This window comes from Aureimonas sp. CAS (genome assembly GCF_059838215.1).
Window position 1 is genome coordinate 2013429 of the sequence record NZ_CM187563.1, and the last position, 896245, is coordinate 2909673.

Genomic DNA, 896245 nt, shown 5'->3' on the forward strand with positions numbered 1-896245 from the left:
CGAGGAGCAGCGGTTCGGGTCGCGTCACAAGGAGACGATCCGCAAGCTCGCGCCGGACCTGCACGTCCTGTCGATGACGGCGACGCCCATTCCCCGGACGTTGCAGGCCGGGTTCGTCGGCCTGCACGACATCTCGGTGATCGAGACGCCGCCCGTCCGGCGCAGGCCCATCCGCACGCGGACCGTGTCGATCGAGGATGAGGCCGTCCGCGACGCCCTCCTCGCGGAAAAGGCGCGCGGCGGGCAGAGCTATGTCGTCTGCCCCCGGATCGAGGACATCGCCCCCATGGCCGAGCGGCTCGCGGAGCTGGCGCCGAATCTGTCCGTCGCCACGCTGCACGGCGAGATGGCGCCCGCCGAGGTCGAGCAGACGATGATCGATTTCGCTGACGGGAAAGGCGACGTTCTGCTCGCAACGAACATCATCGAGAGCGGGCTCGACGTGACGGCGGCGAACACGATGATCGTCTATCGGCCCGACCGCTTCGGGCTCGCCCAGCTCCACCAGCTCCGGGGCCGGGTCGGGCGCGGGGTGCGGCGCGGGACCGTGCTCCTGGCCACCGAACCGGAGGCCGAACTGACCGACGCGGCCCGCCAGCGCCTCGAAACCCTGGAGCGTCTGACCGCGCTCGGCTCCGGCTTCGACATCAGCGCGCGCGACCTCGACATGCGCGGCGCGGGCGAGCTGCTGGGAGACGAGCAGGCCGGCCATCTCCAGCTGATCGGCCTGTCGCTCTACCGCCGGACGCTGGAGCGCGCGCTCAAGACCGCTCGCCGCGAGGACCCCGGCGACGACTGGCGTTGCGAGCTGAACACCGGCATCGCCGGCACGATCCCCGCCGATCACGTGCCCGAGCCGGAGCTGCGGCTGGAGCTCGCGGTCGCGCTGGACCGCGCCGAGGACGAAGCGGCGCTGACCCGCCTCCGGACGGAGATCACCGACCGTTTCGGCCCGATTCCGTCCGCGCTCGACCGGACCTTCCGGCTGGCGGCCCTGCGGCTTCGGGCGACGACGCTCGGAATTCGCCGGCTGGATGCGGGACCGAAAGCCGTGGCCGCGACCTTCTCCCTCGACGATTCGAAGGCCTTGAAGAAGCGCATCAAGCCTCGAAAGGGGAGCGCGCTTCGCTGGTCGGAGCTTCGGCTGATCAGCGAGGAGCCGAGCGACAGCGAGGACGAGCGCTGGGCGGCGATCGACGCGCTGCTCGACCGCATCGCCTGATCGCGGCGGCCGTCAGGCGCGAGGCGACGCGCGCTTGCGCGACGGCCCGGACGCCTTGCGCCCCGTAGCGTTCCGAGCCGCGCTGACCGCCACGAGCGCCCAGCGGGCCATCTCGTCGTCATCCTCCAGCGCTTCGTCGGGGAGACGGTAGTACGGCATGGCGACGGGCGCCCGGCCGGGGCGCGTGTAGCGCCAGCGGTCGCAGCCGGCCGCTTCGTAGGTTGCCTCGGTCTCGGGATCGCATTTCAGATAGAGCTCGCCGTCGAGGACCACGGCGATGATGATCCCGTCGCAGTAGATGCCCTGCCCGCCGAACATCCGCCGGATCGAGATCGCGGGAAGCGAGGCGAAGAGATCGCGCAGATGCTCCTCGTCCATCGGGGGCTCAGGCCTCGGCGGCCTCCAGACGGCTGCGCTCGGCCGGCTTCAGCTCGACCGATTCGCCGCAGCCGCAGGCCGAGGTCTGGTTCGGATTGCGGAAGGTGAAGCCGGACCGCAGCACCGTCTCCTCGTAGCCCATCTCGGTTCCGAGAAGGAACAGGACGGCCTCGGGCGCCACATAGACGCGCGCGCCGTCCTTCTCGACCATGTCCTCGCCGGGCCTGGCCTCGGTCACGAGGTCGATCGTGTACTCCATGCCCGCGCAGCCGCCCTTCTTGACCCCGACGCGAATGCCCAGCGCTTCATCGCCCTTCGCGGCCATGATGGAACGGACACGCTCGGCGGCGTCTTCGGTGAGGGTGAGGACGGAGAAGCGGCCCATGGTCCTGGCTCCCATATCGGAGTGCAAGCTGAAGATGGCTTCGGCGGCCGGGGCGCGCAAGGCGCCTCAGTACCAGCCGACGGCGACCTGCGCCTCTTCGCTCATCCGCTCGGGCGTCCACGGAGGATCGAAGACGAGCTCGACCTTCACCGCCTGGATGCCCTCGACGGAGGCGACGGCGTTCTCGACCCAGATCGGCATCTCGCCCGCGACGGGACAGCCCGGCGCGGTGAGCGTCATCTGCACGTCGACATTGCGGTCGTCGTCGATGTCGATCTTGTAGATGAGGCCGAGCTCGTAGATGTCGGCCGGAATTTCCGGGTCGTAGACCGTCTTCAGCGCCGAGACGATGTCGTCGGTCAGGCGCGTCAGCTCCTCCGCGGGAATGGCGGACTGGGCCGTGCCGCCCGCGAAGGCGACATTGGCGTCGGCGGTGTCGGTCGTCGCCACGGGCTCGGCCTTGGCGGCGCCGTCTGGATGTTCGGTCATCGTCTCGTCCTCAGGCGAAGAATCGCCGCGCCTTTTCGAGTGCGTCCGCAAGGCGATCGATCTCGGCCTTCGTGTTGTATAGCCCGAAGGATGCCCGGCATGTAGACGTCGCGCCGAAGCGCTTCAACAGGGGCTGCGCGCAATGGGTGCCCGCGCGCACCGCGACGCCCTCCCGATCGATGACCATCGAGACGTCATGGGCGTGGATGCCTTCGAGATCGAAGGAGACGATGGCGCCCTTGCCCGGCGCCTCGCCGTAGATGCGCAGCGCGTTGATCGCCTTCAGCCGCTCGTGGGCGTAATCGCGCAAGGATTCCTCGTGCGCGAGGATCGCCTCGCGGCCGATCCCGCGCATGTAGTCGAGCGCCGCGGCGAGGCCGATCGCCTGCACGATCGGAGGCGTGCCCGCCTCGAAACGGTGCGGCGGTGCGTTGTAGCTGACGCCCTCCTCCGACACCTCCACGATCATCTCGCCGCCGCCCTTGAAGGGGCGCGTGCGCTCCAGCATCTCGCGGCGGCCGTAGAGGACGCCGATGCCGGTCGGACCGTAGAGCTTGTGGCCGGTCATCACGTAGAAGTCGCAGCCCAGATCCTGCACGTCGACCGGCAGGTGGACCGCGCCCTGGCTGCCGTCGACGAGGGTCGCGATGCCCTTCCCGCGCGCCAGCGCCACGATCTCCTTCACCGGCGTGACGGTGCCGGTGACGTTCGACATGTGCGTGAACGCGATCAGCTTGGTGCGGGGCGTGATGGCGCGTTCGAAGGCCTCGACGGAGATCGAGCCGTCGTCCTCGACGGGCACGAAGACGAGCTTGGCGCCCTGCCGCTCACGCAGGAAGTGCCACGGCACGATGTTGGAGTGATGCTCCATCTGGGTCAGGACGATCTCGTCGCCCTCCCCGATCTCGGGCATCGCGTAGCCATAGGCGACGAGGTTGATCGCCTCGGTCGCCCCGCTCGTGAAGACGATCTCCTCGTGAGAGGCCGCGTTCAGGAAGACGCGCACGGTCTCGCGCGCGGCCTCGAAAGCGTCGGTCTGGGCGTTCGACAGGAAGTGAAGCCCGCGATGAACGTTGGAATAGGTGTGCGTGTAAGCGTACTGGATCGCGTCCAGCACCTGACGCGGCTTCTGCGCCGAGGCGCCGTTGTCGAGATAGACGAGCGGCTTGCCGTAGACCTCGCGCGACAGGATCGGGAAGTCGGCGCGGATGGCCTCGACGTCGTAGGTCGTCGAGGCTGTGGCGGTCTCAACCGTCATGGGACAGGAACTCCATCAAGAGGCCGCCGAACGGCAGAAGGCAGGCGGAGCCGATCCGGCTCGGCCGCCGATCGAGATCTCGACCGCGACCGTGCCGGAGCGCCGGTTCATCTCGGCACCGCCAGCCACTCGTCGATGCGCGCTTCCAGAACCTCGACCGCCGCTTCGTGCTCCAGCTCCTCGACGACCTCGTCGACGAAGGCCTTCACCAGAAGCGCGCGCGCCTGGGCCTCGGGAATGCCGCGGCTCATTAGGTAGAAGAGATGGTCGGCGTTGATCTCGCCCGCCGTCGCGCCGTGGCCGCAGACGACGTCGTCGGCGAAGATTTCCAGCTCGGGCTTGGCCGAGAAGTCGCCCTCGTCCGAGAGAAGCAGCGAGTTGCAGGCGAGCTTGGCGTCGGTCTTCTGCGCGCCCTTGGCGACGCGGATCATGCCTTGGAACACGCCGTGCCCGCCGGTCACCACGTTGCGGAACACCTCCGAGGCGGTGGTGTGCGGCACCATGTGGTTCAGCGAGGTCGTGACGTCGACGTGCTGGCCCGCCTTGAGCAGGTTCACGCCCCGGATCATCACGTGCGCGCCCTCGCCGAGGGTTTTGGCATGAACCTCCTGCCGCACGACGGCGCCGCCGGCGTTCAGCACGAAGACCTTGAGGACGGAATTGGCCCCGAGCGTCACGTTGAGCTGGCCGAGATGGCTTTCGCCCTCGCCCTTCTCCTGATCCACGATCCAAAGCACCTCGGCGTCGTCGCCGAGGGTCAGCGCGTTGACGGCGGTCGACAGAGCGCTCTGCGAGCCCGCCGAAAGGCGCTCCACGATCACCGCCTTCGAGCCCGAGCCGAGCGAGACGGACGAGAAGCCGTGGCTGCCGTCCGCGCGCGGCGCGGCGCGCAGCTCGATCGGACGCTCGACATTCGCGCCGTCAGCGACGGCGATCGAGGAGCCGGTGGCGCCGAGGGCGGTGTTCAGGAGCCGCACCGTGTCGAAGGCGCGGTCGAGATGGTTGACCGATTCCGCCCAGCCCAGCTGCTCGGAGGAGCGCTCGACATGGACGCCCGGCAGCGGATCGTTCGAACCCGCCTCGGCGCCGAGCTCGATGACCGCGCTGTTCGGGATGAGCGGCGCGAGGAAATCGCCTCCCGCGGACGGTCCGGCCTCCAGCGGACGGCGCCCGAGAAGCGCGCGCAGGTCCGTGTAGTGCCAGGCCTCGACGCGCCGGCTCGGCAGGCCTTCGGCCCGCAGCGCTTCGAGCGCCGCCTGGCGGTTCGAGTCGGCGACGGCGCCCGAACCCTCCGCGCGCTCGATCAGCGCGGCTTCGGCGGGCGTTCGGTTTGTCTTCAGAACGGCGGACATGGATCAGGCCGCCTCCCCGATCACCTGACTGTAGCCCTCGTTCTCCAGCTGGAGCGCGAGGTTCTTGTCGCCCGACTTGATGATGCGGCCCTTGTAGAGGACATGCACCGTGTCCGGCACGATGTAGTCGAGCAGGCGCTGGTAGTGGGTGATGACGAGGAAGGAGCGCTCCGGGCCGCGCAGCGCGTTGACGCCGTCCGCGACGATCTTCAGGGCGTCGATGTCGAGGCCGGAATCGGTCTCGTCCATGACGCAGAGCTTGGGCTCCAGGAGCGCCATCTGCAGGATTTCGGCGCGCTTCTTCTCGCCGCCCGAGAAGCCGACGTTCAGCGGCCGCTTGAGCATGTCCGCCTCGATCTTCAGATCGGCGGCGGACGCCTTCACGCGGCGCATGAAGTCCGGCGTCGTCAGCTCGGCCTCGCCGCGCGCCTTGCGCTGCGCGTTCAGCGCGGTCTTCAGGAACGTCATCGTGGCGACGCCCGGAATCTCCAACGGATACTGGAAGGCGAGGAAGACGCCCGACGCGGCGCGCTCGGCGGCGTCCATCTCCAGGATCGACTCGCCATTGTAGAGGATGTCGCCCTCGGTGACCTCGTAGTCCTCGCGCCCGGCGATGATGTAGGACAGCGTCGACTTGCCGGAGCCGTTCGGCCCCATGATCGCGGCGACTTCGCCGTCCTGCACCGTCAGATCGAGCCCGCGCAGGATCTCGGTGTCGGTGTCCGCGACGCGGGCGTGAAGGTTACGGATTTCGAGCATCGTGCGGTCTTCTTCGTTCGTGTCATCGATCGGCGGCCGCGAAGGCTGCCACTTCTGTCTCTCTCCGGCCGTCATCCTCGGGCTTGTCCCGAGGATCTGCCGACCCGTCAGTGATAGTCGCCCCGCATTAGCGAATTCGGATGCGGTCTGTATTCGTCGTCGATCTCGTCGATGCGTTCGAAGAGATCAAGCCAAGTCGGGTTCAGTCCCTCGGTCAGGCTCGTCTTCCATTCGCGCCGGTAGCGTTTCAGCGACTTTTCCCGCTGGATCGCCAGAACGATGTTCGGGTGGCGTTCGAACCATACTAGGTTCGTGGCACGATACCGTGACGTAAAACCTTCGACGCTTCCGCTTCTGTGTTCGAGGGTTCGCCGACGAATGTCGTTCGTTACCCCCGTGTAGATCACGCCCCGCGGCCGATCCGACATCATGTAGACGAAGCCGGTCAACGCGCGTCCATCGGCTTAGACCCTCGGGACGAGCCCGAGGATGACGGCGGTGGGAGTGGCCATCGCAGCGAAAATCCTCACCCGACGCTCCCCTCTAGCGAGATCCCGATCAGCTTCTGGGCTTCGACGGCGAACTCCATCGGCAGCTGCTGGATGACGTCCTTGACGAAGCCGTTGACGATGAGCGCCACGGCCTCCTCCTCCGGGATGCCGCGCTGCATGCAGTAGAACAGCTGGTCCTCGGAGATCTTGGACGTCGTCGCCTCGTGCTCGAACTGCGCGGTCGAGTTCTTCGACTCGATGTAGGGCACGGTGTGCGCGCCGCACTCCTCGCCGATGAGCAGCGAGTCACACTGCGTGAAGTTGCGCGCGTTCGCCGCCTTGCGGTGGGCCGAGACCTGTCCGCGATAGGTGTTGTTCGAATTGCCGGCCGAGATGCCCTTCGAGATGATGCGGCTCGACGTGTTCTTGCCGAGATGAATCATCTTGGTGCCCGAGTCGATCTGCTGACGGCCGTTGGAGACCGCGATCGAATAGAACTCGCCGCGCGAATTGTCGCCGCGCAGCAGGCAGGACGGGTACTTCCAGGTGATCGCCGAGCCGGTCTCGACCTGCGTCCAGGAGATGCGCGAGTTCGCGCCCCGGCAGTCGCCGCGCTTGGTCACGAAATTGTAGATGCCGCCCTTGCCCTCCTTGTCGCCCGGATACCAGTTCTGGACGGTGGAGTATTTGATCTCGGCATCGTCCAGAGCGACGAGCTCGACGACCGCCGCGTGCAGCTGGTTCTCGTCGCGCTGCGGCGCGGTGCAGCCTTCCAGATAGGAGACGTAGGAGCCCTTGTCGGCGATGATGAGCGTGCGCTCGAACTGGCCGGTGTTGCGCTCGTTGATCCGGAAGTAGGTCGACAGCTCCATCGGGCAGCGCACGCCGGGCGGCACGTAGACGAAGGAGCCGTCGGTGAAGACGGCCGAATTCAGCGTCGCGAAGAAATTGTCGGAGACCGGAACGACCGAGCCCAGATACTTCTTCACCAGCTCGGGGTGCTCGCGGATCGCCTCGGAGATCGGCATGAAGATCACGCCGGCCTTCTGGAGCTCCTTCTTGAAGGTCGTCGCGACCGAGACCGAATCGAAGACCGCGTCCACCGCGACCTTGCGCCCGTAGCCGTTTTCCGTCGCCTCGCCGTCCTCGTCGAGCTTGGAGGGCTCGTCGGCGCGGCGCACGCCCGCGAGGATCTCCTGCTCCTTGAGCGGGATGCCGAGCTTCTCGTACGTCCGCAGGATCTCGGGATCCACCTCGTCGAGCGAGGCCGGGCCGTCGGCCCAGTTCTTCGGCGCGGCGTAGTAGTGGATGTCCTGATAGTCGATCGGCGGATAGTCGAGGCGCGCCCAGTCGGGGCTCTGCATCGTCTTCCAGCGCTCCAGCGCCGCCAGACGCCATTCGAGCATCCATTCCGGCTCGTTCTTCTTGGCCGAGATGAGCCGCACCGTCTCTTCGTTCAGCCCCTTGGGGGCGACGTCCATCTCGATCTCGGTCTCGAAGCCGTATTTGTACTGATCGACGTCGATGCGCGCGACCTGATCGATGGTTTCCTGAACTGCCGGCATGCTCGATTTTCTCCATCCTCGCCGGATTCAAGGTCCGGTGGTCGGACAGGCACGCGGACGTGCCCGTTGGGTCTGGCTCAAATAGTCATTCCGGCCGCAAACTTGAAGCCGGTATTCTGGAATGATTGCAATCTTCGACGTCAGGCGACGCGACGATCCGGCGTGCGGTCGGCGGCACGTTCGACGAGCTCGCTCAAGGCCAGCGCGACCGCATCCACCTCGGCCTCGGCGGTCTCGTAGCCGAAACTGACGCGGATTGCACCGGCGGCGAGGTCGATCGGCAATCCGGCGCGGTGATGGGCCGCGAGGACCGGGCTCGCCGCGACCTTGCCGGACGCGCAGGCCGATCCGCCGGAGACCGCGAAGCCCTGCAGATCCAGCGCGATCTGGGCCGTCTCGCTGCGAAGGCCGGGACCTGCGACGAAGACGGTGTTCGGCAAACGCTCGACGCCGTCGCCGACGACGATCGCGCCGCTTCGCTTGAGCCTGTCCTCCAACCGCGTGCGCAGGGCGAGGAGCCGGGCGATGTCATCCGGCCCCCGCGCGGCCGCGATCCCGGCCGCCGCGCCGAAGCTGGCGATGGCGGGCACCGCTTCCGTTCCGGCGCGGTGGCGGCGCTCCTGCCCCCCGCCGACGATCAGCGGCGCGGGACAGACGAAGGGGTCGGCGAGCACCAGCGCACCGACGCCGATCGCCGCGCCGATCTTGTGCCCGGACAGGAGGATCGCGTCCGCCCCGAGGTCCGCGATGTCGAGCGGCATCCGCCCGGCAGCCTGGACGGCGTCCACGAGGAAGATGACGTCGCGCCCCGCCAGTGCCTCGCGGATCGGAGCGAGGGGCTGGATCACGCCGCTTTCGTTGTTGGCGAGCGTGATCGCGAGAAGCGGCGTGCCCTCGCCCGGCATGTCGAGCCAGTCGCCGAGGGCGTCGATCAGAAGGTGGCCGTTCACATCCACGGGCAGTTTGGTGACGCTCTCGGCGCCGAGGCGCCCGCCCTCGCGGAAGCATGGATGGTCGGTCTCGACCACGGCCATGCGCGTGACCCGCGCCGTCTCCTCGCCCCTCCGCCAGAGGGGCGAAAGGGCGGCGTTCGCCGCCTCGCTGGCGCCGCTGGTGAAGATGACGCCGTCCGGGTCCGCGCCCGCAAGCGAGGCCACGGAGCGGCGCGCGTCCTCGACGATCCCCCGTGCCCTGCGGCCTTCGCGGTGGACCGAGGAGGGGTTCCCCGCGTCCGAAAGCGCGCGCAGCATGGCGTCCCGGGCCTGCGGCAGGAGCGGAGCCGAGGCGTTGTGGTCGAAGTAGAGGCGGCGCGTCCCGTCCATCATCCAATCCCGTCGCTCGGCTCGGAGACGGCCTCGGCAGGCCGCAAATTTCTTGAATTCGCCGCGCTCGCCGGACTATAGAGCGCGGCAGCCAGACGTGACAGTTTCGAACTGTTCCAATCGAATTCGAGCGTATGGACCCGTCCGATCTGCGTCAAGGCGGGGACGCCCGCGTCCAACGGCAGGCCGCCCCGGCCCCGTGCGCCTCCCGATCCGTAGGATACGAGAATGCCCGAAGTCATCTTCAACGGCCCGGCCGGCCGCCTCGAGGGCCGTTATCAGGCCGCGAAGGAAAAGAACGCGCCGATCGCCATCGTGCTGCATCCGCACCCGCGCTTCGGCGGCACGATGAACAACCAGATCGTCTACCAGCTCTTCTACATGTTCCAGGAGCGCGGCTTCACGACGCTGCGCTTCAACTTCCGCGGCATCGGCCGCAGCCAGGGCGAGTTCGACCACGGCGCGGGCGAGCTGTCGGACGCCGCCTCGGCGCTGGACTGGGTGCAGAGCCTCCACCCCGATTCCAAGCATTGCTGGGTCGCCGGCTATTCCTTCGGCGCCTGGATCGGCATGCAGCTTCTGATGCGCCGGCCCGAGATCGAGGGCTTCATGTCCATCTCGCCGCAGCCGAACTCCTACGACTTCTCGTTCCTGGCGCCCTGCCCCTCCTCGGGCCTCATCATCCACGGCGACAAGGACCGCGTGGCGCCGCCCAAGGACGTCCAGACGCTCGTCGACAAGCTGAAGACGCAGAAGGGCATCCTGATCACGCAGAAGACGATCGAGGGCGCCAACCATTTCTACACCGAGCACACGCCCGAGCTGATGGCCGAGTGCGCCGACTATCTGGACCGGCGCCTGGCCGGCGAACTGACCGACGAGCGCCCCAAGCGCCTCAAGTGACCTGAGGCTGTCACGGACAGCCGAACGCCCGAGAAGACCCGATGAGCCGTTTCAAGTCCGACTTCCTGCGCGTCCTCGACGAGCGGGGCTTCATCCATCAGATCTCCGATCCGGAAGGATTGGACGCTCTGGCGTCGAAGGGTCCGATCACGGGCTATGTCGGCTACGACGCGACGGCGACGTCGATCCACATCGGCAATCTCATCACCGTCACCATGCTCTACTGGCTGCAGGAGACGGGCCACAAGGCGATCAGCCTGATGGGCGGCGGAACGTCGATGGTAGGCGACCCGTCCTTCCGCGACGACCAGCGCCAGCTCCTGACGACCGACCAGATCCAGACCAATATCGACGGCATCCAGCGCGTCTTCGGCAACATCCTGAACTATGGCGGCTCGAACCCCGCCATCATGGTGAACAACGCCGACTGGCTCCTGAAGCTGAACTATCTGGAGTTCCTGCGCGACGTCGGCCGGCATTTCTCCGTCAACCGGATGCTGTCCTTCGATTCGGTGAAGCTGCGGCTCGACCGGGAGCAGTCGCTCTCGTTCCTCGAGTTCAACTACATGATCATGCAGGGCTACGACTTCACCGAGCTCAACCGGCGCTACGGCACGGTCCTGCAGATGGGCGGCTCCGACCAGTGGGGCAACATCATCAACGGCGTCGACCTCTCGCACCGCATGGGCGGGCCGCAGCTCTACGCGCTCACGACGCCGCTCCTGACCAAGTCCTCCGGCGAGAAGATGGGCAAGTCGGCCTCCGGCGCGGTCTGGCTCAACGGCGACCTCTTCTCGCCCTACGATTTCTGGCAGTACTGGCGGAACACCGAGGACGCCGACGTCGGGCGTTTCCTGAAGATCTTCACGCGGCTGCCGCTGGACGAGATCGCGAGGCTCGCGAGCCTCGGCGGCTCGGAGATCAACGAGGCGAAGAAGGTGCTCGCGACGGAGGCGACCGCCATCGTCCACGGCCGCGAGGCCGCGACGAAGGCGGCGGAGACCGCGCGCATCGCCTTCGAGGAGGGCGCGCTCGCCTCCGACCTGCCGACGATCGAGGTTCCCGCTTCCGAGCTTTCCGCCGGCGTCGGCATCCTCGGCCTTCTGGTGCGCGCGGGTCTCGCCTCGTCCAACGGCGAGGCACGGCGCCACGTTCAGGGCGGCGGCGTTCGCCTGAACGACGCGTCCGTCTCCGACGAGCGTCAGAGCGTCGGCAGTGCCGATCTCGCGGAAGGCGTCGTGAAGCTCTCGGTCGGTCGCAAGAAGCACGTTCTCGTCCGCCCGGTCTGAGGAGGGCGAACGGTCGATCGGAACATCCGAAAGGGCGCTCTCGGGCGCCCTTCTTCGTATCAGTACTCGAAAATCTGCCGGAAGACGCCGGGCGCGATGATGGAGATCGGGTTCACCGTCAGCGTCGGCGAGGCGAAGGCCCCGGAGAGCTGATAGGTCAGGCCGAGCAGCCCGCCCTCGTTGCCGTTGCCGAGAATACGGCCGACGAGCGGGATCGAGCCGAAGATCCGGTTGACGCTGTAGGCCGGCATGAACGAGCCGACGATGTCGATGCGGCTTTCGCGGTCGTAGAGGATGCCGGCGAAGCTGGAGCCGAAGACCGGCCCCCTTATGATGCCGTTGGACACGCCGAGACGGCCGTCGCCGTAATGCAGGACGGCGGAGGCCTGATCGAAATAGGCGCGGCTGGTGCGCAGGTCCTGGCCGAGCGCCTGCGAGAGCGTCCCCTGTCCGGGAACGGGCTCCGAGCCGACGAAGCGCTCCAGCCGCGGCTCGTCGACGAGCGTGAAGTCCTGGATCGAGATGACCCCCTGGTAGGAGCCGTCCGGCGCGCCCTGAAGGTCGAGCGTCGCTGTGCCGGCCTCCATGTTGCCGTAGAGCCCGGCAAAGCCGATGAAGGCGCCGAGGTCCTGCGTGGAGACGCGCAGCGCCGGCCCGCTCTCGCGTGGCGAGAGATCGACCTGAACCGCGCCCTGGCCCGTCCGCCCGGCCACCGAAAGCGCCGCGAGACGCCCGTCCACGCTGGCGTAGTTCAGCTCGATGCCGCTCAAGGTCCGCTCGTCGAAGCCGCGCACCGTGTCGATGCTCGCGGCGATGTCGAAGGTCAGGCCCGAAGCGGTGCCTGAGCGGGGGCGACCGGCGCTCGCCTTCAGCTCCTGCAGCAGCGGTCGCGCGTCGAAGCGGCTCCCCTCGATGTCGAGCGAGAAGCCGTTGGGGCTGCGGTCCATCGAAAGCGAAATCCGGTCGCCGGGGTTCAGCGCCACGTCCCGCAGCCGCGCGGAGCGCAGGCCCTGCCCGTCAATGGTGGCAGAGCCCGCCGCCGAGAAGCCCGCGCCGGCCATGCGGATGTCGTTGAGGTCCATCGTTCCATCGCGGTTGACGATGGAAAGGTCGATCGTGGCGGGAACGCCGCCGCCCTTGCGCCATGCGATGGAGGGAACGGTCAGCGCCGTTCGGGTCAGGTCGAGATGGGCGCGCAGGCCCACCGAATCCTGCGTCAGCTCGGCCGCGATCGGCCCTTCGATCGCGCCGCGCATCGCCGGCACGAGCTCCATGGCCTTTGCGGCGGACACGTCGAGATCGATGGTGACGAGCCGTTCGACGGACGAGTTCGACCCGACCGGAACGCTCAACGCGATGTCGGCCGGCATGTCGTCCATGAGCCCCGCGAGCTGCGCGCGGGCGGCGTCCGGCTCGACGTCCAGCGTGCCGCTCAGATTGGCGAAGCGCCGTCCCTGGTAGGGAACCAGCAGGGAGGCGTCCATCAGATCGGCGGTCACGGACCAGCCGCGGAGAATCTGCGACGCTTCGATCTCGTCCCCGATGCGAAGCTGCGCGTGGGCCTTGGCCCGCGCCGTGCCCGCGACGTCCGCCGGGGTGAAGTCGAGCGTCCGCAAGGCCCGGATCGGCGGCGCGTCGGCAATGGCGAGGAGTTGCCCGGCATCGCCCGCCGCCTCCAGATGGAAGTCGAAGAGCGTGTCGCGACGGTTGCCGTCGTCCGGCTTCGTCAGGACCAGCCTCGAGGCGCCGATCGCGACCGCCGGGTGATCCTCGACCATGGCGTCCTGCAGCGCGATCCGGGTTCGGCTTCCGCGCACGGCGATGTCGCCATTGGCCTGAAAGAGGCGCGGCAGACCGCCGAAGGTGGAGAGATCCGCCCCCTCGATCTCCACGTCCACCCTGAGTTCGCCGGCGCGCAGCCGCCCCTCGCGCCCGAAGGCGCCTTCGAAGCGATCGCGGCGCACGGCGACGGCGATCTCGGCGCTCGCGGCCCGGCCCTCGTCGCCGAGATGGGAGACGATCCACCGCCGCGCGCCCCCCGCCAGATTGAAGGGCCAATACGCCTTCAGCGTCCGCGCGCCGATCTTCGTGCCGATCAGGTCGACGCGGGTCATTCCCTCCGGGCCGGACAGGTCGAGCTGGCCCGACCCCTCCAGCGTCTCCTCGCCCGAGGCGAAGGCGAGGCGCGTCAGCTCCGCGCGCGACGCCGGCAGGTCGAGCACGCCTTCGGCGCGAAGGGAGGCTTCCAGCGGTTCCTCCACCCCTTCGGGCAGGCCGACGCGGGACAGGATCCTCGGCGCCTCGATGCGGAAGCGCGTCTGCTTGGACCCGGCGTGAACGGGCTCGAACTCGCCCACGAGATCGAACGAGACTCCGGAGAACCGGACCGGGCTCTCTACGATCTCGATCCGCTCCTCGCCGCCGCGATGGCGGAAGCGAAGCTCGGCCTGCTCGATGCGCGTGCGGTTGCGCCCGAGCTGGACCGCACCCGGCCCCGACGTGACGATGAGGTCGGACACGAGAGTGCCCTCCTGCGGCTCGCGGCGGGCCCTCAGCGTGACGGCGAGATCGGCGTCGGTGGCGAACCTGCGCTCGTCCCGCAAATCCTCCGGCGGTCCGGGCGGGGCGACGAGACGCATTTCCGCCGGGCTGGAGCGAACGGAAAGGTCCTGGAGGCGCCCCCCTTCGAAGGCAGCCTCTCCCGTCAGAGACAAGGGCAGCGGGCCGAGCGACAGGGCGGCCGCGAGGTCGAGGCGCCCGGCGCCGTCACGGCGCAGCTCGGCGAAGTGCAGATGCAGCTTCTCGATCCCGCCGGGCATCTTCGGCAGGCCCTCGACCGCAATGTTGTTGAAGGCGACCGTCTCGAAACGGAAGGCGTTCAGCGCCGCCAGCTGGCGTTCCAGCGCGGCGAAGGCGTCGTCGGCGACCGCCGAGACGCTCGGCACCTCGTTCGGGCCGGCGCGCAGGCCGAGCGTTTCGAGGTCGATGCGAGCCCCGGAAATCTCCAGACGCCCGAATTCGAGCCCGCCCCCGACGAGCGGCAGGAGACGCACGGCGAAGGCGACACGATCGACAGCCGTCGCGGGACCGGCCTCGCCGACCTTGGAGAGGGTGACGCCCTCCCAGCCGATCGCCAGCGTTCCGTCGGGCCGCATCTCGAAAGTCTGCTCGCCGAGATCGCTGGCGTAGGTCGGGCCGAGCAGGCGGGCGATGGTCGCCTGCGTGCGGGTTCGCGCAAAGTCGCGTCCGGTCTCGGTGCCGAACAGGAACGCCACGGCGCCCGCCCCGAGGAAGACGAGCAGGACGGGCACGCAAAGCGCGACGATCAGGATGCGGCCAAGGAGCCTCATCCGAAAGAAACGCTCGTCCCGGCCCAGGCCATCGACGGCGGCGTGGCCTTTCGCAGGCGAAGGCCGGGGTGCGGGGCGCCGCGCTCCATCGTCTCGATCCTCTTGCCCGCGCCGATTCGTCCGCGACGCGAAGGAGCGCGCCGCACCTGCCAAAATCGTGGAGTTCGGTTTACGAATCCTTCCTCTCCATGTGACCGAAAGGAAGGCGATTCAATGAAACAGCTTCGTGAAGGCACGCCCTGCCCCGCATTCGAACTGCCGGACGCGGACGGCGCGACCGTCTCGCTCGACGATCTGAAAGGCAGGCCCTTCGTCCTCTACTTCTATCCCAAGGACGACACGTCGGGCTGCACGGTCGAGGCGAAGGACTTCTCGCAGGCCGGAGAGGAGTTCGCGGCGATCGGCGTGCCCGTGTTCGGGGTCTCGCCGGACGGGGTGAAGAGCCATGCCAAGTTCGCGACCAAGCACGAGCTGAGCGTCCGGCTTCTGGCGGACGAGGAGAAAAAACTGATCTCCGCGCTCGGGCTGTGGGTCGAGAAGTCGATGTATGGCCGGACTTATATGGGCGTGGAGCGCGCGACGATTCTCTTCGATGCGCAGGCGCGCGCCCACCGGGTCTGGCCGAAGGTGAAGGTCAAGGGCCATGTCGACGAGGTGCTGGCGGCCGCGAAGGCGCTGGCCGCCGGCTGAACGTCGCCCGCATGGAGCGCTCCGACGAAGGCCTCACCCTTCCTTAACCTTAATGGTTTCCAATCGGCCGGAGATTCAGTCCCCGGTCCGACATGAGCCGCCCAGCCCAGCCGATCTTCGCACCGCCCTCCCCGCGCCCGACGCTGACGCTCGCGCGCGGGGAAAAGGTGTGGCGGATGACGGTCCGGCCCGCGGCTGCGCTGGCGGCGGCTCTCGCGCTCACGACCATCGTCGTCGCGGGTGTCGGCTCGACCGCGCTCTTCCTCGCCAGCGACGACGTCGCGTCGGCCTTCCGCGCCCGCGAGGCGCGCACGGTCTCGGCCTACGAGAAGCGGATCGCCGATCTTCGCCGCGACCTCGACCGGGCGGTCAGCCGGGAGCATTCGGAACGGCGCGATTTCGAGGCCGGGCTCTCGCGGATGCTCGACCGCCAGCGGGTCATCGAGCAGCGATTCGAACAGATGCAGCCGCTGGTCGCCCAGGCTCGCAGCTCCGGCCTGATTCCCGCCGACATTCCTCTGCCCTCGGAGCGACCGGACGCGTTCGACGCGCCGATCAACGCCTATGCGCCGCGGGAAACCGCGAAGCCCGACTTCTTCTCCAGCTTCGACCTGCGCCCGAGCACCGACCGCTCGCCCTCGCGCAGCGGCCCGCAGCGGGGCGCGGCCCTGACGCCGAGCGGGCCGACCACCGCCGAGACGCTCGCGGGCGTCGCGGCGAAGGTCGAGGCGATCGAGGAAAACCAGGTCGAGCAGCTCGCGCTCCTCGCCGAGGCGGCAGAGATGCGCGCCGCGGAGATCGCCGGCATCCTCGTCGATGTCGGCGTGCGCGAGAACGAAGCGGCGGCTGCCATGGGCGGGCCGTTCGTGCCCGTTCCCTTCGTCGATCCGTTCACCAACGAGCTGACGCGCCTGGCGGACGCGCTTTCCAACCTGCGCGACGTGCAGCAGGCGACGACCGCGCTTCCCTTGCGAGCGCCCGTCGAGAACGCGGCGGCGAGCAGCAATTTCGGCGTCCGGCTCGACCCGTTCTTCCGCCGTCCGGCCATGCACGCCGGCATCGACTATCCCGCCCCGACGGGCACGCCGGTGCTCGCCTCCGCGCCCGGCAAGGTCTCGCGCGCCGGGCGTCGCGGCGGCTACGGCCTGATGGTGGAGATCGATCACGGCGCGGGCCACGTCACGCGCTACGCGCATCTCTCGGCGATCGACGTCGCTGCGGGGCAGACGGTTTCGGGCGGCGATCCGATCGGCCGCGTCGGTTCGACGGGGCGCTCCACCGGTCCGCATCTGCATTACGAGGTGCGGCGCTCGGGCAAGGCGATCGATCCGACCCGCTATCTACGGGCGGGCGAGGTGCTGAGCGCCCTTCGCTGATCGAAGGGCGCTCGAAGCGTCGTCAGTCCACGTCCTCCACGACCTTGTCCGAGCCGTGGACGCGGTGCGCGAGCGCCGCCTCGATGAACTCGTTCAGGTCGCCGTCGAGGACGTTCTGCGGCGTCGTGTGCTCCACGCCGGTCCGCAGATCCTTCACCAGCTGATAGGGCTGCAGGACGTAGGAGCGGATCTGATGGCCCCAGCCGATCTCGGTCTTGGAGGCCTCCTGCGCGTTTGCAATCGCCTCGCGCTTCTTCAGCTCTTCCTCGTACAGGCGCGCGCGCAGCATGTTCCAGGCGGTCGCCCGGTTCTTGTGCTGCGAGCGCTCCGACTGGCACTGCACCACGATCCCCGTCTTGAGATGCGTGATGCGCACCGCCGAGTCGGTCGTGTTGACGTGCTGCCCGCCCGCGCCCGAGGCGCGGTAGGTGTCGATGCGCACGTCGCTTTCCGAGACGTCGATCTCGATCGATTCGTCCACGACCGGATAGACCCAGACGGAGGCGAAGGAGGTGTGGCGCCGCGCGGCATTGTCGTACGGGCTGATGCGAACGAGCCGGTGGACCCCGGACTCGACCTTCATCCGCCCATAGGCGTTGTGCCCCTTGAGGAGGATCGTCGCGGACTTGATCCCGGCCTCTTCGCCCGAGTTCTCTTCCAGCACCTCGATCTTCATCTTGTTGCGCTCGCCCCAGCGCATGTACATGCGCAGAAGCATCGACGCCCAGTCCTGGCTCTCCGTGCCGCCGGCACCGGAGTGGACTTCCAGATAGGTATCGTTGGAATCAGCCTCGCCGGAGAGAAGCGCCTCGATCTGAAGCTGGGCGACCTCCTTCTGGAGCGCGCGCAGGGCGTTTTCCGCCTCCGCGATCACCGAAGCGTCGTCCTCCTCCTCGCCCATGGCGATGAGCTCGACATTGTCGGCGATGCCCTGCTCCAGGCGACGGATGCCGCTCACCGCCTCATCGAGGCGCTGGCGCTCCTTCATCACCTTCTGGGCCTCCTGCGGATCGTCCCAGATGGACGGATCCTCGGCCTTGGCGTTCAGCTTTTCGAGGTCCTTGACGGCGCGGTCCCAGTCAAAGATGCCTCCTCAGCAGGCTTACGGCCTGCTTGGTCTCATCGACGATCGTCTCGATCTCGGCACGCATGCCGCTACCCCGTTCATGTCATGAAAGTGTTTCGGAAGGTGGCGCGGACCATAGGGACGGCCCTGCGGCCTGTAAAGGCGAGAGCGATCGCACGCGTCCCGCGACGGCGCCAAAAGGCGCCGGCAGAGGCGGCGGCGATACGCCGTCCTCAGAACAGGCCGCCGGCCCCCGACATGATCGCGCGCTCGACCTGCTGCGAGGGCGCCGGCGCGGAAGCGACCGTGTCTCCGATCACCTCGTAGACGTTGGACGGTCCGGTGCCCGGCTTAAAGGCTTCGAGGATCGTCCCCTCGCCGCCCGCCGGCGCTTCCATGCCCGTGCGCCGGTCGACGAGGATCTGCGTCATGCCCTCGGGCATGCGGAAATCGACCGGATCGGTGCCTTCCAGCGCGGCGGCCATGAACTCGGTGAAGATCGGGGCGGCGAGCCCGCCGCCCGTCGCGCGCGGACCCAGCGGCGCCGGCTGGTCGTAGCCGATGAAGACGCCCGTCACGAGGTCCGGCGTATAGCCGACGAACCAGACGTCGCGCGCCTCGTTGGTCGTTCCGGTCTTCCCCGCCACCGGCACGCCGAGCGCGGCGACGCTCGTCGCCGTGCCGCGCTGGACGACCCCCTCCATCATGGAGGTGATCTGGTAGGCGGTCATCGGGTCGAGCACCTGCTCGCGATTGTCCACGAGCGTCGGTTCGCTCTGGTGGCTCCAGCCCTGCGCGTTGCAGCCGTCGCATTCGCGCTGGTCGTGTCGCAGCACCGTGCGCCCGTAGCGGTCCTGGATGCGGTCGATCAGCGAGGGCTGCATCGAGCGACCGCCATTGGCGAGCACCGCATAGGCGGAGACGAGTTTCAGGACCGTCGTCTCACCCGAACCGAGCGACATCGGCAGGTAGCGGCCCATGCGGTCGTAGATGCCGAAGCGCTCCGCGTATTCGCCGACGAGATCGATGCCGATCTCCTGCGCCAGCCGCACCGTCATGAGATTGCGCGACCGCTCGATGCCGGCGCGAAGCGTGGACGGGCCGGCGCCCGAGCCGTCCGAACCGTAGTTCGTCGGCGACCAGACGTTGCCGTTGCCGTCCGTGATCGAGATCGGCCCGTCCATGACGACGGAGGCCGGCGTGTAGCCGTTGTCGAGAGCGGCGGCGTAGACGAAGGGCTTGAAGGCCGAGCCCGGCTGGCGGAGCGCCTGGCTGGCGCGGTTGAACTCGGACTGCGCGTAGGAGAAGCCGCCGACCATGGCGCGAACGCGGCCGGTGTGCGGGTCCATCGCCACCAGTGCGCCCTGGACGCGCGGCGGCTGGCGCAGCAGATAGCCGCTCTCGTCGGGCTTCGCCTCGACATAGACGACGTCGCCGGGCGCCAGCACCTGATCGACGCGCGAGGCGTCCACCCGCTGGCCTTCGCGGCGAACGCGGAGCGCCCAGCGCATGTCGTCCGTCGACAGCGTGATCTCGTCGCGGTCTTCGCCGAGCGCGCCGGAAATCTGGCGCCGCGGCTGCAGACCGAGCGTCGCCGAACCGGACCCCGCTTCGAGAACCACCGCGAGACGCCATTCGGGAACGTCGGAGAGCGGCGTGACCGCGCCGACGGCCGCGCCCCAGTCGGAGCCGATCTCGACGGTGTCCACGGGGCCGCGATAGCCGTCGCCCTGGTCGAAGGCGATCAACCCGTTGTGCAGCGCCTCGCGGGCCTGCAGCTGCAATTCCGGGTCGAGGGTCGTGCGCACCGAAAGGCCGCCCTCGTAGAGCGCCTTCTCGCCGTAGCGCGCGACGATCTCGCGGCGCACGTCCTCGGTGAAGTATTCGGCGGAGGCAAGATAGGTGCCGCTCGGGCGCGGGTTGACGTCGAGCGGCCGGGCGGCCGCCTCCGCCGCCTGCTCGGACGTGATGACGCCGTTCTCCTGCATCCGGGCGATGACCCAGTTGCGGCGGCCGATCGCCTCGCCCGGCGAGCGGAAGGGGTTGTAGTTCTCCGGCGCCTTCGGAAGAGCCGCCAGATAGGCCACCTCGTGGATGTCGAGCTCGCCCACCGCCTTGTCGAAATAGGCAAGCGCGGCCGCCGCCACGCCGTAGGAGCCCATACCGAGATAGATCTCGTTCAGATAGAGCTCGAGGATCTTGTCCTTCGAATAGGCCCGTTCGATGCGCAGCGAGAGGATCGCCTCCTTCACCTTGCGGTCCATCGACCGCTCGTTGGTGAGGAGGAAGTTCTTCGCCACCTGCTGCGTGATGGTGGAGCCGCCCTGCATGGGGCCGCCGCGCGCCACGACCACGGCCGCGCGCGCGATGCCCTCGTAGTCGAGCCCGGCGTGATGGTAGAAGTTCTTGTCCTCGGCCGAGAGGAACGCGTCCTTCAGAAGCTGCGGCATCGCCTGGATCGGCAGGAACAGCCGGCGCTCGCGGGCGTACTCCGCCATCAGATCGCCGTCCGCGGCGTGAACGCGCGTCGTCACCGGCGGCTCGTAGTCGGCGAGCACCTCGTAGTCCGGCAGGTCGGCGCTCATCTCCGAGACGTACCAGCCGACGCCAGCAGCCGCGATCAGCGCGAAGGCGGAGCCGATACCGAAGAAATAGCCGAGCAGCTTGAGCATGCCGTCCCCATTCTGAGCGGCGGCGGCCATCCGCAGCGATCGCCGCCCCATGTCGTCGGCGCCAAGAGATGGGCGCACGAACCGACGAGTTGCAGGATAATTAAGGCGGCCCCATGTTTCGACGGGTGCCGGGGCGATTGTTGTTGCAATCGCGCCACCTTGGCGCGCAAACGGACGGTCGAGCGCTCAGCGCGCCTCGAGAAACGCCGCGATCGCCTGCGCGACGACGGCCGCCGTCTGCTTCTGCCATTCCGGGTCCGCCATCAGCTTCTCGTCCTCGACGTTGGAGAGGAAGCCCATCTCCAGGAGGACGGACGGGACGTCCGGCGCGGTCAGGACGCGAAAGCCGGCCGAGCGCTTCGGGTTGTTCATCAGCCGGACCCCCTCGCGCCGCATCGTGACGACCAGTTCGTCGGCGAAGCGGCGGGACAGGGTTTCGGTCTCGCGCTTCACCAGATCGACGAGGATGTCGTGAATCTCCGGCGTGTCCTGCGTCCATTCCGGGCCGACGAAGCGATCCGCCGCGTTCTCGCCCTCCGCGATCTCGCGCGACAGGGAATCGGAGGCGGTCGCCGAGAGCGTGTAGACGGTCGCGCCGCGCAGATCGCGATGCCGGATCGAATCGGCGTGGACCGAAACGAAGAGATCGGCGCCGGCCCGCCGGGCGATCGCGGAGCGCTCCGCGAGCGGCACCAGCGTGTCGTCCTCGCGCGTCAGGCTCACCTCGACCGGACGGGGGCCCTCCTCCAGCGCGGCCTTGAGAACGAGCGCGAAAGCGAGGTTCAGCTCCTTCTCCAGCGTGCCGCCCGCGCCCACCGCGCCGTAGTCGGCGCCGCCATGACCCGGATCGATCACGACGGTGTAGCGCCGTGCGGTCACGGCCTCGTCCGGCGCTCCCTCGGGCGCGACGCCGCGCCCGGCCCGCTCGGCGACGGCCGCGGCGAAGGCGCCGTCGTCGGCGTCCTCGAACTCGAGGCGCAGGACGGTGCGCCCTTCCGCGCTCTGCGAGGTGAAGCGCGGGATCGCCGGCTCGCGCAGCTGGAACAGGACGCGGTAGAGCTCGGGGGAGACGAGGCCATCGCGCATGGCCGAGATCGGGCCCGCCTCGTCCGCCTTTCCCGGCCGCGCCAGCGCCACGGTATCGGCGAGGTCGAGCGCGATCCGGTAGGGGTGCTGCAGGAGGATCAGCTCGCTCGCCGGCTGACCGTCGATCTCGATGGTGATCGTCGGACCGTCCTGCGAGAACCCCGTCACCACCGAGGTCTCCGCCCGGACGCTTACGATGCCCGCGATCGTGGTCAGGCAGAGCGCCGCGACGAAGAGGAGGACGGCGCGCGGGAGGAAGCCGGGGCTGAGCGTCTTCATGCGGAACTCGGGCGACGGTCGGCCGGAGGCGGCCGGCATGGGCGGGCGGCGCGGGCCGAACGAGCGGAAGGCCGGCAATTCGGCTTTACACTTGTTTCGAATCCTCACCCAGCATAAAAGCGGAAGTGAGACATAAAGGAGAGGCGCGGAGCCTCACGGAATCGTCTGGCGCTCCGATCCGCGAAGCGCCGATGCGGCGCGGTTCCGGCGGCCTCTTCCCTGGCCGTCTCAAGCCAATTTCCCGCCGGACGATCGCTTCCGGACGGATCATCCGCATATCGTCGGTCGGGTCTCTTCCCATCTTCGGACATGCGGCTTCATCGGTCGCCGTTCGGTGACCATCGAGTCATTTCAGGTCGCGAACGCGTGTCGGCAATCATAGAACGCCCCTCCCCGCCAGCCGGACCCGCAGCGATCGCGCTGCAGGCCGGATCGGCGTCCGGTCGGGCTCTTTGCGCACGTGCGGCCCAGACGGACCCTCCCGCTCATCCATCGCGATCGGCATTGCCGTCCCGCGCACGGGGGCCGGCGGTCCGGGAGCATCTTTCATATGCCGAACAAAATGCTGATCGACGCGTCTCATCCGGAAGAGACGCGGGTCGTCGTCGTCAAGGGTAGCCGGATCGAGGAATTCGACTTCGAATCCGAGCACAAGAAGCAGCTCAAGGGTAACATCTACCTGGCCAAGGTGACGCGGGTCGAACCCTCGCTTCAGGCCGCCTTCGTCGAATATGGCGGCAACCGCCACGGCTTCCTTGCCTTCGGCGAAATCCATCCGGACTACTACCAGATCCCGGTCGCCGACCGGCAGGCGCTGATCGAGGAAGAGCTCGCCCGCGTCGCCGAGGAGGACGACGAGGACGACCGCAAGGCCGCCAAGCCGCGCCGCCGCAGCCGCAAGTCCTCCAGCGAGACCGTCGCGGCCTCGGCCGAGGACGGCGAGAGCGTGTCGGAGGTCGTCGAGACCGAGGCCGGCGAAGCCTCCTCGGAGGGCGAGACCGAAGAGGGCGCGGCCGAACGGACGGCAGCCGAGGCCGAGGGCGACGAGAACGCCGAACCCTCCGAGGGTGGCGAGACCGAATCGCGCCCGACGCGCAGCCGCTCGCGCCGCCGTGGCCGCAAGAGCGAGGAGCCGGTCGATGCGGAAGCGGAGGCCGGCGAAGCCGAGGAGGTCGAGGATCTCGGCTCCGAGGACGCCATGGAGGAGGTGCCGGTCCGCAACCGCGCGCCCCGCAAGCAGTACAAGATCCAGGAGGTCATCAAGCGCCGCCAGATCCTGCTCGTGCAGGTCGTCAAGGAAGAGCGCGGCAACAAGGGCGCGGCGCTCACCACCTATCTGTCGCTCGCGGGCCGCTACTCGGTCCTGATGCCGAACACGGCGCGGGGCGGCGGCATCTCGCGCAAGATCACCAACGCGGCCGACCGCAAGCGGCTGAAGGAGGTCGCGCGCGACCTCGAAGTGCCGCGCGGCATGGGCATCATCCTTCGCACGGCGGGGGCCAACCGCACGCGCGCCGAGGTGAAGCGCGACTACGAGTACCTGATGCGCCTGTGGGAGATGGTGCGCCAGCTGACGCTCCAGTCCACCGCGCCCGCCCTCGTCTACGAGGAGGGATCGCTGATCAAGCGCTCGATCCGCGACCTCTACAACAAGGACATCGACCAGATCACCGTCGCCGGCGAAGCGGGATACCGCGAGGCGAAGGACTTCATGCGCATGCTCATGCCGAGCCAGGCGAAGGTGGTCCAGCCCTATCGCGACCCGACGCCGATCTTCGCGCGCAACGGCATCGAGGCGCAGCTCGACAAGATGCTGCAGCCGAACGTGACGCTGAAGTCCGGTGGCTACATCATCATCAACCAGACCGAGGCGCTGGTTGCCATCGACGTCAATTCCGGCCGCTCCACGCGTGAGCATTCGGTCGAGGACACCGCCTACCAGACCAATCTGGAAGCGGCCGAGGAGGTGGCGCGCCAGCTCCGCCTGCGCGACCTCGCCGGCCTGATCGTCATCGACTTCATCGACATGGAGGAGAAGCGGAACAACCGGAACGTCGAGAAGCGTTTGAAGGACTGCCTCAAGAACGACCGGGCCCGCATCCAGCTCGGCCGCATCTCGCATTTCGGCCTGATGGAGATGAGCCGTCAGCGCATCCGCGCCAGCGTCCTCGAATCCACGATGCAGCCCTGCCCGGTCTGCGCCGGCAACGGCTACATCCGCTCCGCCTCCTCGCTGGCGCTGCATGTCCTGCGCTCCATCGAGGAGCATCTGCAGAAGCACGGCACGCACGACCTCATCGTGCGCGTGCCGACCCAGACGGCGCTCTACGTCCTCAACGAGAAGCGCGCGACGATCACCGATCTGGAGCGCCATTACGGCCTGCACATCATGATCGAGGCGGCAGACGGCCACGGCCACCAGCACGTCTCGATCGAGCACGGCGCGGAAGCCGCCCGCAAGCGCGAGATCGATCCGGTCCAGCCGCTGCTCGCGGCCGACGCGCAGGACGCGGCGGTCGACGAGGCGCTGGCGGCCGAAGCCGCCGCCGAAGTCGCCGAGGGCGAAGGCGAACTCGTCGAGCGTCCCAAGACGCAGTCCCGCGAGACCGGCGAAGAAGGCGAGGACGACGGCCGCCGTCGTCGCCGCCGCCGTCGCGGGCGCGGTCGCCGCAACGGCGGCGATGCCAACGGCTCCGAGGAGAACGGTTCGGACGAGAACGGCGATGCCGAACGCTCCGCCGAGGAGTCGGGTGACGGCGAAGCGTCCGAGACGCGCGACGAGAACGGCGACAGCGACGGCGAGGGCCGCGAGCGCCGCCGTCGCCGCCGGGGCCGTCGCGGCGGCCGCCGCAACCGCGAGACCGAGAACGGGGCCGAAAACGGTTCGGACACGGGATCGGACGAGGATGCGGACGCCGATGGCGAGGTTCGCGATGTTCCGGTGATGGACGTCGCCGAGGGAACGGACGTCGCCGCCGACGAAGCGCAGCCCGACCTCGCCGATCGCTCGCCGGAGCCCGAGATGGTGCCCGAGGTGGCCGCCGTCATGGGCACGGGAGCGGACGACGGCGAGGAGCCGGAGACGGAAGCCTCGCAGGCCGTGATCCCGCCGGACGAGAACGAGGTGCAGGCCGCCGTCGCCGAAGCCGGTGCGAGCCTCGACGCCGAGACGCCGCTCGACGAGGTCTTCCCGGCTACGGACGAGACGATCGAAGCCGACGAGGACAATGTCGAGACCGAGATCGCGGCGGTTTCGGATCAGCCCGACAGCGTCACGCGCGGACCGCGCCTCATCTCCAACGGCACGGAAACGGGCGAGGAGGACCTCGCCGACCGTCCGAAGCGTCGCGGCTGGTGGTCGCGCGGCTGAGGTCGCACGCGCTTAGGATTGGAAAGGCCCGGTCGCGTCGAGCGGCCGGGCCTTTTCGTTTCAGGCGCCCGGTTCAGCGCATCCAGCGGTCCAGTCGCTCGATCGCCTCGGCGATGGCGGCCGGATCGCCGGCATAGGACAATCGCATGAAGCGCTCGCCGCGCGAGAGGTCGAAGTCGAGGCCCGGCGTCATCGCCACATGAGCCTCCGCCAGCGCCGCCGACGCCATGGCGCTCGCGGCGTCGAAGCGCTCGGGAATCCGGGCATAGGCGTAGAAGGCGCCGTCGATGGGCGCGATCTCGGAGAAGCCGAGGCGCGGCAGCGCCTCGGTGATAAGGTCGCGGCTCGCTTCGTACTGGCGTCGCACCCCGTCGAGTTCGTCCCGGCACTCGAAGGCGGCGAGCGCCGCCCCCTGGCTGAGGTCGGGCGCCGAGATGTAGAGATTCTGGCCGATGCGCTCGGCCGCGCGCGTCAGTTCCGGCGGCAGGACCAGCCAGCCGCAACGCCATCCGGTCATGCAATAGTATTTGGAGAAGGAGTTCACGACGATCGGACGATCGGAAAACTCCAGCGCCGAGGCCGTGTCCGCCCCGTAGGTCAGCCCGTGATAGATCTCGTCGGAGACGAAGCGGATCCCGGCCTGATCGCAGAAGCGCACCAGACGCTCCAGCTCGTCGCGCGGCGTGACGGTGCCCGTCGGGTTCGCCGGGCTGGCGATGAGGACGCCCTGGATCGGCGTGCTCGCATGTTCTTCGGCCAGCCTTTCGGCCGTCAGGATGTAGGCGTCGTCCGCGCCGACCTCGATCTCGACCGGAACGAGGCCCAGCGCCTTCATGATGTTGCGATAGGCCGGATAGCCGGGCGCCGCGATGGCCACCCGGTCGCCCGCGTCGAACGCGGCGAGGAAGGCGAGGTTGAAGCCGGCGGAGGAGCCGGTCGTCACCATGATGCGGTCCGGGCCGGGCGAGACGCCGTAGGTCTCCTCGTAATGCCGCGCGATCCGCGCACGCAGCGCCCCGCGGCCGAGCGCATCGGTGTAGCCGATGCGGCCGTGCTCGAGCATCGCCCGAGCTGCCGCCATCGCCCTGGCGGGCGCCGGCGCGCTCGGCTGGCCGACGGCGAGCGAGATGACGGGCGCGCCGGCCTCGATCATCCGGTTCGCCGCCGAGAGCACGTCCATCGCCCGGAACGGATCGACATTGGAGCGCATGGAGGGGCTCGGGGTTGATCCTGACGGCATGGGGGCCTCACAATCGCCGGAATGGAATGTCCGAACCCGAGCGGATGGAAAGCGTCGTCTTCGGCGCCTTCGTCGGGTTCGTGCGAATGCGAGGGGATAGCATGAAAAGGTGGTCTGCGAGCCTTCGGGCGAGATTCGTCGCGTTCCTCGCCGCATTCGCCACCCTCGTCACCTCGTTTCCCGCCGCCGCGCAGAGCGAGCGCGCGCGCCTGCCCGTCGTTCGCGACGCCGAGATCGAGGCGCTGGTGAAGGAGTATGCCGGGCAGATTCTCCAGGCGGCGGGACTGTCCGCGACCCGGGTCGAGATCGTCCTCGTCAACGACCTCGCCTTCAACGCCTTCGTCGCCGGGCGGCGCATCTTCATCAACACCGGCACCATTCTCGCCGCCCAGACCCCGAACCAGACGATCGGCGTCATCGCCCACGAGGTCGGGCATCTGGCGGGCGGGCATCTCGACCGCATGCGCGACGAAATCTCCCGCGCGCAGACGATCGCGGTCGTCGCCGGCCTTCTCGGCGCAGGTCTGGCGGCCGCCGGCGCCATGTCCGGCCAGGGCGAGATCGCCTCGGCGGGCGCGGCCGCCATGTCGAGCGGCGGCGGCATCGCGCGGCGCGGGCTCTTCGCCTATCAGCGCGGCGAGGAAATCACGGCCGACCGCTCCGCCGTCACCTATCTGAACAAGACCGGCCAGTCCCCGCGCGGCCTTCTGGAAGGCTTCCAGAACATGATGCGCACGAGCATGCTCTCGGGCGGCAACACCGCGCGCTACGTCTCCTCCCACCCCGCCCCGCAGGATCGACTCGGCCTCCTGCAGGCGCTCGCGCAGGAAAGCCCCTACTGGGACCGCCGCGACCCGCCGCAACTCCAGCTGCGGCATGATCTCGCCCGCGCCAAGATCGCGGCCTACAACGGCGGTGCCGGTCTCGTCCGCCAGACCTTCGGGCGCGATCTGCACTCGCTTCCCGCCCGCTACGGCGACGCCATCGCCACGCATCTAGCGGGCGCGCCCGCCCAGGCGCTGCAGAAGATCGACGCGCTGATCTCGGAAGTGCCCCGCAACGCCTATTTCCACGAGATCAAGGGCGAAATCCTCCAGCAGGCGGGCCGCGCGAACGAGGCCGCCAGCGCCTTCGCCAGAGCCGCCGAGCTCGATCCTTCCAATTCGGGTCTTCTGCGCGCCTCGGTCGGCCAGGCCCTGGTGACGGGCGGCAACCCCTCCCGCATGCAGGAGGCGATCACCCAGATCCGCCGCGGTCTCGAGGCCGAGCCGAACAACGCGACCGCCTATCGTTTCCTCGCCATGGCCTACGGCCAGATCGGCGACGTCGGAAGCGCCGAGCTTGCCACGGCCGAAGGTTACTGGCAGGCCGGGCGCTTCCGCGACGCCAAGGTCTTCGCGGCGCGCGCGCAAGGCAAGTTCCGGCCCGGCACACCGCAATGGCAGCGGGCCAACGACATCATCACGTCGCCCTGAACGATCCCTCGTCCCGACCGACCCGAAAGGCCCCGTCCTTGAAGAAGCACATCCTCGCCGCGAGCGCCCTCGCCCTCCTGGCGACCTCGCCGTCCGTCGCCTTCGAGCCGCAGGAGCGCGAGGAGATCGAGACCATCGTGCGCGAATACCTCCTGCGCGAGCCGGAGCTGCTCGTGGAAGTGCTCGACGCGCTGGAGGAACAGCGCTCGGCGCAGGCCGGCGAGATGCAGCGCGAAGCCATCGCCGCCGTCGGCGCGGAGCTGACGGCCTCGCCGGAGGGCACCGTCCTCGGCAATCCCGAGGGCGACGTCACGATCGTGGAGTTCTTCGACTACAATTGCGGCTTCTGCCGGCGCGCGCAGGCGGACATGGAGGCGCTGATCGAAGACGACCCGGAGCTGCGCGTCGTCCTGAAGGAAATCCCGGTCCTCGGCCCCGAATCGGAAGCGGCCAGCCGCGTGAGCCTCGCGATCCGCGACCTCGAGCCCGGGCGCTACGCCGAGTTCCAGCGCCGGCTTCTCACCAGCGGGACGACGGCGAACGAGGAGGCGGCCCTCGCCCTCGCCGAGGAGATGGGCCTCGACCGCGGTGCGATCGCGGAGGCGACGGATTCGCCGGCCGTCGTCTCGGCGCTGCAGGAGAGCGCTCGCCTTGCCGCGGCCTTGAACATCACCGGCACCCCGACCTATGTGGTCGGCAACGAGCTCGTCCCCGGCGCCGTCGGCGCGGATCAGCTCGCGTCGCGGATCGCGCAGGTCCGCGAATGCGGCGAGGCGGGCTGCTGAGACCGCCCCCGCGCCGTGCAGAACCCGCCCGCCCCTTTGCCTGAAGGCCATCCCACGCTATAGGGCGTCCCCAGCCACGGGGCGCCGCCACGGCGTCCGACGCTTTCCCAGCTCTCCCAAGGCGCATCGCGAGGCGAGCGGCCGCGCGACCCTCAAGGAACAACAAGAATGTCGAACGAAGACAACGCCATCGATCCGAAGCTGATCCGCGAGCTGGCCGATATCCTGAACGACACCGATCTGACCGAGATCGAGCTGAAGCAGGGCGAGCTGCGCATCCGCGTGTCGCGCCGCAAGGAAGCCCCCGCGACCTTCTCCTACGCAGCGCCGCAGCCGCAGCAGCACGCGCCCGCCGCACCGGCCGCCGCACCGGCTCCGTCCGCGCCCGCCGCTTCGACCGGACCCGAGGTCGGCTCGGTCCCCTCGCCCATGGTCGGAACGGTCTATCTGGCCTCGGCTCCCGGTGCGAAGTCCTTCATCGAGGTCGGTCAGCAGGTCTCCGAAGGCGACACGCTGCTGATCATCGAAGCCATGAAGACCATGAACCAGATCCCCGCGCCGCGCTCCGGCACGGTCAAGCGCATCTGCGTCGACAACGGCCAGCCGGTCGAATACGGCGAGGCGCTCGTCGTCATCGGTTGATCGAACGGGTCGTACAGCGACCGGTCCCGACCGGACCGGCGGAAGGATGCATATGTTCAACAAGGTCCTGATCGCCAATCGCGGCGAGATCGCGCTCCGTGTCCTTCGTGCCTGCAAGGAGCTCGGCATCTCGACGGTGGCCGTCCACTCCACCGCCGACAACGCGGCCATGCATGTGCGCCTCGCGGACGAGAGCGTGTGCGTCGGCCCGCCGCCCTCGCGCGATTCCTATCTGAACATCCCGCAGATCCTCGCGGCCTGCGAGATCTCGGGCGCCGACGCGGTGCATCCCGGCTACGGCTTCCTGTCGGAGAACGCCCGCTTCGCGGACATTCTCGAAGCGCACAACGTCACCTTCATCGGCCCGACGGCCGAGCACATCCGCATCATGGGCGACAAGATCGAGGCCAAGCGCACGGCAGAGCGCCTCGGCATCCCGGTCGTTCCCGGCTCGCCCGGCGCGGTGACCGAGGATGCGGAGGCCAAGCGCATCGCCGACGACATCGGCTACCCGGTCATCATCAAGGCGGCTGCCGGCGGCGGCGGTCGCGGCATGAAGGTCGCGATGACGGCCAAGGATCTGCCGATGGCGCTCGCGACCGCGCGCCAGGAGGCCGGCTCGGCCTTCGGCGATGATTCGGTCTATATCGAGAAGTATCTCGCCAAGCCGCGCCACATCGAGATCCAGGTCTTCGGCGACGGCAAGGGCAACGCCATCCATCTCGGCGAGCGCGACTGCTCGCTGCAGCGGCGCCACCAGAAGGTCTGGGAGGAGGCCCGCTCCCCCGCGCTCGACGACGCGCAGCGCCAGCGCATCGGCACGATCTGCGCCGAGGCCATGGCCAAGCTCCAGTATCGCGGCGCCGGCACCATCGAGTTCCTGTACGAGAACGGCGAGTTCTACTTCATCGAGATGAACACGCGCCTGCAGGTGGAGCATCCGGTGACGGAGGCGATCACCGGCATGGACCTCGTCCACGAGCAGATCCGCGTCGCCAGCGGCCAGGGTCTGTCGAAGCGTCAGGAGGACATCGTCTTCTCCGGACACGCGATCGAGTGCCGCATCAACGCCGAGGACCCGCGCACCTTCGTGCCCTCGCCCGGCACGATCAGCTACTATCACGCCCCCGGCGGGCTGGGCGTCCGCGTCGATTCGGCGGTCTATCAGGGCTACTCGATCCCGCCCTTCTACGATTCGCTGATCGGCAAGCTGATCGTCCACGGCGCCAACCGCACCGAATGCATGATGCGGCTTCGCCGCGCGCTCGACGAGATCATCGTGGACGGCGTGAAGACCACGCTGCCGCTGTTCCAGGACCTCATCGAGAACCCGGACATCCGCGAAGGCGCCTACGACATCCACTGGCTCGAAAAGTATCTGGCCGGCGACAAGCCCGCCTGAGACGAGACGAGCATGGCGCGCCGGGACGATTTCGAGATCACTCCCGAAATTCTCCTGCGCGCCTATGCCTGCGGCGTCTTTCCGATGGCGGAGGCAGCGAACGACCCGACGATCCACTGGGTCGATCCCGAGCGGCGCGGCGTCATCCTGCCCGGCCGCTTCCACGTCCCCAGAAGCCTCGCCAAGACCGTGCGTCGCGGCACGTTCGAGATGCGCGTCGACACCGCCTTCGCGCGCGTCCTCGATCTGTGCGCCGAGCCGGCACCGGGACGCCGCGACACCTGGATCAACGAGCCGATCCGCCGGCTCTATCTGCAGCTCTATCGGATGGGCTTCGCCCACAGCGTGGAAAGCTGGAAGGACGGCGAGCTCGTCGGCGGGCTCTATGGCGTCAGCCTCGGCGGCGCGTTCTTCGGCGAGTCGATGTTCTCGCGCGAGACGGACGCCTCGAAGGTCGCTCTCGTCCATCTCTGGGACCGGCTCATGGCCGGCGGCTACCGCCTGCTCGACACCCAGTTCCTCACCGGTCACCTGTCGCGGTTCGGCGCGATCGAGATCGACCGCGCCGAATATCATCGCCTTCTGGAGGACGCACTGGACGTCAGCGCCTCTCTGACGCCCTGACCCGGTCCGATCAGGCCGCCGAAAGCTTCGCCATGACCGCGTCGTCCACCTCGAAGTTCGCGTAGACGTTCTGCACGTCGTCGTCGTCTTCGAGATTGCCGATGAGGCGGAGCACCGACTGCGCCTTCTCCTCGTCCACCGGCGTGCCGGTCTGCGGACGCCAGATCGCCTTCACGCTCTCGGCTTCGCCGAGGCTCTTCTCCAGCGCCGCCGAAACCTCGCCCAGGTCCTCGAAGGCGGTGATGATGCGGTGTCCGTCCTCGGAGCTCTCCACGTCGTCCGCGCCGGCCTCGATCGCGGCCTCCATCACCTTGTCGGCGTCGCCGGCCTTGGCCGGAAAGACGATCTCGCCCACCCGGTCGAACATGAAGGCGACCGAGCCGGTTTCGCCCAGCGCGCCGCCGGACTTGGTGAAGTAGGAGCGCACGTTCGAGGCGGTGCGGTTGCGGTTGTCCGTCAGCGCCTCCACGATGACCGCGACGCCGCCCGGGCCGTAGCCCTCGTAGCGGACCTCGTCGTAGTTCTCGGTGTCGCCGCCGGCCGCCTTCTTCACGGCGCGCTCGATGTTGTCCTTGGGCATGGACTGCGCCTTGGCGTTGTTGATCGCCAGCCGCAGGCGCGGGTTCATGTCGGGGTCGGGCAGGCCGGCCTTGGCCGCCACCGTGATCTCGCGCGCGAGCTTGGAGAACATCTTGGAGCGCACCGCGTCCTGCCGGCCCTTGCGGTGCATGATGTTCTTGAATTGGGAATGACCGGCCATCGGATACCTTGCTGGCGAGGAATGAGAGTGTTTCGTCCGATATAAAAAATCGGCCCGCCGCCGTCCAGAACGGAAGGCGGATCGGGCCGCGGTCGGCGCTACCAGAAGTCGGGGACGCTTTCCGAAAGCCGCGCGCCGAGACGCACGGCGGCGACCTTCTCCGCCAGTCCGGTCCGCTCGGAGATTTCGACCGCCAGGCCGCAGATCGTCGCCGGACCGCTCGCCGCCTCGAAGCGGCCGCGCGGCACCTTGGTGACGAAGCGGTTCAGCGGCTCCTCCTTCTCCATGCCGAGGGAGGAATCGTAGTCGCCGCACATCCCCGCGTCCGACTGGTAGGCCGTGCCGTTGACGAGGATCTGATGGTCTGCGGTCGGCACGTGGGTGTGCGTGCCGACGACGACAGAGACGCGGCCGTCGAGATGATGGCCCATGGCCTGCTTCTCGCTCGTCGCCTCGGCGTGGAAGTCGATGACGATGGCGTCGGCCTGCTCCCCGAGCGGCGAGGCGCCGACGATCTCGGAGGCGGCGCGGAACGGATCGTCGAGATCGGGGTGCATGAAGGCCCGCCCCATCAGATTGGCGACGAGGACGCGGGCTCCGTTCCGGGCGACGAAGAGCCCGGAGCCGCGCCCCGGCGTGCCCGCCGGATAGTTCGCCGGCCGCAGGAAGGCGTCGTGCCGGTCCGCGAAGACCAGAGCCTCGCGCTGGTCCCAGACGTGGTTGCCGGTGGTCACGACGTCGGCGCCCGCGTCGATGGTCTCCTCGAAGATCGCCTCGGTGATGCCGAAGCCGCCGGCGGCGTTCTCGCCGTTCACGACCACGAAATCGAGCCGCCAGTCCGCGATCAGGCCCGGCAGGCGCTCCTGCACCGCCAGCCGACCCGACCGCCCTACCATGTCGCCCAGAAACAGAAATCTCACTCGAACGTCTCCATGCCGGAGGTCTCGTCGAAGGGCGGCACGCCGAAGGATCGTGCCCGCAAGGCCGTCCACGGCGACGACGACGGGCTTGGCTGCGACACCATGCCCCGCATCGAGGACAGGTTCACGGCATTTGCGGTCCGCAATTCAGCGGTTCTTCGACTTGCGTTTGCTATGCTTCATTCGATTCGGCGGGGCGCCCCGAGAGCGTGTCCCGGTCGTGTCGCGCTTATGACCCTCCCGCACGGGCGGGGCAAGGCGACACGTACCGGGCGTCATTGAGGCCGAAGAAGCCGATCGTCAAACGGCGCGGTGCCGCCCATGCATCGCTTGCCGAACCGGAGAGGAGTTCCCTCATGCGTTCCATGGTCCGCGCCGCGGCCGCTGCCGTCCTCTGCCTCGGGATCGCGGCCTGCTCGCCCGGCGGCAGCAATCTGTCTCCGTCCGGGCCGGTCTCGATCGACGGGCCGGGCGGCCTTGCGCCGGTGAACGCGTTCCGCGCCCGCAACGGCCTGCCGCCCCTCTCCATCGACTCCCGGCTGATGACGGCCGCGCAGCAGCACTCGCAGCGCATGGCGAGCCGCAACCAGATGAGCCACACGATCGGCGGCGCCCTACCCTCACGCGTCCAGAGCGTCGGATACGATTGGGCGGCGACGGCGGAGAATCTCGGCGGTGGCTATCCGTCCTACGATGCGGCCATGCGCGGCTGGACGAACTCGGCCGGTCATCGCCGCAATCTCCTGCGCCCGGACGTCACGCAGATGGGCGTGGCGGTCGCCCGTTCGCCCTCCGGCGTGCCCTACTGGACGCAGATCTTCGGGCGCGAACGCGGCCGCTGAGGTCAAGGTCTCAGGGAAAGCGATCGGCCCGGATCGCCTCGGCTTCCGTGACGATCAGATCGAGAGGCATGTCGAACGCTTCGTCCGGCACCGCCTCGATCTCCTGAACGGCGAAGGCGAGCCCGATCGTGAAGGGTCTCGCCCCGCCTTCGCTCAAGGAGGCGATGGCGCGGTCGTAGAAGCCGCCGCCATAGCCGATCCGATGGCCGCGCCGGTCGAAAGCGGCGAGCGGCACGAGGAGGATATCGGGCTTGAGGCGCGGCGCGGCCTCGCCCGGCGCCATCGTTCCATGGCCCTGCGGCTCCAGCGGCGCGTCGCGCTCCAGCATGCGGAAATCGAGCGCGCGGCCGACGATCGCGGGAACGGCGAGCTGGACGCGGCGGTCGGCCGCCATCGCCATCAGGGGGCGCGGATCGACTTCGGAGCGAATCGGAAGGTAACCGCCCAGGACCGAACGCTCCCCGGCCGGCCAGGCGCCCATCGCGCGGTCCGCGATGGCCATCGAGGCCTCGATGCGCTGCGCGACGTCCATCGCCTCGCGACGGGCGAGCGCATCCTTGCGCATCTGCGCCTTCAGTTCCGAACGGGTCTCGACCAACGGCACCGTCGCGCGTTCAAGAGAAAGAGTGGCGGGCCACCTCGGCCGGTGGGATAGTCGATCCCGGGAACCTACAGAGTAGGTGGGCGCCGTGTGCCCAAGCCCAGGGGCAAGGGCAGGGACAGCTCCCTAGGGGATGCGTAAGGCCCCGGGGAATAAGTCATCCCGTGTCGAACCGCGCAGCTCGCCGAGACCAGATATAGCGTGCCGCCACCCCGCCCGCCATAGCGCGCCGCAAGTTCCCCGGACGATCAGTCGGAAAGCCGGCCGCCGCGCCCCTCAAGCCGCGCCGTGATGCGCTCGATCGCTTCGGCGACGCCGTTCATCGTCTCGGTCAGCACCTCCCGGCCGGACACGACGCTGCGCGAGGCGGTCTCCTGCCGCTCGCGCAGTTCCTCGACCTCCGCCTCCAGTTCGGCGACCCGGTCGCGCGTTTCGGCCAGTTCGTCGCCGGTCATGATCGCGGCCATGACGAGGAGGCGCAGATCGCCGATCTCCCCGACGCCCTTGCGCAGTTCCGAAACGCGGCCGTCGAGGTCGGCGGCGAGGCCGACGAGGTGGTCCTCCTCGCCGTCCGCGCAGGCCATGCGGTAGGTCTTGCCATCGATGGTGACGACGATCTGCGGCATCGGTCCCCTTCCGTCAGCCGCGCGCGATCACGTCGCGGATCTGCTCCATCGCCCCGACGAGGCGGCGCGAGACCTCGCGGTTGGCCTCCTCCAGGCGTAGGCCGCGCGCCAGCGCCGCGTCGAGATCGCCCGCCAGACGCCCACGGTCGGCGGTCATGCGCTGGACCTCCTCCTCGACGGAAAGCACCTTGCCTTCCCGGTCGAGGCGCGCCTCCACGGCCGTCTCCAGGCGCTCCAGCGCCTTCTGCAGGCGATCGGACGCTTCGCCGAAGGCGTTGTCCTTGCTCAAGTCGCGTCCTCTTCCGTGCGCGTCCAAGACGGTGGGTCTACCTTTTACACGCCCGCGTGAGAAGACGGGCAGGGTCGAGCGGACGATCGCATCGTTTGAAATCTTCCTGAAGGCGCCCAAGCGCCCTTCCACCGCTTTACGCGCCGCCCAAACCGGCTAGAACCCCGTCCCGAAGCGGTATCGCGCGAACGCGGTGCCGACAGGACGGATCGACCCAGCAGGAGGGCAAGACATGGCAGTTCGCGTCGCAATCAACGGGTTCGGGCGCATCGGGCGCAACGTGCTTCGCGCCATCGTCGAATCCGGGCGCACCGACATCGAGGTGGTCGGCATCAACGATCTGGGCCCGGTCGAGACCAACGCCCACCTCATCCGCTACGATTCGGTCCACGGCCGCTTCCCCGGCGAGGTGAAGGTCGACGGCGAGACGATCGACGTCGGGCGCGGGCCGATCCGCGTGACGGCCGAGCGCGACCCGAAGAATCTGCCTTGGAGCGAACTGAACGTCGACGTCGCGCTGGAATGCACCGGCATCTTCACCGATCCGGCGAAGGCTTCGGCTCATCTGGACGCGGGCGCCAAAAAGGTGCTGATCTCCGGCCCGCTGACGAACGCCGTCAGCGAGAAGACGATCGTCTACGGCGTCAACCACGAGACGCTGAGCGCCGGCGACAAGATCGTCTCCAACGCCTCCTGCACGACCAACTGCCTCGCGCCCGTCGCCAAGGTCCTGAACGATGCCATCGGCATCGAGCACGGCTTCATGACGACGATCCACTCCTACACGGGCGACCAGCCGACGCTCGACACCATGCACAAGGACCTCTACCGCGCCCGCGCGGCGGCCCTGTCCATGATCCCGACCTCCACGGGCGCCGCCAAGGCCATCGGCCTCGTCCTGCCGGACCTGAAGGGCAAGCTCGACGGCTCGTCGATCCGCGTGCCGACCCCGAACGTCTCGGTGGTCGACCTCAAGTTCGTCGCCAAGCGCGCCACGAGCGTCGAGGAAATCCAGACGCTCGTCCGCGACGCCGCGAACGGTCCGCTGAAGGGCATTCTCGGCTTCACCGACGCGCCGCTCGTCTCCACCGACTTCAACCACGACCCGCACTCCTCCGTCTTCGCCATGGACCAGGTGAAGGTGATGGACGGCACGTTCGTGCGCATCCTGTCCTGGTACGACAACGAGTGGGGCTTCTCGAACCGCATGTCGGACACGGCGATCGCCCTCCACAACGCCGGCTGACGCCCCATGCTCTTCGGCCCCTCGCCTCGTCCCGCAGCGTCCGATGGCGCCCGCGGACCGGCGAGGGACTGGAGCATCTGACGATCGAGCCTGCCGAAGGCGGGTACCGCGTCCGATCGGTGGTCGTCGGATCGTCCGAAGGTCGGGACTTTGGCGCGTCCTACTCGGCGGTGATCGACTCCGGGTGGCGCGTCCTCTCCTTCCGCATCGAACCGAGCGACGGAGGACGGCTGGCGCTCTCCTCCCCCGAGCCCGGCCGCTGGGTCGACGAGGACGGGTTCGACCGGCCCGATCTGACGGGCTGCGTGGACATCGACCTGTCGGCTACCCCCTTCACCAACACCCTGCCGATCCGTCGCCTCGGTTTGACCCGCGCCGACGGCGAGGTGACGCTTCCCGTGCTCTACGTCCCCTTCGGGGATCTCGCGCCGAAGCCCGCCGTTCAGTTCTACCGGGCCCTGGACGACGGGCGCCGCTACCGTTTCGAGAACGGCGACCGCTCGTTCGCCGCCGACCTGCCGCTCGACGAGGACGGCCTGGTTCTCGACTATCCGAACCTTTTCAAACGCCTGTGAGGTTTTTCGCATGACGCTGTTCAAGACGCTCGACGACGCGGATCTTTCGGGCAAGCGCATCCTGACGCGGGTCGATCTCAACGTACCGATGAAGGACGGCAAGGTTTCCGACGCGACGCGCATCGACCGCGTCCTGCCCACCATCCGCGAGATCGCCGAGAAGGGCGGACGCGTCGTCCTGCTCGCCCATTTCGGCCGACCGAAGGGCAAGGTGGACAAGTCGCAGTCGCTGGAGCCGGTGGCCGAAGTCCTGTCGGAGAAGCTCGGCAAGCCCGTCGGCTTCGCCGAAGACTGCGTCGGGCCGGTCGCGGAAGGGATCGTCGCGAATCTGAGCGACGGTGACGTCGTCCTCCTGGAAAACACCCGCTTCCATGCGGGGGAGGAGAAGAACGAGGAGGCGTTCGTCGCCGCCCTCGCCTCTCTCGGCGACGTGTTCGTGAACGACGCCTTCTCCGCCGCCCACCGCGCCCATGCCTCGACCGAAGGCCTGACGCATCATCTGCCCTCCTATGCCGGCCGCGCCATGCAGGCCGAGTTGGAGGCGCTGGAGAAGGGCCTCGGCAACCCCGAGAAGCCCGTCGTCGCCATCGTCGGCGGCGCCAAGGTCTCGACCAAGATCGACCTTCTCCAGAACCTCGTGAAGCGCGTGGACTGCCTCGTCATCGGCGGCGGCATGGCGAACACCTTCCTGGCGGCCGAGGGCCGCGACGTCGGCAAGTCGCTCTGCGAGCACGATCTGGCCGACACCGCGCGCGCCATCCAGGCCGCCGCGCAGGAGGCCGGCTGCGTCATTCTCCTTCCGGCCGACGCGGTCGTCGCGAAGGAGTTCAAGGCGGGCGCCGAGAACGAAGTCCTGCCGGTGGACCGCGTTTCGCCGGACGGCATGATCCTCGACGTCGGACCGGCGACGGTCGGCATGATCGCGGAGTGGATCGACAAGGCGAAGACGCTCGTCTGGAACGGGCCGCTCGGCGCCTTCGAGATCGCGCCCTTCGACAAGGCGACCGTGCAGGCCGCCCGGCACGCAGCCAAGCGCACCCAGAGCGGCGATCTCGTCTCGGTGGCCGGCGGCGGCGACACGGTCGCCGCGCTCGCCCATGCGGGCGTGACGCAGGACTTCTCCTACGTCTCCACGGCGGGCGGCGCCTTCCTGGAGTGGATGGAGGGCAAGCCTCTGCCGGGCGTGGACGCGCTGAAGGCCTGAACGGCGAACGGCCTGTGACGAGAACGGCACAAGCGGCGCAGGAAGCTCGGGCGGGACGCTCCGCCCGTGGCCCGCCGCTTGCGCAGGCGCTTCTCCTCGCGTCATCTGACGGAAACGTAAGAGGCGTTTTCCGGGGGGAACACATGACGCACTCACTTCGCAGCATCCTGCTGGCCACGGTGGCCACCGCCATTCTGACGGCGCCCGCGAGCGCGCAGAGCGTCATCTCGTTCGGCGACAGCCTGAGCGACAACGGCAATCTCTTCGCCGTCACGGGGCGGTTCGATCCTCCCGCCGAGCCAGCGTCGCCGCCCTACTTCCAGGGCCGCTTCTCCAACGGTCCGGTCTTCACGGAAGTGCTCGCCGGCGGCGCGGACTCCATGCAGCGGGCGGGCGCCGCCAGCCTGGCCGCCGGCTTCGGCCTGCCGGCCCAGATCGACCCGAACCGCAGCCAGAACTATGCATTCGGCGGCGCACGAACGGACGATCTCGACTTCATCCCGCCCGGCATTCCCGACCAGATCGACTTCTTCGCCGCCCGCGACGGGCAGTTCGGCGCAGGCGATATCGTCACGCTCTACGGCGGCGCGAACGACATCTTCCGGGCCTTCGTCGCCGTCCAGTCCAATCAGGCGTCGCCCGCCATTCTCGCGCCGACCGGCGTGACTGCGGCCGGCAACATGTCCGCTTCGGCGGCTCGCCTGTCGGCCCTCGGCGCTCCCACGCTGGTCGTCCTGAACCTTCCCGACCTCGGCAGCACGCCCCAGTTCTCGGGCAATGGACTGACGGCCGGACTGGCGAGCCAGACGACGAACGCGTTCAACGCGGCGCTGGCGCAGGGCGTCGCGCAGGTCGCCGCGGCGAACCCCCAGACGAACACGCATTTCGTCGACGTTCAGCCGCTCTTCGCCGAGATCGCCGCCGATCCGGCACGGTTCGGTTTCCAGAACACGACGCAGGCCTGCCTCGCCGTCGCGTCCTGCGCGACCGGCTCGGCCGAGACGCAGAACGGGTTCCTCTTCTTCGACACCGTTCACCCGACCGCCCGCACCCATTCTCTGCTCGCCGGTCTCGTCACCGACCATCTGACCGCCGGTGCCCGTGCGGGCGACGCGGCTTCGATGTCGGAGGTCGCGCTGTCCGACCGCCTTGCGGGCGAGGACGCGCTGCGCGAGCGCGCCCGCCGGCACCTGGCCGCGACCAACGCGATCCCGCAGGGCGCGGACATCGTCGAGCCGGGCTTTGCGGCGCCGGCCTACGGCAACGCCTATGTCTCGCTGGAAGGCGCGGCCTTCGACCGCGAGAGTTCGAGCCGTCTTTCGGCCTACGACTACCGCTCCGGCACGGTGCGACTCGGCGCCGACTATCGCCTGTCGGACGGCTTCCTTCTCGGCGGCGCCGTCTCGGCCAGCCAGGGCGAGGTCCGCGACTCAGCGCTCACCTACGACACGCAGTCCTTCTCGGCCGACATCTACGGGACGGCCGTCTACGGCCCGGCCTTCGTGACGCTCACCGGCGGCGTCGCCCATTTCGACTTCGACGACTTCCAGCGCCGAACGGCGGTCGCCGGCCTCGTCCATCGCGCGCCCGCGACCAACGGCTTTGCGGCCAATGTCGGGGCCGAGGTCGGCACGAGCTTCGGCCTCGGCGCCTTCACCGCCACGCCGACGCTCGGGCTGACCTACGCCTATTTCGACGTGGACGGCTTCACCGAGACGGGCTCGGCCGCGCGGATCGTCTATGGCGGATACGATCGCGACATCCTGAACGGTGCCGCGAACCTGCATCTGGCCTATTCGACCGGCTTCGGCGAGATCACCGGCCGCATCGGCTACGAGGACGTTCTGTCGGACGGCGGCAACAGCGCGATCGTCTCCTCGATCGCCGGAAGCCCGGCCCGCGCGAGCCTTGCCGGCTTCGACGACCTGCCCGGACGCGGCCTGATCCTCGGCGCCGGCGCCAAGGTCTCGATGACGGAAAGCCTGACGCTCGACGCGAAATACTCGGTCGGCTTCGGCGACGAGATCGACGTCAGTCATATCGGCGCCGTAAGCCTCGGCTATCGCTTCTAGCGGCTCGTCGGGCTGGGTTTCGCACGGTCGATCCCCATCTGAGGAGCGCGAGGGCGTCTCATTCGAGGTCGCCCGCTTCCTCTTGGATGGAGTTCGCGTGAAGGACGCCTTTCTCTCCTGGCTGATGTTCCCGGTCTATGTCTGGCAGGGCATCGGCATCCGGCGGCGCATCGAGCGCATGCCGCCGCCCGCCGGCCCGTCATCGGGAACGGTGGGCGCCAGGCACGAGCAGGCGGAGATCCGGCTTCTCGTCCTGGGCGATTCCTCGGCGGCCGGCGTCGGGGTCGAGGACATCGGCGAGAGCCTCGCGCCGCGCCTGGCCGAGCGTCTCTACGCCCTCTCGGGCCGCGCCGTCGCGTGGCGCTCGATCGGCTCGAACTCGGCGGTCTCCTCCGACCTGCGCGATCACATCGTGCCCAATCTGGCGCGCGAGCCCTACACGCACATCGTCCTGACCACCGGCACCAACGATCTGAAGAACTTTCACGGCGCCCGGCATTTCAAGAAGTCCTTCGGCGGCCTCATCTACGCGCTGCGCGCTCGGTTCCCGGACGCGCGGATCGTCTGGTCGCCGCCGGTGGACATGCTGCGCGTGCCCGCTCTGCCGCGCGGCCTCGCCATGGTCCTGGAGCTGCGCGCCAGGATGATCCGCCGCATCGGCACGGCGCTGTGCGTCGAGCGCGGCGCGGTCGCGGCCGTCACCATTCCCCGCGTCGAGCCCGCCGGCTTCTCCCGCGACGGCTTCCATGCCTCGGCGGCCGGCTACACCTACGTCGCCGGGCATCTGGCGAGCTACGTTCTCGGCGACCATCTCGCCATCGAAGGCTCGATGAACCGAGGCGCTCAGTCGCTCTCGTCCTCGTAGCCGACGAGGTGGAGCGGGCGCGCCCGCACGCCCTTCAGCGAGCACCAGCGCACCAGCGCCTCTTCGCGCCCGTGCGTCACCCAGACCTCCTGCGGCGCGATCTCGTCGATCGTCTCGACCAGTTCGTCCCAGTCGCAATGGTCGGAGATGATGAGCGGCAGCTCCACGCCGCGCTGGCGCGCCCGCTGGCGCACGCGCATCCAGCCTGAGGCGAAGCAGGACACGGGGTCGGGGAAGCGCCGCGCCCAACGGTCGGCGAAGGCCGAGGGCGGCCCGACGACGATCGCGCCGGCGAAGTCGCCTTTGCCGCCCCGCTCCACCGTGGCGGGCCGCAATTCGCCGAGATGGATGCCCTCGCCCTCGTAGAAGTCGCAGAGCTTCTTGAGCGCACCGTGAATGTAGATCGGCCGGTCGTAGCCTTCGTCGCGAAGGAGCCGGATGACGCGCTGCGCCTTGCCGAGCGCGTAGGCGCCGACGAGATGCGCGCGCTCCGGGAACTGCCGCGTCGAGGCGATGAGCCGCCCCGCCTCTTCCCGTGCCTCGGGATGGCGGAAGACCGGCAGCGCGAAGGTCGCCTCAGTGATGAAGACGTCGCAGGCGACCGGCTCGAAGGGCTCGGCGGTCGGATCGACCCGGCGCTTGTAGTCGCCGCTCGCCACGATCCGCATGCCGTTCCATTCGACCAGGATCTGGGCCGAGCCCAGAACGTGGCCGGCCGGATGGAAGGACACCGCGACGTCGCCGATCCGCGTCACCTCGCCCCAATTCGCGGTCTGGCGCTCGGCGCAGAAGTCCTCGCCATAGCGCAGCGCCATGATGTCGAGCGTGCGGCGCGTCGCCAGAACCTTTGTGTTCCCCGGCCGCGCGTGGTCCGCATGGCCGTGGGTGACGAGCGCGCGCTCCACAGGCTTCACCGGGTCGATGAAGAAGCCGCCCGGCGGGCAGTAGAGGCCCTGCGGGGTGGGACGAAGGAGATCTTCGAAGCGCTGCATCCGCGACGATATAGGGCGGTCGGGGCCAGGGGGACGAGGCGACGAGCGATACCGCTTGCGCGCCGCCTGCGCCGGCTTCATATGCGCCTCGCCCCTCCCTTCGCGATCTCCAGCGTGTCAGACGATCCCAGCCGCTCCGGTCACCTCCTCGCTGACCGCCGCGCCGCCTATGCCGAGGACTGTTTTCGGGACGGCGACGCCATCGCCGCCGCCGATCTCATGCGGCAGGCGCTGGAGCTCACGCCGGACTGGACGCTCGGTCGAACCCGCCTCGCCGTCTTCCAGGAAGCGTCGGGCGAACGGGACGAGGCGATCGCCACGCTGAAGGACGCGAGCGAGGCCGACGAGGACGGGCGCTTCGGAACGCCCCTCGCCCTCGCGCGCCTCGGCGCAGCGCCGGTCCCCGATGCGGCGCCGCCCGCCTATGTGGAGGCGCTGTTCGATTCCTACGCCGAGCGCTTCGAGCGTTCGCTCGTCGAGAAGCTCGGCTATCGCGGACCGGACATCCTCGCCGAGGACCTCGCGGCCGTCCGTGCGCCGCTCGCCTTCGAGGCGGCGCTCGATCTCGGCTGCGGCACGGGCCTGATGGGAGAGCGGCTTCGCCCCTTCGTCGGCCGCCTCGACGGCGTCGATCTCTCCACTTCCATGCTCGCCAAGGCGGCGGCCAAGCGCGTCTACGACAGCTTGACGGCTGGCGACATCCTGGACGCGCGGCTCGAATGGGCGGGTGCCTACGATCTGGCGACAGCCGCCGACGTCCTGATCTATGTCGGCGATCTGCGTCCGCTGTTCGACAGCGTCGCGCGGCGTCTGCGAACCGGCGGGCTCTTCGCCTTCACGGTGGAGACGCACGAAGGAAAGGAGCCCTTCATGCTCCAGCCCTCGCTCCGCTTCGCCCATGCGCCCGAGCCGTTGCGGAAGACGCTGGCTGCCAGCGGCTTTGCCGTCGCGCGCGAGCGCCCCATCGTCATCCGCAAGGACCGGGGCGAAAGCCTGCCCGGCCTTTCGGTCATAGCAGCCCTGCGATCCTGAGCCTTCCGCCGGGTGCGCGATGAGACCAAAATCTTTCCGTATCCTGGGAAGACGAAGAATGGTCCAGAGCGTCGACATCGACGGCGAAGTCGGCAAGCCGCATCGCTTCGGGCGGTGGGCGGCGACCGCCACGCGCCATTCGCCGGCCGAGGACGCCTTCGGCATTCTGGCGGGCGCGGCGATGACCGCGCTCGGCATCGCCATTCTCGCCCATCTCGGCCTTCTGACCGGGGGTGTCGCGGGCCTCGCCTTCCTCGTCGTCTACGCTACCGGTTGGAACTACGGCCTCGCCTTCTTCCTCCTGAATCTCCCGTTCTTTCTCCTGGCCGCCAGCCGGATGGGGCGCGCCTTCACGATCAAGACCGCGGCGGCGATCGCCCTTCTCTCCGCCATGACGGCCTTCGACGACCGCGTCCTCCTGTTCGACCGGATCGAGCCGCTGTTCGGCTCCGTCCTCGCCGGCCTCCTGATGGGCTTCGGCCTTCTCGCCTTCTTCCGCCACCGCTCGTCGGCGGGCGGCGTGGGCATCCTCGCGGTCTATCTCCAAGACCGGTTCGGCTGGCGGGCGGGTCTGACCCAGCTCGCGGTCGATGTCGTGATCCTCGGCTGCGCCTTCGCGGTGACGACCCCGACGGCCGTCGCCTATTCGGTGCTCGGCGCGATGGTTCTGAACATCTTCCTCGCGATCAACCATCGAAACGACCGCTATCGCGCCATGTGACTTGGGCGCGCGGCTCGTCGCGCCTATCTGATCCCGCGTGAGCGCCCTAGAAGCAGACCCTCCTCGCGATCCCCTGCCCGCCCCGTTCCGCCGCTGGTTCGCGGAGAAGGGCTGGAGCCCGCGCGCCCATCAGCTCGATCTTCTGAACCGCGCCGAGGACGGCGCTTCGACGCTGCTCATCGCACCGACGGGCGCCGGCAAGACGCTGGCAGGCTTCCTGCCCTCGCTGGTCGATCTGTCGCGGCGCGCCAAGCGAAGGCCCGGCGAGGCGCCGCGCGGCGTCCACACGCTCTACATCTCGCCGCTGAAGGCGCTCGCGACCGACATCCACCGCAATCTGGAAAAGCCCGTCTCCGAGATGGGCCTGCCCATCGAGCTGGAGACGCGAACCGGCGACACCTCGCAGCACAAGCGCCAGCGCCAGAAGCTGAAGCCGCCGGACATCCTCCTGACGACGCCCGAGCAGCTCGCGCTCCTCATCGCCGCCAAGGACGCCGACCGCTTCTTCTCCGATCTGCGCTACGTCGTCTTCGACGAACTGCACTCGCTCGTCATCTCCAAGCGCGGCCACCTCCTGGCGCTCGGCCTCGCCCGGCTGCGCAAGCTGCGGCCCGAGCTCCAGACCATCGGCCTTTCGGCGACCGTCGCCGACCCGGACGAGCTGCGCGAATGGCTGGTCGCGCAAACGCCCGACAGCCGCCCGCTGGCCGACCTCATCACGGTGGAGGGCGGCGCGCCGCCGGACATCACCATCCTGAAGAGCTCCGAGCGCGTTCCCTGGCAGGGCCATCGCGGGCGGTATGCGCTGCCCGAGATCTACGAGATCATCAAAGAGCACGGCACGACGCTGCTCTTCGTCAACACGCGCTCGGGCGCCGAGCTCCTGTTCGCCGATCTCTGGCGCATCAACGAAGACACGCTGCCGATCGGGCTCCACCACGGCTCGCTCGACGTGCAGCAGCGCCGCCGCGTGGAGGCGGCGATGGCGGAGAACAGACTGCGGGCGGTGGTCGCGACCTCGACGCTCGATCTCGGCATCGACTGGGGCGACGTCGATCTCGTCATCCATGTCGGCGCGCCGAAGGGCGCCTCGCGCCTCGCCCAGCGCATTGGGCGAGCCAACCACCGGATGGACGAGCCGTCGAAGGCGATCCTGGTGCCGTCCAACCGGTTCGAGATCATGGAGTGCCAGGCCGCGCTCGACGCGAACTATCTGGGGTCTCAGGACACGCCGCCCTTGCGCGAAGGCGCGCTGGACGTGCTCGCCCAGCACGTCCTGGGCATGGCCGTGGCCGGCCCGTTCCGGGCGGACGACCTCTACGCGGAGGTGACCAGCGCCGCTCCCTATCGCGACCTCGACCGCGAGACCTTCGCAAAGGTGATCGAGTTCGTCGCGACCGGCGGCTACGCGCTGAAGGTCTACGACCGCTACGCCAAGATCCGCCTGACCGAAGACGGCACGTGGCGCCTGACGCACCCTTCGATCGGCCAGCAGTACCGGATGAACGCCGGCACGATCATCGAATCCGAAGCGCTGAACGTGCGCCTGATCCGGGCCAAGACGCGGGCGGCGATGACGCGCGGCGGCCCGGTGCTCGGCAAGGTCGAGGAGCATTTCCTCGAGACGCTGAGCGTCGGCGACACCTTCATGTTCGGCGGCAACGTCGTGCGCTTCCAGGGCATCCACGAGATGGAATGTCTCGTCACCAAGGCCGGTCCCGACGAGGAGGCCAAGATTCCCTATTACGGCGGCACCAAGTTTCCGCTGACGACCTTCCTCGCGGCGCGCGTGCGCGAAATGCTGGCCGATCCGAAGCGCTGGGGCGCCCTGCCCGCGCAGGTCGGCGACTGGCTGCGGATCCAGAAGCGCAAATCCATCATCCCGGGGCCGAACGACCTCCTCGTCGAGACCTTCCCGAACGGCTCGCGCTTCTTCATGATCGCCTATCCCTTCGAAGGGCGGCTCGCGCACCAGACGCTGGGCATGCTGCTGACCCGCCGCCTGGAGCGGGCACGCGCCAAGCCTCTCGGCTTCATGGCGAACGACTACGCGCTGTCGGTCTGGGGGCGCGGCGACATGGGCGCGATGATCGCCTCAGGTAAGCTCTCGCTGGACCAGCTCTTCGACGAGGACATGCTGGGCGACGACCTCGAAGCCTGGATGGCCGACTCCTGGATGCTGAAGCGCACCTTCCGCCAGTGCGCGGTGATCGCCGGGCTCGTGCAGAAGCGGCATCCGGGCCGCGAGAAGACCGGGCGGCAGATGACCGTCTCCTCCGACCTCGTCTACGACGTCTTGCGCGAGCACGAGCCGGACCACATCCTGCTCCGCGCCACATGGGCGGACGCTGCGACCGGGCTTCTCGACGTGCGCCGCGTCTCCGACCTTCTGGCGCGCATCAAGCGCCACATCGTCCACAAGGACCTCGACGAGCTGTCCCCTCTCGGCGTGCCGATCATGCTGGAAATGGGCCGCGAGCGCATCGACGGCGAGGCGCGCGACGAGCTGCTCCAGGAGGCGATGGAGCAGGAGATGATCGAGCGCGCCCTTCGCTGACGCCGTCAGCCTTGATTTCGGACCCTGCCAATGCAACGGGCCATGGGATCGTTCGAAAGGGGTGTTCGCCGTCGATGAATCGTCTGAAGTCGCTGATCGAATCGAAGCCGTTCGAGCTGTTCATCACCATCGTCATCATCGCCAACGCGGTCACGATCGGCCTCGAGACGTCGGCGAGCGCGATGGCGTCCTTCGGCCCGCTGCTCCTCGGCCTCGACCGGCTGTTCCTGACGATCTTCGTCGTCGAACTCGCGGCCCGCATGCTCGTCTACCGGGGCGCGTTCTTCCGCGACCCCTGGCGCGTCTTCGACTTCGTCATCGTGGGTATCGCGCTCATACCGGCCTCCGAGGGGCTGGCGGTCCTGCGCGCGCTCAGGATCCTGCGCGTGCTGCGGCTGATCTCGGTCGTGCCCTCGCTCAAGCGCGTGGTGGGCGGGCTTCTTGCGGCACTGCCCGGCATGGGTGCCGTCGTGCTCCTGCTCTCGCTCGTCTTCTACGTCTCCTCGGTCATCGCGACGAACCTCTTCGGCCCGAGCTTCCCCGAATGGTTCGGGTCGATCACCGCCAGCGCCTACACGCTGTTCCAGATCATGACGCTGGAAAGCTGGTCCATGGGGATCGTGCGGCCCGTGATGGACGTCTATCCCTTGTCCTGGATCTTCTTCATCCCCTTCATCATCGCCACCGCCTTCGCGGTGCTGAACCTCTTCATCGGTATCATCGTCTCGGCCATGCAGGAGGAGCACGACGCGGCGGCGAGCCTGGAGCGGCAGGACATGCGCTCCGAGCAGGATCTGATCCTGGAAGAGCTGCGGGCGCTGCGCTCCGAACTGCGGGCGCTCCGGGAAACGCCGCCGAGCCGCTGAACGAGGAAGGGCCGCCCTTTCGGACGGCCCTTCGATGCTGGCGGGGGCTGCGGCGACCGTCTCAGTGGCCGCCCTTGAGCTCCAGCGCGTCCTTCCGGTTCTGGATGGTCAGCTTGTCGACCAGGGTGGTCGAGGCCTCGTTCAGCCCGATCACATCGACCGGCACGCCCGCCCGGCGGAACTTCAGAACCACTTTGTCCAGCGCCGCGACGCCGGTGAGGTCCCAGATATGGGCTCGGCTGACGTCGATCTCGACCCGCGCCGGGCGCTCCTTCGTGTCGAAGGCGCCGACGAACTTTTCGGCCGAGGCGAAGAAGACCTGACCCTCCACGACATAGCGGCGCGTTCCGCCTTCCATCGCGCTCGTGACGCGGAAGATCTGGGCGATCTTCGAGGCGAAGAAGAGCCCGGACAGGAGCACGCCGAAGAAGACGCCGATCGCCAGATTGTGCGTCCAGACGACGAGGATCACGACCGAGAGCATGACGAAGGAGGAGCGTCGCGGATGCACGACGAGCGCCTTCAGGGAGCCCCAGTCGAAGGTCCCGATCGAGACCATGATCATGATGGCGACGAGGGCCGGCATCGGGATGATGGCGACGAGGTCGCCGAGCGCGACGATCATGACGAGAAGGTAGGTGCCGGCCAGGAAGCAGGAGAGACGCCCTCGCCCGCCCGAGGTCACGTTGATGACCGACTGGCCGATCATCGCGCAGCCCGCCATGCCGCCGAAGAAGCCGGTCACGGTGTTGGCGACGCCCTGGCCGACGCATTCGCGGTTCTTGTCCGATTCGGTCTCGGTCAGATCGTCGACGACGTTGGCCGTCATCAGCGATTCCAGCAGGCCGACCAGCGCGATCGCCACCGAATAGGGCAGGACGATCAACAGCGTGTCGAGGGTCAGCGGCACCTCCGGCAGGAGGAAGACGGGCAGCGTCGAGGGAAGCTGGCCCATGTCGCCGACGGTCCGCACGTCGATCCCGAAGAAGACGACGGCCGCCGTGAGGAGGACGATGGCGACCAGCGGCGACGGGACGGCGGTCGTCAGGCGCGGGAACAGGTAGATGATGGCGAGACTCGCGGCGACAAGAACGTAGGTCACGTTCGGAACGCCGACGAGCTCGGGGAGCTGCGCCATGAAGATGAGGATCGCCAGCGCGTTGACGAAGCCGGTCATCACCGAGCGCGAGACGAAGCGCATGAGGTTCCCGAGCCGGCACACGCCGGCCAGGATCTGGATGAGACCCGCCAGCACCGTGGCCGCGAGGAGATATTGCAGCCCGTGATCGCGCACGAGCGTGATCATCAGGACGGCCGTGGCGGCCGTCGCGGCCGAGATCATTCCCGGACGCCCGCCGAAGATCGCCGTCAGGACGGCGATCGAGAAGGAGGCGTAGAGCCCGACCTGCGGGTCCACCCCCGCGATGATGGAAAAGGCGATCGCCTCGGGAATGAGAGCGAGCGCGACGACGAGCCCCGACAGGAGATCGCCGCGGACATTGCCGAACCATTCGGTCCGGAGTTCGGATCGGTTGAACATCGTGAACTTGGCAGAAGGAGCGTCCGCCTCTGGCGGTGCATGGCCGCCGGCTGAGCCGGGCTGGACGCGAAATGAGCCGAGGGATAGGCGCCCGGCATAGCCACCCGCAGACGGCGGGTCCTTGTGCGGCTCCCTATTGCGATACGATAAGCCTCGATGCAAGCGACAACCGGTTGCGGGACGCGGCCGTGCCCTTCATCCGCCGCGATCGCCCTGCCATAACGGCACGAAACAGGAACGGACCGATTCGGCATTCATGAACTCGATCAGGCGCAGGATCGTCCAGACGAATTGCGAGGGCGTGGAGACGACCCTGAACGGGGCGACGCTCGTCTGCGACCCGTCCGGCGTCGTCTTCATGCCCGCCGAGCGCCTGCTCGTCGTCTCCGACCTACATCTGGAGAAGGGCGCCGCCTTCGCGCGCCGCGGCATGATGCTGCCGCCCTACGACACGGCCGCGACGCTGGCGCTTCTGGCTCAGGCCATCGAACGCTACGATCCCGCCCGCGTGATCTCCCTCGGGGACAGTTTTCACGACCGCCACGGCGCGGCCTTCATGCCGGCGGCGAACCGCGAGGCGCTGACCGCGCTGATGGCCGGTCGCGAATGGGTGTGGATCTCCGGCAATCATGATCCCGACCCCCCCGCCTTCGTGGGCGGCGAGACGCTGGAGGAGATGACGGTCGGTCCGCTGATCTTCCGGCACGAGCCGAGCCCGCGTCCGCGCCCCGGCGAGGTCGCGGGGCATCTTCATCCGATGGCGAAGGTGTCCGGCAACGGGCGCTCGGTGCGCGGTGCGTGCTTCGCCACGGACGGTACGCGCATGGTGATGCCCTCCTTCGGCGTGACGACGGGCGGACTGAACGTCCTCGATCGCGCCTTCGCCGGCCTGTTCTCCGCCGCCAGCGCGCGCGCCTACGTCATCGGCCTGACCGGCATCTATCCGATCGGCTTCGCCTCGCTCTGCCGCTGAACCTCAGTCCCGCTTGAAGAGGATGCGCCCGAGCCAGCCGACGGCGAAGGCGAGCAGCACGGCGACGATGCCGTAGGCGAGACCGTTGTTGGCCGCGTAGATCGAGATGCTGTTCTCGAAACCGGTCTTTCGAACCCACAGCGTCTCGGTCCGCCCGTGGATGAAGGTCCCTTCGCGAAACAGGAAGGCGCGGACCGTGTGGCGGCCGACCGGAATGTCGGGCGGCAGCACCAGCGAGGCCCGGAACAGGGTGCCCGAGACGAACTCGATCGAGCCGATCGAATCGGCATAGAGACCGGTTTCGCGACGCAGGCGCAGGAGAGCGGCGCCGTACTCCTGCCGTTCGGGATCGCCCTGCTCGCGCGAGAACGGCAGGTTGGCCGCGCCGAGCGAGAGCTGCTGCATGCGCTCGCGGGTGGCGATGTCGCGCAAGGGACGCGTCGCCGAGAGCGAATAGGATTCGGGCACAGCGTCGAAGCGCTCGGCGCCCCGGTTGATCCAGATGCCGAGAAAGCGTTCCCGTTCGCGGACAACGACCGGACGCAGCGGCCCTTCGAGGACGACCACGATGTCGTAGCGTCCCTGCCGCAGCGTGCGCTGGTCGGCGTTCTCCAGAACGCCGAAGACGACGAGCTGGGCGCCGGCGAAATTCGTGCCGACCGCCAGCGAATCCGTCGACAGGCCGATTTCGAACGTCTCGGTCTGCGCCCGGGCGGGCAGGACCGACAGGGCGAGCGCCAGACCCAGGAACACGCCGCGAAGAAGCCGGGCGCCCCTCACAGCAGCTCTCCCGAACCATAGGCGGTGATGGAGAAGAGCTCGTCCGGCGTGACCACGAGTTCGAAGAAGAGACGGCCGGCGACCGAGAGCACGAGCAGCGAAAGAAGCGCCCGCAGCTGGTCGCCGCGCAGCTTGCGACCCGCCTCGGCGCCGAGCTGCGCGCCGAGCACGCCGCCGATCATCAGGAGCAGCGCCAGAAGCACGTCGACGGTCTCGTTCGTCGCCGCCTGCAGGATCGTGGTGGCGGCGGCCGTGAACATGATCTGGACGAGCGACGTGCCGACGACGACCTGCGTCGGCACGCGCAGGAGGTAGATCATGGCCGGGACCATGATGAAGCCGCCGCCGACGCCCATCAGCGAGGCCAGGAGGCCGATGAAGAAGCCGAGCCCGAGAACCGGAATGGCCGAGACGTAGAGCTTGGACCGCTGGAAGCGGACCTTCAGCGGCAGGCGGTGGATCCAGTTGTGATGCCCGGGACGCCTCGGCTCGCCGGAGCCGCCCGCCCTCACCCGCCGCATGGCCCGGACGCTCTCGACCAGCATCAGCCCGCCGACGGTGCCCAGCATGAAGACGTAGAGCAGCGAGACGACCAGATCGAGCTGACCGAAGCGCCGCAGGATGGTGAAGAGCCAGACGCCGATGCCCGAACCGAAGACGCCGCCCGCCAGGAGCAGGAGCGCGAGCTTCATGTCCACGGTGCCGCGCTTGAAATGCGCCAGCGCGCCCGAGAAGGACGAGGCGATGACCTGGTTGGCGCCGGTGGCGACCGCGATGGCCGGCGGGATGTTGTAGAAGATGAGGAGCGGCGTGATCAGGAAGCCGCCCCCGACCCCGAAAAGGCCCGAGAGGAAGCCGACCGCCGCACCCATGCCGATCAGAACGAAGACGTTCACCGACATCTCGGCGATGGGCAGGTAAAGAAACACGGGCTCGGGTCCGCTGGTCGAGGCGCGAGACGGCGGTGGAAAGCCCTTCCGTCTTGGCCCGCCCCCCGGAGCAAGTCAAACGGGAAAGCGCCTTTCGCGGCGCTTTCCGATCCTCTGTGTCCGATGCGCTCCCGCGCCCCGCCGAACGGCGTTGCGAAAGCCTGTGCGGGGAAGCCTCAGACGTTGCGCTTCAGGAGTTCCCGGATCAGCGCCTCGTCGACCTTGCCCGTCACCGACAGGCCGTTTTCCTCCTGGAAGGCCCGCACGGCCTGCGTGGTCCGCTCTCCGATCACCCCGTCCGGCGCGCCGGGGTCGAAGCCGAGCTTGATGAGGATCGCCTGAACGTTGCGCACCGCGCGCTTCATGTCGACGGAGGCCGTCTGCTCGGCCTCCTCCGACCAGGAGGCCGGCACGTCGACGGAGTTCGCCGATTCGATGCGCGCGGTCGGCGTCCAGGCTTCGACCTCGGCGTCGAGCACGGCGATCTCGTCAGCGCTCAGCGTCTTGGCGACTTCGTCGCGCTTCTCGATGGCGTCGCTGTCGCCGCTCTGGCCGACGATGGAGAACCATTTGTAGGACTGGGCGAAATCCTGCGGCACGCCGGCCCCGCGCGCATGGAGGATGCCCAGATTGTACTGGGAATCGCGCATGCCGTGCTCGGCCGCGCGGGTGAACCATTCGGCCGCCGTCTCGGGCTGCGACACGCCCTCGATGCCGGTCGCGTAGAGAACCGCGAGATTGTGCATGGCGCGCACGTTCCCCTGGTTCGCCGCAAGCGTGTACCAGTCGCGTGCCGCCACGGTGTCGCGCTCGACGCCGTTGCCCTTCTCGAAGAGCGTCCCGAGGCTGTACTGCGCGGGCGCATAGCCGAGCTTGGCGGAGTGAGCGAACCAGACCAGCGCTTCGCCGGTTCGTCCTTCGCCGCCGCGCCCCTCCATCAGCCGCAGGCCGATCTCGAAGATGGCGCGCGGGTCGCCCGCATCCGACGCCGCGACGAGCGCGGTCGGCCCGATCGCGGAGGGCGTGGACGGCAAATCGCCCTGCGCGGCGACCGGAAGGCGCGACAAGGCCCTTTCGATCAGTTCCGGGTCGGACCGCCCTGCCGGAGCCGTCTCCTCGGCCATGCGAACGGCTTCGGCATCGGCCGCCGGGTCCTGCTCCGGCGAAGCCATGACGGCGGGCTGCGTCCGCGAGGCGAGGCTTGCGGTCTGGACCGAACTGTCCACCGAGCCGGACGCGCGTTCGGCCGCCAGCGCCGCGATGCTCGGCGGGTTCGCCGCATCGCTCGACCGGACCGCCGCGAGCGTTCTGGAAGAGCCGGTGGTCGGCGAAGGCAGCGCGGATCGCGTCGGCAGAGCGATGTCCGGGCCCTCCTTCACGATGGCAGCCTCGGCCTGTTCCGACGGCGAGGCCGCTTCCGGTTCGGCGGCCGCGATGGCGGTGGCCGAAACGGGCTCGGCCGCACCGGCTGCGACGCGCTCGGTCCCGGTCGAATCCTCCGCCGGAAGGTGGTCGATGACCATGCGGCCGAGCGGAATGGCCGTGAGGGCGAGAAGCACCGCGCCCACCGCCATCAGCACGGGCTTGCGGTGGCGGCCCCTGCGGGCGCTGTCGACGTCGCGCCCGGCGCCGTCCTCGGCGACGTCGCGGCGCAGGCTTTCCGCCTCGGCGGCGGCCGCCAGCGCGGCCTTGCGCGCCGCGGCTATGAAATCGGCCTTGGCCGCCGGATCGGTGGCGGCGCCCGCCCGCTGGTGCTGGGCGCGGACGCGCTCGATCAGCGAAGCGATGTCGGGTGCGCCCGATCCCGGCTCCAGAGGCCGGTTCGCCTCGCGGGACAGGATGCTGTCCTCAGCGTCCAGCGGCGGAGCGTCGGCGATCGAGGCGCGGGCGGTCTGGACCTCCGCCATCGGGGCGTCCGGGGCGACGGGATCGAGAACGGGCTCGGCCTTCACGGCCTCTTCGCGCGGCCCGCGCCCCAGATGGCGCGCGATGGCGGCGCGAAGGCCGCGGCGCGGCGCCTCCTCCACTTCGGGAACCGGCTCGCCGGACGCGACCGCTTCGAGCGCCGGCATCGGAGCGACCGGCGTCGCGGACGGCTCGGGAGCGGGAGCGGCTACGACGGCACGCTCCGCCCCGTCGCGGATCTCGCCCTCGATCGTCGTCAGGCGGTCGGCGATCTTCACCAGCGTCGCGTGAACCGCTTCGAAGACGCGGATGGAACGATCGTCGGTCTCGCGGCACAGGGCTTCGAGGCTGCGCAGATCCTCGGAAAGATCGCGCACATGCTCGCCGTCGCGGCTCTCGCCGTCCTCTCGCAACAGGCGGACGGCCTCGTCGGCCGCGGCCCGCGCCGCCGCCATCACGTCGGCCCGGTTCTCCTCGATCCGCCGTTCGATCGCGGACAGGCGCTCGGCGAGCTCGTCGTCGGCCGGCGCGCCACCGACCGGCGCCCGGCTCGACAGCTGCGCGCCGAGCCCTTCGATCTGCGCCTGAAGGGAGCGCAGGAGATCGTCGTCCACACGCGCGGTCGCCACCGCCTCCAGCCTTTCGGCGAGGGCCGAAAGGCGCTCCTCGAACTCGACGGCCGCGGCCTGCGGCGCCTCGATCCGCGACAGTGCCGTCTCGATCCGCACCGAGAAGTCTTCCAGACGTTCGTCCAGATCGTCGCCGCCCTGCGCCGAGGCCAGGGCCTCGATGCGGGCCGACAGCTCGGCGATCCGCTCGGACAGGGCGTCCGTGTCCCCGGAGACCGCCATGCGATCCAGGCGCGCGGCGAGATCGGCGACGCGTGCCTCGATGCGCTCCACCGGCCCCATGTCGATGGTCGGCTGCGCCTGGAGGGAAGATGCGACGATCGCGTCGGAAATCTCGTCGAGGCGCTCTTCTAGAATGAGGAAGTGGTCGAGCTCCGGGCCGCGCTGCTGTTCCAGCATCTGCGCCACGCCGTCCGAAAGGGACTGCAGCCGCTCCTCCAACCGGCTGACGCCGAGGATGGCGGGAAGGTCGAGGAACGCGTCCTCGAGCTCTTCGAAACGGACGGTCAGGCGGCTGAGGATTTCTGCGATGCGGGCATCGGCGGCTCCGCGCTCGTCGCGCTGCTGCGCCTCGCCCTCGCGTGTCGCGGCCTGCACCCGAGCCAGGGCCTCGATGCGCTCGCCGAGCCGATCCAGCTCGCCGCGCAGAACCTCCCCCAGTTCGCCGTCCTGCTGGGCGCGCAGCGTTTCGAAATGCCGGGCCTCGAACTCGTCCCAGCGCTTCTCGACCGCCCGGACCTGCTCTTCGGTCGCGAGCGAACGGACCACCTGCCGCAGCCGCTCCAGCTCGCCCTGAAGGTTGCGCCGCGCCGCGCCGTCCAGCTCGACATGCGCCTCGAGCCGTGCCTCGAAATCCTCCCAGCGCTTGGCCGCCGAAGCCACGGTCTCCTCGCGCGCCGCCTCGGCGGCCAGGGCCGAGATGCGCTCGAGATCGGAGCGAAGGGCCGCAAGGGCGCCCACATCGCTTCCGCCGGCCTGCATCTCGCTCAGGCGCCGCATGAGCGAAGCGAGCTGGTCGGCGACGGCGCCGCCCTGATCGGTGGTGCTGATCCTCTCGCCGAGATCCTCGATCGTGGCGCGGATGTCCCGGAAGCCGGCCTGACTGGAGGCGGAAATGGCCTGCGCGATCTCCGCCTTGAGGGACTGGATGTCGCCCGCGATGCCGGAGACGGCCTCCAGCGTCGTACCCTGCAGACGCAGCGCCTCGACTTCGCCCGCCAGCGTGCCGATGCGGCGCTCGGCGGCAGGCCGTCTGCGAGATGCGGCCTCGCCCGTGCCGGAGGCTCCCATCGCGATATCGGAGGCCTTGGACAAATGAGATTCGGAGCGTCGGCGCGCGGCGCTCTGCGCCGAGTCGTCCGACGGCTCACCTTCGCGGACAGGTTGCACCTGGGTCTCGCGCTTGACCTTCGACAGACGTCCAAGGCGCGCTTCGAGATCCTCCAGCGTCCGGGTGAGCGTGCTGATCGCCCTGTCGGACGACATGTCGGCTTCGGTCCTGACCGCCTTACCAGCCTGCTTCTCGGATGCGACCATGTGCCCCTCGCCATTGATGCGACCGTGCCAGGCGACAGGCCGACCGAGTTCGAGGTTAACGACGCCCTAAGCTCGAGTTCGGTTGTTTACGGTTAGGGACATAAGCCGGACCGAAGCTGGATTTGGCCCGATGTCGAACTTGTGCGGCGCCCTCAACGGCGGAATACTGGTACCAAGTTGGAAGCGCCGAAGGGGCGAGGTCGATTCTCGGCCATGCCCTTCGGCTGCCCGCAGAATGGACGAAGTTGCCTTGATGAAGCCATCGCTCGAAATCCGCGATCCCGAGCCCGACGACATCGCGAACGAGATCGATCGCCTTCTGGGGCTGGAGACCGGCGGGAACGACCAGAAGTCGTCCTACCGGATCAGCGACCTCGCCCGCGAGTTCGACTTGACGCTCCGGACCCTGCGCTTCTACGAGGATCGCGGCCTTCTGACGCCGGAGCGCCGCGGCACCACGCGGATCTACTCGCGCCGCGACCGGGCGCGCCTGCGCCTCATCCAGCTCGCGAAGGTGCTCGGCTTCTCGCTGACGGAAGCCAAGCAGATCATCGACGTCTACGATCAGCCGGGCGGCGAGCGGCGCCAGCTGGAAGTCGCGCTCGATCGCATGACCGAACAACGGAAGGTCCTCCTCGGCCAGCAGGAGGAGATCGAGCGGGCACTGCACGCGATGGACGTCTCGCTCGCCGTGGTGAAGCGTCAGCTCGAAGCCCTGAAGGACTGACGCCCGTCCTCGGTGTCCGCATTCGAGGCGTGAGTCCGGCGGCTTGAAGTCGTGGCGCGGTCGAGGTTCCTCGCCTGTCGCTCCCTTAAACGTCCGCGCTTCCGACAGCTCATTCGAGAATGGCGCCACAGCGTCTGCGCTACGGCTCGCCCCCGCTGAGCGACAGGCGGACGGCGACAGCGCCCGCCGCGCGCGTCGAGCGGTCGGCGAGACCGGCCTCACACCGTCGAAACGCTTTGGAGCGACACCCTCGCTTCGTCCCGATCCCGCCTTCCCCTCCGGCCCTCCGCATGCTTGCATCGACAGGAGACGGCTGGTAGGTCTGAGAAGTGACGTTTACGCAAACGTCAATTGATTGCATGTGGAGGAGCGATCGTGCCGACCTATCAGGCCCCCTTGGCGGACACCCTTTTCGTCCTGAACGACGTTCTGGGCTTGTCGCGATACTCGAATCTCCCCGGCTTCTCCGAGGCCTCCCCTGACGTGGTCGAGGCCATCCTGCAGGAGGGCGGCAAGTTCGCGTCCGAGGTCTTCCATCCGCTGAATCAGGTGGGCGACCGGGAGGGCTGCAAGCGCGCCGAGGACGGCTCTGTGACGACGCCGAAGGGCTTCAAGGCGGCCTACGACCAGTTCCGCGAGGCGGGCTGGGGCGGGCTGTCCTGCGAGGGGGAATATGGCGGCCAGGGCCTGCCGCATACGCTCTCTGCGGCCGTCAACGAGTTCATGTCCTCGGCCAACATGGCCTTCGCGATGTATCCCGGCCTGACGCGCGGCGCGATCGCGGCCATCCAGTTGCACGGCACGCCCGAGCAGAAGCAGACCTATCTGCCGAAGATGATCGAGGGATCGTGGACCGGCACGATGAACCTCACCGAGCCCCATTGCGGCACGGATCTCGGCCTCCTGCGCACCCGCGCGACGCCGCAGGGCGACGGCTCCTACCGCATCTCCGGCCAGAAGATCTTCATCTCGGCCGGCGAGCACGACCTGTCCGACAACATCATTCATCTGGTGCTGGCCCGCATCGACGGGGCGCCGGAGGGCGTGAAGGGCATCTCGCTCTTCATCGTGCCGAAGTTCGTTCTCGACGAGGCCGGCGAGCCGGGCGCGCGCAACGGCGTGAAGTGCGGTTCCATCGAAGAGAAGATGGGCATCCACGGCAACGCCACCTGCGTCATGAACTACGACGAGGCGACCGGCTACCTCATCGGAGAGGAGCACAAGGGCCTGCGTGCCATGTTCACGATGATGAACGAGGCGCGGCTCGGCGTCGGCATCCAGGGCCTCGCCATCTCCGAGATCGCCTATCAGAACGCCGTCACCTACGCGAAGGACCGCATCCAGGGCCGTTCGCTGTCCGGCCCGAAGGCCAAGGACAAGCCGGCCGACCCGCTGATCGTCCATCCGGACGTGCGCCGCATGCTGATGACGATCCGCGCGATCAACGAGGCCGGCCGCGCGCTCGTCCTCTACACGGCGATGAAGGGCGACCTCAGCCATGTGGCCGAGGACGAGAAGGAGCGCCAAGCCGCGGACGACTGGATGGGCCTGCTCACCCCCGTCATCAAGGGCGTTCTCACCGACAAGGGCTTCGAGAACGCCGTCATGGCGCAGCAGGTCTATGGCGGCCACGGCTACATCGCCGAATGGGGCATGGAGCAGTTCGTGCGCGACGCCCGCATCGCGCAGATCTACGAAGGCGCGAACGGCATCCAGGCGCTCGATCTCGTCGGCCGCAAGCTGGCGCTGAACGGCGGACGCGCGATCCAGGCCTTCTTCGCCGAGGTCGGCAAGTTCGCCGAGGAGAACCGCGCCGACGAGGCGATGGCGCCCTACACCAAGGGCCTGAAGAAGGGGCTGAACGACCTTCAGCAGGCGACGATGTGGCTGATGCAAAACGCGATGGCCAAGCCCGACAATGCCGGCGCGGCCTCCACCGACTACATGCACCTCTTCGGCCTCGTCGCGCTCGGCTACATGTCGGCCCTCTCCGCCAAGGCGGCCAACGCCAAGCTCGCCGAGGGCGGCGCGGACGAGGCCTTCTGCAAGGCCAAGCTCGTCACCGCGAAGTTCTTCATGGACCGCCTGATGCCCGAGACGGCGGCGCATCTCGCCCGGATTTCGTCGGGTGCCGAGTCCATGATGGCGCTGGACGCCGAAATCTTCTGATCGGCCGCAAGGCCTTGCGACCGGCCGGCGCGCGCGCACATCGAGGCGGGCGCGCTCCAGCATCGGCCCGGGATCGGTATCGATTTCGGAGAACCGGATGCGTAGATCCGAAATGGTGGAGCGACCTTTGGGCGTCCGCACGGCGCGCAAAGGTCGCTCTACCCCGCGAACCCATTCGAGGAGGACGAAATGACCGAAGCCTACATCTACGATCACGTCCGCACGCCGCGCGGCCGCGGCAAGAAGGACGGATCGCTGCACGAGGTGCCGGCCGTGCGGCTCGGCGCGAAGGTGCTGGAGGCTCTGCGCGAGCGCAACGGCTTCGACACGTCGCGCGTCGACGACATCATCTTCGGCTGCGTGGATCCCGTCGGCGAGGCCGGTTCGGTGATCCCGAAGGCGTCCGCCTTCGAGGCGGGCTACGACTTCGCCGCGCCGGGGATGCAGATCTCGCGCTTCTGCGCTTCCGGTCTCGACGCCGTGAACCTCGCCGCCGGCAAGATCGCCGCCGGGTCGGAGGATCTCGTGATCGCGGGCGGCGTGGAATCCATGTCGCGCGTCGGCCTCGGCATGTCGGGCGGCGCCTGGATCATGGACCCCTCCGTCGGCATTCCCGCCTACTTCATGCCGCAGGGTGTCTCGGCCGATCTCATCGCGACCAAGTACGGCTTCACCCGCGACGACTGCGACGCCTATGCGGTGCAGTCGCAGAAGCGTGCGGCCAAGGCCTGGGAGGAAGGGCGCTTCAAGAAGTCCGTGGTTCCCGTGAAGGACCAGAACGGCCTGACGATCCTCGCCCATGACGAGCACATGCGCCCGTCCACCGACATGCAGTCCCTGGGCTCGCTCAACGCCTCCTTCGCCATGATGGGCGAGATGGGCGGCTACGACGCGGTGGCCGTGCAGGCCCATCCCGAGCTCGAAGGCGTCGTCCACGTCCACCACGCCGGCAATTCGTCGGGCATCGTGGACGGGGCGGCGGCGGTCCTTCTCGGCTCCAAGGAAGGCGGCGCTCTCGTCGGTGCCAAGCCGCGGGCGCGCATCCGCGCCTTCGCCTCGATCGGCTCCGATCCGGCGCTGATGCTCACCGGCCCGGTGGACGTGACCGAGAAGCTCCTGAAGCGCTCGGGCATGCAGATGTCCGACATCGACCTGTTCGAGCTGAACGAGGCCTTCGCGGCCGTCGTGCTGCGCTACCAACAGGCCTTCGACATCGACCCGGAGGTGCTGAACGTCAACGGCGGCGCCATCGCAATGGGCCATCCGCTCGGCGCGACCGGGGCGATGGTGCTCGGCACGGTGCTCGACGAACTGGAGCGGCAGGACAAGCAGACCGCCCTCGTGACGCTCTGCATCGGCGCGGGCATGGGAACGGCGACGATCATCGAGCGGGTGTGATGCGTCGCGTCATCGATCGCGCGTCAGGCGACCAGTCCGCTTGCGGCGGACTGGATCTCGACCGGCGGCAGGGCCTGGAAGGCGGGGCGGGCGAACCAGTATCCCTGGAACAGCCGGATGCCGGCCGCCTTCAGGGTGATGAACTCGGCCTCGGTCTCGATGCCTTCGGCCAGAACCTGCACGTCCAGCTCGCGCGCCATGGTCACGATGGCCGCGACGATGATCTGTCGGGCGCGCTCGGTGTCGATGTTGCGCACCAGATGCATGTCGATCTTGATGAGGTCCGGCTGGAAGTCGGCCAGAAGGCCGAGACCGGCATAGCCGGCGCCGAAATCGTCCAGTGCGGTGATGAAGCCGCGCCGCCGGTACTCGGCCAGGATGCGCTTCAGATGGGGCGCATCGACGATCGCCTCGTTCTCGGTGAACTCGAACATCACGCGCCGCAGCGGGAACTTGTGTTCGGCGGCGGCCGAGAGGGTCGCCCTCAGGCAGGCCGCGGGCTCGTAGACCGCATTCGGCATGAAGTTGATCGAGAGCCGGAGGTCGCTGCCGCGCGGGAAGAGTCCGGAAGCCAGTTCCAGGGCCTTCACCCGGCAGGCCTGATCGAAGCGATACTTGGTCGTATCGGTCACGCGCGACAGGACCGCGGCGGCGCCCTCCCCGGCCATGCCGCGCACCAGGGCCTCGTAGCCCCAGACGCGCTCCTCGGCGATGTCGTAGATCGGCTGGAACGCCATCGAGAAATCGAAGTCCAGCCCTTCGTCGGACTGGCAACCCTGGCATTTCGTAACCACCGCAGGCCTCGCTCGAACTGGTCGATCCAGCCGACGCGTAGCATTGGGCAAGTTGAGTTCCTCTAAACAAATGAACCGCTCCGGTCGCGGCTACAAAATTCCGTGATCGAACGTGTAAATCGGGAGAAGACGAGATGGACCTTCGAAACTTCACCATCGAAACGGACACGGACGGCTTTGCGACCGTCCGCTGGGACATGCCGGGCCGGTCCATGAACGTCTTCACCGAGGAGGTGATGAACGAGATCGACCGGATGGCGGACGCCTTCTCCTCCGACGCCTCGGTGAAGGGGGTCGTGTTCACCTCCGGCAAGAGCGGCTCCTTCACCGGCGGCGCCGATCTGAAGATGCTGCGCGGCATGTTCGACGCCTACGAGGCGAAGCTCTCGGCCGACCGCGAGGCGGCGGTGAAGGAGCTGTTCGAGCGCTGCGGCGAGATGGGCCGCATCTGGCGCAAGATCGAGACCGGCGGCAAGCCGTGGGTCGCGGCGATCAACGGCACCTCCATGGGCGGCGGCTTCGAGCTGGCCCTTTCCTGCCATGCGCGCGTCGTCGCCAAGTCGGCCAAGATGGGCCTGCCGGAGGTGAAGGTCGGCATCTTCCCCGGCGCAGGCGGAACGCAGCGCGTGCCGCGCATGACGGACACGCAGTCCGCGCTTCAGATGCTGCTGCAGGGCCAGACGCTGTCCGCCGACAAGGCCAAGCGGATTAAGCTGATCGAGGAGATCGTCGAGACGGAGGACGAGCTCGTCGCCAAGGCCAAGGACATGCTGCGGGCGGGCGTGCCGGCCGTGAAGCCGTGGGACGAGAAGGGCTTCAAGCTTCCGTCCGGTCCGGTCTACTCGCCGGCCGGCGCGCAGGTGTGGCCGGCCGTCGCCTCGCTCTACCGCAAGGAGACGTTCGACAACTATCCGGGCGCCCGCGCCATCGTGAAGTGCGTGTACGAGGGCCTGCTGGTCCCGATGGACACCGCGCTCAAGATCGAGCAGCGCTACTTCGCCTCGGTCCTGCAGACGACGGAAGCGGCGATGATGATCCGCTCGCTCTTCGTCTCCAAGCAGGCGCTGGAGAAGGGCGCGCGTCGTCCGGCCGGCGTCGGCGCGACGAACCTGAAGAAGATCGCCGTTCTCGGCGCAGGCTTCATGGGCGCGGGCATCGCCTATGTCTCTGCCAGGGCCGGGCTCGAGGTGGTTCTGCTCGACCGCGATCAGGAGGCCGCCGACAAGGGCAAGGCGCATTCGGCCAAGCTGATGGAAGGCCTGATCAAGAAAGGCCGGGCGACCCAGGAGGATGCGGAGAAGCTCCTGTCTCGCATCACCGCCACGCCCGACTACGCGGCGCTGGGCGACGTCGATCTCGTGGTGGAGGCCGTCTTCGAGGACCGCAAGGTCAAGGCCGACGTCATCTCGCGCGCGGCCGGCTCGATGAAGGACGGGGCGATCTTCGCCTCCAACACCTCCACCATCCCGATCACGAGCTTGGCCGGCAATTTCCCGGACACGAAGCGCTTCATCGGCATCCACTTCTTCTCGCCCGTCGACAAGATGATGCTGACCGAGATCATCCTGGGCGAAGAGACCGGCGATCAGGCGCTCGCCACCGCGCTCGACTTCGTGCGCGCGATCAAGAAGACGCCGATCGTCGTCAACGACACGCGCGGCTTCTTCGCCAATCGCTGCGTGCTTCGCTACATGTCCGAATCCTACGACATGCTGACGGAGGGCGTGCCGGCGGCGATGATCGAGAACGCGGCGCGCGCGGCCGGAATGCCGGTCGGCCCGCTGGCGCTCAACGACGAGGTCGCGATCGACCTCTCGCAGAAGATCATGCGCGCCACGATCGCCGACATGGGCGAGGAGGCCGTCGACGCGCAGCATCTGAAGCTCGTCGACACGATGGTCGCGCAGGGTCGGGTCGGCCGCAAGGGCGGCAAGGGCTTCTACGAGTACCCGGACAGGCCGGCCAAGAAGCATCTGTGGTCGGGGCTCAAGGACCTGTTCCCGCAGAAGCGGCCCGAGGAGGTGGATTACGAGGAGCTCAAGCAGCGCTTCCTCGTGACCATGGCGCTGGAGGCGGCGCGCACGGTCGAGGAGGGCGTCGTCACCGACCCGCGCGAGGCGGATGTCGGCTCGATCCTCGGCTTCGGTTTCGCGCCCTACACCGGCGGCACCCTCTCCTATATCGACGGGATGGGCGCCAAGCGCTTCGTCGCGCTGGCAGAGAAGCTGGAGGCCAAGTACGGGGAGCGCTTCCGCCCGACGCCGCTTCTGCGCGAGATGGCCGAGAAGGGCGAGACCTTCTACGGGCGGTTCGCGCCGGCCGAAGCCGCCTGAGCCCATCGCGACAGATCATGAGAAAGGCCGGCGGATCGCTCCGCCGGCCTTTCTCATTCCCGCAACTCTTGGATCGACGGCGGCTCAGCCGAGGTGCTTCTTTCGCCTGCGACGGAAGAGGCCGCGCTTTTCGGACGTGACGGGCTCGGGGGGACGCGCGGGCTCCGGCGAACGGGCGGCGACCGTGGACTTGCCGATCGTGTCGGCCACCCGTGCACCCCGCGCGCCGAGCGGCTTGTTGCCCTCGTCCGTCGTATCGATGGCGGTCTGGTGCTCCATCTCCGCGTTGATCTCCGCCCCGATGATGAAGATGATCGAGGAGATCCAGACCCACATCATGAAGCCGACGACGCCGCCGATCGTGCCGTAGGTCGCCGTGTAATTCGCGAAGTTCTGCAGATACCAGGAGAAGGCGATCGACGCGGCCAGCCAGACGGCGGCCGTCAGCACCGCGCCGAACATCACCCAGCGCCACTGGGCCCGGCGGCGGCTCGCCCCGTAGCGGTAGATCAGCGCGATGCCGAAGACGATCACGGCGAAGACCGCCGGCCAGCGGCCGATCAGGATCAGCTCGTCGGTGAAGCTCTGGACCCCGAACAGCGCCATGACCGCCGGAATGACGCCGACGACGAGGATCATCACCGTGGCGAGCACGATGCCGCCGAGGGTGAAGGTGAAGGCCACGAGGTTGAGCTTGATGAAGGAGCGCTGCTCCTGCTCGCCATAGGCGACGTTCATCGCCTCGAAGAGGGTCTTGATCCCGTTGTTGGCGCTCCACCACGCGAAGAGGAAGCCGGTCACGAAGGTGACCGAAAGAGAGGCCGGATCGGCGGTGACGAGCGCTTCGAGCTGCGAGTTGATGAGATTCACGCCGTCCTGCGGCAGGAACTGACCGATGAAGGCGATGTGGTCGCCGAGCGTCACCGGGTCGGCCACGAGACCGTAAGCGGACACGAAGACGGCGAAGGTCGGGAAGAGCGCGAGCAGCAGATAGAAGGTCGCGCCTGCCGCGATCAGCATGATCCGGTCTTCCCAGAAGGAGACGTAGAGCCGCGCGGCAATGTCCTTCCAGCCCTGCCAGGGGATGTCGAACGGCCCCTTGGCGTCACGCCCCCGCCCCGGCTCGCTGGCGCGCCGCTTCATCTCCTCCGATGTGCTCGTGGTGAAGCGCAGGCTTTCGAAGCTCATCGACCGGACCCTGTGAACGCACGCAACTCGATCATATCGAGACGCGCGGAAAACGACTCGATGCAGGGAAATGCCACAATCCCGCCACGAGTTCCGGAGCCCCTCACGATTTAGAATCGGCGTGCGATCTCGCTTCCGTCGCGCCTGTTCCACCAATCTCGGGCCGCGACTTGCAGTAAGGTTTTTATTCCTCTAGGTTTCGAGCCACCGCACCGAAGGCGGCAGGAAGGCGCGCTGCATGCTGTCCCACGAACGCATCTGGAGTGCGATCGACGCGCTGGCCGCGCGGCACGGGCTTTCGCCCTCCGGGCTGGCGCGGCGCGCCGGGCTCGATCCGACGACCTTCAACAAGTCCAAGCGCAACGCGGCGGACGGCCGGCCGCGCTGGCCCTCGACAGAGTCGCTCTCCAAGATCCTCGACGCGACCAATACCGGGCTCGACGCCTTCACGGCGCTGGTCGGCGGTCCCTCTCCGCTCCGGGCCCGCGGCAGCGCGATGACGGCGCCGCTCGTCGGCTTCGCGGAAGCGGGATCGGACGGCTATTTCGACGACAGCGGCTTTCCGGTCGGCCAGGGCTGGGACGAGATCGCCCTTCCGGCCGGCAGCGAGGAAGGCGTCTATGCGCTCGAGGTCTCGGGCCGCTCGATGGAGCCGCTCTATCGCGAGGGCGACATCGTCATCGTCTCCCCCGGCTCGCCCATCCGGCGCGGCGACCGCGTGGTCGCGCGCACGCGGGCCGGCGAGGTGATGGTCAAGGTGCTGCAGCGTCGGACCGCCCGCACGATCGAGCTCGCCTCGATCAACGACGAGTTCCCGACGCGCCAGTTCACCGTCGACGAGATCGAGTGGATGGCCCGCATCCTCTGGGCGAGCCAGTGACGGCCGGCTTCTCGGCCTGCCCTCGCAACACCCTCGCCCTATTTTGCGTCCAATACGCCCTCGAAGGGCGATGAGACGACGAGCGGAACGATGGACGCGTTGAAGCAATCGCTGAAGATCGGCGTGGGACTGGCCGCTATGGTCGCCGTCTGCGTGGCCCTTCTGCCCGAACCGCCGAGCCTCTTTTCAGCCGAGACGGGCGTGGAGAGCGCGCAGGCCGGCGGCGACGACGAACTCCTGCTGGCGACGGCCGGCGCCATTCCGAGGGAGGGCGAAACCTCGCAGAGCTTCGAGGTCGCCCAGGCCGCTCCTTCGTCCGTGGGTTCGGGCACGGCAAACGAGAGCGACGGACTGACCCCGGGGCAGCGCCATCTTCAGCGCCTGCGCGAGCGCAATCAGAGCGTGCCGGCGGCGCAGCCCGCCGCCCCCTCTCCGGCTGCCCCGGCTCAGCCTGCCGCTTCGGCACCGCCCGCTCCGACACCCCCTGCCCCGCCGCCCGCGCCCCCTGCGCCGCAGGCGGGCGGCCAAGGCCTCGACAGCCTCACGCGGCCTTCGGCCCCTCCCCAGTTTCGGCTCTTCCGGGACGCGCAGGCCGTGGATTCCGCGACGCTGCGCTCCGGCGGCCAGACGGTCCGGGTCGCGGGAATCGTCGCCGTCGCACCGGACGAACGCTGCGCGGACGGATCGGCCTGCGGCGCGGCGGCGCGCTCGGCGCTGGACGAATGGCTCGCGGGCCAGGAGGTGGTGTGCGCCGTCTCCGAAGGCGCCGATGCCGCCCCCTGCGTGCGCGGCGAGGAGGACATCGCCGAATGGGTTGTGGAGAACGGCTGGGCGACGGCCGAGCCGGGCAGCGTCTACGCAGAAACCGAAGCGCGCGCTCGTGACGCGGGCCGCGGCATCTGGGCGTCAGGCGGGCGCTGATTCAGGGTTGGAGGCGACGAGCCGGCCGTCCAGCGCGGCATCGATGAGCGCGATGGTCTCGTCGATACCGTAGAGCGCCGCGAAGGAGCCGAAGCGCGGCCCTTTCTCCTGGCCGATCAGGATCTGATAGAGCGCGGAGAACCATTCGAGCGACACGCCGGGCCCGCCGTCCGGGCCCTTCTTCTTGGCGTCCTGGTAGCGCTCGATCGGACGCGCGACGTCGAGAACCGCGTCCTGGATCGCCCCGGCCAGATCGTTGATCTCGGCCCGTGCCGCCTTCTCGCGCACGCCTTCGAGCGCGGTGCGCAGGTCTTCCAGCGCCTTCCGCTCGGTCTCGTCCGGCGCGCGGAACCGCTTGGTCGGCCGCACGAAATCCTCGAAATAGCGGATCGCGTAGCCGACGAGGCTGTCGAGCTCCGGCTCGGTGACCGGCGTCACGCCCGGCGCATAGCGCGAGATGAATCCCCAGAGCGTCGCCTTGTTGGCCGCGTTCGAGGCCGAAACGAGGTTCAGGAGCATGGAGAAGGACACGGAGACGCCGCGCTCGGGCGGCTGTCCCGAATGGATGTGCCAGGCCGGGTTCTGCAGACGCTGCCGCTCGTCCTGCCGGCCATAGGCGGACAGGAAGGCGTTGTAGTCGTCCACCGCGCGCGGGATCACGTCGAAATGCAGGCGCTTGGCGGCGCGCGGCTTGTTGAACATGTAGAGGCTGAGGCTTTCCGGCGAAGCGTAAGTCAGCCATTCCTCGATCGACAGACCGTTGCCCTTCGACTTGGAAATCTTCGCGCCTTCCGCGTCGAGGAACAGCTCGTAGACGAAGTGCTCCGGCGCCGTGCCGCCGAGGATTTCGCAGATTCGGTCGTAGATCGCCGCGTTCGTCTGGTGGTCCTTGCCGAACATCTCGAAATCGACGCCGAGCGCGGCCCAGCGCATCCCGAAATCGGGCTTCCACTGCAGCTTCACCGACCCGCCCGTCACCGGCACGGTGGTCTCGGTCCCGTCCTCGTCCAGGAAGGTGATCGTGCCCTCCTTGGGATCGACATGGCGCATCGGGACGTAGAGGACGCGGCCGGACTTCGGCGAGATCGGCAGGAAGGGGCTGTAGGTGGCCTGCCGCTCCGCGCCGAGGGTCGGGAGCATCACGGCCATGATGTCGTCGTAGCGCTCGGTGGCGCGCAGAAGCGCCTCGTCGAACCGGCCCGAGCGATAGTAGTCGGTCGCGCTGGCGAACTCGTATTCGAAGCCGAACGTGTCCAGGAACCGGCGCAGCATGGCGTTGTTGTGCGCGGCAAAGCTCGGAAAGTCCCCGCCGAACGGGTTCGGTACGTCGGTCAGCGGCTTCTGGAGGTACGGCTCCAGCGCGGCACGGTCCGGCACGTTGTCCGGGATCTTGCGCATCCCGTCCATGTCGTCGGAGAAGCACAGGAGCCGCGTCGGCACCGCGTCGCCGGTCAGGACGCGGAAGGCGTGCCGAACCATGGTGGTGCGGGCCACCTCGCCGAACGTCCCGATATGCGGCAGGCCCGACGGCCCGTAGCCGGTCTCGAACAGGACCTCGTTCTTTCCCGACTTCTCGATCCGGGCGACGATCTTGCGCGCTTCCTCGAACGGCCAGGCGTTCGAACGCGTCGCTTCGTCGATCAGGCTGGACAAGCCGTCGGTCATGTCTCGTCTCGTCAAGGAGTTTCGTCGTGCGCGATGCGCGAGGAATTCCGTCTAAAGACTTTTGAAGTCCGAGGAAAGCGACGGCCCAAGGTGTGCCTCCACCGGAGGGGACCCTCCCTAGAAGGCACTGATCGGGAAGGAGCGCAGAAGAAGCTCGGAGAAGCGCCCTTTCGCGATGATCCGCGAGAGCGCGAAATCGAAAGCCCGCGCGAGCTCGGAATCCTGGGAACGGAGGGCGATGGCGAGCCCCTCGCCCAGGAACTCGTCCGAAAGATACGGACCGCCGGCAAAGGCGCAGCACCCCGCCGCATCCTCGCTCGCCAGCCAGAACGACAGGCCGACGCCGTCGCCGAACGCGGCCTCGACCGAGGCGTCCTTCACCGCGGCCAGAAGCTGCTCACGGTCCTCGAAGGGAACGGCTTCGGCCTGCGGAAAGAAGGCCTGCAGCATGGCCTGATGCGCGGTTTCGCGGACGACGCCGACGCGGCGGCCCCGCAGGCCTTCCCCCAGCGCACCGTCGAGCGCGGTTCCCTCCAGCGTCACGAACCGAGCCGGATATCGGAAGTAGGATCCGGTGAAGGCGAGGGTCTGGCGTGCCTCGGCCGTCACCGCGAGACCGGCGATGACCGCCTCCCCCTCGCCAGCCAGCAGGGCGGGCAGCAACTCCTCGAAGGGCCGCGCCTCGATCTGGCAGATGTCGATGAGATCGAGCTCCTCGCAGATCGTGCGCGCCAGCTCGACGTTGAAACCCGCCAGACGCCCCCGCGCGTCGAGGAAGTTGAACGGGGGGTAATCGACGCTCGTCAGGAAGCGCAGCCGCTGCAGATCCGGCGGCGGCGGCGGCGCGGTGATCGGCCCCCGATCCCAGAAGTTGGGGGTCGCCACCTCCTGCGCCGCCGCGGGAGCCGCAACGGCGGCCAATGCAATCCACGAATGCAGAAGCATGCGAGCGAACGCGGATCGGACCCGCTGTGGTTTCTTCAATCGGCGAGTCTGCGCGCGCAAGATGTGGCCTGCAAGGATCGTTTCGAAATGGGGGGTCCCATCCTGTGAACGTCGTAGCACCGTCGCCCACGGCGCTCAAAGCCTTGCCGTGGGACGACCCGTCCGACGCGGCCGAGGAGCCTTTCCCCGCGCGCGGGCTGGTCGAAGAGGTGATCACGCGAACCGGCGTTCCCGCGTCCGTTCTGGCCGCCGCGCTGGAGGACTGCCTTCGCAACGGGTCCGACCTCGGGGACGAACTCGTTTCGCACGGCGTCAGGGAAGACGTCCTCGCGAAGGCCATCGCCTCTTCGCTCGGCGTGACCTTCGCCGTTCCGCGAGCGGACGAACGTCAGATCTGGCGCCCGCCCGGACGCGATCCGCGGCTCTTGCGGACCTACAGCCCCGCGCTCCACACCCGCGTCTACATCGCGCCCCGGCTGGCGACGCTCCGGCGCACGGCCGAGTGGATCGCGGAGAACGGGGGCGACGCCGTCATCGTCACGACGCGCAGCGCGCTCCGCGCCCACATGGCGGAGGCGAGCGCGCCGTCCCGGCTTCACGCGGCGCGCTTCCGCCTGTTCACGGAACGTCCGGAATGGTCGGCACGGAACGTCCTGACCGCGCCGCAGGGCTACGCGCTCGGCATCGCCACGTCGATTCTGCTGCTTGCGGCCGCCTTCCTCGGCTGGCTCGTGGTCACCGCCCTTCATGCCGCGATCAGCCTGCTCTTCCTCTCGATCACCGGCCTTCGCCTGTTCATTCTTCTGGACCATCGCCGCGAGCGGCGCAGGCGCGCGCTGGAGCGAAGCCGCGCGGAGGACGAACTGCGCCTGCCCGCTTCGCCCCTGCCGATCTACACCATCCTCGTCGCGCTCCGGCACGAGGACCGGATGGTTCCCGCTCTCGTGGAGGCGCTCGGGCGGTTAAACTGGCCGCGCTCCCGCCTCGACATCAAGCTCGTCTGCGAGGCGGACGACCCCGCGACGCTCGAAGCGGTGCGCGCGGCGATCGAAGGCCGCGCGGGTTTCGAACTCTGCGTGGTGCAACCGGCGCTTCCGCGCACCAAGCCGAAGGCGCTGAACCATGCCTTGCCGGTCGCGCGCGGCGACTTCGTCGTTCTCTACGACGCGGAGGATCGGCCGGACCCCGACCAGCTTCTGGAGGCGTGGCTGGCCTTCGAGCGCGCGGGGCCGCGGCTCGCCTGCGTTCAGGCGCCGCTCGTCATCCGCAACGGGAGCGAGAACTGGCTGACGGCGATGTTCGCGCTGGAATACGCCGTGCTCTTTCGCGCCCAGCTTCCCTTCCTGGCGCGCCGCAACCTGCCCATCCCCCTCGGGGAACGTCGAACCATTTCCGTCGTTCGGCCCTCGACCGTGTCGGCGCATGGGACAGCCACAACGTCGCCGAGGACGCCGATCTCGGGATCCGCCTCGCCCGCCACGGCTATGTGACCGACGTCATCTCCGCGCCCACCAGCGAGATCGCGCCGACGCGATGGCGCGACTGGCGGAACCAGAGGGCGCGATGGGTGAAGGGGTGGATCCAGACCTATTGCGTGCACATGCGCCACCCGGTCCTCGCGGCACGGCAGCTCGGAGCGATGCGCATGTTCGCGTTCCAGATGCTGTTTCTGGCGATGGTCGCGGGCGCCGTGATGCACACGGCCTTCGTCGCCTTCGTGGCGCTCGTCATCCTCGACGTCGCTCTCACCGGCGAGACGACGTTCGACCTCGGATGGCTCATGGTGGTCGACGTTCTCAACATCGTGTCGGCGGCGCTCGTCTTCACGCTGCTCGCCTCGGAGGTCGCGACACGCCGCGAGCGCCCGCTCGTCCGCTACTGCTCGACGCTGTGGCTCTACTGGATCTTCGTGAGCCTTGCGAGCCTGCGAAGCCTTCGCAAGCTCTTCACCGACCCGCATGGGTGGGAAAAGACGCCGCACCACGAGCCCGCCGCGTTGCAGGAAGGTCGCTGAGATGGCCTGACAGCCACCAGACGCGCCGCACGTCCAATTGGACGCACGAAGGATGCTCTATCTCCTTGCGACCGCGCATCAGGCTTCCCGAAAATCGGTTCCGATTTTCGGGCCGACGCTGCAGCCCCGGAATGGCGTCAGTGCTTCGGATCGTCCTCGACGTCGGTCTCCGGCCGGTCGTCTCCGTGTGCGACCTCGCGATGCCAGCGCCCCTCCCCGTCCTGATAGGAAATGCCCTGGTCCTCGCCGCCCAGGCGCTGACGCTCGGCGGCGTCCTTGGCCGCGGCAAGCGCGTCGTCATGGGAGCGGAAGGTCTCGGAGTAGACGTCGCCGACCTTGTAGGCCCAGCCGCCGTCATGTTCGACGATCTGATAGGTCAAATGCGACATGGAGGGCTCCGCTCATCCGTTTCCGTGCAGCCCGAACGGGGGCGAGCCCCCGGCGGTTCCGCACGCCGAAACCGGCTTGACGGGAAAGGCGGCGCTTGCGAATGTCCGCCCGGCGCGGGCGTAGTTCAGTGGTAGAACGTCAGCTTCCCAAGCTGAATGTCGTCGGTTCGATCCCGATCGCCCGCTCCAGCCCCCCGGATACCGCTCTCGCGACCAAACGCGCTCTTCGGCGACGGTCGCGCATGGAAAAAGAGCCGCGCGGCGCCCGCACGGCTCTTTCCGATTCGTCGTCGCTCGCCGCAGCCGCGATCAGAAGATCGCGACCTCCGACCGCGCCGCCATCGGCATCGGGTCCGGCTGGTAGGGCTCGCTCAGGACCACGACGCGCGATCCGTTCGGCACGCGCTGCTCCAGATCGACGACATCCTGGTTGAACATGCGGATGCAGCCCGCCGAGACCGAGCGACCGATCGTCTGCGGCTCGTTGGTCCCGTGGATGCGGTACATGGTGTCCCGCCCGTTCCGGTAGAGGTAGAGGGCGCGTGCGCCGAGCGGGTTGCCGAGGCCGCCGGGAACGCCGCCTGCATAGGGGCCGTAGCGGTCGGGCTCCCGACGCAGCATGTTCTGTGTCGGCGTCCAGCCCGGCCAGGCCGCCTTGCGTTGGACCGTCGCCGTTCCCGAGAACGCGAAGCCCGCGCGACCGACGCCGATGCCGTAGCGCATCGCCTGCCCGCCTTCCATCACCAGATAGAGGTGGTGGCCGTAGGGATCGACGACGACGGTGCCGACGGGCTCGCTCGTGCGGAAATCGACGACCTGCCGGATGTTGCGCTCCTCGATGATGCGCGGATCGATCGCCGGGATGACGTGCTCGCCATCCTGCATCTCACCGTAGAAGGAGAGGATGCGCGGGTCGTACTGCGGAGCGGCGATCTGCGTCGGCGCCTGCTGCGCCGTCTGGCACGCGGCGAGCGCGAGGATCGGGAGGAGAGACAGGGAGCGGATAGCGGCGATCATGTCGTGCGAAGCATCCAGGATTCGTAAGGTTCACAACAGATACGCACGAAAGTCGATAAGATTCCGTCCTCGCGCAAACAATCGCGATGCGTGTCTTCGAAGACACAGTCGGAGAGCGGCACGGGAAGGAACGTCTCGGAGACGACTTGCCGAGATACGGCTTTCGGTAGGATCGATGGTAGCAGCGGGCAGATTTGAACTGCCGACCCCCGGGTTATGAGTCCGGTGCTCTAACCAACTGAGCTACGCTGCCATCCGACGAGCCGAAACCGCCCACGATCGGGACGGGCCGGTGCGGTGTCGCGGGTATACGGACTGTCGGCCGCTGCTGTCAAGAATCCTTGCCGCGATGGAGACACGACCCTAGACCTGCGTCCACACAGAGGATGGATGCGCATGACGAAGCCCAGGATCGCCGTGATCGGCTGCGGCCAGTGGGGCCAGAACCACGTGCGCACGCTGCATCAGCTCGGCGCGCTGGCCGCGATCGCAGACGGCAGCGGCGAACGGGCGGCCGAGCTCTCCTCCCGCTTCGACGTGCCGGCGCGAACCGCCGACGACATCTTCGCGGACGGCGACGTGGACGCCGTGATTCTCGCCCTGCCCGCCCGTCTGCATGGCGAGATGGGCCGCGCGGCTCTCGCGGCCGGCAAGGACGTCCTGATCGAAAAACCGATCGCGCTCTGCGTGGAGGACGCACGCCGGACCGCACAGGCGGCCAGCGACGTCGGGCGGCTCCTGATGGTCGGGCATGTCCTGCGCTTCCACCCCGTGTTCGAAGCGCTCGTCGAGGCGGTGAAGGCCGGGCGAATCGGAACGGTCCGGCACATGATCTCCACACGGCTCGGCTTCGGCCGCTTCCTCGGCATGGACGCGGTCTGGGACCTCGCGCCGCACGACCTGTCGCTGGTCCTGAAGGTGGCAGGCTCGGCCCCGGAGCGGATCGAGACGATCTCGCGCGCGATCCTGAGCGAGGAGACGGACACCGCCGACATCCGGATGGGCTTTGCCGAGGGCGTTTCGGCCGAGGTTCACGTCTCGCGCGTCTCTCCCTTCCGCGACCGCCGCTTCACCGTGGTCGGTACGGACGGCATGATCACCTTCGACGATCTGGCGCCGGAGGGTCAGAAGCTCGCCCTTTACGGACACCATGTGCGCCGCGAGGGCGCTTCGCTCGTCATGCACAGCGCGGACGCCGAATATCTGGAGACCGAGCCGGGCCTGCCGCTCGACCGCGAACTTCGCCACTTCATCCATTGCATCGAAACGCGACAGGCACCCGAGACGGGCGCGGAGGAGGCGGTCGAGACGGTGCGGATACTCGCCGAGGCTTCGCCCTTGAAGCGAGCCTGATCAGGCGGCGCGGGCCGCGAGCGGTCCGCTGGCGCGCTCGGTCCGGGCGATGACGCCGCCACCGAGAACGCGGGCGCCGACCCCTTCGCCGTCATAGAAGACACAGGCCTGACCGGGCGAGACGCCCTCGACGCCTTCGGCGAGCTCGACGCGCACGCCGGTCTCGTCAGCGACGAGGCGCGCCGGCGCGGGCGGGCGCGTCGAGCGCACCCTCACGAAGACGTCTGCCCCCTGCCCGGCCGTCGTTTCGATCGGCGCGTCGCCCAACCAGTTGATCGCCCGCAGCGTCACGCGCTTCACGTCCAGCGCCTCGCGCGGCCCGACCGTCACCACCGCGTTCGGGGCGTCGATCGAGACGACGTAGAGCGGCTCGCCGACCGACACGCCGAGCCCCTTGCGCTGGCCGACGGTGAAGCCGACGACGCCCTCGTGCGCCCCCAGATCGCGCCCGTCGATATGGAGGATTCGGCCCGGCCGCTGCGCATCCGGCCGCAGCTTGGCGATCACGTCCGAATAGCGGCCCTTGGCGACGAAGCAGATGTCCTGGCTGTCCGGTTTGGCCGCGACGGAAAGACCATGCGCCTCGGCGATCGCCCGCGCCTCCGGCTTGGTCATGCGGCCGAGGGGAAAGCGGAGGAAATCCACCTGGGCCTGCGTCGTCGCATAGAGGAAGTAGCTCTGGTCGCGGTCGAGATCGGCCGGGCGATGCAGCGCGCGATGCGCCCCATGGGCGCGCGACTCGATGTAGTGGCCGGTCGCCAGGGCGTCGGCCCCGAGGTCGCGCGCCGTCGCGAGGAGATCGGTGAACTTCACCGTCTGATTGCAGGAAACGCAGGGAATAGGCGTCTCGCCCTCCACATAGCTCGCGGCGAAGGGCTCGATCACCTGCTCGCGGAAGCGCTGCTCGTAGTCGAGGACGTAATGGGGAATGCCGAGCGTCTCGGCGGTGCGGCGCGCATCGTGAATGTCTTGCCCCGCGCAGCAGGCCCCGGCCCTGCGAGGCGTCGCGCCCCCGTCGTAGAGCTGCAGCGTGATGCCGACGACGTCGTAGCCCTCCGCCTTCAGGATCGCCGCCGTCACGGAGGAATCGACGCCGCCCGACATCGCCACGACGATGCGGGTCGCGGACGGCGGCTTGGGGAAGTCGAGGCTGTTCATCATCGGACGGTCGGGGGTTCGAGACGTCGGTTGGCTCGGCGGACACGGGCGTTTCGGCCGCGGGCCGCAGGCGTTTCCACAGATAGTCCATCGAGCCCAGGAATGCGACGGTTCGAAGGTCCAGCCGCCCTCCTTTCGACTTGTTATCGAATCCTTACGCGGAGCTTAGCGAAATTTTCAGTCGCGGAAGTCTAACCTCCGTCTCGTTGATTAGGTCCTTGCGTTGCGTAGAGAGTTAAATGACCGATCAGGCGAGAGCGAGAGTGAAGTACGTCATCGGCCCCGACGGGAGTCCGCTGACGATTGCCGACCTGCCACCCTCCAACACGAGGCGCTGGGTCATCCGTCGCAAGGCGGAAGTCGTCGCGGCCGTGCGTGGGGGTCTTCTGAGCCTCGACGAGGCCTGTTCGCGTTATACTCTGACGGTGGAGGAGTTCCTGTCCTGGCAGGTGTCGATCGACAGCCACGGGCTGGCCGGCCTGCGCACCACGCAGATCCAGGAGTACCGCAAGAAGGTCGATCTCCACCATTAAGAGACCGACCGGTTCGGGATTGGATTTTGAAAGGGGTCGGTGAACAACCGGCCCCTTTCTCGTTGCCCGACCTCTTCAGCATCAGGCCCGACATGCGCGGATCGGCCCGGTCTGAGCTGAGGCCACGGCCATGAACGCCCGAAACGAAAAAGCCGCCAGGAGAAGGCGGCTTTTCGATTCCATCGCGGTGAATTCTGACGACGGCGATGGTCGATCGACGCCCCCGCCCGCTTTCGCGGTCGGCCGGTCGCCCCCTTTCGGGATGCAGACCGCCCGAGCGCCGGTCAGCTCGCGGCGCGGCGCTCCTCGCCGAAGTCGCGGCTCTCGAGCTTCTCGGCGTGGGCGAGCTCGTCCTCGGCTTCCTGGAGCGCCAGATGGGCCGCACTCGCCTGCGTCTTCAGATCCCGGACCGAATCCATCAGATTGTCGCGGCGCGTGCGCGCCGCCTTCGCGAAGGTCGGGTAGGCGAAATGGTTCACGTCCGCGATTCCCGAACGCTTCTCTTCGGCGACGATCTGCGCGTCGAGCTCGCCGGCCATGCGCTCGAACTCGCGCATCATCATGTCGAGCTGCTCGACCTGACGACGCTTCTCGGCGACCTTGAAGCGGACGAGCCGAACCAGATTGTCGCGCTTGTTCATGGATGGGCTCCCGGTCCGGACGGCGGATGCGCGTCCTTCGCTCTGCGGTTTCGGGCAAGCCTGCGTCTCTACAGGCTTAACCTAGTGTTCATGTACGGCGTTAATCCTAGGAGAGCTCGGCTTAAGGCTCGGTAAATCGGCGGGATTCAATCCCGCGATCCACTGTCTTTCCTCGTGTTTCGAGGGTGCGGTGGCCCGATTTTCCGAAAGGCCGCGGCCGAAACGATCGGAACGCGGCGATGGTTACGGAAGCCTTCCTTAACCATTGCGTGCCAACATGGTCGGCGACTTGGGAAAAACGGTGATCCGGCGGGGCGAGATGTCGGCCGGATCGGGTAAGGGGATCTCGGATGCGCGTTCTTTTGATCGAGGATGACAGCGCCATCGCGCAGAGCATCGAACTGATGCTGAAATCCGAGAGCTTCAACGTCTACACGACGGACCTCGGAGAAGAGGGCGTCGATCTCGGCAAGCTCTACGACTACGACATCATCCTTCTGGACCTGAACCTTCCGGACATGTCCGGCTACGAGGTGCTGCGCACGCTCCGGCTGGCGAAGGTGAAGACGCCGATCCTGATTCTCTCCGGCATGGCCGGCATCGAGGACAAGGTCCGCGGCCTCGGCTTCGGCGCCGACGACTACATGACCAAGCCCTTCCACAAGGACGAGCTGGTCGCCCGCATTCACGCCATCGTCCGCCGCTCGAAGGGCCACGCCCAGTCGGTCATCAACACGGGCGACCTCACGGTCAATCTCGACGCCAAGACGGTCGAGGTGAACGGCACGCGGGTCCATCTGACCGGCAAGGAATACGCCATGCTGGAGCTGCTGTCGCTCCGCAAGGGCACGACGCTCACCAAGGAGATGTTCCTGAACCATCTCTACGGCGGCATGGACGAGCCCGAGCTGAAGATCATCGACGTCTTCATCTGCAAGCTGCGCAAGAAGCTCTCCACCGCCACGGACGGCAAGAACTACATTGAGACGGTCTGGGGTCGCGGCTATGTGCTGCGCGAGCCCGAAGAGGACACCCGCGCGGCCTGAGCTTCGCGCGCCCGGCGATCACCGGCATCGACTTCCAGGGGCCTTCGGGCCCCTTTGTCGTTCATGGGCCTCCTTGAACGACAAAGGCCGCCTCCCCGGCCCGTCGTGCCCCCCAAGGCGAGAGGTGCAGGCGTCGCTCGGACGGCGGGATGGCTCGAACCCGAGACCGGGACGACCGCCGCGCGGCCGGACGGCCACGCATGACGCCAGAGCGCCGTGCGTCCGTTCGGACGCACAGAGGTCGCTCAATCTCTTTGAATCTACGCATCCGGGAATCTACGCATCCGGCTTTCCGGAAATCGATTCTGATTTTCGGGCCGATGCTGTTGAGGACCGCTCCTCGCGAAGGCAATCTCTGCCCGCGCCTCAAACGAAAAAGACCTGCCCACCGCCGCACGAGGCGCTGGCGCGCCCGGCACGAGGATGGAACAGGTCTTGAAGGGCCTTCCTGCGTGTCGCGCCGCGTGCCGGAGGGCACACGCGCCGACGCTCGGGAAGCGGCCGATCCTTACTTGGCGTTGACCGAGTCCTTCAGGCCCTTGCCGGGCGTGAACTTGGCGACCTTGCGGGCCGGGATATCGACCTCGGCGCCCGTCGAGGGGTTGCGGCCCTTCGAGGCGGCGCGATGCGAGACCGAGAAGGTGCCGAAGCCGACCAGACGGATGTCGTCGCCGCCGGCGAGCGCCTCGCCGATGGAATCGAAGACGGCGTCGACCGCGCTCACCGCCTGCTGCTTCGAGAGACCGGCCTTTTCGGCCACCGTCGAGACGAGTTCGTTCTTGTTCATGAGACAGCTCCTGTCAGCGGTGCCACGGGCACCGAACCGGCGGTGACGATGGTAAAATCCTCGACATCATTCAAGCGCGGAAATGGCCGAAACCCCAGAAAAGCGGGCTTTCGACGCAAAAAGACCGCCCGGAGGCGGTCTTTTCTTTCGCAAACCCTGGGTTGCCTCAGTGCGCGACGGCCGTCGCGCCGTCCTGCGCGGGGTCGCCGGCGGGAATCGGATTGCGCTCCTCGTCCCACTCGACGGCCTCGGGCTGGCGCACGAGGGCATGCTTCAGAACCTCCCCGATGTGGGAGACCGGAACGATCTCCAGGGCGTTCTTGACGTTGTCCGGAATGTCCACGAGATCCTTCGCGTTCTCCTCCGGGATCATCACCTTCTTGATGCCGCCGCGAAGCGCCGCCAAGAGCTTCTCCTTCAGGCCGCCGATCGGAAGCACCCTGCCCCGCAGCGTGATCTCGCCCGTCATGGCGATGTCGCGCTTCACGGGGATGCCCGTCATCACCGAGATGATGGCGGTCGCCATGGCGGTCCCGGCGGACGGGCCGTCCTTCGGGGTCGCACCCTCCGGAACGTGGACGTGGATGTCCCGCTTCTCGAAGAGAGGCGGCTCGATGCCGAAATCGGTGGCCCGCGAGCGGACGTAGGACGCCGCCGCCGAGATCGATTCCTTCATCACGTCCTTCAGATTGCCCGTCACCGTCATCTTGCCCTTGCCGGGCATCATGACGCCTTCGATCGTCAGAAGTTCGCCGCCGACCTCGGTCCAGGCGAGGCCCGTGACGACGCCGACCTGATCGGCGCTGTCCACCTCGCCGAAGCGGTAGCGGGGCACGCCGAGATAGTCGGCGATATTCGCCGCCGTCACCGAGACCTTGGTCGCCTCGCCCTTGAGGATCGCCGTCACGGCCTTGCGGGCGAGCTTGGTCAGCTCACGCTCGTAGGAGCGCACGCCGGCCTCGCGGGTGTAGCGCTGTGCGATCGTGCGCAGCGCGTCCTCCGAGACCTCGAACTCCTCGGGCTTGAGGGCGTGGTCGCGGATGGCCTTCGGCAGGAGGTGCCGCTTGGCGATCTCGACCTTCTCGTCCTCGGTGTAGCCCGCGATCCGGATGATCTCCATCCGGTCCATGAGCGGCCCGGGGATGTTCAGCGTGTTCGCGGTCGTGACGAACATGATCGGCGAGAGGTCGTACTCGACCTCCAGATAGTGATCCATGAACGTCGCGTTCTGCTCGGGGTCGAGAACCTCCAGCAGCGCCGAGGACGGGTCGCCCCGATAGTCCTGTCCGAGCTTGTCGATCTCGTCCAGCAGGAACAGCGGGTTCGACTTCTTCGCCTTCTTCATCGACTGGATGACCTTGCCGGGCATCGAGCCGATATAGGTGCGCCGGTGACCGCGAATCTCGGCCTCGTCGCGGACGCCGCCGAGCGCCATGCGCACGTACTCACGGCCGGTCGCCTTGGCGATCGACTTGGCCAGCGAGGTCTTGCCGACGCCCGGAGGGCCGACGAGGCACAGGATCGGGCCCTTGAGCTTCGACTGCCGGCTCTGGACGGCCAGATACTCGACGATGCGCTCCTTCACCTTGTCGAGGCCGTAATGGTCCTCGTCGAGGATCTGCTCGGCCTTCTTGAGGTCGATCTTGACGCGCGAGGCCTTGCCCCAGGGCAGGCCCAGCAGCCAGTCGAGATAGTTGCGCACGACCGTCGCCTCGGCCGACATCGGGCTCATCTGCCGCAGCTTCTTCAGCTCGGCATTGGCCTTCTCCCGCGCCTCCTTCGAGAGCTTGGTCTTCTTGATGCGCTCCTCGATCTCGGAGGCTTCGTCGCGGCCTTCCTCGCCGTCGCCGAGCTCCTTCTGGATCGCCTTCATCTGCTCGTTCAGATAGTACTCGCGCTGGGTCTTCTCCATCTGGCGCTTGACGCGCGAGCGGATGCGCTTCTCCACCTGCAGGACGGAGATTTCGGCCTCCATGAAGGACAGGGCCTTCTCGAGCCGCTCGCGCACGGACGTGAGCGAGAGCATCTCCTGCTTCTCCGGGATCTTGATCGCCAGATGCGAGGCCACCGTGTCGGCGAGCTTGGAATAGTCGTCGATCTGCCCGGCCGCACCGACGACCTCCGGCGAGATCTTCTTGTTCAGCTTGACGTAGTTCTCGAACTCCGAGATCACCGAGCGGGCCAGCGCCTCGACCTCGACCGGGTCCTCGTCCTCGACCTCGACGAGCCGCGCCTCGGCCTCGTGCCACTCGCGGCGGTCGGTGAAGCGCTCGATGCGCGCGCGCGCGACGCCCTCGACGAGCACCTTCACCGTGCCGTCGGGCAGCTTCAGAAGCTGGAGAACGTTGGAGAGCGTGCCGAGCTCGTAGATGGCGCCCGGCTGCGGATCCTCGTCGCCTGCCTCCTTCTGGGTGGCGAGCAGGATCTGCTTGTCGGCGCCCATCACCTCTTCCAGCGCCTTGATCGACTTCTCCCGCCCGACGAAGAGCGGAACGATCATGTGCGGGAAGACGACGATGTCGCGAAGCGGCAGGACGGGATGGACGGAAGTCTGGTCCGCGCTCGTTTTCGTGGTCGACATGGGAAGTCCTTTCTGCGGCGAAGCCGCCTCAGGCGATCGTTCCGGACCCGTTGATACAGCCCCCGGCCAGACCCCTCATTGCCCGTCCAATGTGGTCCCGCCCGTCGGCTGCTTCAAGCCGGTCCTCAGTGCGGCGCAGCGCTCGCGCAACGCATTGTGACGGTTGTATCACGCCCGCCGCACCCTGGAATGAAAAAGCCCGCCGCGGGTGACCGTGGCGGGCTCGATTCGTGCTCGTCAGGAGAACGTCCGCCCGTCAGGCGCTGACGTTCTCCTTCTCCTCCTTGCGCTCGGCATAGATGTAGAGCGGCCGCGCATTGCCGTCGATGACCTCCTCGGAGATGACGACCTCCTGCACGCCTTCCAGCGTCGGCAGGTCGAACATCGTGTCGAGCAGCATCGCCTCCATGATGGAGCGAAGGCCGCGCGCGCCGGTCTTGCGCTCGATCGCCTTGCGGGCGATCGCCTTCAGCGCGTCCTCGTGGAACGACAGCTCGACGTTCTCCATCTCGAAGAGCCGCTGATACTGCTTCACCAGCGCGTTCTTCGGCGCGACGAGGATCTGCACCAGCGCGGCCTCGTCGAGGTCCTCCAGCGTCGCCAGGACCGGCAGACGGCCGACGAACTCGGGGATGAGGCCGAACTTCAGAAGGTCCTCCGGCTCCACCTGGCGGAAGAGATCGCCCGTGCGGCGGTCCTCCGGCGAGGAGACGTTGGCGGCGAAGCCGATCGAGGTCTTGCGGCCGCGGTCGGAGATGATCTTGTCCAGCCCGGCGAAGGCGCCGCCGCAGATGAACAGGATGTTCGCCGTGTCGACCTGCAGGAACTCCTGCTGGGGATGCTTGCGCCCGCCCTGCGGCGGCACGGAGGCGACGGTGCCTTCCATGATCTTCAGAAGCGCCTGCTGGACGCCCTCGCCCGACACGTCGCGCGTGATCGACGGGTTGTCGGACTTGCGCGAGATCTTGTCGATCTCGTCGATGTAGACGATGCCGCGCTGCGCCCGCTCGACATTGTAGTCGGCCGACTGGAGCAGCTTGAGGATGATGTTCTCGACGTCCTCGCCGACATAGCCGGCCTCGGTCAGCGTCGTCGCGTCGGCCATGGTGAACGGCACATCGAGGATGCGCGCCAGCGTCTGCGCCAGCAGCGTCTTGCCGCAGCCGGTCGGGCCCATCAGGAGGATGTTGGACTTCGCCAGCTCGACGTCGTTGTTCTTCGCCGCGTGCGCCAGGCGCTTGTAGTGGTTGTGGACCGCCACCGAGAGCACCTTCTTGGCGAAGGACTGCCCGATCACGTAGTCGTCCAGGACGGCGATGATCTCCTGCGGAGTCGGCACGCCCTCGCGCGACTTCACCATGGAGGATTTGTTCTCCTCCCGGATGATGTCCATGCACAGTTCGACGCACTCGTCGCAGATGAAGACCGTGGGTCCCGCGATCAGCTTGCGGACTTCGTGCTGGCTCTTTCCGCAGAAAGAGCAGTAGAGCGTGTTCTTGCTGTCGCCGCCGCTCGTTTTGCTCATTCTCTCTATCCTTCCAGTCCGAAGAGCCCCGGATGCCGGTCCGCTGTCAGGTCGGCCGACGATGGCCCCGTCCCTGCCCGGCTGAAGCGACGGACCCGGCGATGGCCCGCCACCCTATGACAAATCTGCGACCAAACCCTTGAGCGACGCTTGCCCGCCCCGATGGCCCTCGACGTTCCAACTTATGGGCCCGCCGGGGTGACATCAAGGCGGCTCGCGTCAGGCCTGCGGCGCCGTCGACTCCAGAGCCTCGCGCGACGAGTAGACCTTGTCGATGAGGCCGAAGGCCTGCGCCTCTTCCGACGTCATGAAGTGGTCGCGGTCGAGCGTCTTCTCGATGGTCTCGTAGTCCTGGCCCGTGTGCTGGACGTAGACCTCGTTGAGGCGGCGCTTCAGCTTGATGATGTCCTGCGCGTGGCGCTCGATGTCCGAGGCCTGGCCGGAGAACCCGCCCGAGGGCTGGTGCACCATGATGCGCGCGTTCGGCGTGGCGAAGCGCATGTCCTTGTGGCCGGCGCACAGGAGCAGCGAGCCCATGGACGCGGCCTGCCCGATGCACAGCGTCGAGACCGCCGGCTTGATGAACTGCATGGTGTCGTAGATCGCCATGCCGCTCGTCACCACGCCGCCCGGCGAGTTGATGTAGAGCGCGATCTCCTTCTTGGGGTTCTCGGCCTCCAGGAAGAGAAGCTGCGCGCAGATCAGCGTCGACATGTGGTCCTCGATCGGACCGGTGATGAAGATCACCCGCTCCTTCAGGAGGCGGGAGAAGATGTCGTAAGCCCGTTCGCCGCGATTGGTCTGCTCGACGACCATCGGGACGAGGTTCATCGCGGTCTCGAGGGGATGTTTCATGCTCGCGGACTTTCGTGTCTCCGGCGGATGCCGCAAGGGGCGTCACGGCCGAATCGTTGGCGGGGGATTTCAGGCCCACAGATAGGATGGCGGCGCCCGGCCATGCAAGGCGCATCGCCGGGCGGATCGGTCAGGGCCTTGCGGGCAGCGGATTCTCTTTCTCGATCGCAGCCTCCTCGGCCTTGTCGGCCGCCTCCTGCCGGTCGGCGCCTTCGGCGTCGTCCACGGAGGTGGTCGGCGCCGATGGTCCGTCCTTCGGCCTGGGGAGCGAGCGCGCGACCTCGGCGTGCTGCGAGTCGGCGCCCGCGCGCAGGATGCGCATGGGCGGTGCCGATCCGTCCTTGCCCGTTCCGAACCAGACCGTCGTCTGCGGGAACGGGATCTCGATGCGGCGCTCGTCGAGCACCTTCTTGATGAGCGACTTGTAGACGCGACCGACACCCCACTGCTTGCCGGGAAGTGTGCGAACCCGTCCGCGCAGCAGGACCGAGGACGAGCCCAGCATCTCGACGCCCAGGAACTCGAAGTCGCCAATGATGTTCTCGGCCTGATCCGTCTCGCGCAGGCGCTCGAAAGCCTCCTCCATGGCCGCGCGGACCTCGTCCGTGTCCTCGCGATAGGCGACCTCGACGTCGGCCACGAAGTTGGAGAAGTCCTTCGTCATGTTGGACACCTGATCGGCGGCCGAGAACGGGATCAGATGATAGGTTCCGTCGAGCGAGCGCAGCGAGACGGAGCGGATCGTCAGCTTCTCCACCACGCCCGAGATCGCGCCGATCTGCACGACGTCCCCTTCGTTCATGACGTTCTCGATCTGGATGAAGGCGCCGGTGATGATGTCCTGCACCAGCTTCTGCGCGCCGAAACCGATCGCGAGGCCGACGACGCCGGCACCAGCGAGAAGCGGCGCGATGTCCAGCCCGATCTGGGAGAGAACGAGCATCAGCGTGATGACCGCCAGCACCACCGTGAAGGCGTTGCGGAAGAGAGCCAGCAGCGTCTTCTCGCGCGGGCTCGGCACCGTGCCGTAGTTCGGGTTCAGCCGGTACTCCACCCAGGAGGACATCACGACATAGATGCAGAAGGCGACCGAAAGGATGATGAGCGCGCCGATGGCGCCGCCGACCAGCCGCTGACCCCACGCGGTCTGGGCCCAGGCGCTGAACTCCACGATCCGCCAGGATTCCAGGATCGTCCCGAAGACGAGGATGATGACGATCACCCGCGCCAGCGTCAGCAGCGTCGGCACGAAGGCGTTCAGCCGCCCTTCGAGCAGCGGCAGCCGATCCTTCGTCACGTCGGGCACCCTGATGCCGGACAGGATGACCTTCGACAGGATGGTGATGACCAGTCCGCCGACCGTGATCGCAGCCAGCGAGTAGAGGCTGGCGACCGCCATGAACTGGAAGCCGTCGCGCGGGCTGAGCAGCCAGAGGATCAGCAGCGCCGTCACGAAGACAAGCGCCAGCAGCCACCAGACATAGCCGAGGATGTAGTTCACGCGGGACTGGAAATCGCGCGCCCCGTGCATGGCGGCGCGCTGCAGCCTTTCGGCCACCGGATACCGGTTGTGCACGATGAGCCAGACCGTCGTCAGATAGGTGATGACGACGACGATGAAGCGCACCGCGTTGCCGGCCCGCACGTTGGAGTTCGCCTCCACGATGGGGGCGAGGAACAGGAAGGTGTAGCCGAGCGCCAGAATGATGAAGGCGAGCCGCTTGTACCAGTAGCGCGCCTGCCCGTCGGAAAAGGGCGTCATGCGCAGCGGCGGATGGTAGGGCGCGACGAAGGCCGACAGCGCGACCTGAATGAGGCCCGTGATGACGAAGGCGTTGAGGAACAGCGCCTGCGCGAAGTTCGGCGGGCCGGAATAGAAGACGATGGCCGCGATATGCCCGGCGACGCCGGACAGGAGGATCTTCAGCGCGCTGACCGCCATCGCTCCGGCCAAAAGGGCCAGCCGCAGGATCGGCGCCTTGGGCCGGGCGCGCGCCGCCAGCCAGTCGAGCGCCGGACGCAGGGCGAAGGACAGCGCGAAATAGGCCGCGAAGACCGCCACGGCGACCGCCAGCACCGGGAGGATGGCCGAGACCACGCCGGGGAAGTTGATGGCCTCGGTCCCGGCCATGAGATTGGTCGCCTGACCGACGATGGTCGCGATCGCGGTCGTCCCCATCTGCAACGCCTCGACGCCGCTGCGCGTATAGCCGGCGAGAGCGGCGGGCACCGAGGCGGCCTCGGGCTCGGCCTCCTCCGCCGCCGCCTCATCTGCTGCGGGAGGCTGGTAGGCCATGGCGCGCAACGATTCGATCAGCCGGGCGCGCGTCGCCTCGTCCTCCAGAATCGCGATCAGATCGTCGAGGCTGGCCCGCTGCGCCTCGCCGACGCCCTCGTCGGCCGTCTCCTGCGGCGCGGCCGGGGTCGTTCCCGGAATAGCCGGCAGCTGGGCGCTCGCGGGCCATGCGGAAAGGAAGGTGAGCAGGCAGACGAAGAGAAGGCGCGTAGCGAGCGTCTTGATCATGGCGGCCGTTCGGACAGTCATTCGGATCGGGCGGGCGCGACCCGCCCCGAAGGCTCGTCGCGTGGCGGGACATGAATCTGGCGTTTGGCGAAGTTTTGTCGAACGCCGAAACGAAAAAGCCCGGCGCGAGGCCGGGCTCTTTCATCCGCCGAAGGGTCGAGGATCACTCGGAAACGAGCGCGTCCTCCTCCTCGTCCTTCATCAGCTCTTCCTTCGTCACCGTCTTGTCGGTGACGTTCACCGTCGCGAGCAGATGGTCGACGACCTTCTCCTCGTAGATCGGCGCGCGCAGCGACTGGACCGCGTCCGGCGTGTTGCGGAAGTAGTCGTAGATCTGCTGCTCCTGGCCCGGGAACTGACGAACCTGGGCGATCACGGCGCGCTGGAGCTCCTCGTCGGAGATCGTCACACCGGCCTTCTCGCCGATCTGCGACAGGACGAGGCCGAGACGCACGCGACGCTCGGCGAGGCGGCGATACTCCTCGCGCGCCTTCTCCTCGGTCGTGTCCTCGTCCTCGAAGGTCTTGCCCGAGTTCTGCAGCTCGCGCGAGACCTGGTTCCAGATGTTGTTGAACTCGGCCTCGACCAGACGCTCGGGCAGGACGAAATCATAGTCCTTGTCGAGCTGGTCGAGGAGCTGACGCTTGACCTTCTGGCGGGTCTGCTGGCCGAACTGGCTCTCGATCTGCTCGCGAACGACGGTGCGCAGGCGCTCCATCGACTCCAGGCCCATCTTCTTGGCCAGTTCGTCGTCGAGCTCCAGCTCGCCGGGCGCGGCGACTTCCTTGACGGTCACGTCGAAGGTCGCGGCCTTGCCGGCCAGATGGGCCGCCCCGTAATCCTCGGGGAAGGTCAGCTCGACGGTCTTCTCGTCGCCCGCCTTCACGCCGACCAGCTGGTCCTCGAAGCCGGGGATGAACTGGCCGGAGCCGAGCACGAGGTTGGAGTCCGTCGCCGTGCCGCCCTGGAAGGCCTCACCGTCGACCTTGCCGACGAAATCCATCGTGACGCGGTCGCCGTTCTCGGCAGCCCCGTCCTTGGCCGTGTACTCGCGGGCGCTCTCGGCGATCCGCTTGACCTGCTCCTCGACCTCCTCGTCGGCGATCTCGACGACCGGACGCTCGATCTTGATCCCGTCCGTCTCCTTCAGCTCGAAGGTCGGCAGGGTCTCGTAGGACAGGGTGAACTTGAAGTCGCTCTCGCCGCGCAGGACCTTGTCGGCCTCCGCCTCGTCCTCGGTCATCGCGATCTCGGGCTGGGTGGCCGAACGCTCGCCGCGATCCGAGAGCACCGAGCGCGGCGTCTCGTTCAGGATCTGGTTGACGATCTCGGCCATGAACTGACGGCCGTACATCTTGCGCATGTGGGACATCGGCACCTTGCCGGCCCGGAAGCCCTTCAGGCGCACCTTGTCCTTGTTTTCGTAAAGGCGGGTCTGCAGCCGAGCCTCGAGATCCGAAGCGGGCACGACGACCTCGATCTCGCGCTTCAGTCCCTCGGACTTGGTTTCCGTCACCTGCATCCTGCAACCTCTATTCAATGGCCGGGGCCGCCGGCCCGCGATCGTCGTTTCGTTCGTTCAGTGAAATCGTCTCTGGTGCGGGTGGAGGGACTCGAACCCCCACGCCGTGAAGCGCTTGGACCTAAACCAAGTGCGTCTACCAATTCCGCCACACCCGCACTCGAAGGTTTGACGCCTCCGCGCGGCGCGTCTCTATAACATCGCTCCCAATGCCGTCAAACGAAGCGCTCGCGGCCCTGTCCCGTCCGGCCGCATGGAGCGGAACCGTCCCGACCATGCCCCCTTCTCCGTCCTGCATGCGCGCGAGCCATGCCGTCCACGAGCCGGGACACGCATTCTCGCACTTACGTAAGATGCGGAACCGCGTATTTTCCCGTTTAGAATCAGCGAGCGTCCGTGGCTATGCCGCAATGCGATCGCCGCAATGCTGCTATGCGACATTGGCGCTGGCGCCGTTCGGAGCGCCCGCCTATCTTCCACTCATCGAAGCGACGGGGCCACCGGGCTCCAGGGCTTCAATCGATTAGAACGCAAACAGGCTGAAGATGAACATCGTTCGCTCCTACACCAACTGGCGGCGCTACCGCGAGACCTGCGCGGAGCTGAACCGTCTTTCGCACCGCGAGCTGGCCGATCTCGGCATCTCTCGCTCCGACATCCCGACCATCGCGCGGCGCGCGGCGGTCTAAGTTTCAGGACTTCGCTTTCGGCCCATCCTCCTCCCAGGGCCGTGGCGGATAGAGCCTCTCGCATCCTCCTCCCAGCGAGAGGTTCCCTAACGGTGCCCGTCGGTCCTCCCCCGACGGGCACCGGCAAGATCACGGTTTCGCTCCAGGCCCATCCTCCTCCCAGGGCCCGAGCGGACTAGAGCCCTTCGCATCCTCCTCCCAGCGAAGGGTCTCCAAACGGTGCCTGTCGGTCCTCCCCCGACAGGCACCGGCAAGTTTGACGGTTTCGCTTCCGCCCATCCTCCTCCCAGGGCCGAAGCGGATAGGCGCCTCTCGCATCCTCCTCCCAGCGAGAGGCCATATACGACGCCCGCCGGTCCTCCCCCGGCGGGCGTTGTCGTTTGTGGGCAAGGCTTTGCCGGTCCCGAGGCGTTTGCGGTCCGAGGGTCGGATCGTCTATGAATGCGCCCATGTCCAACACACCCATTCATGTCGTCGGCGGCGGGCTCGCCGGATCCGAGGCTTCCTGGCAGATCGCGCAAAGCGGCGTGCCCGTCGTCCTGCACGAGATGCGCGGCGTCAGGGGAACGGACGCCCACCACACCGACCAGCTGGCCGAACTCGTCTGCTCGAACTCCTTCCGTTCGGACGACGCGACGGCCAACGCGGTCGGCGTGATCCACGCCGAGATGCGCCTCGCCGGCTCGCTCATCATGCGCTGCGCGGACGCTCATCAGGTGCCGGCGGGGGGCGCCCTCGCCGTCGACCGCGAGGGCTTCGCCAAGGCGGTGACGAGCGCGATCGAGAACCATCCCCTGATCGAGGTCCGGCGCGAGGAGGTCTCCGGCCTGCCGCCCGCCGAATGGGGCCGCACGATCGTCGCCACCGGCCCGCTCACCGCCCCGTCCTTGGCCGAGTCGATCAGGGCCGAGACCGGCGCCGACGCCCTCGCCTTCTTCGACGCGATCGCGCCGATCGTGCATTTCGACACGATCGATCTCGACGTCGCGTGGTTCCAGTCGCGCTACGACAAGGTCGGGCCGGGCGGCAACGGCAAGGACTACATCAACTGTCCGATGGACAAGGCGCAGTACGAGGCCTTCGTCGCCGCGCTCGTCGCGGGCGAGAAGACCGAGTTCCGCGAGTGGGAAGGCACGCCCTATTTCGACGGCTGCCTGCCGATCGAGATCATGGCCGAGCGCGGGCCGGAGACCCTGCGCCATGGCCCGATGAAGCCGATGGGCCTGACCAACGCCCACGATCCGGACGTGAAGGCCTATGCCGTCGTGCAGCTGCGGCAGGACAATGCGCTGGGCACGCTCTACAACATGGTCGGCTTTCAGACGAAGCTGAAATACGCCGAGCAGGTCCGCCTCTTCCGCACCATTCCGGGGCTCGAGAACGCCGAGTTCGCAAGGCTCGGGGGCCTGCATCGCAACACCTATCTCGACAGCCCGCGCCTCCTCGACGGAACGCTGCGGCTGAGGTCGCGCCCCGACATCCGCTTCGCGGGCCAGATCACGGGCTGCGAGGGCTATGTCGAATCGGCCGCCGTCGGCCTGATGGCCGGACGCTTCGCCAGCGCGGAAGCGCTGGGCGCAGCGCCGGTCGCCCCGCCGCCGACGACGGCGATGGGCGCCCTTCTCGCCCACATCACCGGCGGGCACATCGAGGCCGAGGAGGAAGGCGGCAAGCGCTCCTTCCAGCCGATGAACGTCAATTTCGGGCTCTTCCCGCCGGTCGTCGTGCCGAAGGAGGAAGGCAAGCGGCTGCGCGGCAAGGAGAAGACGGTCGCCAAGCGCCGGGCACTGGCGGCTCGGGCCCTTTCGGACTTTGCCCTCTGGGCGGACGCTCAGGCCGGGCGCTCAGAAGCCGCCTGAGACTTCCGGCCAGTCGGCCCGCCGCGCAAGCAGCGTCAGCGTCGCGAAGACGGGCTGCCCCTGCGGGTCGAGGCTCAGGCTCTCGATCCGCACCCGAAGCGGCCGATCCGACCGGGTCACGACATCGAAGACCGGCGCTTCCGGAAGATCTCGAACCGACGGTTCGAACCAGCCCGCGGGGATCGCGTCGAGCACGCCGCCGAGATCGGCCCGGTCTGCGTCCCCGCCGCGCTCGATGACGAGATCGCGACCCTCGAAACGCAGAACGAGCCCGTCCACCGTCGAAGGGGTCAGTTCGACCGTCCGGCTCGTGAAGGCGACATCGTACCCCGTGAGATCGAGCGGATCGGTCGCGACGGCCGAGAAGCCGCGAGTCGCGATGGGCGGGTCCGAACCGGCCACCTGCTGGAGCCCGAGCGCTGCGAGCATCGCCTGCCTGTTCGCTCGGCCGTCCGGCGCCCGCGCCAGCCGAAGCGCCTCTTCTCGCTGCGGCGGAATGTAGGCTTCCAGCCGCCAGAGCTGGTCGACCTCGGCGAGCTCGCGCACGCGCGAGCGCAGGCTGCGGCGGAAGGCCGGGTCCAGGCGATCGAGATCGAGTTCGCCGGCATCGTCGAGCGCGCTCGCCTCGATGAAGCCGACCTGGCTGCGCCCGACGACGTTCGCCGCGGACCAGGGTCCGGCAACCGTCAGGGCGAGGAGCGCCACCGGGATCGCCGCCATGATGCGGATGTCGCCCCGCGCCCTCGGGACGGCCTGGACGAGAATCACGAGCGCGCCCGAAAGAGCGGCCACCACCAGGAAGTAGCGCGAGATCGTCACCCCTTGCGCGTCGATCCTGAGCGCTGCGGCATAGACCAGGATGGCGAGCGGGAAGCAGAGGGCGCCCACCCATGTCCTTGCGAAGATCTGCGTGGGGAACGCACCGCTCGCGAGGAACGGGTCGAGCCCGATCCGCAAGGCGAGCGCCAGGACGGCGAAGAAGGTGACGATCCATCCGACCTCCTCCAGCGGCACCTCGCCGGTCAGGAGGATGCGCAGGCCGTAGACGTGCAGAACGAGCGCCGTCGCCAGCGCCAAGGGCGTCGCGACCCATTCCAGAAGCGAACGCACCGCGCGCACGAGGGCGTCCTCGGCCCTGAAATCGAGCTCGCGGCCCTCGGTCGGCGGGATGCGGGCGAGCGCGAAGAGCGGCCCGACCAAGGTCAGCGCCGTCGTCCAGATATGCGCATAGGCTCGCCAGTCGACGCCCGCCCGGAACAGGAAGCGGACCATTTCCAGGATCGCGTGCAGCCCGAGGCAGAAGAGCAGGACGGACAGGAAGGCGAGCACCACGCCGACGAAGGACCAGAGCGTGAAGCTCCAGAACTGGATCGCCGATCCGCGCCGCAGAAAGGGCGCGAGCGGCACGGCCAGCACGGACACGGCGATGAGCGCCGGCGCGTAGAGCGTCAGCGGGTCTCCGAACCAGATCGTCAGGCCGATGGCCGTCGCTCCGGTGAGCGGCAGGAGCGAGAGAAGGGCGGGCCGCGCCCCGAGCGCCTCCGCCCCGACGCGCAACGCGACCGAGACGGCCGCCGCGCCGCCGAGAGCCGACAGAAGCCGGGGCCAACGGCCGAGCGGCCAGAGATCGACTTCGGCAACCCGAAGGTTCGACGCCAGAGCGAAGGCGACGATCAGAGCCGCGGCGACCGGAAAGCGCGACGTCGCCAGACGAGCGGCCAGAGCCAGCGAGCGGGGAACGGCGGCGAACCATTCGCGCCCGGCTCGTAGACCCGTCACCGCGGCCCTTCGGGCGCGCGCATCCAACGCCAGTAGCGCCAGGTCCGGCCCAGCGGCCCGGACCGCGCCGCCCTGCCCCCGTCGTCGAGCGCCCGGCCGAGCAGCCGGACGGGAAGGAAGGCGGGACGAAGAGCGCGCGGGATCGTGCTCCAGCCCGCTTCGACCTTGGACAGATGTTCGCGGCCGAGCGCACGAAGCGCCTGCCGCGCAGGCTCCGCGCCTTCGCCGCCCTCGAGCCAGCGACGCTGGTCGAGGCCCGCGGCGCCGAGAAGGTCCGCCGGCACGAACACCTGCCCGCGCATGGCGTGCTGAGGCTCGCGCAGGAGCGCCGAGCGGCAGAGGGCCGCGACGCCCGCATGGCCCGCCAGCCCGGCGACGAAGGGCGCGGCCTCGCGGCCGAGCACCATCGCCGAAAGCGTCACGATGGTCGACATCGTCTCGCCGGCATAGGCTTCGAACGCCTCCCGCGAAGGCATCGGGTCGTCGTAGAGGTCGAAGATGCGCGCCTCCAGGAGGCGGTCGAAGGCCGGGACCGGCAGGTCGTGGCCTCGGATCGTCTCGGCCAGCGCCTCGGCCACCGGCGAAGTCTCCTCGCCGCCGGACGCCGCCGCCTCGATCCGCTCGCGCCACCATTGCAGGCGCATCTCGCCGGGGATGGGCTGGCTGACACGCTCGCGCACGCCTGACGTTTCCAGATCGAAGGCGTAGAGCGCGTAGAGGAAGCGCCGCTTCTCGGGCGCCGCGAAGAGGATCGCCGTCGCACGCTCCGGGTCCGCGTCCTCCACGAGCAAGGCGCAGTGAGCGAAGGCGTCCGCCAGCCGTGCGTCTTCGAGGTCTTCCGCCACGGTCCTCAGTCGACGGCGACGAGCGCCGCTCCGACCGGCCGCCCTTCGGCGAGCATGATGTTGTAGGTCCGCGCCGCCGCCCCCGTCGACATGGCGTCGCAGGAGATGCCGGCCTTGCGGAACCGGTCCAGGAGCGGTGTGGGCAGGCGGCGGATGTCCGTGCCCGTGCCGAACAGCATGAAGCGCAGCTCCGTCTCCGCCTCGTCGAAGGCGATCTGGAGCCGATCGCCCGAGAACGGCGCATCGAGCGTGGCCGCCCAGCCGTAGATGCCGGACGGCAGGCAGAGGAGCGAGCCGCGATGCGACATGTCGGCGAAGCGGAAGCCGCCATTGCCGTAGGAGTCGATCGGTGCGCGTCGCGGATAATGGGCGTCGCGCACCCTCGGGTCGATCGGATCCGACATCAGCTGCGGTTCGCGGAGGCGACGCCCGGAGGCGTCGGCTCCTCGTCCTCGATCACCTCCCCCTTCGCGTTCACCTTGCGAAGCTGGAAGAAGATCAGCATCGGCCCGGCGATGAAGACCGACGAGTAGACGCCGACGAGAACGCCCACGATCATCGGCAGGACGAAGACGCGGATGACGTCGCCGCCGAAGAAGTAGAGCGCGACCAGCGCCAGCATCATGGTGACGCCGGTCAGGATCGTGCGGCGCAGCGTCTCGTTCAGCGAGAGGTCGATCACCTCGGCGATCGGCATCTTCTTGTACTTGCGCAAGTTCTCGCGCATGCGGTCGTAGACGACGATCGTGTCGTTCAGCGAATAGCCGACGATGGTCAGGATCGCCGCGATCGAGGAGAGATTAAACTCCAGCCGCGTTATGACGAGGAAGCCGACCATCAGGATGATGTCGTGGAAGGTCGAGGCGATCGCGCCGATGGCGAACTGCCATTCGAAGCGCAGCCAGATATAGACCATGATGCAGAGCATGGCTCCGATCACGCCGAGAATGGCGGCGGCGGCGAGCTCGCCCGACACGGTCGGGCCGACCACTTCGACGCGCTGGAAATCGTAGTCCGCGCTGAGCGCCGCACGCACCGTGTTCGTGCTCGCCTGCGGCGTCTCCAGATCCATCGGCTGAACGGCGTAGCGGATCAGAACCTCGCGCGGTCCGCCGAACTCCTGGACCTGGACCTCGCCCTCGACGATCCCGGACAGATCCTGCCGGATCTGCCCGACATCCGCCGCTTCGCCGCGCGCCTGCGCCTCGATCACCGTGCCGCCGGTGAAGTCGATGCCGTAGTTCAGGCTGAAGAGGCCGAAGCCCGCGACCGAGCCGATCGAGGCCAGGATCGTGGCGGCGAAGGCGAAGTTGCGGACCGCCATGAAGCGGATCTTCGGCGTGTTCGGCAGGAACTTGGTCGCATAGCCGATGGGCACTTCCTTCGGCTTGGACCGCTTGACCCACATGGCGACCAGCCAACGCGTCAGCGTCGTCGCCGTGAAAAGCGTCGTCAGGATGCCGAGCGCGAAGGTCACGGCGAAGCCGCGGATCGGGCCCGAACCGAGGAAGAACAGGATGGCCGCCGCGATCAGCGACGTGATGTTCGCGTCGATGATCGTGCCGAACGCCTTCTGGAACCCGGCGTCGATCGACTGGAGCGCGGATCGCCCGGCGCGCCGTTCCTCCAGCATCCGCTCGTAGATGAGGACGTTGGAATCGACCGCCATGCCCATGGTCAGGACGATGCCCGCGATGCCCGGAAGCGTCAGCGTCGCGCCGAGGAAGGACAGGAGCGCCACGAGAAGGACGACGTTCACGACGAGCGCGACGTTGGCGATCAGGCCGAGGAACCCGTAGGCCGCGATCATGAAGACGACGACGAGGATCGCGGCGATGATGCCCGCGTTCTGGCCGGCGGCGATGGAGTCCGCGCCGAGGCCCGGCCCGACCGTGCGCTCTTCGATGATGTTCAGCGTCGCCGGGAGCGCGCCCGCCCGAAGGAGAACGGCGAGGTCGTTCGCGCTGTCGGTGGTGAAATTGCCGGAGATCTGTGCCGAACCGCCGAGGATCGGCTCGTTGATGTTCGGCGCAGAGAGCACCTGGTTGTCGAGGACGATGGCGAAGGGCCGGTTCACGTTCTGCTGCGTGACCGCGCCGAAGCGCTGGGCGCCGCGCGAATCGAAGCGGATGTTCACCACCGGCTGGTTGTTCTGGCTGAACCCCGCCTGCGCGTCGGTCAGCATTTCGCCGGACACCATCACCTGACGCTGGACGAGGATCGGGAACGGCGGCTCGTCGGTCGTGTAGAGCAGCTCCGTGCCTGCCGGCGCACGCTCCTGCCCGCTCGCCACGGCGTCCGGCGAAACGGTCTGGTCGACGAGGCGGAAGGTCAGCTGCGCGGTCTGGTCGAGCAGCGACTTCAGCCGGTCGGGATCGTCCAGACCCGGCACCTGCACCATGATGCGGTCGAGGCCCTGGCGCTGGATGATCGGCTCCGTCGTGCCGACCTCGTCGACGCGGCGGCGCACCACCTCGATCGACTGCGAGACGGCGGTCGAGAGGCGGTAGTCGATGCCTTGGTCCGTCAGCGACAGGCGGAAGACGCCCGGCTGGGGCTCGGCGAGCTGGAATTCGGTGACCGTCCCGCCGGTGAGCATGCCCGAGGAGATCGGGTCGAGCAGCGGCTGGAGCGCGGTGCGCGCCGCCTGAGCCTGCGACGGGTCGCGGAGGCGGAAATCGACGAGCTGGCCGCTCTCGGCAAGGCCCGAATAGGCGATGCCGGCGTTGCGCATGGCGAGGCGGACCTCGTCGCGCGCCGACTGCAGCCGGTCGTTGATCAGCGAGTTCCGGTCGACTTCGAGCAGGATGTAGGAGCCGCCCTGCAGGTCGAGCCCGAGCGTCATCGGGTTCGTCGGGAAGAAGTGCGGCAGCGCGTCACGCTGGCTCTGCGTCAGGACGTTCGGCAGCGCGGCTAGAATGCCGAGCGCCACGACCAGAAGGATCGTAATCGTCTTCCAACGCGGAAAGTGCAGCATGATCGGCCCGATGAACGGTCACGGCGCCGGGAAACGCCATCCCCCGGACAATCGTGAAAACGGCAATGAGGCCGACCCGCGATGCGGATCGGCCGATGTCTCAACCTTTCTCGAAGGTTGCGGCTATTTCGTGTTGGCGGCCTGCGGTTCGCCCTTCACGCGGACGTCCGCCACCATGGACTGGAGCACGCGGACCTTGACCTGCTCGGAGATCTGAACTTCGAGCTCGCCATTGTCCATGACCTTGGTCACCTTCGCGATGATGCCGCCGCCGGTGACGACCGTGTCGCCGCGACGGATGTTCTTCAGCATCTCCTCGCGGGTCTTCATCGCGCGGCGCTGCGGCCGGATGATGAGGAAGTACATGATCGCGAAGACGGCGACGAAAGGAAGGATCGAGATCAGAATGCTCTCCGCGCCCCCTCCAGCTGCAGTCTGCGCGTAGGCCGGCGTCACGAACATGATCTCTCCTCGGGGAATGATGCGCCCATGGGCGGTTTCGCCGGGGCTTTACGAGTCGCGCGCAATATACGAACGGTCCCCCCGAATGCAACATTTCGCGGGACGCGGCCTCGGGCGCCTCGCGCGAGCACCGGGAGGCCGAGCATGGAACGATGGGACGAGCTGTTGGGGACGCTGGAGCGGATCGCCTCGGCGCTGGAGCGCGCGGCCCCTCCCCCCGAAACGGCGCCCGACCTCTCCCTCGCGGACTGCTTCGTCTTCGAGCCGCCGATGGGGCTGCGTCCCGTCCCGAAGGTCGCGCGGGTTCCGATCGAGCTCCTCGCCGGGATCGACAGGGCGCGCGACATCCTTCTGGAGAACACGCGCCGCTTCGCCGCCGGCCTGCCCGCGAACAACGCGCTCCTCTGGGGTGCGCGCGGCATGGGCAAGTCCTCGCTGGTGAAGGCGGTCCAGGCAGCGGTCTCGACGCCGCAGACGCCGTTGAAGCTGATCGAGGTGCACCGCGAGGACATCGACCATCTCCCCGGCCTCATGGTGCACCTGCGTGCGGCGGGCGTGCCCGTCCTGATCTTCTGCGACGACCTCTCCTTCGATCACGACGACACGTCGTACAAGTCGCTAAAGGCGGCGCTGGAAGGCGGCGTCGAGGGGCGACCGTCGAACGTTCTCTTCTACGCCACCTCCAACCGGCGTCACCTCCTGCCGCGCGACATGATGGAGAACGAGCGGGCGACCGCGATCAGCCCCGGCGAGGCGGTGGAGGAGAAGGTGTCCCTGTCGGACCGCTTCGGTCTCTGGCTCGGCTTCCACGCCTGCTCCCAGGACGACTATCTGACCATGGTCTCGCGCTATCTCGACGCCTTCGCGGTCGAGGCCGATCCGGACGAGGTCCGGGCCAAGGCTCTGGAGTGGGCGACGACGCGCGGCAGCCGCTCGGGCCGCGTCGCCTTCCAGTTCGTCCAGGACTTCGCCGCCTCGAAGGGCCGGCGCATCGGCTGAAAAAGAAAAAGGGCCGGCGCCCCCCGGCACCGGCCCTCGCAAGCGGTCCCCCGCCTGTTCGATGATTTGTCCAGTCAGCTTCCCAGGAACTGGGTCGGATCGACCGGGGTCGAGTCCTTGCGAACCTCGAAGTGCAGCATGGGCACGTCCGTGTCGCCGGTCATACCCGCCTTGGCGATGTCCTGGCCGCGCCGAACCGTCGCGCCGCGCTCGACGAGGATCTCGTCGGCATGGCCGTAGACCGTGACGAGTCCGTTGTCGTGACGGATGAGGACGGTCTTGCCGAACTCCTTCAGGCCTTCGCCCGCGTAGATCACGACGCCGTTCTCGGCCGCCTTCACCGGCGAGCCCTGCGGCACGGAAATGTCGAGGCCGTCGGAGCGGCGCGAGCCGTTGCGGTCGCCGAAGCCGCGCACGACGCGGCCCTGCACCGGCCAGCGGAACTGGCTGATGCCGCTCGAGGCCGGCGCCACGGCAGCGACCTGCGACTGCGCCTCGACCGTGGAGGATGCAGCCGGTGCCGACGCGGCGGGTGCCGGAGCCGAAGCGGCAGGCGTCGCTGCTGGAGCCGCCGGAGCCGGAGCGGCGGGCGCAGGTGCGGGTTGCGCAGCAGCCGGCTGAGCCGGCGCCGGAGCGGGCGTCGCCGCCGCCTGAGCCTGCAGCGTGGAGGGCGGCGAGCCGAGGGCCGCGACCTGCGTGTTCTGCGAATTGCCCGGCAGGTTCAGCGTCTGGCCAATACGGATGTTGTCGGTGGCAAGCCCGTTCGCCGCGCGAAGGTCCGCGACGCTGACGCCGGTGCGGCGCGCGATGGCGTTCAGCGAATCGCCCGACTGGACGGTGACGGTGCGGCCGTTCGAAGCGGCGGCCGTCTGCTGCGGGGCGGGCTGCACGGGCGCGGGCGCGCTGGCGGTCTGCACCGGCGCGGTGGCGGGGCGCTGCTGGGGCACGGAGCCCGCGGTCTGCGTCGACGGGGCGGCCTGCGGGGGAGCAGACGCCGTCATCGGCTGCATGTCCGCCTGCCCGTTCACGCCCGGCTGGACGGACGGCTGGTAGGCGGCCTGCGAGGGCGGCGGCAGCTGCGAGCGCTCGACGGAGCCGGTCGCCGCTGGGAAGGTCTGGCCGATCGAGCCCGTCGAGGTCGAATCGACCGGCGTGCCCTGCCCGGCCTGCGCGCTCTGCAGCGGCGGCAGCGTCTGCGAGGACTGCGGCACGGCGCCGCTGTAGAAATTGTCGGTGAGCCGCGTCACGTCGCTGGAGCAGCCGGCTGCCGCCAGCGCCATCACGATCGCGGCGGCCGAGCGCGCGGAAGCGTTCTTCATGAGTTTGTGGATGCCCCTGGCCATCGACGACAACGCCCCCCGGATACGAACTTCGCTCCAGTGAACATTGTTAATCTTACCCGGCGGTTAAGCGGACGGCCGGATGAGGCGATTTTGTTAGAGAACGAGCGCAATTCCGGGTTTCAGCGCTTGCGTGCGGACCTTGTGCAACGGTTCGACCTCGAAGCGGCTGCCCGCCTTGTGGTGACGGGTCAGAATCTGCTCTCCGACGGAGGGCCCGATCGCGGTCAAGAGGATGCCCGGAGAGGCCATCTGCTCCAGGAACGCGCGCGGCGTCTCCTCCACCGCGCCGTGCAGGATGATACGGTCGTAGGGCGCGTTCTCGCGAAACCCCTCGCGCCCGTCTTCCAGATGCAGCGTGACGTTGGTGAGGCCCAGACGCTTCAGCCGCTCGGCCGCCGCGTCCTTCAGCGTGCGATAGCGCTCCAGCGAGGTCACGCGCGCACCGAGCCGGGCGAGGAGCGCGGTCACGTAACCGCTCCCCGTTCCGACCTCGAGGATGCGGCTGTCCGGCTGGACCTTCAGCGCGGCGATGGCGCGCATGACGTTCGCCACCGAATCGGCGGTCTCCCCGCAGGGGATGGGCAGCGTCTGGTCGGCGTAGAGATCGCGGGTGATGTCGGGGAAGAAGACTCGTCGCGGCAGTGCCTCGACGGCTTCCATCAGCTTGACCGGCAGGCTCTCGCGCGAGCGCAGGCGCAGGAAGAGCGCGGCAAGCTCCTCCCGGTCGCGCTCTGCGTCCCTCGAAGGCGTCTCAGGCAAACAGGCCGTCCATGCTGGTGCGCAGGGCGTGGTCGGTCAGGTCGAGCTGGAGCGGCGTCACGGAAATGCGTCCGCGTCCGAGCGCGCCGATGTCGGAGCGCTCCATCTCCTCGCCCGCCTGGCGCCCGAACTTCAGCCAGAAATACGGGAAGCCGCGCCCGTCCTTCCGCTCCTCGACGCCGAGCGCGTATTCGAGCTTGCCCTGGCGCGTGACCTCGACACCCTCGACCGCCTCCGGGGCGACCGCCGGGAAGTTGATGTTGAAGAGGGTCGAGACCGGAGCCTCCACGGTCAAGAGCCTCTCGATCACCTTCGGCGCATGGCGCTCGGCGGTCGCCCAGTTCACCTGGCGGTTGGTGTTCGGAAGATAGGCCTGGCTCAGCGCCATGGAGCGCAGGCCGAGCATGGTGCCTTCGATCGCACCCGCGACGGTTCCGGAATAGGAGACGTCGTCGCAGATGTTGGCGCCCGAGTTCACGCCGGACAGGACGAGGTCCGGCGGCCCGGGCATCACCTTCTTCAGCGCCATGATCACGCAGTCGGTCGGCGTTCCCGTCAGCGCGAAGCGCTGCTCCTCGATCTGGCGCAGTCGAAGGGGATGCGACAGCGTCAGCGAATGCGACAGGCCGCTCTGGTCGGTCTCGGGCGCGACGATCCAGACGTCGTCCGAGAGCTGCGCCGCGATGCGCGCGAGCGCGGCGAGGCCTTCGGCATGGATGCCGTCGTCGTTCGTCAGGAGAATGCGCATCAGTTCGTTCGGCCTCCGATCCGGTCCAGCCCGCCCATATAGGGCCGCAGCACCTCGGGAACCGTGATCGAGCCGTCCTCCTGCTGATAGTTCTCCATGACCGCGATCAGCGCGCGCCCGACGGCCGTGCCCGAGCCGTTCAGCGTGTGAACGAAGCGGGGCTGCTTCTCACCCTCGGGGCGGAAGCGCGCATTCATGCGCCGCGCCTGGAAGTCGCCGCAGACCGAGCAGGACGAGATTTCGCGGAACGTGTCCTGCCCCGGCAGCCACACCTCGATGTCGTAGGTCTTCTGCGCCGAGAAGCCGATGTCGCCGGTGCAGAGCACGACGACGCGGTAATGCAGCCCGAGCCGCTTCAGCACCTCCTCGGCCGCCGCCGTCATGCGCTCGTGCTCCTCGATGGAAGCCTCCGGCGTCGTGATGGAGACGAGCTCGCACTTCTGGAACTGGTGCTGGCGCAGCATGCCGCGCGTGTCGCGACCGGCCGAGCCGGCCTCCGAGCGGAAGCAGTGCGTCAAAGCGGCGAAGCGGAGCGGCAACGTCCCGCCGTCGAGGATGTCCTCGCGCACGAGATTGGTCAGCGGCACCTCGGCGGTCGGGATCAGCCAGTGCTCCTCCCCCGCCTTGAACAGGTCCTCGGCGAATTTCGGCAGCTGACCCGTTCCGAACAGCGCGTCGTCGCGCACCAGAAGCGGCGGCGAGACCTCCTCGTAGCCGAACTCGCGGGTGTGGATGTCGAGCATGAGCTGCCCCAGCGCGCGCTCCATCCGCGCCAGCTCGCCGCGAAGGATGGTGAAGCGCGAGCCGGAGATCTTCGCCGCCCGCTCGAACTCCATGAGCCCCAGCGCCTCGCCGAGATCGAAATGCTCCTTCGGCGCGAAGTCGAAGCTCGGCTTCTCTCCGACGCGGCGGATCTCGACATTGTCGGCCTCGTCCATGCCGGTCGGCACGTCCGGCAGCGTCACGTTCGGCAGGCTGGAGAGGATCGCGGCGATCTCGCCGTCGATGCGGCGCTCGGTCTCCTCGCCGGCCTGAATCCGGGCCTTCAGCTCGGCGACCTCGGCGATCAGCGCGACCGCGCGCGCCTCGTCCCTGGCGGCCTTGGCCTGCCCGACGAGCCGCGAGGCCTCGTTGCGGCGGGCCTGGTCTTCCTGATGGGTCTGGAGATGGGCGCGACGTTCGGCGTCGAGCGCCAGGATACGCCCGGAGGCCGCAGCGGCCCCGCGCTTGGCGAGCGCCTCATCCAGCGCTTCCGGGTTCTCGCGTATCCACTTGATGTCGTGCATGTTTCACCATCCCGCAGCTCGTGGCCCGAGCGGTGAGAACGCGTGTCACTCGGCCGCCGCCTCGGCTTGTGCCAAGCGCTCGGCGCGCTTCTTCTCGATCAGCCGGGCCGTGATGATCGAGACCTCGTAGAGAAGGATGGTCGGGATCGCAAGGCTGATCTGGGACAGCGGATCGGGTGGAGTGATCACCGCGGCGACGATGAAGGCCGAAACGATCGCGTATTTGCGCTTCGAGGCCAGACCGTCCGCGCTCACCATGCCGGCGCGCACGAGCAGCGTGGAGACGACGGGCAGCTGGAACACGAGACCGAAGGCGAAGATCAGCGTCATGATCAGCGACAGATATTCGGAGACCCGCGGCAGGAGCGCGATGGTCGCCTGTCCGCCGCCGCCGGCCTGCTGCATCGACAGGAAGAACCACATCACCATGGGGGTGAAGAAGAAGTAGACGAGCGCCGCCCCGATCAGGAACAGGACGGGCGTCGCGATCAGGAACGGCAGGAAGGCGCCGCGCTCGTTGTGGTAGAGGCCCGGCGCGACGAACTTGTAGATCTGGATGGCGATCAGCGGGAAGGCGAGGAAGAAGCCGCCGAAGGCCGCGATCTTCACCTGCGTGAAGAAGAACTCCTGCGGCGCGGTGTAGATGAGCTCGACATTCGCCGCGTCGAGCCCCGCCCAGGCGGTGCCGATCTGGTAGGGCACGACCAGAAGATTGAAGAGCTGCTTGGCGAAGGCGAAGCAGACGAGGAAGGCCAAGAAGAACCCGGCGAGCGACCAGATGAGCCGCCGCCGCAGCTCGATCAGATGCTCGATCAGAGGGGCCGACGAGGCTTCGATGTCGTCGACGACGGGCTTCTTGGTCTTCACGATGCGCCTCGCGCCGTTGCGCTGGTGGCCCCGTCCGGTAGCGGACCGGTGGGTGCGGGCTCTGCGGCGGGCGCCGCGTTCACCGCGCTCGATGACGAGGCGGACGCAGCCGGCTCACCCACGCCCGCGACCGGCGGAGCGGAGACCGGAACGGACGGCTCGGCCGCCGCATCGTTCGCCGCGACCTTCGGCTCGGGCGCCGAGGTCGCCGCCTTCAGCGAGGAGCGAATCTCGTCGCCCACCGCCTTCATCGGGTTCATGGCCTTGCGGATGTCGGAGGTGGGATCGAGCTTCTTGACCTCGGCCGCCGCCTTCCTGATCTCGTCGAGCTCGGCCTCGCGGAGCGCGTCGTCGAACTGCCGGCGGAAGTCTCCGGCCATGCGTCGCAGCTGCGAGGTGGTGCGCCCGAAGGTGCGCAGCATGCCCGGCAGGTCCTTCGGCCCCACCACGACGATCAGCACGACCGCTATGACGAGGAGTTCAACCCAGCCGATCTCGAACATGCTCGTGTCGTCGCCCTTGTCAGCCGCCTCGGCGGCCGCTTGATCGGGGCGCGCTCATGCGCCCCGGACCGAACCCATCATTGTCCGAACGCCGCGTCGAACGATCCCGTGCGTCCGACGCCGGACGCCGGGATCAGATGCGGGTCTTCTCGGCGTGCGTGTCGCGCGCAACGATGTCCGTGTCGCGATCCTCGAGGGCGCGACGCTCCTGGGCGGTCTGCGGCTCGTCGTCGCTCATGCCCTTCTTGAAGCTCTTGATGCCCTTGGCGACGTCGCCCATCAGCTCGGGAATCTTGCCGCGGCCGAAGAGAAGCAGAACCACCGCCAGGACGATGAGCCAATGCCAGATACTGAAGGCACCCATGTCGATACTCCCTTGTGCGAACGGCCGGCGGGCGAAGCCGCCCGCGCCCTTGCGCCATTCCATCCTGTCAAGCACGGAAAGGCCCGGCGGATCAATGGCAGACGCCGCCATTCGCGCGCCGTCGGACGTCGCCTGAGAGGCTCACCTAGAACCCAATCGTGGCGCTCTCGCGTTCGGCGCGGATCACGTTCGCAGGAGCGTCGGGCCGCTCAGGCGACCTTCGCGAGGAGGGAATCGAACTCCTCGGCGAGTTCCGGCCCCGTGGTCTCGCCGTCGTCGCTCCGCCCTGCGGTGATCACGGCCCGGGCCGCATCCGCCCGCTCCAGCGCCCGGCCCTCCAGAGGCGGAACGCCGGCCGCCACGGCCTGCATTTCGTCGAAGTCGCCGTTGCAGTGGAGGATGACGTCGCAGCCGGCCTCGATGGCGCGCCGCGAGCGGTCGGTAAAGCCGCCCTTGAGCGCCTTCATCGACAGGTCGTCGGTCATCAGGAGCCCGTCGAAGCCGATCGCGCCCCGGATGACCTCCTCGACGATTCGCGGCGATAGCGTCGCCGGGGCCTGCGGATCGAGCGCGGTGTAGAGGACATGCGCGGTCATGGCGGCCGGAAGGTCGCGGAGCGCGTGGAAGGGTGGCCAGTCGTGCGCCTCCAGTTCGCCTCGCGCGGCGGTCACGACCGGCAGTTCCTCATGGCTGTCGGCGTTGCCGCGCCCGTGGCCCGGCAGATGCTTCATCACCGGAAGCACGCCCTTCGACATGGTGCCGCTTGCGGCCGCGCGGCCCAGAAGCGCGACGATCTCCGGCTCGGACGAATAGGCCCGGTCCCCGATCACCGAATGCGCGCCCTCGACCGGCGCGTCGAGGCAGGGTACGCAATTGGCGTTGATGCCGTAGGCGAGGATGTCGGCGGCGAGGATCCGGCCCTGCAGGAAGGCCGCGCGGAGCCCGGCCTCCTCGTCCCGCCGGAAAAGACGCCCGATCTCCTCGGCGACCGGTCGGTTGGGCGCCATCGGCGGCCGCAGACGCTGCACGCGCCCGCCCTCCTGATCCACCAAGATCGGCGTCGCGTCGCCGCCGCCGAGTTCCTTCAGCTCCGCGACGAGGTCGGAGAGCTGGTTCGGCTCGGAGATGTTGCGGCGGAAGAGGATGAAGCCGAAGGGCCGCTCGTCGGCGAAGAAGAGCCGCTCGTCGCGGTTCACCGTCCGGCCGATGCAGCCGGAGATCCACGCCTTGCACGTGTTCATGCTCAGTCTTTCGTCGGGGCGGCGCGGGGCATAGGCGCTCGGCAACGGCAGACCGGAGAGCGCCAGGGCGCTCCCCAGCGTCAGCGCGTCACGAAGCAGCTGCCGCCGGCCGACTGGAGTTGTTCGCAAACGCTGTTGGCCTCGTCCCTCGATGCGGTCACGACGCGCACGCGGTAGAAGGTGCCGCGTCCCTCGATCTCGGCCGGCTGGATGGTCAGGCTCCGCCCGCCGATCACGCCCGCGTAACGGCTTTGCAGAGCCGCCATGGATTCGCGGGCCAGCGCCTCGGACGGCTGCGAGGAGATCTGGACGAAGAAGGCGTCCGAAGGAACGGTCGGCGTCGGCGCGGCCGCAGCGGCCTCCGGCGCGGGAGCGGCGGCCGGCGCGGGCGGAGCCGTCTCGGCCGGTGCCGGCGCGGGCGCTGCTTCCACCGGTGCGGCGGGCGCTTCCGCCGCCGGTGCAGGCGCCGGCAGATCCGTGCTGAAGGGCGCGACCGGCTGGCCGATGGCCTCCACGGGGTCCTGCGTCTGCGCCTGTGCGGGATCAGCCGCGGCCTCGCGCGGCACGAGCGTGCCGTCCGGTCGCACCTCGAAGGTGCGCACGCGGTGCGGCTGCAGGATCGAAGACACGGCGTCGGCCTCGGGCGAACTCGCGACCTGCGCCAGTTGCACCTCGCCCTCGACCGGCAGCTCGTCCACGCCGACCATCACGCCGGGCAGATTGCTGACCTGATCCTCGAAGGAGATGTCGATGGGCTCTTCGGCCGCGCTGATGAGCATGTCCTGGGCCGGCGGACCGGCGATGGCCCCGTTGCGCGCGACGCGCTCGTAGACCGCCTTGTTCTGGTTCGGGATCACCCGGCCGCCCGGCTCTTCCGGCGCCATCTTCACCGGCTCGGCGTCGGCGCGGATCAGGATCGGCTCGCCGCCGCCGACGATGCCGCCGCCCATGAAGGCGCTGGCCGCGAAGGCCCCGAACAGGCCGACCAGCGCGACCGCGGCGACGCCTCCGCCGAAGAACAGGACGCGCCTGCGACGGCTGCCGTCGATGACGGAGCGCTGCCAGGGCGTCTGGGCGCGGAAGCCGGCATGGGCCGGCGCGACGGCATCATGCGGCACCGGCGCGTAGCCATAGGCAGCCGGTTCGGCCTGCGGCTCGTAAGGGTGTTCCGAATGGATCTCGGCCGCGCGGGGCTCGTAAGCCTCCTCGTAGGCGGGCTGGGCCGGAACCTGCGCCCAGGCGCCCGGCTGCGGCCCTAGAGCCGCCATTTCGCTGGCGATCAGCTCGTCGAAATCGTCCAGCGCGGCGGCGCCGTAGGCAGGCTCGGGCTCTGGAACATGGCGCTCGGGTGCGAGAACCCCGGTCTCGACCGGGCCGGACAGGCGCGGAGCCGCCGGCTCGCACAGTCCCATGACCGCGATCTCAGACTGTTCGTCGTCGCCGTAGAAGGGTTTGCGGGAACCCGAGCGACCGGCGACGGGCGTCGCCAGATCGTAGCCGGCGCTCGGCCGGCGGCCGCTGTGGACGTCCTCGCCACCGCCGACGATGTCCGCCAGATCGGCGTAAGGATCGCCGTGGCCGTAGCCCGAGCCGTCGCCCCTCGTGTCGGTCATACCCCTACCCCCGCCGCTTGCCGTGGCCTCGTGCCCGGCCGTCACCGGAGCCGCCTCGACGTCGTCGCAGCTAGGCGAGGATCGTGGTCAAAGCGTGTTCCGTCACCGCATCTCGCTGGGTGCGGACGCCCCGACGAGCGACAGTCCCGACGCCACGACGGCGGCGACCGCCTCGACCAGGGCGAGACGTGCCCTCGTCAGTATCGGCTCGTCAACCTTAACGAACCGTAAAGACGGCTGGTCCTTGCCGCGGTTGTATTGTGCGTGGAAAGCCGAGGCCACGTCGTAGAGGTAGAAGGCGATCCGATGCGGCTCCTTCGCCTCCGCAGCGCCCTTCACGACGCGCGGATACTCCGCAAGCTTGCGGATCAGGCCGAGTTCGCCCTCGTCCGTCAGAAGCGCCAGCGCCTCGGCGTCCGCCCGGGCCGAGACGTCGATCCCCTCGCCCTCCGCCTGCCGGCGGATCGAGCAGGCGCGCGCGTGGGCGTACTGCACGTAGAAGACCGGATTGTCCTTCGACTGCTCGGTGACCTTGGCGAAGTCGAAGTCGAGCGGCGCGTCGCTCTTGCGGTAGAGCATCATGAAGCGCACCGCGTCCGCGCCGACCTCGTCGACGACGTCCTTGAGCGTCACGAACTCGCCCGCCCGCTTGGACATGCGGAACGGCTCGCCGTCGCGGTAGAGCTTCACGAGCTGGCAGAGGACGACCTCGGCGCGCGCGCGTCCGCCGGACACGGCCTTGGCCACCGCCTCCAGCCGCTTCACGTAGCCGCCATGGTCGGCGCCCAGGACGAAGACCATCTCCTCGAACCCGCGCGCGAGCTTGTCGGCGAAATAGGCGACGTCGGCGGCGAAGTATGTGTAGGAGCCGTCCGATTTACAGAGCGGCCGGTCGATGTCGTCGCCGACCTCGGTCGAGCGCAGCAGCGTCTGCTCGCGGTCCTCCCAGTCCTCCGGCACCTGCCCCTTGGGCGGCGGCAGCGTGCCCTGATAGACGAATCCCTTCTCGCGAAGGTCCTCGATCACCTTCGCGATCCGCCCGCCATCCGTGCCGTGCAGCGTCCTCTCGGAGAAGAACACGTCGTGCTTGATGCCGAGCGCGGCGAGATCGTCGCGGATCGTCAGCATGATCGCGTCGATTCCGTAGCTCGAGACGATCGGAAGCCACTCGGCCTCCTCCATCTCCAGGAGCGACTTGCCGTAGCGGATCGACAGCGCGACGCCGACGGCCTTCAGATAGTCACCGGGATAGAGGCCCGCCGGAATCTCGCCGATCGCTTCGCCCAGCGCCTCGCGGTAGCGCAGATAGGCCGAGCGCGCGAAGACGCCGATCTGAGCGCCCGCATCGTTGATGTAGTATTCCTTGGTCACGTCCTCGCCGGCGAAGGCGAGCACGTTGGCGATCGCGTCGCCGACGACCGCGCCCCGGCAATGGCCGACATGGAGCGGCCCGGTCGGGTTCGCGGAGACGTATTCGACATTGACCTTGCGGCCGGTCGAGGGGCCGCGCCCGTAGTCGCGTCCACCTTGAAGGATCGCGCCGAGATGGCGGGTCCAGAAGGCGTCGCGCAGCTTCAGATTGACGAAGCCCGGTCCGGCGACCTCGGCGGTCTCCACGTCCGGATCGGCGCCCAGCCGCTCGGCGAGCGCGGTCGCCAGGTCGCGCGGCTTCATCTGCAGCGGCTTGGCGAGCACCATGGCGGCGTTGGTTGCCAGATCGCCGTGGCTCGCGTCCCGCGGCGGCTCGACGGTGACGCGCGACAGATCGCCGACCGGCTTTTCCAGAGCCGTCAGAGTGGCTTCCACGCTGGCGCGCACGCGCTGCTCGAAGTCGGCGAAGATGTTCATTTCGAAGATCCAGATCGTACCGCGAGGCCCTCGCGGCCAAACGCCCCGAGCCTCGAAAGACAGGCGCGCTAGCGCAATTCGGGGGTGGCGTCAAACAAACGGCGGTGCTCCGCGAGCGCGAAGGTGTCGGTCATGCCGGAGAGATAATCGGCCACGCGTCGCAGCCGCCGCCCCTCTTCTGCGCCGTCGAGATCATCGCGCCAGGCCGCGCCCATCTCGTGCGGGTCGGCCGAGTAACGCGCGAAGAGATCGGTCACGACGCCCTCGGCCCCGCTCATCACAGCCATCACCGACGGCGCGCGATAGACGCGCTCGAACAGGAAGGCGCGAGTCTGGTCCAGCGAACGCCGCATCGCCGGGGAGACGTCGACGATCGTATGCTTGGCCTCCCGCACGTCCTCCAGCGTCTCGATGCCGCCCGCTTCGATCGCGCGGGTGGACCGCTCGATCACGTCCTCGACCATCGCCGTGATGTGGCGGCGCATCACCTCCTGGATGGTGCGCTCGCGGCTCAGGGCCGGATGGGCGGCGCGGATTTGCGAAAGGATCGAGCCCGCCAGATCCAGTTCGGCGAGGTCGTCGAGCTCGATCAGCCCGGCGCGCAGCCCGTCGTCGAGATCGTGCGTGTTGTAGGCGATGTCGTCGGAGATCGCCGCCGCCTGCGCCTCCAGGCTGGCGAAGCGAGCGAGATCGAGCGGATAGTCCGCGTCGAAGTCCGCGATCGGGCGCGGAACCGGCTCATGCCCGGCGAAGGGCCCGGTCAGAGGGCCGTTGTGCTTCACCAGCCCCTCCAGTGTCTCGAAGGAGAGATTCAGCCCGTCGAAGGCCGCGTAGCGCCGCTCCAGCGCCGTGACGATCCGCAGCCCCTGCGCGTTGTGATCGAAGCCGCCATGCGCCTCCATCGCGCGGTGCAGGGCCCGCTCGCCCGCATGGCCGAAGGGCGTGTGCCCGAAATCGTGGACGAGGGCGATCGCTTCGGTGAGGTCCTCGTCAAGCCGCAGAGCCCGTGCGAAGGCGCGCGCGATCTGCGACATCTCGATCGTATGGGTCAGCCGGGTGCGGAAATGGTCGCCCTCGTGCGCGACGAAGACTTGCGTCTTGTGCGCCAGACGCCGGAAGGCGGTGGAGTGGACGATCCGGTCCCGGTCCCGCTGGAAGGCGGTGCGCGTTCGGCTTTCGGGTTCGGCGTGGAGCCGCCCCCGGCTTCGCCGGTGATCGCATCCGTAAGGCGCGAGCGCCTCGCGTCCCAGCCCGATGGCGAGCATTCGATCGTCCTTGGCCCAGTGCTGACGGGTCGGCTGCGATTGACCCTCCGCGCCCGCGTCCATACCTTAGGGACCAACCCGCAACAACCGAGGCCGCGCCTCATCGCGGCCGGGACATTCACGACATGAGCGACACTGCAGGCACCCCCGTCACCGTCTCCGACGCCGCCTTCAAGCGCGTCGCGTCGATCCTGAAGAAGTCGGGCTCCGAGACCGCGCTCCGCATCTCGGTGGAGGGCGGCGGCTGCTCCGGCTTCTCCTACAAATACGACCTCACGCACGAGGAAGAGCCGGACGATCTGGTCTTCGAGAAGGACGGCGCGCGGGTGGTGATCGACCCGATGTCGATCACCTACATGGACGGCTCGGTCATCGATTTCGTCGACGATCTGATGGGCCAGTCCTTCCAGATCCGTAATCCGAACGCCGTGGCGGCCTGCGGCTGCGGCACCTCCTTCTCGATCTGACGCGCGTGGGCAGACCGGTTCCGGGAGCGGAGCGGCTCTCCGCCTATCGGACCCGTACCGTGCGCCCGGTCGGCCGCGAGACGATCGAGGGCCACGACCTCAAGCTCTACGCGCTGGAGGCGGCAGGGCGCGCCGTCAGCGAGGAGATGCTCGAGGCCGCGCGCCCCGTCGTCGCCGCCGCGCTGGCCGCACGGGCCGAGCGCTTCCACGAGCATCGCCTCGGCTTCGTCGTCCTGCATGCCGGCGAGGATGCGCTGTGGCTCCTGGTCGAGCGCTGGATCGACGGTGCGATTCTCTGCCAGCATCTCTTCTCCGCCCCTGTCGAAGGCCCGTTCGAGTTCACGAACCGCTCCGGCGGGGATTTGTGCTTCTGCGTCTGGGAGGGTGCGGTCGTCGATTTCGAGCGCCGCGCCTTCCGCGACACGATGATGCGCGACGAACCCGATCCGGCCGGCTATCTGGACACGACTCTCTCCGGCCCGGTGTGACATGCTGATCGCGACCTTCAACATCAACGGCGTCAAGGCGCGCCTCGACGTGCTCCTCGCCTGGCTGGAGGAACGCCAGCCGGACGTCGCCTGCCTTCAGGAGATCAAGAGCCAGGACGAAGCCTTCCCGCGCGAGGCGCTGGAGGCGAAAGGCTGGCACGTCGAGACACACGGCCAGAAGGGCTTCAACGGTGTCGCGCTGATCTCCAAGGTCCGCCCACGCGAGGGCAGCGTCGAGCGCGGGCTGGCCGGCGACGACACCGACGAGCACGCCCGCTTCATCGAGGCCGTCTACGACTCCCCCTCCGGTCCGGTGCGCGTCGCCTCCCTCTATCTGCCGAACGGAAATCCGGTCGAGAGCGAGAAGTTTCCCTACAAACTGTCCTGGATGGCGCGGCTGGAAGCCCATGCGCGACGTCGGCTGGCGGAGGAGATCCCCTTCGTCCTCACCGGCGACTACAACGTCATCCCCCAAGCCGAGGACGCCAGAAACCCGGAGGTCTGGGTGGACGACGCGCTGTTCCGGCCGGAGACGCGCGCCGCCTTCCGCCGGCTCGTCCATCTCGGCATGACCGAGGCGCTGCGGGCCACGAGCGACCGCGCGGGCCTCTACACGTTCTGGGACTATCAGGCCGGCGCCTGGCAGAAGAACAACGGCATCCGCATCGACCATGCGCTCCTGTCGCCGGAAGCCGCCTCGCGGCTCGTCTCGGTCGGGATCGACGCGCATGTGCGCGGCTGGGAGCGACCGTCGGATCACGTGCCGCTGATCGTGGAGTTGGCGGCTTAGGTCTTCGCCTTTCGGTCGAGGACTTTACCCCCCTCGCCCTGCCGGGCATCTCCCCCTCAAGGGGGGAGATCGAAGCTGGTCCGTCCTGCGACCCCCGATCGAGGGAAGCACAGGCGAAATATGATCGATCTCCCCCCTTGAGGGGGAGATGCCGGCAGGCAGAGGGGGGTGAATTAATCACCACCTCCTAGAACTGAGTTCGGCACACCCAATCCTGCCGAAATCACGATATGCCGGCAGACGCCGTCGAGATCTCCCAGCACTTCGTCGTTCCAGAAGCGCAATACGGTCCAGCCGAGCACTTCCAGCGTCCGCGTCCGCGCGTCATCCCGAATGACCTGACACTCGTCCCCATGGCCGGAACCGTCGAGTTCAACGATCAGCCGGCGCTCGGGGCAAGCGAAGTCCACGATGAAGCGATCGATCGGATGCTGGCGGCGAAAGCCAAGCCCCATCAGCCGATGCGCGCGAACCGCGTTCCAGAGCTTCAATTCGGCAGGCGTCAGCGCATGACGCATGTTCGAGCGATTGCGTGGACCGACGGGATGATGCGGCATCAAGGTTATCCCAGCGCCGGCGTTACGGCAGGATACCCGTCACTTAGCAAAGAACGCGACCGAAGACGCGACCCTACTGAACCGTCCGCTCGACGGACGCGAGCGCCGTGCGCCGCTGGTCTTCGCTGGACAGGGAAAACGCCTCTTCCTGCAGCGGGCGGATCCATTCGCGCTCGGCGGGCGTCGCGTCGCGCAGCGCGCGCGTCAGCATGGCGAGGCCTTTGACCGGCTCCGCGCGAACCTGGATGCTGGTGCCATCGAACAGGAGGTAGCCAAGCAGCGCCTGCGCCTTCACATGGCCCTTGCGGGCCGCGAGCTGCAGCCAGCGTGCCGCCTGGCGGGGATCGGCCGAGCCGCCCTCGCCCCGCAGCAGCATGCGCCCCAGTTCGAACTGGGCGTGCGGCTCGCCATAGTAGGAGGCGGCCTGACTGAACAGGAGCCGTGCCTGCGCCGGATCGGCCACGATGGGCGAGCCGGGAATACCGTCGCGGATATACTGGGCGAGCGCGACGACGGCGCTCGCGATATAGGCGCGGTTCTGCGAGAAGGCGCCGTCCTCGCCCTGGTCGCGGACGATGCGCTCGAACATCTTGAAGGCTTCGTAGTCGTTCTCGGCCACGCCGTCGCCGGTGGCGTACATCTGGCCGAGCTTCCAGCGCGCTCCGGCGTGGCCCCGCTCGGCGGCGAGGTTCAGCGTGTCGAACGCCTCTTCCTTCTCGCCGCGCTGATAGGCGCCGTAGCCGAGGCTGAAGATCTCGCGGGAGGACTTGCCGGAGAAACCGGACGACAGCGACGGGTCGAGGGCCTGGGCGGGGGCGAGCCCCGCCCAGCCAAGTCCCACAAGCAAGACCGCGAAGACCGTTCTAGAGCCTTTCAGGTCTTTACGAAATCGCTCTGTTTGTCGGCTCGCCGTGCGCGCCTGCAAGGAGGACTGCGATGGCCGTAGCGGGCTACGGCTGAGCAGTCCGACAACGCGGGCGCCCGGCGACCGCAAACCCGAAGGGCCGGGTGCATTCGGCTCGATCCCATCGGTCCCGGCCTGCGTCCGTAGCCCCGCTACGGCCTTGTCCGGCCCCTTGATCTCGAGGCCGAATGCCCGCCGGCAGAGCATTTCCGTAAGGGCCCGAAAGGCTCTAGATATCCGCATAGGTGTGCTTTTCCGCCGCCCCGCCCGGATGGGTGACGGCACCGCCCCGCGCCGGGCCGACCTGCTGCGCGTACTTCCAGATCGCGCCCGAGCCGAAATTCGTCTCGCGCGGAGCCCATGTGGCGCGGCGCGCCTCCAGTTCCTCGTCCGAGAGATCGACCTCGATCGTGCCGGACACCGCGTCGATCGTGATGACGTCGCCGTCCTTCAGGAGCCCGATCGGTCCGCCGACCGCCGCCTCCGGCCCGACATGGCCGATGCAGAAGCCGCGCGTCGCGCCCGAGAAGCGCCCGTCCGTGATGAGCGCCACCTTGTCGCCCATGCCCTGCCCGTAGAGCGCGGCCGTGGTCGACAGCATCTCGCGCATGCCGGGGCCACCCTTCGGGCCCTCGTAACGGATCACCAGAACCTCGCCCGGCTCGTAGGAACGCTTGGAGACCGCCTCGAAGCAGGCCTCTTCCGAATCGAAGCAGCGCGCCGGGCCGGTGAACTTGAGGTTCGACATGCCCGCGACCTTCACGATCGCGCCGTCGGGCGCGAGATTGCCGCGAAGGCCGACAACGCCGCCCGTCACCGTGATCGGATTGTCGGCCGGACGGACCACGTCCTGCTCGGCGTTCCAGGCGACCTTCTCCATGTTCTCGGCGAGCGTGCGGCCCGTCACGGTCATGCAGTCGCCATGCAGGAAGCCGTGCTCCAGCAGCGTCTTCATCAGGAGCGGGATGCCGCCCGCCTCGAACATATCCTTGGCGACGTAGCGGCCGCCCGGCTTGAGGTCGGCGATGTAGGGCGTCTTCTTGAATATCTCGGCGACGTCGAAAAGGTCGAACTCGATCCCGCATTCATGCGCGATGGCCGGCAGGTGCAGGCCCGCATTGGTCGAGCCGCCCGAGGCCGCTACGACGGTCGCCGCATTCTCCAGCGCCTTGCGCGTGACGATGTCGCGCGGGCGGATGTTGCGGGCCAGCAGCTCCATCACGATCTCGCCCGAGGCGCGGTTGAAGCGGTCGCGCACCTCGTAGGGGGCCGGCGCGCCGCAGGAATAGGGAAGCGCGAGGCCGATCGCCTCGGCGACGGTCGCCATCGTGTTGGCGGTGAACTGCGCGCCGCAGGAGCCGGCTGAGGGACAGGCGACCTGCTCGATCTCGTCGAGGTCGTCGTCGCTCATCTTGCCGACGGAGTGCATGCCGACGGCCTCGAAGATGTCCTGGACGGTCACCTGCTTGCCGCGGAAATTGCCCGGCAGGATCGAGCCGCCATAGATGAAGACGGAGGGCACGTTCAGGCGAACCATCGCCATCATCATGCCCGGCAGCGACTTGTCGCAGCCCGCGAGGCCGACGAGCGCGTCATAGGCGTGGCCGCGCATGGTCAGCTCGACCGAGTCGGCGATCAGGTCGCGCGAGGCCAGCGAGGCCTTCATGCCCTGGTGGCCCATGGCGATGCCGTCGGTGACGGTGATCGTGCAGAACTCGCGCGGCGTGCCGCCGGCGGCCGCGACGCCCTTCTTCACCACCTGCGCCTGGCGCATCAGCGAGATGTTGCAGGGCGCGGCCTCGTTCCAGCACGAGGCGACGCCGACGAGCGGCTGGTGGATCTCTTCCTTGGTCAGGCCCATCGCGTAGAGGTAGGAGCGGTGCGGCGCGCGCGCCGGCCCTTCGGTGACGTACCGGCTCGGCAGTCTGTCCTTGTTCGTGACCGTTACGTCCATGCCCCTCGCTCCTTCGTCTCTCACCCCGGGCTTCTCGAACGCAACTCCCCGATCGCGTTCAGGTCCGGTTCATTCGACGCGCCCTTCGGTGTGCTTCCATTATGGCGGCAGCACGGCGCGTTTCCCGGCGCGGACCCTAGCCGATGCCATCCTGCAATAGTGTTGCGACGGGTCCACAGATGCGCCCTTCCGCGACGGGAAGCTTCGAGCGGAAAGCCTCGAACGAAAAAGGGCGAGCCGACCGGCCCGCCCTCTCGAGTACGATCATCGGACCGGCCCGTGGCCGGTCGAAGCCCTCAGAACGTGAACTTCAGCGAGGCGTTGGCGCCGTAGACCCAGTCGTCACCGACCGTCGCGTCGAAATAGGCCCCGTCGGAGACCCGCTGCTCGCCGTCCGTCCAGTAGCCGACGAGGCCGCCGAGGCGCAGTTCAGCGAAGCTCTGGCGCAGCGAGATGCCGCCCGAGACCGTGTAGAGGTCGGTGTAGGTCGTGTCCGAACCGGTGGAGACGCCGCGGTCGTAGCCGATCGAAATCGAGCCGGCGACCGTCTCGTTGAAGGCGCGGCCGAGGCCGAGGCTCGCCGTGTATCCGTCACGCCAGTTGTAGGGCTGGATCGTGGAGGAGGTGCCGAGCGCAGCGCTCGAGATCGTCGAGACGACCGTGCCGTTGGTCGACCAGTCGGTCCAGCGCAGCGAGGCGAGAAGCAGCGTGCCTTCCGCGATGCCGGTCTGAGCCGAGAGCGTGAAGCTCTGCGGGCTGATGGCGGTGTTGAGCGCCGACTCGACCGGAATCACCGCTCCGGCCGGCGGCACACGGCCCGCGAGCGCGCCGCTGATGCCCGCGCCGAAGGCCGGACCGAACGCCGTCGGGATCGTCAGGACCTGATCGCCGCGACGAACGAGGGCCGTGTCGGTGATGGTAACCTGGCCGTCGCCGCGGATCGAGTCGTGCTCGACCTCCGAACGGTAGAGACCCTGGATGCGCAGCGCGATCTCCGGACGCTCGTAGGCGAGGCCGACCCGGTAGCCCGCCTCGTACCCGCCGCGGGAATCGACGGACACGGCGCTCGGCAGGAAGACCGTGGACCCGGTCGCGGCCAGAAGACCCGCAAGAGCCGGGCTGGCAGCCGCCAGCGCCGGGTTCAGGCTGCGCTCGCCGAGGCTCGTGCCCTGGAAGTTGAAGTCCTCGAAGAAGACGCCGCCGAGAAGCGAGAAGCGCCCGGCCTCGGCCGTGTAGCTCACGCGGCAGGTCGCGCCGAACTCGTTGGAGTCGAACTCGATCGTCTGCGTCCGCGAGGTGATGCCCGGCTGTCCGGAGAACTCCGGCAGCGCGGCGCCCGGAAGGCCGCGATAGTCGGCTTCGGCCGCGAAGCTCTCGGTGTAGTGGCCGGCGCAGGCGAAGGCGTCGCCGCCGAACATCACCGAGGCGGACGGGATCTGGTAGTTGCCCGTGTAATCACCGCCGTCGACGGACACGCCGTTGACCGAGGTGAAGCCGCGGTTCGGGTTGACGTAGGTCAGGCCGGTGCGGGTCGAGAAGGAGCCCCGCTCGAAGAGAATGTCGGTGTCGGCCGTTCCGCGCTGGAAACCGCCGGCATTGGCCGTCGCCGCCATCGTCAGAACGAGCGCCGTTCCGGCTGCAAGCTTCGTGAGTGTCCGCATCCCCAGTCTCCCAGACCCTTGAATTCCCCGAGTCTCCGGCTTCGCGTGCCGGCCTCCTGTTCCACACGCTATGGTTAGACGGCGGCTTTGGGAATACGGATCGCGGGGCCGAACGGCGCGTTGACGTTACGACGCTGGACGAGATTTCTTACACAAGTCCTTCATACGGCTTCAATTTCACCAACCACCCCACCGAGGGGGCGCTCCCCTTCCGTAAACGGAAGAGAAGCAACCGTGGCCGGAATGTGACAGATCGAGCCAGAGGCCTCGCGTCAGGACAGGCGTTCGAGAGCTGCGGCCAGGGCCTCCGCTTCCGCGAGGTAGGCGGCACGCTTCTCGCGCTCCTGCTCCACCACCTCCTCCGGCGCGTTGGCGACGAAGCGCTCGTTGCCGAGCTTCTTGTCGATCCGCGCGACCTCGTCGAGCGCCTTGGCGCGCGCCTTGGTCAGCCGCGCGCGCTCGGCGTCGATGTCGATCATGCCAGCCAGCGGAATGGCGAAGCCCGTGCCGCCGACGAAGAGCTGTGCCGACTGCGCCGGCGCTTCGCCCGCCGAGGACACCGACTTCAGCCGCGCGAGGCGACGCAGCGCCGGACCGTGGCGCTCCATCCGCGCGGCCGTCGCCTCGTCGGGCGCGATCGCCACGAGCTCGGCTTCCGCTCCGGCCGGAACGTTCATCTGGACGCGAACGGAACGGATCTCGCCGACGAGCTCGATCAGCCAGTTGATGTCGGCCGCGGCCTCGGGGTCCTCGAACGAGGCCGACGGCCAATGCGAATGGCACAGGAGCTGCGGCCGGCTCTCGCCCTTCGGCGCGGTCAGCGCCCACAGCTCCTCGGTCAGGAACGGCATGAACGGGTGCAGCAGCGCGAAGATGCGGTCGAGCACGTGGCCGGTGACGCGACGCGTCTCGGCCTTCTCCTCCTCCGTTCCGTCGAGGAAGACGGGCTTCGACAGCTCCAGATACCAGTCGCAGAACGAGTTCCAGACGAAGCGATAGATCACTGCTGCCGCATCGTTGAAGCGATAGGCCGCGAGCGCGGCGTCGGTCTCCGCGACCGCGCGCGACAGCTCCGTCACGATCCAGCGGTTCAACGGAAGCTCGATGGCGTCGAGCTTCAGATGGACGTCGTGGATCGCGCCGTTCATGCCGGCGAAGCGCGTGGCGTTCCAGAGCTTGGTGCCGAAGTTGCGGTAGCCGGCGATGCGCTGCGGGTCGAGCTTCACGTCGCGCCCCTGCGCGGCCATGATGGCGAGCGTGAAGCGCAGCGCGTCCGCGCCGTACTCGTCGATCAGGTCGAGCGGATCGACGACGTTGCCCTTCGACTTCGACATCTTGGCGCCGGTCTTGTCGCGCACGAGCGCGTGGACATAGACCGTGCCGAAGGGCTCCTCGTCCATGAAGTGCAGGCCCATCATCATCATCCGGGCGACCCAGAAGAAGATGATGTCGAAGCCCGTGACGAGCACGTTCGTCGGGTAGTAGGTCTTCAGCTCGGGCGTCTCGTCCGGCCAGCCGAGCGTCGAGAACGGCCACAGCGCGGAGGAGAACCACGTGTCGAGCACGTCCTCGTCGCGGGTGATGAAGCCCTCGCGCTCGGCCGGGTTCTCCGCCATCTCGCGCGCCCGGTCCTCGGTGATCGTGCCGTTCAGGACGTAGTGCGCGAGCGCCGCCGCGACCGCCGTCTCCTCGTCCTCGTCGACGAAGATCTCGCCGTCCGGGCCGTACCATGCGGGAATGCGATGGCCCCACCAGAGCTGGCGCGAGATGCACCAGGGCTGGATGTTCTCCATCCACTCGAAATAGGTCTTCTCCCAGTTCTTCGGGACGAAGACGGTGCGCCCCTCGCGCACGGAGGCGAGCGCGGGCTTTGCGAGCGTCGCCGCGTCCACGTACCACTGATCGGTCAGGAACGGCTCGACCGGCACTCCGCCCCGGTCGCCGTGCGGCACCATGTGGGTGTGGTCCTCGATCTTGGCGAGGTAGCCTTCCGACTGCAGCCAGTCGACGAGGAGGGCGCGCGCGACGAAGCGGTCGAGCCCCTGGAACATACCGACGGCGCGCTCGCCGTCCTCCTCGAACAGCCCTTCCAGGAATTCGGCATTGTCGCGAAGGTCGATCGTGCCGTCCGGCGCCAGAACGTTGATCTGCGCGAGATCGTGCCGGCGGCCGACCTCGAAATCGTTGAAGTCGTGCGCGGGCGTGATCTTCACCGCGCCCGAACCCGCTTCCGGGTCGGCGTAGTCGTCGGCGACGATCGGGATCAGACGTCCGACGAGCGGCAGGCGCGCCTTTGCGCCGACGATGCCCGCGTAGCGCTCGTCCTCCGGGTTCACCGCCACGCCCGAATCGCCGAGCATGGTTTCGGGGCGCGTCGTCGCGACCGTGATGTAGCTCGTCGGGTCCTCGATGTCGTAGCGCCGACCCTCGATCGGATAGCGGATGTGCCAGAGATGCCCCTGGATCTCGCGCTGCTCGACCTCCAGATCCGAGATCGCGGTCAGGAGCTTCGGGTCCCAGTTGACGAGACGCTTGTCCTTGTAGATCAGGCCTTCGCGATAGAGCTGGACGAAGACCTTCAGGACGGCGCGCGACAGGCCCTCGTCCATGGTGAAGCGCTCGCGGCCCCAGTCGCAGGAGGCGCCGAGCCGGCGCAGCTGCTTCAGGATCGCCCCGCCCGATTCCTCCTTCCACTGCCAGACGCGCTCGACGAAGGCCTCGCGGCCCATCGTGCGACGGTGCTCCTGGCGCTGCATGAGCTGGCGCTCGACGACCATCTGCGTCGCGATGCCCGCATGGTCGAGGCCCGGCTGCCAGAGCACGTTCTGCCCGAGCATGCGGCGATGCCGGACGAGCACGTCCTGCAGCGTGTTGTTCAGCGCATGGCCGATATGGAGCGAGCCGGTGACGTTCGGCGGCGGAATGACGATGGAGAAGGCCTCGCCGCCCTCGCGCGCGCCGCGTCCCGCCGCGAAGGCATCGGCCTCCTCCCACAGCGCCGCGACCCGCGGCTCGATGGAGGCGGCGTCGTAGGTCTTCTCGATCATCTTTGAATGTCCGGGCGTTCGGGAGAGCTTTGCCCTGCCGTTACAGGGAAGCTTTCGAACCTGTCAACGAACGCCCGTCGCCGAGCTTTACGCCTCAGCGGCGTCCGCCGCGCGCCACGCGCTCGATCTCCTCGCGGACCAGCCGCTCGACGAGCTTGGGCAGATTGTCGTCCAGCCAGTCCTGCAGCATGGGGCGCAGCATCTCCTGCGCCATGTCCTCCAGCGAGCGCAGCTCGCCCTCGCGGATGGCCCGTGCCAGCTCGTCGAAGGAGGCGCCGACGAGATCGCCGGTGCGGCCGGAAATCAGCGGGGCGTCGGACCCGCGCGCTTCCTGCCCGGCATCGTCCAGAACGGCGGCTCGGAACTCGTGCATGCGGGGGCTGTCGCTGTTGGCCGGGTTGAACGGAGCGGGCGTCTCGGCGCGCGCGCCCCCCTCGCCCCGGTCCAGACCGTCGGCCTTGGCTTCGAGCTCCTTCAAGAGATCGGCGGGAAGGCCCTGCATGGCGTTCTCCTTCGATGCGTCGCGTTCGATGCGGAGCGAACTGGCCGCGAACGTCTCGTTCGCGGCGCTCTTGGACGGCTCGGCCGTCTCCGACGAAACCTCGTCGAGGGTCGGCCAGTCGCCGAAGGCCTCGGCCTCGAGCTCCTCACGCAGGCGCCGCGCCAGATCGTCCTCGTCGCGGGACGAGAAGACAGGCTGCTCGGCCGAAGGCACCGGCTCGGGGGCTTGCGCCTCCACGGCCCGCTCGACACCCCGCTCCGTCGCGACGCGAAGCATGGGGCCGGCGTCGGCGGAAGGGCGCAGCCGCGACACGCCGCTCGACGGCGCATCGTCGGCCTTCGGCGTTTCAGGCCTTTCGTCGCTGTTCTCGATGATCCTCCGGATGGAGGCCAGGATCTCGTCCATCGACGGCTCCTGGACAGCGCTGGCTCTGGTCATCGAACGGCTCCGCTCTGCCGGGCGACCCGCCGACCGCCGGCGAATCAACGAGACGAAGCTAGCCGCATTGGGCGCCGCACTGAATCCCTTCGAAGAGGTTCACAGGGCATCTTCTACAGAAATTCCGTGCTTCGAGGCTCGGATGGACGGTCAGCGGCCGTCCGGCGTGCGCAATCCGTGCCACTTGTCCTCGACCTGCCGGTAATGCTCCTCCGGATCGTAGATCTCGACCGCGAGCGCCAGCTGCACGGCGTCCATCCGGCCGATGGCCGAAAGGAGCTGATAGGCGGCGACGATCACGTCTCGCTGCGAACCGGCGAGCAGCACCTGCGCGGAGATCACGTCCGCCCGCGCGTTCAGGACGTCGAGCGTCGTGCGCTGGCCGACAGAGCGCTCCTCCGTCACGCCGCCGAGGGCGAGCTGTGCGGCGGCGAGCTGCGCGCGATAACCCGTCACGTTGGCTTCGGCCGCCTGGAGCTGGGCGTAGGAGGCGGCGACGAGCGCACGCACCTGGTCGCGCGCCAGATCGACCTCGATCCGCCGCTGGCCGAGGACTTCCTTCGCCTCGCGGACCTGCGAGGCGTTGAGACCGCCCTGATAGATCGGGATGGTCAGCTGAGCGCCGATCGTGGCCGAGACCTGATTCTGGGTCGTGACGTTCGGACGAACGCCGGGCAGGTCGTCGAAGCCGCCGCCTCCGCCGCCCGCACTCGTGCCGCCGCGCGTCTCGTTCAGCGCGTAGACGTTGTCGACCGAGCCGGTGATCCGCAGCTCGGGCAGAAGCGACCCCTCCGCCGCCTTCACCTGGAAGGAGGCTGCCTCGACCGCGAAGAGCTGCGCCTGGATGGCGGGATGTTCGGCCTGGGAGATTTCGAGCGCCTGCGCGATGGAGCGCGGCATCAGGTTCTCCGGCGGGCGCACGGGCGCGGCGAGAGAGCCCGGCGCGTCGCCGATCACGTCGAGATAATTGGCCTCGCTGACCGCGACCTGCGCCAGGGCCGAGTTCAGAAGCGCCGTCGCCAGCGCCTCCTGCGACTGGGCCTGCGCCACGTCGGTGCGAGTGCCCTCGCCCACTTCGAACCGGGCGTCGGCGGCGCGGACCTGCTCGCGCACCGCTTCCAGATCCTGACGGCGATACTCGGCGACCTGCCGGTCGCGGCGCACGTCCATATAGGCGGTCACGGCGTCCAGAAGGACGTTCTGGACCGTGTTCGCCAGATTCGCCTGCCCGAAGCGCACCTGGGACTGCGCGGACATGACGTTGTTGGCGGTCTCGAACCCGTCGAAGAGAAGCTGATTGATCTGAATGCCGGCCGAAAGCGATTCGGAGCGGCCGCGCTGGTTCGGCAGATTGTCGCCGAAGGTGGTGCGGGTGCGCTGGGCCTGCGCCCCGGCGCTGCCGGTGATGAAGGGCCGCATGGCGGAACGCGCCTGCGTCACGCCCTCGTCGGTCGCCCGCTGCCCGGCACGGGCCACGTTCAGGTTCTGGCTGTTGGTGTAGGCCTGCGCCATGGCCTCGCGCAGGGTCTGAGCGTCGGCCCCCGCTGCGCCGAACCACAGAAGGCCGAGACCCGCGACCGTCGAAGTCAACCAGCGGTTTTGCATTCGTCACCCCTCGCATCGCGACGGGCATGGAGGGTCGGCCGACCGGCGAACCACCTGCGATGCTCCATCGCGGAGGCAGTGATGGCACGAAGGCTTCCCTCGCGCCAGCGCTTTACAAACACGCTTGCATGTTATGCGGTGCCGATGTGCTTTCCGCACGACACCTCGCCGCCCTCAGAAGACGAAGCCGCGTTCCTTGCGAAAGCCCGGAAGCGCCGGGAGGCTGCAATTGAAGCCGAACCGGTCGGACACGATCTCGCCGTCGCGCACGAACAGCTTGGCCATGCCCGCATTGCCGTGGCCGACCACGGCGACGAGACGACCCCGCTCGGCGAGCTGCTGGACCAGCGCGGACGGCACCTCGTCCACCGCCCCTTCGAGCAGGATCACGTCGAACGGCGCGGCCTTCGGCAGGCCCGCCGCCAGCGGCCCCTGAACGATCTCCACGCCTTCGACGCCGGCCTCCGCAAGAGCCGAACGCGCGGAAGCGGCGAGCTCCTCGTTCTCCTCCAGCCCGACGACCGACTGGCCGAGGCGGGCGGCGATGGCACATGAATAGCCGGTGCCGCAACCGACGATCAGAACGCGGTCGTCGCTATCGATGCTCGCGAGCTGCAACATCTTCGCCAAGGGCGAGGATTCGATCAGAAAACGGCCGGGCGCCAGCGGGATGTCCGCGCCGATATAGGCGAGGTCGCGCCGCTCGCGCGGCACGAACAGCTCGCGCGGCACATTCAGGAAGGCCCGCAGGATCTCCAGATCGGTGACGTCGGTCGTCCGAATCTGGTTGTCGACCATCTTCACCCGCGCGGTGGCGAAGTCCATGGCACCCTCGTCGATCATCGTTGCTCGCGCGCGTCCCATAGAACATCGCGGCGCAAAGCGGAACCGAGGAGTTGCGCCCGCGTGGCCGACCGGACCGCACTCTCCCGCCTGGAAGGATCGAACACGCCCTCGGGCGCGTTTCGATGGGCACGATCGGAGCGGGACTGCTTCGAACGATGGAGACCCGTCATGAAGGCCGCCCGGCTCGCTCTGCCCCTTCTCGCCCTGCCCCTTCTTGCCTTGTCAGGCTGCGTCGCCCAGACGGGCGTCGTCTACGGCACGTTCGAAATCCCGCCTGAGCGGTCGGGCTCGCGCTGCGAGAACTACGCTCGGCAGACATACTACAACGTCTACAGCGATCTCCACGATTCCGGCGACAGCTTCGGCGCGCGGGGCTTTTCCCGCGCCAACGCCGAGGCCGCCGCCGAACGCGCCTATCGGCGCTGCCTCAGCGGCCGGCTGAACTGAGCTCGCCGTTCAGGCGCCTTCGCGGATCTGCGTCAGGGTCCGGCGAAGGCTGAGCGCTTCGGGGTCCACGCGCACTTCGATCAGCGCCGGCCCGTCCGCCGCCAGCGCCTCGCGAAGAACCCGTTCGGCATCCTCCGTGCGCTCGATCGTCGCGCCATGCGCGCCGAAGGCACGCGCATAGGCCGCGAAGTCCGGGTTGGTCAGCGCGGTCGCGCTCTCGCGGGCCGGATAATGCTTCTCCTGATGCATGCGGATCGTGCCGAGCATGCCGTTGTTCATGACGAGGAACAGGATCTTGAGGCGATGGCGCACGGCCGTCGCCAGCTCCTGGCCCGTCATCAGGAAGCAGCCGTCGCCGGCAAAGCACACGACCTGCCGCTCCGGCGCGACGAACCCGGCCGCGACCGCCGCCGGCACGCCGTAGCCCATGGCGCCGTTGGTCGGCGCCAGCTGCGTGCGGTAGTCGCGGTGGACCCAGAACTTGTGGACCCAGGTCGCGTAGTTTCCGGCCCCGTTGCAGACGATCGCCTCCGGGGCGAGCGCGCGCACCGTTCGCACGATCGCGCCGGGATCGACCGCGCCCGGCGGGGTCGGCACGTCGCCGCGACCGCGCTCGAAATCGGCCCGCGCGGCCTTCGTCTCGTCCGCCCAGGCGCTCGAATCGATGGCCGGGCCGTCGAGCATCGCTTCCAGGAACGCCTCGCTCGACGCGTTCATCGACAGTGTCGGCCGGTAGACGCGGCCGAGCTCTTCGGACCCCGGATGGATGTGGACGAGCGGCTGGCGGGGCTCGGGAATGTCGAGCAGCGTGTAGCCCGAGCTCGGCATCTCGCCCATGCGCGCGCCGAGCAGGATCAGGCAGTCGCTCTCGCGGATCCGCTTGGCGAGCGGGGCGGCGACGCCGATCCCGACATCGCCGACATAAGAGGGGTGCTCGTTGTCGAGATAGTCGAGGCAGCGGAATTCGAGCCCGACGGGCAGGCCGTCGCGCGTCGCCCACTGCGCGAGAAGGTCGGCGCAGCGCGCGCTCCAGCCCCCGCCGCCGGCGATGACGAGCGGGCGCCTGGCCTCGCCCAGCCTCTGGCGCAGAGCGGCGATGTCGGCGGCGCGCGGTGCGGGCGGAGCGGGCACGGCGGCGGGCGCTGCGGCGCGCTGGTCGGTCTCGCCGGACAGCATGTCCTCCGGCAGCGCCAGCACCACCGGGCCCGGACGGCCGTTCATCGCGACATGAAAGGCGCGGCTGACGAATTCGGGAATGCGCGTGGCGTCGTCGATCTCGGCGACCCATTTCGCGATGGAGCCGAAATAGGCCTTATAGTCGATCTCCTGGAACGCCTCGCGCTCCTTCATGTCGCGCGCGACCTGCCCGATGAAGAGGATCATCGGCGTCGAGTCCTGCTGCGCCGTGTGCAGGCCGATCGAGGCGTTGGTCGCGCCGGGACCGCGCGTCACGAAGCAGATGCCGGGGCGGCCCGTGAGCTTGCCGGCCGCTTCCGCCGCGAAGGACGCGCCGGATTCGTGCCGCGTCGTGACGAATCGCATCTCGGGGTGATCGACGAGGGCGTCGAGGACGGCGAGATAGCTTTCGCCCGGAACGCCGAAGATCAGCTCGACACCGTTGATGCTCAGCGCTTCCGTCAGAAGCCTCGCACCTGTCGTCCGTCCGCCCATCGTCGATCCTCCCGTTCTGCCATTCGAATGCCGGCGGCACACTGCCGCGCCGATGTCGGCTGGCGCAAGGCCATAGCGGAATGCGACGGGGTCGGCGATCAGCGGCCGGTGAATTCCAGGTTGGCGATCAGCCCCTCGGCATGGCGCAGCGCGGCGCCCGCCGCCTCGGCCATCTGCGGAAGGATCAGCCATTCCAGCGTCCATGCCGCGCCCGACCGCTCGTTCTCGTGGACGAGGCTCTGTGCCAGCGTCCCGAGGAGACCGGCGTTGAGCCGCGCCAGAGCCACCAGAAGTTCGGCCGCGACCGGGTTCTGCTTGTGCGCCATGGCGGACGAGCCCCCCGCCCCGGCGATTCGGACGGCGCCGCGCTCGGTCTGGGCCAGCAGCGCCACGTCCTGACCGATCTTGCCGAGCGTCCCGGTCAGGAGCGCCAGCCCCTGCGCGAGGTCGAGGATGAGGGTGCGATCCGAGTGCCAAGGCTCGGCGTCCATCAGCCTCAGCCGCGCGGCGAGCATTTCGCGAAGCCGAAGATGGTCCAGTCCGAAGGACGCGCCGTCGCCCACAGGGCCGCCGAGCTGGATCTGCAGCTGATCGTTGAGATCGAGGAGGCGGGCGCGATGGTCGGCCAGCGGGCGCGTCCAGGTCGCGATCTTGGCCGCGACGGTGAAGGCTAGCGCCGCCTGCATCCGCGTCTGCGCCATCAAGGGCTTCGCCCCTTCGTCGCGAGCCGTCACGGCCAGCACGGCGAGAACGCGATCGCACCGCAGCGCAAGGACTTGCAGCACGTCCTTCAAACGAAGCATGAGGCCGGTATCGACCGCGTCCTGGCTCGTCGCGGCCTTATGGAGATGAGCCGCATGCGGCTCGCCCAAGCTCGCCCGAAGGGCCTTCACCAGCGCCGGAACCGGCACGCCGTCGCGCAGCATGCCGCTTGCGAGCGCGTCGAGATCGGGGTCGAAGGCTTTCGTCGCCCGAGCGATCGAGAGCGCTGCCTCGGCCGGGATGATCCCGAACTCGGCCTGCGCGCCCGCCAGCTCGCGTTCGAAGACGAGCATCGCCTCGATTTCGGCCTCGGCCGAGAAGAAGCGGGCGATCTCCTCGTCGGAGGCGATGCCGGCGGCAAGCCCGCTCATATCACACGCGCTCCAGCGCGATCGCGATGCCCTGCCCGACGCCGATGCACATGGTGGCGAGCGCGCGTCGTCCGCCGTTGAGGGACAGCTCCAGCGCCGCCGTCCCGGCGATCCGCGCGCCCGAAGCGCCCAGCGGATGGCCGAGCGCGATGGCGCCGCCATTCGGGTTCACGCGGGCATCGTCGTCGGCGATGCCCAGCTCGCGAAGCGTCGCCAGACCCTGGCTGGCGAAGGCCTCGTTCAGCTCGATCACGTCGAAGTCGGCGGCCGTCAGGCCCAGCCGCGCCATGAGCTTCTGCGAGGCCGGTGCGGGTCCGATGCCCATGATGCGGGGCGGAACGCCGGCCGTGGCGCCGCCGAGAATGCGCGCGATCGGCGTCAGCCCGTGGCGCCGGGCCGCCTCCTCGCTCGCCACGATCAACGCCGCCGCCCCGTCGTTGACGCCCGATGCATTGCCCGCCGTCACCGATCCGCCCTCGCGGAACGGCGCCTTGAGCTTGGCGAGCCCTTCCAGCGTGGTGTCGCCGCGCGGATGCTCGTCCGAGCTCACGATTTTCGGCTCGCCCTTGCGCTGGGGGATCGTCACCGCCGCGATCTCCCGAGCCAGACGGCCGTTCTCCTGCGCGGTCACCGCCTTCTGTTGCGAGCGCAGCGCGAAGGCGTCCTGGTCCTGACGCGACACGCAGTAGTCGGCCGCGACGTTCTCGGCCGTCTCCGGCATGGAATCGACGCCGTACTGCTTCTTCATCAGCGGATTCACGAAGCGCCAGCCGATGGTCGTGTCGTGAATTTCGGCCGAGCGCGAGAAGGCGCTTTCGGCCTTCGGCAGGACGAAGGGCGCGCGTGACATGGATTCGACGCCGCCCGCGATCATCAGCTCGGCCTCGCCGGCCTTGATCGCGCGCGCGGCCATGATGACGGCGTCCATGCCCGATCCGCAGAGCCGGTTGACGGTCGTGCCCGAGACGCCGACCGGCAGGCCCGCGAGCAGCGAGGACATGCGCGCGACGTTGCGGTTGTCCTCGCCCGCCTGGTTGGCGCAGCCGTAGATCACGTCGTCCACCGCCTCGAAGTCGACGGAGGAATGCCGCTCCATGAGCGCGCGCAGCGGCACTGCCCCGAGATCGTCGGCGCGCACCGAGGAGAGCGAACCGCCGAAACGGCCGATCGGCGTGCGCAGATAGGAGCAGATGAAGGCGTCGGGCATGGGTCTCAAAGCTCCGGTGCGGTCAGGTCGGCGACGGTGCCGTCGGTGTGGAGCTTGGCTCCGGTCATCCCTTGCAGTTCGTCCAGCGAGATCGAGGCGAGCTTCTCGCGAAGCACGAAACGCCCGTTCTCGACATCGACGACGGCAAGGCTGGTATAGACGCGCGTCACGCAGGCGACACCCGTCAGCGGCAGCGAGCAGGCCTGCAGCAGCTTCGGCCGCCCGTCCTTGGTTACGTGGTCGGTGATGACCGCGACGCGCTTGGCGCCGTGGACGAGGTCCATCGCCCCGCCGACGGCGGGAATGCCCTTCGGGCCGGTCGACCAGTTGGCGAGGTCGCCGGTCTCGGCCACTTCGAAGGCGCCGAGGATGGCGACGTCGAGATGGCCGCCGCGCACCATGGCGAAGCTGTCGGCGTGGTGGAAGAAGGCGGTGCCGGGTTTCAGCGTCACGGCCTTCTTGCCGGCGTTGATCAGGTCCCAGTCCTCCTGACCGGCCGGCGGCGCCTCGCCGAAGCCGAGAATGCCGTTCTCGGTGTGGAAGATCGCCTGGCGCCCGTCCGGCTGAAAGCGCGCCACCATTTCCGGCAGGCCGATGCCGAGATTGACATAGGCGCCGTCGGCGATGTCCTGCGCGGCGCGCCACGCGATCTGAGCGTTGGAAAGCCTCGCGGTCATGCCGTCACCTTCGGATGCGCGGCGCCCGCGCGGTTGAGATCCTCTTCCTGCGCGGGGTCGGAAACCTCGACCACGCGCTGCACGAAGATGCCGGGTGTCACCACGGCTTCCGGGTCGATCGCGCCGGGCTCCACGACCTGCGAGACCTGCACGATGGCGACCGCCGCCGCCGTGCACATCAGCGGCCCGAAATTCCGCGCGGCTTTGTTGTAGGTCAGATTGCCGAGCCGGTCTCCGGCCTTGGCCTTCACCAGCGCGTAGTCCGCCTTCAGCCACAGTTCGCGCACGTAAGGCCGGCCGTCGAACTCCTCGACAGCCTTGCCGGCCGCCAGATCCGTGCCGTAGCTCGTCGGCGTGTAGAAGGCCGGAATGCCGGCGCCCCCGGCCCGGATGCGCTCGGCGAGCGTGCCCTGCGGCACGAGCTCCAGCTCGATCTGGCCAGCCAGATAGCGCTCGGTGAAGACGCGCGGATCGGCCGAGCGCGGGAAGGAGCAGATCAGCTTGGCGACCATGCCCTGCTCGATCATCGCCGCGAGCCCGACATGGCCGTTGCCCGCATTGTTGTTGACCACCGTCAGATTCTTCGGGCTCCCGGTTTCGAGGAACCGGTCGATCAGCGCGTGGATCAGCTCGATCGGCGCGCCCGAGCCGCCGAAGCCGCCGATCATCACGCTCGCGCCGTCCGGAATGTCCGCCACGGCCTCTGCGAGGCTCGCGACCGTCTTGTCCACCATCGTGCCTGCTCCCGTCAGATGTCGAGGAAGACGGTCTCGCCGTCTCCCTGAAGGCGAATGTCGAAGCGGTAGACCGCCAGTCCGTCGCGCATCGAGCGCTTCGCGATCAGCGTGTCGCGTCGCGCCGGTTCGGGAATGCGCTGGAGCAGGGGGTCGGCCGCGTTCGCCTCCGCCTCGTCCTCGAAGTAAAGCCGGGTGTGCAGCCCGACATTGATGCCGCGCGCCGCGATCCAGACCGTCACGTGCGGCGCCTGACGGCGCCCGTCGGGCAGCGGCACGACCCCCGGCTTGACGGTCTCGAAGCGGAAGGAACCGTCCTTCTCGTCGGTCGGCAGCCGCCCCCATCCGCTGAAATCCGGATCGGCCGTGCCGCGCGTCTCGCCCGGCGAGTTGTGGAACCCGTCCGCATCCGCCTGCCAGATCTCGATGAGCGCATCGCGCACAGGGCTCCCCGCGCCGTCGAAGAGCTGCCCTTCGATCAGGATGCGCTCGCCCTTCGCCTGCGGGCCGACGAGGACGAGACCGAGGTCCTTCTCGTAGACGCCGGTGATCTCCACCCAGTTCGGATTGGTGCCGATATGGACGTAGGGGCCGGCCGTCTGCGACGGCGTCTCCTTCAGATAGGAAAGCGGCTGGACCATCAGTTCCCCTCCGGGCGGTTCTCGAAGAAGGTCGAGCGGCGTCCGCGCAGCACGATGTCGAACTTGTAGGCGAGAGCGTCCATCGGAAGCGTGGCGTTGCGGTCGAGGGCGGCGACGAGCTGGTCGATGGCGCGCTCGTCGTCGATCGTCCGCACGATCGGACATTGCCGGATCATCGGATCGCCCTCGAAATACATCTGCGTCACGAGCCGCTGGGCGAAGGCCTCGCCGAAGACCGAGAAGTGGATGTGCGCCGGGCGCCAGTCGTTGACGCCGTTCGGCCATGGGTAGGCGCCCGGCCGGATGGTGCGGAAGGCGTAGGCGCCGTCCTCGTCCGTGATGACGCGGCCGCAGCCGCCGAAATTCGGGTCGAGCGCCGCGACGTAGCCTTCCTTGTGGTGGCGGTATCGCCCGCCGGCATTGGCCTGCCAGACCTCCACGAGCGCACCGCGCACGGGCCGCGCGTTCTCGTCCAGCACCCTTCCGTAGACGACGATGCGCTGGCCGATCGCCTCAGCGCCGTCCTTGCCGTAGTTGCGGATGAGGTCGTGGTCGAGCGGGCCGAGGACGTCGTGGCCGAAGACCGGGCCGGTCGTCTCGGACGGGGTGGCCGGCATCGACAGGAGCGCGCCGCGCGGGGCGCGCAAAATCGTCGACTTGTAGGACGGGGCGAGCGGCGCCGGGTGCCAGGCGCGGTCGCGCGGAAAGAAGGTCATTGGGAGTCTCCCTCCATCTCCGCGAGCGTCCTCTTGGCGATCTTGATGGCGTGGTTGGCGGCCGGCACTCCGGCATAGACCGCGACGTGCATCAGCGCCTCCGCGATGTCGTCCGCGCTCGCTCCGGTGTTCCTCGTCGCCCGCACATGCATGGCGACCTCCTCGTCCTGACCGAGCGCGGCGAGCAGCGCGATGGTCACGATCGAGCGCTCGCGCAACGTGAAGTTCGGCCGCGACCAGACCGATCCCCAGGCGCCCTCGGTGATGAAGGTCTGGAACCCCCGGTCGAACTCGGTGATCGACGCGCTCGCCCGGTCCACATGGGCGTCGCCCAGCACCTTGCGGCGCGTGGCCATTCCCGTCCGGTAGCGTTCGGTCGGCTCGGTCCCGCTCATGCGTCCACTCCCGAAAGATGAGCCCGGATCAGCGCCGCCACGGCGTCCGGCTGCTCGATGCAGGGCAGATGCCCGGCCGCCTCGATGACCTCGAAGCGCGCGCCGGGAATCGCCTCGGCGGTCGCCCGGACGAGGTCCGGCGGCGTCGAGAGATCGGCATCGCCGACCGCGACGAGCGTCGGGACGGCGATCGAGCCCAGCTCGCCCGTCAGGTCCGCGTCGCGGATCGCGGCACAGGTGCCGCAATAGCCGTCGGCCGGCGTGCGTTCGAGCATGTGGCGCCAACCGGAGAGGTCCGCGAGGCGCCGGCGTGCGAAGCCGTCCGTGAACCAGCGTCCGATCACGCCCTCGGAGATCGAGGCGAGCCCGCCTTGGCGGATCGCGTCGATACGCCCGTTCCAGAGCTCCGGCCCACCGATCTTGGACGCGGTGTCGAGAAGCACGAGGCGCACGAGCCGTTCGGAGTGCCGGATGGCGATGTCCTGCGCGATCAGCCCACCGACCGAAAGGCCGACCAGCGAGACCTCGTCCCAGCCCAGCCGGTCGAGGAGCGCCAGCAGATCGGCGGAATGGTCCGCGATCGCGTAGTCGCCGGAAGGCGCGCTCGACAGGCCGTGCCCTCGCTTGTCGTAGAGGAGGATTTCGAACGTTCCCGCCAGTCGCCCGACCACTTCGTCCCAGATGCGCGCATCCGAGCCGAGCGAATTGGAGAAGACGAGGCGCGGTCCGCCCGCCGTCCCGGCCACTCGATAATGCAGGATCTGCCCGTTGACGTCCGCGAAGGCCATCGTCTCTCCCTCTCCCGTAGCTGGAGGATTACCAGCACCCTGAAGTCATGTAAAATGAGGTTTCGTGCCGGTCTGATAACCCAGGGGTAAAGAATGGCTCTCGATGCCGCCGTGCGTCTTCGGCATCTCTCGACCTTCGTGGCCGTCGCGCGCGCCGGCTCCATGTCACGCGCCGCGCGCGCCCTGAACGTCACCCAGCCCGCCGTCTCCAAGACCTTGCGCGAACTGGAGACGCTTCTGGGCGTGGCGCTGTTCGACCGCTCGGGCCGGACCATCTCGCTGTCCCGTTTCGGCTCGCTCTTCCTGCGCCATGCCGAGGCGGGGCTGAACAGCTTCGACGAGGGCGCCCGCGCCCTCTCCTCGGCACGCGATCCGTCCTCCCTGCCCCTGCGGATCGGCGCCTTGCCGACCGTCTCGTCCCGCCTGATGCCAGAGGCGGTCCGCCTGTTTCTCGGCGAAGGCCTCGGCGCGGTTCCCCGCATCGTAACGGGTCCGAACGATCATCTTCTGCACCTTCTTCGCGAAGGCCAGCTCGACATCGTCATCGGCCGAATGGCCGAACCGGAGACGATGGCGGGCTTCCACTTCCAGCCGCTCTATGCCGAACCCCTCTGCCTCGCCGTGCGGCCCGGTCATCCGCTGCTCGATCGCGGGCGCCTTCGGCCGGAGGACATCGCAGCCTGCCTCCTCATCCTGCCGCCGCCCGGCTCGGTGATCCGCGCGGCCGTCGACCGGTTCCTGCTCGTCTCGGGCATTCCGCCGGCATCGCGGATCGTCGAATCCGTCTCGCTGGCCTTCGGCCGAACCTTCGTTCGCGAAACGGACGCGGTGTGGTTCATCTCCGAAGGCGTCGTCGGCCATGACATGGCCGAGGGAACCCTCGCCCGTCTCCCGCTCGACATGCGCACCACCATGGGCGCGGTCGGCGTCACCCAGCGCGCCGGAGGGGCGGTCTCGATCGCGGCGGAAATCTTCCTCGCCAGCCTCGCCGACGCCGCCCGGCGCCTCGCCTCGCCCGCATGAAGCCCGTCCGGCGGACGCGTCCGTCGGAACGGCCTCGGGAACGGACGCGAGAGGCTATCGGCCGCTCTCGCCCGGCGCTCCTGCGTCGGCGGCGCGTCGATACTGCAGCGGGCTCATGCCCGTGCGCTGACGGAAGAAGCGGCTGAAATAGGCCGAATCCTCGAACCCGAGGCGATAGGCGATCTGCGCGACCGGCAGCGCCGTATAGGTCAAATGGCGCTTGGCCTCGACGAGCCGCCGGTCCTGGATCAGCCGTGCGGGCGAGCGCCCCGTGACGGCGCGGCAGACGCGGTGGAGATGGGCGAGCGAGACGCCGGACCGCCTCGCATAGTCGGCGAGCGGGCGGTGCTCGGCATAGTCGCTTTCCACCGCTTCGAGGAAGCGCCGGACGAGCGCGGCGCCGGGGCGCTCGTTGGCCGGCGCGTGGGCCTTGGACCCGGCCGCCGTCTGCCGCGCGGTCCAGAGCGCCAGCAGGGTCGCGCGCGACAGGAGCGCCGCCTCCCGCCCTGGAGCCGGCGTCTGATGTTCGGTGAGAAGCGTGCGCGACAGGAACTCGGCCTCGTCCCACTGCGCATCGCCCTCGGGAACGGAGACGGCCGCAAAGCGCCCGAGCCGCGACAGGACCGACGGGGCGAGCGCCAGCCCGGCCGACAGGAGCGAGGCCGGAACGCTGACGACGATGCCGACGGTGCCCGGCGTGAAGTCGTAGGCGTGGACGCAGAGCGGCGGCACCCAGGCGAGCGAGCGGGCCGGAAGGCCGACGCGCTCGCCCTCCGCGCTCGCCACCGCATGACCCTCGGTGATCAGCAACGCCTGGAACAGATGCGAGTGTCGGTGCGGGGCGATGCGCCAGTCGAAACCGGAGGAGCGGCTGGAGATGGTCTCGGCATGGACGGCGAGCGGCAGATGCGGCGCGTCCACCTCGCCATAGAGGGCGTAGACGGGGATGTCCTGTCGGGTGGCGGCAAGCGCGGGCATGCGGACCCCATGAAGGAGAGATTCGTCCTGTTCTTTGCGCCGCGGCCGCCCATGCCGCAAGCCCCGCCGTCGGGCGATAAGCGGAGCCGCGCCGTCGCCGGCGCGCGATCAGCCGAAGGGACCCATCATGCGCGCTCGAACGAAGGTCACGATCATCGGGAGCGGCCCGTCCGGCCTCCTCCTCGGCCAGCTTCTGTCGCGGGCCGGCATCGACACCATCATCCTGGAGCGCTCGACCCGCGAGCACGTCCTGTCCCGCATCCGGGCCGGCGTTCTGGAGCGCGGCACCGTCTCGCTGCTCGAGGAGGTCGGCGCGGCCGGGCGGCTTCACCGCGAAGGTCTCGTCCATGACGGGTTCGAGCTCGCCTTCGACGGTATGCGCCACCGCCTCGACCTCGCCGCGCTGACCGGGGGCGCGCATGTCACCGTCTACGGCCAGACCGAAGTGACCCGCGATCTGATGGAGGCGCGCGAGGCGGCGGGACTCCCGACCGTTTTCGAAGCCGCCGACGTCGCGCTGCACGACCTAACGAGCGATCGCCCGCGCGTGACCTACCTGGCGAACGGCGAACCTCACGAGATCGAGTGCGACTTCGTCGCCGCGTGCGACGGCTATCATGGCGTCGGGCGCCGCTCGATCCCGGCGGAGGCGCTCAAGATCTTCGAGCGCGTCTACCCCTTCGGCTGGCTCGGCCTTCTGGCCGACGTGCCGCCGGCCGCCGAAGAGCTCGTCTACGCCACGCACGAGCGCGGCTTCGCGCTCCTGTCGATGCGCTCGCTCACGCGCTCGCGCTACTATGTTCAGGTGCCGATGGAGGAGCGCGTCGAGAATTGGAGCGACGCCCGCTTCTTCGACGAGCTGCGCGCCCGCCTGCCGGAGGATCTGGCCGCGCGCGTCACCGAAGGTCCGTCCATCGAGAAGTCGATCGCGCCGCTGCGCTCCTTCGTCGCCGAGCCGATGCGCTACGGTCGCCTGTTCCTGGCCGGAGACGCGGCGCATATCGTGCCGCCGACCGGGGCCAAGGGCCTGAACCTCGCCGCCGGCGACACCCACTATCTGCGCGAGGCGCTCGTCGATCACTATGCCGGCGGCGGCGAGGCCGCGCTCGCCTCCTACTCGCCGCGCGCGCTCCGGCGCGTCTGGCTGGCCGAGCGCTTCTCCTGGTGGATGACGCGCATGCTCCACCGCTTCCCCGAGGACGACGGCTTCGAGCGCCGGATCGGACGCACGGAGTTCGAGCACGTCGCCTCGGTGCGCAGCGCGGCCGTCAACCTTGCCGAGAACTATGTGGGACTTCCCTACTGATTCCCGTCGACAGCCGACGCGGCTCTTCTTAAGGCGATCTTAAGGCGGGAATGAATCGGCGGTTAATTCGCGCGGAACGTTTCCCTCCCTGGAACGTATTGGGTCCACCCAATCGTAAGGCGGACTTGTCGGTTCGCCAGAAGGAGGAGTATTCGATGAGCCACACCCTGTTCTCGCGGCCCGTCCGGATCTTCGTCGGCCTCGGCATGCCAAGAAACATCGACAGCGCCTTCCAGGCCTACGCCTTCCTCAGCGAACTTCCCAAGGACGGCCGCGAGTTGCGCGCCGCGCGCGAGGCCTGCCTTGCCGCGATCAACGGTCTGGGCGATGTCGAGCGCGCCCGCCAGGCCTTCGTGGATTACGCCGAGCGCACCATGATGCTGGTGGACGACATCGAGCCCGCGCCGCTCGCCGCCAACGAGGCCGGCGCCGCCACGGGCCTTCGCCTCGTCGGCTGATCCTTCGCGTTCTTTCGAAGGCCGCGGTCGCTTCCGGCGCCGCGGCCTTTGCGCGCCGGGCGATCAGATCGGGCGCGCCAGCGGCTCGATGGTTCCGCGCGCGCCGACATCCAGGAGGAAGGTTCGTCCGGCCGACGGGTCCGCCCGCCTCTCCTCCTCCGTCATGCCCTCCGCGGCCGTCGTCACCATCAGGCGGTCGAGCCGGTCTCCGACGAAGCAGGGGCATGTCACCTGCGACGCCGGTATCCGGATGCGCCGGACCACCCGCCCCTCCGGCGAGATGGCGTGGATCGCGCCGCCGCCATTGATCGCGCACCAGATCGTGCCGCCTTCATCCATCACCGCGCCGTCGATCACGCCCTCGCCCTCGTGGAGGTGGAACAGCTCCGGCTCCCCCTCCGGCAGGCCCGTGTCGGGATCGACCGCCATGCGCAGCAGCCTGCCGGTCGGACTGTCGATGATGTGGCCGGTTCGCCCGTCGGCGGTGAAGCAGGTGGCGTTCGGCACGGTGAAGCCGTCGAAGAGCTTCGTCAGCCGCCCTTCGTGGAAATGGTAGACCGAGCCGGCGCCCTCCTCGAAGGTCAGGCTCATCGTGCCGATCCAGAAGGCACCGGAGGAATGGACGCGGCCGTCATTGGAGCGCAGATGCCGGTTGTCCGGGTCGATCCCCTGGATGAAAGAGAGTTCGCCCGTGGCCGGGTCGCGCAGATGCAGTCCGTCGTCGAGCGCCATGAGCTGCCGGCCGTCGGCGCAGGCCGCGATTTCGGACGGCATGCGTTTCATCGGGTGGCGCAGGATGCGCCCGCTCGACGGATGCCATTCGAACAGCGCCTTGCCGAGGATGTCGCACCACCATGCGACGCCGGACGCATGGTCGTAGCTCGGGCCCTCGCCCAGATGGCAGGCCTGCGCCGGCAGGGTTTCGATCTCGAGGCGTTCCACCGGCGCTCTCCGTCGTTCGCTCGTCGTCCCGGTCGGACGCGTGGGTAATGAAGCGTCGTCCCGGCAGGAACGTCGCATGGGCGGCGAGACCCGCAACTAGGTGGAATGCGACGCCCGAGAAGCGCGCCGATCGTTTGGGGCGAACGGATCGCGCGATCACGTTCGCGCCAGCGAGGTTTGACGCGATGGAATGCGTCATCTCGCCCGTCGCCCCTTCGTCTCGCGCGGATCGTCCTTATCTCGTGGCGCGAAACGGCCCTCGGGCCGCATCGGATCGAAGGGATGATTCATGATGTTCGCGGACAAGGTGGTGATCGTCACGGGCGCGGGGTCGGGCATCGGCCGGGCGACCGCCCGTCGCTTCCACGAGGAAGGCGCCGACGTGGTCTTCGTCGGCCGGCGGAAGGAGAAGCTGGAGGAAGCGGCCGAGGGGCTCGACGACGACCGCGTGCTGATCCAGTCCGCCGACGTGTCGGACCGCTCGCAGATCGAGGGCGTCGTCCAGGCGACGATCACACGCTTCGGCCGCCTCGACACGCTGGTCAACAATGCCGGCACGGCGGTGGTGAAGTCCTTCGGCAACCTCAGCGACGAGGATTGGCGCAAGGTCCAGTCGACCAATGTGGACGGCCTCTTCTTCGCCTCCCGCGCCGCGATGCCCTTCCTTCTGAAGAGCCAGGGCTCCATCGTGAACGTCTCGTCCGTCTCGGGCATCGGCGGCGACTGGGGCATGAGCGCCTACAACGCCTCCAAGGGCGCGGTCACGAACCTCACCCGATCGCTGGCGCTGGAGTTCGGCGGCCAGGGCGTGCGCGTCAACGCGATCAACCCGTCGCTCACCCGCTCGGAGCTGACCGAGGACATGCTGTCGAACGAGGAGATGATGAGGAAGTTCGCCGAGCGCTGCCCGCTCGGACGCGCGGCCGAGCCGGAAGAGGTGGCCGATGTCATCCTCTTCCTCGCCAGCCCTCTCGCCCGCTTCGTCAACGGCGTGAACCTTCCCGTGGACGGCGGCGTTTCGGCCTCGAACGGCCAGCCGCCCATCGGCTGAGACCGAACCGGACCGGCGCGCCCGATCCAGATCCGCCCGGCGTTTCATTCCGCCGGGCGGACGACAGACAGACAAGGATCCCCAATGACCGAGACGACAGGCCAACGCATCGTTCTCGCCTCGCGCCCGAAGGGGCGCCCGACGACCGACAATTTCCGCTTCGAGACCGTGGCGCTCGGCGAACCCGGCGAGGGCGAGGTTCTTCTCGAAACCCTCTATCTCTCGCTCGACCCCTATATGCGCGGCCGGATGAGCGACGCGCCGTCCTATGCGCCGCCGGTCGAGATCGGCGCGACCATGGTCGGCGGGACGGTCAGCCGCGTCCTCGCCTCGCGCGACCCGAAACTCCGGGAGGGCGACGTCGTCCTGTCCTATTCCGGGTGGCAGACGCACGAGATCACCAAGGCCAAGGGCCTGCGCAAGCTCGACCCGTCCGCCGCGCCCCTTTCCACGGCGCTGGGCGTCCTCGGCATGCCCGGCTTCACCGCCTATGTCGGGCTCGGGGAGATCGGCAAGCCGAAGGAGGGCGAGACCGTCGTCGTTGCGGCGGCCAGCGGGCCGGTCGGCTCGGCCGTCGGGCAGATCGCCCAGCTGCGCGGAGCCCGGGCCGTCGGCATTGCCGGCGGACCCGAGAAGTGCGCCTATCTCAAGGACGAGCTCGGCTTCGACGAGGCCATCGACCATCGCGCGCCCGACTTCGCCGAGCGCCTGAAGGCCGCCTGCCCGAAGGGCATCGACGTCTATTTCGAGAATGTCGGCGGAGCGGTCCAGAAAGCGGTCTGGCCGCTGCTCAACCCCTTCGCGCGGGTTCCGGTCTGCGGGCTCGTCGCGCACTACAATGATTCCGAGCGCCCCGAAGGTCCCGACCGCCTTCCCGGCGCCTTCGCCGACATCCTGCGCAAGAGCCTGACGATCCGCGGCTTCATCCAGACCGAATTCGTCGCCAAGGCCGACGAGTTCGCCCGCGAGGCCTCGGCCTGGGTGCGCGAAGGCAAGCTGCGCTACCGCGAGGACATCGTGGACGGGCTGGAGAACGCGCCTGAGGCCTTCTTCGGGCTTCTCGAAGGCAAGAACTTCGGCAAGCTCGTCGTGCGGGTGAAGCCCGAATAGGGCTCGCCTTCTCCACGACCGCCATGGAGCGGCGCTTGGCTTTTGGCCGAGTGCGCTCCATGGACCAAGGCATGAAGCGCGACCGCCCCTCCTCCAGAGGCCCCTCGACGGCAACCCCGCGCCCGCGAACAACGGGTCACGGCGTCGCGCGGGTCCTGTCCAAGCTCGGATACGCCTCCCGCAGCGAAAGCGAGCGTCTGGTGCGGGACGGCCGGGTGAGCGTGAACGGCCGCGTGGTGACCGACCCGGAGCACCGGACGGATGCAAGCCGCGACAGGATCGCCGTGGACGGCACGCCCGTCGGCGCGGTCGAGCCGGTCTATCTCATGCTGAACAAGCCGCGCGGTCTCGTCACGACGCGCGACGACCCGCAGGGACGGCCGACCGTCTATTCCTGCCTCGAAGGGCTCGACCTGCCGCATGTCGCCCCGGTCGGGCGCCTCGACAAGGCAAGCGAAGGGCTCCTTCTCTTCACCAACGACACGGTCTGGGCGAATGCCGTCCTCGACGGCGAGCACGCGCCGCACAAGACCTATGACGTGCAGATCGACACCGTTCCGGACGACGATTTTCTGGCCCGCCTGTGCCTGCCCGTGGAGGATGGCGGCCAGACCTTGGTCGCGCGCTCGGTCGAGCTCCTGCGCCATGGCCAGCGCAACGCCTGGCTTCGGATCGTGCTCGACGAGGGACGCAACCGGCACATCCGCCGCCTTCTCGCGGCGCACGATATCGCGACGCTGCGTCTGGTACGGGTCGCGATCGGGGAACTCGAACTCGGGGCGCTCGAAAAGGGGCGGACGCGGCCGCTCACGCCCGACGAGATTAGCGGTCTGCGAGCCGGCCGACGACGCCGGGTGTGAGGCGACGCGGGTCCGGTCCGCCCCGATAGGATCGCCGCATGCCGTCGGTCCGACAATCAGGACCTTCAAGCACCGCGTCCGTTTTCGAGCCGATGCGGCAGGGTCGATGTCGCTTCCATCCTGCAAACGATTTCGTCTAAGGAAATGCGCGAGTCGCCGTTGAGCGGAGTCCGATCGGAGACGCGGAATGCCCCTCGACCCTGTGACCCTTCACGTGGCCAACGGACTGATGAACGTCACCTACGGCGTGATGTTCGTCGCCCTTTGGCACACCGGACGGCGTCAGCACCATTTCCTCGCCTGGGGCGTGGCGCATCTCCTGATCGCCGCCGGCGTCCTCGGCTTCGCCTTCGTCGGCCGCACGAGCCTGATCGCCAGCGCCCTCATGATCGCCCTCATTTCCATGGGCATCGCTGCGATCTGGCTCGGCTGCCGCCTCTTCGACAACCGGAGCTCGAGCTTCGCGATCCTGCCGCTCGGCCTGCTGGCGCCCCTCGGCTTCGTCCTCGGCGCGATCGGCCTCGGCGATCCGCGCATCGGGCAGGTCCTCACCGTCGCCTCGCTCGGCATCCTTTCGACCGGGATCGCGCTGCAGGTGCTGAACGGCGAGGCGACCCGCTCCTTTCCGCGCGTCGCCGCGGCGCTCGCCAATCTCGGCTTTCTGCCCGCCTATCTGCTCTCGGCTCTCGCGACGCTCGGCGTCCTCGCCCTGCAGAACGACGGCACCGTCGTCCTCGTCGCCGATCAGGTGCTCACCAACGTCCTGGCGGTCGCGCTGCTCGCCATGGCCGGCGAGCGGCGCCAGCGTCGTCTGGCCGACCTCGCGCTCGTCGATCCGCTGACCGGAGCCCTGAACCGCGCGGGCCTCGAAGCCTTCGAAACGACGACAGCGCGTTCGCCCGACCGCGCCGTGCTCCTGGTCGATCTCGACCACTTCAAGGCGATCAACGACCGCCACGGCCACCCGGCGGGGGACGAGGTGCTGCGCCGCTTCGTCTCCATCGCCCGCGAGACGATCCGGCCCGGCGACGCGGTCGCGCGGCTCGGCGGCGAAGAGTTCGTGATCCTTCTCTCCTCGTCGGACCGCGAGAGTGCGATCGGGCATGCCGAGATGCTGCGCGCACTCGTCGAGCACCGGCCGGTGGATTGGAACGGCGTGTCCATCGCGCCCACCGTCTCGATCGGCGTCGCGTCGGTGGCCGGGGGCGAAGCGCTGGCTTCGGCCATCGAACGCGCGGACCACGCGCTCTATCTCGCCAAGAAGAGCGGCCGGAACCGCATCGCGGCCTGACCGCTCGGCTGGAACGTTTTTCCGCCGCGACGCCGTCTGCGGGAACGCCGTTCTTCGAAGCCGACGCGTCCTCGCCCTAGCTTTGGGATGACGCCGCGAGTTCAGCGCGGCCCCCAATCCCGTTCAGGAGGCGCGCCATGAGCCGTGCCGTTCCCGCCGGCGGTGCAGCACCTGCGCTACCGCCGATCCAGTCACCCGCCCTTCTGGCGGCGCTCGCCCTCGCGCTCGGGGCCGTCGCGCTCGGCCTCGCCTTCGAGGCGCGGCAAGGCGCGCTCCTCATCCTCGGCGGCGCGCTCGGTCTCGTCCTCTATCACGCGGCCTTCGGCTTCACCTCCGCCTGGCGCGTCTTCATTCTGGAAGGGCGCGGCCGGGGCCTGCGCGCGCAGATGGTGATGCTCTCCATCGCCGTCCTCCTCTTCTTCCCCGCCCTTTCGAGCGGCACGCTCTTCGGAGAGGAGGTGCGCGGCCTCGTCTCGCCGCTCTCGACCGGCGTCGTCGTCGGCGCCTTCATGTTCGGGATCGGCATGCAGATGGGCGGCGGCTGCGCCTCCGGCACGCTCTTCACCGCCGGCGGTGGCAATGCGCGCATGGTGGTGACGCTCCTGTTCTTCATCGTCGGCTCGGTGCTCGCCACCGTTCATTTCGACTGGTGGACCGCCCTGCCCGCCTTCGAGCCGGTCACGCTCGTCTCGCTCGGCGCGCCTGCCGGCATCGCGGTCTCGCTCGCGCTCTTCGGCGCCATCGCCCTCCTCACGATCGTCTGGGAGAGGCGCCGCAACGGCGCGCTGGAGAGCGAGCCGCCGGCCCGCACGCGAGGCTGGCAGCGCTTTGCCCGCGGCCCCTGGCCTCTGGTGGCCGGCGCCGTCGCGCTGGCGCTTCTCAACTTCCTGACGCTCTGGCTTGCCGGGCGCCCCTGGGGCATCACCTCGGCCTTCGCGCTCTGGGGTGCCAAGGGCGCGCAGGCGCTGGGCATCGACCCGACCGCCTGGGCCTATTGGCAGACGCCCGCCAACGCGGCGGCCCTTTCGAACAGCGTCTTTGCCGACGTCACCTCGGTGATGAACTTCGGCATTATCGGCGGCGCGCTTCTGGCCGCCTCGCTCGCGGGCCGCTTCGCGCCCTCGCTGAAGATCCCGCCGCGCTCGCTCTTCGCCGCGATCATCGGCGGGCTCTTGCTCGGCTACGGCGCGCGCATCGCCTATGGCTGCAACATCGGGGCCTATTTCTCCGGCATCGCCTCGGGCTCGCTGCACGGCTGGCTCTGGCTGGTCGCGGCCTTCGCGGGCAATGCGGTGGGCGTGCGCCTCCGCCCGTTCTTCTTCGGTGAGGCGCATCGCGGAAACGCGGGCGCGGGCAACGCCTGAGCCGCGTCTCGATCCGCTTCCCGTCCGGTTCGCGTTCCGTTATGAGGCGGGCATGAGCCAGACGCCCCTCTCCCGCATCCGCAACTTCTCCATCGTCGCCCATATCGACCATGGCAAATCGACGCTCGCCGACCGGCTGATCCAGCTCACCGGCGGCCTCGACGCGCGCGAGATGGCCGGGCAGAGCCAGGTGCTCGACAATATGGAGATCGAGAAGGAGCGCGGGATCACCATCAAGGCGCAGACCGTGCGCCTGCACTATCCCGCCAAGGACGGTCAGACCTACGTCCTGAACCTGATCGACACGCCCGGCCACGTGGACTTCGCCTACGAGGTTTCGCGCTCGCTCTCGGCCTGCGAGGGCGCGCTCCTCGTGGTGGACGCCGCGCAGGGCGTCGAGGCGCAGACGCTCGCCAACGTCTATCTGGCGCTCGACAACGACCTCGAGATCGTCCCCGTCCTCAACAAGATCGACCTTCCCGCCGCCGAACCGGACAAGGTGAAGGAACAGATCGAGGAGGTGATCGGCCTCGACGCCTCCGACGCGGTGATGATCTCCGCCAAGTCCGGCCTCGGCATCGAGGACGTTCTGGAGGCCATCGTCACGCGCCTGCCCGCGCCCAAGGACGGCGACCGCTCCGCGCCCTTGAAGGCCATGCTCGTCGATTCATGGTACGACGCCTATCTCGGCGTCGTCGTGCTCGTTCGCGTCATCGACGGCGAACTGAAGAAGGGCCAGACGATCCGCATGATGGGCACGGACGCTAAGTACCCGGTCGACCGGGTCGGCGTCTTCATGCCCAAAATGGTGAACGTGGAGGCACTCGGCCCCGGCGAGCTCGGCTTCATCACCGCCTCGATCAAGGAGGTGGCGGACACGCGCGTCGGCGATACGATCACCGAGGAGAAGCGGCCGACCTCCACCATGCTGCCGGGCTTCAAGCCGGCGCAGCCGGTCGTCTTCTGCGGCCTCTTCCCGGTCGATGCGGCGAGCTTCGACGATCTGCGCGCGGCCATGGGCAAGCTGCGCCTGAACGACGCCTCCTTCTCTTTCGAGATGGAGAGCTCGGCCGCGCTCGGCTTCGGCTTCCGCTGCGGCTTCCTCGGCCTTCTCCACCTGGAGATCATCCAGGAGCGCCTGTCGCGCGAGTTCGACCTCGACCTCATCGCGACGGCGCCCTCGGTCGTCTACGACGTGAAGCTCACCGACGGCACCACGATCCAGCTGCACAATCCGGCCGACATGCCGGACACGATGAAGATCGAGGCGATCCTAGAGCCCTGGATCAAGGCGACGATCCTCACCCCGGACGACTATCTCGGCAACATCCTGACCCTCTGCCAGGAGCGGCGCGGCGTGCAGGTCGATCTGTCCTACGTGGGAAAGAGAGCCATGGTCACCTACGAGCTGCCGCTCAACGAGGTGGTCTTCGACTTCTACGACCGCCTGAAATCGATCTCGAAGGGCTACGCCTCCTTCGACTACCAGCTGACCGACTATCGCGAAGGCGACCTCGTGAAGATGTCGATCCTCGTCAATGCCGAGCCGGTGGACGCGCTCTCCATGCTCGTCCATCGCAACCAGGCCGAAAAGCGCGGCCGGGGCATGTGCGAGAAGCTGAAGGAGCTGATCCCGAACCATCTGTTCAAGATCCCGATCCAGGCGGCGATCGGCGGCAAGGTGATCGCGCGCGAGACCATCTCGGCGCTGCGAAAGGACGTGACGGCCAAGTGCTACGGCGGCGACGCCTCGCGCAAGCGCAAGCTCCTCGACAAGCAGAAGGAGGGCAAGAAGCGCATGCGCCAGTTCGGCAAGGTCGACATCCCGCAGGAAGCGTTCATCGCGGCGCTGAAGATGGATAGCTAGCGGTTCTGATCCCGCGAAGACGGGATCAGAACGCAAAGCCCCGGTGGGGCTTTGCGAGCACAGCTATGCCGGGGAGCTGCCGGAGGCAGCGGGCCCCCGGCGGGGCTGGTCGCACCGGCCAGGAACATTGAGAACCGGTCTCCCGTCCGGCCATGTGACCGGTATCAAACCGGCGCGCCGCAAACGGTATGGCTCCGACGCCCCCGCCTCACCATAGTGGACCGTTCATCTACGACGTCGGCAGAGAAGGACATGCAACCAACGTCGAGGATGTCCGAGCTAGTAAGGTCCTTGCGCTTGGCAACCGTCGCGATACCCCCATCTGCGTCGATTAGCCAAGAGCCCAGCTGATTCCGCGTCAGAGAGGAGTTGGAGCCGTTGGCCGATCGTCCACAGGAAGACCCCCTTCTCTGCCCACCTCATCAATACGATCTTCAAGGCTCGCTACTATCCGACGAGCGACCAAAGAGAAGTCTGGCGCATCGCCGTGCCGATACAGCTCGGAGTCACGTAGCGATAGTACAGCCAAATCGGCAAACTGACCGCAGGCTTCGCGATACACCGGCGCGACAACAGCAAGCGCGGCGAACGCTTCTCTGGCCTTCAAGTCCGGGCGCTTTGTGTTCCAGATATGGACCCCCGTTGGTCTAGGTCCATCGACTAAAAAGTCCGGTACGAACCGCACTCTAAAGCGATTCCTGGGACTCACAAAAACAATCGCGGTGGCCTCCCTAGCGTCCACACGATTGTCGACCTTCCAGGCCGCGAGCTGAGTAAGGCCCTCCATCGTAGACTTACGCTCAGCCGGTTTAGTGATCGAGCGAGCAACGTCCGACAACTCTTCGATAGAAGCGCCTTCAATCATTAAGCGCCTAGCATTCAGCCGGAGACTACGATGAAAGTCGTAACCCTTTCCGCTAGTCTTGAATCGCTCCCTAAGTGCGGACAGCTGCGGCCTTGTATTAAGTGAGATCAGCTTCAAGAAAGCTGAGAACCCAAACGTCACCATGGCACACCACGCTTCCCGTTCTAATCGAATTTATGCTACTTTTGACGCATTCCACAACCGAAATTCGCAGATCGCAATCTTTACGCTCGTATGCCTTCGGTCGATATCCGCGAAATTGCTTGCAGAGCTATGGAAACGAATGGACGATCAAATTAGGTGGAAACCGTAGGACCAAAGGGCATCAAACATCCTAGAGTATTGACTTAGATGACTGCCGCAGTTGTTATCGTTCCGCGGTCGGAGGTATTCCATGAATCCTGAAGAGTCCTATCAAGTAAAAGCAGACGCCGCGGTCCGCGATCTGCTGCTCGAATTCGAATGCCAGCCGATTCTGTTTATAGGAAGCGGAATTCCACGCCGGTACATTAGAACACCGACCTGGGCTGAGCTGCTGAAGACAATGTTTGGAAAATTGCCTTCTGGTGAGGATTCGTACGAATACAACCGCCAGAAATACAACGATGACATGGTGAAGGTTGGTACAGTCCTTGCCGAGATGACGTTCGAGTGGGCATGGAAGGAAGGGCGAAACCAGTTTCCCGCCCACTATTTTGCATCTAAGATTAGTAAGGACGCCTTTCTAAAACATTCGGTTTGCGAACACATCGCAAGCATCACACCGCAGTTATCTGATATTGATGACGAACGACTGCTTAAAGAAATTGCAGCCCTTGCTGAAATCAAGCCTCATGCCATCATCACGACAAATTACGACATGTTCCTCGAACAGGTATTCGACGGTTACGAGCCCATCAGCGGTCAGACAATACTGAGATATAACACCAATAGTTTTGGTGAAATATTCCACATACACGGGGAGGTTTCGAATCCCGCGTCTATCGTTCTAACGAATGCAGATTATGAGGAATGGGCAGATAAAAAGAAATATGTTTCAGCGAAGTTGCTGACATATTTCGCAGAACACCCCGTTTTCATTCTCGGCTATGGGCTGGGAGACGCCAACGTAAAGTCTATACTAAGAGATATTGGTGAACTCGTCGCTGACGAAGATGGCCTCATACCAAATGTCTACCAGATAATCTGGCGACCTGACGCAGTCGAAAAGCACCCTCCGGAACAATCGGTGTTCGCCGTCGACGGAAAAGAGTACCGGATACGCGCGATCCATACCAACGAGTTTAAATGGGTCTTCGAAGCGTTAAAGAGCCAATCTGCATTGAAATCAATCAATCCAAAGCTAGTTCGCGCTTTGGCCGCTCGGACTATGAAGCTTGTTCGACACGACATACCTTCCGGTGCCGTAGAAGTTAACTACGAGACACTCGAAAAGGTTGCGGAAGAAAAGGATTACCTTCCAACGCTACTCGGCATAACGTCCGTTAACAACCCAAATCAATCGCACCCGCTCACTATTAGCCAGCTCGCACATCGCCTTGGTCTTCCGAACTGGAACGCAGTCCACAAGCTACTCCTAAGGGTAAAAGCCGAAACTGGCATTGATCTACGTTCTAGTGACAACCGCTATCACTGCCGGATCAAGACCGGCACGAAAGCCTCCAGCATGGCCAGAAAGTGGTCCCACGAGGCTGTCAGTCTTCTTCAGCGTGTAAATTCTAAACAAGAATATGAACTATCTCTATAGTATAGAATTATATGTGAGCATATAATACCATAGTGTTTAACGCCCATCTACGTACCAAGCGGCTTCATAATCAAAACCGAAAGGGTAGTCGCTTAAATTCTAAGGTTAATTACCAACCTTATCCCCACCCTTCCTTCCCTCCCTCATACTCCCGTCACCGCCAGCCCACGGATGGGCGCGAGTGATCACCGGGATCGTTCGGGGGCTGGCGGGCGGTGTCTGCGGTGGGCGCGCCTTCCGGTGGCGTGACCGACTCGGGCGAACCCCGGCAGGCCGGGCATCCTTTCGCGACGGAAAGGGTCCCTGAAGTCCGAGGGGCGCCGCGCGGGTCGAAGAAAGTTCAACGTCGCCCGGTGTGTGAAGGGCGGCGAGATCGGGCAGAGACCGGCCGCTAGAAAGAAGCCGGGACAGGGACGCCGAGCGGAGACTGGCACTCTTCGGTTCGTCCGCAAACAAGGCGGGCATCCCCATCGCGTCGTCCCCGGGCTGACCCGAGGATCCACCGCAAGCGGCGGACCAGAGGTGCCCGACGATCTGGCCCCTCGGTTCATATGCGAGAATGACGACGAACGTCCCGAAACCGATGGCTTTTGGAGGAGAGAAGAGCACCAATGGCCGAGAACGTCGCGCCCGACCGGACGACGGACGCGCTCAAAAGCACGGTCGGCCCGTCGTGATGCAGAAAGCGTGAGGCAAGGTCGTCAGTGGCGGAGAGGATGGGATTCGAACCCACGATACCGTCTCCGGTATACTCCCTTAGCAGGGGAGCGCCTTCGACCACTCGGCCACCTCTCCGCGTCGGGCTCGAATATCAGAATGGCCCCGCGATGCAAGACTGAAGGCGCCTTGCGCTCGTCGTGCGTCCATCCGGACGCACGGCACTGTCGGTCGATGGAGGGCACGGGCGGGCGCTTTGGCGCGCCCCGCCCGGCCGGATCGATCAGGAGGGCGGCGTGTCGACCTGCTCCAGCACCGTGTTCTGCGCCATCACCAGCGCGTCAATGCAGGCGCCCTCGTCACCCGCGGCCTGCGCGGCCTCGGCTGTGCCGACATGGGTGCGGGCCGAAGCTGTCTCGAGCCCCGCGGCTTCCGCCTGATCGACGAGGCTGGCGACCTGGGGCAGCGCCTCGGCGCAAGTGGGCGTGGCGGCCGGCGCGGCTTCGGGGGCGCCCTGCGCCATGGCAGCGCCGGCCGGAAGGAGGACGAGGAGGGCGGAAGCGGCGAGAATCTTCATCGGGAATGTCTCCGTTTCAAGGCCGATCACCGGGTTCCGGTGGGCGGCGGAGAACAGGGTCGGGGTCGGATGTGGCCGAAACGGGCGTCCCGAAAGGTCGTTCGGGGGCCATTTCGAGATCACGGAACCGTCAGCCGGGACGCGCCGTCCGACCGGGTCGCCAGCCGGCGGACACCGCGTGAACCCCGCCCGTCAGGGGTCGCAGCGCGAGCGCCGCTCGATCACGCACGCGTGATGAAATGTGGCTCGCGCCACGCTCCCGCCGCAGAAGCGACCGCGCGGTGAACGCGTCTACAGATCGGATTCGGGCGTTCCGCGCACGCCCCGGATCGCCAGCGAGGCGAACAGCGTCTGGGGGATCGGCGTCCATCGCCCGCTCGCGATGCCGCCCGCCGCCAGCGCCTTCGCCACCCAGACATTGCAGCCGGCGATCGCCGCGAAGGTCGGCCGCGCCTGGAAGAAGTGGTCGAGCTCGATGATGCCCGGATGGTCGAGCGGCTTGAACCGGCCGGCCGCGTCGCGCTCCAGCGTCTCTTCGACGAAGGCGAGGATCGCGCCGAGCGATTCGTCGGAAACGGCGAAGACGTGCTTGCCGCGGAACGCTCCGCGCGGCTCGGCGAGCGCGGCGAAGCGCAGAACCGACTCGTCGCCGATCACCGATTCCACCAGCGTCAGCGGGCCGATCCGGTAGGGCCGCGCATTGTTCGGATAGAACCCCTCGCCGCCCCAGCCGACGAGAATGTGAGTGAGGTTCGGATCGTCGATCGGGATGCCGACATCCTTCAGGAAGCTCAGGCGCTCGCGCACCAGCTGCGTCGCCGGCAGGCCGATGTCGGTGTGCAGCGCGTTGGTCTCGAGAAGGAGGAGCCGGTTGCGGCCCGGAACCCTTACCGGCGCGGTGCGTCTCGGCAGGATCGCGCCGGCCGCCAGCCCGGCCAGTGTCGCGGCCAGGAGCGCGACGAGCGCGCGGGAACGTTGCTCGGCCATCAAGCCTGCCCTTCGAACGGGAATGGAATGCGCGGCCGAACCGGCCGCGCGCCCAAAGGATAGGGCTCGCGCGCGCCGCGGAAACGCCTCCCGTCTCGGGTTGCGCGGGGCTGCCCTGCATGCGAGCGTTCGCCCGTCCATTTCTGGGAGGAAATCGAATGACAGCACGACTTGCGGCCGCCCTTCTGGCCGCCACCGCCTTCGCCATGCCCGCCGCCGCGCAGGATTATCCCACGCAGCCCCTCACCATGCTCGTGCCCTTCTCGGCCGGCGGCCCGACGGACGTGGTCGCCCGGCTGATCGCACAGGTGATGAGCGCCGAGCTCGGCCAGCAGGTTCTAGTGGAGAATGCGCCCGGCGCCGGCGGAACGCTCGCGTCCGGACGCCTCGCCCAGTCGGCGAACGACGGCTACACCATGCTGATCCACCACATGGGCATGGCGACGAGCGCGACGCTCTACCGGTCCCTGCCCTACGATCCGCTGACCGCCTTCGACTATGTCGGCCAGGTCACGACGGTTCCGATGGTGCTGGTCTCGCGGCCGGACTATCCCGCCGACACGCTGGAAGAGCTTCTGGCGCTGGCGCGCGAGAACCCGCAGGAGACGCTTCTCGCCAATGCCGGTCCCGGCGCCGTCTCGCACATCTGCGGCATGCTGTTCCAGCAGCTCGTCGGCGAGCAGCTGACGACCGTTCCCTATCAGGGGACCGGGCCGGCCATGACCGACATTCTCGGCAGCCAGGTCGATCTCCTGTGCGACCAGACCACCAACGCCGTGCCCCCGATCCAGGGCGGGCAAGTGAAGGCCTTCGCCGCGACGACCTCCGAGCGCATTCCCCAGCTGCCGGACGTGCCGACGGCCGCCGAAGCCGGGCTGGAGGGGTTCGAGGTCGGCGTCTGGCACGGCATCTACGTTCCCGCCGGCACGGACCCCGCGCGCATCGAACGGCTGACGGGCGCGCTTCAGGCGGCCCTGCAGGACGAGACGGTGCTCGCGCGTTTCGAGGAGCTCGGCACGACGCCGGTGCCGCTGGAGGACGCGACGCCCGAATCGCTGGAGGCGCAGCTCACGAGCCAGATCGAGTTCTGGCGGCCGCTGATCGAAGAGGCCGGCGAATACGCCAACTGAGGATGCGGGAAGGCCGGCGCTCCCGCGCCGGCCTTCCATTTCGAGCGGTCCCGGAAAATCAGGACGCGGCGCGTCTCGGGATTTCGGCGATCTTGGCGGCGACCGGCGCGCGCGTCGGCGTCTTGCGGGCGGCCGGCATGGGAGGCGCGAGGTCCGCAATGCCGAGGCGGCGGCGGATCGACGAGCTCTCGCCGATGAGGCTTTCGATCGTGTGCGTTCCGAGAACGCCCAGGAAGGCGTCGAGGGCCGCGCGCAGCGCGCTGTTCAGCGCGCAATTGTCGAGCAGCGGGCAGTCCGATCCGCTTTCGAAGCATTCGGCCAGCGCGAAGCTTTCCTCGGTGGTCACCACCACCTGTCGCAGCGTGATCGTGCTCGCGGGCCGCGCAAGGCGAATGCCGCCCTTGCGGCCCCGCACCGTCTCGATGAAGCCGGCCTCGACCAAAGGCTGCAGGATCTTGAAGAGGAACAGCTCCGAGACCGTGTAGGCGGCCGCGATCTCCCCGACCCGGCTGAGCCGGTCCGGATTGGCGGCGCAGTACATCAGGATCCGGATCGCGTAGTTCGTCTGGCGGGTCAGGCGCATGGCATCGCGCTCCGTTTGCAAGCTGCGATAGAGTTAGAACGTTTCCAAAGTGATGGAAAGATGGCAGCCGCGCCTGTGGAGCCGTCGCACGCGGAAAGCGATGCGGCCTCCGAGCCCTTTTCAGGACGGCCCTGCTATGCCATCGATCATGCACAAGAGGACGGCGATTTCGGGGAATCGTCCGGTCCGACCGGGGCGGGACACAGGCCACTCATGGATTATTTCGTTCAGCAGCTCGTGAACGGGGTCACCCTCGGGTCGATCTACGGTCTGATCGCGATCGGGTACACGATGGTCTACGGCATCATCGGCATGATCAACTTCGCCCATGGCGAAATCTTCATGCTCGGCTCCTTCATCGCGCTGACGACCTTCGTGATCGTCATCAGCCTCGGCCTCACGTTCCTGCCGCTGGTCCTTCTCCTGATGCTGATCGTCGCGATGGTCTTCACCGCCATGTGGGGATGGTCGGTCGAGCGCATCGCCTACCGTCCGTTGCGCGGCTCCTTCCGCCTCGCCCCGCTCATCACGGCGATCGGCGCCTCGATCTTCCTCCAGAACTTCGTGCAGGTGACGCAGGGCGCGCGCGTCAAGCCGCTGCCGCCGCAGGTCCAGGGGGCGATCCAGATCACCGAGGGCGGCGCCCAGATCTCCTACATGCAGATCATCATCATCCTGACGACCGTGACGCTGATGACGATCTTCGCGCTGATCATCGCCAAGACCTCGCTCGGGCGTCAGCAGCGGGCCGTGGAACAGGATGCGAAGATGGCTTCGCTGCTCGGCGTCAACGTCGACCGCACCATCTCCCTGACCTTCATCATGGGCGCCTCGCTCGCCTCCGTCGCGGGCATCATGTACCTGCTCTATTACGGCGTGATCGACTTCTACATCGGCTTCCTAGCGGGGGTGAAAGCCTTCACCGCGGCCGTTCTCGGCGGCATCGGCTCCCTGCCCGGCGCGATGCTCGGTGGCCTGCTGATCGGGCTGATCGAGACCTTCTGGTCCGGCTACTTCTCTGTCGAGTACAAGGACGTCGCCGCCTTCTCGATCCTCGCCATCGTCCTCATCTTCATGCCCTCGGGCCTGCTCGGCCGCCCGGCCGTCGAGAAGGTCTGAGCCGATGTCGAACACCATGCAGGCCACGGACGTCTCGCCGGTCGGCGCCACCGTCGAGCGCGAGGAGATCCGCGAAGGCGTGACCGGAACGCCGCCCTTCGCGCCCAAGCCCGCCCAGCGCTCGCGTCTGGCGCAGGCCCTTCGCGAGGCAGTGCTCACCGCCCTTCTGGTGGCGGGCCTCACCTTCTTCTTCTTCGCCATGCGCACGGACGCCGGTACGCGCGGCCTCGTCCTGTCGGCGCGCTGGGAGCTCTGGTTCACCGGCGTCGCGATCGCCTTCGCGGCCCGGTTCTTCCTGTCCTACTTCGTCTTCCAGCGGGCGCCCGGCGCGGCCCGGGCGGCGAAGCCGATCTCCCAGACGAAGGCGCAGGCGCGCTCTCTGGCCGCCAAGGCGCTCGGCACCACGCTCCTCTTCATCGCGCTGACCTTCCCGTTCCTGATCGGATACGTGTTTCCGGCACGCGAGCGCTATCTGATCGACCTCGCGATCCTGATCCTGACCTATGTCATGCTCGGCTGGGGGCTCAACATCGTGGTCGGCCTCGCGGGCCTCCTCGATCTCGGCTACGTCGCCTTCTACGCGGTCGGCGCCTATTCCTTCGCGCTGCTCGCCATCAATTTCGAGCTCGGCTTCTGGGTCTGCCTTCCGATGGCCGGCCTCTTCGCGGCCATGTGGGGCGTCATTCTCGGCTTCCCCGTCCTGCGGCTTCGCGGCGACTATCTGGCGATCGTCACCCTCGCCTTCGGCGAGATCATCCGCGTCGTCCTCCTGAACTGGTCGCAGTTCACCGGCGGGCCGAACGGCCTTCTCGGCATCCCGCGCCCGACCTTCTTCGGTCTCGACTTCGGACGCGGCGAAGGCTCCTTCGCGGATTTCTTCGGGATCGAGCCGTCCTCGATCCACCGCTTCATCTTCCTCTACTACATCATCCTCGTGCTCGCGCTGATCACCAACTTCGTGACGCTGCGCCTGCGCAAGCTGCCGGTGGGTCGCGCCTGGGAGGCGATGCGCGAGGACGAGATCGCCTGCCGTTCGCTCGGCATCAACACGACCAACGTGAAGCTTTCGGCCTTCGCCACCGGCGCCATGTTCGGTGGCTTCGCCGGCTCCTTCTTCGCCACGCGGCAGGGCTTCATCTCGCCGGAGAGCTTCACCTTCCTGGAATCGGCGATCATTCTCGCCATCGTCGTTCTCGGCGGGCTCGGCTCTCAGATCGGCGTCGTCATCGCCTCGATCGTCATGATCGGCGGCATCGAACTCCTGCGAAACCTCACCGTCCTGCAGGCCGTCTTCGGCGCGGGCTTCGACCCCACGCAGTACCGCATGCTGATCTTCGGCCTCGCCATGGTCGCGATCATGGTGTGGAAGCCGCGCGGTCTCGTCTCCACGCGCTCGCCCTCGGCGGTCTACAAGGAGAAGAAGACGATCGGCGCCGACATGGTGGCGCAGGGCGAAGGACACTGACGGCCATGGCCTCTTCCGCTCCTCTCAAGCCCCTTGCCCCGGTCGCGACCCCTGTGGACGCGGCTTCGACGAACGCCACGGCACGCTGGATGGCCGATCCGCTGCTGTCGGTCGAGAAGCTGACCATGCGCTTCGGCGGCCTCGTCGCCATCGACGCCCTCTCCTTCGACGTCGGCCGAGGCGACATCACCGCGCTCATCGGCCCGAACGGCGCCGGCAAGACCACGGTCTTCAACTGCGTCACCGGGTTCTACAAGCCGAGCGAGGGCCGCATCGCCATGCGTCGCGGACGCGGCATCGCGGCGAACGCGGTGGACGAGCTGACGCGCAGCGGAAGCCAGAGCCTGAAGACCGCCGGCGGCGAGGTCTTCCTGCTCGAACGCATGGCCGACTTCCGCATCACGCAGAAGGCGGGCGTCGCGCGCACCTTCCAGAACATCCGCCTGTTCGGGGGCATGACCGTCTTCGAGAATCTGCTCGTCGCCCAGCACAACGCGCTGATGGTGGCGTCGGGCATGAGCATCGCCGGGCTCTTCGGCCTGCCGAGCTACCGCCGCGCCCGCGAGGAGGCCCACGACCTCGCCATCGACTGGATGCGCCGGGCGGGCCTCATCGAACGCGCCGACGACCCCGCCGCCGACCTGCCCTATGGCGACCAGCGGCGGCTGGAGATCGCGCGCGCCATGTGCACGCGTCCCGAACTCCTTTGCCTGGACGAGCCGGCTGCGGGCCTGAACCCGCGCGAGTCGGCCGAGCTGAACGACCTTCTGCGCTCGATCCGCGACCAGGACGGCGTCTCGGTCCTGCTGATCGAGCACGACATGGGCGTCGTCATGGAAATCTCCGACCACGTCGTCGTCCTCGACTACGGCAAGAAGATCGCCGACGGCACGCCCGCGCAGGTGAAGTCGGATCCGCGCGTCATCGCCGCCTATCTGGGCGTCGACGACGAGGAGGTGGAGGCGGTGGAGCAGAAGCTGGAGACGGGCGACATCGACGCGGCCATCGTCGAGGCCGGCATCGAGCCCGCCCGCACCGAGGAGACCCGCTCGTGAGCGCCGTGGCCACCCCAACCCAGGCCCCCGTGGCAGAGACCGCACGTCCGCTGCTGTCCATTCGCGGCGTCGAAACCTTCTACGGCAAGATCCAGGCCCTGAAAGGAGTCGATCTCGACGTCAACGAAGGCGAGATCGTCACCATCATCGGCGCCAACGGCGCCGGCAAATCCACGCTGATGATGACGATCTGCGGCAATCCGCGCGCCCGCAGCGGACAGATCCTCTTCCGCGGCGAAGATATCACGGCGCTGCCGACGCACGAGATCATGACGCGGCAGATCGCCCAGTCGCCGGAAGGCCGCCGCATCTTCGGCCGCATGACGGTGATGGAGAACCTGCAGATGGGGACCACCCTCGTCGGCCAGGCCCATTTCGACGAGGATCTGCGCCGCGTCTTCGACCTCTTCCCGCGTCTCAAGGAGCGCGCCAACCAGCGCGGCGGCACGCTGTCAGGCGGCGAGCAGCAGATGCTGGCGATCGCCCGGGCGCTGATGAGCCGGCCCAAGCTTCTCCTGCTCGACGAGCCTTCGCTCGGCCTCGCCCCGCTGATCGTCAAGCAGATCTTCGAGGTGGTGCGCGAGTTGAACCGGACGGAAGGCCTGACCGTCTTCCTCGTGGAGCAGAACGCCTTCCATGCGCTTCGCCTCGCCCATCGCGGCTACGTCATGGTCAACGGGCGGATCACGATGAGCGGGACGGGGCGGGAGCTCCTCGCCCGCGAGGAAGTCCGCGCGGCCTATCTGGAAGGAGGGGCGCACTGATGCAACCGGAAATGGCCCTTCTCTGGGAAGTCTCGATCGCCGAGTTCCTGATCGTCACCGTCGTGATCGGCGGCGCGCTCGCCTACATGATCGGGCGGTCCACCGCGCTCACCTGGAGCTCGTGGGGGCTGATGATCTTCTACACGGCGCTTCTCACGCTGGCGGCGCGCTTCATCCACTTCTCGCTCTTCGACGGCACGTTCTTCCTGCCGATCCAGTCGATCGGAACGGCGCTCTACTACACGGCGATCGATTTCATCGTGCTTCTCGGCTTCGCCTCGCTCGGCCGAACGCTCACGCGGCGCAGCCAGTTCGCCCGCCAGTACGGGATGACGACGGGCAGCCGGTAGGGCCCCGTTCGAGGCGGCGGAGACCGGCACGCGCCCGTTCCGGCGCGCGGCTTCGCGCGCCCGGCCGTCGGTGGATCCGGCAACGAGAAATGGCAAAAGATTCCGGCGGAAGGCCATTCCCTAGTTCGAAATCCTCGTCTTTAATCACCTTCGTACAGCGCCCAATCGAAGGGCATTTCGCCTTTCGAGAGCGTGCAGAAGCATTCAACGGGAAGGTCGTCATGAAGAACTTGCTCCTGGGCGGTGTCGCCCTCGGTCTCCTGGTCCCGGGCCTCGCCCATGCGGAGATCGTGATCGGCGTCGCCGGTCCGATGACGGGACAGTACGCTACCTTCGGCCAGCAGTTCCGCGTGGGCGCCGAGCAGGCGGTCGCCGACATCAACGAGGCGGGCGGCGTCAACGGCGTGATGCTGCGCCTGTCGATCGGCGACGACGCCTGCGACCCGCGCCAGGCGGTGGCGGTCGCCAACCAGTTCGCCTCCGAGGGCGTGAGCTTCGTCGCCGGCCACTTCTGCTCCGGCTCGTCCATCCCCGCCAGCCAGGTCTATGCCGACGAAGGCATCATCCAGATCTCGCCGGGCTCGACCAACCCCGCCTTCACCGACGAGCGTCCGGGCGACGGCATCTACCGCGTCTGCGGCCGTGACGATCAGCAGGGCGAGGTCGCGGGCACCTACATCGCCGAGAACTTCGCGGACGTGAACGTCGCGATCCTGAACGACCGCACCGCCTATGGCGCCGGCCTCGCGGCCGAGACCGAGCGCGTGATGCGCGCGGCCGGCAAGGAGCCGACCGTCGTCGAGGCCTACACGGCCGGCGAGCGGGACTACACCGCCCTCGTCACCCGCATGAACCAGGAGAATGTCGGCCTCGTCTATATCGGCGGCTACCATACGGAAGCCGGCCTGATCGCCCGCCAGATGCAGGAACAGGGCATGGACGCCGTGATCATGTCCGGCGACGCCATCGTGACGGACGAGTACTGGTCGATCACCGGCGATGCAGGCGAAGGCACGCTGATGACCTTCTCCCCCGATCCGCGCCGCAACGAGATCGCCGCGCCGGTCGTGGAGAAGATCGAGGCGGCCGGCAACTCGGCCGAAGGCTACGCGCTCTACACCTACGCCGCGATCCAGGCCTGGGCCCAGGCGGCCGAAGCGGCCGGCGACACCGACTTCGACGCCGTCGTCTCGGCGCTCGACGAAGGCACGTTCAACACGGTGATCGGCGAGCTTCAGTTCGACGACAAGGGCGACGTGACGCTTCCGGGCTATGTCGTCTACGAGTGGAAGGACGGCGCCTACGACTATGTCGAGACGGCCGCTAGCGACGTGGAGCCGGCGACGCCCGCCGATCCCGCCGACGCCGCGGCCAGCGACGCGCCGGCCGAGGCGCCCGCGCAGTAAGCAGGGCACGGAACGTGAAAAGGGCCCGGCGCATCCCGCGCCGGGCCCTTTTTCGTTGGAGAGGACGTCCGATCGGCCGATCAGTCGTGGTGGGTCGGCAGTTCCTTGAACTGGTCCTTGGTCCAGCTCGTCACCGCGTGAACGCCGCCGTCCTCGTCACGCATGAAGTCCAGTTCGCTCACCGGCACCGCGACCGGCTTGGCGCCGATGCCCAGGAAGCCGCCGACGTCGATCACCACCTGCAGAGCCCCGCCGCTTCCATGCGTGTGCGAAACCGTGCCGATGGTCTCGTCCGACGGGCCGTAGATGGTCGCGCCCTCGATGACGGCCGGTGTGAGTTCCGCGCTGGTCAGGCGGACGTGCTTGCTGTGGTCCATGATCGATCTCCTGTGGGGGAATTGACCATGGAAACACCGTCACGCGGCCGAGCGTTCCGCGAGAAGCGGCCACAACGCCGCGACGCTTCTCAGCCGAGCGCGGCGATCGCCGGATAGGCGGCGCGGTACCGGGCGTGCCCCTCGCGGAAGGCCGGAACGAGCGCGTCGTCCGGCTGGAAGCGTGCGGCCACCGGCGGTTCGACCATCACGGAAGCCGGGTCCGCGCCGGTCGCGGCGACGAGGCCGAGACGCGCGGCGCCGAAGGCCGCACCGAAATCGCCCGCAGCCGGAAGGACGATTTCGGTCTCCAGGACGGTCGCGAGCATAGCCAGCCAGAGCGGCGAACGCGCCCCTGCCCCTACGGCCACGAGCCGTTCGACCGAACCCGGCCCGCCACCCGCGTCGAGACAGTCTCGCATCGAGAAGGCGACCCCCTCCATCACGGCGCGCGTCAGATCCGCACGCTCCGCTTCCACCGACAGGTTCAGGAAGGCGCCGCGCACGGACGCGTCGTTGTGCGGCGTCCGCTCGCCGGACAGATAAGGCAGGAACAGGGTGCGGCCGGGCGCGGCGAGCGTGTCGCCCGCCAAGGCCGCGAGCGCGCCCGGCGCCTCGCCGAGGATCCTGGACAGCCATTGAAGCGAGCCGGCGGCCGAGAGCGTCACCCCCATCCGATGCCAGGTCCCCGGCAGAGCGTGACAGAAGGTGTGGAGCGCGGTTTCGGGTGCCGGGGCGTAGCCCGAAGTCGCGGTGAAGAGGACGCCGGACGTACCGAGCGACACGAACCCCGTGCCGGGCCGCACCGCCCCGACGCCGCAGGCCGAGACGGCGTTGTCGCCGCCCCCGCCCGCGACGGCGATCCCGGCGCGAAGCCCCCACCGGTCGGCCAGCTCCGACCGCAGGCCGCCGCTGACGGCACTGCCCTCGACGAGGCGCGGCATGGCCGACCGGGTAAGGTTCGTGCGCGTCAGCATCCGGTCCGACCAGTCGCGCGCCCCGGTGTCGAGCCAGGACGTTCCAGCCGCGTCGGAGGGGTCGGTGACCGTCTCGCCCGTCAGCCAGAGCCTCAGATAATCCTTCGGCAGCAGGATCTTGGCGAGTTTCTTGAAGATGTCGGGTTCATGCCGCTCCACCCAGGCAAGCTTGGGCGCGGTGAAGCCGGGGAAGACGATGTTGCCGGTGATCCCGCGCGCCTCCTCGTCGTCGAGGGCCGCCGCCTCTGCATAAGCGCGCGTGTCGTTCCACAGGATGCAGGGCCGCAGCACTTCGTCGTTCGCCCCCAGCAGCGTCGCGCCGTGCATCTGGCCGGAGAGACCGATGCCCTCGACGGCGGCGAGCGCCGAAGCATCCTTCGTCTTGAGCTCGTCCAGCACCGTTTCCGCGGCCGCGATCCAGTCGGCCGGGTCCTGCTCGGACCAACCGAAGGCCGGGTTGCGCACGTGCAGCTCGGCGGAGGCGCTGGCGAGAACCCGCTGGTCCCCGTCGATCAGAAGCGCCTTCAGCGACGAGGTGCCGAGGTCCAGCCCGAGATAGTGGCTCATTGCGGAATCGTCCTTTCGATCTCGGGCGGCGACTCTGGCGCGCGACCCTGCGGCATTGTAGCAAGCCTTGAACGCTCTCAGACCCAACGGACATCGAAATGAGCCGCATCGTCTACGTGAACGGACAGTACGTACCCGAGGCCGAAGCCAGGATCTCCGTCTTCGACCGCGCCTTCCTCTTCGCGGACGGCGTCTACGAAGTCACGGCCGTGATCGGTGGAAAGCTCATCGACTTCCCCGGTCACATGCGGCGACTCGGCCGTTCGCTCGGCGAATTGCGCATCCCGTCGCCCGCGACGGAAGACGAACTGCTCGCGATCCACAGGCGGATGGTCGAGGAGAACGGGCTCGACGAAGGCCTGATCTACCTTCAGGTGACGCGCGGCGCCGCCGATCGCGACTTCCTCTTCCCGCCCGAGGACACCACGCCCTCCCTCGTTCTCTTCACGCAGGTGAACACGATCGTGGACCGCCCGGCCGTGCGGACCGGAATCAAGGTCGCGCTCCTGCCGGACCAGCGCTGGGCACGCCGCGACATCAAGACGGTTCAGCTTCTCTACCCCTCCATGGCCAAGACGGAGGCCAAGCGCCAGGGCAAGGACGATGCCTGGATGGTCGAGAACGGCCTGATCACAGAAGGCACCTCCAACAACGCCTGGATCGTCAATGCCGACGGCGTGCTGGTCACGCGGCCGCTTTCGAACGAGATCCTGCACGGGATCACCCGCGCGGCCGTGCTGCGGCTGGCCGGCGAGAACGGCGTGAAGGTCGAGGAGCGCGCCTTCACCGTGGACGAGGCGAAAGCGGCCCGCGAGGCCTTCGTCACCTCCGCCAGCGCCTTCGTGATGCCGGTCGTGGAGATCGACGGTCAGGCGATCGGCACCGGCAAGCCGGGCGAGCTGACGCTGCGCATGCGCGAGATTTATATCGAGGAGAGCCTCAAGACGGCGATCTGAGAGGACGTTCGCTCGTCACTCAACGTCTTGTCGGGCTCACCCCATCGTCGATATTGTCTGAAAGCTGTTGTCGGAGGGAACTCGTGACACTTCATCTTGAAGACAGGGAAGTCGTCGATCTGGCGCACCGGCTGGCCGACCTTCGGAAGGTCAGCGTGAAGGAAGCGGTTCGAACAGCCCTGGAGCATGAGCTCGCATCGGCCGGAGCCGAGGTCCGGAAGCGCGACTTCCGAAGAACGGTCGCCGATCTGCAGGAGCGAGCCCGGAACATGACGGGACCGAACCCGCAGCCCGTCACGAAGGAATGGATCGACAGCCTCTACGAGGACGACTGATGTTCGTCGACGCATCGGCTATCGTCGCGATCATTGCCTCGGAGCCGGATGCATCGGATTTCGTCGCCGAACTCGAGCGCGGCGAGGGCATCACCTCCCCGATAGCGGTTTGGGAGAGCGTCGTCTCGCTCTCCCGTCGTCTGAATGTGGTTCCGAGTGAAGCCTTGGAACTCGTTTCAGTTCTGCTCATTGAAGCGCCCGTCGAAATCATCGCCATCCCGCCCGAGGCGGGCGATCTCGCCGTTTCGGCCTTCGAACGCTTCGGCAAGGGCCGGCACCCGGCGGCGCTGAACTTCGGAGACTGCTTCTCCTACGCCTGCGCCCGCCATCTCGACGCGCCGCTTCTCTACAAGGGCGGCGACTTCTCGTTGACCGACATTCGCTCGGCGCTCGCGGGCGGTTGATTTTCGCACTGCGATAGGATCGAACTTCGAGCCCACGCATGAAACGGACCGGCTTCTGAAGATGACCACGCGCGACATCGTCCTCATCGCCCTCTTCGCAGCGCTGACGGCCGTTCTCGGCGTCTTCCCGCCGCTGACCATTCCGGCGATCGGCGTGCCGATCAGCGCGCAGTCGCTCGGCCCGATGCTCGCCGGCGGCATTCTCGGCGCGAGGCGCGGCGGTCTTTCGATGCTGCTCCTGATCGTCCTCGTTCTGGCCGGTCTGCCGCTCCTGTCCGGCGGGCGCGGAGGCTTGGCGGTTCTCGCCGGTCCGACGGTCGGCTTCTTCCTCGGCTGGATCGCGGCTGCGGTCGTCACCGGCCTCATCGTCGAGCGCTTCTGGCGCAGCCTCTCCTTCGTCTCGGCCTTCGCCGCGGCGGTCACGGGCGGCATAGTGACACTCTACGCCCTCGGCATCCCCGGCATCTCCCTCATCGCCGGCATTCCGCTGTCCGCCGCCGCCGCCGGGTCTCTCGCCTTCATTCCGGGCGACCTCATCAAGGCCGGCATCGCGGCTCTCGCGATCCTGGCGGTCAAGCGGTCCTACCCGGTGATCGAGGCGAGGGCCTCGCGGGGTTGATCGAACTCGAGAACGTCACCGTCGAGGGCGCGGACCGACGCCGCCTCGACGGCGTGACCCTGACGGCTGATGAACGTCGCATCGGGATCATCGGCGGGAACGGCTCGGGGAAGTCGACCGTCCTGCGACTGCTCAACGGACTCGTGCGGCCGACGAGCGGCACGGTGCGGGTCTTCGGCCATGACACGAACACCGAGACGGCGGAGGTCCGGCGGCGCGTCGGCTTCCTGTTCCAGAACCCGGACAACCAGATCGTCATGCCGACGGTCGGCGAGGATGTCGCCTTCGGCCTCGCGCGGCTGAAGCTGTCGGCCGCGGAGGTGAAGGAACGCGTCCGCTCCGCGCTGGCCCGCCACGGCATGGCGGAGTTTCAGGACCGCCTCGTCCACGAGCTCTCGGGCGGCGAACGGCAGCTCGTCGCGCTGGCCGGCATTCTCGTGATGGAGCCCTCGCTGCTCGTCCTGGACGAGCCGACGACCCTTCTCGACCGGCGCAACCGGCGGCGGCTGATGGCCGAAGTGGAAGCCGCCGACCGGCCGGTGGTGCTCGCGACCCACGATCTCGATCTCCTCGCCGATTTCGACCGCGTCATCGTCTTCGACGCCGGGCGGATCGTCGCGGACGGTCCTCCCTCCGCCGCCATCGCGGCCTACGAGGCGGCGACGTCGTGATCGGCAGCCTCTACCGGGCGGGCGACAGCGCACTTCACCGAGCCTCGCCCGGCCTCAAGCTCGCTCTTCTTCCGATCTTCGGAACGGCGCTTTTCCTCGTCCCGTCCGCGTGGCTTTCGGGCTGCGCACTTGCGCTCGTCCTCCTCGCCTATCCGCTCGCCGGTCTGAAATGGTCCGTCCTTCTGGGCCAGCTGCGCTCGATCCTTCTCGTCGTCGCCATCGTCGCCGTCGCCCAGCTCTGGTTCGGCGGGGTGGAGGTCGCGCTCCTCTCCGCGCTGCGCCTGACCGCCCTCCTCCTTCTCGCCGCGCTCGTCACCCTTACGACCCGCACCAGCGACATCGTCGCGGTCCTCGACCGCGCGCTGCGTCCGTTGGAACCCCTCGGCGTCGATCCGAGGAAAGTCTCCCTCGCCATCTCGCTGACCTTCCGCTTCCTGCCCCTCGTCAGCGGCGTCGTCGCGGACATAAGGGAGGCGCAGGCGGCCCGGGGCGTCGAGCGCAACGTCCTGCGCCTCGCCGTTCCCGTGATCGTGCGCCTGCTCAAGACCAGCGACGAGATCGCCGAGGCCATCGACGCCCGACGATGAAACGAATTTCATCCAGGCGGCGCTTGACCGGAATCGCCCCAGACCCGACCTTGCGGGCATGACAACGAATCGATCCATCTGCGTCTATTGCGGCTCCTCGGCGGGCTCGCGACCGGACTATCTGTCGACCGCCGAAACGCTCGGCACCGCCATGGGCGAGGCCGGCATCCGCCTCGTCTACGGGGGCGGCACGCGCGGCGTGATGGGCGCGGTGTCGGATGCGGTGATCCGCGCCGGTGGACAGGTGACGGGCATCATCCCGCGCTTCCTGATCGACATGGAGGCGACCGAGCGCGAGCTGAAGCGGCTCGACGAACTAGTCGTCACCGCCGACATGCACGAGCGCAAGCACATCATGTTCGAGCGCTCCGATGCCTTCGTGGCGCTTCCCGGCGGCATCGGCACGCTGGAGGAGCTGATCGAGATCCTCACCTGGAGCCAGCTCGGGCGCCACGCCAAGCCGATCGTGATCGCCAATGTCGCCGGGTTCTGGGATCCGCTGGCGCGACTTCTCGACCACATGACGGCCGAAGGCTTCATCCACACGGCCCATCAGGTGCGCCCGCTCGTCATCGACCGGGTGGAGGATATCCTGCCCGAGGTTCAGGCCGCCTGGGCGAAGACCGCCGCCGCCGAGGGCGAACCCCGGATCATCGAGCGGATGTAGGGAGCGGATCGCGGGCGCGGCGCCGGGCCCGCCCCTCCTCGATCAGGACCGAGCTGTAGAGCGCCAGTCCCGCCCAGATGAAGGCGAAGGCCGCGAGCTGGCCGAGGCCGAAGGGCTCGCCGAAGATGAAGACGGCCGTCAGCGCCAAAAGCGTCGGGGTCAGATACTGCATCATCCCGATGGTCGAGAGCTTCAGGAGCCGTGCGCCCGCCGCGAAGAGGACGAGCGGAATCGCCGTCATCGGACCCGCCGCCAGAAGAAGCGCCGTGTCCTGCCAGTTCGTGCCGAAGCGGGCGTTTCCGTCCGCGGCGATGAAGAGCGCGACGGCGAGCGCCGGCAGGAACAGGATCGCCACCTCCAGGAAGAAGCCCTCGGCGGCGCCATAGGGCATGATCTTGCGCAGAAGCCCGTAGATGCCGAAGGACAGCGGCAGGACGAGCGACACCCAGGGCAGGCCGCCCGTGGCGTAGGCGAGCACCGCGACCCCGATGGCGGCCAGGAGGATCGCCGCCTTCTGCCGGCCGTTCGGCCGCTCGCCGAGAAAGACCATTCCGAGCAGCAGGCTTACCAGCGGGCCGATGTAATAGCCGAGCGCGGCCGAAACCGCCTGCTCGCTGGCGATGGCGTAGACATAGACGCCCCAGTTCACCGAGATCGCCGCCGCGCAGAGCGAGGCGAGGCCGAGATTGCGCCAGGTCAGATAGGCTCGCACGGCCTTCAGCCCGGCGCCGAAGGCGAGGATGAGAAGCGCGAAGGGCAGCGACCAGACGATGCGGTGCGCGACCACCTCCATCGGACCGACATGCGACAGCGCCTTCAGGAAGGCCGGGAGCAGCAGGCCCCAGATCAGATAGGCGCCGAAGGCGTAGGCGTAGCCGAGCGGCGGCTCGCCGGGCGTCGGTGCCGCGGCCTCCGGCGTGCTCGTTTCCGGGATCTGGGACATCTGGCTTCGCCGGGCGCTGGATCGGCGCCGGCCCTTTCGATTGCATCGTGGGACGAAGGCCCTTTTCGTCGCAATCTCTATCGGAGCCTTACGACCGCGCACACCCGGATTCTTCTGATGCGATCCATCGCTTCACGCGATGGCCGGGCGGTCATTCGAGATCGGTCTGCGCGATCGTCGGACTGACGTGGATGTCCGTCGTCTCCAGCCGTCCGGGACCGAGATTGACGAAGCGGTGCGGCACGTCGGCAGGGCCGAAGAGGATGTCGCCGGCGTTTGCTTCGAACTCGGCCTCGCCGATCGTGAACAGCGCCCGCCCCTCCCTGACGATGAAGATCTCGTCATAGTCATGGACGTGCAGCGGCGGACCGGCGCCGATCTCGTCGGTCGAATAGAAGATGACGGAGGCGCCGGTTCCGAAGACTTCTCCTTCGAAGCGCCCGCGCCAGAAGTTCGCATCGGGGCGTTGCCAATCGTCGGGCGACAGGCGCAGAGGCTTGGGCTCACTCATGGTCGGGATGCTGCCGGGATCGGATGCGGCCGAGATAGGGGTTCGCCTCCACATCGTCCGAACTGCGCCGTGCCGGCAGGTCCGCGAGCCGATCGACAAAGGCGAGCTTGTCCTCGACGCCGAACTGAATCTGCGGCGCGATCGCGGACGGGTCGTCGAAGGCGCCGATGGCGAGCGCCGTGCCGTCCGGCGCCTCGTAGGTCAGAGGCGTCCCGCAGGACGGACAGAAGCCGCGCTGGACCTCGTCGGAGGATCGGAAGCGCGACGACTCGGCCTTGGTCCAGGAAAGCGTGCCCGCCTCCACACTGACGAGAGGCGCGTAGAAGGCGCCGAACGCCTTCTGGCACATGCGGCAATGGCAGATGGAGGCCTTGCCGAGCGCGCCCTCCACCCGGAAGCGCACCGCCCCGCATTGGCATCCGCCGAAATGGACGGGTCTGTTGTCGAGCGTCATGTCCGCCTCCCTTTCCCGTTCAGATGAAGGGGTCGGGAGCGCCGCTTCAAGAGGCGAAGCGGTCCGTCGCCCGCACGAGCTCGCGCAAGGTGCCGGGTTCGGAGAAGGCGTGGCCGGCGTCCTCCACCATTCTCAGTTCCGAGCCGGGCCAGGCGCGATGAAGGTCGAAGGCGGTCACGGGCGGCGTCACCACGTCGTAGCGTCCCTGCACGATGATGCCCGGAATGGAGGCGAGCGAGTCGGCCTTCGCGATCAGCTGCCCCTCCTCCATCCAGAGGTCGTGGACGAAATAGTGGTTCTCGATGCGGGCGAAGGCGATCGTGGTGTCGCCGACCGGCCCATGCGAGGGACCCGGCCGGTTCGCGCGCATCGCGACCGTCGAGGACTCCCAATCCGTCCAGGCGCGGGCGGCTCTTGCCCGAACGTCGCGGTCTTCATGCAGGAGAAGCGAACGGTAGGCCGCGACGGGATCAGCGCGCTCGCTCGCAGACAGAGGCTCCAGGAAGCGCTCCCATTCGGCCGGAAAGAGCGCCCCGGCGCCGCCGCGATAGAACCAGTCGAGCTCGCGCCTGCGGCCGGTGAACACGCCGCGCAGGACGAGCTCGCTCACCCGCTCCGGATGGCTCTGGGCATAGGCGAGCGCCAGCGTCGCGCCCCAGGAGCCGCCGAAAACCATCCAGCGGTCGGTGCCGTTGGCCTCGCGCAGCCGCTCGATGTCGGCGACGAGATCCCAGGTCGTGTTCGCTTCGAGGGAAGCGGTCGGGCGCGAACGGCCGCAGCCGCGCTGGTCGAAGAGCAGAACCTTGTAGCGCTGGGGGTCGAACAGCCGGCGGTGGACCGGACCGCAGCCCGAGCCCGGCCCGCCGTGCAGGAAGACGACCGGCTTGCCCTCCGGATTGCCGCACAGCTCCCAGTAGATCGAATGCCCGTCGCCGACGTCGAGATGGCCGGCGAGATAGGGCTCGATCGAAGGGTACAGCCCTTCCCCCTCGCCCCTCATCGGCGAAGCTCCCAGGTCGTGACGCGTTCGCCCGTGGCGGAGTCCTTGCCGTCCTTCAGCTGGATGCCCTTCGCGGCGAGTTCGTCGCGGATCGCGTCGGCGGCGGCGAAGTCGCGGGCCTTCAGAAGCGCGAGGCGCTCCTCTATGCGAGCCTGCGTTCCCGCGTCGATCGTCATCTCGCGGCGCGGGTCGAGTCCGATCAGGGCCAGCGAGAGGATCGCGTCGGCCCCGCGCCCCCCGTCAAACAGCTCGTGGACCCGGGCGAGCGCGGCCGAGACGTTGAGATCGTCGCGCAGGGCGTCGAGGAAGGCCTCGTCCACGCGTCCCTCACCCTCGGCGCGGGCGGCCAGCCGCTCCCAGCGGTCCAGTTCGCGCGTCGCCTCGTCGAGCTTGGCCGCCGTGAAGTCGATCGGCTCGCGGTAATGCGTGCGCATCATCATGAGCCGCACGGCTTCGCCCGGCCAGCGCCGCCCGCCGACCTTATCGCTCTCCAGGACGTCGCGGATGGTGAAGAAGTTGCCCTCCGACTTGGACATCTTCTTCCCCTCGACCTGGAGGAATCCGTTGTGCATCCAGATTTCGGCCATGCGCTGCGTGCCGTGGGCGCAGCACGATTGGGCGATCTCGTTCTCGTGGTGCGGGAAGATGAGGTCGAGACCGCCGCCGTGGATGTCGAAGGTCTGGCCGAGATAGGCCTCGCTCATCACCGAGCATTCGATGTGCCAGCCGGGCCGGCCTCGGCCCCAGGGGCTCTCCCAGCCGGGTTCCTCGTCCGACGAGAGCTTCCACAGCACGAAGTCAGCCGGGTTGCGCTTGTGGGCGTCGACGGCGACGCGCGCCCCGGCGCGCTGGTCCTCCAGCTTGCGACCCGACAGCGCACCGTAAGAGGGCATGGAGGAGACGTCGAACAGCACCTCGCCGCCCGCCGCGTAGGCGTGGCCCTTGGCGATCAGCCCCTCGATCATGGACACCATGTCGGGCAGGCCGTCCCCGCGCGGCGTGACGAATTGGGTGGCGCGCGGCTCGTGCGTGGGCGAGAGGCAGCCGAGCGCCGCGACGTCGCGGTGGAACTGCTCGGCCGTCCCTTCCGTGACACGGGCGATCGCCTCGTTCAGCGGCAGGCCCGGATGATCGCGCGCGGCGCGCGCGTTGATCTTGTCGTCCACGTCCGTGATGTTGCGCACATAGGTGACGCGCGCCTCCCCGTAGAGGTGGCGGAGCAGGCGGAAGAGGACGTCGAAGACGATGACCGGCCGCGCGTTGCCGATATGGGCGAAGTCGTAGACGGTCGGGCCGCACACATACATCCGCACGCGCCGCTCGGCGTCCGGGATCGACCCGTCGCGCCAGTCGCGCGGCGCGAAGATCTCCTTCGCGCGCGTCAGCGTGTTGGTAAGGGAGAGGCCCCGCGATCCGTCGTCCACTGTCTTCACCTCCTGTCGAGCCGCCGGCCTGTGGCCTCCGCGGCTTGGCGGGAGTGCTACATGATGACGGCGCGATGCGGAACGCCCGCGATGCTTCGAAGGGCGGGCCGCAAACGGGATAGAGGCCGATCACGGATTGTCACCGATTGTGTCGCTATCCTCCGCGTTGCTGGAAGAATTTCAGTGAATCCCGTACGGTTCACGCTTCCTGAACGCCCAATGAACGTTTCATTAAGTATAAATCCGCGCAATTTGCTTCGAAATGCCGTGAAAGCGTCTCAATCCGCTGCCATACGGGCCGCCGACACCGAAACGGAGGAAAGACTTTCATGGCGCCGCAGCATATCGCATTCCGCTCGAAGTCGGAGCGCGAGAAGGAAACCAAGCTCTTGGAGCACTACAAGCAGATCGGCATCGCTTCGATCGCAGCCGCGGCGGCGGCGGTGCGCCGGCATCAGCCCAAGGTTCCGGTGCTCGCGACCCGTCCCCGCCTCGACGGCGCGAAGTAAGGCCGTGGCAGCCGCACCGGACCAGCCGTCGGAGCGCCGCAAGGCGACGGCGGTGGCGCCGATGTCGCGATCGAGGCCGCGCCACGCGATCGGGCCAGCCAGGATGGACGGCGCGCGGCGCGCGCACTGAAGCCTCGCGGACCGGCGCGACGCCGGCACCCAATGCCCGAACCTGCCCAGAGGCCGGACATCCGAAGCGGTGTCCGGCCTCTCGCTCGTCAGAAGCCGAAGCTTTCCTGCCCGCCCTCCTCCTCGCGCGGGGCCTGCACGTCCGGCCCCATGTTCGAGACCTTGTTGACGGCATCGCCGACCGCGCGGACGACCAGCAAATCGTCCGGGGCGGGGCCCAGAAGGTCCGCGACATCCTTGGGTTCATGCGCGCGGCAGTCGAGCCAGCGTCCGTACTGTGATGGCGGTACGATCACGGGCATGCGCTCGTGGATGGGTCCCAGCGTGGCATTCGCGTTCGTCGTCAGGATGGTCGCGGTATCGATCTCGCTTCCGTCCACCGCCAGAAACGTCTCCATCAATCCCGCGAAGGCCAAGAGCCCGCCGTCCCTAGCGGTCGCCAGAAAGGGACGGGAAGGCCCCTTCCCTCGCTTCTGCCACTCGTAGAAGCCGCTCGCCGGAATGAGGCAGCGCCGGTGCCGCAGCGCGCCGCGAAAGGCGTTCCGCTCGCCCGCCGTCTCCGCGCGGGCGTTGAAGAGGAGCGGAACGTCGCGCGGATCCTTGGCGAACGCCGGAATGAGGCCCCAGCGCGCCAGCATCGCCAGACGACCCGGCCGTTCGCGCACGGACGATTCCATGACGATCAGGATTGGCTGCGTCGGCGCGATGTTGTAGCGCGGCGGGAAAGCCTCCAGCGCGGCGAGGCCGAAATGGTCCTTGACCTTCAGCGGCGGGGTATCGAGCTTGAAGCGTCCGCACATGGATGCGGGTGTTGATCCGATCGCAACCGTCCGTCAAGCCGCAACCCGGAGCCTCCATGAGCGATCGCCATCCGACCATCGTCGTCTCGGTCTGCGTCATCGGACCGGAAGGCGTGCTGCTCGTCGAGCGCGGCCGCGAACCGTTCAAGGGACGCTTCAGCCTGCCCGGCGGGCGGATCGGGTTCGGCGAACCGCTGGAGATCGCCGCGCGCCGCGAGCTCTTGGAGGAGACAGGACTGCGGATCGACGCCGCACGATTCCTGTGCCTTCACGAAACGATGGGCGAGACACACCACACCGTCATCGCCGTCCATCGCGCGGACCTGCCGCCGGGCGCCTTGCCGGTCGCCGGGGACGATGCGGCGAGCCTGCGCTTCGTGCCCCTTGGCGAGATCGAGCGCTTCGAGAGCGAGGGTCGCACCACGCCGGGCCTTGCCGGCATCGTGTTGTCCGCCGCGCGAGAGCCCTGAGCCACCGCCTTGCTATTTTCGCATTGGCTCGCCATGAGCATGAGCATGCCGCAAACGCCCCGCCCCCTCGTTGTCTTCGCGCTCGCGCTCGCGACGGGGCTTTGGGCCATGCCGGCCGGCGCGCAGGAACCCGAGGGCGATCCGCCGGCCGTGGAAGCCGCGGAGACGCCGCAGGAAGCGACGCCCGCCGAGGGGAGCGCTTCCGACCCCGCGAACGCTTCGGAGCGCCCTTCGGGGGCCGCCTTCATGCAGCCACTGGGTCGCCTCGCCAACATTCTCGGCTCCATGCACTTCCTGCGCACGCTCTGCGGCGACGAGGACGGCGGCATCTGGCGCGACAAGATGAACGAGATCATCGCCGCCCAGCGCCCCAACGAGGCCGACCGGCGAATCCTGATCGCGCAGTTCAACGCCGGCTACCGCGCCTTCGAGGCGACCTATCGGCAGTGCACGCCGGCCGCCGACGTCGCCACGCGGCGCTATCTCGAGGAAGGCGCGACCCTGTCGCGCGAAATCGGCGTCCGATACGGAAATTAATCGTGAATCCAACTCATCCCGCAGTGCGGGGGATGGATTCGGCGAAATGCGTGCTAAGGATTTAACCGGGCGTGAATTCGACCGACGCAATTGGAGTTTCTGGATGATCGACATCCACAGTGCCGAACTCGACGAAGTGATCGCCGCCGAGAAGAAGCAGGTTGCGACCGAGTATCACAACGAGGCCTGGGCCGATGGGATGTCCGACGGAATCGAGGCGGAAATTCTCGCCGAGACCGCGATCGCGACCGCTCTCACCGAACTCGTTCGCCTGCACGGCGAGACGGAGGTTCTCGACCTTCTCGACACGCTGCGCCAGCGGATCGTCAATGGCGAATATCTCGCGGACCGCAACCTCCAGTAGGGTTTCCCGCCTCGCGAGCCTGCTCGCTGCGGCGCTGGCGCTCGCGGCCGCTCTACCGACGAGCGCTCAGGCCTTCTCGCAGATCACGCGCGAGGACGGATCGGTCGTCGCACCCGGCGACATCATCTCCCATCCGCTGCCGCCGCTGGACCCGGACCGAAGCGGCGCCTCGCCCGAATGGGGACAGGGCTCCCCGCTCCCGGAGACCGACGCGGCCCCGGCCGAAGAAGCCGCCGACTCGCAGCCGCTCGCGATCCGCTACGGGGACGAGGGACTGCCGGACACCGTCCGGGATCTGCGCGCCCGCCTGATCGAGATCGCCGAGGCCGGCGAGATCGAGGCGCTCCGTCCCTACCTGGAGGGCGGGTTCGAGCCGACCGCCCTTTCCGTGACGCCCGTCGAGGGCGACCCGATCGAGTTCCTGAAGGCGGCGTCCGGCGACGGCGAGGGGATCGAGATCCTCGCCATCCTGCTCGACGTCCTCCAGTCCGGGCATGTCCGGATCGATGCGGGCAGCGACGCGGAAATCTTCGTCTGGCCCTATTTCACGCAGGTGCCGCTCGACGAACTGACGAACCGGCAGCTGGTCGAGCTCTTCCAGATCGTGACCGCCGGCGACTATCGGGAGATGCTGGATCTCGGCGCCTACTATTTCTACCGCGTCGGCATCTCGCCCGAGGGGCGGCTGGAGTTCTTCCTGGCCGGGGACTGAGCGTTCGGACCGGTTGCCCCTGACCGGCCACGCGGCCATATCTCGCGGACGACCCGTCCTTCGTCAGTCCGGACTGCCTCCATGCCCTCCGCCCGCCTCCCCGATCGCTCCACCCTGCACGTGACCGGGCCGGACGCAGCCCACTTCCTGCAGAACCTCGTCACCGCCGATGTCGAGACGTTGCCCGAGAACGAGGCGCGGCCGTCCGCGCTTCTGACGCCGCAGGGCAAGATCCTGTTCGACTTCCTCGTCAGCCGGATCGAGGGCGGCTACCGGCTGGACGTGGCCTCGTCCGCGCGGGCCGACCTCGCCAAGCGCCTGACGCTCTACAAGCTTCGCTCCAAGGTGGAGATCGCCCCTTCGCACGAAGCGGTCGCGGCACGTTGGGGGGCCGAGGCAGAAGACGGCCTGCGCGACACGCGCTTTGCCGACGGCGCGGTCGGGCGCCTGTACGGAGAGGCCGCCGGGACGGCTGCGAACGACGGCGAGGCGTTCCGGGCGCAGCGCATCGCGGCGGGCATCGCCGAGGCGGAGTCGGACTTTCCCGCCTCCGACGTCTTCCCGCACGACGTGCTGCTCGACCAGAACGGCGGCGTCTCCTTCCGCAAGGGCTGCTTCGTCGGTCAGGAGGTCGTCTCGCGCATGCAGCACCGCGGCACCGCCCGGCGCCGCATCATGGTTCTGAGGGCCGAGGACCACATCACGCCCGGTGCCAATGTCGAGGCGGACGGCAGAACGGTCGGCACCGTCCTTTCGGCGACCGGCGGCACCGCGATGGCGATCCTTCGCATCGACAAGGTGGCCGACGCGCTTCGCGCCGGCAACGACCTGTCGGCCGACGGCGTGCCGGTCGAGGCCGAGGTGCCGGCCTGGGCGGGCTACACCTTGCCCGAAGAGACGGCCGGGTCCGCCGACTGATGCCGGCTCCCAAGACCGCAAAGGCCCGGGCCTGGCAGCGCATGCTGTCCGGCCGCCGCCTCGACCTCCTGGACCCCTCGCCGCTGGACGTCGAGATCGAGGACATCGCTCATGGTCTTGCCCGTGTCGCGCGCTGGAACGGCCAGACGACGGGAGACCATGCCTTCTCCGTCGCCCAGCATTCGCTCATCGTCGAGCGGCTCTTCGCTCTGGAGGAGCCCGACCCGAAATGGCGCCTAGCCGCGCTCCTTCACGACGGGCCCGAATATGTGATCGGGGACATGATCTCGCCCTTCAAGGCGGTGCTCGGCGGCGACTACAAGGCCGTGGAAGGGCGGCTTCAGACGGCCATCCATCTGCGCTTCGGCCTGCCGGCGACACTGCCGGCAAAGGTGAAGGCCGCGATCAAGGCGGCGGACCGCCTGTCGGCCTATTTCGAGGCGACGCATCTGGCCGGCTTCTCGGCCAGCGAGGCGACCCGCTTCTTCGGCAGGCCCGCGCTCGACATCGAGCCGGACGAGATGACGCCACGCCCCGCGCGCGACGTTCAGGCCGCCTTCGTCGCGCGCTTTAAGTGTCTCGACGCGGCGCAAACGCCAACCGGTGCGACCGCGAAAGCCGTCGCCGAGAATCGCCCGCTCGGATAGGATCGGCCATGACCTATCTCGTCGTCTCCTCCCTGGCCGCCCTGCCCGCCACTGTCGCCGAACACGGCGCGCTCGACGTCGTCACGCTGATCAACGCGCAGACGCCGGTCGAGCGTCCCGCATCGATCCAGCCCGAGCGGCATCTGTTCCTCGCGATGAACGACATCGCCGCGCCCACCGACGGGCTGACGCATCCGAGCGAGGATCATCTCGACCAGCTCATCGCCTTCGGCCATCGCTGGGATCGCACGACGCCGCTGGCCGTTCACTGCTGGGCCGGGATCTCCCGCTCCACCGCCGCCGCCTACATCCTGGCGCTTTCGATCAACACCGAGCTCGACGAGGGCGAACTGGCGAAGGAACTCCGCCGGCGCGCGCCGAGCGCGACGCCGAACGCGCTGCTGGTCTCCCTCGCCGATCGCAAGCTCGGCCGCAACGGGCGCATGGTGGAGGCGATCCGAGCGATCGGGCGCGGCGAGGACGCCTTTGCCGGCACGCCCTTCGTCCTGCCCCTGACCCTGCCCCTGACGCTGTGACCGATCCTGCCCAGAGCAGCCAGGCGGTCGAGGTCGGCCTCAGCGCCGCCATCGTCTCGGTGGCGGACGGCGAACCCCGCATTCTGGTCGCGCCGCGCGCGGAGGGCGAACGAGACGGGCTGCCGGTCGGCCCCTTCGATCCGCTGCGGCACCGCACCTTCGAGATCAGCCTGCGCGCCTTCGTCGGCGAGCAGACCGGCCTGCCCATCGGCTATATCGAACAGCTCTACACCTTCGGCGATCGCGGACGGCACAGGGCGGAGGCCGACCGGGGCCTGCACGTCGTCTCGGTGGGCTATCTCGCGCTGACCCGCACGGAGGCCGGCGAGAACGAGGCGATCGCCGCGACCGGCTCCGCGTGGCAGCCCTTCTACCGCTACCTGCCCTGGGAGGACTGGCGGACGGGGCGCCCGTCCTTCATCGACGAGACGATCCTGCCCGCGCTTCGCCGCCATCGGCCCTCCCCGAACTCGGGCGTCTCGCGCCAGATGTCGTGGGAGACGCGCCTCGATCTCGCCTTTCGCGAGGACGGATGGGACGAGGAGCGGGCGCTCGACCGCTACGAGATGCTCTACGAAGCCGGGCTCGTCGACGAGGCCATGCGGGACGGCCGCGCGGATTCCGCGCCCGCCGAGCCGTTCGGCGTCGCCATGCGGCTCGATCATCGACGCATTCTCGCCACCGCCATCGCGCGGCTTCGCGCCAAGCTGAAATACCGGCCCGTGATCTTCGAGCTGCTGCCGGCGGAGTTCACTTTGACCGACCTGCAGCGCGCGGCCGAGGCGATCGCAGGTCGGCCGGTCCACAAGCAGAACTTCCGCCGCTTCGTGGAGACGACCGGGCTGGTGGAGCCCACGGGCGGCATCAGCGCCGCGACGGGCGGACGGCCGGCGGCGCTCTTCCGCTTCCGCGCCGAGGTCACGCGCGAGCGGCCCTCGCCCGGCATCCGGTTCGGTCGGGCTTGAGGGCGAACGCGCCTCAATCTTCAGTTCGGCCCGTTCCCTCGCGATCGTGCTCGTAAAGCTTGGTCTCGAACGACGGCAACCAGCCCTCGCGTCGGACTGTCCAGAGCTCGTAGCTCGGGCGGAAAAGATCCAGGCGATCGGAAATGCCGAGGGTCAGATCGCGATGTCGAGCCCGACGTCGAGCGAGGGAGCCGACATGGTGATCTTGGAAGTCGAGATGTAATCCACGCCCGTCTCCGCGATCGCGGCGACCGTGTCGAGATCGACATTGCCCGAGGCTTCCAGCCGGGCTCGGCCTGCATTGATCGCGACCGCCTCGCGCAGCGTGGCCGGCTCCATATTGTCCAGAAGCACGGCGTGAGCGCCCGCCTCCAGCGCCTCGCGAAGCTGGTCCAGCGTATCGACCTCGATCTCGATGGCGACGAGATGCCCCGCATAGGCCTTCGCGGCGTGCAGCGCCTGCGTGACGGAGCCCGAGACGGCGATGTGGTTGTCCTTGATCAGGATCGCGTCGTCGAGACCGAAGCGGTGGTTCGCCCCACCGCCGCAGCGCACCGCGTATTTTTCGAGCGCACGAAGGCCGGGCACGGTCTTTCGCGTGCAGCAGATCCGCGCCGTCGTGTGCGCGACCGCGTCGGCGAAGCGCGCCGTGAGCGAGGCGACGCCCGAGAGGTGCATGACGTAGTTCAACGCCGTGCGCTCGGCCGACAAGAGCGCCCGCGCGTCGCCCTCGATCGTCGCGATCGTCTCGCCCGGCTGCAGCCGGTGGCCGTCGAAAAGACGGGCGTCGAAGCCGAGGCTCCCGTCCATCGCGGCGAAGGCCGCCCGCGCCAGATCCATGCCGCAGAGGACTCCCGCCTTGCGCGCGGCGAGGACCGCCCGCGCCGTGCGCCCCGGCGGAATGGTCGCAAGGCTCGTGATGTCGCCGGCCCGGCCGAGATCCTCCGCGAGGGCCGAGCGCACCGCCGCCTCGACGATCATCGGCGGAAGGGCGGGCGGAAAGGCGGCTGTCACGATGAAAATTCCTCTTCGCGGGCCGCAGGGCCGGCCGCGTCGGCAAGCCAGCCGCCCAGGGATTCGAGCGTCGTCATGGTGCGGCGGCCGATCGCGTCCGTTCCGCCGAAATCGCTGCGGAACTGTGCGCCTCGGCTCTCCTGCCGCGCAAGCGCCGAGCCCGCGACCATGAAGGCCGCGGCGAACTCGTTCGGATGATCGCCGTCCTCGCTTTCGAGGACCGCGATCTCGGCGATCGCCTCGCGCAGGAGAGACGCGGTCCGAACGACGCCCACCTTGGCGCTCATCAGACGGCGCAGACGCGCGAACGACTCGCCTTCGCCGCGATCCTCGGCCGGACCGATGTCGCGCAAGGACCCCCGCTCTTCCTTCACGCTCACCCGCAGGTCGTCCGCCACCCGCGACGCGAAGACGACGGCTTCGAGAAGCGAGTTGGAGGCGAGCCTGTTGGCGCCGTGAACGCCGGTGCAGGCGACCTCTCCGCAGGCGGAGAGGCCGGGAAGCGAGGTGCGCCCCGACGCGTCGGTCGCGACGCCCCCCATGTGGTAGTGGACCGCCGGAACCACCGGAATGGGCTGGGTCGCCGGATCGATGCCCGCCGCCTTGCAGGAGGCGTAGACCGTCGGAAAGCGCTTGGCGAAGGCGGCGCCGACGCTCTCGCGGCAGTCGAGATAGGCGCCCTCGCCGCTTTGAACCTGATTGAAGATCGCGCGCGCCACGATGTCGCGCGGCGCGAGCTCGGCGTCGGGATGGACGTCCGGCATGAAGCGCCGGCCCTTGGCGTCGATCAGATGCGAGCCCTCGCCGCGCAGCGCTTCGGTCGCGAGCGGCGCCGGGTCAGCCCCGATGTCGATGGCGGTCGGATGAAACTGGACGAACTCGGCGTCGGCGATCACCGCGCCGGCCCGCGCCGCCATGCCGAGCCCGCGTGCCCCGGCCTCCGCCGGATTGGTGGTGACCGCGTAGAGATGGCCGACGCCGCCGGTCGCCAGAACGACGGCCGAGCAGAGCGCCTCGAAGGTCCGTCCCGCGCGCCGGTAGCGGACGCCGACGACCTTGCCGTTCGCGGTGACGAGTTCGAGCGCCACCGCGTCCTCGACGATCTCGATCGAGGGCGTCTGCCGGACCCGGGCAATCAGCGCCTCCATGATCGCGCGGCCGGCCATGTCGCCGTTCACACGGACGATGCGGCGCTCGGAATGGGCCGCTTCCCGCGAGAGCTGGAGGCGCCCTTCCAGGTCGCGGTCGAACGGCACGCCGTAGGCGAGAAGGTCGCGGACGCGGTCCGGCCCCTCCTCGATCATGCCGCGCGCCATCGCCTCGTCGACGAGGCCGGCACCGGCCGCGAGCGTGTCGGCGAGATGCTTGTCGAACGTATCGCCCTCGGCCATGGCCGCCGCGATCCCGCCCTGCGCCCAGGCCGAGGACGCGCCCTGCCCGATGGGCGCGGCCGCCAGAACCATCACCGGCCGGGGCGACAGCTTCAAGGCGCAGAAGAGGCCCGCCAGCCCGCCGCCGACGATGACGACAGGCGCGATCGGTTCAGCGGCGGCGTCCGGCCGCTGGATGACAAGAGACATTCGGCTCAGCCCAACAGGCGATCGACGAGAAGGACGAGCCCGGCGATCGCCGCGATCGAGAGGATCATCTGATTGCGGGTCTTCTCGATGGCGAACTGGAGGTCCGACTTCATGATGGACATCTCGCCCCGCACACTCTGGACATCGGCTTTCAGCTCCGTGCGAAGCTCGGTGACATCACGTTTCAGCTCCGTGCGAAGCTCGGCGATGTCGTGCTTCAGCTCGGTGCGGACGGCTTGGAGCTCGGCTCTGACGTCTGCGATGTCGCGCTTCAACTCCGCACGGGTGGCGGCCAGGTCCTGTTTGAGCTCGGCACGCGTGGCGGCCAGATCCTGCTTCGTCGCGAGGCTGTCGGCAGATCCGTCCGCCGCCAGCACGATGGCGGAGGCAATGGCCTCCGCCTGCCGTGGCTCGATGCCCTCGGCTGACGATCTCTTCGAGATGTCGAGCGACTGGAGACCCATGGGCTCAGCCTACCATCAATGCTTGAGGTTCACCATGCGCTCCACCGCCGCCCGGGCGCGCACGGCGAGGGCGGGATCGACATGGACCTCCTCGCGCATGTTCAGGAGCGTATCGAGGATCTTCGGCAGGGTGATGCGCTTCATGTGCGGGCACATGTTGCAGGGCTTCACGAACTGGACGCCCGGCGCGCCGGTCTCGACGTTCGAGGCCATGGAGCACTCCGTGACGAGCAGAACCTTCGAGCCCGGCGCCTGACCGAGCGCGTAGTCGATCATGCCGCTGGTGGAGCCGGCATAGTCCGCGACATCCACCACCGAGGGCGGGCATTCGGGATGGGCGACGATGCGAATGGCGGGATCGGCGCGCTTGTAGGCGAGAAGCTCCTCGGCGGTAAAACGCTCGTGGACCTCGCAATGGCCCTTCCAGGTCAGGATCTTCACGTTGGTCTGGCGCGCGACGTTCTGCGCCAGATACTCGTCCGGGATCATGAGGACCGTATCGACGCCGAGGCTTTCCACCACCTGCACGGCGTTGGAGGAGGTGCAGCAGATGTCGCTTTCCGCCTTCACCTCGGCCGAGGTGTTCACATAGGTGACGATCGGAACCCCAGGATGGGCCTCGCGCAGGAGACGCACGTCGGCGCCCGTGATCGACTCGGCGAGCGAGCAGCCGGCCCGCATGTCGGGGATCAGGACCGTCTTGTCCGGGCACATCAGCTTCGAGGTCTCGGCCATGAAGTGCACGCCGCACTGGACGATGATGCCGGCATCCACCTTGGCCGCCTCGCGGGCGAGCTGAAGCGAGTCGCCGACGATGTCGGCCACGCCATGGTAGATTTCCGGCGTCTGATAGTTGTGCGCGAGGATGACGGCGCCGCGCTCCTTCTTCAGCCGGTTGATCGCGGCGATGTAGGGCGCGTGCATCGGCCATTCGATGCGCGGGATGTGGTGCGCAACCTTGGCGTAGATCGGCTCGACCTCCGCCGCGATCTCGGGCGTGAAGGTCAGGTCCGGCATGGGAAGGACGCCGTAGCGCTCGGCGGCGCTCGGCCCGTCATTGGCCGCGACGGGACGGATGGAAAACGCCGGAGCGCGACCTTCGCCGACGATCGCGGCGGCACGTGCGAGATGGGACATCGCTCGTCTCCCCTTCACCTCGTTCCGAGGCTCTTCGCCATTTGCTCAAAATGAGCAAAACATGCGGCGAAGAAAAAGCACCGTGGGTGCTGCGCATGTCATCTATGGTGTCGCACGAGCGATATCAAGCGCGGAACGTCAGGACGCCGAAGGGTTCTTCTCACGACGCCCGATCCCGGCCTGTTCAAGCGCGGGAGCCATCGGCAGACGCCGAAGCATCTCGACGACGAAGGCATGGCGCGGCGCCGGCGGCTCTATGTTGCGGGGCTCCCAGAAATGGCGGGCGAGGAAATGCCCGGTCAGGTCGAAGCCGGCCTGGAGATCGGCTCTCGCGTCCGTCGTCGGCTCGCCCAGAAGGATGGCGGGCAGCGCCAGCAGACGATCCTTCCAGGGTGCGCCGGCGGCCGCCGTCACGGCCCTTCCCGTGCGGGGAGAGACGAAGGCGAGCCCGGCCGTCTCGCCGGTGAGGGCGCAGACGTCCAGATCGAGGCCGAAGCCGAGCTCTTCGAGGATCGCGATCTCGAAGCGCAGCATCCGGGCCGCGCAGGTGGCGACTTCGCCCGGGTCTTCCAGGAGGGCCGTCATCTCCTCGTAGAGGCGCGCGTGGGGTTCGCGTTCGGCCAGAAGCCGCAGATGCGAGGCGAGAAGCTGCACGGCATGGAGGGCGAGAGGCTCCTCGATCAGCCGCGCGGCGCGAAGCTCCAGCGGCTCCACGACGAAGGTGCCCATATGCTCGTCGAGCCGGGCGCGCCACGTCACCTCGACGAGGTTTCCCGGCTGCAGCACCGGCTGCTGGCGACGCGAGCGACCGCCGCGAACGAGCCCGAGATGCCGGCCCCGCTCGCGCGTCATCAGTTCGGCGACGACGCTCGTCTCGCCGTGGCGCCGGATCCCCAGGATCACCCCTTCGTCGCGCCATTCCACTGTCGTCCGGCCTCGCCGTTACTGCGGCAGGCCGGGACGCGGCGGCGCGAGTTGCACGGTTCCCGCCTCCCGCACTGTCTCGACGCCGTCCACCGCGCGCACGAGGTCGATGATCGCATCGTCCCCGCGCGCGTAGATCGCGCCGATCGCGGGCAGAACGCGCTCCACCGAAAGACCCAGCCCACGCACGGCTTCGGCGACCGCGTCGATGCGCGAACGCTTCACCCGGATCGCCATGTCGCAGACCGCCATTTGCTCAGATCTCCGCCTTCGAACCCAGCTATGATGTCGGCACGTCCTCTTCAACGGACACCCGCGCGAGACCGGCGCCCACGTCGCGGACCGCCCCCGGCAGCGCCTCGGCCGTCGAGACCATGGCATCCCAGAGCCGACGTCCGCGAAGCTCCGGATCGGACTGCGCCAAAAGCGCCGCGATGCCGGCGACATGGGGGCACGCCATCGAGGTGCCGTCGAAGCTGGCGTATCGACGCGGCATCGGAGCGGCGGACAGAACGCCGACGCCCGGCCCCGACAGATCCACCTCGCCGCCCTCGCCCTCGACGCCGCCGTTCGAGAAGGGCGCGACGGAGAGAAGCGGGTCGAGCGCCGCGACGGCCAGGATCGACGGCGCGTTGGCCGGTTCGGAGACCGGCGCGACGAAGCCGTATTCGCGCCGCGAGTCGTTGCCGGCCGCCGCCACGACGAGGGAGCCCCGCTCCAGCGCGTAGGCCCCCGCCTCCTCGTATTCGGGCGTGCGCGCCTCGCCGGTCCGGACGCTGCGGCCGAGCGACAGGGAGACGATCTCGCAGCCCTCCTCCACCGCCCAGACGAGGCCTGCCAGGATGTCGCCTTCGCGCCCTGCCCCGGTGTCGTTCAGCACCTTGCCGACATAGAGCTGCGCCTCGCCCGCCACGCCGTAGCGCGTCTGCCCGTCGATCAACGCCGCGCCTGCCGCCGTTCCGGCACAGTGCGTGCCGTGCCCCTGCACGTCCTGCACGCCTTCGCCCTCGACGAAGGAGCGGGAGACGATCTCGCGATCGGAGAAGTCCGGGTGGTCGAGGTCGAGTCCAGTGTCGAGCACCGCAAGGCGAATACCCCGGCCCGTCAGGCGGCTCGCCGCCGCGCCGGTCGCGAGGAGGCCCCACGTCGCCGTTCGGGTGTCGCGGAACGGTTCGCGTCGTTCGAGCGCCGCGGCCGGGAACAGATAGAACTCCGGGCGCACGGACCGAACGCCCGCGCTGGCCTCCAGGCGCTGCATCAATGCGCCGGTTCCCATCGCTCGATCCATGGGAAGGAGGCAGAGGCCGAGCCGTCCGAGAAGCGCCGAGCACGGCGCCTGCCTCGGGTCGAGCCCGTTCCAGTCGCCGGCCTGCGACACAGCCGAGCGATCGGCGATCTCGCGGCCCGCAGCGTTCGCAAGGATGCCGAAGCGTGCCGCCGCGTCCAGGGAGCGTTCGAAGCGCACGATCAGCCGACCGGTCGCGCGCGGACGCTGCGCGTCCAGCTTCATTCCCCCGTCGCCTTCCGCCATCGGCTCGCTCCGTGTCGTGAACGTTCACGAACCGAGATAGCGCGGGCGGGCGGCGTATCGAACGTCAGGCGGAGAAGTCGAGGCCCATCTCGCGATAGCGTTCCGGGTCGTCGCTCCAGTTCTCGCGCACCTTCACGAACAGGAAGAGGTGCACCTTCTGGTCGGCGGCCTCGGCGATGTCCTTGCGGGCCGCCGAGCCGATCGCCTTCACCGTCTCGCCGCCCTTGCCGAGCACGATCGCCTTCTGGCTGTCGCGTTCGACATAGATGGTCTGCTCGATGCGCACCGAACCGTCCGGCCGGTTCTCCCAACGCTCGGTCTCGACGGTCGAGACGTAGGGCAGTTCCTCGTGAAGCCGCAGATAGAGCTTTTCGCGCGTGATCTCCGCCGCCAGCTGGCGCAGCGGCAGATCGGAGATCTGGTCCTCGGGGTAGAACCACGGGCCTTCGCCCAGGCGCTCGGCCAGATAGTCCATCAGGTCGCCGCAGCCCGAGCCCGTCAGGGCCGAGATCATGAAGACCCGCTCGAAATCGGCGCGGCCCGCCACATCCTGCGCCAGGCCGAGAAGCTTCTCGCGCTTGACGCTGTCGACCTTGTTCAAGGCCAGGATCGCCGGGCGCCCGCTCTCCTTCAGGCGTTCCAGGATGGTCTCGACCTCGGGCGAGACGCCGCGCTGGGCATCGACGATGGCGAGCACGAGGTCGGCGTCCTTCGCGCCGCCCCAGGCGGTCTTGACCATGGCGCGGTCGAGCCGGCGCTTGGGCGCGAAGACGCCGGGCGTGTCCACGAAGACGATCTGCGTGCGGTCGCGGATGGCGATGCCCCGCACCAGCGCGCGCGTCGTCTGGACCTTGTGCGTGACGATCGAGACCTTGGTGCCGACCAGCTGGTTGACCAGCGTGGACTTGCCGGCGTTCGGCGCGCCGATGAGGGCGACGAAGCCGGATCGGGTCGGCCGCTCGCTCGCTTCCGTTTCGGTCGGGGAAGTGTGGGTCGCGTCTTCGGTCAATTCGGTTCCTTCGGCGAGGCCGCGTCGATCGCGCCTCGGGGGCAGTTCGTCTGCATCTCGTGAATGTAGGCGCTCAGCGCCCGTCGCTCCAGACGCCTTCGCGCTTGAGAAGCGTCTCGGCGGCCTCCTGCTCGGCGGCGCGCTTGGACTTGCCGCGCCCCTCCGCCGGCTTCAAGCCTTCGACGGCGGCGCGGACAGTGAAGACCGGGTCGTGGTCGGGACCCTTGCGGTCCAGAAGCTCGTAGACCGGGACCTTGCCGGAGCGCTTGTGAGACCATTCCTGCAACTCGGTCTTCGGATCGCGGCGCGAAAGCGTCACGTCCGCCAGACGCCCGTCCCAGTGCCGCAGAACGAAGTCGCGCGCCGTTTCCATGCCATGGTCGAGATAGATCGCGGCGATCAGCGACTCGACCACGTCGGCGCGGATGTTGCGCGTGTGCTTGCCGTCGGTCTTTCGAACGTCGCCGCCGTGCCGGATGAACGGCGTCAGGCCGATCTCGTCGGCGATCTCCGCGCAGGTCTCGGCCGAGACGAGCGCGTTCAGCCTTACCGAAAGCTCGCCCTCGGCCGAATCCGGGTAGAGCGACAGGAGCTTCTCGGCCACGACGAGCCCGAGCACGCGGTCGCCCAGGAACTCCAGCCGCTCGTAGTTGCGTCCGCCCTGCTGCTTCAAGCTCGCATGGGTCAGCGCGCGTTCCGCCCGCCCCCGGTCGCGGAACTCGACGCCGATCAGCGCCTCCAGCCCCTCGAGGGACTTGCCGCGCTTCAGCTGAGCCATGTCAGGAGACGGCCCGGACGCAGGCTCGTCGGCCACTCCCAGACCTCCAGAGGGGAAGCGTCGTCGATCGAGAAGAAGATGACCTGCGCCTTGCCGACGAAGTTCTCGAAGGGGACGTAGCCGACGTCAAAGCGCGAGTCGGCGGAGTTGTCGCGATTGTCGCCCATCATGAAATAGTGGCCCGCCGGCACCACGAACTCGCGCGTGTTGTCGCCGGCCGAGTTGGGCGTGATGTCGAGCGTCAGGTAGGAGACGCCGTTCGGCAGCGTCTCGCGGAACTGCGCGATCGGGGCGCCGTCGCTGCCGACGAAATCGTCGACCTGCTCCTTGGGCACCGCCTCCCCGTTGATGAAGAGGACGCCGTCCTGCATCTGCACGCGATCACCCGGCATGCCGACGAGGCGCTTGATGTAGTCCACCTCCGGCTCGTTGGGCTTGCGGAAGACCACGACGTCGCCGAGCTCCGGGTCCGAGGCCAGGACGCGCCCTTCGAAGAGATCGGGCGAGAGCGGGAAGGAGTAGCGGGAGAAGCCGTAGCTCCACTTCGTCACGAACAGATAGTCGCCGACGAGCAGCGTCGGCATCATCGACCCGGAGGGGATCGAGAAGGGCTGGAACAGAAAGGTGCGGATGACCAGCGCCAGGAGCAGCGCCTGGACGACGACCTTCACGGTCTCGCCGAAACCGCCCTTCTCCTTGCGTTCGGCCTTCTCGACCATGCGGATGCCCTTCAAAACTGTCCCGTGCCGTCCCGCACCGGCCTGAAGAGCCCGCGCGCGCCGCCCTGCCTGTCCGGTGTCCGGCGCTTCGAAGGCACAGATATGGCGTTCCGGGAGCCGATTCCGGCCGTCCGGTCGATGCTGTAGTAGTGTCTCGGGTCCCGTTCGGCAATGATCGGGCGCAGCTTTCCGCCCGCTCAGGCCCCTGAGGGCACCGCCTCGATGACGACGAAGGCCTGAGCGATCGGGAGTTCGTCCGTGATCGTCAGATGGATGATCGCTTCGTGGCCGGCGGGCAGGAGCGCATTCAGCCGCTCCAGCGCGCCGCCCGTCAGCCGCATCGTGGGCTTGCCGCTCGGCAGGTTCACGACGCCCATGTCCCGCCAGAACACGCCCCGCGAAAGACCCGTGCCGAGCGCCTTGGAGCAGGCCTCCTTGGCGGCGAAGCGCTTGGCGTAGGAGGCCGCGCGCTGCGCCCGGCGATCGGACTTCGCCCGCTCGACATCGGTGAACACGCGGGCCTCGAAGCGCCCGCCGTGGCGCTCCAGCGTCTTCTCGATCCGCCGGACGTCGATGAGATCCGAGCCGATTCCGATGATCATGCGCAGCGCCCTTTCGAGAACGGGATCAGAGCGAACGGCTGCCCGGCTTCACCGGCGGGATCGCGGCCAGCTCGGGCGGCAGCGCGTCGGGCGAATAGGCCGGCACCTCGTACTGGCAGAGCGAAACGAGCGGAACGCCGACATCGGCCTTCCCGGCGGAGCGGTCCACGATACAGGCGGCGGCCAGCACCTCGGCGCCCAGCTCGCGCATGCAGGCGACCGTCTCGCGGATGGAAAGCCCCGTCGTGACGATGTCCTCGACGATGACGACGCGCGCGCCCGGCTCCATCTCGAACCGCCGCAGCTTGAAGACGCCGTTCTCGCGCTCCACCCAGACGGCGGGGCGGCCGAAATGGCGCGCTGTCTCGTAGGCCGGGATGATGCCGCCGACGGCGGGGCCGACGAGATAGTCGACCTCGCCGGCAACCTCGTCGCGGATGCGGGAGGCGAGCGGCCGGCAGAGGCGCTCGGTCATCTCCGGGCGCATGAAGACGCGGGCCTTCTGGAGGAAGACCGGGCTGCGCAGGCCCGATGTCAGGATGAAGTGCCCTTCCAGAAGGCCGCCCGCCTGCCGGAAGATGTCGATCACGTCGTCATTGGTCATGGAACTCGTCCGGTCCGTTGCCGCGCGCTGGTCGCCGCGCGCGCGGTCGCTGCTGCCGGGGATCAGCCGTTCACACGAACGACGTCGGTGACGCAAGCCCTTCCACGAAGCTGAGAGATCGTGCGGTTGAGATGCTGCAGGTTCCAGACCTCCAGATCGATCATCATCACCGTGATGTCGGGCGCCGTCATCGCCATGGAGAGATTGTGGATGTTGGCGTCGGCCTCGGCGATCGTCTCGGCGATCTCCGCCAGCGCGCCCGGCTCGTTGATGGCCGACACCTTCACCTTGGCGGGGAAGCGCGTCGTCATCTCCGCATCGAGGTCCCAGCGCACGTCCATCCAGCGCTCCGGCTCGTCGTCGAAGGCCTGCAGGGCTGGAGACTGGATGGGGTAGATGGTGATTCCCCTGTCCGGCTCCAGAATGCCGATGATCCGGTCTCCGGGCACCGCGCCGTCGGGGCTGAAATGCACCGCCACGTGGTCGCCGATGCCGCGAATCGGAAAAGCGGCGCGCTCCTCGTCCGGCTGCACCGATTTGGCCCGCCCCGGCACGCGGAAGATCATGCCCGCCGCGTGACGCAGGCCGAACCATCCCTCCTCCGCCTTGACCGGCGGCTTCACCGCGCGGCTGTCCTGGAAGTCCGGGTGGACTGCCCGAAGCACGTCGCTGGAAGAGAGGTCGCCGCGCCCGACCGAGGCGAGCGCGTCCTCGATCTCCTTGTGGCCGAGCTTGGCGAGGAAGGGCTTGAGGCCGTCGCGCGAGAAGGTCTTGCCCGAGCGCTGGAAGGTGCGCTCCAGAATCTGCTGGCCGAGGCCCGAATACTGACGGCGGATCGCAAGACGCGTCGCGCGCCGGATGGCCGCGCGCGCCTTGCCGGTGATCGCGACGTTCTCCCAGGCCGGCGGGGGAGTCGCGGCCTTGGACCGGATGATCTCCACCTCGTCGCCGTTGGCGAGTTCGGTGACGACCGGCATGATCCGCCCGTTCACCTTGGCCCCGACGCAGGTGTCGCCGACGTCGGTGTGGACGGCATAGGCGAAGTCGATCGGCGTCGCGCCGCGCGGCAGGGCGATGAGCCGGCCTTTCGGCGTGAAGCAGAAGACCTGATCCTGGAAGAGCTCGAGCTTGGTGTGCTCGAGGAACTCCTCCGGCGTCTCGCCCTCCGAAAGCATCTCCACCGTGCGGCGCAGCCAGGCGAAGGCGGCCGATTCGGAGGATTTGGCGCCGTGGATCCCGTCCTTGTAGAGCTCGTGCGCCGCGATGCCGTATTCCGCGACCTCGTGCATGTCGCGGGTGCGGATCTGCAGCTCGACGCGCTGGCGCGAGGGCCCGACGATCGTCGTGTGGATCGAGCGGTAGCCGTTCTGCTTGGGGATCGAGACGTAGTCCTTGAACCGCCCCGGCACGAGCGGCCAGGTGCGGTGGACGATTCCGAGCGTCCGGTAGCAGTCCTCCTCGGTCTCGACGACGACGCGGAAGCCGAAGATGTCGGACAGCTGCTCCAGCGAGAGCGCCTTGCGCTGCATCTTGGAGAACACCGAATAGGGCTTCTTCTGGCGGCCGGACACTTCGGCCACGATGCCGCTCTCCGCCAGACGCTGGGTCAGCGTCGCCTCGATCTTCTCGATCGTGTCGGCGTGCTTCTCGCGCAGCTCGTCGAGACGCGCGGTGACGGTGTCGTAGGCTTCCGCGTTCACATAGCGGAAGGCGAGGTTCTCCAGCTCCTCGCGCATGCCCTGCATGCCCATGCGGCCGGCGAGCGGGCCGTAGATGTCAAGCGTTTCCTGCGCGATGCGGGCGCGCTTCTCCGGCTTCATGTGGTGAAGCGTGCGCATGTTGTGCAGGCGGTCGGCGAGCTTGACCAGAAGCACGCGGATGTCGTCGGCGATGGCGAAGAGCAGCTTGCGCAGGTTCTCCGCCTGCTCGGCCTTCTTGGACACGAGGTCCAGCCGCTTGAGCTTGGTCAGGCCCTCCACGAGCTGGCCGATCCTGGCGCCGAAGACCTGATCGATCTCCTTGCGCGTCGCGTCCGTGTCCTCGATCGTGTCGTGCAGGAGGGCGACGGCGATCGTCTCCTCGTCGAGATGCAGTTCCGTCAGGATCGCCGCCACTTCGAGCGGGTGCGAGAAATACGGGTCTCCGCTCGCGCGCGTCTGCAGCCCGTGCTTCTGCATCGCGTAGACATAGGCGCGGTTCAGGAGGTTTTCGTCGAGATCGGGCTTGTAGGCGGCGACGCGCTCGACGAGTTCGTATTGGCGCATCATGAACGCGCAAGACCTTTCGGAACGGAAAAAGGGCGCCGTGCCCGGCACGACGCCCTTTCAATATAATGGCCTCGACGCGCGGTTCGGAAGAGCCCGACCGGCGCTTTCGTATCAGTAGTCTTCGTTCTTTTCCGGCGGCACGAGGCCTTCGATGCCGGCGAGCAGGTCGTCCTCCGACATGCGGTCGAAGGCGATGTTGTCTTCCGCCTCGTCGCGGCCGGCCTCGGCGGCCGTGGCGCTGCCCGCCTGCGTGATCGCACCGGCGCTCGGCGCCTGCGGCTCGGGCTCGTCCACCTCGACGTGCTTCTGCAGCGAGTGGATGAGGTCTTCCTTCAGATCGTCGGGCGACAAGGTCTCCTCGGCGATCTCACGAAGCGCCACGACCGGGTTCTTGTCGTTGTCGCGATCGATGGTGATCTGCTGCCCCTGCGCAAGCTGACGCGCGCGGTGGCTGGCCAGGAGAACCAGCTCGAAGCGGTTCTCGACCTTGTCGACGCAGTCTTCTACGGTGACGCGGGCCATCGCCTGTCTCCTTCAAGGGGTCTCGACTGAACGGGATCAAGCGGTCCCCTTATCGTCAAGCGCGGCGCATGGCAAGGGCGGGGGCCTCACCCTTCCCCATCGTGCACGATGGCCCGGCGGCCGAGCTTGATGTCTCCGAAGCGGCCTGCGAGGAGAGAACCGGACCTCAGAGCGCCGTGCGTCCGTTCGAACGCCGGAAGGCCGGCTCTGCTTCGACGATCATGCGCATCGGGCTACCCGACCCCACGGGCGGGCCGATGCTTCAGCGAGACCCACGATGACCGCAACGCCCCTGCCCGCAGAGCCGGCCCCGCCGCCGCGCGACTGCCCGCTCTGCCCGCGCCTCGCCGCCTTCCGGGACGAATGGCGGGAGAAGGAGCCGGACTGGCACAATGGCCCGGTGCGCGCCTTCCTGCCGCCCGAAGGGGCGGGCGCGGTGCGCCTTCTCGTCGTCGGCCTCGCTCCCGGCCTGCGCGGCGCCAACCGCACGGGACGCCCCTTCACGGGCGACTATGCGGGCGACCTCCTCTATTCGACCCTGAAACGCTTCGGGCTGGCGCGCGGCACCTTCGAGGCGCGGCCCGACGACAGTCTGGAGCTGATCGAGACCGCGATCGTCAACGCGGTTCGCTGCGTGCCGCCGCAGAACAAGCCGACCGGGCCGGAAATCAACACCTGCCGGCGCTTCCTCACGCCCTCGATCGAAGGCTTCGGCCGGCTCTCGACCATCGTGACGCTCGGGCGCATCGCGCATGAATCGACGCTGCGCGCGCTCGGGGCCAGGATGAAGGACGCGCCCTTCGCGCATGGCGCCGAGGCCGATGTCGGCGGCCACCGCATCGTCTCCAGCTACCACTGCTCCCGCTACAACACGAACACCGGGCGGCTGACCGAGGCAATGTTCACGGACGTGTTCGAGAAGGCACGGGCGTTTCTGGATCGCTGACAGGCCGTCGCGGCCATGACATACGCGCCCACCGGCAAGTCGATCCTCGGGTTGCAGGAGCAACGTCCCGGACATAGGTTGGAAGCGACAGCAAAGGGAGTAGAGCCATGAACGACAGGACGAGCAACGCCATCTGCCTTGTTTCGATGCCTGCCATGGTTGCCTATGTCCGCCTTCCTCACCCTCGACTCCGTTTCCGCCCGCACCCCTGAACGCTCGCTTTTTCAAGATCTGACGTTCGCGGTCGGAAGGGAGCGCCTCGGGCTCGTCGGCCGCAACGGGTCCGGCAAATCCACCCTCCTCCGGATCGCAGCCGGGCTAGCCGAGCCGTCGTCCGGTGCTGTTCGACGAACGGGCAAGATCGGCCTTCTACGGCAGGACATGCAGGAGGAGTGGACGCTGGCCGAAGCGCTCGGGGTCGCCGGCGATCTGAAGATGCTCAAGCGCATCCTGGCGGGAAACGGCACCGCTGACGACTTCGACGCCGCCGACTGGACCCTGGAGAGCCGCATCGGTGCCGCCCTTGCCCAGGCCGGGCTTGCCGACCAGCCGCTGGAGCGCCGCCTCCAGACCTTATCGGGCGGCGAGCGGACGCGTGTCGGCATCGCTCGCCTCATCATCGAGGAGCCGGACCTCCTGCTTCTGGACGAGCCGACGAACAATCTCGACGCTGCCGGTCGCGCCGCGATCGGAGCTTTGATGCGGGATTGGCGGGGTGGAGTCCTTGTCGCCAGCCACGATCGGGAGCTTCTGGAAGACGTGGACCGCATTCTGGAACTGACCGCGATCGGGGCACGCAGTTTCGGCGGCGGCTGGTCTGCCTTCGCCGCCGTCCGGGAGGAGGATCGCCGCCGCGCCGGCGCCGAGCTGGAGCGCGCCGATGCGGGCGTTCGCGCGGCGCGTCAGGCCGCGCAGGCGCAGCGCGAGGCGAAGGCCCGGCGCGACAGGGCGGGGCGTGCGTTCGCGGCAAAGGGGTCCGAACCGAAAATCCTTCTGGGCGCGCGGGCCGAGCGGGCGGAGGATAGCGGCGGGAGAGCACAGGCGATCGGCGATCGGCACATGGGCACGGCCCTGGCTGAAGCGGAGGAGGCGCGTTCGCGCGTTGAAGTCCTGACGCCCCTGACGATCACGCTGCCCTCGAGCGGCCTGCCATCGGGCGTGGGCGTCCTTGCCACGGAGGGCGTCGTCGCCGAAGCGGGCGACAAACGCCTTGGCCCGTGGACACTGCGCATCGACGGGCCTGAGCGCATCGTCCTGAAGGGAGCGAACGGCGCGGGCAAGACGACCCTTCTGCAGATCGCAGCGGGTCTTGTGGCGCCCGTCGCAGGAACGGTGCGTCGGGTCGAGGAACGCATCGTCACGCTGGATCAGCACGTCCGGCTGCTCGACCCCGAGGGCAGCATTCTGGACAACATCCGCCGACTGCATCCCGACGCCGGCGACGAGGAAGCCTACGCGTGCTGTGCAAGGTTCGCCTTCCGAAACCGGGATGCCGAGCGCCTCGTCGGCACGCTGTCCGGCGGCGAGCGTCTTCGGGCAGGTCTGGCAGCAGCCCTTTCAGGCTCGACGCCGCCATGGCTCATCATTCTGGATGAACCGACCAACCACCTCGACATCGAGTCGATCGAACTTCTGGAAGACGCCTTGCGGAACTTCGACGGCGCGCTTCTGGTCGTCAGTCACGACCCGTCCTTCGTCGAACGAGTGGGTTTCGATCGCGCCTTGGAGGTCTGACCCGCCGAACGATCGAAAGGCAGCCTTTATCCAACCCGGCTGGGGTGTGTCCGTCTAAACAGGAACACACCCTGGGAAGCGGACCATCCGCGAACCCGCCGCATCGAAGACGCTCCAGGCCGAAGCCGCCGTCACTCCCGCCCGGCGTTCTTCATCAGGCGCTGCTTCTCGCGGTTCCAGTCGCGTTCCTTCATGGACTCGCGCTTGTCCGGATCGTTCTTGCCGCGCGCGACGGCCAGTTCCAGCTTCGCCAGCCCGCGCTCGTTGAAGTAGATCTTAAGCGGCACGAGCGTCATGCCGTCCTTCTGGACGGCGCCGGCCAGACGGTTGCGCTGCTTGGCGTGGACGAGAAGCTTGCGGCGGCGCTTGGGCTCGTGATTGTTGCGGTTGCCCTGCAGGTACTCCGGCACGAAGGAGTTGATGAGCCAGATCTCGCCGCCCTCTTCGGTGGCGTAGGATTCGGCGATCGTGGCGCGGCCGCCGCGCAGCGACTTCACCTCCGTGCCGGTCAGGACGATGCCCGCCTCCAGCGTGTCGATGATCTCGTAGTGGAAGCGCGCCTTGCGGTTTTCCGCCGCGACGTTCGACTTGTCGGCCTTCTTCTTCGCCATTTCAGACACCCCTCACGGGGTCTTCAACGCCCGCCTTCGTCCGTTCCAATGCGCGCTGAGATGGGCCGCGCCCCCTGCCCTGTCAATCGCGCGAGTCCGACCCCTCAGTTCAGGAGGCCGGCGTGGCGCAGCGCCTCGTCGATCAGCCGCTCGGTCGCCGCCTCGATCGGCACCAGCGGCGAGCGCACCGAATTGCGCCCCTTGCCGAGGCGCGACAGCGCGTATTTGGTGCCGCACAGGCCCGGCTCGACGAAGATCGCCTTGTGCAGCGGCATCAAGCGGTCCTGATACTCCAGCGCCTTGGCGAAATCGCCGGAAAGGCACGCCTCCTGGAACTCGGCGCACAGGCGCGGCGCCACGTTCGCCGTCACCGAGATGCAGCCGACGCCGCCATGGGCGATGTGCCCGAGCGCGGTCGCGTCCTCGCCGGAGAGCTGGATGAAGTCCTTGCCGCAGGCCATGCGCTGCTCGGAGACGCGCTCCAGCTTGCCGGTCGCGTCCTTCACCCCGACGATGTTGGAGAAGTCGTTCGCCAGCCGCGCCATCGTCTCCGGCGTCATGTCGATCACCGAGCGCGGCGGGATGTTGTAGATGATGATGGGCTTGGTCACGGCCCGCGCGATCGCCCCGAAATGCTCATAGAGGCCGCGCTGCGTCGGCCTGTTGTAGTAGGGCGTGACGACGAGGAGGCCGTCCGCGCCGGCATTCTCGGCAAATCGCGCCAGATCGATCGCCTCGGCCGTGTTGTTGGAGCCCGCGCCCGCGATGACCGGAACGCGCCCGGCCGCGGCCTCGACGCAGATCTCGACCACGCGCTTGTGCTCGTCATGCGTCAGCGTCGGGCTCTCGCCCGTGGTGCCGACCGGAACGAGACCGTGCGAGCCCTCGCCGATCTGCCACTCGATCATGTCGCGCAGAGCCGCCTCGTCGAGGCCGCCGTCCTGCCCGAACGGAGTGACGAGCGCCGGCATCGATCCCCTGAACATCAAAGTCTTCTCCCAGCGTCTGGCGGAAAGTCCGTCTTCGGGAATGGCCGCACGACATCAATACGCCGTTTTGCCCCTGACGGTTTGGCGGCACCATAGTGAAGGGCCAAATGCGAGACAAGGCGCGCAGGAGCGCACGGGCCGCCGAACATCCGGTCCCGTCGAGCGGATCGGAACGGGCCGGACAGGACCGGAAAACCGTGCGGCCCCGCGCAAGCCGGGTGCCCGATCCTGGCGCGAATGATCGCTCGCTTTACCTTCTCTTCATCGCGTTCGTGAGAGGTTCGGACACCATGTCGCCACGCTTCCCAAGGTCAGCGCCGGCGGCCCCGTGCTTTTCCGAAAGGCTCGCGATGACCGCCAAGACCGCCGCCCGCTCGCTTTCCCTGCAGACGGTGATCGCCGGCGTGCTCCTGGCGTCCTGCACGGCCGAATCCATTCTGCCGGCCAACGTGCCGATGCCGACCCTGCGCGGCGGCGGCTCGTCGGCTGCCGCGCCTGCGGGCGGCATCGATTCGGCCCGGTTCGGCGGCCCCGCGCCGTCGGCCAATCCGGCGCTCCAGCGCTCCGGCCCGCCGCCGGTGGAGGGCGCCACGGCCTTCACCTCCTCCGTTGTCGCCATGGGCTCGCGCGCCGGTTCGGTCACGCCGATCCGCGGCGACCTGAAGGCCGGGCTCGACGCCACGCACAACAATGTCGATCGCGCCCGGGCCATCCGCGAGGGCATGGCGCCCGGCTCGCTCGACCGGCACATCCTCTCCTGGGCCATCGCCCTGAAGGGCGACGGCGTTCCGGCCGCCGAGATCGCGCGCACCGCGCACGAGCTGTCCTCCTGGCCCGGCATGGCGACGCTGCGGGCGAACTCGGAGCGCGCGCTCTACCGAGAGCGGCCGAGCGCCCGCGAGGTCATCGCCGCCTTCGCCGGCACCCAGCCGCAGACGCCGGAAGGCACCATCGTTCTGGCTCGCGCGCTGGTGGAGACCGGCGACACGACGCGCGCCCGCAACCTCGTCGCCAACGCCTGGCGCAACGAGCGCCTGACGCGCGCGACCGAAGCCGACATGCTGCGCTCCTTCGGCAATCTGCTGACCAAGGCGGACCACAAGGTCCGCATGGAGACGCTGCTCTACGCCAACCGCATCGACGACGCCGAGCGGGTGTCCGCGCTCGCCAATTCCGAGACCCTGTTCCGCGCCCGTGCCGCCTCCATCCGGGGCGAGAACGCGCAGGCGCGCCTCGCAGCGGTCCCCGCCAACCAGCATGCCGACCCGAGCTTCCAGTTCGCGCGTGCCGTGAACCTTCGCAAGGCGGACCGCCCGCATGAGGCTGCCCAGGTCTTCTTCGCCGCGACCAAGGATGCCGGCCAGCAGATCGATCCGAACGCGTGGTGGAACGAGAAGCGCATCGTCGCCCGCATGCTCGTGGAACGCGGGCAGGCGCGCGACGCCTACCGTCTCGTCGCCGAGCAGCCCGCGCAGGGGATCGTCGAAGGCGTGGAGCAGGCCTTCCATGCCGGCTGGTACGCCCTGCGCCATCTGAACGACCCGGCGCGCGCCAGCCGCCATTTCCAGCAGATCGCGCAGATCTCCGATCGCGCGCTCTCGCAGTCGCGCGCCTATTACTGGATGGGACGCGCGGCCGAAGCCGGCGGACCGGGCAGCGCGCGCGACTTCTACGCCCGCGCCGCGCAACATGGCGCGACCTATTACGGGCAGCTCGCCGCCGCCAAGCTCGGCCGCACGCCCGGCCCGATCGCCTTCCCGCGCCCGAGCGACGCGGAGCGCCAGCGCTTCCAGAGCCGCGAGGCGGTGCGGGCGATCAACCGGCTGCAGGAGATCGGCTCCGACTGGCGCGCGGCCAGCCTCTACCGGTCGCTGGCCCAGGAGGTGGACAGCCCGGGCGAGCTCGCCATCCTCTCCTCCATGGCGGAGCGGCGCGGCAACCATTCGCTCGCCCTCGAAGTCGGCCGCATCGCCTATGGCCGCGGCGTGAACGCCCCGGCCCTCGCCTATCCGACGGGCGCCATCCCGGCCAACGCCAACATCTCCGCCTCCGGCACCGCCCTCGCCTACGCGATCGCCCGGCAGGAGAGCTCGTTCAATCCGGCCGCCAAGTCGCCCGCCGGCGCGCTCGGCCTTCTGCAGCTCATGCCGGCGACCGCGCGCCAGCTCTCGCGCGAGATCGGCGCGAGCTATTCGGAACAACGGCTCCTCACGGACGTCGCCTTCAACGCGCAGCTCGGCAGCCGCTATCTCGGCCAGCAGATCGACAATTTCGGCGGCTCCTACGTTCTGACCTTCGCCGCCTATAACGCCGGTCCGCGACGCGCCCGCGAATGGATCGAGCGCTTCGGCGATCCGCGCGGCCGTCCGCTCGACGAGGTCGTCGACTGGGTGGAATCGATCCCGTTCACCGAGACCCGCAACTACGTCCAGCGCATCATGGAGAACTATCAGGTCTACAAGATGCGGCTCGGCGCGGGCTTCGACATCGAGAACGATCTGCGTCAGGGCCGCAGGGGCTGAGGCTCCTCGGGCGTTCGGGAGACGCCCCGCAGACCTTTCAGGACCGCGCATGAAAAGGGGGCCCGGCGAACCGGACCCCCTTTTGTCTGCGCGATGCGCCGGAGCGCGTCGCGATCAGAACGAGCGGACGAAGCGCAGGAAGCCGCGCGTCTGATCGACCGAACCCAGATCGTCGAAGTCGACGTCCGTGTACTGCACCTCGGCGAGCGCGCCGAAGTTCGACGTGAAGTCGTAGCCGACATTGCCGACCAGCGAGTAGTAGCTGCCGCTGGTCGTCGCAGAGCTGAAGGCACCGGTGGCCGGATCGAAGCCGGTCACGTAGGTGGCGTCGAAGAGCTCGCCGTACTGACCGGCGACCGCGACGGTGAAGTCGCCGACCGACTGGCGGTAGCCGGCACCCAGAGCCCACTCGACGAAGAGGGTGGCTTCGCCCGGCGTCGGGTTGGACACGCTGGCGTCGTCGGCGGAGAGGGAGAACGCGTTTCCGAGGCCGCCGATCGTGGAGTAGACGGTCGGATCGAAGGCGTAGGAGCCCTCGATCGAAAGCGCCGAGCCTTCCGTGAGGACGTCGTTCAGCTGCAGACCCGCCTTGAGGGCGAAGGCGTCGTTCGAGCCGTCCTCGATGAGCGGACGAAGGCCCGGCAGGCCGACGGCGCCCAGGATGTCGTCACCGTCGAGGAACGGGCTGAAGAAGAAGTCCTCGGCGTCCTCGGTGTTGAAGGTCTCGTCGTAGACCGCCGACAGGAACGCGCCGCCCCAGGCGCTCGAATAGACCAGCTTGCCGTGGACGTCCGGCACCACGTCGCCCGTGCCGTCGTCTTCGAGGCCGATCACGGCCGAGAAGCCGCCGAGCGCGAAGGTGTAGGAAATCTGGTTGGTGTTGATGTCGCCGAGGGTCAGATCGGTGTCGGTCAGGAGACCGTCCTCGATGCCGCCGACATCGTTCGCCCAGAGCGAGTCGCGGTAGCCGAGCAGCAGCCCGCCGAGCTGCACGTAGCCCTGATCCATCTGGTAGGACGCGTTGCCGCCCGAGGCATTGGTCGCCTGGAGGCGCGCATAGGCGCGGAGCAGGCCGAGCTCGGTCTCCTCGCGGACGTCGAAGTTCAGACGGGCGCGAACGGCCGAGTCGACTTCGTAGTCGTCGCCCTCGGCGTTCACCGCCGGGTCGCCCGCGACGTTGATCTGCATGCGGACGTAACCGCCGACGCGCATGCAGGTCTCGGTGCCGGGAATGTAGAAGAAGCCCGATCCGTACACGTCGCAGACGCGAACGAAGTTCACCGGCTCCGGCTCGACCATGATGACGTCCGCTGCACGGGCGCCGGTCGTTGCAGCCAAGGCCGCGGCGGAGGAGAGAAGAAGGGTTGCGATACGCATGGTGGCTCCGATCGAGCTTGGAGGATTTCGTCTCGAGTTCCGTTGAGGACTCCCTAGGCAGCGAACCGGCTTCCCGCGCGAACGGGTGATCCCGCATGCCCCTCGACGCCGACCTTCTCAAACTCGTGACCGCTGCGAAATTGCACAGCGGCCACACCTGCCGCTTTCTCGCCCAGCCCGGGCCACATTAAGCTTCGGCGGCCAAGCTTCGGATCAGCCTCGGCATCGCGCGAGCGACATGACGGCTTCCACGACCGACCGGGCTGCAAAGGCGAAACGGCATGCTGCCCCTGCCCGCCCCGCGTCCCGGTTCACTCGCGCAGCGCTTGAGGCCAAGGTTTCTCGCGACCTTCAAACGCAGAAAGGGCCCGGCGAACCGGACCCCTTCCAGAGATCGAAGCGTGTTGACGCTTAGAAGGTGCGAACGAAGCGCAGGAAGCCCTTCGTCTGGTCGACCGAGCCGACGTCACCACCGAAGTCAACGTCGGTGTACTGGACTTCCGCCAGAGCGCCGAAGTTGGAGGTGAAGTTGTAGCCGACGTTACCGACGAGGGAGTAGTACTCGCCTTCGACGTTCGCCAGACCGAAGCCGGTCGGGGTCGCGACGATGAAGTCGGTGCCGAAGGTCTCACCGTACTGACCCGAGACGGCGACCGTGAAGTCACCCACGGCCTGACGGTAGCCAGCGCCGACAGCCCACTCGAGGAACAGCGGAACCGCACCCGGGGTCGGGTTGGTGACCGAACCCGGCGTGTTGGCCGAGAACGCGCTGGCCAGACCCGGGATCGTGGCGTAGGTCGTCGGATCGAAGGCGTAGTGACCCTCGAGCGCCAGGGTCGAACCCTCGGTGATCAGGTCATTCAGCTTGAGGCCGGCCTTCAGAGCGAAAGCGTCGTTCGAGCCGTCCTGGAGACGGGTCGGCAGGTCCGGCAGGAAGATGCCGAGGTTGCCGAACTGGGTGGTCGCGTCTTCGCGGTTGAAGGTCTCGTCATAGACGGCCGACAGGAACGCACCGCCCCAGGCACCCGAATAGACCAGCTTGCCGTGGACGTCCGGGACGAAGTCGCCCGTCGCGTCGTCTTCGAGGCCGATCACGGCCGAGAAGCCGCCGAGCGCGAAGTTGTACGAGATCTGGTTGGTCGAGATGTCGCCGACGACGAGGTCGGTGTCGGTCAGCAGACCGTCCTCGAGACCGCCAACATCGTTGGTCCAGAGCGAGTCGCGGTAGCCGAGCAGCAGGCCGCCGAGCTGAACATAGCCCTGCGTCATGTTGTACGAAGCGTTGCCGCCGCGGTTGTTGGTCGCCTGAAGACGGGCATAGGCGCGGAGCAGGCCGAGCTCGGTCTCCTCACGGACGTCGAAGTTCAGACGGGCGCGAACGGCCGTGCCGACATCGTAGTCGTCGCCTTCGAGGTTCACCGCCGGGTCACCCGCGACGTTGATCTGCATGCGGACGTAACCGCCAACGCGCATGCAGGTCTCGGTGCCGGGGATGTAGAAGAAGCCCTTGCCGTACACGTCGCAGACGCGAACGAAGTTCACCGGCTCCGGCTCGACCATGATGACGTCCGCAGCGCGGGCGCCGGAAACTGCGACGACGGCCGCAGCCGAGCCGAGAAGAAGGCTCTTGATTGTCATGTCCTGACCTCCAGTCAAGTTAAAAGGTAGGGTTGGGCCTTGTTACGAAGGACAGCCTTCCCTGCCCCATCCCTTGAAAGAAGGAGGTTCGTCCCCCGCCCTCTTTCGTGAGCCAACATTATTCAGGGGCTCCGTCGATGCAATCACGAAAACGCCACTCGGGCGCCCAACCGGCCCTTTGGCAACATGGCTGTTGCAGCGACGACACTCAAAGATGAATCAGGGCTTAAAATCGCGCGGTTCCGGGCCCGCCGAAGCTTATGCAAACCTGATGCTCAAGCGCTTTCTCGCGGTTTCATGCACTGCACAAGACGCCCGCCGCACCAGTGATGTAGGCAGGGCACACTTGCTCGGATGGACTTCCGGAATCAGGCGGCGGCGCGGCGGACCCTGCCATATTCGCGAGCGGAGGCACGCCTTCGTAGCCGGACCCCGACATGAGGCGACCTTCGGGGGAACGGGGGCTCCCGATCGGCGTTGAGTCGGCTTCCCAGCCTTGCGTCGGAGTCGCTCGATGGCCGTGCGTCCTGTTTGGAAGGGGCAGATCCGCCTTTCCCTGGTCTCCATCCCCGTCGAGATGTTCACGGCGACGAAGGCCGGCGCCTCCATCGCGTTCAATCAGATCCACCGAGAGAGCGGGAAGCGCATTCGCTACGAGAAGGTGGCTCCCGGCATCGGCCCGGTGGACAAGGACGAGATCGTCAAGGGCTACGAGGTCTCGAACGGAGAGTACGTCCTTCTCTCCGACGAGGAGATCGAGGACGTGAAGCTGGAGACGAAGAAGACGCTGGAGCTGGTCCAGTTCGTCGACACCAGCGAGATCCCTCCGCTCTATTTCGACAAGCCCTACTACGTCGTGCCGCAGGACGAGCTCGCGGAGGATGCGTTCCGCGTCGTGCGCGATGCGCTGCGCAAGGCGAAGAAGACCGGGCTCGGCCAGCTCGCCATGCGCGGCAAGGAGTATCTCGTCGCCCTGCGCCCCTGCGGGCGAGGCCTCCTTCTCGAGACGCTCCATTACGAGGACGAGATCCGGAAGGCCGATCCGATCTTCGCGGAAATCTCGAACGACAAGACGGACGAGGATTTGCTCGACGTCGCGACGGCCCTCATCGAGAAGAAGACCGCACCCTTCGACGCGGGCGAATACAAGAACCGCTACACGGCCGCGCTGAAGGAGTTGATCGCCAAGAAGCGCAAGTCCGGCGGCAAGGCGCAGGTGGACGATTCGAAAGACGACGACGACGACGAGAAGCCGCAGAAGTCGAACGTCATCGATCTGATGGCCTCGCTGAAGAAGAGTCTGGAAGGCGGTGCGAAGGACGAAGGGGAGAAGGGTCGAACCAAGAGCGGGCGGTCCAAATCCGCCGCGTCCAAGACGTCCGGCGCGAAGAAGGCCGCGCCGAAAGCCGCGTCCAAGCCGGCCGCTCAGCGTCGCAAGAGCGCCTGAGGCCGGCGCGATGGGCACCCCGGCGGCGGACCTTCTGAAGGCCTATCGCGAGAAGCGGGACTTCACCAGGACCCGCGAGCCGTCCGGGGGACGGGCATCGACCGACGGGCTCGTCTTCTGCGTTCAGAAGCACGACGCGACGCGGCTGCATTACGATTTCCGGCTCGAATGGGACGGCGTCCTGAAAAGCTGGGCCGTCACGCGCGGGCCGAGCCTCGACCCGGCCGACAAGCGGCTGGCGGTGCGCACCGAAGACCACCCGATGGACTACGGCGACTTCGAGGGCACGATTCCCGAAGGCGAGTATGGCGGCGGCACCGTCATGCTGTGGGACTTCGGACGCTGGACCCCGCGCGAGGACATGGAGTCCGGCCTCGCCAAGGGTTCGATCAAGATGGAGCTCGAAGGGGAGAAGATGACCGGCCATTGGGCGCTGGTCCGCATGAAGCCGAGGGGAAGGGAGACGCGGGAGAACTGGCTCCTCATCAAGGAGAAGGACGATGTGGCTTCCACGCGCCGCGACATCCTCAAGAAGGATCGCAGCGTGAAGACCGGCCGTACGATGAACCAGATCGCCAAGGGCGACGAGGTCTGGGCCAGCAAGACGAAGCGGCCCTCGGCGAAGGGCGCGGATGCCGAACCCGGCGCTAAACCGGCAGATCCTCGCGGCAAGGCAGTCCGCGCCCTGCCTCGCTTCCGGCCGCTGCAGCTCGCGACCCTCGTCGACGAGGCGCCGGACGGCCGCGAGTGGCTGCACGAGATGAAATACGATGGCTACCGCGTCCTCATCTCGCGCAGCGGCGACGAGGTGAAGCTCTGGACGCGCAACGAGAAGGACTGGACGGACAAGTTCGGGGCGCTCCTGCCGGCCGTTCGGTCGCTTGCCTGCGAGAGCGCCTTGATCGACGGCGAGGTCGTCGCCTTCGATCGATCGGGCCGCACCGACTTCTCCTCGCTCCAGGAGGCGCTGTCCGAGGGCGGTAACCTTTCCTGCTTCGCCTTCGATCTTCTGGAGCTCGATGGCGAGAACCTTTCGGACGAACCGCTTCTGGAGCGCAAGGAGCGGCTGAAGGATCTTCTCTCCCGCTCGGGCGATGCCTCTCTTCTCTATAGCGAGCACGTTCGCGGCAGCGGTTCGTCGGTCCTTTCGAAGATCTGCGCGTCGGGCCACGAGGGCATCGTCTCCAAACGGGCGGATGCGCCCTATCGTGCCGGCCGGGGAAACAGCTGGCTCAAGACCAAGTGCACCAAGCGCCAGGAGTTCGTCATCGGCGGCTATCGGCCGTCGGACAAGAAGAGCCGCCCCTTCTCCTCCATCCTCATCGGTGTGCGGGACGGCGATCGCCTTCTCTATCGCGGACGGGTCGGCTCGGGATTCACCGAGGACCTTCTCGACGACCTCGGCGGACGGCTCCGGGCGATCGCCCGCAAGACGTCGCCCTTCTCCGATCTGCCGAAGGAGATCGCGCGCGATGCGCGCTTCGTCGAACCGCAGCTGGTCGCGGAGATCGACTTCACGGAACTGACCGGCGATGGCGCGGTGCGCCACGGTGTCTTCAAGGGTCTTCGCGAGGACAAGGAGGCGAGCGCCGTGACGGACGAGCAGCCCGCGAAGGCCAAGCCACCGAAGCCGGCGCCGGCCCGTGCGGGGCGGGCCAAGGGCGACGGCGACCCGGTCGAGATCGCCGGCGTGCGCCTGACTTCCCCGGAGCGGGTGGTGTTCGAGAGCCAGGGGCTGACCAAGCGCGACCTCGCGCAATATTACGAGGCCGTCGCGGAGCGCATGCTCGCCCATGCCGGCGGTCGCCCCCTGTCTCTGGTGCGATGCCCGCAGGGCCGGACCAAGTCCTGCTTCTTCCAGAAGCACGACACGGGCGGCTTTCCGGACGCGATCGGCCATGTGGACGTGACGGAGAAGGACGGCGAGAAGGCGGTCTATCTCTCCGTCTCGAACGCGGCCGGGCTCGTCGCCGCGCTGCAGATGAACACGCTGGAGTTCCACATCTGGGGGTCGCGGAACGATCGGCTGGAGCATCCCGATCGGATCGTCTTCGACTTCGACCCCGACGAGAGCCTCGTCTTCGACGACGTGAAACGGGCGGCGCGCGAGCTCGGCGACCGGCTGGCCGAGGTCGGTCTCGTCACCTTCCCGCTCGTCACCGGCGGCAAGGGCGTCCACGTCGTCGCGCCCTTGTCGCGGCGCCAGGAATGGCCGGAGGTCAAGGCCTTCGCGAGCGCCCTCGCGCGGCGGATGGAGGCCGACGAACCCGAGCGCTTCGTTTCGACCATGTCGAAGGCGAAACGAAAGGGGCGCATCTTCGTCGACTGGCTGCGCAACGAGCGCGGCCAGACGGCGATCGCCCCCTATTCGACGCGTTCGCGCCCCGGCGCGCCCGTGGCGACCCCAGTGACATGGAACGAACTGGACTCGCTCGACGGCGCCAATTCCTTCCATCCCGCCGACATTCTCGCCCGTCTCGAATTGGACGACCCATGGCGGGGCTATGCGGACATCCGCCAGTCGATCACGGCGAAGGCGAGGAAGCGCTTCTCCTCCGACTGACGATCGACCGTCAGCCATGCAGAGCGGAGCGGACACGACCCTGCCGCCACGAAAGCTCACACGCTTCGGGCGGCTCGTCTAAGCTTGTTCATCGAAGGGAAATGGTGGGTGATGTAGGGATCGAACCTACGACCCGCTGATTAAGAGTCAGCTGCTCTACCAACTGAGCTAATCACCCGGAGAGCGCCGCCCGGAGCCGGTGCAGCGCTGATGGGCGGCTTCTAGCGAGTCGCGCCCTGCCTGTCCACCCCCTTCGTCGATCATTCTGACGGTCGAGGCCGCCGGATGCGTCGGCACCGCGTGTGCGATCGGCCGACCGCCCGTGGCGCCACGGCATCGGGTCGACGGACGGAAGCGCGAGCCCGGAAGGGCGGAGCGAGGCGCCGCGATCGAACGGGCGCGCTTACGATTGCGCCCTGGCCGCTCCCGTCGAAGGCTCGGCGTCCTCGGACGTTTCGCTTCGCTTCGGCGGAACCAGAATGTCCACATGGCGGCCATCGAGCGTCAGCGTCACCTTGCCGCCCTTCTTGAACGTCGCATCGTCGATGCGCATCGGCTGGTCCGTCTTGATCTGCACCTTGTGCGCCGAAGCCTCCTTCAGGGGCGGCTCGGACTCCTCCGGCGCCTTCAGCCACTCGATCATCGCCTCGCGGTCCTCGACCGGGAGCCAGCGGATCGTCAGCCGATCGGAGGCGGGATCCCGGCCGGGCGCGAGCATCAGGCTCGGCCCGATGGTCGAGATGATCAGGACTTCGACCATCAGAGCCGGCTCGTTCCAGGGCGCGCCGTCGAGCGACATCTCGATCTCGATCGGCTCGGCCTCGGCGAGCACCTCGCGAAACGCCTGCCGTCCGGCGTCGCGCTTGGCATCGCGCTCCATGTCGTTGTCCACCATCCCCGCGATGGCGGCCAGCGCGCCGACGCCCACCGCCTCGCAGAAGCTGTCGGCGTCGTCGTGACCCTTCACGGTGCCGATCCGGTAGACATGGGTCTGGAGCGACTGCAGGTCGCGGGCGAGCTCGAGGGGATCGCCGACGATGCCGAAGGAGGTCGCGATGTTGTTCGCACCGCCCGTCGGCAGGATGGCGATGTGGTGCCGATCGGTCTCCGGCAGCTTGCAGACCTTGGCGACTGTCCCGTCCCCGCCGGCCACGATGAGCCGGCCTTTCGCCTCCGCCGCGGCCTTCTTCCAGCCCTTCTCCTTGGTGGAGTGGTAGCTCGGATCGTATCCGCCCTCGTGCAGCGCCGAAACGAGCTCGTCGGCGCGCCAGCGCGACAGCGAGGCCTTCGGATTGTGAAGAAGCGTCGCCTGCAATGCGGTGGATTTCATGTCGAAGACCCTCGGCCGGGAGCATCCCGCCGCCGCGAGAAGTAGAGCATGTCCGGTCGAAGCCGAGTCGCCGCCCCCGGATCGACCGCAAGGGAACGTTCGGGCAGCGGCTTCGCGCCATCGCCGGCCATGAAAATGGCCTCGCGTCCCGGACGAGAGACGCGAGGCCCGCCTTGCGTCGGACCGGCGGGAGGGGCGCCGTTCCGACGTTCGATGGAGGAGGTTCAGAGGCGGTACATGATCGAGTCGTTCCAGAAGCGGTCGAGGCGCTGGAGAGCCTTGTTCATCTTCTGGAACTCCTGCTCGTCGAGTCCGCCTACCTTGTCGATGGAGCCGATGTGGCGCTCGTAGAGCTCCGAGACGATCTCCGCGATGGCCAGACCGTCCTTGGTGAGGGAGACACGAACCGAGCGGCGGTCCACCCGCGACTTCTGGTGGTCGATGAAGCCGAGCTCCACGAGCTTCTTCAGATTGTAGGAAACGTTCGAGCCGAGATAGAAGCCGCGAGAGCGCAGTTCGCCCGCCGTCAGCACCGAGTCGCCGATGTTGAACAGGAGCAGCGCCTGCACCGCGTTGATGTCGGTGCGCCCGTTGCGGTCGAACTCGTCCTTGATCACGTCGAGCAGGCGGCGGTGCAGCCGCTCCACCAGATGCAGCGTCTCGAGGTAGAGCGACTTCAGCTCGACCTTTTCCTCGGTCGCGGCGAGTTCGCTACGGTTCATCTTCGGATCGGCCATAGTATCTGCCCCGTCGTTGCTTCGAGGAACCGTCAGATCGGCTCCGTCCTTGAGACAGAAATTAGCCGTCGCCTCTAAAATTCGACTTAAAACCCAGCCTTAATGGCCCGTTACATCAGCCCGATCAAAGATTTGGCTAATCGAACGTGTACCGGCGGTTCAGAAAATCTACACCGTGTCGGCGCGCCGCCTCAGGATCCGGTCGGTCAGCGCGAGCGCCAGAAGAAGCGAGAGCGCCAGGGCATGGCCGCCGAGAATGGCCGGATTCGCCGCCAGGCCCTGCGGCAGGCCGAAGACGAGGAAGGCCTCGATCATGGCGGCGACGACCCAGACGACGATGCCCCACGAGACCGGCATCCACAGGCCGACGCCGGCGACGGGGCACAGCACGGCGAGAGCGGGCGCCGCCATGCGCCATTGCAGGGGCATGAGGTCGAAGCGCCAGAGAGAGCCGTCGAAGATTCCGACGAGGCGCACCCAATAGGCGATCCCGACGCCGAAGAGCGCGATCGCGCTCAGCCGGCACAGCCACACCGAAAGGCGTCGTGGAAGGGAAACGTCCCGTCGCCGCTTGAAGACTTCGATGGTCAAGGCATGCCCCCGGCTCGCCGATACGACAGCAGGCTCGAGCGGCCCTTCGACCAAGAGCTAGAAGCCGAACGGGCATGCGTCAACGCAAAGGGGCGGGGCGAGGCGCCCGGTCGAGGCGGACGGCCAGCGCTTGCCGCCCGACCGGTAAGGTCATTAGAACGGCCGCGAACGATGCGAGACGGACCCGCTCCATGACAGTCCAGGACATTTCCGCGATCACGCGCAGGATCGATGCCGCGACGGGCGGACGCAGGCTCCGCCGCCTTCGGCAGAGCGACTGGTCACGGCGGCTGGTGCGCGAGAACGCGGTTGCGAGCAGCGATCTCATCTGGCCGATCTTCGTGCGCGAGGGCGGCGGCTCGCCCGAGCCGGTCGCCTCCATGCCCGGCGTCGAGCGGCTCAGTGTCGAGGCCTGCGCGGACGCCGCGCGCCGGGCGGCCGATCTCGGCATTCCCGTCGTGGCGCTCTTTCCGTTCACCGGGCCGTCCAACCGGGACGAGACCGGCTCGCTCGCACTCGACCCAAATAATCTCGTCTGCCGGGCCACGCGCGCGATCAAGCGGGCGGTTCCGGGCATCGGAATTCTGTGCGACGTCGCTCTCGACCCGTATACGAGCCACGGTCACGACGGGATCGTGCGCGAGGGCCGCATCGTCAACGACGAGACGGTGGAGCTCCTCTGCCGGCAGGCCGTCGTCCAGGCGGATGCCGGCTGCGACATCCTCGGCCCCTCCGACATGATGGACGGGCGCGTCTCCTGCATCCGGGCCGCGCTCGACGAGGCCGGGCATGGCGACGCGATGATCATGTCCTACGCGGCAAAATACGCCTCGGCCTTCTACGCCCCGTTCCGCGACGCGGTCGGTTCGACCTCGGCGCTGAAGGGCGACAAGCGCACCTATCAGATGGACATGGGCAATTCGGACGAGGCGATCCGCGAGGCCCGCCAGGATCTGGCGGAAGGCGCCGACATGATCATGGTCAAGCCGGGCCTGCCCTATCTCGACATCCTCTCGCGCCTGTCGCGCGAGCTCGATCTGCCGACCTTCGCCTACCAGACGTCCGGCGAGTACGCGATGATGATGGCCGCGGCCGAACGCGGCTTCCTCGACGCCGACGCGGCGATGGAGGAGACGCTGACGGCCTATAAGCGCGCGGGCGCCAGCGGCATCCTCACCTATTTCGCGCTGCGCATGGCCGAGCGTCTGCGGGCCCGCTGAGGCTTCCCCGCCCGCGCGGCCGTTGCGGACGAGGCCCTGCGCCCCCATCTGAGCGGGCTCGAGCGATACGAAAGGGCACCCTGGACGATGGACAACACCGCGAATCTTCGCCCCGATCTGGCGTCCACCGCCCTGGCGGACGAGATGCGCATGTATGCCGGGGTGCGGTCCAGGCGCTCTCTGGCGTTCCTGTTCGATTGCTTTGCGATCCTGCTCCTGTCGATCCCGGCCGCGCTGGTGATCGGCGTCCTCGGCATCGTCACGCTCTCGCTCGGCTGGGTGCTCTACGCCTTCCTGTTCCCCGGTGTCGCGATCCTCTACATCGCCTTCACGCTCGGCGGCGCCGCGCAGTCGACGCCGGGCATGCGCCTGTGCGGGGTCCGCCTCGCCCGGCTCGATGGCGGGCGCATCGATCCGCCTCTCGCCGTGCTGCATGCGGTCCTGTTCTGGGCGTCCTTCTCGTTCATCAACGTCTTCGTCTATCTCTTCCCGCTGTTCTCGCAGCGCAAGCAGATGCTGCACGACATGCTGCTGGGGACGGTCGCCGTGCGGCGCAACGCCTGACGGCCCCGCCTTTGCCCTTTCCGGCGGACGCGGTTTGCGCCACACTATGATGCCGCGGACGGATCGCCGCGGCGTCGTCGTCAGGTCGATGCCCACATGACCGCCCATACGCACCACACGCCGCAATTCTACCTCACCTCCCCCTCCGTCTGCCCTTATCTTCCGGGGCAGTTCGAGCGGAAGGTGTTCACCCATCTCGCTGGCCCGCGGTCCTCCGACCTGCTCGACCTACTGACGCAGGGAGGCTTCCGGCGCTCCCAGAACATCGCCTACCGCCCGGCCTGCGAACGCTGCCGCGCCTGCATCTCGATCCGCATCCTGGTCGACGAGTTCCGCCCCACGCGGTCAATGAAGCGGGTCGAGGAGCGCAACCGCGACCTCGTCGCGCGCATGGGGCAGGCCAGCGCGTCGAGCGAGCAGTACGCGCTCTTCCGCCGCTATCTGGAGTCACGCCACGTCGGTGGCGGCATGTCCGAGATGAGCGTTCTCGACTATTCGATGATGGTGGAGGACAGCCAGGTCGACACGCGGCTCGTCCAGTATCGGCGGCGTGGTCCCGATTCGGCCTTCACCGAACGCTCGGACGGCGAACTCGTCGCGGTCGCCCTGTCGGACGTGATGGGCGACGGCCTGTCCATGGTCTACTCGTTCTTCGAGCCCGACGAATCCGCACGCAGCCTCGGCACCCTGATGATCCTCGACCATATCGCCCGCGCCAGGGCGATGGGCCTGCCGTATCTCTATCTCGGCTACTGGGTCGAGGGTTCGCGGAAGATGGACTACAAGATCCGCTTCCAGCCGCAGGAGCACTTGATGCCGCGCGGCTGGGAACGCTTCGAACCCGTTGAAGCGTAAGAGATTCTAAGTCCAGCCTATCACTGCCTCCGATCGTGAACCGGCTACACTTTCGGCTCGGAACCCGGACCGCAAGTGCTCCAGTTCCCGCTCCGACGACAACGGAGCGAGGTCCGCCGAGCCGTGAACTGGGACGATATCCGCTTCTTTCTCGCCGTCTCGCGAGGCGGAAGCCTCGCGGCTGCGGCCGAGGAACTCGATGTTTCGCCGACCACGGCGGGCCGACGGCTGGTCGCGCTGGAGAAGGCGCTGGCGGTCCAGCTCCTGCACAAGACTCCGGAGGGCTACGTCCTGACGCGGGCGGGCCGACACGTGCACGAACAGGCCGAGCGGGCGGAGGGCGCGGTTCTGGGTGTCTCCCGCGTCGCCGCCTCGCACGAGGACAAGCTGGGCGGGCTGGTCCGGCTGACCTGCGCGGAGATGGTCGCGTCCCACATGCTGGCGCCATGTCTGGTCGGCCTTCAGCAGGAGCATCCCGACCTCAGCATCCAGCTCATCCCCAGCGCACGCGAACTCAGCCTCTCCATGCGCGAGGCCGACATCGCCATCCGCCTGTCGAGGCCGCAGCAGAACGAACTCTTCGTGCGTCGGATCGGGCTGATCGAGTTCGGCCTCTATGCGAGCCGGTCCTATCTCGACGAGCACGGCATGCCCGACTTCGACCAAGGCTGCGAAGGTCATCGGACGATGATCCTGATCGACGACGTACAGGACGCGGATCACGTGAGCTGGGTGCAGACCCTCGCGCCACGCGCCCGGCCGGGGCTCCAGACGAACAGCCACGGCACCCTCTTCGAAGCGACCCTGGCCGGTGGAGGGCTCGCCTGCCTGTCGCTCTTCCGCGCCGAACAGGAACCCGAACTCGTCCGCATTCCGGCGCCGTACCATCCGCCGCCGACCGAGATCTTCCTCGTCGTCCACAAGGACAGTCGATCCACACCGCGCATCCGGCTCGTTCTGGATGCGGTCACGCAGAACGTGCGGTCGATCATGTCCCAGTTCGCCAATCCGGCGGACCGTGAAAAGAAAGAGCAGCAGTCCTGAAGTCCAAGCTGCAAAACTGCAGCTCCAACCTGCGGCGATTGTGGCGAACGGAAGGCGGAGACTTGGGTTGTGCTTCCCGAAGCCGGTCGACGAGCCGGCGGAGAGCCTGGGGAGGACGGGTGACCGTCCCTCGCCCGTCAGCCACGAAGGAGCCTTCCGTATGAAGAAACTGCCACTCGCGCTGCTGCTCGCCAGCGTCGCCTTCTCGCCCGTCGCGCTCGCACAGACCGCGGACGCGCCCGCCAATGCGAACGCTCCCACGGCCACGACGGCCGGCGAAAGCGAGATCGAAGGATTTCGCGTCCTGATCGTGCGCGCCAACGAGCAGCTGGAGCGCCGCGAGCGCACGGCGGCGTCCCAGACCCTGACGGAAGCCGACCAGAACCTGCAGACCCAGGCCGAATCGAACCCCGAATACGACCGCTTCGACGAGCAACTGCAGTCCGCGCGCCAGGCCGTCGACGAGGACCGCCTCACCGAGGCGCGTCGCATTCTCGTCGTCATGCTGGAGGACGAGGAGCTGGTCGAAACGGCCGATGCGACAGCCCGTCTTCGCGTCGCCGTCCCCGAGCCTGACGTGACCGTTCAGCAGAGCGACCCCGAGGTCACCGTCCAGCAGGCGAGCCCGCAGGTCGAGGTCGATCCCGGACGGCCGCAGGTGACGGTCAATCAGGCCGCGCCGCAGGTTCGCGTGCAGATGCCGCAGCCGACGATCACCATCGACATGCCGCGTCCGCAGATCATCGTCGAGATGCCCGATCCGGACGTTTCGGTCGGCATGGCCCAGCCCCGCGTGACCGTGAACCAGGCCGATCCGACCGTGACGGTCGATCAGGGCACCCCGGAGATCGCGGTCGGCGGCGCCGAGGCCACGACCGAGGACGGCGAGACGGCCGAACGGGCCGACGTGACGGTGGAGGAAGGGCAGGCGAACGTCGCCGTCCAGCCGAGCCGAGCCGTCGTCAACGTCGCCGAGACCGAGCCCCAGGTCCGATACAACACGGCCGATCCGGAGATCCAGATCGAGAGCGCCGGCGATCCCATCGTCGACTTCAACCAGTCCGGCGAGTCGGATGTCCAGATCCGCCAGATGGGCGAGCAGGCGGGCGGCGAGCGTGCCGCGAACGCCGAGGAGAACGACACCGACAACGCTGCTGCGCAGCGCGACGCGGCCGCACGGCCTGCCGCCAACCGCGACAGCGACAATGAGGCGGTGAACGCGGCCTCGGCGAGCGAGGTGGAACTGCAGGTCGGCCAGCTCGACGACTACAGCGTCATCGGCGCCAACGCCAACGATCTCGGCTCGATCGAGAAGTTCGTGAACGTCGATGGCCGGATCTACGCCGTCGTCGCGTCCGGGGGCTTCTTCGGCCTGGGTGCGAACGAGACCGCGATCCCGCTCTCCTCGCTCGTCCTGACGAACGATCAGCTCGTCGCGCCGAACATCACCGAGAGCCAGGTCGACTCGCTGCAGGATTTCGACGGGGACGCCTATCCTGAACTGCCGCAGGATCACGTGATCACGATCGGCCGCGGCTGACAACGGACCGTCCGGACCCGGACCGGACGGGACGGTGCCCCGCCTGCGAAACCGCAGGCGGGGCTTTCTCGTCGGTGCCTTTCCGTGCCTTTTCGTGCCCTTCCGGCTCTCAGGCCTTCGGGTCGATGATCGCGATGCCGTCCGGCGCGCGCTCTCCCATGGCGACGAGAGCGGGGACCGCGGCCTCCAGCGAGAGCGTCTCGCCGAGAAGCCGGTCGGGCCGAAGCGTTCCGGCCTCGATCATGCGCAGCATCGCATCGTAGCGCCAGGCCTGCATGCCGTGGCTGCCGTAGATCTCGAGCTCGTGCGCGATCACCCGCGCCATCGGGATGCGGGGTTCGGACGCATCCGCCAGCATCAGCCCGACCTGGACATGACGTCCCCGGCGGCGGAGATTGGCGATCGAATTGAAGCAGGTCTCCGGGTGCCCGAGCGCATCGATCGAGACGTGGGCGCCGCCGCCCGTGATCTCGCGGACGGCCTCGACGACGGAGGAGACCTCGCGGGCGTTCACCACGCGCTCGGCGCCGAGGCTCCGGGCGAGCGCCAGCTTGGCCTCCGAAACGTCCACCGCGACGACGCGGGCGCCGAGCCCCGAGGCGATCATGATCGCCGACAGGCCGACGCCGCCGGCCCCATGGACCGCGACCCATTCCCCGCCCCTGGCGCGCCCCTGATCGACCACGGCGCGGAACGAGGTGGCGAAACGGCAGCCGAGGCTGGCCGCGGTGCGAAAGTCCATCGCGTCCGGCAGTCGGACGAGATTGTGGTCCGCGCGATCGATCGCCACGAACTCGGCGAAGGAGCCCCAATGGGTGAAGCCGGGCTGGAACTGGGTTTCGCAGACCTGCTGGTTTCCCGAATGGCACTCGGCGCAGCGCCCGCAGGCCGCGATGAAGGGCACGGTGACGCGTTCGCCGACGCGAAAGCCCTTCACGTCCCGGCCGACGGCGGCGATCGTGCCGGCGAATTCGTGCCCCGGAACGTGCGGAAGGCGGATGTCGGTGTCGTGCCCCATCCAGCCGTGCCAGTCGCTGCGGCACAGCCCCGTCGCCAGAACCTCGATGACGACCCCGTCCGCGGCGGGCGTCGGATCGGCGACGGTGCTGATCTCAGGGGCCTGCCCGAAGGCTTCGAACAGCATGGCTCTCAAGGACGGCTCTCCTGATCGACGATGGCCTGCGTCCCATCGGCCCGATCGTGTCGGAAGGTCAAGCCGACATGCGAGCGAACGAGGTGGAGCCGGCCCGAGGATTTTGGGCCGGCCCGAATGCAGCGAGCGCGACTTGAGGGATGAGCGCGGCGCTTAGAGCGACGCCGTGCGTCCGATTGGACGCACGGCGTCGCTCTATCTCTTTGAACCCGCGCATCAGGCTTTCCGAAAATCGGTTCCGATATCCGGGCCGATGCTGTAGCGCGCACCGCTCACCCGAAGCGCCCGCTCTTCGGGAACCCCTTCGGCACCATGCGTCCGGCCTGCGCCCGGTCGCCGCGCCACTCCAGCAGTTCCTCAAAGGAGCGCTGGAAAACCCGCCCGGCGCTGTCGGTCCAGGACAGGCCCTCGGCCGCCGGAAACACCTTCGCGTCGGAGATCGCGCCGTCCTTGTACCGCTGCAGGCGCACGCCCTTGCCCCGCGTCATCTCGGGCACCTGGGCGAGCGGGAAGACGAGCATCTTCCGGTTCTCGCCCACCGCCGCGACGTGATCGCCGGTGACACGCACCGCCAGCGCCAGCTTGTGGACGCCGGAAACGTTGAGAACCTGCTTGCCCTTGCGGGTGGAGGACAGGAGTTCGCCCTCCCCGATGACGAAGCCGGTGCCCTCGGAGGAGACGATCAGCCGGCGCTGCGTCGGATCGACCACGAAGCCCGCGACGATGTCGTGCTCGTCCTCCAGATCGATGAGCAGGCGCATCGGGTCGCCCTGCCCTCGCCCGCCCGGCAGCTTGTCGGCGCCGAGGGTGAAGGCGCGGCCATCCGTCGAGAGCAGCACCAGCTTGTCGGTCGTCAGCGCCGGGAAGGCGAGCTTCAGCCCGTCGCCCTCGCGGAAGGACAACCCCGAGAGGTCGGCGAGATGGCCGCGCATCGCGCGCAGAAAGCCCTTCTGCGACAGGACGACCGTCACCGGCTCCTTCTCGATCAGGGCTCCGGCGATGTCGTGCAGCCCGTGGGCGGGCGCGTCGGCGAAGGTCGTGCGGCGCTTGCCGAGCCTGGTCTTCTTGGAGAAGGTCTCGCGCACTTCGCGGATTTCGCCCGCGACGACCTGCCACTGGCGGGCCTCGGAGGCCAGGATCGCCTCCTTCTCCGCCTTCTCCTCCGACAGCGCCTCGTGTTCGCGCCGCAGCTCCATCTCCTCCAGCTTGCGCAGCTGGCGCAGGCGAAGGTTCAGCACGGCTTCGGCCTGAACGTCGGTCAGCTCGAAGGCGCGCATCAGCTCGGCCTTCGGCTCGTCCTCCTCGCGGATGATCCGGATCACCTCGTCGAGGTTCAGGAAGGCGACGATGTAGCCGGCGAGCACCTCCAGCCGCCGCTCGATGGCCGCGAGGCGATGGGCGGTGCGCCGCTGCAAGACCTCGCGCCGGTGCCCCAGCCATTCGGCCAGGACGTCCTTCAGCGACATCACCTTCGGGACCTTGCCGCCCGACAGGACGTTCATGTTCAGCGAGATGCGGCTTTCCAGATCAGTCGTGCGAAACAGCGACTCCATCAGGAGTTCGGGATCGACGGTGCGAGCCTTCGGTTCGAAGACGATGCGCACGTCCTCGGCCAATTCGTCGCGAACGTCGGCGAGCAGCGGCAGCTTGCGCGCCTGCAGGAGCTCGGCGATCTTCTCGATCAGCCGCGACTTCTGGACCTGATAGGGAATCTCGGTGACCACCACCTGATAGCCGCCGCGCCCCAGATCCTCACTCGACCAGCGCGCGCGCACCCGGAACGAGCCGCGCCCCGTGGCGTAGGCCTCGCGGATCGTCGCGCGATTGTCCACGATCACGCCGCCGGTCGGGAAGTCCGGCCCCTCGACGAAGCGCAGAAGCGCGTCGATGTCGGCCTCCGGCTTTTCGATCAGCTTCAGCGCGGCGTCGCACAGTTCGGCCGCGTTGTGGGGGGGAATGGACGTGGCCATGCCGACCGCGATGCCGGACGCGCCGTTGGCGAGAAGGTTCGGGAAGGCGCCCGGCAGGACGACCGGCTCCTCGTCCTCCTCGTTGTAGGTCGGCTTGAAGTCGACCGCGTTCTCGTCGATGCCCGACAGGAGCAGCGTCGCGACATCGGTCATGCGCGCTTCGGTGTAGCGCATGGCGGCCGCGCTATCGCCGTCGACATTGCCGAAATTGCCCTGCCCGTCGATCAGCGGATAGCGGATCGCGAAATCCTGCGCGAGGCGCACGAGCGCATCGTAGATCGAGGCGTCGCCGTGCGGGTGGAACTTGCCCATCACGTCGCCGACGATGCGGGCGCACTTCTTGTAGCCCTGCCCCGGATCGAGCCGAAGCACGCGCATGGCGTGGACGATGCGGCGATGCACCGGCTTCAAACCGTCGCGCACGTCGGGCAGCGCCCGCCCCATGATCGTGGACAGGGCATAGGCGAGGTAGCGCTCCTCCAGCGCCGCCTTCAAATCGATCGGTTCGATATCTCCGCCGCCGGCGGGCGGTTCCACTGTCTTGCCCATGGGCCTTGGCTACCGCGCGCGCGACGGGGAACAAGACCGGAACGGAAGCCTCCACAGTTTTCATGCGGCCGGGCGCGTCCGCGCGTTCGTTCGCAAGCCTTGCAGTTGTACGACCGGACGATAAGTTGCCGGTCTTGGACAGTCCAACCGATGTCCTGCGTGGCGCAGGCCGGAAAGGTCAGATCGATATGCTCGCACACCGCATCCTTCTCTCGTCGACGCTTCTCCTCGGGCTCGGCCAGCAGGCGTTCGCACAGGCCGTCGATGGCGAGGCCTTCGCCGAGCGCGTTCAGGCGACCTTCGCCGCCGCCGGCTTCCCGCTGGACTATTCGGGTGTGCGGGACGAAAGCGGCACCATCGTCCTCGAAGGCGTCACCTTCGGCGAGGGCGCCGAGACGACCGAGGTCGGCGAAGCGCGCTTCGAAGGCGTCACCGGCTCGGACACCGAGGGATGGCGGTCCGAGCGCGGCACCTTCGACGACTTCCAGGTGCGCGAGGCGACCGGCGTGACGAACGTCGAAGGCCTTGCCGTAGAAGGGCTGTCGATCCGCGAAGGCGGGGAAGGTGCCGGGCAGGCCTTCGCCATCCAGACCCCGACGGGCGAGACGCTGAACGCCTGGTTCGACCGCCTTCTGATCGCCGCCATGCGCGTCGAGCAGGACGGCCGGGAGACCTTCGCCCTGCAGGATCTCGACGTCGCCAACGGCGTGTCCTCGCCGACCGACTTCTCGTTCGACATGTCCGTCGGCTCGTTCTCGCTGGCCACCAGCGGCCAGGGCGAAGAGGCCAGCGTGCCGGAGCAGATCGGCTACGAGCGCTTCACCGGCAACATCGAGGCCAACGGCGCCTGGAACATGGAGACGGGCGATCTCTCGCTCTCCCCGCTCCAGATCAACATCGACGACGCGGGCGAGATGAACTTCGCCTATCACGTCGCGGGCTATACGCCGCAGTTCATCACGCAGCTCCGCGCGCTCCAGCAGCAGATGGCCGCCAACCCGGACAACCAAGGCGCCAGCGGCATGGCCATGATCGGCCTGCTCTCGCAGCTCACGATCCACTCCGCCGAGCTGCGCTTCGTGGACGATTCCCTGACGAACCGGCTTCTGGATCACTACGCCGAGGAGAACGGACAGACGCGCGAGGCGCTGATCGACCAGCTCGTCGGCTCCCTGCCCGGCTTCCTTTCGGCGCTGAACAACCCGCAGTTCCAGACGGAAGTGACCGAAGCGGTCCAGTCGTTCCTGCGCGATCCGCAGTCGATCACCGTCTCGATCGCCCCGAACCAGCCCGTGCCGGCGGCGCAGATCATGGGCGCGGCGATGGGCGCTCCCCAGACGCTGCCGGCCGTCCTGTCGCTGACGGTGCGCTCGAACGACTGACCGGACGCGGCCATGTCGCTTGAGACGGAGGCCGCGCCCCTCATCGTCACGCTGGCGTTCGACGCGTCGAGCTTCCGGCATTTCCAGGCCATGCGGGTGCGCCACTTCCCGGCGCACCGCAACCACATCCCTGCCCATCTGACGCTCTTCCACCATCTGCCGGGCGGCGAAGAGCGCGAGGTCGCACGAATTCTGCGCGAGGCGACGCGGGACCTTTCCCCGATCGCCCTCGCCGTCACCGGCCTGCGCTTCCTCGGCTATGGCTGCGCCTACGAGATCGGCGCGCCCGCGCTCGCCGATCTGCGCGGCGAGCTCGCGGAGCGCTTCCGCTTATGGCTGACGCCGCAGGACGCGCAAGGGTTTCGCCCGCACGTGACCATCCAGAACAAGGCGCCGGCGCCGGAGGCCAAGGCGCTGTTCGCGGAGCTTTCGGCCGGGTTCGAGCCTTTTGAGGCGACCGGCACGGGTCTTTTGCTCTGGCATTACCGAGGCGCGCCGTGGGAGGCGGCGGGCGCGTTTCCGTTCGTCGGTTCATAAGCTGCCGTCGGAATTCTCCCTTCTTCCCGTGGGGAGAAGGTCGCGGCAGCGGGATGAGGGCATGACGGCCGCGGCGCCGAATGTGCCGGCGCCGCGCTCGACGAGGCCCTCACCCGGCCCTTCGGGCCACCCTCTCCCCAAGGGGAGAGGAATGGAGCCTCTTTCGGAAACGGCAGCGAACGGACGACCGTAAGAATAGGTCGAAGCTGCGTTCTTCTCCCCAGCGGGGAGAAGTGCCGGCAGGCGATGAGGGGCGGCGAAGCCGAACGGCTCGGACGACTGCGCTCGACGAGCGCCCTCACCCGGCCCTTCGGGCCACCCTCTCCCCCGAGGGGAGAGGAATGGAGCCTCACTCGCCACTGCAAAAATTCAGGCAGTTCAGCCCTTGGGCGCGGCCGGAATCGTGCGAAGGCCGAGTTCGCGAAGCTGCGTCGGCGTCGCGTCGTTCGGCGCGTTCATCAGAAGGTCGTGCGCCTGCTGGTTCATCGGGAAGAGCGCGATCTCGCGCAGATTCTTCGCCCCGCAGAGCAGCATCACGATGCGGTCGACGCCCGCCGCCATGCCGCCATGCGGCGGCGCGCCGTACTGGAACGCCCGGTAGAGGCCGCCGAAGCGCTCCTCGACGTCGGAGCGCGAATAGCCGGCGATCTCGAAGGCCTTGACCATCACCTCCGGCAGCTGGTTCCGGATGCCGCCGGACGCGATCTCGAAGCCGTTGCAGACGATGTCGTACTGGAACGCCTTGAGGGACAGCGGCTCCTGGCTCTCCAGCGCCTCCATGCCGCCCTGCGGCATCGAGAACGGGTTGTGGGCGAAATCGACCTTCTTGTTGTCCTCGTCCCATTCGTAGAACGGGAAGTCGATGATCCAGGCGAGCTCGAACCGGTCGCGATCGACGAGGTTCAGCTCCTCGCCGACGCGCGTGCGGGCCAGCCCGGCGAACGGGTAGAACTTCGACGGCTTGCCGGCGACGAAGAAGCAGGCGTCGCCCGCTTCCAGGCCAAGCTGGGTGCGGACGGCTTCCGTGCGCTCCTCGCCGATGTTCTTGGCGAGAGGGCCGGCGCCGCCGAGCCTGCCGTCCTCCTCGCGCCAGAAGATGTAGCCGAGGCCCGGCTGCCCCTCGCCCTGCGCCCAGGAGTTCATGCGGTCGCAGAAGGCACGGCTCCCGCCGGTCTTGGCCGGGATCGCCCACACCTCGACTTCCGCGTCGTTCGCGATCATGTTCGCGAAGACCTTGAAGCCCGAGCCCGCGAAGTGCTCGGTGACGGCGCTCATCTCGATCGGGTTGCGCAGGTCCGGCTTGTCGGAGCCGTAGGTGCGGATCGCGTCGGCGTAGGGAATGCGGCGGAAGGTCTGCGACACCGGCTTGCCGTCCGCGAACTGCTCGAAGATGCCGCGGATGACGGGCTCCATGGTCTGGAACACGTCCTCCTGCTCCACGAAGCTCATCTCCAGATCGAGCTGGTAGAACTCGCCGTAGAACCGGTCGGCGCGCGGGTCCTCGTCGCGGAAGCAGGGCGCGATCTGGAAGTAGCGGTCGAAGCCCGACATCATCAGGAGCTGCTTGTACTGCTGCGGGGCCTGCGGCAGCGCGTAGAACTTGCCCTGATGCAGGCGGCTCGGCACCAGGAAGTCGCGCGCACCCTCCGGCGAGGAGGCCGTCAGGATCGGCGTCTGGAATTCGTTGAAACCCGCTTCGTTCATCCGCTGGCGCATGGCGGCGACGATCTGCGAACGGCGCATGATGTTCCGGTGCAGCGTCTCGCGGCGCAGATCCAGGAAGCGGTAGGTGAGACGGATGTCCTCCGGGTATTCGGGCTCGCCGAAGACCGGCAGCGGCAGCTCCCTGGAGGGGCCGAGAACCTCGATCTCGCGCGCGAACAGCTCGATCTCGCCCGTCGGCAGCTTGGCGTTGACCGTCTCGGCCGAGCGCGCCTTCACCTCGCCGTCGACGCGGATCACCCATTCGCCGCGCACCGTCTCTGCCGTCTTGAAAGCCGGCGAATCGGGATCGACGACGATCTGGGTCAGACCGTAATGGTCGCGCAGATCGATGAAGAGCAGGCCGCCATGGTCGCGCACCCGGTGGACCCAGCCCGACAGGCGGACATTCGTGCCGACATCCGTGGCTCGAAGGGCGGCACAGGTGTGGCTGCGATAGCGGTGCATAAGCGGGCTCTTTTCCGGCTCGGTCGAAAGGCGGGCGGCCGGCTCCGGGCCACCCTCGAAATCGGGGCGGACAAGCGCAAAAGGCTTGCAGATTGTCAAGTTTCGCGCCGGACGGGCAAGCAACCTTCCCGGCGACGGCTCCTTGAGGCTGCCGTCTTCGATCCCTAAAGAACGCTTCGATCGAGGGAGCGCCACGCGCGCCCGCCGCCGTTCAACCCAGCCCGACCGAAAGCGCACCCGCCGAGCGATGTCCTACGCCGTCAAGGAAATCTTCTACACGCTGCAGGGCGAGGGCCGGAATGCCGGCCGCGCGAGCGTCTTCTGCCGTTTCGCCGGCTGCAATCTTTGGAGCGGCCGCGAAGAGGACCGCGAGAGCGCTGTCTGCCGGTTCTGCGACACCGATTTCGTGGGCATGGACGGCACCGGCGGCGGGCGCTTCCGCTCCGCCGAAGCGCTGGCGCAGGCGATCGCGGCCTCCTGGGGCGATGTCGAGGGCGACCGCCTCGTCGTCCTCACCGGGGGCGAGCCGCTTCTGCAGGTGGACGAGGCGTTGACTGCCGCGCTTCACGCGCAAGGCTTCGAGATCGCGGTGGAGACCAACGGCACGGTCGCCCCGCCGGCCGGGATCGACTGGCTCTGCGTCTCGCCCAAGGCCGGCGCCGACCTCGTCGTCACGCAAGGCGACGAGCTGAAGCTCGTCTATCCGCAGATCGGCGCCGAACCCGAGCGCTTCGCTCATCTCTCCTTCCACCACCTCCTCCTCCAGCCCATGGACGGGCCGCGCCAGCTGGAGAACACGGCCGAAGCGGTGGCCTATTGCATGGCCAACCCGCGCTGGCGGCTGACCCTTCAGACCCACAAGATGCTCGGAATCCGATGAAGATCACGCAGAGCTTTTTCTTCGAGGCGGCGCACCGCCTCCCGAACGTGCCGCAGACGCACAAATGCTTCCGCATGCACGGCCATTCCTATCGCGTCGATCTGGAGCTCGAAGGTCCGGTCGATCCGCAGACCGGCTTCGTGGTGGACTTCTTCGACGTCGAACACGCCTTCGCGCCGCTGATGGAGCGGCTCGACCATCACACGCTGAACGAGGTGGAGGGGCTGGAGAACCCGACGGCCGAGCACATCGCCGTCTGGATCTACGATCGGGCGAAGCCCTCGCTGCCGCTCCTGTCGCGCGTCCGGGTCTTCGAGACGCCGCACTCCTTCGCCGAGTACGAAGGGCGCTGAGATGGCGGAGAAGAGCGGCACGGCCCTCGTCCTCTTTTCGGGCGGGCAGGATTCGACCACCTGCCTCGCCTGGGCGCTGGACCGCTTCGAACATGTCGAGACGGTCGGCTTCGACTACGGCCAGCGCCACTGCGTGGAGCTCGACGTTCGCCCGCGCATCCTCTACCGCCTCAAGCGCGACTTCCCGCACTGGGGAGAGAAGATCGGAGAGGACCATCTCCTCGACATGGGCCTTCTCGGCCAGATCTCGCAGACGTCGCTGACGAGCGCGACCGAGATCGCCATGCAGGCGAACGGGCTGCCGAACACCTTCGTGCCTGGCCGCAACCTCCTGTTCCTCACCTTCGCCGCGACGATCGCCTATCGGCGCGGCGCCAAGCACCTCGTCACGGGCGTCTGCGAGACGGATTATTCGGGCTATCCGGACTGCCGCGACGACACGATGAAGGCGATGCAGCTCGCGCTCAATCTCGGCATGGAGGAGCGCTTCGTCGTCCACACGCCGCTGATGTGGATCGACAAGGCGGAGACCTTCGCGCTGGCGGAACGGCTCGGCGGCGGTTCCCTCCTCGACCTCGTCTGCGAGGAGACGCACACCTGCTACCAGGGCGACCGCGAACATCGGCACGAATGGGGCTATGGGTGCGCCACCTGCCCCGCCTGCGAGCTGCGCGCCGACGGCTGGCGCCGCTTTCGCGGCGAGGCGCGGTCTGAATCGTCGAGCTCGATCCCTAGACGCCCGACGAGCGGTCCTCACAACCGACTGATGCTTTGATCGGCGGCAGAGCCGGTCTAAGAGGGATTCCATGAACCTCATCACGACCACCGCCGAACTCTCCAAGGCCTGCGCCACGCTGGCGACGGCCGAATTCGTGACCGTCGACACGGAGTTCATCCGCGAGACGACCTTCTGGCCCGAGCTCTGCCTGATCCAGATGGCGTCCGACGACCTCGCGGTCCTCGTCGATCCGCTGGGCGAGGACATCGACCTCGCGCCCTTCTTCGCGCTCATGGCCGACCCGGGCGTCGTCAAGGTGTTCCACGCCGCCCGGCAGGACATCGAGATCATCTACAAGCTCGGGCAGGTCATTCCCGCGCCTCTCTTCGATACGCAAATCGCGGCCATGGTCTGCGGCTTCGGCGAATCGATCGCCTACGACCAGCTGGTCGCGCGCACGACCGAAGGGCGGATCGACAAGACCAGCCGCTTCACCGACTGGCGCCGCCGCCCGCTGTCGCAGAGCCAGCTCGAATACGCCCTGGCCGACGTCACCTATCTGCGCGACGTCTACCGCGCGCTGACGGCGCAGCTGAAGGCCGAAGGGCGCGCCGGCTGGGTGGAGAGCGAGATGGACGTTCTGTCGGCGCCCGAGACCTACGACCTGCACCCGGACGACGCCTGGACGCGGTTGAAGCTTCGCGTGAGGAAGCCGATCGAACTGGCCGTCCTCAAAGAGGTCGCCGCCTGGCGCGAACGCGAGGCGCGCACGCGCGACCAACCCCGTGGGCGCATCCTGAAGGACGACGCGATCTTCGAGATCGCCCAGCAGCAGCCGAAGGACGAGGAGGCGCTCGGGCGCCTTCGCACCATTCCGCGCGGCTGGGAGCGTTCCAGCGCCGGCCGCGACATCGTCGCCGCCGTCAACCGCGCCCTCGCGATCCCGAAGAGCGACCTACCGCGCATCCCGAAGCCGCCGCAGCTGCCGGAAGGCACGGCGGCGGCGGTCGAGTTCCTCCGCGTTCTCCTCAAGATCGTCTCCGAGGAGCGCGGCGTGGCCGCGCGTCTGGTCGCAACCGGCGACGATCTGGAGAAGATCGCGCTGGATGGCGAGGACGCGCGCGTTCCGGCCATGGAAGGCTGGCGCCGCGACCTTTTCGGCGCGCGGGCGCTGGAACTCCTAGACGGCCGCTCTGCCCTCGCCTTCAAGAACCGCAAGGTGACGGTCGTCCCGCTGGGGTAAAGAGGGAGCTGCTTCTCGCGATGGCCTTGATCGATGACTTCGTCGCCGACCCGCACTTTCGCGAGCAGCACGATCTCGTCGTGAACGCCAGCCCCGAGGCAACCCTTGCCGCCGCAGAGCGCTACCGAACCGAGACCGATCGCTTCTTCCAGCAGATGATCGGGCTTCGGGAACTCCCGATGCGCCTTTTGCTTCGGATGAGTTCGAAGGACCGCGTCGCGACACCGGTCTTTGGAATCGACGACTTCACTCTCCTCGCGCGAAACGGCGAGGAGATCGTCTATGGGCTTGCCGGTCGCTTCTGGCGAGCCGACTTCGGGCTCGTCCAGTTCGAGAACGGAGAAGCATTCGGCACGCTTTCCGAGCCGGGTATCGCGAAGCTCGCCCTGAACTTCGCAGTCGAACCACGAGGTAGAGGGACAGCGCTTTCGACCGAAACCCGCGTCCTCTGTTGCGACCGTGCGGCCCGGCTGGCCTTCACACCCTACTGGTACGCCATACGGCCGGTGAGCGGCCTGATCCGCCGTCGAATCCTCTCATCGATCCGGAAAGATGCTCAGCGGTCAATTCCGGCGCCGCCGTCGGTCGTCCCGCTGGATTGACGGAACGACCTCGGACAGCCGGCGGCCCGATCAGCGCACGTCGAAGCGAAGCGTGCGCTCGACCACCTTGGCGAAATGCTGGAGCCGGACCTCCGGTCGCTCGCCGATCAGCCCGGCCAGATCCTTCGGCACGACGAGAGCGAAGCCGCCGCGCGGGTCCTGCGCCCAGCGAAGCCGGTTGACCACGCCCGGCATCGCCGCCGTCAGGAGGTAGGTGACCCGGAAGAGCGAGGCGAGGACGCGCGCCCGCTGCAGAAGACGCTGGTCGATCAGCGTCTCGATGTCCGGCATCATGCGCTGATCGAAATTGCCTTCGTAGCGGAAGTAGTTGGTCAGGCCGAGGAAGGCGCGCCCCGTATGGTCCACCGCCGGGAAGGAGGAGTGGACGACGAGATGCAGGCTCTGACGGCCGCGATAGTCCGGATGGGCCCGCCAGGACACGTCCGCCAGTAGGCAGGAGGCCTTGCGCAGACGCGCCTCCTCCTCGGTCTCCTCGATCCCCAGCGCGACGAAGGTGCGCGTGGACCAGTCGACCAGTTCTTCCTCGTGCGCCGGGGCGCGCGAGCGCAGCCGAGACAGCTCGGCGGCGGATTCCAAGAGCGGGTCCTTCTCCCGCTCGGCCGGATCGAGCATCGCGTGGAGATAGCCCTCCCGCACGCCGTAGGCGGAGAACAGGATCGAGGACGGCTTCAGATGGGTGATGACGGCCTGCAGGGTCGCCGCGCCATAGGCCAGGAGCGGGCGGCGGGAGCGCGAGATCGCCTGGATGCCCGGCAGCGAATCCGGGTCCTGCCGGACGACGCGATCCAGGAACTCGCCGATCGCGTCCACCTTCATCGGGTAGCCGTGCATCACGTGGAGCGGATAGCCCGTCTGCTCGATATGGAGCTTGGCGAGATTCCGCCACGTGCCGCCGACGGCGAAGAAGGGCCTTCCCTTCCCCTCCGAAGCCAGTGGCGAGGCCTTGAGATGGCCTTCGGCAATCGAGCGCGCGGCAAGAGGATCGCCGCCGCTCGCATCCATCAGGCGAAGCCCGCCGAGCGGCATGGTCACGCCTTCGCCGATCCGCCCATTGTCGATCGAGACGAGCTCGAGGCTGCCGCCGCCCAGATCGCCCGCCACGCCGTCCGCAAGGTGGAACCCGGACAGGACGCCCTCTGCGGCGTATCGCGCCTCCTCGGCGCCCGACAGGATGGTGATCGGCTGGCCGATCGCCTCCTCCGCGGCCTGGATGAAGGCCGGGCCGTTCTGGGCTTCGCGCGAGGCGGCGGTCGCCAGCGGATGGAGCGCGACCACGCCCGTCTGGCGTGCCACCGCCCGGAAGCGGCGCAGCGCGTCGATCGCCGTCGCCACCGCCTTGTCGTTCAGGCGGCCGGTCTGCGCCAGCCCCTTGCCGAGGCCCGCCAGAACCTTCTCGTTGAAGAGAACGGTCGGCGACCGGACATGCCCTTCGTAGATGACGAGGCGGATCGAGTTGGACCCGATGTCGACGACGGCGACCGGGCGGCGGCCGAGGAGGAGGCCCGACTGGGCGTCCCCCCGGGCAGGCTAGTCGAACTGGCCATGCTCGGCGCGCTGCCTTGCGATGAGCTTTGGAGCATTCGTCTTCAGGGCCTTTCCCCGGCCCGAGAGGCTCGGGTTCGTCATGAAGTAGCGCTGGGCGTTGAAGGGCGGCTCGCCCTCAGAGGGCTCGATGCGGCGCGACGTGCCGTCCGAGGAAACCGACCAGCTCTGCTTGTTGTCGAGGATGTTGGCCAGCATGATCTGCGAGAGCACCTGGCTGTGGACCGTCGGTGTCGTGATCGGGATCATCGTCTCCACCCGCCGGTCGAGGTTGCGCGGCATCAGATCCGCCGAGCTCATGTAGACGATCGCCTCCTCGGACGGGAGTCCCCGGCCGTTTCCGAAGCAGAAGATACGGCTGTGCTCCAGGAAGCGGCCGACGATCGACTTGACGCGGATGTTCTCCGAAAGGCCCGGCACGCGCGGGCGCAGGCAGCAGATGCCGCGAACGATCAGGTCGACCTCCACGCCCGCCTGGCTCGCCCGATAGAGCGCGTCGATGATCTGCGCGTCGACCAGCGAGTTCATCTTCATCCAGATCTGGCCGGGACGGCCCTGCCGCTCGTGCTCGATCTCGGCTTCGATCAGGTCGATGATGCGTTTGCGCAGCGTCAGGGGCGAAATGGCGAGCTTCTTCAGCTCGGTCGGCTCCGCATAGCCGGTGATGTAGTTGAAGATCTGGCCGACGTCGTGGGCGATGTCCGGGTCGGCCGTGAAGTAGGAGAGGTCCGTGTAGATCTTGGCCGTGATCGGGTGGTAGTTGCCCGTGCCGACATGGACGAAGGAGGTGATCTTCCCCTCCTCCCGGCGCACGACGAGGCTCAGCTTGGAGTGCGTCTTCTTCTCGATGAAGCCGAAGACCACCTGCACGCCGGCGCGCTCCAGGTCGCGCGCCCACTTGATGTTGGCCTCCTCGTCGAAGCGGGCCTTCAGTTCCACCAGCGCGGTGACGGACTTGCCCTCCTCGGCCGCGTCCACGAGCGCGCGCACGATCGGGGAATCGTTCGAGGTCCGGTAGAGCGTCTGCTTGATCGCGACGACGTTCGGGTCGCGCGAGGCCTGGCGCAGGAACTGCACCACCACGTCGAAGCTCTCGTAAGGGTGGTGGACGACGATGTCCTTCTCGCGGATGGCGGCGAAACAGTCGCCGTTGTGCTCGCGGATGCGCTCGGGAAAGCGCGGGATGTAGGGCTCGAACTTCAGATCGTCGCGCGGCAGCGAGACGATCTGCGAGACCGAATCGAGCGCCAGCATCCCGTCCATGACGGAGACACGGTTTTCCGAGACGCCCAGTTCGGTGGCGACGAAATTGCGCAGCGATTCCGGCATGACGGAATCGAACTCGATGCGGATGACGCGGCCGCGGCGGCGACGCTTCAGCGCCGTCTCGAACAGGCGCACGAGATCTTCGGCCTCCTCCTCGACCTCGATGTCCGAGTCGCGGATGATGCGGAAGGTGCCCTGCCCGCGAACCTTGTAGCCGGGGAACAGCCGGCCGATCGAGGCCGCGACGACGCTTTCCAGCGGCACGAAGCGGTGGTCGCCGTTCGGGCTCGGCGGCATCTCGACGAAGCGCTGGAGCGCGGTCGGCAGGCGCAGAAGCGCGTTCATCGTCTGGTTGCCGCGCTCGCGCACGAGCGACAGGGCCATCGAGAAGCCGAGATTGGGAATGAACGGGAACGGGTGCGCCGGGTCGATCGACAACGGCGTCAGCACCGGGAAGATCGCCTCGTCGAAATGGCGCTGGAGCCAGATGCGGTCGTCCTTCTTCAGGTCACCGGCGCCGACGATAAGAATCTTCTCGGCCTTCAACTCCTTCACCAGAGCGGCGAGAGCGGCCTGCTGCTCCTCCTGCAGGAGCTCCACCTCGTTGAGGACCCTGTCGAGCTGCTCCTGCGGCAGAAGGCCGTCGTTGGAGCGCACCTGGATCTTCTCGCGCACCTGACCGGCAAGGCCCGCCACGCGCACCATGAAGAACTCGTCGAGATTGCCGGCCGAGATCGACAGGAACCGCACGCGCTCCAGAAGCGGATGCTCGCGGTTGCCGGCCTCCTCGAGGACGCGGCGATTGAACTGCAGCCAAGAGACCTCGCGGTTCACGAAACGGTCCGCCGGCAGTTCCAGAACCGGCTCGGGCTCGCTCGGCGCGACCGGCACCTCGCCGATCGCCTCCATCAGCGGACGCTCGGCGGCGGCTTCCTTGTCGAACTCCTCGTTCACGGCCGGCTCGGCGGCATGATCTCCGGCAGAGGCCTCGGGGAGCGGCGCATCGAGGTCCGGCGGGGCGAGAGCGATCGGCTCTTCCGGATGGTGAAGGACGGCGATGCCCGGCTTGCGGCGCGCGCGCGGCGCGCGGCGCGCCCTCGGTTTGGTCTCCTTCGGCGTCTTCTGCGCGTCGTCTTTCATCACCGTTCCAGCTGCGAGCGTTGGTTCGACCCGGTCATCCAGGATGTGTCCCCATAAACAGGAACGAAATGGCGCGAGGTCCGGCCATGAGATGCGAGGAGAAGCGCGATGAGCGGGCTGATGCCCGGTCGAGCGGTTCGACGACGCAGCTCGAAGCCGGGACCGCGTCCCTTCGGGATCGGGTGCTCCGGGTCGGCAACTTTGTCGCGAAAGCTCGAAAATGCCCGCATTTCCTTCGCTTTCGCTCCTCGTATCCGACCCGGATCATCCCGACCATTTCGGTCCCTGCTGATGGGGACACATCTAGCCCGATATCAATGCTGTTTCACGACGGATCGTCCGATTTCTCCGCGTCCTCTTCGAGAAGATCGAGAACGAGCCGGCGCGTCGGTCGGCGCTGGGCGGCGAGCGACTCGCGATCGATGCGCTCAACGAGGTCGCGCACGGCCTTCAAGGAGCGCTCGACACGCGGAAGAACGGTCGAGATCAGGCGCGGGTCGAACTCGATCTGACGATCGGCGAAGTGCTTGGCGAGAACGGCCGCCAGAAGCTCGTCGTCCGGCAGCCCGAGCGGGACGACCGTCGCCGCGCCGATGCGCGAACGAAGGTCGGGCGTGCGGAACGCCAGATCGACGGGCTTCACGCGCGCGGTGAGCAGCACCGTTCCGCCGCCGAGGCGCGCCGCGTTCAGCAGCGAAAAGAGGTCGGCTTCGGCGAAGTCCGTCCGGTCGAGATCGTCGAGGACCATGGTGAACCCGCGCGCCTGCGGATCGAAGCGGGACGGCTCGAACGGCACCGCGCCCGTCGCCTCCACGAAGGACGCGGCCAGATGCGACTTGCCCGAGCCCTCCGGCCCGAAGACGTAGAGAACCGGATGAGGCCAGTTCGGCCAGGCCTCGATGGCGGAGACCGCCAGCCGGTTTGACGAGCCGACGACGAGATCCTCGCGCGTGCTGGACTGCGTGCGCGGCCAGGGAAGCGGAAGCTGGGCGGCCCGTCTCAACCGGCCCTCGGATCGTTCGACGGGGGCACGACGACGCCCTCCAGCCGCGCGGGCTCGGGCATCGCGGTGACGGGACGACCGAAATAGACCTCGCTCTCCAGATATTTGGCAAGCGCGAAGCGCGCCAGCACCCCGACGGCGGCGGCGGCCGGCACGGCGATCAGCAGTCCGACGAAGCCGAAGATGGCGCCGAAGGCGAAGAGCGCGAACATTAGCCAGACGGGATGGAGCCCGACCGAGGCTCCGACCATCTTCGGCTGGAGAATGTTTCCTTCGAGAAACTGGCCGGAGAAGAAGACGGCGAGCGTGGCGGCCACCCACATCCAGTCCGGCGAGAACTGAACCAGAGCCACGCCGAGCGCGATGATCAGGCCCACGGCCGAGCCGACATAGGGGATGAAGGAGATCAGGCCGGCGAAGAGGCCGATGAGGAGCCCGAAATTCAGCCCGACCAGCGTCAGCCCCACGGCGTAATAGCTGCCGAGAAGCAGGCAGACGGTGCTCTGCCCCCGCACGAAGCCGGCGACGGAACGATCGACCTCGCGCGCCAGACGCCGGACCGTCGCCAGATGCTGGCGCGGCACCCAGGAATCGATCTTCTCGATCATCCGGTCCCAGTCGAGCAGGAGATAGAAGGCGACGACCGGCGTGACGACGAAGAGCGCCAGGAAGTTCACCACGGCGAGGCTCTGCGTCCAGACCTGCCCGACGAAGGTCGTCACATAGGCCGAGCCTTCGCGCACGATCGCCGTGAAGTCCTGGCTGAGGGATTGCTCGGTGTCCTCGAACATCCAGGACAGCGGCCCGGCCCGCGCCTCGATCGCCAGCGTCTCGAGCCGCTGCAGATATTGCGGCAGGTTCTGCAGGAAGCCGGCGATCTGCGCGCCGATGACCGGAACCACGACGAGGATCACCGCGACGAAGACGACGAGGAAGATGAAGAGGATGAGCAGGGAGGCCATCAGCCGCGACAGGCCGCGCCGGGTGAACCAGTCCGCGATCGGGTCGAGGAAATAGGCCATCACCATGCCCAGCACAAAGGGCAGGAGAATGCCGCGGAAGAGCCAGAGGAACACGCAGAAGACGGCAGCGGCCAGCCCCCAGAACAGCGCTTGGCGGCGCAGGAGACGGCTTCTGTCCACGTTCATCCTCGCCGTTTCCAGCCCATCACGCAGCGGTCCTTGAGATAGGAGGCCGAGGCGTCGCCGGTCAAGTCGGATGAGGCGCGCGCCAGGCGCGCATCCTGTCGCCCTTATGCGACGAGGCGGCCCTCTTGAAGGCTTCGAAGGCTCGATGCCCGCTCTGGCGCTTGCGGCGGACCCCGACTCGTGCGACGCGCCACGCGACATTTCGATGAAACGGAACGCTTGAGATGAGCGAGACGCCCAAGAACGGTCTGACCTACGCGCAAGCGGGGGTCGACATCGACGCCGGCAACGAGATGGTCCGCCGCATCAAGCCGCTGGTGCGCTCCACCCGCAGGCCCGGTGCGGACGGCGAGATCGGCGGCTTCGGCGGCTTGTTCGACCTGAAGGCCGCAGGCTTCAAGGACCCGGTCCTCGTCGCCGCGAACGACGGGGTGGGCACCAAGCTCAAGGTCGCGATCGACGCCGGCCGCCACGACACGGTGGGCATCGATCTCGTCGCCATGTGCGTCAACGACCTCGTCGTCCAGGGCGCCGAGCCTCTCTTCTTCCTCGACTATTTCGCGACCGGCAAGCTCGACCCCGCACAGGGCGAGGCGATCGTGGCGGGCATCGCCGAAGGCTGCCGGCAGGCCGGCTGCGCGCTGATCGGCGGCGAGACGGCCGAGATGCCGGGCCTCTACGCGGACAAGGACTACGATCTCGCCGGCTTCGCCGTCGGGGCCGCCGAGCGCGGACGCCTGCTGCCCTCCGCCGAACTGTCGAACGGCGACCTCATTCTCGGCCTCGCCTCGTCCGGCTGCCACTCCAACGGCTACTCGCTGGTTCGCCGCATCGTCGAACTGACCGGCGCCGCCTACGAGGACGCCGCTCCCTTCGACTCGTCGCGCACGCTGGGCGAGGCGCTGCTGGCGCCGACGCGGATCTACGTGAAGCCGCTCCTGAAGGCGATCCGCGAGACGGACGGCATCCGCGCGCTCGCCCACATCACGGGCGGCGGCTTTCCCGAGAACATTCCGCGCGTCCTGCCGGACCATCTGCGCGCCGAGATCGATCTGTCCGCCATCGCCGCGCCGCCCGTCTTTGGCTGGCTGGCACGCGAGGGGGGCGTTGCGACCGCCGAGATGCTGCGCACCTTCAACTGCGGCATCGGCATGATCCTCGCGGTTTCGCCGGAGGATGCCGCCACGGTCTCGGCGGTCCTGCAGGATGCCGGCGAGAACGTCGTGCCCCTCGGCTCGATCGGTCCGCGCGAGGGCGGCGAGGCGGTCGTCTATGAGGGAAGCCTCGCGCTGTGAGCGGCCGTACCAAGGTCGCGGTTCTGATCTCGGGTCGCGGCTCGAACATGAGCGCCCTGATCGAAGCCGCGAGGGACCCGGACTTCCCCGGTGAGATCGCCCTCGTCCTGTCCAACAAGGGAAGCGCGGCAGGCCTGCGGACGGCGCGGGAGAACGGCATCGAGGCCCGCGCCATCGAGGGCAAGGCCTATCCGACCCGCGAGGCGCACGAGGACGAAATGGCCGCCGCGATCGAGGCGAGCGGTGCCGAGATCGTCTGCCTCGCCGGCTACATGCGTCTTCTGACGCCCGGCTTCGTGCAGCGCTTCGCGGGGCGGATGATTAACATCCACCCCTCGCTGCTGCCCCTCTTCCCGGGCCTCCACACGCATGAGCGCGCGCTGGAAGCGGGCATGCGGATTCACGGCTGCACCGTCCATTTCGTGACCGAGGAGATGGACGAAGGCCCCATCGTCGCGCAGGCCGCGATCGCGGTCCGTCCGGGCGACACGCCGGAAACTCTCGCCGAGCGGCTGCTCGTGGCCGAGCACCGGCTCTACCCGCATGCGCTGCGGCTGGTGCTGGAGGGCCGTGTTCGGATGCGGGACGGACGCGCGACCTATGGCGAGGGGGCCATCGGCGGTCTGTTCGTCGAGGTTTGATAACGTTCGCGGAAACGCAGCGGTCGCAACACCCTCATCCGGCTGCCGCCACCTTCTCCCCAAGGGGAGAAGGCGAAGCTCCGGGGCTCTGCCATTCCGTTGAACGAATGAAGTCGGGCGAGGCGGCCGATCGAGAGGCCCTTCTCCCCCTCGGGGAGAAGGTGGCGGCAGCGGGATGAGCAACTATGTCGTTGGGACGGTTTGCGCGGTCCATGGCTGCTGTCTTTGCAGGACCAGATTGGCGGCCTCGATGAGCTTTCGCATGACGGCGACGATGGCGACCTTCGGAGGCTTTGCGGCCTGGATCAGTCTCTCGGCGAAGGCCTTGAAGCCGGGGTCGCAGCGCTTGGCGGCGATGGCGGCGAGATAGAGCATCCGGCGCGGACGGGCCCGGCCGCCGCCGATGACGCTTCGGCCCCTCCATTGCCCCGACTGCCGGTCGAGCGGAGCCACGCCGAGCAGGGCGGCCGGTTGACCGCGCCGCATGGCGCCGAGCTCGGGCATGCGGATCAGCAGGCTGGCGGCCACGATCGGCCCGACGCCCGGCAGGGACAACAGCAGGCGGTAGCGCGTCAGAAGATCGGGGCGGGCCTTGATCCGGGCGAGGATATCGCTCGCCAGCCTGACCTTGAGACGCGAAAGGCTCCCGATTTCCTGGCCCAGCCTTTCGACGAGGTCGGGCAGATCGACATGCTCCATGAAGGTCTTCAGGTCGGCGACCTTGTCGGTGATGTGCTCATAGGCGGTCAGGCGTTGTGCCAACTCGACCAGGAGCGGGTCCCGAGCGGCCCGGACCGTCTCGACCTGAACCGTCGCCGCCGCGATCAGGACCGCGTCCAGCCGATCGGTCTTGGCCTTCCAGCGCTTGAGCCGCGCAAACAGCCGAACCTCCAGCGGCTGATGGACGATCACCTGAACGCCCTCGGCTTCCAGTCTCGAGCGGGCCGCCCGCTCGTAGCCGGCCGTCGCCTCCAGCCCCGCGCGGACCACGCCCTCTTCGGCCAGCCAGACCGCAAGCCCTGTCAGGCCCGCCTCGTCATTGGCAAACCGGCGCGTCCCGTCCCGGCCGTGGATCGCCACGTCCAGCCAGAACTTCCCCACATCGATTCCGGCGACTTTCGTGTTACGCTGTGCCCGTTCCATCGACCCATCCTTGTGGCTTCGGACCCGTTCGTCCCTGCAACCATCCGGGTCATGAAACGTCGGCGGCGGCCCTGCTCATCCTCAGCGCTCGACGCTCAGGGCTTATCGGCCCCTCCGCCAACAGCCCGCTTGGCGTTGGAGCGCCAAGCGGGCGTCCCGGAAGACAGAAACAGCTTACAACATCCAGGCACAGACAAGGGCGTCGTAGAGCACCCCCGGATCGAAACCCGCAGCTTACCCCGCTGCCCGGACCCACACCGCCGTATCGTGGAACGCCGCGCCCCCGAAGGGCGCGGGCGAATCCGCGCCGGTCAGCGTGTTGATCCCCTCCCCGCGCTCGAAGGCCGAGTTCGGCCAGAGCCCCTCGTGGAGGACGACGCCCGGCCGCACGGCATCGGTCACCTTCAGCGGCATGAGAACCTCGCCCCGGCGGTTGCCGACGAGCACGGGCTGGTCGCCCGACAGGCCGAGACGGAACGCGTCCTCGGGATGCATCATCAGCTCCGGCCGACCCTCGCGCTGGGCCGATCCCGGCGTCTCGGCGAAGGTCGAGTTCAGGAACTGACGCGCCGGCGAGGTCGCGAGCTTGAACGGATGCGCCTCGTCGCTAGCCTCGTTCAGTTCGGCGTGGTCCGGAAAGGACGGCAGTTCGTCCACAGGCCCGAGAAGACCCATCGAAGCCGGGGGGCGGTTCGGCGCGGCCATGCCCCGCCAATCCGCCCGCAGGCGGAACCTGCCGCCCGGATTGTTGAACCCGTTCACGAAATGGGCCTCCTCGAAAGAGGGCTGCACGTCGATCCAGCGCTCGCGCTCCAGGCGGTCCAGCCCGCCATGTCCACTGAGCGTCAACAGCTTGTCCACATGCTCGCGTTCGGTCATGCCGAAGCCCGGCCGGTCCGCGACGCCGAGGCGCGTGGCGAGCTCCTCGACGACGAAATGGTTGGTCCGAACGTGCTCCGGCGCGTCCACGAGCTTCGGCCCGAACAGGATGTGGCTCTGGCCGCCGCCCCGGTAGATGTCGTCGTGTTCGAGGAAGGTCGTGGCGGGCAGGACGATGTCGGCGACCCGAGCCGTGTCCGTCATGAACTGCTCGTGGACCGCGACGAAGAGGTCCTCGCGGGCAAAGCCCTGCCGGACGAGTCGCTGCTCGGGCGCGACGTTCATCGGGTTGGTGTTCTGGACGAGCATGGCCGTGACCGGCGGACCGTCCTGGAGCGCCTGCGCGTCCCCCGTCAGAACGCGCCCGATCTTCGACTGGTCGAGATGGCGCACCGAGGGGTCGCGGGACTCGTGCCCCTCGATCACGCGCTTGTCGAGTTGGAAGATCGCGCCGTTGTTGTGGAACGCGCCGCCGCCCTCGCTCTGCCAGTGGCCGTAGACGGTGGGCACGCAGAGCGCGGCATGCATCGCCACCGCGCCGTTGCGCTGGCGCGTGAAGCCGTAGCCGAGGCGGAAGAAGGTCCGGGGCGTGCGCCCGATCAGGCCCGCGAACGCCTCGATCTCCTCGACCGACAGGCCGGTGATCGCGGCCGCCCATTCCGGCGTGCGGGTGCGCAGATGCGCCTCCAGTCCGGCCGGATCGTCGGTGTAGCGATCGAGATAGGCGCGGTCCGCCGTCCCGTCGCGGAAGCCGATGTGCATCAGCGCGCAGGCGAGCGCGGCGTCGGTGCCGGGCCGCAGCTTCAGCGCCATGTCGGCCTGCTTCATCGTCGCGTTGTCGTAGATGTCGACGACGACGATCTTCGCGCCCCGCTCCTTCCGAGCGCGGATGGCGTGGGTCATCACGTTCACCTGCGTCGCCACCGCATTGGTGCCCCAGATGACGACGCAGTCCGAGACCGCCATCTCGCGCGGATCGACGCCCATCAGCTTGCCGGTGCCGGCGACGTAGCCGGTCCAGGCCGTGTTGGTGCAGATGGAATCGAACTGGTTGGAGTAGCGCTTGGCATGGCGCAGACGGTGGATGCCGTCGCGCTGCACGAGGCCCATCGTCCCGGCGTAGTAGTAGGGCCAGACGGCCTGCGAACCGTGCCGCGCCTCCGCCTTGACGAAGGCGTCCGCGATCTCGTCGAGAGCCGCCTCCCAGGAGATGTCCACCCATTGCCCGGAGCCCTTGGCCCCGACGCGGCGCATGGGCTTCAGAAGGCGGTCCGGATGGTGCTGGCGCTCGGCGTAACGCGCGACCTTGGCGCAGATGACGCCGGCCGTGTAGCTGTTGTCGGCCGCTCCGCGCACGCGGCCGATGGTGGCGCGGTCCAGGACCTCGACCTCCAGGGCGCAGGTCGAGGGGCAGTCGTGCGGACAGGCGGTGAAGCCCGTGCGGTGGTCGAGCGGCTTGTTCATGCCGCCACTATACAATCCCGCTCGCGGGTCCGGCAGTCCGTATCGAAAGAAGGTCCGGGAAAAGGGGCGCCCGGCTGCGGACGCCCCCTTCTCTCGGGCCGTCAGGCCGCGTTGGCGTAGCGCGCCTTCTCCTCGATCGTCAGCGCCGGATAGTCGGTGAAGCCGCGCTCGTCGCCGCCGTAGAACGTGTCGTGGTCGTACGCATTCAGCGGCGCCCCGAGGCGCAGGCGCGTGACCAGATCGGGATTGGAGATGAAGAGCTTGCCGTAGCACACGAGGTCGACCTCGCCGGCCTCAAGGCGCTTCACCGCCAGATCCAGATCGTAGTCGTTGTTGCCCATGTAGGTGCGCGAGAAGCGCTGGCGCAGTGCGTGGTAGTCGAAGCCGTTCTTGTCCCGGTCGCCGCCGGTCTGCCCCTCGATGACGTGGAGATAGACCGGCCCGCGCTTCTCGATCTCCTCGACATAGGCCTCGAAGAGCGCCTGCGGGTCGGAGTCCACGCTGCCGCCGAGATCGGTGACCGGCGAGATGCGGATGCCGACATGGTCCTTGTCCCAGGCCGCGATCACCGCATCGAGAACCTCCAGCGGCAACCGCATCCGGTTCTCGATCGAGCCGCCGTAGGAATCGGTGCGCTTGTTGCTGGAATCGCGCAGGAACTGGTCGAGCAGATAGCCATTGGCCGAATGGACCTCGACGCCGTCGAAACCGGCTGCCCGCGCGTTGCGCGTCGCACGCACATAGTCCTCGATCAGACGCGGCAGCTCGCTCGTTTCGAGGGCGCGCGGCTCCACATGGTCCTTGAACCCGGTCTCGGTGAAGGCCTGCCCGCTCGGCTTCACCGCCGAGGCCGACACCGGCAGGGCGCCGCCCGGCTGCAGGTCGGGATGCGAGATGCGGCCGACGTGCCAGAGCTGGAGAACGATCTTGCCGCCCTCGTCGTGAACGGCGTCCGTCACCCGCTTCCAGGCGGTCACCTGCTCGTCGCTGAAAATGCCAGGCGTATAGGCATAGCCCCGCGCCTCGGGCGAGATGTTGGTCGCCTCCGAAATGATGAGGCCGGCGCCGGCGCGCTGGCGGTAGTATTCGACATGCATGTCCTTCACCACGCCCTCGCTTGTGGCGCGCGAGCGCGTCAGCGGCGCCATCACGGCGCGGTTGGACAATTGGAGCGGTCCGAGCGCGTAGGGTTCGAACAGATCGGCCATGGCTGCATCTTCCTCGTGTCTGCCGGACGGGTCGGCTCTCCGGCCACCCGCGCTTCCGGTCGGACCGCGCATATGGGAAAGGAAAGAGCCGATTCACCCCACCCTCGATGAACAATCCGTCGCACGCGCGAAGGGCCGCCCGATTTGAACTACCGCCACGCCTTCCACGCCGGGAACTTCGCCGACGTCCACAAGCACGCGCTCCTGTCGCGCCTCGTCGCCTACATGAAGCGCAAGGAGAAACCGTTCCGCGTCTTCGACACCCATGCGGGGCGCGGGCGCTACGATCTCTCGGGCGACGAGGCGAGGCGCACGGGCGAGCATCTGGAGGGCATTTCCAGGCTTCTCGCCTCGCCCGCCGCGCAGGAGCCGCTGCTGGCGGACTATCTCGAAGTCGTGCGCGACGTTGCGGGGGAGCCCGCACACCCCGCCTATCCCGGCTCCCCTCTTCTCGTCCGCCGTCTCCTGCGGCCGCAGGACCGGCTCTCGGCCTACGAACTCCACCCGGTCGACGCCGCGGCCCTGAAGGCCGAGTTCGCCGGAGACGTTCAGGTCAAGGCGATCGAACTCGACGGCTGGCTGGCGCTGAACGCGCATGTGCCGCCCAAGGAAAAGCGTGGCCTCGTGCTGATCGACCCGCCCTTCGAGCGCGAAGGCGAACTGGACCGGATCGTGGAGGGCGTGATCGCCGCGCATCGGCGCTGGACGGGCGGCACCTTCGCGATCTGGTATCCGATCAAGCGCCGGGCCGAGCGCGAGCGTCTGCATGCGCTCCTGAAGGACAGCGGCATTCCGGACATCCAGACGGCGGAGTTCTTCCGCGAGCCCTTCCCGGTCGAGGAGCGGCTGATCGGCTCGGGGCTCGCGGTCATCAACCCGCCCTTCGTCTTCCGGCAAGAGGCCGAAACGATCATGCAGGCGCTGCTGCCTGCTCTCGGCCTGTCGAGCGAGGCCCATTGTGGCGTTCTTGCGCTGGTGGACGAAGCGCGCTGATGCGATACCTACAGCGATGCATCTTCGCGAGCGTCGCGGACGAGAGAGGGACACCGCAGCCATGGCGAACCGCCTCCTGACGATTCTGGCCGCCGCCTGCGCCTTCGCGGCAGCCTCGCCCGCCGGTGCGGCCGACCTGCGCCCGGCGCCGGCGCCGGTGGTCGTTCAGCCTGCACTGGTGCCGGCCTGCGAAGATCCGCGCGTCCTCGCCCAGATCGAGGACCAGTTCGAATACGGCGCGCCGCGCGTCGAGCGGCAGGCCCTGCAGGTTCAGCAGTTCGCCGGCCTCTTCGAGCGGGCCTATTTCCCGAAGGGCGGAAACCGCAAGGTCGAGCGGCGCTACTGCCAGGGCCAGGCGCTGATCGGCGGCGGCATGCTTCTCGATTCGAAGATGGGCACGCCCTACACGACGGTCTACTACGTGATCGAGCATCCGATGGGCTTCGCCTCGATCGGATGGCGCGCGGAGGGTTGCTTCCTCGGCTACGACCGTTGGAAGGTGTACGGCGCGAACTGCCAGTCCCTGCGCCGCTTCTGAACGCGGCGCCTCTTCGAGAGAGATTCATGCGCCTGCTTCATTCCCCGTCCTCGCCCTATTCGGTCAAGGTGCGCCTCGCGGCCGCTCTCTGCGACCTGCCGCTGGAGACCCAGGTGGTCGACACGACGGCGAACCCGGACGATCTCCTCGCCGCCAACCCGCTGGGCAAGATCCCGACCCTCGTCCTCGAGGACGGCAGCGCGATCTACGACAGCCGGGTGATCTGCGAATATTTCGACCGTCGCAGCGGTAACGCGCTGATCCCGCAGACCGATGCGGAATGGCTTCAGGCCAAGCGCGTCGAGGCGCTGGCGGACGGCGTCGTCGACGGCGCCATCCTCGTCGTCTACGAGGCGCGCTTCCGTCCCGAGGAGAAGCGCTTCGAGGGGTGGACGGACCGGCAGTGGGCCAAGGCCTCGCGCGGCCTCGACCGGCTGGAAGCCGAGATCGACGAGCTGCCCGAAGCGGTGAACATCGGCCATCTCGCGGTCGCCGCCATGCTCTCCTGGGCCGAACTCCGCTTCAAAGGAAAGTGGGACGAGGGACGGCCGAAGCTGCGCGCGTTCTTCGACGGCTTCGCGGACCGCTTTCCGCCCTTCGCCGAGACGCGTTCGAAGGCTTGAGGGCCGTAGACGAATAGGCGAGACGCCGACGCCGCTTCTTCTCCCCGGCGGGGAGAAGTGGCCGGCAGGCCGATGTGAGGCAGCGTAAGCGCGCAGTCCGCGTTCTGGACAATCCTCCACGCCGAACCGGCTTCGCCGGTTCCTCATCCGCCCCTTCGGGCACCTTCTCCCCGCCGGGGAGAAGAATGGCGCGTGTGCCGGACACGGTTGTATCTCCGCCATCCTGCAGCCGAAAACCATCTCACGCAAACGAAAAGGCCGCGCCTCTCGGCGCGGCCCTCGAAACCCAAATTTCTTCGGCAGCCTAGAACCGCAGCGCAAGCCCGGCGCGGATGGAGTGCTCGTCGAAGCCGGACGAGAACTCGACATTGTTGCCGAGATTGTAGTCGCGGCTCTCGTAGTCCGAGTAGCGGTACTCGACCCGCGAGGTGATGTTGTCCGTGACGAAGGCCTCGATGCCCGCGCCCAGCGTCCAGCCCCAATGGGTGTTGGAGTCGCTCACGCCGCCAAGCGTCAGCTCGTTGTTGGCGACCGCCGCGCCGCCGGTGGCGAAGAACAGGAACGGGTCGTAGGCGACGCCGAGCCGTGCGCGGACCGAGCCGAAGGCGCCCGCGTCGCCGGTGACGGGCAGACCCGACGCGGCGTTGAAGCCGCTGCCGTCGACATTCGCGCCGCCGACATCGCCCTCGATGCCGTAGACCAGATTGTCGTTCTGAAGGTTGAAGCCGGTGTAGACGCCGCCGATGAAGCCGTCATTGCTGAAGGTCGCGCCGCCGGACTGGTCCACGTCGCGGTCGGCATAGCCGACGAAGCCACCGACATAGGGGCCGGACCAAGTGTAGATCGACGGCGGGGCCGCGATCGTCGCAATGCCCATGTCGACCGGCACCGGGTCCGCCGCAGACGCGGCAACGGTCCCGGTCAGGGAAAGAGCCACCGCGAGGATTGCGCGCAACGCCGACATCGTACTTTCCCGACACACCGCCAGAGACGCGGCGGCTTTGAGATTCCTTCGCGACAAACTCGCCCGGTATCCCGGTCGTTCCGCCGCTGAGAGAGGTGCGAACGGCACCCGCCTCTCGCCCTCAGATATAGGAGGTCCGGCTCGGCGCTGCCAATTGCACGGAGGGCACACTCGCATCGAAAGCGAGAGGGCCGAAGGGGTGAAATCGAAGGCTCGAGGAGGCATATAGCGACCGAAGCGCCCGGCGGTTCGCCGCCGGGCCCGAACAGACGCAGTCCCGATCCGGAAGACGATGAACGACGACGAGACGATCCCGGACGAGGATTTCGACGAGGAGGACGGCGGGAGCGAAGCGCCCGCCGCGCCCTCGCTCTCGATCGACTGGAGCGGCGGGGACCTCGCCCCCTCCTCGGACCTGACGGGAGCCGAGCTCATCGCGGCGCTCGTCAAGCGCCTGCCGAACAGCCCCGGCGTCTACCGGATGCTCGACGAGCAGTACGAAGCCCTCTACGTCGGTAAGGCGCGCTCGCTGAAGAAGCGCGTGGCGAGCTACGCGCGCTCGGGTGGCCACTCCAACCGCATCGCGCGGATGATCCGCTCGACGCGGGCGATGGAGTTCGTCACGACGCGGACGGAGACCGAGGCGCTCCTCCTCGAGGCCAACCTCATCAAGCGCCTGCGTCCGCGCTTCAACGTGCTGATGCGGGACGACAAGTCGTTCCCCTACATTCTCGTGGCGGAAGACCACGAGGCCCCCGCGATCATGAAGCATCGCGGCGCGCGCTCCCGGAAGGGCGCCTATTTCGGCCCCTTCGCCTCCGCCGGCTCGGTGAGCCGGACGGTCAACGCCCTGCAGCGCGCCTTCCTGATCCGCACCTGCACCGACAGCGTCTACGCGACGCGCACGCGGCCCTGCCTTCTCCATCAGATCAAGCGCTGCGCGGCGCCCTGCACGGGCGAAATCTCCATCGCGGACTACAAGGGGCTCGTGGGCGAGGCCAAGAGCTTCCTGTCGGGTCGCTCCGGCGAGGTGAAGCGCTCGCTGTCCCAGGCCATGCAGGCCGCCTCCGACGATCTCGACTTCGAGCGCGCCGCCCTCTACCGCGACCGACTCGCCGCCCTGTCGCACGTGCAGGGACATCAGGGCATCAACCCGCAGGGCGTGGAGGAGGCGGACGTCTTCGCCATCCATCAGGAGGGCGGCCTGACCTGCATCCAGGTCTTCTTCTTCCGCACCGGTCAAAACTGGGGCAACCGCGCCTACTTCCCGAAGGCCGATCCGTCGATCGAGCCGGAGGAGGTGCTGGCCGCCTTCCTCGCCCAGTTCTACGACGACAAGGAGCCGTCGCGCCTGATCCTCCTGCCGATCGCGCTGGAGGACGAGGCTCTGCTCGGCGAGGCCTTGTCGACCAAGGCCGGACGCAAGGTGCGGCTGGAGGTGCCCGCGCGCGGCGCCAAGCGCGACCTCGTCGCCCATGCCGAGGGCAATGCCCGCGAGGCACTCGGCCGGCGGCTGGCGGAAACCTCATCGCAGTCGCGCCTGCTTGAGGGGCTCGCCAAGACCTTCGCCCTCCCCCGTCCGCCGCGTCGCATCGAGGTCTACGACAACTCGCACATCATGGGGACCAATGCCGTCGGCGCGATGATCGTCGCCGGCCCGGAGGGCTTCACCAAGAACCAGTACCGCAAGTTCAACATCCGCGGCACGGACATCACGCCGGGGGACGATTTCGGGATGATGCGCGAGGTGATGACGCGTCGCTTCTCGCGCCTCCTGAAAGAGAACGCGGACGGTCCTTCGACGCCTCCGGCGCCGGCCGAGGGCGAGGAAGACGCCCAGGACGCCGACATGCCCGCCTGGCCGGACCTCGTTCTGATCGACGGCGGCAAGGGCCAAATCTCTGCCGCTCGCGCCATTCTCGACGAGCTCGGCATCGCCGACAAGGTGACGACCATCGGCGTCGCCAAGGGCATCGACCGCGAGGCGGGACGCGAGCGCTTCGTCGTCGAGGGCCGCGAGCCCTTCACCCTGCCGCCGCGCGATCCGGTGCTCTACTTCGTGCAGCGCCTGCGCGACGAGGCGCATCGCTTCGCCATCGGCTCGCACCGCGCCCGCCGCAAGAAGGAGCTCGTCGCCAACCCGCTGGACGAGGTGGCCGGCATCGGACCCAGCCGAAAGCGTGCGCTTCTGCACCATTTCGGCACGGCCAAAGCCGTATCGCGGGCCGCTCTCGGGGATCTGCGCAAGGTCGAGGGCATCTCCGACGCCATGGCGCAGTCCATCTACGACCATTTCCACGAGCGAAAGTAGATCCGGCCCCGAGACGGAGGGCGGCACGTGCGGGCGGTTGACGCGGCCCGCCTCGCCGACCCAAAAGAACCGGACCGCAGGGTACTTCAGAAGCGGACAGCGATCTTCATGTCATCCAAGGCCTACAGCCTGCCCAATCTTCTGACCTATGCCCGCATCCTCGCGGTGCCGCTGGTCGTCGCCTGCTTCTTCGCGGGCGGCACGCTCGAGGCGTCCGACACCGCGCGCTGGTGGGCGCTCTTCCTTTTCGCGGCAGCCTCGATCACCGACTGGCTCGACGGCTACCTCGCCCGCATCTGGCAGCAGACCTCGACGATCGGGCGCATGCTCGACCCCATCGCCGACAAGCTTCTGGTGGCAGCCGTCCTTCTGATCCTCGCCGCCGACGGGACCATCGCGGGATGGTCGATCTGGGCGGCCATCGTCATTCTGTGCCGGGAAATTCTCGTGTCCGGCCTGCGCGAGTATCTGGCCGAGCTGAAGGTCTCCGTCCCGGTCACGCGGCTCGCCAAGTGGAAGACGGCAACCCAAATGGTCGCGATCGCGTTTCTGCTCGCGGGGCCGGCGGGCGATCGGATCGTCCCCTTCGTCACGGAGACCGGCATCTTCCTTCTGTGGGTCTCGGCGCTGGTGACGCTCTACACCGGCTACGACTACTTCCGGGCCGGTCTTCGGCACATCGGCGACTGATCGCGGGAGGCGGGCATGAGAATTCGCTATTTCGCCTGGGTCCGAGAGCGGATCGGCACGGACGAGGAGACCGTCACCCTGCCGGCCGGGATCGTCACCGTTTCGGACCTTCTCCTGTGGCTGCGCGCGCGCGGCGACGGGTACGAGGCCGCTCTGCAGGCGCCCGAGGTGCTGCGCGTGGCGCTCGATCAGGAGCACGCGGACCACTCCGAGCCGCTGACGAATGTCCGGGAAGTCGCGATCTTTCCACCCATGACGGGCGGCTGAGGCGATGATCGAGGCGCGGGTCCAGGCCGAGCGGTTCGACATCGGAGCAGAGACGCAGGCACTCGGCTCGGACGGCACGGCGGGCGCCGTGGTGGCCTTCGCTGGCTACTGCCGCGACGAGGGCGGGCGCCTCTGCGCATTGGAGCTGGAGCACTATCCCGGAATGGCAGAGCGGCAGATCGGGGCGATCCTCGCCGAGGCCGCGCGGCGCTGGGACCTGACGGCCGCGAAGGCCATCCATCGTTACGGCAAGCTGCGGCCGGGCGAGGAGATCGTCCTCGTCCTTTGCGCCTCGCGCCACCGGCATGCGGCCTTCGAGGCGGCGTCCTTCGTCATGGACTACATGAAGACGAAGGCCCCGTTCTGGAAGCGCGAGCACCTCGTCGACGGGACGGTGGGCGGCTGGGTCGAGGCCAAGGACAGCGACGACACCGCCGCCGGCCGCTGGGCCTGAAACGAAAACGCCGGCCCCGAAGGCCGGCGTTCGCTTCGATCGTGAAGGCTGAAATCAGCCGACGATCTCGGTCTTGGAGAACCAGTAGGCGATCTCCTCGGCCGCCGTCTCGGGCGCGTCCGAACCGTGCACGGAGTTCTCGCCGATCGAGACGGCGTGCGTCTTGCGGATCGTGCCCTCGTCGGCATTGGCCGGGTTAGTGGCGCCCATGACTTCGCGGTTCTTCAGGATGGCGTTCTCGCCTTCCAAGACCTGCACGATCGTCGGGCCGGAGGTCATCGTCTCGACGAGCTCGCCGAAGAAGGGGCGGTCCTTGTGGACGGCGTAGAAGCCTTCGGCCTCGCGCTGGCTCATCCAAACGCGCTTGGACGCGACGACGCGCAGGCCCGCGTCCTCAAGCATCTTCGTGATCGCGCCGGTCAGGTTGCGCCGCGTTGCGTCCGGCTTGATCATCGAGAAGGTGCGTTCGATCGCCATGGGGGCTCGTTCCTTGAACATGGGAATGGAAAGGAGATGGCGCGCTCTATAACGGCGCCCTCCCCGCGCGGCAAGGCGGGCGGCGCTCAGGCGTAGGCGCGCAGGCCCAGTTCGCGTTCCATGACGCTCATGTCGCGGTCGTTGTGGATGATCGGTACGTCATGCTCGATGCACCATGTGGCGATGATGACGTCGATCGTGCCGCGAACGGTGATGCCGCGCTTGCGCAGCAGGCGGTAGTTGGCGGCGGCCGCGAGAGCGATGTCCCGGCCGACGAGATCGACCTGACGATAGCGCGCCATCATCTCGGACGTATCGCGATGGCGTCGATCGACCCTGATCCCCTGGAGCACTTCCTGAAGGACGAGATCGCCGACCACCATTCGGCCGAGGGACGAGGCCCGCAGGAACGTGTCCACGTGTGGACCAGTCCGCCCGGCCAGGACATCGATCCAGGCCGAGCTGTCGCCGAGGATCACCAGTCGCCTTCGGCAGCGGGTCTGTTTCGACGCATCTGGTCGAGGTCGCCTTCCCATTCCACCTTGCCGCGCAGCGCCAGCAGCGCCTGGTGAGCAGACCGCTGGCGTACGAGGGTTCGGAGAGCCTCCTCCACCGTCTCCTTCTTCGTCCGCAACCCCGTAGCCTCCATCGCACTCCGCATCAGGTTGTCGTCGATGTCGATGTTCGTGCGCATGAGCCGCCGCCTCCAGTGTGTATCGTCCGTCGTTAGATACACATCGAACTTCCATCCCTCAACACGATCCGCTTCCCCCTTCCCCCGCTTCATGGCAAAAGCCCGCCATGCTGCAGATCACCGACCTTTCCGCGCGCGTCGCCGGCCGCCTTCTCATCGACCACACCAGCCTCACGATCCCGGCGGGGACGAAGGCGGGCCTCGTCGGGCGCAACGGGGCGGGCAAGTCCACGCTCTTCCGCGCGATCACCGGGGAGCTCGCCACCGAGAGCGGATCGGTCTCCTTCCCGAAGAACACCCGCATCGGCCAGGTCGCGCAGGAGGCGCCGGGCACCGACCAGTCGCTGCTCGAGATCGTGCTCGCGGCCGACGAGGAGCGCGTCGCGCTTCTGGCGGAGGCCGAGACGGCGAGCGATCCGACGCGCATCTCCGACATCCACATGCGGCTCGCCGACATCGAGAGCCATTCGGCCGAGGCGCGCGCGGCCTCGATCCTCGACGGCCTCGGCTTCGACGCCAAGGCGCAGGCGCGGCCGGTGGGCTCCTTCTCCGGCGGCTGGCGCATGCGCGTCGCGCTGGCCGCCGTTCTCTTCTCGCGGCCGGACCTTCTGCTCCTCGACGAGCCGACGAACTATCTGGACCTGGAAGGCACGCTCTGGCTGGAGAACTTCGTCTCCCGCTATCCCTACACCGTGCTCCTCATCAGCCACGACCGCGACGTCCTGAACAACGCGGTCTCCTCGATCGTCCATCTCGACCAGAGGAAGCTCGTCTTCTACCGGGGCGACTACGACAGCTTCGAACGCCAGCGGGCCGAGAAGCTGGAGCTCCTGCAGAAGGCGATCGTGAAGCAGGACGCAGCGCGAAAGCACATGGAGGCGTTCGTGGAGCGCTTCCGGGCCAAGGCGTCCAAGGCCCGGCAGGCACAGTCGCGCCTCAAGGCGCTGGAGAAGATGAAGCCGCTCCAGGCGATCGTGGAAGAGCACGTCACGCCCTTCGTCTTTCCCGAGCCGGAGAAGATTCTCGCCTCCCCGATCATCCGCATGGAGAAGGTGGCCGTCGGCTACGAGCCCGGCCGTTCGATCCTGCGCGGGCTCGACCTTCGCATCGACGCGGACGACCGCATCGCGCTGCTCGGCGCCAACGGCAACGGCAAGTCCACCTTCGCCAAGCTTCTGGCCGAACGCCTCACCGAGCAGTCGGGCACGATCACCCGCGCGCCGGGTTTGAAGATCGCCATGTTCGCCCAGCACCAGATCGACGATCTGCGCCCCGATGAGACGGCCGTGCAGCATGTCCGGCGCTTCATGCCGGACGCGCCGGAGGCCAAGGTGCGTGCTAAGGTGGCGCAGATGGGCCTCGCCACCCAGAAGATGGACACCAAGGCCGACGATCTGTCCGGCGGCGAGAAGGCACGGCTCCTGATGGGCCTTGCCACCATCGACGCGCCGAACCTCCTGATCCTCGACGAGCCGACCAACCACCTCGACATCGAGGCGCGCGAAAGCCTCGTCCACGCCCTGAACGACTATTCGGGCGCCGTCATCCTCATCAGCCACGACCGGCACATGGTCGAGGCGACGATGGACCGCCTCTGGATCGTCGGTGACGGCACGGTCTCGCGCTACGATGGCGACCTCGACGACTACAAGAAGCTGATCCTGTCGGGCGCCCGCGCCGGGGCGGGCAATCAGGGCACGACCTACGAGGCTCCTGCACCGCAGGTGTCGAAGGTCGATCAGCGCCGTCAGGCCGCCGAGCGCCGCGAAGCTCTCAAGCCCCTGCGCACGAAGATCTCGACGCTCGAGATCCAGATGTCGCGGCTGCAGAAGACGATCGCGGACCTGGACGAGAAGCTCGCCGATCCCGCGCTCTACACGAAGGAGCCGGCCAAGGCCGCGCAGCTCTCCAAGCAGAAGGCGGACGCCGAGAAGACGCTGGCCAAGGCCGAGGGAGAATGGCTCGCCTTCTCCGAGGAGCACGAAGCGGCGATGGCAGCCGAGTAGCCTTCACCGCAGCACACGGATCGATCACGGATCCGTGTCCCAAACTCGCCTTGTTCCATCCATAGCGTTTCGCAGCCGTTGGCCGAACTCGCCCATTCGGACGAGGGGTGCCACGGCCGTGAGGCAAAGGCGAAAGGGTCGGCTCGGCCCGACGCCATGGGAGAACCAGCCGATGAAGATGTTCACGCTCACTCTTGTCTCCGCCGCGATGTTCGCAGCCCCGGCCGCCTTCGCGCAGGAGTTTCAGGAAGCAGGCTCCGAGTTGAAGCTCGGCGAGAGCGCCACCGTCCCGCATCTGGTGCCGAATGGACCACAGGTCCCGATCGAACTCACCGTCACCGCCATCGAGGAAGGATCGATGGACGACCTCGCCGGGTTCGATATCCCGGCGGACCTTCGGAACGCACGTCCGGTCTACGTGCGCTACGAGTACACCAATCGCAGCGACGAGGATCTTGCCAACCAGCAGATCGGCGCCTTCGTCGCGATCGACGATCGTGATCAGACCCATTCGCCCGCTCTGGCGATGAACAGCGCGACGACGGACTTCACCCAATGCCGAGCCGATGTTCCGCGCCAGCTCGGCCCCGGCGAGAGCGCCGAAGGCTGCGTGATGTTCATGCTGCATGAGGACGGGGCGATCGAAGCGGCGGCCTATCAGGGCAGCTATCGCCATGAGACCGGCAAGGACACGCAGGCCGACTACCCGATCTACTACAATCCCATCCGCTGGACGGCTGACGCGCAGCAGGACGCCGGAAGCGGAACCGGCGGCACCATCGTGCGCTGATCCTTCGCGGGCGGGACGACGGAAGCCCCGCCCGCGAACGTCTCAATAGCCGACGGTAAAGCGCCGGCGGAAATGGGCGGGCGTCTCGATTTCGTCCACCAGCGCGATCGCGAAGTCCTCGAACGAGATGCGGCTTCCGTGCTCGCCGACGAGGAGCGCGTCCCCGCCGAGCCGGAACCGGCCTGTCCGCTCGCCCGGAACGAATTCGGCGGATGGCGAGAGGAACGTCCAGTCCAGCTCCCGTTCGTCCCGCAGGATATCGAGGAAGGCCGCGCCCGCACTCGCCTCCGTCTTGTAGGCTTCGGGGAAGCTGGGGCTGTCGATGAGCCGCTTGCCCGGCTCGCTCTCCAGGCTGCCGGCGCCGCCGACGACGAGATAGCGCTTCACGCCAGACGCGCGAACCGCCTCGATCAGGTCATGCGGGTCGCTCGCGGCGAAATGAACCGAGCTCACGACTGCGTCGTGCCCCCGCAAGATGACGCCGAGCGCTTCGCGGTCATGAACGTCGCCCTTGACCGCCCGGACCCGTTCGGAGGTCGGCACGCGTTCGAGGTTGCGGACGATGGCCGTCACGTCATGGTCGCGACGCACGAGTTCGGCGAGAATGCGAGAGCCGGCATTGCCGGAGGCTCCGATGAGGGCGACACGCATGGACGCTGCTCCTTCTGGTTTCCAACGGGAACCAGGTGCGATATCGTGACCCTACTGTAAAGAAGGCACCATGCCGTCATCTGGTTACGTCGGAGAAACCGATGCACGCTCCCAATCCCTACACGGCCGATTGCCCGACCCGCATGGTCCTGGACCGGGTGGCGGACAAATGGACCGTCCTCGTTCTCGTCCTGCTCGCGGCGGGTCCCCGCCGCTTCAACCAGCTTCGCCGCGAGATCGGCGGGCTGTCGCAGAAGATGCTGTCGCAGACGCTGAAGACGCTGGAGCGGGATGGGCTGGTCGATCGCCGCGCCTTCGCCACCGTGCCGGTGACGGTGGAATATTCGATCACGCCGCTCGGCATGACCCTGGCGCACACGGTGGACGGACTGCGGGTCTGGGCGGAGACCCACATGACGGACGTTCTGACGGCGCAGCAGCGATATGACGAGGCCCGGCCCGGTTGAGGCCCCGTCAGGCCTTCTTCGCCCAGCCGCGATCCTCGCGCTGCTGCCAGTACGTGACCTGATGGCCCGCGGCCTTCTCGGCCGTCCATCGCCCCCGGGCGCTCGCCACCTGTTCGGGGTCGTGGCCGTCGAAGAGGTAGATGCCCCGCACATAGGGCTCGAGCGTCGAGGGCACCGCACCGTCGACCATGAAGCGCACATGCGCCTCGTTCTCGCGCGTCTCCGCGTCCACCGTCAGCAGGATGGGCTGGAGCGCGGCGCTTCCCGCCGCGTCCGAGCCGTGCGGCAGGAAGCTGTCGTCCCGATAGGTCCAGAGATAGGAGTCCAGCGAATCCCGCCGCTCCTCGCTCGCGCACTGAACGACGACGCGCCAGCCGCGATCTAGGCACTTCTGGAGAAGATCCGGAAGGGCCTCCTCCAGACGGCTCTCGGTCAGGTGATAGAACAGGACCTCCGCCAAGGGACGGTCACTTCGCCTCGTAATGGTCGGCGACGAGCCGCTCCAGAAGGCGCACGCCGAAGCCCGAGCCCCAGGACTGGTTGTACTCGTTGGAGGGCGAGCCCATCGCCGTGCCCGCCACGTCAAGATGGGCCCACGGCACGTCGTTGACGAAGTGCTGGAGGAACTCGGCCGCCGTGATCGAGCCGGCTGCGCGGCCGTTGCCGATGTTCTTGATGTCGGCGAACTTGCCCTCGATCTGCTTGGCGTATTCCGGCCCGAGCGGCAGGCGCCAGACCTTCTCGCCGGTCGCGAGGCCCGACTTGGTCAGCCGCTCGGCGAGTTCGTCGTTGTTGGAGAAGAGGCCGGCGTGATGATGGCCGAGCGCGACGATGATCGCGCCGGTGAGCGTCGCCAGATTGACCATGAACTTCGGCTTGAAGCGGTCCTGGCAGTACCAGAGCGCGTCGGCCAGGACGAGCCGGCCCTCGGCGTCCGTGTTCAGGACCTCGATCGTCTTGCCCGACATGGCGGTGACGATGTCGCCCGGCCGCTGCGCCTTGCCGTCGACCGCGTTCTCGACGAGCCCCACGATGCCGACCGCGTTGACCTTCGCCTTGCGGCCCGCGAGCGCGCGCATGAGGCCGACGACGGCCGCCGAGCCGCCCATGTCGCCCTTCATGTCCTCCATCGACGCCGCCGGCTTGATGGAGATGCCGCCGGTGTCGAAGACGACGCCCTTGCCGACGAAGGCGATGGGCGCTTCGCCCTGCGCGCCGCCGTTCCAGCGCATGATGGCCAGACGCGCCGGCGTCGGCGAGCCCTGGGCGACGCCGAGCAGCGCGTTCATCTTCAGCTCGGCCATCTGCGTCTCGTCGAGAATCTCGACCTCGAGACCGGTCTCCCGCAACGTCTCGATCCGGGCGGCATACTCGACGGTCGTCAGGACGTTGGCCGGTTCGTTGACGAGATCGCGCGCGAGCTCCACGCCCTCGCCGACGGCGCTCAGCCGCTCGAAGGCCTTCTTCGCGGCCTCCGGGTCGGCGACGGCGAAGGTCAACGCCGAGGCCACGTCCGGCTTCTCGTCGGCATCCGATTCCTTCGCCTTCTTCGTCTTGTAGCGTTCGAACTTGTAGGCGCGCATGAGGGCGCCGAGGGCGATCGTCGCCGCGTCCTGAGGGTCGAGCGCTCCGTCCGCGGTCTCGCAGCGGACGGTCACCGCCTCGGCGCCCCCGGTCTTGGCGACCACGGTGCCGCCGATCTTCAGCCAGTCCTCCTCGCCGGCCGGCTCGGTCGAATGGGTACCGACGAGCAACAGTCGATCGGGTCCGGCGCCTTCGGGCGCGATCGCCTCGACGGTCGCAAGCCTCTTGCCCTTGAACTTTCCGATCTCGGCGGCACGTGTGGCCGTCGCGGAGAGCGCACCGTCGAGCGAGGCGGGCAGCCGACCTCCGTCGCCGGCGAGAAGCGTGAGCACGCCCTTCGCCGGTTCCTGAAGCGAGGAGAAGGTGACGGTCGGCTTGGTCATGGAAGGCTCCGGTCGGCGGGTATGCACTGCGGCGCTATCTTGGAAACGCGGGCCCGCTTTGCAAGCGGTGACGCATGGGGCAAAGACCGTTAACCTTGTTCCTTTGCCCTTCTTTAGCCAAGCTCGGGCATTCTACGCCGCTCGGGGTCCGCGATCGGACGTCCCTTGCGAGACGCCCCGCCGGCCTGACGGCATGAGGATCGACCCGACCGCCCCATGACGCTTCTGGAACGCTACATCTTCCGCCGCGCCATCGGCTACACGCTCGGCTCGCTCGCGGCGCTGGTCGCGGTCGTCTGGATCGTGCAGGTGCTCAGCCGAATCGACTTCGTGCGAACCAGCGCCTCGGCGGCCGGCAATCTCTTCTGGATCGCCCTGATGCTCATGCCGGACCTTGCGGCGGGCGTCATTCCCTTCGCGATCCTGATCGGAGCGGTGCAGGCGCTGAACGGGCTGAACGCGGATTCCGAACGCGCCGTCATCGATGCGGCGGGCGCCCCGCGCATCGTCATCGCCAATCCGATCCTCCTTCTCGGCGTCCTCGGCGCCCTTCTCGTCTTCTTCAACTCGCAGGTCGTCGGCCCGAAGGCCTCCGCCGCGTTCCAGGACGGCATCCGCACCATCAACGCGGACGCGATCAGCCTCGTGCTCACGCCGGGCAGCTTCGAGGAGCTGCAGGACGGCGTGGTCGTGTCCGTGGAGGACGCGCGCGGCCGGCACATCGACGGCCTGTTCATGGCCGATACGCGCGAGGAGCAGTACGAGCTGAACTACTTCGCCAAGCAGGCGCAGATCGTCGAGCAGTTCGGCAGCACCTTCCTCGTCATGCAGGACGGGCAGTTGCATCGCCGGATGACCGGCACCGGCGAGGTCTCGATCATCGAATTCCAGACCAACGCGATCGATCTCTCGACGCTGCGACCGGTCTCCGGAAACGACTGGGTGCGCATGTCCGAGCGCTCCACCGCCGAGCTCCTGCGCCCGAACCCGAGCGACCCGATGCTCCAGTCGAGGCCGGAGCGCTACGTGGAGGAGATCGCGACGCGGCGGACCGACTGGCTCTACCCGATCGCCTTCGCCTTCTGGGCCGTCGTCGTGGCGGGCCATGCCCGCACCAACCGCCAGGGCGCCGGGCCGACCATGCTGATCGCGCTCGGCGGAGCGCTCGTGCTTCGCGCGCTCGGCTTCGTCTCCCTTTCCCTGATCGAAGCCGACACACGCTTCGTCTATCTGGTCTATGCCGTTCCGGCCGCGTCCTTCGCCATCAGCGCCACGCTCTACGCCACGCAATACAACGTCATCGAGATGCCGCTGGTCCGCTGGATCGCCGGCTTCGTGTCGGATGTCTCCGAGAGGCTTCGCCGCCGCGTGGGCGGTCAGCCCCGCGCGGTCGAAGGGGGCGCGGCCTGATGCGCACGCTCCAGCTCTATTTCCTGCGCCGGTTCCTGTTCTGCTTCGGCGCGACGCTGCTGCCGCTCTTCGCGCTCACCTTCCTCATCGACATGGTGGAGCTCAGCCGGCGCGGGCGTTTCGCGGACATCTCCTTCGCGACGGCCGCGGCGATCTCCGCCCTGCGCGTTCCGGCCTTCATCGAGCAGGCCTTCCCCTTCGTCGTGCTCTTCGCCTCCATCTTCGCCTTCGTGTCGCTGAACCGGCGGATGGAACTCGTCGTCGCCCGTGCCGCCGGGGTGTCCATCTGGCAGATGTCGGCCCCGTTCCTCCTCGGCTCGTTCGGCGTCGGCATTCTGGTCGTCGCGCTGTACAATCCGCTCGCGGCGGCGGCGCAGGCCCAGTCGCAGGCGCTTCAGACTCTGATCGCGGGCGAGAGGGCGGAGGATTCGCCCGATCGTCCCGCATGGCTGCGCCAGGAAGGCGACGGCACGCATTCGATGATCGGCGCGCGCGCCGTCGCCCGCGGCGGGACGGAGCTGGCCGGCGTCACGGTGATCATCCTCGACGACGATGGCGGGGTGCGCGAGCGCATCGACGCGCCGCGCGCCAGCCTCGGCGATGGGCGCTGGCAGCTGGAGCGCCCGGTCGTGACCCGGATCGGCTATCCGCCGGACCGGCGCGAAAGCATGGAGATTCCGACCGAGCTTCGGCCCGAATACATCGAGCAGCGCCTGGAGAACCCGATGGCCGTGTCGGTGTGGGAGCTGCCGTTCAAGATCGAGGCCGCGCGCAGCCTCGGCTACAATGCCAGCGCCTTCGCCATGCGGCTGAACACGCTCATCGCCATGCCGGCCCTGTTCGCGGTCATGACGCTCGTCGCCGCCACGGTCGCGGTGCGATATTCACGCATCGGTCAGTCCGCGCCGACGATCGTCGGTGGCATCGCGGCCGGTTTCATGCTCTACGTCGTGACCTTCCTGGCGCAGACGCTGGGAGCGAATGCCGTGGTGCCGGCCGTTCTGGCGGCCTGGTTCCCGGTCGTGGCGGCAGGCTTGTTCGGGACGACGATCCTGCTGCACCAAGAGGATGGATAGCATGGGGCCGAGGGGGAACTCGCGCCGTGGCAAGCCGGGGGTCCGGTCGCTGCTGAGGCTCGCTCTGGCGGGCGGCGTCGCATTGTGTGCGATTCTGCCGCTCGGTTCGGGACACGCGCAGGTGACGCTGAGCGATCTCGGCGGCAGCGTCGCCGTGCCGGAAGGCACGCAGCTCTTCCTGGAAGCGGACACCGTCTCCTATGACCGCGAGGGCGCGCGCGTCACCGCGTCGGGCGGCGTCCAGATCGACTACGGCGACTACCAGCTCGTCGCCCGCAACCTCGTCTACGATCAGGCGACGCAGCGGCTGGTCGCCGCGGGCGACGTCGAGCTGATCGAGCCGACGGGCAACCGCATCTATGCGGATGCCGTCGACATCACCGACGACTTCGCCAACGGCTTCGTCGAGGCCCTGCGGATCGAAACCCCCGAGAACACGCGATTCGCCGCCCAGCAGGCGGTGCGGCGCGACGGCACGACCACGACCTTCGAGCGCGGCGTCTACACCGCCTGCGAGGCCTGCGCGGAGAACCCCGACCGTCCGCCGCTGTGGCAGGTGACGGCCCGGCGGATCGTCTGGGACCAGGAGAACGAGGTCGTCCGCTACTACGGCGCGCGCTTCGAGCTCTTCGGCACGCCGATCGCCTACCTCCCCTATTTCGCCTCGCCCGATTCCTCGGCGGAGCGTCAGAGCGGCTTCCTCGCGCCCGAGTTCAACTCCTCCGACAAGACCGGGTTCGGCGTCCGCATCCCCTATTTCTGGGCGATCGACGACGACAAGGACCTCACCGTCGGCGGCACCTATTACGCGCGCCAGGGCTTCCTGGCGGACGCCGAGTACCGGCAGGCCTTCGAAAGCGGCTATTTCACGCTGCAGGCGGCCGGCATCTCGCAGAACGAGCCGGAAGCCTTCGACGATTTCCGCATCGTGGGCGTCAACCGCGTTCCCAACGTGCCGTCGGAGAACCGCGGCATGGTCGGCACCACCGGCCGCTTCGCGATCAACCAGAACTGGACGGTCGGCTGGGACGCGCTCTTCCAGACGGACCCGAACTTCTCCAACGTCTACGGCATCCGGAACTTCTCCGACGTCTACCGGGCTTCGGAGATCTACCTGACCGGGCTCGGCGATCGCTCCTTCTTCGACCTGAGGGCGCAGAAGTTCGACGTCCAGTCGCGCAACACCTCCATCGAGGAGGTGCAGCCTTACGTTCTCCCGTCGCTGGACTATCAGCGGATCGAGGAAGGCGTTCTCGGCGGCGAGGTCGAGCTGAACGTCAACGTCACCAACATCCGCCGGGAGGAAACCTCGGCCGCCGATCTCCTGATCTGCGAAAGCGGCTTCATCGACAACGGCCGTTGCCTGGGAGCCCCTACCGAACGTTATCGGACCGACCAGTTCCGCTACCGCGGCCTCGAGGGCGACTACACGAGGGCCACCACCGAGGCCGTCTGGCGCACCGACGTCGTCACCGATTCCGGTCTGGTCCTGACGCCGCTCCTCGCCGCGCGCGGCGACGTGTTCCGCGCCGACATGCAGACGCCCGGCTACGCGATCTCGCGGACGAACACGATCGGCGGCCTTTCCGTCGACGAGACCGGCGCGCGCGGCATGGCGACGGCCGGTCTCGAGGCCCGCTATCCGTGGCTGATCGAGACCGAGCGCACGAGCCACGTGATCGAACCGATCGCGCAGCTCCTGGTTCGCCCGGACGAGGCGCGGGCGGGCGTTCTGCCCAACGAGGACGCGCAGAGCCTGGTCTTCAGCACGGCCAACCTCTTCAGCCGCGACAAGTTCTCCGGCTACGACCGGATCGAGGGCGGCACCCGCGCCAATGTCGGCCTAAAATACGCCGGCTCCTTCGGCGCCGGCTACACGCTCGACGCCGTTGTCGGCCAGTCCTACCACCTGGCCGGCGACAACCCGTTCGCGCAGGACGATCTCGCCCTCGTCGGCTACGATTCGGGTCTGGAGACCGACCGGTCCGACTATGTCGCCTCGGTGGCGCTGACCATTCCGGCGGGCGTCACGCTGGCCGCGCAAGGGCGCTTCGACAAGGACGATCTGTCCATGGAGCGCGCCGACCTCTCCAGCTCGGTGGACTTCGGGCGGCTGCAGACCGCACTGACCTATTCCCAGATCGCCTCGCAGCCGACCTACGGCTTCGCCGAGGACCGCCAGCAGGCGACCGTCAGCGGCCGGCTGAAGCTGACCGACGAGGTCTCGACCTTCGGCTCGCTGAGCTACGACATCGAGAACTCCTCCGTCATCGCCCGCTCCTTCGGCGTCGGCTATGCGGACGAATGCTTCACCCTGCTCGCGGAGTATCGCAGCACGAGCGACCGCTATCAGATCCAGTCCGCCGAAAGTCAGGTGTTCTTCCGCCTGTCGCTGCGCACGCTGGTCGAGACGGAGTTCGGCTTCGACGTCGGCGGCGAGGACCTGCCGACCGTCTCCAGCCGTTTCTGAGGCGCGACCATCGTTTCGCCAAAGGCTCGACGCAACACTGGCGCGAGGTTAAGCCGGTACGGGATCGGCAGCACGGACGGAGACTGACGCGCAGATGAAGGCAGGACGCATGCTTCGACGGACCGCCCTCACGTTGACCGTGGCGGTGTCCGCTCTCACGGGAACGCTGGCCGTTTCGCAGCCGGCGGTCGCCCAGCAGTCGGAGGTCCGCGCGGTGGTCAACCGCGAGGCCATCACCAGCTACCAGATCCAGCAGCGCGCGGCCTTCCTGCGCCTGCGCCGCGAAACCGCCTCGAACGAGGCGGCGACGAACGAACTCATCGACGAGATGCTGAAGCGCCAGGAGATCCGGCGCCGCGGGATCAGCATTCCCGACGAGATGGTCGACGCCTACGTCCGGAACTTCGCGCAGGGCAACAATCTGACGATGGACCAGCTCGCGCAGGTCTTCGGTCAGGTCGGCTTCTCCACCGACGGCTTCCGCGAATATGTGCGCACGCAGATGGGCTGGGCGCAGGCGGTTCAGGCCAACATGCGCCAGACCGAGATGCTGAGCGAGCAGGACGTCGTCCAGCGCATGCTCCAGCAGGGCGGTCAGAAGCCTTCGACCACCGAGTACACGCTGCAGCAGGTCGTCTTCGTCGTGCCCGCCGCCGAGCGCGGCAGCGCGATGGGCAGGCGCATGCAGGAGGCGAACGCCATGCGCCAGCGTTTCACCACCTGCCCCGAGACCTACCGCTTCGCGCAGGGACTGCGGGACGTGACGGTGCGCGAACTCGGCCGCGTTGCTCAGCCCGAATTGCCGCAGCAATGGCGCGCCGACATCACGAACATGCACAGCCGCGGCGTCACCCGCGCGCAGGAGACCGAGCGCGGCGTCGAGTTCATTGCCGTCTGCGACCAGCGCGTCATCTCCGACGACCGCGCCGCCTCGCTCGTCTTCCAGGCCCGCGAATTCGAGCAGATGAACCAGCAGAGCGAGCCTGACGTCGCGCTGCTGAAGGAGCTCAAGGACAAGGCGACCATCATCCGCCGATGAGCGACGCCGGGACCTCTCGCGCCCCGCTGGCCGTCACGGTCGGCGAGCCGTCCGGCGTCGGGCCGGACATCCTCCTGTCGCTCCACGGGAACCGGGACGCGCTCGGCCTTCCGAACTTCTTCGCCATCGCCGATCCGGCCATGCTCGCGGCGAGGGCCGAGCGCATCGGCCTCTCCGTCGAGATCGCGACGATCGGAGCGCCGGGAGAGACGGCGGACGTCTTTTCCCGCGCCCTCCCCGTTCTCCCGCTTCTGAACCCGCATGTGGAAACGCCGGGCGAGATCGATCCGGCCAACGCCTTCGGCACGATCGAGGCGATCGACCGCGCGGTCCGCCTGACGCTGGACGGCGAAGCCCATGCGATCGTGACCGGCCCGATCGACAAGAAGGCGCTCTACGACGCGGGGTTCGCCCACCCTGGCCATACGGAGTATCTGGCCGATCTCTGCGCGCAGATTCTCGAACGCCCCTTCACGCCCGTCATGCTTCTCACCGGCCCGGACCTCTCCTGCGTGCCAGTGACGATCCACGTTCCGCTGCGCGACGTGCCGGCGCTCCTGACCGAAGAGCTGATCGTGGAGACCGCGCGCATCGTCGCTCGCGACCTGCACTCGCGCTTCGGTCTCGAGGCTCCGCGTCTGGCCGTCTCCGGCCTGAACCCCCATGCCGGCGAAAAGGGCGCGATCGGGCTGGAGGATCGCGAGACGATCCAGCCGGCCGTCGCGCGTCTCGCCGCGGAGGGCATCGACGCGGTCGGGCCGCTTCCCGCCGACACGATGTTCCACGCGCAGGCCCGCCGGACCTACGACGTCGCGCTCTGCATGTATCACGATCAGGCGCTGATCCCGGCCAAGACGCTCGCCTTCGACGAGACGGTGAACGTCACCCTCGGTCTGCCGCTGATCCGCACCTCGCCCGACCACGGCACGGCGGCCGACATCGCCGGAACCGGCCGCGCCCGGCCCGACAGCTTCGCCTCGGCGATGCGCCTCGCAGCCCGGATGGCGCCGACCGCCCCGCTCGAAGAGTTACGATCCGCGTGAGCCTGAACGATCTGCCGCCGCTTCGCGAGGTTCTGGCCGCCCACGGCCTGGAGCCCCGCAAGGCGCTCGGCCAGAACTTCCTTCTCGACCTCAATCTGACCGGCCGGATCGCGCGTCAGGCCGATCTGAAGGACGGGCTGCCGGTCGTCGAGGTCGGACCGGGACCGGGGGGCCTCACCCGCGCGCTTCTCGCCCACGGCGCCTCGCGCGTCATCGCGGTCGAGAAGGACCCGCGCTGCCTGCCGGCGCTACAGGCCGTCGCCGAACGGTGCCCGGGACAGCTGACGGTCGTCGAGGGCGACGCCCTGACGGTCGATCTGGCGGATCTGGCAGGCGGAGCGTTCCGCGTGGTTGCGAACCTGCCCTACAATGTCGGCACGCAGATCCTCCTGAATCTCGTGACCGCGCCGATCTGGCCGCCGCAATGGACCGAACTGGTGCTGATGTTCCAGAAGGAGGTCGCCGAACGGATCGTGGCCCGAGAGGGCGACGATCATTACGGGCGGCTGGGTGTCCTGTGCGGCTGGCGCACACGGGTGGAGATCCTGTTCGAGGTCTCGCCGCAGGCCTTCACGCCGCCGCCGAAGGTGACGTCGGCCATCGTGCGGCTCACCCCGCGCGCCGAGCCGCTTCCCGCCTCGCTCGACGCGCTGGAGAAGGTGACGTCGCATGCCTTCGGCCAGCGGCGGAAGATGCTGCGCCAGAGCGTGAAGGCGATCGGCGGAGAGACGCTTCTGGCGCGGGCCGGGATCGACCCGACGCGCCGGGCGGAGACGCTGAGCGTCGAGGAGTTCGTCCGCCTCGCGAACGAACTCCGGTAGGAAGACGGTCAGCCGGCGTTGCGCTCGGCTTCCTCCAGAAGCTTGGCGGTGAAATCGAACAGGCCCGGCCGCCGGTCGCGGCGAAGCCGCTCGGCGTTCACGATCGACAGGACCGAGGAGAAGGTCTTGTCGAGGTCGTCGTTGACCACGACGTACTCGTAGTCCCGCCAGCGCTCGATCTCGACGCTCGCATTGCGCAGGCGCGTGGCGATCGTCTCGCCCGAATCCTCGGCCCGGCGCATCAGCCGTGCGGCCAGTTCCTCCATCGAGGGCGGCAGGATGAAGATCGAGACGATGTCCGACTTCGCCTGCTCCTGGAGCTGGCGCGCGCCCTGCCAATCGATGTCGAAGAGCATGTCCCGCCCCTCGCGCATGGCCTTCTCGGCCGCCGCGCGCGGGGTGCCGTAGAGATTGCCGTGCACCTCCGCCCATTCGAGCAGCGCGTCGCTGGAGCGCAGCCGCTCGAACTCCTCGCGGTCGATGAAGTGGTAGTGCACCCCGTCGATCTCGCTGGCGCGGCGCTTGCGCGTCGTGACCGAAACCGAGAGCGAGAAGCGGTGGTCGAGTTCGAGAAGCGTGCGCGCGATCGTCGACTTGCCGGCACCGGAGGGCGACGAGATGACGAGCATGAGGCCGCGGCGGGCGATCTCGGGGGATGTTTCGGTATCGATGACCGGCCTCATTCGATGTTCTGAACCTGTTCCCTGAACTGGTCGACCACGAGCTTCAGCTCAAGGCCGATGGCCGTCAGCGAGGCTGCATTCGACTTAGAACAGATCGTGTTCGATTCGCGATGGAATTCCTGTCCGAGGAAATCCAGGCGGCGCCCCACCGCTTCGCCGGACGCGAGCAGCGCACGGGCGGCGAGAAGATGCGCGTCCAGCCGGTCGAGCTCCTCGTCGATGTCGGCGCGGGTCGCAAGCAGCGCCGCCTCCTGCGCGAGACGCGCCGGATCGACGCCCTCGCCCGACGCGAGCAGGCCCTGCGTCTGCCGGCGCAGCCGCTCGGCGATCACTTCGGGACGACGGGCGGAATCGGATTTGGCGCGCGAGGTCAGGTCCTCGATCAAATCGAGCCGCCGCGACAGGGCGGAGGCCAGCGTCGCCCCCTCGTCGCGCCGCATCGCGATCAGGGCGTCGAGCGCGTCTTCGAAGGCCTCCAGCGCGGCGGAGCGGAGGCCCTCGTCGATCTCCTGGCGCGACTCGACCGCCTGAGTCTCGATCACGCCCCGCAGCGACAGGAGGCCGTCGGCGCTCGGAGGCGCGGCATGTCCGGCGCGCACCAGCTCGTCCGTCACCGCGCAAATCTCGGCCAGAAGAGCGCGGTTGATCGAGAAGGCGGCGGGCGAGACGTCCTGGACGATCTGCAGCGACGACTGGACGTTGCCGCGCGAGAGACGCGAGGCCGCACGGCGCTTCAGTTCGGGCTCGAGCCAGTCCAGCCCCGGCGGCAGGCGCTGGCGAAGCTCCAGCGTCTTCCCGTTCACCGAGCGCAGCTCCCAGACGAGGCGCGCGCCCGGAACGGCTCTCTCGACGCGGGCAAAGCCCGTCATGCTGGCGACAGGCATCGGCCGCGTTCCCTTCTTGCGTCCCCGAGGCCGGGCGCTACTCGACGAGCGTCGCGTCCTCTTCGGCCTCGGCCTCGGCGGCGGGCGAGGCCGCGCGCTCGGCCATCAGGCGGCGATAGGCTCGCACATTCGCATTGTGCTCGTCGAGCGTCCGCGCGAAGGCGTGGCCACCCGTTCCGTCGGCGACGAAGTAGAGGTCGTCGGCCTCCAGCGGGTTGGCCACCGCCTCCAGCGCGGCGCGCCCCGGATTGGCGATCGGGCCCGGCGGCAGGCCGTTGATCCGGTAGGTGTTGTAGGGCGTGTCCGAATCGATGTGGCTGCGCCGCAGAGGCTCGCCCGGCGGCTTACCCGCACCGCCCCAGATGCCGTAGATGAAGGTCGGGTCCGACTGGAGCCGCATTCCCTGGTTCAGCCGGTTGATGAAGACGGAGGCCACATGCGGGCGCTCCTCGGCGACCCCGGTCTCGCGCTCCACGATGGAGGCGAGGGTCACGAACTCCTCGATCGTGTCGATCGGCAGGCCGTCGACGCGGCTCGCCCAGATCTCCTCGACCAGTTCGGCCTGCGCGCGGCGCATGCGCTCGACGACGTCGGCGCGGCTCTCGCCCCGCGTGAACACGTAGGTGTCCGGCAGGAGCGAGCCCTCCTCGGGCTTCTCCGGCATGTCGCCGACCAGCGTCTCGTTGGCCTCCAGGCGGGCCCAGACCTGATCGACGGTCCATCCTTCGGGAACGGAGATGGCGTGCTGGATCGAACGGCCCTCGCGCAGCGCGTCCATCACCTCGCGCATGGAGACGCCGCGTTCGAACGCGTACTCGCCGGCCTTCAGCTCGCCGCCCGCGCCCGCCAGCCGCACGCCGGCCTGGAAGATCTCGGCATTGTCGATGATGCCTTCGCGCTCGAGGCCGGCGGAGATGCTCTGAAGCCCGCCCCCGCGCGGCACCATGAAGGTCGCCTCCTGCTGGAGCGGCCCCGGCGATTCGAACTGGCTGACGCCCCAGTACAGGACGGCGCCGCCGAGAACGACCGCGATCAGCGCGATCGAGAAACAGAAGTTGAGAAAGATGACGAGCGAGTTGCGCGAGCCGCGCGAGCGGCGCTTGTCCTTCGGCTTACGCGAGAAAAACCCCCGCCGAGGCTCCGTGGCGTTCGTCCCGTGCACCAATGTCGCGATCCCCTCGAACTACAAATCAACGCAAGGCGCCGAACCACCAAAGCTTTGTGGCGAAAGGCGGGATGCCGAGGCGCGAACGGGAGCGTTCGCACGGGCAGAAGGCCGCGCGTCGACGAAGGCAGGGATGTCCGGATCGAGGTCTTCGGGCGGCCGGCCCCGGATGGGACGACCGCCCGTAAGACGAGATGTTCAGCCCGCGACGCGCCGAAGCACGAGCGAGGCGTTCGTGCCGCCGAAGCCGAAGGAGTTCGACAGGGCGACGTCGATCTGCTTCTCGCGCTTCACATGCGGCACGAGGTCGATCTTCGTCTCGACGGACGGGTCGTCGAGGTTGAGCGTCGGCGGCGCGACGTTGTCGCGGATGGCGAGGGCCGAGAAGATGGCCTCCACCGCGCCCGCCGCGCCGAGCAGATGGCCGATGGCGGACTTCGTCGAGGACATGGAGACGCGCTCCGTGCCCTCCCCGATCAGCCGTTCGATGGCCCTCAGCTCGATCTCGTCGCCCAGCGGCGTCGAAGTGCCGTGCGCGTTGACGTAGTCGATCTCGGAGGCGTCGATGCCCGCCCGCTTCAGCGCGGCGCGCATGCAGCGATAGGCGCCGTCGCCGTCCTCGGCCGGGGCGGTGATGTGGTGCGCGTCGCCCGACAGACCGTAGCCGATGATCTCGGCGTAGATCCGGGCTCCGCGCGCCTTGGCATGCTCGTACTCTTCGAGCACGACCACGCCGGCGCCCTCGCCCATGACGAAGCCGTCACGTCCCCGGTCGTAGGGCCGCGAGGCCTTCTCCGGAGTGTCGTTGTACTTCGTCGACAGGGCGCGGCAGGCCGAGAAGCCGGCCACAGCCAGGCGGCAGACCGGCGATTCGGCACCGCCCGCCACCATCACGTCGGCATCGCCGAGGGCGATCAGCCGCATCGCGTCGCCGATGGCGTGAGCTCCGGTGGAGCACGCGGTGACGACGGAGTGGTTGGGGCCCTTGAGCTTGTGACGGATCGAGACATGGCCGGAGGCCAGGTTGATCAGGCTGCCGGGAATGAAGAAGGGGCTGATGCGCCGGGGGCCCTTCTCCGCCATCAGAAGCGAGGTCGCCTCGATGGACTGGAGCCCGCCGATGCCGGAGCCGATCAGCACGCCGGAGGCGCACTGGTCCTCGTAGCTCTCGGGATGCCAGTCGGCATCGTCGAGAGCCTCGGCGGCCGCAGCGACGGCGTAGACGATGAAATCGTCGACCTTGCGCTGCTCCTTCGGCTCCATCCAAAGGTCGGGGTTGAAGGTCCCGTCGGAACCGTCCCCGCGGGGGATCTGCCCGCCGATGCGGCAGGGAAGATCCCCGACCTCGAAGCCCTCGATGGGCCGGATCGCGCTCCGGCCGGCCAGAAGCCGGCTCCAGGTGACGTCGGCGGAGGAGCCGAGAGGGCTGACCATCCCGACGCCGGTGATCACGACTCGTCTCATGCCGCTGTCCTTCGCCTCAGAGCACCGACCCGAACCAGAAGCGTCAGGACTGGTTCTTCTCGATGAACTTGACCGCGTCGCCGACGGTCAGGATCGTCTCGGCCGCATCGTCCGGAATCTCGACCCCGAACTCTTCCTCGAAGGCCATCACCAGCTCGACGGTGTCGAGACTGTCGGCGCCCAGGTCGTCGATGAAGCTGGCGTTTTCCGTCACCTTCTCCTGCTCGACGCCCAGATGTTCGACGACGATCTTCTTCACCCGTTCGGCGATGTCGCTCATGTTCAGTCCTTACGTTGAGATGGCTTCCGAAAGCCTCGTTAGACGCCGTGCGTCGGTTAATCAAGGCGGAGCGGCCGGACCGGACTGCACCCGCGCGATGTCGCGTGGGAACACCGGCCCGGAAGTGTTTGTTCCGCCGAGCGTTCGTCAGGGCGCGGGAACCCGCGTCAGATCATCGCCATGCCGCCGTTGACGTGAATCGTCTGGCCGGTGACGTAGCCGGCCTCGGCGCTGGCGAGGAACAGGGTGGCCGCGGCGATGTCCGCGCCCTCGCCCATGCGCTTCATGGGAATCGCCCCCATGATCGCGTCGCGCTGCTTCTCGTTCAGCTTGTCGGTCATGGCCGAGGAGATGAAGCCGGGCGCCACGCAGTTCACCGTCACGTTGCGCGAGGCGATTTCCTGGGCGAGCGACTTGGAGAAGCCGATGAGGCCGGCCTTGGCCGCGCAATAGTTCGCCTGCCCCGGATTGCCCGTCACCGCCACCACCGAGGTGATGTTGATGATGCGCCCGTAGCGGCGGCGCATCATCGCGTGGGTCAGCCCGCGCGTCAGGCGGAAGGTGGCGGTGAGGTTCACCTCCAGCACCTTGTCCCAGTCGTCGTCGGACATGCGCACGAAGAGGCTGTCGCGCGTGATGCCGGCGTTGTTGACGAGGATGTCGACGCCGTCGAGCTCCTTCTCGGCCGTCTCGGCCAGCGCCTTCTGGTCGTCGCGCGAGGAGAGGTCGGCGGGAAGGACGACGGTGCGCTCGCCGAGATCGGAGGCCAGCGCCTCCAGCTTCTCGCGGCGCGTGCCGTGCAGGCCGACGGTCGCTCCGGCCGCATGCAGCGAGCGGGCGATCGCCTCGCCGAGGCCGCCGGACGCGCCGGTGACGAGGGCCTTGCGGCCGGTCAGGTCGAACATGGAAATCGTCTCCTTGTGAGCGGTGAGCGGCGCGTCAGCCGATCGCGGCGAGCGCGGCGTCGACATCGCCGGGCGCACCGACGGGATGGGCGGAAAGGGTCTTGTCGATCCGGCGGGCGAGGCCGGTCAGGACCTTGCCGCTGCCGACCTCCAGAAGCGTGGTGACGCCCTCGGCAGCCAGGAACTCCATGGATTCGCGCCAGCGGACGCGGCCGGTCACCTGCTCCACGAGCCGCGCCCGGATCTCGGAAGGCTCGCCGATCGGGCGGGCGAGAACGTTGGCGACGACCGGCACCTTCGGCGCGGTCACCGTCGCCTCGGCCAGCGCGGCCTCCATGCGCTCGGCGGCGGGCGCCATCAGCGCGCAGTGGAAGGGCGCGGACACCGGCAGCAGGATGGCGCGCTTGGCGCCGCGCTCGCCCGCCAGCTTGGACGCGCGCGCGACCGCACCGGCATGGCCGGAGATCACGAGCTGACCGCCCCCGTTGTCGTTGGCGATCTGGCAGACTTCGCCCTCGGCGGCCTCCGCGCAGGCTGCTTCGAGATCGGCCGCTTCGAGCCCCATGACAGCCGCCATGGCGCCGATGCCGGGCTGAACCGCCGCCTGCATCGCCTCGCCCCGGATGCGCAGAAGCCTCGCCGCCTCGCCGAGCGGGATCGCGCCGGCCGCGGCCAGGGCAGAGTACTCGCCCAGCGAATGACCCGCGACGTAGGAGGCGGCCGAGAGGTCGAGCCCGCGCTCCTGCAGCACCCGCAGCGCGGCGATCGAGACCGCCATAAGCGCGGGCTGGGCGTTCGCCGTCAGCGTCAGCGTCTGTTCCGGGCCTTCGAAGATCACCGAGGACAGCTTCTCGCCCAGCGCCTCGTCGACCTCCTCGAACACCGCGCGGGCGACCGCCGCCTCGTCGGCGAGCGCGCGGCCCATGCCGACCGACTGGCTGCCCTGGCCGGGAAAGATCAATGCGAAGGACATGGCGGCAGCGCCTTTCGATGGTTGCACGTTTCGTGGGCGGTGGAATGGGCGCGGGGCCCCTCGCCTGTCAAGTTTGGCAAAATCGCAACCGGCATCCCGCCTTGACACGGCGCTCGCGCGGCGGCTCTGACATCGGCGCGTGCGGTCCCTATCTGGCAGGGACCAGGACGCCAGCCGATCGAGACGCCGCCTCATGCCGAACTTCAAGGACATCGCCGAGGATTTCACGTTCCTCACCGAGGAGAACGACAAGCTCGAATACATCATCGAGCTCGGCAAGCTGCACGCCGACCTGCCGGAGGCTGAACGCACCGCCGAGAACGAGGTTCACGGCTGCCAGAGCCGCGTCTGGATCGCCAGCCGCCCCGACCCGCAGGACCCCGAAAAGCTGGAGTTCCGGGGCACGTCCGACAGCTTCATCGTAAGGGGCCTCGTCGCGCTTGCGGTCATCCTGTTCTCCGGGCGCACGCGCGAGGACATCCGGGACCTCGACGCCGAGACCATCTTCATCGATCTCGGCCTGCGCGACTATCTCACCTCCAAGCGCTCGAACGGCCTTCGTTCGGTCATCGCGCGGATGAAGAAGGACGCCCAGGAGGCACCCTCGGCCGCCTGAAACCGTTCGTCAGGCTCCACGGACCGTCGGCTTGGCGTCCGCCGTTCCCCAGCGCCGGATCCGGCCCTCGCGGCCGGTGCCCGAGGCGTGTCCGTAATGGCGCGCCAGGATCGACAGGCCGGTCTTCAGCATCAGCTTGGCCGAGCGCGCCGGCCAGCTCCGCTCCCGCTCCACCGTTTCCAGCCCCTTCAGGAAACAGCAGATATCGAGCACCAGCCCGGACAGCTCCGGCCCGACCGCATCGAGAGCGCGCGAGACGCGACGCCGCGCATCGAGCGCGCTGTCCGACAGATCACCCGCCCCCTGCGGCGGGCCGTCGCCGCGAGGACCGAAATCCCAGCTCTGGGAGATTCCCGGCGTCAGCCCCGCGCGGGTGAAGTCGACCCGCAGCCGTTCTCCGGCCCGCGCCTCCGCTTCGCTCAGGAAGGCCGGCTGGCGACCCCGCGGCGCGGCCAGTCGCGTCAGCGGCGTCTCCTCGTCGTTGAAGGCGGGCCGGGTCACGGACGCGCCTCCCCGACGGGGCCGCAGAAGGCCGCCACACGCTCCAGCCGGTCCATCAGGCGATCGAAGACCGGATCGTCGCGCCGATCCTCCACCCGCCGGACGGCATAGCGCACGCTGGTCCGATCGCGGCCGAACACCTTGCCCACCAGAGGCATCGGCGCGCGAAAGACGATATGGGCGAGATAGATGGCGACGTGGCGCGCGGCCGCCGTCTCCGCCTCGTGGCGCTGGCGGGACCGGATCTCCTGCGGCGATACGTCGAAGGCGGCGGCGGCGATGGCGAGCGCCAACTGACAGCTGCCGTCGTCGGGCCGAGCCTTCGGCCCTCGCCGCCGTACGGCGACCTCCCCTCTGGAATCGAACGGTGTCTGCACGATCGCCTCCTGATCTCGAGCGCCTCTCCCGCAGACCTTTACGCCCAAACGATCGATATAGGAATATTTTCTTTCACGCCGCGGCGTCCGCTACGCTGAGAGGCTTCTGCCGGCACCGTCTGCGAAGCTTTCGTCATTCCGGGGAGAAGGAATCTATCCCCCTCTTTTCATCTGCGGCGATCCTCTTCGCACCTTCTCAGCGACGAGGATTCAGATGGCGAAGAACGAAGACCGGCCAGATCCCGCCGGCTGGGAACGCGCGATGAGCGCGGCGGCGCGGCGCTTCGCCCAGAGGCTGGTCGATCCGATGATCGAAGGCAGGCGTGAGCTGGTGGCGACGCTGCTGCGCCTCGGCTTCCCCCTGGCCGAGACGAATGCGGCGGTCTCCCGCTCGCCCGGCCTCGAGCCTGTGCGTCTGCGGGCCATGCGCGAGGCGCTGCAGCGGGAGCTCGACCTCTGCGCCCGCAGGGCGCGTGCCGCGAGGATCGACTACGATCTCAACCGGCACATCGCCGTCTTCCGCGCGCTGCGTCAGCTGGACGGCACGCCCGAGGTGTCCTCGCCCTGCGGAAGGCGCAGCCGGTCGCCCATCGCTTCGAGATCGTCGGCGATCGCCACGCGGGTCGCCTCCAGCATCCGCCGGTAGCGAACCGCCATCTCGCGGCCGAGCGGCGTCAGCACCGCGCCGCCATGGCCGCTTCCACCGCGCGACAGTTCGACCAGCGGCTCGTCGAAGGTGGCGTTGAGCTCCTCGACCAGCGTCCAGGCCCGCTTGTAGCTCATCCTCATCGCGCGGCCGGCGGCGGCGAGCGAGCCCGTCCTCTCGATCGCGTCGAGCAGTTCGATCCGGCCGGGGCCGAGGATCCGCCGCGGACCGAAGACGAGCCGAAGCCGAAGCGCGTCCACAGCGCCCTTTTCCGCCTCCGGTGTCGCCTCGCCTTTCGTCCGCGTCGCATTCCTCATCGCCGCGACGATACGCACGTCCGACACTTCGGGCAATCGCGGGGGAGGTTCCGCGACCGCGCGGACGAGGCCGGCCCGCCCGGCTGCCAACGCGCGCAGACATCGCGAGCGAAGGGAGAAAGCTCATGAGCGGCAACCGCGGCGTCGTCTATCTCGGCAAGGACAAGGTCGAGGTCCAGACCATCGACGATCCCAAGCTGGAGGCGCCGGACGGGCGCCGGATCGAGCATGCGGCGATCCTTCGGGTCGTCTCCACCAACATCTGCGGCTCCGACCAGCATATGGTGCGCGGCCGCACCACCGCCCCCGAAGGCCTCGTTCTCGGCCACGAGATCACCGGCGAGGTGATCGAGACCGGCGTCGACGTCGAGATGCTCAAGAAGGGCGACCTCGTCTCGGTGCCCTTCAACGTGGCTTGCGGGCGCTGCCGCACCTGCCGTTCGATGGACACGGGCGTCTGCCTGACGGTGAACCCGGCGCGCGCTGGCGGCGCTTACGGCTATGTGGACATGGGCGGCTGGATCGGCGGGCAGGCGAAATACGTCACCGTACCCTATGCCGACTTCAACCTTCTCAAATTCCCGGATCGTGACCGGGCCATGGCGAAGATCCGCGACCTGACCATGCTGTCGGACATTCTGCCGACCGGCTTCCACGGCGCCGTGAAGGCCGGCGTCGGCGTCGGCTCGGTGGTCTATGTCGCGGGCGCCGGCCCGGTCGGGCTGGCGGCCGCGGCCTCCGCCCGCATCCTCGGCGCAGCCGTCGTCATGATCGGCGACTTCAACAAGGAGCGCCTCGCCCACGCCAAGCGCGTCGGCTTCGAGCCGGTGGACCTCTCGCAGTCGGACAGGCTGGGCGACCTCATCGACCAGATCACCGGCGCGCCGGAGGTGGACGCGGCGATCGACGCCGTCGGCTTCGAGGCGGTCGGCCATTCCGGCAAGGAACAGCCGGCCGTCGTCCTGAACCAGATGATGGAGATCACCCGCGCCGCCGGCTCGATCGGCATCCCGGGGCTTTACGTGACCGAAGACCCCGGCGCGGCGGAGGCGGCCGCCAAGCAGGGTTCGCTGTCCCTGCGCTTCGGCCTCGGCTGGGCGAAGGCGCAGTCCTTCCACACCGGGCAGACGCCGGTCCTGCGCTACAACCGCCAGCTCATGCAGGCGATCCTGCACGACCGCCTTCCCATCGCCGACATCGTCAACGCGCAGATCATCGGTCTGGAGGACGCCGCGAAGGGCTATGCCGACTTCGACAAGGGCGCGGCGAAGAAATACGTCCTCGACCCGCACGGCGATCTGGCGAAGGCCGCCTGAGCGGGAAAGCGGCGCCTGAGGAAAAGGCGGCCTCCTTCTCCCCGAGGGGAGAAGGAGGCGCTGCCGCCGCCGCGCCCCTCCCCCATTCTTCGCTTATTCAGCAGCCTCGGCAAACTCCTCGCGCGGCAGGCCGGCGATGATCTTGTCCAGCGTCATCGGGTAGTCGCGCACGCGCACGCCGCAGGCATTGTAGATCGCGTTGGTGATCGCCGCACCGACGCCCGAGATCGCGAGTTCGCCGATGCCCTTGCCCGCCAGCGGGCTCGCCTGGGGGTCGAGTTCGGGCAGGAGCACGACCTCCAGCTGCGGCACGTCGGCGTTTACCGGCACGTGGTACTCGGCCAGATCGTGGTTCACCATCAGGCCGGAGCGCGTGTCGACGACGAGCTCTTCGGTCAGCGCCGTGCCGATGCCGAAGATCTGTCCGCCGTAGCACTGGTTCTTCGCAGTCTTCTCGTTGAGGATGCGGCCCGCCGCGCCGACCGTCAGGAGACGGCGCACGCGGGTCTCGCCCGTCACCGAATTGACCGCGACCTCGCAGAAATGCGCGCCGTAGCTCGCCTGATGCGTTTCCTTGAAGGCCTTGCCGGGCTCGAACTTGCCCAGCACCTCGATCGCCTCCCCGCCCAGTACCTGCGTGATCGGCGTCTGCCGGTTGCCGGCGATCGCCGTTCCGTCCTTGAGCGTCAGCTCGTTGGCCGAGACGCCAAGCTTCTTGGCCATCGCCTCGGCGATGCCCTCGCAGGCGACGTAGACCGACGAGCCGACCGACTGAGCGCCCCAGGAGCCGCCCGAGCCGGGTGAGCGCGGTAGCTGCGATTCGCCGAGCTTCACCTCGACGGCCGCCGGCTCCAGCCCCAGCATCTCGGCCGCGATCTGCTGCAGGATCGTGTAGGTGCCGGTGCCGATGTCGGTCATGTTGGTTTCGACGAGCGCGCGGCCATCGGCCGAGAGCGTCACGCGGGCCGACGACTTCGACAAAAGGTTCTTGCGCGAGGCGGCGGACACGCCGAGGCCGATCAGCCACTCGCCCTCGCGGCGCGTGCCGGGCTTCGCATTGCGCTTGTCCCAGCCAAAGCGCTTAGCGCCCTCCTCCATGCATTCGACGAGCTTGCGCGAGGAGAAGGGCAGTCCTTCCTGCGGATCGACGTCCGGCTCGTTCAGCTTTCGGAACTCGATGGGGTCGAGGCCGAGCTTTTCGGCCATCTCGTCCATGGCGTTCTCAAGGCTGAGCATGCCGACCGCCTCGCCCGGCGCGCGCATGGCGGCGGACAGGAGCAGGTTGAGATCGACCTTCTGATGCGTGATCAGGCGGTTCTCGGCGGCGTAGAGGAACATCGTCGAGATGCCCGCCGGCTCGATGAAGGCCTCCTCCTCCGTGTTGGAGCCGATGGTGTCGTGCGCCAGCGCCGTCAGCCTGCCGTCGCGCGTTGCGCCGAGGCGGATGCGCTGCACCGTGTCGGAGCGGCGGTTGGTGCCCTGGTAGACCTGCTGGCGCGACAGGGCGACCTTCACCGGCCGGCCGATCTCCATCGCGGCGATGGAGGCATAGACCGCCTCCGGGCCGATGCCGAGCTTGCCGCCGAAGCCGCCGCCGATATAGGGGGCGAGCACCTTCACCTTGTCCGGCGAAAGCCCGACGGCCTTGGCCACCTGCTGCACGTTGTCCGAGATGAGCTGGTAGCAGCCGTGGAGCGTCAGCGTGTCGCCGTCATAGGCGGCGATGCAGGCGTGCGGCTCCATCGCCGAATGGCTCTGGCTCGGCGTCGTGAAGGTCGCGTCGTACTGGACCTCGGCCTCCGCGAAGGCCTTCTCGAAGTCGCCCTTCGTCACGTGGCCCATCTCGTCGCCCGGATCGTAGGCCTTATCCCGGTGCGCCTGGAGATCGTAGCGCCCGACCTTCGGGCCGTAGCGCACCTCCACGAGCTTGGCGGCGGCGCGCGCCGTCTCGAAGCTTTCCGCGACGACGAGGCAGAGCGGCTGGCCGTAATGGGTCACGCGGCCATCGTTCTTCGTCGGCGGCGTCGGACCCGGCTCGCCCGAAGAGCGCACGGCGCGCTCGTCCACGACCACGCGGATCACGCCGCGGGCCTGTTCCGCCTTCTCCGTGGCGATCTCGGCGATGGTGCCGGCGCCGATCTCGGAGAGGACGAGATAGCCGTAGGCGACGTCCTCGCCCTTGCGGTTCTCGTAGGCGTAGGGCGCCTGCCCCGTGACCTTCAGCGGTCCCTCGAAGCGATCGAGCGGCTTGCCGATCACTCCTTCGGCGTTCCGGTCGAGGCGGGTGTCGGTCTGCGCCTCGTCGTGGCGGTAGCTCTTGGTGGTCTCGCTCATCGATCCATTCCCGTCGCCTCGGCGAGCACGGCCGGCAGGGTGCGGCGCATCAGCTCGATCTTGAAGTCGTTCTCGCCATAGCCCTTCGCGTCGGCCAGAAGCGCATCGGCGGCCTTGGCGAAGAGCGCCCGGCTCGGCCGCTGGCCCGAGAGGAGCGCCTCGACGCTCTCGTCGCGCCAGGGCATCGTTCCGATGCCGCCATAGGCGAGCCGCACGGTGCCCATGGACTCTCCCTCCATCGTCACGACGGCCGCGACGGAGACGAGCGCGAAGGCGTAGGACGCCCGGTCGCGGACCTTGCGGTAGATCTGGCGGCCGCCGAGGGGCTTCGGCAGATGCAGCGCGGTGATGAGCTCGCCCTGCTCGAGAACGGTCTCGATATGGGGCGTCTCGCCCGGCAGCACGTAGAAATCCGCGAGCGCCAGCGTGCGCGTCGAGCCGTCGGCCTTCTGCGTTTCCACCGTCGCGTCGAGCGCGCGCATCGCAACCGCCATGTCGGACGGGTGCGACGCGATGCACTTCTCGCTCGTGCCGAGAATGGCGAGGATGCGGTTGAAGCCATCGATCGCGTCGCAGCCCGAGCCGGGCTCGCGTTTGTTGCAGGACGCGCTCGTCTCGTAAAAATAACCGCAGCGCGTGCGCTGGAGAAGGTTGCCGCCGGTCGTTGCCTTGTTGCGCAGCTGGCCGGACGCACCGGCGAGGAGCGCCTTCGACAGGACCGGATAGTCGCGACGGACGCGCTCGTCGGCGGCCAGGTCGGAGTTCGGCACGAGCGCGCCGATCTTCAGTCCGTCCGCCGTCTCCTCGATGGCGTCGAGCGGCAGCCGCGTGATGTCCACGAGGCGCTCGGGGGTCTCGATCTGCAGCTTCATCAGATCGAGGAGGTTGGTGCCGCCGGCGATGAATTTCGTCGCCGCGTTCGCCGCCGCACCGGTGGCGCCCGAGACGTCGGACGCGCGGGTGTACTCGAACTCTCTCATGCCGCGTCCTTTCGGGCGTCCTTCGCGCCGCCGACCTCGCGGATGGCGTCGACGATGTTCGGATAGGCCGAGCAGCGGCAGAGATTGCCGCTCATGCGCTCGGAGATTTCGGCGTCGCTCAGGGAGACGGACTCGCCCTCGGCCGTGACGTGGCTCGGCCATCCCTTCGCGACCTCGTCGAGCATGCCGACGGCCGAGACGATCTGGCCGGGCGTGCAGTAGCCGCACTGGTAGCCGTCGTGGTGGAGGAAGCTCTCCTGCATCGGGTGCAGGTCGCCCGGCGTGCCGAGCCCCTCGATCGTGGTGATCTCGTCGCCCTCGTGCATCACCGCGAGCGTCAGGCAGGAGTTGATCCGGCGGCCGTTGACCAGAACCGTGCAGGCGCCGCACTGGCCGTGGTCGCAGCCCTTCTTGGTCCCCGTCAGCGCCAGATGCTCGCGAAGCGCGTCGAGCAGCGAGGTGCGCACGTCGAGGTCGAGGTCCCTCGTCTCGCCGTTGATCGTCAGTCTCATGGTCGAAAGCCGCCCTTGTTTGTAAGCCTTCCAAACTGGGAAGGCATCAAGGGCGTTCCGTCACAAAGGCAATGTCTGCGACCCGACGGCGATTGGCCGCGGCCTTCCGTTCAGGCTCTCGCGATCCGTCCGCCGGCTAAGGGATGCGGCGCGCCGGTCGTTCCGGGGAAGGAGATCGGCAGGCCACGCAGAACCCGGATCGCCAGGAAGGCGAAGCATTCCGCCTCCACCGTGTCTCCGCGCAGGCCGAGCGTGTCGGCATCGCTCACGTCGATGCGGGAGCGCCCCCCGATCTCCCGCATCAGGGTCGGATTGTGCCGGCCTCCTCCGCAGACGACGAGGCGCGAGGGCCGCGCGGGCAGGAGATCAAGCGCGCGGGACACGGCGCCGGCCGTGAAGGCGGTGAGCGTCGCCGCGCCGTCCTCCAGCGAAAGCCCGTCCGCCATCGCGAAGGTGAAGTCGTTGCGGTCGAGCGATTTGGGATAGGGAGCCGTCAGATAGGGATGTTCGAGAAGACGGGCGAGCCGGTCCTCGTCGACGCGGCCACGCGCCGCCGTCTCGCCGCCCGCATCCATGGCGGCCCCGGTGTGCCGGCGCATCCAGTCGTTCAGCGGCGCGTTGGCGGGCCCCGTGTCGAAGCCGTGGAGGGCGCCATGGGCATCGACGAAGGTGACGTTGGCCACCCCCCCGAGATTGAGGATCGCGGTCTCCTCCCCCGCGCCGATCCGGCGAAGGAGCGCACGGTGGTAGATGGGGGCGAGCGGCGCGCCCTGCCCCCCGGCCGCGACGTCGGCCGAGCGGAAGTCGTAGACGACGTCGATGCCGAGACGAGCCGCCATGGCGGCGCCGTCGCCGAGCTGGCGCGTCGCGCCCGGCCGCGCCGGCGTCGGCGCCCGGTGCAGCACGCTCTGGCCGTGAAAGCCGACGACCTCGACGTCGCTCGGCGCGATGCCGTTCTCGTCCAGGACCGAGGCGACCGCGTCGGCCTGCGCCCGCGTCAACGCGGTCTCGGCCCGCGCGAAGATGTCCGGTTCGGCCCCTTCGAAACGCCACTCGGCCGCGGCTTCGAGGGCTTCGCGCAGGAGTGGCACGACACCATCCGGATAGGGGACGAGGGCCGCCGGCCCGAAGGTCTCGATCGTCTCGCCGTCGGTGCGCAGCAGGGCGACGTCCACATTGCCGTCGAGCACCGTTCCCGTCATCAGACCCACGGCCCACCGCGTCATCGCGACCCCCAACCTAACCGCGCTTTACAAAATGCTATGGTCTTCTTAGGGCTTCGGGGCAACCTCCCCCGCCCCGTCCTCCAGGATCGCGCGGCGGCGGCAACTTCCGAGGCGGACATGGACACGATTGACCAGAGAACGGCGGTCCCGCGCGCGTCGCTGGCTTGGTCCGACCAGGTGCGCGCCACGCTGGTGCTCGGCCTGCCTCTGGCCGGCACGCAGCTCGCGCAGGTCGCCATCCACGTCACCGACACGGTGATGGTGGGCCGCCTCGGCACGGTCGAACTCGCGGCCGGCGTTCTCGCCACCTCGTTCTTCCACCTTCTGTGGATGCTCGGCTCGGGCTTTGCCATCGCGGTCATGCCGATGGTCGCGGCCGCCGCCGGCCAGGACGACACGCGGGCCGTGCGCCGCTCGGTCCGGATGGGGCTGTGGGTCAGCGCGCTCTACAGCGTGGCGGTCCTGCCCGTTCTCATGAACACCCGCGCCATCATGCAGCTGCTCGGGCAGGTGCCGGAGGTCGTGGAGCTGACCGGGCAGTACATGGACGTCCTGCAATGGTCGATGTTCCCGGCCCTGTGCGTGATCGTCTTCCGCTCCTTCCTCGGCGCCATGCGCCGGGCCAACGTCGTTTTCGCCATCACGCTCGTCGGCGTCGCCTTCAACGCGCTCGTCGCCTACACCTTCATCTACGGGCATTTCGGCGCACCTGCGCTCGGCGTTGCCGGTGCGGGTCTCGCCGGCCTCCTGACGATGTCGCTCATCGCGACGCTCGGGGCGCTCTACTGCGCCTTCCACCCGGCGTTGCGCCATCTGGAGATCTTCGTGCGCTTCTGGCGCCCGGACTGGCCCGGCTTCATGGAGATCGTGCGGCTCGGCTGGCCGATCGGCGCGACCATCGTGGCCGAGGTCGGCCTCTTCTGGGCCTCCGGGATCATGGTCGGCTGGATCGGGCCGGTTCCGCTCGCCGCGCACGGCATCGCGCTGCAGCTCGCCTCGATCGCCTTCATGATCCCGCTCGGCCTCGCCAACGCGGCGACGGTCCGCGTCGGGCTCGCCTACGGCGCGAAAGACGCGGCCGGAATCGGCCGGGCGGCGCGTGCCGCGATGCTGGTGGCGCTCACCATCGCGATCTTCGCCGCCATCGTCTTCTGGGTCGCGCCGGCGCCGCTGATCGGCCTCTATCTGAGCGCCGACGACCCGAACGCGGCGGCGGTCCTCGCCTATGCCGTGCCGCTTCTGGCCGTGGCCGCGGCCTTCCAGCTCTTCGATTCCACGCAGGCCATGGCGGCCGGCATCCTCCGGGGGCTCAAGGACACGCGCGTGCCGATGATGCTCGCCGTCATCAGCTACTGGCTGGTCGGAATGCCGGCCGGCTACATCCTCGCCTTCCCGGTCGGACTGGGCGGCATCGGGGTGTGGCTGGGGCTCGGCCTGGGCCTGCTGCTCGCCTCCGTTCTCCTCAGCCGCCGTTTCCTGAACCGCGAGCGCCAAGGCCAGCTGCTCTTCGGCGCCTGACCGGGCCGACGAGAAGGGAAGCGCCGAGCTCCCCGCCCCGTCATCGCTTCCGCAACGGAAGTTCAATCGCGCCAACGCTTTGAGCCGGTCGTTCAACGGTCATCCGACGTCGGCTATAGGATGTGAAACATAAACCCAAGGTTGTGTCTGCGCCGCCACAGAATGGCCGCGGACCTTCCCTTGCGTACGCTTTCGCATGGCGCGCCCATACAGCTTGGGATAGCAATACTCCCGTGAACAGCGACGGCCGCGCCTCGAAGGTCGACCCGCTCGCTGGACGGACGCCGAACACGGAAGACGCGACACAACCCTCGCGTTCAAGTTCGGCACTGGGGGATGACCATGGGCCTGAGACGGGACGACGCGCCATCGAGCGCGCCGGCGAAGCTTTGCCGAGAAACAGGATACCATCGAGGATTGCGGATCGTCGCGGGCCTTTCCCTCGCCTTGTCCGCGAGCCCGGCCCTCGCGCAGTCCACGGTCAATCCCTCGGCGGACTGGAACGGCAATTACGGCTTCGGCACGACGGCGGACGGGACCCTCCGACTGCTGCAGTCCGACCTCATCCGCAAGGCCGAGGAAGGATACTACGAAGGGCTGGGCCGCCAGACCTTCAACGTCACCAACAACAACACGACCTACGACCATTCGGTCACCGAGATCGGCCAGCAGACGACGACCATCGGCTCGGTCAACAACTCGACGAACAACATCGACATCTCGCGCAGCAACAACATCGCGCTCGACCTTCAGAACAAGGCGATCACGACCGGCTGCCTGAACGGCTCCATCAGCATCGACAGCCGCCCGGCCTCGGCCGGCACGCTCGACTGCAATTGAGGGCCTCCCGATGCGCGCCTCGCGTTCCGCGACCGTCCTGCTCCTGATCTCCACCCTCTCGGGCTGCGCCTTCGCTCCGGGCGTCGCCGCTTCCAAGGTCGATGCCAAGCTCGTCCAGGGCCCGCCGATCTCCGACATCGTCACGCCCTTCGACGAGGCGCTTTCCTGCCTCAAGGGGAAGGTCGCGCCGAATCTCGTCTTCGCCGTCGGCGCGGTTCTGGACCAGACGGGCAAGGAGAGCTTCACCGACGGAGGCGTCGGCAAGTTCGTGACGCAGGGCGCGGGCGACATGGTGCAGTCGGCGCTGTTCAAGGCGGGCACCACGGTCGTCAACCGTCGCGACCCGCGCGTCTCGACGACCGAGGCGGAATGGCAGATCCGCGACCTGCGGCGGCTCGTGCCGGCGAACTTCTACATCACCGGCTCGATCAACTCGCTCGACTTCATTCCCGGCTCGGGCGCCGAGGTCGATGTCGCGGGGATCGGGGCGCGCTACCGCCAGAACCGGATCCTCATCGGCCTCGACGTCTCGCTGACGGAGGCGACGTCCGGCCGGGTGGTGGCGAACGTGCCGCTCCACAAGCAGATCTTCGCCTCCGAGGCGGGGATCGGGACGGGACGCTTCTTCGGGGACACGCTGGTGGGCGCCGATCTGGGCGGACGCGAGCGCGAGGCGATCCACTTCGCGCTCCGCCAGATGCTCTATCTCGCCACCTTCGAGCTGCTGACGCAGGTGATGAAGCCGGGCACCTACACCCGGTGCCGCGAGCAGATCGACCGGATGCACGGCTATGTCGACAACACGGTCACCGCCGAGGCGACACGGGCCGCCGCAACGCCGGCCGCGCCGGCGCCCGGCGCGGGTGCGCCTTCGCAGCGGCAGGCCGTGAGACGTGCCGAGGCCGTGGCCTCGCCCGGCGCGACGCCTGCGCCGAGCGCGGCATCGCTCGCTCCCGAGCCATCGCAGGGCGGCTTTTCGCCTTCGAACGGCGGCGCGCAGGGCGCGTCCGAGCGAGCGCGAGCGCAGGCCGTGCTGGCCGACTGAGATCGAAGAGTTTCGGCGGAGCGCTGCAACGCTCCGCCGAGAAGGGACAGGGCCCTGGCTGAGACACCTGTCCGAGAACCACGCCGCCAAGTCAGGGAGCGGGCGGCTCCACCCAACTGGAGTATCATGGCATGAATAAGTTCCTTCTCGGCGGCGCCTCCGCGCTCGCCCTCCTCGCCCTCGGCAGCACCGCCAGCGCGCAGGAAGTCACCACGCCCCTCGGCGTCGGCGTCGACATCTCGACCCTGCTCGGCCAGCTCGAGACCAATGTCGGCGGCGCCTACATCAACGCGGCCGTCAACAATTCGCTGGTGGACGGCAGCGTCGACATCTCGACCGAGGGCCTGCTGCCGGGCCTCAACATCTCCGAGGCCTCGCTGTCGGTCGAAGCCTCCGGGGCCGCCGCGGTGGCGCTGAACGCGGGCGAGCTAGGCCTGCTGCCCCCGACGCTGACCCTGCCGAACGCGAGCGTCAGCGGAGCGGCCGCGGCGGAGCTGGCTCTCGGCATCATCGGCACCTCGATCGAGACGGGCACGCTGGCCACGACCGCCATCGGCACGGTCAACACCGGCACGATCGCGCTGGCCGCGGTGACCTCGAGCACGGTCGATTCCACCGAGATCGGCGTGAACGTGCGTCCGGACCTCACCTTCGACAGCTCGGTGGCCGAGTCCGCCGCCAACACCTCGAACACGGCCGCGTCCGCGGCAGCGGCCGCGACGTCGCTCGACATCGACGGCGGCTTCGAGTTCAGCTTCGCGGACCTCAGCGAGTCGACCTCCAGCGCTCCGGCCGCGATCGTGGCGGCGAACCTCGCCGTCCAGAACGCGCTCGTGGACGGCAGCGTGACCGTCAGCGGGGCGACCCGCGCGGTGGTCGGCGCCACCGACACGACGGCCATCGGCGCGGTCAACACCGGCACGATCTCGAACGGCCTGCCGGGCTCGATCACCATCACGGTCGACTGAGACGCCTCATGGAGCGGGCGGCGGTCACCGTCGCCCGGTCTCCCCTTTCCCCGAAACGATCTCTCCTGCCCTGCGGGCTCCCGGGAACGCTCGTTCCGGCTGGCTTTCGACGACGAACATCATGCTGCGCCGGCGGGGAAACACCGGTCGTCAGCTCCCCGACTGGAGACCCACCCCATGAAGAAGCTCGCCACCCTTCTCTTCGCGACCGCGGCGACGCCGGCCTTCGCCGCCGATCTCGTCGAGCTGCCGCCGCCTCCGCCTCCGCCCGTCATCGTGGCGGCACCGGCCTGGACCGGGCTCTATGTCGGGGCCCATGCCGGCGGCGCGTTCCACCGTGGCGGATCAGGTCTCACGGACGCGTTCATCCGCATTCCGGCAACGCCCGGAAGCCCCGCTCGACCGGCCGTTCCGGCGACGCCTTTCATTCCCGGCACGCCGGGCGATCCGGGCCGTCCCGCCATTCCGCCGACGGCGCCCGTCACCGTCGAGCCCGGGCTCGTCGAATTTTCCTTCGCCTGCGCAGGCGCCGGCCCTGCCGCCGCTTGCTCGGGCGCGATCATCAACAACGGCGTGGAGACGCCGGTCGAACTCACCCGCGCGGAGCTGTCCGCCGCCATCGCGGAGGCCGGCGGCGATCCCAACGCCGCCGAAGCCGCCGCCATCGCGGTCGAGGTCGCGACGCCCGGCGGCGTCATTCCCGGCACGCCGGGCTCGCCGGCCATTCCGCCGACGCCCGGTACGCCAGATCAGCCGGCGACCCCAGGTACGCCCGCCGTGCCCGCCGTCGAGCCGACGCCCGAGCGCATTGTCAACATCGCGGACCTGCCCGGCGTCACGCGCTTCGAACGCGACAGCGACGGCTTCGTCGGCGGCGTGCATGTCGGCGCGGACCGCGAGCTCGGCGCGAGCTTCGGCACCGGAGCCGTGGTCGTCGGTGCCGTCGCCGATCTGTCCTATGTCGACGTCGAGCGCTTCGCCGGCCTCTCGGGCTTCGGCGAGGAAATCTCGGTGCGCGAAGAGCTGGACTATCTGGCGACGCTGCGAGGCCGCCTCGGCCTCGCCTACGGCGCGACGCTCGTCTACGCCACCGGCGGCCTCGCCTTCGGCAGCGTGGACACCACCATCGTCAACACCGCATTCGACGATGTCGCCTCGCGCAGCGATACGCGCTTGGGCTACTCGGTCGGCGGCGGCGTGGACTTCCTGGTCAATCCGAACTTCAGCCTCGGCGTCGAATATCTCTACACCGATCTCGGCAGCGACGATGTCTCGCGCAGCTACGATCTGGGCGGCGGCGACACGCTGAACGTCTCGGCCGACCGGGACTTCGACTTCCACACCGTCTGGGCGAAGGCGTCCTTCCGCTTCAACTGAGACGTTCGACAAGACCGCGCGGGGCTCGCCCAAGCGAGCCCGCTTCACGTCTTCGGCGAGGTCCGCGACCCCGCCGAAACTTGCAGGTGCAGCGCTCTCTCCCTAGTTTTCGCGAAGACAAGCGAGGGTCGAGCGTGAACCAGACGGCAAGGTGCGACAGGGTCGGGACGGCGACGCAAGGGCGGCGCGGCGCCATTCGGTCCGCGCCGGCGCAACGTCCCTACGGCGCGGTCGCGATCGTCGCAGGTCTGATGCTCGCTGCCACGATTCCGGCCTTCGCACAGACCAGCCCGTCCGTGCCGGTGCGCGTGGGCGGCGACTGGGAGTTTCCCGCCTGCTCCAAGCGCGGGACGATCAACGGCTCGCAGGTTTCGGGCGACTCCGTGCCCGTGAACTCCACGCCGACCCCGAGCCGGCGTCCGATCGGGCGCCTGCCCGTCGGCAGCGAAGTCTATATGTGCGACGAGAACGGCACCTTCGTCGGCGTCGTCTACGGAGATGGCGATTGCGGACTGGACGAGCCGATCGAGCGGCGCGCCGCCTATCGCGGGTCCTGCTCCTCGGGATGGGTCCACAACCGGTCGATCGACCCCTCGGACGGCGGCGCCGTTTAGAGCGCCGTGCGTCCGTTCGGACGCATAAAGGTCGCTCTGACTCTTTGAATCGACGCATCAGGCTTTCCGGAAATCGAATTCGATTCTCGGCCGGATGCTATGGGGTGTGTCCCGAACGGTGTTCCTGAACCGGGCGGCGGCCCCGGCCTGCGACGAAGCGCGGGGCCGCTCCTGGTGCGTCAGGCGATCTTGCGTTCGTCCCGATCTCCGCCGCCGGTCTCGGCAAGGCCGGTGTCCAGCTCGTCCTTGCCCTCGCGGATATCCTTCGGATCGCGCTCGGCGACGATCCCGTCTTCCGTCACAGGGCGGGACAGCGGCGGCTTGCGTTCGTTCTCGTCCGTCTTCGACATGGGAACCTCCGTTTCGTCCCGGGAGGAAGGCTCGGGGGCCCCGCTCCGTTCCGTGACGAGGCCGAAGGATCAGACGAACCGCCTCCAGGGCAGTTGATCGCGAAGCGCCTGGGGAAGCGGCGAGGGTTCTATGCGCACGATCCCCGCCTCCCCGCCGGGCGGAACGATCATGTCGTCGTGCTCGCCCGGCCGCCGCTGCGGCAGATCGGGCAGGTTCTCCTCCGCGCCCACATCCAGGAAGTGGATTCCCGCAAAGGTCTCGCGACGATAGACGAGCCGCGCCGGACGCAGCTCGCGCTCGTCGATGGCGATCTCGAACTGCTTGGGCAGCTGGACGGAGGTCTCGACGGACAGCAGGGCACCGGTGCGCGACAGGTTGCGCACCACGCAGTCCACCGTGGAATAGCGATTGTTGAAGACGACGCGGGCACGCTTGAGCGTCCGCGTTCGCGGAGCGATCCGACGCTCGTCGTCAGAGAGGGATTTCTGGTCGTCCCCCATCTCGAAATCTCCGTTCGTCGCGCGTCGAAGCTACGAGCGCGGCCTTAATCGGACATGAATCGACCGAAGTGGATTCGAGTGTGCACCGGGCGATCGACGAGGAAAAGCCCGGCCGCGTGCGGCCGGGCTCGTGTTCATGCAGCTTGGGGCGACTAGTTGCGCGCCTTGTCGACCAGCGCGTTGGACTTGATCCACGGCATCATGCCGCGCAGCTTCTCGCCGACTTCCTCGATCTGATGCGCGTCGTTGTTGCGGCGGATGCCCTTGAAGCGAGCCATGCCCGAACGGTACTCCTGCATCCAGTCGGAGGTGAACTTGCCCGTCTGGATGTCCTTCAGGACGCGCTTCATCTCCTTCTTGGTGTCCTCGGTGATGATGCGCGGACCCGTCACGTACTCGCCCCACTCGGCCGTGTTCGAGATCGAGTAGTTCATGTTGGCGATGCCGCCCTCATAGATGAGGTCGACGATCAGCTTCACCTCGTGCAGGCACTCGAAATAGGCCATCTCGGGCGCGTAGCCGCCCTCGACCAGCGTCTCGAAGCCAGCGCGGATCAGCTCGACGAGACCGCCGCACAGGACGACCTGCTCGCCGAAGAGATCGGTCTCGCACTCTTCCTTGAAGTTGGTCTCGATGATGCCCGAACGGCCGCCGCCGACGCCGCAGGCGTAGGACAGCGCGAGCTCCAGCGCGTTGCCCGAGGCGTTCTTGTCGACCGCCACGAGGCAGGGCACGCCGCCGCCCTTCTGGTACTCGCCGCGCACGGTGTGGCCCGGGCCCTTCGGCGCGATCATCACGACGTCGAGCGTGGACTTCGGCTCGATCAGACCGAAATGGACGTTCAGGCCGTGCGCGAAGGCGATCGCGGCACCGTCGCGGATGTTCGGAGCGATCTCCTGCTTGTAGATGTCGGCCTGCAGCTCGTCGGGCGTGGCCATCATCATCAGATCGGCCGTCTTGGCGGCTTCGGCGACGGTGGTGACCTTGAAGCCGTCGGCCTCGGCCTTCTGGGCCGTCGGCGAGCCGGCGCGCAGCGCGACCGTGATGTCGGAGACGCCCGAATCCTTCAGGTTCAGCGCGTGGGCGCGGCCCTGGCTGCCGTAGCCGACGATCACGACCTTGCGGCCCTTGATGAGGTTCAGATCGGCGTCGCGATCGTAATAGACACGCATCTCGGTTATTTCCTCTCCGTTGAGGGGTCTCGGGGCGTCTTCGCGCCCGTTTCGGTGGTCCCGTAGAGGACCAGGAACTGTTCGGCCGCGCGGGCGGCCTGGGTGGCGATGTCGGCTTCGCTCGGCGCGGGGCGCTCGCCGAGAAGCAGGCGGATCTGCAGGTCGCGCACGACGAGGCCGAAGAAGGAGCGGAAGGCCGTCTGGCTGTCGTCGAACCGCAGGAGACCGGCGGACTTGCCCGCCTCCAGCAGGGGCCGCAACCGGTGCCCCATGGCGAACGGGCCGTTCTCCAGCACCACGGCGCCGAGATCGCGCTTGTCGGACCCCGCCTGCCCGACCGCCAGGCGGTTGAGCGCGATGGAGGTCGAGCCCGAGAGCACGTTCAGCCAGTCGGAGGCGAACTGCGTCAGCCGTTCGGCCAGCGCATCGCGGTCGAGCGTCCCCTCGCCGGCCGGGACCGCGCGGACCTTGGAGGCCTGCCGCTGCACCGTGGCGGTCAGGAGGCCATCCCGGCCGCCGAACCATTTGTAGAGCGTTTCCTTGGAGCAGTTGGCGCGACGGGCCACGGCCGCCATGGTCAGCCCGCTCCCCGAGGAGACGAGCAGGGACAGCGCGGCATCGAGCACCTCCCCCTGGCGTTCCGTCCAATCCTGCGCGTCCGTCCGCACCGTGAAACTCCCGTACCGTACGTTACGGTACGGTCTCTAGCCTATGCTTTCGGCGTCGGCAAGACGCCGCCATCACGAGGCTCAGACCGTCTGCCCGCAGGCTCGGCGGAAGCGGCGGACCGTTTCGGTCATTCCGTGTTCGAGCGCGTCGGCCGTCAGGCCGTGGCCGATCGAGACTTCCTCGATGAAGGGCAGCCGGCGGACGAGCGGCGGCAGATTCTCCACCGTCAGATCGTGCCCCGCGTTGAGCCCGAGGCCGAGGGCACGAGCGCGGTCGCCGGCCTTGCCGAGCCGGTCGAGTTCCCGCGCTGCGGCTTCCGGGTCGGCGTGGGTGCCGCCATAGGGACCCGTGTAGAGCTCCAGCCGGTCGGCACCGATCTCGGCGGCGATCTCGAAACCCTTCGGGTCGGGGTCGGCGAAGAAGGCGACCCTCACGCCCTCGCCCTTCAGACGGCGCGCGACCTGAAGCAGAAGCTCGCGGTGCGCGGCGAAATCCCATCCATGGTCGGAGGTGGGCTGGGACGGGTCGTCCGGCACCAGCGTCACCTGTTCGGGCCGGACCGACAGAGCGAGGTCGATGAAATCATCGCTCGGATAGCCTTCGACGTTGAATTCGGCGCCCGGAAACTCGGAATCGATCAGGCCCCGCAGCTCCGGCAGGTCGGCGAAGCGGATGTGGCGCTGATCCGGCCGGGGATGCACGGTGAGCCCCACGGCCCCGGCTGCGAGCGCGAGGCGCCCCATCCCGACGACGCTCGGCCAGGGAAGGTCGCGCCGGTTGCGGAGCATGGCGACGGCGTTGAGATTGACGGAAAGGGCGGTCGGCATGACGGGCGTCTGGCTCCTGCGGCGGACCGTGCAGCCTTAACCGAGCCGCGTTCCGGTTTCCATGACGCACGTCGCGGGCCGAGGTTGACTCCGGCTTCGACTCCCCTCTTTCCCGCCACAGCGCTTCCGTCGAACAGCCGCCGTACCGGCGAGGAGGAAACCCCCATGAGCATGGCCACAAGAGCAGCCCCCATCGTCGTCGCCGGCGTCGCCGGTATTCTCGTCGGCTATCTGCTGGCGCCCAATGTCTCGGCGGTGCGCGAGGATTTCGCGGCACGCTTCAACGAGCAGACGCCGCTGATCCAGCAATTGCAGTCGAGCGTCGCCAACATCGAAGCGCGCGTCGGCGCCATGCCGGACGCCGACGCCCTGCACGCCGCGATCACTGAGCAGCTGGCCGCCGCCGAAGGGCGCCTCGCGACGCAGACGGAGACGCTCGGCACGCAGCTTTCCGAACAGGCCGGTACGGTGCCGGAAGAGCTGACCTCGGCGATCGAGGAGACCCGGACGGGCATCGAGGATCTGCGCTCGCAGGTCGAGACGCTGAGCGAGGAACTGTCCTCCATGCGCGAGGAGGTCGCGGCGGGCGCACAGGCGCCCCGCGAGGACGAGGCGGGGCGTCTGGCCAACGAAGTCGGGGCGTCCGGTGCCGTCCTTCTGGCCGGTCAGGCCGCGCTTTTCGGCGGAACGCGCGTCTATCTTGACGAGATCGACGTCGAGGGCGGCACCGCGACGATGACCGCACAGGGCGCCGAAGCGATGCAGGTCGATGCCGGCGAGACGGTGGAAATCTCTCCGACATGCTCTTTGCGCCTTGCGGGGGTGGCCGCGAACGCCGCCTATCTGGCGCCGGAAGACTGCAACCCGGCGGCCGGAGGAACCCAGCCCGCCGCGGCGAACGGCGATCCTGCCGCGGCTGCCGCCGCCGGCGTTCCCGCGCCCGACGGGCAAGGCGAGGCCCGCGAGGAGAATCCGGTCGCGCCGGGCGAAGAGCAGCCCGATCAGCCGCTTGAGGAAGAACCCGCGGCGAACGCACAGGTGCCGGCCGGCGCCGTCCCGCCGCAGGGCGCCCAGGCCGTGCCGGACCAGCAGCCCGGCATGCAGGAGGGCAACGCTCCCAATGCCGGCGAGCCGCAGGGCGGCCAGCCGCAGCCGGCGCAGTAGGCTCGGCATCGTCCAAGGCGGGATGCTCACCGGCATCCTGCCTTGGACCTCATACTCGGCAAGGTCTTAGCGGACGATCGTCAGCGTCTTCGCTGCGCGTGTGACGGCGGTGTAGAGCCAGCGCTCGCGCGTGTCGCGGAACGCCCAGCTCTCGTCGAAGAGCATGACGTCGTCCCACTGCGAGCCCTGCGCCTTGTGGACGGTCAGCGCATAGCCGAAGTCGAAATCGTCGTAGCGCTTCTTCGTCGCCCACGGGATCTCGGCCGTCGGATCCTCGAACGCGGCCTTCAGCAGCTTGATCTTGGCCGCGCCGCGATCGATGTCGTCGTCGTCCGGCTTCACGATGAGGTTCGTGCCGGGCTTGGTCTTCTCCGGCGAGGCGGTCATCACCTGCCAGAGCGATCCGTTGAGGAGGCCCTTCGTCGGGTCGTTGCGCAGGCAGACGAGCTTGTCGCCGGCCTGCGGCAAGGCACCCTGAAACCCCTTCAATTCGCGCAGGCGCCCGTTGTAGAGCCGGCGCGTGCGGTTGGTGCCGACCAGCACCTGATCGGCCTTGAGAACGGCCTCGCGCTCCACCTCCCGCTTGGAGATGACGCGGGCGCTCCCGTAGTCGCCGTAGGCAAGCTCCTTTCCCTCGCGCACGTCGAGAGCCAGCTTGAGGATGGGATTGTCGCGCGCCTGCCGGTGGATCTCGGTCAGGAGGTAGTCGGGCTCGGCCTCGGTGAAGAAGCCGCCGCCCGACACCGGCGGAAGCTGGCCCGGATCGCCGAGCACGAGAATCGGCGTGCCGAAGCTCATCAGATCGCGCGCCAGCGCCTCGTCCACCATCGAGCACTCGTCGACGACGACGAGCTTGGCCTTGGCGACCGGGCTCTGGCGGTTCAGCGAGAAGGCCGGCGAGACGCGCGCCGTGCCGGTCGTCTCGTCCGACACCGTCTCCTCGCCGCGCGGGCGGTAGATCAGCGAATGGATGGTCTTGGCGCTCTTGGCGCCCTTGGCGCGAAGGACCTGCGCCGCCTTGCCGGTGAAGGCCGCGAACTGGACCTGTCCGTCCATGCCTTCGGCGAAGTGCCGCGCGAGCGTCGTCTTGCCCGTGCCGGCATAGCCGAAGAGGCGGAAGAGCGGATCGTCGCCGCGCTTGAGCCATTCCGCGACGCGGGCCAGCGCCTCGTCCTGCTGGGGTGAGAGCTTCATGGCAACGGGGTCGCAGAAACGGGCCCGCCGGGCAAGCCTCAGTGTGCCAGCAGCGGCCAGATCGTCGCGAGCAGCAGCAGGCCCATCGCGAGGTTGAAGAGGCGCAGCCGCTTCTCGTCGGACAGGAAGCGCCGCAGCCCCATGCCGAACAGGGTCCAGACCGAGACCGACGGAAAGTTCACGAGCACGAAGGCGAGCGCGACGATCAGGACCGACAGGACGGGCGCCGACGCGCTGACATAGGCGCCCATCGCCACCAGCGCCATGGCCCAGGCCTTGGGGTTGACCCACTGGAAGGCCGCGGCCTGCAGGAAGGTCATCGGCTCGGATGCCCCCTGCCCCTTGTCGCCGAGGCCGCGGGAGAGCGCGATCTTCCAGGCGAGATACGCCAGATAGGCCGCGCTGGCGATCTTCATCGCCATCTCCAGCGCCGGATAGGCGTGGATCAGCGCGCCGACGCCGAAGCCGACCGCGAGAAGCAGGCTCGCGAACCCGCCCGCGATCCCGAACATATGCGGAATCGTCCTGCGGAAGCCGAAGTTCACGCCCGACGCCATCAGCATGAAATTGTTGGGCCCCGGCGTGATGGAGGAGACGAAGGCAAATCCGAGGAGGGCCAGGAACAGTTCGGTGGACATGGGCGGCACCAGAATGGAAGGGAAGGCAACCGCCCCGACAGGCGGATCAGGCGTCGAGCATTCCGGCTTCGCCGCGGCTCATGGCGGCGACGCCGGTCCGGCAGACCTCGACGAGGCCGAGCGGGGCCATGATCGTCACGAACTTCTCGATCTTGGACGACTTGCCGGTGATCTCGAAGACGAAGTGCGAGACGGAGGTGTCGATGACGTTGGCGCGGAAGACGTCGGCGATGCGCAACGCCTCGACGCGGTCGTCGCCGGTGCCCGCCACCTTCACGATGGCGAGCTCGCGCTCGATCGGACCGTCCTCGGAGGAGCGACGCGCCTCGAGCGTCAGGTCCACCACCTTGTGAACCGGCACGATCCGGTCGACCTGCGCCTTCAGCTGCTCGATCACCGGCGGGGCGCCGCGCGTCACGATGGTGATGCGCGACAGGTGCTTGGCATGCTCGGTCTCGGAGACGGTCAGGCTCTCGATGTTGTAGCCGCGCCCGGAGAAGAGACCGATGACGCGGGCGAGAACGCCCGGCTCGTTGTCGACGAGGATCGAGAGCGTGCGCGCCTCGTCCTTCGGCTTCTCGTCGGTGATGAAATAGGCGGAGGCCGGCGGCTGAAGGGCGTTGGACATCGGGTCTCGTTCGAAAGGTCTAGAGAAGGCGGACGGGAATGGCGTCGGGAGCGTCCTGCGCCCGGCGGGCGAAGTCGCGGTCGAAGGTGACGAGCTCGTCGCAGTCGGACGAGCCTGCAAGGTGAAGGGCGTCGGCGAAGTCCATGCCGGCCGCGAAAGCGGAGATCGCGCGCGCCACCACGGAGCGGCCCTCCACCTCGACCGTTCTCAGTTTCAAAAGACCCTCCATCAAGCTCGACCTAACCGCCCGGTCGAGTTTGAAACGACTGCGCAGGACCCATTCGGTTTCCAGAAGAACGGTGGCGGAGACAACGAGTGTACCCGCCGACAACAATTCTCGCGCAGTCTTCGCTTGTTCCGAGCCATTGTCGGCCAGAATCCGAACGAGCACGTTGGTATCAACGGCGCGTCTCATCGTCGAACCTTTCCGCAGCCTCGCGATCCACGATTTCTTCTATTTCGGAATCCGTCGGGTAATCTCCGTCGACCTTCGGAACAAGCGCGAGGAACGCTTCTGGACTGAGCGATGCAGCATCGCTCGGGAAAGCGGCTTTGCGACGCACGATCACGTCGTCACCGTCCTGGACGACTTCGAGTTCCGTTCCTGGCACCCAGCCACGACGTGCCAGAAGTTCCGCCGGAATGGGAATCTCTCCGCTCGGCAGGACGACGACCGTCGCCACCGCCTCCTCCGATCGAACCTTCTCGGCCTTTAGAGCAACCATATTCCTACACCAGCGCCTTGCCCTTGGCGTCGATGGCGTTCGCCACGCGCTCGTCGGTCGCCTCGTCGGGCAACAGGATCTCGTTGTGCGCCTTGCCGCTCGGGATCATCGGGAAGCAGTTCGTCAGGTTCTGGACGCAGCAGTCGAAGATCACCGGCCGGTCGACCGCGATCATCTCGTCGATCGCCGAATCCAGATCGCCCGACTTCTCGACGCGCAGCCCGACGCCGCCATAGGCCTCGGCGAGCTTCACGAAGTCCGGCAGAGCCTCCGAGTAGGAGTGCGACAGGCGGTTGCCGTGCAGCAGCTGCTGCCACTGGCGCACCATGCCCATATACTGGTTGTTCAGGATGAAGATCTTGATCGGTGCGCCGTACTGAACGGCCGTCGACATCTCCTGCATCGTCATCTGCACCGAAGCGTCGCCCGCGATGTCGATGACGAGGGCGTCGGGATGCGCGATCTGGACGCCGAGCGCCGCCGGCAGGCCGTAGCCCATGGTTCCGAGCCCGCCGGATGTCATCCAGCGGTTCGGCTCCTCGAAGCCGTAGAACTGCGCGGCCCACATCTGGTGCTGGCCGACCTCCGTGGTGATGAAGGTCTTGCGGTCCTTCGTCTTCTCGTAGAGCCGCCGGATCGCATGCTGCGGCAGGATGACGTCGCCCTCCTGCCGGAAGGCCAGGCAGTTGCGCTCCTTCCAGCCCTCGATGCGCCGACGCCAGGCCGACAGGCCCTCGGCGTCGTTCGAGGCTCCCGTCTCCTTCCACGCGGCGACGAGATCGCGCAGGACGTGGGTGACGTCCCCGATGATCGGCAGATCGACCCGCACGGTCTTGTTGATCTGCGAGGGGTCGATGTCGATGTGGATCTTCTTGGAGTTCGGCGAGAAGCCGTCGAGCCGCCCGGTGATGCGGTCGTCGAAGCGCGCCCCGATGCAGACCATGACGTCGCAATCGTGCATCGCCAGATTGGCTTCGTAGGTCCCGTGCATGCCCAGCATGCCGAGCCAATGCTCGCCGCTCGCCGGATAGGCGCCGAGACCCATCAAGGTGGAGGTGATCGGGAAGCCGGTCAGCTCAACGAGTTCGCGCAGGAGCCGCGACGCCTCCGGTCCCGAATTGATGACGCCGCCGCCCGTGTAGAAGATCGGCTTCTTGGCCGACGCCATGAGCTCGACCGCCGCGCGGATGCGGCCGGGGTCCGTGTCGAGCTTGGGCTGGTAGCGCTCGAGCGAGCGGGCGCGGCTCGGCGGCGTGTAGGTGCCCGTCGCGAACTGAACGTCCTTCGGGATGTCGACGACGACGGGCCCCGGACGGCCGGAGGTCGCGACATGGAAGGCCTCGTGCAGGATATCGGCCAGATCCTCGACGCTTTTGACCAGCCAATTGTGCTTCGTGCAGGGGCGCGTGATGCCGACCGTGTCGCACTCCTGGAACGCGTCCGAGCCGATCAGCGGCGTGGGAACCTGTCCGGTGATGCAGACGAGCGGGATGGAATCCATCAACGCGTCCTGCAGCGGCGTGACCATGTTGGTCGCGCCGGGACCGGAGGTGACGAGGACGACGCCCGGCTTGCCGGTGGAGCGCGCATAGCCCTCCGCCGCATGGCCCGCGCCCTGCTCGTGACGGACGAGGATGTGCTTGACCTCCTCCTGCTGGAAGATCGCGTCGTAGATCGGCAGAACCGCGCCGCCGGGATAGCCGAAGAGGTGCTCGACGCCGTTGTCCGCCATCGCCTGAACCACCATCTGGGCTCCGGTCATCTTCCGGATTCCGGGGTTGATCGTCATGTCGTCCATGGCAGGTCGCCTTCGGTTTGAGCCGTCGTCGCGGCGTCGTTTCCTCGAATTTCAGGTATAAAAAAAGGCCCACCGGAGGGGCCTTGGTCAGCGCACACGTGGCATCAGCCGGGCGGTCCGTCAGACCGCCTCGCGTGTGCGCCTTCTTACGAGAATGAGCTTCTTCGTCATGGGGCGGAACGCTAGACCCGTCCTAAGACGCCGTCAAGGCCGAACTTCACGCGCCCGTCAGCTTGGCCATCGCGCTCTTGGGATCGAGGTCGGGCGCGCGGACGTGGCCGTAGCGGGCCAGCAGGAGGCAGTATGCACCGAAGGCCATCAGCCCCGCGCCCGTGGCCGAAAGCAGGAGCGAACCGAAGGGCCACGAGCCGATCTCGAGAAGCGCGTCCTCGATACCCGGCGAATCCTCGGGCTCCCAGCGCGAGACGCTGGTGAAGAACAGGATCGCGAAGGCCGTGAAGACGAGGGCGCGCGCCGTCAGGCCGACACGGCAAAGCGGGATCATCCATCGCGCGTGGCGAGAAGGCAGAGACAGGAACCGCAGGAAGGAGCCGGTCCAGGCCTTCTTCAAATGGTCGGCTGCCACGCAGAGAAGGACAATGCCGATCGGAATCGTGAACCAGGGGCCGAAGACGGGCGCCCAGGCTTCCAGAACTCCGCCGCTTCCCTCGCTTTGCGACAGGCCGAACAGGAGCGAACCGGCATAGAAGGCGAGCAGCAGGTAGAGGCTCCCCGAGAAGAAGCGGCCGATCCGGGTCGCGATCCCCTTCCACCCGGTGCCGTAGCCGTCGGCGTCGAGGACCGCCTGCAGGAACCGCCAGAGGGCGAAGGACGGCAGCGCGAGAACGAGCAGCGCCAGCATGATCGTTCCGAAGGGCGATCCCACGATCTGGAGGATCGCGTCCTCTTCGCTCATCGCCTCCCCGCCCGAAAAGGCGGATTTGAAGGCGAAGTAGCCGATGACGATGAAGACGAGCGCCCGGGCGAGATAGCCGAGGCGCGCGGCCTTCTCGATGGCGTCGCGATGGTCCTCTATCGGCGTCGCCTGCGACATGAATGCGCGTCCTCGTTGTTCGGATCGAGAACCGGCGTGGCGGCCCAGCGGTTCCCGTCAGCGTCCCGACGCCGCGCGCGCGCGCGCGATCAGATCGTCGGGGTCGGAACCGTCCGCTCCATGGATGCGAAGCCAGTCCGCCCCGAACTGGTTCCGAAACCAGGTCTCCTGCCGCTTGGCATATTGCCGGGTCCGGGTGACGGATCGCTCTCTGGCCTGCTCCGGCGACGACCGGCCGTGCTCGACCTCCAGAAGTTCAGCCAGCCCGATCGCCTTGCCGGCGAGCCCGTCGAGGGCGCGGGGACGCTGCGAGAAGGCGACCGCCTCCGCCCTCGCCCCCTCCTCCAGCATGCGGCCGAAGCGCGTCGCGATCCGGTCGCGGAGAACCGACCGGTCCGGCGCGAGCACGATCTTCGCGGTGGATCGAGGATCGACGAGCGCCCGTCCCGTCGCGCCGGATACCGCCGTCGAACCCAGACGCGCACGGGTCTCGGCAAGTTCGAGCGCGCGCGTAACGCGCTGCGGGTCGCTCGGCCGAATTCGAGCGGCGGCGACGGGGTCGAGATCGCCGAGGAGCGCGTGCAGGCGCTGCGGACCTTCTTGCGCCATACGCTGGCGCCAGCGGTCGCGAATGTCGAGCGGCACCTGCGGCATCTCGTCGAGCCCGCCGAGCAGCGCGCGGAAGTAGAGGCCGGTGCCGCCGCAGAAGACCGGAACCCGCCCCTCGGCCCGCAGACGGCCGAGCAGGGGCCCGACCTCGCGCAGCCAGTCGCCGACCGAGTAGGGCAAGGCCGGATCGCGGTGCCCGTAGAGATGATGAGGCACGCCGCTCATCTCGTCCCGCGCCGGTCGGGCCGTCAGAATGCGAAGCCCGTCATAGACCTGCATGGAATCGGCGTTGACGACGGCGCCGCCGAGAGCCGAAGCGAGACGGAGCGCCAGAGCGGATTTGCCGCTCGCGGTCGGTCCCGCTATCAGGATCGCCTGCCTCGTTCCTTCCTGCACCAAGGCGCCGCCCTCGAAATGTTCGTCGCAACGTTGATCTCCGCGCGCCGCGATCCGCGCGTCACCCGTACCCTCGTCGTCCAGGCGCTCGGCATCCTCGGCGAGGCCGAGACGCATTGGCTGGAGGACGAGGTCGCCTGCGATCTCGTCACCGCCGAGCCGATCGAAGATACGGTCCGGCGCGACCTCGACGATCTCGCCCGCGAGGCCGCGATCGACGTGGTGGTGCAGCAGCAGGCCGGCCGGCGCAAGCGCCTTCTCCTCGCCGACATGGATTCCACCATGATCGAGGAGGAGTGCATCGACGAACTGGCCGCCGAGCTTGGCCTGAAGGGCGCGGTCGCCGCCATCACGGCGCGCGCCATGAACGGCGAGATCGCCTTCGAGCCCGCCTTGCGCGAGCGGGTGGCGCTCTTGAAGGATCTGCCGACGGCGACGATCGGCCACGTCATCGACACGCGCATCCATCTGGCGGACGGGGGCCGGGAGCTGGTCGCGACGATGCGGGCGCACGGCGCCTGGACCGCGCTCGTCTCCGGCGGTTTCACGGCCTTCACGAGCGTCGTCGGCGCCCGGCTCGGCTTCGACGAGAACCGGGCGAACGTCCTGAATGTCGAGGACGAAAAGCTCGCCGGGACCGTCGCCGAACCCATCCTCGGCGCCGAGGCCAAGCTCACCGCGCTTCACGAGATCGCCAGCGCGAAGGGATTGACCGCTGCGGACGCCATCGCGGTCGGCGACGGGGCCAACGACCTGCCGATGATCCTGGCGGCCGGAACGGGCGTCGCCCTGCACGCCAAGCCGGCGGTCGCCGAACAGGCGCCGCACTGCATCCGGCATGGCGACCTCACAGCCCTCCTCTTCCTTCAGGGCTACAGGGCGAGCGAGTTCGCGCGCTGACGAATTGTCTGTTCGACAGGGCGGGCCTATGTTCGAGCGGCGTTCGGATCGGAGGTATTCGCAATGCAGACGACCCTCGTTCTCGATGACGACCTCATCGCGAAGGCTGAAGCCTATACGGGCCTGACGGAGCGTTCTGCCCTCGTCAACGAGGCCATGAAGGCCCTCATTCAAAGGGAAGCGGCGCGCCGCATCGCTTCGTTGGGGGGCAGTCAACCGTCTCTCGCCTCCCCAAGGCGTCGCAGGGACGACTGAGCTGCTTCTCGTAGACACGTCCGTCTGGATCGACCATCTGCGTCAGCATGACGAACGTCTCGCCCGTCGGCTTCTCGACCTGCAAGTTCTGATCCACCCCTTCGTCATAGGCGAAATCGCGCTCGGGTCGCTCAAGAACAGGCAGCTCGTGCTCGACGAGTTCGAACGCCTTCCTTCGATCGGCATCGAGAGCGAACGATCGGTCCTCGACTTCATCGAGCGGAATACCCTCGGCGGGACCGGGATAGGTTACATCGACGCCCATCTGCTGGCGTCCGTCGCCCGACGCGACGACTGTCGTCTCTGGACACGCGATCGTCGTCTTCTCGTCGTCGCCGAGCGACTTGGCTTGGCGGCCTAATCGAGCGGCAGGACCACGAAGCGGAGGTCGCCGTTCGGCGAGGCGACGAGCATCGCGGCGTTGCGCTGGCCGGCCGAGCGCAGCTCCCCGAGCCGGGCGCGGAAGGCGGAGGCATCGGCGACCCTCTCCTGGCCGACCTCCACGATCACCTGACCCGGCTCGAGTTCGGATTCGAACGCGACCGACCTGGGATCGACCTCGACGACAAGGAGCCCCTCGATGGATTCGGCGATGCCGAACTCCTCCCGCGAAGCCTCGTCGAGAGGGCCGAAGCGAAGGCCCATGGTCGAAAGATCGGCGCCGTCCTCGACCGGCTCTTCTCCGCCCTCGCCCGCGCCGGTCTCGATTTCCTCGAGGCGCGCCTCGCCATCCTCCAGCCGTCCGAGCGTGATCTCGACCTCGATCGTCTCGGTCGGAGCGTCCAGGCCTGCCTTGCGCAGGAGCCGGACCGTCACGGTCTTTCCGACCGGCGTCTCCGCTACGATCCGCGGCAGATCGCGGGCATTCGCCACGCCCTGCCCGTCGAAGCCGACGATGACGTCTCCGATCTCGATCGCTCCGGTGTCGGACGGCCCGTCGGGAATGATGCCGGTGACGAGCGCGCCGCGGCTGTCCTCGAAGCCGAGCCCCTCGGCGATGTCCTCGCTGACGGTTTGCAGGCGGATGCCGAGCCAGCCGCGGCGGGTTTCGCCGAACTCGGAGAGCTGGGCGACGACGTTCTGCGCGAGGACCGCCGGGATGGAGAAGCCGATGCCGATCGAGCCGCCGGTCGGCGAGATGATCGCCGTGTTGATGCCGATGACGCGGCCGTACATGTCGAAGAGCGGGCCGCCGGAATTGCCGCGATTGATGGCCGCATCCGTCTGGATGAAATCCTCGTAGGGGCCGTCCGCGATGCGCCGACCGCGCGCCGAGACGATGCCGATCGACACCGAGCCGCCGAGGCCGAACGGGTTGCCGATGGCCATGACCCAGTCGCCGATCCGCACTCCTTGCGAATCGCCGAACTCGACCGAGGCGAGCGGCGCCTCCGGCTCGACGCGAAGCACGGCGATGTCCGTTTTCGGATCGACGCCGACCACGCTCGCGTCCAGCGAGGAGCCGTCTGCGAAATTGACGGTGATCTCGTCGGCACCGTCCACGACGTGATTGTTGGTGACGATCAGCCCGTCCGGATCGACCACGAAGCCGGAGCCGAGCGAGCGGTTCTGGCGCGAGCCGCGATCCCCGTCGTTCAGAAGATCGTCAAAGAACTCCTGCAGCGGCGATCCGTCCGGCGCGCTCAGAGGCGGCAGGCCGCGCCCGGCGGCTCTGACGTTCTGCGCGGTCGAGATGTTGACGACGGCGTCGAGCAGCCCCTCGGCGAGGTCGGCGACGGAAGCCGGACCCTGCATGCGCGGCTGCGCCTGACCGGACGGCACGCCCTGCGCCCCCGGATTGACCATCTCGCCGACGGGCGGCTGCGGCGCGAGCGGCTGGCCCTCCGGCGGCGGTGCGATGACGCCCTGGGCGTGAACTGGGCCGCCGGCCGTCAGGATCGCAAGGGCGCAGGCGCCGACGAGCGAAGTTCGTTTGGTCGCCATTCCCTCAACCCCTCGCGGCGGGACGCTCCGCCTCAACACCCTCGTTCCCACACCGAAAAGGCGCGGTGGAACCGAGGTTTCGAATCAAACCCTCAGGCATCCGTCGAAGCCCGAGCGTTCGAGCACGAAACCCGAGGAAAGCGTCTGAAACAAGGGAAGAGCGAAAGGCCTGCGGGCGATGAAAGCCGAACGCGAAGACGCCCGCCGAATGGGCGGGCGTCTCGTTTCCTCAGTTGGCGGGCGCCGGGGCGACTTCGCCCGGCTCCACCTCCGGCTCGATCGCCGGCAGGCCGCTTTCGGCGTCGCCGGGCGTTTCGCCCTCCGCCTCGCTGCCGGGCGCCGGCGCCATGATGGAGGGCGGCTCCTCGCCGGCCGTGATGGCGCGGGCCGCCTCTTCGGCGCGGCGGCGGGCCTCCTCTGCGGCCGGGCTCAACGGCGCGGCCTCTCCGTTCAGGGTCGAACCGTTCGTCGCCTCGCCCTCTCCGTTCGCCGGCACCGAAGGCGCGGCGGGAACGTTGCCGGTCGTCGCGACCGCGACGTCGGCGTTGAAGTAGCGGAAGAAGTCCGAATCCGGCGACAGGACCATGGTCGTGCCGGCATTCTCCATCGCGCCGCGATAGGCCTGCATCGAGCGGTAGAACTCGAAGAACTCCGGGTTGGCGCCGAAGGCGGCCGCGAAGATCGCGTTGCGCTCGGCGTCGCCCTCACCCTGCATGATCTGCGCATCGCGCTGGGCGCCCGCCACGGTCTCCGACACTTCGCGGTCCGCCGCCGCGCGGATCTCGCGCGCCGCGACCTGACCGTTGGCGCGAAGGCCCTCGGCCTCGGCCAGACGCTCGGCGCGCATGCGCTCGTAGGTCTGGGCCGCGACGTCCTCGGTCAGATCCGTGCGGCGGATGCGCACGTCGGCGAGCGAAAGCCCGAGATTCTCGGCCTCTGGGCGGATCTGGTCGCGGACCTCGACCATCATGGCCTGACGCTCGTCCGACAGCGCCGCCTCGAAGGAGCGACGGCCGTAGACGGCGCGGATCGCCGAATCGAAGCGGGTGCGGAGCCGCTGCTCGGCCAGCTCCAGCGAGCCGCCGGCGACCTGCTGGCGGAAGCGCCCCGCGTCCTGGATGCGATAAGCGAGGAACGCGTCGACCTGGTAGAACAGGCCTTCCGCCGTCTGAACGCGCAGCTGCTCCAGATCGAGCCGCTGCAGGCGGTCGGAGAGCTTCTGGACGTTGTCGGCCCGCGCGAAGGTGAAGGGCAGCTTGAAGTAGAGGCCCGGGTCGTCGATCACCCGCTGGATTTCACCGAAGCGCAGAACGATCGCCTTCTCGCGCTCGTTCACGACGAAGAGCGAGTTGTAGAGGACGAAGAGGCCGACCGCGAGGACGGCGAGAAGAGCGTAGGCGCGGTTGCTCATCAGTTGCCCCCCTGCGCGAGAGTCTGGGTGCCGCCGGTCGAGGAGATGTTCGGACCGGACGACTGTCCGCCCGACGGCGTCTGCTGGTTCTGTCGGTTCTGCTGCTGGCGCTGGTTCTGGCGCTCGACCTCGGTCAGCGGCAGATACGGCACGACGCCCTGGCCGCCCCCGGCCCGCTCGTCCACGATCACCATGTTGGAGTCGCGCAGGATGTCCTGCATCGTCTCCAGATACAGGCGGCGGCGCGTCACGTCGGGCGCCTGCTCGTATTCGGTCAGGATCGCCGTGAAGCGCTGCGATTCACCCGTCGCCTCCTGGACGACGCGGTTGCGGTAGGCCGCCGCGTCCTCGCGGATCTGGACGGCCTCCGAGCGGGCCTGACCCAGGCGCTGGTTCTGGTACTGCGTCGCCTCGTTGACGAAGCGGGTCTGGTCCTGGCGCGCGCGCTGCACTTCGTCGAAGGCGCTCGCGACCTCGGAGGGCGGCGCCGTGTCCTCGATGGCGATGGCGTTGACGCGCAGGCCCGCGCCGTAGGCGTCGAGCGTCTGCTGGGTGATCGTCTGCACCTCCTGCGCGATGCCCACGCGGTCGTCGCGGAACAGGGCCTCGACACGCGAGCGGCCGACGACCTCGCGCATGGCGCTTTCGGCGACCTGCCGCATCATGCCCTGCGGGTCGTCCACGTTGAACAGGAAGGCCTGCGGATCATAGACCTGATAGAGGACCGAGAACTGGACATCGACGAGGTTCTGGTCGCCCGAGAGCATCAGCCCGGTCGCGTTGCCCTGCTGCTGAGCGCTCTGGCCGATCGGCATCTGGTTTTCGACCGAGGGCACGGTCTCCAGCGTCTGAACGGGCCAGAAGATGAAGTGGAGGCCGGGCTCCAGAACGCCTTCCTGCGGCTGGCCGAACATCAGCTCGACACCGACCTCGTCCGGCTCGACGATGTGGACCGAATTGAAGAGCCAGATCGCCGCGACGCCCGCCGCCAGAAGGCCGCCCAGCGCGAGCCCGCCGCCCGCGCCCATGCCGCCGCCCGAACCGCCGCCGGGCATGGCCCGTCGCAGACGGTCCTGCCCGCGGCGCAGGATCTCCTCGAGGTCCGGCGAGCCTCCGCCGTTTCCACCCCCGCCACCGCCGGGACGCGGCCCCTGAGGGCCCTGCCCCCATGGTCCGCCACTGCCGCCGCCTTTCCAGCCGCCGTTCCCGGTCTGATTGCTCCAGGGCATGGATGTCCTTCCGATCGAAAAGAAATTCCGGAACCGTCGGGAGGACCCGCCGTTCACCGCTTTCGACCTTATAGGAAGGCGATCGGGTCAATTCAATGAAACGACGGGGCTTTCGGCCGTCGGAAGGACTGTTGGTCGACGCTTCCTTATCGTCGCGGCGCGCGGTGGCGCGGCCTTAACCCCGAGGCGGGCGCATCTATGCTTGCGCCGGACCGCCTGCGTTGCTTCGCGACAATGTGATGAAGCGTGCGTCGGCCGTGTCGGCCGGGCCGCGTTCCATCGTGCCCTTATCCTGCGAGACCCATTCGTCAGCATCGAGCGCCGGGAAGACCGTGTCTCCCTCCGGCTCGGCGTCGATCCGCGTCATTTCGATGCGGTCGGTCCGATCGAGAAACAGGCGATAGATTTCCGCGCCCCCGACGATCGCGATCTCGTCCGTTCCTCGTTCCGCTGCCCGTTCGGCGGCCACCCTCAGGGCCGCGTCCGCGTCACGCGCCACATGAGCGCCCTCGATCGGCGTCTCGCCCGAGCGGGTGAGGACGATGGTGTCGCGTCCATCCAGAAGGCGGCCGATGGAGACGAGCGTCTTGCGTCCCATGATCATCGGGCGCCCGAGGGTCAGCGCTCGGTAACGTTTCAGATCGGCCTTCAGCGTCCAGGGCATCCCCCCGTCCCGGCCGATGACGCCGTTTCGCGCGGCCGCGACGACGGCGACGAGGGTGAAGCGGCGGCCTTCGTGCTCGAACATGACGCTCAGACCGCGATCGGCGCGCGGATGGTGTCGTGCGCCTCGTAGCCCACGACTGCGATGTCCTCGAAGCGGAAGGCGAAGAGGTCCCTCACCTCCGGGTTCAGCTTGAGGCGCGGCAGAGGCAGGGGCTCGCGCGTCAGCTGCAGGCGGGCCTGCTCGAAATGGTTGTGGTAGAGATGCGCGTCGCCCAGCGTATGGATGAACTCGCCCGGCTCCAGATCGCAGACCTGCGCCACCATGGACGTGAGCAGGGCGTAGGAGGCGATGTTGAAGGGCACGCCGAGGAAGATGTCGGCCGAGCGCTGGTAAAGCTGGCAGGACAGCCGGCCGTTCGCGACGTAGAACTGGAACAGGCAGTGGCAGGGCGGCAGCGCCATTTCGTCCACCAGTTCGGGGTTCCAGGCCGAGACGATCAGCCGGCGCGAATTCGGCGTCTTGCGGATCGCCTCGACGACATTGGCGATCTGATCGATGCCCTGTCCATCACGCGTCGGCCAGGACCGCCATTGCGATCCGTAGACCGGACCGAGATTGCCATCGGCATCCGCCCACTCGTCCCAGATGCGCACGCCGTTGGCCTTCAGATAGGCGATGTTCGTGTCGCCCATCAGGAACCAGAGCAGTTCGTGCACGATGGAGCGGATGTGCAGCTTCTTCGTCGTGACGAGCGGGAAGCCGTCCGCCAGATCAAAGCGCATCTGATGGCCGAACACGGAGCGCGTTCCGGTTCCGGTCCGGTCGCCGCGATCCGTTCCGTCGTGAAGCACCTTCGAGAGAAGGTCGAGATACTGCCGCATGGGTCGCCTCCGGGCTGGGAAGCCCGATCGCTCGGACATCGGGAGCTCGCGAATCTTCCGCTCCAAGGTGCCGATGTCGAGAGCGCAGCAGGCACAGCCGATTGCGCTTGGGGTTCGGGAACCGACAATGTCCGTGAAATCAGAGACCTAACCGATATACGATCCTGTGGAAAGTCGGCCTTCGCGGATCGGCGCACGGGCCGCGGGCGAAAACCACTCGCCCCTGCCCGGATATTCTCCCTTCTGGAAGAGGAAGCTGCGCCGCCACCCCTTCCGATTTCGCCGGTCTTCCCCTATATTCCGTCGTGCCGGGTTCGCCCGGCTATGGCGATAAACGGACGATGAAATAAGCCATTCGGACCCGGGGGCGGTACCCGGCGCCTCCACCTGAACCCACCTTCATCGGTGGTTTGAGGCGGGGGCGAAATAGGATCGACGAGGGTGTAAAGATCGTACTTTCGCTCGGCATGGTACCACCGTTATCGGGCTGAAAAAGTAGTTGCCAACGACAACTATGCGGAAGCACGTCTCGCCGCGTAAAGCGGTGCGATAGCTTCAAATCAAGCCCTGGGGGTTCGCACTCTCAGGCGGGGTCCGGAGGCACCTGGCAACAGAAGCCTCCACTTCATTTGCTTCTCCGATCCCCTTCACACGCGCCCGCCCGACCGGCTATGACTGGCGGGACAAGGATCCTCGATCCGTTCGCCGGCGTCGGCCGTGGGAACGCCGAGGCAAGGCGCGCCGCTCGCGCCCTGCCTCTCGCGAGGATCGCCATCGGGCGAAGACTGGGTACGCATGGGTCAGGATCTCATCCGGTACGACATTCTGGCGCAGGACGCGCTTCGCGGCGTCATCCGGAAGGTATTGTCCGAAGTGGTGAAGACCGGGCTGCCGGGCGAGCACCATTTCTTCATCACCTTCCTGACGTCGGCGCCGGGCGTCCGGCTGTCGACGCGGCTGCGCGAGAAGTATCCCGAGCTGATGACCATCGTCATCCAGCACCAGTACTGGGACCTCTCGGTCAACGACAATTCCTTCGAGATCGGCCTGTCCTTCTCGGACATCCCGGAGCGCCTGCTCGTGCCCTTCGCGGCCATTCGCGGCTTCTACGATCCGGCGGTGAACTTCGAGCTGGAGTTCGACGTGCGCGAGGTCGAGGCGGCGAATTCGGGCGAGGAGACGCCGGCGGCCGAGAACGCGCCGGTGGCGCTCGCGCCCGTTCCGGCCAAGCCCGCCGCCGTCGTGCCCGCCAAGGTGCCGGCGAAAGCATCGGGCAAGAAGGCCGAGACCGAGGCACAGCCCCAGGGCGACGAAGCGCCGGACGCCAAGCCGGCCGCCGAGAAGCCGGCCGGCGACAAATCCGCCGAGGTCGTCTCGCTGGACGCCTTCCGCAAGAAGACCTGATCGCCGCGTGGCCGAGATCGTCAATCTTCGCCAGACGAGAAAGCGCCTCGCCCGCGAGGCGGCGGAGCGTGAAGCGGCCGAGAACCGCACGCGTTTCGGCCTGACGAAGGGCCAGAAGGCGAAGGCCGGGTCGGAGCGCGCGCGCATTCTCGCCGCGCTCGACGGCTCTTGGATCGTCAAGACCGGCGGCGAGGACGACGCGACGGGCGGATGATCGTCAAACGATCGATCTCGATCCGCGGACACCAGACCTCGATCAGCATCGAGGACGATTTCTGGACCGAACTCCAGTCGATCGCGGCCGCGCAGGAGCGGCCCGTCGCTGCGCTCATCGCCTCGATCGACGCGGGCCGCGTGGACGGCCAGAACCTCTCCTCCGCCATCCGGGTCTTCGTGCTGCGGCAGGCGCTGGCGCGCGCCGATCAGAAAGACGGCAAGGGGGACGGCAACGGCGTGACGCCCGGCAGTCCCTGATAGCCCCCGTTCTGGGGCGTCCCTGCCGGCGGCAGGCCGAAGTCGAGCGGCGCTGCGGGGGCGGGCTGGGCTCGGGCCGCCTCTTCAGCGGCGCGCGCGGCGGCAGCCGCCGCAGCCTCGGCGCGCTCGCGCGCTTCGCGCGCGGCCCTTTCCTGCGCCTCCCGTTCGGCCGCCGCGCGCTCGGCCGCCTCCCTTTCGCGGGCCGCCGCCTCTTCCGCCTCGATCCGCCGCCGTTCCTCCTCGGCGGCCAGACGCTCGGCCTCGACACGCTCGCGCTCGGCCTGCCGCCAGCGATAGAAGCGCGCCTCGCGGCGCAGCCGGACCGTCTCGCGCAGCTCCTCGCGCAGAGCTTCCAGCCGCTCCTGCTCGCGCCGATAGGCCCGCAGCGAGAGATAGGACGCCAGCGGCTCGACGCTCGACAGGACCCAGCCCCCTTCCGGGTCGAGCCGGTAGGCGATCTCGGGTCGGCTGTCGGGGATGGCCTCGTCATCCTGCGGGGTGAAGGCCAGTCCGAGCGCGCCGCTGACCGATCCGGTTCGAAGGTCGACCGCGAGGTCGGCCGAAACCCGCTCGCCCCCGACATCGACCGAGACCGGCCCGGTGCGCGCCACACCCAGCGCCACCGTGACCGCCGTCTCGACATCCCCGAGCTCGTAGCGCGCGCCCTCGTCCGCCCGTGCGACGATCTCGGCGACGGCGTCCGGTTCGATCGGCTCCTCCGTCTCGTCGACCGTATCGAGAATCCCCTGAAGCCGATCGCGCCCGACCCCGTTCAGAACCGCATCGGCCAGGAGCGCGCGCCCCTGCCCGGTCGCCGAGCCCGCAAGCTCGGCGAAGCTGCGTCCACTGGCCTCCAGCGCCAGGCTCCCGGATAGCCGTCCGCCGACGGGGGCATCGCCGCCATCGAGGTTCGCGTCTTCCAGCGACAGGTCGAGGCGCAAGCTTCCGAAGCCGCCGGCATTCGCCATCGCGCCGCCGCCGGAGAGAAGCCCCGAGCCGAGCCGCGCGGTCAGCCCGGTGATGTCGAGGTTCGACGGCCCGGCATCGAGACGCGCCTCGACGTCTTCGAGCGCATGCTCCGCACCCAGATCGAGGCGGCCGGCCGTCAGCGCGACGGAGAAGCCGCCCGCCGGCAGAAGCGGTTCGGCGAAGATCTGCTCGGGCCACAGACCGGTCCCGGCCGGCAGATCCGGCGAGACGCCGTAGACGAGCGTCGCGAGCCAGGGCAGCGAAAGAGCGCCCATCTCGACCGTGCCCTCGATGCGTCCGTCCCGCGACGCGAGGGAGGACGCGATGTCGGCCTGCGCGAGCGATCCGCGCGCCTCCTCCAATGTCCAGTTCCCGTCGGACGCGACGACGAGCTTCCCGCGAAGATCGGCGGGCAGGCCGTCGAAACCCTGCCCGAAGGCCGCGCCGGCCGCCGTCAGCCAGGGCGCGGCGTCCTCGCTTCGCGTCGAGACGTCGAGTGCGGCGCCCCAGCCGCCGCCGTCCGTCTGCAAGGTCCCGTCCGCTTCGAGGGTTGAGCCGGGCGCGGCGGCGCTGGCGGAAAGACGGATCGGCGCGCCCTCCTCGCCCGAAAGGGTGGCGGAGACCGTCAGCGGCGCGGGAAGACCGAGATCGAGGCCGGCAAGGCCGAACTGGCGCAGCATCTCGGCCGGGTCGTCGCTGGAGAGACGAGCCTCCGCCGCGAAGCGCGCGAGGTCGTCGATCGCCGCCAGCCCGTTCTCGAAGGCCGATTCGAGCTCGAACGACGTGCCTCCGGCCGTCCCCTCCGCCGTCAGGCGGATGGCGGGTGCATCGGCCTCCAGCGGCGTTGCGGCCGAGACGGAGGCGCGAACCGCGCCCGCATCGCGCGCGACCGCGACGAGGGCCGGCCCGATCCGGCCCGGCCAGCGTTGCGCGAGCGTCTCGATCAGGCGAGCGGGCGCAGGGGCCGAGACCTCCGCGGCAATGTCCGGTTCGGGGACCGTGAAGAGCTGTGCCACCGTTCCGCGCGCTTCGATGTCGGCGCCCTCGAGGCCTTCGGCGATGAGGCCGCGAAGATCGAGAAGGTCGTCGAAATAGCCGAAATCGAGGCTGAGCGCGTCGGCGGCCAGCCCGTCATAGGCGACGGGTCCGGCCTCGAACCGCACGTCCAGCGCGTCGAGCGGTTCGAGGATCGCGCCCGCGTCGACGAAGAGCCGGCCGAAGGAGAGGAAGGCGTCGAGATCGACCGCTTCGCCCGCCAGATCGACGGAGACGGACCGTGCGCCGGGCTCGCCGGCCCGCTCCAGGCGGCCGAGAAGGCGCTGGCCGCCGACATCGACCTCGAGCTCTTCGAGGATCTGGGCCTCGTCGGACAGCCGAGCCCGCGCTTCGAAACCGGCCCGACCGATCGAGGCGATCTGCGGCGGCGCTTCGCCCGCCAGCCAGGTCGCGAAACGGGCGGGTTCGCGCGCCGCGACGAGCAAGCGGCCGTCGAAGGCGAAACGCTCGTAGACCTCCAGAAGCCCCGAGGCCTCGACGAGGGTGCGTCCCGGCAGTTCGGCGCGCAGGTCGGAGATCGTCCATCCATCGCCGGAGGGCGAGCCGGAGAACGAGAGGTCGCGGATGGTGGTGTCGCCGGCGGTGACGATCGGCAGCGTGAGTGCGACGCGACCGGGAATCTCGATGCGCGGGATGGCGGCCAGCGTCGCCCGCACGGCCTCGGCCCGCTCGGCGAAGCCGAGCCCCGCGCTCTGCGCCTCCGGCTCGCCGGCCAGCCTGTCCACGTCGATCTGCTCGCCGCGCAGCGTCAGGTCGAAATGGGGGATGTCCGCGATGTCGAGCCGGCCCTCGCCGGTGAGGACATAGGGCCGCTCGGCCGGGCCGATCTCGGCGCGCAGCGTCGCGAAGCGCGCTTCGCGCCGCGTCAGGGCGAGATCGCTGGTCAGGCGGACAGGCGGCAGCGCCGCCTCCGGCGTCGATTCCCCCTCTCCGGTCGGGCGCGTGACGAGTTCGAACCGGCCGTCGAAATCCGACTGCGCGTCGCCCAGGATCGTCTGGCCGTCGAGCGTCGCATCCAGCGCCAGTCGGTCGGAGCCGAGCGTCAGACGGAAGGGCCAGCGGCCGTCGGCCTCGATGCGACCGGAGGAGAGCGAGAAGCCGAGCGCCTCTCCCGCGGCGTTCAGCCGGCCGGTGCCTGCGAAGGGTCCGCTCAGGGTCTGCGCCGAGAGGACCGCGTCGATGCCGGTAAACTCCCGCGACCGGCTCCTCTCGCGGCTCTGGAGCGAGACACGCCCGTCGGTCACGACGACATTCTCCAGGACGACGGTCGAGCCGCCGACATCGCCGAGCGAGAGAATTCGCTGCTCGCCGGCCTCGTCCATCGCCACGCGCAGGTGCGGGGCGTCGAGCGTCATCTGGAAGATGCGGATTTCGCCGGAGAGATAGGGCGCGAGCTCGGCGTCCATGCGGAAGCGTTCGAGCGTCATCATCGGCTCGGCGTCCGGCTCGCCGACGACGACGTCGGTGAAGGTCACCGACGGGAAGGGCAGCAGCCGTGCTTCGGCCTCGCCCGTCACCCGCACGGGCTGGCCGAGGATGCGGCTCGCCTCGCGCTCGAAATCGGACCGGAAGGCGGTCCAGTCGACGAAGAGCGGAGCGATGAGGACGGCCGACAGAAGTAGGACGAGCAGACCGCCGAGGACGATGAACGATCTCACCCCGGCGCCCCCTTTCCGTCCTGCGTCCCCGGAGCCCACGGAGGGCCCGCCGAAATCCTTGTCACGCCGGAGGTTACGCCAGAACGCTCCCGCTTTGTCGAGGGACGCGCCGCGCCTTCGGCGAAAGAGTCCGCTTCCAGGCGAAGAAGCGGGAGACCGGCCTGCCCGGAGGCCCCTTCGCATACGGGTCGGCATGCGGCCGATACACGCAAGCGATGGCATCCGGGCCGGGGCTTGTGGCGCGGGGCGGCCAAAGCGCCTAGATACCGCCCATGACCGACCGCGCAGATTCGCAGGCCGAGCCCATGTCCGAGGCACCTGCGCAAAAGCTCTCGCTCACCCAGCGCGCGCTCGCCGCGCGGGGTGGTCCGCCGCGCGCCGAAGCGCAGGCCGACTATCTCTCAGGCCTCAACCCCGAGCAGCGGCGCGCCGTGGAGACGACCGAGGGCCCCGTCCTCGTGCTCGCGGGTGCGGGAACGGGCAAGACGCGCGTTCTGACCACGCGCATCGCCCATATCCTCGCGACCAAGCGCGCCTTCCCGAGCCAGATCCTGGCCGTGACCTTCACCAACAAGGCCGCGCGCGAGATGCGCGACCGCATCGGGCTTCTCGTCGGCGAGCAGGTCGAGGGCATGCCCTGGCTCGGCACCTTCCACTCGATCGGCGTGAAGATCCTGCGCCGGCACGCCGAGATCGTCGGGTTGAAGCCCAACTTCACGATCCTCGACACCGACGACCAGATGCGGCTGATCAAGCAGCTGATCCAGGCCGAGAACATCGACGACAAGCGCTGGCCCGCGCGCGCCTTCGCTCAGTTGATGGACGGCTGGAAGAACAAGGGCCTGACGCCGGACCGCATTCCCGAGGGTGATTCGCGCGCCTTCGCCAACGGCAAGGGCCGCCTGCTCTATCGCGCCTATCAGGACCGGCTGCTGCAGCTGAATGCCGCCGACTTCGGCGACCTTCTTCTCCATCCGATCCGCATCCTCTCGGACAATGCCGAGATCCTCGCCGACTATCATCGGCGCTTCCGCTACATCCTCGTCGACGAGTATCAGGACACAAACGTCGCCCAGTATCTCTGGCTGCGGCTGTTGGCGCAGCGGCCGCAGGGAGGCGCGCCTGTGGCGGGCTACAGCGAACATTCGGCGGGCGCCCTTCCCCGCGAAGCGGGGCAGGGCCGAACGGCCGTCGCGCCCCGTGGCGCGCCCTCGCGGAGCGAGCCGCGCAGCGGCGACGGCGTGAGCGAGAAGAGCACCATCAACATCTGTTGCGTCGGCGACGACGACCAGTCGATCTATGGCTGGCGCGGGGCCGAGGTGGACAACATCCTGCGCTTCGAGAAGGACTTCCCCGGTTCGGTCGTCATCCGGCTGGAGAACAACTACCGCTCCACCGCCCACATCCTCGGCGCGGCGGGTCATCTAATCGCCCACAACGAGGACCGGCTCGGCAAGACGCTCTTCACCGAGCGCTCGGACCCGGACGACGAGAAGGTCACCGTCACCGCCGCCTGGGATTCGGAAGAGGAGGCCCGCGCGGTCGGGGAGGAGATCGAGCAGCTCCAGCGCAAGGGCCATGCCCTCAACGACATGGCGATCCTCGTTCGCGCCTCCTTCCAGATGCGCGAGTTCGAGGACCGCTTCGTCACGCTCGGCCTGAACTATCGCGTCATCGGCGGGCCGCGCTTCTACGAGCGGCTCGAAATCCGCGATGCCCTCGCCTACATGCGCTGCGTGTGCCAGCCGGCCGACGATCTGGCCTTCGAGCGCATCGTCAACACGCCCAAGCGCGGGCTGGGCGACACGTCCATCCGGTCCCTGCGCGAGTTCGCCAGGCTGCGCGGCGTGCCGCTCCTGGCGGCGGCGGCCGAACTCGTGCGCACCGACGAGTTCAAGCCCAAGCCCCGCGCCGCGCTCGCCGAAGTCGTCGCCAATTTCGCGCGCTGGTCCGAAAACCTCTCGACCATGCGCCACACCGATCTCGCCGAGATGATCCTCGACGAGAGCGGCTACACCGGCATGTGGCAGGCGGACCGGTCGGCCGAGGCGCCGGGGCGGCTGGAGAATCTGAAGGAACTCGTCCGCTCGATGGACGACTACGACAGCCTGCCCTCCTTCCTCGAACACGTCGCGCTCGTGATGGACGCCGAGCAGAACGCCGAGCTCGACGCCGTCACGCTGATGACGCTGCATTCGGCCAAGGGCCTGGAGTTCGAGACGGTCTTCCTGCCCGGTTGGGAGGAAGGGCTGTTCCCGCACCAGCGCTCGCTCGACGAGGGCGGCCGCTCGGGGCTGGAGGAGGAGCGCCGCCTCGCCTATGTCGGCATCACGCGCGCCAAGCGCCGCGCCAAGCTCTTCTTCGTCTCCAACCGCCGCATCCACGGGCTCTGGCAGTCCACGATCCCCTCACGCTTCCTGGACGAGTTGCCCGAAGCGCATGTCGAGGTGATCGAAGGCTCCTCGCACGGCTCCTATGGCGGCTACGGCGCCTCGCGCTGGGACGCGCAGAGCTTTTCGACGCAGTCCTACCAGACCCCGGGCTGGCGCCGGGCGCAGGCCGCCTCCGGCATGGGCGGCGACTTCGCCCACAAGGACCGGACCGTGCGCTACGACGACGGGGGCGCGACCGGCGCGAATCTTCGCGGGCGGCGCTCGGACGCGGCCTCCAAGGCGGACCGCTACATCTCCCGCGACGGCGGTCCCGGCGGGGGCGCGATGCGCGAGGAGCCGTCGGTCTTCGACAGTTCGGGCTTCGCCGGGCGCCTCGCCGAGCCCTATTCCGCCAATCACGGGCGGGGACGCAACGAGCCGCCGCGCAAGGGCGCCGGGCTCTATTCCTCGGCCAAGGGCGGTGGCCCCCGCGAGATCGCGGGCGAACTCGTGGCCAAGTCCGTCGTCGACGAGGAGAGTCGCTTCGCCCTCGGCGACCGTGTCTTTCACATGAAGTTCGGCAACGGCACGGTGTCGATGGTAGAGGGCAACAAGCTCACCGTCGATTTCGACAAGGCCGGCCAGAAACGCGTTCTCGACGGATACGTTCAGCCGATCTGAGGAGCCCGATGCCGGACCGAACCGCCCGTCCCTTCTCGACCCGCCTCGTCGGGACCTCGGCGGGGCGGCTGCAGATTCTGACGAACGGCACCAGCGGCGGCACGGCGATCGTCTTCGTCCATGGCGGCGGCAGCGACTGCTCCCGCATCTCCTGGCCGCTCGCGATGGAGGCGCTGTCGGCGCGCGCCGACCTCGTCGCGGTCGATCTGCCCGGCTTCGGGGGAAGCATCGATGCCGAACCTCTCGGCTCGTCGAAGGCGATGGCCGACATCGTCGCCGAGGTGATGGACCGGCTCGCGATCGCGCGGGCCGTGATCTTCGGCGTCTCGATGGGCGGGGACGTCGCGCTGAACCTCGCTCTGCGCCACCCCGAAACGGTCGAAGGTCTCGTGCTCGTCGCGCCGGGCGGGCTGGTGCCGATCCTGCGCAACCGGGCCGCCCAGTTCGCGGCCTGGCTGACGGCACGCCTGCCGGACGCGATCCTGCTGCCGACGATCCGCGCGGGCAACCGCGCCTCGACGGCCGTCCTGCGCCGGATGGTCAAGGATCTCGACGCGCTGCCGGCGGGCATGGTCGAGACCTACAGGGAGGAAGCGAGCCATCCGAAGGCCGGCATCGCCTATGCCCGATACAATCAGGCGACGCTCGGCCGGCGGGCGATGCTCAACGACCTGACGGACGAGGTCTCCGCGATCGCGGTTCCGACGCTCTTCTTCCACGGCGAGGACGATCCGCTCGTGCCGCCGTCCGGCTCGATCGAGGCCGCGCGCCGAATGCGTGACGCGACGCTCGTCCTCGTCCCCGATTGCGGCCATTGGGCGCAACTGGAGCGCCCCGACGCGTTCCTGGCGGCCGCCAGCGCGCATCTCGACCGCATCGAGGCGGCGAAAAGAGTTCAGAAGCGGGGCATCGAATAGTCGCGCGTGCCGCGCTCGCGCCAGTCGTCGTCGGGCGTGATCGGCTTGTTGATCTCCGCGCAGCCGGCCAGAACGAAGGCGGCCAAAAGGAGGGCGAGGGTCGGTTTCATGCGCAGCGCTCCGAACAGGTCTCGCCGCTGATGCTCGCCCGTCGTGGCGGTTCGAAGGCGGAACCGCCCGTCGGTCAGGCGGCGGAGAGGGCGGCGTCCGTCGGCACGCCCGCCTCCACCAGGAAACCGTCCCGGCTTTCCGCCCTCTCGCGGGCGAGCTTGTGCAGGGCGAGCGCGCCGTCGCGATAGGCTGCCACTTCGGCGACCCGGCGCTTGGTCCGCCAATAGACGTCCTCCATCAGGATGTGCGCGAACTCGCCGTTACGGCCGACGCTCCAGAGGCCGTCGACGCCCGTGCCGTGCGCCCAGTTCCGTCTCGCTTCCTCGTAGGCGCGAAGGAACACGGGGTAGGCGAAGGGCGTGCGAACAGCGCCAGCGATACCAAGGCAACGCTCCGCCGCTTCCGGCAGGAGCTTGCGCAGTCCCGTGAGGCAAAGGGCCTCGAGCCGCGCCTCGTCCATGGTCCAGATGTCGTCGCCGACCTCGCAGCCGAGATCGAAGGTGATGAGCGTCTTTCCCTCCGGGGCCAGCCAGGGCATCGAGATCGGCGCCTCGGTCAGCCGGAAGAAGGGCTGCGAGCGGTCCGGCACCCAGAGCATCGTGTTCGGCAGAAAGCCCCGGCCCTCGAAGCGCAGGTTCACGAAGACCATCGGCCGGTAGCGGAAGGCGGAGAGATGGTCGAGCGCGCTCGTCCCCTCCACGATCTTCGGGAGCAGGTTGACGGGCGCGGTCGAGATCGCGGCAGAGACCGGGATCGTCTCGCCCTTCACGCGCACGGCGGTCACGCGCGGGCCTTCGACGAGGATCCTCTCGACCGGCGAGCGCAAATGCACCGCTTCGCCGAGTTCGCGGATCATCGGATCGAGCAGCGTCGCGAGCCCGCCCTGCGGGTAGACGTGCCAGACCTGTGCGCTCTCGGGCATCTCGCGCGTGTAGCCGTTGCAGACCGCGCGCCGCGTGACGCGTCCCGCAGCGGACAGATACAGCGACTTCAGGATGCCGGCGCCGAACTTCTCGCCGACCGCCGGCGCCAGTTCGTCAGCGCGCGCGCCGGACCAGGCCTCGGCGATGGGAATGGCGACCTCGCTCGCCAGGGCCGGCCCGTAGGACGAGGCGAAATGGTCGGCGGCGGAATGCACGGGACCGCGCCGCATGCGCTGGCGCATGGCGCTCGCGACGTAACGCGGATGGCGCAGCAGGCCGAAGGGATGCGCGAAGATCTGCTGCCCGACCGCGACGCACTCCCCGTAGCGGCGCACGGTGGTGCAGCGGTCGAGCCCACCGAGCGCCGAGGCCAGCCGGTTCGAGATGAAGTGCGCGCCGTAGTCGTAGGAGAAGCCCGCGGCGTCCTTGTAGGACGCCGCCATGCCGCCCGCCGAGGCGCCCGCCTCGAAGACGACGACCGGAATGCCGAGCCGCTTCAGCTCGACGGCGGCGGTCAGCCCGGCAAGGCCCGCCCCCAGGATCGCGACCGGACGCCTCTCCATGTTCAACAACCCTACGCCTGCGCCACGATGGCCAAAGCCGCCCTTTCCATCCGGGCGGTCCATCGATCATCCGACGACGAGGGCTGCGTTCACATGAACGTCAGGTGGAAATTCTCCGAAGGGTGAAGGAGAGATTGACGCCAGGGACATCCCGAGACGCGTCAGATGCGGATCGTGCCTTCGAGATAGAGTGCGCCGCGGCCGGAGACCACGACCGTCTCGTCCTCCACCTCGCACAGGATCGTCCCGCCCCGCGCGGACATCTGCCGGCCGACGAGGGACGTCTTCGCGTACTCCAGCGCCCAAAGGGGCGCGAGCGAGCAATGCGCCGATCCGGTCACCGGATCTTCGTCGATCCCGAACTTCGGCGCGAAGTAGCGCGAGACGAAGTCGCAGTCGGGCCCGCCCTCGGCGGTGACGAGGACGCTGCGCCAGGAGAGGCGAGCGATGGCCGCGATGTCGGGGGACAAATCGCGGACGTCCTCCCAGCGCGGCAGTACGACCATCAGGATCTCGTCGCCCGGCACCGGGACGAGATAGGAGGCGACCGGCTCGACCCCGAGCGCCCGGGTCACGGTCTCGTCGCCCGCGACGGGGCTGAACCGGCGGCGCGGCAGGCGCATCCGGTAGAGGCCAGCCTGGCGCGAGACGGTGAGTTCGCCGGAGAAGCGGGTGCGGAAGCGCAGAGTTTCGGCGCTTTCGCCGAGGCATTCGGCGAGCACGAAGGCGGAGGCCAGCGTCGCATGTCCGCAGAGCGGCACCTCGCTCGTCGGCGTGAACCAGCGCAGCTCCCAGATGCCGGGCTCGACGGCCAGCAGAAAGGCCGTCTCGGACAGATTGTTCTCCGCCGCGATCGCCAGCAGCGTCTCGTCGGGAAGCCACTCCGTAAGCGGCACGACGGCGGCGGGATTGCCCGCGAACAGTCGGTCGGCGAAGGCATCGACCTGATAGATCGGCAGTCTGGTCATGTTCTCTCCGTCTGCGCCGGCGCGGCGCCTTCCCACTTGTCCAGAAAGGCTTCGATGGCGAGGGACTGCATGTCGGGGATCGCCTCGAACAGGCGTTCCTCCGGCCAGTCCCACCAGGCGAGCGCGATCAGGCGCTCCGCGATCTCCCTGGAGAAGCGGTCGCGCAGCTTGCGGGCCGGCGAGCCCGCGACGACCGCATAGGGGGCGACGTCGCGGGTGACGACCGCGCCCGCCCCGATCACCGCACCGTGCCCGATGGCGATCCCGGGCATGAGGATGGCGCCGTGCCCGATCCAGACGTCGTTGCCGATCGAGACCTTCGCGGCCCGGCGCTCCTCGCGCGTTCCGGCGTCCACGCCGAGGAAGCGGAAATATTCGTTCGGCCGGTAGCTGATCTTGTGCGTCGTCACCCGCTCCATCGGATGGGCGAGCGCGTTGAGGCGCACGTTCGCGGCGATCGAACAGAATCTGCCGATGGTCGCGTAGGCGGCCTCCCCGCCCCGTTCCATGTAGGAATAGTCGCCCACGACCGTTTCGCGCAGCGCCACGCGCGGCCCGATCTCGACGAAGCGGCCGAGGCGGCAGTCTTTCAGCTCGGCGCTCGGATGGACGCGCGGCTCGCCCTGGCGAAAGCGCAGATCGTCGCCGTCCTTCGACAGGAAGTCGCGCCGCGCCATCGCCCCTCGTCTCCGCTTTCGGCTGCCCGATCGGCCGCTTTGCCACCGCAATCGCGATCCTGTATCGCACGTCCCATCAGGAGACCAAGGCCGAATGTCCGAGACGCCCCCGCCCCGCCGAAAGCTGCCGATCGTGCGCACCGCGCTCTGGGCGATGGTGGCCGTGATGGCCGGCATCCTCCTCTACCTCTGGACATTCGGCCTCCAGAGCACGGACGGGCGGCTGGACGCGGCCACCCAACCCTATGGAAGCGATTTCACGCTCGTCGATCAGACGGGCGAGACCTTCACGCAGGATGATCTGCGCGGCGCGCCGACCGCCCTCTTCTTCGGCTTCACTCATTGCCCCGACATCTGCCCGACCACGCTCTACGAGCTGGCGGGGCATCGACAGGCGCTGCAGGCGGAGGGCGAGGACATCCAGATCGTCTTCGTGACCGTGGATCCCGAGCGCGACACGCCCGAGATCCTGGGCCAGTACGTGGCCAATGTCGGGACGCAGGTGACCGCCCTGTCCGGCGAGCCGGACGCGGTGCGCGCCATGCTCCACGGCTGGGGCATTCACGCCTCGCGCGTCGGCGAAGGCGAGAACTACACGATGGACCACACCGCCTCGGTCGTCCTCCTCGGCTCGGCCGGCCAGTTCGTCGGCACCATCTCCTACGGCGAGAACCCGCAGACGGCTCGCGAAAAGCTCCTCCGGCTGGCGAGACTCTGATGCCCCAGACCCGACTGTTCGCGCGCGCCGACAAGGCGCCCGCCTTTGCCCTCTACGAGCGTCTCGACGCCGTCTTCGGAGAGGACGAGGGCGTCGCCCTCTCCATCGTCGAACACGACGAGGAGGCGGGCGTCCAGGAGGTCTCGGCCTATTTCGAAGACCTGTCCGAGGTGGACGAGGACTCGCTGGCGCGCGCCTTCGACGGCATCTCCTACGAGCGGGAGGAGCTGCCCGACATCGACTGGATGCAGAACGTTCTGGCGGATCTCAAGCCGGTCCGCGCCGGTCGCTTCCTGGTGCACGGCTCGCACGACCGCGAGAAGGTGCGGACGAACGATCTGTCGATCGAGATCGAGGCGGGGCAGGCGTTCGGGACGGGTCATCACGGCACGACGGCCGGGTGCCTGACCATGATCGGCGAGATCGTGCGCCGGCGCCGGCCCGGCAACGCGCTGGATCTCGGAACGGGAAGCGCGGTGCTCGCCATCGGCATCGCCAAGCTCGCCCGCGTTCCGGTTCTGGCGACCGACATCGATCCCGTCGCGGTGCGGGTCGCCAAGGAAAACGTTCAGGCCAACGGTGTGGCTTCGCTCGTGGAGACGGCGGTGGCGAAGGGCTTCTCGGCACCGGCCTTCCGGCCCTACTCGCCCTTCGACCTGATCGTGGCGAACATTCTCGCGGGCCCGCTCATGGCGCTGGCGCCGCAGATGGCGCGCAATCTCTCGCCTTCCGGCGATCTGGTTCTGTCGGGAATCCTGACGCGCCAGCGCAGGGGGGTTCTGGCCGCCTATCGCGACCAGGGGCTCTATCACCGCAAGACCCTGACGCGCGGCGAATGGGTGACCCTGCATCTCACGCGCTGACGGTCGGCGCCCACGCCCCCATCGCCATGCGAGGGCACGGACGCCCGTCAACGAACGAACGCCGGGGAGGTCGGCTTCGACCTTTCGAAGCCGCGCGGACCGCTTCAGATGCGTTCAGGCGCGCCGGCTTCGATCCGCGAGCCGCGCAGAGCCACCAGATCGGCTTTGAGATCGACGGCGAACAGACGCGATCCCTCGGCCAAGCGCTGCGGCAGGCGGTAGCCGCTGGCGCCGGCCAGACGGCGATGCGGAAAGCCGAGACGCGGCGAGGACGGATGGTTCCGGTCGAGAGGGGCGATGGTCATGTGACACCTTCGAGGTGTGGGCGAGGCTCCCATCCGCTTTATGCCGCACTGCAGCACCGGGAGGCACCCGGTCCGGCGCATAGCTCGCCTGCGCGAAGCGGGCGGCAAATTCACGTCACCTTCATCGATCCTTTACGATGTTGACCCGTTCACGGGGGCGGTGAAGAAAACCGCCATAGGCCCTTGATTGCGGGTGCCGAAAGCGCCCACCACCGGACCCGAACGGACGACCGTGGTCGAACGGGCCACCGTGCCGTCCGACACAGATGAGGAGGATTCGCCATGTTCCAGGATTTCGAGGAGAAGGGCAGCTCGGCCGAGAGCGCCGCGCGGCTTGCGCAGCTCCGGGCGATCCTCTCCCAGGCCGGGGTCGACGGTTTCATCCTGCCGCGCAGCGACGAATTCCAGAACGAATACATTCCCGACAGCGCCGAGCGGCTGCGCTGGCTGACCGGCTTCACCGGATCGGCGGGCTTCGCGGTGATCCTGCCGGACCGGGCCGTGGCCTTCTCGGACGGGCGCTATGCGGTTCAGCTTCCCGCCCAGCTCGACCCCAAGGCCTTCTCGGCGGCCGATTCGACCAAGATCGGCCTGCCCGAATTTCTCTCGCAGAACGCCAAGGGCCTGCGGATCGGCTTCGACCCGTGGATGCACACGGCCGAAGAAGTCGCGGCGCTGCGAAAGGCCGCCGCGACGGACGGGTTCGAAATGGTCGCGCTCTCGCGCAATCCGGTCGATCTCGTCTGGCAGGACCGGCCCGCGCCACCGAAGGGCCGCGTGGCCATTCACCCGGACGCCTATGCCGGCCAGAGCGCGGAGGAAAAGCGGGCGCAGATGGACGCCGCGCTGGAGAAGGCGGACGCCGATCTCTGCGTTCTGACCGATCCGTGTTCGCTGGCCTGGGTGCTCAACATCCGCGGCGCGGACGTCATCCACAAGCCGCTGCCGCTGGCCTTCACGATCCTGCGGCGCGGCGCCCTTCCCCTCGTCTTCCTCGACCCGGACAAGATCGACGCGAGCGACCGGCCGGAACTCGAACGGCGCGCCGAACTGCACGAGCCCGAGACCTTCGAGCGCCTCCTGCGGCAGGCCTCGCGCGACGCGAAGGTGATGATCGACACCAAGCTCGCCGCGCGCCGGATCGTCGATATCGTCGAGGGCGCGGGCGGAACGGTGGTCGAGGGGCGCGATCCGGCGCTTCTGCCCCGCGCGCGGAAGAACGCGGTCGAAGTCCAGGGCGCGCGGCAGGCCCATTTGCGCGACGGCGCGGCGATGGCCTCGTTCCTCGCCTGGATGGACGCGCAGGAGCCCGGCAGCCTCACCGAGATCGACGCCGCGCGGAAGCTGGAGACCCTGCGGATCGAATTCGCGCGCGCCAACGGCATGGAGCTGAAGGACATCTCCTTCGACACGATCTCCGCCGCCGGGCCGAACGCCGCGCTGCCGCACTACCGCGTCTCGACCGCCTCGAACCGGACGATCCGGGCGGGGGAGGTCTATCTGGTCGATTCCGGCGGCCAGTATCTCGACGGCACTACCGACATCACGCGCACCATCGCGGTCGGCGACGTGCCCGAGCACGTCCGCCGCGCCTTCACGCTCGTTCTGAAGGGCATGATCGCGGTCTCGACAGCGCGCTTCCCGAAGGGCACGCGGGGAACGGAGCTCGACCCCCTCGCCCGCATCGCGCTCTGGCGGCACGGCCTCGACTACGCCCATGGCACGGGCCACGGCGTCGGCTCCTATCTCGGCGTCCACGAGGGGCCGCAGTCGATCTCCCGGCGCGGAACGACGGTGATCGAGGAGGGCATGATCCTCTCGAACGAGCCGGGCTGCTATCGCGAGGGCGAATTCGGCATCCGGATCGAGAACCTGATCCTGACGCTGCCCGCCGAACCGATCGAAGGCGGCGATCTCCCGATGCACGGCTTCGAGACGCTGACCTTCGCCCCGATCGACCGGAGGATGATCGTCCCTGCCCTTCTGGAGACCTGGGAGGCCGACTGGCTCGACGCCTACCACGCGCAGGTCCGAACGAAGCTCACCCCGCTTCTCGACGCCGAGGACGGGGCATGGCTCGCGCGGGCCACCGCGCCGCTGGCCCGGTAATACGAAAGGCCCGCCGCGATCCCTCGCGGCGGGCCTTTCTCAAGCCACTCCCGGACGGCTCAGCGGCAGAGCTGACGCGGTCCGTGATAGGGCTGGAACGTGCCCGAGCGCGCGTCGAAGGACCGGTAACGCTGCGAGCAGTAGCGGTACCATTCGGCCGTCCAGGGCGCCGGACGATAGCCGACATGGTGACCGCCCGGCTGAACGGGAACGTAGCGCCGCTCCACGTAGCGCGGCTGCGAGGCCGCGCCGGCGATGATGGCGCCGAGCGCCAGACCCGCGACGGCTCCGCCGATGGCGGCGTTGCGGTTCGAACGGCGATGGTGGCGATAGTAGCCCCGATCCCCGCGCCAATGGCGACCGCCGTGATGGTATCCGCGATGCCCGCCGCGGTAGTACTGCGCCTGCGCCTCCGATACGCCCACGACCGGTCCGGCGATCGGCGCCGACTGCGGAATGGCGATCGATGCGGGCACCATGGCAAGGCCGAGCGCCACGGCCAGCGCCTTCCCGCCGAACATCTTGAACAGCCTCATCGTCTGGCCTCCTGAAAGTTCTCTCACCTTCCGACCTAACAGGATGCCGCCTGAACGGTTCCTGAACATCCGGTAAACGAGAGGCGCACAGCCGCGCGCCCTCGGCGCGCCGGCAAACAACGTCGAGCAAATCCTCGTGATGATTGGCGCACGCGGCGTCGAGCGAAGGTCGTTCGCACAGCTTCGGCGGAGCAAATCGTTCGGATGCGTCGTTTCTCCCTTCAAATGCCGCTGTCGTTCCGCCATATCGGATGGAACATCATGCGCGGGAGACGAGACCGATGATCTGGCTGCACCGATACCGCTTCGCAACAATGCTGGCGGTCTTCACGATGATCTTCTCATTCGTGGCGATCGACTTCGCGGAAGCTCGGCGCGGCGGCGGCTTCGGCTCGCGCGGCGCGCGCACCTACCAGTCCGCCCCGGCGACGAACACGGCGCCCTCGGCGGCGCCCGTGCAGCGCTCCGTCACGCCCGGCAACCCGGGCACGACCGGGGCCGCGGCTCCGGCCGCAGGCGCCGCCGGCGCGGCGGCGGCGACCCGTGGCGGCTTCCTCGGCTCGCCTCTGGCGCGCGGCCTTCTTCTCGGCGGTCTCTTCGGCCTGTTCCTCGGCACCGGTTTCGGCGGCATGGCCGGCTTCCTCGGCCTTCTGTTTCAGGTTCTCCTGATCGGCGGTCTCGCCTATCTCCTGATCCGCCTCTTCCGCTCGCGTTCGGCGCCCGCGACGGCCGGTGGCCAGCCGATGCAGCGCTCGATGGAGGGCGGCGCGTCCGGCCCCGGCGGCAATTCCCGCTCGCCCGACTTCCGTCATCTCGGCGCGGGCGTCGGCGACGCGGGCGCGGCCGGTACGGCCAGCGTCTCGAAGGGCGACGAGCTCGGCATCACCGGCCGGGACCTCGATATCTTCGAGCAGCGTCTCTACCAGCTGCAGGACGCCTTCGGGCGCGAGGACTATGCGGCGATCCGCGAGATCACGACGCCGGAGATCATGTCCTACCTCTCCGAGGAGCTCTCGCAGAACGCCACGCGCGGGGTGAAGAGCGAGGTCGGCGAGGTGAAGCTCCTGCAGGGCGACGTCGCCGAAAGCTGGAAGGAAGGCTCGCGCGAGTTCGCCACCGTCGCCATGCGCTATTCCATGGTCCAGTGGCTGCGCGACCGGCAGACCGGCGAGATCGTGGAGGGCTCCGATTCCGAGCCGGTCGAATCGACGGAAGTCTGGACGTTCCTGCGCGACCATCAGGACGAGTGGAAGCTGACGGCGATTCAGGACGCCTGACCCGCATCCATCAGGTTCTTCGATCGGGGGCGCTTCGGCGCCCCTTTTCGTGCGCCCTCAGGCCCCGGCCGCGCGAAGCAGGGCGATGGTGGCGACCCCGATCGTCACGCAGGACAGGACCGACAGGCGAAGCGACAGGAGCGCGGCCAGAAGGATCACGCCCCTCTCCGGCCAGCCGCCCTCCACGAAAGCCGGCACGACCAAGGTCACCAGCATGGCCGGCGGAACGGCGTTCAGCGCGGCCTCGAGCCGGGGCGGAATGGATTTCAGCCTCGACAGAAGGAGATGGCCGGCAACCCGCGTCCCGTAGGTCAGGACGCCGGCCGCGACGATGAGGAACCAGAGATCGCTCACCGCCCCTCCTCCGCCTTCGGCGGCATGAGAGCCGCGGCGGCGATGCCGAAGAGCCCGCCGATCGTCACGTGCCAGGGCGATCCGAGCGTCAGATAGACGAGGATCGAACCGGCCGCCGAGGCGCAGAAGACCGGCAGGAAGCCGCCGCGTTTGCGGAACTGGATCGTCAGCGCAAGGAAGTAGATCGGCAGCAAAAGGTCGAGCCCCAGCGCCCGCTGGTCCCCGATCAGGGCCCCGAAGACGAAGCCGGCCGCCGTCGAGATCAGCCAGGAAACGTAGAGCGTGAGCGCGAACCCGAAGTAATATCCTCGCGACAGGGACCGGGTGCGGCTGCGAGTCTCGGCTGCGGCGAAGACGGGATCGACGAGGAGATAGAAGGCGAGCGCCTTCTCCTTGGTGTCGAAGCGCTGGAGATGCCGGCCGATGGAGGCCGAGTAGAGCACGTGCCGGAAATTGACCGCGACGACCGCCAGAAGCACGGACCAGAGCGGCGTGCCCGCCGCGACGAGCTGAAGGATGACGAGCTGCGAGGCCCCGGCATAGACCGAGGCGGAAAGGCCCATCGCCTCCCACAGCGTCAGGCCCGCATCGCGGGCGAGGGCCCCGAAGACGACCCCGAACGGAAGGACCGCGAGGACGACCGGGACGACTTCGGCCATGCCCTGGCGCCACTCGCCGCTGGCCGGAGGCCGCTCGCCGGGCGTGGGGTGAGGTCCGCCTTCGGCGGCCCGGCCGGTTTGAATGGTCATGTCGGGCATGGGCTTTCGCTCGGGACGCGGACGCGTCGGTTCCGGGCCTTCGCCCGGTGCTGTCACGCGGCTCGGATGGGCGGAGTTCGGATCCCTGCCCGCGCGCCGGAAGGCGGAGCGGCGATCGTCAGAGTTCGATCGCCGTGGGGTCGGCGTCCTCGTCCCCGTCGCCATCCGCGGGAGAACTGTCGGCGACGACCTGCTCGAAGCTCTGCAGCACGATCCGCCACCAGTCGACCGAATCCTCGAGATTGGTCTCGGTCACCGAGCCGAAGAGGTTCACGTCGTATTCGAGCACCGGCTCGCCGTCGGTGCCGAGATAGGCGCGGCCGAAGCGGGACGCGCGGTTCCAGTCGTTGACGGCCTCGAGCGTCACGTCCTTCGTCGCCCAGGACGCGGAGAAACTGACCGAGTGGCAGGCCACCTTCTCGTCGTTGCACTCGTAGAAATAGACCGCGAAGCGCGTCCCGTCGATCCGGCCGTTGATCATCGGCGTGTCGTCCGCCGCCTTGCCGATGCGCGCCGAGCCGAAGCCGCGCACGATCGCGGCCACCGCCTCGGGATCGGTGGCGTCTATCAGCTCTTCGGCACCCGCGAATTGCGGTCCGGCCAGAACCAGCGAAGCCAGCAGGTAGACTGTTGCGCGCATGAAGGATCGTCCCCTCGAACCGTTCACGAAAACTCTATCGGCCAAAGCGTCGTGCGTCACGGCCTGCGTCCGATCCTCTCGAACCAGCCGTCCTCGTCGAGGATCTCGATTCCGAGTTCGCGCGCCTTGTCGAGCTTGGAGCCCGCACCGGGACCCGCAACGACGAGGTCCGTCTTCTTCGAAACCGAGCCGGCTGTCCGGGCGCCGAGCGCCTCGGCCATCTCCTTGGCCTCGTCGCGGGTCATCTGCTCCAGCGAGCCGGTGAAGACGATCGTCTTGCCCGCCACCGGCGAGGACGCCGGAGGCTTCGCCCGTTCGTTCGTCGTCGAGACCCCCGCCGCCAGAAGCGCCTCGACGGCCTCCCGGTTGTGCGCCTCGTCGAAGAACTGGATGAGCGAGCCGGTGGCGACCGGGCCGATGTCGCTGTCGCGGACGAGCTTCAGATAGTCCGCGCTCGCGCGTGCGGACACGGCGGCCCGGAGCCCTTCGGTCATTGATGCTCCTGCCCCGAAGGTCTCGCGCAGGGCCACGCGCTGCGGCGAGTTGAGGCGCAGCCCCGCATGCTGCGTCGGATCGAAATCGGGCGTATCGCCCTTCCCGTTCACCGCCTCGACGAGACCCTCCAGCGCCTTCGAACCTTCCCCGAAGCCCCGAAGGCTCGTCAGCCGGCGCCAGGCCTCGCCCGGCTGGCCGTTCCGCGCGGCTTCGACGCCCCGGATCAGGTCCGGCACGTCCTCGAAATGGCGGGCAAGCGCCTTCGCGGTCGTCTCTCCGATATCGGGAATGCCGAGCGCGAAGATGAAGCGGTCGAGCGGAACGGTCCGGCGGTCCTCGATCGCCGCGAGGATGTTCTCCACGGCGAGCTTGGCCTCGGAGCGCTGCGCGGACGTCTCGTCCTCGTCCGCCACGGCCTCGCCGGCCGCCAGCGCCCGCTCGCGCGCCAGCATGCGGCGCCGTTCGTCCAGCGCGTCGCGCACCGCCTCGAAGTCGAGACGGAAGATGTCCGCCGGCTGCTTCACCGCGCCGCTGTCGTAGAGCGCGTCGACGATGGTCGCTCCGAGACCCACGATGTCGAAGGCGCCGCGCGAGACGAAGTGCTTGAGGCCCTCGCGCCCCTGCGCCGGACAGGTGAGACCCGCCGTGCAGCGGCGCACGGACTCAGGCCGTCCCGTCTGCGGATCGACCTCGCGCACCGCCTTGGAGCCGCAGATCGGGCAATGGTCGGGGAAGCGGAAAGGCTCGGCGCCCTCCGGCCGCTTCTCGATGACAACGTCCAGCACCTGCGGGATAACGTCCCCGGCACGCTGGATGACGACGGTGTCGCCGATGCGGATGTCCCGGCCCTCGCGGATCGGCAGGCCGTTCGAATCGACTCCGGCAATATAGTCCTCGTTGTGAAGCGTGACGTTGGAGACCGTGACGCCGCCGACGGTGACGGGCTTCAGCCGGGCCAGCGGCGCGAGCTTGCCCGTGCGGCCGACATTGATGTCGATCGCCAGAACCTCGGTCGTCGCCTTCTCGGCGGAGAACTTGTGCGCGATCGCCCAGCGCGGCGAGCGGGAAACGAAACCGAGATCCTCCTGGAAGCCGAGGTCGTCGACCTTGTAGACGACGCCGTCGATGTCGTAGCCGAGGTCGGCCCGCTCTTCCTCGATGAGCCGGTAATGCGCGATCAGTCCTTCGACGGTCTCGAAGCGCCGCATCAGCGGCTCGCTCCGGCCGAACTGCGGTACGGCGTTGGTCTGGAAGCCCATGCGCGTCAGCGCCTCGACCATCGCCGTCTGCGTCTCGGCCGGGCGCTCGGAGAGCTCGCCCCAGGCATAGGCGAAGAAGCGCAAGGGGCGCGAACGGGTGATCTCCGGGTTCTTCTGCCGAAGCGATCCCGCCGCCGCGTTGCGCGGATTGGCGAACTGGCGCGCTTTCGACGTAGTCTCCTCGGTGTCACTCTCCTCGCCGTCCGGAGGCTGGACAGCGCCCGCCAGCCCCTCGTTCAGCGCCAGGAAGTCGGCATGCGTCATGTAGACCTCGCCGCGCACCTCGAAGACGGCGGGACGCACGCCCGCCAGCCGATGCGGGATGTCCTCAACGGTCAGAGCGTTGGCCGTCACGTCCTCTCCGACCGCGCCGTCGCCGCGCGTCGCGGCCGAAACGAGGCGGCCGTCCTCGTAGCGGAGGGACAGCGACAGCCCGTCGATCTTGGGCTCGGCCGTGATCGCGAGCGGCGCGTCCTCGGCCAGATCCAGCATCCGCCGCACGCGGCGCGCGAAGTCGGCGACATCGCCATCGGTGAAGGCGTTGTCGAGCGAGAGCATCGGCAAAGCGTGGCGGATCTTGGCGAACCGGCCCGAGGGCGCGGACCCGACGCGCCGGGAGGGCGAATCCTCGCGGACCAACGCGGGAAAGCGGCGCTCGATGGCGGCGTTGCGGCGACGCAGGGCATCGTACTCCGCGTCCGTCACGGCCGGCTCGTCGTTCTCGTAATAGCGACGGTCGTGCCCGGCGATCTCTTCCGCGAGGCGTTGGAGTTCGCGCGCCGCCTCGCTTTCGTCGAGTGCGCCGACGTCCCTCTGCTCGATCCCCTTGCCCATTTCCGGTCCCCTTCTCAGGCGGTCTGCCCGATCAGGCGGCGCGCCGCCGCCCTCGCCTCGTCGGTCACCTGCGCCCCCGCCAGCATGCGCGCGATCTCCTCGGCCCGCGCCGGTCCGTCCATCTCCGCGACGCGGGTCGCGAGGCGGTTCTCCTCGCCGCCGGAGGCGGATTTGGAGATCAGGAGATGCGTTTCCGCCCTCGCCGCGACCTGCGGCGCATGGGTGACGGACAGGACCTGAACGCCGTCCGCGAGGCGAGCCAGACGCCGTCCGATCGCATCGGCCACCGCGCCCCCGACACCGGTATCGATCTCGTCGAAGACGAGCGTCGGCGCCGAGCCGCGCGTGGCGAGCGCGACCTTCAACGCCAGGAGGAAGCGCGACAGCTCGCCGCCCGAGGCGACCTTCATCATGGGGCCGGCGCGCGTGCCCGGATTGGTCCGGACGTGGAACTCGACCGTGTCGATCCCCGACGCGGAGGGGCGCGCGGCGTCGGTCTGCAGCGAAACGATGAACTCGGCGCGCTCCAGCTTGAGATCGGGCAGCTCCGCCATCACGGCCGCTTCGAGCAGTTTGGCCGTCGTCGCGCGCCGTTCGGAAAGCTCGGCCGCCAGCCGCTCGAACGCTGTCTGCGCCTCCCCGACCGCGCGCTCCAGCACGCCGACCTTCTCCTCGCCCGCATCAAGATCTGCCAGATCGGCGATCATCTTCTCGGCGAGCTCGGGCAGATCGTCGACGGGGAGATTGAACTTGCGCCCCGCCGCGCGCAACGCGAACAGCCGCTCCTCCGTCGCCTCCAAAGCGCGCGGGTCGAACTCCAACGCCCGCAGCGCCGCTTCCAGGCTCTGCTGCGCCGAGGACAGATTGTCGAGGCCCGCATCGAGCTGCGCCAGCGTCTCGTCGAGAAGGCCGGGCAGTTCGTCGCGTCGGCGGTCGAGCCTGCGGAGCAGGCCGGCCAGCGCGGGGATCGGCGAGGCCGGGCCGGACAGTTCCTCGTTGGCGTCGTTGACGTCGGAGGCGATCTTCTCCGAGCGCATCATCGTCTGGCGCTTGGCGGCCAGCTCCTCCTCCTCGCCGGGCAGCGGGGAGAGCTCGGACAGCTCCTCCACGCAGGCGCGCAGATAGTCCGCCTCGCGCGAAGCGGCCTCCACCTTCGCGCGGTGCCGGACAAGTTCGGCTTCCGCCGTGCGCCACGCGGAATAGGCCGAAGACACCGCCGCCGCCTCGCGGGTCAGGCCGCCATAGGTGTCGAGCACGGTGCGGTGCGCCTCCGCATCGACCAGCGCCCGGTCGTCGTGCTGGCCGTGGATCTCGACCAGCGCAGCGCCCAGTTCGCGCATCAGCGAGACGCTGGACGGCCGGTCGTTGACGAAGACGCGCGTTCGGCCGTCCGCGCTCTGGATGCGGCGCAGGATCAGGTCGCCGTCTTCGTCCGCCCCCCGTTCTCGGACAGGATGGCGCGGGCGGGATGGTCCGCTGCCACGTCGAAGACCGCGGTCACCTCCCCCTGCTTGGCGCCATGGCGCACGAGCGAACCGTCGCCGCGCCCGCCGAGCGCGAGCGAAAGTGAGTCGAGCAGGATCGACTTGCCCGCGCCGGTCTCGCCGGTCAGCACCGAAAGGCCGGCCTTCAACGAAAGGTCGAGCCGTTCGATGAGGACGATGTCGCGGATCGAGAGATGGACGAGCATGGAGCGGGAGATACCGCTTTCCGGACGCAAATGAACAGGCGCTCTAAATAAGACGCCGGCGCGCCGCCGGAAAGCGCAAACGAAGAAGGCCGGCATCGAGGCCGGCCTTCGCATCGCTCTTTCGAAGTGTCAGGCGCGCGGCGGCGGCTGCAAAGCCGGCTCGGAGGCGGCGACCGGAACGGCCGAGTCGCGCGGCGCTCCGGTGATGGCGCGCGTCGCACCCGCGAACCATCCGCTGCCGGCCTGCGGCTGGAGCCCGCCCGCCTGCAAGCGAGCGTAGCTATCGGCGTACCACTGCGATTCGGGGAAGTTCTGGCCGAGCACCGAGGCCGACGCCTGCGCTTCCTGCCGCAGACCCATCGACAGATAGGCTTCGGTCAGGCGCGCCAGGGCCTCTTCCACGTGGCGCGTCTGCGGATAGGTGTCGACGACGTTCCGGAACCGGTTGATCGCCGCGATGTACTCACGACGCTCCAGATAATAGCGCCCGACCTGCATCTCCTTGCCGGCGAGCTGATCGCGCGTCTGACGCAGCTTGGCGCGCGAATCCTCGACATAGGGACTGTCGGGGTAGCGGTCGATGACCTCCTGCAGCGCGGCCGCGGCGCGCGCCGTCTGCGTCTGGTCGCGCGTCACGTCGGGCATCTGCCGGAAGTAGGACAGGCCCATCAGATACTGCGCATAGGCGGCTTCTTCGCTGCCCGGATAGATCGTGACGTAGCGGCGGGCCGAGGACACCGCCTCGTCGTAGTCGCCCGCGCGATAGGCCGTGAAGGACCGCATGATCAGCGCGCGGCGCGCGAATTCCGAATAGGGATGCTGGCGGTCGATCGCCTCGAACTTGGCGCTCGCCTCCCCGAGGCGGCCGGCGTCGAGATTGGCGAGGCCCTGATTGTAGAGAACGTCCGCCGGTTCGGTCTGCGCGGCGAGCGCCAGCGCGTCGAAATTCTGGTCCCCGCCGCCCATGCAGCCGGAGAGGCCGAAGACCGAGGCGGACAGGAAAAGGGCGGCCGCAGTGCGCGTCGTCACGGATCGGCCGCGCCCGTTCGAAGAAAGGCGCATCGATGTGGTCCCCCTGGTCGCTCGTCCACGCGCACCCCGAGAGCGCGCGACGCTTCGCGTAGCTTCATACTGGAAAACGAGGCGCACGCGAAGCTGTTCTCGAAAGGCGTTGAAGCCGGGCCAACGCGCCTTTTTTGAGGCGGTCGGCCCGCGCCCTTTCAGATCACAGGACCTGCGGGCCGAAGGCCGAGGCGGCGACCGCCGTCAGCGAAGCGGCGCGCCCGGCCCGCGCGACCTGCCGGGTCGGCGCCTCGACGATCTCGTAGGCGGTCCGGTCGGCCATCAGGGCAGCAAGCGCCATGGCGTTCAGGCGATGTCCGCCGCGATAGGACTTGTAGCAGCCGAGAATGCGCACGCCGGCCATCGCCTGATCGCCCACGGCGTCCAGCGCCTTGTGGCGGACGAACTCGTCGGCGTAGCGCAGACCGCCCGGATTGATCACGCGATGATCGTCGCCGATCACGACGGAATTCTCGAGCGAGGAGCCGAGCGCATGGCCCGAAGCCCAGAGCCGCTCCACGTCCTTCATGAAGCCGAAGGTGCGCGCGCGGGACAGCTCGTCCCGGAAGAAGGCCGGCGTCAGCTCGCCGGCGATGAACTGGCGGCCGATCGCGGGGGTCGGGAAGTCGATCTCGACCTCGAAGCGCGTGCCCTCGTGCGGGCGGTACTCGGCGCGGGCCTCGCCCATCTCGACGACGACCGGCTTGAGCACGCGGACGAAGCGGCGCGGCGCGCGCTGGGCCACGAGACCCGCCTTCTCGATCGCCTCGACGAAGTCGCGCGAGCAGCCGTCAAGGATCGGCACCTCGGTGCCCTCGACCTCGACGATCGCGTTGTCGACGTCCATGGCGTAGAGCGCGGCCATCAGATGCTCGACCGTGGACACGTGGGCGCCGGACACGTCGCCGACGACGGTCGCGAGATCGGTGGAGGAGACATTGGCGGAGACCGCGCGCAACTCACGGATCAATCCGGACGCCTCGAAGACGTGGAAGACGATGCCCGTGTCCGGGTCGGCCGGATGGATCGCCATCTCGACCGCGTGCCCGGAGTGCACGCCGACACCGTTGAAACCGATGCGCGCGCCGATCGTCTGCTGGAACTGCTTCACTACGGCACTTTCCCCTGACGCGCTGGAAGCGCGAAGAACTGGAAGCGGAAGAGGCGCCCTCCCAAGGCCGGTCCCGCGGGGGCCCGAAACACGTCTCGGGCACGTCACAAACTAACTCTCGCCGCCGTCCAGCCCAAATGACGATTTCTTACCCAATGTTACGGAGTGAGTGGTTTCCGGGCCGTTAAAATTGAACATAGTCAACGACTTACAAAAACGGCCCGCCTTCTGGGAAGGCGGGCCGCAACAGTTCCGTGACTGTCGGTGAAGGTCAGCTGGACTGGCGGCGCAGGAAGGCCGGGATCTCGAGCTGGTCCTCATCGCTCTGCGGGCGAACCTGCGAGACCGGGCGGGCGGCCGAGTCCGTCGCCTGACGGCGCGGAGCGTAGGGGCTCGGCTCGGTCGGCCGGGCTTCCGGCGCGCGGGGCGCCATCGCCATCTCCTCGTCCTCGCGACGGGCGAGACCCGTCGTCAGGCGGCGGAGCAGACCCATCGGACCGCGCTCGTCGCCATGAGCCTCGGGCGAGGCCGCGCGGCGCTCCAGCTCGGCCTGGACGACCGGCGGGAAGTCCTCGACGCGCGGCATGCGCGGCGAGACGGCCGGGAAGTCCTGAGCGGTCGCCTGGCCGATCTCGGCCTCCAGGGCGGCGGTGAAGTCGTCCTCCAGATCCGGCACGCCGGCCTGCGGCTGATAGGCCGGCTTGACCGGAGCGGGCGCCTGCGGAGCGGCGTAGGCGACGGGCGCCGGGGCTGCCTGCGGAGCCTGCGCGGCCGGGGCATAGGCCGGAGCCGGCGCAGCCACCGGGGCGGCGGCGACGGGAGCCGGCGCCGGACGCGGGGCCGGCTGGTGGCGCATCTCGGGCTGGCGGTCGAAGGCCTCGGCCGCCGTCTTGTCGATGCCGGTGGCGACGACGGAGACGCGGATCACGCCTTCGAGCGCCTCGTCGAACGTCGCGCCGAGGATGATGTTGGCGTCGGCGTCCACTTCCTCGCGGATACGGGTCGCCGCCTCGTCCACCTCGAACAGGGTCAGGTCGCGGCCGCCGGTGATCGAGATCAGGAGGCCCTTGGCGCCCTTCATCGACGTCTCGTCGAGCAGCGGGTTGGCGATGGCGGCCTCGGCGGCGGCCATGGCGCGGCCCTCGCCAGACGCCTCGCCCGTGCCCATCATGGCCTTGCCCATCTCGCGCATCACGGAGCGGACGTCCGCGAAGTCGAGGTTGATGAGGCCTTCCTTGACCATCAGGTCGGTGATGCAGGCGACGCCGGAATAGAGAACCTGATCGGCCATGCCGAAGGCGTCGGCGAAGGTCGTCTTGTCGTTGGCGATGCGGAAGAGGTTCTGGTTCGGGATCACGATGAGCGTGTCGACGCTCTTCTGCAGCTCCTCGATGCCCTGCTCGGCGATGCGCAGACGGCGCTGACCCTCGAAGTGGAAGGGCTTGGTCACGACGCCGACGGTCAGGATGCCCTTTTCGCGCGCCGCGCGGGCGACGACCGGGGCGGCACCCGTGCCGGTGCCGCCGCCCATGCCGGCGGTGACGAAGCACATGTGCGAGCCGAGGAGGTGATCGCAGATCTCGTCGAGCGACTCTTCGGCGGCCGCGCGGCCGACTTCCGGCTGCGAACCGGCGCCGAGGCCCTCGGTAACCGCAACGCCCATCTGGATGACGCGTTCGGCACGCGAGGAGCGCAGAGCCTGCGCGTCCGTGTTCGCGATGACGAACTCGACGCCTTCGAGGCCGGCGTTGATCATGTTGTTGACGGCGTTGCAGCCGCCCCCGCCCACACCGAAGACGGTGATGCGGGGCTTCAGTTCGGTGATGTCGGGCCGCTGCAGGTTGATGCTCATGGTGTCTTTCAAGTCCTTTTGCGGTGGCCGTCTCGCCGCGCCGGCCCGCTTGCCTTTGTTCAATTCCGCCAGTGCGTCTCAGCACCGTAGTCCGTCAGGCAAGCTCGAAGCTTGCGCAGCTGTTCGTTCTAGAAGCTCCGCCGCAGCCAGGCGCCCATGCGGCCGACCCGCGTCGCCTCGTCGAAGGCGAAGTCGATCGGGGACGTGCGCGGCACGAACTCGTCGGCCGCAACGTCCGGGTAGATCAGGAGACCGACGGCCGTCGCGAAGGCGGGGCTCTTCTGCGCCGCCGAAAGCCCCGCCACGCCGAGGGGACGGCCGAGCCGGACGTTGCGCTGCAGGATGTCGCGACACAGATCGGTCATGCCCGCCAGCTGGCAGGCGCCGCCGGTCAGGACGATGCGCTTGCCGATGACGTGGCCGAGTCCGGACGCCGCGAGGCGGTCGCGGATCAGCTCCAGCGTCTCCTCCACGCGCGGCCGGATGATCTTGGCGATCAGGGATCGGGACACCTGGATGCCCTCGCCGTCGCCCTCGTCGCCCAGCGGCTCGACCGTGATGCGCTCGCCGTCCTCTAGGAGCTCGGCCATGACCGTGCCGTGCACGACCTTCAGCCGCTCGGCCTGATCCGGGCGGATCGAAAGGCCCCGCGCCAGATCCATGGTGATGTGCTGGCCGCCCATCGCCACCGCGTCCGCATAGGCGAGACGCCCGTTGTGGAAGATGGAGATCGTGGTGGTGCCGGCGCCCATGTCGATGCAGGCCGAGCCCATCTGTCCCTCGTCCTCGACCAGCGAGGCGAGGCCCGACGCATAGGGGCTCGCCACGAAGGCCTCGACCTCGAGATGGGCGCGGTTGACCGCGATCTCGAGATTGCGCAGCGGCGTTTCCTCGGCGGTGAGCACGTGCAGCTCGGCGCCCAGCGTCTCGCCGGACATGCCGACCGGATTGTCGAGCCCGCCCTCTCCGTCGAGGATGATGTCGAAGGGGATGGAATGGACCGCGAGCCGCCCGTCGGGCAGCTGGCCGCGCGCCGCGTTGTTGAGGACGCGCTTGAGCTCCGCCTCGCCGACCTCGCCGCCCGCGAGCGAGATCTCGGCCGAGCCGCGAACGCTCTTCAGCCGTCCCGCGCCCAGAGAGACGATGAGCGACTCCACGGTCAGGCCGGCCATGCGTTCGGCCGCGTCCACGCAGGCGCGAATGGAGCGCTCGGCCGCTTCCAGGTCGACGACGACGCCCGACTTCACGCCGCGCGAGCGCTGGTGGCCGACGCCGACCACCTCGATGACGTGGCTGCGGTTCGGCAGCGCCTCCCCGGCCGTGCGCGGACGAAGACGCGCGATCAGGCACGTCATCTTCGAGGAGCCGACGTCGAGGACCGAGACGGTGCGCGTGCGACGCGTCGAGCGCTTGCCGATGCGCGGAAGATCGTCGGAGCGGGAGGAAAAGAACTTCATGCCGGCGTGTCCTTGCGAGCCGCCTGCTTGATCACGCGCTCGCGTTCCTTCAGCGCCGCGTCGCGGCGTTCCTTGGCCTCCGGCGTCAGCTTGACGACGAAGCGATCGGGGACCCGCAGATCGACCGAGACGATGTCGCGCGACAGGATGCGCGTCTCGCGGTCCATCCGCACCAGCTCGGCCGCGGCCTCCATCGGGTCGGTCTCGGGCAGCTTCACCACGACGCCGTTCGTCAGATGAAGGTCCCAACGCCGCTCGGCGACGAGGACATAGGCGCGGATGCGCGGGGTCAGCTCCGGAATGATCTCGATGCGGTCGACGAGGTCCGCCGCCTCGCGGTCCGCCCCCGCGCCGACGACCAGCGGCAGGTCGGTGAAGCGGGTGGTCGCGAAGGGCACGATCGGCGCGCCGTCGCGGTCGATGACGACGAGCTCGCGGCCGAACTGCCAGACGGCGTAGGGCCGCTTCTCGACGATCTCGACCTGTACCGCGTCCGGATAGACCTTCGAGACCGTCGCGCTCTCGACCCAGGGCATTTCCTCGATCGCGGCCTGCGTGGCGACGACGTCCAGCGCCGGCAGCGTCGCCGCACCGCTCATCCAGACGGTCTGCAGGATGTCGATCTGCGAGGTCTCGGAATTGCCCGAGACCTCGACACGGTCGATGGCGAAGCCGAACGGCTCGCTCGTCCAGTCGAGAACCGCCGGCATATGGCCGCCGAGCGCCGCGCCGTAGATGCCGGTGGAGCCGAGAAGCACGATGGACAGGGTGCGGAAGCGCGGCAGCCGCAGCGTCTCCAGCGACTGGCCGTAGGCGCTGATGCGCCGGCCGAGAATGCCCAGGCGCAGCCAGAGGCGACCGACGCGGGCGTCGTGGGAGGGTTTCAGCGCTCGCATGAGGCGTCCTTCACCATCCAGGCGAGCAGTTCGCCGAAGGAATGCCCGGCGGCCCGCGCGATGTCGGGCACCAGCGAAGTCGGGGTCATGCCCGGCTGCGTGTTGATCTCCAGCCAGACCAGCTCGCCTTCCTCGCCGAAGCGGTCGTCGTAGCGAAAGTCGGAGCGCGTCACGCCGCGGCAGCCCATCGCGCGATGAGCGGCGAGCGAATATTCCTGAACCTTGGCCGCGACGGCCTTCGACAGCTCGGCCGGGACGATATGGGTCGAGCCGCCGGGCGAATATTTGGAATCGTAGTCGTAGAAGGCGTGGTCGTTCGACTTGATCTCGCAGACGCCGAGCGCGACGTCGCCCATGACGGCGCAGGTCAGTTCGCGTCCGTGGACATAGCGCTCGACCATCACCGTCTCGCCGAAGCGCCAGTCGGTCCCGGTCAGCTCCTGGGGCGGATGGGCGTGGTCCTCGCGGACGATGAGAACGCCGAAGGACGAGCCCTCGGCGACCGGCTTCACCACGTAGGGCGGCGACATGACATGCGCCCTGCCCGCCTCGCGGCGGTCGACGAGGCGCGATTCGGCGAGCGGGATCTTCGCGGCGCGCGCGATCGTCTTGGCGCGCGCCTTGTCCATGGAGAGAGCCGAGGCGAGCACCCCGGAATGGGTGTAGGGAATCTGCAGGAATTCGAGGACGCCCTGGATGGTCCCGTCCTCTCCGAAGGGACCGTGCAGCGCGTTGAAGGCGACGTCTGGCGACAGCTCCCGCAGGACGCTCGCGACGTCCCGGCCGACGTCCACGCGGGTCACGCGGTAGCCCTCGGCCTCCAACGCGTCGGCGCAGGCGTTGCCGGAGGACAGGCTGACCGGGCGCTCGGAAGAGAAGCCCCCCATCAGCATCGCGACATGCGTGGTCATCAAGCGCTCGATCCATTCCCGAATACGGAAATGACCATCGCTCGAAGATGGTTAAATGGGGGTTAAGACATTATGGCCAAAGAAAGAAAATCGTAAGCGCGTTCGTTGGAGCGGCGTTAACCGCCCCTCGTTCCATGAGGCGCTAGCCGAGCACGGCCAAAGCCACTCCGCCGGTCGCGCTAAGGGCGACGACGATCCAGGGTGGGACCGCCCAGACGACGAGCGCGACGAAACCGGCAAGGGCCAGCGCGAAGTCGCGTCCGTCGCCGACCGCGCTCGTGAAGACCGGCGAATAGAGCGCCGCGCCGAGGATGCCGACGACGGCGGCGTTCGCCCCCTGCATCAGCGACTGCGCCTTGGGCGCGCGCCGGAACCGGTCCCAGAAGGGCAGGATGCCGACGAGAAGCAGGAATCCCGGCAGGAAGATCGCGCCCAGCGCCAGCGCCGCGCCGAGGACGCCGTTCGGCGCCGGGCCGAGAACGGCGCCGAGATAGGCGGCGAAGGTAAAAAGCGGGCCGGGCACCGCCTGAGCGGCGCCGTAGCCGGCCAGGAAGCTGCTCTCGCCGACCCAGCCCGGGCGCACGACCTCCGCCTCCAGAAGCGGCAGCACGACATGGCCGCCGCCAAAGACCAGCGAGCCGGCGCGGTAGAAGGCATCGAGGACGGCCAAGGTCTGCGACTGTCCCGCCAGCATCGGCAGAAGGGCCAGGAGGAGGCCGAAGGCGAAAAGGCAGGCCACGCCGACCGACTTCGTCACGGGCAGCGGTAGATGGCCGCCCGGCCGGGGCTCGCCCTCGCAGGCGATCAGCCCGAGCATCGCTCCGACCGCGATGGCGGCGACCATCCCGAATGCCCCCGGCGCGAAGGCGAGGATCGCGACCGCGAGAACCGCGATGGCGGCGCGCGGCCCGTCCGGGCAGAGCGAACGGGCCATGCCGAGAACGGCCTGTGCGACGATGGCAACGGCGGCGATCTTCAGCCCCGCGATCGCGCCCTCCCCGACAGGCCCGGAGAACGACGCCGCAACGGAGGCGAACAGGACGAGCAGGATCGCGGAGGGCAGCGTGAAGGCCGCGAAGGCCGCCAACGCCCCCGCCCATCCGGCCCGCGTCAGGCCGAGCGCGAAGCCGACCTGGCTGGAGGCGGGGCCCGGCAGGAACTGGCAGAGGGCGACGAGATCGGCATAGGCGCGGTCGTCGAGCCAGCGCCGGCGCGTCACCAGCTCGTCGCGGAAGTAGCCGAGATGGGCGATGGGTCCGCCGAAGGAGGTGAGGCCGAGCTTGAGAAAGACGCCAAAGACCTCGCTCGGCGTTCCGCCCGTTCGCCCGACTTCCGATCCGCTCACCGAACTCTCCCGACCCTGCTCAACGTTTGCCGCACGAACACGGGAATCGGTGACGTTCCGATGACGGCGACCCCTTCACACGGCCCATTTCGGATCGGCGGTGAAGGCGATCGTCAGCCAGCGGTCCTCCGCCCGTCCGCCGACCTTGGTCGCGAGGTCTTCGCGCACGCGGTCGAAATCCGCCACGCTCTGCGCGGGGTGGTCGTGCGGCACGATGAAGTGCAGCTCGACCATGCGCGAGCGTCCGACCTTGGCGACATAGGTCCGCACGTCGCTGTAGCCGTGCGCCTTCACCGCCTCGGCGGCGATCTTGCGCACGCTCTCGTCGAGTTCGCGCGGGGCGATCAGGAAGATGTCCTTCAGCGCCTCGACCACGATCCTGAACGGCATGGGAATGATCGCGAGCGTCAGGACGGCCAGGACCGCCGGATCGACATAGGGGGTCCAGGCCTCGTAGGGCCCGTCCTGCAGGAGCCAGGCGATCGTGAAGGCGACCAGAAGCGCGGAGGTGATGAGCGCCGACATGCCCCAGCCGCGAACGTCGAGCGCGATGAAGTCCGAGCCGATCGTCCGATTAGCGCGCCGACCGTAGAAGAACATGGTGAGGCAGATCGCGACGATGAGAACCGCGTAGATGATGGCCCAGTCGAAGACGAGTTCCCGGCCGCCCGAAAGAAGCGAGCCGACCGCGTTCACGAAGGCGTAGAGCGTCAGGATCATCAGGAGCGCGCCGTTGAGGACGAGCACCATGGGCTCCAGGTGCCAGAAGCCCATCTGGAAGCGCCGGCTCGTCTCGCGCGCGATCAGCCGCGCGACCATCAGCGACAGGAAGGTCATCGAGGCATCGACCACGGAGAACATGCCGTCGAAGGCGATGGAGAGCGAGCCGGACAGGATGCCGAAGACGACACCGATCGTGCCGACGAGAATGGTGGCGGCGATGGAACGCTTGAGGACGGTCTGTTCGGCGGGGGCGGACATGGACGGCAACTCGGGAAACGGGGCTTTCGCGCCGTTCTAGTGCCGGCACCCCGGCTTTGCCAGTTCAGGCAGCCGGAACGAAGGGCACGACCTCGCGGCCCGGTTCGAACCGCCCGATCCGCGCGATCTCCCATTCGAGCAAGACCGCGTTCGCCTCGAACACGCGCCGCCGCACGGTCTCGCCCAAGAGCTCCAGATCGTGGGCGCTGGCCGAACCCGTGTTGATCATGAAGTTGCAGTGCATCTGCGACATCTGTGCGTCGCCGATCGCAAAGCCCCGCAGGCCTGCCCTGTCGACTTCCTTCCAGGCGGACGAGCCGGCGGGGTTCTTGAAGGTCGAGCCGCCCGTCTTCTCGCGCACGGGCTGCACGGTCTCACGGTGGTGCTGCACCTCGTCCATCGCCCGGCGGATCTCGACCGGCTCGGCGGAGGGACCTTCGAGGAGCGCGGAGACGAAGACGAAATCCTTCGGCACGGCGGTGTGCCGATAGGTGAAGCCCATGTCGTCGCGGTTCAGAACGTGTCTTCGCCCCTCACGGTCGAAGGCGACGGCCTCGACGAAGCGCTCGGCGATCTCGACGCCGTTGGCGCCCGCATTCATGCGCAGCGCCCCGCCGATGGCCCCCGGAATGCCGTGGAGGAAATGGAAGCCGCCGATTCCCGCATCGAGCGCAGCGGCCGCCACGCGCTTGTCGGGCGCGCCGGTGCCGACCGACAAGCGATGTTCGCCCGTCCGCTCGACCGAGCCGAAGGCTTTGGCCGGAAGCTTGAGGACGACGCCTTCGACGCCGCCGTCGCGCACCATCAGATTGGAGCCGATGCCGACCACCGTCAGCGGAACGTCGTCCGGCAGGGCGGCGAGGAAGGCCGAAAGGTCGGCTTCGTCGGCCGGCTCGAACAGGAGATCGGCCGGCCCGCCGGTGCGGAACCAGGTGATCTTGGACAGATCCGCCCGAGGGGTCAGCCGCCCCCGCAAGCCGGCGGCGCGAAGATCGGCTTCGAGGCTCACGCGGCGCCCTTCGCCTCCAGCGCGTCGAGTTCGCCCGGCAGCGCATAGGCCCAGCTGGTGATGGAGCCGGCCCCCAGGCACACGACCATGTCGTTCGGCCGGGCGATCTGTCGGACCAGCGGGGCAAGCTCCTCCGGCCCTTCGATCAGACGCGCGTCGCGGTGGCCGCCGAGCTTCAGCCGCTCGACCAGCATCTCGGAGTTCACGAACTCGATCGGCTCCTCGCCGGCCGCATAGACCGGGGCGAGGACGACCGTGTCGGCATCGTTGAAGCAGCCGGCGAACTCCGGGAACAGGCTCTGCAGGCGGGTGTAGCGATGCGGCTGGACCACGGCGATGACGCGGCCCTTGGCCGCCGAGCGCGCCGCCGACAGAACCGCGCGGATTTCCACCGGGTGGTGCCCGTAATCGTCGTAGACGTCGACACCGCCGGACTGGCCGGTGTGGGTGAAGCGGCGCTTCACGCCCCCGAAGGAGGCCAGCCCCTTCTTGATGGCCTCGGCCGTGATGCCGAGGCGATGGGCGACGGCGATGGCGGCCGTGGCGTTGGAGACATTGTGACGCCCCGGCATCGGCAGCACCAAGTCCTTGAACTCCAGCGTCTCGCCGGTCACGCGGTCCCGATAGGTCGCGTCGAAGATCGACTTCGCTCCGTCGACCCGCACGTTCGAGAACCGCATGTCGGACTGGATGTTCTCGCCATAGGTGATGATGCGCCGGTCCTCGATCTCCGAGACCAGCGTCTGCACCTCGGGATGGTCGAGGCACATCACGGCGAAGCCGTAGAAGGGCACGTTCTCGACGAAGGCGCGGAAGGCCGCGCGCACCTTGTCGAAGGTGCCGTAATGGTCGAGATGCTCGGGATCGATGTTGGTGACGACCGCGACGTCGGCCGGCAGCTTCAGGAAGGTGCCGTCGCTCTCGTCGGCCTCCACCACCATCCAGTTGCCCTCGCCCATGCGGGCGTTGGTCCCGTAGGCGTTGATGATGCCGCCATTGACGACGGTCGGGTCCAGTCCGCCGGCGTCGAGGAGCGTCGCGACCATCGACGTGGTCGTCGTCTTGCCATGCGTGCCGCCGATGGCGATCGCCTGCCGGAAGCGCATGAGCTCGGCCAGCATCTCGGCGCGGCGTACGATGGGCAGCAGCCGTTCGCGGGCGGCGGCGAGCTCGGGGTTCGAGCGCTTGATCGCCGTCGAGACCACGACGACTTCCGCCACGCCCAGATTCTCGGCCGCATGACCGACATGGACGGTGACGCCCTTCTCGCGCAGGCGCTGGACATTGGCGTTCTCGCCCTGGTCCGAGCCCTGGACGGTGTAGCCGAGATTGACCAGCACCTCGGCAATGCCGCTCATGCCGATGCCGCCGATCCCGATGAAGTGGACCGGTCCGATATTGGGCGGCATCTTCATGACGCGCGTCCTTCTGGCTGTGTTTAGCGTCCCGCCGCGGGCATAGACAGAACGAGGTCGGCAAGCAACCGCGCAGCATCCGGCAGTCCCGTCGCCCTGGCGGCCGCGGCCATGCCGGCCGCCTTGTCCGGGTTCTGCGCGACATCCGAGATCAGCGACGCCAGACGGTCGGGGGAGAGATCCGACTGCCGCGCGACGATCGTGCCGCCGGCCTTCTCCAGGAGGGCGGCGTTCGCCGCCTGATCGTGATCGAGCGCGTGGGGATAAGGCACGAGGATCGACGGTCGGCCGATGGCGGAAAGCTCCGACACGGTTCCGGCGCCCGATCGCGAGACGACGAGATGCGCCTTGCCGATGCGCGCGGCCATATCGGAGAAGAAGGGCGCGATCTCGGCCGGAATGCCGCGTTCGGCATAGAAGGCCCGCACCGCGTCGACCTCGTCCGCCCGCCCCTGCTGCGTCACATGCAGGCGCCGGACGAGATCGTCCGGCAGCCGCTTCACCGCTTCGGGCAAAGCGTCGGAGAAGAACTTGGCGCCCTGGCTGCCGCCGAACACGACGAGGCGGAACGGCTCGCCGGCCCCGCTCGCCTCGTAGGGCGACGCTGCGGCCTCGAGCACGGCCGGACGGACCGGGTTGCCCGTGACGGTCAGCTTCGCCGCGACGGAGGGCTTCGGATCGACGGGCGCGATGCCGAAGGCGATGGCCGTCGCGCGGGCCGAGAGCATGCGGTTGGCGCGGCCCATCACGGCGTTCTGCTCGTGGACGACCGTCGGGCGGCTGGCCTGGACGGCGGCCATCATGGGCGGCACGGTGGGATAGCCGCCGAAGCCCACGACGACGGCCGGCTTGAGCTTGCGGATCAGCGCGCCGGACAGACGGAAGCCCTTCCAGATCGACCAGAGGGACGCCGCCAGACGATCGGGGCGCTTGGAGCCGAAGGTCGCGGAGGGGACGCGGTGGATCTCGGTGGCCGGGAAGCCTTCGATGAAGCGCCCTGCCCGCTCGTCGGTGACGAGGTGGACGTCGTGGCCGCGCGCGATCAACTCATGCGCGAGCGCCTGGGCGGGAAAAAGATGCCCGCCGGTCCCGCCGGCACATAGAAGGATTCGCACACCCGCCGAAGAGTTCGTCGATGTTGTATCGGTCAACGGCACGCGCTCGCGAAAGATCAGTGACGACTGGACGGGACGAGCGCGTCGATCAGCGCCTGAAGACGCTGGCGCACTTCACTGTCGGGAATCTGGCCGATCGCGATGGAGTATTGCAACGTCTCGCGGTCGGAGAGGACATCGACCTTCTCCTTGCCGTTTTCTTCCAGACCTTCGAAGAAGTAGGTCGGAGACACTTCGAACACCGTGGCGATCCGGTAGAGTGTCGAAGCGCTGATGCGGTTCGCCCCCGTCTCGTATTTCTGGATCTGCTGATAGGTGACCCCGATGCGGCGCCCCAGTTCTTCCAGAGACAGCCGACGCGCGGTGCGCAACAACCGAAGACGCCCCCCGACATGCACGTCGACCGGGTCACGTTCAGCTTTCAAGTTCCAACTCCGAAAACCTTTTTCGGTCCCTCGCCTACGCCCTTCCGGCGAAAACTGCAAGCGAGCGCGCAGGCCGCGACAAGGATCGGAACGACGCGCGCATGTTGACAGGCGAACCTTAGCGCATATTCACAAAATGAATGACATCATAACCGTGAGGTATCAACTCGATATCGGCGTTAATACTGGAGTAGATGAAAGCATGATCTCGAATTGCGGGCGCCCCCACGCGCTCCGACCCGCGGGCCGCCGCAAAATGCCCAGAATGAGCTATCCGCACAAGTCTTAAATATAGTAACGCGCCCTCAAGTCATACTTATAAACGATTGTCTCCGTCGCCGCGCTTCGGCCGAAGCGTCTCACTGCGACTGCGAACCTTTATCATCTAGAAGATGTGCCGTTCGGCCTTGACGATCTCGGCGACGTAGTCGCTCACAGCCTTCACGCGCGGGATACGGCGCGACGTCTCGTGCATCACCAACCAGTAGGTGCGCCGAACGGATTCGGCCGGAAGCACGCGTTCGAGACCGGCGCGTCCTGCGGCGATGAAGTCGTGCAGAATGGCGATGCCAGCGCCTGCCACGGCGGCTTCCGTCTGCCCGAGCGCCGACGAGATCGCGAGGCGCGTGGTCCATTCGGTGCGAAGGTCCGCCGCGTAGGCGATGGATCGGCTGTGGACTAGATCCTCCACCGGACCGACGAGACGGTGACGAGCCAGATCGGTGAGCGTTTGCGGGCGTCCCGCCCGGTCGAGATAGGAGGAGGCAGCATAGAGCCCGAGGCGGTAGTCGACGAGCTTGCGCGAGACGACACGCCCCTCCTGCGGCCGGTCGACCGTCACCGCCAGATCGGCCTCCCGTCGTGCGAAGGAAAAGGCCTGGGACACCGGGACGAGTTCCAGGGACAGGTCCGGATGAAGGTCCAGGAAAGGGCCGAAGCGCGGGGCGAGGAAGGCCGTTCCGAAGCCGTCGGGCGCGCCGATCCGCACGCGTCCGGAGAGGGCGCCCACCGGCCCGAAAGCGCCCTGCGCGTCCAGCCATTCCGCCTCGATCCGCTCCGCCCGCTCGGCGAACCGCTCGCCCTCTTCGGTCAGGGCGCAGCCGGCCGGCCTGCGCTCCACCAGCCTGACGCCGAGCGACGCCTCCAGCGCGCTCAGCCTGCGGCCAACAGTCGCATGATTGACGCCGAGCCGCCGTGCAGCCGCAAGAAGCTGCCCCTCCCGCGCGACGGCGAGAAAGATCCGCGCGTCGTCCCAGTTCATCGATCGATCTCCAGCCCGGTGCGATGTCGAAATTTGCACAATGGCTGGGCGTCGTGAAGCGCTTGCGCGGACCACCCCGAACGCGTGATCAAACGATGACGAAGCAAGACGGGAGAGACCCATGAACGAGATCGGCCATTTCATCGACGGCGCGCGCGTCGCCGGAACGTCGGGGCGTCAGGCCGACGTCTTCAATCCCTCGACCGGCCAGGTGTCCGCGCGCGTGGCGCTGGCCTCGGCCGACGAGCTCCAGCGGGCGGTGGACGCGGCGAAGGCCGCTCAGCCGGCCTGGGCCGCGACCAATCCGCAGCGGCGCGCCCGGGTCTTCATGAAGTTCGTCGCGCTCCTGAACGAGAACATGCAGGAGCTCGCCGAGCTTCTGTCCTCCGAGCACGGCAAGACGGTCGAGGATTCCAAGGGCGACATCGTGCGCGGCCTGGAAGTCTGCGAGTTCGTGATCGGCATCCCCCATCTGCAGAAGGGCGAGTACACCGAGGGCGCCGGTCCCGGCATCGACATGTATTCGCTGCGCCAGCCGCTCGGCATCGGCGCCGGCATCACGCCGTTCAACTTTCCGGCGATGATCCCGATGTGGATGTTCGCGCCCGCTATCGCCTGCGGCAACGCCTTCATCCTCAAGCCGTCCGAGCGCGATCCGTCCGTGCCGATGCGCCTTGCCGAACTGATGATGGAAGCCGGCCTGCCCAAGGGCATCCTCCAGGTGGTGAACGGCGACAAGGAGGCCGTCGACGGCGTCCTCCAGCACCCGGACATCTCGGCGGTCTCCTTCGTCGGCTCGACGCCGATCGCGGCCTATGTCTACGGGCAGGCCGCCGCGCAGGGTAAGCGCGCGCAGTGCTTCGGGGGCGCGAAGAACCACATGATCATCATGCCCGACGCCGATCTCGATCAGGCGGCGGACGCCCTCATCGGCGCGGGCTACGGCTCGGCGGGCGAGCGCTGCATGGCGATCTCGGTGGCCGTACCGGTCGGCGAGGCGACCGCGAACGCGCTGATCGACAAGCTGATCCCGAAGGTCGAGGCGCTGAAGATCGGCCCCTACACGGACACGGGCGCCGATTTCGGCCCGGTCGTGACCAAGGCGGCGCAAGAGAAGATCCTCGGCCTCATCGAGGCCGGCGTGAAGGAAGGCGCGGACCTCAAGGTCGACGGTCGCGGCTTCTCCATGCAGGGTTACGAGGACGGCTTCTATGTGGGCGCCTGCCTCTTCGACAACGTCACGCCCGACATGGACATCTACCGTCAGGAGATCTTCGGCCCCGTCCTCTCCGTCGTGCGGGCGAAGGACTACGAGGACGCCCTGTCGCTGCCGATGAAGCACGAGTACGGCAACGGCGTCGCGATCTACACGCGCGACGGCGATGCGGCGCGCGACTTCGCGGCCCGCATCAATATCGGCATGGTCGGCGTCAACGTACCGGTTCCGGTGCCCCTCGCCTATCATTCCTTCGGCGGCTGGAAGCGCTCGTCCTTCGGCGATCTGAACCAGCACGGCCCGGACTCGATCAAGTTCTGGACCCGCACCAAGACCGTCACGAGCCGCTGGCCGTCCGGCATCAAGTCGGGCGCGGAGTTCTCCATGCCCGTCATGCGCTGACGCGCGGGCCGACGATCCAACGATAAAGGGCGCGGTGCCTTCCCGGTGCCGCGCCCTTTCATTTCGAGTGCGACCGTTCAGCGCTCGATGAAGTCGGCCTTCCAGAGGCCCGTGCCGACGAGTTTGGAGAGTTCGGCGACGCAGAGCTGCTCGACGGCTTCGGCCACCTTTCCAGACGGCCTGTCATAGGGGCGCACGAGATGCACCGTGCGCGACAGCGGCGGCGAGCCGATCGGCCAGGTGCGGAAGCGGGCGGTGTCGGGCTCGCGCGCGACGGCGTTCTCCGGCAGGACCGAATAGGCCAGACCGCGCCCGACGATCTCCTTGATCGCCGAATAGCTGTCCACCTCGATCACGGTCGGCAGCTCCAGCCCGAGCCGTCCGATCTCCTCGTCCAGAAGGCTCCGCAGGCCATGGCCGACGCTCGGCAGGACCAGCGGCAGGGCGTGCAGCGTCGAAAGGTCGACCGCTCCGTCCGCCGGCGTCTCGATGCCCGCGACACCCGAGACATGAGCGAAGAGCCGCATCTCCTCCGTGAGAATCGGCGAGGACCGGAGACCCCGCTCGTCCACCGGGATGTAGACCAGCCCGAGATCGACGCGCCCGTCATAGAGCCATTCGAGAACGTAGCCGCTCATCGCCTCCGCGATCTTCAGGCGGATCTTCGGGAAGCGCTCGCGCACGGCCAGGATCAGCGGCACGGACAGCATCTCGCCCAGCGTTCCCGGCAGTCCGAGACGCACCTCGCCGGCCGGCTCGCTGTCATGTTCGGCGACCGCGCGAAGGGTCGCCTCGAACTCCGCGATGATCGAGCGCGCCCGCTCCAGAAGAAGCCGGCCCGCATCGGTCGGCAGCACGCCCTGGGGCGTTCGCAGAAGCAGGGTCGTGCCGAGGTCGGCCTCCATGTTGCGCACATGCAGGCTCAGCGCGGGCTGGGCCACGCGAAGAGCGATCGCGGCGCGCGAGAAGCTCTTGGCCTCCACGATCGCGACGAAATAGCGAAGCTGCCGGATGTCCAAGCCGTCCTCCCTGCCGTTCGGGACATCCTCTACAGGAAGGTTGGCGGCATCGGTATGGGCTGCGCGCTCAGCCGAACTCGGCGCGGACCGCGTCCGTATGCGCGCCGAGCGCGGGGACGGCGCCGAAGGCCGGGATCCGTCCGTCCATGACGAAGCCGGGCGCCAGCATGGTCACGGGTCCCGTCGGCGTCTCGACCGTCACCGTGCGGTTCTGCGGATGGGCGGCGAGGTCGTCGAGCGTCGAGACCCGTCCGTAGGCGATCTGGGCCTCGTCCATGCGGGCGGTCGCCTCCTCCCGGCCGATCGTCAGGAACACGCCCTCGACGATGCGCTCCAGCGCCGGCCGGTTGGCGACGCGCAGATTGTTGGAGGAGAAGCGCGCATCCGTCGAAAGCTCCGCGTTGCGCAGGACCGTTCGGCACAGATTGGCCCATTCGCGCTCGTTCTGGATCGAGAGCAGCACCTCGCGGCCGTCAGCGCAGGCATAGACCCCGTAGGGCGCGATGGTCGGATGCGACAGGCCGGCGCGCGGCGGCACCTTTCCGCCGTAGACGTATTGGAGATACGGCACGTTCATCCAGTCGGAGAGCGCATGGAAGAGCGACAGCGCGATGTGCCGCCCCTTTCCCGTCCGCTCCCGCGCGAACAGGGCCTGGAGCACCGCCGAATGCGCGGTCATCCCCGCCGCGATGTCGCAGACCGAGACGCCGACCCGCGCCGGCCCGTGCTCGTTGCCGGTGACCGAGGACAGGCCCGTCTCGGCCTGCACGAGAAGGTCGTAGGCCTTCTGCCGGGCGAGCGGCCCCTCCTCGCCATAGCCGGAGATGGAACAGGTGACGAGGCGGGGGAAGCGCTCGCGCAGCGAGGCCATGCCGAGCCCCAGCCGGTCGAGCGCGCCGGGCGCAAGATTCTGGATGAAGACGTCCGCCTCGGCGATGATGGAGAGAAGGAGATCGCGGTCCGCCTCCTCCTTGAGGTCGAGCCGGACCGATTCCTTGCCCCGGTTCAGCCAGACGAAATAGGCGCTCTCGCCATGGACCAGATGGTCGTAGTTTCGGGCGAAATCGCCCTCCGGGCGCTCCACCTTGATGACGCGCGCGCCGGCATCGGCGAGCCTCCCGGAGACGTAGGGCGCGGCGACCGCCTGCTCGACCGAGACGACGAGAATGCCCGAAAGGTCCGACTGCTCCGTCATCGCCGCTTCACTCCGTGTCCGAACGGAGCGATACGTCGCCGATCCGCGCGCTGGAGACAAATAGGTCCTCGTGAGGGGCCCAAGACAGCGACGCGATGGGAGGAGACTTAAATGACCATCGAGGGACGGCCGAAGGGCGTGACGCCGATCGCGGAAGAGGATTTCGTCGGCTCGATCGCCGACGCGCTCCAATACATCTCGATCTACCACCCGCCGGACTTCATCGCGCATCTCGCCCTCGCCTACGAACGGGAGAAGAGCCCGCCCGCGCGGCAGGCTATGGCGCAGATCCTCGTCAATTCGCGCATGGCCGCGCTGGGCGGACGCCCGATGTGCCAGGACACGGGAACGGTCAACGTCTTCGTCAAGATCGGCATGGAGGCGCGCTTCGCCTTCACGCGTCCGATCGCCGAGCTCGTCGACGAAGCCGTGGCGCGCGCCTACACGAACCCGGACAATCCGCTGCGCGCCTCGATCGTCGCCGACCCGATCTTCGAACGGCGCAACACGCGCACGAACGCTCCGGCCGTGACGCATGTCGAGATGGTGGCCGGCTCGCGGGTCGACATCCACGTTGCCGCCAAGGGCGGCGGGTCGGAGAACAAGGCGAAGTTCGCCGCTCTCAATCCGAGCGCATCGATCAGGGACTGGGTGCTGAAGACCGTGGAGGGTCTGGGCGCGGGCTGGTGTCCGCCGGGGCTTCTCGGGCTCGGGATCGGCGGCACGGCGGAGAAGGCCATGCTGATGGCCAAGGAATCGCTGATGGCGCCGATCGACATGACCGAGCTTCTGGAGCGCGGTCCGTCCTCCCGGCTCGAGGAGCTGCGGATCGAGCTCTACGAGGCGGTCAACGCGCTGGGCATCGGCGCGCAGGGTCTCGGCGGCCTGACGACGGTGCTCGACGTCAAGATCGCGACGCATCCCGTCCACGCGGCCTCGCTGCCGGTCGGGCTCATCCCGCAATGCGCCGCCGACCGGCACCTGCACTTCACGCTCGACGGCTCGGGGCCGGCCGTCCTCGCGCCGCCTTCGATCGACCTCTGGCCGCAGATCGCTTTGGAGGGCGCGGGCGAGGTGCGGCGCGTCGATCTCGACTCGCTGACGCGCGAGGAGGTCGCCAGCTGGCGGGCGGGCGAGACCATCCTCCTCTCCGGCCGGCTCCTGACGGGGCGCGACGCCGCGCACAAGCGGATGGCCGACATGATCGGGCGCGGCGAGGCGCTCCCCGTCGATCTGAAGGACCGCGCGATCTACTATGTCGGCCCGGTGGACGCCGTGGCCGGCGAAGCGGTCGGGCCGGCGGGGCCGACGACCTCCACCCGGATGGACCCCTTCACCGATCTCATCCTCGACAGGACGGGCCTGCTCGTCATGGTCGGCAAGGCCGAGCGGGGGCCGGAGACGGTGAAGAGCATCGCGCGGCACGGCGCGGCCTATCTGATCGCCGTCGGCGGGGCCGCCTATCTCGTATCGAAGGCGATCAAGCGCTCCCGCGTGCTGGCCTTCGAGGATCTCGGCATGGAAGCGATCCACGAGTTCACGGTGCAGGACATGCCCGTGACGGTCGCGGTCGATTCCACTGGGGCCTCCATCCACGAGACCGGCCCGAAGCGCTGGCGCGCGCCCGAGATCAACTTCGTCCCCGCCTGATCCGCCATTGTCGATCGCTATTCCCGCCAGCCCGAACCCGTCTTTGCCTCCGGCGGGACAGGACGCGACAATGGCGGGAAACGAAGGACGCGATTTGACGATGGACACGCCCGCCCCCGCGCAGGACCACCAGGACATCCGCGAGGAGGTCGCCAAGCTCTGCGCGGCCTTTCCGGGCGAGTACTGGCAGAAGCTCGACCGCGAGAGCGCCTATCCACAGGAGTTCGTCAACGCCCTGACCGAAGGCGGCTGGCTGTCGGCGCTGATCCCGGAGGAATACGGCGGCTCGGGCCTGCCGCTCTCGGCCGCCGCCGCGATCCTGGAGGAGATCCAGAAGTCCGGCTGCAACGGCGGCGCCTGTCACGCGCAGATGTACATCATGGGCGCGCTGCTGCGGCACGGGAACGAGGAGCAGAAGCGGACCTATCTGCCGAAGATCGCCACCGGAGAGCTGCGCCTCCAGGCCTTCGGCGTCACCGAGCCGACGAGCGGCACGGACACGACCTCGATCAAGACCTTCGCGGAGAGGCGCGGCGACGTCTACGTCGTCAACGGCCAGAAGGTCTGGACGAGCCGGGCCGAGCATTCCGACCTCATGCTGCTCCTCGCCCGAACGACGCCCAAGGACAAGGTCGCCAAGAAGACGGACGGGCTCTCGGTCTTCTTCGTCGACATGGCGAAGGCGAGGAACAACGGCCTGACGATCAAGCCCATCCGCGCGATGATGAACCACGCGGCGACCGAGGTCTTCTTCGACAATGTCGAGGTGCCGGCGGAAAATCTGATCGGCGAGGAGGGCAAGGGCTTCCGCTATATCCTCTCCGGCATGAACGCGGAGCGCATTCTGATCGCCGCCGAATGCGTGGGCGACGCCAAATGGTTCATCCGGAAGGCGAGCGACTACGCCCGCGAGCGCGTCGTCTTCGGCCGGCCGATCGGCCAGAATCAGGGCATCCAGTTCCCGATCGCGCGCGCCTATGCCCAGATGCGCGCGGCCGAACTGATGGTGCACGAGGCCGCGCGACTGTTCGAGCAGGGCGTCCAGTGCGGCGAGCAGGCCAACCTCGCCAAGATGCTGGCGGCGGACGCCTCCTGGGCCGCCGCCGAGGCCTGCCTTCAGACGCATGGCGGCTTCGGCTTCGCCGAGGAATACGACGTGGAGCGCAAGTTCCGCGAGGCGCGGCTCTATCAGGTGGCCCCGATCTCGACCAACCTCATCCTTTCCTACGTCTCCGAGCACGTGCTCGGCCTGCCCCGTTCCTACTGAAAGACCGGACGTGACCGACACGATCGACATCGACCATCTGAAGAGCTGGATCGGGCGGGAGGAAGAGGCCGTCGACCGGATCGACGCGCGGCTGGTCCGATCGCTCCGCGCCACGCTCGGCGAGGAGCCCGGCGATCCCGTGCCGGGCGACGAGGCGCCGCCCTGCGCGCATTGGTGCCTCGCGCCGCCGATCGTCGCCAACGACAGGACGGGACCGGACGGACACCCTGCGCGGGGCGGCTTCCTGCCGCCGGTGCCCCTGCCCCGCCGCATGTGGGCCGGCGGTCACATCGCCTTCCACGCGCCGCTGGCGGTGGGCGACGAGGTGGTCCGGCGCTCGCGCATCGGCAGCGTCGATCTGAAGGAAGGGCGCACGGGGCGCCTGATCTTCGTCGCGGTCCATCACGACTATTCGACGGAGCGAGGCCTCGCGATCGCCGAGCGGCACGACATCGTCTACCGCGACGCGCCGACCGCCATGGCGGCATCGGCGACCGGCGCGCCGGACCTTGCCCCGGCGGATGCGTCGGAGAGCTTCGACCCGACCTCGCTGGTCCTGTTCCGCTACTCGGCGCTGACCTTCAACGGCCACCGCATCCACTACGACCGCACCTATGCGCGGCAGGAGGAGTTCTATCCGGGCCTCGTCGTGCACGGGCCGCTGCAGGCGACGCTCCTCGTGCGACTGGCGGCCCGCACCCTCGGCCGGATGCCGGCGGAGGTGAGCTATCGCGGCGTCTCGCCTCTCTTCGACGGCGACCGGCTGGTTCTGGAAACGCGGCGAAGCGACGAGGGACTGGCGCTGCGGGCCGCGAACGGCGCCGGTGCGACGACGATGGAGGCCAGCGCGCGGTAAGGGTAGCGCGGCAGTTCGCCCCCCTCTGCCCTGCCGGGCATCTCCCCCTCAAGGGGGGAGATCATTCGCTGATAGGCATGCGCATGTCCGGACGGGTCGCCATGCCGTCAACCTGCGATCTCCCCCTTGGGGGGAGATGGGCGGCAGCCCAGAGGGGGGTGTCTTACAGAACTACGCCTCATCATCCCCGCACCGCGTCTACCACGAGCTTCAGCGAGACGAGGAACAGCGCGATCTCGACGATCCGGAAGAAGATCTTCTCCGGCAGAACCGTGACGAGCTTCCAGCCGGCGAGAACGCCGAGGATCGAGACCGGGATCATCCAGAAGGCCAGCGTCAGGTTCGGGCCGGTGAACTGGCCGAGCGACCAGTAGGCCGGCAGCTTGGCAAGGTTGATCGCCGCGAACAGGATCGTGGAGGTGCCGGCGAAGGTCAGCTTCTCCAGCCGCTGCGGCAGCACGTAGACCTGATAGGGCGGCCCGCCCGAATGGGAGACGAAGCTGGTGAAGCCGGCGAGCGAACCCCAGACGACGCCGCGCGGCACGTCGGCCGGTCGCGGCGGCGCGGTCCGTCCTCGTTTGCGCACGATGTCGAGTACGAAGGCGATGCCGACGATCCCGATCAGGAACGAGATCAGCCGGTCGGGAACGACCGCGGCGGTCGCCCAGCCGAACAGGATGCCGAGCATCGACGCCGGAATCAGGATGGCGAGGTTCCGGCCGCTGAAGCGCTTCCGGTAGATGACGACGCCGACCATGTCGCTGGCGATGTAGAGCGGCAGGAGCAGCGCGGCCGCTTCGAGCGGCGGCATGGTGAGCGCCAGGATCGGCACGGACAGCATGGCCACGACCGGCAGTCCGCCCTTGGAAAGGCCGACGAGGAAGGCGGCGAGCGCGACGAGAAGCGCGAGGCCGAGCGGCATATCGAATGGCATCACGCCGTGCATTCCCGTGTGTGTCCCATGCGCGCCGACGACGCCGAGCCGGCGACGTCGCCCGCCCATCCCCCGTCCCCGGCCTGTTTGGCGCGCAATCTCCGCGCGCACTCTTGATAAGCGAAGCTGATGATGTGACCAGACCCATACAGCATCGGGAGGAGAACCGAACTCGGTTTTCGAGAAAGCCCGATGCGTCGAATCGGAGCGATGGGGCGGCTTCCGTGCGTGCCGGCGGGCACGAGGCGCTCCCAGCAGTCAGAAGGCATGCGGCGACGTTGAAACCAGATGACGATCGGGCCGCGACGGTCGGCTCCGGACTGCTCGGCGCATTCCATCCCAACCGCTTCGACTATCCCCGCTTCGCGCTGGCGCTCGGGATCGGCGCCGTGGGCACGCTGGTCTTCCTCCATTTCGGCTGGCCGCTTCCCTGGATGCTCGGGCCGCTCCTCGCCTGCACCATCGCCGCGGTCGGCCGCGCGCCGGTCGCCGCCCCGGTCATCGTCCGCCCGCCCATGTCCGTCGTCCTCGGCGTGCTTCTCGGCGCGGGCTTCTCCTCCGAGATGCTGGCGCAGATGCTCGCCTGGGTCCCGACGCTTCTCGGCCTGACGCTGTTCCTTCTGGTCTCGGGCGCGATCTGCGTCGTCTACTTCCTGAAGGTCGGACGCTATGATCCCGTCACCGCCTATTTCGCCGGAATGCCGGGCGGGCTGATCGAGATGGTGCTGCTCGGCCAGGAGCGCGGCGGCGACGCGCGGCGCATCGCGCTCGTGCACGCCACGCGCATCCTCCTCACCGTCTCCAGCCTGCCTCTGATCCTGCCGCTTCTCGGCAGCGAGGTGCTGGGCGACCGGCCGCCGACCGGCGTCCCCTTCGCCGAAGCGGGCGCGGAGGCCATCGTCTGGCTGGTCGTGACCGGCCTCGCGGGCGTCCTTCTCGGGCGCAAGGCCCGCCTGCCCGCACCCTATCTGCTCGGGCCGATGATCGTCAGCGGCGTCGTGCATCTGGCGGGCTGGACCGACACGTCGCCGCCGCGCGAGCTCGTCTGGGCGGCGCAGCTCGTCCTCGGCGTCACCCTCGGCTGCCGCTTCCTCGGCACGCGCCCGCGCGAGATGGTGTCCATGCTCGTCCTGTCGCTCGGCTCCTTCATGGTTCTGCTCGTGGCTGCGGTGTCCTTCGCGACCCTTCTCGCGGCGCTGACGCCGTTCGATGTTCCGACGGTCTTCCTCGCCTACGCGCCGGGCGGGCTGGTGGAGACGAGCGTCATCGCGCTGGCGCTGCAGATCGAGGTCGCCTTCGTCGCTTCGCACCACATCGTGCGGGTCGTGCTGGTGATGGCGGCGGCCGCGCCGATCTTCAGGCTGGTGGAGCGTTGGCAGCGCCCTCGCCCGAACTGAAGGACCGGCAAAAAAGAACCCGCTGCGGCGGATGCCGAGCGGGCCAGTCTATGCAAAGGATCTGGGAGGAAACATTTGCATGAACTGTTTCGCATGAAGCTTCCCGGCTCTGCACCCTCGGGCCAGCATGGCAGCCATGCATCGAGCGCAAAGCTGCTTCGCAAAGCCCGAATCATCTAGCTTCAGTTCCGGGCGCCGTCAGCCGGCCTTCCCGGCGTTCTTCCTGCGCGTTTCCGCCGCCTTGCGGGCCGATGCCGAACGCTCTTCGGCCGAGCGTGACGCTGAGGCCTCGCCGCCCTTCTTGCCGCCCTTCTTCGCGGCGGGATGGCCGGTGTCCTTGCCGCGACCCGAGCCGCCCGGCTTGTTACCGCCGCCGTCGTCCTTGTTGACCGTCGCCCAAGCCCGGCGCTCGGCCTCCTTCTCGGAGACCCCGCGCTCCTCGTAGCTTTCGGCGATCTTCTCGGCCTTGCGCTCCTGCTTGTCGGTGTATTTCGACTTGTCGCCCTGGGGCATGGCGCCCTCCTCTTCGCGATGAGGAGAAGAACCGGCAAGGCGGCACGCGTGTTCCCGCCGCGCGCCGCTCACTCGATCCTGTCAGGCGGCCTCTTCGGTGGCCGTCGACGGAATGTAGTTGAGGATGGGCGCGAGCCACCGCTCGACCTCCTCCAGGCTCATGCCCTTGCGCCGGGCGTAGTCCTCGACCTGATCGCGCTCGACCTTGGCGACGCCGAAATAGTAGCTTTCCGGGTGGCCGAGATAGAGGCCGGAGACCGACGAGCCCGGCCACATGGCGTAGCTTTCGGTCAGGCGCACGTCGATCGCGGCTTCCGCGTCGAGCAGGTCGAACAGCGTCACCTTCTCGGTGTGGTCGGGCTGCGCCGGGTAGCCGGGCGCCGGGCGGATGCCGGCGTAACCTTCCCCGATCAGCTCCTCGTTCGACAGCGCCTCGTCGGCCGCGTAGCCCCAGAGCTCGTGCCGCACATGCTCGTGCATCCGCTCGGCGAAGGCCTCGGCCAGACGGTCCGCCAGCGCCTTGACCATGATCGAGGCGTAGTCGTCATTGGCCTTGGCGAAGCGGTTGGAGATCGCCTCCTCCTCGATGCCGGCGGTCACGACGAAGCCGCCGACATAGTCCGGCGTCCCGTGCGGAGCGACGAAGTCGGCCAGCGCCACGTTCGGCCGTCCGTCGCGCTTGGCGAGCTGCTGCCGCAGCGTGAAGAAGGTCGCGAGTTCCTCTCCCCGCGTCTCGTCGGTGAAGAGGCGGATGTCGTCGCCCACCGCATTGGCCGGCCAGAAGCCGACGACGGCCTTCGGCCGGAACCACTTCTCCTCGACGATCTGGGCGAGCATCGCCTTGGCGTCCTCGAAGAGCGCCCGCGCGGCCTCGCCCTGCGCCTCGTCCTCCAGGATCTTCGGGTAGCGTCCCTTCAACTCCCAGGTCTGGAAGAAGGGCGTCCAGTCGATGTAGCGGGCGAGTTCCGCCAGATCCCAGTCGTCGAAGATCTTCGTCCCCAGGAAGGACGGCTTCGTCGCGCGATAGGCGCTCCAGTCGATCTGGTGCCGGTTCTCCCGCGCGCGCTCGATCGTCAGGCGCTTCTTGTCGGCCTCCGAGCGGCGATGCGCCTCTGCGACCTTGCGGTACTCCTCGCGCACCTTCTCGATGGTCTGGTCGCGCGTTTCCGGCGAGAGCAGCGAGGACACGACGCCGACCGCGCGGCTGGCGTCCGTCACGTAGACGGTCTGCCCCTTCTCGTAGCGCGGATCGATCTTCACCGCCGTGTGGACGCGGCTGGTCGTCGCCCCGCCGATGAGAAGGGGAATGTCGAAGCCCTCGCGCTCCATCTCGGCGGCGACATGCACCATCTCGTCGAGCGAGGGCGTGATGAGGCCCGAAAGGCCGATCACGTCGACTTGTCTCTCGCGCGCGGTTTCCAGGATCTTCGCCGCCGGCACCATGACGCCGAGATCGATCACCTCGTAATTGTTGCAGGCGAGGACGACGCCGACGATGTTCTTGCCGATGTCGTGGACGTCGCCCTTCACCGTCGCCATCAGGATGGTGCCGGCGTTGCGGCGCTCCTCGGCGCCGCCCGCCTCCATGCGCTGGCGCTTCTCCTCCTCCATGAAGGGAAGGAGATGGGCGACGGCCTGCTTCATGACGCGCGCCGACTTCACCACCTGCGGCAGGAACATCTTGCCGGCGCCGAAGAGGTCGCCGACGACGTTCATGCCCGCCATCAGGGGACCTTCGATGACGTGCAGCGGACGCTCGGCCTTCAGCCGCGCCTCCTCCGTATCGGCGTCGATGAACTCGGTGATGCCGTTGACGAGCGCGTAGGACAGCCGGTCCTCGACCGGCTTCTCGCGCCAGGAGAGGTCGCGCGCCTTCGCCTCGCGGCCGCCCTGCCCCTTGTAGCGCTCGGCGATGTCGAGCAGCCGCTCGGTCGGCGACTTGCCGTCGCGGCCCGGCCGGTCGAGGACCACGTCCTCGCAGGCCTCCCGCAGCTCCGGGTCGATGGATTCGTAGACGGCGAGCTGGCCGGCATTGACGATGCCCATGTCCATGCCGCGCTGGATCGCGTGATACAGGAACACGGCGTGCATCGCCTCGCGCACGGGCTCGTTTCCGCGGAACGAGAAGGACAGGTTCGAGACGCCGCCCGAGATGTGGACGTGCGGCAGGGTCTCGCGGATCGTCTTGGTCGCCTCGATGAAGGCGACGCCGTAGCCGTCATGCTCCTCGATGCCGGTCGCCACCGCGAAGACGTTCGGGTCGAAGACGATGTCCTCGGGCGGAAAGCCGTTCTCCGTCAGGAGCTTGTAGGCGCGGGTGCAGATTTCGACCTTGCGTTCGTAGCTGTCGGCCTGCCCCTCCTCGTCGAAGGCCATGACGACGACCGCCGCGCCGTAGAGGCGGCAGAGACGCGCCTGCGCCAGGAACTGCTCCTCGCCCTCCTTCATGGAGATCGAGTTGACGATGGCCTTGCCCTGAACGCATTTCAGACCGGCCTCGATCACCTCCCATTTGGAGCTGTCGATCATCACCGGCACCTTGGCGATGTCCGGCTCGGATGCGACGAGGTTCAGGTACTCGACCATCGCTCCCTTGGAGTCGATCAGGCCCTCGTCCATGTTGACGTCGATGATCTGGGCGCCGTTCGCCACCTGATCGCGCGCGACGTCGAGCGCCGCCGAGTAGTCCTGGTTGGTGATGAGCTTCCTGAACTTGGCCGAGCCGGTGACGTTGGTGCGCTCGCCGACATTCACGAAGGGAATGTCCTTCGTCAGCGTGAAGGGCTCGAGGCCTGACAGGCGCATCTTGGGCGAGACGGTCGGGATGCTTCGCGGCGCGAGGTCCGCCACGGCGTCGGCGATGGCGCGGATGTGGTCCGGCGTGGAGCCGCAGCAGCCACCCACGACGTTGATCAGGCCCTCTTCGGCAAAACCCCTCACCTGACGGGCCATCGCTTCCGGCGTCTCGTCGTACTGGCCGAACTCGTTCGGAAGGCCCGCGTTCGGATAGGCGCACAGGAAGGTGTCGGAGACGCCCGAAAGCTCGGCCAGGTGCGGCCGCATGGCTTCCGCGCCGAGCGCGCAGTTCAGCCCGATCGTGAAGGGCTTGGCATGGCGCACCGAATGCCAGAAGGCGGTCGGCGTCTGGCCCGAAAGGGTGCGGCCCGACAGATCGGTGATCGTGCCCGAGATCATGACGGGGAGCGAAACGCCCTTCTCCGCGAAGACCTCCTCAGCCGCGAAGATCGCGGCCTTGGCGTTCAGCGTGTCGAAGATCGTCTCGATCAGGATGATGTCGGAGCCGCCGTCGATGAGCCCGCGCACCTGCTCGCCATAGGCGATGCGCAGTTCGTCGAAGGAGGTCGCGCGATAGCCCGGATTGTTGACGTCCGGCGAGATGGAGGCGGTGCGGTTGGTCGGGCCGATGGCGCCCGCGACGAAACGGCGGCGCCCGTCGGCGGCTTCCGCCCGCCGACAGGCGTTCAGCGCGAGCCGCGCGCCCTCGCGGTTCAGCTCGTAGACCACCGCTTCCATCTGGTAGTCGGCCTGCGCGATCGTCGTGCCGGAGAAGGTGTTGGTCTCGACGATGTCCGCGCCCGCCATCAGATAGGCGAAGTGGATGTCCTCGATCGCCTGCGGCTGGGTGAGAACGAGAAGGTCGTTGTTGCCCTGGAGATGGCACTCGCAGGCGCCGAAGCGCTCGCCCCGGAAATGCTCCTCCGACAGGCCGAGTCCCTGGATCTGCGTGCCCATGGCGCCGTCGAGGATGAGGATGCGCTGGCGGGCCGCCTCGCGGAGCGCGGTCCAGACGTCTTCGCGCGGGCGGGGGGCGGCGCCGAAGAGGGCGCCGGTCGCGGACTTCATGAGGCTTCCTCGTGATCTCGCCGTTCTCGCGAACGATATAAGGACATCCTTATATCAGCATGCAGCCTCGTTTCTCAACGGGCGGTTCAGCGCGATCAGCCGAAGCGTTCCGCCTGCAGGCGTTCGACGATGGAAGCGACGCCGAAGCGCACCGGATCGCTGGCCGGCAGACCGTGCTCGGCGGCGACGCTCTCCAGGAAGCGCCGCGCCTCCTCCTCGCCCAGCGCCTGCGTGTTCACCGCGATCCCGACCGGGCGGATGGCCGGATTGGTCAGCGACCCGCATCGGATCGTCAGGTCGATGACGTCCTGGATGGTCGGGATCGGATGCTCGACGCCGCGCATCTTGCGGCGCGTCGGCTCGTGGCAGATCACGAAGGCGTCCGGCTGGGCGCCGTGGAGAAGGCCGAGCGAAACGCCGGCGAAGGAGGGATGGAAGAGCGAGCCCTGCCCTTCCACCACGTCCCAATGGTCGGGCGCGGCTTCGGGCGTCAGCCATTCGACCGCGCCGGAGATGAAGTCGGCGACCACCGCGTCGATCGCGACGCCCCGCCCGGCGATGAAGATGCCGGTCTGCCCGGTGGGACAGAAATCGGCGTCCATCCCCGCCTCGCGCATGCCCTTCTCCAGAGCCAGCGCGGTGTACTTCTTGCCGACGGAACAGTCGGTGCCGACGGTCAGAAGGCGCTTGCCGGTGCGCTTGGTGCCCTTGCCGGTGGCGAAGCGCTGCTCCGTGTGCCGGACGTCGTGCAGCTTCGCGCCGTGCTTGTGCGCCGCTTCCGCGATCGCGGAAACGCTTCCCAGCCGCGTGTGCAGGCCGGAGGCGACGTCCATCCCGGCCTCGATCGCCTCGACGATCGCGGCCGTCCAGTGATCCGGCATGACGCCGCCCGCGTTGACGACGCCGACGACGAGGGTCCTGGCGCCGGCCGCACGGCCCGCGGCGATGTCCATGTCCGGCAGAGAGAGATCTGCGCCGCAGCCTGGAAGCCGCATCTGCCCGACGCACCATTCGCGCCGCCAGTCGACGATGCCGTGCGCCGTCTTGGCGGCCAGCTGGTCCGGCACGTCGCCGAGGAACATCAGGTAGGGCGAGGCGATTTCCATGAGGCGCTCCAACGGCGGCGAGCTTCGCGAAGGCCTCTGGATTGCCACACTTCGCAGGACGCCGCAAAGCATTCAGGGCTGTGTCGCGATGCCCTTCCGGCGCGGGCCGAACAGGCAGGCGAGGCCCAGGAGAAGGCCGGACATCGCGGCGATCATGCCGGCGGCCGAGACGCTGGCGCCCCAGCCGACGAGAAGCGGCAGATGGGCGGCGGCGAAGAAGCCGAGGACGGCGGACAGGATCGCGAAACCCGCGCTCCAGGCGATCTGCCCGCTCATGCGGTCCGTCATCAGCCGGGCGCTCGCCGGCGGGCAGATGAACATGGCGATGACGATGATCGAGCCGACCGCGTCGAAGGCCGTCACCGCGACTGCTGCCACGAGAACGACGAGCGCGAAGGAGAAGAGGGCGGGACGCGCGCCGACGCTTTCGGCGAAGCCCGCGTCGAAGGTTCCGATCACCAGCTCCTTCCAGAACAGGGCGACGAAGAGCGCGACGATGACGAGCATGAGTGCGAGGCGCGGCAGCTGCGGCGGCAGATCCGCCAGCGCGGCTGGATCGACCAGCGAGGACCAGCCGAGCCCGGAGAACCAGACGAGGCTTTCCAGATTGCCGTAGAGCGCGTGCTCGACGTCGAGGTGGACCGAGCTCGTGTCGGAGCGCTCGATGAGAAGGATGCCGCCCGCGAACATGGCGGTGAAGACGACGCCCATCGCCGCGCCCGGCTCGACCCGACCGACCCGGCGGACGAGTTCGATCAGGAGGACGGACGCGACCGCTGCGAGGCCCGCCCCGATCAGCATCGGCCCGGCGGCGACCGATCCGGTCACCAGAAACGCCATGACGATGCCGGGCAGGACCACGTGGCTGACGGCATCTCCGATCAGCGCCTGACGCCGCAGGACGAGGAAGTTGCCGACGAGCGCGCAGGAGAGCGAGGCGAGCACGCCGACTAGAAGCGGCACCAGCGACAGGAAGACGAAATCGTCGAACATCAGCCCTGCCTCGCCGCCATGCGTTCGAGTTCGCCGACGCGCTCGGGGCCGATGAGTTCGTCCACCGGACGAAGGTCGAGATCGAACGCACGGGCTTCGGCCGGGAAGGCGCGGCGGTGGACGGCGCGCAGCCGCTCGTCGCGCTCGGTCGCCTCCGCCGCGCGCCGCCCCTCGGCGGTCGGCTCCCCCTGCGCGTCCACGAAGCCCCGGCGACGCAGAGCCGCGATGCCGTCCGCGTCCGGACGGCGTCCGTGGGCGATGTCCAGAAGGCCTTGGCGCAGGAGGATCGCGCGGGCGAGCCCCCTCGCCTCGCCACGGCCCGCCAGCACGCCGCGCAGCGGAGAGAAGACCAGCGAGAGCATGAAGATCGCGAAGGACACGAGAACGATGAGCGCCCCGGTCGGCATGTTGGCGTCGAGCGCCGAAAGCACCGTCCCGACGTAAGCCGAAAGAGCCCCGATCAGCGCGGCGATGGCGACCATGCGGCCCGGCCGGTCGGTCCAGAAGCGCGCGGCGACCGGCGGAATGATCGTCAGCGCGACGATGAGGACGAGGCCGGCGACGCGCAGGCCGACGACGGTGACGAGCAGCGTCAGCGCCATCAGGGCCAGATCGGTCGCGCGCAGGCTGAGCCCCCGCGCCGCAGCATAGCCGGGATCGAAGGCGACCAGCGTGAAGGGCCGGCGCAGGACGAAGACCGCGACACCGATCAGGGCGGCCGAGATCGCGATCGTCTCGGCCTCCGAGCGCAGCATCGAGGCGGTCGAGCCGACGAGGAAACCGGAGAGTCCGGCCTGCCCCCCGGTGTTCAAGGACTGGACGATGGTGAGGAGCACGACGCCGAGGCCGAAGAAGGAGGAGAGCACCGCGCCGATCGCCGCATCCTCCGACAGGCGTGTGCGCCGTGCGATCCATTCAACGGCGAGGAGGCCGAGCCCGGCCGAAAGCGTCGCGCCGAGAAGGAGGCCCGGAATCCAGCGCCCGTCGCCCCAGACGAGGGCCATGAGAATGAAGGCGAGCACGAGACCCGGCAGCGTCGAATGGCTGATCGCGTCCGAGACGAGGGAGCGCTTGCGCAGGAGGACGAAGCCGCCGACGGCGCCGGCGCTCGCGCCCAGGATCGCCGCGCCGATGGTGACGAGCGCGGTGTTGTAGCCCGCCTGAAGCGTCAGCGCGGCTAAGAGCAGGTTCATCATCAGGCGGCCTCGACCTCGGCGTTCGACCCGTCCTCGACGGTCAAGCGGCCGCCATAGGCGATGTGGAGATTGGCGCGTGTGAAGGCCGAGGCGACCGGACCGTCCGCGACCTTGCGGCCGTTGACGAGGAGCGCCCGGTCGAAGATGCGCGCGACGCTGGAGAGGTCGTGGTGGACGCAGACGATGGTGCGCCCGCCGGCGTTGATGCTCTTCAGCACCTCCACGATCGCCTGCTCGGTCGCCGCGTCCACGCCGGCGAAGGGCTCGTCCATGATGTAGAGGTCGGCGTCCTGCGCGAGCGCGCGCGCCAGAAAGACGCGCTGCTGCTGACCGCCGGAGAGCTGGCCGATCTGACGCGCGGCGAAATCCTGCAGACCGACGCGCGACAGGCAATCCATGGCCTTCGCCCGGTGGCGCCGGCCCGCGAGGCGGAACAGCCCGAGCTCGCGATAGAGCCCCATGGTCACGACGTCGAGCGCGGTGGCGGGGAAATCCCAGTCGACGCTGGCGCGCTGGGGCATGTAGGCGACGCGGGCGCGGACCCTCTCGAGCGGTTCGCCGAAGAAGCGAACCTCGCCCGTCACCTTCGGCACGATGCCGAGACAGGTCTTGATGAGGGTCGACTTGCCCGCCCCGTTCGGACCGACGATCGCCGTCATCGAGCCCGCCGGGATCGATGCGTCGATCGACAGCAGCACCGGCTTGCCGCCATAGGCGGCGGAAAGGTTGCGGATCGTCAGCGCGTCGGTCCGGGCGAGCATGGCGGTCACATGCCCTCGCCGAGCCGTCCGTCCATCCCGCCTTCGGGGACGGTGCCGCCGAGCGCGGCGGCGATGGTGGTGACGTTGTGGTCGATCATGCCGAGATAGGTGCCCTCGTACGTGCCGGGCGCCCCCATGGCGTCGGAAAAGAGCTCGCCGCCGATCTCGACCTCGTGGCCCCGGGCGCGAGCGCCTTCGATGAGCGCGCGGATGTTGCGGTCCGAAACCGAGCTTTCGACGAAGATGGCGCCGATGTCCCGCGTGACCAGCGTATCGACCAGCGCCTCGATGCGCTGCAGACCCGCCTCGCTCTCGGTCGAGATGCCCTGGATCGCCAGAACCTCCCAGCCATAGGCCTTGCCGAAATAGCCGAAGGCGTCATGCGCGGTGACGAGGACGCGGGAGGCTTCGGGCACGCTGCCGAGCACCTCCTCGCTGTAGGCCGCCAGGCGATCCAACTCGCCGAGATAGCGCTCGGTGTTCGCCTGGAACACAGAGCGCCCTTCGGGATCGAGATCGCTCAGAGCCTCGCGCGCGGCTTCCACGACGCCGCGCCAGAGGACCGGGTCCATCCAGACATGCGGATCGTAACGCCCGGCATATTCGTCATGCTCCAGCAGCTCGTCCTTCGGCAGCGCCTCGGCGAGAGCCACCACGGGGCGTTGGCGCGAGAGCTGCCCGAGGAAATCCTCCAGCTGAGCTTCCAGGTAGAGGCCGTGCCAGACCACCGCGTCGGCCCGGGCCATGCGGGCGATGTCGGAACTCGTCTGGCGATAGCCATGGGGATCGACCCCCGGCCCCATCAGGGCCGCGACCTCCACCCTCTCCCCTCCCACCTCGCGAACGGCATCCTCGATCATTCCCGTCGTGGCCACGACCTGCAGCGGTTCCTGCGCCGCTGCCGGCGCGCTCATGGCCAGCGCAGCAAGCACCAGAGACGTCGAGGAAGCGAAAGGCGACACCAGCAGCTCCATTTGCAATTGCGAACCGTTTGCAAAAGGAAGATAGCGAGGCTGCGTTCAAGCGCAAGAGGGAGCCGAGGGGAGGATCACGCGACTTTAAGATCGCCGGCCCCGCCGGAGGGTCGCGCGCGTCTCAGCCCGCTTCGACCTGTCGACCGGCGCTTCACACGGCAGAGAAAGAGCGCGTCAGGCTTTCGGAAAATCGACTCCGATCTTCGGGCCGATGCTGTCGGTGCGAACGCGAAAAGGGGCCGAAGACTTCGCTTCGACCCCTCGATGAACTCGTATGAGATTTTCGCGGATCGGACGATCCGATGCTTGGCTCAGCCGCGCAGGCTGTCGAAGGCGCTCGCATCCAGTCCGGCGCGGCGCAGGGCGTCACGGCCCGGCTTGCGCCCCGCTTCCGCGGCAGCCGCGCACTCGATGATGCCGCCCATGAAGGTCGCAAAGTTACCGACGCGAGTGCGAAGGTTCGTGCGGGTCGGCTGCTGGGTCATCGAAGTATTCCTCTATCTCGTACGGTCGTCTCGTCTGATGCAACCGATATAGCCAAAGGAACGCCTGGACAGTAGGTCTTGGAACGGGGCCCAGCCATGCAGCTTCCGCATGACTGGGCTCCAGAGGCACGACAGGATCAGCGGGAAGCGGTCTCTCCCTCCCCGTCGTGCTCCACGATGTGGACGCGGTCGATGGTCGCCTCCAGGAACGCCTCGTGGACATAGACGAAGGCGCGGCGCGCGGCCTCGGTCGTCGCTTGGCCTTCCACGGGCTCCAAAAGGAACATGAGGAAGGAGCGCCCGGTCACCATGTAGGTCGCCCCGAAGTCGAACGGCTGCAACTCGCCGAGATCGGGCTGGTTCGTGTCGATCACGCATTGCCAGCGCATGCCGCCCGGCGCTTCGGGCAAAGTGAAGTTCACCACGTCGTGGTGCGCGTTCAGCACGATCAGCATCGTCGCGTCGGTGCCCTGCCGCCGGATGCCCTCCGACTGCGCCCGCCCGTCTAGGAGAACGCCGAAGCAGCGCGCCCCCGCATCCGCCCACTGGTCGTCCGTCATCTCGGCGCCGGCCGGGTTGATCCAGGCGACGTCCTTGACGCCCAGCTCGTCATCATAGGTGCCGTGCAGAAAGCGGCCGCGCCGCAGGAGCGGCAGCGCCTGGCGCAGCGAAATGAGCTTGCGAACGAAGTTGGCGAGATCCTCGCCCTCCCCGGTGACGTTCCAGTCGATCCAGCCGATCTCGTTGTCCTGCGCATAGGCGTTGTTGTTGCCGCCCTGCGTGCGGGCGAACTCGTCGCCCGCCAGGATCATCGGCGTGCCGCGCGAGAACAGGAGCGTGGCGAAGAAGTTGCGCAGCTGCCGGAAGCGGGTCTCGTTGATCTCCGCGTCGTCCGTCGGTCCCTCGACGCCGTAATTGTTCGAGAGATTGTGCGAGTGGCCGTCGCGATTGTCTTCGCCGTTCGCCTCGTTGTGCTTGTCGTTGTAGCAGACGAGGTCGTGCAGCGTGAAACCGTCATGCGCGGTGATGAAGTTGACCGACGACCAGGGCTTGCGACCGCGCTTGTCGAAGAGATCCGCCGAGGCGAGCAGCTTGCCGGCGACGGGCGCGGCCTTGCCGTCGTCGCCCCGCCAGAAGGCGCGGACCGTATCGCGGTAACCGTCGTTCCACTCCGCCCAGCCCGGCGGGAAGCGGCCGACCTGGTAGCCGCCCGGACCGCAGTCCCACGGCTCGGCGATCAGCTTCACCTGGCTAAGCAGCGGGTCCTGCATGCAGGCGTGGAGGAAGGAGGATTCTTCCGAGAAACCGGTCGGCTCGCGCGCGAGGATCGTGGCCAGATCGAAGCGGAAGCCATCGACACGCATTTCGCCGGCCCAGTAGCGCAGGCTGTCCATCACCAGCTGCATGACGCGGGGATGCGAGGTGTTGACGGTGTTCCCGGTGCCCGTGTCGTTGATGTAGTACCGGTTCTGATCCGGCAGCAGTCGGTAGTAGGACGCGTTGTCGATGCCCTTGAAGGACAGCGTCGGCCCGTTCTCGTTGCCCTCGGCGGTGTGGTTGTAGACGACGTCGAGGATCACCTCGAGGCCGACGCCGTGGAAGCGCGAGACGAGCTCCTTGAACTCGTTGACGAAGGGCGTGGAGAGGTAGCGCGGGTCCGGCGCGAAGAAGCCGAGCGTGTTGTATCCCCAGTAGTTCCGCAGACCCTTCTCGACGAGATAGCTGTCATCCACGAAGGCATGGATCGGCAGGAACTCGACGGAGGTCACACCGAGGCTCTTGATGTAGCTGACGACGTCCGGGTTCATGAGACCTGCGAAGCGCCCGCGATCGGCCTCAGAGACGCTCGGATGGCGCTGGGTGAAACCCTTCACATGGGTTTCGTAGAAGATCGTCCGCTCCCACGGAATGTTCGGCCTGCGCTCGTCGCCCCAGGTGAAGGCGGGGTCGACCACGCGCGCCTTGGGCACGAAGGCCGCCGAGTCCCGCTCGTCGAACGACAGATCGCCGTCGGCGTGGCCGATCGTGTAGCCGAAGAGCGCGTGATCCCAGGTCAGCGCACCCGTGTGCTGCTTCGCATAGGGGTCGATCAGCAGCTTGTTCGGGTTGAAGCGGTGTCCCGCGTCCGGCTCGTATGGTCCGTGGACGCGATAGCCGTAGACGAGCCCCGGCCGCGCGGCCGGCAGATAGCCGTGAAAGATCTCGTTGGTGTATTCGGGAAGCTCGATGCGCTCCAGCTCGGTCTTGCCGTCCTGATCGAAGAGGCAGAGCTCGACCTTGGTCGCGTGGGCCGAGAAGATCGCGAAGTTGACACCCAGACCATCCCAGGTCGCGCCGAGGGGAAAGGGCTTCCCACTCTCGACTTTCGAACGGCGGATGGCGGGGCGGGCATGAGGGCGTGCGGCAGCGGGCATGGGCTGGTTCACGGAGTCTCTCGACGCAAGAGGAAGTGACCCTGAACAAGACGCGGGCGGCTCGCTTTGTTCCGCACCGCAAGAGCAGGAAAGCGCGAAACTCTCCGCAGCCGTGCGCCGAACGCATGGCATTCCTTCGTCGGCCGCGAAACGGGCGGGCGAGACGCCGGTCGGCCGCGCGATTCTGAGGGGCACTGGCGTCTACTGAACGCGGCTGCCCGTCTGATTGAGGGCGACGCCGCGCAGCGCGTACACCGCCCAGCGGACGGACAGGGCGGCACCCGGAGACTGGGTCTTCAGCTCCGGCGTCAGGAATTCGAGATAGGCGGCCAGCGCGGATGCCGGCGCGCGGCGCCCGGACCCGACGACGATGAGGTCGGGATCGGGAAGGCCGAGCTGGCCGAGCGCTTGCCGAAGGTGGGGAACGGCGCCGTTCCCCGGGCAGATTTCGTGAAGGCAGGTGATCAAGCTCAAGACCAACGGACAGGGTTCGACGCTTAAGTCCGGCCCCGCTTCCGCAACGATATCTCGCGGCCCGATGTCCATATCGCCCCCCCTTCACTGTTCGGACACATTAGGGAGATGCAATGCCGGCGAATATTCATGGATTTATCCATAAATTGTATACATCTGGATACGATGCAGCGTCACATCGGGATCAGTTTCTGACGTAGGGCGATCGCCACCGCATGGACCGTGTTCGCCGCGTCCAGCTTGCCGCGAATGTTCAGAAGATGCCGGGCGACAGTGCCCTCCGACATGTCCAGATCGTTTCCGATCTCGCGCGCGTTCCGGCCGGCGGCCGTCTGTCTCAGCACCTCGCGTTCGCGCTCCGTCAGCCGCTGGCTCACCCCCACGCTGCCTGCCGTCCGGGGAGCGTGGCTCGCCAGAAGCTGGGACGCGGCGAGGACCAGATCCTCGGTCGTCGGATCGAGCTGAAGGGTCCGCTCGGCCATGAGGAACATCAGGGGCCGGCCAAGCTGCGGGTGGGAAACGGGAACGGTCAGGCCATCCGCCAGACCTTCGATCCTGAAGGATTCCGGCTTCCCCGGCTCGGCGCCGCCGACGTCGGACCAACGGAGGACGCGTCCGGCGTCCAGCGACGCCTTCCAGATCGGGTCGCTCTGCCAGCGACCGCCCCTGGCGAAGCGCATCACGAATTCGATCGGGACCGTCGTAAAGGCCAGCCCCACCTTCGAATGGGTCGCAAAGCGGGAGACGTCCACCAGCGAAACATGGACCACGCCGAGCGGGCGCATGAGCGCGAGATACTGCGTCAGAAGCTCTTGGAAGGTGCCGTTCGTCGCCGCGAGCGATACGAGACGGACGAGTTCGCGCAACAGCAGGGCGCTTCGCCCGGACGCATCGTTCAGATCGGCTCCGCCTGTCGGTTGGTCGACGCCTCGGAGCGACGGAAGGCGATGATCGGCCAAGCGGCGTCCCTTTTCCGGCACGTCGAAGAAGAGCACACCCTCCCCCTTCCGGCAGGCTTCCACGTTCCGGCAGCGGGACGCGAGAATGTCGCCTTCCGGATCCAGACAGTTCTGATATAACAACTAGGACGATTTTTGTACGATCGGGCGCTCGCTCCGTCAACAACGTAGCCCGGTCATGCACGAGGCGTCGGCGAGATTTGTCGGCGTTCTAAAAACCCTGCCGTTCCGGCATCCCATGGCGGGCCAGCGAGAAAGCGGAATGCGGCGGGGCCTCCCACACGCGCCCCGCACTCTCGCGTCACGCGTGTACCCGACCTTAGGGTCGGTCTCCATAAGAAGGAACCGAAATGGTCGGACGACGCGCGGCGTCCGACGCGGCGACGAATGTCAGGGCGAATGTCAGATCGTCAGAGCGGGCGTGCGTCCCGAACGCTCCAGTTCCCAGACCGCCGTCCACTGGCCGGCCTGGCGGTCGAGGACGAGGAAATTGCGCTGCGCCGTATAACGCCCGGCCTGCCCAGGAAGGCGCCCGAAGCGGATCTGCCGCCCCTTCAGGGGCGCCTGCCCCGTCCCGCACAGAAGACCCAGTCCCGCCGCGAAGGCGGCGGGCGGCTCGGGATGGGTGATCCCGCTCGCAACGAGCTGATGCAGGAGCTCGCCATTGGAGAAGGTCATGGTCGCGCGCGCCGCGAGGTGGATCTCGCCAGAGACGACCGTCACCGGCGCCGCGCGTTCGGTGCTCTGGCGCTCCAGGAGGCGAAGCCAGCGCCGCCACTCGTCGCGGTGGGCGCGGCTCTGCCACTGATCGCGCAGATCGTCCTCGAAGCCGCTCGAATGCGGCAGGAAGTCGAGGAAGGCCTCCACGAGGCTCATGCGCGGCCCCAGGGTCGGAACGCTGGAGACGACGAGCCGCCGATCGCCCTCGGGCACCGCATCGAAGCCGCGCTCGATCGCCGCCCAGCCCGCCTCCCCCATGACGCGGGTCGGAGTGCGCTCCGACCGCAGGTCCGGCAAGAGGACCGAGAATCCGGGGAAGGCCGCCGACGTGGACAGGCTCGCGCCCGTCGGATCGAGCCCGGTCGAGGGGATCCGGTCCGCCCGGCCGCCCAGCTGGAAGACCAGGAACGCCTCGCGGGCCGTCTCGAACAGGGCCTTTCCGACAGCGCTTTCCTGCAGACCGCGCGGGTGGCTGCCCCAGCCGTCGCAGATGTCGTGATCGTCCCAAACCATCATCGAGGGAACGCAGGCATAGAGCGCCGCCGCGGCGGGCTGGCGCAGAAGGTCGAGGTAGCGCCGGAAGAAGTAGCCGCGAAGGGCCTCGCGCATGGGCCGGTCGATCTGGATCGTCAGCTTCTCGTCATCGTCCGCCTCCGCCCAGCGGTCGAGTTCGGGATGCGCCCTGACGGCCTCGTCGGCGTAGAGCTGGTCTCCGCCGTGAAGAAGAAGGGCGAAGGGGGCGCGACGATGCTCGTCCAGAAGCCTGCGCCAGAGCACGTCGCGATCCTCGTGGCCGCGATCCTCGTCGCCGTTCTCCTGGCCGTTGCAGGACACGAAAGCGATGCGGACATCGCCCGAGAGGTCCGTCGCGACCTCGTGCCGACGACCGGCCAGCTCGTAGCCGGCGCCCGGCCGGGCCGGCAGCTCGAAATCGTAGACGAGCGTGCGGTGCCCGAAGAAGCGGCCGGTGCATTCGCCCGCCACCGGCTGGCCGTCGTCCGGATGGAGCGCGGGAGCGGCCGTCCCGTCATCGAGGACGATCAGCGCCGAGAGGCGGCACAGCCGATCGTCGCTCCCGCGGGCGTAGAGGATGGGTCCTGCGACGAGGGGATCGCCGGCATTGCGTTCGATCAAGGGAAGGCTCCGAAGCGGCGGCTGGCGTGCCCGCCGACCGGCCATGTCGGTTGAAATCGCGCCGTTGCAAGGGCCGGAAACGAGGAAGGGGGCCGATCGGCCCCCTTCCTGAACGCGCAAGTCTCCGGCCCGAACGGATCAGTGAGCCGCCTTCTTGGCGTCCGACCGGCTCTTCAGCAGGCTGAGGACCGTCGTGATGACAAGGATCGACACGATCACGATCAGCGATTCCGACGTCTCGACATGGAGCCATCCGGGGACCGCGACGGGGTTGCCGCCGTTGATGAAGGGCAGCGTGTTGGCCTCCACCGCATGGACGATCAGCTTGCAGCCGATGAAGGCGAGGATGAGCGACAGGCCGATGCCGAGATAGACGAGGCGGTCGAGCAGCCCGCCGATCAGGAAGTAGAGCTGCAGAAGGCCGAGAAGCGCGAAGGCGTTGGCCGTGAAGACGATGTAGGGCGCCTGCGTCAGGCCGTAGATCGCGGGGATGGAGTCCAGCGCGAACAGAAGGTCGGTCATGCCGAGCGCCAGGATCACGATGAACATCGGCGTGAAGTAGCGCTTGCCGTTCTCCGTCACCCAGAGGGCCGTGCCGCGGAAATCGTCCGTCGTCGGAAGGCGACGCTCGAACCACTTCACCACCGCGTTCGGCTCGTAGTCCTCGTCGGTCGTCTTCTGGTGCTTGAGGCTCTCGACGATCAGCTTCCAGGCCGTCCAGAGGAGGAAGAGGCCGAAGATGTAGAAGACCCAGGAGAAGCGCTCGATCGCCGCCGCGCCCAGCGCGATGAAGATGCCGCGCATGATCAGCGCCATGACGATGCCGATCAGCAGCGCCTTCTGCTGGTAGGCCGACGGCACGCGGAAGCTCTTCATGATGATCACGAAGACGAAGAGATTGTCGACCGAGAGCGACTTCTCCGTCACGAAACCGGCGAAGTACTGGATGCCATGGTCGCGGTCCCAGAAGTGCCAGACGCCCCAGCCGAACAGGAGGGCGAGGCCGACGTAGAAGACCGACCAGAAGGCCGATTCCTTGAAGGTCGGTGTGTGGGCATGGCGCACATGCGCGTAGAAGTCGAAGACGAAGATCAGGGCGATCGCGCCGATGGTGGCCAGCCACACCCAGGTCGGCACCACATTGGGGTCCACGGACGTCATCGCCTGCGAGGCGGCGATCTGCGACTGTTCCATCTGTCACTCCACGGGCCGAGACGGTTCGCTCGGCGAGCTGCAGGTTCGTCCCGCCGCGCACCGCGGAATTCGGGTCGCGCTGCATTACAGCCATTCAAACCGGAAAGCATCAGCCCTCAAACGAGATTTGAGGACTAAATCGATACGTATGTCAGAGCGTTGAAACGCTCGCCCGGATCGCTTCGATGTTCGCCGCGTAGGCCTCGCGGGTGCCGCCCTTGAAGACGGCCGAGCCGGCGACGAGCACGTCCGCGCCCGCCTCGACCAGCGCCGGGGCGGTCGACGGGGTGACGCCGCCGTCGATCTCGATGTGGATCGGCCTGTCGCCGATCATGGCCTTCAGGCGGCGGACCTTCTGGATCGTGGAGGGAATGAAGGACTGGCCGCCGAAGCCCGGATTGACGCTCATGACGCAGACGAGATCGATCCGGTCGAGCACGAACTCGATGGCCTCGGGCGGCGTCGCCGGGTTGATCGCGACCCCAGCCTTGACGCCGAGACCCCGGATCGCCTGCAACGAGCGGTCGAGATGTCGCGTCGCCTCCGCATGGACCGAGATCAGCTCGGCGCCGGCCTCGGCGAAGGCCCTGAGATACGGGTCCGCCGGCTCGATCATCAGATGGCAGTCGAAGAACTTGCGCGAAGCGCTTCGGATTGCAGCGATAACGGGCGGCCCGAAGGTGATGTTCGGCACGAAGTGGCCGTCCATCACGTCGAGATGGATCCAGTCCGCGCCCGCCGCATCGACCTCCGACACCTCCTGCCCGAGGCGCGAGAAGTCCGCCGACAGGATGGAGGGAGCGATGATGACGGACATGGGCGGACTCCTGAAACGGGACTACGCCGCGCAAGGCCCCTGCCCCGCGCGGCGCCGGCAGGCCTAGCGGCCGAGCAGGTCCTTGGCGGCCTTCACGGCGTGGTCGGCGGTGATGCCGAAATGCTCGTAGAGCTTCGGCGCGGGGCCCGAGGCACCGAAGCCGTGCATGCCGATGAAGCGGCCCTGGTCGCCCAGCCAGCGTTCCCAGCCGAAGCCGAGCGCGGCCTCGATGGCGATGCGCGGCGCGGTGCCGAGCACGGAGGCGCGGTAGGCCTCGTCCTGTTCGGCGAAGAGCTCCCAGCACGGGAAGGAGACGACGGCGGCCTTGATGCCCTCGCCCTTCAGCGTCTCGGCGGCGGCCAGCGCGATCTCGATCTCCGAGCCCGTCGCCATGATCGTCACGTCGCGTTCGCCGTCCGTGTCGCGCAGGACGTAGGCGCCCTTGCGCGAGCGGTTCTCGCCCGCGTCCTCGCGCACCGTCGGAAGGTTCTGGCGCGAGAGCGACAGGACCGAAGGCCGCTTGGTGTCGCTCAGCGCGATCTCCCAGGCTTCCGCCGTCTCGACCGCGTCGGCGGGGCGCAGCACGAGAAGGTTCGGCGTCGCGCGCAGCATCGCCAGATGCTCCACCGGCTGGTGCGTCGGGCCGTCCTCGCCGAGGCCGATCGAATCGTGCGTCAGCACGTAGATCACCCGGATGCCCATCAGGGCCGAGAGGCGCATGCCGCCGCGCATGTAGTCGGCGAAGGTCAGGAAGGTGCCGCCATAGGGGATGAACCCGCCATGCAGCGCCAGACCGTTCATCACGGCTGCCATCGCATGCTCGCGAATGCCGTAATGGATGTAGCGGCCGGCGTAATTGTCGGCGGAGACGACGCTCTGGTTGCCGGTCTTGGTGAAGACCGAATGGGTCAGGTCCGCCGAACCGCCGATCGTGAGGTCGGTGAGCTCGTTGACGAGGCCGAGGGTCGCTTCCGACGACTTGCGGGTGGCGAGCTTGGGCTTCTCGGCCACGAGCTTGGCGCGGTAGTCGGCCATCGCCTTCTCGAAGCCGTCCGGCAGCTTGCCGGAGATGAAGGCGTCGAATTCGGCCTTCTTGGCCGCGCTCGCCGCGCGCTTCTCCCAGCTCGCGCGATGCTCGGCGCCCTTCGCGGCCACCTCGTGCCAGGCCTTGGTCACGCTCTCGGGCAGTTCGAAGGGCTCGGATTCCCAGACGAGCTTGGCGCGCGTCGCCTTGATCTCCTCCTCGCCGAGCGGCGCGCCGTGGCTCTTCTCGGAGCCCGCGAGCTTGGGCGAGCCGTAGCCGATGATCGTCTTGCAGGCGATCATGGTCGGCTTGTCGGAGGTCTGGGCCCGTTCCAGCGCGGCCTTGATCTCGTCCGGCTTGTGGCCGTCGACGTGCTCGGCGTTCCAGCCGGCGGCCTTGAAGCGCGCGACCTGATCCATCGAGGTCGCCAGCGAGGTCTTGCCGTCGATCGAGATTCCGTTGTCGTCGAAGAGGACGATCAGCTTGTTCAGCTTCAGGTGCCCGGCGAGGTCGATCGCCTCGTGGCTGATGCCCTCCATCAGGCAGCCGTCGCCCGCGATGACATAGGTGCGGTGATCGACCAGATCGTCGCCGAACCGCGCGTTGAGCATGCGCTCGGCGAGCGCGAAGCCGACGGCGTTGGTGATGCCCTGGCCGAGCGGGCCGGTGGTCGTCTCGATGCCGAGCGCGTGGCCGTATTCCGGATGGCCGGCGGTCTTGGAGCCGATCTGACGGAAGTTCTTCAGCTGGTCGATCGTCATGTCCTCGTAGCCGAGGAGATGATGGATCGCGTAGAGCAGCATCGAGCCGTGGCCGTTCGAGAGAACGAAACGGTCGCGGTCCGGCCAGTCGGGGTTCTTCGGATCGACGCGCACGAAGTCGCGGAAGAGCACGGTCGCCACGTCCGCCATGCCCATCGGCATGCCCGGATGGCCCGAATTGGCCTTCTGGACGGCGTCGATGGATAGGGCGCGGATGGCGTTCGCCATGTCGCGGGCGTTGCGGTCGACGTCCGTCTCGTGCGGATTGGCGGCGGTTTCGGCGTCCATGGGTCTGCCTTTCGAGAAAATGGACGGCGCGCGCGGCGCCCTTCTTCGGGTTTGGTACTTAAAGCCTTTGGCCGCGCTCTTGAAGGCGGGGCCGCCGGTCTCGTCAGAGAACCGAGACGCTGGGCTCGCCGATGTTCTCGGGGTCCGCCACCTGCCGGCCGTACTCGACCACCTCCTCGCGCGAGCCGAAGACGACCGGCGTGCGCTGGTGCAGGTGCTCGGGCACGATGTCGAGAATGGGCGTCAGGCCGTCGCTGGCCGCGCCGCCGGCGTTCTCGGCCAGGAAGGCGATCGGGCTCGCCTCGTAGGTCAGGCGGATCCGGCCCTTGTCGTAGCCCTTCCGCGTGTCGCCCGGATAGAGATAGACGCCGCCGCGCAGGAAGATGCGGTAGGCGTCGGCCACGGCTGAGGCGACCCAGCGCATGTTGTAGTCGCGCCCGCGCGGCCCGTCCTTGCCGGCGAGACAGGCGTCGATGTAGCGGCGGGTCGGCTCGTCCCAATGGCGACGGTTCGAGGCGTTGATCGAGAACTCCTTCCCCGTCTCCGGGATCGCCATCGCCTCGATCATCACCTCGAACGCGCCGGTCGCCGGCCGGAAGGCGTAGGTCTTGGTCCCGGCTCCGAAGGACAGGATCAGGAGGAGCTGCGGTCCGTAGACGAAGAAGCCCGCCCCCAGCTGCTCGCGTCCGGCCTGGCGGAACACGTCGTCGGCCGAGCGGCCCTCGGCCGGTAGCAGCGAGAAGATCGTGCCGATCGAGACATTGGTCTCGATGTTGGACGAGCCGTCCAGCGGATCGATGGCGATGGCGAGCGAAGCGCCCGCGCGCATCGCGACCGCGTCGTCCTGCTCCTCGGAGCCGTAGAAGGCGACGGGCGAGCGGCGGGCCGCCTCGACGAAGAGCTTGTCGGCCGCGACATCGAGCGCCTTCTGGAAGTCGCCGCCGGCATTGCCGGTGCCGGTCGCCTCTTCGCCCCCCTCGGCTCCGCCGTTCTGGATCATGCGGTGAAGCTCGATCGCGGCCTTGGCCAGTTCCCCGACGCAGGCGGCCGCGTCGGACAGGCGCGTTGCGGCATGAGCGGCGAGATCGGTGTCGAGCGTCGTCATGGTGCCTCCCGAAGGCTTGAAACGGTCGGCCGCTCCTTAGGGCCTTTCACGCCGTCACGAAAGCACGGAGGCGGGAAATCGGCCGATTCCGCGTCGAAATCCTCGATCGTCTACCCCGGCAGAAGCGCCGCGTCGCGAAGGGCGGAAAGGTCCGCCGAGCCGGTGCAGAAGCAGGCGATCCTCAACTCCTCGATGAGTCCCTCGAAATGCGCGATGGCAGCCTGGGCGCAATCCTCGGCCGCCGCGAGGCTCGCAGCGGCCTGGCCGACGAGATCGGCGCCGAGCCGGATGGCCTTGGCCGCGTCCACCCCGTCCCGCACGCCGCCCGACCCGATCAGCGTCACGCCCGGGCAGGCCTCTCGCACCTGCCGGATCGCCTCGGCCGTCGGGATGCCCCAGTCGGAGAAGGCGAGCGCGGCACGGCGGCGCACCGGATCGGCGATGCGCTCGGCCTCGATCGCGGCCCAGCTCGTTCCGCCCGCCCCGGCGACGTCGATCACCGCGACGCCCACCTCGACGAGGCGTCGGGCGACGGCACCGGACAGGCCCGCTCCGACCTCCTTGGCGACGACGGGACGGCCGAGATGGCGCACCAGATGCTCGATCGCGGAGAGAACGCCGCGCCAGTTGCGATCGCCCTCCGGCTGCACGGCCTCCTGCAGGGGGTTCAGATGGACGATCAGCGCGTCCGCCCCGATCATCTCGACGGCGCGGCGCGCCTCGTCGATCCCGTAGCCCGAGACGAGCTGGGCGCCGCCGATATTGGCGAGGATCGGAACGTCCGGCGCGGCGCGGCGCAGTTCCGGGCCGAGACCGGCCGAACCCCGAGCCTCCAGCGCCACCCTCTGCGAGCCGACGGCGAGCGCGAGGCCGAGCGTCTGGGCCGCTTCGGCCAGATGCCGGTTGATGCGTCCCGCCCGCTCCGGCCCGCCCGTCATCGAGGAGATCAGGATCGGCGCGCGGAGCGAGCGGCCGAGGAAGGACACCGAAAGGTCGATCTCATCCATGTCCAGTTCGGGCAGGGCGGCATGCTCGAAGCGAAGCTGATCGAAGCCGGTCGAGGCGCGCCGGGACGACAGGCGCGGGGCGAGCACGAAGTCGAGATGGTCGCCCTTGCGCCGTCCGATGTCGGCCGGATCTGAGCTGTCGCCGCTATGTCGTTTGGTCGCAGAAGCGGCGGGTGTTCGCACGAACGTCATGGCTTAGGCTCGCGCTGTGGGCGAAAAGACATATCCTCGTCCGGCGAGAGATGACATGTTTGGAGCCTTTCGAAGAATGGGACCGAACCATTGCGGATGACAGGCGGGCCGGCAACCTCTCTCGACGCGACCCGCCGCCGCATCGAGCTTCGGTTGTCGGAGCTGATGCCGCCGGCCGGCGAGGGCGTGGAGGCCCTGTCGGCCGCGATCGCGGACGGGTCGCTCGCGCCCGGCAAGCGTCTCCGCCCCCTGATGACGGTGCTCGTCGCCGAGGATCTCGGCGGCCAAAGCGAGGCCGCTCTCGACATCGGCTGCGCCATCGAGCTCGTCCACGCCGCCTCCCTGATCCTCGACGATCTGCCCTGCATGGACGACGCGGACATGCGCCGGGGGCGCCCCGCCGTCCATCGCGCCCATGGTGAGGACGCGGCGGTCTTGTCGGCCGTCGCCATGCTGAGCCATGCCTACGCGCTCGTCGCCGCGGCACCGGGCCTCTCGGCGGAGGCGCGGCTGGAGGCGGTCGCCGTGATGGCGCGGGCCGTCGGGCTCGAAGGCCTCGTCGGCGGCCAGTTCCTCGATCTTCGCGCCGGCCGCGAGGCGCGTCCGCTGGGGGAGATCGTGCGCGCCAACCATCTGAAGACGGGCGCGCTCTTCTCCGCCGCCATCGAGATCGGCGCGGTGATCGGGCAGGCCGGCGAGCGCCGCGCGCCCCTGCGCCAGTTCGCGAACGAACTCGGGCAGGCCTTCCAGCTTCTGGACGACCTCCTCGACCGGGAGGCGAGCGAGGCTCAGTCCGGCAAGACGTCCGGCCGCGACGAGGGAAAATCCACCGTGGTCTCGCTCCTGGGCGCCGCGTCGTCGCGGCGCCGCATTGAACGCCACGTCGCGGAGGCGCATATGCTCCTGGCGCAGGTCTTCGGCCCGGGCAGCCGGCTGGCCGAACTCCTGGACACGATCTTCGGGGCGAGTTCCCGAAGGGTCGAGGACGGCCCGCTGATCGAGGAAGCCGGCGCGCGCTGACACGGGAATGGTGCTGATGGACTGGACGAGCTGGCCCGTACTGATCGCGATCGCGGTCGTCGTGTTCTTCGTCATGGAATGGGTCGCCTGGGCGGCGCACAAATACATCATGCACGGCTGGGGCTGGGGCTGGCACGAGAGCCACCACGAGCCGCATGACGACACCTTCGAGAAGAACGACCTCTACGCGGTGGTCTTCGCGATCTTCGCGATCGGCCTCTTCGTCATCGGCCATTTCGGCGAACTGCCGGTGGTCTCGGCCGTCGCCAGCGGCATCACGCTCTACGGCCTCTTCTACTTCATCGTCCATGACGGGCTGGTGCATCAGCGCTGGCCGTTCCGGCACATCCCGCACAAGGGCTATGCCAAGCGGCTCGTTCAGGCGCACCGGCTGCATCACGCGGTGAAGGGCAAGGACGACTGCGTGTCCTTCGGCTTCCTCTACGCTCCGCCGGTGGAGAAGCTCAGCGAGCAGCTGAAGCGCTCCGGCAAGGTCCGGCAGGAGCAGGACGAGCGCCGCACGCTGCATTGAGCGAGCGTCGCCGGGGGCCGTCTGCGCCAGCGATCCAGGCGGGACCGCCAGTCTTCTCCCGCTCGCGGGAGAAGGTGGCCCGAAGGGCCGGATGAGGGTTCCGTAGGGCGCTGCATCGAACTCACGTCCTGCAACGCCATGCCCTGAAGACCCTCACCCGGCTGCTCGCTGCCGCTCGCATCCACCCTCTCCCGTTCCGGGAGAGGAATGGCGCCTCTTTCGGCAGCGCAGCCGCTCCGTCAGCCCCGCTCGCGCGTCCACAGCGCCGGGTCGCGCTCCGCGGTGCCGCCGCCCCGGAACACGGCCATCCTGAACCCCCGCACCACGTGGAGCAGCTTTTCCGGCTTGGTCGTCGAGACCCGCTGGGCGAAGGCGCCCTCCCTCTTGGCGACGAGGTTCAGACCGATGGCGCGATAGATGCCGTGCGCCGAGCCGACCGCCCAGGCCGAGCGCGGCGGCAGCGCGTCGATCCCGATCCGCGCCGATTCGTAATAGGGCTCGGCCGCCGAAACGAGGCGCCTGCGCAGCCGCGCCACCGCTGCCCGGTTTGAAGGATCGGTGAGAGCCTTTGGCGTCAGCCCCTCCCCGCGCAGCCATTCGAGCGGCAGATAGACCCGGCCGGCCCTCGCGTCGTCCACGACGTCGCGTGCGATGTTGGTCAGCTGAAAGGCGAGGCCGAGATCGCTGGCGCGATCGAGCGTGGCGTCGTCGCGAACGCCCATGATCCGCGCCATCATCACTCCGACGACGCCGGCAACCCGAAAGCAGTAGAGGAGGAGATCGTCCAGCGTCTCGTAGGTTCGGCCTTCCACGTCCATCTGGAAGCCTGCGAGATGGGCGTCCGCGTCGCCGCGCGGCAGGCGGTGACGCTTCACGACGTCGGCGAGCGCGGCGAAGCTCGGGTGGAGGCCCTCGGTCTCGCCTTCGAAGGCGAGAGCCGTGTCGCGCCGGAGGCCTTCGATGCGCTCCAGCTCGGACCGTTCGTCCTGGACGCGGGCCGCCGAGCCGGCCTCCTGTCCGTCCACCACGTCGTCGCAATGCCGGCACCACGCATAGAGCTTCACGACGCTGTCGCGCGTCCTTCGATCGAACAGCTTTGCGGCCATCGCGAAGCTCTTGGAGCCCTTTGCGATCGACTGCGCGGCGAAGTCGCTCGTTCCGCTCACGGGTTCAGGATCAGCCCGGCCGTGGCCTTGGCCGAGGCCACGACGCCCGGCACGCCGGCGCCCGGATGGGTGCCCGCGCCGACGAAATAGAGGTTCGCGATCGTGTCGTCGCGATTGTGCGCGCGGAACCACGCCGACTGCGTCAGCACCGGATCGAGCGAGAAGGCCGAGCCGTGATGGGCGTTCAGCTCGTCGCGGAAATCGTAGGGCGTGAAGATGCGGTGCGTGACGAGATCGCGCTTCAGGTTCGGCATGTAGCGCGCTTCGAGGTAGTCGAAGATCCGGTCCGCGTAGCGCGGACCTTCCACCGACCAGTCGATGTCCGGCGCGTTGCCGAGATGGGGCACGGGCGACAGCACGTAGTAGGAGCCCATGCCTTCCGGCGCGAGCGAGGGATCGGTGCGGCAGGGCGAATGGAGGTAGAGCGAGAAGTCCGCCGAAAGCTGCGGCCCCTTGAAGATCTCCGCGATCAGCTCGCGATAGCGCGCGCCGAACAGGACCGTGTGGTGCTCCAGCTGCTCCTGATGCTTCGAGAGCCCAAAGTAGAGGACGAAGAGCGACATGGAGAAGCGCTTCTTCTTCAACGCCGCGCCGGCCTTGCGGCCCCGCGCCGTCTCTCCGAGAAGGTTCGCGTAGGTGTGGACGACGTCGGCGTTGGAAGCGACGAGATCGGCCCGGAAGGACCGGCCGTCCTTCAGCGTCACGCCGCCGGCTTTGTCGCCGGCCATGTCGATGCGCGCGGTCTCGGCGTTCAGCTCGATCGTGCCGCCGATGTCGCGGAACAGGCGCGCCATGCCGTCCACCAGCGCGCCCGTGCCGCCCTTTGGGAACCAGACGCCCCATTCGCGCTCCAGCGCATGAATCAGCGCGTAGATCGAGGAGGTGGCGAAGGGATTGCCGCCGACGAGCAGCGAATGGAACGAGAAGGCCTGCCGGAGATGCTCCTCCTCGATGAACTCGGAGACCTTGGAATAGACCGAGCGCCAGGCCTGCAGCTTCATCAGGGCGGGGCTTGCGCGCACCATGTCGCGGAAGTGCAGGAAGGGCTCGGCCCCGAGCTTGAGATAGCCCTCCTCGAAGACGGCGCGCGAATAGGCGAGGAAGCGCCGGTAGCCGTCGAGGTCCTTCGGGTTGAGCGCCCTGATCTGCCGGTCGAGCCCGTCCTGGTCGTTGACGTAGTCGAAGACCGTGCCGTCCTCCCAGCAGAGCCGGTAGAAGGGGCTGACGGGCAGGAGCGTGACGTAGTCGGAGAGCTTGCGGCCGGCGACCTCGAACAGTTCCTCCAGTGCCGACGGGTCGGTGATGACGGTCGGTCCCGCATCGAAGGTGAAGCCCTCGTCGTGCCAGACATAGGCGCGCCCGCCCGGCTTGTCGCGCTTCTCGACCAGCGTGGTCGAATAGCCGCCGGCCTGAAGGCGGATGGCGAGCGCGAGACCGCCCAGCCCCGCGCCGATCACGATTGCGGTCTTCCCCGTCTGGCCGTTCGGTCGGGTCATCATCGTCCTTGAAGAAGGGCGCGCAGGGCGCTCGCTACGGGCACGGGGGGTTTTCCGACGAGGATGCGCCCCTTGTCCAGCATCGTTAGCCGCGACGCATAGAAGCGCGCGATGAGATCGTCCGGCAGCCGGTGGAAGTGCTCCAGCACCCGGTAGCGCTCGCTCGGCTCGCCCGCCTTGAAGAGCATGCGGTTGAGCCCGCGGAAAAAGGCGCGGTCCGCCCAGACGTTTCGCGAATGGTCGGCCAAGGCCCGCGAGAGATCCGGCGCGGACAGAAGGGAGAGGCCTGCCACGAAATCGGCCGTGCAAACCGCGTCGGCGAGCGAGTAGCCTGTGGTCGGATGGAAGAGCGCCGCCGCGAGACCGACCGTCGGCACGCCGCGCAGGTCGGCGAGATGCGCGTCGATGTCGCCGCCGAGCGCGATCGGCAGGATGCCGTCCTCCTCCCGCACGACCCGATACGCCCCCCACCCCGAATAGGAAGCATAGGACGCGATCCGCTCGCGTAGGATGTCGCGCGGCAGGCCCTCGCCGTCGGCGTAATAGGTGTCCTCGATGAGCATGCGCGTGGGCGAAAACGGCAGGCAGTAGACGAAGCGGTAGCCGTCGTCCTGCTCCACCGTCGCGTCCATCACGATGGGCTCGGCCAGCCCGTGCGGGCGCTCGAACTCCAGCTCCTGCCCGAGGAACTTCTGGAAGCCGAGCGAGAGATGCGGGGTGGCGCGCGGCCCCCGCGCGTCGATCACGGCCCCGGCCTCGATCGCTTCCCCGCCTTCGAAGACCACGCGATGAGGTTCGATGGCGACGGCCGAGCGCCCCGTCTGGATCGAGGAACCGAGACGGGTGGCGAGCACGTCGCGGAACCGTTCGGACGAAACGCTGCGATAGCCGGTCGCCAGCCGCCGGTGGCGACCCGGGAAGCGCACCTCGTAGGCGGGCCAGCGGTGCACGATCAGCGGCTCGAGCCAGTACTCCTCAAGGACGCCGAGGTCGTCTTCGTGGAAGCTCCAGGTGTGGTTGCCGCCCGGCTCCCCACCGTCGACGACGAGAACCGAAAGCTCCGGCCGCGCCTCCGCGAGCCGGTAGGCCAGAAGGCCGCCCGATAGGCCCGCGCCGACGATCAGGAGGTCGGGACGGTTCATTCGGCGGCCTCGGCGAGCGGCGGCTCGATGCTCGGCAGACCCGGTACGAACGCTTCGATGAGCTCCGCCGCGCGGTCGGCACCGCCGGCGGTCGCGATCTCCCGGCCGAGCGCCCTCGCCCGTAGGGCGAAGGTCTCCTCCTTCAGAAGGCGCTTCAGGGAGGAGCGCACCGCCCGCCGCGTCAGGAGGACGCGCGGCAGCTTGAGCCCTGCCCCGCTGTGCTCGATGCGGGCCGCGACCCCCGGCTGGTCGAAGGCGATGGGGATCGCGAGGAGCGGCACGCCGAACTCCAGCGCGTCGAGCGTCGTGTTCAGTCCGCCATGGGTGATGCAGGCCTGGGCCCGTGCAAGCACCGCGCGCTGCGGGAGATCGCGGGCCACGAAATGAGCCGGCAGGCTCCCGGCTTCCCGTTCGCTCAGGCCGCCGCAATGCGCGATGACGAGCTGCACGTCGAGCCGGCTTGCGGCCTCCGCGATCGTCCGAAACAGGGACAGGCGGTGTCCCTGCAGCGTGCCGAGGGAGGCGTAGACCAGCGGCCGGTCCGGATCGACCGCGAAGGGCAGCGGCCCGTCCTGCGCTTCGGCCTCCCGCAACGGGCCGACGGGGCGGATCCGGCTGGAGGGACGTCGCGGAAAGTCGAAGCCGGGCACCGTCTGCGCGATGGTGGCGTCCGGCGACAGGCAGTCCTCGATGGTCGACAGGCCGGTCAGGCCGAAGCGCATCGACCATTCCTCGATGGCACGGCGCTGGCGCGACAGGAACAGGCGGGTGACGCGGGCCGCGCCCCGGTTGCGTTTCAGGCCTTCGGGAGACGGGTCGTAGGGCCAGTCGACGAAGGGGGGCGGCAAAGCCGGGTCGGCCTCCACCGGAAGCGCGCAGGCGATGGAGATCTGCGGCAGTTCGAGATGGCGGGCGAGAAGCCCCGCCCCGGGCTCCATCTCGTCCCCGAGAATCGCGTCGGCGCCGATCCGGCGGAGGAGTTCAGGTCCGTCCGCGCACAGGCGGTCCGTCGCCGAAGCGGAGGCGCGGACCGTCCTCAGGATTCCGAGCGGCCCGGTCGGTCGCCGTGTCGCGAGCTCGGTCGAGCGGTGCGGGGGGCGCGACAGAGCGGGCAGGAGCGCGAGTTCGACGGCCCGCGAGCGCTTCAGTCCCCTCGCCTCGCCCGGCAGGACGAGCGTCGCGCGATGTCCCCGCGCGACGAGCCGCTCGCCCACCGCTTCGAAGGCACGCACATGGCTCGGCAAGGGAGGGCAAACCAGCGCGAAATGCGTCATGCGGCAAAATGGCTTTCCGTGCCGTCGCTTGAAGGCGGCTCTTGGGAGCGCACTTATCGCAGAAGGCGACGAACGCCAGCGTGAAAACGCAGACAAGTGCTTGGCAGGAACCGGAACGGTGGTGTTCGAAAGACGCGTGTTCGATGCGGCGAGCGAGACGGAGGGGCGGCGGTGAGCCGGATCGTTCCGTCCTTGCGTGGCCACGAAAGCCCGCCCCTGGCCGCCGGGCTCGGCTCGCAAGTCCTGATCTCGCTGGGCCTCGTGGCGCTTCTCGTCCTCTGGCTGGCCGCGGTCGGACGCCCGCTGATCTGCCCGTGCGGCACGGTGACGCTCTGGGTCGGGGACGTGAACTCGCCGCAGACGTCGCAGCAATTCGCCGACTGGTACTCGCTGCTCCACGTCGTCTTCGGCTTCGCCCTGTGGCTGTTCCTCGACTGGATGAAGCCGCAGTGGTCGACGGGACAGAAGTTCGTCGTCGCGATCGCCTCCTCGGTCGCCTGGGAAGCGGTGGAGAACCTCCCGCCGGTCATCGCGCTGTTCGGCGATTCGCCGGGAGCGCCGCCCTATGAAGGCGATTCGATCCTGAACGCCGTCGCAGACACGATCTTCGTCGCCGCCGGTTTCCTCGGCGCACGGTTCATGCCCGTTCCGGTCGTCCTCTTCGCCGCCTTCGCTCTGGAACTGATCGTCCTGAACGAAGCCGGCGACGGCTATCTGCTCGGCTCCCTGCGGCTTCTCGGCGCCAGCGTGTGAGCCGTGAGCGCGGGCCGTCCGCCTCGTTCGGGCGGACGACGCGCGCGAATTCAGGCGGCCTTGGCGAGGGTGCGCCCGGCGGCGTGCGAAGCGTCTTCGAGCGCCTTCGCGATCGCCGCCTTGCGCGGCTCCTCGCCGAGCGCGAGGCCTTCCGCGATCACGAACTCGACGTCGTCGATCCCGAAGAAGGCGAAGATGCTGCGCAGCCAGGTCTCGCCATGTTCGGCGGCGCGCTGGGGCGTTCCCTCCGCATAGATGCCGCCGCGCGAAAGCGCGACGATCACGCGCTTGCCGCCCATCAGGCCTTCGGCGCCGTTCGGCCCGTAGCGGAAGGTGTGCCCGGCGACCGCGAGACGATCGATCCAGCTCTTCAGCTGCGAGGAGACGGTGAAATTGTAGAAGGCGGCGCCGATGACGACGATGTCGGCCTGCTTGAACTGCTCCAGCGCGGCCTGCGATTCCGGCGTGCCGAAGCTCGCGAGCGTCATATGCTCCAGGGGCTCCGCGGCCAGATCGCGGTACTCGACCTCGATCGACGGGTTCTCGTCGCGGATGGCACGGGTGACGGCTGCGGAAACGGCGCGGCTGGCCGAGGCTTCGCCCTGGATACTGGAATCGACGTGGAGGAGCTTCATCTTATGGATCTCGATTGGTGAAAGACGGCACCGACCGAGCTATGACAAAGGCCGAACCGATCCAAGAACGCAAAGCAACGGGACCTGGTCACATGCCTATGCCTGCCCGCCAACCCGGCCTCGACCCGCAGTGCCGCCGCGTGAACAACGTGATGGCGCTGGCCGGCGAACGCTGGACGCTCACCGTGATCGCCGCACTCGGCGAAGGACCGAGGCGTTTCAACGAGTTGCGCCGTGTCATCGGCGGCATCTCGCAGCAGATGCTGACGCGCACGCTCAAGTCGCTGGAGCGCGACGGCCTCGTCAGCCGCACGGTTTTCCCGAGCGTTCCGCCCCAGGTCGAATACGCGCTGACGCCGCTCGGCCTCACTCTGGGACAGGCCGTCTCGCATCTGGAACGCTGGGCCGGCTCCCATCTCGACGAGATCGAGCGCAACCGCGCCGACTACGACGTGCGGACCGCGGAGCGGCCGGGCGTCAGGCCCGGCGCTGCGAACGCGGCGTGACGCCCGGAATGTAGGTCTTGCCGCCCGAAGGGGCGGTGCGCCAGCCCGAACCGGCGATCGTGACGACACGGTTGCCGCGAAAATCGGTCTCGGCGGCGATGAAGCCGCGTTCGGCCATGTAGGTCAGCAGGAAGCGCCCGCGCGAGGGCGAGTGGCTGCCATAGGCGCGTGCGAGCGCCGCATCGTCCGGGCAGGGCTGGCCGTCGCGCGCCGCGCGCGCCACCAGAAGATAGACGCCCTGCATGTCCTCGGGCAGTTCGGCCGAGCGCTCGACGACCAGCGCCCAGTCCGCATCCTCCTCGCCCTGCCCGATGCCCGCGCGCGCCAGCGCCAGCCGACGCCGGAAGGCCGCCATGTCGGTCTCGCCCGCATCCACGCGCTTGAGGCGGCAGTGGACGAGGAAATCCTGATAGAGCAGCGGAACGGGACGGAAGGCCGCGTCCGGGTCGGCGATGAGTTCGACGAAAATCTCCTCGATCGCCGCCTCGCGGGCCGCGATCTCCTCTTCGGTCAACGGCTCGGGCGCGCGGACCGGCGCGGCGGGGCGCGGCTGGGCGAGGTTCTCCAGCCGCTCGCGCGTCTCGATGCGCTCGCGGCGCGGCGGCTCGGGCAGAAGGTCCGGCTCGTCCGCACCGGCCGTGAAGATCAGGTCCGCCATCTCCTCGGGCGCGCGCTCGGGCATCGCCATCAGGACGGGGCGGCCGGAACGGCCTGCCGTCTCGACCGAGCCGATGCGGATCGGGATCGGCCGGCGCGACAAGGCGGGGCCGAGGGCGACGAACTGGCCGGGCTCCAGGTCGCGGAAGCGCTCCGCCTGCCGGCGCTCGAGGCCGAGAAGGTCGGCCGCGCGCGCCATGTCGATGTCGAGGAAGGTGCGGCCCATCAGGAAGTTTGAGGCCTCGGCCGCGACGTTCTTGGCGAGCTTGGCGAGGCGCTGCGTCGCGATGATGCCGGCCAGGCCGCGCTTGCGCCCGCGGCACATGAGGTTCGTCATGGCGCCGAGACAGACGCGCCGGGCCTCGTCGCCCACCTCCCCCGCGATGGCCGGCGCGAAGAGCTGCGCCTCGTCCACCGCGACCAGCATGGGGAACCACACCGTGCGGTCCGCGTCGAACAGGCCGTTCAGGAAGGCGGCCGCGCAGTGCATCTGCACCTCGGCGTCGAGACCTTCGAGGTTGAGGACGACCGAGGCGCGATGCTGGCGGATGCGGCCCGCGATCCGCGTCAGTTCGGCCGGCGTGCGGTCGGCATCGACGACGACATGCCCGAAATGCTCGGAGAAGGAGACGAAGTCACCTTCGGGGTCGACGATCGCCTGCTGCACGAAGGGCGCGCTCTGCTCCAGAAGACGGCGCAGGAGATGCGACTTGCCGGAGCCGGAATTTCCCTGGACGAGCAGACGGGTGGAGAGGAGTTCCTCCAGATCCATCTCCGCCGGGTCGCCCGTCGTGGTGGTGCCGAGGTCGACGGCGGTCTTCATCCTGTCCAAAGTCCTCGTCTCGATCGCCGGAGGGCGGACCATAGCGGATGGGGTCGCTCGCCGGAGCCGTCGCGGCCGTTTCGTCCACAGCTTTGGGCCTTTCGTCCACGGACGAGAACCGGGCGGTCGTCCCGCCCCTTCGGGCGATCAGGACCGGGCGACCTCGCCCAGATGGGTCGGAATGGCAGATTGCCGTTCTCCGGCCACTTCGACGCGATTTCGTCCGGAGCCCTTCGCCCGGTAGAGGGCGGCATCGGCCTGCCCCATCAGCCAGTCGAGGTCCGTGCCGTCGCCCGACGCGACGATGCCGGCGCTGAACGTGGCCGGCGCGGGCAGCTCGGCGATGCTCGCCGCGCGCTCCCGGAAGGTCCCCGCGATCGCCGCCAGCCGCTGCACGGCCCCCACCGACGTCTCCGCCTGGAGAATGCAGGCGAACTCCTCACCGCCGAGCCGGCCGCAGGCGTCGCCCGCGCGCAGCGAGGCCCTCAGGACATCGGCGAACTCGCACAGGATCGCATCGCCGACGGCGTGGCCGCAGCGGTCGTTCACCGACTTGAAGTTGTCGAGATCGATGAAGCAGAGGACGAAGGGCTGCTTCTCCAGGAGCTTGCGCTCCGCGCGGCGGCGGAAGGAGCGCCGGTTGGGCAGATTCGTGAGAGGATCGCCCTCCGCCGCCATCCGGAGATCGGATTCGAACTGCTCGCGCCAGACGAGGAGGAAGAGATAGGCGGTCGCCGCGACGAAGAGGACGGATTTGTAGATGGAGAAGGTCAGCCAGAAATCGGCCATCGCCATCTCGTCCGGAACGAAGGCCGAGACGAGCATGACGAAGCGCAGGAGATAGAAGGCGCCGTAGAGTGCGAAGACGATCGCGAGGGCGCGCATGGTCCGGGTCACGCGCTCCGCCGTCAGAAGCAGGGCGCAGACCGCGGCCGGAATGCCGAAATACAGGATGCAGAGGACGATCCGCCGTTCGACATAGGTGTCGGCCAGAGGTTGGCCGTACCAGCGCGGGAAGGCGAGCGCGAACCAGATCGCCGCCGGCAGGAAGGCCCAGTAGCCGACCCGCGCGCGGTGGCCGAGATAGCTCGCCAGGGCCGCCGCCATCAACGAGAGGCTGAGGATGCCGAATCCGTTCGGGACGATGATCGCGAAGTTCGCGTCGAGCGGGAAGAACAGGAGGCTGGAGATCGCGAGGCCGGCGGCAGCGCAATAGGCGCCGACCCAGAGCAGCAGAGGTTTGCCTGGCGAACGCTGGTTCTCCTGCCAGAAGGCACCGGCCGCCAGGAGCGAGATGGCGGCGAGGACGAGAAACAATGTCGGGGTATGGATCAGCACCTGTACGACCCTCTCGTATCGGACCCTCGGGAAGCCGAGGCACCACGCCGTCATCCACGATCCGACCGGGATCGGGACCGCCATTAGACGGAACCCTAGGATGAACAGGTTCACCTTTACGTTAGAAGTCGGTTGGTTCCCTCTCCGGCATGATCGATGTCGGGAAAGGGTTAGCGAAGGCTAAAATCCCGCCTTCGCGGTCAGGCGAGCGCGATCTCCGGCACGTGGGCCTTGGCGAGCGCCATGTCCTCCTCGAAGGCCGCCTGTTCCCGAGCCTTCGCTTGCGCATCGGGCAGACGGAGGATGTAGGACGGGTGCACGGTGACGAGGAGCTTGGTCTCGCCGTCCTCCAGATCGATCAGCCGCGATCGCGTGTCCCGGATCGTCACCGACTTGCCGAGCACGGAGGCGGCGGCGGTGGCACCCAGAGCCACGATGAGCTTGGGGCGAATCATCTCGCGCTCGATCTCCAGCCACCAGCGGCAGATCTTCACCTCGCCCATGTTCGGCTTGGCATGGATCCGGCGCTTTCCCCGCGGCTCGAACTTGAAGTGCTTCACGGCGTTGGTGACATAGGCCTGCCGACGGTCGATTCCGGCCGTGGCGAGAGCGGCGTCGAAAACCGTGCCCGCCGGGCCGACGAAGGGATGGCCGGCCAGATCCTCCTGGTCGCCCGGCTGTTCGCCGACGAAGATCACCGGCGCGTCCGCCGGCCCTTCGCCGAAGACGGTCTGCGTCGCCGGCTCCCAGAGCGGACAGGCCTTGCAATGCCGCGCCTGCTCGCGCGCCTCGTCGAGATCGTCCGGCCTCTTGTTGAAGCCGCCGAACGCCTCCTCCCTCGTCTTGGTCGCCATCATCCGCTCCGCGTTGCGCTCGTGACGCAAACTCGGCAGCGTGGGCGCGGTTTCGATCATGCGGCGCGAGGCCGCTTCCGCGCCGCGGATCAACGGGTCGATCAGCGCCGCCTCCGGCAGATTGTGCCAGTACTTCTTCGGCATCTCGGCCGTCATGGCCTTCACCTTCAGCCGCGACGGGTTGAAGATGGAAGCGTAGTAGGTGAGCCAGAGCGCCTCCATGTCGTCGTCCTTCGGCTTCTGGCTCGGATCGGCGCCTTCGGTGAAGACGAGGCGTTCTCCGTCCCAATGAACGGACCGCTTGGGCGTCAGGATCGACCAGACCATGCCGGTGAAGCGCCGCTGGAAGAAGCCGGCCGTCAGCTCCACCACGTGGTGGAAGGGCTCGAACCAGGCGACGTAGCGCTTGCCGTCTTCGGTCTCGATCTCGCGGAAGCGCACGAAGGCCTTCATCTTGTGCGCGTCGCGGCGCACCGCCTTCTCCATCTCGCGCGCATGGATCACGTCGCGGTCGGACTGGATGTCGAGAAGCGCGCGCTCCTCCTGGATGCGCCAGAGCAGACGATAGGCCAGCGAGAAGCGTTCGGCGTCCGCGTGGCAGATCACGGTCCGTGCCAAGTCCGGAAAGGCCTTCGGCACGGTCGGCGGCAGAGCGCCCTCCGGCGGGCCCGGCAGCGGCTCGGCGAACAGCCCGCCGTTTTCGCCCGCGACCGCAAAGGACAGGCGCTCCGGCGCGACGCCGAGGAGAAGCGCCGTGCGCGCCGCCTCGCGCCAGCCTTCGAAATCCGCCGGATGGGAGAGAATCGCTTCGTACATCGCTTTCGCTCGTTCGTCATCTCACGTCGTTCGACCGGACGAATCGAGCCCTACGAAGCCCTCACCCGGTTCGCTTCGCGAACCACCCTCTCCCGCAAGCGGGAGAGGAAACGGTGCCCTTCAGGCGACGTTCCGGCATCCCAGCGACGATGAAGCTTCCCCTTCTCCCCGGGGAGAAGGTCCCGGCAGGGGATGAGAGTTTCATCGGGCACCAGGCCTCGCAGTTCTGGGATGTAACGGCTGCACGCCCTCACCCGGCTGCTCGCTCTCGCTCGCATCCACCCTCTCCCGTTCCGGGAGAGGAATGGCGCCCTCTTCCTCAAATGCTTCGCGCCGTTCCTCAGAACAAACTCAACTGCTCGGCCTTCGGTGCCACGACCGGGCGCAAATGCTCGCGATCCGTCAGCCCGCCCGGCGTCCAGTCGAGCGCCGTGACGAAGGGGCGGACCTTGTCGAGCGAGTGGCAGAGCTTGGCGACGTCGTCCAAACGAAGCGTGCGATGCCGGCGCGTCTGCAGAATGCGGTTCACTGCCTTGGTGCCGAAGCCGGGCACGCGCAGCAGCGTCTCCTTGTCGGCGCGATTGACGTCGACGGGGAAACGGTCGCGGTTCTTCAGCGCCCAGGCAAGCTTGGGGTCGATGCCGAGGTCGAGCATGCCGCCCTCACCGCCCGAAACGATCTCGCGGCGGTCGAAGCCGTAGAAGCGCATGAGCCAGTCGGCCTGATACAGGCGATGCTCGCGCATCAAGGGCGGTTTCATCAAAGGCAGACGGGAGGAGGCGTCCGGGATCGGCGAGAACGCCGAATAGTAGACGCGCTTGAGGCTGTAATTGCCGTAGAGGTTTTCCGAGCGCGCCAGCACCGCGTCGTCGTCCGTGCCATCCGCGCCGATGATCATCTGCGTCGACTGGCCGGCGGGCGCAAAGCGCTTCGGCTTCGCCCGGTCCCGCGCCTCGCCCTTGTGCTCCTCGATCTTGAGCCGCAGATGGCCCATCGATCGCTTGATGTCGCGCGGATGCTTCTCCGGTGCCATGGCTTCGAGCGAGAGGTCGGTCGGAAGCTCGATGTTGATGGAAAGACGATCGGCGTAGAGCCCCGCCTCCTCGATCAGGGCCGGCGATGCGTCCGGAATGGTCTTCAGATGGATGTAGCCGGCGAAATTGTGCTCGGTGCGCAGGCTTTTGGCGATCCGCACCATCTCCTCCATCGTGTGATCGGAGGATTTGATGATGCCGGAGGAGAGAAAGAGGCCTTCAATATAATTGCGCTTGTAGAAGTTCAGCGTGAGCTGGACGACCTCCTCGACCGTGAACCGCGCCCGCGCGACGTTCGAGGACGAGCGGTTCACGCAGTAGACGCAATCGTAGATACAGAAGTTCGTCATCAGGATCTTGAGGAGCGAGATGCACCGTCCGTCGGGCGCATAGGCGTGGCAGATGCCGTGGCCCTCGGTCGATCCGATCCCCTTCGACTTGGCGGAATCGCGCTTGACCGTGCCGCTCGACGCGCAGGACGCGTCATACTTTGCGGCATCGGAGAGGATCGCGAGCTTGTCGATCAGGGTCATCTTGGCCATCCGTCAGACATAACGTTCGCGATCCGTTCCTGCCAGACCCCGCCCCTGCGACTCCTCCGCGCGCCCTTCAGGAACCGTTCAGGCTCGCTTAGCGATATGGGAGCGAGAGGCATCGAGATCGTCCATGCGGGCCGCTCCCGACGCCGAAGATCGAGGATGGAGACGTTCGATGCGCAAATTCTTCCAAGGGGCTTTGGCCGCCGCCGTGATGGTTACCGGCATGGTGTCGCTGGCGCCCGCGCCCGCAGCCGCCCAGAGCTTCCAGATCGAGGTCGGTCCCCGCGGCGTGCAGATCAACGAAGGCCGGCGCCACCACGACCGCCGCTGGGAGGACCGCCGCGACAATCGGCGCTGGGACCATCGCCGCGATCACCGCCGCTGGGACGACCGTCGTGGCGGGCGCGGGCATCACGCCGGGCGCATCAGCCGCGAGTCGGTCGCCCGCTGCGCGCAGCGCTATCGTTCCTACGACCCGCGCACGCACACCTATGTCGTGAACCGCCGCGGCGACCGGGCCGTCTGCCGGCTCTAGGCTCGGGTATCCCCGTCCGGAAACGAAGAAGGGCCGGCGATGCGCCGGCCCTTCTTCGTTTCGTTCGTGCAGCAAGGTGCCTACGCCAGGGCGGATCGCACCGCCCTCTGGGCCACCACGCGCACCAGATGCGCCCGATAGGCGGACGATCCGTGGATGTCCCCCATCATCTCGCCCTCGTCGACCGACAGTCCGGCGAGCGCCGAGGCATCGAAATTGGAGGCCAGCGCCTCCTCCGCCTCCCGCCAGCGGAACGCGCCGCTGGCGCTCGCACCGGTGACGCCGACGCCGACCGAGCCGTCGTCCCGCCGCGCGACGAAGACCGCCGCCATCGCGTAGCGCGATGCCGGGTTGCGGAACTTCTCCCAGCCGGCCGCCGAAGGCGCGTCGAAGGAGACGGCGGTGACGATCTCGCCCTCCTCCAGCGCGGTCTCGAACAGGCCGAGGAAATAGTCGTCCGCCGCGATCTCGCGCGTGTTCGTGTGGATCGTCCCGCCGAGCGCGAGCAGCATCGCCGGATAGTCCGCCGCCGGATCGAAATTGGCGACGACGCCGCCCATCGTGCCCATGTGGCGCACGGCCGGGTCGCCGATGAGCTCGGCCAGATGCGTGACGGTCGGGCAGAGCGCTTCGACCTCGCGCGACCGCGACAGCTCGTAATGCGTCGTGCCGGCGCCGATCCGCACCCGCCGGCCGTCCACCGAGATGCCCTTCAGCTCCTCGATGTGGCGAAGGTCGACCAGCGCCGAGGGGCTGGCGAGCCGCGCCTTCATCGTCGGCAGGAGCGTCATGCCGCCGGAGAGGTACTTGCCCTCGCCGTCCCCTTCGGAGACGAGGCGCGCGGCCTCGGCAAGGCTGGTCGGGCGGTGATACTGCGTCTGGTACATCTCGTCCCTCCCCTCGTCAGGCCACGGTTCCGGCGCGGTTCATCGCCGCCCAGATCTTCTCGGGCGTTGCGGGCATGGTGAAGTCCGCCGTCCCGATGGCGTCGATGATCGCGTTGACGACGGCCGGCGGGGAGCCGATCGCGCCCGCCTCGCCGCAGCCCTTCATGCCGAGCGGATTGGTGGTGCAGGGCGTCTCGGTCGTCTCCACGTCGAACATCGGGAAGTCCCAGGCGCGGGGCATGGCGTAGTCGTTGTAGGAGGCGGTCACGAGCTGGCCCGTGTCGTCGTAGTGGACGCCTTCCAGAAGCGCCTGGCCGATGCCCTGCGCCAGTCCGCCGTGGACCTGCCCCTCGACGATCATCGGATTGATGACGGTGCCGAAATCGTCCGCCGCCACGAAGCGGCAGACGTCGACCTTGCCGGTCTCCGGGTCCACCTCGACCTCGCAGATGTAGCAGCCGGCCGGGAAGGTGAAGTTCTGCGGGTCGTAGAACGCGCCTTCCTTGAGGCCCGGCTCCATCCCGTCCGGAAGGTTGTGGCCGGTATAGGCGCCGAGCGCGACCTCGTGCCAGGCGAGCTTGCGGTCGGTGCCCGCGACCTTCACCTCCCCGTTCTCGATGACGATGTCCTCGTCGGAGGCCTCCAGCAGGTGCGCGGCGATCTTCTTGGCCTTGGCCTCCACCTTGTCGAGCGCCTTGTGGATCGCGCTCATGCCGACCGCGCCCGAGCGCGAGCCGTAGGTGCCCATGCCGAACTGCACCTTGTCGGTGTCGCCATGGACGATCTGGACGTTCTCGATCGGAACGCCGAGCCGGCCGGAGACGAGCTGGGCGAAGGTCGTCTCGTGGCCCTGGCCGTGGGAGTGCGAACCGGTGAGGATCTCGATCGTGCCGACCGGGTTCACCCGGACCTCGGCCAATTCCCACAGCCCGACGCCCGCGCCGAGCGAGCCCACGGCCTTGGAGGGCGCGATGCCGCAGGCCTCGATGTAGCAGGAGAAGCCGATGCCGCGTTTGCGCCCCCTCGCCTCCGATTCCGCGCGCCGGCCGGCGAAGCCGTCGTAGTCGATCGCCTTCAGGCCGGCGTCGAGCGTCGCTTCGAAGTCGCCCGTGTCGTAGTTCATGATGACGGGCGTCTGGTGCGGGAAGGACCGGATGAAGTTCTTCCGGCGGAACTCGGCCGGCGACATTCCGATCTCGCGCGCCGCCGTCTCGACCAGACGTTCCACGACATAGGTCGCTTCCGGGCGACCCGCGCCGCGATAGGCGTCCACCGGCACGGTGTTGGTGTAGACCGCCTTCACGTTCGCGTAGACGGCCGGGATGTCGTACTGGCCCGACAGGAGCGTGGCGTAGAGATAGGTCGGGGTCGCCGACGAGAAGAGCGACATGTAGGCGCCGAGATTGGCCGCCGTCTCGACCCGAAGGCCGATGATCCTGTGGTTCTCGTCGAGCGCGAGTTCCGCCTTCGACTGGTGGTCGCGGCCGTGCGCGTCGGTCAGGAAGGCCTCGTCGCGCCCGCTCGTCCACTTGACCGGCACGCCGGTCCGCTTGGACGCCCAGAGGCAGACGATCTCCTCGGGATAGATGTAGATCTTCGAGCCGAACCCGCCGCCGACATCGGGCGCGATGACGCGCAATTTGTGCTCGGGCGCGACATTGTAGAACGCGCTCATCACCAGCCGGGCGACATGCGGGTTCTGCGAGGTCGTCCAGCAGGTGTAGTGCTCCTCGGCCGGATCGTAGACGCCGAGAGCCGCGCGCGGCTCCATCGGGTTCGGCACGAGGCGGTTGTTGACGATGTCGAGCTTCGTCACGTGCGCCGCGCGGGCGAAGGCCGCGTCCGTCTCGGCCTTGTTGCCGAGCTCCCAGTCGAAGATGAGGTTGCCCTCGGCCTCCGGGTGGAGCTGCGGCGCGCCGGGCTCTAGCGCCTTTCGCGCATCGACGACGACCGGCAGCTCCTCGTAGGAGACCTCCACCGCCTCGGCCGCGTCGCGGGCCTGCGCCTTGGTGTCCGCCACGACGACCGCGACCGCCTGACCGACATGGCGCACGGTCCCCTGCGCCAGCGCGGGCCACTGGCCCATCTTCATGCCCGAGCCGTCCTTGGAGGAGACCGCCCAGCCGCAGATGAGATTGCCGATCCCGTCGGCCTTCAGCTCCTCGCCGTTCAGGACGGCGATGACGCCGGGCATCTCCAGCGCAGCCGAGGCGTCGATCCCCGCGATCGTCGCGTGGGCGTGCGGCGAGCGCACGAAGTAGGCGTATTTCATGCCCGGCACGCGCATGTCGTCGACATAGCGGCCCCGGCCGGTGATGAAGCGGCGATCCTCCTTGCGCTGGACCCGCGCGCCGATCCCTTCGATACCCATCCCGGTTCTCCTCCCGAAGACTTCTCTGTTCGTCTGACGACGGCTCGGCGTCGCTACTCGGCGGCGATCGGCTGCGCGGCCTGCCCCTGCATCGCCTCCGCCGCCGACAGGATCGCCTTCACGATGTTGTGGTAGCCCGTGCAGCGGCAGAGATTGCCCTCCAGCTCCTCGCGCACCGTCGCCTCGTCGAGCTGCCCGTCGTGGCGGTTGATCATGTCCACGGCGGTCATGATCATGCCCGGCGTGCAATAGCCGCACTGCAGCCCGTGATGCTCCTTGAAGGCCGCCTGCACCGGGTGCAGGTCCTGCCCCTGCGCGATGCCTTCGATGGTGGTGACGGAGGCCCCGGAGGCCTGGACCGCGAGCATGGTGCAGCTCTTCACGGCCTTGCCGTCCACATGCACGATGCAGGCGCCGCACTGGGACGTGTCGCAGCCGACATGCGTGCCCGTGAGGCCGAGATCGTCGCGCAGGAAATGAACGAGGAGCGTCCGGTCCTCGGCCTCGCCCGACATCTTGCGCCCGTTCACGGTCAGGGAAATTGAGCTCATCGAATCCTCCTCGCGGGCGCTTCCGTAAGGAAGCGCGAGCCCTCGGGGTCTCGCGGCGCTTGGCAGAGGCGACGAGCCCGCCGCGCCGTTCTTTCGACCCGTTCCAAAGTTGAGACTGCAACGCCGCACCGGCGCTCGCAAGGCCCGGCGGCAGGCGCGATGTGTTGCGCCGCAGCAGAGGGCGCGACTTCCCGCCGCAGGCGAGCGGTGTGGCGCAAGTCCCACAAAAGCCATGCGGAATAGGGTTCGCCCCTCTATCGTCCTTCAACCTGACGATTGCACCATTGTGATCGGCGCCCTTTGACGGCATCCTTGCGTGCAAGCACGCTTCGGGGGGTGCGGGCCGTCCGCGGCCAGGGGATTCAGGTGCCGGCGACAGCCGGTCCGGATGCATCCTCGCCGAAGCATCCGGGGGTCCGACAAGAGAAGCCGTCCATTGCCGACCGATCCGAAGGCCCTCGCCCTGCGAGCGGGAGCGATCCTGCTCCTTGCGTCCGTCGCGTTTCCGAACGCTGCCGAGGCACAGCTCCGCAGCATCCTCGATCCGTTCGGCCTGTTCAGCCGCGACGAGGAGCCCGACGAGGCGATCGTCGATCCCGTGAACTACACGGTCTCGTTGCAGGTCTCGCCACCGGTCGACGATCTGGAGGACACGCTCCGCTCGGCTTCCATCCTCGTGGCGGATGAGGACGAGCCGGTTTCCGGCTCGCTCGGCCTCCTGTCGCGCGCCCGCACGGACCGCCAGCGTCTCGTCGCCGCGCTCTTCGAGAATTCGCGCTACGGCGGTCTCGTGACGATCCGCATCGAGGGCCGCGACATCGCCGACCTCGCGCCGGACACCGCGTTCGACACGACCCGTCCGGTCCCCGTCTCGATCCTCGTCCAGCCCGGTCCGGCCTTCTCCATCGGCCGGGTGGCGCTGTCCACCGACGACGGCCAGCGGATCGATCCGGCGCAGTACGAGCTGACGCCGGGCTCGCCGGCCGATTCCGTGCGCATTCTGGCGGCCGAGAACCAGATCTTCCGCGATCAGCGCGAAACCGGCCGGCCCTTCGTGGCGGTCACGGGGCGCGACGTCGTCGCCGACCACAACACCAATACCGTCGACTACGCGCTCGAACTGTCGCCCGGCGATCCGGTGCCCTTCGGCCAGACCTTCGTGACGGGAACGCGGGCCGTGCGCCCCGGCTTCGTCGCCTACATGACCGGCATCCAGCCTGGCACGATCTACTCGCCGGAGGATATCGACCGGGCGCGCGAGCGGCTGACGAATCTCGCCGTCTTCTCCTCGGTCAACGTGAAGATCGCCGACGCGCAGGAGCCGGACGGCACCGTTCCGGTGCTCGTCGAGGTGGCCGAACGCCCCTTCAACACGCTGGGCGCGGGCGCGACCCTCTCGAACACGGACGGCGCCGGGGTCAACGCCTATTACGAGCGCCGCAACCTCTTCGGGCAGGCCGAGTCGATCCGCCTCGAAGGCGCCGTCTCGCGCATCGGGGCCAACGAGGTCTCCAGCAACGGCCGCGACATCGAAGGCATCGACTACCGGGCCTCCGCGACCTTCCGCAAACCCGGCGTGCTCGGACCGGACTCGGTCTATATCGGCTCGCTCGGCGTCCTGCGCGAACAGCCCCTCGCCTACGACCGCTTCTCGATCTTCGGCACCAGCGGCGTCGAGTACCGGATCGACCGGGTCCAGAGCGTCATCGCCGGCCTGCGCCTGGAATACGAGGAGATCACCGACTTCCTCGGCACCGACGACTTCCTGATCGCCTCGGCGCCCGTGACTTACACCTACGACACGCGCGACGACGCGCTGAACCCCACCGAAGGCTTCCGGGTCCAGCTTCTCGGCGAGCCGTCCTTCGACGCCAACAACTCGACCTTCTTCTTCAAGGCGCGCGGCGACGCGTCGGCCTACCTGTCCTTCGACGAGGACAACCGCTTCATCCTGGCCGGACGCGCCGGCCTCGGCACGATCGTCGGAGCGGACCTTCTCGACATGCCGAACTCGCGGCGCTTCTATGCCGGCGGCGGCGGCTCGGTGCGCGGCTACGTCTTCCAGTCGATCGGCCCGTATTTCCCGTCCGTCGCCGACACGGCGCTGGGTCAGAACCCGCTCTTCGTCGACACCCCGACCGGCGGCCTCTCGGTGTTCGAAGCCTCCGCGGAACTGCGCATCGGGATCACCGAGAACATCCAGATCGTGCCCTTCATCGACGGCGGCGCTGTCTCCGACGACCTCTTCCCCGACTTCTCCGAGTTCCGCCTCGGCGCCGGCGTCGGTGCCCGCTACATCACGGGCTTCGGCCCGATCCGCGTCGATGTCGGCATACCGCTCGACCCCGGCCCGCGCGACGGATCCTTCCAGTTCTACGCCGGCATCGGACAGGCCTTCTGATGCGCTCGCTTCTCCGCCCCCTCGCCCCGGTCGCGCTGGCCGCAGGCTTCGTCTCGACCGCCGCCGCACCCGCGAACGCGCAGCAGTTCGTCGCGAACCAGATCGCCAATCTGATCTCGACCGAGAACGCGCAGGTGCAAATCACCGGTCTGTCCGGCGCGCTCACCGGCGCGCTGCGCATCGAGGAAGTGACCGTCTCCGATGCGGACGGCGTCTATCTGACCGCGAGCGACCTCGCGCTCGACTGGTCGCCGCTGGCGCTCGCGCGCTCCAACGTGCAGGTTCAGAACCTGTCCGCCGGCCAGATCACGCTGACGCGCCTGCCGGGTTCGGCGCCCCAGGACCCGGACGCGGAGCCCTCGAGCGGCTTCCAGCTTCCCAACATCACCGCCGACATCCAGCGCATCGCGATCGACGAGTTCGTCCTCGGCGAGGCGGTCGCGGGCACCGCCGCGACCCTGTCCGCGCAAGCCTCGCTGCAGCTGTCGAACGAGCCGGTCCAACTCGCGAGCTCGGCCGACATCCAGCGCCTCGACCAGGGCGGTCAGATCGATCTCCAGCTCGCCTTCGCGCCGGACGAGAACCGGCTGGTCGTCGATGTGAACGCGTCCGAGCCAGCGGGCGGCATCGTCGCCGGCCTTCTCGACCTTCCGGGCACGCCGCCGATCGAGCTGACCGTTTCGGGCACCGGTCCGCTGAACGACTTCGCCGCGCAAGGGTCGCTCGACATCGACGGCGCTTCGGCCATCACGCTTTCGGCCACCGTCGCGGACGGTGCGGACGGGCGGCGCGTCACCGCCGACATCTCCACCATCACCGGGCCCTTCGTGCCCGAGCAGTATGTCGACGTCGTCGGGGAGACCGCCGAACTCGACCTCGCGGTGCTCCTTCGCCAGGACGACGCGATCGTGATCGACACCGGTCGGCTCGTCTCCGGCGATCTCGATCTGACCGTGCTCGGCACCTACGATGCGAACGGATCGGGCAACGATCTGCGCGTCACCATCGCCACCGATTCCGGCAACCCGGTGCCGCTTGGCTTCGGCTCGGGCGATTCGCGCACCAGCCTCGAAATCTCCGCCCTGGACGCGACGCTTCGCGGCGCGCTCTCCTCGGCCGCCGTCGAGGCGACCGGTTCGTTGCGCACGGCGAGCTTCGGCGAGTACGGGGCGCAGGGGCTCAACGCCAGCCTTTCGACGCCCGGCTTCAACCTCAACGCCGTGACCGGCCCGTTCGAGATCACGGCCAACGCGGCGAGCGCCAGCGCGCCGGAGGGCGTCCAGCGCAACATCCTCACCGGCCCGATCGGCCTCTCCGCCTCGGGCGAGCTGACCGAAGCGGAACTGACGCTTCGCGAGACGCGCGTCTCGACCGCAACCGCCAACGCCGCCGTGAATGGCAGCGCGGCGCTCGACTTCTCCGTCTTCGACCTCGGCCTGAACGCGGACGTGCGCTCGGCGGCTCTGGCCGACGACCTCGCCACCTATGCCGGCGAGCGCCTGTCGCTGTCGGGCGCGGTGGCGCGGGACGCGGAAGGGAATTTCGGGGCTCGCGATCTGCGCCTCTCCGGCGACGGGCTTAATGTCGAGGGTTCGGCTTCGCTGGCCGGTGAGACCCTCTCGGCGAACCTGACCGGCTCGCTCGACCAGTCCGCCAACGAAGCGACCGCCCTCGAAGGGCGGGCCGACTTCTCGCTGACGGCCGGCGGCAACCTCGTCTCCCCCGACATCGACCTGACCCTGACGGCGGCGGACCTCGTGGTCGGCGGCCGCGAGCTGACCGATCTCGACGCGCGCGTGCAGGGCAATTTCGCGCCCGACGCGCCGAACGGCACGATCGAGGCCTCGGGCAGCTACAACAACCAGCCGCTGCAGGTGACCGCCGACTTCGAGACGCTGGGCGACGGCCAGCGGGCGCTGCGCAACCTTCTCGTCAACCAAGGCGACAACACGATCGAGGGCGAGATCGTCCTCTCGTCTCAGAACGTCCCGACAGGCGAGGTGCGGATCGACGCGCCGGACCTCTCCACGCTCGCCGCCCTCTTCGCGCAGACCGCCTCCGGCGATCTTTCGGGCAACGCCGCCTTCGCGACCAACCCGGCGGGCCTGCCCGTCGCCGACATAGACCTCACCTCGGCCGGCATCACGGTGGCGGAAGCCACTCTCTCCGGCCTCGCCGTCGATCTGCGCCTGACGGACTATCTCCTGCGCCCCGTAGCGTCGGGCACGCTCGCGGCGTCGAGCCTGGAAGCCGGCGCCTACACCGTCGAAGACCTCGACATCGACCTGTCGAACCTGAACGACGAGACGGTCATCGACGCGGGCGTCAACGTCAACGGCGTTCCGATCGCCTTCCTCGGCGACCTCGCCTTCATCGAGACCGGCATCCGCCTCGCGCTGCGCGAACTGACGGCCGAGATCGAGAACGCCGACCTCGCGCTCCAGTCGCCCGCGACCGTGGTCGTCGGAAACGGGATGACCAATATCGAGCCGCTGGCGCTGACGGTCGGCGGCGGCTCGCTGAACGTCGCAGGTTCGGTCGGCGAAGGCGTCGATCTCGACATCGCGCTCGACGCCTTCCCGCTCGCCATCGCCAATCCCTTCGTGGAGGGGCTCGACGCTTCGGGCTTCCTGACCGGAACGCTCCGGACCGCCGGTCCGGCGGCGAACCCGCGCGCGGACTTCACGCTGTCGGGCTCGGCGATCGAGACCAGCCAGACGCGCGCCGCCGGCCTCGACACGATCGAACTCTTCGCCGAAGGCCGCTACCGCAACGCGGTCACGACGCTCGATCAGGCGACGATCGATCTCGGAGAGGGCGCGATCCGCGCCTCGGGCGACATCGGCGAGACGCTGGCGCTCGACTTCGAACTCGCCGCGCTTCCCGTGGCGCTCGCCAACGATTTCGTGGACGGGCTCGACGCCTCCGGCACGATCGACGGCACGGCGCGCGCGACGGGCCGCATCGACAACCCCGTCATCGTCTTCGACGTGGACGGGCGCGGCATCACGGCCGCGCGCATCGCGCAGGCCGGCATCGCGCCGATCACGCTCGACGTCTCCGGCGCGCTCCGCAACGGAACCGTGCGCTTCGATCAGGCGCTCGCCGACATCGGCGACGGGTCGATCTCGGCGACGGGCAGCGTCGGGCGCGACCTCAATCTCCAACTCGATCTGGCGGACGTTCCGGTCGGCCTCGCAAACGGCTTCGTCGAAGGCCTCGGCGCCGCCGGCACGATCTCGGGCAACGCCGTCGCCATGGGCTCGACGGCCAACCCGCAGGCAAGCTTCGAGATCACCAGCTCGAACATTTCGGCGGCGCCGCTTTCCGCGTCCGGCGTCCAGACGGTCGCCCTCGACCTCGCAGGCACCTATGCGGAAGGCACGTTGACCCTCCGGCAGGCCGAGATCGACACCGACACCGGCCGCCTCACGGCCGAGGGCACGGTGGGCGAGGCGCTGAACCTCTCGCTCGTTCTCGACAATCTTCCCGTCGCGCTCGCCAATGCCGTACAGCCCGATCTCGGCGCGCAGGGCACGCTGTCCGGCACGGCGCAGGCCACGGGCTCTCTCCAGGCGCCGAACGCCACGTTCGACGTCTCCGCCGACGGCGTCTCGCTCGCCCGCACGCGCCAGGCGAACGTGCCTGCGCTCGATGCCGTGGCGCGCGGCGCCTACGAGAACGGTACGGCCCGCATCGAGACCGGCACCGTCCAGGTCGGGTCGGGCTCGCTTTCGCTCGCGGGCACGATCGGCGACCTTCTCGACGTCGATCTCGTCGTGAACCAGCTGCCGCTGGCGCTCGCGGACGGCTTCGTGGACGGGCTGGGCGCGACCGGCACGCTGTCGGGCCGCGTCTCGGCATCCGGTCCCCTCGCCAACCCGGCCGCGCAGTTCGACGTGTCGGCGACAAACGTCTCGGCGGCGCAGGCGCGCGCCTTCGGCGCCCCTCCCCTCGACGCCGTCGCCGTCGGCTCCTACTCGGGCGGCACGGCGCAGCTCCAGTCCGCGCGGATCGACCTCCAGGGCGGCGGGCAGGTGACCGCCACCGGCACGGTCGGGCAGCAGCTGAACGTCGATGTGACGCTGGCGAACATTCCCGCCTCGCTCGCCAATGCGGCCGTGCCCGATCTCGGCGCCAGCGGCACGATCGGCGGGAGGGTCCAGGCCTCGGGCTCGATCACCAATCCGAGCGTGACCTACGACGTCACCGCCTCCTCGCTCTCGGTCCAGCAGACGCGCGACTTCGGCGTCGGCGCGCTCGATATCGCGGCCGACGGCACCTACGCGGGCAACGCGGTGAACCTCAACGCGCTGAGGCTCTCGGGTTCGGGCATCGACTTCTCGGCGTCCGGCTCGGTGAACGTGGCGGGTACGCCGAGCTTCGACCTGTCCTTGAACGGCACGGCGCCGCTGGCGCTCGCCAACCCGATCCTCGCCGAGGGCGGCCGGTCGATCAACGGCACCGTCGCGGTGAACGCGCAGGTGTCCGGCAACGCCGCGCAGCCGAACGTGACGGGCACGGTCTCGACCGCGGGCGCGCAGTTCATCGACACGGGCTCGAACGTCGTGGTCAACGGCATCACGACCACCATCGCGCTCTCCGGCCAGACCGCGACGGTCCAGTCCTTCACCGCCCAGCTGAACTCGGGCGGCACGATCGGCATCTCCGGCTCGATCGGCCTTTCCGCGCCCTTCCAGTCCGATCTCTCGATCCAGGTGGTGGAAGGCCGCTACACGGACGGCGAGCTCCTCGCGACCGTTCTCGACGCGCAATTGACGCTGACCGGCCCGCTGACGGCGACACCGACGCTCGGCGGCACGATCAACGCGCGCGAGATCAACGTCACCGTGCCGGACAATCTGCCCACCTCCTTCCAGCGGCTCGGCGTGCGTCACGTCAACGCGCCGCCGGCCGTCCTGCGGCAGCAGGCCGAAATCAATCCGGACCAGGGGGAGACGGGCAGCCAGGCCGGCGGCATCAACCTCGACCTGACGCTGAACGCGCCGGCCCGCGTCTTCGTGCGCGGCCGGGGCATCGACATGGAGCTCGGCGGCTCGATCCGGATCACCGGCCCGGCCTCCAACCTCTCGATCGTCGGCGCCTTCGATCTTCAGCGCGGGCGGTTCCAGATCCTGTCGCGGCGGCTCGACTTCCAACGCGCCTCGCTCTCCTTCACCGGCAATCTGATCCCGACGCTCGACGTTCTGGCGACGTCGCAGGCCGGTGAGGTGACCGTCAGCATCGCGATCACCGGGCCGGCCAACGATCCGAGCTTCGCCTTCTCCTCCACCCCGCAGCTCCCGCAGGACGAGGTTCTGGCGCGCCTGATCTTCGGCCAGGCGACGACGGACCTCTCGCCGCTTCAGATCGCACAGCTCGCCGACGCGGCCGCGCAGCTGGCGGGCGCGGGCGGCTCCTCGGGCCTTCTGGAAAATCTGCGCGGCCAGCTCGGCGTCGACGACATCGACATCCGCACGACCGCCGACGGACAGGCCGCGGTCGGCGTCGGTCGCTACATCAACGACAACACCTATATCGGCGTCGATACGACGGGCCGCGTGTCGATCGATCTGGAGCTCGGCACCAATGTGCGGGCGCGCGGCGCGGTCAACGCCGAGGGCGGCGGCGAGGTCGGCGTCTTCTACGAACGCGAATTCTAGAAACGGCGGCGACGGGGCACCGCCCCGGTTCCGCCGCTGCACCGTCCGCGGGCACCGCGCAACGTTGCGACCGCGCATGGCTGGCGTTCGGTGACGTGGCCTTCACGATTTCGAATTCCTCTTAGATACTCGACCGGCCGACCGCGATGCAGCATCACGGTCGGCGCAGAAGGCATCGAGAGGAAACGAAATGCCGAACGGACAGCCCGGCGATCATCTCCCGCACGACAGTCTCGTCAAACGAGGCGCGGAGGCCGCCAGACGCGGCATCGCGCGTCGCTTCCGCGACGACCCGTCGCGCTTCGACGCCCTGTCCTTCACGCTGGACGACCTTCTGCTCGACCTGTCCAAGATCGCCTGGGACCGCTCCGACCTCGACGCCGTCCTCGATTTCGCGCGGACCCAGGAGCTGGAGGAGAAGCGCGACGCGATGTTCGCGGGCGCCAGGATCAACTCGACCGAAGGCCGCGCGGTCCTGCATGTCGCATTGCGCGGTGAGCCGAGCGACGGGTTCGCCGTGGCCGGCGAGCCGGTCGGCGACGAGGTCGAATCGGTGCTGAGCGCCATGTCGGCCTTCGCGGAGGGCATTCGCTCGGGCTCGCTGGCCGGTTCGACCGGGAAGGCCATCACCGACGTCGTGAACATCGGCATCGGCGGTTCGGACCTCGGCCCCGCCATGGCGACGCTCGCGCTCGCGCCCTATCACGACGGACCGCGTGCCCATTTCGTCTCCAACGTCGACGGCGCGCACCTCGCCGACACGCTGGAACGGCTCGACCCGGCGACCACCCTCTTCATCGTCGCCTCGAAGACCTTCACGACCATCGAGACCATGACCAATGCGGCGAGCGCCCGCCGCTGGATCGCCGAGGCCCTCGGCGAAGAGGCGGTGGCGGCGCATTTCTGCGCGGTCTCGACCGCACTCGACAAGGTCTCGGCCTTCGGGATCGGCGCGGACCGGACCTTCGGCTTCTGGGACTGGGTCGGCGGACGCTATTCGCTCTGGTCGGCGATCGGCCTTCCGATCATGATCGCGATCGGCCCGGACCGCTTCCGCGACTTCCTGGCCGGCGCCCGCGCGCTCGACCGCCATTTCCGGGAGGCGCCGCTGGAGGCGAACCTGCCGGTCCTGCTCGGCGCCGCCGGCTGGTGGCACCGCGTGGCGCAGGGGCGCCCGACCCGCGCGATCATCCCCTACGATCAGCGCCTCGCCCGCCTTCCCGCCTACCTCCAGCAGCTCGACATGGAATCGAACGGCAAGCATGTCGGCCTCGACGGCGCGCGCGTGTCGTCGCCGACGGGCCCGGTGGTTTGGGGCGAGCCCGGCACCAACGGCCAGCACGCCTTCTTCCAATTGCTCCACCAGGGCACCGACATCGTCCCGGTCGAGTTCATCGTCGGCGCGGTGGCCCATGAGGCCGACCTCGCCGAGCATCAGGATCTGCTTCTCGCCAACTGCCTCGCCCAGAGCGAAGCCCTGATGAAGGGCCGGACGCTCGAGGAGGCCCGCGGGCAGCTTCTGGATGCGGGACGCTCGCCCGAAGAGGCCGAGCGGATCGCGCCCCACCGCGAGTTCTCGGGCGACCGCCCGTCGATCACCATCCTCCACGAGAAGCTCACGCCCTTCGCCCTCGGGCGGCTCATCGCCCTCTACGAACACCGCGTCTTCGTCGAAGCCCAGCTCTTCGGCATCAACGCCTTCGACCAATGGGGCGTGGAGCTCGGCAAGGAGCTCGCGACCGGCCTTCTCCCGGTCGTGCGCGGCGAAGCCGAGCCGGGGACGAGGGACGGCTCGACCCTCGGGCTTCTTTCCGCCATCGCCGAACGCAGGAACCGGACCGCCAATGTCTGATACGTCTTCCCCAGCCCGCAAGGCCCTGAAGTCCGAGCCGCGCCGCAACGACGCGGACACGCTGGCCCAGGAGATCGTCGAGAAGCTCACCTATTCGATCGGCAAGACGACCGACGCCGCCCGGCTCCACGACTGGACCGAGGCGACGATCCTCACCGTCCGCGACCGCATCATCGACCGCTGGCTGACCTCGTCGCGCGAGGCGACCGAGGCCGGGGCCAAGCGCGTCTGCTATCTCTCGATGGAGTTCCTGATCGGGCGGCTCCTGCGGGACGCAGTGTCCAATCTCGGCCTGACCGAACCGATCCAGGAAGCTTTGGCGCGGTACGGCGTCGAGCTCGACCTCGTCGAGCTTCTGGAGCCGGACGCCGCGCTCGGCAATGGCGGCCTCGGCCGCCTCGCCGCCTGCTTCATGGAATCCATGGCCTCCACCGGCATCCCGAGCTTCGGCTACGGCATCCGCTACGTCCACGGCTTCTTCCGGCAGGAGATCGTCGACGGGGCGCAGGTGGAGCTGCCCGAGACCTGGCTCGAACACGGCAATCCGTGGGAGTTCGAGCGCCGCGAACGCTCCTACGAGGTCGGCTTCGGCGGCAAGGTCGCGACGCTGGAGGAGGCCGGCCGCCCCACCCGCTACGTCTGGCGCCCGGCCGAGCGCGTTCTGGCCGTCGCCTACGACACGCCGGTCGTCGGCTGGCGCGGCGCCAAGGTCAACACGCTCCGCCTGTGGAGCGCGCGCGCGCTCGACCCGATCCTGCTCGACGCGTTCAATTCGGGCGACCATGTCGGCGCTCTGGTGGAGTCGAACAAGGCCGAGGCGATCACCCGCGTCCTCTACCCGGCCGATTCGCATCAGGCCGGACAGGAGCTGCGGCTGCGCCAGGAGTTCTTCTTCTCCTCCGCCTCGCTCCAAGACATCATCCGGCGACACCTCGCTCATCATCCGGATCTGACGAACCTTCCGGACAAGGTCGCGATCCAGCTGAACGACACCCATCCGGCGGTCTCGGTCGCCGAGCTGATGCGCCTTCTCGTCGACGTTCACGAGCTCGAGTGGGACACGGCCTGGAAGATCACCAAGGGCGTCTTCTCCTACACCAACCACACGCTCCTGCCCGAGGCGCTGGAGACCTGGCCGGTGCAGCTCTTCGAGCGCCTTCTGCCCCGCCAGATGCAGATCATCTACGCCATCAACGCGGAGGTGATCCGGCAGGCGCGCCAGGAGCGCGGCTTCGACGGCGGCACGGTGTCGGCGATCTCGCTGATCGACGAGGACAACGGCCGGCGCGTGCGGATGGGCCAGCTCGCCTTCGTCGGCTCGCACACGGTCAACGGCGTTTCGGCGCTGCACACGGAGCTGATGAAGGAGACCGTCTTCCGCGATCTCCACGGCCTCTATCCGCAGCGCATCCAGAACAAGACCAACGGCGTCACCCCGCGCCGCTGGCTGCTGCAGTCCAATCCGGGCCTTGCCTCCCTCGTGCGCGAGACGATCGGGGCGGGCTTCGAGGACGATGTCGAAAAGCTCTCCGAACTCGACCGCTTCGCCGAGGATGCCGCGTTCCGCGAGCGCTTCGCGGCGGTCAAGCAGGAGAACAAGCAGCGTCTGGCCCGGATCATCGAGGAACGTCTGGCGACCTCAATCGACACGAGCGCGATCTTCGACATCCAGGTGAAGCGCATCCACGAGTACAAGCGCCAGTTCCTGAACATCATCGAGGCCGTGGCGCTCTATGAGCGGATCCGGGCGCACCCGGAGATCGACTGGACGCCGCGCGTGAAGATCTTCGCCGGCAAGGCCGCGCCCTCCTATGCGGCGGCCAAGCAGATCATCCATCTGGCCGGCGACGTCGGGCGCGTCATCAACGCCGACCCGGCGGTGCGCAATCTCCTGAAGGTCGTCTTCATCCCGAACTACAACGTCTCCCTCGCGGAGACGATCATGCCGGCGGCCGACATCTCCGAGCAGATCTCGACGGCGGGCCTCGAAGCGTCGGGCACGGGCAACATGAAGTTTGCGCTGAACGGGGCGCTGACGATCGGCACGCTCGACGGCGCCAATGTCGAGATGCAGGAGCATGTCGGCGCCGACAACATCTTCATCTTCGGGCTCACCGCCGAGCAGGTCGCCGAGCGGCGGCGCCACGGGCACACGGGTGAGTCGGTGATCGAGGGGCAGCCGCTCCTGCGCTCGGCGCTCGATTCGATCGCCTCCGGCGTCTTCTGCCAGGAGGAACCGAACCGCTATGCTGGCCTCGTCGATGCGGTGCGCACGCGCGACTGGTGGATGATCGCGGCCGACTTCGAGGCTTACTGGGACACCCAGCGCAGGCTCGACGCGCTCTGGGCCGACCAGGCGGCCTGGAACACGATCGCGGTCCGCAACACCGCCCGGATGAGCTGGTTCTCGGCCGACCGGGCGATCCGGGAATATGCGCGCGACATCTGGCGGGTCTGAGCGCGGCAGGACGGGCGGAGCGTCGTCTCCGCCCGCTTTTCCTCTTCAATTTCGTCGCGAATGAACGGTTCGGAGACCTTCCCTCTTGTAGAAGGCGTGCGAAGCGACGCTAAGTCCCTTCTCGTCGGAGGCAGAGGCGGGACCGTTCCCCGCCGGACGCCAGGGAGGTCTCGACATGTCCAACACCGGACCGCGGCATGCGCCGCTCGCGCGCGATACGATGGCCTACGTCCTTGCCGGCGGGCGCGGGTCGCGCCTCATGGAGTTGACGGACACGCGCGCCAAGCCCGCCGTCTATTTCGGCGGCAAGGCCCGCATCATCGACTTCGCCCTGTCCAACGCCATCAACTCCGGCATCCGGCGTGTGGCCGTCGCCACGCAATACAAGGCGCACTCGCTGATCCGCCATCTCCACCGGGGCTGGAACTTCCTGCGGCCGGGCCGGAACGAGAGCTTCGACGTCCTGCCGGCCTCCCAGCGCATCTCCGAGGACCAGTGGTACGCGGGCACGGCCGACGCCGTGTACCAGAACATCGACATCATCGAGGACTACGCGCCGAAATACATCATCATCCTGGCGGGCGACCACATCTACAAGATGGACTACGAGGTCATGCTACAGCAGCATGTCGAGAGCGGGGCGGACGTGACCGTCGGCTGCCTCGAGGTCCCGCGCGAGGAAGCGGTCGGCTTCGGCGTCATGCATGTGGACGCCAAGGGCCGAATCACCGACTTCGTCGAGAAGCCCGCCGATCCTCCGGCGATGCCCGGCAAGCCCGACATGGCGCTCGCCTCGATGGGCATCTACGTCTTCGACACCGCCTTCCTCGCCGCGCAGCTGCGCCGCGACGCAGCGGACCCGGCCTCCTCGCGCGATTTCGGCAAGGACATCGTCCCGCACATCGTCAAGCACGGCACGGCCTATGCCCATTCCTTCAACCGCTCGGTCGTCCAGTCCGAGGCTGAGACGCACGCCTACTGGCGGGACGTCGGCACGGTGGACGCCTACTGGCAGGCCAATATCGACCTCACCGACGTCGTGCCCCCGCTCGACATCTACGACCGCGACTGGCCGATCTGGACCTATGCCGACGTGACGCCGCCCGCCAAATTCGTTCACGACGAGGAAGGCCGGCGCGGCTCGGCGGTCTCCTCGCTCGTCTCGGGCGACTGCATCATCTCCGGTGGCTCGCTCCGGCGCTCGCTGCTCTTCACGGGCGTTCGCCAGCATTCCTGGTCCTCGCTCGACCACGCGGTGGTTCTGCCGCAATGCACGATCGGGCGCGGCGCGCGCGTCACCAAGGCGGTGATCGACCGGGGCGTCCACATTCCGGACGGCCTCGTCATCGGCGAGGACCCGGAGCTCGACGCGCAGCGCTTCCGGCGCACGGCGAGCGGCGTGTGCCTCGTCACCAAGCCGATGATCGAACGTCTTTCCAGCCGTTGATGCGGACCTGCGAACACCGATGACACGCGTCCTCTCCGTTTCCTCGGAGGTCTTCCCGCTGGTGAAGACGGGCGGCCTCGCCGATGTGGCGGGCGCCCTGCCCGTCGCGCTCGGCGAGATCGGCGTCGAGACGCGGACCCTGATGCCCGCCTATCCCGGCGTCGTGGAGCGGCTCGGCGCGGTGGAACCCGTCCACCGCTTCGACGAGCTGTTCGGCGGTCCCGCCGCGCTCCTGTCGGGCAAGGCGGGCGATCTCGACCTCTTCCTCGTCGACGCGCCGCATCTCTACGACCGGCCGGGCGGGCCCTACGCCACGACCGGAGGCTACGACCACCCCGACAACTGGGCGCGATTCGCCGCCCTCTCGCTGGCCGCCGCCGAAATCGGCCGGGGCAAGGTCGAGGCCTTCCGGCCGGACATCGTCCACGCGCACGACTGGCAGGCCGCGCTCGCGCCCGTCTATCTCGCGGCCGGCGATGGCCCGCGTCCGAAGACCGTCGTCACCATCCACAACCTCGCCTTCCAGGGCACCTTCCCGCAGGCCGTCTTCCCTCATCTGCGGCTTCCGGACGAATGGTGGTCGATCGAGGGCGTCGAGTATTACGGCTCCGTCGGCTTCCTGAAGGGCGGCATCCACGCCTGCGACGCCGTCACCACGGTCAGCCCCACCTATGCGCGCGAGATCGTGACGCCGGCCGGCGGCATGGGCCTCGACGGGCTTCTGACCGGTCGCGGCGAAAGCCTGACGGGCATCGTCAACGGCATCGACACGCGCATCTGGGACCCCGAGACCGATCCGCACATCGCCGCCACCTTCGGCGTCGACACGAGCTTCCGGCGCGACCTCAACCGCGACGCGCTCCTCGCCGAGTTCGCGCTGGAGGACGGGGACGGCCCGATCCTCGCCGTCATCAGCCGGCTGACCTGGCAGAAGGGCCTCGACCTCCTGGCCGACAGCGTCGACGACATCATGGCCATGGGCGTTCGCATGGTCGTGGTCGGCTCGGGCGACCGGCTTCTGGAGGGCGCCTTCCTCTCCGCCCAGGCCCGTCACGCGGGGCGCTTCGGCGTCCGCATCGGCTATGACGAGGCGCTGGCACACCGGGTCCAGGCGGGCGCGGACGCGCTCATCGTGCCGTCGCGCTTCGAACCCTGCGGGCTGACCCAGCTCTGCGCCCTTCGCTACGGCTGCATTCCGGTCGTCACGCGGGTCGGCGGGCTTGCCGATACGGTGATCGACGCCAATTTCGCAGCGCTCGGCGCGGGTGCGGCGACCGGCATCGTCTTCTCTCCGGTGGAGAAGGACGCCATGCTCGGCGCCATCCGGCGCCTGTGCGATCTCTACGAGGACCAGCCGGTCTGGCGAGACTGCCAGCGCCAGGCCATGCGCGCGGACGTCTCGTGGAAGGCCAGCGCGAAGCTCTACGCCGATCTTTATTCCAGGCTCGTCAACGGTGAGGCCGCACGATGACCATCCAAACCGTCGCGACGACGCCCTTCCAGGACCAGAAGCCGGGCACCTCCGGCCTGCGCAAGAAGGTGCCGCATTTCCGGCAGGAGAACTACGCGCAGAACTTCATCCAGGCGATCCTGGACGCGGCGGGCGAGGCGAAGGGCAAGTCTCTCGTCATCGGGGGCGACGGCCGCTTCTACAATGACGAGGTGGTGCGGATCGCGATCCGCATGGCCGCTGCGGCCGGCTACGAGCGCGTCATCGTCGGACAGAACGGCATCCTTTCGACGCCGGCCGCCTCGAATCTCATCCGCAAGCGCGGCGCCTCGGGCGGCATCATCCTTTCCGCCTCGCACAATCCGGGCGGCCCGGAGGGCGATTTCGGCATCAAGTACAACGTCGCCAATGGCGGACCGGCCCCCGAGGGCTTCACCAACGCCATCTTCGAGCGCACCCGCACGATCTCGCAGTACCGGATCGCCGGCGGCGAGGCCCCCGATCTTTCCGCGATCGGTGAGCACCGGCTGGAGGAGACGACCGTTGAGATCGTCGATCCGGTCGCCGACTACGCCGCCCTGATGGAGACGCTGTTCGACTTCGACGCGATCCGGCGCGCCATCGCGGACGGGCTGACGCTCCGCTTCGACGCCATGCACGCCGTCACCGGCCCCTATGCCCACGAGATCCTGGAGAAGCGCCTCGGCGCGCCGGAGGGCACGGTCCTCAACGGCACCCCCTCCCCGGATTTCGGCGGCGGCCATCCGGACCCGAACGTCGTCTGGGCCGCGCCGCTCGTCGATCTGATGATGAGCCCGCAGGCGCCCGTCTTCGGCGCCGCCTCGGACGGCGACGGCGACCGCAACATGATCCTGGGACGCGGCATCGTCGTCACGCCCTCCGACTCGCTCGCCGTGCTGGCGGCGAACGCCCACCTTGCGCCGGGCTACGCCAAGGGCATCGCGGGCGTCGCGCGCTCCATGCCGACGAGCCAGGCGGCCGACCGCGTCGCCAAGAAGCTCGGCATCCCGGCCTTCGAGACGCCCACCGGCTGGAAGTTCTTCGGCAACCTCCTCGACGCCGGCAAGGTGACGATCTGCGGCGAGGAAAGCGCGGGAACCGGCTCGGACCACGTGCGCGAGAAGGACGGCCTCTGGGCGATCCTCCTCTGGCTCAACATCCTCGCGGTGCGGGGGCAGAGCGTGAAGGAGATCGTGAGCGAGCACTGGGCCGAATACGGCCGGACCTACTATCAGCGCCACGACTTCGAGGAGGTGGACGCCGCCGCCGCCGAGGGGCTGATGGAGAGCTTGCGCGACCGCCTCGCCTCCATGGCGGGCCAGCGCTTCGGCTCGCTGATCGTCCAGGAGGCGGACGACTTCTCCTATCGCGACCCTGTCGACGGCTCTGTCTCCACCGGACAGGGCGTTCGGATCGTCTTCTCCGGCGGCTCGCGCATCGTCTTCCGCCTCTCGGGCACCGGCACCAAGGGCGCGACCCTGCGCGTCTATCTGGAGAGCTACGAGCCGGACCCCGCCCGCCACGACCTCGCCGTGGAGGATGCCCTCGCCGAACTGATCGGGATCGCCGATTCCGTCGGCGAGATCGCCAAGCGGACCGGCCGCGCCGAGCCGGACGTGCGCACCTGACGTTCGCATCGCGATCGGGCGGCGGCATCGCGCCGCGTCATTGGGCGATCGTCGCTGCGCTGACGGCGGCGATGGCGCTCGTCCTCTTGTGGATGGGGCGGGTGCCGATCTGCGAATGCGGATACGTCAAGCTCTGGCACGGGGAGACGATGAGCTCGGAGAACTCCCAGCACATCGCCGACTGGTACACGCCCTCCCACATCATCCACGGCTTCCTCTTCTATGCGCTGACGTGGCTCGTCGCCCGCCGCTGGTCGCTCGGGCGCCGGCTGATCGGGGCCAGCCTCATCGAGATCGGCTGGGAGATCGTCGAGAACACCGACGCGGTCATCAACCGCTACCGCGAGACGACGATCGCGCTCGACTATTACGGCGACTCGGTCCTGAACTCGGTCTCCGACGTGGGCTTCATGATCCTCGGCTTTCTTCTGGCCGCGCGCCTTCCGGTCTGGCTCACCGTGACGCTCGCGCTCGCGATGGAACTCATCGTCGGCTGGGCGATCCGGGACAACCTCACCCTCAACGTCCTGATGCTCGTCTATCCGCTGGAGAGCGTGCGCGAATGGCAGGGCGGCGCATGAGGATCACGGCCGAGCACGGCTGCCCGGAAAGCCTCGGGGCGAGCGTCGCGCCGGACGGGGTTCATTTCACGGTCGTTTCGACCACCGCCGAGCGCATCGACCTGTGCCTCTTCGACGGGGACGACCAAGAGACAAGGCTGACGCTTCCCGGCCGCGAGGGCGACATCCATTTCGGCTTCGTGCCGGACCTCGGCGCCGGCGCGCGCTACGGGCTTCGCGCCCATGGACCCTTCGAGCCGCGAAGCGGCCTGCGTTTCGATCCGTCGAAGCTTCTCGTCGATCCTTACGCGCTCCGTCTCGACCGCGCCTTCCGGGATCATTCCGACCTTCGGACCTTCGGCACCGACACGGCGCACCTGGTTCCCCGCGCGATCGTGGCGAACACGCCGAGAGACGCAGCCCCCCTGCCGCGCGGCCTTCCCGGTTTCACCTACGAGGTGCTGACGCGCGGCTTCTCCATACGCCATCCCGGCGTGCGGCCCGAGTTTCGCGGCACCGTCCTCGCCTTCACCGAAGAGGCCGTGCTCGATCATCTGACGCGGCTCGGCGTTCAGACGGTCGAGTTCATGCCGCTGGCCGCTTGGCTCGACGAGCGGCATCTGACCACGCTCGGGCTCGCCAACGCCTGGGGCTACAATCCGATCGTCCACATGGCGCCCGACCCGCGTTTGGCTCCGAACGGGCTCGCCGACATCCGGCGGGCCGTCGAAGCGCTGCATGCGCGCGGCATCCGCGTCCTCCTCGACGTCGTTCTCAACCATTCCGGCGAAAGCGACGAAGAGGGCGCAACGGTCGCCTATCGCGGGCTCGACAACGCGCTCTACTATCGCCTGCGCGAGGACGACGCGGCGCTCTACGTCAACGACACGGGCACCGGAAACACTTTCGCGGCCGAGCGTCCGGCGGTGGTGCGGCTGTTCGTCGACACGCTCCGCGCATGGGCCGAGACCACCGGCATCGACGGCTTCCGATACGATCTGGCGCCCGTTCTCGGTCGCGACCGCCACGGCTTCTCGCCGCAGGCGCCCTTTTTCGTGGCACTTGCGACGGACCCCGTCCTGAACCGTCTCATCCACGTCGCCGAACCCTGGGACATCGGACCCGGAGGCTACCGCGTCGGCCAGTTTCCGCCGCCCTTCATCGAGTGGCAGGACCGGTTCCGGGACGACATCCGCCGCTTCTGGCGCGGCGAGGACGCGATGGTCCCGGCGCTCGCCATGCGTCTTGCCGGCTCCTACGACCTCTTCAAAGCCCCCTGGCGCGGCGTGAACATGATCGCCGCCCATGACGGCTTCACCCTCGCGGACCTCGTCATGTACGAGCGGCGCCACAACGAGGCGAACGGCGAGGACAATCGCGACGGCCATTCGGACAACCATTCCTGGAACAACGGCGCGGAAGGCCCGACCGACGATCCCGCCATCATCGAGGCGCGGGGCCGGGACATGCGGGCGCTGCTTTCGACGCTGTTTCTTTCTCGCGGCAACCTCCTTCTCGTCGCCGGAGACGAGTTCGGCCGCACGCAGCACGGCAACAACAACGCCTATGCGCAGGACAACGAGACGGTCTGGCTCGACTGGGAGCACGCCGACAAAGGCATGGCGGAGATGGCCGGGCGGCTGGCGGCGATCAGGCGCCTGTTCCCGGCGCTCGCGGGACACGAGTTCGCTCCGGGCGGATCCGCGTCATGGCTGTCGGAGCACTGCCGCCCGATGGAGAACGGCGAGTGGGACGACCACGCGCGGCGCTTCCTCGGCTTCTGCATCGAGGACGGTGGGCGGCGTCTGATCGCCTATTTGAACGCCGGCCGCAGCGAAGTCGCCGTGCGCCTTCCGATGCCCGAGGAAGGCCGGCGCCTCGTCCTGCACCTCCAGAGCGACCGTCCAGACCTGCCGGAGCGTCCGCTCGACCCGCAGGCCGGGCTCGTCGTCAACGCCCGCTCGGTCTTCGTGCTCGTCGAAGAGCCGGTTTGATCGGGGCGGGTCGCGACCTTATCCTCCGGTTCCGAAACATCTTTCGAGAATCGCTTCATGCCCATCCGCCAGCTTTCCGAGACCGTGATCGACCGGATCGCCGCCGGTGAGGTCGTGGAGCGTCCGGCGAGCGTAGTGAAGGAGCTGGTAGAGAACGCGCTCGACGCGGGCGCCACCTCGATCGGGATCGTGACGGCCGGCGGCGGCAAGAGCCTGATCCGCGTCAGCGACGACGGAAGCGGCATCCCGATCGACGAACTGCCGCTCGCGGTGCGCCGCCACTGCACCTCGAAGCTCACAGGCGATCTCTTCGATGTCGCCACGCTTGGCTTTCGCGGAGAGGCGCTGCCGTCCATCGGCTCGGTCGCAAGGCTCACGCTTCGCTCACGCCCCGCAGGGGCGGACGACGCTCACGAGATCTTCGTCGACGGCGGACGGATCGAGGGTCCGCGCCCGGCCGCCCTGTCGCGCGGCACGGTGGTGGAGGTACGCGACCTCTTCCACGCGGTGCCCGCGCGCCTGAAGTTTCTCAAGGGCGAGCGCGCGGAGAGCGGCGCGATCACGGAGGTCGTGAAGCGGCTCGCCATCGCCTTCCCCAGGGTCCGGTTCGAGCTCTCGGGCGAGGACCGGCAGCGCACGCTGATGGAGGCCTCGCCCGCCGATCCGCTCCGCCGCATCACCGCCATTCTCGGAGACGAGTTCGCGGAGAACGCCCTGCCGCTGGAGGCGAGCCGGGAGGGCGTGCGCCTGACCGGCCATATCGGCCTGCCGACCTTCAATCGGGCGAACGCGCTCCACCAGTTCGTCTATGTCAACGGGCGCCCGGTACGCGACAAGATGCTGCTTGCCGCCCTGCGGGCCGCCTATTCCGACGTGATGGCGCGCGACAGGCATCCGGTCGCCGTGCTCTTCGTGGAGATCGAGCCGGCGGATGTGGACGTCAACGTCCATCCCGCCAAGGCCGACGTGCGTTTCCGCGACGCTGGCCTCGTACGCGGCCTGATCGTCGGCGCGCTGCGACAGGCGCTGGCGCAGGCCGGCATCCGCCCCGACACGGACGGCGCGGCCGGTCTGATGGCCCGTTTCCGTCCGGGCGGAGGCGGCGACGCCTTCCGCCAGCCGGGCGCCCCTCCGGCTCAGCCGCCGTTTCAAACGCCTTTCCGGCCCGCGAGCGGCTACGAGCCGTCGGCATCGCCGTTCCGGCCCTTCGAGGCCGACGCGAGCGCAGGCTTTGCCGAGGAGCCGGCGCGCTTCGAGGGGTTCGCGCCGTCGGCCCGCGCGATGGCGGCCGAGGAGCGCGCGCCCGTGCAGGACGGCTTTCCGCTCGGGGCGGCGCGGGCCCAGATCGACAAGGCCTTCATCGTCGCCGAGACGGGCGACAGCCTCGTGATCGTCGATCAGCACGCGGCGCACGAGCGTCTCGTCTACGAGGCCCTGAAGACCGCGCTCCACGCAGCGCCTCTTCCCTCGCAGATGCTGCTGATACCCGAGATCGTCGAACTGCCGGAGGCCGACGTCGATCGGCTGACGGAAGCCGGCCCGCTTCTGTCGCGCCTCGGGCTGGGGCTGGAGCGCTTCGGGCCAGGCGCGGTCGCGGTGCGCGAGACCCCAGCGATCCTCGGCGAGGTCGATGCGAAGAGCCTCGTGCGCGATCTCGCGGACGAACTCGCCGACAAGGAGAGCGCCGACGGCCTGAGGGGCCGCATCGACCATGTCGCCGCGACCATGGCCTGCCACGGCTCGGTCCGTTCGGGCCGCTCGCTGCGGCCGGAGGAGATGAACGCGCTTCTGCGGCAGATGGAGGCGACGCCGGGCTCCGGCACCTGCAACCACGGCAGGCCGACCTATATCGAGCTGAAGCTTCACGACATCGAGGCCTTGTTCGGGCGTCGCTGAGGCGAGGCGCCGTTGACGGGCCGCGCGCTGGGGTGCTTGAAGACGGCCGACGAAACGGACGCGCAGGACGAGCGATGAACCGGATGGACAGCGGCGGCGAGGCGGTGGTCCGCTACGACACGCCCGAAATTCACGTGCTGCGGGCCGGGGCTTTCGTCCGCTGCGCCATCACCGGCGAGGCGATTCCGCTCGACCTTCTGAAATACTGGAGCGTCGAGCGCCAGGAAGCCTATGTCGACGCCGTCGCCTCCGTCGAGGCGGAGCTGCGCGCCGGGCGCCGCCGTCAGGGCTGACGCCCCATCCGCCGCTCACAGGCCTGCAGCGTGCGCGCGACGAGCGCCTCGCCGATCCCCGGCTCGAGCTGCAGCGCGACGTCGAGGACCAGCGTCTGCGCCAGAAGCGCCCGGCCATCTTCGCTGGCCGCGAGCCGCGCCGCGTCCTTGGCGGTCGTAGCGAGCCGGTAGCCGTTCCGCTCCGCCGTCGCGGCGAGGTCGGCGAGCTCGGCCGGAGTGAAAGAGTGATGGTCGGCGAAGTCGCGGCTGTCGCGCACGTCGGCGCCGATTTCGGCCAGAGACCTGTAGAACTTTCCCGGATCGGCGAGCCCCGCGAAGGCGAAGAGCGGCGGTCCGACCAGGGCCTGCGGATCCGTCGGCGCGACGTGGCCGCGATGCACCTCGATCCCGGCCTTCGCGGCGATGTCCGCCGCGGCCTCCCCCGCCTCCCCGTCCCCCAGGATGAGGACGGCGTCCGTGCGAGCCAGCTGGGCCTTTAGCGGCGCTCGCAGGGGGCCGGCCGGAAGCACGCGGCCATTGCCGATGCCGCGCCGTCCGTCCACGACGATCAGCGCCAGATCGACCGTCAGCCGCGCGCTCTGGAACCCGTCGTCCATGACGATGAAGTCGCAGCCCTCCTCGACGAGACGCCGGCCGCCCGCCGCCCGGTCTGGCGAAACGACGGTCGGCGCCCTGGCCGCGAGAAGCTGCGGCTCGTCGCCCGTCGTCGATGCGTCGTGCAAAGCCGGATCGATGAGAAGGGTGCCGCCCGCCGACCCGCCGTGCCCGCGCGAGAGGAAGCCCGGCCGCCGGCCCGCCGCACGGGCGACATCGGCCAGCGCCAGAGCCGTCGGCGTCTTGCCGGCTCCGCCGGCGGTGAAGTTGCCCACGCACAGGACCGGAACGCCGACGCTCTCGCGAGCGCCGCGCGACAGCCGGCGGCCGGCAATGGCGCCGTAGAGAAAGGCGGGCGGCGCCAGGAGGCGCGCCTGCCAGCCCGTCCGGCGCCACCAGAAGGCCGGCGCCGTCCCCGTCATCATCTGAGCAGCGAGACCGGACGGGCCCGGTCGAATCCGGCCGCGAGGCGTAGCGGCTGGAGGAAGGGATCGATCGCCTGCATCGTGCGCGGCAAGGCGCCTCGCATGTCCTCCGCACTCGCCCGGCCCGCCGCGATCATGGCCCTGCGGATGCCGTCCTCGGTCATCAGCCGATCGACTTCGGCGGCGAGCTCCGTCCCGTCCTTGACGATGCGGGCGCCGCCGTCGGCGATCAGGCGCTGATAGACGTCCCGGAAGTTCTGCACGAAGCGCCCGGTGAGCACCGCGACGCCGATCTGAGCGGCCTCCAGCGGGTTCTGTCCGCCCTGCCCCATGAGAGACTTCCCGACGAAGGCGATCTCGGTCAGCCGCAGATAGAGCCCCATCTCGCCGATCGTGTCGCCCAGAAGCACGTCGGTCGTCGGGTCGGGCCGCTCGCCGCGCGAACGCCGTGCGACCGTCAGCCCCTGCGCGAGCAGCGCCTTTTCGATCTCGTCGCCCCGCTCCACATGCCGGGGCACGATCACTGTCAGAAGGCGTGGGCGCCTCTCGCGGAGCGCGATATGGACCTCGCCCGCAAGACTCTCCTCGCCCTCGTGGGTGGAAAGGGCGGCCCAGACGGGACGCAGACCGACCGACCGAACCAGATCGGAATAGGCGACCTCGTCGAAGGGCAGCGGCGGGATGTCGGCCTTCAGATTGCCGGCGACGCTGACGGCGCGCGCACCCAGGAGGTGGAAGCGCTCGGCGTCGATGGGCGACTGCGCGACGACATGGGCGAGATGCTCCAGAAGCGCCTCGGCCAGCGAAGGCACCGCGCTCCAGCGCTTGAAGGAGCGGTCGGAGAGGCGGGCGTTCACCAGGATCTGCGGGATGCGTCGCTGGTTCAGCTCCTGCATCGTCATCGGCCAGATCTCGCTTTCGGCGACGATGGCGAGATCGGGTCGCCAGTGATCGAGGAAGCGCGAGACGCAGGGCTTGAGGTCGAGCGGCACGTATTGGTGGATCACGATCTCGCCGAGCCGCTCCTGAACGAGCCCGGCCGACGTCCGCGTGCCCGTCGTCATCACGACGGGAATGCCCTCGTTGGCGATCGCCTGCACGAGCGGCGTCACCGCCATGGATTCCCCGATCGAGGCCGCGTGGACCCAGACGAGGGAACGGCCGACCGGGCGGGGCTCGCTGGCGTAGCCGTAGCGCTCGCGCCGCCGCTCGCCGTCCTCCTTGCCGCGCCGCGCGCGCCAGCCGACATAGGAGCCGATCAGCGGATAGGCGAGGCTTCCGGCGAGACGGTAGCCGGTCAGCGCGGCCTTCGCGAAACGCTCGCTCATCGGGCGCGCCCCGCCGAGCGGTCGGCGAGCGCCAGCGCCTTGCGGTTCGCGGCCTCGATCGCCTCGGTGACCTCCTGTCGCTTGGCTTCCAGCGCCGCCTCGTCGGCATCGCGCGGGACATGGATCGGATCGCCGACGACGATCGCGATCCGGCCGAAGGGCAGAGGCAGGGTGGTCTTGTCCCAGGTGCCCTGCAGGACGTGGCGCCGGCTGGTGACGGCGGCCGAGGGAAGGACCGGGCGTCCCGACAGGCGGGCGAGCGTGACGATCCCCATACCGGCCTGGCGCGGCGTGCCCTTCGGAACGTCGGCGATCATGCAGACGCCCTCGCCGTCGCGCAACGCGCGCAGGAGCGAGAGGAGCGCGCTCGCCCCGCCCTTGCGGGCCGTCGCCTCGCGCGCGCGTCCGCCCGAACCGCGCACGGTTCCGATCCCGAAATGTCCGACGACCCTGGCATTGATCTCCGCGTCCGCGCTGCGCGACAGGAGCGCCACATAAGGCAGGTCCTTCGGGCGGAAGAGAGGCGCGAGCAGATGCTGGCCGTGCCACATTCCCACGATGGCGGGGTGCCGGTCGCGCAGAGCCGCGTCCCAGTCGCTCGAACCCTCGTCCTGCCGCTGCGTCCGGTAGATCGTGCGCAGCACCGCATAGGCGATGCCGCCCACGGCCGACGTGAAGGCGGGAGAGGTCCGCAGCCGCTTCAGGCCGCGGCGCAGGAATGAGCCTACGGGGTGTCGTCGTCGGCTCATCGTGCGGCGGGCGAGACCTTCTCCGGCTCCAGAAGGCGGTGCATGTGGACGATGAAGTAGCGCATATGCGCGTTGTCCACGGATCCCTGCGCCTTCCCGCGCCAGGCGGCGAGCGCCGAGGCGTAGTCCGGGAAGATGCCGACGATGTCGAGACCGTCGAGATCGCTGAACTCGATCCGGTCGAGATTCTTCAGTTCGCCCCCGAAAACGAGGTGCAGAAGCTGCTTGGGTTCGGATGATTCGACCATCGGTGCGTCCTCGAAAGATCAGGTGCCGCGAGGGTAGCGCGCGCCCGGAAGGGAAGCGGCCATCCCCCGCAGACGCTCGAGCGCGTGAGGCGCGCCGGCGACCAAGAGGCCATGCCTTTTGGGATCGGGCTTGTAAAGATGCCGCCCGCCCTCGGCGTTCAGAAGCGCCCCGCCGGCGCGCTCCAGGATGAGGTCCGCCGCCGCGATGTCCCAGTCGTTGGCACGCGGCTGCACGATGGTGCCGTCGATGGTGCCCGCCGCCACCATCGCCAGGCGGTAGGCGAGCGAGGGAACGTTCCTGTGGACGTCGAAGCTGTTCTTGTCCGCGTCGTTCAGGCGCGAGAAGACCGCATCCGGCATGGCGAGGAACGGACGTTCCCGTGCGGAAAGGTCCGGAAGGCGCAAGGGGCGCCGGTTCAGCGTCGCCGCACCGTTCGCGGTCGCGGCGAAGACCTCCGCCTTGACGGGGGCGTCGATGACGCCGACCGCCGGACGCCCGGCCTTGATGATCGCGAGGGAGACGCACCAGGTCGGCTCGCCGCGCAGGAAGGATCGCGTGCCGTCGATCGGATCGACGACGAAGAAGCGCGTCTCGTCGCCGTGGGCGGGCTCGCCCGCCGTCTCCTCCGACACCCAGCCGTAGCGCGGGCGCGCCGAGAGGAGGAAGTCGCGCAGGAAGCCGTCGACGGCGAGGTCCGCCTGGCTGACGGGGGAGTTGCCCTCCTTCCAGAACACCTGGGGATCGCGGCGGAAATAGCCGAGCGCGATGTTCCCCGCCTCGCGGGCCGCCCGGATCAAAAGGTCGAGGTCGGCATCGTCCTCCGCCATGCCTAGCGCCCCGCGACCGTCATCGCCGCGACGCGCAAGGTCGGCGCGACGATCGGGTGCCGCTCGTCGAGATCGTCGGCCGCCGCCAGCGAGAGCAGCATGTCGGGGATCGATCCGGCGATGGTGAACTCCGAGACCGGCCCGGACAGGCGTCCGTTCTCGATCAGATAGCCGGAGGCGCCGCGCGAATAGTCGCCGGTGACGATGTCGGCGCCGTGGCCGATCAGCTCGGTGACGTAGATGCCGCGGCCCGTCTCGGCGATCAGCTGCTCGGGCGAGATCGCGCCGGGGCTCATCACGACATTGCTCGACGAGGGAGAGGTGCCCGCCCCCGAGCGCGACGCCCGGCCGTTGGTGGCAAGGCCGAGCTCGCGCGCCGTCGCGCTGTCCAGCAGCCAACTCTGCAGGACGCCGCTTTCGACGAGAGCGAGCGGCGCGGCGCGCACGCCCTCCCCGTCGAACCCGCGCGAGGCCGGACGCCGCTTGAGCAGCGGGTCGTCGGTCAGCTTCATCGAGGGGGAAGGACGGGCTGTCCCATCCGGTTCTTCAGAAAGCTCGTGCCGCGCGCGATCGCCGCGCCGGCGATCGCCGAGACGAGATGGCCGATCAGGCTTTTGGAAACGCGCGGATCGTAGACGATCGGCATCGTGCCGGTCGCGACCTTGCCGGGATCGAGCCTTCTGACGGTTCGCTCGCCGGCCCGCCGGCCGATGTCGGCGGATGCGTCGAGATCGGCGAAATGGATGCGCGAATCGTAGTCGTAGTCGCGCTGCATACGGGCGCCCTCGCCCGCCACGACCGAAACGGATCGGGAGAAGCCGGACCGGCGCCGTCCGCCGGAGAACCCACCCGAGGTGACGAGGACGAGGCCGGTGAACCCGGCCGACGCGCTGGCCCCGCCCGAATTGGTGATCCCCGGGACGGTGCGCGCCGCGTCCTCCAGTTCCCGGGCATCCTCGACCAGCCGCTCGCTCGAGACCTCGGTGCCATCGAAGAGATCGAGGTCGAGGTCCTGCCCGCCGAGAAGAGCCGGGTCGGCCAGCCCCGCATACGGGTCCCTCGGGGAGACGCGGGCCATGGCGATCGCGCGCTCGACCAGCGCCTCGGGGTCGGCCGAGGGCGGCGCGCCGATGCTCGCCACGCGACCGTCGACGAAGACGCGCAGGGACAGATGTTCGCTTTCGGAGGATTCGATGTCCTCGACCTCGCCGAGCCGCACCTGCGCCGAGCGCGCCCGGGAGAGCGACACGGCGGCGTCCGCCGCGTCAGCTCCCAGGCGCCGCGCCGTCTCGACGAGGCGAGAGGCGGCATCGAGGAGCCGTGCGGTTTCGCCTTCGATCATATCACTCGCCGTCTGGAGATCGTTCTCTGTCCGATGTAGCGCGACGGGCGCTCCAAACAAAGCCGGGATCGCCCCGCCGCCTCCGGCATCAGCTGGCCGGGGAGAGTTCCGACTTGCCCTTCAAGACCTTCTGCCCGTCCTCCTGCTCGATCAGATAGGCCGGGTCGTCCTTCGACGCCTTCCGTTTGATGGACTTGCCGTCGATGGTCTTGTCGACGTCCTCGTGGAAGGTCTCGACGATCTTTCCCGTCGCCGTGCCGTTCCCCCACTTCCACTCGACCTTCGATCCCTTGCGCAGGCTCATCGCACGATCCTTCCCGTTGGTTGTCTCACGATCTGGCGAATGAGGCTCGCGGCGGCGAAGTTCCGGGCCGATCCCGCACTCCGTCGCGCGGATCGTCGCAGGCGGCGTGCGGAACCCGCACGATCGCCCCTCCGTTGGCAGACACGAACATGCCGAGCGGTCGCAGCCCATGAATGCCAAGCTGGAACAGCACGCCGAACGCCTCGGCCTCCTCATGGTCGATCCGGCGACGTTCGAGCTGGAACGGCACAAGTCCGGCAAGGGCCATCGCATCTGCTTCAAGGGCGGCGAGAAGATCACCGACAAGAAGCTGAAGAGCCGGATCAAGGCGCTGGTGCTGCCGCCCGCCTGGACGGACGTGAAGATCTGCGTGGAGGAGAACGGCCACATTCAGGCGACCGGCCGGGACGAGAAGGGCCGGCTCCAGTACCGCTACCACGACCTCTGGGTGAACGTTCGCAACGCGGTGAAGACCGAACGGCTCCTGCGCTTCGGGCGCATCCTGCCGAAACTGCGCAAGCGCATCGACCGGGACCTGAAGCGCCAGGCACAGGACCGGAAGATGACGGCGGCCGTCGCCGCACGGCTGATCGACGTGACCGGCATGCGGCCGGGGCACGAGAAATATGCCGAGGACGGCGGACGCGGCGTCGCCTCCCTGCAGAAGAAGAACCTGCGGATCAAGGACCGGACGGCGACGCTGACCTTCGTCGCCAAATCCTCCAAGCCGACCAAGATCGAGATTCGCGACAAGCGCCTCGTCAACTCGCTGCAGAAGGTCCGGCAGGGCGCCGGCAAGCGGCTGTTCCGCTTCGACGGCGGCGGCAAGAAGGGCCGCATTCTCACCGCCAACCTTCTGAACGACTATCTTCGCGAGGCGGGCCACCGCGCGATTTCGGCGAAGGATTTCCGCACCTTCCACGGATCGGCCGAGGCGCTGCGCTATCTCGTCGAGGAGGCCGGCCCGAAGGCGGATACGCCGAACAAGCGCAAGCGCGCCGTCGCCTCGGCCATGCGCTCGGTCGCCGGCCTCCTGCGCAACACGCCGGCGGTCGCCCGCGCCTCCTACGTGCACCCGGAGATCGTCACCGCCTTCGAGGAGGAGAGGCTCGACCCTGGCCTCCTGAAAGGCCGCTCGCGCGAGGGGCTGACGAAGGTCGAGAGCGGCCTGATGCGCTTCCTCGAAGAGGTCGCGACGAGCTGAGCCGTAACGGGCTGGAAGGCTCAGTCGTGCGCGGCTTTCAGGGCGAGCAGCGCGTCGATGCCCCGCTTGGTCTTCTCGCGCATATGGGCCGTCTCCTCCAGGATCGTCGCGACCTGCAGGAAGTCCAGCACGCGGTAGCGCGCGACCGGCGGGCGGATCAGGAAGTCCGGCGGCCGGTGCTTCCGCTTGGTCTCGATCAGCGAATGCATCATCAGCTGGGAGGCGCCCAGCATCGCGTCGATCGGGGTGGGAACCTTCACCCGTTGACCTGCGGTCAGTTCGGGCGGACCGGTGACGTCGCAGGCGACCGTCACGTCGCAGACGTCGCAGATCAGATCGTAGGGGAGCGGATTGCAGATGCCGCCGTCGACGAGGATCGAATCGCCGCGCCTCACGGGCCGGAAGATCGCGGGCAGCGCGATGGAGGCCGCCAGCGCCGAGACGAGATCGCCTTCGCTCAGCGAGCAGTCCGCGCCGCCGTAGAAGTGCGTCGCCGTCACGATCGTCGGAATGCGCAGATCCTCGAAACGACGGGCCATTCCGAGCGGCAGGAACTCGGCGAGGATGCGCTCGGCGTTGAACTGACCGAAGCGGAAACCGCCATCGGCCAGGAACTCGGCGATGGAGGAGGCTCGCGAACGCCAGAGATGGGCGACCACCAGCCGCCCGCTGCCCAGATGGTCCGAGACGTATTCCGTGATCTCGGCCGCGCTCATGCCGCTGGCATAGGCCGAGCCGAGAAGCGCGCCGATCGACGAGCCGGCGATGGTCGAGGGCTTCAGGCCGAGATCGTCGAAGGCGCCGAGGACGTGGATATGGGCCAGGCCCCTCGCCCCGCCGCCGCCGAGCGCGAGCCCGATCCGCACGCCGCCGGAGGTATCCTCCTCCTCCGGCACGCTTTCGATCGAGACCTGCGATGTCGTGACGTTCGTGCTCATGGCTCGCGAGAATAGGAGAGAGCACGGCTCTCTCCAAGGGACATGAAGCCTCAGCCGGCGGCCGGCCCCACCGTCACGACGGTCGGCTCGCCCGACAGAAGCTCGCGCGCGATGGCCCGCACGTCCTCGAGCGTGACCGCGTCGATCAGCGCCTCGCGCTCCTCGATGTAGTCGATGCCGAGATCGTCGAGCTGGATGCCGACGAGGGTGGAGGCGATGGACAGCGAGGAGGATAGGTTCTGGATGGCGTAGGAGCCCTTCACGAAGTCCTTGGCCTTCTGCAGCTCCTCCTCCGTCGGCCCCTCCTCCACCATGCGGGCCATCTGGGCCTCGATGACGGAGATGCTCTCTTCCGCCCCGTCCGCCCGCGTCGCCGTGGAGGCGGCGAGGATCGCGGCGTGGTCGTAGCTGGCGAGATAGGATCCGACGCCGTAGGCGAGGCCCCGGTTCTCGCGCACCTCCTGGAAAAGCCAGGACGTGAAGGTGCCGCCGCCCAGAATGTGGTTCATGAGGTAGGCCGCGAAGAACTCGTCGTCGTCGCGCGCCACGCCCGGAAGCGCGAACTGGATGTTGGTCTGCGGCACCGCGAGCTCGACGTCGGTGCGCTGCCCGAACTCCGGCACGATCAGATCGACGGGCTTCAGCTCCGCCGTCTCCGGCAGGCCGCCGAACACCTCGTCGAGCTTCTCGCCGAGCCGCTCGGCGTCGATCGCGCCGACGACGCCGATGAAGAGGTTGTCGCGCGCGAAGGCGTTCGAGCGGAAGGCGTCCAGATCCTCGGCCGTCACGGCGTTCAGGCTCTCGACCGTACCCTCCGTCGGGCGCGAATAGGGATGGTCGCCGAACACCGTCTCGCGGAACGCTTCCGATGCGAGGGTCGAGGGGTCGTTGCGGTCGGCGATGATGCCGGTCTCGATCTGCCCGCGGATGCGCGCGACCGGCTCCTCGTCGAAGCGCGGCTCGTTGAGCGACAGGCGCAGAAGCTCGAAGGCTTCGTCCTCGTTCTCTACGATGGTGCGGAAATTGCCCGAGAAGGTGTCGAGCGAGGCCGAGTAGGACAGGCTGACGCCGAGTTCGTCGAGGCGCGACTGGAACTCGGCCGAATCGATCTCGCCGGCTCCCTCGTCGAGAAGGCCGGAGAGGAGGTTGGCGGTCCCTTCCTTGCCGTCCTCGTCCTGCGTCGTGCCCGCGCCCTTGAAGGCGAAGCGCATGGCGACGAGCGGGTTGGTGTAGTCCTCGACGAGATAGGCGGTGATGCCGCCGGGGCTCGTCACCTCCTGGATGTCGACCGCCTCGGCCTCGGCCGTCGCGGTGAGGAGAAGGCTGGCGGTGACGAGGAGAGCCGGGGCGAAGGTCGCGGTCATTCGAGCGATGGGCACGGGTGTCGGTCTCTTAAGCTAGAGGTCGCGGCTCAGGACGGGTCGTCGGCGGTGGCGGGCTCGGCGCCGGCCGCGCCTTCGATGCCGGCTGCGGGCATCGGCGCGTCGGCCGTGGTCGCCACGGGCTCGTCGGGGGCCGCGTCCCGGGGCAGGAGGTAGCCGGTGACGGAGCGCTGACGGTCGAGATAGGCGCGCGCCGCCGCGTTCACGTCCTCGACGGTGACGGCCTCGATGCGCTCAGGCCAGCTCTCGACGTCCTCGACCGTCCGTCCGGTCGTCAGCGCCACGCCGTAGCGCTGGGCGAGCGAGCGCTGGCTGTCGCGCTGGTAGATGAGAGCGTTGCGCACGCGGTTCTTGGCGCGCGCCAGCTCGTCCTCGGTGATGCCCTCGTCGACGATGCGCGCGATCTCGGCCTCGATCGACTGCTCCAGTTCCTCCAGCGTCGCCTCGCCCCGGGGCATGCCCCAGATGGCGAACTGGCCTTCGCGAAGGGCCGAGCCCTGATAGTAGGCGCCGACGCTCGCGGCCTTCGCCTGATCGACCACGAGCGCGCGGTAGAGTCGGCTGGTGGTGCCGCCGCCGAGAATGTCGGCCAGGATGTCGAGCGCTTCCGATTCGCCCGCCTCGGCCGTGTTCTCCGACGGCACGACCCAGCTCGTCTGGACGCTCGGCTGGGTGACGCGCGCATCGGTCAGCGTGACGGTGCGGTGCGTGCGGGCCGGCGGCTCGGCCGGGCGGTCGCGCGGGCCGGGGTCGGCGCGCTGCTCGACTTCGCCGTAGGTGCGCTCGGCCAGCTCGCGCACATGGTCCACGGTGACGTCGCCCGCGACGATCAGGACCGCGTTCGAGGGCGTGTAGTACTTGTCATAGAAGGCGATGGCGGTCTCGCGGTCGAGCGCCTCGATCTCCGACTGCCAGCCGATGACGGGCGTTCCGTAGGGGCTGTTGAAGAACAGCGTCGCCTGCATCGCTTCGGAGAGCTGCGAGCCCGGATCGTTGTCGACCCGCATGCGCCGCTCCTCCAGCACGACGTCGCGCTCGGTGTCGACGGCCGCGTCGTCGAGGACGAGATTGCTCATCCGGTCCGCCTCGAAGCGCATCATCTCCTCGAGCGCGTCGACCGGGACCTGCTGGAAATAGGCGGTGTAGTCGTAGGAGGTGAAGGCGTTCTCGGTGCCGCCGATATCGGAGATGGCGGCGGAGAACTCGCCTTCCGAGTGGTTCGTCGTGCCCTTGAACATGAGGTGTTCGAGGAAGTGCGCTATGCCCGATTCGCCCGGCGCCTCGTCGGCCGAGCCGACCTTGTACCAGACCATCTGCGTGACGATCGGCGCGCGATGGTCGGGAATGACGACGACCTGCATCTCGTTGTCGAGCGTGAAGCTCTCGATCTGCGGCCGCATCTCCTCCGCCCGCTCGGCCGCGTCGCTCGCGTCCGACGAAACCAGCTCGGCGGCGCCGTTCCCGGGCGGGACGGCCGTTTCCGCGCGCAGCGGCGCGAGCGCGAGCAGGAGGGCGGTCAGGGAGATGCCCGCATAGGCGGCGGCACGTGTCGTCGGCGTCATGGACCCTCGTCACCTTCGGCAAGTCGCGTGTGGAAGCGACTTATGGTCGAGCGCCAGAAGCCCCGCAATTTAAGCTTTTGTAAGGGCCGGGTTCAGCTTGAGGGCGTGAGAAAGCGCAGCGCCGTCTCGCCCATGACGCGTTCGTCCAGAAGGTCGAACCCGTCCGGCCGGTCGAAGGGCGCGCCCTTGCCTTCCTCCAGCACGCAGAGCGCGCCGGGCGCGAGCCAGCCGCCCTCGCGGGCCGCGACGAGCGCCCGTTCGCCGAGCCGTTTGCCATAGGGCGGGTCGGCCAGGACGAGGCCGAAGGGATCGATCGTGCCGGCGGCCCCGAGCGCGGTCGCGTCGCGCCGGAACACCTTGGTCCGCCCCTGAAGCCCGAGAGCATGGATGTTCTCGCGCAGAAGGCCCCGCCCCTCGACGCCCTCTTCCACGAAGAGGCCGAAGATCGCGCCGCGCGACAGCGCCTCGAGGCCCAGCGCCCCCGTTCCCGCGAAGAGGTCGAGAACGCGCAGGCCCTCGATCCGAATGCCCTGCCCGTGCTGGATGATGTCGAACAGGGCGCCGCGATGACGCTCCGAGGTCGGGCGGATCGCGTCCGTCTTCGGGGAAGCCAGCGCGCGGCCCTTCAGCGAGCCCGCGACGATGCGCAGCGTCATGGACGCCTAGTCCCGCGGCGGACGCTTCGGACCGCCGTCCGGACGCGAGCGCGGCCGGTCGCCGCCCGGACCGCGCGGCGCCTGGGTGCGGGGCGCGCCGGAGGACGGCCGGGGGCCGCGCGACGGCCCGCGTTCGGCGCGAAGCGCATCGCGTTCGGCGCGCTCGGCCTTCTTCTTGTCGCCGACGGCCCGCGCGCCGGGCGCCATCCAGACATTGGCGGTGCGCTTGCCCGCGCTCGCGGGACGGCGGACGGGCCGCTTGTCGTCGCCTTCGCCGCGGTCGGGACGATCGCCGAAGGAGCGCGGCTTGCGCTCGCCGAAAGGACGCTCGCCTCGTTCGGGGCGGTCCCGGCGCTCGCCGCGCTCGGGACGGTCTCCCCTGTCGAACTTGCGCGGCGCCTTGGTGTCGAGGCGCCCGAGCGCGTCCTCGCGCTTGGCGGCGCCGAAGCGCTTCCGGTTGGGCTTGTCGGCACCGGACGCGGAGATCCACTCGCCCTTGGCGCGCGCGGGCTTCTCCTCGCGCGGCTTCTCGGCCACCGGCTTGTTGGAGAACGGATTGACGATCGGCGCGTCGAAATCGGCGCCGGCCTCCTCGATCAGGCGCTCGCCGAGCTGATCGCGCAGCGTGCGGCCCTTGATCTCCATCACCGCGCCCTCTTCCAGCTCGCCGAGCTGGAACGGCCCGAAGGAGACGCGGATCAGGCGGTTCACGTCGAGGCCGAGATGCGCGAGCACCTTCTTGACCTCGCGGTTCTTGCCCTCGCGAAGGCCGAGCGTCAGCCAGACGTTGGAGCCCTGCTCCTTGTCGAGGCTCGCTTCGATCGCGCCGTAGAAGACGCCGTCGACCGCGATGCCCTGACGAAGCTCGTCGAGCCGCGCCTGGGTGATCGAACCATGGGCGCGCACGCGGTAGCGGCGCAGCCAGCCGGTCGCCGGCAGTTCGAGAAGACGCGCGAGCCCGCCGTCATTGGTGAGAAGCAGGAGCCCCTCGGTGTTGATGTCCAGCCGGCCGACGGAGAGAACGCGCGGCATCTCCTCCGGCAGACGGTCGAAGACGGTCGGGCGGCCTTCCGGATCGCGGTTGGTGGTGACGGTGCCGGCCGGCTTGTGAAAGAGCCACAGGCGCGTGCGCTCGATGGCGGGAAGCGGCGCGCCGTCGATCTCGATCCGGTCCGCGGGGCCGACGTCGAGCGCGGGGCTTTCGATGATGCGCCCGTTCACCTTCACGCGCCCGTCGGCGATCATGCCCTCCGCGTCGCGGCGCGAGGCGATGCCGACGCGCGCCAGACGTTTGGCGATGCGCATCTTGTCCGGGGCCGACGCGTCCTCGCGGGGCCGCTCGTCGCGACGCGGGCGCTCGCCTTCGGGCTTGGCCGCGCGCGGACGGCGCTCGGCGGACGCCTCGCCATGGCTCAGGCGACCATAGCTGCGCGGCGCCTTCCGCTCGCCATTCTCGTCGCGGCCGCCATGGGAGAACATGCCCCGGCTCTTCGGCGTGAACGGCTTACGGTCGCCGCCCTCGGAACGGTTGTCGCGGGCGCGCGGGGCGTCGCCCTCGCCTCTGTCCCTGAACGGGCGGAAAGGCTTGCGCTCGCCCTCGGCGCGATCGGCGCGCGGGCGATCCTCGCGACGCCCTTCGCCCGACGGCCGCTCGGAGCGGGCGCGGAAGGGCTTGTTCTCCCCCTCGCTCCTCTCCTCCCCGCGCTTGAAGAACGGTCGGCGCTCCGCGCCGCCCTTGCCGGGCGCGCGCTGGCCGCGCGGCCGGAACGGCTTCTTCTCGCCGCCCTCGGCTCCCTCGGCCGGACGCTCGAAACGGGGACGCTCGCCCCGCGCCTCGCCGCCGTCAGCGCGTTCCGGCCGGGCGCGGAACGGCTTGCCGCCGGGGCGCGGGCCGGCTCCCGTGCGCGGCTTGAACCCGCCCGGCTTGCCGCCACCCTTGGAAAACCCGCGTCCACCCTTGCCGGGACCGCGCTTGCCGCCGTTCTCGTCGCTCATGATCGTCTATCTCTTGCCAAGCGCGCTCTGTAACAGGTGCTCCGTCCCCGAACGAGAGGAAAGCCGGTGACGCGGATCAATTTCATGGATCTGGCCCTCGCGCAGGCCCGCGAGGCGGGCGCGCGAGGCGAAGTGCCGGTCGGCGCCGTCGTCACGGACGGCGTGCGGGTGATCGCCTCGGCGGGCAACGAGACCCGCGCGCTGAACGACCCGACGGCCCATGCCGAGATCCTCGCCATCCGCCGCGCCTGCGCGGCGCTGGGACAGGAGCGCCTCACCGGCCTCGACCTCTACGTGACGCTGGAGCCCTGCGCCATGTGCGCGGGCGCCATCTCCTTCGCCCGTCTGCGTCGCCTCTATTACGGCGTCGGCGACGAGAAGGGCGGCGCGGTGGAACACGGAAGCCGCTTCTACAGCCAGCCGACCTGCCATCACGCGCCGGAGGTCTATTCCGGCATCGCGGAGGGACCGAGCGCGACCTTGCTCAAGAACTTCTTCGCGGCGCGCCGAGAATAACCGCGCGCCCGAGCCGCCTTGCCGCAAACGCCCCCTCAGAAGGGCAGAGCCTCGCGGATGCGGGCGCCCAGCGGACGAACGCCGTCGGCCCGGCGCAGCTTGACCTCCTCGTCCACACCGAGGTCGCCGGCCGGGGCCGTCGCCGCCGGCTGACGATAGGTCACGGGCGGCTCGGACAGATAGCGGCGCTGCGTGGGCGAACCCTGCCGCGTGGCGGCCCGCTGGGCGGCCACCGCCTGCCGCTGACCGCGAAGCTCGGCCGGGGTGAGCGTCGAGCGATCGAGCGCGGCATCGTCCGTCGGGCGGATGGCGTTCGGGTCGCGTGCCATGCGCGCCCCGGTGGACGGATTGAAGTCCGCCGGAAGCGTGGCCGCGTCGCGGGTCGCCTCGGCGGCGGCCAGATTGCGCGCGCGGATCACTTCAGGCGACTGCGGCCAGTTGGGGTCGTTCGCAGCGGCGTTCGCCGGGCGCGGCGGCGGCAGCGCGCCGATCGACGCCGGGCGCACCAGTTCCGGGCGCGGCGCGTTGGAAATCTCTTCGCCATCCCCCCGGTTCGAGCCGAGCGAGAAGATCCCGTCGATGTCGGAGAAGAGCTGCTGGCCCTGCGAGGTGCCGGTGCCGTAGGTCGGCCCGGAAGAGCAGCCCGCCAGGGCGAGCCCGGCGGCGCCGAAGATCAGGCCGGCGGAAAGCCGGCGAGCATTGGTGTTCGTCACAGGAACCCCCGTCCATCTCCGCGGCCCCGGCCGTCGACCGGACGGGACACGCGCTCCCCGCCACTTGCACCACAATCCGGCGAATTGCGGGCCAGCTCATCGCGGCCGAGTTATAGGCTGGCGCAAAGCCGGCCGCAACGCCGCCGGCAAGCCTCAGGCCGGCAGAAGCCCGGCCGCCGACAGTTCGCGCAGCGCCTGCGCATCGCGCGGCGTGACGTCGGGATAGTCCGGGTCCGTTCCGACCTGCGGGCTGACCTTCCAGGACCGCGCGCATTTGCGCCCTTCGGCCCGCGCGAAGACGACCGCGACGCCGGAGACGTCGGGCAGACGGAACGCATCCTCCGGGGCCGGCTCGGCGGACACCGTCAGATCGCTGGTGATCGCGATCTCGGCGAAGTCGCGCGCCTCGACGAGCGCGCGCAGTTCCGCATCCTCGATGTGGACGACGGGAGCGGCCTCCAGCGAGGAGCCGATCTCCTTCGTGCGCCGCTTCTCTTCCAGCGCCCCCATCACCACGCGGCGCACGCGGCGCAGCCTGCGCCAGCGCTCCGCCAGCGCCTCGTCGCGCCATTCGGCGGGCGTTGCCCGGAACTGCTCCAGATGAACCGAGACGGCCTCCGGGTAGGCCGAGAGCCACGCTTCCTCCGTCGTGAAGGGCAGGAGCGGCGCGGTCCAGGTCACCAGACGGTCGAAGAGCTGGCGCACGACGTAGAGCGCCGCCTTGCGGCGCACGCTCGACGGCGCGTCGCAGTAGAGCGCGTCCTTGCGAACGTCGAAGTAGAAGGCCGAAAGTTCCACGACCATGAAGTCGATGAGCGTTCTGGCGATGCGCTTGAAGTCGAAGGAATCGTAGCCCTTCTCCACGACCTCGCCGATTTCGGCGAGTCGGTGCAGCATCAGCCGCTCCAGCTCCGGCATGCCGGCGAGCGCGACCTCCTCGCCGGTGTCGTGCGCGAGCGTGCCGAGCATCCAGCGCAGCGTGTTGCGCAGCTTGCGATAGGCGTCGACATTGGTCTGCAGGATCGTCTTGCCGAGCCGCAGATCCTCCGAATAGTCGGAGGAGACGACCCAGAGCCGCAGGATGTCGGCGCCCGACTGCTGGATCACCTCCTGCGGCGTCACGACGTTGCCGAGCGATTTCGACATCTTGCGCCCGTCCTCGTCCATGACGAAGCCGTGCGTCAGGACCGCGTCGTAGGGCGCGCGGCCGCGCGTGCCGCAGCTCTCCAGAAGCGAGGAGTGGAACCAGCCGCGATGCTGGTCGGAGCCCTCCAGATAGAGGTCCGCCGGCCATTTCAGGTCGCCACGCTTCTCCAGGCAGAAGGCGTGCGTGGAGCCCGAGTCGAACCAGACGTCGAGGATGTCGCGCACCATCGTCCAGGGCTCGTTCGCCTTGGGGCCGAGGAAGCGCTCGCGCGCGCCTTCGGCGAACCAGGCGTCGGCGCCTTCGGCCTCGAAGCCTTCGAGGATACGGGCGTTCACCGTCTCGTCCTTCAGAACCTGCCCGTCCTCGTCGACGAAGACGCAGATCGGCACGCCCCAGGCGCGCTGGCGCGACAGAACCCAGTCGGGCCGTTCCGCGATCATGCCGCGCAGGCGGTTCTGGCCGGAGGCCGGCACGAAGCGCGTCTCCTCGATGGCGCGAAGGGCGCGGGCGCGGAGGGTATCCTCGGCAGAGCCAACGCCCGCCAAGCCCTCACCCGGTTCGCTGCGCGAACCACCCTCTCCCGAGACGGGAGAGGGAAGGCGCTCTTCCGCCGACGCCGCGCCCTTCTCCCCCGGGGGAGAAGGTGGCCCGAAGGGCCGGATGAGGGCATGCCGGTCTCGGCGTCCAACTCATAGCCGCCGAGGGCCTTGTCCATGTGGACGAACCATTGCGGCGTGTTGCGGAAGATGACCGGCTTCTTGGAGCGCCAGGAGTGCGGGTAGGAGTGCTTCAGGCGGCCGCGCGCGAGCAGATGGCCGCGCTCGACCAGCGCGTCGATGACACGCTTGTTGGCGTCGCCCTTCTTGCCCTTGTCGTCGATGACGCGCGCGGGCCCGCCCTCCGCGTCCGGCCCGAAGCCCGGCGCGTCCTTGGTGTAGAAGCCGTCGTCGTCCACCGTGAAGGGGATCGCGGTGTCGATGCCGCGCTGCTCCAGCTCGCGCCGCGCGGCGGTCCAGACGTCGAAGTCCTCGCGGCCGTGCGACGGCGCGGTGTGGACGAAGCCCGTGCCCGCATCGTCGGTGACGTGATCGCCGGCGAGCAGCGGAACGGGGAAGGCGTAGAGTTCGGACGAGCCCTGCGAGCGCCATGCGCTCGCCCCCTCACCCGCCTCGCTGCGCTCGGCACCCTCTCCCCGGCGGGGTGAGGAATGGAGCCCTTCCGCCGACGCCTGCGAGGCCGCCCCGTTCTTCTCCCCATCGGGGAGAAGGTGGTCCGAAGGACCGGATGAGGGGGACCAGCCGCGCAGCGGATGGTCGCAAAGGAGCCCTTCCAGCTCGCGAGCCTCGACGGTCCGAAGCTGCTTCCACCCGCCCTCCGGCACGCGCGCCTTGGCGAAAACGTCGACGGCCAGCGCGTCGGCCAGGATCAGGCGTTCGCCGTGCCTCGCCCAGCGCGGGTTCTGCGAATCGTCCGGCGCGGTGACCTCGTAGAGCCCGTAGGCGACGCGGTCGGAGAAGGCGATGGCGCGGTTGCCCGGCAGCGTCCAGGGCGTCGTCGTCCAGATGACCACCGAGGCACCCGACAGAGCGCCGTCGCCCCGAACGAGGAACTTCACCCAGACCGTATCGCTCTCATGGTCGTGATACTCGACCTCGGCCTCGGCGAGCGCGGTCTTCTCCACCACCGACCACATGATGGGCTTGGAGCCGCGATAGAGCTGGCCGCTCATCGCGAACTTCATCAATTCGCCCGCGATCGTCGCCTCGGCCCCGTAGGCCATGGTCAGATACGGGTCCTTGAAGTCGCCCTCGACGCCGAGGCGGCGGAACTCCTTCGACTGCTCGCCCACCCAGTGGGCGGCGTAGTCGCGGCACTCGCGCCGGAAGGCGAGCATGGCGGTGGAGTCGGAAAGGTCGGGCTTCGACTTGCCCTTGGCCCGGTAGTTCTCCTCCTCGATCTTCCACTCGATCGGAAGACCGTGGCAGTCCCAGCCGGGCACGTAGTTGGAATCGCGCCCGCGCATCTGGAAGGAGCGGGTGACGACGTCCTTGAGCACCTTGTTCAGGGCGTGGCCGATGTGCAGGCGACCGTTGGCGTAGGGCGGACCGTCATGCAGGACGTATTTCTCGCGTCCCTCGCCGGCCTTTCGAAGCTTGCCGTAAAGGTCGATCTCGTCCCAGCGCTCGATCCAGCGCGGCTCGGCCGCCGGCAGGCCGGCGCGCATCGGGAAATCGGTCTTCGGAAGGTACAGCGTCGACGAGTAGTCGGCGGCCTCGGTCGTCTTCGTCATGGTCCGGTTCGTCTTTCGGCGGTGCCGGTGCGCTGCGGGGCACCGGCTGAAGGAGGGCGGACGCGGAACATCCTGCATCCGCGGGCGGGCGTCGTCCCGGCGCCGACCGCGCGCTCGTTCAGCGCGCCGGCCGGACCGGGCGGCTAATTCGCCCGCGAAGAAGAGCGTGTGATCGAAGGATGGCGAGCATGGCGCCTCTCTATCAATGCGCGGGACGCGGATAAAGAGGCATCAGAAGGCGAGCGCCCGGTCGAGGTCCGACAAGGGCCCGGCGCGCGCCAGCAGGGTCCGCGCCCGATCCGCGTCGCGGTCCATCTGCGCAACCAGCGCTTCGGCGCTGTCGAAGCGCTCCTCGCCGCGCAGGCGGGAGACGATCGAGACGCGGACCTCCTCGCCGTAGAGGTCGCCGGAGAAATCGAAGAGGAAGGTCTCGAAGAGCGGCGCGCCGTCGTCGAAGGTCGGGCGGCGGCCATAGCTCGCGACCCCGCCGTGCAGCGTTCCGTCGGCGCGGCGCAAACGCACCGCATAGATGCCGTGGGCCAGAAGGTCCGGGAACGGCAGTTCCATGTTGGCCGTCGGATAACCGAGCGTGCGCCCGAGCTTGGCACCGTGGGAGACGCGCCCCGCCACGGTGAAGTGGTAGCCGAGAAGAGCCGCGGCATCCTCCACGCGCCCCTCCCCCAGAGCCTCGCGAATGCGGCTGGACGATACGGCCCCGGCCGGACCGTCCGCGAAGGCCTCGACCACGGTCACGCCGAAACCATGACGCTCGCCCGCCTCGCGCAGCAGTTCGGCGTTGCCGGAGCGTTTGGCTCCGAAGCAGAAGTCGAAGCCGACGACGACATACGCGGCGCCCAGACGCTCCATCAGCGTCCGCTCGACGAACTCGTTCGCCGGCAGGCTCGCATAGGTCCGGTCGAAGCCTTGTTCGATCACGGCCGAGATGCCGAGCGCTTCGAAGAGGCTGGCCTTCAAGGGCGCGGGCGTCAGGCGCGGCACCGGACGGTCGGGCGCGAAGACCGAGCGCGGATGCGGCTCGAAGGTCAGGACGACCAGCGGCCGGCCCAGATCTTCGGCCTTGGCGCGCGCGACGGACAGGACCGCCTGATGGCCGCGATGGACGCCGTCGAAATTCCCGATGGCGACGACCGCCCCGCGAAGAGCGTCGGGCAGAGGGGCCTCTTCGGTCACCCGGACGATGGGCTTCGGATTCATCGAAGCTCCGGCATGACGTAGCGCGCCGTGACGCCGCGCGCCGCGAGCTCGCGGGACAGCCCCGCGACGTCCTGCCGGAACGCGGCGAGCTCCTCGCGGTGGATGCCTTCCTGTACGAAGAGGACGTCGGCGCCAATGGAGGCGGCGCCCTTCACGTCGGTGTGCAGCCCGTCGCCGATGCACAGGACGCGCGGCTCGGCCAGCCCGGCGCGCTCCAGCGCGACCTCGTAGATCGGCGCGTGCGGCTTGCCGGCGAGGCTGACCTTGCCGCCCAGCGCGGCATAGGCCTCGCCGAGCGCCCCGGCGCAGTAGACGAGGGTCTCGCCGCGATGGACGACGATGTCCGGATTGGCGCAGATCATCGGCAGGCCGCGCGCGGCGAGGCGCGCCAGAAGGTCGGCGTAGTCGTCCGGGGTCTCCTCCTCGTCGCGCACCAGCCCGGTGACGACGACGACCTCGGCCTCGTCTTCGTCAACGGTCTCGACGCCCAGCCCCTCATAGAGGTCGAGATCGCGCTCCAGACCGATGTGAAAGACCGTCTTCGGTCCCGCGGCGATCAGAGCGCGCGTGGCGTCGCCGGAGGTGACGATGCCGTCATAGGCGTCGCGGGAGACGTTCAGCGCGTCGAGCTGGCCGACGACGCCGGCGGACGGGCGCGGCGAATTGGTGACGAGAACGACCTTGGTGCCGGCCTGGCGCGCGGCCGTGAGCGCGGCTTCGGCGGCCGGCGACTTCACGCGCCCGTCATGCACCACGCCCCACACGTCGCAGAGCAGCAGATCGTAGTCGCCCGTTACGTCCGACAGGGCGGAAATGGAGACGAGTTCGGCTGGTCGCATCTGAACTGTCATCCTTTCGACCTCGGCGTCTGGCAGGCTCACCGCACGATGCCCCGCAGGGTTCGAGCCGATAGTGAGGCGGGAGCGCGCGGTCAAGGAAGGCAAGGCCCCTCAGCCCGGCCAAGGGCCGTCGGGACCGCCGGAAAGCCCCGTCGCGAAGCGTGCCCCAACCTTGACATCCCGCACCCGGATCGCCTATCTCGGCGCCGTTAGCACTCGACCTCGTTGAGTGCCAATCCGATCCGCCGGCTCGTCCGGTGTTCCAATAGCGAAGGTTTCAATCGATGGCCAACGTGAACTTCCGTCCCCTGCACGACCGCGTCGTGGTTCGCCGCGTCGAGTCCGAGTCGAAGACGGCGGGCGGGATCATCATCCCGGATACCGCCAAGGAGAAGCCGCAGGAAGGCGAGATCGTCGCCGTCGGCGCGGGCGCGCGCGACGAGACCGGCAAGGTCAACCCGCTGGAGGTGAAGGCCGGCGACCGCATCCTGTTCGGCAAGTGGTCCGGCACCGAGATCAAGCTCGGCGGCGAGGACCTTCTGATCATGAAGGAATCCGACATCCTCGGGATCGTCGGCTGATCCTTCGGGCAGCGTCTCACCCAACCATTCTCAACCCCTAACGGGCGTCGCGGTCTTTGAGGACCCACGCTTCAGGAGAGAACCAAAATGGCAGCCAAAGAAGTCAAGTTCGGCCGTGACGCGCGCGAGCGCATGCTGCGCGGCGTCGACATCCTCGCCGACGCGGTGAAGGTCACGCTCGGCCCGAAGGGCCGCAACGTCGTGATCGACAAGTCCTTCGGCGCTCCGCGCATCACCAAGGACGGCGTCTCCGTCGCCAAGGAGATCGAGCTCGAGGACAAGTTCGAGAACATGGGCGCCCAGATGGTGCGCGAAGTGGCCTCGAAGACCAACGACAAGGCCGGCGACGGCACGACGACCGCGACGGTCCTCGCCCAGGCGATCGTCAAGGAAGGCGCCAAGGCGGTTGCCGCCGGCATGAACCCGATGGACGTCAAGCGCGGCATCGATCAGGCCGTGGCCAAGGTCGTCGAGAGCCTGCTCTCCTCGGCCCGCAAGATCGAGACCTCCGACGAGGTCGCTCAGGTCGGCACCATCTCGGCGAACGGCGAGAAGGAAATCGGCGAGATGATCGCCTCGGCCATGCAGAAGGTCGGCAACGAGGGTGTCATCACCGTCGAGGAAGCCAAGACCGCCGAGACCGAGCTCGAGGTCGTCGAGGGCATGCAGTTCGACCGCGGCTACCTGTCGCCGTACTTCGTGACCAACGCCGAGAAGATGGTCGCCGAGCTCGAGGATCCTTACATCCTCCTGCACGAGAAGAAGCTGTCGAACCTCCAGGCGATGCTGCCGGTCCTCGAGGCCGTCGTGCAGTCGGGCAAGCCGCTCGTCATCATCTCCGAGGACGTCGAGGGCGAGGCGCTCGCCACGCTCGTCGTCAACAAGCTGCGTGGCGGCCTCAAGATCGCCGCCGTCAAGGCGCCGGGCTTCGGCGATCGCCGCAAGGCGATGCTCGAGGACATCGCGACCCTCACGGGCGGCCAGGTCGTCTCCGAGGATCTCGGCATCAAGCTCGAGAACGTCACGCTCGACATGCTCGGCCGCGCCAAGAAGGTCTCCATCACCAAGGAGAACACCACGATCGTCGACGGTTCGGGCGACGCCTCGGGCATCCAGGCCCGCGTCGGCCAGATCAAGCAGCAGATCGAGGAGACCACCTCGGACTACGACCGTGAGAAGCTCCAGGAGCGTCTGGCCAAGCTCGCGGGCGGCGTCGCGGTGATCCGCGTCGGCGGTGCGACCGAGGTCGAGGTGAAGGAGAAGAAGGACCGCGTCGACGACGCCCTCAACGCCACCCGCGCGGCGGTCGAGGAAGGCATCGTGCCCGGCGGCGGCGTCGCGCTCCTGCGCGCCTCGAACGCCATCGACCTGAAGGGCGAGAACGCCGATCAGGACGCCGGCATCTCGATCGTCCGCAAGGCGCTTCAGGCTCCGATCCGTCAGATTGTCCAGAACGCGGGCGGCGAAGGCTCGATCGTGGTCGGCAAGCTCCTCGAGAACTCCTCGATGACCTTCGGCTACAACGCCCAGACCTCCGAGTATGGCGACATGATCCAGGCCGGCATTGTCGATCCGGTGAAGGTCGTTCGCTCGGCCCTGCAGGACGCGGCTTCGGTCGCCGGTCTCCTCGTCACCACCGAGGCGATGATCTCCGAGGCCCCGAAGAAGGACGGCGGCGGCATGCCCGCGATGCCGGGCGGCGGCATGGGCGGCATGGGCGGCATGGACTTCTAAGAACCCGTCAGGGTTCTGGAAGGCCGTAAAGCCGCCCATCTCCAAAGGTGCCGAAACCGGGCAGGCCCGGTTTCGGGTGGCGGCATGGACTTCTAAGAACCCGGCAGGGTTCTGGAAGCCTTCCCCAAGGCTGACAGTCAAGGAAGGTCCGGCGGAGCGATCCGCCGGACCTTCTTTCATTTCAGGGTCGGCCCGGCGGGCACCGGGATGGGCGGAAGGGCGCGATTCCTCTCCCGGAACGGGAGAGGGTGGACGGCGCGAAGCGCCGGCCGGGTGAGGGCATGCAGCCGCGACATTCCAAGGCGCGAACGCCGCGCCCTATGAGGCCCTCATTCCCCTGCCGGGACCTTCTCCCGTTCCGGGGGAAGGCGGAGCGCCGCCGTCGCCTTCCCTCCTCGTCTTCCGACAAACCGGTTGCGCTTCGCTCCGAAACCCAGCAAGCCAGCGGCCGACATTCCGAGGAGGACACCCGATGCAGTTCGCGACCTATCCCAGCCTCAAGGACCGCTCCGTTCTGGTGACCGGCGGAGCGTCCGGCATCGGCGCGGAGATCGTGCGCGCCTTCGCGGAACAGGGCTCGCGCATCTCCTTCGTCGATCTGGACGAGGCGCGCGGCAATGCGCTCGCGGACGAGCTTTCCGGCAGGGGCGCCTCGGTCGCCTTCGAAGCCTGCGACCTGCGCGACATCGACGCGCTCAAGCGCGCCTTCTCGGCCCTGGCCGAAAGGCAGGGCGCGCCGCTCGTCCTCGTCAACAACGCCGCGCGCGACGACCGCCACGGCTGGGAGGACGTGACGCCCGACTATTACGACGAGCGCATCGCCACCAATCTGCGCCACATGTTCTTCGCCATCCAGGCCGTCGCGCCGGGCATGATCGCGGCGGGAGCCGGCTCGATCATCAATTTCGGCTCGAACTCCTGGTGGCAGGCGAGCGGCGGCATGCCGGTCTACACGACGGCCAAATCCGCCGTGCATGGCATGACTCGCTCTTTCGCGCGCGATCTCGGCCCGCACCGCATCCGCGTGAACACCGTCGTTCCGGGCTGGGTGATGACCGACCGCCAGCGCGAACTCTGGGTCAGCGAGGAGGCGATCGCCGACCATCTGAAGCGCCAGTGCCTGCCCGACCTCGTTCAGCCCGAGCACCTCGCCCGCATGACACTTTTCCTCGCGTCCGACGATTCGGCCATGTGCACGGCCAACAACTACATGGTCGAGGCCGGCTCGATCTGACGGCCATCGGCGAGGGGCGCGCTCGTGGACGACTTCCTCCTGTTCTTCGTGGTCGGGCTTCTGGCCCAGCTCGTCGACGGCGCCCTCGGCATGGCCTACGGCGTGATCTCGACCACGGTCCTTCTGTCCTTCGGCGTGACGCCGGCAGCCGCCTCCGCCTCGGTCCACACGGCCGAGCTCTTCACCACGGCGGCGTCGGGCTCGGCCCACATCTACAACCGCAACATCGACTGGAAGCTCTTCCGGCGCCTCGTGCCCTTCGGGATCCTGGGCGGGGTTCTGGGCACCTACGTCCTGACGAGCGTCGACGCCGCCTTCATGCGCCCCCTCGTGGCGGCCTATCTCGCCACGATCGGCGCACTCCTGCTGTGGCGCTCCTTCTCCCGCCGCAAGCCGCGGCCGATCCGGCCGGCGCTGGTCCCCCCGATGGGGGCGGCCGGCGGCTTCCTCGATGCGGCGGGCGGCGGAGGATGGGGGCCGATCGTCACGACCGGGCTGCTCGGCGCGGGCGGGCAGCCGCGTTACGTGATCGGCACGGTGAACGCGGCCGAGTTCCTGGTCACCCTGTCGGTCTCGCTCGCCTTCCTCCTGGCGCTCCTGACCGGACATTGGGCCGAGGCCGACGGGCTCGCCACCCACGCCATGGCGGTGGCGGGACTGGTGGCAGGCGGCGTGGTCGCCGCCCCCTTCGCGGCCTATGTGGTGAAGGCGCTGCCCGGACCGCTGCTCCTGCGCCTCGTCGGAACGCTCATCTGCGGCCTGGCCGCAACGCAGATCTACGGGCTCCTCTCCGCTTCGTGAGCGGCCTCGTGGAACATAGGGTCGCGACCAACGTTCTCTCCCCCGACGGTCGCGACGTGCGACCCCTTTATTGAGGAGATCATTCGATGGTCGACAGCAACACGATCAAGGGCGGCGCCAAGGAAATCGGCGGCAAGCTCAAGGAAGCCGTTGGCAACGCGACGGGCAACGACCGCATGAAGGCGGACGGCCTCGCGGATCAGGCCGAGGGCAAGACCCAGAAGAACTACGGCAAGGTCAAGGACGCGGCGAAGGACCAGCTCGGCGCCCGCTGAGCGACCTTCACGTCCGAATGAACGGGCCGCTCCGAGCGATCGGAGCGGCCTTTTTCCGTTCGCGGTCCCGTCGACGACATTTCAAACGCTTCGATTCCCGGCGCAGGGTTCCGGCCCTGCCGAACCCGTGGTAACGCCGCTTCCATTACAGCATCGGCCCGAAAATCAGGATCGATTTTTGGAAAGCCTGATGCGCAGATTCAGTGGAGAAAGAGCGACCCTTGTGCGTCCAATCGGACGCACGGCGCTCTAAGGCCGGCAGGCATGGGGGCAGCATGACCACGAGACAGGAAACGGATACCTTCGGCGCGATCGAGGTGGCGTCGGATCGCTACTGGGGCGCGCAGGCGCAGCGCTCGCTCGGCAATTTCAAGATCGGGTGGGAGCGTCAGCCCCTTCCCATCGTGCGCGCCCTCGGCATCGTGAAGCGCGCCGCGGCCGAGACCAACATGGCGCTGGGGCGTCTGGACAAGAATGTCGGCGCGGCCATCGTGGAAGCCGCGCAGGAGGTCATCGACGGCAAGCTCGACGATCACTTCCCGCTCGTCGTCTGGCAGACGGGCTCCGGCACCCAGTCGAACATGAACGCCAACGAGGTGATCTCGAACCGCGCGATCGAGATCATGGGCGGCGAGATGGGCTCCAAGAAGCCCGTCCACCCCAACGACCACGTCAATATGAGCCAGTCGTCGAACGACACCTACCCGACGGCCATGCACGTGGCCTGCGCGGAGGAGATCGTCCACCGGCTGCTGCCGGCGCTGCGCCTGCTCCACGGCGCGCTGGAGGCCAAGCGCGCGGAGTTCGAGCCAATCATCAAGATCGGCCGCACGCACACGCAGGACGCCACCCCGCTGACGCTCGGGCAGGAGTTCTCCGGCTACGCCAAGCAGGTCGAGAACGGCATCGCCCGCATCGAGGCGACGCTGCCGGCGCTGATGGAATTGGCGCAGGGCGGCACGGCCGTCGGCACGGGCCTGAACGCGCCGGTCGGCTTCGCCGAAGGCGTCGCCGAGCGCATCGCCTCGATCGCCGGCCTGCCCTTCACCTCGGCGCCGAACAAGTTCGAGGCGCTGGCCGCGCACGACGCGATGGTCTTCTCGCACGGCGCGATCAACACGGTCGCGGCCTCGCTGTTTAAGATCGCCAACGACATCCGCTTCCTGGGCTCCGGTCCGCGTTCGGGCCTGGGCGAGCTGCAGCTTCCGGAGAACGAGCCGGGCTCGTCGATCATGCCCGGCAAGGTGAACCCGACGCAGTGCGAGGCGCTGACGCAGGTCTGCGTCCAGATCTTCGGCAACCACGCGGCCCTCACCTTCGCCGGCGCCTCGGGCCATTTCGAGCTGAACGTCTTCAACCCGGTGATGGCCTACAATTTCCTGCAGTCCGTCCGCCTGATGGCCGACGCGTCGGTCTCGTTCACCGAGAACTGCGTGCAGGGCATCGAGGCGCGCGAGGACAACATCCGGCAGGCGCTCGAGCGCTCGCTGATGCTGGTGACGGCGCTGGCCCCCACGATCGGCTACGACGCGGCGGCCAAGATCGCCAAGACGGCCCACAAGAACGGCACGACGCTGCGCGAGGAAGCGCTCGCGACGGGCCTCGTCTCGGGTGAGGACTATGACCGGATCGTCGATCCGGCGGCGATGACCCGTCCGGGCTGATCCGCCGAAAACAATTCGACTGATCGTTCGCTTTTTGTGAACGATCAGTCGCTTTCGGCTTGTGTTCCGGTTGTCGCGGGATCGCAGTAGGACTGCATCCGCACAATCAAAGGAGCAGTGCCGTGAACCCCATCGTCCTCCTCGTCGCGCGCGTCGCGATGGCGGTCATCTTCATCGTCGGCAGCTTCGGCAAGCTGACGGGCGCCGAAGGCTTCGCCGGCTATCTCGGCTCGCTCGGAGTGCCGGGCGGCGTCGCCATGGCCTATCTCGTCGGCGCCTTCGAGCTGATCGCCGGCGTTCTCGTGCTGATCGGTTTCCAGACCATGGCCGCGGCCCTGGCGCTCGCCGCCTTCTCGGTCGCCGCCGCCTTCATCGGGCACATGGGCGACATGTCGGCCATCCTGAAGAACTTCGCGCTGGCCGGCGGCTACGTCTTCCTCGCCGCCTACGGCCCGGGCGCCTTCGCGCTCGACCGCAAGGCTCGCGCCTCGCGCTACTGAGCGATCGAGGCGCGGCGAGTGCCGCGCCTCACCCCATGCGGCGGCGGATCTCGTCCAGCGTTCCGGCGCCGTCCGTGCCCGCCTTCAGGGAGCGGGCGAGGCAGGCCTGCGAAGACAGGATCACCCCGTCCGACAGGACGCGCAGCCGGTTGGCGGACAGCGTCGAGCCGGAGGTGGTGATGTCCACGATGATGTCCGCCGAGCCGCTGGCCGGCGCGCCCTCCGTGGCTCCGAGGCTTTCCACGATCCGGTAGGTCTGGATGCCGTGGGTGCGCGACAGGAAGCCCTGAGTCAGCCGCCAGTATTTGGTCGCGATGCGGATGCGGCGCCCGTGGCGCTGCCGGAACGAGCCCGCGACGTCGTTCAGATCCTCCATCGTCGTCACGTCCACCCAGCTGTCGGGAACCGCGACGACGACGTCGGCGTGACCGAAGCCGAGCTTGGCGACGATCTCGATCGTCTCCGGGAAGTTCGGCGCGGTCTCGCGCAGGAGGTCCTCGCCGGTGACGCCGAGATGCACCGCGCCGTCGCGAAGCTCGCGGGCGATCTCGGAGGCGGAAAGAAGCTGCACCTCCAGCCCGTCGATGCCTTCCACGCGCGTACGGTAGGAGCGCGTGTCCTCGTCGGAGATGACGCGGATGCCCGCCTTGGCGAGCGCGCCGACCGTCTGGTCCTTGAGGCGTCCCTTGGAGGGAATGGCGAGAACGAGGCTCATGCGGCGCTCCCCTCAGAGCGCCGTGCGTTCTCTCGGACGCACAAGGGTCGCTCTATCTCATTGAATCCACGCATCAGGCTTTCCCGGAAACCGATGCCGTAGCGCGGGCGATCCGGTCGAGCCAGAGCGAGAAGCCGACGGCCGGGATGGGCCGGTCGGCCCCCAGATAGGAGACGAGCCGGTCGTAGCGCCCACCGCCGGCGAGCGTGCCGATGCCGGGCGCGTTCATCTCGAAGACCATGCCGGTGTAGTAGTCGAGCGGGCGCCCGAAGGCGGCCCGGTAGCGCACCGCCGACAGATCGACATCGGCCTGCGACAGCGCCTCCAGCCGGGCCTCGAACAGCGCCTTCGCAGCGCCGAGCTCGGTGCCCGTGGAGCCCAGCGCCTCGGCTGCCCGATCGAGCGGCACGTCGATGGAGAGGAAGCGCGTCAGGCGGTCGAGCAGCGCCTCGTCGAGCCGGGCCTCGGCGGCCTCGACCTTCTCGATCAGCCGCAGCGCGACCTCCAGCGGCGAGCGGCCGCGATTGGGCGGCAGACCGCCCTCCTCCATCCGGTCGGCGATCTCGGCCGCGAGCTGGTCGATGTCGCGCGCCCGCGCGATCTCGACGAGATCCGGGTCGATCGAGGCCGGCGCCTGCCCGCCGCGCCGCAGCGCTTCCATGGCTTCGCGCAGGAGCTTGTCGTTGCCGAAGGTGCGCACGAGGCGCCGCTGCCAGCCGGCCGGCAATCCGAGCGTGCGCAGGAAGGCTTCGAACAGCGCCTGATCGCCGATCACCGCGTCGAGCGAGGCCGGCTCGATGCCGCAGGCCCGCAGAGCCTTCGCGGCGTCGGCGATGGAGGCGGCGTCGGCGGCCGCGAGGTTCTCGGTGCCCAGATCCTCGATGCCGGCCTGCTGAAACTCGGCGGGTCCGTCGCGATCCTGCCGGAAGACGAGGCCGCGATAGGCGTAGCGTCGCGGCAGGCTCTGGCCGTTCTCGATGTGGGCGAGCGCGACGGGAATGGTGAAGTCCGGCCGCAGACACAGCGACTTGCCGCCGTCGCCCCGCGTCAGGAAGATGCGGCGGCGAAGGGCTTCGCCCGCCGTGTCGAGATAGGGCTCGGACGGCTGGAGGATCGGCACGTCGACGATCTGCGTGCCCGCCGCCTCGAAGAAGGCGCCGAGCTCTTCGCCGAAGACCGGCACGGCGCTCACGCCTCGGACCTCCGGTCGAGGATCGCGCGCACGCGCTCGATCAGATGCTCCGGCGCCTCGGGCGTGTAGTCCACCAGCTCCTGCCCCGCGCGCATGGCGCGCCATTCGGCGTTGTCCTCGACGCCCTCGGAGGCCTCGGCGCCCGCCGCCATGTCCTTCACCTGGACCTTGCCGGCCTCCTTCTCGTCGCCGCCCTGGATGACGACGACCGGGCTGTTTCGCCGGTCGGCATATTGCAGCTGCTTGCCGAACTGCTTCGGATTGCCCTGGAAGACCTCGACGGGGACGATGGGCCGGCCGGGCGCGTTCAGCGCGGCGCGGAGCTTGGCCGCCATCGCCTGATAATCGGCCATGCGGTCGCGATCCATGACGGTGACGACGACGGGGCCGACAGAGCCCTCGTCCGACAGGCGCCCGAGATTCTTCAGCGCGGCCTGGAGGCGCGAGACGCCGATCGAGAAGCCGGTCGCGGGAACCGGCGTCGACAGGAAGCGCGAGACGAGGCCGTCATAGCGCCCGCCGCCGCCGACGGAGCCGAAGCGGACCTTCTCGCCCTTCTCGTTGACGACGTCGAAGAGAAGTTCCGCCTCGAAGACCGGGCCGGTGTAGTATTCGAGGCCGCGCACGACGGAGGGGTCGATTTGGACGCGCCCGTCCGCGTAGCCCGCCGCCTCGACCATCGAATGGATCGCGAGCAGTTCGTCGGCGCCCTCCCGCGAGACGCCCGCCGCGTCAAGGGCGTCACCGAGATTCATGATCGTCGGGCCATCGCCCTGCGGCTGCGGGCTCGCAACGCCCGAACCCGCCTCGCCCCAGCCGATCGTCTTGACGAGGAGGTCGATCTGCTCGGGCGTCAGCCCCGCGCCCTTCGTGTAGTCTCCGCTCTCGTCCTTGCGGCCGGCTCCGAGCAACAGGACGACGCCTTCGAGCCCGAACTTGTCGAACTTGTCGAGCGCTCGAAGAACGGTGAGCCGGCGCTCGACATCGCCCTTCAGGCCGACCGCGTCGAGAAGGGCATCCAGAACCTTCCGGTCGTTCACCCGGATCACGTACTGGCCGCGCTCGATCCCCAGCGCCTCCATCGTGTCGGCCATCATCATGGCCATCTCGGCATCGGCCGAGACGTTCGGCGCCCCGACGATGTCGGCGTCGAACTGCATGAACTGGCGGAAGCGGCCCGGCCCGGGCTTCTCGTTGCGGAAGACGTACCCGGCCCGATAGGAGCGGTAGGGCTTGGGCAGATCCTCGAAGTTCTGCGCGACGTAGCGCGCCAGCGGCGCCGTCAGGTCGTAGCGCAGGCTCAGCCACTGCTCGTCGTCGTCCTCCAGCGAGAAGACCCCCTCGTTCGGGCGGTCCGAGTCGGGCAGGAACTTGCCGAGCGCGTCGGTGTACTCGAAGAAGGGCGTCTCGACCGGTTCGAACCCGTAGGTCTCGTAGACCCGGCGGATCGTCTCCAGCATCCTGCCTTGCGCGCGCAGATCGGCGGCGTCGCGGTCCACGAACCCGCGCGGGGCCCGCGCCACGACGCGGTTCGGCTTCTTCTTGATCTTCTCGGCCATGGGGAGCGGCACGCCTATCGCTGGGTCGACGGTCCTGCGCGAAAGGCGGCAGGACGAAGCGGACAATCGTCCGCGCGTCCTACCGGATGGGCCGTTTTGCGGCAAGTTTTGGAATGGGTCCGGTGGCGATGAGGATGTCGGAGGTCGCGCCCTTCGAAGCCCTTGTCTGTGCCTGGATGTTGTAAGCTGTTTCTGTCTTCCGGGACGCCCGCTTGGCGCTCCAACGCCAAGCGGGCTGTTGGCGGAGGGGCCGATAAGCCCTGAGCGTCGAGCGCTGAGGATGAGCAGGGCCGCCGCCGACGTTTCATGACCCGGATGGTTGCAGGGACGAACGGGTCCGAAGCCACAAGGATGGGTCGATGGAACGGGCACAGCGTAACACGAAAGTCGCCGGAATCGATGTGGGGAAGTTCTGGCTGGACGTGGCGATCCACGGCCGGGACGGGACGCGCCGGTTTGCCAATGACGAGGCGGGCCTGACAGGGCTTGCGGTCTGGCTGGCCGAAGAGGGCGTGGTCCGCGCGGGGCTGGAGGCGACGGCCGGCTACGAGCGGACGGCCCGCTCGAGACTGGAAGCCGAGGGCGTTCAGGTGATCGTCCATCAGCCGCTGGAGGTTCGGCTGTTTGCGCGGCTCAAGCGCTGGAAGGCCAAGACCGATCGGCTGGACGCGGTCCTGATCGCGGCGGCGACGGTTCAGGTCGAGACGGTCCGGGCCGCTCGGGACCCGCTCCTGGTCGAGTTGGCACAACGCCTGACCGCCTATGAGCACATCACCGACAAGGTCGCCGACCTGAAGACCTTCATGGAGCATGTCGATCTGCCCGACCTCGTCGAAAGGCTGGGCCAGGAAATCGGGAGCCTTTCGCGTCTCAAGGTCAGGCTGGCGAGCGATATCCTCGCCCGGATCAAGGCCCGCCCCGATCTTCTGACGCGCTACCGCCTGCTGTTGTCCCTGCCGGGCGTCGGGCCGATCGTGGCCGCCAGCCTGCTGATCCGCATGCCCGAGCTCGGCGCCATGCGGCGCGGTCAACCGGCCGCCCTGCTCGGCGTGGCTCCGCTCGACCGGCAGTCGGGGCAATGGAGGGGCCGAAGCGTCATCGGCGGCGGCCGGGCCCGTCCGCGCCGGATGCTCTATCTCGCCGCCATCGCCGCCAAGCGCTGCGACCCCGGCTTCAAGGCCTTCGCCGAGAGACTGATCCAGGCCGCAAAGCCTCCGAAGGTCGCCATCGTCGCCGTCATGCGAAAGCTCATCGAGGCCGCCAATCTGGTCCTGCAAAGACAGCAGCCATGGACCGCGCAAACCGTCCCAACGACATAGTTGCTCATCCCCCTGCCGGGACCTTCTCCCGGAACGGGAGAAGGCGAGGCTTCGTCGCCTCGCGTGCTCGAAATCCGTCTGTAAGCGGGGAAAGAAGAGGCGCCATTCCTCTCCCGCTTGCGGGAGAGGGTGGATGCGAGCGCGAGCGAGCAGCCGGGTGAGGGCATCTGAGAGCGCAGTCGTCGAAGCCGTTCGGCTTCGCCGCCCCTCATCGCCTGCCGGCACTTCTCCCCGCAGGGGAGAAGAACGCCAAGGACAGGCGGTAGCGCCCTTCGAAGCCCTCATCCCCCCTGCCTCGCCTTCTCCCGTTCCGGGAGAAGGCGAGGCGTCGTCGCTTCGCCTATCGCGGTCGCGCGAACGCCTTTCGCTCGGCCTCGCAGGGCGCGCGGCACGCGCAGCCTTCCATGTGGTCGTTGACGAAACCCATCGCCTCCATGAAGGCGTGGCAGGTCGTCGGGCCGACGAAGCGGAAACCGGCCTTGCGCAGCGCCTTCGACAGCGCGGACGAGGCCGGGGTCACGGTGTTGGCGCGGACCCAGTCGAGCGTGACGCGCTCGGGACGCTCTTCTTCCGGCGGCTCGAAGCTCCACAGGAACGCGGCGAAGGACCGTCCCTCCCGCTGCTCCAGCGCGCGCACCGCTTTGGCGTTTCCGATCGCGGCCTCGATCTTGCCCCGGTGGCGGATGATGCCCGGATCGGCCAGCATCCGTTCGATCTCCGGCTCGCCGAACTCGGCCACGCGGTCGATCTCGAAACCTTCGAAATGACGCCGGAACGCCTCGCGCTTTCGAAGGATCGTGATCCAGGAGAGCCCCGCCTGGAACCCTTCGAGGCAGAGCTTCTCGAACAGGGCGCGGCCGTCCCCCTGCGGGCGCCCCCACTCGCTGTCGTGATAGCGTTGGTACAGTTCGTCGGAACCGGCCCAGGCGCAACGCGACCTGCCGTCCGATCCGAGGGTGATGCCGTCCGTTCCCATGTTCCACGTCTGGCGCGGCGCAAACGCTTTGGCAAGGACGATCGGCAACCGCCTCTTAACCCTATCCGCAAAGATCCCGGCCAAGGCGCTGTTCGCCTTCACCATTCCTCGCCGCGCGCCGTTCATCCTCGACGCCAAGCGAAATGTCTTTCGAGGACGCCATGGTCCGCTCCGCCCTTCCCTTTCTGGCGCTCGCCGCCGCCCTGTCGCTGCCGGCGCAGAGCATGGCGCGCGATGTGAACTACGCGCCCCTGCCCCGCTCGCTGGCCGGCGACCGGGTGCTGCAGCTCTCCCCCTCGGCCGGCGTCGCGGTCGAGTATCGCGGCGGCGTGCCGCGCTCCTACGGACAGGTCGTCTTCGAGGGCAACATCCCGATCGGCGTCGTCGGGCCGGACGGTCTGGTCCATCCGATGGGCGGATTGACGCCACGCCCGCCGACGGTCGTCATCGTGGCGCCGCACCCCTCCGCCCATGCCCGGCCGGTCATCGAGCACCGCGTCGTGCCGCCCGCGCAGATGGTGGTGCCTGTCCATCCGGCCCCCGCGCCCGCCCGGCGCGCGGTCGCCGTCCATCCCGGCCACACGCTCGACCCCGTCTGGCTGCCGCAGACGGTCCAGTACCGGAGCGCCCATGCGCCGGGTACGATCGTGATCGATACGCGCGCGAAGTTCCTCTATCTCGTCGGCCGCGACGGGCAGGCGATGCGCTACGGCGTCGGCGTGGGCAAGGAGGGTTTTTCCTGGCGCGGCACCGAACGCGTGACGCGCAAGGCGGAATGGCCGGGCTGGACGCCGCCGCGCGAGATGATCGCGCGAGAGCGCGCCAAGGGCGTGATCCTGCCGGCCCACATGCCAGGCGGGCCGGAGAACCCGCTCGGCGCCCGCGCACTCTATCTCGGTTCGACGCTCTACCGCATCCACGGGACGAACCAGCCCTGGACGATCGGGACCGCCGTCTCGTCGGGCTGCATCCGCATGCGCAACGAGGACGTGATCGATCTCTACGGCCGCGTGCCCGTCGGGGCGAAGGTGGTGGTGATCTAGGCTCACCAAGGCCGCGTTCACTTTATGGCAGGAAGGTGACGAGGGCGTGCAACCGGAAGGGCCGCTCGGTCATTTCTCCCACAATGAGCTGGAGGGGCGGCTTGGCCGTCCGTGAAAACCGAAAAGGTTGGAACCCATGACGATCAGGATGATGGCCGCCGCCCTCGTGGCCGGCGTGATCGGCGTCGCGAGCGTGCAGACCGCCGAAGCCCAGCAGACCCGCTATTACGACTTCGGAAGTCAGCGCTGGGTCGAGGGTCAGCAGAACCAGCCGCAGCGGGTCTACCGCATGCAGCGGGGTCAGGCCGGCGCCGCGGCGATGCCGCGCCCGGACGCGCGCTTCGACCGGCGCGTGGTTACCGTCTCGACGCGTGAGCGGCCGGGGACGATCGTCGTGGATACGCGCAACAAGTTCCTCTACCACGTGCAAGGCGACGGCACGGCGGTTCGTTACGGCGTCGGCGTCGGCAAGGAAGGCTTCGGCTGGTCCGGTACGGCGACGGTGAACCGCAAGGCGGAGTGGCCGGGCTGGACGCCGCCGGCCGAGATGCGCCGCCGCGAAGCCGCCAAGGGCCGCATCCTGCCCGCCTACATGGCCGGCGGTCCGGAGAACCCGCTCGGAGCGCGCGCCCTCTATCTCTACCAGGGTGGCCGCGACACGCTCTACCGCATCCACGGCACCAACCAGCCCTGGACGATCGGCCAGGAGATGTCCTCCGGCTGCATCCGCATGATGAACGAGGATGTCGAGCACCTTTATTCCCGCGTGAACCGCGGCACGAAGGTCGTCGTCCTCGGCGCCAGGCAGGACGTCAACCGCGTCCTCGTCGAGACCGGCACCGTGCGCTCGGCTGGGGCGGAGCGCCCGACCCTTCTCGGCGCACTGTTCGGCTCGCGCGTCCAGTAGACGGCCGACGCTCGAACGAGACATGAGAGGGCCCGCTTCGGCGGGCCCTCTTCGTTTGGGAACGGGAAACGCCTATTCGGCCGCCTCGAGCACCGGGACGGCCGCCTCGATATGGGACAGCGACGCCGGGCGCTCGCCCCCGAACGCCCAGTCGAGCAGTTCGACGGTATGAACGATCGGAAGGGTCGTTCCCGATCCGATCTGCGTCATGCAGCCGATATTGCCCGTGGCGATGACCTGGGGCGCGACGCTCTCGATGTTCCGAACCTTCCGGTCCCGGAGACGCCCGGCGATCTCCGGTTGCAGGATGTTGTAGGTGCCGGCCGAGCCGCAGCACAGATGCCCCTCCGGCACGTCGCGCACGGTGAAGCCGGCCTGCGCGAGCAAAATCTTCGGCTTGGCGGTGATCTTCTGTCCGTGCTGCATCGAACAGGCGGAGTGATAGGCGACGACGGCGTTGCCGGGGTTGGCCGGCAGCGGAAGATCGAGATCGGAGAGAACCTCCGTCACGTCCTTGGCGAGCGCGGAAACCCGTGCGGCCTTGGCGGCATAGGCTTCGTCCAGCCGCAGCATGTGGCCGTAGTCCTTGATCGTCGTGCCGCAGCCCGACGCGGTGATGACGATGGCATCGAGCCCGCCTTCATCGATCTCGCGCGTCCAGACATCGACATTGTTGCGAGCCGAGGCCAGCGCGCGGTCCTCCTTGCCCATGTGGTGGACGAGCGCGCCGCAGCAGCCCTCCCCCTCCGGCACGACCACCTCGACGCCGAGGCGCGTGAGCAGCCGCACCGTCGCCTCGTTGATCCTCGGGTCGAGCACGGACTGGGCGCAGCCGCGAAGGAGCGCGACGCGCTTGCGCCGTTCGCCCCTGGCCGCATGGGTCGCCGGACGGTTCACGGACGAGTCCGCCGCGACCGCATTGGGCGCGAGCCGAAGCATGGCGGCCAGCGGCTTCAACGGCTTGATCGACGCCAGGAGCCCCGCGAAGGGGCGGCCGAGCTTGGCGAGCGTGAGACTGGCCCGGAACCTCGAAGGATAGGGCAGCGTCGCGGCGAGAAGCGAGCGGATCAGCCGGTCGATCAGCGGCCGGCGATAGGTCCGCTCGATATGGGTGCGCGCATGATCGACGAGGTGCATGTAGTTCACGCCGGACGGGCACGTCGTCATGCAGGCGAGGCAGGAGAGACAGCGGTCGATGTGCTTGACGACCTTCGCGTCCGCCGGCCGGTCGTTCTCCAGCATCTCCTTGACGAGGTAGATGCGCCCGCGCGGGGAATCGAGCTCGTTGCCGAGCGTCACATAGGTCGGGCAAGTCGCCGTGCAGAACCCGCAATGCACGCATTTGCGGATGATGCCCTCCGAATGCGCGGTCTCCGGATCGGCCAGCTGGGCGGGCGAGAAATGGGTCTGCATGGAAAGTCCTCCCGCCGGCCAAGCCTAACGTATCAATTCGACATCGACCTCGAGCGCATCGGAAAGCGCTGCCCAAGCCCGGTCTGCCGTCACGGCCGACACCGACAGCTCCCGCGCGGTCGCCAGACAGGCGCGATCGCCGAGGGACAGTCCGGCGGGTCGCGTCGCTCGGCGAAGCCCTGCCGCCTCGAAGGCGAGCTTCTCCGTGAAGGGCTCGATGCGCAGTCCCAGCTTGCCGAGAATCCGCTCGGCCTCGCGCGACGGCACGCCATGGTCGCAGAGTTTCGCGGCAACCTCCGACAGATTGACCGCACTGACGGCGACCTCCGGGAGCATCCCTTGGACCCGGTCCGAACCCGGCTCGTCCAGAAGCAGCGCCAGCAACGCGGAAGCGTCGAGAACGCGCATCTCAGTCCCGGATCGCTTCGGCGCGGCGCTCGGCGATCAGTTCGTCCACGAGCGACCGGCCCTCGGGCACGTAGCGGCGAACGAGATCCTGCACTTCTCGTACCACGGCGGCAGTCGGACGAATCCGCAGCTCCGAGCCCTCGAGCTCCATGACGACCGTATCGCCCTCGGCAATTCCGAGCGCGCGCCGATAGTTGGCCGGGATGGCGATCTTGCCGCCGCCATACACTTTCAGGGTCTGATTCAAAGGATACTACCCAAATCGAGAACTCTACCCAATCTAGGCTCGGTTCCCCTCACTCGCAACACCCATCCGGCCCGGATTGAGGATGCCGGAGGGGTCGAACTGATCCTTCAGGCGCCGGGACAGGGCCGCGAGCGGCGCGGGCTGCGGATGGAAGACGGGCGTTGCGGCGCGCTCGCTTTCGGACGCGCGCACCAGCGTCGCGTGACCGCCCCCCAGACGCGCGACGAGGGCCCTGATGCTGTCGGCCTGCGTGCCCTCCTCGACCCGCAGCCAGACGAGCCCGCCCTGCCAATCGTAGAAGGCTTCGGCGGCGCATCCCATGCGCACGGCATTGGCGAAGTCGGGGCCCTTCGTGGGCGCGACCGAGACGCGCCAGACGGACCGCTTCGGCTCGTCCCAGAAGGGTCGCACGTCGCGCACGTCCTTCCACAGCGACCGGGAGGCGTCCGCCTCCAGCCGCTCCATGCGTCCGACCTTCGAAAGCGCCTGCCCGAGATAGGCGGAGCGCGCCTCGACCGAGGGGCCGAAGCCTTCCAGGCGCACGATTGTCGCCGCCTCGCGGCCGAGCTGACCATCGAGGACACGGGCCGCGATCCCGTAGGGCAGATGGGCCGCGCCCGACACTTCGGCCGAAGAGCCCATCGCCGCCGAAAGCGCCCCGATCGCCTCCTCGTCGGTCAAACCGCGAAGGATGAGCGTCGTTTCCGCCTCGGCCTTCGGCATGGTCTTGATCGTGACGTCCGTCATGATCGCGAGCGTCCCGTAGGAGCCCGTCAGCCCTTTCGAGAGGTCGTAGCCGGTGACGTTCTTCACGACGCGCCCGCCGGCCTTGAAGATCTCGGCACGGCCTGACACCGCAGCCAGACCGAGAATGTGGTCGCGCGCCGCGCCCTGCTTCAGCCGCCGGGGGCCGGAGAGGTTGCAGGCGATCACGCCGCCGATGGTGCCGAGGCCCGGCTCCAACCCGTGCAGCGGACCGTAGTCCATCGGCTCGAACTCCAGCCGCTGGCCCCGCTCGTCGACCAGCGCCTCGATCTCGGCGATGGACGTGCCCGCCCTGGCGGAGAGAACAAGCTCTTCCGGCTCGTAGAAGTTGATGCCCGCCATGGCGCGCGTCGAAACGGTCCGCGCCGCCTGGATCGGACGCCCGAGACCGCGCTTCGAGCCGTGCCCCTCGACGGCGAGCGGTTCGTCGGCGGAAACCGCCGCCGCGACGATGTCGCGCAGATCCTCCGGCGTGGCCGGCGTCAGGAGATCGGATGCTGGCGCATGCACTGCGAGGCTCGACATGGTCAGAACCTCGGCAGGTCGGGAAAGGGCAGCTGGCCCTTGTGGACATGCATCCGGCCGAGCTCGGCGCAGCGATGCAGGACCGGGAACATCTTGCCCGGATTGAGCAGGTGCTTGTCGTCGAAGGCGCATTTGACGCGCTGCTGGTGACGTAGATCGTCCTCGCCGAACATCTCGGGCATGAGATCCCGCTTCTCGATGCCGACCCCGTGCTCGCCGGTCAGCACGCCGCCGACTTCCACGCACAGGCGCAGGATGTCCGCGCCGAAATCCTCCGCACGCTGCAGTTCGTCGTCCTTGCCGGCATCGTACAGGATCAGCGGATGGAGATTGCCGTCGCCGGCATGGAAGACGTTGGCGACCGCGAGGCCGTATTTCTCCGACAGCGTCTTCATGCCGGCCAGGACGCGCGGAAGCTCCTTGCGCGGAATCGTGCCGTCCATGCACAGATAGTCCGCCGCGATGCGCCCGACCGCCGGGAAAGCCGCCTTGCGCCCGGCCCAGAAGCTCGCCCGCTCGGCATCCGAGTTCGAGACGCGCGAGGTGGTGGCGCCGTTCGCCCGCGCGATGGCCTCCACCTCGGTGAGCAGGTGATCGACTTCGGCCTGCGGCCCGTCGAGTTCGACGATCAGGAGCGCCTCGACGTCGAGCGGATAGCCGGCATGGACGAAGTCCTCCGCCGCCTGGATGGCGAAACGGTCCATCATTTCCATCCCGCCCGGAATGATGCCCTTGGCGATGATGTCGGCGACGCACTGCCCGCCCTGCTCGGAGGTCGGAAAGCCGAGCAGCACGGCGCGGGCCGTCTCCGGCGCCTGCAGGATGCGGACGGTCACCTCCGTCACGACGCCGAGCAGTCCCTCGGAACCCGTCAGCAGACCGAGGAGGTCGTAGCCTTCGGAATCGAGATGCTTGCCGCCCAGACGGATGATCTCGCCTTCGATGGTGACGAACTCGACCCCGAGCACGTTGTTGGCCGTCAACCCGTATTTCAGGCAGTGGACCCCGCCGGAATTCTCCGCGACGTTGCCGCCGATCGAGCAGGCGATCTGCGAGGACGGGTCCGGCGCGTAATAGAAGCCGGCGTGCTCGACCGCCTTCGTGATCCCGAGATTGGTGACGCCCGGCTGCACGACGGCGCAGCGATTGTCGTGGTCGATCTCCAGCACCCGGTTGAACTTCGACAGGACGAGGAGGACGCCGTCCGCGAGCGGCAGCGAGCCGCCGGACAGCGACGTGCCCGAACCGCGCGGAACGACCGGCACCTCGTTCTCGTGACAGTAGCGCAGGACCGCCGCAACCTGTTGGACGGTCTCGGGCAGAACCACGACGAGCGGGAGCTGGCGATAGGCCGTGAGCGCGTCGGTCTCGAACACCGCCATCTGACGCTCGCTCTCGACCACCCCCTCGCCCGGAACGATGGCGCGCATCGCCGCGACGATGGCCGCGCGGTCGGCAAGCACGCGCTCGCTCGGCTTGGGCATTGCAATCGCCATGGGTCCGCCTCCCGATCGTTCCCTCAGTCTGGAATTGAACTAAGTTCGGCCAGCGCTCATGTCCACCTCGAACGGGGAGATCGGCATGATGGACATCGAACGGAACGGCTGCGCGATCGAGATCGAGGTCGCGGATATCACGACGCTCGCGCTCGACGCGATCGTGAACGCGGCGAACGAGAGCCTGCTCGGCGGCGGCGGCGTGGACGGAGCGATCCACCGCGCCGCCGGACCGGAGCTGCTGGAAGAGTGCCGCACCATCGGCGGCTGCCCGACCGGCGAGGCCCGGATCACCTTCGGCTACGAGCTGCCGGCGCGCCGCGTGATCCACACGGTCGGCCCCGTCTGGCACGGCGGCGGCAAAGGCGAGGACGAGGCCTTGGCGAACGCCTACCGTTCGTCGCTGGAGCTGGCGCGCGCGAACGGCATCCGGACCATCGCCTTTCCGGCCATCTCGACGGGCGTCTACGGCTTCCCGAAGGAGCGCGCGGCCGCGATCGCGGCCCGCGAAGTTCTGGCCGCCGCCGATGCCGGAGGGTTCAAGCGAATCGTTCTCTGCTGCTTCTCGCCCGGGGATGCGATACTCTACGAGAAGGCCCTGCAACGGGAGCAAAGGCCATGAGCCTCGCCAAAGAGAAGCCGCTCTTCGACCCCCCGGTCGATTACGAGGACGACGTCCACGCCTGGCTCTTCCAGCAGGCCGAACTCCTGCGTCAGCGCCGGTTTTCAGAGGTCGATCTGCCGAACGTCATCGAGGAATTGGAGAGCATGGGACGGGAGCAGCGACATGCCTTGGGTTCAAGCTACCGGCTGCTGATCTTCCATCTCTTGAAATGGCAGTTTCAGACGTCGCGTCGTTCCAGATCGTGGGACCTTACGATCGTCCGGGAACGCGGGAACATCGAGCGTCGGGAAGCAGACAATCCATCTCTTCGTGAACAAGCCAGACAGATCGTCGAATCAGTCTACGCTCAAGCCGTGCGTGAAGCCTTGAAGGAGACCGGACTGCCGCGCGACACCTTTCCCGCCGAATGTCCCTATACGCTGGAGCAGCTGCGGGACCCCGATTGGATGCCTGCCTGACGAAACCCGGAACGCTTGTGCCGACCCGCCGTTGACGGCGGCGACGATGCAAGGAGTTTCAATCATGTCGGATGCGAACAAGGACCGGGGCAGCGCGGACGAGGCTGGCCGGCCGGGCAAGGAACAGGTCGCCGATCCGAGCGCACGGGAGCAGCCGGGAGCGCAGGAGCGGCCGATGGACGACGACGAGGAGCTGGACGAGGCCCTCGACGACACGTTCCCGGCCTCCGATCCGGCACCCGCCAAGCACATCGACGGGCCGAACAACTAGCCCGTCCCCTTTCCGAACACGAAAACGCCGCCGGCTCCACCGGCGGCGTTTTCGTTGGTGTGTCGCAGAACTCAGTTCTGGACGGCCTGCACCGAGCCGCCATCCACACGGACGTTCGAACCGTTGACGAAAGAGGCGCGCTCCGACACCAGAAGCGCGATCACGGCCGCGACCTCCTCCGGCCGGCCTCGGCGCTTGAGCGCGATCCCCGGCCGCTCCTCTTCCAAGAAGCTCTCGACCGCCTCGTCGAAGGAGACGCCCATCTCTTTCGAGCGCTTCTCCATCATGCCGTCGGTCATCGGCGTCTCGATGAAGGCCGGCGAGACGGTGTTGCAGAGGATCCCGTGCTCGGCCTCCTTGTACGACAGGTTCTTCACGAAGGCCGCCAGACCCGCCTTGGCGGCGTTGTAGGTCGCCTCCTCCCAATAGGGCTGAACCGCGTTCTCGGAGGTGATGCAGATGAAGCGGCCCCAGCCGCCCTTTCGCATGATCGGGAAGGTGGCGCGGGCGACGCGGACGGCCGACATGAAGTCGATGTCCCAAGCCTCCTGATAGTCCTCGTCCTTCACCTCCAGAGGGTGCCCCTTGGCGCCGGTGATGCCGGATGTGTGGATGACGATGTCGATCTGCCCGAATTTCTCGGTCGCGCCCCTCACGAGAGCGTCGATGGCGCTCTGGTCGGTCACGTCGGCCGGGATGCAGACCGCCTCTCCGTCGAGGCAGGCGCATTCCTTTTCGAGGTCGTCCACCTTGATGTCCGAAAGGACGAGCTTGACGCCCTCCTCGGCCAGGATCTGCGCCGTGGCCCAGCCCATGCCGTTGCTGGCGCCCGTGATCAGGGCGACCCGGCCCTTGATACCTAAATCCATGTCTGCTTCTCCGAGAGCGGCCGCGCGGCCGCGTAAAGATTGCAACGGTAATTGGATGGCTGACGAAAAGTTGCCGCCGCCAGAAGGTGAGCCGATGCCCGACTACGACTTCCGAACCCAGCGCCTCTTCCTAGAGGACCCGCTCGTCGAGGGGGTTCCGATCCCGGTCACGAAGGATCAGGCGAACTATCTCGGCAACGTGCTTCGCCTGGAGAACAAGGCTTCGCTCCTGGTCTTCAACGGCCGGGACGGCGAGTGGGTGGCCAGCATCGAGCGGCCGACCAAGCGGGTGGAGGCGATCGTTCCGGCCAGGCGCATCCGCGACCAGACGCCGCGGCCCGATCTCGACTATCTCTTCGCGCCGCTGAAGAGCGGGCGGCTGGACTACATGGTCCAGAAGGCGACGGAGATGGGAGCGGGCCGGCTGGTCCCCGTCATGACGCAGCATGGTCAGGTCCCTCGCTTCAACGCCGAGCGGGCACGCGCCAACGTCGTCGAGGCGGCCGAGCAGTGCGGCATCCTGAGCGTGCCCGAGGTCGTCGAGATGCAGCGCCTGGACGACGTCGTCGCCGGCTGGGACGAGACCCGCACCCTTCTCTTCTGCGACGAACGGGACGACGGACGGGGCGCTGCGGAGATTCTAGCCCCTCTCGCCGGGCGCCCGCTCGCCCTTCTCGTCGGGCCGGAAGGCGGCTTCTCCTCGGCCGAGCGGGACATGCTGCGCGCCCATCCGAGTGTCGTTCCCCTGTCGCTCGGACCACGCATTCTCAGGGCCGATACGGCGGCCGTCGCCGCCCTGGCCGTGCTGCAGGCGGTCGCCGGCGACTGGCCGCGCTGAACCGTCCCTCTTGCGAAGAGGAACGAAAGCGGCAACAGACGAGCCCCGCGGCGGTTTCGGCCGCAGAAACGTCCCGAACGGGAGCCGTCGATGGCCCGCGACACAACCGACCTCACGCCGATCGCCTCCATGGAGGAGCTCGTCGCTCATCTGAGTTCGGGCGAGAAGCCGGAAGCGGCTTTCAGGATCGGCACCGAGCACGAGAAGTTCGGCTTCTATGCCGAGGACGGCTCGCCCGTCCCCTACGAAGGCGAGCGCGGCATCGCCAAGCTCCTGGAGGGCATGCGGGCGCTCTCGGGCTGGGACGCGATCGTCGACGACGGGCGGATCATCGGCCTTGCCGAAACGCACGGACAGGGCGCGATCTCCCTCGAACCGGGCGGCCAGTTCGAGCTGTCGGGCGCCCCGCTCGAGTCGATCCACCAGACCTGCCGCGAGTCGAACGCGCATCTCGACGACGTGCGGCGCGTCGCCGAGCCGCTCGGCATCCACTTTCTCGGCCTCGGCTCGAGCCCCGTCTGGACGCTCGCCGAAACGCCGGTCATGCCCAAGTCCCGCTACGAGATCATGCGCCGCTACATGCCGCAGGTCGGCACGCGCGGCCTCGACATGATGTTCAGAACCGCGACGATCCAGGTGAATCTCGATTTCGCCTCGGAGCGGGACATGGCGCGCAAGATGCGCATCGGCATGAAGCTCCAGCCGGTCGCATCGGCGCTCTTCGCCAACTCGCCCTTCACCGAAGGCAAGCCGAACGGGCTCGTCTCCTGGCGCTCGGACGTCTGGTCGGACGTGGACAACGCGCGCTCGGGCCTCCTGCCCTTCGTCTTCGAGGACAGCTTCGGCTATCGCGACTATGCGGAATGGGCGCTCGACGTGCCCATGTATTTCGTCATGCGGGAGGGGCGCTACACCGACGCCACCGACGTGACCTTCCGCCAGTTCATGGACGGTGCGCTGAAGGGGCGCATTCCTTCGCCCCAGCCCAATATGGGCGACTGGGCGAACCATCTCTCCACGCTCTTCCCCGACGTCCGGCTGAAGCGCTTCATCGAGATGCGTGGCGCCGACGGCGGTCCCTGGCGGCGCATCTGCGCCCTGCCCGCCTACTGGGTCGGCCTTCTGTATGACGACGCCTCGCTCGACGCGGCCGAGGCGTTGACGGCGGACTGGACCTTCGAGGAAGTGTCCGCCATGCGCGCGGCCGTGCCGCGCGACGGCTTCCGCACCCCGTTCCGCGACGGCACGGTTCTCGACCTCGCCCGCGAAAGCCTCCAGATCGCCCGCAAGGGACTTCTGGCGCGCGGGCGCCTGAACGAGGACGGCAACGACGAGAGCTTCTTCCTGGCGCCGCTCGAAGAGGTGGTCGCGCGAGGCACGACCTCCGCGGAGGAACTGGTCAGGCTCTACGAAGGCCCCTGGGAGCGGTCGATGGACCGCGTCTTCGACCATCTGACCTACTGAGAAGGGGCGAAGGCCTTCGAGCGCCGTGCGCGTCCGAACGGACACATGAAGGTCGCCCTAACTCTTTGAATCCACGCATCAGGCTTTTCGAGAATCGCTTCCGATTTTCGGGCCGATGCTGCGGGGTTCGGGAGGCAAGTCGATCCGTCGATCGCCGACGCATGAAGTTCTTACCCGCCGGCGATTCGCCGCGAATGGTCTTTCCGAGAATCGCGAAGTATTTTTCGAAGCCGCCGCGAACGCGATGCCGGATGCCGCATCCGACCGACAGCCGCTCATGGGCCTTCGAGGACCCGAAACGAGGGCTTTCGGAACACCCAAAACGAAAAAGGCGTCCATGACGCGGAACGCGCCATGAACGCCTTTGAATGACCGAACAGGACGCCGAGGAGGCGTCCCGTCCGAATTCGTCAGCCCTTGGTGACGAAGCCGGTGTCGGCCGGGGCGGTGTAGACCGGCTGCTCAACGGCGACCGGGCCCTTGCCCTTGCCCTTGCCAACGCCCTTGCCCATGCAGCCCGAGAGGCCGGCAACGGCAACCGAGGTCACAGCGATGATGAGAATCTTGTTCATTAGTAAAGTCCTTAGGTGCCAGTTATTCTATCGGTGCCGGCATCGTTCGATGGAACACCCATGCATCCCAATTTCGAACATGACGGGCGCCTCGGCTAGTGCATGAAAGCAACATTCGTTCACCAGCCGCACCGAATTGGCGCGCATATGCTTAATGGAAAGTTCGAGCTTCCGTAATCGTCGCTTCGTTCGTGACGATCACGGACTGATCGTAAGCCATGATCGCGGCTTCGGCCTGCATCGGATGATCGGAGCGGATCTGCCTCTGCAGTCGATTGCGGGTCGTCGCGCAGCGCCCGTAGGCGGTGAGTGCGCCATCGGCCGGAGTCACCTGCTCCACCGACAGCTTGGACGACTCGTTGTAGTTGCAGAAGATGTCGTCGCGCAGCGCCGAATCGGCTTCCGGCGAGACGAAGCCGAGGTTCTGCGTAAGAAGCGCCCGCGCGGCGGTCTCTGCGCGGCGCTGCGTCTGGCTCATCGCCAGGCGGCACTGGACGTAGACCAGCGAACCCGGCGCCATCAGCAGGCTGCGGCAGTGGGCATCGTGTTCCGGATTGTATCCCGGCGGCGGCCCCGGAGGCGGAGGCGGCTCCGAAGTCACGCATCCTGCGAGGGCCACGCACAGGGCGGCCGCGATCGCGATTCTCATCCGGAAGGCCTTTCGCTTCTGATCTTCGGGCCGAAACGGCCGGTTGCATTCTCTGGGCGATCGAAGCGCCCGAGCGACGTTCCGATCCGTGGAAAGAACGGCCATTCTGCGATCAGAGCGGCCGAGCGCGTCTAAGAGGTTGCGGCTGTGGCACTTTTACGACAGCGCCGACCTAGAAAGGGCCTTCGCGGGGCCTTTGCCGACGAATGACGCCGGAGTCGTTCCAAGCCGCCATATTTGAGCCTTCGTCAACCAAAAGAGGATAGATGAAGTCAAGCGGACAAGAGTTCGCAAACACTTCTCCCTTTCGAATTGTCGGACCGGATGCCCATGACCCTTCAGACGAACACCATCCGCGCGGGGCTGGTCGCCATGGGCGCCGTGATGCTGGCCGGATGCGTCTCGACGGAAAGCCTTCTCGAATCGCCCCTCGCCTCCTTCGGTGCCGAGCCGGTCGCCTTTTCGGGCGACATGGCGGCGATGAGCCCCGGCCTGCCGGAAGCGCCCGGGCCGGAGGCGCTGGCCTATGCGGCGGTGGAGGACAACGGCTTCCCGCTCGCCGCCATCCCGACCGAGAAGATCGACCCGAAGTTCCTGCGCCAGCAGGTCGCCTATGACGGCGACTACCCGCCGGGGACGATCGTCGTGGATACGCCCAATCGCCTCCTCTACCTCGTCGAGGAAGGCGGCACGGCGATGCGCTACGGCATCAGCGTCGGCGGCGCCGGCTTCTCCTGGGCCGGCGACGCGACGATCCAGATGAAGCGCGAATGGCCGCGCTGGAACCCGCCGCAGGAGATGATCGACCGCAAGCCGGAGCTCGAGCCCTACCGGAACGGCATGGAGCCGGGCCTGCAGAACCCGCTCGGGGCCCGCGCCCTCTATCTGTTCCAGGGCGGCAAGGACACGCTGTTCCGCCTGCATGGCACGCCGGAATGGTGGACGATCGGCAACGCCGTCTCGGCCGGCTGCATCCGCCTGATGAACCAGGACATCATCGACCTCTACCAGCGCGTTCCGAACGGCGCGCGCGTCGTGGTCAAACAGGGCAACGAGCGGCTGGTCGGCGAGGAGGAGGAGATCCTCGAGCAGCCGGGCTCCTTCCCGATGGCCTCCGGCGCGCCGCAGCAGATGGCCCAGGCCGCGTTCTGACGGATATCGGTATCCGGCAAGGGATCGCCGGATACCGGACCATCTTCAAGCCAGGCGATTCGCCGTTCAGCGACGGTGACATAGTTCAGACCAAAATGACCGGAATCCCCGGCGCAAACCGTACCGAAATCCCGATGCGATTTCGAAGGAACCGAACAACATGACGAAGCCCCTCCGCATCCTCGTTCTGGGAATGCTTTGCGCGGTCGTCGCGGGCTGCACCTCGACCACCGCCAACACCGAGCCGCTGGCCCTCGGGCCGACCGCCGCGCCCGCTGCGATGAGCCAGGCGAACTTCTCCGGCGCGCCGCAGACCGGAGAGATCGCGCAGGATCTCTACTACATCGAGTTTCGCGCCCGTACGGCCGAGAGCTACGGCCACACCTTCGCGATGTTCGGTCGGCGCGACGCTGCCGGCAACATCCTGACGCGCGAGGTCGCGGGCCTGCATCCGGCGTCGACCAGCGTCGTGCCCTATCTCGCGGGCCATGTGGTTCCGGTTCCGTCCGAGACGGGCCCGAGCGACGGCGACCTCGAAGACGCCTACATGATCGCGAACTACCGCATCGACCTGACGCGGGCGGAGTACGAGAACGTGCTGGCCTACATCCGCCAGCTCCAGGCGAGCCGGCCGCTCTGGCACGCCGCGCTCTACAACTGCAATTCCTTCGTCGGCGACATCGCGCGCCACATGGGCCTTCGCGCACCGGCGAACCACCTGCTCTTCCCGGAGCAGTACATCAATACGATGAAGGAGATGAACGCGGGCCGCCGTCCGTTCGGCAACGCCTGATCGTCTCATCAAAGACGCGTGCGGACAGTCCGCCCTGCCTTGCGGCCGGGCGGACATCGCGTTAGCCGCATTTTGCGGCAGCGTACGACATTGACGACGACAACGGCTCGATGAAGACGATTTCACGGAAGCTCGTCTTCCTCTTTCCCGGCTTCGAGCCGCTGACGGCGGAGGTTCACGAGAAGCGGTTCCACAGCGGCGCGCGCGTGGCGGCCGAATGCTGGAACCTCGACCTCGAATTTTCGCCCGCCTCGCCGGCGCCGGCCGGCGGACCGGACGTCACGCCGCGGTCGAGGGCGAAGCTATCGGGCGCCGGCTGGACGACCGACAGCGAGATCGTCGTCTGCGACTGGTCCGAGACCATCGCCCTCTACGGCCGCCGGCCTGCGTGGACGCGCCTTCTCGCCGGCCTCGCTGCGCTTTCCGATTTCGCGATAAGCGGGACGGCGTTCCGCTATTTCCGCACGAGCTGGCGCTACGGGCTGTTCTTTCTCTACCCGCTGATCCTGCTTCTTTTCACGCTCGGACTGACCTTCGCGATCGCGGCCCTGCCGCTCGTCATGGGCCTTTCGGCGCTGCATCTGATCTGGAGCCTGCCGCTCGCGGCATTTCTCCTCGGCGCGATGAGCCGGCACGGCGTCAAACGCCTGCATTTTCTGACGCTGATGGACGACTGGGCCTTCGCCCGCGATCTCGCCCGAGGGAGCAATCCGGCGATCACGGCCCGGATCGAAATCCACGCGCGCGCCATCGAGCAGGGGCTGTCGCGGAACGATGTCGAGGAAATCATCGTCGCGGGGCACAGTCTCGGCGTCAGCCTTGCGGCGCTGGCTCTTTCGCGGGCGCTCGGGCGCTCACCCGCGCAGGCGCCGGTGCACATCCTGTCCGTCGGGGCGAGCCTCCTGAAGACGGCGCTCCATCCGGCCGCGAGGGACCAGCGCGAGGCCGTTCGCGCGCTCGTGGAGGATCATCGCCTGACCTGGGTCGACGTGCAGTCCCTTTCCGACCCCCTGAACTTCTACCGCTCCAACCCGGCCCGCTCGCTCGGGATCGAGACCGGGCGCACGCCGGTCGTCCGGCGCATCTCGCTCGGCCGGCTCGTCAATGAGCGCAACCGCCGCCGCAACCGGCTGGACTTCTTCCGCCGCCACCGGCAGTTCGTCTACGGGACGGAGCGCCGCCACCCCTACTCGTTCCACCTGATCGTGGCCGGACCGCTCCCCTTCGAGCGCTATGCCGCAGAGGGGAGCATCGACGTGCCACCCATCGCAACGTCCCGCCCGGCCGGGCCGGACGCAGATCGGAATGCCCCATGAGCCTGACCACCGCCGCGATCTCGATCTGGGTCCTGACCGTCGTCGCGTGGTACGTCGTGCGCTACCCGTTCGCCCGGCGGGCCCGCAAGCGCGCGGTGGTGCGCACGCGGCGCGGAACGGCCGAATCGGTCCGGCTGGCGATCTCCCTGACGGGTCTGGGAATCATTCCCGGCCTCTACGCCGCGACCCGTTTTCCGGCTTCGTTCGACTATCAGCCGTCGGTGATCCAGGTGGCGCTCGGCACGCTCGCCGCCATCGGCGCGGTGGTCCTGTTCCGCCTGACCCACAAGGCGCTGGGCAAGATGTGGTCGGTGTCGCTCGACATCCGGGAGGAGCACAAGCTCGTCACCGAAGGAATCTACCGCCATGTCCGCCATCCGATGTACTCGGCCTTCTGGCTGATGGCGCTGGCGCAGGCGCTGCTGATCCCGAACCTCTTGGCGGGACTCGCCGGTCTCGTCGGGTTCGGAATTCTGTTCGCATGGCGCCTCGGAGACGAGGAGCGCATGATGGAGGCGACCTTCGGCGAGGAATACCGCGCTTACAGCGCGCGCACCGCCCGAATCATTCCGGGCATCTTCTGACGCCGGCAGCATCGGCCCGAGATCGGGATCGATTTTCGGAAAGCCCGGTGCGTCGACTCAAACAGTAGAGCGGACTTCGTGCGTCCAATCGGATGCACGGCGCCCTAGGCGGCCGCGACACTGCGACGCGCCGGCTCCGCGACCGGCTTGGCGAAGGCCTTCAGCATCGCGTCCAGCATCGGAATGCCGACGTCGAGGAGATCGAAGCAGCGCTCGCTCCGCAGCCATTGATTGAAGAGGCCGGACACGGTCGAGATGTGAGCGAGCGACGCGGTTTCCGGAGTCCAGTTCTCGGACAGATGCCCCCTCGCCTGGGCATCTTCGAAGGCTGCATGGAAGGCGCTGAAAAGCGATTCATCCGCCTTCCGGAGGCGCCGCAGCACCTCGCTCATCTCGCCCACATACTCGCAGCGCAGATGCATGATCGTGTAGACGGTCTGCGCACGGTCGTTGGAGGCGAAATCGCGGAGGCAATCGACAGCGACATCGTGCAGGGCGCGAAGCGGTTCCCCGGCACGTCTTCCGTCGAGGAGCTTAGCGACATACTCCTGAGGCAGCCAGGCCCGATCCTGCATGGCCTCGAACAAGGCGGCCTTGTCGGCGAAGTGCCAGTAGATCGCGCCGCGCGTCAGGCCGGCGGCCTTGGCGATGTCGGTCAGGCTCGTCCCGGAGACGCCCTTCTCGAAGAACATCGCCTCCGCCGCATCGAGGAGCGCTTCGCGCGTCTCCAACGCTTCTGCCTTCGTACGTCGCAATTCGGCTCTCCCGGTTGCGGAATTTATACATACATGTATGTTGGAAAACAATCGGGCCTTCGGATGACGACGCGCTCGCTTTTTCTTTTTAGGTAGCCATACATGCGCGCGCTTCGCCCGTTCGGCCTGCTCACCGCGGCCCTTCTCGCATTGACCGCCTGCCAGGGCGAGGAGCCCGGAAGCGCGGCGCAGGCTCAGCAGCCGGCTCCGCCGCCGCCTCCGGTCGGCATCGTCGAGGCGACCCCCGAGGCCATCCCCGTCATCTCCGAACTGCCGGGGCGCATCTCCCCGACGCGCATCGCGGAAGTCCGTCCGCGCGTGGGCGGCATCGTCCTCGAACGCGTGTTCGAGCAGGGCGCCGACGTCGAGGAGGGCGATCCGCTCTTCCGGATCGACCCCGCGACCTTCGAGGTCGCCGTGGATGCGGCGGAAGCATCCGTCGCCCGCGCCGAGGCCGTTCTGCGGCAGGCCGCGCAGGAGGCGGAGCGCACGCGAACGCTCGTCCAGCGCAACACGATCGGCTCGGCCAATCTGGAGACGGCGGAGGCCAATCAGGCGCAGGCCGAGGCCGATCTCGCATCGGCCCGGGCCAATCTGCGGCAGGCCCAGATCGAACTCGACTATGCCACGGTCCGCGCCCCGATTTCCGGGCGCATCGGCCGGGCGCTCGTGACTGAGGGCGCATTGGTGAGCGCCACGGGCTCCGAAGCGCTGGCGACGATTCAGCAGCTCGATCCGGTCTACGCCGATATCCAGCAGCCGGTCTCCGAGCTCCTGCGCCTGCGTCAGGCGCTCGAATCGGGCGCGCTGACGCAGATCGAGCCCGACGTCGCGCAGGTCCGCCTCCTCCTCGACGACGGGACCGAGCACGCGCACAAGGGCCGCCTGCTTTTCTCGGAGGCGACGGTGGAGCCGACGAGCGGACAGGTGACGCTGCGCGCCGAGTTCCCCAATCCCGACGGCACGCTCCTGCCCGGCATGTACGTGCGCGTCGCCGTCGAGCAGGGCGTCGACCAGAACGCCATCGCGGTTCCCGTACAGGCGATCCAGCGCGACACCGGCGGGCGCGCCCTCCTCTACGTCGCGACGGCGGAGAACACGGTCGAGGCCCGGCCCGTCGTGATCGCCCGGCAGGTCGGTCAGCGCTCGGTGATCCAGTCGGGGATCCAGGCGGGCGACCGGGTCATCGTCGACGGCTTCCAGAAAACCGGCCCCGGCGCCCCGGTGACGCCGGTTCCTTGGGAGGGTCCGGTCGGAACCGAGACGGCCGCATCGGCCGGCGAGCCGGCGGCAGCGGACGCCGACGAGCCAGCCGAGGCGGGTTCGCAGGCCGAAGGTGGATCGCCCGAGCCCGCAGGCGAGGCCGGTTCGCAGGCCGCCGCCGCACAGTAAGCGCATCCGCGCCCCGCGGCGCGGTCTTCTTTAGGGCAAGGAGCCCGCCACGATGCCTCGTTTCTTCATCGACCGCCCGATCTTCGCTTGGGTGATCGCGATCCTGATCGTGCTCGCCGGCGCGCTCTCTTTGCCCAACCTGCCCATCGCGCAGTATCCGAACGTCGCGCCGCCGCAGGTGACGATCTCCACCGTCTATCCGGGCGCCTCGCCGGAGGATCTGTACCTCCAGGTGACCCGGCCGATCGAGGAGGAGCTGAACGGCACCCCCGGCCTGATCTACTTCGAGTCCGTGTCCGACGCGACGGGATCGGTGCAGATCACCGTGACCTTCATCGCCGGAACGGAGATCAGCCAGGCGCTGGTCGACGTCCAGAACCGCATTCGCCGGGTGGAATCCTCGCTGCCCCAGCAGGTGATGCAGCAGGGCCTGCTCGTGGAGGAGGCCTCGGCTGGCTTCCTGATGGTCGTCTCGCTGACGGCGGACGACACGAGCGATCTCGATGCGACCGCGCTCGGCGACTACATCTCGCGCAACGTCCTGAACGAGGTGCGCCGCGTCGAGGGCGTCGGCCGTGCGCAGTTCTTCGGCTCCGAGCGCGCCATGCGCGTCTGGGTGGACCCGGACCGCCTCGTCGGACTGAACCTGACGACGGCCGACGTGACGGCCGCGATCAGTCAGCAGAACGCGCAGGTCGCCGCCGGGTCGATCGGCGGCCAGCCGACGCCCGCCACGCAGCAGACGACGGCCACCATCCTCGTGCGCGGCCAGCTGACGACGCCGGAGGAGTTCGGCCAGATCGTGCTGCGCTCCAACCCGGACGGCTCGCTGGTCCGTCTCTCGGACGTCGCGCGCATCGAGGTGGATGCGGAGACCTACAATTTCTCGACCTTCCTGAACGGTCAGCCGACCTCGGCCTTCGCGATCCAGCTTTCGCCGACCGGCAACGCCATGGACACCTCGCAAGGCGTACAGGACGTGATGGAGCGGCTAGCGCCCCTCTTCCCGCAGGGCGTCACCTACTCGATCCCCTACGACACGACGCCCTTCGTCGCCGCCTCGATCGAGACGGTGATCATGACCCTGATCGAGGCCGTCGTCCTCGTCTTCATCGTCATGTTCGTGTTCCTGCAGAACTTCCGCTACACGATCATCCCGACGCTGATCGTTCCGATCGCGCTGTCCGGCACGCTGGCCGTCATGTACTTCGCCGGCTTCTCGGTGAACGTCCTGACCATGTTCGCCATGGTTCTGGCCATCGGCATCCTGGTCGACGACGCCATCGTCGTCGTCGAGAACGTCGAGCGCATCATGGCCGAGGAAGGGCTCTCTCCGAAGGAGGCGGCCCGCAAGGCGATGGACCAGATCACCGGCGCGATCATCGGCATCACGCTGGTGCTCTCGGCGGTCTTCGTGCCGCTCGCCTTCTTCCCCGGCTCGGTCGGCATCATCTACCAGCAGTTCTCGCTGACGATGGCGACCTCGATCCTCTTCTCGGGATTCCTGGCGCTTTCGCTGACGCCGGCCCTCTGCGCGAGCTTCCTCAAGCCGATCAAGGCCGGACACCATCACGGCAAGCGCGGCCCCTTCGGCTGGTTCAACCGCGGCTTCGACTGGACGACGCGCAAGTACCAGGGCGGCGCCTCGCGCGTCGTGCGGCGCGCCGGGCGCCTGATGATCGTCTATCTGGCGCTTCTGGCCGGTCTCGGCTGGTTCTACGTCCAGATTCCGTCCGCCTTCCTGCCCGACGAGGACCAGGGAACGCTGATCGCCAACTTCCAGGGTCCGGCCGGGGCGACCACGAACCGCCTGCGCGAGGTCATGGACGAGGCGCAGAGCTTCGTCATGGAGCAGCCGGGCGTCACCTCGATCTTCGCCATCCAGGGCTTCTCCTTCTCCGGCCAGGGCCAGAACTCGGGTCTCGCCTTCATCACGCTCGACGACTGGTCCGAGCGCGGTCCGGCCGAGAGCGCGCAGGCGCTGTCCGGGGCGATCACCATGCGGCTCCTGCAGTTCCGCGACGCGATCGCATTCGCGCTGTCCCCGCCCCCGATCCAGGGGCTGGGAACGACGGGCGGCTTCGCCTTCCGTCTGCAGGACCGCGGCGGCAACGGCCAGGCCGCGCTGCTGGCCGCCCGCGACCAGCTGCTGGCGGCGGCGGCGCAGAGCCCCGTCCTCGGCCAGATCAACTTCGAGGGCCTGCCCGACGGGCCGCAGATCTCGATGAACATCGACCGCGAGAAGGCCAACGCCTTCGGGGTCACCTTCGCGGACATCAACTCAACGATCTCGACCGCGCTGGGCTCGGCCTACGTCAACGACTTCCCCAACACGGGCCGCATGCAGCGCGTGATCGTCCAGGCCGAAGCGGGCTACCGGATGGAGATCGAAGACGTCCTCAATCTAAACGTCCGCAACGCCCAGGGCGGCATGGTTCCGCTGTCGGCCTTCGCCGACGTGGAATGGTCGCTCGGCTCCTCTCAGATCGTCGGCTACAACGGCTATCCGGCCGTGCGTCTCTCCGGCGACGCGGCTCCGGGCTATTCCTCGGGCGCAGCCATCGCCGAGATGGAGCGCCTTGCGGGCGAGCTGCCAGAGGGCTTCGCCTTCGAGTGGACGGGGCAGTCGCTCCAGGAGATCCAGTCCGGCAATCAGGCGCCGTTCCTGATCGGCCTGTCGATCCTCTTCGTGTTCCTGCTGCTGGCCGCGCTCTACGAGAGCTGGTCGACCCCTTCGCGGTCATCATGGTCGTGCCGCTCGGCATCATCGGCTCGGTCGCCGCGACGCTCCTGCGGGGACTGGAGAACGACGTCTACTTCACGGTCGGCATCATCACCATCGTCGGATTGTCGGCCAAGAACGCGATCCTGATCGTGGAGTTCGCCAAGGATCTGATGCTCGAAGGCAAGCCGATGCGCGAGGCGACGGTGGAGGCGGCGCGCCTGCGCTTCCGGCCGATCCTGATGACCTCGCTCGCCTTCACCATGGGCGTTCTGCCGATGGCGATCGCGAGCGGCGCTTCCGCGGCGAGCCAGAACGCCATCGGCACGACGGTGATCGGCGGCATGATCGCCGCGACCTTCCTGGCGATCTTCTTCGTTCCGGCCTTCTACGTCTTCGTGCTCCGCCTGACGGGCATGGACAAGAAGCTCGAACGTCGCGGCGCGGAGCACCGTCAGGCCGCGCAGGGCGAGCGACCGGCGCCGGACGACGCGAGCGCGGTGCCCGCCGAGTAGCGCTTCGGACGTCGCGCGAGGGACCGCGCGCCGCGGGGAGACCCGAGACATGAAGAGGGGCGCCCTTCGCGAGAGCGGGAGCGCCCCTCTTCTCGTTTGAGGGCAAGGCCGCGAAACGCCTCAGCATCGGCTCGAAAATCGGAATCGATTTTCGGAAAGCCTGATGCGTAGATTCAAAGAGTTAGAGCGACCTTTGTGCGTCCGTTGGGACGCACGGCGCTCTAAGTTCGAAGACCGCGTATCGGAGCATCGTTCGGAATACGGACTCGCGACCCGGAAAAACGGCGAGAATAGAACGACTTGCAGGAGTAGAGTTTCGAGTGCAACGCAGCAACGGGCGGCGATGGGCCTGTAAAAGGCGACCAGCTTGCATTTCGCGGGGAACGATCTGACGAAACGGTCGTTTGGAGTGCATCTGTTCATTCTCCGGGAGACACCGAATGAAAAAGACGCTTCTGCCCGCTCTTCTCGCCACCGCGATGATCCCGATGGTCGCCGTTGCGCAGACGCCGGCGCCGGACGCTCCGGCCTCTGAGGCTCCCGCAACCGACACCGCGACGCCGCCCGTGGGTGGCGCCGACGCGACGGCGCCCGCAGGTACGACGCCGGGCACCGATGCACCGGACGCCGCCGAGCCGATGGACACGCCGGACGCCGCCGAGCCGATGGACACGCCGGACACCGCCGAGCCGATGGGCACGCCGGACACCGCGACCGAAACCCCGATGGCCGGCGACACGGCTTCGGCCGGCACCGCGACGGAAGGTCCATTCGTGACCGTGCCGCCGACGGGCGCCTGGCGCGTGAGCGACCTCACCGGCAAGAGCGTCGAGGACGCGGCCGGCGAGAACATCGGCAGCATCTCGGACGTTCTCGTCGATGAGAACGGCGAAGTGATCGCCGTCCTCGTGGGTGTCGGCGGCTTCCTCGGCATCGGCGCCAAGGATGTCGCGGTCTCGATGGAGGCCCTCGAGTTCGGTCCGGGCCGCATGGAGGGTCTGTCCTCCGCGCCTGCAGCCGACGCCGCTCCGGCCGGTGGCATGGCCGCCGATCCGGCCGCTGCTCCGGCCACGGACGCCGCCCCGGCTCAGCCGACGGTCGGCGACGACAATCTGCCGGACCGCATCGTTCTCGCGGTCACCCGCGAGGAACTCGAAGCCGCTCCCGCCTATGGCGAGCCCGAGACGGGCGAGGCCGAGGGCACCGGCGGCATGGCTCCGGCCCAGTAAGCCGAGAAGACATCGATCTCACGAGGGGCGGCGGGGAAACTCGCCGCTCCTTTTTCCGTGCTCAAACGCCGAACTCTCCCGCGTCATTCAGCCAAATGTCCAGAATCAGCGGCAAGTGATCGGAGGCGATCGAAGCCTCCGGCGGCGGTGCAACCGCGGCCGCGCGGATCCCGGACGTGGCATAGAGCCGGTCGAGCGGCGCGAAGGGGCGGCGGGCCGGAAAGGTCGCGGGTTTGACGCTGACCGGGAGCGCACGCGACAGGCACAGATGGACAGGCCCTGCGGGCAGCCATTCGTTGAGGTCGCCGACGAGGAGAACCGGCGCATCCGCTTCGCCCTTCTCGACGAGACGCGCCGTCGTCCGCGCCTGCCGGAGGCGCGTCAGGGGCATCAGCCCGTAGTGGGTCGCAAGCACGCGCAGCGGCCCGGCCGGCGTGTCCACCCGCGCCTCGATCAGGCCGCGCTGCTCCAGCCCGCCCGGCAGGAGATGGGGCCTGCCGAAGGCGATCGGCCAGCGGCTCCACAGAAGGTTTCCGTGCTCGCGTCCGGGTTTGCCATGGAGCCGCTGCTCGACGACATGCCCGCCGAGGAGGCTCGCCATGGTTTCGAAGGCGTTGGCCTTGCGCCCGAACTGGGTGCGGCCGTCGACCTCCTGAAGCGCGACGACGTCCGCTTCCATCTCCTCGATGATCGCGGCGATCCGTTCAGGCCGGCACTGGCCGTCCCGACCGACCGCGCCGTGAATGTTCCAGGAGACGACCCGGATCGTGCGCTCAGGCGAGGAAGCGTTCATCGGCCCGGTCGAGTTCGGCGCGCAGGCGCGTGACGGTCAGGGTCGCGTCCGGCTCGCAATTGTCGTGCGTGAGAAGGTCGCCCGCCGCGATCGCGGAGCGCACGACCGCGCCCTCGACGAGACCGATCGGCAGCGCCCTTCCCTGCCGTCCCTCCCGCCATTCCAGCGCGAAGCCGCGATAGTCGGCCATGCCGATCTTGCCCAGGCGCTCGCCGGGCTTCATGGCGCGCTTGGCCCGCGCGCCGCACTCGGCCACGGGACGGTCGAGCGCGACCATGTCGGGCCGGCCGTAGATCACCGCGCGCGCCGCCGTCAGCGGCGTTTCGAGGCTCGTCAGGTGGAAGGGGCGGGTGAACGCGAAGCAGGGGCCGGGACCGACCTTGAGATCGGCCATGCGCTCGATCATGCGCTCGTGGCGAGGCTTGACCACGCAGAAAACCCCGGGCGCCACGCCCTTGCCGATCGTGTAGTCCACGCGACCCGAAGCGGAGAGGATGCCGCCATCCGCCGTCGTGCAGAGAACCTGCGCGAGGTCGGCGAGGGTCGCCTTCGGCCCGTGCATTCCGGGAACGTCGGGAACGAGGCCGGTCGCATTGGCGATGGCCGTCATCTCGACCATGGTCTTGGAGCCGTCGATGAATTCCACGAGCATGCGCGCGTTCATGTTGCGCGCCCGCGCCTCCTCCTCGTAGTCGTCGGGGATCGCTGCGATGTCGAGCGGGTTGTTCTTGCCCTTGCCCGCCGAGACGATCTCCATCTCGAGCGACTGCGCGAAGGCGATCAGTTCCAGCGTCGCGGCGGGCTCGTCGCCGGCCGAGCCCGTGTAGACGACCCCCGCGCGGCGGGCCTGCGCCGCGAAATACCGGCCGACGGTGATGTCGGCCTCGACGTTCAGCATGACGATGTGCTTGCCGTTCGCGATCGCGGCGGTGGCAAGGCGTGCGCCGGCCTCCGGACTTCCCGTCGCGTCGATGACGACGTCGATGCGGCCCGCCGCGCACAGGGCGTCGAGATCGTCGGTGATCGCGACCCGGCCGGCTTCGATGGCCGCGTCGATCGCGGACGGCCCGGCCGCCTCGACGCCATGGCCCTCGTCGTGGCCGGCCATGGCGATAGCCTCAAGGGGACGCGTCGGGCGGCTCGCGGCGATCGCGCCGATGCGGATGCCCTTCATCATGGCGACCTGGACGACGATGTCCGTGCCCATCTGGCCCGCACCGGCAAGGCCCACCGTGACCGGACCGCGCGTCTGCGTCCAATTGTCGAGTTCGGCGGCAAAGCCAATGCGGTCGATCGTGTGCATGGCTTTCCTCCAGCATGAACATTGGAGCGATTGCAGGAAAGCCGGCGGCAAGGCAAGAAAGGCCAGCCGTTTCCGAAAGGTTTGACGTGAACGATCAGCGGGCCGACGACCCATCGCGCTTGCGGCGCCAGAAGCGCCTCGAAGAGCAGATGAAGGAAAATTTGAAGCGCCGTAAGGCGCAGGCGCGGGCCCGTCGCGATCGACAGGCCGCGCCAAGCTCGAGCTCTACGGCGAGGGACGGCACCGCGAACGAGCCGGCCGACTGAGACGAAGTCACGCAGGGCACTGCACGGCAGCCCGGCCGGGCGCGCCGGCGCTTTCGGACTCGACTTCAAGGGGCGGACGGATGTCGCCCTGCATCCCTTCCATGCCGTGGACTTAGGGCTTTCGGTTCCTTAGAACCCTTCTCACGAAGGAGTTTTCGAGAATGATCGACTACGAGAGCCATTTCCAGTCGGCGATCGAAGCGTTGCATGCCGAAAAGCGCTACCGCGTCTTCGCCGATCTGGAGCGGATCGCCGGACGGTTCCCGCAGGCCGTCTGGCGCGACGGGGGCGAGGCTCGCGAAATCACCGTCTGGTGTTCGAACGACTATCTCGGCATGGGCCAGCATCCCTGCGTCGTCGAGGCCATGACCGCGACGGCCGGCGCCATGGGCACCGGCGCGGGCGGCACGCGCAACATCTCGGGCACCAACCACCCGCTGGTCGAGCTGGAGCAGGAGCTCGCGGACCTGCACGGCAAGGAGGCCGCCCTCGTCTTCACGTCGGGCTTCGTCTCCAACGAAGCCTCGATCTCGACCATCGCCAAGCTTTTGCCCGACTGCCTCATCCTGTCGGACGAGCTGAACCACGCCTCCATGATCGAGGGCGTGAAGAAGTCCGGCGCGCGCAAGCAGGTGTTCCGGCACAACGACCTCGCCCATCTGGAAGAGCTGCTGGCGGCCGCGGGCGACCGGCCGAAGCTCATCGTCTTCGAGAGCGTCTACTCGATGGACGGCGACATCGCCCCGATCAAGGCGATCGTCGATCTCGCCGACCGCTACAACGCGATGACCTATATCGACGAGGTCCATGCGGTGGGGATGTACGGCGCGCGCGGCGGCGGCATCGCCGAGCGCGAAGGTCTCTCGCACCGTCTCGACGTGATCGAGGGCACGCTGGCCAAGGCCTTCGGCGTGCTCGGCGGCTATATCGCCGGGCCGAAGGCAGTGATCGACGCGGTGCGCTCCTACGCGCCCGGCTTCATTTTCACCACCGCCCTGCCCCCGGCGCTCGCCGCCGCCGCCACGGCCTCGATCCGTCATCTGAAGGCGTCCGGCGCCGAGCGCGAGGCGCAGCAGCGCCAGGCCGCGGCCACCAAGGACCGGCTCTCGGCCGCCGATCTCCCCGTCATGCCGTCGCAGACGCACATCGTGCCGCTGCTCGTCGGCGACCCGGATCTCTGCAAGAAGGCCAGCGACCGCCTGCTGCAGGTGCACGGCATCTACATCCAGCCGATCAACTACCCGACCGTGCCGCGCGGCACGGAACGGCTGCGCATCACGCCGACGCCGCTCCATTCGGACGCGCTGGTCGACACGCTCTGCGAAGCGCTGGCCGAGACCTGGAGCGCTCTGTCGATCCCCTTCGCCAGCGAGCGCCCGGCCCAGCCCGAACCGGTTCGGGTCGCAACTCCGCTGGTCGTCGCGAAGGCCGGCGGCTGACGCCCGGCGAGCGAGCGCCTCAGCTGTCGGAGCGCGGCGGTTCCTCCGCCTCGGCGGACACCTTCCGCGCGGCAGCCAGCCACCGCGCCAGAAGCGGAATGGTGATCGACAGCGCGACGAAGCGCACGACGTGGTGCGCGGCGACATAGGCCGGATCGACGTCGAACTGATAGGCGATCGCGACCAGCGCCTCCAAAGCACCCGGAGCATAGGCGACCGCGATCGGTCCGAGATCGATGCCGAGCAGGAAATGCGCCGCGAGGCCGGACAGGCCGGCGACCGCGAAGCCGATCGCCAGCGCCGAAAGCGAGGCCGGAAGCAGGCGCAGCAGGTGCAGGCGGTGCTCGTGGCGCACGCGGCTGCCGATGACGACCCCGATCGCCAGAAGACCGAAGAGGACCAGCGGCTCGGGGATGGCCAGCGGCGCGATGTCCGCTCCGTGCAGAAGGCCGCTGCCCAGAAGCGCCCCGAGGAAGATGCCGCCCGGCAGCCGCAGTCGGTCGCCCGCATAGGCGCAGATCAGGACGACGACGCAGAATAGCGCGATCATCGGCAGCGGCAGCTCCGAGGGAGCCGTGCCCCGCACGACCACCGCGCCTCCGACGTCACCCTCCAGCCAGGCGAGGAACGGGGCCAGCACGACGAGGAGGACGAGAAGGCGCACGCTCTGCACCACGACGACGCGCAGGAGGTCGGCCCGCGTCTGCGAGGCGGTGGCTATGACCAGGGTCAAGGCGCCGGGGAGCGCGGCGAAGAACGCGGTCTGCCGGTCCCAGCCGAGCGCACGCTGGAGATAGAGCATGGTGGCGAAGATGACGCCGTACACGCCGATCAGCTGGATCACGAAGGACAGGGGCCAGAGGGCGACCTGCTGCAACACCTCCGGCGTGATGCTGGAACCGGCCAGGGCGCCGAGCAACAGATAGGCGGCGTCGCGTGCGAGACTCGGCAGACGGATCGGAGCGCCGAAGAGGCTCGCCGCCGCCACGAACAGGGCCGAGCCGATCAGCCACGGAACGGGAAGGCCGGCCGCTTGGGCGGCGAAGCCCCCCGTAGCCGCGATCGCGAAGGTGAGCGCGACCTCTGCCGCGCGCTTCACGCCTGCCGCCCGATCCATTCGGCCAGCCGCCGCCCCGCTTCCTCCACCTGATCCAGTCGCCGATGGAAGCAGGCGCGGAAGAAGCCGGGCGAGGCCGTCCCGAAGGCGGTGCCGGGCGCCAGACCGACCAGCGCTTCGTCGGCGATGCGGAAGGCGACCGGGCGGCTGTCCTCGATCCCGTCGATCTTGAAGAAGGCGTAGAAGGCACCCTCCGGCTTGGTCAGCTCCACCCGGTTGGTGGACAGGAGCGCATCGGCGAAGAGATCGCGCGCGACGTGGGCGCGCTCGATCTGCGACGTCACGAAGCTCTCGCCCTCGGTCAGAGCCGCGATGGAGGCACGCTGGATGAAGGTCGGCACCCCCGAGTTCGAGTATTGCACGAGGTTCTCGATGACGTCCCCCATCTCGGCCGGGGCCTCGATCCAGCCGACGCGCCAGCCCGTCATCGACCAGTTCTTCGAGAAGGAGTTCACGTAAAGGATGAAGTCCTGCGCGTCCTCCGCCTCGTGGAAAGAGGGCGCGCGCAAGCCGTTGTAATAGAAGCGTGAATAGATTTCGTCGGCGATGATGAAGCAGCCGGCTTCGCGCGCCAGTTCGACGATCGCGCGGATGGTCTGCGCGTCCGCGGTCCAGCCCGTCGGATTGTTCGGCGTGTTGACGAAGATCGCCCGCGTGCGCGGCGTGATGGCGCGGGCGAGCCTGCCCAGGTCGAGGTGCCAGGCGCCGTCCTTGGGGTCGAGCGGAACCTCGACCGCCGTCGCGCCTGCGATCCCGGCGGCCGCCTGCAGATTCGGCCAGAGCGGCGCGACGAAAATGACCTCGTCGCCCGGCCCCGCGACGCTGGCGAGCACGATCTGGACGGCGTGCATGCCGGAATTGGTCACGAAGAAGCGGCTGGAGTCCGCCGGAACGCCGTAGAGGCTGGCCGTGTAGCGCGCCAGCGCCTCGCGCAGTTCGGGAATGCCGCGCTGGTAGGTGTAGAAGGTCTCGCCGGCCTTCAGGGACGCCGCCGCCGCATCGCAGATGAAGTCGGGCGTCGCCAGATCGCCCTCCCCGACCCAGAGCGGAATCATGCCGGGCTTCTCGCGGGCGTAGTTGACGACCGAGACGATGCCGCTCGCGGGAGCGGATCGGGCGCGGGGATGCAGGCGGGCGAGTGTGGACATCGGCGGCGCGGACCCTGGAGAGGATGGATCGGACGCCTTAGCGTTCGGCGCCCGCCGCCGTCAGAAGCCTTTCCGCCTGTCCCGTCAAGGCCCGAAGCGGACGCGGGGCCCGGATCGCGCCCCTCAGAGCGCGCCGGGCGGCATCCGGTCGGCGGGCGCGGAGCGCGGCGCCTCGGACCGGGCGGCGAGGAGATCGCGTATCTCCTCCAGGAGCTCCTGCTCTCGGGGCACGGCGGCGGCCTCCGCGGGCTTCGCCTCCTCCTTGCGCTTCATGCGGTTCATGCCCTTCACCACGAAGAACAGAACCAGCGCGACGATGACGAAGTTGATCGCGAGCGTCAGGAAGTTGCCGTAGGCGAGGACGGCACCCTGCTCCCGGGCCTGCGCCAGACCCGTCGCGGTCACGTCGGCCGACAGCGGGATGAACTGGTTGGAGAAATCGACGCCGCCCGTCGCGAGTCCGACCACCGGCATGATGAGATCGGAGACGATCGAGTTGACGAGGCCCGAGAAGGCCGCGCCGATGATGATGCCGATCGCCAGATCGACCATGTTGCCCTTGAGGGCGAACTCCCGAAACTCCCGCAGCATCACCCCGCGCTCCAACCGTTCACGACAACGAGAGGATGAACCGCCTTTCCGGTTCCCGCAATGGTGGTCCCGTCTGCCCAAGCAGCCGGATGGGGGGTTGCGAGGGCGCCTGCCAATGGCCGACAAGTTGCAGGACGCGGCGAATGTTCGCCGGACAGGCGGCCGGTTCGGCCGGAGGAGGACGACGCATGGCGAAGGTCGCATTCATCGGGCTCGGCGTGATGGGCTACCCGATGGCGGGGCATCTGAAGACCAAGGGCGGGCACGAGGTCGCCGTCTTCAACCGCACCGCCGAAAAGGCGCACAAATGGGCCGAGGAGCACGGCGGGCGCGCCGCGGCCACCCCGCGCGAGGCTGCGGAAGGGGCCGAGTTCGTCTTCACCTGCGTGGGCAACGACGACGATCTGCGCTCGGTCGTCTACGGGCCGGACGGTGCGCTGGCCGGCATGAGCGCGGGCGCGACGTTGATCGACAACACGACCGCTTCGGCGGAGGTCGCGCGCGAGATCGAGGCGCGCGCCAAGGAGGCGGGCGTGCGGTTCCTGGACGCACCGGTCTCCGGCGGTCAGGCCGGCGCCGAGAATGGCGTCCTCACCGTGATGGTCGGCGGCGACGAGGCGTCCTTCCAGGCGGCGCGGCCCGTGATCGACGCCTATGCCCGCATGGTCGGGCTGATGGGACCGGCCGGCTCCGGCCAGCTCGCCAAGATGATGAACCAGATCTGCATCGCCGGCCTCGTCCAGGGGCTGTCGGAAGCGGTCGCCTTCGGCCGCAAGTCCGGGCTCGACGTCGCCAAGGTCGTGGAGGTCATCTCCAAGGGCGCGGCAGGCTCCTGGCAGATGGAGAACCGGCACAAGACCATGATCGAGGGGCGCTACGATTTCGGCTTCGCGGTCGAATGGATGCGAAAGGATCTTGGCATCTGCCTGGACGAGGCCAAGCGCGCCGGCGTGTCGCTTCCGGTCACCGCTCTCGTCGATCAGTTCTACGCGGAGGTCGTCCAGATGGGGGGCCGCCGCTGGGACACGTCCTCGCTTCTCGCCCGCCTCGAACGCTGAATCCGAAAGCTCCGAGCGAGGCGCGAAGGGGCGGCCGAACAGGCTGCCCCTTGCCCTTTTGCCGGCAAAGGTCATCCTATGGCCTCCCGCCGGGCTTCGAGACTCCGACGGCGACGAACCGAGGAGCGTCTTCTTCCCGTGCAATGGCTGCGTGACAACAAACTGCCGATCGGCGCCTATGGCGAGGCGGCGATCGACTGGCTGATCTCGAACCTTCTCTGGCTCTTCGACGCGATCAGCGACGGCCTTTCATCGATCATCGCGGGCCTGCTCTACCTTCTGACCGCTCCGCATCCCTTCATCGTCATCGCAGCCTTCGCGGCCGTCGCCTTCGCGTTGCGGCGCACGATCGCAGCGCCGATCACCACCGCTCTCGGCCTGCTTCTCATCGTCAATCTCGGCTATTGGCAGGAGACGACCCAGACGCTCGCCATGGTCCTCTCCGCGACCTTCGTCTGCATGCTCCTCGGCGTGCCTCTCGGCATCCTGGCGGCGAGGCGCGACTGGATCTACGCCGGCATGCGGCCGCTGCTCGACCTGATGCAGACCATCCCGACCTTCGTCTATCTCATTCCGGCGCTGATCCTTTTCGGCCTCGGCACGGTGCCGGGACTGGTCGCGACCGTCATCTTCGCCCTGCCCGCCTCCATCCGCCTGACGCGTCTCGGCATCGCCAGCACGCCGCGCCAGCTCGTCGAGGCCGGCGACGCCTTCGGCGCGACGCCGGTGCAGCGCCTTCTCTCGGTCGAGATCCCCTACGCCCTGCCGCAGATCATGGCCGGCCTGACGCAGACGATCATGCTGTCCCTCTCGATGGTGGTCATCGCCGCGCTCGTCGGCGCTCCGGGTCTCGGCGTGCCCGTCCTGCGGGCGTTGAACACCGTCAACATCTCCCAGGGGCTGGAGGCCGGGCTCGCCATCGTGATCCTGGCGATCATCCTCGACCGCATGTTCCGCATCGACGAGGGAGCCCGGTGATGAGCGGACCGATCGTTTCCTTCCAGAACGTCTCCATCGTCTTCGGCCGCAGGCCGGACAAGGCGCTGGCGCTGATCGACCGTCAGGCGAGCCGCGAGGAGATCCGCTCCGAGACCGGCACCACGCTCGGTGTCGCCGACGCCACGCTCGACGTGGCGCCCGGCGAAATCCTCGTGCTCATGGGGCTTTCGGGATCGGGCAAGTCGACCCTGATCCGGGCCGTCAACGGACTGGCTCCGGTCACGCGCGGTCGCGTCCTCGTCGATACCGGCGACGGGCCGGTCGATCCGCGGGATTGCGGAACGGGCCAGCTCCGCACGCTCCGGCGCCGCAAGGTGGCGATGGTGTTCCAGCAGTTCGCCCTCCTCCCCTGGCGCAGCGTGGTGGAGAACGTCGCGCTCGGCCTGCAGTTCGCGGGCGTGTCGAAGTCAGAGCGGCGCGAGCGGGCAAAGGCGCAGCTCGACCTCGTCGGCCTTTCGGACTGGGCCGATTCGCGCGTGTCGGAGCTTTCGGGCGGCATGCAGCAGCGCGTCGGCCTCGCCCGCGCCTTCGCCACCGACGCGCCGATCCTTCTCATGGACGAGCCCTTCTCGGCGCTCGACCCCCTCATCCGTGCCAAGCTTCAGGACGAGCTTCTCGACATCCAGGAGCGCGCGAAGAAGACCATCCTCTTCGTCAGCCACGATCTCGACGAGGCCTTCAAGCTCGGCAACCGCATCGCGATCATGGAGGGCGGGCGCATCATCCAGGTCGGCACGGCCCGCGACATCGTGCGCGCGCCCGCGAGCCCCTACGTGGCGGACTTCGTCGCCCATGTGAGCCCGATCGGGGTGCTGACCGCCGCCGACGTGATGACGCCGCTGAACGAGACGGCCGACGCGGCGCATTTCGCCGGCATGACCAAGCCCGACGTGTCGTTGAACCGCGTGGTCGACATGCTTGGCGCGCGCGGCGGCGATGTCGCGGTGGCCGATGGCGGGCGCATCCTCGGCCGCATCGGCGACCGGGAGATCGTGGCAGCGCTCTCCCGCCGAACCGCGCGCTGAAGGCGGGCGGCTACTCGAAGACGATCGAGGGGGCCTTGCGGCGGCCGCCAGCGGCCCCGATCTCGGCCAGCGCCTTCTCGGCGATGTCGCGATAGATGCGCGCCTGCGGTCCGTCCGGGTCGCTCGCGACGACCGGCGCCCCGGCATCGGAGCTTTCGCGGATCGACATGACGAGCGGGACCTCGCCGAGGAAGGGCACGCCGAGGCGCGTCGCCTCGTCCCGCGCCCCGCCGTGGCCGAAGATATCGTAGCGCGCGCCGGTGTCCGGTGCGATGAAATAGCTCATGTTCTCGACGATGCCGAGCACGGGCACCTCGACCTTGCGGAACATGGCGAGCCCCTTGCGCGCGTCGATGAGCGCCAGATCCTGCGGCGTCGAGACGATGACGGCGCCCGCGAGCGGCACCTGCTGCGCCATGGTCAGCTGCGCGTCGCCCGTGCCCGGCGGCATGTCCACCACCAGAACGTCGAGCGTGCCCCAGTCGACCTCGCGCATCATCTGCGTCAGCGCCGACATCACCATCGGGCCACGCCAGATCATCGGCGTCTCCTCCTCGACGAGGAAGCCGATCGACATGGCCTTGAGGCCGTAGGCCTCCATGGGCTTCAGCCGCTTGCCGTCGATGGTCTCGGGCCGGCCCTTCAGGCCGAGGAGGCGCGGAACGGACGGTCCGTAGATGTCGGCGTCGAGAAGGCCCACGGAAAGGCCGAGCGCCTTGAGGCCGAGCGCGAAGTTGACGGCCGTGGTGGACTTGCCGACGCCGCCCTTGCCGGAGGCGACGGCGACGATGTGGGTGACGCCCGGAATGCCCGGCTTGCCGCCGGAGGATCGCGCGGGCGTGGCCGGCGCGTGTCGGTGAGCAGGCGGCGTCGGGGAAGGCCGGCGCGGCGGCGCGTCGTCCACGCTGCCCGGGCGGCGCTCCGCCGTCAGTGCGACCATGGCGGAATCGACGCCCTCGACGCCAATCGCCGCCCGTTCCGCGGCCTTGCGGACGGGCTCGAAGCGCTCCGCCTCCGCCGCCGGAACGGTGAGGGAGAAGAACGCCTTGCGATCCGCGACGAAGATGTCGGAGACGAGGCCGCGCGCGACGATGTCGCCGCTGCCGTCCGGCGTTCGGATCGTCGCCAGGGCCGCGAGGATTTGGGTCTTGAGGGGGTCGGACATGGGGCCGCTCCTGTCTGGAGTGCCGACATGGCCCATTCCGCGCGCCGCGCCAAGCCCCCATCGGCTCCGGCGCCGTGACCTTTTGCCCGGCAGGCCCTTGAACGCGAAAGGCCCCGCCGCGAATGCGGCGAGGCCTTGATGCGAGAACCCGAGCGGACGCCTCGCGGCGCCCGCCCGTCCGATCAGTTGAAGCGGTAGGAGAGCTTCGCCTGGATCGTGTGGAAGTCGAAGTCCTGGTCGTTCGAGAACGTCGTGGACCCGCCGGCGACGCCGCCGTTGAACGGAGCGGCCGTGAAGGTCGCCGTCGTGTCGGTGCTGCCGAGGTTGGTGTAAAGGTACTCGGTGCCGAAGGTCAGGTTGTCGGTGATCTTCGTCTCGATGCCGCCGCCGACCGAGTAACCCCAGTCGGTCTCGTTGACGTCGACCGACAGGCTGTCGATCTGGCCCGTGTTGGTCGTGACGAAGGCCGAGCTCGTCTCGCCGTAGGCGACACCGCCCGTGGCGTAGGCCAGGACCGAAGGCGTGATCAGGTAACCGGCGCGAAGGCGAGCCGTCGCGAAGTAGTCGAGATCGTTCTCGAGACGGTAGTTGGCGTCGGCCGTGCGCGAGATGACCTGCGAGGAACGGCTGTAGTCGGTCGCCGTGATGTCGACGACACCGCCGACCACGAAGCGGTCGAACTGGAAGTCGTAACCGGCGTGACCGCCGCCGGCGAAGCCGGACGAGGTCGAGGACGAGAAGTTGCGATCGAACTGGTCGACGCCGCCGATCAAGACCGGACCGCCGAAGGAGGTGCCGACCGAGATGTCGTCCGTCGAGGACGGGTTGAAGATGCCGCCGCCCTGCAGACCGAAGTAGAAGCCGGTCCAGCCGGACTCGACCGGCGCGATCGCGACGGGAGCCGGCGCCATCGGAGCCATCGGCTCCTCATAGACGATGTCGGCGGCGAGGGCCGGGGCCGAGAAGGCGGTCGCGGCGAGGAGAAGAGCAATGCGCTTCATGGTTCTGATACTCCAGCTCACGGCGGGAGCATGCCCGCCGGACGTTTGACGACGAAGGTGTGTCGGAGCGGCGGCGCTTCAGGGCGCCGACCGCATGGCCTGCCTTGTCTGCGACTAGAGTTGGCCGTCATCGCCCGGCATACAAGACGAGCATCCTGCGGCGAAAATGAGCTGTTGCAGCCCCGCAACGTCCGGATGTGACGCGGACGCGACGCACGCCGGATAAGTTACTGGCGGCTCAACGAAATTCCCACGAACGGGGGCGACGCCGCGCAACTCCAGAAATCAAAATCGGCAGCCGCTCGCCGGCAAAGCATTGCACGGCTGCATCCGAACACATTGTCGTCTCGTTCAGCTGGTCGCCGTGGCCTCGCCGCCCGCCTTGGACGCCCGGCAATCACGGCATCGCCCCCGGATTTCGACCGACGCGGTCTCCCGCTTGAAACCGTGCCTGCGCGCCAGTTCCTCCACCGGCCGGTCGAGGTCGGCGCCGTGCACCTCTTCGACGCGTTCGCACCCGTCGCAGACGAGGAAGACGACCGCATGCGCCTCGTGCTCGTGCGAATGGCTGCAGGCGAGATAGGCGTTGCGGCTTTCCAGCTTGTGGACGAGCCCCCGCTCGCCCAGCGTCTTCAGCGCACGGTAGACCTGCGGCGGCGCGCGCAGCCCGTCGGCACGCAGGGCCTCCAAGAGTTGATAGGCGCTTCTGGGGGCGGCATCCCGACGAAGCGCGTCCAGAACGAGGGTTTCGTTCCTGGTAAGGTCGACAGTCCCGCTCATCGAAGGCTCCTCGGTCCGCTTTGCCTCTAGATAAGCGTTCGGAGCCCGAATGTCGCCCGAATGAGGCAGTCCGCGCCGATGAGCGTACGCGGGCGACGGTTCAAAACTCGACGGGGCTTTGCACAGGCCGACCCTCTCCGAGCCCACTTCCGCCTCGATTTGTTCACTCTGCGTTCTTGCCAAGCGACATTGAACGCAATACCGTTCGCCTCAAGGGCGTGTTCGACGGTCGATGAACGACCGATGCGGGTGTGGTTCGATGGTCGCTAAGGTCAGGTCCGTTGCGTTTCAGGGTGTCGAAGCCGTTCCGATCGACATTCAGGTGATGATCGCACCGGGTCGCGTCGGCATGCAGATCGTCGGTCTGGCCGACAAGGCGGTGGCGGAAAGTCGCGAGCGCGTACAGGCCGCGCTTCACGCCTCGGGCCTCGCGATGCCGCCGAAGCGCGTCACGGTCAATTTGGCGCCGGCCGATCTTCCCAAGGAAGGCAGCCACTACGATCTGCCGATCGCGCTCGGCCTCATGGCCGCGCTGGGTGCCATTCCTCCGGACGCCCTGTCCGATTTCGTCGTTCTGGGCGAGCTCGCGCTCGACGGCACGATCAGCGCGGTGGCGGGCGCACTGCCGGCCGCCGTCGGCGCGAACGGGATGGGGCTGGGCCTCCTCTGCCCCGCCGCCTGCGGCGCGGAAGCCGCCTGGGCGAGCGCGGACATGCCGATCCTCGCCCCGGGCAGCCTGATCCAGATCGCCAACCATTTCCGAGGCACGCAGATCCTGTCGCGCCCCGTTCCCGCCGTACGGCAGGAGCCGGAGGGCTTGAAGGACCTGTCCGACATCCGCGGGCAGCCGCTGGCCAAGCGGGCGCTGGAGGTCGCGGCGGCAGGCGGGCACAATCTGATGATGATCGGCCCTCCGGGCTCCGGCAAATCGATGCTGGCCGAGCGCCTGCCTTCGATCCTGCCGCCACTGACGCCGGCCGAGCTGCTCGACGTCTCGATGATCGCTTCCATTGCCGGCGAGCTCGCCGGTGGCCGGCTGTCGGACCGCCGCCCGTTCCGTGCGCCGCACCACTCGGCCTCGATGGCGGCCATGGTCGGCGGCGGACTGCGCGCGCGGCCGGGCGAGGTCTCCCTCGCCCATCGGGGCGTTCTCTTCCTGGACGAGCTGCCGGAGTTCTCGCCGGCCGTCCTCGATTCGCTCCGCCAGCCGCTGGAGAGCGGCGAGAGCGTCATCGCGCGCGCCAACCATCGCGTGACCTATCCCGCGCGGTTCCAGCTCGTCGCCGCCATGAACCCGTGCCGGTGCGGCATGGCGGGGGAGCCGGGCCATTCCTGCGCGCGCGGCCCGCGTTGCCAGGCAGACTATCAGGCGCGCATCTCCGGGCCGCTCCTCGACCGGATCGACATCCGGGTCGACGTTCCCGCCGTCAGCGCCGTGGACCTCATCGCCAGAAGCCCCGCCGAGCCTTCGGAGCGGGCGAGGTCGCGGGTGGAGCGGGCCCGCGCCGTTCAGGCCGCGCGATATGCAGAGGCGGGGTTCCCGGGCGTTCTCGTCAACGCGCATTGTCCGGGTTCGATCGTGGAGGCCGTGGCGGCATTGGACGAGGGCGCGGAGCGCCTTCTGCGCGAGGCGGCGGAGCAGACCAAGTTCTCGGCGCGCGCCTATCACCGCATCCTGAAGGTCGCCCGCACGCTGGCCGATCTCGACGGTTCGGACGGGGTCGGGCGCATCCATCTGGCGGAGGCGGTGTCCTATCGCATCGCCGGCGAGCGGATGGCCGCCGCCGCCTGACCTCGGCGGAGGAGATCCCGGCCATTCGCCCGGCCACGGCAGGCTCCTGTACGGGAAACGTCCGTCGCGGGCGGGCGAGCCCCGCGCAGGCTCAGCGTCCTGCGAGAAGCTCGGAAACGCCCGGCAGGTCACGCAGGGGGCGCTGGGGGCGCGGGCCGATCTGCTCGATGATGTGACCGGCCGCGATGGCGCCGAGCGCGGCCGAACGGGCATGATCAAGGCCGCTCGTGTATCCCCGCAGGAAGCCCGAGGCGAAGAGGTCGCCGGCGCCCGTCGTGTCGCGCAAGGCCTCCACGCGGGTCGCGGCATGGTCGGACCGGTTCGCCCCTTCCATGACGACGCAGCCCTTCTCTGAGCGCGTCACGACCGCGACGCGGCGCGTGTCCTCGCCGATGCGGCGCAGCGCCTCGTCGAAATCGGTCGTCTCGTAGAGCGCGAGCGCCTCGGCCTCGTTCGCGAAGACGATGTCGACCGCGCCGGACCGCATGAGGTCCAGGAACTCCTGGCGGTAGCGGTGCACGCAGAAGGAATCCGACAGCGTCATGGCCATCTCGCGCCCGTTGGCGTGCGCGATGCGCGAAGCCAGCATGATCGCTTCCTTGGCGCGCGGCGGATCCCAGAGATAGCCCTCGAAATAGGTGACCTTGGAGGCGGCGACGACCTCCTCCTCGATGTCCTCCGGGCCAAGCTCCACACAGGCGCCGAGATAGGTGTTCATCGAGCGCTCGCCGTCCGGCGTCACGAGGATCATGCAGCGCGCCGTGGGCGGCTCGCCACCGAGCGGGCTTGTCTGGAAATGAACACCCAGTGCGCGGATGTCATGCGCGAAGATCGTTCCGAGCTGGTCGTTCGAGACCTTGCCGAAATAGGCGCCGCGACCGCCGAGGCTGACGAGACCGGCCGCCGTGTTGGCCGCCGACCCGCCCGACATCTCGATGGCCGGCCCCATCTCGTCGTAGAGCTCGACGGCGCGCGGCGTGTCGATCAGCGTCATCGCGCTCTTCTCGACCTTGAGCCGCTTCAGCGTCTCCTCGTCGGTCTGCGAGATGATGTCGACGATGGCGTTGCCGATCGTCAGAAGGTCGAACTGATGGTCCATGCGGGGGTCCCGGCCTGAAGCAGCTGACGCGCTCGTAACGGTCCGCTCGGGAAAAGGCGAGAGCGCGCGGCCGATTGTGCGGTTCGCGCCCCGCCTTATCTGAAGGGGCGGACGAACCGATCGGGGCCGCATCGATGCTTCTTTCCTCCGCCCGCCTCGCGCTGGGCGACCTCTTCTCGCCGCCCTTCCGGGCCGCGCTCTGGAAGACGCTGGGGTTGACCGCCCTCGTCCTCGTGGCGCTCTGGTTCACCGTGCGGTTCCTGTTCGAGACGGTCGCGATCCCGTTCTTCGCGCAGTTCGCCCCGGACATGCCGGCCTGGGTGGACAATGCCGGCGCGTTCGCCGGGGTCGCGGCCTCGATCGCGCTGGCCTTTCTGCTGGCGTTCCTCATCGCGCCCGTCTCGGCGGTGATCGCGGGCCTGTTCCTCGACGACGTCGCGGAAGTCGCCGAGCGCGAGCACTATCCGGGCCAGCCGGTCGGAGAGGCCTTGCCGACGCTCCGCTCCATCGTGCTCTCGCTGAAGTTCTTCGGCGTGGTGATCCTCGGCAACCTCCTGGCCTTCGCGCTCCTGTGGGTGCCGATCGTCAATCTCGCGGCCTTCTTCGTCGTCAACGGCTATCTTCTCGGCCGGGAGTATTTCGAGTTCGCGGCGCTCCGTTACCGCGAGGAGGCGGATGCCAAGGCGCTGCGGTCCCGCTATGGCGGTCGGGTGATGGCGGCTGGGCTGATCATCGCGGCCTTCCTGGCCGTTCCGATCCTCAACCTTCTGACGCCGCTCTTCGCCGCCGCCTTCATGGTTCACCTTCATCACCGCGTCGCGGAGAAGGAAGGCGGCCTGCCCGTCAGGGGGCCGGGGCGCCCGGCTGCGGTTGGGGACCGGGCGGTCTGACCTCGAGCGGCTCCAGCGGAGCGGGCACGTCGCACCACTTTTCCGGACTCTTGCAGAGATCGGCGATGACGCAGGCCGGGCAATCGGGCTTGCGCGCCTTGCACACGTAGCGTCCGTGCAGGATCAGCCAGTGATGGGCGTCGCGTAGATAGCCGCCGGGGATGATGCGGAGGAAGTTCCGCTCCACCTCGTCCGGGGTCTTGCCGGGCGCGATCCTCAACCGGTTGCCGATCCGGAAGATATGCGTGTCGACGGCCAGGGTCTCCTCTCCGAAGGCGGTGTTGAGAACGACGTTGGCGGTCTTGCGGCCGACACCGGGCAGCGCCTCCAGCGCCTCGCGGCTGGTCGGAACCTCGCCTCCGTGCTCCTCGACCAGCGCCCTGGAAAGCGCGGCGACGTTCTTGGCCTTGTTGCGGAAGAGACCGATCGACTTGATCTCCTCGCGGATCTCGTCCTCGCCCAGCGCCGCCATGTCGGCCGCGTTGTCCGCGCGCTCGAAAAGCCCGCGCGTCGCGCGGTTCACGCCCATGTCGGTCGCCTGGGCGGAGAGAACGACCGCGACCAGAAGGGTGAAGGGGTTGGTGTGCATCAGCTCCGGCTGGGGCTTGGGGCGCTGCACCTGAAAGCGGCGGAAGATCTCGGCGATCTCCTCGGCCGAATAGGGAATGCGGGGTCTGCGCGCCGCGGCCTTGCGTCTCACCTTGCCCGCCAGGTCGCCCGTGGTCTTGGCACCCGTCGCCGCCTTCGCCATTCTCCACGCTCCGTGCCGACTTTTCTTCGCCCGAAGACGCCATATCCTTCGGGTACGGCAACGCAAAGAGGCTGACGATGACCGGCACCGCCGCATCTTCCGTGCCCGGACAGGATGGCGCCGAAGCGCCGATCTTTCATGCGCTCCTGACGCCGCACCGCTCGCTGTCGAAACGCGGCTTCAACACGATGATGGGTGTGCTGGCGATCCTGAGCCTCTTCGTCGGGATCGGCTTCGTCTCGAACGGCGCATGGCCGGTGATCGGCTTCTTCGGGCTCGACGTTCTGGTGCTCTGGCTCGCCTTCCGCGCCAATTACCGGGCCGGCCGCGTCAGCGAGGAGGTCCGTGTCTCGCGCACCGAACTCCTGATCCGCAAGGTCTCCGCGCAGGGCAGGGTCGCGGAGGCCTCTTACAACCCCTTCTGGACGCGCCTCCATGTCTCGCGGCACGAGGAGATCGGCGTCACGCGCATGGAGGTGACCGGAAAGGGCCGAACGACGCAGGTCGGCGGCTTCCTCAACCCGGCGGACCGCGAAAGCTTCGCCGTCGAGTTCGGCCGGGCGCTCGCGACCGCCCGAAGGGGCTGAGCGGCGGAAAAACGGGTGGCCGGCCGGCGGGCCGGGTGCTTAGGTCTGCGCAAGACCATTGCCGAGGGAGCCGCACCCATGCTGCACCAGACGATCGAGATCGAGCGATTCGACGCGGCCCCGGCGCTGATGCCGGTTTCGCCGCCGCAGAGCGATTACGAGATCGTCTGCGCCGCGATCGCCTTCATCTCGGGGCACTATCGCGAGCAGCCCTCGCTGGCCGAAATCGCCGCCGCGCTGAAGGTCGGCGAGCGGGAGCTGGAAACGCTGTTCCGCCGCTGGTCGGGCCTGACGCCGAAGGCGTTCCTCCAGGCGGTGACGATCGACCATGCCCGCCGGCTCCTCGGCGAGGGCATGCCGCTTCTCGACGCGGCGATGGAGGTCGGGCTGTCCGGGCCCTCGCGGCTTCACGACCTCTTCGTCAAGCACGAGGCCGTGTCGCCCGGCACCCACAAGGCCAAGGGCGACGGCCTCAGCCTCTCCTACGGTTTCGCGCCCTCCCCCTTCGGACGCACGCTCGTTCTCTGGACCGAGCGCGGGGTGGCGGGCATCGCCTTTTCCGACGCCGAGCGCGGCGGCGACGCGGCGGCCTTCGAGGACATGCGCCGACGTTGGCCGAAGGCGGCTTATATCCGCGACGATTCGGGAGCCGTTCCCCACGTCGCACGAGCCTTCGACCCGGAGAGCTGGAACGAGGGCCGCCCGATGCGGGTCGTTCTCATCGGCACGGACTTCGAGGTCCGCGTCTGGCAGGCACTCCTCGAGATACCTGTCGGACGCGCGACGACCTATTCGGCGATCGCGGAAGGGCTCGGCGCTCCGAAGGCCTCGCGCGCGGTCGGCGCGGCGGTCGGACGCAACCCGATCTCCTTCGTCGTGCCGTGCCACCGGGTGGTCGGCAAGTCCGGCGCGCTCACCGGCTACCATTGGGGACTGACGCGCAAGCGCGCCATGCTCGGCTGGGAGGCCGGCGTTCTCGCACGTTGAAGGCGGCAGGCGCGACACCACGCCCGCTTCGGAAGGAGACGTGCCGCCCTATCTGGCGGGCGCATGAGCGGAACGAAACGATTGCTGGACGAGGCGGAGGTCGAGGAGGCGTTCAGGCGTCTCAAGGCGCACATGCCGGGCCGCACGAAGACCGCCAAGGGGCCGAAGGACCAGCCGGACCCGTTCCGATCGGTCGTCGCCTGCGTCCTCTCCGCCCAGAGCCTCGACCGGAACACCGAGCGGGCCGCCACGGCGCTGTTCGCCAGGATCGAGACGCCGCAGGATCTTCTCGACCTGCCCGAGGCCGAGATCGCCGATGCGATCCGCCCCTGCGGCCTCTACAACATGAAGGCGCGCAATCTGAAGAAGCTGGCGAAGGCGCTGGTCGAGCGGCAGGGCGCGGTGCCGAAGGACCGCGCCGGCCTGATGAGCTTGCCGGGCGTCGGGCGCAAATGCGCCGACATCGTCATGGCCTTCACCTTCGACGAGGCCGTGATCGCGGTCGACACGCATGTGGACCGCGTCTGCAACCGCCTCGGCCTGACGGACGAGACGACCGCCGACCGCACCGCCGCCGCGCTCGAGGCCCGCGCGCCGGACTGGGCGCTGATGGACGGACACTTCTGGCTGATCCAGTTCGGCAAGGCCGTCTGCGTCTCGCGCCGTCCGAAATGCGAGACCTGCTTCCTGAACGACCTCTGCCTCTTCTTTCGCGCGACCGGAATGACGCCGGACGCGGTCAGCCCGCCCGCAGGCTGATCGCCGTGCCCCACGGGTCGCTCAGCGTCAGGCCGTTTCGGTCCGCGAGCGAATGTCCCGCCCGCTCCGCTGTCGCCCGGAGCGTCCCCTCCTCCGTCGCGATCTCGACCTCCGCGAGGCCCGCCGCACCCCCGGGGCGCGGACCGGCGCCGCGGCTGTTCCACACATTGCCGGCGAGCTGATGATGATAGCCGCCCGAGCCGAAGAAGCTTGCGCCCGAATATCGACAGGTGACGTCGAAGCCGAGCACGCCGCTGTAGAAGGCCTCGGCGGCCGCGATCTCACCGACCTGCAGGTGGACGTGGCCGACGATTCCCGCCTCCGGGAAGCCGGACCAGTCGCGCCCCTCCGCTTCGGCCGCGAGTCCGGGCAAGTCCAGACGGTCGTTCGCCATCTGGATCGTGCCGTTGTCGTTCGGCCAGAGCGACGACGGCCGGTCGACATAGATCTCGATGCCGTTGCCTTCCGGATCGGAGAGATACACCGCCTCGCTCACCGTGTGGTCGGCGGCCCCTTGCAGGTCGATCCCCCGCGCCTTCGCAAAGGCCAGCCACGCACCGAGATCGGAGCGCCCCGGCAGCAGAAAGGCGGTGTGGAACAGCCCGGCATCGCGCGGCGAGCGCGGTGAGGCTGCCGGATCGTGCCGAAGCTCCAGAAGCGCGGCGCGGTTCGTGCCGAGCAACGCGCCTTCGCGGTCCTGCGAAAGAACCCGGAGGCCGAGGATATCGCGGTAGAAGCCGGCCGCCCGGTCGAGGTCGCGCACGACGAGCGCGACCTTCGAGATCCGGTGCGGGGCGCCAGCGAGAACGGGGTCGATCGCGGCTTCGCTTGTCATGGTCATCGCCTTATCGAACCTCTTCGGACGCTCAGGCCAGCCCGAGCACGTCCCGCATCGAATAGAGGCCGGCCCCGCGCGCCTTGGCCCACAGCGCCGCCCGCACTCCGCCGCGCGCGAAGATCGAACGATCTTCGGCGCGGTGACCGAGTTCGATCCGCTCACCTTCGCCCGCCAGGATCACCTGATGATCGCCGACGACCGAGCCGCCCCGCAAGGTGGCAAAGCCGATCGTGCCGGCTTCCCGCGCGCCGGTGTGGCCGTCACGGACCCGAACGCTGGCGGCGTCCAGATCGACCCCGCGTCCCTCGGCCGCGGCCCGTCCGAGCAGGAGCGCGGTGCCGGACGGCGCATCCACCTTGTGGCGATGGTGCATCTCGACGATTTCGATGTCGAAGGCGTCGGGCCCGAGGGCCTTCGCCGCCTGCTCGACGAGGCTGGCGAGAAGATTGACGCCGAGGCTCATGTTGCCGGACTTCACGATCACGGCGCCGGCCTTTGCCGCCGACGCGATCGCGGCCTCGTCGTCGGCCGAGAAGCCGGTCGTTCCGATCACGTGGACGATGCCACGCTGCGCCGCGAGCCGGGCGACCTCGACGCTGGAGGCCGGGGCGGTGAAGTCGAGAATGCCGTCGGCGCCCTCCAGTGCCGCGCCGAGATCGTCGGCCAGCGCGACGCCGCAGGCGGCGATGCCGGCCAGCGCGCCTGCATCCTGTCCAAGCAGGGCATTGCCGGGCCGCTCGATCGCGCCGTGAAGGACAGCGCCCGGCGTCTCGGCCACGACCCGCACCAGCGTGCGGCCCATACGGCCGGCAGCGCCGAGTACCACGAGCTTCATCGCGTCCATGTCATCCCTCCTTCATTCGGCGGCGGCCGCGCCGGCCCTGCCCCGCGCCTTGCCCTGCAGGGCGTGGAAATGCGCGTAGAGCCCGCCGGGCCGGTCGGCCAGTTCGTCGTGCGTGCCCGCTTCCGCGATCCGGCCCCGTTCGACGACGAGGATCTGGTCGGCATCGACGATGGTCGACAGGCGGTGGGCGACGACGATGACGGTCCGCCCTTTCATCACACGCTCCAGCGCCGCCTGAACGAGGGTCTCGGACTTGGTGTCGAGCGCGGACGTCGCCTCGTCGAGAAGCAGGATCGGCGCGTCGCGAAGGAGGGCTCGGGCGATGGAAAGTCGCTGGCGCTGCCCGCCGGACAGGGTCGCTCCGGCCTCGCCCACGGGCGTCTCGTAGCCGAGCGGCTGGGCGAGGATGAACTCCTCGGCCTGCGCCTGCCGCGCGGCCTCCTCCACCTCCTCGTCGCTCGCCTCGGGCCGGCCGTAGCGGATGTTGTCGCGGATGGTCCCTTCGAAGAGCGTCGGCGACTGCGGCACATAGGCGATCTGCCGGCGCAGCGACGCCTTGGTGACGGTCGCGATGTCCTGCCCGTCGATGAGGATGCGGCCGGAATCGAGATCGTAGAAGCGCTCGATCAGCGTGATGATGGTCGACTTGCCGCCGCCGGACGCGCCGACGAGCGCTGTCGTGCGCCCGGCGGGCGCGACGAAGGAGACGTTCGCGAGAACCGGATCGACGCTGTGATAGCCGAAGGTGACGTTCTCGAAGACGACCTCGCCCTTCTCGACCCGCAAGGGCGCAGCGCCGGGCGCGTCGGCCTGCCGGGGCGGCATGTCCAGGATCTCGTAGATCATGCGCGCGTTGACGAGCGCGCGCTCGAGCTGCACCTGCAGCCGCGCGAGGCGCCGGGCCGGATCGTAGGCCAGCAGCAGCGCCGTGATGAAGGCGAACATGGCGCCCGGCGAATGCCCCTCGACGATCGCGCGATAGCCCGACCAGGCGATGACGCCGGCGATGGCGATGCCCGCGATCGTCTCCGTCACGGGGCCGGACCGCTCCGTGATGATCGCGATGCGGTCCGAACGCTCGCGGGCGCCCTCGATCAGCGTCTCGATGCGCTCGCGCAGCGGCTGCTCCATGGTGAAGGCCTTCACCACCTGGATGCCCTGCGAAGCCTCCTGCATGGCGCCGAGGACGCGGGCGTTCAGCTCCACCGACTGGCGCGTCGCCTTGCGCAGCTTCTGGGCGAGCTTGGCGATCATGATCCCGACGGGCGGGCCGGCCAGAAGCGCGATCGCCGACAGGAGCGGATCGAGCCAGACCATGACGCCGACGAGGAAGACCAATGTCAGCGCGTCGCGGGCGATCGAGGTGATCGTCAGGTTCAGCGTGTCGCGCACGCCCGTGACGTTCTGGTTGATGCGCGCGGCCAGCTGGGCGGAGCGCGTCTCGCCGAAGAAGTCGACCGAAAGCTCGGTCAGATGGGCGAAGAGCCGGCGCTGGTAGCGCGCCACGATGTCGTTGCCGATGCGCGCCAGGATCACGCCCTGCCCGTAGGTCGCCACGCCCCGGATCGCGAAGGTCAGGAAGACGACGATGGGCAGGGTGACGACGAAGGTGATGTCGCCTGCGACGAAGATCTCGTCGATGACGTCGCGCATGATCCAGGCGAGGAAGGCCGTGGTCGCGGCGACGAGCACCATGCAGGCGACGGCGATCGCGTAGTTGGCGCGGTGTTCGTGCCCGTTCTCGGCGAGAATCCGCTTCAACAGCGCGAAGGCACGGCTGCGGTCCTGTTCCTTCTTCAGGGAGAGGGCTGGCTTGACGGACAATGGGTCTTCCGCGGGCGTTTGCGTTCCGTTTCGCTGCACGGCCCTTCCCGTCGAGCTGGAATGCTCGGGTGCCGGACGATCGCGGTTCTATAAAGGCAGACGTCCCCCGTGCCTACCGCCGGGTGCCGTTTCAGACCGACCAGTGTCGCCCTTTCGTCTCCACGCCGAACCCGGCCGGGTGGCTGGCATAGGCCGCGAGCCCTGCCAGCGCAGCCAGCGGCTGCGTGACGACGTAGAGAGGAATGTGCCCGATCAGGGCCGAGTGCGGTGCCTTGTCCTCGAAGGCGCTGCGGAACGCCTCGCGCTTCAGCACCGGCATGAGGCGGGCGAAGATGCCGCCTGCGATGAAGACGCCGCCCTTGGCCATGAAGATCAGCGCGAGATCGCCGGCGAGGCGACCGAGATAGGTCGAGAAGAGGTCCACAGCCTCCGCGCTCGCCGGATCGCCCCCGGTGATCGCGCTTTCGGTGATGGAGGCGGGGCTCGAATGGTCCGGCGTTCGGCCGTCGGCGGCGCAGATCGCGCGATGGAGGTTCACCAGCCCACGTCCGCACAGGATCTGCTCGGCGGAGATCCGCCCCTCGATCGCGGCCAGATGCGGCCAGATCGCATGATCGCGCGGGGTGCGCGGGCCGAGATCGACATGCCCGCCCTCCCCCGCGACGGGAATCCACATGTTCCGCGCCCGCACGAGGCCCGCGACGCCGAGCCCGGTACCCGGACCGACGACGACGCGGCTCGCTCCCTCGGTCGCGGTGCCGGAGCCGATCTGCACGCGGCCGTCCTCGCCGAGCCCCGCGACGGCGAGCGCCTGGGCCTCGAAGTCGTTGAGGACGACGACCTCCTCGAAGCCGAGTTCGGCGATGAGGACCTCCGGCCGCACCACCCAATCGCAATTGGTCAGCGCGATCTCGGAGCCTTCCACGGGGCCTGCGACGGCGAGAAGGACCGAGCGCGGACGGATGCTCGTCTGGTCGAGGACGGCCTGCCGGATCGCATCGTCGATGTTCTTGAAACTCGCCGTCTGGACGATCGGGAAGGTCTGCGGCTCGGACGACGCATCGACGAGGATGGAGAAGCGGGCGTTGGTGCCGCCGATATCGCCGAGAAGGGCGGGGAAGCGCAGGGCGTCGGGGCTGTGGGTCATGAAGGCGCTCTCGCGTCGGGTCGTCACGGGCATAACGCGAGGGGCGGCGAAGGCCAAGCGGCTCCTTCATCTCATAGGGTGCGGCCGTCGCGCGCCAACCGGGTCAGCCCCCCGGCCGCGGGCTCGGCACCGGCACGCTCGACGGGAGTTCGGGCACGGCCATGCTTGCGGCGCTCGCCTGCGAGAAACTCGGCACCGGACCGGCCGGCGCACGCACGAGCGAGATGCAGGCGTTCGGCAGCGCCGAGAGCTGCATGGGCGGGCGAGGCTTGTAGGGCGGCGCGTCCGGCGGAGGGGGCTGCAGCGCGACATCGAACCACCATTGCAGGCTGGCGTCGCACCCTTCCGCCTGCGGAACCGGGTCCTGCTTCTCGCAGGCCGTGGCCGCCGGGCAAGCGAGGCGGATATGGAAGTGATAGTCGTGGCCGTAGGCGGGCCGCACCTTGCGCAGCCAGGAACGGTCCCCGCCCGCCGTCTCGCAGATCTTCTTCTTGATGCCCGGATGGACGAAGATGCGCTCCACCTCCGGCTGGAGCGCGGCTCGGCGGATCAGGCGCAGATGCTCCGGCCGCCACCTTGTATCGTCGACCGTCAGCGTTCCCGGGCGCAGCACGGACGGCATGTCCATCTCCTCGCGCTGCACCTCGTTCAGTCGCTGCGGCGGCATCTCCGTCAGGTAGATGTCGGCGTCGAGCCCTATCTGGTGCGAGGAATGGCCGACGGCCGGTCCGCCGCGCGGCTGCGAGATGTCGCCGATGAGAATGCCGCGCCAATTGTCGTTGGCGGCCACGATCTCGGAAAAGCGCTTCAGGAAGTCGATCGTCGCGGGATGCCCGTAGGACTTGTTGCGGTTTCGCCGCACGTCCTGCCAGTGCGGCCCGTCCGGCGGCATTTCCACTCCGCCCATCAGGCAGCCGCGATTGTAGTTGCCGACGGCGTCGGTGCGCTGGCCCGCCGGCCCGGACAGCGCCCCGAAGACCTCGCGCGCGACCTGAGCCTCGGCCGGCCCGCCGGTGAACAAGGCCGCGCAGGCTGTCAGGATGATCGTCACTGAGCGAATGCGCATGCAGCCTCTCCTCGTCCCCGAAAGGATCGCACGACCCGTTGACCCGAGCCTTGCGGGAGAGAACAGGGGCTTGCCGTCCTTTTGACGGCGGCGCGTCACACGCTTTCGTGTCGCCCGCTCGTCTCGGACCGGAAGATCGCGTCGATGACCCGCTGGTTGAGGATCGACTCCTCCAGAGCGAAGAGCGGAACGTCCTCCCCCGCGACCCGGCGCGAGAAGGCCTCGACCTGCTCGCGATACTGGTTCACCGCCGGGAAGCGCCGGACCTCGCTCTCCACATGCCCCTGGTCGTGGAGCACGACGCGCGTGTCACCGTAGATGCCGGCGTTGAAGGGTGCCTCGACCTCAATGAAGCCGTCCGTTCCATGGAACACCATGGACTGCCGGGCCGCCGCCTGCGTGCCGACATAGAAGGACAGTCGGAAATTCTCGAACGCCACCGTGCAGTCCGCGAAGCGGTCCGTGCCGAAGCGCGGATCGCGTTCGACGCGGCCGAAGGCGGAGACGGGCTCGGCGCCCGTCACCAGACGCGTCACGACGATCGGGTAGACTCCGATGTCCGGCAGCGCGCCGCCGCCCAGCTCGACGACGTTGCGCATGTTGGCCGGATCGTCGTTGAAGTAGGAGAAGGCCCCCTGGACGTGCAGGAGCCGTCCGATCCGCCCGGCCTCGATCCAGTCGCGGACCTGCGCCCATTGCGGATGGTGCTTGACCATGAAGGCCTCGGACACGACCAGACCCGTCTCGTCGCGCGCGGCGACCAGCGGCTCAATGTCGGAGGCTCGGAGCGCGAGCGGCTTCTCGACGAGAACGTGCTTGCCGGCCCGGATCGCCTTCAGCGTCCGTTCGACATGCTGTGCCGTCGGCAGTGGAACGTAGACAGCATCGACCGCGTCGCTCGCCAGCAGCTCGTCGTAGGAACCGAAGGCGAGCGGCGCGCCGCAATGATCGGCGAGCGCCCGGGCCCGCGTCGCGTCCCGGCTGGCGATCGCGGAGAGCACCGAGCCCTCGGCGGCCAGGATCGCCGGCACGAGATGCGTGCGCGCGATCTTCGCCGTCGAGAGGATGCCCCAGCGCAGCATGGTGGTCCTAGCTCCGCAGCGTTCCGCCGGTCGCCTTGGCGACGGCGGCGACGATCTTGGCGCAAACGGCCTCGATCTCGGCATCCGTCAGCGTCTTGTCGGACGGGTTCAGGGTCACCTCGATCGCGACGGACTTGGCGTTCTCGCCGAGCGATGCGCCCTCGAAGATGTCGAAGATGCGGACCTCGCCCACGAGCTTGCGGTCGGCGCCTTCGGCCGCGCGCACGATCTTCAGCGCCTCGGTGCCCGAATCCACCACGAAGGCGAAGTCGCGCTTCACCGGCTGGAAGGGCGAGAGCGTCAGCACCGGCTTGGTCCGGGTCGGCTTGCGCTTGGGCTCCGGGCATTCGTCGAGATGCACCTCGAAGCCCGCAAGCGCGCCGCTGGCGCCGAGCGCCTTCACGGTCTTGGGGTGCAGTTCGCCGAACTCGGCCAGGACCGTCTTCGGCCCGAGCTTGATGCGACCCGAGCGGCCGGGATGGTACCAGGCGCTGGCGGGAGCCTCGACCTGCAGGCGTTCGGTCGGAACGCCGAGCGCCTCCAGCACGGCGATCGCGTCTGCCTTGGCATCGAACACGCCGACGGGCTCGGCCGAGCTCTTCCAGTCGCGCCCGGCGCCCGCCAGACCCGCCGTTCCACGACGGAGACCGGCGGCCACGCGCTTCTGCCCGTCCGGTTCCGCCGAGCGGTAGACATGGGAGACCTCGAACAACGCCGTGTCGCCATAGCCGCGCGCGGCGTTGCGCGCCGAGGCCTGGATCAGGCTCGGCAGCAGCGAGGGGCGCATGTCGGACAGATCGGCCGCGATCGGGTTCTTGAGGCTCAAGCTCTCGTCGCCGCCGCCGAAGAGCCTGGCGGCCTCGTTCGAGACGAAGGAGTAGGTCACCGTCTCGACCATTCCGCGCGCCGCGAGCGAGCGCCGGGCCGCCTTGTCGCGCTTCTGGGCGAGCGTCAGGATCGGCGTCGCGACGGACTGGACGCGTTCCAGAGGCTTGGGCTCGATCGCATCGACGCCGACGAGGCGCATGACCTCCTCGACGAGATCGGCCTTGCCCTCGATGTCGGGGCGCCAGGAGGGCGCGACGACGGAGGCGCGCTCGCCGGTCCGCTCGACCGCGAAGCCGAGGCGGGCGAGCAATTCAACCTGCCTTTCCGCCGGAACGTCGAGGCCGGTGAGGCGCTTGACTTCCGAGAAGGGCAGTTCGATCGGCGTTTCCGTCGTCTCCCGCCGGGCGACGATCCGGGCCTCGCTCGCCGTGCCGCCGCACAGGTCGAGGACGAGCCGCGTCGCCAGTTCCAGCCCGTCTTCCATGAAAGCCGGATCGACGCCGCGCTCGAAGCGGTAGCGCGCATCGGTGATGATGCCGAGCGAGCGACCGGCACGGGCGATGTCGATCGGCTCCCACAGCGCCGATTCGATCAGGACGTCCGTCGTGCCCTCGTCGCAGCCCGAATGCTCCCCACCCAGAATGCCGCCGATCGATTCCACGCCCTTGTCGTCGGCGATCACGCAGACGCCCGCGTGCAGCGCATGCGTCTTGCCGTCGAGGCCGAGAAGCGCCTCGCCCTCGCGCGCCTGCCGCACGACGAGATCGCCGGAGACCTTGGCGGCGTCGAAGACATGCAGCGGACGGCCCCGGTCGAAGGTCAGATAGTTGGTGATGTCGACGAGCGCGTTGATCGGGCGCAGGCCGATCGAGCGAAGGCGCTTCTGCATCCACTCCGGCGAGGGGCCGTTCCTGACGCCCGACACGCGCCGCAGCGCGAAGCCGAGGCAGGTCGCGCTCTCGACCTTCACCTCGACCGGACAGGCGCCGCTGCCGGGGACCGGCTCGATCGTGCCGTCCTTCAGCGTGCCGAGGCCCGCAGCCGCCAGATCGCGCGCGATGCCGTGGATGCTCGTCGCATCCGGCCGGTTCGGAGTCAGATTGATCTCGATCAGCGGATCGGCCAGCCCGGCATAGTCGGCGAAGGCCGTGCCGACCGGTGCGTCCTCCGGCAGGTCGATGATGCCATCATGCTCGTCGGACAATTCCAGCTCGCGCTGGGAGCACATCATGCCGTGGCTCTCCACGCCCCGGATCTTGCCGACGCCGAGCGTCGTGTCGATGCCCGGAACGTAGGTCCCCGGCAGGCCGAGAACGCCGACGAGGCCGGCCCGCGCGTTCGGCGCACCGCAGACCACCTGCAGCGGCTTGCCGCCGTTGACGTTCGGACCGGCATCGACCGACAGGACCCGCAGGCGGTCGGCGTCGGGATGCTGCTCGGCCGTCAGGACGCGCGCGATGGTGAAGGGCCGCATCGCCGCCTTGTCGTCGACGCTCTCGACCTCGAGCCCGATCGCCGTCAGCGCCTCGGTGATCTCGTCGAGGGTCGCGGTCGTGTCGAGGTGATCCTTCAGCCAGGACAGGGTGAACTTCATCGGAAGACGACTTTCGAAATATCTTGGACGGTCTAGCGGTCGGCGGCGCGCCGGGCGGCGTCGCGCACCGCGCCGTTGGCGTGGACGAAGCGGTAGGTCGAGAGAGCGACGACCGCGAAGACGAGGTTGGCGATGACGAGCGAGGTGAGGCTCAGAGGGGAGCCGAAGGCGAAGCGATCGACGACCGTCGGCAGGAGAACGCCGACGGCGAGCGAGGAGAGCACCGCCGGCGTCGCGTCGAGCTTGGCGTAAAGGACGGCGAAGAGGATGACGGTCACCAGCGCCAAGACGTAGTCGGCGGGCGAGAACATCGCCGTCATGAACGGCACGCCCGCGAAGAGCCAGATGCAGAAGCCCGCGACGAGCGTGCCGATCACCGCGCCGGCGAGGACCGCCACCGTCTCGACGAACACCATCTTGGCCGTCATCGCATGCTCCTTCTCGCGATCTGTCGCGAACACCGGGGTCCTGATGCCGATATGGGCGCGACACGCCCGCGCTGTCGGCCCCTCGCCGGCTCGATCAGTTGCTCAGGCCGGCGAAGAGCGTCGGCATGTCGAGCGGCCGGAACCCGTAATGCTCGTTCCACCGCACATCCGCGTCGAAGAAGGCGCGAAGGTCCGGCATGCCGTATTTCAGCATGGCGATGCGGTCGATGCCCATGCCCCAGGCGAAGCCCTGCACCTCGTCCGGATCGAGCCCGACGCCGCGAAGGACGTTCGGATGGACCATCCCGCAGCCGAGAATCTCCATCCAGTCGGTCCCCTCCCCGAAGCGCACCTCGGAGCCGGAGCGGTCGCACTGGATGTCCACCTCCATCGAAGGCTCGGTGAAGGGAAAGAAGGACGGCCGGAACCGCATGTTCAGGCTCGGGACCTCGAAGAACGCCTTGCAGAACTCCGTCAGCACCCACTTCATGTTGGCGACGTTCGCGGTCCGGTCGATGACGAGGCCTTCGACCTGATGGAACATCGGCGTGTGGGTGGCGTCGGAATCCTGGCGATAGGTCTTGCCGGGAATGACGATGCGGATCGGCGGCGCCTGGCGCTCCATCGTGCGGATCTGCACGGGCGAGGTGTGCGTGCGCAGGAGCCTGGGCTCCTCGCCCTCGCGCCCCTTCAGGAAGAAGGTGTCGTGCATCTCGCGCGCCGGATGCCCTTCGGGGAAGTTCAGCGCGGTGAAATTGTAGCGGTCGGTCTCGATGTCCGGACCTTCGGCGACCGAGAAGCCCATGTCGGCGAAGATGGCCGTGATCTCGTCGATCACCTGACTGATCGGGTGGATGCGCCCGCGAGAGAGCGGCGAGGGTCGCACCGGGAGCGAGACGTCCACGCGCTCGGCGGCAAGGCGCGCGTCCATCGCCGCGTCGGCGAGCGCCTCCCGCTTCCGCGTCAGCGCCGCCTGCACCCGGTCGCGCAGGCCGTTCAGCGCCGGCCCCGCCTCGCGGCGCTCCTCCGGGCTCATCTTGCCGAGCCCCTTCAGGGCCTCCGAGATTTCGCCCTTCTTGCCGAGGGCCGAGAGACGCACGGCCTCGAGGGCCGCTTCGTCGCCGGCCGCCTCGATGTCGCGGAGCGTGGTCTCTTCGAGAGCTGTCAGGTCGCGCAAGGTCTCAAGTCCTGTCTGTCCGCCCGGCCATGGCCGGAAAGTCCCCGGCTTCTAGAACATTGGGGCCGGGAGGCAAAGCGTTCCGCCGCGCCGGCTTCAGTCCGCCGCCATCGTGCGGATGCGCTCGGACAGCGCCGACATCTCGAAGGGCTTGGTGACGACCTGCATGCCCGGCTCCAGATGGCCGTGGCTGAGGACCGCATTCTCCGCAAAGCCCGTGACGAACAGAACCTTGAGCCCGTCCCTGAGCTCGCGGGCCGCATCCGCCACCTGGCGGCCGTTCATGCCGTTCGGAAGCCCGACATCGGTCACCAGGAGATCGATCACCGCGTCCGACCGCAGGATCTTCAGCGCCTCCGGTCCGTCCCCAGCCTCCAGCGCCACGAAGCCGAGTTCTTCGACCGCATCGACCACGAGCATGCGCACCAGCGGCTCGTCGTCCACCACGAGAATGGTCTTGTCGGACGAGCGCGGCGGAACGGGCGGCGTCTCCGGCAGCGGTTCGGGCTCCATCGAGGCATGGTGGCGCGGCAGGTAAACGCAGACCATCGTGCCCGCACCGACCTCCGAATAGATGCGGACCTGCCCGCCGCTCTGGCGCGCGAAGCCGTAGATCATCGACAGGCCGAGACCGGTTCCGAGGCCGATGGGCTTGGTGGTGAAGAAGGGATCGAAGGCCTTCTCGATGATGTCGGCCGACATGCCCGTTCCGGTATCCGACACGCACATCGAGACGTACTGGCCGGGCGGAAGGTCACGCTCCTTCGCCGCGCGCTCGTCGAGCCAGCGATTGGCGGTCTCGATCGTGATCTTGCCGCCGTCCGGCATCGCATCACGCGCGTTGATGCACAGATTGAGAAGGGCGTTCTCCAGCTGGTTGGGATCGACCAGCGTCGCCCAGAGGCCACCCTTGGCCACCGATTCGACGGTGATCTGCGGACCGACGGTGCGCTGGATCAGCTCCTCCATGCCCGCGACCAGACGGTTCACGTCCGTGGGCTTGGGCGCGAGAGTCTGCCGCCGCGAGAAGGCGAGGAGGCGATGGGTGAGCGCCGCGGCGCGCTTCACCGCCCCTTGCGCCCCGATCATGTACCGGTCGAGCTCGCCGATCCGCCCCTGGAGGATGCGCGCCTGCATCATGTCGAGCGAGCCGGAGATGCCGGCGAGCAGGTTGTTGAAGTCGTGCGCGAGGCCGCCGGTGAGCTGGCCCACCGCTTCCATCTTCTGCGACTGGCGCAGCGCCTCCTCGGCCGCCATCAGCTCGGCCGTCTGCTCGGCGACGCGCTGTTCCAGCGTCTCGTTGAGCTCCTTCAGCATCTTCGTGACGCGGCGGCGCTCGGCTTCGACGGCCCGCCGCTCCTCGACATCGATGAGGACGCCGGGAAAGGTGAGCGGCGTTCCGTCGGGCCCGTGCTCGACGCGGCCGTTGGCCTCCAGCCAGTAGTATTTCCCGTCGGCGCGGCGCGTCCGGTACTGGTGAGCGTAGGGGCCGCCGCGGGCGACCGCCTCCTCGATCGCCGCCATCAGCCCGTCCCGGTCCTCCGGATGGACCGTCTCGATCACCTGATCCAGGCTCAACCCCGTGCGCCCGCGCTTCGGGTCGAGACCGAAGGCGAGCGCGAAAGGCTCGTCCACGGTGAAGCGGTCGTTCGGAAGGTCCCAGATCCAGGTTCCGATGATGGCGCCGGCGGCCAGAGCGAGTTGGACCCGCTGCGCGTTCTCGCGCGCCACCGCCTCGCTCCCGCGCAACGCCACCTCGGCGACCTTGCGCGCGGTGATGTCGCGGAAGAGCACGGAGACCTGATTCAGGTGCGCCGGCTCCAGCCGGGTCGCAGAGACCTCGATATGCCGTCCGACCTCGCGGAACTCCCGCTCGAAACGCAGAGGCTCCCCCGTCGAGAGCACCTGCCCGTAGAGCTCGACCCACGACCGCGCGTCGATCGGCGCAACGTCGTAGACGGTCTTGCCGACGATGTCGGGAATCCCGGTGTGGCGGGCGTAGCCGGCATTGGCCTCGATATGCACGTAGTCGCTGAGCGGACCGTCCGGGCCGTCGACGAACTCGATGATGCAGAAGCCCTCGTCGAGCGAATCGAACAGAGCCTTGTAGCGGGCGAGGCTTCGGCTCGCCTCGTCACTTTCGCGCGGCGGCGAGGCCTCCGGGCTTTCCTGGGCGGGTTCGGGCTGTTGGGTCTGCACGTGCGATGCTCTTCTGCGCCTGCCGCCGCGGGAGATAAGCGCCAAAGCGCCGAGGTCGAGGCTCCCGTCCCCGCGGGCTGACATCCGCACAGTAGGTCCACGGAACGCAAAAGCCCGCCGGGCCGTCTGGCCGGGCGGGCTTTCGAACTCGACGGGATGGAAGGCTCAGGCGGCCTTCTTCTCTCCGACCGCGCGCTCGTAGGCGCCCGGGAACTGGCCGTCCTTGATGTAGGACAGGGCGTTCTTCGCCTGCTCGACCAGCGCCGCGAAGGCCTCCGGCTCGTGGATGGCGATGTCGGACAGAACCTTGCGGTCCACCTCGATGCCGGCCTTGTTCAGACCGTCGATGAAGCGGGCGTAGGTCAGGCCGTGCTCGCGCACCGCCGCGTTGATGCGCTGCACCCAGAGAGCGCGGAAGTTGCGCTTCTTGTTGCGGCGGTCGCGCGTGGCGTACTGCTTGGACCGGTCGACCGCAGCCTTGGCGGCGCGGATCGTGTTCTTGCGACGGCCGTAAAAGCCCTTGGCGGCCTTCAGGACCTTCTTGTGCTTGGCGTGGGACGTAACGCCCCGCTTGACGCGTGCCATGATCTAGCTCCTTGAAATCTCTTGAGTACCCGGTCCGCGCTTAGCGGTTGTAGGGCATGTAGATCTTGACGATCCGCGTATCGGGCTCGGAGAGGATCATCGTCCCCCGGGCGTTGCGGATGAAGTCGTTGGAACGCTTGATCATGCCGTGGCGCTTGCCGGCGGCACCCGCCTTGACCTTTCCGGTCGCGGTCATGCGGAACCGCTTCTTGGCGGCCGCCTTGGTCTTCATCTTGGGCATTTCGCTCTCCTAGGATGAGGAGCCTCGACCTTCCGTCCGCCCCGCGAAAGGCGGGCCGAAATCCGAACGAAACGTTCGATGGTGGGTCGACAGCGTTATGAGCCGCCACGGCATGCCCTGCCGGCCGGCTCTCGTTGACGGTTGGTGCTCTAGCTCAAACGCGACGGCGGGGCAAGCGGAGCCGAGCACCGAAGCCGTCCGTCGAACTCGCGGCAGCGGGTGGATCCCCGCACCCGGCCGAAGCGGGGCGCGCCCTGAAGGCGCGCCGCAGCATCGGGTCAGCCCTTCGGTGCAAGCACCATCATCATCTGGCGCCCTTCGAGCTTCGGCTCGGCCTCGACCTTGGAAATCTCGGCCGTCTCCTCGCGCACGCGCGAGAGAAGCTGCATGCCGAGCTCCTGGTGCGCCATCTCGCGACCACGGAAGCGCAGGGTCACCTTGACCTTGTCGCCTTCCTCGAAGAAGCGGCGCACGGCCTTCATCTTCGTCTCGTAGTCGTGATCGTCGATGTTCGGACGCATCTTGATCTCTTTGACCTCGATGGTCTTGGTCCGCCGGCGCGCTTCGGCGGCCTTCTTCTGCCCCTCGTATTTCAGCTTGCCGAGATCGAGGATCTTGCACACGGGCGGATTGGCGGTCGGCACGATCTCCACGAGATCGAGGCCCGCCTCCTCCGCCATCGCCATGGCTTCGGCGGTCGGCGTCGGGCCGCGGTTCTGCCCATCGGCGTCGATGAGCTGGACGAGCGGGACGCGAATTTCACGGTTTGAGCGGGGCCCTTCCTTCTGGGCCGGCGGCGCACGAAAAGGTCTGCGAATGGTCGTTGTCTCCTGCCGTTGACGATACTAGTTCGGTGGGGCGGCGCCGGAAAACGGCCGCCGTCCATGCAGCGAATACAATGCATATAGCATGGGAGGCGATCCAATTCACGACGGAACCCACGCATTTTTGACGCTCCTGGGGCGATCGCGCGTCGCCCGTGGTGCATATCGGGGGCCGAACCGAGCCGAGGAGGCACGAGCCTAGTGGATTCTCACAGACCGCCCCCGTCGTTCCACGCGCCTCAGGCCGGGCCGAGACTCGCCTTCCTCCAGCAGGAGGGAAGCGGGCCGACCATCGTCTGGCTGGGCGGCTACCGCTCCGACATGCGCGGCACCAAGGCCGAGCACCTGGGCGACTTCGCCGCCCGCGAAGGCCTGGCCTATCTGCGGTTCGACTATTCCGGCCATGGCGAGTCGGACGGTCGCTTCGAGGACGGAACCATATCCCGCTGGACCGACGAGGCCGCGGCCATCGTCGAGGCGCGCACGAGCGGACCGCTGATCCTCGTCGGCTCCTCCATGGGCGCCTGGATCGCGCTTCGCCTCGCCAGGCACTGGGCCAAAGATCCGGGGCGGCTGGCGGGACTGCTTCTTCTCGCCCCTGCCCCGGACTTCACCGCCCGTCTCGTCGAGCCGTCGCTGACCGGCCCGGAATGTCAGGCGCTCGACCGGGACGGGTTCATCGCCCGCCCGTCCGAGTATTCGGACGAGCCGACGATCTACACCAAGGCCCTGCTCGAGGACGGCGGGCGTGCGGCGGTCATGGACGGCCTCATCGTCACCGGCTGCCCGGTGCGGATCATTCAGGGCATGGCGGACCCGGATGTGCCGCACACCCACGCCCTCGAACTCGTCTCCCACCTTCCCGGCGACGGCGTGACGCTGACGCTCGTGGCGGACGGCGACCACCGACTGTCGCGCCCGGAGGATCTCGCCCGGATGGAAGCGGCGGTTCGCGAGCTGGCTTCGGCCTGAGGGCCGGACGCGGACGGGCGACCCACCGACCGAACGAAAGAAGCCGCCTCTCCCGGACAGGAAAGGCGGCTTCGTTCGTTTCAGGGGACGCCCGACAGGGCGAAAGGGTCCGATCGCTATTCGGCGACGCTGCTCGCGCGCGCCAGCGAAGCGTTGGCCCTGCGCAGGCGCCATCCGCGATAGCCGCCCCAGGCCGTCCAGAGCAGGACGAGCACCGTCAGCGCGAGGACCGTCCCGGAAATCGGCCGTTCCCAGAACGTCATCAGATTGCCTCGCGAGATCAGCATGGCGCGACGGAAATGCTCCTCCATCAGCGGCCCGAGCACGAAGCCGAGCAGGAGCGGCGCCGGCTGGAAGCCGAGGATGCGCATCAGATAGCCGAGCGCCCCGAAGAAGACGACGAGCCAGACGTCGAAGGCGCTGTTGTTCACGGTGAACACGCCGATGCAGATGAACATCAGCACGGCGGGATAGAGGATGTGATACGGGATCAGGAGCAGCCGGACCCACAGGCCGATCAGCGGCACGTTCAGGATCACGAGCAGCACGTTGCCGACCCAGAAGCTCATGACCAGCCCCCAGAAGAGGCTCGCCTCCTGCGTCATCAGCTGCGGCCCGGGCGTGATGCCGTGGATGATGAGGGCGCCGAGCATCAGCGCCATGGTCGGGCTGCCCGGAATGCCGAGCGCCATGGTCGGGATGAAGGAGGTCTGGTCGGCCGCGTTGTTCGCCGATTCGGGCCCCATGATCCCCTCGACCGCGCCCTTGCCGAAGCGCGAGGGGTCCTTGGCGACCCGCTTTTCCACGGCGTAGGACATGAAGGCGGCCACCGATGGCCCGGTCCCCGGCAGGGTGCCGAAGAACGAGCCGATCGCCGAACCGCGCAGCATCGGAAAGGGCGAGCGGCGCATGTCGTCGCGCGTCGGGCGCATGGCGCGGAAGGACACGCTCTTGGGGTCGATGTCCCCGGTCTTGATGTTGCCGATCGAGGAAATGATCTCGGCGATGCCGAACAGGCCCATGGCCAGCGCCACGAGGCTGATGCCGTCGGAGAGCTCCAGATAGCCGAGCGTGAACCGCTCCTGGCCGGTGTAGATGTCCATGCCGACCGTGCCGAAGGCGATGCCGAGCACCACCATCGCCAGACCCTTGAGGGCCGAGCCCTCGGCAATGGTGGAGGCCGCGACCAGCCCCAGCAGCATCAGCGCGAAATAGTCCGCCGAGCCGAAGGACAGCGCGTAGGAGGCGATCGTCGGGGCGAAGAGCATCATCAGGAGGATGCCGATCGAGCCGCCGACGAAGGACGCGATCGTGGTCATCAGGAGAGCGGTGCCGCCGCGCCCCTGCTTGGCCATGGGGTTGCCGTCGAGCGCCGTGACGGCGGTGGACGGCGTGCCCGGAATGTTCAGCAGGATCGCCGCCGTCGAACCGCCATAGGTCGAGCCGTACCAGATGCCGGCGAGCATGATCAGCGCCGAGGTCGGATCGAGGTGGAAGGTGATCGGGAACAGCATCGAGATCGCGGCGATCGCGCCGATGCCGGGAATGACGCCGATGATGGTGCCGAGCAGCACGCCGATGAAGCAGTAGAAGAGGTTCGAACCGGACAGCGCCGTTTCGAGGCCGATGGCGATGTTGCCGCCGAGAGAGCTCAGGACGTCCATCAGAAGGGCGACCTCCACATGACGAGGGGTAGGCCGAGACCCTTGGAGAAGATGCCCCAGGCCGCCAGCGACAGGACGACGGACATGACCGCCAGGGACAGCGGACGGAACGTGCGCTCGGCGAGGCTGGAGACGAAGATGAGCGCGACGATCGCCGGCACGAGGCCGAACGGGCGGACCGCCATGGCGAAGATGGCGACGCCCGCCAGAACGGCGATCGTGGAGCGCCATTCGATCTTGTCCAGCGTTCCGGGTCTCAGGAACGCGGGAATCATGATGGCCAGGCCGAAGCCCGCGAGCACGACACCGACCGAGGTCGGAAACATTCCGGGCCCCATGCGTCGAACGGTACCGAAGTCCAACGTGGACAGCGCGTGCCAGGCGATCAGTCCGCCGGCGATGATGAGCAGTGCTCCGCCGACAATGTCGCGGTAATCCCGCTGATACATGGTCCCTCCCCCGCGACTACGCGGTCCATCGGGGCAGCTTATCGCACCGCTCTCCGCCCACGTCTACCCGCCGGCTCTCGCGAGACCTTGAGGAACACCAAACGTTCAACTCGTTCCGATGGAAGCATTCGTAAGGCCTCCAGAATGTCTATTGGACGTTACTGCTTCGCCTTCCCCAACGCGTCGAGCTTCTTCTGCATGTCGGCGATCTGCTCCCGCATGGCCGCAAGGTCGTCGCCCGCCGCCGAGGGCGCCGGATCGGCGGGCTTTGCCGCCTCCGCCGTGGCCGCGGCCAGGAACGGATTGAACATGCCCATGGCCTGCCGGAACATCTCGGTGTTGCGGCGAACCTGCTCCTCGATCAGACGCGTCGTCTGCGCCATCGCGTTGCCGGGCGAGCGGAAGGTCTCCTGCTCCTTCGAAAGCGCGGCCATGGAATGTTCCAGATAGGCCGGGATCACCATCTGCATGGAATCGCCGTAGAAGCGGATGAGCTGGCGCAGGAAGGTGATCGGCATCAATGTCTGGCCGCTCTTGTTCTCCTGCTCGAAGATGATCTGCGTCAGCACCGAGTGGGTGATGTCTTCGCCCGTCTTGGCGTCCTGGACGACGAAATCCTCGTTCCCCTTCACCATCGCGGCGAGGTTCTCCAGCGTCACGTACATGGACGTGCCGGTGTTGTAGAGGCGCCGGTTCGCGTACTTCTTGATGACCGTCGTCTCGGTCTTCTTCGCCATGCGTCGCAACTCCCCCTGAACGGCCGTCCGGTGACGCGGGCACCACGCCGCGCCCGAGTTAGGCACATTTTGGCGCGGCAGTTCAAATTCTTTCCATGAGATCGCGACGGTGTTCCCCCGGCTCGCGAAGCGCGCTAGCTAACGATGTGGGAGAACAGTTCACGTCGCGTCAGACGGGTGGCGTCTCGAACCGGGACCACCGGCGAAGACCCCCACTGCAGCGCGAACGGCCAACAGGGAAGGACCGCAAATGAGCTCCGCAGACTCCATCGTCATCGTCGGTGCGGCACGCACGCCCGTGGGCGCCTTCAACGGCGCCTTCGCCAACGTCCCGGCCCACCAGCTCGGAGCGACCGCGATCCGCGAGGCGCTGTCGCGCGCCAAGGTCGACGCCGCCGAGGTAGACGAGGTGATCATGGGCCAGATCCTGCAGGCGGGCGAGGGTCAGAACCCCGCGCGGCAGGCGTCCATGGCGGCGGGATGCCCCAAGGAGACGACCGCATGGAGCCTGAACCAGCTCTGCGGCTCGGGCCTTCGCGCGGTGGCCATCGGCATGCAGCAGATCGCGCTGGGCGACGCCAGGATCGTCGTCGCGGGCGGACAGGAATCCATGTCCATGGCGCCCCATGCCGCGCATCTTCGCGGCGGCACCAAGATGGGCGATCTGAAGATGATCGACACCATGCTGAAGGACGGCCTGATGGACGCCTTCAACGGCTACCACATGGGCAACACGGCCGAGAACGTCTCGCGCGAGTTCCAGATCACCCGCGACCAGCAGGACGAGTTCGCGGTGAAGTCGCAGAACAAGGCCGAGGCCGCGCAGAAGGCCGGCCGCTTCAAGGACGAGATCGCGCCCTTCACGGTGAAGGGCCGCAAGGGCGACACGGTCGTCGCGGACGACGAGTACATCAAGCACGGCGTGACGCTGGAGAAGATCTCCGGCCTGCGCCCGGCCTTCGACAAGGAAGGCTCGGTGACCGCCGCGAACGCCTCCGGCATCAATGACGGCGGCGCGGCCGTCGTCCTGATGAGCGAGGCGGAGGCCTCGCGCCGCGGCCTGACGCCGATGGTGCGGATCGTCTCCTGGGCGACGGCCGGCGTGGACCCCGCCGTCATGGGCACCGGCCCGATCCCGGCCTCGCGCAAGGCGCTGGAAAAGGCCGGCTGGTCGATCGGCGACCTCGACCTGATCGAATCGAACGAGGCCTTCGCGGCGCAGGCCTGCGCCGTGAACAAGGAGCTCGGCTGGGACCCGGAGATCGTCAACGTGAATGGCGGCGCCATCGCCATCGGCCATCCAGTCGGGGCCAGCGGGGCGCGCGTGTTGAACACCCTGCTCTTCGAGATGGCCCGGCGGGACGCCAGGAAGGGGCTCGCCACCCTCTGCGTCGGCGGCGGCATGGGCGTCGCCATGTGCTTCGAGCGGATGTGAGAACGACAGGGCGGCCTCCTCGGCCGCCCTTCCTTTAGGGTTCCCAACCAGCGAACGGGAGGAGTTGCATGGGACGAGTTGCGATCGTGACGGGAGGCTCGCGCGGCATCGGCGCGGCCATTTCGAAGGCCTTGAAGGAAGCGGGATATTCCGTCGCGGCCAATTACGCCGGCAATGACGAGGCGGCCAACGCGTTCCGGGAGGAGACCGGGATCGCGGTCTTCAAATGGGACGTCTCGTCCTACGAATCCTGCAAGGAGGGCATCGCCAAGGTGGAGGCCGAACTCGGCCCGGTCGACATCCTGGTCAACAATGCCGGCATCACGCGCGACGCCATGTTCCACAAGATGACGCCCGACCAGTGGAAGGCCGTCATCGACACCAACCTCTCCGGCCTCTTCAACATGACGCATCCGCTCTGGTCGGGAATGCGCGACCGCAAGTTCGGCCGCGTCATCAACATCTCCTCGATCAACGGGCAGAAGGGTCAGGCGGGGCAGACCAACTATTCGGCGGCCAAGGCGGGCGACATCGGCTTCACCAAGGCGCTGGCGCAGGAGGGCGCGCGCGCCGGCATCACGGTGAACGCGATCTGCCCCGGCTATATCGGCACCGAAATGGTGCGCGCGATCGACGAGAAGGTGCTGAACGAGCGCATCATCCCGCAGATCCCGGTCGGTCGCCTCGGCGAGCCCGAAGAGATCGCGCGCTGCGTCGTGTTCCTCGCTTCCGAGGAGTCCGGCTTCATCACCGGCTCGACGATCTCGGCGAATGGCGGCCAGCACTTCCACTGATCCCGCATGATGCGGACCCGCGCCCTTCCGGCGCGGGTCCGTCCGAACCTTCGTCAGGCAGGTCTCAGCCGGCCGTCACGCTGAAGACCGCCGGGTCGAAGCCCACATGGTCGCGCAGCGTCTCCATGTCGGCCTTCGTGTCGCGATGGACCCAGGCGGCGTTCGCGACGCCCCCGCCCGATGCCACGACCGAGAAGAAGTGGCGGCCAAGGGAATCGCCCTTCGCCTGCGCCTCGTCGCTCGCAGTGAGGTGCTCCATATAGACGTCCTCCATCGGCACGTAATAGACCGGAGCCTCGAGGACGCCATGGACGATCAGCGCTCGATTGGACGAGGCGACGACGGCGTCGTGACGCTTCACGACGATCGATCGGGTCTCGCGCTCGGTGCGGACGCCCTCGGAGCGGCCGGACGTTGATGATGCCTCAGATGACATGCGGTTCTTCCTTTCCTGAGCGGGCGCTTCTCGGAGCCCTTGCACGGACAAGCCGGCCGGCGCCGGCGCGTTCCACCGAAGGGGCGAGCGAAAGAGGAGCCGGGCGATGAACGCGACGGCCGGACGCGGCGAGAGCCGTTTCGAATCGATCCACACGCACGGATTCCTGCGCGTCGGCGTGTCGACGCCGGTCGTGGCGATCGCCGATCCCGCAGCCAACGCGACGGCGACGATCGAGGAGGCGCGGCTCGCGGATGCGGAGGGATGTGACCTCCTCGTCTTCCCCGAGCTGAACCTCTCGGCCTACGCGATCGACGATCTTCACCTTCAGGACGCCCTGCTCGATGCCGTCGAGGCCGGCTTGCGGGAGGTGGTGCGGGCGAGCGGGACGCTTTCGCCGGTGCTCCTCGTCGGCGCCCCGCTGCGCCGCAACGGCCGGGTCTACAATTGCGCGATCGCCGTCTCGAAGGGGCGGATCCTCGGCGTGGTGCCGAAGACCTTCCTGCCGAACTACCGCGAATATTACGAGAAGAGGTGGTTCGCGTCGGGCGCGGGCACCGAGGGGCTTTCCATCGATCTCTGCGGACAGACGGTCCCCTTCGGTCCGGACCTTCTCTTCGCCGCCCGCGATCTCGACGATTTCGTCTTCCACATCGAGATCTGCGAGGACTTCTGGGCGCCGACGCCGCCTTCGACGTCAGGGGCCCTGGCCGGCGCCCTCGTCCTCTGCAACCTCTCGGGCTCGCCGATCACCGTCGGCAAGGCGGCGGACCGCCACATGCTCTGCGCCTCGCAGGCGATGCGCACGCTCTCGGCCTATGTCTATTCGGCCGCCGGCCCCGGCGAGAGCTCCACCGACCTGTCCTGGGACGGACAGGGCTCGATCCACGAACTCGGCGACGTTCTCGCCGAAGCCGAGCGCTTCCAGCGGCGCTCCCAGCGCATCGTGGCCGATGTCGATCTTTCGCGCATCCGGCAGGAGCGGATGCGCACGGGCACCTTCAACGATTCCGCCTCCCTGTCCGGCCACCCGGAGAAGCGCTTCCGGCGCGTCGCCTTCGACCATTCGCCGAGCGGTGCGGACATCGGCCTGAAGCGCCCTGTCCGGCGCTTCCCCTTCGTGCCGAACGCACCCGAGCGGCTGGACCAGGACTGCTACGAGGCGTTCAACATCCAGGTTCATGCGCTGGCCCGTCGCTTCGAATCGACGCCCGGCGACCACATGGTCATCGGCGTTTCGGGGGGCCTCGATTCCACCCACGCGCTGATCGTGGCGGCGAAGGTCTGCGATCTTCTGGAGCTGCCGAGAAGCACGATCCTCGGCTTCACCATGCCGGGCTTTGCGACCGGCGAGACGACGAAGGGGAACGCCTGGGCCCTGATGCGCGCCCTCGGCGTCACCGCCGAGGAGATCGACATCCGCCCGGCCGCCCGCCAGATGCTGACGCAGATGGGACATCCCTTCGCGGACGGCGAACCGGTCTACGATATCGCCTTCGAGAACGTTCAGGCCGGGCTGCGCACGGACTTCCTGTTCCGCCTCGCCAATCAGCGGTCCGGTTTCGTCATCGGCACGGGCGATCTATCCGAACTCGCGCTCGGCTGGTGCACCTACGGCGTCGGCGACCAGATGAGCCATTACGGCGTCAATCCCGGCGTGCCGAAGACGCTGATCCAGTATCTGATCCGCTGGACGGTCTCGTCAGGCCAGTTCGACGAGGAGACCGGGCGCGTCCTGACCGCCATTCTCGACACCGAGATTTCGCCGGAGCTGGTGCCGGCGGGCGAGGACGGAGCGATCCAGTCGACGGAATCGAAAATCGGACCCTACGAGCTGAACGACTTCTTCCTGTTCCACACGCTGCGCTACGGTCAGCGCCCTTCGAAGATCGCGTTCCTGGCCTGGCACGCATGGCGGGACGCGCAGCGCGGCCAATGGCCTGCCGGCTTCCCCGACGCTCGCAAGAACGAATACGATCTGGCCACGATCGCGATATGGCTGGAGCGCTTCCTGATCCGGTTCTTCCGGACCTCGCAGTTCAAGCGCTCGGCGCTGCCGAACGGTCCGAAGGTCGTCTCCGGCGGTGCGCTCAGCCCGCGCGGCGACTGGCGTGCGCCCTCGGACGGACGGGCCGAGCCGTGGCTGCAGGAGTTGGCGAGACTCCGCGAAGCCGGTAAGGGCTGAGCCGCTCGCGGCCTCAGACTGCGCCCTGGAAGAGCCTCCAGGCGTAGTAGGACATGACTGCGGTCATGAAGAGGCACATCGCCATGAAGGAGAAGACGAACCAGGACATGCGCTCCGGTTCCGTCGTGTGCTCCGTCTCGTCCTGATCCTGGCTGTTCTCGTCGACCATCGGCTCTTCCGCTGCGCGTTCATCCCCATCCGAAGCGGAAGGCTGAACGCTCCGCCCCGTTCCTCTCGCCTGCGGCTTCCGTCCGGAACCGGACGCGGCTCCCAAGGAGACCGATGCGCTGGAGCGAGAGACAGAGCGACGTCCGCGTCGCGACGGACGCTTGGCGCTCTGTCGTTGGAAGCGAGGATAGCGGACCGAGCGGACAGGAGAAGAACCGTCTCGCCCCTTCCGGGGGTCGAGAACGCCGATTTCGAACCGGTTCACCTCGACGTGAGGCGGGAACGAAGAGATTCCCGCTCCGTTTCGAAGGCGTCAGAGAACGGAGAAAGGCCATGAGGATCGAGACCGCTGTCGCCGTGTTCGTCAACGCGTGCTTCTTCGCGATGATCGGTGGCGCAGGTCTCGTGGCCGCGGCGGTGGTCTTCCCCTAATATTGAAGGCGCGCCGACGATCAGCCGAGGACGTCGAGGCGCACGGCGCCCACGCCACGGTTCACAAGACCGATCTGGCTGGCGGCGGCGCGGGACAGGTCGATGACACGACCGCCGGTGAACGGACCGCGGTCGTTGATGCGGACGGTCACCGAGCGCCCCGTATTGCGGCACGTCACCTTCACCTTCGTGCCGAAGGGAAGCGTACGGTGGGCGGCGGTCATGGCGTTCTGATCGAAGCGCTCGCCGTTCGCCGTGCGACGCCCCTGGAAACCGGGACCGTACCAGGATGCGGGACCCGAAATGACTTTAGCCGGATTGGCCATGGCCGGAGCCGGAACGGTGACGAAGGTCGTCGTGACGGCGAGTGTGAGCGCGGCAATGGCCGTCGGCATGAACTTCATTCGGTGTGCCCCCGGGCTGTTTCGAGGGCCGCGTCTTCGTCGGCTGACGCGGCGGAAACGTGAGACGAACCGGGCAGCAATAAGGTCATTTAGAGACCTCGGGAACGATCTTCCCGCATGATTAACCGACTGTGCCGGCTCGAAAATCCCGCAGTTTCGGGAACGAGCGACGGTTTACGTCGACCGACGATCCCTCCACATTTCGGAACCCCGTTCCGGTCGTGCCTATCCTTGCCGGATGCTCGCCTGTCGCTTGGCTGCAACAGACGAGCCTGCTCGACTCCCATCGCAACCCCCACCCCATTCCCGCCCGATAGGCATGGTTAACGCGCTTCCGGGACACATCGAAGTTTGGGGTTTGGGCCATGATCCGGATCGTTATCGGCCTGGCGGCGCTCGGCGCGCTGGCCGCCTGTCAGCAGACGAAGGTCGAGCCGCTGGCGCTCATGTCCGAGATCGACGCACGTGACCGCGAATGCCTGGCACGCGCCATGTATTTCGAGTCGGAACGGTCCAGCCGCGAAGGCATGCTGGCGGTCGGATCGGTGGTGATGAACCGTGTCGAGTCCGAAGCCTATGGCGACGACGTCTGCGCGGTGGTCGGCCAGCCCAACCAGTTCGCGCCGGGCGTCATGTCGCGGTCGATGGCGCAGGGGAGCGGGCTGGCGATGGAAGTCGCGGAGGACGTTCTGGCGGGAGCGCGGCATCGGGACGTCGAGGCGTCGAACGCCATGTTCTTTCATCAGGCCGGGCTGACATTCGGCTACGGCAACATGAACTATGTCGCGATCGCGGGCGGCAACGCCTTCTACGAGCGTCTGTCGCGCGCCGAGCGCGACCGGCCGGTCACGTCCCAGGCGGAAGTGCGCCGTCGCATGCGCTCCCCGGGCTGAGGCCCTGTCCCTCCCCTGGACGACAGGTCGTACGAACGAGAACGGCCCGGTCGAGCGAACTCGGCCGGGCCGTTGGTCTCGTCGGATCGAGACGATCAGCGAGCGCCGCGACGGCGCTTGTGGCCGAGGCCCATCTGCTTGGCGAGGCGCGAACGGGCCGCCGCGTAGTTCGGCGCCACCATCGGGTAGTCGGCCGGGAGTTCCCACTTCTCCCGATACTCTTCCGGGGAAAGGTTGTAGTGGGTCATCAGATGCCGCTTCAGCGACTTGAACTTCTTACCGTCTTCCAGACAGATGATGTAATCGTCCGTGACGGAGCGCTTGACGGGTACCGCGGGCTTCGGCTTCTCGGCCACGGGCGCCTGCGGCGCCGATGTGGTGCGACCCAAAGCACCGTAGACATCCGAGATCAGGCCCGGCAAGTCGGAGACCGGCAGCGAATTGTTGCTGACATAGGCCGCGACCACCTCGGCCGTCAGCTCCATCAGCATCTCGTTGTTGGCAGGGCTTTCGATCTGATCCATCTTCTCACCTGAACTATGGCGCAGGGTCAAACCTACACGCCGTCCGGGTTCGACGCCTGAAAACGATTGCCGCACTTCTCGGCACCGATCGCGACCAAGGCCCGGAACACTTCCTCTCTTGAGCTGTATTTAGCCAATCTTCATATCTGTCAAGCGTCGACTTGAACGCCCAAGACGACGGAACATGAAATGGCAGAAAAGTGACCCGGCGTTATAGTTTTCGCCGGGTCGCAGGCAGCACCGCCTGCTTCGGATGGGCCCGGACGTCGAAGTGTTCGGAAACAAGGCCGAAGACCGCGCTGGACAAGGCGCCGCCAAGGACGCCTGTCGAGCGCGACCGGATCGAGATATCGGCCACCCTGACGCGCCGCTTCAAGGAGCGGAAGCGTCCTCTTGGCGTCCGGCCGGACGCACGGCGCCCTATTGCAGGCGCCGGACCGGCAGGAAGGTCACCGCAGAACCGCTGAAGCGGTCGCTCGCGGCAACGGGCTCCTTCGGCGCGAAGCCCGATTCGAGCACCGCCACGGGAACGTCCACCACGAGCATCCCCGCGTCGGGGCGGGCGATGCGCCCTTCCTGCGCGCGGCGCTCCGGGCTGGTGACGAGAGAGGCGACATGAACGCGCTGGCCGATGGCTTCTTCGATGGCGACCGTGGTCGCCTTCGCCCTCACGCCCGGCTCACGCAGGACCCGCCCGGACTTGCCGCTCGGGGAGACTGCATCCGTGGAGGCGGATGTCTGCACGGCCGGAACGCCTTCCGCTTCGAGAGCCGAGGCCTCCGCCTCGAGAGCCGCGACGAGAGAGGACGGAATGGCTGCGGCTTCCTCGGCAGCGGCCACGGGGCGTGACGGGGCCGAAACGGGCGTCACGAGAGCCTGCGGTTCGGCTTCGGGCTCCAGGGCCGCGACCAGAATGTCGGCGACCGAGGACGGCGCCTCCGGCTCCACGGACGCCGCGTCGGCAACCGCCTCGGGCTCGGGCGCGCCCCCGGGAACCGGGATCGTGCCGGCGCGCAGCACGTTCTCGAAGGCCGGACGGCTGCTCGGCGTCGGAACGGCATAGGCGAGCTGGCCGGGCGCGGCGGGGCTCGGAGCTTCGGGCTCGGCGGCCGCGACCTCCACGACCGGCTCGACCGCGGGGGCCTGCGCGGCGACCGCCGCGGCGGCATTGCGCGAAGGCGCGAAGGTGGGGACCGGAACGCGGGCGAGGGCCGCGACCTGCGTCTGCTCGGGGATGCCGGCGCGGGGCGTCGGAGAGCGGCTGGACGTGTCGAATTCGTTGCGCTCGGGCATGGCGACGCCGGTCGGGAGAGCGGGACGCGGCGCGGGTGCGGCCGCGACCTGAACCTGCGGCGCGGGCGCCTGTCGAGCGGGTGCCGGAGCCTGGACAGGCGCGGCGGGCGCCCGGCCGCGCGGCGGGACCGGGGCCGTCTCGACCTCGGCATTGTCTTCCGCCTCGTCCGCACCGCCCCCGAAGAGGCGTGCGAGCAGGCTGCGACCGCCGGTGCGCGCGTCGGCCATCTGGACCGAGGAACCGGAGCGACGCTGATTGTAGGAGGCGAGCGCGGTCTCGTAGCCCGGCAGCGGACGGCCGTCGGCCGGCACGTAGATCGTGTTGCCCTGCGGGAAGATGCGGGCGAGCTCGTTGCGGTTCATGCGCGGCCAGTAGCGGCCGTTGCCCGTGTCGATGTGGACGAAGGGCGAACCGGAACGCGGATAGTAGCCGACGCCCCCGATCTGCAGCTGCATGGCCGCGTCGCGGACGCGGCTGAGCGGCACGCCGGGAATGAAGAAGTCGATGGCCTTGCCGCGCGTGTGCTGGCTGTTCTCGGCCACGCCCGAGGAGCGCGAGCGAAGCGTCCGGTTCGTCGTCGGGGAGCGGTAGCCGCCGATGATGTGGATCGGGCCGCGTGCGCCCGTGCGGCGATGGATCTCCCAGAGCATGTCGAGGAGATGCGGGTCCATGTTGGTCGGCTTGCTCTCGCGCCAGTCGCGCAGCGCCCAATTGGCCTGACGCAGGCCCTCCTGCAGGAAGCGGCCGTTGCGCTTGTAGGTAACGTTCGAGGATTCGCGTAAGTGCACGTGGTAGAGCGGAAGCGTCCGGGTCTCGGCCTTCGCGGGTCCGTTCGCGGTCATCACCAGCACGAAGGCGGTGACGGTGATCGCGGCGGCCCGTACGATCTGGCGCGCGGCGAGTCCGGTCAGTCCGAACATGCGGTATCCCCTCGGAACGTCGTCGCCTCGCGTGTCCCCCGCGGCGACGCTGGATGCAGTGCGACCGTTCCGAAGATCGGTCGTCAGAAAGTGCGGCATAAAGATGACACTTGCCCAAATTTCGCTCAATTGAGCACGAGCAGGGTTAACATCCAGCTAACGTCCTGTCTTGCGCTCCGCGAATCGGGGTCTCGTGCGTTCTTAACGTCTTCCGTCGGTGAGATGGAAGGTCACGGCCCGCGATCCAGCCCACCTTTCGCCGCCGCCTCGCCTTCGTCATCCGCAGCGGCTAGAAGCGCCGCAAGACAGGCAGGAAGGCGAGACCGATGACGACGAACACCGCGCGCGCGATCGAGACGGACGAGCTGGGTCCCCTGCCCCGCTGGAAGCTGACGGACCTCTATCCGGGGATCGACAGCCCCGAGATCGAAAACGATCTCGGGGAGGCCGCCCGGCAGGTGGACGCGTTCCAGTCGCGCTTTCGCGGTCGCCTGGGCGAGGAAGCGGCCTTGCCGGCCGGGGGCGCGCTCGCCGAAGCGGTCGAGACCTTCGAGGCGATCGAGGAGCGGCTCGGACGGCTGGGCTCCTATGCCGGTCTTCTCTACACCGACGACACGTCCTCGCCGGTGAACGCGAAGTTCTACGGCGACATCCAGTCGCGCATCACCGACATCGCCTCCAGGCTCCTCTTCTTTCCGCTGGAGCTGAACCGCATCGACGACGCCGTCATGGACCGCGCCATGAGCGAGAGCGCGGCCCTTTCGCGCTATCGGCCCTGGCTCGTCGATCTGCGCCTCGACAAGCCGTTCCAGCTCGAGGACCGCGTCGAGGAGCTGTTCCTCGAAAAGGGTCAGACCGGAGCCGGCGCCTGGAACCGGCTGTTCGACGAGACGATGACCGCGCTGCGCTTCGAGGTGGACGGCGAAAGCCTGTCGCTGGAAGAGACCCTGAACCTTCTGCAGGACGAGGATCGCGACCGCCGCCGGAGCGGGTACGAGGCGCTCGCCACGGTGTTCTCGCAGAATCTGCGCCTCTTCACGCTCATCATGAACACCCTCGCCAAGGACAAGGAGATATCCGACCGCTGGCGGGGCTTCGCCGACGTCGCGGACTCCCGGCATCTGGCGAACCGCGTGGAAGGCGAAGTGATCGACGCGCTTTCGGGCGCCGTGCAGGCCGCCTATCCGCAGATCTCGCACCGCTACTACGCGCTGAAGGCGCGCTGGCTCGGGCTGGACCAGCTGGAGGCCTTCGACCGCAACGCGCCTTTGCCCGGCCCGAAGCGCCCGCTCGTCTCCTGGGCGGATGCACGCTCGACCGTGATCTCGGCCTATGCGGGGTTCTCCCCGGAGATGGCCTCGATCGCCGACCGCTTCTTCGAGGAAGGCTGGATCGATGCCGGCGTGCGCCCCGGCAAGGCGCCGGGGGCCTTCGCGCATCCGACCGTACCGTCCGCGCACCCCTATGTGCTGATGAACTATCTCGGCAAGCCGCGCGACGTCATGACGCTCGCGCACGAGCTCGGCCATGGCGTGCATCAGGTCCTGGCCGCGCGCCAGGGTGGGCTGATGTCGCAGACCCCGCTGACGCTGGCCGAGACCGCCTCGGTCTTCGGCGAGATGCTGACCTTCCGGTCGCTGATCGACAACGCGCCGACCAAGGCCGAGCGTCGCATCCTCCTCGCCTCCAAGGTGGAGGACATGATCAACACGGTGGTGCGGCAGATCGCGTTCTATCTGTTCGAGCGTCGCGTCCACGAGGAGCGGCGGGAGGGCGAACTGACCGCGGAGCGCATCGGCACGATCTGGCGGGAGGTGCAGGCCGAAAGCCTCGGCCCGTCCATCCGGCTGGGGCAGGAGTACGAGAGCTTCTGGACCTACGTCCCGCACTTCGTGCACTCGCCCTTCTACGTCTATGCCTACGCCTTCGGCGACTGCCTCGTGAACTCGCTCTATGCCGTCTACCGGAACTCGGAAGTCGGCTTCCAGGAGAAGTATTTCGAGATGCTGAAGGCCGGCGGCACGAAGCACCACTCCGAGCTTCTGGCGCCCTTCGGCCTCGACGCGGCGGATCCGGGCTTCTGGTCGAAGGGCCTCGGCGTGATCTCGGGCTTCATCGACGAGCTGGAAGCGCTGGAGGATTGAGTCGAAAAATCCGTCTTGCGTTGCTATGTTGAGAGGACTGGGTTCGGGAACGTGGCGATGACCCTCTTGAAGTTGTCGGAGGACGGAACGATCGTCCTGCCCGAAGAGATGAGAGCGTCCCTTTCGCTCCGCTCCGGCGACAAGCTCGAAGCCTGGATCGAGGACGGAGCGATCCGCTTGCTCCGCTCTTCAGACGGGGGATCTTCGGCAAGTCGGGGTGTGGACATTTCGCCCTGGATCGGGACCGGGACGTCCTTCTCTTCGCCGGAGCAGGCGGACGATTTCGTCAGAGCCGAGCGGAATTCATGGGACTGACGGCGTCGCTCGTCGGTCACCGCGTTTACGTGGACGCCAACTTTATCATCTATGTCGTCCAGGGTTTCGAGGCGTTCAGGCCTGCGATCGACGAGTTCACCAACCTCCTGCGGGACGGTCGGTTCGCGGCGGTTACGTCCGAGTTCACGTTGTGCGAGGTCCTCGTCCATCCGATGCGGCGGGGAGACCACGAGGAGATCGGACGATATGTCAGTCTTCTTCGGGACAGCGGGGCGTTTGAGCTCGCGCCTGTGACAGCTTCGGCATTCATCGAGGCCACACGTCATCGAGCGACCCTCGCGCTGAAGACACCTGACGCGATCCATGTCGCCGCAGCTCGGACAGCGGGATGTACGGCCTTTCTTTCCAACGATGTCCGGCTAAGGTCGCCTGAAAATATGGTTCATGTCAGGCCGGCTGCATCGGCACGCTGATAACCTCACCAACCGTCGCCCCAACCCCGTCGCTTGGCCCGCTTGTAATCGGCACCGTCGCGGCGGGTGACGAGATGCTCGGCAAGGGAGCCGTCGTCCCGGCAGAGCTTCAGCGCCACCCTGCCGCTGGCTTCTCGCGGACTGGTCAGCACTCTCGCCTGCGGAAGCTCGCCGGGAGAGCGCGCGACCGCGACATAGGCGAACTTCTCGTCCTCGAACGGCGCCTCCCCGCCCTTGATCTGGCGGTGCAGCTTCGAGCGCGGAAGCCGCCGGGCGAAATGGCACCAGTCGGGCTCGACGACCGGGCAGTCGAGCGCGTGCGGACAAGGCGCGACCAGATGGCCGCCCGCCGCGATCAGCCGGCGGCGGACCTGCAGGATGCGACGCCAGCCCGCCGGCGTGCCGGGCTCGACGATCAGAAGAAGCTGCCGCGTCGCCGCCCAGAGGTCGTCGACGAGCCTCGGGACATGCCCCGGATCGACCTCGTCGAGCACATAGGCGAGCGTGACGAGATCGGCCGAGGGAGCACCGCCCAGTCCCTTCACCGCATCGACCGCCTCGTAGCGCGGCGCGAAGTCGAAGGCGCCGTCCCACAGCCGCTCGCCCACCCGCCGGATCGGATCGCTGGCTTCCAGAAGCAGAGCCTCCTCGATACCGAACGCGTCCTGCGCGGCCCAGAGCGCTGTCCCCGGCCCGGCGCCGACATCGAGAAGGCCGCGCGGCGACAGGTCGGGCCGCGCGGCCGATATCTGGGCGAGGCATTCCCGGATCGCGGCATAGGTCGCCGGCATGCGCGCCGCCGCATAGGCCTGCGCGGTCAGATCGTCGGAAAGGTGCAGCCGGCCGTCGCGCGTCTCGGCGCGATAGCGCTTCGACAGCGTCTCGCCCGCGCGTTTCAATTCGGCCTGCGACCGGTCGGCGACGAGGCGTTCGATCGCAGCTTTCAGGGGGAAGGGAAGCTCCATCGAGGTCTCTTGCCCCGGCGCGCGAGCCCTGTCAGGCCCCTCGATCGCACCTCGCCTCTTTTTTTTGACAGCGTTCTCGCGTAGCGGACCCGCAACGAGACGCCCCTCGAGAAGGACCTTTCACAATGGCGAACGAGAACCATCCGATCCACGGCAAGATCACCGGGCCTGTCGTGATGATCGGCTTCGGCTCCATCGGCCGCGGAACGCTGCCGCTGATCGAGCGCCATTTCGAATACGACAAGAACCGCTTCACGGTCATCGACCCGAAGGACACGGATCGTGGCCTGCTCGACGAGCGCGGCATCAAGTTCGTGAAGGAGGCCGTCACCCGCCAGAACTATCGCGAGCTTCTGACGCCGCTCCTCACCGAGGGAGAGGGCCAGGGCTTCTGCGTCAATCTTTCGGTGGACACCGGCTCGCTGGACCTCATGAAGCTCTGCCGCGAGCTCGGCGTCCTCTACATCGACACGGTCGTCGAGCCCTGGCTCGGCTTCTACTTCGACGACAAGATGTCGAACGCCGACCGCACGAACTACGCGCTGCGCGAGACGGTCCGCCGCGAGAAGCGCAAGAGCCCCGGCGGCACGACGGCCGTCTCCTGCTGCGGCGCCAATCCGGGCATGGTGTCCTGGTTCGTCAAGCAGGCGCTCGTCGACATCGCCACCGAAACCGGCATGGACTTCAAGGAGCCGGCGGCGGACGACCGCGAGGGCTGGGCGAAGCTCATGAAGAAGGCCGGCGTGAAGGGCATCCACATCGCCGAGCGCGACACGCAGCGCGCCAAGGATCCCAAGCCCCGCGACGTGTTCTGGAACACCTGGTCGGTGGAGGGCTTCCTGTCCGAGGGCATGCAGCCTGCCGAACTCGGCTGGGGCACGCACGAAACCTGGCGCCCTAAGAACGCCAAGGACCACGAGAAGGGCCACAAGTCCGCGATCTATCTGGAGCAGCCGGGCGCCAACACGCGCGTGCGCACCTGGTGCCCGACACCGGGCCCGCAGTACGGCTTCCTGGTGACCCACAACGAGTCGATCTCGATCGCGGAATACTTCACCCACCGCAACAAGCACGACGAGGTCACCTACCGGCCGACCTGCCATTACGCCTATCACCCCTGCAACGACGCCGTCCTGTCGCTGCACGAGCTGTTCGGCGCGGCCGGCAAGATGCAGCCTGAGCATCACGTGCTCGACGAGAACGAGCTGGTCGACGGCATCGACGAGCTCGGCGTCCTGCTCTACGGCCATGCCAAGAACGCCTATTGGTACGGCTCGCAGCTCTCGCTGGAAGAGACGCGCCGGATCGCGCCCTACCAGAATGCGACGGGCCTTCAGGTAACGTCGGCCGTTCTCGCCGGCATGGTGTGGGCGCTGGAGAACCCCGAGGCCGGCATCGTCGAGGCGGACGAGATGGACTACAGGCGCTGCCTGGAAGTCCAGTCGCCCTATCTCGGCCCAGTGAAGGGCTACTACACGGACTGGACCCCGCTGGAGGGTCGTCCCGGCCTCTTCCCGGAAGACCTCGACACCAGCGATCCCTGGCAGTTCCGCAACATCCTCGTTCGCTGATCCCTGAGACGCAGCAAGCCGCGACCGCCCGTGCGCCGGGACGGTTGCGGCTTCTGGAACCTTATCGGCCTTCCCGGCCTTCTTGATGAAGGGTCGATGACGCGCGGAGCCTCCGCACCGTCGCATCCCGCAATCGGAGGGCCCCCGTCCCAAGGGCGGGGGGTCGTGGATGAACGAATTCTGGGTCGATGACCGCCGTCAGCATGCCGTCGTGCGTGAAGTGATGGACGCCGTGATGAGCGGCACGCCGGGAGAACTGGCACGGCATTTCGCGCCGGGTGCCATCTTCACCAACCGGTCCAATGTCGGGATGATCGACGCGCCCTGGTTCGATCGGCTCGAGGGCGAGTACAAGCTTGCGGGCGAAGAGGAGGCGCGAGCCTTTCTCACAGAGCTGTTCCGCAGGGCGCGCTACATCGCCTACGAGCTTCGCGGCATCATCGTCGACGGGGACGCCGCCGCCGCCCGCTGCGACTGGACCCGGCAGGACGCCGACGACGGATCACTCATCACCGGCACGGCCATGTACTGGTTCGCCTTCACGAGCGACGGCCGCATCCGCTCTCTGGAGACCGTGGCGTCGGTCCATTCGGTCATTCCGGCCCGCCGCGAAGTCGAAACCATCTGAGAACCGTTCGATTTCCGCGGTCTCGCCCTCCAGAACCCCTTTTCACGCGGCCCCGCGGCGACATAATCGGGATCGATTGGCCAGACGCGCCCACTCCAAGGACCGAGCGATGACACGAGCGATCAGGATCAGTGCCCTTCTTCTGACCGGCGGCCTCCTCGGCGCCTGCGTCTCGCCCGGCGAGATGGGCGGGGGCCGGGCGGAGATCGCGCCGCGCCCGGCGGGCGTGGAAGGGAACTGGGCCTCCGTGGGCGGCCCCGTCGCCTACACGGCGAGCTTCCGCAGCGGCACCTTCACCTCCACAGAGACCGCCACCGGCGCGCCGCTCGCGCAGGGCACCTATCGCACGATCGGTCAGGGACAGGTCACGATCTCGTCGCGCTCCAATTCGACGGGCCAGGAATCGGCGGTCAACTGCAACCAGATGTCGGCCGACCTCCTCTCCTGCGTGACCTCGGGTGGCAATCGCTTCGATCTGCGCCGGGCTTGAAGCCTTCGGCGTCTGGAATGATTCCGGACGACGCCCCATAATCCGTATCGGACGACCTTCCCCCGCGCCGACCGTCGCGGGGGTTTTCGTTCAAGGCTCGATCTCAGGCGGATGTATTCGATGGACGCTCTCTCCGACCCCCGAACGCTCACGGCGATCGGCCCCCTGCCCTCCGGCCACCCTGCGGTGAAGCCGAAGAAGGTCGGCGTCCTCCTGGTCAATCTGGGCACGCCCGACGGCACCGACTTCAAGCCCATGCGGCGCTATCTGAAGGAGTTCCTGTCGGACAAGCGCGTCATCGAATGGCCGCGCGCCGCCTGGTACCCCATCCTCTACGGCATCGTCCTGAACACGCGCCCGAAGAAGTCGGGCCGCGCGTACGAGGAGATCTGGAACCACGAGAGGAACGAGTCGCCGCTGCGCACCTTCACCCGCTCGCAGGGCGAGAAGCTGGCCGAGCGGCTCGCAGGCCATGCCGAGGTGGTCGTAGATTGGGGCATGCGCTACGGCAAACCGTCGATCGCGGAGCGCACCGAGGCGCTGATGAGCCAGGGCTGCGAGCGCATCCTCTGCTTTCCGCTCTATCCGCAATATTCGGCGGCGACGACCGCGACGGTGAACGACAAGTTCTTCGAGCACTTGATGGCGCAGCGCTGGATGCCGGCCGCACGCACCGTCCCGGCCTATCACGACGAGCCGGTCTATATCGAAGCGCTCGCCCGCTCGATCGAGAAGCATCTTGCGACGCTCGACTTCGAACCCGAGAAGGTCATCGCCTCCTATCACGGCATTCCGCAGAGCTATTTCCGCAAGGGCGACCCCTATCACTGTCACTGCCAGAAGACCTCGCGCCTCCTGAACGAGCGTCTCGGCTGGCCGAAGGGCCGGCTGATCACCACCTTCCAGTCGCGCTTCGGTCCGGAGGAATGGCTGCAGCCCTACACGGACAAGACCGTGGAGGCGCTGGCGAAGGACGGCGTGAAGTCGCTCGCCATCCTCAACCCGGGCTTCGTGGCCGACTGTCTGGAAACCCTGGAGGAGATCGCGGGCGAGGCCGGCGAGATCTTCCACGAGCACGGCGGCACGCACTTCTCGCATATTCCGTGCCTGAACGATTCGGACGAAGGCATGGACGTGATCGAGCACATGGTGCGCCGCGAGCTTTCCGGCTGGATCGGCTGATCCCGGCTTTCCTTCGCGGCGAAAAGCCATATCTGCGAGGTCGTTCGGACCTCGCGGAGACTTGATCGATGCCCTTGGAAGAGTTCGGCCTGACCGGCTTCGGAATCGTCGTGATCGTGCTGCTCGTCCTCGCCGTCATCACCTTGATGTCGGCGATCAAGGTCGTCCCGCAGGGCTACAATTGGACGGTCGAGAATTTCGGCCGCTACACCCGCACGCTGACGCCGGGTTTGAACCTGATCGTGCCCTTCGTCGAGCGCGTCGGGCACAAGCTCAACATGATGGAACAGGTGCTGGACGTTCCGACGCAGGAGGTCATCACCCGCGACAACGCCTCGGTCGCGGCCGACGGCGTCGCCTTCTATCAGGTGCTCGACGCGGCAAACGCGGCCTACGAAGTCTCGGGGCTCGAAAACGCGATCCTCAATCTCGTCATGACCAACCTGCGCTCGGTCATGGGCTCGATGGATCTGGACGATCTCCTGTCGAACCGCGACGCGATCTCCGAGCGCATCCTGCGCGTGGTCGATCAGGCCGCCCATTCCTGGGGCATCAAGATCACCCGCATCGAGATCAAGGACATCAATCCGCCGGCCAATCTGGTCGAATCCATGGGCCGGCAGATGATGGCCGAGCGCGAGAAACGCGCCGAAATCCTGGAGGCGGAAGGCGCCCGCGCGGCCAAGATCCTTCGGGCGGAGGGCGAGAAGCAGTCGCAGATCCTCAAGGCGGAGGGCGAGCGCGAGGCGGCCTATCGCGAGGCGGAAGCCCGCGAGCGTCTTGCGGAAGCAGAGGCGAAGGCGACGAAGATGGTGTCGGAGGCGATCGCGGCCGGCGACGTGCAGGCCATCAACTACTTCGTGGCGCAGAAATACACCGAGGCGCTCTCCAAGATCGCCTCCGCGCCGAATCAGCGCGTGGTGCTCATGCCGCTGGAGGCCTCCTCGCTCATCGGCGCGATCGGCGGCATCGCCGAGATCGCACGCGCGAGCTTCCCGGAAGCGCAGGCGCCCGGCACCACGGCCCCGCCGCCCGCAGACATGCGCCGCCGCACGACCGTCCCCACCGTCGCGGAGCGTGGCGGCCGCGATGGCTGATATCCTCTCTTCCTACGGCTGGTGGATTCTCGGCCTCGCCCTTCTCGGGCTGGAGGTCGTCGCGCCCGGCGTCTACCTGCTCTTCTTCGGCATCGCCGCGCTCGTCGTCGGCGCCAACGTCTTCTTCTTTCCCGAACTCGGATGGCAGGTTCAGGTCGTGGGCTTCATCGTCGTTTCCGCCGTCGCGGTCCTCCTCGGCCACAAATGGTACGGGCAGAAGGGCGAGCGGGCGAACGGCCCGGAACTGAACCGGCGCACCCAGCGCCTGATCGGGCGCAGCGCGGTCTTGAGCGAGGCGATCGTGAACGGCCGAGGGCGCGTGTCGCTGGACGACGGCTGGTGGAGCGTCGAGGGGCCGGACTATCCGGCCGGAACGCAGGTGATCGTGGAAAGCGCGGATGGTTCCGTCCTGAAGGTCAGGCCGGCCAAGGCAGATTCCAAGCCCATCCCCTGATCGATGCGTCCCCGGGACCGGTCAGGCGACGCCGATCCGCAGCAGGTCGTGCAGATGGACGATGCCGACGGGCTGGCCGTCCTCCACGACCATCAGCGTCGTGATGTTCGACGCGTTCAGCATCTCCATCGCTTTGGCGCAGAGCGTGTCGCGCCGCACCGTCTTCGGCCCGCGCGTCATCACCTCGTCGACCGTGCGTGCCAGAAGGTCGCCGGCGATGTGGCGGCGCAGATCGCCGTCGGTGACGAGGCCGAGCAGACGCCCCTCCTCCACCACGGCCACGCAGCCGAAGCCCTTGCGCGACATGACGAGGATCGCCTCCGACATCGGCGTGCCGCTCGGCACCAGCGGCAACGTCTCGCCCTTGTGCATGATGTCGCCGACATGGGTCAGGCTCGCGCCGAGCTGCCCGCCGGGATGGAAGACGCGGAAGTCGCTGGACGAGAACCCGCGTCGCTCCAGAAGCGCGACGGCGAGCGCGTCGCCGAGCGCGAGCTGCATGGTCGTCGAGGTCGTCGGCGCCAGACCGTGCGGACAGGCCTCGGGCGCGCGGGGTAGGATCAGCGGCGCATCGGCCGCCTGCGCCAGCGCCGATTGCGGGCGCGATGTGAGCGCGATCAGGGGAATGGCGAAGCGTCGCGTATAGGCGACGATGCCCTTCAGCTCGGCGGTCTCGCCCGACCAGGAGATGGCGAGCACGGCGTCGTCGCGGCCGATCATGCCGAGATCGCCGTGAACCGCCTCGACGGGATGAACGAAGAAGGCGGGCGTGCCCGTGGATGCGAAGGTCGCGGCGAGCTTGGAGCCGATATGGCCGCTTTTTCCGACGCCCGTCACGATGACGCGGCCCTTCAGCCCGGCGATCATCGAAAGCGCCCTGTCGAAGACCTCGCGCATCTCGCCGGAAAGCGTCTCGGCCAGGAGGCGCAGGCCTTCGGCCTCGGTGGAGATCGTCCGCAGGGCCGACTGCAGGCCGGTGGAACCTTCGACTTCGCTCATGACGCCATGCCTTCGTTTCGGGCTCGGCTCTACAGCATCCGCCGTCCGACCGGTACCCCGGCCGTCTCGTCGGCCGCATTCGTAAAGCTCCGGTCAACCATGCGGCTTTAGGGTTCGGAAAGAATTGCGGCGAGGCTCGCCGCCGGAACGAAGCATGGGGTCGGTATGGTCCGGCGCACGTCAAACGCGGCTCTGACGCTGGCGGTGGCGCTCGGTGCCTGCACGGCGCTGAGCCCGCCCGCGCTCGCCCAGCCGGCGCCCGGGACGCCGGACACGCGCTTCGAAGATTTCCAGCTGCGCACCGAGCCGGCCGAAAACGGGCGCATCGAGGCCGCCGAGCCGCCGGCCAGGGCGCTTCCGAGCGATCCGGGACAGATCGACGCCGCGCCCGCAGAGCCTTTCGCGCCGGTCGAGCGTCCCGTCCTGCCCGAAGCGCCCGAGGCGGGGCCGACGGGCCTCGAATTCGACCTTTTCGATGAGCCCGAAGACGCTCCCGCGAACCCGCTGAACCCGGCGCAGACCGGGCCGGCCTCGCCCGTCGGCGCCGAGTCCGGCCCGCTCGGCAGCCGCGCGGAAAGCCGACCGGCGAGCCTGCCTTTCCGCACGACGGGCCCCGTTCGCTCGCCGACCTTCTCGCCGGCCGGCGCGGAGGAGCGCATCAACCGCGCCGCCGCAGACCTTCGTCCGAGCTTCCCGACCTTCGAGGCCGACCCTTTCGAGGCCGACGGCATCCGCGTCGGCCGATTCCGCCTGTATCCGGTTCTTCGCCAGGAGCTCGGCGCCTCCGACAATCTCGACAACAGCCCGACCGAGGAGAGCGGCGTCTTCTCCGAAACACTCCTCTCGGCCCGCCTCGTATCGGACTGGTCGCGGCACCGCGCGGAAATCGACGCCAGCGCCTCCTATCGGCGCAACTCCGCCGGCTCGATCGAGGAGGATCCGCGCTTCGCCGTCGATGCACGCCTGCTTCTGGACCTTGGCGCGGACTGGTCCGGCGCGGTGCGTGGGGCGCTGGCCTTCTCGCGTGAGGACCCGATCCGCACCGATCCCCTCCTCCCGCCCTCCGACCGGCCGGACGTCCTCGCCTATTCGCTCGGCGCGGACCTGACGCGGGAGGTCGGCCGCACGGGCCTGACGGCGAGCGGCGACATCGTGCGCGAGGAGCGGCGCTTCGAAGGCTCTTCGGGAGCCGACGACTTCACGACCGCGACGCTCGGCCTTCGTGCGGGCTACGAGTTCTCGCCCGCCTTCGAGCCCTTCGCTCAGGGTTCGGTCGGGCGCCGGATGTTCGACGGACGCGAATCCGGAACCGGGCTCGACCGGGATTCGACGATCACGGCGCTGCGCGGCGGCGTCGCCTTCGACTTCGGAGAGAAGATTTCGGGCGAAGCCGCTCTCGGCTACGCCTGGAACAACCCGGTGGACGGCGCTCTTCCGACGCTCGGCTCGCCGACGGCCGACGTTTCCATCGCCTGGTCCCCGAGGCGCGGGACGGACGTGCTCCTGACCGCCGCGACCTTCTTCGATCCCGATTCGGGCGGTCTCTCGACCTCCACGGTCTACGAGAGCGCGCTGGCGCTGCGCCATCGCGCGACGGCGCGGCTCGACCTGACGGGGCGCGTGACGGCGGCCCTGCGGGATCGCTCCGGGCCGGCCAGCGTGGACGACCAGACCTATGCCGGCGAAGCGGGTCTGACCTACTGGATCAATCGCGGCCTCGCCTTCACCGCGCTGGCCCGCCACGAACGCCTCGCCAGCGACGTCGAGGCCGCCGAATACACGGCGAACTCCGTGCGCCTCGGCATCAGGCTGCAGCGCTGAGCGCATCCCGCGAGGCTACGGCTCACGGAATGCGCCTCGACCGTCGAGCCTACTCGGCGGCGCGCTTGCGGGCCGGCTCGACCGTGTCCATCAGCATCTGCAGATGGTCGTAGACCTTTCCGCGGATATCCGGGCGCCAGAGGGCGAAGGCGACATTGGCCTCAATGAAGCCCTCCTTCGAGCCGCAGTCGAAGGTGCGCCCGGTGAAGTGGTAGCCGTAGAAATCCTGGCTCTTCGTCAGCTTCAGCATGGCGTCGGTGAGCTGGATCTCGTTGCCCGCGCCCTTCTCCTGCGTCGCCAGGATGTCGAAGATTTCCGGCTGCAGGATGTAGCGGCCGGAGATGAAGAAGTTCGACGGCGCCTCGGCGGGCTTCGGCTTCTCCACCATGCCGTCGATCCTGAAGCCGGTGCCGACATCCTCGGCCCGGCCGACGATGCCGTATTTGTTGGTCTCTTCCGGCGCGCACTGCTCGACCGAGACGACGTTGCCGCCGGTCTCTTCGTACAGCTCCACCATCTTCTTCATGCAGCCCTCGTCGGCCTGCATGATCATGTCGGGCAGGAGCAGCGCGAAGGGCTCGGGCCCGACGAGATCGCGCGCGCACCAAACCGCGTGACCGAGGCCGAGCGGCGCCTGCTGGCGCGTGAAGCTCGCCGTTCCCGGCGTCGGCTGGAGGTGGTCCAGAAGATCGAGCTCCGCCTGCTTGCCGCGGTCCGAAAGCGTGTTCACCAGTTCGACCTGGATGTCGAAATAGTCCTCGATGACGCCCTTGTTGCGGCCCGTCACGAAGATCAGGTGCTCGATGCCGGCCTGCCGGGCCTCGTCCACCACGTACTGGATGACCGGCCGGTCGACGACGGTCAGCATCTCCTTCGGGATCGCCTTGGTGGCGGGCAGGAACCGCGTCCCGAGGCCCGCGACGGGGAAGACGGCCTTGCGAACCTTGCGCATCGAAATCCTTTCGGTTTGCCGATCGAGGGCCGTGGCTCTCGACGTCGTCGGCAGACAATCTAGCCGAAGCGTCCGCGCGGGGAAGCCTTCGGCCTCAAAGGCGGCTAACGGACCGTCGCCCCGTCAGCCGGCCTCGGCCCGCTCTCTGCGGCCGGCGTCGAAGGCGGCGAAGGCCGCCATGTTCACGATGTCGGTGTCCCTCGTCCCCAGGCCCACGATCTGCACCGAACGGTCGAGGCCGACGAGAAGCGGCCCGATCACGGTGGAGCCGCCCAGGGCCTGCGTCATCTTCGTGGAGATCGCCGCCGAGTGGAAGGCGGGCATCACCAGCACGTTGGCCGGCCCGGTCAGCCGGCAGAACGGGTAGAGCGCCAGAAGCTCGGGGTTGAGCGCGACGTCGGCCGCCAGATCGCCGTCGAACTCGAAGTCCGGGTTCATGCTCTCCAGCACCGAGACCGCCTCGCGCACCCGATCGGATCGCGTCGAGCGCGGCTGTCCGAAGGTCGAATGGGCGAGGAAGGCGACGCGCGGCTCGTGGCCGAGGCGGCGGGCGAACTCGGCCGTCTGCATCGCGATCCGCGCCAGCTCCTCGGCGCTCGGCATGTCGTTGACCGCCGTGTCGGCGACGAAGGTCGTGCGCCCGTTCGCGATCACGATCGAGACGCCCATCAGCACCTCGCCCGGCGTCGGATCGACAACGCGCAGGACGTCGTCGAGAACGACGGTCTGCGAGCGCGTCAGGCCCGAGACCATCGCGTCGGCGTCTCCGAGCGCGAGCATCGAGGCGGCGAAATGGTTGCGGTCGTTGTTGACGAGCCGCTGGACGTCCCGCTGCAGATAGCCATGCCGCTGGAGGCGTCCGTAGAGATGGTCGAAATAGGCCCCGGTGCGCTCCGAAATCGCCGCGTTGTCGATCTCGATCCCGTCCTTCAGCTCGACGCCGGCAAGCGAAGCGACCTCGCGGATGGTCGCCTCGCGGCCGACCAGGATCGCGCGGCCGAGCCCCTGGTTCACATAGGCCGCCGCGGCGCGGATGACTTGGATCTCCTCGCCTTCCGCGAAGACGATCGTGCGCGGGCTCTGGCGCAGCTCGGCGAGGATGTTCTGGAACGTGCCGGCGGTCGGGTCGCGCCGCGAGGCGAGCTCGTTGCGGTAGGCCTGCCAGTCGGTGATGTCCCGGCCCGCGACACCGCTTTCCATCGCCGCACGCGCCACGGCCTCCGGCACGGTGGTGATGAGGCGCGGATCGAAGGGCGCGGGGATGATGTAGTCGCGCCCGAAGCGCGGCCGCGAGCCCTGATAGGCGGAGGCGACGGCATCCGGCACGTCCTCGCGGGCAAGTGCCGCCAGCGCTTCGGCGGCCGCGATCTTCATCGCGTCGTTGATCTGCGTGGCCCGCACGTCCAGCGCGCCGCGAAAGATGTAGGGGAAGCCGAGGACGTTGTTGACCTGGTTCGGATAGTCGGAGCGACCGGTCGCCACGATCGCGTCGTCGCGGATCTCGTGCGCCTCCTCCGGCGTGATCTCCGGATCGGGATTGGCCATGGCGAAGATGATCGGGTTCGGCGCCATGGAGCGGACCATCTCCGCCGTCAGGGCGCCCTTGGCCGACACGCCGAAGAAGACGTCGGCCCCCTGCAGCGCCTCGGCGAGCGTGCGCGCGTCCGTCTGCGCCGCGTGCGCCGACTTCCACTGGTTCATGCCCTCGGTGCGGCCCTGGTAGATGACGCCCTTGGTGTCGCACAGGATGGCGTTGGAGGGTTTCACGCCCATCGCCTTGACCAGCTCGATGCAGGCGATGCCCGCCGCGCCCGCGCCGTTGCAGACGAGCTTCACGTCGGCGATGTCGCGGCCCGTCAGATGCAGCGCGTTGATGATGCCGGCCGCCACGATGATGGCCGTGCCGTGCTGGTCGTCGTGGAAGACCGGAATGTCCATCAGCTCGCGCAGCCGCTGCTCGATGATGAAGCACTCGGGGGCCTTGATGTCCTCCAGATTGATGCCGCCGAAGGACGGGCCGAGATAGCGCACGGCCTCGACGAACTTGTCCGGATCCTCGGTGTCGAGTTCGAGGTCGATCGAATCGACGTCGGCGAAGCGCTTGAAGAGGACCGACTTGCCCTCCATCACCGGCTTGGAGGCGAGCGCGCCGAGATTGCCGAGCCCTAGGATCGCCGTGCCGTTGGTGATGACGGCGACCATGTTGCCGCGCGTCGTGTAGTCGTAGGCGGTGGCGGGCTCTTCCGCGATCTTCAGGACCGGAACCGCGACGCCGGGCGAGTAGGCGAGCGAAAGATCGCGCTGGGTCGCCATCGGCTTGGTCGGCGTGATCTCGAGCTTCCCGGGCCGGTGGCCCATGTGGAACGCGAGCGCCTCCTCTTCCGTGTAGCGAACCCCGCTCCTGCTCTTGCGCTCCGACATGCCGTCTCCCCGTTTCATCCCCGACGATCAGAGCCGGAATCGTTCTCAAATCTAATCGATCTGAGTTGGAGCGATAGGGTTCGGACGAGGCCGATCTCGCTGCAGTGCAAAACGCCGGGCCGTCAGAGCCAGCGTTCAAGAAGGGTCAGGCGGTGGCCCTGATAGTCCGTCTCCATCACAGCGGCGAAGCCGAGCCGTTCGGCCAGACCGCACGACGCGACGTTGCCGACGTCGATGATGGCGACGGCCCTCCGGCCCGGTAGCTCACGCCCGCCCCAGGCGATCAGCGCCTCGGTGGCTTCGAAACCGTAGCCCTTGCCGTGGAAGGACGAGCCGAGCGTCCAGCCCGCCTCGGGAAGCCCGATCAGCGAAGGTTCGATCTCGCGGCGCGCATCGAAGAAGCCGACCTGCCCGACGAAGCGGCCGGTCGCCTTCTCCTCCACGGTGAAGAGGCCGAAGCCGAGGTGTCGCCAGAAGCCGGCATTGCGCAGGAAACGCGACCACATCAGCTCCGGCGGCGGCGCGACGCGCTGGGTGAAGCGCAGAACCTCGGGCTCGCGCCACATGGCGGCATAGTCGTCGTAGTCGCCGAGCACCGGTTCGCGCAAAATCAGGCGATCGGTCTCCAAGCGCGGGATCACGCTCAATGCTTGACGATCTCCTCGACGACGATCCGGCGTCCCGCCGCATCGAAGAAGTGCCCTTCGTTGAGGACCCGTCGATCCTCGCGCAGGCGCGTTTCCAGCTCGCGCAGATGGAGGCGCGCCGCGGCGCTCGGAACGAGCTGCGGCAGCGGGAAGAAGGCCGCCCCGTTCCAGGCCGCGCCCGAGCCGTCGAAGAGCGCGACCATGTCGCGCCAGCGCGTCTCGTCGCCGATGACGTTCATGAAGGTGGATTTGACCGGCGTGACGCTCGGCTCGCCGATCTCCACGAGGACGACGAGAACGGTGAAGTCGCCTCCCTCCGCGAAGGCCTCGCGAATCCAGTCGTCGAAGCGGTTCGCCTGCCCCTCAGAAATCGACAAGCTGCGTCTCCGGCATGTAGTGCTCGAACAGGACCCAGAAGGCCGTACCGCGCGTGCCGAGATACCATGTCTCGAAGGCGCTCAGCGCCTCGCGCACGGACGGCCCCTCGTCCGACTGCGGATCGGGGCCGGTTTCTGCCGAAGGCTGGGCGTGGCGGAACGCGGCGTCCGCCACCTTGGCGTACTCGGCCAGCACCTCGTCGCGGGCCGGCGAATCCTCGCGCCAGCCGAGGCGCTGGCGCAAGGCGGCAACCGCGCCGGCCATCGCGATCTCGCGCGTCTCCGCCTGCCGGACCGTCTGGAGGAGCGAGCGCATGACGTTCATGCGGCGGTTGGCGAAGGCCCGGTCCTCCGCGAGCGCGGCGACCTTCTCCTTCATCGTGCGACGGAACTCCGCCTCGGCGGCTTCGCAGGCGGTCGCCTCACGCTCCAGCTCTTCCAGATAGGGATCGGACGTCATCGCCCCCTCGCAAGGTCAGCGGAGCGACTGCTCCTTTTCCTCGTCCCTACAGACTGCGCGGAGCGCCCGCAACGGCCGGTTCTAAGGGCACGACCGTCAGGCGTTCAGCCAGAGGATCGAGCCGTTCAGAAGGCTCGCGAAGGCCACCCAGGCCGCGTAGGGCACGAAGCACCAGAAGGCGACCCGGTCCCGGCCGCGCACGGCGCCGAGAAAGGCGAAGATGGAGCCGAGCAGGGTCAGCACGATCAGGAGGGCCAGAAGAATCTGGTGCGCGACGAAGAAGGTCGGGGTCCAGGCGAAGTTCAGGACGAGCTGCATGCCCCAGATGCCGAGCGCCGCGGTCAGCCCCGCACGCCAGACCCGCCAGCCGGCGATGGCGATCAGGACGTAGAGCGTCGTCCAGGCGATCGGGAAGGCGATCGGCGGCGGATTGAACCAAGGCTTTTCGAGAGAATCGTACCAGCCGCCGGTTTCGGTGACCGAGCCGATCAGAAGCCCGCCGCCGAGCGTCAGGAGAAGGAAGAGCGCGAGCGCTCCGTATTGCCGGTTCACGAACGCCTCCGTAGGGCCGCGAAGAAGAAACCGTCCGTGCCGGTCCGGGCCGGGGTCAGCGTCAGCCCGGCACCTTTGCCGACGGGCGAGAAAAGATAGGGCCGGCCGGCTTCCGGAAAACGCTCCGCGAAGAGATCGCGTGCGTCGAGCGCCTCGAATTCCGCGTTCTGCGTCAGGAAGCGTTCGACCTGGCCTCCGTTCTCCGCGTTCAGGATCGAGCAGGTGATGTAGAAGAGGAAGCCGCCGGGGCGCACGAAGGGTGCCGCCTTCGAAAGCACCGCGTTCTGCTCGTCCTGCCGGCGTGCGAGCTGCTTTTCCGTCAGCCGCCATTTGGCGTCCGGCCGGCGCCGCCACGTGCCCGCGCCAGTGCAGGGCGCATCGACGACGACCCGGTCCATGCGCCGGTGGAGCGGGGAGAGGTCGTCGCGCGGCGCGTGGACCGTTGCGTTGGAAAGGCCGGCTCGCGCGATGCGCTCGAAGATCGGTGCGAGGCGCTGCCGGTCCGCGTCGAAGGCGTGGAGCTCGCCCTCCCCCGCCATGCCGGCTCCCAGCGCCAGCGTCTTGCCGCCTGCACCCGCGCAATAGTCGAGGACCGTCTCGCCCGGACGGGCGCCGCACAGCTCCGCCGCGATCTGCGATCCCTCGTCCTGGATCTCGAAGAGCCCGGTCTGGAAGGCCTGCTCGACCTGAACGTTCGGATGGCGTCCGTCGCCTTCGATCGGGGGGATGCGAAGGCCGAGCGAGGCAATCGGGGTCGGGCGCGCATCGAACGGCTTAAGCGCCGCCTGCACCTCGTCCCGCCGAGCCTTCAGAGCGTTGACGCGCATGTCCAGCGGCGGACGGTCCGAAAGGGCTGCCGCCTCCTCCACCCAGTCCGCGCCGAGAGAGGCGGGCAGCGGAGCTTCGAGCCAGTCGGGCACGTCGGCGCGAACGGCAAGCGGCGCATCGTCCAGGGAAACGGAACGGAAGCGATTCAACTGCGCGTCCGACGGCATGGGGGGCGCGAACCGGTCGCCGTCGAGCTCGCCGCGCAAGGTCTGCGTGTCGGCTCCAGCATCGATCACCGCGCCGTAGACGAGGGCCGCCGGGGCCTCGTCACCCATGCGCCAGCCGAGCGAACGACGACGCCGCAGAACGTCGTAGACCATGTTCCCGATGGCCGAGCGATCACCCGAGCCCGCAAAGCGGTGCGACAGGCCCCAGTCCTTCAACGCGTCCGCAGCGGGTCGGCGACGCGCGTCCATGTCAGCGAGCACTTCGGCCGCGGCCGCGATCCGTCCACCTAGGCGCATGGGGTGGTCTCCCGCCGGAGGGCAGGCAGGCGAGTAAGGGAGAAGGTCAATCGATCAGGCTTCGTAAGGGTTGAGGAGCTTGACGCCGGTCGGCTCGAAATGCCGGACGTTGCGCGTGACGACGGTGAGGTCGTGCTCGAGGGCCGTCGCGGCGATGAGGAGATCGAGGTCTCGGCGCTTCAGGACGATCGACAGTCCACCCCATCTGAGCGCCACAGCCGTGCTCACTGGAAGCGTTCTGTCCAGAAATTCGAGCCGCGTCGCCTCGGACCACTCAGCCAGACGATCGGCGAAAGCGGGATCGGTCGCCCGCTTCTTCGCGATGCCTGCCGCGATCTCGCCAAAGACGATGACGCTGGTCAGGAGCTGGTCGTCTCCAATCGTGCGAAACCAGCGTCCGACATGCTCGTCTGGACGCCGTTTGCCGCGCTCGGACAGCACCATCGTATCGAGCAGGAACCTCAACGATCGAAGCCGTCGAAGTCGATTTCGCGAGGCGCCAGAATCAACTCCTCGGGATTCGTTTTGTCGAAGAGATCCTGCGCATCGTCGGGCAATTTCGGAAAGTCGAAGATATGCTCGACGAAGGTCTTCGGCCGCTTGGACAACATCTCGTACTCGCGCTTCGAGACGACGACGACCTCGTCGCCGCCGTCGAGCGTCACGTGCTGCGGCTCGCCCTGCTCGGCCGCGCGGGCCAGCGTTTCGAGCTCCGCCTGCGCGTCCTTCAATGTCCAGATCGCGCCCATCGGCCCATCCTTCGGTGCTGGACCTCAGAATAGGCCCGGAGGCCAAAGGGAACAAGCGCGGTGGCCCACTGAACGAGGAAGGGCCGGGATCGCTCCCGGCCCTTCCTGAACTCGTCCGACAAGAGAAGCCTACTCTGCGGCCTGCTGCGGCGTGTCGGACGTGACCGAGATCGCCGGCTCGCGGCCCGCGAGCTTGGCGTGGGCGGCGCGAACGCCGGCCTCGTAGTCCGGGTGGACGCGGCCGAAGTGAACCATCTGACGCTCGAAGATCTCCTCCGGCACACCCGTGATCGCCGCGGCGATGTTGGCAAAGAGGCGGTCCTTCTCACCCTGGTCGAACAGGTTGAAGAGGGCGCGCACCTGCACGTAGTCGTCGTTCCCGTCGCGGTGGTTGTAGCGATCCGCATCGCCGTGGATGCGCAGCGGCGGCTCCTGAGCCGACTTGTCCTCCACCGGGCCGTTCATCGAGTTCGGCTCGTAGTAGGCGTCCGGGTTGCCGGTCAGGATGCCACCGTACGTGTTCATCTGACCGTCGCGATGGTAGTGGTGCACCGGGCACTTCGGCCGGTTGACCGGAATCTGCTCGTAATGCGTGCCGAGCCGGTGACGATGCGCGTCGGCATAGGAGAAGACGCGCGCCTGCAGCATCTTGTCCGGCGAGTAGCCGATGCCCGGAACGATGTTCGACGGCGAGAAGGCGACGTTCTCGATCTCCGCGAAATAGTTCTCCGGGTTGCGGTTCAGTTCGAGCACGCCGACGTCGATCGGCGGATACTCGGCGTGCGGCCACACCTTGGTGATGTCGAACGGATTGTAGGACGTCTTCTCGGCGTCCATCTCCGGCATGATCTGGACCTGCACGGTCCAGCGCGGGAAGTGGCCGTCCTCGATCTTGCCGAACAGCGCTTCCTGATAGCTCTCGCGCGTTTTGCCGATGACCTGATCGGCCTCCTCGTTCGTGTAGGTCTTGTGGCCCTGCTGGGTCTTGAAGTGGAACTTCACCCAGTAGCGCTCGCCCGCATCGTTCCAGAACGAGAAGGTGTGGCTGCCGTAGCCGTTCATATGGGTCGGGTCGACCGGCAGACCGCGATCCGACATCAGGATGGTGACCTGATGCAGTGATTCCGGCGAGAGCGACCAGAAGTCCCACATCGCGGTCGGCGAGCGCAGATTGGTTTTCGGATGGCGCTTCTGCGTGTGGATGAAGTCCGGGAACTTGTAGGCGTCACGCACGAAGAAGACCGGCGTGTTGTTGCCCACGAGGTCCCAGTTGCCCTCTTCCGTGTAGAACTTGAGCGCGAAGCCGCGCACGTCGCGCTCGGCGTCCGCCGCGCCCGCCTCGCCCGCCACGGTCGAGAAACGCGCGATCATCGGCGTCTCGGCGCCCGGCTGGAACACCTTGGCCTTGGTGTACTTGGAGATGTCGCCGGTGATCTTCAGCGTGCCGTGGGCGCCCCAGCCCTTGGCGTGCACCACGCGCTCGGGGATCCGCTCGCGGTTCTGGTGCGCCAGCTTCTCGATCAGCTGATAGTCCTGGAGCAGGATCGGGCCGCGCGGACCGGCCGTCCAGGAGTTCTGATTGTCGGGAACCGGGGCGCCGGCGGTGGTCGTCAACGTCTTCTGGTCGGACATACGTCCCTCCTTTCGGGTCGGGCCTAAAGATAGCCTTCTATGGAAGCGTTCCAACATGAAGCTTCGATAATTTCCAATCGTATTTACCCATCGCATCGATTGGAATATCCTATCGAAATGTTCACGCTGCGCCAGCTCCGCTATTTCGAGGCCCTCGCCGAAACGCTGCATTTCGGGCGTGCGGCGCGGCGGCTGAACATTTCGCAACCGGCCCTCTCGACCCAGATCGCGCAGCTCGAAGCCTTTTTCGGACAAACGCTCGTCGATCGGCGGCCTTTAGGGGTCGCGCTGACGCCGGAGGGAGACGCCGTCCTGAGGCGCGCGCGCCGTATCCTCATCGAATGCCGCGATCTCGAAACGCTGTCCGAAGGGGTCGCGGAGCCTCTGTCGGGGCGGCTGCGACTGGGGATCATCGCCTCGCTCGCGCCCTATCTCCTGCCTCCGCTGCTGACCCGGCTGGAGGAGGACTATCCGGAGCTTCGTATCGGCGTTCGCGAGAACGTGACCGCGTCTCTGCTCGGCGAGCTCGCCCGCGGCGATCTCGATTGCGTCGCGCTGGCGCTCCCCATCGCGGAGAAGGGAACGGAAACGATCGCGCTCGGCGACGACCCGTTCCTCGTCGCGGTTCCCGAAGGGCGGGTGGACCGCTTCGCGAGCCCGGTGGCGGTCGAGCGGCTGGACGACGAGCGCCTGATCCTTCTGGAAGAGGGTCACTGCCTGCGGGACCAGGCTCTGGCGGTGTGCGAGCGGGCGCAGGCGCGCGATCTCGCGCAGCTCGGCGCGACGAGCCTGACGACGCTCCTGCGGATGGTCGCGGGCGGGCTCGGCGTCACGCTCGTCCCGCGATGCGCGGTCGCGGCCGAAGGGCCCGGCGGCGGCGTCGCCTTTCTGCCCTTCGCCGAACCCGTTCCCTCGCGGCGGCTCGCATTGGCCTTCCGGGGGACGACCGGCCGCTCGAAGGATTACGAGCGGCTCGCCGAAATCATGCGCGACTGTCTGGCCGAGCTTTCGCCTTCGGCTTCGTGACGCTCGCCCCTCAGGCGCCGAAGCCCGGATAATTCGGGCTCTCGCGCGTGATGGTGACGTCGTGGGCGTGGCTCTCCCGGAAACCCGCCGCCGAGATGCGCACGAAGGTCGCGTTCTCGCGGAAGTCCTGAAGCGTCGCCGCGCCCGTGTAGCCCATGGCGGCGCGCAGGCCCCCGGTCAGCTGGTGGAGCACCGCCGAGACCGCGCCCTTGTAGGCGACCTGCCCCTCGATGCCCTCCGGCACGAGCTTCAGCGTGTCGCGCACCTCGGCCTGGAAGTAGCGGTCCGCCGAGCCGCGCGCCATCGCGCCGACCGAGCCCATGCCGCGATAGGCTTTGAAGGAGCGGCCCTGGTGGAGATAGACCTCGCCCGGGCTCTCCTCCGTCCCGGCCAGGAGCGAGCCGACCATGGCGGCGGAGGCGCCGGCCGCCAGCGCCTTGGCAAGATCGCCGGAGAACTTGATGCCGCCGTCGGCGATGACGGGCACGCCCGTCTTGTCCGCCACCTCGACCGCGCCCATGATGGCGGAGAGCTGCGGCACGCCGACGCCGGCGACGATGCGCGTCGTGCAGATGGAGCCCGGTCCGATGCCGACCTTGATGCCGTCGGCGCCCGCGTCGATCAGCGCCTGCGCGCCGCCGGGGGTCGCGACGTTGCCGGCGATCACCTGAACCTCGTTGGACAGCTTCTTCACGCGGGTGACCGCGTCGAGCACCTTCTGCGAATGGCCGTGCGCGGTGTCCACGACGATGAGGTCGATGCCCGCTTCGATCAGCCGCTCGGCGCGCTCGAAACCGTCGTCGCCGACGCTCGTCGCGGCAGCGGCCAGAAGCTGCCCCTGCGCGTCCTTGGCGGCAAACGGGTTGAGCTGGCTCTTTTCGATGTCCTTGACCGTGATGAGGCCGATGCACTGGCCCTCCCCATCGACCACGATCAGCTTTTCGATCCGGTGCTTGTGGAGCAGGCGCTTGGCCTCCTCCTGATCGACCGTGTCGCGCACCGTGACGAGATTTTCGCGCGTCATCAGCTCGAAGATCTTCTGGCGGTCGTTGGAGGCGAAGCGCACGTCGCGATTGGTGAGGATGCCGACGAGCCGGCCGCGCGTCTGGCCGCCGCGCCCGGCGTTCTCCACGACGGGAATGCCGGAGATGCGGTGCGCCGCCATGAGGGCCCGCGCGTCGCCCAGCGTCGCGTCCGGCCCGATCGTCACCGGATTGACGACCATGCCGCTTTCGAACTTCTTGACCTGGCGGACCTCTTCGGCCTGCTCGGCGGGCGTGAGGTTGCGGTGGATGACGCCGATGCCGCCGGCCTGCGCCATGGCGATGGCCAGGCGCGACTCGGTCACCGTGTCCATCGCGGCGGACAGGATCGGGATGTTCAGCTGAAGCGTCCGCGTGATGCGGGTCCGCACATCGACCTGTCCCGGCATGACCTCCGAATGCGCCGGCTGCAGCAGCACGTCGTCGAAGGTCAGCGCGGTCGCGCCGGTGGCGGTTTCGATGATGCGGGCCATGGCCAATCCCTCATGTGCCGGGCGGCGTCCGCCCGCGGGTTGGCAAGGGCTGCTAGCACGGGGCCGGCGGGTTGGAAAGGCGCGGCGCGCCTCTCTCTACAGAAGGAGGCGGTAGCTTTCGGGAACGAAGCGGTAGCCCTCCCCGTCCCGCTGAACCGTGCCGACCGCCGGGAACGGCAGGTGGTAGCCGGTGAAAGGCACCCGTTCCTCCGCCAGCATCGAGGCCACCCGGCGCCGCGTCGCGACCGCCGCCTCCTTGTCCATGTCGAAGCGCACGTGCCAGTCCGGCCGTTGGAGCGAAACGACGAACTGACCGAAGACATCCGCCGTCAGGAACAGCCGCTCGCCGTTCGAGGAGAGCTCTAGCATCATCATGCCGGGCGTATGGCCGAAGGCGGCGCGCGCTGTGAGGCGCGGCACGATCTCGTCCCCGTCCTCCACGAGCCGAAGCCCGTCCTCCAGCGGCAGGACCTTCGCCGCCACCGCCTCCGCGTTCCCGGCCGCCGGACCCGAGCGGGCGGCGTCCGACGTCCAGAACTCGTGCTCGACCCGACCCGCGACGAGGTCCGCGTTGGGGAAGGTCGGCGAGCCGTCTTCGCTGAGCCCGGCGATGTGGTCGCCGTGATAGTGCGTGAGAAAGACCGTGGTGACGTCCTGCGGCTCGTAGCCGGCGGCTTTCATCCGCTGCACCAGCAACCCCTGGCCATTGGCGCGGCCGTCCGCCCCGAAGCCGGTGTCGACGAGAACGACCTCCGAACCGATCTCGACGATCGTCGGCTGGAAAAAATTGACGAAGCGGTTGGCCGGCAGGCCGTTCGCCTCCATCAGTTCGCCGACCTCGCCGGCCTCCCGATCCTCGCCGAAGATCGGATGCGGGCCGTCGCCAGGGCGTACGCCGTCCAGCACCTGCGTGACCGTCGCGTCACCGATGGCGAAGCGGCGCCATCCCGGCGCCAGCGGAGCCTCGTCCCGTTCCATCGCGTCCTCCGATCCCTCCTGCGCCATCGCCTGCGTATGGTAGAGGCCGCCGATCGCCAGTCCCGCCATCGCGGCCTTCATCGCGTCGCGCCGATCGATCCCGTTTCCCGTGCCCATCGCTCAAATCTCCCGCGTTCCGTCCCATGCATATGGCGCGGCGGGAGCGGGCTTCACCGCCCCGCGACGATCTCGACCGTCCCGTCCCTTGCGATCGGCGATTGCCTGAACCGTAACGCAGGCTTATCAAGCGCCCGTCCAACCGCATCGCTCGTCTGCCCGCCTTGAAACGCATCGTCCCGATCGTCCTCGCCACCGCCCTGTTCATGGAGAACATGGATTCGACGGTCATCGCGACGTCGCTGGCGACCATCGCGCAGGACATCGGCACGAGCCCGATCGCGCTCAAGCTGGCGCTCACGAGCTACTACGTCTCCCTCGCCGTCTTCATCCCGATCTCGGGGCGGATGGCAGACCGCTTCGGCGCCAAGCAGATCTTCCAGTGCGCGATCGGCGTCTTCATGCTGGGCTCTCTCGCCTGCGCGATGGCAAGCTCGCTCGAAGGCTTCGTCGCCGCGCGCTTCCTGCAAGGGATGGGCGGCGCGATGATGACGCCGGTCGGGCGGCTTCTCCTCGTAAGGGCTTCGCCCAAGTCCGATCTCGTCTCGGCCATGGCCTGGTTCTCGATCCCGGCAATGATCGGCCCCCTCGTCGGGCCGCCCGTCGGCGGCGCCATCTCCACCTATGGCGACTGGCGCTGGATCTTCATCATCAACCTGCCGATCGGGCTCGTGGGCATGGCGCTCGCCCAGCGATATTTGCCGCAGATCGAGAAGGTCGGGGGCGTTCGCTTCGACTGGTCGGGCTTCGTTCTGTCCGGGCTCGCCTGCGCCGGCCTCGTCTTCGGCCTGTCCGTCGTCTCGCTGCCCGCTTTGCCCTGGCCGGTCGGCCTCGGCTTGGCCGCGACCGGCGCCGTCTGCGCCCTTCTCTACGTCCGCCATGCGAGGCGCACCCCCCAGCCGCTCCTCGACCTGTCCCTGGGGCGCATCCCGACCCTGCGCGCCTCGATCCTCGGCGGCGGCCTCTTTCGCATCGGGGCCGGCGCGGTACCCTTCCTCTTCCCGCTGATGCTGCAGCTCGGCTTCGGGTACAGCGCCTTCCATTCCGGGCTGATCACCGCGGTGTCGATCGGCGGGGCGATGGCGATGAAGCTTCTGGCCAAGCCGCTCCTGAAGCGCTTCGGCTTCCGCACCGTCCTGATCGGGACCGCGATCGTCGGCGGCGTCATGATGGGCGCGATCGGCTTCTACCGGCCGCAGACGCCGGTCGCCGTTCTCGTCGTCCTTCTCCTGATCGGCGGCTTCTTCCGCTCGCTCTTCTTCACCTCGATCAACGTCATCGCCTTCGCCGACGTACCGAAGTCGCGGGCGGGCGAGGCCACCGCGATCCTCGCCGCCTTCCAGCAGGTCGCGATCGCGGCCGGCGTGGCGGTCGCGGGGCTGATCCTGGAGCTCGGCCTGATGCTGCGAGGCGCGAGCGTGCCCTCGCCCGACGACTTCACCCTCGCCTTCGTCGTCGTCGGCGCGACGACCGTCCTGGCGGCGCTGTTCTTCGTGCGCCTGCCGGCGGATGCAGGCGCGGAACTGTCCGGCCGACGCCGGGCCGTCCCGGCGGAGTAGCGATCCGCCGACGCGCCTCGTTCAGGACTGCGGGTCGTCGCCCTCGCCTGGCACGGACGCCTTGCGGCCGCGGAACCCCTTGGCGAGCACGAAGAGTTCCACCGAGCCGTCACGGGAGGCCGGCGGCTTCACGTGATGGACGCTCGTGAACTCCCGCTTGAGCATGGCGAGAAGCTCGCCCTCCGTTCCGCCCTGGAACGTCTTGGTCAGGAAGTGTCCGCCCGGCTTCAGCGTCCGCACGGCGAAGTCGGCAGCGACCTCGCACAGATGCATGGTGCGCAGATGGTCGGTGCGGCGATGGCCCGTCGTCGGCGCGGCCATGTCCGACAGGACGATGTCCGGGTCTCCGCCCAGCGCGTCGAGCAGGGCCTGCGGCGCCTTATCGTCGAGAAAGTCCATCTCGAGGATGATCGCGCCGGGGATGGGATCGATCGGCAGATAGTCGATGCCGACCACCTTCGGGTCCTGCCCCGCCTTCGACGTCCGCTCCACCGAGACCTGGCACCAGCCGCCGGGCGCCGCGCCGAGATCGACCACGCGCATTCCGGGCTTCAGCAGCTTGTAGCGGTCGTCGATCTCGATCAGCTTGTAGGCCGCGCGCGAGCGGTAGCCGTCGGCCTTGGAGCGGCGCACATAAGGGTCGTTCAGCTGGCGTTCGAGCCAGCGCCGCGACGAGGCCGTGATGCCGCGCTTCTTCTTGACGCGGACGTTCAGCCCGCGATCGCCGCTTTTGCCCTCGGTCACGACACCGCCTCTTCGCTACGCGCGCGGGACCCGCGCTTCCAGACGCCGTCGGCGACCATCATCTCCGTCAAGAGCCCCTCGCGCAGGCCGCGATCCGCGACGCGGAGCGCGCGCGCCGGCCAGACGCGCCGGATCGCCTGGAGAATCGCGCAGCCGGCCAGCACGAGATCGGCACGTTCGGATCCGATGCAGGGATTGGCGATGCGCTCCTCGAAGCTCCAGCCGGCGATTCGCTCCACCAGCTGGTCGACGTCGGCACGGGTCAGCCACAGCCCGTCGACCTGGCGTCGGTCGTAACGCTCCAGGCCGAGATGGACGCCGGCGAGCGTCGTGACCGTTCCCGAGGTGCCGAGAAGGTGAAAGCCCGGCTTGTCGACGATGTCGGCCAGCATGTCGCGGTGCTGGAACCCGTCGAGCCGGTCCATCACGTGCCTGACCATCGCCTCGAAGATGTCGGCGCTCACCTCGCGCCCGCCATAGCGCTCGGCCAGCGTCACCACGCCCACCGGGAGCGAGGTCCAGGCCACGATCCGATTCGAGAGCCGCGGCGTGTAGCCCGGCCGCAGATCGAGAAGCGCGATTTCGGTCGATCCGCCGCCGATGTCGAAGAGCACCGCCCCCTTGGCCGAGCGGTCGACGAGCGAGCCGCAGCCCGACACCGCCAGTCGCGCCTCCACTTCGCGGCTGACGATCTCGAGCTCCAGGCCGGTCTCGCGCCGCACGCGGTCGATGAACTCCATGCCGTTGGCCGCCGACCGGCAGGCCTCGGTCGCGATCAGCCGGGCGCCCGAGATCGGGCGTGCCGCCAGCTTCTCGCGGCAGACGTCCAGCGCGCCCATGGCACGGTCCATCGCTCCCTTGCCGAGGCTTCCCGTGCGGCCGAGGCCTTCGCCCAGACGCACGATCCGCGAGAACGCATCGACGACGCGGAACTGGCCGGGGCGCGTCGGCACCGCAACGAGAAGCCGGCAATTGTTGGTGCCGAGATCCAGCGCGGCATAGGCCGGCGGAAGATCGCGGAACGCCTGCGGCCGGCCCGAAGGGTCGGCGGGCAGGGCCGGCGGCGCAGCGCGGGGCGGGGCCTCCTTGGCGCGCGTTTCGTTCGAAAGGGTCTGCGCCAGCGCAGCCTCGGCCCGCTGCAGCTTCTCGCTGAGGGCGGGCGGCAGCGTGCGCGCGCCCTGGATGCCGGTCGTGACCGAGCCCGGTTCGCGGCGTCTGCGCCGGCGCCTCTTACCGCCCGAACCCGTGCCGGGCGCGCCCATAGTCTTGTCCCGAACCACGCCGTGATCGTCCGCCGGGCCGGCGGGCCGCCCCATGTCGGAGGCCGGCGCCTGACCCGGCACGATTCCGTTTCGACCGGTCCGTGGCGAACCGTTGCCGTCGTCCATCAAATCGAACCGCGCCGGGGGTTCCGGTGTCGTGCCGTAACTCTTCGCAATCGTTGTCTGCCATTCGGCTTTAGAGGCGTTCGACGCCAAATCAAGGTTAGCGCGACTTTACCAACATGGAGTGGTTCCACAAGATGCGCGGACCGACCCGCGAGGTCGCACCCGGCAAATCGACCGACGAACGACGGCCCGCGCCGCCGATGCTCGCATCCGGGCACGGTCCGACTGGGGAGGATCGCATTTTCGTCGCACGGATTGCAGTTTGTCGTGCGCGACGGGCTTGCGCTGGCGCGCGCGATCTGTATTAAGGCGTCCACGAGCGCAGCAGCGCTTCCCCTGCTGGGGGATAGTTTAAGGGTAGAACAGCGGACTCTGACTCCGTTAGTCTTGGTTCGAATCCAGGTCCCCCAGCCAGCAGACCTCAAGTCCCTGTAATCATTGCCGTCTTTCGTAGCTGAGAATCCTTTCGGCCGTTTCTCTGCGCATGGGCCCAAACTTGTAGCCCGCAGGTGATGCCCGTCGGCGTCTCTGTGGGCTCGCGGCTCAAGGGATCCAGTCCGTGGCGACTCGGCATGACACAAGCAATCTCGAACGGCGCGGCCACACTTTCTACTGGCGCGCTCGAGTGCCGACCCGCTTCCGGAAGGTGCCGCGGCAAGCCCGCCTCTCCTTCTCCCTTCGATTGTCCGACCATCACAAGGCGGCCTACATGGCGCGGCGGCTCAACACGCTGCTCGCCGACCTCACCGTGAGACCGACCGCCGCAATGACAACGAAGGACCAGCTCGATCAACTCTTCCGCGCAGAGATCGAGCGCATGACCGCACATCTGGACGACATCGCCTTCGCAGTTCGGCGAAGCGGTGGCGTCGACGACGTCCGCGAGATGGAAGCCGACATCGAGGTCGGCTGGGCCTACCGATTGATTCAGCTCTTCGGCACGACGCGCGCCCTCAGCTTCGATGGGGGCTGCCCAGGCAAGTCCATGCTTCTGCGCCACGGTATCCCTGAGCCGCATGTCGCGACGATCGCCGAGACGTTCCGCGCCGAACAGGCCGAGGCCCGCAGCCTAGTCTTCGACCGCGACGTACGTCAGCAAATGGCTGATGTCGGCCTCGCCGACACGCTGGCCAATCGGGAGCGGGTCAAGATGGAGCTTTATCGCGCGAAAGCAGACGCGCTCCTCAACGTCGCCGAACGCTGGCCGATGATCAACCGCAAGCAGAATCCCCTCGTCGCGACGACGCTACCCGAGGAGGAGCGCGCTCGCCTCGTCTTTGCGGCAGACAGCGCTGCCAACGTAGGATGTGAAGATTCGTCGAAAGACACAAACCTGCGGGGTCAACCGGAGCCGGAGCTTAGCGTCATGGGAAGCGCGGCGAAACCCGCCCTTCCCGTTAAGCCGACAACAGATGACGAGGTAGCAGACGCTGTTCCGCCGACAGCGCCTCCGAATGAGACGCGTAACCCTGAATGTCCCGAGCCTGACGCTGCTCTTGTCGGCCGGGTCCTGCGTCTTGATGCGTTCGAAGCGTCATATGAGGCACTCGCCCGCAACAATCGTGATAACTGGACCCCTGCCACCGCCAGTGACGTGCGCATGCTCGTGCGGATGTTCCGTGACATTCTGGAGGAGAACCACGTCGCGCATTCCGGCGAGATCGGCCAGCAACACGTGGCGGCTCTTCGCCAGCATCTGAACCTCATCCCCACGCGCTACGGACAAAGCTCGCGGCTGCGCATTATGAAGCCCGCAGCGCTTCGCGCCTTTGCGGCCGATGAGACCGCGCGGGCCGAACGGCGCGGTGAGGCACCTCCCAAGGTCGGCCTTTCGGCGGCAACGATCCGCAAACACCTGGGCAATCTCGACACGTTCCTCAACCATATCAGAGCCAGCGGCTACATTGTGGCGGATTGGTCGCTGAAAAGCCTTCGGCCCCGTAAACCAAAGGCGGGCGCACTGCGGTTGGCGCAGGTAAAGCCTTCGCCCGATCAAGTGCGGCCGATCTTCGACCTTCCGATCTTCAAGGGATGCCAAGACGCTACAAGCCGCCATGCTCCTGGAGACACGGTGTTCCATAGCGGCCTCTACTACCTACCGATGCTGTTCGCCTATCTTGGCGCCCGTCGCAACGAGTTTGCTGGCCTCGAAACGAGCGACGTGCTCGACACGCCGCATGGTCCCGCCATTCACATCCGTGCCAACATTCACCGCACTATCAAGAACGCTCAATCCGATCGCCTCCTGCCGGTGCCGCGCGAACTGGTGCGCCTCGGCTTCCTTGATTACGTCGAAACGGTTCGAAAGATGGGTTACCGGCAACTCTTTCCCGAGCTGTTCTCGCCGCTGCTAGCGACCAACGATCCCGGCGACCGCTTCTACAAGGACTTCATTCCGATCGTGAAATCATCGCCGCACTTCTCGTCCGAGCTGTGGAAACGCTCGATCCATGCCCTTCGGCACGGATTTTCGGACACGATGAAGCAAGCGGGTGTCGACACAGCCATCATTAGCGACATCGCGGGACGTCTCGGCGAGTCCGAAACGGCGCTACGCTATACGAACGTCGCCGGACTCCCGCTGATCGCAAAGCAGCTCGAAAAGTACCCGGTCATCACTAGGCATCTTGAAACGCGTCCGGTGCGCCTTCTGCCATGGGTCGAGAACAAGGAACTGCCGCCTTGGGCGGGTAAGAAGCCAGGAGATCGGTTTCGGAAATGATTTCCGGTCAGTCGGAGGACGGAAACCGTCGCGGATGGGCCAAAGGAGACGGGCAGCTCTCGGTCGAAGAAATCTGAAAGCTGCCTCTCAGCTTCCGACCCGTCGCGGACATGCAGAAGCTTCAGGCGTCATGCCGAAAGATGACATGCGAGGCGGGCGAGGCGTCGATCGCTTCGCCCGCCTTGCATGTCATCTGGAGAGGTATGGCTGGCTCCACCAGCCCGCCCACAGAACCGGGCGCCCAAGCCCACTCAGAAATCGTTCTCCTCGCAGTCGTCGCCAAACTGCCCGACATAGTCAAGGCCGAGCGAGACGTTCGGTCTCGATCTTGGAAGAGAAGCCCGCCTCGTCCACGAGCGCGTCCTGCGAGATCGACGCGCCCTGCGACTGATGGGCGAGCCGGGACGAGGTCGGAGGTGGGCGCCGGCTCCAACGTCACCAGCATTGCCGACAAATGGCGTGTGAAGCCGCAAGACGATGCCGCTAGAACCTGTATTATCGGGTGCCTTCCACGCCAACCGGCCGGGGAGAAACGGTGCACTATGGATCAGCCCCGTCTGATATTAGAACGGCCCAGCCGGGACATACTCAAGTCAGTCCACGTGCGCGACGCCACGCCTCGTATTCCGGGCGTGCATCCTCAGAGAGTGGGTAGTAGCGTTGAAGCGCGCCGCCCGCGAGGAGCCGCTCCTTTGAGAACGCCTCCCATTCGTGGTGCCGTGCCGAGCGTTCGATCAAGGCCGGCGCCATCTTTGCCGGAATCACCACCGCCCCGTCGTCGTCGGCGACGATGATGTCTCCCGGCATAACAAGGCTCCCGCCGCAGGCGATTGGCACATTGACGCCGAACGGCATCAGATCGGTCTGCGTATGGAAGTTCGGCGTCAGCCCGCGGATCCAGAAGCCGAGGTCGAGATGACCGTAGTTCGGATAGTCGCGAAGGCAGCCGTCGATGACCATCCCAATGCCACCGCGTCCTTGGAAGTAGGACAACATCATCTCGCCGAAGATGCCACTTTGCATGTCGCCACGTGCATCGACGACAACCACGTCACCGGGCTGCGTGTGGTAGAGGACATGGCGGTGGAGCTGCTTCTCGGGCTCGGCGTATTCGTCAACGTCGTACTGGTCCTCCCGCTTGGGCATGAACTGCAGCGTCAGCGCCGGCCCGACGATCTTGGCGCCCGTCCGGCGGGAGACGGGGCCGCGGATATGGGAATTGCGCACCCCCATCTTGCTCAACTGGCTGCTAAGCGTGGCCGCGCCGATCGGCTTCAGGGCCTCGATGATCTCGGCCGACGGGCGGACGATGTCGTGGGTCTCGATGGTCATGTGCAACGGCGCCGAGCGCCCTCCCTTTTCGAAGTCTGTCAGGCCATGGCGCCCTGGCCGCCAAGCCAGCCGTCGGAGCGGCGCGGCTTTAATTGTTCACCGAAGCAGCCCCTGGCCGCCGTCGATCCATATCGGGCTCCCGGTGATGTGCGCGGCCTCGTCGCCGGCCAAAAACGCGATCACACGTGCGACGTCGTCGGCGTTGCCGGGGCGCCCTCCGGTGAGGGGGATGTCGCCCTCAGGCCAGATCACTGGCACCCGCGCTGCGTCTTGGTTCCGCTTGATCGTGGTCCCAGCGATCTCGGTCTCGATCTGGCCCGGGCAGACGGCATTAACGCGGATGCGATGGCGGCCGAGTTCCAGAGCCAGTTGCTGCACTATAGCGAGTTGCCCGGCCTTGCTCGCCGCGTAGGCGGTCGCGCCCGCGGTACTGAAGGTCCGCGTACCGTTGATGGATGACACCACGACGATCGATCCGCCGCCGCGCTTCAAATGCGGAACGCACTCGTGCAACGTCAGGTAGGTCCCGCGCAGATTGACCGCGATGGTGCGGTCCCATTCGGTGGGGGTCAGATCGTCGATCGGCGCCCAGACGCCGTTGACGCCCGCATTGGCCACGACGATGTCGAGCCGGCCGCATGCGCCTGCGAACTGCGCCACCGCTGCCTGGATGGACGCCTCATCGGAGACGTCGGCGACGAGGGCGACGGCCCGCCCGCCCGCCGACCGGATGGAGTCGCTCGCCGCCTCGACCTCCGCCGGCGTGCGGGAGAGAATCCCGACGATCGCGCCGCGCTCGGCCAGACGCTGCGCCGCGGCCCGTCCGATGCCGCTGCCGGCCCCGGTAACCAGCGCCGCGCGACCTTCCAGATCGAACTGCCGAACATCCGAACCCAAGGATCGCGACCTTGCAAACGAGATTAGGTTTCGAAAAACAAATTGACGCAACCCCATCCAGAAAGCAAGCTGCCACGAGCATCTGCCGCGCGGTATTCCGCAGATGCGCGCGACAGGAAACGACGGCGACGCAGTAAGCGACGCCGAGGGAGGGCAATAATGGAATTCACCAAACTCGGCCGGTCGGGCCTGGAGGTTTCGAAGGTCTGCCTGGGCTGCATGACCTTCGGCGAGCCCGAGCGGGGGAACCCCAAATGGACACTCGTCGAAGACGAGAGCCGTCCCCTGATCCGGAAGGCGATCGAGGTCGGAATCAACTTCTTCGACACCGCCAACATCTACTCGAACGGGGCGAGCGAGGAGATCGTCGGCCGGGCGCTGAAGGAGTTCGCGCGCCGCGACGAGGTGGTGATCGCCACGAAGGTCAATTCGCCGCTGCGAGACGGCGCCAACGCCCGCGGCCTCTCGCGCAAGGCCATCCTGCAGGAGATCGATCACTCCCTGCGGCGGCTTCAGACCGACTATGTCGACCTCTACCAGATCCACCGCTGGGACCCCGAGACGCCGATCGAGGAGACATTGGAGACGCTGACCGATCTCGTGCGGGCCGGGAAGGTCCGTTACATCGGCGCGTCCTCGATGCATGCGTGGAAGTTCGCTAAGGCCCTCTATATATCGGACCGCAAGGGGTGGGCGCGCTTCGTCTCGATGCAGAACCACTACAACCTCCTCAACCGCGAGGAGGAGCGCGAGATGATCCCTCTCTGCGAGGCCGAAGGCGTGGGATTGGTCCCCTGGGCGCCGCTGGCCCGGGGCCTTCTCGCCCGCGAACGCGACCAGGTGTCGGTGCGTAAAGACACCGACCTCCTGCGCCCCGTCCTCTACGGCGACACCGAGGAGGCCGACGGAGAGGTGATCGACGCCGTCTCGAAGGTCGCCGAGCGGCACGGCGTTCCACGCGCCCGCATCGCGATCGCGTGGCTTTTGTCGAAGCCGGCCATGGCGTCCCCCATCATTGGGGCGAGCCGGGAAAGCCAGATCGTCGATGCCGCGGAGGCGGTGACGATCCGCCTGACGCCCGAGGACATCGCCGAGATGGAAGCGCCCTACGTCCCGCACAAGATCATGGGGTTCGAGTAAGACGAGGCCCGGCCGGGCCCGATCTCGCGGTCCGACCGGCTATCGCACCCCGGCCAACGGGCGCGTCCTCTCCAGCCATGACGCGTTCCCCGCCGGCCCGGTGGATTCGCGTTCGACGATCTCGGCGACCAGCGCTAGGCGGATCGGCGGCCGCGAACGGCCGACGGGATTGCCCAGCCGGTCGGCGATGCAGCGCACCATCGCCGCCCCGATCTCGACCTGGGGCGTGCGGACCGTGGTCAGGCGGGGCGACACCTGCGAGGCCGAGCTGAAATCGTTGAACCCGACGACGGAAACGTCCTCGGGAATCCTGATGCCGAGCCGCAGCAGCTCGGAGATGACGTTCACCGCGATTCCGTCATGGGCGCAGAACAGCGCGGTCGGCGCGCCCCCCTTTCTCAGATAGGCGAAGAAGGCCTCGCGGAAGCCGGTCGTTTCGTCGAAGACGATGTCGACGACCTTGGCCCCGACGGTCTCCGCCAATCCGTCGTGAAAGCCTCGAAACCGCTCGGCGCGGCCGCGCGGGGTCGCGTTGCCGTGGACGAAGGCCATCTCGCGGTGCCCGAGGCCGGCCAGCATCTGCGCGATCTTGAAACCCGCCTCCCAGTCCGCGCCGACGACCTGATCGATCGGCTCCATCGGCCCGACATAGCTGGCGCAGACGACTGGAAGCCCAGTCGCGACGGCGGTCGCAGTCCATTCCGCGGGGCGGGGCACGGCCAAGATCAACCCCACCACGGCCGGATCGAGAGGGGCGGAGGTGCCGAGATGGCGGGCCTGGCGGGGGACGACCGTGAAGCCGAGGCGGTCCGCCTCGCGCTCGGCACCGTGCATGATGTTGAGCCAGAGCTCGCTGCTGACGGGATCGATCTCTTGCCGCACGAACAGGATGTGCCCGCTCGAGCGCGGAGCCTCCGCCGCGACCGGATAGCCCATCGCCTGCGCGGCGCGGAAGACGCGGGTCCGCGTCGCCTCGCCCACCCCCGGCTTGCCGGCGAGCGCACGCGAGACCGAAAACTTCGACAGGCCGAGCTTGTCGGCAAGATCTTGGATCGTGACCCGGCTACCGGCCATGAGTTGCGCTTCTGTTTGGGCCCGCATCCTGCGGAAGGCGGCTTGGAAGGTCAAGCTGGAGAGCGAAGGATGCGCTCGCCATGCCGCAGGAAGAGAACGTTTTTATATCTTCATGCAAGCCGCATCGCAGGAGCTCGAGCCGAACTGGCGTGTTTGGCGCCGCCGGCGCCGCCTCACGATAGTGACCGAAATTCGACTAACAGAGGCAACAAAGCACTTGCGCTTTGTTTGGTTAAGAGCTTAGGCTTCGAGCTAATAACACCGCTGGCGCCGATGGGGAGATCGGACGGGAAGCCGGCAGTGGGAGACGGGAGGCCCCATGGCGGTCCAAGATGCTGTCGGCGAACAAGAAACGCTCGTGTCCGCATCCGCGCGAGCCGACGAGGCGCGCGCGGATGACCGCCGGAACCGGCTGACAAAAATTTACGACCGCATCTTCGTGCCGCTTACGGTGCTGCCGACGGTCGCGCTCAGCCTCTTCGTCTTCGGGATCCCGCTGCTCTTCTCGCTGATCCTCAGCTTCCAGGGATGGTCCATCGACCGGCCGCTGCTGGGCGGCGACTTCGTCGGCCTCCAGAACTACCAGGACCTGCTCGCCGACCCCCTCTTCCGATCCAGCCTCATGCTGACCATCGCCTACACCGGGATCACGGTCGCGGCCGAGCTTCTGATCGGGCTCGGGGTCGCGCTGCTGCTCAACTGCAAGGTGCCGTTAATCCGGTTCTTCCGCACGGCCCTGATTGTGCCGATGATGATCACGCCGATCGTCGCCGCGCTGACCTGGAAGCTCCTGCTCGACCCCAATTACGGGCTCGTCAACGCCATGATCGGCACACGCACGGTCTGGCTCGGCGACCCGACGCTGGCTCTGATCGCCGTCGGCATAGTCAATGTCTGGCAGAACGCGCCCTTCGTCGCGATCCTGCTTCTCGCCGGGCTCCAGTCCCTGCCCAGCGAGCCGCTGGAGGCCGCCTCGGTGGACGGGGCCAACCGTTGGCAGAGCTTCCGGCATGTCACGCTGCCGCTGCTCATGCCCTACGTGGTGGTGGCGCTGCTCCTGCGGACGATCTTCGAGTTCCGCGCCTTCGAGAACGTCTGGGTGCTGACGGGGGGCGGTCCGGCCAACGCCACGAAGCTCCTCTCCGTCTACACTTTCGAGGCCTCGTTCCTGTCCTTCGACCTGACGCTGGCGGCGGCGGCCTCCTGGGTCATGCTGGCGATCGTCTTCGTCTTCTGCGTCTTCTTCATCATGGCCACGCGCCGAAAGGAGGTGGCCTGATGGCCCGGTCCGCCCGCGCCCGCCGCCGCAAATTCGTCGGCGCCGCCCTCGTCTATGCCGGCCTCTTCGGTCTCCTCGTCGTCTTCATCCTGCCGCTTCTCTGGATTGTCGGGATCTCGCTGAAGACGCGCGAGCAGATTTTCACGAACCCGCCGGTCCTCTTCTGGAACCCGACCTTCGAGAACTATGCGGAGGTGCTCCTGCGCAGCGACTTTGTCGCCTCGTTCGGCAACTCGCTGATCGCCACCACTGCCTCGGTGCTCCTGTCGCTGATCATTGCGGTGCCGACCTCCTACACCTTCGCCCGCTTCCGCTTCCGCGGCCAGAGTACGGCGATGATCGCACTCCTCGTTATGCGCATGCTGCCTCCCGTCGCGATCCTCCTGCCGATTTTCGTCCTGTTCCGGGCGCTCGGCATCGCCAACACGCATCTGGCGATCATCCTCGCTTACACGACGTTGAGCCTGCCGCTGATCGTCTGGGTGCTGAAGGACTACTTCGCGAACCTGCCGAAGGAACTGGAGGAAGCGGCCTATATCGACGGCGCCTCGCGCATGCTGGCCTTCTACCGGATCGCCCTGCCGCTCGCCAAACCGGGCATCGTGACGGCCTCGATCCTCTCGCTGCTTCTGGCTTGGAACGACTTCATCTTCGCTGCGATCCTGACGAACAATCAGACGCGCACTTCCCCCGTGCTGCTCGCGGCTTATGCGGGGGGCGAGACGGGAACGAATTGGGGGGCGATCACCGCGTCCGGCGTCCTCGTCATCATACCCGTTATCATCTTCTCGCTGATCGTCCAGAAGCACCTCGTCCAAGGGCTTTCGTCGGGAGCGGTGAAGTAGTCCGGCACTGAACTCTGGGAGGAGAAACAGGATGAGCCCGAAAGACAGACAGTCCCCCGCGCTGACGATCAACCGGCGCAACCTCATGTTCGGCGCAGCCGGCGTCGCGGTCGGCGCGGCGACGTTCGCAGGCTACCGCCCAGCGCTGGCGCAGTCCAAGCCCGCCAAGCTGACGGTGATCGGCGACACCGCCCCCTGGAAGGGCACCATCATCCAGGACGCGATCCCCGCCTTCACGCAGGAGACCGGGATTGAGGTGGAGTACGTCCAACTGCCGAACGAGCCAATGGTCACGCGCGCCCGCGCCGAGCTGACGAGCGGCGGCACCACGAGCTTCGACGTCGTGCAGATGGGCGCCTCCATGATCGGGTGGATGCACCCCTACATGGAGGACGTTAACGAGCTGATGAAGACCGCCGGCGGGCGTTACGCCGCCGATTTCGGTATGGACGAGTTCTCGGACGCGGCCATCGAGCTCGCCAGCTACGACGGCGTGCAGCGGGGCATCCCGTACCGCAGCACCACCTACATTCTGCACTACCAGCCCGAGCTCCTGGAAGCTGCCGGCGTCTCCGGGCCGCCGCGCACCTTCGCTGAATATCGCGAGGCCGCCAGGCTCCTGACAGAGGCCGGCGCCCCGAACCGCTTCGGCGTCGGCATCTGCGCGCGCCAGGGCGGCGCCATCGTCGACCACTTCGGGCCGTATCTCTTGTCGAGCGGCGGCGGCTACTACGACTTCGCCAACCGCGAGATCTGGATCAACAACGAGAACTCGGTGGCGGCGGTGCAGTATGTCGCCGACCTCATCAACAAGGATCGCGTAATCCCGCCGGACGCCCTGACCTGGGAGTGGGACGAGATCATCGCCAACGCCCAGAACGACCGCTACGCGATGGGCCTCGTCCTCAACGCCTCGGCAACGCCCATTAACAAAGGCGAGTCGTCCCGCACGCGCGGAAAGTGGGCCTGGACGACGGTGCCCGGCGCGCAGTCGGAAGCCGACAGCCGCTCCTCGCTTGGTGGCTGGTGCTTCGCCGTTCCCGCGCGCGGCGCCAACAAGGAATGGGCCTTCGAGTTCGTGCAGTTCATCACAAGCCGCGAATGGTCGAAGCGCTCGATGGAAAAGGGCAACGCCTCGGCGCGCCTGTCGGTGCTGAACGATCCCGAGGTAATCGAGAATTACGGCTGGGCGGCGACCGCCGCCAAGCAGCTGGAGACCGCGCGCGCCAACCCGCGCGACTCGAACTGGGGCGCCCTCGAGGCGCAGCTGCGGGCCGGCCTGTCCAAGGCCTATCTCGGCCAGGCCACCGCCAAGGAAGCGATGGACGAGGTCGCGTCGGGCTGGGAGCGCGCCATGCGCCGCGCCGGCTGACGAGGCCGGACCTTTCCGCGGGCGGCTGCCCGCCCGCGGAACCTTCAGCGAGATCGGGAGTGACGTCATGGCGTCGGTGGAACTGAGCGGTGTGAGAAAGTCCTTCGGGTCGGTGGACGTGATTCACGGGGTGGATCTGTCAATCGCCGACGGCGCCTTCGTGGCGCTGGTCGGCCCGTCCGGCTGCGGCAAGTCGACCCTCCTGCGCATGATCGCGGGGCTGGAGGAGACGACCGATGGCGACATCACCATCGGCGGCACCGTGGTGAACGAGCTGACGCCGCGCGAGCGCAACATCGCGATGGTGTTCCAGAACTACGCGCTCTACCCTCATATGAGCGTCGCGGAGAACATGGGCTTCAACCTGCGCCTTTCGCGCAAGAGCCCCAAGGAGATCGAGGCGCGGGTCGGCGAGGCGGCGCGCATGCTTGGCCTGACGCCGCTGCTCGATCGGCGACCCTCGCAGCTCTCGGGCGGGCAGCGCCAGCGCGTCGCGATGGGCCGCGCCGTGGTGCGGAATCCTAAAGTGTTCTTGTTCGACGAGCCCTTGTCAAACCTCGACGCCAAGCTGCGCGTCCAGATGCGCGCCGAGATCAAGCTCCTTCACCAGAAGGTCCGCACCACCTCGATCTACGTCACCCACGATCAGATCGAGGCGATGACGCTCGCCGACCATATCGTCGTCATGCATGGCGGGCGGATCGAGCAGCAGGGCAGCCCGCTCTCGCTCTACCGCAAGCCAGCCAACCTGTTCGTCGCCGGCTTCATCGGAACGCCGGCGATGAACTTCATCGAGGCGACCGCGGTCCTCTCGGGCGGTGAGGCAAGCGCGGCCCTGCCTGGGGGTCAGAAGATCCGCATCGCGCCGGACGTTCGCGTCGCCGAGGGCCAGCCCGTGACGCTCGGCCTTCGCCCTGAGCACCTCGTCGGCAGCGGTAACGCGACACGCATGTCCGGACCGACGCGGTTCGTGGAGCCGAGCGGCGCACAGACGCACGTCACCTTCGATTTCCACGGGCAGGACGTGGTGGCGCTGATGGAGAGCGACCGCGACCTCTCCGCCGGAGCCCCGTTCGAGACCTCGATCGCGCCCGAATACGTCCACGTCTTCGACCGCCAGTCCGGCGCCCGGCTGAACGGCTGACGCTCGGCGCCCCCAGCGCCGACCCTTACGACACGAACAGGCCCGCGCCGCCGGGCACGCTTATCCGAGGAGCGGACTTTGACCGACCAGCCCCAAGAGCTCAGCGCGATCGACCTTGTCGAGAACGCCGTGCGCCTCCACTCCCGGCCGAGCGAGCTGCGCATCACCGACATGCGCATCGCTGTCGTCACCGGTATCTGCTACTATCCGCTCATCCGCATTGAGACGAACCAGGGCCTCTACGGCCTCGGCGAGATCCGCGACGGCGGGCATCCCGAGAGCGCGCTGCACTTCAAGCACTTCCTGCTCGGGCAGAACCCCTGCAACGTCGACATGATCTTCAACGCCATGCGCCGCTTCGGCGGCGACGGGCGCGAGGGCGGTGGCGTCTCGGGCATCGAGATCGCCCTCTGGGACCTCGTCGGAAAGGTTTATGGCGTGCCGTGCCACCAGTTCTTCGGCGGCAAGTACCGCGACCGCGTGCGAATCTACGGCGACACGCCGGCCCCCGTCGACCTGACACCGGAGGCCTATGCGAAGGCCGTGAAGGCGCGCGCCGACATGGGCCTGACCTTTGTCAAGTTCGACTTGCCGCCTAGGCTCTTCGAGGGCACCCAGGGCGGGCTCGTCGGGGCCCCCACCCGCTTCGAGTACGATCTCGGCAAGTCCGCCCGCGTCGCCGGTTCGGGACCGGGCGCCCGCATCTCCGAGCGTGGCATCGAGGCGGCGGTCGAGATCGTGCGCGCCGTGCGCGAGGAGGTCGGAAGCGAGGTGTCTCTTTGTGTCGACCATTTCGGCGAAGGTTACGTCACGGCCGACGAGGCGATCCGCATCGGCAAGGCACTGGAGCCCTTCAATCTCGCCTGGGTCGAGGATCCGGTGATTTGGCACGATCTGGCAGGCCACAAGAAGGTCGCGGATGCTCTTCTGACGCCGGTCGCCGGCGGCGAGGACCTCTACCTCGTCGACGGCTTCCGAGAGGCGATCGAAACCCGCGCCTTCGACATCCTTCATCCCGATCTCCTGACCTCGGGCGGCATGCTCGAGACCAAGCGCATCGCCGATCACGGCGCCCGGTACGGCCTTCCGACCGCGCTCCACTCCTGCTGCTCGCCGATCGGCTTCATGGCCAACGTCCATTGCGGCGCCTCCATCCAGAGCCTGATGGCGGTGGAGCACCACGGCCTCGACGTTCCCTTCTGGGACGATCTCGTGACCGGGCTCCCATCCAACTATCTGACCGAAGGCTATGTCGAGGTCCCGAACGTTCCGGGTCTCGGCCTCGACCTCAATCTAGAGGCCGTAGAAGCCCATCTCCGCACCCCCGGCACGCTGTTCGAACCCACCGAGATTTGGAGCAAGCGGAAGATCGGCTTTGAACGCGTCGATCCGCCCCGCTACCAGGTCCAGCTGGCGCGCTGACACGTGTCTTTCGGCAGACGGACGACGGAGCTTGAACACCATGAAGAAGCTGATCAACGCGAGCGCCGACTATGTCGAGGAGGCCCTCGACGGGCTGGTAGCGGCCCACCCGTCCTTGCGGCGGGCCGGCCCCGCCGGCCGGGTGATCGCGCGCGCGGACGGCATGCGGAAAGGAAAGGTCGGTGTCGTCTCGGGCGGAGGGTCCGGCCACCTTCCCCTCTTCACCGGCTATGTGGGCGAAGGTCTTCTCGACGCTTGCTCCATCGGCAACGTCTTCGAGGGACCGAACGTCGACAGCTGCGTGGACGCGATCCGTGCGGCCGACGGCGGCGTGGGTGTCCTGCGCCTTTACGGAAACTACGGCGGCGACCGGATGAACTTCGACATGGCCGGCGAGATGCTGGAGCTCGAAGGGCTCGAAACGACCACCGTGCTCGGAACGGACGACATCGCCAGTGCGCCTCCCGAACAGGGCACCAAGCGCCGCGGCGTCGCGGGAATCCTGTTCGCTTATAAGGCCGCCGGTGCCCGAGCGGAGGAAGGTGGCGATCTCGCCGCGGTGACGCAGGCGGCGCGCCATGCGGTGGAGCGGACACGCACAATCGGCGTCGCGCTCGCGTCCTGCAAGGTTCCCGGTGCGTCCGGGCCGACCTTCACGCTCGCGGACGACGAGATCGAGTTCGGCATGGGAATCCACGGCGAACCCGGGATCTGGCGCGACAAGCTCAAGCCGGCCGATGCGATCGTCGACGAGATGCTGGATCGCATCCTGGCCGAGGCTCCGGCCAGCGGGTCCGCGCGTGTGGCGATCCTCGTCAACTCCCTCGGCGCGACCCCGCTGGAGGAGCTGTTCATCCTCTTCGGGCGCGCGAAGAGCGTTCTCCGATCCCGCGGCATCGACATCGTCTATCCGATGGTCGGCCCATACGTGACTTCGATGGAGATGGCCGGCGCCTCGATCACCCTGTCCTTTCTCGACGACGAACTAGAGCGGCTCTACCGCGCCCCGGCGCGCTGTCCGTTCTGGAAGGTCGACCGGGCATGATGCGCGTCGAAGATTTGCGAACTGCAGTTCAACGCTGCGAGGCGGCTATGGCGACGCTGGAGGACGAACTCAATCAGGCCGACGCGGCGATCGGCGACGGCGACACGGGCGGGATGCTGGCGCGGGTCTTGCGGACCATGGCCGCGCAGGATCTCGACGCCTGCCCCGATCTCGGGGCCGGCTTCTCCACCTTGGCGAAGGCGGCGCTCTCAGGAACGGGTTCGAGCCTCGGCACGCTTCTCGCCACGGGGCTGATGAGCTTCGCGAAGGAAACCCGCGGACTACAGACACTCCCCTGGTGGGAGCTATCGCCCCGTCTGGAGCAGGCCCGCGACGCGATGATCGCGCGCGGTGGGGCGAGCCTCGGCGACAAGACCGTGCTGGACGGCCTGAGTGCCGTTGCGATCGCAATTCGAGGGCTCGAAGACCCGGCCGAAATCGCACTGGCGGCGAAGGCGGCCGGACAAGCCGTGCTCGACGAGTTCCGTGACCGCCCCTGCAAGATCGGACGCGCGCGGATGTTCTCCGAGCGCAGCGTCGGCTTGGACGATCCGGGCATGCTCGCCTTGGTGAGGCTCGTGGCGGCGGTTGCGACCTAGCCGCTGCGGCACCTACCATACCCGGCCCTCTTCGCCACACGGACCCCGCCCCGGTCGTCGAGCCCGGAGGAAATGGATCGCGCGACCTCCCAAATCATCAACTCGATCTCCAAGCCCCTGGCGCTATCCACTGAGTTTCTGGCTTTGGGTTGTGGGAAGAATATCTCGATATGACCGGGCGAGCCAATAGTCTCGAAGTGACGCATTTGGATCGTTCGCTATAGACCCCTTGCGAACGAATGGTTCGTTTGCTGGTACGACCGGTGGTACGACTGACCAGGCAAACATCCGCGTGCAGCGCACCGATCATGTCGGCTTCGCAGTCGCCTCCGTCGACGAGGCTCTCCGGTTCTAGGTCGATGGGCTCGGAGCGCGACTCGAACGGATGGGCGAAATCGGAGGTGCGTTCCTCGGTCAAATGACAGCAGCGCACGGGGGCGCAGGTTCGCATGGCGATCGTCTCACTGGCGGATCAGATGATCGAGCCCTCGGAATATCGAAGTCTGGATCGACCAAGCGTGCCGGCTAGGCCGTTCGACCCGGGATTTGCGCATCGGGCCCATGCGGTCAACGACATCGAAGCGCTCCTTGCGAGGATTGAGCCCTACGGCTGAAGGGCGCAAGGCACACCACAGCGATCACTGGCGGCGCGCGGGCGGGGACACGGGTGATTCCCGTCATTGGCCCGACGGCGCGTTGATCGAGTTCGTGCAGCCGCCAGCTATTCCTGAAGACCACTCATCTCGCTGGAACAGCGTCCGTTTCCGACCCTTCGCTGACGTTCCGCAACTGCCGGTACCTTTCCGAAAGCGGTCAGGCGAAGGCGCAGATGAGTCCCATGACACCATCTCGCTATGTGGTCTTGAAAAGAGGCGGTCGGGAACAGGTTTCGGGAACGCTCGACCCCGTATGGCCCTTTGATAACACTTTCGGTCATGGAAGGGGTCTGCCAGTCAGATAGCAGGCGCATCCAGCGGGCTCGCTCGCAAACCGGACAGATCGGCTTGCTTGCCGAAGATGCCCCAGTCCTCCTCCGTAACCTCGTGGATGACGACATACACGGGTGCGATCTGCTCTCTGTTCGCGCGTCGGTTAAGGATGACTGTCGCGCCTTCGATGAGCTTGCGCTTGCCGACGTCGTCAAGGCCACCCGCCAGGGCGTATATCTGCAGCGTCACGACCGGCAGACTGGCAGGTTCGTTGCCCATGAAGACGGCTTCATCTGCATATTCGGCGAAGTAGATCCAGACGGTACTGCGGACCATCGGTGAGGCAGGCAGTTCCTCGCAATTGAGGCCCAGCGTCGTCAGGGCTCCGGCGATGCGCTGCCGATCGGCTGCATCGAAGGTGCCAATGGGTGAGTGGATGATGAGCTTGGGCATGGTCATGGCTCTCATATTGGCAGGTGCCGCAGCGCGGCACCTGCCGAAAGTGTCAGATGGTCTGGCCGCCCGAGACCTCGATGCGCTGGCCGTTGACCCAGCGATTGTCAGGGCCGAGAAGGCTCGCCACCATCGGCCCGATATCCTCGGGCAAGCCGACGCGGCCGAGCGCGGTCATCCCGGCAAAGGCGGTGTTGTAATCCGGGATGTCACGGACCGCGCCGCCCAGAAAGTCGGTTTCGATCGCGCCAGGCGCGACTGAATTGGCGGTGATGCCGCGGCTGCCCAACTCCTTCGCCATGTAGATCGTCAGGATCTCGACGGCGCCCTTAGCGGCCGAGTAGGCCGAGAAGCCGGGGAACGACACGCGGGTCAGCCCCGACGAGAAGTTGATGATGCGACCGCCGTCGGCCAGCACCGGCAGCAGCGCCTGCGTCAGGAAGAACACGCCCTTGACGTGGACGGCGAACAGCTTGTCGAACTGCGCCTCGGTTGTGGCGACGAAGTCCGCCATTTCGCCGTGCCCAGCATTGTTGACGAGGTGGTCGAGCGTGTCGCGGCCCCAGGTGTCGCGCAGGGCGCCGAGCAGACGCTCCACGAAAGCCGGGAAGCAGGACACGTCACCCGTATCGAGTTGCAAGGCGACCGCCTTGCGACCCAGCGCCTCGATCTCGGCGACGACTGCATCGGCGTTGGCCTTGCCGCTGTGGTAGGTGAGGATCACGTCCCCGCCGTGGCGGGCAATGCTGATCGCGGTGTTGCGACCGAGGCCGCGGCTGCCGCCGGTAACGAGAGCGATGGTGGTCATGAAAGCCTCCGGGTTGGTAGTGCCGACTTTATGCGTCGGCCGTGCCCGTCGGTGTTGCGCGATTGTCCCGAAGATTTGCCTGATTATCCAGATGAGTTGTCTTATCCGTCCCGCCCTCCTATCGTCACCTTATGAACGATCAGCTTCTCGATCATATCCGTCACTATGCTGACGCCCATGCCGACCACGGCGTCGCCACCACACCCGTTGAGGGGCTGATGGTCCTGGTCGAGATTGCGCCGACCATGCTGCAATTCGCGGTGTCGAAGCCGCTGGTGGCGCTGGTCGTGCAAGGTGGCAAACGCGTGACCATGGGCTGCCAAAGCTTTGACTTTGGCGCAGGCGACTCTCTCCTCATCACCACGGACGTGCCCACCGTCAGCCAGATCACCACAGCTAGCCGCGCTTTGCCTTATTATTCGATGGTCCTCGAACTCGACCCCACGATCATCGCCGGACTGGTTGCGGAGATCGGCTCAGCGCCATTCGAGGCATACCGGCCGGTCCGGGTCGATCCGACCGAAGCGGAAGTTGCCGATGCAGCCATGCGCCTGATGCGGATGCTCGATCGTCCTGACACGCTCACGGTGCTAGGCCCGCAACTCCTCCGCGAGCTATACTTCTGGCTGCTCAACGGGCGTCATGGCGGCGCCATTCGCGCGCTGGGCATGTCCGACAGCCATGCCCAGCGGATCGGGCGCGCTGTGGCGATCCTGCGCCAGCACTATGCAGATCCCATCAAGATCGGGGCGCTGGCCGATGTTGCTGGCATGAGCCTGTCCGCATTCCACGTTCATTTCCGCAGCATTACGTCGCTTTCGCCGCTCCAGTTCCAGAAGCAGCTCCGCCTGATCGAGGCCAGGCGACGGATGCTTGCGGAGGGTAAAGCCGTCAACGATGCGGCCTACGGCGTCGGATACGAAAGCGTGCCGCAGTTCACGCGTGAATATGGCCGCATGTTCGGACATCCCCCGGCACGTGATATTCGGCTTGCACGTGCGCAGATGGACGCTGCGGCGTAAAGTAATCCCGACAAATGATCGTTTGTGTGAACGATTTGGAAAGCTCAACGAATGGCGGCTTTCTGCCAATCCGTCTTCTGAACCGAACTTTTGCCTCTGGACGCAGAGCTGCCGACCATCGCGGGCAGGTGGAATGTCTGCTTCCTTGTAATTGATGGCCGAAACCGGATAGACCGCAATCCACCCATGTCGGAACTCTTTTCCGAGGCAGCGATGGGCCGATAGCGGACCGGCAGCTTTCGTACGGAGGAGGACGACAGCAGCCATTCTGCCCACAGATCGATCGCCAGCAAAACGCAAGGCTGCCCGACAGTCCGTTTGAAGCATGACTCAAGAGGACCAAGCGATTGCAACCACAAACTGAGACGCGCTTCGCGCCCATTGCTGACGTCTACTCGATCATCGATCGCCTAGCGAACGTTGGCATTCGCCCGACGCCTGCGCGGTAGCGGATCGGTAGGTCTCCAGAACCGCCGTCAGGCTTGCTTGGATCAGTGCAGCGGCGTCGCCGGTGATTTCACCGTCCGCCAAGGCGGGAGCGAGACCTCCAAGATACTGACTGACAAGCGTCGTCGGGATCTGGCGTGAGCCGAGACGGGCGAGAAGGGCATCGACCGCTGCTTGCGCCGTCGGCTCGGGCCAGTAGTAGCGGATGCGGTCGCTCAGCGAGAAATGACGGTCTACGCGCTGGCTCTCCGGCGAGCCATGGTAGTAGCTTCGCCAAGCGTCCGGCTTTTCCAGCATGAGGGCTTCCATCGTCTCAGGCAGTCCTCGCGCCCGTGGGTCGGGCGCGAGGATGTCCGCGATCGCCGACAACCCGTACAGCGCCTCGCGAAGCGCGAAGGTCAGGCCCGGCCCGACCTTCAGGATCGCAAAGCCATCCTGCACCAAAGCGGCAAGTGCGGCGGGGGGCTGGTAATCGGTGGAGTGAGCCTCGAACACAAATTGAGGCATGTCGGCCAGAGCAGCACTCAGAGCAGCGGCAGCCTGCGGGCGATACACGACGATGTCGGCGTGGCCGAACTCGACGCCGGGTTGGACCACAAGCCCGATCACCCGCGAGAACGCCTCCTCCAGCCCTCGTGCCGCGAAGGCGGCGCGATGGACCGCAACGGTGTGCCGTGCCGACTGCGGGCAGGTCACCTCGAGATGGTCGAGCGCTTCCAGAGCCCCACCTGGCACCGGCACCTCCGTGCCGATGACATAGACGGGTCGCAGACCGCCCCCATCAGCGTCGAAAGCGGCCTCGGCAGCGGCCGCAAGGCGCGCGGCGCGCTCGGCGGTCACCGCATCGTCGAGCACTGGGCCTTCGCCCGCGCAGCCCATCGACGTGTCGAGATGCAGTTTGGTAAATCCCGCGTGGGCGTAGGCGGCGATCATCGCCTCGGCCTTCTCCATCGCTACCTCGGCGGACAGATGCTTCCAGGGGTTGGGGCCGAGATGGTCGCCACCGAGGATCAGGCGCTCCGGCGCGAAGCCGACCGTCCTCGCGATACCCTCAACGAAAGCGCGAAAGGCCTCCGGAGTCATGCCGGTATAGCCACCATCCTGATTGACCTGGTTGCACGTGGCCTCGATCAGGATGTCGATATCGTGCAACAGCCCGTGGCGAAGCGTCGCCTCGATGACGAGAGGATGGGCCGAGCAGACCGAATGGATCCCCGCGCGGCGGCCGGAATGGAACTCAGCTGCGATGCGAGCGAGGCGTTGAGTGGCGGACATCGGTTGGGTTCCGTACGAAAGGGGTTGGAAAGGCGATCCCTCGCGGGCGAGGTGGCGGGGCGGGTCAGTCCTCGTTGGCGCGAACCCATCGATAGTAGTCGATCATTTCGAGGCGCGCGGCGGCGGCACGGTCGATCACCAGGGTCACATCGCGGTGGAACTGAAGGGCGCTCGCCGGCCAGCGCGCGCCGACCGGGCCCTCCACCATCTGGGCGACAGCTTCGGCCTTTTGCGCGCCCAGTGCCAGGGCGACGATGCGCCGAGCTTCCAAAATGGTGGCGATGCCCATGGTCAGCGCCTGGCGGGGTTGCACCTCCCCCGGCTCAAAGAAACGCCCGTTCGCCTCGATCGTCTGGGGCGTCAAGGTTTTCAAGCGGGTACGCGAACCCAGCGAGCTCGATGGCTCGTTGAAACCGATATGGCCGTTCGAGCCGAGGCCTAGAAGCTGCAGGTCGATCGGCCCATGCTCGGCGAGTTGGGCTTCATAGGCCACCGCCGCCTGGGAGGCGTCCCCGGCGAGGCCATCGGGAAAGTGGGTCGAATGCGGTTCGACATCGACGTGGTCGAAGAGATGGTGCGCCATGAAATGGCGGTAGGATTGGTGATGGGTCGGCGCGAGCCCCAGATATTCGTCGAGATTGAAGCTCCTTGCCTTGGCGAAGGAAACCTCGCCCCGCCGATGGGCCGCAACGAGGCGTGCATAGACGCCTTCCATGGTTCCCCCGGTGGCCAGCCCGAGGACACAGGCGGGCTTGCGTGCAAGCGCATCCACGAACAAATCGGAGACATGGTCCATCGCCCGGTCTTCGCCTTCTGTGATGATCACCCGCATCGTCGCCCTCCAGAAATTGCTCTCAACTCAATATCAGAGAGAATTTTTAGGTTGTATAAAAAAATGCGGGCCGATATGAAGTTTGCAACATCGCTTGCAGGTGAACATGGTCGAACGAGGCGATCTCCTCACGCAGATCCGCGCCAGTTGCGACGCCGCCTCGGCGAAAACGCGCGCTATTTCGCGCTACGTCACGGAGTCACCCGTCGAATTCGTCCGATCCTCGGCTCGCGACGTCTGCGCCCGGCTCGGCATCAGCGAGCCGACCCTGATTCGCTTCTGCCAGACTTTCGGTTATGCCGGCTTGGCCGAATTCCGGATCGATCTCGCCCTTGCCCTGTCGCAGGGCTCGCGCATCGTTCTGCCCAACCCCTCGGACCCGCGATCCGTCAATCTGGCGGCAAAGCGTTCCATTGCCCAACGTGCTGCGGAACTGGTGGCGGGCGACCGGTCCATCCTCGTCGATAACGGCTCTACGGCCGAAATCTTCGCCGACGCATTGAATGCGCTCGAGCCCAAGACCGTGATGACAACGGGCTTGGGGGTTGCGCACAATCTGATGGCTGGCGGGCGCCACACCGTCATGCTGCCCGGCGGTACGATACGGGCGAACACCGCCTCTCTCACGGGACGTCTCGTCGACACGTCCCTTGCTGGCATGCGTTTCGACACTGTCGTGCTCAGCGCGGACAGCATCGATCCCGAGCATGGGATCTCGACGCTCCTCGAAGACGAGGCGCACCAGAACAGGCTGATGATCGCCGCGAGCGCCCGCGTCTGCGTCCTCGCTGACCGCAGCAAGTTCGGGCGGCAGAGCCTGCACGTCATCTGCCGGATGGGAGCGGTATCCGTGCTCGTCACCGATCTCGAGCCCGACGACGACCGCCTTCGCCGTATGCGCGACGAGGGCGTGGAAATCATCACCATTGCAGACGAGGAATTGCGTTCATGACCTCCGACGGAAACTCGGCCACGAGGCGGGAAATCGCCGCCCAGCCTGCCATCTGGCGAGACTTCGCAGAGCCGCTCGCCGCGCGCGCGGCGCAGATCGCCACGTGGGTCGAGGAGCGCGCGATACGCCAGATCCGATTCTGCGGTGCCGGAACGTCCGCCTTCATCGGCGAGACGCTGGCAGCAGCCCCCTATGACGGGCGCATTCGTCTGGAGTCCGTCGCAACGACCGATGTCGTGGCCGCGCCCGCCGAGCATCTGCGCGATGATCCATCTCTCCTGATCGTGCAGTTCGGCCGTAGCGGCGACAGCTCCGAGAGCATCGGCACGCTGGAGCTGCGTGAGGCCCACATGCCCCGCACCCATCTCCTCCACGTCACCTGCAACCCCGGCGGCACCCTGGCGACGCGACCTGTGGCGGGACCGGGCGAGCGCGAGGTGCTTCTTCTGCCCGAGGCAACTCACGACGCCGGCTTCGCGATGACATCGAGCTACACCACCATGCTGCTGGCCGCCCTTGCATGTCTCGACCGGAGCGTCGACACAGCCGCGCGCCTGCGGCAGCTGGCGGACGCGGCCGAACCGCTTCTGAACACTCTGGCAGAGGCGCCGCCGCGCCCGGCACGGGCGATCTTCCTGGGCTCGGGCGCGCTCAAGGGCGTGGCCCGCGAATCGGCGCTGAAGGTGCTGGAACTCACCGCCGGGCGCACGATGACGATGTGGGACAGCGCGCTTGGCTTCCGCCATGGACCCAAGGCCGCTGTGGGCGACGACACACTCGTCGTCGTCTTCGTCCATCCCGACCCACACACGGCGGCCTATGACCGTGACATGGCGGACGAGATAGGCCGTCAGTTCCCGAACGCCAAGGTCCTGACCTTCGGCCCCGGCTACTGCGACATCGTCGTGGAGGGCACGGGCGACGCCCGCTGGGATGCGGTGCTCTATGTCCTTCTCGCGCAGGTCTGGGCCGTCAGCTGGTCGGAGGCTCTCGGCCTCAACGTCGACGACCCCTTCGCCGCGCAGGGCAATCTCTCGCGCGTCGTCTCCGGCGTCACCCTCTACCCGTTCGCCGCATGATCGCGGCCGGGGCCATCGATCTGGGCGGCACGAAGATCGAGGCACGGCTGTTCGCTCCGGATCTCTCCACGATCGAGAGCCGACGCGTGGCAACTCCCGTCTCGGCTTTCGAACCCTTCCTCGATGCGCTCTGCGGCCAGCTCGTCTGGCTGCAGGAGCGCTCCGGCCGAGCCGACCTGCCGATCGGCATCGGACTGCCAGGCACGGCGGATCCGCAATCGGGCATCGCCTTTGCCTCCAACGTTCCGATCACCGGGCGCGACGTTGGTGCGGAGCTGCGCGCGCGCCTGGGCCGCTCCTACGTCCTTGCCAATGACTGCATGGCCTTCGCCTTCTCCGAGGCAAACGGTGGGGCTGGCGACAGCGCGCGCAACGTCGTCGGCCTCATCCTCGGAACCGGTCTGGCCGCCGGTTCGTGCATCGACAGTGCGATGCCTCCCCGCTTCAACGCCATGGCACTGGAACTCGGCCATGTCGGCATGGCCCAGCGTGCGCTCGAGGCTTACGCCCTGCCACTCTGGTCCTGCGGCTGCGGCAAGCGCGGCTGCATCGAGCGCTACGTCTCGGGTAGCGGCCTGACGGCCCTGGCCGGGCATCAGCTGGGCGAAGCGCTCGCCCCCGAAACGCTTTCGACGCGCGCCCTGGCGGGAGACCCGAGCGCCGAGCGGGTCCTGGCGTTGTGGGCGCATCTGGCTGCCGAGTGCCTTCTGGTGGTCCAGCTCATGAACGACCCTGACTGCATCATCCTCGGCGGCGGCCTGTCGAAGATGCCGGGCGTGATCGAGCGACTGACGCGCGCCTTCGAGGCCGTGCGCCTGGGTTCCACGCGGTGCCCGCCCATACGCCTTGCCCAGCATGGCGACAGTTCCGGCGCCCGGGGCATGGCCCTTATGGCGCTTCGATCGCCGCCCCGCACAGATGGAGATTTCTCGTGAACGAACTTCTGGCGCCGACACATCTGTGGCTCGACGGTGCGCTCGTCTCCGGAATGGCTGTGGAAGTGGAGGGGGGACGGGTCGCCCGCGTGCGCCCCGCTTGCGCCAGCGAGACGCCCGACGCGCGTCCGTTCCTGTTGATGCCGGCCTGCACCGACCTGCAGGTGAACGGCAGCGGCGGCGTCATGCTCAACGACGGGCCGAGCCCCGAGGCGATCGCCGCCATCGTCGCCTCGCAGCGTTCGGTCGGCACGGGCTGGGTGATGCCGACCCTGATCACCGCTGGCCCGGCCGAGATCGAGGCGGTCGCGCGCGCCGGTGTGGAGGCGTTCGGGCTGGAAGGGTTCCTCGGGCTCCACATCGAGGGCCCGCACATCAACCCGGCCCGCAAGGGCACGCACGATGCCCGCCTGATCCGGCCGGTGGACGCGGCCACGCTCGCCGCGCTGGAGCATCTGCGTGCGGCGGGGGTGCCGGTGATGCTGACGCTAGCGCCCGAGATTGTACCGCCCGAGACGATCCGCCGGATCGCGGATCTTGGCGTCGTGGTCTCGGCAGGTCATACGGCGGCGAGCGCCGCCGAAACGCGTGCGGGGCTGACGGCGGGCGTCTCCTCGTTCACCCATCTCTACAACGCCATGCCGCCCATGACCTCGCGCGAGCCGGGCGTCGTCGGCGCGGCCCTCGACAGCGAAGCTTATTGCGGCCTGATCGCCGACGGCATCCATGTCGACTGGACCATGCTGGCGATCGCCATCCGCTCACGCCCGAAGGCAAGGCGCATGTTCTTCGTCTCCGACGCCATGGCCACCGTCGCCGGCCCCGATCACTTCTCGCTCTATGGTGAGCGGATCCGCCTGAAGGACGGCGCTCTGGTGAACGCCAACGGCTCGCTCGCCGGCGCGCACATCACAATGGCGCAGAGCCTTGTCAACGCGGTGGAGCATCTTGGCCTGCCGCTCGCCGAGGCGGTGGCCATGGCATGCGAGGTGCCGCATCTGGCCATGGGTCTGAAGCCCCCGGCCATTTCCGCCGGCCTCGCCAAAAGCCAGATGATCGCGTTCGATGCGAACTGGCGCCGGCAGGACATCTGCGGGGGAGCGTGAAGGCCCCTCGCTAGCGCCAGAGGCAGATCACCGAACGATCGTCTGAGAACTCCTCGCCGGTGGAGCCCTTCACGTTTGCGTAGGGGCCGGTTTTGCTCGGGTCCTCGCGCTCGACTTCGGCGAAACGCCGCTCCCAGTCCTCGACGCGACGGCCCTTGGGAAGCGCGAAATAGCCATCGGTGAAGAGCTCGAGCGTTTCCACCTCGCTTTCGGACACGAGGCGGTCGCTCATGCCGAAACCCTTCGGGGTCGATCCGTTGAGCGTTGCGAAGCCGAGTGGGTGATCGGCATCGCCATTGGCAAAACCCTGCTGAATCACGATCCCGCCGTCGAGGAACCTAATCACGTCCTCGTGCCCGGCGCGTTCGCAGACTGCGGCGACCACTTCGCCGCGGATCCGCTCGGCATCGCCCGCATCCAGATCGCCGCGCTCCAATGCGCGCGCAAGCCCGCGATAGCTGACGGCGCGGCAGGCGGCCTCCAAACCGTCTCCTGTAAGGCCGCGCGCTTCGAGGCATCGCCGCACCGCGAGGCGCGACAGCGTCGAGACTTCGTCGATCAGCTTCTCGTGGCGCAGGACCGTTTCTCCGTTCACGCGGATGCCGCTGTCGCCCACGATCATGAGGCGCCATCCCCCCGGCACCCAGATGGCTGCGGCCATGGTCGTGGAGGGCGGATGCACCGCGTCGATATCGGCCGAGGCCCGTGCGATCGCCGTCGAGAGGTCGGCCACCAGTTCCTCGAGCGAGCGCTCGCAACTCCCCTCGATCGCGATCTGGCCGAGGCGTCGCGCCGCGCTCGAGGCGGCGATCCAGCCCGAACTGCGGCCATCGTAGCTCGAACCGGTCGGGTCGGTCGCTCCATCGAACACGGCAGCCACCAGCCCAGGGACGAGGAGAACGACGTCGTCGGCAACGCGTCCGCCGTCGCGCATCTTGGTTCGCGAGAGAAGTTCGATCTGCATGGGTATCCAATGTCTGGTGAATGCGGCCCGCTCACCTGAAACAGGGCGGGCCGCGCGACGCTTTGCGTCAGACGAAGTTCTGCTCGCGGTCCTGCGACAAGAGGAAGACGAGGAAGACGCAAAGGCCGGTACTGAGAGTGAGGATGGTCGACAACGCGGCAGCCACGCCGAACTCCCCGTCCACGACCGACAGGTAGATGCGCACCGGCATGGTCACGGTCTGGGCGGTGTAGACGATCAGGGTCGAGGACAGCTCGTTGATGGCCGTGATGAAGCTCATCAGGCTGCCGACGATGATGCCCGGCATCATCAGGGGCACGGTCACGCGCATGAAGGTCTTGAGCGGCGAGGCACCGAGGTTAATCGCCGCCTCCTCGATCGAGGGCTTGATCTGACGCAGGATGGAGGAGGTCGATCGGACGCCGTACGGCAGGCGCCGAATGAAGACGATGAGGATGATGATCCAAGCCGTGCCGACCAGATCGTACCAGCCGCTGTTGAAGGTGGTCACGAAGCCGATGGCCATGACGACGCCCGGAACGAGGTATGGCACCATCAGGATCAGATCGAGCGCACCCGAGACGAGGGTCTCGCGCCGCACCACGATGAAGGAGAGGAGGCTGGAGACGATGGCGATCAGCACCACAGCGGCCAGCGCGAAGGTGAAGCTGTTGACGATGGCGTCGGGCGCCTCGCGCGCCACGCGCCGATAGCTGTCGAGACCGAACCCGCCCGAGAAGACCGGGCCCCGTGTCGCCAGGAACGATGTCCAGGTCACCACGATCGCCGGCAGCATGCCTGCGCAGGTGATGAGGTAGCACAAGGCGTGGACCCCGAGCGAGCGGGCAAGCGGCAAGCTCGTGCGGCTCCGCTTCTGGGTCATCGCTGAGGCGTAACGGCGCTTGGCGAGGACGCGGCGCTGGAGGAAGAGCGCAATCATCGAGATGACGATCATCACCATGGAGATGGTGACAGCCATGGTCGGGCGCCCGCCCATCTCGGACGTGTACTGCGCGTAGGCGATGGTGGAGAGCGTGCGCACGCCGCGCCCGATGATGGCGGGCGTCCCGAAATCGGCGATCGAGAGGACGAAGGAGATGATGGCGCCGGTGGAGACGGCCGGGAAGACGAGCGGAAGGGTCACCTTCCGAAAGCGCTGCCAGGCCGAACACCCCAGGTTCTCGGCTGCGTCCTCGAGGCTCTTGTTGACCGCCGTCAACGCGTTCTCGGTCATCAGGTAGACGAAGGGAAAGAACTTCAGACTGAAAACGAGGATGATGCCCGTCATGCCGTAGATCGAGGGCATCGGTATGCCCCATCCGGCGAGGAAATTCGTGATCGCCCCGTTGTTGCCGAGCAGGATGATCCAGGCATAGGCGCCGATGAAGGGCGGCGAGACGAGCGCGAGGATCGCCATGGTGGAGACGATCGCGCGGCCCCGGATGCGGTAGCGCGACATGCAGAAGGCGAGCGGCACGCCGAGGAGGCAGGCGCCGACCATGCCGCCGAAGCCGACGACCATCGTGTTCCACAGGGCCAGGAGATAGTAGCGCCGGCCGAACACCGTGGCGTAGTTGTCGAGGGTGAACCCGCCGGTGCGCGCGTCCTGGAAGGAGAGGAGGAAGACCGAGGCGATCGGCAGGAACAGGAAGACGACCAGCATCGCGCAGGCCGCGATCATGACCATCGTCCAGAAGGACGGAAGGCGAAGCCCCCGCATCGGGGCCGCGGCGCCGCCCGCGCTCACGAGAGGCGCTCCCCGGTCACGCCGGCGGCGAAGAACTGCGCGTCGGCAGGGCGGAAGCCGAAGCTCGACCGTTCGCCCGGCGCGAGCGAGAGCAGCGCCTTGGAGGGCTCGGCGATCGCCTGGATCGGCGTTCCGTCGTCGAGCGTGGCGTCGACCGCGACTTCGCGTCCGGTGAAGGCGACCTGCGCGATGGTGACGTCGAGCCGGACGCGCCCTTCCTGCGCTGAGGCCGTGCCGATGGCGAGGCGCTCCGGGCGGATCGACAGGACGGCGTCCGCAGGCCGTCCCGCGCCCGCCCCGCCGAGAGCGGGAAGCGAAAGCGGCAGGAAGTTGTTGGCGCCCACGAAGGAGGCGACGAAGCGGTTGGCCGGCTCGTTGTAGATCGTCAGCGGGTCGGCGGCCTGCTGGATGACCCCGCCGAACATGACGCAGACGACGTCGGACATGGCGAGCGCCTCCTCCTGGTCGTGCGTGACGTAGATCGTCGTCATGCGCATGGACTGCTGGATCGCACGCAGCTCGCGCCGTAGGTCGACGCGCAGCTTGGCGTCGAGATTGGACAGCGGCTCGTCCATCAGGAGGACCTGCGGATTGACCACCAGCGCGCGGGCAAGGCCGACGCGCTGCTGCTGGCCGCCCGACAGCTCGTGCGGCATGCGCTCGGCGAGGGCGTCGAGCTGCACCTTGCGCAGGATGGCGTCGACGCGCGACTTGATCTCGGCGCGGGCCACCTTGCGCTGCTTCAGGCCGAAGGCGACGTTCTCGCGCACGCTGATATGGGGGAAGACGGCGTAGTCCTGGAACACCATGCCGACGTCGCGCCGGTGCGCCGGCAGGACGCCGATGTCGCGCCCGCCCGCCAGGATCGCGCCGCTGTCGTGCAGATGAAAGCCCGCGATCGCCCGCAGGAGCGTCGTCTTCCCGCAGCCCGACGGGCCGAGGAGCGTGAAGAACGAACCGGACGGGATGGCGATATCGATGTCGGAGAGTGCGGCGACGTTCCCGTAGCTCTTGCGGACATTTGCGAGGGTGACTTCGGCCATCTGGGCTTTCACTTCCGGAATGGGCAACGCGCCGGGAACGGACGGTGCGGAGCGGGCCCGCAGGCCCGCCCCGCGGCCGGCATCAGAGGTAGTCGAGCGACAGGTCCTTCCAGCGCTCCAGCAGGCGGTCCTGGTTCTCGGCCGCCCAGGCCTCGTCGGACGGGGCGATGGTGACCTCGCTCAGCGGAACGAGCGTGTCCTTGCTCTCGACGTCGGTGCGCACGGGGCAGCGGCCGATCGCGGCGACGCGCTCCTGTGCGGCCTGCGAGGCCATGAAGTCGACGAAGGCCTTGGCGGCTTCCTCGTTCGGCGCGTTCTTCACGATCGCCATGGCGTCCGGCAGCACGGCCGTGCCTTCGGAGGGATAGACGATCTCCACCGGTCCTCCGCCGTCGCGATAGCGCTCGGCCGCGTCCTCCAGCGTCAGGCCGATCGCCAGCTCGCCGTCGTTGACGAAGCGCGGAACCGCACCCGAGGAGGGCGAGATCACCATGTTGGACAGGATCCCCTCGTAGATCGTCCAGCCCTCCTCCTCGCTCGGCGCCGTCCGGAGCACGGTGACGAGCTGGGTGTAGGCCGAACTCGACCGGTCGGGCGCCGCCGAGGAGATCATGTCGTCATATTGCGGGTCGGCGAGGTCGGCCCAGGAGGCCGGCACCGGCAGGCCGCCGAGCGCGGCCTCGTTGACCGCCATCACCATCACCACCGCCGTGAACGGGGTCCAGACGCCGGACGACGCGAAAAGCGGATCGATCGCAGCCGCCTCGGTCGTCTTGTAGGGCTGGAACAGCTCGGCGTTCAGGTCGATGAGCGAGGCGCCGACGCTGAAGAGGACGTCCGCCGTCTGGCGTCCCTCCTCGGCGCGCAGGCGGTTGATCAGCTCGCCGCCGCCGGCGTTGATGAGTTCGACGCGGTGCCCGGTCTCCCGTTCGAAGGCGGGGATCAGCTCGTCGATCAGCTGCCCGGGGGCGGCGGAATAGACCGTGACGGTGTCGGCGAGCGCGTGCGAAACGGTCAGCAGGAGGCCGGACACGGCGGCGGCGGTGAGGAACGAGGTCGACTTCAGCATCAGACGTCCTTTCGAAAGGGTCGCGGATTTCGAGTGCGCGGCGAATGAGCATGCCGTCTCCAGCAGCATGTTAAGTTTCATTACGTAAATTAAGTTGTCAATGGGGGCTCGCGTTTTTGTGGACGCCCCGTTCGTTTGTTGCCAAACACGGGCGTCGATCACCGACCGGAGCCGGCCTCCTCATGATTTCGCTCGGGTTCAACGAACGGCGCGTCCTGGAACTGCTCCGCTCCTTCGGACCGATCTCGCGCGCCGAGCTCGCCCAGCGCCTCGACGTGTCCGCGCCGACGCTGACGCGCCTGGCGAACACGCTTCTTGACAAGAGGCTCGTCCGCGAGGAGGAACGGGGCGCGCGGCCCTCGGGGGAGCCGGTGCGCGGCAAGCCGTCCACGCTTCTCAGCCTGCGGGCCGACGGCCTTCATTCGCTCGGCGTCTTCTTCAATCCGGACGAGATCAAGGTCTGCGTAGCGGACCTGAAGGGCACGATCCTCGCCGAGTACCGTTCGGACCTCGCGTCCAACTATTTCGACGACATCATGGGCCAGGCTTCGGCGGCAGCGCGGGATGTGATGGGCCGGGCCGGGCTGGAGGAGGACCGGCTGATCGGGTGCGGCCTCGCCTTTCCCGGCCATTTCTCGAAGGATTCGGGACATCTCACCAAGATTCCCCAGTTCGCCGACTGGCGCTCGATCAGCGCGCCGGGCGATTTCGAGCCCTTCTTCGACACGCCCGTCCATCACGAGAACGACGGCAAGGCCGCCGCGATCGACGAGCTCTATTACGGCGCGGGGAGCCGGCGCGACAATTTCGCGCTCGTGCTCCTGACATACGGCATCGGAGGGGGCATCGTCGTCCGCCGCACCCTGTACCGGGGATCGCACCGCAATGCGGCCGAGTTCGGCGGCATCTTTCCCAAGTCGCGGGCCCGCCCGTCGGGGCAGGATCTCTGCAACCTTCTCGAACGCGAAGGCCTGCCGGTCCGTCGGCTGCGCGACATCGAGGCGCTGCCGACGGAGCACCCCGTCGTCCGCGACTGGATCGAGCGGGCGGCCGAGCAGCTGCGGATGCTCTCGCTCGTCCTGGCGCGCACGCTCGATCCCAGCGAGATCATCTTCGGCGGCTCGCTCCCCGGACCGATCATCGCGGCGCTGGTGGCGCGGATCAAGGACGGGAGCCTCGGCGAGAACTTCGACGTGGAAGCGCCCGAGATCTCGGTCTCGCACGTCAACGACTTCATGCATCGCGCGGCGGCCACCATCCCCTTGTACCGCGCGATGAACCCAAGCCACTACAACGGCCGCGCTATCAAGGGATGGTAGCCACAAAGGCGGATGAGGCGCGACCGAAGCATATATCCAGTTCGAATGATGCATGGCGCCGCCAACGGCAACATGCTGCTGGCGAGGGGCCAGGCAGCAGCTTCCGGCCAGACGAGGATGAAAGCTGCCATTCCGCTCACAGACCGAACGCCAAAAACTGCAAGGCTGCCCAGCAGTCCGCTTTGAGTATACCCAAAAAAGACAGAGCGCTGAATCGTGTTCGGCAGCTCTCGGTCCGTGGAAGCCACGTCCCGGCTATTCGTTCTAATCGACAGCAGCCATTGGTTATTCCGGTCACCGTAACCCGTTACGCAAAACGAAGGCATTCGAGAAAGTCCACAGGACTCAATCTAACCCTATCGCGTACGGATCACTGCAGGCGATCGACGCCCGCTTTCGAAAGGAAGGCGGGCGCTACGACCTAGCCGCGGCTGATCGCGTATTGCTTTTCGAGCTCGTCGTAGAAATCCTTGCGCACGAGCCGCTGACGCTCGCGAAACGGGGCGACGGGCGCTGTCTCGTCGAGACGCTGCTCGGTTTTGAGCTGTGAAAGCGCCGTCTGCATGCCGTGCATGGCGCCCTGCAGCGCCACATTGGCGTAGAGGACCAGCGAGAAGCCCATGGTCTCGAGTTCGGCGAAGTCGATGATTGGCGTCCTGCCGCCGACGACGAGGTTGACGAGCTGCGGCGTCCCCTTAAGCGCCGAAGGGATCGCGCGGATCTCGTCGACCGACTCGGGCGCCTCAACGAAGGTGATATCCGCGCCGTCCTCAATGAGCATCTCGGCCCTTTCGAGCGCGGCCGTCAGCCCCTGCGTCGCGCGGGCGTCGGTGCGTGCGATGATCATCAGGTTCGGGTCTTGGCGCGCGTCGACGGCGGCCTTCACGCGCGAACGCGCCTCCTCGATGTCGACGACGTCCTTGCCCGCGAAATGGCCGCAGCGCTTGGGGTGCACCTGATCCTCGAGCTGGATGGCGCTGGCGCCAGCCCGCTCCAGCGTGCGGATTGTGTGGCGCACGTTAAGCGCGTTGCCGAAGCCTGTGTCGGCGTCCACCACGATCGGCAGATCGGTAGCGTCGCGGATAGTGGCTGTGTGCTGCGCGATCTCTGCCAGCCCCACGAAGCCGAGATCGGGCATGCCGAGATAGGTGTTGGTCAGGCCGGCGCCGGAGAGATAGATCGCCTCGAAACCGAGATCGTCGATGATGCGTGCCGCCAGCGCGTTGGCGGCGCCCGGAAGGAGAACCGCGCCTCCAGTCTGCAGGCGGTCGCGGAAACGGCGGTTAATGTCGTGGCTGAGCAAGTCAAGCTCCCTGTTATTCTTCCTGGGGTCGGTCGTGTCCCGCGCGGGTCAGGTCGCGGGGATGGTGATGGCGCCCTCGAAAAGCCGGCGCTGCGTGCGCAGGATCGAGGCGGAAAGGATGGAGGGCTCGCGACCGTCGACGGTGGCGAGGCGCGTGCCGACCGTGATGATACCGCTGGGCGTGCCGAGGCGGATCGCTTGCCTGTCGGCGCCGGCGTCGAGGCAGTCCGCAACCACGCTGCCGGGGATCGCCGCTGCGCTCGCGATGGCGAGAGAGCCCGTGATCGGGAAGGCTCGGTGCGCCTGCCCCGCCGAGATCATTCGCGCGCACAGATCGTGGGACCGGGGATCGACCGCCTCGCCCGCGAGCGTCTCGTAGGCTGCGGGGGCGCCGACCATCGCGATCTTGGGTATGGCGATCCGCTCGCCGGCCTCGCGAAGATCGGCCGCGAGGCCCATGACGACGCTGGCCGCCCGGCGGGTCGCTTCGAGGCGCGCCAAGAGTTCGCGGTTTGCGTCTAGCTGGTCGGGCATGACGGCAGCGCCGGCGCCCAGATCCGTCGCACGCACGAAGACGCAAGGGATCGCCGCGTCCACCAGCGAAGCCTCCACGGGCGGCCAGCCCTCAAGCTCCAGCCGCGTCGTCGCCGCTCCAGCGGGCAGCAGGCCGCGTCCTTTCGTCCCGGCGGGATCGATGAACTCGAGTTTCACAGGCGCACCCGGCGTGGCGATGCCGGGCAGGACCAGATCGCCGTCGATCCTCGCTTCGCCGTCCTCCATCGGGAAGGACGAATGGATGATCTTGCCCGAATTCGTGTTGAAGATGCGCACGAGCGCCTCGCCCGCCGCCACCCCGTCCACCAGCCCTTCGTCGAGCGCGAAGGGGCCGACGGCCGAACTCATGTTGCCGCAATTGCCGCTGAAATCGACCTCGTCGCCGCTGACGGCCACCTGCGCAAACGTGTAGTCGACGTCGGCGTCCTCGCGCTGGGAGGGGGAGATCACGCAGATCTTGCTGAGCGAGGAGAGCCCTCCGCCCATACCGTCGAGCTGCCTCGCGTAGGGGTCGGGGCTCCCGAGCATGGCACGGAAGAGAGCCGGCCATTGCGCCTCGTCCTGCGGCAGGTCTGCCCGCCGCAGCATCACGGCCTTGGAAGTGCCGCCTCGCATGAAGACGGCTCGCACACGGCGCTGTCTCATGATGTCTGTGCCTCCCACGTCATCTGTTTCTCGAGCGAGCGCCAGCTTTCGCGAATGTGACGGCGCATCAGAAGATGGGCCAGGTCGCCCTCGCCCATGGCGATCGCCTCGGCGATCCGCTCGTGTTCACGCAAGGCCTCCACGCCGCGGCCGCGCACGTTGCGATGCTGTTGGCGCAGAAGCAGCAGTTGCGGATAGAGCTCGCCGAAGAGCAGACTGACGATCAGCGCGTTGCCGCTCAGCCGCGAAACCACGGCGTGAAAGTCGGCGTCCCCACTGCCGAGGAGATAGGCGCCGGATGGATGGGCCCGCACGCTAGGGCCCTGCCCCTGCAGGAGCGCGACCAGCGCCTCCGCGTCCTCCGGTGTCGAGCGTTCCGCCGCCAGCCGCGCGGCCTCGGCCTCCAGCGCACCGCGGACCTCATAGAGCGCCCTGGCATCGCCCACGGTCATGCGCCGGACCCGTGCCCCGACATTGGGCTCGAAGGTGACGAGACCGGCTTCGGCAAGCGCTCGCAAGGCTTCGCGCACGGGTGCGCGGCTGACGTTGAAGCGTTGCGCCAGAGCGACTTCGCCGAGCCGATCGTCGGCGCTGAGACGTCCCGAGACGATCTCTTCGCGCAGAAGCTCGACCAGCGAGTTGGCCGCACGGCCATGAGGAATGTTTGTCGACAAAACGGGGCTCATAAAAGCTGTCGGTCGGCGTCCTGTCGAGCCTATAGGCTTATTACAAAGGGTTGACAATAAGACCACCACGTTGTCTCCCTGTCTCGAATGTCCAAGTTGTAGACAATGCGGACTTCCAAATGGGAGGAGAAGACCACCGATGATTGATCGCAAGAAACTCTTCGCGGGCGCTGCGGCGCTCGTGCTCGCTGCAACGACGCCCCTCGCGGCGCAGGACACGACCTGGCCGACGCGGCAGATCACATTCGTCGTCGCGCTCGGGACCGGCGGCTCGGCCGACCGCACGGCAAGGCTCGTCGCGCAAGAGATGCAGCGCGAGCTCGGCGTGCCGATCCGCATCGTCAACCAGGAGGGCGGCGGCGGCCATGTCGGCCACACCTACTTCATGAACATGCCCGCCGACGGATCCACTTTCCTGGCGACCTCGATCCACCCGTACATCTCGAGCGCCATCCTCGAGTTCGACGCCAGCTACACGCTCGACGACTTCGCTTTCGTCAACGGCCAGTGGACGGACATCGACCTCTTCGCGCTCAACGCGTCCCTGCCGTTCAAGACCATGGGCGAGTTCGCCGAGGCGATCCGGCAGGAGCCGGGCCGCTACCGTATCTCGGTGGTCCCCGGCTCGACCGGCCGGATCAACACGCTGATGATGCTGGAGGCGTTCGGTCTCTCGGAGTCCGACGTCAACATCGTCACTTACGAATCCGGCAGCGCCGCGCGTACGGCCGCCGCCGGCGGACAGGTCGACATGACGGTCCTCGGCGCGGAAGGCACGCTTCCCATCGCCGAATACATCCGCCCGCTCGCCGTCGCCTCCGAGGAGCGCGTGGAAGGTTGGGACGCCCCGACGCTGAACGAAACGCTCGCCGATCGCGACGTCACCGTTCCACCGCTCGTCGGATCGATGCGCGGCATCGCCGCGCACGCAGCCTTCAAGACGGATCACCCCGAACTCTTCGAACGCTTCACCAACGTCTACCAGGCGGTGCTGGAGAACGAGGAGTTCGTCGCCAATCTGAGGTCGCAGGGAATCGGAGCTGACTGGCTGGGACCCGATCGCACGACCGAGATCATCCGTTCGAACTACGAGATCCTCGAGCGCTTCCGCGACGAGAACTGACGCTCGGACCGGCGACGGGGTCCGAGCGGCCCCGCCTCACCTTCTGCAAAGAATGGACGCCATGTCGCGTATCGCCCCCACACATCTGATCTTCCTCGCGCTCACCGCCCTCGTGACCGCCTTCATCGCCTGGAGCGCGGTCTCGGCGTCCACGCGCGTGGACAACCTCGTCATCGTGGTGCCGGTGGCCATCGCCATAGCGCTGCTCGTCACCTTCATCCTGGTGCGCGCCGCGCTGCGGGCCGGCGAGGACGGCGACGAGGAGGAGAGCGACGACCGCGCGACGATGCTCGCCAACCTCCTCCTGCTCGGGCTGTTCGCGATCTTCTGCATCGCGCTCGTCACCGTCGGCTTCGACATCGCGACCTTCCTGTTCGTCTGGATCGGCATCGTGCTCGGCGGCGAACGCCGATGGTGGTTGCCACCCGTCTATTCGGCCGCCTTCACCCTGCTCCTCGTCTGGGGCCTAGGCTCGCTGTTCCCCTTCCCCATGCCGATGATCTTCGCGTTATGATCGACACCTTCGCCTTCACGCAGGCCACCTCGCTGCTGTTCTCGAGCTTCGGGCCCTGGCTCTACGTCGTCCCGGGCCTCCTGATCGGGCTCGTTTTCGGCGCGATACCGGGCCTCCAGATTTCGATGGCGATGGCGGTCTTCCTGCCTGTCACCTTCGCGATGGATTTCGTGCAGGCCATGCTGTTCCTGACCGCAATCTTCACGGGCGGCGCCTATGGCGGCGGCGTGACCGCGATCCTGATGAACATCCCGGGCTCGTCCTCCTCCGTCGCCACGGCGTTCGACGGCTATCCGATGGCGCAGCAGGGGCGGCACAACGAGGCGCTCGGCATCGGCCTCGGCGCTTCGGTTGTCGGCGCCTTCATCGGCTATTTCCTGCTGCTGATGCTCGTCCAGCCTCTGGCCTCCTTCGTCCTGCGCCTCGGGCCGCTGGAGATGGTCGTCATCGTGTTGTGGGGCCTGACACTGATCGCGACGCTCAACAGCGGAGCCATCGCCAAGGGACTTCTGGCCGGAATGCTCGGGCTGATCCTCAGCCAGGTCGGCATGTCCACCACAGGCACCCTGCGCACCACGGTCGGCATGCCTTACCTGATCGACGGGATCCCCGTGGTGCCGGCCATGATCGGCATCTTCGCGGCCTCCGAGCTCCTGCGCCTGCGCGGCAAGGCCTATCTGGTGGAGAGCACCGACCTCGATCAGATTTCGCTGCGCGGCATCCTGCGAGGCTTCGGCGAGACCTTCCGTTATCCGACGATCCTTCTGAAGGGCAGCGTGATCGGCGCGATGGTCGGGGCGGTGCCGGGCGTCGGCTCGTCGGTCGCCAATCTCGTCGCCTATGGCGAGGCTCGCCGATCGTCGTCCTCGCCCGAGCGCTTCGGCAAGGGGGCCCCGGAAGGGCTGGTCGCCGCCGAAACCGCCAATTCCAGTTCAGAAGGCGGCAGCATGACGGCATTGCTGGCGCTCGGAATTCCGGGCGGCGCCGCGACGGCCGTTCTGCTGGCCGCCTTCTCCTTCCATAACATCGTCGGCGGACCGAGTTTCATCCGCGACCAGAGCGATCTCGTCTATGCGATCATCCTCGGCAATATCGGCCAGGTGATCCTTCTCGCCGTGATCGGGCTTCTGGTCATCCGCATCCTCGGAATGGTGATCAAGGTCCCCGTCACCTACCTCGTGCCCAGCGTTCTGGCGCTGTGCGCATGGGGCGGGTACGGCATGACGGGCACCGTCGCGGGCCCCGTCACTGTGATGGTCTTTGCCGGCCTCGGCTGGATCATGCGGCGCCACGCCTACCCCGTGGCCGCCACGGTGATCGGCCTGCTCCTCGGTCGGATGGCGGAAGGCGAGATCGTCCGCACGCTCCAGATCTCCGGCGGCAACGTCGGCGGTTATCTCGCGGAGCGGCCGATCGCGATGGCGTTCTTCGCGCTCTTCCTCCTGACCTCGGTGGTGATGCCGCTATGGCGTTTGTGGCGCCGACGCGCGATGGTGAGCGGCGCGGCTTGAGCGCAAGCCGGAGCGGCACCATGTCCTGGCGGGTCGCCGGCACGCTCGCGACAGGGCTCGCGGGCGGCGCCGCTTTTCTTCTCCTGCACATACCGCTGCCGTGGGTTCTGGGCAGCCTGACCGCCACGGCCCTGATGTCGCGGACCGGGCTGCGGCAGGGCCTGCCGCAGCCGTGGCGGGGCTTCGCCATGGTCGTCATCGGCACCATGCTCGGCGCCGGCTTCACCGGTGACGTCGCGAGCGCGCTCATCCTGTGGCTCCCAAGCATCGTGATCATGTGCGCATTGTCGGTCCTCTTCTGGGCCCTCACCCTCGCGGTGCTGCGCCGCTGGGGAAACATGAGCGCACAGACGGCGATGCTGTCCGCTGTTCCCGGCGGCCTTTCGGTGGTGACGTCGATCGCGGAAGACTACGGCGGCGACGTCAGGCGCATCGCGCTGTCTCACACGGCCCGTCTGATCACGCTCCTCGTCCTTACCCCGGTCATGCTCGGCTGGGTCTCAGACTACGACCTCGCGGCCGCTGCGCGGTCCGCGCTGGTCACGCACGATCCCTTCGACGTCGTCCAGCTCCTGCTCCTGGCCGCATGCGCCGTCATCGGCTATGCGCTGGCCAAGCTCACCCGTATGCCCTCAGGCCTCCTGATCATTCCCCTGGCGGTGTCGGCCCTCGCGCACGCGACCGACATCGTGACCGTCCATGTGCCCGGCCCGATCTCGATCATCGCGCAGGTCATCATCGGCGCCAGCGCGGGGTCCCGCTTCACCGGATACCGCCTCTCGGACATCGGGCGCGACGGATGGATTTCGGTCGTCATCGGCGCCGTTCTCGCGCAGACCTCAATGGCGGCGGCCTGGGCCATCACGCATCTGTCCGACATGGCGATCGCACCGCTCCTCCTGAGCTACCTGCCGGGCGGCGCTCCAGAACTCGGCGTCGTCTCGCTGGCGATCCAGGCTGACCCCGCGATGGTCGCCGTTCACCACGTGTCACGCGTGTTCCTAATCTTGTCGCTCCTCCCATTGGCGCTGCGCTGGTTCGCGCCACAGCTTCAGCGACGTTAGGCGTTTAGTCCCGGCATCTCGTGGATTGGATTGACGAAGAAGCGGTCTGGCTCTGAGGTCCAGATCCCGGCGATGTATTCGTAGGGCGTCAGGCCGCCGAGAGTTTTCAGTCGGCGGCCGAAGTTGTAGGTCGCCACGAAGTCGGCGAGATGAGCCCTAAGCTGATCGTGGTTCTCGTAGTGGAAGCGTTTGACCGTCGCGTCTTTGATCGTGCGGTTCATCCGCTCGACCTGGCCATTGGTCTACGGATGGTTCGGCTTGGTGAGGCGGTGCTCGATACCGTTGCCCTCGCAGATTATGTCAAATGAGAGGAACTTTTGATCCTGCAGCCACGAAGCGAATGCGCGGTTGACCTCGCTACCCTCAATCCTCGGTAACGCCCAGCCCGGTCGGATGTCGGGCATCGGATCTGGAAGAAGCGCCAAGAGGTCCCTCAGCTGACGGACCGCCTTGGCCTTCCTCGGATCCGTCAATCGCATTTTTGCAGGTACGTTTTGAGTGTGCCTTTCGCGGACCGAGGGACTCGCGGTTTTCTCAAACCGCATACGCCACGTAAAAAGGACTGAAGGCAAGAAGACCACCCAAAGCGGACCGTATCGACGGCCGTTCTCGTGCCTGACCGTGAATCACCCGCACCGTTAAGCGAAATTTCGCACGGGCGGGCTCGACGTCCGCTTCCAAGAGTTAGAACGTGCGCTGCGAACGTCCGCCAAGGGCGCATTGCAGACCCCCCAGCGTCAGTCGACGACCCCATAGCCACCTTGGGGTAGATCGTCGTCGGGATCCGCGTCGGCGTCGAAACGCAGGAGCCAGCAATCGTTCCGGGCTGCCTCAACGGCGGCTGCGATGAACTCTTTTGACATCCCGTGAGCTCGAAAGTTCTCAATGTACTCACCCCTGAACTCCTCGGAGATCATGGGCGCTGTCGAGATGACCCAGCCTTCCTCGTACTTCATGACCGTGACGGGCAGGTCGGTGTTGTCGAGGAGATCAACATCGTCATCGGTCAGATGCGACGTGGAAAGGTCCTTGAACTTCAGGATCGTCATGCGTCGTGCCGTCTCTTCATTCGGTCGTCGCACCAAGTCGTACCTTGATACTGCCCGAAAGGCGACAACTGTGGCGTCGGCTTGCCGATCACCGAGCGGGCCAACGTCCTTTCACCACGAGCCCGCCGTTAACCAAGTCGACGCCGAGTTCGCTCGGGCGCCTTGCGATCGGTAGTTGCAGGCGTCAGATCTGGGTCCGGGCGGTGGATGCGCTGCCGCCCGGTAAACGACGGCCCCCGCCGGTGCGCCAACACCGAACGAGGGCCTGACCCGCAACCTGTTGAAGAGGTCTTGGGCTATGACGAGCCATATCCGCTCCATCCCTTCGTGGAAAGTTCCGGCAACGCCGCACGGTCGCTTCGGCTGGCGTTTGGACGCGCTCGCCGCCTCGTAAGGCCGATCGCCAGAGCCCGGACGGACGTCGCCTGATCGACGTCACGCGCCGGGCCGCGTCCGCCTTCCGCTTTCCATCCGAGACGATCCCATCCTTCGCCATGCCGGGCTTCACCCGATGCGCGCAGGAACCGTCATGTCACGATCCGTGATCGCAGACTGTGCCTGCCGCTCATCGGTTCGAGGCTCGATGGCGCTCGTCTCCCCCCGAAGGGACCCTCATGAACCGTTCTTCCCTCGCCGCTTCCGACCGTCCGGACGCGGCCTCCGCTCAACACGCTGACGCGGCCTCCGCTCGGCACCCCTCCTCAGTCTCGGCCATGGCGTCTGCTCCGTCCGTCGCGTCGGAAGCGTCGTCGAACACGGCGGCGATGTCCCAGCCGGCGGCCCGATCTTACGCCTGCCGGATCGACCCGGACGCGGTCGCGGACGATCTGACGCCGCTGGTCGAGAAGGCGTCCGGGCTCGTCGCCGCGGCGGCGCCGACACCGGACGCGATCCTCGGGTCCTTCATCGGCATTGCCGCTCTGATCCGGTCCGTGTCCTTCCACGAAGGGCGCTTGCTGGAGGAGGCGATGATCGCCATCGGTCAGCGCAGCCCGGACCTTATCGTCTTGAGCAGCGGTGTGCGCCTGCCCGTGACGCCTGCCGCGCTCGAGGCGGTCGCTCACAACCGGCCCCATGCGCTGAAGGGGCTTTCCTTCGACGCCGACGCTCGGTCCCGTAGCAGCTACACCCCCGACCTCGTGACCGTGAACCGGCGCTACCGCTCGGCGCTGGTGATCGACGTCAAGCGCTCACTCGCCTCCTATCTCGCCACGCACCGCCTGGCCGAGCTGAAGGTCCGCATGCTGGCCGCGTCGCTGATCCTGCCGGACTGGCTCTACAAGGAGCATAAGCGCCTCACCGTCGACAGTGTCGGTATCGCCATCGTCGATGGATCGAGCGGAGTGAGCGAGCACGAGGCGGGGCTTTGGGGCCTTGCCGAGATCGACGACCTTCTGGAGATCGAGGGCGCTGCGGCGGCGATGATGCGGGTGCGCGAACGCTTTGCTGCCCGCGTACAGGCGCTGATCGAGGCCGAGACGCTGCGGATCGCCCGCCCGCTGCTCGGGTCGGAGACGACGGGCAGGACCAACGGCGGGACCTGCGATCCGCGGGTCGACAGATCCGCCGATGACCGTGGAAATAATTTCCACGGCGCTCCGTTCTTCGAGGCCTTCGCATCCGGATCGACTGACCGACTGCCCAAGATGGAGCGTGCGATCCGCTTCGGCTTCGCGCAGCCGCGTCTCCACGCTTGAGCGCCCGGACGCAGCCGCGCCTTAACGCGTGAGACGGGAGCGACGTTCTCGAGCGGGCTGAACGGCCCGAACGCGAGGCCCTCGCTGCTCCACGCCATTCCCTTCACTTCTTTCGATCGCGCCGCCGCCGTCCCGTCTGCCGGGGTGTCGGGGCGCGCAGGATCCGCTCGCCCATGCCCAAACCTCCCTACGTCAATCGCAACCGCCAGCCCTCCGCCGTGTCGGTGCCCGCCGCGGTGCTCGACGCCCGCCTCACCGAGCTCGCCCGCGTCGCCGGCGCCCGGCGTCACGGCGAGGCCGCGCCGCCTTCGCTCGCCGGTTCCGCCTTCCCGCTCCCTGACGCCGCGATGGTGGTGGGTCTCGCGCTCCAGTGCGTGCGGCAGAGCGGCCGCGTGCCCATGCCCGTCCGCGACGCGCTCGAGCGCCTCGCTGCGAGCGGCGAGCCGACGGCCCGTATGGCGCTGACCTGGATCGCACGGATCAAGCAGCAACCGGCGCCCGGCGGGAGGATTGGCCGATGAGGTCGCAGAGCTCCAAAGGACGTACGGGTACTGCTGCTGGTTCGGCTGTGACCGAGAAGGCTGAGGCGTGCGACCCGTCGACGAGCGACTGTCCGCTGCCGGCCTGGGCGTCTGGACCGGCGCAGGAACTGCCCGATCAGTCGCTGCCCGCCTATCCGGAGCCCGCCCTTTCCCTGGCTGCAATGGCTCCTGACGCGGTCCGCAGCGATGCCGGACGGCTCGGCGCGCTCCTTCTCCTCGACCGGGCGCTCCGCGGGGCCGGCACAAGCACGGCGGGGATGATTGCGCTCTGCCGGCAGCCGGGTGCGATGCTGACGCTCTCGGCCATGTCCGAGGGCTTTGTCGATCTCGCCCTCGCCCTCCTCGCTGAGGGCGCGATCCTGCCCGGCCGGGTCCAGACGCTCGATCTCAACCATACGCGGGCGTGGCGCACGATCCCCTTTGCCGAAGAGGACGAATGGGACTGGCGCATCCTGACCCTGCCGCTCGACGAGCGACGGCATCGGGGTGCCGGGCGGGACGCAGACGGTGACGAGCGGGACGCCAGCGAGCGCCTCGCGCATGCGGCGCGCTCTGGCCATCCCTTGATCGTCGTTGCCAGGAGTGATGCGGTGACGCCGCTGATCCGGCTGGCGTCGCATCTCTGCCTCGACGCCGGAGCGCTCGATACCGCGATCCTGACTCAGGCGATCGTGACCGTGACGGGACATCCCCTCGTTGCCGTGGAGCCTCGTCTGGCGCAGCTCGTCGCCGAGGGCGTGCGCTTTGAGCACCTGCCGCTGACCGACCTGTCGCTGGCGGTTCGGCCTGGGCTCTCTCTCGAGCGCATCGTCACGCTCCTTGAACGGCTGGGACGACGCGCAACCGCAGCGGCCGCGGAGCGCGTTGCCGACGGCGAAGGCGCGAGCGAAGAAGGCGAGGAGGACGATGACGATCTGGCCAGGACGGATCTGCGGTTCGACGCTCGCAGCGCGCGCTCTCACCGAAGCGGGGCACCGAAGGCGAAGGGAGCTGGCGACGTCCGCTCCGGGGAGGCTGTCGGACGGAATGGTGCGGCGACACCGGCACGATCCGCTTCCGATGACGGGCGCTCGCGTTCGGACAGCAAGGATGTGGGCTCGGTCGTCATCGAGCCTGAGGGCGGGGACAACGCGGACGGCGTAACGCACCGCCGGCGCCTGACGGTCGAGACCATGGCTGGCCTCGGCGACGCACGGGACTGGGCGCTCGACCTGAAGGCCGATCTTGCCCTCTGGCGCACCGGGGAGATCGCCTGGGACGCGATGTCGACGCGTCTTCTCCTGCACGGGCCGCCCGGCACCGGCAAGACGAGCTTTGCCCGCGCGCTCGGCAACACGCTCGACCTGCCGCTCCATGTCGCCTCCGTTCAAGTCTGGCTCGAGCCCGGCTATCTCGGCAGTGTCCTGAAGCGCATGTCGTCGGCCTTCGCGGCAGCGGCAGCGGGAGCGCCGGCGATCCTCTTCATCGACGAGGCGGACGCGATCGGTCGGCGTCAGCCGGACACCAGGGAGTATGCCGACTACTGGAACAGCATCGTCAACCGCATGCTGGAGCTGATGGACGGAGCGGTGCGCTCGCAGGGGGTCATCGTGCTGGGCGCAACCAACCGGCCCGAAGCGCTCGACGCCGCCCTGACACGCTCGGGTCGCTGGGAACGGCAGATCGCGCTTCCCAAGCCAGACCGGGCCGCACTCGCGGCGATCATCGCGCACCATCTCGGCGAAGATCTCGATCGGATCGCAGGGGAGGCTTCGCTCGCGCGTCTGTCGGACGACAAGATCGTCGTGGATTCGGGTGCCATCGGCAACGAAGATCGATGCCGCAGCGATCACCTCGACAGTAGCGGCGATCGAAGCAGCGGGAGCGATGGTGTTGTCCGGTCAAGCGACAGGGACCGTGGCTCCTCCGCCAATCCTGTTCTCGATCGGCTGTCGCGTCGGGCGGTCGGCCGTACCGGAGCCGACATCGAGCGCACAGTGCGCGAGGCGAGAGGACGGGCGCGGCGCGAACGGCGCGCCATGACCCTCGCCGATCTCCTGTCCGCGTTCAACGATGGCCGGCCCAGGCTCTCGCCGGGCCTTCGACGGCGCATGGCGATCCACGAGGCGGGGCATGCATTGGTCCAGCATGCGCTCGGCGTGGGATCACTCGTCAGCCTCTCGATTGAGGACATGGATGGCGGGTCGGCCATCTCGCGGTTCGATCTCGTGGTCGAGCACGACGGAGCCTGGATCACGGCGCAGATCGCGGCCCTCCTCGCTGGACGGGCGGCCGAGGTGCTCATTCTCGGAACCGCGACGGCTGGAAGCGGCGGGGACGCTTCGAGCGATTTGGCTCGGGCGACCGAGTTGGCGCTCTCCATGGAGGTCGAGCTCGGCTTCGGGGTGGAGCGCCCGCTCACACATCGCAGCGCCGGGCTCGCCAAGAGCCTGCTGCTGCGGCCGGGTCCACTCGCTGACGCGGTGGAGATGCGCCTCCGAGCGGCGTCCACGCTGGCGACGCAGATGCTCGTTGCCCATCGCGCGCGGCTTCTGCGCCTTGCCGACATCCTTGAGGCGAAGGGATCGCTTGACGCAGGCGAGATCGCAGCGATCCTCGATCAAGGTAACGGGAAGGAACTGATCGCCGACGCTGCGAGCGCAGCCGACGCGAATGCCGAGATCAGGGGCGCAATGACGGACGAGAACAGGAGCGCCTGACGATGCTACACCTTCCCCCGAACGGTCCGCTCGAGGATCGGGACCGTCTCAGCCTGCGCCTTCGCTCGCTCCTGGCCGATCTCGAACGGATCGAGGCGGGCTGGCGTCCGACGTCGCGCGACCTTGCCTCGGCCCCGCGCCTCGACGACTGGCAGCTCGCCCAGCGCCCGGCTCCATGCCTCGTCGGTATCGCCGAAGGGCATCCGACCATCCGTGGCGGGCGCCGGACCCTGACCTCCGATCTCTGGCTGCTTGCGCCCGAACACGGCTTTGCTCGCACGCTCAGCCGCTTCTACCGTCTGGGCGAGGCGGAGAGCAGCGACTGACCGCCAGCGGCCTGTCCCGCTCGCAACGTCCCTCCAATGCGCCGTCTCGGCCTCCGCCCGACCTTACCTCGGACGCCGGACGCCGGACGCCGGACGCCGGGACCGGGCACGCCCCCGGACCGTAAGATCGGCGGGCGTCGCAGATGACAGCGGCGGTCCGCCCGCGACGGGCATCGCCCTGTCCCGCTGCGCACATCTTCCGGCGTCACGACCAATGTGCGACGCGTTGCCCGCACGTCGACGCGACGCGAGACACATTGCGGATCGGCGTGACGCATGTCCCGTGATCCGTTGCGAAGGTCGAGATCGGCGTGACGTCCCTCGATGCTGGCGATTCCATTCTCTGGACAAGCGTTACCTCGAACCGCGACCGGCGGATTGCAGACCCCAGTCGAAGGTCGTCCCGGCTGCCAATTTCGGGATCGACCGTCCCTTCCCGTTCGCTGACCCGGTTCGCTTCAGGACGAGTTGCGCTTTCGCGTGTCCAATCTCCGCGCTGGCGTTGCGACGTCGAGGCGTGCGTGACCGGACCCGAGCGAGGCGTTACGCGGTTCGAGACATATGATTCGCCTGCAAACGCCATAGACGTCTGACGCAAGCGCCAGCCTTCGCGGAACGCAGGTCAGAGCCTTCTCGCCGCCCGCAGATCATATTTTTCGGGCCGATGCCCGAGCCCGTCAAAAAGTGACTTCGCAGATCTGTGGCGGGCTCGTCGTCGACTTCCGCGGACACCCTGTGGCTCGCTCGCCCGGACTGATGCCCGACCACCGCTCCGCGTCAAGGCTGCTTCTGAGCTTCCGACGACTATCGCCGCGAAGCAAGCTGGGGCGAACTATTTTTTCCTTATGTATATGTCGCGTTGGGTGCGAAGCACATTTCCTGGGCAAGATGTATAAGGGCGATTTGCGGTCGTTTTGCTTTCCGTCCCATAGCAAAACTTACGTTCGAAATTAAGGCTGCTTTTGCACAACCCTTCGCTTGCTGATAACTTTCTTCTCGTCCCGTGCGGACAGATTCAACGACTGGAGAACGAGAATGAACAACATCGAGAGCACGCAGAACGACTTGAACGGAGCGGCGGGCGGCGCCCTGGCGGACGGCATCCTCTCCCGCCTCGCGCGCCGGAGCGAGAAGGAGAACGCGCAGGAGAGCGAGGACACCGGCGGCGAGGACACCGACGAGCTCTCCGGGAAGGACGAGCCCGACGGCGCCGGCGACGCCACCTCGGCTAGCGCCGCGCAGCCCGCCCAGGCGAAGGCCAAGCAGCCGGACAGGCAGCCGGCCCAGACCACCTCACGCGCCCGCAAGGAGATCGAGGCGAGGAAGACGAAGAAGGAAGCCGCCCGCGCCGCACGTGAGGCGAAGGCGTCCGAGCGGGCCGTGCGCGTGCCGAAGGAGAAGCGCCAGCCCTTCGACCTCGCCAAGCTCGAGCCCGAGGCCGCCGCGATGGTCGAGCGCAGCATCGCCGCCGTCCACGCCATCGGCCGCAAGACCACCGAGAACGTCCTCGACCTCGGCGCCGCCTTCGAGGCGATGGCCGCCGTCATCCCCGACCCGCTCGACTGGCGCGAGGCCGTCACCCGCCACTGCGCCGTCACCGTGAAGACCGCAGACAACTGGCGGCGCGTCCACCGCACCCTCGGGCACCGCCGCGAGGCGCTGGTGCGCAACCAGGTGACGCCGACCGTCCTCATCCACCTGACCGCCGCGCCCGAGGCGGTGGTCGACGAGGTGATCGAGTCCTTCGAGGCGGGCCGGCCCATGAAGGTCGCCGCGGTCCTCGCCCGGGTCCGCGAGGACGCCCCGGCGGACGGCGCGGCGGGCGGGGCCGATATCGGCGGGGCGAAGGGCCTGAAGGCCCAGGCGCTCGCCAAGGTCGCGCGGCAGTCCAGGAGCGTGATCGCCAACCTCAAGCAGGTGCGGACCGCGCTCGAGGAGGCGATCGCGGCCGCCGGGCCGAAGCGTCTGAAGAAGGGCGAGCTCGTCGCGGCGCTCTCGCCGATCGCCAAGCGGGCCCACCGCGACCTCACCGAGCTCCTCTGCGACATCGACCCGGCCTCGCTGGTCGGCGGCCAGTCGCTGACCCACCTCGCCGCCCCGGACGAGCGCTGGGCGGGCGTGCTGCGGCTCCTCTACCGGCTCGGCGGCGACCACTGGGCCGAAGCCACCGCGCTGAAGTCCTTCATCACCGACGAGGTGCTGCCGATGCTCGCCTTCGTGCTCGACGGCGTCGTGTCGGAGGGCGGTGACGACGCGAGCGCGAGCGACCAGTCGCCGGACCAGGACGCGGACGGCGCGCTGATCGCCTAGCCCAACCTTAGGCCGGCATTCGGTTTCGTCGGCCGTGTCCGGGCCTCGCCGCAGATCGGCGGGGCCCGGACCGGCTCACTTCCATCGCCTCCTCAACGCATCACCCATTCTACTCTGTCGCGATCCGCGACCCCTCGAGAGGAACCCCATGCCCGATCCGTCATCCGCCAAACACGGGAAGGCGACCGCCAAGACCCGCCGCGAACACCGGCTCGCCAGCCAAGCCGCCTACCAGAAAGCCTACCGCGAGAAACAGCGAGCCGCCCGCGCGCCGTCCCGGGGCGACGTCGCCAACCTCACCCTCTACTGGTTCATCACGCTTTGCCTTTCCCAGGGCGACGGCGACGGTCTCGCCAAGATGCAGACCGTCCTGGTTGAGGGGCTTGCCAAGCAGGGCTTCGACCGCGCGGCGTCGGCCCGGCGCATCGACGAGATCATCACGCGGTACGAGGACGGCTGGACGTTCCGGCCGAAGGCACGCCTCGCCGTGACGCCCGACGGCATCGATCTCGATGCCCTTCTCGATTGAAGGAGACGTCGTGCGGCCCGTCCCCGGCCGCTCGAGTGCGTCGACCGCAGCACCCCGAGCGCGCACCCGGTCTGACCGGCGTCCCGACAGTCTGTCTCCCGGCCACAGGCATGACTTTGAGTTGTCTCCGAACACCGTCCGATCTGTCGCTGACGACGACATCCTCTCGTCAGCGGCCGCCGTTCCCGTGAGGCCGCTCACTTGGTTGTCCGAGACCCAACGTGGCCTGGCAAGAGTGTTGGACGCCCCCATGACTTCAGCAAACGCGATCGGCATGGGTAACGCCGTTCCAGATCAACGCCGTTTGCAACAGGACTGAACAGCGCCGGATTTGCCGGAGGCTGATTGGTTTGAGTCCTACGCGGCGATCGGGGTGGCCTCAAGCTGGGCGTAGTATGCGGCTTCCACCTCTCCGGGCGGGATGTTTCCGATGGGCTCGAGCAGGCGGCGGTTGTTGAACCAGTCGACCCATTCGAGGGTGGCGAACTCGACGGCCTCGAACGAGCGCCATGGCGCGCGACGGTGGATCACCTCGGTCTTGAAGAGGCCGATCACGGTCTCGGCGAGAGCGTTGTCGTGTGAATCTCCGACGCTGCCGACGGAGGGCTCGATGCCGGCCTCGGCGAGGCGTTCAGTGTAGCGGATGCTCACATATTGCGATCCTCGGTCCGAATGACAGATGAGCCCGCTGCCGACGAAGGGCCGTCGCTGGTGAAGGGCTTGCTCCAACGCATCGAGGACGAAGTCCGCTCGCGCGAAGCGTGACACGCGCCAGCCGACGATCCGCCGGGCGAAGACGTCGATGACAAAGGCGACATAGACGAAGCCGGCCCAGGTCGCGACGTAGGTGAAGTCCGACACCCACAGCATGTTCGGCCGCGGCGCCTTGAAGACGCGGTTCACCCGGTCGAGCGGACACGGCACCGAGGCGTCGCGGATGGTGGTGCGCACGGGCTTGCCCCGCACGACGCCCTTCAGACCCATCTCCCGCATGAGGCGCGAGATGGTGCATCGGGCGACAACGAAGCCTTCGCGCGTCACCTGCCGCCACACTTTGCGCACGCCGTAGACGCCGAAGTTCTCGTTGAACACGCGGCGTACCTCGACCTTCAGGATCGCATCCTGCTTCGTACGCGCCGGCACCCGGGACGGATCCGCCCGGCGAGCGGCATGCTCATGATACGTCGACGGAGCGATCGGCAACACGCGGCAGATCGGCTCGACCCCGTAGACGTCGCGATGGTCGTCGATGAACGCTTTCATCGTCTGAACGGGCGGTCGAGCTCCGCCTGGGCAAATACGCCGATGCCTTGCGCAGGATCTCGTTGGCTTGCCGAAGCTCGCGCACCTCACGTTCCAGTGCCTTGATCCGCTCGCGTTCCTCGCTCGTCGGGCCTGGCCGCAGCCCATCATCGCGCTCAGTTTGCCGCACCCAGTTGCGCAGCGTCTCGCCCGAGCAGCCGATCTTCGACGCGATCGACTGGATCGCCGCCCACTGCGAACCGTGCTCCTCGCGGTGATCCAAAACCATCCGAACCGCGCGGGCGCGCACCTTAGGACTAAACGGCGGTACCTTCTTCGTCATGGCTCCATCCTCTCAAGAGTTGGAGCCTCCGGAAAACCCGGCGCGGTTCAACGCCACAATGCTCTCCGAGGTTGAGGAGGAGGACGAGATCGATATGTAGAAGTGCAACTGCCGGTGAGCTTGGAGCCCGACCCCCGCCTTCGCCGGCTGATCGCACGGAAAGGTATCGACCGTCACCATCTCCAAGCTGCCGCTGGCCCGGGACATCGAAGATGTTCGTGTTCGAGGGCACGCCGATCAACGAGACGCCGGTGCGCGACCGGGCGTCGGGCAACTCCATCGCCCATCAGCGCAACGCCGTCCTGATCGGGGGCACGGGAACCGGCAAGACCCATCTGGCGATCGCGATCGCCCGGGCCTGCATTCCACCAAGCGCCTAGTAGCGCCGTTCTTCCAACGCACGTTCGCCTGTGCTGCACCGCAACACTGTCAGGCGTTGCGAGAATTGATTTCTCGAGCGATCGCACCGTCCATGAAACGGATGCCGCGTTATTGACGTCGGCCCTAAACCGGGGCACAGAACTGATGCCCATCGTGGATGCGAGAGCCGAAACCGAAAGTGTTTACAGAGGCTTGTCTTTTTCCTAGCTGAGAATCCAGGTCCCCCAGCCACTTCCAAGCCTCCGAACGTGGAGGCTTTTCTCCGAAAACCGAACTACCGATCGCTCATCGAACCGAACGCCGGCGTTGCGGACGTCGCCCGGTCGCGATACCGACGATCGAGCGGCCTTCCCGCACATGCGAAAGTCGGAGCACGATGCGCATTCTCGTGACAGGCGCGACCGGATTCGTCGGACGCCATCTCGTGCCGCACCTTCGCAGGAGCGGCCATGACCTCGTCCTCCTGAAGCGCGGCACGCCCGCGACGGAGGACGGCGACTGGGCGGCGTCGGCATCGCTCGCGGCCGTCGAGATGGCGCCCGCCTTCCCCGCCGGCATCGATGCGGTCGTGCATCTGGCAGCCGCCAACCCGGCGAAGACCGACGCGGGGGCCAGCGACTCGGCGGCCATGAACGAGGCCAACGTCGAAGGCACCGCGGCTCTCGCGCGTTTGAGCGCACGGGAGGGCGTCGGGCGCTTCGTCTTCCTGTCCACCGCGAACGTCCATGCGGCCCGCACGGACGGCCGTCCGGTCGCCGAGACCGATCCGATCGCGCCGCAAAGCGTCTATTCACGCTCGAAGGCCGAGGCCGAGACCGCTTTGCGCGCGGTGCTGGAGGGGACGCGGACCCGCTTATCCATCCTTCGGCCGGCTCCGGTCTTCGGCGCCGGCGGACGCGGCACCGTGGCGGCCCTCGCCCGTCTGGCCGCGACACCCGTCCCCTTGCCGCTCGGCGGCCTCGGCGGCCGACGAAGCCTGATTGCGGTGGACGATCTGGTCGATGCGATCCTCGCGTCCCTTTCGAGCGCGGCGACGGCGGACGAGACCCTGCTTCTCTCAGGCGGTGCGGCGACGCCGGAGGAGATCGTCCGGGCCCTGCGAACGGGCGCCGGACGGCCCGGCCGCATCGCTCCCGCACCGAGGGCGCCGCTGCGGGCTCTCGCCCGGCTTCTGGGCCGAGGCGAGACCTTCGACGCGCTCACCGGCGATTTCGTTCTCGACACGGCGTCGGCGCAGCGCCGGCTCGGCTGGGTCCCGGGAGCCTCCCTTTCCGAACGCCTTCAGGAGATGGGCAGGGCGGCGAACCGCCGGAGCTGAAGCGGCCCATCGGATCGCTCGTCCCATAAGCTGCGCCCATCGCGGCGGCCGGGGCCGAACGGTCCGAAAATCAGAGCCAGTGCTGCGCCTTGATCCCGCCCGGCTCCCTGAACCGGGAGAAGCGGAAGGGCGCCGGATCGACCGAAGGGCTGGCGCCCGTCGCCAGATCGGCCAGAAGACGGCCGGCGCCGGGTCCGATGCCGAAGCCATGGCCGGAGAAGCCCGTTCCGACATAGAGTCCGGGCACCCCGTCGATCCCCGAAAGAACGGGAATGGCGTCGGGCGTCGTATCGATCATTCCGGCCCAGCTCTGCGCGACCTCCACGTCCTGCAGCCCGGGAACGGAGGCTCGCACGTCCTCCATCATCCGCCGGATCGTCGCGCGGTCCGGCTCCGGATCGAGAATCCGCACCGCCTCGAAGATCGAAGCCCGATCCGCCTGACCCGGCCGCCATTCGACGGCCTCCTCGATGAAGCGGCGGTTGAGGCGCAGCTTCAGGCTTCTATGCTGAACTCGGAACGCCGGCAGGAACATCGGGGCGAATCGGACCGCGTCGGGCGTCAGATCGACCTGACTCGACGCGGAGGTCGCGATCGTCAGACCGCCATCCTGCCGCTTGCGGAGCGCGAAGCGCGACACGCTGACCGAGGCGGTCAGCGGATAGTTCGTCGGCTTGGTGCGAAGGACGTTCGAGCGCACCTTCAACTGCGGCAGCTCGACGCCGACACCCTTCAAGAGCAGGCGCGACCAGGCGCCTCCGGCCACGACCGCAACCTGACAGCCGACGCGGCCTTTCTCGGTCACCACCGCGTCCACACGCCCCGCAGCGCGGCTGATCGCCCGCACCGCCACGCCCTGGTGGATCGTCGCCCCGGCATCGAGGGCCGCGAGCGCCATGGCCGTCGTCGCCTTCTGAGGCTCGGCGCGGCCGTCATCGGCGGTGAAGAGCGCCCCGGCCGCCGTCCTCGAGTAGCCCGGCAGCATGTCCGAGAACTCGCCCGGCGTCAGGATCCGGCTTTCGATCTCGTGGTCGCGGGCAAGACTGGCCCAGACCTGGTGCCGTTCCAGATCGGCCTGCGTCAGAGAGGCGTAGGCGATCCCGCATCGACGAAAGCCCGTGTCGCGGCCCGTCCGGCGGTCCATCTCCTCCCACTGGCGCATGCTGTCGACGATCAGCGGCAGCTCGCGCAGGTCCCGGCCGGTCCGCCGGCACCATCCCCAGTTCCGGCTCGACTGCTCGGCCGCGACGGACCCCTTCTCGAACACCGCGACGCTGACGCCGCGCTCAGCCAGCGTCAGCGCGGTCATCGTGCCGATGACGCCCCCGCCGACGATCGCCACGTCCACATGGGTCGGAAGCTCGGGCGTGGAGGGTACGGGTTCGACGGTCGGTCCCATCGTGGGCTCCTTTGACGTTCGAAAGCGGTGACGGGCAACCCGATCCGCGGGGTCAGCGTCGGTGCGGCCGCTCGCCCACCGAAACGCGGCGCGCGAGTTCGGTGGACAGGACGACGGTCGCGACGCGGTTGCGGAACAGGTCGACATGCGCGCCCGCCACCTCTTCCGCAGCATCGGCATCCTGCGCCGCGATCGCGGCGAACATCTTGCGATGGTCGTCCATGGTCGAACCGAGATGGGTGGTCAGCCGCTCGTCGACCCCGCTGTGTTCCGAGAAGCAGACATAACCGATGCGCAGGCCTTCGGTGAGGCTGCGGCGATAGGCGTTGGCAAGGAAGCTCGACTGGGCCGCCTCGCCGATGGCGGCGTGGAAGGCGTAGTTCTTCTCTGCGACCGCCTCGCTGTCGAGGGCGGACGCACCCCGTTCGCAGTCGATCAGATGACCCTCGATCCGCTCCAGATCGTCGGCGGTGCGACGGTGGGCCGCCATCCGCGTCACGCTTCGCTGGAGGATGTCCAGTCCTTCGAAGAAGGCCCGCAGATCGCCGATGTCGAGCGGCGCGACCCGCGCTCCGCGCCCCCGTACGGAGGTCACGAGACCTTCGGCGGTCAGTCGGATCAGGGCCTCGCGCACGGGCGTCCGCGACACGGCGAGGCGGCCGGAGACCGCCCCTTCGTCGAGGTCCTCCCCCGGCCGGAGATCGAGTCGCAGGATCTGCCGACGCAGCGTCGCGTAGACGCGTTCGCTTCCCGGCTCCACCGCTGCGCTGGCCATCCGCGCCTCCTTTCGGTCGATCGAGCACTGCTCCACTTGTCCGGGCAGGCGCTCGTTGACAAGTCGTATACGAGCTGCATACGATCGAGCAAATCAAATCGGCAGGCGCAAAATGTGGGCAGAAACCGCTCGTTGGTCCGTCGGCGTCGATGTGGGCGGGACCTTCACCGACCTCTACGCCTTCGACCGCGCCAGCGGCTCCGTCGTCCTGCACAAGACGTCCTCCACGCCGCACAATCCCGCCGAAGCCATCCTGTCCGGCCTGTCCGAACTGGCCGCGAAGGCCGGGATCTCGCTGTCCGATGTCGTTCAGCTGGCGCACGGCACCACCGTCGCGACCAACGCCCTGATCCAGCGGCGCGGCGCCAAGGTCGCGGTGGTGACGACCCGAAACTTCCGGGACCTCGTTGAGATCGGCCGTCAGGTCCGCCCCAAGCTCTACGATCTGAAGGCCGACCACCCCATGCCGCTCGCCCCGCGCGAGATGCGGTTCGAGGTCGCCGAGCGCATCGGACCGGACGGAGAGGTGATCGAGCCGCTCGACATGGAAAGCGTCGATGCGGTCATCGAGCGCCTGCGCGAGACGGGGGCGCAGGCCTGCGCGATCGCCTTCCTCTTCGCCTATCTCAACCCTTCGCACGAGGAGGCGGTGCGCGATCGCATCGCGGCCGCGCTTCCCGACCTCGCGATCTCCACCTCGTCCGGCGTCCAGCCGGAGTTCCGGGAGTACGAGCGGACCTCCACGACGCTCCTCAACGCCTATCTCCAACCCGCCTTCGCCCACTACATGACGACGCTGAAGGACGCGCTCGACCGCTCGTCGCCGGCCGCCAAGGTCGGGATCAACCAGTCGAACGGCGGGCTGATGTCGATCGAGCGTGCCCGCGACTTCCCGATCCGCACGGCGCTGTCGGGCCCGGCCGCGGGGGCGATGGGCGCGATCCACGCCGCTCGCCAGTCCGGCCGACCCAACGTCATCACCTTCGACATGGGCGGCACCAGCGCCGACGTCGCCCTGATCCGCGAGTTCGAGACCGATCTCGCCTTCGACCGGGACGTCGCGGGCTTCCCGGTCCGCATGCCGATGGTGGACATCAACACGGTGGGCGCGGGCGGGGGCTCCATCGCCTGGTTCGACCGCGACGGGCTGGTCAAGGTCGGCCCCGTCAGCGCCGGCGCGGTGCCGGGGCCGGCCTGCTACGGGCGCGGCGGCACCGAGCCGACGGTGACGGACGCCAACGTCGTCCTCGGGCGCCTCTCGGCCCACGGCCTGCTCGGCGGCGCCATGTCGCTCGACGTCGAGGCGTCCCGCCGGGTCGTCGGGGCTCTGGCCGAGAAGCTCGGCTTCGGCATCGAGCGCGCCGCCATCGGCATCCTCGACATCGTCTCGGCCAACATGGTGCGCGCCATCCGGGCCATCTCGGTCGAACGCGGCCACGATCCGCGCGATTTCGTGCTCATGCCCTTCGGCGGTGCCGGACCGCTGCACGCGGAAGGCTGTGCGCGGGCGCTCGGCATCCGGGAAATCCTGGTGCCCTACTCGCCCGGCATCCTGTGCGCGCAGGGACTGCTCGTCGCCGACCGCTCCGAAAGCTTCGTGCGTTCGCAGCGCTTCGGGCTCGCCGAGGACGCGGAGGACATTCTCGAAGGGCTCGTCGCGGAACTCTCCGAAGAGGCGTCGCGCTGGTGGGAGAGCGAGGCGGTCGCGCAGGCGGACCGCTCCCGACGCATCGCCATCGACATGCGCTACGCCAGCCAGAACTACGAGCTTCAGGTCGCGGTGGACGAACTGCCGGACCTTCGGCGCCTGCGCGAGCTGTTCTTCGCGGCGCACGATCAGGCCTACGGCTTCCACAATCCGACCGATCCGGTCGATGTCGTGGCCGTGCGACTGACGGCCTTCGGCCGCCTGCCCTCGCCGGGCCTGCCGCCCGCCCCCGAGACCGCCGCGAGCGCCCCCGAGCCCCGCGACCGGCGGCCGGTCTGGTTCGAGGCCGAAGGGCCGCACGACACGCCCGTCTACGACCGGAGGACGCTGGCCGCGGGCGCGCGGATCGAGGGTCCGGCGGTCATCGACCAGTTCGACGCGACCACGCTCGTCTTCCCCGGCGACGTCGCCACGGTGGACGAGGCCCTGAACATCGTCATCCGCCGGGGGAGCGACGCCCGATGAGAACGGCCCTGGATCCGATCACCGTCGAGATCGTCGCGAGCGCCTTCCGCTCCGTCGTGGACGAGACCTTCATCGCCCTGATGAAGAGCGCCTATTCCACCAACATCAAGGAGCGGCACGACCACTCCACCGCGATCTGCGACCGCGACGGGCGCCTCATCGTACAGGCCGACATGTCGCTGCCGATCCACATCGCGTCGATGACCGGCCTCATGAACACGATCCTCTCCAAGCATCCGGTGGAGACGATCGAGGAGGGCGACGTCTTCGTCGCCAACGACCCGCACGTGGCCGGCGGCACCCATCTGCCGGACATCAACTATGCGGCCCCGGTCTTCGTCGGCGGCGAGCTTCTCGGCTTCGTCTGCAACATCGCCCACCACGCCGACATCGGCGGCATGGCGCCGGGCTCGATGGCGGGCGGCATGTCGGAAATCTACCAGGAAGGCCTGCGGATTCCGCTGGTGAAGCTTTTCCGGCGCGGCGAACTGCAGCAGGACCTGATGGACCTGTTCCTCCTCAACGCCCGCATCCCGGACGAGCGGCGCGGCGACCATTTCGCGCAGATCGCGGCCTGCCGGCTCGGCGTGCGCCGGATCGGGGAGATCGGAGAGCGCTACGGCCTGCCGACAATCCGCGAGGTCTTCGACCAGCTGGTCGCCCGCACGCACGACCGGATGCGTGCGGCGATCGCGGAGGTTCCCGACGGAACCTATCGCTTCGAGGACGTCCTCGACGACGACGGGCTGGGAACCGTCGACATCCCCATCCGCCTCGCCGTCACCGTCACCGGCGATCGCGCCGTCTTCGACTGGCGCGGCTCCTCGCCGCAGGTGCGCGGCAATGTCAACGTGCCGATCAATGCCACGCAGGCCGCGGTCGCCTACGCCCTGCGCGCCCTTCTCGATCCCGAGATCGCCAACAATCAGGGCATCCTCGACTGCTGCGAGATCGTCGCCGAAGAGGGCTCGATCGTCCACTGCGTCGCCCCGGCCCCGGTCGCGGCGCGCGCCCACACCTCGCAGCGCCTCATCGACATCATCATCGGCGCGCTCGCCGCAGCCGTTCCCGAGCGGGTCGTGGGCGCCTCCAACGGGGCGAACACCACCGCCGTCTTTTCCGGGCGCGACCCCCGCAACGGCCGGGACTACCTCTATTTCGAGACGCTGGGCGGCGGGTTCGGCGGCCGGGCGGACCGCGACGGCAAGGACGGGGTGCAGGTCCACATCACCAACACGTCCAACCTGCCGATCGAGGCGATCGAGACCGAATATCCGCTGCGCGTCGTCTCCTACGGCTTCATCGAGGATTCGGGCGGTCCCGGAAAGTACCGGGGCGGCGGCGGGCTGCGGCGCGTCATCCAGCCCGTCGGGCACGAATGCCTCTTCAACGGCGCCGGCGAGCGGTTCCGCAACGCGCCCTGGGGCGTCTTCGGTGGCGGAGCGGGACGGCCGGGCCGGTACGTACTGGAAGGACCGGAGGGTGCGCGGACGCTCGACGTGAAGCCGTCGGGTGTGGACGTTCCCGCCGACGCGCGTATCATCGTCGAAACCCCCGGAAGCGGCGGCTACGGCCCGGCCTCCGAACGCGATGCCGACGCCGTGGAGGCCGACCGCCGCTCCGAGAAGTTCACCGAGGCGTATCTCGCGCTCCACTATGCCGCCGCGTCCCGCTGAAAGGCCGGCGACCAAGCTTCGCATGCAGTCGTGACAGATCAACGGGAAGGCTTACCCATGCTGAAGACCATGCTGTCGGCCACGTTCGCTATGAGCGTCGGCTTCGGTGCCCAGGGTGCGTTCGCGCAGGAACGCTGGGACCTCGTGAACGAGTACCCCCGAGCTCGGTCCACGCGCAGTCCGCGGAGAAGTTCATCGAGGCGCTGTCGGCCGCGACGAACGGCGAGATCGAGATCACCGCCCATCACGGCGCCTCGCTCGGCTACAAGTCGGCCGATCATTTCGACGCGGTCGGCGACGGAGCGGTCGAGCTCGCCTCCTCCTTCATGGGTCCCTGGTCGGGCATCAACCCGATCTTCCTCGTCTCCTCCCTGCCCTTCCTCGCCCCGACGCCGGAGGACAACTGGGCGCTCTACGAGGTCTCCAAGCCCTATTACGAACAGGTCCTGGAGGACGCCAATCAGGTCTTCCTCTTCGCCACGCCCTGGCCGCCGAGCGGCCTTTGGGGCAACAAGCCGCTGGATTCGATGGAAGCGCTCGCCAACGTCCGCATCCGCACCTACGACGCGAACGGCACCGTCACGCTCCGCGAGGCCGGCGCCGCCCCCATCCAGCTGTCCTGGGCCGACACGGTTCCCCAGCTGACGACCGGCGGCATCGACGGCGTCCTGACCTCGGCGGACGGCGGCGCGGCCGCGCAGCTCTGGGAGCTCCAGTCGCACTTCACCGAAGTGAACTATGCGAGCCCCCTCCAGGTCGTGCACATCAACCGCGACGTGTTCGAAGGTCTGAGCGAGGAACAGCAGGCGGCCGTCCGCTCCGCCGCAGCCGAGGCCGAGGCGTTCGGCTGGGGCCTTCTGGCCAACCGCGTGCAGGAGAACTACGCGCAGATGGAGGAGAACGGCATGACGATCGCCACCGACATCTCCCCGGACTACGTCCAGGCGCTGAGCGAGGCCGCGCAGCCCGCGATCGAGGAATGGACCCGCAGCGAACCCGAGGGCGCGGCGATCCTCGAGGCCTACGAGGCGAAGCGAGCCCGCTGAGGCCGACCGTCCGGACGGCCGCGTGCGAGCGGCCGTCCCCCTCCAGACCGGACCAGAGCCGATGCAGACGCTTCAGCGCGTGATCTACGGGATATCGACGGCTGCGGCGGGCCTGGCCTGCTTCGTGCTGATCGCCATGGTGGGGCACATCCTCTACGAGATCGTCCTGCGCACGGTCTTTTCGTCCTCGACCTTCGTGCTCGACGAATTCGTCGGCTACGGCGTGGCGGCGGCAACCTTCCTGGCGCTCGGGCATGCGTTGGAGAACGGCAGCCTGATCCGCGTCAACATCCTCCTGTCACGCCTTTCGCCGAACGCGCGACGCGCCATGGAAGCGCTGTGCGCCAGCCTGACCCTCGCGGTCGTTCTGGTCCTGACCTGGTTCATCTGGCTGCGTGTCGCCCGACACTGGGTCCGGGGCTCGACGTCGAGTTCCATCGCCCAGGTTCCGCTGTGGATTCCCGAGGGCGCGATCCTGCTCGGCCTGTGCGTCTTCGCGCTCCAGCTTGTCGCCTACCTCCTGCGCCAGATCGCGGGCGGCCCGCCGCCGGTCGTCCTGGACCCCGTGGATGCCGCCGCGCATTGCGGACCGTCCGCCCCTCCGCCCTCGCCCCTCGCGTAAAGGTCTACCCTTCATGGAAGCCTTGTTTTCCGCCGGGGTCGTCCTCGCCCTGATCTTCCTCTTTCTCGGCCTCGGCGTCTGGGTCTTCGCGGGCCTTCTCCTCGTCGCGGGCACCTCGATCTTCCTCGTGCTCGGGATGGACCCCCAGCGGATCGGAACCATCGCGGCCAGCATCGTCGTCCGCTACGCCTCGACCTGGGAGCTCGCGGCCATCCCGATGTTCATCTGGATGGGCGAAATCATCTTCCGGACCGACATCTCCGACCGCCTGTTCCGGGGTCTGGCGCCGTTCGCCTCCCGCATTCCGGGTCGTCTCCTGCACACCAACATCCTCGGCTGCACGCTCTTCGCGGCGGTCAGCGGTTCGTCGGCGGCGACCGCCGCGACGGTGGGCAAGATCACCCTGGCCGAGCTCGATGCGCGCGGCTACAACCGGTCCCTGTCCCTCGGCTCGCTCGCCGGCGCGGGCAGCCTCGGGCTCCTTATCCCGCCCTCGATCGTCATGATCGTCTACGGCATCCTGGCCGAGGTCTCGGTCAGCCGCCTCTTCGCCGCTGGCGTCCTGCCCGGCCTTCTGATCGCGGCGCTCTATTCGGGCTACATCGCGCTCTGCGCGCTGATCCGCCCGGAGATCGCGCCTGCGGACGAGGTGCGCTATCGCGCCTCCGACTACGGTCGCGCGCTCCTCGATCTCGCGCCGATCTTCGTCCTGATGTTCATCGTCCTGGGTTCGATTTACACCGGCATCGCGACGCCATCGGAAGCGGCGGCGGTGGGCGTGGCGGCGGCCATCGCCATCGCGGCCGCGATGCGGCAGATGAGCGTCAAGCTCCTGGTGGACACCCTGCTCGGGTCCATCCGCACCAGCTGCATGGTCTGCATCATCCTTGTCGCGGCGGCGGTCCTGTCCACGGCGATGGGATATCTGCACATGCCGGCCAACGTCGCGCGCGCCATCGAGGCGCTCAATCTCGGCCCGTTCGGCCTCCTGCTGCTCCTGTCCTGCTTCTACATCGTCCTGGGACTGTTCCTCGACGGCGTGTCGGTGATCGTCATGACGCTGCCGATCACCTTCCCGCTCGCGACGGCGGCCGGTTTCGATCCGATCTGGTTCGGCATCTATCTCGTGATCATGGTCGAGATGGGCCAGATCACCCCGCCGGTCGGCTTCAACCTCTTCGTCATCCAGGGCCTGACCGGCCACCCGATCGGCCGCGTCGCCCTCGCCTCCCTCCCCTTCTTCCTCCTCATGGCGCTCGCCGTGGTCCTCCTGGCGATCTTCCCGGACATCGCCCTCTGGCTGCCCCGCGCCCTCTACGGATGAGCTGCATGCCCAAACTGCCTTCCTACGGCCGCTTCGACGTGCCGGGCGCGCTCACCGAGCTCTTGTCCGAATGGGCCGGGCCGGGACAGCCGATGCGGCTCTACGCGCATTTCGAGCGCATCTGCCGGGAGAGCGTCGGCCATCGCCTCTTCACGCTGCTGGCATGGTCGCCGGAGACGGACGACGTGCAGCGCATCCATTCCTCACGGCCGGCCGAGTACCCGACGAGCGCGCGCAAGGCGATGGGGCCGACCGAGTGGGGCTCCCATGTCCTCAAGGGCGGTCAAAGCTGGTTCGGCCGCCATGCCGACGACATCCGGTGGGCCTTCCCCGACCGCGACCTCATCCTGTCGCTCGGCTGCGAGAGCTGCCTGAACACGCCCGTCATCTTCAACGGTCAGGTGCTGGGCGCGGTCTCCGTGCTCGGCCCGGCGGGCGCCTACACCGAGGCGGATCTCGCCGGCCTGGAGCGGATCACGCCCGCTCTGGTGCCGGCCTTCCTCCTCGCCCGCGCCTGACCCTCACGACAGCCATTCCCGGAACCACAGCCATGACGATCACCGTTTTCGAGAACGCGAACCTCCTCGACGCGGAGGCCGGCGCGATGCTCGGCGAGCGTCACGTCGTCGTCGAAGGCGGCCGCATCCGAGAAATCCGCGACAATCCGGCCCCGTCGGGCGGGGCGCGCCGCATCGACTGCCGCGGCCGCACGCTGATGCCGGGCCTCGTCGACAGCCACGTGCACGTCACCGCCTTCTCGGCGAACTTCACCGAATTGCAGCGATCGTCGCCCTTCTACGTCGCGGCGGCCGCCGCCTCGATCATGGGCGGCATGCTCGACCGGGGCTTCACCACCGTGCGCGACGTCGGCGGCGCCGAGTTCGGTCTCGCCCGAGCCGTGGAGGAAGGCCTGATCCGGGGCCCGCGCCTCATCTACGGCGGCAAGGCGATCTCGCCGACCGGCGGGCACGGCGACGTGCGACCGGCGGGCGTCGACCGCCATGACGATTCCTACAATCAGCCCGGCCTCGGCGCGATCGTCGACGGGGTCCCGGAGCTTCGGCGGCGCGTTCGCGAGGAGATCCGGCGCGGCGCCCATCACATCAAGATCATGGGCAATGGCGGCATCTCCTCGCCGACCGACCGCATCTCGTCCGACCAGTTCTCGCGCGAGGAGATCGCGGCGGCCGTCGAGGAAGCCGAGATGGCGAACCTCTACGTCGTCGTTCACGCCTATACGCCGCGCGCGATCAAGCGCGCGGTGGAGCTCGGCGTACGCTCCGTCGAACACGGCAATCTGGCGGACCAGGAGGCGATCGACCTCATCAAGTCGCGCGACGCCTTCCTGGTGCCGACGCTGGCGACCTATCACGCGCTGAAAGAGGAGGGCGTCGAGGCAGGACTGCCGGCCGAGCTGGCGGCGAAGATCGACGACGTTCTCTACGCTGGCATCAACGCGGTGGAGATGGCCTACCGCGCCGGCGTCCCGATGGCCTACGGCACCGACCTCCTCGGCGCCATGCACCGGCGCCAGTCGAGCGAGTTCGCGCTGCGAGCCGACGTGGTGCCGGCGGCCGATCTGATCCGCGCGGCGACCGTGAACGGCGCGAAGCTGATGCGTCTGGAAGACGAGATCGGACGGATCGCGGAGGGTTACCGGGCCGACCTCATCGTCGTCGACGGAAACCCGCTCGACGACATCCGCATCCTGTCGAAGCCTGAAACGAGCCTGAAGCTCGTCATGGCCAAGGGAGACGTCGCGCTCGACCGTCTCTGATATGCGCTCCCCGTCCTCGTCGAGGCACGGGCCTGCTCGCGGACTCCATGCCGAAGGCCCGCCCATTCGCGTTTCGTCGCGCCACAGCGTCGGCCGGAGAATCGGAGCCGATTTTCCGATAGTCTGATGCGCAGATTCAAGGAGATCTGGGCGACCTTTGTGCGTCCCATCGGACGCACGGCGCTCTAGGATGATGGGCGCGATTCGCCTTCCGGCGAATGCACGGAACCGGACGGACGAGATGGAGAGCGGGATGACGGAGCCTCGGCGATACTGGCGCGACATGCGAGGCTATGGCGCCCATCCGCCGGACGCCCGGTGGCCGAACGGCGCCCGCGTCGCGGTCTCCTTCGTCGTCAATTACGAGGAAGGCGCGGAGAACTGCATCCTCCACGGCGATGCGGCCTCCGAGGCCTTCCTGTCCGAGATCGTCGGTGCGCAGCCCTGGCCGGGCAAGCGCCACTGGAACATGGAGTCGATCTACGAGTACGGCGCGCGCGCCGGCTTCTGGCGCCTGCACCGGCTCTTCACCGAGACGAACGTTCCGGTGACGGTCTACGGCGTCGCGCAGGCGCTGGCCCGCTCGCCCGACCAGGTCGCCGCCATGCGCGATGCGGATTGGGAGATCGCCTCGCACGGCCTGCGCTGGATCGACTATCGCGACCATTCCGAGGCGGATGAGCGCGCCGACCTTCTGGAAGCGATCCGCCTGCACACCGAAGTCGTCGGCGAACGGCCGCGCGGGCTCTATCTCGGCCGCACCTCGGCGAACTCCGTGCGTCTCGCCGCTCGCGAGGGGTTCGACTGGATCTCCGACACCTATGACGACGACCTGCCCTACTGGCTCGACCATGACGGCCATGGGCAGCCGAGCGAACCGCAGCTCGTCATCCCCTATACGCTCGACGCCAACGACATGCGTTTCGCCACCGCGCAGGGCTTCAACACCGGCGAGCAGTTCTTCGCCTATCTGAAGGACGCCTTCGACACCCATTATGCCGAAGGTGCTTCCGGCCGCCCGTCCATGATGTCGATCGGCCTCCACTGCCGCCTGATCGGCCGGCCGGGACGCTTTGCCGCCCTCAAGCGTTTCGTGGATTATGTCCGGGGCCATGCCGACGTCTGGATCGCGCGGCGGATCGACATCGCCGAGCACTGGGCGCGAACCCATCCCTATGCCCCGCCCGCGCTCCGTCCTTCGCGGATGGATCGCGCGGCGTTCGTGAACCGCTTCGGCTCGATCTTCGAGCATTCGCCCTTCATCGCTGAACGCGCCTTCGAGCTGGAGCTCGGCCCGGCGCACGACAGTGCCGGCGGGCTCCACAGCGCGCTGGCGCGCATGTTCCGCTCCGCGAGCCACGAGGAGCGTCTGGATGTCCTGCGGGCCCACCCGGATCTTGCCGGCAAGCTCGCGCGGGCCGGCCGCCTGACGCCCGAATCGACCGACGAACAGGCCTCCGCAGGTCTCGATCTCCTCACCGACGAGGAGCGCGCGACCTTCACGCGGCTGAACGAGGCCTATGTCGCGCGCTTCGGCTTCCCCTTCATCATCGCCGTGCGCGACCACGACAAGGCCGGCATCCTCGCCGCCTTCGAAGCCCGGCTCGCCAACGATGCGGAGGCCGAGTTCCGGACGGCCTGCGCCCAGGTCGAACGCATCGCCGCCCTGCGGCTCCAGGAGATCCTGCCCCGATGAAGCCCGCCCAGCCGCCCCGCTCCTACTACGCGCCCGCCGGCGGGCTGCCGCCCCAGACCCAGCTCCTCACCGACCGCGCGGTGTTCACGCAAGCCTATGCGGTGATCCCGCGCGGCACGATGAGCGACATCGTGACGAGCTTCCTGCCGCATTGGGAGGGCACGCGGCTCTGGGTCCTGTCGCGGCCGCTGTCGGGCTTCGCCGAGACCTTCTCGCAATACATCATGGAGGTGCAGCCCGGCGGGGGCTCCGAGCGGCCCGAGAGCGACCCCGAGGCCGAAGGCGTGCTCTTCGTGGTGGACGGCGAGGCGACGGTCATGCTCGGCGCCGAGGAGCACGTGCTGAAGCGCGGCGGCTACGCCTATCTGCCGCCGTCCTGCGGTTGGCGGCTGACCAACCGGGGCGGGACGGCCGCGCGCTTCCACTGGATCCGCAAGGCCTACGAGCGCGTCGATGGGCTGGAGACGCCGCCGCCGCTCTTCCTCGACGAGGCCGACATCGAGCCGAATCCGATGCCGGGAACGGACGGCGCCTGGGCGACGACCCGCTTCGTCGATCCCGCCGATCTGCGCCACGACATGCACGTGACGATCGTCACGCTGCAGCCGGGCGCGGTGATCCCCTTCGCCGAGACCCATGTGATGGAGCACGGGCTCTACGTCCTGGAGGGCAAGGCCGTCTACCACCTGAACCAGGACTGGGTGGAGGTCGAGGCGGGCGACTACATGTGGCTGCGCGCCTTCTGCCCGCAGGCCTGCTACGCCGGGGGACCCGGCCCGTTCCGCTACCTTCTCTACAAGGACGTGAACCGGCATATGGCGCTGCGGCCGCGAGGCGCGCGGTGAGCCGGACGATCCTGGCGCGCCCTCTGACCCGCGAGGCCTTCGCCCCGTTCGGAGAGGTTCTCGACACCGAAGGGACGCAGCACTTCCCGATCAACGGCGGGATGTGCGAGCGCCATCATGCGCTGGCGACCGTAGAGACGGCCGGGGACGGCGCAAGCGCGATCCTGTCGATCTTCCGGGGCCGGCCCTACCCCTTCCCGCTCGAACTGACGCTCGTCGAGCACCATCCGCTCGGCAGCCAGGCCTTCATGCCGCTTGGGGGAAAGCCATTCCTCGTCGTCGTCTGCCCGGACGAGAACGGGCTGCCGGGACGGCCGCAAGCCTTCATCACCGCTCCCGGCCAGGGCGTGAACTATTGGCGCGGCATTTGGCACGGCGTGCTGACCCCGATCGGCGAGCCGCAGGATTTCCTCGTCGCCGACCGCGCGGGGCCGGGCAACAATCTCGTCGAATTCACCTTCGGCGAGCCTTGGCGGATCGAGCTTCCAAACGGGGCGTGAGAGGAAGCGCCATTCCGCCTACCCTTCCAGAAGTGTCTTCGTCAGCGAATGGTTCGGATCGGCCAGACCGTCGAGGACGTCGAAATGATGCCGGTCCGGCTCCTCGACGCAACGGGTCGATGCGCCGAGGCCCGTCCAGATGTTGGAGAGGAGCGCGTTCTGCCGGCGGAACTCGGCCCGTTCCGCGCCGCCCACCCAGCATGTAAGGCGCACCCCGTCGATCGGCCTCAGGAGCGCGGGGCTCTCGACGGTCGCTTCCGCCTCGTCCAGCCGGAGCTTCGCATTGGTTTCGATCTTCAGAAGCGGACGCAGGTCGTGGAGGCCGGAGAGCGACAGGACATGGGCGATCCGCGACCTGATGTCCGGCGCGAGCGGCGTGTCGGAACAGACGAGCCGCGTGACGAGATGCCCGCCGGCCGAATGCCCGACGAGCCGGATCGGCCCCCGCACGCGAGACGCGGCCAAGGCCACGGCGGCCGCGATCTCGAACTTGATGTCGGCGATGCGGATGTCCGGGCACAGCGTATAGGACGGGATCGCCACGGCGTGGCCGTGCGCGAGGGGCCCTGCCGCAAATTGCGACCAGTAGGACCGGTCGAGAGCCACCCAGTAGCCGCCGTGGACGAAGACGACGAGCCCCTTCGGCTCCTCCGGGCCGTCCGGGAGGAACAGATCGAGGCTGTTGCGCCCGCCCGCACCGTAGGAAAGGCCGAGTTCCGCGCGCCTATCGGACGACAGGCGTTCGCGAAACGCCGCCGCCGGCGCTTCCCAGGCACCCGGCCAGCGCGAGCCCTCGGGAATATGGGCACCGTTGGTATAAGCGTCGGTCCAGTCGGTCACGCGATGGAACATGTCTGTCTCGTCTCTCCCGTCCGCTCCGAACGATGGCTCCGCCCCGCCCGCACGCTCCCGTGCCGCGGCCGGATCGAGGCGGACGGACGAGCCGCGAACCAGGGGCAGGCGCCGGGTCGGAAGCCTTGCGCCCACTTACTTTATACGTAAACTATCCGCTGTCGATGCCCGCTTGCGGTGGTTGCCCGGCGGTGCTCCCTTCCGATCAGGAGACCCCGTCATGATGCCGACGCTCATTCTTCGTCGAGCCAGCGGGCCGAGGCGCGGGCCATGGCAAAGAGGTTCGGGCCTGTGACCGACCTCGCCGCCAGACGCAACCTTTTCGACCTGCCGGACGGTATCGTCTATCTCGACGGCAACTCGCTGGGCCCGCTTCCCGTCGCGGCGCGCGAGCGCGTGCGGACCGTTCTCGACGAGGAGTGGGGTACGCTTCTCATTCGAGGGTGGAACGAGGCGGGCTGGATGCAGATGCCGCGCCGCGTCGGCGACCGCGTCGCCCGGCTGATCGGGGCCGCCGAAGGCACGGTGATGATGGGCGACACGCTCACCATCAAGGTCCATCAGGCGCTCGCCGCCGCGCTTTCGGCCAATCCGGACCGGCGGGTCGTTCTCTCGGACAACGGCAACTTCCCGACCGATCTCTATATCGCTCAAGGACTTCTGACCTCGCTCGGGCGCGGCCACGAGCTGAGGATCGTGTCGCCGGAGGAGGTTGCGGACGCCATCGACGAGAGCGTGGCCGTCGTCATGCTGACCGAGGTGGACTACCGCACCGGGCGACTCCACGACATGGCCGACATCACCCGGCGCGCCCATGCCGTCGGCGCGCTGACGGTCTGGGACCTCGCCCATTCGGCCGGTGCGCTCCCCGTCGATCTGACGGGCGCGAACGCCGATTTCGCCGTCGGCTGCGCCTACAAATATCTGAACGGCGGGCCCGGTGCGCCGGCCTTCGTCTATGTGGCGCCGCGCCATATCGAGACGCTGCAGCCCATCCTTTCGGGCTGGATGGGGCATGAAGCGCCCTTCGCCTTCGACCTCGACTACCGGCCCGGCACGGGCATCGAGCGCATGCGCGTCGGCACGCCGCCGATCCTGGCGCTCGCCGCTCTCGACGCGGCGCTCGACGCCTTCGACGGCGTCTCCATTTGCGAGATCCGCGCGGCCTCGATCCGGCTGTCCGAGCTGTTCATCCGGGAGGTCGAAGCCGCCTGCCCGAGCCTCGTCCTCGCCTCTCCGCGCGACCCCGCGCGCCGCGGCAGCCAGGTCTCGTTCCGCTTCCCTCACGGCTATGCGGCGATGCAGGCCGTCATCGCGCACGGCGTCGTCGGCGACTTCCGCGCGCCGGACATCATGCGCTTCGGCTTCACGCCTCTCTACATCGGCGAGGACGACGTGCGCGCCGCCGCCGCCACGATCGCGAAGGTGGTGAACGAGGGCCTGTGGGACCGCCCGGAGCACCATCGCAAGGCAGCCGTCACATGAGCGCGACGGACGAGACCAAACCCCATGACGGGGCGCAGATGTCGTTCGCCGGGCGCATGTCCTACGGCGACTATCTGAGGCTCGACCGGGTGCTCGCCGCGCAGCAGCCCTTGTCGGAGGCGCATGACGAGCTCCTCTTCATCGTCCAGCACCAGACGTCGGAGCTCTGGATGAAGCTCGCCATCCACGAGCTTCGTGCCGCGATGGAGCGGATCGCCGCCGACCAGCCCTCGCAGGCCTTCAAGATGCTGACGCGCGTCTCGCGCATCTTCGAGCAGCTCAACAGCGCCTGGGACGTGCTGCGCACGATGACGCCCAGCGAGTACACCGAGTTCCGGGGCTCGCTCGGCCAATCCTCCGGCTTTCAGTCGCACCAGTACCGGGCGATCGAGTATCTGGTGGGAAACCGCAATCTCGCGATGCTCGGTCCCCACCAGCACCGCCCGGACCTGATGGCCGAGCTCGAGGCGATCCTGGCGCGCCCCAGCCTCTACGACGAGACGCTTCTTCTTCTCCATCGCAGCGGGTTCGACATCGGCGGGGACGCCGCCCGCACCGAATGGCGCGAGACCCGAGCCGAGTCGGAAGCGGTGCTGGCCGCGTGGACCGTCGTCTACGGCGACCCCGAACGACACTGGACCCTCTACGAGCTCGCCGAGAAGCTGACCGATTTCGAGGACTACTTCCGGCGCTGGCGCTTCAATCACGTCACCACCGTCGAGCGGGTCATCGGACTGAAGCGCGGTACCGGGGGCACCGGCGGCACGTCCTATCTGCAGAAAATGCTGCAGACCGTGCTCTTTCCGGAGTTGTGGCAGGTCCGCACACGGCTTTAACGTCGTTTCCCGGTAGAATTGTTGCGAGCGGACGCCCCACGCCTTGAAAAGAGGCACCGTTCGTCCGTAGAGAGGCGCCTTTCGGACGCACGCGTAAGCGAACGGCCGAAAGTCCTGTCGCGCCCGCACGTTACGAGGATGTCGAGATTGGCCACACTTGCAGACCCCTCGCCGCCCGTCATCGAGGTGCGCAACGTCACCCTCCGCTTCGGCGGTTTCGTCGCGGTGAACGACTGCTCGATCGAGGTGCGCAAGGGTTCGATCACCGGGCTGATCGGTCCGAACGGGGCCGGCAAGTCGACCCTGTTCAACATGGTGGCCGGCAATCTGGCGCCGTCCAGCGGACGCATCTTCATCGAAGGCGAGGACGTCACCGGGCTGCCGCCGCATCATCTCTTCCGCAAGGGCGTGCTCCGCACCTTCCAGATCGCGCACGAGTTCTCGCGCCTGACGGTGCTGGAAAACCTGATGATGGTGCCGCCCGAGCAGCCGGGCGAGAACCTCTTCTCCACCTGGTTCGCGCCGGGCCGGGTCCGCGCCCGGGAGGAGGAGGTGCTGCGCCGCGCCGAAGACGTGATCGACTTCCTGAAGATCGGCCATGTGCGCGACGAACTGGCGGGCAACCTTTCGGGCGGCCAGAAGAAGCTCGTCGAGCTCGGCCGCACCATGATGGTGGACGCCAAGGTGGTGCTGCTCGACGAGATCGCGGCGGGCGTCAACCGCACGCTCCTGAACGACGTCGCGGCCAATATCGAGCGCCTCAACGAGGAGCGCGGCTACACCTTCTTCGTGATCGAGCACGACATGGACCTGATCGGCCGGCTCTGCGATCCGGTCATCGTCATGGCCGCGGGCTCGGTGATGATGAAGGGCTCGCTGGCCGAAATCCAGGCGAACGAGGAGGTGGTCGAGGCCTATTTCGGCGGCTCCGCCACCGGCCACGCCACACGCAAGCCGCAACCCGCCGTCGCCTTGGCGCCGAACGCCGGAGCCGCCTCGTGAGCTTCCTCTCCCTCTCCTCCGTCGTCGCCGGCTACGGCGGCACGCCCATCCTCAACGGGGTGGACATCGAGCTTCAGCGCGGCGAGATCGGCGTCATCGTCGGACCGAACGGCGCCGGCAAGTCCACGACGCTCAAGGCGATGTTCGGCCTCCTGAAAATCTCGTCGGGTACGGTCCGCTTCGACGGACAGGAGATCACCAACCGGCCGACCGAGAGTCTCGCCGAGATCGGCATGGCGCTGGTCCCGCAGGAGGCCAACGTCTTCAAGACGCTGACGGTGCACGAGAATCTCGAAATGGGCGCCTATGTGCGTCGCGACGACATCGCCCCGCTCCTCGAGCGCGTCTACGACATCTTCCCGCCGCTCAAGGACAAGCGCCGCCAGCCGGCCGGCGAGTTGTCGGGCGGACAGCGCCAGATGGTGGCGGTCGGGCGCGCCTTGATGATCGATCCCAAGCTCATCCTTCTCGACGAGCCGACCGCCGGCCTTTCGCCTCTCTTCATGAGCGAGATCTTCGACCGCGTACTGGCCATCAACGCGGCCGGCGTGACCGTCGCCATGGTGGAGCAGAACGCCAAGCAGGCGCTCGGCATCGCCCACAAGGGCTTCGTGCTGGCGGGCGGCAAGAACCGCTTCACCGGCACAGGCGCCGAACTCCTCGCCGATCCCGAGGTCGCCAAGAGCTTTCTCGGCGGCTGACGCCTCACTCCGACGGGCGGGGCCGAATGGCTTCGCCTGCACTCGACACGCTGGGACGCTTCTCTTGGACGAGCTCACCTTCTTCATCAACCGCGGTCTGATCGGCGGGCTCATCCTCGGGTCGATCTACGCCCTCGGCGCGATCGGCGTGACGCTGATCTTCGGCATCCTGCGCTTCGCCCATTTCGCCCATGGCGACATGATGACGCTCGGCGCCTTCTTCGCCTTCATGGCCGCGTCCATCCTGGCCGGGATGGGCGTGGCCTTCCCCATTCCCCTCGCCATCGCGCTCCTGCCGCTGGTGATGCTGGCGACGGCGGGCTTCGCGATCGGCGTCGACAAGGCCTTCTACAAGCCGCTGCGCGACAAGGGCGCCCGGCCCGTGGTCCTGGTCATGGCCTCGATCGGCGTAACCTTGATGCTGCAGGGCCTCATCCGCCTCTTCGCGGGCACCGGCACGCGCGACCTCTATCTGAACGCGCCGAAGGACATCTTCCGCATTCCGACCGGCGGGCGTCCCATCGTCATCACCGAGCCGCAGCTCTGGCTCATCGGCATGACGATCGTCGCCGTCGTCGCGCTGCATCTGTTCCTGACGCGAGCCCGGCTCGGCAAGGCGATGCGCGCCGTCTCCGACAATCCCGATCTCGCCCGCGTCACCGGCATCCCGCTGGAGCGCGTCGTCAAGGCGACCTGGATCATCGGCGGCTCGCTGGCCGCGCTCGCCGGCACCATGCTGGCGCTGGACGTCGCGCTGCGTGTGGACCTCGCCTACAACATCCTCCTTCCGATCTTCGCGGCCGCCATCCTGGGCGGCATCGGCCGGCCCTACGGCGCGATCGCCGGCGGCTTCCTGATCGGCTTCGCCGAGACCTTCTCGATCTTCAACTTCTCGGTCCTGCTGCGACCCTTCGCGGACGCCCTGCCCTTCGCCGTTCCGGCGAACCTGGCACTGGTCGCGACCGAGTACCGCCTCGCCGTGCCCTTCGTCATCCTGGTGATCGTCCTGATCTACCGGCCGACCGGCATCTTCAAGGGAAGGGTCTTCTGATGACCATCGCAACGCCCGCCGAAGACACCCGGCCCAAGCGCAGCTACCGGCGCGACCTTCTCCTCTTCGGCCTCCTCGGCGTCATCATCGCGGCCGTCTTCGCCCTTCAGGGCTCGGCCTACGCGACGCGCATGCTGGTGGAGGCCGCGGCCTACGCCATCATCGCCATCGGCCTGAACATCCAGTGGGGCTATGCCGGCCTCTTCAATGTCGGCGTCATGGGCTTCATCATGGCCGGCGCCTTCGCCTCCGTCCTGATGACCTTCCCGGTGAACGAGGCCTTCTGGGCCTCCGAAGGCGCCCCAATGCTGGGCGAGGCGCTGCTCTGGCTCATCGGCGGGATCGTTCTCGTCGGCCTCGTTTCCCAGGGCCGGCGGGTCGGCCTGCCCAAGGGTCTGGTCACGGCGCTCACCATCATCACCGGCGCCGTCGCCTTCATGGTGGTGACGGCGAAATTCGACGCGCCGACGACGATTATCGAGCGCGAGGCCGGCTTCATCGGCGGCTTCGGCCTGCCGGTCCTCGTCGGCTGGGCCGTGGCCGGCATCGTCGCCGGCATCATCGCATGGCTCGTCGGCAAGGTGTGCCTGGGCCTTCGTGCGGACTATCTGGCGATCGCCACGCTCGGCATCGCACAGATCATCAAGACCTTTCTGCGCAACGCGGACTGGCTGACGCGCGGCACGCTCACCGTCTCCCCCCTGCCCTGGCCGACGCCGAGCGTGCAGGAGCTCGGCTTCGTGACGGCGCGCTCGATCTATCTGGCGCTCACCGCCGCGATGCTTCTCGTCATCTATCTCCTCGTCCAGCGCGCCTACCATGCGCCCTGGGGGCGGATGATCCGCGCCATCCGCGACAACGAGCCGGCAGCGGCCTCCATGGGCAAGAACGTGGAAGGCCGGCGGCTGGAGGTTTTCGTGCTCGGCTCGGTCCTGATCGGGATCGGCGGCGCGATCCTCGTCCACTTCAACTCGATCTTCGACCCGTCCGGCTTCGTCGATCTCAACCACACCTTCCTGGTCTGGGTCATGGTGATCCTCGGGGGCGCGGGCAACAATCGCGGCGCGATCTTCGGCGCGGTGCTCGTCTACATCATCTGGGTCATGTCCGAGCCGGCGGCGCTCGCCCTCTTCGGCCTCGCCCGCGACTGGGGCAACCAGCTCTTCGGCTGGGTGGCGCCGGGCGACCTCGACAGCCGCGCGCTGCAGATGCGCGTCTTCGTGATCGGCCTCACCATCACCCTCGTCTTGCGCTTTGCCCCGCACGGCGTCCTGCCGGAACGGCTGCGCGGACGGGATTGAGCAGCGCAGAGCGTCGCTCCTACCGAAGCGCCCCGCCCGTTCGGCTCCGTCGAGACGAAACATCGAGGCGGTTGCGATCGGCCCATAAAAAGGGCCCCGGACGTCACCGTCCGGGGCCTTTTTTCATTCGATGATGGCGGTCTTTACTGCGCGGGGCCGACCACGACGATCTCGCCGTTCTCGACCGTCACCTCGTCATACGAGCCGGGCACGTCGCCGTTGTCGTCGAAGTCGATCGCGCCCGAGGCGCCCTCGTAGTTGATGTCGGTGCCGGCCGCGATCAGCTCCTTGGCCTTCGCCCACTCGCCCGGCAGGATCACCTCGCCCGGCGCGGAGGTCACCTCGCGCAGCGCCTCGTTGAGCCCCTCGCGCGAGCCACCGGTCTTCTCCACCGCCAGGAGCAGCGCGAAGGCCGCGTCGTAGGACGTCGCCGCATAGGTCGCCTCGGGGTCGAGGTTGGCGGCCGCGGCCGCCTCGGCGAAGTTCGCCGCGCCGGCCGCCTCGGTGCCGCCCGGGCGCGTGAGGATCAGGGTCTCGTCGCCGCCGGTCACGTTCGTCAGGTTCGCGCCGACCATGCCGTCGCCGCCGATGAAGGTGGAGAAGTCGCCTGTCTCGCGCGACTGCTGGATGATGCGCCCGCCCGAGCCGTCGACATAGGCCAGCACCACGAGCGCGTCGGCGCCCGAGGAGGCGAGCGAGCCGATCTCGGCGCGGTAGTCGGCGCGTCCGTCCTCGTGGCTTTCGGACGTCACCACCGTGCCGCCCTCGGCCTCGAATGCCGCCTGGAAGGCCTGCGCGAAGCCGGTGCCGTAGTCGTTGTTCACATAGGTGACGGCGACGGTGTCGATGTCGTGCGAACGCACGACGCGGGCCAGAACCTCGCCCTGATAGGCGTCGGAGGGCGCGGTGCGGAAGACGAGGTCGTTGTCTTCCAGAGCCGTCACGGCCGGCGAGGTCGAGGCCGGCGAGACCATGACGACGCCGCCGGGGATCGCGGCGGCGTTGGCGGCCGCAATGGTCGCGCCCGAGCACATCGCACCGACGATGCCGACCACGTTGTCGGAATTGACCTGGGCATCCGCGGCGTTCGAGGCGCGCTGCGCGTCGATGCAGCCATCGTCGCCGATGACCATCTCGACCTGGCGATTCTCGCCGATGCCGCCGTTCTCGTTGACCTGCGACACCGCGAGGCGCGCGGCGTCCGTGATCGGGGGCATGAGGCTTTCGATCGGGCCGGTGATGCCGCCGATGAAGCCCAGGCGCACCGGGCCTTCCTGCGCGAAGGCGGCGCCGGAAGACAGAGCGATCGCGGCGGTGGCGAGCGCGAGGATGGTTTTCGATCTGGCGAGCATGAGGTCTGCGGTCTCCCGAATGAGCCGGCTCCGGCCGGCGATCGTAAGACTAAACAGAGCGGGCCGGACGAAATCAAGCAAAGCAGGGGCTTACGATCGCGTCATCGGTGGATGCCGACCGGCCCGCGGCCGGCAGCCGGCGACTAGAACACCCAGGCCGCGACCAGGAAGCCGACGACGATCGTCGCGATCATGACCAAGAAGGTCAGCGCGAGGCGCTTCTCGATGAAGGTCCTGGCTCTTTCGCCCTGCCAGTAGAGCAAGGCGCAGGGAATGTAGAAGCGCGTCGCGCGCGCCACGACGCTCATGCCGACGAAGAGCGCGAAGTCGAGCCGCGTGACGCCCGACAGGATGGTGATGACCTTGTAGGGAATGGGCGTGATGCTTCCGCCCAGCAGCACCATCAGCCAGCCGAGATCGTTGTAGTCCTCCGAGAGGCGCTCGAACGAACCGGTCATTCCGTAGAAGGCGAGAAGCGGCTGGCCGACCGTCTCGAACAGGAAGACGCCGATGAGATAGCCTGCGATGCCCCCCAGCACCGAAGCGACCGTGCAGATGACGGCGAAGCGCCACGCCAGCGCGCGGTTCGCCAGGATCATCGGAAGGAGCATCACCTCCGGCAGCGCCGGGAGGAACGAGCTTTCGGCAAAACAGATGGCCGCGAGCGTGCGCTCCGCGTTCTTGTGCCGGGACGCGCGCAGCGTCCAGTCGTAGAGGCCCTGCAGCATTCCCCGCACTCCGCGCCTTGCGCGCCGCCGATCCGGCCGCCCCCGACGAGGCCCCGCCACCATGGCGGCCGGACCGTTAACGAAGACCCGACAGGCCGTCCACCGCGATCGCGGCCGCCGTGAAGCCGGCAGACCGTAAGCCAAACGTTCATTCAATTCGCAGCCGGGACGCGGAGCCGGTTCCGGTCGCGTCCGCGATCATTTAAGACCGGTCGCCGCACAACCGTGCGACGAGTCCAATCACTTCGGAGCGAGGGCCGCCTTGAGCGCGAAACGCGACACCGCCGACTCCAGCTTCGCGCGCTCGATCGTCGGCGCCATCGTCTTCGGCTTTCTCGCGCTGATCGTGCTGGGGCTCGTCAGCGCGTGGTCGATCCGGGAGGCGGACATTCGCGGCGAGCGGGTGTCGCGCACCTACGAGGTCGAGACCACGCTTCGCGAATTCGTCATCATGGTCGAGCGCAGCGCCTCGGCGCGCCGGGGCTTCCTCCTGACGGCCGATCCGCGCTTCGCCGACCGGATGGAGGAGACGGCCTCCGAGGCGCAGGCCCTGTTCGCCGGCCTTCTCGCCCAGACCTCCGACAATCCGGACCAGCAGGCGCGCCTGCAGGCCATCAGCGAGACCTGGGCGCAGTATCGCCAGAGCACGCTCCCCTCCATCGAGGCCCTGCGCGCCGATCCGACGCTCGACGGACGCACGCTCTTCACCGGCGAAGGCAGCGTCGCCCTCATCGAGGACATCCGCAATCTCGCCCGCGAGACGATCGCCGCCGAACGCCAGCTGCTGGACCAGCGCATGCAGGCGCAGCAGCGCACGCAGCTCTTCGCCAACGTCATCCTGGCGGTCTCATTCGTCCTGCTGCTTCTCGTGGCGACCGTCACGATCTGGTCGGCCCGCCGCACCTTCCGGGAGCTGAAGCGCTCGCGGCGTGTCCTCGAAGGAATGAACGAGCTCCTGGAGGGAGCGGTCGCGGTCCGCACGGCCGATCTCCAGCGCGCCAACGCCGAGATCCAGCGCTTCGCCTACATCGTCAGTCACGATCTGCGCTCGCCGCTCGTGAACGTCATGGGCTTCACCGCCGAATTGGACGCCGCGACCAGCCATCTGCGCGCGCTCGTCGAGAAGGCGGAGGCGGAAGCCCCTCAGATCGTCGACGAGGAGGCGCGGCTGGCGGTGCGCGAGGATCTGCCCGAGGCCATCGGCTTCATCCGATCCTCGACGCAGAAGATGGACCGGCTCATCAACGCCATCCTGCGCCTGTCGCGGGAGGGGCGCCGCGTCATCACGCCCGAGCCGCTGGACATGGGCGGGCTGGTCCGAACGATCGTCGACACGCTCCAGCACCGGCTGGGCGAGACGGACAGCACGGTCGAGATCGAGGGCGACCTCCCCTCGATCACCTCCGACCGCGTGGCGATCGAGCAGATCTTCTCCAACCTCATCGAGAATGCGGTGAAGTACCGCAAGCCCGACCAGCCGGTGCATGTGCGCGTGCGCGGCCGCAAGGCGGGGCCGCGAATCGTCTACGAGGTCGAGGACGACGGACGCGGCATCGATCCGAAGGATCACGAGCGCGTCTTCGATCTCTTCCGCCGCTCCGGGCAGCAGGACCGCCCCGGAGAAGGCATCGGCCTCGCCCATGTGCGCGCGATGGCGTACCGTCTGGGGGCGACGGTCTCCTGCGAATCCGCGCTTGACCAGGGCGCGACCTTCCGTCTCTCAATCCCGGAGACGTTCGACGGCAACAAGGATGGATGAAGACGTGCCGGAACATCAGACCGTCAAGATCGTCATGGTGGAAGACGACGAGGGCCATGCGCGCCTCATCGAGAAGAACATCCGCCGGGCGGGCGTCACCAACGAGATCCGCCACTTCCTGGACGGGACCTCGGCGCTCCACCATCTGTTCGAGGATGCGAGCGGGCCGGCGAAGAACGGTCCCGCGCTGGTGCTTCTCGACCTGAACCTGCCCGACATGAGCGGCACCGACATATTGAAGCGGATGAAGGCGGACGATTCGCCGCTGCGCCGCACGCCGGTCGTCGTCCTGACCACCACGGACGACAAGGTCGAGATCCAGCGCTGCTACGATCTGGGCGCGAACGTCTACATCACCAAGCCGGTGAACTACGAGAGCTTCGCCCAGGCGATCCGCCAGCTCGGCCTGTTCCTGTCCGTGATCCAGGTGCCCGAGGTCGAGGCTTAAGACGAATGAGCCAGGCCGCCCACGTCCTCTATATCGACGACGACGAAGGTTTGCGCCTCCTCGCCGAGCGCAAGCTGAGGCGGCTCGGCTTCGAGGTCACCACCGCCGGCGACGGGCGCGAGGGCGTGGAACTCGCGCGCACGGGCCATTTCGACGTCGTCGCGGTCGATCATTACATGCCCGGTCAGGACGGACTGGAAACGCTCGGCGCGCTGCAGGCGCTCGATCACGTGCCGCCCGTCGTCTACGTCACCGGCTCGGAGGAGAGCCGGGTCGCCGTCGCCGCGCTCAAGGCGGGCGCGTCCGACTATGTTGTCAAATCGATCGGCGACGACTTCTTCGACCTCCTGTCGACCGCGCTGTCGCAGGCGCTCGCCCGCACGCGCCTGGAGCGCGAGAAGGCCGACGTCGAAGGCCGCCTGCGCGCCTCCAACGAACGTCTCGAAGCGCTTCTGAAGGAGATGAACCACCGGATCGCCAACTCGCTGCAGATGGCCGCGGCCTTCGTGCACATGCAGGCGGCCGTTCTGACCGATCAGGCCTCGCGCGAGGCGCTGCGCGACACCGAGCGGCGGATCGCGGCGATCGCCCGCGTCCACCGCGAACTCTACACCTCGAACGACGTCGAGACGGTCGACATGGTCGACTACCTCACCGCTCTCGTCAAAGAGCTGGAGGAAACCTGGACGAGCGAGGCGGCGCCCTGCCGTGTCACGCTGTCCGCCGAACCGCTGCGGCTGAAGACCGACAAGGCCGTCTCGGTCGGCGTCATCCTCACGGAGCTCGTCTCCAACGCCTGCAAATACGCCTACGGGCCGGAGGGCGGGGAGGTGCGCGTGCGGCTCGAACTCGACGGAGAGACCCATTTCCGTCTGACGGTCGAGGATGACGGGCGCGGCATGTCGGACACCGTCTCGGCCAAGGGCACGGGCCTCGGCACCAAGCTCGTCAAGGCCATGGCGATCAGCCTCGATTCGGAGGTGTCCTATACGGGTCCGGGCGTGCGTGCGAGCCTTCGTGGCACGCGATGAACGAGGCTGCGTCCCGATCGATGCGGCTCGTTGCCAAACGGCCGGTTCATAGCGCTCGACGGGGCTGAGTCCGAGGGCCGCCCCGCCTTCCCGCCCCGCCTTCGGCCGACGTCAACGCGAGCGGGACGGCATGTTCAGGATGTGCGGATAGAGTTCCTCCCGGAACACCGCTTCCAGACGCTTGAGCTCGCCGACGATGTCGTCGTGGTCGTCCACCCGCATGTCCCAGAGCGGGTATTCCTCGTCCTCGACGACATAGACGTTGGCCGAGCGCTCGCCGTGACGGTCGCCGCCCGCCTCGATGCCGGCCGAGATGGCCGCGATCAGGCGGTGCACCAGTTCCTCGCCGGGCCGGCTCTCGAAGGCCTCGGCCATGGCGTGCAGCACCTGCGGGCCGACGAGACGGTTGCCCTGGACCGAAAAGCCCGGTCCCTGCAGCGAGCCGGCCCATGGCAGGCATTCGGTGCCCGTGAAGGCGAAGGAGCGCCCCTCCTTGTCCACCGCTGCGACCTGCCGCTGCTGGTACTCGCGGTCGTCCTCCAGCACCGTCTCGATCGTGCCCCTGGCCGAAACGCTCAGGGACAGAAGCTTGCAGCCGTCGATGCCGAGATAGGGATTGATGAGGGCCTGCGTGGCGAAGGCGCCGTAATGGGGAAAGGCATAGGCGAGAAGCTTGCCGACCGCCGGCATCTCGGTTGCCGAGGCGATGCCGAACTGGCGCGTGTGATCGCATTTGGCGACGATGGAGAGGGTCATGGCTGCCTGCTTCGCGGTAGGCTAGCCTAGGATAGGTCGCGTCGGCGCGGAGGCAAACCGCAGGCCGCTCAGGGCGCCATGGCGTCCTTCGGGATGAGCGCGCCGGGATACTGAACCACGCGGGCGGCGAGGCCATGGCCGGCCGAAGCGCATTCCGGGGGCGACGCTCCGCCGATCCGGGCCGACAGATAGGCCGCGGCGAAGCTGTCGCCGGCGGCCGTCGTATCGACGACGCGCGAGGCCGGCTCGCCATCCACCCGCACGGTTCCCTCGCTCGTCGTGACCAGCACGCTCAGATCCTCGTGCTTGAGCACCCGCTCGGCCGCGCCCGCCGCGTCGAAGGCTCTCAGGCCGCCCTCCCCGAACAGGAGATGCAGATCCTCGGTTGAGGCGAAGAGCAGATCCGCCGCTTCGAACGCCCGGAGGAAGGACGCTCTCGCCACGTCCCTGTCCGGCCAGCCGCGCGGGCGGAAATTCGTGTCGAAGACGATTCGGGCGCCCCTCGCCTTCGCGGCGTCGAGCGTCTCGAACAATCGCCGCCGGCCCTCGTCGCCATAGAGCGACAGGCTGATGCCGGAGACATAGAGCCAGTCGTAGCGCAGCAGCGCCTCGCGCAGCTCGTCGCTCTCGGGCAGTTCGAAGAGCCGCCGCGCCGGGGCGAGGTCGCGCCAGTAGCTGAAACGTCGCTCGCCCTTGTCGTCCACCTCGATCACGTAGAGGCCGGGCGAGCCACCCGGCACGCGAAGCACCCGCTCGGTGCCGACGCCCTCGTCCCGCCAGGCCGCCAGCATCTTCTCGCTCCAGGCGTCGTCTCCGAGCGCCGAAACGTAGTCGACCGTTCGGCCGAGGCGGGAGAGGTAGACGGCCGTGTTCAGCGTATCCCCGCCGAAACCCGCCGCGAACACGCCCTCGCCGGTCTGGCGGAACTCGACCATGCATTCCCCGATGCAGGCGATCGTCGGCGTTCCGGTCATCGGCTTCCCTCCCCCTTGCAAAGCATCGGCGGTTCTTAGACCGATCCGCCGGCCGCTTCATCCACATTCGAAATCACCGGCAGTTCCAGACGTAAAAAGGCCCGCGACGTCGGAAGGACGTCGCGGGCCTTTTTAGTGCGAAAGAGCGGGGCCGGAGCCCCGCCCTCCAAGACTACTCGCTGTCGCGGTTCTTCAGCGCGGCGCCGAGGATGTCGCCGAGCGAAGCGCCGGAGTCGGTCGAGCCGTACTGGGCGACCGCTTCCTTCTCTTCCGCGATCTGCAGCGCCTTGATCGACACGCCGACGCGGTGCGCCTTCTTGTCGAACTGCGTGATGCGCGCGTCGACCTTCTGGCCGACCGAGAACTTCTCGGGGCGCTGGTCGTCGCGGTCGCGGCCCAAATCGGCGCGGCGGATGAAGGAGGTCAGGTCCGTGTCGACGATCTTGACCTCGAGCCCGCCGTCGGTGACCGCGGTGACCTCGCAGGTGACGATCGCGCCGCGGCGCAGTTCACCGGCCTCGGCAGCGTTGACGAACGGATCGCCACCGACCTGCTTCATGCCGAGCGAGATGCGCTCCTTGTCGACGTCGACGTCGAGGACCTGCGCCTTGACGAGGTCGCCCTTGTTGAACTCCTCGATGACCTGCTCGCCCGGACGGTTCCAGTCGAGGTCGGAGAGGTGGACCATGCCGTCCACGTCGCCGTCGAGGCCGATGAAGAGACCGAACTCGGTCTTGTTCTTCACCTCGCCCTCGACGATCGCGCCGACCGGGAACTGGTCGCGGAACGCTTCCCACGGGTTCTGAAGCGTCTGCTTCAGGCCGAGCGAGATGCGGCGCTTGACCGGATCGACCTCGAGAACGACCACCTCGACCTCCTGGGAGGTGGAGAGGATCTTGCCCGGATGGACGTTCTTCTTCGTCCAGGACATCTCGGAGACGTGGATGAGGCCCTCGATGCCCGGCTCCACTTCCACGAACGCGCCGTAGTCGGTGATGTTCGTGACGCGGCCGGTGACCTTGACGCCCATCGGGTACTTGACGCCGATGCCTTCCCAGGGATCCGCCTCGAGCTGCTTCATGCCCAGCGAGATGCGGTGCGTCTCCTGGTTGATGCGGATGATCTGGACCTTCACCGTCTGACCGATCTGCAGGATTTCGGTCGGATGGTTGACGCGGCGCCAAGCCATGTCCGTCACGTGGAGCAGACCGTCGATACCTCCGAGGTCCACGAAGGCGCCGTAGTCGGTGATGTTCTTGACGATACCGTCGACGACCTGACCCTCTTCGAGGTTCTGGACGATCTCGGAACGCTGCTCGGCGCGGCTCTCCTCGAGGACGGTCCGGCGCGAGACGACGATGTTGCCGCGGCGCTTGTCCATCTTGAGGATCTGGAACGGCTGCGGCGTGTTCATCAGCGGGCCGACGTCGCGGATCGGACGGATGTCGACCTGGGAGCGCGGCAGGAACGCCACGGCGCCGTCGAGATCGACCGTGAAGCCGCCCTTGACCTGGTTGAAGATCTGACCTTCGACCTTCTCGCCGGCGTTGAACTTGACCTCGAGCTTGACCCAGCTCTCCTCGCGGCGCGCCTTGTCGCGCGACAGGACGGCCTCGCCGAGGGCGTTCTCGATGCGCTCGACATAGATGTCGACGACATCGCCGACCTTCAGGGTGGACTCGCCGCCCTTCGTGCCGAACTCCTTGAGGGCGACGCGGCCCTCGACCTTCAGGCCGGCGTCGATGACGGCCATGTCCTTCTCGATCGCGACGACCGTTCCCTTGACCACCGCGCCTTCGGCGACGTCGTGATCATGGAAGGAAGCCTCGAGAAGCGCGGCGAAATCGTCGCGCGAAACTGCAGCGTTAGACATTCGTTCTCCTTGGGACCGCCGCCCCGTGTCTTCGGGGAAGCGGGTGCCGCGCCGGCGTTCGTTGGCGTTGCGTGGCGTCTTCGGCGACCCTGCCCGTGAATCCAGCACGGGCGACGGCCGGACGAACCGGCCGCTCGGCGCGGAAGGGGCGCCGCCGACGATTGTGATGTTCAAAGGCTCTCGGCTGCCCTGTCGCGGCGTTGGATTTCCCGGCGAAGCCGGAAGACGCGAACGGTGTCAGCTGCGTTCCGGGCGCGCCAAGACGCGATCGATGAGATCGCAGGCGGCCTGGAAGGCCTGATCTATATCCAATTCGCTGGTGTCCAGCAAGTGCGCGTCGGCGGCCGCCTTGAGCGGAGCGTCGGCGCGGCCCGAATCGCGGGCGTCGCGTTCGCGCACCTCGGCGAGGATGCGCTCGTATTCGGGGGAGCGCCCCTTCGCGGCGAGCTCGTCGGTGCGCCGGCGCGCCCGCACCTCGGGGCTGGCGGTGACGAAGATCTTCACCCGCGCCTCGGGGCAGATGACCGTGCCGATGTCGCGTCCGTCCAGCACCGCGCCGCGCGGCCCGCCGGCGAACTCGCGCTGGAAGCGCGTCAGCGCCGAGCGAACCGTCGAATGGACCGCGACCCGGCTGGCGAGTTCGCCGGCCTCGCGGCCGCGCAGGGTCCCGTCGTCGAGGGCGGAGGGCGTCAACCGCCGCGCCACCTCGCCCGTCGCCTGCGGATCGTTGAGATCGACGCCATCGTCGAACGCCTTGCGCCCGACGGCCCGGTACAGAAGGCCCGTGTCGAGATAGGGCAGGCCGTAACGCTCCGCGAGGCGCTTGGCGAGCGTCCCCTTCCCGGCGGCGGCCGGTCCGTCGATGGCGATCACCAGGGTCTTCTGCAAATCGGACTCCGCACGCTCGGCCGCAACGGGCTTGCCCCCGTCTTCGCCTCTGGCGATCCCGAAGCGCAAGGGGTTTTGCCGCGCTTGCGCGAAAAAGCCGAAGGCCGCGGCCCCGACGGCGAAGATTCGACCGAGCACGAAGGGAATGGTCAGGAAGAAGAGGATCAGCGCGACCGACCCGACGAACTCCATCACCGACAGAAGGGCGGAGAGGACCGGGTTGGAGGCCAGTGCTCCGAGCGCGAGAACAATCTCGTAAGGATCGCTCAGGCGCACGGCGACGCAGGCGGCGACGAGCGCAGGCATCCACAGATAGGAAAGCCCGACGGCCGCGGGACGCCTGCCGCGCGCAGCCGCTCTGACATGGATCCGGCCGGCGACGACCCGCCCATAGATGAAGGCGAGCGGGGAAAAGAAGACGAGCCCGAAAAGGGCCAGCAGGAGATCGCTCACGCGGGGGCGATCCGTTCACCCCGGCATACCGGACGACACGCCGTCATGGATCGCTCAGCCCGTGACGTCGCCATCCGTCGATTCCAGCGCCCCGCCGAGCTGCGCGACGAGCCCGGTGAACTCGGGAAAGCTCGTCGCGATCATCGCCGCGTCGTCGACCGTCACCGGCTTTTCGGAAGCCAGGCCGAGGACGAGGAAGCTCATGGCGATGCGGTGGTCGAGATGGGTGGCGACCGTGCCGCCGCCGAGGCCCTTGCCGTCCGGCCGCCCCGTCACGGTCAGCCAGTCCTCGCCCTCGCGATGCTCGACGCCGTTGGCCGCGAGCCCCGCGGCCACGGCCGACAGCCGGTCCGATTCCTTGACGCGCAGCTCGTCGAGCCCTTCCATGCGCGTCGTGCCCTCGGCAAAGGCGGCCGCGACGGACAGGACCGGATATTCGTCGATCATCGACGGCGCGCGCGCAGCCGGGACCGAAACGCCCTTCAGCTCGGAATGGCGCACGCGAAGGGTCGCGACGTCCTCGCCGCCGGACAGCCGGCGATCGAGGATCTCGATGGAGCCGCCCATCTCCAGAAGCGTCTCGATCAGTCCCGTGCGCGTCGGGTTCATCAGAACGTTCTCGATGGTCACGTCCGATCCCGGAACGATCAGCGCGGCGACGACGAGGAAGGCGGCGGAGGACGGGTCGCCCGGCACGACGAAATCGGCCACGCCCTTCAGGTCCCCCTGCCCTTTCAGGCGGATGGTCCGCACGCCCTCGCCGTCGGTCTCGACCTCGATCTGCGCCCCGAAGCCGGCGAGCATCTTCTCCGTGTGGTCGCGCGTCAACACGGGCTCGATCACGCTCGTGATCCCCGGCGCGTTCAGGCCGGCGAGGAGGACGGCCGACTTCACCTGCGCGGAGGGCATCGGCACGCGGTAGGTGATGGGAGCGGCGACACGGGGCCCGCGCAGCGAGAGCGGCAGGCGGTCGCGCGAACGCGCCAGCACCTGCACGCCCATCTGGCGCAGCGGATCGAGCACGCGGCCCATCGGACGGCCGGTGAGCGAGGCGTCGCCGATGAAGGTGGAGGTGAAGTCGTAGGTGCCGGCAAGGCCCATGGTCAGGCGCGAGCCGGTGCCGGCATTGCCGAAGTCGAGCACGCCGTCCGGCTCCAGCAGGCAGCCATTGCCGACGCCGTCGATCACGAAGGCCTCGCCCTCGCGCTCGATGATCGCGCCCATCTGGCGCATCGCCCGGCCCGTGGCGAGCACGTCCTCGCCCTCCAGGAGGCCGGTGACGCGGGTGCGGCCGCTGGCGAGCCCTCCGAACAGGAAGGCGCGGTGCGAGATCGACTTGTCGCCGGGCACGCGCACCCGTCCGTTCAGCGGTGCGCCCCCACGCGCGCGCATCGGCCGTGCCTGTCCATGAGCCATCGGCGCCCTCGCCCCTTCGTCCGGTCCGTTCATCGTGGTTTCAGCGCTCGCCTTACACGGCGGGACGCGGCCCGCCAACCGTTGCGGACGACCGCGACCGAGGGGCTTTTGACAAGGCCAAAGCGAGGACGTAAGGGACCTTCCGTTTTTCCGGCGGACGAAATGCCCGCGTCGGCTTGCTTCGGCAAGGCCCGGCACGTTACGGCTTCCCGACGCCGACCGTTTCCCAAGAGGCCCAGATGGCGAATGCAGAACTCGGCACGAAGCGTGTCTGTCCCGAGACGGGTCGCAAATTCTACGACCTGAACAAGGACCCGGTCGTCTCGCCCTTCACGGGCAAGACGTACCCTCTCTCCTTCTTCGAAGCGATCCGCTCGACGAGCTCGCGCGCCTCCAAGCGCAACGAGGAGGTCGAGGAGACCGAAGTCGCCGAGGAGACCGAGAACGAGGAGACGGTGTCGCTCTCCGAGGTCGAGGAGGACGAGAGCGGCGATTCGAAGTCCGACATGCCCGACGTCGACGAGGACGACGAGGACGTCGAGCTCGACGACGATCCGGCCGACACCTTCCTCGAGGAGGAAGAGGACGAGGACGACGACATGACCGACATCATCGGCGGCGGTCGCGACGACGAAGACGACGCCTGAGGGCAAAATCTTCGAACTTGTGGAGGATCGGCGCGAAGCTCGCTTGACCCTCCCGGCGGTTTCGCCTAGGTAGCCGCCATCGGTTCGGGCCCGCTCCCAAGCGGGCCCCGGAGACACCCTCCCGGGACACTCCAGACGATACAACGCCGGCCCGCCGGCGTCGGGGCCATAGCTCAGTTGGGAGAGCGCTTGAATGGCATTCAAGAGGTCGTCGGTTCGATCCCGATTGGCTCCACCAGATCACCCTGCTTCGACAGGACGGAACGGCCTCCCCTCGCGGAGGCCGTTTTTGTTTTGGGGCGAAGCTCTTCCCGAGACCACTTCGGTCGGGAGATTCCAGGGCGGGGTCTAAATCACAAGCGCGTCACCCCCCTGCGCCTGCCGGAATTCTGCCATGCGCTTAGGCGCACTACCTATAGTAGGCAAACGCTCTACTCTTTTCCTCCGCAGCTGACGAACGCCCTTCGGCAACCAATCTCGCACTACCGGTGTCCGCGCTCCATTTCACGGAACGCATATCCTTTCGACGGCCCTCCGTCGCAGATCAAGGTTCAAGCACATGCCCGCCCGCAAGACGCTGGTCTTCGTCGTCACGGAAGATTGGTTCTTCGCGTCGCATTTCCTTCCAATGTTGCGTGCTGCCCAGCGGGCGGGCTTCGACCCGATCGTCCTGACACGCGTCCGGCAACATGCCTCGGTTATTGAGGCCGCTGGCGGTCGCGTCATTCCCTTCGAGGCAGACCGAGGCTCGCTGGACCCCTTCGCGATCGTGCGGTCCGTTTTCGGCATGGCCCGCATTTTACGGCGCGAACGCGCAACTGTCGTTCACGCCATCGCTCTGCGTTCGATCGTCGTCGGGGGCGCGGCTGCTCGGCTGGCTCGCGTACCCGCAATCCTCTTCGCCGTGACGGGTGGAGGATTCCTAACCGCTCGATCCGACTCGACGGGGAGCGGCCTGACCCGCCTCCTCGCGCTCCTCGTGCGAAGGGGCCTCGCGAGATCCGATACGCAATTCCTCTTCGAGAACGAGGACGATCCGCGGCGGTTCGGAATGCAACCGAATAACGGTTCGGTCACGATTGTCGGCGGCGCCGGCGTTGATCCGGATTACTATGAGCCGACGACTGAGCGTCGGCCGGGGCCATTGCGCATTGCTCTCGTCTCGCGAATGCTGTGGTCCAAAGGGGCTGACCTCGCCGTCGAGGCAGCAACCTTGGCTCGTATTCAAGGCGCCGAAGTGGAGCTCTCGCTGTTCGGAGCGCCGGACCCGCTAAACCCTCGAGCAGTACCCGAGGAGACGCTGCGCGAATGGAGTGCCAGGGAGGGAATCACTTGGCATGGCGCAACGCAGGACGTTCGTAAGGTCTGGGCAGACCACGATATCGCGTGCCTGCCGTCCCGAGGCGGTGAAGGTCTGCCGCGAATGTTGCTGGAGGCTGCCGCAAGTGAACGCGCGCTCGTGACGACCGAGGTTGCAGGCTGCCGCTCTTTCGTACGCGACGGACTGGACGGCATCGTGGTTCCGCCGAACGACCCGATCGCCCTGGCGAACGCATTTCTCCGCCTGGCCACCGATCGTTCGTTAGTGGAGCGCATGGGACAGAGCGCTCGCAGGCGGGTCGTCGAAGACGGCTATACGGAGGAGGCGGTCGCAACGGTGGTGGAGCGGCTCTACACCCGGATGGTCAGCGCTTGATCGTCCGAAGCGCGCCGCCCGCGGTCGCTTTCATAAGGCGGCGAACGGGTTTGGGCATCGCGAGATAGAACGGGACTGCGAACCGCAAGCGCCGCATGACGAAGGCGGCAAGCGGCCCCGGCAGGCGCACGAAGGTTTCATCGACGTCCACGGATGCGCGTGCGGCCGCCTTTAGATCATTCGTGGGCGTGTCCGCGTCAAAGTCCAGCACCACATTCGTTGGCAAAGCGAGGAAACCCTGGGCCTCGACAAGTGCAGGGAACAAGCGCTCCAGCGCGTGCGCGGCGGTTCCATCGGTCTGCCCTCCCTCTTCGGCGAAAAGGTCGGCAAGGTCGTGCGTGATTGCGGCTGCGAGCGCTTCACGGCGAAACCAGAACATGGTGCCTGCGCTGAAGAAGGGGGTTCGATCGAGCATCTCGGCCAGCGGCTCACCCAGCCCCTCCGCGATCGAGAACATGGCGCGGTCATTCCCGCCCCTATGACGCTCGATCGAGCAGAGCGAGTTCTCCGGTCCGACAAGGCCGATCCGACCATCCGCCTCGATCCGGCTCACGAGCCGTTCGGCAGTCACCCTATCGGGCAGAAGGGAACCGACGAGCGCCTCGCGCCAAGCCTCGCCATCCAGTCGGTGAACCGAGCGCTTGCCGTGCAGTTTCAGCCCGATTTCGAAATCCGTCGTCTCACGGAGCGCCAAGAGAAAAGGGAGAACGTCTCGCCCGCGGTTGGCCGTCTCGATCACCTCAAAACCGACGAGATGCGGACTCGCCGGCCGCGAAATCTCGCACGCTCGCCGTGTGGTCGTCACCACCAATCGAAACGGTCGGTCGAAGCTTGCATCGAGACGCGCGGAGAGGTCCGGCCAGGTTTCCAGGTAATGAAGGTGAACGAAGACGACGATCGGTCTCAATGAGAGCTTTCCTTTCGCCCGCGCTCGGCAAGACCGTAAGCCGCCGCAGAAACCAGAAGGCGCAAATGGAAGAACGGAGTGCTGCTTTTCCACGCGTAAAGAGCGACCTGGAGAGGTACATAGGCGAGCGAGCGCAGCTTCCAGCGGAGCGGCACGTGTGACATCCGAATGAGCATAGCCTGCGAGCGGACATAGTTCGCCATACGAGCCGTGTTCTGTCGGGGGAAAGCGATCGGTCCGGCCCGCACGAGGCCCGCCCCGACACGATGGGGTAGGCGAACGCCCTCGTCCATCCAGATCGAATAGCCGCGATCCCAAGCGCGGAAGCACCATTCCAGATCGACACTGTCCATTCGCAAGCGCTCAAGGAAGGGACCAACCTGATCCGCGGCGGACACATCGAGCAGACTTCCGGAAACGATCACGAAGTCGACACTAAAGATATCGTCGGCGAACCGTCCGCGTCGTCGATAACGCGGCTCGCGGGTTCCGCTGCCGGCCGCGGCGACAGGACACGGGCCGATCATCGCCGGATGATGGCCTGCATCGAGAAGCTCGATCATCCTTCTGTCGAGACGAGCGATCAGGTTCTCGCCGGGCTCGCTGTCCTGATCGAAGAAGATGAGGCGTGAAAAGCCGGCCGCCCGAGCCGCCGCAACGAGGCGGTTCAGCCCCGAGGCGATCCCAGCATTCTCGCGGAGCTCTAGAATGCTCACGTTCGATAGCGCAGAAATCGCACGAAGATGACCGGGATCAATCGCCGCTCCGGGCAGACCGTCCACCACGATGAAGACATGGGCCGCCTCTCTTCGAGCGAGTTCCAAAAGCGGATCGAACAGCGAGCGGTCCGGCTTGAAGACGTTCAGCCCTACGGCCAAGCCCCTCTCAGCCATGGCGTGGGTAGCCCTCGTCGGCAATGCGCTGGAGGTACTTCCCGTACTCGCTCTTTCCGAGCTCGCGGCCGAGGTCGCGCAAGGCGTGGGCGTCGATGAAGCCGTTGAGGAAGGCGATCTCTTCTGGACAACAGATTTTGAAACCCTGCCGCCGCTCGAGGGTCCGCACGAACTCGGCCGCCTGTAGCAACGAGTCCGGGGTCCCGGTATCCAGCCAGGCAAAACCGCGCCCCATCGGCTCGACGGTCAACGAGCCTTCATCCAGATAGACCTGGTTGAGATCGGTGATCTCCAGCTCTCCGCGCGGCGAAGGCTTTAGATTGCGAGCAATCTGCGAGGCCTTGCCGTCGTAGAAGTAGAGGCCCGTGATCGCCCAGTTCGACCGGGGCGCCGCAGGCTTCTCCTCAATCGAGATGGCGTGTCCAGAATTGTCGAATTCGACCACACCGTAACGCTCCGGGTCGCTGACGTGATAGGCGAAGACAGTCGCCCCGCTTTTCGTGCGACCCGCCTTGCCTAGCAGTTCCGGTAAACCGTGCCCGTAGAATAGATTGTCACCGAGGATCAGGGCGGAGGGCTCGCCGCGGACGAAGTCCTCGCCGATGATGTAGGCTTGCGCGAGCCCATCCGGGCTCGGCTGCTCGGCATAGGAAAGGGAGAGACCGAGCTTCTGGCCGTCCCCGAGCAGCGCCTGGAAGCGAGGAAGATCGTGAGGGGTCGATATGACGAGAATCTCGCGTATGCCCGCCAGCATCAGGACCGACAACGGGTAGTAGATCATCGGTTTGTCGTAGACCGGCAAAAGCTGTTTCGACGCGGTCAACGTCATGGGATGGAGGCGGGTGCCGCTGCCCCCGGCAAGGATGATGCCGCGCATATATTCCACTCGTCACAAACGGTTCGCTGCGGAGGTTCTACCGAAAGAGCAACAGAGCCGAAAGAGCGCCAGCCAAGCCGCCTCATTGCGGGATAAGCCGTTTGGTAATAGACGAATCCGACTGCGGCGGCGAAGGCTCCTGAATGCTCGAAACGAAACGATTGGCGATCGCGGACGTGGTGGAGGTCCTGCCCCGCAAGTTCGGCGACGATCGCGGCTTCTTCTCGGAAACCTACAATTCGGAGCGCTTCGAGGCCGCGAACCTTCCCATCGATTGGATTCAGGACAATCAGTCCTTTTCCGCACAAATCCACACCCTTCGCGGTCTTCACTATCAGGAGCCGCCCTTCGCGCAAGCCAAGCTCGTGCGGGTCATCCGGGGCAGCATCCTCGATGTCGCCGTCGATATCCGTGCTGGTTCGCCGACCTTCGGCCGGTATGTGACGCTGGAGCTTTCGGCCCGCAGCTTCAACCAGATCTTGGTGCCGACAGGTTTTGCCCACGGGTTTCTGACGCTCGAGCCGGACACGGAAGTTTTGTACAAGGTCAACGCTCCGTATTCCGCACAGCACGACCGTTCGATCCGCTGGAACGATCCGGCCATCGCAATCGACTGGCCGCTGAGCGGCGCCACGCCCGTTCTATCGGGGAAGGACGAGAGCGCTCCGACGCTGGCGGAGGTCAAGCCGTCTTTCAAGTTCCAGAACTGAGTTTCATCGATGAATCCGACCACCATTCTCGTTACCGGCGGCGCTGGCTTCATCGGCTCTGCGGTCTGCCGGCATTTGGTGCGCGACACGCCTCACCGTGTGGTGAACCTCGATAAGCTGACCTACGCCGCAAACCTTGCCTCGCTTTCCGAGATCGATGGCGATCCCCGCTATCGCTTCGTGCAGGGCGACATCGCCCATTCAGCGCTGGTCAGTCGAATCCTGACCGAGGAAAATGTCGGCATCGTCATGCATCTGGCGGCCGAAAGCCACGTCGATCGCTCCATCGACGGGCCGGCGGCCTTCGTCGAGACCAACGTCGTCGGCACGTTCCGCCTTCTGGAGGCGGCTCGCGCACATTGGGCCTCCCTGCCGGAGCCGGCGCGCACGGCCTTCCGCTTCCACCATGTCTCGACCGATGAGGTTTACGGGCAGCTTGAGCTGGGCGGCGGCCTATTCACCGAGGAGACGCCATACGCACCCTCCTCCCCCTATTCGGCCTCCAAGGCAGCATCCGACCATTTCGTATTCGCCTGGCACCACACATACGGCCTGCCCGTGGTGCTTTCCAACTGCTCGAACAACTATGGCCCCTACCATTTTCCCGAAAAGTTGATCCCGCTGATCATCCTGAACGGTCTCGAGGGTAAACGCCTGCCGGTCTATGGTCGGGGAGAGAACGTTCGCGACTGGCTCTATGTCGACGACCATGCGCGCGCACTCGTGCTCGTGGCAACAACCGGTGCCGTAGGGCGCTCCTACAATATCGGTGGACGCAACGAGCGCTCGAACCTCGAAGTCGTGGAGACCATTTGCGACACGCTCGACCGGCTTCGCCCGCTCGATAGCGGCCGTCCGCGCCGCGAACTAATCGACTTCGTCACCGACCGGCCTGGCCACGACCTTCGCTATGCCATCGACGCGACCCGCATCGAAACCGAGCTCGGCTGGCAGGCGCGCGAGAACTTCGACAGCGGTCTCGAGAAGACCATCCGCTGGTACCTCGACAACGAGGCGTGGTGGCGACCGATCCGGCAGGGCAAGTATGCAGGCGACAGGCTCGGGGTGTCCGCGAAGGCATAGGGTTCCTAGAATGCGCATTCTCGTCACCGGTTGGGAGGGTCAGGTCGCGCAGGCGCTCACCGGCCTGAGCGCAGCCGATATGGTCATCATGGCAATCGGTCGGCCCGATCTCGACATTACGGACCCCACTTCGGTCCGTAAGGCTTTGGAGGGTTTCCGCCCGGACATCGTCGTCAACGCAGCGGCCTACACCGCCGTCGACCGAGCCGAGACCGAGCCCGAGACGGCTTTCTTGGTGAACCGTGACGGGGCGCGCCATGTCGCTTTGGCGAGCGCCGACGCAGGGGTGCCGGTGATCCACATCTCGACCGACTACGTCTTTCCCGGAGACAAAGCTGGCGCCTACCGCGAGAGCGATGAGACCGGCCCGGCGAGCGTCTACGGCCGGTCGAAGCTCGGCGGTGAACAAGCAGTCGCCGCGGCAAACCCGGCGCACGTAATCCTGCGCACGGCATGGGTCTATTCCGCCTTCGGCTCGAACTTCCTGAAAACGATGCTACGGCTTGCCGCTGACCGCGACACCGTGCGCGTTGTCGCGGATCAGCACGGCTCCCCGACTTATGCGTCCGACATTGCGAGTGGAATTCTCGCAGTCGCTCGAAGGATCCGTGCTGAACCCCGCGGCTCCGAATGGCGTGGCGTCTTTCACATGACGGCCGCGGGTCGAACGACCTGGGCTGGTTTCGCGGAAGCGATATTTGCGAAGTCGGCCACGTTGGGCGGACCATCAGCCCGCGTCGAGCCGATCACGACAGCCGACTATCCAACACCAGCGAAGCGTCCGGCAAACTCGGCCTTATCGAATGACCGCTTTGCGACCGTCTTCGGGCACAGTCTGCCGCCGTGGCGGATCAGCGTGGACGCCGCTCTAGAAGCGATCCTCCTCAAATGAGCGGCAAACCTGTCGCGATATTCGTTACTCCCCATTCTTGAGGGAAGGTCTTCATCGTCCCAAGACGAGTCCAACCTCGATTGGGCCATACATCGAAGCGCACGGCAACAGAATACATGAGTACAGCGCGAGTGCTGCAGTCGGCCTGAAAACTGCAAAACCGCTTCATACCTCCGCCGTCGAGGCCGATGCGTTGAGTGCTCTGGGCTGGATCCAGCCCATCGTTCCGGTGAACCCTACTGGATCAGCCGCGCACTTCCGCCACCACAACGACGTAGTCGCTTCCGATACGTCCCCGATCCATCATCTCGTCCTCAAGAGCGAAGAACCGTTCGAGATGAGCTCGGTGGTTCGGGTCGTCCTCGCAAAAGTTCTGGGCGATTTCACCGAGGCCGAGATGCAGTAGCGTTCCACCGTAGGCTCGCTTCTCGATGACTTTGAACCGCCGGTCGAGCACCTCCAGAATTTCGGCCGAACGCACCGATTCGCTCGGATCGGCCCGGATCATCGCCTCGACCGTCGGGCGTACAACCGAAGCTTTTCGACCGCGTGGCGTCTGCCGAAGCTCTTCGGGAAGCGTATCGAGGAACTCGTTGACGAGCCGAAGCTGGTCGTCGGTCCACTGGAAGCGCGTCGGACCGACGAATTCATTCAAATGAAACAGGCCGCTGGGCTTTAAAGCGTTGGCGACCTTCTCGAACAGTTCTTCCAACCGCTCGACGTGGTGGACCGACTGATGCGCGAAGATCAGATCGTAGTGTTTTTCGGGAAGTGTTTCGCGATCGAGGTCGGCGACGCGGTAGCGCAACTGCCCGTAGCCGCCCTCGTGCGCCAAGCCGCTCGCCCGCTCGATGGCCGCGTCGGCGATATCGATCGCGTCGCACTCGGCGATCAACCCCCGATCACTCAAGTCCCGCTCAAGGCCGCCGAACCCACAACCGAGCGAGAGGGTTCGCGCGAAAGGGATCTGCAAGCCGCGCTCTCGAGCGAGTTGAGCAAGCCGTCCGTAACCATCCATTTCGGGATCGCCCGACTGCATCGCGTGGGTCCGCGCGCGCACCGTAGGATGGGCCATCCAGTACCAACCGAAAAGCGCGGCCTGCTCGTCGGCAGAAATGGACCAAGCCGTTTTTGTCTGATCGAGGGGATCGTCCGAGAGCGCCGAACCGTAGATGCTGACGATCCGACCCGTTGAGCGAAGACGACCGTCGCGCCCCTCTCTAAACCCGAACTGGATGAAATGATCGTACCCGTCCTTGAACCCGCCGGCGTCCACTGCACCGCGAACGTCTACGTAGGTATCAAGATACCAATCCTCGTCAAAGTCGGACTGCTCAATTGGTTTCACCGTGAAGACACTCCCGAACTGGACGATGCCAGCGATTTGCCGCCTCATCTTCGCACGAACCCCGACGCTCTGTCAGGGCTCGTTCGGGGCTCGCGAGGTCTGAGATCATCACAAGCGCAGGAGCCGAACGGTCGGTCTGACGCCCGCTGTGCGTCCTAGTATTCCCCTGCAGCCGGCGTTAACGCCGCGAGAGCGGGCGGCAACGTGCGGATCACGGCTGGAGCATCCGGACATGTTTCCAGACGCACAGGACCGCTCAGAGTAGGCGTCTTCTCAACGACGAAACGCTGCAAGTCGCGCGGCGAGACAACCGTCTCCGCCATCCGGGCATCCACCATAAACTCAGGTCTCGCCACCTTCACCCACGAGAAACCGGCCGACTCGGCCGCATAGTAGTATAGCCGCTCGATCACGTGAGCGAGCGTCCCGTCCGTCTGTCGGGACTCGTCGGGGAAGTCATCGAACGTGAGATTCAGGTCGAGTATAGGCTTGAGAGCCGCGCTGCGCGCCCAAAACATCGAGCCTGATGGAAAATCCAGAGCCTGTTCCGGCGAAAGCGAGATCCCCATGCGTGCGGCAACTCGCCTTGCTTGTGAGAAATTGTTCTCCCAACCTAGCCAGCGACGGATGTAGTCGTAGTGTTGCGGAGCCACAAGTCCGACCGAGGGCTCTCGTTCGAAGACTTCGGTAATGCTAGAAACAACGGCGGGCGATCCGACCAGCGTTTCCAGAAGATACCGCCGCCAGGGCGCAAGTTTGGGCTCATGAAGCGACGCCTTGGAATGCAAGTGCAGAACGTAGTCATAAGAGGGGTAGACATCGGCAAAGCCGACGATTTTCGGTGCGATGTCGCGGCCCCTGTTCGGAAAGACGCGAACAGCCACGCTCCCGTTCGCCCATCCTTCCAGAACGGCCTCAATGGCGGTCCTCTTCTCTTCGCTGTCCGTGGAGAAGAACAGATCGATTGGAAAGGGAATGTTCCTCAGATAGCGTAAAATCTCCGGCACGAGATCGGGATAGAAGGCGTGAACGATCGCCGCCGCCTTCGGCGTTTCAGGAGGAGCGGGGCGGTAGGAGAACGGAACGGCCATGCTGGCGTCTTCGCTCAGCGGCCGGCCGACATAACGCGGCAGAACGTCTTCCTCTCCGGCCCGATCGAGCAGGCGAGCGATCGCGAGGGCTCGCTCGTCGCGTGGTTCGACGATGGCGAGCGCTTCTTCGACCGCCGCCGAAAAGCGCTCAGGGGAACAATCGCTTGCAACGCGCGCCAGCGCGTTCGCGCGCAGGCGCTCCCAGGTTTCCTTCGACCTGTAGAGTTCGGCGCAGGACGAAGCGAAGGCCTCAGGGTCGTTGGTGGACAGCAGATCCTGACCCGCCGTCCAGCCCAGCTGCTCAGCGATCAGTTCGGTGGATACAATGGGCACCCCGAAACTGGCGACCTCCTGGGCCTTCAGCGGAATTCCCGCCGAAAAGCGCGTGGGCACCACGACGAGGCGTGCACGGTTCATCTCTGCGGCGAGATCGTCGACGCGCCCGGCAAGTTCGAATGCGCCCTCCTCGGCCAATGCCTGGATGGATGGGGCTGCCACCATGCCGATCACACGCAGGCAAATGTGGTCGCCGAGATCAGCCCGGAGCCGAGGCAGGATCGCCTCTGCGAACCAGCGCAGCGAATCTGAATTGGGAGTGTTGTCGTCATGGGCGGGGCCGAGAAAGACAATGGTCTCCCGTTCGTCGAAAGACGCCGGCGTCGGACGCACTTCCATCGAGAAGCCAACGGTCGTTACGAGCGGCGCACCGTGCTCGATGTAGGTTCTGCGTTCATCCTCCGACACCGAGATGACCGCATGCGCATGGCGCGTCAGGGCCACTTCCCGCGCGACCAGTAATTCCGGATCGCCCCCTTCGAGCGGGATGTTGAGAACGCTCGACTGAAGGAGCGTACGACGGGCGAAAATGGCCTCCGCGTCGTAAATGATCTTCGCACCGGCCAGGATCGCTGCGTCGCGCTCGACGATATCCGTCAGAACGCTCATGTTATGCGGCCGCGCGATGACGATCGCATCGAAGCTGCCGCGCCTGGCTCTCAGGAACGCCTCCAGATAGGCCGAAGACCCTTCTTTGATCACCTCGACGGTATCCGGAATGCTTTGGCGAATACTTTGCCAGGTTTCCGGATGCTCGAACATCGGAAAGAAGGTCAGATGCGAACGCCGGTCGAGTTCGCGCACCAGATCGTTGGAGCGCGGGTAGCCCGCCCCCAACTGCCGATGAGGGATGCGATCCTCGATCATGAGGAGCCGCGGCCTCCCGTCCAGTGCGTTGCGTGCGGACAGAAGCGTGGCCGGGTCGCTCGAAGACGGAAGCTGGGTCGCCAGCCAGGTTCCGTGCAGCCGGCGGAAAGTCGCCCAGTTGCGCTGTTGCAGCGCGAGGGCGTCGTCACTGGCGGCGGAGGAGCCGAACTCGAAATGCAGGGTCACGATCTGCGGATCGAAGACGATGCGCAGGCCTTCCTTCCGCAAACGCACACAATAATCGGTCTCTTCGTAATAGGCGGGCGCGAAGGCGACGTCGAAGCCGCCGAGTCGTTCGAAGGCGGCGCGCGGCGTCATCAGGAAGGCACCGGAGCAGTAGTCCACGTCACGCTGGAACATGAACTGCGATTCATCGACCGCGTGCGAACGACCGTACCCCATGCACGAACCGTCCGAGAAGATGATCGAACCTGCCTCTTGCAAAGTTCCATCGGGAAGAACGAGACGACCGCCGACTGCGCCGATCGTCGGATCGCTGTCCAGAAGCTCCACAGCACGATCGAGAGAGCCCGGCGTGACCTGCGTGTCGTTGTTCAGGAGAAGGAGGTGTCGACCGCGAGCGTGCGATGCCGCTGCATTCACGCCGCGCAGGAAATGCAGGTTTTCCTCGTTCCGAATGATGGTCGCACCATCAATACGGCCCAGGAGTTCGTCCGTCCGATCGCTTGAGCCATTATCGCAGATGATGACTTCGACCGTGAGCGCGCTACCCGAAAGAGCTTCGACGACCGAGCTCAGACACGCATAGGTCAGTTCTGCCTGATTGTAGAGGACGAGCACCACCGAGATGTCGGGTGCCTCGCTCCGCGGAAGCTTCAGACGCCCACGCCCGGTCAGGAAGGCGCTCAGACGATGGCTCATCATCTGCCGAACAGACGCCTTGAGGCCCGAGGCCGAGGGAACTTGCTCGCTCTGGACAGTTTCGGCCACCGGAAGAGCCTCGATCTCAGCAGCATCAGCCTGCCCCGTCGGCAGACCCAGCGGCGTCTCCGGCGCGATCGTGTCGGGATGCTCATCTGCGGGATGGGCGCCGGCGCCATGCAAGAGCCGCCTTGCCACGCGACTGGCCATCCGAAACGGCTTCGTCAGCCGCCAGGAGGCCGAGCTTTGGTAGAGGGCATGGATGGCCTGGACGTCGGCTTTCGGATCGGCGGCCTGAGGATGCAGTAACGCGTGGCTGCCAGCGAGCTTAAGTACCTCCTCGCGCGCTTCATGCAGTTCGCGCTCGAGCTGAGCAATTCGCTCCGGCAACAAGGAAGCGGTTCCAGGGTCCGGCGCGACGCTCGCACGCAGCAGGGCAAGCTCTTCGAGGGCTTGTTGATTGCGTGCTTGCGCCTCGCGAACCATTGCGTCGCGGGCCCGCAACTGGTTTTCCCGCTCAGATAGGAGAGCGTCGCGACCGGCGATCAAGCCGTCCTTGGCGCCAAGCAACTGCACGGTCCAGGCGTGCTCGCGCGAGACCTTTTCCCGCTCCGCTTCGGACAGTTGGAGCGCATCACGCAGCTGTTCGCCGACCTTCGTGAAATGCCGCGTCATCTCGATCATGCGTGATCGCTGCAGCAGCAATTCGCCAGGTCGTTCGAACTGGCGCCGAAGCCCGCGGGCTGCGTTCGAAGAAGCCTCGAACAGCGCCTTGAGCGACTCCGGAAGATCGCGGCCGACGCCAAGAACGCCCAAACCGTGGGAATGGTGAAACTCGAAAGAGGGATACTCGTCGGAAATTTCGGCCCACAATTTCCAGACTCCGAAATCGCGCTCCCGCACATTCGTGTCGTGGAAAAGGACGACGCCCCGGTCAGAAAGCTTGTCGCGCCAGCCTTCGAAATCGGCCTTTACCGCATCGTAGGTGTGCAGACCGTCGATGTGGAGCAGATCTACAGACCCATCCGCAAAGTAGGGGCGGGCATCCTCGAAGAACATCCGCATGAGCGTCGAAAACGAAGCGTAATTCGCTCTGTTATGCTCGCTGACATCGGCAAAGACCTCTTCTCCGTAGAAGTCCGCATGGTCGTCGCCCTGCCAGCTGTCCACTGCGAAGGCACGCGTGCTGGTGCCGAAGTGGGCGATCGACTGACAGAAGGCCCCATAGGAATTGCCGGTGTGGGTGCCCAGCTCGACGAGGACCCGCGGACGAAGCGCCTTGATTAACCAGAACGCGAATGGGATATGGCCAGCCCAGCTTCCCGGAAAGACGAGGCGATGGGGCTGCCAGTGGATCTCGTCCCCGATGTCGATCTGAGCGATATCGTCCATGAAACTTAACTCGTCTTTTTTCGAGGCTGCACTCATTGAGTGAGAAGTGAGACAGGATCAAGAGCACCGACGCGCTCGGCCACGCTTACTGGCGATATGCCTTTCGGGGCTCCAGCGGGCGTTTTGGCCAGCTTCGACGCTCGCCTTTCGTCTCTTCTGCCCATTTTTAGGAAACGGCGGCCCGGATGTTCAATCTTCGCAAGCGAATGAAGCAAGAGAGCGGGTCTACAATTGCTACCCCCGCACCCGCCCGCTCGGCGCCAGAGGCATCGGTCTCGGTCGTCATTCCGCTCTACAACCATGCCGGATTCATCGGCGAAACCCTCGACAGTGCGCTGGGACAAGGCGCGGTGCTGCGCGAAGTCATCATCGTCGACGACGGATCGACCGATGATTCGCTCGCAACGGCACGGACGCTTGCTCGGAAGGATGACCGGATCGTCGTCTGGTCGCAGCCCAATCAAGGCGCCCATCTTGCCATCAACAATGGCATGGCGAGGGCGACCGGCGATTTCGTCGCGATCCTGAACTCGGACGATGTGTACGAACCTGGACGTCTGGACGCTCTGGCGTCCCTTCTCGCGGCTTCGCAAAAGAGTGAGCTGGCTGCCTCGGGCCTTCTGTTCATGGATGCGCGGTCGAGCCCGATCGAAGATGCCTGGTACGAACAGGCCCTCGCGCGGCACGATGGAGAAAGCGATCTCTCGTTGGCGCTCGTCAACGCCAACCTTCTAATGACGACGTCGAATTTCGTCTTCCGTCGCTCTCTGGTCGAGCGCATCGGCGGGTTTCGAAACCTTCGCTACGCCCACGATCTCGACTTCCTGCTACGCATCCTTGCCTATTCCGGCGCGATCCAGATCGACCCTCGCAGGCTGATGCGTTACCGACGTCACGAGAACAATACGATCAACGAACAACATGCCAGGGTTCGGGCCGAGTGGGCGATCGTGTCGGCGATCCACCTCTACGAGTCTCCGTCCCTGTCGGGCGCGGGGCTCGATCCCCGACGCTGGGCGAGGTTCCAGGACGTGTTCGCGCAGCACAAGCTGACCGATGGCGTGAATCTGGCGTTAGCCAGGCTTCACGCTGCTCCGCCCCGAGGCGATGCCGTCTCGCACCTTCTCGCCGACCGGGCCTTTATGGAGACCCTTCGGGAGTTCGTTTGATGCATATTCTCTTCGTATCCAACCTCTATCCCCCCAACAGCATCGGGGGATACGAAAAACTTGCCTTCGCCGTCGCACAGGAACTTTCCTCCCGCGGGCATCAAATCACCGTCCTTACCAGTGATTTCGGTGGCGAGACGGCTGCCTATCCTGGCCAGACCGTTTACCGCGATCTGAAGCTCTTCGTCGGGTCGAGCATCTACGATCCTTTCGATGGAAGCGAGGAGGATATGCAGCTTCAGCGAGCTGCGAATTCGGCGCGACTTGCCGACCTGGTCGCAAGAATAAAACCGGACGTCGTCTTCAGCTGGAACTTGTTCTTCCTGCACCCGTCCATGCTCTCCACGCTGGAAACTCTTCCTGTTCCGGTCGTTGTGATGCTGACGGACAACTGGTTGATAAACATGGTCAAGCCTGAGTGGTGGCAGGACTACTTTGTTCGCGAGGTCCGAGCGTGCACGACACCCCATGCCGAGCCCCTACCCTCGCAGCCGGTCTTGTCTTTCAAGCGCCGCCTGGCGGCCATTCTGCAACGCGTGCGCTCGGGGTCCAGAACGGACGTACCCAGCGTGACCAAGGCTGAGCCTCGCAAGCTTACCGCGATTTTTGGCTCGAACTACATGAGGCGAATGCACGCCCGAGCCGGTCTGTCCTTCAGGAACGAAGAAACGGTCCACAACGGGGTCAAACCGCTGCAATCCGGCGATGCTGTTCTCCAACATCGGCCCGACCGGCCTTCGAACGAAGCGATCCGGCTCTTGTTTGCTGGGCGTTTGGTCGATCTCAAAGGCGCCCATCACGTGGTCGAAGCGCTCGCGCACCTGAAACGCACCGACGCCGCGACGATGACGTTAACGATCGTCGGCGATAGGCAGGATAGGTCCTACGATCGGACACTGGCGTCCGCTATCGAAGCCAGCGGCTGCGGCGACGTCATTTCGCTTCGACCGCCGGTCAAGGAGCATGAACTGCCAGCGCTGTTCGCCGCGCACGATATATACGTTTTCCCCTCCCTTTACGAACCATTCTCGCTGACTCTGATTCATGCGCTGGGTGAAGGAATACCGACGATCGCCTCGGACGCAGGCGGCAACACCGAGATCGTGGTGGACGGCGTGACCGGGCTGGTCTACCCGAGGGGTGATAGCAATGCTTTGGCGGATCGAATTGCGCGTTTGGCTCGGGAGCCAGAACTGAGACACCGCCTCGCGCGGGCGGGGAAGGAAGCGGCAACCCGCTTCACGTTCGACACCATGGTCGATCGGATGGAACGCGTTCTAAAGGGCATCAGGTGACCGGGGCTTCCCTCGCGGCGCGCACTCCCCCGCTGATCGCGGGGCTACGTTGCGTCGTCATCGGCGCTGGCGGCTTCATCGGCACCAATCTCCTAAGGCGCCTTGAGGCTCTGGGCGCCTCCTGCGTTGCTCTTTCTCGCTCGAGCGCCTTCCCGCACGCCGTCGCTGGAACCGACTGGCGACGTCTCGATGATTGCGACCTGCGCCCACACGAAAAAGTTCTTCGCGACGCAGACGTCGTCTTTCACCTTCTCGGCGGCCTATCTCCAGCGCTTTCGGCGCGCGATCCAGTGGCATCGCTCCAGAGTTCGATCGCCTTGAGCTTGAACCTTATACATATGCGCCGTGGCAGGATCGTTTTTACGTCATCGGGCGGAACGATCTATGGACGGACGCCGCGATTTGCTATTCCCGAAAGCCTACCAGCCAATCCGATCTCCTTCTACGGTGTCGAGAAGCTCGCGATCGAGAAGTATCTGGCAGCCGACGAATGGGCGACCGGCAGACCCTTCGCCTCCCTGCGCATCGCCAACCCCTTCGGACCGTTTCAACGCCCCGGTCGCGGACAAGGAGTCGTAGCGACGATGGCGGGTCACATCTTGGATGGCAGTTCCGTTGAAATCTGGGGGGACGGCAATATCGTCCGCGACTTCATCTACGTCGAAGACGTTGTGGACGCGTTGGTATCGAGCGCGCTCTACACCGGCGCCGAACGGATTTTCAATATTGGCTCTGGCGTCGGCAGATCCGTCATTTCGATCATCGACGACCTGCGTCGCATGACCGGAAAGGATGCAACGGTTCAGTTTCAAGACGCACGAGCCGCGGATGTTCCATTCAATGTTCTCGATGTTTCCCGAGCTGAGCGGGAACTGACATGGGTTCCGAAAACCAATTGGAATGACGGCCTTCGTCAGACGATCGACTGGCTTAGGACGGAACTCGGCTGATAGGCCGCGTCCGGCTTTTCGGCTCTCGGACAATTGATCGGATGCGGCACTTGGTTGCGGTCGCTTAGTCGCGCCGAGGATGTCCGTTTGGCAGATAACTGCGGGATGATGCAACGCCGAGCACGCCGCGAGCAATGGGTCCCCCAGCCAACGGCCAGGGGCCTTTTCTTGGACCGGCACCAACATTGCCTTTGTTTCGACCTTTGGATAGGTCACCACGCTTCGGTCTCTCGAACCCGCACGATCGAGGGCGTCATCTAAAGGGTTGGGATCGCACAATGAGTAAGACGGCTCTCATCACGGGTGTGACCGGCCAAGATGGCGCCTATCTTTCCGAGCTCCTTTTGTCGAAGGGCTACGAAGTTCACGGGCTCGTCCGTCGCTCCAGCACGTCCGACGTCAACGACGTGCGGCTAAAATGGCTCGGCATTGCCAAAGATGTCCGGTTCGTCGACGGAAATTTGCTCGATCTATCCGGGCTGATGCGTGTGATGCGGGAAATCCGGCCCGACGAGGTTTACAATCTTGCAGCTCAGTCCTTCGTCAAATCGTCTTGGCAGCAGCCGATCCTGACTGGACAAGTGACCGCACTTGGGGTCACCAACGTGCTTGAGGCCATCCGGCTGGAGCATCCGGCCGCTCGATTCTATCAGGCGTCTTCGTCCGAGATGTACGGTCTCGTTCAGGAGGACATGCAGTCCGAAACGACGCCATTCTATCCGCGATCGCCCTATGCCGTGGCCAAGCTCTACGGCCATTGGATCACCATCAACTATCGCGAGAGCTTCAACCTGCATGCGTCGAGCGGGATCCTCTTCAATCACGAGTCGCCGCTTCGCGGGATCGAGTTCGTCACTCGGAAGGTGACGGACGGCGTGGCACGGATTAAGCTCGGGCTGTCGAAGGAACTCCGGCTGGGCAACATCGACGCCAAGCGGGACTGGGGGCATTCGCGCGACTACGTGCACGCCATGTGGCTGATGCTGCAGCAAGAGGTTGCTGACGATTATGTCGTCGCGACCGGGCGGACCGTCACCGTTCGGGACATGTGCCGCATCGCGTTCGGTCATGCGAGGTTGTCGTTGGAGGATCACCTTGTGATCGATCCCGATCTGTTCCGACCGGCCGAGGTCGACGTCCTTTTCGGCAACCCGGCCAAGGCACGGGAGAAGCTGGGGTGGGAGGCGCAGACGACGCTCGAGGAAATGATCGTCGAGATGGTCGACGCCGACCTCAAGCGACTGAGGGCCTAACCTGCAGGCGATGCGAGAAAGTCGGGCGCTATGAACGCTTTCGTAGACATTGTCGCTGTAACCGGGGCATCCGGGTTCGTCGGCGGATGGGTGATGCGCAAGCTTCGCGACTGCCCAGGAGTCAGGCCTGTTCCATTCCTCGATAATGGGGGCGATATCGCCGACGCCGCGCTGGTGCGGCGACGGATGTCGGAATTGAAGCCTCGAGCGATCGTCCATCTGGCGGCGATCGCGGCACCTGGAACGGCCAAGGACAATCCAGAGCGCGCCTTCGCTGTCAATCTAGGCGGGACTTTGCATCTGGCCGAGGCGATCCGAGACCATTCCCCCTCGACCCGGTTGGTTTTTGCAGGAAGTTCGGAGGCCTACGGCAGAAGCTTCAACCTTGTGGAGGCCGTCGACGAGGGGAGCCTGCTAGCACCCGGATCGATCTATGGTGTTACGAAAGCGTCAGCGGATCTCCTGCTGGGACATATGGCGACAGACGGTCTTGATGTCGTGCGGTTTCGCCCATTCAACCATACCGGCCCCGGACAGTCAGACACTTATGTTGTCGCTTCGTTCGCTCGCCAGATCGCACAGATCGAAGCGCGGCTCGAGCCACCCGTTCTGCGCGTCGGCAATCTCGAAGCAGAACGTGATTTCCTGGACGTTCGAGATGTCGCTGATGCCTATGTGACGGCCGCTCTACGCCGCGAACCGCTCCCCGTCGGAGCGCTGATGAATTTGGCAAGCGGCAAGGGTCGGCGGATAGGCGGCATCCTGACGGCGCTCATGAGTCGCAGTTCAGTGCAGATCGAAGTTCAATCTGATCCAGCCCGAATGCGTCCGAGCGAGATCGGGCGTGCCGTCGGCAAAGCGAAGACCGCGCAGCTTCTTCTAGATTGGAAACCGATGATCGAGTGGGAACGCACGCTCGATGATACGCTGAACGACTGGCGCGTGCGCGTTCTCTCCTAAAACCGAGCTCATCGACGGGGTGCCGCCTGTCGGCTGGATTTGCGTTCCACGCGTACGAACGGATCCGAGACTACGCGATAAGAATTCTACGCACCGTTCGGGGCTTGAGAGCATATGTTTGGATTTCTAACAACGGGCTGGAGGCATCGAAACCTTCTTGGTCGCTTGGCACGGCGCGAAATCCACGCGCGTTACAAGGGTTCGATCGTAGGCCTCCTCTGGGCAGCGCTGCTTCCGCTCATCATGATCGGAATCTATGCTTTCGCATTCGGAACGGTGATGCGCAGCCGGTGGATCGTTCCCGACGGACAGCCACCAGCCTATAATTTCGCGATGCTCCTCTTCGCAGGTTATATTCTCTTTTCGATTTTCTCCGACGCCGTCGCACGCAGTCCTGGGCTGTTGTCGGAGAACGTCTCCTATATCAAGAAAGTGGTCTTTCCGCTTGCGATTATCCCGTGGGTCGCCGTGGTGACCGCGCTGGTGAACGGGGGGATCGCCTTTCTCGTTTTCCTGGCAATCTTCATCGGCTTATATGGGCTCCCTCCCTGGACTATCCTACTGTTTCCCATCGTCGTGTTGCCGATCGCACTTCTGACGCTGGGCGTGACCTACATCCTCTCGTCGCTGGGTGTCTTCTTGCGCGACCTTCGGCAGATCGTACCCTTGATGGTGACGGCGCTCTTATTTCTCTCGCCCGTCTTCTATCCGCTTGAGGCCATCCCCGAACAGTTTCGCGCGCTGATCTCACTCAACCCCCTGACGGTAGGGATCACCCAGTTCCGTGATATCGTCTTCTTCGGCCGGCTTCCCGACCCGCTCACCTGGGGTCTCTACTTTATCGCGTCGGTTCTCGTCGCGGCCCTGGGGTTCTGGTGGTTCAATCGAACGAAGAAGGCTTTTGCAGATGTCATCTGATGTCGTCATTAGTGCGGAAGGGTTGGGTAAGTCCTTTCTGATCTACGCAAAGCCCGAGGACCGGCTGAAGCAGATGTTCTGGCGAAAGCGCCGCAAGCTTTTCACCGAATATTGGGCCTTTCAGGACGTAGATTTGAAGATCGAGCGGGGCGAGGCCGTCGCCCTCGTCGGACGCAACGGTTCCGGCAAGTCGACGCTACTTCAGGTCATCACCGGAACGCTGCAACCGACCGTTGGCCACCTGGCCGTGACCGGTCGGATCGCGCCTCTTCTCGAATTGGGGGCTGGCTTCAATCCCGAATTCACCGGGATGGAGAACGTCCGGCTTGCCGCTTCCATCCTAGGTCTGTCCTCCGAAGAAATCGAGGCTCGTATTCCATCCATTCTTGATTTCGCAGCAATCGGCGACTTCGTCGATCAGCCGGTCAAGTCCTACTCGTCGGGAATGTATGCTCGACTGGCTTTCGCGGTGTCGGCGCATGTCGATGCCGACATCCTCATCGTCGATGAGATCTTGTCCGTCGGCGATACCGCGTTCGGGCAAAAATGCATGCGCTACATCCGCAAGTTCCGCGAGCACGGGACGCTCATTCTCGTTTCGCACGATCAAAGTGCAGTGAACGCCTTATGTGACCGTGCCGTTTGGTTGGACCAAGGCAGAGTGCGTGCGGACGGACCGGCTGCCGACGTGGGGTTTCAGTATCAAGCCGCGCTGCGCAACGAGTTGGACGGCGGCGGCTTTGCGATCGGGGAACGGCGCCGCCAGGCCGCCATCAAGACATCTAACGTTCCGCATGTCGAACATCAGCGCATCAAGGCGTCGGACAAGCGCAATGTTCTGGAAGTCTTCGCTTTCAACGCGAGCAGCCCGGCTTTTGGAACCGGCGGAGCGCGGATTACGAAAGTGACGCTGGCGGAAAACGGGATCGGCTCGACCTCGCTGGAGGGAGGCGAGGACGTCGTACTGACGGCTGATGTCGCCTTCGACAAAGCATCCGCCAGCCCGATCGTGGGCTTCTACGTCCGCGATCGCACCGGGCAGAATCTCTTCGGCGACAACACTTTCCTCACTTACAGCGACAGTGCACTCGGTGCGCAGGCCGGCGACACTGTGAAAGCGAAGTTCGCTTTCAGGATGCCATACCTTCCGAGCGGGGATTACGCCGTAACGGTCGCTGTGGCAGACGGAGATGCACGCGATCATGTGACACTTCACTGGCTGGATGAAGCGCTCATTTTCCGTGTCGCGACGAGTCCGCTGCGGGTCGGAGCCGGAATCGTCGGCATTCCGATGCATGCCATTGAGATGCAAGTTCAGAACAACACTTCTTGACCCAACAGCGATTGCGTCAGCCAAAGCCGTGCCCTACCCAAACGTATTCGTATGACCAGTCCGCAGACACCAAGAGATGATGCGCGGGACGCATCGATCATCCTCCGCCAAATGGCGGCCGACCGTGCAACCATCGCTCGTTTGCGTAGCCAGGAAACGATCCTCAACCAGAGTTTGCTTCAGTTCGGAGAGAACCGGAAGGCCGGCACGATCATAAGGATCGCGCATCGCCTCGACGCGGGTCTTCGGCTTCTTCAGCGAGCTACGCTTCGCGTAGCACTCATTCTTCGCTGGGCCGCAACTGGCGCACTCCTGAGCCACTACCGGTTTTGGCAAGCGAACCGGGCAACTCGCTCCATGCGTTCGAGAGAGAGCGCCAGCGAAGCCGCGCGCCGCAGCTCTACCGCGTTGGCGACGCTGGCGAACGATCGACCGGCTGCGTTGATACTCGACTATCAAGTCCCCCGGCCCGACCGTGATGCCGGGTCGATTTATCTGATCAACATGATCGAGCGTCTTCTCCGCCGCGGCTTCGACGTTCACCTATCGGTGGTCGAAAGGATGGAGAACGACGAGGCATACTGCGAACAGCTCCGCTGCATGGGCGTGAGCGTAACCTATCAAGAGCACGTCGACGACCTGTCAGACCCCCTCCGGGCTCTGCCTGACAGGCTCGAACTTTGTTTCGTGACACGCGTCTACGGAGGAGGACGATACATCGAGCGCGTCATCGAATGCTGTCCGCATTCTCGAATCGTCTTCAACACGATCGATCTGCATTTCGTTCGGGTCGAACGGCAGAACGCAATATCTCCGACCAAACAGACGGAGATGATCGCACAGGAGACTCGACGACGCGAATGCAGAGTGGCCGAACTGAGTGATGCGACGATCGTCGTTTCGACAGCAGAAAAGGCAATCCTTGAGGATATCCTCCCAGGTACGCACGTGTATGTCGTTCCATTGGCCGCCGAAACACTCGGAGGCCGAGCCGTTCCCTCCTTCGCCGATCGCAGTAATCTCGGTTTCGTAGGCGGTTTCCTGCACCAACCGAACGTAGACGCCGTCCGTTACTTCCTCGACGATATCTGGCCCCTCGTTCGCGAGCGACTGCCGAACGTGGAATTCGAGATCGTGGGGAGCGATCTTCCCGCCGACCTGGAGGCCCGAACGGGCCGGGACGGTATCCGTTATCTCGGCCACGTGCCTGATCTGCAATCGTGGCTCGGTGGCCTTCGGATGACCGTGGCGCCTTTGCGGTTCGGGGCCGGAGCCAAAGGGAAGGTGCTCTCAAGCCTCGCCGCGGGCGTTCCATGCGTTCTGACCTCGATCGCTGCCGAAGGGATGGGATTGGGTTGTACGGAAGTCTGCGTAGCCGACACGGAGAGAGATTTCGCGGAGCGCATTCTTGCCCTCTACGAGGACGAGAGTGTCTGGGCGCCCTTTTCGCAAGCGGGACTGGCGAATGCAGCTGGTACCGCCAGCCGCGCGGACGAGGCCTTCGACGAATTACTACTTGGGCTGGGGCTGTTAAAAAGAGACCTAGATAGTCCGAACGCTTGAATCCGACTTCCCGCTCTAGCGTAACCTTCCGAGCAGACGGGTGTTACCCCTACGGTTTTCTTTGAATTCTGTGAATTGGAAGACTCTCGTTCAAGACTGGGTGGAAGAGCATCCTAGGAAGAGGATATCTATTCTGAGGTCCGATCGCGTTCAGATTGAAGCAGGCCTAGGATGGCACGAGCTTCGGTAAATTTCGTCGCCAGCTGCGATCAGAGTGGCTACATTTCTCGCCTGGCAGAAAATTTCGCTGAACTCATGTCGTCCAAAATGCGGCGCCGCTGCCAGCATCATGAAGCTCTTAGAAAGACGAGTGGCGGATGGTGCAGGACCAACCCAAGCTCAGACACCTGATCTATCGGCGCGGCCGGGCGTTCATTGATATTTTCTGAATTGACAGGAAAGAATTGCTCGACGGAGGAGTTTCCTTTCCGCTCCAATTGAAAAATATGTGACTTACGAGCACAGAGAAAGACGACGAATGTTGGACGGAATCGAACAAGCCAAGATCATCCCTGTCATCATGGCCGGCGGTTCGGGTACCAGGCTGTGGCCTGTTTCGCGGGATACGATGCCCAAGCAGTTCATCGAACTCCTCGATGAAGGCTACTCGACCTTCCAGACCGCGCTGCGCCGGGTCAGCGGCGCCGAGTTCGGTCCCCCCATCATCGTGACCGGCGAGGATTTCCGTTTCCTCGTCGCAGTCCAGATGCAGGCCGTCGGGGTCGTCGGTGAGATCGTACTGGAGCCGGCACGGCGCGATTCGGCCGCTGCCGTGGCCGTTGGGGCTCTTTGCGCCCTCCAGCGCGATCCGGATGCAATTTGCTTGGTCCTGGCCGCCGATCACGTCATCGATGACGACGAAGCCTTCGTCGATGATTGCCGGAAGGCGGCGCGCGCGGCGCGCGACGGCCGTATCATGACGCTCGGGATCGAACCGACCTTCCCCTCGACCGCCTATGGCTATGTCGAGCAGGGTGAGGCGCTGACGGCGGACGGAACATTCGCTCTTCGGGCTTTCGTCGAGAAACCGGACAAAGCGCGGGCGGAAACGTACCTTGCCCGCGGTTATCTCTGGAACTCCGGTAATTTCCTGTTCGCCGCAACGACGATGATCGACGAACTGCAGGCGTTTGCTCCGGAGGTTCTCTCGGCGGCACGTGAAGCGGTCGAGAACGGCAAACGCGACCTTGATTTCCTACGTCTGGACGCCGATGCCTTCCGGCGCTCGCCGAAAATTTCGATAGACTACGCCGTCATGGAGAAGACCCAGCACGCGGGCGTCATCTGGGCGAACTTCGGCTGGTCGGACGTCGGCTCGTGGGACTCGGTTTACGAGATCAAGACCTCGGACGCAGACGGCAACGTCCTCGAAGGACCCGTCTCGGTCCTGGACACTCGAAACAGCCTCGTTCTTTCTCAAGGTCCCCTGACCACCGTGGTCGGCCTCGACAATCTGATCGTGGTATCGACCATGGACGCGATATTGGTGGCGTCCAAGGATGAGGCCCCCCGCGTGAAGGACCTCGTCGGCAAGCTGGCCGCAGATGGTCATGGAGAGGCCACGCAGCATCTACGCAACCATCGTCCGTGGGGTTGGTATCAGCGGATCGACATTGGCGAGCGCTTCCAGGTCAAGCATATCTGCGTGAAGCCGGGCGGCACGCTCTCGCTCCAGAAGCATCACCACCGTGCCGAACACTGGGTTGTCGTCCATGGCACCGCCGAGGTGACGATCGACGGCGTGGTCAAGCACTACCACGAGAACGAGGCGGCCTACCTCCCGATCGGCTGCGTTCACCGGATGCACAACCCCGGCAAGATCGACCTCAAGATTATCGAAGTGCAGGTCGGCTCTTATACCGGAGAGGACGATATCATCCGTCTGGAGGACATTTACGCTCGAACCTGACACCGAGGGGCGCCCGGGACGATCTGCGCGCTTCAGGCCCCTCGCCCGCGAGCTCTCGGGCTCAACCGTCATTCTCCACGACGATGTCCGCCGCAACGCTGTGCTCCAGAACCAGCCTCGCGTTCGGCAGGTCGTTGCCCTCCAGCTTCTCGCGCAGAGCCTGCTCGTCGAAGCCGCTCCAGCGCGCGCGCAGGCGCGACTCGATGGTCGAGAACGGCGCTTGGAGCATGATCGTCAGGTCGAACAGATCGCGCAGGGCGGCCCAGCGCGGATCGTCCAGAAGGAGATAATTGCCTTCGACGAGGATCACCCTCGACGACGGTCCGACGATCCGGGCCCCTGCCCTCGCGATCTCGATGCTCCGGTCGAAGACCGGCACCGCGACGTCGCCGGCCGCTTCGCGCAGGCGGAGCATCATGTGGCGCAGCCCCTCCACGTCGAACGTATGCGGTGCGCCCTTGCGAGGGCGGTCGCCCCGCGCTTCCAGCACCATGTCGTCATAGTGGAAGCCGTCCATCGGCAGCACGTCGCAGCCGCCGGCCTCCCGCGCATTGAACCGGTCGCGCAAGGCGTCGGTGAAGGTGGACTTGCCGACTCCGGGCGGCCCGGCGATGGCCAGCAGGATGCGGCCGCCGACCGAATCGGCCTTGCGCCCGATCGCCTCGGTGAGGCTCGTCAGCGAGGGGGCGGACTTCGAGACATTCGATTCGGTCATGGACATCGCCTCTCCTCGGCCGGCAAGCGGGCAGCGTTTCGCCTTCGCGGCGGAACGTCCCGGCCCCAACGGGCTTTGACCATATCGAACAGCAAGGGAAGGCGTGCAATGGGACTTCTGGTCAACGGCAAATGGCAGGATCGCTGGTACGACACGGACAAGACCGATGGCGCCTTCGAACGCACCAAGACCAAGTTCCGCCGCTGGATCACGCCGGACGGCGCGCCCGGTCCCGACGACCAGGACGCCCTGCCCGCGGCGCGCGGGCGCTACCATCTCTATGTTTCGCTCGCCTGCCCCTGGGCCCATCGCACGCTGATCGCGCGCAGGCTCAAGCGGCTGGAGGACGTGATCTCCCTTTCGGTCGTCGACTGGCACATGGGCGAGCATGGCTGGGTCTTCTCGGACCGGGACGGGACCATCCCCGACACGGTGAACGGCGCGTCCAAACTGTCCGAGATCTACGTGAAGGCGCAAGCCGACTTCACCGGCCGCGTGACCGTTCCCGCTCTCTGGGATCGGGAGACCGAGACGATCGTGAACAACGAATCGGCCGAACTCCTGCGCATCTTCAACCGGTCGTTCGACGCCTTCGGCGATCCGTCCGTGGACCTCTCACCCGAAGCGCTCCTGCCCGAGATCGATGCGATGAACGAGAGCATCTACGAGAGCGTCAACAACGGCGTCTACAAATGCGGCTTCGCGACCAAGCAGAAGGCCTATGACGAAGCCTTCGAGCAGCTGTTCGACCGGCTCGACGAACTGGAGGAGCATCTGTCGAAGGAGCGCTATCTCGTCGGCGGCCGCGTGACGGAGGCGGACTGGCGCCTCTTCACCACACTCATCCGCTTCGACGCGGTCTACCACGGCCACTTCAAGTGCAACCGACGCCGGATCGCCGACTATCCCAACCTCTTCGGCTACATGCTGGAGCTCTACCAATGGCCCGGCGTGCGCGAGACGGTGAACTTCCACCACATCAAGCACCATTATTACGAGAGCCACGGCACCATCAATCCGACCGGGATCGTGCCGCTCGGGCCGGACCAGAATCTCGACGTGCCGCACAACCGCGAGCGGCTGCCGGCGAACGGCTGACGCACCAGCCGGATCGGGAGCCTCCGCCGCCGGTCAAACACCGCGCGACGGAGGCTTCGATTTCAGCTAACCGCCTTCACCTGGTCGACGTAGTCGCCGTAGCCTTCCGCTTCCATCTGCTCCAGCGGGACGAAACGCAGGGCGGCCGAGTTGATGCAGTAACGCAGCCCCCCGCGATCGAGCGGTCCGTCCTCGAAGACATGGCCGAGATGGCTGTCGCCACCCGACGAGCGGACCTCGGTGCGAACCATGCCGTGGCTGGTGTCGCGCAGTTCCGCGACGTTGGCGGGCTCGATCGGCCGGGTGAAGCTCGGCCAGCCGCAATGGGAATCGAACTTGTCGGCGGAGGCGAAGAGCGGCTCGCCGGAGACGATGTCGACGTAGAGGCCGGGCTTCTTGTTGTGCAGATACTCGCCCGTTCCGGGGCGCTCCGTGCCGCTCTCCTGCGTCACGTAGTACTGCTCGGGCGTCAGCGCCGCGACGGCCTCGTCCGTCTTGCGATAGTCCTTCATCTCTCGTCCTTTCCTGGCGCGCGGGCGGAGCGGTCGATCCGCAACGCGCTTGGCTGTCGCCGCGCATATAGGAAGCGCGGGGCTCGCCCGGAACCTCCCGGGTCTCGCGCCCTACTCGGCCCCGTCGAGCTCGGGATAATGCCGGAAGATGCCGTTCTCGGTGAAGGCCTGCCTGCGATCGCTGGCAAGGTAGGCTGCGACGCGCTCCTGCACGCTGACGGCGTCGACAAGGGCGACGACCCTTCGAACGCTGGGCTCGACGGCCTTCATCCGCTTCGGGAAGGCATAGCGCAGGCCTTCGACGAGCTGGAAGAGCCCCAGGTCGCAATATGTCAGTCGCTCTCCGACGAGGACGCCGGAGGCCGAGGCATTCGCTTCGATCAGTCGCTCGTACCAATGGAGGAATTTCGGGATGCGCTCCCGCCGGAATTCGTGGGCGCGGCGTAGCGCTTCGTCCTTCTGGTCCTCGTAATACTGCCCGACGCCGAGGGGGTGATGCACGTCATGGGCTTCGGCAACCGCGTCCGCCGTCGTCAGCGCCAGCGACCGGGCGAAGATGCGCTGCGGTTCGGCCTCCGGCGCCAGACCGAACTTCTCGCCGAGATAGGCGGAGACGACGCCCGCCTGCGAAACGAGCGTCTGCCCGTCGACGACGAAGGGCGGTGCGAAGGGGATCGGGTGGCCCCGGCGCCCGTCCAGATAGGCCTGCATGGCGGGAACGCCGCCCCCGTCCTCCTCCGGCCACTGCGCCATCTCTCGATAGGCGACGCCCGCCGCCTCGAGGACGAGGCGCGGAAACTCTCCGCGCCCCTGAATGCCCGGCCAGTACCAGAGCTCCACCGTCATGAGACGCCCAGCTCCCTACGGTTGGCGGGCTCGTGCAAGGGGCAGCCGTTGAACTCGCGCCGGAAGCGGCCCGACTTCTCGTAGGCGGACCTTCTCGCCCGCATCACCGAGCCGAGCGGGCGGTGTGCTGCGAGGCCGTGCCACACGGAAAAGAGCAGTCCGTCGTCGAGCTTCGCAGCCCGCTCCTCGCTCCACGAATCCTGCCGGGCGACACGGATGCGCGCCACGGGCACGAAGGGGCTCTTGGCCTCCGGCCATTCCACCGAGGCGTCCTCAAGCGGCATCGTCTCGGGATCGGTCAGGAGCTGAACCTGCAGCTCCCATTCGGCCTCGCTCACGGCGAAGTAGTGCTGGACCGCTTCCCGGATGGCGTTCGGGCGTCCCGCAGAGCCTATCGGCTTCCCGGCCAGTTCCTTCATCTCGGGCAGCACCGGCACGATGCGCAGCTTCGCCATGTAGCGCCCGAAAAGGATCGGCGCCTGACTGAAGAAGGTCTCGCCGAGGATGTGGGTATCCGGATGGCCGCCGAGCGTCTTCAGGGCCCCACTTTCGGCCCCCGCCGCCTCGATCACGCTTTCGGCGCCGCGGAGCGCGCCGGACAAGATCTTCTTGTAGATCTGCGGCGTGTCGGTCGTTGCGGCGAGAAGCTTCAACGTCTTCAGGAACTCGCCCGCGTTCGGTGCGGCGAAGACCGGCGCGTTGACGAGAATGAAATCCTGCGTCCGCTCGCCTTCCGAGCCCTCCAGCCGCTCGCCCTCGACCTCCAGCACCTTCACGGACAGGCCGCGTGGCGTCGTGACGGAATCGTCGAGGATGTCGCCGGGATTGGTGGAAAAACGCAGCACTGCGTCGAAGGTCTTCGGCCGAGCGAACAGGCCCTGGGCCAGTTCTCCCGGCAGTCCCGGCAGGACCTCGAACTCGCCGATCAGAAGCCCGTGCGCCTTCGCATGGACCGAACGCACCGCATGTCCGTAGTCCTTGGAGGTGATCTCCAGGATCTTGCGCATCTGCGCGTTAATCCCCTCGATCGTCTCCTTCTCGTTCTCCTCCTCGATCTCGAAGGCGGGATCGTACAGCACCGGGCGGATGGAGAGCTTCTCGTAGATCGACGTCACGCGCACTCGCCTGCGTTGGAATGGTTCTCAGAAACGTGGCCGGCGGACCACCGTTCCGACACGGAACCCAAACGGTCGCGTGATGCCTCTCTCCCGGTCTTCAAACGCGAAGGCCCGGCGGGCGGGATGCCGGCCGGGCCTTCGTTTCGTCTGCTGGAAGTTGCGGAAGCGCTCAGTCCACTTCGTTGATGCGGCCGTCGAGATAAGGCTCGTAGGCGCCGTCGCGGCCCGCCAGATACTCGGCGAGCACGGTGTCGAGCGTCGGGCCGAAATCGTAGGCGTTGGCCGCATCCACGAAGCTCTCGTAGCCGTCGCCGCCGTTGCGCATGAAGTTGTTGGACGCGACGAGATAGGTGGCGGTCGGGTCGATCGGCTCGAAGTCGCCCTCGGCGTTCTCGACGCGCACCTCGCGAATGCGGCTTCCGGGCGCGGCGTTGCGGGTCCAGTCGTATTGCAGGCCGGCGACCTGCGGGAAGCGGCCCGCCCCCTCCTCGACCTGACCGACGCCGTTCTCCAGAGCGGCGATGATCGCCTCGCCCGACACCTCGAAGGTGGAGAGCGTGTTCAGGAACGGCAGCACCGTCAGAACCTCGCCCTGGGTGATCTCGCCTTCGTCGATGGAGGCACGGAGGCCGCCGCCATTGATGATGACGATCTGCGTGCCCTGGCCGGAGGTGTGGTCGAGCATGGCGTCGGCGACGAGATTGCCCATCTCGCACTCGCCGGAGCGGCAGCTCTCGCGCGAGCCGTCGATCGGGCCGCTGGTCTCGCCCACCACGCGGTTGCGGATCTCCTCAAGGCCTTCCGAGAGCTCCGCGATCCGAGCCTTGATCTCTTCGTTCTCGGGCATGGAATCGACGAGCTGGATCGGATCGCCGGTCGCCGCCGTCACCACGCCGTTCTCGTCGAAGGTGACTTTCAGTTCGCCCAGATACTGGGTGTAGGCCGCCGCCTGCACGATCGGCACTTCGGTCCCGTCCGGTCCCGCGACCATGGTCGGATAGGGGCCGACGGCGCCCTCGACGTCGTTGGCGAGAAGCGTGTGCGAATGGCCGCCGACGATCACGTCGATGCCCTCGACCGCCGCGGCCAGCGCCTGATCGGCGACGTAGCCGATATGGGAGAGGACGACGATCTTGTTGATCCCATCGCCGGTCAGGCGCTCCACCTCGGCGCGCACGGCGTCCACGACGGGCTCGAAGGCGATCTCACCGGTCGAGGCGAGCTCCGGCGTGTCCTCCGCGACGACGCCGATGACGCCGATCCGCTCGCCGCCGATCTCGACGATCGTGGACGGCTCGATCAGGCCGTCCTCCACGCCGGGCTCGGTGGAAACGTCGATATTGGCGGACAGGAGCGGCACGTCGAGCGCGTTGACGAAGTCGTCGAGCCCGTCCGGACCGTTGTCGAACTCGTGGTTGCCCACGGCGACGGCGTCGAAGCCGATCGTGTTGATCATCTCGGCCGCGACCGAGCCGCCGTACTGGACGAAGAAGAGCGTGCCCTGGAACCAGTCGCCGGCGTCGAGCACGAGCGCGTTCTCGGCCGCCTCGCGCCGCTCCTCGATGGCCGCGGCGAGCCGCGCGATGCCGCCGAAGCAGGTGCCTGCCTCGGCCAGCTGCTCCTCGGAACAGGTCGAGCCGGAGGAGGTGATCGGCTCGAAGCGGTCGTGGACGTCGTTGGTGTGGATGATCGTCAGTTCGAAGGCGTGCGCGGGAAGCGCGACGCCCGCCATCAGAAGAGCCAGTGCCGCGCCAAGCTTCGTCTTGCCCGTCATGTCGTTCGATCCTTCGCCTTCGATCTCGCCTCGGACGGCCTTGGTCCGGGTCTCGTCTGTCCCACATCGCCAGTTGCACCGGCCCGCGAGGGCCGAGTCAAGGCGAACCTCCGGTTAGCACGTCCCGGATGTCGCGCATTTGACAAGAGCGGCGCGGATGGACGATCTCCGATGACCGAACGGCCGCGAAGGGGGAAGCGATGAGCCAGATGATCGAACTGCATGGACTGCAGGTTGCGCCGGAACTGAAGGAGTTCGCCGAGAACCGCGCGCTGCCGGGCACGGGAATCGAGCCGGATGCCTTCTGGAAGGCGCTCTCCGATCTCCTTCACGATCTCGCCCCCCGCAACCGCGAGCTTCTCGCGGTGCGCGACGATCTCCAGTCCAGGATCGACGAATGGTGCCGGGCTCGCCAGGGCGGCAGCGTGGACGGCGCCGAGTACGAGGCCTTCCTTCGTGAGATCGGCTATCTCGTGGAGGACAAGGGCGGCGTGACGGTCGAGACCACGAAGGTCGATCCCGAGATCGCGAGCGTCGCCGGGCCGCAGCTCGTCGTGCCCGTGACCAACGCCCGCTACGCCCTGAACGCGGCGAATGCGCGCTGGGGTTCGCTCTACGACGCGCTCTACGGGACGGACGCGATTTCGGAAGACGACGGCGCGGAAAAGGGTCGCGGCTACAACCCCAAGCGCGGCGAGAAGGTCATCGCCTGGGCGCGCGAGTTCCTGAACGCCTCCGCGCCGGTCTCCGGCGCCTCCTGGACCGACGCCACGGGCTTCAACATCGAGAACGGCCGTCTGGAAATCCTGACCGCCGACGGTCGCCACCTGCCGCTGAGCGATCCCAAGCAGTTCGCCGGATATCGCGGCACGGCGGGCGAGCCGAGCGCGATCCTCCTTCGCACGAACGGGCTCCACGCCGAGATCGTGATCGACCGCTCCTCCGCCATCGGCTCGTCGGATGCGGCCGGCATTTCCGACGTGGTCCTGGAATCGGCTCTGACGACCATTCAGGACTGCGAGGATTCGGTCGCGGCCGTCGATGCCGAGGACAAGGTCCTCGTCTATTCCAACTGGCTCGGCCTGATGAAGGGTGACCTTGCGGACACGTTCGAGAAGGGCGGCAAGACCGTCACGCGCCGGCTCGCCGAGGATCGCCAATACACGGCGCCCGACGGCTCGACGCTGACGCTTCCCGGCCGCTCGCTGATGCTGGTCCGCAATGTCGGGCACCTGATGACCAATCCGGCCATCCGACTGAAGGACGGTTCGGAGGCGCCCGAGGGTCTGATGGACGCGATGTTCACCTCCCTCATCGCCATGCACGACCTGAACAAGACCGAAGGCCCGAAGAACAGCCGCGCGGGCTCGGTCTACATCGTCAAGCCGAAGATGCACGGGCCGGACGAGGTCGCCTTCGCCAACGAGACCTTCGGACGGGTCGAGGACGCCCTCGGTCTGGAGCGCCACACGATCAAGATGGGCATCATGGACGAGGAGCGCCGCACGACGGTGAACCTCGCCGAATGCATCCGGCAGGCGCGCCACCGCGTCGTCTTCATCAACACCGGCTTCCTCGACCGCACCGGCGACGAGATGCACACGTCGATGGAGCTCGGCCCGATGATCCGCAAGGGCGACATGAAGTCGTCCACCTGGATCAAGGCCTATGAGGACCGCAACGTCGATGTGGGTCTCGCCTGCGGCCTGAAGGGCCACGCGCAGATCGGTAAGGGCATGTGGGCGATGCCCGATCGCATGGCCGAGATGCTGGAGGTCAAGATCGGCCACCCCAAGGCCGGCGCCAACACGGCCTGGGTCCCCTCCCCGACCGCCGCGACGTTGCACGCCACGCACTATCACCGCGTCTCGGTGGCCGAGCGCCAGGCCGAGCTCGAAGGCCAGAGCCGCGCCAAGCTCTCGGAGGTGCTGTCGATCCCCGTCGCGGTGCGCCCGAACTGGTCGGTCGAGGACATCCAGGCCGAGCTGGACAACAACGCGCAGGGCATCCTCGGCTACGTCGTGCGCTGGATCGACGCGGGCGTCGGCTGCTCCAAGGTGCCCGACATCAACGATGTCGGCCTGATGGAGGACCGCGCCACCTGCCGCATCTCCTCCCAGCACATCGCCAACTGGCTTCGCCACGGTGTGGTGTCGAAGGATGAGGTGGTCGAGACCATGCAGCGCATGGCCAAGGTCGTGGACGGCCAGAACTCGGGCGACCCGAGCTATGAGCCGATGGCGCCCGACTTCGACGGATCGATCGCCTTCCAGGCCGCGCTCGACCTCGTCCTGAAGGGCACCGAGCAGCCGAGCGGCTACACCGAGCCGGTCCTGCATCGCCGCCGGCTGGAGAAGAAGGCGAAGGCGCGCGCCGCCGCCTGATCGTCGAGGATCGAACGGAAGGGCGCTGCCGCTCAGCGCCCTTCGCTCTGCAGGATGGAAGCCAGACCGCTCCGGTAGTCCGGGTGACGGAGCGTGTAGCCGGTCGCCTGCAAGGCGGCGTTGCGGACACGCTTGTTCTCGCCCCAGAAAGAGCGCGCCATCGCGGACATGCCCTCCGGCTCGAAGGGCGTGTCCGGCGGCACCGGCAGGCCGGCGAGGCGGGCGGCATGTTCGATCACGTCCTGAGGCGGCGCGGGCTCGTCGTCGGTCACGTTGAAGACTCCGCCGATCCGATGCCGCGCCAGATGCGACGCGGCCCCCGCGATGTCCTCCACATGGATGCGGTTGAAGACCTGGCCGGGCTTCACCACGCGGCGCGCACTGCCGTTCCGCAGCTTGTCGAACGCGCTGCGGCCGGGCCCGTAGATGCCCGAGAGGCGCAGGATCGCGACCGGCACGCCGGCCTCCTCCCCTGCCTCGATCCAGGCCGTCTCCGCCGCGATCCGCTCGCGCCCGCGCTCGGAGGTCGAGGCGAGGTCGGCGTTCTCGTCGATCCAGGCCCCCTCATGGTCGCCATAGACGCCGATCGTGGAGAGGTAGCCGATCCATTCGAGCTTCGGCGCACCATGGACGATCGCGTCCCGGTACCAGCGCAGCACCGGATCGCCGGGGGGCGCGTTGGCTCCGCCGACCGACGCGCCCGGCGGGGCGGCGTGCCCCGGCGGGACGGAGACGAGAAGATGGGTGGCGCGATGCAGGCTCGCATCGATGCCTTCGCCGGGCGACTGTCCGTCGAAGACATGCGGCGTCAGCCCCGCCGACGCGAGATTGGCCGCCTTGTCGGCCGAGCGCGTCGTCACCCCCAGAACGCGGGACGGCCCGATCCGATCGACGAAGGCGCGCGCCGAGTAGCCGCAGCCGAAGACGAAGGCGTGCATCGCCCCGTCGACCGCCGCCTCGTCGTCGTTCGCCGCCTGCAGGCTCAGCGCCACGACGGCAGCCTCGAAGCGCGCGACGCACCCGTTGTTTCCGCCGCGGCCTTCACCGCGTCAGCCGTCCGACCCGAGGGCATGCCATTCGCTCCTGACCATTGCGTCCCCTTCCCTATCAAGCGCGCCGGCCCGCCGCGCCAAGGCCTCCTCCGGATCGAGGCGATGCAGCGCCCAGACCGCCATGGCGCGCACCAGCGGCGCCTCGTCCGCAAGCCGCCGACGTACCACTTCGAGCAGGCTCGCCTTCCCGCTGTTGCCCGCCGCGATCAGGCAGTTGGAGACGAACTTGTCGCGTCCCACGCGTTTGATGGGCGAGCCAGAGAAGAGCTGCCGGAAAGCCGCATCGTCGAGAGCGAGAAGGTCCCCGAGCGACGGGCTCCTCAGATCCTCCCGCGCGCGCAGCTTCGCCTCGCGCGCCTCGCTGGCGAACTTGTTCCACGGACAGACGGCCAGGCAGTCGTCGCAGCCATAGATTCGGTTGCCCATGGCCGCGCGGAACTCCGCCGGCACGACGGCCTTCGTCTCGATCGTCAGGTAGGAGATGCAGCGCCGCGCATCGAGCTTGTAAGGCTCGGGGAAGGCGTTGGTCGGGCAGGCGTCCTGGCAGGCGCGGCATGAGCCGCAGAGGTCGCGGCCCGGCGCATCCTCGGGCAGGTCCAGCGTCGTCAGAATGGAGCCGAGGAACAGCCAGGAGCCGAACTCGCGGGCGACGAGATTGGTGTGCTTGCCCTGCCAGCCCAGCCCCGCCGCCTGCCCGAGCGGCTTCTCCATCAGGGGAGCGGTGTCGACGAAGACCTTGGCGTCATGCTCGCCCAGCCCGTCGCGCCGCGCCCGCGCGATCAGCCGTCCCGCGAGCTCCTTGAGCCGGCCCTTGATGATGTCGTGATAGTCCCGGTGCCGCGCATAGACCGAGATCGTGCCTCGGTCGGCACGGGACAGATTGGCGAGCGGGTCCTCGTCCGGGCCGTAGTTCATTCCGAGGACGATGACGCTCCTCGCATCCGGCCACAGGCTCGTCGTCGAGCGACGGCGCTCGGCGGTCTCGGGCATCCAGCCCATGGTGCCGAAGCGCCCCTCCTCGATGAACTCGGTCAGGCCGGCGGCCGCCGCCGCGTTTTCGCGCGCCCGCGCCACGCCCACGGCGTCGAAACCGAGGCGCGCGGCGTCCTCGTTCAGGAAGCGTCGGAGCGGAGATGTCATCGCGCCATTATGCGATGGAGCCCGGAACGAAGAAAGGCGGCCGAAGCCGCCTTTCCGTCCGACGTCGCGAGCGCGTCAGTTGACCGCCGGCGCCTCGACCTCGATGCCGAGCGCCTCGGCGGCCGCGCGGAAGACGTCGGTGTTGTCGATGTAGACACGGGCCTCTTCCGGCACCTCGTAGGCGGCCAATCCGGGATCGGCCTGCGCCACGCGGGTGAAGAAGTCCGAGCCGCGACCATGGGCCCAGAGCGGCACGAGCTCGCGCGTATGCGTGTCGGAATGCCAGCGCACCAGCGGCATCGCGCCGGCGCCCTGGTTCAGGATCCCCTCATAGGCTTCGCGATGCGAGTTCGGTCCCTGGAGCAGGCCGTTGCCGTGATCGGTCGTCACGATGATCATGGTCTCGTCCCAGGACGAATTCTGCTCGACCCAGTCGACGGCGGCCTCGACGGCGGTGTCGAAGTCCATCTGCTCCTCGATCAGGCGCGGCAGATTGTTGGCGTGCGCGGCCCAGTCGACAGCGCCGCCCTCGACCATCAGGAAGAAGCCGTTCTCGTTCTCCGACAGGACCTGCAGCGCGCCGGTCGTCATCAGGGCGAGTTCGGGAACGGTCTCGATCTTGTCGCCGAGCGCCACGCCCTCGCGGTTGAACTGCAGCGTGGCCGCGGCCTGCGCCGTGCCCAGCACCTTGTCCTTGCCCTGCATGTCCAGTTCGCCGGCGGCCAGCGTGGTGAAATCCTCCGCGCTTTCGATCAGGCGATAGTCGGTCTCGCCGTTGACGAGGCGCTCCCATATCTCCGAGCCGCCGACGAAGTCGTAATAGCCCTCGTCCTCGATCTCGCGCTCCACGCCGTTGTCGTCGAAGCCCGGATGCCCCGCGCCCATCACGACGGTCGCCAGCCCGTCCTCGACGATCTGGCGGCCCATCTCCGAATAGGCGTTGCGGTCGCGGTTGTGCGCGAGGAAGGCGGCCGGCGTCGCATGGGTCCACTGGACGGAGGAGACAACGCCGAGCGCGCGCCCGCTCTCCACCACGTACTCGCCGATATGCTTCATCGGTTCGTCGTCGTTCGACCAGTTGATGGCGCTGTTGTAGGTCTTACGCCCCGAAGCCAGCGCCGTGCCGGCCGCGGCCGAATCCGTGTACTGGTCCCTGCTGTAGTCGTAGCCTTCGAAGAAGCCCTTGTAGTCGCCGAGCCGCCCTTCGAAAACGGTCTCGACCTCGCCGGTCGCCCAGAGCTGCGCCGGATCGAAATCGACCCGCCCCTCGTCCGACTTGGTCGGCGTGCGGGAGGTGTTCAGCGGGTGTGTCGAGGTGAAGACCTTCACGTCGAACTCGTCATAGGCCTGATGGCCGAGCGCGCCGAAGCGATAGAAGCTCGCCGCGCGCCACGTCTCCATGCCAGCGCCGTCCGAGATCATCAGGATCACGTTGCGGGCCGAGGTCTCCGCCGGCGCTTCCTGCGCCGAGACGCTGGTGGAAAGGGCGGTGCCCATGACGAGCGCCATCGCGCTGCGCTTCAGGATCATCATCGTCGGTCCTTTCAGATGTCGGTTTGCCCGAGGGCGACGACGCTGGACTAGGATCGCCCTGTCACAACCGTATGACGAAGCGACGGCCTTTGAAACGGAGCCCGAACGAAAGAACCCCGCCTTTCGGGGGCGGGGTTCAAAACGTCTCGTGAGGAGAGCGTGATCAGTGCGGGGTCGAAGCCCAGACCTTGCGCTTCACGCCGTAGACGAGTCCGCCGAAGACAATCAGGAACAGCATCACCACGAAGCCGGTGGCCTTGCGCTCCACGAGGTGCGGCTCGGCCGCCCACATCAGGAACGCGGACACGTCCCGCGCGTACTGGTCCACCGTCTGCGGCGCGCCGTCGTCATAGGTCACGACGTCGTCCGAGAGGGGCGCCGCCATCGCAAGGGCGATACCGCCGGTGAAGTACGGATTGTAGTGCGTCCCCGGCTGGATCTCGTAATGCGCCGGCGCTTCCTGGCCGTAGCCGGTCAGGAGCGAGTAGATGTAGTCCGGTCCGTTCTCGGCATACTGCGTGAAGATGTCGAAGACGAAGAGCGGGAAGCCGCGCTCCACCGCGCGGGCCTTGGCCATCAGCGACAGGTCCGGCGGAACCGCGCCGCCGTTGGACGCCGCCGCCTGCTGCGGGTTGGCGTAGGGGTTCGGGAAGCGGTCGGACGGAATGCCCGGGCGCTCGAACATCTCGCCTTCGGCGTTCGGCAGCGGATCCTCGATCTGGTACTCGGCCGCGAACGCCCGGACCTGCGGGTCGGAGTAGCCGAGGTCTTCCAGATTGCGGAAGGCGACGAGGTCGAGGCCGTGGCAGGCCGCGCAGACCTCGCGATAGATCTTCAGGCCGCGCTGCAGCTGGCCGATGTCCCAGTGACCGAACGGTCCCGCGAAGCTCCAGTCGACGTGACGGGGCTTGTTGATCGGGTAGTGCGGCGTGCCGTGATGCTCTTCCTCGGCGTGCTCGGCATCGGCACCGGCGACGGCCTCCTCGGTGCCGGAGGAAGCCTGCGGCGCCTCGCCGGGCGCCGGGCCCTCGATGATGCCGTCAGCATCCTCGGACGCTTCGATGGTCGCCTCGGCTTCCGCCTCGCGTTCGGCTTCGGCGTCACGGGCCGCGTCCACGCCTTCGGCGGGCGCGATCGGCTCGAGGCCCTCGGCCGGAGCCTCCGCAGCGGGCGCGGCCGCGGGTGCGCCCGGCTCGACCGGCGCCGGCTCGATCACCACCACGGCCGGCTGGCCGGGTGCAGCTTCGGATGCGGCGGGCGCAGGCGCCTGGGCCTCCTGCGCCTGCGCGGCGGGCAGAGCCAGGACGCCAGCCAGGGCCGCCGACAGGAGCAGTCTCATCGAGTTTTCCTTGATGCGCATCGTCAGCCCTTGTGCTCCGGAGCGGCGGTCGCGCCGGCCGCGGCGCGCTTGGCGCCGGCCTTGGCGAGCACGGCCTCGGTGATCGAGTTCGGCAGCTTCTTCGGCTTCTCGATGAGGCCGAGCACGGGCATCACGACCAGGAAGTGGCCGAAATAGTAGATCGTGCCGATGAGCGAGAGCAGCGGATAGATGCCCTCGGCCGGGCGCGAGCCGAGCCAGCCGAGGAAGACGGCGTTGAAGGCGAAGATCCAGAAGAAGATCTTGTACATCGGCCGGTAGGAGGTCGAGCGCACGCGGCTCGTGTCCAGCCAGGGCACGAAGAACAGGATGATGATCGCGCCGAACATCACCAGAACACCGCCGAGCTGCGCCGTGATCGGCCCGATGTCGAAGGTAATGGCGCGCAGCATCGCGTAGAAGGGCAGGAAGTACCATTCCGGCACGATGTGCGACGGCGTCACCAGCGAGTTCGCCGGGATGTAGTTGTCCGCATGGCCGAGATAGTTCGGCATGTAGAAGACGAACCAGCAGAAGACGAGCAGGAAGACGATCATCGCGAACCCGTCCTTCACCGTCGCATGCGGGGTGAAGGGTACCGTGTCGCGCTCGTCCTTCACCTCGACGCCGGTCGGGTTCGTCTGGCCCGTCACGTGCAGGGCCCAGACGTGCAGGACCACGAGGCCCGCGATCATGAAGGGCAGCAGATAGTGCAGCGAGAAGAAGCGGTTGAGCGTGGCGTTGTCGACGGCGAAGCCGCCGAGGAGCAGCGTCTGGATCGGCTGGCCGACGATCGGGAAGGCGGTGAAGAAGGAGGTGATGACCGTGGCGCCCCAGAAGGACATCTGACCCCAGGGCAGGACGTAGCCCATGAAGGCGGTGGCCATCATCAGGAGGTAGATGATGACGCCGAGGATCCACAGCACCTCGCGCGGCGCCTTGTAGGAGCCGTAGTAGAGGCCGCGGGCGATGTGGAGATAGACGGCGATGAAGAAGAAGGAGGCGCCGTTGGCGTGCATGTAGCGCAGCAGCCAGCCCCAGTTCACGTCGCGCATGATGCGCTCCACGGAGCCGAAGGCGAGCTCGGTGTTGGCCGCGTAGTGCATCGCCAGCACGACGCCGGTCAGGATCTGGATGCCGAGGAACAGCGCCAGGATGCCGCCAAACGTGTAGGCGTAGTTCAGATTGCGCGGCACCGGATAGGCGACGAAGCTGTCATAGACGAGGCGCGGCAGCGGAAGCCGCGCGTCGAGCCAGCGCATCACGCCGGAGGTGGGAACGTAAGTCGAGTGACCAGACATGTCTCGCGCGCCCCTCAGCCGATGCGAATGGTTGTTTCGGAAACGAATTCGAACAGCGGCACGTGCATGTTCTGCGGCGCGGGGCCGGAGCGGATGCGGCCCGCCGTGTCGTAGTGCGAGCCATGGCAGGGGCAGAACCAGCCATTGAAGTCGCCGGCCTGGCCGAGCGGAACGCAGCCCAGATGCGTGCACACGCCCACCATGACGAGCCACTGCTCGGCGCCCTCGGCCGCGCGGTTCTCGTCCGTCGCCGGCGCGTCGCCCGGCAGGTTCTCGTTGCGCGCGATCGGGTCCGGCAGCGCGGCGGGATCGACGCCGCGGGCGGCCTCGATCTCGGCGGCGGTGCGATGGCGCACGAAGATCGGACGACCGCGCCAGCGCGCGGTGATCGACTGGCCCTCGGCGATCGGGGAGACGTCGACGTCGATCTGCGCCAGCGCCAGCGTTCCGGCGTCCGGGTTCATCTGGTCGATGAAGGGCCAGGCGGCGAAGGCCGCACCGACGGCGCCGGCCGCACCCGTCGCAATGTAAAGGAAATCCCGGCGGGTGGGTTCGTCGGTATGGGGAACGCTCACGGGAATCGACACTCCTTGACGGTCGGGCGGAGCTAGAGGCTCCGCCGCTCGCTATGGCTGTCGGCCGGCGTAGACACGAAGTGCGCCCCCTCCCCGACGTTTAGAACGCCACACGCGCGGTTTTCTAAGCGGCGCCTTGGAACTTGTCCAGACTGTGGCGCTGCTTGTGGGCAACAGGTCGCGCCGCTTCGGGCCTGGCGCGCCCGCCCTGCACGGCCCGGCGGCAGAGGCTGCGACCGCCGGAGTTCCGGGCGTTTGCGCCACGATCGGTCGCGGATGGTTCCGGGGCTTCAAATCATCCTTGGCAGCGACGACAATGATCCGGGGCCGAAGCGGCGGACACGCGCTTTCTTTCGAGGCAAGGCCCGCGCCAGCCACGGCCAGGGGAGACGGGAATGCGCTTCACCGATCGCGACATCGCTGCGGCCACGGCCTTTCGGCGCGAGCTTCACCGATTTCCCGAGATGTCCAACGAGGAGGCTCGAACCGCCGGCCGCGTCGTCGCCTTCCTGCGGCAAACAGGCCCCGACGCGATCCTGACTGGGCTCGGCGGACATGGGGTCGCGGCGGTCTATGACGGCCAGACACCGGGTTCGACGCTGCTCTTTCGCGCCGAGCTCGACGCCCTGCCGATCGAGGAGCTGTCGGGGGTCGAGCACGCCTCCACGATCCCCGGCACCTCCCATATGTGCGGGCATGACGGGCACATGGCGATTCTCGGCCTTCTCGCGCTCGTCCTTGGCCGCGAGCGGCCGAAGCGCGGCCGCGTGGTCCTGATGTTCCAGCCGGCCGAAGAGACCGGCGACGGCGCGGCGAACGTCACCACCGACCCCCGATATTCAGACATCCGTCCCCATTTCGCCTTCTCCCTGCACAACCTACCGGGCGTCCCGCTCGGCCATGTGCGGTTGAAGGAGGGCGTCGTGAACTGCGCCTCGCGCGGCCTGCGAATCGAACTTGGCGGCAAGACGGCTCATTCCTCGATGCCGGAGACCGGCGTCTCGCCGATGCTGGCGGTCTCGGAGCTCATGCCGAAGCTGCAGAGGCTCGGCGGCGGGACCTTTGCCGAAGACGATTTCGCCATGGCGACGGTGACGCATTGCCGGATGGGTGAGGCCGTCTTCGGCGTCGCGCCGGGGCACGCCGAGATCCGCATGACGTTGCGCACCCGGCTCGACGGGCGGATGGCCGAACTCTGTGCCGGTGCGGAGCGGCTTCTGGAGGACACCGCCCGCGCTCACGGACTCGGCCTTTCCTTCGACTATCACGAGATTTTCCCGGCCAGCCTCAACGCACCGGAAGCCGTCGCCGCATTGCGTTCGGCCCTGGACGCCGAGGCCGTTCCGCATGACGAACGCGACCTGCCGATGCGGGCTTCGGAGGATTTCGGGCGCTTCGGATACGGTTCGAAGTCCGCGATGTTCTTCCTCGGTGCGGGCGAGAGGCATCCGCAGCTCCACAATCCCGACTACGACTTCCCCGACGATCTGATCGCGATCGGCGCGCGGGTCTTCCTGAGGGTCGCCAGCGACAATCTCGGTTGAATCCGTAAGGACAGCTCCGGATGCCGAAGCGACTCCTGCTTCGGCGTGAATGCCCTATTGCGCCGCGTCGGCGAGGAAGCCGCCGGACTGGCGGTGCCAGAGCGAGGCGTAGAGCCCGCCCTGCGCCAGAAGCTCGCGGTGCGTGCCCTCCTCCACGATCCGCCCCTCGTCGATGACGACGAGCCGGTCGAGATGGGCGATGGTCGAGAGCCGGTGGGCGATCGCGATCACGGTCTTGCCCTCCATCAGCTCGGTCAGGCTGTCCTGGATGGCCTGCTCGACCTCCGAATCCAGCGCCGAGGTCGCCTCGTCGAGAACGAGGATCGGCGCGTTCTTCAAGAGAACGCGGGCGATGGCGATGCGCTGGCGCTGGCCGCCGGAGAGCTTGATGCCGCGCTCGCCGACATGGGCGTCGAACCCCTCGCGCCCCTTCGGGTCCCGCAGGGTGGGGATGAAGCCGAGCGCGTTCGCCCGCCGCGCCGCCTCCTTCACCGCCGCCTCGTCGGCGCCGTCGCTGCCGTAGCGGATGTTGTCGCGGATGGAACGGTGGAGAAGTGAGGTGTCCTGCGTCACCATGCCGATGGCGCCGCGCAGCGAGCCCTGGCTGACGGCGGCGATGTCCTGCCCGTCCACGAGGATGCGGCCGCCCTCCAGATCGTAGAGGCGCAGCAGCAGGTTCACGAGCGTCGTCTTGCCGGCCCCGGAGCGCCCGACGAGGCCGACCTTCTCGCCCGGCCGGATCGTCAGCGAGAGGTCTTCGACGATGCCTCCGCCCTTGCCGTAGTGGAAGGTGACGTTCTCGAAGCGGATCTCGCCCGGCCCCGGCCGAAGGGCGCGCGCGTCCGCGCGGTCCACCAGCGCCGGCTGCACCGTGACGGTCGCGACCGCATCCTGGATCGTCCCGTAATTGCGCACGAGCCCGTTGATGTTGAACATCATCCAGCCGGACATCTGGTTGAGGCGCAGGACGAGGCCGAGCGCGGTGGCTACGCCGCCCGAGGAGACCGTGCCGGCCTGCCAGCCGAAGATGGCGACCGCGCCGACCCCGGTGATGAGAAGGCCGTTCAGGATCGCGACGGCGCCGCGCACGGTCGTCAGCGCCCGGCACAGGCGGAAGACCGCGTCGAGATTGAGTTGGAACCCCTCGCGCACGAACCGGTCCTGGCTGCGCGTCGCGTCGAAGAGCTTCACGGACAGGATGTTGGTGAAGGCGTCCACCACGCGCCCCGTCCAGATCGAATTGGCGTTGGCGCGCTCGCGTCCCAGTTCGCGGATGCGCGGCAGGAGGGCGTAGATGATCCAGACATAGCCGAGCGCCCAGGCGCCCATCACCAGGATCATGCGCCCGTCGATCGCGCCGAGGATCGTGACCGTGAGGAGGACGAAGGCGACGAAGGTCCAGAAGGTCTGGAGGAGGGTGACGACGAAGTCGCCCGTCGCCTGTCCCACCTGCTGAACCTTCGTCGCAAGCCGGCCGGCGAAGTCGTTCTGGAAGAAGGTGTAGCTCTGGTCCATCAGCCGCCGGTAGCTCTCCCAGCGGATGCGGTTGTAGAAGCTCGGCGCGACGATCTGTTCCTCGAGGATCGAGGCGGCGATGAGGACCGCCGCGCGCCCGACGAGCGTCAGCGCCGCGAGGCCGAGCAGCATCGCGCCGTAATCGGCGAAGAGCGTCTGCGGCGTCGAGTTCTCGAGCGCATCGACGATCCAGCCGACGCCGGTGAAGAGCGCGGCGTCGACGAGCGCGGTGAGCCCGCCCACGAACAGGATGCCGAGAAGGGGCCATCGGGCCTGTTTGGCGAAGTGCCAGATGAAGCGATTGGTGTCGGCCGGCAGCGGCGGCAGATGGCCGACGAGCGGCTGCCCGCCGCCGTCGCCCTTCCGGCCGCCGTCCTTCCCGTCTCCGAAAGGGTCGAGAACCCCTTCGAACCGCTTCAACAGGCGATCGATCACTCCGCCGCCCTCGCCTCGCCGGCAGGTTCGCCCTCCTCCGCGCCGCAGTCGAGGAAGCCGCCGGCCTGCCGCTGCCAGAGCTGGGCGTAGATCCCGCCCTGCGCGATCAGGCTCGCATGGGTCCCCTCCTCGACGATCCGGCCCTTGTCGAGGACGACGAGCCGGTCCAGCGCGGCGATGGTGGAAAGCCGGTGCGCGACAGCAATCACCGTCTTGCCCTCCATCAGCCGGTAGAGGTTCTCGGCGATCGCCGCCTCCACCTCCGAATCCAGCGCGGAGGTGGCCTCGTCCAGAAGGAGGATCGGCGCATCCTTCAGCATCACGCGGGCGATGGCGATGCGCTGGCGCTGGCCGCCCGAGAGCTTCACCCCGCGCTCGCCGACCTCCGCGTCGAGGCCGTGCCGCCCCTCGCGGTCGGTGAGGCTTTCGATGAAGCCTTCCGCCTCGGCCCTCTGGATCGCGCGGCGCACCTCCTCGTCGGAGGCGTCCGGCCGGCCGTAGAGGATGTTCTCGCGGATCGTCCGGTGCAGGAGCGAGGTGTCCTGCGTCACCATGCCGATCTGGGCGCGCAGCGACGCCTGCGTCACCCCGCGAATGTCCTGCCCGTCGATCAGGATGCGGCCCGTCTGCACGTCGTAGAAGCGCAGCAACAGATTGAGCAGCGTGGACTTGCCCGCGCCCGATCGCCCCACGAGGCCGATCTTCTCGCCCGGACGGATGGTCAGGTCGAAGCCCTCGACGACCGGGCCGGCGGCGCGGTGCGGCTTGGCGCCGGCATAGGCGAAGCCGACCTTCTCGAAGCGCACCTCGCCCTTCGTGACCTTCAGCTCCGTGGCGTCCGGCGCATCCTTCAGCGCGACATGCTGGGTGAAGGTCGACATGCCGTCGCGGATCGTGCCGATGTTCTCGAACAGCGCCGAGACCTCCCACATGATCCACTGGCTCATGCCGTTGAGACGCAGGACGAGGCCGACCGCCACGGCGATCGAGCCGACCGTCACGAGTTCGCCCAGCCACAACCAGATTCCGAGCGCTCCGATCGCGAAGAGCAGAACGGAATTCAGGACATAGATCCAGACGTAGAAGAGGTTGATGAGCCGCGCCTGCGAGTGGACCGTCGTCAGGAAGGGCTCCATCGAGCTCTTCGCGTAGCTCGCCTCGCGGGTCGTGTGCGCGAAGAGCTTCACCGTGCCGATGTTGGAGTAGGCGTCGACGATGCGGCCCGTCATCAGCGCCCGCGCGTCCGCCTGGTTCTCGGCCACGCGCATCAGCCGCGGGATGAAGTAGCGCAGGATCAGCACATAGCCGACGAGCCAGACCGTGAAGGGCATGGCCAGCTGCCAGTCCGCCGCCGCCACCATGACCACGATGCCGGTGAAGTAGACCGCGACGTAGAGGAAGACCTCGATCGCCTTCATCACCGTCTCGCGAACGGCGAGCGCGGTCTGCATCAGCTTGGTCGAGACGCGGCCGGCGAACTCGTCCTGGAAGAAGCCGAGGGACTGGTTCAGGAGCCAGTTGTGGACGCTCCAGCGGAAGCGCATCGGGAAGTTCCCGAACAGCGCCTGCAGGGCCACGAGATTGTAGAGCAGCACGACGCCCGGCAGCACGAACAGCACCACCACGGCGATCAGCGCGAGGGTGAAGCCCTGGTCCTGCAGGAAGGTCTCTCGGTCCGCCGCCGCCAGCCAATCGACGAGCGCTCCCAGGAAGCCGAACAGCGACACCTCGATGATCGAGATCGTCGCGGTCGTCAGCGCCATCAGGAGAAGCAGCGGCCAGACCGGCTTGGCGTAATGCCAGACGAAGGGCCAGAGGGAGGCGGGCGGGCTCGACGTTCCCTTCGGGAAGGGGTCGACGAGCCGCTCGAAGAAGGAAAACATCTCGAACTCGTCCCGTTCGTGGAAGGACCGGCATGGAAGGGAGACCAGGCCGGCCGGCGGCCGGAGTGAGCCGTCATATAAGACGTCCGGCGACGCTTTCACGACGTCGCGAGCACTGTTCCTGCCGCGCCCGGCCAGGTTATGAGCGGGAATGGCTCCGTCGATCGCCCTCTACCAGCCGGACATCGCCGGCAACACCGGCACGTTGCTGCGTCTGGGCGCCTGCCTTTCGGTCGATGTCGAGATCGTCGAGCCGGCGGGCTTCGACCTTTCGGACCGGACGCTCAAACGCGCCGGCATGGACTATCTGGAGATGGCCCGGCTGAAGCGTCATGTCGATTTCGACGCCTTCGATGAGGCGCGCCGGGCGGCGGGACGGCGCCTCGTCCTGCTCACCACCAAGGCGGACGATGACTATCGCGACTTCGGCTTCCGGGCCGACGACGTCCTTCTCTTCGGCCGCGAGAGCGCGGGCGTGCCGGAGCGCATCCACGATTTGGCCGAGGCGCGCCTGACCATTCCGATGGCGGCCGGCGCGCGGTCCCTCAATCTCGCCGTCTCCGCCGCGATGGTCGTGGGCGAGGCGCTGCGGCAACTGCGTTCGGGGACCGGGAAATGACGTTCGACGCACCGCGCCTTGGAACCGGCGCCGCGATCCTGCGGGACGGGCGCCTGCTTCTGATCCGCCGCATCAACGCGCCCGAGGCGGGCGCCTGGGGTCTGCCGGGCGGCAAGGTGGACCTTTTCGAGACGGCCGCCGACGGCGCCAGTCGCGAGGTGCTGGAGGAGACGGGGCTTCGGATCGAAGCGCGTCATCTTCTCTGCGTCGCCGACCAGATCGACCGGGACGCGGGCGAGCACTGGTTCGCCCCGGTCTTTCTCGTGGAAGACGCCGAAGGCGAGCCGACGATCATGGAGCCGGGCAAGCATGACGGGCTGGAATGGTTCGCGCTCGACGCCCTGCCCGAACCGCTGACCCGCCCCACGCGCGCCGCCGTCGAGGCTTTGGCCCGTCGCCGCTCGTCCTGACGAGCGAACGCCCCCGTTTCCTTTCCGCCGAACGGCCATACCTGTCGCTGTCCCGATTCCGGTTTCGATGGAAGACCGATGGCGCTCGACCTCTTGATGGTGGCTGCTGGCCTGATTCTCCTGTTCGGCGGGGGCGAGGCCCTGGTGAAGGGCAGCGTCTCGCTGGCGCAGCGCTTCGGCCTGTCGGCGCTCCTGGTCAGCCTCGTGATCGTCGGGTTCGGGACGAGCGCGCCGGAGCTTCTCGTGTCGGTTCAGGCGGCGCTGTCCGGCTCGCCCGACATCGCCATCGGCAACGTCCTGGGCTCCAACATCGCCAACATCCTCCTGATCGCGGGCACGGCGGCCGTGCTCTTTCCGCTGGTCCTGACCGGTCCCGGCACGCGCCGCAGCGCCACCATGATGGTGGTGGCCTCCCTCGGCGTCGCGGCGATCCTGTTCACCGGCACCATCTCCCGGCTTGCCGGGCTGGTCATGTTCGTCGCGCTCGTCGCCTATCTGACCGCGGCCTATCTCAGCGACCGCAAGAGCGCGGAGCCGGCCGCGCCCGTCGATCTGCCGACCGAGGCGGAGAAGCCGCTCGGTCTCCCGTTCGCCCTTCTCGCCTCGCTCGGCGGCATCGCGCTCCTCGTCGCGGGCGCCTGGCTGCTGGTGGAGGGCGCGACCGCGCTGGCGGAGGCCTGGGGCGTGAGCGAAGCGGTGATCGGCCTGACCGTCGTCGCGGTCGGCACCTCTCTGCCCGAGCTCGCCACCACGATCTCCGCGTCCCGTCGCGGGGCCTCGGAGGTGGTCGTGGGCAACGTGGTCGGCTCCAACATCTTCAACCTGCTCGCCATTCTCGGCATCACGGCGATGATCACGCCGATCCCCGTGGCGCGCCAGTTCGCGGTCGTCGACGGTCCGCTGATGGCGGGCGTGGCGCTGGTCGCGGCCCTGGCGCTCTTCGCCATGAAGCGCGCGGGCCGCCTCGCGGGCGCCGGGCTCCTGGTCGCCTATGCGGCCTTCATCGGCTATCAGGTGGTCTGACGAGCGCTCAGTCGGCGCTGGGCAGGCGGCGCATGGTGAACTCCACCTCGTCGCCGGGGAGCAGCCGCCAGCTCTCGACTTCGGTCCAGTAGGCGGCCTTGGGATAGCGCTCCAGCCATTCGCGGGCCTTCGCCCTCGCCTCCTCGCGCGGAAGCGTGAAGGTCTCCCGCAGGAAACTGTCGCGCGCCAGCCCGCTGCCCGCGCGATTCTCGCGCAGGATGCGCCTCAGATTTTCCAGCGGTGGCTTTTGCGGGCGCGGCATGGGCTCGCTCCGGGAACGCGTGCGACGAGCCGAAGATAGGACGAGGGCGCGGTCATGGCGAATCGAATGGCCGGGACGCGCGCCTTCCGCGCTGGACGGCTTCCTGTTACGCGCGAGATGAACCGGGACAAACACCCTCGAAGGACGAACGTCATGGAACGACCGGAACTGCCGAAAGGCCTGCCGGAGGACATCGAGGGGAAGAAGGAGGCGGCCCGGACCTGGTTCGAATCGCTGCGCGACCGCATCGTCTCGATCTTCGAAGAGCTGGAGGACGAGTTCGGCGAGGAGACGGGGCTTCCGGCCGGCCGGTTCGAGCGCAAACCCTGGACTCGCGCCGAGAACGGCGGAGGCGGCGTCATGTCGATGATGCACGGCCGCGTCTTCGAGAAGGTCGGCGTCCACACCTCCACCGTCCACGGCGAGTTCTCGCCCGACTTCGCCAAGCAGATCCCTGGCGCGTCCGAGGACCCCGTCTTCTGGGCGTCCGGCATCTCGCTGATCGCGCATATGCGCAATCCGAACGTGCCGGCCGTCCACATGAACACGCGCATGGTCGTCACGACCAGCCAGTGGTTCGGCGGCGGCGCGGACCTCACGCCGGTCCTCGACCGACGTCGCACGCAGGAGGACCGGGACACCCAGGCCTTCCACAAGGCGTTCCAGTTCGTTTGCGACCGGCATTCGGGGATCGTCGACTACGAGGCGCTCAAGACCTGGTGCGACGAGTATTTCTACCTCCCCCACCGCAAGGAGGCGCGCGGGGTCGGCGGCATCTTCTACGACTGGCTGCACTCCCCGCAGGAAAAGGGCGGCTGGGACGCGGACTTCGCCTTCACGCGCGACGTCGGCAAGGCCTTCGCGGTCGTCTACCCGCACATCGTGCGGCAGAACGCCGCTTTGCCCTTTACGGCGCAGGACCGCGAAGAGCAGTTGATCCGCCGCGGGCGCTACGTCGAATACAATCTTCTCTACGATCGCGGCACGCTGTTCGGACTCAAGACCGGCGGGAACGTCGAATCCATCCTCTCGTCGCTGCCGCCGGAAGTCCGCTGGCCCTGACGAAGACTTGAAGACAGGCGCGTTTCAAGTCGCTTGCCCGCCCCGTTCCCCGGCTCGATAGTCGTGCATGGAATACCGCATTGACCGTTACTGGAAACCAACACATGACTGGTCATCGACACGGGAGGCAGGCATGTACGAACTCGATTGTGCAGGCGTCATTCCGGGATGCGCGCGGGTGATCCGCGCCGAAAGTCAGGCGGAGGTGGTCCGCAGGGCCGTCGCGCAGGCCAAGCAGATGGGCGTCGAGCAGATCTCGCCGACCATGCTGGAGGCGTTCCGCACCCGGACGACGGAGCGGCCGCACTGATTCTCCGTGCGGCGTTCGAATGAGCGATGGGGCCTCCGGGCCCCATTCGTGTCCGGCCTTCAGCCTCGAACGCGGGAGAGCAGGGCGTCGCGATCGAGCACGAAGCCGCTGTCGACCCAGATGCGTTCCAGGCGCCGGAGCTCGGCCCCCATCTGCGGTCCGGCCGAGAGGCCGGCGGCGGCGAGGTCCGAGCCGCTGACCGGCAGCTTCGGCCGTTCGAAGCGCTCGGCCGAGGCGAGAAGGGCCGCGAGTCGCAGCTTCGACGATGCGGCCTCCGGCGCCTCGCTGGCGGTCGCCGAAAGCGCGAGCCGCAACCGGTCGGCGACCGCCTGCGGGTCCCCGAAATAGAGCGCGGCGCGCAAGGCCGCGTCGCTCGTCGTCTCCGAGACGGGCTCGCTGAGCGCCCAGGCCGTCAGCCGGTCACGGTCCGCGTTGGAGAGTTTCAGCCGCGCCGAAAGCTCGCCCATGCGCGCCGCGTCCGGGGGCACGATCGCCATCAGCCGGATCATCGGATCGGCCGGCCAGCCGCGCTGCCCTTCTTCGCGCACGAGGCCGTGAATGCCGTCGATGCCCCAGCGCTCGCTTTCGGGCAGGACCGCAGAGAGAACGCCCGCCTGCCGCATCCAGAGAAGGGCGCGCGAGGGATCGGGCGCGGCGAGGAGCTTGCGAAGTTCGCTCCAGACGCGCTCGACGGAAAGCCGCGAGAGCCCGCCCTTCAGCCGTGCCGTGGCCCGGATTCCGTCCGCGTCCGGCCGCCCCTCCCCGTACCAGGCGAAGAACCGGTAGAAGCGCAGGATGCGCAGGAAGTCTTCCTCGATGCGCTCGGCGGCGTCTCCGATGAAGCGCAGCGTCCGGGTCTCGATGTCCCGGGTGCCGCCGACGAGGTCGAGGATCTCGCCGTCCGCGTCGCAATAGAGCGCGTTGATGGTGAAGTCCCGGCGGCGCGCGTCGGCTTCCCAGTCGCGGCCGAACACGACCTTGGCGTGCCGGCCGTCCGTCTCGTGGTCGCTGCGGAGCGTCGTCACCTCGAAGGGCCGGCCGTTCGCGACCAGCGTCACCGTCCCGTGCGCGATCCCCGTCGGCACCGCTTTGAACCCTGCGGCCCTGCCACGCTCGATCACGGTCTCGGGCAGCGCGGTCGTCGCGATGTCCACGTCCGTGATCGCGCGGCCCATCAGATGGTTGCGCACGGCCCCGCCGACGACGCGCGCCTCGCACCCATCGACAGCGAGCGCTGCGAGCGCACGCTGCAAATCGGGGTCCTGGAGCCAGGCGGCCTCGATCCGTGCCGTCATGCATAGAGCCTTTTGTAGAGCGTTCGAATGATGCCGGCCGTCACGCCCCAGATGAAGCGGTCGCCGAAGGGCATCACGTAATAATGGCGCTCGCGCCCCTGCCACATCCGGCTTTCGCGGACGTGGTTGGCGCGGTCCATCAGGAAGGAGAGCGGGACCTCGAACACGTCCTCCACCTCGCCCGGCTCGGGCACGAGCGTGAAGCCCGGCTGCACGATGGCCAGGATCGGCGTGATGCGAAAGCCCGTCGTCGTCACATAGCGGGGCAGGCGCCCGACCGGCTCGACGAAGCGCTCGTCGAGCGCGATCTCCTCGCGCGCCTCCCGCAGCGCGGCGGCCTCGGGAGAGGCGTCGCCGGGATCGATCGAGCCGCCCGGGAAGGCCACCTGCCCGCCATGCTTGCGCAACGCCTTGGCGCGCGTGGTGAGGATCATCCCCGCATCCGCGCCCCGATCGACGACGGGAACGAGCACGGCGGCCTCGCGAGCGCCGGCGCGTTCGATGAGCTGGTCCATGTCGGGATTGAGGACGTGGTCGCCGCGATCCTCGTCGAGCCCCTCCACGCCGCGCCGCTCGACGCGGGCGCGGAAGTCCGACGCGTCGAACCGGTGTCCCGTCGTCCCGAACATCGGGGTCTCAAGCATGGGGAAGTCGGAAGCTCGCGCCGCGCGAGCGGACGAACAGGCCGCCCTTGGCGTCGGTCTCGATGTGGTCGGCGAGTTCGAAGGCGAGCGCGCGCGTCAGCCGCGCCTCGAGCCGCCCCCGGACGCGGACATAGGGAACGAAGCCGCCCTCGCCCGTCTCGAACCGCAGCGGATGATCCGCGTCGGCGGTGACGACGTCCCCGACATTGGTGCGGAAGGTCAGCACCGGTTCGCCCGCCTCGACGCTCCGATCCATCTCGACGGCGGCGAAGGCGACGTCCTCGACACGGATGCGCATCATCTCCACGGGCGTGACGAGATAGGTCTCGCCATCCTCGTCCTTGCGGAGGACGCTGGAGAAGAGCCTCACCAGCGCGGGCCGGGCGATGGGCGTTCCCTCGTGCGACCAGGAGCCGTCGGCATGGATCACCATGTCGATGTCGCCGCAGGCCTGCGGATGCCAGCGCTCGACGGGCGGCGCCCCCTTGCCGGCGCGCTCGGCCCGCGCGATCAGGGCCGCGAGGCCCGGCGGATGATCGTGGCGGTCGACGGAAGGGTCGGATTGGTCCAAGAGTGCACCGTCTGGTTCAGAATGTCGTGACAAACCGTTGAAGGGGCTTGCGCGGGAAGACCGGCGGCAGCCTGTCCGAAGTCTCAATTTCGCCGGGCTTGCCTCCCACCAGATAGTTTGCCGGGCGGCGCTTGCCAGACGGGCGGGTGAACGGCTTCATGGGCCGGCGCCCTCGCCCGCCGACCCGCCGACATGACGGAGCTGACCCATGACGATCCATCAGTCGCAGGCCGCGACCCTCGACGCGGACGCGATGGTCGGCCTCGCCGAGCGCGCCCTGTCGGACATCTCCGAGGTCCGGGCCTCGGTCGGCCGTGTCATCTTCGGCCAGGAAAGCGTCGTCGAACAGAGCCTCGTCGCGATTCTGGCGGGCGGTCATGCGCTTCTCGTCGGCGTTCCGGGCCTCGCCAAGACCAAGCTCGTGGAGACGCTCGGGATCGCCCTCGGTCTCGACGGGCGCCGCATCCAGTTCACGCCGGACCTCATGCCCTCGGACATCATCGGCACGGAGGTGATGGACCAGGACGAGAGCGGCCGCCGATCCTTCCGATTCGTGAAGGGCCCGGTCTTCGCCCAGCTCCTGATGGCGGACGAGATCAACCGCGCCTCGCCCCGCACCCAGTCCGCGCTCCTGCAGTCCATGCAGGAGTACCACGTGACCGTCGCCGGCGAGCGGCACGACCTGCCCGCGCCCTTCCACGTGCTGGCGACCCAGAATCCGCTGGAGCAGGAGGGCACCTATCCGCTGCCCGAAGCCCAGCTCGACCGCTTCCTCTGCCAGATCGACGTCCACTATCCGGACCTCGAGGCGGAGCGGCGCATCCTCCTCGCCACGACCGGAGCCTCCGAGGAGACGGCGGTGCCGGTGATGACGGCGTCCCGTCTCGCCGAGATCCAGGCGCTGGTGCGGCGCATGCCCGTCACCGAGCGGGTCGTCGACGCCATCCTCGGTCTCGTGCGCTCGGCCCGTCCGGGGCACGGCTCGGCGGAGGCCGACGCCCACGTCGCCTGGGGGCCGGGACCGCGCGCCTCGCAGGCGCTGATGACCTGCGTGCGCGCCAGAGCCCTCTATGACGGGCGCCTCGCCCCCTCCATCGACGACGTGCGCGCTCTGGCCGAGCCCATCCTGCAGCACCGCATGGCGCTGAACTTCGCGGCGCGCGCCGAAGGCATGTCGGTACGCGACGTCATCGCCAAGCTCGCGCGCCAGATCGGCTGACGCGCCACATGGCCCCGATCGGAACCCTGACGGAGGCGACGGCACCGGACGACGCGCTCGGCCGCGCCAAGGACCGGGCGGGCGCCCTGCCCGACCTCCTCGTCGAGGCGCGGCGGATCGCGGCCAATGTCTCCGCCGGCTGGCACGGGCGCCGCCGCCGGGGGCCGGGCGAGAATTTTTGGCAGTTCAGGCCCTTCGTCGATGGCGAGCCGGTCTCGCGGATCGACTGGCGACGCTCGGCGCGTGACGACCACGTCTATCTGCGCGACCGCGAATGGGAGGCGGCACAGACCGTCTGGCTCTGGGCCGATCCGTCCGCCTCCATGCGCTTCCGCTCGAAGGCCGCTTCAGTATCGAAGGAATCGCGAGCGCTGGTCATCGTTCTGGCGCTGGCGGAACTCCTGTCCCGCTCGGGCGAGCGGATCGGCTATCCTGGCGTCCTCGATCCGGTCTCGGCGCGCAACGCCGCCGAGCGCATCGCGGCAAGCCTCTCCGTCACGCGGCCCGATACGGGACTGCCGACCCCCTCGCGCCTGCGCCGCTTCTCCGAACTCGTGCTCGTCTCCGACTTCCTCGACGATCCCGAGACGATCGCCGCGCGCCTCGACAAGCTCGCCGCGACCGGCGTTCGCGGTCATCTGGTCCAGATTTTCGATCCGGCGGAGGAGACCTTCCCCTATGCCGGACGCACCGAGTTCCGCGATCCGGAGACGGGCGCCAAGCTCACCGCCGGGCGGGCCGAGGTCCTGCGGGACCGCTATGCCGACCTCTACGCCGCGCATCGCGCCGCCATCGCCGCAACCTGCGCACGCCTCGGCTGGAGCTTTGCCGCCCACCGCACCGACCGCCTCGCCTCCGAGGCGCTGATCGCGCTGCACGGACGGCTGTCCGGCATGCCGCAATCGGCGCGGGGGCGCGTCTGATGGGCGCTCTCTCCTTCGGCGCCCCGCTCGTCCTTGTCGGGCTCCTCGCGCTTCCCGCCATCTGGTGGCTCCTGCGCCTCACCCCGCCGCGTCCGCAGACCGAAGCCTTCCCGCCGCTCGCCATCCTCGCCCGTGTGGCGCGCGCCGAGGAGACGCCGGCGCAGAGCCCATGGTGGCTGACGCTTCTTCGATTGCTGCTGGCCGCCGCCATCGTCCTCGCGCTGGCGGCGCCGGTTCTCAATCCGCGTGCGGCGGCGCTCTCCGGCGGTGGACCCGTCGCGATCCTGATGGACAACGGCTGGGCCGCCGCGCCCGACTGGGAGGAGCGGCGCAGCGACGCCGAGGCCCTGATCCGGGAGGCGGGCGACGCGGGGCGCCCGGTCTCGCTCGTTCTTTCGGCGGAAGGCGCGGCCGACAATGCCGCGCCGATGGAGGCCGGCGCCGCGCTCGAGCGGCTGGCCGCCGCAGAGGTCCGCCCGGTCCCGGTCGACCGGCAAGCCGCCGCCGAGCGTCTGGCGGGAGCCCTCTCCGGCTCCGCCGGCGGCAGCCTCGTACTTCTGACCGACGGCCTCGACGCGCCGGGAACCGCCGAGGCGCTCGATCGCCTGTCCGCCGTCGCGCCGTACGAAACGCTGCTTTTCGCCGAAGCGCCTGCCGGACGCATCGCTCTCACAGGGGCGGACAACGCGACCGGCGCGCTGGTCGCGAGCGGCGTGCGCACGAGCGGGGAGTCCGCTCCCCTTTCGCGAACGCTTCGCGCACTCGACGACCAGGGCCGCGAGATCGCACGGGCTCCGCTGTCCTTCGAAGCGGGCGCGGCGAGCACGCAGGCGCGCTTCGACATTCCGGTGGAGCTGCGCAACGAGGTCGCGCGGATCGAGGCGGAAGGCGTGTCGGACGCCGCCGAGGTCCGGCTCGTGGACGACAGTTTCCAACGCCGCCGAGTGGCCCTCGTCTCCGGCGAGGCCTCCGATCTCGCGCAGCCCCTCCTCTCGCCGCTCTACTACATCACCCGCGCGCTGGAGCCCTTCGCCGACCTCGTGCGCGCCGACAGCGCCGACCTGTCCATCGCGATTCCCAGGCTTCTGGAGCAGAATCCTTCGATCGTCGTCCTCGCCGACATCGGCGTCCTGCCGGACGCGGCGCGCGAAAGCCTCGAGGCCTTCGTCGAGAACGGCGGCACGCTCCTGCGCTTCGCCGGCCCGCGTCTGGCCGCGACGACGGGCGAGGACACGCTGGTGCCCGTCCGGCTGCGCGGCGGCGAACGCCAGCTCGGCGGCGCCCTCTCCTGGTCCGAGCCGCAACGGCTGGCGCCCATGACCGAGGGCAGCCCTTTCGCCGGCATCGAGGTGCCGACCGACGTCACGGTCTCGCGTCAGGTGCTGGCCGAGCCCTCCGCCGCCCTCGCCGGTGCCACCTGGGCGAGCCTTGCCGACGGCACGCCCATCGTCACGGCGGCGGCGCGCGGCGCAGGCACCATCGTCCTCGTCCACACGACCGCCGAGGCGACGTGGTCGAACCTGCCGATCTCGGGCGTCTTCGTCGACATGCTCCGCCGGATCGTGACCCTGTCCCGGGCCGGCGGCGCGGGCGAAGCATCGCGGGCCGTCAGCCTGCCGCCCTACCGGGCGCTCGACGCGCGCGGCTTCCTCGCATCCCCGCCCGCCGACGCCCGCCCGCTGACGCTGGAGCCGGGTTCGGTGCCGCGCGTGACGCGCGAGAACCCGCCCGGCCTCTACGGCACGCCGGACGGGCTCTACGCCCTCAACCTGATGAGCGGCGACGCGACGCTCGATCCGTTTCCGTCCGTGGGCGTCGCGGCCGACGCGCAGGCGCGCGCCTATGGCGGCGGGGACAGCCGCGATCTGATGCCCTGGCTTCTGGGCCTCGCCCTTCTCTTCTTCGCCCTGGACGCCATCGCCCTCCTCTGGCTGAACGGAGCCTTCTCCCGCATGTCGCGTCTCGCCCCGCGCCGCAGCACCGGAACGGCGGCGCTGGTCCTCCTCGCCGCCCTCGCCCTCTCGACGGCAGAGCCGCGCGCGCAGGTGCTGGACGATCTCGGCGGCATCGACATGGAGCGGGCGCTCGCCGCGACCGAGACGACGCATCTCGCCTACGTCCTGACCGGCGATGCGGCCAAGGACGAAGTCTCGCGTCAGGGCCTGCAGGGGCTTTCGCACTTCATCGCAGCCAAGACCGCGCTGGAGCCGGGCGATCCCATGGCCGTCGACATCGAGACGGACGAGCTTTCCTTCTTCCCGATCCTCTACTGGCCGGTGGATGCGGGCGCGGAAATGCCGAGCGCCGCCGCCGTCAGCCGAATCGACGCCTATATGAAGCAGGGCGGGACGGTCCTCTTCGACGTCGCGGGCGATGCGATGAGCGCACTCGGCGGCAACATGGTCTCGGACGGCCAGCGGCGGCTGCGCGACATCCTCGCCGATCTCGACATTCCGCCTCTGGAGCCGGTACCGGCGGATCACGTTCTGACCAAGGCCTTCTACATCATGGACGAATTCCCCGGCCGCCGGGCGGGCTCCGATCTCTGGGTCGAAGCGAGCGCGCGCGGCGACGGCGCGCTGGAAGGGCGCCCCGCCAGCGTCGGCGACGGCGTCTCCTCGATCATGATCACGTCGAACGATCTGGCCGGGGCCTGGGCGGTCGATGACGGCGGTCTCTTCGTCTACCCGACCGACACGAGCGACCCGCGCCAGCGCGAGTGGGCGTATCGGGCCGGCGTCAACATCGTGATGTACGTGCTGACCGGCAACTACAAGGCCGATCAGGTCCACGTTCCCGCCATCCTGGAACGGCTCGGCCAATGAACTGGTCGCTCGACTTCAACCCGCTCCTGCCGCTCTGGGCGGTCGCCGCGCTGGCCGTTCCGGCATTGCTCTTGGCCGTCGCGCTTCTGGCGACCCGCACGCGCGGCGCGCTCCTGCGTGTCGTCGCCATCGCGGCGCTCGCCCTCGCTCTTCTCAACCCGGTCGTCCTGCGCGAGGATCGCGAGCCGCTGTCGAGCGTGGTCGCGCTCGTCGTCGATCGCTCGCAGAGCCAGTCGATCGAGGACCGCACTGCCCAGACGGACGCGACCCTGGCGCAGTTGCGCGCCGATCTCGCGGAGCGCCCGCAATTCGAGGTGCGGGTGGTCGAGGCCCGCTCGAACGCCGGCGGCGACGCAGACCGCACGACCGCGCTCTTCTCCGCGCTCGACACCGCGCTGCGGGACGTCTCGCCGTCGCGCGTCGCGGGCGCCGTGATGGTCACCGACGGGCAGGTGCACGACATTCCCGGCAGCGCCGACGCGCTCGCCCACGACGCGCCGATCCACGCTTTGGTCACGGGACGCGCGGACGAGTTCGACCGCCGGATCGAAATCGTCTCCTCGCCCCGCTTCGGCGTCGTCGGCGAGGATCTGAGCCTGACCTTCCGCGTGGTCGAGGAGGGCGCAGGCGCCGGTCAGACGCCCGTCGAGGTGCGCGCCTATCTCAACGGCGATCTCCTGGCCCGCCTTCCCGCGACGCCGGGCGAGGAGACGGAGCTTCCCTTCCGTCTTCCCCGCGCGGGCGAAAGCATCGTCGAGCTTTCGGTCGTCGCGCGGCCGGACGAGATCACCGAGATCAACAATCGCGCCATCGCGCCGATCGACGGCATCCGCGAGAACCTGCGGGTTCTGCTCGTCTCCGGCGAGCCGCATGCCGGCGAGCGCACCTGGCGCAACCTCCTGAAGTCGGACGCGGCAGTGGACCTCGTTCATTTCACCATCCTGCGCCCGCCGGAAAAGCAGGACGGAACGCCGATCGACGAACTGTCGCTGATCGCCTTCCCGACGCGCGAACTCTTCGTCGAGCGGATCGACGATTTCGACCTCATCATCTTCGACCGCTATCAGCGGCGCGGCGTGCTGCCCACGCTCTATTACGACTACATCGCCCAATACGTGACGAATGGCGGCGCCGTCCTCGTCGCCTCCGGCCCCGAATATGCGGGCCCCGATTCGATCGCGAGCTCGCCGCTTGCCTCCGTCCTGCCCGCCCTGCCGACCGGCAGCGTCGACAGCCGCGCCTTCCGCCCGATGCTCTCCGACCTCGGCCGCCGCCACCCGGTGACGCGCGACCTGCCGGGCGCGGAGACGACGCCCGCGAACTGGAGCCCCTGGTTCCGCTCCATCGACGTCGGCAATGTCGACGGCGAGACGGTGATGGAGGGGCCTGACGGCAAGCCTCTCCTCGTCCTCGAACGCGCTGGCGAAGGGCGCGTCGCGCTTCTCCTGTCGGATCACGGCTGGCTCTGGAGCCGCGGCTTCGAGGGCGGCGGCCCGCATGTGCCGCTGTTCCGGCGTCTCGCCCACTGGCTGATGCAGGAGCCCGAACTGGAGGAGGAGGCGCTGCGCGCGGTCGCCGACGGGTCGCAGCTGACCATCACCCGCACGACGCTGGGCGACGATCCGGGTCCCGCGACCATCATCACGCCCTCCGGCGAGACGCGCTCCCTGCCGCTTTCCGATGCGGGCGACGGCGAGTGGACGGCAACGGAGGCGACGGACGAGCTCGGACTCTACCAGATCGCCAATGGCGACCTCTCCACTCTCGTCAATGTCGGCCCGGTCAATCCGCGCGAATATCGCGAGGCGATCTCGACGACCGAACCCCTGACCGCGATCGCGCAAGCCACCGGCGGCAGCGTGCGCCGTCTCGGCCCGGACGTGGAAACTCCCTCGATCCGGCCCGTGTCGGGCCGCTCGGCGACGAGCGGATCGAACTTCATCGGCCTTCGCGAGACGCAGGAATCGCTTCTGGTGGGCATCGACCGCACGCCGCTCTTCGCGGGCTTCCTCGGCCTCGCCGCCCTGCTTCTCGCCGTCTCCGCGACCTGGTGGCGCGAGGGCCGCTGACGGTCGGTCTTGAAGACGCGGACCCGCGGCCCATTGTCTCCGGCTCACGACAGAGCAGGACAGGAGATCAATGGCCAAGACCGTCAGTCTCGCCCTGCAGGGCGGCGGCGCCCACGGCGCCTTCACCTGGGGCGTTCTCGACCATCTCCTCGAGAACGACGCCATCGACCCGCGCGCCGTGTCCGGCACCAGTGCCGGCGCCCTGAACGCCGCCGCGCTGGTCTCCGGCCTCTGCCGGAACGGAGCCGACGGCGCGCGCGACACTCTGGAGCGCCTGTGGCGGCTCGTCTCAAAGCGCTCGCCGCTCGGTGCGGCCGAGCGGGTGAACCCCTTCGTGCCGGACGCCTTCCTGGGCGCCTGGCTGGAAAGCGCCAAGGTGTTCGGGCAGCTCTTCTCGCCCTACCGGTCCGCCCTGCCCGCCGCCACCCTGCTGCGCAACGTCATCGAGGAAGCGATCGAGTTCGATCGCCTCCGGGACGCGACGGCGATCCCGATCTTCGTCGGCGCGACCGATGTGGAAAGCGGACGCGCCCGCGTCTTCTCCGGCAAGGACGTAACGGCCGACGCGCTTCTCGCCTCCGCCTGCCTGCCCAATCTCTTCAAGGCGGTGGAGATCGGCGGGCGGTCCTACTGGGACGGCGGCTACATGGGCAATCCGGTGCTGACGCCGCTCTTCTCGAACCGCTGCGAGGCGAGCGACCTCCTGATCATCCAGGTGACGCCGTTCGAGACGGACGGCGTGCCGACGCGGCCGGCCGACATCATGAACCGCGTCAACGAGATCACCTTCAACTCCTCGCTGATGCGCGATCTGCGCACCATCCGCGACATCCAGCGGCTCGCCCGCGACGAGGACTTCTCCGATCCGACGCTGCGCAACATCGCCGATCTGCGCATCCACATGATCGTGGCGGGACCCGAGCTGGCCGAGGGCGGATCGGCCGGCAAGCTCGACACGCGCTTCTCGACGATCTCGCGCCTCCACGGGCTCGGCCGGGACGCGGCGGCGCGCTGGCTCGACGAAGCCTTCGAGGGCGTCGGCACGCGGAGCACCGCGCGCTCGACCATGGACGGTTTCGCGGAAGTTTGAAGCCTTTGAGCTCTCAACGCGGTCCGACCGCGCCGGACAGCCCGTCCAGCGCGTCCGCCTCGAGCGGCAGCGCCAGCATCCGCCGGGCGTCGACCGGCCCCGGCATCGAGACCGCGCCCGGCGCCAGCGGCTCGTAGCCGAGCGGCATGTAATAGGCCCGGTCGCCGACGAGGAAGACGACCGTCTCCCCCGCATCCCGGGCCGCATCGGCCGCGAGCGCCATCAGCGCCCGGCCGACGCCCCGGCCCTTGAGCGCGGGCCGGACGGCGAGCGGGCCGAGCATCACGGCCGGGCGACCGCCGATCGCGACCTTCGTCTGCCGGACCGTGCCGACGACCTCGCCCTGCCGCACGGCGACGAAGGAAAGCGAGGGGTCGTGCGGGACCATCTCGCGAACCCGCGCCGCGGCCTTGGCGTGCCGGCCGGGGCCGAAGGCCTCGGCGTTCAGCGCCTCGACGGCGGCATCATGAGCGGCGGATTCGGGAACGAAATGGACTTCGAGATGGGCGGGGAGCGACATCATGGCTCGGACTCCGGCAGAAAGCGACGAACGCCGCCCGGCCGGCTCCACAAGCCGGCTAGCGGGCGGTACGACAGGCGGTCCCAGCCGCCTTTCCCGTTCGTCGTCGCAAGATGAGCATCCAAGCCCCCGGCGTCCGGCGCGCGACCCTCGCGCATGATCCCGGATCGGCGGCGCTCATATCAGGCCGCCGCCACCCCGTCCATCGATTTCAGCGAACCGTCGGTCGTCAGACCGGCCGCATGGCCATGGAGCGCTCTATCAGCCGGTCGGTCAGCGAATGGTTGTCGGCGCGCGAGCGCGTCAGCGCCAGGACGAAGCCGGCCGAGATCGCGACCGCCATCATCGACGAGCCGCCATAGGACAGGAAGGGCAGCGTCATGCCCTTGGCCGGCATCAGCTGCAGGTTCACCGCCATGTTGATGATCGACTGCATGCCGAACAGCGTCACGAGGCCGGAGATCGCCAGCCGCGAGAAGACGTCGCGCTGCTGATAGGCGACGGAGAGGCCGCGGACCACGATGAAGCAGAAGACCGCCGCCAGCAGCATGCAGGTGATGATGCCGAACTCCTCGGCGATCACCGCGAAGGCGAAGTCGGTGTGGCTGTCGGGCAGGATGCGCTTCACGGTCCCCTCCCCCGGGCCCTGGCCGAACCAGCCGCCGCGCATGATGGCCTCGCGGGCCGTGTCGGTCTGGAAGGTGTCGCCCTCGCCGGTGAGGAAGCGGTCGAAGCGGGACGCGAAGTGCGGGAAGCTGAGATAGGCGGTGCCGAGGCCCGCCGCGCCGACGCCGCCGAGGACGACGACCCAGAGCCAGGGCATGCCGGCCATGAAGAACAGCGCGCCCCAGACGCCCGCCGTCAGCACCGTCTGGCCGAGGTCGGGCTGGGCGACCAGAAGCGCCGAGACGGTGAAGAGGAGGATCAGCGACAGGAAGTTGCCGGGGATTTCCGGCCGCCGGGCGCGCTCGGCCAGAAGCCAGGCGCAGACGACCACGAAGGCCGGCTTCATGAACTCGGAGGGCTGGACCGTGATCGGGCCGAACTCCATCCAGCGGCGCGCGCCCTTCACCTCCATGCCGAAGAACAGCGCCATGACCATGACGACGAGCGAGCCGCCGAGAAGGACGAGCGAGGCGCGGCGGATCATGTGCGGCGAGAGCAGCGAGACGCCGAGCATGATCGCGATCGAGGGTACGAGGAAGACCGCGTGCCGACGGGTGAAGTGGAACGGATCGAGCCCGATGCGCTCGGCGACCGGCGGGCTCGCGGCGAAGGAGAGCATCATGCCGGCGACGAGCAGGAGCAGAAAGGCCGCCAGGAACCAGCGGTCGACGCTGCGCCACCAGTCGGAGATCAGTCCGGGGCTCGCACGGCTCGTCATGGCTCAGACCTCACGCCGGAGGGTTATGCCGGGCAGACGCGAGACGGCCTGCCGGAACGCCTCTCCCCGGACCTCGAAATTGCGGAACTGGTCGAAACTCGCGCAGGCCGGAGAGAGGAGGACCACTTCGTCGCCCCCGCCGGCCTCGGCGTCGCGCGCCGCGTTGGCGACCGCGACGTCCAAGGTACCCGAGATTTCGTAAGGAATTCGTTCACCAAGAGTGGCCGCGAAGGTCGGGGCCGCCTCGCCGATCAGATAGGCCTTCTTCACATGGCCGAAGAGCGGGGCGAGGGACGCGATGCCGCCCTCCTTGGGCAGCCCGCCCGCGATCCAGCGGATGGAGGGGAAGCTCGCCAGCGCCGGGGCGGCGGCCTCCGCGTTGGTCGCCTTGGAATCGTTGACGAAGAGCGTCTCGCCCCGGCGGCCGACCTCCTCCATGCGGTGGACGAGGCCGGGGAAGCTCTTGAGGCCTGCCAGGATCTCGTCGTCGGAAAGGCCGCAGGCGGTCAGCGCTGCGACGGCGGCCGCCGCGTTCTGACCATTGTGGCGTCCGCGCAGCGAGCCGATGCCCGTCAGCGGGAAGGCCGCGTCCGGTTCGCTCTGGCCTCGGCGCAGCACCGCCTCGCCGTCGAAGAAGACGCCCGAGGTCAGGTGCCTCTCCTTGGAGATGCGGACGACGCGCCGTCCCTCGCTCTCGTGCCAGAGCGCGATCCGCTCGCAATGCTCGTCGTCCACGCCGATCACGGCGGTCTCGGCCTTTTCGACCAGCCGCGCCTTGATGGCGGCGTAGTTCTCCATCGTCCCGTGACGGTCGAGATGGTCGGGCGAAAGATTCAGGAGAATGCCCACGCTCGGTCGGATCGAGGGCGCCAGATCGATCTGGTAGGACGAGCATTCCACGACATGGAAGCGGTCCCTCGCCGGGGGATCGAGCGTCAGGACCGCGACGCCGATATTGCCGCCGAGCTGCGTGTCGCGGCCCGAATGACGCAGCACATGAGCGATCAGCGCGGTCGTCGTCGATTTGCCGTTGGTGCCGGTGATCCCGACGAAGGGAGCCTGCGGCTCTCTCGCCTCGCGCTCCAGCGCGAAAAGCTCGACATCCCCGATGACCGGCACGCCCGCCGCATTGGCGAGCTCGGCGGCCCAATGGGGCTTGGGATGGGTCAGCGGCACGCCGGGCGACAGGACGAGGGCGTCCACGCCCGACCAGTCGAGGCCGTGCAGATCGCCCGTCGGGATGCCCTCGCCCGCCGCCGCCTCGACGCTGGACGGATTGTCGTCGAAGGCCGTGAGGACCGCGCCGCCCTGAAGGAGCGCGTGGGCCGTCGCCCGGCCCGAGCCGCCGAGCCCGAAGAGCGCGACCTTGCGGCCGGCGAAGGCGCGCGCCGCGATCACCGGAGCTTCAGCGTCGAAAGGCCGAGGAAGGCCAGGAGCAGGGCGATGATCCAGAAGCGGACCACGACCTGGCTTTCGGTCCAGCCCAGCTTCTCGAAATGGTGGTGGATCGGCGCCATCAGGAAGACGCGCTTGCCGGTAAGCTTGAAGCTCGCGACCTGGATGATGACGGACAGGGCCTCGATGACGAAGAGGCCGCCGATGATGGCGAGCACGATCTCGTGCTTGGTGGCGACCGCGATGGCGCCGGTCATGCCGCCGAGCGCGAGCGAGCCCGTGTCGCCCATGAAGATCGCCGCCGGGGGCGCGTTGAACCAGAGGAAGCCGAGGCCCGCCCCGATCACCGCGCCGCACAGGACCGCCAGTTCGCCGGTCCCGACGACGTAGTGGATCTGCAGGTAGTTCGCGAAGTTCACGTTGCCGGAGAGGTAGGCGATGAGGCCGAAGGCCGCCGCCGCGATCATGATCGGCACGATGGCGAGACCGTCCAGCCCGTCCGTCAGGTTCACCGCGTTGCCCGCGCCCACCATCACGAAGGCCGCGAAGACGATGTAGAAGATGCCGAGGTCGAAGACGATCTGCTTGAAGAAGGGGAAGGTCAGCGTCGTGGCGAGATCGCCCGCCCCCGCATAGGCGATGAGCGCCGCCGCCACGCCCGCGATGGCGAATTCGAGCGCCAGCCGGGCCTTGCCGGAGAAGCCCTTGTGGCTCTGCTTCGTCACCTTCAGATAGTCGTCGTAGAAGCCGATCGCGCCGAAGCCGATCGTCACCATCAGCACCGCCCAGACATAGACGTTCGACAGGTCCGCCCAGAGGAAGGTGGAGCCGACGACGCCCGACAAGATCATCAGCCCGCCCATGGTCGGCGTGCCGGCCTTCTTGAAGTGGGTCTGCGGACCGTCGGCGCGGATCGGCTGGCCGCGCCCCTGGCGCAGTCGCAGATTGGTGATGATCGCAGGGCCGAACAGGAAGACCACGATGAAGGACGTGATCATCGCCGCGCCGGTGCGGAAGGTGATGTAGCGGAAGACGTTGAAGACCTGCGCGTCGCCGGCCAGGGCCGAAAGATAGCTCAGCACTTGGCCGCCCCCGATGCCATGTTCGCCGGCGCCGCGCCCTTCAGGGGTTTGGCGTCCGGTCCGGTAAGCCGCTCGACGAGCCGGCCGAGCCCGATGCCGAGCGAGGCCTTCACGACGACGACGTCGCCCGGGCGAAGATACTGCCGCAAACTTGCCTCGACCTCGTCGACGCCCTGGTGCCACTCGCAGTGGATCGAGCCGGGGAGCGCCGCCGACAGGGTGCGGATCTCCGGCCCGACGAGGAACACCGCGTCGGCGCGCGCCTCGGCCAGGGGCCGGGCCAGATCGCTGTGGAACTTGCGCGAATGCCCGCCGAGCTCCAGCATGTCGCCGAGCACCGCCACCCGCCGTCCGCTCCCGGCGGGCTTGGAAAGGCCGAGGCTTTCCAGCGCGGCACGCATCGAGGCGGGATTGGCGTTGTAGCTCTCGTCGATGAGGGTGATAGGCTCTCCGTCCGTCTCGATCGTGGCGCGCGCGCCGCGCCCCTTGCCCGTCGTCCATTCGGAGAGCGCGGTCGCGGCCTTCTCGACGTCGGCGCCCATGATCTCCGTCGCGGCCAGAACGGCGAGAACGTTCTGCGCGATGTGGCGGCCCGGCGCCTTGAGGTTCAGCTCGACATCGGTGCCCGAGACACGCGCCGTCATCGTCGAGCCGTCCGTGCCGCCGGAAAAGTTCAGAAGCCGCACGTCGGCGCCCGCCGCCTCGCCGAAGGTCGCCACCTTCGAGACCCCCGCCGCGCGCGCCATGCCGGCCAGCGCGTTGCCGTGCGGGTCGTCGGCATTGACGATGGCCGTGCCGCCGGGCTCGACGCCCTCGAAAATCTCGCCCTTGGCCTTAGCGATCTCGTCGAGGCCCGAGAAGAAGCCGAGATGGGCCGGCGCGATCAACGTCACGATGGCGGCATGCGGGCGAACGAGCTTCACCAGCGGCCGGATCTCGTTCGGATGGTTCATGCCGATCTCGAAGACGGCGTAGTCGGCGTCCTCGGGCAGGCGCGCCAGCGACAGCGGCACGCCCCAATGATTGTTGAAGGAGGCGGACGAGGCGTGGACCGTGCCGCTCGCGCCGAGCGCCACGCGCAGCGCCTCCTTGGTGGTCGTCTTGCCGACCGAGCCGGTGACGGCGACGATCTCGGCCCTGGATCGGGCGCGCGCCGCAGCTGCGAGCCGGCCGAGCCCTGCAAGGACGTCCTCCACCACGAGAACCGGCGCGGAGACCTTGCCGAGCGCCGGCAGCTTCTTCTGCGAGACCACGAGCACGCTCGCGCCGGCCGCCGCGGCGGCCGTCAGAAAGTTGTGGCCATCGAAGCGATCGCCCTTGATGGCGAAGAAGGCCTCGCCCGGCTTCAGCGTCCGGGTGTCGATCGACAGCCCGGTGATGGCGGAGGGCAGCTCGCCGATCGGGCGGCCCTTGAGAGCCTCCTGGAAGGCCTTGCCGGTCCAGAGCGGCGCACTCATCGTCCCGCCTCCGCGATGGCCGCCCGCACTTCCTCGTGGTCGCTGAACGGATAGGTCTTGTCGCCGATCGTCTGGCCGTTCTCGTGACCCTTGCCCGCGACGACGATCGTGTCGCCGGCCTGCGCGCGGGCGACGGCCTCGCGGATCGCCGCCCGGCGGTCGCCGATCTCCTCCAGCGCGGACGCCCCTTCCCTCACCTCGGCGCGGATCGCGGCCGGATCTTCGGAACGCGGATTATCGTCGGTCAGGATCGCGATGTCGGCAAGGCGCGCGGCGATCTCGCCCATGATCGGGCGCTTGCCCCGGTCACGATCGCCGCCGCAGCCGAAGACCGCGATGACGCGCCCGGTGGTGAAGGGTCGCACGGACGAGAGAACGTTCTCCAGCGCCTCCGGCTTGTGGGCGTAGTCGACGAAGACGGGCGCGCCCGCGGCGGTCGTCCCTGCGAGGTCGAGCCGGCCCGGCGCCCCCTGAAGGTGCTCCAGAGCGCCCAGCGCCTGCGCGACCGGAACGCCCGTCGCGATCGCGAGACCGGCGGCGACCAGCGCGTTCGACATCTGGAACTCGCCCGCCAGCGGCAGCACGATGCGGTGGATGCGGCCTTCGGCCTCGATCTCCGCCACCTGCCGGCGGCGCTCGTGCTCGAGGCGCTTGAGGCGCAACAGGTCGCCGCCGCGCCCGACGGTCAGCACGTCGGCGCCGGCATTCCTCGCCACGTCGATCGCGCGCGCCGACCAGGCGTCGTCGGCGAAGATCACGGCCGGGGCGCCCTTCGGCAGCAGCGTATCGAACAGGCGCATCTTGGCCGCGAAATAGTCCTCGACCGTCGGATGGTAGTCCATGTGATCGCGGCCGAGATTGATGAAGCCGGCCGCCGACAGCGTCACGCCGTCGAGGCGGCGCTGTTCCAGGCCGTGGCTCGAGGCTTCCATCGCGACGTCGCTGACGCCCTCGCGTCTCAGCCCGGCCATCAGCTCGGCGAGCGCGACCGGGTCCGGCGTCGTCAGCGAGCCGTATTCGTTGCGGGTCGGCGAGACGAGCCCGGTGGTCCCGACCGAGGCGGCCGCGCGTCCGGCGCTGGCCCAGACCTGCCGGGTGAAGGCGGCGATGGACGTCTTGCCGCTCGTGCCCGTCACCGCGACCACGCGTTCGGGCTGCGGGCCGTGGAACCGGGCGGCGACGAGCGCCAGCGCACGGCGCGGATCGGCGGCACGCAGGACGGGAAGGTTCGTCTCGATCGGCGTATCCAGGCCGGCGAGGACCGCCGCCGCCCCCTTCGCCTCGGCCTCTGCCACGAAGCGCGAGCCGTCGGTGCGGGTGCCGGACAGAGCTGCGAAGAGAAAGCCGGGCCCGACCTGCCGGGAGTCCGCCGTCAGCCCGGCGATCTCGGCATCTCGGGAGGTCTGCGCCTCCGCTCCGGTTCCTTGCGTCAGCTCTGCGAGTCTCATTCGCGCGTTCCATGAAACCGCGAGGGGTGGGCCGAGCGGCCCGCCATGCGTCTCGCATTGTGCGCTTCTAGTGCATCGCCGCGCACCGATGAAGCATCTCGTTCACCATCCAGCGTCGGTTGTGCCGGATGGACGCATCCGTGCCACAGAGCCTTGCCGGCGCCGGTCAGTAGGAGACCAGGAGAGACCGGCCCTGTTCGCCGAAATTGGGGCGGACGCCGAGGAAGGTCGCGGCGCGGCGCACCACGGCCGCCGTCGTCGGCGCCACATTCCAGCCGGCCGTCGCGAAGGGCTGGCCCTCGGCGCGCTGCGGCTCGTCGAGCGTGATCAGGACGATGTAGCGCGGCGCGGTCATCGGGAAGGCGCCGAGATAGGCGTTGAAGCGCTTGCCGCTCTGGTAGCGCCCGTTGACGACCTTCTCGGCCGTGCCGGTCTTGCCGCCCACGTCGTAGCCCGGAACGTTGGCCGAGCGGCCGGAGCCGATCTTGCCGTTCAGGTCGAACAGATAGCGCATCTGGCTGGAGGTGGATTCGGAGATGACCGGCACCTTCATCGCGTTCGCCTCGTCCTTCGTGCGCGGAAGGAAGGTCGGCGGAATGTAGTAGCCGCCGTTCATCAGCGCCGCCGCCGCCACCGCCGTCTGGAGCGGGGTGGTGGAGACGCCGTGGCCGAAGGAGATCGTGACCGAGTTGATCTTGCGCCATTCGCGCGGCTGCGTCGGCAGCGCCGTCTCGGGGATTTCCGTGCGCATGCGCGACAGAAGACCGAGCTTCTCCAGGAACGCCTTGTGCGCCTCGACGCCCACGAGGTCCGCCATGCGGGCGGTGCCGATGTTGGACGAGTGGGTGAAGACCTCGGGCAGCGTGAGGATGCGGTTCTGCCCGCGATAGTCGGAGATGGTGAAGCCGCCGATGCGGATGGAGCCGCGCGCGTCGAAGGTGCTCGACATGGTCGCGACGCCCGCGTCCAGCGCCATCGCGGCGGTGAAGGCCTTGAAGGTCGAGCCCATCTCGAAGGTGCCCGCCGACATGCGGTTCAGGTTTTCCTTCTTGAGCGCATCGACCGGATTGTTCGGGTCGTAGTCCGGCAGCGAGGCCATGGCGATGACCTCGCCCGTCTCGACGTCGAGGATGACGCCGCCGGCCGCGATCGCCTTGTAGCGCTCCATGGCGGCGACGAGCTCGTCGCGCAGGATGTGCTGGACGCGAAGGTCGATCGAGAGCGCGACCGGCGCGAGGTCGGCGCCCGTCGCCAGCCCCGCCGCCTGGATGGCGCGGTAGCCCGAATCGTCGACATACTTCTCCATGCCGGCGATGCCCTGGTTGTCGACATTGACGTGGCCGACGACGTGGGCTGCGGTGTTGCCGCCGGGGTAGAAGCGGCGCTTCTCGGTGCGGAAGCCGATGCCCGGAATGCCGAGCGAATGGATCTGCTGCATCTGGCGCGGCGATATCTCGCGGCGCAGCCAGGCGAAGCCCGCGTCGCTCGACAGCCGGGTGTGAACCACCTTCGGGTCGAGGTCGGGCAGCACGGACATCAGGAGTTCGGTCGCCTCGTCCGCATCGACGATGCGGCGCGGCTCGGCGAAGAGCGAGGCCGAGCGGATATCGGTCGCCAGCACTTCGCCGTTGCGGTCCACGAGATCGGGGCGCGAAGCCGGCCCCTGCGCCAGACCGCGATAGCCGGGCTCGGAATCGGGATGCGCGCCCCAGACGGCCAGCCGGCCGCCGATCACGGCATAGACGACGACGAAGAGCCCGATGGCGAGCGCGAAGCGCGGCCGGTCGCGCAGCGGCTCGAACCGCGCCCTGCGCCGCAGGGAGGACCCCTTCGGCATCGGGGCCGGCTGCGGCATCAGCGACGAGCGAAGCCGCGAGAGAAGCGTGCGGGCCGGGGCGAGGAGGGAGGCGGGGGCGATCATCGCACGACACCCGGGGTCTGAGCTGCGGCAAAGCCGCCCATCTCGCCGAGCGGGACGGGCTCGAGGCGCACGGGTTCGGCGGGGAGTTCGTCCGGGCTCACGATCTGGGCCGGCTCGAAGGGCTTGAGCGCCAGCTCGTCCTCGAAGGCGGTGGCCAGACGCTGCAGGCGGTAAGGCTGGTTCAGGAGACTCCAGTCGGCCTCCAGAAGCGAGATCGTGTCGCGCTCATGCGCGATCTGGCGCTCGACGGCGCGCAGCTGCGTCTCGATGATCTCCGCCTCGTGCTTGACGCTGAAGGTCCAGGCCGTCGCGCACAGCATCAAGGCGACCAGGACGATATCGACCGTCTTCAGCATCAGCGTTCCACTCCGGGCCGCGGCAGGGCCGCCAGGCGGGGAAGTCCCGTCAGGGTCTCCGCATCCTCGCGATCCTGCGCCGGCGCGTCGGTCCGAACCGCCGACCGCAGCTTCGCCGAGCGAGCGCGGGGATTGGCGGAGGCTTCCGTATCGCTTGCCGTCACGGCCTTGTTTCGTGCCGAGAAGCTTGCCGGAGCATGCTGAATATCCGGTAAATGCCGCGAGCCTCCGGGCGCGGCGGAGCGCTCGCGCACGAAGCGCTTGACGATGCGGTCCTCCAGCGAATGGAAGGTGACGACGACGAGCCGCCCGCCGGGTTTCAGGACCCGTTCGGCCGCCAGAAGCGCGCGCGCCAGCTCGCCGAGCTCGTCGTTGACGTAGATGCGCAGCGCCTGGAAGGTCCGGGTCGCGGGGTCGATCCTGTCGCCGGGCTTGCGTCCGACGACCTTTCCGACCAGCGAGGCAAGGTCGAGCGTCGTCTCGAAGGGCCGTTCCTCGCGGCGCTTCTCGATGGCGCGCGCGATCCGGCCCGCCTGCCGCTCCTCGCCGAGGAAGTTCAGGACCCGCGCGAGATCGCCTGCCTTCAGCGTGTTGACGACATCGGCCGCGGTCGGCCCCTCGGCGCCCATGCGCATGTCGAGCGGGCCGTCCTTCTGGAAGGAGAAGCCGCGCGCCGCCTCGTCGATCTGCATGGAGGAGACGCCGATATCGAGGACGACCCCGTCGACCTCGCCCCCGGCCTCCTCCCGCACGACGCGCTCCAGATCGCCGAACGTGGAGCGCACGAGCGTCAGACGCCCCTCGCTCGCCTCGACTATCGGGCCGGCCGCGTCGATCGCGGTGGGATCGCGGTCGATGCCGATCACCTTCGCGCCCGTCTTCAGGATCGCGGAGGAATACCCCCCGCCCCGAAGGTGCCGTCGACGACCGTCTCGCCCGGACGCGCCGCCAGTGCTTCCAACACCTCCGGCAGGAGCACCGGAATGTGGCGAACGGGTCCGCCACCGACCGGGGCGCCGCCGCCCCTGTCGTCGCCCGCCATCATTCCGGTGATCCCCGCCGAGGAGAGCCGCCCGCACGCAGGGCGAGAAGACGCTGACGCGCCTCCGCCCGATGCGCCTCGAATTGCGAGGGCTCCCAAAGCTGAAAGAAGTCGTTGCGGCCCACGAACACCACCTTGTCGGTGATGCCCGTGTGGGCGCGGATGAAGTCCGTGACCGAGATGCGCCCCTCCCCGTCGAACTTGAGGAAGGCCCCGTCGCCATAGGCGAAGAGCGACATGTCGGCGAAGGTCTCCCCGAAGGGGTCCTCCTGCGCCATCCGGCTTTCGTAGCGCTCCAGAAGATCCATCCCTCCGACGTCGATCGCCGGATGGCCGATCGACTGCAGCGCGTAGAGCTCCTTGAAGCCGCGCGCGGCCAGAACCTGGCGGAAGGTCGCAGGAACGGAGACGCGCCCCTTCGCGTCGATGGAGTTGATGGCGCTGGACAGAAAGCGATCCATCACTGGACCTCTCCGAACGACCGATATGCCTGTACGGCATCGCGCAAACCCCAACTCTCCCGGCCGAACGCGAACGATCGCGCAGGGACCTCGAGAGGTCTCCACGGTCCACCCGAAGGCGGTCTCGATAACGCTGCGCTGCTTCTCGGGGGCGGACCCGAACGGCCCGCCTGTCCTTGGAGCGAGGGCTATCATGGGCCTATATGGGGGTCAATGGGAACTCGCCCCACCAGCGGCCTTGAGGCGCTCGATGAGAACTGATCTAGAGGATCGAAATATCCAACCTTCTCAATGACTTGTCATGCAGGCTTGTCTCGCGCCCGGAGTGCCCCAAGCCAAGCCTGCGAGGCGCGGAAACGCAGTGAAAACAGTGCGATCGACGCAGGGGAAAGCGCGCCGTGGGAGCCGATCCCAGGACGTGTGAAAAAAGACTGAATTTTTTCGAGAATGGGGCGAGGAAATGTCAGCCGGCCTGTAAGCCGGGTTCTGTCCGACGGCCCTTGCGGGCCATCGTGGCGACCATTCCTCTGGGACGCGCCTTGCGACGCGCCTCGAGCAACCCACCCGAACGACGCACCCGGAGAAGGCTGGCGGTTTCCCGCCGTGTCGTTCCTATTCGGTCTTGCTCCCGGTGGGGTTTGCCGTGCCGCTTCCGTTGCCGGTCGCGCGGTGGGCTCTTACCCCACCGTTTCACCCTCACCCGCCGGTCGTCGCCTCGCATGCGATGCGGGACCTCGGGCGGTCTGTTCTCTGTGGCACTGTCCCTGGGGTCGCCCCCGCCGGGCGTTACCCGGCACCGTCTCTCCGTGGAGCCCGGACTTTCCTCTCCCGCCGCCTTTCGGCTTCTGACGGGAGCGGCCGCCCGGCCGGCTGACGGGGCGGACCTTTCTGCGCGAGCCGAGCCATTGTCAAGGACGAGGCTCGGACCGCGAGCAGGAAGGGGCCGGACGCGGCGGCGCAGCGGCCGCAGTTCGGCGGCGCGGCGCCTGTGCGTCAGAAGCTGGCCATGTGGACCTTCACCCGCTCGCAATAGCGGCGCGAGACCGGGTTGGAGCGCGTGGCGTAGTGGCCGGCATTGTACTTCAGGATCGTCCCGCAGGTCGTCCCGCCGCCGCGCGCCTTGGCGCCGGCCAGATACTTCATGCCGTAACGCAGATTCGTCGCCGGGTCGTAGAGGTCGCGGGTCGAGCCCCGGAAGCCCATGTCGCGCGCGGTGGCCGGCTTGATCTGCATCAGCCCCACCTCGCCGGCGCGGCCGGTGACGTTCGGACGGTAGCTCGATTCGATGAAGACGACGGCGTGCGCGAGGGCGATTGGAACGCCGGCGGCCTTCGCCTCGCGGGCAATCAGATCGGCGAAGGGCTGGTCGTCGAACGGGGTCGGTTCGGCTGTGTGCAGTTCGGCCTTCTCCGTCTCGTCGGTCGGAGCGGCCTTGGCTTGGGAAGCGAGAACGGGCGAAAGAAGGGCGAGCGAAATCGACGCGGCGATGGCCACGGCAGGCAGTCTGTTCATTTCAGTCCTCAGACGAAGGCGGCCTTCCCTTCCCCGGAAGCGAGCCGCCCGATGATCCTTGGCCCCCTCGAAGGCGACCTGCGACGGGGTGCGTTGTGCAGCGCAACCGGCGCCGGAATGTGGCCTGCCGTTCACGCAATGTTACGCTCTGTAACATTTCGCGTTGGAACCGCGCGGATTTGCGTTTGTTCTGGCTCGTTAATTCGCGCCCGATCCGAGCCGGTGCAGAAGGGCGTCAAGCGTCTTGCGCGTCGAGGCGTCAGCGATGCCGTCCACCCGTTCGCGACGATGGTGGCGCTGGAACGCGACCGTCGCGAGTCGCGTGGTCTCGTCGAACTTTCCGTCCGTCGGCACGTCGTAGCCGAACCGCCTCAGCGCGACCTGGAACGCCGCGATGTCCGGTCCCGCGTCCCCCGCCGTCAGACCGCGATCGTCCCCGATCGGAGCTGCCGGAACCCACAGCCCGACGCCGGCGCTGAAAAGTTGATCCCAGGGAAAGAGTTCGCCCGGATCCTCCTTGCGCGCCGGTGCGATGTCGGAATGCGCGAGCACCAGTTCCGGGCGGATCGACAGCCGGGAGACACAATCGCGGCACAATTTCACGACCGCCGCCATCTGGTGGGCCGGGAAGGGCCGATAGCCGTGGGCATGCCCGGGATTGACGATCTCGATCCCGATCGACCGCGAATTGACGTCGCCGCGCCCGTGCCACGAGCCCTGCCCGGCGTGCCAGGCGCGGCGCGCTTCGGGGACGAGCTGGAGAACCCGACCGTCCTCCTCGACGAAGTAGTGGCTCGAGACCTTCGCCTCGGGGTCGCGGAGCCGATCCAGCGCCGCCTGCCCGCTCGTCATGCCCGTATAGTGCAGAAGCAGAATGTCGGCCCGGTCCTGCCCGGCGCGCGCGTCGTGATTGGGAGACGCCATGAACGCGTCTGCGACAGGACTGTCCGGACGGCTCAATGGGCCGGGACCCGCGAGACGCTCGCAAAGGCGGCGTTGATCGCCTTCATCCGCTCGGTGGCGATCGCCAGGAACTCTTCCGGCACGCCGCGTGCCAGCAGCCGGTCGGGATGGTTCTCGCGCACGAGCTTCAGATAGCTCCGCCGGATGGTCTCGGGCGGGTCGTCGGGCTCGACGCCCAGAACCGCATAGGCGTCGCGAGCCTCGCCCTTCACGTGCCGCGCTTCGATCTGCGCGAAGGCGCTCGGCGAGAGCTCGAAGATCTCGCCGATCCGGCGCAGGAAGGCGAGTTCGCGCTCGTGAACGTGACCGTCCGCGCCCGCGATATGGAAGAGACCGTCCAGAACGTCCACGAGAATGCTCTGCTCGCCGTCCTCGGCCTCGCAGAGCGCGGCGATGCGGGACGCGTAGGCCTCGAAGCCCGCCGTATCCTGCGCGGCCAGATCGTAGAGGCGGAAGACGTTGCGGATCTCGTCCGGCGGGATCGCGAAGATGCGGCGGAAGGCGTCGATCTCGCGCTGGGAGACGACCCCGTCCGCCTTCGCCATCTTGGCCGAGAGGGCGATCATCGCGACGGAGAAGGCGACGCGCCTGCGCGTGGCCGCATCGCCCGCGCAATAGGAGCGCACGCCTTCGACGATCGCTTCGAGCGTTGCCATCCCGCGGGCGGCCAGGTCGCGCAGAAGCGCTCCGATCGTCGCCAGAACCGACATGTCGCACCCACCTGGAATGGCCTTCGCAGCGCTCGGCCGGCGGACCGGACGGGAGACCCGTGGTTCGACGCCGCCTCGTGCCGCCCGTCTAGCCTTAAATGGCGAGGGGTCCCGACGCAATTCGCGCCGGAACCCCTCGAACCGTCGTGCCTGTCGGCGGAGCGTATCAGCCGCCGGCGGGCGGCGTGGTGCCGGTTCCGCCTGTCGCGGGCGGCGTCGTACCGCCGGCCGGCGGCGTCGCGGGCTCGGTCGCGGCCGGGGGCGTGTCCGTGGCCGGCGCGGTGGTGTTGGCGGAATCGTCGCCGCAGGCGGCGAGGGTCATGAGGGCCGCCATGCCGACGGCGGTCGAAATCATCTTCATGTCACGTATCCTAAAGATGCGATGTGTGCCGTTAACGAGCGAGTTCGGATTCCGTTTCCTCGCAGGTCCCGTTCCCGCTTTCCCTTCGCTCCCGGTCTCGTCCCACCCTCGATCACGAGATCGTAGGCGGTGGCCTGCCTTCAGTTTCGGTTAAGCATTTGCAACGAGGGTCCGGCGCAATTTACGGATGCGAGACCGACGCCCATGCGGATGCTGCCTTTCAGACCGGGCTCCGAGCACGGCCCCGCCCGGCGAAGGGGCGTGAGGGGTCTGGCGCTCGCCCTCGGCCTCGCTCTTCTGGCCGGCTGCACCTCGGCCTCCATGGACATCCGCGATCTCGGCCTGACCGGCTCGACGACCTCGCAGTCCTTCTCGATGACCCCGATCCGGGGCGAGCGGCCGAGCGACTACGAGGTCCACGGCGTCGACGTTTCAAAGTACCAGGGCACGATCGACTGGAACGCCGCGCGCCAGGACGGCACCGCCTTCGCCTACATCAAGGCGACCGAGGGCGGCGACATGCTGGACGACCGGTTCCACGAGAACTGGCGCGGCGCGCGCGAGGCCGGCATTCCGCGCGGCGCCTATCACTTCTACTACTGGTGCCGGCCGGGCATCGAGCAGGCGCGCTGGTTCATCGAGAACGTGCCGCGCGACCCCTATGCGCTGCCGCCCGTGCTCGACATCGAATGGACGCCCTATTCGCCGACCTGCACGCGCGCCCCGCCGCGCGAGGAGATCGTGCGCGAGACGACGATCTTCATGGACGCGCTGGAGCGCCATTACGGCGTGCGCCCGATCATCTACGCGCCGATCGACATCCACCGCGAGCGTCTGGTCGGCACCTTCCCCAATCATCAGTTCTGGCTGCGCGGCGTGCGCGACCATCCCCGCAAGAACTACCCGACGCGCGACTTCACCTTCTGGCAGTACACGGAAAGCGCGACGGTCGCGGGCATCCGGGGGCCGGTGGACAGGAACGCCTTCGCGGGAACCGCGCGCGACTGGCGGCGCTGGCTCGACGCCCACCGTCCGGCGGTGCGCACGTCCCGACGCTGACATCCTCGAAAAGGCCATCATGCGCGGCGACAGACGCGCCGGGGAGACACTGTACGGAAATCGAAGGATTGAGACGCCGATGAACCGCGCCCGGACGCTTGGCCTGACCCTGACGCTGCTTCTGACCGGAACGGCGGGCTCTTACGCGCAAGGCGCGCAGTGCGGCGGCGACTTCGGCGCCTTCCTGCAGGGCGTTCGCCAGGAGGCGGTGGGCCAGGGCATGAACCCGGCGGCGGTCGACCGGGCGATCGCCACCATGCGCATCGACGAGCGCGTTCTCCAGCGCGACCGGGCCCAAGGCGTCTTCCAGCGTCCCTGGCTGGAGTTCATGGAGCGCATGATCACGCAGAACCGGCTCGACCGGGGACGCCAGGAGCTGCAGCGCAACGCCGCCCTGTTCCAGCGCATCGAAGCCGAGACCGGCGTTCCGGGTCCAGTGCTCGTCGCCTTCTGGGGTCTGGAGACCGACTTCGGCGGTTATCTCGGCGACTTCGAGACCCTGCCCGCGCTCGCCACCCTTTCGCACGACTGCCGGCGGCCGGAGCTGTTCCGCCCGCATCTCATGGCGGCGATCCAGATGGTGGACATGGGGCTGCTGGAGCCTTCGCAGATGCGCGGCGCCTGGGCGGGCGAGCTCGGCCAGACGCAGCTCCTGCCCGAAGACTACATCCGCTTCGGCACGGACGCCGACGGGAACGGGCGCATCGACCTCATCCGCGATTCGGCGGACGCGCTCTTCACCACCGCCAAGTTCATCCAGAACATGGGCTGGCGCAGAGGCGAGCCCTGGATCGAGGAGGTCCGCCTTCCGGCCGACTTCCCGCTGGAGCGCGCCAGCGTCTATTCGCGCGAGCCGCGCTCGGCCTTCGCCGCGCTCGGCGTGACCAAGGCGGACGGCTCCCCGCTGGAGACCGACGGCCTCCAGGCCTCGATCGTCATGCCGCAGGGCTTCGGCGGACCGACCTTCCTGACCTTCCCGAACTTCGACCTCTACATCGAGTGGAACAACTCGCTGGTCTACACGCTCTCGGCGGCCTATTTCGCGACCCGCCTCGACGGCGCGCCGCGCGTCTCGCCCGGCAATCCGCGTCCGGGCCTGAACGCCGAGCAGATGGTCCAGCTGCAGCGTCGCCTCCAGGCGCGCGGCCACGACGTCGGCCAGATCGACGGCATCCTCGGCCAGGGTACGCGCAATGCCGTGCGCGCCGAGCAGGTCCGCCTCGGCCTGCCCGCCGACGCCTGGCCGGACGCCCGTCTTCTCTCGGCGCTCAACTGAGCCGGACGCACCTTCCGAAGGGTCCCCGGCCGGCCTCTTCCGCTCACCCTCCGTCGTTCCCATCTCATGGCTGGGATGCACCGGACCCGGCGCGTCCCGGCCCGAAGGGAGCCCAGGAGACGATGAGAACGACGGAGTTCGGAGCGGGGGAGTTCGAGGCGCGCTACGCCGCCGAGGAAGCCGCCTTCACCCATGCGGAGAAGATGCGGCGCCTGGAGCGCATGGCCAAGTTCGCGCGGGCGATGGACACGGCCTTCCGCATTCCGCTGACGAACATCCGCTTCGGCTCGGACGCCGTGATCTCGCTCGTTCCGGGCCTCGGCGACGCGGTCGCAGCCGGCATGGGCCTCTTCGTCGTCAACGAGGCGCGCAAGCTCGGCCTGCCCTGGCACAAGATCGCGCGCATGGTCGGCAATCTCGGCATCGACGCGGTCTTCGGCGCCGCCCCCGTCGTCGGTACGGTCTTCGACGTCTTCTTCAAGGCGCATCTGCGCAACATCGACATCATCCTCGACCATTTCGACTACCGGCCCGAGGACATCCGCACGGACATGAAGGACGTGACGCCGCGCGTGTGACGCGCCCTCGCCGCTTCGAAGCCCCTTGCCGGCCGATCCGGAATGGTTCTGGAGCGCCGTTCGTCCGTTCGGACGGACAAAGGTCGTTCTATCTCCTTGATTCCACGCATCGGCCTTTCCGGAAATCGATTCCGATTTTCGGGCCGATGCTGTAGCCTTCACCGTCGTCACGACGACGGGAGGGCCCCATGCCGAACGCAGCCGCCGGTTACGCCGCGCCGTCTCGATGGCTCCACTGGATCGTCGCGATCCTCCTCTTCGCGACGCTGCCCTTGGGCGCGGTCATCAAGTTCGTCGCCCAGGACTACAAGCTCACCTTCTACATGCTGCACGAGTCGCTCGGCTTCGCGATCCTGTGGCTGATGCTGGCGCGGCTCGCCGTGCGCCTGATCCGGCCGCCCGCGCCCCGCGCGCCGATGCCGCTTTGGGAGGAGCGCCTCGCCCATCTGGTGCATGGGGCGCTCTACGTCGTCCTGATCCTGCAGCCGATCTTCGGCTTCCTCGCCACCAACGCCTTCGGCTTCCCGCTCGAATGGTTCTGGCTCGTGCCCGTCCCCTCCCCGCTCGGCGAGGACCAGACGCTCGCCCCGCGCCTGATGGCCGTCCACGTCGCGCTCGGCTACGCGATCCTCGTGCTCTTCGCCGCGCACATGGCCGGGGTGCTCTGGCACCGGCTCTACCGCCGGGACGAGACCCTGGCCCGAATGACCTGACGCGTCGGGCTCAGTCCGCCATCGTCTCTAGGCTCGCATAGCCGTCCGCGTCGCCGCCCTCGTCGAAGGGCGTCGTCACCTCCACGAAGGTGTCGGGATAGAAGCCGTTGAAGCGGGTGCGGAGCGACAGCGAGTAGGCGCCGATATGGCCGATCTCGATCCAGTCGCCCGTGTCCACCGTTTCGGGCAGCCAGAACGGCCGCGACAGGATGTCCACCGAATCGCAGGTCGCCCCGCACACGCGGAAGGCCGAGACCGTCTTCGGGTCGCCCGTGCGCCGCGTGCGGGCGGGATCCGGAATGAACCGCGCCGGGAGCGTGATCTTGCCCGTCCAAGAATCCGACAGCGAGGCCCAGATGCCGTCGTTGATGTAGAGGCGGCGCCCCTTTCGAAGCAGCACGCGCACGATCAGCGAGAAGGCGCGCGCCACGACCACGCGTCCCGGCTCCGCGACGAGGGGGATGTCGGTGAAGCCCCATTCGGAAAGGTCCGAGCGCAGGCGCGTCATGATGGCGTCGAGGCCCGGCATCTCCTTCTTCTTGCGGCGCGGGTCGTGCCCGTATTGTGCGGGGAAGCCGCCGCCGACGTCGAGGCCGGCCAGCGGCACGTCGGCTCTGGAGCGCACCCAGTCGGCCGAGGCGAGCGCCCGCTCGTAGGTCTCGGGGTCCTCGATCTGCGAGCCGACATGGAAGCAGAGGCCCACCTTGAAGCCGATGCGGTGGCAGCGCTGGAGAAGTTCCACGGCATGGGCGGGCGCCGCGCCGAACTTCTTCGACAGTTCGTAGGCCGCGTGGCCCCTGGTCTGGAGCCGCACGAAGATGGTGATCGTGCCGGGGTCGAGATCGAGCGCGCGCACGATCCGCAGGATCTTCGCCACCTCGTCCTCGTGGTCGAGGCTCATCACGCGGATGCCGTAGGTCTCGAGCGCGAGCCGGATGTCCGACTGCGCCTTGATCGGGTGCATGTAGAGCATCTCGGCCGTCGGCGCGACGGCGCGCACGGCCTCGAACTCGCCCGGCGAGGCCACGTCGAACGCCTCGACGCCCGCCTTGGCCAGCGTCTCCAGCACCATCGGCTCCCCATTGGTCTTCACCGCATAGGCCGTCTGGCCGGGAAAGGCCTTCATGAAGCCCTGCACATCCTGCCGCAGGATGTCAGGGCGGAAGCAGTAGACGGGGGCGTCCGGGCGAAGGGTCAGCGCGGCGTCGCGCGCGGTCCTGAACGTCTGCAAGGAAGGCTGGCTCCGCGAGAGGATCGAGAAGGATCGGTCGACGGTCACATAGGCCGTGCGGGTGGCGTTGCGATGAACGATCTGCAAAGGAGGCGCAAGGGAAGGCGCCGAAAAGGCGTTTCGGAGGAGTGTGGACGATGCATGCCAGCCCCATCAGCCTGAGCCGGATCGTTGCCGACATCGAGAGCGGCGCGACGACGCCCGCCCGCTGGATCGGCGAAACGAAGGAGCGCATCGACGCGGTCGAGCCCGAAATCCGGGCCTTCGCCCATCGCGCGTCCGACGAGGCCCTGGCGGACGCCGGACGGGCCACCGGGCCGCTGGCCGGCGTGCCGCTCGGCTTCAAGGACATCTTCGACACCGCCGACATGCCGACCGAATACGGCTCGCCCATCCACGCGGGCTTCCAGCCGGCGAGCGACGCGACGCTGGTCGCGGAGGCCCGCAGCGCGGGCGCGGCCGTCATGGGAAAGACGGCGACGACGGAGTTCGCCTTCCTGACGCCGACCGTCACGCGCAATCCCTGGAACACGGCCCATACGCCCGGCGGCTCCTCCTCCGGCTCGGCGGCGGGTGTCGCCAGCGGCATGCTGGCCGGCGCCTTCGGCTCGCAGACCGCCGGCTCGGTGATCCGCCCCGCCTCCTTCTGCGGCGTCGCCGGCTACAAGCCGAGCTTCCGCCTTCTGCCGACCACGGGCATGCGCCCGATGGCCTGGACGCTCGATACGGTCGGGCTCTTCGCCAAGGGGGTCGCCGACGTCGCGCTCCTCGCCGACCTCGTCTCCGGGCGCGAGCTTCGCGTCGCGGAGGATGAAGAGGTCGCCGGCCTGACGGTCGGCCTCTATCGGGCGGCGGCCGATTCCGAGCTCGAACCCGCCATGGTCGAGGCTCTGGAGAAGGCGCGCGGGATTGTGGAGCGCGCCGGCGCACGGGTCATCGACGTCGACGAAACGGCGGATCTGAGAAGGGCGCACGAGGTCCAGTTCTCGATCCAGCTCTACGAGAGCGCGCTCTCGCTCGCCCATGAGCGGCGCCTGCATGCCGACCGGCTGAGCCCCGGCCTGCGGGCATCGCTCGACGAGGGCGCCGCCGTCACGCCCGCCGAGTACGACACCGCGCGGCGCTTCGCACGGCGGGGCCGGCGCGAGGTGACTGCGCTCTTCGAACGCGTCGACATGCTGCTCGCGCCGTCGGCCCTCGGAGCCGCGCCGGGATCGCTGGAGACGACGGGATCGCCCTCTCCCAACCGGCTCTGGACGCTGACGGGGAACCCCTGCGTCAACGTGCCGGGGCTTCTCGATCCCGCCGGAATGCCTCTCGGGCTGACGATGGTGGGTCGCTTCGGCCAGGACCGCGCGACGCTGGCGGCGGCGGCCGGTCTGGAGCGTGCGATCGCCCGCTTCTGACGCCGCAGGGGCCGACGGGACGGCCGCCTTCGTTAAAGCTTGTGAAGAATTTGAGACGAATTCGAGAGGCCAACCCTTTGGCCCGTCAGGGCTTCCAGCCGGCTCGCCACATTTCGTTCACGGTTTTGCAACGTTCCGGGCTTTACGAAGTTGAAGGATTGATTAACACTGAAACATCACGTGACGAGGAGGCCATGATGGAAATCACGCGTTCGTTGAATTTTCTGCTCGCCGGTGCCGCCTTCGTTTTCGTCGGCGCTGTCGTGGCCGGCTTCATCTCCTGAGGACGACAGCCCTCTCGACCTTGAACCCTACAAACGAAAAGGCCGGATCACAGCGATCCGGCCTTTTTCGTTCGAGCGATGCCTAGAGCGCCGTGCGTCCGTTCGGACGCACAAAGGTCGCTCTATCTCTTTGAACCTGCGCATCAGGCTTTCCGAAAATCGATTCCGATTTTCGGGCCGATGCTGTGGCCCCTCAGGCCGCTTCCGCCTCCGCGCCGTCCTCGGCCGCCCGTTCGGGGCGCAGCCCGAGGATATGGCAGATCGAGTAGACGAGATCGGCCCGGTTCATCGTGTAGAAGTGGAAGTCGCCGATCCCGCGCTCGGTGAGGTCCAGGACCTGCTCCGCGCAGACGGCCGCGGCCACGTGGCTGCGCGTCGCCGGATCGTTCTCCAGCCCCTCGAAGCGTTGCGCGAGCCAGGCCGGGATCGACGCGCCGGTCGCCGCCGAGAAGCGCGCGATTTTGGTGAAGTCGTGGATCGGCACGATCCCCGGGACGATCGGCACGTAGATGCCGGCCCGGCGGGCGCGCTCGACGTATCGCTCGTAGATGTCGTTGTCGAAGAAGAACTGGGTGATCGCCCGCGTCGCGCCGTTGTCGACCTTGCGCTTCAGGATGTCGATGTCGGTGGCGAAATCCGGGCTCTCCGGGTGCTTCTCGGGATAGGCCGAGACCGAGACCTCGATCGCCGCGTCGATGGCCTTGATGCCCGAGACGAGCTCCACCGCGCTGCGATAGCCGTCCGGCCGCGGCTCGTAGGTCGAGCCCGCGCCGCCCTGCCCGTCGCCGCGCAGCGCCACGATGTGGCGCACGCCGGTCGCGCGATACTCGCGGACCACCTCGTCCACCTCCTCGCGCGAGGCGTCCACGCAGGTCAGATGCGCGGCCGGTGCCAGTTCGGTCTCTCCGATCAGCCGGCGGATCGTCTGGTGCGTGCGCTCGCGCGTCGAGCCGCCCGCACCGTAGGTCACGGAGACGAAATGGGGCCGCAGCGGCGCGAGGCGCTGGATCGACATCCACAATGTCTCCTCCATCGCCGGCGTCTTGGGCGGGAAGAATTCGAAGGAGACGCGGATGCCCGGAGCGGGGGACTTCTGCTGGACCATGTCGTTCGGGCTTTCTCAGGCGATTTTCTGGAGGGCGGGCGCGGCGGGGGGACGCGGGTCGCGTCCGATCGCGACGATGACGGTCAGTTCCTCAGGGCGCGCGCCGGGCGGCGCCAGGGAGCGCACCCGTTCGACCACCAGGCCGGCGGACGTCAGGAACCCCTCGATCGCCGCCTCCGAGAAGCCGAGCCGCAGATGGGCATGCTCCTCGCGCAGGAACTCGTTGTCGTGCGGAGCGAAGTCGATGACGGCCAGCCTGCCCCCGGCCGAAAGGGCACGGGCGGCCTCGGTGACGGCCGCCTGCGGGTCGGCGAGGTAGTGCAGCACCTGATGCAACGTCACGATGTCGAAGCCGTCCGGCTCGACCGGCAGATGGTAGGCGTCGCCGTGGCGCACGGAAACCTGTCCGAGCCCGGCGGAATCGAGCTTGGCGCGGGCGAAGGCCAGCATCTCGCGCGAGGCGTCCACGCCGACGGCGCGCCGCGCCAGCGGCGACAGGACCTCCAGCATCCGCCCGGTGCCGGTTCCCACGTCGAGAAGCGCCTCGACCGGTGCGTCGCCAAGCTCCGCCAGAAGCACCGCCTCGACATCGGCATCGGCCGCATGCAGCGATCGCAGCCGGTCCCATCGCGAGGCGTTGGCCGCGAAATAGGAGGCCGCGTGCTCGGCCCGCTGCGCGCGCACGGCCGCGAGCCGCTCCGCATCGCGCACCAGAACGGCATCGGAGGACGACAGGCGCGCCTGCAGCGCGCGGACGATCTCCTGGATCGCCGCGTCGTGCGACAGGCGAAAATAGGCCCATGCCCCTTCCTGATGGCGCTGCAGCACGCCACTTTCGACCAGCAGGCGCAGATGGCGGGAGACGCGGGGCTGGGATTGGCCGAGAATGGACGTCAGATCGCTGACGGTGAGTTCGTGATCGCACAGGAGCAGCACGATGCGCAGGCGCGTCGGCTCACCGAGCGCCTTCAGACGCTCCACCCCTTCCGCCAGACCCATCGCGTCGGACATCGACCACGCCTCCACATATAAGGATATCCTTATATGATTCTCCGGCGAGCGTGGCAAGCGACGAGAACGAGAGGCCGATGTGGCGACCGGACGACAAAGAGCGATTGCAAGGGCGCTGACGGCGTTGCTGCCGCGCGTCCCGTTCCTGGACGCGGAGGCGATCCGCTCGGCGGCGGGGTCGCGGCATATGCGGGATCTGACCACGGAGGCGGCCGTGTGGCTCGCCACACTCGCCCATATCCGCCACGAGCATACGGAGTACGACGCCCTGCGGGACGAGGGCTACGAGCGCGACGAGGCGCGCTTCTTCGTGCTGGACGTGGTCAACGCGATGCTGGACCGCTGGGGATCGACGCGCCGTCTCGTTTCGGTGGAGGCGGAGGCCGCGGGTGCGGAGGATCCGGGCGAAGGGGTCTGACTCCCGGCGCCGCGTGGCGCCGTCGAGCATTCCGCCGCACCGAGCGGGCGGTATTGCCGTTCGCCGGTCGAAACCTGCCGGCGAAGCGGAGAAGCAGTCGGAGCTGGCTCTCGATCAGAAATCGTTGCGCGAGGCGCGGATGGCTTCGATGCGACGAGCCGCTTCGCGCTTGCGGGCCTCGACCATGCGGTCGAAGGCGTTGCGGCCGGCGGACTTCAGCTTGTTCAGGATCATCGACGATCTCCTCTGAGCATTCGTTGAGCTTGAGGAGATATTAGTCGAACGCGCGTCTCCGAGTTACCGGACCCGACACATGGCAGCCATGCAGGCGGCGGTCGGTTCGTCGTCGGCCCGGAACCCCGTCCGCGCTTCGAAATCCCGGCCTGCCGGTCCCGGCGGGCGGGACGGGGCGTCCCGCCCGGGCCTCAGGCGGGGGCCGAGACGGCCTCCTCCAGCGTCCGGGCGACCTGGGTGTCCGTATAGGGCTTCTGGAGCACGGGGCGTGTCTGCCATTCGGGCATGACCCCGCTGCGGCCGTAACCGGTCGCGAAGATCACCGGCACACCCCGGCGGCGGAGGGCATCGGCCACCGGATAGACCTTCTCGCCTCCCAGATTCACGTCGAGGATCGCGACGTCGATGTCTGAGATGCCGTCGAGCATCTCCAGTGCCCGGTTAAGCCGCATGGCGAGGCCGACGAGGTTGCAGCCGAGATCGGCGAGAATGTCCTCCAGCTGCATGGCGACGAGGCTCTCGTCCTCCACCACGAACACACGAAGCGAGGCGAGCGACTGCGCGCCCGGCCGGCTTCGCCCGATGTCATCCACCTGCAATGTCCTCGATCTCCGTCAGCGGAATCTCGAAGCGACAGATGAGCCCGGCCGGCTCGAAGGCAAGGTCGAGCGACCCGTCGAGTTCGCCGGTGACGATCCGGCGCAACATGTTGAGGCCGAAAGCCGGCACGACCTCGCCCGGCACCGGCGCGCCGACCTCCCGCCACGTGATGGCGAGCCGGCCGCCCGAACGTTCCGCGATCGACCAGGAAACGTCCAGACCGCCCTCGTCCCGCGAGAGGGCGCCGTACTTCACCGCGTTCGACGCCAGCTCGTGAAAGACCATCGCGAGGGCGATCACCGCCTTCGAGCGAAGCCGCACGGGCTTGCCCGACAGATGGACGCGCGCCTGATCGTAGATCGAGAGTTCCTTCAGGAGAACGGTCCTGAGGTCCGCCGCTTCCCAATGGCGCTCGCTGAGAACGTCGTGGGCGCGCGACAGCGCCTGGACGCGGGCGTCGAAGGTGGATTGCGCCACGCGCGGGTCGTAGTCGCCTCGGAAGCTCTGGCGGGCGATCGACTGCACGGAGGACAGCGTGTTCTTCACGCGGTGATTGAGCTCGTCGATGAGAAGACGCTGCCGGTCGTTCGCGCGCACATTGTCGGTCTGGTCGGTGGCCTGGACGAAGACCCCCGACACATCCCCGTGCTCGTTGCGGATCGGGCGGTAGGAGAAATCGAGATAGGCCTCCTCGGGGGCGCCGCCTTCGCTCTGCGCCATCATCACGCGTACGGATTTGCCGCCCGTCGGCATGCCGGTCATGTAGACCGCGTCGAGCATTTCGAAGAAGCCCTGCCCCTCCAGTTCGGGAAGGGCGGCGCGCACCTTGTTCCCCACGAGATCGCGTTCGCCGACGAAGCGCCGATACATCGCGTTGGCGAAGGTGAAGACGTGCTCGGGTCCCTGCAGGACGGCGACCATGCCCGGCGCCTCCTCGAAGAGACGGCGGAAGTCGGTGACCTCTTCGCGCTCGGAGCGCTCCACCGCGGCCTCGGCCTCGCGGGCGCGCTGGACGAGCTCCAGTTCGCCAGGAAACATGCGAAAGGGCACGGCCGCCGCCTCGCGCAGACGCACGAGCTCGGTGATGTCGACGGTGTTCTGCAGGACGAAGATCACCTCTCCGTCCGCGCCGAACAGCGGGGTGTGGACGGCCGTCCAGTAACGGTCCTCGATGCCGCCGCCCAGATGCTCGGAACGCGGAATGGCGTAATGGATATAGGCCAGCGTATCCGGCTTGCCGCTGGAGATGACGCTGCGCAGCGAGGCGACCAGCCGGCGTCCGGCATCGCCGTCGTTCGGGAAGGCCTCCATGATCGCGCGGCCGAGAAGGTCCGCTTCGGCAACCCCGACGGCCGCCTCGTAGGCCGGGTTGGCCGCCGCGTATCTCAGATCCCGGTCGAGGATCATGTGAGGGCTCGGCAGCGCGTGAAAGAGCTGCCGGAAGTTCAATCGGTCCATGCCTCTACGTCGCTCGTCCACTCCTCGGGGGAACGCCCGAGGATCCTGGTCGCCGCCCCGCCGGGGCCGGCCGTCGCGCATCCGCGAAGGACGGCCTGCATGGCGATGTAGCCGCCGGAGCGCCGCCGGGAAGAGGCGCGGACCGGCGAAGTCGAAGCGCTCGGGCCTTCAGCGCGTCAGGCGCTTGTAGGTCGGGCGCTTGGGGTTGACGCTTTCGGGGCCGAGGCGACGGATCTTGTCCTGCTCGTAATCCTCGAAATTGCCCTCGAACCACTCCCAGTGGCTGTCGCCCTCATAGGCGAGGATGTGCGTCGCCAGACGGTCGAGGAACATGCGGTCGTGGCTGATGACAACGGCGCAGCCGGCGTATTCCTCCAGCGCGTCCTCGAGGGCCGCGAGCGTCTCGGTGTCGAGATCGTTGGTCGGCTCGTCGAGCAGGATGACGTTGCCGCCGGTCTTCAGCATCTTGGCCAGATGCACGCGGTTGCGCTGACCGCCCGAGAGCGTGCCGACCTTCTGCTGCTGGTCCGGCCCCTTGAAGTTGAAGTTGCCGACATAGGCTCTGGAGTTCATCTCGAACTTGCCGAGCTTCATGATGTCGACGCCGCCGGAGATCTCCTCCCAGACGTTCTTGTTGCCGTCGAGGTGGTCGCGGCTCTGGTCGACATAGCCCAGATCGACGGTCTCGCCGATCGTGATCGAACCCGAATCCGGCTTCTCCTGCCCGGTGATCATCTTGAACAGCGTCGACTTGCCGGCGCCGTTCGGGCCGATGATGCCGACGATGCCGCCCGCCGGCAGCTTGAACGAGAGGTTCTCGATCAGGACGCGGTCGCCGTAGCCCTTGGTCAGGTTCTCGACCTCGATCACCTTGTTGCCGAGACGCTCGGAGGCCGGGATGACGATCTTGCCGTCCGCCGGACGACGGTTCTCCGCCGCCTCGACCAGCTCGTGATAGGCCTGGATACGCGCCTTGGACTTGGTCTGGCGGGCCTTGGCGCCCTGCTGGATCCACTCGCGCTCGCGGCTGATGGCGCGCATGCGCGCATCCTGCTCGCGGCCCTCCTGCGCCATGCGCTTGGTCTTCTTCTCCAGATAGACCGAGTAGTTGCCCTCGTAGGGCACGCCGCGCCCGCGATCGAGCTCGAGAATCCAGCCCGTCACGTTGTCGAGGAAGTAGCGATCGTGCGTGATCATCAGGACCGAGCCCGTGTACTCGCGCAGATGCTTCTCCAGCCAGGCGATGGTCTCGGCGTCGAGATGGTTGGTCGGCTCGTCGAGGAGCAGGATGTCGGGCTTGGACAGGAGCAACTTGCAGAGCGCCACGCGGCGCTTCTCGCCGCCCGACAGCGGGCCGACGGCCGCATCGCCCGGCGGGCAGCGCAGCGCGTCCATCGCCATCTCGACCTGGTTCTCCAGGTCCCAGAGGTTCTGCGCGTCGATCTCGTCCTGAAGACGGGCGCCCTCGTCGGCCGTCTCGTCCGAGTAGTTCATCATCAGTTCGTTGTAGCGGTCGAGGATCGCCTTCTTGTCGGCGACGCCCTCCATCACGTTCTCGAACACGGTCTTGGACTCGTCGAGCTTGGGCTCCTGCGGCAGATAGCCGACGGTCGCGCCCTCGGCCGCCCAGGCCTCGCCGGTGTAATCCTTGTCGACGCCCGCCATGATCTTCAGCAGCGTCGACTTGCCCGCGCCGTTCGGGCCGAGGATGCCGATCTTGGCGTCCGGGTAGAAGGAGAGGTGGATGTTCTCCAGCACCTTCTTGTTGCCGTAGGCCTTCGTCAGGTCCGACATGTGGTAGATGAATTGGCGCGCCATTAACGTCCCGGTCGTCGTTCGAATGAATGATGAGTTGGCGCGCTTCTACAGCATCGGCCCGGAAATCGGAATCGATTTTCAGGAAACCGACGCCTCGGTCAGGCCCGTTGGAGCCGTCGAGGAGGAAGGCGCGCCGCCTGGCTTGTCAGATGGGGATCGACCCGCCCGCGCTCAACCGGCGGCGAGCCCAGCGGCGTCCACCTCGCCCCGCCGGCATCCGGGAGAGACGTTCCGCGCGCCATGAATGAGGTCCGCCAGCGGAGCGTCGGGCGAGCCGGAGAGCTCGATCCGCAACTCGCGGATCAGCCGCCGGCCGTCCGCTTCCGCGCAGTCGACGAGGACGCGCGACCCCGCCCCGCGTCCGAAGGCCTCGTCGAAGGCGGCGCGGATGGCGGAGGCGTCGAGCGTCTCCCCGACCGAGGCCTCGAAGAGGTCGCGGACGGAACTGGCGTTCAGCTCGTTCAGAAGGCGGACGGAGACCGCGAAATAGGTCTGCGCGTCCCCCGGAAAGCAGGAGCCGTGCTTGATCCATTGGTGCCGGTCGAGCCCGGAGGCGACGCCCGGCATCACCTCCGCCAGCGCCGCCTCGGTCGCGGCGGTCAGGTCCGGCGCGGGCAGGCGCTCCCAGTCGCCGCGTTCGTCGAGCGCCACCAGACGCGGCTCGACGCCGCAATAGTCCCGTCCGCGGGGCTGCGGCCAGAGCCCGTGCAGCGAGAAGCCGACATCGTCGCGCGCGCCGTCGCGGCATTCGGTGACGCGCGGGCGCGTCTCGCAGAAGGAGGGCTGCCAGCTCGCCGCCAGCAGGAAGTCGTCGCGCACCGCGCCCGGCCGCTCCGGCGAGGCTTCCTCGGCCTCCGCCGCCTGCGTCGCCTCGTCCTCCACGCGGCCGCAGCCATAGGCGACCCAGCGCCGCTCGGGGTCGGCGCCGGGCACGAGGATCAGATAGTGACTGCCCGGCACCGCGTTGCGCCCGACGAGCGCGTAGGTCCGCCCGGCCTGCGTCGCGACATTGCCGGGATTGTCGTCCGGGTTTCGGATCGACGGGGTCGCGGGACACGTCGCCTCGGCGACGAAGGCGCCGACCATCGGCACCTGCGCCTGAGCGCTCCAGGGCAGGACGGAAAGGATGGCGGCGAAAAGGACGGGTCTCATGGCCCCATCCATAGGCCAGACGCCCTCTCCTGTCAGCGCGCCGCTCCCGAACGATGCGCCCAGCCCGTCATGCGCTTTTCCAGGAGCGCCATCAGCGCGTACATGACGATGCCCTCGATCGCGAGCATCACGAGCCCGGCGAAGACCAGAGGCACGTTGAACTGCGACTGCGCGCCCAGCATCATGAAGCCGAGGCCGGAATTGGCCGCGATGGTCTCCGAGACCACCGAACCGACGAAGGCGAGCGTGATCGCGATCTTCAGAGAGCCGAAGAAGTACGGCATCGAGCGCGGGATGCCGACCTTGGTCATGATCTCCCATTTCGACGCGCCGAGCGCGCGCAAGACGTCCTCCATCTCCGGCTCGATGGTGGCGAGGCCCGTCGCCACGTTCACCACGATCGGGAAGAAGGCGATGAGGAAGGCGGTCAGGATCGCCGGCACCGTGCCGATGCCGAACCAGATGACGAGGATCGGCACCACCGCGACCTTCGGGATCGAGTTGAACCCGATCATGAGCGGATAGAGACCGGCGTAGATCGTGCGCGACCAGCCGACCAGCAGCCCGAGGCCCAGCCCGAAGACGACGGCGAGCAGGAAGCCCGCGACGGTGGTGAACAGCGTCTGCAGCGAATTCGTCCAGATCGCCGGCCAGTACTGGATAATCGCGCCGAGGATCACCGAGGGCGCGGGCAGGATGTAGATCGGCATCTGGAACAGCCGGACCGCGCCCTCCCAGATCACGAACAGCCCGATCGTGTAGAGCCAGGGCGCGAGCTTCACCCAGTCGACGCCGCCCCCGGCCTTCCTGCGCGGCTTTGGCTTGGCCTCGACGGCGCGGATGTCGGCGGGAAGCTCGCTCATGCCGCCACCCTCGCCTCTGCGATCTCGGCTCGGAGCTCGTGGACGAGATCGACGAAGGGCTTCTCGTACATCAGATCCAGCGGGCGCGGGCGGTCGAAGGGCACCTCGCGCTCCAGCTTCACCTTGCCGGGCCGCGCCGTCATCACCACCACGCGGTCGGCCAGATAGGCCGCCTCGCGCAGATCGTGGGTCACGAGGACGATGGTTATCCCCTTCTGCGCGTGGATGTCGCGGATCACCATCCACAGCTCCTCGCGCGTGAAGGCGTCGAGCGCGCCGAAGGGCTCGTCGAGCATGATCAGCTCGGGCTCGTGGATGAGCGCGCGGCAGAGATTGGCGCGCTGCTGCATGCCGCCCGAAAGCTGCCAGGGATACTTCGAGCCGAAGCCCTTGAGCCCGACGAGGTCGAGCAGCGCCTCGGCCTTGGCGACGTACTCCGCCTTGTGCCGGCGCAGCCGCCTCTTGTGCGGCTCCACGATCTCCAGGGGCAGGAGGATGTTGTCGAGCGTCGTTCGCCAGGGCAGCAGCGTCGGGTTCTGGAAGGCCATGCCGACGATCGACACCGGCTCCGACACCTCCTTGCCCGCGACGATGACGACGCCCTCGCTCGGCCCCTGGAGCCCGGTGACGAGCTTCATCAGCGTGGACTTGCCGCAGCCGGAAGGACCGACGACGGCGACGAACTCGCCGCGCCCGACCCGAAGGTTCAGGCCTTCCACAGCCAGCGTTCCGCCGTCGCCGCCATAGCGGAGCGAGACGTCGTCGAGCGTGACGAGCGGGTTCATGCCGGCGCCCCCTCGCCCGCTCAGTCGATCATCCGGTCGGCCTCGGGCGGCAGATACTGGCCGTCGAAGACGCGGTCCGGCGACGGCGGGTTCTCCAGCCCGACCGACAGGTCGAGAAGCTCGATGGAGCGCGCGAGCTTGTCCTCGTCCACGCCGCCGAAGCCGTTCTCGCGCACGGCCGCCGTCGCGATGTTCATCTCGTTCGCCATTTCCAGGCGCTCGATCTCGGTTTCGAGGTTGAGGATGTTGTTGGCGCGCAGCACCGCCTCGGCGCCGGCCTGCGGATCGGCGATCGCGTCCTTGAAGCCGCGGGTGATCGCGGCCAGCACTCCGCGCACGGCGTCCGGGTTCTCTTGCGCGAAATTCGTGTTCACCATCACGGCGTTGCCGTAGAGGTCGAGCCCGTGGTCGGCCATCAGGATCGGCACGATGTCCTCTTCGGCGACGCCCTGCGCCTTGAGGTTCAGGACGACCGAGAAGGCGAAGCCGAAGACGGCGTCGACCGCGCCCTGCGCCAGCATCGGCTCGCGCACGGGAAAGCCGACGCTCTCGATGGTGATCGAGGAGGTGTCGAGGTCGTTGACCTCCACGAAGGCGGGCCATTGGGCGTAGGCGCCGTCCGGCGGCGGAGCGCCCAGCGTCTTGCCCTCCAACGAGGCCGGGTCTTCGGTCACCCCTTGCGAGGCGCGCCCGACGATGGAGAAGGCCGGCCGCTCGTAGACGATCTGCACCGCCTCGATGGGCTCGTCCGGATTGGTGTCGAGGAACTTGATGAGCGCGTTCAGGTCGCCGAAGCCCATCTGGTAGGTGCCGGTGGTGATGCGCGGGATCGCCTCCAGCGAACCGTTGCCGACGTCGATCGAGACATCGACGCCCGCCTCTTCGAAATAGCCGCGCTCCTTCGCCAGCAGGAAGCCGGCCGCCGGACCCTCGAAGCGCCAGTCCAGCGTGAAGCGGACGGGCGTCAGATCCTGGGCGCCCGCAAGGCTCGGGGCGAGGAGCCCGGCGGCGGCGACGGAGGCGGCGAGAAGAAGTCTGGTCATGGAGCGGCCCAAAGGGAGGAACACGGCGCTCAGTGTTGACGCGCCGCATCCGCTGCCGCAACACGATTCCGCAGGGGCGGGCAAAGGCATGGCGCATCTGCACAGGCGGCGAGCGCGCCGCTCAATCGCGCGCCGCTCCCTGCCTGCCCTGCGAGCAGCTGGAGCGTTTCATGTTCGACCGGCCGACAGTCCTCGAATCGCCGACCGGCGCGACGCTTCTCCTGCGTTCGCAACCGGCCGAAGGGAGAGCGCGCGGGATCGTCCTGATCCTGCATGGACTGGCCGAACATTCGGCGCGCTACGCGCGCCTTGCGCGTGAGCTCTCCGCGCTCGGCTTCCACGTCCATGCCCACGATCATCGCGGCCATGGCGGGACGCGAGCGCCGGACGCCCCTCCCCGCCGCTTTGCCGGAAAGGACGGTCCGGAAGCGGTTCTGCGGGACTGCGAGGCGGTGGAGGCCTTTGCGCGAGCGGCCCATCCGGGCCTTCCCGTCGTCGTTCTGGGCCATTCCATGGGGGCGCTCATCGCCGCGAATCTCGCCGCGCGGCGAGGGGCCGCGCTCGCGGGCGTCGCGCTCTGGAACGGCAATCTCGACCGGGGACCGGACGTCTTCATCGCCCGCGCCCTCTTCCGTCTGGAGCGCATCTATCGCGGCTCGGACGTGGCGAGCGCGCTCTTTCCGGCGCTGACCTTCCGCGCCTGGGCGCGGTCGGTGCCGGACCGCCGCCGCGATGCCGACTGGCTCACGCATGACGAGGGGATCGCCGCCGCCTACGAGGCGGACCCGCTGTGCGGCTGGAACCCGACCGTCTCGCTCGCCGAGGACCTGACCGCCCTCACGCTGGAAGGCGCCGGCCGCAAGGCCCTCGCCGCTCTGCCGAACAGCCTGCCGCTGCATCTTCTGGGCGGCGGCGCCGATCCGGCGACGAAGAGCGGCGCGGCGGTCGGGCGGCTGGCGGCCCGCATGCGGAGCGCCGGTCTGAAGGACGTCACGAGCCTGATCGTCCCCGGCGCGCGGCACGAGACGCTGAACGAGATCGAGGCCTACCGCCGGCCCGCGATGGATTCGCTGACCGCCTGGCTGGAGCGGATCGTACCCCTCGTCAGCGGACGATGATCGGCGCGTAGACCGGGCGCGGCGGAAAGGGATCGTAGAGCAGCGCCGCGCGCCGATCGGCCGCGCGCGAGAGGTCGATCCGCTGCAGGCAGGAGGCGAAGGCGTCGGTCCCCGGCCGGAAGCCGTAGGACCGGCACTGGTTCTCGTCCGCCGCCCGCCGTTCGGCGGGGCTGACGGAGACGCAGCCGGCAAGGGCAAGGGCCGACAGAAGAGCCGCGATCAGGCGCGTTCGCATGGGCGTTTCCTTTCGGCGCCGAGGGCACCGCGAGCCATGCGAGGGATATAGGGAGCCGTCAGTCGAAGAGCGAGGAGACCGATTCCTCGGCCGCCGTGCGCTGGATCGCCTCGCCGAGGAGGTTGGCTGTGGAGACGACGCGGATATTGCCGGTTTCGCGAACGGCCTGCGGCGGCTGGATGGAGTCGGTGATCACCAGTTCTTCGAGGCGCGAGGCCGCGATGCGCGCCGTGGCGCCGCCCGAAAGCACGCCGTGCGTGATGTAGGCGCGAACGCTGGCCGCGCCCTGCTTCATCAGCGCGTCGGCCGCGTTGCAGAGCGTGCCGCCCGAATCGATGATGTCGTCGACCAGGATGCAGTGGCGGCCCGCGACGTCGCCGATGATGTTCATCACCTCGGATTCGCCCGGCTTCTCGCGGCGCTTGTCGACGATGGCGAGCGCCGCGTCGAGGCGCTTGGCGAGTGAGCGGGCACGGACCACGCCGCCGACGTCCGGCGACACGACCATGCAGTTCTCGGCCTCGACATGCGCCTTGATGTCGCGCGCCATCAGCGGGATCGCGAAGAGGTTGTCGGTCGGAATGTCGAAGAAGCCCTGGATCTGGCCGGCGTGCAGATCGAGCGTCATCACGCGGTCGGCGCCCGCCTCGGTGATGAGGTTGGCGACGAGCTTGGCGGAGATGGGGGTGCGCCCGCCGGCCTTCCGGTCCTGCCGCGCATAGCCGAAATAGGGGATCACCGCCGTGATGCGCCGCGCCGAGGCGCGCCGCATGGCGTCGATCATGATGAGAAGCTCCATCAGATGATCGTTCGCCGGATAGGACGTCGGCTGGACGATGAAGACGTCCTCGCCGCGCACGTTCTCCTGGATCTCGACGAAGATTTCCTCGTCGGCGAAGCGACGGACCGAGGCCTTGCCGAGCGGCAGCTCGAGATAGGCGCAGATGGCTTCGGCAAGCGCCCGGTTCGAATTGCCGGAGAAGAGCTTCATGGACTGACCCGCGTCGGATGCTGGAACGCCTTGCGCACCCTTGTCGAGCGCCGCCCGTGGCTTATGGCGGGCTCCATACCAACAACGGGTGAAGAGTCAAAGCGCCAGTGTCGGCATCGCCGAAATGCTTACGACACCGTGACGAGGTCGAGCGGCAGTCTCGACAGCGGCTCCGGCGCGCCGTCGGTGGTCAGATAGGTCCGCCCGAGCGTCATCGCGACGCCCTCCTCCGAATCCATCAGGATCATGTGGGCGAAGAGCGTCATGTTCGGCTCGATGATCTGCGTGTTGCCCGTCATGAACATCTGCGGGTCCATCCAGGACGGGGCGAAGCGCGCGCCGACCGAATAGCCGCAGGCCGCCAGACGATGGCGCACGAGCTTGTGCTCCTCCATCACGCGGGCATGGGCGTCGAAGACCTCGCCGAAGGTGCTTCCGGGGCGCATCGCCTCCTCCACCGCGGCCAGGGCCTCGCGCGCGGCGGCGTAAAGCTCCTCGTGGCGCATCAGCGGCGTGCCGACGATGACGGTGCGCATCGCGGGCGCGTGGTAGTTCGCCTTCACGCCCGCCCATTCGACGGTCAGCTGGTCGCGCGCGTCGAGCTTGCGTCGGCCGGACTTGGAGCGGCACAGGAGCGCGTCGGGTCCGGAGCCGAGGATGAAGGGATTGGCCGGATAATCGCCGCCGAGGCGGAACACCTCGCCCTGCAGCGCGTGCAGCAGTTCGGCCTCGTCGGCGCCCGCCCGCACGAGCGCGAGCATGGCGTCGAAGGCTTCGTCGCCGATGCGGGCGGCTTCGCGCGCATAGGCGATCTCCGCCTCGCTCTTCACCAGCCGCAGCGACGGCACGAGGTCGGAGGCGTCGGAGAGGGTCGCGAAGGAGCCGAGCTTGTCGTCGACGAGCTTGCCGTTGGCCGCCGTCAGCCCGTGCGTCGAGCGCTCGATGCCGACCTTCATGCCAAGGAGGCCCATCTCGTCGCACATGTCGCGCAGTTCGATAGCCGGGTTGGCGCCCGCGCGGTCCCGCCAGACGACGATGGTTTCGATGTTGGAGGTCTGTCGCGCCTGCCGCAGATCCGCCGAGCGGGTGAGAAGCCGCATCTCGCCGTCGGCCTTCACCACCAGACATTGGAAGAAGCAGAAGCCGAACGTGTCGTAACCCGTCAGCCAGTACATGGAATCCTGCGCGAACAGGAGCATGGCGTCGAGCTTGCGCGCCTCCATCTCGGCCTTCAGGCGTTCGAGCCGCCCCGCATACTCCTCCGGCTGAAAGTGCAGCATCGTCCCGTCCCTCGATGTTATGCGTGATGGCCCGGCGCTCAGGCGGTGAGCGCGATCGCCGAGATCTGCCGGCCGTAGTCGGGCTCGCCCCGATGGGTGGTCCGGCGGTAGGAGAAGAAGCGCTCCTCGTCCCCATAGGTGCATGCGCCAACGAAGCCGGCGGCGACCCCTGCGCGCGTCAGGCGCGAAACGATGAGGCCGGGCAGGTCGAACTGGCGCTTGTCGGACGTGGCGCCCGGCGAGAAGAAGCGCGCGGCCTCGGCATCGTTCGCCACGATGTCGTCGGCCATGGCGGCGCCGACCTCGTAATGGCGCTGCGTGATCGTCGGGCCGAGGCTGGCGACGATCGAGCCCCGAGTCGCGCCGAGCCGCTCCATCGCCCCGATGGTGGCCTCCAGGACGCCGCCGACGGCGCCCTTCCAGCCCGCATGGGCCGCGCCCACGACCCGCGCCTGCGGATCGGCGAAGAGCACGGGTCCGCAGTCCGCCGTCACCACGCCGATGGCGAGGCCCGGCGTCGCGGTGACCACCGCATCCGCCTTCGGACGGCTCGATCCGAAGGGCGCGTCCACCGCGACGACCTCCGGCGAATGGATCTGCCAGGGCGTCACGATGTCGTCGGCACCGGCCAGGAAACACGCGGCCCGCCGGCGGTTCTCCGCCACCGCCTCGCCTTCGTCGTCGCTGCCGATCCCGGCATTCAGGCCCCGGTAGATTCCGGTCGAGACGCCGCCGGACCGCGTGAAGAAGGCATGGGCGACGCCGCTCGCCGCGCCCAGTTCGGCGCTCTGCACGACATCATGCTCGGTCAGTTGAGAGGCCGATTCACGGCGTGCGGGCTGCATGGGCGGGATCGTGTGCGAGGGCCGGGGCGAAGTCAATTGGATGTCGGTGTCGCGGCGAAGGGCGGCAAGGGCAGCGCGGCCGAGCTTGCGGCCACCACCTTGAAGAGCGCGCCCATCTCGTCGGCGCCCCGCCCGGCAAGGCGCCGCACCGCCGCCTCGATCGCCCTGCGCCCCGCCTCGTCGGCCGGAGCGCCGAGGCGCCCTGCCCGCTCCAGAAGACCGAGGGCCACCAGGAAGTCGCCCTGCTCCATGACCGGGGAGACCCGCGCCCCTGCTTCACCGAGCGCGCCGGCGAGACGCTCGAAATCGACATGGCTCGTGATGTCGCACGAACCCGGCTCGACGAGCGGATCGGCGAAGCGGTGGCCCCGCAAGGCCTGCAGCGTGTCGCCATAGGCCGAGCGAGCGTGACCGTAGTCGAGGATCAGCGCCGCGCCGGACCGCGCCACGATCGCCGCGCCGATCTCGCTCGCGATCGCCTCGCGCAGCGGAGAGAGTTCGAAGATCGCGCCCTCCTGCGCGTCCTCGGCCGGCAGCGGCAGGGCCTCGGCGGCGACGTTGTCGGCCTCGACGAACCGGAAGCCGCCGTCCTCGCCCGCGCCGACGCGCCGCTCGCGCCAGACCCCGCCGCGAAAGCGGTACTGGCGGACGGCGACGGCGTCGAAGAGCTCGTTGGCGACGAGGAAGAGCGGCAGATCCTCGAGGTCGGAGAAGCGCCGCACGCGCACCGGCGCCATGTCGAAGCGCGACAGGCGCTCGATCTGCTCGGCGGCCAGCCGGTCGCTTGTCTCGATCAGCCTGACGCGGGCGGCCCTGGCGAACTCGACGTCGAGTTGGCGGACCGTCCGCAGGATGTCGGCCATCATCGTGCCGCGGCCCGGGCCGAACTCAGCCAGCACGAAGGGCGCGGGGCGCCCCAGCGCCCTCCAGGCGGCGAGGAGCCAGGCGCCGATCAGTTCGCCGAACATCTGGCTGATCTCGGGCGCGGTGGTGAAGTCGCCGTCCACGCCGATCGGCTTGCCCCGGCTGTAATAGCCGTCTCGACGGTCGAAGAGCGCGATGTTCCAGAAGCGCTCCAGGCTCATCGGCCCCTCGCGCCCGATCGCCTCCGCGATCTTCGCGGGCAGCTCGCTCAAGAGGCGACGGCGCTCCGCTTGGCGATGGCGTCGGCGCTCGGGTTCGCCACCGCCCGCTTGGCCGATGCGATGCAGATGAGCCCGAGCGCCGCCATTGGCAGGGACAGCACCATGCCCATGGTCAGCCAGGAGGTGCCGGCGAGGTAGCCGATATGGGCGTCCGGCAGGCGGAAGAACTCGGAGAAGATCCGCGCGCAGGCGTAGCCGACGAGAAAGAGCCCGATCGTCAGACGCGGCCGATGCAGCGTGTGGAAGCGGTGGATCGCGACATACAGGAGGATGAAGAGCGCGATGCCCTCCAGACCCGCCTGATACAGCTGGCTCGGATGGCGCGGCTCCGGGCCGGCGCCCGGAAACACCATCGCCCAGGCGACATTGGTCGGCGCGCCGTAGAGTTCGGCGTTCACGAAATTGGCGAGGCGTCCGAAGAACAGGCCGAAGGGCACGCTCGCCGCCACGACGTCGCCGAAGCTCCAGAGCGGCACCTTGCGGCGGCGCGCGAAGAGGAGCGTCGCCAGCACCACGCCGATGAGACCGCCGTGGAAGGACATGCCGCCTTCCCAGACGCGCAGGATCGCCAGCGGGTCGGCCATCCAGTTGGCCGTGTCGTAGAAGAGGATGGAGCCGAGGCGCCCGCCCGCCACGATGCCGACCGTGACCCAGAGGATGTAGTCATCGACGTCGTCCTTGGTGATGGGCGAGACCCCGCCCGGCCAGAGCGCGTCCTTGCCCGCGAGGTAGCGCCCGGAAAGCCAGCCGCAGAGGATGCCCGCGACGTAGGCGAGGCCGTACCAGCGGATCGCCAGCGGGCCGATCTCGACCAGAACGGGGTCGATGTTCGGATAGGCGAGAACGCCGAGAATGGAGAGGGTCGACATCGGTAAGGGCTCAGGGCTCGGCGCGTCACTCGCGCGGCAGGTCGCGGTCGGCGGGAGCTTTGGTCGGTGCGGGCTTCCGGGTCAACCGCCGGCGCGCCATTGCCTTCCCTCCCGCGCCCGCCTACCTGACAGACGAAACGGATCCTTGGAGCGACGAGACCCATGAGCACCAGCAGAGGCCCGAGCCGCGTTCTCGACGAGGTCGCCCGGCTCTTCACCGACACGGCCGGCGCCGCGCAGGGTGTGCGCCGCGAGGTCGAGACCCTGGTGCGCGGCCAGACCGAGCGCCTGATCGGCCAGCTCGATCTCGTCCAGCGCGAGGAGTTCGAGGTGGTGCGCGAGATGGCGGTTCGCGCGCGCACCGAGAACGAGGAGCTCAAGCGCCGCATCGCCGCGCTCGAGGCCGCCGCCGGCACGTCCGACGAGACGCAGGCAAAGCCGTTCGACGGACCGACCCCGCCGACGCTCTGACGCCTTTTTCGCCCTCTTCGGGTCAGCCGCCTCCTCGCCGAGGAGACGAAGCGGCAGCCGAGTCAGGCACTTATCCACAGACGCCGGCGCCTTCGCGCCGGCGTTTTGCGTCTGCCGCCGGAGTCGGAAAGCGCTTTTCGCTGAATCGTTTAGGGGGCCGGATTCGCCCTCCGTCTCATGGGCGCCGAACATGAAATGGTTAACAAGCCGTTTCCGGTGTGGCGTGAGGACTCCGTCTGGATACACTGATTCCAAAGGGTGATTCGCGACGGGCGCGTCTCATCGGATGGATGAGGCGGGCGAAGCGGCTCCGGTCGCGGCGCAGGAAGAGGATCGGACGGACGAGGACCCGTCCGGCCCTTTTCGACCGCCGCGAACGATGCGGAACGAGACGGACATGAGAATGCAACTGACCGAGACCGAGATCCGGCGCGGCGCCAATCCGGTGGACACGGTGGAGAACGTCGCCTGCGAGCGCGACTGGAGCTTCGAGCGCCTGTGCGACGACGAACTGTCCGTCGCCGTGAAGGGCCTGCACGGCGACTATGCGGTCTCCTTCTCCTGGATGGAGGAGTGCGAGGCGCTGCACTTCGCCTGCGCCTGCGATCTCAAGATTCCGTCGCGCTGCGAGGCGGAGGTGTTGCGGCTCGTCGCCAAGATCAACGAGGGGCTGCTCGTCGGCCATTTCGACCTCTGGCCGAGCGAGGGCGCGGTGATGTTCCGCCACACGCTGCTCCTGTCGGGCGGTGCCGAGCCCACCGTGCAGCAGGCCGAAAGCCTCCTCGCCTACGGGCTGCAGCACTGCGAGCGCTACATCCAGGCCTTCCAGTTCGTGGTCTGGGCCGGTCGCAGCGCCGAGGAGGCGCTGGCCTGCTCGCTCTTCGAGACGGTCGGGCACGCATGATGGCCTTCGGTCGCGTCCTTCTCCTCGGCGGCGGCAACATGGGCGGCGCCCTGGCGCTCGGCTGGCTGAAGGGCGGACTTCCCGCCGCCGACCTCACGGTGCTCGACCCCAAGGGCGGCTCCCATGTCGAGGCGCTGGTCGCGCAAGGGGCGAAGCACCGCACGGAGCCGGACGGTCTAAACGCCGACATTCTCGTCGTCGCCGTCAAGCCGCAGATCATGGACGCGGCCCTGCCGCCCTTGAAGGATGCGGTCTCGCCGCAGACGCTCGTCGTCTCCGTCGTCGCCGGGCGCACCGTCGCCTCGATCGAGGGGCATCTCGGTCGATGCCCGGTCGTGCGCGCCATGCCCAACACGCCGGCCCTGATCGGGCGCGGCATCACCGGCGCCTTCGCCTCCCCGCGCGTGACCGACGCGCAGCGCGAGGCGGCCGACCGCCTGCTCGGCGCCTGCGGCCCGGTCGAATGGGTCGGATCCGAGCGCGACATCGATGCGGTCACCGCCGTCTCGGGCTCCGGCCCCGCCTATGTCTTCCACCTGGCCGAAGCCCTCGCGGCGGCCGGCGTGACGGCCGGCCTCGACCCGGATCTCGCCCTGCGCCTCGCCCGCCACACCGTCGCGGGCGCGGGCGAATTGATGATCCGCTCGGAGGACGACCCGGCCCAGCTGCGCCGGAACGTCACCTCCCCGAACGGGACGACGCAGGCCGCGCTCGAAGTGCTGATGGGCGAGGACGGCTTCCCGAGCCTTCTGAAACGGGCCGTCGAAGCGGCCCGCGCCCGCGCCGAGGAACTGTCGAAGGGATGAGCATGACGACCGAGACCGTGGCGCCCGAGATCGCCTTCGACGACTTCATGAAGGTCGATATTCGCGTCGGGACCATCGTCGCGGCGGAGCCCTTCCCCGAAGCGCGAAAGCCGGCCTTCAAGCTGCAGATCGATTTCGGGCCGGAGATCGGGATCAAGAAGTCCTCCGCGCAGATCACCGTGCGCCACAGTCTGGACGAGCTCGTCGGGCGGCAGGTGATGGCGGTCGTGAACTTTCCGCCGCGCCAGATCGGGCCGATGCGCTCCGAGGTGTTGACGCTCGGCTTCCCGGACGAGGCCGGCAACGTGGTGCTGGCCGCGATCTCTCATACTGTCCCGAACGGCGGGCGCCTCTTCTAGCCTCGGACGCTCTTGACATCGCTCGGGCGCCCTCCGGGGCGCTCCTCCGGGTCCGGCTCGACGGGCGGCACGTCCCCGTCCGGCTCGCGGATGTCGTCGTCGCCCACGTGATCGCCGCCCGGCAGATCTTCGCCGGGAAGGGAATCCGGCGGCATCGGCGGCCCCTTGGTCGGATCGATGATGTTCGGCTCGATGTTGGACATGGATCAACCTCGCAGGTGTCGGAGCGGGCCGCTCGATTGCCCCCCCTTTCAACCCAACGCGATGACGACGTCGTCCGGTTCCGTCTTGTGGTTCGTCCAGATGCGCACGCGGGTCCGGGTCTGCGGCACGGCCATCGATAGAATTTCGGGGTTGTTGGCATCGAAGATATCGACGCGACGGTCCGGCGTATCGATGTAGCCATCGAAACGTGGCTCCGCGAGGGGATGCGCAACGTCCTCGTAGTCTCCCATCGTAATCGTTGTTGGACCATCCACGTAGTACTGACATCCAACGCTGATACAGGTCCGATTAGCGGCCAAACCGACGTAATCGTTATCAAATGGGAAATCGATATCCTTTACCCCGCTTACGCTGAATTGCGTATACTCCGGGTCGAAAGTTTTCTTCAGAACACTCATCTTTGTCATTTTCTCCTGTAGGCTCCGATCAGGCCGCCTTGGCTGGCACTGCAGGCAGCACAATGTGGATAGATCCGGGTTGGTGTTCCGATCGACTTTGGCACCTGATGGTCGCCTACGAATGAACCGCTCTTGCTTCGTGGATCGGTGCTTCCGCAGCGGTGGCAGTCGAACGCTCGTCCCGGCGCGGCTTGCCCTTTCCGCCTCATTCCGGCTATAGGCACGCCCATCCCGCGCGGACACCCTTGGAGGCAGCGCGGGGGAAGCGGCTCGTCACCCGAGCCGCTTTTCGCCGTTTCGGCCCTCACGGCTGCGCCGGCATCTCCGAATTCAACGCTTGAAGGATTGATCCCATGAGCGAGAGCTACACGGTCAAGGCCGAAGCGCGCGAGAAGGTCGGCAAGGGGGCCGCCAGACATCTTCGCCGCAACGGAATGGTGCCCGCCGTCATCTACGGCGACAAGCAGGAGCCCCTGCCGATCGCGGTCCCCTACAAGGAGACCTTCCTGAAGCTGCACGGCGGCGGCTTCCTGACGACGGTCATCACGATCGAAATCGGCGGCCAGTCGATCAAGGTCCTGCCGAAGGACTACCAGCTCGACGTCGTCAAGGACACGCTCGTCCACGTCGACTATCTGCGCGTCTCCGACCGCACGGTCGTCACGGTCAACGTGCCCGTCCACTTCGAGAACGAAGACGCGGCGCCCGGCATCAAGGCGAACGACGGCACGCTGAACGTCGTCCATCACCAGATCGAGGTCTCCTGCCCGGCGCAGTCGATCCCGGAGGGCTTCACCTTCGATCTGACCGGCCTGGAGATCGGCGACGCGATCCACGTCTCGGCGCTCAAGCTGCCGAAGAACGTCGAGCTGACGAGCGACGAGGACTACATCGTCGCCACGATCGTTCCGCCGATGTCGGACGAGGTCGACGAGGACGCGCCGGTCGAGGGCGAGACCGAGGTCATCGGCGAGTCGGACGCGGATACGGCCGAGGCCGAGGCGAAGTCCGGCGAGGACGCGCAGAAGTCCGAGAACGGCTGATCCGGCGCGCCGCGGCTCTCGCGGCGCGACCCCTGCACGAACGGAGGTCGGGACATGCTGCTCCTCGTCGGGCTCGGCAATCCCGGCCCCCAATATGCCGGACACCGGCACAATATCGGCTTCATGGCGCTGGACGAGATCCACCGCGATCCGTCCTTCTCGCCGTGGACGAAGAAGTTTCAGGGCGAAGTGTCCGAGGGCCGCATCGCCGGCGACAAGGCGCTGCTCCTCAAGCCCCAGACCTTCATGAACGACAGCGGGCGCTCCGTGCTGGCAGCCGCGTCCTTCTACAAGATCGAGCCGTCCAGCATCGTCGTCTTCCACGACGAACTGGACCTGCCGCCCGCCAAGGTGCGCGTGAAGACCGGCGGCGGTCACGGCGGCCACAACGGGCTTCGCTCGATCGACTCGCATCTGGGCAAGGACTACCGCCGCGTGCGGCTCGGCATCGGCCATCCGGGCCACAAGGACCGCGTCTCGCCTTACGTCCTCTCCGACTTCGCCAAGGCGGACAGGGACTGGCTCGAGCCGCTGCTGGAAGCGATCGCCAAGAATGTCGAGCTTCTCGCCCGGGGCGAGGACGCGCAGTTCATGAACCGCATCGCGCAAGGCACGGGCTCGGACGAGCCGGCCTCGGCCAAGGGCGCGGGCAGGAAGCCGGGCCAGAGCCACATCCGGCAGGCGCGCGGGGCGGCCGCGCCGAAGATGCCCGAGAGCGGGCCGCTCGCCGGCATGCTGAAGAAGCTCTTCGGCAAGGATTGAGGCGCGCGACGCGCGCCGGACCATTCAGAAGGATCAAGCAGATGGGCTTTCGCTGCGGCATCGTCGGGCTTCCCAACGTCGGCAAGTCGACCCTCTTCAACGCGCTGACCAAGACGGCGGCCGCGCAGGCGGCGAACTATCCGTTCTGCACGATCGAGCCGAACACCGGCGACGTCGGCGTACCGGACCCGCGCCTGCGCGACATCAGCCGCATCGCCAAGTCCGCCAACGTCATCCCCACGCGCATCACCTTCGTCGACATCGCCGGCCTCGTGCGCGGCGCGTCGAAGGGTGAAGGCCTCGGCAACCAGTTCCTCGCCAACATCCGCGAGGTGGACGCCATCGTCCACGTGCTGCGCTGCTTCGAGGACGACGACATCACCCATGTCGAGGGCCGCATCGACCCCGTGGCCGACGCCGAGACGGTCGAGACCGAGCTGATGCTCTCCGACCTCGAAAGCCTGGAGCGCCGCATCGTTGCCACGCGCAAGAAGGCGCAGGGCAAGGACAAGGAGGCGCTGGCGCAGCTGCCCGTGATGGAGGCCGCGCTCGCCAAGCTGAACGGCGGCGAGCCGGTGCGTGTGCTTCTGCCCTCCCTCGATGCGGAGGAGGCGCGCGAGCTGCGCAACCTCAACCTCCTGACCTCCAAGCCCGTCCTCTACGTCTGCAACGTCGCGGAAGGCGACGCGGCCACCGGCAACGCCCATTCTGCGGCCGTCGCCGCGATGGCCGAGCGCCAGGGCGCCAAGTCCGTCGTCATCTCGGCCGCCATCGAGGCGGAGATCGCCCAGCTGCCCGAGGGCGAGGTCGGCGAATATCTGGAGGCGATGGGGCTGGAGGAGCCCGGCCTCGACCGGCTCATCCGCGCCGGCTACGAGCTGTTGAACCTCATCACCTACTTTACCGCCGGCCCGAAGGAGACGCGGGCCTGGACGGTGCGCCGCGGGTCCAAGGCGCCGCAGGCCGCGGGCGTCATCCACACGGACTTCGAGAAGGGCTTCATCCGCGCCCAGACCATCGCCTTCGCCGACTACGTGTCGCTCGGCGGCGAAGTGGCGGCCAAGGAGGCCGGCAAGGCGAGAGACGAGGGCAAGGAATATCTCGTCCAGGACGGCGACGTGATGCTGTTCAAGTTCAACGTCTGACGACCTCCGGAGGGGTGGACAGCCGCCCCTCCCCCGCCGATGCTCCCGGCTCGCAGAGGAGCGCCACGCATGATCATCTTCAGGAGCGGCTCGCGGCCGTCGAACCGCGCGCCGGCCGAGTATTTCACCGGCACGGTCTGGCAGGACCCGATCGTGGAGGCCGAGGCGCCGGCCCGCCTTCGCGCCGCGCTCGTGCGCTTCGACCCCGGCGCGCGCACGAATTGGCACACCCATCCGCTCGGCCAGACGCTTCAAGTCGTCTCCGGCTGCGGCCTGTTCCAGGGCGCCGAGGGCCCCGTCCGCGTCATCCGGCCGGGCGACACGGTCTGGATTCCGGCGGGCGAGCGCCACTGGCACGGCGCGACGCCGGAAACGTCCATGACCCACATCGCCATGCACGAGGCTCTGGACGGGCGCCATGTCGACTGGGCCGAGCCGGTCGGCGACGAGGATTACGGCGCTCCCCGCCAGGAGAGCTGAGCCGTTAAGCCTGTCCGAAAAGCGCCCCGGTCCCCTGCCGTGTTTGGCCTCAATCGCATGCGAGCTTCGCCTCGTACGATTCCTCCCGCATGGCAGGCTGATTCACCGATGACCCGGTTCCCGCTTCTTCTCTCGGCGGCGCTTCTCGCGACCGCCGCCGCCGCTCCCGCCGTCGCGCAGCCCGCCCCTCCGCCGCCTTCGGCAGGCGCCCCGGCCCCTGCTCCGGAACGCCATTACGTCCGGGTCACCGGTGAGGGCGAGGCGCGCGCCGCGCCCGATCTCGCGATCGTCCAGCTGACGGTGCTGCGCACCGCCGAGGCGGCCGACGCGGCGCTGAGCGAGGCGAACGAGGCGGCCTCGGCCGTCGCGGAAGCCATGCGCTCCTTCGAGATCGAGGACCGCGACCTCCAGACGGGCGGCCTCTCGATCACCCCGCAATATCGCTACGAGAACCGTCCGGACGGCACGAGCGTGCCGCCGGAGATCATCGGCTACGAGGTCCGCAACTCGCTGACCGTGCGCGTGCGCGACCTCGACCGGCTGGGCGAGATTCTCGACCGGGCGGTGGAGCTCGGCGTCAACCAGGGCGGCGACATCAACTTCCAGATCGAGGACACCTCGGAACTGGAGAACGAGGCGCGACGCGACGCCTTCGAGCAGGCGCGCCGCAGTGCGCAGACGCTGGCCGAAGCGGCCGGGCGCACGCTGGGGGCGGCCACCGCCATCTCGGACGAGAGCGCGAGCTACGCCCCGCCTCCGCCCATGCCGATGATGGCCCGCAGCATGATGGCCGAAGCCGCGCCGGGCGGTTCGGTGCCGGTGGAGATCGGCGAGAACACCGTCACGACGCGCGTCCAGGTCGTCTTCGAGCTGAACTGATCGTCTCGCTCCGTCCGCCGATGGTCCTCGTCGACCCCGGCGGACGGAGCCCCGAATTTCGAAGCGCCAAAGAAAAAGGGCCCCGCTCGCATCGAGCGGGGCCCATTTTCGTCCGTCCGTTCGTGACGGTCAGCTGTCGAGGAAGCTGCGCAGCTTGCGCGACCGGCTCGGATGCTTGAGCTTGCGCAGCGCCTTCGCCTCGATCTGGCGGATGCGCTCGCGCGTCACCGAGAACTGCTGGCCGACCTCTTCCAGCGTGTGGTCGGTGTTCATGCCGATGCCGAAGCGCATGCGCAGCACGCGCTCCTCGCGCGGCGTCAGCGAGGCCAGGACCCGCGTCGTCGTCTCGCGCAGATTCGCCTGGATGGCCGCGTCGATCGGCAGGATCGCGTTCTTGTCCTCGATGAAGTCGCCGAGATGGCTGTCCTCCTCGTCGCCCACCGGCGTCTCCAGCGAGATCGGCTCCTTGGCGATCTTGAGGACCTTGCGGACCTTCTCCAGCGGCATGGCGAGCTTTTCGGAAAGCTCTTCCGGCGTCGGCTCGCGGCCGATCTCGTGCAGCATCTGGCGCGAGGTCCGCACGATCTTGTTGATCGTCTCGATCATGTGGACCGGGATGCGGATCGTGCGCGCCTGATCGGCGATCGAGCGGGTGATCGCCTGCCGGATCCACCACGTCGCATAGGTCGAGAACTTGTAGCCGCGCCGGTACTCGAACTTGTCCACCGCCTTCATCAGGCCGATGTTGCCCTCCTGGATGAGGTCCAGGAACTGCAGACCGCGGTTCGTGTACTTCTTGGCGATGGAGATCACGAGGCGCAGATTGGCCTCGACCATCTCCTTCTTGGCCTGCCGGGCCTCGCGCTCGCCCTTCTGCACCATCGAGACGATGCGGCGGAACTCGGTGATCTGGACGCCGGTCTCGGTCGAGAGGTTCTGGATCTCCTGGCGCAGGGCCCGGATCTGCTTGGCGTCGCGCTCCACGAACCGCGCCCAGCCCTTGGCCGGCAGCGCGGCGACGGTCTCGGCCCAGTTCGGGTCGAGCTCCGAGCCGTGATAGCTCTTCAGGAAGTCCTCGCGCTTGACGCCGTGACCTTCGGCCAGACGCAGCAGGCGACCCTCGTTGCCGACGAGCCGCTTGTTGATGTCGTAGAGCTGGGCGACCAGCGAATCGATGCGGTTCTGGTTGAGCGAAAGCCCCTTCACCGCCGTGATCAGGTCTTCCTTCAGCTTGGCGTAGGACTTCTCCTGCGCCGCCGACAGCGAGCCCTGCGCCGCGAGCTGGTTCTCGACCTGCTGGTCCTGCAGCTTGCGCAGGCGGCCGTAGCTCTCGGCGATCGCGTCGAAGGTCTCCATGACCTGCGGGCGGATCTCGGCCTCCATCGCGGCGAGCGACAGGGAGTTCTCGAGGTCGTCGTCCTCCTCTTCCTCCTCCTCGCCATGCGGGCGCGCGCCGGGAGGCGCCGTCACGGGAGCGGGTTCGCCCTCGACGGCGGCGGCGGGCATCTTCGCCTCGGGGCCGGCATAAGTCGCCTCGAGATCGACGATCTCGCGCAGCATCACGCGGCCGTCGTTCAGGTCGTCGCGCCAGATGATGATGGCCTGGAAGGTCAGCGGGCTCTCGCACAGGCCCGCGATCATCGTCTCGCGGCCGGCCTCGATGCGCTTGGCGATGGCGATCTCGCCCTCGCGCGACAGAAGCTCGACCGAACCCATCTCGCGCAGATACATCCGCACGGGATCGTCGGTGCGGTCGCCGCTGCCCTTGGCGGGAGCGGTCGCGACGGCGGTCGGGCCGGTCTCGGCGACCTCGGTGGAGGCCTCCTTCTCGTCCTCGCCCTTCTCCTCGCCGTCTTCGCTCTCTTCGTCCTCGACGACGTTGATGCCCATGTCGTTAAGCATGGCCATGGTGTCCTCGATCTGCTCCGAGGTCACCTCCTCGGCGTTCAGAACCGAGTTCAGCTTGTCCATGGTCACGAAGCCGCGCTTCTTGGCGGCCTTGATCATCTTCTTGACGGCGTCGTCGGAGAGGTCGAGCAGCGGACTGTCCGTGGTCTCGGCCCGTTCTTCGGCCGGGGCCTCGCTCTCCTTGACCTTTGTCGCCATCTCGCATTCTCTCCAAATCGCGCGTCGGCGCTGCGTCGCCACGAGAATCGCATCCGAGTCGGGACCTGAGCCGGGCTAACGGCGGTCCGGTCCGGCGGAGATCGGACGATCCGCAACTGCCACCGACACCGAAGGTTCCGGCCTGGCCGCTCCCTGAATACGGGCGTCAGGCGTCGCGGACACGATCGTTCGGGCGCGCAGTCCCGGACCGTGGCTCGTGTGTTCCATTTCCTCACGCCGAGTCAAGCTTTTGGGAAAGCCGATACGGGCGCTGGCTCGTCGCCTACGCATATCGATCATGCGGCAAGCCCTTCAAGGGCTTGGCCTTCAGAACGTTCGCGCGGGCTTGCCGGACAGGAGCCCGAAACCGTCGATCAGGGCTTCCGTACCGGAAAAATTCTCGATTTCCCGCTTGATCGCGACGATCTGGCCGTAGGCGAACTCCGAAGGGTCCGCCGCCAGGGCCTCTTCGGCGCTGCGGAGCTCGTCATGTAAGGATCGATAGCGATGCTGCAAGTGCAGCGCCTGTCGCACCGTCTCGCGCGCGTCCTCCGTCGCCGCCTCGCCGAGAAGCGACCAGAGGCCGAGAATGCGCAGCTTGCTCTCGTAGGCGGCGAAGGCGCCCTCCAGCCCCGCCGCCGCCAGTCCCGCCATCGCCTCGTCCCGGCTCCGGGGCGGGTGGTCGGCATAGAGGTCGAGGATGCAGGAGCGGATGCGCGACAGATCGCCCGGCGGCAGCTCCAAGTCGGCGAAATGCTCGAAGGCCTCGCCGATCAGGCGCGGATGGTTCACGAAGCCGACGACGATGGCGATCTCCCGCCCGCTCGGCTCGCGCGAGGAGGCCGAGCGCACCAGACCCGTTCTGAGCAGCCGGTCGGAGACCGGCGCCCGCCGTCCGCCGGCCCCGCCTCTGGCATCGCGACGGCGCGGCTCCTGCCGGTTCGGCGCCCGGCCCCCGCCCCGTCCCGCCGGCTGGATCGGCGGCCCGAAGAAGCCGGCGATCCGCTCGTCGAGGTCCTGGGCGTAATGGCGGCGCACGCTCTCGTCGGTGATCCGGCGCGCCAGCGCCTTGACGCGCTGCTCCAGATCGGCCCGCCGCTCCGGCGTGTCGAAGACGCCGCCGGCGGTCTCGCGGGTCCAGAGAAGATCGACCAGCGGGCGCGCCGCCTCGATCACCCCCCGAAAGGCGCCCGCGCCGCTCTCGCGCACCAGATCGTCGGGGTCCTTTCCCTCGGGCAGCAGCGCGAAGCGCAGGGAGCGCCCCGCCTTCAGGGCCGGCAGGGCGAGGTCCGCCGCCCGCCACGCCGCCTTCAGCCCCGCCGCGTCCCCGTCGAAGCACAGGACCGGCTCGGCGGCGTTGCGCCAGAGAAGGTCGAGCTGACGCTCGGTCAGCGCCGTGCCGAGCGGGGCGACGGCGTTCTCGAACCCGGCCTGATGGATCGCGATCACGTCCATGTAGCCTTCGACGACGATCAGCGTGCCGGCCTCTCGCGCCCCCCGGCGGGCTCTTGCGAGGTTGAAGAGGTTGTCGCCCTTGTGGAAGACCTCCGTCTCCGGCGAGTTCAGGTACTTGGCGGGAACGCCGGGCGAGAGCGCGCGTCCGCCGAAGGCGATGATCTTCTCGCGCGCATCCTCGATCGGGAACATCAGGCGGTCGCGGAAGCGGTCGTAGGAGACCGCGACGCCCTCGCCGTGGACGACGAGGCCGGCCGCCTCGATCTCGGCCTTGCCGACGCCCCTGGCGCTCAGGAACTCCTTCAGCCCCGAGCGCGAGTCGGGCGCGTAGCCGAGGCCGAAGAGCTTCTGCGTCGCCGGGTTCAGCCCGCGGTCGCGCAGATAGCTGCGCGCCTTGGCGCCGTCCGTCTCGGCAAGGCGCTGGCGGAAGAAGTCCGCCGCCAGCCGCAGCGCGTCCATGACGCTGGCGCGCTGCTCGGAGCGCTTCTCGGCTTCGGGATCGCGCGCGGGCATCTGCAGGCCCGCCTCGCCCGCCAGCCGCTCCACCGCCTCGGGAAAGCTCATGCCCTCCAGCTCGGTCAGGAAGCGGAAATGGTCGCCGGAGACGCCGCAGCCGAAGCAGTGGTAGCGGCCCTTGCCGTCCTCGCAGTGGAAGCTCGGCGACTTCTCGCCGTGGAAGGGGCAGCAGGCCCAATAGTCGCCCCGCGAGGCGTTGGTCTTGCGGCGGTCCCAGGTCACGCGGCGGCCGATCACGTCCGAGATCGGGATCCGGGCGCGGATGTCGTCGAGGAAGTGGGGCGAGAAGCGCATGGCATTCGATATCGCCGCTCTCATCCCTCAATGAAAGTCTCGGCCGCTTCTCAACAGCAATCAACAGGGCGGCCGCCATGCTCTATCCTGCGGTCCGGTTCCCTTCCCGCCCGACCGGAGATCCGCCGAATGCTGCCGGCCATCACCGCCATCCTCCTCTTCCAGCTGGCCGGCGAGCTTCTCGCCGCGAGCCTTCGGCTGCCGCTGCCCGGCCCGGTGATCGGCATGGTGCTCCTGTTCCTCTTCTTTCTCCTGCGCGGCGCGGTGCCGGAGGGCATCGGCCGCGTCGGGGACGGCCTGCTCTCCCATCTCTCGCTGCTCTTCGTGCCGGCGGGCGCCGGCATCATGCTGCATCTGTCGCGTCTTCAGGCCGAGGCGCTGCCGATCGGCGCCGCGCTCGTCCTCTCCACCCTCGCCACCATCGCGGCCACCGCCGCCGCGATGCGGTTCCTGTCGAAGCGGACCAAGCCGTGATCGGCCTGCAGCTTCACGAAATCTGGGTCTATCTCGCCGCCAGCCCGCTCCTGTCACTGACGATGACCCTCGTCGTCTTCCAGCTCGCGACCCTCGTCCATCGCCGGCTCGGCCAGAGCGCGCTCGCCAATCCGGTGCTCCTGTCGGTGCTCGCCATCGTCGCGATCCTGACCGCGACGGGAACCAGCTACGCCACCTATTTCGACGGCGCGCAGTTCGTGCACTTCCTGCTCGGCCCCGCGACGGTCGCGCTCGCCATTCCGCTCTACCGCCAGTTCGAGCGGGTGCGACGCAGCTGGAAGGCGATCCTCGCCAGCATCCTCACCGGTGCGCTGACCTCGATCCTCGTCAGCGTCGGGCTCGGCGTGCTTCTCGGCGCGAGCCAGCAGACGCTCGCCTCGCTCGCGCCGAAATCGGTGACGGCGCCCGTCGCCATGGGCATCGCGGAGGCGATCGGCGGCGCGCCCTCGCTCTCGGCCGCGCTGGTGGTGACGACCGGCATTCTGGGCGCCGCGCTCGGCCCCGCGCTCCTCGACGCTCTCGGAATCCGGGACGAGGCGGCCCGCGGCGTCGCGCTCGGCACCACCTCGCACGGGATCGGCACGGCCCGCGCCCTGCAGGAGAGCGAGGCGACCGGCGCCTTCTCGGGCCTCGCCATGGGGATCAACGCGATCGCCACGGCGATCCTGCTGCCGATCCTGTGGCGGCTTCTCTTCTGATTGCCGAACCGCCCGCGAGGCGTTAAGGAACCCCGATCAACTCGACAGAACCCTGCCCGAACGGAGACCTTTGCCATGAGCCAAGGCTGGACCACTCGCGAGCCGACCGCCCTTCTGGTGCTCGCCGACGGAACGGTCATCGAGGGCGACGGGCTCGGCGCGACCGGTGAAGCGCTCGGCGAAGTCTGCTTCAACACGAGCCTGACGGGCTATCAGGAAATCCTGACGGACCCGTCCTACGCCAAGCAGATCGTCACCTTCACCTTCCCCCACATCGGCAATGTGGGCGCGAACGACGAGGACCTCGAAGACCTCAAGCCCGACAACGCCGTCGGCGCGGTCGGCGCGATCTTCCGCGCCGAGGTCTCGGCGCCCTCGAACTACCGCTCCACGGGCGATCTCGACGCCTGGCTGAAGAAGCGCGGCGTCGTCGCCATGTCGGGCGTCGACACCCGCGCCCTGACGGCCCTCATCCGCGAGAAGGGCATGCCGAACGCCGTCATCGCCCATTCGCCGGACGGCAGGTTCGACCGCGAGGCGCTCAAGCGCCGGGCCGCCGAATGGAGCGGCCTCGAAGGGCTCGACCTCGCCAAGGACGCCGGCTCGACGGGCGAGGAGGTCTGGACCGAGGGCACCTGGGCCTGGAACGCGGGCTATGCGGCGGGTTCCGCCGAGCCGCGCTACACGGTCGTCGCCATCGACTACGGCGCCAAGCGCAACATCCTGCGCCTCCTGTCGGGCCACGGCGCGCGCGTCGTCATCCTGCCGGCCACGGCGAGCGCTGCGGACGTACTGAAGCATTCGCCGGACGGCATCTTCCTCTCCAACGGCCCGGGCGACCCGGCCGCGACGGGCGAATACGCCGTGCCGGTGATCCGAGAGCTCGCCCAGAGCGGCATCCCGCTGTTCGGCATCTGCCTCGGGCACCAGCTCCTGGCGCTGGCGCTCGGCGGCAGGACGCAGAAGATGCATCAGGGCCACCACGGCGCGAACCACCCGGTGAAGGACCACACCACCGACAAGGTGGAGATCGTCTCCATGAACCACGGCTTCGCGGTGGCCGCCGATTCGCTGCCCGACGGCGTGGAGGAGACGCATGTCTCGCTCTTCGACGGCACCAATTGCGGGCTTCGCGTGAAGGACAAGCCGGTCTTCTCGGTCCAGCACCATCCCGAGGCCTCGCCCGGCCCGCAGGACTCGCACTACCTCTTCCAGCGCTTCTTCGACATGATCGAGGAGCACCGGACGAAGAAGGCCGCCTGACGAGCCGCCTTCGGCAGCATCGATGCTGGACGTCGTCGCGCTCTACCGGTTCGTGCCGCTCGCCGATCTCGACGGCCTGCGCGCCGAGCTTCTCGATCTGTGCCGCGCGCAAGGCCTGCGCGGCACGATCCTGATCGCGAAGGAAGGCATCAACGGAACGGTCGCGGGGCCTCCGGCCGGAGCCCGCGCGCTCCTGGACAGGCTTGAGGCGATCTGCGGCATCTCTAAAGGCGAGGTGAAGCACTCGGCCGCCGCGGACTGGCCCTTCGCGCGCATGAAGGTGCGCATCCGCCCGGAAATCATCACGATGCGGGCGCCGGAGGCGGACCCCTCGCTGCGTGCCGGCACCTATGTCGAGCCGGCCGACTGGAACGCCCTCATCGCGGACGAGAACGTTCTCGTCCTCGACACCCGCAACACCTACGAGACCAAGGTCGGCACCTTCGAGCGCGCCGTCGATCCGCGCATCGGGAGCTTCACCGAGTTCAAGGACTTCGTGGAGACACTGGACCCCGCGCAGCATCCGCGCGTCGCGATGTTCTGCACCGGCGGCATCCGCTGCGAGAAGGCCTCCGCCTACATGATGTCGAAGGGGTTCGAAGAAGTCTTCCACCTCAAGGGCGGCATCCTGAAATATCTGGAGGACGTGCCGGCGACGCGCTCGCGCTGGAACGGCGAATGCTACGTCTTCGACGAGCGCGTCGCGGTCGGCCATGGCTTGCGGCCCGGCTCGTGGATCGCCTGCTACGGCTGCGGCGAGCCCTTGAGCGAGGCGGAAACCACGCACCCCGCCTACGAGCCCGGCGTCTCCTGCGCCCATTGCATCGATGCACTCACGGACGAGAAGGCGGAGGCCCTGCGCGAGCGGCACCGGCAGCTGACGGGGTCGGCCGGACGGGTGTGATCCTGCCGGGACCGACTTCCGCCGTGTTCAAGGCGTGCCGTGGACATATCGTCGACCGCGCCGGCGGCGGAAGTGGGTGGAAACCCGTCAGTCCGGTTCGGGGCGATGAACACTCGTAGCTGCCATCCGTGTACGCCGTTCGGAGCGCGACACGACGAGTACGCCTGCTGCGAGGATCAGCCCCATGCCGACCAGTGTGAAGGCGCCGGGCCTCTCCCCGAAGAAGAGAAGGCCCCACAGGGCGGCGAAGACGAGGTAGGCGTAGTCGAACGTCCCGACGATGGCGGAGGGCGCGCTTTGATAGGCTTTGGCGACGCCAAGCGCGACCAGGACCATCACACAGCCCAAACCGAGCATCAGCAACCAGTCCGCCCCTTCCATCGACCTCCAGCCTCCGAAAAGGAAAGGATCGGGTGTGCCGAACGGCTGAAGAGTTGCGACGAGGCCGCCAAGCACGCCTGCGGTCAGCAGGCACCCATGGAGCGAAAACGTGAGAACGATGGGACTTTCGTCGGCGCAGCGCGTTCGCGTCAGCACTGCCGCGCCTGCGTAGAACACGGCCCCCAGGATCGGGAGCAGGGTCCAGAACGAGAAGTCTCCGCCGGTCGGGCGCAGGATGACAAGGACGCCCACGAACCCGAAGACGATCCCGAGAAGCGTTCGACGCGAGACGGGCTCGCTTCCCCATCCAGCCGACAACGCCGCTATGAAGAGGGGGGTGGTGTAGAGCGCCGTCGCCGCGATGGAGAGATCCATGTGCGGAAGCGCGGTGTAGTAGGCGATCCACATGCTCGTCAGCAGGACCGAGCGCAGGACGATCCATGGTTGGACGATCCGGGCAGCTTGAACAATCCCAGAAAGGGCCGAGAGACCGATCAGGATCGGAACGGCAAACAGGGATCGGGCGACATAGATTTGCCAAAGGGGAAAGTCGACTGAAACGGCCTTCACGATGGCATCGGTACCGGAAAGCAGGAACACGGACAGGAGGATCAAGGCGACCGCTGTTCCGATCCGCCCACTCTGCATTGCTTCCATCCAGTCCCTCACGTCGTGCTGCTGACGCAGGGTACCACGTTTGCCCACTTCGGGTTTCGGGAAGCTCCCATCTCACCACCGACGTCGCGGAAGAGTGGAAAGCGGATGGTCAGCTTCGAGTCCCGCAAGCCTTGACCCGGACGTTCAGACGGCCACGTGGCTGCTGACAAGGCCGCCGTCAGCGAGTCGGTGGATCATGACCATCGGCCCTTCGTGAGCCCCCGGGACGACCGGTCCACCGAACCAAAGCGGATTGGCGGGACAGATCGAACCGCAGACATGGACCGGGACACCCGCGAGCATCCCCGTCATTGCTCTGTGGACGTGCCCCGTCGAGAACGCGAGCGGTCTGCGAGCGCATCGTCTGAGCATCTTGCGGAGGAGCGGCACTCCTTGCGCCATCGAGGCGTCCATTGGCTCGATACCGCTGCAAACGAGATGATGATGCGCGAAGACGAGGGAGGCATCCGTCCACGCTCGCATCAGGGCCGCCTCCAGCCAACTCACATGTTCGCCGACATCACCGGCGGAGGTGTCGCTTAAACACGTATCGATCCCGATCAGGCGCAGATCCCCGATCTGCGCTACGAAATGCATCGCGGCGTGATCGGCCACGGCGCCGACACGTTCAGGGAACGCTTCCCACATGGCGTTGCGATCGTCGGAGTTGCCCGGCAGGAGGAGCACAGGGCAACGCAGGTCGCGCAGGCGTACTGCGATCTCTTCATATCCTTGCACCCAGCCATCATCGATCAGGTCGCCCGAGACTACCAGCGCGTCCAGTTCCAAGGCCGCAAGCCAGGATAGGGCCCGGTCGAACCGCGTCAGGTTATCGTTGTCCGGTGCAGCGTGGATGTCAGATGCCTGCGCTACGATCATCGACCTTCACCTGTGGCGACGGCGGACAGGACCTTAGCCTCGACGTCAGCTTACGAGGGAAACATCGTCCGCGTTCGCTGGCAATGGAGGGTCGATTCCTGCCGACCGGGCCTTCCCGAAAACGAGGGTGTTTCGAGAATGGCCGGGGCGAAAGCGGATGGACCGCTTCCAAGCGTCCGTTTCGTCTGCCGCCTGAGACCGGACGGGATGGAAACCTGCCATTCGCGTGGTCGCCGGCGAACGGCAGCTACGCGGGACGAAGTTGCCATTCGTCCTGCCAATGACGGTATCAACGTGCGGCGCTTACCGCTTCCTCCTGCCGCGGCCATCATTCCTTCTTTTTCTTTGGGGTTTCGGCCAACGCGAAACCCGGCGCGACCTCTGCACGCAGCCAGTCGAGATAATCGCCAAGCGCGGTTTCGTCGCGCCGGCAGTAGGACCATTTCTGATGGCGTCGGATCGTCAGAAAGCCAGCCTGGCGAAGGAGGTCGATATGCCGGCTGGCCGTCGGCTGGCTGACACCAAGGGCATCGGCGATGAGCGTGACGCAGACGCCGAACTCCACCGAATCGGCCGAGTCCTGAGCCGTGAACCGGTCTCCAGGAGACTTAAGAAGCCGGAGAATCTCGAGGCGCTGCTCGCTGGCCATCGCGCGAATTTGGGTTGACCGATCATTCATACCCATACATATATAGCCATATCGCTAAGTGTAAATGGGTAGAGCAACGCCGGTCATCTCGTCCAAGAAGACGCGCCCGAAGCCATCATCGCCGTCATGCTGTCGTCTTAAGGACCTCACGGCCATACCTACCTTTCGTCACCCTGGAGACCTCGTCGTGCCCCGCCCCCTGCTCATCGATCCCAAAGATTGCGCCGACGAGGAATGGTCCGACCCGAACAGGGGCAGCTACCGGTATCGCCAGATGCTCTCATCGAGCATCACGGACAGCGATAGTTTCGCCGCGGGCATCATGACCTTCTCTGCCGGCGACCAATGGGCCGTTCACCGGCATCCCGAAGCAGAGGTTTACTTCGGTCTGGAGGGCGAAGCCGACGTCGAAGTGGACGGTCGGCTCTATCGGCTCAAGCCGGAAACGCTGCTCTTCATCCCGGGCGGCTCATTTCACGGGGTACCACCGACGCCCGACCGCTTACGCTTCTTCTATGCGTTCGCGACCGATCGGCTGGAAAACATCAGCTATACGTTTCGGGACGAAGCTTAGTGGCTCGAAGCTGACATTCGCGGCAGAGCTCGCGAACGTCTCGTTTGGGTCGAAAGCCGTCGAACCCCTCCCCTACTCCACACGCCTCGAACGCCTCGTCCTGCTCCGCGTCGCGGGACCTGAACCACCCGACGCGGGACGATCCGGAGTGAGACGCCCGGACGGCCGGGCGGGCTTCACGGCGAACCAGAGGACGTGCTTCGTCCCGCGCCCGCGCCCGGCCTTCACGCGCATCTCCTCCACCTGGAAGCCGCCGCGCGACAGGCGCGCGGTGAAGGCGGCGTCCGGGTCCTGCGACCAGATGCCGAGGACGCCGCCGGGCTTTAGCGCGCGGAGGGATAAGGCAAGCCCGGCCGGTCCGTAGAGCCCGTCATTGCCGCTGCGCGTCAGACCGCCGGGTCCGTTGTCCACGTCGAGGAGAATGGCGTCGTAGGAAGCGCTCGCCCGTCCGATCGTCTCCGCCACGTCCTCCACGGCGATGGCGACGCGCGGGTCGGACAGCGTCGGCCCGAAGACATCGGCCATCGGCCCCTTCGCCCATTCGACTACGCCCGGCACGAGTTCGGCGACGGTGATCCGGGCCTTCGGCGCGAAGCTCGCCAGCGCGGCGCGCAGGGTGAAGCCCATGCCGAGCCCGCCGATCAGGACATGCGCGTCGGGGCGCGGGCCGAGCCGCTCGGCCGCCACCGTCGCCAGAGCCTCCTCCGAGCCGCTGAGGCGGCTGTTCATCAGCTCGGTGCCGCCGATCATGATCGAGTATTCCGAGCCGCGCCGCATGAGGCGAAGCTCGCCGCCGCCCGGAACAACTGCGGTTCCGAGCGCCTCCCAGGGGATCAACGGCCCGTCCTCGCGGCAAGGACTCCTCGGCGCCCGGCTTCGGCAAGGTCAGGAAGAACAGCCATGGGAATGCTCGCTGCGGGGTCGGTCGCCCTTCTGGTAACGCGGCAGCTCGGAGCCTGCGAGGAATTTCGCGCTCGCCCGGCCCGGCGATCGTCGGCTGGACGGCGGAGGCGTCGCACCGGCCGCGTCCCGTTCGATCCTCCGGTGGACACCCGCACGAAACGGGGTTCCCCCCGCCCCCGGCCTCGCCTATAAGCCGCGTCTAGCCTTACGACCGACATGCATCGGACCCGACGGCCTGTCTGGATGAGACAGGCAGCCGGGTCTTTGCGCACGAACACGCGAGAAGACCGCCATGCCCAAGCGCACCGACATCCAGTCCATCCTCATCGTCGGCGCCGGGCCCATCATCATCGGGCAGGCCTGCGAGTTCGACTATTCCGGCACGCAGGCCTGCAAGGCGCTGCGCGAGGAGGGCTACCGGATCATCCTCGTCAACTCGAACCCGGCGACGATCATGACCGATCCCGATCTCGCCGACGCGACCTATATCGAGCCGATCACGCCCGAAGTCGTCGCGAAGGTCATCGAGAAGGAGCGCCCCGACGCGATCCTGCCGACGATGGGCGGCCAGACGGCGCTCAACACGGCGCTGTCGCTCAAGCGCATGGGCGTCCTCGACAAGTACGGCGTCGAGATGATCGGCGCCGACGCGCAGGCGATCGACAAGGCCGAGGACCGCGCCCTCTTCCGCGAGGCCATGGCCAAGATCGGCCTTGCGACCCCCAAGAGCTTCCTCGCCAACGCGACCGAGGCCAAGCACGCCGACAAGCTCGTCCACGAGGAGCGCCGCGCCGCCCTCATCCGCGAGATCCCGGCCGGTCCCGACCGTGAGGCGAAGCTGGACGCCATGGAGCGCGAGTGGAATCTCGGCGAAAGCGACCGCAAGCAGCGCTACATGACGCGCGCGCTCGCCGCCGCGGCCGAGGGCCTGGAGCATGTCGGCCTGCCGGCCATCATCCGCCCCTCCTTCACCATGGGCGGCACGGGCGGCGGCATCGCCTACAACCGCTCGGAGTTCTTCGAGATCGTCGAGGGCGGTCTCGACGCCTCGCCCACGACCGAGGTCCTGATCGAGGAATCGGTGCTCGGCTGGAAGGAGTACGAGATGGAGGTGGTCCGCGACCGCGCGGACAACTGCATCATCGTCTGCTCCATCGAGAACGTCGATCCGATGGGCGTCCACACGGGAGATTCCATCACGGTCGCGCCGGCGCTGACGCTCACCGACAAGGAATATCAGGTGATGCGCAACGCCTCGATCGCGGTCCTGCGCGAGATCGGGGTGGAGACGGGCGGCTCGAACGTGCAGTTCGCCGTAAACCCGGCGGACGGCCGCCTCGTCGTCATCGAGATGAACCCGCGCGTCTCGCGCTCGTCCGCGCTCGCCTCCAAGGCGACGGGCTTCCCGATCGCCAAGGTCGCGGCCAAGCTCGCGGTCGGCTACACGCTGGACGAATTGAAGAACGACATCACCGGCGGCGCGACCCCGGCCTCCTTCGAGCCGAGCATCGACTACGTCGTCACCAAGATCCCGCGCTTCGCCTTCGAGAAGTTCCCCGGCTCCGAGCCGAACCTCACCACCGCCATGAAGTCGGTCGGCGAGGTGATGGCGATCGGCCGCACCTTCGAGGAATCGCTGCAGAAGGCGCTGCGTGGCCTCGAAACCGGGCTCGACGGTCTGGACGAGATCGAGATCGCGGGCCTGGGCGAAGGCGAGGACCGCAACGCCATCCTGGAGGTTCTGGGCAAGGCGACGCCGGACCGGCTGCGCCAGGTGGTGCAGGCGCTTCGGCTGGGTCTCTCGAAGGCGGAGGTCCACCACGCCTGCAAGATCGACCCCTGGTTCCTCGACCGCCTGCAGGCGATCGTGGACATGGAGGCGCGCGTGCGTGAGCACGGCCTGCCGCAGGACGCGGCGAATCTGCGCTTCCTCAAGTCCATGGGCTTCTCCGACGCGCGCCTCGCCAAGCTCGTCGGCGGCACGGAGGCCGAGGTGAAGGCCCTGCGCGACCGGCTGGACGTCAAGCCTGCCTTCAAGCGCATCGACACCTGCGCGGCCGAGTTCGCCTCCCCCACGCCCTACATGTACTCGACCTACGAGAAGCCCTTCGCGGGCGCCCTGCGCTCCGAGGCCGAGGTCTCCTCGGCCCGCAAGGTCGTGATCCTCGGCGGCGGCCCGAACCGGATCGGCCAAGGCATCGAGTTCGACTATTGCTGCTGCCACGCGGCCTTCTCGCTGAAGGACGCCGGCTTCGAGGCCATCATGGTCAACTGCAACCCGGAGACGGTCTCGACCGACTACGACACCTCCGACCGCCTCTATTTCGAGCCGCTGACCGGCGAGGACGTGCTGGAGATCCTGCGCGCCGAGCAGGAGAGCGGCGAGCTTCTTGGCGTCATCGTCCAGTTCGGCGGCCAGACCCCGCTCAAGCTCGCCGAAGCGCTGGAAAGCGCCGGAATCCCCATCCTCGGCACCTCGCCGGACGCGATCGATCTGGCCGAGGACCGAGACCGGTTCCAGAAGCTCCTGCACGACCTCTCGCTGCGCCAGCCCAACAACGGCATCGCCCGTTCGGTGGAGGAGGCCCGCGCCATCGTGGAGCGGATCGGCTATCCGGTCGTGGTGCGCCCGTCCTACGTGCTCGGCGGCCGCGCGATGGAGATCGTGCGCCAGGACGCGCAGTTCGAGCGCTACATGAAGGAGGCCGTCGTCGTCTCCGGCAAGTCGCCGGTGCTGATCGACAGCTATCTCTCAGACGCGATCGAGGTGGACGTCGACTGCCTCTGCGACGGCACCGACACCTTCGTCGCCGGCATCATGGAGCATATCGAGGAGGCCGGCATCCATTCGGGCGACTCGGCCTGCTCGCTGCCCGTCCATTCGCTCTCGCCCGCCATCGTGGAGGAGCTGGAGCGGCAGACGCGCGAGATGGCTCTGGCGCTCAAGGTCGGCGGCCTGATGAACGTCCAGTTCGCCATCAAGGGCGAGGACATCTACGTGCTGGAGGTCAATCCGCGCGCCTCGCGCACCGTGCCCTTCGTCGCCAAGACGGTCGGCACGCCCATCGCCAAGGTGGCAGCGCGCATCATGGCCGGCGAGACCCTGGAACAGGCCTTCGCGGCCTATGGCGGCAAGCCGGACGTGAAGGGCCTCAAGCACATCGCGGTCAAGGAAGCGGTCTTCCCCTTCGCGCGCTTCCCCGGCGTCGATACGCTTCTCGGCCCCGAGATGCGCTCCACCGGCGAGGTCATGGGCCTCGACCGCGACTACGCGCTCGCCTTCGCCAAGGCGCAGCTCGGCGCGGGCGTGGACCTGCCGCGCGAGGGCTGCGTCTTCGTCTCGGTCAAGGACGGCGACAAGCCGGGCATGCTCGGCGCCGTCCGCCGGCTGGTCGGGCTCGGCTTCCGCGTCATGGCGACGGAGGGCACGCACCGCTATCTCGCCGAGAACGGCATCGAGGCCGAGAAGGTCAACAAGGTGCTGGAAGGGCGTCCGCACATCGAGGACGCGATCCGCAACCGTCAGGTCCAGCTCGTCCTCAACACGACGGAGGGCGCGAAGGCGGTGTCGGATTCGCGCTCGCTGCGGCGCGCCGCGCTGATGCACAAGGTGCCCTACTTCACCACGCTCGCGGGCATGGTCGCGGCTTCCGAAGCCGTCGCCGCGCTCAAGGCCGGCAATCTTGAAGTGCGGCCCCTGCAGTCCTACTTCGAAGCCGCTTGAAACCGATCTCGGACGGGTGTTTGATCCCGTTCAGGCGTGATTCCTAGAAGGGCCGGTCCGTCCGCGGGCCGGTCCGTCCTGTATTCGGCCTTAGAGCGCCCTGCGTCCGTTGGGACGCACGAGGGGTCGCTCTATCTCTTTGGATCTGCGCATCAGGCGTTCCGAAAGTCGATTCCGATTTTCGGGCCGGTGCTGTAGGCCGAACAACGAAGCGGGGCGCCGTCAGCTTAAGGCCGGCGCGCCGGACATGAGGGTGAGTGCGATGGAAAAGGTCCCGATGACCGTGAGCGGATTCGAGGCCCTCAAGGAGGAGCTTCGGCGTCGCCAGCAGGAGGAGCGTCCGCGGATCATCACCGCGATCTCCGAGGCCCGCGCCCATGGCGACCTCTCCGAGAATGCCGAATATCACTCCGCCAAGGAGGCGCAGAGCCTGAACGAGGGCCGCATCTCCGAGCTGGAGGATCTGACGGCGCGCGCCGAGGTGATCGACGTCGCCAAGCTTTCGGGCGACCGGATCAAGTTCGGCGCGACGGTGAAGCTCGTCGACGAGGACACCGAGGAGGAGAAGACCTACCAGATCGTCGGCGAGCAGGAAGCCGACGTGAAGCAGGGTCGCATCTCCGTCACCTCGCCGATCGCCCGCGCCCTCATCGGCAAGGGCGAGGGCGACACGGTCGAGGTCGCGGCCCCCGGCGGCGCGCGCTCCTACGAGGTGCTCGAGGTCCGCTGGGCGTAACGTCGTTCGTTCTGCAGGAGAGCGAGATGAGCGAGCTCCACCGTCGCGTCTTCTCGCTCGCAGAGTTTCTCGATTGGGAAGAGGCTCAGGACCGGCGTTTCGAGCTGATCGACGGGCAGGCCGTCATGATGGCCGGCGGCACCCAGGGCCATGCGCTGATCGCCGCCAACATCGTCTCGTCTCTGCGGACGTCGCTTCGCGGGGGCCCCTGCCGCCCGGTCGGCTCCGACCTTCGTGTACCGATCACGACGACGGGAAACTCCCGCTACCCCGACGTGACGATCGACTGCGGCCGGTTCGACCCCAAGGCGCACGACGCCTCGGAACCCACGGTCGTTTTCGAAGTCCTGTCGGACTCGACGGGTTGGTACGACCAGACTCGCAAGCTGCGGGACTATGACGGCGTCCCGACGATCCGGCAGTATGTCTGCGTCTCGCAGTCCGAGCCTCGCCTTCTCGTCTGGCGGCGCGACGACGAAGGTCGTCTCGTTCCGGATGCGGTGATCGTGGACGGCATGATCGAGCTGGAGCTGCCGGGGTCCGTGATCCGACTTCCGCTCACCGACATCTACGAGGGAACCGGGCTTCGCGCCCTACCCACCGCAAGGCCGACCTGACACATGAGCTCGCCGAAGATCCGCGTCGAGAACGTTCAGGTCGTCGCGCCGAACTTCAAGCGCCGCCTGTCGGGCGTCACCTCCACGATCATCCAGCTCGTGCCGGTCCAGGCGAAGAGGCTGGGCATCGCGGCGCTGGGGCCCGGCCTGCCGCGGGAGCTGCCGCGGCTGCGCTGGCGCGACCTCTCCGGCTTCTGGCGCGCCCCGAAGGGCCGCCCCTTCCGCATCTGGCATGCGCGCCGCAATGTCGAGATGCTGCCCGGCATTCTCATGCGCGACATCCTGCGCATGAAGCTCAAGCTCGTCTTCACCTCCGCCTCGCAGCGCGACCACACGCGCTACACGCGATGGCTGATCCGGCGCATGGACGCCGTGGTCGCCACCAGCGCGCGCACCGGCGCCTATCTCCAGATCCCCCACGACGTCGTGCTCCACGGCATCGACACCGACCGCTTCCGCCCCGCGCAGGATCGCTCGAAGGCCAAGGCGGGGCTGAAGCTCGACCCGTCGCAGCGCCATGTCGGCTGCTTCGGCCGGGTGCGCCGTCAGAAGGGCACGGACCTCTTCGTCGACGCGATGATCGGTCTCCTGCCGAGCCGCCCCGGCTGGTCCGCCGTCGTCGCCGGCCGCACGACGGCCGAGCATGCCGCGTTCGAGGCGGGGCTGCGGGAGAAGGTGGAAGCGGCGGGGCTGTCGGACAGGATCCTTTTCGTCGGGGAGCACACGAACATTCCCGACTGGTATCGCGCGCTCGACCTCTTCGTCGCTCCGCAGCGCTGGGAGGGTTTCGGGCTGACGCCGCTGGAGGCGATGGCGAGCGGCGTCCCGGTCGTGGCGAGCGACGTCGGCGCCTTCCCGGAGCTGATCGCAGGACCCGAGGTCGGAACGATCGTTCGTGCCGGAAGCGCCGAGGCGCTCGCCGAGGCCTGCCTGCCCTTCATGGACGACGAGGGGCACCGCGCCGCCGCCGGTGCGGCCGCCCTCGATCATGTGCGCACGCGCTTTTCGATCGCGCGCGAGGCCGATGCGCTGGACGGCGTCTATGCGCGCCTCTGGAGCCGATAGTCCGAGGCGGTCGTTCGACCTACCGGAAGTCCGCCAGGTCGCAGGCGACGCGCCGATAGACGATGTCCGTCAGGCGGCGCGCCTGGAGCGGCAGAAGGGCCAGCTGCGTGCGCGCCCGCCGGGCCACCTGCGCCGGCGTGCGGGCACGGGGCTTTCGTGGCCCGCCGGCCTCGGGCTGGACGAAGCTCGTCGCCTCCAGCCCGCTCTGCCCGCCGAGGGCATCGAGAACGAAGGCCTGGAGCACGAGCGGCGGCTCGCAGACATAGGCTTCCAGCGCCGCGCCGTGGAGCCAGGCGTCGGCAGGCGCGGCGCGATCCCTCGCGCCCTGAAGCAGACGCCGCGCCCCGCTCGGCCAGACGACGTAGCCCGCCGTGCCGGCCTTGTCGCGGTGACAGCGCACGCGGCGCACATCCCCCGTCAGCGCCTCTCCCCCGCCTCGCGCCAGAAAGCGCCGGCGGCCGAGATCCTCCAGATTGAGGAGGTCGACGCCCTCGAGCCCTTCGATCGCGGCGAGCGCGCCGGGCAGGCGGCGGGACAGGACGGCGTCGTCCTCCAGGATCAAGGCGGGCCGGTCCTCCCGGACGATCCGCTCCCACTGGCCGACATGCGACAGGAAGCAGCCGATCTCGCCGCCGGACAGATCTCGCTCCCATGTCCCCGCCAGGGCCCTCGTCCGCTCCGCGGGAATGTCGCCGACCTCGACGGCCCGAACCCGCTCCAGCGTCAGGCCGAGCGCCTGCGCCTGCGCCTCCAGCGAGCGCCGCCGCTCGCCGGCCCGGTCGAGATTGATGAAGCGGATCGGCAGCATCAGTCCCTCCAGAAGCCCGGCGTCAGAAGAACGAGCACGGTGACGATCTCCAGCCGTCCGACCAGCATCAGGAAGGACAGGATCCAGAGCGCGCCCTCGGGCAGCGCGGCGAAATTGCCGGCCGGGCCGATCAGCGGGCCGAAGCCCGGGCCCACATTGCCGACGGCCGAAAGCGAAGCGGAGAAGGCGGAGATGAAGTCCAGGCCGAAGAGCGTCAGACCGATCGTCCCGAAGATCGTCATGGTGAAATAGAGGACGATGAAGATGACGAGGGTCTCGATCGCGAGGGCCGAGACGTCGAGCCGGCCGTATTTCATCGGCTGCACGGCGTTGGGACGCAGCAGCCGGCGGAAGTTCGCCCGCACCAGCGAGAACAGGATCACGACGCGGCTCACCTTGATGCCGCCGGCGGTGGAGCCGGCGCAGCCGCCGATGAAGAGCGCCGGCAGGAGGATGCCGAGCGCCGCGTTCGGCCAGAGCATATAGTCGCCGGTGGCGTAGCCCGTGGTGGTGATGAGCGAGACGAGGTTGAAGAAGCCGGTGAGCAGCGCCTCGCCCGCCGGCACGCCTTCGAGCACGTAGCGCACGCCCGAGAGGGCGAGGCCGAGCCCGAGGCAGATGCCCAGGAAGACCGTCACCTGCGGATCGCGGAACCGCACGAGCGAGCCCGGCAGGAAGATGCGGATGTAGAGGACCGCCGGCAGGGCGCCGAGCAGCATGAAGACGATGCCCGTGATCAGGACGCCGGGCGTGCCGTAATGGCCGAGCGAGGCGTCGTGCGTGGAGAAGCCGGCCGTCGTCACCGTCGTCATCGCGTGGTTGACCGCGTCGAAGAGCGTCATCCCCGCGAGATAGTAGGCGAAGGTGCAGGCCAGCGTCAGCGTGCCGTAGATCCAGAACAGCGCGACGGCGAGCTGGGAGAAGCGCGGCAGCAGCTTCTCGGAGCGGTCGGAGCTTTCCAGCCGCAGAAGGGACAGTCCGCCGGACCGCAGTTGCGGCAGGATCAGCACCATCATGGCGACGAGGCCGATCCCGCCGAGCCATTGCAGGAGCGAGCGCCAGAGCAGAATGCCGCGCGGCATGGAATCGAGCCCGACGAGCGCGGTGCCGCCGGTCGTGGTGATCCCCGAGACGGCCTCGTAGACGGCGGCCTCGAAGCTGTTCGTCAGGCCGGACAGATACAGCGGAAGCGCCGCGACGACGCTGGCGGTCAGCCAGACGCAGGTGACGAGCAGAAAGCCGACGCGCTGGGACATGTGCAGGCGCCGTCCCTGCGTCGCGACGGCGACGAGGATAGCGATGGCCGCCACCATGACGGCGGAGCCGGCGAAGACGATCCAGTCGTCGTTCCCGTCGGCGTGGTCGACGAGCGCCGGCAGCAGCATCGCCAGCGCGAGCGCGATGGCGAAGAGCGAGGCGACATGGGCGACGGTTCGAAAGATCGGAGCGCTCCCCTACCGCTGGGCGTTTGGTGGTCCGGTTCGCCGGGTGCGGCCGATGCGCCTTCTACCGCATCGATCCACGGACCGGTATGGCATTTCGGCACCGCCGGCCGTCCGCTTGGACGCGGCCGGCGGTGCCGTTCTTCGGATGACGGAGGCCCCGGCGGGCCTTCCCGTCAGCTCGTCCCGGCGCCGTCCACGATCAGGCCGCCCTCCTGGATGGCGGACAGCCGCGCATAGGGACCGCCTCCCAGCACCAGCTCCCCATGCGTCCCGTCCTCGACGATCCGCCCGCGCTCGAAGACGAGGATGCGGTCGAGCGAGCGGACGGTGGAGAGCCGGTGGGCGATGACGAGCGAGGTCCGCCCCGCCATCAGCCGCTCCATCGCCGCCTGGATCAGGGCCTCCGATTCCGAATCGAGACTCGACGTCGCCTCGTCCAGGATCAGGATCGGCGCGTCCGCCAGGAAGGCGCGGGCCAGCGCCACGCGCTGGCGCTCGCCGCCCGACAGCTTCACGCCCCGCTCGCCCACCATCGTCTCGTAGGCGCGCGGCAGGCGGGTGATGAAGCCGTGCGCGCTCGCCAGCTCGGCCGCCTCCTCGATCTGCCGCCGGCTGGCGCCGGGCCGTCCGTAGGCGATGTTCTCGGCGAGCGAGCGGTGGAACAGGATCGGCTCCTGCGGCACGATCGCGATCTGGCGGCGAAGCGAGGTGAGCTGCGCGCCCGAGATGTCCTGCCCGTCGATCAGGATCCGGCCGCCGGTCACGTCGTAGAGCCGCTGCACGAGCTTGACGAAGGTCGTCTTGCCCGAGCCCGAATGGCCGACGAGCCCGACCCGCTCGCCCGCGCGGATCGTCACGTCCAGCCCGTCATAGAGGGGCGTCGCGTGCCGTCCGTAGCGGAAGTTCACCCGTTCGAAGCGGATCTCGCCCGTCCGCACCTCGATCGGCCGCGCGCCGGGCCGGTCGGTCACGCCCGGCGTCTCGTCGAAGAGGTCCACCAGCTCCTCCATCTCGTTCACCGAACGCTGGAGGTTCTGCACGTGCATGCCGATCTCGCGCAGATAGCCATGGACGACGAAGTAGGTCGTCAGCACGTAGGTGACGTCGCCGGGCGTGGCGCGCCCGTTGGCCCAGAGCCAGAGCGCGACGGCCGCGATGGCGATGCGCAAGGTCCAGAGCAGCGCGTTCTGGATCAGGCCGGCATAGGTCGCCCGCGTCCAGGTGTGGCGCGTCATGCGCCGCCAGCGGGCGATGGCGCCCGACAGGCGCGCCTCCTCCCGCTCCTCGGCGCCGAAGGCCTTCACCACGGCGTTGCAGCCGAGCGCGTCGGCGAGGACGCCGCCCGTCCGCGTGTCGAGCGCGTTGGAGACGCGCGCCAGCGGCGCCACCCAGCGCGTGGCGAGGAGCACCGTGGTCGCGATGTAGGCCGTCGCCCCGATCGCCATCGTCACGCCCATCACCGGCCAGTGCCAGCCGATCAGCGCCACCGTTCCCAGAAGGACGACGAGCGAGGGCAGGAGCGCGAGCAGCAGCGTGTCGTGCAGCAGGTCGAGCGACCACATGCCCCGCGTGATCTGGCGCACCGTCGAGCCGGCGAAGGCGTTGGCGTGCCAGTCCGTCGAGAAGCGCTGGACGTGGGCGAAGCCGCGATGCGCCACGCTCGACATGATGCGCAGCGTCATCGGGATGACGAGCATCCACGCCATGTGGCGGCTGGCGAGGAAGACGCAGCCGAGCACGGCCATGGCGCCGAGCGCCGGGATCGCGGCGGACAGCCCCGTGTCGACGTCGCCCGCATGGACGGCGATGGCGTCGACGAGCCGTCCGGCGAAGAGCGGTACGAGAATGTCGGCGACGGTCGCCACCGTCATGCCGAACGCGATGGCGGCGACGAGACCGGGGGTCTGCCGCCAGTTGGCGAAGGTGAAGGCGAGAACGCGCGGGAAGGCGCTGGCGCACCGGCTTCTCTTGCGGGTCATGTCGTCTTGCGGCGCCAAAGGGAGCGCCGTCCCGAATAGGACGATCGACGATCGACGAGCGGCGCGCGAGAGGCGGACCGGTCAGTCGTGTCGGATCGTGGAGAACCCGCCGGAGCGGGGTGAGCGAGGGGCCGATCGGCGCCGACGAGGCGGCGGAATCAGCTGCGCGGGTTTTCGCGCCGGGGAGATGTGCCGAATGTCGATGCCATGCGCCCTCCCCTTCTCTCGTGCCGCGGGACGAAACTCTCCTAGCGGCACGCCGGCCGACCCGCAACCCCTCCGCAAAAGGCGTTCCGAGGCCGTTGCGCGCAAGCCACCCTCATTGTCTCGCTTCCGCCCCTCCCCTATGGAAGATGGAGAGGCGCCACCATCTGTGGCCGGACGAGACGAGCAAGCGAGCGCGCCATGACCGAACGCCATTCGGAAATCCTGATCGTCGGCTCCGGGCCCGCCGGCTACACGGCCGCGATCTACGCCGCGCGCGCCATGCTCAAGCCGCTCCTCGTCGCCGGGCTGCAGGAGGGCGGGCAGCTCACCATCACCACCGACGTAGAGAACTATCCGGGCTTCCGCGACCCCATCCAGGGCCCTTGGCTGATGGAGGAGATGAAGGCCCAGGCGCTCCACGTCGGCACCGAGATGGTCTCCGACCTCATCGTCGAGGCCGACCTGTCGCGCCGTCCCTTCCGCCTGACCGGCGACGGCGGCACGGTCTACACCTGCGACGCGCTGGTGATCGCCACCGGCGCGCAGGCCAAGTGGCTCGGGCTCGACTCGGAGAACGAGTTCCAGGGCTTCGGCGTCTCGGCCTGCGCCACCTGCGACGGCTTCTTCTACCGCAACAAGGACGTGGTGGTTGTCGGCGGCGGCAACACGGCGGTCGAGGAGGCGCTGTACCTCGCCAACATCGCCAAATCGGTCACGGTCGTGCACCGGCGCGACGAGTTCCGCGCCGAGCGCATCCTGCAGAACCGCCTGCTGGCGCTGCCGAACGTTGAAGTGATCTGGGACAGCGAGATCGCCGAGATCGTCGGCGCCCACAAGCCGATGAAGTCGGTCACCGGCGTGAAGCTGCGCCATCGCGGCACCGGCGACATCCGCGAGATCGCCGCCGACGGCGTCTTCGTCGCCATCGGCCATGCGCCGGCGACGGAGGTCTTCGGCCAGCAGCTGCGCCAGAAGCCGGGCGGCTATCTCTGGGTGGAGCCCGGCACGACGCGGACCTCGATCGAGGGCGTCTTCGCTGCGGGCGACGTCGCCGACGACGTCTACCGGCAGGCGGTGACGGCGGCCGGGCTCGGCTGCATGGCCGCGCTGGAGGCCGAGCGCTGGCTGCAGGCGAACCAGGTGGCCGAGCGCGCGCAGGCGGCCGAGTAGCGGACTGACGACGAGGCAAGGGGAACGGCGGGGAGACGATGGCGCTCGACTGGGACAAGCTGCGCATCTTCCATGCGGCGGCGGAGGCGGGGTCCTTCACGCATGCCGCGAGCGCCCTCAACCTCTCGCAATCGGCCATCTCGCGCCAGGTCGCGGCGCTGGAGCAGGAGATCGGCTCGCCGCTCTTCCACCGCCATGCGCGCGGTCTCGTCCTCTCCGAACCGGGCGAGCTTCTGTACCAGACGACGACGGATGTCCTGAAGCGCTTGGAATCGGTCCGCATGCAGCTGACCGAGACGCGGGAGAAGCCGCAGGGCAAGCTGCGCGTGACGACGACGGTGGGCCTGGGCTCCGGCTGGCTGACCCAGCGCGCGCAGGAGTTTCTGGAGCTCTATCCCGAGCTCGAACTCCAGCTGGTCTTCGACAACGAGGAGATCGACCTCACCATGCGCAAGGCGGACTGCGCCATCCGCCTGCGCCAGCCGCAGCAGCCGGACCTGATCCAGCGCCGCCTGTTCACCGTGCATCTCCACGTCTACGCGGCGCCCTCCTACATCCAGCGCTACGGGCGGCCGGAGACGATCGAGGATCTCGACAACCACCGCATCATCACCTTCGGCGAGCCCGCGCCCGACTATCTGCGCAACCTCAACACGCTGGAGACCGTCGGCCTGCCGGAGGGCCAGTCGCGCCGACCGATCCTGGAGATCAACAATCTGATGGCGGTGAAGTCGGCCATCGAGCGCGGCATCGGCATCGCGCTCCTGCCGGACTACATGATCGACAAGGATTCCAAGCTCGTGCAGCTCCTGCCCGAGATGGAGATGCCGACCTTCAACACCTATCTCTGCTATCCGGAGCAGCTGCGCGACGCGGCCAAGCTGAAGGTGTTCCGCGACTTCCTCATCTCCAAGGCGCGCACCTGGGCGTTCTGAGACTGCCTGAAAGCAAAGCCATGCTGAAAAACATGGCACCCTTGCACGAATGCATCTGGATGAGCACGCCGCGTCGGATATGTTGAGTGGCAGATCGGCGCCGGGAACTCCTCCTCCCATCCCGCGCCGGTGGTTTCCTCCCAAGGGTATCCACCCTTCCCTGCCGGGCCTTCGGGTCCGGCTTTTTTTCGTCGCCAGCCTGCTTCTCGAGGTCCGGGTCGCGCCGGTCGCGCAATTCGGCCGCAGACAGGCGGCATCGACGGTTCGAGCCCCCATCCGCTCTCGCTCGAACCCGAGCCGCATCGACGGCATCTGGACGAGAGCAACCCATCCGCGTCCGACCGGACGTGCGGCGCGTTCCGCGCCACCTTCCCGAAGGACGTATCGAAGTGCCCTTTCCCGAACTGCCCGCCCCGCTCGCCGCCAGCCTGTCCGCGCGCGGCTATGCCGAGCCGACCCCCGTCCAGGCCGCCGTCACCGAGGAGCGCGCCAACGGCCGCGACCTTCTCGTCTCCGCGCAGACCGGCTCGGGCAAGACCGTCGCCTACGGCCTCGCGCTCCATGGCGAGCTTCTGAACGAGGCGGGCGCCCTGCCCGAGGCGGGCGAGCCCCTGGCGCTCGTCGTCGCCCCGACGCGCGAGCTCGCGCTTCAGGTCCAGCGCGAGCTCGAATGGCTCTATGCCGAGGTCGGCGCGCAGGTCGTCACCTGCGTCGGCGGCATGGACCCGCGCTCGGAGCGCCGCCGGCTGGAGCGCGGCGCCCACATCGTCGTCGGCACGCCCGGCCGCCTGCGCGACCATCTGGAGCGCGGCGCGCTCCTAATCGGCGCCCTGCGCGCGCTGGTCCTCGACGAGGCGGACGAAATGCTCAATCTCGGCTTCCGCGAGGATCTGGAGTTCATCCTCGAGGCGACGCCGTCGACACGCCGCACGCTGCTCTTCTCCGCGACGCTGCCCAAGACCATCGCCACGATGGCCAAGCGCTACCAGCGCGACGCGCTGCGCATCGAGGCGACGCGCTCCTCCGAGACCCATGCCGACATCGCCTACAAGGCCGTGCGCATCGCGCCGACCGAGACCGAGCACGCGGTCGTCAACCTGCTGCGCTATCACGAGGCGCCGAGCGCCATCGTCTTCTGCAACACGCGCGAGAGCGTGCGGCATCTGCATTCCGGCCTCGTCGAGCGCGGCTTCTCGGCCGTCGCCCTTTCCGGCGAGCTCGGGCAGTCGGAGCGCAACCAGGCCATGCAGGCGCTGCGCGACGGACGCGCGCGGGTGTGCGTGGCGACCGACGTCGCCGCGCGCGGGCTGGATCTGCCGAGCCTCGGCCTCGTCATCCATGCCGAGCTGCCGAACGACTGGGAGACGCTGAAGCACCGGTCGGGCCGCACGGGCCGCGCGGGCCGCAAGGGCATCTCCGTCCTCCTCGTCCCGATCTCGCGCCGCAAGAAGGCCGAGCGTCTGATGGTGGAGGCGAGCATCGTTCCCGAATGGGGCGGCGCGCCGACCGCCGACGACATCCGCCGCCTCGACGAGGAGCGCATGCTCGCCGACCCGATCCTTGCGGAAGAGCTCGCCGAAGACGATCTGGCCAGCGGCCGCCGGCTTCTGGAAGGCCGCTCGCCCGAGGCGCTCGCCGGCCTGCTGGCGCGCATCTGGCGCCAGCGCCTGCCCGCGCCCGAGGACGTCTACGATCCCGGCTTCTCGCGCGAGGCGAAGCCCGACCGGGGCGAGCGCGCCCGCGAGCGCGGCGGCAAGGACCCGCGCGATGCCGGCGACTTCGTCTGGTTCCGCCTCGACATCGGCCGGCGCAACTCGGCCGACCCGAAATGGCTGCTGCCGCTCCTCTGCCGTCGCGGCAAGACGACCAAGCAGGAGATCGGCGCGATCAAGATCTTCGACCGCGAGACCAAGTTCGAGGTCGTCGCCAGCGGTGCGGCGAAGTTCGCCAAGGCCGCGCTCGGCACGGTCGACGACATCGAGATTTCCTACGCCGACGGCGCGCCCGCCGAGGCGGAAGGGCGCAGCGCCGACCGGCCGAAGGGCGGCAAGCCGCCGTTCGGGAAGCCGCGCGGGCCGAAGGGCGACTTCAAGCCGCGCGAGGGCGGCGAGCGCAAGTTCAGGCCGCGCGACGGCGAGCGTCCGGCACGCGCCGAGGGCGAGCGGGCGTACAAGCCGCGCGAGGGCGACCGCCCGCAGGGCGAAGGCAAGCCGCGCGGGCCCTTCCACAAGAAGAAGTTCGCCGGTGCCGAGGGCGGCTTCAAGCGCGACGGCGCGGGACCGAAGCGCCGTCCGAAGGACTGAGGTCGAAGGGGGGTCTTCGCCCCCCCTCGGCGCGCCGCAGAGCGCGACCTGAAGAGCTTCACCCCCGAACGAAAAAGGCCCGGCGAACTTGCCGGGCCTTTCGCATTTCAAATGGTCGAGAACCCTACCGCTCAAGGCTGGCGCAGAAGCGCTGGATGCGCGAGCAGGCGTCCTCCAGAACGTCGTCGGCCGCCGCATAGGAGAGGCGGAAGTTCGGGCCGAGGCCGAAGGCCGATCCGTGCACCACCGCCACGCCCTCGGCTTCCAGGAGCTCGGAGACGAAGTCCTCGTCGCTCTCGATCACCTTGCCGGCCGGCGTCTTCGAGCCGATCAGCTCGGCGACCGACGGGTAGACGTAGAAGGCGCCCTCCGGCGTCGGGCACTTCAGGCCCTTCGACTGGTTGAGCATGGAGACGACGAGGTCGCGGCGGCGCTCGAAGGCGACCCGGCTCTCCGAGACGTAGTCCTGCGGCCCGTTCAGCGCTTCGACGGCCGCCCATTGCGCGATCGAGCAGGCGCCCGACGTCTGCTGGCCCTGGATCATGTCCATCGCCTTGATGAGCGCCAGCGGACCGGCGGCGTAGCCGATGCGCCAGCCGGTCATGGCATAGGCCTTGGACACGCCGTTCATGGTCAGCGTGCGGTCGTAGAGCTTGGGCTCGACCTCGACCGGGGTCGCGAACTTGAAGCCGCCATAGACGAGGTGCTCGTACATGTCGTCGGTCAGCACCCAGACATGCTCGTGGCGCATGAGCACGTCGGTCAGCGCCTTCAGCTCCTCATGGGTGTAGGCGGCGCCCGACGGGTTCGACGGCGAGTTGAACAGGAACCACTTGGTCTTCGGCGTGATCGCCGCTTCCAGGGCGTCGGGCGTCAGCTTGAAGTTCGTCTCCAGCTTGGCCTCGACGAAGACGGGTGTGCCGCCGCAGATCGACACCATCTCCGGGTAGCTGACCCAGTAGGGCGCCGGGATGACGACCTCGTCGCCGGGGTTCAGCGTCGCCATGAAGGCGTTGAAGAGGATCTGCTTGCCGCCGGTGCCGACGATCGTCTGCTCGGGCTTGTAGTCCAGCCCGTTCTCGCGCTTGAACTTCCTGGCGATCGCCTCGCGCAGCGGCACGATGCCGGAAACGGGCGTGTACTTGGTCTCGCCACGACGGATCGCGTCGATCGCGGCGTCCTTGATGTTGTCGGGCGTGTCGAAGTCCGGTTCGCCCGCGCCCAGCGAAATGACGTTGCGGCCCTTGGCCTTCAACTCGCGCGCCTTCTGGGTGACGGCGATGGTCGCGGACGGCTTCACGCGATCGAGGGCGCTGGCGAGGAAGGCCATGGGGCGGCTCCGGATGTATCACGGGCGAGCTTTCGCGGGCGCACCCCGCGAAAATCGGCCATGCATAGGTCCGCGCGCGAATGCGTGCAAGGCAAGCCACGCTCCCCGCCCATGAATTGTGCTGATGGGTGTCTTCGCGATTGCGAATTGGCGCGCCCGCGCACGTTTCGACACACTCGCGCGACCACAAGCGGCGCGCGAGGACGGCGATGATCACGATCCACGGAATGACGGACAGCGGCAATTGCTACAAGCCGCGCCTTCTGATGGCGCTGACGGGCCGGCGCTTCCGCCATGTCGAGGTGTCGATGCTCGACGGCGGCACGAAGGAGCCTGCCTTCCTTGCGCTCAACCCGGCGGGGCAGGTGCCGCTGCTCGTCCTCGACGACGGGCGGACCCTCGCCGAATCCAACGCCATCCTCGTCTTTCTCGGCGAGGGAACGGGCTTCGTTCCGACCGACGTCTTCGGCCGCGCGCAGATGCTGCGCTGGATGTTCTTCGAACAGAACCAGCACGAAGCCTCGATCGCGATGCGACGCTCCCTCAGCGTCTACGAGGAGCGCCGCGACGCCGCGACGCCCGAGCGCATGGCCTCGACGCTCGCAAAGGGGGAGAACGCCCTTCGCGTGATGGAGCAACGCCTCGCCGCGAGCCCCTTCCTCGTCGGCAAGACGGCGACGCTCGCCGACATCGCGCTCTATCCCTACACCGCGACGGCGCCGGAGGGCGGGTTCGACCTCCAGCCCTTCCCCGCCATTCGCGAATGGCTCGCGCGGGTGGAGGCCCTTCCCGGCTGGCAGCCCTCGACCTGGCTTCCCGACGCCTGATGCGACGAGGCCGCCCCGGTTTCCCCGGAGCGGCCTCATTTCACGTTCTGCAGTGGATCAGTCGCGGCCGATCAGCATGGTGTCGAGATCGACGCCCTCGGCCTCTTCCAGCATCTCGCGCGTCAGCGTCGGGGCGAGGATGCGAATGTCGTCGTCGCCGTCGGCGACGATCTCGACCGCGTTCCAGTCGACCAGCACGTCCTTCTGGCCGATGCCGAGGAAGCCGCCGACCTGGATCACGATCGCCGCGACCGTGCCGTCCGCCGAGAGGACGATGTCGGACACGTCGCCGATCTCCTCGTTCATCGAGCCGTACACGTCCTCTCCCTCAAGGTCGTCCGCGAGGAAGTGCGCGGGCGCGGCGCCCGACTGGACCTCCGGCAGCGTCACGATGGGCGAGCCGCCTTCCACCCCCATCGCCTCGGGCTCGGCCGCCTCGGAGCCCGGCGTCACCGGATCGGTGCCGGCCGGAGCGGCCGGGGCGGGCGTCGTGCCCTCGGGCGCCAGACCGTTGGCGGGCGAAGGCTCGGGCGTGGTCGGATTGGTGTTGACCGCCGGGTCGCTGCCGGGTGCCGGAGCCGCGGGCGTCTGCTGCGCGAAGGCGGCGCCGCTCATCAGGACGGCGAAGGCGGAGGCGAGAACCAGTGGCTTCATGTGTGTCTCTCGAAAATGGATGAAGGGGTGCGACAATCCGCACCGTTCGAGCGACTAAGCATTCGGTGACGCGTTTGGTTCCGCCGGCCTCGACGCCGCAGGGCTCCCATGCTCAGGCGAGGATTGCGGCTCTTCTTCCGTCCCGCCATCATCGCGGCCGGGGACGAAACCCGGGCAAAGGAGGGCGCATGAGCGAGACGGAACGGCCGAACGGCGAACTGACGATGCGGGTGCCCGCGATGCCGAAGGACGCCAATTCCGCCGGGGACATCTTCGGCGGCTGGGTCATGTCGCAGATGGATCTCGCCGCCGGCATCCGGGGCGCGGAGCGCGCTCAGGGGCGCGTGGTCACCATGGCCGTCAACACGCTGGTCTTCCGCCGACCCGTCCATGTGGGGGACGCGCTCAGCGTCTATTCGCGGATCGAGAAGATCGGGCGGACCTCCATCACCCTCTTCATCGAGGCCTGGGCGCAGCGCTATCTGACGCACGAGATGGAGAAGGTGACGGAGGGTGTCTTCGTGATGGTGGCTCTCGACGAGAACGGCCGCCCGAAGGCCGTTCCCCCTCAGGACTGACGAGAGGGACGCCGCGTCCGGCGCGGCGTCCCTCCTCGTTCGGTCAGTTGGCCGGACGCGGCTCCGGGCCGCCTTCGAGCCCGTCGATGACCGGGGTCTCCACGTTGGGCTCGTCCGGCAGGCCGTCCTCCAGAACCTCGATCGGCGGGCCGTCGGCGTTCTCATCGCCGCTCAGGGATTCGGGAAGCGGCGGCGTCTCGCCCGCCGCCGTGTCCTCCGGCAGCGGAACGTCCGGCGCGTCGTCCTGTCCCGGCTCGACCGGGGGAAGCGGCACGACGCCGGCCGCGCCCTGTGGCGCCGGCATCGCGGCGCCGGTCGCCGCGTCGATCAGCGGCCGAGCGGCCTCCATGCAGCCGCGCAGGGGCTCGTCGCCGCAGCGCACGGTCAGCGATCCGAGCGGGCCCATGTCGAGGCGGAAGCTGGCGCCTTCGCGCGGACCGTGATGCGGGCCGTGTCGTTCGCCGTGTTCGCGGAGTCCGCGCTCGCCCCGCTCCCCGCGCTCACGGTCGCGCTCACGGTCGCGGTCGCGGCCACGCTCACGCTCGCGGCGCTCTTCCCGGTCGCGCTCGCGATCCCTGTCGCGGTTGTCGGGTCCGCCGCGTTCTTCCGCGCGCGGTCCGCCACGCGGGCCGTCGGGTCCTCCGGGCGGCGGGGCGGGTTGTGCGAGGGCGATCGGCGCGGCGGCGAAGAGCAGCGCCGCGGCAAGCAGGGGAGTTCGCTTCATGGGGACATCCTCCGGGGGCGCGGGGCAGCCGCGCTGCCCCGACATGCCCCCGAAACGTCGCGATCCTCCGGTCCGGTTCCCCGTTACTTGCAGACGGGGCGCATTCTCGCCTTCACGTCGAAATGGAAGTGGTCGTCGTGCGCCCGGTTGTATCCGGGGCCGAGCACCGTTCCGAAGTAGCGGCAGCCCGCCTGCCGGATCTGGTTCTGGAAGGAGCGCTCGCGCGGCGAGAAGGCGCCCTTGGGCTCCACCAGGAAGGTTGAGCCGTCGGTGAAGCGCAGGCCGCGCACGTCGAGGGCGTTGCCGAGCGCGTGTTCGGAGATCGTGCGCGTGCCGGCGATCCGCGAAACGCGGTAGGACGAGGCGTTGATGACCGCCGCCGGCTGCTTCCACAGGGTCCAGCGGGCCGCCGAGCGGACCTCCTCGTCGAGCCAGCGCGCCGTCTGCAGCGCGGTCGCGCAGTTCAGGAGCGCGGGCGGCTGCATGGCGATGCCCTTGGCGGCCATCGTCACGCGGACGGGGTGCTGGATGCCGTGCGTGCGACCGTCGCCGACCGAGCGCGCGTCGGTGAACTGGACGCCGCGCCGCTGCAGCTCGCGCCGGCAGGCCGCTTCCTGGCGCGGCAGGGCGCGGTAGCCGGAGGGCGTGCGGCTTTCGTGCGCGCCGCGCCCCCAGCGGAACGGGTTCCAGCTCCAGCCGCGCGACTCCGGGCGCGCGGGCTCGACCCGCTCCAGCGCCGCATAGGACGGGACCGGCGTCTGGACGGGCGCGGGCGCGGCCGGCGCCACGGGCGCGGCGGGGCGCGGCACCGGCGCGGGTTCGGCGCCCGGCGTCACCTCGGTCAGCCCCTCCCAGGGGTCGAAATTGTCTTCCGGCACCGAGCCGTAGAGCCCGCCGGGGCTGGAATCGTCGATCGAGACGCCCGGCGTCAGCGGCGGCAGGGCGGCTTCCCGCACCGGCTCGGGCGCGGGCAGCGCGGCCGGTGCCTGCTGAACCGGATAGGTGCGGCCGTAATCGCCCGGTCCGGGCGGCGGCGTGTGCGAGACCTGCGTCTCCAGCGGCGCGGGCGGCATCGGCGCGGAGGCCGTCGCGGCGGGCTCGACCGGAGGCGGCAGGAATTGCGGCGGAGAGGGCTGGATGTTGCTGAAGTTCGACTGGTGCGGCGTCGAGCCGTCGGAGGAATAGGCCGGGCTCGGAACGTAGACCGGCGCCTCCCCCGGCGCGGGCGGCGGCGGCACGTGGCCGCCCCAGACGAGGGTCCCCTGGGCGATCGAAGCGCTCGGAAGGGCGCTCGCCGTCGCGATACCGGCGACGGCGAGCGTGACGATGCGCCATCCGTTTTTACGCAATACCATCGGGATGGCCTTTCATCCTCCGCGAAACTCGAGCGGATGAGGCGAAGGCTAGCCCGGTTTGGTAAGCGAAAGCTGAACGCGGCGCGCGATGGCCACCCCTTTACCGCCCCGCCCCTCCGAATTCGGCCGCTTTCCCCCGTTCAACTTCGCGTCAGCTTGGGTCCGCTAAGACCTCGGCCGACGGCTGCCGCCGGGCTTTCCGTCTTCGTCGAAGGGACCATCGTCATGTCGCCTGCCCGCCTGTCGCGCGCCGCCCTCGCTCTCGCCTTGGCGCTGCCTCTCCTGCCCGCCACAGCGCCCATCGCGAAGGCGCAGGCCGTCTCCGGCTGCTCGTCCGTCTGGGTCGTGCGCCCCGGCGACACGCTCTCGCGCATCGCGCGCAGCTGCGGCCTCTCGCCCGCCCAGATCCAGCGCGCCAATCCCCGGATCGACTGGAACCGTCTCCAGGTCGGCGCACGTGTCGCCCTCGACGGGCGCGGCGCAGGCGCCCCGCCCGCGCCCGCCCCCTCCGGGCGCTACGTCGTCCAGCGCGGCGACACGCTCTCCTCCATCGCGCGCGCCTTCGGCGTCCCGCTCCAGGCCTTCCTCGCCGCCAATCCGGGCCTGTCGGAGCGCGACCTGCAGGTGGGGCGCGAGATCGTCTTCGGCGGCGCCCGGCCGCCGCAGCCGCCCCGCCCGCCGCGTCCGGGCGCCGAACAGCGCAGCGTGCAGGTGTCGGTCGACGACGGCGAGGCCGTGCCTGGCGGCATCGTCGCCTTCCAGATCTCCGGCCTGCGGCCCGGCGAGCGCATCGTCGTCGCCACCGATCCCGACCGGGGCGGCTCGGGCACCGATCTGGGCGTGCGCGCCGGTCATCGCGGCATCGCGACGGCCGAGCTCGACCTGCCCGGCTCGGCGCGTCCGGGCCAGCGCTGGAGCTGGGAGGTGCTGGACGAGCGCATGCGCCCGCTCGCCTCGGGCGCCTACCGGATCGGTGAACCGCGCGGTCGTCCGGGCAATCCGGGTCGGCCGGGTTCCGATCGGGTCCGCGTCGTCGGCGTCCTGTCCAACGAGGGCGCGACCTGCCCGACGCTGCGCGGCGACAACGGCCGGCTCTACTCCATCGCCGGCGACCTCCAGGGCTATCGCGGCGGCGACCGCGTCGAGATCGTCGGCGAGGTCGCGGAGATGTCGGCCTGCATGCAGGGCACGACCATCGCGCCGGCCTCGATCCGCCCCGCCCGCTGAGGATCGAGGTTCGCCCTCGCGAGCGGCATGCCGGCCATCCGGAAAACCGTGTACGGTTTTCGGACGGGTGCCCTAGTTTGCCGCTCGTGCCGCAGACCCTGATCGATCTCGCGCGCCGCCTGCGCGCCAATTTCTCCACGCCGGGGCTTCTCCTCGGCGCGCTCTTCTACGCCGCCTCGCTGACGCCGAGCCTCCTGCCTCGCGAGCCCTACATGCAGGGGCCGCTCACCGGCGCCTCGCTGGCCGCGGGCTACGCCATCGGCGTTCTCCTCTCCTGGATCTGGCGCCAGCTCGAACTGCCGATGCCGAGCCGGCGCGCCGAGGGCTGGCTGAAGCTGACGGCCGGCCTCGTCTGCCTCGCCGCCGTCGTCGCCTTCGCCTGGCGTGCTGCCGAATGGCAGAGTTCGGTGCGCCGGCTGATGGATCTGCCGCCGGCCGAGACCGCCTATCCCTTCCAGGTCGCGTTGATCGCCATCCTGGTCTTCCTCGTCCTCAAGTCGCTCGGCCTCCTCTTCGGGCGGGTCTGGCTGTTTCTCTCGCGCCGGCTCAAGCGCCTCGTTCCGCGCCCCGTGGCGCGGCTCGTCGGCTTCGCGCTCACGGCCTTCCTGTTCTGGTGGGTGGCGAGCGGCGTCCTGTTCGAGCAGGCGCTGCGCCTCGCGGACTCGTCCTTTCAGGAGCTCGATCAGCGGATCGACCCCGAGACGCAGCGGCCGCAGAACCCTCTCAAGACTGGCAGCGACGCCTCGCTCGTCAACTGGGAGCTCCTCGGCTCTCGCGGCCGCCAGTTCGTCGCGTCGGGGCCGGGCGCGGATGAGATCGGCGCCTTCTTCGGCACGCCCGCTCTGGAGCCGCTGCGGATCTATGTCGGGCTGAACTCGCGCGAGACGGCGGAGGCCCGCGCCGAGCTCGCCTTCGAGGAGATGCTGCGCGTCGGCGCCTTCGAGCGCTCCGCCCTCGTCGTCGTGGTGCCGACTGGCACGGGCTGGATCGATCCGGCCGCACTCGACACGCTGGAATATCTGCATCGCGGCGACGTCGCCTCCGTCGCCCTGCAATACTCCTATCTGTCGAGCTGGCTGTCGCTGCTGGCCGAGCCGGGCTACGGCGCGGAGGCCGGGCGCGCGCTCTTCCGCATCGTCTACGATCACTGGACGAGCCTGCCGCGCGACGCCCGCCCGCGCCTCTATCTGCACGGGCTCTCGCTCGGCGCGATGAACTCCGAATCCTCCACCGACCTCTACGACGTGGTGGCTGATCCCTTCGACGGCGCGCTCTGGGCCGGTCCCCCTTCTCGACCAGCCAGTGGCGGCGCGTGACGGCCGAGCGCCAGCCGGGTTCGCCGGCCTGGCTGCCGCGCTTTCGCGACGGATCCATCATCCGCTTCGCCAATCAGGAAACGACGCTGGCCGACCAGGGCGACGAATGGGGGCCGATGCGGATCGGCTATCTTCAATATGCCAGCGACCCGGTCACCTTCTTCGACCCCTACGCCTTCCTGCGCGAGCCGGCCTGGATGCGCGACGAGCCGGGTCCGGACGTGACGCCCTATCTCCGCTGGTTCCCGGTCGTCACCATGCTGCAGCTCGCCTTCGACATGGCGGTCGCCACGACCTCGCCCATCGGCCACGGCCATGTCTACGCGCCCGAGCACTACATCGACGCGTGGATCGAGATCACCGAGCCGCCGGCGATCGAGCCGCAGACGCTGGAGCGGCTGAAGGACCTCTTCCGCAGTCGGTTCTAGTCTCGGGCGAGATGGCGCTCGCAGAAGGCGAGAAGCGCCTCGCCGCCGAGGATCTCGTCTTCCGCCAGCGGCAGTTCCACGAGCGCCGGCGCCGAGGGCCCCAGCGCCGAGCGCAACTGCGCCAGATGCCCGTCCTCCGCTTCGGCTCGGCGATCCATGAGAGCGCTTTCGCCGCGCGGCGAGCGTCGGTTGACGAGAAGTCCGCCGACCGGCACCCGCAGCTGCTCCAGCCGGCGATGAAGCTCGATCGTCTCCAATACCGGCAGCCGCTCGGGCGTCAGCACGATGAGGAAAGCCGTTCGCGCCTCGTCGGTCAGCGTCTCGCGCAGACGCTTGAAGCGGTCCTGGCGCCGCATCAGCGTGGCGCGCATGTCGTGCTCGCGCCCCGGCTCGCCGCCGAAGAGCTTCGCGCCCGGCTCCTCGCTCGCATCGGCCGCGCGGAACTGGCCGAGCGCGCTGGCGAAGCGGTCGGAGCGCTCGCGGGCCTTCAGGAGCCCGCTCGTCCAGGCGCCCATCAGTTCGGGCAGTTCGAGAAGCCGCGTCGTGTGGCCCGTCGGGGCGGTGTCGAAGACGACGAGGTCGTGGGTCGAAAGCCCCTCCTCCAGCGTCACGGCGATGCGCTCCAGAAGCGCGGCCTCGACCATGCCCGGCGCCTCGCGGGCCTGATCGAGGTGGCGGCGCACCTCGCCGCCGAGCCGTTCGGGCATCAGCTTGCGCAGCTGCCGCTCGACCCCTTTCAGATGCTCGTCCACGGTGCGCGCCGGATCGAGCTCGATCCCGTCGAGGCCCGCGGTCAGGCGCACGGGCTCCGAGCCGATCTCGCGTCCCCAGAGATGGCCGAGATTGTGCGCGGGATCGGTAGAGACGACGAGCACGCGGCGGCCCCGCGCCGCGTATCCGGCCGCGATCGCGGAGGCGAGCGTGGTCTTGCCGACGCCGCCCTTGCCGCCGAAGAAGAGGACTTGCCGATCCTCCAGCGCCTTCAGCAGCATCGGAACCCGTCGAGCGGCGAGTGCTCCATCCCCATGCGCCGGTGCCAGTCGTGGAACCGGTCGTAGAGCTCGGGCATGAGTTCGAGCGTGTAGTAGGTCGCCGGATTGGGCACGCCAAGGCTTTCGGAGAAGACGAGCATCATGAAGAGGTCGTCCTCTTCGCGCCTCGCCCGCGCGAAGGTCCGCCGGTAGGGCGCGGCGTAGAACTCGCCGAGCCCGGCGGAGACCGCCGCGAAGAGAGCGGCGGTCCGGGAGCGGGGACGCTCGGCCACGCGCCTATTCGGCGGGCTCGGCCGAGGCCTGGGTGTATTCGCGGCGCATGCCGCGCGCCGCCTCCACCGCCACGAACAGCGCCGCCACCAGCACCACGGCGCCTAGCCCGAAGAGCAGCCACTGGCCGTTCGAGAAGAAGGTGCCGAGCTGGATGAACAGGGCCAGGATCGCCATCACCAGGACGAAGGCGAGCGGGACGAGCACCGGCAGGACCGGGCGGCGCAGCCGCAGGAGCATGACCGCGACGACGGAGAGCGTCAGGCCGGCCAGGAGCTGGTTGGTCGTTCCGAACAGCGGCCAGATCAGCATGCCGCCCGCGCCGCCGGTGCCCGCGCCGAAGGCGAGCGCGAGACAGAAGGCGAGCGCCACGAGCGTCGCGACGGTGCCGTTCTGCAGAGGCTTGACGTGGGCGATCTCGCCCACCTCCTGCACCACGTAGCGCTGCAGGCGAAGCCCCGTGTCCATGGTCGTGCCCGCGAAGAGCGCCGCCATGACGGTGAGGATCGTCGCCGAGATGCCCACTTCGAGGCCCGTTCCGGCCGCCAGGATGTTCGCCCCGCCCTGCACGAAGGCGTTCACGCCGCCCGCCGAGAACTGGGTGTAGACGCCCTGCCAGGCTTCCAGCGTCGCGAAGCCGGCCGTGCAGGCCACGATCGCGGCCAGCGCCAGCATGCCCTCGCCCACCGCGCCGAAATAGCCGACGAAGCGGGCGTCCGTCTCCTTGTCGAGCTGCTTGGACGAGGTGCCCGAGGACACGAGGCCGTGGAAGCCAGAGATGGCGCCGCAGGCGATGGTGACGAAGAGCAGCGGCACGATCGAGGGAGTGCCCGCCGGCACGTCCGGATTGAAGGCCGGAACCACGATCTGCGGGCCCGCGATGAAGGTCGCCCCGTAGAGCAGGATCAGCCCGACGAAGAGCTGCAGCCCGTTGATGTAGTCGCGCGGCTGCAGCAGAACCCAGACCGGAAGCTGCGAGGCGATGCCGGCATAGATGAAGAGGTAGAGGATCCACTGCACGCTCGGCGTCATGCCGAGGAAGCTGTCCGGCAGCGTGATCGGATAGGCCTGACCGACGAAGACCAGCGCGTAGAGCACGATGACGCCGATCACCGAGGGCCAGAGCAGGCCGACGCCGTGACGATAGATGAGCTGGCCGATGACCAGCGCCACGCCGATCGCGCCCCAGATGGGGATGACGGCGGTGGGGAAGTTGACCAGAAGCCCGGCGATCACGACCGCGAAGACGGCGTTGACCATGAGCAGGAGGAGGAAGATCACCATCATGAAGATGGAGCGCGCGCGATGGCCGAGCACGTTCTCCGTCAGCGCCCCGATGGAGCGGCCCCGGTTGCGCGCGCTCGCCCAGAGCGCGCCGAAATCGTGCACGCCGGCGAAGAAGATCGTGCCGAGCACCACCCAGGCGAAGGCGGGACCCCAGCCCCAGATGACGGCGATGGCCGGGCCGACGATGGGCGCCGCGCCCGCGACGGAGGTGAAGTGGTGGCCCCACAGGACGAACTTGTTGGTCGGGACGAAGTCGACCCCGTCCTTCATCGTGTGCGCGGGCGTCTTGTAGTCGGGATCCAGCGCGTAGATGCGTTCGGCGACATATCTCGAATAGACGAAATAGCCGGCGGCAAAGGCCGCGAGGCCGATGACGATCAGAATCGTCGCGTTCATCTGGTTCCTCCCACGATGCGCCTGGCCTATCGCCCGGTTCCGCGCAGTCTCTCCCACGGGCCGCCCGCCCGCATGGCTTCTTATGGCGTCGCTCCGCGGGAAAGGCCACCGTTCCGCCGCAATTTCTTCGCCGCCGAGGTCACGATGCCGCGTTCGAGCCGGCATCTTCGCTCTTCTCCGGACCCGTTTCGTTCCCCATATTGGCGGTCATGGCCGACACTCCGCGCAAATCCCCCCGCCGCTCCCCGATCCTCGACTATTCGGACGCCTCGGAGCGGCTGACGGGAGGGTTCGGCGAGGCCCCGCAGCCCGAGTTTTCCGGCGTGGAGCTGGCCGGTCCGGTCTCCGGCTGGGCCGACGAGATCGCGCAGGGGCTGGAGGTCGAGGCCGAGCGCAAGGCCGCCGAGCCCGCAACGGCTCCGAGCGAAGCGAGGCGAGGCCGAACGGCCGTCGCGCCCGACAAGAGGCGTGGAGCGCCGCAGGCGCGACAGGGATCGCAGGAGGATGGCGCGCCCTCGCGGAGCCGCGGGCGCGAGCCCGCTGGCGGGAGCGCGGAGAAGACCAGGAAGCCGGCCGCGCCCGCCAAGGCGCCCAAACAGGACAAGGCCACGAAGTCCTCGCGCGGCACCTCCATGGGCGCGACCTCGGACCCGAAGAAGCGCGCAGCGGCCGGGCTCAACCCCGTCGCCGGCATGGACGTCAGCCTCGAGGACGCGGCGGCGCTGCCGGCCGGCGGCGTCACCGCCACGGTGGACGCGCTCACCAAGCTGATCTCGGAGGGCAACCCGCTTCTGAAGAACGGCGAGATCTGGCTGCCGCACCGGCCCGCCCGCCCGCAGAAGTCAGAAGGCGGCATCCCCTTCCGCATCCAGTCCGAATACGAGCCGAAGGGCGACCAGCCGACGGCGATCCGCGACCTCGTCTCCGGGATCACGGAGACGGGCGACCAGACGCAGGTGCTCCTCGGCGTCACCGGCTCGGGCAAGACCTTCACGGTCGCCAACGTCATCGAGAAGACGCAGCGCCCGGCGCTGATCCTGGCGCCGAACAAGACGCTGGCGGCCCAGCTCTACGGCGAGTTCAAGAACTTCTTCCCCGACAACGCCGTCGAGTATTTCGTCTCCTACTACGACTACTACCAGCCGGAGGCCTACGTCCCGCGCTCCGACACGTTCATCGAGAAGGAATCCTCGATCAACGAGCAGATCGACCGGATGCGCCACGCTGCCACGCGCGCGCTTCTGGAGCGCGACGACTGCATCATCGTCGCCTCCGTCTCCTGCATCTACGGTATCGGCTCGGTCGAGACCTACACGGCGATGACCTTCCAGATGTCGGTCGGCGACCGGCTCGACCAGCGCCAGCTCCTCGCCGACCTCGTCGCCCAGCAGTACAAGCGCCGCGACATGGACTTCACCCGCGGCTCCTTCCGCGTGCGGGGCGACACGATCGAGCTCTTCCCCGCCCACTTGGAGGACCGCGCCTGGCGCATCTCGCTCTTCGGCGACGAGATCGAGGCGATCCACGAGTTCGACCCGCTGACCGGACAGAAGACCGACGATCTGAAGTCGGTGAAGATCTACGCCAACTCGCATTACGTCACGCCGCGCCCGACGCTGCAGCAGGCGGTGAAATCCATCCGCGCCGAGCTGAAAGACCGGCTCGTCGAGCTGAACGCCGCCGGGCGCCTTCTGGAGGCGCAGCGGCTGGAGCAGCGCGTCGGCTTCGACATCGAGATGATCGAGGCCACCGGCTCCTGCAACGGCATCGAGAACTATTCGCGCTACCTCACCGGCCGCCTGCCCGGCCACCCGCCGCCGACGCTCTTCGAATATCTGCCCGACAACGCGCTGGTCTTCATCGACGAGAGCCACGTCACCATCCCGCAGATCGGCGCCATGTATCGCGGCGACTTCCGCCGCAAGGCGACGCTGGCCGAATACGGCTTCCGCCTGCCCTCCTGCATGGACAACCGCCCGCTTCGCTTCGAGGAGTGGAACGCGATGCGCCCGCCCACCGTCGCGGTCTCGGCGACGCCCGGCCCGTGGGAGCTGGAGGAATCCGGCGGCGTCTTCGCCGAGCAGGTGATCCGCCCGACGGGCCTGACCGATCCCCCGGTGGAGATCCGCCCGGCGCGCGCGCAGGTGGACGACCTCTTGGGCGAAATCCGCGAGACGGTCGCCAAGGGCTATCGCGTGCTCGCCACCGTCCTTACCAAGCGCATGGCCGAGGACCTCACCGAATATCTGCACGAGCAGGGCGTGCGCGTCCGCTACATGCACTCCGACATCGACACGCTGGAGCGCATCGAGATCATCCGCGACCTGCGGCTCGGCGCCTTCGACGTCCTGGTCGGCATCAACCTCCTGCGCGAGGGCCTCGACATTCCCGAATGCGGGCTCGTCGCCATTCTCGACGCCGACAAGGAAGGGTTCCTGCGCTCGGAGACCTCGCTCATCCAGACGATCGGCCGCGCGGCGCGAAACGTCGACGGCAAGGTCATCCTCTACGCCGACCGCACCACCGGCTCGATGGAGCGCGCCATCGCCGAGACCAACCGGCGCCGCGACAAGCAGGAGGCCTACAACGCCGAGCACGGCATCACGCCGGAATCGGTGAAGGCGAAGATCGCCGACATCCTCGATTCCTACTACGAGAAGGATCACGTCCGGGTCGACACGGGGCGCGACACGAAGGAAGGCGCGCTCGTCGGCAACAATCTGCGCTCGCATCTGGAGCATCTGGAGAAGGAGATGCGAAAGTCGGCCGCCGATCTCGACTTCGAGAAGGCGGCGCGGCTGCGCGACGAGATCAAGCGCCTGCAGGCGACCGAGCTCGCCATCGCGGAGGACCCGATGGCGCGCGATCTGGCCATCGAGGACGGCCTGTCCGCCTATCCCTCCGGCGCGCCCGCCGCGCGCGGCAAGGGCCGCTACGGCAAGAAGCCCGCCCCCGCCGCCAATGCGCGCTTCGGCCCGAAGGGCGAACCCCTGGCCCCGCGCGGCGAGGCAGCCCTTTCCGGCAGAGGGGGGTCCATACGAGAGGGCGACGATGCAGCCTCGCCCTCTCCCGTCCCGGGAGAGGGTGTCCACCGGACGGGCGAGACGAGTGGCTCGCCCACGAGCAGGGGGGTGAGGGCTTCGGAGGGCGCCGACGAGTCAAGGTCCACCTCCGGCCCCGCCTCGCTCAACCGCGTGAACCCGGTCTTCGGCCCCGGCGGCGAGCCCATCGCCTCGCGCCTCACCGCCGAGCGCGACGAGGCGACCTCGAAGAAGAGCCGCGACGCCGAAGCCTCCCCCTCTCCCGGTACGGGAGAGGGTGCCGGCAGGCGGGTGAGGGCATCACAGGGCTCGTCGTCGGACAGCTCGGCCCCCTCCCCCTCCTACTTCGCCAAGCCCTCGCTCGACGACATGGGGCCGGGCACCGACACGCCGACGCCCAACCGCTCGCCCGGCGAAGCCGGGCAGACCGGCCAGAGCTACTTCCGCAAGAACTCGCTGGACGAGATGACGGTCGGCCGCACGGAGAAGCCGAAGGGCGGACCCGCGCCGCAGAAGCCGGCGCCGGTCACGTCGGGCGACAGGCCCGCGCCAGCCGCGTCCGGCGACGATGCGCGTCCCATCCGCCGCGAGCGCATCGGTCGCGGCTCCTACGAGGACGCGGGCGACGAGAAGCGCAAGAAGCGCCGGCCGGGCAAGACGGGTCGGCCGGGGCGGTAGGGCTCTTCACCCTTGGACAATCCCGTCCGTTCTCCCTGACAAGACGGATCGATCCGTCTTATGTCGGGAGACATGCTATGACGAAACTCGGGAAGATAGAGCGCCACATCGTGACACTTTCGCCAGCGAACCGGCGCGTCCGCGCGTATGCTTCAAACGGCAAAGGCGCAGCCCTTCAACCGACGGATCGCAGCCGATGGTACAGCGGTCGGTCGGAGGTGGCTAAAGCGGCATTCGCGGACGATAGCAGCGGCAAAACGGGGGCGATCGGGCTGAGTTATCTATCAACGCATACATTTAAAACGTCGATAGAAATTTTCGTTTCGCCGACGACGGCCCTCCTTACCAATTTTTCCTACTAATTCGCAAATTAAGCGATCACAGATTTATTCTATAACGGGGTGTACCCAAATCACTTTCAATAATTAAAATTAGATGAAACTACATATAAACTCAAATTTTTAATAAATGAATAAGAATTGTTAAGAATATATTTATATACAACTATCTGATGTGAAGAAGAGATCGAATGCAAAAAGGCACTCCTCGACTAATCGGCGCCTATCAGGCTCGAACGGCAGTGATTGAGACGATCGTGACAGCTGCAGTAATGGCAGTCGGCGCAGGACTCATCTCTTCGAGTATTTTTCCTGATATAATATATTTCCCTCTTTTAGTCGGTTGCACGATAGTTGCCTTAGGAATATTTTACCTTTCCTCCAAAATTAAGTCACTAAGTCGATTCTCTATATATTTAGAACCTTTGATCGTCTTTTCTGAGAATAACTCGATTCCCATACCAATAGAGTCGTATGAATTTTCTGAGAAAACTGCGCAATACATCCAAGCCGCCACGAAGGAAAGTTCCGGCTTACGGCGTATGTGGGAGAATAACGACCCCTTCTACGACTCAAATTATGTTATAACCGAAAAGGGAAAGCTTGCTACGGAGGCTGTAGAGTACTACGTTATGAAGCTCCTATCCAGTCATCTGGAGAGCTATATAAAAAGAGAAAATATTCAAGGATTTCCAACTGAGCAGTTCGACCGAGAAGCGCTTCCCGGAGTGATTCTACAAAACCGTTTTGCTGATTTGTTTTCGAGACCCATGAATGAACGAGACGGGTTTCAATCAGAAAACAAAAACAAGCCACTCGGAAAAATTGTCGCTGCATACGGACCAGATGGCCACTATTATAGTTCATTTGATATAACATTGCCAAAGGGCTCTAAATTTGAACGAGAATCTAGGGGTTGCTTTAAGATAGGTTCAAAATACTTCTCGATGAAGATTTTGTGCAAACTTACTGAATTTAACACGATTACGGCTCCACGCTTTGAGGAGCTTTACCTGATGCGTCGATTTAGAGAAGTCGATGTCCGGCAGTGTAAAATTGAAATTGACTTTTACGTACCCGTACACAAACTATTCGTCCAAAACCAAAAGCATCACTATCTTTGGGTAGATTCATTTATCCAGAGCTTATGTCAATCCGCTGATTTTTCACTATTTTTGAAGGAAATCCAGTGGACACAAGTTCTCTGCTTAGCCCGCGTTATGAGCCGATCCGCTGTTAATCAGGTTGGAGATAACGGTAAGAGTGAACAAAAACCTACCTCTATTGTCATCTCCAAGTCGGCCAAGTCCGAGCAAAGCGACTGAATTTAAAAAATGGAACCTAAACAGCTTGCTATATGTGCAAAAATTTGTGTTTCGCAATTGTCGCCCTTATCCCGCCCCCCGGGTCCTCCCAACGCGAGACCCGCCATGATCCTGCGCACCGCCCTCCCCGCTCTTCTCCTCCTCGCCACGCCTGCCTTCGCCCAGGTGGCGGAGCCCGATCCGACGCTCGCGTCCTCCGGCACCTACGTCACCGACGAGCACCACACCGGCCTGACCTTCCGCGTGATGCATTTCGGCCTGTCGAACTACACGGGCCGGCTGACCGACGTTGAGGCGACGCTGGAATGGAGCGCCGAGGACCCGGCGGCGTCCTCGCTCACCGCCACGATCGGCGCGGCTTCGGTCGACACCGACTATGAGGGCGACAGCGATTTCGACACCGAGATCGAGGCGAACTTCCTGAATGCGGGGGAAAACCCGGAGATCGCCTTCACCTCGACGCAGATCGAGATCACCGGTGAGACGACCGGCCGCGTGACGGGCGACCTCTCTTTCCACGGCACGACGCGGCCCGTCGTTCTCGACGTCACCTTCAACGGGGCGTTTGCGCAAGGCCCCGTGCTGGAGCGCCCCCAGCTCGGCTTTTCCGCCACGACCACGATCGACCGCACGCTCTTCGGCTCGGATCATCTGGCGCCCAATGTCGGCACCGAGGTCGAGATCTGGATCCAGGCGGAGTTCGTGCAGGAGGCCGACTAGCGGACGCAATCCTCGCGAACTTATCCCCCTTCCGCGATGCTCGCGCATACTCTCCTCACCGCCGGCCCTGACGGGCGCGAATGATCACCGGGATCGTTCGGGGCTGGCGGGCGGGTCCGGTCGTTTCGCCCCTTCCGGAGGGGCGGCTCGGTCGGGCGGAGCCAGTCGATGCCGGCGCCGAGCGAAAAGGCGGCGCCGGGAATTACCCGGCGGAACCTCTAATGGCCTGTGTGGGTCTGACGAATTCCGGGGCACGCCCTTGAGGCCGGACACGCCATCCGGCCGAAGGCATCGGCAGTCTGCAGGTGGCACTGCAGGCGTCACGTTTCGCAGCACCCGTGTGGAGCGCCGGAGGCGAGCCGCAATCATTTCCACTATCGGAGGGCGAGCCTCCGGTGCTCCACCCGCCCGTTCATTCGGGTTGGTCACAGGGGCCCCTCACCGACGAGGCGGAAGCCAAGGAGGTTAAGGAGGGGAAAGAGAAAACCTCGGCCCCGGCGCGAGGTCGCTCAAGCGCGTCCGGAGACGAGGTCCGCGAAAAAGAAAGGGCCGCGACGCGCGTCGCGGCCCTTTCCTCGACCCGTCGTCAGTTCGGCGAGACGGCGGTCGGCACGCCGGGCGTCGTGTCCAGCGGGATGCCGTTGAGCGGCCCGGTGGTGCCGGGCGCCCCGCTCATCAGTCCGGGCGCCGGCACGCCGGCCGCGCCGACGCCGCCGGAAAGGCCGCCGGCCCCGCTCGGGCCGCCGCGCTCGGTCGTGGTGGTCGTCGACATGCCGACGCCCGGAAGCGCGCCGGTGCCCAGCACCGCGTCGATGCCGGTGTCGGCCTCGACGCTCACGGGCGGCGGCGGGGCGAGGCGCGCCTCGGCCTCGGCGCTGACCGCCTGCGCGAAGGCGGGCGTGGCGGCGGCAAGAGCGAAGCCGGCGGCGGCGAAGATCGTCGTCCTCATCGTTCAGTCATCCTTTCGTCTCGGCGGGCGAGCCTGTCGCCCTCGTGGAAAGGCGAACGGCGGGACGGCACTCGCGTTCCCGCATGGGGCTCGCCGCCGACGCAAGGGAAGAATGGCCTCTTCGAGGCGGAAAGGGGGTGAACCGAGGATTACCCGCCGCTCGCAAGTCTGCAGCCCAACCAAACGTGAAGTGACGGCGAAAAACTTTTGCTTGCCAAGTCCAACGACCGCCTGCAATCTTCCAGCGTTCGGGCAAATTCGCGAACACGGGTAATGGACGAATTGCGTATCGGGAGCGCATCTCCCGAGCGGCACTCGCCGCGATGTGTGTCGGTTCCTTTTCCTCGCATCAAGACTTGCCTGCCACGGCTCTCTTCGAGCCACATCGAAATGGAAAAGGGTTCCATCATGTCTCAGACCGGCACGGTCAAATTCTTCAACACCGAGAAGGGCTTCGGTTTCATCAAGCCGGACAATGGCGGCGCGGACATCTTCGTCCACATCTCCGCCGTGCAGGCCTCGGGCCTCACTGGCCTCGTCGAGAACCAGAAGGTCTCCTACGACACCGAGCCGGACAAGCGCGGCAAGGGCCCGAAGGCCGTCAACCTCCAGGCCGAGTAAGCCTTTCGAGGCCAGGTCGCTCGGCCGGCCGTCACGCCGGCGCCAGCGAGCGCCCGACCGACACACACATTGCCGCCCGCGCGAGCGCATCCCGCGGGTGTGTTTCCCGAAGAGGCCGAGCCGTCCGCACCGCGTCTCGCCCCGCCTCGATGCCGCGTACCCGCGCATTCGATTCAAGTTCGAGCCGTTAACGCCAGCGCCGCAAATGCGCCGCCTCGCGTTCGCTCCGCCCTTCCCAACCGCTCCGGTCGCCCCTACTCCTTAAGGCTTCGTTAACGCTGCATGGGAGGCGACCCTTGCCGGCACGCCTGCATCTGGGAGCCCTCGCGCTCGTTCTGTCCGGCGCGGCGCTCGTCGCGCCCGCTCCGACGCTCGCGCAATCGTTCGGCATCGACTTCGGCGCGCCGGCCGGCGAGGACGTCCTCGACGGCGGCGGCTGGGGGCCGCCCCCGCCGCAGACGCTCCGGCCGATCGCCCGCCCCGTGGAGGAGCGCGCCCATCTGCGCCGCCCCTCGACGCAGCGCTCGGTCACCTACGCCCATGCCCGCCCGCGCTCGACCTATTTTCGCGGCACGGGCGTCTTCGCCAACGCCAATCCGGTCGGCGGCAGCGTGATCTACGTCCATGCGCTTCCGCCCGCGCCGCCCGTCGCGCCGCCCGGCCCGCGCATCATCGACGTCGAGCGGGAACGTCTCGACCGCGCTCCCCACGGGACGAACGGCCGGTCCGTCATCCATGTCGGCTCGGCGAAGATCATCCGGCTCGCGCCCGATCGCCCGCAGGCGGAAAAGGACATGGCCGCGCTCCCGGCACCGCGCGACGCGTCCGATGGCGTTCGCCGGGCGGCCCCCGCCCCGGCCCTGCCCTACGAGGTCGAACCGCTCGACGAGGCGATGCCGGATACGCCCGTCGAAGCGGAAGCGAACGTCCCGGAACCGTGGTCCGACGACTGGCGCCGTCACTGCGAGACCGCGCACGAGAGCTTCGACGCCGCCCTCGGCACCTATCTCGGAAGGGACGGGCGCCGCCGCTTCTGCACGGGCGAAGCGATCTGAGCCGGACTCGCCCGGGCCTCTAACGCAGCGGGATCCGCACGGTCGCGCGCAACCCGCCCAGCGGCGAGTGCGTCAGCTGGATGTCGCCGCCGTGGCTGCGGGCGATGTCGCGCGCGATGGCAAGGCCGAGCCCCGTTCCGCCGTCGTCGATGTTGCGCGCCGCGTCCAGCCGCACGAAGGGCTTGAACGCCTCCTCGCGGTCCTCGATGGAGATCCCCGGCCCGTCGTCGTCCACGACGACGGACAGCCATCGCTCGTCGCGTCGCGCCCGCACCTCGACGCGGTCCGCGTGGCGCAGCGCATTGGCGGTCAGGTTCGTCAGAATGCGCATGAAGCCGTCCGGCCGCACGACCACCCGGCCGTCGCCTTCGACGGTCGTCAGCAGCGTCTTGCCCTCGTCGCGCGGGAGCGTCTCCAGCCGGGCGAGCATCGCCTGGAGATCGACCTCGCTCGGCTCCTCCCCGGATTCGCCCTTGGCGAAGGCCAGATAGCCCTCCAGCATGCGGCTCATCTCGTCGATGTCGTGCTCCAGTTCGCGGCGGTCCTCCGAGTCGGCGAAGAAGGAGATCTGGAGCCGGAAGCGCGTGAGCACGGTGCGCAGATCGTGGCTGACGCCGCTCAGCATCTGCGTTCGCTGCTCGATCTGCCGCTCGATGCGGTCGCGCATCTGGATGAAGGCGAAGGAGGCGCGGCGCACTTCCGACGCGCCGCGCACCCGGAAGTCGGGCGGCATGGGCTGGCCGCGCCCGAAGCTTTCCGCGGCCTCGGCCAGCTTCTGGATCGGTCGGATCTGGTTGCGCAGGAACAGAACCGAGATGAGGATCAGGACCAGCGAGGAGGACACCATCCACACGATGAAGATGTGGGTGTTCGAGGCGTAGGCAGAGTTGCGGCGCGCGAAGATGCGAAGGACGGAATCGTCGAGCGCGATCCGGATCTCGAGAAGACGGGAATCGCCGACCGTGTCGATCCAGAAGGGGCGCGCGATTTGGTTCTCGATCTCTTCCGACAGAATGCCGTCGAGGATGTTGAAGAAGGGGCGCGGCGCGGCCTCCGGCAGGGGTTCGGGCGGCAGGATCGAGACGTTGAGGTCAAGACGCTCGCGCGCGATCCGCTCGATCGTGGCGTGGTTGTCGGTGTCGGGATAGCTCTCGATCATGTCGATGATCGCGGAGATGTCGCGCACCACGGCCGTGGACAGGCGCTCGGTCACCGTCGCCCAGTGCCGCTCCATGAAGACGATCGAGACGATCGCCTGCAGCAGGATCATCGGCGCGATGATGATGATGAGCGAGCGCGCATAGAGGCCCGAGGGCGCGAACTTGCCCAGCCATCCGGGGAAGCGCAAACCGCGCAGGCGAACCGAGCGCGGCAGGCGGGGCCAGCGGCGTCCCGGCGCCAGTCCGAAGCGCTCCAGAAAGGCCATCAGTCGACGTTCAGCCGGTAGCCGATCCCGCGCACCGTCTGCAGCCAGAGCGGATTGGCCGGGTCGCTCTCGATCTTGCGGCGCAGCCGGTTGATCTGCACGTCCACCGCCCGCTCGCCGACGTCGGTCTCCGATCCGATGAGGTCCTGGCGGGCGATCGTGTCGCCGGCCTTCATGGCGAACTGGGCCATGATCTCCTGCTCGCGGTCGGTCAGGCGCACGACATCGCCGCCCCGCTTCAGCTCGCGGCGCGACAGGGAGAAGTGGAAGGGCCCGAAGCGGACGTTCTCGACCTTCTGGATGGGGGCCGGACCGCCGCGCTTCAGGATGTTGTTGATGCGAAGCAGCAATTCGCGCGGATCGAAGGGCTTGGTCAGGTAGTCGTCCGCGCCCGCCTCGAGCCCGTCGATCCTGTCCCCGATCTCCGAGCGCGCCGTCAGCATCAGGATCGGCGTCGGACGCACGGCCGAAAGGCTGCGCACGAGATCGAGGCCGCTTTCGCCGGGCATCATCACGTCGACGACGAGAAGGTCGAAATCGAGCCCCTGGAGAAGGCGCCGCGCCGAGGCGGCGTCCGCGGCGGTGGAGACGCGGAAGGCGCGCTCGCTGAGGAAGCGGGACAGAAGCGAGCGGATGCGGCGATCGTCGTCGACGATCAGCACATGCGCCGCGTCGTCGTCGGGTCCAGGCCGCGCGGGGGCGGCTTCGGCTTGCGCCTCCTCCAGGCTCATCTGCGCTCCGTCTTCACGATGCCCTTGCGGGCGAACCAGTCTCGGGTCGCCGCGCGGTCGCCGCCCATCTCGAAGAGGAAGTCGCCGACCCAGGGCACTTCCTCCATGCGGGACGCGGCCAGCGCCGCATCGATCCGGCGGGCCTGCGCGCGCGACAGCTCCAGGGTCAGCTCCCGGCCCTTCGTCGTCGGGTAGAGCCGGCGCTGGCGCCGGTCCTCGTCGCCCGGCTGAAGCACCACGAAATTCTCGTCCACCAGCTGCCGCAGGACGCGCGACAGCGACTGCTTCGTGATCTGGAGAAGATCGAGGATGGCGGCGATCGTCATGCCGGGGTCCCGATTGACGAAGTGGAGGATGCGGTGATGGGCGCGTCCGAAACCATAGCGCTCGAGGATCTCGTCGGCGTCGCCGGTGAACTCGCGATAGGCGAAGAAGAAGAGTTCAATGAGGCGGAAGTCCACCTCGCCGGTCGTCGGCAGCGCGTCGACGGCGATCCCCCCGCCCTCGTTTTCCGCTCGGCTGTCTTCCACGCGCATGTCCATGAAAATAGGTCAGCATTGTTGACGTATTCGCCGTCCATTGTTACACCCTCACCACGCGGACGAACAGTCGCCAAGGGGTTCGAACGCGGCTAAGGTGGCGTCGGGAGACGGGTTTCGTCGTGTCCGGGCCGCCTGCGGGCACGACCGGCGACAGACCCAACAGGGCATCGGCCCGAGGCCCGAGTTCGGTCTTCGAAAAGCCTGATGGCCGCCATCACATTCGGTGGAGCGACCTTTCCAGCGCCCGGACGGACGCATGGCGCTCCTTCAGATCGGGAGAGAGAGCATGAGCGTTCCGTTCGATCAACTCGACGGCGAGATCTGGTTCAACGGCGAATTCCTGCCGTGGAAGGACGCCAAGATCCACGTCCTTACGCACGGCCTACATTATGCGAGCTCGGTGTTCGAGGGCGAGCGCGCCTATGGCGGCGAGATCTTCAAGCTGCGCGAGCACACCGAGCGCCTGATCGAATCCGGCCGCATCCTCGGCTTCACCGTGCCCTATTCGGCCGACGAGATCGACGACGCCTGCAACGAGCTGCTTCGCCGGCAGGGCTTCACCGACGCCTATGTCCGCCCGATCGCCTGGCGCGGCTCGGAGATGATGGGCGTCTCGGCGCAGAAGAACCGCATCAACGTCGCCATCGCGATCTGGCAGTGGCCGAGCTACTTCGACCCCGAGCAGCGCATGAAGGGCATCCGGCTCGACATGGCCGAGTATCGCCGGCCGGACCCGCGCACGGCGCCCTCGCGCTCCAAGGCCGCCGGCCTCTACATGATCTGCACGATCTCCAAGCACGCCGCCGAAGCCAAGGGCTACGCCGACGCGCTGATGCTCGACTGGCGCGGCCAGGTCGCCGAAGCCACCGGCGCGAACGTCTTCTTCGTCAAGGACGGCGTCATCCACACGCCGACGCCCGACTGCTTCCTCGACGGCATCACGCGTCGCACCGTCATCGATCTCGCCAAGCGGCGCGGCTACGAGGTGGTCGTGCGCGCCATCATGCCCGAGGAGATGGAGGGCTTTCAGGAGTGCTTCCTCTGCGGCACGGCCGCCGAGGTGACGCCGGTCTCCGAGATCGGCCCCTACCGCTTCGCGCCGGGCGAGATCACGCGCCGGCTCGTGGAAGACTACATGAACGAGGTCCAGCCGAAGCGCATGGCGGCCGAGTAATCGTCCGGGCCGGCGGCGCCCGCCCCAGGCGTCGTCGCCATCCGATAGACGGCACTTGATCTCTGGCGCCTTCGCGCTTTCTCCAAAAAAGGGGCGGAGCGCGGGAGGCCGGACGAATGCTGAAGGTGGTGACGGGACTGTGCGTTCGGGGCTTCGAGCGCTATCTGCCGGACCCCTTCGTGATCGTCCTTCTGATGACCGGGATCGTGTTCCTGGCCGGCATTTTCGGCGAGGGACAATCGGCCGCCGACATGCTCGTCTGGTGGCGCCAGGGGTTCTGGGAACTACTGTCCTTCACCATGCAGATGGCGCTCATCCTGCTGCTCGGCTACACGCTCGCGCGAACGCCGCTCGTGGCGCGCGCCATCGTCGCCGCCACCCGTCTGGCCCGGTCTCCCGGCGCGGCCATCGTCATCGTCACGCTGGTCTCCCTCTTCGCCAGCTGGATCAATTGGGGCTTCGGGCTCGTCGTCGGCGCCATTCTCGGGCGCGAGATGGCCAAGCGCGTGCCCGGCCTCGACTACCGCCTGCTCATCGCCAGCGCCTATTCGGGCTTCCTCATCTGGCATGGCGGGCTTTCGGCCTCAATCCCGCTGATCATCGCGAGCCCGGGCCACTTCCTCGAAGGCGCCATGGGCGTCGTCTCCACCGACCGCACCATCTTCTCGACCTTCAACCTCGCGCTGACCGCCGCGCTGGTCGTCGTCATACCGCTGACGAACCGCCTCCTCCTGTCGACGATCGACAAGCCGGTGACGATCTCGCCCGAGCTCCTGGCCGGCGACGAAGTCCGAACGCCCGAGCCGGCGAAGGACGGGGCGCTCCGCCCGGCCGAGCGCCTGGAGCGCACGCCGCTCCTGCCGATCCTGGCGGCCATCGCGGCCGTCGCCGCGCTCGCCGTCCTGATCTGGCGCGGCTCCTTCGCCCTCGACCTCAACACGGTGAACTTCGCGCTGTTCTTCGCGGCCCTCGTTCTGCACGGCTCGGTGCAGCGCTTCCTGGCCGTCTTCACCGAGGGGGTGACGAACGCGGCCGGCATTCTCGTCCAGTTCCCCTTCTATGCCGGCATCATGGGCATGATGGGCGCCTCGGGCCTGACCGACAGCATCTCCTCCTTCTTCACGCAGGTGGCCAGCGCGCAGACCCTGCCCTTCCTCACCTTTCTCGCCGCGGGCTTCGTCAACATCCTCGTGCCGTCCGGCGGCGGGCAATGGGCGGTGCAGGGACCGGTGATGATCGAAGCGGCCAACGCGCTCGGCGCCGACACCGCGCGGGTCGCCCTCGCCAGCGCCTGGGGCGAGGCGTGGACCAACATGATCCAGCCCTTCTGGGCCCTTCCCGCCCTCGCGATCGCCGGACTGCGGGCGGCCGACGTCATGGGCTTCTGCGTCCTCGTCCTTCTCTCGTCCGGCCTCGTCATGGGCGCGGCCTTCCTGTTCTTCTGAGACGCCGCCGCATCCGCCCGAAGCCGCGAGACGCCACATCCCGCCTTGCGGATCGTCCTTCGTGCGCGTACCGCCGAACCGAACCCGAACGCAGGAGACGCAAGATGGCCCTGTCCGCCGAGATCGTGCCCGTCACGCCCTTCCAGCAGAACTGCTGCATCTTCTTCGACGACGAGACGCGCAAGGCGGTCGTCGTCGATCCGGGCGGGGACGTCGACCGCATCCTCGCCGCGCTGAAGGCCCGGGACCTGACGGTGGAGGCGATCTGGCTCACGCACGGCCATATCGACCATGCCGGCGGCGCGATGGATCTGAAGGACGCGCTCGGCGTCGACATCCTCGGCCCGCATGTCGCGGACGCGATGCTTCTGGAGCGGCTCGAGGATCAGGCCCGCATGTTCGGTCTGCCGGGCCGGGTGCGCAACTGCACGCCGGACCGCTGGCTCGAGGACGGCGACGTGCTCACGCTCGGCGACCAGAGCTTCGAGGTGATCCACGCGCCCGGCCACGCGCCGGGCCATGTTGTGTTCTTCAATCGCGCCGCGCGCTTCCTGCATGCGGGGGACGTTCTCTTCGCCGGCTCGATCGGGCGCACCGACCTGCCCGGCGGGGATCACGCGACGCTGCTTGCCACCATCCGAGAGAAGATCCTGCCACTCGGCGACGAAGTCGGCTTCATCTGCGGCCACGGGCCGGGCAGCCGCCTCGGCGACGAGCGCCGCAGCAATCCGTTCCTGAAGTAGGATATGAAAAGGGCGGAGCGAGGCGCTCCGCCCTTTTCAGTCACGTTCGGCCGCCCATCCGGACGGGACCCGCGTTACTCGGCGCTGCCGGCCTTCTCGGCGCGCTTGCCGCGGCGCTTCGGCTCGGCCGTCGCCGTATCCGCGCCGCCGGCCTTGCGGCCGAGACCACGCTCGACGGCGACCGCGCGGCGACGCTCCGAGTAGTTCGGGGCCACCATCGGGTAATCGACCGGCAGGCGGTAACGCTCGCGATACTCGGCCGGGGTCATGCCGCGCGTCGACAGGTGCCGCTTCAGCGTCTTGTAGGGCTTGCCGTCGATCATGCTGATGATGTGGTCCGGCGACGCGAGGCTCGCCTTCACCGAAACGGCGCGGGTGTATTCCTGCTCGGCGGGCGCCTCGGCTTCGACCGGCGCCGCACCTTCGTCCGACAGAGCCGCGCGGGTCTTGCGGATCAGTTCCGCCAGATCGGCGTTCGGAACGGCGTTGTTCGCCACATAGGCGCTCAGAAGCTGAACCGTTAGAGTTGTAAGGTCGGGCTTGGCGACGTCGGACATGAGGAGGTCCCTGATTCGTTTCGGAAAGGCTCGTCGAACGCTGATATGAGCATTATCGCATTGTCAAAGACTGTTTCGATGAAATCGCGGCAAGACTTGCGATATCGCGCAGGATCACACTCCAACACCCTCTTTCCGACGATAGAGAGAACTTCGATCAGCCGAACCGGCCACCTTTTCTCGAAACGGACGCGGCTCTACAGCGCGACCTCTTCGCCGCAATGGTGCGGCTTCCTTGCCGGGCCGACACAGGCCAGGGTTGTTCGCCCCCGGCGATCACATTCGGCCGTCAGCGACGGAAAGACGATGCGCCGTCCCCGTTCGGGCGAACGGAAACGCATGCCCGACATCATCGACTTGAATTCCACCGGCCGGACGAAGTAGAGGCGTCTGCCGTCCACCGGGCGGACACCGGCTCTTGCCGCGAGCCGGAAGGTCCGCATCCTTGCGTCCTGCAACCAAGCGCCCCGCCAATTCGAAGGATGCCGCCTCGATGGACAACGTGCTCGTCACGGGAGGCGCCGGCTACATCGGCTCGCACACCTGCCTCGATCTGGCGGCCAAGGGCTTCAAACCCGTCGTCTTCGACAATTTCTCGGGCGGGCATCCCGAATTCATCCGATGGGGACCGGCCGAAACGGGCGATATCCGAGATGCGGCACGGCTCGACGAGGTCTTCGAAGTCTATCGCCCCGTCGCCGTCGTGCATTTTGCCGCGCTGATCGAAGTCGGCCAGTCGATCGAGGACCCCTTGTCCTTCTACGACAACAACGTCGCGGGGACGATCTCGCTCCTGAACGCGATGCGCCGGGCCGGATGCGACCGCATCGTCTTCTCGTCCACCTGCGCGACCTATGGCGACCCCGTGGCCCTTCCCATGGACGAGGCCCATCCGCAGGACCCGCTCAACCCCTATGGCCGCTCCAAGCTGATGGTCGAGCGGATTCTGAAGGATCTTTCCGGGCGATCGACACTGCGGCACGTCGCCTTGCGGTACTTCAACGCGGCCGGCGCCGACGCCGAGGGGCGGATCGGGGAGCGCCACGATCCCGAAACCCATGCGGTGCCGCTCGCGATCGAAGCCGCGCTCGGCCGGCGGCCGGGCTTCAAGGTGTTCGGTACCGACTACGACACGCGAGACGGAACCTGCATCCGCGACTTCGTCCATGTCTCGGACCTCGCCGACGCGCATTCGCGCGCGATCGGATATCTGCTCGGCGGAGGAGACAGCACCGCGCTCAATCTCGGCACCGGGACGGGCACGAGCGTGCGCGAACTTCTGACCGCCATCGGGGATCGCGCCGGACGCAAGATCGCGGTGGAGGAGACGGATCGGCGCCCCGGCGACGCGCCGATCCTCGTCGCGGACAGCTCGGCCGCCCGGCGCGTGCTCGGCTGGCAGGCGACGCGGACGCTGTCGGAGATCGTCGATACGGCGTGGCGGTGGCACGCCAAGACCAACCGGTTCTGAGCCGAAGCGCCGGAGACGGTTGCGATCCGGGCTGGTGATCCCAGTTGGATTCGAACCAACGACCCCCAGATTAGGAATCTGGTGCTCTATCCTGCTGAGCTATGGGACCCTTGGCGCCAAGGATAAGGGCTGGGGCTTCATTTGCAAGATGGGGCGCGCGGCGCGTCAGGCCTGCATCAGGAGCAGCGCGCGGCCCTGACGGAGAACGGCCTCGACCGGCCCCGTCGCCTCGTTCGACTGCGTCAGGATCGAGCCGAAGGGAAGGCTCGCATCCGTCAGCGGCCAGCGCGCGCCTCGCAGCGTCAGTCCGTTCACGTCACCGAAGAGGAGAACGGAGAAGATCTGGCCCGGCCGTGCATCCACGCGAACGGGAGCGTGTCCCAGCGGAACGCCGCGTTCGATCCCGTCGAAGAGGCCGATGCGAACACCCCGCTCGGCGTGGCGCATCACGAGCGCGAGATTGGAGAAGGCGTGGTCGCTTCGCGCGCCGCCGAGCGCGCCGACGAGGAGGATGTCGCGCGCGCCGAGCGCCAGCGCCGCACCGATGGCGAGCTCGCCGTCCGTCTCGTCCTTGTCGCGCGGAACCGCATGGCGCTCGACCGCCGCCAGAGGCGCGGGCAGATCGTCCGGGGCCGAATCGAAATCGCCGACCCAGAGCTCCGGGACGAGGCCGAGGGTCGCGGCGTGCGCCATGCCGCCATCGGCCGCGATCACGCGGCGTCCGGCGATCGCGGCGCGCAATTGCGGCGTCGCCGCGATGCGGCCGGCGAGCAGGATGGCGAAGCGTTCCATGCGGCAGTCCTCGTCTTCATTCCGAACCGTGACCGGCCCTGTCGCACGACTGCATCACTCGCTGGAGCGCCGTGCGTTTGATCGGACGCACAAAGGTCGCTCTAACTCTATGAATCTACGCATTGGGCTTTCCGAGAATCGAAACCGATTTTGGGCCGATGCTGTAGAGGGCGTCGAACCGCAACCGGCATACCGCATTTCGGTCCGATTCCGCGTGGATAGACTGACCCGCAAGGGGATCGTCATCCGCCCTTCCTTTTTGTCCGGCTGTTGCGCCTGCGGCCGTGCGACGGACGCGGCGATGCGATACCTAGAGCCGAGGACGCATGCGGGGACGAGGAACCGTATTTCGATGAGGCATCGGGCCGTGGCGCCGCGCGCGCGCGAAGGGAACAGATTGGCTGCCAGCCTGCGCGTCGTCGCAGCGCTCGGCGGTGCGCTGTCGCTCGCGGCCTGCAATACGATCGGCCAGGGTTTTGAGGAGGTCGCCGCTTCTCCGGACGTGCGCTCGGGCTTCATGCCGACGCAGACGCGTCAGCCGATCTCCTTCGAAGGCATCCAGCAGAACGACCCGCAATCCTCCATCGGGCGCTCCCAGCATCCGCGCATTCTGGCCATGTATGGCGGGGCCTATTCCGACGAACGGCTGGAGCGCATGCTCGCCGGCATCGTCGGCCGTCTGGCCGCGGTCTCGGACGATCCGGGCCGCGCCTACCGCATCACCGTCCTGAACTCGCCCAACGTCAACGCCTTCGCGCTGCCGGGCGGCTATCTCTATGTGACGCGCGGCCTCCTGGCGCTCGCCAACGACTCGGCCGAGGTCGCGGCCGTCATCGCGCACGAGATGGCGCACGTCTCAGCCAATCACGGCATCCAGCGTCAGCAGCGCGAGGAGGCGGCGGAGATCGCCGGGCGCGTCGTGACCGAGGTTCTCGCCGGGGACCGCGCCGGACAGGCCGCGCTCGCCCGCAACCGGCTGAATCTCGCCAGCTTCTCCCGCAATCAGGAGCTGGAGGCGGACGCGCTGGGCATCCAGCAGATCGGCCGCGCCGGCTACGACCCCTACGCCGCCGCCCGCTTTCTGGAGGCGATGGAATCCTTCCAGCGGTTCCGCAACGCCTTCCAGGCGTCGAACCCCGAGCTCGACTTCCTGGCATCGCATCCGGCGGCACCGCAGCGCGTCCAGCTCGCCGTGCGCCATGCCGCGCAGTTCGGCCCCGAGGGGCACGGCACCACCGATCGCGGACGTTATCTCGACGGCCTCGACGGCATGCTCTTCGGCGACACGGCGACCGAAGGCTATGTCCGCGGCCGCAGCTTCTTCCATCCCTCGCTCGGCATCACCTACGACGTGCCGACCGGCTTCGTGATCAACAACACGGCCGACGCCGTGATCGCGGAGGGACCGGGCGACGTCGCGATCCGGTTCGACGGGGTGGAGCTTGCGCAGCGTACGAGCCTGACCGACTACGTCGCGAGCGGCTGGATCGGCGGGCTCGACCGCGGCTCGATCCGCCCGACCACGATCAACGGCCACGAGGCGGTCACGGCGCGCGCGCAGGGCGGAGCCTACGTCTTCAACGTGACGGTCGTGCGCATCGGCGGGCGGGCCTACCGCTTCCTGACCGCCCTGCCCTCCTCCGCGTCGGGCACGCTGGACCAGATCTCCTCGCAGGTGACCTCGTCCTTCCGCATCCTGTCGGCGGCCGAGCGCGAGGCGCTGCGCCCGCTGCGCATCCGCATCGTGACGGCCCGCGCCGGCGACACGCAGGCCTCGCTCGCCTCGCGCATGCAGGGCGTGGACCGCGCACAGGATCTCTTCCGCCTGCTGAACGGGCTGGAAGGCGGCGGCCGTGTCGAGCCGGGCGAGCGCTACAAGATCATCGCCGAGTAGCGTCCGAGGGGAGATGCGCGACCGGCGCCCCAACGCCGCTCGCTCCGCGCGTCCCGATACGTCGCCGGCCAGCCCGCCAAAGCTCGGCCGCGATCGCGATAGAGCCCTCGTTCGATGCCCCAAACGCAGGAAGGCCCGAAGACCGCTCCGAGGTCTCCGGGCCTTCTGCGCGATCCGAACGTTGGGACCGCAAGGAAGCGAAGGGGGGATCTACGCCACGTAGGCGGCGCGGTCCGGGTTGGTCTGCAGCAGGGCGGCGCGCAGCTTCTCGAGCGCGCGCGTCTCGATCTGGCGGACACGCTCCTTCGAGATGCCGAGCTTCGATCCCAGCGCCTCGAGCGTCGCGCCGTCGTCCTGGAGGCGGCGCTCGCGGATGATCTTCAGCTCGCGCTCGGACAGGACGTCGAGCGCGTTGTTCAGCCAGTGGACGCGCCGGGCGTCGTCGATCGAGGTCGAGACCAGCTCGTCGGGCAGCGGATCGCCGGCGACGAGGAAATCCTGACGGTCGGCCGAGCCGGACTCGTCCTCCATCAAAGGCGCGTTCAACGAGGAGTCGGGGCCGGAGAGGCGCGAATCCATCAGTGCGACGTCGCTCTCGGAGACCTTCAGCGCGGTCGCGATCTCGCGATACATGGCCGTGCCGGACAGGCTCTCCGAGCCCTGGCTGAGGCGGGCGCGCAGTCGGCGGAGATTGAAGAACAGGGCCTTCTGCGCCGAGGAGGTTCCGCCGCGCACGATCGACCAGTTGCGCAGGATGTAGTCCTGGATCGAGGCGCGGATCCACCAGGTGGCATAGGTGGAGAAGCGCACTTCCCGCTCCGGCTCGAAACGGGCGGCCACCTCCAGGAGGCCGACATGGCCTTCCTGGACGAGGTCGCTCATCGCGAGGCCGAAGTGACGGAACTTGGAAGCCATCGAGATGACGAGGCGCATATGCGCCGAGGTGATCTTATGAAGAGCGTCCTGGTCGCGGTGTTCCTTCCACCGGATCGCCAGTTCGTATTCCTCTTCGCGCTGGAGATAGGGCGCGGCCATGGCGGCGCGGATCATGTCTCGACGTGCGGACTGCGATTTCATCTGGTTCAACCTTCCGGATCATCGTGCCATTCGCGAATGGAACCCCGCGTCGAACAGGACTCCTCATGGCAGTGAACACGCCGGAAGCGACAACGTTCCCGTCACTGGAAACTTTTTGTGCCGAATTAGAAAATTTGGGAGATTGGCAAGCGCGAAAGCGAAGCGCGTGAATGCCGCACCGCCGAACGCTAGCAGGTCCGATGCGCAATGAAAAGCCGGCCCCGAGCTTTTCGGGACCGGCCAATTTGGGTCTCAATGGGATCGGTCAGCCCGATCCGCAATGGGCTCGACGGTCAGGCGGCCTGCTCGGCCGGCGCGTCGTCCAGATCCTCGTCGTCCGCGTTGGCGGCCTTGGCGCCCCGCTTGGGGCCCATGTTGAGGTTCGTCTCGATGAGGCGGACAGCCTCGGTCTCCGACATCTCCTTAACGGCGGCGAGCTCGCGCGCCATGCGGCCGAGAGCCGCCTCGTAGAGCTGGCGCTCGGAATAGGACTGCTCGGGCTGGCTGTCGGCGCGGTAGAGATCGCGGACCACTTCCGCGATCTGCATCAGGTCGCCGGAATTGATCTTCGCGTCGTATTCCTGCGCGCGGCGGCTCCACATGGTCTTCTTCACGCGGGCGCGACCCTGCACGACCTTGAGCGCGCGCTCGACGAAATCGGTCTCCGACAGCTTGCGCATGCCGACGCTCTCGGCTTTGGCGACCGGCACCTTCAGCCGCATCTTGTCCTTCTCGAAATCGATCACGAACAGTTCGAGCTTCATGCCCGCGACTTCCTGCTCCTCGATCGCGACGATCTGCCCGACCCCGTGCGCGGGGTAGACGATGCTCTCGCCGGTCTTGAAGCCCTGACGCTGGGAGGTCTTCTTCTGAATGCTCATACGCTTGATCAAACTCCCTGTTGTGCCGAGCCGCGAATGAAGCTAGGCACGAGGACGACGCAGGCGGTCGCCTGTCGGTGCGAGCACCACCCGTTCAAGGGTGGGAACAGCCTTGGACTGTCGAATATGCGACGGTGACGAGGGCGAGCGACGAGAAGTCGACGGTTGAACCGCCCTGACGGTAGCGCGCCTTTCGGAAGTGCCGCGAATGCCAGGTCAAGCTGTCTCGACCCTCTCCGACATTCGACTGTTGCAGAAATAATACCCTATCCGTGCGCGAAATTCAACAAAATTGCGCAGCAGCGGGCGGGCGCGACCCATCAGGGTCAAGATTTCCTGGGCTCGGGACGCCAAGATGCGTCCGTCCCCGAAAGGGCGCCGAAAGACTCGTGCAGGTCCGGCCCAAACCTGACGTGCGCGGCGCCAAAAGCCCTACGTCAAAGCGCCGGAAAGCCTACGAATTCGGAACCGGCAGAGCCGTCGCCGCGGTCCTTCTCAGCTTACCTGCCCGCCCCTCCCGGATCGGCCGGGCCTCCGTGACGAACCGCCCGGACGCATGGCGTCCGCGGGACGGCGCAGCGCGGCGCGGCGATCAGTCGCCCTGGCCGGGCTCGGGGGAGAAATAGGCCTCGAACTTGCCCGGCTTGCCGTCGAACTCCTTCGCATCCGCGGGCGCCTCGCGCTTCAGCGTGATGTTCGGCCACTTCTCGGCATATTCGGCGTTCACCTGAAGCCACTTGTCGAGATTGGGCTCGGTGTCCGGGCTGATCGCCTCGGCCGGGCATTCCGGTTCGCAGACCCCGCAGTCGATGCACTCGTCCGGATGGATGACGAGCATGTTCTCGCCTTCGTAGAAGCAGTCGACCGGACACACTTCCACGCAGTCCATGTATTTGCAGCGAATGCAGTTGTCTGTGACGACGTAGGTCATGGCGTGCCTTGGCGCTGGCTCGGCGAGAATGGGGACGGCAAGCGGCGGAGCGCGCCGGGGCGGCGCCGGACCGTTGCCGCTCGCAGGCCGTCAAGCGGATGGGAGCGAGGTAGACCCTGTCCGCGCTCGTGGCAAGGGTCGGCTTTGCCCCGGAACGCCCGTCGAAGGAACGAACGTTCCGCCGGATCCGCTGTGCCCTGCCGAACCTTGCGCGCGCGTGCGTTTCCGGCGATGGCAGGACCGGTCGCGAGCGGAGGCTTCCGGCGCGCGGCCGGCAGAAGGAGAAAGCACTTGATCACGGACGGTCTGCGTTACGAAACCGCGGCGGCGCGCACGGACGCCGTTCCCTCCGTCACGATCCGCCGCCCGGACGACTGGCACGTCCATCTGCGCGACGGCGCGATGCTGCGCGAGGTCCTGCCCTACACGGCCGCGCAGTTCGCGCGCGCGATCATCATGCCCAATCTCGTGCCGCCGGTGACGAGCGTCGAGGACGCCGTCGCCTATCGCACCCGCATCATGGACGCGCGTCCCGAAGGCTCGGACTTCGAGCCGCTGATGACCTGCTATCTGACCGACCGGACCGCGCCGGACGAGATCGAGAGAGGCTATCGCGAGGGCGTCTGGCGGGCCGCCAAGCTCTACCCTTCGGGCGCCACGACCAATTCGCATGCCGGCGTGACGGACATCGCCGCCCTCGCCCCCGTCCTGGAGCGCATGGAGACGATCGGCATGGCCGTCCTCGTGCATGGCGAGGCGACCGATCCGGCGATCGACATCTTCGACCGGGAGGCGGTCTTCATGGAAACGGAGATGCTGCCGCTCCTGAAGCGCCATCCGGGGCTGAAGGTGGTCATCGAGCACGCGTCCACCGCCGGCACGATCGACCTCGTGCGCGCCCACGGCGAGCGGGTCGCCTGCACGATCACGCCGCATCATCTCGTCATCAACCGCACCTCGATCTTCCAGGGGGGCCTGCGCCCCCATCTCTACTGCCTGCCCGTCGCCAAGCGCGAGAGCGACCGCCTGGCCCTACGCAAGGCCGCGACCTCGGGCGAGCCCTGCTTCATCCTCGGCACGGACACCGCGCCGCACCGCCGGGGCGCCAAGGAGGCGCCGTGCTGCGCGGCCGGCGTCTTCGCCGGCGCGACCGCGCTGCAGACCTACGTGCAGGTCTTCGAGGAGGAGAACGCTCTCGACCGGTTCGAGGCCTTCGCCTCGCTGAACGGGCCGCGCTTCCACGGCATTTCGCCGAACGAGGGAACGATCACGCTGGAGAAGCGCCCGTCCTTCATTCCGGCCGCCATCGCCGTGGATGGCGAGGACGTCGTTCCCTTCCGCGGCGGCGAGACGCTTCCCTGGTCGATCGCATCCGTCCAGGACTGACACCGAGACATGAAGCGCTCCGCCGAGCGAATGGCAGGGTCGCTTCCGACTTCAGACCCATCGAAAGAGCTTTCCATGACCATTCGCGTGCACAAGGGCGACCTGCCGGACCTTTCCCGCTACACGGGCTCGATCGCCATCGACACCGAGACGCTCGGCCTCGACACGCGCCGGGACCGGCTCTGCGTGGTGCAGCTCTCGCCCGGCGACGGGACGGCCGATCTCGTTCAGATCGCCAAGGGCCAGCGCGAGGCGCCCAATCTCTGCGCGCTCCTCGCAGACCCGTCGAAGACCAAGATCTTTCACTACGCCCGCTTCGACGTCGCCGCGCTCTACCACGCCTTCGGCGTGATGACGCAGCCGGTCTTCTGCACCAAGATCGCCTCGCGCCTGACCCGCACCTACACGGACCGACACGGGCTCAAGGACCTGACCAAGGAGCTGATCGGCGTCGATCTCTCCAAGCAGCAGCAGAGCTCGGACTGGGCGGCCGAAACGCTCTCCCCGGCGCAGATCGAGTACGCCGCCTCCGACGTTCTCCACCTCCACGATCTGATGGGCGTTCTTTTGCAGCGCCTGGAGCGGGAGGACCGGCTCGACATCGCGCGCGCCAGCTTCGACTATCTGCCCACCCGCGCGCGCCTCGACCTCCTCGGCTGGGACGAGGAGGACATCTTCTCGCACTCGGTCAACCGGAGCTGAGCTCTCCCGCTCAGACGATCGGGATGTGCGGCGCGCAATCGCGCGGCAGGAGCCCGTTCAGGCGCGGGTCCTGCGCCATCTCGATGTGGCGTTCGACCGGCGTGAAGCCCGAGCGCCGGTAGAAGTCGAGCGCCTTCGGGTGGTCGATCGAGTTGGTGTGAACCCAGAGCCGCTCGATCGGCTGCTCGAAGGCGACGCGGATCGCGCGGTTCATCATGACGCGCGCCGCGCCCGTTCCCACGAGCGCGGGCGTGACGCCGAAGAAGGCGATCTCGCAGACATTCGCGTCTCGGAAGTCGAATTCGAGCAGGCCCTCGGCGCGGCCTTCGACCCGCAGCACGTCGAGCCGCACCTTCGGGTCGTGCAGGAGCGCGACCAGCCGCTCGTGTTCCATCTCCAGTCGCGAATACCAGAGATGCGGCGCACCGACGCGGCGGTAGAGATCGAGATAGAAGTCCGGATCGGGCCGCTCGACGGTCTCGATGGTCCATGACGGATCGACATGCTGCGGCCTCGCAGCGGCCGCCTCGCGCATTTCCAGCACCGTCACGACGGCGGCGATGGTCCCTTTCGGGACGGACATGAAGCGTTCGTCGATCGCCATCGCGAGTACGGTGTCCTCTCAGATTCACGAAAGCGACATTCCAGCTTCGCAGCCGCAGGGCAAGAGGCGGAGGCCCGACCCGTCCGCCCTTCCCGTGCGGAGGGATTTTCCGCGCGGCCGCCGGAAATTGGGATGCGAGGCCGCGCGCCCGATGCGCACGGCCCGTAGATTCGTGGCCAGCGACGTAAGACGAGAGGATCACGGCGATGATCGAAACCCTGATCGTTCCCGGGCTCGACGGCTCCGGGCCCGGACATTGGCAGCGGCTTTGGGCCGAGAAGACGCCTTCGGCCGAGATCGTCGAGCAGGAGGACTGGGCGCGCCCGGTCCTGACGGACTGGCTGCACCGGCTGGAGGCGCGGATCGCGGAGGCGCCCGGCTGCGTCCTCGTCGCGCATTCGCTGGGCTGCGTCCTCGTCGCCCATCTCGCCGAACGCCCGTCCGCCGCCCATGTCGCGGGGGCGCTTCTGGTCGCCCCGGCCGATATCGAGCGGCTGGCGGCCAGGCGGCCGGATCTGACCGATTTCAGGCTGGGGAGCCTTCGCCCCCTGCCCTTCCGCTCGATCGTCGTCGCCAGCCGCAACGACCCCTTCATGGGATGGCGCGAAGCGAACGCCCATGCGGCAGGCTGGGGCTCCGCGCTGGTCGATCTCGGCCATGCCGGACACATCAACGTCGACAGCGGCTTCGGCGAATGGGCCGACGGCGAAATCCTGGCCGAGGGCCTGCGCGCCTCGACGCCGGTCCGCCCGTCGCAGGCCCGCGTCGAGCGGCGGCTGGGGCCGTCACCGCGCGGCCGACTCGCCCGTCCCGTCCTGAAACTGGCGAGTTGAGGGCCGGACGAACCGTCCGCATCCATCCCGTCAGGGAAACCGTCCCGTCAAAGAAAAAGGCCGGCGAGATCGCCGGCCTTTCGCATTCCAAAGCTCGTTCGACCGTTCAGGCCGCGCTGCGAGGCGCCGCCGGACCGCGCGAGAAGACCTTCTTCTTCGGGGCCGGGAGCAGGCCTTCGCGCTGGGCGTTCTTGCGCGCGACCTTCTTGGCGCGGCGAACGGCTTCCTGCTTCTTGCGGGCGCGCTCTTCCGAGGGCTTCTCGTACTCGCGGCGCGTCTTCATCTCGCGGAAGACGCCTTCGCGCTGCAGCTTCTTCTTCAGGGCGCGCAGCGCCTGGTCGACATTGTTGTCACGAACGAGGACTTGCAATGGGCTCTCCTGCATGACCGCCCGTCGCCGGGACGATCGGTTTTCTCGGTTTCGCCCGGCTGCGCCGGGTCGGGTTACGTTCAGGCCTCGCTGGCCTTGCGGGCGCGCCGGCGAACCGGCGCCTTCTTCTTCTCGGGAACCGCCGCCTCGGCGACGATCCGCTCGTTTTCCAGACGAAGGGCCCGCAGGCGCGCCGTCTTGTCGTTGACCGCTCGGGTCTCCGCGGCGATCATCGCCATGGCGGAGCCCTTTTCGGCCCGATCCAGTTCGCGGCGAACGGCTTTCTTCTCCTCCGGAGAGGTGGCTTCGCTGTTCATGACCGCGGCTTTCAATTCTGTCGGAGGCGCGCTCGAAGGCAGGCCATGCCGACATCTGTCCCAAAGGACGGCTTCATATAGTGCATCGGAAGGGCTTTGTCAGCTACCCTTCTGAACGCAGCGAAAAAGGGGCCGGCCCCGCGGCCGACCCCTCCCTCGACGTCTCGTTTCGACGCGCCGGTCACTCGGTCCAGGCGGAGACCTTGTCCGGGTTGGCCTCGATCCAGGCGCGGGCGGTCTCGACCGGATCACCGCCCTCCTCGTTCTCCAGCATCAGCGCCTCCTCGTCTGCGAGGTCGAGGCGGAACTTGGAGATGATGTCGTAGACGTCCGGCATGTCCTCCTGAAGGCCCGTGCGAACGACGTTGTTCACGGTCTCCTCGCCGCCGAGCGAGCCCTTCGGATCCTCCAGATACTTCAGGTCGAATCGCGAGAACATCCAGTGCGGCGTCCAGGCGGTGACGGCGATCGGCTCCTCGCGCGAGATCGCGTCCTGCAGCGCGGCCGTCATCGTCGCGTCCGAACCGTCCACGAGCGTCACGTCCAGCGAATAGTCCTCGATCGCCTTCTCGGACGCCTGCATCAGGCCGGCGCCCGGATCGATGCCGATGATCTGGCCGTCGACGACGGAGGGATCGGCCGCGATGTCCTCGATCGAATCGATCTCCATATAGGTCGGAACGGCCCAGCCGAGGCGCGCGCCCTCGATGTTGGGGCCGAGAACCTCGACCTGATCCTCGAGCTCCTCGAGATAGGCGGCGTGCGTGACCGGCAGCCATGCGGCGACCATGGCGTCGGCCTCGCCCGTGGCGACGGCCTGCCACATGGCGGCGGCCGGCAGCGGCGTCATGCTGACCGTATAGCCCTGATCCTCCAGCACATGGGCCAGGATGTTCGTCGCAACGATCGCGTCGGACCATTCGACATAGGCGAGGTTCACGTTGCCGCTCCCCTGCGCCTGCGCGGCGCCCGTCAGGGCGGCGGAGGCCAGAAGCATGGCTGCAAGCGTCTTCTTCATCAGGTCGTTTCCTTCCGTTGTTGTGACGTTCTGCCGATCAGCTGGGCCGGGCGCGCTGCGCCATGGCCTGGGTGATGCGGTCGAGGATGACGGCGACGATCACGATCGCGATCCCCGCCTGGAAGCCGCGGCCGGCGTCGAGGCGCTGGATCGAGCTCCAGACCTCGCGGCCGAGACCGCCCGCTCCGATCATGGATGCGATGACGACCATGGAGAGGGACAGCATGATCGTCTGGTTGATGCCCGCCATGATGGTCGGCAGCGCCAGCGGCAGCTGAACCTTGAAGAGCTTCTGGCTCGTCGTGGTGCCGAAGGCGTCCGAGGCCTCGATCAGGTCCTTGGGAACCGAGAGAATCCCGAGGGCCGTCAGGCGGATGACCGGCGGCATGGAGAAGACGATGGTCGCAAAGACCGCCGAGACCGCGCCGAGGCCGAAGAAGGGAATGGCCGGGATGAGATACACGAAGCTCGGCATGGTCTGCATCATGTCGAGGATCGGGCCGACGCCCCTCCAGGTGCGCTTGGACAGCGCGCAGAGGATGCCGATCGGGATGCCGATCGCCAGTGCGGCGGCGGTGGCCAGAAGCACCAGGACCAGCGTCTCGACCGTCGCGCCCCAGAGCCGCAGGTTCCACAGGAACAGAAGGCCGAGAAGGGCGAGCAGCGCGACCTTGCGGCCCGCCAGCCAGAGCGCGAGGCCCGAGATGGCGAGGATGATGACGAGCGGGTGAAGAGCGCTCAGCCCGTCCGTGCCCCAGCCGATCCAGGTCCGCACGAAGCGGCTGATCTCGCGGGTCAGGTCGGAGAAATTGGTGGTGAGCCAGGCGAGCGCGTCGGCCGAAAGCGTGTCGAGCGGGAACTTCGGAACGGTCCAGTCCATCGCGGCTCTCCTCAGTTCACGCTGCGCGAGGCGGTGTCCTCGCCGGACAGGGCCGACAGGGCCGAACTCTGCGTGACGAGGCCGACATAGCGCCCGTCTTCATCCACGACCGCGACCCCGTCCGGATGCGCGGAGAGGCTGGACAGGGCGCTGCGCAGGACCGCCCCGCTCGCCGCCGTCGGCGGCTTGCCGCCCATGACCGAGGAGATATCGGCGCTGCCGTTCATCCGTGAGAGGCCGTCCCGCGTGAGGTGGCCGACCGGCATGTTCTTCTCGCAGGTGACGATGGCGCTGGCCGCGCCGCTCGCGGCGAAATAGGCCTCGGCCTCCTCGCGGTTCGCGCCCTTGAAGAGCGAGCGCCCCGAACCGTCCGCCAGACGAGCGAGCGTGATGACGGAGGAGACGTCGATATGCTCGACGAAGCGCCGGACATAGTCGCCGGCAGGCTTGAGGAGGATTTCCTCCGGATAGCCGGTCTGGACGATCGCGCCGTCCTTCATGAGAACGATCCGCCCGCCGAGATGGATCGCCTCGTCGAGATCGTGACTGACGAAGACGATGGTCTTCTTCATCTTCTTCTGCAGGGCGCCCAGCTCGTCCTGCATGTCGCGGCGAATGAGCGGATCGAGCGCGGAGAAGGCCTCGTCCATCAGGAGGATGTCGGCGTCGACCGCCAGGGCGCGGGCCAGACCCGCGCGCTGCTGCATGCCGCCGGAGAGCTGGCTCGGATATTTCGCGTCCCAGCCCTTGAGGCCGACGAGCTCGATCGCCTCCATCGCCTTCTCGCGGCGCTTGGCCTTGGCCACGCCCTGCACTTCGAGGCCGTACTCGACATTCTCGAGGATGGTGCGGTTGGGAAAGAGCGCGAAGTGCTGGAAGACCATGCCGAATTTCGCACGGCGAAACTCCAGGAGGTCTTTCTTGGAAAGCGTGGTGACCTCGGTCCCGTCCACGAGGATCGACCCGGAGGTGGGCTCCACGAGCCGGTTGAGGCATCGGAGCATGGTGGACTTGCCGGAGCCCGACAGCCCCATCACCACCAGAATTTCGCCTTCATCGACCGAGAAGGAAACCCGGTCGAGACCTAGGACAGCCCCCGTCTGCGCCAGAATGTCCGATTTGCTGACATTCTGCTGGAGGAGGTCGTGCGCCTGCGCTTCATTTTCGCCGAAGAGCTTGACGACATCGGTGACGCGAATGCGTTCCATCGATACTCCGGGTTGGCTGCACAAAGGCGAGGCATGCTCGCTTCGAGAGCTGTTTCGGGGATCGTGACGGGAACCCGAGCCGCTGACGATACGTTAGCGGACAAGGATGGGTAGAATCCCGACAGAGGACAACGCCGCCTCGGATCGGGCAGACGCTCTGTAACTGCGTCGCCTGCTACAGAGCCAAGACCGCATCGTCAACCTTCGGCCCCATTTTGCCACAATTGCCGCTCGCTCGCGCATCGCGCGGCGCGATCCCGAACATGCTGCGGAACTGCCGGGCGAAATGCGCCCCGTCGCAGAAACCGGCCTCCACCGCGATCTCCGTCACACTCTTGCGCGTCGTCTCCAGAAGCCGGCGGGCATAGCGCAGGCGCAACGCGCGGTAGACGCTGGCGGGACTCTCCTGCAATGCCTCATGGAACAGCCGCTCGAGCTGCCGCGTGGAGAGGTTCAGCTTGGTCGCGATGGCCTCGATCGTCAGCGGCTCGGCGACGTGCTGCTCCATGACGAGGATGGCGCGGCGCACCCGCTCGTCGTTCGGCGAGCCGACCGACGCGTGGGGCTGGGCGTCCGACCCCGCCCGCGCATTCTGCATCTGCAGGACGTGCATGGATTTCTGCGCCGCGCTCGGGCCGACATGGAGGCCGATGAGGTGTGCCGCGAGGTCCGCCACGCCCGATCCGCCCGCGCAGGTGATGCGGTCGCGATCGACGATGAAGAGCTGGTCGGCATGCGGCGACTGGTCGGGGAACTCGGTCTCGAAATCGGCGAGATGATACCAGGAGACGCAGGTGCGCCGTCCCTTCATCAGGCCCGCGCGCGACAGGATGAAGGACCCCGTGCAGACGCCGACCAGCGGAACGCCGTCCGCGGCCGCCCGCCTGAGATAGTCGAGCGAGGGCCGGTCGAGCTGGTCGCCCTTGGTCAGGAGGCCGCCCACGACGACGATGTAGTCGAAGCCCTTCGGATCGAGGAACCCGCCCGTGGGCGCGATGTGAAGGCCGCAGCTGGAGCGCACAGGCTCGCCGCGCGCCGACATGACGGACCAGGAGCAGTGGATCGGCCGCGAGCGGTCGCCCTCGTCCGCCGCCAGGCGCAGTGCGTCGATGAAGAGGGAGAGCGCCGAGAGCGTGAACTGGTGCGCCAGCAGGAACCCCACCCGCAGCTGCGGGGTCGGGGCAGGCGCTGCGCGCATTCGCGAGTGGACATTCATGGGCGGCTCCGCGCTCGGGTCACAATCGCGACGAATGGTCGCTCCCCCGGCGACGATCGGTCGGGATAAATCTGACCTGAACTTTACGACGATTCCAAGCTCAAATCGCTCAGCGCGCGACTTCGAGTTCGTCCGATTCGATCAGATCCCAAACGCTGGCCGGGATCGGCACGAGATTGCTCTCGAACTCGCGCGTGCAGCTCGCCCAGGAAAAGCCCTCGGCGAAGGCCCGGCATCCGGCACGGTCGATCGACAGAGCCTCCAGCGCCGCCTGCCCCAGATCCTCCGAAAGAACGCCGTGCGGCGTCCTGCCCAGAATGTCGAGCGGGCCCTGAACCGGGAAGGCGGCGACCGGCGTGCCGCAGGCCAGCGCTTCGAGGACCACGAGGCCGAAGGTCTCGAAGCGCGAGGGGAAGACGAACACGTCGGCGGCCGAGAGATGGCGGGCCAGATCGTCACCCCCGCGATAGCCGAGGAAGCGGACGCCCGGATGGGCGCGGCGGAGCGCGGACAGGGCCGGACCGTCGCCGACGACCACCTTCGAGCCCGGAAGGTCGAGATCGAAGAAGGCTTCGAGATTCTTCTCCTTCGACACGCGCCCGAGATACATGAAGATCGGGCGCGGCAGGCCGAGGAAATCGGGGTCGAAATCCGGCTCCTCGCGCAGCGGCCGGAAGAGCTGGGTGTCCACCCCCCTCCCCCAGCGCTTGAGGTTGCGGAAGCCCCGTTCGCCGAGCTGGCGGTCCAGCGTCGGCGTCTGCACCATGATGGCGGCCGAGGCGTTGTGGAACCAGCGCTGGACCGAATAGGCGACCTCGCCGCCTGTCCCGATGCGCTTCTCGAAATAGTCGCCGAACCGCGTGTGGAACGAAGTGGTGAAGGGGATGCCGCGCTTCTTGCAGTAGCGACGGGCCGCAAGGCCGATCGGTCCCTCCACGGGCACGTGGATCGCGTCCGGCCGGAAGCTCTCGACGATGCGGGCGAGGTCCTTTCCGGGCGCGACCGCCAGCCGGACCTCGTTGTATCCGGGCGCGGGAACGGTCCGGAACCGGTCGGGGCCGACGATTTCGACCTCGTGGCCGAAGTCCCGCAGCAGGCGCGCCGTCGTGTCCAGCACGCGCACGACGCCGTTGACCTGCGGGTGCCATGCGTCGGTGGCGATCAGAATTCGCATGGGACGCTCTGGAAATAGATCGGCGTTCTGCTCATGTCCGTTTTCGTGGACGACCGTCATCGCAAATTCGTGACGATCTCATAGTTCGTCCTCTTAGATCGAACAACGGAACGACCGACGATGAAGACCATCATACTGGGCGGCGACGGCTTCTGCGGCTGGGCCACGTCCCTGCATCTCGCGGCCCGGGGCCACGAGGTCACCATCGTCGACAATCTCGTGCGGCGGCGGACCGACGAGGAGCTCGGCGCGGAAAGCCTCACTCCGATCCGCTCCATGCAGGAGCGAATCGCGGCGTGGAGCGAGACCGGGCACAAGCCGATCGAGTTCGTCGAGATGGACGTCGCGAAGGACTACGACCGGCTCGAAGCCCTGTTCCGCGACAGGCAGCCGGACGCCATCGTCCACTTCGCCGAGCAGCGCGCCGCGCCCTATTCGATGAAGTCGCCGTGGCACAAGCGCTACACCGTGGACAACAACGTCAACGCGACCTCGGCCGTGCTCTGCGCCATGGTGGAGGCCTGCCCCGACGCGCATCTGGTCCATCTCGGCACGATGGGCGTCTACGGCTACGGCAAGACGAAGGGGATGATGATCCCCGAGGGCTACATCGACGCGACGCTGCGCTCGGGCGGGGCCGAGGCGAACGTGGAGATCCTCTATCCGGTCGATCCGGGCTCGATCTACCACATGACCAAGACGCTCGATCAGCTGCTCTTCCAGTACTACGCCAAGAACGACGGCCTGAAGATCACCGACCTGCACCAGGGCATCGTCTGGGGCACCTCGACGCCCGAGACCGAGCTCGACGAGCGCCTCGTCAACCGCTTCGACTATGACGGCGACTACGGAACGGTGCTGAACCGCTTCCTGGCGCAGGCCGCGATCGGCCATCCGCTGACGGTCCACGGCACCGGTGGTCAGACGCGCGCCTTCATCCACATCCGCGACACGGTGCAGTGCGTCGAACTCGCGATCGGCTCGGCGCCCGAGCGCGGAAGCCGCGTGAAGATCATGAACCAGATGACCGAGACGCACCGTGTTCGCGATCTGGCCCAGATGATCTCGGACAAGACCGGCGTGCCGGTCGAGATGATGGACAACCCCCGCAAGGAGGCCCCGGAGAACGACCTTGTCGTCGAGAACGCCGGGCTTCTCTCGCTCGGCCTGCGCCCGACGAAGCTGTCCGACGGCCTCCTGGACGAGGTGGTGAAGGTGGCGAGCCGGCACCGCGACCGGATCGACACGAGCCGGATCGTCTGTTCGAGCCTCTGGGTGCGCCCGCAGCCCGAGCTGCCGCTCGCCGCCGAGTAACCGCAGGCCTTCAACGATCAGGAAAAGAAGGGGCGGAGGCCGCGCGGTCTCCGCCCCTTCTTCGTTTCAAAGCATCGTTCAGATGATCGCGTGCCGGACCTTCGCCGAGACCCATTCGGAGACGACGACGGTCACGAGGATCAGGGCGAAGATCACCGAGACCTGGCTCCAGGCGAGCGTGTTCAGCGAGGACTGGAGCGGCAGGCCGATGCCCCCGGCCCCGACGAGGCCGAGAATGGTGGCCTCGCGAATGTTGATGTCCCAGCGGAACACGGTGATACCGGCGAAGGCCGGGAGCACCTGCGGCCAGATGCCGTAGTCCAGCACCTGCATCGCGCCGGCGCCCGTGGCGCGCACCGCCTCGACCTGGGTGCCGTCGATCTCCTCGATCGCCTCGTAGAGCAGCTTTCCGACGAAGCCGACCGAGCGGAAGGCGATGGCGAGAATGCCCGCGAGGATGCCCGGCCCGAAGATGATGACGAGCACCAGTGCCCAGATCAGCGAGTTGATCGAGCGCGAGGCGACGATGACGAGCAGCGCCAGCGGGCGGGCGACCGCCGCGCTCGGGGTCGTGTTGCGCGCGGCGAGGAAGGCGACCGGCACGGCGACGAGCGTGCCGAGCAGCGTGCCGAGCGTCGCCATGTTGATCGTGTCCCACAGCGGCTTCCACAGCTGCGAGGCGTACTCCCAGCGCGGCGGGAACCCGCGTGCGATCAGGTCGCGCCCCTGTCGCGGCGCGTCCCAGACGAAGGCCCAGATCGTGTTCTGGTTCATCACCTGCCAGCACCAGACGAACAGGATCGCGAGCCCGGCCCAGCCGGCCCAGAGCGCCCATTCCTGCGCGCTCGTGCGCTTCTTCCAGACGGGTGTCGTGGAGGCCATCACTGCACCCTCCCGCGCACGAAGGACGAGACGTACTCGCAGGCCATCACGATCAGGATGATGACGATCAGGATCGCGCCCGCCGTGTCGTAGTCGTAGCGCTCCATGGCCGTGTTCAGCGTGCCGCCGATGCCGCCTGCCCCGACGATGCCGATCACCGCCGATTCGCGGAAATTGATGTCGAAGCGATACATCGACAGGCCGATGAGGCGCGGCATGACCTGTGGCTGGATGCCGTAGTTGAGAAGCTGGAACCAGGACGCGCCCGTCGCGCGGACGGCCTCGGCCTGACTCTCGTCGATGTCCTCGATGTCCTCGGCCAGAAGCTTGGCGATGAAGCCGATCGTGGCGAAGGACAGGGTGAGGAAGCCCGCCAGCGGCCCGAAGCCGACCATGGCGACGAAGAGGATCGCGATCACCACCTCCTGGAAGGCTCGGCTGACCGCGATGATCGAGCGGCAGATGCCGTAGAGCCAGACGGGAGAGACGTTGCGGGCCGCGCCGATGCCGATGGGAATCGAGATCAGGATACCGACGACGGTGGAGGTCAGCGTCATCGTCAGGCTTTCCGCGAGCCCGCGCGAGATGTCGCGCCAGCGCGAGGTGAAGTCCGGCTGAAGGAAGCCTTCGATGAAGCGTCCGCCGCGCGTCAGCCCCTCGGCGACGCGCGTCCAGTTGATCTCCAGCGAGCCGACGGCAAGGACGAGATAGAGCGCGAAGCCGCCATAGACGGCCCAGCGCAGCCAGTTCGCGCGGATCAGGACCGGCGGGCGGGACCAGCGGCTCGGATAGGTCGCGGCGTCCATGTCAGGCGACGGCCGCGCGCACGAAGCTCGGCTCGCACGACCCGTCCTCGGCCTCGTCCGCCTTGCCGCGCAGCGCGTTCCAGTCCTCCTCGCCATAGATGCGCGTCAGGACGCTCTCGTCGAGTTCCTCCGGCGTACCGTCGAAGACGACGCGCCCGGCCTTGAGCCCGACGATCCGGTCCACGAAGGCCCGAGCCAGCGGCACGTCGTGGATGTTGATGATGGCCGGAAGGCCGCGCTCGGCGCAGATCTCCCGGATCAGTCGCATGATCTGGCGGGAGGTCTTGGGATCGAGCGAGGCGGTCGGCTCGTCGACGAGGAGGAGTTCGGGCTCCTGGGCGAGCGCGCGGGCGATGCCGACGCGCTGGCGCTGGCCGCCGGACAGAGCGTCGGCGCGCTTGTCGGCATGGGCCAGAAGCCCGACGCGGTCGAGCAGCGCGAAGGCGGCCCGGATGTCCTTCGCCGGGAAGCGTCGCAGGAAGGAACGCCAGAAGGGCACGGTCCCGAGGCGGCCCGACAGGACGTTCTCCATCACCGTCAGGCGCTCCACGAGCGCGTATTCCTGGAAGATCATGCCGATGCGGCGGCGGGTGCGGGCGAGATCGCTCCGGCCGAGGCGCACGATGTCGGTGTCGCCGAGGCGGATCGATCCCGAGGTCGGCTCGACGAGGCGATTGACGCAGCGGATGAGGGTGGACTTGCCCGCGCCCGAGGGTCCGATCAGCCCCATGACCTGCCCCGGCTGGAGCGTGAGCGAGACGCCCGAGAGCGCCTTGTCGCCGGTCTTGTAGCGCTTCTCGAGCTTTTCGATCGCAAGCATGGGCAGCCCCTTCCGTCAGGATGCGCGAAAGGCGGAGACGGCGTTCGGCCGCCCCCGCCCTGCAGCAGGCGAAGGATCAGTTGCAGTTGTAGGAGACGTTCATCGCGGCATCGATCTCGCGGATGACGCCCCAGTTCTCCTGGAAGGTGATGGGCACGAACTGCTCCTCGCCCTGCGGACCGAACTCCTCGGCGAGCCCCGTGCCTTCCCAGTCGAAGGAGAAGAAGGCGTCCTGGATCTGCTGCTGGAGCTCCGGCTTCAGATTGTAGACGACGCCATAGCCGGTCGTCGGGAAGGTGTCGGAGGTGTAGATCACCTTGAGGTCGTCGGCGGAGACGACGCCGCGTTCGATCATGCGGCCCTTGACCGAATTGGCGATGGCGGCCGCGTCGTAGTCGCGGTTGGCGACGCCGAGGATCGAATTGTCGTGGGCGCCGGAGAAGGCGGACTGGAAGTCCTCGCCCGCCGTCAGGTCGAACTGCGAGGCGAGCAGCGCGGACGGCGCCTTGAAGCCCGAATTGGAGGTCTCGGAGGTGAAGGCGACCGTCTTGCCGGCGAGGTCGGCGACCTCCTCGATGCCGGTGTCGGGATGGGTGATGATCTCCATCTCGTAACCGTAGGAGCCGTCCTTGGCGGCCATCATGGCGAAGGGGCGGAAGCCGGCGCAGGCGACGGCCAGCGGGTTGCCGCCGGTGTTGACGCCCGCGATGTGCAGGCGGCCGGCGCGCATGGCTTCGAGCTGCGCGGCGTTCGACTGGACGGGGAAGAACTGGACCGGCTTACCGGTCGCCTCGGACAGATGCTCGATGAACTCGGCCCAGACGTCCGCGTAGATCGCCGGGTCCTCGACGGGCGTATAGGCGAAGACCAGCGTGTCGGGGTCGACGAGCTGGCTTTCGTCGGTCGGGATGTCCGCGACCATGTCGCCGTCGGAATCGGTGAAGCGGGGGTCGAGCGCGAATTCGGCGCGGGCCGGAACGGCGGACAGGGCGATCGCCAGGGCGGCGGTGCCGAGAAGGATCTTGGAAAGAGCGGTCATCGGGAGCCCTCGTTCGGTTCCGTTGGGGGAAGACGAGGGCGTTAAGCCAAGGCTCGGATACAGCGGTGTGACGGCCAGGTGACGGATCGATGACAGCGCGGGAACGGGCGGGGAAGCGGCCCGGCGGTCCTCCTCGCTCGACACGGGAGCTCGAGGGCGCGCCGGAAGCCTCCGTCGAACGCAAAACGGGCCGCACGAGGCGGCCCGTCGATCGGTTCGAGCCGTTCGGCGTCGATCAGCGCTGCTCGAGCGCCATGATCTGGATCTCGACGCGGCGGTTCTGCGCGCGGCCCTGTTCGGTCGCGTTGGAGGCGACGGGCTGCGTCAGGCCGAAGCCCTGGACCGCGAGACGCTGGCCGGAGACGCCTTGGCTCTGCAGGTAGCTCGCGACGCTCGCCGCGCGGCGCTGCGACAGGCCGAGATTGTACTGGGCCGAGCCGACATTGTCGGTGTGGCCTGCAACCTCGACGAGCGAGCGGTCGTAGCGGTTCAGGACGATCGCGACCGAGTTCAGCACCGAATAGAAGTCCGAGCGGACCTGATCCTGGTCGGTGGCGAAGGTGATCGCCGACGGCATGTTCAGGATGATGCGGTCGCCGACGCGCGTGACCGAAACGCCGGTGCCCTGCAGCTGGGCGCGCAGATCGGCCTCCTGGCGGTCCATGTAGACGCCGATGGAGCCGCCCGCGAGCGTGCCGATGCCCGCACCCAGGAGCGCCGCGTTGCCGCGATCGACGCCCGCGATCTCGCCGACGATCAGGCCGCCGAGAGCGCCGACGCCCGCGCCGATGCCCGCGCCGCCGGCCGTCCGGGAAATCTGCTGTTCGCCCGTGTAGGGGTTGGTGGTGCAGCCGGCGAGGATGGCGAGGGAAGCCGCGGCGACGACGATCTTCTTCATGAAATACTCCCGAGGGGCAAAACCGTTGGCGCGCGACTCTCCGCCCGCATGGTTCACATTCGCTTAAAATCCGACCGTTTGGCTACAGCACCGGCCCGAAAATCGGTATCGATTTTCGGAAAGCCTGACGCGTGGATTCAAAGAGTTAGAGCGGCCTGCGTCCGTTCGGACGCACGGCGCTCTAGAGACAGGCGAATGGGGCGAGGCGGAGGCACGGGCGGACGAGGGAGCCGGTCTCCGCCCGTGTGTGTCGCCGATGCAACCTTTAGTCCGACCTCGCCTCCCATGCCGCTTCGCGTTCGAGCGCGGCGGGATCGCGCTTGGCCGTGACGAGAGCCTTGCCGCCCTGCCCGTCCGCAATGGTCGCGGCGAAGTTCCGGTCCGCCACGGCGCCTTCGACCGCGACGCTCTCGACCGAGGCGGCATGGCCGACATAGCGCAGGCCGAAATCGAAATGCGCCGTCCAGAAGAAGGGCAGATCCTCGAAATCCTTCTCCTGACCGAGGATCACGCGGGCGGCATGCTCCCCCTGCCGGCCCGCATGCACCCAGTGCTCGACGCGCTGGCGGCGACCGGAATGGATGTCGGGATAGGAGGCGATGTCGCCGACCGCGAAGATGGCCGGATCGGTGGTGCGCAGGGTGCCGTCCACGCGAACGCCGCCGCCTTCCTCGCGCGACGCGAGATCGAGCCCGGCCGCCTCCGCGAGACCGACGCGCGGCGAAACGCCGATGCCGGTGACGACCAGATCGGCCTGGACGGTCGAGCCGTCGTCGAGAGTCAGCGTGCGGTCGGCGTAGGACGAGGCCTTGCGTCCGAGACGGAACGAGACGCCCTTGCCTTCGTGCACGGCGCGGACCTCGGAGCCGATCTCCTCGCCCAGAACCTTGGCGAGCGGCACCGTGTTCGGCGCGATCACCGTGACGGCCAGACCGCGCTGCGTCAGCGAGGCGGCGACCTCCAGACCGATGAAGGAGGAGCCGAGGACGGCGGCGCTCTTCGCTTCGCCGGCGGCCTCGATCAGACGGTCGGCATCCTCGAGCGAACGCAGGACGTGGGCGCTTTCGAGGCCGGGCGTCTCCGCCCGGTTCGGTTCGCCGCCGAGCGCGAGGACGAGCGTCTCGAAGGGAAGGCGCTCGCCGCCCTCAAGCGTCAGCTCCCTCGCGGTCCGGTCGATGGCGTCCACCCGTGCGCCCAGACGGATCGTGACGCCCGCCTCGCGCAGGGCGTCGTCGCGCTTGAGCGAAAGCTTCTCGCGCGGCGCCTTGCCGGCGACATACTGCTTGGAACAGAAGGTGCGGTCGTAGGGCGCCTCACCTTCGGCCGTCAGCAGCGTGACCGTCGGCCCGGCTCCGAGCCGGACCAGCTCGTTGGCGCAGGCGTAGCCCGCCGCGCCCGTTCCCACGATGACGATCCGTCCCGGCACGGCGGCGGGCGCCGGGCGCTGCGACCGACGCTTTCCGACCACGTGGACGCGATCGCCCCGACGTTCGACGTCGTAGCAGGAGAGAGGCCCGAGCGCCGGCGCGCCGGCCGCCTCGCCCGTTTGCGCGTCGAACCGCGCATGGTGCCACGGGCAGCGGATCGTGCCCTCGTGAAGGAGACCCTTGGCAAGGGGAGCGCCGAGATGGGTGCAGCGGGCCGAAAACGCCCGGATCGTCCCGCCCTGCCGGACGAGGAGAACCGGCGCCTCCTCGAACACGCCTTCGACCATCGCGGCGTCTTCGAGATCGGACAGCGCGAGGCCGGTTTCCTTCAGGTCGGGCTTTTCGTCTGCGGCCATGGCTTCCTTCCCTTCTCATCCGAGGACGGGAAGGGAAGGAGTTTGGAACGGTTCTCGTTCCGGGATCGCCCGCCGAAAAGCGTCAGGCGGCCGCCGCCTGACGCAGGAGCTTGCGGTTAATCAGGAGCTCGGCGATCTGGACCGCGTTCAGCGCGGCGCCCTTGCGCAGATTGTCGGCGACGACCCACATGTTCAGGCCGTTCTCCAGCGTCTGATCCTCGCGGATGCGCGAGATGTAGGTGGCGTCCTCGCCGGCCGTGTCGATCGGCGTGGCGTAGCCGCCGTCCTCGCGCTTGTCGATCACGAGGCAGCCGGGCGCCTCGCGCAGGATCGCACGGGCCTCGTCCGCCGTGATCGGCTCCTCGAACTCGATGTTGACGCTCTCGGAATGGCCGATGAAGACCGGCACGCGCACGGCCGTGCAGGTGACCTTGATCTTCGGGTCGAGCATCTTCTTCGTCTCGGCCATCACCTTCCACTCTTCCTTCGTGGAGCCGTCCTCCATGAAGACGTCGATGTGGGGGATGACGTTGAAGGCGATGCGCTTGGTGAACTTCTTCGCCTCGACCGGGTCCGACACGAAGACCGCGCGCGACTGCGTGAACAGCTCGTCCATGCCGTCCTTGCCCGCGCCCGAGACCGACTGGTAGGTCGAGACGACGACACGGCGGATCTTCGCCTTCTCGTGCAGCGGCTTGAGCGCCACGACGAGCTGCGCGGTCGAGCAGTTCGGGTTGGCGATGATGTTGCGCTTGGAGAAGCCGGAGACGGCGTCGGCGTTCACCTCGGGCACGATCAGCGGCACGTCCGCCTCGTAGCGGAAGGCCGAGGAATTATCGATCACGACGCAGCCGGCCGCGCCGATCTTCGGCGCCCACTCCTTGGCGACCGAGCCGCCGGCGGACATCAGGCAGATGTCGGTGCCGGCGAAGTCGTAGGATTCGAGAGCCTTCACCTTCAGCGTCTTGTCGCCGAAGGACACCTCGGTGCCCTGGCTGCGCCGCGAGGCGAGCGCCACGACCTCGTCGGCCGGAAAGCCGCGCTCGTCGAGGATGGAAAGGATTTCGCGACCGACATTGCCAGTCGCGCCGGCGACGGCGACTTTGTAGCCCATGATATTCGAAAGCCCTGTCCGCTCCCCGCGAGACCTATCCAGCACTCGAACCCCGTCCCGGGGGAGTGCGGGACGAGGCGGTCAGATAATCGCGGTTTTAGTCGAGGAGCGCGGGAACATGGCAGCGTCTATGCGCCCGCCTGCGTCGTCCTGTCAATCGCAAGAGCCATGAGCCCTCGCGATTGCCGCCTTCAGGACGGGATCTGCCGTACGGGCCGGGCCCGCCGGATCAGGGACGGCGCGGGGCGCGCTGGTCGCGGCGACCGCCGCCCGCGATGCGCTTGGTGATCCAGCCCAGGACGACGGCTTTCAGGATGGAGCGAATCATGTCTGAGGTCCTCGCGATCTTCGGGTTGTTCGTTCGATGGCCAGCAACGCGGCATCCCCGCATCCGGTTGCATCGCGCCGCCGTGACCACGGGGCAGCCCGCAGAAGGGGTCAGGGGCTTGCCAAACAAGGCGAAAGACCGTCTGTCTAGCGCCGCAGTGCATCTGGGAGGTTCGCGCATGCAATCGGAATCGCTATCTGAAGACAATTACTGGAAGGCCAATCTGAGGTTGATGGCCGGCTGCCTCGTGGTCTGGGCGCTGTCATCCTTCGGATTCGGCATCATCCTGCGCCCGCTCCTGTCGGGCATCGCGATCGGGGGGACCGATCTCGGCTTCTGGTTCGCCCAGCAGGGATCGATCATCGTCTTCATCGTCCTGATCTTCTTCTACGCCATCCGAATGAACCGGCTCGACCGGCAGTTCGGCGTCGACGAAGTCTGACGGACGGCGGGAGGGGAACGATGACGCAATACTGGCTCAATCTCATCGTCGTGGGGGCGACCTTCGCCCTCTATATCGGCATCGCGATCGCCACCCGGGCGAACTCGACCGCCGAGTTCTACGCCGCCAATCGCGGCGTGCACCCGGTCACAAACGGAATGGCGACCGCCGCCGACTGGATGTCGGCCGCGTCCTTCATATCCATGGCCGGCCTCATCGCCTTCGTGGGCTACGACAATTCCGGCTATCTCATGGGCTGGACCGGAGGCTACGTCCTCCTGGCGCTTCTGCTCGCGCCCTATCTGCGTAAATTCGGCAAGTTCACCGTCCCCGAGTTCATCGGCGACCGCTTCTATTCGCGCACCGCGCGCCTCGTCGGCGTCCTGTGCCTGATCGTCGCCTCGGTCACCTACGTCATCGGACAGATGACGGGCGTGGGCGTCGCCTTCTCCCGCTTCCTGGAGGTCTCCTCCACGACCGGTCTTCTGATCGGCGCGGCGGTGGTCTTCTTCTACGCCGTCCTCGGCGGCATGAAGGGCGTCACCTACACGCAGGTCGCGCAGTACATCGTCCTGATCATCGCCTACACCATCCCGGCGATCTTCATCTCGCTGCAGCTGACGGGCAATCCCGTGCCGCCGCTCGGCCTGTTCTCCGAACATGTCGGATCGGGCGCGCCGCTCCTCCAGACGCTGGACAACATCGTCACGGATCTGGGCTTCAACCAGTACACCGCGCAGCACGATTCGACGCTGAACCTCACCCTCTTCACCCTGACGCTGATGATCGGCACGGCGGGTCTGCCGCACGTCATCATCCGGTTCTTCACGGTGCCGAAGGTGTCGGACGCGCGCTGGTCGGCGGGCTGGGCTCTGGTCTTCATCGCCGCGCTCTACCTGACCGCTCCGGCCGTCGGGGCCATGGCGCGCCTCAACATCCTCGACACGATCTACCCGAACGGCGTGAACGAGCAGGCGATCGCCTATGCCGACCGTCCTGAATGGATGCAGAACTGGGAGACGACGGGCCTTCTGACCTTCAACGACGTCAATGGCGACGGGCGCATCCAGTTCTACAACGACCGCAATCCGGACTTCGCCGCGACGGCCGCCGAACGCGGCTGGCAGGGCTCGGAGCTGACGGTCAACAACGACATCCTCGTTCTCGCCAATCCCGAGATCGCCGGTCTGCCGGGCTGGGTGATCGCGCTCGTGGCGGCGGGCGGCCTCGCGGCCGCGCTCTCCACCGCGGCCGGCCTTCTCCTCGCGATCTCCGGCGCGATCAGCCACGACCTGATCAAGGGCGCGATCAATCCGAACATCTCGGAGAAGGGGGAGCTCCTCGCCGCGCGCATCGCCATGGCCGCCGCCATCGCGCTCGCGACCTGGCTGGGCATCAACCCGCCCGGATTCGCGGCACAGACCGTCGCCTTCGCCTTCGGCATCGCCGCGGCGTCGATCTTCCCGGTGCTGATGATGGGCATCTTCTCCACGAAGGTGAACAACAAGGGCGCGGTCGCGGGAATGCTCGCCGGCCTTCTCGTCACGACGATCTACATCTTCGTGTACAAGGGCTGGTTCTTCATCCCCGGCACCAACCAGCTTCCCGACACGCCGGACAATTGGGTGCTGGGCATCTCGCCGCTGTCCATCGGCGCGGTCGGCGCGGCGGTGAACTTCGCGGTCGCCTTCGGCGTCTCGCGCGTCACCAAGGCTCCGCCTGCCCACATCCAGGAGCTGGTGCGCTCGATCCGCATCCCGCGCGGTGCGGGAGCGGCCAGCTCTCACTGAGAACGGCGCCCCGTTCGGCGCCCCCTCGCCCGCCGCTTCGCACTCGAGGCGGCGGGCGTCAGCATCGTCCCCACCATCCCTCGTTTCGTTGAGCTGACCCGTCATGGCCCTCGAACTGATCGGAGCGATCGCCCTCGGCTTCATGGCCGCGGGCCTGGCGCTTCTGGCCCTGCGCCTGTCGCGCGGACGCCTGCCCCGCGCGCTCGTGCCGATCAGCGCCGGGCTCGCCATGCTCGGCTTCGGTCTGTGGAGCGACTACAGCTGGGCCGAGCGCACGCAGGCCGCCCTGCCCGACCATTTCGCGGTGCTGGGCAGCCACGCGGAACGCTCGCCCATGCGACCCTGGACCTATCTCTTCCCGGTCACCGACCGCTTCTCCGCGATCGACCGCGAGGCGGTCGGGCGCAACCCCGACCATCCCGACATCGCCCTGGTGGACGTGGTGCTCGTCAGCCGCCGCATGCCGGTGGGCCGCGTGGCCCAGTTCGTCGACTGCCGCACCGGCAAGCGCGCCCAGGTGGTCGATGCCGCGAGCCTCGACCCGGCTTCCGCGAACCTGCGCTGGATCGAACTGCCGGCCGGAGATCCGCTGCTGACGGCAAGCTGCGGCACCGCCTGACGAGCGAGCCGCCTTTCGCGCCTGCCGTCCCTCGACCCTTCGTTCCGCCGCGCCGACGCGCCACATGGCGGAAACATGGCGACTTGCGGGCGGCCACGGGGCGCCACGCATCTCGACCCGTTCTAAAATCCGGACATATAGCCGCGAACACAAGATTTTCGGCGCTCTCCCGGGTCGGGGGAGCTCTCGGAGCTGTCTGCCCGGATCGAAAGGATCAGAGTTGCGTACCGAAGTCCGGACAGGGCCCCTCGGCCCGTTTCCTCATGTCAGCCGCCCCGTCTTCTCGATCTCGGCCGGGCTGATCGTCGCCTTCGTCCTGTTCGGCATCCTCTTTCCGGAAGCGGCCGGCGCGCTCTTCCCTGGCCTGCAGGCCCAGATCGGCGAGCGGTTCGGCTGGCTTCTGACGCTGACGACCACGTCCGCCATCGGCTTCGTGCTCTACGCGGCCATGAGCCGATACGGTGACATTCGTCTCGGAGCGCAGACCGAGGAGCCGCAATACGGCTTCTTCTCCTGGGTCTCGATGCTGTTTTCCGCCGGCATCGGCATCGGCCTGCTCTACTGGGGCGTCGCCGAGCCGCTGCAGCATTTCGCCGAGCCGCCGGTGGGCGAACCCTTCTCGGTGGAGGCGGCCCAGCAGGCCATGGTGCTGTCCTTCCTCCATTGGGGGATCCACGGCTGGGCGATCTACGCGCTGGTGGGCCTCAGCCTCGCCTATTTCCACTTCCGGCACGGACTGCCGCTGTCGATCCGCTCGGCGCTCTATCCGCTGATCGGCGAGCGCATCTACGGCCCGATCGGACATGCGGTGGACATCCTCGCCGTCTTCGGCACCATCTTCGGCGTCGTCACCTCCCTCGGCCTCGGCGTCATGCAGATCAGCGACGGCCTGGAGGTTCTGACCGGGATCGAAGGCTCCATCGCGCTTCAGCTGGGGCTCCTGGCGGGCATCACCGCGGCCGCGACCCTCTCGGTGATGGCCGGCCTCAACTCCGGCATCAAGCGCCTGTCGAACTTCAATGTCGGCCTGTCGATGGCGCTGCTGGCCTTCGTCGTCGTCTTCGGGCCGACGCTCTACGTCCTCGATTCCTTCATCGAGAATATCGGCCTCTATCTGGAGGCCCTGCCCCGCCTGTCCTTCTGGAACGAATCCTATTCGGGCACGGACTGGCAGGTCGACTGGACGATCTTCTACTGGACGTGGTGGATCTCCTGGTCGCCCTTCGTCGGCATCTTCATCGCGCGCATCTCGCGCGGGCGCACCGTGCGCGAATTCTCGCTCGGCGTGCTCTGCATCCCCTGCGGCATCCTGTTCTTCTGGTTCACCGCCTTCGGCGGCGTCGCGGTGCAGATGGAGCTTTCGGGTGCCGAGCCGGGCCTCGCGGCGGCGGCCCAGGCGAGCTACGGCTCGGCCATCTTCGCCATGATGGAGTTCTACCCGTTCACCACGCTTCTGAACGCGCTCATCGTCGTGATGATCGTGATCTGGTTCGTGACCTCAGCCGATTCGGCGAGCCTCGTGGTCGACATGCTGACGGCGGGCGGGCACGACGACCCGCCGCGCATCCAGCGCATGTTCTGGGCGATCTCCTCCGGCGCCATCGCCGCCGTCCTCGTCGTGGCGGGCGGACTGGAATCGCTTCAGGCAGCCGCCGTGGTGGCGGGCTTTCCCTTCACCTTCGTCATTCTGGTGATGATGTTCGGCCTGTTGCGCGGCTTCGGGCGCGACCGCCTCGTCCTGCACCGCACTAAGCAGTGGTACCTGACGGAGAAGGAGGCGGACCACAATCTGCCGGACGCCTACGAGGGCGAAAAGCATCTGAAGGGCCCGCCGGCCGTCGTCTCAGGCGACTGACCCAACGAAAAAGGGGCGCCCGGCGGGCGCCCCTTTTCGTATCGAGCGTCGGACGGGGCCGGTCAGGCCGCGAGGCGCGTGCGGAAGGCGGACAGGATCGCGTCGCCCATCTCGCCCGTTCCGACCTTGCGGCAGTTCGGCGCCATGATGTCGCCGGTGCGCGTGCCGGAGTCCAGAACCTCGGCGATCGCCCCCTCCAGCGCGTCCGCCTCCGCGGTCATCTGGAAGGAATAGCGCAGCATCATCGCCAGCGAGGCGATCATCGCGATCGGGTTGGCGATCCCTTGCCCGGCAATGTCGGGCGCCGAGCCGTGCACCGGCTCGTAGAGCGCGCGGCGCTTGGCCGTCGCGGCGTCGGGGCTTCCGAGAGAGGCCGAGGGCAGCATGCCGAGCGAGCCCGTCAGCATGGCCGCGATGTCCGACAGCATGTCGCCGAAGAGGTTGTCGGTGACGATGACGTCGAACTGCTTGGGGTTCTGCACGAGCTTCATGCCGCCCGCATCCGCCAGCATGTGGTCGAGCGCGACGTCGTCATAGCCGTCCTTGTGCGTGGCGGTGACGACCTCGTTCCAGAGAACGCCCGTCTTCATGACGTTGCGCTTCTCCATCGAGGTCACCTTGCCGCGCCGCGTGCGCGCCAGCTCGAAGGCGGCCCTGGCGATGCGCTCGATCTCGTAGGTCTCGTAGACCTGCGTGTCGACGCCGCGCTTCTGGCCGTTGCCGAGGTCCGTGATCTCCTTCGGCTCGCCGAAATACACCCCGCCCGTCAGCTCGCGCACGATCAGGATGTCGAGCCCGTCGACCAGCTCGCGCTTGAGCGAGGAGGCGTCGGCCAGCGCGGGATAACAGATGGCGGGGCGAAGATTGGCGAAGAGCTCCATGTCCTTGCGCAAGCGCAGGAGGCCGGCCTCGGGCCGCTTCTCGTAGGGGACCGCGTCCCATTTCGGCCCGCCGACCGCGCCGAAGAGCACCGCGTCCGCGGCCATGGCGAGCGCCATGTCCCCTTCCGAGATCGGCACGCCATGCGCATCGAGCGCCGCGCCGCCGACGAGGCCGGTTTCGCTCTCGAAGCCCGCGCCCGCCTCGTTGAGGACGGGGATGAACTTCTCGACCTCGGCCATCGCCTCGGGGCCGATGCCGTCGCCGGGCAGGAGCAGCAGTTTGCGGGTCGTCATTCTCGGGCAGCTCCGATCTGTCGTTCTGTTCGGGGTCGTCTGGAGGCGAGCGATCAAAATCGGCTCATGCCCAGGGGCGCTCCTGCGAGAGGCGCCCCTCGAAGCCGGCGATGTCGGTGTCCTTCTGCAGCGTCAGGCCGATGTCGTCGAGGCCGTTCAGAAGACGGTGCTTGCGCGCCGGGTCGATGTCGAAGCGAACGGTCTCGCCGTCCGGCCGCACGATCTCCTGCGCCGCCAGATCGACCGAGATCTTGGCGTTCGCGCCCTTCTGCGCGTCCTCCATGAGCTGGTCCAGCTCCTCCTGGCTAACGCGGATCGGCAGAATGCCGTTCTGGAAGCAGTTGTTGTAGAAGATGTCGGCGAAGTCGGTCGATATCACGCAGCGGATGCCGAAGTCCAGCAACGCCCAGGGCGCGTGCTCACGGCTCGAACCGCAGCCGAAATTGTCGCCCGCGATCAGGATCTCGGCGTTGCGATAAGCCGGCTTGTTGAGGACGAAGTCGGGATTGTCCGAGCCGTCGTCGTTGTAGCGCAGGCCTGCGAAGAGGCCGACGCCGAGCCCGGTGCGCTTGATCGTCTTCAGATAGTCCTTCGGGATGATCATGTCGGTGTCGATGTTGACGATGGGCAGCGGCGCGGCCACGCCCGTCAGCCTGTCGAACTTCTGCATGTCCATCCTCCTTCGGCGGCGGCTTCGATCGGGGCGGGTTCCCCGGTCCGCAAGCCGCTCTCATCGCCGGTTCCGATAGCATCGCCCGCGCTCAGGGGTCAAAGCTTCGCAGACGCCTTCCCCCATCGCGACGGGAGCGCCGGCCCTTGCGCGCCGGACCGGGCTTTGCGAGGGATGCCGGACCCTTTCGTCCGGAGCCCGCTTCATGAAGCTCTACCGCCTCCTCACCGGGATCGATGATTCCGCCTTCTGCCACAAGGTCTCCCTCGCCCTGTCCAAGGGCTGGGAGCTCGCCGGCAGCCCGGCCTACGCCTTCGATGCCGCCGAAGGCGTCATGAAGTGCGCCCAGCCGGTGACGAAGACCGTCGAGGGCAAGGACTACGACCCCTCGATGAAGCTCGGCGAGCAATAGGCCCTTGCGCCGCGGCGCGAAGCGTTCGGCCCAGGCCTTCGCGGGACTGGCGCTGGCGGTCGCGCTCGCGCTTCTCCTCGGCCTTCTGGTCCCGCGCGGCGTGGAGAACGTCGCGTCCGGGCCGGGCGGCAACGAGATCGTCCTCGTCGCCAACGCCATTCACACCGACATCGCGCTGCCCGCGACGCCGCAGGTGCTGGAGCGCCTGCGCTTCCTCGCCGAGGACGGTCTGCCGCTGGACCACCCCGAGCTCGGCGCGATCCTCGTCGGCTGGGGCGGCCGGGAGTTCTACACGCGCACGCCCACCTGGGGCGACCTGACGGCGGGAGCGGCCTTCGCCTCCGTCACGCTGGACGATTCCGTGCTGCGCTTCGCGCTGGCGCCCGTGCTTCCCGCCGATCTTCCCGGCACGCGCCGGCTCGTCCTTTCCGACGCGCAGTTCGAGGCGCTTCTCGCCTTCGTCGAGCAGACGCTGGAGCACGACGACGCGGGGCGGCCGGTCCATGTGGCCGGGGCGGGATACTCCCCGTTCGACCTCTTCTACGAGGCGGAAGGCTGGTTCAACATCGCCGTGGGCTGCAATGTCTGGACGAGCGCGGCGCTCGCCCATGCCGGCATCGCGACGGGCATCTGGACGCCCCTGCCCCAGACGCTCCTGGCCTCGATCCGCTGGCACGGCTGAGCATCGGCCCGAAAATCGGAATCGACACTCGGAAAGCCTGACGCGTGGGGTGGAGGAGGTCGCCCAGGCGCCCCTCACTCCGGATCTGCGACCGCCCGCGGCAGACGGCGGATCTCCACCGAGCTGATGCGGCGCCCGTGCCGCTCCAGGATCTTGAACCGGTAGCCGTCGATCTCGATCGCCGTGCCGACCTCCGGCACCCCGCCGCGCTCCGAGACGATCAGCCCTCCCACGGTCGCCGCCTCGCGCTCGGGCAGGTCCCATTCCAGCGCCCGCTCGATCTCGCGCAGCCGCGTGTCGCCGCGCACGGTCACGTGTCCGCTGTCCTTCGGATCGGCGATGATCGCCTCGCCGGGCTGGGCGATCTGGCCGAAGACGACCTCGACGATGTCCTCCAGCGTGACCAGTCCGGCGAGGTCGCCATGCTCGTCCACGACGAGGTTCATCTTCTGCGACGAGCCGTTGCGGAAGGATTCGAGCTGTTCGCGCAGCGGCCGGCTCTCGGGAACGAAGACCGGCGGCGTGGCGAAGGCCCGGATGTCCGCCGACCGCCCGTCCCGGCGCGCCTCGGCGAAGGCCGCGAGAGCCCCCTTGGCATCGACGATTCCGACGACGTCGTCGTTCGTCTCGCCCCACAGGACGAGGCGCGAATGGCCGGCGGAAAGCAGCCGGGAGACGATCTCGTCCGGGTCGAGGTCGGCCGGCAGTCCGACGATGCGCATGCGCTGCGTCATCACGTCCTCGACGGTCAGATCGTCCAGCGCCAGCACGCCGCGCAGCATCTGGCGCTCCTCGCGCGCCGCTCTTTGCGCCGCGCCCTTCTCCTCGATGCCGTAGAGGTCGATCAGGCCCTGCAGTTCCTCCTCGCCCTGGCCGGCCCCGGCGTCCGGCGCGCCGCCGATGGCGCGCAGCAGCCGGGAGAGGATGATGTTGACGAGGGAGCCGAGCGGCCCGAGCACCCGGTCGACGAGGGCGAGGAAGGGCGCAGCCTTCAGCGCGGCGTCGTCCGGCCGCTGCAGGGCGTAGGTCTTGGGCAGGACCTCGGCGAAGATCACCAGAAGGACGGTCATCACCAGCGAGGCGTAGAGGACGCCGCCTTCGCCGAACCAGGCGATGAGCAGGCCCGAGGCCAGGGCCGTGGCGGTGGTGTTGACGAAATTGTTGCCCACCAGGAGCGCGGCGATGAAGCGGTCCTTGCGCTTTCCCAGCTTCGCGATCCGTGCGGCGTTGCGGTTCCCCTCCTTCGACTGGCGCGCGATGAAGGCCCGGCTCGAGGCGGTGAACGCCGTCTCGCTGCCGGAAAAGGTCGCCGACAGCACGAGAAGGACCAGGATCACGATGAGAATCAGGGCGTCCACTTGTAGCCTTCCATCAGGAGCGGGAACGGGCCGGTGCGGGCGCGTTCCGGAAAAGGATTGCCGGATTTGCGGTGCCGCGTCACCCTGCCGCGCCCGACGCTGTGGCGGCGGCCAGGGCCTTCGACACCTGTTCGGCCGTCGTGACCGTGCAGAACTCGCCGTGAAGGTTGGCCAGCGTCATCGCCTGGATGTCCTCGGCCGGGAACAGGCGCCCGTCGGGACCCGTGCGGTCGAACGTATAGGTGGCGTCGGAGACGAGAAGGGTCTCGTAGCCCAGATTGCCGGCCATGCGCGTCGTCGTCTCCACGCAATGGTTGGTCGTGATGCCGACGATCGCCAGCGCCTCGATCCCGCTCGCCCGGAGATGATCGTCGAGCGGGGTGCCGATGAAAGCGCTGTTCACGTCCTTCACGATCAGGGTCTCGCCCGGCCGCTCGCGCGCCGCTTCCATCGGCTGGAAGCCGGCGGCATCCGGGTGGAAGCGCGAGCGGGGGCTCACGTTGCGGTGGCGCACGTGGACGACCGGGGCCTCCGCCCGCCGGAAGGCGTCGAGGAGCGCGGCGATGGCGTCGAGCGCGCCGGGATTGTTGCGCCGCTCGCCCGCGGCCTCCTTCTGCGCGAAGGCCTGTTGCACGTCGATGACGAGAAGCGCGGTGCGCGAGGGGCTGAGGCGATCGGTCACGCCACGCTCTCTTCCAGCGCTTCCATGTCGTCGTCCGACAGGCCGAAATGGTGGCCGATCTCGTGGATCAGGACATGGGTGACGAGGGTGCCCAGCGTCTCCTCGTGCTCGGCCCAGTAATCGAGGATGGGACGGCGATAGAGGAGGATGCGGTTGGGCATCTCGAAGGTGCCCGGCACGTCGGATTCGCCGATGGGGCGGCCTTCGAACAGGCCGAGGATGTCGAAGGGGCTTTCGAGGTTCATCTCCTCGATCACGTCGTCGTCCGGGAAGTCGGCGACCAGAAGGCGGATGTCGCCGGAGAGGGCTCGGAACGCTTCCGGCAGGCCGGCATAGGCGGCCACCGCGAGGCTTTCGAACTCCTCCAGGCTCGGCGCCAGCCGGCCCGCCCAGTCGCCGCTCTGATCGAGAATGGCCATCATCGTCCCTCAACCTTCGTCGAGGGGTGCATATTGTGCGGCAGGCCGTTCTGCCAAAGGGTTTGACGCTGCAGCACGAAAAGTTCCGGCGGACCCAAGAAAATATTCCTCCAATAGGACAGCTTGACTCGTCGGGGCCGCTCTGGAATCCATTGGAACATAACAGGAACGAAATGCCTCGATCGAGGCGGTGAGACCGGTGCGACCTTTCCGTCGCGGCCGATGGAGACCCTATGTTCGAGCTCAGCGACAAGCGGCGGGCCCCGGCCGCCGCAACGATGGCGTTCGCCGGTGCTCCTGTGGAGCCAAGCGCCGGAGAGAGAGCGGGCAGGCCTGTCCCGCCCGTTCTGACCAGGCTGCGCGGCGAAGTCGCGCGCATTGAGGGCCGGCTCGCCGAGCGCCTTCAGGAGGAGAACCCGGAGGCGGATTTCGTCCTTCCCACGGGCGTCGCGCCCTTCGACGAGGCCTTGTCGGGCGGCATTCCCACCGGCCTCACCGAACTGCGGCTCGACCAGACCCGGGATGCGGGCGCGGGGGCCGGCTTCGCGCTGGCGCTCGCGATCTTGGCCGGCGCCGACGCTTGCCGGCCGTTGATCTGGATCGGCGAACGCCACGTCTTCACCGAAGGCGGCCATGCCTCGGCGGCGGGCCTGCGCACGCTCGGTCTCGACCCCGCCGCCCTCCTCCTCGTCGCGCCCCAGCACCTGGAGGAGGCGATCTGGGCGGGCGAGGAGGCCGCGCGCTCTCGCGCGCCCGCCCTCGTCGTCCTGGAGACGCGCGGCAATCCGAAGCGGCTCGGCCTCGAAGGCACGCGCCGCCTGCACGTGCGCGCGAAGGAGAGCGGCCGCCCCTTCCTCATGCTGCGCCAGGCCGGTGCGCCGGAGACGAGCGCGGCGCCCCTGCGGCTCGCCGTCTCCGCCCATCCCGGCGCGCCGCCCGGCGAACTCGGCCCCGGGCGCTTCCTCGGCGCGCCGGCCTTTCGGATCGACATCGAGAAATCGCGGGACGGACGTACCCGCCAATTCCTTCTGGAATGGAACGCCCATGAGCAGCGCCTCGCTCTCCTCGACCGTGCCCCCGCGCTATCTGGCGGTGTCGCTCCCGAGACTGTCCACCGACCGCATCCTGCGCGAGAGGCTGGGACGCTCGTGGCTCTCCGGCGCGCATCCTGAGGCGCCCGCTGGGCCGGTCACCGGCCCCGTTCCGTCCGTCTTCCGGGATGCGGCGGGCAGCGCCCATCGCAGCCTGGTGGCCCTCGCCCTCGCCCCGGTTCCCACGCCGCAGGGGCGCGCGCCGCTCGCTCTGTTCGAGAAGGCCGGCGGCGCCCAGCGGCTCGTCGCCCTCTGCGAAGGGGCCGCGAAGCTCGGCCTCGCGCCCGGTCTCGGCGTGGCGGAGGCCCGCGCCCGCTTCCCGCATCTGGAGCTGATCGAGGCCGACCGGCCGGGCGACGCCCGGCTTCTGGAGATGGTCGCCGACTGGTGCGACCGCTACACCCCGCTCGTCGCCCTCGACGGCTCGTCGCGGCTTCTTCTCGACATTTCCGGCTGCGCCCATCTCTTCGGCGGCGAGGCCGCCATGGTGGCCGATCTGACCACCCGCCTCACCGCGCAGGGACTGACGGTGCGCACCGCCGTGGCCCGGCAGGCCGGCACGGCGCAGGCCCTCGTCGACCACGCCTCCGGCACCCGGCTGCAAGCCGGCGGGGAGCGCGAGGCGCTCGCGCCCCTTCCCCTGTCGGCCCTGCGCCTCGAGCCGCAGGTCGCGGCCATGCTCGCGCGGCTCGGCCTGAAACGATTGGGCGAGATGTTCGAGCTTCCGCGCGCCGGTCTCGCGCGTCGCTTCGGGCAGGCCCTCGGCGACCGGCTCGACGAGGCGCTGGGGCACGCGCCCGTGCCCATCGTCCCGCGCCGCCCGGTGCCGCTCATCATCCACGAGCGCCGCCTGTTCGAGCCGATCAGCCGCACCGAGGACATTCTCGGCCTTCTGGAGACGCTGGCTCCGCGTCTTGCCCTCGATCTGGAGCGGCGCGGCGAAGGCGCGCGCCGGCTCGCCCTGACCCTCTTCCGGCTGGACGGACGCGTCGAGCGTCTGGACGTCGGAACGGCGGCGCCGACCCGCGATCCCGTCCAGCTGGTGCGCCTCTTCAAGGAGCGGTTGAAAGGTCTGGGCGACGAACTCGACGCCGGCTTCGGCTACGATCTCGTGCGCCTGGGCGTCGAGGCCTGCGATCCCCTGGCCGAGCGGCAGGGCGATCTCGGCGCGGCCAAGGGCGCGGGCGAGCCGGTGGAGGTGCTGCTCGACCGCCTCGCCGCGCGCCTCGGCGAGGCCGCCGTCCTCGGGCTCGACGAGGTCGAGAGCCATCGCCCCGAACGGGCCGAGTCCTTCGGCGCCGCCCTTCGAAGGGAACTGGCCGCCGCGCGGCCGGCCGGAGCGCGGGTCGCGGTGGGCGCTCCCCGGCCTTTGCGGCTTCTGGTGCCGCCCGAGCCCGTCGAGGCGACGGCCGGCGTGCCCGAAGGCGCGCCCGAGCAGTTCCGCTGGCGGCGTGCCCACCACCGGGTCGTGCGGGTCGAAGGGCCGGAGCGGATCGCGCCCGAATGGTGGCGCGAGGATTGCGGGGAGACGCGCGACTATTTCCGCGTCGAGGACGTGGAAGGCCGGCGGTTCTGGATGTTTCGCGAGGGACGGCAGGCGCCGAGCGGCGCGCCGGCCTGGTTCATGCACGGGCTCTTCGCCTGATGGACGCCCCTGCCCCCAAGCCGGAGCCGAAGGGCTTCTTCGAAGCCGGGACCGGCTTCTGCGAGATCGGCGTCGCCTCGAACTTCTCGTTCCTGCGCGGCGCCTCCCATCCGCGCGAGCTCGTCGTCACCGCCAAGCTGCTGGGGCTCGGCGGACTGGGTCTGGCCGACCGCAACAGCGTGGCGGGCGTCGTGCGCGCCTACCAGCAGGCCCGCGAGGAGCGCTATCCGTTCCGCCCCGGCGCCCGGCTCGTCTTTTCCGACGACACGCCCGACATCCTCGCCTATCCGCGCGACCGCGACGGATGGGGACGGCTCTGCCGGCTCCTGACCGCCGGAAACCTGCGCGCCGAGAAGGGCGGCTGCCGCCTCTTCCTCGCCGACCTCCTCGGCCATGGGACGGGGATCAATCTCGCGCTGGCGGCACCCGAGGCGCTGGGGGCGGACGGCCCGGCGCTGGAGGCGGCTCAGGCGCTTTGCGGGCGCGTCCTGTCGCTTCTGGCCAAGCGTTTCGGCCGCTCCGTCCGCCTCGCCGTGAGCTGTCGCCACGACGGGCTCGACGCCCGGCGTCTCGCCAACGCGTCCCGGCTCGCCGCCGAATGCGGCACGCCGATGATGGCGACCAACGACGTGTTCTACCACGCGGAGGGACGGCGCCGGATGCAGGACGTCTTGACCTCCATCCGCGAACACGTGCCGCTGGCGCAGGCCGGCTTCCATCTGTCGAGGAACGCCGAGCGGCGCCTGAAGACCTCGGACGAGATGGCCCGGCTCTTCCGGCTGCATCCGGACGCGGTCGAGGAGGCCCGGCGCTTCTTCGCCGAACTGCGCTTCGACCTGAAGAGCCTGGAATACGTCTATCCGGACGAGAAGCTGCGGCTGGCCGGCACGCCGACCGAGGAGCTGCGCGCCCTCGCCTACCGGGGCGCCGAATGGCGCTTTCCAGACGGGCTCTCGGAGGCGAACCGGAAGACCATCGAACACGAGCTCGCGGTCATCGCGCATATGAAGTACGAGCCCTATTTCCTGACCGTGGAGCGCATCGTCGGCGCGGCGCGGCGGATGGGAATCCTCTGCCAGGGACGCGGCTCGGCGGCCAATTCGCTGGTCTGCTACTGCATCGGCGTCACCGAGGTTCATCCCGACCGCGCCGGGCTCCTCTTCGAACGCTTCATCTCCTCCAACCGCAACGAGCCGCCCGACATCGACATCGATTTCGAGCACGAGCGGCGCGGCGAGATCATCGACTGGATCTACGCCGAATACGGCCGCGACCAGGCCGCGCTCGCGGCCACCGTCATCACCTACAGGGCCCGCTCGGCCGCGCGCGAGGTGGGCAAGGCCTTCGGCCTATCGGACGACGCGGTCTCGGCCCTGTCCGGCTCGGTCTGGGGCTATTCCTCCTCGGACCTCGGCGAGCGGGAGGCCCGCGCGGCGGGCCTAGCCGCCGAGGATTCCACGACGCGCCACGTGCTCGACTTCTGCGCCGAACTCTCCGGCATGCCGCGCCACCTCTCCCAGCATGTCGGGGGCTTCGTCCTGACGCGCGGCCGCGTGGACGAGACCGTGCCGATCCTCAACGCCGCCTCCGAAGGGCGCACCATCGTCGAATGGGACAAGGACGACCTCGACGAACTCGGCATCCTGAAGATCGACATCCTCGCGCTCGGCATGCTCTCGTGCCTGCGACGCGGGCTCGACATGCTGCGCGAGCACTACGGACACGACTACTCGCTCGCCGACATTCCAGACGAGGATCCCGGCCTCTACGCCATGGCGAGCCGGGCCGACACGCTCGGCGTCTTCCAGATCGAGTCCCGCGCGCAGATGACGATGCTGCCGAAGCTGAGGCCGAACTGCTTCTACGACCTCGTGATCGAGGTCGCGATCGTGCGGCCGGGGCCGATCCAGGGCAACATGGTCCACCCCTATCTGAAGCGGAAGATGGGGATCGAGGCGACCACCTATCCGAGCCCGGAGCTCAAGGAGGTGCTGTGGCGCACGCTCGGCGTGCCGCTCTTCCAGGAACAGGCGATGCGCATCGCCATGGTGGCGGCGAAGTTCACGCCGGACGAGGCCGACGGGCTACGCCGCGCCATGGCGACCTTCCGGCGCGCCGGCACCATCCACACGTTTCGCGAGAAGATGGTCGAGCGCATGGTCGCGAGGAAGTACGATCGAGAATTTGCCGAGAACTGCTTCAACCAGATCGAGGGCTTCGGGGAATACGGCTTTCCGGAAAGCCACGCCGCCTCCTTCGCCCTCCTCGTCTACACGTCCTGCTGGCTGAAGTGCCACTACCCGGACGTCTTCGCCGCCGCGCTCCTGAACTCCCAGCCCATGGGCTTCTACGCGCCGGCCCAGATCGTGCGAGACGCGCGAGAGCACGGCGTCGAGTTCCGCCCCCTCTCGGTCAACGATTCCGCCTGGGACCAGACGCTCGAAGTGGCGACCTACGATCCCGCACGCATCGCGCCGCGCCACCGCGAGCAGGCGGACGACATCTGGACGCAGCGCGCCGTGCGGCTCGGCTTCCGGCAGGTGAAGGGCCTGTCCGAGGCCGAGATGCGCCGGCTCACCTGGGTGCGGGACAGTACCGGCCCCTTCGATTCCGTGCGCGACCTCTGGCTGCGCACCGGCCTGCCCCGCCGCACGCTGGAGCGCCTCGCCGACGCCGATGCCTTCCGGTGTCTCGGCCTGTCGCGGCGCGAGGCGCTGTGGGCGGCGCGCGCGCTCGACGCGGGAAGCGCGGCCGAGCGCCTCCCGCTCTTCGACACGGCCGACGCGCGCGACCTGCAGCGCGAACGGGCCGCGCTGCTTCCGCCCATGCCCCCCGGCGAGGAGGTCATCAACGACTACCGCTTCCTGTCTTTGTCCTTGAAGGCGCACCCCGTCTCCTTCATCCGGGCCGAACTGGCGGCGCTGCGCATCATTCCCAACCAGTCCATGGAGACGATGCGCTCGGGGCGGCGCGTGGACGTATCCGGCCTCGTCCTCATCCGCCAGCGGCCGGGCTCGGCCAAGGGCATCATCTTCATGACGATCGAGGACGAGACGGGCGTCGCCAACGTCATCGTCTGGCCCGGCGTGTTCGAGCGTTTCCGGCCGATCGTCCTCGGCGCCCGCTTCGTGCGCGTGAAGGGACGCATGCAGAGCGACCACGGCGTCATCCACGTCGTCGCCGAGACGATCGAGGACATGACGCCGGTGCTGGGCAGGATCGCGAGCGGGGGGCTGACCGGCACGAAGACGCTGGCGCCGACCGACCATGTGAAGAGCCCGCTGCGCTATCACGGGCGCGAGCGGAGCGTGGCGTCCGGCCCGAGCGAGGAGATCGCGGAGGCCGCGGCCGCACTCGCCTCCGCGCTCGCCAACGCCGACGAGGTGCGCCGCCCCTACGACGAGGCCGACCGCACCCGGCGCTTTCTCGACCGACAACCGCGCCTCCTGCGCGAGAGCGTCGAGGCACAGGAACGCCCGCCCGACGCCCCCCGTCCCCGCACGGTCGCCAACGCCCATCTGGTCGGCATCGTGGATCGCGGCGTCGAGGCGGTGATGCCGCAGGGCCGCAACTTCCACTGAGACCGCGCCGCAGCCGAGCCCGGACGACGTCCTGACCCAGACGCCGACATCTCCGATCTCGCGAAACGGAAGACGGGAGCCGAAGCGCCTTCCGATGACGGAGAAGCCCGGCATCCGCGTCGCCGTCGTCGTCGCGCCCCGCCGAACGATCGGTTAGAAGCGGCCCGAAGCCCCGCGTCGCCGTCAGACGGCGCGGACAGACTGAGAAGAAGGAACGCGACCCATGCAGACACGTGCCGCCGTGGCCTGGGAGGCCGGCAAGCCGCTCACCATCGAGACCGTCGAGATCGGGGGACCGCGCGCCGGCGAGGTGCTGGTCGAGATCATGGCGACGGGCGTCTGCCACACCGACGCCTACACGCTGTCGGGCCTCGATTCGGAAGGAAAGTTCCCCGCGATCCTCGGCCACGAGGGCGCGGGCATCGTGCGCGAGGTCGGCGCGGGCGTCACTTCGGTGAAGCCGGGCGATCACGTCATCCCGCTCTACACGCCCGAATGCCGCCAGTGCAAAAGCTGCCTGTCGCAGCGCACCAATCTGTGCACCGCGATCCGCTCCACGCAGGGTCAGGGCCTGATGCCGGACGGCACCTCGCGCTTCTCCTGCGAGGGCGGCGAGGTGTTCCACTACATGGGCTGCTCGACCTTCTCGAACTTCACCGTGCTGCCGGAGATCGCCCTCGCCAAGGTCCGCGAGGACGCGCCCTTCGACAAGATCTGCTACATCGGCTGCGGCGTGACGACGGGCATCGGCGCGGTGATCTACACGGCCAAGGTCTGGCCGGGCGCCAATGTCGTGGTCTTCGGCCTCGGCGGCATCGGCCTGAACGTGATCCAGGGCGCGCGGATGGTGGGCGCCGACAAGATCATCGGCGTCGACCTGAACCCGGCCAAGGCCGAGATGGCCCGCAAGTTCGGCATGACCGACTTCCTGAACCCCAGGGACGTGGGCAACGACAAGGTCGTGCAGGCGCTCGTCGACATGACGGGCGGCGGCGCCGACTTCTCCTTCGACGCGACCGGCAACACCAACGTCATGCGCCAGGCGCTCGAATGCTGCCATCGCGGCTGGGGCGAGTCGATCGTCATCGGCGTGGCCGAGGCGGGCAAGGAGATTTCCACGCGCCCGTTCCAGCTCGTCACCGGCCGCGTCTGGAAGGGCACGGCCTTCGGCGGCGCGCGCGGCCGCACCGACGTTCCCAAGATCGTCGACTGGTACATGGACGGCAAGATCAACATCGACGACCTGATCACCCACACCATGCCGCTGGACGAGATCAACACCGCCTTCGACCTGATGCACGAGGGCAAGTCGATCCGCTCGGTCGTGGTGTACTAAGAAAGGGCGAGGCTTGACCCTCATTATTTGTCGGTACATCTAATGAGGGTCAGCTTCGATCCGACCAAGCGCGAACGGACGCTGGCGGAACGCGGTTTGGACTTCGAGGATGCGGCCGTCGTGTTCGCCGGCCCGACCTTGACGATCGAAGACGAGCGAAACGACTACGGCGAGACGCGGCTTCAAACCTACGGCGTGCTGCGCGAGCGGATCGTCATGATCGTCTGGACGCCGAGATCGGCCTTTCGGCACATCATCTCGATGAGGCATTGCCATGAACGCGAAGCCCGAAAAGTCAGAGAGCGACTGGTTCGACCCTGACGATGCGCCGGAGTGGACGGACGAGATGTTCGAGCGTGCCGACCTCTATCACGGCGATACGTTGATCCGCCGCGGGCGCCCTCGCCTCGCCAATCCCAAGCAGCGCGTGACCATCCGGCTCGACGACGACGTCGTGACCGCCCTTCGCGCCGCCGGTCCCGGCTGGCAGACGCGCGCCAACGCGATCCTGCGGGACTGGATGCGACGGGAAGGCGAAGGGGCGTCCAAACCTTGAACGAGACACTGGACTGGACGACCTTCGATGCGCTGTCCGGCGTCGAGGTCCACGACCTTCTGCGCCTGCGACAGGACGTCTTCGTCGTCGAACAGGCCTGCGCCTTCCCCGAGATCGACGGGCGCGACCCGCAGGCCCTCCATCTTCTCGCGCGCATCGAGGGGCGGATCGCCGGCTGTCTCCGGCTCATCGAAGAGGAGGACGCGATGCGGATCGGCCGCATCGTCGTCGGCCCGACCGCTCGCGGGACGGGGCTCGGCCACCGGCTGATGCGGGCGGCCATCGCGCGGTGCGGGCAATTCCATGCGGGCCGGGACGTTCTGTTGTCCGCGCAGGCTCATCTTCAGAACTTCTACGCGGCGCACGGTTTCATCGCCGTCTCGCCCGCCTATCTGGAAGACGGCATTCCGCATGTGGACATGCGGCGGCAGGCATAGAGCAACGGGGGGATGTCGTTCCGACGTCCGGAAGGCCCGATGCGACGGATTTGAAGTTCGGATCGGCATCATCCTCGTCTCGACGGACGAGAGGGCGCTCCGAACGCGACAGGACGAGGAGAGGCATGGAAACCATTTCGACCGCGAAGGCCCATGGCGGCGTCCAGGGGGTCTATCGTCACCGCTCGCATTCGACGGACTGCGACATGACCTTCGCGGTCTTCGTGCCCGAGCACGAGGCCGGCGCCAAGCTGCCGGTCCTGTGGTTCCTCTCCGGCCTGACCTGCACGCATCAGAACGCCATGGACAAGGGCGAGTACCGCCGCGCGGCGGCCGAGCACGGCGTGATCGTCGTCCTGCCCGACACGAGCCCGCGCGGGGCCGACATTCCCGACGACAAGGACGACTGGAAGTTCGGCTCGGGGGCCGGCTTCTATGTCGACGCGACCCGGGCGCCCTATTCGGCGAACTACCGCATGTACTCCTACGTCGCCGAGGAGCTTCCCGCCTATCTCGGCGTGAACTTCCCGGCCGACCTGAACCGCATGTCGATCATGGGCCATTCCATGGGCGGCCACGGCGCGCTGACGATCGCGCTCAAGCACCCGGACCGCTACCGCTCCTGCTCGGCGCTCGCCCCCATCGTGCAGCCGCGGACGGCGGACTGGTCGCGCCCCGCCTTCGACCGCTATCTCGGCCCCGACGGGCGCGCCCACCGCGCCTACGACGCGACCGCCCTCATCGAGGACGGTAAGCGGTTTCCCGAGTTCTACGTCGATCAGGGCACGGCCGACCAGTTCCTGACGGACGGTCTGCGCCCCGAACTCCTGAAGGCGGCCTGCGAGAAAGCCGGCATCCCCCTTACGCTGAACATGCGGGAGGGTTACGACCACTCCTACTACTTCATCTCCACCTTCATGGCCGACCACGTGGCCTATCACGCGAGCCGGCTGAAGGACTGAAAGAGCTTCGGACACGCATGACCAACGCAACGGCTCGCATCGGCGTCATCGGCCTCGGAACCATGGGCGCCAACCTCGTCCTGAACGTCGCGAGCCGCGGCTTCGTGACGACCGGCTTCGACCCCGTTCCAGAGAAGGTCGCCGGCCTGCAGGCCGAGGTGGAGCGCATCGGCGGAACCTTCCTGCGGGTCGATCGGCTGGCCGACATGGTCGCCAGCCTCTCCCGGCCGCGCATCGTGCTCCTGATGGTGCCGGCCGGGCCGATCGTCGAGCAGCAGATCGAGGCGCTCACGGCTCTTCTGGAGCCGGGCGACCTGATCGTCGACGGCGGCAACACGAATTTCGAGGACACGGTCCGGCGCACGCGGTCGCTCGAGGAGAGCGGCATCCTCTATTCGGGCACCGGCGTCTCGGGCGGCGAGGACGGCGCGCGCTACGGCCCGTCGATGATGGTGGGCGGCAGCCTCGAGGCCTACGATCTGCTTCGCCCGATCGTCGAGGCGATCGCCGCGCGCTACGAGGACAGCCCCTGCGTCGCCCATATGGGCCCCGACGGCGCGGGCCATTTCGTCAAGACCATCCACAACGGCATCGAATACGCCGACATGCAGCTGATCGCCGAAATCTACGGCGTCCTGCGCGACGGCCTCGGCCTGTCCGCCGACCGGATGGCGGAGATCTTCCGGCGGTGGAACGACGGCCCGCTGCACTCCTACCTGATCGAGATCACCGCGCTGGTGCTGGACGAGCGCGACCCGGAGACGGACGGCGCGCTGATCGACGTCATCGTCGACGAGGCCGGCCAGAAGGGCACCGGCCGCTGGTCGGTCATTGAGGCGCAGAAGCTCGGCGTCGGCGCGACGACGCTGGAAGCCGCCGTTTCCGCTCGCGGCGTGTCCTCGCGCCGGGCCGAGCGCGAAGAGGCCGCGAAGGCCTATCGCGGGCTCGTGTCCACGCCGGGCGAGTTCCAGGGCGACGAGGCCGGCATCGCCGAACTGGAAGCCGCGCTGACCACGGCCAAGATCATCGCCTATGCACAGGGCTTCGCCGTCATGGCCGCCGCCTCGCGCGAGCATGGCTGGAGCCTGCCGCTCGGCGACATCGCCCGGATCTGGCGCGCCGGCTGCATCATCCGCTCTCGTTTCCTGAACGACATCGCCGCCGTCTACGAGGAGGGCGACACGCCGAACCTCCTCCTCTCGCCGCGCTTCGCCGAGCGCGTGACCGCCGGAGAGGGCGCGCTGCGCCGCGTCGTCGCCAAGGCGGCTCTGGCCGGCATCCCGGCTCCCGCACTCTCGGCGGCCCTCGCCTATTTCGACGACTATCGCCGCGCGCGCGGCACGACCAACCTGACGCAGGGCCAGCGCGACTTCTTCGGCGCCCACACCTTCCGCCGGCTCGACCGCGAGGGAACTTTCCACCACCGCTGGCCGTCTCTGCCGAACGGCTGAGAGCCGTCCGGCCGGTCGCTTCCCCGGCTCAGGCGGCGACCGCCCTCGGACGCTTGGCGTCGAAGGCCGCCGCGATGAGCGCCTTGGTGTAGGGGTCCTTCGCCTCCTCGAAGATGGCGCGCGTCGAGCCCTCCTCGACCAGCTTGCCGTCCTTCATGACGAGGATGTGGTCGGAGATGGCGCGCACCACCGCCAGATCGTGGCTGATGAAAATGTAGGACAGGTCGTGGTCCTGCTGCAGGCGCCGCAGGAGTTCGACGATCTGCACCTGCACCGAGCGGTCGAGCGCCGAGGTCGGCTCGTCGAGGACGACGACCTTCGGCTTGAGGATCATGGCGCGGGCGATCGCGACGCGCTGGCGCTGGCCGCCGGAGAACTCGTGCGGGTAGCGGTTGCGCGAGGCCGCCGGCAGGCCGACCTCCTCCAGCGCCGCGGCGGCCCGCCGGTCGCGGTCGGCCTTCGAAAGCTCCGGCTCGTGGACCAGAAGACCCTCGGTGATGATCTCGCCGACCGTCAGACGGGGTGAGAGCGAGCCGTAGGGGTCCTGGAACATCAGCTGCAGTTCGCGCCGAAGCGGCCGCATGGCGGAGCGGTCGAGGCTCGTGATGTCGCGGCCCGCGAAGACGTAGCGCCCGTCCGAAGGCAGCAGGCGCAGGACCGCGCGCCCGAGAGTCGACTTGCCCGAGCCGGACTCGCCGACGACGCCGATCGTCTGTCCCGCCTTCAGCCGCACCGAGACGTCGTCCACCGCGCGGAAGGTCTTCGGCCCCTTGGAGAAGAGACCGCCCGAGCCACGCAGATCGTAGTCCACGACGACGTTGCGGGCGGTGAGGATGTCGGGATTGCCCTCCGGCACCGGCGCCTTCTCGCCTTCCGGCTCGGCGGCCAGCAGCATCTTGGTGTAGTCGTGGCGCGGCGCTTCGAAGATGTCCTCCGTCGAGCCCGTCTCCACCACCTCGCCGCGCCGCATGACGACGACGCGGCTGGCGAAGTGGCGCACCACGCCGAGATCGTGCGTGATGAGGAGGATCGCCATGCCGAGACGCTTCTGGAGGCTCGAGAGCAGATCGAGGATCTGCGCCTGCACGGTCACGTCGAGCGCGGTCGTCGGCTCGTCCGCGATCAGGAGCTCGGGATCGTTGGCGAGCGCCATGGCGATCATCACGCGCTGGCGCTGGCCGCCCGACAGCTCGTGCGGGTAGGAATCGATCCGCCGCTCCGGGTTCGGGATGCCGACGAGGTTCAGGAGCTCCATCACCCGCTCGCGCACCGCCTTTCCGCGCCGCGAGCCGTGATGGGCGATCACCTCGCCGATCTGCCGCCCGACCGTGTAGAGCGGATCGAGCGAGGTCATCGGCTCCTGGAAGATCATCGAGATCTTCGCGCCGCGATAGCGGTTGAGCCGGGAGGCCGAGAGGCCGATCAGCTCGTCGCCGCGATAGCGGGCCGAGCCGGTGGCCCGGCCGTTCTGCGCGAGCAGGCCCATCACCGCCATCATGGTCTGGCTCTTGCCGGAGCCCGATTCGCCGACGACGGCGAGCGTCTCGCCCTGATGCACCTGGAAGGAGACGCCCTTCACCGCTTCGAGCACGCCGTCCTCGGTGTCGAACGACACTTTGAGGTCGTTCAGGGCGAGGACCGGCTGGTTCTGGTCGCTCATCGTCAGCGGTCCTTCGGGTCGAACGCGTCGCGCAGTCCGTCGCCGATGTAGTTCAGCGCGAAGAGCGTGACGCAGAAGAAGATGGCGGGGAAGATCAGGAGCCAGGGGGCGGCCTGCATGGTCTGCGCGCCGTCGGAGATCAGCGCGCCCCAGCTCGTCAGCGGCGCCTGCACGCCGAGGCCGAGGAAGGAGAGGAAGCTCTCCAGGAGGATCACCTTCGGCACCACGATGGTGACGAAGACGACCACCGGGCCGATCGTGTTCGGAACGATGTGGCGGCGGATGATCTGGCCGTCGGTGACGCCCATCGCCTCGGCGGCGGCCACGAACTCGCGGCGCTTCAGCGACAGGGTCTGCCCGCGCACGATGCGCGCCATGTCCAGCCACTCCACCATGCCGATCACGAGGAAGATCAGGATGAAGGAGCGCCCGAAGAAGACGACGAGCATGATGACGAGGAAGACGAAGGGCAGCGAATAGAGGATCTCGATCAGCCGCATCATCAGATTGTCGACCCGGCCGCCGAGATAGCCCGCGATCGCGCCGTAGGTGACGCCGATGACGAGGGCGACGAGGGAGGCGAGAACGCCGATGATGAGCGAGATCTGGCCGCCGACCATGACGCGCACCATCAGGTCGCGCCCGTTGCGGTCCGTACCGAAGAAGAAGTGCTGCCGCTGGACCGAGCCCTCGACGACCGCGACGCGGCCCTCCTCGGCCGTCTCCACGATCTGCGAACCCTGCCCGAACTCGTTGACGCGGTCGAAGAAGCGGGTGACGCGCGGGTCCACCTCCTCCTCGCCGCGGACGGTGGCGCGATAGGTTTGGCCGTCCACGTCGAACTCGACGAGTTCGAGGCGGGCGCGGGCCGCGACGCCTTCCGCCACGCCTTCCAGCGCCGATTCCTCGGGTCTGGCCTCCAGGCTCGGCGCGACGCCGACATAGGAGGTGAAGACCTGATCGTAGCGCTGCGTCACGAGATGCGGACCGGCGAAGCAGAAGATCGTGACGAGGCCCAGGATGACGAAGCCCGTCATGGCCGCACGGTTGCGGCGCAGGCGAAGGAGCGCGAGCTGGAAGAGCGAGCGGCCGCGCACCTCCTTCTCCGCCAGCGGCAGTTCGCCCGGCAGCGGGCCGGGATTGGGCGTCGTCGAGGACAGATCAGTCATGGCGGATCCTCGGGTCGAGCAGCGCGTAGAGGATGTCGACGAGCAGATTGAAGACGATGATGAAGATCGAGATCAGGATGACCGTCCCCATCACCAGCGTGTAGTCGCGGTTCAGCGCCCCTTCCACGAAGTAGCGGCCGACGCCGGGGATGGTGAAGATCGTCTCGACCACGGTGGACCCGGTCAGGAGCGCGGCGCAGCAGGGCGCCAGATAGGTGACGGCGGGAAGCATCGCCCCGCGCATGGCGTGGGTGACGACCACCGAGCGCCAGGGCAGGCCGTAGGCCTTCGCCGTGCGCACATGGTCGGTGCGCATCGCCTCGATCATCGAGCCGCGCGTCAGGCGCGCGAAGACGGCGAGCTGCGGCAGGCCGAGCGCGATGACGGGCAGAAGGAGGTTGGAGAAGCCCCCTGCCCCCAGCCGCCGGCCGGAACCCAGGAGAGCATGATGGCGAAGATCAGGGTCAGCACCGGGCCGACGACGAAGTTCGGGATGGTGATGCCGATCGTGGCGACGCCCATCACCAGATAGTCGACCCAGCCGTTCTGGCGCAGCGCCGCCGTGACGCCCGCCGCGACCCCGCCGACGACGGCGAAGAGAAGCGCCCAGAGGCCGAGCGTCACCGAATAGGGCAACGCCTGGAGGATCAGCTCGGCGACGTCGTAGTCGCGATAGATGAAGGAGGGTCCGAAATCGCCCGACAGCGCGTTGGTGATGTAGGTCCAATACTGGACGTAGAGCGGCTGATCGAGCTGGAAGGTGGCCATCAGATTGGCCATGGTCTGCGGCGGCAGAGGCCGTTCCAGATTGAACGGGCCGCCGGGCGCCATCCGCATCAGGAAGAACGAGATCGTCACGACGATGAAGATCGTCGGCACCGCGCTGAAAAGGCGGTTCAGTACGAAGCGCAGCATCGAATTCCTCGGGCTTCGGGCGGGCGCCTTCCCCGATGGGAGGCAGGGGGCCGGATGGTGGCGGCCCTGGACGGTCGGGTGAGGCCTACAGCATCGCGAAGGGGATGCGCATCACCTTTTCGGACGGTTCGGCCGGTCTCTTCGGTCGCGCCCTCCTCGTGCGGCAGGACGCCGAGAGGAGGGACGCCGGTCCGGGCGACGGCGGAGCGGGGCGGCCCGACTTCGAAAGTCGGGCCGCCCCGCCCGAAGTTGCTAGCGGTTGACCGTCAGGTTCTTCGACAGATGGTTGTCGACGACATTGTCGCTCCAGCCCTGGACGCGGTCGGAGACCAGCCAGAGGGAGGCCGAGTTCAGGAGCGGCGCGACCGGCTGTTCGGCCGAGAGGATCGCCTCAGCCTCATGCAGGATTTCGCGGCGCCGCTCCGGGTCCTGCTCGTCGTAGCTTTCGGCCATGAGCCGGTCGTACTCCTCGTTGCGCCACTTGGAGTAGTTGAACGTCTCGTTCGAACCGACGGCGAGCGCCAGGAAGTTCTCGGCATCCGCGTAATCGGCGACCCAGCCGGCGCGCGCGACGTTGAAGGCTCCGCCTTCCTGCAGATAGGCGTAGTGCGAGGAGACGTCCGAGTTGGTCAGCGTCACCGTCGCGCCGAAGAGCGTGCGCCACATGTCGGCGATCGCCGTCGCCACGCGCTCGTGGTTGACGTTGGTGTTGTACCGGATCTCGATGGTCAGCGGCTGGCCGCCCTCGCCGAAGCCGGCCTCCTCCATCAGGCGAAGCGCCTCGTCCTCGCGGTCGAGCTGGTCCATCTCGGCAAAGTCGGGCTCGGACGGATCGCCGTAGTTCTCGAGACCGGGGGGCACCATCGCATAGGCCGGCAGGCGCGCGCCGTTGAAGATCTCGCTGGCGAGGAAGTCGCGGTCGATCGCCATGGACAGCGCGCGGCGCACGTCGGCATTGTCGAAGGGCGCGGTGCGCGTGTCGAAAGCGTAGTACTCGGTCGAGAGCTTGGGATAGACCCGGACCTGCTCCTCGCCGAATTCATTGCGCAGGAACTCAAGCTGGTCGGCGGCGAAGTCGAAGGTGACGTCGAGCTCGCCAGCCTGGAAGCGACGCTGGGCGGCAGCCGCGTCGTCGATCGGATAGAACATCACCGCTTCGAGCTGAACGTTGTCGGCGTCCCAGTACTCTTCGTTCTTCTCGACGCGGATGTGGTCGTTGGCGACCTGAGCCGTCAGCCGGAAGGCGCCGTTGGAGACCATCGTGCCGGGCCGCACGAAGTTCGCGCCCTCGGCCTCGACCGTCGCCGGATGGACCGGCAGGCCCGTCTGGTGCGTCAGGAGCTCCAGGAAGAAGGGCGTCGGGCGCTCAAGCGTGATCTCGAGCGTCTTGTCGTCCACCGCGCGTACGCCGAGCTGGTCGACCGGCATGTCGCCACCGTTGACGGCCTCGGCGTTCTTGATCGGATAGAGGAGATTGGCGTAGCCGGCCGCCGTCTCGGGGTCCTGCAGGCGGCGCATGGAGTAGACGAAGTCCTCGGCCACGACCGGGTCGCCGTTCGACCAGTTCGCATCGTCGCGGATCTTGAACGTGTAGACCGTTCCGTCGTCCGAGATTTCCCAGCTCTCCGCCGTTCCGGGAATCACTTCGCCTTCGCCGTCATAGATGACGAGGCCTTCGTAGAGATCCTTCAGGATGAAGCTCTCGATATTGATCGAGGTCTGCGCCTGATCGAGCGTCTGCGGCTCGCCGGCGTTGCCGCGATGCAGGACCTGCGCCTGCGCGAGGGTCGTCGTCGAAAGAAGCGCGGCGGCAAGGAATCCGAGAACCGGAAGGCGTGTCATCGTTTCACTCCCTGAAAGGTGAAGGGCCGGCGCCGTCTCGCGGCAGCGGACCATAAGGCGGCGATACGATCTTCGAACGGTGAGAAAGTAAAGTTCACAATCGTTTCGTGCGTCCGCCGACATTCGAACCCGATCGGGCGGAGGCACCGCCGACGAGGATGACAGGCGCCATACCGGCCATCCCCCACCGAGTTCAAGTCGAAAAGGTTCGCATTCACATCTTCGGCATTCTTCCTTGTGATCATTCCAGACGATCCGGCATCGATCGCACTGGTGATCTTTGCGACATCCGCCCGAAACTTGAGCAGATGGCTCGCGGCGTCCGTTCGGCTCCATGGCAACTTGTAGCAGAACATTCCACCGGAAGTCGGAGGACACGTTCACCTCCGACCGGCACCGACGCCGGCCGCCGTCCCGGATGGTCCCGAAACCGATCCTCGCCAGTTGCGAGGCAAGCCCGTTCGCGCATACGGTCGTATCCAGTCGTGGGCGTCTGGCCCATGCTCCAATGCCGGACCTGTCCGGCTTCATTCGGAGGGCGCGTTTGCAGAACCGTTCCGGCCATCTTCTCGGCACGACCGTCTACGAGGCGATGCGCGAAGCTCTTCGCAACGGAGAGTATCGCCCCGGCGACCGGCTGCGGGAGGAGGAGATCGCCCAGCGCCTGAACGTCAGCCGCACGCCGGTCCGCGAGGCGCTCGGCCGCCTGCAGGCGCGGCGCCTGGTCGAGAACGCAGGCGGCCGGGGCCTCGTCGTTCGGCAGCTCGAGCTTCGCGACGTGATGGATCTCTACGCGATGCGCGAGATCATCGAGGGCGCCGCGGCTCGGCTTGCGGCCGACCATGCCTCGGAGTTCGAGCTCCAGTCGCTGACGGATCTGAACGAGACATTCGCGCGGCATCTCGACGAGCCGCAGGAGCTGGCCCGCCTCAACCGGCTGTTCCACGAAGGCATCTATCGCGCCGCCCGCAACAGCTATCTCGACCTGACGCTGGGCGAGATCCAGGACGCGATCGGAACGCTGCGCTCCACGACCTTCGCGATCTCGGAGCGGCCCGAATCGGCGGTGGAGGAGCATGCGGGGATCATCGACGCCATCGCACGGCGCGACCAGTCCGACGCCGAGGAGCGGGCCCGCGCCCATATCCGCAACGCATTGCGGGCGCGCCTGCGGCTGCTCCAGGGCACCTGAGGCTCCGAAGCCGGTCCGGCCTGCGTGGCGTTCAGTCCCGCGCGAAGACCTCGCCGCGCGCGACGGCGATCGCTCCGCGTTCGCCCGCCGAGACGCTCAGATCCGTCGGGCCGTCGAACTCGATCGTCTCTCCGTCCTCCGTCGCGGCGACCACGCGCCGCGAATCGGGCCGGTCGAGAACGCGGACGATCCGCGCCGGAATGCCCTGCCCTTCCCCGGTCCAGGACAAGTCGCGAGGACGCGCGAACAGATCCGCCGGCCCGTCCGCCACGCCGGGCGCCGGCCAGCGGAAGGCTCCGACATGGGCCTCTCCGCCCGAGACGGTCGCCGGGAAGCGGTTGGTGTCTCCGAGGAACTCCACGACGAAGCGCGAAGCGGGGCGGCGCGTCACCTCTTCCGGCGTGCCGCGCTGGACGATGCGCCCCTCGTTCAGGATCACGACCTCGTCGGCGAGATCGAGCGCTTCCTCCTGATCGTGCGTAACGAAAAGCGTGGTGATCGGCATCTCCTCGTGAAGCTCGCGCAGCCATCGCCGCAGTCCCCGGCGCACGCCCGCGTCGAGCGCGCCGAAGGGCTCGTCGAGGAGAAGCACGCGCGGATCGACCGCCAGCGCGCGGGCGAGCGCCACGCGCTGGCGCTGGCCGCCGGAGATCTGGTTCGGGAAGCGCCCGCCGAGGCCGTCGAGCTTCACGAGCGAGAGAAGCTCCTCCACCCGCGCCGCGATCTCGGCCTTCGGCCGGGGCCTGCGCGCGCTTTCCATTCCGAAGGCGACGTTCCGGGCGAGCGTCATGTGCGGGAAGAGCGCATAATGCTGGAAGACGAAGCCGACGCCCCGGTCGCGCACGGCGATGTCGGTGGCGTCCTCCTCGCCGAAGAAGATTCGGCCCTGGTCGGGGAATTCGAGGCCGGCGACCATGCGCAGGATCGTCGTCTTGCCCGAGCCGGAGGGGCCGAGCAGGGCCACGAGCCTGCCGGACTCGATCTCGGCCGACACGTCGTGGACGGCGCGGAAGGTCTCGAAGGTCTTGGCGACGTTCTGGAGCTTGATCTTCATCGGGCGAGCCCTCCGGGCGGCAGGATGGTGTCGGCGCTCGCCGCATGCGCGCGCCGCCCCTCGAGCCAGACCTTGGCGACGAGCGTCACGAGGGCGAGGACCGTAAGGATCGAGGCGGCGGCGAAGGCACCGACCGTGTTGTAGTCGTTGTAGAGAAGTTCGATCTGCAGCGGCAGCGTGTTGGTCTGGCCGCGGATGTTGCCCGAGACGACGGACACGGCGCCGAATTCACCCATCACCCGCGCGTTGCAGAGCACGATGCCGTAGAGCAGCGCCCATCTGATGTTGGGCAGCGTGACCGTCATGAAGGTACGCAGGCCGCTGGCGCCGAGCGAGGTGGCGGCCTCCTCCAGATCGCGCCCCTGCGCCTGCATCAGCGGCATCAGCTCGCGCGCGACGAAGGGGGCGGTCACGAACATGGACGCGAGCACGATGCCCGGCAGCGCGAAGAGGATGCGGATTTCCGCGTCCTGCAGCGCCTGCCCGAACAGGCCCTGCAGGCCGTAGACGAAGAGATAGGCGACGCCCGCCACGATCGGCGAGATCGAGAAGGGAATCTCGATCAGGACGATGAGCAGGCGCTTCCCGAAGAAGTCGAACTTCGTCACGGCCCAGGCGGCGGCGACGCCGAAGATGGTGTTCACCGGCACCGCGATCAGCGCGGTGATCACCGTCAGCATGATCGCGTGCCGCGTGTCCGGCGCGGTGATCGTCGCGGCGAAATGGCCGAGGCCCAGCGAGAAGGCCGAGGTGAAGATGACGACGAGCGGCATCAGGACGACGAGGCCGGCCAGCGCGAGCACGACGGCGATGAGGAGGCGGCGGAACAGCCGATCGTCGCCGATGCGCGGCAGGCGGCGGGCGCCGGGTCGCGTGTCCATCAGGCGCCTCCCTTGTAGCGCAGGGCGTAGGCCTGGGCCGCGTTGGTCAACGCCAGCATGACGAAGGCGGCAAGAAGGATCACGGAGGCGATCGCGGCGGCCGCCGCATAATCGTACTCCTCCAGCCGGATATAGGCGAGAAGCGCTGTGATCTCGGTCGAGAAGGGCCGGTTGCCGGCGATGAAGATGACGGCGCCGAACTCGCCGAGCGAGCGTGCGAAGGAAAGCGAGGTTCCGGCGAGCAGCGCCGGGGTCAGCAGCGGCAGGATTACCTTGACGAAGACGCGCCCCTCTCCCGCTCCGAGCGAGAGCGCGGCCTCCTCGAGCGCCGGGTCGAGGTCCTCCAGCACAGGCTGCACCGTGCGCACGACGAAGGGCACGCTCGTGAAGATCATCGCGACCATGATGCCGAGCGGCGTATAGGCGACCGGAATTCCGATCGAGGCGAGCGGCCCGCCCAGCCACCCGTTGGCGGCGAAGAGCGTGGTGAGCGCGATGCCCGCCACCGCCGTCGGCAGCGCGAAGGGCAGGTCGACGATCGCGTCGAGCAGGCGGCGCCCGGGAAAGCGGTATCGGGTCAGCACCCAGGCGAGGGCGAGACCGAAGAACAGGTTGAACACCGTCGCGCCGAGCGCGGCCCCGACCGTGACGCGATAGCTCGCCACCGCCCGTTCGGACGAGACGATCCGCCACCAGCCCTCCGGGCCGAGGCTGGCGGCCTGCCAGACCAGGGCACCGAGCGGCAGCAGCACGATGACGGAGAGATAGATGAGGGTGATGCCGAGGGTGAGCGGCAGCCCCGGCAGGACACGGCGCGACACGGACGGCACCCCTTCCAAAACGACGAGAAGCCGGCCTGACGGCCGGCCTCGCTCAAAGGCGGACAAGAGCCTTTCAGCCTTTTACGGACACACTCTGTTTGGCATTTCGCCGCGCGTCCGCGAGGAGGGGGCGCGATGGTCGTAGCGGGGCTACGGCCGAGCGATCCGACGAAGTGTACGCCCGGCGAAACGCAAACCCGAAGGGCCGGGCGCATTCAGTCCGGCAGAGTGTTTCCGTAAAGGGCTGAAAGCCTCTAAAGCATTTCGGTTCGGAGCGGAACCGCTTCCGCGCCGGACGATGCGCCGAGCGGAACCCGCGCTCAGCGCGAGCCGTAGAGCTGGTCGAGCTTGGCGCCGGAGGCGAAGTGCTCCTCCTGCGCCTGATCCCAGCCGCCGAAGACGTCCTCGACCGTCACGAGGCGCACCTCGGGGAAGCGGTCGGCGAACTCGGCGGCGACCGTCTCGTTGCGCACCCGGTTGCCGTTCTCGGCGAGGATCCGCTGTCCGGTCTCGGAGTAGAGGAACTCCAGATAGGCCGTGGCGAGTTCGGTCGAGCCGCGGCTTTCGGCCACGCGATCGACGACGGCCACCGGGAATTCGGCCAGGAGGCTGACCTCCGGCGTCACGACGTCGAAGCGGTCTTCCCCGAACTCGCGGGCAATTCCGTAAGTCTCGGCCTCGAATGTGATGAGGACGTCGCCGATCTCGCGCTCCACGAAGGTCGTGGTCGCACCGCGCCCGCCCGTGTCGAACACCGGCACGTTGTCGAAGAGCTTGGTGATGAAGGCATCGACCTGCGCCTCGTCGCCGCCGAACGCCTCTTCGGCATAGGCGCGGGCGGCCAGATAGGTGTAGCGCGCATTGCCGGAGGTGCGCGGGTTGGGGAAGACGACCTCGACGTCGTCCCGAACCAGATCGTCCCAGTTCTGGATGTCCTTCGGATTGCCCTCGCGCACCAGGAAGGCGGGCAGCGAATAGTAGGGCGAGGCGTTGTTCGGGAACTCCTCCTGCCAGCCCGGCTCGACGAAGCCGCTCTGTTCGAGGAAGTCCACGTCGGTCACCTGATTGAAGGTCACGACGTCGGCCTGCAGGCCCTCGGCGATGGCGCGCGCCTGCCGCGACGAGCCGGCATGGCTCTGGTCGATCGTGACCGCCGTTCCCGTCTCGGCCTGATAGGCCTCGATGAAGGCGGGATTGATCGCCTCGAACAGTTCGCGGGCGATGTCGTAGGAGGCGTTCAGGATGCTCGTCGGCGCCTGAGCGGACGCCGGAACGGAGACGAGGGCAGCGAGGGCGGTGCCGAGAAGGAACGGGCGCAGCATGTGAAGGAGGAATCCTTGTCGCGGTTGTCCTCGAATATGCCCGGCAGGCATGGGCGAAACGAGGTCCGCCCCACCCGCATCGTCCAGACCCCGAGACGATCATTCCGCAAGCGGGCCTGTTTCGGGAATTTCGTTCCTCACGCCGCGCGGATGGCCTCGATCCGCTCCATCCCGCCGACCTGATCGGCGAAGTCCGGCCAGATGCTCCGGGCGATCTCGGCCCACGCCTCGCGGTCCTCGGGCTCGTGGACCCGCGCGCCGGCCGCCACGGCCTCCTCCATCGACCGCGTCTCGTCCTCCACGATCGCCTCGTCGAAGAAGTGTGCGCCTTCCACGCTCGCCTCGGCCACGGCGTCGCGCTCCTCCTCGCTCAACCCGTTCCAGAAGGCAGCCGAGAAATAGAGGATTCCGGCCGCCCAGATGTGAGCGGTCTCGGTGACCTGCGGCACGACCTCGTAGAGACGGAAGCCGGCATAGGCCGACTTCGTCAGGTCCATGGCATCGACGACACCGGTCTGGAGTGCGTTGTAGGTCTCGGGGATGGGGATCGCGGTCGGCTGCGCGCCATAAGCGCTCCAGAGGCCGGTGTGCAGCGGGCTCTGGATGACGCGGATGCGCAGGCCCTCCAGCTGATCGACGCGCGTCGTCTGCTCCTTGGCGAGAAGATGCCGGGCGCCGTAATTGATGAAGGCCGGCGCGATGAAGCGCTGCGCGACCAGACGCGCGCGCAGGTCCTCGCCCGTTTCTCCGTCCAGCGCCCGGCGCAGATGCGCCGCATCGTCGAAGAGGAAGGGCAGGTCCAGCGCCTGCGTCTCCGGCACCCAGCCCGACAGGGCCGAAAGAGTGGAAAGGCTGGCCTGGATCGAGCCGAGCCGGACGCCCTCCGCGACCTCGCGTTCGCCGCCGAGCGCCGCGTTCGTCACGATCCGGAAGGAGAAGCGGCCCGGCAGGCGCTCCTCCAGCCGCTCGGCGACGTGATGCCAGACCCGCGTCTCCGGCTTGTCCTCGCCCAGAAGCGACGCGGTGGTAACGATTTGCGGCGCCGCCCGCGCGGTGCGGACATAGGGCATGGCGAGACCCGCGAGGGCGAGCGTTCCGAAGGCGCGGCGGGTCAGGTTCGTCATGGGGTTCGTCCTTCAGCGGGCGAGAAAGGCGGCGGAGAGCGAGAGGAGGAGAAGCGCGGCGATCTGCACGGCCAGCAGCGGCATGACCGAGACGAAGACCTTCGAGGGCGAGACGCCCGAAAGCCTCGCCGCGACGAAAACGAGGATTCCGACCGGCGGCGTCAACCCGCCGATGACGAGATTGACGACGAGGATGACGGCGAACTGGATCGGATCGATGCCCGCCGCCGCCGCGACCGGCATGAGGAGAGGGCCGAGCAGGAGAATGCCCGCGCCGACGTCGAGCACGCTGCCGGCGGCGAGCAGGACGAGATTGGCGATGAGGAGGACGGCGAGCGCGCTGTCGAAGCCGGAGAAGAGATCGCGGACGAGGCCGGGAAGCCCGTCGACGGCCAGAAGGAAGACGAAGGGCGCGGCGGTGGCGACGAGGAGCCCGACGGCGGCGGTCTCCGCGCCGGTCCGCGCGAAAACCTGCCCGACCGCGCGCAGGTCGCGCGTCGCGACGAGCGTCGCAACCAGCGCGTAGAGCGCTGCGAGCGCGGCCGCCTCCGTCGTCGTCACGATGCCGAAGCGCAGGCCGAGGAGGATGACGAGGATGAGCCCGAGAACCGGCAAGGCGCCGCCGAGCGCCGCCAGCCTCTCGGACCGGCTCGCGCGCGGCAGCCTCGCGCCGGGCGCGGCGGACCAGCGAAGCCCGATCGCCATCGCGGCCGCCAGGACGAGGGCAGCGACAAGGCCGCCGACGAAGAGCCGGCCGACGGACAGGTCCGTCGCGGTGGCCAGCAGCAGAAGCGCGATCGAGGGCGGCGCGACGTTCGGCAGGATGGCGGTCGCAGCGACGATCGCCGCGGCGCGCTCCGGCGTTTCGCCGTGCCTGACCAGCGCCGGCGCCAGCACCTTGGCGCCGAAGGCCGCGTCCGCGATGGACGAGCCCGAGATGCCGGAGATCATCATGTTGGTGCCGAGCACGGTCTGCGCCATGCCGCCGCGCCGGTGGCCGACGGCCGCTCGCGCCAGCGCCACGAGGCGATGGGCGAGCCCGCCCGCCGTCATCAGCGCGCCGGCCAGGAGGAAGAACGGGATCGCCAGAAGCAGGAACCGCCCGAGGCTCGAGACCGTCGTCTGCACGATGGCGGGCTCCGGCAGCAGGCCGCCGAAGGGCAGAGACAAGGCGACGCCCGAGATCATGGCGTGCGGCAGCGGCGCGCCGAGGAGGAGGACGCAGAAGGCGATCGCGGCCGCCACGAGGCTCGGATGGGAAAGCGGCTCGAAGGCGAGCCGCGTGGAGACGAGATAGAGCGCGGTCCCCAGGACGAGACCGAGAACGGCGCGTGCCCCCTGCCCTTCTCCGAACCCCTTCAGGAGCCCCAGCGCAAGCGTCGCGCCCGCCCCGGCGAGCACGGGCCAGAACCGCCAGCTTTCGGGGAGCGCGAGGGTCGGCGAAACGCCGCCGATCGTCTCCAGCACCGCCCGGCCGCCGAACAGGAGAACGAGCACCGCATGGGCGACGATGGCGTCGGCCAGAATGTCGAGAGCGGCCTTGCCCCGGGCACCGAGGAGGGCGGAAACGAGATCGAGGCGCAGGGAGAGAACGCTGGAAGAGGCGAGCGGCAGGCCGAGAAAGACCAGGCCCGCGAAAAGCCAGAGCGCCGCCTCGTCCGCCCCGAAGATGGACGCGCCGAACAGATAGCGCGCGCCGACCGAGACGAGCACGGTGGCAAAAAGCGCCGCCAGAACGAGCCCGCAGAGGACCGAGCAGGCGCGCTCCAGCGCGGCGGCGAGCCGGGAGGCGAGGACCGGGCCTCGCCCGTCGCGGGGCGGCGCGTCGCTCACCGCGCCGGTTGCCACCACGCGTGGAAGTGATGAACCGGCCCGCGCCCCGAACCGACCTTCAGCTCGTCGGCCCGCCGCAGGGCCTCGGTGAGATAGTCCTTCGATGCGCGCACCGCCTCGGGCATCGTGTCGCCGAGCGCGAGCCGCGCGGTGATGGCGGCGGCCAGCGTGCAGCCGGTGCCGTGATCGTGCGTCGTGGCGATGCGCGGACCGTCGAAACGGTGCATCGCCTCGCCGTCGAAGAGAAGATCGACGGCCTCGCCGGTCTTCAGATGTCCGCCCTTCATCAGGACGGCGCGCGCGCCGAGGCCCATGATGGCCTCCGCCTGCCGGCGCATTCCCGTTTCGTCCTCGACCAGCGGTGTGCCGGTCAGGAGCGCCGCCTCGGGCAGGTTCGGCGTCACGAGGTCGGCGAGCGGCACCAGCTCGTTCCGCAGCGCGGCGACGGCCTCCTCGGCCAACAGCCGGTCGCCGGAGGTCGCCACCATCACCGGATCGAGGACGATCGGCTGATGAAGGCCTTCCAGGCAGCCGGCGATGGCGCCCACGATCTCGGCATTGGCGGCCATGCCGATCTTGATCGCATCGACGTCGAGGTCACCGAGCACGGCCCGGATCTGCCCGGTCACGATGGCGGGCGACAGGATCTCGACGGCGGAGACGCCGCGCGTGTTCTGCGCGGTGATCGCCGTCAATGCGCTGGCGCCGAAGACGCCGAGCGCCGAGAAGGCCTTGAGGTCGGCCTGGATGCCGGCGCCGCCGCCCGAATCCGAACCGGCGATGGTGAGGGCGATGGCGGTCATCGATGGTCCTTGGTCAGTGCGGCGTCCACGGCCAGCCGGAAGCGCCCGGCGGCGTCGCGCGGGTCGTCCGCCTTGAAGATGGCCGAGATCGCCGCGACGCCGGCAGCGCCGGCCGAGACGACCGCCGGCACACGTTCCAGCGTGATACCCGCGATGGCGCCGACGGGCATGTCAGCCCGCATGCGCCGCGTCAGCTTGATCAGGTGCGACAGGCCCTCCAGCCCGACGGGCGGGTCGGGATTGTCCTTCGACAGCGTCTCGAACACCCCGCCGACGCAGGCATAGTCGATCGGCGCACCGGCGGCGCGGGCGGCGTCCGCCTCGTTCTTCACCGTCGCGCCGATGATGGCGTCAGGCCCCAGAAGACGGCGCGCGGTCTCCGCGTCCATGTCTTCGCGACCGAGATGCACACCCGCCGCACCCGCCGCGAGCGCCACGTCCACGCGGTCGTTGACGACGAAGGGGACGCCGCTGTCCTTCAGCCTCGCCCGGATCGCGAAGGCGGTCTCGATCATGTCGCGCGTCGAGCCGGTCTTGTCGCGATATTGGATCAGCGTCGCGCCGCCCTCGGCGGCAAGGCGCGCCAGATTCGGCAGATCGCCCCCCGCGAGCACCCCCGCGTCGACGATGGCGTTCAGCCGGTAATCAACCTGCGGCATCGCGGACCCTCCCCGTCTTGCGACATCGCCCGGCGTGACGTTGCCGATGGCATCGAGAAGCGCGACGGCGAAGCTGCCCGGCCCCCGCGCGGTCTCGGCCGCGATCTCGGCGCAGACGCCGTAGACGGCGAGCGCGGCCGCCGCACTCTCCAGCCGCCCCTCGCCGACGACGAGGAAGCTCGCGACGAAGGCACCCGCGAGGCAGCCGGTCCCCGTCACCTTCGCCATGGTCGGATGGCCGTTCGCGACCTCGATCGACCTCGCGTCGAGAACGAGGCCGTCCACCGCGCCCGTCGTCACGCGCACGGTGCCGGCGGGCGCCTCGCCGATCACCGCCATCTCCGCGGCATTGCCCCGCACGACGGACGGTCCGAGGGCCAGAAGGCTTCGGGCGAAGTCGAGCCGCAGCGAAGAGACCTCGCAATGGACCGGATCGAGCGCCCAAGGGCGGCCGGTCGGAGAGAACGCGTCGAGCGCCAGCGCGATCGCCTCGCGGCGCGCCGGATCCAGCGTGCCGAGATTGACGAGGAGCGCGTCCGCCTTCGCGGCGAACTCGGCGACCTCGTCGTGGCTCTGCGTCATGGACGGGATGGCGCCCAGCGCCGTCAGGCCATCGGCGGTGAACTTCTGCACGACGGAATTGGTCAGGCAATGGATCCGCGGGCGCCGCTCGCGGACGCGTGTCAGCAGATCGCCCGCAAGGGAGACGAGAGCGATCAACGGACTTCAACGGCGATGTCGTCGACCGAAGGCGCCGCGTCGATCAGGCCGCTTTCCGCCATGAAGGCGCCGAAGCGCTCGTAGCGGCCCCGGTCGAGCGCGGCGGGGCGCTTGGCGAAGCGCGGCAGCGTATCGAACCAGGCCTGCCGGTTCAGCTCGTCGTCGAGATCGGGATAGGCCTGCGTGTAGAGCGCGAAGGCCTCCTCCGGATGGTTGGTCAAATAGAGCGTCGCGCGCTCGATGGCGGCGAGGAAGCGCGGCAGGCGGTCGTCCCCGATCAGGTCCTCGTGGGTGACGTAGATCAGCTCGTCATAGGCCGGCACGCCGTGCTCCTCCACGAAGAAGGCACGCCCCTCCCCGCCCGCGAGACGGATCTGCGTCAGCTCGAAATTGCGGTAGGAGCCGACCGTCGCGTCCACCTGTCCGGTCATCAGGGAGGTGGTCAGCGCGAAATTGACGTTGATCATCTCGACGTCGTCGCGGCCGAGGCCGACCGAGCCCAGCATGCGCAGGAGAAGGCCGTCCTCGAAGCCGGCCACCGAATAGCCGATACGCTTGCCCCTGAGGTCGGCGAGATCCTGAACCGGCCCGTCCTTGAGCACCGTCACCGTGTTCAGCGGCGTCTCCACCAGCGTGCCGAACCATTTCAGCGGCAGGGCAGACTGATGGTCGAGATAGAGGTTCGGCTGGTAGTGGACCGCGACGTCCGCCTGCCTGGCGGCCACGAGCCGCGGCGGCGCGGACGGGTCCGTCGGCGGGATCAGCGTCACCTCCAGCCCCTCCTCCTCGAAGTAGCCGAGCTGATCGGCGACGACGAGCGGCGCATGGTCCGGGTTCACGAACCATTCGAGGAGGACGGTCAGCTCGTCGGTCTCCTGCGCGGCGGCCGGCGCGGCGAAGAGAAGCGTCGTTGCGAGAAGGAGATGGCGCAGCATGGCGGACCTTTCGGGACGGGACATGACGATCAACCCTCCTTCGCCCAGGGGACGAGGAGGTCGGCGAGCTGATCGACGGCAAAGCGCAGGGCGAGCGTCAGGACGGCGAGGATGATGATGACGGCGAAGAGGACGTCGGTCTGGACCCGCGCATTCGCCTGCAGCATGACGAAGCCGAGACCGGCGGACGCGCCCACCCATTCGCCGATGACCGCGCCGAGCGGGGCGACGGGCGCGGCGACCCGCAGGCCCGAGACGAGGCCGGGAAGGCCCAGCGGAACGCGGATGCGCCAGAGCACGCGCCAGCGCGAGGCGCCGAGCAGCTCGGCCGATTCCAGGATTTCCTTCTCGGTCCGCCGCAGCCCGTCGGCGAAGGCGGAGGCGACCGGGAAGAAGATGATGAGCGCGGCCATCACGACCTTCGAGGCCATGCCGAAGCCGAACCAGAGGACGAGGAGCGGCGCGACCGCGAAGACCGGCAGCGCCTGGATGACGAGGATCACCGGCCAGGCGAACTGCATCGCGCCCGGTATTGCGGCGACGGCGAGCGCGATGGCGATGCCCGCCGCCGATCCGAGGAGAAGGCCGAGAACGATCTCGGCGAGCGTCACGCCGGCATGGCCGAGGAAATAGTCGTGGCGCGCGACGAGTGTCTCGAAGACCGTGACGGGCGCCGGCAGGATGAAGGGGGGCGGCGCGAAGACGGACACCCAGAGCTGCCAGAGGGCCAGCACGGTGCCGAAGCCGACCACGACGCTGAGAACGACCTGAAGGGGCTTCGACCGGCGAGGCCCACGGCGACGCGCGCGATGGCCGGGCCGCGCGCTCGGTGCGTCGGAAACCGGCGCGAAGCCGCTTCTGTGGCTGGACGAGATGCTCAACTTGGCCCGTTCCTACGCCGGCATGACCCGGATCAGGTTCAAGGGTTCGGCCAGAAGCCATCTCAGCACCCCTTCCGCGAACGGAAGAGAGGCGCACCCCTCGGATGCAGCGGATCATTGGAGGTGCGGAGCGGGCCTGTCAACAGCCCGCCGGCGGGCGGCTCAGGGCCGGAAGGTCGCCATCCGCCAGCCGAACCAGAGGAAGACGGTGCCGGTCATTCCTTTGAGCCCCCGCAGGAAACGTTGGCTGCGCATCAGCGTGCCCGTCCGGTTCAGGAGAAGGACGATGGCGGAGAACCAGAGGATGTTCGCCAGGGCATGGATCGTCGTCAGCGCGTAGCCGACCTCCGCGATGCCGGCACCCGAGCCCGCGAACTGCGGGAAGACGGAGAGGTAGAAGAGCGCGACCTTGGGGTTCAGGGCGTTGGTGACGAAGCCTTCCAGGGCGGCGGTGCCGAGCCCTCGGCGCCGCACCGGTGCGGGGGCCGCGGGCTTGAGCCCGCCTCGCCACGCCTCGAACAGCGCCTTGAGGCCGATATAGAAGAGATAGCCCGCGCCCAGCATCTTCACCACGAAGAAGGCCTCGGCCGATCGGAGGAGGATCGCCGACAGGCCGAAGATCGCGAGCGTCGAGTGAAGATAGAAGGCGGCGGCGAAGCCGGCGATGTTGGCGAAGCCGGCCGCGCGCCCGGAGACCGGAACGGTCTTCAGGATGAGGACGCCGTTCGGTCCCGGCGTCATCACGAAGAGCATGGCGACGATGGCGAAGCTTCCCAACGTGGCGAAGGTCATCCTTTCACTCCTCCGGCCGGGTGCGCGCTCAGTCCAGCGCGCGAAGCACGTCCCGCAGCGTGTCGACGATCTCCCCGACCTGGGACTCGGAGATCATCAGCGGCGGCGACAGCGCGATGATGTCGCCCGTCGTGCGGATGAGCAGCCCGCGCTCATAGGCGTCGAGGAAGGCGGAGAAGGCACGCTTGGTCGGATGGCCGGCGATCGGCGACAGTTCGACGGCGCCGATCAGCCCGACCGTGCGGATGTCGGTGACATGCGGCTCGCCCTTCAGCGTGTGCAGCGCGTCGGCGAAGATCGGCGTCATCGCCTTGGCGCGCTCGAACAAGCCCTCTTCGGCATAGGTGTCCAGCGTCGCGAGCCCGGCGGCCGCCGCGATCGGATTGCCCGAATAAGTGTAGCCGTGCGCGAACTCGATGAGGTTCTCCGGGCCGTTCATGAAGGCGTCGTGGATCTCGCCGCGCACGAAGACCGCGCCCATCGGGATCACGCCGTTGGTCAGGCCCTTGGCGGTGGTCATCAGGTCGGGCACGACGCCGAAGCGGTCGGCGGCGAAGGGCTCGCCGAGCCGGCCGAAGCCGGTGATGACCTCGTCGAAGATGAGCAGGATGCCGTGCGCGTCGCAATGCTCGCGCAGGCGCTTGAGATAGCCGGCGGGCGGCGGCAGCACGCCGGTGGAGCCGGCGACGGGCTCGACGATCACGGCCGCGATGGTGGAGGGGTCGTGCAGCTGCGCGATGCGCAGGAGGTCGTCGGCCAGTTCCGCCCCGTGCTCCGGCTCCTCGCGCGAATAGGGATTGCGGGCCGGGTCGTGCGTGTGCCGCATGTGGTCGACGCCGGTCAGGAGGGTGCCGAACATCTTGCGGTTGCCGACGATGCCGCCGACCGAGATTCCGCCGAAATTGACGCCGTGATAGCCGCGCTCGCGCCCGATCAGGCGGAAGCGCGAGCCGTCGCCCCGCGCACGGTGATAGGCGAGCGCGATCTTGAGCGCGGTCTCGACCGATTCCGAGCCCGAATTGGTGAAGAAGACGTGGTCGAGCGGCGACGGCGCGAGCGCGGACAGGCGCGAGGCCAGATCGAAGGCCTTCGGATGGCCCATCTGGAAGGCGGGCGCATAGTCGAGCTCGCCGGCCTGCCTGGCGATCGCCTCGGTGATCTTCGGCCGGCAGTGACCGGCGTTCACGCACCAGAGGCCCGCGGTGCCGTCCAGCACCTGGCGACCGTCGGCGGTGGTGTAGTGCATGTCCTTCGCACCGACGAAGAGGCGCGGATCCTTCTTGAACTGCCGGTTCGCGCTGAAGGGCATCCAGAAGGCGTCGAGATTGTTCGGCGCGACCACTCCGCCTGTCGTGGGCCTCGACATCTCGTTCATCGCGTCTCTCCTGAAAAGGGCCGCGCCGAAGGGGCGCGACCCACGCTAGAGGGATGCGAGCGAGGCGGTCAAGCGGTCGTGATCAGCGACGCCGCCTCTTCGCACTGTCATTGCCATCCTGACCCGGAGGCGTCTCTCGGCTGATCGCTCCGGCCTTCTTGCGCGAGGGGGCACCGCCTTCGTCGCCGAGATCGGTCAGCCCGGGCACCTCGCCGTGGCTGGTCGCCGCGATCGCGGGCTCGACGGGCTCGGAAACCGTCTCCTCGACCGGCTTGAGCGCCGCCTGTCCGGCGCCATCCTCCAGGGCCACGATCTCGCGGGCCTGGACCCAGTGGCTATCCTGCCGACCCTCGGGTCGCCCTTCGGCTTCCCAGAGTTCGTGCGCCTTGCGGCGGATCTTCTCTTCGTCGTCCATCGGGTCTCTCCGGTCAGAAGATGAGGGCCAGAAGCCCGATCACGACGAGGAGACCGATCACGAAGATCACTCCGATCGTGCTGGCGAGAAATCGAAACATGCGGACCCTTTCATTCGGCGCAACCCGCGGCCGAGCGACCGCGTCGTCATGGGTGGCCTGAACTAGGGGTCCGGGGTCCGCTGTCGATGCCGAGCTCCGTTCCCGGCTCCGCAACCGCGTCGGGGGCGACGGCCGCCGTCACGGGCAGTCCCTTCGCCCGCTCGCGCCAGAGGATGAACAGGCCGGAGGCGACGATCATGCCGGCTCCGAGAAAGAGCGGGACGGTGGGGCGGTCCCCGAAGAAGAGGACGCCGTAGAAGATCGCCCAGACGATCAGCGTGTACTGGAACGGCACGACCACGGAGGCTTCGGCCACGGCGAGCGAGCGGTTCACGCAGACATGGCCGGCCATCGAGACGAGACCGAGGAGGCAGAGCGCCGCGAGCCCGCCCGCATCCGGCGTCGTCCAGGCGAAGGGCGCCAGAACGAGGCCGAGCAGAAGGGTCGAGACGATCTGCCAGACGATCAGGGTCGTGCCGCTCGCCCCGGAGAGCCGCCGCGTCAGCACGACCATCAGGGCGAAGGCGAAGCTTCCCGCGATCGCGATCATCGACCCCGTGGCGTCCACGGAAAGGCTGGGGCCAAGCGCGACCACGACGCCGAGAAAGCCGAAGACAACGGCCGACAGGCGACGCCAGCCGACCCGTTCGCCGAGGAACAGAACCGACAGCGCCACGACGTAGATCGGCGCGGCCAGATAGAAGGTCATCACCTCCGCCAGCGGCAGGTAGTAGAGGGCGGCGTAGAACAGCGCGATCTCGGCGGCCGAGAGCGCGCCGCGCAGGACATGGAGCGCCGGCCGCTCGGGCGTCAGGACCGCCCGCCCCTCCTTCAGGACGAAGGGCAGGAGGACGAGAAGGGCGGCGACGGAGCGCACGAGGATCATCTGCCCGACGGAGAAGGTCGCGATCAGCCATTTGGCCATCGCGTCGTTGGCCGCGAAGAGCGCGATGCCGACGAGCATGAAGGCGATGCCGGCGGTGGTCCCGGTGTAGGTCGAAAGCCGGCGCACGATGCTCCGTCTCCTGGTGGTCGAGGCGCGACGCGGCCTCCCAAACCCCGTAGCACCGTCCCGGCCATCACAGGAATGGCGGGGATCGCGCCCCGAACCGGCGAAACCCGCTGCGCCGGTATTTTCGCAGGGTGCGGCGCCCGCGCCCTCTCTTCGCCTGCTTTGCGGTGCTAAGCCCCTTGGGACCTCACCGCCGAAGGACTGTCAGCGAAGATGGACGCATGGTTGATCTGGGCCGAGGAGCTCATCCGCACCCACGCGATGTGGTCCATCCCGATCGTCGGCATCATCGCCTTCGGTGAATCGCTGGCGGTCGTCGGCCTGCTGATCCCCGCGACGGCCATCCTGCTCCTGATCGGGACGCTGATCGGGGCGGGCATCCTCGACCCGATCCCGGTCCTCGTCGCGACCATCATCGGCGCGGTGCTCGGCGACGCGGTGTCCTACTATCTCGGCCGGTATTTCGGCCCGACGATCGTCCAGCGCTGGCCGCTGAACAAGCATCGCCGCTCGGTGGCGCGCGCGCGCCTGTTCTTCCGGCGCTTCGGCGTGATCTCGGTGTTCCTCGGCCGCTTCTTCGGCCCGGTCCGCTCCACCGTCCCGCTCGTCGGCGGCATCGTGCAGATGGGGCACACCAAGTTCCAGGTCGCCAACGTGGCCTCGGCCATGGTCTGGGCACCGCTCATGCTGGCGCCCGGCTATCTCACCGCGCAGGGCGTCGGCGAAATGGGGCCGATGTCCGAAACCCACTGGATCGGGCTCTTCGTCGTCGTCACGGTCGCGAGCGTCGCGCTCGGGCTCTACGGGATCCGGAAGATGGCGTCCGCCTCGCAGGCGACGGCGCGCCGCCGGCCCGCGGCCTGACGCAAGTTCGGCGCAAGGCCGGACGGAACGGTTCCCCGGTTCTCGCGTTCACGATCCTGTCAGGAACAGGAGCCGTCGCTTTGAACATCTTCTACATCATCGGCGTGATCGTCGTCATCGTCTTCATCCTGAGCTTCCTGGGTCTGACCTGATCCACGGCAGGCATCGCCGGTCGCTCCGGCGGGTGTTTCGAACGAAAGGCCTTGCGCTTGCGCGCAGGGCCTTTTCTTTTACGCGCGATTCGCGAGCGGGAGGGAGCGCATGACGGACAGGACAGTCGAACGAGGATCGCGCGTCGCGCTGGTGACCGGCGGTGGCGCGGGCCTCGGGCGGGCCTTCGCCGAGGCGCTGGCGCGCGACGGGTTCAGCCTCGTCATCGCGGGACGCCGACCCGAGCCGCTCGAGGCCGCCGCGCGCGAGATCGGCGAGGCGCACGGAGTCACGGTGCGGGCGGTCCCGGCCGACGTCTCCGACGAGGCGGCGGTCGCCCGTCTCTTCTCCGTCGTCGAGACGGAGTTCGGGCGCCTCGACGTCCTCGTCAACAATGCCGGCATCTTCACGACGCCTCGCCCGATCGAGGACATCCCGCTCGCCGAATGGCAGAGCGCCCTCGACATCAACATCACCAGCGCCTTCCTCTGCACGCAGGCCGCTATCCGCCTGATGAAGCGGCAGAGCCCGCGCGGCGGACGCATCATCAACAACGGTTCGATCTCGGCGACGACGCCGCGTCCGCATTCGGCGACCTATGCCGCGACCAAGCACGCCATGTCCGGCCTGACCAAGGCCACGGCGCTCGACGGGCGCGAGTTCGACATCGCCTGCGGCCAGATCGACATCGGCAACGCGGCGAGCGACATGACGGTCGGCATCTCGCACGGCTCGCTGCAGCCGGACGGCTCGATCAAGCCCGAGCCGACGATGGATCCGCGCCATGCGGCCGACGCGGTCGCCTACATGGCGAGCCTTCCGCTGGACGCCAACGTCCTGTTCCTCACCGTGATGGCAACGCGGATGCCCTTCCTCGGGCGCGGCTGACGCTGCGTCCGCCTTCAGCGGGAGGCGAGGATCGAGACGCCCTTCACCTGCGCGACGACGCGCTCCCCTTCGCGAAGGGCGAGCGCGGTCAGCGAGCGGCGGGAGATGCGGGCGAGAAACGGCGCGTCCGGCCCGCGCCCGAGCGACAGGCGCAGCAGCGCCTCCGCTTCGCCGAGCGGTTCGATGGCGGCGATGGTGACGGGCAGCGCGTTGAGAATGCTCGTCCCCTGCCCCGCCTCCCGCGCGATCGAAACATCGCCGGCCGCGACCCGGACCCTGACCGACCGACCCTTTCCACATCCCGACGAGACGACCAGAAGCTCGGCGCCCTCGACCTCGACCACCGCGATCCCGTCCGGGTCGATCCGTGACACACGCCCCGGCAGGACGCAGGCGAGATCGCGGCGGGCCAGGAGCGGCGATCCGCTCTGCGCCAGCACGGCGTTGAGCGGACCGCTCGCGGCGACGCGGCCGCCGGCGAGGATCACGAGATGATCTGCAAGGCGTTCGACCTCCGACAGATCGTGGGTGACGTAGAGGATCGGGATCGAGAGCTCGGCGTGGAGCGCCTCGAAATAGGGAAGGATCTCGTCCTTGGAGATGCGGTCGAGCGCCGAGAGCGGCTCGTCCATCAGCATCAGGCGCGGCTGGGACAGAAGCGCCCGCCCGATGGCGACGCGCTGGCGCTCGCCGCCCGACAGATGCGCCGGATCGCGATCCACGAGCCGCTCCAGCCCCAGAAGCGCGACGACGTCGTCGAAGCGGATGCGGACCGGCTCGGCCGTGCGCCGCGCGCCGTAGCTCAGATTGTCCCGCACCGAGAGATGCGGAAACAGGCTCGCCTCCTGGAAGACGTAGCCGACCGGACGGCGATGGGTCGGCACGAAACGCCCCTCCCCCTGCCAGATCGCGTCGCCGATCCGGACATGGCCCGGCAGCCGGCTCAGTCCGGCCACGGCGCGAAGCACGCTGGTCTTGCCGCAGCCGGACGGCCCGAACAGCGCCGTGATGCCGCGCATGGGCGCTTCGAACGCGACATCGAGCGTGAAGCTGCCGAGCCGGCCCGCCAGCGCAATTTTCATGGCGTCGGTCAAAAGGCGCGCCGCCCCGAACGGCGGGCGAGAAGCGACACGGCGAGAATGACCGTGAAGGAGAAGGCGAGCATGCCGCCCGATAGGATATGCGCCTCGCGCCAGCGCAACGTCTCGACGAAGTCGTAGACAGCGATGGAGAGAACCCTGGTTTCGCCCGGAATGTTGCCGCCGATCATCAGGATCACGCCGAACTCCCCCACCGTGTGGGCGAAGGAGAGCACGGCGCCCGTCAGGAAGCCGGGGATCGCCAGCGGCACCGCGATGCTGCGGAACCGGTCCCAGGGCGAGGCGCGCAGCGTCGCCGCCACCTCGAAGGGGCGCGGGCCGATCGCCTCGAAGGCGTTGCGGATCGGCTGGACGACGAAGGGTAAGGACGAGACGACGGAGCCCACGAGCAGGCCCTCGAAGGTGAAGGCGAAGGTGCGCAGGCCGAAGAAGGGCCCGAACCAGCCGCCGAGGCCACCCGGCCCGAGCGCGACGAGAATGTAGAAGCCGAGGACGGTCGGCGGCAGCACCAGAGGCAGGGCGACGAGCGTCGCGACCACCTCCCGCGCCCGCGAGTTCGTCCAGGCGAGCCACCAGGCGAGCGGGGTGCCGACCACCATCAGGATGATCGAGGTGAGGGCGGCGAGCTGAATCGTCAGCCGGATCGGCGACCAGAGTTCGGGCGACAGGAGATGCGTCCTTGCGCGGATGATGGGAGGCGGGGCGCGGGCGATCCTCCTTCTATCGCGTCAGTCGGCGAGCGCGTAGCCGTAGCGCTCGATGATCGCCCGCGCCTCCGGCCCGCGAAGGAATTCGAGTAACGCGACGGCGGCCGGGTTCTCCGCCGCCCTCTCCAGGAGCACGGCGTCCTGGCGGATCGGCCGGTAGAGTTCCTGCGGCACGATCCAGCGCGAGCCGGTCTCCCTCGAGGCCACCTGCCCCAGCGCCACGAAGCCGAGTTCGGCGTTGCCCGTCTCGACGAACTGGAAGGCCTGCCCGATGTTCTGACCCTGCACGATCCTGCGCTGGAGATCGTCATAGACGCCGAGCGCCCGCATGGCCTCGACGGCCGCCGCGCCGTAGGGCGCGGTCTCCGGATTGGCGATCGCGACCTGCCGAAAGTCGCCGGTCTCCAGCGTCTCCGGCCCCGTCACGTCACCGCTCTGCGCCGAGTAGAGGACGAGCTGGCCGATCGCGTAGGTGAAGACCGATCCTTCGACGCCGTAGCCTTCGTCCACCGCGAGGGAGGGACGGATATCGTCGGCGGAGAGCAGGACGTCGAAGGGCGCGCCCTGCGTGATCTGGGTGTAGAGCTGCCCGCTCGCGCCGAAGGACAGCACCGCCTCGTGCTCGCTGCCCTCGGCGAAGGCGGCCGCGATCTCGTTGGCCGCCTCGAGGAAGTTCGCCGCGACCGCGACGTTGGCCGTCTCGGCCTGCGCACCTGCCGGCAGAAGAAGGGCGAGAGCCGCTAGAGCGATTGGAAGACGCATGCGAGGCTCCGTTATGTCCATACGAACATAACGGTAGGTCGCGCGCGCGCTTCGGGCAAGCGATATCTCCGGTTGGACATATCGTCTGCCCTCTCGTTCGTCAGAACCGATAGCTGACGTTCACCTTGAAGGAGCGTCCGGGCTCCGAGTAGTACGCGTCCGGCTGCGAGCGGGAGAGCGGCACCGAGACGGCGTCGTAATAGGTCTCGTCGAAGACGTTGAAGACGCCGCCGGCGATCTTGAGGCCGGGAAGACCTTCCGGTTCGACCCAGGCCGTGAGATCGACGACGCCGTAGCTCGGGGCCTCGAAGCCGTTTCCGCTCACCTTGTCGCGCTTGGCCGCCAGCTTGGCCGAGATCTCCGCACCCCAATGCTCCCGGTCGTAGGCGAGGCCGAGGATCGCGGTCAGCGGCGAGACCGAGTTCAGCCAGACGTCGCGGGTCCGGTTGCGCCCCTCGGCATAGGCGAGCGACCCGCGGGCGGTCCAGAAATCGGCGAAGCGGACATGGCCGCCCAGCTCGACGCCCGAGATGCGGGCGTCCGGCACGTTCTCCAGCGAGGAGATTCCGCCCAGCGGATACTCGCCGCCCGGCCGGGCGATCTGCACCACCTCGACGAAGTTCTCGTAAGCCGTGTGGAAGAGCGTGACATGCGCGCCGAAGGTCTCGCGCTCCAGCCGCAGGCCGACGTCGAACCCGTCGCTGAGCTCGGGATCGAGCTCGGGATTGCCGATGCGCAGATAGGTGCCCGGTCCGCCGAACTGCGCGTAGAGCTCGCCCGCGGTCGGCGCACGGAAGCCTCGCGTGTACTGCGCGAAGACGGTCAGGTCCGGCACGAGATCGTATTCGACCAGGAGCTTGGGCGAGAAGGCGTCGTTCGACGAGGACGGCGGCAGCCCCCGGAAGCTCGGATTGCGGCTGAACTCGGCCGTCAGTTCCGGCTCCTCTTCGTACCAGTCGTAGCGAAGACCGGGCGTGATGCGGAACCGGCCGTCCATCAGGCCGAACTCGTTCTCCGCGAAGATGCCGAAGGCGGCGCCGTCCACCTTCGGCGCGTCCGCCTGGTTGGTGTGGAGCATGCGGCAGGCGAAGATGCGGGGGCTGCAATTGTCGTAGCCGGCCGAATACTGCTCCGTCGTCGCGCGGCGCAGCTCCGTGCCGATGGTGAAGCGGTTGGCCAGAGCCCCCAGCTGCCATTCGCGCGCGGCGTGGCCGATGAAGCCGACGGTTTCCTCCTTCAGAGAATTGTCCCGCCCGAACGGCCCGAAGGGCGGCGAGGAGCGCAACGCGTCGACGGTCGAGGAGCGGTCGAGATCCTGCCAGTAGAGAGACGCCGCGACCTCGTCGACGAGGCCCGTTCCCCTCTCGGGCGCATCGTACTCGTAGCTCAGGCTGACGCGGCGACGCTCGACCTCCTCGCCCGAGCGGTGGTCGCCCGCGCGGTACGTCCCCCTCTCGGTCTGCGTGGTGAGGGTCTCCATGTCCTCGTTGCGGCGGAAGATCTCGCCCGTGAGCCCGAGCCGATGACCTTCGCCGAACGCCTGATAGATCTTGCCGAGAACATTGTACTGATCATAGTCGCGCGGGTTCGGCTCGCTGCGCGTCGGGCCGATGCCGCCGACCGTGCCCTGGTTGGCGAGCGCGCGGCCGTCCCGGTAGCCGCCCTGCAGAAGCATCGACGTGTCGCCGAACCGCATCGCGACCGCGCCGGACGTGAACCAGCTCCGGTCCGCCGAATCGTAGCCGTTGCGCGTGAAGATGCCGATCGGCCGCCCGCCGAGAAGAAGGTCCTCCGGCTCCAGCGTGCGCAGGGCGAGAACGCCGCCGAGCGCGCCCGAGCCGAGCGTCGGGTCGGCGCCGCGCGTCAGATGGACGGCCGACAGCGTGTTGAAGTCGAAGCTGTCGACGCCGCCGCTGGCTCCCCGCGTGGCGTCGGCCAGATAGGGCACGCGAACACCGTCGATGGTCGTCAGAACGCGGGACCCGTCGAGGCCGCGCACGTTCACGGAACGGTTGGCGCGGTTGAAGGTGACGCCCGCCTCCTCGCGGCGGCCGAGATCGTCGATGGAGTCGATCGAGCGGTTCTCCAGCACCGGACGCGTCGTCGTCGAGGTCGTCGCGGTACCGGCGAAGCTCCCCGTCCCGCTCTGCTCGCCCCGCGCCTGCACGATGACGGGCCGGAGATGAACGGCACCTTCGGACGGTGCGGCGGTTTGGGCCAATGCGCCTCCGGTCATCGTTGCCAGGGCGGTGCTCGCGACCGCGAAGCGCTTGAAATGTCGATGGACCATGGACCGTCTCGCTCGGACGAAGCGCAGGCCGACTTCTACAGCGCTTCCAAATTATTCTGGTGAAGAGGCGTCAGTCCGATTATTCCGCGACGAAATAAGAGTCAAACACTATGAAGTAGAATCAAAATTAGAACGCGTTCAATCTGGAATAAGTCCAATCTTGATCCGTTCTAAAGTGCGGTAGATGCTTCGATCTTTCGGATCGATTACTTGACCGCGCGCCGGGTCTGTGGATTGAAGAGAGGCATCCGCAGATGGAGCTCACAGCCATGAACCGCCTGACCGCCATGCTCCTCGCACTGGGTCTCGCGCTGTCGCCCTTCGCCGCCCAGGCGCAGACCGCGCCCCAGCGCATCGTTTCCATCGGCGGCGCAGTGACCGAGATCCTCTACACGCTCGGCGTCGAGGACCGGATCGTCGGGGTCGATTCGACCAGCGTGTTCCCGCCGCGCGCCCTGCAGGAAAAGGAGAATGTCGGCTATCTGCGCCAGCTCTCGGCCGAGGGCGTGCTCGCGCTCTCGCCCGACCTCATCATCATGGACGAGGGCGCCGGACCGCCGGAGACCGTCGCTCTGATCGATGCGGCCGGCGTGCCCGTCCGCCATGTCCCGACCGGCCACACGATCCCGGAGCTGCTGGAGAAGGTGTCCCTCGTCTCGGACGCCGCAGGCTGCGCCGAGGCGGGCGAAGCCATGGCGAGCCGGCTCGCGCAGGAGTTCGCCGCGCTCGAACGCGACCTTGCGGCCGTCGGTGAGAAGCGCCGCGTCCTCTTCGTCTATTCGCTCGTGGACGGCCGTCCGAACGCGGCGGGCCGCGACACCGGGGCGCACGCTATCATCGATCTGGCCGGGGCCGAGAACGTCTTCGCGGAGGTCTCCGGCTACAAGGCCCTGTCCCTGGAGGCCGCCGCCGCTCTCGCGCCCGAGACGATCCTCCTGATCGACCGGCCCGGCCAGGAGACGATCGATCCGCTCTCGGTCCCCGCTCTCGCCGCGACGCCGGCCGGGCAGTCCGGCTCGGTCATCCGCATGGATGCGTCCTATCTCCTCGGCTTCGGACCGAGAACGCCCGCGGCCGCGCGCGACCTCGCGCGCCAGCTCTACCCCGATCTCGACCTTTCGGGTGGCGCCCTTGTCCGTTGAGGCGCTGAGGGCTCCGGCCGGGCGGATGGAAGGCGACCGCAGCGCTCTGGCGAGGGCCGTCATTGCCGGGCTCGCGGGTCTCGTCCTTCTCGCACTCGTTCTCGGCCTCGCGACGGGACCTTCGATGATGGCCCCCTCCGACGTCCTCGCGATCCTTCTGGCGGGGCCGAACGCGGAAGGCGTCCCGCTCGCGGACCGGGTCATCGTCTGGCACATCCGCCTGCCGCGCGTCCTTCTCGGCGCGCTCGTCGGCGCCTCGCTCGCCTGCGTCGGCGCGATGATGCAGGGGCTCTTCCGCAATCCCCTTGCCGATCCCGGCCTCGTCGGCGTCTCGGCGGGCGCCGCGCTCGCCGCCGTCTCGGTCATCGTCCTGTCGGGGTCGATCCTCGCTCCCCTCGCCGGGCTTCTGGGCGTCTACACGCTGCCCGTCGCGTCCTTCTTCGGCGGGCTCGCCGCGACGATCCTCATCTACCGGATCGGAACGCGCGCCGGGCGCTCCTCCGTGGCCTTGATGCTGCTGGCCGGCATCGCGCTCGGCGCGATGGCGGGGGCCTGCACCGGCTTCCTCGTCTACCTGTCCGACGACACGCAACTGCGCGACCTGACCTTCTGGAGCCTCGGCGGCCTTTCGGGCGCGAGCTGGACCAAGCTCGCCGCGAGCGCGCCCATGATGCTCGCCGCTCTCGCTCTTTCCCCTCTCGTGGCGCGCGGTCTGAACGGCATCGTGCTCGGCGAGGCGGAGGCCTATCACCTCGGCATCCGGGTCCAGGCGCTGAAGCGCGCGACCATCTTCCTGGTGGCGCTCGCCACCGGCGCGGCGGTCGCGGTGGCGGGGCCGATCGGCTTCGTGGGCATCGTCGCCCCGCACCTTCTGCGCCTCGCCATCGGGCCGGACCACCGCACGCTCCTGCCCGCCTCCGCTCTTTTCGGCGCGATCCTGCTCGTCGTGTCCGACATGGCGGCGCGCACGCTGGTGGCGCCGGCCGAGCTGCCGATCGGCATCCTGACGGCCGCCATCGGCGCGCCGGTCTTCCTGTGGATTCTCATGCGCCGCCGCGGCCTGTGGTCGGTCTGACATGATCGATGCCCGCGACCTTTCCCTCGCCTATGGCGGGCGCACCGTCCTCGACCGCGTGTCGATCGCGATCCGGCCGGGGCAGCTTACCGTCCTCGCCGGACCGAACGGCGCCGGAAAATCCTCGCTCCTGAAGGCCCTGACGGGCGAGGTCGAACCTGCCGCCGGCGCGGCTTTCATGGACGGACGCGACCTGCGGCAGTTCCATCCCGCGCGCCTGTCGCGGCGGCGCGCCGTGCTGCCCCAGTCCTCGCAGCTCGCCTTCCCCTTCACCGTCGCGGAAATCGTGCGCCTCGGTCTGGAGGCCGGCGGCCATCGCCAGCGTCCGGAAGCGGTTCGCTCCGCTCTGGCGCGGGTCGGCCTCGCCGGCTTCGGCGGCCGCTCCTATGGCGAGCTTTCGGGCGGCGAGCAGAGCCGTGTGCATCTCGCCCGCGTGCTCGCGCAGGCCGGCGCGCCTGTCGAGGCGGGGGAGCCGCGCTACCTCTTCCTAGACGAGCCCGTGTCCAGCCTCGACATCCGCCATCAGGTCGAGGTGCTGGCGATCGCCCGCGACTTCGCCCTCGGCGGCGGGGGCGTCGTCGCCGTCCTCCACGATCTCAACCTCGCCAGCGGCTTCGCGGACCGGCTCGTGGTCCTTTCGAACGGGCGTATCGCGGCCGACGGGACGCCGCGCCAAGTGCTGACGGACGCGCTGATGGAAGAGGTCTTCGGCGTGAAGCTGCGGATCGGTGCCGTTCCGCCGGCTGACATTCCCTTCGTCCTGACGCAGACCCTGCGAGGTCCGCCGACGCCCGCCGTCCCGGCGGCGGCCCGCTTAGCCGCGACCGGTTAATAAGGTCTCCAGATCGTCATGAAACAGGAACGTTGACCCGCGGCCGGGATTGGCCTCCCGACGAAGGGAGTCAACGCTCATGTTCATGCGCATCGACCAGTTGCAGGCCAATCTGCCTGCGCCCAAAGCCGCCGATCCGAACGCCGCCGCCGCTCTCCAGGAATTGCTCGGCGGCAAGTACGGCGAGATGTCGACTCTCGGGAACTACATGTTCCAGAGCTTCAACTTCCGATCCAAGACCAAGCTGAAGCCGTTCTACAGCCTCGTGGCGGCGATCACGGCCGAGGAGCTCGGCCATGTCGAGCTCGTCTCGAACGGCGTGGCCATGCTCGCGAACGGACCGGACCAGCCGGACGGCGACGAGGGGGACGGCGGCGACATTTCCGGGGCACCCTTCGCCGACATGAAGGACATCCGCTCGGCGGCGTCCTTCCTGTCCCATGCCGGCGGCGCGGTTCCGGTCGATTCCAACGGCCTGTCCTGGAACAAGGATTGCATCACCACCACCGGCAACGTCGTCGTCGATCTCCTGCACAATTTCCATCTGGAATGCGGAGCCCGGCTTCACAAGCTGCGGGTCTACGAGACGGTGTGCGACCCGACGAGCCGCGAGGTCTGCGGCTACCTCCTCGTGCGCGGCTCCGTCCACGCCCACGCCTATGCGCTGGCTCTCAAGAAGATCACCGGCGTCGATCTCGACAAGTTCCTGCCGACGCCGAACATCCCGCTTTCGAAGATCCCGGAGTCCCAGAAATATCTGGACGAGGGCTCGCACCGGCGCCTCTACACGTTCTCTCCGAACGATTACAAGGAGATGGCCGGCATCTGGGGCAATGGCGAGGTCGCGCTTCCCGACGATCCCCCGGGCGAACTGGAGGTGGTGGACGGCCATCCCGACGGCGGCAAGATCCACCAGCTGACCGGCATCCCCTCGGCCTTCACCCCGGACTACGCACCGGAGGAAATGTTCGAGATCGCGCAGAAGCTCTACAAGGCCTCGCGCTGACCTTGCCGGAAGGTCGGCGCGGCGCCGGCCATCCTCCCTGACCCCCATCATCTCGAGGAAGCGCCATGAGAGCCCTCTGCTGGCACGGCAAAAGCGACATTCGCTGCGACACCGTCCCCGATCCCGAACTGAAGAGCCCGCGCGACGCGATCATCCGCGTCACCGCCTGCGCCATCTGCGGCTCCGACCTCCACCCCTATGACGGCTACATGCCGACGATGGAGTCGGGCGACGTCATGGGCCACGAGACCATGGGCGAGGTCGTCGAGGTCGGCTCGGAGGTGACCAACCTCAAGCGCGGCGACCGGATCGTCGTGCCGTTCAACATCGCCTGCGGCGACTGTTTCTTCTGCAAGAAGCAGCTGTTCTCGCTCTGCGACCGCTCCAATCCCAATGCCGACATCGCCGCGACCGCGATGGGGCATTCCCCGTCCGGCCTGTTCGGCTATTCGCACATGCTGGGCGGTTTTCCCGGCGGTCAGGCGGAGTATCTGCGCGTGCCCTTCGCCGACGTGGGCCACATCAAGGTGCCCGACAGCCTGTCGGACGAGCAGGTCCTGTTCCTCTCCGACATCTTCCCCACCGGCTACATGGCCGCCGAGCAGGCCGGGATCGAGCCCGGCGACACCGTGGCGGTCTGGGGCTGCGGACCGGTCGGGCAGTTCGCGATCCAGAGCGCCTGGATGCTGGGCGCGGGCCGCGTCATCGCCATCGACAACGTGCCCGAGCGTCTGGAGATGGCCCGCACCTTCGGCAAGGCCGAGGTGCTGAACTTCGACGAGGTGAAGATCTACGACGCCCTGCAGGAGATGACCAAGGGGCGCGGACCGGACCGCTGCATCGACTCGGTCGGGACGGAGGCCCATGCGGGCGGCGCCGTCGACGCCGTCGTCGACAAGGTGAAGGCCGCCGCCTATCTCGGCACCGATCGCCCGCATGTGCTTCGCGAGATGATCATGTGCTGCCGCAAGGGCGGCACGCTGTCGGTGCCGGGCGTCTATGTCGGCTTCCTCGACAAGGTTCCGTTCGGCGCCCTGATGAACAAGGCGCTGACGGTGCGCACCGGTCAGACCCACACCCACCGCTATCTGGAGCCGCTGCTGCAGCGCATCGTCTCCGGCGAGATCGACCCCTCCTTCGTCATCACCGACCGGGCGGGGCTCGAGGAAGGCCCGGACCTCTACCGGAAATTCCGCGACAAGGCCGAGGGCTGCATCAAGGTGGTGATGCGCCCGCACGGCTGAACCTTCGACGAAAGCCAAGGAAAGGAACCGACCATGGTCACGACCGTCGGCACCGAAAGCACCTACGAGGACGTTGTGAAGAACCTCCTCATCCTCGAACACGATGCGATCTCGGCCTATGAATCGACGGTCGAGCGTCTCGACGATCCTCATTCCAAGCGCCAGATCTCGTCCTTCCGCGACGATCATCTCGCGCATGTCCAGGAGCTGACGCGTCTTGCCGGCTCTCTCGGTATCGAGGCGCCGCAGGAAGGCGACATGAAGGAGTATCTGACGACGGGCAAGATCGCCCTCGCCAGCCTCGTCGGCGACAAGACCATCCTGAAGGCCATGTCGACCAACGAGATCGAGACCAAGATGGCCTACGATCAGGCGGCCAAGAACAGCGTCGTTCCGGCCGAGGCCCGATCCTTCTTCCAGAAGGCCTATGCCGACGAAGACCGGCACAAGGCGTGGATGGATCAGGCAGCCGCGGCCTGATCCGCTTCCGCGCTCCACCGCCGCGTTCCCAGATCGCGGTGGTGGGAGAGGAAGGCGAGGACGACCGCGATCGTTTCGGCATACTGGCCGATCAGCGCCTCGCTGGGAGTGGCCTTGGTGGCGGAGGTGAAGAGCCCGCAGGCTCGTCCCTCCGCCACCACGCGCGACAGCTGCGCCTTGGAGATCGCGAACCGCTCGGCCGCCTCGCCGAGCGAGAGCGCCGGCTGACCCCGCAATGCGGCCGCGACGGCCGACATGCACAGTAGGCTTCCGCCCTCCAGATAGGCGAAGACGCGCGTGAACGGCGCGTTGCCGCCGAAGAAGGCCTGACTCGCGGAAATGTAATCCTCCTTCGCGGAGGCGAACGTGTCTCGGGCCGCCCTCCGCCCGTCCCCCTCGAACGTTTGCCCGAGAAGGTCCAGCGCATCGAAGGTGGGGGCCGCCCAGTCGGTCATGTAGGTCCAGGTCCGCTCCTTGGGCACGAGCACGCGGCGGCGGCGGTCCGCAACGTCGACGGTCTGGTCCGCGAACCCGTAATAGGAGATGAGCGAAGCGACCGTCTTCGCCGTGCGGTCGGACACGTCGGCTCGGTGCGCGCCCTCGAGGAAGTCCGCGAGCGCGACCTCCTTGCGTCCCGCCTGGTCGGCCTCGGCCGCGAGGATGCCGTAGATGTTGAAAGAGCGGCAACGCTCCTCCTTGCCGAAGAGCTTGGACGTGTGCCGAATCCGCGAACGCAGTTCGAGGATGCCCTCCGTGTGGCGGAGCAGCGCCGCCTCGAAGGCCGGATGCTTTTTGAAGACGGCGCTCAGCGCCCCGATGGCCTGCCAGTTCATGCGACCTCCTGGCTCCGATGCCGCCCGCTTCTGTCCACGCGAGCCGACCCGCGTTGTGCAAGATGTCGCCGACGACCTGAGACCGAGGGGCATGGGGGATGAACGAGCAGCGCGAGCTTCGGGCGAAAACGCCCGGACAGTCCGAATTCGAGCGGCTTGTGAAGGGGCATATCAGCGACATCCGCGCTCTTGCCGCCTTCTACGCGCGTCAGGGATGCGACGCGGATATGCTCGCCCAATCCTTGATGGAAGCGGCGGACGACCTTCGGGAAGCCGCTCATCTGCTTCCCTCTCGCCGCGACAGCGGGCGCGGCCCAAACACCGACAACATCGTCCATCTCGTATCCGCCCAGGCGGACCGTCGAGGGTCCCTCACGAGTTCGGCCCCGTTCTGAGGCGCACCCGGCCGGACCCGGCGTCCGGCAGCTCCTGCTCATCCGACCCGCCGAGACGACGGCGGGCGGGCGCGAGCGCAGGGATATTATAGAACATGTATGAGGATGCCCGGAAGCGCTTCTGCGCTTCCGGGCGTGATCGTTCGCGCAGGATGTCGAACCGGCAGGGGCGACCTGCAGCATCGGCCCGAAAACCGGAATCCATTTCCGGAAAGCCCGATGTGCAGATTCAAGGAGATGCAGCGACCATTGTGCGTTCGAACGGACGCACGGCGCTTTAGAAGCCCGTTTCGATCCTCGCGTAGGCTTCCTGCGTGAACGCCCAGACCTGCGCCCCCGTGAAGGAGGCGGTGAGAGCGATGATGACGAAGATCGCGAGAATCTTCGGCACGAAGGTGAGCGTGATCTCCTGAATCTGCGTCAGCGCCTGGAACAGCGCGATGACGATGCCGACGACCATGGCGCCGGCAACGGCCGGCCCGGAGGCCGCGACGATGGTCCAGATCGCGCCCTGCACGATGTCGATGGCGTCGGCTTCGTTCATGGCTACTCGATCCTGACGCCGGAGCCGAGAGGCACCACCGCGCCGTTCGTCAGCGTGGCGAGCACCTGGTCCTTGGAGACCTGCACGGACTTCACGAAGCCCTGCGTCTGCCCGTCGGCCGAGGTGAGGACGCGGCCAATCAGATTGTCGGCCTGCGTCAGGGAGGAGACGGTGATCATCGTCTCCAGTTTCTGGTTCAGCTTGATGGTCTGCTCGACATTGGAGAAGGAGGCCAGCTGGCTCATCTGCTCCGTCGGGTCCATCGGGGCGAGGGGATCCTGGTTCTTGATCTGCGCGATCAGGAGCTGGAGGAACGCGTTGTAGTCGAGGCCGGTCTTCAGCTCGCTCGTGGTCGCGGCCGCCGCCGCGGCGCCTCCGGTGACGCCGGATATCGTGGTCATCGGCGCGCTCCGGCCGCGATCGCGAGCGGAACCGGACCCAGCTGGGTCGGCAGCGGCGCACCGGCGAGGACGGCGTCCTCCAGGGGGATCAGGCCGCGCAGGCGCTTGAGCGCCTCGAAGGAGTTGTCGTCGGCCACGAGATCGCGGACGTCGAGCAGACCATCGCGGATTTCCCGCGTCTGGAAGGCGGCGAGGAGAAGCGAGAGCGTCGCCTCGAGAACGCGCCGCGTCTCGTCGGCGCGGGCCGGCTCGATCAGCATCATCTGGATAATGAAGTAGAGCTGGCGCAGCGGCGTCTTGGTCTCGGCGGCCTGCATGACGTGGCTCTCCAGAAGGAAGGTCACGTCGTTGAGGAGCTCGACCTGCGTCTTGCGGTCGACGCGCAGCACCGCGCCGTTCAGGAACAGGCGCTCTCCGGCGCGAAGGGAGATCTTCAGGCTGCCCATGGTTCTCAAGCCTCCAGGCCTTCGCGGATCGAACTGGTGACGTCGATCAGAGCCTTGAAGCTCGTGACCTTTCCGAGCCGGATCGCCTCGGCTTCGCGCATGATCCACAGACCGATCGAGATGAGCGAGGCGCGCAGGTCCTCCGGCAGGGCGTTCTCGGGTTCCGCGAGGTCTTCCACGAGGATCGTCCAGAGGCTGCGCGTCAGGTAGATCGCCTCCACCGCCTCGCGCGAGCGCGGACCGGCCGCCTCCGCCTTCTTCATCGCCTCGATCGACCGGTCCAGCGCCTCGCGCTCGCGATCCCGCGAGGTCGAAAAGCTGTCCTCGGCGATCTCGGCATAGGAGAACTGATACATCGATTGGGTCCTGGTTCTGGGACGGTGGTGGCGGCCGTCGTCTAGCGCCGGCACGGCGGCGTCAGAGATAGTCGAGAATGTTGATTTCGCGGATCATGCCGGTCACGCGATAGGACGCCTCGAGCTGCGTCTGCAGCGCCGCGACGCGCTGGGCGGCTTCGACGAGATCGACCTCCTCCAGCGAGGCGACATGCGCGGCGAAGATGTCCTTCTGCTGCGTGATCGAGGTATCGGCGGCCGAGACCCTGGCCATGCGGTTGCCGAGGTCGCTCTGCAGCGCCGTCAGCCCGGCCACGCCGCTCGCGACCTTCGCCCGGACCACGTTGCCGACCGCCTGACGCACGTTCGGGTCCATCGCCTCGGAGGCGAGGGTCATCGCGGCGAAACCGGCCATGAGGTCCCGGAAGACATCCATGTTGGCACTGACGGAGGACGCGATCGTCTCGGTCTTGCTGATGCGCGACTGGATCGGGGTGTCGGACGCGCGGGCGAAGGTCTGGGACCATGTCGCGTCGTCGAAGAGATCGTCGAAGGCGATCTTGGTCATGGACGGCGTTCCGTCCGAGTTTAAGATCGGGTCGCCGGCAGCGTCGGTCGCCGGATAGGAAAACCCGTCGCCGAAATACTGTGCGATCTCGTCCGCCGTGACCGTCGATGCGTCACGCCCAGCGATCTCCAGGAACTGCTTGAAATGGACCTGGACGGCCTCGCCCGGACCTTCGCCGAAGGGGTTGATCGGGCGGATGTCGGTCTGGCTGCCGGAGAAGAGATACTGGCCGCCGACCGAAAGGTTCATGGCGCCGACGAACTCGTCCATCGCCGCTTCGGTCACCTGCTTGGCGCTCGCGAAGAAGGCCGCGTCGGTGATGCCCGGGATGAGCTGGTCGCGCACGGCCTCGGCGCTCTTCTGGATGCGGGCCAGCGTGTCGTCCATCAGCTCGAGCCGCTGGGTCACCAGCTTGTTCGACTGCAGCATCCGGTCGAGGCTCGTCTCCTGCGCCCGGAACGAGACGGCGTCCGCCGTCGCGCGGCCGAGCGTGCGTCCGACATCGGCATGACGGTTCGTCGAGCTCTCCACGAGCGCGTCGCGAAGGTCCGCCTGGACCCGCATGATCTGCGCGCGGGACGCGTTGTTGAACGAGATCGTCGAGATGCTCATCTCGTTTCCTTTCGAACGCCGGGGCGCCTGACGGCCGTCTGGCCGCACGACAAACGCACCATCTCTTCGGTTCTACGCATCAGACCGTCCGAAAGCTGAACCTGGCTTCCGGGGACGTGCGGTCGGTTCAGACGGACTGAAGCAGCGCCGCCAGCATCTCGTCGACCGTCGAGATGAGTTTGGCGGATGCCTGGTAGGAGCGCTGGAGGTCGGTCAGGAGGGTCATCTCCTGGGCGAGGTTGACGCCCGTCTCGTTGGACATGGTCTCGCGCGTGCGCTCGTTGAGCGTCGTGCGATACTCGACCTCCGAGAGGGCGGAGGCCCGGCCCGCCTGGAGCCAGCCGAGGGAGGACGCGGCGAAGTTGGCGAGCGTGCCCGCGTCCGAGAGACCCGCCTCGGTCGAATAGGAGCGGGACGCCCCGAGCGCCTCGTAGAGCGCGGTGATGCGGCCGGTGTAGCCCGACCCCTCGCCGTCCGGCCGCGCCAGATTGACGCCGTCGCGGATGAGCGTCGGATCGCCGGCCACCCGCGTGTCGATCCGCAGCAGCGCCGCGAAGCCGTGGGACGCGCCCTCGCGGACCGGCTCGCCGTTCTCACCGACGGTGAAGAGGCCGGAGCGCTTCCCGTCAGCGGTGGTCTCGGAGAAGGCTTCGACGAGGCCGCGCGCGATCTCGTCAAGCTGCGCCTCGAAGGTCGGGGCGATCTGGTCGCGCAGCTGCGTCAGCCCGACGACCGAGCCCGAGCGCAGCGGCATGAAGGCGCCCTCGCCCGTCACCTGCACGCCGTCGATGCGGAAGGCGGACCCCGTCTGGCCGGAACCGAGCGGACTGGAGGGCGTGAACTCGACGAGGCGCGCGCGCTTGTCGAACAGGCTGACGCCGGAATCGGTGTGCAGGACGAGGTCGTTGTCGCCGCGGATGCGCGCGTTCACCCCGACATAGGTCGAGAGCTTGGCAACGGCCGCGTCGCGTTTGTCGACGAAGTCGGTGACGTCGGTTCCCCCGATCGTTCCCGAGACGACCTTCTCGTTCAGCCGCTCGATCTCGCCGAGCAGCGCGTTCATGTCCTCGGCGGCATGCAGGAGCGAGTTGTCCGCGTCCCGGCGGACCGCCTGGACGGTGGCGGACAGTTCGTTGAGGTTGGACGCGACGTCGCGGGCCGCGTCGAGTGCGGCGCGCGCGAACTCGAAACTGCCCGGATTGCCGGAGAAGGCGAGCAGCCGATCGGAGAGGGTCGAGATCTGCGCCGAGGGGGAGCGGGCGAGCGTCGTGTCCCCGATGACCTCGTTCAACCGCTGGTAGCCCGCCGAGATCGAACTCCAGGACCCGACCGCGGAGGTGGAGTCCAGCATGTTCCGGTACAGAACCGAGTTCTGCGACCGCGCGATGGAGGCGACCTCCACACGACCGCCAAGGCCGGTGGTGACGTTGGCGTATTTGCGCGTGGCGTTCGGGTCGTTGAGATTGGCGATGTTGCGCGAGACGAGGGCGGTCTGCGTCTGCGTCGCGAGCAGCGAGGACTTGGCGGAATCGAGGGCCGAGGTAAGCGACATCGCGGGGAGGTTCCGACGGGAGGGAGATCGGGAGGGCGGCCGGAGCGACCGCCCCCGCCGTTAGCGTTTCAGATTGACGAGAACGTCGAGAATTTCCGACCCGGTCTGGAAGACCTTCGAGTTGGCCGTGTAGGAGCGCTGGCTCTCGATCATGGTCGTCAGCTCGCTGGCGAGATCGACCGTCGACTGCTCCAGCGCGCCGTGGACGATCGCGCCGAGACCGCTTTCGCCGCCGAAGCCGACAAGCACCTCGCCCGAATCCTGTCCGGCGGAGAAGACGTTGCCGGAATGGGCCCGCAGATTGTCGGGGCTTTCGACGAGCGCCAGGGGGACTTTGAAGAGCGGCACCAGTTCGCCGGACTTGAAGCGCGCGGAGATGACGCCGTCCGCCGAGATCTGGATCTGGTCCACATTGCCCGGAGGGTTGCCATTCACGCTCGCGGAGATCGGCTGGTAGGTCTTGCCGACCTGAGAAGATCCGGTGATGTCGAGCTGCAGCATCTGCCCGTTCGGGATCTGGATTGCCAGAGGCTGCGTGCCCTGGAGTGCACCCGTCCGGTCGAAGACGACCTGCCGCACGCCGCCGATCGGGCCCGTGGAATAGGGGAAGGGCGTCTCACCCGGGGAGCGCGTGGCGCGGTCGTAGATCGCGTACTCCCAGCTGTTCGGCCCTTCCGGCGTGCTGCCCGAGCCGTCCGTCACCTTCGTCATGTAGATGTCGAGGACGATTTCCTTACCGGCATCATCGTAGACGATGATGGAGTCGGTCGCGGTGTAGTTCACCTTGCCCGTTCCCCCGGCGCCGGGCCGAGTACCGTCCAGAGCTCCGAGTTCGCCCGTGCCCGACATGTCGGCAAGGCCGGCGATCGTGGCGTCGGCGCTGTCCACCTGCACGTTGGTCAGGGCGACGGTGCTGTTCGGACCGTTCGACTGCGAGGTCAGAACGAGACGATTTCCGTTGTTGGAGGCGACGACCTTGCCGACCGCGGTGTTGATGCCGTCAACGACGGCGGTCATCAGCTGGGATTGAGTCAGGTCGTTCAGTTCGCCATTCTGCGGCGCATTGATCGTCACCGTGACAGGGTCTGCCCCGTCGATCGCGACGCTGAAGGTCAAGCTCTGTGCATTGGCGGCGAAGGTGCCCGCGCCGATCACATCGGTCTGCGTGGCCGTTCCGGCCGTACCGGCGAGCCGCGGCGGCAGGACCGGCGAATCCTTCGGGAGGTTCACGCGGAAGATGCCGCTATCGGTCGGCTTCAGACGGAGCTGCGCGGAATCCAGATTGACGTTGCGCAGACCAGCGAAGCCGTTCAGCACGCCCTCGGTGTCGCCATCCGGGAGCGGATAACCCTGGAGGACGTAGCCCGCAGCGTTGACGAGCTCGCCATTGCCGTTCTTCACGAAAGCGCCGGCACGGGTCAGGAAGGTGCCACCCGCTCCGTCGGAGACGACGAAGAAGCCCTTGCCGTTGACGCCAAGATCGACAGCCTGGGAACTCGTGTTGTTCGCCGATGCCGTGAGCACGCCCTGCTCGCTCACGATCTGCCGGGTGTTCGCCTCGACGATACCCGAATTGTATTGCCCTCCGCCGGAAGCGACGACGAGCGCGGAGAACTCCGTCGATTGCCGCTTGTAGCCGGTGGTGTTGGCGTTCGCGATGTTGTCGGCGACGCCTGCCAAGCGCGTGGCCTGGGCATTCATTCCCGATACGCTGGTGCGCATCAATCCGCCGATGCTCATCCGAGACCCCTTTATCATCTACACTTTGAAGTGAAACTAAGTTCCGGAGCTTGCGCGAAGCTGCCGCGACGAGGCGTTGCATTCGGCCGAACGCGCAAAGCAGGGAAGGCAAAGAAAAAGGCTCCGAACCCGCCGTGGTTCGAAGCCTTCATACTTTCTTAATACTTTCAGGATTGATCAGACGCCGATCCCGTAACCCAAATAGCGCTTGGAGGAGACCGGATCGTAGCCGAGGCGCATCTTCAGCTTCTTGCGGAGCTTGGAGATGTGGCTCTCGATCACGTTCTCTTCCACGTTCTCGTCGAAGATGCCGTAGATCGCCGAGAAGAGCTGCTGCTTGGAAACACGGCGGCCGCGATTGGCGACCAGATACTCCAGGATGCGGCGCTCGCGGCGCGGCAGCACCATCGGCTCCCCCGCCACTTCGGCGTCGCGACCGTCGTTGAAGACGCAGATTTCGTCGACGCTCGTGCGGGCCCGGTCGACACTGCCTTCGCGGCGGCGGATGGCACCCACCCGCGCCAGGATTTCCTTGACGTGGACCGGCTTGGCGACGACGTCGTCGAGGCCGGCCGCGAAGCAGTCGAGCGTCGCGTTCAGCGTGCGCGTCTCCGCCAGCGCGATCATCGGAGCCGAGGTCCGGCTGCGCACCAGCTTGGTGAAGGTGGCCCGCTCGGGGAAGTCGCCCAGGAGGAAGGCCTCGACGGCGGAAACGTCGGCGTCGGCCGCCGTCTCGACCCAGCCGCGGAACTCTTCCACCTGGAAGCCGGCCGAGGACACGCCCTCGGAGGAGAACATCGACCTGTAACCGTTCGTCACAAGTTCGCGATCATCGACCACCACGATCATAGGGCACCGCCAGTTTTCAGTTCCTCGTGCAGGATTGATAGGTTGTTAAGCCTTTGGCGAGCTATCCCCAAAAATAACTATAGGGTTAAGAAAGCCTGACCCGAGCCGCTTCGGCGCCACGTTTCGCAGTTCCGTCCGGCCGCGCCGGAGGCCGCCGCAAGCATCAGAGGAATGTCGTTCCGGCGGGCTTCGGCCTGGAGGCGACGGGCTCCTCCGCCCGGCGACGCGCCGGCTGGTCGCGTCCATCGCTCTCGGACCGGCCGCGCTCGCTTTCGCCGCTCCCCTGCCCGGCTCCACGTTCCGCGCCTCGTCCGTCCGGACTCGCCGCCCCGTCCCGGGCGCCAGAAGTGGAGGCCGAGGCGCCGGCCTCGCGGACCGCCACCACGATCGAGGAATCCTCCAGCGAGAACCCCGCCTTCTCCAGGAGCGAGCGCAGCGCAGCACGGTCCTCGCCGAGCATGCGCGCGGTCTCGACCTTGTCGGCGGCGATCTCGAGCATCAACTGCCCGTCCTGCAGCCGCATCGAGACGTGCAGAAGCCCGAGGTTTTCCGGCTGGAGCTGAATGACCAGCGTCTTCAGCGCGCCGCCGCCGGCACGAAGCCGCAGATGCGAGCCGCTCGGCGCTTCGTCGACAGGCCGGCTCGAACCGGGTCCCCCGAACGCGTCGATAATGCGCTCGGCGACCTGGACGGACATGGCGGGCACGGCCGACGGGGCTCCCGAGCCCGATGGGGCCGCGACGCCCGCCGGCGTGAGCAGACGTTCGCCCTCTCGCGATGCGAGGCCCTGAGTTCGCTGCTCGCTCGCTGCCGCAAAGGAAGGTGCCGGCCGCTCCTGCGCAACGGCTCCCCGCTTCGAGGCACGGTTCTCGACGGACGCGACGCCCTGTTCCTTGCGATCGGCAGGGATGAGCGGTGAGGCACTGTCTGCGTCCAGGTTCGCGCTCTCCTCCGTCCGTCCCGCAGACGCATCGACATCCGACGCGCTGCGGCGTTCGGTGGAGCGGACGGGCTCGCTTCGCGCTCGGGCGGAACGCGTATCGACCTGGTCAGCCGCCGTAGGAACGGCCATTTGCCGCACGTCCGTCTTCATCTCTGCCGATTTCACGCTCGCCGTGTCGGCCGCCACGCGTCCTTGCCGCGCAGGCTCCTCCCGCGTCGCCAAGCGCTCACTCGGCCTTGCGTCTTCAGCCGCCGAAACGCCATCGGCCGAAACGTCCGGCCGTTCCGCGGGCAGGCCGGTCTCGTTCCGTCGGGCCGGCGATAAAGGACCGCTCTGTGCGGCCTGGAAAGCGCCGGAAGCGCCCTTCGAACCATCCTGCTTGAGGTTGGCTGCCTGCACGGTGGACGGGTCACCCGATACCCGTTCCGGTCGCATGTCGCGCGATCGGATCGGGGAAGGCTCGCCCCCTCTGGTGTCGAGAAGTCGGACGATGTCCCGCTCCTTCGAAGGCTGTCCTTCCGAGGATGCGGCTTCGTCGATCTCGACGAGGACCGCCTCGCCGAGGACCGGCTCGAAATGGGTTTCCTGGCGCGCGACGACGAGGCGCGAGCGCGGCACGTCCCCTCCCGTCTTCGCTGCGTCCCGAACATCCGGCGCGGCGCTTCGCGGCGCTAGCGCGTCCGTCTCGACCTCCACCTCCGCCGGGCGCGCCGTCACGCCGACCCATTCGCGCGAAAGCCCTTCGGAGCCCTCGCCCGCCTTCCAGGACCGTTCGGGGCGGCCGCCGTCCCTGACGCCGGCCTGCGAGACGGCCGCCAGCAGGCTGAGGACGTCGCGCGGACCGGCGACCTCGACCTCGTCCGGCTTGGCCTCGACCGAGGCGCCATCGTCCAAGGTCTCGTCCGCTTTCGCCTCGCGGGTCTCCCGGGCCGCGTCCGCCTTGGTGCGCGCGCGGCCCTCGGCGCCCTTCATCTCCCCTTCGAAGGCCTGCGCCTTCGCACCGGCGTCGCGATCGCGAGGCTTGGGGGCGAGCGCGTCCTCGTCGGGAAGCTTGGGAAGGATGGCGATGTTCATCGCATGGCACTCTTCAAGTCGGATGCGGTTTCGTTGAGGAGACGCTCGGCGCGCTCGACGACGACGGATGGGGCGGCGGCGGTCTCGTCCGCGGGCGGCAGAACCGGCGGCAGCAGCTCGGACAGGGGCTTGCGGATCGAGGCCAGAACCTCGCTCGCGGCGTCGAGAAGCGCGGCATCCTCGGGCTGGAGCCGGTCGCGCGACACGGAGGAAAGCGCTGCGCGCACATCCGCCTCCGGTCGGGTCGAGAGGCTGGCGGCGACGTCGTACAGACGCGCGCGCTCCGCCGCCCCGACGTCGAGCGTCGCGATCGAGAGAGCGCGCTCGGCGGTCAGGCGGGCGAACTCCAGCTGCCCTTCCAGGAGCGCCCGGCGCGATACCGCCAGATAGATCGGCCCCCGCCGCTCGTCGGACAGGCCGGTGACGATCTCGTCCATGGTCGCGGCGGCCGCGGCCGGATCCTCGGCGCCCCGCGAGGACTGGATGGCGGCGAAACGGGCCTCGAAATTGCCGGCATAGGACGAGCGGGAATAGCGGTCGAAATACTGCCGGGCGAGCCGGTCCGCCTGGTCGTGGTCGCCGAGACCGTCGACCAGCATGGACTGGAGCCGCAGCGCGGCTTCCTCGATCAGCCCGCCCGGCGCGAGAAGGCGCGCCTGGTCGAGATGGGCGACGGCGCTCGCCGGATCGTCGATCTGCTGGATCTGCCCCAGCACCAGATGGAGATGGGCGGCGAGCCCCGGCTCCTCCTGGCCGAGATCGAGCGAGCCGAAGAGGCTCTCGGCCTTCTTCAGATCGTTCATCACGTAGGCGAGCGCGCCTTCGAAGAGCGGACGCTGCTCCTCGGGCAGCCGACCCGCCGCCACGAGCCGCGCCAGGACGTCCGGCGGCCCGCCCGAAAGCGTGAAGAGCACGGCCGCGCGGCGGTTGCGCGGATCGTTCCAGACCTCCGAGTCCGCCTCCAGAAAGACGGGCGCGAAGCGGCGCAGCAGCAGCGCCTGGACGCGGATGGCCCGGTCGTTGCCCCGCGCGACCTGGTCCTGCAGGAACTGCAGGGAGCGGATGATGTCGAACGGTGCCGGCTCGCGGGTCGCGGGGGCGTGCATCTCCTGCGCGTCCTCGGCGACCGCCGGCGCGACGCACAGGGCCGACACGGTGCACAGAGCGAGCGCTCCGATCAGCCGTCTCATGCGGTCGGCTCGATCAGGAGGATCTCGATCCGCCGGTTGGCCGCGGCCTCCGGATCGTCGGGAAGCTTCGGACGGCGGTCCGCCATACCCTCGATCGCGCTCACCCGGGCCTCGTCGAGACCGCCGCGCAGGAGCATGTAATAGGCCATGTGCGCGCGGGCCGTCGAAAGGCGCCAATTGTCGTAGTCCTCGCCGGCATAGGGGCGTGAATCCGTATGGCCGCGGATCACGATCGTTCCCTCGCGTTCGGACAGGATCTTGGCGACCTGCTCGACGAGACGGATGGTTTCGGCGCGCGGCCGGGCCGAGCCGATCTCGAACATGCCGTTCGTCAGGCTGTCGCCGAGAGAGATCACGATCCCGTTCTCGGCGGCACTGACCTCGACGCCGTCCGAGGCGCCGGGCGCCAGGTTCTCGGCGGAATCGCGCAGCTCCTCCTCAATGGCGTCCGCCTCGGCCTCCTCCTCGCTGACGGCCGCGACGACATCGGGCGTTCCGGCCGGAGTCTGGGCCGGCTCCGGCGAGGCGGACGTTCCCTCCTCGCCGGACGCAGCGCCCGCTTCGGGCGCCGCCTCGACGACGCGGGTGACGAAGTTCGTGCGGTTCAGCGGTTCCTCGGTCGCCTGCGCCCGCTCCACCGCGTTCGGCGCGAGCTGCCAGGAGGTCGGATCGAACGGGTCGCGGAAGGCGTCGCCGCCGTTGAGGCCGGGAAGCCCGCTCCCGTCCAGGACGACGTCGGAGCGCCCCGTCGCGGTCGCGGGACCGCCGTCCGCGACGATCTCGGCCAGCACCGCGTAAGGGTCGCGGAACAGCGCCTGGTCCTCGCCGCCCTCCTTCGTGCCGCCGACCGGCTTGCCCTCGGCCGCGGGCGCGGCGCCGACGACCCCGCCCTCGCTCTCGGTCTCGCGCATCACCGGGCGCTGCTCGTTCACCCCCAGATCCGGCGAGGGCGGCGAGGCGGCGTTCAGCTTGATCGGGTTGAAGTACTGCGCGACCTGACGCTTGGTCGCGTCATCCGACGCGTTCACCAGCCACATGACAAGGAAGAACGCCATCAGCGCCGTCATGAAGTCCGCGAACGCGATCTTCCAGACGCCGCCATGGTGCCCTTCGTCCTCCTCGTGGCGTCGGCGGACGATGATGATGTCGCCGTGCCGGCTGATGCTCGCGTCCTTTCCGGTGGTCACGACAGCGCCTTCTCCAGGGCGTTACCCCAGTCCGAGAGCCGGGTCTCGATCGTGGTCGCATCGGCTTCGACGCGAATGTCCAGCTGCTTCTCGTCCGGCCGCACGGCCAGACGATCCGCCTTGTCCCCGAGCTTGGCCTGGAACTTGGCGAGAAGGTCGCTCGGGCCGGTCGCGCAGATGCGGTACTCGGCGCCTTCCGGCGCGATGACGCGCACGGCGTCCGCCAGATCCTCCAGGGCGCGGCGCTGGCGCGCATCCATCGCCAGAGGCTTCAGGACGCCCTTCACCGTCGCGCGCATTGCGTCCTCGAAGACGGCCATCTGAAGGATCATCAGGTCGGCCAGCCGGTCCGCCTGCTCGCTGGTCCAGCGCGTGCGCTCCTCGACGAGCGCCTTCGTCTGGTTCTCCTGCGCCTCGGCGCGCAGGGCCTCGATCCGCGCATCGCTCGCCGCTTCGAGCTCGGCCCGCACCTGCGCCTCGCGCTCGGCGGCCGCCTCGTCACGGGCTTCGGCCAGCTGAAGGGCATGCGCCTGACGCTCGGCCTCGAGGGCCGCGCGGGCGGCCTGCAGCTCGGCCAGGGGCGCCGTCTCCACCTGCGGCTGGGCGGCGGCGCCCGCGCTCGGGAACGGCGCAGCGCGCGCTGCGACCGGCTTCAGCGGGCGGACCGGAACGGGCTGGACGCGCGGCTCGCGCGCGAAGGCCGCTTCGAAGCGCCGCTCGACCGGGCGGGGCCGGACGAACTCGTCGTCCTGCAGATCGCTGAGATACTGTGCGAGAGGTATCATGATCCAGGCATCCCTTCAGGTGACTGTTCGTTCCGCGGATGGCCTTGTCAGGCCGCCTTCTTTTCGTGGATCCACTGCTTCAGGATGGCTGCGGCCTGTTCTTCGTCGAAGTCGACGAGGCGTTCGAGGCGCACCTGGGGCGAGTTGGCGCGCATCTGGTCGAGCTCTTCCATCAGCGCGGGGTCGCCGCCGCCGGCCGGTCCGAAGTCCGAGCCGAAGTCGGCGCCGAAGCCTTCCATGGAGGGCGCGGTGAAGCCCGGCAGCGCGGCGAGCCCGGGCAGCTCCGGCGCGCCGCCTGCGCCCAGAAGGTCGGGGCCGGCGTCCGCGCCCAGGCCCTCGGCCGAGGCCTCCGCGGGCTTGGCGATCGCCTTCACCGCCGGCTTGAGGCCGAACCAGATCACCAGGATCGCCACGACCAGGATCGTCAGCGCGTTGACCAGCGTGCCGAACTGGCTCGCCAGCGTCTCCATCAGACCGATGCCCGGCACCGGCTCCAGCGCCTCGCCCGTTCCGGCGAAGTCCACCGCCGTCACTTCGATCCGGTCGCCCCGATCCTCCGACAGGCCGGACGCGGAGGCCACCAGAGCCCGGATCTCGGCCAGCGCCGCGTCGAAGGCCTCGGGGCCCGTGTTCTCGCCCAGCGTCTCCAGCAGACGCGCCCGGTTGACGATCACCGCCACCGACAGGCGCTCCACCGCATAGCCTTCCGAGACCGTCTGAACCGTCGTCTCGTTGATCTCGAAGTTCGTCAGCTCCTCGCGGCGCTCGTTGGCCTGCGAGGACTGCGAGCCGGCCTGCCCGCCCTCGGCCTCCGCGAGCGGCACGTTCTGGTCCACCGTCACCGGCGTCTCCGCCTCGCGGTCGGTCGACTGGCCCGTCTCGCGGACCGTCCGCACCGAGCGCTCCACGCGGCCGTCCGGGTCGAAGGTGCGCGCGCTCGTCTGGCGCCGGTCCGTGTTCAGCCGCGCCGACACCGAGGACTGGAAGTTGCCGATGCCGAGATAGGGCGCCAGCGTGCGGCGGATCGAATCCTCCACCTGACGCGCCACCACGCCCTCCATGCCGAGCTGGCGCGACGGCGCGGCCGACGTGCCGTCCTCGCCCGAGGCGAGCAGCGTGCCGTCGGTCGACAGAACCGTGACGCGCCCCACCTCCAGGCCCGGAATGGCCGAGGCGACGAGATGGCGGATGGCGTTGGCGGACGAGAAGGAGGCGACGTCGTCGGTGCGGATCGTCACCGAGGCCGAGGGCGGCTGGCGCTCGCGGCGGAACGAGCCCTCCTCGGGCAGGACCAGATGGACGCGCGCCGCGCGCACGTCCTGCAGGCTCTGGATGGTGCGAGCGATCTCCCCCTCCAGGGCGCGCACCCGCGTCACCTGCTGCATGAAGGAGGTCAGACCCATGGAGCCGATCTGGTCGAAGAGCTCGTAGCCGGCATTGTCGGAGCGCGGCAGGCCGCGCTCGGCCAGCAGCATGCGGGCCGCGGCCGTCTGCGAGAAGCCGGTCAGAACCGTGTCGCCGGCCGCGTTGACGTCGAAGGGAATGCCCGCCTCGGTCAGCGCCGCGCCGATGCGCGTCACGTCCTGGCGGTCGAGACCCGAATAGAGCGTGTCCATCTGCGGGCGCGACAGCTGCCAGGCGGCCAGCGACACCAGCCCCACGACCAGCGCGAAGACGAGCCCGAGCCCGGCGAGCCGGCGCGGCCCCAGGGCGTTCAGATTGGCGTAGAGCTTCTGGGCTTGCGCCCCGGCGACCAGCGACATGACTTTTCCAGGCAAGCCGGAGCCAGAACCAGCCCCGTCAAACCCACAATCGCCCACAAAGCTTGCGCCAGATTGGCATCCTCCAAAGGATGAAGAAGTTCTTACCGATAAGCTTGCGGTCGAGACCCGTGAGCGCAAAGAAAGGGGCCCCGGCACGAATGCCGGGGCCCATGTCGTATCCGACCAGCCGCGCGTGGCGTTAGTTTAGCGCAACGCGACCCTGTTCGTCGTTAGCGTCCGCGCGGCTTACTGGAAAAGCCGCAGGACGTTCTGCGCCGACTGGTTGGCGATCGAGAGCGCCTGGACGCCGAGCTGCTGCTTGACCTGAAGGGCCTGCAGACGGGTCGACTCCTCGTTCATGTCCGCATCGACGAGGCCGGAGACGCCCTGGTCGATCGTGTCCATGAGGTTGGTGACGAAGGTCTGCTGCAGCTCGATGCGCGACGCCACGGCGCCGAGGTTCGAAGCGGCCGACGTGACCTTGTTGATCGCGTCGTTGACCACCGAGATGTAGGCCGAGAGCACGTCGCGGACCTGCTCGCCGGTCGTCGCACCGGAGGCGGTGAGGGCCGCTTCCGAGATGTTGATCGTGTCGACCGAGATCCGGTCGGCACCGGCCGAGACGACCACGTCCGAGATCGCCACGGCCGAATCGTCACCCTCGGTGCCGCTGGTGAAGACCAGAGCCGTGTCACCGGCGTTCGCCGCGACCGTCACGCCGGAGACGTTGGCCTTGGTCAGTGCCGCTGCGACGACCTGGCGGTACTCGTCCAGAGTGGCGATCTTGCCTTCGGCGGCCTCACCCAGCGTCTCGTTGACCAGAGCCTGGTCGATCCGAACGGTCGTCGGCGTGGCTGCACCGTCGATCGCGATCTTGAAGGTGACGCTGTCGTCGGCATCCAGCTCGAACGCGGCGAAGGCGTTGAGCGTGACGGCCGCGGCGGTCGCGTCGACCTGATCCTCACCATCGACGATCGTCTCGCCGCTCGCGAGCGTGGTGGAAGCGCCTGCCTTGGCAGTGTTGCCGCCGTCCGCAGCGACGATGGCTCCGGAGATCGTTACCGTGGAGCTCACACCCGTCGAGTTCGACGTGATGATCAGCTTGCCTGCGTCAGCCCCAGTACCGGCGGCAACCGTGGCGCCCGTCAGAGCGGACATGCCCGCAACGACGTCGTCGATGTCGAAGGTCGAGGCATCCGTGATGTCGATCACGAAGTCCTGTGCGGGCGTCTCGCCATCGATGGAGATCGAGAAGAGCAGGTCGTCGCCGTCAGCGGCGCCCGTCAAACCGAACACCGCCGAGGTCAGCGTGCCCTGCGTTGCCGCGACCAGATCCGATCCGGCATCGGAGGCGCCGGCCGCCGGAATGCCGCCCGAGGCCGTGCCGTTGCCCGTGGCATTGACGCCACCGACCTTCAGCTCGGCGCCCGCCGCGGTCTTCAGCTCGACCTGCGCGTCCAGAATGCCGTTCTTGCCGGCAACGGTCGAGCTGTCGAACAGAGCGACCGCGCCGATGTTGACGTTCACGGTGCCGATCGAGACGTTGTTGCTCGCATCGCGCGTGAAGGACGCGACGATCTGCTTGTCGGCGCTGAAGCCGGCCGTCTCGGAATTGACCGACAGCCAGTTCTCGCCCGAGAAGATCGAGGAGTTGGCGATCGACTGCAGCTGCTTCTGCAGCTCGGCGATCTCGGCCTGGATGACGTTCTTGTCGACGCCGGTCTGGGTCGCGGCCGTCAGCTTCGACTTGATCTCGTCGAGGACGTTCTTGGCGGCGTTCAGGCCCTGATAGGCCGTGTCGACGGTCGCGGCGCCGAGGCCGAGCGCGTCCTTGACGGTCGCCATCGCCTTGTTGTCGGACTTCAGGGCGGTCGAGATCGACCAGTAGGCGGCGTTGTCCTTGGCCGAACCGATCTTCAGGCCGGTCGAGATGCGGCTCTGCGTCTGGTCGAGCTGCGAGTTCGTCTGCTGCAGCGTGCGCAGAGCGGTCGTCGCGGCGATATTGGTGTTGATCGAAGTCATGGAAAGCGTCCCGAAACTTGAGATACGAGGGACATTCTGGGTCGGCACCAGCATAACGGCCCGGCATCATGCCTTTGGTCCGGGGCTCTCTCGCCGTCCGGCCAATCCGCTATGGAATCGAGATTAGACGGGAGGTCTTGCTAGCCCGTTAAGGCGCCGCGTTCGCTCCTCTCAGATGCCGAGAAAAAGAAGATCCAGCGCCGCCTTGATGCGATCCTGCTCGGCGGAGAGGTCCCCTCTGCTTCGGCCGAGCGACGATCTCGGAAGCGCGAAGATGAGTTGAGGAAGAAGCACGAACGCCTCGCCCTCGATGTCGAAGACAGGGTTCAGGCGTTCGGCCCGTAGAGCAAGTCGAGCCACACGGTCCAAGGGCACGACGACCGTCGTGCGAAGGTCGCCCAGGACATCCGCCTGGACATCGATAAGGAAACCCGGCCCATCAGGGTTCAGGTGGTACTCGTATCGGGCCAAGGGTAGCGCCTGTATCGGCTCAGCGGGACGCCGTGCTCTTCGGCATACCGGTTCAAGGCCTCGATCGCCGCAGCGTTCTGCGAGCGCCATCGTTCGGCCTCGATGGAGCCAGAACCATCAAGGGCCCGCCTCACGGCGTTCTCCATAACTTCGACGATGTCGACCCCGGCGGCTTCGGCCCTTCGCAGAAGGGCTTCGTCGAGTTCGACTTCGATGCTTCGCTTGGCGACGGCGACCATGGCTCTCGCTCCGTTCGTCCTGATGTTAGGAGCGAGGCTTCCGGCACACAACAGCGAGCCGTCAGAAGAACGATCGCACCAGGCTTCCCGTGAGCATGTTCCAGCCGTCGATCAGGACGAAGAACAGGATCTTGAACGGCAGGGAGATGATGGTCGGCGGCAGCATCATCATGCCCATCGACATGGTCAGCGTCGCCACGATGAGATCGATGACGAGGAAGGGCAGGACGATCAGGAAGCCGATCTCGAAGCCCCGCCGCAGCTCGGAGATCATGAAGGCGGGGATCAGCACCTGCAGCGGCACCTCGCCGTCGAGCGCGGAGCCCTGCTCCACCTCCGGCAGGCGGTCGCGGATGGAGGCCTCCTGGATGTCGGAGAAGAGCGCGAGGTCGGCCGGGCGGACCTGGCTCATCATGAAGTCGTGGAAGGGCGCGGTGATCCGGTCGAACGCCTCCTCCTCGGTGATCTCGGCGGCCAGCAGCGGGCGCAGCCCGTCGCGCCAGGCCTGATCGAAGGTCGGCGTCATCACGAAGAAGGTGATGAAGAGCGACAGCGAGATCAGGATGAGGTTGGCCGGCGTCGACTGGAGGCCGAGGCCCGTGCGCAGGATCGACAGGGCGATGACGACGCGCGTGAAGCTCGTCACCATGATGAGAAGGCCCGGCGCGATCGAGAGGACCGTGACGATGCCGAAGAGCTGGACGATGCGGCCCGAGGCCGAGGCGTCGCCGGAGGGGATCAGCGAGGCGAGGTCGGACAGCGCGTTCGAGCCCGCCTCCTGCCCGAAAGCCGGCGAGGCGGCCAGAAGCAGCGCCCCGAGAAGAAGGGCGAGACGCTTCACTGCGCGACCAGCGAATGGATGATGTAGTCGGCGACGGCCGGGGAGCGCAGGACCGCGCGCTCCTTCAGATCCTCGCGCAGATGCAGGAGGCCGCGCGCGCCCTCGATCTGGGCGAGGTCGAGCGTGCGGGCGAAGGCCAGCGTGTCGGCGCTCACCTGGGCGGCGAGCGTCTCGGCGTCGGCGCCCGCGTCGGAGCGGATGACGAGGCTCGCCTCCAGCCGCGCGATGGCGCTCGAGGGCGTCGCGATGTTGGTGACGACGGGGTCGAGCCGCACCAGCGTCAGCGGTCCGGCGATGCCGGCATAGGCGGCGGGATTGACCGGAGCGGCCTCGGCCGTCTCCTCTGCGGGCGGCGGCGCGGGGTTCGCGATCAGGAAGGCGATGCCGATGCCGGCGCCGGCGGCGAGGAGCGTGACGGCGGCCACGCCGCCGATCGTCGTCAGCTTTCCGCCGCGCCCGGGACGCGAGGCCCCGAGGTCCGGACCCATCGGAATGACGGCTTCGTCTGACATGGCTCGTCCCGCCTCATCTCGTCGCGCGGCCGGGTGGTCCCGGCCGTTAACGAAGCCTTAAGGCGGATGGCTGACGCGGGCCTTGCCGCAGAGCCCGCGCTCGATGCCTCAGTAGGGCATCACGTTGTCGAGAACCTGCTGGCCCCAGCCCGGCTGCTGCACCTCCGACAGGCGCCCGCGCCCGCCGTAGGAGATCCGCGCTTCCGCGATGCGGTCGGACGGGATTGTGTTGTTCGGCAGGATGTCGCCCGGCCGGATGAAGCCCGCGACCTGGAGGACGCGAAGCTCGTGGTTCACCCGAACCTCCTGCTGGCCGGCGATGAAGAGATTGCCGTTCGGCAGGACCTGGGTGACCACGGCGGCGACGAGAAGGTTGATCTTCTCCGAGCGCCGCACCTGTCCGCGTCCCTGCGCGCTCGTGCCGCCCTTCAGCCCGGTCGTCGCGCCGACGGTTCCGATGGAGGCGCCCGAGATCGAGCCTTCGAGGTCGAGGCCGATGTCGATGCCCGAATTGCGCGAGCGCCGCGTGTCGTTGTTGATCTGCGCGTCGTCGTCGATCTCGATCGAGACCGTGACGATGTCGCCGATGTTGAGCGCGCGCGTGTCGCGGAAGAAGTCGGCGTTGCGGTCGGTCCACAGCGAGTTCGTGCCGCGCGGCCGCTCGTAGGGGATCTCGGCGGCCTGGACGATCGGCGTGTTGTGGTAGATGCCGGCCCCGACGGGGCTCATGACCGGCTCGTTGCGGAAGTCCGCCTTCGAGGTCATGCAGCCCGAGAGCGCGAGGGCCGAGCCGAGCGCGGCGAGAATGCGGAAGGTGATCACGAACGGGCCTCCGGGGCCGAGGCAAAGCTGGTCGTGGCGGGATGGGTCCGCTCGACGATGAGAGCGGCGACCTCTGCGGCGACGGGCGCCGGCATCTCGGTCAGGATGGCGCTCGCCTGGCGCGACTTCAGCTTGGCGAGGATGGCGGCCGCCGCCTCGCGGTCGAGGCCCGCCAGCTGCGCGGCCGCCGCGTCCGGCCGCATGGTGGAATAGATGTCGAGGACGATCGGCGAGGTCGAATCGAGGAAGGCCTGACGCTTGTCGAGCCATTCCTGATACTCGGCGCGCTTGGCCTCCAGCTCGTCGATGCGCGCGTCGATCTGGGCCTCGAGCGCCTGGAGCTGCTCGGTCTGATGAAGCGTGCGGGCGTCGCGCGCCGGATCGACGATCGCCGCGCAATAGCGCTCGGCGTCGCTCATCACCGGCGCGGCCACCGTCTGGTTGGTGCCGTCCGAGCCGACGACCCGGACCGTATCGCGCGTTTCGGGCGCGGTCCGGCCCCCCGCTCCGATCGCGAAGGAGGTCGCGGACAGGAGCGTCGTGGCGGCGAGGAGGATGCGGAGCTGGATCATGTCACTGCACCACGAGATCGGCCTGGAGAGCGCCCGCGCTCTTGATGGCCTGGAGGATGGCGATGATGCCGGTCGGCCGCAGGCCGAGGCGGTTCAGGCCCCGAACGACGGAGTCGAGATTGGCGCCCTGGACGAAGGCGAGCTGGCCGCCCTCCTGCTCGGCGTTCACGACCGTGTCGGCGGTGACGACCGTCGCCCCGTCCGAGAAGGGCGCGGGCTGCGAGATGACCGGCGTGTCGGTGATGCGCACCGTCAGCGAGCCGTGGGTCACGGCGACGGTGGAGATCTGCACGTCCTTGCCGATGACGATGGTGCCGGTGCGCTCGTCGATGACGACGCGCGCGGCCTGGTCGGGCTCGATCGCGATGTCGCCGATCTCGGCGAGGAAGCGGGTCGAGGAGAAGGCCTCGGGGCGCGTCAGCGTCACCGTGCGGATGTCCTGCTCGCGGGCGACGGGCCGGCCGTAGCGGGTCTGCGCGAAGGCGTTGATGGCGTCGACGACGCGGATGACGGTCCGGTAGTCCGGATTGCGCATCTCCATCGTGATCGTCGGCGTCTCGATGTCGGGACGGGGCACCTCGCGCTCGATGAGAGCGCCCCCCGCGATGCGGCCGGCGGTCGGCACGCCCTGCGTCAGCGTCTCGTTGGCGCCCTCGCCCTGAAAGCCGGAGACGGCGAGCGGCCCCTGCGCGACGGCGTAGATCTCGCCGTCCGCGCCGTAGAGGGGCGTCATGACGAGCGTGCCGCCCATCAGCGAGGAGGCGTCGCCCAGCGAGGAGACGGACACGTCGATGCGGCTGCCGGTTCCGACGAAGGCGGGAAGCTCGGCGGTGACGACGACGGCGGCCACGTTGCGCGTGCGCGGATTGGCCGAGCGAACGTTCACGCCCATGCGGTCGAGCATCGACTGCAGCGACTGCTGCGTGAAGGGCGAGTTGCGCAAGGAGTCGCCCGAGCCCGAAAGGCCGATGACGAGACCGTAGCCGACCAGCTGGTTCTCGCGCACGCCCTTGACGGTGGTGATGTCCTTGATGCGCACGCCGGACACGCGGCGCGCCTCGGGCGAACGGTTGAGATTGGTGAAGTGCTCGCGCGCGCCGAGCCCGACCGCCCCTGCGGGCGCCCCGGCCGAATAGTCGGCTGCGAAGGTCGACGGCAGGGTGCCGGCGAGGAGACCGAAGGCGATGAGGGCGAGGGCCCGGAGGCGGAGCGAGGAGCGCATCAGTTCAGGATCTCGATCGTGCCGTCGTCGGCGACGATGCCGGTGATGGTGACGCCCGAATCCACGTTGCGGACACGGATGGACTGGCCGGCGCCCGCGCTCATCAAGGGCGTTCCGACGCCGGAGATGGTCAGGCCCGGCTCGCGGTAGACGATCGTGGTCGGCACGCCGGCGCGCACCACGTCGGGGCTCTTGAGGTCGGCGAGCATGATCGGGCGACCCGGCAGAAGGGTGCGCGCGGCGACCCGCCCGTCCAGCATGCCGCGTTCGATCACGTAGGAGGCGAGGTTCTCACCCGGCACGCGGAAGCGCGACGTGACGACACCGCGGTCGAGAACGCTCTGGCCGGGATAGACGACGCTCGCCGGAACCGGCAGGTCGATGTCGGCCGCGAAGGCGCGCACCGGGATCGAAAGCAGGAGCAGCGAGGCGACGAAGACCAGCGCCCCGTAGAAGAGGACGAGCAGCCGCTCGCGGTTCGATCCCTCGCGCATGGCTCAGCGGATTCCCTTGGAGACGACGCTCGACATGTCGTCGGCCGCCTGGATGACCTTGGAGTTCATCTCGTAGGCCCGCTGGGCGGAGATCAGCTCGGAGATCTCCTTCACCGGATCGACGTTGGAGCTTTCCAGATAGCCCTGCTTGAGGACGCCGTAGCCCGGATCGCCCGGCACGCCCGCGACCGGGGCGCCGGAGGCCATCGTCTCGCGGAAGAGGCCGCCGCCCTGCGCCGAAAGGCCGGGCTCGTTGGCGAAGGTGACCAGCGTCAGCTGCCCGAGCTCCTGATCGTCCTGCCCTTCGATGCGGGCGAAAACCTGGCCGGAATCGTTGACCACCACCTCGATCGCGTCGACCGGAATGTCGATCGCCGGCTCCACGGCGAAACCGTCGAGCGTGACCAGCTGGCCCTCGGCATTGGTGTTGAAGGCGCCGGCGCGGGAGTAGAGAATTTCCCCGCCCGGCCCCTCGATCTGGAACCAGCCGGGTCCGTTGATCGCGATGTCGAGGCGGTTGCCGGTCTGCTCCAGCGCGCCCTGCAGATGGACGTTGCGCACGGCGGCCGTGCGCACGCCGAGGCCGATCTGCGCGCCTTCCGGAATGACGTTCTCGCCGCCGCGGGCGGGCACGCCCTGCATCCGCTCGATCTGGTAGAGGAGGTCGGTGAACTCGGCGCGGGCGCGCTTGAACCCCGTCGTGTTGATGTTCGCGATGTTGTTCGCGATCACCTCGACGTTGGTCTGCTGCGCGTTCATCCCGGTGGCGGCGATGGCAAGGGCTCGCATCGGTTCTGGCGTCCTTAGATCTGCATGCGGGAGAGTTCGAGATAGGCGGAGACCACCTTGTCGCGCACCGCGACGGCGGTCTGGAGCGTGCGCTCCGCGTTCATCACCGCCTCGACGACGGCCTGCGTGGAGGCCGAGCCGTTGACGCCCTGGATCGACACGGTCTCGGCGGCCTTCAGGCTGCCCATCGCCTCGGAGGCGACCTGCGACATGACGGCGGAGAAGTCGGTGCCGGCCGCCTGACGGGCGGCGGCGGAGGCGGCAGAGGCGCCGGGCTGGATGCCGGAGAGACCGTCGATCTCCAGGCGCGGAAGGGCGGAATTGAGGGCGGGAATCATGGTCTTCAGCTCCTCATCAGGTCGATGGTCATGTTGACGAGCTCGCGGGTCTGCTTGACCACCTGGAGATTGGCCTCGTAGGCGCGATTGGCCTCACGCATGTCGGCCATCTCCACGAGCATGTTGACGTTGGGCAGTTTCACGTAGCCGTTCGCGTCGGCGGCCGGGTTGCCCGGATCGTACTCGGTGCGGAAGTCCGACCGGTCCGTGCCGATGCGGGAGACGCCGACGAGGTTGGCGCCCGTCAGCCGGTCGAGCTCGCCCGCGAAGGTCACCGTCTGGCGGCGATAGGGGTCCGAGCCCGGCGTCTCGCCCGTCGAGCGGACGTTGGCGACGTTCTCGGAGACGACGCGCAGTCGGGTGGACTGCGCTTCGAGGGCGGAGGCCGCGACCTTGAGCGCGGCGGAGATGGGATCGACCGACATCGTGTCTTCAGCCTCTGAGCGTGGAGAGGAGCATGCGGTGGAAGGCCTTGGTGATGGACGTGTTCAGCGCGTAGTCGCGCGAGACCTCGCCGGCCTTGAGCATCTCCTGCTCCAGGCTCACCGTGTTGCCCGAATGGGTGACGTCCCAGCGTTCCGACGCCGAGGGCGTGACGGCCTGCCCGGTCGGCCCGCCGCCGGCGGCCAGATGCATGCGGTCGGTTCCGGCCATTTCCAGGCCGGTCGTCTCGAGCACCTGCGAGAAGCTCGCGATGTCCTTCGCGCGGAAACCCGGCGTGTCGGAGTTGGCGACGTTCTCGGCGACGATGGCCTGCCGCTGGCTGAGCCATTCGGCCTGGCGGCTCGCAAGGCCGAAGAGATAGATGCCGCTCATGTCCCGGGCCTCTTTGAGACGGTTATGGTTAACCGACTTCTAAGGAGGACCACTTGCGTCAAGCTTGCTCATCCGAAGTAGAGCTTGCAGAAGATGTAGTTTAGAGGAAAGCTATTCTTAACGACCTGTTAACCATTGGTCGTCAGGCGAGCGGGCGAAGGCGCGCGGCCTCGATGGCTGACTTCAGGCGCGCGGTGTTCACCAGCGGATCGTCGTCCGGCTGGTCGAAGACGATGTAGGTGATGTCCACGCCCGCCTTGGTGGCGGTGAGGGCGAGCCGGAAATGGACGCTCACGCCCTGCGAGTGGAACTCCATGTCGAGATCGACTTCCGGCGCCGTTCCCCAGGCCAGGCGCACGTCTCCGCCATTGCCGAAGCGCAGGGCGCCGGGCGCGAGATAGAGCTGCGCGGCCCCTTCGACGAGATCGGCGAGGTTGCCGAGAAGGTCCATCCGCAGGAACGCGACGTAGTCGATCACGTCGACCAGCCGCAGTTCGGCGGCCACCTCCTTGACCGCGCCGGCAAGAAGCCGTTCGCGCGCCACGGCATGCTTGTTGCGGATGTCGAGCATGGCGTGAAAACCCATGAGGCAGGTCTCGTCTTCTAGATGTGATGCAGTCCGGCGCCGTCCTCGCGAACGCCCGCCGGCGCTGTCATCGAAGGTCAGGCGGCACCCATTCCGACGTGCGCGCCCTGCCTCTGATGCAGGTAGTAGATGAGCTCCGCGACCGCCTTGAAGAACTGCGGCGGAATCATCTGATCGACTTCCACATGCTCGTACATCGACCTTGCCAAGAGCTTGTCTTCGATGACAGGAACGTCGTTCGACTCGGCGATTTCTCTGATCTTCAGGGCCACGAGATCGACGCCCTTGGCGACGACGACCGGCGCGCCGCCCTCCTCGCGGACATAGCGAAGGGCGATGGCGAAGTGCGTCGGGTTGGCGATCACGAGGGTCGCCTTCGGAACCTCGGCCATCATGCGCTTCTTGGAGCGCTCGCGGGCGATCTGGCGCCGGCGCGCCTTCATCATCGGGTCGCCTTCGGCCTGCTTGTGCTCGTCCTTGATCTCCTGCTTCGTCATCATCAGGTCGCGCTTCCAGTGGACGCGCGAGAAGAGGAGGTCGGCGGCGACGAGGACGATGGTCGCGATCGAGACAGCCGACAGAAGCTGCATCGACATGGTCAGGATCGTCTCGGGCAGCTGGGCCGGGTCGGAGAACATCGTCGCCATGGCGGTCCGCAGGTCGGAGACGAGGAACATCGAGACGATGACTGTGATGGCGGCGAACTTGAACACCGCCTTGCCGAACTCGGTGAGGCCGCGGACGCCGAACAGGCGCTGCCAGCCCTGCCGGAGGGAGATGTTGGAGGCCTTCGGCCGGATGCGCTCCACGTTGATCTGGGGCACGTTCTGCAGCACCGAGGACATGACGCCCGCGATGATGAAGAAGGCGGCCGCCGGGGCGACGAAGATCGCCATCTCCAGCGCGGTCATGTGGAGGAGATGCAGCGCGTCGCGCCCGTTGCCGAGGTCCCACTGCGCGGGGTTCTCGAAGACGGAGGCGAGATTCAGGCCGAGACGCTCCCCCGCGTCGCGGAACTGGAAGGAGAAGAAGGCGAGCGCGGCGAACAGCGATCCCAGGATCGGGGCCTCGCGGGAGACGGGCAGATTGCCCTTCTCCACCGTGTCCCGGATCTTCTTTTCCGTCGGCTGCTCGGTTTTCGAGCTCCTGTCCGCTCCCTCGGCCAAGGTCGCTCGTCCTTATCGGTTCAGGCGTCGGCCGAGGGAAGGGCGATGCGGCCTTCGTTCGCCAGGCGCAGGGCCAGGGCGGCGATGGACCGGCGGGCGCTCTGCACCTCGTCGGGCGTGACGTCGCGCGGCTGGGCCAGCTCGGCTTCGACCATGCGGCGCGCTCGTGCGGCGAGCGCGGAGAGAACCGTCTCGCGCAGCTCGTGCTCGGCGCCGGTCAGCGCCGTCGTGACGATGTCCGACTGGACGTCGTCGAACAGCACCAGCAGCGACTTGCGCGAGAGCTGCGGCAGGTCCTCGAAGGCGAAGAGCAGGCGGCGGACCGCGGCGTAGTCGTCCGGCTCGCTCTGCGCGAGCGAGGCGAGAAGCTCGTCGGCCTGCGGCTTGTCCATGCGGTTGACGATCTCGGCGAGACCGGCATGGCGCGCGCTGCGCACCTTGCGCTCGTCGCGCGCGACATGGACGTTGCGGAAACTGGTCTCGAACATCGTCTCGGCGGCCGGCGTGAGCGGGCGCGCCACGAGAAGGCGGCGCAGCACGTCGTTGCGGAAGGCCGGCTCGAAGCCGCTGACGATAAGGGCCGCGATCTGCGGCGAAAGCCGGGGCAGGACGTTGGCGACGATCTGCGGATGCTCCTGGACGAGCACGGCGCGCATCGTGTCGACGCCCTGCTCCTCGAACCGCGGCCAGAGCGGCTGAGCGTCGTCCTCGAAGCCCGCCTGCGGCGTCTCGGGGAAGATCGTCGCCAGTTGCTCCTCGCTCAGCGTCTCCTTGAGGAGCTTCTGCATCTCGCTGTCGAGGGCCGACAGGCCGGGGCCGGTCTTGAAGGCTTCCTGGAACTCGAAGACGAGCGCGTCGAGCTCCTGCGCGGAGACCGGCGACTGGGTCGCGGCTCCGCGGCGCAGCGCGCGGATGTCGTCGGGACTGAAATGGCGCAGCACGCGCCCGGCGCCCGTCGGCCCGAGCGCCAGAAGAAGGACCGCGGCGCGCGAAGCGCCGTCGAGCGCGACGCTCATGCCGGTCCGATCGTAGGCTTCCACGCTGATCATCCGCTCAGGCGGCGGCCGGGCGCGAGCGCGCGGGGCGGGCGCCGGGGGACACGATCTCGGTCAGGGTGATGCCGAAGCGGGTCCCCTCGTTCTCCAGCACGACGACCTCGCCGCGCGCCACGACGCGGCCGTTGACCATCAGGTCCACCGGATCGCCGACGCTGGTGTCCAGCTTCACGACCGCGCCGCGGCCGAGCTTGACGAGGTTGGCGACCGGCATGGAGGTCTTGCCGAGCACGACCTGCACCGTCACCGGAATGTCCATGATGAGGTCGAGATTGGGCTTGCCGGCCGGGACCGGCTGCTCGAAGGCCTGCGCCTCGGGCGCCTCGTCCTCGAAGCCCGCGCCGTCGAAGCCGGCGCCGTCGAGACCCGCGCCGTCGAGGCCGAAACCGTCGTTTTCGAAGGCCGGGGCCTCGATCGCATCGTCTTCGTCCAACATCGTGTGATCGTCCTCTGGAGATATCGGCATCAGTAGCGTCCCAGGCTGGCGCGGACTTGAATTCAGGCGGCTTGACGGCGCGTTTCGGCGGCGGCGAGCGTCAGGTGGAGTTCAGCGGAGCGGATGGCGTAGTCCAGCCGCTCGGTCTGGGTCCTGCCGGCCGCGACGGCGTCCTGCAGCGCCTGCACGGTCTGCATGCCCTCGCACCGGAAGGCGGCGATGGCGCGTGCGGCGCGGTCGATGGCGGCGTCCGACTCGGCGAGCATGCGGCGGAAGCCGGAGCTTTCGGCGCGCAGCTTGCGCAGCTCGCGCACCATGGCGCCGCAACGCCAGGCCGTGAAGGCCAGCGCCGAGAGCAGCAGGAGGTCAATCAGCCAGGATGTCATCGATGAACTCCTCGGTCGGGTCGATCTTCTCTTCGATGCGAACGATGTAGGCGTCGCGCGAGCGGCCGATGCGGCCCCGGAAGAGGCGCTGGTCCTCGCATTCCAGCGTGACCAGACCGTCCAGGCGCGTGCCGAGGACGATGGTCTGGCCGACGGTGAAGGCGGACAGGGCGCCGAGGGTCGTCGGCATCTCGTCGAGAAGCGCCGTCACCTCCATCTGCGCGTCGAGAAGCCCCTCCTCGATGTCGCGCGCCCAGGCCTCGTCGGCGGGCGGCGCCGGGGGCTCGGGCAGGTGGTCCAGCTTGCGCCGGTGCAGCGCCAGGAGGCTCTGCGGGATGGCCGCGCCGATCACGCTGCGCAGATTGCCGAGCTTCAGTTCGAAGGTCAGTCCGACGAAGCCCGCCCCGTCCTGCGAGAGTAGCGCCTGCAGGCGCGCCGGAGCCTCGACGCTGACCAGTTCGCGCGCGACGAGCGCGGTCTCCATGATGGAGGACAGGGCCGCGTCGCCGCCCGCCAGGATCCGTTCCAGGACGAGGCGGCAGAAGCAGCGGTCGAGCTCGGTCAGCGGGCGGGGCGCGGCGGAGACCACCGTCCCGTCGCCGCCGAAGAGGCATTCGGCGACGAGATCGCCGAAGCCGGCGTCGAGCGTCACGAGGAGCGGCTGGGGCCAGCCCGGCGATCCGGCGAGCAGGAGCAAGGCGGGCGCGGAGCCCGGCGCGAGCGCCTCGGCGCCGACATAGTCGACCTCGAGCGGCGAGCCGAACTCGGAGGCCAGCGCGGAGCGCAGGCGCTCCGCCCATTCGGTGCCCACCAGCTTCAGCCGCGGCAGGCGGTCCGGCTCGACGCGCGCGGCGGAGCGAAGCGTGGTCTTGAGGTCGCGTTCGGCGCTCATCAGCATGGCCGCCCGCCCCGTCAGGCCGCTTGCGCGCTGGGCGCGCCGCCGCCGATCGTCTCGCTCTCGACCTCGTCGATCGTCGGACGGTCATAGGCGGAGATGGTCTTGCGGCCGTATTCGAGCGCCACCTGCGGCATGGCGCCGTTCATGTAGGCGATGAGCGTCTGCTTCACGATGACGTACATGCGGACCTTCTTTTCGCGAACGCCCTTCACCTTGGTGGCGATGGGGCCGACGACCGCGTAGGAGAAGAAGATGCCGGCGAAGGTGCCGACGAGGGCGGCGCCGATCAGCTGGCCGAGGATCTCGGGGCTCTGGTCGAGCGCGCCCATCGCCTTGATGACGCCGAGGACGGCGGCGACGATGCCGAGCGCGGGAAGGCCGTCGGCGACGTCCTGGAGCGCATGCTTGGCCTTCATCGTGTCGCGGCTGATGGTCTGGATCTCCTCGTCCATCAGCGACTCGATCTCGTGCGGACGCACATTGCCGATGATGATGAGACGGCAGTAGTCGCAGACGAAGCTGGTCATCGCCTTGTCCTTCACCACGTTCGGAAAGGCGGCGAAGATCGGCGAGGTCTCGGGGCTGTCGATATGGGTCTCGACCTCCGAGCGCGGCTTGCCGCGCATCTCGCGCATCAGCGAATGAAGGAGGCTGAGGAGGTCGAGATAGTCGCGCCGCTTGGGCACGGCGTTCTTGAACGCCTCGAAGCAGGCCTTGCCCGTGTCCTTCACCACCTTCATCGGGTTGGCGACGAGGAACGTGCCGAAGGCCGCGCCCAGGATGATGACGTATTCGAAGGGCTGCACGAGCACGTCGAGGTGCCCGCCCATCGCCATGTACCCGCCCAGCACGCAGCCGAGCGTCACGATCAGTCCCAGTATGATGCCCATCAGCTCCGCTCGTCCCCTCGTACACGGCCATGTGATTCCTAGGGAGACCGACTTGCGCGAGCCTGTTTGTCCGGCCACCATCGCCCGGCGACGACACGCGGGCCATCGGGACGAACCGCCGGCATGAGCCTCTCACCGCAGGACCGCCGCCGCCGTCTGGCGGCAAAGCGAGTGAACGAAAGCTTGAAGCTCGCGGCCAACTTCTTGAACGCGATCGCCATCGGCGTGGTCGGTGCGGCCTTCATCGTTCCGGGGGTCACCGACTTCGCGACGGTCCGGTGGATTTGGATTCCGGCCGGACTCGTCCTACATCTGGTGGGACACATGCTCCTGCAGTCGCTGCGATCGGAGGATTGACGATGTCAGATACGTTAGGCTGGGCCGTCCCCGTCGTGACGCTGGGCATCGCCGCCCTCATCTACGCGGCCGGGCGCTACTCTGTGCACCGCTTCGACAAGAAGTACGGGCGCGACCTGTAGGGCGCCCGCCGGGCCGCCACAGGCTGGGACAAGCTCGTTTTCCGATCCTTCGCCGGTCTTCTTCGGCCGTCCTCGCGACGCGCCCTCTTCCAGACGACCGGACCCCATCTCATGCAAACTTCGCTGCCGATCGCCCTGTCCGCCCAGCTGGCGATGGAGAAGCGTCTCGACACCATCGCCAACAACGTCGCCAACGCGCGGACGGTCGGCTTCCGCGCCGAGGAGGTGAAGTTCGAGACCTATCTCTCGACGACCGACCGCAGCCGCGCCGCCTTCGTCTCGCCGGGCGAGACCTTCCTGTCCACGCGAGCCGGAGAGCTGACGCAGACCGGCAACGCGCTGGATCTGGCGGTCGCCGGCGACGGCTGGTTCGCGTTCCAGGGTCCGAAGGGTCCGGTCTACACCCGCGACGGGCGCATGCAGATGACCCCGGACGGCGAGTTGCAGACCCTCACCGGCCGTCCGATCCTCGACGTCGGCGGGGCTCCGCTCCTGGTCGATCCGGCCGGCGGCACGATCCACGTCGCGCGCGACGGCATGATCCTGCAGAACGGGGCGCAGGTCGGCGCGGTCGGCCTGTTCCAGATGCAGCCGCAGACGAATTTGACGCGCTTCGACACGTCCGGCGTCGTGCCCGACCGCCAGCCCGTCGCCGTCCTCGAATTCGGCGAGATCGGCGTGGTGCAGGGCTTCGTGGAAGGCTCCAACGTCAATCCGATCCTGGAGATCACGCGCCTGATCGAGGTGCAGCGCGCCTTCGAGCAGGGGGCGAGCCTCGTGTCCTCAGCCGAGCGCTCGCTCGATAGCGCCATCGCCGCGCTCGGGGCGCAGCGGTGAGCCAAGTCGCACGGGCCGCGCCCGACTTCTCGGCCCTCGAAGGGCCGACGATCGAGGTCTTCGGACAGGTCGTCGACATCAGCCCGCAGGCGTTCCGCGTCGCCGGGCTTTCGCCCTTCCTGCGGCTCGGCGACTGCGTGGTCTGCGAGGGACCGGAAGGCGGCGAGCTCGGAGAGGTGGTGCGTATCGAGGGCGACACGGCGACGGTCAAGCCCTTCGCCGTCGGCCTTCGCGCGGGCGTGCGCTCCCGCGCCCGCCGGGGCGGCCCCGTCACCATTTCGCCCACGAGCGCCTGGAAGGGCCGGGCCGTCGACGCCTTCGGCCGCCCGTGCGACGGGCTCGGCCCGCTCGACAGCGGGGACGACCCGCAGATCGCCGACCGCACCGCCACCGCCGCCATGCGCCGCGGCCGCATCCGCACGCCGGTGAAGACGCAGGTCAAGGCGATCGACGTCTTTACGCCTCTGGTGAAAGGGCAGCGGATCGGCATCTTCGCCGGCTCAGGCGTCGGCAAGTCCACGCTCCTGTCCATGCTGGCGCGCGCCTCGGGCTTCGACAGCGTCGTCGTCGCTCTCGTCGGCGAGCGCGGCCGCGAGGTCCGCGAGTTCCTGGAAGAGACGATGAAGGGCGCGCTCGATCGCGTCGTCACCGTCGTCGCCACCGGCGACGAGAGCCCGATGATGCGGCGCCTCGCGCCCAAGACCGCGATGTCCATCGCCGAGTATTTCCGCGACCAGGGCGACGACGTCCTCCTGATCGTCGATTCCGTCACGCGCCTCGCCCATGCCGCCCGCGACGTCGCGCTCGCGGCCGGCGAGCCGCCGGTCTCGCGCGGCTATCCGCCGAGCGTCTTCTCCGAGCTCCCGCGCCTTCTGGAGCGTGCCGGAGCGGGCGCGGAGGGCTCCGGAACCATCACCGGGCTCTTCGCCGTCCTCGTCGATGGCGACGACCATAACGAGCCGATCTCCGACGCGATCCGGGGAACGCTGGACGGCCACATCGTCCTCGACCGGGCCATCGCGGACGAAGGTCGCTTCCCGGCGATCGACCTTCTGAAATCCATCTCCCGCATGGCGGACCTGTCCTGGACGCCGCAGGAGCGCGAGCTCGTCACCAAGCTCAAGGCGATGATCGCGCGCTACGAGGACACGCGCGACCTGCGCCTCCTCGGCGGCTACGTGCGGGGCAATGACGGCACGCTCGACCAGGCGGTCGATCTCGTGCCGCATCTCTATTCGGCAATGGCCCAGCACCCGTCCGACCCGCGCGAGGCCGACGCCTTCGAGGCCCTGTCGCGCGCGCTCAAGGCCGGTCTCGGCGTCGGCTGAGGCCGTCAGGATCGGGCCTGCGCCCGACGAAGCCCTCATCGGCCCTTCGGGCCATCCTCCCCCGTTCCGGGAGAGGGAAGAACGGCCTTCCCGGCAAGGTCGATGCAAGACCGAAGCGACGAAGCGATCCCTTCTCCCCTCGGGGAGAAGGTCCCGGCAGGGGGAAGAGGGCTTCGAGGGGCTCCGGCGCCCACCCCTCCCCCATCTGCGCGTTTGCGGACTTGCACCTCGGCCACGTCCCCTCCAAGAGGAAGGCGAGGAGGCCCCCCGGCATGACGACGACACTGGAGAACCCCGCCTCGAAGCGTCCGCGCGCTCGGCTCGACGCGCTCGCCGACCGCTGGACCGCGCGGCGTCTGCGGCCGATCCTGTGCCTCGACGATTTCGAGCCGGCGGCGCGCCGGATCCTGCCCCGTCCCCTGTTCGGCTATGTGGCGGGGGCGGCCGAGACCAACGCCGCGCTCGCCAACAACCGCGCGGCCTATGCCGCCTACGGGCTCGTTCCCCGCACGCTGGTGGACGCCTCGAAGCGCCACACGCGCAAGACCCTTCTGGGGCGGACATGGGCGCATCCCTTCGGCATTCCGCCGATGGGGCTGTCCGCGCTGATGGCCTATCGCGGCGACCTCGTTCTGGCGGAGGCCGCGCGCCGCGCCGACATACCGATGATCCTCAGCGCCACCTCGCTGATCCCGCTCGAGGAGGTCGCGAAGGTGACGCCCGGCGGCTGGTTTCAGGCCTATCTGCCCGGCGACGAGCGGCGCATCGACGCCATGATGGATCGCGTGGAGGCCGCCGGCTACGAGACCTTCGTCCTGACGGTCGACGTCGCCGTCACCCCGAACCGCGAGAACAACGTCCGCAACGGCTTCTCGACGCCGCTGAAGCCGAGCCTGCGCCTCGCCTTCGACGGCGCGGTCCGGCCCGAATGGACCTTCGGGACGCTCGGCCGCACGCTGCTGAGCCACGGCATGCCCCATTTCGAGAATGGAGACGCCTTTCGCGGCGCGCCCATCTTCTCGCGCAACGCGGCTCGCAACTTCGACGGGCGCGACGCACTCGCCTGGCCGCACATGGAGCGTATGCGAAAGCGCTGGAAGGGCAGGTTCGTCGTCAAGGGCATCCTCCACGTCGCGGACGCGGTGCGGGCGGTGGAGAGCGGCGCGGACGCGATCGTCCTCTCCAACCATGGCGGGCGCCAGCTCGACGGCGCCCTGTCCGCCCTGACCGTCCTGCCGGAGATCCGGCGTGCGATCGGAGCGAACGCCGAGATCATCGTCGACGGCGGAATCCGGCGCGGCACCGACGTGATGAAGGCGCTCGCTCTCGGAGCGGACTTCACGCTGGTCGGCCGTCCCTTCCTCTATGCGGCGGCCATTGCAGGCGCGGCGGGCGTCGATCACGCGACGGGGCTTCTCGCCGCCGAGATCGAGCGGAACATGGCGCTGATCGGGATCACCGACCTGAACGAGCCCGACGAAAGCTTCGTCCGCCGGCTGGACGGGCTTCCTATCGCCTCGGCGTAAGGCGGAAGCCGGCGACCCCCGCGCAGAGCCAGCCGAGGATCAGGATCGAGCCGCCGAGCGGCGCGGTCGCGATCATGTCCCGCGGCGCGAAGACGGCCCGCACGAAGAGGTCGCCCGAGAATAGGAGCACGCCGAGGACCCAGGCGGTCGCCGCGATCGAAAGAGCGCGCGTCCCCCGGTCGGCGAGACAGGCCGCGAGGACCGCCGGGGCGTGGACGAGGCAGATCGCCGCCGCCGTGCCGACGAGCCTCGGGTCCCCGCCATGGGCCGCATAGGCCGCTCCTGCGACGCCCGCCGCGCCCATGAGGCCGGCGGCGGCGATGAGGAGAGAAGCGCGCATGAATCGTCCCTTCCGTTGACGCCCCACCTGCTCGCTCCCCGCCCCGCGCGTCAAGCCGATCGCTTTCTTCGGGGGGCCGGCTCCGCTATGCGGGACGAGGACGGCAGGCGGGGCCTCATGGAATGACGAAGATCGGCGACATCCTGAGCGTCATGGACGCGGCGGCGCGTGAAGCCGGCGCCCTGGCCCTGCGGGCGCGAAGCGAGGGCATAGAGGCCGAGTTCAAGGCCGATTGCAGTCCGGTCACCCGCTCGGACCGGCAGGCCGAGGCGATCATCCTCGAATGGCTGGGCAGCGCCTTCCCCGGTCTTCCCGTGGTCGCGGAGGAGGCCTTCGCGGCCGGTCGCGTGCCCGATGTCCTCGGGCAGCGCTTCTTTCTGGTCGATCCGATCGACGGAACGCGCGAATACATCGCCGGGCGTGACGAGTTCACCGTGAACATCGCCCTTCTGGACCGGGGAGAGCCGGTCGCGGGAATCGTCTTCGTTCCGGCGCTCGGCCAGCTCTATTCGGGTTCGCCGGAGGGCGCCTTCCGGCGGACGGGCGAAGGCCCCGCCCAGCGGATCGGCGTGCGCCGGCCGGACGGACCGCCGGTCGCGCTCGCCAGCCGCTCGCACCGGACGAGCGCGACGAACGACTGGCTCGCCGCCCACGGCGTGGAGACGGTGCTCGCGGTCGGCTCGTCCCTGAAGTTCTGCCGGCTCGCGGAAGGGGCTGCCGACGTCTATCCCTGTCTCGGCCCGACCATGGAATGGGACACCGCCGCCGGACAGGCGGTGCTCCAGGCCGCCGGCGGGCGCGTGGCGCAGCCGGACGGAGCGCCGCTCCTTTACGGCAAGCGCGGGCCGGACGGCCGGCCGGACCTCCTGAATCCGCCCTTCGTCGCCTTCGGCCTCGTCAGCCTGACGACGGCCTGACCCCGTCCGGCGGCGAGCCCGGCAGGTCCGGCGCGTCGGCCTGCGGGTCCGCCAGAACGACGTCGAGACGCGGCTCGACATGGGGCATCTCGTCCCGAACCGAGCCCTCCCAGAGCTGGTAGCCCGCCGAATGCGCGGCCTTGCCGAGAAGATGGGCC

814 protein-coding genes, 8 tRNA genes, 3 other RNA genes, 12 pseudogenes, 1 riboswitch and 2 other annotated features (2 of these 840 only partly in view) are annotated in these 896245 nt (G+C 68.0%); of the genes and pseudogenes, 354 read left to right on the forward strand and 483 right to left on the reverse strand.

Annotation, left to right across the window (positions count from 1 at the left end; genetic code table 11):
* Positions 1-1222, forward strand: the final stretch of a protein-coding gene (locus AC6R2M_RS09780) for a helicase-related protein (protein WP_500481626.1). The gene continues 2039 nt to the left of window position 1, outside the view; 1222 of the gene's 3261 nt are visible here — the last part of the coding sequence; its start codon lies off the left edge, out of view; its stop codon occupies positions 1220-1222.
* Positions 1223-1234: 12 nt separating this feature from the next.
* Here the strand turns inward: AC6R2M_RS09780 and AC6R2M_RS09785 are convergent, their stop codons facing one another.
* From AC6R2M_RS09785 to AC6R2M_RS09825, 9 genes are all read right to left on the reverse strand, one after another.
* Positions 1235-1600 (reverse strand): TfoX/Sxy family protein, encoded by a 366-nt coding sequence (locus AC6R2M_RS09785; RefSeq protein ID WP_500481627.1) that lies wholly within the window; start codon positions 1598-1600, stop codon positions 1235-1237.
* A 7-nt stretch (positions 1601-1607) separates the two neighbouring features.
* Complete coding sequence (sufA, locus tag AC6R2M_RS09790) at positions 1608-1985, reverse strand: Fe-S cluster assembly scaffold SufA (protein WP_500481628.1); 378 nt, start codon at positions 1983-1985, stop codon at positions 1608-1610.
* A gap of 66 nt (positions 1986-2051) precedes the next feature.
* Positions 2052-2474 carry an SUF system Fe-S cluster assembly protein gene (locus AC6R2M_RS09795; protein ID WP_500481629.1) on the reverse strand — a complete coding sequence of 141 codons (423 nt, stop codon included), beginning with the start codon at positions 2472-2474 and terminating at the stop codon, positions 2052-2054.
* Between the two features lie 10 nt (positions 2475-2484).
* Positions 2485-3732 (reverse strand): cysteine desulfurase, encoded by a 1248-nt coding sequence (locus AC6R2M_RS09800; protein ID WP_500481630.1) that lies wholly within the window; start codon positions 3730-3732, stop codon positions 2485-2487.
* A gap of 107 nt (positions 3733-3839) precedes the next feature.
* Positions 3840-5084, reverse strand: a complete 1245-nt coding sequence (gene sufD / locus AC6R2M_RS09805) for a Fe-S cluster assembly protein SufD (RefSeq protein WP_500481631.1) — start codon at positions 5082-5084, stop codon at positions 3840-3842.
* A gap of 3 nt (positions 5085-5087) precedes the next feature.
* The gene (gene sufC / locus AC6R2M_RS09810; RefSeq protein WP_500481633.1) at positions 5088-5843 is read right to left on the reverse strand and encodes a Fe-S cluster assembly ATPase SufC; all 756 of its coding nucleotides are present in this window, start codon (positions 5841-5843) and stop codon (positions 5088-5090) included.
* Between the two features lie 107 nt (positions 5844-5950).
* Positions 5951-6292, reverse strand: coding sequence for a GIY-YIG nuclease family protein (locus AC6R2M_RS09815; RefSeq protein WP_500481634.1), 342 nt, complete (start codon positions 6290-6292; stop codon positions 5951-5953).
* A gap of 77 nt (positions 6293-6369) precedes the next feature.
* On the reverse strand, positions 6370-7899 hold the full coding sequence (gene sufB, locus AC6R2M_RS09820; RefSeq protein WP_500481635.1) for a Fe-S cluster assembly protein SufB: 1530 nt from the start codon (positions 7897-7899) through the stop codon (positions 6370-6372).
* A gap of 140 nt (positions 7900-8039) precedes the next feature.
* Positions 8040-9224 carry a cysteine desulfurase family protein gene (locus AC6R2M_RS09825; protein WP_500481636.1) on the reverse strand — a complete coding sequence of 395 codons (1185 nt, stop codon included), beginning with the start codon at positions 9222-9224 and terminating at the stop codon, positions 8040-8042.
* Between the two features lie 225 nt (positions 9225-9449).
* Here AC6R2M_RS09825 and AC6R2M_RS09830 point away from each other — a divergent pair, with 225 nt between their 5' ends.
* Positions 9450-10124, forward strand: a complete 675-nt coding sequence (locus AC6R2M_RS09830; protein WP_500481637.1) for an alpha/beta hydrolase — start codon at positions 9450-9452, stop codon at positions 10122-10124.
* Between the two features lie 41 nt (positions 10125-10165).
* A complete protein-coding gene (gene tyrS, locus AC6R2M_RS09835) occupies positions 10166-11413 on the forward strand; it encodes a tyrosine--tRNA ligase (RefSeq protein WP_500481638.1) in 1248 nt (415 codons plus the stop codon).
* A 59-nt stretch (positions 11414-11472) separates the two neighbouring features.
* On the opposite strand, the gene AC6R2M_RS09840 is transcribed toward tyrS, so the two are convergent.
* Positions 11473-14763 carry a hypothetical protein gene (locus AC6R2M_RS09840; protein WP_500481639.1) on the reverse strand — a complete coding sequence of 1097 codons (3291 nt, stop codon included), beginning with the start codon at positions 14761-14763 and terminating at the stop codon, positions 11473-11475.
* Between the two features lie 213 nt (positions 14764-14976).
* On the opposite strand from AC6R2M_RS09840, the gene AC6R2M_RS09845 reads away from it, so the two are divergent.
* Positions 14977-15453, forward strand: a complete 477-nt coding sequence (locus AC6R2M_RS09845; protein WP_500481641.1) for a peroxiredoxin — start codon at positions 14977-14979, stop codon at positions 15451-15453.
* Positions 15454-15545: 92 nt separating this feature from the next.
* Positions 15546-16829 carry a M23 family metallopeptidase gene (locus AC6R2M_RS09850; RefSeq protein ID WP_500481643.1) on the forward strand — a complete coding sequence of 428 codons (1284 nt, stop codon included), beginning with the start codon at positions 15546-15548 and terminating at the stop codon, positions 16827-16829.
* A gap of 22 nt (positions 16830-16851) precedes the next feature.
* Here AC6R2M_RS09850 and prfB read toward each other — a convergent pair.
* From prfB to AC6R2M_RS09865, 3 genes are all read right to left on the reverse strand, one after another.
* Positions 16852-17980, reverse strand: a protein-coding gene (gene prfB, locus AC6R2M_RS09855) for a peptide chain release factor 2 (protein WP_500481645.1) whose coding sequence is annotated in 2 segments (ribosomal slippage) — positions 16852-17910 and positions 17912-17980 — 1128 coding nt in all. Because the reading frame shifts where the segments join, the coding sequence is not laid out codon by codon here.
* 148 nt (positions 17981-18128) lie between these two features.
* Complete coding sequence (locus AC6R2M_RS09860; protein WP_500481647.1) at positions 18129-20567, reverse strand: penicillin-binding protein 1A; 2439 nt, start codon at positions 20565-20567, stop codon at positions 18129-18131.
* A gap of 186 nt (positions 20568-20753) precedes the next feature.
* On the reverse strand, positions 20754-21932 hold the full coding sequence (locus tag AC6R2M_RS09865) for an N-acetylmuramoyl-L-alanine amidase (RefSeq protein ID WP_500481649.1): 1179 nt from the start codon (positions 21930-21932) through the stop codon (positions 20754-20756).
* A 550-nt stretch (positions 21933-22482) separates the two neighbouring features.
* Between AC6R2M_RS09865 and AC6R2M_RS09870 the strand changes: the two genes are divergently transcribed.
* Positions 22483-25302 carry an Rne/Rng family ribonuclease gene (locus AC6R2M_RS09870; protein WP_500481651.1) on the forward strand — a complete coding sequence of 940 codons (2820 nt, stop codon included), beginning with the start codon at positions 22483-22485 and terminating at the stop codon, positions 25300-25302.
* Positions 25303-25375: 73 nt separating this feature from the next.
* Here AC6R2M_RS09870 and AC6R2M_RS09875 read toward each other — a convergent pair whose 3' ends face one another.
* Positions 25376-26542, reverse strand: a complete 1167-nt coding sequence (locus AC6R2M_RS09875) for a pyridoxal phosphate-dependent aminotransferase (protein ID WP_500481653.1) — start codon at positions 26540-26542, stop codon at positions 25376-25378.
* A 101-nt stretch (positions 26543-26643) separates the two neighbouring features.
* Here AC6R2M_RS09875 and AC6R2M_RS09880 point away from each other — a divergent pair, with 101 nt between their 5' ends.
* The 5 genes from AC6R2M_RS09880 to aat all read left to right on the forward strand — a co-directional run bounded on the left by AC6R2M_RS09880 (position 26644) and on the right by aat (position 31470).
* Positions 26644-28017 carry a M48 family metalloprotease gene (locus tag AC6R2M_RS09880; RefSeq protein WP_500481656.1) on the forward strand — a complete coding sequence of 458 codons (1374 nt, stop codon included), beginning with the start codon at positions 26644-26646 and terminating at the stop codon, positions 28015-28017.
* 38 nt (positions 28018-28055) lie between these two features.
* On the forward strand, positions 28056-28802 hold the full coding sequence (locus AC6R2M_RS09885) for a DsbA family protein (protein ID WP_500481658.1): 747 nt from the start codon (positions 28056-28058) through the stop codon (positions 28800-28802).
* A gap of 168 nt (positions 28803-28970) precedes the next feature.
* Complete coding sequence (gene accB, locus AC6R2M_RS09890; protein ID WP_500481660.1) at positions 28971-29444, forward strand: acetyl-CoA carboxylase biotin carboxyl carrier protein; 474 nt, start codon at positions 28971-28973, stop codon at positions 29442-29444.
* Positions 29445-29496: 52 nt separating this feature from the next.
* Positions 29497-30846 (forward strand): acetyl-CoA carboxylase biotin carboxylase subunit, encoded by a 1350-nt coding sequence (gene accC, locus AC6R2M_RS09895; RefSeq protein WP_500481662.1) that lies wholly within the window; start codon positions 29497-29499, stop codon positions 30844-30846.
* 12 nt (positions 30847-30858) lie between these two features.
* Positions 30859-31470, forward strand: coding sequence for a leucyl/phenylalanyl-tRNA--protein transferase (gene aat, locus AC6R2M_RS09900; protein ID WP_500481664.1), 612 nt, complete (start codon positions 30859-30861; stop codon positions 31468-31470).
* Between the two features lie 10 nt (positions 31471-31480).
* Here the strand turns inward: aat and AC6R2M_RS09905 are convergent, their stop codons facing one another.
* From AC6R2M_RS09905 to AC6R2M_RS09915, 3 genes are all read right to left on the reverse strand, one after another.
* Complete coding sequence (locus AC6R2M_RS09905) at positions 31481-32230, reverse strand: YebC/PmpR family DNA-binding transcriptional regulator (protein ID WP_500481666.1); 750 nt, start codon at positions 32228-32230, stop codon at positions 31481-31483.
* A 98-nt stretch (positions 32231-32328) separates the two neighbouring features.
* Positions 32329-33150 carry a TIGR00282 family metallophosphoesterase gene (locus AC6R2M_RS09910; protein WP_500481668.1) on the reverse strand — a complete coding sequence of 274 codons (822 nt, stop codon included), beginning with the start codon at positions 33148-33150 and terminating at the stop codon, positions 32329-32331.
* On the reverse strand, positions 33147-33296 hold the full coding sequence (locus AC6R2M_RS09915) for a hypothetical protein (protein WP_500481670.1): 150 nt from the start codon (positions 33294-33296) through the stop codon (positions 33147-33149). The genes AC6R2M_RS09910 and AC6R2M_RS09915 overlap by 4 nt, the downstream gene beginning before the upstream one ends.
* 210 nt (positions 33297-33506) lie before the next feature.
* On the opposite strand from AC6R2M_RS09915, the gene AC6R2M_RS09920 reads away from it, so the two are divergent.
* Complete coding sequence (locus AC6R2M_RS09920) at positions 33507-33992, forward strand: CAP domain-containing protein (protein ID WP_500481672.1); 486 nt, start codon at positions 33507-33509, stop codon at positions 33990-33992.
* Between the two features lie 10 nt (positions 33993-34002).
* On the opposite strand, the gene AC6R2M_RS09925 is transcribed toward AC6R2M_RS09920, so the two are convergent.
* The 4 genes from AC6R2M_RS09925 to AC6R2M_RS09940 all read right to left on the reverse strand — a co-directional run bounded on the left by AC6R2M_RS09925 (position 34003) and on the right by AC6R2M_RS09940 (position 35508).
* Positions 34003-34590 (reverse strand): 5-formyltetrahydrofolate cyclo-ligase, encoded by a 588-nt coding sequence (locus tag AC6R2M_RS09925; protein WP_500481673.1) that lies wholly within the window; start codon positions 34588-34590, stop codon positions 34003-34005.
* A gap of 29 nt (positions 34591-34619) precedes the next feature.
* Positions 34620-34779, reverse strand: a non-coding RNA gene (ssrS, locus tag AC6R2M_RS09930) — 6S RNA.
* Positions 34780-34841: 62 nt separating this feature from the next.
* Complete coding sequence (locus AC6R2M_RS09935) at positions 34842-35219, reverse strand: cell division protein ZapA (RefSeq protein WP_500481675.1); 378 nt, start codon at positions 35217-35219, stop codon at positions 34842-34844.
* 13 nt (positions 35220-35232) lie between these two features.
* Positions 35233-35508, reverse strand: coding sequence for a DUF4164 domain-containing protein (locus tag AC6R2M_RS09940; RefSeq protein ID WP_500481677.1), 276 nt, complete (start codon positions 35506-35508; stop codon positions 35233-35235).
* A gap of 232 nt (positions 35509-35740) precedes the next feature.
* Between AC6R2M_RS09940 and gap the strand changes: the two genes are divergently transcribed.
* The 5 genes from gap to AC6R2M_RS09965 all read left to right on the forward strand — a co-directional run bounded on the left by gap (position 35741) and on the right by AC6R2M_RS09965 (position 41470).
* A complete protein-coding gene (gap, locus tag AC6R2M_RS09945; RefSeq protein ID WP_500481679.1) occupies positions 35741-36754 on the forward strand; it encodes a type I glyceraldehyde-3-phosphate dehydrogenase in 1014 nt (337 codons plus the stop codon).
* Positions 36751-37329 carry a putative glycolipid-binding domain-containing protein gene (locus tag AC6R2M_RS09950; RefSeq protein WP_500487554.1) on the forward strand — a complete coding sequence of 193 codons (579 nt, stop codon included), beginning with the start codon at positions 36751-36753 and terminating at the stop codon, positions 37327-37329. Before gap ends, AC6R2M_RS09950 begins: the two co-directional genes overlap by 4 nt.
* A gap of 10 nt (positions 37330-37339) precedes the next feature.
* The gene (locus tag AC6R2M_RS09955; RefSeq protein WP_500481681.1) at positions 37340-38533 is read left to right on the forward strand and encodes a phosphoglycerate kinase; all 1194 of its coding nucleotides are present in this window, start codon (positions 37340-37342) and stop codon (positions 38531-38533) included.
* Between the two features lie 143 nt (positions 38534-38676).
* The gene (locus AC6R2M_RS09960; RefSeq protein WP_500481683.1) at positions 38677-40605 is read left to right on the forward strand and encodes an autotransporter domain-containing protein; all 1929 of its coding nucleotides are present in this window, start codon (positions 38677-38679) and stop codon (positions 40603-40605) included.
* Between the two features lie 97 nt (positions 40606-40702).
* On the forward strand, positions 40703-41470 hold the full coding sequence (locus tag AC6R2M_RS09965; protein ID WP_500481685.1) for an SGNH/GDSL hydrolase family protein: 768 nt from the start codon (positions 40703-40705) through the stop codon (positions 41468-41470).
* Here AC6R2M_RS09965 and AC6R2M_RS09970 read toward each other — a convergent pair.
* Positions 41449-42462 (reverse strand): ligase-associated DNA damage response exonuclease, encoded by a 1014-nt coding sequence (locus AC6R2M_RS09970; RefSeq protein ID WP_500481687.1) that lies wholly within the window; start codon positions 42460-42462, stop codon positions 41449-41451. The two genes, AC6R2M_RS09965 and AC6R2M_RS09970, sit on opposite strands and share 22 nt — an antisense overlap.
* 114 nt (positions 42463-42576) lie before the next feature.
* Between AC6R2M_RS09970 and AC6R2M_RS09975 the strand changes: the two genes are divergently transcribed.
* The 4 genes from AC6R2M_RS09975 (at position 42577) to AC6R2M_RS09990 (ending at position 47638) form a co-directional block, all read left to right on the forward strand.
* Positions 42577-43494, forward strand: coding sequence for a class I SAM-dependent DNA methyltransferase (locus AC6R2M_RS09975; protein WP_500481689.1), 918 nt, complete (start codon positions 42577-42579; stop codon positions 43492-43494).
* A gap of 58 nt (positions 43495-43552) precedes the next feature.
* The gene (locus AC6R2M_RS09980) at positions 43553-44215 is read left to right on the forward strand and encodes a YitT family protein (RefSeq protein ID WP_500481691.1); all 663 of its coding nucleotides are present in this window, start codon (positions 43553-43555) and stop codon (positions 44213-44215) included.
* A gap of 37 nt (positions 44216-44252) precedes the next feature.
* Complete coding sequence (locus AC6R2M_RS09985) at positions 44253-46772, forward strand: ligase-associated DNA damage response DEXH box helicase (RefSeq protein ID WP_500481693.1); 2520 nt, start codon at positions 44253-44255, stop codon at positions 46770-46772.
* 74 nt (positions 46773-46846) lie between these two features.
* Positions 46847-47638, forward strand: a complete 792-nt coding sequence (locus AC6R2M_RS09990; protein ID WP_500481695.1) for an ion transporter — start codon at positions 46847-46849, stop codon at positions 47636-47638.
* 61 nt (positions 47639-47699) lie between these two features.
* Here AC6R2M_RS09990 and AC6R2M_RS09995 read toward each other — a convergent pair whose 3' ends face one another.
* Entirely contained in the window at positions 47700-49178 is a 1479-nt protein-coding gene (locus AC6R2M_RS09995) for a SulP family inorganic anion transporter (protein WP_500481697.1), read from the reverse strand.
* A gap of 70 nt (positions 49179-49248) precedes the next feature.
* Positions 49249-49302 (reverse strand) — a sequence feature (sul1 is cis-regulatory element that is thought to sense ions involved in sulfur or methionine metabolism; They are found in Alphaproteobacteria).
* Between the two features lie 132 nt (positions 49303-49434).
* On the opposite strand from AC6R2M_RS09995, the gene pdeM reads away from it, so the two are divergent.
* Complete coding sequence (gene pdeM, locus AC6R2M_RS10000; RefSeq protein ID WP_500481699.1) at positions 49435-50151, forward strand: ligase-associated DNA damage response endonuclease PdeM; 717 nt, start codon at positions 49435-49437, stop codon at positions 50149-50151.
* A 3-nt stretch (positions 50152-50154) separates the two neighbouring features.
* Here the strand turns inward: pdeM and AC6R2M_RS10005 are convergent, their stop codons facing one another.
* The 3 genes from AC6R2M_RS10005 to AC6R2M_RS10015 form a co-directional block, all read right to left on the reverse strand.
* Positions 50155-50931: a TIGR02186 family protein gene (locus AC6R2M_RS10005; protein ID WP_500481701.1), complete on the reverse strand. Its 777-nt coding sequence runs from the start codon at positions 50929-50931 to the stop codon at positions 50155-50157.
* Positions 50928-51860 carry a sulfite exporter TauE/SafE family protein gene (locus AC6R2M_RS10010; protein WP_500481703.1) on the reverse strand — a complete coding sequence of 311 codons (933 nt, stop codon included), beginning with the start codon at positions 51858-51860 and terminating at the stop codon, positions 50928-50930. The genes AC6R2M_RS10005 and AC6R2M_RS10010 overlap by 4 nt, the downstream gene beginning before the upstream one ends.
* Before the next feature lie 176 nt (positions 51861-52036).
* Positions 52037-55930: a peptidoglycan-binding protein gene (locus tag AC6R2M_RS10015; protein WP_500481705.1), complete on the reverse strand. Its 3894-nt coding sequence runs from the start codon at positions 55928-55930 to the stop codon at positions 52037-52039.
* A 253-nt stretch (positions 55931-56183) separates the two neighbouring features.
* Here AC6R2M_RS10015 and AC6R2M_RS10020 point away from each other — a divergent pair, with 253 nt between their 5' ends.
* The 3 genes from AC6R2M_RS10020 to AC6R2M_RS10030 all read left to right on the forward strand — a co-directional run bounded on the left by AC6R2M_RS10020 (position 56184) and on the right by AC6R2M_RS10030 (position 60224).
* On the forward strand, positions 56184-56657 hold the full coding sequence (locus AC6R2M_RS10020; RefSeq protein ID WP_500481707.1) for a MerR family transcriptional regulator: 474 nt from the start codon (positions 56184-56186) through the stop codon (positions 56655-56657).
* A 375-nt stretch (positions 56658-57032) separates the two neighbouring features.
* Positions 57033-58826 carry an acyl-CoA dehydrogenase C-terminal domain-containing protein gene (locus AC6R2M_RS10025; protein WP_500481709.1) on the forward strand — a complete coding sequence of 598 codons (1794 nt, stop codon included), beginning with the start codon at positions 57033-57035 and terminating at the stop codon, positions 58824-58826.
* 189 nt (positions 58827-59015) lie between these two features.
* Positions 59016-60224 (forward strand): acetyl-CoA C-acetyltransferase, encoded by a 1209-nt coding sequence (locus tag AC6R2M_RS10030; protein WP_500481711.1) that lies wholly within the window; start codon positions 59016-59018, stop codon positions 60222-60224.
* 23 nt (positions 60225-60247) lie between these two features.
* Here AC6R2M_RS10030 and AC6R2M_RS10035 read toward each other — a convergent pair whose 3' ends face one another.
* The gene (locus tag AC6R2M_RS10035; protein WP_500487555.1) at positions 60248-60961 is read right to left on the reverse strand and encodes an EAL domain-containing protein; all 714 of its coding nucleotides are present in this window, start codon (positions 60959-60961) and stop codon (positions 60248-60250) included.
* A gap of 191 nt (positions 60962-61152) precedes the next feature.
* Here AC6R2M_RS10035 and AC6R2M_RS10040 point away from each other — a divergent pair, with 191 nt between their 5' ends.
* Complete coding sequence (locus AC6R2M_RS10040) at positions 61153-63351, forward strand: FAD-dependent oxidoreductase (RefSeq protein ID WP_500481713.1); 2199 nt, start codon at positions 61153-61155, stop codon at positions 63349-63351.
* 84 nt (positions 63352-63435) lie between these two features.
* On the opposite strand, the gene AC6R2M_RS10045 is transcribed toward AC6R2M_RS10040, so the two are convergent.
* Positions 63436-64539 (reverse strand): YihY/virulence factor BrkB family protein, encoded by a 1104-nt coding sequence (locus AC6R2M_RS10045; protein ID WP_500481715.1) that lies wholly within the window; start codon positions 64537-64539, stop codon positions 63436-63438.
* A 238-nt stretch (positions 64540-64777) separates the two neighbouring features.
* On the opposite strand from AC6R2M_RS10045, the gene AC6R2M_RS10050 reads away from it, so the two are divergent.
* A complete protein-coding gene (locus AC6R2M_RS10050; RefSeq protein WP_500481717.1) occupies positions 64778-65419 on the forward strand; it encodes a S24 family peptidase in 642 nt (213 codons plus the stop codon).
* A 90-nt stretch (positions 65420-65509) separates the two neighbouring features.
* Positions 65510-66340 (forward strand): thermonuclease family protein, encoded by an 831-nt coding sequence (locus AC6R2M_RS10055; RefSeq protein ID WP_500481719.1) that lies wholly within the window; start codon positions 65510-65512, stop codon positions 66338-66340.
* Here the strand turns inward: AC6R2M_RS10055 and AC6R2M_RS10060 are convergent.
* Together AC6R2M_RS10060 and AC6R2M_RS10065 are read right to left on the reverse strand one after the other, a co-directional pair.
* Entirely contained in the window at positions 66326-68005 is a 1680-nt protein-coding gene (locus AC6R2M_RS10060) for a lysine--tRNA ligase (protein ID WP_500481721.1), read from the reverse strand. The genes AC6R2M_RS10055 and AC6R2M_RS10060 overlap by 15 nt on opposite strands.
* A 117-nt stretch (positions 68006-68122) precedes the next feature.
* A complete protein-coding gene (locus AC6R2M_RS10065) occupies positions 68123-68950 on the reverse strand; it encodes a transporter substrate-binding domain-containing protein (protein ID WP_500481723.1) in 828 nt (275 codons plus the stop codon).
* Positions 68951-69516: 566 nt separating this feature from the next.
* Between AC6R2M_RS10065 and AC6R2M_RS10070 the strand changes: the two are divergent.
* Positions 69517-70281 (forward strand): annotated as a pseudogene (locus AC6R2M_RS10070) (glycosyltransferase); the annotation flags it as partial.
* Positions 70260-70964 carry a glycosyltransferase family 2 protein gene (locus tag AC6R2M_RS10075; protein ID WP_500487557.1) on the forward strand — a complete coding sequence of 235 codons (705 nt, stop codon included), beginning with the start codon at positions 70260-70262 and terminating at the stop codon, positions 70962-70964. The pseudogene AC6R2M_RS10070 and the gene AC6R2M_RS10075, both read left to right, overlap by 22 nt.
* Positions 70965-71101: 137 nt before the next feature.
* On the opposite strand, the gene AC6R2M_RS10080 is transcribed toward AC6R2M_RS10075, so the two are convergent.
* Positions 71102-71353, reverse strand: coding sequence for a DUF2188 domain-containing protein (locus AC6R2M_RS10080; protein WP_500481725.1), 252 nt, complete (start codon positions 71351-71353; stop codon positions 71102-71104).
* Between the two features lie 114 nt (positions 71354-71467).
* Between AC6R2M_RS10080 and AC6R2M_RS10085 the strand changes: the two genes are divergently transcribed.
* Positions 71468-71542: transfer RNA gene (locus tag AC6R2M_RS10085), tRNA-Gly, on the forward strand.
* Between the two features lie 120 nt (positions 71543-71662).
* Here the strand turns inward: AC6R2M_RS10085 and AC6R2M_RS10090 are convergent.
* Together AC6R2M_RS10090 and AC6R2M_RS10095 are read right to left on the reverse strand one after the other, a co-directional pair.
* Positions 71663-72370, reverse strand: coding sequence for a L,D-transpeptidase (locus AC6R2M_RS10090; protein ID WP_500481727.1), 708 nt, complete (start codon positions 72368-72370; stop codon positions 71663-71665).
* 176 nt (positions 72371-72546) lie between these two features.
* Positions 72547-72623, reverse strand: a tRNA-Met gene (locus AC6R2M_RS10095).
* Between the two features lie 143 nt (positions 72624-72766).
* On the opposite strand from AC6R2M_RS10095, the gene AC6R2M_RS10100 reads away from it, so the two are divergent.
* Positions 72767-73723 carry a Gfo/Idh/MocA family protein gene (locus tag AC6R2M_RS10100; RefSeq protein WP_500481729.1) on the forward strand — a complete coding sequence of 319 codons (957 nt, stop codon included), beginning with the start codon at positions 72767-72769 and terminating at the stop codon, positions 73721-73723.
* Here the strand turns inward: AC6R2M_RS10100 and mnmA are convergent, their stop codons facing one another.
* Positions 73724-74881 carry a tRNA 2-thiouridine(34) synthase MnmA gene (gene mnmA / locus AC6R2M_RS10105; protein ID WP_500487558.1) on the reverse strand — a complete coding sequence of 386 codons (1158 nt, stop codon included), beginning with the start codon at positions 74879-74881 and terminating at the stop codon, positions 73724-73726. It abuts the gene before it with no gap.
* Between the two features lie 239 nt (positions 74882-75120).
* On the opposite strand from mnmA, the gene sciP reads away from it, so the two are divergent.
* The gene (gene sciP / locus AC6R2M_RS10110) at positions 75121-75414 is read left to right on the forward strand and encodes a CtrA inhibitor SciP (protein ID WP_500481731.1); all 294 of its coding nucleotides are present in this window, start codon (positions 75121-75123) and stop codon (positions 75412-75414) included.
* 284 nt (positions 75415-75698) lie between these two features.
* On the opposite strand, the gene AC6R2M_RS10115 is transcribed toward sciP, so the two are convergent.
* Positions 75699-76055 carry a flagellar export protein FliJ gene (locus tag AC6R2M_RS10115; protein WP_500481733.1) on the reverse strand — a complete coding sequence of 119 codons (357 nt, stop codon included), beginning with the start codon at positions 76053-76055 and terminating at the stop codon, positions 75699-75701.
* Positions 76056-76405: 350 nt separating this feature from the next.
* Between AC6R2M_RS10115 and ctrA the strand changes: the two genes are divergently transcribed.
* Positions 76406-77101, forward strand: coding sequence for a response regulator transcription factor CtrA (gene ctrA, locus AC6R2M_RS10120; protein WP_500481735.1), 696 nt, complete (start codon positions 76406-76408; stop codon positions 77099-77101).
* Positions 77102-77609: 508 nt separating this feature from the next.
* Here the strand turns inward: ctrA and hbs are convergent.
* The 7 genes from hbs to AC6R2M_RS10155 all read right to left on the reverse strand — a co-directional run bounded on the left by hbs (position 77610) and on the right by AC6R2M_RS10155 (position 87053).
* A complete protein-coding gene (gene hbs / locus AC6R2M_RS10125) occupies positions 77610-77888 on the reverse strand; it encodes a non-specific DNA-binding protein Hbs (protein ID WP_500481737.1) in 279 nt (92 codons plus the stop codon).
* 166 nt (positions 77889-78054) lie between these two features.
* Positions 78055-80469, reverse strand: coding sequence for an endopeptidase La (lon, locus tag AC6R2M_RS10130; protein WP_500481739.1), 2415 nt, complete (start codon positions 80467-80469; stop codon positions 78055-78057).
* Between the two features lie 256 nt (positions 80470-80725).
* Positions 80726-81994 (reverse strand): ATP-dependent Clp protease ATP-binding subunit ClpX, encoded by a 1269-nt coding sequence (gene clpX / locus AC6R2M_RS10135; protein WP_500481741.1) that lies wholly within the window; start codon positions 81992-81994, stop codon positions 80726-80728.
* 219 nt (positions 81995-82213) lie between these two features.
* Positions 82214-82849 (reverse strand): ATP-dependent Clp protease proteolytic subunit, encoded by a 636-nt coding sequence (locus AC6R2M_RS10140; RefSeq protein WP_500481743.1) that lies wholly within the window; start codon positions 82847-82849, stop codon positions 82214-82216.
* Between the two features lie 130 nt (positions 82850-82979).
* Entirely contained in the window at positions 82980-85373 is a 2394-nt protein-coding gene (locus tag AC6R2M_RS10145) for a mechanosensitive ion channel domain-containing protein (RefSeq protein WP_500481745.1), read from the reverse strand.
* 163 nt (positions 85374-85536) lie between these two features.
* Positions 85537-86895 carry a trigger factor gene (gene tig, locus AC6R2M_RS10150; RefSeq protein WP_500481747.1) on the reverse strand — a complete coding sequence of 453 codons (1359 nt, stop codon included), beginning with the start codon at positions 86893-86895 and terminating at the stop codon, positions 85537-85539.
* A 73-nt stretch (positions 86896-86968) separates the two neighbouring features.
* A tRNA-Leu gene (locus AC6R2M_RS10155) sits at positions 86969-87053 on the reverse strand.
* A gap of 387 nt (positions 87054-87440) precedes the next feature.
* Here AC6R2M_RS10155 and AC6R2M_RS10160 point away from each other — a divergent pair.
* Together AC6R2M_RS10160 and trmFO are read left to right on the forward strand one after the other, a co-directional pair.
* The gene (locus AC6R2M_RS10160; protein WP_500481749.1) at positions 87441-87584 is read left to right on the forward strand and encodes a DUF1127 domain-containing protein; all 144 of its coding nucleotides are present in this window, start codon (positions 87441-87443) and stop codon (positions 87582-87584) included.
* Between the two features lie 437 nt (positions 87585-88021).
* The gene (gene trmFO / locus AC6R2M_RS10165) at positions 88022-89443 is read left to right on the forward strand and encodes a methylenetetrahydrofolate--tRNA-(uracil(54)-C(5))-methyltransferase (FADH(2)-oxidizing) TrmFO (protein WP_500481751.1); all 1422 of its coding nucleotides are present in this window, start codon (positions 88022-88024) and stop codon (positions 89441-89443) included.
* Here the strand turns inward: trmFO and AC6R2M_RS10170 are convergent.
* The 5 genes from AC6R2M_RS10170 to yajC all read right to left on the reverse strand — a co-directional run bounded on the left by AC6R2M_RS10170 (position 89429) and on the right by yajC (position 95506).
* Complete coding sequence (locus AC6R2M_RS10170; RefSeq protein ID WP_500481753.1) at positions 89429-91222, reverse strand: DUF4153 domain-containing protein; 1794 nt, start codon at positions 91220-91222, stop codon at positions 89429-89431. The genes trmFO and AC6R2M_RS10170 overlap by 15 nt on opposite strands.
* On the reverse strand, positions 91219-92067 hold the full coding sequence (locus AC6R2M_RS10175; RefSeq protein WP_500481755.1) for a phytoene/squalene synthase family protein: 849 nt from the start codon (positions 92065-92067) through the stop codon (positions 91219-91221). Before AC6R2M_RS10175 ends, AC6R2M_RS10170 begins: the two co-directional genes overlap by 4 nt.
* 5 nt (positions 92068-92072) lie before the next feature.
* Positions 92073-92471 (reverse strand): Mth938-like domain-containing protein, encoded by a 399-nt coding sequence (locus AC6R2M_RS10180; RefSeq protein WP_500481757.1) that lies wholly within the window; start codon positions 92469-92471, stop codon positions 92073-92075.
* Positions 92471-95044: a protein translocase subunit SecD gene (gene secD, locus AC6R2M_RS10185; RefSeq protein ID WP_500481759.1), complete on the reverse strand. Its 2574-nt coding sequence runs from the start codon at positions 95042-95044 to the stop codon at positions 92471-92473. The genes AC6R2M_RS10180 and secD overlap by 1 nt, the downstream gene beginning before the upstream one ends.
* Positions 95045-95167: 123 nt before the next feature.
* Positions 95168-95506, reverse strand: coding sequence for a preprotein translocase subunit YajC (gene yajC / locus AC6R2M_RS10190; RefSeq protein ID WP_500481761.1), 339 nt, complete (start codon positions 95504-95506; stop codon positions 95168-95170).
* A 144-nt stretch (positions 95507-95650) separates the two neighbouring features.
* Between yajC and AC6R2M_RS10195 the strand changes: the two genes are divergently transcribed.
* Positions 95651-96505 (forward strand): ATP-binding protein, encoded by an 855-nt coding sequence (locus tag AC6R2M_RS10195; RefSeq protein ID WP_500481763.1) that lies wholly within the window; start codon positions 95651-95653, stop codon positions 96503-96505.
* A gap of 74 nt (positions 96506-96579) precedes the next feature.
* Here AC6R2M_RS10195 and AC6R2M_RS10200 read toward each other — a convergent pair whose 3' ends face one another.
* The 11 genes from AC6R2M_RS10200 to AC6R2M_RS10250 all read right to left on the reverse strand — a co-directional run bounded on the left by AC6R2M_RS10200 (position 96580) and on the right by AC6R2M_RS10250 (position 108342).
* Positions 96580-97824: a peptidoglycan DD-metalloendopeptidase family protein gene (locus AC6R2M_RS10200; protein ID WP_500481765.1), complete on the reverse strand. Its 1245-nt coding sequence runs from the start codon at positions 97822-97824 to the stop codon at positions 96580-96582.
* A 117-nt stretch (positions 97825-97941) separates the two neighbouring features.
* Positions 97942-98607: a protein-L-isoaspartate(D-aspartate) O-methyltransferase gene (locus tag AC6R2M_RS10205; RefSeq protein ID WP_500481767.1), complete on the reverse strand. Its 666-nt coding sequence runs from the start codon at positions 98605-98607 to the stop codon at positions 97942-97944.
* Entirely contained in the window at positions 98600-99355 is a 756-nt protein-coding gene (gene surE / locus AC6R2M_RS10210) for a 5'/3'-nucleotidase SurE (protein WP_500481769.1), read from the reverse strand. Before surE ends, AC6R2M_RS10205 begins: the two co-directional genes overlap by 8 nt.
* Positions 99355-100641 (reverse strand): serine--tRNA ligase, encoded by a 1287-nt coding sequence (serS, locus tag AC6R2M_RS10215; protein ID WP_500481771.1) that lies wholly within the window; start codon positions 100639-100641, stop codon positions 99355-99357. Before serS ends, surE begins: the two co-directional genes overlap by 1 nt.
* Before the next feature lie 45 nt (positions 100642-100686).
* Positions 100687-101508: a twin-arginine translocase subunit TatC gene (tatC, locus tag AC6R2M_RS10220; protein ID WP_500481773.1), complete on the reverse strand. Its 822-nt coding sequence runs from the start codon at positions 101506-101508 to the stop codon at positions 100687-100689.
* Positions 101505-102011 carry a Sec-independent protein translocase protein TatB gene (gene tatB, locus AC6R2M_RS10225; protein WP_500481775.1) on the reverse strand — a complete coding sequence of 169 codons (507 nt, stop codon included), beginning with the start codon at positions 102009-102011 and terminating at the stop codon, positions 101505-101507. Before tatB ends, tatC begins: the two co-directional genes overlap by 4 nt.
* 133 nt (positions 102012-102144) lie before the next feature.
* Positions 102145-102375, reverse strand: a complete 231-nt coding sequence (locus AC6R2M_RS10230) for a twin-arginine translocase TatA/TatE family subunit (protein WP_500481777.1) — start codon at positions 102373-102375, stop codon at positions 102145-102147.
* Between the two features lie 209 nt (positions 102376-102584).
* Positions 102585-103616, reverse strand: a complete 1032-nt coding sequence (gene nagZ / locus AC6R2M_RS10235; protein WP_500481779.1) for a beta-N-acetylhexosaminidase — start codon at positions 103614-103616, stop codon at positions 102585-102587.
* Positions 103617-103696: 80 nt separating this feature from the next.
* Positions 103697-105229, reverse strand: coding sequence for an SPOR domain-containing protein (locus AC6R2M_RS10240; RefSeq protein WP_500481781.1), 1533 nt, complete (start codon positions 105227-105229; stop codon positions 103697-103699).
* Between the two features lie 102 nt (positions 105230-105331).
* Complete coding sequence (gene argS, locus AC6R2M_RS10245) at positions 105332-107077, reverse strand: arginine--tRNA ligase (RefSeq protein WP_500481783.1); 1746 nt, start codon at positions 107075-107077, stop codon at positions 105332-105334.
* Between the two features lie 68 nt (positions 107078-107145).
* Positions 107146-108342, reverse strand: a complete 1197-nt coding sequence (locus AC6R2M_RS10250; protein ID WP_500481785.1) for a deoxyguanosinetriphosphate triphosphohydrolase — start codon at positions 108340-108342, stop codon at positions 107146-107148.
* A gap of 125 nt (positions 108343-108467) precedes the next feature.
* Between AC6R2M_RS10250 and erpA the strand changes: the two genes are divergently transcribed.
* Genes erpA through xth form a run of 3 tightly spaced genes read left to right on the forward strand, consistent with a single transcriptional unit; the run spans position 108468 to position 110087 of the window.
* A complete protein-coding gene (gene erpA, locus AC6R2M_RS10255; protein WP_500481787.1) occupies positions 108468-108809 on the forward strand; it encodes an iron-sulfur cluster insertion protein ErpA in 342 nt (113 codons plus the stop codon).
* 5 nt (positions 108810-108814) lie between these two features.
* Positions 108815-109297, forward strand: coding sequence for a hypothetical protein (locus AC6R2M_RS10260; protein WP_500481789.1), 483 nt, complete (start codon positions 108815-108817; stop codon positions 109295-109297).
* A gap of 1 nt (position 109298) precedes the next feature.
* Entirely contained in the window at positions 109299-110087 is a 789-nt protein-coding gene (xth, locus tag AC6R2M_RS10265; RefSeq protein WP_500481791.1) for an exodeoxyribonuclease III, read from the forward strand.
* Positions 110088-110260: 173 nt separating this feature from the next.
* On the opposite strand, the gene AC6R2M_RS10270 is transcribed toward xth, so the two are convergent.
* The 8 genes and pseudogenes from AC6R2M_RS10270 to AC6R2M_RS10305 all read right to left on the reverse strand — a co-directional run bounded on the left by AC6R2M_RS10270 (position 110261) and on the right by AC6R2M_RS10305 (position 121580).
* Positions 110261-110644 (reverse strand): endonuclease domain-containing protein, encoded by a 384-nt coding sequence (locus AC6R2M_RS10270; RefSeq protein ID WP_500481793.1) that lies wholly within the window; start codon positions 110642-110644, stop codon positions 110261-110263.
* Positions 110645-110717: 73 nt separating this feature from the next.
* Complete coding sequence (locus AC6R2M_RS10275) at positions 110718-111485, reverse strand: tetratricopeptide repeat protein (RefSeq protein ID WP_500487559.1); 768 nt, start codon at positions 111483-111485, stop codon at positions 110718-110720.
* Between the two features lie 292 nt (positions 111486-111777).
* Positions 111778-113502 (reverse strand): dihydroxy-acid dehydratase, encoded by a 1725-nt coding sequence (gene ilvD, locus AC6R2M_RS10280; RefSeq protein WP_500481795.1) that lies wholly within the window; start codon positions 113500-113502, stop codon positions 111778-111780.
* 296 nt (positions 113503-113798) lie between these two features.
* On the reverse strand, positions 113799-115163 hold the full coding sequence (locus AC6R2M_RS10285) for a long-chain fatty acid transporter (protein WP_500481797.1): 1365 nt from the start codon (positions 115161-115163) through the stop codon (positions 113799-113801).
* A gap of 272 nt (positions 115164-115435) precedes the next feature.
* On the reverse strand, positions 115436-118210 hold the full coding sequence (locus AC6R2M_RS10290; RefSeq protein WP_500481799.1) for a valine--tRNA ligase: 2775 nt from the start codon (positions 118208-118210) through the stop codon (positions 115436-115438).
* 94 nt (positions 118211-118304) lie between these two features.
* Positions 118305-118517 (reverse strand): annotated as a pseudogene (locus tag AC6R2M_RS10295) (PopZ family protein); the annotation flags it as partial.
* A 783-nt stretch (positions 118518-119300) separates the two neighbouring features.
* Positions 119301-120755, reverse strand: coding sequence for a TolC family outer membrane protein (locus AC6R2M_RS10300; RefSeq protein ID WP_500481801.1), 1455 nt, complete (start codon positions 120753-120755; stop codon positions 119301-119303).
* 174 nt (positions 120756-120929) lie between these two features.
* The gene (locus AC6R2M_RS10305) at positions 120930-121580 is read right to left on the reverse strand and encodes a protein-L-isoaspartate O-methyltransferase family protein (protein ID WP_500487561.1); all 651 of its coding nucleotides are present in this window, start codon (positions 121578-121580) and stop codon (positions 120930-120932) included.
* 189 nt (positions 121581-121769) lie between these two features.
* Here AC6R2M_RS10305 and AC6R2M_RS10310 point away from each other — a divergent pair, with 189 nt between their 5' ends.
* Positions 121770-122048 carry a hypothetical protein gene (locus tag AC6R2M_RS10310; protein ID WP_500481803.1) on the forward strand — a complete coding sequence of 93 codons (279 nt, stop codon included), beginning with the start codon at positions 121770-121772 and terminating at the stop codon, positions 122046-122048.
* Between the two features lie 9 nt (positions 122049-122057).
* On the opposite strand, the gene AC6R2M_RS10315 is transcribed toward AC6R2M_RS10310, so the two are convergent.
* The 9 genes from AC6R2M_RS10315 to pcaD form a co-directional block, all read right to left on the reverse strand.
* Positions 122058-123719: a thiamine pyrophosphate-binding protein gene (locus AC6R2M_RS10315; protein ID WP_500481805.1), complete on the reverse strand. Its 1662-nt coding sequence runs from the start codon at positions 123717-123719 to the stop codon at positions 122058-122060.
* 98 nt (positions 123720-123817) lie between these two features.
* Positions 123818-124852: a 3-carboxy-cis,cis-muconate cycloisomerase gene (locus AC6R2M_RS10320; protein WP_500481807.1), complete on the reverse strand. Its 1035-nt coding sequence runs from the start codon at positions 124850-124852 to the stop codon at positions 123818-123820.
* A 1-nt stretch (position 124853) separates the two neighbouring features.
* A complete protein-coding gene (pcaF, locus tag AC6R2M_RS10325) occupies positions 124854-126059 on the reverse strand; it encodes a 3-oxoadipyl-CoA thiolase (RefSeq protein WP_500481809.1) in 1206 nt (401 codons plus the stop codon).
* A gap of 5 nt (positions 126060-126064) precedes the next feature.
* Positions 126065-126736, reverse strand: a complete 672-nt coding sequence (locus tag AC6R2M_RS10330) for a 3-oxoacid CoA-transferase subunit B (protein ID WP_500481810.1) — start codon at positions 126734-126736, stop codon at positions 126065-126067.
* On the reverse strand, positions 126733-127467 hold the full coding sequence (locus AC6R2M_RS10335; RefSeq protein ID WP_500487562.1) for a 3-oxoacid CoA-transferase subunit A: 735 nt from the start codon (positions 127465-127467) through the stop codon (positions 126733-126735). The genes AC6R2M_RS10330 and AC6R2M_RS10335 overlap by 4 nt, the downstream gene beginning before the upstream one ends.
* Before the next feature lie 17 nt (positions 127468-127484).
* Positions 127485-128111 carry a protocatechuate 3,4-dioxygenase subunit alpha gene (gene pcaG, locus AC6R2M_RS10340; RefSeq protein WP_500481812.1) on the reverse strand — a complete coding sequence of 209 codons (627 nt, stop codon included), beginning with the start codon at positions 128109-128111 and terminating at the stop codon, positions 127485-127487.
* Positions 128111-128827, reverse strand: a complete 717-nt coding sequence (pcaH, locus tag AC6R2M_RS10345; protein WP_500481814.1) for a protocatechuate 3,4-dioxygenase subunit beta — start codon at positions 128825-128827, stop codon at positions 128111-128113. The genes pcaG and pcaH overlap by 1 nt, the downstream gene beginning before the upstream one ends.
* On the reverse strand, positions 128824-129222 hold the full coding sequence (gene pcaC / locus AC6R2M_RS10350) for a 4-carboxymuconolactone decarboxylase (RefSeq protein WP_500481816.1): 399 nt from the start codon (positions 129220-129222) through the stop codon (positions 128824-128826). The genes pcaH and pcaC overlap by 4 nt, the downstream gene beginning before the upstream one ends.
* Entirely contained in the window at positions 129219-130010 is a 792-nt protein-coding gene (gene pcaD / locus AC6R2M_RS10355) for a 3-oxoadipate enol-lactonase (protein WP_500481818.1), read from the reverse strand. The genes pcaC and pcaD overlap by 4 nt, the downstream gene beginning before the upstream one ends.
* Before the next feature lie 93 nt (positions 130011-130103).
* Here pcaD and pcaQ point away from each other — a divergent pair, with 93 nt between their 5' ends.
* Positions 130104-131033, forward strand: coding sequence for a pca operon transcription factor PcaQ (gene pcaQ / locus AC6R2M_RS10360; protein WP_500481820.1), 930 nt, complete (start codon positions 130104-130106; stop codon positions 131031-131033).
* 54 nt (positions 131034-131087) lie between these two features.
* On the opposite strand, the gene AC6R2M_RS10365 is transcribed toward pcaQ, so the two are convergent.
* Positions 131088-132011 carry a helix-turn-helix domain-containing protein gene (locus AC6R2M_RS10365; protein ID WP_500481822.1) on the reverse strand — a complete coding sequence of 308 codons (924 nt, stop codon included), beginning with the start codon at positions 132009-132011 and terminating at the stop codon, positions 131088-131090.
* Between the two features lie 127 nt (positions 132012-132138).
* Between AC6R2M_RS10365 and pobA the strand changes: the two genes are divergently transcribed.
* Together pobA and AC6R2M_RS10375 are read left to right on the forward strand one after the other, a co-directional pair.
* Positions 132139-133317: a 4-hydroxybenzoate 3-monooxygenase gene (gene pobA / locus AC6R2M_RS10370; RefSeq protein ID WP_500481824.1), complete on the forward strand. Its 1179-nt coding sequence runs from the start codon at positions 132139-132141 to the stop codon at positions 133315-133317.
* Between the two features lie 155 nt (positions 133318-133472).
* Positions 133473-133775: a DUF982 domain-containing protein gene (locus AC6R2M_RS10375; protein ID WP_500481826.1), complete on the forward strand. Its 303-nt coding sequence runs from the start codon at positions 133473-133475 to the stop codon at positions 133773-133775.
* 63 nt (positions 133776-133838) lie between these two features.
* On the opposite strand, the gene AC6R2M_RS10380 is transcribed toward AC6R2M_RS10375, so the two are convergent.
* Positions 133839-134717 carry an SMP-30/gluconolactonase/LRE family protein gene (locus AC6R2M_RS10380; RefSeq protein ID WP_500481828.1) on the reverse strand — a complete coding sequence of 293 codons (879 nt, stop codon included), beginning with the start codon at positions 134715-134717 and terminating at the stop codon, positions 133839-133841.
* A gap of 289 nt (positions 134718-135006) precedes the next feature.
* Here AC6R2M_RS10380 and budC point away from each other — a divergent pair, with 289 nt between their 5' ends.
* From budC to AC6R2M_RS10415, 7 genes are all read left to right on the forward strand, one after another.
* Positions 135007-135768 carry a meso-2,3-butanediol dehydrogenase gene (budC, locus tag AC6R2M_RS10385; protein ID WP_500481830.1) on the forward strand — a complete coding sequence of 254 codons (762 nt, stop codon included), beginning with the start codon at positions 135007-135009 and terminating at the stop codon, positions 135766-135768.
* An 84-nt stretch (positions 135769-135852) separates the two neighbouring features.
* Complete coding sequence (gene curA / locus AC6R2M_RS10390) at positions 135853-136878, forward strand: NADPH-dependent curcumin/dihydrocurcumin reductase (protein WP_500481832.1); 1026 nt, start codon at positions 135853-135855, stop codon at positions 136876-136878.
* A 71-nt stretch (positions 136879-136949) separates the two neighbouring features.
* Entirely contained in the window at positions 136950-137738 is a 789-nt protein-coding gene (locus AC6R2M_RS10395) for a pseudouridine synthase (RefSeq protein ID WP_500481834.1), read from the forward strand.
* Positions 137739-137925: 187 nt separating this feature from the next.
* A complete protein-coding gene (locus AC6R2M_RS10400; RefSeq protein ID WP_500481836.1) occupies positions 137926-139029 on the forward strand; it encodes a GGDEF domain-containing protein in 1104 nt (367 codons plus the stop codon).
* A 137-nt stretch (positions 139030-139166) separates the two neighbouring features.
* Complete coding sequence (locus tag AC6R2M_RS10405) at positions 139167-140393, forward strand: YeeE/YedE family protein (RefSeq protein ID WP_500481838.1); 1227 nt, start codon at positions 139167-139169, stop codon at positions 140391-140393.
* A gap of 52 nt (positions 140394-140445) precedes the next feature.
* A complete protein-coding gene (lepA, locus tag AC6R2M_RS10410; protein WP_500481840.1) occupies positions 140446-142260 on the forward strand; it encodes a translation elongation factor 4 in 1815 nt (604 codons plus the stop codon).
* A 1259-nt stretch (positions 142261-143519) separates the two neighbouring features.
* Positions 143520-144872 carry an SIR2 family NAD-dependent protein deacylase gene (locus AC6R2M_RS10415; RefSeq protein WP_500481842.1) on the forward strand — a complete coding sequence of 451 codons (1353 nt, stop codon included), beginning with the start codon at positions 143520-143522 and terminating at the stop codon, positions 144870-144872.
* A gap of 705 nt (positions 144873-145577) precedes the next feature.
* Here AC6R2M_RS10415 and AC6R2M_RS10420 read toward each other — a convergent pair.
* The 3 genes from AC6R2M_RS10420 to AC6R2M_RS10430 form a co-directional block, all read right to left on the reverse strand.
* Positions 145578-145667: transfer RNA gene (locus AC6R2M_RS10420), tRNA-Ser, on the reverse strand.
* 145 nt (positions 145668-145812) lie between these two features.
* Positions 145813-146106, reverse strand: a complete 294-nt coding sequence (locus tag AC6R2M_RS10425) for a hypothetical protein (RefSeq protein WP_500481844.1) — start codon at positions 146104-146106, stop codon at positions 145813-145815.
* 291 nt (positions 146107-146397) lie between these two features.
* Complete coding sequence (locus AC6R2M_RS10430; protein WP_500481846.1) at positions 146398-147093, reverse strand: DUF2459 domain-containing protein; 696 nt, start codon at positions 147091-147093, stop codon at positions 146398-146400.
* 158 nt (positions 147094-147251) lie between these two features.
* Between AC6R2M_RS10430 and AC6R2M_RS10435 the strand changes: the two genes are divergently transcribed.
* The gene (locus AC6R2M_RS10435) at positions 147252-148223 is read left to right on the forward strand and encodes a tripartite tricarboxylate transporter substrate-binding protein (RefSeq protein WP_500481848.1); all 972 of its coding nucleotides are present in this window, start codon (positions 147252-147254) and stop codon (positions 148221-148223) included.
* Between the two features lie 58 nt (positions 148224-148281).
* Here the strand turns inward: AC6R2M_RS10435 and rirA are convergent, their stop codons facing one another.
* Positions 148282-148806 carry an iron-responsive transcriptional regulator RirA gene (rirA, locus tag AC6R2M_RS10440; protein WP_500481850.1) on the reverse strand — a complete coding sequence of 175 codons (525 nt, stop codon included), beginning with the start codon at positions 148804-148806 and terminating at the stop codon, positions 148282-148284.
* Positions 148807-149019: 213 nt separating this feature from the next.
* Between rirA and AC6R2M_RS10445 the strand changes: the two genes are divergently transcribed.
* From AC6R2M_RS10445 to AC6R2M_RS10470, 6 genes are all read left to right on the forward strand, one after another.
* Positions 149020-149925 carry an ABC transporter permease subunit gene (locus tag AC6R2M_RS10445; RefSeq protein WP_500481852.1) on the forward strand — a complete coding sequence of 302 codons (906 nt, stop codon included), beginning with the start codon at positions 149020-149022 and terminating at the stop codon, positions 149923-149925.
* Between the two features lie 4 nt (positions 149926-149929).
* Entirely contained in the window at positions 149930-151390 is a 1461-nt protein-coding gene (livM, locus tag AC6R2M_RS10450) for a high-affinity branched-chain amino acid ABC transporter permease LivM (RefSeq protein ID WP_500481854.1), read from the forward strand.
* Between the two features lie 89 nt (positions 151391-151479).
* Positions 151480-152445, forward strand: a complete 966-nt coding sequence (locus AC6R2M_RS10455; protein ID WP_500481856.1) for an ABC transporter ATP-binding protein — start codon at positions 151480-151482, stop codon at positions 152443-152445.
* Positions 152442-153209, forward strand: coding sequence for an ABC transporter ATP-binding protein (locus tag AC6R2M_RS10460; protein WP_500481858.1), 768 nt, complete (start codon positions 152442-152444; stop codon positions 153207-153209). The genes AC6R2M_RS10455 and AC6R2M_RS10460 overlap by 4 nt, the downstream gene beginning before the upstream one ends.
* Positions 153209-153559 carry a DUF6867 family protein gene (locus tag AC6R2M_RS10465; protein ID WP_500481860.1) on the forward strand — a complete coding sequence of 117 codons (351 nt, stop codon included), beginning with the start codon at positions 153209-153211 and terminating at the stop codon, positions 153557-153559. The genes AC6R2M_RS10460 and AC6R2M_RS10465 overlap by 1 nt, the downstream gene beginning before the upstream one ends.
* A 221-nt stretch (positions 153560-153780) precedes the next feature.
* Positions 153781-154965 (forward strand): branched-chain amino acid ABC transporter substrate-binding protein, encoded by a 1185-nt coding sequence (locus AC6R2M_RS10470; RefSeq protein WP_500481862.1) that lies wholly within the window; start codon positions 153781-153783, stop codon positions 154963-154965.
* Between the two features lie 80 nt (positions 154966-155045).
* Here AC6R2M_RS10470 and AC6R2M_RS10475 read toward each other — a convergent pair whose 3' ends face one another.
* Positions 155046-155342, reverse strand: a complete 297-nt coding sequence (locus tag AC6R2M_RS10475) for a PRC-barrel domain-containing protein (RefSeq protein ID WP_500481864.1) — start codon at positions 155340-155342, stop codon at positions 155046-155048.
* Between the two features lie 89 nt (positions 155343-155431).
* Complete coding sequence (gene xylB / locus AC6R2M_RS10480) at positions 155432-156883, reverse strand: xylulokinase (RefSeq protein WP_500481866.1); 1452 nt, start codon at positions 156881-156883, stop codon at positions 155432-155434.
* 98 nt (positions 156884-156981) lie between these two features.
* On the opposite strand from xylB, the gene AC6R2M_RS10485 reads away from it, so the two are divergent.
* From AC6R2M_RS10485 to AC6R2M_RS10515, 7 genes are all read left to right on the forward strand, one after another.
* Complete coding sequence (locus tag AC6R2M_RS10485; protein ID WP_500481868.1) at positions 156982-157839, forward strand: D-amino-acid transaminase; 858 nt, start codon at positions 156982-156984, stop codon at positions 157837-157839.
* An 83-nt stretch (positions 157840-157922) separates the two neighbouring features.
* On the forward strand, positions 157923-158174 hold the full coding sequence (locus AC6R2M_RS10490; RefSeq protein ID WP_500481870.1) for a type II toxin-antitoxin system VapB family antitoxin: 252 nt from the start codon (positions 157923-157925) through the stop codon (positions 158172-158174).
* Positions 158174-158578 carry a type II toxin-antitoxin system VapC family toxin gene (locus tag AC6R2M_RS10495; RefSeq protein ID WP_500481872.1) on the forward strand — a complete coding sequence of 135 codons (405 nt, stop codon included), beginning with the start codon at positions 158174-158176 and terminating at the stop codon, positions 158576-158578. Before AC6R2M_RS10490 ends, AC6R2M_RS10495 begins: the two co-directional genes overlap by 1 nt.
* A gap of 61 nt (positions 158579-158639) precedes the next feature.
* Complete coding sequence (locus AC6R2M_RS10500) at positions 158640-159197, forward strand: biotin transporter BioY (RefSeq protein WP_500481874.1); 558 nt, start codon at positions 158640-158642, stop codon at positions 159195-159197.
* Positions 159194-159868 carry an energy-coupling factor ABC transporter ATP-binding protein gene (locus tag AC6R2M_RS10505; protein WP_500481876.1) on the forward strand — a complete coding sequence of 225 codons (675 nt, stop codon included), beginning with the start codon at positions 159194-159196 and terminating at the stop codon, positions 159866-159868. Before AC6R2M_RS10500 ends, AC6R2M_RS10505 begins: the two co-directional genes overlap by 4 nt.
* A complete protein-coding gene (locus AC6R2M_RS10510; RefSeq protein ID WP_500481878.1) occupies positions 159865-160455 on the forward strand; it encodes an energy-coupling factor transporter transmembrane component T family protein in 591 nt (196 codons plus the stop codon). The genes AC6R2M_RS10505 and AC6R2M_RS10510 overlap by 4 nt, the downstream gene beginning before the upstream one ends.
* A gap of 58 nt (positions 160456-160513) precedes the next feature.
* Positions 160514-161122 carry an LOG family protein gene (locus AC6R2M_RS10515; RefSeq protein ID WP_500481880.1) on the forward strand — a complete coding sequence of 203 codons (609 nt, stop codon included), beginning with the start codon at positions 160514-160516 and terminating at the stop codon, positions 161120-161122.
* Here the strand turns inward: AC6R2M_RS10515 and rarD are convergent.
* From rarD to cysS, 5 genes are all read right to left on the reverse strand, one after another.
* Entirely contained in the window at positions 161106-162065 is a 960-nt protein-coding gene (gene rarD, locus AC6R2M_RS10520) for an EamA family transporter RarD (protein WP_500481882.1), read from the reverse strand. The genes AC6R2M_RS10515 and rarD overlap by 17 nt on opposite strands.
* A gap of 151 nt (positions 162066-162216) precedes the next feature.
* Positions 162217-162576 carry a cupin domain-containing protein gene (locus AC6R2M_RS10525; RefSeq protein WP_500481884.1) on the reverse strand — a complete coding sequence of 120 codons (360 nt, stop codon included), beginning with the start codon at positions 162574-162576 and terminating at the stop codon, positions 162217-162219.
* Positions 162569-163030: a GFA family protein gene (locus tag AC6R2M_RS10530; protein WP_500481885.1), complete on the reverse strand. Its 462-nt coding sequence runs from the start codon at positions 163028-163030 to the stop codon at positions 162569-162571. The genes AC6R2M_RS10525 and AC6R2M_RS10530 overlap by 8 nt, the downstream gene beginning before the upstream one ends.
* A 46-nt stretch (positions 163031-163076) precedes the next feature.
* Positions 163077-164030 carry a prolyl aminopeptidase gene (gene pip, locus AC6R2M_RS10535; protein WP_500481887.1) on the reverse strand — a complete coding sequence of 318 codons (954 nt, stop codon included), beginning with the start codon at positions 164028-164030 and terminating at the stop codon, positions 163077-163079.
* Positions 164027-165454: a cysteine--tRNA ligase gene (gene cysS / locus AC6R2M_RS10540; RefSeq protein WP_500481890.1), complete on the reverse strand. Its 1428-nt coding sequence runs from the start codon at positions 165452-165454 to the stop codon at positions 164027-164029. The genes pip and cysS overlap by 4 nt, the downstream gene beginning before the upstream one ends.
* Before the next feature lie 329 nt (positions 165455-165783).
* On the opposite strand from cysS, the gene AC6R2M_RS10545 reads away from it, so the two are divergent.
* Positions 165784-165963 (forward strand): hypothetical protein, encoded by a 180-nt coding sequence (locus tag AC6R2M_RS10545; protein WP_500481892.1) that lies wholly within the window; start codon positions 165784-165786, stop codon positions 165961-165963.
* A gap of 218 nt (positions 165964-166181) precedes the next feature.
* On the opposite strand, the gene AC6R2M_RS10550 is transcribed toward AC6R2M_RS10545, so the two are convergent.
* On the reverse strand, positions 166182-166892 hold the full coding sequence (locus tag AC6R2M_RS10550) for an SOS response-associated peptidase (protein ID WP_500481894.1): 711 nt from the start codon (positions 166890-166892) through the stop codon (positions 166182-166184).
* A gap of 56 nt (positions 166893-166948) precedes the next feature.
* Here AC6R2M_RS10550 and AC6R2M_RS10555 point away from each other — a divergent pair, with 56 nt between their 5' ends.
* The 8 genes from AC6R2M_RS10555 (at position 166949) to AC6R2M_RS10590 (ending at position 172041) form a co-directional block, all read left to right on the forward strand.
* On the forward strand, positions 166949-167362 hold the full coding sequence (locus AC6R2M_RS10555; protein WP_500481896.1) for an NUDIX domain-containing protein: 414 nt from the start codon (positions 166949-166951) through the stop codon (positions 167360-167362).
* Positions 167363-167407: 45 nt separating this feature from the next.
* The gene (locus AC6R2M_RS10560) at positions 167408-167899 is read left to right on the forward strand and encodes a TIGR02301 family protein (RefSeq protein ID WP_500481898.1); all 492 of its coding nucleotides are present in this window, start codon (positions 167408-167410) and stop codon (positions 167897-167899) included.
* A gap of 103 nt (positions 167900-168002) precedes the next feature.
* On the forward strand, positions 168003-168263 hold the full coding sequence (locus AC6R2M_RS10565; protein WP_500481900.1) for a hypothetical protein: 261 nt from the start codon (positions 168003-168005) through the stop codon (positions 168261-168263).
* Complete coding sequence (locus AC6R2M_RS10570; RefSeq protein ID WP_500481902.1) at positions 168229-168975, forward strand: hypothetical protein; 747 nt, start codon at positions 168229-168231, stop codon at positions 168973-168975. The genes AC6R2M_RS10565 and AC6R2M_RS10570 overlap by 35 nt, the downstream gene beginning before the upstream one ends.
* Before the next feature lie 81 nt (positions 168976-169056).
* A complete protein-coding gene (gene ygfZ, locus AC6R2M_RS10575) occupies positions 169057-169893 on the forward strand; it encodes a CAF17-like 4Fe-4S cluster assembly/insertion protein YgfZ (RefSeq protein WP_500481904.1) in 837 nt (278 codons plus the stop codon).
* Entirely contained in the window at positions 169893-170540 is a 648-nt protein-coding gene (locus AC6R2M_RS10580; RefSeq protein ID WP_500481906.1) for a hydrolase, read from the forward strand. Before ygfZ ends, AC6R2M_RS10580 begins: the two co-directional genes overlap by 1 nt.
* Before the next feature lie 8 nt (positions 170541-170548).
* Positions 170549-171076, forward strand: coding sequence for a tyrosine phosphatase family protein (locus AC6R2M_RS10585; protein WP_500481908.1), 528 nt, complete (start codon positions 170549-170551; stop codon positions 171074-171076).
* Positions 171073-172041, forward strand: a complete 969-nt coding sequence (locus AC6R2M_RS10590) for an NUDIX hydrolase (protein WP_500481910.1) — start codon at positions 171073-171075, stop codon at positions 172039-172041. The genes AC6R2M_RS10585 and AC6R2M_RS10590 overlap by 4 nt, the downstream gene beginning before the upstream one ends.
* A gap of 153 nt (positions 172042-172194) precedes the next feature.
* Here AC6R2M_RS10590 and nadC read toward each other — a convergent pair whose 3' ends face one another.
* From nadC to rpoZ, 14 genes are all read right to left on the reverse strand, one after another.
* The gene (nadC, locus tag AC6R2M_RS10595) at positions 172195-173022 is read right to left on the reverse strand and encodes a carboxylating nicotinate-nucleotide diphosphorylase (RefSeq protein ID WP_500487564.1); all 828 of its coding nucleotides are present in this window, start codon (positions 173020-173022) and stop codon (positions 172195-172197) included.
* 29 nt (positions 173023-173051) lie between these two features.
* Positions 173052-174635 carry an L-aspartate oxidase gene (locus tag AC6R2M_RS10600; RefSeq protein WP_500481912.1) on the reverse strand — a complete coding sequence of 528 codons (1584 nt, stop codon included), beginning with the start codon at positions 174633-174635 and terminating at the stop codon, positions 173052-173054.
* A gap of 5 nt (positions 174636-174640) precedes the next feature.
* Complete coding sequence (locus AC6R2M_RS10605; protein WP_500481914.1) at positions 174641-175099, reverse strand: coiled-coil domain-containing protein; 459 nt, start codon at positions 175097-175099, stop codon at positions 174641-174643.
* Positions 175100-175114: 15 nt separating this feature from the next.
* Positions 175115-176236, reverse strand: coding sequence for a quinolinate synthase NadA (gene nadA / locus AC6R2M_RS10610; protein ID WP_500481916.1), 1122 nt, complete (start codon positions 176234-176236; stop codon positions 175115-175117).
* Between the two features lie 138 nt (positions 176237-176374).
* On the reverse strand, positions 176375-177160 hold the full coding sequence (gene recO / locus AC6R2M_RS10615; RefSeq protein ID WP_500481918.1) for a DNA repair protein RecO: 786 nt from the start codon (positions 177158-177160) through the stop codon (positions 176375-176377).
* 18 nt (positions 177161-177178) lie between these two features.
* A complete protein-coding gene (locus tag AC6R2M_RS10620) occupies positions 177179-177412 on the reverse strand; it encodes a hypothetical protein (protein WP_500481920.1) in 234 nt (77 codons plus the stop codon).
* Positions 177413-177440: 28 nt separating this feature from the next.
* The gene (locus tag AC6R2M_RS10625; RefSeq protein WP_500481922.1) at positions 177441-178670 is read right to left on the reverse strand and encodes a S8 family serine peptidase; all 1230 of its coding nucleotides are present in this window, start codon (positions 178668-178670) and stop codon (positions 177441-177443) included.
* 85 nt (positions 178671-178755) lie between these two features.
* Positions 178756-179700, reverse strand: coding sequence for a GTPase Era (gene era, locus AC6R2M_RS10630; protein WP_500481924.1), 945 nt, complete (start codon positions 179698-179700; stop codon positions 178756-178758).
* A gap of 73 nt (positions 179701-179773) precedes the next feature.
* The gene (rnc, locus tag AC6R2M_RS10635) at positions 179774-180478 is read right to left on the reverse strand and encodes a ribonuclease III (protein WP_500481926.1); all 705 of its coding nucleotides are present in this window, start codon (positions 180476-180478) and stop codon (positions 179774-179776) included.
* Positions 180466-181197 (reverse strand): signal peptidase I, encoded by a 732-nt coding sequence (gene lepB / locus AC6R2M_RS10640; protein ID WP_500481928.1) that lies wholly within the window; start codon positions 181195-181197, stop codon positions 180466-180468. The genes rnc and lepB overlap by 13 nt, the downstream gene beginning before the upstream one ends.
* Before the next feature lie 197 nt (positions 181198-181394).
* Complete coding sequence (gene acpS / locus AC6R2M_RS10645) at positions 181395-181799, reverse strand: holo-ACP synthase (RefSeq protein WP_500481930.1); 405 nt, start codon at positions 181797-181799, stop codon at positions 181395-181397.
* A gap of 25 nt (positions 181800-181824) precedes the next feature.
* Entirely contained in the window at positions 181825-182403 is a 579-nt protein-coding gene (pyrE, locus tag AC6R2M_RS10650) for an orotate phosphoribosyltransferase (RefSeq protein WP_500481932.1), read from the reverse strand.
* A 62-nt stretch (positions 182404-182465) separates the two neighbouring features.
* Entirely contained in the window at positions 182466-184670 is a 2205-nt protein-coding gene (locus AC6R2M_RS10655; protein WP_500481934.1) for a RelA/SpoT family protein, read from the reverse strand.
* A gap of 111 nt (positions 184671-184781) precedes the next feature.
* Positions 184782-185192: a DNA-directed RNA polymerase subunit omega gene (rpoZ, locus tag AC6R2M_RS10660; protein ID WP_500481936.1), complete on the reverse strand. Its 411-nt coding sequence runs from the start codon at positions 185190-185192 to the stop codon at positions 184782-184784.
* 277 nt (positions 185193-185469) lie between these two features.
* Between rpoZ and AC6R2M_RS10665 the strand changes: the two genes are divergently transcribed.
* Both AC6R2M_RS10665 and AC6R2M_RS10670 read left to right on the forward strand, forming a co-directional pair.
* Positions 185470-186138, forward strand: a complete 669-nt coding sequence (locus tag AC6R2M_RS10665) for a uracil-DNA glycosylase (RefSeq protein ID WP_500481938.1) — start codon at positions 185470-185472, stop codon at positions 186136-186138.
* A gap of 165 nt (positions 186139-186303) precedes the next feature.
* A complete protein-coding gene (locus AC6R2M_RS10670; protein ID WP_500481940.1) occupies positions 186304-187872 on the forward strand; it encodes an ABC-F family ATP-binding cassette domain-containing protein in 1569 nt (522 codons plus the stop codon).
* A gap of 131 nt (positions 187873-188003) precedes the next feature.
* Here AC6R2M_RS10670 and smpB read toward each other — a convergent pair whose 3' ends face one another.
* Positions 188004-188483, reverse strand: coding sequence for an SsrA-binding protein SmpB (smpB, locus tag AC6R2M_RS10675; RefSeq protein ID WP_500481942.1), 480 nt, complete (start codon positions 188481-188483; stop codon positions 188004-188006).
* A 104-nt stretch (positions 188484-188587) separates the two neighbouring features.
* The gene (gene dapA, locus AC6R2M_RS10680; protein ID WP_500481944.1) at positions 188588-189469 is read right to left on the reverse strand and encodes a 4-hydroxy-tetrahydrodipicolinate synthase; all 882 of its coding nucleotides are present in this window, start codon (positions 189467-189469) and stop codon (positions 188588-188590) included.
* 353 nt (positions 189470-189822) lie between these two features.
* On the opposite strand from dapA, the gene AC6R2M_RS10685 reads away from it, so the two are divergent.
* Complete coding sequence (locus AC6R2M_RS10685) at positions 189823-191994, forward strand: lytic transglycosylase domain-containing protein (RefSeq protein WP_500481946.1); 2172 nt, start codon at positions 189823-189825, stop codon at positions 191992-191994.
* A 114-nt stretch (positions 191995-192108) separates the two neighbouring features.
* Here the strand turns inward: AC6R2M_RS10685 and AC6R2M_RS10690 are convergent, their stop codons facing one another.
* Both AC6R2M_RS10690 and AC6R2M_RS10695 read right to left on the reverse strand, forming a co-directional pair.
* Positions 192109-193371: a porin gene (locus tag AC6R2M_RS10690; RefSeq protein WP_500481947.1), complete on the reverse strand. Its 1263-nt coding sequence runs from the start codon at positions 193369-193371 to the stop codon at positions 192109-192111.
* A gap of 411 nt (positions 193372-193782) precedes the next feature.
* Positions 193783-195009 carry a porin gene (locus AC6R2M_RS10695; RefSeq protein ID WP_500481949.1) on the reverse strand — a complete coding sequence of 409 codons (1227 nt, stop codon included), beginning with the start codon at positions 195007-195009 and terminating at the stop codon, positions 193783-193785.
* 514 nt (positions 195010-195523) lie between these two features.
* Between AC6R2M_RS10695 and ku the strand changes: the two genes are divergently transcribed.
* Complete coding sequence (ku, locus tag AC6R2M_RS10700) at positions 195524-196456, forward strand: non-homologous end joining protein Ku (protein ID WP_500481951.1); 933 nt, start codon at positions 195524-195526, stop codon at positions 196454-196456.
* A gap of 10 nt (positions 196457-196466) precedes the next feature.
* Positions 196467-199019, forward strand: a complete 2553-nt coding sequence (gene ligD / locus AC6R2M_RS10705; RefSeq protein ID WP_500481953.1) for a DNA ligase D — start codon at positions 196467-196469, stop codon at positions 199017-199019.
* A gap of 102 nt (positions 199020-199121) precedes the next feature.
* Here the strand turns inward: ligD and AC6R2M_RS10710 are convergent.
* The 4 genes from AC6R2M_RS10710 to AC6R2M_RS10725 all read right to left on the reverse strand — a co-directional run bounded on the left by AC6R2M_RS10710 (position 199122) and on the right by AC6R2M_RS10725 (position 201677).
* A tRNA-Lys gene (locus AC6R2M_RS10710) sits at positions 199122-199197 on the reverse strand.
* 225 nt (positions 199198-199422) lie between these two features.
* The gene (locus AC6R2M_RS10715; RefSeq protein ID WP_500481955.1) at positions 199423-200349 is read right to left on the reverse strand and encodes a diacylglycerol/lipid kinase family protein; all 927 of its coding nucleotides are present in this window, start codon (positions 200347-200349) and stop codon (positions 199423-199425) included.
* Between the two features lie 224 nt (positions 200350-200573).
* Positions 200574-201071 carry a transcriptional regulator LdtR gene (gene ldtR / locus AC6R2M_RS10720; protein ID WP_500481957.1) on the reverse strand — a complete coding sequence of 166 codons (498 nt, stop codon included), beginning with the start codon at positions 201069-201071 and terminating at the stop codon, positions 200574-200576.
* 183 nt (positions 201072-201254) lie between these two features.
* On the reverse strand, positions 201255-201677 hold the full coding sequence (locus tag AC6R2M_RS10725) for a DUF6163 family protein (protein ID WP_500481959.1): 423 nt from the start codon (positions 201675-201677) through the stop codon (positions 201255-201257).
* A 191-nt stretch (positions 201678-201868) separates the two neighbouring features.
* On the opposite strand from AC6R2M_RS10725, the gene hemB reads away from it, so the two are divergent.
* The 5 genes from hemB (at position 201869) to AC6R2M_RS10750 (ending at position 206900) form a co-directional block, all read left to right on the forward strand.
* The gene (hemB, locus tag AC6R2M_RS10730; protein ID WP_500481961.1) at positions 201869-202897 is read left to right on the forward strand and encodes a porphobilinogen synthase; all 1029 of its coding nucleotides are present in this window, start codon (positions 201869-201871) and stop codon (positions 202895-202897) included.
* Between the two features lie 87 nt (positions 202898-202984).
* Positions 202985-203461 (forward strand): RDD family protein, encoded by a 477-nt coding sequence (locus tag AC6R2M_RS10735; RefSeq protein WP_500481963.1) that lies wholly within the window; start codon positions 202985-202987, stop codon positions 203459-203461.
* Positions 203462-203557: 96 nt separating this feature from the next.
* Positions 203558-204316 carry an arginyltransferase gene (locus AC6R2M_RS10740; RefSeq protein ID WP_500481965.1) on the forward strand — a complete coding sequence of 253 codons (759 nt, stop codon included), beginning with the start codon at positions 203558-203560 and terminating at the stop codon, positions 204314-204316.
* A 123-nt stretch (positions 204317-204439) separates the two neighbouring features.
* Positions 204440-205360, forward strand: a complete 921-nt coding sequence (locus AC6R2M_RS10745) for a LysR family transcriptional regulator (RefSeq protein ID WP_500481967.1) — start codon at positions 204440-204442, stop codon at positions 205358-205360.
* Between the two features lie 160 nt (positions 205361-205520).
* Positions 205521-206900: a hypothetical protein gene (locus AC6R2M_RS10750; RefSeq protein WP_500481969.1), complete on the forward strand. Its 1380-nt coding sequence runs from the start codon at positions 205521-205523 to the stop codon at positions 206898-206900.
* 109 nt (positions 206901-207009) lie between these two features.
* Here the strand turns inward: AC6R2M_RS10750 and AC6R2M_RS10755 are convergent, their stop codons facing one another.
* Together AC6R2M_RS10755 and parC are read right to left on the reverse strand one after the other, a co-directional pair.
* Positions 207010-208053: a zinc-dependent alcohol dehydrogenase family protein gene (locus AC6R2M_RS10755; RefSeq protein ID WP_500481971.1), complete on the reverse strand. Its 1044-nt coding sequence runs from the start codon at positions 208051-208053 to the stop codon at positions 207010-207012.
* 272 nt (positions 208054-208325) lie between these two features.
* On the reverse strand, positions 208326-210572 hold the full coding sequence (gene parC, locus AC6R2M_RS10760) for a DNA topoisomerase IV subunit A (RefSeq protein WP_500481973.1): 2247 nt from the start codon (positions 210570-210572) through the stop codon (positions 208326-208328).
* A gap of 188 nt (positions 210573-210760) precedes the next feature.
* Here parC and AC6R2M_RS10765 point away from each other — a divergent pair, with 188 nt between their 5' ends.
* On the forward strand, positions 210761-211954 hold the full coding sequence (locus AC6R2M_RS10765) for an aq_1923 C-terminal domain (RefSeq protein WP_500481975.1): 1194 nt from the start codon (positions 210761-210763) through the stop codon (positions 211952-211954).
* Positions 211955-211966: 12 nt separating this feature from the next.
* Positions 211967-212491 carry a 2'-5' RNA ligase family protein gene (locus AC6R2M_RS10770; protein WP_500481977.1) on the forward strand — a complete coding sequence of 175 codons (525 nt, stop codon included), beginning with the start codon at positions 211967-211969 and terminating at the stop codon, positions 212489-212491.
* Between the two features lie 378 nt (positions 212492-212869).
* On the opposite strand, the gene aspS is transcribed toward AC6R2M_RS10770, so the two are convergent.
* On the reverse strand, positions 212870-214660 hold the full coding sequence (gene aspS / locus AC6R2M_RS10775) for an aspartate--tRNA ligase (RefSeq protein WP_500481979.1): 1791 nt from the start codon (positions 214658-214660) through the stop codon (positions 212870-212872).
* A 247-nt stretch (positions 214661-214907) separates the two neighbouring features.
* Between aspS and queE the strand changes: the two genes are divergently transcribed.
* The 5 genes from queE to AC6R2M_RS10800 are packed head-to-tail and all read left to right on the forward strand — an operon-like array spanning position 214908 to position 218456.
* Entirely contained in the window at positions 214908-215540 is a 633-nt protein-coding gene (gene queE / locus AC6R2M_RS10780; RefSeq protein WP_500481981.1) for a 7-carboxy-7-deazaguanine synthase, read from the forward strand.
* Entirely contained in the window at positions 215537-215893 is a 357-nt protein-coding gene (queD, locus tag AC6R2M_RS10785) for a 6-carboxytetrahydropterin synthase QueD (RefSeq protein WP_500481983.1), read from the forward strand. Before queE ends, queD begins: the two co-directional genes overlap by 4 nt.
* A gap of 1 nt (position 215894) precedes the next feature.
* Positions 215895-216668 (forward strand): 7-cyano-7-deazaguanine synthase QueC, encoded by a 774-nt coding sequence (gene queC / locus AC6R2M_RS10790; protein WP_500481985.1) that lies wholly within the window; start codon positions 215895-215897, stop codon positions 216666-216668.
* Between the two features lie 31 nt (positions 216669-216699).
* A complete protein-coding gene (gene rnd, locus AC6R2M_RS10795) occupies positions 216700-217854 on the forward strand; it encodes a ribonuclease D (RefSeq protein WP_500481987.1) in 1155 nt (384 codons plus the stop codon).
* A 20-nt stretch (positions 217855-217874) separates the two neighbouring features.
* Positions 217875-218456 carry a hypothetical protein gene (locus AC6R2M_RS10800; protein WP_500481989.1) on the forward strand — a complete coding sequence of 194 codons (582 nt, stop codon included), beginning with the start codon at positions 217875-217877 and terminating at the stop codon, positions 218454-218456.
* Between the two features lie 30 nt (positions 218457-218486).
* Here the strand turns inward: AC6R2M_RS10800 and AC6R2M_RS10805 are convergent, their stop codons facing one another.
* The 4 genes from AC6R2M_RS10805 to AC6R2M_RS10820 all read right to left on the reverse strand — a co-directional run bounded on the left by AC6R2M_RS10805 (position 218487) and on the right by AC6R2M_RS10820 (position 224576).
* Positions 218487-219941 (reverse strand): Ppx/GppA phosphatase family protein, encoded by a 1455-nt coding sequence (locus AC6R2M_RS10805; protein ID WP_500487565.1) that lies wholly within the window; start codon positions 219939-219941, stop codon positions 218487-218489.
* A gap of 63 nt (positions 219942-220004) precedes the next feature.
* Positions 220005-222194, reverse strand: a complete 2190-nt coding sequence (locus tag AC6R2M_RS10810) for an RNA degradosome polyphosphate kinase (protein WP_500487567.1) — start codon at positions 222192-222194, stop codon at positions 220005-220007.
* 556 nt (positions 222195-222750) lie between these two features.
* Entirely contained in the window at positions 222751-223428 is a 678-nt protein-coding gene (locus AC6R2M_RS10815; protein ID WP_500481991.1) for a P-loop NTPase family protein, read from the reverse strand.
* The gene (locus AC6R2M_RS10820; protein ID WP_500481993.1) at positions 223425-224576 is read right to left on the reverse strand and encodes an AI-2E family transporter; all 1152 of its coding nucleotides are present in this window, start codon (positions 224574-224576) and stop codon (positions 223425-223427) included. Before AC6R2M_RS10820 ends, AC6R2M_RS10815 begins: the two co-directional genes overlap by 4 nt.
* A 224-nt stretch (positions 224577-224800) precedes the next feature.
* Between AC6R2M_RS10820 and purM the strand changes: the two genes are divergently transcribed.
* Positions 224801-225871, forward strand: coding sequence for a phosphoribosylformylglycinamidine cyclo-ligase (gene purM, locus AC6R2M_RS10825; RefSeq protein WP_500481995.1), 1071 nt, complete (start codon positions 224801-224803; stop codon positions 225869-225871).
* Positions 225868-226512, forward strand: a complete 645-nt coding sequence (purN, locus tag AC6R2M_RS10830) for a phosphoribosylglycinamide formyltransferase (RefSeq protein ID WP_500481997.1) — start codon at positions 225868-225870, stop codon at positions 226510-226512. The genes purM and purN overlap by 4 nt, the downstream gene beginning before the upstream one ends.
* A gap of 183 nt (positions 226513-226695) precedes the next feature.
* Here purN and AC6R2M_RS10835 read toward each other — a convergent pair whose 3' ends face one another.
* The 3 genes from AC6R2M_RS10835 to AC6R2M_RS10845 all read right to left on the reverse strand — a co-directional run bounded on the left by AC6R2M_RS10835 (position 226696) and on the right by AC6R2M_RS10845 (position 231206).
* On the reverse strand, positions 226696-227655 hold the full coding sequence (locus AC6R2M_RS10835) for an IS110 family RNA-guided transposase (protein ID WP_500481999.1): 960 nt from the start codon (positions 227653-227655) through the stop codon (positions 226696-226698).
* Positions 227656-227889: 234 nt separating this feature from the next.
* The gene (locus AC6R2M_RS10840; protein ID WP_500482001.1) at positions 227890-229998 is read right to left on the reverse strand and encodes a molybdopterin-containing oxidoreductase family protein; all 2109 of its coding nucleotides are present in this window, start codon (positions 229996-229998) and stop codon (positions 227890-227892) included.
* 101 nt (positions 229999-230099) lie between these two features.
* Positions 230100-231206 carry an alkene reductase gene (locus AC6R2M_RS10845; RefSeq protein WP_500482003.1) on the reverse strand — a complete coding sequence of 369 codons (1107 nt, stop codon included), beginning with the start codon at positions 231204-231206 and terminating at the stop codon, positions 230100-230102.
* Between the two features lie 144 nt (positions 231207-231350).
* Between AC6R2M_RS10845 and AC6R2M_RS10850 the strand changes: the two genes are divergently transcribed.
* The 3 genes from AC6R2M_RS10850 (at position 231351) to AC6R2M_RS10860 (ending at position 233360) form a co-directional block, all read left to right on the forward strand.
* Entirely contained in the window at positions 231351-232199 is an 849-nt protein-coding gene (locus AC6R2M_RS10850) for a 23S rRNA (adenine(2030)-N(6))-methyltransferase RlmJ (RefSeq protein WP_500482005.1), read from the forward strand.
* A 61-nt stretch (positions 232200-232260) separates the two neighbouring features.
* Entirely contained in the window at positions 232261-232737 is a 477-nt protein-coding gene (locus tag AC6R2M_RS10855; RefSeq protein WP_500482007.1) for a hypothetical protein, read from the forward strand.
* A 26-nt stretch (positions 232738-232763) separates the two neighbouring features.
* The gene (locus AC6R2M_RS10860) at positions 232764-233360 is read left to right on the forward strand and encodes a glutathione S-transferase family protein (RefSeq protein ID WP_500482009.1); all 597 of its coding nucleotides are present in this window, start codon (positions 232764-232766) and stop codon (positions 233358-233360) included.
* A gap of 304 nt (positions 233361-233664) precedes the next feature.
* Here the strand turns inward: AC6R2M_RS10860 and AC6R2M_RS10865 are convergent, their stop codons facing one another.
* Complete coding sequence (locus AC6R2M_RS10865; protein WP_500482010.1) at positions 233665-234324, reverse strand: outer membrane protein; 660 nt, start codon at positions 234322-234324, stop codon at positions 233665-233667.
* A gap of 292 nt (positions 234325-234616) precedes the next feature.
* On the opposite strand from AC6R2M_RS10865, the gene uvrC reads away from it, so the two are divergent.
* The 4 genes from uvrC (at position 234617) to AC6R2M_RS10885 (ending at position 238046) form a co-directional block, all read left to right on the forward strand.
* Positions 234617-236635: an excinuclease ABC subunit UvrC gene (uvrC, locus tag AC6R2M_RS10870; protein WP_500482012.1), complete on the forward strand. Its 2019-nt coding sequence runs from the start codon at positions 234617-234619 to the stop codon at positions 236633-236635.
* A gap of 108 nt (positions 236636-236743) precedes the next feature.
* Positions 236744-237325: a CDP-diacylglycerol--glycerol-3-phosphate 3-phosphatidyltransferase gene (pgsA, locus tag AC6R2M_RS10875; RefSeq protein ID WP_500482014.1), complete on the forward strand. Its 582-nt coding sequence runs from the start codon at positions 236744-236746 to the stop codon at positions 237323-237325.
* A gap of 15 nt (positions 237326-237340) precedes the next feature.
* Positions 237341-237592: a molybdopterin converting factor subunit 1 gene (gene moaD / locus AC6R2M_RS10880; RefSeq protein WP_500482016.1), complete on the forward strand. Its 252-nt coding sequence runs from the start codon at positions 237341-237343 to the stop codon at positions 237590-237592.
* A gap of 4 nt (positions 237593-237596) precedes the next feature.
* Positions 237597-238046, forward strand: coding sequence for a molybdenum cofactor biosynthesis protein MoaE (locus AC6R2M_RS10885; protein ID WP_500482018.1), 450 nt, complete (start codon positions 237597-237599; stop codon positions 238044-238046).
* Between the two features lie 54 nt (positions 238047-238100).
* Here AC6R2M_RS10885 and ndk read toward each other — a convergent pair whose 3' ends face one another.
* The 3 genes from ndk to AC6R2M_RS10900 form a co-directional block, all read right to left on the reverse strand.
* Positions 238101-238523 carry a nucleoside-diphosphate kinase gene (gene ndk, locus AC6R2M_RS10890; RefSeq protein WP_500482020.1) on the reverse strand — a complete coding sequence of 141 codons (423 nt, stop codon included), beginning with the start codon at positions 238521-238523 and terminating at the stop codon, positions 238101-238103.
* 86 nt (positions 238524-238609) lie between these two features.
* Positions 238610-239059, reverse strand: a complete 450-nt coding sequence (gene vapC / locus AC6R2M_RS10895; RefSeq protein WP_500482022.1) for a type II toxin-antitoxin system VapC family toxin — start codon at positions 239057-239059, stop codon at positions 238610-238612.
* The gene (locus tag AC6R2M_RS10900) at positions 238999-239217 is read right to left on the reverse strand and encodes a type II toxin-antitoxin system VapB family antitoxin (RefSeq protein ID WP_500482024.1); all 219 of its coding nucleotides are present in this window, start codon (positions 239215-239217) and stop codon (positions 238999-239001) included. Before AC6R2M_RS10900 ends, vapC begins: the two co-directional genes overlap by 61 nt.
* 107 nt (positions 239218-239324) lie before the next feature.
* Here AC6R2M_RS10900 and AC6R2M_RS10905 point away from each other — a divergent pair, with 107 nt between their 5' ends.
* Both AC6R2M_RS10905 and AC6R2M_RS10910 read left to right on the forward strand, forming a co-directional pair.
* Positions 239325-241223, forward strand: a complete 1899-nt coding sequence (locus tag AC6R2M_RS10905) for an ABC-F family ATP-binding cassette domain-containing protein (protein ID WP_500482026.1) — start codon at positions 239325-239327, stop codon at positions 241221-241223.
* A gap of 172 nt (positions 241224-241395) precedes the next feature.
* Entirely contained in the window at positions 241396-242013 is a 618-nt protein-coding gene (locus AC6R2M_RS10910; RefSeq protein ID WP_500482028.1) for a hypothetical protein, read from the forward strand.
* A 42-nt stretch (positions 242014-242055) separates the two neighbouring features.
* On the opposite strand, the gene AC6R2M_RS10915 is transcribed toward AC6R2M_RS10910, so the two are convergent.
* Positions 242056-242664, reverse strand: coding sequence for an NAD(P)-dependent oxidoreductase (locus AC6R2M_RS10915; RefSeq protein ID WP_500482030.1), 609 nt, complete (start codon positions 242662-242664; stop codon positions 242056-242058).
* Positions 242665-242765: 101 nt separating this feature from the next.
* Here AC6R2M_RS10915 and AC6R2M_RS10920 point away from each other — a divergent pair, with 101 nt between their 5' ends.
* Positions 242766-243131 (forward strand): winged helix-turn-helix transcriptional regulator, encoded by a 366-nt coding sequence (locus AC6R2M_RS10920; protein ID WP_500482032.1) that lies wholly within the window; start codon positions 242766-242768, stop codon positions 243129-243131.
* A gap of 7 nt (positions 243132-243138) precedes the next feature.
* On the opposite strand, the gene AC6R2M_RS10925 is transcribed toward AC6R2M_RS10920, so the two are convergent.
* Together AC6R2M_RS10925 and AC6R2M_RS10930 are read right to left on the reverse strand one after the other, a co-directional pair.
* Entirely contained in the window at positions 243139-243591 is a 453-nt protein-coding gene (locus AC6R2M_RS10925) for a DNA polymerase III subunit chi (RefSeq protein WP_500482034.1), read from the reverse strand.
* 7 nt (positions 243592-243598) lie between these two features.
* Complete coding sequence (locus AC6R2M_RS10930) at positions 243599-245098, reverse strand: leucyl aminopeptidase (protein WP_500482036.1); 1500 nt, start codon at positions 245096-245098, stop codon at positions 243599-243601.
* A 216-nt stretch (positions 245099-245314) separates the two neighbouring features.
* On the opposite strand from AC6R2M_RS10930, the gene AC6R2M_RS10935 reads away from it, so the two are divergent.
* The 6 genes from AC6R2M_RS10935 (at position 245315) to rsmA (ending at position 252957) form a co-directional block, all read left to right on the forward strand.
* A complete protein-coding gene (locus tag AC6R2M_RS10935) occupies positions 245315-246508 on the forward strand; it encodes an LptF/LptG family permease (protein ID WP_500482038.1) in 1194 nt (397 codons plus the stop codon).
* Positions 246508-247584, forward strand: a complete 1077-nt coding sequence (gene lptG / locus AC6R2M_RS10940; protein ID WP_500482040.1) for an LPS export ABC transporter permease LptG — start codon at positions 246508-246510, stop codon at positions 247582-247584. Before AC6R2M_RS10935 ends, lptG begins: the two co-directional genes overlap by 1 nt.
* 121 nt (positions 247585-247705) lie before the next feature.
* A complete protein-coding gene (locus AC6R2M_RS10945) occupies positions 247706-250054 on the forward strand; it encodes an LPS-assembly protein LptD (RefSeq protein WP_500482042.1) in 2349 nt (782 codons plus the stop codon).
* Between the two features lie 109 nt (positions 250055-250163).
* Complete coding sequence (locus AC6R2M_RS10950) at positions 250164-251093, forward strand: SurA N-terminal domain-containing protein (RefSeq protein WP_500482044.1); 930 nt, start codon at positions 250164-250166, stop codon at positions 251091-251093.
* Positions 251090-252136 (forward strand): 4-hydroxythreonine-4-phosphate dehydrogenase PdxA, encoded by a 1047-nt coding sequence (pdxA, locus tag AC6R2M_RS10955; RefSeq protein WP_500482046.1) that lies wholly within the window; start codon positions 251090-251092, stop codon positions 252134-252136. The genes AC6R2M_RS10950 and pdxA overlap by 4 nt, the downstream gene beginning before the upstream one ends.
* Positions 252133-252957: a 16S rRNA (adenine(1518)-N(6)/adenine(1519)-N(6))-dimethyltransferase RsmA gene (gene rsmA, locus AC6R2M_RS10960; protein WP_500482048.1), complete on the forward strand. Its 825-nt coding sequence runs from the start codon at positions 252133-252135 to the stop codon at positions 252955-252957. Before pdxA ends, rsmA begins: the two co-directional genes overlap by 4 nt.
* 8 nt (positions 252958-252965) lie before the next feature.
* Here rsmA and gmk read toward each other — a convergent pair whose 3' ends face one another.
* The 7 genes from gmk to fabD all read right to left on the reverse strand — a co-directional run bounded on the left by gmk (position 252966) and on the right by fabD (position 259311).
* Positions 252966-253640, reverse strand: coding sequence for a guanylate kinase (gmk, locus tag AC6R2M_RS10965; RefSeq protein ID WP_500482050.1), 675 nt, complete (start codon positions 253638-253640; stop codon positions 252966-252968).
* Entirely contained in the window at positions 253637-254524 is an 888-nt protein-coding gene (locus AC6R2M_RS10970; RefSeq protein WP_500482052.1) for a YicC/YloC family endoribonuclease, read from the reverse strand. Before AC6R2M_RS10970 ends, gmk begins: the two co-directional genes overlap by 4 nt.
* Positions 254525-254561: 37 nt before the next feature.
* The gene (gene mltG, locus AC6R2M_RS10975; RefSeq protein WP_500487568.1) at positions 254562-255686 is read right to left on the reverse strand and encodes an endolytic transglycosylase MltG; all 1125 of its coding nucleotides are present in this window, start codon (positions 255684-255686) and stop codon (positions 254562-254564) included.
* Between the two features lie 201 nt (positions 255687-255887).
* Positions 255888-257153 (reverse strand): beta-ketoacyl-ACP synthase II, encoded by a 1266-nt coding sequence (gene fabF / locus AC6R2M_RS10980; protein WP_500482054.1) that lies wholly within the window; start codon positions 257151-257153, stop codon positions 255888-255890.
* A 43-nt stretch (positions 257154-257196) separates the two neighbouring features.
* Positions 257197-257433, reverse strand: coding sequence for an acyl carrier protein (locus tag AC6R2M_RS10985; protein ID WP_500482056.1), 237 nt, complete (start codon positions 257431-257433; stop codon positions 257197-257199).
* A gap of 167 nt (positions 257434-257600) precedes the next feature.
* A complete protein-coding gene (gene fabG / locus AC6R2M_RS10990) occupies positions 257601-258338 on the reverse strand; it encodes a 3-oxoacyl-[acyl-carrier-protein] reductase (RefSeq protein ID WP_500482058.1) in 738 nt (245 codons plus the stop codon).
* A 34-nt stretch (positions 258339-258372) separates the two neighbouring features.
* Positions 258373-259311: an ACP S-malonyltransferase gene (fabD, locus tag AC6R2M_RS10995; protein WP_500482060.1), complete on the reverse strand. Its 939-nt coding sequence runs from the start codon at positions 259309-259311 to the stop codon at positions 258373-258375.
* 193 nt (positions 259312-259504) lie between these two features.
* Between fabD and AC6R2M_RS11000 the strand changes: the two genes are divergently transcribed.
* Positions 259505-259927 carry a SufE family protein gene (locus tag AC6R2M_RS11000; protein WP_500482063.1) on the forward strand — a complete coding sequence of 141 codons (423 nt, stop codon included), beginning with the start codon at positions 259505-259507 and terminating at the stop codon, positions 259925-259927.
* A 9-nt stretch (positions 259928-259936) separates the two neighbouring features.
* Here AC6R2M_RS11000 and AC6R2M_RS11005 read toward each other — a convergent pair whose 3' ends face one another.
* Both AC6R2M_RS11005 and AC6R2M_RS11010 read right to left on the reverse strand, forming a co-directional pair.
* The gene (locus AC6R2M_RS11005) at positions 259937-260428 is read right to left on the reverse strand and encodes a DUF6456 domain-containing protein (protein ID WP_500482065.1); all 492 of its coding nucleotides are present in this window, start codon (positions 260426-260428) and stop codon (positions 259937-259939) included.
* Positions 260425-260721: a helix-turn-helix domain-containing protein gene (locus AC6R2M_RS11010; RefSeq protein ID WP_500482067.1), complete on the reverse strand. Its 297-nt coding sequence runs from the start codon at positions 260719-260721 to the stop codon at positions 260425-260427. Before AC6R2M_RS11010 ends, AC6R2M_RS11005 begins: the two co-directional genes overlap by 4 nt.
* Positions 260722-261019: 298 nt before the next feature.
* Here AC6R2M_RS11010 and AC6R2M_RS11015 point away from each other — a divergent pair, with 298 nt between their 5' ends.
* A complete protein-coding gene (locus AC6R2M_RS11015) occupies positions 261020-261451 on the forward strand; it encodes a hypothetical protein (protein WP_500482068.1) in 432 nt (143 codons plus the stop codon).
* On the opposite strand, the gene AC6R2M_RS11020 is transcribed toward AC6R2M_RS11015, so the two are convergent.
* Entirely contained in the window at positions 261337-261786 is a 450-nt protein-coding gene (locus AC6R2M_RS11020) for a winged helix-turn-helix domain-containing protein (protein WP_500482070.1), read from the reverse strand. The two genes, AC6R2M_RS11015 and AC6R2M_RS11020, sit on opposite strands and share 115 nt — an antisense overlap.
* 107 nt (positions 261787-261893) lie before the next feature.
* Between AC6R2M_RS11020 and fdhA the strand changes: the two genes are divergently transcribed.
* Positions 261894-263084 (forward strand): formaldehyde dehydrogenase, glutathione-independent, encoded by a 1191-nt coding sequence (gene fdhA, locus AC6R2M_RS11025; RefSeq protein ID WP_500482072.1) that lies wholly within the window; start codon positions 261894-261896, stop codon positions 263082-263084.
* Between the two features lie 93 nt (positions 263085-263177).
* Here fdhA and AC6R2M_RS11030 read toward each other — a convergent pair whose 3' ends face one another.
* From AC6R2M_RS11030 to AC6R2M_RS11045, 4 genes are all read right to left on the reverse strand, one after another.
* The gene (locus AC6R2M_RS11030) at positions 263178-265418 is read right to left on the reverse strand and encodes a xanthine dehydrogenase family protein molybdopterin-binding subunit (protein WP_500482074.1); all 2241 of its coding nucleotides are present in this window, start codon (positions 265416-265418) and stop codon (positions 263178-263180) included.
* Positions 265415-266398: an FAD binding domain-containing protein gene (locus AC6R2M_RS11035; RefSeq protein WP_500482076.1), complete on the reverse strand. Its 984-nt coding sequence runs from the start codon at positions 266396-266398 to the stop codon at positions 265415-265417. Before AC6R2M_RS11035 ends, AC6R2M_RS11030 begins: the two co-directional genes overlap by 4 nt.
* A complete protein-coding gene (locus AC6R2M_RS11040) occupies positions 266395-266910 on the reverse strand; it encodes a 2Fe-2S iron-sulfur cluster-binding protein (RefSeq protein ID WP_500482078.1) in 516 nt (171 codons plus the stop codon). The genes AC6R2M_RS11035 and AC6R2M_RS11040 overlap by 4 nt, the downstream gene beginning before the upstream one ends.
* Positions 266911-267020: 110 nt before the next feature.
* Positions 267021-268136 (reverse strand): anhydro-N-acetylmuramic acid kinase, encoded by a 1116-nt coding sequence (locus AC6R2M_RS11045; RefSeq protein ID WP_500482080.1) that lies wholly within the window; start codon positions 268134-268136, stop codon positions 267021-267023.
* Positions 268137-268253: 117 nt separating this feature from the next.
* Between AC6R2M_RS11045 and AC6R2M_RS11050 the strand changes: the two genes are divergently transcribed.
* The 6 genes from AC6R2M_RS11050 (at position 268254) to AC6R2M_RS11075 (ending at position 274498) form a co-directional block, all read left to right on the forward strand.
* On the forward strand, positions 268254-269654 hold the full coding sequence (locus tag AC6R2M_RS11050) for an MATE family efflux transporter (protein WP_500482082.1): 1401 nt from the start codon (positions 268254-268256) through the stop codon (positions 269652-269654).
* A 417-nt stretch (positions 269655-270071) separates the two neighbouring features.
* A complete protein-coding gene (locus AC6R2M_RS11055) occupies positions 270072-270494 on the forward strand; it encodes a hypothetical protein (protein ID WP_500482084.1) in 423 nt (140 codons plus the stop codon).
* 10 nt (positions 270495-270504) lie between these two features.
* On the forward strand, positions 270505-271539 hold the full coding sequence (locus AC6R2M_RS11060) for a CsgG/HfaB family protein (protein WP_500482086.1): 1035 nt from the start codon (positions 270505-270507) through the stop codon (positions 271537-271539).
* A gap of 131 nt (positions 271540-271670) precedes the next feature.
* Positions 271671-272507, forward strand: a complete 837-nt coding sequence (locus tag AC6R2M_RS11065; protein ID WP_500482088.1) for a hypothetical protein — start codon at positions 271671-271673, stop codon at positions 272505-272507.
* Positions 272508-272684: 177 nt separating this feature from the next.
* Positions 272685-273884, forward strand: a complete 1200-nt coding sequence (locus tag AC6R2M_RS11070) for an outer membrane protein (protein WP_500482090.1) — start codon at positions 272685-272687, stop codon at positions 273882-273884.
* Positions 273885-274018: 134 nt separating this feature from the next.
* Complete coding sequence (locus AC6R2M_RS11075; RefSeq protein ID WP_500482092.1) at positions 274019-274498, forward strand: hypothetical protein; 480 nt, start codon at positions 274019-274021, stop codon at positions 274496-274498.
* Positions 274499-274677: 179 nt separating this feature from the next.
* On the opposite strand, the gene AC6R2M_RS11080 is transcribed toward AC6R2M_RS11075, so the two are convergent.
* The 5 genes from AC6R2M_RS11080 to AC6R2M_RS11100 form a co-directional block, all read right to left on the reverse strand.
* Positions 274678-274848 carry a hypothetical protein gene (locus AC6R2M_RS11080; protein ID WP_500482094.1) on the reverse strand — a complete coding sequence of 57 codons (171 nt, stop codon included), beginning with the start codon at positions 274846-274848 and terminating at the stop codon, positions 274678-274680.
* 69 nt (positions 274849-274917) lie between these two features.
* Positions 274918-275349, reverse strand: coding sequence for a PilZ domain-containing protein (locus AC6R2M_RS11085; RefSeq protein ID WP_500482096.1), 432 nt, complete (start codon positions 275347-275349; stop codon positions 274918-274920).
* A gap of 152 nt (positions 275350-275501) precedes the next feature.
* Positions 275502-276521: a ketol-acid reductoisomerase gene (gene ilvC / locus AC6R2M_RS11090; RefSeq protein ID WP_500482098.1), complete on the reverse strand. Its 1020-nt coding sequence runs from the start codon at positions 276519-276521 to the stop codon at positions 275502-275504.
* A 5-nt stretch (positions 276522-276526) separates the two neighbouring features.
* Positions 276527-277189: a TetR/AcrR family transcriptional regulator gene (locus tag AC6R2M_RS11095; RefSeq protein ID WP_500482100.1), complete on the reverse strand. Its 663-nt coding sequence runs from the start codon at positions 277187-277189 to the stop codon at positions 276527-276529.
* An 81-nt stretch (positions 277190-277270) separates the two neighbouring features.
* Entirely contained in the window at positions 277271-278017 is a 747-nt protein-coding gene (locus tag AC6R2M_RS11100; protein ID WP_500482102.1) for a pyridoxine 5'-phosphate synthase, read from the reverse strand.
* A 165-nt stretch (positions 278018-278182) separates the two neighbouring features.
* On the opposite strand from AC6R2M_RS11100, the gene AC6R2M_RS11105 reads away from it, so the two are divergent.
* On the forward strand, positions 278183-279181 hold the full coding sequence (locus AC6R2M_RS11105) for a hypothetical protein (protein WP_500482104.1): 999 nt from the start codon (positions 278183-278185) through the stop codon (positions 279179-279181).
* A 66-nt stretch (positions 279182-279247) separates the two neighbouring features.
* Here the strand turns inward: AC6R2M_RS11105 and AC6R2M_RS11110 are convergent, their stop codons facing one another.
* From AC6R2M_RS11110 to miaA, 8 genes are all read right to left on the reverse strand, one after another.
* Positions 279248-280375, reverse strand: a complete 1128-nt coding sequence (locus tag AC6R2M_RS11110; RefSeq protein ID WP_500482106.1) for an ATP-dependent DNA helicase — start codon at positions 280373-280375, stop codon at positions 279248-279250.
* Positions 280376-280413: 38 nt separating this feature from the next.
* A complete protein-coding gene (locus AC6R2M_RS11115; protein WP_500482108.1) occupies positions 280414-281013 on the reverse strand; it encodes a LysE family translocator in 600 nt (199 codons plus the stop codon).
* Positions 281014-281059: 46 nt separating this feature from the next.
* Complete coding sequence (ilvN, locus tag AC6R2M_RS11120; RefSeq protein ID WP_500482110.1) at positions 281060-281641, reverse strand: acetolactate synthase small subunit; 582 nt, start codon at positions 281639-281641, stop codon at positions 281060-281062.
* Positions 281642-281660: 19 nt separating this feature from the next.
* On the reverse strand, positions 281661-282056 hold the full coding sequence (locus AC6R2M_RS11125) for a type II toxin-antitoxin system VapC family toxin (protein ID WP_500482112.1): 396 nt from the start codon (positions 282054-282056) through the stop codon (positions 281661-281663).
* Positions 282040-282324 (reverse strand): AbrB/MazE/SpoVT family DNA-binding domain-containing protein, encoded by a 285-nt coding sequence (locus AC6R2M_RS11130; RefSeq protein WP_500482114.1) that lies wholly within the window; start codon positions 282322-282324, stop codon positions 282040-282042. The genes AC6R2M_RS11125 and AC6R2M_RS11130 overlap by 17 nt, the downstream gene beginning before the upstream one ends.
* Positions 282325-282370: 46 nt before the next feature.
* Complete coding sequence (locus AC6R2M_RS11135) at positions 282371-284155, reverse strand: acetolactate synthase 3 large subunit (protein WP_500487569.1); 1785 nt, start codon at positions 284153-284155, stop codon at positions 282371-282373.
* Between the two features lie 226 nt (positions 284156-284381).
* Positions 284382-285218, reverse strand: a complete 837-nt coding sequence (locus AC6R2M_RS11140) for a DUF1206 domain-containing protein (RefSeq protein WP_500482116.1) — start codon at positions 285216-285218, stop codon at positions 284382-284384.
* Between the two features lie 57 nt (positions 285219-285275).
* Positions 285276-286226 (reverse strand): tRNA (adenosine(37)-N6)-dimethylallyltransferase MiaA, encoded by a 951-nt coding sequence (gene miaA, locus AC6R2M_RS11145; RefSeq protein ID WP_500482118.1) that lies wholly within the window; start codon positions 286224-286226, stop codon positions 285276-285278.
* A gap of 15 nt (positions 286227-286241) precedes the next feature.
* Between miaA and serB the strand changes: the two genes are divergently transcribed.
* The 3 genes from serB to AC6R2M_RS11160 all read left to right on the forward strand — a co-directional run bounded on the left by serB (position 286242) and on the right by AC6R2M_RS11160 (position 287739).
* Positions 286242-287123 (forward strand): phosphoserine phosphatase SerB, encoded by an 882-nt coding sequence (serB, locus tag AC6R2M_RS11150; RefSeq protein WP_500482120.1) that lies wholly within the window; start codon positions 286242-286244, stop codon positions 287121-287123.
* A 63-nt stretch (positions 287124-287186) separates the two neighbouring features.
* Entirely contained in the window at positions 287187-287378 is a 192-nt protein-coding gene (locus AC6R2M_RS11155; RefSeq protein WP_500482122.1) for a type II toxin-antitoxin system VapB family antitoxin, read from the forward strand.
* 37 nt (positions 287379-287415) lie between these two features.
* Positions 287416-287739 (forward strand): type II toxin-antitoxin system VapC family toxin, encoded by a 324-nt coding sequence (locus AC6R2M_RS11160; RefSeq protein WP_500487570.1) that lies wholly within the window; start codon positions 287416-287418, stop codon positions 287737-287739.
* Here AC6R2M_RS11160 and AC6R2M_RS11165 read toward each other — a convergent pair.
* From AC6R2M_RS11165 to AC6R2M_RS11185, 5 genes are all read right to left on the reverse strand, one after another.
* On the reverse strand, positions 287736-289322 hold the full coding sequence (locus AC6R2M_RS11165; protein ID WP_500482124.1) for a Do family serine endopeptidase: 1587 nt from the start codon (positions 289320-289322) through the stop codon (positions 287736-287738). The genes AC6R2M_RS11160 and AC6R2M_RS11165 overlap by 4 nt on opposite strands.
* A gap of 229 nt (positions 289323-289551) precedes the next feature.
* Positions 289552-290733 (reverse strand): protease modulator HflC, encoded by a 1182-nt coding sequence (gene hflC / locus AC6R2M_RS11170; protein WP_500482126.1) that lies wholly within the window; start codon positions 290731-290733, stop codon positions 289552-289554.
* Positions 290733-291962 carry an FtsH protease activity modulator HflK gene (gene hflK / locus AC6R2M_RS11175; RefSeq protein ID WP_500482128.1) on the reverse strand — a complete coding sequence of 410 codons (1230 nt, stop codon included), beginning with the start codon at positions 291960-291962 and terminating at the stop codon, positions 290733-290735. The genes hflC and hflK overlap by 1 nt, the downstream gene beginning before the upstream one ends.
* 196 nt (positions 291963-292158) lie before the next feature.
* A complete protein-coding gene (locus tag AC6R2M_RS11180; protein ID WP_500482130.1) occupies positions 292159-292710 on the reverse strand; it encodes a dihydrofolate reductase in 552 nt (183 codons plus the stop codon).
* 5 nt (positions 292711-292715) lie between these two features.
* Positions 292716-293510: a thymidylate synthase gene (locus AC6R2M_RS11185; protein WP_500482132.1), complete on the reverse strand. Its 795-nt coding sequence runs from the start codon at positions 293508-293510 to the stop codon at positions 292716-292718.
* A 267-nt stretch (positions 293511-293777) separates the two neighbouring features.
* Between AC6R2M_RS11185 and ssrA the strand changes: the two genes are divergently transcribed.
* The 4 genes from ssrA to AC6R2M_RS11205 all read left to right on the forward strand — a co-directional run bounded on the left by ssrA (position 293778) and on the right by AC6R2M_RS11205 (position 295388).
* Positions 293778-294135, forward strand: a transfer-messenger RNA (tmRNA) gene (ssrA, locus tag AC6R2M_RS11190).
* Positions 294136-294305: 170 nt separating this feature from the next.
* Positions 294306-294914: an SspB family protein gene (locus AC6R2M_RS11195; protein ID WP_500482134.1), complete on the forward strand. Its 609-nt coding sequence runs from the start codon at positions 294306-294308 to the stop codon at positions 294912-294914.
* 7 nt (positions 294915-294921) lie between these two features.
* Entirely contained in the window at positions 294922-295128 is a 207-nt protein-coding gene (locus AC6R2M_RS11200; protein ID WP_500482136.1) for a DUF4169 family protein, read from the forward strand.
* The gene (locus AC6R2M_RS11205) at positions 295125-295388 is read left to right on the forward strand and encodes a ribbon-helix-helix domain-containing protein (RefSeq protein ID WP_500482138.1); all 264 of its coding nucleotides are present in this window, start codon (positions 295125-295127) and stop codon (positions 295386-295388) included. Before AC6R2M_RS11200 ends, AC6R2M_RS11205 begins: the two co-directional genes overlap by 4 nt.
* On the opposite strand, the gene AC6R2M_RS11210 is transcribed toward AC6R2M_RS11205, so the two are convergent.
* The gene (locus tag AC6R2M_RS11210) at positions 295337-299071 is read right to left on the reverse strand and encodes an AsmA family protein (RefSeq protein WP_500482140.1); all 3735 of its coding nucleotides are present in this window, start codon (positions 299069-299071) and stop codon (positions 295337-295339) included. The genes AC6R2M_RS11205 and AC6R2M_RS11210 overlap by 52 nt on opposite strands.
* Before the next feature lie 272 nt (positions 299072-299343).
* On the opposite strand from AC6R2M_RS11210, the gene AC6R2M_RS11215 reads away from it, so the two are divergent.
* The gene (locus AC6R2M_RS11215; RefSeq protein ID WP_500482142.1) at positions 299344-302124 is read left to right on the forward strand and encodes an ATP-dependent helicase; all 2781 of its coding nucleotides are present in this window, start codon (positions 299344-299346) and stop codon (positions 302122-302124) included.
* A gap of 8 nt (positions 302125-302132) precedes the next feature.
* Complete coding sequence (locus tag AC6R2M_RS11220; RefSeq protein ID WP_500482144.1) at positions 302133-303041, forward strand: alpha/beta fold hydrolase; 909 nt, start codon at positions 302133-302135, stop codon at positions 303039-303041.
* Here AC6R2M_RS11220 and AC6R2M_RS11225 read toward each other — a convergent pair.
* From AC6R2M_RS11225 to AC6R2M_RS11240, 4 genes are all read right to left on the reverse strand, one after another.
* Positions 303020-303151: a hypothetical protein gene (locus AC6R2M_RS11225; RefSeq protein WP_500482146.1), complete on the reverse strand. Its 132-nt coding sequence runs from the start codon at positions 303149-303151 to the stop codon at positions 303020-303022. The two genes, AC6R2M_RS11220 and AC6R2M_RS11225, sit on opposite strands and share 22 nt — an antisense overlap.
* Positions 303152-303225: 74 nt before the next feature.
* Positions 303226-304638, reverse strand: a complete 1413-nt coding sequence (locus AC6R2M_RS11230) for a protoporphyrinogen/coproporphyrinogen oxidase (RefSeq protein ID WP_500482148.1) — start codon at positions 304636-304638, stop codon at positions 303226-303228.
* Positions 304639-304799: 161 nt separating this feature from the next.
* Complete coding sequence (locus AC6R2M_RS11235) at positions 304800-305606, reverse strand: PhzF family phenazine biosynthesis protein (protein ID WP_500482150.1); 807 nt, start codon at positions 305604-305606, stop codon at positions 304800-304802.
* On the reverse strand, positions 305603-306283 hold the full coding sequence (locus AC6R2M_RS11240) for a DapH/DapD/GlmU-related protein (RefSeq protein WP_500482152.1): 681 nt from the start codon (positions 306281-306283) through the stop codon (positions 305603-305605). Before AC6R2M_RS11240 ends, AC6R2M_RS11235 begins: the two co-directional genes overlap by 4 nt.
* Positions 306284-306377: 94 nt before the next feature.
* Between AC6R2M_RS11240 and AC6R2M_RS11245 the strand changes: the two genes are divergently transcribed.
* A complete protein-coding gene (locus AC6R2M_RS11245; RefSeq protein ID WP_500482154.1) occupies positions 306378-307001 on the forward strand; it encodes an SCO family protein in 624 nt (207 codons plus the stop codon).
* A complete protein-coding gene (locus tag AC6R2M_RS11250; protein ID WP_500482156.1) occupies positions 307001-307864 on the forward strand; it encodes a 50S ribosomal protein L11 methyltransferase in 864 nt (287 codons plus the stop codon). Before AC6R2M_RS11245 ends, AC6R2M_RS11250 begins: the two co-directional genes overlap by 1 nt.
* 104 nt (positions 307865-307968) lie before the next feature.
* Here the strand turns inward: AC6R2M_RS11250 and AC6R2M_RS11255 are convergent, their stop codons facing one another.
* Positions 307969-308169 (reverse strand): hypothetical protein, encoded by a 201-nt coding sequence (locus tag AC6R2M_RS11255; RefSeq protein WP_500482158.1) that lies wholly within the window; start codon positions 308167-308169, stop codon positions 307969-307971.
* A gap of 282 nt (positions 308170-308451) precedes the next feature.
* On the opposite strand from AC6R2M_RS11255, the gene AC6R2M_RS11260 reads away from it, so the two are divergent.
* Entirely contained in the window at positions 308452-310278 is a 1827-nt protein-coding gene (locus AC6R2M_RS11260; RefSeq protein WP_500482160.1) for an aminopeptidase P family protein, read from the forward strand.
* Positions 310279-310337: 59 nt separating this feature from the next.
* Here AC6R2M_RS11260 and AC6R2M_RS11265 read toward each other — a convergent pair whose 3' ends face one another.
* Entirely contained in the window at positions 310338-310814 is a 477-nt protein-coding gene (locus tag AC6R2M_RS11265; protein WP_500482162.1) for a BA14K family protein, read from the reverse strand.
* A gap of 281 nt (positions 310815-311095) precedes the next feature.
* On the opposite strand from AC6R2M_RS11265, the gene AC6R2M_RS11270 reads away from it, so the two are divergent.
* Entirely contained in the window at positions 311096-312091 is a 996-nt protein-coding gene (locus tag AC6R2M_RS11270; RefSeq protein ID WP_500482164.1) for a TIM44-like domain-containing protein, read from the forward strand.
* A 57-nt stretch (positions 312092-312148) separates the two neighbouring features.
* Here the strand turns inward: AC6R2M_RS11270 and AC6R2M_RS11275 are convergent, their stop codons facing one another.
* The 18 genes and pseudogenes from AC6R2M_RS11275 to AC6R2M_RS11360 form a co-directional block, all read right to left on the reverse strand.
* On the reverse strand, positions 312149-312445 hold the full coding sequence (locus AC6R2M_RS11275) for an AzlD family protein (RefSeq protein WP_500482165.1): 297 nt from the start codon (positions 312443-312445) through the stop codon (positions 312149-312151).
* A complete protein-coding gene (locus AC6R2M_RS11280) occupies positions 312442-313194 on the reverse strand; it encodes an AzlC family ABC transporter permease (protein WP_500482167.1) in 753 nt (250 codons plus the stop codon). Before AC6R2M_RS11280 ends, AC6R2M_RS11275 begins: the two co-directional genes overlap by 4 nt.
* A gap of 127 nt (positions 313195-313321) precedes the next feature.
* Positions 313322-313843 (reverse strand): YbjN domain-containing protein, encoded by a 522-nt coding sequence (locus AC6R2M_RS11285; RefSeq protein ID WP_500482169.1) that lies wholly within the window; start codon positions 313841-313843, stop codon positions 313322-313324.
* A gap of 56 nt (positions 313844-313899) precedes the next feature.
* Positions 313900-316431: an NAD-dependent DNA ligase LigA gene (ligA, locus tag AC6R2M_RS11290; RefSeq protein ID WP_500482171.1), complete on the reverse strand. Its 2532-nt coding sequence runs from the start codon at positions 316429-316431 to the stop codon at positions 313900-313902.
* 14 nt (positions 316432-316445) lie between these two features.
* A pseudogene (recN, locus tag AC6R2M_RS11295) lies at positions 316446-318121 on the reverse strand (DNA repair protein RecN).
* Positions 318122-318250: 129 nt separating this feature from the next.
* Positions 318251-319183, reverse strand: coding sequence for an outer membrane protein assembly factor BamD (locus AC6R2M_RS11300; RefSeq protein ID WP_500482173.1), 933 nt, complete (start codon positions 319181-319183; stop codon positions 318251-318253).
* A 163-nt stretch (positions 319184-319346) separates the two neighbouring features.
* Positions 319347-320294, reverse strand: coding sequence for a UDP-3-O-acyl-N-acetylglucosamine deacetylase (lpxC, locus tag AC6R2M_RS11305; RefSeq protein ID WP_500482175.1), 948 nt, complete (start codon positions 320292-320294; stop codon positions 319347-319349).
* 271 nt (positions 320295-320565) lie between these two features.
* Complete coding sequence (gene ftsZ / locus AC6R2M_RS11310) at positions 320566-322146, reverse strand: cell division protein FtsZ (protein ID WP_500482177.1); 1581 nt, start codon at positions 322144-322146, stop codon at positions 320566-320568.
* A gap of 128 nt (positions 322147-322274) precedes the next feature.
* Positions 322275-323603 (reverse strand): cell division protein FtsA, encoded by a 1329-nt coding sequence (ftsA, locus tag AC6R2M_RS11315; RefSeq protein WP_500482179.1) that lies wholly within the window; start codon positions 323601-323603, stop codon positions 322275-322277.
* The gene (locus AC6R2M_RS11320; RefSeq protein ID WP_500482181.1) at positions 323600-324499 is read right to left on the reverse strand and encodes a cell division protein FtsQ/DivIB; all 900 of its coding nucleotides are present in this window, start codon (positions 324497-324499) and stop codon (positions 323600-323602) included. The genes ftsA and AC6R2M_RS11320 overlap by 4 nt, the downstream gene beginning before the upstream one ends.
* Entirely contained in the window at positions 324487-325413 is a 927-nt protein-coding gene (locus AC6R2M_RS11325) for a D-alanine--D-alanine ligase (RefSeq protein ID WP_500482183.1), read from the reverse strand. The genes AC6R2M_RS11320 and AC6R2M_RS11325 overlap by 13 nt, the downstream gene beginning before the upstream one ends.
* Before the next feature lie 139 nt (positions 325414-325552).
* On the reverse strand, positions 325553-326755 hold the full coding sequence (chrA, locus tag AC6R2M_RS11330; protein ID WP_500482185.1) for a chromate efflux transporter: 1203 nt from the start codon (positions 326753-326755) through the stop codon (positions 325553-325555).
* Between the two features lie 75 nt (positions 326756-326830).
* Complete coding sequence (locus AC6R2M_RS11335) at positions 326831-327736, reverse strand: cation diffusion facilitator family transporter (protein WP_500482187.1); 906 nt, start codon at positions 327734-327736, stop codon at positions 326831-326833.
* 64 nt (positions 327737-327800) lie between these two features.
* Positions 327801-328745, reverse strand: a complete 945-nt coding sequence (gene murB / locus AC6R2M_RS11340) for a UDP-N-acetylmuramate dehydrogenase (RefSeq protein WP_500482189.1) — start codon at positions 328743-328745, stop codon at positions 327801-327803.
* Entirely contained in the window at positions 328742-330160 is a 1419-nt protein-coding gene (gene murC / locus AC6R2M_RS11345; protein WP_500482191.1) for a UDP-N-acetylmuramate--L-alanine ligase, read from the reverse strand. Before murC ends, murB begins: the two co-directional genes overlap by 4 nt.
* Positions 330161-330183: 23 nt before the next feature.
* The gene (murG, locus tag AC6R2M_RS11350) at positions 330184-331311 is read right to left on the reverse strand and encodes an undecaprenyldiphospho-muramoylpentapeptide beta-N-acetylglucosaminyltransferase (RefSeq protein ID WP_500482193.1); all 1128 of its coding nucleotides are present in this window, start codon (positions 331309-331311) and stop codon (positions 330184-330186) included.
* A gap of 20 nt (positions 331312-331331) precedes the next feature.
* A complete protein-coding gene (locus AC6R2M_RS11355; RefSeq protein WP_500482195.1) occupies positions 331332-331700 on the reverse strand; it encodes a helix-turn-helix domain-containing protein in 369 nt (122 codons plus the stop codon).
* 385 nt (positions 331701-332085) lie between these two features.
* On the reverse strand, positions 332086-332961 hold the full coding sequence (locus AC6R2M_RS11360) for a LysR family transcriptional regulator (RefSeq protein ID WP_500482197.1): 876 nt from the start codon (positions 332959-332961) through the stop codon (positions 332086-332088).
* A 121-nt stretch (positions 332962-333082) separates the two neighbouring features.
* On the opposite strand from AC6R2M_RS11360, the gene AC6R2M_RS11365 reads away from it, so the two are divergent.
* Positions 333083-334579, forward strand: coding sequence for a CoA-acylating methylmalonate-semialdehyde dehydrogenase (locus AC6R2M_RS11365; RefSeq protein WP_500482199.1), 1497 nt, complete (start codon positions 333083-333085; stop codon positions 334577-334579).
* Positions 334580-334656: 77 nt separating this feature from the next.
* Here the strand turns inward: AC6R2M_RS11365 and AC6R2M_RS11370 are convergent, their stop codons facing one another.
* Both AC6R2M_RS11370 and AC6R2M_RS11375 read right to left on the reverse strand, forming a co-directional pair.
* Positions 334657-335598 (reverse strand): LysR family transcriptional regulator, encoded by a 942-nt coding sequence (locus tag AC6R2M_RS11370; RefSeq protein WP_500482201.1) that lies wholly within the window; start codon positions 335596-335598, stop codon positions 334657-334659.
* 67 nt (positions 335599-335665) lie between these two features.
* Positions 335666-336793 carry a CaiB/BaiF CoA transferase family protein gene (locus tag AC6R2M_RS11375; protein WP_500482203.1) on the reverse strand — a complete coding sequence of 376 codons (1128 nt, stop codon included), beginning with the start codon at positions 336791-336793 and terminating at the stop codon, positions 335666-335668.
* Between the two features lie 111 nt (positions 336794-336904).
* Between AC6R2M_RS11375 and AC6R2M_RS11380 the strand changes: the two genes are divergently transcribed.
* From AC6R2M_RS11380 to AC6R2M_RS11390, 3 genes are all read left to right on the forward strand, one after another.
* Complete coding sequence (locus AC6R2M_RS11380) at positions 336905-338443, forward strand: fumarate hydratase (RefSeq protein ID WP_500482205.1); 1539 nt, start codon at positions 336905-336907, stop codon at positions 338441-338443.
* A 100-nt stretch (positions 338444-338543) separates the two neighbouring features.
* Positions 338544-339710 carry an acyl-CoA dehydrogenase family protein gene (locus tag AC6R2M_RS11385; RefSeq protein WP_500482207.1) on the forward strand — a complete coding sequence of 389 codons (1167 nt, stop codon included), beginning with the start codon at positions 338544-338546 and terminating at the stop codon, positions 339708-339710.
* 10 nt (positions 339711-339720) lie between these two features.
* Positions 339721-340566 (forward strand): HTD2 family dehydratase, encoded by an 846-nt coding sequence (locus AC6R2M_RS11390; protein ID WP_500482209.1) that lies wholly within the window; start codon positions 339721-339723, stop codon positions 340564-340566.
* Between the two features lie 181 nt (positions 340567-340747).
* Here AC6R2M_RS11390 and AC6R2M_RS11395 read toward each other — a convergent pair whose 3' ends face one another.
* Positions 340748-341500, reverse strand: a complete 753-nt coding sequence (locus tag AC6R2M_RS11395; RefSeq protein ID WP_500487571.1) for a sulfite exporter TauE/SafE family protein — start codon at positions 341498-341500, stop codon at positions 340748-340750.
* Between the two features lie 278 nt (positions 341501-341778).
* Here AC6R2M_RS11395 and AC6R2M_RS11400 point away from each other — a divergent pair, with 278 nt between their 5' ends.
* On the forward strand, positions 341779-342897 hold the full coding sequence (locus tag AC6R2M_RS11400; RefSeq protein ID WP_500482211.1) for an AbrB family transcriptional regulator: 1119 nt from the start codon (positions 341779-341781) through the stop codon (positions 342895-342897).
* A 198-nt stretch (positions 342898-343095) separates the two neighbouring features.
* On the opposite strand, the gene AC6R2M_RS11405 is transcribed toward AC6R2M_RS11400, so the two are convergent.
* The 17 genes from AC6R2M_RS11405 to fni all read right to left on the reverse strand — a co-directional run bounded on the left by AC6R2M_RS11405 (position 343096) and on the right by fni (position 364878).
* On the reverse strand, positions 343096-343410 hold the full coding sequence (locus AC6R2M_RS11405; RefSeq protein ID WP_500482213.1) for a plasmid stabilization protein: 315 nt from the start codon (positions 343408-343410) through the stop codon (positions 343096-343098).
* Positions 343411-343491: 81 nt separating this feature from the next.
* Positions 343492-347274 carry a methionine synthase gene (metH, locus tag AC6R2M_RS11410; protein ID WP_500482215.1) on the reverse strand — a complete coding sequence of 1261 codons (3783 nt, stop codon included), beginning with the start codon at positions 347272-347274 and terminating at the stop codon, positions 343492-343494.
* Positions 347275-347369: 95 nt separating this feature from the next.
* A complete protein-coding gene (dgcN, locus tag AC6R2M_RS11415) occupies positions 347370-348380 on the reverse strand; it encodes an N-acetyltransferase DgcN (RefSeq protein ID WP_500482217.1) in 1011 nt (336 codons plus the stop codon).
* Positions 348381-348452: 72 nt separating this feature from the next.
* Positions 348453-349373, reverse strand: coding sequence for a metal ABC transporter permease (locus AC6R2M_RS11420; protein ID WP_500482219.1), 921 nt, complete (start codon positions 349371-349373; stop codon positions 348453-348455).
* Positions 349373-350569 carry a metal ABC transporter permease gene (locus AC6R2M_RS11425; RefSeq protein ID WP_500482221.1) on the reverse strand — a complete coding sequence of 399 codons (1197 nt, stop codon included), beginning with the start codon at positions 350567-350569 and terminating at the stop codon, positions 349373-349375. Before AC6R2M_RS11425 ends, AC6R2M_RS11420 begins: the two co-directional genes overlap by 1 nt.
* The gene (locus AC6R2M_RS11430; protein ID WP_500487572.1) at positions 350569-351330 is read right to left on the reverse strand and encodes a metal ABC transporter ATP-binding protein; all 762 of its coding nucleotides are present in this window, start codon (positions 351328-351330) and stop codon (positions 350569-350571) included. Before AC6R2M_RS11430 ends, AC6R2M_RS11425 begins: the two co-directional genes overlap by 1 nt.
* A gap of 5 nt (positions 351331-351335) precedes the next feature.
* Positions 351336-352292, reverse strand: a complete 957-nt coding sequence (locus AC6R2M_RS11435) for a metal ABC transporter solute-binding protein, Zn/Mn family (protein WP_500482223.1) — start codon at positions 352290-352292, stop codon at positions 351336-351338.
* A 323-nt stretch (positions 352293-352615) separates the two neighbouring features.
* Entirely contained in the window at positions 352616-352789 is a 174-nt protein-coding gene (locus AC6R2M_RS11440; RefSeq protein ID WP_500482225.1) for a hypothetical protein, read from the reverse strand.
* Positions 352790-352926: 137 nt separating this feature from the next.
* Complete coding sequence (gene glgX / locus AC6R2M_RS11445; RefSeq protein WP_500487573.1) at positions 352927-355203, reverse strand: glycogen debranching protein GlgX; 2277 nt, start codon at positions 355201-355203, stop codon at positions 352927-352929.
* Between the two features lie 201 nt (positions 355204-355404).
* Positions 355405-355683 (reverse strand): hypothetical protein, encoded by a 279-nt coding sequence (locus AC6R2M_RS11450; protein ID WP_500482227.1) that lies wholly within the window; start codon positions 355681-355683, stop codon positions 355405-355407.
* Between the two features lie 167 nt (positions 355684-355850).
* Positions 355851-356543, reverse strand: coding sequence for a helix-turn-helix transcriptional regulator (locus AC6R2M_RS11455; RefSeq protein ID WP_500482230.1), 693 nt, complete (start codon positions 356541-356543; stop codon positions 355851-355853).
* Positions 356544-357038: 495 nt separating this feature from the next.
* A complete protein-coding gene (locus tag AC6R2M_RS11460; RefSeq protein WP_500482232.1) occupies positions 357039-358490 on the reverse strand; it encodes an alkaline phosphatase D family protein in 1452 nt (483 codons plus the stop codon).
* A gap of 138 nt (positions 358491-358628) precedes the next feature.
* Positions 358629-359684: a TerC family protein gene (locus tag AC6R2M_RS11465; RefSeq protein ID WP_500482234.1), complete on the reverse strand. Its 1056-nt coding sequence runs from the start codon at positions 359682-359684 to the stop codon at positions 358629-358631.
* A 151-nt stretch (positions 359685-359835) separates the two neighbouring features.
* On the reverse strand, positions 359836-360501 hold the full coding sequence (gene rpe / locus AC6R2M_RS11470) for a ribulose-phosphate 3-epimerase (RefSeq protein WP_500482236.1): 666 nt from the start codon (positions 360499-360501) through the stop codon (positions 359836-359838).
* 63 nt (positions 360502-360564) lie between these two features.
* Positions 360565-362574: a transketolase gene (gene tkt, locus AC6R2M_RS11475; RefSeq protein ID WP_500482238.1), complete on the reverse strand. Its 2010-nt coding sequence runs from the start codon at positions 362572-362574 to the stop codon at positions 360565-360567.
* A gap of 103 nt (positions 362575-362677) precedes the next feature.
* Positions 362678-363679 carry a class 1 fructose-bisphosphatase gene (locus tag AC6R2M_RS11480; RefSeq protein WP_500482240.1) on the reverse strand — a complete coding sequence of 334 codons (1002 nt, stop codon included), beginning with the start codon at positions 363677-363679 and terminating at the stop codon, positions 362678-362680.
* Positions 363680-363789: 110 nt separating this feature from the next.
* On the reverse strand, positions 363790-364878 hold the full coding sequence (gene fni, locus AC6R2M_RS11485; RefSeq protein ID WP_500482242.1) for a type 2 isopentenyl-diphosphate Delta-isomerase: 1089 nt from the start codon (positions 364876-364878) through the stop codon (positions 363790-363792).
* Positions 364879-365031: 153 nt separating this feature from the next.
* On the opposite strand from fni, the gene AC6R2M_RS11490 reads away from it, so the two are divergent.
* Together AC6R2M_RS11490 and AC6R2M_RS11495 are read left to right on the forward strand one after the other, a co-directional pair.
* On the forward strand, positions 365032-365898 hold the full coding sequence (locus AC6R2M_RS11490) for a polyprenyl synthetase family protein (protein ID WP_500482244.1): 867 nt from the start codon (positions 365032-365034) through the stop codon (positions 365896-365898).
* Positions 365899-365914: 16 nt separating this feature from the next.
* Positions 365915-366430, forward strand: coding sequence for a sterol desaturase family protein (locus tag AC6R2M_RS11495; RefSeq protein ID WP_500482246.1), 516 nt, complete (start codon positions 365915-365917; stop codon positions 366428-366430).
* A 239-nt stretch (positions 366431-366669) separates the two neighbouring features.
* Here AC6R2M_RS11495 and AC6R2M_RS11500 read toward each other — a convergent pair whose 3' ends face one another.
* Genes AC6R2M_RS11500 through AC6R2M_RS11515 form a run of 4 tightly spaced genes read right to left on the reverse strand, consistent with a single transcriptional unit; the run spans position 366670 to position 371508 of the window.
* Entirely contained in the window at positions 366670-367596 is a 927-nt protein-coding gene (locus AC6R2M_RS11500; protein WP_500482248.1) for a phytoene/squalene synthase family protein, read from the reverse strand.
* The gene (locus AC6R2M_RS11505) at positions 367593-369092 is read right to left on the reverse strand and encodes a phytoene desaturase (protein ID WP_500482250.1); all 1500 of its coding nucleotides are present in this window, start codon (positions 369090-369092) and stop codon (positions 367593-367595) included. The genes AC6R2M_RS11500 and AC6R2M_RS11505 overlap by 4 nt, the downstream gene beginning before the upstream one ends.
* Positions 369092-370234, reverse strand: a complete 1143-nt coding sequence (crtY, locus tag AC6R2M_RS11510; RefSeq protein ID WP_500482252.1) for a lycopene beta-cyclase CrtY — start codon at positions 370232-370234, stop codon at positions 369092-369094. Before crtY ends, AC6R2M_RS11505 begins: the two co-directional genes overlap by 1 nt.
* Positions 370231-371508, reverse strand: a complete 1278-nt coding sequence (locus AC6R2M_RS11515) for a glycosyltransferase (protein WP_500482254.1) — start codon at positions 371506-371508, stop codon at positions 370231-370233. Before AC6R2M_RS11515 ends, crtY begins: the two co-directional genes overlap by 4 nt.
* A 171-nt stretch (positions 371509-371679) precedes the next feature.
* Here AC6R2M_RS11515 and AC6R2M_RS11520 point away from each other — a divergent pair, with 171 nt between their 5' ends.
* The gene (locus tag AC6R2M_RS11520; RefSeq protein WP_500482256.1) at positions 371680-372261 is read left to right on the forward strand and encodes a DUF2585 family protein; all 582 of its coding nucleotides are present in this window, start codon (positions 371680-371682) and stop codon (positions 372259-372261) included.
* A 50-nt stretch (positions 372262-372311) separates the two neighbouring features.
* On the opposite strand, the gene AC6R2M_RS11525 is transcribed toward AC6R2M_RS11520, so the two are convergent.
* Positions 372312-372896, reverse strand: a complete 585-nt coding sequence (locus AC6R2M_RS11525) for an FMN-dependent NADH-azoreductase (RefSeq protein WP_500482258.1) — start codon at positions 372894-372896, stop codon at positions 372312-372314.
* Between the two features lie 92 nt (positions 372897-372988).
* On the opposite strand from AC6R2M_RS11525, the gene AC6R2M_RS11530 reads away from it, so the two are divergent.
* A complete protein-coding gene (locus AC6R2M_RS11530; RefSeq protein WP_500482260.1) occupies positions 372989-373402 on the forward strand; it encodes a winged helix-turn-helix transcriptional regulator in 414 nt (137 codons plus the stop codon).
* Here AC6R2M_RS11530 and AC6R2M_RS11535 read toward each other — a convergent pair.
* The 4 genes from AC6R2M_RS11535 to AC6R2M_RS11550 form a co-directional block, all read right to left on the reverse strand.
* Positions 373374-374882, reverse strand: a complete 1509-nt coding sequence (locus AC6R2M_RS11535; protein WP_500482262.1) for a helicase HerA domain-containing protein — start codon at positions 374880-374882, stop codon at positions 373374-373376. The two genes, AC6R2M_RS11530 and AC6R2M_RS11535, sit on opposite strands and share 29 nt — an antisense overlap.
* A 147-nt stretch (positions 374883-375029) precedes the next feature.
* Positions 375030-376220, reverse strand: a complete 1191-nt coding sequence (locus AC6R2M_RS11540) for a GGDEF domain-containing protein (protein ID WP_500482264.1) — start codon at positions 376218-376220, stop codon at positions 375030-375032.
* A 200-nt stretch (positions 376221-376420) separates the two neighbouring features.
* Complete coding sequence (locus AC6R2M_RS11545) at positions 376421-377890, reverse strand: UdgX family uracil-DNA binding protein (protein ID WP_500482266.1); 1470 nt, start codon at positions 377888-377890, stop codon at positions 376421-376423.
* Positions 377891-378230: 340 nt separating this feature from the next.
* Positions 378231-379466: a putative DNA modification/repair radical SAM protein gene (locus AC6R2M_RS11550; RefSeq protein WP_500482268.1), complete on the reverse strand. Its 1236-nt coding sequence runs from the start codon at positions 379464-379466 to the stop codon at positions 378231-378233.
* A gap of 169 nt (positions 379467-379635) precedes the next feature.
* Here AC6R2M_RS11550 and AC6R2M_RS11555 point away from each other — a divergent pair, with 169 nt between their 5' ends.
* Positions 379636-379998 carry a BA14K family protein gene (locus AC6R2M_RS11555; protein WP_500482270.1) on the forward strand — a complete coding sequence of 121 codons (363 nt, stop codon included), beginning with the start codon at positions 379636-379638 and terminating at the stop codon, positions 379996-379998.
* A gap of 80 nt (positions 379999-380078) precedes the next feature.
* On the opposite strand, the gene AC6R2M_RS11560 is transcribed toward AC6R2M_RS11555, so the two are convergent.
* The 3 genes from AC6R2M_RS11560 to AC6R2M_RS11570 are packed head-to-tail and all read right to left on the reverse strand — an operon-like array spanning position 380079 to position 383807.
* On the reverse strand, positions 380079-380885 hold the full coding sequence (locus tag AC6R2M_RS11560) for an FAD binding domain-containing protein (RefSeq protein ID WP_500482272.1): 807 nt from the start codon (positions 380883-380885) through the stop codon (positions 380079-380081).
* A 16-nt stretch (positions 380886-380901) separates the two neighbouring features.
* Positions 380902-383256: a xanthine dehydrogenase family protein molybdopterin-binding subunit gene (locus AC6R2M_RS11565; protein WP_500482274.1), complete on the reverse strand. Its 2355-nt coding sequence runs from the start codon at positions 383254-383256 to the stop codon at positions 380902-380904.
* Between the two features lie 53 nt (positions 383257-383309).
* The gene (locus AC6R2M_RS11570) at positions 383310-383807 is read right to left on the reverse strand and encodes a (2Fe-2S)-binding protein (RefSeq protein ID WP_500482276.1); all 498 of its coding nucleotides are present in this window, start codon (positions 383805-383807) and stop codon (positions 383310-383312) included.
* 436 nt (positions 383808-384243) lie between these two features.
* Between AC6R2M_RS11570 and AC6R2M_RS11575 the strand changes: the two genes are divergently transcribed.
* The 11 genes from AC6R2M_RS11575 (at position 384244) to AC6R2M_RS11625 (ending at position 405470) form a co-directional block, all read left to right on the forward strand.
* Positions 384244-386208 (forward strand): autotransporter assembly complex protein TamA, encoded by a 1965-nt coding sequence (locus AC6R2M_RS11575; protein ID WP_500482278.1) that lies wholly within the window; start codon positions 384244-384246, stop codon positions 386206-386208.
* Complete coding sequence (locus tag AC6R2M_RS11580; protein ID WP_500482280.1) at positions 386208-391871, forward strand: translocation/assembly module TamB domain-containing protein; 5664 nt, start codon at positions 386208-386210, stop codon at positions 391869-391871. Before AC6R2M_RS11575 ends, AC6R2M_RS11580 begins: the two co-directional genes overlap by 1 nt.
* Positions 391872-392061: 190 nt before the next feature.
* Positions 392062-393723 carry a glucose-6-phosphate isomerase gene (gene pgi, locus AC6R2M_RS11585; protein WP_500482282.1) on the forward strand — a complete coding sequence of 554 codons (1662 nt, stop codon included), beginning with the start codon at positions 392062-392064 and terminating at the stop codon, positions 393721-393723.
* Entirely contained in the window at positions 393716-396181 is a 2466-nt protein-coding gene (locus AC6R2M_RS11590) for a glycogen/starch/alpha-glucan phosphorylase (protein WP_500482284.1), read from the forward strand. Before pgi ends, AC6R2M_RS11590 begins: the two co-directional genes overlap by 8 nt.
* Positions 396182-396356: 175 nt before the next feature.
* Positions 396357-397628: a glucose-1-phosphate adenylyltransferase gene (glgC, locus tag AC6R2M_RS11595; protein WP_500482286.1), complete on the forward strand. Its 1272-nt coding sequence runs from the start codon at positions 396357-396359 to the stop codon at positions 397626-397628.
* A gap of 19 nt (positions 397629-397647) precedes the next feature.
* Positions 397648-399099 carry a glycogen synthase GlgA gene (gene glgA / locus AC6R2M_RS11600; protein ID WP_500482288.1) on the forward strand — a complete coding sequence of 484 codons (1452 nt, stop codon included), beginning with the start codon at positions 397648-397650 and terminating at the stop codon, positions 399097-399099.
* On the forward strand, positions 399096-400727 hold the full coding sequence (locus AC6R2M_RS11605) for an alpha-D-glucose phosphate-specific phosphoglucomutase (RefSeq protein ID WP_500482290.1): 1632 nt from the start codon (positions 399096-399098) through the stop codon (positions 400725-400727). Before glgA ends, AC6R2M_RS11605 begins: the two co-directional genes overlap by 4 nt.
* Positions 400728-400798: 71 nt before the next feature.
* The gene (locus AC6R2M_RS11610) at positions 400799-401308 is read left to right on the forward strand and encodes a DUF2585 domain-containing protein (RefSeq protein WP_500482292.1); all 510 of its coding nucleotides are present in this window, start codon (positions 400799-400801) and stop codon (positions 401306-401308) included.
* Positions 401305-403281 (forward strand): glycogen debranching protein GlgX, encoded by a 1977-nt coding sequence (glgX, locus tag AC6R2M_RS11615; protein ID WP_500482294.1) that lies wholly within the window; start codon positions 401305-401307, stop codon positions 403279-403281. Before AC6R2M_RS11610 ends, glgX (AC6R2M_RS11615) begins: the two co-directional genes overlap by 4 nt.
* Positions 403282-403338: 57 nt before the next feature.
* Complete coding sequence (mutL, locus tag AC6R2M_RS11620; protein WP_500482296.1) at positions 403339-405177, forward strand: DNA mismatch repair endonuclease MutL; 1839 nt, start codon at positions 403339-403341, stop codon at positions 405175-405177.
* Between the two features lie 74 nt (positions 405178-405251).
* Positions 405252-405470 (forward strand): DUF2093 domain-containing protein, encoded by a 219-nt coding sequence (locus AC6R2M_RS11625; RefSeq protein WP_500482298.1) that lies wholly within the window; start codon positions 405252-405254, stop codon positions 405468-405470.
* Here AC6R2M_RS11625 and lpxK read toward each other — a convergent pair.
* From lpxK to AC6R2M_RS11660, 7 genes and pseudogenes are all read right to left on the reverse strand, one after another.
* Complete coding sequence (lpxK, locus tag AC6R2M_RS11630) at positions 405461-406489, reverse strand: tetraacyldisaccharide 4'-kinase (protein WP_500482300.1); 1029 nt, start codon at positions 406487-406489, stop codon at positions 405461-405463. The two genes, AC6R2M_RS11625 and lpxK, sit on opposite strands and share 10 nt — an antisense overlap.
* The gene (waaA, locus tag AC6R2M_RS11635) at positions 406486-407817 is read right to left on the reverse strand and encodes a lipid IV(A) 3-deoxy-D-manno-octulosonic acid transferase (RefSeq protein ID WP_500482302.1); all 1332 of its coding nucleotides are present in this window, start codon (positions 407815-407817) and stop codon (positions 406486-406488) included. Before waaA ends, lpxK begins: the two co-directional genes overlap by 4 nt.
* The gene (locus AC6R2M_RS11640) at positions 407814-408566 is read right to left on the reverse strand and encodes a lysophospholipid acyltransferase family protein (RefSeq protein WP_500482304.1); all 753 of its coding nucleotides are present in this window, start codon (positions 408564-408566) and stop codon (positions 407814-407816) included. Before AC6R2M_RS11640 ends, waaA begins: the two co-directional genes overlap by 4 nt.
* Positions 408563-408814, reverse strand: a complete 252-nt coding sequence (locus tag AC6R2M_RS11645) for a DUF4170 domain-containing protein (protein WP_500482306.1) — start codon at positions 408812-408814, stop codon at positions 408563-408565. Before AC6R2M_RS11645 ends, AC6R2M_RS11640 begins: the two co-directional genes overlap by 4 nt.
* Positions 408815-408832: 18 nt before the next feature.
* Complete coding sequence (locus AC6R2M_RS11650) at positions 408833-409642, reverse strand: 3'(2'),5'-bisphosphate nucleotidase CysQ (protein WP_500482308.1); 810 nt, start codon at positions 409640-409642, stop codon at positions 408833-408835.
* A gap of 2 nt (positions 409643-409644) precedes the next feature.
* Positions 409645-410984, reverse strand: a pseudogene (locus tag AC6R2M_RS11655) (TldD/PmbA family protein).
* A gap of 88 nt (positions 410985-411072) precedes the next feature.
* Positions 411073-411288, reverse strand: coding sequence for a hypervirulence associated TUDOR domain-containing protein (locus AC6R2M_RS11660; protein WP_500482310.1), 216 nt, complete (start codon positions 411286-411288; stop codon positions 411073-411075).
* Between the two features lie 169 nt (positions 411289-411457).
* Between AC6R2M_RS11660 and AC6R2M_RS11665 the strand changes: the two genes are divergently transcribed.
* Positions 411458-412492, forward strand: a complete 1035-nt coding sequence (locus AC6R2M_RS11665; RefSeq protein ID WP_500482312.1) for a DNA topoisomerase IB — start codon at positions 411458-411460, stop codon at positions 412490-412492.
* A gap of 20 nt (positions 412493-412512) precedes the next feature.
* On the opposite strand, the gene AC6R2M_RS11670 is transcribed toward AC6R2M_RS11665, so the two are convergent.
* The 5 genes from AC6R2M_RS11670 to AC6R2M_RS11690 all read right to left on the reverse strand — a co-directional run bounded on the left by AC6R2M_RS11670 (position 412513) and on the right by AC6R2M_RS11690 (position 419025).
* Positions 412513-413430: a patatin-like phospholipase family protein gene (locus AC6R2M_RS11670; protein WP_500482314.1), complete on the reverse strand. Its 918-nt coding sequence runs from the start codon at positions 413428-413430 to the stop codon at positions 412513-412515.
* 50 nt (positions 413431-413480) lie between these two features.
* Complete coding sequence (locus AC6R2M_RS11675) at positions 413481-414809, reverse strand: M16 family metallopeptidase (RefSeq protein WP_500482315.1); 1329 nt, start codon at positions 414807-414809, stop codon at positions 413481-413483.
* Between the two features lie 32 nt (positions 414810-414841).
* Positions 414842-416374, reverse strand: a complete 1533-nt coding sequence (locus AC6R2M_RS11680) for a M16 family metallopeptidase (protein WP_500482317.1) — start codon at positions 416372-416374, stop codon at positions 414842-414844.
* 92 nt (positions 416375-416466) lie between these two features.
* Complete coding sequence (rsmD, locus tag AC6R2M_RS11685; RefSeq protein WP_500487575.1) at positions 416467-417024, reverse strand: 16S rRNA (guanine(966)-N(2))-methyltransferase RsmD; 558 nt, start codon at positions 417022-417024, stop codon at positions 416467-416469.
* Between the two features lie 12 nt (positions 417025-417036).
* Complete coding sequence (locus AC6R2M_RS11690; RefSeq protein WP_500482319.1) at positions 417037-419025, reverse strand: pseudouridine synthase; 1989 nt, start codon at positions 419023-419025, stop codon at positions 417037-417039.
* Between the two features lie 84 nt (positions 419026-419109).
* Between AC6R2M_RS11690 and AC6R2M_RS11695 the strand changes: the two genes are divergently transcribed.
* The gene (locus AC6R2M_RS11695; RefSeq protein ID WP_500487576.1) at positions 419110-419541 is read left to right on the forward strand and encodes a nucleoside deaminase; all 432 of its coding nucleotides are present in this window, start codon (positions 419110-419112) and stop codon (positions 419539-419541) included.
* A 35-nt stretch (positions 419542-419576) separates the two neighbouring features.
* On the opposite strand, the gene AC6R2M_RS11700 is transcribed toward AC6R2M_RS11695, so the two are convergent.
* From AC6R2M_RS11700 to AC6R2M_RS11720, 5 genes and pseudogenes are all read right to left on the reverse strand, one after another.
* Positions 419577-420254, reverse strand: a complete 678-nt coding sequence (locus AC6R2M_RS11700; protein WP_500482321.1) for a hypothetical protein — start codon at positions 420252-420254, stop codon at positions 419577-419579.
* Positions 420255-420407: 153 nt separating this feature from the next.
* Positions 420408-421922 (reverse strand): annotated as a pseudogene (locus AC6R2M_RS11705) (class I tRNA ligase family protein); the annotation flags it as partial.
* A gap of 185 nt (positions 421923-422107) precedes the next feature.
* A pseudogene (locus AC6R2M_RS11710) lies at positions 422108-423691 on the reverse strand (class I tRNA ligase family protein); the annotation flags it as partial.
* 231 nt (positions 423692-423922) lie between these two features.
* On the reverse strand, positions 423923-424906 hold the full coding sequence (locus tag AC6R2M_RS11715; protein ID WP_500482323.1) for a bifunctional riboflavin kinase/FAD synthetase: 984 nt from the start codon (positions 424904-424906) through the stop codon (positions 423923-423925).
* Entirely contained in the window at positions 424903-425745 is an 843-nt protein-coding gene (locus AC6R2M_RS11720; protein ID WP_500482325.1) for a TIGR01459 family HAD-type hydrolase, read from the reverse strand. Before AC6R2M_RS11720 ends, AC6R2M_RS11715 begins: the two co-directional genes overlap by 4 nt.
* Positions 425746-426029: 284 nt before the next feature.
* Between AC6R2M_RS11720 and groES the strand changes: the two genes are divergently transcribed.
* The 7 genes from groES (at position 426030) to AC6R2M_RS11755 (ending at position 432534) form a co-directional block, all read left to right on the forward strand.
* Positions 426030-426326 carry a co-chaperone GroES gene (groES, locus tag AC6R2M_RS11725; RefSeq protein ID WP_019996686.1) on the forward strand — a complete coding sequence of 99 codons (297 nt, stop codon included), beginning with the start codon at positions 426030-426032 and terminating at the stop codon, positions 426324-426326.
* An 87-nt stretch (positions 426327-426413) separates the two neighbouring features.
* The gene (gene groL / locus AC6R2M_RS11730) at positions 426414-428060 is read left to right on the forward strand and encodes a chaperonin GroEL (RefSeq protein ID WP_500482328.1); all 1647 of its coding nucleotides are present in this window, start codon (positions 426414-426416) and stop codon (positions 428058-428060) included.
* 472 nt (positions 428061-428532) lie between these two features.
* Positions 428533-429294: an SDR family NAD(P)-dependent oxidoreductase gene (locus AC6R2M_RS11735; protein ID WP_500482330.1), complete on the forward strand. Its 762-nt coding sequence runs from the start codon at positions 428533-428535 to the stop codon at positions 429292-429294.
* Between the two features lie 24 nt (positions 429295-429318).
* On the forward strand, positions 429319-430095 hold the full coding sequence (locus AC6R2M_RS11740; protein WP_500482331.1) for a sulfite exporter TauE/SafE family protein: 777 nt from the start codon (positions 429319-429321) through the stop codon (positions 430093-430095).
* Between the two features lie 86 nt (positions 430096-430181).
* Positions 430182-430370: a CsbD family protein gene (locus tag AC6R2M_RS11745; protein WP_500482333.1), complete on the forward strand. Its 189-nt coding sequence runs from the start codon at positions 430182-430184 to the stop codon at positions 430368-430370.
* Between the two features lie 275 nt (positions 430371-430645).
* Positions 430646-432034: a class II fumarate hydratase gene (gene fumC / locus AC6R2M_RS11750; RefSeq protein ID WP_500482335.1), complete on the forward strand. Its 1389-nt coding sequence runs from the start codon at positions 430646-430648 to the stop codon at positions 432032-432034.
* A gap of 122 nt (positions 432035-432156) precedes the next feature.
* Positions 432157-432534 (forward strand): DoxX family protein, encoded by a 378-nt coding sequence (locus tag AC6R2M_RS11755; protein WP_500482337.1) that lies wholly within the window; start codon positions 432157-432159, stop codon positions 432532-432534.
* A 28-nt stretch (positions 432535-432562) separates the two neighbouring features.
* On the opposite strand, the gene hisG is transcribed toward AC6R2M_RS11755, so the two are convergent.
* From hisG to hisS, 3 genes are all read right to left on the reverse strand, one after another.
* A complete protein-coding gene (hisG, locus tag AC6R2M_RS11760) occupies positions 432563-433249 on the reverse strand; it encodes an ATP phosphoribosyltransferase (RefSeq protein ID WP_500482339.1) in 687 nt (228 codons plus the stop codon).
* Between the two features lie 73 nt (positions 433250-433322).
* Positions 433323-434441: an ATP phosphoribosyltransferase regulatory subunit gene (locus tag AC6R2M_RS11765; protein WP_500482341.1), complete on the reverse strand. Its 1119-nt coding sequence runs from the start codon at positions 434439-434441 to the stop codon at positions 433323-433325.
* Positions 434438-436000 carry a histidine--tRNA ligase gene (gene hisS / locus AC6R2M_RS11770; RefSeq protein ID WP_500482343.1) on the reverse strand — a complete coding sequence of 521 codons (1563 nt, stop codon included), beginning with the start codon at positions 435998-436000 and terminating at the stop codon, positions 434438-434440. Before hisS ends, AC6R2M_RS11765 begins: the two co-directional genes overlap by 4 nt.
* Before the next feature lie 359 nt (positions 436001-436359).
* Between hisS and AC6R2M_RS11775 the strand changes: the two genes are divergently transcribed.
* The gene (locus AC6R2M_RS11775) at positions 436360-437319 is read left to right on the forward strand and encodes an IS110 family RNA-guided transposase (RefSeq protein ID WP_500482345.1); all 960 of its coding nucleotides are present in this window, start codon (positions 436360-436362) and stop codon (positions 437317-437319) included.
* 340 nt (positions 437320-437659) lie between these two features.
* On the opposite strand, the gene AC6R2M_RS11780 is transcribed toward AC6R2M_RS11775, so the two are convergent.
* Positions 437660-438295: a DNA-3-methyladenine glycosylase I gene (locus AC6R2M_RS11780; RefSeq protein WP_500482347.1), complete on the reverse strand. Its 636-nt coding sequence runs from the start codon at positions 438293-438295 to the stop codon at positions 437660-437662.
* A 161-nt stretch (positions 438296-438456) separates the two neighbouring features.
* On the opposite strand from AC6R2M_RS11780, the gene AC6R2M_RS11785 reads away from it, so the two are divergent.
* Together AC6R2M_RS11785 and AC6R2M_RS11790 are read left to right on the forward strand one after the other, a co-directional pair.
* Complete coding sequence (locus AC6R2M_RS11785; RefSeq protein ID WP_500482349.1) at positions 438457-439338, forward strand: L,D-transpeptidase; 882 nt, start codon at positions 438457-438459, stop codon at positions 439336-439338.
* Between the two features lie 289 nt (positions 439339-439627).
* On the forward strand, positions 439628-440245 hold the full coding sequence (locus tag AC6R2M_RS11790; protein ID WP_500487577.1) for a L,D-transpeptidase: 618 nt from the start codon (positions 439628-439630) through the stop codon (positions 440243-440245).
* Positions 440246-440317: 72 nt separating this feature from the next.
* Here the strand turns inward: AC6R2M_RS11790 and glcF are convergent, their stop codons facing one another.
* Genes glcF through AC6R2M_RS11815 form a run of 5 tightly spaced genes read right to left on the reverse strand, consistent with a single transcriptional unit; the run spans position 440318 to position 445099 of the window.
* A complete protein-coding gene (glcF, locus tag AC6R2M_RS11795) occupies positions 440318-441658 on the reverse strand; it encodes a glycolate oxidase subunit GlcF (RefSeq protein WP_500482351.1) in 1341 nt (446 codons plus the stop codon).
* A 24-nt stretch (positions 441659-441682) separates the two neighbouring features.
* On the reverse strand, positions 441683-442066 hold the full coding sequence (locus AC6R2M_RS11800; protein ID WP_500482353.1) for a type II toxin-antitoxin system VapC family toxin: 384 nt from the start codon (positions 442064-442066) through the stop codon (positions 441683-441685).
* A 1-nt stretch (position 442067) separates the two neighbouring features.
* Positions 442068-442313, reverse strand: coding sequence for an AbrB/MazE/SpoVT family DNA-binding domain-containing protein (locus AC6R2M_RS11805; RefSeq protein ID WP_500482355.1), 246 nt, complete (start codon positions 442311-442313; stop codon positions 442068-442070).
* Between the two features lie 33 nt (positions 442314-442346).
* A complete protein-coding gene (gene glcE / locus AC6R2M_RS11810) occupies positions 442347-443603 on the reverse strand; it encodes a glycolate oxidase subunit GlcE (protein ID WP_500482357.1) in 1257 nt (418 codons plus the stop codon).
* A gap of 2 nt (positions 443604-443605) precedes the next feature.
* On the reverse strand, positions 443606-445099 hold the full coding sequence (locus tag AC6R2M_RS11815; RefSeq protein WP_500482359.1) for an FAD-linked oxidase C-terminal domain-containing protein: 1494 nt from the start codon (positions 445097-445099) through the stop codon (positions 443606-443608).
* 58 nt (positions 445100-445157) lie between these two features.
* Here AC6R2M_RS11815 and AC6R2M_RS11820 point away from each other — a divergent pair, with 58 nt between their 5' ends.
* The 3 genes from AC6R2M_RS11820 to AC6R2M_RS11830 all read left to right on the forward strand — a co-directional run bounded on the left by AC6R2M_RS11820 (position 445158) and on the right by AC6R2M_RS11830 (position 446453).
* Entirely contained in the window at positions 445158-445721 is a 564-nt protein-coding gene (locus AC6R2M_RS11820) for an O-acetyl-ADP-ribose deacetylase (RefSeq protein WP_500482361.1), read from the forward strand.
* Positions 445718-446182, forward strand: a complete 465-nt coding sequence (locus AC6R2M_RS11825; protein WP_500482363.1) for a DUF29 domain-containing protein — start codon at positions 445718-445720, stop codon at positions 446180-446182. Before AC6R2M_RS11820 ends, AC6R2M_RS11825 begins: the two co-directional genes overlap by 4 nt.
* Before the next feature lie 64 nt (positions 446183-446246).
* A complete protein-coding gene (locus AC6R2M_RS11830; RefSeq protein WP_500482364.1) occupies positions 446247-446453 on the forward strand; it encodes a hypothetical protein in 207 nt (68 codons plus the stop codon).
* Positions 446454-446524: 71 nt separating this feature from the next.
* On the opposite strand, the gene AC6R2M_RS11835 is transcribed toward AC6R2M_RS11830, so the two are convergent.
* Positions 446525-447322 (reverse strand): SDR family NAD(P)-dependent oxidoreductase, encoded by a 798-nt coding sequence (locus AC6R2M_RS11835; RefSeq protein ID WP_500482366.1) that lies wholly within the window; start codon positions 447320-447322, stop codon positions 446525-446527.
* A gap of 94 nt (positions 447323-447416) precedes the next feature.
* On the opposite strand from AC6R2M_RS11835, the gene AC6R2M_RS11840 reads away from it, so the two are divergent.
* Both AC6R2M_RS11840 and AC6R2M_RS11845 read left to right on the forward strand, forming a co-directional pair.
* Complete coding sequence (locus AC6R2M_RS11840) at positions 447417-448160, forward strand: 16S rRNA (uracil(1498)-N(3))-methyltransferase (RefSeq protein ID WP_500482368.1); 744 nt, start codon at positions 447417-447419, stop codon at positions 448158-448160.
* 90 nt (positions 448161-448250) lie between these two features.
* The gene (locus AC6R2M_RS11845; RefSeq protein WP_500482370.1) at positions 448251-449624 is read left to right on the forward strand and encodes a glutamate--cysteine ligase; all 1374 of its coding nucleotides are present in this window, start codon (positions 448251-448253) and stop codon (positions 449622-449624) included.
* A gap of 410 nt (positions 449625-450034) precedes the next feature.
* On the opposite strand, the gene AC6R2M_RS11850 is transcribed toward AC6R2M_RS11845, so the two are convergent.
* Together AC6R2M_RS11850 and AC6R2M_RS11855 are read right to left on the reverse strand one after the other, a co-directional pair.
* The gene (locus tag AC6R2M_RS11850) at positions 450035-450196 is read right to left on the reverse strand and encodes an ABC transporter (protein ID WP_500482372.1); all 162 of its coding nucleotides are present in this window, start codon (positions 450194-450196) and stop codon (positions 450035-450037) included.
* Between the two features lie 151 nt (positions 450197-450347).
* Positions 450348-450845 (reverse strand): hypothetical protein, encoded by a 498-nt coding sequence (locus AC6R2M_RS11855; protein ID WP_500482374.1) that lies wholly within the window; start codon positions 450843-450845, stop codon positions 450348-450350.
* 330 nt (positions 450846-451175) lie between these two features.
* On the opposite strand from AC6R2M_RS11855, the gene AC6R2M_RS11860 reads away from it, so the two are divergent.
* The 4 genes from AC6R2M_RS11860 (at position 451176) to AC6R2M_RS11875 (ending at position 454690) form a co-directional block, all read left to right on the forward strand.
* Entirely contained in the window at positions 451176-451997 is an 822-nt protein-coding gene (locus AC6R2M_RS11860; protein ID WP_500482376.1) for a L,D-transpeptidase, read from the forward strand.
* A 160-nt stretch (positions 451998-452157) separates the two neighbouring features.
* On the forward strand, positions 452158-452790 hold the full coding sequence (locus AC6R2M_RS11865; protein WP_500482378.1) for a hypothetical protein: 633 nt from the start codon (positions 452158-452160) through the stop codon (positions 452788-452790).
* Positions 452791-452900: 110 nt separating this feature from the next.
* On the forward strand, positions 452901-454106 hold the full coding sequence (locus tag AC6R2M_RS11870; RefSeq protein ID WP_500482380.1) for a hypothetical protein: 1206 nt from the start codon (positions 452901-452903) through the stop codon (positions 454104-454106).
* Complete coding sequence (locus tag AC6R2M_RS11875; RefSeq protein ID WP_500482382.1) at positions 454103-454690, forward strand: protein-S-isoprenylcysteine O-methyltransferase; 588 nt, start codon at positions 454103-454105, stop codon at positions 454688-454690. Before AC6R2M_RS11870 ends, AC6R2M_RS11875 begins: the two co-directional genes overlap by 4 nt.
* Before the next feature lie 104 nt (positions 454691-454794).
* Here the strand turns inward: AC6R2M_RS11875 and AC6R2M_RS11880 are convergent, their stop codons facing one another.
* A complete protein-coding gene (locus AC6R2M_RS11880) occupies positions 454795-455421 on the reverse strand; it encodes a TetR family transcriptional regulator (protein WP_500482384.1) in 627 nt (208 codons plus the stop codon).
* A 126-nt stretch (positions 455422-455547) separates the two neighbouring features.
* Here AC6R2M_RS11880 and AC6R2M_RS11885 point away from each other — a divergent pair, with 126 nt between their 5' ends.
* The 3 genes and pseudogenes from AC6R2M_RS11885 (at position 455548) to AC6R2M_RS11895 (ending at position 461303) form a co-directional block, all read left to right on the forward strand.
* Positions 455548-456837, forward strand: coding sequence for an efflux RND transporter periplasmic adaptor subunit (locus tag AC6R2M_RS11885; RefSeq protein ID WP_500482386.1), 1290 nt, complete (start codon positions 455548-455550; stop codon positions 456835-456837).
* A gap of 52 nt (positions 456838-456889) precedes the next feature.
* Positions 456890-460074, forward strand: a pseudogene (locus tag AC6R2M_RS11890) (multidrug efflux RND transporter permease subunit).
* 440 nt (positions 460075-460514) lie between these two features.
* Positions 460515-461303: a PRC-barrel domain-containing protein gene (locus tag AC6R2M_RS11895; RefSeq protein WP_500482388.1), complete on the forward strand. Its 789-nt coding sequence runs from the start codon at positions 460515-460517 to the stop codon at positions 461301-461303.
* A 61-nt stretch (positions 461304-461364) separates the two neighbouring features.
* Here AC6R2M_RS11895 and AC6R2M_RS11900 read toward each other — a convergent pair whose 3' ends face one another.
* Positions 461365-462096 carry an endonuclease/exonuclease/phosphatase family protein gene (locus tag AC6R2M_RS11900; protein ID WP_500482390.1) on the reverse strand — a complete coding sequence of 244 codons (732 nt, stop codon included), beginning with the start codon at positions 462094-462096 and terminating at the stop codon, positions 461365-461367.
* Positions 462077-463399, reverse strand: a complete 1323-nt coding sequence (locus tag AC6R2M_RS11905; RefSeq protein ID WP_500482392.1) for an NAD(P)H-dependent oxidoreductase — start codon at positions 463397-463399, stop codon at positions 462077-462079. Before AC6R2M_RS11905 ends, AC6R2M_RS11900 begins: the two co-directional genes overlap by 20 nt.
* Positions 463400-463826: 427 nt before the next feature.
* Between AC6R2M_RS11905 and hemA the strand changes: the two genes are divergently transcribed.
* Complete coding sequence (gene hemA, locus AC6R2M_RS11910; protein WP_500482394.1) at positions 463827-465104, forward strand: 5-aminolevulinate synthase; 1278 nt, start codon at positions 463827-463829, stop codon at positions 465102-465104.
* A gap of 19 nt (positions 465105-465123) precedes the next feature.
* Here hemA and AC6R2M_RS11915 read toward each other — a convergent pair whose 3' ends face one another.
* The 3 genes from AC6R2M_RS11915 to mscL form a co-directional block, all read right to left on the reverse strand.
* Complete coding sequence (locus AC6R2M_RS11915) at positions 465124-466221, reverse strand: AbrB family transcriptional regulator (RefSeq protein ID WP_500482396.1); 1098 nt, start codon at positions 466219-466221, stop codon at positions 465124-465126.
* Positions 466200-467369, reverse strand: coding sequence for a pyridoxal phosphate-dependent aminotransferase (locus AC6R2M_RS11920; RefSeq protein WP_500482398.1), 1170 nt, complete (start codon positions 467367-467369; stop codon positions 466200-466202). The genes AC6R2M_RS11915 and AC6R2M_RS11920 overlap by 22 nt, the downstream gene beginning before the upstream one ends.
* A 123-nt stretch (positions 467370-467492) precedes the next feature.
* Positions 467493-467960, reverse strand: a complete 468-nt coding sequence (mscL, locus tag AC6R2M_RS11925) for a large conductance mechanosensitive channel protein MscL (RefSeq protein ID WP_500482400.1) — start codon at positions 467958-467960, stop codon at positions 467493-467495.
* A gap of 188 nt (positions 467961-468148) precedes the next feature.
* Between mscL and AC6R2M_RS11930 the strand changes: the two genes are divergently transcribed.
* The 3 genes from AC6R2M_RS11930 (at position 468149) to choV (ending at position 471042) form a co-directional block, all read left to right on the forward strand.
* On the forward strand, positions 468149-469018 hold the full coding sequence (locus AC6R2M_RS11930; RefSeq protein WP_500482402.1) for an NAD(P)-dependent oxidoreductase: 870 nt from the start codon (positions 468149-468151) through the stop codon (positions 469016-469018).
* Positions 469019-469156: 138 nt separating this feature from the next.
* The gene (gene choW, locus AC6R2M_RS11935; RefSeq protein ID WP_500482404.1) at positions 469157-469996 is read left to right on the forward strand and encodes a choline ABC transporter permease subunit; all 840 of its coding nucleotides are present in this window, start codon (positions 469157-469159) and stop codon (positions 469994-469996) included.
* Positions 469996-471042 (forward strand): choline ABC transporter ATP-binding protein, encoded by a 1047-nt coding sequence (choV, locus tag AC6R2M_RS11940; protein ID WP_500482406.1) that lies wholly within the window; start codon positions 469996-469998, stop codon positions 471040-471042. The genes choW and choV overlap by 1 nt, the downstream gene beginning before the upstream one ends.
* Before the next feature lie 10 nt (positions 471043-471052).
* On the opposite strand, the gene AC6R2M_RS11945 is transcribed toward choV, so the two are convergent.
* From AC6R2M_RS11945 to AC6R2M_RS11955, 3 genes are all read right to left on the reverse strand, one after another.
* A complete protein-coding gene (locus tag AC6R2M_RS11945; RefSeq protein ID WP_500482408.1) occupies positions 471053-472207 on the reverse strand; it encodes an Mrp/NBP35 family ATP-binding protein in 1155 nt (384 codons plus the stop codon).
* Between the two features lie 182 nt (positions 472208-472389).
* Positions 472390-473208 carry an outer membrane protein gene (locus tag AC6R2M_RS11950; RefSeq protein WP_500482410.1) on the reverse strand — a complete coding sequence of 273 codons (819 nt, stop codon included), beginning with the start codon at positions 473206-473208 and terminating at the stop codon, positions 472390-472392.
* 351 nt (positions 473209-473559) lie between these two features.
* Positions 473560-473988: a Fur family transcriptional regulator gene (locus tag AC6R2M_RS11955; protein WP_500482412.1), complete on the reverse strand. Its 429-nt coding sequence runs from the start codon at positions 473986-473988 to the stop codon at positions 473560-473562.
* 259 nt (positions 473989-474247) lie between these two features.
* Here AC6R2M_RS11955 and AC6R2M_RS11960 point away from each other — a divergent pair, with 259 nt between their 5' ends.
* Positions 474248-475780: a YifB family Mg chelatase-like AAA ATPase gene (locus AC6R2M_RS11960; protein WP_500482413.1), complete on the forward strand. Its 1533-nt coding sequence runs from the start codon at positions 474248-474250 to the stop codon at positions 475778-475780.
* A gap of 91 nt (positions 475781-475871) precedes the next feature.
* On the opposite strand, the gene AC6R2M_RS11965 is transcribed toward AC6R2M_RS11960, so the two are convergent.
* Positions 475872-476879 carry an adenosine kinase gene (locus AC6R2M_RS11965; protein ID WP_500482415.1) on the reverse strand — a complete coding sequence of 336 codons (1008 nt, stop codon included), beginning with the start codon at positions 476877-476879 and terminating at the stop codon, positions 475872-475874.
* 134 nt (positions 476880-477013) lie between these two features.
* On the opposite strand from AC6R2M_RS11965, the gene AC6R2M_RS11970 reads away from it, so the two are divergent.
* Positions 477014-477769: a sulfate transporter family protein gene (locus AC6R2M_RS11970; RefSeq protein WP_500482417.1), complete on the forward strand. Its 756-nt coding sequence runs from the start codon at positions 477014-477016 to the stop codon at positions 477767-477769.
* Here the strand turns inward: AC6R2M_RS11970 and nth are convergent.
* Positions 477723-478520: an endonuclease III gene (nth, locus tag AC6R2M_RS11975; RefSeq protein WP_500482419.1), complete on the reverse strand. Its 798-nt coding sequence runs from the start codon at positions 478518-478520 to the stop codon at positions 477723-477725. The two genes, AC6R2M_RS11970 and nth, sit on opposite strands and share 47 nt — an antisense overlap.
* Before the next feature lie 77 nt (positions 478521-478597).
* Between nth and AC6R2M_RS11980 the strand changes: the two genes are divergently transcribed.
* The 3 genes from AC6R2M_RS11980 (at position 478598) to AC6R2M_RS11990 (ending at position 480853) form a co-directional block, all read left to right on the forward strand.
* Positions 478598-479107: a DUF2244 domain-containing protein gene (locus tag AC6R2M_RS11980; protein WP_500482421.1), complete on the forward strand. Its 510-nt coding sequence runs from the start codon at positions 478598-478600 to the stop codon at positions 479105-479107.
* 78 nt (positions 479108-479185) lie between these two features.
* Positions 479186-480094 (forward strand): methylated-DNA--[protein]-cysteine S-methyltransferase, encoded by a 909-nt coding sequence (locus AC6R2M_RS11985; RefSeq protein ID WP_500482423.1) that lies wholly within the window; start codon positions 479186-479188, stop codon positions 480092-480094.
* 81 nt (positions 480095-480175) lie between these two features.
* Positions 480176-480853, forward strand: a complete 678-nt coding sequence (locus AC6R2M_RS11990) for an endonuclease III domain-containing protein (protein WP_500482425.1) — start codon at positions 480176-480178, stop codon at positions 480851-480853.
* On the opposite strand, the gene AC6R2M_RS11995 is transcribed toward AC6R2M_RS11990, so the two are convergent.
* The 13 genes from AC6R2M_RS11995 to infC form a co-directional block, all read right to left on the reverse strand.
* The gene (locus AC6R2M_RS11995; protein WP_500482427.1) at positions 480834-481694 is read right to left on the reverse strand and encodes a VOC family protein; all 861 of its coding nucleotides are present in this window, start codon (positions 481692-481694) and stop codon (positions 480834-480836) included. The two genes, AC6R2M_RS11990 and AC6R2M_RS11995, sit on opposite strands and share 20 nt — an antisense overlap.
* A 25-nt stretch (positions 481695-481719) precedes the next feature.
* Entirely contained in the window at positions 481720-482535 is an 816-nt protein-coding gene (dapB, locus tag AC6R2M_RS12000; RefSeq protein WP_500482429.1) for a 4-hydroxy-tetrahydrodipicolinate reductase, read from the reverse strand.
* A 12-nt stretch (positions 482536-482547) separates the two neighbouring features.
* Entirely contained in the window at positions 482548-484359 is a 1812-nt protein-coding gene (locus tag AC6R2M_RS12005) for an ABC transporter ATP-binding protein (RefSeq protein ID WP_500482431.1), read from the reverse strand.
* Positions 484360-484489: 130 nt separating this feature from the next.
* On the reverse strand, positions 484490-485506 hold the full coding sequence (locus AC6R2M_RS12010) for a glucokinase (RefSeq protein ID WP_500482433.1): 1017 nt from the start codon (positions 485504-485506) through the stop codon (positions 484490-484492).
* Positions 485507-485609: 103 nt separating this feature from the next.
* Entirely contained in the window at positions 485610-486572 is a 963-nt protein-coding gene (mepA, locus tag AC6R2M_RS12015) for a penicillin-insensitive murein endopeptidase (RefSeq protein WP_500482435.1), read from the reverse strand.
* A gap of 95 nt (positions 486573-486667) precedes the next feature.
* Positions 486668-487654, reverse strand: a complete 987-nt coding sequence (locus tag AC6R2M_RS12020; protein ID WP_500482437.1) for a Gfo/Idh/MocA family protein — start codon at positions 487652-487654, stop codon at positions 486668-486670.
* A gap of 7 nt (positions 487655-487661) precedes the next feature.
* Positions 487662-490076, reverse strand: coding sequence for a phenylalanine--tRNA ligase subunit beta (pheT, locus tag AC6R2M_RS12025; protein WP_500482439.1), 2415 nt, complete (start codon positions 490074-490076; stop codon positions 487662-487664).
* Positions 490077-490108: 32 nt separating this feature from the next.
* Complete coding sequence (locus AC6R2M_RS12030) at positions 490109-490504, reverse strand: hypothetical protein (protein WP_500482441.1); 396 nt, start codon at positions 490502-490504, stop codon at positions 490109-490111.
* A 94-nt stretch (positions 490505-490598) separates the two neighbouring features.
* Complete coding sequence (gene pheS, locus AC6R2M_RS12035) at positions 490599-491681, reverse strand: phenylalanine--tRNA ligase subunit alpha (protein WP_500482443.1); 1083 nt, start codon at positions 491679-491681, stop codon at positions 490599-490601.
* A gap of 96 nt (positions 491682-491777) precedes the next feature.
* Positions 491778-493880 carry an ATP-binding protein gene (locus AC6R2M_RS12040; protein WP_500482445.1) on the reverse strand — a complete coding sequence of 701 codons (2103 nt, stop codon included), beginning with the start codon at positions 493878-493880 and terminating at the stop codon, positions 491778-491780.
* A 165-nt stretch (positions 493881-494045) separates the two neighbouring features.
* Complete coding sequence (gene rplT / locus AC6R2M_RS12045; protein WP_500482447.1) at positions 494046-494465, reverse strand: 50S ribosomal protein L20; 420 nt, start codon at positions 494463-494465, stop codon at positions 494046-494048.
* A gap of 40 nt (positions 494466-494505) precedes the next feature.
* Entirely contained in the window at positions 494506-494706 is a 201-nt protein-coding gene (gene rpmI / locus AC6R2M_RS12050) for a 50S ribosomal protein L35 (protein WP_500482449.1), read from the reverse strand.
* 278 nt (positions 494707-494984) lie between these two features.
* Complete coding sequence (gene infC / locus AC6R2M_RS12055) at positions 494985-495524, reverse strand: translation initiation factor IF-3 (RefSeq protein WP_500487578.1); 540 nt, start codon at positions 495522-495524, stop codon at positions 494985-494987.
* 207 nt (positions 495525-495731) lie between these two features.
* Here infC and AC6R2M_RS12060 point away from each other — a divergent pair, with 207 nt between their 5' ends.
* Positions 495732-496502: an alpha/beta hydrolase gene (locus tag AC6R2M_RS12060; RefSeq protein ID WP_500482451.1), complete on the forward strand. Its 771-nt coding sequence runs from the start codon at positions 495732-495734 to the stop codon at positions 496500-496502.
* Positions 496503-496618: 116 nt separating this feature from the next.
* Here AC6R2M_RS12060 and AC6R2M_RS12065 read toward each other — a convergent pair whose 3' ends face one another.
* From AC6R2M_RS12065 to phaR, 3 genes are all read right to left on the reverse strand, one after another.
* Positions 496619-498166: a tripartite tricarboxylate transporter permease gene (locus AC6R2M_RS12065; RefSeq protein WP_500482453.1), complete on the reverse strand. Its 1548-nt coding sequence runs from the start codon at positions 498164-498166 to the stop codon at positions 496619-496621.
* Positions 498166-498615: a tripartite tricarboxylate transporter TctB family protein gene (locus AC6R2M_RS12070; RefSeq protein WP_500482455.1), complete on the reverse strand. Its 450-nt coding sequence runs from the start codon at positions 498613-498615 to the stop codon at positions 498166-498168. Before AC6R2M_RS12070 ends, AC6R2M_RS12065 begins: the two co-directional genes overlap by 1 nt.
* 158 nt (positions 498616-498773) lie before the next feature.
* Positions 498774-499352 (reverse strand): polyhydroxyalkanoate synthesis repressor PhaR, encoded by a 579-nt coding sequence (phaR, locus tag AC6R2M_RS12075; protein WP_500482457.1) that lies wholly within the window; start codon positions 499350-499352, stop codon positions 498774-498776.
* A gap of 250 nt (positions 499353-499602) precedes the next feature.
* On the opposite strand from phaR, the gene AC6R2M_RS12080 reads away from it, so the two are divergent.
* Both AC6R2M_RS12080 and AC6R2M_RS12085 read left to right on the forward strand, forming a co-directional pair.
* Positions 499603-500787 (forward strand): acetyl-CoA C-acetyltransferase, encoded by a 1185-nt coding sequence (locus tag AC6R2M_RS12080; protein ID WP_500482459.1) that lies wholly within the window; start codon positions 499603-499605, stop codon positions 500785-500787.
* A gap of 68 nt (positions 500788-500855) precedes the next feature.
* On the forward strand, positions 500856-501581 hold the full coding sequence (locus tag AC6R2M_RS12085) for a beta-ketoacyl-ACP reductase (RefSeq protein ID WP_500482461.1): 726 nt from the start codon (positions 500856-500858) through the stop codon (positions 501579-501581).
* A gap of 64 nt (positions 501582-501645) precedes the next feature.
* Here the strand turns inward: AC6R2M_RS12085 and AC6R2M_RS12090 are convergent, their stop codons facing one another.
* Entirely contained in the window at positions 501646-502017 is a 372-nt protein-coding gene (locus AC6R2M_RS12090; protein WP_500482463.1) for a DUF427 domain-containing protein, read from the reverse strand.
* 106 nt (positions 502018-502123) lie between these two features.
* On the opposite strand from AC6R2M_RS12090, the gene AC6R2M_RS12095 reads away from it, so the two are divergent.
* Entirely contained in the window at positions 502124-504202 is a 2079-nt protein-coding gene (locus AC6R2M_RS12095) for an NAD(+) synthase (RefSeq protein ID WP_500482465.1), read from the forward strand.
* Positions 504203-504215: 13 nt separating this feature from the next.
* Here AC6R2M_RS12095 and AC6R2M_RS12100 read toward each other — a convergent pair whose 3' ends face one another.
* Entirely contained in the window at positions 504216-504371 is a 156-nt protein-coding gene (locus AC6R2M_RS12100) for a hypothetical protein (RefSeq protein WP_500482467.1), read from the reverse strand.
* A 451-nt stretch (positions 504372-504822) separates the two neighbouring features.
* Entirely contained in the window at positions 504823-505206 is a 384-nt protein-coding gene (locus AC6R2M_RS12105; protein WP_500482469.1) for a septal ring lytic transglycosylase RlpA family protein, read from the reverse strand.
* Positions 505207-505571: 365 nt separating this feature from the next.
* Between AC6R2M_RS12105 and AC6R2M_RS12110 the strand changes: the two genes are divergently transcribed.
* Positions 505572-506099: a cell wall hydrolase gene (locus AC6R2M_RS12110; RefSeq protein WP_500482471.1), complete on the forward strand. Its 528-nt coding sequence runs from the start codon at positions 505572-505574 to the stop codon at positions 506097-506099.
* Between the two features lie 95 nt (positions 506100-506194).
* Here AC6R2M_RS12110 and AC6R2M_RS12115 read toward each other — a convergent pair whose 3' ends face one another.
* Positions 506195-506623: a Ros/MucR family transcriptional regulator gene (locus AC6R2M_RS12115; RefSeq protein ID WP_500482472.1), complete on the reverse strand. Its 429-nt coding sequence runs from the start codon at positions 506621-506623 to the stop codon at positions 506195-506197.
* Between the two features lie 420 nt (positions 506624-507043).
* Positions 507044-508837, reverse strand: coding sequence for a peptidoglycan L,D-endopeptidase MepK (locus AC6R2M_RS12120; protein ID WP_500482474.1), 1794 nt, complete (start codon positions 508835-508837; stop codon positions 507044-507046).
* Between the two features lie 326 nt (positions 508838-509163).
* On the opposite strand from AC6R2M_RS12120, the gene AC6R2M_RS12125 reads away from it, so the two are divergent.
* Together AC6R2M_RS12125 and AC6R2M_RS12130 are read left to right on the forward strand one after the other, a co-directional pair.
* On the forward strand, positions 509164-510981 hold the full coding sequence (locus tag AC6R2M_RS12125; protein ID WP_500482476.1) for a M3 family oligoendopeptidase: 1818 nt from the start codon (positions 509164-509166) through the stop codon (positions 510979-510981).
* Between the two features lie 305 nt (positions 510982-511286).
* The gene (locus tag AC6R2M_RS12130) at positions 511287-511730 is read left to right on the forward strand and encodes a type II toxin-antitoxin system VapC family toxin (RefSeq protein ID WP_500482478.1); all 444 of its coding nucleotides are present in this window, start codon (positions 511287-511289) and stop codon (positions 511728-511730) included.
* A gap of 5 nt (positions 511731-511735) precedes the next feature.
* Here the strand turns inward: AC6R2M_RS12130 and AC6R2M_RS12135 are convergent, their stop codons facing one another.
* Positions 511736-512695, reverse strand: a complete 960-nt coding sequence (locus AC6R2M_RS12135; RefSeq protein WP_500482480.1) for a small ribosomal subunit Rsm22 family protein — start codon at positions 512693-512695, stop codon at positions 511736-511738.
* Between the two features lie 125 nt (positions 512696-512820).
* Between AC6R2M_RS12135 and AC6R2M_RS12140 the strand changes: the two genes are divergently transcribed.
* The 6 genes from AC6R2M_RS12140 (at position 512821) to AC6R2M_RS12165 (ending at position 518117) form a co-directional block, all read left to right on the forward strand.
* Positions 512821-514266 (forward strand): homospermidine synthase, encoded by a 1446-nt coding sequence (locus AC6R2M_RS12140; protein WP_500482482.1) that lies wholly within the window; start codon positions 512821-512823, stop codon positions 514264-514266.
* 169 nt (positions 514267-514435) lie between these two features.
* The gene (locus AC6R2M_RS12145; RefSeq protein WP_500482484.1) at positions 514436-514894 is read left to right on the forward strand and encodes a nuclear transport factor 2 family protein; all 459 of its coding nucleotides are present in this window, start codon (positions 514436-514438) and stop codon (positions 514892-514894) included.
* A 109-nt stretch (positions 514895-515003) separates the two neighbouring features.
* Positions 515004-515384, forward strand: a complete 381-nt coding sequence (locus AC6R2M_RS12150) for an Omp10 family outer membrane lipoprotein (protein WP_500482486.1) — start codon at positions 515004-515006, stop codon at positions 515382-515384.
* 120 nt (positions 515385-515504) lie between these two features.
* The gene (gene hemH / locus AC6R2M_RS12155) at positions 515505-516566 is read left to right on the forward strand and encodes a ferrochelatase (RefSeq protein ID WP_500482488.1); all 1062 of its coding nucleotides are present in this window, start codon (positions 515505-515507) and stop codon (positions 516564-516566) included.
* A gap of 68 nt (positions 516567-516634) precedes the next feature.
* Complete coding sequence (locus AC6R2M_RS12160; protein ID WP_500482490.1) at positions 516635-517663, forward strand: SPFH domain-containing protein; 1029 nt, start codon at positions 516635-516637, stop codon at positions 517661-517663.
* Entirely contained in the window at positions 517656-518117 is a 462-nt protein-coding gene (locus tag AC6R2M_RS12165) for an NfeD family protein (protein WP_500482492.1), read from the forward strand. Before AC6R2M_RS12160 ends, AC6R2M_RS12165 begins: the two co-directional genes overlap by 8 nt.
* Before the next feature lie 21 nt (positions 518118-518138).
* Here AC6R2M_RS12165 and AC6R2M_RS12170 read toward each other — a convergent pair whose 3' ends face one another.
* Positions 518139-519116, reverse strand: a complete 978-nt coding sequence (locus tag AC6R2M_RS12170) for a KpsF/GutQ family sugar-phosphate isomerase (RefSeq protein WP_500482494.1) — start codon at positions 519114-519116, stop codon at positions 518139-518141.
* Between the two features lie 165 nt (positions 519117-519281).
* Here AC6R2M_RS12170 and AC6R2M_RS12175 point away from each other — a divergent pair, with 165 nt between their 5' ends.
* The gene (locus tag AC6R2M_RS12175) at positions 519282-520937 is read left to right on the forward strand and encodes an outer membrane beta-barrel protein (protein ID WP_500482496.1); all 1656 of its coding nucleotides are present in this window, start codon (positions 519282-519284) and stop codon (positions 520935-520937) included.
* Positions 520938-520986: 49 nt separating this feature from the next.
* Here the strand turns inward: AC6R2M_RS12175 and galU are convergent, their stop codons facing one another.
* The 10 genes from galU to katA form a co-directional block, all read right to left on the reverse strand.
* Positions 520987-521889 carry a UTP--glucose-1-phosphate uridylyltransferase GalU gene (gene galU, locus AC6R2M_RS12180; RefSeq protein ID WP_500482498.1) on the reverse strand — a complete coding sequence of 301 codons (903 nt, stop codon included), beginning with the start codon at positions 521887-521889 and terminating at the stop codon, positions 520987-520989.
* Positions 521890-522012: 123 nt separating this feature from the next.
* The gene (locus tag AC6R2M_RS12185; RefSeq protein WP_500482500.1) at positions 522013-524310 is read right to left on the reverse strand and encodes an NADP-dependent malic enzyme; all 2298 of its coding nucleotides are present in this window, start codon (positions 524308-524310) and stop codon (positions 522013-522015) included.
* 122 nt (positions 524311-524432) lie between these two features.
* Positions 524433-524951, reverse strand: a complete 519-nt coding sequence (locus AC6R2M_RS12190) for a GNAT family N-acetyltransferase (RefSeq protein ID WP_500487580.1) — start codon at positions 524949-524951, stop codon at positions 524433-524435.
* A gap of 2 nt (positions 524952-524953) precedes the next feature.
* Complete coding sequence (locus AC6R2M_RS12195; RefSeq protein ID WP_500482502.1) at positions 524954-525334, reverse strand: hypothetical protein; 381 nt, start codon at positions 525332-525334, stop codon at positions 524954-524956.
* Positions 525321-525794 (reverse strand): hypothetical protein, encoded by a 474-nt coding sequence (locus AC6R2M_RS12200; RefSeq protein ID WP_500482504.1) that lies wholly within the window; start codon positions 525792-525794, stop codon positions 525321-525323. Before AC6R2M_RS12200 ends, AC6R2M_RS12195 begins: the two co-directional genes overlap by 14 nt.
* 96 nt (positions 525795-525890) lie before the next feature.
* Positions 525891-526346, reverse strand: coding sequence for a TspO/MBR family protein (locus AC6R2M_RS12205; RefSeq protein WP_500482506.1), 456 nt, complete (start codon positions 526344-526346; stop codon positions 525891-525893).
* Positions 526343-527638: an RsmB/NOP family class I SAM-dependent RNA methyltransferase gene (locus AC6R2M_RS12210; RefSeq protein ID WP_500482508.1), complete on the reverse strand. Its 1296-nt coding sequence runs from the start codon at positions 527636-527638 to the stop codon at positions 526343-526345. Before AC6R2M_RS12210 ends, AC6R2M_RS12205 begins: the two co-directional genes overlap by 4 nt.
* A gap of 54 nt (positions 527639-527692) precedes the next feature.
* Positions 527693-528103 (reverse strand): type II toxin-antitoxin system VapC family toxin, encoded by a 411-nt coding sequence (locus AC6R2M_RS12215; RefSeq protein ID WP_500482510.1) that lies wholly within the window; start codon positions 528101-528103, stop codon positions 527693-527695.
* Positions 528100-528387 (reverse strand): type II toxin-antitoxin system prevent-host-death family antitoxin, encoded by a 288-nt coding sequence (locus tag AC6R2M_RS12220; RefSeq protein ID WP_500482512.1) that lies wholly within the window; start codon positions 528385-528387, stop codon positions 528100-528102. Before AC6R2M_RS12220 ends, AC6R2M_RS12215 begins: the two co-directional genes overlap by 4 nt.
* Positions 528388-528516: 129 nt before the next feature.
* Positions 528517-530019 carry a catalase KatA gene (gene katA / locus AC6R2M_RS12225; RefSeq protein ID WP_500482514.1) on the reverse strand — a complete coding sequence of 501 codons (1503 nt, stop codon included), beginning with the start codon at positions 530017-530019 and terminating at the stop codon, positions 528517-528519.
* Between the two features lie 117 nt (positions 530020-530136).
* Here katA and AC6R2M_RS12230 point away from each other — a divergent pair, with 117 nt between their 5' ends.
* Positions 530137-531045: a hydrogen peroxide-inducible genes activator gene (locus AC6R2M_RS12230; RefSeq protein ID WP_500482516.1), complete on the forward strand. Its 909-nt coding sequence runs from the start codon at positions 530137-530139 to the stop codon at positions 531043-531045.
* A 10-nt stretch (positions 531046-531055) separates the two neighbouring features.
* On the opposite strand, the gene guaB is transcribed toward AC6R2M_RS12230, so the two are convergent.
* Positions 531056-532561, reverse strand: coding sequence for an IMP dehydrogenase (gene guaB / locus AC6R2M_RS12235; protein WP_500482518.1), 1506 nt, complete (start codon positions 532559-532561; stop codon positions 531056-531058).
* Between the two features lie 96 nt (positions 532562-532657).
* The gene (locus AC6R2M_RS12240) at positions 532658-533656 is read right to left on the reverse strand and encodes an MBL fold metallo-hydrolase (protein WP_500482520.1); all 999 of its coding nucleotides are present in this window, start codon (positions 533654-533656) and stop codon (positions 532658-532660) included.
* 164 nt (positions 533657-533820) lie between these two features.
* Between AC6R2M_RS12240 and AC6R2M_RS12245 the strand changes: the two genes are divergently transcribed.
* A complete protein-coding gene (locus AC6R2M_RS12245) occupies positions 533821-535215 on the forward strand; it encodes an MFS transporter (RefSeq protein WP_500482522.1) in 1395 nt (464 codons plus the stop codon).
* A gap of 21 nt (positions 535216-535236) precedes the next feature.
* Here the strand turns inward: AC6R2M_RS12245 and AC6R2M_RS12250 are convergent, their stop codons facing one another.
* Together AC6R2M_RS12250 and AC6R2M_RS12255 are read right to left on the reverse strand one after the other, a co-directional pair.
* Positions 535237-535959, reverse strand: a complete 723-nt coding sequence (locus tag AC6R2M_RS12250) for an RlmE family RNA methyltransferase (protein ID WP_500482524.1) — start codon at positions 535957-535959, stop codon at positions 535237-535239.
* Positions 535956-537221 carry a Ppx/GppA phosphatase family protein gene (locus tag AC6R2M_RS12255; RefSeq protein ID WP_500487581.1) on the reverse strand — a complete coding sequence of 422 codons (1266 nt, stop codon included), beginning with the start codon at positions 537219-537221 and terminating at the stop codon, positions 535956-535958. Before AC6R2M_RS12255 ends, AC6R2M_RS12250 begins: the two co-directional genes overlap by 4 nt.
* Before the next feature lie 466 nt (positions 537222-537687).
* Here AC6R2M_RS12255 and AC6R2M_RS12260 point away from each other — a divergent pair.
* Positions 537688-537761, forward strand: a tRNA-Gln gene (locus AC6R2M_RS12260).
* 145 nt (positions 537762-537906) lie between these two features.
* Complete coding sequence (locus AC6R2M_RS12265) at positions 537907-540069, forward strand: DUF6538 domain-containing protein (protein ID WP_500482526.1); 2163 nt, start codon at positions 537907-537909, stop codon at positions 540067-540069.
* 588 nt (positions 540070-540657) lie between these two features.
* Here the strand turns inward: AC6R2M_RS12265 and AC6R2M_RS12270 are convergent.
* A complete protein-coding gene (locus AC6R2M_RS12270) occupies positions 540658-541401 on the reverse strand; it encodes a ribonuclease activity regulator RraA (RefSeq protein ID WP_500482528.1) in 744 nt (247 codons plus the stop codon).
* 96 nt (positions 541402-541497) lie between these two features.
* The gene (locus tag AC6R2M_RS12275; protein WP_500482530.1) at positions 541498-542298 is read right to left on the reverse strand and encodes an SDR family oxidoreductase; all 801 of its coding nucleotides are present in this window, start codon (positions 542296-542298) and stop codon (positions 541498-541500) included.
* Between the two features lie 159 nt (positions 542299-542457).
* Between AC6R2M_RS12275 and AC6R2M_RS12280 the strand changes: the two genes are divergently transcribed.
* Complete coding sequence (locus tag AC6R2M_RS12280; RefSeq protein ID WP_500482532.1) at positions 542458-543438, forward strand: aldo/keto reductase; 981 nt, start codon at positions 542458-542460, stop codon at positions 543436-543438.
* Between the two features lie 39 nt (positions 543439-543477).
* On the opposite strand, the gene AC6R2M_RS12285 is transcribed toward AC6R2M_RS12280, so the two are convergent.
* Positions 543478-544512, reverse strand: a complete 1035-nt coding sequence (locus tag AC6R2M_RS12285) for a LacI family DNA-binding transcriptional regulator (protein ID WP_500482534.1) — start codon at positions 544510-544512, stop codon at positions 543478-543480.
* Between the two features lie 358 nt (positions 544513-544870).
* Here AC6R2M_RS12285 and AC6R2M_RS12290 point away from each other — a divergent pair, with 358 nt between their 5' ends.
* The 7 genes from AC6R2M_RS12290 to AC6R2M_RS12320 all read left to right on the forward strand — a co-directional run bounded on the left by AC6R2M_RS12290 (position 544871) and on the right by AC6R2M_RS12320 (position 552218).
* Positions 544871-545791, forward strand: coding sequence for a carbohydrate ABC transporter permease (locus AC6R2M_RS12290; protein ID WP_500482536.1), 921 nt, complete (start codon positions 544871-544873; stop codon positions 545789-545791).
* A complete protein-coding gene (locus AC6R2M_RS12295) occupies positions 545791-546636 on the forward strand; it encodes a carbohydrate ABC transporter permease (protein WP_500482538.1) in 846 nt (281 codons plus the stop codon). The genes AC6R2M_RS12290 and AC6R2M_RS12295 overlap by 1 nt, the downstream gene beginning before the upstream one ends.
* Before the next feature lie 31 nt (positions 546637-546667).
* On the forward strand, positions 546668-548008 hold the full coding sequence (locus tag AC6R2M_RS12300) for an ABC transporter substrate-binding protein (RefSeq protein WP_500482540.1): 1341 nt from the start codon (positions 546668-546670) through the stop codon (positions 548006-548008).
* Positions 548009-548075: 67 nt separating this feature from the next.
* On the forward strand, positions 548076-549152 hold the full coding sequence (locus AC6R2M_RS12305; protein ID WP_500482542.1) for an ABC transporter ATP-binding protein: 1077 nt from the start codon (positions 548076-548078) through the stop codon (positions 549150-549152).
* A 78-nt stretch (positions 549153-549230) separates the two neighbouring features.
* On the forward strand, positions 549231-550574 hold the full coding sequence (locus AC6R2M_RS12310) for a mandelate racemase/muconate lactonizing enzyme family protein (protein ID WP_500482544.1): 1344 nt from the start codon (positions 549231-549233) through the stop codon (positions 550572-550574).
* Between the two features lie 40 nt (positions 550575-550614).
* Entirely contained in the window at positions 550615-551619 is a 1005-nt protein-coding gene (locus tag AC6R2M_RS12315) for a dihydroxyacetone kinase subunit DhaK (protein ID WP_500487582.1), read from the forward strand.
* Entirely contained in the window at positions 551616-552218 is a 603-nt protein-coding gene (locus tag AC6R2M_RS12320) for a dihydroxyacetone kinase subunit L (protein ID WP_500482545.1), read from the forward strand. Before AC6R2M_RS12315 ends, AC6R2M_RS12320 begins: the two co-directional genes overlap by 4 nt.
* Positions 552219-553171: 953 nt before the next feature.
* On the opposite strand, the gene AC6R2M_RS12325 is transcribed toward AC6R2M_RS12320, so the two are convergent.
* Both AC6R2M_RS12325 and AC6R2M_RS12330 read right to left on the reverse strand, forming a co-directional pair.
* A complete protein-coding gene (locus AC6R2M_RS12325) occupies positions 553172-553606 on the reverse strand; it encodes a tautomerase family protein (RefSeq protein ID WP_500482547.1) in 435 nt (144 codons plus the stop codon).
* Between the two features lie 46 nt (positions 553607-553652).
* Positions 553653-554408, reverse strand: a complete 756-nt coding sequence (locus AC6R2M_RS12330) for an SDR family NAD(P)-dependent oxidoreductase (protein ID WP_500482549.1) — start codon at positions 554406-554408, stop codon at positions 553653-553655.
* A 131-nt stretch (positions 554409-554539) separates the two neighbouring features.
* Between AC6R2M_RS12330 and AC6R2M_RS12335 the strand changes: the two genes are divergently transcribed.
* Positions 554540-555430: an AraC family transcriptional regulator gene (locus AC6R2M_RS12335; RefSeq protein ID WP_500482551.1), complete on the forward strand. Its 891-nt coding sequence runs from the start codon at positions 554540-554542 to the stop codon at positions 555428-555430.
* A 399-nt stretch (positions 555431-555829) separates the two neighbouring features.
* Here AC6R2M_RS12335 and AC6R2M_RS12340 read toward each other — a convergent pair whose 3' ends face one another.
* Both AC6R2M_RS12340 and nagB read right to left on the reverse strand, forming a co-directional pair.
* Positions 555830-557152, reverse strand: a complete 1323-nt coding sequence (locus AC6R2M_RS12340; RefSeq protein ID WP_500482553.1) for a D-tagatose-bisphosphate aldolase, class II, non-catalytic subunit — start codon at positions 557150-557152, stop codon at positions 555830-555832.
* 64 nt (positions 557153-557216) lie between these two features.
* The gene (gene nagB, locus AC6R2M_RS12345) at positions 557217-557984 is read right to left on the reverse strand and encodes a glucosamine-6-phosphate deaminase (protein ID WP_500482555.1); all 768 of its coding nucleotides are present in this window, start codon (positions 557982-557984) and stop codon (positions 557217-557219) included.
* Positions 557985-558066: 82 nt separating this feature from the next.
* Here nagB and AC6R2M_RS12350 point away from each other — a divergent pair, with 82 nt between their 5' ends.
* Genes AC6R2M_RS12350 through AC6R2M_RS12365 form a run of 4 tightly spaced genes read left to right on the forward strand, consistent with a single transcriptional unit; the run spans position 558067 to position 562056 of the window.
* On the forward strand, positions 558067-558936 hold the full coding sequence (locus AC6R2M_RS12350) for a DeoR/GlpR family DNA-binding transcription regulator (RefSeq protein ID WP_500482557.1): 870 nt from the start codon (positions 558067-558069) through the stop codon (positions 558934-558936).
* Positions 558933-560015 (forward strand): AgaS family sugar isomerase, encoded by a 1083-nt coding sequence (locus tag AC6R2M_RS12355; RefSeq protein ID WP_500482559.1) that lies wholly within the window; start codon positions 558933-558935, stop codon positions 560013-560015. The genes AC6R2M_RS12350 and AC6R2M_RS12355 overlap by 4 nt, the downstream gene beginning before the upstream one ends.
* Positions 560012-560950, forward strand: coding sequence for an ROK family protein (locus AC6R2M_RS12360; RefSeq protein ID WP_500482561.1), 939 nt, complete (start codon positions 560012-560014; stop codon positions 560948-560950). Before AC6R2M_RS12355 ends, AC6R2M_RS12360 begins: the two co-directional genes overlap by 4 nt.
* Positions 560947-562056, forward strand: a complete 1110-nt coding sequence (locus AC6R2M_RS12365) for an N-acetylglucosamine-6-phosphate deacetylase (protein ID WP_500482563.1) — start codon at positions 560947-560949, stop codon at positions 562054-562056. Before AC6R2M_RS12360 ends, AC6R2M_RS12365 begins: the two co-directional genes overlap by 4 nt.
* A 10-nt stretch (positions 562057-562066) precedes the next feature.
* On the opposite strand, the gene AC6R2M_RS12370 is transcribed toward AC6R2M_RS12365, so the two are convergent.
* From AC6R2M_RS12370 to AC6R2M_RS12385, 4 genes are all read right to left on the reverse strand, one after another.
* Complete coding sequence (locus tag AC6R2M_RS12370) at positions 562067-562990, reverse strand: hypothetical protein (protein ID WP_500482565.1); 924 nt, start codon at positions 562988-562990, stop codon at positions 562067-562069.
* Positions 562991-563087: 97 nt separating this feature from the next.
* Positions 563088-564767 (reverse strand): ABC transporter permease, encoded by a 1680-nt coding sequence (locus AC6R2M_RS12375; protein ID WP_500482567.1) that lies wholly within the window; start codon positions 564765-564767, stop codon positions 563088-563090.
* A complete protein-coding gene (locus tag AC6R2M_RS12380; protein WP_500482569.1) occupies positions 564764-565810 on the reverse strand; it encodes an ABC transporter ATP-binding protein in 1047 nt (348 codons plus the stop codon). Before AC6R2M_RS12380 ends, AC6R2M_RS12375 begins: the two co-directional genes overlap by 4 nt.
* An 82-nt stretch (positions 565811-565892) precedes the next feature.
* Entirely contained in the window at positions 565893-566879 is a 987-nt protein-coding gene (locus AC6R2M_RS12385) for an extracellular solute-binding protein (RefSeq protein ID WP_500482571.1), read from the reverse strand.
* A 182-nt stretch (positions 566880-567061) separates the two neighbouring features.
* Here AC6R2M_RS12385 and AC6R2M_RS12390 point away from each other — a divergent pair, with 182 nt between their 5' ends.
* On the forward strand, positions 567062-568198 hold the full coding sequence (locus AC6R2M_RS12390; protein WP_500482573.1) for an ROK family transcriptional regulator: 1137 nt from the start codon (positions 567062-567064) through the stop codon (positions 568196-568198).
* A 421-nt stretch (positions 568199-568619) separates the two neighbouring features.
* Here AC6R2M_RS12390 and AC6R2M_RS12395 read toward each other — a convergent pair whose 3' ends face one another.
* From AC6R2M_RS12395 to AC6R2M_RS12405, 3 genes are read right to left on the reverse strand one after another with little or no spacing between them, the layout of a single operon-like run.
* Positions 568620-569501, reverse strand: a complete 882-nt coding sequence (locus AC6R2M_RS12395; RefSeq protein ID WP_500482575.1) for an isocitrate lyase/PEP mutase family protein — start codon at positions 569499-569501, stop codon at positions 568620-568622.
* A gap of 48 nt (positions 569502-569549) precedes the next feature.
* The gene (locus AC6R2M_RS12400; RefSeq protein ID WP_500482577.1) at positions 569550-570701 is read right to left on the reverse strand and encodes a PrpF domain-containing protein; all 1152 of its coding nucleotides are present in this window, start codon (positions 570699-570701) and stop codon (positions 569550-569552) included.
* Positions 570698-571387: a GntR family transcriptional regulator gene (locus AC6R2M_RS12405; protein ID WP_500482579.1), complete on the reverse strand. Its 690-nt coding sequence runs from the start codon at positions 571385-571387 to the stop codon at positions 570698-570700. Before AC6R2M_RS12405 ends, AC6R2M_RS12400 begins: the two co-directional genes overlap by 4 nt.
* 139 nt (positions 571388-571526) lie before the next feature.
* On the opposite strand from AC6R2M_RS12405, the gene AC6R2M_RS12410 reads away from it, so the two are divergent.
* The 4 genes from AC6R2M_RS12410 (at position 571527) to AC6R2M_RS12425 (ending at position 575599) form a co-directional block, all read left to right on the forward strand.
* On the forward strand, positions 571527-572510 hold the full coding sequence (locus tag AC6R2M_RS12410; RefSeq protein WP_500482580.1) for a tripartite tricarboxylate transporter substrate binding protein: 984 nt from the start codon (positions 571527-571529) through the stop codon (positions 572508-572510).
* Positions 572511-572571: 61 nt separating this feature from the next.
* A complete protein-coding gene (locus AC6R2M_RS12415; protein ID WP_500482582.1) occupies positions 572572-573024 on the forward strand; it encodes a tripartite tricarboxylate transporter TctB family protein in 453 nt (150 codons plus the stop codon).
* On the forward strand, positions 573021-574535 hold the full coding sequence (locus tag AC6R2M_RS12420) for a tripartite tricarboxylate transporter permease (protein WP_500482584.1): 1515 nt from the start codon (positions 573021-573023) through the stop codon (positions 574533-574535). The genes AC6R2M_RS12415 and AC6R2M_RS12420 overlap by 4 nt, the downstream gene beginning before the upstream one ends.
* The gene (locus AC6R2M_RS12425) at positions 574490-575599 is read left to right on the forward strand and encodes an AbrB family transcriptional regulator (RefSeq protein ID WP_500482586.1); all 1110 of its coding nucleotides are present in this window, start codon (positions 574490-574492) and stop codon (positions 575597-575599) included. Before AC6R2M_RS12420 ends, AC6R2M_RS12425 begins: the two co-directional genes overlap by 46 nt.
* Here the strand turns inward: AC6R2M_RS12425 and AC6R2M_RS12430 are convergent.
* Both AC6R2M_RS12430 and AC6R2M_RS12435 read right to left on the reverse strand, forming a co-directional pair.
* Positions 575596-575904: pseudogene (locus AC6R2M_RS12430) on the reverse strand (integrase core domain-containing protein); the annotation flags it as partial. The gene AC6R2M_RS12425 and the pseudogene AC6R2M_RS12430 sit on opposite strands and share 4 nt — an antisense overlap.
* Positions 575905-576336: 432 nt before the next feature.
* The gene (locus tag AC6R2M_RS12435) at positions 576337-576648 is read right to left on the reverse strand and encodes a DUF5983 family protein (protein WP_500482588.1); all 312 of its coding nucleotides are present in this window, start codon (positions 576646-576648) and stop codon (positions 576337-576339) included.
* A gap of 764 nt (positions 576649-577412) precedes the next feature.
* Between AC6R2M_RS12435 and AC6R2M_RS12440 the strand changes: the two genes are divergently transcribed.
* From AC6R2M_RS12440 to AC6R2M_RS12465, 6 genes are all read left to right on the forward strand, one after another.
* Entirely contained in the window at positions 577413-578345 is a 933-nt protein-coding gene (locus AC6R2M_RS12440) for a hypothetical protein (RefSeq protein WP_500482590.1), read from the forward strand.
* Positions 578346-578518: 173 nt separating this feature from the next.
* Positions 578519-578866, forward strand: a complete 348-nt coding sequence (locus tag AC6R2M_RS12445) for a hypothetical protein (protein ID WP_500482592.1) — start codon at positions 578519-578521, stop codon at positions 578864-578866.
* 1283 nt (positions 578867-580149) lie between these two features.
* Positions 580150-581586: an AAA family ATPase gene (locus AC6R2M_RS12450; protein ID WP_500487583.1), complete on the forward strand. Its 1437-nt coding sequence runs from the start codon at positions 580150-580152 to the stop codon at positions 581584-581586.
* A 2-nt stretch (positions 581587-581588) separates the two neighbouring features.
* Positions 581589-581912, forward strand: coding sequence for a DUF6634 family protein (locus tag AC6R2M_RS12455; RefSeq protein ID WP_500482594.1), 324 nt, complete (start codon positions 581589-581591; stop codon positions 581910-581912).
* Between the two features lie 1035 nt (positions 581913-582947).
* On the forward strand, positions 582948-584222 hold the full coding sequence (locus AC6R2M_RS12460; RefSeq protein WP_500482596.1) for a hypothetical protein: 1275 nt from the start codon (positions 582948-582950) through the stop codon (positions 584220-584222).
* 148 nt (positions 584223-584370) lie between these two features.
* Complete coding sequence (locus tag AC6R2M_RS12465) at positions 584371-584751, forward strand: hypothetical protein (protein ID WP_500482598.1); 381 nt, start codon at positions 584371-584373, stop codon at positions 584749-584751.
* 357 nt (positions 584752-585108) lie between these two features.
* On the opposite strand, the gene AC6R2M_RS12470 is transcribed toward AC6R2M_RS12465, so the two are convergent.
* Positions 585109-586336, reverse strand: a protein-coding gene (locus AC6R2M_RS12470; RefSeq protein ID WP_500482600.1) for an IS3 family transposase whose coding sequence is annotated in 2 segments (ribosomal slippage) — positions 585109-586048 and positions 586047-586336 — 1230 coding nt in all. Because the reading frame shifts where the segments join, the coding sequence is not laid out codon by codon here.
* Positions 585940-586055: a sequence feature (AL1L pseudoknot), on the reverse strand. Its footprint overlaps the gene before it by 116 nt.
* Positions 586337-586508: 172 nt before the next feature.
* On the opposite strand from AC6R2M_RS12470, the pseudogene AC6R2M_RS12475 reads away from it, so the two are divergent.
* Positions 586509-586713, forward strand: a pseudogene (locus tag AC6R2M_RS12475) (ATP-binding protein); the annotation flags it as partial.
* A gap of 380 nt (positions 586714-587093) precedes the next feature.
* Positions 587094-588035, forward strand: a complete 942-nt coding sequence (locus AC6R2M_RS12480; RefSeq protein ID WP_500482602.1) for an NAD-dependent epimerase/dehydratase family protein — start codon at positions 587094-587096, stop codon at positions 588033-588035.
* 70 nt (positions 588036-588105) lie between these two features.
* Here AC6R2M_RS12480 and AC6R2M_RS12485 read toward each other — a convergent pair whose 3' ends face one another.
* Both AC6R2M_RS12485 and AC6R2M_RS12490 read right to left on the reverse strand, forming a co-directional pair.
* On the reverse strand, positions 588106-589434 hold the full coding sequence (locus AC6R2M_RS12485; RefSeq protein ID WP_500482604.1) for an NAD(P)/FAD-dependent oxidoreductase: 1329 nt from the start codon (positions 589432-589434) through the stop codon (positions 588106-588108).
* Between the two features lie 52 nt (positions 589435-589486).
* Positions 589487-590209 (reverse strand): GntR family transcriptional regulator, encoded by a 723-nt coding sequence (locus tag AC6R2M_RS12490; RefSeq protein ID WP_500482606.1) that lies wholly within the window; start codon positions 590207-590209, stop codon positions 589487-589489.
* Positions 590210-590321: 112 nt separating this feature from the next.
* Here AC6R2M_RS12490 and AC6R2M_RS12495 point away from each other — a divergent pair, with 112 nt between their 5' ends.
* The 10 genes from AC6R2M_RS12495 to AC6R2M_RS12540 all read left to right on the forward strand — a co-directional run bounded on the left by AC6R2M_RS12495 (position 590322) and on the right by AC6R2M_RS12540 (position 601868).
* On the forward strand, positions 590322-592382 hold the full coding sequence (locus tag AC6R2M_RS12495; RefSeq protein WP_500482608.1) for a hydantoinase/oxoprolinase family protein: 2061 nt from the start codon (positions 590322-590324) through the stop codon (positions 592380-592382).
* Positions 592379-594058, forward strand: a complete 1680-nt coding sequence (locus AC6R2M_RS12500; protein WP_500482610.1) for a hydantoinase B/oxoprolinase family protein — start codon at positions 592379-592381, stop codon at positions 594056-594058. The genes AC6R2M_RS12495 and AC6R2M_RS12500 overlap by 4 nt, the downstream gene beginning before the upstream one ends.
* 134 nt (positions 594059-594192) lie before the next feature.
* A complete protein-coding gene (locus AC6R2M_RS12505) occupies positions 594193-595104 on the forward strand; it encodes a TRAP transporter substrate-binding protein (RefSeq protein WP_500487584.1) in 912 nt (303 codons plus the stop codon).
* A 61-nt stretch (positions 595105-595165) separates the two neighbouring features.
* Complete coding sequence (locus AC6R2M_RS12510) at positions 595166-595726, forward strand: TRAP transporter small permease subunit (RefSeq protein ID WP_500482612.1); 561 nt, start codon at positions 595166-595168, stop codon at positions 595724-595726.
* A gap of 13 nt (positions 595727-595739) precedes the next feature.
* On the forward strand, positions 595740-597050 hold the full coding sequence (locus tag AC6R2M_RS12515; protein WP_500482614.1) for a TRAP transporter large permease: 1311 nt from the start codon (positions 595740-595742) through the stop codon (positions 597048-597050).
* A 5-nt stretch (positions 597051-597055) separates the two neighbouring features.
* Complete coding sequence (locus AC6R2M_RS12520) at positions 597056-597568, forward strand: GAF domain-containing protein (protein ID WP_500482616.1); 513 nt, start codon at positions 597056-597058, stop codon at positions 597566-597568.
* A 32-nt stretch (positions 597569-597600) separates the two neighbouring features.
* Positions 597601-598827: a metal-dependent hydrolase family protein gene (locus AC6R2M_RS12525; protein ID WP_500482618.1), complete on the forward strand. Its 1227-nt coding sequence runs from the start codon at positions 597601-597603 to the stop codon at positions 598825-598827.
* Between the two features lie 253 nt (positions 598828-599080).
* Complete coding sequence (gene puuE / locus AC6R2M_RS12530; protein WP_500482620.1) at positions 599081-600523, forward strand: allantoinase PuuE; 1443 nt, start codon at positions 599081-599083, stop codon at positions 600521-600523.
* On the forward strand, positions 600520-601368 hold the full coding sequence (locus AC6R2M_RS12535; protein WP_500482622.1) for a bifunctional allantoicase/(S)-ureidoglycine aminohydrolase: 849 nt from the start codon (positions 600520-600522) through the stop codon (positions 601366-601368). Before puuE ends, AC6R2M_RS12535 begins: the two co-directional genes overlap by 4 nt.
* On the forward strand, positions 601365-601868 hold the full coding sequence (locus AC6R2M_RS12540) for an ureidoglycolate lyase (protein ID WP_500482624.1): 504 nt from the start codon (positions 601365-601367) through the stop codon (positions 601866-601868). The genes AC6R2M_RS12535 and AC6R2M_RS12540 overlap by 4 nt, the downstream gene beginning before the upstream one ends.
* An 18-nt stretch (positions 601869-601886) precedes the next feature.
* Here AC6R2M_RS12540 and AC6R2M_RS12545 read toward each other — a convergent pair whose 3' ends face one another.
* The gene (locus AC6R2M_RS12545) at positions 601887-602720 is read right to left on the reverse strand and encodes a hormone-sensitive lipase (RefSeq protein ID WP_500482626.1); all 834 of its coding nucleotides are present in this window, start codon (positions 602718-602720) and stop codon (positions 601887-601889) included.
* Positions 602721-603011: 291 nt separating this feature from the next.
* Between AC6R2M_RS12545 and kynU the strand changes: the two genes are divergently transcribed.
* The 6 genes from kynU to AC6R2M_RS12575 all read left to right on the forward strand — a co-directional run bounded on the left by kynU (position 603012) and on the right by AC6R2M_RS12575 (position 609096).
* The gene (kynU, locus tag AC6R2M_RS12550) at positions 603012-604205 is read left to right on the forward strand and encodes a kynureninase (RefSeq protein ID WP_500487585.1); all 1194 of its coding nucleotides are present in this window, start codon (positions 603012-603014) and stop codon (positions 604203-604205) included.
* A complete protein-coding gene (kynA, locus tag AC6R2M_RS12555; protein ID WP_500482628.1) occupies positions 604202-605041 on the forward strand; it encodes a tryptophan 2,3-dioxygenase in 840 nt (279 codons plus the stop codon). Before kynU ends, kynA begins: the two co-directional genes overlap by 4 nt.
* A gap of 147 nt (positions 605042-605188) precedes the next feature.
* Positions 605189-606043, forward strand: coding sequence for an ABC transporter ATP-binding protein (locus AC6R2M_RS12560; RefSeq protein WP_500482630.1), 855 nt, complete (start codon positions 605189-605191; stop codon positions 606041-606043).
* Positions 606040-606744 carry an ABC transporter ATP-binding protein gene (locus tag AC6R2M_RS12565; RefSeq protein WP_500482632.1) on the forward strand — a complete coding sequence of 235 codons (705 nt, stop codon included), beginning with the start codon at positions 606040-606042 and terminating at the stop codon, positions 606742-606744. The genes AC6R2M_RS12560 and AC6R2M_RS12565 overlap by 4 nt, the downstream gene beginning before the upstream one ends.
* A 64-nt stretch (positions 606745-606808) precedes the next feature.
* Entirely contained in the window at positions 606809-607795 is a 987-nt protein-coding gene (locus AC6R2M_RS12570) for a branched-chain amino acid ABC transporter permease (protein ID WP_500482634.1), read from the forward strand.
* The gene (locus tag AC6R2M_RS12575; protein WP_500482636.1) at positions 607795-609096 is read left to right on the forward strand and encodes a branched-chain amino acid ABC transporter permease; all 1302 of its coding nucleotides are present in this window, start codon (positions 607795-607797) and stop codon (positions 609094-609096) included. The genes AC6R2M_RS12570 and AC6R2M_RS12575 overlap by 1 nt, the downstream gene beginning before the upstream one ends.
* Positions 609097-609239: 143 nt before the next feature.
* On the opposite strand, the gene AC6R2M_RS12580 is transcribed toward AC6R2M_RS12575, so the two are convergent.
* Positions 609240-610448, reverse strand: a complete 1209-nt coding sequence (locus tag AC6R2M_RS12580) for an ABC transporter substrate-binding protein (RefSeq protein WP_500482638.1) — start codon at positions 610446-610448, stop codon at positions 609240-609242.
* A 143-nt stretch (positions 610449-610591) separates the two neighbouring features.
* Positions 610592-611176 carry a YqaA family protein gene (locus tag AC6R2M_RS12585; protein ID WP_500482640.1) on the reverse strand — a complete coding sequence of 195 codons (585 nt, stop codon included), beginning with the start codon at positions 611174-611176 and terminating at the stop codon, positions 610592-610594.
* Between the two features lie 262 nt (positions 611177-611438).
* Here AC6R2M_RS12585 and AC6R2M_RS12590 point away from each other — a divergent pair, with 262 nt between their 5' ends.
* The 3 genes from AC6R2M_RS12590 to AC6R2M_RS12600 are packed head-to-tail and all read left to right on the forward strand — an operon-like array spanning position 611439 to position 614414.
* Positions 611439-612935: a sensor histidine kinase gene (locus AC6R2M_RS12590; RefSeq protein ID WP_500482642.1), complete on the forward strand. Its 1497-nt coding sequence runs from the start codon at positions 611439-611441 to the stop codon at positions 612933-612935.
* Positions 612936-612969: 34 nt separating this feature from the next.
* The gene (locus AC6R2M_RS12595; RefSeq protein WP_500487586.1) at positions 612970-613383 is read left to right on the forward strand and encodes a response regulator; all 414 of its coding nucleotides are present in this window, start codon (positions 612970-612972) and stop codon (positions 613381-613383) included.
* Between the two features lie 5 nt (positions 613384-613388).
* A complete protein-coding gene (locus AC6R2M_RS12600) occupies positions 613389-614414 on the forward strand; it encodes a sensor histidine kinase (protein ID WP_500482644.1) in 1026 nt (341 codons plus the stop codon).
* A gap of 111 nt (positions 614415-614525) precedes the next feature.
* Here AC6R2M_RS12600 and AC6R2M_RS12605 read toward each other — a convergent pair whose 3' ends face one another.
* The 5 genes from AC6R2M_RS12605 to aroA form a co-directional block, all read right to left on the reverse strand.
* Positions 614526-615170 (reverse strand): DUF1028 domain-containing protein, encoded by a 645-nt coding sequence (locus AC6R2M_RS12605; RefSeq protein ID WP_500482646.1) that lies wholly within the window; start codon positions 615168-615170, stop codon positions 614526-614528.
* Between the two features lie 68 nt (positions 615171-615238).
* On the reverse strand, positions 615239-616144 hold the full coding sequence (locus AC6R2M_RS12610; protein WP_500482648.1) for a sugar kinase: 906 nt from the start codon (positions 616142-616144) through the stop codon (positions 615239-615241).
* Between the two features lie 172 nt (positions 616145-616316).
* Positions 616317-618017 (reverse strand): 30S ribosomal protein S1, encoded by a 1701-nt coding sequence (rpsA, locus tag AC6R2M_RS12615; protein WP_500487587.1) that lies wholly within the window; start codon positions 618015-618017, stop codon positions 616317-616319.
* Positions 618018-618254: 237 nt separating this feature from the next.
* Complete coding sequence (gene cmk / locus AC6R2M_RS12620) at positions 618255-618893, reverse strand: (d)CMP kinase (protein ID WP_500487588.1); 639 nt, start codon at positions 618891-618893, stop codon at positions 618255-618257.
* A 519-nt stretch (positions 618894-619412) separates the two neighbouring features.
* A complete protein-coding gene (aroA, locus tag AC6R2M_RS12625) occupies positions 619413-620774 on the reverse strand; it encodes a 3-phosphoshikimate 1-carboxyvinyltransferase (protein ID WP_500482650.1) in 1362 nt (453 codons plus the stop codon).
* Between the two features lie 239 nt (positions 620775-621013).
* Here aroA and AC6R2M_RS12630 point away from each other — a divergent pair, with 239 nt between their 5' ends.
* The 3 genes from AC6R2M_RS12630 to AC6R2M_RS12640 all read left to right on the forward strand — a co-directional run bounded on the left by AC6R2M_RS12630 (position 621014) and on the right by AC6R2M_RS12640 (position 623117).
* Positions 621014-621421: a TIGR02300 family protein gene (locus AC6R2M_RS12630; RefSeq protein ID WP_500482652.1), complete on the forward strand. Its 408-nt coding sequence runs from the start codon at positions 621014-621016 to the stop codon at positions 621419-621421.
* Between the two features lie 162 nt (positions 621422-621583).
* Positions 621584-621659 (forward strand) — tRNA-Ala (locus AC6R2M_RS12635).
* Positions 621660-621980: 321 nt separating this feature from the next.
* Positions 621981-623117 (forward strand): glycosyltransferase family 4 protein, encoded by a 1137-nt coding sequence (locus AC6R2M_RS12640; protein WP_500482654.1) that lies wholly within the window; start codon positions 621981-621983, stop codon positions 623115-623117.
* Here the strand turns inward: AC6R2M_RS12640 and AC6R2M_RS12645 are convergent.
* The 3 genes from AC6R2M_RS12645 to rfbA are packed head-to-tail and all read right to left on the reverse strand — an operon-like array spanning position 623107 to position 625794.
* On the reverse strand, positions 623107-624024 hold the full coding sequence (locus tag AC6R2M_RS12645) for a rhamnan synthesis F family protein (protein ID WP_500482656.1): 918 nt from the start codon (positions 624022-624024) through the stop codon (positions 623107-623109). The two genes, AC6R2M_RS12640 and AC6R2M_RS12645, sit on opposite strands and share 11 nt — an antisense overlap.
* Complete coding sequence (locus AC6R2M_RS12650; RefSeq protein ID WP_500482658.1) at positions 624021-624917, reverse strand: glycosyltransferase family protein; 897 nt, start codon at positions 624915-624917, stop codon at positions 624021-624023. Before AC6R2M_RS12650 ends, AC6R2M_RS12645 begins: the two co-directional genes overlap by 4 nt.
* A complete protein-coding gene (rfbA, locus tag AC6R2M_RS12655; protein WP_500482660.1) occupies positions 624910-625794 on the reverse strand; it encodes a glucose-1-phosphate thymidylyltransferase RfbA in 885 nt (294 codons plus the stop codon). The genes AC6R2M_RS12650 and rfbA overlap by 8 nt, the downstream gene beginning before the upstream one ends.
* Positions 625795-625937: 143 nt before the next feature.
* Here rfbA and rfbC point away from each other — a divergent pair, with 143 nt between their 5' ends.
* The 3 genes from rfbC to rfbD are packed head-to-tail and all read left to right on the forward strand — an operon-like array spanning position 625938 to position 628479.
* Positions 625938-626504, forward strand: coding sequence for a dTDP-4-dehydrorhamnose 3,5-epimerase (gene rfbC / locus AC6R2M_RS12660; RefSeq protein ID WP_500482662.1), 567 nt, complete (start codon positions 625938-625940; stop codon positions 626502-626504).
* Between the two features lie 9 nt (positions 626505-626513).
* Positions 626514-627587, forward strand: coding sequence for a dTDP-glucose 4,6-dehydratase (rfbB, locus tag AC6R2M_RS12665; RefSeq protein ID WP_500482664.1), 1074 nt, complete (start codon positions 626514-626516; stop codon positions 627585-627587).
* A 10-nt stretch (positions 627588-627597) separates the two neighbouring features.
* Complete coding sequence (gene rfbD / locus AC6R2M_RS12670; RefSeq protein ID WP_500482666.1) at positions 627598-628479, forward strand: dTDP-4-dehydrorhamnose reductase; 882 nt, start codon at positions 627598-627600, stop codon at positions 628477-628479.
* A 244-nt stretch (positions 628480-628723) separates the two neighbouring features.
* Here the strand turns inward: rfbD and AC6R2M_RS12675 are convergent, their stop codons facing one another.
* On the reverse strand, positions 628724-629875 hold the full coding sequence (locus AC6R2M_RS12675; protein ID WP_500482668.1) for a class I SAM-dependent methyltransferase: 1152 nt from the start codon (positions 629873-629875) through the stop codon (positions 628724-628726).
* 107 nt (positions 629876-629982) lie between these two features.
* Complete coding sequence (locus AC6R2M_RS12680) at positions 629983-634395, reverse strand: rhamnan synthesis F family protein (RefSeq protein WP_500482670.1); 4413 nt, start codon at positions 634393-634395, stop codon at positions 629983-629985.
* A 185-nt stretch (positions 634396-634580) separates the two neighbouring features.
* Here AC6R2M_RS12680 and AC6R2M_RS12685 point away from each other — a divergent pair, with 185 nt between their 5' ends.
* The 9 genes from AC6R2M_RS12685 (at position 634581) to AC6R2M_RS12725 (ending at position 645745) form a co-directional block, all read left to right on the forward strand.
* A complete protein-coding gene (locus AC6R2M_RS12685; protein WP_500482672.1) occupies positions 634581-635564 on the forward strand; it encodes a glycosyltransferase family 2 protein in 984 nt (327 codons plus the stop codon).
* Entirely contained in the window at positions 635564-636859 is a 1296-nt protein-coding gene (locus tag AC6R2M_RS12690) for a glycosyltransferase family 4 protein (RefSeq protein ID WP_500482674.1), read from the forward strand. The genes AC6R2M_RS12685 and AC6R2M_RS12690 overlap by 1 nt, the downstream gene beginning before the upstream one ends.
* Positions 636856-637809 carry an NAD-dependent epimerase/dehydratase family protein gene (locus AC6R2M_RS12695; RefSeq protein ID WP_500482676.1) on the forward strand — a complete coding sequence of 318 codons (954 nt, stop codon included), beginning with the start codon at positions 636856-636858 and terminating at the stop codon, positions 637807-637809. Before AC6R2M_RS12690 ends, AC6R2M_RS12695 begins: the two co-directional genes overlap by 4 nt.
* 278 nt (positions 637810-638087) lie before the next feature.
* Entirely contained in the window at positions 638088-639062 is a 975-nt protein-coding gene (locus AC6R2M_RS12700) for a GDP-mannose 4,6-dehydratase (protein ID WP_500482678.1), read from the forward strand.
* Between the two features lie 30 nt (positions 639063-639092).
* Entirely contained in the window at positions 639093-640022 is a 930-nt protein-coding gene (locus AC6R2M_RS12705; RefSeq protein WP_500482680.1) for a GDP-mannose 4,6-dehydratase, read from the forward strand.
* Positions 640023-640187: 165 nt separating this feature from the next.
* Positions 640188-640940, forward strand: coding sequence for an ABC transporter permease (locus AC6R2M_RS12710; RefSeq protein ID WP_500482682.1), 753 nt, complete (start codon positions 640188-640190; stop codon positions 640938-640940).
* A complete protein-coding gene (locus tag AC6R2M_RS12715) occupies positions 640930-642273 on the forward strand; it encodes an ABC transporter ATP-binding protein (RefSeq protein WP_500482684.1) in 1344 nt (447 codons plus the stop codon). Before AC6R2M_RS12710 ends, AC6R2M_RS12715 begins: the two co-directional genes overlap by 11 nt.
* A gap of 51 nt (positions 642274-642324) precedes the next feature.
* Positions 642325-643836 (forward strand): glycosyltransferase, encoded by a 1512-nt coding sequence (locus AC6R2M_RS12720; RefSeq protein WP_500482686.1) that lies wholly within the window; start codon positions 642325-642327, stop codon positions 643834-643836.
* Between the two features lie 478 nt (positions 643837-644314).
* A complete protein-coding gene (locus AC6R2M_RS12725; protein WP_500482688.1) occupies positions 644315-645745 on the forward strand; it encodes a mannose-1-phosphate guanylyltransferase/mannose-6-phosphate isomerase in 1431 nt (476 codons plus the stop codon).
* 61 nt (positions 645746-645806) lie between these two features.
* Here AC6R2M_RS12725 and AC6R2M_RS12730 read toward each other — a convergent pair whose 3' ends face one another.
* The gene (locus AC6R2M_RS12730; protein WP_500482690.1) at positions 645807-646460 is read right to left on the reverse strand and encodes a nucleoside triphosphate hydrolase; all 654 of its coding nucleotides are present in this window, start codon (positions 646458-646460) and stop codon (positions 645807-645809) included.
* A 108-nt stretch (positions 646461-646568) separates the two neighbouring features.
* Here AC6R2M_RS12730 and AC6R2M_RS12735 point away from each other — a divergent pair, with 108 nt between their 5' ends.
* Complete coding sequence (locus tag AC6R2M_RS12735; RefSeq protein WP_500482692.1) at positions 646569-647558, forward strand: glutathione S-transferase family protein; 990 nt, start codon at positions 646569-646571, stop codon at positions 647556-647558.
* A 62-nt stretch (positions 647559-647620) separates the two neighbouring features.
* Here AC6R2M_RS12735 and msrB read toward each other — a convergent pair whose 3' ends face one another.
* The 4 genes from msrB to AC6R2M_RS12755 all read right to left on the reverse strand — a co-directional run bounded on the left by msrB (position 647621) and on the right by AC6R2M_RS12755 (position 651808).
* Positions 647621-648070 (reverse strand): peptide-methionine (R)-S-oxide reductase MsrB, encoded by a 450-nt coding sequence (gene msrB / locus AC6R2M_RS12740; RefSeq protein ID WP_500482694.1) that lies wholly within the window; start codon positions 648068-648070, stop codon positions 647621-647623.
* Positions 648071-648181: 111 nt separating this feature from the next.
* The gene (locus AC6R2M_RS12745) at positions 648182-648916 is read right to left on the reverse strand and encodes a glutathione S-transferase (RefSeq protein ID WP_500482696.1); all 735 of its coding nucleotides are present in this window, start codon (positions 648914-648916) and stop codon (positions 648182-648184) included.
* The gene (locus tag AC6R2M_RS12750) at positions 648913-650031 is read right to left on the reverse strand and encodes a catalase family protein (RefSeq protein ID WP_500482698.1); all 1119 of its coding nucleotides are present in this window, start codon (positions 650029-650031) and stop codon (positions 648913-648915) included. The genes AC6R2M_RS12745 and AC6R2M_RS12750 overlap by 4 nt, the downstream gene beginning before the upstream one ends.
* A 172-nt stretch (positions 650032-650203) precedes the next feature.
* The gene (locus AC6R2M_RS12755; protein ID WP_500482700.1) at positions 650204-651808 is read right to left on the reverse strand and encodes a bifunctional metallophosphatase/5'-nucleotidase; all 1605 of its coding nucleotides are present in this window, start codon (positions 651806-651808) and stop codon (positions 650204-650206) included.
* Positions 651809-652008: 200 nt separating this feature from the next.
* Between AC6R2M_RS12755 and AC6R2M_RS12760 the strand changes: the two genes are divergently transcribed.
* Complete coding sequence (locus AC6R2M_RS12760; protein WP_500482702.1) at positions 652009-654192, forward strand: malate synthase G; 2184 nt, start codon at positions 652009-652011, stop codon at positions 654190-654192.
* A gap of 32 nt (positions 654193-654224) precedes the next feature.
* Here the strand turns inward: AC6R2M_RS12760 and AC6R2M_RS12765 are convergent, their stop codons facing one another.
* The 6 genes from AC6R2M_RS12765 to petA all read right to left on the reverse strand — a co-directional run bounded on the left by AC6R2M_RS12765 (position 654225) and on the right by petA (position 661150).
* Positions 654225-655184: an SDR family oxidoreductase gene (locus tag AC6R2M_RS12765; protein ID WP_500482704.1), complete on the reverse strand. Its 960-nt coding sequence runs from the start codon at positions 655182-655184 to the stop codon at positions 654225-654227.
* A gap of 57 nt (positions 655185-655241) precedes the next feature.
* Positions 655242-656384 carry a tRNA epoxyqueuosine(34) reductase QueG gene (gene queG / locus AC6R2M_RS12770; protein WP_500482706.1) on the reverse strand — a complete coding sequence of 381 codons (1143 nt, stop codon included), beginning with the start codon at positions 656382-656384 and terminating at the stop codon, positions 655242-655244.
* A gap of 75 nt (positions 656385-656459) precedes the next feature.
* Positions 656460-657917, reverse strand: coding sequence for an alkaline phosphatase (locus AC6R2M_RS12775; protein WP_500482708.1), 1458 nt, complete (start codon positions 657915-657917; stop codon positions 656460-656462).
* A 163-nt stretch (positions 657918-658080) separates the two neighbouring features.
* The gene (locus AC6R2M_RS12780; protein ID WP_500487589.1) at positions 658081-658953 is read right to left on the reverse strand and encodes a cytochrome c1; all 873 of its coding nucleotides are present in this window, start codon (positions 658951-658953) and stop codon (positions 658081-658083) included.
* A gap of 326 nt (positions 658954-659279) precedes the next feature.
* Complete coding sequence (locus AC6R2M_RS12785) at positions 659280-660575, reverse strand: cytochrome b (RefSeq protein ID WP_500482710.1); 1296 nt, start codon at positions 660573-660575, stop codon at positions 659280-659282.
* A gap of 14 nt (positions 660576-660589) precedes the next feature.
* Complete coding sequence (petA, locus tag AC6R2M_RS12790) at positions 660590-661150, reverse strand: ubiquinol-cytochrome c reductase iron-sulfur subunit (RefSeq protein ID WP_500482712.1); 561 nt, start codon at positions 661148-661150, stop codon at positions 660590-660592.
* A gap of 395 nt (positions 661151-661545) precedes the next feature.
* Between petA and AC6R2M_RS12795 the strand changes: the two genes are divergently transcribed.
* Positions 661546-662694, forward strand: a complete 1149-nt coding sequence (locus tag AC6R2M_RS12795; RefSeq protein ID WP_500482714.1) for an amidohydrolase — start codon at positions 661546-661548, stop codon at positions 662692-662694.
* A gap of 54 nt (positions 662695-662748) precedes the next feature.
* Here AC6R2M_RS12795 and AC6R2M_RS12800 read toward each other — a convergent pair whose 3' ends face one another.
* Positions 662749-664629, reverse strand: a complete 1881-nt coding sequence (locus AC6R2M_RS12800; protein ID WP_500482716.1) for an ABC transporter ATP-binding protein — start codon at positions 664627-664629, stop codon at positions 662749-662751.
* Positions 664630-664640: 11 nt separating this feature from the next.
* Positions 664641-666527, reverse strand: a complete 1887-nt coding sequence (locus AC6R2M_RS12805) for an ABC transporter ATP-binding protein (RefSeq protein WP_500482718.1) — start codon at positions 666525-666527, stop codon at positions 664641-664643.
* A 151-nt stretch (positions 666528-666678) separates the two neighbouring features.
* Between AC6R2M_RS12805 and AC6R2M_RS12810 the strand changes: the two genes are divergently transcribed.
* From AC6R2M_RS12810 to AC6R2M_RS12820, 3 genes are all read left to right on the forward strand, one after another.
* Positions 666679-667146: a tRNA (cytidine(34)-2'-O)-methyltransferase gene (locus tag AC6R2M_RS12810; protein WP_500482720.1), complete on the forward strand. Its 468-nt coding sequence runs from the start codon at positions 666679-666681 to the stop codon at positions 667144-667146.
* Positions 667143-667556, forward strand: coding sequence for an NUDIX hydrolase (locus AC6R2M_RS12815; protein WP_500482722.1), 414 nt, complete (start codon positions 667143-667145; stop codon positions 667554-667556). The genes AC6R2M_RS12810 and AC6R2M_RS12815 overlap by 4 nt, the downstream gene beginning before the upstream one ends.
* A 78-nt stretch (positions 667557-667634) precedes the next feature.
* A complete protein-coding gene (locus AC6R2M_RS12820; protein WP_500482724.1) occupies positions 667635-668579 on the forward strand; it encodes a calcium/sodium antiporter in 945 nt (314 codons plus the stop codon).
* A 7-nt stretch (positions 668580-668586) separates the two neighbouring features.
* Here AC6R2M_RS12820 and AC6R2M_RS12825 read toward each other — a convergent pair whose 3' ends face one another.
* Positions 668587-668841: a hypothetical protein gene (locus AC6R2M_RS12825; RefSeq protein WP_500482726.1), complete on the reverse strand. Its 255-nt coding sequence runs from the start codon at positions 668839-668841 to the stop codon at positions 668587-668589.
* Between the two features lie 153 nt (positions 668842-668994).
* On the opposite strand from AC6R2M_RS12825, the gene hemF reads away from it, so the two are divergent.
* Entirely contained in the window at positions 668995-669903 is a 909-nt protein-coding gene (gene hemF / locus AC6R2M_RS12830) for an oxygen-dependent coproporphyrinogen oxidase (protein ID WP_500482728.1), read from the forward strand.
* 133 nt (positions 669904-670036) lie between these two features.
* The gene (locus tag AC6R2M_RS12835; protein WP_500482730.1) at positions 670037-670213 is read left to right on the forward strand and encodes a DUF1059 domain-containing protein; all 177 of its coding nucleotides are present in this window, start codon (positions 670037-670039) and stop codon (positions 670211-670213) included.
* A gap of 59 nt (positions 670214-670272) precedes the next feature.
* Here the strand turns inward: AC6R2M_RS12835 and AC6R2M_RS12840 are convergent, their stop codons facing one another.
* Genes AC6R2M_RS12840 through AC6R2M_RS12855 form a run of 4 tightly spaced genes read right to left on the reverse strand, consistent with a single transcriptional unit; the run spans position 670273 to position 672883 of the window.
* Positions 670273-671508, reverse strand: a complete 1236-nt coding sequence (locus AC6R2M_RS12840; RefSeq protein WP_500482732.1) for a CCA tRNA nucleotidyltransferase — start codon at positions 671506-671508, stop codon at positions 670273-670275.
* Positions 671505-672152: a CoA pyrophosphatase gene (locus AC6R2M_RS12845; RefSeq protein WP_500482734.1), complete on the reverse strand. Its 648-nt coding sequence runs from the start codon at positions 672150-672152 to the stop codon at positions 671505-671507. Before AC6R2M_RS12845 ends, AC6R2M_RS12840 begins: the two co-directional genes overlap by 4 nt.
* On the reverse strand, positions 672145-672723 hold the full coding sequence (locus AC6R2M_RS12850; RefSeq protein WP_500482736.1) for a DUF1285 domain-containing protein: 579 nt from the start codon (positions 672721-672723) through the stop codon (positions 672145-672147). Before AC6R2M_RS12850 ends, AC6R2M_RS12845 begins: the two co-directional genes overlap by 8 nt.
* A gap of 16 nt (positions 672724-672739) precedes the next feature.
* Positions 672740-672883, reverse strand: a complete 144-nt coding sequence (locus tag AC6R2M_RS12855) for a hypothetical protein (RefSeq protein WP_500482738.1) — start codon at positions 672881-672883, stop codon at positions 672740-672742.
* A gap of 48 nt (positions 672884-672931) precedes the next feature.
* Here AC6R2M_RS12855 and AC6R2M_RS12860 point away from each other — a divergent pair, with 48 nt between their 5' ends.
* The 5 genes from AC6R2M_RS12860 to AC6R2M_RS12880 all read left to right on the forward strand — a co-directional run bounded on the left by AC6R2M_RS12860 (position 672932) and on the right by AC6R2M_RS12880 (position 680849).
* Positions 672932-673942 (forward strand): AAA family ATPase, encoded by a 1011-nt coding sequence (locus tag AC6R2M_RS12860; protein WP_500482740.1) that lies wholly within the window; start codon positions 672932-672934, stop codon positions 673940-673942.
* A gap of 8 nt (positions 673943-673950) precedes the next feature.
* Entirely contained in the window at positions 673951-674865 is a 915-nt protein-coding gene (locus AC6R2M_RS12865) for a DUF58 domain-containing protein (RefSeq protein ID WP_500482742.1), read from the forward strand.
* Entirely contained in the window at positions 674865-677690 is a 2826-nt protein-coding gene (locus AC6R2M_RS12870) for a DUF4159 domain-containing protein (protein WP_500482744.1), read from the forward strand. Before AC6R2M_RS12865 ends, AC6R2M_RS12870 begins: the two co-directional genes overlap by 1 nt.
* Complete coding sequence (locus tag AC6R2M_RS12875; RefSeq protein WP_500482746.1) at positions 677687-679759, forward strand: hypothetical protein; 2073 nt, start codon at positions 677687-677689, stop codon at positions 679757-679759. Before AC6R2M_RS12870 ends, AC6R2M_RS12875 begins: the two co-directional genes overlap by 4 nt.
* 70 nt (positions 679760-679829) lie before the next feature.
* Positions 679830-680849, forward strand: coding sequence for a patatin-like phospholipase family protein (locus AC6R2M_RS12880; protein WP_500482748.1), 1020 nt, complete (start codon positions 679830-679832; stop codon positions 680847-680849).
* A gap of 13 nt (positions 680850-680862) precedes the next feature.
* Here AC6R2M_RS12880 and AC6R2M_RS12885 read toward each other — a convergent pair whose 3' ends face one another.
* From AC6R2M_RS12885 to AC6R2M_RS12955, 15 genes and pseudogenes are all read right to left on the reverse strand, one after another.
* On the reverse strand, positions 680863-681372 hold the full coding sequence (locus AC6R2M_RS12885) for a GNAT family N-acetyltransferase (protein WP_500482750.1): 510 nt from the start codon (positions 681370-681372) through the stop codon (positions 680863-680865).
* Positions 681373-681598: 226 nt separating this feature from the next.
* Positions 681599-682753: a putative lipid II flippase FtsW gene (ftsW, locus tag AC6R2M_RS12890; RefSeq protein ID WP_500482752.1), complete on the reverse strand. Its 1155-nt coding sequence runs from the start codon at positions 682751-682753 to the stop codon at positions 681599-681601.
* Positions 682754-682756: 3 nt separating this feature from the next.
* Complete coding sequence (gene murD, locus AC6R2M_RS12895) at positions 682757-684151, reverse strand: UDP-N-acetylmuramoyl-L-alanine--D-glutamate ligase (protein WP_500482754.1); 1395 nt, start codon at positions 684149-684151, stop codon at positions 682757-682759.
* A complete protein-coding gene (mraY, locus tag AC6R2M_RS12900) occupies positions 684148-685230 on the reverse strand; it encodes a phospho-N-acetylmuramoyl-pentapeptide-transferase (RefSeq protein WP_500482756.1) in 1083 nt (360 codons plus the stop codon). Before mraY ends, murD begins: the two co-directional genes overlap by 4 nt.
* The gene (locus AC6R2M_RS12905; RefSeq protein WP_500482758.1) at positions 685224-686687 is read right to left on the reverse strand and encodes a UDP-N-acetylmuramoylalanyl-D-glutamyl-2,6-diaminopimelate--D-alanyl-D-alanine ligase; all 1464 of its coding nucleotides are present in this window, start codon (positions 686685-686687) and stop codon (positions 685224-685226) included. Before AC6R2M_RS12905 ends, mraY begins: the two co-directional genes overlap by 7 nt.
* On the reverse strand, positions 686684-688135 hold the full coding sequence (locus AC6R2M_RS12910) for a UDP-N-acetylmuramoyl-L-alanyl-D-glutamate--2,6-diaminopimelate ligase (protein ID WP_500482760.1): 1452 nt from the start codon (positions 688133-688135) through the stop codon (positions 686684-686686). Before AC6R2M_RS12910 ends, AC6R2M_RS12905 begins: the two co-directional genes overlap by 4 nt.
* A gap of 166 nt (positions 688136-688301) precedes the next feature.
* On the reverse strand, positions 688302-689972 hold the full coding sequence (locus tag AC6R2M_RS12915) for a peptidoglycan D,D-transpeptidase FtsI family protein (protein WP_500487590.1): 1671 nt from the start codon (positions 689970-689972) through the stop codon (positions 688302-688304).
* An 80-nt stretch (positions 689973-690052) separates the two neighbouring features.
* The gene (gene ftsL / locus AC6R2M_RS12920; protein ID WP_500482762.1) at positions 690053-690412 is read right to left on the reverse strand and encodes a cell division protein FtsL; all 360 of its coding nucleotides are present in this window, start codon (positions 690410-690412) and stop codon (positions 690053-690055) included.
* Positions 690412-691454, reverse strand: a pseudogene (gene rsmH / locus AC6R2M_RS12925) (16S rRNA (cytosine(1402)-N(4))-methyltransferase RsmH). Before rsmH ends, ftsL begins: the two are co-directional and overlap by 1 nt.
* A complete protein-coding gene (gene mraZ, locus AC6R2M_RS12930) occupies positions 691454-691915 on the reverse strand; it encodes a division/cell wall cluster transcriptional repressor MraZ (protein WP_500482764.1) in 462 nt (153 codons plus the stop codon). Before mraZ ends, rsmH begins: the two are co-directional and overlap by 1 nt.
* A 459-nt stretch (positions 691916-692374) precedes the next feature.
* Positions 692375-692789, reverse strand: an RNA gene (gene rnpB, locus AC6R2M_RS12935) — RNase P RNA component class A.
* Positions 692790-692908: 119 nt separating this feature from the next.
* Positions 692909-693427, reverse strand: coding sequence for a lytic transglycosylase domain-containing protein (locus AC6R2M_RS12940; RefSeq protein ID WP_500482766.1), 519 nt, complete (start codon positions 693425-693427; stop codon positions 692909-692911).
* Between the two features lie 198 nt (positions 693428-693625).
* Entirely contained in the window at positions 693626-694351 is a 726-nt protein-coding gene (locus AC6R2M_RS12945; protein ID WP_500482768.1) for a peptidoglycan recognition protein family protein, read from the reverse strand.
* Between the two features lie 32 nt (positions 694352-694383).
* Positions 694384-695046, reverse strand: a complete 663-nt coding sequence (locus AC6R2M_RS12950) for a molecular chaperone DjiA (RefSeq protein ID WP_500487591.1) — start codon at positions 695044-695046, stop codon at positions 694384-694386.
* A 220-nt stretch (positions 695047-695266) separates the two neighbouring features.
* Positions 695267-695461, reverse strand: a complete 195-nt coding sequence (locus tag AC6R2M_RS12955; RefSeq protein ID WP_500482770.1) for a hypothetical protein — start codon at positions 695459-695461, stop codon at positions 695267-695269.
* Positions 695462-695722: 261 nt separating this feature from the next.
* Here AC6R2M_RS12955 and AC6R2M_RS12960 point away from each other — a divergent pair, with 261 nt between their 5' ends.
* From AC6R2M_RS12960 to AC6R2M_RS12975, 4 genes are all read left to right on the forward strand, one after another.
* On the forward strand, positions 695723-696520 hold the full coding sequence (locus AC6R2M_RS12960) for a glycoside hydrolase family 25 protein (RefSeq protein ID WP_500482772.1): 798 nt from the start codon (positions 695723-695725) through the stop codon (positions 696518-696520).
* 79 nt (positions 696521-696599) lie between these two features.
* Positions 696600-697796, forward strand: a complete 1197-nt coding sequence (locus AC6R2M_RS12965; protein ID WP_500482774.1) for a lytic murein transglycosylase — start codon at positions 696600-696602, stop codon at positions 697794-697796.
* A 122-nt stretch (positions 697797-697918) separates the two neighbouring features.
* Positions 697919-698374, forward strand: a complete 456-nt coding sequence (locus AC6R2M_RS12970; protein WP_500482776.1) for a DUF4112 domain-containing protein — start codon at positions 697919-697921, stop codon at positions 698372-698374.
* Positions 698375-698562: 188 nt separating this feature from the next.
* Positions 698563-699087 carry a cytochrome b gene (locus AC6R2M_RS12975; protein ID WP_500482778.1) on the forward strand — a complete coding sequence of 175 codons (525 nt, stop codon included), beginning with the start codon at positions 698563-698565 and terminating at the stop codon, positions 699085-699087.
* Positions 699088-699097: 10 nt separating this feature from the next.
* Here AC6R2M_RS12975 and AC6R2M_RS12980 read toward each other — a convergent pair whose 3' ends face one another.
* Entirely contained in the window at positions 699098-700318 is a 1221-nt protein-coding gene (locus tag AC6R2M_RS12980; protein WP_500482780.1) for an alanine racemase, read from the reverse strand.
* Between the two features lie 137 nt (positions 700319-700455).
* Here AC6R2M_RS12980 and AC6R2M_RS12985 point away from each other — a divergent pair, with 137 nt between their 5' ends.
* Both AC6R2M_RS12985 and AC6R2M_RS12990 read left to right on the forward strand, forming a co-directional pair.
* Positions 700456-701724 carry an amidase gene (locus AC6R2M_RS12985; protein ID WP_500482782.1) on the forward strand — a complete coding sequence of 423 codons (1269 nt, stop codon included), beginning with the start codon at positions 700456-700458 and terminating at the stop codon, positions 701722-701724.
* A gap of 77 nt (positions 701725-701801) precedes the next feature.
* The gene (locus AC6R2M_RS12990; protein ID WP_500482784.1) at positions 701802-702008 is read left to right on the forward strand and encodes a hypothetical protein; all 207 of its coding nucleotides are present in this window, start codon (positions 701802-701804) and stop codon (positions 702006-702008) included.
* 193 nt (positions 702009-702201) lie between these two features.
* Here AC6R2M_RS12990 and metF read toward each other — a convergent pair whose 3' ends face one another.
* Positions 702202-703113, reverse strand: a complete 912-nt coding sequence (gene metF / locus AC6R2M_RS12995; protein ID WP_500482786.1) for a methylenetetrahydrofolate reductase [NAD(P)H] — start codon at positions 703111-703113, stop codon at positions 702202-702204.
* 15 nt (positions 703114-703128) lie between these two features.
* A complete protein-coding gene (locus AC6R2M_RS13000) occupies positions 703129-704124 on the reverse strand; it encodes an ArsR/SmtB family transcription factor (protein WP_500482788.1) in 996 nt (331 codons plus the stop codon).
* A 124-nt stretch (positions 704125-704248) separates the two neighbouring features.
* Here AC6R2M_RS13000 and AC6R2M_RS13005 point away from each other — a divergent pair, with 124 nt between their 5' ends.
* A complete protein-coding gene (locus AC6R2M_RS13005) occupies positions 704249-704542 on the forward strand; it encodes a DUF2293 domain-containing protein (protein ID WP_500482790.1) in 294 nt (97 codons plus the stop codon).
* 425 nt (positions 704543-704967) lie between these two features.
* Here AC6R2M_RS13005 and AC6R2M_RS13010 read toward each other — a convergent pair whose 3' ends face one another.
* The 7 genes from AC6R2M_RS13010 to AC6R2M_RS13040 all read right to left on the reverse strand — a co-directional run bounded on the left by AC6R2M_RS13010 (position 704968) and on the right by AC6R2M_RS13040 (position 712495).
* On the reverse strand, positions 704968-705369 hold the full coding sequence (locus AC6R2M_RS13010) for a response regulator (protein ID WP_500482791.1): 402 nt from the start codon (positions 705367-705369) through the stop codon (positions 704968-704970).
* Positions 705362-706834 (reverse strand): sensor histidine kinase, encoded by a 1473-nt coding sequence (locus AC6R2M_RS13015; RefSeq protein ID WP_500482793.1) that lies wholly within the window; start codon positions 706832-706834, stop codon positions 705362-705364. Before AC6R2M_RS13015 ends, AC6R2M_RS13010 begins: the two co-directional genes overlap by 8 nt.
* A gap of 168 nt (positions 706835-707002) precedes the next feature.
* Positions 707003-708652: an energy-dependent translational throttle protein EttA gene (gene ettA, locus AC6R2M_RS13020; protein WP_500482795.1), complete on the reverse strand. Its 1650-nt coding sequence runs from the start codon at positions 708650-708652 to the stop codon at positions 707003-707005.
* A 171-nt stretch (positions 708653-708823) separates the two neighbouring features.
* Positions 708824-709804 (reverse strand): ribonuclease T2 family protein, encoded by a 981-nt coding sequence (locus tag AC6R2M_RS13025; protein WP_500482797.1) that lies wholly within the window; start codon positions 709802-709804, stop codon positions 708824-708826.
* A gap of 32 nt (positions 709805-709836) precedes the next feature.
* Positions 709837-710667: an ABC transporter permease gene (locus AC6R2M_RS13030; protein ID WP_500482799.1), complete on the reverse strand. Its 831-nt coding sequence runs from the start codon at positions 710665-710667 to the stop codon at positions 709837-709839.
* Positions 710664-711452 (reverse strand): ABC transporter ATP-binding protein, encoded by a 789-nt coding sequence (locus AC6R2M_RS13035; protein WP_500482801.1) that lies wholly within the window; start codon positions 711450-711452, stop codon positions 710664-710666. The genes AC6R2M_RS13030 and AC6R2M_RS13035 overlap by 4 nt, the downstream gene beginning before the upstream one ends.
* A gap of 20 nt (positions 711453-711472) precedes the next feature.
* Complete coding sequence (locus tag AC6R2M_RS13040) at positions 711473-712495, reverse strand: ABC transporter substrate-binding protein (protein WP_500482803.1); 1023 nt, start codon at positions 712493-712495, stop codon at positions 711473-711475.
* 35 nt (positions 712496-712530) lie between these two features.
* Here AC6R2M_RS13040 and AC6R2M_RS13045 point away from each other — a divergent pair, with 35 nt between their 5' ends.
* Complete coding sequence (locus AC6R2M_RS13045; RefSeq protein ID WP_500482805.1) at positions 712531-713613, forward strand: alpha/beta fold hydrolase; 1083 nt, start codon at positions 712531-712533, stop codon at positions 713611-713613.
* On the opposite strand, the gene AC6R2M_RS13050 is transcribed toward AC6R2M_RS13045, so the two are convergent.
* From AC6R2M_RS13050 to lgt, 6 genes are all read right to left on the reverse strand, one after another.
* A complete protein-coding gene (locus AC6R2M_RS13050) occupies positions 713600-713848 on the reverse strand; it encodes a hypothetical protein (protein ID WP_500482807.1) in 249 nt (82 codons plus the stop codon). The two genes, AC6R2M_RS13045 and AC6R2M_RS13050, sit on opposite strands and share 14 nt — an antisense overlap.
* Before the next feature lie 58 nt (positions 713849-713906).
* Positions 713907-714839, reverse strand: a complete 933-nt coding sequence (locus AC6R2M_RS13055; RefSeq protein ID WP_500482809.1) for a ribose-phosphate pyrophosphokinase — start codon at positions 714837-714839, stop codon at positions 713907-713909.
* 128 nt (positions 714840-714967) lie between these two features.
* Positions 714968-716119: a M24 family metallopeptidase gene (locus AC6R2M_RS13060; protein ID WP_500482811.1), complete on the reverse strand. Its 1152-nt coding sequence runs from the start codon at positions 716117-716119 to the stop codon at positions 714968-714970.
* Between the two features lie 38 nt (positions 716120-716157).
* A complete protein-coding gene (gene pgeF / locus AC6R2M_RS13065; RefSeq protein WP_500482813.1) occupies positions 716158-716964 on the reverse strand; it encodes a peptidoglycan editing factor PgeF in 807 nt (268 codons plus the stop codon).
* Positions 716965-716996: 32 nt separating this feature from the next.
* Positions 716997-718100 (reverse strand): class I SAM-dependent methyltransferase, encoded by a 1104-nt coding sequence (locus AC6R2M_RS13070; RefSeq protein WP_500482815.1) that lies wholly within the window; start codon positions 718098-718100, stop codon positions 716997-716999.
* Entirely contained in the window at positions 718097-718978 is an 882-nt protein-coding gene (gene lgt / locus AC6R2M_RS13075; protein ID WP_500482817.1) for a prolipoprotein diacylglyceryl transferase, read from the reverse strand. Before lgt ends, AC6R2M_RS13070 begins: the two co-directional genes overlap by 4 nt.
* A gap of 162 nt (positions 718979-719140) precedes the next feature.
* Here lgt and AC6R2M_RS13080 point away from each other — a divergent pair, with 162 nt between their 5' ends.
* From AC6R2M_RS13080 to AC6R2M_RS13095, 4 genes are all read left to right on the forward strand, one after another.
* Complete coding sequence (locus tag AC6R2M_RS13080) at positions 719141-719449, forward strand: accessory factor UbiK family protein (RefSeq protein ID WP_500482819.1); 309 nt, start codon at positions 719141-719143, stop codon at positions 719447-719449.
* A 403-nt stretch (positions 719450-719852) separates the two neighbouring features.
* On the forward strand, positions 719853-720353 hold the full coding sequence (locus AC6R2M_RS13085) for a type III secretion system chaperone family protein (protein WP_500487592.1): 501 nt from the start codon (positions 719853-719855) through the stop codon (positions 720351-720353).
* Positions 720350-721159 carry a pyrroline-5-carboxylate reductase gene (gene proC / locus AC6R2M_RS13090; protein WP_500482821.1) on the forward strand — a complete coding sequence of 270 codons (810 nt, stop codon included), beginning with the start codon at positions 720350-720352 and terminating at the stop codon, positions 721157-721159. The genes AC6R2M_RS13085 and proC overlap by 4 nt, the downstream gene beginning before the upstream one ends.
* Before the next feature lie 2 nt (positions 721160-721161).
* Complete coding sequence (locus AC6R2M_RS13095; RefSeq protein WP_500482823.1) at positions 721162-721518, forward strand: tRNA-binding protein; 357 nt, start codon at positions 721162-721164, stop codon at positions 721516-721518.
* On the opposite strand, the gene AC6R2M_RS13100 is transcribed toward AC6R2M_RS13095, so the two are convergent.
* Together AC6R2M_RS13100 and AC6R2M_RS13105 are read right to left on the reverse strand one after the other, a co-directional pair.
* Positions 721515-721721, reverse strand: a complete 207-nt coding sequence (locus tag AC6R2M_RS13100; protein ID WP_500482825.1) for a hypothetical protein — start codon at positions 721719-721721, stop codon at positions 721515-721517. The two genes, AC6R2M_RS13095 and AC6R2M_RS13100, sit on opposite strands and share 4 nt — an antisense overlap.
* Positions 721722-721769: 48 nt before the next feature.
* Complete coding sequence (locus tag AC6R2M_RS13105; protein ID WP_500482827.1) at positions 721770-722141, reverse strand: hypothetical protein; 372 nt, start codon at positions 722139-722141, stop codon at positions 721770-721772.
* 353 nt (positions 722142-722494) lie between these two features.
* Here AC6R2M_RS13105 and AC6R2M_RS13110 point away from each other — a divergent pair, with 353 nt between their 5' ends.
* The 5 genes from AC6R2M_RS13110 (at position 722495) to AC6R2M_RS13130 (ending at position 726450) form a co-directional block, all read left to right on the forward strand.
* Positions 722495-723184: a 50S ribosomal protein L25/general stress protein Ctc gene (locus AC6R2M_RS13110; RefSeq protein ID WP_500482829.1), complete on the forward strand. Its 690-nt coding sequence runs from the start codon at positions 722495-722497 to the stop codon at positions 723182-723184.
* A gap of 54 nt (positions 723185-723238) precedes the next feature.
* The gene (gene pth / locus AC6R2M_RS13115) at positions 723239-723946 is read left to right on the forward strand and encodes an aminoacyl-tRNA hydrolase (protein ID WP_500482831.1); all 708 of its coding nucleotides are present in this window, start codon (positions 723239-723241) and stop codon (positions 723944-723946) included.
* A 41-nt stretch (positions 723947-723987) separates the two neighbouring features.
* Positions 723988-725091, forward strand: coding sequence for a redox-regulated ATPase YchF (gene ychF / locus AC6R2M_RS13120; protein WP_500482833.1), 1104 nt, complete (start codon positions 723988-723990; stop codon positions 725089-725091).
* Positions 725092-725160: 69 nt separating this feature from the next.
* Positions 725161-725571 carry a (R)-mandelonitrile lyase gene (locus tag AC6R2M_RS13125; RefSeq protein WP_500482835.1) on the forward strand — a complete coding sequence of 137 codons (411 nt, stop codon included), beginning with the start codon at positions 725161-725163 and terminating at the stop codon, positions 725569-725571.
* Between the two features lie 108 nt (positions 725572-725679).
* Positions 725680-726450, forward strand: coding sequence for an SIMPL domain-containing protein (locus AC6R2M_RS13130; RefSeq protein ID WP_500482837.1), 771 nt, complete (start codon positions 725680-725682; stop codon positions 726448-726450).
* A gap of 129 nt (positions 726451-726579) precedes the next feature.
* Here AC6R2M_RS13130 and rpoD read toward each other — a convergent pair whose 3' ends face one another.
* Together rpoD and dnaG are read right to left on the reverse strand one after the other, a co-directional pair.
* Entirely contained in the window at positions 726580-728556 is a 1977-nt protein-coding gene (gene rpoD, locus AC6R2M_RS13135; RefSeq protein ID WP_500482839.1) for an RNA polymerase sigma factor RpoD, read from the reverse strand.
* A 327-nt stretch (positions 728557-728883) separates the two neighbouring features.
* On the reverse strand, positions 728884-730821 hold the full coding sequence (gene dnaG / locus AC6R2M_RS13140) for a DNA primase (protein WP_500482841.1): 1938 nt from the start codon (positions 730819-730821) through the stop codon (positions 728884-728886).
* Positions 730822-730950: 129 nt separating this feature from the next.
* On the opposite strand from dnaG, the gene AC6R2M_RS13145 reads away from it, so the two are divergent.
* The 4 genes from AC6R2M_RS13145 (at position 730951) to trhO (ending at position 734181) form a co-directional block, all read left to right on the forward strand.
* Complete coding sequence (locus tag AC6R2M_RS13145) at positions 730951-731295, forward strand: CidA/LrgA family protein (protein ID WP_500482843.1); 345 nt, start codon at positions 730951-730953, stop codon at positions 731293-731295.
* Positions 731295-732014, forward strand: coding sequence for an LrgB family protein (locus tag AC6R2M_RS13150; protein WP_500487593.1), 720 nt, complete (start codon positions 731295-731297; stop codon positions 732012-732014). Before AC6R2M_RS13145 ends, AC6R2M_RS13150 begins: the two co-directional genes overlap by 1 nt.
* A gap of 75 nt (positions 732015-732089) precedes the next feature.
* Positions 732090-733277 (forward strand): glutamine-hydrolyzing carbamoyl-phosphate synthase small subunit, encoded by a 1188-nt coding sequence (gene carA / locus AC6R2M_RS13155; RefSeq protein WP_500482845.1) that lies wholly within the window; start codon positions 732090-732092, stop codon positions 733275-733277.
* 22 nt (positions 733278-733299) lie between these two features.
* A complete protein-coding gene (gene trhO / locus AC6R2M_RS13160) occupies positions 733300-734181 on the forward strand; it encodes an oxygen-dependent tRNA uridine(34) hydroxylase TrhO (RefSeq protein ID WP_500482847.1) in 882 nt (293 codons plus the stop codon).
* Between the two features lie 87 nt (positions 734182-734268).
* Here trhO and AC6R2M_RS13165 read toward each other — a convergent pair whose 3' ends face one another.
* The 3 genes from AC6R2M_RS13165 to AC6R2M_RS13175 form a co-directional block, all read right to left on the reverse strand.
* Positions 734269-735219 (reverse strand): DMT family transporter, encoded by a 951-nt coding sequence (locus tag AC6R2M_RS13165; protein ID WP_500482849.1) that lies wholly within the window; start codon positions 735217-735219, stop codon positions 734269-734271.
* Positions 735220-735363: 144 nt separating this feature from the next.
* Positions 735364-736098 (reverse strand): metallophosphoesterase, encoded by a 735-nt coding sequence (locus AC6R2M_RS13170; protein ID WP_500482851.1) that lies wholly within the window; start codon positions 736096-736098, stop codon positions 735364-735366.
* A gap of 328 nt (positions 736099-736426) precedes the next feature.
* On the reverse strand, positions 736427-736783 hold the full coding sequence (locus AC6R2M_RS13175) for an ArsR/SmtB family transcription factor (RefSeq protein WP_500482853.1): 357 nt from the start codon (positions 736781-736783) through the stop codon (positions 736427-736429).
* Between the two features lie 151 nt (positions 736784-736934).
* Between AC6R2M_RS13175 and AC6R2M_RS13180 the strand changes: the two genes are divergently transcribed.
* On the forward strand, positions 736935-737321 hold the full coding sequence (locus AC6R2M_RS13180; RefSeq protein ID WP_500482854.1) for a cupin domain-containing protein: 387 nt from the start codon (positions 736935-736937) through the stop codon (positions 737319-737321).
* A gap of 72 nt (positions 737322-737393) precedes the next feature.
* Here the strand turns inward: AC6R2M_RS13180 and AC6R2M_RS13185 are convergent, their stop codons facing one another.
* On the reverse strand, positions 737394-738158 hold the full coding sequence (locus tag AC6R2M_RS13185) for a spermidine synthase (RefSeq protein WP_500482856.1): 765 nt from the start codon (positions 738156-738158) through the stop codon (positions 737394-737396).
* A gap of 358 nt (positions 738159-738516) precedes the next feature.
* Between AC6R2M_RS13185 and carB the strand changes: the two genes are divergently transcribed.
* From carB to AC6R2M_RS13205, 4 genes are all read left to right on the forward strand, one after another.
* Positions 738517-741948, forward strand: a complete 3432-nt coding sequence (gene carB / locus AC6R2M_RS13190; RefSeq protein WP_500482858.1) for a carbamoyl-phosphate synthase large subunit — start codon at positions 738517-738519, stop codon at positions 741946-741948.
* Between the two features lie 262 nt (positions 741949-742210).
* Complete coding sequence (greA, locus tag AC6R2M_RS13195) at positions 742211-742684, forward strand: transcription elongation factor GreA (RefSeq protein WP_500482860.1); 474 nt, start codon at positions 742211-742213, stop codon at positions 742682-742684.
* Between the two features lie 26 nt (positions 742685-742710).
* Complete coding sequence (locus AC6R2M_RS13200) at positions 742711-743301, forward strand: Uma2 family endonuclease (RefSeq protein ID WP_500482862.1); 591 nt, start codon at positions 742711-742713, stop codon at positions 743299-743301.
* 3 nt (positions 743302-743304) lie between these two features.
* Positions 743305-744366, forward strand: a complete 1062-nt coding sequence (locus AC6R2M_RS13205; RefSeq protein ID WP_500482864.1) for a glycosyltransferase family 4 protein — start codon at positions 743305-743307, stop codon at positions 744364-744366.
* A 19-nt stretch (positions 744367-744385) separates the two neighbouring features.
* Here AC6R2M_RS13205 and AC6R2M_RS13210 read toward each other — a convergent pair whose 3' ends face one another.
* From AC6R2M_RS13210 to AC6R2M_RS13220, 3 genes are all read right to left on the reverse strand, one after another.
* A complete protein-coding gene (locus AC6R2M_RS13210) occupies positions 744386-745174 on the reverse strand; it encodes a glycosyltransferase family 25 protein (protein WP_500482866.1) in 789 nt (262 codons plus the stop codon).
* Entirely contained in the window at positions 745174-746559 is a 1386-nt protein-coding gene (locus AC6R2M_RS13215) for a TrkH family potassium uptake protein (RefSeq protein ID WP_500482868.1), read from the reverse strand. The genes AC6R2M_RS13210 and AC6R2M_RS13215 overlap by 1 nt, the downstream gene beginning before the upstream one ends.
* A 233-nt stretch (positions 746560-746792) precedes the next feature.
* Positions 746793-748598 (reverse strand): ABC transporter ATP-binding protein, encoded by a 1806-nt coding sequence (locus AC6R2M_RS13220; protein WP_500482870.1) that lies wholly within the window; start codon positions 748596-748598, stop codon positions 746793-746795.
* Between the two features lie 405 nt (positions 748599-749003).
* Here AC6R2M_RS13220 and trxB point away from each other — a divergent pair, with 405 nt between their 5' ends.
* The 3 genes from trxB (at position 749004) to AC6R2M_RS13235 (ending at position 753213) form a co-directional block, all read left to right on the forward strand.
* Complete coding sequence (trxB, locus tag AC6R2M_RS13225) at positions 749004-749975, forward strand: thioredoxin-disulfide reductase (protein WP_500482872.1); 972 nt, start codon at positions 749004-749006, stop codon at positions 749973-749975.
* A gap of 38 nt (positions 749976-750013) precedes the next feature.
* Positions 750014-750910: a LysR family transcriptional regulator gene (locus AC6R2M_RS13230; protein WP_500482874.1), complete on the forward strand. Its 897-nt coding sequence runs from the start codon at positions 750014-750016 to the stop codon at positions 750908-750910.
* A 389-nt stretch (positions 750911-751299) separates the two neighbouring features.
* Positions 751300-753213, forward strand: coding sequence for a DEAD/DEAH box helicase (locus AC6R2M_RS13235; RefSeq protein WP_500482876.1), 1914 nt, complete (start codon positions 751300-751302; stop codon positions 753211-753213).
* 124 nt (positions 753214-753337) lie between these two features.
* Here AC6R2M_RS13235 and AC6R2M_RS13240 read toward each other — a convergent pair whose 3' ends face one another.
* Complete coding sequence (locus AC6R2M_RS13240) at positions 753338-754543, reverse strand: pyridoxal phosphate-dependent aminotransferase (RefSeq protein ID WP_500482878.1); 1206 nt, start codon at positions 754541-754543, stop codon at positions 753338-753340.
* A gap of 209 nt (positions 754544-754752) precedes the next feature.
* Here AC6R2M_RS13240 and AC6R2M_RS13245 point away from each other — a divergent pair, with 209 nt between their 5' ends.
* Positions 754753-755370, forward strand: a complete 618-nt coding sequence (locus tag AC6R2M_RS13245; protein WP_500482880.1) for a glutathione S-transferase family protein — start codon at positions 754753-754755, stop codon at positions 755368-755370.
* Positions 755371-755427: 57 nt separating this feature from the next.
* Here the strand turns inward: AC6R2M_RS13245 and AC6R2M_RS13250 are convergent, their stop codons facing one another.
* Positions 755428-756024 carry a PRC-barrel domain-containing protein gene (locus tag AC6R2M_RS13250; protein WP_500482882.1) on the reverse strand — a complete coding sequence of 199 codons (597 nt, stop codon included), beginning with the start codon at positions 756022-756024 and terminating at the stop codon, positions 755428-755430.
* Between the two features lie 188 nt (positions 756025-756212).
* On the opposite strand from AC6R2M_RS13250, the gene AC6R2M_RS13255 reads away from it, so the two are divergent.
* Entirely contained in the window at positions 756213-756602 is a 390-nt protein-coding gene (locus AC6R2M_RS13255; RefSeq protein ID WP_500482884.1) for an acyl-CoA thioesterase, read from the forward strand.
* 43 nt (positions 756603-756645) lie between these two features.
* Here the strand turns inward: AC6R2M_RS13255 and AC6R2M_RS13260 are convergent, their stop codons facing one another.
* Positions 756646-757326, reverse strand: a complete 681-nt coding sequence (locus AC6R2M_RS13260; protein ID WP_500482886.1) for a hypothetical protein — start codon at positions 757324-757326, stop codon at positions 756646-756648.
* Between the two features lie 83 nt (positions 757327-757409).
* Positions 757410-758681, reverse strand: coding sequence for an extensin-like domain-containing protein (locus AC6R2M_RS13265; RefSeq protein WP_500482888.1), 1272 nt, complete (start codon positions 758679-758681; stop codon positions 757410-757412).
* 225 nt (positions 758682-758906) lie between these two features.
* On the opposite strand from AC6R2M_RS13265, the gene AC6R2M_RS13270 reads away from it, so the two are divergent.
* Entirely contained in the window at positions 758907-759908 is a 1002-nt protein-coding gene (locus tag AC6R2M_RS13270) for a LysM peptidoglycan-binding domain-containing protein (protein ID WP_500482890.1), read from the forward strand.
* Between the two features lie 212 nt (positions 759909-760120).
* Positions 760121-761652, forward strand: a pseudogene (locus tag AC6R2M_RS13275) (alpha/beta hydrolase).
* Here the strand turns inward: AC6R2M_RS13275 and AC6R2M_RS13280 are convergent.
* Genes AC6R2M_RS13280 through AC6R2M_RS13290 form a run of 3 tightly spaced genes read right to left on the reverse strand, consistent with a single transcriptional unit; the run spans position 761649 to position 764597 of the window.
* Complete coding sequence (locus AC6R2M_RS13280; RefSeq protein WP_500482892.1) at positions 761649-762644, reverse strand: ArsA family ATPase; 996 nt, start codon at positions 762642-762644, stop codon at positions 761649-761651. The pseudogene AC6R2M_RS13275 and the gene AC6R2M_RS13280 overlap by 4 nt on opposite strands.
* A complete protein-coding gene (locus AC6R2M_RS13285; protein WP_500482893.1) occupies positions 762635-762916 on the reverse strand; it encodes a cory-CC-star protein in 282 nt (93 codons plus the stop codon). The genes AC6R2M_RS13280 and AC6R2M_RS13285 overlap by 10 nt, the downstream gene beginning before the upstream one ends.
* A gap of 4 nt (positions 762917-762920) precedes the next feature.
* Positions 762921-764597: a carbon starvation CstA family protein gene (locus AC6R2M_RS13290; protein ID WP_500482895.1), complete on the reverse strand. Its 1677-nt coding sequence runs from the start codon at positions 764595-764597 to the stop codon at positions 762921-762923.
* Positions 764598-764806: 209 nt separating this feature from the next.
* On the opposite strand from AC6R2M_RS13290, the gene uvrB reads away from it, so the two are divergent.
* From uvrB to AC6R2M_RS13305, 3 genes are all read left to right on the forward strand, one after another.
* Positions 764807-768316: an excinuclease ABC subunit UvrB gene (gene uvrB / locus AC6R2M_RS13295; protein WP_500482897.1), complete on the forward strand. Its 3510-nt coding sequence runs from the start codon at positions 764807-764809 to the stop codon at positions 768314-768316.
* A 529-nt stretch (positions 768317-768845) separates the two neighbouring features.
* The gene (locus tag AC6R2M_RS13300) at positions 768846-769979 is read left to right on the forward strand and encodes a hypothetical protein (RefSeq protein ID WP_500482899.1); all 1134 of its coding nucleotides are present in this window, start codon (positions 768846-768848) and stop codon (positions 769977-769979) included.
* A gap of 105 nt (positions 769980-770084) precedes the next feature.
* The gene (locus AC6R2M_RS13305; RefSeq protein ID WP_500482901.1) at positions 770085-770699 is read left to right on the forward strand and encodes a YceI family protein; all 615 of its coding nucleotides are present in this window, start codon (positions 770085-770087) and stop codon (positions 770697-770699) included.
* A gap of 586 nt (positions 770700-771285) precedes the next feature.
* On the opposite strand, the gene AC6R2M_RS13310 is transcribed toward AC6R2M_RS13305, so the two are convergent.
* Entirely contained in the window at positions 771286-771648 is a 363-nt protein-coding gene (locus AC6R2M_RS13310; RefSeq protein ID WP_500482903.1) for a hypothetical protein, read from the reverse strand.
* Between the two features lie 408 nt (positions 771649-772056).
* Between AC6R2M_RS13310 and AC6R2M_RS13315 the strand changes: the two genes are divergently transcribed.
* Together AC6R2M_RS13315 and AC6R2M_RS13320 are read left to right on the forward strand one after the other, a co-directional pair.
* A complete protein-coding gene (locus AC6R2M_RS13315; RefSeq protein ID WP_500482905.1) occupies positions 772057-772269 on the forward strand; it encodes a cold-shock protein in 213 nt (70 codons plus the stop codon).
* A gap of 296 nt (positions 772270-772565) precedes the next feature.
* Positions 772566-773324 (forward strand): BA14K family protein, encoded by a 759-nt coding sequence (locus tag AC6R2M_RS13320; protein WP_500482907.1) that lies wholly within the window; start codon positions 772566-772568, stop codon positions 773322-773324.
* 19 nt (positions 773325-773343) lie between these two features.
* On the opposite strand, the gene AC6R2M_RS13325 is transcribed toward AC6R2M_RS13320, so the two are convergent.
* The 3 genes from AC6R2M_RS13325 to AC6R2M_RS13335 are packed head-to-tail and all read right to left on the reverse strand — an operon-like array spanning position 773344 to position 776017.
* The gene (locus tag AC6R2M_RS13325; RefSeq protein WP_500482909.1) at positions 773344-774750 is read right to left on the reverse strand and encodes an ATP-binding protein; all 1407 of its coding nucleotides are present in this window, start codon (positions 774748-774750) and stop codon (positions 773344-773346) included.
* A complete protein-coding gene (locus AC6R2M_RS13330) occupies positions 774750-775481 on the reverse strand; it encodes a response regulator (RefSeq protein ID WP_500482911.1) in 732 nt (243 codons plus the stop codon). Before AC6R2M_RS13330 ends, AC6R2M_RS13325 begins: the two co-directional genes overlap by 1 nt.
* A complete protein-coding gene (locus tag AC6R2M_RS13335) occupies positions 775478-776017 on the reverse strand; it encodes a MarR family winged helix-turn-helix transcriptional regulator (protein WP_500487594.1) in 540 nt (179 codons plus the stop codon). Before AC6R2M_RS13335 ends, AC6R2M_RS13330 begins: the two co-directional genes overlap by 4 nt.
* Positions 776018-776309: 292 nt before the next feature.
* Between AC6R2M_RS13335 and AC6R2M_RS13340 the strand changes: the two genes are divergently transcribed.
* The 3 genes from AC6R2M_RS13340 to AC6R2M_RS13350 all read left to right on the forward strand — a co-directional run bounded on the left by AC6R2M_RS13340 (position 776310) and on the right by AC6R2M_RS13350 (position 779385).
* On the forward strand, positions 776310-777197 hold the full coding sequence (locus tag AC6R2M_RS13340; RefSeq protein ID WP_500482913.1) for a branched-chain amino acid aminotransferase: 888 nt from the start codon (positions 776310-776312) through the stop codon (positions 777195-777197).
* 116 nt (positions 777198-777313) lie between these two features.
* The gene (locus tag AC6R2M_RS13345; protein ID WP_500482915.1) at positions 777314-778642 is read left to right on the forward strand and encodes a short-chain fatty acid transporter; all 1329 of its coding nucleotides are present in this window, start codon (positions 777314-777316) and stop codon (positions 778640-778642) included.
* 104 nt (positions 778643-778746) lie between these two features.
* On the forward strand, positions 778747-779385 hold the full coding sequence (locus AC6R2M_RS13350) for an MBL fold metallo-hydrolase (protein WP_500482917.1): 639 nt from the start codon (positions 778747-778749) through the stop codon (positions 779383-779385).
* A gap of 74 nt (positions 779386-779459) precedes the next feature.
* Here the strand turns inward: AC6R2M_RS13350 and AC6R2M_RS13355 are convergent, their stop codons facing one another.
* Together AC6R2M_RS13355 and AC6R2M_RS13360 are read right to left on the reverse strand one after the other, a co-directional pair.
* Positions 779460-779942, reverse strand: coding sequence for a Ros/MucR family transcriptional regulator (locus AC6R2M_RS13355; protein ID WP_500482919.1), 483 nt, complete (start codon positions 779940-779942; stop codon positions 779460-779462).
* Between the two features lie 197 nt (positions 779943-780139).
* Entirely contained in the window at positions 780140-780385 is a 246-nt protein-coding gene (locus tag AC6R2M_RS13360; RefSeq protein ID WP_500482921.1) for a hypothetical protein, read from the reverse strand.
* 50 nt (positions 780386-780435) lie between these two features.
* On the opposite strand from AC6R2M_RS13360, the gene galE reads away from it, so the two are divergent.
* Positions 780436-781413 carry a UDP-glucose 4-epimerase GalE gene (galE, locus tag AC6R2M_RS13365; protein WP_500482923.1) on the forward strand — a complete coding sequence of 326 codons (978 nt, stop codon included), beginning with the start codon at positions 780436-780438 and terminating at the stop codon, positions 781411-781413.
* Positions 781414-781445: 32 nt separating this feature from the next.
* On the opposite strand, the gene AC6R2M_RS13370 is transcribed toward galE, so the two are convergent.
* Both AC6R2M_RS13370 and AC6R2M_RS13375 read right to left on the reverse strand, forming a co-directional pair.
* Positions 781446-781522: transfer RNA gene (locus tag AC6R2M_RS13370), tRNA-Arg, on the reverse strand.
* 56 nt (positions 781523-781578) lie between these two features.
* A complete protein-coding gene (locus tag AC6R2M_RS13375; RefSeq protein WP_500482925.1) occupies positions 781579-782205 on the reverse strand; it encodes a thiamine diphosphokinase in 627 nt (208 codons plus the stop codon).
* A 352-nt stretch (positions 782206-782557) separates the two neighbouring features.
* Between AC6R2M_RS13375 and AC6R2M_RS13380 the strand changes: the two genes are divergently transcribed.
* Positions 782558-784099: a M48 family metalloprotease gene (locus AC6R2M_RS13380; protein ID WP_500482927.1), complete on the forward strand. Its 1542-nt coding sequence runs from the start codon at positions 782558-782560 to the stop codon at positions 784097-784099.
* Between the two features lie 210 nt (positions 784100-784309).
* Here the strand turns inward: AC6R2M_RS13380 and AC6R2M_RS13385 are convergent, their stop codons facing one another.
* From AC6R2M_RS13385 to fdxA, 3 genes are all read right to left on the reverse strand, one after another.
* Positions 784310-785176 (reverse strand): RNA polymerase factor sigma-32, encoded by an 867-nt coding sequence (locus AC6R2M_RS13385; RefSeq protein WP_500482929.1) that lies wholly within the window; start codon positions 785174-785176, stop codon positions 784310-784312.
* Between the two features lie 293 nt (positions 785177-785469).
* Complete coding sequence (locus tag AC6R2M_RS13390) at positions 785470-786057, reverse strand: CarD family transcriptional regulator (protein WP_500482931.1); 588 nt, start codon at positions 786055-786057, stop codon at positions 785470-785472.
* Between the two features lie 592 nt (positions 786058-786649).
* On the reverse strand, positions 786650-786988 hold the full coding sequence (gene fdxA, locus AC6R2M_RS13395; RefSeq protein ID WP_500482933.1) for a ferredoxin FdxA: 339 nt from the start codon (positions 786986-786988) through the stop codon (positions 786650-786652).
* Positions 786989-787279: 291 nt separating this feature from the next.
* Between fdxA and pyrC the strand changes: the two genes are divergently transcribed.
* The gene (gene pyrC / locus AC6R2M_RS13400) at positions 787280-788374 is read left to right on the forward strand and encodes a dihydroorotase (RefSeq protein ID WP_500482935.1); all 1095 of its coding nucleotides are present in this window, start codon (positions 787280-787282) and stop codon (positions 788372-788374) included.
* 75 nt (positions 788375-788449) lie between these two features.
* Positions 788450-789076, forward strand: a complete 627-nt coding sequence (locus tag AC6R2M_RS13405) for a ribonuclease D (RefSeq protein ID WP_500482937.1) — start codon at positions 788450-788452, stop codon at positions 789074-789076.
* A 10-nt stretch (positions 789077-789086) separates the two neighbouring features.
* Here AC6R2M_RS13405 and AC6R2M_RS13410 read toward each other — a convergent pair whose 3' ends face one another.
* Positions 789087-789680: a GNAT family N-acetyltransferase gene (locus AC6R2M_RS13410; RefSeq protein WP_500482938.1), complete on the reverse strand. Its 594-nt coding sequence runs from the start codon at positions 789678-789680 to the stop codon at positions 789087-789089.
* A 206-nt stretch (positions 789681-789886) separates the two neighbouring features.
* Between AC6R2M_RS13410 and AC6R2M_RS13415 the strand changes: the two genes are divergently transcribed.
* Positions 789887-790513, forward strand: coding sequence for an RBBP9/YdeN family alpha/beta hydrolase (locus tag AC6R2M_RS13415; protein WP_500482940.1), 627 nt, complete (start codon positions 789887-789889; stop codon positions 790511-790513).
* 106 nt (positions 790514-790619) lie between these two features.
* Here the strand turns inward: AC6R2M_RS13415 and rpsU are convergent, their stop codons facing one another.
* From rpsU to AC6R2M_RS13450, 7 genes are all read right to left on the reverse strand, one after another.
* Positions 790620-790883 carry a 30S ribosomal protein S21 gene (gene rpsU, locus AC6R2M_RS13420; protein ID WP_500482942.1) on the reverse strand — a complete coding sequence of 88 codons (264 nt, stop codon included), beginning with the start codon at positions 790881-790883 and terminating at the stop codon, positions 790620-790622.
* Positions 790884-790963: 80 nt separating this feature from the next.
* Positions 790964-791200: a hypothetical protein gene (locus AC6R2M_RS13425; protein WP_500482944.1), complete on the reverse strand. Its 237-nt coding sequence runs from the start codon at positions 791198-791200 to the stop codon at positions 790964-790966.
* 181 nt (positions 791201-791381) lie between these two features.
* Complete coding sequence (locus AC6R2M_RS13430; protein WP_500482946.1) at positions 791382-792218, reverse strand: glycine betaine ABC transporter substrate-binding protein; 837 nt, start codon at positions 792216-792218, stop codon at positions 791382-791384.
* A gap of 37 nt (positions 792219-792255) precedes the next feature.
* On the reverse strand, positions 792256-793098 hold the full coding sequence (locus AC6R2M_RS13435; RefSeq protein ID WP_500482948.1) for an ABC transporter permease: 843 nt from the start codon (positions 793096-793098) through the stop codon (positions 792256-792258).
* Between the two features lie 11 nt (positions 793099-793109).
* Positions 793110-794306 carry a quaternary amine ABC transporter ATP-binding protein gene (locus AC6R2M_RS13440; protein WP_500482950.1) on the reverse strand — a complete coding sequence of 399 codons (1197 nt, stop codon included), beginning with the start codon at positions 794304-794306 and terminating at the stop codon, positions 793110-793112.
* A 175-nt stretch (positions 794307-794481) separates the two neighbouring features.
* Positions 794482-795504 carry a GlxA family transcriptional regulator gene (locus AC6R2M_RS13445; RefSeq protein WP_500482952.1) on the reverse strand — a complete coding sequence of 341 codons (1023 nt, stop codon included), beginning with the start codon at positions 795502-795504 and terminating at the stop codon, positions 794482-794484.
* Between the two features lie 127 nt (positions 795505-795631).
* Positions 795632-796696 carry a glycosyltransferase family 4 protein gene (locus AC6R2M_RS13450; RefSeq protein WP_500482954.1) on the reverse strand — a complete coding sequence of 355 codons (1065 nt, stop codon included), beginning with the start codon at positions 796694-796696 and terminating at the stop codon, positions 795632-795634.
* A gap of 120 nt (positions 796697-796816) precedes the next feature.
* Between AC6R2M_RS13450 and AC6R2M_RS13455 the strand changes: the two genes are divergently transcribed.
* Positions 796817-798010 carry an NAD-dependent epimerase/dehydratase family protein gene (locus AC6R2M_RS13455; protein WP_500482956.1) on the forward strand — a complete coding sequence of 398 codons (1194 nt, stop codon included), beginning with the start codon at positions 796817-796819 and terminating at the stop codon, positions 798008-798010.
* Between the two features lie 78 nt (positions 798011-798088).
* On the opposite strand, the gene phnE (AC6R2M_RS13460) is transcribed toward AC6R2M_RS13455, so the two are convergent.
* The 7 genes from phnE (AC6R2M_RS13460) to AC6R2M_RS13490 form a co-directional block, all read right to left on the reverse strand.
* The gene (gene phnE / locus AC6R2M_RS13460) at positions 798089-798892 is read right to left on the reverse strand and encodes a phosphonate ABC transporter, permease protein PhnE (protein ID WP_500482958.1); all 804 of its coding nucleotides are present in this window, start codon (positions 798890-798892) and stop codon (positions 798089-798091) included.
* Positions 798892-799698 carry a phosphonate ABC transporter, permease protein PhnE gene (phnE, locus tag AC6R2M_RS13465; RefSeq protein ID WP_500482960.1) on the reverse strand — a complete coding sequence of 269 codons (807 nt, stop codon included), beginning with the start codon at positions 799696-799698 and terminating at the stop codon, positions 798892-798894. Before phnE (AC6R2M_RS13465) ends, phnE (AC6R2M_RS13460) begins: the two co-directional genes overlap by 1 nt.
* 1 nt (position 799699) lies before the next feature.
* Positions 799700-800518 carry a phosphonate ABC transporter ATP-binding protein gene (gene phnC / locus AC6R2M_RS13470; protein WP_500482962.1) on the reverse strand — a complete coding sequence of 273 codons (819 nt, stop codon included), beginning with the start codon at positions 800516-800518 and terminating at the stop codon, positions 799700-799702.
* A gap of 76 nt (positions 800519-800594) precedes the next feature.
* Positions 800595-801557 (reverse strand): phosphate/phosphite/phosphonate ABC transporter substrate-binding protein, encoded by a 963-nt coding sequence (gene phnD / locus AC6R2M_RS13475; protein WP_500482964.1) that lies wholly within the window; start codon positions 801555-801557, stop codon positions 800595-800597.
* A 235-nt stretch (positions 801558-801792) separates the two neighbouring features.
* Entirely contained in the window at positions 801793-802455 is a 663-nt protein-coding gene (locus AC6R2M_RS13480) for a YiaD family glycine zipper/OmpA-like lipoprotein (protein ID WP_500482966.1), read from the reverse strand.
* Between the two features lie 265 nt (positions 802456-802720).
* Positions 802721-804238, reverse strand: a complete 1518-nt coding sequence (locus AC6R2M_RS13485; RefSeq protein WP_500482968.1) for an FAD-dependent oxidoreductase — start codon at positions 804236-804238, stop codon at positions 802721-802723.
* Between the two features lie 82 nt (positions 804239-804320).
* Complete coding sequence (locus tag AC6R2M_RS13490; RefSeq protein WP_500482970.1) at positions 804321-805352, reverse strand: aspartate-semialdehyde dehydrogenase; 1032 nt, start codon at positions 805350-805352, stop codon at positions 804321-804323.
* Between the two features lie 326 nt (positions 805353-805678).
* On the opposite strand from AC6R2M_RS13490, the gene AC6R2M_RS13495 reads away from it, so the two are divergent.
* From AC6R2M_RS13495 to AC6R2M_RS13510, 4 genes are all read left to right on the forward strand, one after another.
* Positions 805679-806122: a DUF4212 domain-containing protein gene (locus AC6R2M_RS13495; RefSeq protein ID WP_500482972.1), complete on the forward strand. Its 444-nt coding sequence runs from the start codon at positions 805679-805681 to the stop codon at positions 806120-806122.
* Between the two features lie 20 nt (positions 806123-806142).
* Complete coding sequence (locus AC6R2M_RS13500) at positions 806143-807912, forward strand: sodium:solute symporter family protein (RefSeq protein ID WP_500482974.1); 1770 nt, start codon at positions 806143-806145, stop codon at positions 807910-807912.
* A 103-nt stretch (positions 807913-808015) separates the two neighbouring features.
* A complete protein-coding gene (locus AC6R2M_RS13505) occupies positions 808016-808531 on the forward strand; it encodes a hypothetical protein (protein ID WP_500482976.1) in 516 nt (171 codons plus the stop codon).
* A 220-nt stretch (positions 808532-808751) separates the two neighbouring features.
* Positions 808752-810386: a BCCT family transporter gene (locus tag AC6R2M_RS13510; protein ID WP_500482978.1), complete on the forward strand. Its 1635-nt coding sequence runs from the start codon at positions 808752-808754 to the stop codon at positions 810384-810386.
* Positions 810387-810448: 62 nt separating this feature from the next.
* On the opposite strand, the gene leuB is transcribed toward AC6R2M_RS13510, so the two are convergent.
* Both leuB and leuD read right to left on the reverse strand, forming a co-directional pair.
* Positions 810449-811561 carry a 3-isopropylmalate dehydrogenase gene (gene leuB / locus AC6R2M_RS13515; protein WP_500482979.1) on the reverse strand — a complete coding sequence of 371 codons (1113 nt, stop codon included), beginning with the start codon at positions 811559-811561 and terminating at the stop codon, positions 810449-810451.
* 64 nt (positions 811562-811625) lie between these two features.
* Positions 811626-812231, reverse strand: a complete 606-nt coding sequence (gene leuD, locus AC6R2M_RS13520; protein ID WP_500482980.1) for a 3-isopropylmalate dehydratase small subunit — start codon at positions 812229-812231, stop codon at positions 811626-811628.
* A gap of 205 nt (positions 812232-812436) precedes the next feature.
* On the opposite strand from leuD, the gene AC6R2M_RS13525 reads away from it, so the two are divergent.
* Together AC6R2M_RS13525 and AC6R2M_RS13530 are read left to right on the forward strand one after the other, a co-directional pair.
* A complete protein-coding gene (locus tag AC6R2M_RS13525) occupies positions 812437-812643 on the forward strand; it encodes a DUF1737 domain-containing protein (protein WP_500482981.1) in 207 nt (68 codons plus the stop codon).
* A 4-nt stretch (positions 812644-812647) separates the two neighbouring features.
* Positions 812648-813325, forward strand: a complete 678-nt coding sequence (locus AC6R2M_RS13530) for a TIGR02117 family protein (RefSeq protein ID WP_500482982.1) — start codon at positions 812648-812650, stop codon at positions 813323-813325.
* A gap of 74 nt (positions 813326-813399) precedes the next feature.
* Here AC6R2M_RS13530 and AC6R2M_RS13535 read toward each other — a convergent pair whose 3' ends face one another.
* The 3 genes from AC6R2M_RS13535 to AC6R2M_RS13545 form a co-directional block, all read right to left on the reverse strand.
* Positions 813400-814683 carry an HlyC/CorC family transporter gene (locus AC6R2M_RS13535; protein ID WP_500482983.1) on the reverse strand — a complete coding sequence of 428 codons (1284 nt, stop codon included), beginning with the start codon at positions 814681-814683 and terminating at the stop codon, positions 813400-813402.
* 79 nt (positions 814684-814762) lie between these two features.
* Positions 814763-815365, reverse strand: coding sequence for a cysteine hydrolase family protein (locus AC6R2M_RS13540; RefSeq protein WP_500482984.1), 603 nt, complete (start codon positions 815363-815365; stop codon positions 814763-814765).
* Positions 815362-815784, reverse strand: coding sequence for a metallopeptidase family protein (locus tag AC6R2M_RS13545; RefSeq protein WP_500487595.1), 423 nt, complete (start codon positions 815782-815784; stop codon positions 815362-815364). The genes AC6R2M_RS13540 and AC6R2M_RS13545 overlap by 4 nt, the downstream gene beginning before the upstream one ends.
* A gap of 233 nt (positions 815785-816017) precedes the next feature.
* On the opposite strand from AC6R2M_RS13545, the gene AC6R2M_RS13550 reads away from it, so the two are divergent.
* The 9 genes from AC6R2M_RS13550 (at position 816018) to gnd (ending at position 826843) form a co-directional block, all read left to right on the forward strand.
* Complete coding sequence (locus AC6R2M_RS13550; protein WP_500482985.1) at positions 816018-816956, forward strand: ImuA family protein; 939 nt, start codon at positions 816018-816020, stop codon at positions 816954-816956.
* Between the two features lie 214 nt (positions 816957-817170).
* Positions 817171-818520, forward strand: coding sequence for a Y-family DNA polymerase (locus AC6R2M_RS13555; RefSeq protein WP_500487597.1), 1350 nt, complete (start codon positions 817171-817173; stop codon positions 818518-818520).
* Positions 818520-822101: an error-prone DNA polymerase gene (locus AC6R2M_RS13560; RefSeq protein ID WP_500482986.1), complete on the forward strand. Its 3582-nt coding sequence runs from the start codon at positions 818520-818522 to the stop codon at positions 822099-822101. The genes AC6R2M_RS13555 and AC6R2M_RS13560 overlap by 1 nt, the downstream gene beginning before the upstream one ends.
* Before the next feature lie 223 nt (positions 822102-822324).
* Positions 822325-823437: an S-(hydroxymethyl)glutathione dehydrogenase/class III alcohol dehydrogenase gene (locus tag AC6R2M_RS13565; protein ID WP_500482987.1), complete on the forward strand. Its 1113-nt coding sequence runs from the start codon at positions 822325-822327 to the stop codon at positions 823435-823437.
* Positions 823438-823479: 42 nt separating this feature from the next.
* Complete coding sequence (locus AC6R2M_RS13570; protein WP_500482989.1) at positions 823480-823758, forward strand: BrnT family toxin; 279 nt, start codon at positions 823480-823482, stop codon at positions 823756-823758.
* On the forward strand, positions 823712-823993 hold the full coding sequence (locus AC6R2M_RS13575; RefSeq protein ID WP_500482991.1) for a BrnA antitoxin family protein: 282 nt from the start codon (positions 823712-823714) through the stop codon (positions 823991-823993). The genes AC6R2M_RS13570 and AC6R2M_RS13575 overlap by 47 nt, the downstream gene beginning before the upstream one ends.
* Positions 823990-824430, forward strand: a complete 441-nt coding sequence (locus AC6R2M_RS13580; RefSeq protein ID WP_500482993.1) for a GNAT family N-acetyltransferase — start codon at positions 823990-823992, stop codon at positions 824428-824430. The genes AC6R2M_RS13575 and AC6R2M_RS13580 overlap by 4 nt, the downstream gene beginning before the upstream one ends.
* A gap of 125 nt (positions 824431-824555) precedes the next feature.
* Positions 824556-825392, forward strand: a complete 837-nt coding sequence (gene fghA / locus AC6R2M_RS13585; protein ID WP_500482994.1) for an S-formylglutathione hydrolase — start codon at positions 824556-824558, stop codon at positions 825390-825392.
* Positions 825393-825409: 17 nt separating this feature from the next.
* A complete protein-coding gene (gnd, locus tag AC6R2M_RS13590; RefSeq protein WP_500482996.1) occupies positions 825410-826843 on the forward strand; it encodes an NADP-dependent phosphogluconate dehydrogenase in 1434 nt (477 codons plus the stop codon).
* Between the two features lie 28 nt (positions 826844-826871).
* On the opposite strand, the gene AC6R2M_RS13595 is transcribed toward gnd, so the two are convergent.
* The 4 genes and pseudogenes from AC6R2M_RS13595 to AC6R2M_RS13610 all read right to left on the reverse strand — a co-directional run bounded on the left by AC6R2M_RS13595 (position 826872) and on the right by AC6R2M_RS13610 (position 832429).
* Positions 826872-828503 (reverse strand): ABC transporter ATP-binding protein, encoded by a 1632-nt coding sequence (locus AC6R2M_RS13595; protein ID WP_500482998.1) that lies wholly within the window; start codon positions 828501-828503, stop codon positions 826872-826874.
* A gap of 2 nt (positions 828504-828505) precedes the next feature.
* Positions 828506-829672, reverse strand: a complete 1167-nt coding sequence (locus tag AC6R2M_RS13600; protein ID WP_500483000.1) for an ABC transporter permease subunit — start codon at positions 829670-829672, stop codon at positions 828506-828508.
* Positions 829665-830587, reverse strand: a pseudogene (oppB, locus tag AC6R2M_RS13605) (oligopeptide ABC transporter permease OppB). Before oppB ends, AC6R2M_RS13600 begins: the two are co-directional and overlap by 8 nt.
* 252 nt (positions 830588-830839) lie before the next feature.
* Positions 830840-832429: a peptide ABC transporter substrate-binding protein gene (locus AC6R2M_RS13610; RefSeq protein ID WP_500483002.1), complete on the reverse strand. Its 1590-nt coding sequence runs from the start codon at positions 832427-832429 to the stop codon at positions 830840-830842.
* A 544-nt stretch (positions 832430-832973) separates the two neighbouring features.
* Between AC6R2M_RS13610 and AC6R2M_RS13615 the strand changes: the two genes are divergently transcribed.
* Positions 832974-833621, forward strand: a complete 648-nt coding sequence (locus AC6R2M_RS13615) for a GntR family transcriptional regulator (protein WP_500483004.1) — start codon at positions 832974-832976, stop codon at positions 833619-833621.
* A gap of 31 nt (positions 833622-833652) precedes the next feature.
* On the opposite strand, the gene AC6R2M_RS13620 is transcribed toward AC6R2M_RS13615, so the two are convergent.
* From AC6R2M_RS13620 to AC6R2M_RS13690, 15 genes are all read right to left on the reverse strand, one after another.
* On the reverse strand, positions 833653-834675 hold the full coding sequence (locus AC6R2M_RS13620) for a sulfate/molybdate ABC transporter ATP-binding protein (protein ID WP_500483006.1): 1023 nt from the start codon (positions 834673-834675) through the stop codon (positions 833653-833655).
* On the reverse strand, positions 834672-835556 hold the full coding sequence (gene cysW / locus AC6R2M_RS13625) for a sulfate ABC transporter permease subunit CysW (protein ID WP_500483008.1): 885 nt from the start codon (positions 835554-835556) through the stop codon (positions 834672-834674). Before cysW ends, AC6R2M_RS13620 begins: the two co-directional genes overlap by 4 nt.
* Entirely contained in the window at positions 835556-836377 is an 822-nt protein-coding gene (gene cysT, locus AC6R2M_RS13630; RefSeq protein WP_500483010.1) for a sulfate ABC transporter permease subunit CysT, read from the reverse strand. The genes cysW and cysT overlap by 1 nt, the downstream gene beginning before the upstream one ends.
* Positions 836378-836697: 320 nt before the next feature.
* On the reverse strand, positions 836698-837699 hold the full coding sequence (locus AC6R2M_RS13635; RefSeq protein WP_500483012.1) for a sulfate ABC transporter substrate-binding protein: 1002 nt from the start codon (positions 837697-837699) through the stop codon (positions 836698-836700).
* Between the two features lie 137 nt (positions 837700-837836).
* The gene (locus AC6R2M_RS13640; protein WP_500483014.1) at positions 837837-838823 is read right to left on the reverse strand and encodes a TRAP transporter substrate-binding protein; all 987 of its coding nucleotides are present in this window, start codon (positions 838821-838823) and stop codon (positions 837837-837839) included.
* A gap of 12 nt (positions 838824-838835) precedes the next feature.
* On the reverse strand, positions 838836-840656 hold the full coding sequence (locus AC6R2M_RS13645) for a TRAP transporter large permease subunit (protein ID WP_500483016.1): 1821 nt from the start codon (positions 840654-840656) through the stop codon (positions 838836-838838).
* Positions 840653-841459: a bifunctional hydroxymethylpyrimidine kinase/phosphomethylpyrimidine kinase gene (gene thiD / locus AC6R2M_RS13650; RefSeq protein ID WP_500483017.1), complete on the reverse strand. Its 807-nt coding sequence runs from the start codon at positions 841457-841459 to the stop codon at positions 840653-840655. The genes AC6R2M_RS13645 and thiD overlap by 4 nt, the downstream gene beginning before the upstream one ends.
* Positions 841456-842838 (reverse strand): thiamine phosphate synthase, encoded by a 1383-nt coding sequence (thiE, locus tag AC6R2M_RS13655; RefSeq protein ID WP_500483018.1) that lies wholly within the window; start codon positions 842836-842838, stop codon positions 841456-841458. The genes thiD and thiE overlap by 4 nt, the downstream gene beginning before the upstream one ends.
* Positions 842835-843773 carry an ABC transporter substrate-binding protein gene (locus AC6R2M_RS13660; RefSeq protein WP_500483019.1) on the reverse strand — a complete coding sequence of 313 codons (939 nt, stop codon included), beginning with the start codon at positions 843771-843773 and terminating at the stop codon, positions 842835-842837. Before AC6R2M_RS13660 ends, thiE begins: the two co-directional genes overlap by 4 nt.
* Before the next feature lie 29 nt (positions 843774-843802).
* Complete coding sequence (locus AC6R2M_RS13665) at positions 843803-844525, reverse strand: ABC transporter permease (protein WP_500483020.1); 723 nt, start codon at positions 844523-844525, stop codon at positions 843803-843805.
* Positions 844526-844646: 121 nt separating this feature from the next.
* Positions 844647-844765: riboswitch (TPP riboswitch) on the reverse strand.
* Between the two features lie 51 nt (positions 844766-844816).
* The gene (locus AC6R2M_RS13670) at positions 844817-845446 is read right to left on the reverse strand and encodes a LysE family translocator (RefSeq protein ID WP_500483021.1); all 630 of its coding nucleotides are present in this window, start codon (positions 845444-845446) and stop codon (positions 844817-844819) included.
* A 28-nt stretch (positions 845447-845474) separates the two neighbouring features.
* Positions 845475-846812: an omega-aminotransferase AptA gene (gene aptA / locus AC6R2M_RS13675; RefSeq protein WP_500487598.1), complete on the reverse strand. Its 1338-nt coding sequence runs from the start codon at positions 846810-846812 to the stop codon at positions 845475-845477.
* A gap of 91 nt (positions 846813-846903) precedes the next feature.
* Entirely contained in the window at positions 846904-847236 is a 333-nt protein-coding gene (locus AC6R2M_RS13680; RefSeq protein ID WP_500483022.1) for a DUF2934 domain-containing protein, read from the reverse strand.
* Positions 847237-847249: 13 nt separating this feature from the next.
* Entirely contained in the window at positions 847250-847336 is an 87-nt protein-coding gene (locus tag AC6R2M_RS13685; protein WP_500487599.1) for a small membrane protein YohP, read from the reverse strand.
* 46 nt (positions 847337-847382) lie between these two features.
* Positions 847383-848348, reverse strand: coding sequence for a DMT family transporter (locus AC6R2M_RS13690; RefSeq protein ID WP_500483023.1), 966 nt, complete (start codon positions 848346-848348; stop codon positions 847383-847385).
* 213 nt (positions 848349-848561) lie between these two features.
* Here AC6R2M_RS13690 and AC6R2M_RS13695 point away from each other — a divergent pair, with 213 nt between their 5' ends.
* Together AC6R2M_RS13695 and AC6R2M_RS13700 are read left to right on the forward strand one after the other, a co-directional pair.
* Positions 848562-849212 carry a DedA family protein gene (locus AC6R2M_RS13695; RefSeq protein ID WP_500483024.1) on the forward strand — a complete coding sequence of 217 codons (651 nt, stop codon included), beginning with the start codon at positions 848562-848564 and terminating at the stop codon, positions 849210-849212.
* Between the two features lie 261 nt (positions 849213-849473).
* Positions 849474-850250, forward strand: coding sequence for an SDR family oxidoreductase (locus AC6R2M_RS13700; RefSeq protein ID WP_500483026.1), 777 nt, complete (start codon positions 849474-849476; stop codon positions 850248-850250).
* A gap of 14 nt (positions 850251-850264) precedes the next feature.
* Here the strand turns inward: AC6R2M_RS13700 and modC are convergent, their stop codons facing one another.
* The 4 genes from modC to AC6R2M_RS13720 form a co-directional block, all read right to left on the reverse strand.
* A complete protein-coding gene (gene modC / locus AC6R2M_RS13705; RefSeq protein WP_500483027.1) occupies positions 850265-851332 on the reverse strand; it encodes a molybdenum ABC transporter ATP-binding protein in 1068 nt (355 codons plus the stop codon).
* 8 nt (positions 851333-851340) lie between these two features.
* Complete coding sequence (gene modB, locus AC6R2M_RS13710; RefSeq protein ID WP_500487601.1) at positions 851341-852018, reverse strand: molybdate ABC transporter permease subunit; 678 nt, start codon at positions 852016-852018, stop codon at positions 851341-851343.
* Positions 852019-852078: 60 nt separating this feature from the next.
* Positions 852079-852819 carry a molybdate ABC transporter substrate-binding protein gene (modA, locus tag AC6R2M_RS13715; RefSeq protein ID WP_500483029.1) on the reverse strand — a complete coding sequence of 247 codons (741 nt, stop codon included), beginning with the start codon at positions 852817-852819 and terminating at the stop codon, positions 852079-852081.
* Positions 852820-852919: 100 nt separating this feature from the next.
* Positions 852920-855109: a TonB-dependent hemoglobin/transferrin/lactoferrin family receptor gene (locus tag AC6R2M_RS13720; RefSeq protein ID WP_500483031.1), complete on the reverse strand. Its 2190-nt coding sequence runs from the start codon at positions 855107-855109 to the stop codon at positions 852920-852922.
* 269 nt (positions 855110-855378) lie between these two features.
* Here AC6R2M_RS13720 and AC6R2M_RS13725 point away from each other — a divergent pair, with 269 nt between their 5' ends.
* From AC6R2M_RS13725 to AC6R2M_RS13750, 6 genes are all read left to right on the forward strand, one after another.
* A complete protein-coding gene (locus AC6R2M_RS13725) occupies positions 855379-856251 on the forward strand; it encodes a heme/hemin ABC transporter substrate-binding protein (RefSeq protein ID WP_500483033.1) in 873 nt (290 codons plus the stop codon).
* Positions 856252-856276: 25 nt separating this feature from the next.
* Positions 856277-857326 carry a FecCD family ABC transporter permease gene (locus tag AC6R2M_RS13730; protein ID WP_500487602.1) on the forward strand — a complete coding sequence of 350 codons (1050 nt, stop codon included), beginning with the start codon at positions 856277-856279 and terminating at the stop codon, positions 857324-857326.
* 1 nt (position 857327) lies between these two features.
* Complete coding sequence (locus tag AC6R2M_RS13735) at positions 857328-858158, forward strand: heme ABC transporter ATP-binding protein (protein WP_500483035.1); 831 nt, start codon at positions 857328-857330, stop codon at positions 858156-858158.
* Positions 858159-858237: 79 nt separating this feature from the next.
* On the forward strand, positions 858238-859164 hold the full coding sequence (locus AC6R2M_RS13740) for a manganese catalase family protein (protein WP_500483037.1): 927 nt from the start codon (positions 858238-858240) through the stop codon (positions 859162-859164).
* Between the two features lie 65 nt (positions 859165-859229).
* Positions 859230-860408, forward strand: coding sequence for a zinc-dependent alcohol dehydrogenase (locus AC6R2M_RS13745; RefSeq protein WP_500483039.1), 1179 nt, complete (start codon positions 859230-859232; stop codon positions 860406-860408).
* A gap of 33 nt (positions 860409-860441) precedes the next feature.
* Entirely contained in the window at positions 860442-860888 is a 447-nt protein-coding gene (locus AC6R2M_RS13750; RefSeq protein WP_500483041.1) for a DUF2383 domain-containing protein, read from the forward strand.
* Here AC6R2M_RS13750 and AC6R2M_RS13755 read toward each other — a convergent pair.
* Positions 860870-861721 (reverse strand): hypothetical protein, encoded by an 852-nt coding sequence (locus AC6R2M_RS13755; protein WP_500483043.1) that lies wholly within the window; start codon positions 861719-861721, stop codon positions 860870-860872. The two genes, AC6R2M_RS13750 and AC6R2M_RS13755, sit on opposite strands and share 19 nt — an antisense overlap.
* 98 nt (positions 861722-861819) lie before the next feature.
* On the opposite strand from AC6R2M_RS13755, the gene AC6R2M_RS13760 reads away from it, so the two are divergent.
* Positions 861820-862116: a hypothetical protein gene (locus tag AC6R2M_RS13760; RefSeq protein WP_500483045.1), complete on the forward strand. Its 297-nt coding sequence runs from the start codon at positions 861820-861822 to the stop codon at positions 862114-862116.
* 277 nt (positions 862117-862393) lie between these two features.
* Here the strand turns inward: AC6R2M_RS13760 and fliQ are convergent, their stop codons facing one another.
* The 33 genes from fliQ to motA all read right to left on the reverse strand — a co-directional run bounded on the left by fliQ (position 862394) and on the right by motA (position 890660).
* Positions 862394-862660 carry a flagellar biosynthesis protein FliQ gene (gene fliQ, locus AC6R2M_RS13765; RefSeq protein WP_500483047.1) on the reverse strand — a complete coding sequence of 89 codons (267 nt, stop codon included), beginning with the start codon at positions 862658-862660 and terminating at the stop codon, positions 862394-862396.
* 2 nt (positions 862661-862662) lie between these two features.
* Complete coding sequence (gene flgD, locus AC6R2M_RS13770) at positions 862663-863061, reverse strand: flagellar hook assembly protein FlgD (protein ID WP_500483049.1); 399 nt, start codon at positions 863059-863061, stop codon at positions 862663-862665.
* Entirely contained in the window at positions 863058-863507 is a 450-nt protein-coding gene (gene flbT, locus AC6R2M_RS13775; protein ID WP_500483051.1) for a flagellar biosynthesis repressor FlbT, read from the reverse strand. The genes flgD and flbT overlap by 4 nt, the downstream gene beginning before the upstream one ends.
* A gap of 5 nt (positions 863508-863512) precedes the next feature.
* Positions 863513-863863: a flagellar biosynthesis regulator FlaF gene (gene flaF, locus AC6R2M_RS13780; RefSeq protein WP_500483053.1), complete on the reverse strand. Its 351-nt coding sequence runs from the start codon at positions 863861-863863 to the stop codon at positions 863513-863515.
* A 61-nt stretch (positions 863864-863924) separates the two neighbouring features.
* Positions 863925-865022 (reverse strand): flagellar hook-associated family protein, encoded by a 1098-nt coding sequence (locus AC6R2M_RS13785; RefSeq protein WP_500483055.1) that lies wholly within the window; start codon positions 865020-865022, stop codon positions 863925-863927.
* Positions 865023-865149: 127 nt separating this feature from the next.
* Entirely contained in the window at positions 865150-866574 is a 1425-nt protein-coding gene (gene flgK / locus AC6R2M_RS13790) for a flagellar hook-associated protein FlgK (RefSeq protein ID WP_500483057.1), read from the reverse strand.
* Positions 866575-866634: 60 nt separating this feature from the next.
* Positions 866635-868314 (reverse strand): flagellar hook protein FlgE, encoded by a 1680-nt coding sequence (locus AC6R2M_RS13795; protein ID WP_500483059.1) that lies wholly within the window; start codon positions 868312-868314, stop codon positions 866635-866637.
* A gap of 177 nt (positions 868315-868491) precedes the next feature.
* Complete coding sequence (locus tag AC6R2M_RS13800) at positions 868492-869163, reverse strand: response regulator transcription factor (RefSeq protein ID WP_500483061.1); 672 nt, start codon at positions 869161-869163, stop codon at positions 868492-868494.
* A 163-nt stretch (positions 869164-869326) separates the two neighbouring features.
* A complete protein-coding gene (locus AC6R2M_RS13805; RefSeq protein WP_500483063.1) occupies positions 869327-871180 on the reverse strand; it encodes a flagellar hook-length control protein FliK in 1854 nt (617 codons plus the stop codon).
* Positions 871177-872370, reverse strand: coding sequence for a MotC family chemotaxis protein (locus AC6R2M_RS13810; RefSeq protein WP_500483065.1), 1194 nt, complete (start codon positions 872368-872370; stop codon positions 871177-871179). Before AC6R2M_RS13810 ends, AC6R2M_RS13805 begins: the two co-directional genes overlap by 4 nt.
* On the reverse strand, positions 872367-873557 hold the full coding sequence (locus AC6R2M_RS13815) for a MotB family protein (protein WP_500483067.1): 1191 nt from the start codon (positions 873555-873557) through the stop codon (positions 872367-872369). Before AC6R2M_RS13815 ends, AC6R2M_RS13810 begins: the two co-directional genes overlap by 4 nt.
* A complete protein-coding gene (locus AC6R2M_RS13820; protein WP_500483069.1) occupies positions 873554-874342 on the reverse strand; it encodes a hypothetical protein in 789 nt (262 codons plus the stop codon). Before AC6R2M_RS13820 ends, AC6R2M_RS13815 begins: the two co-directional genes overlap by 4 nt.
* Before the next feature lie 47 nt (positions 874343-874389).
* Positions 874390-876105, reverse strand: coding sequence for a flagellar basal-body MS-ring/collar protein FliF (gene fliF, locus AC6R2M_RS13825; RefSeq protein ID WP_500483070.1), 1716 nt, complete (start codon positions 876103-876105; stop codon positions 874390-874392).
* Positions 876106-876351: 246 nt separating this feature from the next.
* A complete protein-coding gene (locus AC6R2M_RS13830; protein ID WP_500483072.1) occupies positions 876352-878127 on the reverse strand; it encodes a flagellin N-terminal helical domain-containing protein in 1776 nt (591 codons plus the stop codon).
* Positions 878128-878298: 171 nt separating this feature from the next.
* Positions 878299-878598: a CcdB family protein gene (locus AC6R2M_RS13835; protein WP_500483074.1), complete on the reverse strand. Its 300-nt coding sequence runs from the start codon at positions 878596-878598 to the stop codon at positions 878299-878301.
* Positions 878574-878837 (reverse strand): type II toxin-antitoxin system CcdA family antitoxin, encoded by a 264-nt coding sequence (locus tag AC6R2M_RS13840; protein ID WP_500483076.1) that lies wholly within the window; start codon positions 878835-878837, stop codon positions 878574-878576. Before AC6R2M_RS13840 ends, AC6R2M_RS13835 begins: the two co-directional genes overlap by 25 nt.
* Positions 878838-878898: 61 nt before the next feature.
* Positions 878899-879678 (reverse strand): flagellar type III secretion system pore protein FliP, encoded by a 780-nt coding sequence (gene fliP, locus AC6R2M_RS13845; RefSeq protein ID WP_500483078.1) that lies wholly within the window; start codon positions 879676-879678, stop codon positions 878899-878901.
* A complete protein-coding gene (locus AC6R2M_RS13850; protein ID WP_500483080.1) occupies positions 879675-880190 on the reverse strand; it encodes a flagellar basal body-associated FliL family protein in 516 nt (171 codons plus the stop codon). Before AC6R2M_RS13850 ends, fliP begins: the two co-directional genes overlap by 4 nt.
* A 108-nt stretch (positions 880191-880298) precedes the next feature.
* Positions 880299-881012 carry a flagellar basal body L-ring protein FlgH gene (flgH, locus tag AC6R2M_RS13855; protein WP_500483082.1) on the reverse strand — a complete coding sequence of 238 codons (714 nt, stop codon included), beginning with the start codon at positions 881010-881012 and terminating at the stop codon, positions 880299-880301.
* Complete coding sequence (locus AC6R2M_RS13860; protein ID WP_500483084.1) at positions 881009-881584, reverse strand: MotE family protein; 576 nt, start codon at positions 881582-881584, stop codon at positions 881009-881011. The genes flgH and AC6R2M_RS13860 overlap by 4 nt, the downstream gene beginning before the upstream one ends.
* Before the next feature lies 1 nt (position 881585).
* On the reverse strand, positions 881586-882806 hold the full coding sequence (locus AC6R2M_RS13865; RefSeq protein ID WP_500483086.1) for a flagellar basal body P-ring protein FlgI: 1221 nt from the start codon (positions 882804-882806) through the stop codon (positions 881586-881588).
* Positions 882806-883300 carry a flagellar basal body P-ring formation chaperone FlgA gene (gene flgA, locus AC6R2M_RS13870; protein WP_500483088.1) on the reverse strand — a complete coding sequence of 165 codons (495 nt, stop codon included), beginning with the start codon at positions 883298-883300 and terminating at the stop codon, positions 882806-882808. Before flgA ends, AC6R2M_RS13865 begins: the two co-directional genes overlap by 1 nt.
* 3 nt (positions 883301-883303) lie before the next feature.
* Positions 883304-884089: a flagellar basal-body rod protein FlgG gene (gene flgG, locus AC6R2M_RS13875; RefSeq protein WP_500483090.1), complete on the reverse strand. Its 786-nt coding sequence runs from the start codon at positions 884087-884089 to the stop codon at positions 883304-883306.
* Positions 884090-884103: 14 nt separating this feature from the next.
* Positions 884104-884427: a flagellar hook-basal body complex protein FliE gene (gene fliE / locus AC6R2M_RS13880; protein WP_500483092.1), complete on the reverse strand. Its 324-nt coding sequence runs from the start codon at positions 884425-884427 to the stop codon at positions 884104-884106.
* Between the two features lie 5 nt (positions 884428-884432).
* Complete coding sequence (flgC, locus tag AC6R2M_RS13885; protein WP_500483094.1) at positions 884433-884852, reverse strand: flagellar basal body rod protein FlgC; 420 nt, start codon at positions 884850-884852, stop codon at positions 884433-884435.
* Positions 884853-884859: 7 nt separating this feature from the next.
* Entirely contained in the window at positions 884860-885243 is a 384-nt protein-coding gene (gene flgB, locus AC6R2M_RS13890) for a flagellar basal body rod protein FlgB (RefSeq protein ID WP_500483096.1), read from the reverse strand.
* A 142-nt stretch (positions 885244-885385) separates the two neighbouring features.
* Positions 885386-885829, reverse strand: a complete 444-nt coding sequence (locus tag AC6R2M_RS13895) for a BspJ family T4SS effector nucleomodulin (protein WP_500483097.1) — start codon at positions 885827-885829, stop codon at positions 885386-885388.
* A 77-nt stretch (positions 885830-885906) separates the two neighbouring features.
* Positions 885907-886995: a flagellar biosynthesis protein FlhB gene (gene flhB, locus AC6R2M_RS13900; RefSeq protein ID WP_500483099.1), complete on the reverse strand. Its 1089-nt coding sequence runs from the start codon at positions 886993-886995 to the stop codon at positions 885907-885909.
* A gap of 20 nt (positions 886996-887015) precedes the next feature.
* Complete coding sequence (locus AC6R2M_RS13905) at positions 887016-888035, reverse strand: FliG C-terminal domain-containing protein (protein ID WP_500483101.1); 1020 nt, start codon at positions 888033-888035, stop codon at positions 887016-887018.
* Positions 888036-888048: 13 nt separating this feature from the next.
* Complete coding sequence (gene fliN / locus AC6R2M_RS13910; RefSeq protein WP_500483103.1) at positions 888049-888486, reverse strand: flagellar motor switch protein FliN; 438 nt, start codon at positions 888484-888486, stop codon at positions 888049-888051.
* 62 nt (positions 888487-888548) lie between these two features.
* The gene (locus AC6R2M_RS13915) at positions 888549-888872 is read right to left on the reverse strand and encodes a hypothetical protein (protein WP_500483105.1); all 324 of its coding nucleotides are present in this window, start codon (positions 888870-888872) and stop codon (positions 888549-888551) included.
* Positions 888853-889764: a FliM/FliN family flagellar motor switch protein gene (locus tag AC6R2M_RS13920; protein ID WP_500483107.1), complete on the reverse strand. Its 912-nt coding sequence runs from the start codon at positions 889762-889764 to the stop codon at positions 888853-888855. Before AC6R2M_RS13920 ends, AC6R2M_RS13915 begins: the two co-directional genes overlap by 20 nt.
* Positions 889765-889784: 20 nt before the next feature.
* Positions 889785-890660, reverse strand: coding sequence for a flagellar motor stator protein MotA (gene motA, locus AC6R2M_RS13925; RefSeq protein WP_500483110.1), 876 nt, complete (start codon positions 890658-890660; stop codon positions 889785-889787).
* Positions 890661-890783: 123 nt separating this feature from the next.
* Between motA and AC6R2M_RS13930 the strand changes: the two genes are divergently transcribed.
* The 4 genes from AC6R2M_RS13930 to AC6R2M_RS13945 all read left to right on the forward strand — a co-directional run bounded on the left by AC6R2M_RS13930 (position 890784) and on the right by AC6R2M_RS13945 (position 894830).
* Positions 890784-891017, forward strand: a complete 234-nt coding sequence (locus AC6R2M_RS13930) for a hypothetical protein (RefSeq protein WP_500483112.1) — start codon at positions 890784-890786, stop codon at positions 891015-891017.
* A gap of 233 nt (positions 891018-891250) precedes the next feature.
* Positions 891251-891976 (forward strand): flagellar basal-body rod protein FlgF, encoded by a 726-nt coding sequence (gene flgF, locus AC6R2M_RS13935; RefSeq protein ID WP_500483114.1) that lies wholly within the window; start codon positions 891251-891253, stop codon positions 891974-891976.
* Complete coding sequence (locus AC6R2M_RS13940; protein WP_500483116.1) at positions 891973-893304, forward strand: FliI/YscN family ATPase; 1332 nt, start codon at positions 891973-891975, stop codon at positions 893302-893304. The genes flgF and AC6R2M_RS13940 overlap by 4 nt, the downstream gene beginning before the upstream one ends.
* A 272-nt stretch (positions 893305-893576) precedes the next feature.
* Positions 893577-894830: an alpha-hydroxy acid oxidase gene (locus AC6R2M_RS13945; protein WP_500483118.1), complete on the forward strand. Its 1254-nt coding sequence runs from the start codon at positions 893577-893579 to the stop codon at positions 894828-894830.
* Here the strand turns inward: AC6R2M_RS13945 and AC6R2M_RS13950 are convergent.
* Positions 894814-895170 (reverse strand): DUF423 domain-containing protein, encoded by a 357-nt coding sequence (locus AC6R2M_RS13950; protein ID WP_500483120.1) that lies wholly within the window; start codon positions 895168-895170, stop codon positions 894814-894816. The genes AC6R2M_RS13945 and AC6R2M_RS13950 overlap by 17 nt on opposite strands.
* 122 nt (positions 895171-895292) lie before the next feature.
* Between AC6R2M_RS13950 and cysQ the strand changes: the two genes are divergently transcribed.
* Positions 895293-896087 (forward strand): 3'(2'),5'-bisphosphate nucleotidase CysQ, encoded by a 795-nt coding sequence (gene cysQ / locus AC6R2M_RS13955; RefSeq protein ID WP_500483122.1) that lies wholly within the window; start codon positions 895293-895295, stop codon positions 896085-896087.
* On the opposite strand, the gene mnhG is transcribed toward cysQ, so the two are convergent.
* On the reverse strand, positions 896068-896245 hold the 3' end of the coding sequence (gene mnhG, locus AC6R2M_RS13960) for a monovalent cation/H(+) antiporter subunit G (RefSeq protein ID WP_500483124.1). The gene runs 245 nt beyond the window's last position; the window shows 178 of its 423 coding nt (coding positions 246-423); the start codon falls outside the window, past its right edge; its stop codon occupies positions 896068-896070. The two genes, cysQ and mnhG, sit on opposite strands and share 20 nt — an antisense overlap.

Excerpts from the sequence above, each read along its gene's own strand:
- rfbD (WP_500482666.1), top strand. The coding sequence starts at position 627,598 with ATGCGCATTCTCGTCACCGGTTGGGAGGGTCAGGTCGCGCAGGCGCTC.
- queD (WP_500481983.1), top strand. The coding sequence starts at position 215,537 with ATGAAGATCACGCAGAGCTTTTTCTTCGAGGCGGCGCACCGCCTCCCG.
- AC6R2M_RS11960 (WP_500482413.1), top strand. The coding sequence starts at position 474,248 with ATGGTCGCTAAGGTCAGGTCCGTTGCGTTTCAGGGTGTCGAAGCCGTT.
- AC6R2M_RS13345 (WP_500482915.1), top strand. The coding sequence starts at position 777,314 with ATGCTGAAGGTGGTGACGGGACTGTGCGTTCGGGGCTTCGAGCGCTAT.
- AC6R2M_RS12450 (WP_500487583.1), top strand. The coding sequence starts at position 580,150 with ATGTCGACGCGTCTTCTCCTGCACGGGCCGCCCGGCACCGGCAAGACG.
- smpB (WP_500481942.1), bottom strand. The coding sequence starts at position 188,483 with ATGGCGAAGAAGAAGGCCGACAAGTCGAACGTCGCGGCGGAAAACCGC.
- AC6R2M_RS10305 (WP_500487561.1), bottom strand. The coding sequence starts at position 121,580 with ATGGACTTCGCCACCGCGCGGGTGAAGATGGTCGACAACCAGATTCGG.
- AC6R2M_RS13800 (WP_500483061.1), bottom strand. The coding sequence starts at position 869,163 with ATGATCGTGGTGGTCGATGATCGCGAACTTGTGACGAACGGTTACAGG.
- AC6R2M_RS11430 (WP_500487572.1), bottom strand. The coding sequence starts at position 351,330 with ATGCTCGCCCGGACCGACGCGCTGACGATCCGCAACCTTTCCGCCGCC.
- flbT (WP_500483051.1), bottom strand. The coding sequence starts at position 863,507 with ATGGGCAGCCTGAAGATCTCCCTTCGCGCCGGAGAGCGCCTGTTCCTG.
- AC6R2M_RS11035 (WP_500482076.1), bottom strand. The coding sequence starts at position 266,398 with ATGAGAGAGTTCGAGTACACCCGCGCGTCCGACGTCTCGGGCGCCACC.
- AC6R2M_RS13290 (WP_500482895.1), bottom strand. The coding sequence starts at position 764,597 with ATGAACGCGACGATTCTGATCGTCATCGGCCTCGCGGCCTTTGCCGCC.
- AC6R2M_RS12115 (WP_500482472.1), bottom strand. The coding sequence starts at position 506,623 with ATGGATCAGATCGAAAGCCCTGCCAACAACGAGATGCTGATGGAGCTG.
- AC6R2M_RS12985 (WP_500482782.1), top strand. The coding sequence starts at position 700,456 with ATGCATGCCAGCCCCATCAGCCTGAGCCGGATCGTTGCCGACATCGAG.
- AC6R2M_RS13680 (WP_500483022.1), bottom strand. The coding sequence starts at position 847,236 with ATGGACGACGAAGAGAAGATCCGCCGCAAGGCGCACGAACTCTGGGAA.
- AC6R2M_RS10950 (WP_500482044.1), top strand. The coding sequence starts at position 250,164 with ATGCTTCGACGGACCGCCCTCACGTTGACCGTGGCGGTGTCCGCTCTC.
- AC6R2M_RS11820 (WP_500482361.1), top strand. The coding sequence starts at position 445,158 with ATGTCCACCTCGAACGGGGAGATCGGCATGATGGACATCGAACGGAAC.
- AC6R2M_RS11980 (WP_500482421.1), top strand. The coding sequence starts at position 478,598 with ATGACCGGCACCGCCGCATCTTCCGTGCCCGGACAGGATGGCGCCGAA.
- metF (WP_500482786.1), bottom strand. The coding sequence starts at position 703,113 with ATGGTCCAGCAGAAGTCCCCCGCTCCGGGCATCCGCGTCTCCTTCGAA.
- AC6R2M_RS13920 (WP_500483107.1), bottom strand. The coding sequence starts at position 889,764 with ATGAGCGCCGAACGCGACCTCAAGACCACGCTTCGCTCCGCCGCGCGC.
- AC6R2M_RS13335 (WP_500487594.1), bottom strand. The coding sequence starts at position 776,017 with ATGCGCGTGGAAGACAGCCGAGCGGAAAACGAGGGCGGGGGGATCGCC.
- rfbB (WP_500482664.1), top strand. The coding sequence starts at position 626,514 with ATGAATCCGACCACCATTCTCGTTACCGGCGGCGCTGGCTTCATCGGC.
- AC6R2M_RS13380 (WP_500482927.1), top strand. The coding sequence starts at position 782,558 with ATGAGGCATCGGGCCGTGGCGCCGCGCGCGCGCGAAGGGAACAGATTG.
- leuD (WP_500482980.1), bottom strand. The coding sequence starts at position 812,231 with ATGCAGAAGTTCGACAGGCTGACGGGCGTGGCCGCGCCGCTGCCCATC.
- AC6R2M_RS11855 (WP_500482374.1), bottom strand. The coding sequence starts at position 450,845 with ATGAGAATCGCGATCGCGGCCGCCCTGTGCGTGGCCCTCGCAGGATGC.
- greA (WP_500482860.1), top strand. The coding sequence starts at position 742,211 with ATGGAAAAGGTCCCGATGACCGTGAGCGGATTCGAGGCCCTCAAGGAG.
- hisG (WP_500482339.1), bottom strand. The coding sequence starts at position 433,249 with ATGAGCCTCGTTCTCGCCATTCCCTCCAAGGGACGCCTCAAGGACCAG.
- AC6R2M_RS13455 (WP_500482956.1), top strand. The coding sequence starts at position 796,817 with ATGAAGACCATCATACTGGGCGGCGACGGCTTCTGCGGCTGGGCCACG.
- AC6R2M_RS12120 (WP_500482474.1), bottom strand. The coding sequence starts at position 508,837 with ATGTTCGGACTGACCGGACTCGCCGCGCGCCAGATCGTACGGGCCGCC.
- fliE (WP_500483092.1), bottom strand. The coding sequence starts at position 884,427 with ATGATTCCCGCCCTCAATTCCGCCCTTCCGCGCCTGGAGATCGACGGT.
- AC6R2M_RS12975 (WP_500482778.1), top strand. The coding sequence starts at position 698,563 with ATGCCGAACGCAGCCGCCGGTTACGCCGCGCCGTCTCGATGGCTCCAC.
- AC6R2M_RS11395 (WP_500487571.1), bottom strand. The coding sequence starts at position 341,500 with ATGCCATTCGATATGCCGCTCGGCCTCGCGCTTCTCGTCGCGCTCGCC.
- AC6R2M_RS12080 (WP_500482459.1), top strand. The coding sequence starts at position 499,603 with ATGAGCTCCGCAGACTCCATCGTCATCGTCGGTGCGGCACGCACGCCC.
- AC6R2M_RS12510 (WP_500482612.1), top strand. The coding sequence starts at position 595,166 with ATGCAGACGCTTCAGCGCGTGATCTACGGGATATCGACGGCTGCGGCG.
- AC6R2M_RS12755 (WP_500482700.1), bottom strand. The coding sequence starts at position 651,808 with ATGACGGGCAAGACGAAGCTTGGCGCGGCACTGGCTCTTCTGATGGCG.
- AC6R2M_RS13220 (WP_500482870.1), bottom strand. The coding sequence starts at position 748,598 with ATGACCCGCAAGAGAAGCCGGTGCGCCAGCGCCTTCCCGCGCGTTCTC.
- AC6R2M_RS10080 (WP_500481725.1), bottom strand. The coding sequence starts at position 71,353 with ATGTCGCATTTGACCTATCAGATCGTCGAACATGACGGCGGCTGGGCC.
- AC6R2M_RS09795 (WP_500481629.1), bottom strand. The coding sequence starts at position 2,474 with ATGACCGAACATCCAGACGGCGCCGCCAAGGCCGAGCCCGTGGCGACG.
- AC6R2M_RS11135 (WP_500487569.1), bottom strand. The coding sequence starts at position 284,155 with ATGACGATCAACCCCGGAATCCGGAAGATGACCGGAGCCCAGATGGTG.
- AC6R2M_RS11645 (WP_500482306.1), bottom strand. The coding sequence starts at position 408,814 with ATGGTCGAATCATCCGAACCCAAGCAGCTTCTGCACCTCGTTTTCGGG.
- AC6R2M_RS13865 (WP_500483086.1), bottom strand. The coding sequence starts at position 882,806 with ATGCGCTCCTCGCTCCGCCTCCGGGCCCTCGCCCTCATCGCCTTCGGT.
- AC6R2M_RS10400 (WP_500481836.1), top strand. The coding sequence starts at position 137,926 with ATGCCCCTCGACCCTGTGACCCTTCACGTGGCCAACGGACTGATGAAC.
- AC6R2M_RS12845 (WP_500482734.1), bottom strand. The coding sequence starts at position 672,152 with ATGCTTGAGACCCCGATGTTCGGGACGACGGGACACCGGTTCGACGCG.
- AC6R2M_RS11420 (WP_500482219.1), bottom strand. The coding sequence starts at position 349,373 with ATGTTCGACGATTTCGTCTTCCTGTCGCTGGTGCCGCTTCTAGTCGGC.
- AC6R2M_RS12160 (WP_500482490.1), top strand. The coding sequence starts at position 516,635 with ATGCCCTTGGAAGAGTTCGGCCTGACCGGCTTCGGAATCGTCGTGATC.
- AC6R2M_RS11930 (WP_500482402.1), top strand. The coding sequence starts at position 468,149 with ATGGCGAAGGTCGCATTCATCGGGCTCGGCGTGATGGGCTACCCGATG.
- AC6R2M_RS11195 (WP_500482134.1), top strand. The coding sequence starts at position 294,306 with ATGGGTCAGGATCTCATCCGGTACGACATTCTGGCGCAGGACGCGCTT.
- aptA (WP_500487598.1), bottom strand. The coding sequence starts at position 846,812 with ATGTCGAGGCCCACGACAGGCGGAGTGGTCGCGCCGAACAATCTCGAC.
- AC6R2M_RS13240 (WP_500482878.1), bottom strand. The coding sequence starts at position 754,543 with ATGGCCTTCCTCGCCAGCGCCCTCGATCGCGTGAAGCCGTCCGCGACC.
- AC6R2M_RS09800 (WP_500481630.1), bottom strand. The coding sequence starts at position 3,732 with ATGACGGTTGAGACCGCCACAGCCTCGACGACCTACGACGTCGAGGCC.
- pcaC (WP_500481816.1), bottom strand. The coding sequence starts at position 129,222 with ATGAGCGGGACCGAGCCGACCGAACGCTACCGGACGGGAATGGCCACG.
- AC6R2M_RS11790 (WP_500487577.1), top strand. The coding sequence starts at position 439,628 with ATGCAGCGGGGTCAGGCCGGCGCCGCGGCGATGCCGCGCCCGGACGCG.
- AC6R2M_RS13215 (WP_500482868.1), bottom strand. The coding sequence starts at position 746,559 with ATGCTGCTGCCGGCGCTCGTCGACCACGCCGACGGGAACGACGACTGG.
- mnmA (WP_500487558.1), bottom strand. The coding sequence starts at position 74,881 with ATGAACAGCCTCGACTTCCCCAAGCCGCCGTCCGCGACCCGCATCGTC.
- AC6R2M_RS10365 (WP_500481822.1), bottom strand. The coding sequence starts at position 132,011 with ATGCCCGCGCTTGCCGCCACCCGACAGGACATCCCCGTCTACGCCCTC.
- pcaG (WP_500481812.1), bottom strand. The coding sequence starts at position 128,111 with ATGGTCCAGCCGCTTTCCTATCTGAAGGAGACGCCGTCGCAGACGGCC.
- flgB (WP_500483096.1), bottom strand. The coding sequence starts at position 885,243 with ATGAGCGGCATCTATCTCTTCGGCCTTGCGAGCCGCCAGGCCGAATGG.
- AC6R2M_RS12675 (WP_500482668.1), bottom strand. The coding sequence starts at position 629,875 with ATGAGGCGGCAAATCGCTGGCATCGTCCAGTTCGGGAGTGTCTTCACG.
- AC6R2M_RS13025 (WP_500482797.1), bottom strand. The coding sequence starts at position 709,804 with ATGAGACCCGTCCTTTTCGCCGCCATCCTTTCCGTCCTGCCCTGGAGC.
- AC6R2M_RS12270 (WP_500482528.1), bottom strand. The coding sequence starts at position 541,401 with ATGACCATCGAGACCCACGACATCGTCCGCCCGTCGGCCGAGATCATC.
- AC6R2M_RS11545 (WP_500482266.1), bottom strand. The coding sequence starts at position 377,890 with ATGTACGAAGCGATTCTCTCCCATCCGGCGGATTTCGAAGGCTGGCGC.
- AC6R2M_RS11380 (WP_500482205.1), top strand. The coding sequence starts at position 336,905 with ATGACCATCGAGGGACGGCCGAAGGGCGTGACGCCGATCGCGGAAGAG.
- AC6R2M_RS13620 (WP_500483006.1), bottom strand. The coding sequence starts at position 834,675 with ATGAAGATCAAGCTCCAGAACGTCGCCAAGACCTTCGAGACCTTCCGC.
- AC6R2M_RS12725 (WP_500482688.1), top strand. The coding sequence starts at position 644,315 with ATGTTGGACGGAATCGAACAAGCCAAGATCATCCCTGTCATCATGGCC.
- pdeM (WP_500481699.1), top strand. The coding sequence starts at position 49,435 with ATGAACTCGATCAGGCGCAGGATCGTCCAGACGAATTGCGAGGGCGTG.
- glgX (WP_500487573.1), bottom strand. The coding sequence starts at position 355,203 with ATGCCCGCTGCCGCACGCCCTCATGCCCGCCCCGCCATCCGCCGTTCG.
- AC6R2M_RS12835 (WP_500482730.1), top strand. The coding sequence starts at position 670,037 with ATGTACGAACTCGATTGTGCAGGCGTCATTCCGGGATGCGCGCGGGTG.
- AC6R2M_RS12820 (WP_500482724.1), top strand. The coding sequence starts at position 667,635 with ATGGCGCTCGACCTCTTGATGGTGGCTGCTGGCCTGATTCTCCTGTTC.
- AC6R2M_RS10625 (WP_500481922.1), bottom strand. The coding sequence starts at position 178,670 with ATGAAGCTGGACGCGCAGCGTCCGCGCGCGACCGGTCGGCTGATCGTG.
- yajC (WP_500481761.1), bottom strand. The coding sequence starts at position 95,506 with ATGTTCGTGACGCCGGCCTACGCGCAGACTGCAGCTGGAGGGGGCGCG.
- AC6R2M_RS11825 (WP_500482363.1), top strand. The coding sequence starts at position 445,718 with ATGAGCCTCGCCAAAGAGAAGCCGCTCTTCGACCCCCCGGTCGATTAC.
- AC6R2M_RS13595 (WP_500482998.1), bottom strand. The coding sequence starts at position 828,503 with ATGAGCGACCAGAACCAGCCGGTCCTCGCCCTGAACGACCTCAAAGTG.
- msrB (WP_500482694.1), bottom strand. The coding sequence starts at position 648,070 with ATGAAGGACTATCGCAAGACGGACGAGGCCGTCGCGGCGCTGACGCCC.
- AC6R2M_RS13435 (WP_500482948.1), bottom strand. The coding sequence starts at position 793,098 with ATGGACTGGACCGTTCCGAAGTTCCCGCTCGACACGCTTTCGGCCGAC.
- AC6R2M_RS13350 (WP_500482917.1), top strand. The coding sequence starts at position 778,747 with ATGGCCCTGTCCGCCGAGATCGTGCCCGTCACGCCCTTCCAGCAGAAC.
- thiD (WP_500483017.1), bottom strand. The coding sequence starts at position 841,459 with ATGACCGCCATCGCCCTCACCATCGCCGGTTCGGATTCGGGCGGCGGC.
- tatB (WP_500481775.1), bottom strand. The coding sequence starts at position 102,011 with ATGTTCGAGATCGGCTGGGTTGAACTCCTCGTCATAGCGGTCGTGCTG.
- aroA (WP_500482650.1), bottom strand. The coding sequence starts at position 620,774 with ATGGCTCATGGACAGGCACGGCCGATGCGCGCGCGTGGGGGCGCACCG.
- aspS (WP_500481979.1), bottom strand. The coding sequence starts at position 214,660 with ATGCACCGCTATCGCAGCCACACCTGTGCCGCCCTTCGAGCCACGGAT.
- uvrB (WP_500482897.1), top strand. The coding sequence starts at position 764,807 with ATGGCCGACACTCCGCGCAAATCCCCCCGCCGCTCCCCGATCCTCGAC.
- AC6R2M_RS10545 (WP_500481892.1), top strand. The coding sequence starts at position 165,784 with ATGGCGCCGCAGCATATCGCATTCCGCTCGAAGTCGGAGCGCGAGAAG.
- AC6R2M_RS13255 (WP_500482884.1), top strand. The coding sequence starts at position 756,213 with ATGAGCGAGACGGAACGGCCGAACGGCGAACTGACGATGCGGGTGCCC.
- phnD (WP_500482964.1), bottom strand. The coding sequence starts at position 801,557 with ATGACCGCTCTTTCCAAGATCCTTCTCGGCACCGCCGCCCTGGCGATC.
- AC6R2M_RS10485 (WP_500481868.1), top strand. The coding sequence starts at position 156,982 with ATGAGCCGCATCGTCTACGTGAACGGACAGTACGTACCCGAGGCCGAA.
- AC6R2M_RS10915 (WP_500482030.1), bottom strand. The coding sequence starts at position 242,664 with ATGCGTGTCGCCCTCATCGGAGCCTCCGGCAATGCCGGCTCTCGCATT.
- AC6R2M_RS13265 (WP_500482888.1), bottom strand. The coding sequence starts at position 758,681 with ATGGTATTGCGTAAAAACGGATGGCGCATCGTCACGCTCGCCGTCGCC.
- pyrE (WP_500481932.1), bottom strand. The coding sequence starts at position 182,403 with ATGACCAATGACGACGTGATCGACATCTTCCGGCAGGCGGGCGGCCTT.
- AC6R2M_RS10985 (WP_500482056.1), bottom strand. The coding sequence starts at position 257,433 with ATGAGCGACATCGCCGAACGGGTGAAGAAGATCGTCGTCGAACATCTG.
- AC6R2M_RS11205 (WP_500482138.1), top strand. The coding sequence starts at position 295,125 with ATGATCGTCAAACGATCGATCTCGATCCGCGGACACCAGACCTCGATC.
- AC6R2M_RS13805 (WP_500483063.1), bottom strand. The coding sequence starts at position 871,180 with ATGAACATCGCCATCCTTCCCAAGCTTCCCGACGAGGACGCGCTCGCC.
- gap (WP_500481679.1), top strand. The coding sequence starts at position 35,741 with ATGGCAGTTCGCGTCGCAATCAACGGGTTCGGGCGCATCGGGCGCAAC.
- flgC (WP_500483094.1), bottom strand. The coding sequence starts at position 884,852 with ATGTCGGTCGATCCCATCTCCGCCGCGCTCAAGGTCGCGGCCTCCGCC.
- AC6R2M_RS12575 (WP_500482636.1), top strand. The coding sequence starts at position 607,795 with ATGACCATCGCAACGCCCGCCGAAGACACCCGGCCCAAGCGCAGCTAC.
- AC6R2M_RS11665 (WP_500482312.1), top strand. The coding sequence starts at position 411,458 with ATGAATGCCAAGCTGGAACAGCACGCCGAACGCCTCGGCCTCCTCATG.
- AC6R2M_RS12870 (WP_500482744.1), top strand. The coding sequence starts at position 674,865 with ATGGGCGCTCTCTCCTTCGGCGCCCCGCTCGTCCTTGTCGGGCTCCTC.
- AC6R2M_RS12720 (WP_500482686.1), top strand. The coding sequence starts at position 642,325 with ATGACCAGTCCGCAGACACCAAGAGATGATGCGCGGGACGCATCGATC.
- AC6R2M_RS10735 (WP_500481963.1), top strand. The coding sequence starts at position 202,985 with ATGGACAACACCGCGAATCTTCGCCCCGATCTGGCGTCCACCGCCCTG.
- AC6R2M_RS13730 (WP_500487602.1), top strand. The coding sequence starts at position 856,277 with ATGGAAGGCGACCGCAGCGCTCTGGCGAGGGCCGTCATTGCCGGGCTC.
- AC6R2M_RS12135 (WP_500482480.1), bottom strand. The coding sequence starts at position 512,695 with ATGGAGCTTCCCTTCCCCCTGAAAGCTGCGATCGAACGCCTCGTCGCC.
- fabD (WP_500482060.1), bottom strand. The coding sequence starts at position 259,311 with ATGTCCTTCGCATTGATCTTTCCCGGCCAGGGCAGCCAGTCGGTCGGC.
- AC6R2M_RS10240 (WP_500481781.1), bottom strand. The coding sequence starts at position 105,229 with ATGACCGACACGAGGGGCGACGGCTCGGGCTACGGCCACGGCGATCCT.
- flgD (WP_500483049.1), bottom strand. The coding sequence starts at position 863,061 with ATGACCACGATATCCGGCGTCACCGGAGGCGCCGCGGCGGCGGCCGCG.
- AC6R2M_RS10690 (WP_500481947.1), bottom strand. The coding sequence starts at position 193,371 with ATGCGTATCGCAACCCTTCTTCTCTCCTCCGCCGCGGCCTTGGCTGCA.
- AC6R2M_RS13485 (WP_500482968.1), bottom strand. The coding sequence starts at position 804,238 with ATGGCCGCAGACGAAAAGCCCGACCTGAAGGAAACCGGCCTCGCGCTG.
- AC6R2M_RS12730 (WP_500482690.1), bottom strand. The coding sequence starts at position 646,460 with ATGACCGAATCGAATGTCTCGAAGTCCGCCCCCTCGCTGACGAGCCTC.
- AC6R2M_RS10920 (WP_500482032.1), top strand. The coding sequence starts at position 242,766 with ATGCACGCTCCCAATCCCTACACGGCCGATTGCCCGACCCGCATGGTC.
- ftsA (WP_500482179.1), bottom strand. The coding sequence starts at position 323,603 with ATGAAGTTCTTTTCCTCCCGCTCCGACGATCTTCCGCGCATCGGCAAG.
- AC6R2M_RS11365 (WP_500482199.1), top strand. The coding sequence starts at position 333,083 with ATGAACGAGATCGGCCATTTCATCGACGGCGCGCGCGTCGCCGGAACG.
- AC6R2M_RS10800 (WP_500481989.1), top strand. The coding sequence starts at position 217,875 with ATGGCCTTGATCGATGACTTCGTCGCCGACCCGCACTTTCGCGAGCAG.
- crtY (WP_500482252.1), bottom strand. The coding sequence starts at position 370,234 with ATGAACCGTCCCGACCTCCTGATCGTCGGCGCGGGCCTATCGGGCGGC.
- cysW (WP_500483008.1), bottom strand. The coding sequence starts at position 835,556 with ATGGACACGCGACCCGGCGCCCGCCGCCTGCCGCGCATCGGCGACGAT.
- sufC (WP_500481633.1), bottom strand. The coding sequence starts at position 5,843 with ATGCTCGAAATCCGTAACCTTCACGCCCGCGTCGCGGACACCGACACC.
- AC6R2M_RS11610 (WP_500482292.1), top strand. The coding sequence starts at position 400,799 with ATGGCGCTCGTCCTCTTGTGGATGGGGCGGGTGCCGATCTGCGAATGC.
- AC6R2M_RS10065 (WP_500481723.1), bottom strand. The coding sequence starts at position 68,950 with ATGCTTCTGCATTCGTGGATTGCATTGGCCGCCGTTGCGGCTCCCGCG.
- budC (WP_500481830.1), top strand. The coding sequence starts at position 135,007 with ATGATGTTCGCGGACAAGGTGGTGATCGTCACGGGCGCGGGGTCGGGC.
- AC6R2M_RS11110 (WP_500482106.1), bottom strand. The coding sequence starts at position 280,375 with ATGAAGCTCTCACCCCAGCAGGACGAGGCGCTGGCCCGCGTCGCGGAA.
- AC6R2M_RS12105 (WP_500482469.1), bottom strand. The coding sequence starts at position 505,206 with ATGAAGTTCATGCCGACGGCCATTGCCGCGCTCACACTCGCCGTCACG.
- fdhA (WP_500482072.1), top strand. The coding sequence starts at position 261,894 with ATGAGCGGCAACCGCGGCGTCGTCTATCTCGGCAAGGACAAGGTCGAG.
- AC6R2M_RS11080 (WP_500482094.1), bottom strand. The coding sequence starts at position 274,848 with ATGTCGAAGACGGACGAGAACGAACGCAAGCCGCCGCTGTCCCGCCCT.
- AC6R2M_RS10565 (WP_500481900.1), top strand. The coding sequence starts at position 168,003 with ATGATCGACATCCACAGTGCCGAACTCGACGAAGTGATCGCCGCCGAG.
- AC6R2M_RS09875 (WP_500481653.1), bottom strand. The coding sequence starts at position 26,542 with ATGCCGTCAGGATCAACCCCGAGCCCCTCCATGCGCTCCAATGTCGAT.
- AC6R2M_RS12280 (WP_500482532.1), top strand. The coding sequence starts at position 542,458 with ATGGAATTCACCAAACTCGGCCGGTCGGGCCTGGAGGTTTCGAAGGTC.
- AC6R2M_RS13405 (WP_500482937.1), top strand. The coding sequence starts at position 788,450 with ATGACCATTCGCGTGCACAAGGGCGACCTGCCGGACCTTTCCCGCTAC.
- metH (WP_500482215.1), bottom strand. The coding sequence starts at position 347,274 with ATGAAGTCCGCGACCGGCGCCCTCTTCGGCGCCGCCCCCCGCCCGCGC.
- AC6R2M_RS12335 (WP_500482551.1), top strand. The coding sequence starts at position 554,540 with ATGAACGATCAGCTTCTCGATCATATCCGTCACTATGCTGACGCCCAT.
- AC6R2M_RS13315 (WP_500482905.1), top strand. The coding sequence starts at position 772,057 with ATGTCTCAGACCGGCACGGTCAAATTCTTCAACACCGAGAAGGGCTTC.
- pth (WP_500482831.1), top strand. The coding sequence starts at position 723,239 with ATGCTGCTCCTCGTCGGGCTCGGCAATCCCGGCCCCCAATATGCCGGA.
- AC6R2M_RS12490 (WP_500482606.1), bottom strand. The coding sequence starts at position 590,209 with ATGGCCAGCGCAGCGGTGGAGCCGGGAAGCGAACGCGTCTACGCGACG.
- AC6R2M_RS10840 (WP_500482001.1), bottom strand. The coding sequence starts at position 229,998 with ATGAACAAGCCGCTCGACCACCGCACGGGCTTCACCGCCTGTCCGCAC.
- leuB (WP_500482979.1), bottom strand. The coding sequence starts at position 811,561 with ATGACGACCCGCAAACTGCTGCTCCTGCCCGGCGACGGCATCGGCCCC.
- AC6R2M_RS11495 (WP_500482246.1), top strand. The coding sequence starts at position 365,915 with ATGGACTGGACGAGCTGGCCCGTACTGATCGCGATCGCGGTCGTCGTG.
- AC6R2M_RS11800 (WP_500482353.1), bottom strand. The coding sequence starts at position 442,066 with ATGCGCGTTCTCGACGCTTCCGCGTTGCTGGCGCTGCTTCTGGACGAG.
- flgK (WP_500483057.1), bottom strand. The coding sequence starts at position 866,574 with ATGTCGCTTACCTCGGCCCTCGATTCCGCCAAGTCCTCGCTGCTCGCG.
- AC6R2M_RS10585 (WP_500481908.1), top strand. The coding sequence starts at position 170,549 with ATGACCTATCTCGTCGTCTCCTCCCTGGCCGCCCTGCCCGCCACTGTC.
- AC6R2M_RS10395 (WP_500481834.1), top strand. The coding sequence starts at position 136,950 with ATGAAGCGCGACCGCCCCTCCTCCAGAGGCCCCTCGACGGCAACCCCG.
- AC6R2M_RS13785 (WP_500483055.1), bottom strand. The coding sequence starts at position 865,022 with ATGAGCATCTCGACGATCTCGTTCAACAACGCGTCCCGCGCGCAGATC.
- groES (WP_019996686.1), top strand. The coding sequence starts at position 426,030 with ATGGCCAACGTGAACTTCCGTCCCCTGCACGACCGCGTCGTGGTTCGC.
- AC6R2M_RS10470 (WP_500481862.1), top strand. The coding sequence starts at position 153,781 with ATGAAGAACTTGCTCCTGGGCGGTGTCGCCCTCGGTCTCCTGGTCCCG.
- pobA (WP_500481824.1), top strand. The coding sequence starts at position 132,139 with ATGCGCGCTCGAACGAAGGTCACGATCATCGGGAGCGGCCCGTCCGGC.
- AC6R2M_RS13270 (WP_500482890.1), top strand. The coding sequence starts at position 758,907 with ATGTCGCCTGCCCGCCTGTCGCGCGCCGCCCTCGCTCTCGCCTTGGCG.
- flaF (WP_500483053.1), bottom strand. The coding sequence starts at position 863,863 with ATGTATCAGTTCTCCTATGCCGAGATCGCCGAGGACAGCTTTTCGACC.
- AC6R2M_RS12580 (WP_500482638.1), bottom strand. The coding sequence starts at position 610,448 with ATGCTCGCCAGATCGAAAACCATCCTCGCGCTCGCCACCGCCGCGATC.
- lgt (WP_500482817.1), bottom strand. The coding sequence starts at position 718,978 with ATGTCGACCCTCTCCATTCTCGGCGTTCTCGCCTATCCGAACATCGAC.
- AC6R2M_RS10090 (WP_500481727.1), bottom strand. The coding sequence starts at position 72,370 with ATGATCGCCGCTATCCGCTCCCTGTCTCTCCTCCCGATCCTCGCGCTC.
- AC6R2M_RS10375 (WP_500481826.1), top strand. The coding sequence starts at position 133,473 with ATGAGCCACACCCTGTTCTCGCGGCCCGTCCGGATCTTCGTCGGCCTC.
- AC6R2M_RS09840 (WP_500481639.1), bottom strand. The coding sequence starts at position 14,763 with ATGAGGCTCCTTGGCCGCATCCTGATCGTCGCGCTTTGCGTGCCCGTC.
- AC6R2M_RS11550 (WP_500482268.1), bottom strand. The coding sequence starts at position 379,466 with ATGGCCAAGATGACCCTGATCGACAAGCTCGCGATCCTCTCCGATGCC.
- AC6R2M_RS10900 (WP_500482024.1), bottom strand. The coding sequence starts at position 239,217 with ATGCGCACGAACATCGACATCGACGACAACCTGATGCGGAGTGCGATG.
- AC6R2M_RS13375 (WP_500482925.1), bottom strand. The coding sequence starts at position 782,205 with ATGGAACGCTTCGCCATCCTGCTCGCCGGCCGCATCGCGGCGACGCCG.
- AC6R2M_RS13745 (WP_500483039.1), top strand. The coding sequence starts at position 859,230 with ATGAGAGCCCTCTGCTGGCACGGCAAAAGCGACATTCGCTGCGACACC.
- flgF (WP_500483114.1), top strand. The coding sequence starts at position 891,251 with ATGCAAACTTCGCTGCCGATCGCCCTGTCCGCCCAGCTGGCGATGGAG.
- lepA (WP_500481840.1), top strand. The coding sequence starts at position 140,446 with ATGAGCCAGACGCCCCTCTCCCGCATCCGCAACTTCTCCATCGTCGCC.
- hemH (WP_500482488.1), top strand. The coding sequence starts at position 515,505 with ATGGACGCTCTCTCCGACCCCCGAACGCTCACGGCGATCGGCCCCCTG.
- AC6R2M_RS11565 (WP_500482274.1), bottom strand. The coding sequence starts at position 383,256 with ATGGGTATCGAAGGGATCGGCGCGCGGGTCCAGCGCAAGGAGGATCGC.
- AC6R2M_RS13750 (WP_500483041.1), top strand. The coding sequence starts at position 860,442 with ATGGTCACGACCGTCGGCACCGAAAGCACCTACGAGGACGTTGTGAAG.
- AC6R2M_RS12525 (WP_500482618.1), top strand. The coding sequence starts at position 597,601 with ATGACGATCACCGTTTTCGAGAACGCGAACCTCCTCGACGCGGAGGCC.
- AC6R2M_RS10770 (WP_500481977.1), top strand. The coding sequence starts at position 211,967 with ATGTCGCTTGAGACGGAGGCCGCGCCCCTCATCGTCACGCTGGCGTTC.
- AC6R2M_RS11105 (WP_500482104.1), top strand. The coding sequence starts at position 278,183 with ATGAGCATGGCCACAAGAGCAGCCCCCATCGTCGTCGCCGGCGTCGCC.
- AC6R2M_RS10665 (WP_500481938.1), top strand. The coding sequence starts at position 185,470 with ATGACCGCAACGCCCCTGCCCGCAGAGCCGGCCCCGCCGCCGCGCGAC.
- AC6R2M_RS13700 (WP_500483026.1), top strand. The coding sequence starts at position 849,474 with ATGACGGACAGGACAGTCGAACGAGGATCGCGCGTCGCGCTGGTGACC.
- AC6R2M_RS11845 (WP_500482370.1), top strand. The coding sequence starts at position 448,251 with ATGGCCCGCGACACAACCGACCTCACGCCGATCGCCTCCATGGAGGAG.
- fghA (WP_500482994.1), top strand. The coding sequence starts at position 824,556 with ATGGAAACCATTTCGACCGCGAAGGCCCATGGCGGCGTCCAGGGGGTC.
- phnC (WP_500482962.1), bottom strand. The coding sequence starts at position 800,518 with ATGCTTGCGATCGAAAAGCTCGAGAAGCGCTACAAGACCGGCGACAAG.
- mscL (WP_500482400.1), bottom strand. The coding sequence starts at position 467,960 with ATGCTGCGGGAGTTTCGGGAGTTCGCCCTCAAGGGCAACATGGTCGAT.
- AC6R2M_RS12220 (WP_500482512.1), bottom strand. The coding sequence starts at position 528,387 with ATGGGCGCGATCTGGACATTGAAGGACGCGCAGGCGGAGCTCGAAACG.
- AC6R2M_RS11165 (WP_500482124.1), bottom strand. The coding sequence starts at position 289,322 with ATGGCGACCAAACGAACTTCGCTCGTCGGCGCCTGCGCCCTTGCGATC.
- fdxA (WP_500482933.1), bottom strand. The coding sequence starts at position 786,988 with ATGACCTACGTCGTCACAGACAACTGCATTCGCTGCAAATACATGGAC.
- AC6R2M_RS13050 (WP_500482807.1), bottom strand. The coding sequence starts at position 713,848 with ATGCGAACGCGCCTGATCGCGGCTCTTCTGTCGGCCCTTGCCCTTGCC.
- AC6R2M_RS12240 (WP_500482520.1), bottom strand. The coding sequence starts at position 533,656 with ATGGGCACGGGAAACGGGATCGATCGGCGCGACGCGATGAAGGCCGCG.
- AC6R2M_RS11385 (WP_500482207.1), top strand. The coding sequence starts at position 338,544 with ATGGACACGCCCGCCCCCGCGCAGGACCACCAGGACATCCGCGAGGAG.
- AC6R2M_RS11835 (WP_500482366.1), bottom strand. The coding sequence starts at position 447,322 with ATGGATTTAGGTATCAAGGGCCGGGTCGCCCTGATCACGGGCGCCAGC.
- rfbC (WP_500482662.1), top strand. The coding sequence starts at position 625,938 with ATGCTCGAAACGAAACGATTGGCGATCGCGGACGTGGTGGAGGTCCTG.
- AC6R2M_RS12810 (WP_500482720.1), top strand. The coding sequence starts at position 666,679 with ATGGCTCCGTCGATCGCCCTCTACCAGCCGGACATCGCCGGCAACACC.
- AC6R2M_RS12100 (WP_500482467.1), bottom strand. The coding sequence starts at position 504,371 with ATGGTCGACGAGAACAGCCAGGATCAGGACGAGACGGAGCACACGACG.
- AC6R2M_RS12140 (WP_500482482.1), top strand. The coding sequence starts at position 512,821 with ATGGCGAACGAGAACCATCCGATCCACGGCAAGATCACCGGGCCTGTC.
- AC6R2M_RS10685 (WP_500481946.1), top strand. The coding sequence starts at position 189,823 with ATGACCGCCAAGACCGCCGCCCGCTCGCTTTCCCTGCAGACGGTGATC.
- AC6R2M_RS13820 (WP_500483069.1), bottom strand. The coding sequence starts at position 874,342 with ATGATACCTCTCGCACAGTATCTCAGCGATCTGCAGGACGACGAGTTC.
- proC (WP_500482821.1), top strand. The coding sequence starts at position 720,350 with ATGATGGCCTTCGGTCGCGTCCTTCTCCTCGGCGGCGGCAACATGGGC.
- AC6R2M_RS10285 (WP_500481797.1), bottom strand. The coding sequence starts at position 115,163 with ATGCGGACACTCACGAAGCTTGCAGCCGGAACGGCGCTCGTTCTGACG.
- AC6R2M_RS11260 (WP_500482160.1), top strand. The coding sequence starts at position 308,452 with ATGTTCCAGGATTTCGAGGAGAAGGGCAGCTCGGCCGAGAGCGCCGCG.
- AC6R2M_RS10315 (WP_500481805.1), bottom strand. The coding sequence starts at position 123,719 with ATGGGCGGACGGACGACAGGTGCGAGGCTTCTGACGGAAGCGCTGAGC.
- AC6R2M_RS10905 (WP_500482026.1), top strand. The coding sequence starts at position 239,325 with ATGCTGCAGATCACCGACCTTTCCGCGCGCGTCGCCGGCCGCCTTCTC.
- AC6R2M_RS11895 (WP_500482388.1), top strand. The coding sequence starts at position 460,515 with ATGAAAAAGACGCTTCTGCCCGCTCTTCTCGCCACCGCGATGATCCCG.
- AC6R2M_RS10555 (WP_500481896.1), top strand. The coding sequence starts at position 166,949 with ATGAGCGATCGCCATCCGACCATCGTCGTCTCGGTCTGCGTCATCGGA.
- AC6R2M_RS12125 (WP_500482476.1), top strand. The coding sequence starts at position 509,164 with ATGACGACGAACACCGCGCGCGCGATCGAGACGGACGAGCTGGGTCCC.
- trhO (WP_500482847.1), top strand. The coding sequence starts at position 733,300 with ATGCTGGACGTCGTCGCGCTCTACCGGTTCGTGCCGCTCGCCGATCTC.
- AC6R2M_RS12030 (WP_500482441.1), bottom strand. The coding sequence starts at position 490,504 with ATGACGGCCAAGATGGTGTTCGTCGAGACGGTGGCGGTCCTCGCCGGC.
- AC6R2M_RS10885 (WP_500482018.1), top strand. The coding sequence starts at position 237,597 with ATGATCGAGGCGCGGGTCCAGGCCGAGCGGTTCGACATCGGAGCAGAG.
- AC6R2M_RS12150 (WP_500482486.1), top strand. The coding sequence starts at position 515,004 with ATGACACGAGCGATCAGGATCAGTGCCCTTCTTCTGACCGGCGGCCTC.
- AC6R2M_RS09935 (WP_500481675.1), bottom strand. The coding sequence starts at position 35,219 with ATGCCGCAGATCGTCGTCACCATCGATGGCAAGACCTACCGCATGGCC.
- AC6R2M_RS13165 (WP_500482849.1), bottom strand. The coding sequence starts at position 735,219 with ATGGAAGCAATGCAGAGTGGGCGGATCGGAACAGCGGTCGCCTTGATC.
- AC6R2M_RS13560 (WP_500482986.1), top strand. The coding sequence starts at position 818,520 with ATGGACGCCCCTGCCCCCAAGCCGGAGCCGAAGGGCTTCTTCGAAGCC.
- serS (WP_500481771.1), bottom strand. The coding sequence starts at position 100,641 with ATGCACGACATCAAGTGGATACGCGAGAACCCGGAAGCGCTGGATGAG.
- ctrA (WP_500481735.1), top strand. The coding sequence starts at position 76,406 with ATGCGCGTTCTTTTGATCGAGGATGACAGCGCCATCGCGCAGAGCATC.
- nadC (WP_500487564.1), bottom strand. The coding sequence starts at position 173,022 with ATGATCGTCGAGGCGGCGGTGCGCTCGGCCCTCGCGGAGGATCTCGGC.
- AC6R2M_RS13525 (WP_500482981.1), top strand. The coding sequence starts at position 812,437 with ATGAAGCTCTACCGCCTCCTCACCGGGATCGATGATTCCGCCTTCTGC.
- AC6R2M_RS13695 (WP_500483024.1), top strand. The coding sequence starts at position 848,562 with ATGGACGCATGGTTGATCTGGGCCGAGGAGCTCATCCGCACCCACGCG.
- AC6R2M_RS12020 (WP_500482437.1), bottom strand. The coding sequence starts at position 487,654 with ATGCTGCGCTGGGGCATCCTCTCGACGGCGAAGATCGCGCGCACGCAT.
- ftsW (WP_500482752.1), bottom strand. The coding sequence starts at position 682,753 with ATGACGAGCCGTGCGAGCCCCGGACTGATCTCCGACTGGTGGCGCAGC.
- AC6R2M_RS13085 (WP_500487592.1), top strand. The coding sequence starts at position 719,853 with ATGCAACTGACCGAGACCGAGATCCGGCGCGGCGCCAATCCGGTGGAC.
- AC6R2M_RS09865 (WP_500481649.1), bottom strand. The coding sequence starts at position 21,932 with ATGAAGACGCTCAGCCCCGGCTTCCTCCCGCGCGCCGTCCTCCTCTTC.
- AC6R2M_RS11860 (WP_500482376.1), top strand. The coding sequence starts at position 451,176 with ATGACCCTTCAGACGAACACCATCCGCGCGGGGCTGGTCGCCATGGGC.
- AC6R2M_RS10320 (WP_500481807.1), bottom strand. The coding sequence starts at position 124,852 with ATGAGCGGGCTTGCCGCCGGCATCGCCTCCGACGAGGAGATCGCCCGC.
- dapB (WP_500482429.1), bottom strand. The coding sequence starts at position 482,535 with ATGGACGCGATGAAGCTCGTGGTACTCGGCGCTGCCGGCCGTATGGGC.
- pgeF (WP_500482813.1), bottom strand. The coding sequence starts at position 716,964 with ATGCAGCCCGCACGCCGTGAATCGGCCTCTCAACTGACCGAGCATGAT.
- AC6R2M_RS13205 (WP_500482864.1), top strand. The coding sequence starts at position 743,305 with ATGAGCTCGCCGAAGATCCGCGTCGAGAACGTTCAGGTCGTCGCGCCG.
- AC6R2M_RS11230 (WP_500482148.1), bottom strand. The coding sequence starts at position 304,638 with ATGGAGAGGCGTCCGGTCGCGATCCTGGGGGCGGGCCTTGCCGGGCTG.
- AC6R2M_RS09825 (WP_500481636.1), bottom strand. The coding sequence starts at position 9,224 with ATGATGGACGGGACGCGCCGCCTCTACTTCGACCACAACGCCTCGGCT.
- AC6R2M_RS12360 (WP_500482561.1), top strand. The coding sequence starts at position 560,012 with ATGATCGCGGCCGGGGCCATCGATCTGGGCGGCACGAAGATCGAGGCA.
- gmk (WP_500482050.1), bottom strand. The coding sequence starts at position 253,640 with ATGAGGCCGGTCATCGATACCGAAACATCCCCCGAGATCGCCCGCCGC.
- queC (WP_500481985.1), top strand. The coding sequence starts at position 215,895 with ATGGCGGAGAAGAGCGGCACGGCCCTCGTCCTCTTTTCGGGCGGGCAG.
- AC6R2M_RS13600 (WP_500483000.1), bottom strand. The coding sequence starts at position 829,672 with ATGACTGATCTGTCCTCGACGACGCCCAATCCCGGCCCGCTGCCGGGC.
- hisS (WP_500482343.1), bottom strand. The coding sequence starts at position 436,000 with ATGGCCGAGAAGATCAAGAAGAAGCCGAACCGCGTCGTGGCGCGGGCC.
- AC6R2M_RS12340 (WP_500482553.1), bottom strand. The coding sequence starts at position 557,152 with ATGTCCGCCACTCAACGCCTCGCTCGCATCGCAGCTGAGTTCCATTCC.
- AC6R2M_RS12965 (WP_500482774.1), top strand. The coding sequence starts at position 696,600 with ATGAACCGCGCCCGGACGCTTGGCCTGACCCTGACGCTGCTTCTGACC.
- AC6R2M_RS13720 (WP_500483031.1), bottom strand. The coding sequence starts at position 855,109 with ATGGTCCATCGACATTTCAAGCGCTTCGCGGTCGCGAGCACCGCCCTG.
- AC6R2M_RS11300 (WP_500482173.1), bottom strand. The coding sequence starts at position 319,183 with ATGCGCCTTTCTTCGAACGGGCGCGGCCGATCCGTGACGACGCGCACT.
- AC6R2M_RS11555 (WP_500482270.1), top strand. The coding sequence starts at position 379,636 with ATGCGCAAATTCTTCCAAGGGGCTTTGGCCGCCGCCGTGATGGTTACC.
- AC6R2M_RS12515 (WP_500482614.1), top strand. The coding sequence starts at position 595,740 with ATGGAAGCCTTGTTTTCCGCCGGGGTCGTCCTCGCCCTGATCTTCCTC.
- AC6R2M_RS12630 (WP_500482652.1), top strand. The coding sequence starts at position 621,014 with ATGGCGAATGCAGAACTCGGCACGAAGCGTGTCTGTCCCGAGACGGGT.
- AC6R2M_RS10560 (WP_500481898.1), top strand. The coding sequence starts at position 167,408 with ATGCCGCAAACGCCCCGCCCCCTCGTTGTCTTCGCGCTCGCGCTCGCG.
- AC6R2M_RS10765 (WP_500481975.1), top strand. The coding sequence starts at position 210,761 with ATGCTCGCACACCGCATCCTTCTCTCGTCGACGCTTCTCCTCGGGCTC.
- fliN (WP_500483103.1), bottom strand. The coding sequence starts at position 888,486 with ATGTTGGACGAAGACGATGCGATCGAGGCCCCGGCCTTCGAAAACGAC.
- AC6R2M_RS13440 (WP_500482950.1), bottom strand. The coding sequence starts at position 794,306 with ATGGAACGCATTCGCGTCACCGATGTCGTCAAGCTCTTCGGCGAAAAT.
- AC6R2M_RS10570 (WP_500481902.1), top strand. The coding sequence starts at position 168,229 with ATGGCGAATATCTCGCGGACCGCAACCTCCAGTAGGGTTTCCCGCCTC.
- AC6R2M_RS13635 (WP_500483012.1), bottom strand. The coding sequence starts at position 837,699 with ATGCTGCGCCCGTTCCTTCTCGGCACCGCCCTCGCTGCCCTCGTCTCC.
- AC6R2M_RS11830 (WP_500482364.1), top strand. The coding sequence starts at position 446,247 with ATGTCGGATGCGAACAAGGACCGGGGCAGCGCGGACGAGGCTGGCCGG.
- AC6R2M_RS10035 (WP_500487555.1), bottom strand. The coding sequence starts at position 60,961 with ATGGCGTTCCAGCCGATCTACGACATCGCCGAGGAGCGCGTCTGGGGC.
- AC6R2M_RS10015 (WP_500481705.1), bottom strand. The coding sequence starts at position 55,930 with ATGGTCGCATCCGAGAAGCAGGCTGGTAAGGCGGTCAGGACCGAAGCC.
- AC6R2M_RS12485 (WP_500482604.1), bottom strand. The coding sequence starts at position 589,434 with ATGGGACCGACCGTCGAACCCGTACCCTCCACGCCCGAGCTTCCGACC.
- AC6R2M_RS10525 (WP_500481884.1), bottom strand. The coding sequence starts at position 162,576 with ATGAGTGAGCCCAAGCCTCTGCGCCTGTCGCCCGACGATTGGCAACGC.
- uvrC (WP_500482012.1), top strand. The coding sequence starts at position 234,617 with ATGAACGACGACGAGACGATCCCGGACGAGGATTTCGACGAGGAGGAC.
- gnd (WP_500482996.1), top strand. The coding sequence starts at position 825,410 with ATGACCAACGCAACGGCTCGCATCGGCGTCATCGGCCTCGGAACCATG.
- AC6R2M_RS11970 (WP_500482417.1), top strand. The coding sequence starts at position 477,014 with ATGCTTCTTTCCTCCGCCCGCCTCGCGCTGGGCGACCTCTTCTCGCCG.
- AC6R2M_RS10500 (WP_500481874.1), top strand. The coding sequence starts at position 158,640 with ATGACCACGCGCGACATCGTCCTCATCGCCCTCTTCGCAGCGCTGACG.
- AC6R2M_RS13145 (WP_500482843.1), top strand. The coding sequence starts at position 730,951 with ATGCTGCCGGCCATCACCGCCATCCTCCTCTTCCAGCTGGCCGGCGAG.
- AC6R2M_RS13640 (WP_500483014.1), bottom strand. The coding sequence starts at position 838,823 with ATGACGAACCTGACCCGCCGCGCCTTCGGAACGCTCGCCCTCGCGGGT.
- rpe (WP_500482236.1), bottom strand. The coding sequence starts at position 360,501 with ATGTCCGTCATCATCGCTCCCTCCATCCTGTCGGCGGACTTCTCGCGC.
- AC6R2M_RS12185 (WP_500482500.1), bottom strand. The coding sequence starts at position 524,310 with ATGTCGGAGCGCAAGAGCAGGAGCGGGGTTCGCTACACGGAAGAGGAG.
- pcaH (WP_500481814.1), bottom strand. The coding sequence starts at position 128,827 with ATGACCTTCTTTCCGCGCGACCGCGCCTGGCACCCGGCGCCGCTCGCC.
- AC6R2M_RS10715 (WP_500481955.1), bottom strand. The coding sequence starts at position 200,349 with ATGAAATCCACCGCATTGCAGGCGACGCTTCTTCACAATCCGAAGGCC.
- xth (WP_500481791.1), top strand. The coding sequence starts at position 109,299 with ATGCTGATCGCGACCTTCAACATCAACGGCGTCAAGGCGCGCCTCGAC.
- AC6R2M_RS10250 (WP_500481785.1), bottom strand. The coding sequence starts at position 108,342 with ATGCTCGCCATCGGGCTGGGACGCGAGGCGCTCGCGCCTTACGGATGC.
- AC6R2M_RS12520 (WP_500482616.1), top strand. The coding sequence starts at position 597,056 with ATGCCCAAACTGCCTTCCTACGGCCGCTTCGACGTGCCGGGCGCGCTC.
- moaD (WP_500482016.1), top strand. The coding sequence starts at position 237,341 with ATGAGAATTCGCTATTTCGCCTGGGTCCGAGAGCGGATCGGCACGGAC.
- AC6R2M_RS12325 (WP_500482547.1), bottom strand. The coding sequence starts at position 553,606 with ATGACCATGCCCAAGCTCATCATCCACTCACCCATTGGCACCTTCGAT.
- AC6R2M_RS10230 (WP_500481777.1), bottom strand. The coding sequence starts at position 102,375 with ATGGGTGCCTTCAGTATCTGGCATTGGCTCATCGTCCTGGCGGTGGTT.
- AC6R2M_RS12500 (WP_500482610.1), top strand. The coding sequence starts at position 592,379 with ATGAGAACGGCCCTGGATCCGATCACCGTCGAGATCGTCGCGAGCGCC.
- AC6R2M_RS13670 (WP_500483021.1), bottom strand. The coding sequence starts at position 845,446 with ATGACCTTCGCCACGTTGGGAAGCTTCGCCATCGTCGCCATGCTCTTC.
- AC6R2M_RS11735 (WP_500482330.1), top strand. The coding sequence starts at position 428,533 with ATGCAGTTCGCGACCTATCCCAGCCTCAAGGACCGCTCCGTTCTGGTG.
- AC6R2M_RS11920 (WP_500482398.1), bottom strand. The coding sequence starts at position 467,369 with ATGTCCACACTCGCCCGCCTGCATCCCCGCGCCCGATCCGCTCCCGCG.
- AC6R2M_RS10750 (WP_500481969.1), top strand. The coding sequence starts at position 205,521 with ATGAAGAAACTGCCACTCGCGCTGCTGCTCGCCAGCGTCGCCTTCTCG.
- AC6R2M_RS11115 (WP_500482108.1), bottom strand. The coding sequence starts at position 281,013 with ATGTCCACCGAACTGTTCCTGGCCCTCCTCGGATTTGCCTTCGTCTCC.
- murC (WP_500482191.1), bottom strand. The coding sequence starts at position 330,160 with ATGAAGATGCCGCCCAATATCGGACCGGTCCACTTCATCGGGATCGGC.
- glcE (WP_500482357.1), bottom strand. The coding sequence starts at position 443,603 with ATGTCGAGCCTCGCAGTGCATGCGCCAGCATCCGATCTCCTGACGCCG.
- AC6R2M_RS12390 (WP_500482573.1), top strand. The coding sequence starts at position 567,062 with ATGATTTCGCTCGGGTTCAACGAACGGCGCGTCCTGGAACTGCTCCGC.
- rfbA (WP_500482660.1), bottom strand. The coding sequence starts at position 625,794 with ATGCGCGGCATCATCCTTGCCGGGGGCAGCGGCACCCGCCTCCATCCC.
- erpA (WP_500481787.1), top strand. The coding sequence starts at position 108,468 with ATGAGCGACACTGCAGGCACCCCCGTCACCGTCTCCGACGCCGCCTTC.
- AC6R2M_RS12905 (WP_500482758.1), bottom strand. The coding sequence starts at position 686,687 with ATGAGTGCGCCGCTCTGGACCGGCAAGGCCTTCCAGGAGGCTCTCAAG.
- AC6R2M_RS13305 (WP_500482901.1), top strand. The coding sequence starts at position 770,085 with ATGATCCTGCGCACCGCCCTCCCCGCTCTTCTCCTCCTCGCCACGCCT.
- ku (WP_500481951.1), top strand. The coding sequence starts at position 195,524 with ATGGCCGTGCGTCCTGTTTGGAAGGGGCAGATCCGCCTTTCCCTGGTC.
- AC6R2M_RS11185 (WP_500482132.1), bottom strand. The coding sequence starts at position 293,510 with ATGCGGCAGTATCTCGACCTTCTCTCGAAGGTGCTTCACGACGGAACG.
- AC6R2M_RS10290 (WP_500481799.1), bottom strand. The coding sequence starts at position 118,210 with ATGATCGAGAAGACCTACGACGCCGCCTCCATCGAGCCGCGGGTCGCG.
- AC6R2M_RS09905 (WP_500481666.1), bottom strand. The coding sequence starts at position 32,230 with ATGGCCGGTCATTCCCAATTCAAGAACATCATGCACCGCAAGGGCCGG.
- trmFO (WP_500481751.1), top strand. The coding sequence starts at position 88,022 with ATGAATGCGCCCATGTCCAACACACCCATTCATGTCGTCGGCGGCGGG.
- AC6R2M_RS11535 (WP_500482262.1), bottom strand. The coding sequence starts at position 374,882 with ATGAAGACCGCCGTCGACCTCGGCACCACCACGACGGGCGACCCGGCG.
- AC6R2M_RS10020 (WP_500481707.1), top strand. The coding sequence starts at position 56,184 with ATGAAGCCATCGCTCGAAATCCGCGATCCCGAGCCCGACGACATCGCG.
- AC6R2M_RS13245 (WP_500482880.1), top strand. The coding sequence starts at position 754,753 with ATGATCACGATCCACGGAATGACGGACAGCGGCAATTGCTACAAGCCG.
- queE (WP_500481981.1), top strand. The coding sequence starts at position 214,908 with ATGTCCTACGCCGTCAAGGAAATCTTCTACACGCTGCAGGGCGAGGGC.
- lepB (WP_500481928.1), bottom strand. The coding sequence starts at position 181,197 with ATGGTCGAGAAGGCCGAACGCAAGGAGAAGGGCGGTTTCGGCGAGACC.
- pgi (WP_500482282.1), top strand. The coding sequence starts at position 392,062 with ATGCCGAACGGACAGCCCGGCGATCATCTCCCGCACGACAGTCTCGTC.
- AC6R2M_RS13895 (WP_500483097.1), bottom strand. The coding sequence starts at position 885,829 with ATGGGTTTTCACGCCATGCTCGACATCCGCAACAAGCATGCCGTGGCG.
- AC6R2M_RS12090 (WP_500482463.1), bottom strand. The coding sequence starts at position 502,017 with ATGTCATCTGAGGCATCATCAACGTCCGGCCGCTCCGAGGGCGTCCGC.
- AC6R2M_RS13310 (WP_500482903.1), bottom strand. The coding sequence starts at position 771,648 with ATGAGGACGACGATCTTCGCCGCCGCCGGCTTCGCTCTTGCCGCCGCC.
- AC6R2M_RS12285 (WP_500482534.1), bottom strand. The coding sequence starts at position 544,512 with ATGGCCGGTAGCCGGGTCACGATCCAAGATCTTGCCGACAAGCTCGGC.
- AC6R2M_RS13100 (WP_500482825.1), bottom strand. The coding sequence starts at position 721,721 with ATGTCCAACATCGAGCCGAACATCATCGATCCGACCAAGGGGCCGCCG.
- ndk (WP_500482020.1), bottom strand. The coding sequence starts at position 238,523 with ATGGCGATCGAACGCACCTTCTCGATGATCAAGCCGGACGCAACGCGG.
- AC6R2M_RS11030 (WP_500482074.1), bottom strand. The coding sequence starts at position 265,418 with ATGAGCGAGACCACCAAGAGCTACCGCCACGACGAGGCGCAGACCGAC.
- AC6R2M_RS11905 (WP_500482392.1), bottom strand. The coding sequence starts at position 463,399 with ATGCACACGATCGACCGCATTGGCTTTGCCGCCGAACTCGACAATTGG.
- hbs (WP_500481737.1), bottom strand. The coding sequence starts at position 77,888 with ATGAACAAGAACGAACTCGTCTCGACGGTGGCCGAAAAGGCCGGTCTC.
- AC6R2M_RS13860 (WP_500483084.1), bottom strand. The coding sequence starts at position 881,584 with ATGATCCAGCTCCGCATCCTCCTCGCCGCCACGACGCTCCTGTCCGCG.
- mepA (WP_500482435.1), bottom strand. The coding sequence starts at position 486,572 with ATGCGCATTCGCTCAGTGACGATCATCCTGACAGCCTGCGCGGCCTTG.
- AC6R2M_RS10435 (WP_500481848.1), top strand. The coding sequence starts at position 147,252 with ATGACAGCACGACTTGCGGCCGCCCTTCTGGCCGCCACCGCCTTCGCC.
- sufA (WP_500481628.1), bottom strand. The coding sequence starts at position 1,985 with ATGGGCCGCTTCTCCGTCCTCACCCTCACCGAAGACGCCGCCGAGCGT.
- AC6R2M_RS12315 (WP_500487582.1), top strand. The coding sequence starts at position 550,615 with ATGAAGAAGCTGATCAACGCGAGCGCCGACTATGTCGAGGAGGCCCTC.
- nagB (WP_500482555.1), bottom strand. The coding sequence starts at position 557,984 with ATGCGGGTGATCATCACAGAAGGCGAAGACCGGGCGATGGACCATGTC.
- ygfZ (WP_500481904.1), top strand. The coding sequence starts at position 169,057 with ATGCCCTCCGCCCGCCTCCCCGATCGCTCCACCCTGCACGTGACCGGG.
- AC6R2M_RS11570 (WP_500482276.1), bottom strand. The coding sequence starts at position 383,807 with ATGAGCTCAATTTCCCTGACCGTGAACGGGCGCAAGATGTCGGGCGAG.
- AC6R2M_RS12860 (WP_500482740.1), top strand. The coding sequence starts at position 672,932 with ATGACGATCCATCAGTCGCAGGCCGCGACCCTCGACGCGGACGCGATG.
- ilvC (WP_500482098.1), bottom strand. The coding sequence starts at position 276,521 with ATGCGTGTCTATTACGATCGCGACGCCGATCTGAACCTCATCAAGGGC.
- AC6R2M_RS12495 (WP_500482608.1), top strand. The coding sequence starts at position 590,322 with ATGTGGGCAGAAACCGCTCGTTGGTCCGTCGGCGTCGATGTGGGCGGG.
- AC6R2M_RS12130 (WP_500482478.1), top strand. The coding sequence starts at position 511,287 with ATGGGACTGACGGCGTCGCTCGTCGGTCACCGCGTTTACGTGGACGCC.
- AC6R2M_RS13170 (WP_500482851.1), bottom strand. The coding sequence starts at position 736,098 with ATGATCGTAGCGCAGGCATCTGACATCCACGCTGCACCGGACAACGAT.
- AC6R2M_RS11650 (WP_500482308.1), bottom strand. The coding sequence starts at position 409,642 with ATGGCGGAGGACGATGCCGACCTCGACCTTTTGATCCGGGCGGCCCGC.
- lon (WP_500481739.1), bottom strand. The coding sequence starts at position 80,469 with ATGTCGACCACGAAAACGAGCGCGGACCAGACTTCCGTCCATCCCGTC.
- AC6R2M_RS12680 (WP_500482670.1), bottom strand. The coding sequence starts at position 634,395 with ATGGACGATATCGCTCAGATCGACATCGGGGACGAGATCCACTGGCAG.
- AC6R2M_RS11480 (WP_500482240.1), bottom strand. The coding sequence starts at position 363,679 with ATGACGACGCTCGACACCGATCTCGCCGCTCATGCCGCAACGCGCCTG.
- AC6R2M_RS10405 (WP_500481838.1), top strand. The coding sequence starts at position 139,167 with ATGAGCCGTGCCGTTCCCGCCGGCGGTGCAGCACCTGCGCTACCGCCG.
- AC6R2M_RS12455 (WP_500482594.1), top strand. The coding sequence starts at position 581,589 with ATGCTACACCTTCCCCCGAACGGTCCGCTCGAGGATCGGGACCGTCTC.
- AC6R2M_RS10060 (WP_500481721.1), bottom strand. The coding sequence starts at position 68,005 with ATGACCGACGGCTTGTCCAGCCTGATCGACGAAGCGACGCGTTCGAAC.
- AC6R2M_RS13850 (WP_500483080.1), bottom strand. The coding sequence starts at position 880,190 with ATGTCAGACGAAGCCGTCATTCCGATGGGTCCGGACCTCGGGGCCTCG.
- AC6R2M_RS11050 (WP_500482082.1), top strand. The coding sequence starts at position 268,254 with ATGGACACGATTGACCAGAGAACGGCGGTCCCGCGCGCGTCGCTGGCT.
- AC6R2M_RS12955 (WP_500482770.1), bottom strand. The coding sequence starts at position 695,461 with ATGAAGATGATTTCGACCGCCGTCGGCATGGCGGCCCTCATGACCCTC.
- AC6R2M_RS10515 (WP_500481880.1), top strand. The coding sequence starts at position 160,514 with ATGACAACGAATCGATCCATCTGCGTCTATTGCGGCTCCTCGGCGGGC.
- AC6R2M_RS10425 (WP_500481844.1), bottom strand. The coding sequence starts at position 146,106 with ATGAAGATTCTCGCCGCTTCCGCCCTCCTCGTCCTCCTTCCGGCCGGC.
- hflC (WP_500482126.1), bottom strand. The coding sequence starts at position 290,733 with ATGAGCAACCGCGCCTACGCTCTTCTCGCCGTCCTCGCGGTCGGCCTC.
- AC6R2M_RS13030 (WP_500482799.1), bottom strand. The coding sequence starts at position 710,667 with ATGAGCGAGCTTCCCGCCGACATCCGCGCCGTCGAGGCCAAGCCAAAG.
- pip (WP_500481887.1), bottom strand. The coding sequence starts at position 164,030 with ATGAGGGGCGAGGGGGAAGGGCTGTACCCTTCGATCGAGCCCTATCTC.
- galE (WP_500482923.1), top strand. The coding sequence starts at position 780,436 with ATGGACAACGTGCTCGTCACGGGAGGCGCCGGCTACATCGGCTCGCAC.
- AC6R2M_RS13280 (WP_500482892.1), bottom strand. The coding sequence starts at position 762,644 with ATGCTGCTGAAGGCGCTGGAGGATCGGCAAGTCCTCTTCTTCGGCGGC.
- AC6R2M_RS11280 (WP_500482167.1), bottom strand. The coding sequence starts at position 313,194 with ATGACCATTCAAACCGGCCGGGCCGCCGAAGGCGGACCTCACCCCACG.
- AC6R2M_RS13795 (WP_500483059.1), bottom strand. The coding sequence starts at position 868,314 with ATGAGCATCGGCGGATTGATGCGCACCAGCGTATCGGGAATGAATGCC.
- parC (WP_500481973.1), bottom strand. The coding sequence starts at position 210,572 with ATGGGCAAGACAGTGGAACCGCCCGCCGGCGGCGGAGATATCGAACCG.
- AC6R2M_RS13355 (WP_500482919.1), bottom strand. The coding sequence starts at position 779,942 with ATGTCCGACGTCGCCAAGCCCGACCTTACAACTCTAACGGTTCAGCTT.
- AC6R2M_RS11255 (WP_500482158.1), bottom strand. The coding sequence starts at position 308,169 with ATGACCATCGCCCCTCTCGACCGGAACCATCCGTCCTCGCCGCGTCTC.
- AC6R2M_RS13360 (WP_500482921.1), bottom strand. The coding sequence starts at position 780,385 with ATGCGGACCTTCCGGCTCGCGGCAAGAGCCGGTGTCCGCCCGGTGGAC.
- rnd (WP_500481987.1), top strand. The coding sequence starts at position 216,700 with ATGAACCTCATCACGACCACCGCCGAACTCTCCAAGGCCTGCGCCACG.
- fni (WP_500482242.1), bottom strand. The coding sequence starts at position 364,878 with ATGACGTTCGTGCGAACACCCGCCGCTTCTGCGACCAAACGACATAGC.
- AC6R2M_RS13210 (WP_500482866.1), bottom strand. The coding sequence starts at position 745,174 with ATGCTGCCGATCCGCTTCATCAATCTCGACCGGGCCGGCGAGCGGCGG.
- AC6R2M_RS11265 (WP_500482162.1), bottom strand. The coding sequence starts at position 310,814 with ATGAGGCTGTTCAAGATGTTCGGCGGGAAGGCGCTGGCCGTGGCGCTC.
- rpmI (WP_500482449.1), bottom strand. The coding sequence starts at position 494,706 with ATGCCCAAGATGAAGACCAAGGCGGCCGCCAAGAAGCGGTTCCGCATG.
- AC6R2M_RS13125 (WP_500482835.1), top strand. The coding sequence starts at position 725,161 with ATGATCATCTTCAGGAGCGGCTCGCGGCCGTCGAACCGCGCGCCGGCC.
- AC6R2M_RS12230 (WP_500482516.1), top strand. The coding sequence starts at position 530,137 with ATGTTCACGCTGCGCCAGCTCCGCTATTTCGAGGCCCTCGCCGAAACG.
- sufD (WP_500481631.1), bottom strand. The coding sequence starts at position 5,084 with ATGTCCGCCGTTCTGAAGACAAACCGAACGCCCGCCGAAGCCGCGCTG.
- queG (WP_500482706.1), bottom strand. The coding sequence starts at position 656,384 with ATGACATCTCCGCTCCGACGCTTCCTGAACGAGGACGCCGCGCGCCTC.
- phaR (WP_500482457.1), bottom strand. The coding sequence starts at position 499,352 with ATGGCGAAGAAGACCGAGACGACGGTCATCAAGAAGTACGCGAACCGG.
- AC6R2M_RS11995 (WP_500482427.1), bottom strand. The coding sequence starts at position 481,694 with ATGACCATGACAAGCGAAGCCGCGATCGACCCCGTTCTCGCTGGCGCC.
- AC6R2M_RS11950 (WP_500482410.1), bottom strand. The coding sequence starts at position 473,208 with ATGAAGCGCATTGCTCTTCTCCTCGCCGCGACCGCCTTCTCGGCCCCG.
- pgsA (WP_500482014.1), top strand. The coding sequence starts at position 236,744 with ATGTCATCCAAGGCCTACAGCCTGCCCAATCTTCTGACCTATGCCCGC.
- AC6R2M_RS12970 (WP_500482776.1), top strand. The coding sequence starts at position 697,919 with ATGAGAACGACGGAGTTCGGAGCGGGGGAGTTCGAGGCGCGCTACGCC.
- rarD (WP_500481882.1), bottom strand. The coding sequence starts at position 162,065 with ATGTCCCAGATCCCGGAAACGAGCACGCCGGAGGCCGCGGCACCGACG.
- AC6R2M_RS12600 (WP_500482644.1), top strand. The coding sequence starts at position 613,389 with ATGAGCCAGGCCGCCCACGTCCTCTATATCGACGACGACGAAGGTTTG.
- phnE (WP_500482960.1), bottom strand. The coding sequence starts at position 799,698 with ATGGACGCCGCGACCTATCCGAGCCGCTGGTCCCGCCCGCCGGTCCTG.
- AC6R2M_RS12435 (WP_500482588.1), bottom strand. The coding sequence starts at position 576,648 with ATGACGATCCTGAAGTTCAAGGACCTTTCCACGTCGCATCTGACCGAT.
- AC6R2M_RS12300 (WP_500482540.1), top strand. The coding sequence starts at position 546,668 with ATGAGCCCGAAAGACAGACAGTCCCCCGCGCTGACGATCAACCGGCGC.
- tig (WP_500481747.1), bottom strand. The coding sequence starts at position 86,895 with ATGCAGGTGACGGAAACCAAGTCCGAGGGACTGAAGCGCGAGATCGAG.
- AC6R2M_RS11915 (WP_500482396.1), bottom strand. The coding sequence starts at position 466,221 with ATGGATCGGGCGGCAGGCGTGAAGCGCGCGGCAGAGGTCGCGCTCACC.
- AC6R2M_RS12745 (WP_500482696.1), bottom strand. The coding sequence starts at position 648,916 with ATGACGGTGGAGCTCTGGTACTGGCCGGGCATTCAGGGGCGCGGAGAG.
- nadA (WP_500481916.1), bottom strand. The coding sequence starts at position 176,236 with ATGTCCCATCTCGCACGTGCCGCCGCGATCGTCGGCGAAGGTCGCGCT.
- AC6R2M_RS12210 (WP_500482508.1), bottom strand. The coding sequence starts at position 527,638 with ATGCGCCTAGGTGGACGGATCGCGGCCGCGGCCGAAGTGCTCGCTGAC.
- modC (WP_500483027.1), bottom strand. The coding sequence starts at position 851,332 with ATGAAAATTGCGCTGGCGGGCCGGCTCGGCAGCTTCACGCTCGATGTC.
- AC6R2M_RS09845 (WP_500481641.1), top strand. The coding sequence starts at position 14,977 with ATGAAACAGCTTCGTGAAGGCACGCCCTGCCCCGCATTCGAACTGCCG.
- AC6R2M_RS12095 (WP_500482465.1), top strand. The coding sequence starts at position 502,124 with ATGAACGCGACGGCCGGACGCGGCGAGAGCCGTTTCGAATCGATCCAC.
- AC6R2M_RS13505 (WP_500482976.1), top strand. The coding sequence starts at position 808,016 with ATGGCCCTCGAACTGATCGGAGCGATCGCCCTCGGCTTCATGGCCGCG.
- rpsA (WP_500487587.1), bottom strand. The coding sequence starts at position 618,017 with ATGTCTAACGCTGCAGTTTCGCGCGACGATTTCGCCGCGCTTCTCGAG.
- AC6R2M_RS10580 (WP_500481906.1), top strand. The coding sequence starts at position 169,893 with ATGCCGGCTCCCAAGACCGCAAAGGCCCGGGCCTGGCAGCGCATGCTG.
- AC6R2M_RS10550 (WP_500481894.1), bottom strand. The coding sequence starts at position 166,892 with ATGTGCGGACGCTTCAAGCTCGATACCCCGCCGCTGAAGGTCAAGGAC.
- AC6R2M_RS11525 (WP_500482258.1), bottom strand. The coding sequence starts at position 372,896 with ATGAAGCTCCTCCACGTCGATTCCAGTATCCAGGGCGAAGCCTCGGCC.
- AC6R2M_RS10180 (WP_500481757.1), bottom strand. The coding sequence starts at position 92,471 with ATGTCGGATCCGATCGACCCGAGGGTGCGCGACGCCCATTATCCGCGA.
- AC6R2M_RS12440 (WP_500482590.1), top strand. The coding sequence starts at position 577,413 with ATGTCCCAGCCGGCGGCCCGATCTTACGCCTGCCGGATCGACCCGGAC.
- AC6R2M_RS11720 (WP_500482325.1), bottom strand. The coding sequence starts at position 425,745 with ATGCGACCAGCCGAACTCGTCTCCATTTCCGCCCTGTCGGACGTAACG.
- AC6R2M_RS13035 (WP_500482801.1), bottom strand. The coding sequence starts at position 711,452 with ATGAACCCGCTCGTCACGCTCGACGACGTCTCGCTCCGCTATGGCGGC.
- galU (WP_500482498.1), bottom strand. The coding sequence starts at position 521,889 with ATGCGCAAGGTTCGCAAGGCCGTCTTCCCCGTCGCGGGCCTCGGGACG.
- hemA (WP_500482394.1), top strand. The coding sequence starts at position 463,827 with ATGATCGACTACGAGAGCCATTTCCAGTCGGCGATCGAAGCGTTGCAT.
- AC6R2M_RS13830 (WP_500483072.1), bottom strand. The coding sequence starts at position 878,127 with ATGACTTCGATCAACACCAATATCGCCGCGACGACCGCTCTGCGCACG.
- AC6R2M_RS11945 (WP_500482408.1), bottom strand. The coding sequence starts at position 472,207 with ATGTCCGACCCCCTCAAGACCCAAATCCTCGCGGCCCTGGCGACGATC.
- katA (WP_500482514.1), bottom strand. The coding sequence starts at position 530,019 with ATGTCCGACCAGAAGACGTTGACGACCACCGCCGGCGCCCCGGTTCCC.
- AC6R2M_RS13610 (WP_500483002.1), bottom strand. The coding sequence starts at position 832,429 with ATGACACGCCTTCCGGTTCTCGGATTCCTTGCCGCCGCGCTTCTTTCG.
- AC6R2M_RS12410 (WP_500482580.1), top strand. The coding sequence starts at position 571,527 with ATGATTGATCGCAAGAAACTCTTCGCGGGCGCTGCGGCGCTCGTGCTC.
- AC6R2M_RS11870 (WP_500482380.1), top strand. The coding sequence starts at position 452,901 with ATGAAGACGATTTCACGGAAGCTCGTCTTCCTCTTTCCCGGCTTCGAG.
- vapC (WP_500482022.1), bottom strand. The coding sequence starts at position 239,059 with ATGGGAAGGCGACCTCGACCAGATGCGTCGAAACAGACCCGCTGCCGA.
- AC6R2M_RS13175 (WP_500482853.1), bottom strand. The coding sequence starts at position 736,783 with ATGGGTATGAATGATCGGTCAACCCAAATTCGCGCGATGGCCAGCGAG.
- AC6R2M_RS12875 (WP_500482746.1), top strand. The coding sequence starts at position 677,687 with ATGAACTGGTCGCTCGACTTCAACCCGCTCCTGCCGCTCTGGGCGGTC.
- AC6R2M_RS12610 (WP_500482648.1), bottom strand. The coding sequence starts at position 616,144 with ATGACCGGAACGCCGACGATCGCCTGCATCGGGGAATGCATGGTCGAG.
- rirA (WP_500481850.1), bottom strand. The coding sequence starts at position 148,806 with ATGCGCCTGACCCGCCAGACGAACTACGCGATCCGGATCCTGATGTAC.
- AC6R2M_RS11085 (WP_500482096.1), bottom strand. The coding sequence starts at position 275,349 with ATGGGGGACGACCAGAAATCCCTCTCTGACGACGAGCGTCGGATCGCT.
- fliF (WP_500483070.1), bottom strand. The coding sequence starts at position 876,105 with ATGTCGCTGGTCGCCGGGGCGCAAGCCCAGAAGCTCTACGCCAATCTG.
- AC6R2M_RS10655 (WP_500481934.1), bottom strand. The coding sequence starts at position 184,670 with ATGATGCGCCAATACGAACTCGTCGAGCGCGTCGCCGCCTACAAGCCC.
- AC6R2M_RS13660 (WP_500483019.1), bottom strand. The coding sequence starts at position 843,773 with ATGCTGCGCCATCTCCTTCTCGCAACGACGCTTCTCTTCGCCGCGCCG.
- flgG (WP_500483090.1), bottom strand. The coding sequence starts at position 884,089 with ATGCGAGCCCTTGCCATCGCCGCCACCGGGATGAACGCGCAGCAGACC.
- rnc (WP_500481926.1), bottom strand. The coding sequence starts at position 180,478 with ATGGCTCAGCTGAAGCGCGGCAAGTCCCTCGAGGGGCTGGAGGCGCTG.
- AC6R2M_RS12910 (WP_500482760.1), bottom strand. The coding sequence starts at position 688,135 with ATGAGACTCGCAGAGCTGACGCAAGGAACCGGAGCGGAGGCGCAGACC.
- AC6R2M_RS10620 (WP_500481920.1), bottom strand. The coding sequence starts at position 177,412 with ATGGCGGTCTGCGACATGGCGATCCGGGTGAAGCGTTCGCGCATCGAC.
- puuE (WP_500482620.1), top strand. The coding sequence starts at position 599,081 with ATGACGGAGCCTCGGCGATACTGGCGCGACATGCGAGGCTATGGCGCC.
- AC6R2M_RS11125 (WP_500482112.1), bottom strand. The coding sequence starts at position 282,056 with ATGAGACGCGCCGTTGATACCAACGTGCTCGTTCGGATTCTGGCCGAC.
- AC6R2M_RS13930 (WP_500483112.1), top strand. The coding sequence starts at position 890,784 with ATGAGCCTCTCACCGCAGGACCGCCGCCGCCGTCTGGCGGCAAAGCGA.
- secD (WP_500481759.1), bottom strand. The coding sequence starts at position 95,044 with ATGCTGCACTTTCCGCGTTGGAAGACGATTACGATCCTTCTGGTCGTG.
- AC6R2M_RS11225 (WP_500482146.1), bottom strand. The coding sequence starts at position 303,151 with ATGAAACCGACCCTCGCCCTCCTTTTGGCCGCCTTCGTTCTGGCCGGC.
- AC6R2M_RS10195 (WP_500481763.1), top strand. The coding sequence starts at position 95,651 with ATGGAACGATGGGACGAGCTGTTGGGGACGCTGGAGCGGATCGCCTCG.
- AC6R2M_RS12705 (WP_500482680.1), top strand. The coding sequence starts at position 639,093 with ATGAACGCTTTCGTAGACATTGTCGCTGTAACCGGGGCATCCGGGTTC.
- AC6R2M_RS11680 (WP_500482317.1), bottom strand. The coding sequence starts at position 416,374 with ATGACGCCGACGACACGTGCCGCCGCCTATGCGGGCATCTCCCTGACC.
- AC6R2M_RS13445 (WP_500482952.1), bottom strand. The coding sequence starts at position 795,504 with ATGCGCGCAGCGCCTGCCCCGACCCCGCAGCTGCGGGTGGGGTTCCTG.
- lptG (WP_500482040.1), top strand. The coding sequence starts at position 246,508 with ATGCGCACGCTCCAGCTCTATTTCCTGCGCCGGTTCCTGTTCTGCTTC.
- AC6R2M_RS11715 (WP_500482323.1), bottom strand. The coding sequence starts at position 424,906 with ATGAATCCGAAGCCCATCGTCCGGGTGACCGAAGAGGCCCCTCTGCCC.
- AC6R2M_RS10445 (WP_500481852.1), top strand. The coding sequence starts at position 149,020 with ATGGATTATTTCGTTCAGCAGCTCGTGAACGGGGTCACCCTCGGGTCG.
- AC6R2M_RS12165 (WP_500482492.1), top strand. The coding sequence starts at position 517,656 with ATGGCTGATATCCTCTCTTCCTACGGCTGGTGGATTCTCGGCCTCGCC.
- AC6R2M_RS11780 (WP_500482347.1), bottom strand. The coding sequence starts at position 438,295 with ATGGGAACGGACGGCATCACCCTCGGATCGGACGGCAGGTCGCGTTGC.
- AC6R2M_RS11425 (WP_500482221.1), bottom strand. The coding sequence starts at position 350,569 with ATGATGAACCTGCTCTTAGCCGCGCTGACGCTTCAGGCGGGCTACAAC.
- AC6R2M_RS11815 (WP_500482359.1), bottom strand. The coding sequence starts at position 445,099 with ATGGCGATTGCAATGCCCAAGCCGAGCGAGCGCGTGCTTGCCGACCGC.
- AC6R2M_RS12535 (WP_500482622.1), top strand. The coding sequence starts at position 600,520 with ATGAAGCCCGCCCAGCCGCCCCGCTCCTACTACGCGCCCGCCGGCGGG.
- trxB (WP_500482872.1), top strand. The coding sequence starts at position 749,004 with ATGACCGAACGCCATTCGGAAATCCTGATCGTCGGCTCCGGGCCCGCC.
- nth (WP_500482419.1), bottom strand. The coding sequence starts at position 478,520 with ATGGCGAAGGCGGCGACGGGTGCCAAGACCACGGGCGACCTGGCGGGC.
- AC6R2M_RS11100 (WP_500482102.1), bottom strand. The coding sequence starts at position 278,017 with ATGCCGACCGCCCTTTCCGTCAATCTCAACGCCGTCGCCATGCTCCGC.
- phnE (WP_500482958.1), bottom strand. The coding sequence starts at position 798,892 with ATGGCCTCCACGACACCCGTCTGGAAGAAGCGCACGAGCGCGCAGGAA.
- AC6R2M_RS10910 (WP_500482028.1), top strand. The coding sequence starts at position 241,396 with ATGAAGATGTTCACGCTCACTCTTGTCTCCGCCGCGATGTTCGCAGCC.
- AC6R2M_RS09870 (WP_500481651.1), top strand. The coding sequence starts at position 22,483 with ATGCCGAACAAAATGCTGATCGACGCGTCTCATCCGGAAGAGACGCGG.
- AC6R2M_RS13340 (WP_500482913.1), top strand. The coding sequence starts at position 776,310 with ATGAGCGTTCCGTTCGATCAACTCGACGGCGAGATCTGGTTCAACGGC.
- AC6R2M_RS10415 (WP_500481842.1), top strand. The coding sequence starts at position 143,520 with ATGAATCCTGAAGAGTCCTATCAAGTAAAAGCAGACGCCGCGGTCCGC.
- AC6R2M_RS13000 (WP_500482788.1), bottom strand. The coding sequence starts at position 704,124 with ATGTCCGACGCGATGGGTCTGGCGGAAGGGGTGGAGCGTCTGAAGGCG.
- AC6R2M_RS12445 (WP_500482592.1), top strand. The coding sequence starts at position 578,519 with ATGCCCAAACCTCCCTACGTCAATCGCAACCGCCAGCCCTCCGCCGTG.
- AC6R2M_RS13545 (WP_500487595.1), bottom strand. The coding sequence starts at position 815,784 with ATGGCCATTCTCGATCAGAGCGGCGACTGGGCGGGCCGGCTGGCGCCG.
- AC6R2M_RS11785 (WP_500482349.1), top strand. The coding sequence starts at position 438,457 with ATGGTCCGCTCCGCCCTTCCCTTTCTGGCGCTCGCCGCCGCCCTGTCG.
- AC6R2M_RS13550 (WP_500482985.1), top strand. The coding sequence starts at position 816,018 with ATGTTCGAGCTCAGCGACAAGCGGCGGGCCCCGGCCGCCGCAACGATG.
- AC6R2M_RS09995 (WP_500481697.1), bottom strand. The coding sequence starts at position 49,178 with ATGTTCAACCGATCCGAACTCCGGACCGAATGGTTCGGCAATGTCCGC.
- pcaF (WP_500481809.1), bottom strand. The coding sequence starts at position 126,059 with ATGCCCGACGCCTTCATCTGCTCCTATCTGCGCACGCCGATCGGCCGT.
- AC6R2M_RS11900 (WP_500482390.1), bottom strand. The coding sequence starts at position 462,096 with ATGAACGCTTCCTCGCCTGAGCGCACGATCCGGGTCGTCTCCTGGAAC.
- AC6R2M_RS13105 (WP_500482827.1), bottom strand. The coding sequence starts at position 722,141 with ATGAGTGTTCTGAAGAAAACTTTCGACCCGGAGTATACGCAATTCAGC.
- AC6R2M_RS12305 (WP_500482542.1), top strand. The coding sequence starts at position 548,076 with ATGGCGTCGGTGGAACTGAGCGGTGTGAGAAAGTCCTTCGGGTCGGTG.
- AC6R2M_RS10050 (WP_500481717.1), top strand. The coding sequence starts at position 64,778 with ATGCTGTCCCACGAACGCATCTGGAGTGCGATCGACGCGCTGGCCGCG.
- AC6R2M_RS11060 (WP_500482086.1), top strand. The coding sequence starts at position 270,505 with ATGCGCGCCTCGCGTTCCGCGACCGTCCTGCTCCTGATCTCCACCCTC.
- AC6R2M_RS11590 (WP_500482284.1), top strand. The coding sequence starts at position 393,716 with ATGTCTGATACGTCTTCCCCAGCCCGCAAGGCCCTGAAGTCCGAGCCG.
- ftsL (WP_500482762.1), bottom strand. The coding sequence starts at position 690,412 with ATGCTGAAGACGGTCGATATCGTCCTGGTCGCCTTGATGCTGTGCGCG.
- AC6R2M_RS12400 (WP_500482577.1), bottom strand. The coding sequence starts at position 570,701 with ATGAGACAGCGCCGTGTGCGAGCCGTCTTCATGCGAGGCGGCACTTCC.
- AC6R2M_RS10140 (WP_500481743.1), bottom strand. The coding sequence starts at position 82,849 with ATGAAACATCCCCTCGAGACCGCGATGAACCTCGTCCCGATGGTCGTC.
- AC6R2M_RS13110 (WP_500482829.1), top strand. The coding sequence starts at position 722,495 with ATGAGCGAGAGCTACACGGTCAAGGCCGAAGCGCGCGAGAAGGTCGGC.
- fabG (WP_500482058.1), bottom strand. The coding sequence starts at position 258,338 with ATGTTCGACCTGACCGGCCGCAAGGCCCTCGTCACCGGCGCGTCCGGC.
- dapA (WP_500481944.1), bottom strand. The coding sequence starts at position 189,469 with ATGTTCAGGGGATCGATGCCGGCGCTCGTCACTCCGTTCGGGCAGGAC.
- AC6R2M_RS13260 (WP_500482886.1), bottom strand. The coding sequence starts at position 757,326 with ATGAAGCGAACTCCCCTGCTTGCCGCGGCGCTGCTCTTCGCCGCCGCG.
- aat (WP_500481664.1), top strand. The coding sequence starts at position 30,859 with ATGGCGCGCCGGGACGATTTCGAGATCACTCCCGAAATTCTCCTGCGC.
- AC6R2M_RS12825 (WP_500482726.1), bottom strand. The coding sequence starts at position 668,841 with ATGCCGCGCCCGCAAAAGCCACCGCTGGAAAATCTGAGGCGCATCCTG.
- AC6R2M_RS12945 (WP_500482768.1), bottom strand. The coding sequence starts at position 694,351 with ATGGCGTCTCCCAATCACGACGCGCGCGCCGGGCAGGACCGGGCCGAC.
- AC6R2M_RS13325 (WP_500482909.1), bottom strand. The coding sequence starts at position 774,750 with ATGGCCTTTCTGGAGCGCTTCGGACTGGCGCCGGGACGCCGCTGGCCC.
- ilvN (WP_500482110.1), bottom strand. The coding sequence starts at position 281,641 with ATGTCCAACGCCCTTCAGCCGCCGGCCTCCGCCTATTTCATCACCGAC.
- AC6R2M_RS09990 (WP_500481695.1), top strand. The coding sequence starts at position 46,847 with ATGAATCGTCTGAAGTCGCTGATCGAATCGAAGCCGTTCGAGCTGTTC.
- AC6R2M_RS13685 (WP_500487599.1), bottom strand. The coding sequence starts at position 847,336 with ATGTTTCGATTTCTCGCCAGCACGATCGGAGTGATCTTCGTGATCGGT.
- AC6R2M_RS11155 (WP_500482122.1), top strand. The coding sequence starts at position 287,187 with ATGCAGACGACCCTCGTTCTCGATGACGACCTCATCGCGAAGGCTGAA.
- AC6R2M_RS11580 (WP_500482280.1), top strand. The coding sequence starts at position 386,208 with ATGCGCTCGCTTCTCCGCCCCCTCGCCCCGGTCGCGCTGGCCGCAGGC.
- AC6R2M_RS13300 (WP_500482899.1), top strand. The coding sequence starts at position 768,846 with ATGCAAAAAGGCACTCCTCGACTAATCGGCGCCTATCAGGCTCGAACG.
- AC6R2M_RS13500 (WP_500482974.1), top strand. The coding sequence starts at position 806,143 with ATGACGCAATACTGGCTCAATCTCATCGTCGTGGGGGCGACCTTCGCC.
- AC6R2M_RS10300 (WP_500481801.1), bottom strand. The coding sequence starts at position 120,755 with ATGCAAAACCGCTGGTTGACTTCGACGGTCGCGGGTCTCGGCCTTCTG.
- AC6R2M_RS10670 (WP_500481940.1), top strand. The coding sequence starts at position 186,304 with ATGTCCGCCTTCCTCACCCTCGACTCCGTTTCCGCCCGCACCCCTGAA.
- AC6R2M_RS09960 (WP_500481683.1), top strand. The coding sequence starts at position 38,677 with ATGACGCACTCACTTCGCAGCATCCTGCTGGCCACGGTGGCCACCGCC.
- AC6R2M_RS11640 (WP_500482304.1), bottom strand. The coding sequence starts at position 408,566 with ATGAGCCGACGACGACACCCCGTAGGCTCATTCCTGCGCCGCGGCCTG.
- AC6R2M_RS12380 (WP_500482569.1), bottom strand. The coding sequence starts at position 565,810 with ATGGCCGAAGTCACCCTCGCAAATGTCCGCAAGAGCTACGGGAACGTC.
- AC6R2M_RS13495 (WP_500482972.1), top strand. The coding sequence starts at position 805,679 with ATGTCTGAGGTCCTCGCGATCTTCGGGTTGTTCGTTCGATGGCCAGCA.
- AC6R2M_RS11625 (WP_500482298.1), top strand. The coding sequence starts at position 405,252 with ATGAACCGGATGGACAGCGGCGGCGAGGCGGTGGTCCGCTACGACACG.
- AC6R2M_RS12070 (WP_500482455.1), bottom strand. The coding sequence starts at position 498,615 with ATGTATCAGCGGGATTACCGCGACATTGTCGGCGGAGCACTGCTCATC.
- AC6R2M_RS12855 (WP_500482738.1), bottom strand. The coding sequence starts at position 672,883 with ATGAAGCCGTTCACCCGCCCGTCTGGCAAGCGCCGCCCGGCAAACTAT.
- AC6R2M_RS11865 (WP_500482378.1), top strand. The coding sequence starts at position 452,158 with ATGACGAAGCCCCTCCGCATCCTCGTTCTGGGAATGCTTTGCGCGGTC.
- AC6R2M_RS12785 (WP_500482710.1), bottom strand. The coding sequence starts at position 660,575 with ATGTCTGGTCACTCGACTTACGTTCCCACCTCCGGCGTGATGCGCTGG.
- rpoZ (WP_500481936.1), bottom strand. The coding sequence starts at position 185,192 with ATGGCCCGCGTCACCGTAGAAGACTGCGTCGACAAGGTCGAGAACCGC.
- carA (WP_500482845.1), top strand. The coding sequence starts at position 732,090 with ATGAGCCAAGGCTGGACCACTCGCGAGCCGACCGCCCTTCTGGTGCTC.
- motA (WP_500483110.1), bottom strand. The coding sequence starts at position 890,660 with ATGGGCATCATACTGGGACTGATCGTGACGCTCGGCTGCGTGCTGGGC.
- AC6R2M_RS12405 (WP_500482579.1), bottom strand. The coding sequence starts at position 571,387 with ATGAGCCCCGTTTTGTCGACAAACATTCCTCATGGCCGTGCGGCCAAC.
- AC6R2M_RS09785 (WP_500481627.1), bottom strand. The coding sequence starts at position 1,600 with ATGGACGAGGAGCATCTGCGCGATCTCTTCGCCTCGCTTCCCGCGATC.
- AC6R2M_RS12950 (WP_500487591.1), bottom strand. The coding sequence starts at position 695,046 with ATGGCAACGCTCGAAGCGATCGTCGAAGGCGTGCGCTCCTATTGCGCG.
- AC6R2M_RS12330 (WP_500482549.1), bottom strand. The coding sequence starts at position 554,408 with ATGACCACCATCGCTCTCGTTACCGGCGGCAGCCGCGGCCTCGGTCGC.
- AC6R2M_RS12010 (WP_500482433.1), bottom strand. The coding sequence starts at position 485,506 with ATGACCCACAGCCCCGACGCCCTGCGCTTCCCCGCCCTTCTCGGCGAT.
- serB (WP_500482120.1), top strand. The coding sequence starts at position 286,242 with ATGTTCGTCGCAACGTTGATCTCCGCGCGCCGCGATCCGCGCGTCACC.
- AC6R2M_RS11250 (WP_500482156.1), top strand. The coding sequence starts at position 307,001 with ATGCCCCAGACCCGACTGTTCGCGCGCGCCGACAAGGCGCCCGCCTTT.
- AC6R2M_RS13055 (WP_500482809.1), bottom strand. The coding sequence starts at position 714,839 with ATGAAGCTCTTCTCCGGCAATTCGAACCGGGCGCTTGCCGAAGCCATC.
- AC6R2M_RS11235 (WP_500482150.1), bottom strand. The coding sequence starts at position 305,606 with ATGACCAGACTGCCGATCTATCAGGTCGATGCCTTCGCCGACCGACTG.
- AC6R2M_RS13810 (WP_500483065.1), bottom strand. The coding sequence starts at position 872,370 with ATGAGACGGCTGATCGGAGCGCTCGCTCTGTGCACCGTGTCGGCCCTG.
- AC6R2M_RS13570 (WP_500482989.1), top strand. The coding sequence starts at position 823,480 with ATGAGGGTCAGCTTCGATCCGACCAAGCGCGAACGGACGCTGGCGGAA.
- AC6R2M_RS10160 (WP_500481749.1), top strand. The coding sequence starts at position 87,441 with ATGAACATCGTTCGCTCCTACACCAACTGGCGGCGCTACCGCGAGACC.
- mutL (WP_500482296.1), top strand. The coding sequence starts at position 403,339 with ATGCCCATCCGCCAGCTTTCCGAGACCGTGATCGACCGGATCGCCGCC.
- AC6R2M_RS13040 (WP_500482803.1), bottom strand. The coding sequence starts at position 712,495 with ATGACCAGACTTCTTCTCGCCGCCTCCGTCGCCGCCGCCGGGCTCCTC.
- AC6R2M_RS12170 (WP_500482494.1), bottom strand. The coding sequence starts at position 519,116 with ATGAGCGAAGTCGAAGGTTCCACCGGCCTGCAGTCGGCCCTGCGGACG.
- AC6R2M_RS11140 (WP_500482116.1), bottom strand. The coding sequence starts at position 285,218 with ATGTCGCAGGCGACGCCGATAGAGGACCATCGCGACGCCATCGAGAAG.
- AC6R2M_RS12545 (WP_500482626.1), bottom strand. The coding sequence starts at position 602,720 with ATGTTCCATCGCGTGACCGACTGGACCGACGCTTATACCAACGGTGCC.
- AC6R2M_RS11745 (WP_500482333.1), top strand. The coding sequence starts at position 430,182 with ATGGTCGACAGCAACACGATCAAGGGCGGCGCCAAGGAAATCGGCGGC.
- AC6R2M_RS09920 (WP_500481672.1), top strand. The coding sequence starts at position 33,507 with ATGCGTTCCATGGTCCGCGCCGCGGCCGCTGCCGTCCTCTGCCTCGGG.
- AC6R2M_RS11000 (WP_500482063.1), top strand. The coding sequence starts at position 259,505 with ATGCCGAACTTCAAGGACATCGCCGAGGATTTCACGTTCCTCACCGAG.
- xylB (WP_500481866.1), bottom strand. The coding sequence starts at position 156,883 with ATGAGCCACTATCTCGGGCTGGACCTCGGCACCTCGTCGCTGAAGGCG.
- AC6R2M_RS12760 (WP_500482702.1), top strand. The coding sequence starts at position 652,009 with ATGAGCCAGATGATCGAACTGCATGGACTGCAGGTTGCGCCGGAACTG.
- AC6R2M_RS13095 (WP_500482823.1), top strand. The coding sequence starts at position 721,162 with ATGACGACCGAGACCGTGGCGCCCGAGATCGCCTTCGACGACTTCATG.
- surE (WP_500481769.1), bottom strand. The coding sequence starts at position 99,355 with ATGCGCATTCTCCTGACGAACGACGACGGCATCCATGCCGAAGGCCTC.
- AC6R2M_RS11240 (WP_500482152.1), bottom strand. The coding sequence starts at position 306,283 with ATGGCGCGGCGCGACTTCCTGTCGAAGGACGGCGACGATCTGCGCTTT.
- AC6R2M_RS13565 (WP_500482987.1), top strand. The coding sequence starts at position 822,325 with ATGCAGACACGTGCCGCCGTGGCCTGGGAGGCCGGCAAGCCGCTCACC.
- AC6R2M_RS13390 (WP_500482931.1), bottom strand. The coding sequence starts at position 786,057 with ATGAGCATTCAGAAGAAGACCTCCCAGCGTCAGGGCTTCAAGACCGGC.
- cysQ (WP_500483122.1), top strand. The coding sequence starts at position 895,293 with ATGACGAAGATCGGCGACATCCTGAGCGTCATGGACGCGGCGGCGCGT.
- AC6R2M_RS11465 (WP_500482234.1), bottom strand. The coding sequence starts at position 359,684 with ATGGAACAGTCGCAGATCGCCGCCTCGCAGGCGATGACGTCCGTGGAC.
- AC6R2M_RS10145 (WP_500481745.1), bottom strand. The coding sequence starts at position 85,373 with ATGATCAAGACGCTCGCTACGCGCCTTCTCTTCGTCTGCCTGCTCACC.
- kynA (WP_500482628.1), top strand. The coding sequence starts at position 604,202 with ATGAGCGCGACGGACGAGACCAAACCCCATGACGGGGCGCAGATGTCG.
- AC6R2M_RS11530 (WP_500482260.1), top strand. The coding sequence starts at position 372,989 with ATGCCTATGCCTGCCCGCCAACCCGGCCTCGACCCGCAGTGCCGCCGC.
- dgcN (WP_500482217.1), bottom strand. The coding sequence starts at position 348,380 with ATGGAAATCGCCTCGCCCTACCTGATGTTCCTCGGCGACGTGCCGGAC.
- pcaQ (WP_500481820.1), top strand. The coding sequence starts at position 130,104 with ATGGCTCTCGATGCCGCCGTGCGTCTTCGGCATCTCTCGACCTTCGTG.
- AC6R2M_RS10475 (WP_500481864.1), bottom strand. The coding sequence starts at position 155,342 with ATGGACCACAGCAAGCACGTCCGCCTGACCAGCGCGGAACTCACACCG.
- livM (WP_500481854.1), top strand. The coding sequence starts at position 149,930 with ATGTCGAACACCATGCAGGCCACGGACGTCTCGCCGGTCGGCGCCACC.
- AC6R2M_RS13480 (WP_500482966.1), bottom strand. The coding sequence starts at position 802,455 with ATGAAGAAGATCGTCGTCGCCGCGGCTTCCCTCGCCATCCTCGCCGGC.
- rpoD (WP_500482839.1), bottom strand. The coding sequence starts at position 728,556 with ATGGCGACAAAGGTCAAGGAGAGCGAGGCCCCGGCCGAAGAACGGGCC.
- AC6R2M_RS09850 (WP_500481643.1), top strand. The coding sequence starts at position 15,546 with ATGAGCCGCCCAGCCCAGCCGATCTTCGCACCGCCCTCCCCGCGCCCG.
- AC6R2M_RS12885 (WP_500482750.1), bottom strand. The coding sequence starts at position 681,372 with ATGATGTCGCTCCCCGCCCATCTCGAAGTCCATTTCGTTCCCGAATCC.
- AC6R2M_RS11850 (WP_500482372.1), bottom strand. The coding sequence starts at position 450,196 with ATGAACAAGATTCTCATCATCGCTGTGACCTCGGTTGCCGTTGCCGGC.
- AC6R2M_RS11670 (WP_500482314.1), bottom strand. The coding sequence starts at position 413,430 with ATGAGCACGAACGTCACGACATCGCAGGTCTCGATCGAAAGCGTGCCG.
- ldtR (WP_500481957.1), bottom strand. The coding sequence starts at position 201,071 with ATGAACCGTAGCGAACTCGCCGCGACCGAGGAAAAGGTCGAGCTGAAG.
- AC6R2M_RS13950 (WP_500483120.1), bottom strand. The coding sequence starts at position 895,170 with ATGCGCGCTTCTCTCCTCATCGCCGCCGCCGGCCTCATGGGCGCGGCG.
- AC6R2M_RS11965 (WP_500482415.1), bottom strand. The coding sequence starts at position 476,879 with ATGGACCATCAGTTCGACCTTCTGACGATCGGCAACGCCATCGTCGAC.
- AC6R2M_RS12370 (WP_500482565.1), bottom strand. The coding sequence starts at position 562,990 with ATGCGCGACGGCGGACGCGTTGCCGACGACGTCGTTCTCCTCGTCCCT.
- accC (WP_500481662.1), top strand. The coding sequence starts at position 29,497 with ATGTTCAACAAGGTCCTGATCGCCAATCGCGGCGAGATCGCGCTCCGT.
- AC6R2M_RS12145 (WP_500482484.1), top strand. The coding sequence starts at position 514,436 with ATGAACGAATTCTGGGTCGATGACCGCCGTCAGCATGCCGTCGTGCGT.
- AC6R2M_RS12295 (WP_500482538.1), top strand. The coding sequence starts at position 545,791 with ATGGCCCGGTCCGCCCGCGCCCGCCGCCGCAAATTCGTCGGCGCCGCC.
- AC6R2M_RS13740 (WP_500483037.1), top strand. The coding sequence starts at position 858,238 with ATGTTCATGCGCATCGACCAGTTGCAGGCCAATCTGCCTGCGCCCAAA.
- AC6R2M_RS11270 (WP_500482164.1), top strand. The coding sequence starts at position 311,096 with ATGATCTGGCTGCACCGATACCGCTTCGCAACAATGCTGGCGGTCTTC.
- AC6R2M_RS10270 (WP_500481793.1), bottom strand. The coding sequence starts at position 110,644 with ATGCCGCATCATCCCGTCGGTCCACGCAATCGCTCGAACATGCGTCAT.
- AC6R2M_RS12595 (WP_500487586.1), top strand. The coding sequence starts at position 612,970 with ATGGTGGAAGACGACGAGGGCCATGCGCGCCTCATCGAGAAGAACATC.
- AC6R2M_RS10860 (WP_500482009.1), top strand. The coding sequence starts at position 232,764 with ATGCGCCTGCTTCATTCCCCGTCCTCGCCCTATTCGGTCAAGGTGCGC.
- AC6R2M_RS11215 (WP_500482142.1), top strand. The coding sequence starts at position 299,344 with ATGACCGACCGCGCAGATTCGCAGGCCGAGCCCATGTCCGAGGCACCT.
- groL (WP_500482328.1), top strand. The coding sequence starts at position 426,414 with ATGGCAGCCAAAGAAGTCAAGTTCGGCCGTGACGCGCGCGAGCGCATG.
- clpX (WP_500481741.1), bottom strand. The coding sequence starts at position 81,994 with ATGAGCAAAACGAGCGGCGGCGACAGCAAGAACACGCTCTACTGCTCT.
- AC6R2M_RS12200 (WP_500482504.1), bottom strand. The coding sequence starts at position 525,794 with ATGACGTCCGATCCCTATCTGGAAGAGCTGGAGCGTGAGGCGACCGCC.
- AC6R2M_RS10430 (WP_500481846.1), bottom strand. The coding sequence starts at position 147,093 with ATGGCCGAGCAACGTTCCCGCGCGCTCGTCGCGCTCCTGGCCGCGACA.
- AC6R2M_RS09980 (WP_500481691.1), top strand. The coding sequence starts at position 43,553 with ATGGTCCAGAGCGTCGACATCGACGGCGAAGTCGGCAAGCCGCATCGC.
- AC6R2M_RS10935 (WP_500482038.1), top strand. The coding sequence starts at position 245,315 with ATGACGCTTCTGGAACGCTACATCTTCCGCCGCGCCATCGGCTACACG.
- ftsZ (WP_500482177.1), bottom strand. The coding sequence starts at position 322,146 with ATGAGCATCAACCTGCAGCGGCCCGACATCACCGAACTGAAGCCCCGC.
- AC6R2M_RS10810 (WP_500487567.1), bottom strand. The coding sequence starts at position 222,194 with ATGGAGGCGATCGGCGAGGTGCCGGTCGCGCCGAGCGAGCCCGAGCCG.
- AC6R2M_RS11955 (WP_500482412.1), bottom strand. The coding sequence starts at position 473,988 with ATGAGCGGGACTGTCGACCTTACCAGGAACGAAACCCTCGTTCTGGAC.
- AC6R2M_RS10115 (WP_500481733.1), bottom strand. The coding sequence starts at position 76,055 with ATGAACAAGCGCGACAATCTGGTTCGGCTCGTCCGCTTCAAGGTCGCC.
- AC6R2M_RS09860 (WP_500481647.1), bottom strand. The coding sequence starts at position 20,567 with ATGCTCAAGCTGCTCGGCTATTTCTTCGGTATCGGCTCCGCCTTCGCG.
- ettA (WP_500482795.1), bottom strand. The coding sequence starts at position 708,652 with ATGGCGCGCCAATTCATCTACCACATGTCGGACCTGACGAAGGCCTAC.
- AC6R2M_RS12940 (WP_500482766.1), bottom strand. The coding sequence starts at position 693,427 with ATGAACAGACTGCCTGCCGTGGCCATCGCCGCGTCGATTTCGCTCGCC.
- hflK (WP_500482128.1), bottom strand. The coding sequence starts at position 291,962 with ATGCCCTGGAGCAATCAGACCGGGAACGGCGGCTGGAAAGGCGGCGGC.
- AC6R2M_RS12585 (WP_500482640.1), bottom strand. The coding sequence starts at position 611,176 with ATGCTGCAGGGCCTCTACGACTGGACGCTGCGCGCGTCCCGGCACAAG.
- ligD (WP_500481953.1), top strand. The coding sequence starts at position 196,467 with ATGGGCACCCCGGCGGCGGACCTTCTGAAGGCCTATCGCGAGAAGCGG.
- AC6R2M_RS11405 (WP_500482213.1), bottom strand. The coding sequence starts at position 343,410 with ATGCCCCAGGGCGACAAGTCGAAATACACCGACAAGCAGGAGCGCAAG.
- AC6R2M_RS12915 (WP_500487590.1), bottom strand. The coding sequence starts at position 689,972 with ATGCCGAAGGGGTCCTCCCTGCGGCGCAGGGCGCGGTTCGAGCCGCTG.
- AC6R2M_RS10030 (WP_500481711.1), top strand. The coding sequence starts at position 59,016 with ATGACCGAAGCCTACATCTACGATCACGTCCGCACGCCGCGCGGCCGC.
- rplT (WP_500482447.1), bottom strand. The coding sequence starts at position 494,465 with ATGGCACGCGTCAAGCGGGGCGTTACGTCCCACGCCAAGCACAAGAAG.
- AC6R2M_RS11695 (WP_500487576.1), top strand. The coding sequence starts at position 419,110 with ATGGATCTGGCCCTCGCGCAGGCCCGCGAGGCGGGCGCGCGAGGCGAA.
- AC6R2M_RS10310 (WP_500481803.1), top strand. The coding sequence starts at position 121,770 with ATGAAGGCCGCCCGGCTCGCTCTGCCCCTTCTCGCCCTGCCCCTTCTT.
- tyrS (WP_500481638.1), top strand. The coding sequence starts at position 10,166 with ATGAGCCGTTTCAAGTCCGACTTCCTGCGCGTCCTCGACGAGCGGGGC.
- glgX (WP_500482294.1), top strand. The coding sequence starts at position 401,305 with ATGAGGATCACGGCCGAGCACGGCTGCCCGGAAAGCCTCGGGGCGAGC.
- AC6R2M_RS11245 (WP_500482154.1), top strand. The coding sequence starts at position 306,378 with ATGTCCGAGACGCCCCCGCCCCGCCGAAAGCTGCCGATCGTGCGCACC.
- AC6R2M_RS10330 (WP_500481810.1), bottom strand. The coding sequence starts at position 126,736 with ATGACCGCGAGGCTTTCCAACGCTCAGATCGCGTGGCGCGCCGCGCAG.
- AC6R2M_RS12420 (WP_500482584.1), top strand. The coding sequence starts at position 573,021 with ATGATCGACACCTTCGCCTTCACGCAGGCCACCTCGCTGCTGTTCTCG.
- AC6R2M_RS10605 (WP_500481914.1), bottom strand. The coding sequence starts at position 175,099 with ATGGGTCTCCAGTCGCTCGACATCTCGAAGAGATCGTCAGCCGAGGGC.
- glgC (WP_500482286.1), top strand. The coding sequence starts at position 396,357 with ATGTCCAACACCGGACCGCGGCATGCGCCGCTCGCGCGCGATACGATG.
- AC6R2M_RS12425 (WP_500482586.1), top strand. The coding sequence starts at position 574,490 with ATGGCGTTTGTGGCGCCGACGCGCGATGGTGAGCGGCGCGGCTTGAGC.
- AC6R2M_RS12865 (WP_500482742.1), top strand. The coding sequence starts at position 673,951 with ATGGCCCCGATCGGAACCCTGACGGAGGCGACGGCACCGGACGACGCG.
- AC6R2M_RS12255 (WP_500487581.1), bottom strand. The coding sequence starts at position 537,221 with ATGGGCGCGCCCGGCACGGGTTCGGGCGGTAAGAGGCGCCGGCGCAGA.
- AC6R2M_RS10835 (WP_500481999.1), bottom strand. The coding sequence starts at position 227,655 with ATGGAACGGGCACAGCGTAACACGAAAGTCGCCGGAATCGATGTGGGG.
- AC6R2M_RS13200 (WP_500482862.1), top strand. The coding sequence starts at position 742,711 with ATGAGCGAGCTCCACCGTCGCGTCTTCTCGCTCGCAGAGTTTCTCGAT.
- AC6R2M_RS10200 (WP_500481765.1), bottom strand. The coding sequence starts at position 97,824 with ATGAAGAACGCTTCCGCGCGCTCGGCCGCCGCGATCGTGATGGCGCTG.
- modA (WP_500483029.1), bottom strand. The coding sequence starts at position 852,819 with ATGCGTCTTCCAATCGCTCTAGCGGCTCTCGCCCTTCTTCTGCCGGCA.
- carB (WP_500482858.1), top strand. The coding sequence starts at position 738,517 with ATGCCCAAGCGCACCGACATCCAGTCCATCCTCATCGTCGGCGCCGGG.
- AC6R2M_RS11775 (WP_500482345.1), top strand. The coding sequence starts at position 436,360 with ATGGAACGGGCACAGCGTAACACGAAAGTCGCCGGAATCGATGTGGGG.
- lpxK (WP_500482300.1), bottom strand. The coding sequence starts at position 406,489 with ATGATGACGGGGACGGCGCCGGCCTTCTGGTGGCGCCGGACGGGCTGG.
- AC6R2M_RS13250 (WP_500482882.1), bottom strand. The coding sequence starts at position 756,024 with ATGAAGCCACTGGTTCTCGCCTCCGCCTTCGCCGTCCTGATGAGCGGC.
- AC6R2M_RS12320 (WP_500482545.1), top strand. The coding sequence starts at position 551,616 with ATGATGCGCGTCGAAGATTTGCGAACTGCAGTTCAACGCTGCGAGGCG.
- AC6R2M_RS09830 (WP_500481637.1), top strand. The coding sequence starts at position 9,450 with ATGCCCGAAGTCATCTTCAACGGCCCGGCCGGCCGCCTCGAGGGCCGT.
- AC6R2M_RS13575 (WP_500482991.1), top strand. The coding sequence starts at position 823,712 with ATGAACGCGAAGCCCGAAAAGTCAGAGAGCGACTGGTTCGACCCTGAC.
- AC6R2M_RS10495 (WP_500481872.1), top strand. The coding sequence starts at position 158,174 with ATGTTCGTCGACGCATCGGCTATCGTCGCGATCATTGCCTCGGAGCCG.
- AC6R2M_RS12650 (WP_500482658.1), bottom strand. The coding sequence starts at position 624,917 with ATGGCTGAGAGGGGCTTGGCCGTAGGGCTGAACGTCTTCAAGCCGGAC.
- AC6R2M_RS12815 (WP_500482722.1), top strand. The coding sequence starts at position 667,143 with ATGACGTTCGACGCACCGCGCCTTGGAACCGGCGCCGCGATCCTGCGG.
- AC6R2M_RS10040 (WP_500481713.1), top strand. The coding sequence starts at position 61,153 with ATGGACCTTCGAAACTTCACCATCGAAACGGACACGGACGGCTTTGCG.
- ligA (WP_500482171.1), bottom strand. The coding sequence starts at position 316,431 with ATGGGCAAGGGGATCGAGCAGAGGGACGTCGGCGCACTCGACGAAAGC.
- AC6R2M_RS11065 (WP_500482088.1), top strand. The coding sequence starts at position 271,671 with ATGAATAAGTTCCTTCTCGGCGGCGCCTCCGCGCTCGCCCTCCTCGCC.
- AC6R2M_RS13725 (WP_500483033.1), top strand. The coding sequence starts at position 855,379 with ATGAACCGCCTGACCGCCATGCTCCTCGCACTGGGTCTCGCGCTGTCG.
- mraZ (WP_500482764.1), bottom strand. The coding sequence starts at position 691,915 with ATGGATCGCTTTCTGTCCAGCGCCATCAACTCCATCGACGCGAAGGGG.
- AC6R2M_RS11505 (WP_500482250.1), bottom strand. The coding sequence starts at position 369,092 with ATGACCCGACCGAACGGCCAGACGGGGAAGACCGCAATCGTGATCGGC.
- AC6R2M_RS11015 (WP_500482068.1), top strand. The coding sequence starts at position 261,020 with ATGGCGAAGAACGAAGACCGGCCAGATCCCGCCGGCTGGGAACGCGCG.
- AC6R2M_RS09955 (WP_500481681.1), top strand. The coding sequence starts at position 37,340 with ATGACGCTGTTCAAGACGCTCGACGACGCGGATCTTTCGGGCAAGCGC.
- AC6R2M_RS10055 (WP_500481719.1), top strand. The coding sequence starts at position 65,510 with ATGGACGCGTTGAAGCAATCGCTGAAGATCGGCGTGGGACTGGCCGCT.
- AC6R2M_RS11070 (WP_500482090.1), top strand. The coding sequence starts at position 272,685 with ATGAAGAAGCTCGCCACCCTTCTCTTCGCGACCGCGGCGACGCCGGCC.
- AC6R2M_RS12840 (WP_500482732.1), bottom strand. The coding sequence starts at position 671,508 with ATGACGGCACGGATCGAGGCCGCCTGGCTCCAGGACCCCGATTTGCAG.
- fumC (WP_500482335.1), top strand. The coding sequence starts at position 430,646 with ATGACCACGAGACAGGAAACGGATACCTTCGGCGCGATCGAGGTGGCG.
- AC6R2M_RS11375 (WP_500482203.1), bottom strand. The coding sequence starts at position 336,793 with ATGACGGAGCAGTCGGACCTTTCGGGCATTCTCGTCGTCTCGGTCGAG.
- AC6R2M_RS11840 (WP_500482368.1), top strand. The coding sequence starts at position 447,417 with ATGCCCGACTACGACTTCCGAACCCAGCGCCTCTTCCTAGAGGACCCG.
- AC6R2M_RS12685 (WP_500482672.1), top strand. The coding sequence starts at position 634,581 with ATGTTCAATCTTCGCAAGCGAATGAAGCAAGAGAGCGGGTCTACAATT.
- AC6R2M_RS10465 (WP_500481860.1), top strand. The coding sequence starts at position 153,209 with ATGCAACCGGAAATGGCCCTTCTCTGGGAAGTCTCGATCGCCGAGTTC.
- waaA (WP_500482302.1), bottom strand. The coding sequence starts at position 407,817 with ATGAGCGAGCGTTTCGCGAAGGCCGCGCTGACCGGCTACCGTCTCGCC.
- AC6R2M_RS12355 (WP_500482559.1), top strand. The coding sequence starts at position 558,933 with ATGACCTCCGACGGAAACTCGGCCACGAGGCGGGAAATCGCCGCCCAG.
- AC6R2M_RS12065 (WP_500482453.1), bottom strand. The coding sequence starts at position 498,166 with ATGGACGTCCTGAGCTCTCTCGGCGGCAACATCGCCATCGGCCTCGAA.
- AC6R2M_RS12805 (WP_500482718.1), bottom strand. The coding sequence starts at position 666,527 with ATGTTTTCCTTCTTCGAGCGGCTCGTCGACCCCTTCCCGAAGGGAACG.
- AC6R2M_RS10855 (WP_500482007.1), top strand. The coding sequence starts at position 232,261 with ATGGCGAACCGCCTCCTGACGATTCTGGCCGCCGCCTGCGCCTTCGCG.
- hemB (WP_500481961.1), top strand. The coding sequence starts at position 201,869 with ATGACAGTCCAGGACATTTCCGCGATCACGCGCAGGATCGATGCCGCG.
- AC6R2M_RS11440 (WP_500482225.1), bottom strand. The coding sequence starts at position 352,789 with ATGACCCAGCAGCCGACCCGCACGAACCTTCGCACTCGCGTCGGTAAC.
- AC6R2M_RS13945 (WP_500483118.1), top strand. The coding sequence starts at position 893,577 with ATGACGACGACACTGGAGAACCCCGCCTCGAAGCGTCCGCGCGCTCGG.
- AC6R2M_RS11335 (WP_500482187.1), bottom strand. The coding sequence starts at position 327,736 with ATGTCCGCCCCCGCCGAACAGACCGTCCTCAAGCGTTCCATCGCCGCC.
- accB (WP_500481660.1), top strand. The coding sequence starts at position 28,971 with ATGTCGAACGAAGACAACGCCATCGATCCGAAGCTGATCCGCGAGCTG.
- AC6R2M_RS12775 (WP_500482708.1), bottom strand. The coding sequence starts at position 657,917 with ATGATGATCCTGAAGCGCAGCGCGATGGCGCTCGTCATGGGCACCGCC.
- AC6R2M_RS12465 (WP_500482598.1), top strand. The coding sequence starts at position 584,371 with ATGCCCGATCCGTCATCCGCCAAACACGGGAAGGCGACCGCCAAGACC.
- AC6R2M_RS13330 (WP_500482911.1), bottom strand. The coding sequence starts at position 775,481 with ATGAGCCTGGAGGAGGCGCAAGCCGAAGCCGCCCCCGCGCGGCCTGGA.
- AC6R2M_RS12690 (WP_500482674.1), top strand. The coding sequence starts at position 635,564 with ATGCATATTCTCTTCGTATCCAACCTCTATCCCCCCAACAGCATCGGG.
- AC6R2M_RS10970 (WP_500482052.1), bottom strand. The coding sequence starts at position 254,524 with ATGCCTGTCGCCAGCATGACGGGCTTTGCCCGCGTCGAGAGAGCCGTT.
- AC6R2M_RS09880 (WP_500481656.1), top strand. The coding sequence starts at position 26,644 with ATGAAAAGGTGGTCTGCGAGCCTTCGGGCGAGATTCGTCGCGTTCCTC.
- AC6R2M_RS11045 (WP_500482080.1), bottom strand. The coding sequence starts at position 268,136 with ATGACGCGGTGGGCCGTGGGTCTGATGACGGGAACGGTGCTCGACGGC.
- AC6R2M_RS10455 (WP_500481856.1), top strand. The coding sequence starts at position 151,480 with ATGGCCGATCCGCTGCTGTCGGTCGAGAAGCTGACCATGCGCTTCGGC.
- AC6R2M_RS13130 (WP_500482837.1), top strand. The coding sequence starts at position 725,680 with ATGACCCGGTTCCCGCTTCTTCTCTCGGCGGCGCTTCTCGCGACCGCC.
- AC6R2M_RS11690 (WP_500482319.1), bottom strand. The coding sequence starts at position 419,025 with ATGAGCGACGAGAACGGCGGCAAGCGCGGTCCCGGCAAGGGTGGACGC.
- AC6R2M_RS13015 (WP_500482793.1), bottom strand. The coding sequence starts at position 706,834 with ATGGACCGATTGAACTTCCGGCAGCTCTTTCACGCGCTGCCGAGCCCT.
- fliQ (WP_500483047.1), bottom strand. The coding sequence starts at position 862,660 with ATGAACGAAGCCGACGCCATCGACATCGTGCAGGGCGCGATCTGGACC.
- AC6R2M_RS11360 (WP_500482197.1), bottom strand. The coding sequence starts at position 332,961 with ATGAACTGGGACGACGCGCGGATCTTTCTCGCCGTCGCGCGGGAGGGG.
- AC6R2M_RS13490 (WP_500482970.1), bottom strand. The coding sequence starts at position 805,352 with ATGGGCTACAAAGTCGCCGTCGCCGGCGCGACTGGCAATGTCGGTCGC.
- AC6R2M_RS13425 (WP_500482944.1), bottom strand. The coding sequence starts at position 791,200 with ATGAACAGCGAAGCCACCTCTCCGGAGGAGAAGAAAGCCGTTCGCCGC.
- hemF (WP_500482728.1), top strand. The coding sequence starts at position 668,995 with ATGGAACGACCGGAACTGCCGAAAGGCCTGCCGGAGGACATCGAGGGG.
- AC6R2M_RS12735 (WP_500482692.1), top strand. The coding sequence starts at position 646,569 with ATGGGACTTCTGGTCAACGGCAAATGGCAGGATCGCTGGTACGACACG.
- AC6R2M_RS10845 (WP_500482003.1), bottom strand. The coding sequence starts at position 231,206 with ATGGCCGATCTGTTCGAACCCTACGCGCTCGGACCGCTCCAATTGTCC.
- AC6R2M_RS10100 (WP_500481729.1), top strand. The coding sequence starts at position 72,767 with ATGACGAAGCCCAGGATCGCCGTGATCGGCTGCGGCCAGTGGGGCCAG.
- AC6R2M_RS13450 (WP_500482954.1), bottom strand. The coding sequence starts at position 796,696 with ATGCGAATTCTGATCGCCACCGACGCATGGCACCCGCAGGTCAACGGC.
- AC6R2M_RS11180 (WP_500482130.1), bottom strand. The coding sequence starts at position 292,710 with ATGTTCGAGCACGAAGGCCGCCGCTTCACCCTCGTCGCCGTCGTCGCG.
- AC6R2M_RS11875 (WP_500482382.1), top strand. The coding sequence starts at position 454,103 with ATGAGCCTGACCACCGCCGCGATCTCGATCTGGGTCCTGACCGTCGTC.
- AC6R2M_RS12385 (WP_500482571.1), bottom strand. The coding sequence starts at position 566,879 with ATGCTGAAGTCGACCTCGTTCCTCACCGCCGCCGCCGTGTCCGGCCTC.
- AC6R2M_RS13430 (WP_500482946.1), bottom strand. The coding sequence starts at position 792,218 with ATGAAGAAGACGCTTGCAGCCATGCTTCTGGCCTCCGCCGCCCTGACG.
- guaB (WP_500482518.1), bottom strand. The coding sequence starts at position 532,561 with ATGGCCCGCATCATCGAAACCGCCACCGGCGCGACCGCGCTGACCTTC.
- glcF (WP_500482351.1), bottom strand. The coding sequence starts at position 441,658 with ATGCAGACCCATTTCTCGCCCGCCCAGCTGGCCGATCCGGAGACCGCG.
- AC6R2M_RS10740 (WP_500481965.1), top strand. The coding sequence starts at position 203,558 with ATGACCGCCCATACGCACCACACGCCGCAATTCTACCTCACCTCCCCC.
- AC6R2M_RS10600 (WP_500481912.1), bottom strand. The coding sequence starts at position 174,635 with ATGTCTCTTGTCATCCAGCGGCCGGACGCCGCCGCTGAACCGATCGCG.
- AC6R2M_RS10865 (WP_500482010.1), bottom strand. The coding sequence starts at position 234,324 with ATGTCGGCGTTGCGCGCAATCCTCGCGGTGGCTCTTTCCCTGACCGGG.
- pcaD (WP_500481818.1), bottom strand. The coding sequence starts at position 130,010 with ATGGCCTTCGCGGACGTCAACGGGCAGATCCTGCATTATCGAGTGGCC.
- AC6R2M_RS13755 (WP_500483043.1), bottom strand. The coding sequence starts at position 861,721 with ATGAACTGGCAGGCCATCGGGGCGCTGAGCGCCGTCTTCAAAAAGCAT.
- AC6R2M_RS12640 (WP_500482654.1), top strand. The coding sequence starts at position 621,981 with ATGCCCGCCCGCAAGACGCTGGTCTTCGTCGTCACGGAAGATTGGTTC.
- ilvD (WP_500481795.1), bottom strand. The coding sequence starts at position 113,502 with ATGGACGTAACGGTCACGAACAAGGACAGACTGCCGAGCCGGTACGTC.
- AC6R2M_RS10045 (WP_500481715.1), bottom strand. The coding sequence starts at position 64,539 with ATGAGCTTCGAAAGCCTGCGCTTCACCACGAGCACATCGGAGGAGATG.
- dnaG (WP_500482841.1), bottom strand. The coding sequence starts at position 730,821 with ATGCGCTTCTCGCCCCACTTCCTCGACGACATCCGCGCCCGGATCCCG.
- AC6R2M_RS11320 (WP_500482181.1), bottom strand. The coding sequence starts at position 324,499 with ATGCGAGCGCTGAAACCCTCCCACGACGCCCGCGTCGGTCGCCTCTGG.
- AC6R2M_RS10820 (WP_500481993.1), bottom strand. The coding sequence starts at position 224,576 with ATGAACGTGGACAGAAGCCGTCTCCTGCGCCGCCAAGCGCTGTTCTGG.
- AC6R2M_RS09970 (WP_500481687.1), bottom strand. The coding sequence starts at position 42,462 with ATGCAGCGCTTCGAAGATCTCCTTCGTCCCACCCCGCAGGGCCTCTAC.
- fabF (WP_500482054.1), bottom strand. The coding sequence starts at position 257,153 with ATGAGACGAGTCGTGATCACCGGCGTCGGGATGGTCAGCCCTCTCGGC.
- AC6R2M_RS11885 (WP_500482386.1), top strand. The coding sequence starts at position 455,548 with ATGCGCGCGCTTCGCCCGTTCGGCCTGCTCACCGCGGCCCTTCTCGCA.
- ychF (WP_500482833.1), top strand. The coding sequence starts at position 723,988 with ATGGGCTTTCGCTGCGGCATCGTCGGGCTTCCCAACGTCGGCAAGTCG.
- glgA (WP_500482288.1), top strand. The coding sequence starts at position 397,648 with ATGACACGCGTCCTCTCCGTTTCCTCGGAGGTCTTCCCGCTGGTGAAG.
- AC6R2M_RS11660 (WP_500482310.1), bottom strand. The coding sequence starts at position 411,288 with ATGAGCCTGCGCAAGGGATCGAAGGTCGAGTGGAAGTGGGGGAACGGC.
- AC6R2M_RS13415 (WP_500482940.1), top strand. The coding sequence starts at position 789,887 with ATGATCGAAACCCTGATCGTTCCCGGGCTCGACGGCTCCGGGCCCGGA.
- AC6R2M_RS12715 (WP_500482684.1), top strand. The coding sequence starts at position 640,930 with ATGTCATCTGATGTCGTCATTAGTGCGGAAGGGTTGGGTAAGTCCTTT.
- AC6R2M_RS13385 (WP_500482929.1), bottom strand. The coding sequence starts at position 785,176 with ATGAAATCGCAGTCCGCACGTCGAGACATGATCCGCGCCGCCATGGCC.
- AC6R2M_RS13760 (WP_500483045.1), top strand. The coding sequence starts at position 861,820 with ATGAACGAGCAGCGCGAGCTTCGGGCGAAAACGCCCGGACAGTCCGAA.
- AC6R2M_RS12480 (WP_500482602.1), top strand. The coding sequence starts at position 587,094 with ATGCGCATTCTCGTGACAGGCGCGACCGGATTCGTCGGACGCCATCTC.
- AC6R2M_RS11220 (WP_500482144.1), top strand. The coding sequence starts at position 302,133 with ATGCCGGACCGAACCGCCCGTCCCTTCTCGACCCGCCTCGTCGGGACC.
- purM (WP_500481995.1), top strand. The coding sequence starts at position 224,801 with ATGAGCGAGACGCCCAAGAACGGTCTGACCTACGCGCAAGCGGGGGTC.
- AC6R2M_RS13060 (WP_500482811.1), bottom strand. The coding sequence starts at position 716,119 with ATGCTGCACTTTCAGCCGGAGGAGTATGCGGGGCGGCTCGAACGCCTG.
- AC6R2M_RS13410 (WP_500482938.1), bottom strand. The coding sequence starts at position 789,680 with ATGGCGATCGACGAACGCTTCATGTCCGTCCCGAAAGGGACCATCGCC.
- AC6R2M_RS13840 (WP_500483076.1), bottom strand. The coding sequence starts at position 878,837 with ATGGTCGCCGTCGCCAAGCGAAGCATCGAAGTCGAACTCGACGAAGCC.
- AC6R2M_RS11605 (WP_500482290.1), top strand. The coding sequence starts at position 399,096 with ATGACCATCCAAACCGTCGCGACGACGCCCTTCCAGGACCAGAAGCCG.
- AC6R2M_RS13080 (WP_500482819.1), top strand. The coding sequence starts at position 719,141 with ATGAGCACCAGCAGAGGCCCGAGCCGCGTTCTCGACGAGGTCGCCCGG.
- AC6R2M_RS12175 (WP_500482496.1), top strand. The coding sequence starts at position 519,282 with ATGGTCCGGCGCACGTCAAACGCGGCTCTGACGCTGGCGGTGGCGCTC.
- AC6R2M_RS10930 (WP_500482036.1), bottom strand. The coding sequence starts at position 245,098 with ATGACCAAGCCGACCGTCACCTTCTCCTCGCTTCAGGAACCGGCGAAG.
- AC6R2M_RS11560 (WP_500482272.1), bottom strand. The coding sequence starts at position 380,885 with ATGTACCAGACGCAGTATCACCGCCCGACCAGCCTTGCCGAGGCCGCG.
- sciP (WP_500481731.1), top strand. The coding sequence starts at position 75,121 with ATGACCGATCAGGCGAGAGCGAGAGTGAAGTACGTCATCGGCCCCGAC.
- tkt (WP_500482238.1), bottom strand. The coding sequence starts at position 362,574 with ATGGACGCCGAAACCGCCGCCAATCCGCACGAGACGGACGTCGACCGC.
- choV (WP_500482406.1), top strand. The coding sequence starts at position 469,996 with ATGAGCGGACCGATCGTTTCCTTCCAGAACGTCTCCATCGTCTTCGGC.
- argS (WP_500481783.1), bottom strand. The coding sequence starts at position 107,077 with ATGAACATCTTCGCCGACTTCGAGCAGCGCGTGCGCGCCAGCGTGGAA.
- pheT (WP_500482439.1), bottom strand. The coding sequence starts at position 490,076 with ATGAAGTTCACCCTGTCCTGGCTGAAGGATCACCTCGACACGACCGCG.
- AC6R2M_RS10530 (WP_500481885.1), bottom strand. The coding sequence starts at position 163,030 with ATGACGCTCGACAACAGACCCGTCCATTTCGGCGGATGCCAATGCGGG.
- AC6R2M_RS12700 (WP_500482678.1), top strand. The coding sequence starts at position 638,088 with ATGAGTAAGACGGCTCTCATCACGGGTGTGACCGGCCAAGATGGCGCC.
- curA (WP_500481832.1), top strand. The coding sequence starts at position 135,853 with ATGACCGAGACGACAGGCCAACGCATCGTTCTCGCCTCGCGCCCGAAG.
- AC6R2M_RS11515 (WP_500482254.1), bottom strand. The coding sequence starts at position 371,508 with ATGACGCATTTCGCGCTGGTTTGCCCTCCCTTGCCGAGCCATGTGCGT.
- AC6R2M_RS12605 (WP_500482646.1), bottom strand. The coding sequence starts at position 615,170 with ATGACCCTCTCCATCGTCGCCAAATGCGATCACACGCGCCAGTTCGGC.
- AC6R2M_RS11985 (WP_500482423.1), top strand. The coding sequence starts at position 479,186 with ATGCTGCACCAGACGATCGAGATCGAGCGATTCGACGCGGCCCCGGCG.
- nagZ (WP_500481779.1), bottom strand. The coding sequence starts at position 103,616 with ATGAACACGTGCAAGGCGTGGATCTCCGGCTGCATCGGCCGGACGGTG.
- AC6R2M_RS13735 (WP_500483035.1), top strand. The coding sequence starts at position 857,328 with ATGATCGATGCCCGCGACCTTTCCCTCGCCTATGGCGGGCGCACCGTC.
- pdxA (WP_500482046.1), top strand. The coding sequence starts at position 251,090 with ATGAGCGACGCCGGGACCTCTCGCGCCCCGCTGGCCGTCACGGTCGGC.
- AC6R2M_RS11285 (WP_500482169.1), bottom strand. The coding sequence starts at position 313,843 with ATGCGCGCAACAGTCTACCTGCTGGCTTCGCTGGTTCTGGCCGGACCG.
- AC6R2M_RS10695 (WP_500481949.1), bottom strand. The coding sequence starts at position 195,009 with ATGACAATCAAGAGCCTTCTTCTCGGCTCGGCTGCGGCCGTCGTCGCA.
- sufB (WP_500481635.1), bottom strand. The coding sequence starts at position 7,899 with ATGCCGGCAGTTCAGGAAACCATCGATCAGGTCGCGCGCATCGACGTC.
- AC6R2M_RS12460 (WP_500482596.1), top strand. The coding sequence starts at position 582,948 with ATGAACAACATCGAGAGCACGCAGAACGACTTGAACGGAGCGGCGGGC.
- AC6R2M_RS12085 (WP_500482461.1), top strand. The coding sequence starts at position 500,856 with ATGGGACGAGTTGCGATCGTGACGGGAGGCTCGCGCGGCATCGGCGCG.
- AC6R2M_RS12110 (WP_500482471.1), top strand. The coding sequence starts at position 505,572 with ATGATCCGGATCGTTATCGGCCTGGCGGCGCTCGGCGCGCTGGCCGCC.
- AC6R2M_RS13915 (WP_500483105.1), bottom strand. The coding sequence starts at position 888,872 with ATGACATCCTGGCTGATTGACCTCCTGCTGCTCTCGGCGCTGGCCTTC.
- acpS (WP_500481930.1), bottom strand. The coding sequence starts at position 181,799 with ATGATCATCGGAATCGGCTCGGATCTCATCGACGTCCGGCGGATCGAG.
- flgA (WP_500483088.1), bottom strand. The coding sequence starts at position 883,300 with ATGCGCGAGGGATCGAACCGCGAGCGGCTGCTCGTCCTCTTCTACGGG.
- AC6R2M_RS12880 (WP_500482748.1), top strand. The coding sequence starts at position 679,830 with ATGGCCAAGACCGTCAGTCTCGCCCTGCAGGGCGGCGGCGCCCACGGC.
- AC6R2M_RS12795 (WP_500482714.1), top strand. The coding sequence starts at position 661,546 with ATGCGCTTCACCGATCGCGACATCGCTGCGGCCACGGCCTTTCGGCGC.
- AC6R2M_RS11040 (WP_500482078.1), bottom strand. The coding sequence starts at position 266,910 with ATGAGACTGACGATCAACGGCGAGACGAGGGACCTCGACCTCGACGTG.
- AC6R2M_RS13230 (WP_500482874.1), top strand. The coding sequence starts at position 750,014 with ATGGCGCTCGACTGGGACAAGCTGCGCATCTTCCATGCGGCGGCGGAG.
- AC6R2M_RS12415 (WP_500482582.1), top strand. The coding sequence starts at position 572,572 with ATGTCGCGTATCGCCCCCACACATCTGATCTTCCTCGCGCTCACCGCC.